The sequence below is a fragment of the Flavobacterium sp. HSC-32F16 genome, assembly GCF_024171645.1.
Taxonomy (GTDB): Bacteria; Bacteroidota; Bacteroidia; order Flavobacteriales; family Flavobacteriaceae; genus Flavobacterium.
The window spans coordinates 576,716-1,478,715 of sequence record NZ_JALKAC010000001.1; the positions used below are offsets into that span (position 1 = coordinate 576,716).

Here is a 902,000-nt window from a genome sequence, read left to right on the forward strand (position 1 = left end):
ATATCGCTTGGCTTTTGGATTTAATTTTAAAAAATGATTGATCGCAAACAAATAGCTTGATACGGTCTGTCTGCTGTAATTTTGGAGCAGGAACTGCTCTAGTGTCTGTTTGGTCATAGCGATTATTTAAAAGTTTACGATCGGTTTTCGTTTCTTGTTTTTGATAGCGTAGATATAGGTTGTGTTAATATCAGAATGCCCTAGAAACCTTCTAATAAAATCAATTCCTGCATTATTCTCCGCCAGATGATTTGCAATGCTGTGTCTCAGGCAATGGAGCGTAATATCTTTTTTTATCAGTTCAAAGTCTTTTGTCTGCTCAACCATTTTTTTTAAGATATCATTCAGATTTTCCCCTGTACTTCGTCTGCCTTTGGAATTAATAAAAAAGGCTTCTTCTATCTGGCTTTTCCCTGCAAGCCTTTGACTGCGCTCTTCCTGTATGTACTTTCTTAAGTACCCCATAACCGTATCGCTCATGGGAACTTCACGCCTTTTGCTGTTTTTTCCGCTTCTAACAACAACCATTCCTGTTGCCAGTTTTACATCTTTTAAATCCAGCGCACTGATTTCAGAACGTCTAAGCCCGCATCCATAAGCAATAGAGAGCAGAGCCCGTTCCAATTCATTTTCTGCATGTTTGTAAACCGCTTTTATTTCGTCAACACTGAGCGAGTTTCTTGAATTTTGAGTACCTCCATCATAACTTGGAATATAATACCCGTTTTCAATTTCCTTGTTTTCCATTAGGTTCGTTAGAAATAATCCCTGCACAAAAAGATGAAACTTGATGCTTTTCTGTGAAAGTGTACCCTCACCTCTAAGTTTTGGTCTTGCAATTAAATACTCAAAATATTTAATTGATTCTTTAGTAGACAGCTCCTGAATATTATTAATTCCGGATTCTTCCAGCCAGAGCAGGAATTCTATCAAGGTATTTTGGTACATTCTGCTGTTCCCTGTTTTATAATTCCTAACTTTTATAAAACTGTCAAAGGAATCCAGGAGCCTTCGAAATTCTTTATTTTCTATCTTGTTTTTCATTGTTTTTTGAGGTTAAGTTATAATACTTCAAAGTCGTCGCTTGCGCACTCCGTGGAACACGGAACACCAGTATCGTATGCTCAGTAAACATTTATGCTCACGCGTTCCGCTGGCGTTCCGTAGCGTTCCATTTTTTACTTTTCTTGTGCTTTTTTTTCATTTTTTGTATTTTTCATCTTAAAACTTTTCCAATTGGCTATTCAGTTCTTTCTTAATCTTGCTTTTAAGTTTTTCCATATTATCCCAGTAACTTATTACATATTTAAAACCCTTGTTTACCGAGCCTTCAATTGCCTGTATGTATTCGAGTTCCTGTAATAACTGCATGTACCTAAAAGCCGAAGTTTTACTGATGTTTAATTTCTGACGCATTTCCCTATTGGTAAACCGGTGTGTCGATCCGTTCTTCTGGCTTTTGACATAGCCTTTGAGATTCTCAAAAAACTGTCGTGTACTCTTATCAAGTTCATCCACTTTGATAATGATCGAGCTGAAGAAAATATCAACGGCAGATTTCACGTCTTCTTTGGTGGCTATAAGTCTGCCTTTGCTGTCGGTTTTTCTTTGGTACTGGTGCAGGATCGTAATTTGTGAAACAAAATTTTGAAACTGGCTGTTTAGTCTTCTGAGCATCTTGGCTTCAAGGGGAAGTATAAGTTTATCAGCAAAGGGATTAATCACTTCATAGGATTTTAGCACACGCATGGCATTTCTAAGCAACTGTGTTGCCTGAACCTCGTTTTCGTTGTTTCCTTTTCCTGCAATTTTTTTGTTTTGGATGGATATTATCCTTATGGTCTGTGCCTGGCTTTCATCTACACCCAAGATTACAGAACGGCTCATATTGTCATAATAAACTTCCGCTTTGGTTGTCGTGGTCATGCTGGCAAAGTGTGCCCGTACTTGCTTGATCCTTCCCCTGTTATTTCCAAAAATATCTTTGACCACAGTGGAGCTTGTCAGGAATTTGGCTGACTGCATTTCACGAAAGGCATATTGCGCTTCTTCGTCCAGACCATCAAAATCCTGAATCACAATTAATTTATTGATAAGCTCTTTATCCCTGTAATGATATAGGGATTTACTTGTAATACGGGTCATGTTCATCACATCTTCCTGAGGCATGCACTGGGCAATCCCGTTAATCAGATGGCTTTTTCCTTCACCACTTGATCCCTGAACAATGGCATGCATCAGATAAGGCATTTTGTAACTCGAAGCAAGTATGAAAAGAACCATTCTGTTTTGTTCTTCCCCTACAATTCCGTTCTGTTCCAACAGCTTGTCTATATTTTCCAGCAATTGGGGTTTTGAAAGAAATTCGACCGCTTTTTCATGTGCCTGTGGTGTAAGTTCTTTTTCGGAGTATCGATCCGTAACGGGGTTTATTTCCGCATCAAAGAGTGCTTCCCGATGCTGTTCCAATAAATCCGTTAACTGTAAAAAGTCTGTTTCCAATTCCTGAAAATCAAAACCCTGCTTTTCGGAGAGTTCCCCGCACTGGCTCTGCACACTGCCAAAATCAAAAAGGTCAACTTTCAGCCTGTGTTTCTTTTGTGTAGTATGTGCCACAATCTGAAGCGATACCCTGAGGTTGCCCAAATCCATGGGCAGGTTGCCTACGACATAAAACACTCCAGCTACACCTGTATAGCTGATTTTGTAGCCATTTACAATCTGTAATACGTTGTCCGTTTTTTCTGTTTTTGCATTTTTTAAAAGATTCAATATTCCGTCCGTTCCATAATCGACCCACATGTCATTTAGACTATGCCCCTCGGGAAGTTCTACTATTGAGAGAGGCATATCGGGTCTGATCTCCTGCATTTGTAATCTGATCTTTTCCATTTTCTCATCGCTTAAAGATTATTATTACTTCTAATTCATATAATGATTTGATAATTTCTAAATGCTGTTCCAGCAGTTCCCCATCATGCAGGGCAATAACCGCTTCCCTTTGATCCAGTACCTTACTCTGTATTAAACTGGCGCAGTCAATAACAGTCGGTGCTAAGTATAATTTCTTGGTAAGGGGATGCGGATAAGCGGGGTAGATTCCTTCGCTGTTCAGGTATTCCTGTTTCTGCTCCTCCAGATCAAAACGCAGGGCATAATAATTCACTATGCTGTTGTCCTGATTAAGAAGGGGAAAAATAAGTCCGTACCGTCCAAATACAGTATATGCAGTAAAGGAATCATCACGGACTCCCGCATCGCTTTTGGTAATTACGCCCAGTTTTTCAAACTCGTCTTTGGATTTAAGGGTTTTGCGGTGATGGAACTGACCTGAATTAAAACCGATCCGAAGATCTGAATATTCCAGTCCGATACTCTTAAGGTATTGTTTGGGCTTTATTGCTTTTGCACTTCGAATACCCGTTTCAAAAGACCGGAATAGTGTTTCTAAAGTTTCCATAAATTTAATGCTTTCCATTATTTCGGAGATAAGGCGACCGAAGCCGTTTGGCAGTACTGTATTATATCAAAGAAGGATTAAAGTCTTCCTGTAAATATAAATAGGTGTTTTTGAAGTTATTGCGGTATGAGCACTGCCGGCACTATTTGTCTTTTAAAGTCATAATGTTCAAGACAATTTGTTTTTCAGATCTGAGTATAACCCAGCAGGCTTTCAGATAAGGTATAAATTAAATCAATATGAGTCCCCAACAGCGGACTTTCATAATTCAGGAAAACTGCATGGCGGAGGTCTGATGGGATAAAGTAAAGAGGTGATGTGAAACATAACTGCGAAATTGCATTTGTGTAATAGCTGGCAATTAAAAAAATCACAAGAATGTATCCTATCAATTCTTTATATACGGTACATTGAAAATCGTGTTTCATACATTTGGCATGAATCAATACTAGTGCAAACCTATTGCTCTTGGAATTTTCGTTGTCATATCAAGAATCTTTTTTCAGATACTTTTGTTCAAACTCCTCTGTGAGCTGTATTATCTTTTTAGATAAAACGGCTAATTCTATTGTCCGCTTTTCGAGTTTGTACAGATATGCCGAAGCTTTCTTTTCAGAAAATTTTTGATATAGAATCTTCACAACCTGATTGTAATTAACCCCAACAGCCCTAAACTGGCTGTAAAAAGAGGTCAGGCGCATATAATAATCCATTGTTGCTTTATCAATCTTTACAGTTTTGATCCCTTTTTGAAAAACACACGCTGTAATAAAGTGCGCCATTACATGCATTCCTGATGTTTCAAAAAGTGTCAGAAAACGGGCGTTTTCTTCCGCGTTTAGACTGATGGAATAGCGGTGGACAGCGGGATCTATTTTGGAAGGTCTTCCTCCTTTATTCGGGTTCTTTTTTTCTTCATTTTCCATGGTTTCAATTACTCATAGTTATTTAAAAACCAATATATTTTATTATCAAAAGTGATATTAAAATGTGGCAGTATTTGGAGGTATTTGGCTTACTATTTCTTGAGGAAAACGACGGATTTTCACCCGTAAATCATTGCATAGCCTACTGAAAATCATTAAATTTATAGTATGAAAAAGACAAAAAAACATAAAGAAATTCCTAATCTTGATCCTAAATTTTTTTGGGAATTTATATTTGATAAAATTAATTGGGAGCGTTCGTATAAAATGGTAATTGCCCGCATCATAGAGCGTGGAGGTCAGGATGAAATTGATGAAATCGTGCGTTTTTATGGTCGTGAAAAAGTGATTACAGCTGTCCGTGATGAGATTTACTTTCTTCCCAACTATGCCATTGAAGATGCCCTTAAATTCTTTCCCGAACTTAAAAAGGAAGAAATATACTGCTACCTCAACCGCAAGGACAAACCCTACGACTGGATTTAGTTTTAATCTGAAAAATAGTAGCAAAGACAAGGATCTGTGCTTATTTTTATTTATTAAACTCTACTTGTTTAACTTTATTTATATTCTGCCCAAAAAAATAATAAAAAGAAAACCAAGGTAGGACGTGCTGGATCAGCCTGTTCAAAAGACTACGGCATAATGTTTTGCTCGTCCCTCACAAACCACCCTTCGGGACTTATTCCGTTTCCTTTTGTTCTGTCTGCATCCCGTCCTTTATCATTGCTTTCTTTTTCTTTTTTCCGTTTCTTTGGAAATATATTTTTATTGGTACTTGTGCAGGCTCAATTATCTGTTCAACGTTTGCCTGAAATAAAATCGCAAAGTTTCCGGAAAAACCATAAAAGCATTTTTACATTTTTATGCTTTTAAAAACACTTATACAAATAAGTAAATGCTTGCAGGCTTGTACACATGCATGCCAGCTTTCTTGCATGCCAACATACTTGCCTGCTTACATTCCTGCATACTTGAACCCTTGCAGTCCTGCATACTTGAACCCTTGCTTATAAGTAAGATATATGAGTTAATTATTGCGTTAAGATATCTTCCCACAATCTGCTGGCTTCACCGAAAAAACTGCTATATGATCAGGCTGTGTTATAAGCCTGCACACTTTGCAGATTTCTAAAATAAATAACCTATTAACCATTACAAAAAAAGGGCATCAAGCCCTTTCATTAAATCTATCTCTAAAAATATTACCACGAAGGTAATGGCAAGTTGTGTTTTGAGATGCTTGAAATGAATTCAGCATCTCAAAACAACTTGCCCTGCGGGGCTGGAAAACGCCTCCGAAGTCGCTATGTTTGTCAAATGTTCAATAGAAAAGGCATAAGCCTTTATTTGGTTTTATAAATTTGATATAGAATAGTAAATATCAAATAAACAATGACTTATGCAAGAACTAATGATCAAAATTAGAGAAAACGAACAAAAAATTTTTGTTGGAATAGACGTACATCTAAAAAGCTGGACTGTGACAATCTTAACAGAGAATATAGTTCATAAAACCTTTACACAGCCTCCGAGTGCAACTGTTTTAGCGGATTATCTAACAAGAAATTTCCCTGACTGTGAATATTATTCTGCTTATGAAGCAGGATTTAGTGGATTTTGGGCACATTACCAATTACTGGAACTAGGAATAAAAAATATTGTCATTAATGCTGCTGATGTTCCAACTTCGCAAAAAGAACTCTTCCAAAAGAACGACCCCATTGACAGTAGAAAAATTGCAAGAGCCTTAAGAGCGGGACAGCTTAATGCAATTCACGTCTTGAAAATAAAAACTTTAGAAGACCGTTCTTTGGTGAGAACAAGGGATATGTTAGTAAAGGATCTGGTAAGATTGAAATGCAGGGTTAAAGCTTTTCTTCACTTTTACGGAATAGACATGCCCGAACAGTTCAAGAGCCCTTATACACACTGGACTAAACGTTTTATCAAATGGTTAAGGGAAGATGTACAACTATCTTCACCATACGGTATAGATTCTTTAGGGTTTCTTGTTTCCGAGGTGGAAAGTCTGCGAAAACTATTGCTTGAGGTAAACAGAAAAATCAGAGATCTAAGCGAAGAAGAACGCTATAGTAAACAGTTTGGCTTATTGGTAAGTATCCCTGGAATTGGCAGAATTAGCGCAATTACTTTACTAACTCAAATTGAGGATATAGCACGTTTTAAAAATACTGACTCTTTTGCTTCTTATATTGGATTAGTTCCCAACTTTTATTCGAGCGGAGAAAAAGAAAGTATAGGACAAATTACATTCAGAGGGCAAAAAATATTGAAAAGAATACTGGTAGAATGTGCATGGATGACTATCCGGTTTGATCCTGCTCTATCCATATCCTATAATGAATATTGTAGACGGATGCAGCCAAATAAGGCCATCATAAGAATTGCACGGAAATTATTAAACAGAATTTATTATGTTTTGAAAAATGAAAAAATATATGCCTGTGGTATTAAGTAATAAGAGCTATAAAAACAACAAATATGAGGTGACCGCTTAATCCCCGACTGTAACTAGATTACTATCCGAAGTTTGCGGCCCTCAACTATAAAAATTGAAAAAGCGAAATGTAGCATTTAATGTCTACTGATAGAAGGTTGTTTTTATAGTAATTATTTATGAGTGAAAGGTTTTTTTAGCCATTGAGCGATACTTGTAACAAATAAAAAAAGAGGATGATAAATCATCCCCTGAAAATATTGTTACAGTGTAACGCAGGAAGCCTATTGCTGACAGGTTGCTCCTCAGCAGAGCCTGTTTCCCCTTCAACTCCCTAATACAAAGGAAATTATTTTTTGATGTAAATAAAAATAACTGAAGAAAAACTTTGATTACAACATAGAAGTCGGCGTTTTTTTTTAAAATTATTAACGGAAAAATCAGTCCGCACTGCTTTTTTTATTCTGCTTTAAATATTTCCTGTGAAGGATGTCCAGTAAATCCCCTTCCTCCAAGGGAATGAGCATTTCAATCACTTTAAGAAGGCTGTAAACATATCTTTCCGTCTGCTTGTGATTGTTTTCACTTATTTCAATTCCTTCTAAAGCCAGCATTCCTGCTTTGAGCAGATCCATAATCATGATAAAAAGATCAGAATATCCGCCAACATTTATGTTGAGATTGTATACGTCTTTTCTTGTTTTTGATGCTGGCTTGAGCATTACAAAATAATGCTCTGGATTCTCAACCATATCCCTTAATTTGATTTTATTTTTTTCCATATCAATATATTTATTACTTAAAACGAATATGTCTCAAATGATGAAGTAATTTCAGCATTCTGCATTTTCTTTAGATTCTTTAACTTTTTTTATTTTTTCAAGCCCTCTATCACGCATCAGCTGGCTCGCGTCAAGCATTTTGACAAGGTAGATATATGGCGTGATCAAATCATAATCAAATTCTTCAGTGCATGGTGACAATGACAGGTGCGAGATTTCAAAAAGAAAAAAATCAAATTTATCAATAGTATTCTGCTCAAATGCTTTTTGAAATACTGTGAAAGGATTCTCATATTCCTGCTCTGTAAGTGATGCCATATCAAGTTTTGATTTATAGGCATCTGATTCCTTTACTTTCCATTTTCTGCTTCTGTACTGCAGAAGAAAACATGCTTTAACAAAAGATCGGAAAGCGCTGTGAAAAACAAACACCTGTCCGGGATATCTTATCCTGCATACTTCTGTTTTATGGATATAAAGAAATATCTCGCTGAGCACTTCCTTATATGAATCAAGATGGGCAAAGTCAAAAAAAGCATCCATAACCTCAAAAGGCTTTTTAATCTCATAGCCTGCCCAATACTTGGTTTCAAAGGATTTTATATTCTTTTTCATATCATGTTACTTTTTTGTTTTTTTCAATGCCCCTTTCATTGATAAGCTCTCCCGCATCCAGAAGTTTTATCAAGTGGATATAGGGAGTGGTTATATCAGAGTCGGGATCTGAACCGAATGGAGATAATGACAATTCTGTTATTTCGCTTAAGAAGAATTCAAACTCCTGCAGTGTTTTCTCTTCAAATGCATTCTGAATCGCCAGATAGGGATTGTCGTATTCTTCTTTGGTCAGGGAAGAGAGATGAAAAACCGTTTCAGAGCGCGTTGATTCTTTCACTTTCCATTTTTTGCTTTTATCCAGCATCCAGTAGCAGACTCTCACAAACGAACACACGGCTGTATAAAAAACAAAAACATTGCAGGGAATTTCCTGCTTATATACTTTACCCTTATAACAGTGGAGAACCGCTTGGGTTAGGTTCTGTTTATAATAATCAAGATGGGCAAAATCAAAAACCTCTTCTAATGCGCTGAATGGGTTTCCCGTTCTGAAGCCTGCCCAGAATCTTGTTTCGAAAGATATTTTATTCTTTTTCATAATTTCCAGAGATTATCCGTTATCATTTTCCTTATTGGCCTCTAAGTAAAGCTTGTGCAGTTTATCAAGCCCTTCGGATTCAGAGCATGGCAGGAGCTGTAACGCAATTTCCAAAACGCTTGTAAGATGGAAAGCGGGATCCTGAATCTGGCTGGAGTTTTCCAGATCGGAATTCTCCAGCGTGTGAAGCGCAATTTTCAAAAGATCCTGTACAGTAAACATCAGATTGATGTAGCTTGTAAATTTTAGGCTTGCATAATAAGCGCCTTCTTTGTCTTTCTGCGGGGTCAGGGTTCTAAAAAAGAAACTCTTTTTCAGTTCTTTGATAAATTCATCCGCAGTCCTGATTTCATTTGTTTCCATAATTTCTCCTATTTTATTTTCTCATTCTCTTCCTTTTCAGCTTTCTCCAGCCTGTCAAGTTCATCTTGAATTAGAATATTAGCCTGTTTTCTAAATTTCCCGCATCTTTCTTCCATAAGCTGGTAATAGAGATAATCAACATCGTTAGCCTTGGAAAAACGCAGTACGTGGGACTGCTGTTTAAGCAGGCTGAACATAGCTCTGTCTTCCTTGGTATGGCGCGGAAAGAAATCTGCTGTAATGCTGGAAAAGTATTCGCAGAGGCTGAACAGATGCTCCATTGCAAAATGGCTTGGGGTGTAGCCTGTAAAGACGCGGATCATGGAAAGGCAGGTCTGCTCCACTATCTGATGAAGGGAAAACATTTTCACCTCATCCGAACTTGAAGCATCATCATCATTGTAAACCCAGTCCCAGATTGTAGCAGTAATATTTCTCCTGCTTGAAATATAGTTTGATGCAAGTTTTAAGTTTCGTTTTGGGGCATCGCTGATGTTTAAATACGGAGGATTGTTAATGTCTTGAAATAAAAGCTCAGCATTCTGCATGATCTGCCAGAAGAAAAACTGCTGGTCTTGCCCTACACTTTTCAGGCTCTGTACATGGTGCAAAAGAATAGTTGTAGTTAAAGTCCCTTTGGTCTTTGTCTTAATCTTATCGCTTATATCATTGCTTGCATTCTCTATAGTTTCCGATACAAAAACTAGGAGGTACAAATGCAGATGTTCTTTTTGCATCCCATAGTCGGAAAAAACCTTTCTGCTTGAGCTGTAAGCCATATCATTACTACCAAAACAGTAAACTGCTGATGTCTTGATGTGCTCAGTAATTGCTTGAATTACTTCTTTTTGCTGTGAAATTTCAATTGCTTTCATAATTTTTCTTTTTTTAATTAATACTTGTGTGAAAAATTGTATTTTTGTTTAACACACAGGCAAGTAAGTGATTAGTCGTACTGTACCGTATCAATTTGTATCATACCGTACAGTAAAATTTCTATATCATACATAGGACTTACTTTTTTATTCTTAATTATTATCTTTGAGCTATGAGTACATCAACAAAACCAAGTCACATGGGCCGTAAAATCAGCCGTATCCGTGAACTGAAAGACATGAAACAGGAAGCACTGGCACAGGCTATGGGAACTAACCAGCAAGCGATTTCTATTATGGAAAACAGCGAAACGGTAGAAGAAGAAAAACTGATTGAAGTTGCAAAGGCTTTAGGAGTAAGTGTTGAAGCAATTAAGAATTTTTCAGAAGAAGGTGTCTTTAATTACTTTAATACTTTTACTGAGAATAAAGGACCGATATATGCCGGACATCATTGTACTTTTCACCCATTAGACAAACTAATTGAATCCGTAGAAGAGAATAGAAAACTCTACGAAAGATTGTTAAAATCGGAGCAGGATAAAATTGAATATCTGGAAAAACTATTAAAAGCAAAATAATACTTTTATAGAAGATATATTAATTCCTAAAAGAGACTTTCCAGTCTCTTTTTTGTTTCTAAATATTATTATTTTTACTTATGCACTAATCTCATTGAATTGAATTAAATTAGATAATAATATACCCAGGTTACCACTTTGATTTTTAAATGTGACCTAGGCAGTTGTTTAAATTATATATATAAAGATAATGATATACCCACTATATCATTATCTTTTTTATTTTCAACCCATTTAAATATTCGCAAATCATTGTTTTTCTGTTGTTTATATTTCTTAAATTCACATACGTATAAATCTAAACTTTAAGAAATGGATAAACTGAAAATTTACGACCGTGATTTTAAAGTGAATGCAGTTAAATTAGCAATTGAAAAAAATCGTTTTATAGCAGCAAAGGAACTTGGTATTGCAACAACGAACATCTATAGATGGCACGCTGAATTTCAAAAATATAAAGATGAAAGTTTTCTTGAAGGACATTTCAGAAACTCTGAAAATAAAAGGCTTGCGATACATAAAATGTCACTCACGAAAAAGTTGCAAAAAGTAGAACGTCAAGTTGAAATTTTTAAGAGTGCAAGCAGATATATTTTGCAAGGGAAACCAATGATTTTTCATTTTATTGAAGAAAATTCACACAGATATCCAATTTGCCGAATGTGTAAAGTATTAGGCATTAGAGAGACTACTTATTATCGATGGAGAGATAGTATACCTTCTCGAAGAGAACGCCATAGAACTTTCTTGGAAAATGAAATATCTTCTATATTTTATGAATACAAAGGCAGATATGGTAATGGGAAAATTTCTGCAGAACTGCTAAGTCGAGGCATTCAATTAAGTCCGTGCACGGTAAGTTTTTACATGAGAAGACTTGGTCTTGTCAGTAAACTTAGCAGTAAACATAAAACCAAATCTGGTTCACATTTTATCCAACATAATCCTTGTATTTTTCCTAATCTCCTAAATCGTCAGTTTAAAGCTGACGAATCTTCACAGATTTGGGTTTCTGGAATGACAAGCTTAGAAACAATGGAGGGTCTTTTATTCCTAACAATCATTATGGATTTATTTGACAGTAAAATTATTGGATGGAATCTGAGTATAGGTCTAACAATAATGGAAACTTCAATGCCTACTTGGGAAAAGGCTGTCATAAATCGTAAACCAAAGAAAGGATTAATATTTCATTCCGATAGATCACCCCAATACGCCAATAAGATTTTTACTCGTAAATTGAATTCATATAAACATATTAAACGAAGTATGAGCAGAACAGAGAATCATTTAGATAATGCGGTGCCCAAAAGTTTTTTTACTTCACTAAAATCTGAACTAGCTTCTTTAAATGAACTTCCTGTTAAAGAAGAAATGGAAGAAAAAATACCTGAATATCTTGAACAAACATCAAAAGTTTTTAAGCATAAATTAATATAAACTACTGTTATGAAAAATTATGATCGTGCTTTCAAAATAAATGCAGTCAAATTAAGCTATAACAGAGGTGAGGGACAAATTGCGAGCATTGAAAGAGAATTGGGAATAACTCCTAGTCTTTTGTATAAATGGCGACAAGACTTTGAAAAATTTGGTGCAGGCAGCTTTTGTGGAACCGGGTACTTAAAATTAACTCCTGAACAGAAAAAAATTACTACCCTTGAGAAAAAAATCAAAAATTCAGAACTTACACTTGAGATTTTAAAGAGTGGGACTAAATATGTTGCTCAAGGAAAGGTAATGACGAAAGAGTTCATTGAAAACAATAAAAGTAAATTCTCAATTTTAAAAATGTGCAACGCATTAGAAGTTTCTAGAACCACCTATTATTTAAGAAAGAAACATGAACTTTCAGGCACAGAAATCCGAATAAATTTATTAAAAGAGCAAATTACAGATATATTTTATGAATTTAAGCAAACATATGGAGGCCCAAAAATTGCTAAAGAACTTGAAAAGAGAGGGTATATATTATGTAGTACACAAGTAAATTTTTATATGAAAACATTAGGCCTACGTCGAAAAGCCAAAAGAAAATTTAAAGCTACAACTGATTCATTTCATAATCACTATGTGTCTAAAAATGTTTTAAATAGAGAATTTAGTGTAAGTGATCCTTCTAAAGTTTGGGTTTCTGACATTACATATATTCAAACTATGAGAGGGTTTCTATATCTTACCATTGTTATGGATTTATTTGATAGGAAAATCATAGGATGGAGTTTAAGCGATACAATGAGTACTAAACAAACTGCTTTATCTGCATGGGAAATGGCAGTTAGCAATAGAAAAATTGATAAAGAGTTAATTTTCCACTCAGATAGAGGTTCTCAATATGCTAATAAAGTTTTCACGAAAACTTTGGACTCTTATAATTGCGTCACACGCAGTATGAGTCGTAAGCAAAACCACAATGATAATGCCGTTGCAGAAAGCTTTTTCAGCATATTTAAAAGGGAACTACTTAACAGAGATAAACTTCTGTCAAGAAAACAGTTGCGAGAAGAAGTTCGCGATTACATAGAAAATTGGTATAATAAGAAAAGAAGACATTCAACTTTAGGCAATGTGACAATCGAAGAATTTGATAAAATACATTTACTATAATAGATTACTGCAGAAGATCATACGTGCAACGAGAAGATTGTTTAATTATAGGCAAAAGAAGCTAATATTGTATCATAATCCTCAGTATCTGGAGTTATATTCTCAACAACATTAATATAAATATCGACATTCTGGGATTTATTCTTCTCAATTAAATCCTTAAAGAGAGTTGAAATAATCTTCTCTAATTCTGATGGATCTCCATAACTATATTCGTTTGAAAAATAAACATAATTTGGTAATAGTATTTCACATATTAATAAAGAAAAAATCAATCTTTTTTCCTCACTCAAACTATCTAACTTTTTACTAATTCTATTTCTATATTCATTCTCCATCTTTTTTAATTGTAATAATGTCGATTTTGTTTTATCTTAAAAGACATATTTGCGCTTTTAAAACTTATCCTTAAAATACAATTCTAAAATTAAGGGTGCAAAAAATACACCCTTAACTTTATCTGTAGCTTTGCTACAGATTATAGTCATTAAGAAAATTTAATTAAAGGCATTATCTACCATCACTTTTATTAAGTCAGCTAAACCGAAATCCAATTTTTCCAAAATAACATCTTTTTTAGCATTTGGATTTTCACATATGTATATAGTTGGATTATCCAATTCTCTATGTTTATAGATAGCAAAACATATTTCTCCATCAGAACCGATAACTAGATAGTCATTAAAAATTTCTGGTTTAAATTTAAACCAGTAGCTTGTTTCAGGATTGTTTACACGCTGTAAATTTTCTGAAAAAGTTTTTTTTTCTTTTTCATCATAAATACTGTAAATTATCTTATTATCAATTCTTAATCCATTCGATTCTTCATGATAAAGTTGCTTGAAAACAGCAGGAAATTTAAAACTTAATTGTTTTTCAGCTTCATTTACTACAGTGATATCACAAGGCTTTATAAAACCAATATCACCTCCAAATTCATCATCTAATGATGACATTAAATCTTTTAAATCATTTATCATTTATATCCATGTATTTTATGTTCTGTTCTATGATCCGCTGTATTTTTTAATTTCGCCTCTTTATAACTGTTACCTTCCCTCGCAGGCTTTTTGTAAGGATGTGCAAGATCTTTTCCTGGTGGATTCCTGATATTTTTCTGAGGCTTTAGAGTTCCATCTTTACTTTGTCTGGTAGATTTTCTATCGATAGAGTTTTGCTCTTGTTTTATCCAACCTCTATCAGCAGAACTAGTTTTAGAATCATTTCCTAACTCTTCCAATCTCTTTTGTTTCCCTGAGCGTCCACCATTTGATTTTTCACTAGAATTACCTTGCACTTTAGAATCGCTAATCATATTACTCGCAGCATTTCCAGCAATAATACTTCCAGCGACACCTTCTACGATTCCTTTTCCTAAAAGAAGACCACTTCCAGTTGCTCCAATTGCACCAACGCCAGCACCTACACCAGTTGAAGCTACAGCACCTGAAGCAATTAAACCTGTTGTACCTGCAGTAGCACTCATTGCACCATCAGCCATCATAAATGCGCCTACTGCCATTGTTGAAGCATGAGCTGACATCACACCGTTATGATAGGCAGTACTGCCAGTATCATATTGATTTCTATAATCAGTACCAAATGAATCGTCAACCGCTGTTAGAACAAATGCTTTCAAGCCATCACAGCACATTTCGACTTCGTTACCATCTGGGTCAACAAAAATAACTGGATTATTCAGTGCATAATTATATGGAGACATTTCTGAATAATTTTCAGCCATGGCATCCATAGTATACCAACGTCCAGTTGCTGGATCATAAAAACGTGCTCCATAGTCGTATACTCCAAGCCCCAGCTCGTCTTGGAGCTCTTTTCCGTTGTACTTATACTTATAAGGGTTTGCGATTTTTTTTACAAGGTTTTACCTGTTAAATACAATAATTTTTAGAACATGATTTTGCAGGATAAACTTACTGTTTTACATCTTAAATCCAAAAATAAATTTTTAAAATAGCATTAAAAACAGCTAAACTTCTACTGAAACAGATTGTACGTCTGTTGAGTCTTTTCAGATGGGTTCTGAGCGTCAGATTCTTTCTTTCAATATGGTTTGTTCCAAAACGTTTTACAGAATGCATTTTCTCATTAATCAGATACCTGTAGTTTTTAAGTCTGTCCGTAAATATCTTTTTTGCTTCTGATAATTTCAGAGTTTCAAGAACATGGCTTAATGTTTTATTAGTTCGTTTACCGACATTAAAGCTCACAACAGTCCTAGAATCCTTTTCTAAAGCATAAACTAGCCAGATTAAATTTCGTTTGTGTCTGATATAAGTGCACAACTCATCAACTTCATAAGTTTTGCCTCTGCTGTTAATCGGCTTGGCAATGTTTCTGGCAATTGATATAATTCTTTTCAATAATGTTGTGGCTGATATTTTCAGTATTCTTGCAGTGCTCCTTATTCCTAAACCTTCTTTTGTTAATTGAATTATATTTTCGTTGGTAACCCTTTTATAAGCGTTGTAGATATAGTCAATCTGCTGTCTTTTTTGACAAACGCAACATTTATAACGCTGATTTCCGTTAGATTGAAATCCATTTTTTACGCATTTACCATTGCAGAAATTACATTGTATTATCATGACCTAATTTGAAACACTAAGGTAAGGCAAAAGCATTTTAAGGCTTATTTAAAGACAAAAAAAGAAAGAGACGACCTGCTGGCCGTCTCTTTTTCTATTCAATATTTAAAAATTAATCTTCTTTTTCAGTCAGTTAAGTGGCTAAATTATAAAAACACCTAATCTGTAACACTACCTCCTTATTACGCATTAAGAATATTATATCTGTCGGAGCCATTCCATCTGGGTCGACAAAATAAATTGGATTATCAAAAGCATAATTATAAGGACTGTATCTTCTCATCTTTTCCGCCAGCGGGTCAATATTCATCCATCTTCCTAAAGCAGGGTCGTAATTTCTTGCTCCATAGTCGTACATCCCAAGCCCCAGCTCGTCTTGGAGCTCCTTGCCGTTGTACTTATACTTATAAGGGTTTGTGGTTATTTTTACAAGTTTTTACCTGTTAAATGACAGTTTTTTTAAGAACATGATTTTATAAGATAAACTTACTGTTTTATTGCTCAAATCCAAAAATAAATCTTCAAAACAGCAGTAAAAATCACTAAACTTTTACTGAAGCAGATTGTCCTGCGGTTGAGTCGTTTCAGATGAGTTCTGAGTGTCAAATTTTTCCTTTCAATATGATTCGTACCGAAACGTTTTATAGAATGCACTTTGTCATCAATCAAATACTTGTAGTTTTTAAGTCTGTCTGTAAATATCTTTTCAGCGTCAGATAATTTTAAAGTTTCCAGAACACGGTTCAGCGTTTTATTGGTTCGTTTCCCTACATTAAAACTCACTACATTTTTAGAATTCTTGTCCAATGCATAAACCAGCCAGATAAAATTTCGCTTATTGCTAATGTAAGTACACATTTCATCTACTTCAAAAGTTTTACCTTTACTGATGATTGGCTCGGCAATACTTCTGGCAATTGATATAATTCTTTTCAATAATGTGGTAGCAGATATTTTCAGTATTCTTGCGGTGCTTCTTATTCCTAGTCCTTCTTTTGTGAACAACACTATCTCCTGATTAATATCTCCTTTGTAAGCGTTGTACCTATAGTTAATCTGCTGTCGTTTTTGACAAATATTACATTTATAACGCTGATTACCATTAGATTGAAATCCATTCTTTATGCATTTACCATTGCAAAAATTACATTTTATTTTCATGACCTAATTTGAAACACTAAGGTAAGGCAAAAGCATTTTAAGGCTTATTAAAAGACAAAAAACGAAAGAGACGACCTAATGGCCGTCTCTTTTTCTATTCAATAATTTAATTTTAATATTCTTTTTCAGTTAGTTACATGGTTATATTATCAAAACACCTAATCTGTAACACTACCGAAAAAAACGGGACTCAAAAATGAGTAAAAACCTACAATTATTGATTTTATTCAATTTGCTAACTTAATTGAGTTATAAAGCCTTAAATTTTACTTAAACCATTAAAAATCAATCGATTAACCTAAAATACATAACTAAATTGAGTTATGTATTTTCACTTTTTTGAAGAATTCTCAAAAAACAATGAAAAAAGCATTGAATTTTTGCGAATAAATTTTTGCCCATATGATTTAATATAAGGTTACGTGCTTAAAATTACCGATTCTTCTAAGCAACTTGCTGTAATTGCATCCTATTATATAGTTGAAGAACCGTTGGAGCATAAAACTTATTGCCATGTCTGGTTTTGAAGTTTAGCTGATTAAGATAATCTGCAATTTGTCTGTAGCTCATTTCTTTCTCTTTACAGTTGAGGATTATAGACTGAGCCTGACGATTTCTATCATTGTTCATTGCATTTTCCTTGATTTTATTGACTCCTTTGGCTCTGGCTTCGCTGGTCAGATTTTGCGGATTGCCCAATTTTACTCCTTTTTTCTTAAGTTCCGCAAGCGCAACCTTAGTTCTGGAGCTGATAAGCTTTGCTTCCTGCTCCGCTAGAGCACTAAATATATGGATGGTAAAATTGTTGGCTGATGGCATGTCAACCGCCAGAAACTCAATACCTGCATCCATAAGGGAGCTCACGAAGCTCACATTGCGGGCTAAACGGTCTAATTTTGCGATGATGAGAATTGCACCTTCATTTTTTGCCAGTTGGATAGCCTTATGTATTTCGACACGCTCACGTTTATTTGTACCTGTTTCAATCTCGGTAAAATCCTTTAAGATAATTCCGTCCTGTGAGGTCACGTATTTTTCAACGGAACTTTTTTGGGCTGATAACCCTAATCCAGAGATTCCTTGCTCTTTTCTGCTGACTATAATACGCTACAAATTTTTTCATGATACTATTGATTTAAACCTTAAACGTCCGTTGATGATTTATTACACTGCAAAGATTCCAGGCTTTTTTGGATTATCCTAGAAAAATCCTGGTTTTCCTGGGCTCACAGCTTTTTTGGTCATTTCAGAGCACAAAAAAACGAGGTCGTTAGCCTCGTTCTTTGGATTGTATCAATCGTGTAAATTCTGAAAACTCTTTATCGGTAAAATTCTCCTTTTTAAAACTTATCGGCAGTTTGAGCGGTTGTGACTGCAATACCTCTTTGAGCTGAGAAAGTTTAAGCTTAATTCTCATTGTCTATAGTATTTGTGCTGTTGGTGATAAAATCCCAGTCTTCTCCGCTCAGACCGTCTTTGGACATGTAGAACAATCCTGCTTTGTATCGGTCATAAATACTTACATCGGTTCTGTCGTAGTTGAAGTAGTCTTGAATATCCGTTACAATCTGCTCATGAAGATTCTTATCAGCAATGTAGACCACAAAATGATTGTGACAGCCTTTTCGATTTGGGAACGGCTCAGTAGTAAAGAACAGTCGGATTTCTGTTGATACTCCATATTTTTGGTTCAGATAATCATAGAGTCCGTGCATCTGCTTAAAACAGCTTGTCTTGTTGCGGTCTGCTCTGTATGCTACCGTAAAGAAAAAGCTCCAGTCCATCTGCCAGAAGGTATGCTGTAGGCTCTCTTTGTCTGCCAGACAATCGATAAGGTTTCTCATTGATTGGTTTTCCTGTCGTAAGGCTTTGTTCTCATCAAACATGATTTCGCTGTCAAAGTATCTGGCATGGTCAGCAGGGAACATTCTCTTTCCGTTTCTTAGGCTAGTTTCAGTAAATAGGTCTTCATTCTTTTTGTAGAATCTGTAGATAGTGCTTTTGCTGGTTTTAGTGCTGATTATAAATTTCTGTAAGTTTTCATATTTCATTTTGTTGAATGGTTAGTATTTTGTTATTGGTTAGATACAGGAACTCCATACAAGGAGGTTAGTCAAGCATCTTAACAATAAATACTAACGAAACTCGAAAAGTGTAGCTTATTGGCACTTTTTTTTGAAAAATATTTTTTTTAGATGGGTAAATTAGTGTTCCAAAATGAGACACTATTTTGGGAGATTTGAAAAACTGTAGAGTTTTCACTTGGAACACGGATGGTATCAGTTGGTATAAGTACACAATTTTATAGTACGGGGAGGTAATTTGATACTAAAAATCTAGGAATTTGATATTGAAATAGCCGATACAGGCAGGGAGAATGTTCAGAATACTATTTTTTCAAATCTATTGAATTACCGTAGTAGTTGCAGGCTAATATGAATTCTATTTTAACAGTTTGGTACATCATAAAGTACTATAAAAGCAAAAGCCACTCCGTTATGGAATGGCTTTTTGATTCTCTTTTTAGCACGGATTACAAATATAACTTTATTGACATATCTGAGCGGTCCCGTACACTACTCATCTGATATGTTTCTGTGTTTCTAATCCTACGATACCCTGTATTACTTACTCATATCCAAGTATTCATTAGCCATTTTTTTAGTTTTTTCATCTACAGCTTTTTCATCATATGTTAGAATATCAAATACATCATAGGATGCTTTTTTATAGTGATACTTATTAGACATAATTAATGAATAATACAAAAGTCCTGCTAACTTTTGTTCTCCCATATAGTGAATCCCTTTTAATTGATTATATGCCAGCGTATCTCCACTATACAAAACAAGTTTTTCTAAGCTATCCATTAATTTTTGATTAGATAATTTTTCCCTATAAACAGTCCCAGAGTTTTCATCTGTATAATTAACTTTTGCCTCTTCCTTTTTTTTACATGAAAAAACTAGCGCTATGATTATAACAACAATTATAATATTTGATTTCATAATTTATTTATTTTAAACTAAAATTTTTTTCTACTAACTTCAACACCATTTTTATATGCTACTAAATCACCGTCATTCTTACCCGAATACATAACTTTAGATACGCCTGAAATCTTATATTCACAAGGTCCAGTATTTTTATCTATTTCCCTATAATTTACGTATCCATCTGCACCAATCACTGTAATATTAGGATACGCTTCTGATATCATTTGAGCCAAACTTAAGCCATTTTTTCCAATTCTTGCAGACTCACATGTCCAAAGAGATAATGTTGTTCCCTTTTTACCTTTGGCTTCATCCCATTGGTCATTCAAGCCACTCATCATTTTATCAAAATCCTCTGCATTTCGTACAGTGAATCTTCCTAGCTCATCAAACATGAACTGAACTGCACCATGACCAAAAACAGTAAAACTTCTATCGCCCTTTTTATATTTTCTTGATTTTACAACACCATCAAAACGATTATTTCCTGAAGAAAATAAACTAACAGGCTCTTCATCTTCACTCTCACCTTCCTCACTTTCGTTAGATAAAGATTCTAAATATGCTTTGAATGATTTATTAATTTCATTTGAAATCTCAGCTTGTTCTTCTAAGTATTTTCCCATTGAACTACCATCATCTTTCCCTTCTTCTTTAATATTTGAAGTATCAACTAACATTCCATCAGGGTCAATAAAATAATTTGGATTATTGTAGGCATAGTTATAAGGAGACCAGCGCCTTGATAATTCAGCCAGCGGGTCAATATTCATCCATCTACCAAGTGCAGGGTCATAGTTTCTTGCTCCATAGTCATACATGTTAAGACCTAGCTCGTCTTGGAGCTCTTTTCCGCTGAACTTATACTTATTATTAGTAGCTAAATAGTCATTATATCCTTTATGTTTTAAACCAAAAGGATAATAATTATTCTCCTCGATAATTTCAAGAACTTGTGTCTGCGGATTTTTAGCATAACTTAAACGCACATTTCCCAAATGATCTTTGTATTGGAAAACATACGACAAAGCACCTTCTGTGTTTTTTACATATCCTTCTGCCGTTGGAAAAAATTCCAAAACATTGTCTTTGTATTGAAAACCTCCTAAATAATCCGTTGTAGCAGTAACCATTCCTTCATTAATAATTTTCCCTAGTTTCTGTCCTGCTGCGTTGTAAATATACTCAATTGAGTTTCCCGTTCCAAATGTAATTTTCTTAGGCAGATTCAAGTGGTTATAAGTAATGTTAGTGATCTTTTTGTTCTTATCACTGATCATATTACCATTATCATCATAGCTATAATCATCACCTGTTGTATTAAAATCGTTAAAACCGCTGCTGTTATTAGCATTGTCGTCTACTTTTAAAAGCTCGTTGGTATTATCTTTATAACCATACACTAAGTTATCAATGATATTGGTTCCTATTTGCGGATCCATGTCTCCAAATCTGGTTAAAAACTTAATATTTCCGTTTTTGTCGTAGGTTAAACTCTCATCATAAGAATTAGTCGTTAAACCACTCTTTTCGTAAATCGCATTTTTTAATCGGTTTAAATTATCATAATGATAACCGTAGGCACGCTCTGTATTATCTGAAGCTGTTCTCCAAAAAGTCTCGGCTATGTTGCCATTGTATAATGCTTTTACATCACTGATTCCGGTTTGTGTTTTATCATAATTAATTTTAAAAGCAAATAAATCTATTAAGCCTAAATCTAACTGCAAATTGTCAGTTTCATTAATTGCCGTAAGCCACCCTCTGATATTGTACTTATAATCTACTTTTTGCAGAGGATTTCCGGTGCTGTTTCCTGTGTTTTTGCTTATCAGCTGTCCAAGATCATCGTATGTATTAGAAGCCATAAGTTCTATTACCCCACCGTTGATTTGATGGGTATGAGTAAGAAGACGATCCTGGGGCGAATAGGTAAATTCTTCTCGTATACTTAATTCCGTACTGCCAGAAATACGCTTATGTTTTAAAACAGTATAAAGTGTTTTGCCTGTAAAATCGAGTTTATTATCGGTTTGTGTATAACCTCCCAGATGGTTTTGCATATATGTGCGTATTGGGCGCCCTTTAAGATCGTAAATCGTAGTGCTGGTTTCTCCTGTTGGGTTTGAAGCTGTTGTTAAGGTTCTGGTCCAGCTTCCTGTCGCCAATCCTTTTACATTGCTTAACACAGCATCGCCTTCAACAACCGTAGGAACTGCCGGCACATTTGGGTAATTGTAATCGTCATAATACGTAACGGTTAACAGTTTTATATTTACCGGTTCAATCACATTACTGTAATACGCCTGTATATCATCTATAATGCCTGATGCCTGCTTGCTTTCAAACAATACCGCCGCATTATTATTAGCATCCTGAAGTGCTTTTCTAACGGCTGTATTGCAGGTTTGATTGTTCCAGCCCGTATAAACAGGACGTCCGAGAGCATCATATTTGGTAATCATCCATCCTATGGCAGTATCATCTTTAAAAGGCGAAAATGCTGGTCCTGCTGCTACGGGTCTGTCTAATTTATCATAGACGATAAACTCCCATTGTTTTCCGGGTAGTTTTTTCTCGGCTAAACGGTTTCTGCCGTCGTATTTATACTGGTAACACAAATCATTTAAAATATCAGCATTGATCGCACCGTCGGCTTTTGGAGGAATTACATATGTCAGGTTTCCGTATACATCATACACATAATAGGTATCATGTTTTTGACCTGCATCGTACGTTCTTTTTAAAATTACCTGGCCTTCCTTATTTTTAAACTCCACTGTAGAACCCGAAGATTCTAATGGATTATTATCGGTGTTTTCATCAAAAGTGACATTTTTATACAGTTCGTTTGCACCATAATGTCCGGCATCCTGAAAACTAATATCGTATAATCCGGATTCGGCATTAAAAGAAGTATTGGCTTTATATAGTTTTACCTCATCAGCAGTATTAGTGTCATATCGTAATTTAATTTCATGACCACTGGTCATTGCCCAGGAAGTTCCCGGAGCGGCCTGTCTTAAAACCCTGTTTAAAGGAGAAGATTCTAATTTCTTTTCAGAAAAAGGATTTGAGGTATTATCATATTTATCGTTACTGTAAAATGATATTGATCCATTTATGGCAGATATTGGATCAATTCGCGGATAACTATTACCTCCGTTTGAAGCTGCATAAGGCAGATATTCCTTAACCTGCCTGCCAAATGCATCATACTCTACAGGAGTAATAATGTCCTGACCGCTACCGCCTTGTCCAACAGCTATGGTTTGTATAGGACGGCCGAGTCCGTCAAAATAGCTTATATTTTGATTTACTTCATTTTTTGTCAAGGTATTAAAATCAGCTGACTGCACTGCTTTTTTAGGAGACGCTGTATAGACAAAATTATCATCACTGAAAGTCTGGGCTTTAGCACTAACCGTTTTCAGCAATATTAAAATGGATATGTATATGTATTTTTTCATGGATATGCTTATATTATTAAATCAAACGAAAGACGTTAGTTTTTGATCAGGCTTAATAACTGTACGTCTAAAAAATCTTCCATACCCACTGTTCTGTAACCACCGGTGGCAGATGTCTGACCTGCAGGCAATACGAGCGTTTTGTCTAATGTTTTAAGTGCACCTCTTAGATTATAAAAACGTATTCTCAAATTATAGGTCGCACCATTATGATTAGGCGAAGAGCTGTTAACTGTAACGCTTACATCTTCTGCTGAACTTACACCATAGGTATAGGTAAATGTTATAGGCTGACAGGGTGCGCTGGCATTGGCATAAGCTTGTCCATCAGTATTAAATTTTACCAATCCATAACTATCTGCCTCTGCTTGTGAACTATACGAAACAAAAGCACCCGCTCCCTGATTATAGGTTACGGAAGTTGGCATTGTTCCAACAGGACAATTGTTTCTGGTAAATACACCGCTTCTGGCAACACTATTAAAAGTACAAGTTCCATATGTGTTGGCATAATTCAAACCATCAGCATTAAATTTAATAAGCCCATTTGCATCTGCTTCCTCCTGAGAAGAATAAGAAACAGCTTCACCAGCCGGCTGGTTATAAACTACAGTAGAACTAATTCCTCCGGGCGTACAATTACTTCTGGTAAAATATCCGCTTCTGGCAATACTCCTAAATTCACAACTGCCATATGCGTTAGCATAAGCAAGTCCGTCAGCGTAAAATTTGTTAAGCCCTTGAGCATCTGCTTCTGCCTGAGAAGAATAAGAAATAACATCTCCTGCCGGCTGATTATAAGTTACAGTTGAACCATTTCCTCCCGGTGCACAATTATTTCTGGTAAATGAACCGCTTCTGGCAACGCTTCTAAATGTACAGGTTCCGGAATTAGCATAGTTTTGACCGTTAGCAGTTATGTCGGCATCTGCTTTTGCATCTGCATCTGCCTGAGATTGAGTTGAAGTATAGGTGCCTGCAGGAATAGTATAAACTCTTACTTCTCCAGTTCCTCCTGCACCACAGTTATTTCGGGTAAAAGAAACGATTTTGGCTGTATTTCCATACACACACTCTGCCATATTGCTTTCATTCGCATAAATCTGTCCGTTAACATTTACATCCTCTTGTGCCAGATTATCAGCCTCTGCCTGAGAAGTGTACGATATATATCTGCCGGGTTCTACCGTATAGACTACAGCAGCAGATGTTCCTCCTGCTCCACAGTTATTTCTTGTAAATGAACCGCTTTTAGCACTATTACTATACGTTAATCTAGAGGTTACTGCACTTTGATTTGAACAATCTATAACTTGTCCTTTATAGTTGTAGCAGTACATTTTTACAACATTCAAATCATGGTCTTTAATAAATTTTAATCTGCTGAAAATATCATATTCGTAATAGGAGTTACGACAATTAGGACTTGTAATTTTGACCAGCAGATTGGTAAACGGGTCGTAATTGTATATTGTAACCAAAGACTGTGGATATGAATTTATGAAAGTACAGGGATCTGAAGTTATAACAGTTGTATTTGGATCTAATGAGCCTGTGAAATTTTCTAATTTGACAATAACCTGATTATTTGAATTGTATAGATATTTAATTTTTGAGCCGTCTTTATACGAAACTAAGGTTGGATTTCCTTTAGAATCATACTCGCTGAAAACAATACGGTCTTCTAAAACCTGATCCCCTTTAGCCGTTTTTATTAATTCCGGCAAAACACGTCCGTTAACATCATTATAAGTTGTCAATTGTGTTGAGAGATTACTTCCTCCTTCATATTGTTTAACCTGTATCGGCGAAGCGACAGTATTCTGTACTATCATTTTCTGATATGCAGTTGTTTGAGCAGAAGTTAATCCTGCTAGATTGCTATATTGATTCGCATATAAGTTACGAACACTTTTACTTGAACCGTCGCTTGAAGAAACTGTAACTTTTGACGGCAGACCTCGAAGTATGCCATATTCATAATTCTGAGTGGTAATTATTTTTTTGAACGATGCTTCCTCTACAGATTGATCTTTTTTATCTATTCCTGATACACCATCAGACAGCAGGTCCGGAGATATCAAAATAGGTGAATAGTCATCATATACTTTTACATAACTGCTTAAAGGCACTGGATCGATATACTCTACAGTGGTAGTATTTTTTAAATTGAAATTATAAACATTTGTATAATAATACCCAAAATAACAAGATGAAAGTGAATTATAATATGGAGGAGTCATATTAGGACTACAAGAATTTGTCTGGGTATGATCATCCACTATTACTCGACCAACAAAATTTGTGATCTTTTTATCCAACTTTTCATTCAAAGTGTAATTTGAGGTTTGCTCTTTAATTTTAAACAATGCATTATTTTTATTCACATAAATTCTTTCAGAAACCAGTTTTCCGTTAAATAACAAATGATTGGCTTTTTCATTGGTTTTAAAATTCTGCCTAATTATATTCATGCTTTGAGGACCGCCATACTCTCTTGGCGGACCGCAATAAACTACCCCCGTTACTTTTATACAGCCATCATTAATATTGGTAATTTTTTGAGTATTAGAAAACCCATCTTCAACATTTAAAAAAGTTTTTTCTTTTCCTCCGTTTTCAAAACTATCACCACCGTAGCTTATGGAAACAACAGGAAATTTTTCTGGATTTTCCTTTCTCTTCCCATTTCTTTCTGCTATTTCAGATGAAAAAGCAGCCAATACAGTAAATGATTTAGTAGCGTAACCAGTATCCTCTAATGCACCTTTAATTAATGAGACGCTTGGATAATATTCAAAATCAGGAAATGAAGAAGCGTTATTATATCCCCCATCTATGGTGCCGTAATAATATCTTTTGAAATCAGTCTGCTCCCCTGCTTCATTGTAATTAATATCTCTTTTCAGCCGCACTCCGGCTCCTTCCATTACCGTATAATTTCCTACAACGTTAAAATCTAAAGTACACTGTAATGCTTGGTAGTCGCTGGAAGTTGTATAATTATCTTTAAATCTTAAATTAAATGTATAATTGTGACCTGCCGTAAACAAATACGAAAAAAAATCCGGATAACCGCCTAAAGGGTAAACTTTAGTAAAATTTGTTATCTGGCCTGTAGTAACATCAGTAATGATAAGCTCAACACCTTTGCCGGCCATTGAAGAAGTATTAGAATGCTCAGAAGCTTTCAGATTTAATTTAAATTGAATGGTTTGACTTCTGGTTATAGTTGGAAAATCGATATAACCTCCAAATACAGGAGAATTCCCTGGAAGAGTCATCGCATAAGGGTATTCAAAAATATTTTGGTTATAACTGCTTATGTAAAGTCCATAACTTATATCACTTTCCTTACGGGATTTTATGGGTTCATATTCAAACTTAGAATATCCCTTTGTTGGATAAATAATTTTTATCAAACTTCCTTTTTTTGCATAACTAAACGAAGGTGTAAGATTAGCAAAATCTTGAGGTTTATTAAAATTATAAACGGAGTGTGGCAATGGTATTAGTGATGTATTTAAGTTTTTTCCATTATAATATCCAGAAGCATCTCTTGCATTAGACATTCTGTCCGGAAGACCAAATGGATCATCATATTCGAAAACATATTTTTCATGTTTATCACCAATTGGATCAAGTTCTTTATTTATTTCCAGTTCCATCAAGAAAAACCGGGAAGCTTTTAAAAAATCAGAAGCTTTGTCAGGAGCAGTTTTAGCTTCATGCTTAAAGTTAATTTTTTTTACTATTCGGTTAGGAAAATTTCTTCTGGTTATTAGGATAGAATTTAAAACACTGGTAAAATTATAATTATTATAATCGGTTCTTACAAAGGAAACTTCCTCATCATTATCTAAGCTTTTTATTTTTTTTAAGCGTTTAGGATTTAATATTTTAGTTGTAAATTTTCTTTCAACAAACGGATTTACATACATAAGGCTTGTATTGTAATTATTTGAATAATAATGTGTTGTCATGTCATATCCTTTACTTAGATGCTGCGCCTTTGGCACCATAGAATCATATTCTAAAATAATTGTTCCGTTTACAGGATGAACAATCTTGTACAGAAAAAAAGAAGTAATGCCATCTGAATTTATAGAATGAGCCCCAGCAATCACCATTGTTGACTCTGTCTCATTTCCTCCAAAATAATATTTAATACCATCTGGAGTTGTGATTATAAACCCTTTGTTTGTAAGCAGGTTCATAGCGCTGTTTCCTCCAGTAATATCTATTTTTAACTCGCTTTCATTTTCAATATATACAGGATTAAAATTAATATCTAAATAAAAACTGCCTGAATATCCCATAAAACTAAAATTGAAGATATCTACTTCTGTATTATTGGCATTATCATTTTGAGCCAAATCCCAATAAAATTGAGAATTAACAGCGCATAAATTATTTGCATTTGTTTTAAGGTTATTTTCATCTATAAAATGCCTGTTGTAATCTACTTCATCCAAACCGTCCCTTATTTCTCTGGAAATTACACCACCTGCACTTAAATTCCAGTTCATCCCTGCCCAGCTCGAAATATCTTCTACCTTCACACCTGCTCCTGAATAATTTAATGAAATAGGCATTTTAAGCATTCCTGCACTATATTCATAGAGAGGAATTGAAGCGCTCAATTTCCCTGAATATTCATTAATACCATTTTTTCCGTACTGAGTAAACATAAATGATTCAGGCGAAGGAGGATTTATGTTCGGTAATTGAGGTTTTGCAGATTCCTGAGCAGATAATACTGTCGTAATCAATAATAATATCAGACTGGCTTGTATCTTCATTTTATTTTTTATTGTACTGCTTGTAAGGGGTAAAAAAGTTTTAATCATGCTTCCTTATTTTACTATTTTAATAATTTTAACCGACTCCGTTTTGACATCCGTCTGAATCTTTATAACATAAATTCCATCAGCATATCCTGTAAGATCTACGGGAACCGTCCTGCTGTAAATATTAAAATGCTGCAGAATCCTTCCTAAAATGTCAACAACAGTTGCTGTTCCTTCGGTAAAATCATAACCCACTATAACATTGGTATAGGTAACAGCCGGATTAGGGACAGCTTCTATACTGGCTTTTACTTTTTCAACTTTTGCTTTGTCTTTCAGCTTAACCACCCAAAAGTCATTTCCTCCTATGGTTGATTTTTTATCTTTTGAAGAACCAGAATTTGAAGTTCCGGCCATTAAATAACCGCCGTCTCTGGTTTCTATAACTTTTCTTAAAATATCTTCTCCGGAACTTCCAATTGTTTTACTCCATAACTCTTCTCCTTTTTCGTCAATTTTTAAAGCTATGTAATCGTTGATACCTTCCTTGTCTTTTGTAATGCCAGCTGTTTTAGATGCACTGCCCAATAGAGATGATTTGGCTTCGGACTTTGCATAACCTCCTATTAAATAAGTATGATCATTATTTTCTACAAGTGAGGTTAAAATATCTACTTTTCCAAAATCATAAGTTTTACTCCAGACAATTCCTCCTTCATGATCTATTTTTAAAATCCAAAAATCGGTTCCGTTGCTTACAATTCCTCCTAATGAAGTTAAAGGAGTAGTACTATTAGAATTTCCGCCCAGGATATAACCTCCGTCCTGCGTTTGATGAATAATATAAGGCTGGTCATCTCCATCTGCTCCATACGTGTTCTGCCACTGAATTTCTCCTTTATCATCTATTTTCAAAATCCAGTAATCTCCAACACCTTTATTAGCATCTGCCTTATCTCCTGATATGGGTGAATTTGAATAACCTGCCAAAATATAGCCGTTATCAGTAGTCTGTTCCATGCTTCGTAACAAATCGGCATATTTTCCTCCATAGGTTTTCTGCCATTCGATAACGCCTTTATTATCTAATTTTACGACCCAATAATCCATGTTTCCTCTGCTCTTTTCAGATTTACTGTATAAATCAGCTTTCGTTACGCCTTTTGCATCGATTTTATTATTTGAAGATGATTCAGGACTGGAGCTTGAAGAACCTCCTAAAATAAAACCGCCGTCTTTGGTTTGAAACGCACATAACAATTCATCCTGTCCGTTACCTCCTATCGTACGCTGCCATTGTTCATTACCTGCGGCATCGAGTTTTATTACCCAAAAATCAGTAAGACCTTTACAATCATCTTTTTTCTGAAAACTATTTCCAGAGCTTGAGGTTCCTGCCAGAATAAAGCCTCCGTCTCTGGTGCCTTTTATGCTTTGGAGCAAATCAAAACCATTACCACCAATGCTTTTCTGCCAGTCCAATTCTCCTTTTTCATTCATTTTCCAAATCCAGTAATCCAGATCACCATGATTATCATCCTCTTTATTTCCCGTTTTGTTAGACAGTGAGCTTCCTGCCAGAATAAATCCGTAATCGGCAGTGGGCTGGGCATCAAAAAGATAATCTGCATGTATACCGCCATACGACTTTTCCCAAAGAACATCTTGGGAATAGCTTAAAACTGACAATAAAATAAAAGGTAGTACGTAAAGTTTATTCATAAGCTTTGATTTAGAAAGTGCCAAAACTAAATGAATATTTCTTCAAAACTTTACGGGATTCCGTATACTGTTAACTTTTGTCCGGCATCTGAACACAATACCACTATAACAGAACTAAAAATCACAAAAAACTATTATTTTCATAATAGTCATCTATTTACAAATGTTTTATAAACTCATAAAAGAAACGGTAAATTTTAATGCCTGTAAGTTTTTATTAAAAGCTGACAATCGGATTTAAAACATTCCAAATTTATCCCGATAACGTTTCAATTCTAAATCTGTTCTATTCAGGAGTTTTTCTAAAAGGAATATTTTGTCCTTGTATAAATTCTGAACCAAATCAATGTTGGTTTTTGAAGCTGCACTTATAGCTTCAGAGTTTTTATTATTCAGATAAATATCGCTGTCAAACTGTATAATATCTTCTAAAGTAACTTCTAAAATAACTGCTATTTCTTCTAATTTATTAAAACTTAAATCTGTAATTCCTTTTTCAATTTTACTGTAGGCCGCCTGACTAATTCCTAACTGGTCTGCCAAATAGTTCTGAGTATAGTTTTTCAGCTCTCTTATGTTCCTAATTTTATCTTTAATTTCTAATGCCATATCTAAATAATTGATGAATTATTACTACTGCTTTCCGTCATTTGATTTAGAACTAACTTTCTATATTCAATTTTGTAGAGAGATTGAATTTATGCTGCTTTATTTCAAAAAGCTGATTCTGTATCAACAGGAGTTCAGTATTAATACTATTAAATCAATTACAAATATAAGGACGTTAAAAACCGTAAAGCAATAACAAATGTTATCAGTTTTGATTATTCTTTTTATGGGCATATTTCAAACGGCTTAAATGTACCGAACTAATATTAAGATATGAGGCGATATAATGCTGCGAAACTCGCTGCAGAATTTTTGGAAATCTGGAATTCATATTTTTATATCTCTCCATAGCACTATGAATGTACATAGATTTAATTTTATCATTTATAATAAAAAAATAATCTTCGGCAATTAATCTGCCCAGTTTGTCTCCGTATCTGAGTATTGTGTAAAAACTCTGAAGCATTTCAGAAGTGATAATAATTGCCTTCGTATTTTCCATTGCCTGTATAGAAAAATTTGAAGGAATTCCTTTTAAAAAACTCTCATAATCAGTAGCAAAAGTATTTTCTAAACAAAAATGAAAAGTTTTCTCCTCGCCTTTTTCATCCAAGAAATAAATCCTTAATAAACCGCTCACAACAAAAAATATATCATTACAAACTTCCCCTTGTTTTACCAGAATATCCTTCTTTTTAAATGATGATGTTTTAAAAAATGAACGACAAAGAGCCCATTCTGCCTCATTAATTTCAATATACTTTAAAATTAAATGATGTATATTTTCGATTCCATTATCCATTAATTTTTTTTATGTTTTTATTTTATTTTGAACGCATCAGTATTTAATATATTTCTCATTAGTTATAAATAACAACCAATAGGAATAAATATTCCTATATTGAAATATTATACTTACCAAGTTGAACAAATCAATGTACTGTCATCAAAATGAAACAATTTAACCCACAATAAAAAGTTATGGATTATCTTTATCCTTAAAAATTAAACCATGACAGAAATCTTCAAAATGTTTCGCGTAACTGTCGCAGAATCTGAAAAAATAATGCAGTCTGTAAACGAACCGCATGCGCATAATTTTGAAGAATTGATTATTGGAAGTAAAGGCCAGCTGGAACATTTTATCGACTTTAGTTCCAAATTGATAGACGCTCCTTTTATCAGTTTTGTGACTCAGGGGAAAATCCATCGTGTAAAACCACTTGTTAAAGATGGAGAATGTGATATGTGGGTTTTGAGATTTAAAAGTGAATTTATTGCCGAAACAACTTTTAGCCTTTATGCTTCTTTTCATGATAAAGCGAATATCAATATGCAGAGTAATCAGTGTTTTGAAAAACTGGACATTCTGTGCAAAATGATTTATGATGAATATATACAGGAATCTCCTGATCTTTCTGTTATCAGACAATTATTGAGCGCTTTGTTTACGATTATTGAATCGGAGCGGCGTAAATTGAATCTGGATAATGATGAATCTAAGAAAATTCAGAGTTCGACTTTTAAAAACTTTCTGAGATTATTGGAGGAACATTATAAAGATTCTAAAGATGTGAATTTTTATGCCGAGAAACTTTTTATGACTTCAAGAAACTTAAACCTCATATGCCAGAATATTTTACAGCAGAGTGTTTCAGAAATCATAGAAACCCGAAAACTAACCGAAGCAAAAAACCTTTTAATGACTACGGATAAAAATGTAGCCGAAATAGGTTATGAACTCGGATTCAACGAAAAAACCTATTTTACCCATTCCTTTAAACGCAAAGCAGGTATGACTCCTACTGAGTTTAGAGACGAAATGCAAAAACTGCTTTCTTAAAAACACAACCATTCTTCCGAAAATCGTTACCGTTGCCGCTGTTATTAACCTGAACTTTGTATCACTAAATAAATGATACTTTTTACACGACTAACTACGATACAAAATGGACAGAAAAGATTTTCTAAAAACCATGGCAATTTTACCAATTGGAGCTGCCGCAATGAAACTCAGCTCTCTTAAAACTGTTTCAGATTCTTTTACCGCAACTGAGAGAATGCCGGTTCTTTTTCTTGGACACGGTAATCCAATGAATGCTTTGGCGGATAATAATTTTACGCAGGGTTTTCAAAACATTGCCAAAACATTACCTAAACCAAAAGCAATTCTTTGTATTTCTGCACACTGGGAAACGAAAGGAACTTTTGTAACCGCGATGCAAAAACCAGAAACGATTCATGATTTTGGAGGTTTTCCACAAGCTTTGTTTGACGTTCAATATCCTGCTCCGGGAAGTCCGGAACTGGCTTTAGAAACTCAAAAACTTATTACCTCAACTTCGGTTGGTTTAAGCAATGACTGGGGACTTGATCACGGCTGCTGGACGGTTGTAAAATTCCTTTATCCAAATGCCGATATTCCAATTATAGAAATGAGTATCGATTATACTAAACCTGCTTCTTATCATTACGAATTAGGAAAAGAACTTGCCGCATTACGACGCAAAGGTGTTCTTATTGTAGGCAGCGGAAACTCGGTTCATAATTTACGTTTGGCCGCATGGGACAAAATGATGCTTCCCGGATATGCTTTTGAATGGGCGCATATTGCTAATGAAAAAATGAAAAAAATGATTATTGAAGAAGATCATCAATCTTTAATCAATTTTGATAAACAAGGAAAAGAATTTCAACTTGCCGTGCCTACGCCTGAACATTATATGCCTTTATTATACATTTTATCTCTTAGGGAAAAAGACGAAAAAGCGACCATTTTTAATGATGCTATTGTAGCCGGATCGCTTAATATGATGTCGGTAAAAATAGATAAAGCATGAGTGTAAACAAGTCGGTTTGGATTTCTGCCGGAGTCCTTATTTTAATTTCAATTTTCAGTTTTACCATTATGAATTCAAATACCAAAAACACGAAACTGCATTACGTAGTAAGACAGCCCAAAATTCCAACAGAAAATCCGCCTTTGCTTATTTTACTGCATGGCGTGGGTGGTAATGAACAAAATCTCTTTTCTTTTGCTGCAGAATTACCGGATAATTTTGTTGTAGTTTCAGCAAGAGGTCCATTGACTTTTGGCCCAAACAGCTTTGCCTGGTTTCAGGTTGATTTCTCCACAGGAAAACCTCAAATAAATGCTGAACAGGCTGAAAATGCACGAAAATTGATTATTGATTTTATTGAAGATTTAAAAACGGAAATCAGTTTTGATTCTAAACAAGTTTATTTAATGGGATTCAGCCAAGGCGGGATTATGAGTTACAGCACTGCACTTACGGCTCCCGAAAAAGTAAAAGGAATTGCGGTTATGAGCGGCCGACTCCTTCCGGAAATCAAACCTTTACTTGCAGATGAAAAACGTCTTGAAAAACTCAAAATCCTTATTACGCACGGAAAACAAGATGCTGTTTTAAATTACCAATATGCTTTAGATGCTTCGGAATTTTTGAAAACGAAAAATTTAAATCCTGAATTTCATTCGTATGAAGAAGGTCATACGGTCAATAAACAAATGTTTGATGATGTGAATCTTTGGCTGAAAACTAATTTGAATTAATTTAAAGAAATTAAACACATCGAAACAATTTTAAGTTCTATTCTAAAAATTAAAAAAAGAGTCTTTCAAAGTAATTTTGAAAGACTCTTTTTTGGATCTTGATTTATTCTAAATTTAAATATTCTGTTTTAATACGTTTACAATATCAAGAAAAATATCACTTCCTTCATTATTCAAATAATTGGTTGCTGTATCAATCAGAGAATCAACATTTGACTGTTCTATGTTATCCATTTTAGACTGCGCTCTTGTTATAGAAGGCTCTAATCTGAAATACGTAAGTCCACCGCTTTGAAGTCCCGTTAATTGCTGGCTCGAAACCAATTGAACCGATTCTGTAATGATATTGACAATAGCGCCGCGTCCGTTTTCTGTACCCGATAAATCATCCAAATCACTTGCAAGCCACGGCGTAAAGCCCCAATTTCCATAATCAGGATCAGGAGCTCCTTGATGATTGGTTACTAATCCTGCGCCGCTTGGGTAAGAACCCGTTCCTAAAGATATTAGAATTATATCGTTTAATGAAGAAGCCAATCCTGTTCTAAAGGCTTCGCTCACTGCCCAAACAGCAGGATTATTAGACATTACCCCACCGTCAAGAGCCCATCTTTGGCTGGCATCAGAATTTGGAGCGCCTCCACCGCCTAATTTCGCAACCGGAAAATACGTTGGCGCTGCACTTGTTGCTCTTGCAGCTTCCCAAACCTGATAATTGTCTGCTGCATTTTTGGCATCGAGCCAATTAAATAAATACGGACCGTAATCTTGTCCTAAAGTTGGATTTGGAATACTATCGCCACTGCTGTTAATTGTATAACTGGTTGTAAAAACATGTTTTATTCTCCCATTTGCCAGATTTTCCATGTTTTGTCTGGCATCATTTAAAGTATGGTTTCCATATTTTTGCTGTAAAAAGGGTTCTACCCCATTCCCGTTTCCATCATTGGCATAATAATTAGAATAATAATCCGGTACAAATGACGGCTGGGGAACAAAAATCTGAGCTCCGTCGCTTGTGTAAATTTCATAGATTTGACTTGCTGTTAAAGGCTGTGTGCCATTTACGGGAGAAGATAAAGCGGTGGCAATAATCCCCCCTGTCGATGTACCTCCTATAATATCAAACATTTCATAACAGGATTTATTAAGCGCTGCTTCTATCTGCGAAAGAAAATAAGAAGGTATAATTCCTTTTATACCGCCTCCGTCAACTGTTAAAATAATAATTTTACTCATAACTCTTTGATTTAGTAGTTTATATTGGGTCTTTTTTGCAGCAATAAATTTATAGAACCTGATTACTGCGAAGAATTAAATTGTCATCTAACGGTTATTTTTGGGCACAAAACCCTTGTTATCGCGTATAAGTAAAAAAAAAAGAGATGCCTTAATTGACATCTCTTTTTTAAATTATTTAATTAAAAACTTGGCTTTGTAACTCTTATCTGCATTGTGCAGTATTAAGAAATAAACTCCCGAAGCTCTTAAATGTGTTTTAATTTCTTTGCTGAAATTACTGTTGATTTCCAATTTAGGCTGTTTGTAAACTGCTTTTCCATTGGCATCAAAAATAACTAAATCAAATGTTCCTTCATCACCATTTAAGTGTAAAGTAAAGTTTCCGTCATTTGGAACCGGAGAAATAAAGAAACCGTTTTTACCCGTAACCGGATTATCAACAGATAACGTCGCTTCAACTTTTACTTCTAACGAAGTTGTTTTGCTGCATGAAGCCTGAGTCAGATAATTAAGAGAAAGTGTGTGTGTTCCTTTTTCTGTCCATTTAATTGTTACAGTATTATTGCTTTGATCGATAATTTCACCACCAGTAACATTCCATGTATATGCCTGCATTAACTGCGTTGCGGTATAAGTTACTGTTGTATTATCATTGGTAATCAAAATATCACCTGTAATATCGGCTGTATTATCTAATCCAACCTCAACATTGGCAGACACAATCCCTTTTCCTTGTAAACCGCTTGATTTCTTGTTCAGTTTTGTCAGGTCAATTCCAAATGAATGATCTCCGGCAAATTTTTCGATGTTTCCAATTTCAAATTCTTTGTCCGAAACTTTGGTTAAAGTGATATTTTCGTTAGAAACTGCGATTCCGCCCGATTTTACAATAATATCATTTTTCGTTAATGCCGAAGCCATAATTTCATCGGCAAATTCAACTTTTATAATATCAGTTTCAGCACAATCGCTGTTTGCCGAACTTAACGGAGTTACTGTACAATTAAGATCTACAATATCAATATATACTTCAACTTTACTGGCATCGCTTGCGTTTCCAAACTCATCATATACTATTGCTTCAAAAGTATTTTTACCAATATATCCTTTTATCGGAATTAAAACTTCTTTTGCCGTTTCCTGATTTTGTCTGCTAACCAGAGTTTTTCCGGTTGGCGTTACAGCATATAATTCTACGGTTTGTTTGTTTCCATTTGTAGTTAAAGCAATCGATAAATCATTACCAGAAGTAATATTATCTGCGGCAGATGTTCCTCTATCCGGCGTAATACGAAGGTTTGATGGTGCCGAAGGTTTTCCAAACTTCACTTCCCACATTGTACTCGAATTTCCTGTTCCAAAGTTGCCTGAAAGATCTTTAAAGCCCGTTTGGTCTACCACAATTTTATAACCGCCTTCTGTTTGTGTATAGTCGCCTAAACCTGAAATTAAATAATGTAAATCGTCTTGTTTGGTCACACTTAGATTTGCATTTAAGTTTACACTTCCTTTGTAAAGCGTAATCCAGTTTTTCTCAAAACTACTGATTGGTTTATTCAGAATTACTACAAGATCTGTTACATTTTGACTGTGAACTGCTCCCTGATATTTCGGCGTAAATGCATCAATTTCCGGAATGCTGATGTCTACTTTCCATTTTTGCGTTTGAACCACTAAACCAAAAGTATTGTCGTCTGCTTTTATTGATGGCAGATCAACCGCTAATTCATACTGACCGTTTTCTTTGTTATACTCGTTTAATCCTACAATGGTATATTTCAGATTATCTTCGGTCACAATCGAAACATTATCAAGTGCTTTTCCGTTTAGAGTCAGTTTGTCTTTTGTAAACTGAACTGGTTTTACGAATTTATTGAAAAGAATTTCGACACTGTTTACCGCCTGCGCTTCGATTTGATCTGTTTTAAACTGAACAATTCCCAGTTCTCCGATTATCTGAATCCAGGAAACACTTTTTCCTTCTACTCCTTCATTATCCTCTAAATCTTTAATTCCGGCGCATTGAACCGTTAATTCATAATATCCGGAAGCAAGTGACAGTGTTTTAATGTTTAAAACGTAAGTTGAATCGTTTACTTTTCCAATGAAACTATTATTAAACGGAACTTTAGTTCCCTGATGAATTAGAGTAACGTTCTGTGCTGTAAATGTAGCCGGATTAATTGCTTTATTAAAGTTTACCTGAACAGATTCTACTGGTTTTGTAGTAGTTGATGGCAGACTTTCAAAAGAAACTACTTTTGGTACATTAGCATTGATAACACTGTAGTATAAAGTATATCTTTCTAATCCCGAAATTTTATCGAGGAAATGAAGTTTGTTTTCATACTTAGGTTCTAATCCGTCTTTTAGCGTAACGTGTGTCTGCCAGAAGTTTTCTATTGGCAGTTCCAGATTGTCGCTTATTCTCACTACTCTTTCCAGTTTGTATTTGTCTGATCCGGGATCAGCTGTATTTCCATAATTCCATCCTGTTTTAGATGAATTCATGGTTAAAGTTGTCGTAAGCAGACTTGGCGAAATAGTATTAGAAACTGTTCCTGCAGCCACTTTATAAACTTCATCACTTTCTCCGTTTGAATAATAAATAGCATCCGGAGTGTCAGTTGCATCTACAATATCATTTACAAGGAAATCGTTAATGTTATCCTGACCTGCACCATACGCTTTTACGCTCTTAATTAATTCATGAACATAAGAAGCTTTAATCAGACTTAGGTTTTTGTTTCCGTAACTGCTTAAATGTTTTATTTTAAGATCGTATTCTACAAAATGTCCTAATAAAGTACTGGTAAACCACCATTGCCCAAGTGCGGATTTTTGCGGTTCGATATTTCCAAAATCAACATTTAATAAACCTAATTGTTTAGGTTCGTTGTTAAAGTTGCTTCCAATGATTTCAAAATCTATTAAAAGGCCTTTTTTGTTTTCGATAATTTCCGGCTGAACCGATTCTACCTGAACATTTTTAGCAACTCCGTAACCTTCATTTTTAATCAATAATGCCATTTCTGCCGGAACAATCGGCTCGATTTTATCTGTCAGCGGATCATCTCCTAAAATATCACGCTGCATAAAATAATGCATTACCAAATCAGGACTTGGATTTACTTCAAGAGTTACAGGATATAGTTGTACTGTTACTCTTTCGCTTGTATTTGGATCTAAATAAGATAATGTTCCTCCAAATGAATATGATTTAGCCACAGTTGGAGCAGCTTCTTTTGTTGGTATAAAAATTACAGTTCCTGATTGACTGCTGTTTGGTCCTACAAGTCCTGTTCCACTCAGGAAAGCATCTTTATTTATCTGGAACAAATGCGTCATATCGTTTCCTGCTTCGTCTCTAATTAATAAATCTAAGTTTAGATCTTTAATTGTGTTGGCGTCGCTTCCGTTATTTAATGTAAGAGTTCCTTCAAAAGCTTCTCTTGTCATCGTGATTTTTTGAGAGAATTTCACTGTAACGCTGGCACAAACAGATGATTGAGAAGCTAGTTCTTTTCCATACTCTTCTATTTCTTTAAGACCACTCTCATACAATGCTGCTGCAGAGGTAAAACCTCTTTTTGCAGTCAGCTCAACTAAGGCTTTTCTGGTTCTGTCATAGTTCTCAATATCATTTTTATTAATGATGTTTGGATATTCAGCATTTGGAGCTTTTATATTTTTACTCCATGCTTCTAAAGTAGTGTTCCATCTATTGCAGAAGCTGTCAATTTCCTGACTAGTAATATCTGTACCTGAAAGAGTAGTTTTAATTCGTGCAATATCTAATGCTGAAAATGTTTTTCCAGCGTCCAGATTTGAAGCTGTTTCTTTCATGAAATTTTGAAAGTTAGGGCTTTGAAATAATCTGTCATTGCCTAAATATGCTTTTATCCTATTGGTTAAGGCTGTTTCAGCATCTGCCATTGCCTGAAAGTCTTCATATTTAGATTGCCAGAAACTGTTTTGAGTGCTTTTGCCACTCATAAGTTGTTCTAAACAAGTTTTAATCGTTGATGCAACTCCAAAATAACATCCTGCCCTAGTTGGACCTGGAATACAGCTTCCTAATGCTAAGGTTATATTTATTATATCATTATCAACAGTCGCAAGAGAAAGGAGACATGAAGCAAGTTGTAAAGGAATAAATGGCGAACAGCCCATTGCAGAACTTATAATCGAAGTTATACAAGGATTTGTACAAATAGTAGGCAGTTCAGTAATAATATTTCCAATAGCGGTACCTATAGGAATTAATGGCCCAAAACCTCCTCCGTTAAAATCAGGCACACCTCCAACAACAGGTGTAGTTGGTGTTGTACAAGTAATTACATAATAAGGCTGAAATGCTGCCAGATTTTGTTCAGTTTCGCAGACATAAGTTCCTTTTGTTATTAAATTATAATTACAGTTTTGTCCTGCCGCAGCACTTTTTCCGCTTGAAGCTGGTCTTGTAATTAATATTGGTACAATGATAGTCGATTTAGCATTTAATACATCAACTTTATCAATCATCAGTTTGAACTTGTAATCTCCCTGACTGTCTACATTAAAAGTTACGTTTGAAAGAGCAATTAAACCATGATTGGTTACGGTTGCATAACTCATTCTGCTTTCTCCTGTATTTAAATCTAAAACAGGATTATCAATATCAATAACAATTACTGGTTTTGGTACGTTTGTTTCGAATTTAACTACCAAATCAGACTGGTATTCATCTGCAATTTCTGTAGGTTTTACAACCCATTCGTAACTTACGGCCTGATATGAAATGAATACTCTTTGACTGGTTACTTTACCCGGATCTACCAATAAGTTATTTTGGTAAGAAGCGTGTTTGTCTGCTGTTACGGTTACCGTATAATATCCTTCCGGAATTTGAGGTGTGGTAAAAATACCGTTATCATCACTAAATCCTTCTGCTACAACTGCACCGGAAAACGGATGACGAACGACTACTTTTGCTCCTTTTACGTGAGGTGCTTTTTCTGTATTATACGTGTACTCATCAACAACATCGATCAATAAAGAACCTGTTGCTTCTGAAACGGTTTCTATTTTAAAAGGAATGCTTACTCCGCCTCCATTTAAAGGATTTAAAGCTAAGTTGCCGCTTAATGGAACGTTTAACTGCTGTTTGTCTGTTGGTGCTAATTCCAGAATGATTTTTACAGACTCGTTTGGCGCAATTTTGTCAATAACAGCCGTACTTTTTAATTTCATCCATTCCAGATTTGGAACATCAACTTTTATTTTTTCGGCATCTATCGCTCCTGTATTTGAAACTGTTACTTCATAAAAACGAGAGCTTCCTTTTATCATCGTGGTATTGATGCTTACCGGATTTGCCAATAATTTTGGTGTCTGCGCTTTGGCATGATAATACGTTAAAACCGGAAGTTTAGCACCTTCGTTTGAAGTTATGTTGAAATTGATTTCATAATATTTTTGTTCAGCCGATGCTGTTTCTGCCAATATAGTATAGCTTAAAACGGCTTCTTGTCCTGATGCTAATGTTAAATCATCTGTTTGAACTGTAAATCCTGCATCTGACGGTAATTCTATTTTAATATTCGTTAAAGGAGTTTTACTGTTGTTTTTTAATACAAATTCTCCTTTGTACGGAACTTTGGTTACCACTTCCCATTTCAAATAATTCGAAGGTTTGTTCGTCCATTCAAAACCAACAATATCAAACTCTGCCTGAACTACATTTTGAGTTCCCGGATATCCTGCGCTTACGGTATAATGGCCGCTTTCTGCCTGCAGAGGTTCAAAATCGTAAGCAAAATTTCCTGATGCATTGGTTTTAACTTTAAATGAACGTGTAAAGCTTCCAGATGCAACGATAATTTCTACTTCCTTATTTACTGCCGGACTGTTGTTTGCCATTTTAGCCGTTCCCGTAATGGCAACCAATTCTCCTGATTTGTAGATTGATTTAGAAACCGTACTTGTGGCATTGTAACTGGAGAATAATTTTATTGCCGAATATGCTTCGTTATTGGTATACGATAACTCATTTAATTTTTGATCTGAATTTACAGCCGCTACCAAATAATAGTCACCTGCCTGCTGCGGTAATTTGATCGATTTTATAAGATCCAGTTTTTTTCCCGCATCAATATCAGTATCAATTTGTGATGTAAATAGAAGAATTGCGTTTTTAGTTAATTTATCTTTAGATAGAAAATATTCTATTTTAGAACCTTTAGTTAAAACCGCAAAACCCTGATTGGTAATCGAAGTTGTTACTTCAATTGTATCTTCTCCATTGGCTTGAGCAACTGTTTTAACTGAATTAACCACAGCATCTGCTTTGTTGTGATCTGTAACCAGAATCCAGGCAAATCCTGAACTGAAAGTATCGGCTTCGGCCTGAATACGCGCGGTTTGATCTCCCGTTTTCAATGGATCAATAATCGTATTGATTTCTATCTCGACGCTTTCCTGTCCTACCGGAATTGAAATTTCTGCCGGAATTGAAACGATTGTAGGTGAATCTGATGATAACTTTACTAAAATAGCTTTAGAAGTATCAACCGTATTTCTTGAAATCGTAATTTTTGCTGCTTTTTGTACTCCGGCTTTCACTGTTCCCGGATTGGCTTTTACAACTAAGGCTGGTCCATTGCTGTCCAGAATGGTAATGTCTTTGCCGGCACTGCTTCCTTCTCCTGCCGGAAAGCTGCAGTTACAAGCTGAAGAATAAACCTCTGCGGTCACATTAACCACTTTTGTTCCGTCTACAATGCCATTGTTTACAGCTCCAATATTAAATCTTTTCGAATTTACATTCGCTGGAAAATCAATAACATCCGGAAGAATCAACACGTTGGCAATATTTGCTTTTAAACGTACCTTAGTACTGATTTCTGATTTATCAATTCGTTTTAATGTGGCATATGTTGCATAAACACCGTCGCTTTTTGAAATGGTCTGCGGTGCAATTTCCAATTCAAAAGCCGGAACATTTGAGCTTTTTAAAATAATTTCTGTATTTCCTGCCTGAAAACCTTCTGCTCTCAAAATTACTTTTCCGGTTACAGTCTGTTCAGGAACTTTATTGTTTTTTACTGTTATCGTAAACAAAGTTGTTTTACTTCCTGCCGGAAGTGTAACGTCTGCCGGAACGGTCCAGCGAGAGCTTTGATCTGCAGTTATCGTAAATTTTACATCTTTTGTTTTAGCAAAACCAGTTTCTAAAGTAACTGTAATTGTTTCGCCGTCTGTTGCTGTAATTTTCGACGGGGTTAAAGTAATCGTCGAAAACTCGTTATCGATAATTTCAATAGTATCTGAAACAGCAGGATAATCATTTCCTGAAATAGTTAAAGATACCGTCCTGTTTCCGTCGTTATCTAAATTGTCAATTGGTTTAATATAAAAAACAACCGAAGACTGGTCTTTTACTATTTTTACAGATGAATCAAACTGAAGCTGGGAAGCCAGAGAAGCTGCTAAAACGTAGGTTTTATCACTGCTTCTGTCACCGCTTTGCGTCAGCGTTGCCCTGATAACTTCATTTGAATTTTCATCAATCGTTTTTTTATCTAAAGTTAAAAACAAACGTTTTTCAAGTAAAATTGAACTTGCTGCAGTAACTTTATTATTTGTTTTTAAGGACTCTGGTTCTTTTACCGCGGTATTTGCTATAATATTAATTTTGACTTTAACATTCCCTTCAATACCTAAAACTTTAGGAAGGTTAAATGCTGCATTTCGGCTTATTGATTTTTGTTTATCTAAATCTTCATTATAAGATACAGTTCCCAGATTGTATTCTAATCCGGTTTGATCAGAAACAATGCTTACCTGCTCGATCCATCCGCCAGAAGCAATTCGGTCTCCAATGTTGTCAACTTTCCATGAAACATTAATTTTCCCGTCTGGAGTAATGTTAGATTCGGCTGTGGTGATTCCGGAAATCGTTAAGTCCGGATATTGCGCATTTGCAATTGTCAGTTTTCCGTTTACGTGATTTGAACCAATGTCAACCGCATTTTTAGAACTTAAAACAACACCAGATAAATCTAAATTGTGTGTTTGTCCTGATGTATAGTTTAACGGAATTTCAATTGGAATTTCTAATAGAGCGCCGTTGTTTCCTTTAAAAGAAGTACTGCTAAGCGACAAAACTATAAAGTGATAATTTCTCGGATTATTCTTATCGATATTGACATATATCGCATGATCGCCTTTACGGCTTTCGATAATTTTAGCGTCTTTCTCGCTTACAATTAATCCCTGCGGAACAGTCAGCGTAAACTCGGCTCCTACTACTTCATCGGCATTTGCCAAATCAATTACAACAGCTGATTTTTCGCCAGGTCCGGCCGATGCGTTTACTACTTTTAAACTATTTTGCGCCTGTATAAACGTTCCTAAAAATAGGAAGATAAACACCAAAAAAGGTTTTATTTTCATTGTTTTCAATTCGTTAGATATCATTTTGGTGAGTTTATTGTATTAACATTTTTCCTTTAAAAATGGCAGGTTTTGCTCCATTTTGTACTTCGATGGTATAGAAATAGATACCTGAGGCAAGATCTCTTCGCTGAAAAGTAAATTCATGATTTCCTTGTGATGCATCAAGATCTGACTGTATGTAAAGAGTTCTTCCGGCTGTATCAAAAACTTTTAGTGTCGCTTTGTCTGCATTTTCAGGTAAATGATATTGAATTACCGTTTGATTTGTAAATGGATTTGGATAATTTAAAAGAGCTGCTGAATTGTCTTTATTGATATCATCAACACCTAAGTTTTTTGAAATTTTATAAGTCAATGCGTTTGCCTCTGTATTTGAAATCATGGCAGATAAAATTTCTGTTTGAGCTGATACTTTTGCAATGGCTTGTTTTCCTGAAAGTGATTTATCCATTGAGAAACCTACAATACTAATTTCGCCCTGACGTTCTGCGACTGAAACCGTGTAGCCCAAACCTGAAAGAAGTTCTTGTATATGCGCTTTGTTGCTGCCTTTTAAACGAATATCAAATGCCGCTGTCGAAACGGACTGATTGTCGATATAAAGCGTATTATCTTCAATGCTCAAAATCACATCTTCGTTACTTGTCAAAGCCATACGTTTTGAGCTTGCGGGATTTTCAAGTGTGCCGGACTGGATTTTATTAATCAATGAAATAATATCCAGTACGTTTAGGTTTTTATCTTTATTGATATCGGCCGCGCCGTAATTAAAGAATTTTGGTTTTTGGCTTAAGGTGTAATTCAAGGTCGACTGAATATCCAGAATATTTACAATTCCGTCTAAATTAGAATCTCCTTCTCTGTACGTTATGGTATAGGTAAGCACACTGTTTCTGGCAGATCCGGCGATTTGTCTTAATTCTAAAGTCTGGTTGTTTGCCACATTCCATTCACTTAAAATATTCGTCAATTTAATACCGTCTTCAGGAACTGTAACCATTTGGAAATAATCTTTCAAAGTCATATTGTATGACTGAGTAGCATTAAAAATCGAATTGGTATGATCGTAATGGTTAATTTTTTGATCTTTTAAAACGGCATATAATGTTAAAGGCAGTTCTCCCAAATTAATTTTCTGACGGTCTATTTTAAAACTCACCGCTGGTAAAAATGCAGCATCAATTCCGGTCAGTTCATTTTCTGAAAGGTCAACCGTTTTTAGTTTGGTTACTTTTGATACACTTTCCGGAATTGTTCCTGTTAGTTTATTTTTAGCCAGATTCAGATTTTGCAATTCACTGAATTTTCCAGTTTCTGCACTAATGTTTCCAGTTAAATTGTTATCCGGAAGATTAATTGAAACCACATGTCCTTCATTGGTGGTAACACCTTTCCATTTCTTTTCATGAAGATTGTTAGATGATGTATCCCAAACCTCTTTCCAGCCTGTTCCGCCTGCACTTTTGAAAAAGGCTACTAAAGCATCGTATTCTTCGGTAATTAAAGGCGTTTCAGAACCGTCGGCAATTCCTTTAAATTGAACATAAGTGCCTTGCGAAGTTCCATTTTTCTGCCAAATCGCAATTTTTGCTCCTGCAGGTATGCCCGCAACAGAAATATTTGGAAATGTTATGGTATTACCTATAACTGAGGCCTCAGAAATTTTGAAGTTATTGGCCTGCAGTTCAAACTGATTTTGTCCTGAATAATCCTGAGTGTTTTCGTTATAAGTTGTAATTGCCGGAAGATCTACAATTATTTCGTCGCCTTTTAAATAAAGATATTCATCTTTGGCAATAACCTGTCCTCTTACATTAATATAAACTTTAGCGAGATCGTAAGTAAATGGTTTTTCTAAAGCATCAAAACCATTGTTTGAAAGGTCGATTTGTTCGATATTTTCGAAATCATTGAAATGCCCCGGAATTGTTCCTTTAAATGTATTTCCGGCAATTGAAAGTTTTTTCAATCCTGAAATTCCAGATAAAACCGGCAGTGCTCCGCTAAATTTGTTCGATTGTACATTAAGCGTTTTAAGATTATTTAATCTTCCTAAATCTGTTGGAAGAGAACCTTCAATGGCATTAGACTGCAGATTTAAAGTTTCTAAATAGGCTAAATCCGATAATTCAGCAGGAAGTGTGCCTGACAAATTATTGGCAGATAAGCTTAAAGATACTACGTGTCCGTCTTTTGTTCCTACTCCGTACCAGCTTACTTCATGAAGTTTATTTTGCGAAATATCCCATTTTTGTGTCCACTGTGTTCCGTTTGTACTGGCGTATATTTTTTTCAGAATTTCAAATTCTTCATCTGTTAATGGTTTTCCAAAAACTACCTGAGTATAATTAATTCTCGTACCCTGAGCCGTTCCGTCATTTTGTTCAATTCGAATCTGATCTGTTAATTTGATTCCGAATAAAGCGATATCTTTAAAAATTAATTTTCCTTCGGTATTAGAATAGTTCGATGCTTTATTTACACCATTGATAAAAAGGGTAAAATGGTTTTTATTATTGATAACACCTCCATTGGCATTAAATAAAAACGTTGATAACGTTGGCAGGTTTATAACCAATTCGTTTGCACCCACTTCGATGGTTGGAATCGTAATGGTTTGATAACTAAAATCAACTGTTTTTAAAAGCGGTAAATGTGCCAAGGCTTCATCTGCATCTTCTATAGTGTTATTGGATAAATACAACGTTTTTAAAGCCTGCAGCTTATTCCATGAAGATGGTACAATACCTTTTAGTTTTGTGTATCTTAAGTCTAAAGATTCTAAAGATTCAAGACCTGATAAAATTGCTAAATCTGTAGTGCTTAAGTTTTTTGTATAACTTCCTCCGTATAACGAAAGGTTTTTCAAATATTTTAAATTAGCAAAAGAGTCTGGAATTGTTCCTGTAACATTTGAATTATTATTAAGGTTTAATCCTGTAATATGTCCGTTTTGAATGCTCACTCCATACCATGCACCCTCATGCAGATTGTTTTGTGCGGTAACCCATTTGTTTGTCCAGTTTGTCCCATTCATTGCAGTATGAAAATCAACCAATGCCTGATATTCTGCATCAGGAATTTTTGGCTGATCTACTTTTACATTGGTAAAATAAATTTTAGAATAGTTTGTAGAAGCTGCAGATCCATCATACTGTTGATATAAATACAATTCATCACCCGTTTTTAAAGTCGCAAGATAATCTGCTGGAATTGTAATTGTTCCGTCACCTGCTACTGTAATATTAGTTCCTATCTGATCTCCTTTTAAATACAATCTAAAGGGTCTTTGCGAAGAAAAATCATTTCTCGATTTGTTATAAAGAATACTGTTTGGAAGATTACTCACTTTTACATCAGTTCCTTCGTATAAAAAGTTTTCAACGCTTAAGGTCTGATAAGTCAAGGACAGATTTACCTGACTCGTTAACATTCCCTGAATAATAGAAACTTTATTATTGGATAAATCCAGGTTAGTTAAAGCTGCATTTTTTTCTAAATCTTTAATCAATACTTCAATTTGATTATCAGACAAATCTAAAGTGGCTAAAGAAATTAAATTTCCTGTTGAGGCTGGAATTATTTTTATCTGATTTGAAGCCAGATTGACCGTTACTAAACTTTCCATTCCACCAAAATCTTCCGGTAAAGCTGTAAGGGTATTGTTATTTAAATAAAGTGTTTTAAGCTTTTTTAGTTTATTCCATGACGCCGGAAGATCTCCTTTTATTTTAGTATATCTTAAATCTAAATATTCGAGATTTTCAAGTTCTGATAAAACAGCCAGATTTGTTGTATTTAAATCTTTACTGTAACTTCCTCCATAAAGAGATAATGTTTTAAGGTATTTTAAATCTTTAATCGAAGCCGGAACAGCACCTCTCACAGAACTGTTATTATTAAGATTAAGCCCGGAAATATGTCCGTTTTCAATACTTACTCCATACCATGCACCTTCATGAAGATTATTTTCAGAAACATTCCATTTGTTGGTCCAGTTTGTACCATTCATTACCGTATAAAAATCTACCAAAGCCTGATATTCTTCATCTGGAATTTTTGGCTGATCTACTTTTACATTTACAAAATTAACTTTTGAATAATTGGTAACACTTCCGTTAGTATAATCATAAGGCTGATACAAATAAAACTGATCCCCGGTTTTTATAGAAGACAGCGAAGAGGCCGGAATTATAATACTTCCGTCTTGGGCAGATGTGATATTGCTTCCTATCTGATTTCCTCCCACAAATACTGAAAAGATTCTTCGGGCAGAAAAATCATTTTTTGTTCTGTTGTAATAAACCGTATTTGGGAGTGTTTCAACTTTTACATCTACACCTGTATAAACCAGTCCCTGCACATTAATATTTTGATAATTAAGGTTAAGATTTACATTACTGTTCAACAATGCTTTGATGTCTCCTACACTATTACTCTGCAGGTTTAATGTTCTCAAAACTGCAATGTTTTCCAGCTCTTTTATAAGAACCTCGATTTGATTATCAGATAAATCTAAAGTCACAAGATTAGCCAGATTACCTATAGAAACAGGAATAGTTTTTAGTTGATTATTTTGTGCTTCAAAAGTTACCAGACTTTCCATAGCACCAATATTTTCTGGCAAGGCTGTTAGAATATTATAACCTAAATACGCTGTTTTTAGTTTTTTCAGTTTACTCCATGAAGCCGGAATATCACCTTTTACTTTACTGTAGCGAAGATCTAATGTCTCTAAAGATTCTAATTCTGATAAAACATTTAAATCGGTTGTGCTTAAATCTTTACTGTAACTTCCTCCATATAAAGAAAGATTTTTTAAATATTTAAGATTCCCAATCGATGCCGGAACTGCCCCGGACACTCTCGATATATTTTGAAAAGTAAGTCCGCTAATATGTCCATTTTCAATACTTACGCCATACCATGCCCCTTCATGAAGATTATTCTCAGCAATATTCCACTTGTTATTCCAGTTTGAACCTCCCATAGCATTGTAAATATCAACCAAAGCCTGATATTCTACATCTGGAATTTTCGGCTGATCTACTTTTACATTTACAAAATTAATTCTTGAATAATGTGCAATACCTCCGTCGTTATAATCGTAATTTTGATATAAATAAAACTGATCTCCTGTTTTTATTGAAGATAAATAAGAGGCAGGGATTATTACACTGCCGTCTACAGATGCTGTGATAATACTTCCTATTTGATTTCCTCCCACATATGTAAAGTAGTTTCTTCTCGAACTAAAATCATTTTTGGTCCTATTATAATAAGTTGTATTAGGCAGGGTCTCTATTTTTAAATCTGAACCTGTATAAATTACTCCTTCAACATTTATATTTTGAGAGTTAAGGCTTAAATTAACCGTACTGCCTAACAATGCAGAAATAACAGATATACTATTGTTCGAAAGATTTAACGTTCTTAAAGTGTTAACATTTTCCAGTTCTTTCACTAATACCGTGATCTGGTTATCGGATAGATTTAACGTAACCAGATTTTCGAGATTTCCAACTGAAACCGGGATCGATTTTATCTGGTTGCTGCTGGCGTCTAAATTCACTAAGCTTTCTATTTCTCCCAATTCATCAGGCAGTCCTGCAATAGAGTTACCAGATATAGTAATTGTTTTTAGTTTCTTTAATTTACTCCATGAAGATGGAATTGAACTCGAAATTCTGCAATATTGCAAATTTAAAGTTTCAAGAGATTGTAATTCTGATAAAACACCTAAATCAGTTGTACTTAGATTTTTTGAATAACTTCCCCCGTAAAGCGAAAGGTTCTTTAAATATTTTAAATTGCCAAATGAAGCCGGAATTGAACCTGAAACATTACTTGTACTTACTAGATTTAAACCTGTAACATGTCCGTTCTCAATACTTAAACCCGTCCATGCACCCTGGTTAAGATTGTTTTCGTTAATATCCCATTTATAATTCCAATTACTTCCTCCCATTGCATTGTAAAAATCAATTAATGCCTGATATTCTATGGAAGAAACTGAAGGCTGGTTAACCTGTACATTTGTAAAATAAACACGGCTGTAGTTGGATACAGCTCCTGTATCATAATCGTATTGTTGATACAAATAAATCTCATCTCCATTTTTTAAAGAAGAAAGATAAGACGCCGAAATAGTTATACTTCCGTCAGCAGACATGGCTATGCCACTAGCAATTTCACTTCCTCTTACATAGACAGCAAATTTTGGTCTGGCGGTAAAGTTGTTTTTTGTCCTGCTGTATGAAACCACAGCAGGAAGATTGTCAATTTTTAAGTCGACTCCCCTATAAGTAATATTTTGAAGACCAAGTGTCTGATAATATAAATTAAGATTCACTGTACTGGGCAGTAAAGCTTCAACTGCAGCAATTTTATTATAGCTGATATTCAAGGTTCTTAAAGCCGTTAAATTCTCTAAATCTTTGATTAAAACCGTAATTTGATTCTCAGAAAGATCAACAGTTACCAAACTTTCCATCTGCCCAAATCCTACAGATAATCCCGTGATCGCATTGTTGCTTAAATAAAGTGTTTTAAGCTTTTTTAATTTTGCCCAAGATGCCGGAATTACACCTTTTAACTTGGTATATCTTAAGTCTAATGATTCTAAAGCTTCTAATTCCGAGAAAACATTTAAATCAGTCGTACTTAAATCTTTTGCATAATTACCTCCATACAGCGAAAGCGTTTTAAGATATTTCAGATTTCCAAAAGAAACCGGAATTGAACCGGTAATATTGCTGGTACCATTTAGGTCAATAGCAGTTACGTGTCCGTTTTCTACCGTTACACCATACCACGGCACTTCATGCAGATTATTTTCTTTCGTATTCCATTTGTTAGTCCAGTTTGCTTCACCGGCTGCTTTATAAAAATCAACCAATGCCTGAAATTCTGAATCCGGAATAGGAATATTAAAATTATTTTTGGCCGATAATAAAGTTAGACTGCTAAACAGAAATAGCAATCCAATAAGTAGTTTTCTCTTCATAGATTCATGTTTAAGTGCCAGTATTTTAAGAAGATACCTTTTGTTAAAAAATTGGCTTAAAAGTAGGAAAAACATTTCTTTTGTTATGTTAAATAAAGAATATTAAATTATAAAATACTTAAAATCAATTATTTACCTTAAAAAATTACCTGTATTCAGGTAACTTTTAATCCTATTTAAAAGTCCATATTTATAACTACATTTTTAAAGGCGTTTTTTAGTTCAGCACTTCAAAATTTAGACAAAAATGCTTAGAAAAGTTTTGTAATATTGACTTTCTAAATATTTATAAAAAATGAAGATTCACATTTTTGGTGCGTCCGGAAGCGGCGTTACGACAACAGGAATTGCTTTAGCCGAAAAGCTTAATTATAAATATTTCGACAGTGATGAGTATTTTTGGGAAAAATCAGAGGTTCCCTTTACCATAAAGAGAAATCCGGAAGAGAGAAATTCTAAAATAAAATTGGCTCTTGAAAATTCTGAAAAGTGGATTTTAGGCGGTTCCATTTTTCAATGGGGAGAAAATGTTTTTCCTGATTTTGATTTGGTTGTGTACTTATGGATTCCGCCGCAAATTAGAATGGAAAGATTAAAAAAAAGAGAATTTGAACGATATGGAAATGTAATTTACACTGACCCTGACCGCATAAAACAATTCGAAAACTTTATGGAATGGGCCGAAGATTATGATAATAATACCGGAATTGCCAACAGAAATTTTCAGGCTCACGAAAACTGGCTGACTTCAATCAATTTTCCTGTTTTAAAGATTTCTGGCGATTTAACACTCGAGCAGCGAATCGATCTTATTATCGAAAAAATGGAAAGCATAAACAAAAAGCCCTTGCGTTAACAAGGGCTTTTGATTTGAAAAATATTGTGCTTATTTTATAGAAAGTGCCTCTAAAATCTTCGTGTAAATTGCCGTGTTTTGATACACACCAGAAAAGTTTTGAGCGCCTGCTCCATAAGCAAAAACCGGAACCGGAACTGCTGTATGATCATTTGTACTGAAACTTCCGTGAACGTAACCTTTCTCGATATTTCCGTCGATTAGAGATAATCCCCCCGTTTCGTGATCTGCTGTTACAATTAAAAGAGTTTCAGGATTATTATCTACAAATTCCATCGCCTGCCCTACTAATTTATCAAAATCAAGCATTTCGCGAACTACATATTCTACGTTATTACTGTGCCCGCCGTAATCGATTTGAGCACCTTCGGCCATAATGAAAAACGGATTTTTTGTTTTTGAAAAAGTATTGGTTGCTTTCGCCAAAGATTTAGTTAAAAAATCACCTCTTCCGTTTTTCATAGAAACTACAGCAGCATCTTCTAAAACTACAAATTTGTTGTTTTTGATGGTATCCAAAGAACTGAATTTATCAGAGAAAGTATATCCTTTTTCTATCAAAGCTTTAGACAAATCTTTACCGTCTTTTCTCGCTTTAAATTCTTTTGTTCCTCCTCCAATTAATATATCCGATGGATTACTCAGGAAATCATAAGCAATTGGTTCGCTGTAACTTCTTTCCGGCTGATGTGCATAAAAAGCGGCCGGAGTGGCATCTGTAATATTTCCTGCCGAAATAATTGCGGTTTTGTAATTTTTCTTAGCTAACTGCTGTGTAATTAATTCTAAAGGTTTGCCGTTTTCGTCAACACTGATGAATCTGTTATTCGTTTTATGTCCTGTTGCCATGGCCGTTGCGCCTGCAGCAGAATCGGTGATATAACTGTCTGATGCTTTGGTAATAGAAAATCCCTGTGTTGGAATATTAAAAAGGCTTAATTGCCCTTTATTAGCCGTGTAACCCGAGTAAATCTGCGTTAATCCCATTCCATCACCAATTAACAAAATGACATTTTTAGGCTTCTTTTTGGCGAAAGCTGAAACATTTTTAGGAACGTAAGCCTGATGAAACTCTGTATTTTGATAAAACATCGATTTGATGTTATTAATAAAATGTGTCAATTCAGGAACATTGTCTGTTCCTATAAAATCAACTTTCAGGTTCATTAAAGTCATCCATGTATTTACATTATCCTGTGTAGCCCAAAATCTTATCTTTTTATTCTGATTATGAACTTTTTTAATCGTTGACTGGATTTTTTCTAAATCGGCTTGTGTTAAAACACCTTTTCCGTTCCAAACCGTTAGTTCATGTAAATCTTCGCTGATCATTTCAACACGCGCTAATTCATCTGTCGTATAGTTTTCATTCAGTCTTCCGTCAAAATAAATAAACTCCGGATAGTCTTTCCATTGTGCAGGATTTGGTCTGTTTCCTGAAATGACCACTTTAATATTTTTATTCGCAATTATATCCGGAAAAGTTTTTAACTGCTGTGCAATTACCTTTAAAGTCGAATCGGCATCAGATTTAATATCTATCATTAAAATCAAAGGTTTATTGCTTGGATAGGCTTTTGATCCTAAATTCTTTAATTTAGAAGACAGCGGTTCCAGATATAAACTTTTAAGCGTATTGTGCTGTGCAATTTCTTTTGAAGTATGCGCTACAAACAATTCGTTATTTACTAAAAAAACATCGGCCTCAATAACACCGGCTTCGTTAGAATAAGCCCCGAAAAACGGAAGTTTACTGGCATAATCGTTATGAGAATGAATGTTTGATGATGTGTATTCCTGCGCTTGCACGAACACGAAAAACTGAAGGCAAAAAAGGGTGATTATTTTTTTCATTGAAATGGGTTTTATTCTCCTAAAATTGTAGGTAAACTTTATTAGAAATTAAATTGTTGTACTTTATTTTAACACATAGAAACATAGTTTTCTTTGTCGATAAAGGCGTTTCACTTGTTTAAATAAATATAGAAAGCTGTCATTTCTACTCCATCGAAATGACAAATTTTACTTAAACATAAACCAGTCCTTAAAAAAGACTGGTTTTTATGATATAAATGCTGTCCATATTTTTTTACCGCCTGCAGACTCCACAACAAGTCTGCAGCGTAAAAAAAAATAAACAAACAAACTAAATTATTAATGGTTCATTAATAATTGATAATTTACAATTAACTACCAGCCTTGGTTTTGAGGCAGCATTCCTTTGCTTACTGCAATTTCATCTGGCGGTATTGGCCAAACGTGGTGAATTGCCGGATTGAAATTACGGGCCGGATAAATTACGGTTCCGTTGTAATGATGCAATGGTTTGGCATAGGTTTCTTTGGCATCGCCCCAACGCACTAAATCAAAATGACGATCTGTCCACTCACCTGCTAACTCACATCTTCTTTCTCTTTTTAAATCAGTCAGTGTTGCTCCCGAAAGATCTCCAAGACCTGCACGATGGCGAATCATATTGATTTCAGTATCGGCATTTTGTCCTTTCATTAACTTTGCTTCAGCCAGCATTAAAATGACATCGGCATAACGCAAAAGCGGTACGTTTAAAGCAGTTGAAGGTTTATCTCCGTTGGCATTTACATAACGAATATCAATTCCGCCCGAAGTTGTTTTTGGATAACTAAACGGCTCCATGTATTTTTTAAACTGATAACCAGTTCTGTTACTTGAACTTACAATATGAGCACCTTCGTTAAAAGTTACTTCTTCTCCAAAATAAACAAACTTATCTCCTTTTTGAAGTATCGTGGCGCTTCTTCTTTTATCTATTGGATCATAGGTATCAAACAATTCTTTTGTTGGATAAAAATTTCCCCATCCATTATAGACTCCCCATCCTTTATCTTCTAAACAAACTCCGGGAAAAATAGAACCTAGAGAAGTATTTTCGGCACTTGAAGTAACAGACCATATATATTCTGTAGACCAGTTGTTTTTAATTTTAAATACATCTTCAAAATTATCAAGTAGTTTGTGTTTGCCACTTGTTACAATCATATTGGCATATTTTATAGCATTGTCCCAGTCTTTTGCATACAAATAGGTACGAACCAAATATGCCCAGGCAGCAGTTTTATGAGCGCGTCCGTAATTATCTGCCGAAAGCTCATTAAAATAAGGCAGTAAGTCAGCCGCTTTAATTAAATCAGCTGCGATATATGCGTAGTTTTCGGCAACATTTTTAGCACGAGGTACGTAAACATTTGTTGGATTTTCTCTGTCCTGAATTGGAATTCCGGCACGATCGTCTCCATAATGGTACGCCAATTCTAAATGCATTACAGCATGGTTGAAATACGCTTCGCCTAACATTCCGTTTCTCGTTTTTTCATCCATAGAAATATTCGGAACATTGCGAATTACGTCGTTACAGCGTTTCATGATTTCGTAGTGAATTCTCCAGATATCTTTTGTATCCGATTCTGCACCGTCAACAATAAAGTTTTTAATACGTTCAGCGTTTTGTCTTGGTTTTGTTCCGATGTCATCGCTGGCATTGTTCAGCCAAAAGAAACCACGTCCGTACATATTATCATCAGAATACAAAGCGTAAATTGAATTTACACCTGCTTTTGCATCTGCCGGAGTTTTCCAGAAATTTCCGCTTGAAGGTGCTCCCTGCGGTACAACATCAAGTTCGCTTTCGCAAGCCGTGGTGCCGACTAAAAGCGTAAAACTCAATAATAAAAGACTTATTTTTTTCATTGTGTTTGTTTTTTATTTTTTAAAAAGTTGCGTTAACACCTGTCATATAAATACGTGAAAGCGGATATTTACCTAAATCCATTCCGAAGTTTTTAAGTCCGATTTCCGGATCCATTCCTGAATAGTTGGTAATTGTAAATAAGTTTTGTCCTGAAATAAAGAATCTCAATTTTGCTTTTCCGTTTAACCAGCTTTCTTTCACGGTGTAACCAATAGAAAGATTTTTTAATCTTACGAAAGAAGCATCTTCAATATACAAATCAGAGATACGCCCGAAGTTGTTGTTGTTATCTGTTGAAGAAAGAACCGGAACATTGGTGTCTGTATTCGTTGGTGACCATGCATCTTTAGAATCTGCTAATAAATTGTAACCCGGGAAAGAAGCATTTAAACCTGTATGTTTTACAGCATTGAAAACACTGTTTCCTGCTGCTCCGCTGAAAAAGATATTCATATCGAAACCTTTGTATCTGAAATTAGCATTTAAGCTGTAAGTTGTTTTTGGAAACGGACTTCCTAATACTACCCTGTCGCTGTTATTTATTACTCCGTCTCCATTTTCATCTTTAAATTTAATATCTCCTGCAACTGCATTTGGCTGATACGCAACACCATCTTTGTTTACATATGCTTTTGCTTCTTCATTACTTTGGAATAATCCGTCTGTTGCATATCCGTAAAAAGCACCAACCGGACTTCCAACCTGATAGATATTGGCTAAAGGCAAACTACGAACTCTGCTTAAATTTAAAGGCTCAAGAGAAGTTAAATCGTCTTTAATAGAAACAATTTTGTTACTCAAAAAACCTGCATTAGCTGTAACATCAAACTTAAATTCTCCGCGTGTTTTTTGGTATGTTAAACTAACCTCAACACCTCTGTTTTCAACATCTCCAGAGTTTACGATTCTTCCTTGCGGCGTTCCTGAAACTCCTGGTAACTGGTCACGAACCAACATATCTTTGTTTGTTTTTACGTAAGCATCTACAGACCCTGTTAAAGTGTTATTCAGCATAGTAAAATCTAGACCAATATTGGTCTGCTCAGAACTTTCCCATTTCAAATTTGGGTTCGATAATTCGCTTTCAGCATAACCGTAATTGATTACCGGAGTCGCTCCAATTAATCCCTGAGTCTGCGATAACGGCACACTAAACTGGTATGGTCCAAGGTTTCCTAAGTTTCCTATTTGTCCCCAGCTTGCACGTAATTTTAAATTGCTTACAATTGGGTTTAAGCCTTTCATGAATTCTTCTTCAGAAATTAACCATCCTGCTGAAACTGATGGATATACTTTCCAACGGTTTGCTGATAAAAGTTTTGATGTTCCGTCACGGCGTACAATTCCTGAGAATAAATATTTTTGATTGAAATCGTAGTTCAATCTTCCTACGTAAGAAGAAATAATTTCATCTGATAATCCTGCTGCGGTCTGCTGAATTAATTTAGCATTTAGCAAATAACGCTGAGACGGATCTTCGCTGTCAAAACCAGTTCCTTCAATAGTATAAAAATCTTTCTTTGTTTCCTGATAGGTATATCCGGCTAAAGCTTTGAAATTGTGTTTTCCTAAAGATTTTTCATAAGAAATAGTCTGCTCGCTCAATAAATCAGTAACCGTCATAGATCTTTTAGTCAAACGGTTAAAGTCGAAGATTTTTCCCGGTTCTGTAATTTTAACTGTAAAATCTGTTGCGTTGTCCTGAATTCTGGTATAACCCCAGTTTGTTTTTACTTTTAAACCTTCGATAATTTCCCATTCAGCATACGGATTAACCAATATTGTCGAAACAGGATTACGATTGTCTAATCTTTTTAAATACGCTACCGGATTGATAACGTCTCCGTAAGAACCAATATATTTTTCCGGAACTCCTCCAAATTGTCCTGAACCGTCTTCTCTGTAAATTGTCGCATTTGGCGGATAAAAAATTGCTCCTAAAATTGCTCCGGTATATGCATTAGAAGTATTAGCCGTTTGTCCATCGGTTAAAGAGTACGAAATATTCTCTCCAACTGTAAAATTCGGCGCTAATTTGAAAGAAGAATTTGCTCTGACGGTATAACGTTCCCCGTATGTATTTAACAAAATACCTTCGTTTTTTCTATAACTTCCAGAAAGAAAGAAATTAGATTTTTCAGTTCTTCCGTTTACCGAAATCGATAAATCGTTTATTTGACCTGTACGGAAAATTTCATCCATCCAGTTTGTTTTTGTTGTTCTTGCCGTGGGTTCAAAAGCCGGATCAAAAGCCGGAATTCTTGGCATTCCTGCATTGTCTCTGGCTGTGTTCATAGCATCGGCATATTCTGCTGCGTTTAAAACATCCAGTTTTTTGGCTGCATTTTGAAAACCACCCTGATAATTTACATCTACATTAATTCTGTCTGAAATTCCTTTTTTCGAAGTAATTAAGATCACCCCTCCAGAAGCTCTCGCTCCGTAAATCGCCGCCGAAGCCGCATCTTTTAAAACACTGATCGAAGCAATATCATTTGGATTAATTGTATTTAATGAACCGCTGTAAATAATTCCATCTAAAACAATCAGTGGAGTTTCAGCGTTCAAAGATCCAATACCACGAATATTAATGGTTGGCGATGCTGTTGGATCTCCTCCATCATTGATAACCGTAACACCCGCTACAGTTCCCTGCAATAATTCAGCTGCATTATTATACGTTCTGCTTGACGTCTCTTTCATTGAAACAGAACCTACAGCACCCAAAACTTCGTTCTTTTTTACACTTCCGTATCCCATTACTACAACTTCCTGAAGCTGTTTCATATCGGCTGGTAATTTTACGGTAATGCTGCTTGTCTGGCTTACTTTAACTTCTTGTGTAACATAACCTACGTATGAGAAAATTAAATTGGCTTCGGATGCATTAATTTCAATTTTAAAAGTTCCGTCGAAATCTGTTGTTCCGGTTGCGTTCGAACCTTTGTCTTTAATTCCTACACCTGGCAGCGGCATATTATCGTCTCCGCCGTAAACAGTTCCAGAAACCACAATTTTATTCTGATCTTCAGTAACAACGGCTACTTTTTGTGTTTTTTTAATGACGATATTATTACTTACAATTTCATATTTAAGCGAAAAATTACCGCATATTTTATCTAATGCCTGCTCAAGAGAAACATTAGTAAGTTTTAAGCTGATTTTCTGGTTGGTATTAACTTGATTTGATTCGTACATAAAATGCACATTAGCCTGATTTTCAATTTTTAGAAAAACATTCTTTAAGCTTTCATTTTCTACTTTTAACGTTACTTTTTTATCAAATTCAACGTTTCCGGCATTTACTAATCCGGTAAAAAACAAAGCAATAAATAGGATTACTTTTGCCCACATAGCTTTTTTAATGCTTTGAAACTTTACGACGTACCGCTTTTGTTTTTCATTCATAGTTTTTAATTTTAAATTTTAGACTTTGGATTTCAGATTTTCTCACTTTTGTTTTCTCACTTTTGACTTTTCACAAAAATCTATTGAATTTTATACACGCCTCCTTCAACTTTATATTCGGCATTAACAATATTGCATACCAAAGCCATAACCTGATCTGCAGAGAGTTCCTTGAAATAGCCGTTAATTTTGAGTGTATTTAGATTCTTGTTTTTAATTTCGATGGCCACATTATAATTTCTATTTATGGTGGCAATTACTTCAGGAAAAGGTGTTTCTTCAAAAACCATAATATTTTTACGCCATAACGAAATGGTGTTTACCGGAATATCTTTAAAAGCCTGCAGTTTGTTACTTTTTGATTTAAAAATGACTTTCTGACCCGGCGTTACATATACATTTTCTTCTGTAACCGTTGATTTGACATTTACTCTTCCGGTTAAAACCGAAACTTCCTGCGTGGTTTGATCGGGATAAGCCTGAACATTAAAACTGGTTCCCAGAACTTTGGTATCCATTTTATCGGTATGAATTATAAAAGGATGTTTTTTGTCTTTGGCAACATCAAAAAAAGCTTCTCCGGTTAAATACACTTCTCTGCTGCCTCCTTTAAACTCCTCAGGGTATTTTAAAAAGCTTCCTGCGTTCAGCCATATCTGCGTTCCGTCGCTTAAAGTTATCTTTGCACGTTCGCCCAGCCTGGTTGCATATTGTTTGGTTTCAACAACAGATATTGATTGGTAAAAAAACAGCGACAAGCCTATTAAGGCAATTAATGAGGCCGCAACAGCCCAGTTTTTGTATGAAAGATGAAAAACTGTATTATTACTTTTCTTTATTTGTTTTAATTCCTTTTTTAGTATCGAACGATCGGATTGAATCATTTCTATATTCTGTGAAAATTCATCGGTACGATCGTACCATTTATTCCACATTTCTTGTCCTTTTGGAGAATACTTCCCTTCTAAAAAATGCTTAATTTCTTGTTTTAATTTTTCAGGCATTATAATTTCTTTATGTCTTTAATAGTATGTCTTGGAAATAGAAATTTCGGGTAGGCGCGTTAGGTTACGCTTGTGTTAAGAAAATTGAACTGAATATTCTGCCGGGCAGCTTTCTTCAATTAAATTCTCCCAAATACGTGCGCATGAATTTCAATGCGTAGGTGATATGATATTTTACAGTTTCGAGAGATACATTTAATTCGTCGGCAATTTCTTTATTCGAATATTGTTTAATCCGGCTTAGAATAAAAACCTCTTTGGATTTTTTAGGAAGCAAGGCTGCGGCTTTGTCAACTGCGTTTTGAAGTTCTTCATAATAAATAGAATCTTCTATTGTATTTGAAAAGGTTTGAATTACGGTGTTTTTCTCTAAAACCTCTTGTATGTATTGATCTGTAACCGAATACGATTTTATGTAATCTAAAGTTTTATAACGTACTGAAGTGTAGATGTATGCCATAAAACTCTTTTGAATCAGGATAGTCGTACGACGTTCCCAAATAGTGGTAAAAACTTCCTGAACAATCTCTTCGGATATTGGAATCGATTTCATCCTCGCATATACAAACCTAACGAGCAGATCTCTATATCTAAAATACAATTCATCAAAAGCTTTATCTCTGCCTTGTTTTAGTAATTGTACAAGTTCTTCATCAGTATAACTTTTATACATAATGCTCCACTTTTGAATTATTAATCAGCAAAAAAGCAAGGGTTGAAAAACTTGTGTGGAGGGTTTTCTTACGGCGTTTTTTAATTTTAAAGAATGACATATACAACAATAGTTTGTTTAATAATATGTCTCCAAAATTAGAGCTGAGGGTAGGTCGATCAGGTTACGTTTACATTAATAAAACACCTCTCAAATACAACATTCTATTAACATAACATCTCGCAGATGTTACGCAATAAAACGGTTTTTATAAATAACAAAAAATTCCTTACATGTAAATTATGCAGCATTACCCGAAAATTATGTAAGTGCTTTAAAAGTCTAAATTATACTTTTCATTGTCAAATAAATGACTCTCCTAAAACCATAAACTCTATGAGAATACTCTACTTAAGAACTACTTCAAACGCTTTTTTATCTGCAGCGCTTCAATGCAGCGGCGCCTCTTACTCTGAATACGAGAACGCAGCTTTTCGTCATAAAACTGATTTACTTAATGCATTAATAAATTAATCCGCAGTAAACAGATAATATGACTTATAAAAATATATTGCAGATTGACGACGATATTGACGATTGCGAATTTTTTATGGAAGCGCTTCAGGCAGTTTCGAGTGCTGATTATACCTCAATGCAAAATCCGGTTGAAGCCTTAAATAAACTCATTAAAAAAGAACTTCAGCCTGATGTTATTTTTCTTGATCTTAATATGCCGGTTATGTCTGGCTTTGAGTTTTTAGTCGAAATTAAAAAACAGGATTTCATTAAAAATATTCCTGTAATAATATTTTCTACTTCACAATTCGAAGAAATAAAGTTTAAAGCCAAAAATTATGGTGCCAATGAGTATATCTCAAAGCCAAGTGATTTTAACGAGTTAAAAAAGATTTTAACGCATTATATTGTATAATGTATCTTTTTCTCATTTACAAAATCAACATAACCAAATCAATATCAAATAGTTTAGTATTTTCTTACTATTTTTATTGTTTATATTACAGTGCCTAAACGGTATTCTTAGAAGAAAAACAATGAAATTATCGACTCAAATACTGCTCGCATTTACACTTATAATTTTACTTTCTATCGCAGATTCGTATACCAATTACAGACTGTCTAACAAAGTACGCCTTAATTCTCAGTTTCTCTCCAAATCTGAGTCCATTATTCGCAATTCAAACAAAACACACCGGGCCATTCTGGAAATGCAAAGCGGTATAAGAGGTTATCTGCTTACCAACGATACTGCTTTTTTAAAAGCTTATTACAGCGGGATTCATAAAGTTCCGATATTCTTTAAGGAACAGGAAATGCTTATTGGCCGTAACAACAAACAGCGTAGTATTTTAGATTCTATCCATTTACTTCATAATGAATGGCTGGATTACACATCAGAATTGATAATGGCCCGCAGTGAAAACCCACAGTCCTATCAAAACCTTTTTGATACCAAACTAAAAAAACACGTAGGCAAAAACATCAACGATGCTATTACGCTTAAATTTAAACGATTTGATAAAATCGAATACAAAACCCGTAAGCATCACAGTGATATGCTGCTTCATTCTTTAAGCAAAACCAGAACCTACTCTCTTATATTTTTATCGCTTACCATTTTTGTAGGGCTTTGCAGCACCATATATATTGTAGTTATGATTACCAATAGAATAAATTCTATGGTGCGCGTGGCAGATACTATTTCTAAAGGAACTTTTACAACTGTAGAAGATTTTCGAAATGACGAATTGAGCGCTTTGGCTACTTCTCTAAATATTATGTCAAGACGTCTTGAAAAAAATATTCAGGAACTGGAAAGTAAAAATGCCGAATTAAACAAATTTGCTTATGTTGTTTCTCATGATTTAAAAGCACCTCTTCGCGGAATTTATAATGTAATCAGCTGGATAGAAGAAGATTTATCTGAAGAACTCTCTCCGGCACTGAAAAATTACCTCAGCATTATTCCCAAACGAACCCAGCGAATGGAAGCCCTGATTAACGGCTTACTCGATTACGCACGTATAAATCGCAAAACTCCACCAGAATTAGTAGATACCAATGCATTGGCTCATGAAATAACCCAATCTATAGTTCCAAGAGAATTTAAACTGGAAATCACGAACCTTCCTGAAATTTTTACGGAACGTTTAAAACTAGAACAAGTTTTTTCTAATCTGATAAGCAACGCCGTAAAATATTCGAATGCCGAAAATCCACGAATAGAAATCAAATGCGAAAAAATAATGAACGTTTTTGAGTTTTCGGTAAAAGATAACGGAATTGGAATTGATCCTGAATATCATCAAAAAATATTCGAAATATTTCAGACCCTGCGCGAAAAAAATGAAATGGAAAGCACCGGAGTCGGCCTTGCCATTGTAAAAAAAATAATAGACGATCAGGGAGAAACCATTTATGTAGAATCAAAACCGGGAGAGGGAACCCAATTTACCTTTACCTGGAGAAATAACAGAATAATATGAGAAAACCCAATATTTTACTCGTCGAAGACGACGAACTGGACACCATTTCTGTAGAACGTTCTTTAAAAAAATTAGAAATTCAATATGTTCTTCATACCGCTTACAACGGACTTGAAGCATTAAAGATGTTACGAGATACTGAAAATCCGCTTCACCCGGATGTTATTCTTCTCGATATCAATATGCCCAGAATGAACGGAATCGAGTTCCTCAAAATTTTAAGAAATGACGAAAGTTTAAAAGATTTAAAAGTATTTATTATGACGACTTCTTCTGAAAGTAATGATCGAATTAACGCAGAAGAATTAGGCATTTCCGGATACATTATTAAGCCTTTGAATTATACCGATAATACCAAAAGACCTGATTCTATGGAAGCTTTTGTGCAATTTCACCTTAGGAAAATTTTAAATGAAAACACCTGATATTTAAAATTTTCAATGTTGAAATTCCAAATACTAAATCAAAAATACAAGCCTAAAAAGTAAAATCTAAAGTCTAAAATACCCCAAAAACCAAATCCAAGAACTTAATCTACACCAATGACATCTAATTATGAAAAAAGCAAAACAAACCGATAAGTCGCCCCAAAACGAGGTGCTTATCGCCCTGCCTATAATCACAGATGAAAAAACATCCCGAAACAAAAGCAACAAAAATGACGACGAAGAATCTATCCTTAACGATGCAGAGTTTTTAAAGATTTTGCTGAAAGTTAAAAATGGTAATTTCTCGCAGCGTTTCCCAACCGATCAAAACGGAATAAAAAGATCCATCTGTGATACTTTAAACGAAATCATTGACCTGAACGAAAGAATGGTTTTTGAATTTCAAAAAGTAGGTAAAAGCATTGGTAAACAAGGAAAACTAACCAATCGCGTTGTGCTCGACGGCGCACGTGGTTCGTGGAGTTCCTGCGTTGATTCTGTAAACACTTTGATTTCTGATCTGGTGCATCCAACAATCGAAATTGCACACGTAATTACATCCGTTGCAAAAGGAAACCTATCTCAGGAAATGCCATTATCTATTGAAGGAAACCCGCTTCAGGGAGAATTCCTTAGAATTGCAAAAGAGGTAAACGGAATGGTAAAACAGCTGAACCTTTTCTCGATGGAGGTTACGCGTGTGGCACGTGAAGTAGGTACAGAAGGAAAACTGGGAGGTCAGGCAAAAGTACGAGGTGTGGGCGGTGTTTGGAAAGATTTGACCGATTCTGTAAATAAAATGGCGAGTAACTTAACTGGTCAGGTACGTAATATTGCCGATGTAACAACAGCGGTGGCAAAAGGAGATTTATCTAAAAAAATTACCGTTGACGTAAAAGGTGAAATCTTAGAACTAAAAAATACCATCAATACGATGGTAGATCAGCTAAACTCTTTTTCTTCTGAGGTTACCCGTGTGGCGCGTGAGGTTGGTACAGAAGGAAAACTGGGCGGACAAGCGCAGGTAAAAGGTGTCGGCGGAACATGGAAAGATTTAACAGATTCGGTAAACCAAATGGCATCGAATCTTACCGGACAGGTACGTAATATTGCCGATGTAACAACTGCCGTAGCAAGAGGAGATTTATCTAAAAAAATTACCGTAGACGTAAAAGGAGAAATCTTAGAGTTGAAAGATACCATTAATACCATGGTGGATCAGCTGAACTCCTTCTCTTCTGAAGTAACTCGTGTATCACGTGAAGTAGGTTCTGAAGGAAAACTGGGAGGTCAGGCAAAAGTACGAGGTGTGGGTGGAGTTTGGAAAGATTTGACCGATTCCGTTAATCAAATGGCCTCCAACTTAACCGGTCAGGTACGTAATATTGCCGAGGTAACAACAGCCGTAGCAAAAGGCGATTTATCTAAAAAAATTACCGTAAACGTTGAGGGAGAAATTCTTGAACTAAAAAATACCATCAATACCATGGTGGATCAGCTAAACTCATTCGGTTCTGAGGTAACTCGTGTGGCGCGTGAGGTAGGTTCTGAAGGAAAACTTGGAGGTCAGGCAAAAGTAAAAGGTGTTGGTGGAACCTGGAAAGATTTAACCGATTCCGTGAATCAGATGGCATCGAACTTAACCGGACAGGTACGTAATATTGCCGAGGTTACAACTGCCGTAGCAAATGGTGATCTTTCTAAAAAAATTACCGCTGTAGCCGAAGGAGAAATCCTCGAATTAAAGAAAACCATTAATACGATGGTGGATCAGCTGAACTCCTTCTCTTCTGAGGTAACGCGTGTGGCACTTGAGGTGGGAACAGAAGGAAAACTGGGAGGTCAGGCAAAAGTAAAAGGTGTCGGCGGAACTTGGAAAGATTTGACCGATTCCGTTAATCAAATGGCATCCAACTTAACTGGACAAGTACGTAACATTGCCGAAGTAACAACAGCCGTAGCAAAAGGCGATTTATCCCGCCAAATTACCGTTGATACCAAAGGAGAAATCTTAGAGTTGAAAAATACCATTAATACGATGGTGGGTCAGCTGAACTCTTTCGCTTCTGAGGTAACCCGTGTGGCGCGTGAGGTTGGTACCGAAGGAAAACTGGGAGGACAAGCGCAGGTGGAAGGTGTCGGCGGAACCTGGAAAGATTTAACAGATTCCGTAAACCAAATGGCGTCTAACTTAACCGGACAAGTACGTAATATCGCCGAAGTAACAACAGCCGTAGCAAAAGGAGATTTATCACTCCAGATTACGGTTGACGTAAAAGGAGAAATCTTAGAGTTAAAAAATACAATTAATACCATGGTGGATCAGCTTCGAGGCTTTGCTTCGGAAGTAACAAGGGTTTCGCGAGAAGTTGGTACCGAAGGAAAACTGGGAGGACAAGCCAACGTTCCCGGAGTTGCCGGAACATGGAAAGATTTAACAGACTCTGTTAATCAAATGGCAGGAAATCTTACCGCACAGGTACGTAATATTGCCGATGTGGCAATTGCCGTTGCCAACGGAGATATGTCCCGAAAAATTACCGTTGACGTTCGCGGGGAAATTCTTCAATTAAAAGAAACCCTGAATACGATGGTGGATCAGCTTCGTGAATTTGCCTCTGAGGTAACTCGTGTGGCGCGTGAGGTAGGTACCGAAGGAAAACTGGGAGGACAAGCAAACGTTCCCGGAGTTGCAGGAACCTGGAAGGATTTAACAGATTCTGTGAACCAAATGGCGGGTAACTTAACGACACAAGTACGTAATATTGCTGAGGTTACAATTGCCGTGGCAAATGGAGATATGTCGAAAAAAATTACGGCAGACGTTCGTGGAGAAATTCTGCAATTAAAAGAAACCGTAAATACCATGGTGGATCAGCTTCGTGCGTTTGCCTCTGAGGTAACTCGTGTGGCACGTGAAGTTGGTACCGATGGAAAACTGGGCGGACAAGCATTCGTTCCCGGAGTTGCCGGAACCTGGAAAGATTTAACGGATTCGGTTAACCAAATGGCATCCAACTTAACAGGTCAGGTACGTAATATTGCCGATGTAACCAAAGCCGTTGCAAATGGTGACCTTTCTAAACAAATTACGGTTGACGTAAAAGGAGAAATCCTCGATTTGAAAAACACCTTCAATACGATGGTGGAACAGTTAAATTCATTCGCATCTGAGGTAACTCGTGTGGCGCGTGAAGTGGGTACTGAAGGAAAACTGGGAGGACAATCTCAAGTAAAAGGTGTTGCCGGAACCTGGAAAGATTTAACGGATTCCGTTAACGTAATGGCATCCAACTTAACGGGTCAGGTTCGTGGAATCGCAAAAGTGGTAACATCCGTAGCAAAAGGAAACTTAAAACAAAAATTGTCGATTGATGCAAAAGGTGAAGTAGCACAGTTAACAGATACGATCAACGAAATGATTGATACGCTTGCAACCTTCTCAGATCAGGTAACAACGGTTGCCCGTGAAGTGGGTGCCGAAGGAAAACTGGGAGGACAGGCAAACGTTCCGGGAGCTTCTGGAACTTGGAAAAACTTAACCGAAAACGTAAACCAGTTAGCCGCAAATCTTACCACACAAGTACGTGCAATTTCTGAGGTGGCATCTGCCGTAACTCAGGGAGATTTAACCCGAACAATTGGTGTAGAGGCAAAAGGTGAAGTTGAAGCGCTTAAAGATACCATTAACCAAATGATTTCAAACCTGAAAGCCACTACATTACGTAATCAGGAACAAGACTGGCTGAAATCGAATTTGGCTAAATTTACGCAAATGCTTCAGGGACAGAAAGAACTAAATTCCGTTACCAAAAAAATCTTATCAGAACTTGCTGCCGTTGTTACAGCACAGCACGGACTTTTCTATATTTTGGAAGAAGGTGAAGAATTCATGGATTCTAAACTGAATTTAATCGCTTCGTATGCTTACATCAAACGCAAAAACTCCCCTACCTCCTATGCTATGGGCGAAGGACTTATTGGTCAGGTTGCCGTTGAAAAAGAACGCATTATTTTGAGCAATGTTCCAAAAGATTATATCAGAATCAATTCTGGTTTAGGAGATGCAAAACCAAAAGATGTTATCATTCTTCCGGTGTTGTTTGAAGGACAGTTAAAAGCCGTTATCGAACTGGCTTCATTGGATACATTTAGTCAGACACACTTAGATTTCTTAGAAGGTTTAACCGAAAGTATTGGCATTGTATTGAATACGATCGAATCAAACTCCAGAACCGAAGAATTACTGGTTCAGTCGCAATCGCTGGCAAGTGAGCTGAAAAGTCAACAGGAAGTATTGAAAAATACCAACGAAGAGCTGGAAGAAAAAGCCATTTTATTAGCCAATCAAAAAGAAGAGGTTGAGCTGAAAAATCAGGAAGTTGAGGTTGCCCGTAAAGCTTTGGAAGAAAAAGCAGATCAGCTTACTTTAACATCTAAATACAAATCAGAGTTCCTGGCGAATATGTCGCACGAGTTAAGAACGCCATTAAACAGTTTGCAGATTCTTGCCAACGAATTGATTGCCAACCGAGACGGAAATTTATCTGAAAAACAAATTCAGTTTGCCAAAACAATTAACTCTTGCGGCGATGATTTAATTCAGCTGATTAATGATATTCTGGATCTTTCTAAAATTGAATCCGGTTATATTTCTGTGGATTACAACCCTATTAGTTTTGAAGAAATCAGCCGATTTGTGGAGTCTACCTTCAACCCTATTTCTCAGGCAAAACATCTTCGATTTGAAATTATGATGGATAAAAATCTTCCTGAAGTAATGGAAACGGATTCGCAGAGATTGAATCAAATTCTAAAAAATCTTCTGTCTAACTCATTTAAATTCACCGAAAAAGGCGAAGTAAAATTAAACATTTATAAAGCAGACCATAACTGGAAAACCAAAAATCTTAGTCTGGATAATGCCGAAGCCGTTGTGGCTTTTGAAATTTCAGATACTGGAATTGGAATCTCAAAAGAAAAACAAAACATCATTTTTGAAGCATTCCAGCAGGCAGAAGGTTCAACAAGCCGTAAATATGGCGGAACTGGTTTAGGGTTATCTATCAGCCGCGGACTTTCTGATTTATTGGGAGGAAGTATTGAACTTGAAAGTGATACGAATATTGGAAGTAAATTCACGTTGTTTTTACCGCTCAAATTTGTGCATATACCAGAATTGGAAGATATAACCGTAAATGAGGAAACCAACGTTATTCACGCGGGAAAAAGCCGTTTGAAATCACTCCCTTCTTCCAGTTTTAAAAAATCAGATATCGATTTGTATTTTGTAAATGAAATTGGTGACGACCGAACGGATATTAAGCCAGACGACAAAATTCTTTTAATTGCTGAAGACAATGTTACTTTTGCTAAAATATTACTGGAAAGAGCACATCAACATGGAATTAAAGCCATAGTAACCACACGCGGAAACGATGTTGTAGATTATATCAATCAATTTCAGCCTCATGCTATTACAATGGATTTGAATATGCCGGACACCAGCGGCTGGAAGATTCTCGACCGCCTAAAAACTGATTTTACGCTTCGCCATATTCCGGTTTATATTATTTCAGGAGAAGATGAACGTAATAAAGGTTTAAAACGCGGTGCCCGTAACTTCTTCCTTAAACCGGTTAAAAATGAATTATTGAATTCTCTTTTTAATGATATTCAGGACTTTAAAAATAAGAAAGAAAAAAATCTTCTTGTTGTAGATGACAATCAGTTTGAGTTAGACCGAATTATCGAAGCTATTCAGGGAGACGATATTTTGATATCGACTGCTTTAACCGCAAAAGAAGCTGTAGAACTTATACAAGAAAAATCATTTGATTGCATTATTCTAGATTTGGTTCTTCCGGATGCTGACGGTCTTGATTTGATAAGTGATCTGGAAAATAATATCAGCGGACAAGAAACGGCAATTATCATACATTCCGCCGGCGATGTCAATAAAAAACAACGCAGTAAACTCAGCCGATTTGCACACAGCATTATAACCAAAAGTGCCGTTTCTATGGACGAATTGGTAGATCAAACTGCCCTGTTCATGCATCGCGTACACAAAGATCTGCCGCAAAGCATGAAAGACAGAATTGAAACTTATTACTTAAAAGAAGATGTTTTGATCAATAAAAAAGTACTTTTGGTAGATGATGACGTTCGAAACCTATTTGCATTAACAACCGCTTTAGAACGTTTTGGCTTAGACGTAATAAGTGCCGAAAGCGGTCATGAAGCCATTGAAATTTTAAATCAAAATCTCAAAATTGATATTGTTCTAATGGATATCATGATGCCGGAATTAGACGGTTATGAAACCATGAAAATCATTAGAAAAAATATCAAACACAAGGATTTAACAATCATTGCCGTTACGGCGAAAGCAATGAAAGGAGACAGACAGCGCTGTATTGAGTCTGGCGCATCAGATTATATTACTAAACCGGTTAATGTCGAACAATTATCCTCTTTAATGAGAGTGTGGTTAAAATAATTTATTTATGAAAAGCCCAAACCCCATAGAAGAACATCCGGTTAAGATATTAATTGTCGATGATAAGAAGGAAAACCTACTTTCGCTTCAGGTCATACTTGCAGACAAAGGATATGAGTTTGTAGAAGCCGCATCTGGTAAAGATGCTTTGCGTATCCTGCTTAAAAGTCAGGATTTTGCAATTATTCTTATGGATGTGCAGATGCCGCTTATGGATGGATTTGAAACTGCCGAACTCATCCGCCAAAGCGATAAACTAAAACAAGTGCCTATTATTTTTTTAACAGCCAATATGAATACCACAGATTATATTTTTAAAGGATATCAATCTGGAGCTGTTGATTATATGATAAAACCTCTATCTGCAGAAATTCTTCAGGCCAAAGTGATGGTTTTTACTGATTTATATAAGAAAAACAGAGAATTACGACTGAAAGAAGAAGAAACCAATGCACTGAATGCCAAGATTACCAAAGCCAATGAAGAATTAGCTGCGCAATATATCGCTATTGAAAAATATGCAGCCGAATTAAAAAAGAGAAATACAGAACTTGATGCATTTACACATATATCAAGTCATGATTTACAAGAACCGCTGCGTAAAATTCAGACTTTTACCAATATCATTTTGGCAAAAGAATATCAAAATTTGAGTCCTGACGGACAGGCAAAATTCGACAGAATTCTGTATTCAACAAACCGAATGCGGGAATTAATTAATGATCTTTTAGCTTTTTCCAGAACCAATATTACGGATCGTGTGTATGAAAATACCGATCTCAATATAATTGTTGAAAATGTAAAAGAAGCACTGAGAGAAAACATCAAAGAAAAAAATGCCCTGATCCTGACTAATTTTCATGGAAAAATCAATATCATTCCGTTTTTATTCATTCAGCTGATTGAAAATCTGGTAAACAATGCTCTGAAATTTTCTCAAAAAGAAATTCCGATTCAAATTGAAATCAAAAGTCAAATAGCAAGTGGAGAAGAATTAAAAAATGATAAATTATTGCTTGATCAAAACTATTGCCACATTAGCATTCAGGACAATGGAATTGGCTTTGATCCTGAACACAGCGAAAAAATATTTGGTGTTTTCCAGCGATTACACAGCAGGGATATTTATGATGGAACGGGAATTGGTCTTGCCATTGTAAAAAAGATTGTCGAAAATCATAATGGCATCATTACAGCCACGGCTCGACCTATGCAGGGCGCAACATTTCATATTTATATTCCGCAGTAAAATTTATAATTCTTCGGGTTTAAAAATAAACCCGAAGAATTATTTGATTCCAAGCAAAGCAAAAAGTTCCTCTTTTTTATTCACAGCAATAGAAATTGATTTGCCGTTTATCAATTCAACCGTATTTCCGTTTATGCTTCTTATCGCTTCAAGATTTAAGATGAAAGAACGCTGCACGCGAAAAAAGTTAGGCTGATTCAGTATTTCATCCATTGATTTGAGAGTAAGCTGCGTAGAATAATCTCCGGAAGGAATTACAATTTTCAAATAATCACCCTGAGCTTCTACATAAAGAATTTCGCTAAACAAAATCTTAATTAATTTTCCTTCAGATTTAATAAATATTTTATCAGCATTTGAATGTATAATTGGTATTTGGTTTACCGAAATTCTTTCTTTTGCCCTATTAACCGCTTTCAAAAATCGGTCAAAACGAACAGGTTTTATTAAATAATCGACAACGCCTGCATCAAAACTATCCAAAGCAAAATCTCTGTGTGCGGTAATAAAAATAATTAATGGCGGATTTACCAGAGAATTCACCAATTCCATTCCATTAATTTTAGGCATCTGAATATCACTAAAAATAATATCTGCCGCATTTTCCTGTAAATATGCAAGTGCATTTACAGGATCATCAAATGAAGCCGAAAGACTTAGAAAAGGAATTTCTTTTACAAAAGTTTCAATAACTTCTTTTCCAAGAGGTTCGTCATCAATTATAATACAGCTTAATTTTTCCATTAGTTTTTTAAATCTATTCGTAATGCGACCTTGAATTTTGTTTCGAAATTTTCGATTTTTAATTGATGCTTATCAGGATACAAAAGCTGCAGCCTTTTTGAAGCATTTACAATTCCTATTCCTCCAAATTCTTTTTCTTGTAAGTCTTTTTCTTTATCATTTTCAAGATAAAAATACAGCTCATCATTCTCGATTTTAATATCCAAAATTAAAAAATGTTCGCCGTTGCTTTTTAAACCATATTTAAAAGCATTTTCTATAAAAGTAAAAGTTAAAAGCGGTGGTATGAAATATCCAAAAAGCACTTTATCATCAGGAAAATGAAACTGAATATTTTTATCATCAGAATATCGCATTCGTTCCAATTCAATATAATTTTTAAGAAACTCCAGCTCTTTACCTAACGCAACTTTTTCATGATTCGATTCATACAATGTATAACTCATAATATCTGAAAGATTTAGAATTACTTCTGGAGCCGAATCGTCTTTTTTAATAGAAAGTCCATAAAGATTATTGAGCGTATTGAACAGAAAATGCGGATTAAGCTGTGCTGTTAAAAACTGTTTTTCGATATTAATATTTTGGATTTCCAAGTCGGCTTTCTGACTTTGGATTTTTAGCGTTCTGTTGTAAAGTCGTGAAATTTCAAAAAGAATTTTGACAAAAAAGAAAGGTGATAAAATCGATATAATAATAAAACACTGCGAAATCATTCTTCTTACCGAAAGGGCCTGTCCAAAAGTTTGTTCGGCACTTTTTTGTATTGCGCCTTTAAGTTCTCCGGTCAGGATTTCAAATCCAAGTGCGTGATAGACTATAGAAAAACAGTAAGTTACGGCAATCCACAGAAAAATACATATCAGAAAAGTGATTAATAAAAACAGGAAGATTCTGCTTCCGCTTCCTGAAATAATCTTTGGCAGAAAAAGATAGAAAAACAGATAAAACACCATTGCATTAACCGTTGTCATTCTAAAAGTAAATATCAAAGCATTGAAATAAGAAAGCTGATATGCCAGAACATAACTCAAAAACAACAATATTGAAAAACTAAACCACATAATGAGATGAAGAAAAATTCTATTTTTTTTGGTATAGAACTTTTCGAAATCAAACGCTGCAATTTTACTTATCAAATAACCTGTAAAGACCTGTTTATTCTGCATTTATTACATTTAAAAAGAAGCAGATTCAAAGATAGTTTTTTTCGAATCTGCTTCTTATTGATTTAATTATAATATTCGAATTATGGCATTCATTATATTGATACAATTGTGTCCCAAAATTGAATATATCAGACTTCCGGAAAATTTTCGAAGTATACCAACGCTTAAAGAAGAGATTAAAATAAGATACACAATCGTTACAATATCAAATTTAAATTGATGATCTACCGTGAGAATGGCGCCGTGAGCTACTCCAAATAAAACTGTTACGATAATAAAACTCCAGCCCAATTTGATTCCCTTAAAATTCCATTTGGGTTCAAATGCTTTATCCAGAAGCCATAAACAAATTCCTCTAAAAGTAATTTCTTCTGTCAATCCAGGTAAAGTCGCCTGAAAAGCAAAAGTTTCTAAATCAAAAGCACCGCCTTTTGGAAATAAAATCATTTTAAAAACAAAATCAAAAAGCAGAAATCCAAAGAAAAATAAAAGACCAAATTTCAGCTGTTCTCTTGAATTGGTTTGCTTTGTAAAACCTATTTCTTTACGATCATTTTTATTTACCAACAAAATAATAAAAAGTGATACAACCAAACTTATTATTTTTCCGGCCCAGGCAAACTTTAAACCAATAAATTCTAAAGAAATATAACGCCTGCTCAAATGCTGAATATAACAATCTGCCAGAAAGTAGAGAAAAAAAAAAGCCAGGTATTTGAAATTGACTTTTTTGTTATTGATAAAAGCTAAAAGAAAAAGCGGAAGCATTAATACAATCCATACAAATGGTGTTAATAGTGACATAGTTGTTTAATTTTCCTCAAAAGTATTTTCAGGAAAACTAATTGTGAAAAGCTGCCGATGGAAATGGCATTTCTGCCGATGAAAAAGGATTACTTAGGGAAAGAATAAATGCAGGTAATAAAAAAAGCTTCTCGATTGAGAAGCTTTTTTTATTTTACAAATATTCGGTATGGAAATACATTTGAAGATCTATTTTTAAGCTGTTTCATGAAACTATCACATAAATAATCCCATTCTGTTTCAGATAAATATTCTTTTTCGACAGGATTTACCTGTAAATAAATATCTACTGTTCGGCTGAAACCTGCTTTTACTGAGATTTCTTTTCGCGTGCCTTTTTCTATTCTAATGTCGGTAATACAGCTTTTGAAATGATTAAATCCAAATGCTTTTATATCGGCAATCGTTACAATTCTGCCGCGAGTCAGTAAAGCATTGCGATATGCCAGAATTCGGTCTTTGTTGTTCTGCTTATTCATACCGCCAACAGTATTCGTAACCAAAACGGCCTCCTTACTTACAAACAGCATATCCTCTTTAGATTCTAAAACTGTTCCTGCTTTAATATCATTACCCTCTTCGGCACATGTTGACCAGTAATGTATAGAAAATGATTTTCCTATCGATTCATCAAACTTTGGCTTGATCATTAAATAAGGATCATTATTTTTCGAAAAACTGCTCTCTCTAGCCTGCTGTTCTACAGAAGCTAAAAGCTGATTAATTTCGACTAAAGAGCTGTTCATAAAATCTTTACCTAAACCTGCAAAAGAGGAACTTTCGTCTTTTAACAAATCCAATACATTTTGAAGTAATTCAGATGCACTTCTGGAATCGAATCTGGAAACACCGCCTGTTCTTAATACTGCGTTTCCTTCCTCAATCACGCCATCTTTAAATTCCTTTATTTCATAATGATTGTTGAATCCATCAATAACAGTATCGACATCCAGATAGATATTATTATCTGTTTCCAATGCGATATAGGACAAGAAATTACCCAGCGTTTTATTTATAATATGTTTCTTTTTGTTGATTACAGGAAAGCAATTTGCCGTAAAAGAAACATTATCTAATATTTGAGGAATTAACGATTCTGGAAAAACCATTTTCACCCAAATAATTGGATTATCATTTCTATTTGTTATGGGTTCAAAACATTTATATTCTTCACTGTATTCGTTTATAGGCTTGTGCTTTAATGAACCTTTCAGAGTATAAAAATTATCAAAATAAAACTCATTTACCTCTTGCATAATTTCACTTAAATGTGTGTAATTACGATTGATAATATTTTCTATGTCGATATTTTTTATTGGAACATTATAACCTTCTTCTACTATAATTTGTACATCGTCCTGAAAGCATTTCATTTGTTTTAAGTAATAATGAAACATTTCTTTCTGATGCGTGTTTTTAATATCAATATACAGCATTAAATCCTCCAGCTCTAATTCTTTTGGGTTCTTTAATTCAATTCCCATAAAAACCATACCTGAAGGCAGGGAATGTTTATAATCACGAATTACATCTTTATAAAAAAGATTCGAAATTTCGAATAAATTTCTTTCGTAAGCTACATATTTTATTTCCGCAGAAGACAACTTTACTTCTAATGTTGGCGAAAGAGCTATTTCTTTAGTTATTGGAGCTAAAGGATTGTAAATATTATGAATTCTTCGACTTGCCGACATTTGGTTCTGCAATGAAACTTTCATATTATTATCTATTGGCAAAGCATGTAAAATTGCTCTTGCCGGCTTCACTCCTGCTGTAACTTCCGGAAACATAATTTCCAGAACTCTTTCTACCACTCTTGTTTTAGAGTCTTCGAGTTCATGGGCTACTTTTTCTAATTCGTAAGACAATGCATTAAGCATCATTGATACCACAGGATCAAAAGATGTTTCCATTTCAACGTCAGAAAAGCCCCATGATCTAGCTGCTCTTTTTAGCACTCTGTCTTTTATTCGATCTTGTCTCATTGTGTAATTTTAAAAGTATAAAATTCTATTTAATAGAAAATGAATATTCATGATATTTTTATTAAAACTATCAACTTTTTCTTACTGCAGCATCTCTTGTTTTGCATGATATTTTTTAAGGTCAATTTCTGGAATTTCATAAAATATCATGAATATTAATTTTCTATATCTGTTTTTTAATTCTTTTAACTCTTCAGCTGCTTCTCGATAACAATAAATCTTGCTTGCTTTTGTTATTGCATCTTTTACAAATCTAATTCTGTTCATTTTTATTCAGTCTAAACGATTCACTAAATAGATTTGTTCTCACCGCTATAAGAATATTTAAGTATTCCGAAAACATTTTTTAGCTTTCATAAATATTTATGGCCTCGTTTCTTCTTTATATGTCCTGGTGATTATTTTACCAGAGTTAGCATCTATATTTAATTCAATGAGACCGAAAGGATAAATATCTTTAATAACATTCCAGCTTTTTTCATCCTCCGACAGTTTTAAAAAAACATTTTCAAGATCAGGTCTGCTATCTGAATCAAGAATATAATACTTTTTTAAAGCTTTATTGACAATATCTGGAGTAACCTCATCCTCTTTTTTATTTAGTTGAAATATCTCTATAAAGTGTTCACGTTCCCCTTTAGTAAATGAATAAGCATCTTTATTTATAACAGCATCTTTCAAATTTTGATTTTTGTATTTAATAAGCATATCTAGTATTTCTTTATCTCCATGAGGAGCATTCTCTACCAAAATGCTTTTATAAATAAATTTTTCTCCTTCGCGATCTCCTCTGTCAAAAAAAACCTTCTCCGCTGTGTTTTTCTAAATTTACAAACGTAACTTTCTTCTCCTGGCAAGAAGATAAAAATGCTGTTATGATTATTAAAAAAAATATTTTTTTCATTCTTTTTTAAAATTTTGGTCCCCTCATTATTTTAGCTCTTTCTTCCTCTGCCCATTTTTGTGCTTTTGCGTATTCTTCAGCTTTTCTTTTGTCTGATCTTTCTTTTTTACCTTCTTTAATATTACCTGAAAAAGTTCTTTCGAAAGTCATTTTAGTGATAAAAGGTTTATATCCTCTTAAATGCTGTAAACAAACCAGGTTACAAAAGTTTCTCCAACACTTGGTATAATATTAAAAACTTTTTCCATATCGGGTAAATCAAGTCCAAAATGATCCTATAACGTTACCTGATATTTTCATGTATAACTGTCTTTATCAAATTTTAATTCTTGTAAAAGCACTTATGCAGTCCAAATATCATTTAAGGCAATGGTTAAACCACCTGTTACATTACTAAAATTATCATAAGAATACATTGGTTTAATAAAACACTCTTTATTCTTAGTTTTCCGATTTTTTGTTATGGTTTCAGGACTTCCGAAATAAGGTTTAGCATCTTCTCTCCTGTTGGCGCGAGCTTATCGATCGTGAATTTAATTTAATTTATCTTTAAACAATTATCACAAGCGAGACACTTGCACTTGAGATGGGAATACATGTAATACTTCACATTAAAAATCATTAATACTCACTTTATTTTTTACAATCCACTACCTAATACATACATGTAAAGCGCTATTTTCGTAATTAAAAAGACAATCATCATTAAAAAAAATAACCAAACACTTTTGGGTTTATTTTTAAAAAACAATCCTATTACACAAATAGGTATTTGAATTATTTCTAAAAAAGCTCCGTATATGAAAAATATAGAACTTAGATCAGCAATAAAATTGCTTATGGAGAAATTTATTATTTCAAACTTTATAGAAACAACATAAAGAAAGAATAAGATAAATACTATTAAGTTTATATATAGATTAATTTTTCAAAATAATTTCATTGTATCTCTTGTTTAATTTTATCAAAAACGTCTTTTGCTTTTTTAGTTAATTCTCTGCCTTTTTTGTATATTTTGTTTGTAGTACTTTCTTCCATCGGTTTTGGATCTGGGTCGGTTCTGTGAGTTATCATATCTTCCGGCTTCTTTATAACATGTCTTAATGCTTCAATGAAAATTGACGAAATTTCTTCTGAAACAGGTTTAAAACACTACCCAACAGTACTAAACATTAGAAACAAAAACACAAACTGGATAGTTATAAAAAAAAATGTTGAGCAAATAACCAAAAAAGAATATTTGTTATCTTTTTTTCTCATTAATCTTATCAAAAAAGAAAATATTTGAAATAAAAAGTGACAACAACAAAAAAATAAAAAATACAGTATAAGTTCACCTAAGAAGGAATTTCCTTTCTCGATTTGAATATCCCAATACAAAAAAATTAAATATAATATAAGTAAAGCAATATTTACGTATAAATTAGTTTTCCAAAAAGCACTCATAATTATCTTAACCAAAAGGGTTTATATCTATTTTTTCGAGTTTTTCATATAAATCTTCAGCTTTTTTTGCCATTTTACTTTTTATTGTTTCTTCCTCTGGTTTAGGTTCAGGATCAGTTCTGGCAGCTATCATGTCCTCAGGTTTTGTAATAACGTGGATTAACCCATCAATAAAAATTGACGCAACTTCTACCGATACTGGTTTGAAATGATTACTTGCACTAATTAGATCTTTAGGGCTTCTTAATATGATATAAGGTTCAGCAAAATTTTCAAATTTAACAGCACATTTAGATATTAAATCTCTCTTAACATATCTAAGCATATTTCCAGAAATATCAGCTCCTAGCATTGCCATAAAATAAAATGATCTCCTATTCCATTTTTTGTCAAAATAATCCTTTACGCTTCATGAATTGTTTTTAAAATAATCTGTTGCATCTGATATTTTATTTGGGCTGTTTTCATCCATTCCAACAACATATGCAGCAACATCTCCCTCCAAATTTACCATTGCCCCATAACTATGACCTCCCACAGGAAAAAGAGTTTTTGCTCTGCTTTTAGATTTTGTAACTCTTTGTAAAGAAAGATTAGCTGTCCCTCCTCCCAGATCTCCAACCCAATTATTTAACTCTAAACCGGTACCTCCTTGTGTCGGAATTGAAACGTTTCTTGCTCTCCAGCCTCTTCTTGAATCTAATCCTATAATTAAATGCCCAAAATCTACAGCTTTATATTGATTTTCAAAAACTTCTGGCGAATCAAATAAAGACTTATATAAATTTGCTTTACAATCTTCACTACATTTTAATACTTTTCTTGCATCAGCATCTACGTTACAACCAGTATATCTATTAAAAGCAAAATTTCGAGCACTACTTTTTTCAACGCTGTAATCTAAGCTCCACTCTGTTCCATAATAAATACCTCTTAAAGTGTTTATCCTACTCCCCATATCATCTTGGCCATTTTGAATCAGCATTTCCTCAGCCTGTTTAACTAATTCAATTAAGGTTTTAAAATTCGTGGCTTTTTTTGAAATCTTACAAACACAAACTTTATTTTCTTCTTTCTTATTCTCAGGAGCTATACATTATGATATGTATTACCATTTTCTTCTCCAACCCATCTATTTTCTTTAGCAGCATTAGATTTAAAATGTCCGTCAAGAACTTCTATGGTTGTAGCTCCTTTACTTGTTTGTTAGCTTCCTCCAACTATTCGTATTCTTGACATAATTACGCAGATTTAGTTTTTTCTCCACTATGCTGTTGTACTTCTTTAGATGATTTTACCGAAACATGCTCTTCCGAACTTTGCATAGTATATTCTTTACTTGCTACCTCCTGTTTCTCTTTTGCAGTATGTGACTCCAAATTACCTTAAATATTTTCCATAAAATTACCTCTAACACTAAGCATATGATCTCCACCAACCGTTATATTAAGCATCATACCTACCATACTCATTTTATCAGCCCCGGCAGTTTCGGTAATATTAACCCCCGCTGGCGCGAGCGTCTCGCTCGTGATAACAGAACTACAATTTTTATTTAAACTCTTTTCTATAAATCAATTTTCCATTATCCCATTTTTCTCTTTTGATAACTTTTCCTTTCTCATTATAATACTTCCAAATCCCTTGATATTTTCCCTCCAAGAATTCGCCTTCTGCGTAAAGACGCTCAGTTACGCTTGCATTATCTCCTTTTGCTATACTAGAATTGTATAATGTAATTTTACCATCAATTATATTACATTTACCATCCATATCCCAACAATACAAATCATCTTCATTTTGGTTTAATTTTCCTAAACTTAATATGAGATGCCCTTTTTGTATATTATGAGTTGGCTTTATATTTTCTAATTCCTTCTTCGGTCTAGGAGGTTTTTCAATCTTGTGTTGAGCACTGCAGAAATTTAAAAAAAATATTGATATAAGAAATATTGATTTCATAAAACTATTTATTTTCAGTTGTACTTCCATAATAACTTTTTATATCATTTTGAATTATCCTCCATTGCCAGCTAGCATAGATGTTTATTTTGGATGAATAATCCATAATGTTGAGAGTCGAATTTTTGATGAATTTATATTTGTTATTTTTATAAACATCAAAATTATCATTTTGCTTTTTTAATGATTTATCAATATTTTCATTGTAAATTTTAATATCATCATTGGCTTTATTATTCCTTTTTGTAATTTCATCTATTTCATCGTTAATAGCTTTAGTTTTTTTATTTTGAGCTTTTAAATCATCAATTCTTATTTTAGCTTCTCTTTTATATGGATAAGTTGTTTTGTTCATCTCTGCAGTCCATTTATCTATTTCTGCTTGCCTTTTTTTTATAATTTCTTCATTGGATCTTTTTGTCGAGGAATTTTTTCTAATATTTTCGTCATTTGCTTTCTTAGCATTTATATTTGCTGCCTTAGCATTTTCATTAGATTTAATGTTATTTTTTAAATCATTTAAACTTTTTTCATTTTTTGCTAATTCATCAATATCATTAATATCACTCCAAAAAGTATGTTCTAAACCTAAAGCGTGCGCAATCTCATGTGCATAAGTTGACTTATTTTTTAAATTAGTTTCGAAAACAATTGCTTCTCTAAAGTTAACAGGTTTAGTTCTACTAACGCCACCTTCTTTATCATTTGGATCTTTTTTAATATTCGTAATAAACAATAAAATGCCTCTAAATTTTCTACCGTCAGCTTCAAAAGCTGTTTTATAATCTCTTAAAAATTTATCCAGAATATGCTCATATTGCGCATTCTTTTGTTCATCTTCATTATCATCTATGTAAGAAACTTTTCCTCCAGCTGAATCTTTTCTATTGGTAAAATAATTTCCTGCTTTATTATAAAAAGTACCGTTCCAATCTGTTTCATCAAATGCAATGTGATATTTGCTATCTATTTCTACAGCTGTTTTTATTAAAGCTTGATTTAAAGAATTCTTGTTTAGATAGCCTTCTATATTATCGGTTTTGAAATCAGAAATTAGTTTTGAAATTTCGGCTTCTTTATTTGGAGTATCTTTTACGACACAAACTAACCTAATAGGCAAATCAAAAGCCTTAGTATTATCTATTGCAATAATTTGTCCAACTTCCTTTTTATTTTTATCTATTGCCGTAATATCAACTTGTTTACTTGATGATATACATTTAATTATAATCTCTTTGGGTTTCCCATCTGGCTTATATTTAATATTTTCATTTATTTGCCCATCAATTATAACTTCATAAAAATCATTTTTTTTAAAAGAAACCTCCTCATTTGTTATATCTTCACCTGAAATGACTGGTTTACAAATCATATTAAGCTTAATCTCCTGGTTAATTTGAAGTAGGCTTAACCAAGGGGTATAATAGGGTAGCTTTAAAGGAATCTTTTTGTATTCTCGCTTTATTTTATTAACGATACTCGAATCTGTTGATACAGATATATATTCTTGTTTCAAATCATCAAAAACATACTCCAAATTAACTATATCATCAGTTTGAACTTTTAAAACATTATCAGAATCATCACATTTTAGCCAATCAAATCCAAACTCTCCATCATAACTTGCAAGCGGTTCAAATTCTACTACCAGAGCAATTTGCGTATCAAATTCTATGAATGGTGCTTGTTTATTTGTACCATGAACAATTCCATTTTCTTTACCCACCTGAATTACATTTGATCCACTATTTACTATCTCTGCTTTAGCATAGGACACATCATTTCCCCCTACAACTTCAAATATATCACCTTCAACTATTGAAATTTTACTCATAATTAATAACTTATAGTTTTTTCCGCTGAATTATTTTGAACCTCTTTTTCTGAATGAAACTCGTTTGTTCCTTGACTATTCGTTACAATCTTTCCATTACTGCTCTTAATTCGATCTTTTTCAATTTGAGAGTTTTTATTTCCTGTAATGACTTCCACAAAATTTCCTGTAACGTTAAGCATATGATCCCCTCCTACAGTAGTATTAAGCATCATACCTACCATACTCATTTTATCAGCTCCAGCAGTTTCCGTAATATTCATCCCAGCACTTACACTAATATTTTGAGAAGCATTAAGATTGATGTTTTGTGCATTTAGATCAATTGTGTTGTTTGCTGTAATTGTAATATTACCTCCTACAGTATCTAATACTATTTCGTTACCGTTTTTATCAGCAATTACGATACTTTCTTCTTCTGTAAATTTTATTACGTGTCCGCTTCTAGTATGAATTGCTTTTACATTATTCTGTGCATCAGCATAACCACTTGAGTCTTGTCCATTATATTGTGCGCCAATTACGTAAGGATTTTGGACATTATTGCCTTCAAAACCAATTAAAACTTCTTCTCCTATCTCAGGAACAAAGTAAAATCCTTTTCCTGAACCAGAATAAGGCTGTACCATTCTTATCCAATCTGTAACTGCTGTACCGCTTGCTCCGTAAAATTCTACTCTTAAACGTCCTAATCCTTCAGGATCATTATTATCTTTTACCTGCGCAGGCTGCGTTTCCGCTTTACCATAAATAAATACATCCGTATAATGCGGTGCTGCTACATCTGCTGGAATTGCTTTAAACTCACAAGAATAATTTCCGTGAACCTGAGAATGGTGAGTAACCTCAATAGCAATTAATTCATGTGCTACAGTTTGGTTTACTATGGTAAATACCTGTCCAAGACCAATTGGAAAATAAGAAGTACCGCTGTAATACACACTGTTGGCATCACTCCCCGCAGTTTGAAGTTTTATCATTTCATCCAGTTCTTCTTTATTTGTGGCATTTGCAGTGTAAATTCCATTATTCAAATCAGAATTTGCTACAGTTCCCTGATTGTAACCTACAATAGCCGAAAAGCTGTCTTTACTTCCGGATGAAGTCTTAGCAGCAGCATCACGAAAAGTCGCTACGTTTTTATAATCAAAACCATTCAACGAAATTTTGTGCGAAGCCATGTTTGCCTGTATTTTAAAGCTATGCAGTGAAGCACCATTTATAAGTTTGGTCTGGCTGTTTTTTGTTTGTCCGAACTGCATACGCATTCCGTCAAAATAAAACCACTGTCCATAACGTGCGGCAATTCTTTTTAGAAACTCAAAACTAGTTTCATTATATTGTAAAAGGTTTTTAAATTCTTTAAGATAAGTTGATTTAATAGAATCTCTTTGATAAAATTCTCCCGGTCCTTCAGCAAAAATTCCCAGTACGATATCATCCATGCTACGATCCTTAAATGTTCTTGATTTTTTCATATCATCAATAACAATACTGTGACTTACACCAGAAACGTGTAATCCTGCCGGGCTTCCATCAACATCAATCGATGAAAGTTGCGTAATAATACCTTTACTCATTAACCTGATTCCTGTAAGGCTTTTAAAAGTAAAAATTACTTCGTCTCCAAGATAGCTTCTAAGTGCCTTAGCCTGATCGGCTGGATTAATTACAGCTTTACCTGTATATTGCCAAACAAAAGAAAAATGATGATGATCAGCCATTTTTTGAGATAGCTTTAAATCATAATAAACAACGTTTTGGGTAAAACTTCCTACAGTTATATGTACTTGTTCTGAAAAATGTGCCATAATAATACGTTCTTGTTTTTTAGTTAGCTTTTAACAATTAATCTAAAGCAATCCAATTATTTGAGAATTTAGCATCTCCAAAAGTCAATTCTTTTGCTACTAATTCCATAGTAATTCTCATTGGTATTTCGGTAGTGCTTGTAAACTGCTCATCATAACCAACACAAAATGCTTTTGTAAACGAAAGCTCTTTCATTTTGCTTAAAGCATCTCTTCTGTAAAAAACAATTTTTCCGTCTTTGGTCAAATCTCCATTTAGCATCCAAGATAAAAAATGACTATTTTGACTTGCTTCAATAACCATTTTTATAACGCCCCCTTTAGCATTACCAGTAGGTTTACTCGTTGTATCAATTTCTTGTTTAAAACCAATATTAAATTCAAGAACATTATATTCTTCGCCGTCTATATGTAATTTAGATAAAAAACTCATTTGTAGATTTATTAGATGATTAAATTTAGGAAGTGTTTTGAAAGCCTGGTTCTTTATTAATTTAAAGTCCAGATGTTTCGAGATAAAACAAAAAAGGAAGTCCAATTAATGGACTTCCTTAATAGCTTAATTAGAATTGATAAAGTCCAAGGATTATACCCAAGCGTTATCAAATTCTCCTCCACCCATCGAAATTTTACGAGCAGAAATCATAAAAGTTTCAGTTAATGGATTTTCACTGTTATGATCAAAGTTTTCTTTGTACTTAACCATGTAAGCTTCTGTAAACTTTAGCTCTTTTAAAGTAGCATTTGAATCACGTTTGATGAATTTTACTGACCCGTCTTTTCTTTCGAAATTGTTAGTCATCCACTCAAACAATTCAGTACTTCCAGTTGACTCAACTTCGATCATGATTCTTCCTCCGCGTGTTACCGTAGATGGACGCCCAGAAGCATCTGTTTCTTGAGCTAAATCATAACTTACGTTTAATACTTTGTAATCTTTTCCTGCTACTGTTAATGATGTTAAAAACGACATAATGAAAAATTTTTAATTATTAATTTATTTATTTATGGTGTAAATATATAAATAAAATCTTATTATAATAATTTATTTAATAAAATTTTATTTACAATATATAATTATCAAACTGTCAATTATTTACAAATAAAAAAACAACTATTTTTAAATAAAATGAGATAAAAATATTACTAAAAATCTATTTATATGATAAAGGTCCAACGAAAAAATAGCCTCTAAAATCAAAATTTCTGTTTGTACTTTTAATAGTGGCTTCAATAATTATATCAACTTTCTTTTTTGCTCTGCTTACATCATCTACCAAATACATTGTTTCAGACAATTCTACCTTAAGCTCATTAACTTTTATTCTTTTTTCGTGAAAGAGTAAAGACTGCTTCATTGTCTTTGAAATAATTTCTTTTAATGTGTTTTCATTCATCAGCAAATCAAAATCAATCTCCCAAATTTTTGACCCAAAAGTCTCGTCAAACTTACATTCACCAAAGGTGGTTGTGGCCAGTAAAATAACCTGTTGAGCAATAGAATGCTCGATTGAAGTTTTCTCCAGTTCTTTTTTCTGCATTACGCTGTTAAAATCTATAGGCAGTTTGTAAAATGCTCCTTTCATATTTTGTATTTATTAAATATAAATCAATCTGTCTGTACGACCTTTTTTATCGGTTTCGATTTCCTTAAAAACCTGTTTGCGTTTAATAAGATGCAGTTTTACTGAAGGTGTAAGCTTTAGAAATTTTTCTCTATACAGTATGTCACCTATAAAGCGCTGTCCTTTTTTTTCATCGACAATTACAAAATAGCTGATTCCTTTTTCGACTTTCAGCGTATTTATATCACCGGCAAAAATTTGAATGTTTTGTTCGTCTTTTTGAAAACTGTAAGTGAGTTCATCTTTATTTAATTTCCTGTATCTAGAAATGTCATACGTTTCCATTTCTTCTTTTAATGGCTCAAACGGAATGTTTTCAAAAAGAAAGTTTTTTGGTGCTAAAAATTTCAGTCCAAAAAAACTCCATAATCCTTTTTTCTTTGTCTGCTGTTTGTAGAAAAAAGTATCACGGGTAACTTTATATATCTCTTTTTCATTTGTTTTATCATCTGTAACAATCATTTGATAAGCTGGCACTTCAATTTCGGCAGGAATTTCAGCACCTTCAAAATGAGTTTTCAAGTACACAGATCCTATCTGCTGGTCTGATATAATGATATTAATACTGTGTTTTGTTAGCGCAGAATCTGTTCTTACAATCACTTTTCCCTCTCCGTTTCCTGCATAAAAAACAGAACCGTCGTTATCTGTAAGTCCTAATGAAAGATTTAATTCCGGAAATGGCATATTTTGATTTTTTTGATATTATACTTGAGTGTTGTTTGAGTTTCTTTCAACTAAAAAATTATCTTTTTTTCCTCACTTTATAGAGTTTTAAACAGTGCAGATAAAACTTTATATTTTGATTATCAACTTCTGTCGGACTAAATTCATAGTCTTTCTTCAGCGTGAAAAATTTTATTGTGTTGATAGTATTTGACATTAGTTTCTTTATGTCTCTTCGTGTAAGTTCCAGTGCAGCAGTTCCATCACAATTTACCTTGAAGGTATTTTTGAGGATATACATTCCTCCATCTTTAAAATAGAGTTCCAATGGTTGTTCTTGTTTCACACAAACATTATCTGTGAAAATTTTAAAATATAAATAAATACTGCCTCTTCTTTTTCCTAACTGAAAAACAGCATATTCGTAGTCTTCATTATATACACGAAGTAAAATTGGTGCCGCACTTGCAAATAACTTTCCTGAAAGCAATAAATCATTTTGCGTTATAGGGCAGCTTAAAGTATCAATTTGATTTACTTTTTGTGCTTTAATCGAATTTGAAATTGAAAACAAACCGACTAAAAGTAAAATTTTAAGTACGTTCATGAATTTGAATTATTTGGTTTGATCATTCAAAAGATCAATGTTTTGTTTAAAAAAGGAAACACATAAAGCGTGTTTCCTTTTTTTGAATTTACTGTACAATTATTTTTGTTCGTAATCTGTATCCCATTCTGTTCCGTCATCACCTTTGTGACCATCCATTTTAATAAGGAAGTTTTTAGCAGGGAAATAAGGTTTCATATGGATATCCATATAAATTCTGTCTTTTTGAATTGGATCTTGTTCAAATCTGCGGATTTCAAAATTCTCAATTAATTTATCCGGACCAGTGATTCCGTCAAGGAAAGCAACGATCTGATTCATAATTTCTTTACGTGTTTTTGCAGTAAAGTTTTCGAAAGCACGACGATTAAGGAAATCCATTAATACTTTAGTTACATAATCAAAAACACGAACTACAGAATACGTTTGTAATCCTAAATTATCTCCGCTGAATAATGTTTTAGCAGAAAAAGCCATTACTTTTCCGTATTCATTTACCATTGGAACCAATCCTAAGTTTTCAAGATTAGCGATTTCGCTTTTCTTAAGATCAAATTTCACTCCGTCAACTTCATTAATTCCTCCAAATTTCTTACCTGCGGTAACCTGAGACATTAATGTTTTATAAATTTTTCCAGCTAATGCTGCAGAAGGCGCTACGTGTAAATCTTCGTTTTCTCCAATTTGATCAAATCTGCCGCGGCCAACAAGCCAGTTACAAGTCATTATTACGTTAGAACGGTAAACATCTCCTCCAGTTAAAGAAGCAGCATCAAACATTTCCATTACATCATCCGGTTCGTCAAGATGTTCGAAATCTGTAACTAACATTACTTTATTTTCATGTGCAATTTTTGCCCATTTTTCAATCACTTTATTTGATCCTAAATATCCTGGAATCACCAAAATACCGTAGTTGTTTTTAAGATCTAAACGATCGTAATTGTCTACTAATTCTGAGTGAATAGCATCAATAAAACGAGTATTATCAAGATCTTTTAACTGATCTAATTCTGCGTTTACAATCGTAACATTTTTTACTTTATCCGTTTCCGTATTCTTAAAGAATAAAGCCAATGTTCTGTAAGCAGCCTCAATCTCTCTTGTATCTTCAACAGCTTTAGCAAGGTTTTTTTGTAACAAAGCTTCAGATTCTTTGCATTTGTCTTCGCTTTGCGCCACCATATCAGTTAAAGCTTCATTATTGCTTAAAACTGAAGTCCAAAGTTCTAAAGTCTTTAAAAGTGTTTCTCTTTCTTTAGCTTTATTTACTTCACCTAAAAAGATTTTTCTTCTTGCTTTTCTCTCTGGGTTAAGATTCTGAACGCCTTCAATTGCCATTTCTAATAAATCAAAACCGCCGTATTTAGCTAGTTTTTCAACATTTTTTTCAATTGAAATTCCTTTTACTGCTTTAGGCTCTAATACTGCTGTATCCAGATCTCCTTTATATGCTTCTTTATTTGACATATCTAAAAATATTTTAATTTCTTATTTGTTCTCTTTTAACTCATTGATCAATGCTCCAAGGCTTTCCAATAAAGCTTGTTTCGCTTCTCCGTCTTCTAAAGCGGCTTTTAAAATCTTATTTGATTTTAACTGGCGGATAATTTTTTGATACTGATCTTTTTCTGTCTCAAGATCAGATAAAAAACTGCTTTGTGTAGTGATTCCTTTTATACCAAAATCTCCTAAATTTTTAAAGTTTAAAGGCTCAACTTTAGTTGCACCGTCAGCCGTTTCAAAATTTACTTTTACTTCTGGTTTAAAGTGTTCGAATGCTTTTTCAATGCTTGTAATCCCTTCTACCAATTCTGGTTTTACGGGAGCATCCACTGTTAATTTTTGAGCAACAAGTGTTCTGTTCTGAGGGATTGCAGTGATCGCTTCATCTGCATCAATTTTTACTTCATTACCTCCAATTCCATAGTTTGACAACATAATTTCAAATTTTTAAATGATTAGTTTATTAATTTCTTTATTTCTATTTATTGATTTTGATAAATCTGGCGACATACATCCAGATCCCTGCTTACTTTCTCTAATTCTTCTTTGTACGTCTTAGCCGATTGGTTCAAACTGTCTATTAAATGCGAATTGTGCGTAAGACTTCTAATTTGTTTTTTATAATCAATGATGTTTTTGTAGGCCAGAATAACATTGTTATATAATTTTTTGTTCTCAGTAGTGTCTTTGGGTACTTTCTGATAAATATTAGCAATCATAACATTCGCCAGACGCTGCTGAAAATCATTATCTACTTTTGGTGAATTGATTGAATCAACTGTCATTCTAATACTGTCAATTTTTACGGAGAAATTAGTTTGATAATCGTATTCTCTTTTCATCATTTCATTTTCTGCTTTAAGCATTTTATTTTCTGCCACAGGCATGTAAAAATTGAACGAAACTGCAATCAGCATGACACAAAAAGTCAGGGTAAAAGCAATCAAAAAGGCGATAAAAGCTTTCTGGCGTTCTTGTTTATTTAATACTTCCATAATTTATATTACTATTTTATTTTATTTTTTTAGTCTTTTATAAAGAAACCATGACGTTTTGGGTTCTGAATGATATCATTTTTCTCTGTTTCTGCAACAAACAATTCGATGTTTTCTTTCTTCTTACCAATATAATCCAGCTTGTTTAGTGTTTCGAATAATTTCTCTATTCTGGTTAAAGCATTCATTACAAGTGAAGCAGTTTTATCTATATGTACATGATCGTAACCAGCATTTATAAGAGTCGTAAACATGATTTCTAAGTCACCTTGAGAGATATCACACCATTCGGCAAAATAATTTAGCAGCTCTTCTTTACCTGCTCCAGATTTTGAATCGATAAAATTCTTCATCACTCTGGCAAACGCTACGACTGTACTTAACATTGAAGCCGGATGCTGATGCAGTGAAAACCAGCGAAACTGTGTTAAACAACTTCCTAAATAATATCCTGTATTATCTGCCAATTGCATTACAGTTTGAGGTAAAACTCCTGCCTGTTGTCCTCTGTTTATTTTTTGAGAAATCTGAACCGAGTAAATCTCAATCTGACCAAACGAACGTGCAATTTGCGCCTGCATATCAACTAATTTTGGATGACATGATACCGTTACTGATGGCGGAATATAATCCTCATCCAAAATTGTAGTATCTCCAATAAGAACCTTACCAATGGCTAGATAAAAACCACCATATCCAATTCCTGAGCGGAATTCTTCGGCTTTAATTAAATGAAGTTTATAATCCGGCTGTGTATACGGATATCTTGGCGGCACCTCATCAGGATCCGGTTCGCCAAATGGAATTCTCTTTTTAGAATTAACCGATATACAAGCTAATAGAACCAATTGTTCGCCTTCTTTTATTTCATAAGTATCTTCCGGATACGGAACCTGAAGGTCTAATGTGTCCGTATTACTTTTACTGATTTCGATTCTCGATCCGTTTGGTGTTATGGCGTGGCATTCTTCTACACGAACGCGAAGCAGCTTGTGATTATCAATTCCTAAAGTGATTTTTGTGGCCTCTTTATTTTGGTTTCCAGAATCCAGCAGACCATAACTTATAGGCGTGGTATGAATACCAATTGCATCATTTACCAACTCAGAAACGTTGTCCTGAATAGATAAAAAATGACTCTTATTTATCTTCATCCCATCAATCCAGTTTACGGGAAAATGACTTAATTTTTCTATCATAATTCTATATTTTTTTATTTTGAAATGAGATTGCTATTGTTTCTCTTTTTTGTATTGGTTATATTTTAAGTTATTACTATTGCATTTTATATTATTATAACAAGCTTTTTCGGGTTAAATAACAACAATTACGCGCACTGAGCCAGATTTTGAGCTTTCATCATGGACTAATTTTTAATTTAAAAATAGAGACGTTTTATAGCTATCATTTTATTGTATTTAGTAACAAAAATCAAACATGATAAGTTTACATGAATTTTGTTTCCACTTTATCCATTTTGTAACATCTTTGTATTCTTCAACATAATCACAAGATGTTTTTTTAACTGACTTGACTTTCATAGAGTCTCCTTTAATCTTCAAAGCTTCATAATAATACCTTTGTTCCTCTTTTGAACTGTTCGCAACATTTGAAGTAAGATGAATAAAAGCAGTTTTAATATATGCTTCCCATGAATGGAATTTATATTTACAGTCTTTCTTACTAACTAATCTTTTTTCGCTATTTATATAAATAATTAAAAAATCACTATCAGTTTCAGGTTGCTCAGCATCGAAACAAAATATTTTATATTCTGTATTTGGAATTATTTCTCTAGCAATAACTTTTTTTGGCAATTTAATATCAAAAGTTTCCTCTGTATTATTTTTCAATTTTACGCTGCCATATAAGGTCTCATCTAAATTTAAAATCTCAAGATCTTTATCAATTGATAATTGAACTACACCAACACCTCTTAACTTATTTTCAGTATAAAATTTAATTCCTCCATATTCTGTAGTCATCATATTCAATGAATCCATTAAACAGGAATTATTACTTAATTTCTCTTTATCATTATCTACAATTGGTCTATTAGAGTAATTTCTTTTTTCAACATTATTATGATTTGTTGGTTTTTTATCATTACAAGAAATCAATATTATTACCATTAAGAAATTAAATATTACTTTCTTCATTATAAATTTCATTATTTTTTATACTCTTAATTAAATTAATTTTTCCACTATTTTTATCAATCCTATATTGATTCCAAGAATTAAAATTAATACCTTCTTCATCTTCATTAATATCTAACAACCATAAATCAAAATCAGAGTTTATATAAAAAAAACGCGTTATTACAACTAATGCTTCTGAATAATTCTCATTTTTATAAATAATAATTTTGTCAGCTTTTTTATTATTTTTATAAATTGACAGACTAATATGAGTACAAATAGTAGCATCTGAATTATCTGCTTTTTCTCTTTTTAGCTGTAAACTAATATCTCCAATATTTTTCTTCTCAATAGTATTAAAATCCCACTCATTAAATTGATCATAATCAAATTTAATTTTCGATAGATTTTTTCTTATATATGCTATATCTGTACTATTCTTTATCTGGCTAATAAAATTATCTTGTGAAATTATTTTATCCCCAAATGATACAAACTTAATGTCTTTAATACTTAAAGTATCTTTTGTCTTGTTTACTGCCTTCACAACTATTACTTCCTTTTTACAAGAAACCAGTAATAGAATTATCAAAGAAAAAAATATTCTTTTCATCTTCTTTATCTTTTATTAATTCCCTCAGCTAACAAAAGTCTATAACTTTTGCTAACCGGGGCTTTCCTTTTCAATATGTCAAGGAGCATCTTAGAATTATTAACTAAAGTGCTAAAGATCGCACTTCATCATAACCACATGTTTATCTGCAAACTTTTCAATACTTTCTTGCAGAAACCCGCATTCGACAAACTCTCTATTTTTACTCTTATTGTTGTAAAAGCCATACCAATAAAAATGAATTGTTTTATCATTAATAAATTTTAAACAAGTAATAGGTTTATCATTTATAAAACTTTTCCAATCCAATTTTATTCCGAACTCTCCTAAATCTTCAGGTTTCTCTTTAAGTTTATATGTTATACTTTTTTCAGATTTATTCTGTTCAATTTGACCATATCAATATAGATTTGATTAAACATTATTTCTAGAGAAACATTCTTACCATCAATCTGCATACTAGCATTTCCATTCTCACAATTTACTTTCCAATTAGTTACAGTTTTTTCGTTTTTCACTAAATCTTTTTCTTCTGAGCAATCATAACACTCGTCATCACAAGGCAATTCTTTTACGGTTTTTATCGTACTAACAAAAACACTATCAATGTATAGATCATTATTAATTTTCCAAAACTTTTGCTTTTTATCTAGAGGCTGGATTTTCAATATACTATCAGAGTTTTCAGGTTTTTCTGAATTATATTTATAAATCAATTTATAAGTAATTTCATTTTCTAATACTTCTTTAGAAGATATATTAAGTGTATAATATTCTTGGCCTAAATTGTGAAAAATACTGTCTTTATAGATTTTAAATTTTTCAACATTTGCTCCACATGGCTTAAATAAAACTCTTCCAGAATCTGTTTCTATAACTTTAAACAAAGTATGTCCACTAAAATCGATTTTAGAGTAATTATCTACTGTTTGACTTTTTTCAATATTTTCTGTTCTATTTACACAACTTACTATCATGATTAATATTAAAACAAGAAACGTTTTATTTAAACTTTCCATTCTAATTTATTTATTAACTTCTTAAATTCCCTCAGCTAACAAAAGCAAAAAACTTTTGCTGGCTGGGCTTTTCTTTTCAATATGTCAAGGAGCTTATTATTTTTATATTATAGATTTATTTGACAACTTCAATTAATCCATCATCTTTTATCTTAAACATTTCTGACTTTAAGATTTTAAAGTTATCTCCTTTTTTTGTTTTAGTATTTAAAGTAAAAACATAATCTTTCTCAACTTCAAATTCAGTAAATTCAGAAACTGTATTTGGCTTATCACCTTCTTTAGCAAAACCAACATCCTTCTTTGTAATTATTTTATCATTTTTAAGTGTTACTAAAGTGTATCTAAAATCGTCAAAATTAAAATCCGCTATAATAAAAACTTTAACGTCTTTAATATCTGGTAATCTTAGATAATCTCTAGTTTTTAAATCAGATATATTACAATCTAATTCATTCCAAACATTATTACCGTTTATTAAAGAAGTAGTAATTGGTAGATTTGTAATTTTAGTATTAGAGAAACAATCATTTTTATTAGGAGAACTTCCTTTTTTAAAAAAAACTAAATAATCATCATAAACAATTACTAAGGAATTGTCAATTATTATTAACTCATCCCATGGAATTTCACAAGCCTTTTCAGGATATAATGATTGATAAACTGTAATCTCATTTCCTAGCTTAAAACCATTTTTTAAGAATATTGATTCATATAATTTTGCAGTTTTTGCATTTTCATAATAACGAATTGGAGTTTTTACACTTTTATAGAATTCGAAAGTGCATATATTTCCAACAGTTACATTCTTCTCTCCAATGTCAATTTTTAAATTTTTAAATTTATTTATTACCTCATCTTTTGTTTCTTTTTGAGTTTCAGAAATTGAATTCTCAGAGATTTTGTAAAAGGTCCAAGCATTGATATTTTTATCATTGTTATTAGAAATTTCTTCTTTATTTTCTTCTACAGTTTTATTGGAAGAATCTTTTGTGTATTCAGTACTTGGATAATCAAATAAATTTTTATCTGTATTTAAATTTTCCTTACAGTTTGCAAAAAGCAAAGACAAAAGGGTTATCCCTAAAATTCTTTTCATAATTTGTTCTAATTAATGTTTTGAATCGAATATGTCATTTAAAAATATGTTGTTTTCAATATTATTTTTCTTCTTTTTCGGATCAGAAGAATTAAAAAATATGATAATAACGATCGAAATAATATTTATTACTTTCATCATTGTTTCATTTTTAATTTCCCTAAGCTAACAAAAGTCTAAAACTCTTGCTAGCTGGGGCTTTTCTTTTCAATATGTCAAGGAACCTAATGTTCATTTTAAAAAACTCTCAACCTTTTATTGTATAATTATTTCTTATCGATTATTGAACCTATATCGTCAATAATATAAGACTTAAAAAACACTTTCTTTTCAGTTGTATTTTTCCTTTTATATAAACTGATTATATAATCTTTTGAAATATTAAACTGGGTAATAGATTCTCCATCCATTAATCCAATTTCTAAAGAAGAAATTACTTTATTATCACTAACAACTACTAAATCATACGACTCTATATCTGAATCAGTATTACATAAAATCATAGGCTGGTAATCTTTAATTTTGGGAAGATACATATAATCACTTGGGTGAAAATTATTACCAAAAACCTTAGCGATTGCATTATCTTCTTTAAAAAAGTATTTTGGATAATTATTATCACATTTAATGCTATCATATGGATTTACACACGCCTTATAATATTCATCAAATTCTATTGGCAAAATAGAATATCGAATTTTTTCATTAGAAAGATCTTTTTTAACTTCTTTTTTTTCTATTTGGCATAAATTGAAAATATCATTTTGTGATAAGATATTTTTATCGAACTCTACTTCAATTGGATTATCTGGATCTGCACTTGTATTATATAGTTTACGATCATTAACATTTAATACCAACCAAGCAATTGTGCTTTCAACTATTTGTTTAACCTTTGGGTCTTCAGATACATTATTTTCTATATATACTTGAATAGTTACATTATCATCTTCAATTCTATCTATTTTAGTTAAGAAGTCATTTTGTCCTCTTAAATCTAATTTACTTGATTTAATAATTTGGTAAATAATATCCTCACATGTGTTTTTCGCATTCTCAATTGATGTATTACCGAACGAGTTATTTGACTTTTCTAATTTGGAATCTTTACAACTTATTAAAATCAGCGATATTATTATAAATATTTTTTTCATTGTGTTTGTGTATTATAAATTCCCTCAGCTAACAAAAGCATTCTGCTTTTGCTAGCCAGGGCTTTTCTTTTCAATATGTCAAGGAGCTCTTATATTTCAATTTTTAATATTCTATTTTACTTTAACAATAAAACCATCCTGTTTAATTTGATGTCTTTCTAAAATCTTTTTTGATCGTGAATTATAATTTACATCATAAACATCTATTGTTAAATCTTTATTAATTACAAAAGACTGATATGTTTCGTTATCAGGCATAGCATAACCAATCGCTTCTTTTGCAATTATTTTATTATTTTTTACATTAATTAAAGTTTGTGAATCAGAATCTCCATAAGTACAATACACGAATGAATCAAATGTTAATCCTCCATTATTAATTTGAAATATTTCATCAGCATTGTCTCCGTCTGAACTTTCTGAAATAATTTTCTTAATTTCTAAAAGCTTACTATCTTTTAATTTAGGATATGTCTTTAAATATTCTTCTTCATTCAAATTAGCAAGTTTATCTTTTTGTTCTAAATCAAAAGGCAGTTCGACTTTCTTAACTGATAAATTAGATTTATCCAATTTTAATTCTTTTTGAATATTGTCAATTTTATCAAAATTTTCAATTGCACTCTTTTCTTCCTTCTTTTTATCTGAACAACTTAAAAATACCGTCAAAAAAAGAATCACTATCAATAACCTCATACCTTATTTTTTTATTTTTTAAATTCCCTCAGCTAACAAAAGTCTACAACTTTTGCTAGCCAGGGCTTTTCTTTTCAATATGTAAAGGAGCATTTATGCAATTTATATTATTCCGCTTTTATCTTAGTTTTATATACATATCCTTTCTTTCCAGAATTTGTTTTTATCAGCCACCAATTTTCTGAATCATCTAATATTTCAACTCTTTCACCTGATTTAATTTTTTCAATTACAACTGATGTACTGCTTTTATCTTTTCTCAAATTAGTATAACCATCAGGATCTATAACCTTACCATAAGAAATTTCATTTTCTTCTGACATTAATAAATACTTTTTAGTATAACTTTCAATTAGAGGATACCCATAAAATTTTTGAGATTTAAATCTGTCTAACATCTTAGGATTTTGAATGTAAAAATTATTAAGTAAACTGTAACCTTTATTATCATTCAAATCCTTATCTTCATAATGCTGTAATTCAACTTCTATTAAAAAAGCGAGTGTGGCATCAATTAATGCGCTATCTATTTTCTCTTTAATTTTATTAGAATTACTATTCAGAAAATAAGCTAAATCAAAAATAAAATCAGGCTTTTTATTTACAATCTCTTGTAACAACTTTTTTCTAATCACATCTGATTTCGTCTTATTATTATACCATAAAAGATGCCATTTAAAACTTTCATTATAATTATCAATCTTCTTTATGTTTTTTACGAATGAATTATTTAAAAGATTGTTTTTTTCATAATTTAAATACACCACAATATCTTCAACTTTATCTACGTTTACTTTTGATATTGCAGGTAAATCATCATTAAATAAAACCTTATTGTAGTTTATAAAATCAATATTATAATCATTATTCAGCCCTTCTTTTAAAATATCTGCAAAAGCATCTCCAGCTCCATCAATTACACCTCTATCAACTTGATAAGTATCTATAAATCCTTCATTACTTAAAGCCGTGTATCCAAGGCCACTTTCTAAATAAACATCATTAAATTTTGCATTATCAATATCTACTCCGAAATATCCAATAAGCTTATTTTTAAACTCATCATGCTCAAGAAATTTATAATCATTGCTTTTTAACAAATCTCTCATTAATGGTAAATATTCGGCATACAACGTATCTTCATTTTTCTTTATTGATTGTATTCTTTTTTCTTTTGTCTGAGAATTGCAAGAGCTAAAGCTTACAATTGAGACAACTAAAATGGAAATCATTAAACTTCTCATAATTATTTTTTATAATTTTAATTCCCTCAGCTGACAAAAGCATAAAACTTTTGTCAGCTGGGGCTTTTCTTTTCAATATGTCAAGGAGCTTAAATATATTGATTCACTTAAAAACTTTTCTTCACATTTTTTTAAAACTATTGAATTTCATCATCGCTTTATAATTTTTCCATCCTTATTAATAATGAAATTTTGCAATTTAGAGGAAGTTCCTATTTGAGTTCTAACAATAAGATTATAATCTTTATCAATTGAAAAAGTAGTAGTCTCTTTGTTTTCTTCATCTTCGGGTTCATACCATTCTCCTTCTACATACAGATTGTCAATTACCGTATTGTTTTTTATTGTCAGCAAATAATATCTATAATCAAAATCTCCGCAATCTTGAGGTACTAAAACAACATTCACATCTTCTCTATTAGGTAATGAGATATATCTAAGTTTTTCAGAATTACAGTTATATCTTTCAATTCCGCTTATAGAATTACAATCGAGAAGACTATATTTCAATATTTTAGTATTTAAAAACGCATAAGGTAATTTTATTTTACTTTCTTTAAAACAGGTTTCAGAAGGCTTTATCTCTAAATTTTTATCCTTAATTAAATCAATACTAAATTTTTTAAAAGATTCTTGTGCATCGGGCAAAAGATTCTCTAAAATATTTTCATTTTTGCCTTCAGGCTGTATTTTTATTATAATATTTGAAGTATCATATTTAAAAATATAAACTTCATAATATGTGTCCGATATTTTTTCATCTAAATACATCTCTACCTTGAACTTAACTTTTATTGTAGGAGCTTCTGACTGAATACTCTCTGCTGTATAAGTCATAGCACATCCTGATCCACAACTTATAACAAGAGACTTATTTATGGTATTCTTTATTTCCTTTGTGTCAGATGGAATTTTAGAATTGTTAACCTCAAGAATATTCTTCAAATTCCTAGAATCTTGTTTTGAAGTATTCTCTCTGCATGCTATAATTAAGATCAATAAGACACCTAATACTAGATTTTTACTTATTTTCATTTTTTTATTGATTGATTAACTTCTATTTTTCATTTCTTTTACCTTAGAATTACAAAAACCAAAGTTTACAATAGCAACTAATAAAATTAGCATTTGTAGAATTCATGTTTTTTCATTTAATTCCCTCAGCTAACAAAAGGAAAAAACTCTTGCTAGCTGGGGCTTTTCTTTTCAATATGTCAAGGAGCTTAAATATATTTTTACTTATTTTTTTGGTTTTACTTGACTTAACTTAACCAGAAAATCTTCAGTAACATCTTTAAAATTAACCTCATTAAAATCTTTTTGAGTCCAAGTTTTTGATGGTATTTTTTTATCGTGATTGGCTTTATCAAAATAGGTTTCACCGTATTTATGGAGTACTATGTTGTTTCCAATTACTTTAAAAGTAATATAGGACGATATTTCAATATAATCTGAGCAAACTTGATTTTCAACTGTGAAATAGTTGTTTTTAAATACTATCGTACTAAATCCTTCTGTAGCACAATTAAAATTGTTCTTCGGTATAATATTATTGTTTTCATACCACGTTTTAAAAGTATTATCTGGCAAACCTTTTTTTATTTCCATTCGAAGTCCAAAATGAATTCTCTCAAACTCTCCTTTCTCTTCTTCATTTGTATAAAGTACAATTTTATCTTTTATTCCATCTTGATCTAAATCATAATCATAAAAATATGCAATGTTTCTATTCTCACTTAATTTCAGAACATTAGCAGAAGAAAATAATTTTGGAAATAGTTTTAAAAAATAATTATTATCATGATATGGAGGAAGCATATTTTCTCTTACTTGCTTTATTAAATTCCAACTATTATTAGTTTGATCTAAAAAATAAATGTTAGCAATGGTATTACCTTTAATGTTTACGCTCTCTAGTGAGCAAATACTATCCTTTATTATGTATTCTTTATTAATTTTGTACAAAAAAATATTATATAAATTATAGTTATTCTTTAAAATACTACTAACATATTTGTTTTCTGTCTTCAAGTCGTCATATTCATACGTGTATATTGTTTTATATTTATCTTTCCAGAAAGCTTTTAGAGTATCACTTTTAGGTATAAAATGCATTGTAAAATAACCTTCGTTTTCACAATCAAGATAATTTATAATTGGATGTTCTGACAAAGAAGAGCCGTCAATATTTAGTAGATAACCTATTAAATATTTTTTATCTGAAAAATTAATATTTTCATCATCAATATGTTTTTCACTTCCTTCTTTTGATTTTTCTATTATTTTAGTTTTGTTTTGTCCATTGCATGAATTTATAAACAAACTCAATATCAATATTTTTAATACTAATTCCATAATTTTTCATTTAATTCCCTCAGCTAACAAAAGCATTGCGCTTTTGCTAGCTAGGGCTTTTCTTTTCAATATGTCAAGGAACATTATTATTTAATTTAAAGTATTTATTCTTTTCATAAACTCTTTTTACAGTTGTACCTGTCGGTCTATTTGTCTGGAGTTACTTTTCTCAATTGTCTTATCCTTTTTTCAAAATACATATTTGCTTTACTCCATAACCAAAATTTAAATCAATATATGGACAAGCTAAAATGTACTTATTGCCATCATATGTAATGGCTCCAAAATCTTTTATTTTTTCTATTTGAGGATTTTCAAATTGAGTTAAGTCTTTTATTAATTCTAACTTTAGTTTATTTTTAATTTCTGTTCCTTTTAATAAATATTTTTGGGAAACGTGATATCCTTCTATTTCAAATATTATAGAATCTTTTTTGATATTTAAAGAAACTATATGCATTGTATTTGTATCATTACTATTTTTATTTATTTGTGTTTGATAGTTACCAAGCCAATTGTCGCCATACGTTTTTATACTTTGGTGTATCTTTTTCTGAATGTTACAAAATTAATCAGTAAGATTATCAGTATAATAATTCGATTCATTTTTGTAATATTTGTTATTCGTTATTCCTTTTTTCAATATATCCTCATTTTCTGGATTCTTTATAATTTCCAAATAATCATCAGGAGTAAAATACTTTTTAGAAACTGTGTCGTATTTCAAAGTATGATTAACATTAATCATGTGATCTTCCTTTTTATTCGATTAATTTCTTCGTTTAATTTCAAACCATCAATTATATCCATTAAATTCAATAGATTTTATTCTTTAGTTAAATCCAGACTAGATTTATCTTTAATTAATTTAACCATTTGTGAACCTTCTAATGCATATCTTCCATCATTATTTATATTAGATATTTTTAATGTATTTCCATTCTCCATTTTAAATATTAAGAAATTTGCAGCTTTGTCAATTAACTCTAATTTTGAATTTTCTTCTTTTAAGCTATGTAGTTCATATGATAAAGAGTCTTTACTTACATAGATGTACACAGTTGCCCAACTTCTTGGATCATTATATTCTTCTTTAAATTGTAAAAAAGATCCTTTATATACTCCAATCCATTTATTTTCGATCTGCAAGTCTTTATTTTCTACATCAATTAGTTTTTTATCTAATATAGATGTATGACTTAAATCAACTATATTGAGGTATTTATCATTTATAATACTACCTATTACAAGTTTTTCTTGTTTATTTTTTATTAATAAATAATCAACATTTGTTCTCTTTTCATTTTTATTACCAAATAATATGAAACTTGCTCTAAATTGATTTTTATTTTTTAAAGGAATTATTTCCAAAGTTTTTTTAATTGATTCCCCATTATAATCTTGTCCTTTTATGAAAGGATCATAATCCAATACAATATTATTACCATCATTTCTTAAACTATCAATTTTATTTAGAAGCGTTTCAGAAATGAATAATTTAATTTTGGTTTGATCGATTTTAACGTTATCATCAAAGTAAAATAATGAGTAAAATTTATTTAACATTAAAACCCCTTCTTCTTTGCTATTCGACACTAAAGGTTGTTTACTTTCTACAATATTTGTACTTTTCAATTCTTGTTTGCAGCCTGTTAAACAACAGATGCATAAAATAATTATGCTGAAAAAATTTTTCATCTACTTAATTTATTTAATAATTATTCCCATCTATAAATTGCATATTTTTTTTCTACCGAATACTGATTTGCAACCCAAAAACTATTTTGTTTAAAATCTGAGACCCATTGAGTTCCATTATACATAGCTAAATGTCCATATGAATGACCCGAAACAGCACCGAAAGCTACTATATCACCTTTCTTAAGTTCTATGGAATCAATATCAGTACCTATTTTTTTAAATCCTAAATTGACAAGTTTATCCGTATCATAATATTCAAAAGCATGTCCTGATATATTTTTGATACCTCCTGCATTTATTGCTCTTCTTACATATAAAGCGCATTGAGACAAAGACTTTGGTTCGGCATTAGCATTTACATAATTAACTGCTTTCTCTATATCATAACCTTCTTTAATTGCTGATTTATCACCTTCACAGCATATAAATCCAAACTCTTTTAAAAATCCTTTTTTTAAATGTAAATTACTTACTTCATTTAACTCATCCTGTAAAAATTTTTCATAATGCTCAATACATATTTTCATTGGCGTTGCGGGTTGTGGTTTTCCTTTATATTCATGGTAACTATTGTCTCCTTTATGAGGAAGACTCGCCCATTTTAATGATGCATAATCTCTAATAGCTTTTTCAATATTATTATCAATTATTGTATCGATAAGTTTTTTACAGTAATGTTTCATTATTATAATGCACAACTTATCTTGAGATTCATGCTTATAATCAGGAATGTTATACTTTTTGACATAATCATGATATTCTTCACGAACTCCTGTTTTTACATATTCACCTTTTTCATTCTGTATAACTTGATTCCCTGTTAATTCCCACCAAACGTACCTCATTATTTGATATGCCCCAGCAGCAGTAGAGCCTCCGTAATTTTCTTCTGGATGTGTGCTTAAGTCTGTTATCTCATTACCTCCAAATGCTGTTGTGTAACCTTTTTGAAAATCATGAGCTATATATATCGTTTCTTTTTTATTATAATCATACGATTTTATCAATTCTCCTGTTCCTTCACCTACCCTCAACATCCTTATAAAGGCTCTTACTCGAGCTTCACACTCGCATTTCTTACCAATTACAAAATACTCCCCATCTCTTTTCAAAAATTCTTTTTCGTGTTTTACAGCCTCACCTTGACATTCGGCTTTTAACCAAAGACTTTCGGCTTGTGTCTTATAAGTATCAAAACTGATCGTATCACCACTACCGTAAATTTCACTTTGCAGCGCTTTTTCTACATCTTCTACGTAAGCCGTTCTTCCGGTTGCTATCTTTGTATTGCCTTGTTTTCCTTCTTTAGCATTGTTTAATATTATTGCTGCAAATTGCTTTTTGTTTTCATCTGTAATTGTTGTTTGTTTACTTTTAAATGTATACGTATAAGCTTCTTCTTTTTTACCCTTAAGAAGTTTTTCTCTCCATTCCTTTAAATCTTCATCTGCTTTCGGGCGAAGCTTTATTTTTACTTTTGCCAAGCCTTTTTCAACCGTTGCTTTTAGTGTCGTAAGTTCTGCTCCATCTTCTTTGGCTTCCAAAACAGGTACGTTTGCATCTGCATCTATCAGAATGGTATCTTTTTCTTTTATTGTAATAGATACTTCTTTGCCGTCCAATAAAAATGTTTTTGCTACGACATATACTTCCTCTTCCAAAGGAGCACTGTTTATTTTTATATAGTTTGCTCCTAACTTGTACAAATTGAAAGTTACAGGATCTCCTATTCCATATGTGTTTTCCGTAAGCGCATTTTTAATTTCATCAAGTTTTGCATATTTTTTATCTGCTTTTACTTGTGCGTCTACATTTTTCTTAATAATGGCAGCAATTTTGTCTTTGTCAATTTTGGCGTTTCTAGTTTTAAATTTATATTCGAATTGGTCAGCAACCTCTGCTGTTTCCAACGAAAATTCTTCTTTAGCAAAATATGCCGTAATAATGCCTTCTGTTTTTACTTCTTCCTCTTTAGGAGTGTTGTCAACTGTTAAGGGAGTTGTATTTGTTGGTGGCTCAAATACAGGCGTTACTCTTTTATTTTTTATAGTAAAAGAAAGTATTTTGTCACTTCCGCTTGCATTTTTAAGATATTCTCCTTTACTGTCAAGTACTTTTATGTAAAAATTTTCTAAATCGCTAGGCATTCCTGGAACTGCTATAAAACAAGACATAGTTGTAAATTTAGCCTTAAGAACTCCATCTATGCATTTTACTTTTACTTTTTGTATAGCTGTCGTTGTTTTTTTTGCACTATATGATTCCAATGTTAGTGTCTCGCCATTTACACCTTCCGTTTCTAAGGAAATAAATAGGTCATGTCCATAATTTATTTCACTATTATCTGCTGTATTTTCTTTCTTACTCCAAGAGGAAGAATTTATTTTTTTTTCACATTTACCAAATACATACAATCCAGTGTTTCTTTCATCATGTCCACCATATAAACTAACTTCTAAGTAGAAGGCATAAAGTCCACATAATTTTCTAGGAATGGTAACACCATACGGCACTCCTGCTGGCTTTACTTTTTGGTTAAAAATTTTTCTCTTTTTCTGATCCATCCATAGCCATGAGATGTTTCTTCTTTTTTCTTCTTCGGTGGTTTCACTATACCATTCGCCAACGAGAAACGAAGCCTCTTGATTTGGATCTATACAAATTACTTCACCAGCGTTATAATAATTGTCAAGTTCATAGCTGTTTGATAACCTCTTTATTTTTTTTACTCCCTTTGCCATTTTTATACTTTTAGAAAATAATGAAACTATTTCTTAACTATATATTATTCCTTCGTCTGTATGCTCAATTACGAATAGCTCCTTTACATCTACCATTGGATTTATTTGCTTTAGGACTCCAGATTTAGCATTCTTCAAATTCTGTCTGTTCAACTCGGCTTTTTGGCCGTGTTTATCTACTTCTATACAGTCAGTCCCTCCAATAGGACAGGTTCCTTTACTGTCTTCCAATAAAATTTTTCCTTTGTTAGATAATGTAACTTTTTCGTAGAAACCACTCCATTTAGTAATTACTGCTTGACATGGCAAGTAATCTCCGCTTCCGTTAGGCTGCATTTTACATTTACCAAAAGTATTTTTCTCTAATATCTGCCCAATTTCTTTATCGGTTGCTATGAGTTTACTTTCGGCTCCTTTATCATTAGCATAATGCTTACTTTGCGTTTTTACCTTAAGCGTATCTAACTTAGGCTCTACGCTAAACTTACATTTTAAAGTTGCTCCTTGTACTACTACATGTTTTTCACTCATAACTTTACTTCATTTAATGTCAAAACAATCCTTGATATTCCTTGAATTTTAAACTATTACCTTCCTTATTATTCTAAAAGCTCAATCTCAATAGTATTTTTTATATGCTCATTTGATAAAATATTGCATTCTACATTCATTTTATCAATTGTATAAGTTTCCGAATTCAAGAAGTAAATAGCGCTATAATTCACTTTTGAAGGAATATACCCATATAAAATACCTAAGCCCGAATCCATATAAGAGCCTTTTTGATCTACTTTAATAAAACCATCATCATCTAAAAGAGGAGTGATTTTTTGCATAACTTCAAAAACACCTTCTACTTCTTCCTCTAAAGGGAAAGAAACTTCATTTTTAAATGAATAATCTGCTGTATAACCAACATAAATTCCATTAAAAAATGTCCTGAAAAAATAATCTGAACGAAGCGACCTTAATAAAGTATCTGAATTTGTTAAGGTTTTTTCCGTATGATCAATATAAGCTTCCGTTAATTCGCCTTCGTAATAATCGAGAATTTCATTTTTTAAATTTTCCCACCGACTTTCAATTTCATCATAATTATAAATATCAACCCATTTACCAAATTTGTCTACCACAATTTTTAGAGGATAAAGCATTTCTGCGTTTTTTGCTCCAAGTTTTTCAATCAAAGATTGAGGAGGCAAACCATTGATATGAAAAATTTTACTTCTGTTAATTTCAAAAAGATGGTATCTATTTTTATCTGTAGCAAGCCATTTTACATTTATTGCCATTTCTGTGACATCAACTTGATCCCCTGCTTCAAATGTATATTTTACCTTGTATCTATCATTTATTCTTTCTGGCAAAAAGGGTAGTTCGTAATCATTTGCTAAGCTTACTTTTTGTCCCTTTTTCTCTTCTTTTTCTTTTCTTTCTTCAATGTATTTTTCGGGAGCTAGAATTAAAAACTTAGAATAACTTTTAAAATCTCCTTCTATTAAATCCTCGATCTCACAATACATATTATGATACCATCTAAGCTCATCAGCCTCAACACCAAGATCGCTGGCTACACTTGCAAGTGTATCTCCTTTCTTGATTTTATAGGTACGAAACTTATCGTACGATGACTTTTCAGGTTTATCTATGTAATACATACTATCTCAAAAAATATTAAACTGCAGGTTCTTTTTCTTTCTTTTCAATCTTAGGCTCATACACAAAGTCCGGGTCTTTTCCATCTCCTTTTTTCGCAGGCTTTATATCTTTTACAATTTGCCTTTTACAAATAATAACTGAATTTTCAGTAATACCATTCATCCCCAAAGTGTATTTGGCATCTACATATTTAGCTGTCTGGTACCATTTTGGCTGTAAAAAGAATACCCAGCTGCAGTTTTCACCGTTTTGCTTTAAATCAATTTTACTATCAGCATTATGTTCATTATATCCTGAAACGGTATGATAAAAAAGTGCTCCAAAATCAATTCTTACCGGACCTTTAGATCTTAACGAGGTATATTTCGTATCGCTTTCTTTTTTCTGAATTAATAAGGTAATCAACAATAAATCTTTCATTTCAAAGTTTTCAATCTCAGGAAAAGGATTTTTTCTTTCCGGAATTTTCCATGTAACATATTCCTTAGGCGGTATCTGCATCATATAATTAAATACGGCATAAACTCCCGTAGGAACCATAAATACTAAGAAATGAGAACACATTAAAAAGGTCAGTGCAATTCCGTTTAAGGCAGTATAAATAATCACAAACAACACACTTGAGTAAAGTGTTATTAAAAATGAAAACAATAATTCGATGCCAACAACACCTTTTAAATTAAACTCGTTAAAATACCATCTATACAAGTACACATTCAGGATTCCGAATAACAGTGATGCAATTTGATAAAATCGAAACTCATCTGATAACTCTGTAAATAATTTATTATAGCCCAAAAAACCAACAAGAGCATAAATCAATACAAATGAGAATACATAGATATAGAACTTTCTTTTATACTGAACTGTAAATTCTTTTACTTTATCCCTGAATACCATAGTAAGTATAAAACTCACCGCAATAATTACTACTAAAAATACAATAAGCCTAATATCAATAAGGGCTAATAAATGCTTTTTTACCATTACTAAATTCGTGTTGTATACCCTAACACAGGTTCTTTACTAAAATTAAACTCTTCCGTTTCTTCATTAATCAATAAGACTGTTTTTACCTCTACTTCCATCGGAAAAAAATGTTCGCAAAAACAATCTATAAATATTTTTATATCACCATTTTTAAGATAATGCTGATAGGGTTTATTAGTTATAGGCCCTATTTCTATCCTTAAATTCATAGAATAATCCATGTAATTTTTCCCAGTAATAAAATCAACTCCTAACCTGTTTTCACCTAACTTAATCTGCTCTCCTTCTTCGCTGTATTCTTTAGAGCTGGTTGTTGTATAAGTAACTTTCTCTTCAATAATACTGGACAAACAATGACAGGCAAGATCAATATCTCCTACTATTTTATATGCATACGGCAGTAACTGAATAAATTTTGAAACTAAAATTTCCGGGTAAATATGTGATAATCCCCAAAAATCGTAGAAAAAATCCAACGGTTTACTTCCGTTCAGCTTATACAAAAAATTTCGTTCAACACTTTCTATTTTAGTTCGGTAATGAAAAATCTCGTTTTCAAAAGGAGTAAAAAAAACTCGGGCTTCCGCTTCTTGTTTTTTCTGGTGTTTATGCTCCCTTATCATCTGTTTTACAGACTTATCAGAATTATTTTCGGTCAGACTATGTACAAAACCTTCAGGAAGTGCATCATACATACTATCTCGCGATAAACGTATATTTAGATATTCCTGTTTGTCATAATTATCGTCCTGAATTGCAGCTCCTAAAATATCGCTTCTGTAAGCTCGTGAAAACTGACCGTGGTTAGAAATGGTAATTTCATCCTGTACCACAGCTTTTTTTTCAAGAAGTTCATTAGCGATGACTTCAGCTCTAATGTCGTACGAAATACTTTCAATTTCGTACGCAAGATCCTCAAGACTTTTTTTACTTTTTCTTTCCATCTTCGTTAATTCGTCCTGCGCCTATATATCGTAACTGAAAATACTCATCATTGAAATTATATATTGCCAAACCTTTGTCTGTACAAGCCAGAATTCGGTCATTATGCAGATACAAACCCACATCTGATATAGGATGGTCTTTGTCGTATCTAAAGAAAACCAGATCCCCTTCGGCAAGGAAACTGCGGCCGGTAAAAATCTGAATGGATTTTGACTTCCACATTCCAGCCGGATCTTTTGGAAGCGTAACCTTGTAAACATCACTATACAAAGACTGCAGAAAATAAGAGCAGTCAATTCCTTTTTTAGAAAAACTTTTCTCTTTATAGGGCGTATTAAGCCAAGGATCTATATAGGAGTATAATTTGTAATTGGTAATTTTATTTGGCATTACAGCCAGAATAATAGAATATTTTTCTTTGAGAGCCAATACTTCATCACTTAAATTTTCTGAATTATCATTGACTACGGTTTTGTTCTTTAAACCAGTTTCTTTCATTTGGAACTGTTTTTTTAGCATCTCCAAAGAATAATCATATTTAAAGGGAATTTGTGAAATATATTTTTGAGCACGGCATTCTGTAAATAAATGCATCATAAGAATCATAATAACAATCTGCCTCATAAAAAATATTATTTAGTACTCTTTTTTTAGATAATTAAAATATTATTTCATTCCCAAAAGGGATAATTTTTAAATTTTAGCAACAATAAAAAACAAACTTTTGAGTTCATTTTACATTTTTACCTTGAGAAAATTCTCATTTTTAAACGTAACTCGTTTATTATGAATTTATTTACTTTTTCACACGAGGTGGTTACAAACCTAACAAAATATTTTGTAAGAATACAAATATTATTTGTAAAATTTATAGTAATAATTATAAGTTTTTTAATTTTTTTAAAACTACATTTGTTTCCGTTTTTTGTTAAAATTATCTTACATAGTAAATTGTTTAAAATTTAAAAATGAATCAAAAAAATATTGATATCAGAGTTGTGTTTTTTTTCGCGATTCTCTTATTAGCTGGAATCATAGCATTTATCGTACAGCTTTTTAATCATGTTGATTGTGAAGACGTCAAATTTTACATTTTCGCAGACCATTCACAGTCCGAAGAATCAATTGAGTTTTATGATAAGACTCCAAACGCAAAATCATGGGTTTGGGACTTTGGAGACGGATCAGAAAAAGATGTCAGAAAACATACTTTTCATATCTATAAAAATCCGGGAAAATACTATATCACTTTAACTATAAACGGCAATTGCACCCATACAAAAGAAATCACTATAAAGGATAAATTTGCTGCAGATAAAATAGGCACGCCGCGTATTATTGTACCCAAAACAATTACAGTTGGACAGCCTGCTTATTTCAAGTCAATTTCTGATGATGCGAGAACCTGGGAATGGGCATTTGGTGAAAATAAAGGTATAGATGAAACCTCCTCTAACCCTGTTTACAACTTTATTACTCCAGGCGAAAAAACGATTACTTTAGTCATAAATGGAGATTTTAGCCGTGTGGCGAAAAAAGTGATCTATGTACATCCAAGAGTTATAAAAAAAACTAATCCGCTGGATGTAAGTTCTTATGAATTTGAGAAAAAAGCCGAAGCATTTGCACTTCCAAGAGGCCCTGTAAAAAAAGATCCACTGGAAGAAATGCTGCAATATGTTCCGGTTGCACCTAAAGCAAAAACCATAAAAGACAGTACTGCTGTTACCAAAAAAGCACCTAAATTGTCTGAAGATCAATTTGAACTGCTGTTCAAAAAAGTAGCCGAAGGCAGTAAAGTAAAAGATGATTTCGCAGATTTTTTGTGTGATGATCTGGATATTCCTGTTGTAAAAAATGACAAAGATTTATTGACTTTCTCCCAATTATGTGCCTCTGTAAAGGGAAAGAAAATAAAAATCGAATCAATACGCTTAAACAAAGACAAACAAACTAACTGCATTAAAGGAATAAATATCAGCTATAAAGTAAAAAAATATCTGATGTGGTCTAAAGATTAAATTTAGTATGGAAGAAGAAAAAAACGTTTTCAGTGCAGAGCTTTTAACTGCATTAGAAATTGCTAAAAAAATTGCTAAAACCAATTCAAATAAATATTACTCGGCGCCTCATTTGTTAAAGGCTATTTTAAACAGGGATTTATCGCTTTTAAAACGTCTTGAAGCTATGGGTAAAGATGTTTATTATCTTGATGAATGGGCAGAAGTAAGAATTGAAGAAGAGCCTAAAACTACTCATGTACTTGATGCTGAACCAAGTGATTCGATTGACGACATCATAAAAGAAGCAGAATCAGTACGAATAGCTTTGAATGAAGACGAAATAAGCCTTTATGCTATTATAATTGCGATAAGTTCTCCGGGGGTAGGCTTCAATTTTGACCAAATGAAGTCTTATCCTATCTCAAGAAATGAATTACTGGAAGACCAAATTGTTATTCCTCAAAATGATACTGGCATAAAACAAGAAGTTAAAAAAGGCTTTTTGAGCAAATATTGTATTCATAAAAATCTGGAGAAAAACAAAAAAAGAATCCCTGCAATTGGGCGTGAAGCCGAATTGAATGCTATAAAAGAAATACTCTGCCGTTTCTCGAAACCTAATGTACTGCTTATTGGTGATCGAGGCATTGGAAAATCGATTTTAATTGATACACTTGTTCAAAATGTAATAACAAATCAGGTTCCGGATGCTTTAAACAAAGTCCAGCTTTTTGAACTGGATTTATCTTCTCTTATTGCCGGCGCTTCATACAAAGGTGAAATAGAAGACCGTTTAAAAAACTGTATTCAGGAGCTAAAACAATATCCGAGAGCTATTTTAATTATTGAAGAAATTCATATTTTACTCGATAAGAATGGTGGTGATTCAGGTGTTTCGAATGTCCTCAAAGGCGAGTTAGCCAAAGGGTTAAATATTATCGCAACCTCAACAATTGATGAGTTTTCAAAAAGAATAGAGAAAGAACAAGGCCTTTCGGGAATGTTTGAAATCGTTAAATTGGAAGAATCTGATGATGAGACTTTATTCCGAATGATCCGCGAATCTATCAAAACGTATCAGGAACATCATAAAATACAAATAGATGACGAAACCATTTCAGAGTCTATTCGTTTATCAAGAAGATATTTAAAAGAAAAAAGCCTTCCAGAATCAGCAATTAATCTGATTGATCATACGATGTCGGTTTTAAAAACTTCAGGAGAAACTTTTCTTAACGAAAAAGAATCTATTATCAATAAATTAAATCTTTTAAAAGACAACAGTAATTTATCTGAAGATCAATCAATCAAAGAATACAATTGGTTTCTGACTGATTTAATAAACAAGACAACCTTTTTGATGGATGTTGATGAACAAAATGAAAAAAGAATTTTTGAAACATCATCATCAATCCTAAGTTACATAGAAAGTCTGATTATAATGCTTGAAGAAAAAGCACTTGACAAACGATCTCATATTGAAGCCTTTGATTTGTCTTTGATTATTGCAAAAAAAACCGGAATTCCGGCGGGAAAACTTAAAGAAGAAGAAAAACAGAAACTAAACAATATTGAGGAGGTTTTAAACCGAAGAGTAATAGGCCAGGATCATTGTATTGCAACAGTAGCAGGCTCTATTTTAGAATCAAGATCGGGATTAAGTAAAGCCGGACAGCCTATTGCTTCTTTCTTTTTTCTTGGACCAACGGGAACGGGAAAAACGGAATTAGCCAAAAGTTTAGCCGAATTTCTATTTCAGGATGAAAATGCCATCATTAGATTTGATATGTCTGAATTTAAAGAAGAACATTCTGCGGCTCTTCTTTATGGTGCACCCCCAGGCTATGTAGGCTATGAAGAAGGAGGTTTATTGGTGAACAAAATCAGGCAAAAACCTTATTCTATTGTTTTATTTGATGAAATTGAAAAAGCACATCCTTCTGTTTTTGATGTGTTTCTTCAAATTATGGACGAAGGAAAACTACACGATCGTTTAGGAAAAGAAGGTGATTTCTCTAATGCTATTATACTTTTTACCTCGAATATTGGTGCAGATCATATTGTCAATACTTTTAATAATGGCGAAATTCCAACATCTGGTTCTTTAATGGAAATTATGGGAAATTATTTCAGACCTGAGTTTTTAGGGCGTTTAACTGAAATTGTACCTTTTGCTCCTATCAGTAAAGAAAATGCACTAAAAATATTCGAAATTCATCTTAAAAAAGAGTTTATGGATTTATTGAAGAACATCAACATTAAAGTTGAGATTCCGATGGAAGCTAAACTTTATCTTGCTGAAAATGGATATAATGCCAAATACGGCGCAAGACCTATAAAAAGTATTATCAGAAGTCATTTAAGAAGACCTTTGGCAAAAAAAATAATTTCGGGAGAAGTAAAAGACGGCGATACGATCTCAGTTTCAATTGAAAATAATGAAGTAAAATGGATTAAAGAAGAACTGACTGTTTCAAATTGAGTTTAAACCAAAAGGCTTTATTTAGTTAATTTACAAACCAAAAAAACGCTGAAAAGCGTTTTTTTTGGTTCTAAGTATCTCTTGAAATTTCCTTTTCATGAACTATTCCTAACAATATAAAACAATATTTCTTCTTCTAATTCTTTTGCCAGATTTTCGCATTCCAGCTTCTGACGAAAGTTTTTCTCAAATTTTTTCTTATAGATTTCGGCATTTACAATGCTTTCACAATAATCGTCGCACATCGTTTTGAATCGGTCGTCGAGTAAGTACATCTTTCTCATCGATTCAAAATATTCTGCAAATTTGACATTATATAGTTCGTCTGGTAGGGACATAGTTCTAAAGTTTAAGCATTGTTCTAATAAAGTCATTTTTTACTCTCTTGCCATTTTTACTTTAAATTCATGCTCTATATTTTGATAAGCGTCATTACTTACATCGTAAACCACTTTTGCAATTTTGCCTCCATTAAAATCAAATTTGGCTTTATACTGTTTGCTTACAGGATCACCGCTGTCACGCCCCACGCACAAGCCTTCACCCGAAAGCGCATAATGACCTGCTTGTGTACGGAAAAGTTTTTCGTCTACAACTTTATCATCTACATAAAGTCTCATTTTACCTAAAGTCTCGTTTTTCTCACTCATTTTTTCTTTTACAAATTCAACACCCACAATGTGTTTTCCATTGGCAGGAAGTGAAGTGCTTAAAACCTGTTCTGGTGCAAGACCAAGGAAATTATACACATAAGTTAGTTTTCCGTCTTTTGCAAATAAACTGTAACCTCCAAAACGAGATCCCTGAGATACGATTACTCCTTTTGAATCTTTAGTAAAATCAACTTCTGCTAAGATTTTAAAAGAACGTCCAAGCGTTGGTGCTGCAGAGGCTTCCGGTATTTCTGTTGTTCCCGGGTAATAAATAAATCGTCCATCAGCAGGCACTTCTTTATGATATTCCAGCTTGTGAAATTCAGGAATCGAAAGATCATTAAGCGGTAATACATTATATTTTTTTGCTTCATCCATCCAAATTTGCTGCAGCTCTTTTACTTTATCAGGATATTTTGATGCAAGATCTGTAGATTCTGATCTATCGGCATCGACATTGTATAACTCCCATTGGTCTTTATCAAAATTTCCAATGTTTACAGGCAAAGCCCCATGAACTGCTGTAGCTTTCCAGCCGTCTTTCCAGATTCCTCTTGTACCCACCATTTCATAATATTGTACTTTTTTAGCGGTTGGTGCTTTTGCATTGTCAAAACTGTATTTCATAGAAACTCCTGCAAGCGGCTCTTGTTTTACGCCATCAACCACATCTGGCATTGTTAAACCGCAAGCTTCCAGAATAGTAGGCACAATATCAGTACAATGATGATATTGGCTTCTCAATTCTCCTTTGGCTTTAATTCCTTTAGGCCAGCATATTACAAGCGGATCAGCTGTTCCTCCGCTGTAGCCTGAATATCTTTTAAACATTTTAAATGGTGTCGAAAAAGCAGCTGCCCATCCGGTGGGATAATGATTGTATGTATCCTCAGATCCCAGTTTATCAATCATGCTTAAATTAACACTCATGTCATCCGGATAAGCATTAAAGAAATTATTCTCATTTACCGATCCATTTGGAGATCCTTCTGCGGAAGCGCCATTATCTGCACAATAGATAATCAAAGTGTTGTCAAACTGACCCGAATCTTTCAGATATTTAATAACGCGCCCTACCTCGGCATCTGTAAATTCTGAATAAGCGGCATATACTTCGGCCATACGGCTGAACAATTTTTTTTCATCTATCGAAAGGCTGTTCCACGGTTTTACAATATCTCCTTCTGCAAATTTACCTTTAGGCATAGGATTTAATGGTGTCAATTTTGTTCCTTTTGGCAGAATTCCTTTATCAATCATTCGCTTTAAAACCCATTCTCTGTAAGCTTCATAGCCGTCGTCGAATTTACCTTTGTATTTTGCAATATAATCGGCTGGTGCATGATGCGGTGCATGATTGGCTCCCGGATTGTACCACATAAACCAAGGTTTCTCTGGTTTTGATTGTTTTGAATCCTGAATATACGCAATGGCTTTATCGGCCAAATCTTTACTTAAGTGATAGCCATTTTCAGGCTGAGAAGGCTGATCTATAAAATGATTGTCTTCTATAAGACTTGGATACCATTGATTGGTTTCTCCTCCAATAAATCCATAAAATCGATCAAATCCAAGCCCCAAAGGCCATCGTTCTTTAGAAGAAGCCATATCGAGTGCATCTACAGGAACATTATGGTTTTTTCCTATCCAAAATGTAGACCAACCGGCTTCTCGGAGTACTGCAGCAAGTGTGGCATTTTCTTTTGGAATATGACCGCTGTAACCCGGAAATCCTACTGCTGATTCTGATATCGAACCAAATCCGTTTTGATGGTGGTTACGTCCTGTTAAAAGTGTAGAACGTGTAGGCGAACATACCGAGGTAGTGTGCCATTGTGTATAGGTGACTCCGTTTTTTGCCAGTTCATCCATAGTTGGCATATTGATACGGCCTCCATAAGGCGACCAGGCCGCAAAACCGGTATCATCATATAAAATGATAAGGACATTTGGAGCATCTTTTGGAGCTTTATTCTCCAGAAATGCCGGCCAATCCCCTTTTGAATCCCGAATATCGAGTTTAATCTCTCCGTTAAATATTTTTCCGTCCTGCTTTTTAGGTGGATTCTGCGCCATTAAAACTGCACAGAACGAAAATGTCAAAAGTTTAAATAGTTGTTTCATAATGACATGGGGTTAAATTATTACTTTACTTCTTCAAAGTCTCCAGGTTTCCAGCTTCCGTTAAATGCGCCTCCTTCCGGACCATAAATTCGGAAATAAGCAAACCAGCCCACATTTGGAATCGTTTTAATCCATTGACCCTCTTTTCCGGCAGGAGCCTTTGGTCCAAAATATAAATCAATACTCTTACCTCCTATTTTATCTTTCAATTCAAATAAGGACCGCAAAGCAGCTTTGTTTTGATCTGTATTCACCTGACTTCTGGTTTTGGCATCATAAATCGTAACTGACCAGAATAATTTGGCAGGAACTGGTGTAGGTATTGTTAATTTATACGTTTTACTTCCGTCGACGTATTTTCCTGTATTGTCTTTAAGTCCAAGCCAGTACAAAGATCCTGCGCCTTCTTTTCTCCTAAACATTGACGGTGAAGCGCCAATTGCCTGATAAAACCACGTTTCCCGGCCATCAAGATCTACATAGTCTGGTGTATTAAAATCGCCGTCTTCAAATCGGAGTGCCACCCATTGCCATTGGCGGTCTTTCCAAACTACCCGATCCTCACGACGGTCTGCAAAGGATTGTACACGCATTTGTGCATTGGCTATTTTAGCCGCTTTTTCAAGTATTGATTTCATACGTGCATCCGGGCTGAATGATTTACCTTTCTTAATACCCAATACTGCCAGCTCCCCATAATAGTTTCTATATCCTTCAAAAACAGGTTCTCGCTGGATAACATCATTTAAATTCTCCCAGTATTTTATGTTATTTTCCCAGCCAAGAGGTGTTGTATTTTGAGGTTTATTCGTAAGATCCAGCCAATCCGGTTCTTTCCAGGTTACGGGCTTATTTAACGGATATACTTTCACCGTTTTAATACGTGTTATAGCTGCATTTACATCTCCGCCTACTGGAAGCGAACGTATACCCACAGTTAAATTATTTGATGAAGATTTCCAAACATGATAACCCGAAGCGGGAACTACGCCTTTATAATCAGGAGGTAAAAGCAGGTGTTTTCCTCCGCTGCCCGCATCCGGACCCGGAATTCCCATATCGGCAACCCAGCGTTGGTTTACATCCATGGCAACTACAATAAGAGGCCCTTTTGGAATATCTATAACCATAGGCTCGTCTGACAAATCAATAGGAATTGGTCCGTAAGGCGTGTCTGAATTCAGGGTAAAACCAATTTGTCCCGGTTTTGTATCTAAAGTTCCAAATGATTTGTTTGGAGTAACTTTAATACTGTCATTCCCTTTTACTAAACCTTCACCGGAAACCGTTGGATAGAAAAATTTATAAGCCTGTATTGCCCTTGTTAAATCAGCATCATCATAAGCTTTTTTAATAGTTGCTTCAGTTGGATAACCGCCTGTAAATTCATAATCCGAAGCTGCATCCGCAGAACTTGCAGTGTTTGTGGTAACTTCTGTTTCTTTTTTACAGCCTGTTATAACTAAAAGTAAAAAACAGATATAAACTGATAACTTTTTCATGTAAATTGATTTAGAGGGTTAAACTTCAAAACAGTATCAAAGTTATTACCACCTGTCAATTTTAAATTATTCTGAAACTTAAATTAGGTTTCATATTATAATTTGGAACAAAGTTTTACCTCAATGCCGTATCTTAAATCCTCTTTTCGTACCTTTTACTAACAGAAAATAATTATTGGCAAGGCAATAAATGCTATAATTACCTGTTTTTATAAACAAGAATGAATGTGTTCAATTGGCAGAACACATTTAAATAAATAAAAAATAAAGTATGAAAAAAATATTGTTTTTAATTATAATCAGCGCTTCTCTTCAAGTGTATTCACAAGAAGAGATTAAAGGAAAATATAAACCGGTACAATCCAAAAATCCAGAAAATAAAGAAGTGGTTCCGCCGGCAGAAACTTCTCCCAATGCAGAACCGCCGGCTATTCCAAAAGATCCAATTGTTTTGCAGATTAATCCCGAAGAACTTTTTAAAAACAACGTTCTGTATAAAAAAGAAGCCAATGTAGAAGGCATTTTTTACAGAAGAAACGAATATTTGGGAGGTTTTATAACAAAAGGTGCTGTTTCGACAGTTCGTTACCGGGATGCCGCTTTTGTTGACGGCGATAAAATTAGAGTGTATTTGAATGATAAGGTTATTGAACCGGAGGTTTTATTAGATGGAGAATTTAAAGGTTTTAAAATAAACTTAGTAAAAGGAATTAATAAAATTGATTTTGAAGCTTTAAATGAAGGTTCTGCTTCGCCAAATACTGCCGAATTTCAGGTTTTTGATGATAAAGGAGCCGTAATAGAATCAAGCCAGTGGAATGTTGGTACGGGTTATAAGGCCGTTATCATTTTATATAAAGAGTAAACTAAATTTTGACACTGCTGAAAAGCCTTAAAGATCCAATTAGAATTTGGGTTTTTAAGGCTTTTCTCATTTTATGCCAAAAGTTTTACTGAAACGTTGTTGCATTTACAAATAAGAATTTTATATTTGCAACTGTGTGGCATTAATCAGGCACAGTTTCATTGAATGAAAAAGAAATTAAAATTTATTAATCTTCTGCTCCCGCTGATAGTATTGTTTGCGATACTATTTCCGGCGATACATTCGTATGAACATATTCACAATCACAATTCAAACCATAAAAATACAGAGCTGCACCATACAGCTAAAACCGAATTTAAAATTCATAAGCATACTGAAGAATGTGCTATTTGTCATTTTAAATTCAGTCCTGTTACTCCTTTTGCTTTTGAAGCTTTTACTTTTTATAAAAACAACACTATCACTTCATTTGTTGTTTTTTATTCTAAATCGTATTCGAATTTCTTTAAAGGCGCGCTGTTTTCCCTTCGCGCTCCTCCGAGAATTTAAGCAGAAAATCGTCATTTCTAAAAGGAAATGTTATGCATTTACTTTTTCTAAACTCTGTAATTATTGAGAAGCATCTTGTAAATAGGTTTTAATCTAACGTATACTACTTTGTTTCTTATCAAGCTTACATTTTTTAAGGAGATATTTCAAAACTCGTAATTTCCTTATTCCGGTAAAACACGCACAATTCAATTGGATTGAGCCGTTTTTTTCACCGCTGTAATGACGCTTTCTTATCTAAAAAACAGGCTTTTATAACCTAATCCATTTCAGGTTATGTCTTTGAATTTTACTTAGTGCTTATGCCCCTGAGAAGGAATTGCTATGCCTTATCCTAAAATTTTGTACCAAAGCTGTTTTCGCCAAGTAATCCCAAAATAATCTATATGAAAAAAGTCAAAATCAAATGGAGCAGAATGAAAACCGCAACAAAAATTGCTGTTTTAGTTTTTAACTCTCTGGTATTTACCGCTTGCAGCAGTGATAATGAATCTGTTGATACTGAATATCCAACAATCGATATTTCGGCTTCAAATGCATTTCCTGTTCAATGCAGTCAAATTAATCGAGGGCAGAAAATCACCTTCCGCGCTGTATTTAACGACAATGCTGCATTAGGATCTTACAGTCTTGATATTCATCACAATTTTGATCATCATACGCATAGTACTGAAGTATCTGACTGCGAAACAGATCCGATTAAAAAACCTGTAAAACCAATGCTTTACATTAATTCAGTTACTATTCCGGAAGGTTTAAAAAGTTATGAAGCTGCACAGGAAATCACAATTCCAGAAGACATTGATCCGGGTGATTATCATTTTATGATTCGTTTGACTGATAAAGAAGGATGGCAGACAATAAAAGGTTTAAGTATTAAAATTTTATAAACGGCTTTAATGATTGAAAATAAATCAAATAGCGTATTGATTTTCCTGTTGTTTTGTCTTGCTTTCTTTTCAAAAGTTCATTCTCAGAATACCAATTCAGAGATAAAAGAACTGGAAGAAGTCGTAATTAAAGATCAATCTGAAAAACGTGTTAAAAAAGAAGAATCTCTGAATATTGAAACTGTAAACAGCAGTTTTATTCAAAGAAATCTCGGCGGAAGCCTTATGCAATCCTTACAGCGAATTCCCGGAGTTAAAACTATTTCTATTGGTTCAGGCGGTTCTAAACCGTTGATTCGGGGACTCAGCTTTAATCAGGTAATTGTTGTCGAAAACGGCATTAAACACGAAGGCCAGCAATGGGGCGCAGATCATGGTCTGGAAATCGATCAATATGCTGTTAATAGAGTAGAAATCATAAAAGGGCCTTCGTCTTTTATTTATGGTTCTGATGCTATTGGCGGTGCTGTAAATATTAAACCTGTGCCTTTTCCTAAAAAAAATACTTTGGGGGGCGCTGTAGATTTTACCGCTAAAAGCAATAATGAACAAATTGGAAGCTCATTGAATTTATTTGGAAGAAATGAAAACTGGTTTTTTGATACCCGAATTACTTCGCAGGATTATGGCGATTACCGTGTTCCGGCCAATGTGGTTCAGGTTTACAATTATACTGTGCCTTTATACAAAAATCAATTGCGCAATACTGCAGGACGTGAACTGGATTTACATTTAAGCAGCGGATTTGTGGGAGAAAAATTCAAATCGGTTTTCTATATCAGTAACATTTATACCAAAAGCGGCTTTTTTGCCAATGCACACGGACTTGAACCTAGAAATGTAGATCTGGAACTTCACGATAAATCAAGTCGTGATATTTTGATGCCTTTTCAGGAAGTGACACATACCAAAATAAGCAATACAACTTCGTTTAAACTTGCAAATCATGAATTGCAGACACAATTAGGATTTCAAAAGAATTTCCGCAGGGAATGGAGTCATTATGTAAACCACGGTTATATGCCGCCAATTTATCCTATTGATATGTATGCGCCTCATGATTTGGAAAGACAATATGATAAGGAAGTTTTTTCGGCTTCTGTAAAAGATGAATTTGTTATTGGAAAACATCAATTCACAATGGGCTTAAACGGCGAACAGCAGCAAAACGAAATCAACGGCTGGAGTTTTCTAATTCCCGCTTTTAATCAGTTCAATACCGGATTATTTGCTTATGATAAAATACAGCTGGATGATTTATGGATGCTTCACGGCGCTGTTAGAATAGATTATGGCCGAATTGAAATGAAACAATACACGGATTGGTTTGAAAGTGATGTTACCCAAAACGGGCAAACAACGCAGGAATATTTAAAAAGATCTGAAGATTTAACCAAAACATTCAAAAGTTTTACATGGTCTGCTGGAGTAAATTACAATCCCGGAAAAGTTTCATTTAAAGCCAATGCAGGAACGAGTTTTAGAATGCCTATTGCAAAAGAATTAGCCTCAAATGGTGTTAATTATCATTATTTCCGATTTGAAAAAGGAAACCCAAATCTAAATGCCGAGCGTTCGTATCAATTAGATCTTGGAATTGATTGGCAGGAAAATAAATGGTCAGTGCAATTGAGTCCGTTTTTTAATTATTTCCCCAATTTCATTTATCTAAATCCAACTTCACAGCATGATATTTATTATGGTGCAGGAAATCAGGTTTTTGAATATCAGCAGAGTAAAGTTATGCGATACGGCGGCGAACTGCAGGTAAAATATCAGTTTCTGAAAAATTTGAGCAGCGAGATTTTGGCCGAATATCTTTATTCAGAACAATTATCGGGCAGTAAAAAAGGTTATACGCTTCCCTTCTCTCCTCCAGCTTCAATTTTATTTGGCATCAACTATAGTCCCGAAATCAAGAATTTAAAAGAAACTTATTTTTCGCTCGATTATCGTTTTACCGCACAGCAGAACCAGATTGTACCACCGGAAAAGAAAACCGCAAGCAGTCAGGTTTTTAATCTGTCATTGGGAACAAAACTGCAAACCGCAAAACAGGATTTTATGGTGTCGCTTCAGGTTCAGAATCTGTTTAATACGCGATATCTGAATCATACCAGCTTTTACCGACTGATTGAACTTCCGGAAATGGGCAGAAATATTATTCTTTCTGTTAAAGTTCCTTTTTTAATACATCAATAAAAAACAACAATTTAATATCCAAAACCCATGAAAAAAGTAAAATTCTTTTTTTTATTTCTATTAACGGCTTCAGCCTTTACCGCTTGTAACAGCGATGATGATAATGAAGTTTTAAAACCAACTGCCGAAAATATTGAAATTGGAACGGCTGATAACAAACAGGCTTTAATTGGTCGTGATTTTCATTTTAATGCAGATGTTGTTGCTGGAAGCAAAATTGCAAACGTACAATTGAAAATACTTCCTAAAACTGGTGAAACGTATTCTAAAGACTGGAAATTAGAATTTACCTGGCCGGAATATATCGGAACAAAAAATACCAATGTACACAAGCACTTTACTATTCCTGCAGATGCCGTAGAAGGCAAGTTTGATTTTGTATTTATTGTAACTGACGAAAACGGATCTGCCCTTGAAATTAAAGAAACCATTACGATTACTGATCCTGCAAATATGCCTGTTGATCCTGTAATTGGCAGAGATATGCTTTCGCGAAACGATGAACTGATTTATTATATGGAAACCTGGGTTGAACCTCAGTTAATCTTCAAGAAAAATGATATACTAACGGCTCACGCACAAATCAGCCAGATTATGGGCAACGGAATATTATATTCTGTTTTGATTAAAAAAAGCCTCAATTATCATCCTGAAAGCATTGACAATCTTGATCTTAAAAAAGTAATTATCATTTCAAAAGTAGAACATAAAGATCTTGGACCAGCTTCAAAAATTACAACGCTTCAAAAAATAAACGATGTATACGGCGGCGAAAGTATTGTTATTGGTGCTGATAAAGATAATGAAGCAAATACTGTAACTGGTGAAAAAGCTTGGGAATCTGGTCAATACAACTGGGTTGTCCTTTACAAAAATACTTCCTATAACATGAGTGTCTATAAATCGATGCCTGTAACGCTAAACTTTTAGTTTACTAAAAATATTTAAATATTAACCCTAAATACATTTAACAATGACTAAAACTTATTTTAAACTGATTTTCTTGTTTGCTTTATCGCTTTTTGTCGTTTCCTGCAGCAACGATGACGACAATACTGTTGCTCCGGATGAGGCACTAACGGAATTTAAATATTTGAGAATTTTACTTTCAGATGAAAAAACAACACAGCTTACGCTTGTAAATCCGGTTGATGCTACTTCAGCATTCTTTAATGCGAAGTTTGCGAAATCTTCGCTTTATACGACTGAATCCGGCAGATATGCAGGAATTGTTCACAGAGTGGATAATACGGTAGAAACTTTTGACAGCGGATTTGAAAGCCACGGCGATCATGTTGACGTTGACGGATTACCGAAATTTGGTGCTTTGATTGGACAATCGGCTCTTCCAACGCATTTTAAAAGTAAGATTGGTGAAATCCTGACTTTTAATGACGGTGACGGAACTTTATCTGTTGCAAAAGAAAAGGATGTAAATACAGCCGGAGCACAATTTAAAATTATAAATGCCGGACTTTTGGCCCATCATGGTGCTATGGCTGCTTTTGGAAACGGAACGTATGCTATTACAGTAAAAGATAATTCGGTTACCGGAACACTTCCTGAAAAAGTAAAAATTATCGACAATACGGGTAAAACTTTATTTGAGCCGACTCTTGTCACAAAGGGAATTCACGGAAATGCTTCTGACGGAACATATGCTGTTTTTGGTTCTGCAAGCGGTGTTTTGGTAGTAGAAAATAACGGTAAACAAAAACTGATTGCTTTTCCAGAAGATTTTGGAACGGCTTGGTTTGGTACTATTTTAGAAACCGATTACAACGGAAAATTTGTAGGTTATACGGCTGCAAAAGGCGCTTATTTAATTGATGTAGTAAACGGAACGATAAAACCAATTATCCAAAACACAACTATTATGCAGTGTAAAGTAAGTTACAATCATAAAAAACTGGGAATCTTACTTCATTCAGGTGATTTTAAATTGTTTGATTTAAACAGTCTTCAAGCAGAAAAAGAAGGCAAAATTATTACTGAAACTGCCAGCGATGCAGTATTAAAACCACAAATACAGTTAACTGAGAAATTTGCGTATATAACATCTCCATCAACAGGAGAATTATTACAATTGAGTTTCGAAAAGATGTCTATTGTAAATAAAATCAAAGTTTCTAATACACCGTATATGATCACAATTCTGGGGTTTGAAAATAGCGAAAGTCACTAAATATAAGACTTAAGCTATTGGAAAAGCGTGCTTTACTGCACGCTTTTTTTGTTTGTTATGGTCTTAGAAATAAAAAAATAAAAAAATATTTGTTTTTATGACCAATCGGTCATATATTTGCAGTGTAAAATTTAGCTATCATGGCAAAAGGTGAAGAAACCAGACAATTTATTATAGAAAAAGCAGCTCCCATTTTTAACACAAAAGGAATTGCAGCGACTTCTATGAGTGATATTATGGAGGCTACCAAATTGTCTAAAGGAAGCATGTACGTTCATTTTGAAAACAAAGAAGTTTTGGCCTGCGCAGCAGTTGATCATAACATGAAGATGTTAAGTAACAAACTTCAATCTGCTTTAGGGGAAAGCAAAACTGCCAGACAAGCCTTATTTTCATACATTGATTTTTTTAGCAATCCTACTCACCCACCCGTTATCGGCGGCTGTCCATTGTTGAATTTCGGAACAGAAGCAGATGATACTAACCCAATTGTAAGAGAAAAAGTAAACAGCGCCATTAAGCAAGGTCAGCTATTATTGTCGGGAATTATAGAAAAAGGGATAACAGATAAAGAATTTAAGCCCAATTTTAACGCATCAGAATTTGCAACTGCTATGTTTGCTATGTTAGAAGGCGGTCATTTAATGGCTAGAGTTTCAGGAAACAATGATAAAATGGAAATTGTATCAAAAACCCTTAAAAATTTAATTGAACAAAACAGCATCTAATTTTTTTTACCAAAAAAATGACCGATCAGTCATTTTTAAAATAAACCATAAATAATAACATTAACAACAATAAGAACACCATGTCAAAAACAATTTTAATTACAGGAGCATCAAAAGGTTTTGGAAAAACCTGGGCAGAAGCATTTTTAGCAAAAGGATATAAAGTTGCGGCTACAGCCCGTAACGTAGAAACTTTAAAAGATTTAAAAGAAAAGTACGGTGAATCAGTTTTAGCATTAAAGCTGGATGTAGACAATCGTGAAGAATCATTATCAGTTGTAGAAAAAGTGCATCAGCATTTTGGATCTATCGATATTTTGATCAATAATGCTGGTTACGCTTTAACCGGAGCAATTGAAGAAGCAAGTCAGAACGAAGCAAGAGCACAGTTTGAAACTAATTTCTTCGGGACATTATGGCTTACTCAGGCGGTTTTACCAATAATGAGAAATCAAAAAAGCGGCCATATTATTCAGATTTCTTCTATTTTAGGGTTAGCTGCTTTACCTACTATGGGACTTTACAATGCTTCGAAATTTGCTGTCGAAGGTTTAAGCGAAACTTTGGCAGCCGAAGTAAAACAATTTGGAATCAATGTCACTTTGGTAGAACCAAACGGTTATGCATCAAACATTTGGCACACCGGAATAAGCAGCGAGAGCAACCCTGTGTATGATGGTCTTAAAAAAGCTTTTTCAGAATCAGAAAATGATTTCGGAATTGTTGAAGCAACGGCTCCGGCGATCGTAAAACTAGTTGAAAGTGAAAATCCTCCATTGCGTTTGTTTTTAGGAAGAGTAGCTCTGCCATTTGTAAAACAGAACTATGAACAAAAATTAAAAGTGTGGGAAGAATGGAATGATGTTTCTGTAGAAGCACACGGATAATTTAACAGTATTGAAAATAACCCGATTGGGCTATTTCTTCCACACATCTATAAATATTTTCATCCGATATTTAAAAAATAAAGCAATACATTAGAACTCCGGAGGAGCATAATATTTACAGATAAACAAAAACACGCATCCTAAAGTTCAAGTGGATAAATAAAAAAAGGCTTTCTGAAAATTTTCAGAAAGCCTTTTTTCTCTTTAAATTCTTTTTTAAGATTTAAGAGAATCCATATCAATTACAAAACGATATCTTACGTCGCTTTTCAGCATTCTTTCATACGCTTCGTTGATTTCCTGCATTTTAATAATTTCAATTTCTGAAACAATATTATGTTCGCCGCAAAAATCAAGCATTTCCTGTGTTTCGGCAATACCGCCAATTACAGAACCCGCAACAGATTTTCTTCCCATAATCATTGGTACTGAATTTAAAATCGGTTCTAAACCTCCTAAATAGCCAACTAATACTAAAGTTCCGTTAATATTTAAAGTCGCAACATAAGGATTTACATCATGCACATAAGGAACCGTATCAATAATAAGATCGTATTTTCCGTGAACTGATTTCATCTGCTGATCATCTGTAGAAATAATTACAGAATCGGCACCCAAATCAATTGCATCTTGTATTTTATCCGGAGTTCTTGAAAACAAAGTAACTTCGGCACCTAAACCTTTTGCCAGTTTAATTGCCATGTGTCCAAGCCCGCCTAAACCAACTATGGCAACTTTAGTTCCTTTTCCAACATTCCAGTGTCTTAATGGAGACCAGGTTGTAATTCCTGCGCAAAGTAAAGGCGCAACGGCTGCCAAATTTAAGTTGGAAGGCACTTTTAAAACAAAATGCTCGTCTACCACCACTTTTTCTGAATAACCGCCAAAAGTGTGTCCGCCAATATTTTTATCCTTACCGTTGTAAGTTCCTGTAAATCCGTTTAGACAATATTGCTCTAAATCTTGCTTACAGCTTTCGCAAGTATGGCAAGAATCAACCATACAGCCTACTCCTGCTAAATCGCCTACTTTAAGTTTGGTAACCTCGTTTCCTACTTTCGTTACTCTCCCTACAATTTCATGACCCGGAACTGCCGGATACAAACTTCCTCCCCAGTCATTTCTGGCAGTATGTAAATCAGAATGACATACACCACAGTATAAAATTTCGATTTCAACATCTTTTGCCAAAACTTCTCTGCGTGCAATTGTCATTTCTTCCAGCAATGCATCTGCTGCTTTTGTACCAAATGCTTTTGTGTTACTTGTATTCATAATTTTTTTAGATTATTAAGTTGTAAAATTAAAACAGCTTCTTGCCTTAAAATAACAGAAAAGAAACATTTACTTATGAAATTCAAACAATTTTAAAACGTAATCAGCGGGGCAGAATCGGCAGATGTTAAACTATAAAGAGGGTTTCAAAGTGAACAATGTACTTGCAATTGAGTCATTTAATTTGATTTTATCTTTTGTCTTCTATCAAATTTAATAACTTTATCCTGAATAATAAGAACTTTATTGTTTTTAAAAACGAATCAAACCCTAAAATGGACATTTCTTCAATTCTCGACCATATATATCAGTTGCCGGAACAATCAAAAAAAGGTTTACTACTGACAATCAATTTAATAACATACCGAAAGGGACATATTATATTAAAAGCAGGAAAAGTAGAATCCAGTATTTATTTTATCAAAAAAGGAATTGTAAGAGCTTATATCAACGAAGGGAATAACGATGTGACTTTTTGGTTTGGAAAAGAAGGAGAAACCATTATTTCGATGAAAAGTTATGTCGAAAACCAAAATGGTTATGAAAACATCGAACTTTTGGAAGATTGTGAATTGTATGAATTAAAAACAGCCGATTTAGAGCGATTGTTTAATTCTGATATTCATATTGCCAACTGGGGTCGAAAATTTGCCGAAAAAGAGCTCATTAAAACAGAAGAAAGATTAATTCCTAAATTGTTCAAAAATGCCTCTGAACGTTATTTGGATCTTATAACAAATCATCCTGAATTAATTAAAAGAATTCAGTTAGGACATATTGCTTCTTATCTTGGCATAACCCAAGTCAGCCTCAGCAGAATTCGTGCTGAATTAAAATAATTATCCCAAGTTGTTAATCAAAATAAAATACTTTTTTATCATTTGTTAAATTTTTTCTGAATTTAGAGACGGAACTTTGCAACACAAATTTTTAACTATATGAACTGGATTATTTTAATTGTTGCAGGCCTTTTTGAGGTAGCCTTTGCAACTTGTCTTGGAAAAGCAAAAGAAACCGCCGGAATGGAAATGTATTATTGGTATATTGGTTTCTTTGTCTCTTTAACCATAAGTATGCTGCTGCTGATAAAAGCTACCGAAACGCTTCCAATGGGAACTGCATATGCCGTTTGGACAGGAATTGGAGCGGTTGGAACTGTACTAATGGGAATTTTTATTTTTAAAGAACCGGCAACTTTCTGGAGATTATTTTTTCTTATAACCTTAGTAAGTTCTATTGTAGGTCTTAAAGCAGTTTCACACTAATTAAATCAACAATATTAAGTATAAAAGCAGATTATTTCTTGAAAAAGTAATCTGCTTTTTTATTGAATATATTTTAATTAATGCATTTTATGCATCACTTGATAAAAAATAAGCATTTCATATCATTACTCTCTATTCTATCTTTGTCAAAAAAAAGTAAACCTGGAATATGACCTTAAATTATTGTATTAAATCTTTTGATGAATTAACCAACAACGAATTGTATGATCTGCTTCGTTTAAGAAGTGAAATTTTCGTAGTAGAACAAAATTGTCCTTATCTGGATCTGGATAACAAAGACCAGAAAAGTTTACATCTTTTATATTATGTAAATAACGAATTTGCAGCAAGTACACGGTTACTTCCGGCTGGTTTATCTTTTGAGGAAATTTCTATAGGCAGAGTTGTTGTAGCGAACTCTCACCGCGGATTGGGATTAGGAGTAAAACTAATGGAAGTTTCGATAAAAGGCTGTCAGGAAAAATTTGGAAATGGTCCAATTCGGATTGGGGCGCAGTATCATTTATCAAAATTTTATCAGTCATTAGGATTTGTCGAGCAGGGAGAACAGTACGATGAAGACGGAATTCCGCACATTGAAATGTTACGAGCATAATACATTTACGGAACAACCAGCTTTAAAACATTGGCCAAAACCGGATTATGATCTTCGGCTCTCCAGTTGATATAAAGATCGGTTTCTAACGGAAGTTTAATAAATCGAATGCCGGATATTTCATGAAAAACATACGAATCCGGTAATATGGCAATGCCAAGTCCTTTTCGAACCAATGCAATAATTGCCGAACCAAATTCAGAATGAAGATACACTTCGGGTGCATTTTCAAAAGAATGGAACAATCGCTGTATCAAATCGCTGTAACTGCTTCCTTCATCTGTAGTAGGCAATATAAATTTTTGATTCGCCAATGATTCTTTCGTAAGATCTTCAGGCTTTTGATAAGGATGATTGTCAGGAACCACGATTGCCAAATTATCCGTGTAGATTTTTTCTGATTTTATATCACGGGCATTATTAATATCTCGCGTAATGGCCAGATCAATTTTATAATTGCGGAGAAATTCCTGCTGGTTTTCATACAAAACCTGAACCAGTTTAATTTTTAACTTTGGAAATGAATCGGAAATACGGGATAAAATATCCGGCATAATAGAGGCTGAAATAGAATCCGGATGAGAAATGGTAAGTGTACCGCTTTCGCCTAAATGAATCTGACGTGCTGATTGATGGATGTACTCCAGCTTACTTAGTTCTACTTCCCATTTTTCTTTAAGAAATCTGCCGGCAGCTGTAAGTTTAACATTTCGTTTGTTCCGCTCAAATAACTGAACACCAAGCTGGTTTTCGAGAGACTGAATCTGACGGCTTAGAGCCGATTGTGTAATATTCATTTTTCCGGCTGTGTTCCAGAAATGAAGCTCACGAGAAAGAGCCAGAAAATATTTAATCTGCTGTAAATCCATTGATGCAATTTACGCATTTATTAAAAACAAAAAGCAGGTTTTAATGCATTAATAACCAAAAAAACATGAATACTTTAAAAATCAATAAGGCCCTAATTAGTGATACGGTTAAACTTCAAACTATTGGAAGAATAACTTTTTCTGAAACATTTTCTGATGTCAATTCAGAGGAAAATATGATGAAATATCTGGATGAGAGTTTTGCTTTAGAAAAGCTGACTTCTGAACTTAACAATAAAGATTCGCACTTTTATCTGGCAGAATTAGACGGTCAGGTTATTGGCTATTTAAAATTAAATACCGCAGAAGCTCAAACTGAAATGAAGCAAAACAATGCGCTCGAAATAGAACGAATATATGTTCTAAAGGAATTTCATGGCAAAAAAGTGGCGCAGGAACTTTACAGCCAAGCTTTAAAAAAAGCCCAGGAAGTTAAGGCTGAATATATTTGGCTTGGTGTCTGGGAGAAAAATTTCAGGGCAGTAAGTTTTTATACCAAAAACGGTTTTGTACAATTTGACACTCATATTTTCAGATTAGGCAATGACGAACAAACCGATTTAATGATGAAGAAAGTTTTAACGAATGAATAAAAGACAAATTTTACTGGTTTTACTTATCATTGGCACCGCCTTTTGGGGTATATCATATTCTGTAACCAAACTGGCAATAGGAAATTATTCGCCATCTACATTTTTGTTTTATCGTTTTTTACTGGCAGTAATGGTTCTAACCGTTATTTTCTGGAAATATGTTAGAAAAACCAATCTGGAATCTATTAAAACCGGTGCTATTTTGGCTGTCCCTATGTTTTTAGGTATTCATTTGCAGACGGTTGGTTTAAAATATACAGATGCATCTCAATGTTCTTTTATCGCAGGATTGTGCGTGATAATAATTCCATTAATCAAACTTACGGTCTATAGAACAAGTCCGCCTTTAAAAATCTGGATAGCGGCTTTAACAGCTTTATCCGGTTTGTTTATCATAGCGGTAAAAGAAAAATTCACTATAAATCTTGGCGATTTGTACACCATTGCAGGTGCATTTGCTTTTGCTGTTTATTTAATTTCTGTCGAAAAACATTCAGCCGCAAAAAATCTCTTATCATCAATTGTTCCCATGTTTGCAATCTGTGCTTTGCTGACTTTCTTTTTGGCACTAACAGATCAAAATGCCGATTGGTTTCCGGAAAGAGATACTTTTTGGCTTGGCGTTATTTATTGTGCCTTATTTTCTACAGCCTATATGTATACTATTTCTAATATCTCGCAACGCTATTTATCTGCCGAAAGAGTCGCGGTGATTTATTTGTTTGAACCTATTTTTGGAGCCATAGCCGCTTTTTTTATTCTTGGCGAAAATCTTTCGTTCCGTTTGCTTTTGGGAGGCTGTCTTATTTTTGCCGCAACTCTTATTTCTGAAGTAAACTTTAAGAACACCAAATATAAATTACGGATTAAAAAAAATACCATTTAAATACCAGAAAGGCTCAATTTAATTGAGCCTTTTATTTTTACTATTTTAACTCTTGTACTTTCAAAAATAAACTCGGTATATACTGATAATTATATAATTACAAATTTTAATAGTATAAGCATATAAGGTATTTCTGAGATAAATTTGATATAGATTCAAATTCATTTTAAAAATACATTTGTATGGTCATCTTTATCATTATACAATTACTGCTTGTTTCTATAGCTGCAACTTCAGCTATGACCTGGTTTAGTTATGCCATGTCAAAAAGTTTTAGAGAATTGTATAAAGAACCCGTATTACTTGCCTTTGTTATAGATAAATTAAAATTGAATCTTTCTAAACAATCAAAAAAAACGTGGGGCTGGTTATTGCATTATATAATCGGTTTTTTGTTTGTTCTTGGATATCATATTATTTGGGTAAAGGACATTTTAGCAATTTCACCGTTAAATGCTCTCCTACTAGGAATAATTAGCGGTTTGATTGGTATTATAAGCTGGGTATTTATGTTCAAAATAACCCATCATCAACCCCCAATTGACTTTAAAGGTTATTATATTCAGCTGTTCTTTGCTCATATAATTTTTGCTATTGTCGCAACGGCACTCTACTCTATTACACTGACTCTTTTAATACTAACAAATTCCTATGTCACTGTCTAAATATAACGAAAAGAGAGATTTTAAGCAAACGCGTGAGCCGAAAGGCAAGATCGAAAAATCAGCCAGTGAATTGATTTTTGTAGTTCAAAAACACGCTGCATCGCATTTGCATTATGATTTCAGACTTGAAATGGATGGCGTTCTAAAAAGCTGGGCGGTTCCAAAAGGACCTTCAATGGATCCCGATGTAAAACGCCTTGCCATGATGGTAGAAGATCATCCTTACAGTTATAAAGATTTTGAAGGAACAATTCCCGCAGGAAATTACGGCGCAGGAAATGTGATTGTTTGGGATAATGGAACGTATACTTCTGACGAAAAAACGGCTTCTGACGAAAAAATGCTTTTAGCCGATCTTAAAAAAGGGCGTTTAAGTTTTATTTTAAAGGGAAAAAAACTCAAAGGCGAATTTTCGTTAGTAAAACTTCACGGAAAACAAGAAAATGCCTGGCTTTTAATCAAAAAACAAGATAAATACGCTTCGGATTCTGATATATTAGAAAAAGACAAATCGGTGATATCTAAAAGAAGTTTAGAAGAACTGGAGAAAAAATCAGATAAGATGACAGCCAAATCTGAAGAAAAAGAGACGGAGGGAAAAAACATAAAAAAAAAGCCTAAAGCTAAAGCTGTAAAAGCCGAATTCATCAAACCTATGCTTGCCAATATTACAGAAAAGCCTTTTGATAATGATGAATGGGTTTTTGAAAATAAATATGACGGTTACCGCACTATTGCTGTTGTGAATGCTGATAAAGCAGAGTTGTTCAGCAGAAATAAAATTTCTTTCGACATTAATTTTAAACCTGTTGCTGACGAATTAAAAAAAATAGATCATACGGTTGTTCTGGATGGCGAAATCGTTGTTGAAAATGAATCAGGACGAGCGGATTTTCAATTGCTTCAAAACTATTTAAAAACCGGAATTGGAAATTTAAAGTATTATGTTTTTGATTTACTGAATTTAGATGGAAATCCTGTCACAGAATTGTCTCTTCTCGACCGAAAAGAACTGCTTAAAATTTTATTTAATAAATATCAGTTGTCGAATATTTTCTACTCTGAACATACAATTGGAGACGGAATTCTACAATTTGAAAAGGCACGCAAGAATAATAGTGAAGGAATAATTGCCAAAAAAGCCAATAGTTCTTATACTGCTGCAGGAAGAAGTAATAACTGGCTTAAGATTAAAATTTCTAACGAAGAAGAAGCGATTATCATTGGAATTACAGAACCTAAAAATTCCCGAAAATATTTTGGTGCTATTCTGCTGGGCCAATATAAAGGCAAAGAACTGCAATTTATTGGAAAATGCGGCACTGGTTTTACAGAGTCTGTTTTAAAGGAACTTTATACTCAGTTAAAGCCCATTTTTACAGACAAATCACCACTGCCTGAAAAAGTTCCTTTACGGGATACCATTCAATGGGTAAAACCCAAATTAGTCTGTCAGGTAAAATATTCTGAATGGACTCAGGATCACAATTTAAGACATCCGGTTTATCTGGGATTAAGAATTGATAAAAATGCCAAAGAGGTTGTTTTTAATGGAAAGGATAATAATAAAACTATAAATCATACCGAGGAAAAAATGGAAGATTTAAAAGAAAGCAAAACGGAAAATGACTACGATTTGAAAGTGGGAAAAACGACACTGCACTTTACCAATCAAAACAAAATATATTTTCCACAAGACGGAATTACAAAAGGTGATATTATTCAATATTACAATGAAGCAGCACCACTTATTCTGCCTTATTTAAAAGACCGTCCGGAATCGATGAACCGTTTTCCTAACGGAATTGATTCGCCTGGTTTTTACCAGAAAGATATTGATGTCGACAAAACTCCAAAATGGCTGAAAACCAAAAAGATCTTTTCAGAATCAAATGATGCCGATGTAAATTATCTTATTTGTAATGATAAAGAAACGTTGCTGTATATGGCAAATTTGGGCTGTATTGAAATAAATCCCTGGAATTCTACTATCAAAAATATTCAAAACCCAGATTGGCTGGTTATCGATTTAGATCCTGCAAAAGAAGATGATTTTAAAACTGTGGTTGAAACGGCATTGGTAGTGAAAGAAGTTTTGGATGAATTGGAAACGGAATGTTTATGTAAAACTTCCGGAGCTTCGGGACTGCATATTTTTATACCGCTTGGGGCACAATATGATTATGATTCGATTAAAATTCTAGCCGAATTAATTGCGAAAGAAGTACATACAAGACTGCCTAAAACAACTTCAATCGAAAGAAGTATAAAGAAAAGAAAAAATAAATTGTATATCGATTTTCTTCAAAACCGAAGAGGACAAACTTTGGCTGCGCCCTACTCAGTCCGCCCAAAACCAGGCGCAACAGTTTCGACTCCATTAGAATGGAATGAAGTAAATGAAAAACTGCATCCGTCGCAGTTTACGATTAAAAACGTATTACAGCGTTTTGAAAAGAAAGGCGATTTATGGAAACCTGTCTTGTCAAAAGGCGCAAATATCAAAAAGATTATCAAGAAATTAGAAGAAAAACAAAGTGGTGATGAATAATGTTTAATTAAGACGATTTTTTCGTCTTAGTTTCCAGACTTGCTTTCAACATAGACATTAAGTCATCACTTTGTTTGTTATGCACCACTTTTAGTTTTGTGGCTTTTTGTACTTTTCCTTTGGCTTTCTTTTTAATAATATCCAAAAGTTTGGCTGTATATTCGTCTTTAAAACCTGCAATATCAAACTTTTCTGTAAGCTGATCGATTAGTTTTTCGGCCATATCCATTTCTTTTGTGGCTTTTTTAGAAACGGGCGGTAATTTTAATTCGTCGGTGCTTCGTATTTCCTGCTCGAATCTGATTCGGTTTAAAACAATCACATTTTTATAGGGTTTTAGAATGGCGAGACTTTCTTTATTTCGTAAAACAAAACGCGTTACACCCACTTTTCCCGAAGCTTCGAGCGCATCGCGAAGAAGGCCGTACGCATTCATTGCACCTTTGTCTGGCTCAAGATAATACGGCTGTTCGTAATATATACTTTGAATTTCTTTTTCGAAGGCAAAACTTTCAATATCAATTGTTTTAGTTTTAATGGCATCGGCAGCTTCAAAATCAGTATCGTCCAGGATTACGTATTTATCTTCTATTTTATAGCCTTTTACAATATTCGCAAAATCAACTTCTTTACCTGTATTTTCATTGACCCGTTTAAACTTAATATTAGCGTTGTCTTTTTTATCCAGCATATCCATATCAAGACTGCTTTCCTGAACCGCCGAAAACATTTTAATTGGAATATTAATTAATCCAAAACTCACTGAACCTGTCCATATTGATCTCATAATTTTTTCCTTTAAATTTTCACTTAAAAGTAAATCACATTGATCAAAAACACTTTATAACATCATGGGAATCTTTTATAAAATCCCGACTCAAAACCAGCAATTTAAATCTAATTTCTGCGTAGTTTTTTCTTGAAATAAATTTGTTTTTCTAAAATTGATGCGGTTTCCTGAAACTCAAATTCTTCATATTCTAAATCTTTCAGCGTTTTAATTAAAATTTCTTCAATAGAAAAAGCTTTTATCCAAATCAAATCATGTTTTCTCTGCAGGGCAATTTCTTCGGCACGCTTAAAAAGTACTGTTATATCTTCTTCATTAAAATAAATAATATCCTTTAAACAAATTGCCTTTTCTGCTCCAAGATTTTCATTGGAAAGTCTTGAAGAATCCAACTTTAAAAATGACTGCGGATTTTCACCTTCATAAACCATCAGAATTTCTATTGAAAAATCATTCTGTATTCTAAACAATTCTTTTTGAGAAAATTTTTCTTCGGCACACTCAAGTGCTAATTCTTTTTGCTTAAATAAACGCTCATAAAACTGAAGCGCTTGGCTTTCCATCCAAACGACATTATCATTAATTATAACTACAAATCGTGCTGCTTTATTCATGTTTTTTTTGTTATTGATGAAGAAGCAAATTTGCACGAATTCCGGTTTTAAGAAAAGAGCAATATGACGTTTCTTTTGTGCAAAAAGGTTTTTTTTTTGAGATTCTAAGAGACTAATGAGCTGAGGAACTAAGATTTTAACATCGTTTGTAATTTCGACTGAAAGGAGAAAAAACAAAAACTGGGACTGAAAATCGCGGCTGTGGCTGAAAACTAAAAAAACTACCTACGATATTCCAAAGGCGAAATTCCGGTATGATTTTTAAAAAACCTCCCAAAAGCCGATTGATTTTGAAAATTCAATTCGTCGCTTATTTGACTGATGGTTAAACTTTTATTCTGCAATAAAACTTTGGCTTCCAGAATTACGACTTCATTTATCCAGTCGCTTGCCGTTTTACCGCTGTTCTTTTTGATTACTTCTGATAAATATTTTCGGGTAACATTTAAGGAATCGGCGTAATATTCGACTGATCTTTGTTTTAGGAAATCTTTAAAAAGAAGATTTTTAAATTTTTCGAAAATTGGATTTTGAGTTCCCTCAGTAGAAACCACTTCCTGAACAGAGTCAAGCTCATATATCAAAATATAAAGATAACTTATCAACGCGGCTGATTGATGCTTAGAATCGCCTTCTAAAAGTTCTTTTATTAAATTAAAAATTCGTTCAAACTTTATTTTCAAATTTCCTTTTAGGTCAAGAACATTATTGTTTTCAAAAAAATCATATTGCGATAAAAAGAAAACATTAGTTTGAGTTTCCAGAAAAAAATGAGGTTTAAAGAATATGATATCGATTAAAATTTCATCGCTGTTTTTGGTAAAACTCCTCGTAACTGTTGGACCCAGCGCAATAACGGCAGGCGCATGAATGATTCTTTTTTCCAATTGCGTCTGCATGATAATAGAACCTTTCCTTAAAAATTCAATCGCATAACTTTCTGCGCGATATGGTTCACTTATATACGGATGATCTGTGGTTTGAGTGTAGAAATAATCCTTTTTATCAGTACTTGAAAAAAGACTTTTATGATGCGTTAAGGAATACGTTTGAATTTTATTTTTCAAGTTGTCTGCGTGATAATGATATCCAAAGATAACGAATGAAAGCCATAAAAAAAGAAACAAAAAATGGCGCAAAAAGCGCCATTTTTAAATTTACAGGATAATTAATCAATTAACAATTAACCATCAATAATTTATTTCTTGTCTATTTTATAAAGTCTTCCTTCATCTGTAACAGCATATAAAGCGCCGTCTGCTCCTTGTGTAACGTCTCTAAAACGCTGCCCTTCGCCTGCTAAAAGCCTTTCTTCACCCACAACTTTATTGTCTTTGATCACTAATCTCGCAATATGCTTACCGCTTAAAGAACCAATAAAAAGGTTATTTTCCCATTCTGGTACACGATTTCCTGTGTAGAAAGTCATACCGCTTGGAGAAATTACAGGATCCCAGTAATAAACCGGCTGTTCCATTCCTTCTTTCTGCTGAATTGCATCACCAATTGGCTGTCCGCTGTATTCGATTCCGTAAGTAATTGTCGGCCATCCATAATTTGAACCTGCTTTTATACGATTCAATTCATCACCTCCTCTTGGTCCGTGTTCACTTTCCCAGATTTCTTTCGTAACCGGGTGAATTGCTAATCCCTGCGGATTTCTATGCCCATACGAATACAATTCCGGTAAAGCCCCAGCTCCGCTAAAAGTTGGATTTCCAGAAGCCGGCTGTCCTTCTTTCGTAATTCTTAAAACTTTACCCAAACTTGCTGTAAGCGATTGCGCCAAAGGTCGGGTTGCTAAAACTGAACGCTCTCCTGTACTTACTACAAGATTTCCATTTTGATCAAAAAGAATACGTCCTCCGTAATGAAGATCACTAGGATTTGCAGGGCTTGAACGATAAATTACCGTTGCGTTTTCGATTGTTTTTTCGTTAGCTGCCAATCTTCCTTTAGCTACAGATGAAATATTTCCTCCCGTAACAGCTTCAGAAAACACCCAGTAAATCATTCTGTTTGTTGCAAAATCAGGATCAAGACACAAACCTAATAAACCTCCCTGATTGGCAGGATTTACAGCTGGCAGACCTGTAATAGGCTCGCTTACTACTCCGGCAGTTGTAACAATACGTAAAGTCCCAGTGCTTTTTTGAGTTACCAAAAGACGCCCGTCAGGAAGTGCTTTAACGCCCCACGGACTTGTAAGCGCGCTTGTTATAATATCCGCTTTAAATTCTGTATCTGTTGTCATACCAGCAATTCTGGTTTGTCCGCTAAATGCAGGTTTATATTGAGTATTTGCAGGATTCGTTTCCACAGGATCAGTTACGGTTCCTCCTCCATTTGCAGGAGTATCATCGTTGTCACAGCTAAAGGCAAATAATGCACTTGAAAGAATGAAAATGTACTTTAAATTTTTCATAGTAGTTATTTATTAAATTAATTTGGGTTATAAGCGTCAAATGTCTAAAATTAAAAACAGCTTATTTTATATAATTTAAGGAAAGACTTACAGAATTCTTATCAGCAAAAAAAAGAGGCCGTTTTAAATAAAACGGCCTCTTAAACTATATAGTATCAAAAGATATTAATCCCATTTGTTCGTTTTAGAAACAGCATATTTTCCTGCTCCTGTAAAGAATAATCCAACTGAACCTAAAAGATAAAGCATCAACAATTCGTTTGCATAACCTCCGTGTTCACTAATTGAGAAAATATCCTGAGCGTGTGCTACTGCAATGGCAACGATACAAGTTACAGCAAGAAGAACGGCTGCAATTCTGGTACGGAAACCTAATAAAATAGCAATTGGCGCTAAAACTTCTCCTATATAAACAGCATATCCAAATGCTCCCATATTATCTACCAGAAAAGAAATACCATCAAGAACTTTTGAAATACCGTGAAAAAGCATTAAACCTCCAACGCTGATTCTGATTAGTAATAATCCAAGGTCTGTGTTTTTTGAAATCATAACAATTTTGTTTTGGTTTTTAAAAAATTAAATACAAATTTGGCTTGTAAGGCCGCTAAAATACAAAAATTGTTAAGATAAAAAATACGTTATTTAAATTAATTCTAAATAACTATTCTCATGTATCACACACCTGTCCAGAATGCTGTTTTTTAAAATTTAATTGCAATTTTTCCAATTGTTTTTCCGGACTCTAAAAGCTGATGTGCTTTCTTTAAATTTTCAGCAGTAAGTCCCTTATATGTTTCTTTTAAAGTAGTTTTTAAAACGCCTTCATCTAATAGATCGGCTATTTTATTTAAAATATGATGCTGTTCGATCATGTCTTCTGTTTGAAACATTGAACGCGTGTACATCAATTCCCATGAAAATGAAACACTTTTTCCTTTCAGTTTATTCAAAACAACGGGTTCAGCACTTCCGGTAATTGAAGCAATATGTCCCTGAGGTTTTATTAATTCGGCCATAATGTCCCAATACGCATTGGTATCAACAAAATCTAAAATGAAATCTACGTTTTGAAAACCAGCTTCTCTAACGGATTCGATTAAGTTTTTGTGATCAACAACAAAATCAGCTCCTTGCTTCTTGCACCAATCAATGGTTTCCGGACGTGAAGCGGTTGCAATAACCGTTAATCCTGCAATTTTCTTAGCCAGCTGAATCGCAATTGAACCCACTCCACCGGCACCGCCAATAATTAAAATTGATTTTCCTTTGTCTTTCTCCGGATTAATTCGAATTCGGTCAAACAGAATTTCCCAGGCTGTTAATCCTGTTAACGGAATAGCTGCCGCTTCTGCATTCGTTAATGATGTTGGTTTATTACCTGCAATTCTTTCGTCAACAATTTGAAATTCGGCATTACTGCCCTGTTTGGTAATATCTCCGGCATAATATACCAGGTCACCCACTTCAAATAAAGTGACTTTTTCGCCCACTGCCTGTACAATTCCAACGGCATCCCAGCCAATAATTTTTGGAATTTCTAATACGGTGTCTTTTGCAGCACTCTGACGAATTTTAAAATCAACCGGATTTACTGAAATTGCATCAATTTTTACTAATAAATCATGAGCGCCGGGCGTTGGTTTTACAGTTTCAAATTCAATAAAACTGTCTTTTTCTTCTATAGATAATGAGGTTTTGAATCCTATTGCTTTCATTGTTTCTAAATTTTGGTTTAAAATATACTAACAAAGATAATCGCTGTTTGGATGTTAATGCTGGTATATTTTTATACTATATCGGTATAATTTTTTCAGAGATCGTGAGCTTCTTAGTTACGGAGAGGTTTAAGCTTTTTTATTTCACGAAGATTCAGCGGATTATGCAGATATTTGCCGCTAATCTGCTAAATCAGCAGAATCTGCGAGAGAAACACCTTTAAATAAGGTAAATTTGTTTATCTAAATTTCAAAAAATGAATATAAGAAAAGCTGAAATATCCGATTCAAAATATATTGCTCCTATATTATTACTCGCAATGGAAGATATTATTTACAAGTTTATTGCTAAAAAAGATTACGCTGCCGCGAAAGACTTTCTGGAGTATTTTATTGAGAGAGATAACAATCAATATTCGTATCAAAATTGCTTTGTGGCCGAAGAAGATAATGAAATTATTGGTGCAGTAAATATATATAACGGTTCAGAGCTGAAAGTTTTACGTTCTCCAATTGTCGAATATGTGCAAGCAACTTTTAATCCTGAATTTGATCCTGAATTTGAAACGCAACCTGGTGAATTCTACATCGATTCTTTGGGCGTAAACCCGAATTATCAGGGAAAAGGAATTGGTTCTAAAATACTTCGGTTTTTAATTGCCGAATATGTACACAAAAATAAACAGACTTTGGGATTATTAGTTGAAGAAGAGAATCCTCTGGCAAAAAGCCTTTATTTAAAACTCGGATTTAAAGTTGTGGGAGAAAAAACTTTGGTTGGCAAAAAACTCGATCATCTTCAAATAAGTCCGAATTAAATTCGGCTCTGCCAAAAAAACAATTAATTTCAAAACCAAAAATAAAACTTTATGAATCATCAAGTATTTGAATCAAATTATAAAAAACTGGGATTTCTGATTCTTAATCAGGAAACTGTTTTTTTAATGGTGATGTTTATAAATGATTTTTTAAGAGACGAAGGAGAATCTTACCCAAAATTAAACGAAGACGGATTTGTTCTCTTAACGCTGACAAAATACAACAGATTGATTCACGATAACTTGATTTCAAATTCTATTGTTAATATTGCTACTTTAAAACAAGTCGCTATTGTATTCAAAACGACATTGAAATAATTAATAACAGACAAATGAGCAAAATATCAGCTGATATTTTGCTCATTTGTCTGTTAAGTTATATGAATTTATTATACAACAATCGATAGCTCTAATCTAAAAAATAAATATATTTTAGCGCTTCTAATTGTAACAAACCATTTGTTGATAATTCAATGAAAAAAAAATTCTTATCATTTTTATTATGTAAAGATAAAGAAGCAAATTTAATAGCCTTAATTAAATCTGACCTAGAACTTAAATTTGTTACACTATATTTATTATTATTTTTAATATATCTCCAAAGTTTTCTATAGTCTATATAATATTGAAAAGCCAAGCCGATTGCCGCTATATCTGAAAAATAAATTGAACTATAAATATTTCCTGAATCATTATAATTAAAATCGTTATTTACATTCAAATCAAAAACAAATGGTTTGATCTCTTTAGAACCTCTAAAATTATTACATTTAGAACAACAAGCTAATAAATTATAATAAGAAATATCATGAGGTAAATTAGTTAATCCTGCGTTTGGAATAGCTCTAACATTATAATCAAATAGTAACTTCTCAACACATTTGCCAGTTAAGCCATAATTATTAAAGATGTTAACTAAACTAGGATTTTGGGGGTACAAATGTTCAATCGTTGCTTCATCTAAATTTAATTTCTTCATACAATAACAACATAAGTTATTTTGCTCTAATAATAAAACTCTTTTTATATCACTTTTCTCGTTAGAAGTAAAATTATAATTATAGTTATTGTAATTTGGTGTTACACTACTCCATTTATTAGATTCAAAAGTTGAAAAAAAAGCAAGTAAACCGGATGAATTTATTTTATTTATGTATTCCATTATATTTTATCATTAGTCATTCTATCTTTGATAAATACAGGAATTATCCCATTGTAAATATCAGCTATTTTTTCTTTATACTCTATAGCTAATTTTTCATCTTCATTTTTTAAAAAGTTATATGCATTAATATATGCATCTAAAATTTGGTTTGATATGTTTACTCCCATAATATCAATTAAATTTGAATTATAATCTAAGCCATAAACATTATCTAATTCTTCTTCTGTGTACTTACCATTATTTTTATCTAACTTAAGAATTTTCTTTTCAATTTTTTCAACTTTTAAATTACTTAATATTATTGGAGAATGAGTAGTAACAATAAACTGTAAACCTGGAAAGGTTTTCATAAATTTATCCATAATACTTTTTTGAAGGTTTGGATGTAAGTGAAGTTCTATTTCATCAATTAATACGATTCCACTAAATTCTTTATTACTTCCATTAAGAAAAAAGCATCTATATGCTAAATCAAATACAATATGAATAAGTCTTTGATATCCCATTGGTAAAGTCTCTTCATTATAAATTCCTTCATCAAAACTATTAGCCTTTCCAAAACTAAAAAAAAGTAACTCATCCTTTATGGTTTTTCTTTTTTTTATATCGTATAAGATTAATTCATCATCTAACGAACTTTCTGAAGATGAGAAAAATTCGATAACAATTTCTTTTACAAAGTTTTGTTCATTTATTAAGTATGAGGTGGTATTTTTAAATTTTTCCGATAATATTTCCAATCTTAATTTTACATTTCTTAATCTTTCTGTAAAAGTATCATCTAAATTGCTGTTTTTTCTTTTATAGTCCTCTAATAAAGTTATTTCTTTATTTAGATCTTCTATTGATTCTTCATCTTGTTGAATAATGCCTAAAATAAATTTGTATCTTTTAAACCATGATGTAGCAATACTACCGTCATCATTCCAAAATGAATAACCTATATCTCTGGGTAATAAATAAGAGCTTAATAATAATTCATTGAATTTATTAATATTAGGATTCTTCTCTTTGCGCCTATGAGGATAGCAATCACCATAAAAAGAAAATAATGGCCAGCTTTTGTTTTTAGATTTATAATGCTTTGTTAAAAAAGAGTGGACATCTTTATAATATTTGCTATGCAATTTTCCATTATAAGATTCCCTAAAAAACTTCCAAGTTATTTCATCAGTATTTTCTATACTTACAGTATAATCTATACTAGTTGGCCATTGAAAACCATCTCCATTTTCCTTAAATGTAGTGTCCCAGTCTAAAAATTTTTCAATTTTAGTGGTATTATTTTTATTAAATATATTATTAGCACTACTTGAGAACATAAATGACATACCTTTTCTAAGAGCACTTAGCAAAGTTGACTTACCAGTTCCATTTTTACCAATAATTATTGTAGTATTTGTTCCAAATTCGAACTCATTATCTTCATAACATCTAAAGTTTTGTAAACTTATCTTTTTTATCTTCATATCCATAAAATTAATTCCAATTACCTCAAATCAAAGGTATAATAAAAATAATAAATTTAAAGTTTTTGATTCATTTACCTACATACCTCAAAGAACCTACAACGGATTGATTCACGATTACGGTCTTTTAAATCCAATTGCTAATGTTCCGGCCATACAAACTGCTTTACTGCAAGCTGCAATTGTTATAAAAACGACACTGAAATAAGTATTACCAAACAAATTAAAAATAGGGATAGATTAACTTCTATCCCTATTTTATGCATTTTATCGGCTATTTAAAACAATTTGACGTTGATTATGTCGTTATTAAAAAATAAGCAGACGATTTTTCTTAATTTTCAAAAAATCGTTTAACGACATTGAAATAAAAATTACGAATTAGAATGAAAAACATAACCATACTAGAAGCAGGTTTAATTTTAAGAATAGTTTTAGCAATCACAATGCTTTCAGCCGTGGCTGACCGATTTGGAATTTGGGGAGCACCTGGCTCAAATGGCGTTGCCTGGGGAAATTGGGAAAACTTTGTGGTTTACACTCAAACTCTTAATCCTTTTGCTGCTAAATCTACGGCAGAAATACTCGGCGCAATTGCCACTTTCTTTGAAGTATTATTATCTCTTTTATTGCTTTTTGGTTTCAAAACCAGAATTGCCGCTTTAGGAACTGCTTTTTTAATGCTGCTTTTTGCGCTTGCAATGGCAATATCGGTTTCCATAAAAGCACCTTTTGATTATTCGGTTTTAACCAGCGCCGCAGCGGCATTATTGCTTTCTACTATTGGGAAAACTGTTTTTGCAGTAGATAACAGAATATAAAAAACACAAAAGGGATAGAAATTCATCTATCCCTTTTTGCCCCCAAAATATTCAAAACACCATTAATTCTTACAAAAGGGCTTCTACATAATTTGCAATCTGCGAATCGGTTTGAGAATTAAAAGAAGACTGTACTAACTGCACGGTTAGAAACAAAGTAGCCTCTTTTAATTCCATTTTCACATCGTCATTATTTTCAGAATTGGTTAAGTGAATTGCACTTAATTTATCCTGCAGCGCTTCTTTTCCCATATCATCAGAACAAATCTTTTTTACAAATGATTCAACATCATCAAAAACAATATCCAGTCTTGATAATGGATATTCGTCATAAGCTGTAAAAGTATTCCAGTCAACATCTACCTTAATATCATAACCGGCTCTTTCTTTTAATTTCGCTTCAAAAGCCGGAAGTTTTTCTGTTTTAATTGATTCTGCTAAACGTTTTTCTGCTAATCCCATATTGATTTTAGTTATTAATTACAAAGGCAAATGTATCTTCTGAATTTATTTCCTGCATCACTATAAATAGTGATTTTTACTTTAATGATTAATCAAATCTATTACGCCTTTATTTTCTAAAATTTCTGCTAACATTTCGGATTCATATCCCATCAATTTGGCTTTTCGGACCTCTTTTAAAGCTTTTACAGCATCTTTTAATTTATAATGCATTTCGCCGAGGTTACAGACAAAAATGGGTTCCTTGGGATTTATTTCAACCGCCTTTTCAAAATACGGAAGTGATTCTTCATAACGCAGTTCGCGATCTAAAATGCAGCCATAACTATTGTAAATAAGTGCGTGAACAGGCGGTTCGTGTTCTGTTTTTGCAAAAAAATAATCTCTTTTACTGTAGCATATTTCAAATCCTTTTGTGTACCAAAGTATTCTTGCTTCTAGAAAATATGCCGATGCATATTGCGAATCTATGGCTTGCAGAGCGTCGCAATTTTTTTGGGCTGCTTCGTAATTTTTAGCAAAAACATAATCCCAGCCTTCTTTTAGGAGTGCCCGTTTCGTATCATCTTCTATTTTTTCATACCGTTCTTCATCCATTTCTTTTTTGCGATATTCATCAATTTCAATTTCCCAATCTGTAAAAACAACTTTCTTTTCGTTTGATGAAATTGTGAAAAGTAAATCTTTCGGATTATTTTCTTTAAATTCAAGAGAAAACGAAACACGGTTTTCAAAATCATCTGGTAAAACTTTTTCTATAAAGTGATGTAATTTTTGCGGATTTATATGCAGTTTCATCCACGGAAACAAATAGGAACCCCTGTAAACAAATGTGATTTTTTTAGGCAGATAGCGCGGCGAAATTTCTGCGGCAGCTTCTTTTTCTATCTTGTAATTTCCAAAAGTCGTGTCGGTAATTTCTAAATAATGGTGTTGGTCCAAACCCGAAAATTCTAAATTCCAGGCTGTTAATTTATCTTTGAGTTCAAAACGTTCCTGAATGTTATTGGACTTTCTGATGCTTTCGATTAACTGATAAAAATACTCTTTGTTATTATAATATTTATGACTGGATTGATGTGTGATAATTTTTTCATTCTTTTCTTCCTCACTGATTTCCGTCGATTCATTGGTTGTAAAGTCAAGCAAAACCGCATCATCATTATATAATTTAAAACCTCCGTTCTGGTAAATATGAAGATAGGTGCGTTTTATTTTTTGTCCTCTTATATTTTTGGATTCGTTTAATGGGTATTTTTCTTCTTCGAGCTGTAATTTATCAAACGGAAAAGGAACATTAATTTTATAATATTGATCTTCGATTATAGAATACCATGATATTTCAAAACTATCTGTACCAAAAGGAATATGAATTAAACCCGAAAAAGCAGATTGCTGTAAATGATAATATTTTGAAGAGGTTTCCATTTCTGCCAATTCTTCTTCTGAATAAAAAGGAACATTGTTCGCAGCTTTTATATCTGAAATTAAATGTTTAGAAGAATTTATAAAGGCAATCGAATCAATATACATAAGAAGTTCCCTATCGTGATAAACACTAAATGAAGCTTTAAAATAAGCATTGGCCAAACGAACTTTTGCATAATAATGCGACCCGAAATAATGCGTATAATAAACGATTGGAATTCCCAGCAGAATAGTTAACCAGATTGAAAAATACAAACCGTTGAATAGTGCTGTTTTTTGATATTCTACCAAAGCATAAACGCCATAATCTACAAACAGCAAGAATGCTGTAAGCAGAAAAACTCCAGCCAAAAATTCTAAAGTAATTCCGGCACGGGACCTTCCGTAATAATAAAAGTAAAAATAACCGCACCAGGCAAGCGCTGCATTAAAAAAGACAGCAAATCCAAATCCGATAAAATAAAGCAGTACATAACTTATAAGTGCTGCGGCACACAATAATCCAACGGGAAAGAAAATTTCACCGCTAAAATAAACGGGATCAACTTTTTTATACGAACGGTAATTTTTCATGATATTCTTCTGTTAAAAAAAGCAAATGTAAAGGTTCGCTAAACCACAGAAATCATTATAAATAGTGATTTTGAAAAACTGAATGTTCAAAAAAAAACAGAAGCAATTTTAAAAATTACTTCTGTTTCAAAAAATAGTAGTTATGGGCTAAATATCTAAGACAAAACTTAAAATTAGTCTTTGATGATATTAAATCCTTGGATTCTTCCGCTTTCTTTTAAACGGAAAGTTTCTTTTACAACTCCTGTAGAAGGGTTATATTGGTTAACTCCAGAGAAACCGTCTGTAGTACTGTTTGATAAGAAATAGATTTCTCCGTTATGGAAAAATGGATTTTGAGTTGTATAGAAATTATCTGGCGGCATATTTAAACGAGTTGCTTTTTTAGTCACAGCATCGATCTCATTCCAGAACCAAACGTCATCTCTATATTTAACTCCGTGCTGTCCTCCTCCATAATACGAAACAGCTCTTGATGGAATTGTAGTATAAATTTTGTTGTTGTAAGCAAAAAGTCTGTTGAACTCAGCTGGAAACTGGTATGTTTTCATGTCGATTACGAATGATGCATCAAAATTAACTTCTCCTTTTTTAATTCTAAGAATTTTTGAAGAATAGTCACTTGGCTGTGTTTTCATATCACCAACTGTAGCAAAATATAAATCGCCGGTAACTTCGTCTAAACTCCATAGAACGTGGTCAATAAACACACCTAAGTTCGTTGTATTGCCAATTTTGGTTACATTTTCGATTTTGTTTGTAGTTAAATCATACACTGCAATAGCGGCTTCTTTAACTACCGGAGTTACCTGCCAGTTTCCTGCAGCTTTATTTCCTAATAATAAATCTAAGTATAATTTATTGTCTCTTTTTGCAATAATTAACTGTCCGATTGACTCTAAAGGCTGTCCTTCTGAAAGTGAAGAAAAATCAATTTCTCCAGTTCTCTCCATTGTAGTTGGGTTAAATTTTTGCAATTTCAATCCGCCTCTTACTTTATCCCAGTAATACCCTTCTGTTGCACTTGCTACTAAAAAGTTAGTTTCGTAAGCGTTAGAAAGAGAAGGTAAAAATCCTTGGTCAACCACTTTACCTGTTGCATCAATTCCCATTTTGTTAATACCCTGTTTTGCATTTGAAACGTCATTTACTTTAAAAAGACTTTTTTCAAATGTTCTTCCTCCTAAAGATGAAGTTACTTGTAAAAACGGTAATCCAGAAAGGTTGATTTCTCTTGATTTGTTATCTTTTAAGGCATAAACACCACCGCTCCAGTTAGCTGCACCGTTGTATATAATCCAAGTTTCGTTTTTTGGTAAAGTATCATCGTTGTTACCATTATCGGTATTGTTATTATCGTCATTGCTGCTGCAAGAAAATAAAAGCATACAAGCAGCGATTCCTGCCAGTACTGAACGAAGTGATTTGCTTCTTTTCATAGTTAATCTGATTTATTGGTTTTATTTAAAAAAAATTATAAACTAGTTTGAGGTGGAATGATCTTCCGGGTCTTTGAACATTAAAATTGTCATACAGCCTTACATCTCCAATATTTCTGCACTCGGCCGAAACGGTTGTTTTTTGGTCAGAGAAATGATAGTTCACGCCAACATCATTAGAAAACTGACCTAATCTTCCGTCTTTTGGAATTATTAATGAAGTCTGAAAATCTTTTACTGAACCAAATAAGGGCGGTTCCTGATTTTTTGGAATATCAACTAAAAAGAATCGGTGGGTGTAATTGGCATTCCAGGTAAAATTTAAGCTGTCGTCTTTTTCAAATACGTTTGAGAAATAGGTGTTTGCCCAGAAGTTTCCAAACAAAAACGGAATATTAGGTACTCTTGAGTCATTTAAATATTTAAAAGCGGCTTCCTCAATTCCTACTCTGCGAATGTCCTGATAAGTTATATTGAATCCTGTATTAAGCCATTTTGCAGGCGAATAATTGGTTTCAAATTCAAAACCTTTTATATCCGAATTCTCATAATTTATATATCGATTGAACGGAATATCCAATTCAAGAAAAATAATATCTTTTACTTTTCTGTAGAATAAATTCGCCGAAAAAGTTAAACTGCTGTTTCCTTTTGCAATGGTGTATTGTCCGTTTAAGTTTAAATTGTGGCTTTTTTCAGGATTAAGATCCAGATTTTCTTTTACCAGTCTCGCATCTCCAAAAATTTCAAATTCATCAGGAAGGCGCGTTGCATATTCGTACGAAAGCTTTACTAAATAACTGTCTTTTACCCATTTTAAACCTCCCAAATAACCAAACTGACTGTCCTCTTTTGAAGATCTCCAGGCAAAACCATAATTATCAGTCGTAAAACCTTCTGTATTATAATGATAGTATTTTGCCGCAACGATACTTTCTAATTGGTTTTGGAACCATAAAGAACGCCACGCCAGAGCCATATTGTCTTTTCTATATGATGCAGGAACGGTCAGCACATCAACACCTTCAATTACAGAAACTGCTCCCAGCGGATCGCTTCCTTTTCTTCTTTGTGAATAATATAGTTCACTAAATTCTAAAAAGTCATTATCAGAAAGCTGATATTCTAAATTCAATCTCGATGAAACAAAATTGTATTTCATTCGCTGATTATTTCCCGTTCTAATTTCTCCCGGCTGCATATTTTCGGCAATAATTTCGCCTAACCAATTGTAACGAACGGTTGTTGTATCAATAAATTTGGTGTTAAAATGACTGTAATTGGTTAAAAAAGATACTTTTAGTTTATCGTCAAAAAACTTTTTACGATAATTTACCATTCCCGTATAATTTTGTTCTTTAGAAAATGCCTGTCCGTATACACTCACCATTCCGGCATCATTTTGAATCTGTTTGTAGAAATCAGAATAAATCAAAGTAAAACGAAGATCATCTGCCCAGGATTTGTCTTTTAATCCAACAAAAGCCTCTCCGTAACTGGATCTTGTCATGTCATGAAAACGTTTTACATCTCTAAATTCTTCATTGGTTGAATTTTGAACAGGAACATTTACTTTATAATCATTATCAGAATAATTAAAAGAACCGTTAAAACCTCCATAGAAATTATTTTTATTTTGAAGATAAAAATTTGCTGTTGCTCTGTGTGTGTTGAAAGAAGCGATTTCATAGGATACTTCGGCAAAGTTTTTATTTGAAGTTCTGGTTACCAGATTCACACCTCCTCCCAAAGCATCAGAAGCCAGATAAACCGGCATTACGCCTTTGTAAATTTCAACGCGGTCGAGCATATTTACCGGAATTGTTCCAAGGCTGAAACCATGTCCAAACAATTCTATAGGGATTCCGTCCTTAAAAATACGAACCGCTTTTCCCTGAAGTCCACCCAGATTAATCTGAACCTGAGAACCTATGTTTCCGTTTGTTCTTAATTTTACACCCGAAGCTCTGTTTAAAAAGTCTCCAACATCTCCTGCTTTATCATACTGTTTTTTTAAATCGATAACCTGAACAGAAAAAGGAGATTCTTCAATTTGCTTTTTCACGCTTTTGTTTTGTATCAGAACTTCTTTTAAATTTGCCTGATCACTGTTTGAAGAATCTATGCTGAAAGTAAAATGATTACGTTCGCCGCAGACAACCGAAATGGTTTGTCGGGACTTAATAATGTCGTTTTTTACAATTTCGATAGTGTAATTTCCATCGATTAGAGAAAGTTCCAGAATACCTGAGTTGCTGCTGTTTCCCATCGGTTTACTGTTAACCAAAACGGTTAAACCGGATGCAGGATTTCCAAGATTATCTTCAACATGAATGTAAACTGGACAGGCATTTGCAGAGAAAAGACCAACCAGGAACATAAACATAAGATTTAATTTAAATGTCAAAGCTGTTTTTATTTAAACTTATTATAAATTATATTTGCAAGTGCAAAAGTATTTGATTACTAATGGCTGCATTTATGAAAGTGGAAGTTTTAATTATGAATATAGAAGTATAAGGCATGGCATTTAAAATTGATTCAAATGATTTTGCAGATTTTCTGGAAACGGACAAAAAACCAGAAATAGAACAGCCTGGAATAGAACTGGAAAACGAAAAAGACATAAAATTTATCACCCCCAAAGGAGACATTTTATTTCATGAACACACGATTACAGAAGAGTTATCGATTCTTCAGGGAAGTTATCAATTGCATGACGATGTTGCGATTTCGGGACATGGGGATTCTTCGTTATTAGAAATGCATTTTAATCTTTCTGACCAAAAAATCGGGTATATAAATCCGGGTTCTGTTAAAGATTATGCTTCGCCGATGTCGGGCAATATAACTTATCTTTCTGCAGAAGATAATCATGCAAAAATTGACTTCAAAAAAGATATTATCTACAATACTTTTGACATTCATCTTCCTTTAAATGTGCTTACTAAATATGAAGGAGAATCGAAAGTAATGGACAATTTCCTTAATAATATTCAAAAAAATTCCAGCACCGCTTTAGCCAAAAATGAAATCAAGATAAGTGCTAAAATATTTGGTGTAATGCAGGATATAAAGAATTGTTTTTACAGGGGTTTAACCCGAAGAATTTATATGGAATCTAAAGTCTATGAGCTTATTGCGTTAAGCCATTACAATTTAGATACTGAAAAAGAATCACTGAACTTAGCAGGAAGCGATGTCGAAAAAATAAAATTTGCCGCACAGTTAATCCGCGAAAACATTGATAATCCGTTTACTATTATAGAACTGGCACGTAAAGTCGGCGTGAATCAGACCAAACTGAAAGAAGGTTTTAAAACCGTTTTTGGCGACACCGTTTTTGGCTATCTGCAGGAAATCAGGATGAACAAAGCCCGACATTATTTAGCTGATACATCGCTTTCAATTCAGGAAATAAGCCATCTTTCAGGCTATCAAAATGTATCTAATTTCAGCATTGCCTTTAAAAGAATCTTTGGCTACCCGCCTACTAAATTGAGGCTTAAGATTTAGTATTCAGCCGCAGTTTTCAGTTTTCAGTGTGGTCTGTCTAATTTAAAAAACGTGAAAACTCTGTCAAAGTTTAAAACTTTGACAAAGTCCCTGTAAACGGTAAACTATGACTGAAAACTGAGATTGAAAACTGAAAACTGAAAACTGCGGCTGAGCACTAAAAAACGGAGCACTAAAAAATTTTTAAGGTATATTTAAGTTCTAAAAACCTTCCCGAACAGATATCTATTCGTAAATTAGCGTCCAATAAAATATATCTAATGACAGTACTTACTTTTACCCTGATTATGCTTCTTGGGGCTTGTTTAGCCGGTTTTATTGGTTCATTATCAGGCTTGGGCGGCGGCATCATTATTATTCCTCTTTTAACTATAGTTCTTGGTGTTGATATTCATTATGCAATTGGAGCGGCTTTAGTTTCGGTTATTGCCACTTCTTCAGGTTCGGCGGCAGCTTATGTAAAAGAAGGAATTACCAATATGCGCCTAGGGATTTTTCTTGAAATTGCAACTACAATTGGAGCCGTTTGCGGTGCATTGCTTTCTACTATTGCCCCTACTTCATTCATTGCCGTTTTATTCGGACTTACTTTAATATTTTCTGCTGTAAATTCACTTCGAAAGAAAGAAGAACATATTGTTTTAGAATCAAGCCCGCTGGCTAAAAAACTAAAATTAGACGGAACTTATCCAACGCACGACGGCGAAGTGGTAAGCTATGGAACCAAAAACGTAATTGGCGGTTTCAGCATGATGGGAATTGCCGGAATGATGTCGGGTTTACTAGGAATTGGTTCTGGCGCTTTTAAAGTAATTGCCATGGATAATATTATGAGAATTCCGTTTAAGGTTTCGACTACTACAAGCAACTTTATGATGGGCGTTACGGCAATGGCAAGTTCTGTAATTTATATCCAGAAAGGATATATCGAACCCGGAATTTGTATGCCTGTGGTTATTGGCGTATTGTTTGGTGCTATGGCCGGAGCTAAAGTTTTGGTAAGAACCAACCCTAAAAAATTGAGAATCTTTTTTGCATGCCTGATTTTTGTATTGGCAGTTAATATGATCTACAACGGAATTAATGGAAAAATCTAAAGTTATGCAAAACGAAAAATTTGGAGAAAAAGATTTTCAAACTATTATTGGAAATTTATTACGCTACGGCGTTTGGATTTCGTTATCGGTTGCTTTTATTGGCGGAATTGTATATTTAATGCACCACGGAAGTGAAATCGAAGATTATTCGGTTTTTAAGGAAAACGACCGAAATATCTTCGAAGTTATTGCTGCCGTTTACCATGGCGCTGTTCAGGGAAATGGAGCTTATTTAATATTTGTTGGTATTATTTTGCTTTTCCTTACACCTGTATTCAGGGTTTTACTTTCTTTATTTTCTTTTCTGTTAGAGAAAGATTATCTGTATGTTGTCATTACATTGATCGTTATTCTGATTATTATAACGAGTATATCTTTTGGGTTTTCTCATTAAGAAATAGTAGAATTTAGAATTGAATAGTAGAATTGATCTGGGAATTTAATTATTGTAATTTGGTTTAAACTGCATTTTATGGAAATAGGAATAGATAGTTTTGCTTCGGCAATGTATGGCGACAGTAACACGCTTAGCGGTGTAGATGCCATGGAACAATTACTGCAGAGAATTGAATTTGCAGATCAGGCTGGATTAGATGTTTTTGGGATTGGAGAACATCATAAAAAAGAATTTCTGGACTCGGCAACGGCAGTCATTTTAAGTGCTGCAGCAACGAGAACCCAAAACATACGTTTGACAAGTGCGGTAACGGTTTTAAGCGCTGCCGATCCGGTTCGTGTTTATCAAAGTTTTGCAACACTGGATTTAATCTCTAAAGGAAGAACTGAAATTGTTGTGGGCCGTGGTTCTGCTATTGAAGCGTATCCCCTTTTTGGATTTGATCTTAATGATTATGATGCACTTTTTAAGGAAAAACTGGAATTATTACTTCAAATTAGAGACAACGAATTTATAAACTGGTACGGAAAATTTCGTCCGGCATTAAATAATCAGCCCGTTTATCCGAGAGCTTTACAGGAAAAAATGCCTATTTGGCTTGGTGTTGGCGGAACTCCTGAATCTTTTATCAGAGCCGGAAGTTTGGGCTTACCTTTAATGGTGGCTATAATTGGCGGACAAACACATCGATTTAAACCTTTAATCGATTTATATCGTCAGGCTGGTGAAGCAGCAGGTTTTAAATCACACGAATTAAAAGTCGGAATACATTCTCCGGGATATGTATCGAATACAACCGAAAAAGCAATCGAAGAATATTATCCGGGTTATGCCGAGTTATGGACAAAATTAGGATATGAAAGAGGCTGGCCTCCAGTAACAAAAGGTAAATTTGATGGATTAATTGATGATCTGGGTGTTTTAATTGTAGGAAGTCCGGAAAGAGCGGCAGAGAAAATCTTACGCCACAGTGAAGCACTTGGCGGTATAGAAAGGTTTACTTTTCAGATGGATAACGCAGGATTGACGCATTCGCAGTTAATGAGCGCTATAGAACTTATCGGAACAAAATTAATTCCTTTGATTAGAAAAGGATAATTGGTGTGTGTTTGGCCACAGATACACAGATTAAACGGATTTATTATAATTAAACAGTGTAAACCGTTAAACCAGTGGACAATATAAACATATAACAATTCAAAAAAAACTTTGAACTTTTGTCTCTCTTAGCCTTTGAACCTATAAAAAAAAGCATCCGTTCTTATCGGATGCTTTCTTTTTATTTGGCTGTATTGAAATTAAAACAATTTGTATGTTACACCAATTCTAAAGTTAACCGGCTGTTCTGTCTGCCAGTAATATGCATTTAACCAGCTGTAGTAAGAACCACTGTAAAGGTATTTATCTAAGATATTAAATACATTTCCTGTAATTTTAAATTTACCTGTTTCATAAGATAAACCTCCATCAAGTCTGAAATAAGTTGGAAGTTTTTCTAAACCTACACTCCAAGTATCTGTTTGACGTCCAGCAAGGAACGATCCTCCAATAGAAGCGCCAAATCCTTTAAGTGCACCGCCTTGTACTGTATAGTTTAACCAAGCGTTTGCAGTATGTTTTGCATAACCCGGCACGATATCTCCTTTTTTAATTCCTGTTGCTAATGAAACCGCAGGATCAACTTCATTTACAATTGATTCAGTAAACGCATAGTTGGCAATAAGATTAAGGCCGTCGAATAATTTTCCTCTTAAATCAAATTCAAAACCTTGTGCTCTTTTTTCTCCTAAAACAACACTAAACTGCTGACCCGGAGTATTGGCCGGATCTGATGTAAGTTCGTTTTTCTTTAAGATGTTGTAAGCTGCCAAAGTTGTACTCCAGGAACCGTCGAACCAATCTTTCTTGATCCCTATTTCCATGTTGTTACCTGTAAGCGGTTTTACTTTATCTCCGTTTTTGATAATACCAGATTGTGGAATAAAGGCCTGATCATATAATCCGTATACCGCTAATGATTCATCAATAGAAATACTTAATCCAACACGCGGCGTAATATGGCTGTCTTCAATAGGTGCTCCGCCCCAGCTTGCCTGACTGATCCAAGTATATCTTCCGGCAAGAGTAAGTCTTACTTTATTTTCAAAAAATCCTAATTCGTCCTGAACATAACCTGCTGCATATTCAGTACTCATTAAACCTCCTGCATTTTTTGCTCTAATAGAAAGCGGTGTCGTGTGATCAAAATTTGGTAATCCGTTTGACGGCGTTCCGTAATTTGGATTATAAACATTAAAAGGATTATCAACTGTATCGAGATCATGAGATTGTCCCCAATCGGCTGCATAATCTTTACTTCCTAAATCTACTCCTCCTAATACTTTATGAGAAACAGCACCTGTATTGAATTTTCCGTTAACGAAAATCTGCCCTAAATACATATTACTTTCAGCATCCCAGATCCCCACGTTTCTGATGATTTCACCATAAGCAAGATTACCTTCTGCAACACCATCAAAATCTCTGTCAGCAGGTCCGGGACCAACAACACCCGGCCAAGAACTGTATCCTTGCTGTATGTATTTAAAGTAAGAGGTTTGAGCTGTAAGTTTCCAGTTATCATCAAATTTATGTTCGAAAGTAAGATAACCACTGTGATCCTGAATATTAGTATCTGGTAATCCAGGCTGTGTCATTGTAAAATTGCGCGGTAAAGCTGCGTAGCCTCCAGCTGCAGGACCAAATACATAATAAGAACCTACTTCGGTCATATTAGCGTATTGGAAATTGTATTCTGCAGAAATTTTTGTTTTATCATCAATTTGATATGAAATTACCGGAGCAATTACATAACGGTTATTGTGTTCGAAAGAACGGTGAGAACCTTTATTTTGAGCCGCTCCGTTAAATCTGTACAATAATTTTCCTTTTTTATCTAATTTCCCGTCAAGGTCAAGACTTACTCTGTAAAAATCATAGCTTCCGCCAATTGCAGTAACCTCACCTTTTGTAATTCCGGTTGGTTTTTTAGTTACCACATTATAAAGTCCGCTTGGATCACCGCTTGAAAGCATAAATCCTGCAGGACCTTTTACAAATTCGATATGATCGACAAAACTCATATCTTCAGTTAATGGTCCCCAGAAAGAAGATACCACGTTAAACCCATTACGGAAAGCCTGAATTTGAGAACCACGCATTGTAATATTCGTGTACAAATCTCCCCAGTGCTCTAAACGTACAGCACCACTCACATTACGAATTACACCATCACTCATACTTGTAATCTGCTGATCTTTTAAAGTCTGCCCGCTTACAATCTGAACGTTTTGAGGAATTTCAAGAACCGGAGTCTGAAGACGTAATGATAATGAAGGTTTATCCTGTTTGTATTTATTTTTTGTGATCACAACTTCATCAAGATCTTCCTGACTTTCAGAAAGTGAAAAGTTTTTGGTTGTCGTTTGTTTTGCAGTAACAACAATTGCATCTTCAAGAGGATGAATACCAACTGAACGAACACTAATTGTGTAAGAACCCGGTTTTACATTTCTAATTTCATATTGTCCGTTTGCGTTGGTAACAGACGAATATTTTGTTCCTTTAAGAACTACTGAAATGCCTTCTAATGGTTCATTTCCGCTTAAAGTAACTTTTCCGCTCACTTTTCCTAATTCCTGACTCATCATATTTAATGATGTTAAAAGAATCGTAAAAAAAAATGCTTTCTTAATAACATTCATGCTCATTTTAATATTATTTTAAGTTTTGTTTGGCAAAAGTACAGGCTAATAATGGGTTTTCCAAATTATTTTTAATCATTCTAAATAAATATAATTAAAAACTAGTATTTAGTGAAATAATGGTAAACGAAAATATTATTGCTAATTTTTACTTAAGTCTGCTTACCTTTAATCCTGCAAAAAAATCCTCAAAATATGAATACTACCAAAACAGTTAGAAAAGTTGCTATTGTAGGTTATAATCGAATTCCGTTTGCGAGAGCCAACACAGCTTATGCATCTGTAGGAAATCAGGAAATGATGACCGCAGCCTTAAACGGACTTGTCGATAAGTACAATCTGCAAGGCCAATTATTAGGTGAAGTTGCCGGAGGTGCCGTAATCAAACATACTTACGATAATAATTTAATTAGGGAATGTGTTATGAAAACAACTCTGGATCCCGCAACCCCTGCCTGCGATTTACAACAGGCCTGCGATACCGGAATTGAAAGTGCTGTTTACATCGCTAATAAAATTGCGCTTGGACAAATTGAATCAGGAATTGCCGGCGGTGTAGATTCTATCAGTGATATACCAATGGCCATTAGCGAAAAACTAAGGAGAGTTTTGCTGGAAGCGAGACAAGCAAAGTCTTTTGGTGGAAAAATTAAGGCATTTTTAAAAATACGTCCAAGTGATTTATCGCCTTTAGTACCCATAAATGAAGAACAGCAAACCGGACTTTCAATGGGCGGACATACCGAGATTACAGCAAAATATTATAAAATTTCAAGAGAAGACCAGGATAATTTTGCTCTTAAAAGTCATTTGAATATGGCTAAAGCCTATGATGAAGGTTTCTTTAATGATATGATTACACCTTTCAGCGGACTTGAAAAAGACAATAATCTGAGAAAAGACAGTACTATCGAAAAACTGGCGAAATTAAAACCTGCTTTTGATAAAGTAAACGGAACTTTAACTGCCGGAAACTCTACTCCGCTTACTGATGGTGCTTCTTGTGTACTTTTAGCCAGCGAAGAGTGGGCAAAAGAACACAATCTCCCTATTTTGGCTTATATTACTTTTGCTGAAGTTGCCGCTGTAGAATATGTAAAAAACCAGCAGAACCTTTTATTAGCGCCTTTATTTGCTGCAAGCAAAATGCTTGAAAAAGCTGAATTGAGTTTACAGGATTTTGATTTTTATGAAATCCATGAAGCGTTTGCTGCACAGGTGCTGGCAACTTTAAAAATTTGGGAAAGCCCTGAATTAAGTGCCAAATTAGGTTTAAAGAAAACTCTTGGCGCAATAGACCGCGAAAAGCTAAATGTAAAAGGAAGCAGTCTTGCAGCCGCACATCCTTTTGCGGCAACCGGCGGCAGAATAATTGGCGTAATGGCAAAATTATTAAATGAAAAAGGTTCAGGCCGGGGATTTGTTTCGATTTGTGCCGCAGGCGGACAAGGCGTTACCATGATAATCGAAAAATAATTATTAAAACCCGGCAGGGTTTAAAACCTGCCGGGTTTACTACATACGAAATGTTCAACCCTCGTAATTATAGTTTGTCTTAAAAAGCAAATTCTTCTACAAAAGATAACGCTTTTGGCAAAGCATTTTCGGCAAAATCAGGAATTGCGGTTCCTTCTACACGAAAAGTGGTAACATCCGTCATTCCTAAAAAGCCTAAAACAGTTCGAAGATATGATTCTGAAAAATCGTAGCTTTTATATGGTCCTTCAGAAAATATTGCTCCTGATGCAATCGATAAATACACTTTTTTATCGGTTACTAATCCTTTTGGTCCTTCTGCACTATAGCTAAAAGTCTTTCCAGCTCTGGCAACCTGATCAATCCACCCTTTTAAAACTGCCGGAATACCAAAATTGTACAAAGGCACACCAATTACAATAATATCAGATTCTAGTAAAGTTTCTATAGCTTCATCTGAATATTTAAGTGCCTCTGTTTGTGCCGCTGTGTGTGTTTCTGCAGGAGCATAAACTGCACTAATATGCGAATTGGTCAAGTATGGCAAAGGCGTTTTAGTAAGATCAAGAGTCTTTACATTGATTTCGGGATTTGCTGCTGCTAATTTTTCGATTACCGCGTTCGATAACTGGTTACTGAATGAAGTATCTCCATTTGTGCTGGTAATTATGCGTAGAATTTTTTGGCTCATAATTTATAAAATTTGTTTTGCGATACAAACTTATCTACATTTGCTATCTCTTTTATAGTACTATCCTCCAGGATAGCGCTATCCTTGAGGATAGTATAGATAAATTATGGAAACACAAACGGAACATTCAGAAGTAAAAGACTGCAAACCACAAGAATGCATGGGCGCGTTACTTCCGGTAAGAGATGCATTAGAAGTGTTAAGCGGCAGATGGAAATTACCAATTCTAATTGCTTTATCTGACCGTCCAAAACGATTCAAGGAAATCTCGAAAGACATCAACGGAATTACGGATAAAATGCTTTCTAAAGAACTGAAAGACCTTGAAGTTAACAAACTTGTAACCCGAAAGGTTTATGATACTTTCCCGCCAACTGTAGAATATTCGCGAACAGAACACAGCCAATCTCTCACAAATGTTATTATCGCTTTAAGAGACTGGGGAACTTTGCACCGAAAAGAAATTATTGGAAAATAACAAAAAGTCCGAAGTATTCACTTGATTTTAAGCCTAAAAGAAATTTTAGTAAAACCAATAATTATACAGAAATAGAGTAAATTTGATTACCCAAATCACTAAATTTTCTGAATAATTATGAAAAAAAGTCTACATCTTAACATTACGAGGCGCCTTTTTAGTTTTTTTCTATTAAACTTTGCTTTATTAATTTCATCGCAATCCTATTCTCAATACATTACTCAAAACCTCGCTCCTACAGCTGTAATAAAAGAAGGTCTTGCTCTTGAACAATCTCCCGACGGAAGAATTTTTATTGCCGAAAGAGCCGGAATTGTCAAAGTATTTCAAAACAATACGGTCTCGACAGTTTTTACGGTAAATACCGTAACAGATGCTGAACAAGGTTTACTCGGTTTAACGCTTCATCCTAACTTTGCTGTAAACGGCTATATTTATGTTTTTTATGCCATAAATGACGGCGTAGTGAGACATCGAATAGAAAGAATCAAAATCGACAATACCAATCAGGTTGTCAACAGACAGGAAATTTTACTTTTAGAACCTATTGGCGGCGGATTCCATAATGGCGGTGATTTAAAATTTTTCAACGGTTATCTTTATGTGACCGTTGGCGATAGTCAGCAAAATACAAATTCACAAGATTTAGATACATATAAAGGAAAAATTCTACGTTTAACAGAAGATGGACTCCCGGCTCCCGGAAATCCTTATTATGGAAACGGTTCTACACAAATACAAAGCATCTGGGTGTACGGTTTTAGAAATCCGTGGAGACTGGTTCCCAATGAAACAGCCAATAAATTATATGTTTTGGATGTTGGAACGTCTTGGGAAGAAATAAACGAAATCAGCAATCCGGCTATTCGTAATTATGCGTGGGGACATCCGCAGGGAGGTGACGGAAAACAAACCGAAACTAATCTATTTACCAATCCAGTTTTTACATATGGAACCGGAACCATTGGAAATGCATTGACAAACGGCGTACTTTACAATCCAACGATTTCACGTTATCCTAATCTTCAGGGGAAATTTATCATAAAAGATTATGTTCGAACAGAAATCAGGTCATTTGATCCTAATATTGCTGATCCGGTTTCGACAACTTTCTTTAATGCACCGCAGGCGCAGCAATATGTTCTTGGAATGATGTTAGGCAATGATGGCTATATTTATTACTGTGCCTACGGAAACAACGGTTCTTTAATTAAACTGGATTATATTGAAACGGCTGCTCCAACAATTGTAAATCATCCCGTTTCTCAATCTATAATGGAAACCAATCCCGTAACTTTTACAGTTTCGGCAAGCGGTACAGGATTAACTTATCAATGGCAGTTCAACAACGTAAATATTAACGGAGCAACTGCAGCAACGTATACAATCGCAAATGTTACCAATGTAAATGCCGGAAATTATAGAGTAATTGTTACTAATACTGCTGGAAATGCAACCAGCAATCCCGCAGTTTTAACCGTTACGCCGTTTAGCAATGCGCCAACTGTATCAATAGTTTCTCCTTTACCAACATTAAAATGGAATGCTGATGATATTGTACACTTTGAAGCCACAGCAGCAGATGTCGAAGACGGAGCTTTGCCTCCAAGTGCTTTTTCATGGAATATCGATCTTTTTCACGAAGATATTCCGGGAGCAGGACACTCACATCCGGGTGCAAGTCCGCAAGGCGTAAAAGCTGGAAATTTTACAGCTTCTAATCAGGGAGAAAAAACACCAAATGTATGGTATCGTTTTACCGTAAAAGTAACCGACAGTAATGGTTTAACAGGCACAGCTTTTGTCGACATCAAACCTAATTTAGTTGATGTTACAGTAACAAGTTCGCCGGTTCCGCTCAATTTAGAATTCAATCAAAAGCCAGTTACAGCACCTTCAACAAAACAAGTCGTGGCAAATGCAGCTTTGCAAACCTTAAATGCACCCACTCCGCAATATATAGATAACACTCGCTACGATTTTGATCACTGGGGTCAGGGCGGAACTGCCAATCAAACTTTTAAAGCTCCAGCGGCAGGAACAATTACATACACCGCATTCTATACAGCTACAGTGCTTCAAAATGCACCTTATCAAGGATTAACTGCCCAAATTCCGGGTGTTATTGAAGCCGAAAATTATGACATTGGCCCAAGTGCTTTTCTGGATAAAAATGGCGGAGGAGACACACCGTACCGACCTGGTGACGGCGTAGGAACAGATGTCTGCAACGAAGGCGGATTTAATCTTTCTTATGTAGTAAAAGACGAATGGTTAAAATATACCGCAAGAGTAAACACAACCGGAAACTATACTATAAATCTACGAATTGCGACTCCATATAATACGAGAAAATTACATCTTGAAGTCGATGGTGTAAATGTAACCGGAGTGGTGAATATTCCAAATACAGGAGGATTCCAAAACTGGCAGACCTTTGCAATTCCAAATATTCCATTAACGCAGGGAAATCATGTTATTACTTTGTATTTTGATGAAAATGACACCAATGTAAACAAAATGGAATTTGTACTGTCAGGAAGTACGGCTGCTCCTATCGCCGATTTTGAAGTAACACCTCAAATGGGCTGTATTAATACTCCGGTAATTTTCACGTCTGTTTCTGTAGGAACAGTAGACAATTATCTTTGGAGTTTTGGCGAAGGCGCACAACCGGCAACTGCAACAGGAGTTGGTCCGCATACCGTAATTTATGGTACAGAAGGAACAAAATCGGTTTCATTAACCGTTAGTAATTCAATTGGAAGCAATGTAAAAAACAATTCCCCTTTTATGGTTCATAATTGTAATCTGGGAGTTGAAAATCCGAATGGAGAATCAAACAAAATCATCGTTTATCCCAATCCGTCAAAAGGATTATTTCATTTGTCTAAAGAGTTGGAATGGAGTGTATTTTCTGCTGCCGGAAGTAAAATTAAGCAGGGTAAAGGAAATGAAATTTCAATTTTTGAGCAGGCATCCGGAATTTACTTTCTAAAAACAAATGCCTCATCTAAAGCGATTCCAATCACCAAACAATAAGCATTAGTTTTGATTTGAAAGAATATATTGAATAACGTCCAGCCATAACTGGACGTTATTTATTTTTAGAAACTAAAAAAATGGTGCCTTCGTGCCTTTGCGGCAAAAAAATCTAAATCGAAAAATAAGGCGTCAAAATATCTTCAAAATTATAAAGTCCTTTTTTCTTATCTTTCAAATTCTCCGCCACAAAAACGACTCCGTTTCCAAAAGCTTCTCTTGAAATTGATTCGTGAATTAAACGAACCGTTTGATACGGAAATCCAAATATAACTTCGTGTTTTCCAACGATTCCTCCTGCCCTTACCGAGTTAATGTTTTCTTTTTCAACATCCAGAGCTTCGGCAATTTTTAATGCAGTGCCCGATGTGCCTTGTTTTTTCTTAAAATGTTCTTCATTGACTTCAATATCAACCCAAGGGGCAATTTTCTTTAAAAACTTAGCCGCAAACAATAAATAATTTACTCCTAATGTGATGTTTGGCGACCAGAAAACAGTCGTTTTATTAGATAATTTTTTAAGTAGTTTTAGTTCATCTTCTTGATAATGAGAAATAGCAGAAATAATTTTAACGTTTTTTAATGCAGCTGATTCGCCATAAGTGTAAATCCCTTCATTCGATGAAAAATCAATAATAACATCAACCGGATGTTTCTCCAATAATTCATCTATACTTGTAGTCGCACTTGAGTAAATTAATCCGGGTTCTTCTGACTCAACTCCGAAAAATTCAGGAACAGATCTGTGTTCTAAAACTTTACTTTGTCTTAAAACCCACTCCAGCGAGAATTTTTTGTTTTCCAGTAATATTGACGCTACTGATTTTCCAGTCTTTCCGAATCCGATTAATCCTATTTTCATATAATATTTTTTAAATTGAGCATGAAACTCGTTAGCAGAAATTGATACTTTTAGAAGGCATAACAATCAGGAAATTGCTTCAAAAAAAAGCCTCTAAAATATCCTAGTTCGATAAAAATAGGAAAATTGTAACAGTTTCGCTAATTAAAATCCACTTTTATAACAATTCAGGAAGTACTTAACAAGAATTATTCTGCTAATACGATTTTCCTGCATTAGTGTTTAAAGTTCTCATCAAAAGGGATTTTGCAGCTAAATTTCTACACTTATTTTCCTTCGTAATATTTAAAAAAAATAGCAGTAAAAAAAAGATTTAGTAATATACAACTCAACATATTTTGACTAGTTTTATGGCCTGATACCCCCCGAATCAATATCAGTAAATAATGGCTTACAATACGAAAGAATTAGTACGATTTTTAGATGCTCAAAACAAGCTGTATTTAACAGCTCTTGATGAAATAAAAAAAGGTAAAAAGGAATCTCCGTGGATGTGGTTTATTTTTCCTCAAATAAAAGGAATGGGTTCCAGCGACACTTCTAAGTTTTACGAAATTAAAAGTGCCGATGAAGCTATTGCTTTTTTAGAACATCCTATTTTAGGAAAACATCTTGTAGAAATTACTGCCGAATTAATCAAAAAGGAAGAAGAAACAGTAAGCGATATATTTGGAATTCCTGATGTCGAGAAACTTCAGTCCTGTATGACATTGTTTGCCAGCATTCAAAACTCAGAACCGGTTTTTCAGGAAGTGCTGCATAAATTTTTCGATGGATCATCAGATTTTCATACACTTCAGTTACTATACAGTAATTTATAAGAAGTAAGAATCACTTTGCAAATCTGAAAGATCTTTTAAAAATAAGGTCGATTTAACTGCATTTCTAAATAAGATATTTATATTTGCAACGCTGTTGCGTTTATTTGTTTGATAATTAAACATTTAAATATCCAAACAGAAATATCACGGAATGAAAAAGAAGATTACAATCGTAAATTTCCTAATGTCTTTTATAGTATTGTTCGCCATGCTGTTTCAGACAGTTCACTCCTACGAGCATATTTTAAAGCAGTCCGCAGAGAAACGCTGTGAACATAAATATACACCTGGTCAAAAAGAAATAACGCACAGCCACTCGGTCGATACAAATTGTCCTATTTGTCATTTTGCTTTCAGTACGTTTATTCCAAATTCATTTCAGGTATTTACATTTCACAAAACAATTGTTGAAACCTCTTATATATTCCTTTATTTTGAGGGCATTTCAACCTTTTTCAAAGGCAGTCTTTTTGCACTGCGCGCACCACCTGCATTCTTTTAATTACTACAATTTTATTTTTCAACTAAAATAACCTTTTTCTGCTTAATTGAAATTGGCAAAAGAAAAACTTATTTTATTATTTTTTGATTTGGAATTTTTAAAGCCAATCAAAAAACTTATTATTTCATTGCAGTAATTCTCCAATAAAAAATCTAACAATCAAGCTTTAAAATCATAAAAAGCCTGAAAGTTCTACATCTATTTTAAAAATCAATTTTCTCAATAAATAAACTTATGCTTACAGCAAAAAACCTGACCAAAAAATATGGCGATCATACGGCTTTGAATGCCTTAAACTTAACGATTAAAGAAGGAGAAATCTTTGCTCTTTTAGGACAAAACGGCGCCGGAAAAACTACTACCATTAATTTATTTTTAGGTTTTATTGAACCTACATCGGGAGAATTAGAAATCAACAACATTTCGGTTACCGAAAATAATCAGGAAACCAAAAAACATGTCGCATATATTCCCGAAACCGTAATGTTGTACCCAAATCTTACAGGTTTAGAGAATCTTAAATTCTTTTCGTCATTGGCAGGATTTAAATATTCTGCGGGAGAATTGACGTATTTTTTAAACAAAGCCGGGCTTCAGGCTGGAGCACACGACCAAAATCTAGGCGGTTATTCTAAAGGAATGCGCCAGAAAGTGGGAATCGCAATTGCGATTGCTAAAAAAGCAAAAGTGCTTTTACTGGACGAACCTACGAGTGGTTTAGATCCAAAAGCGTCTAACGAATTCTCGCAGATTTTAAAAGAACTTTCGGCAGACGGAACGGCAATTTTAATGGCTACTCATGATATTTTCAGAGCCAGAGAAGTTGCTTCGCATATTGGGATTATGAAACAGGGAAATTTAGTTACCGTTATTGAAGCCGATAAAATATCAGCCAATGAACTGGAAGATTTATATTTACAAACTGTTTAAGATGAAAAATATATTCTCACTTTTACTCTTAATAAGCGGTACGCATTTCATCCAGGCTCAAAATAACAATAACAAAGTTAAAGACAGCATTGCAAAAGATTCTCTTGAAATGGTAACCAAACGAAATGAATTACAGACTGTTGAAATTGTAGGTCGTTCGACCAAAAAGTACAACAGCGATTATTCATTTGCCGCTACTAAAATTGCTGCTTTAAACAAAGATATTCCGCAGTCTATTTCGACTATAACCAAAGAATTAATTACTGATAAAGGTGCTTTTTATCTGGCCGATGCCGTTAAAATGTCGAGTGGTGTAATTCCCGCTAGTTATTACAATCAATATACAATTCGTGGTATTAGTCAAAATGAAGAAGGCCAGATAATCAACGGAATGCGAACACGCCAGTATTATTTTTTACAGCCTTTAACAAGCAACATAGAACGTGTTGAAGTAATAAAAGGTCCGTCGAGTGCTACATTTTCTTCTGTTGATCCGGGGGGAAGTATTAATATGGTAACCAAAAAACCTTTGGCAATTGACCGAAAAGAAATCAGCATGAGCGTGGGAAGTTTTAGTACTCTGCGCGGAACGCTTGATTTTACCGGTCCCTTAAACGAATCTAAAACACTTTTATATCGTGTAAATGGTGCGTATCAGCAGGCAAAATCATTTCGTGATTTAGTCAATAATAAATCGTTTTTGATCTCGCCTTCTTTTAGTTATATCCCAAATGAAAAAACGGCGATTAACACCGAGTTAATTTTAAGCGATATGAACGGAATTCTGGATCGCGGACAGCCTATTTTTGGTGCCTCTGCCGGAAAAACCAGTTTAAATAAAACGCCGATAAGTTTAAATCTTGGCGCTCCAAGTGATTTTTTCAAGTCGAAAGAAATGATTTTGACGACCAATTTTTCCCATAAATTCAATTCGAAAATTGGTTTTAACGCTTCATACATGAAACAAACCTGGAACGAAGATTTACAGGAACACAGAACGACAAATGCTTTTGGGGTTGATATGAACAATCAGCCCGTTACCAATCTGGCGATGATGCAGTTTGTACAGCGCCAGCAAAATTGGGATATCGACAATTTAAGTGCTTATTTAAACTTCGATTTAAAAACCGGAAAACTCAATCATAAATTATTGACGGGCTACGATTTAAGCAGCTGGAACAAAAACAAAGGCGGCGGACAAAATGCGGCGCGAGGTTATGTACTAAATGACGGAACGGTTGCGAGCAGTTTTGTTTTGGCGAATGCCTCAAATTACCAAACTATTACTATTGACGGCGTTGTCATGCCAAAACCAAACGTTGATTATTTTAATTTGAGTAATCCAAGCTACAAACTTACAAGTCCCGAAGATTATACGCTGAATGTGAGAACGGCTCTGCCATCGGCATTAACGACTACAAATGCGATTTACATTCAGGATCAGATTCAATGGGAAAAGTTTACTTTTTTATTAGGATTGCGAAACGAATGGTTTGAAGATATTACAAACTATGAAACCAATAACGAACTGAAAGTTAAAAAATCAGCTTTACTGCCAAGAGTTGGAATTACTTATGCCGTAAACAATGCCATAAATGTGTATACAACATATCTTGAAGGGTATCAGCCACAATCAAATACGGTTACTTTAATGCCTCAGACGGGAACTTTACCAGGTGGAAGTTTATTTGATCCGCTGGAAAGTGATTTAAAAGAAGTGGGAATTAAAACTACTTTTTTTAACAACTCGATGAGTTTTAATGCTGCAATTTATGAAATCAGACAGCGTAATATTTTAATGAATGCCAATGATCCTGTAAATCCTGATTTACTGGTTACGAGAGGTGCTGAACGCAGTCGTGGTTTTGAGTGCGATTTGGCAGGATATATTACACCAGACTGGCAGATTAATGCCTCGTACAGTTATATTGATGCCGAAATTATCAAAGACAATAATCCGGCTTTAATTGGTGCCAGAAAGCAAAACACACCAAAAAACAGCGCCAATTTATGGACACGCTACAATTTTGCTTCGGATTCTGATTTGCAAGATTTTGGAATTGGAATTGGAATGCAGTATCAAAGCAGTAAAATTCCTTGGTTTACCCGAGATTTTACACTTCCTGATTTTACCATTTTTGATGCCGCTTTATTCTACAAACCAAATAAAAGTAATGTGCAGATTGCTGTAAATGCTGGCAATTTATTAAACAAAACGTATTGGCTGGGCGCACAGAATTATTTGCGTTTATTTCCGGGAAGTCCTAGAAACGTAAGCCTTACCGTAACTTATAAATTTTAATTTATATGAAATTATTACATACAGAACTCCTTATAGCCAGGCATTTTAAAAATTCTGTTTTTAAAAATCCGGCAATTTATATTATTACACTTTTTATTGGCGCACTGCTTTTATTTGCTGCGTTTTCGGGTTGGGATAATTACAAAAGCCAAAACGAAACCAGCGAAAAATATCAGCATGAATCCCGCGAAGACTGGTTGAAAAATCCAGATAAGAATCCGCATAGAATGGCGCATTACGGGAATTTTGCTTTTAGAAAAAGTACATCTTTAAGCGTTTTTGAATTTGGAATGGAACCGTTTTTTGGAAATGCCATTTTCCTTGAAGCACATAAACAAAATACCGCCAATTTCTCTGAAGCCGGATTCTCTAACAGTATGCTTCGTTTTGGCGAAATCAGTATTGCGATGGTTTTACAGATTTTATTGCCTTTACTGATCTTTTTTGTTGGGTTTAATTCTGTGGCTTACGAAAGAGAAAACGGAACTTTAAAAATTCTTTTAAGTCAGGGGATCAACTGGAAACAGCTTTTGTTTGGTAAAGTTTTGGGTATTGCAAGCGTCGTAATGCTGCTTTTTGTTCCAACCATTATCGTTTTGGTTTTGATTTGGCTAACGCTTCAAAACTTTTCAATTTCAGCAGATGAAACAATCAAATTGCTTTTGTTTATTGGGTTTCATTTTATTTATCTGATGTTCTTTTGTGTCGTGGCCGTTTTGATTTCGGCGTCAAGCAAAACTTCAAAAAAAGCATTGGTTTCGTTAATTGGAATCTGGCTGATTTTTACCATAATTCTGCCAAGAACTACTCAGGCAATTGGAGCTTATTTGTATCAAGCGCCTTCTAAAATTCAATTTAACAGCAATATTGAAAAAGATATTCTGAAACAAGGTGACAGTCATAACCCGAATGATGTGCATTATAAAGCGATTAAAGATTCTTTATTGCGAGTTTACAAAGTCGATTCGGTACAAAAACTTCCTTTTAATTATTCCGGATTTATTATGACCGAAGGCGAGAAAATCAGCTCGAATATTTATAACCGGCATTTAGAAGAATTGCTAAAAATATACGCCAGACAAAACAGTTTTTCTAAAGCCGTTTCTTTCTTAAATCCATACATCGCAATGAAAAATTTATCGATGGGATTATCCAATACAGATTATGATTCGTACATCGATTTCCAGAAACAAGCCGAGAAATACCGTTACGGCATGGCGCAGAAAATGAACGCTTTACAGGTAAGATACATCAGCAATAAAAAGCCCGGACCAAACGACAAACCGCTCACAATCGGCAAAGAACACTGGGCCGAGGTTGAAGAGTTTCATTATGAGCCAAAAGGCATCTGGGAGGTTTTAAAAACCGAAATTGTTTCTGTCATTTCTATTCTTTTATGGGTAATTCTATTGTTTGTTTTAATTAGAATTGCTGCTAAAAAACTAAAAGCCATTTAATATGTTAGTACTCTTATTTAAAAATTTCATACGTTCAAAAGGTACCAAAATTGGCTTACTTTTTTTATTAATTATTGGTTTTATAAGCCTTTTAATAGGTCGCCAGTTTCAGGAAAAACAACAAAACAACATTACTGAAGCGGCAATTTACCAGAAAGAACATATTGCCAGAAATGCTGCTTTTCATAAAGATGAAATTGGACTTCTTCTGTATTACATTAAATTTTCATTGGTCAATAATACACTGCCAATTAATAGTTTAGCAATTGGACAGCGCGATGTAAATCCGTCGATTCAAAATGTTACGATTCGAGGTTTGGAAGGTCAGAAATACGATTCGGAACTCAATAATCCGAGTAATCTTTTGTCAGGAAATATCGATTTTAGTTTTGTGCTTTTATATTTGTTTCCGCTTTTGATTATTGCTTTTTCTTATAATATTATTTCTGAAGAAAAAGAATCAGGAACCTGGAAAATTGTGGCAACACAGAGTTCAAATACGTTTTTGTATATCTTAAAACTGTTTTATGTTAGAATTTTAAGTATAACGGCACTTTTGACTTTTATTCTTTTAGCAGCTGTTTTGTTTTTACAGATTCCGATAGATAAATCCTTTCTTGTGTTTTACGGGCTTTCGGTTTTGTATATTTTATTTTGGTTTGCGGTTTGTTTTTTCATTGTTTCCCTTCAAAAAAATTCCAACTTCAACGCTGTTATTTTATTGACAATCTGGTTATTTCTTATTATTATTCTTCCGGCAGGAATCAATACCTATATCATCAATAGATATAAAGTCCCCGAAGCTTTAGAATTAACACTTACGCAGAGAAATGCTTATCATGAAAAATGGGATATGGATAAACAGGAAACGCTGGATAAATTCTACAAACATTATCCGCAATTTAAAAATTATCCTTTGCCTGATAAAGAATTCAGCTGGCTTTGGTATTACGCCATGCAGCAAATGGGCGACGATGAATCTTCGGTACAATCCAAAGAATTAGAAACGAAACTACAACAGCGCAACCGCGCCAGTGAGCTGATTGCGCAGTTTATTCCAACGCTGCATACGCAGATTCAGTTAAATGAAATTGCAAAATCTGATTTGCGAAACCAACTTTCGTTTTTACAGGAAACAACAAAATTTCACGAAAAACTGCGTTTGTATTTTTATCCAAAGATATTCGACAATGCTCCGGTTGATCAGGAAAAATGGGAGAATTTTAAAGTAGAAACGTTTAAGGATAGCTCTGAAACGAGTTTTATGAAAGCGTTTTTGCCTTTATTGCTTTTTAGTTTATTGCTGATTGGTTTTGGATGGCGAAATTTTAATCGTAAAGTGTTTTTTTAACTGCAACATATTTAACCGCAAAGACGCAAAGTTCGCAAAGTTTATATAAAGCTTTGCGGACTTTGCGTTTTTTTTAAAGTCAATTCAAAGAATCCTTGCGTTCTTTGCGGTTAAAAAAATAGTACTTTTAATGAAATTTCTATTCAATGAAAAAAACATTCTTAATAAGCCTTCTCATTATTATCATTCTTTACGCCTTTAAACAACTGGTTTACAATCCATACAAATGGAAAAAAGCTATTAATACACCAGAACATAAATTGCAGTCAGGAAGTTTTATCTTTAGTAAACAAAGAGGCTCAAACGGAAGCCAAAGTATGGAAAACAAATATTTCATTTTTAAAGTAATTGCAATAGACGGCGATTATGTTAGACTTTCGGTAATTCGTCAGTTATCTGAAAAGGATAAATTAAAACAATCTAATTTTTCGACTACCAAACAAGCTTATAACGATTTAAAAGACAGCATTCATAAAATTACGATTACTCCAATTTTGCCGGGAGATTTATATAAAGAAGGGGCTTCTTTTACTTTAAATGATTATTTATTGGCTAAATATCCTGCTTTAAATCAGTCACGTTATTATTATGAAGATGTCAAATTATCTGTTGATTCAGTACAATATTTTAGTTTGGTTTATTCTAAAGAAAAAATCATAAGCAAAGGAAAACTGGTTCCGTGGATTTTAAACAACAGCACTACTCCGGAATTAGCGGAGAGATTATCTGAAAATATAGATTTAATACTTAATTAAATAATTTATCTAACCGCAATCCAGAAGCTTCTGGATTGCAGTTAAAAACTATAAACTAAACTTATTCTGAATAAATTTTCCTGTAAAGGTCTTTATTTTTATTTTATTTAGAATTAATATAAATAAACTTTTATATTTGCCGCTTTCTGAGCAAATAGAGTACTTTTCAAAATTTACTTAATATTGCCTTTCCAAAAGTAAATTTCAATTAATGAATAACCATGCAAGTTTCGAATTAAATCTCTTCAAATCCTTTAAGGAAGGAGACGAAACTGCTTTTAAGTTTTTCTACGATAAATATTTTAGAAGAATACAATCTTTTAGTATTCAGTTTATTTACGATCAGGATGAAGCCGAAAATCTGGCTCAGGAAGCTCTACTCCATTTATGGCAAAACAGGGAAAGTGTAGATTCTATTAACGGAATTCAGGCTTTTTTGTTTACTTACGCCAAATCTAAATGTCTGAATTTAATCCGACATAATAAGGTGAAGGATAAATTTAAAAAAGACTTACTTAACCACCAAGAAAGAGAACTGGATATTGAGGTTTTAAATTCGCTTCAATTCGATACGTTAGAATTAACCGAATTAGAATGTATTATTCAGGATTCTATTAATGATTTGCCGCCTAAAACCAGGGAAGTTTTTATAAAAAAACGCTTCGAAAATAAAAAAAATGCAGAAATAGCCGAAGAAATGGAAGTTACTTTAAAAGCTGTAGAAGCCCACATGACAAAGGCTTTGAAGATTTTAAAAACGAAATTATCGGATTATTTGTTCCTAATCTTTATCCTTATTTATAATAATTAAGAATAAAAGGTAGGGTTTTTTATTTCTGAAGTGTACTAACTATAGTGAGACGTTTTAAAACTCAAATATGACATCGGAAATAATACAAAAATATCTTTCTAACGAAGCTTCAGAACAAGAAGTTCAGGCACTTTTTAAATGGATTGAAGCATCGGCAGAAAACAAAAAGCAATTTGTAACGGCTAAGAAAGCGTGGGTTCTTTCCGGCTTATCTGAAGATATTTTTAGTGATTCTGTTCCATTAATTCAAATGAAACCAAAAAACAGGCTGAGGCAGTACTTGAGCTATGCCGCAGTATTTTTAGTTGTAATTGGATTAGGAAAAACTATTTTATTATTTACCGATACATCTAAAGCATCAAAAGAAATTGTTCTGGAATTGGGCGACGGCCGTTTAGAATATTTTTCTGGAAAAAATCAAACTACTTTAGTAAATGACAAAGGAGATTTAGTGGCCAAAAAATTTCCTCATCAAATCATTTATTTTGGTAAAGCTGCTGCTGACAAACTGGTTTACAACACGCTTACCATTCCGTACGGAAAACGTTTCAAACTAAAACTTTCAGATGGTACTATTGTGAGTTTAAACGCTGGAAGTTCTTTACGCTATCCGGAACAATTTGGCAGTAACGGAAACCGAAATGTATATTTAACCGGAGAAGCTTTTTTTGAAGTGGCCAAAGATAAAGAGCATCCGTTTATTGTAAATGCCAATCAGGTTGATATTAAGGTTCTTGGGACAAAGTTTAATGTGAGCGCTTATCCCGAAAATCCTACTGTTAACAGTACTTTGATAGAAGGAAGTATTCAAATGTCTGAAACTGCAAATCCTTCTAATGTTATTTTGCTTGAGCCTAACCAAATGGCAACGTGGCAGAATAATGCTAAAAAAATTACGCTCAAAAATGTTGATCCTTCTTTTTATTCAGCCTGGACAAAAGGAGAACTGGCATTTAAAGACACCCCATTTTCTACAATCGCTAAAATGATTCAGCGTACCTACGATGTTGAGATTATTAATGAAAATTCTGATTTGGCCAGACAGAATTTTACTGGTACTATAAATAGCAGCGAATCTAGTGTTGAAAACATTTTAGATCTTCTAAAACGTGACACTCCTTTTAATTATTCAATTGAACATAAAACGATTACCATCACCAATCCTCGATAAATAAACAAACATGACATTTACGATACAACCCGTTTTAAGAAAAATTCTGTTTTTCTTAGCCATTCTCATATCTGGATTTAAAGGATTTTCTCAGAATAAACTCATAACATTACACGTAAAAAACAAACCTATAAGCCTAATTATCAAATCAATTGAAGAACAAACTGATTTTAGGATAATTTATAACGCCCGTAAAATTGATGCGGATCAGCTGGGCGATTTAGAGGTAAATAATGCTACTCTTGAAACGGCTTTAAAACAGTTGTTAAAGGGCAAAAACATTTCGTTTTACATTCAGAAAAAGCAGGTTTTATTAACGAGCTCTGCTCCTGATTCTTCTAATTCTGACGTTCAGGAAACGGAAAGATTTATTACCGGAACGGTTTATAACGCTAAAGATAAACAGCCTCTTCCGGGCGCAACTATCCGTATAAAAGGAACCGGAATGGGCGCTATAACTGATTTTAACGGAAAGTTTGTCTATCAGTTAAAAGGAAATAACATTCCGAATCTTGTTCTTGAAGTTGGATTTCTTGGAATGGAACCTCAGTCTCAAAAAGCAGACAACAAAAAAGATTTCATATTTTACCTTCAGGAAACTACTGATGAACTGAATCCGGTTGTGATTACTTCTTCTTATGGAACTACAAAACTAAAAGAGGAAATTGTAGGGAGTATTTCGACTTTGCAGGCAAAAGATATTGCGGTTGAGCAGGCTTCTGAAAGTTTTGATAAAATGATTACCGGCCAGATTGCGGGTGTTATGGTTGAAAATACTTCTGGTATAGGCGGTCCTGTAAAGATTAATATTCGAGGTCAGGGTACATTATCCTCTTTGAGCGGTGCTATTACAGGGACTTCGTCTCAGCCTCTTATTATTGTTGATGGTGTTGTAATGAGCGAAGAATATGCCATTGACAGTGCCAATTTTAACGGAAACGGTGATTTTTCTGAAAATTTAGGGAACCCGTTGATGAAAATTGCCCCGGAAAATATTGAAACGATTTCTGTATTAAAAGATGCTGCAGCAGTAGGTATTTATGGTGCCGATGGAGCAAACGGTGTAATTTTGATTACAACCAAAAAAGGAAAAAAAGGAAAAACACAATTTGGTTTTTCTAATCAACTGGGAGTTTCTTCTGCCGTTAATCAAATTAAGTATTTAAACGGAGAGCAATATACGGAACTGCGAAATGAGTTCCTGAAAAATACTACGACGGGTCATGTTCCAGTTTCTTATAACGGAATAAACACGGATTGGTTTAATATATTAAACAGATCTGGTGTATATAATAAATATAATTTTAATGTTTCGGGATCTACTTCTAAATTTTCATACCGTACTAACATCAGTTATACCAAAATCGATGAACCACAGGTTGGAAATGAAACAAAACAATTAAACGCCGGAATTAATTTAGGTTACAACTCAGGTAAATGGGATATTAACTTAATGCTTAATCCTAGTTTTGTACAAAAAGATGCTCCAAATATCTTTTACAGTTTCGCTTACCTTCCAACGCTTGCCTTGTATAATGCTGATGGTTCATATGCTGATTTGGGCGTAAGCGGTACTACGAGAGGAAATCCTTTGGCGGCGATTGAGCAAAACAAAAACGAAGCGCAGACTTTTGGTCTTTTAGGAAGTTTGAATTTATCTTATAAGCTCAATAAAAACATCCGATTCTCTACTCTTTTTGGTATGGACTATACTGATAAAGAACAGGATCGTTATTTTTCTGCAGCAAATGAAAGCGGCCAGTATAATGCGACTTTTATCTTAGACGGAATTACACATCCTGCTTGGGGACGCCGCCTTATAAACCAGAGAAATTCTACTAAATGGAACTGGCAGGGACAAGCTTTATTCAACAAACAATTAAATGAAAGCAATGAAATTGATGGAGTTGTTGGTTTTGAATTAGCAGAGGATAAAACAGACTTTAATTATAAATCTGGTGTAGGATTTTTAGAGCCTGATCGTATTAATAATGTCATAGATGCCATAAGAGATGACAATCCGGATACAACGGAAGATGAATCTAAAAACGGTCAGAGTTACAGAAATGAAATAAGCTACAATTCAAGAGTTTCTTTATTCTCTCAGGTAAATTACAACTACAAAAAACGTTATTTCTTATTAGCAAACTATCGTCGTGATCAGAGTTCTGTCTTTGGAGATGATACCGATGTGGCTCATAATGGCGGTTTAGGTGCCGGATGGATTATTAGTAATGAAAACTTTTTAAGCACAAATTCCTGGATTGATTTCCTGAAACTGAAAGCAAGTTACGGATCAACCGGAAATTCTAAAATTGGTTCTTACAGATCAAAAGGAATTTATAATATAAGCCAAAACGGATACAATGGTTCTATTGGTGCGACTACAGGCGCTGCTCCAAATGGCAGATTAAGCTGGGAAAAAAACACAAAATTCAATGCTGGATTTGATTTTAATGTTTTCAAAAGAGTCGAATTGACATTAGAATATTACTACGATGATAAAAGTAATTTAATTGCTTCAAGAGACATTCCTACAGAAACAGGTTACAGCTCTGTACAATTAAATGCGGCAAGCATGTACAACAAAGGTTTTGAACTTACTACAAGAATAAAATGGATAAAAAGCAATGCTTTTAAATGGACAACGGCTTTTAATATTGCCACAATAAATAATAAAGTAACTTATTTAAAAGGTTTAGGCAGTGATTATGCTGAATCAAATATTGCATTGGCACAAAAAGTAGGTTACAGCACAACAACATTATGGGGAATTAAATGGGCTGGTGTAGATCCGGCAACAGGAAGAGATCTTATACAAAAAAATGGACAGATTTACGATGCTAAAACATATAACGAGTTATTTACAGTTGCAGATTGGGAACCTATTGGAGACAAACAGGCAGATGCTTATGGAGGTTTCTATAATAATTTTACTTTCTACAATAATCTTACTTTATCTATTAGAGGAGATTATCAAATTGGCGGAAGCTTTATGGCACCAAGTGTTCTTATCGATCAATATAATGTAACAACAAATAGAAATCTTTCTGTAAATGCCTACGATTATTGGAGAAATCCAGGCGACAATGTTTCACAATCAGCTGTAACACTTTCACCAATAATGTCAAACTTAAGCAAATATATCTACGATGCTACCTATATCAGAATCAGTAATGTTAATTTAAGTTATAATATACCTCTTAAAAAGAATACTTTTCTGGATGCTGTTTCTGTTTTTGCAGATGCTACAAATGTGGCGTATTGGTACAAAGAAAAAAGTCCTAAAGGAATGAACGGAATACGAGAGTATAGTTATATCTATCCGCAGGCAAGAACAATCTCGCTGGGAGTTAATGCTAAATTTTAAGAAAATGAAATATTCAAAATACCTATCCATATTTTTTCTAACACTTTCATTACAAAGCTGTAGTGACTTTTTAGAGCAGGAACCCGGAACCCAAACGTCTGTAGATGAACTTTTACAAAACAAAACAGGAGTTTTGCAGGCACTTACCGGACTTTATACTGAAGTAGAAGCTAATGTAAGACCAGAACGCTATGCTGTTTATGCTGATTTACAGGGCGGTAATTTAAAATTTGGTCCAACTGCAACAGGAGGTCTCAAAGGACAGATTTCGCCATCATCAAATGTTGAGCAGTTTTATTCTTTTGATGATGTGGCGCTGTCCAGTAATTTTAAAACATTTTATGATGGTAATTATGACATCATAAATCAGGCGAATTTAATTTTAGAATATACTCCTGCCCTAACCGATGCGACTGATGCAGAAAAAAATCAGATAAAAGCCGAAGCTTTAACGATAAGAGCCTATGCCCATTTTCTTTTATCTCTTGTTTACAGTCAGGATTATAAATATACGGCTGATGCATCGCATTTAGGAATAATTTACAACACAGAATCTATTAAATCCGGAATACAATATCCGGCCAGAAAAACCCTGGCAGAAACTTATAACTTAATTATTAATGATTTAAAAACGGCTGTTGATAATTACTCAGACAATTCATTACTTTCTGGCCCTGCCCATTCTTTCTTTAACAGAAAAAATACAAAAGCATTATTAGCAAGAGTTTATCTTCAAAAAGGAGACTGGATAAATGCTTACGAAATGGCAAATGATGTAATTACCAATTCAGGTGCTGCGCTAATGAGTAAAGAAACTTTAGTTTCTGAATGGGAAAAACCTGATCTTCCCGTATCAGAAATCCTCCTTGAGTTTTCTATTCCGAAAGACACAGAAGGAAATGTTTCATCATCAATGGCTCAGACTTTTGGGTATACTTCAGACATAAACTTTCAAAAATATACAGTTTCAAATGATTTAATTGATCTATATGAAAGCAGTGATTTAAGAAAACAATTGTTCTTAACAAAATCACTTTATACAATTATAGGCGGCGTGCAGACTTACCGAGATTACAACTTTACCAAAAAATTTCAGAATAATGCCGGCTATGTCGCTTTCAGACTCAGTGAAATGTACCTGATTCGTGCAGAAGCTGCATTTGAAACCAATAGAGCCGATTTGGCAATGGCAGACATTAATATCATCCGTGCCCGTGCCAATGCATCATTATTAACCAATACAACGAATTTAAAAGAAAATATCTTTTTAGAAAGAAGAAAAGAATTATGTTTTGAAGGTTTCTTATTCTTTGATATTGCCAGAAACCATAAAGATGTTTCAAGAAATGACGGCTGTATCGCCACAGTGTGCAGTTTGACTTATCCATCTTTAAAATATGTATTGCCAATACCAACATACAACACTAATCTTAACCCAAACTTGCAGCAAAATGACTCGTATTAAGATATTCAGTATATTATTTACAGCTCTGTTATATATTTCATGTTCAAAAGATGATTATAAATTAGGTTCAGATATTGATCCTTTTTTAAGATTTAATTTTTTAGTAAAAAGTGATAACACACCTTTAGAATACCCGGCTGTAAACGGAAATTTAGTTCCTCAGTCCACTTATGACAATAAAGCGATAAGAACATTAAAAGTTCCTGTAGCTTTAACAACACGTGCCTTAAAGGGAACGGTTACAGCCAATTTTAGTGCCGAAACAAATGGTGCAAGCGACAGTTTTAGCGTAAATCCTGTAAATCAGCTTACATTTCACGGCAGTAAATTAACTGATACTATTTATGTGTCATTTGATAAAAGATGGGCTGCAAGTCAAAATATCAAGCTAAAATTGGAAACTGTTTCTGATCCTGACATTCACATTGGAAATCTAAATTCTACATATCCAAATGATACTTTCAATATCAATTTAGGAACTATTGCTACTAATTATACTTTTCCTGTAACAAAGTACAATGTAAAAGGCGAAATAGGCGAAACAATTGATTTTAAAGTATACTATCCTAATGGTTTTTTTCCGGAAGAAATTGAAAATGCTGCTATTTTTAAGTTCCAAAACGGATTCGAATATTCTTTAACGCATGACGATTATGGTGATAACAGAACTTCTGTAAACTATCATTTAACTCTTTTAGAAGATCTTCAAAACGATGATGCTCAATACGATTCTAAATTAACGTTAATCAATATTCCAAATTATACTGCTACAGGAAATATCAGCTTAACTATTACAAAACCAATAAAAATACCAAGAGATATTCAGGCATATCCTGCTTCGAAATTTACAGATCCAACAAATGCATTTTATCTAACCTATGGTGAACATTGGTTTAATAATAATGGTACCTGCACTTGGCAGACTTTCAATGCTTTAACTTTCCCAGTTATTGTTACTAAAGATAATCCTAATGCCATATTATACAGTGATAGAGGAACTACAAACCCAAATGATGATATCTACCACGATGCTTTTAAAATTGGATTTAACGTAGCCAGCGGAACTAACACTGTAAATTCTTTTGGTTTAAAAAGATGGTTCTCTAACGAAACTAACTCAGCAGACATTTCTCCAGGGTTTAATATTACTTCGGCATTGGAGTTTTTCCCTGCAAATGGAAACAGCAAAACGGAAGGGACAGTTCTCGTAATTCCGCAGGACATTACTATTGGAACTGCTGCAACGGCTTTAATTCCATCGAAGTCACATATTATTGCAATTTCCGGCGAAGGAACTTACAAAGAAGTCAGCAATGGTTTATATGAAATTTCATTTGAATTAAAACTAACAAATGAGAAACTTTTTGGAGGAACTGTTTCTACACAATACAGAATGTTCAATAGCAGAACATATACAAAACCAACACCTTTAAGCATTCCTTGTCCTAAAGAAGTTACGCTTTAAAATTGTTTCAGGTTTCAGGTTTAAAGTTTCATGTTATGAGACAACTTGAAAACTAAAATGTCAAACAAAAAAATCCTATCGAGCTTTGTCAAAGTTTTAAACTTTGACAAAGCTTTTGGAGTCTAAACTAAAAAAAAAATAGTTTAAGGTTTCACGTTCTGTTGCAGCCTGAAACTGGAAACCAATCAAAAAAAACAAAAACAAAAAAACAAAAGAATTGAAAAAACTAATCTTCCCTATCCTATTCCTGCTGGGATTATCGGCTTATAAAACAGCCGAAGGTCCTGACTATACTGACATACAGGAATTACGAAAAATCTATTCCAGCGGAGATTCATCAAAATGGCCTGCTGCAGAATTACACGAAAGTATTGATAAATCTAAATTTCAGGATATTGGCGTTTTGCCTGCCGTTCCCTATCCTGCTTATAATCCCTATTCGAAGGAAAAAGAAAGTTTAGGAAAGATCTTGTTTTTTGATCCGAGGTTATCTAAAAGCGGACAAATTGCGTGCGCTTCCTGTCATAATCCGGAATTGGGCTGGACAGATAATTTAACGCGTTCTTTTGGTCATGACCGCCAGACGGGAAAACGCAATTCTATGACGATTTTAAACTCGGCTTATGCCACTTCCCTATTTTGGGATGGAAGAGCAAAAAGTCTGGAAGATCAGGCGCAGTTTCCTGTTTCTGATCCTTTAGAAATGAATGAAAAATTGACCATTGCCGTTGATAAAATCGCCAAAATAAAAGGCTATAATTCTTTATTTATGGCTGCTTTTGGAGATAAAAAAGTGACTTTAGAAAGAATTCAATATGCGATTGCCACTTTCGAAAGATCAATCAATAGTCCAAAAAGTAAGTTTGACCAGTTTGTAAGCGGAAAATCAGATATTTATACCGATCAACAGGTAAAAGGAATGCATTTATTCAGAACTAAAGCACAATGTATCAACTGTCACAATACGCCTTATTTTAGTGATAATCAATTTCATAATGACGGACAGACTTTATTTGGAACAAAAAATGAAGATTTCGGACGTTACAATGTAACCAAAGATGTAAAAGATATTGGCAAATTCAGAACGCCGACGCTTCGTGAAGTGGTAAACACAAAACCTTGGATGCATCACGGACATTTTCCAACTTTACTGGATGTTGTAGAATTATACAATTTAGGAAACCCATCTCCGGTTCAGAAAAGATATTTGGGTACAGCACGAGATTCTTTAATTCCAAAAGTAGATCCGGCACTTAAAAAATTAGATTTAAGCAAAGAAGAAATTGGTGATTTATTAGCCTTTATTGAAACTTTAAGCACACCTACAAGAAGAATTATGGTTCCGGAAATGCCAAAACAATAGTTAGTTAAAATGATTTGTAAATTGCCCCCAACAACTGCAAATCTGCTAAGCCCGTTTCTTTATGAAACGGGCTTTTTTTATTAAATAGAAAGCCCGATTCTTATTTTATTTAAGTACGAAAATATTTAGAAAATAAAATCGTAAAACTATGCATATCAATAGAAAATTAGTTTATTTGTATACAAAAGAAAAACTTTTAATCCCCCAAAAATCATTAATTTAAAACTAAGATTTTATGACAACCTTTAAAACCTGGAAAGAAAAACCAACAGAGCTTGAGGCTCAAAATGCAGTTGAAGATTTTTTTGCTTACTTGAAAAAAGGCGAATTAGAAAATGCCAAAAACAGCGTAGATCATTTATATGATGACTGGGAAGAATCAATTCATGTAATTTGGCGCGATCATTATCTTATTCATGAAATTGCAAAAGATGAATCTTTTGAAGGTAAAGAATGGCTCAACAATCTGGAATGGACAAAGAATTTAGGAATTTTAGATGATTACATGTGGGCTGATGAAAATGGAAATTCAAGATATTTTGATGTGAGTGTAACTTATTTAGGAGAGCCTTCCGGATTTGCCGCTCAATTTTATTTGGTTAAAAATGAAGATCATTATGTCGTAAAAAGAGGATTGATTGATATGGCCTAAACCTCATATCAAAAGATACAAAGTCCGTTTCGTTTGTTTGAAACGGATTTTTTATTGCCGGAACCAATTTAAAATAGTAATTTACTATACTTTCATCGAAGTATAAAATGACTGTATAATCATTGTCATACCTCGATTTTTTAAATTTGATTCTAACAAAAAAGAAGCTTTTTCTTTTTATAAAAAATACACTTATGAAAATAGATCAGATTCAAATCAAAACAAACGATATTCAAAAAACAAAAGGATTTTATCAGAACCTTTTTGGTCTTTTTATTCTGGAAGAGGATCAAAATTCGATCACATTTCAAGCGGGAACTTCCATCTTAAAATTTGTTGAAGACCGAGACTTTAATTCGATATATCATTTTGCTTTTAATATTCCCGAAAATCAGCTTGAAGAAGCCATTGAGTGGTGCAAAAACAAAGTCGATTTAATTGTTTTGGAAGATAAAAGTGTCGTTACTCATTTTGAAAACTGGAACGCACATTCAATTTATTTTTACGATCACAATGGAAATTTATTGGAATTCATCGCTCGTCATGATTTAAATAATGATTACGCCGGCGAATTCAATGCAGCATCGATTTTGAATATAAGCGAAATTGGAATTGTTACCGAAAGTCCATTAGAATTAGGAAATCAATTAGTGGAAGAACACGGACTTCATTTCTTTTCTCAAAATGACAATACTGAAAAATTCTCTGCCATTGGCGATCATGAAGGTTTATTGATTCTGGTACAGCCTAATCGAAATTGGTATCCAACCCAAACTCCTTCTGAGAGTAATCCAGTTGGAATATCTTTGGAGAATAATGAAAGTATAATTAATCTGATATTTTAATATATTTACCGAGTATTTTAAATTTCATAAAATTCTAAAAGTATATAAATCACTGAGATTTAAATGAAGAAACTATTTAAACAAATCATTTTATTTGTGCTTTTAACAAGCACCTCTGCAAACGCACAACTACAAGATCCGATTTTAGAAAAATTAATTGAGAATAAACTTATTGAGCAGGACGAGGTTAGAGATTTCCTAAAAAAACAAGAAGAATACAAGCCAGGAGGTAAAACTTCGTATATATATGGATTATTTCAGTCTAAATTTAAGAAACAAATCGGACATTTTTATTTTGAATCCATAACTGATATCACTGCGCTTGACGATAAAGAAATTACTGAAGAAGAACAGAAAAAAGAAAACCTGAAACTTACAGATTATCTTTCTAAACTGAAAAAAATTGACCTTATTAGTGAAAAGCAATTCAACTATTTACAAAAAGAAATAAATAATAATTCGTATGGTTATGAATTGCAATTTTTAAAAGCTGTTACAAATAAGGCTTTAAATACAGATTACCTGGCTCCAGAAAGACTTAAAAAATTTGCAAATCAGCTTAAAGAATACAAAATAGCAGATAAAAAATACGAAAGTCTTTTAAAGGCTATAGAGGACGAAAATATAAAAGAACCTGTTGACCTTCTATTATATTGCGAACGATCTGTAATTATTGACACAAAAAAATATCCAGTTGAGCCAAAAAAATATCTGGAAATTATTCATCAACAAACCGCTTCAATACTGCCAGAATTGGCTTTTACTAATTTTGAATTTGAAAAAGTACAGGATGATGAATTTCCTGACAATACTAAATGTATCGATTTTATTGTTTCTCTTCGGTCAAATGGAAGAGTTTACAAGTATAGAAGTAATTATCACGACTTTTTATGGGATGAAAACAAACCTTTAAGATGTGAAATAGATTATAAATATTATTATCAGATATTTAATAAAATTCTTAGAGATTTACACTCTGCTTATCGCCTTCATGTTGTTGTTATTCATGATAATATGAAAACAGACAATCAACTTTTTGGAATAATAGTGTTGAATGAAAAACAAAAAGAAATACTATCTCAAGAGGATTCCTACCTAAAACCTGAGTATGAAGATTTTATAAAAAAACCAACCAGCCAGGAAATTGAAAATGCAATTAAAGAATTTACTAAAATTGGCTTATTTTCAAACTTAACAGCAGATGAACTCAATAAGGGAAAAGAAAATGCTGCTGCATTATATATTAAAGACAAAAACCAAATTCTTTCCGCTTTTCCCAATATGATATATTTGGATGAATCAATAATGCTTAGAAACCAAAAAGATCCTTATGCCGAAATAGTGAAAATATTTGCCAGAATCTCCCATAATCAATTTAATCCCACTCATATTTCTAATCCGTTTGACTCTAAAAAAAACAAAACAACCTTAAATTTTAAAATAGGAAATAAATTTTATTCTAAGGTTTTAAAAGTAGAAGATGACTGGACTGATTCTAGTATTTTTGATTTCATAAAATCTGTAGTATTTCAAAACAATCTTAAAGGTCAGTTTTATAAAATTGAATCAAGAAATCAAATTGCAGATGTATATCTTACCAAAAAACAATACGATTATATCAAAGCAAATAAACTTCTTTCTTTTGATAGTGAATTTACAGAAGAAGACGAAGAAGAAGAATAACTCTTTTTCTTCTGTAAATTCAATTCTTAAAACTTCATCTTCTGAATCCTAACCGCATTTAAAATCGCCAGTAGCGCCACACCTACATCAGCAAAAACAGCTTCCCACATTGTGGCAAGTCCGCCCGCGCCAAGGATTAAAACAAAAGCTTTTACAACAAAAGCCAGAGTAATATTCTGCCAGACAATTTTTTTGGTTTGTTTTCCAATGTTTATCGCCATTGCAATTTTACTTGGTTTATCATCCTGAATTACAACATCGGCAGTTTCTATGGCAGCGTCGCTTCCTAAACCTCCCATTGCAATTCCTACGGTACTTAAAGCAATTACCGGCGCATCATTTACACCATCACCCACGAAAGCTACCGTTTCGTTTTTGGCTTTAATTTCGTTTACTTTATTCACTTTGTCTTCTGGAAGCAAATCTCCAAAAGCATTTGAAATTTTAAGTTTATCGGCAACAAACTGTACCACATTGGTTTTGTCGCCGCTTAACATTGTAACTTTTACGCCTAATGATTTTAATTTAGAAACTGTTTCCTGAGCATCCGCTTTAATTTCATCAGCAATCGTTAAATAACCTGCAAATTTTTTATCGTAAGCAATGGCAATTGTAGTATAAACTACAGAGCCCGGATCAATATCATACGAAATATCAAATTTATCAAGAAGCTTGAAGTTCCCAACATAAAGTTCTTTTCCGTTAATTTCCGCCTTTAATCCGTGGCCTGAGATTTCTTCTACATTATTCAATTCAATTGATGAATCGATTATTCCAACATGATTATGAATGGCCGTCGCTACGGGATGCGTACTCTTTCCTTCTAAAACATTTACCAGTTTCAGAATTTCTTCTTTATCAAAATCAGGTTTTATAATGACTTCCTGAACTTTAAAAACACCTTCGGTCATGGTTCCGGTTTTGTCCATAACCACATTTTGAATCTTCGAAATACTATCCAGAAAATTACTTCCTTTAAATAAGATTCCGTTTTTACTTGCAGCGCCAATTCCGCCAAAATAACCAAGCGGAATACTAATAACCAAAGCACACGGACAAGAAATCACCAGGAAAACCAAAGCTCTGTACAACCAGTCGCTAAAAACATAATCATCAACGAAAAGCATTGGCAGTAAACAAATAGCAATGGCCAGATAAACTACAATTGGTGTATATATTTTGGCAAACTTTCGAATAAACAATTCGGCTGGCGCTTTTTTAGCTGTTGCATTCTGAACCAATTCCAAAATTTTAGACAGTTTACTGTCGTTATAAGCCGTTGTTACTTTTACTTGTGCAATTGTATTTCCATTTATCATTCCCGCCAAAACCGTATCGCCTTTCTTTTTCGTATCGGGTTTACTTTCTCCGGTTAAAGCTGCCGTATTAAACGAAGCCGAATCTGATAACAATTCGCCGTCTAATCCTAGCTTTTCTCCTGCTTTAAGCTGAATAATATCGCCTATTTCAGCATCTTTAGCTTTTATTTTTACTGCTATGTTATTTTCTAAAATAGTAACCTCATCCGGACGCTGATCCAGTAAACTTTTAATATTCGATTTTGCTTTGCTCACGGCCATTCCCTGAAAGGTTTCTCCAATGGTATAAAAAAGCATAACCGCAACGCCCTCAGGATATTCACCAATGGCAAATGCACCGATTGTGGCAATACACATTAGGAAAAACTCTGAGAAAACATCGCCTTTTACAATACTTTCGTAAGCTTCTCTTAAAACCGGAAGTCCAACCGGAAGATAGGCAATTGCATACCACGCAATTCTAACATATCCGGAAAACCAGCTTTGCGGAAAATAGTTGTCCAAAACAATACCAATGAGCAGTAATACAAAGGATATTATAGATGGAAGAAACATTTTAAACAAACTTCCCCCGGCTCCATGTTCATGATCGTGTCCGTCATTATCTGAATGTGCAGGTTCGTCGTGTGAGCAGCAACAGGATGGTTTGGCTTTATTTTTTGTATTTTTTATTTCTTTATCTTGATGTATCATTTTTGAGTTTCAAGTTTAAAGCTTCAAGTTTTACGTTCCCGAGACTTTGTTTAAAATTTATGTTCTAAATTTAATCATTTTGCTGCAATTACTCTTAAGTAAAATATTTTTAATCTCGCAAAGTCGCAGAGCTGCAAAGTTTTTTTCTCATTTTATGTCATTTCGACGAAATGACAAATAGTACGCCTAATTCTCTAATCAAAAACTTTGCGGCTCTGCGAGATTATTTCACCCAGCTTAAAAAAACTTAGTACCTCAGCAACTTAGAACCTTAGCATCTCTAAAAAAATTAGTGCTCATGCTCTCCTCCGCCCTTCATTGCTGAAAGTAGATAAAAAGCGCCTTTTGTCACAATTTTTACTTCAGAATCAATCTTATCAACGAACTTAATTTCCGTAAAACCTAAATCTGTTGTGCCCGGAATAACTTCAATAGCTTTAAAATGAATTTCTTTTTCATGAGATTCTTCTTTTTCGCCTTCTTTATGTTCGTGTTTTTCTTCGGCCTGTGTTTCTTCCTGAACAAAAACAAAGTATTTGTCAGCATTACGAACTACAGCATCTTTTGGTAAAGCCGGAACCGTAGCATTTGTAATATTGATATTTGCCGAAACATACATTCCCGGAATTAAATCTTTTGCATCTGCAGGATCAATTTTGGCATGAACCGCAACGGTTTTACTTTCGTTAGAAAAAGATTTATTGATTCCGAAAATCTTTCCTTTAATCGATTTATTGGATTGATTAGTCAGTACGAAATCGATAACCTGACCAATAGAAATCGAACCCAAATCTTTCTCATACACATTTAAATCCAAATGCATCTGGCTGTTATCTACCACTTCAAACAATGAAACTCCTGTTTGTGCAAAAGCACCTTTGGCAATATTAATTTTTCCAACGTAACCATTTATTGGCGCTACGATAGGCACTAAAGAAGTACTTCCTTTTGTAGAAACATGTAAAGCCTCCAGCTTGTTTTTTGCTGCCTGCGCTCGGGCTCTTTCGGCTGCTAATTTGGCTTTTACTTCCTGAAACGTCTTCCTCGGATTTACATTTTCATCACTCAATGTTTTCTGGCGGTTGTATTCCAATTGCAGATATTCAATATTGGCTGTAGCCGAATGATATTCTTCCTGCATTTCAATCACATCCAGATTTTGAATCGTAGCCAGTACTTTTCCTTTTTTGACAAACGTTCCCTCCAGAACATAAATATCTTTAACTGTTCCGCCAATCAAAGTCGAAACCTCAGCGGAGTTTTGAGGAGGGACTGTTGTGTAACCATTAGCTTTGATGACTTTATTAAGGTTTCGGTCTTCTACAAATCCAGTTTCAATGCCTACGGTTTTATATTGAGATTCCGTTAATGTGGCTTCTGTCTGCGATTTTTCTTCTTCGTGCGTTTCTTCGGCTTTTTTCTCATTGCAGCTTAGTAAGGTAACCGCAAAGAGCACAAAGAAAAAGCGCAAAGTACGCAAGGAAATTAAACTTTGCGTTCCTTGCGAAACCTTAGCGCTCTTTGCGGTTAAACTATTATCAAATATATTTTTCATTTTTAATTGTTTTTGATAGTTGGGAATTGAAGTTCGATGGTACTTTGATTAAAACTATGTGTGGCTTCTGCAAATTGTTTTTTAATATCAATCGCCTGATTTAAAAAACTGATGTACGACCAATAACTCATATCTCCGTTGGCATAACTTTTCTGTGCCGTTTCAATAATCTGGTTGGCGTATTGCAAACCTTCATTTTGATAATAATTTAGGTTTTTCTGCTGTTTTTTAAAGTTATGCTGCAATTCTTCTTTTTGCAGATTCAGGATAATTTTGTTTTTATCCAATGCCAATTGCGACTGCAAAATACTAATTTCCGCCGCTTTTGCTTTTGCCGTATTCACTCCGCCAAAAAGCGGAATCTGAAGTCCGGCCGTAAAACCCTGAAATAAGGATTCGGTATTAATAGTCTGCGCAAAATACCCCAAACCTAATTTTGGAGTTCGATTGGCTTTAAACGTTCCGGCTTCTTTTTGGTAAACCGAAATTTGCTGCTGATAAAAATCAGTCATTAAACTCTCGGCTTTTGAATCCTGATTTTCAATAAATGGATATTGCAGCGACGTCATTTCATCCGGAATAATATTTTCATCCGTCTGCACAAAAAACTGAAGCTGCTTTTGGTAAATAACCAAATCGTAATGCAATTGTTCCTCTTGCGTTTCGATTTCTTTTACTTTGGCTTTGGCACTGATTACCTCAATATTGCCGCTTTCTCCGGTTTTAAATCGGAGTTCAGCGTTCTTAAGGAATTTAGTGTAAATGGCGTTTAATTCTGAGTTTAACTTTTGAATTGAAATTCCATATAAGTATTGATAATAAGCCAAAGTCACGGCTTTTTCCAGTTCGTAAGATGATAATGCTTTTCGTTTCTCCGCCAGTTTGGCAAGTTCTTCCTGCAATTGTCTGTTTGCTTTTGTGACATTTCCTAACGGAAAGAATTGCTGTACCGAAACATTATGATCAAAATCAACACTGTTAAACTGCCCGCCCTGATATTGTACCTGTAACGGATCTGGCTGAAAAGCGGTTTTCTTTAAAACAGTTTGTTTTTCTATTTCTTTATCGGCAATTTTTAGGTCGATGTTATTTGATTTGGCAAGTTCTATTGCTTTTTCTAAAGATATTTTGCTTTGTGCTGATATCATTGTGCTTGCTAATAGGAATGCACTTAACCGCAAAGTTCGCAAGGGAAGCGCGAAGTTCGCAAAGTTTATTATTCTTAAATTATATAGTAACTTTTTCATTTTCTTTAATTTTTTGTTTCACGCAGATTTAAAAGGATTTAAGCAGATATGCGCAGATTATTTATTTGTTATTTTTAAAAATTAAATCTATTTGATCTGCTTGAATCTGTAGAATCTGCGTGAAAAATCATTTTACTTTACGGTTGAATTTCTCCAGCATTAAATACAGAATCGGTAAAACGATTAAGGTCAATAAGGTTGCCGAGATTAAGCCGCCAATAACTACGGTTGCTAAAGGTTTTTGTACTTCTGCCCCGCCGCTTGTAGATAATGCCATTGGCAAAAAACCTAAAGAAGCTACGGCTGCGGTCATTAAAACCGGACGCAATCTGGTTTTGGTTCCGATTAAAATTCTTTGAAGCGGATCGAGAATTCCTTCTGATTTTAATTGATTGAAATACGAAATCAGGACAATTCCGTTTAAAACCGCTATTCCGAATAAAGCGATAAACCCAATTCCGGCCGAAATACTAAACGGCATTCCTCTAAGAGAAAGCGCAAATACACCGCCAATAGCAGATAACGGAATGGCTGTAAAAATTAAAAGTGCCTGCTTATAACTTTTGAACGTAAAATACAGCAAAATCAAAATCAAACCTAAAGCGATTGGTAATGCAGCCGAAAGTCGTTTTGTGGCTTCGATTAAATTTTCAAATTGTCCGCCATAGGTTACATAATAGCCCGCAGGAAGTTTTAAATCTTTTTCGAGTTTCTGCTGAATTTCTTCTACAACAGTTTTAATATCTCTGCCCCTAACGTTTAAACCAACGGTAATTCGTCGTTTTCCATCTTCACGAACAACCTGAACCGGGCCTTGCTCATAATCTACAGTTGCGACTTGTGAAAGCGGCACCTGCTGTCCGTTTGGAAGCGGAATAAACAAATTGCTTACATCAGTAATATCCCCTCGATTGTCTTCATTCATTCTTACGACAACATCAAACCGCTTGCTTTCTTCATAAATTTTTCCGGCACTTTCTCCGGCAAACGATGAACGAATGATCTGGTTGATATCAGATATATTTAATCCATATAAAGCGATTTTATTGTAATCGTATTTAATGGTGATTTGTGGAAGTCCCGTTACTTTATCGGCTTTTAAATCTCCAATTCCTTCAATGCTTTTTATCTTCGAAATCAGTTCTGATGCTTTTGAATCTAAGATTTCCAGATCATCACCAAAAATCTTGATCGCAATATCGCTTCGGCTTCCTGTCATTAATTCGTTAAAACGCATTTGAATAGGCTGCGAAATTTCGATGTTCGCACCCGGAATTACTTCCATTTCTTCTTTCATGGCGTTGGCGAGTTCTTCCCAATTACGGTATTTACCTTTCCATTCTTTTTTGTCTTTTAAAACAATAATCAAATCACCGCTTTCTATTGGCATTGGATCGGTTGGAATTTCTCCGCTTCCTATTTTGGTTACGATGGTTTTGATTTCCGGGAATTTGGCTTTTAAAATCTGCTCGTATTTGGTTGTCGTTTCTACCATCTGCGTAAGCGAACTTCCGGTCATGATTGTCGCGTTTATGGCCAAATCGCCTTCTTCAATTGTTGGAATAAATTCACCGCCCATATTATTAAAGACAATTAATCCGAAGGCAAATAATCCGAGGGAAATTCCTAAAACGACTTTTTTAAATTGAAGGGCTTTATTTAAAAACGGGGTATATAAATTCTCAAACCAAAGCATCATTCTGTCACTGAAGTTTTCTTTGTGTTCTGTTTTCTTAGAAAGAAATAATGCACTCATCATTGGCACATAGGTCAGCGAAAGTATAAATGCTCCAATTACGGCAAAACCAACGGTCATCGCCATGGGTTTAAACATTTTTCCTTCGGTTCCTATTAAAGCGAGAATTGGTAAATACACGATTAAAATAATGATTTCTCCAAAAGCGGCACTATTCCTGATTTTTGATGCCGAATTGTAAATTTCAACATCCATTTCTTCCTGAGAAAGTTCTTTTTTTCGTTTGAGTTTCTGCAGATGATGCATCGAAGCTTCTACAATAATAACAGCTCCATCAACGATAATTCCGAAATCTATGGCACCTAAACTCATAAGGTTTCCGCTTACGCCAAAGGCATTCATCAAGATAATAGCAAACAACATCGCCAGCGGAATTACCGAAGCGACGATCAGTCCGGCACGAAGATTACCAAGAAATAAAATCAGAACAAAAATGACAATTAAAGCGCCTTCAAGTAAGTTTGTGGTAACAGTTCCAATTGCGTTATCAACCAGTTTTCCTCTGTCAATAAAGGCTTCTGCAACGACACCTTCGGGCAGGCTTTTATTAATCTGGGTCATTCTTTCATGAATTCGGTTTACTACTGCGCTGGAGTTTTCGCCTTTCAGCATTAAAACCAAACCGGAAACTATTTCTCCCTTTCCGTCTTTTGTTGAAGCACCGTAACGCAATGCAATGCCTTCGCGAACCTGCGCTACATCGCGCACGAGAACGGGAGAACCGTTTCTGTTTTTAACCACGACATTTCCGAGGTCTTTTACACCTTTTGCCATTCCAACACCTCGGATGAAATATGCATACTGATCTTTTTCAATATAAGCGCCTCCAGTATTTTGGTTGTTTTTTTCTAAAGCATCAAAAATTTCGGTGATCGTTACACCCAGACTATTTAGTGTATTTGGATTTACGGCGATTTCATATTGTTTTAATTTTCCTCCCCAGGTACTTACATCGGCAACGCCTTTAATTCCCTGCAATTGCGGAATAATAATCCAATCCTGAATGGTTCTCAGCTGTACAGCATCGTATTTATTTTCCCAGCCTTTTTTGGCGTAAACATCATATTGGTAAATTTCGCCTAATCCTGTTGTAATTGGCGCTAATTCTGGTGTGCCGGCATAGGGCGGAATATTTTCTTCGGCTTGTTTTAAGCGTTGGAATATTTGTTCGCGTGCCCAGTAAATATCGACATCATCTTCAAAAACAACGGTTACGACAGATAATCCAAAACGGGAAATACTGCGGAGTTCTATAATATCGGGAACCGTTTTTACGGCTTGTTCTAACGGATACGTAATTAACTGCTCGACTTCCTGACTTGCCAAAGTAGGCGCTGTGGTAATAATCTGAACCTGATTATTGGTTACGTCAGGCAGTGCATCTAATGGTAATTGTTTAAGCGAATAGCTTCCCCACGCTATTAAAACGAGGGTAAATAATAGTATAACGAATTTGTTTCGTATACTAAACTGAATGATTTTATCTAGCATTTGAAATATATAATGACATGAGAAATTAGACAAGAATTGTCTGATACATTTGTGGTTAGTCCACAACTCTCAATCCCGACAGCCATCGGGACATCATTATGCTATTTGAGGGGGCTGCCAAATACTTCCGTAAAAATTTGAAATAAAAACGGAATTGTAAGTGGGTAAAGTAATTGAAATTTTAGTGTAAGGGGCAGGAAATTCATACGTTACAGAAGTCTGGTAACTCAAAACCTGCGCGCCACAGCAGTTGCAGGCACAAAATGGAGAACATAAATCATTGTCTTTATCGTGCGAATGATTTTCTTCTGATGCAAACTGGGCTGTTGTATGCATAGCACTGTTCACTTCCATATCTGCACAGGGCATATTTGAAAGTGCTATCAAATAAATTGACAATAAAACAGTGATCCATTTCATGATTGTAAAAATAATACATTATTCTTTTCGCTTTCAAAAAAATATGTAAAACACTGATTTTAAATCATTTTATTTAAAAAATAATCCGTGATAAAGGAATTTTTAGTTAACTTTAACATTAATTAACACACAATTCCCTCTTAATACAATCATTTTATACTCCAGTAAAACAAAAAGATAAGCCGAAATTCCACTCAGAATACATTAGTCCATATTTATTTCTAGCAGTTTTATTTTAATCAACTAATACTCTATTCAATGAAATGTAAAAAACTAATATCAGCCGTTTTTTTATTATTTAGTGTTTCATTTTTCGGTCAGGTTTATACTGATAAAATCGTAGGACAAAAAAACCAAGAGTTAAAAGATAGTCTTAAGGTTGCCGATTATCCTTATGCTCTTCCTATCTGGGGTGAAAAAGTAGCCAAGAAAGGATATAAACTTCCTTACTCTGCCGGGCTTTCCTTAAATTATTTCTGGCAGGATTCTGAAATTATTATTAGTAATCTTCAAGTGGGTTTTAATAATGGCCCCATGTATAATTTAGATGAAATTGTGCGTTTTGATAAATCTTCTGTCGAAGCCGGAGCACTTACTATTCGTCCCGATATATGGCTGCTGCCTTTTTTAAATATCTATGGTATTTTTGGAAAATCAAGTCCTTCAACAAAAATCAATGCAGGAATTTATATACCTGACGCTGATAATAATTGGTCTGAAATTGCCAATTTTAGTACAAAAGCCAGTTTTAGCGCTACCACATTTGGTTTTGGAATGACACCAACTATAGGAATTGGAGGCGGCTGGCTGGCACTTGATATGAATATGGCCTGGACAGATGTAAGCGCCTTAGACAAACCTGCTTTTTCGTATGTATTTGGACCTCGTCTAGGAAAAACATTTAAACTTCCTAAAGCAGACCAAAATATAGCGGTTTGGGTTGGCGGTTTCAGGGTTCATATTTCCGGAAATACAAATGGAAATATTAATTTATCTGATATAATTGATTTATCTACAGCGCAGGCAAAAGTCGACAATGGACTAAATAAGGTTTCTGAAAATCAACAAAAAGTCGATACCTGGTGGAGCGGACTAACACCTGCTGAACAAAAAAGTCCTGCTAACATTGCTAAACATAATACAGCGAATCGTGCCCTGGATAGTGCCGGAAATTTTCTGTCAACTTTAGATGGCGCTTTAAGCACTGCTGGTTCTTCATCGGTTCAGTATTCGCTTCAAAAAAGACCTAAAGATATGTGGAATTTCATTGTAGGTACTCAATATCAATTTAATAAACATATTATGTTCAGGGTCGAAGCTGGTTTTCTGGGAACTCGAACACAAGCTTTAGGAGGAATACAATATCGTTTTGGATTATAAAACCATTTTTATGAAAAAAGGTTTAGTGTTATTCGTTACATTACTTTGTATGAATCAGGCAAAATCGCAGGTTTTGATTTCCTTGATTTTTGGTGATAAACTAAATTCTCCTTTCTTAGAATTTGGTCTGGAGGGCGGTATCAATCTTACGGATATATCTGGCCTGGACAGTGAAGGCGTAAATCCCGGTTTTAATCTTGGTTTTTATTTTGATATTCGATCCAAACAAAATCCGTCGTGGATGATTAATACGGGCGTAATTGTAAAATCGCCAATGGGTGCTCGCCATATTCCGGTTTATTCTTTAGATGATGTGAACTTAGACAATACTTTTGAAGGCGGAAGAGTGAATCGGGAAATTCGCTATTTTAATGTGCCTATTTTAATAAAATATCAGTTCAAAAATAGAATTTATTTCAAAACAGGCCCACAGTTAGGACTTTTGGCTTCGGCTTTTGATGAGTTTAAAAATAAAGTAAATGACAATGATGTCGTGTACAAGAAAAAAATAAGAGACGAAATCAGGGTTATTGATGCCGGAATTGCTTTGGGAGCGGGATATCACATGAATGTGGGCAACGGATTAAATATTACGGTTCAGTATTATTACGGATTGGTTCCGGTCATGAAAGGCGACGGCCCTAATGTTTATAACCGATCTTTGTATTTAACGGCGGGAATTCCTATTGGGAAAGGAAAAGCGGCGCAGAGACGTGCTGAAAAGGATGCGGAACTCAATAAAATTATTCTTCCCGAAGAGGAAATGCCTAAACCTAAAAAATAAATCTAAGTATTAATTGAGTTTAGTAGTTGTAATATTTCATTGTTATCTAAAACATAATCTGGTGTGGTAAACAAAATGGCATTATTGGGCATAAAAGGCATATCTGCAGCAAGCGGACTTTGTACTACGATTTTTCCGCCTTTGGCCTGAATAGCTTTTAATCCATCGGTTCCATCTGTGTTTGATCCAGATAATAAGATACCTACTAAAGAATCCTCATAGATTTCTGCGGCCGATTCAAAAGAAACATCGATGCTTGGACGGCTGTAATTTATTTTTTCTGAAATATCAAGTGCCAAAGTATCGTCTTTTTCAAATAGTAAATGATAATTGGACGGCGCAACGTAAACAAAACCGGGTTTAAGAATGGTTTTGTCTTCAATGGCTTTTACGGATATGCTGGATTTTAGAGTAATTAGTTCTTCTAAAGTCTGATCGTCGGTGCTTTTACGATGCACCACGATAACAATCGCAAAATTATTCAGTGTTTTTAATGCGGGTAAAATTTGCATTAAAGCATTCAAACTCCCTGCTGATCCTCCTATTATCGCTAATCTGCAGTTGGATATTATCTTATTTTCCTCCATATTTTCTCTTTTTCATACTGTTTGTATTTGCCTGGAGAAATAGAATATTTTATGGTTTCCTTTGTGCCTAAGGCCAGAAACCCTAAAACAGCTAAACTTTCATCAAATAAATTAATGACTCTTTTTTGAAGATCATTATCAAAATAAATTAAAACATTACGGCATAAAATCATGTCAAACTCATTAAATGAGGTGTCTGAAACTAAGTTGTGCTGCGAATAAACCATTTTTTGCGACAGTTCTTCGTCAAACTTGGCAATACCGTAATTGGCGGTATAATAACTCGAAAAGTCTTCCTGTCCGCCTGCATCGCGATAGTTTTGTGAATATTCTTTCATCATTCGAAGCGGAAAAATTCCTTTCTTGGCTGTGTCTAAAACCGTGGCGTTAATGTCTGTGGCGTAAATTAAGGATTTATGCAGCAAACCTGCTTCTTTAAGCATAATGGCCATAGAATAGACTTCTTCGCCGGTTGAACAGCCGGCGTGCCATAGTCTTATAAACGGTTTTGTGCCTAAAAGCGGTAAAATTTCGTTTCTGAGTATGGTGTAAAATGCCGGATCGCGAAACATCTCGGTAACATTAACCGTAATTTCGTCGACCATTCGTTTATAGTATTCAGCGTCTGTGCGTACTCTTGATAAAAATTCATGAAAATGAGTAAATCCGTCTAATTGGTATACTCTGTAGACACGTCTTTTTAGCGATGCTCTTGAATAACTGCTAAAGTCAAAACCATAATATTCATAAACCTCATTTATAAGTGTTTCCAGCTCAATATCCTCAATCATAATTCATCAAATTTTGCTTAGTATAAGCAGTAACTTATCCACATCAACTGGTTTAGAAATGTAATCATCGGCTCCAGCCTCTATACATTTCTCCTTATCGCCTGTCATAGCCTGAGCAGTAACCGCAATAACAAATATCGATTTTCTTGACGGAATGGCTTTTATTAACGGAATGGCATCATAACCATCCATTTCGGGCATCATCATATCCAGCAAAACAGCATCGATTTCTTCATCCGATTTTAATAGTTTTAAAGCTTCTTCGGCACTTGTACAAGACAAACAATCGTATGATTTGACACGCAAAGTATGCGTTAATGCGAAGATATTCCTGGAATCGTCATCTACAATTAAAAGTCGTTTTTTACTCATTTAATATTATTTTATTAAACCTGACAGGTTTTTTAAAACGTGTCAGGTTTCTATTGGATCAATTCATTTTAAACTTTATCGTACAGCCAAACTCTCAATAATGATAAAAGCTGATCAACATCTACAGGTTTTGTAATATAATCTGAAGCTCCGGCTTTTATACATTTTTCCCTGTCTCCTGTCATTGCTTTTGCTGTTACGGCAATAACCGGAAGATTTAAGAACTTAGGATTAGCGCGTATTTTTTCGGCCGTTTCATAACCATCCATGTGCGGCATCATCATGTCTAGTAAAACAACATCCGTATCTGGATTTTCACTTAAAACCTTAATCGCATCATTGCCATCAAACGCTGTAATAATGCTCATTTTAAATACTTCTAAAGCTTTTGTAAGCGAATAAATATTACGGACATCATCGTCTACAATCAGCACTTTTTTATCGTGCAGGATATTGTTTAGTAAATTTAGCTTTTTATGTCCTTCTTTTTTGTCTTTTCCTTCTTTTTTATCCTCAACTAAATGCAGGAATAATGAAACTTCATCTAACATTCTTTGATACGAATGAGCTGTTTTCACGATAATAGAATCAGCATATTTCTTAATTTTTACTTCTTCTTTAAGTGATAAGCTTTTTCCTGTAAATACAATTACGGGAAGTTTTTCTAATCCCGGATTTTTCTTCACGCCATCCAAAATCTGATATGCTTGTTTATCCGGAATTCCCATATCCAGAATTACGCAGTCAACTTCTGTTTTGCTCAAAGCCTGAATTCCATCTGCCACTTCGCTTTTTATCTCAGAATTAATATTGTACGTTTCCAGAAAATACGAAAGTGCTTTGGCGTGTTTTGGATTGTCTTCGATAATTAAAACCTTTTGAGCTTCTCTATTTATAATGTGTTCTATTCTTAAAAACACATCTGGTATCTTATCAAACGCCGCCGGTTTGTCTAGAAAATCAACGGCTCCTTTTAATAAACTTTCTTGTTTCAATTTATGCGATGACATAATATGAACCGGAATATGTTTCGTTTCGGCATGATTTTTCAGTTCTTCCAGAACTTCCCAGCCGCTTTTTATCGGAAGTTCAATATCCAGTAAAACTCCAACCGGTTTATAAAGCATTGTAAAGTTTAAAGCATAATCGCCTCGTACGGCAACGATTCCTTTGTATCCTTTTTGACGTGTAAAGGCCAAAAGTGATTTGGCAAAATTGATATCGTCTTCAATAATCAAAATTACTTTATCTCCTTCTTTTATAATGTCCCTGTCATCATCAATTTCATCTGGAATTACAGGACTGATATATTTTTTTGCTGGTGTTTTTAATTCGGTTTCAGTTTCTACTTCTGTAAAATCTGTCGGCGGAATTTTCTCTACATTTATTTTATGAAGTGCAGAACCAAAAACAGGAAGGCATAATGTAAAAGTACTTCCTTCGTTTACTTTACTATGAAGAATAATTTCTCCTCTTAGTAATTTTGCCAGTTCCCTGCTGATTGATAATCCTAAACCTGTTCCGCCATATTTACGTTTTGTAGAACCGTCTGCCTGCTGGAACGCTTCAAAAACCAAAGGTTGTTTGTCTACCGGAATTCCTATTCCGGTATCTTTTACAATAAAGCAGATTATTTTATCATCGTCTGTGTTTACTTTTATTTCAATACTTACTTTTCCTTTTTCGGTAAATTTAATAGCATTTGAAATCAGGTTTTTCAAAATCTGCTCTAAACGCATTTTGTCTGTTTTAATAACAAGCGGTGCATCTTTTGAAATAATTTCAAATTCAATTCCTTTTTCTTTGGCAAGAAAACTAAATAAGTTCCAAAGTGTATCTGTGATTTCTTTAGTCGAAACATCTAAAAATTCCAGTTCCATTTTACCGGCTTCGATTTTAGATAAATCCAAAATTTCATCAATTAAGCCCAACAAGCTGTTTCCAGAACTTTGAATTACTTTTGCAAACTCAATTTCTTCCGTATTCATGCTTTGATTGTTGTTTTCAGATAACAATCGGCTTAGAAGTAAAATGGAATTAAGAGGCGTTCTTAATTCGTGCGACATATTAGCCAAAAACTCTGATTTGTAACGTGTTGTTAATTCTAAAGCTTCTGATTTCTTTTGAATTTCATTGTTTTTTTCTTCTAATAATACGCTTCTTTCAGAAAGTTCTTCATTGGTTTGTTCCAATTCCTCCTGCTGTACTCTTAATTCTTCCTCAGAAGCCTGAAGTTTTTCAGTCTGCGCTTCCAATTCCGCATTAATAGCTTCCAGTTCACTGTGCTGTACCTGAAGTTCTTCTGACTGCGATTTGGTTTCTTCCAGCAGTTCCATTACTCGTTTTCTGTTTTGGGTAGAACGAATTGCGATTCCAATATTATTTCCAACCGATTTTAAAAATTCCAAATGAAGTTCAGAAAAACCATAAATACTGGCCAATTCAACTGCACCTTCAATTTTGTGATCTATTAAAGGAAGTGCCACAACATGCGTTGGTTTAATTTGTCCCAAAGCATAATTAATTTGAATGTCATCCGGAGATAAGGTTTTTAGTTCCAGAATTTTTCCGGAAGAAATGGCCTGCCCAATTAAACCTTCGCCTTTTTGGATTCTTTCACGATTTTTACTCGGTATATAACTATAACCTCCGGAAGAGATCAATTCATTATCTTCTAAAACATACAAAACACCTGCGCTGCTGTTAGTATATTGGCATAAAAATTCAATGACATCTTTAGAAAGTTTTTGCAGTGATTTTTCGCCCAGCATGGCATTGTTTAATTCTGCAACTCCTGTTTGAAGCCATTCTTTTTGAGATAATAATTCGAAAGAATTTTTAAGCGAAACACCCATATAATTTAATGACTCTCCTACACTTCCAAGCGCATCTGCTTTAGTATCGTCAACACGAATGTCATAATTACCTTTTGAAATATTGCCCGCAATTGTACTGATTGCTTCAATTCTTTGAGCAGTTTCAATATCTTTTTTCTCCAGTTCGGCCTGTAATAAAGAGCGTTCGTTATAATCTTTTAAAATACGAATTAAGAATACTATCGAAATAATAAAGGCAATAAAGAAAGCCACCACAATTAAAATCAAACTATACGTACCGTAACGTTCAGAGTTTGCATTGCGCTCTTCCAGAAGGTTTTGTTCTTTACTTTCGATTTTTTTGATAAGCGCCCTCATGTCGTTCATCATTAATCGGCCTTCGTTCAAATCGAATATCAGGGTTTCTTTATTGAAGCGTTTTTTAACAATTTGATTGTTCAGGTATTTAAAAAACCCGGAACGTTTAGATCGTAATTCTGTTAAAAGTTTTTGCTGCGGCGGATTGTCTGCCGTGAGTTCTTCCAGTTTTTCAAAATAAGTATTTGATCTGGCTTCCGATTCGTTAAAACGGTCTACAAACTGCTCATCGCCGGTTAATAAATAACCTCGCATACTAGTTTGGGCTTCTGTAATAATAGCCGAACCCTCGTTTAAATTGTAAATAACATCCTGAGTATGATTTACCCAGAAATTACTGTTTAATAAGCTTTTGATGCTGATAAAAGAAGCAACAGAACTAATCGTTAACACTAATAATGAAACCAATGAACTTATCAGCAGATTTCTTTTAAAGTTACCATTCATATTTTTAAATTGTATTTATTCGTATTTTAAAGGAAGAACAATAATAAAACTTGCGCCCTTGCCAACTTCACTTCTGGCCGTAATTAATCCGTTATGTTTTTCGATAATTTTTTTGGCAATTGCCAGACCAATTCCGGTTCCTTCATAAGTCTGACGATCGTTTAAACTCTGAAAAATAATAAAAATCCGGTCAAGATAAATCTCATCAAAACCAATTCCGTTATCCTTAACCGTGATTCTGCAATATTTCCCTTCCGGGGAAGCGGGACTGTCAAACGATTTATCAACAATTAATTCAGAAGTAATTTCAATTAACGGAGGATTGTTTGTGCCCGAGAATTTTAGTGCATTTCCAATCAAATTCTGGAATACTTGTCGAAGCTGACTCGGAATGCTGTCTATTGTTGGGAGTTCTGTAGTTTTAACCGTCGCATTTTTTCTTTCAATTAAATAATCAAAATCCGAAAGCACTTCTTGCAGCACAATATTCAAATCAGTTACTTCGGGCTTTACCTGTGCCGATAAACGAGAATAAGCCAGCAGATCAGTAATAAGCGTCTGCATTCGCTCTGCCGATTTTATGGTTCGGTCCACATAATCAATTCCCTTTTCATCTTCTTTTAAATATAACTCTTTGATTATTTTAATAAAAATCTGAATTTTCCGAATGGGTTCATTTAAATCGTGCGAAACCACCCAGGCAAACTGCTGTAATTCGTGGTTTTTTAACTCTAATTCTTCATTTTTAGAAACCAGTTCTTTCGTTCTTTCGGCGATTTTAATTTCAAGATTATCTTGTGCTTCTTTTCTGATTTTAATTTCTTTAGAAAGAAGATCTTTGGTTATTTTTAATTCGTTCTGCTGTTCGTAAATTTTAAGGAATGTTTTTACTTTCAGCATCAGCAAATCAGTATCAACAGGCTTTGTAATATATTCTACAGCACCGGTTTCATATCCTTTAAAGATGTATTTTTTTTCAATATTTAAAGCTGAAAGGAAAATTACCGGAATATCTTTGGTTCTTTTATTTCCGGAGAGAATTTTTACTACTTCAAAACCATCAAGACCCGGCATTTGAACGTCCATTATAATCAGACAGTAGTTTGTTTTTAGAATCTTTTTTAAAGCCTCTTCACCAGATTCGGCGGTATCTACTTCAATATCGTGCAATTCTAATGTTTTCTTTAAGGCAATAATATTTGCCTTTATATCATCTACAATTAAGACCATGCTGTAGTGGGGAATAAAGCGTTAAGAATTAAAAAACATAATTGAAATCGTTTCTCGACTATCATTTTTGAACATCTGATCCTATTCAAAAAGAGGCCAAAACTTTCAAATTTATAAATTTAAAGAACAAAGCGCTTTTATTCAAAATCAAATTCGTTACATAATTCCCATGTTATGAATTAACTTCAACTTAATCAGTGATTAATCCCTAATTCAAAATTAATAAAAAATTATTCACAGCCTTTAAATATAATACTTTTCTTTCTTTTTGTCCAGACAGCATTTTTTTGAGGTAAAATTATATTTCTTACAGTCTCTTTTTTCATACAAGCTGCAGTAATTTTAATACAAATGAATATGTAAAATTAATACCATGAAAAAGCCCAAAACATTTCCCGAGCAAAAACAAGAACTTCCTGGAAACGAACATAAAATGAATCCTGAGCCGGAAATTATAAGAAAAAACTACACCGGAAGCGGTAAACTTTTGGGTAAAACTGCTTTTATAACCGGCGGCGACAGCGGCATTGGCCGAAGCGCAGCAGTACATTTTGCACGTGAAGGTGCCAATGTTGCTATTGTGTATTTAAAGGAAGACAAAGACGCAAAGAAAACTAAAGAACTAATAGAAAAGGAAGGACAGCAATGTCTTCTTATCAGCGGCGATTTAAAAGATGAAAAATTCTGTAAAGAGGCCGTCAAAAAATGTGTTTCGGCTTTTAAAACCATAAATGTTTTGGTAAATAATGCTGCCGTTCAATTTCCACAAAGCGAAATTGAAAAAATTACCGCGGCCCAATTGCATAAAACATTTGAAACCAATATTTATCCGTATTTCTATATTACCAAAGCAGCGCTTTCGCATTTAAAAGAAGGCGATACAATTATCAACACCAGCTCAGTAACTGCGTACCGCGGAAGCGAACATTTAGCAGATTATGCGAGTACCAAAGGTGCTATTGTAAGCTTTACCAAATCCTTATCGACAATGCTTGCCAAAAGAAAAATCAGGGTAAACGGCGTTGCTCCGGGACCAATCTGGACTCCTTTAATTGTAGCAAGCTTTGATAAAGTTTCAGATTTCGGAAAAGATAATCCTATGGGAAGAGCCGGACAGCCTTCTGAAGTAGGTCCTGCATATGTATTCCTGGCCTGCGAAGACAGCAGTTATATTACCGGACAATTTATTCATATTAACGGCGGAGAATTAGTTGGCGGATGATTATTTAACCACAAAGTAAACAAGGGTCTACACAAAGTTTTTTCTCTGGCTGTGTTTATCAATCTCGCAGAGTATCATTCTTGAATAAGTTTTGCAATTAAATAAAAACCTTTGCTGCTCTGCGCCTATGCGAGATAAAAAAAACTCAGAATCTTAGCCTCTCAGCATCTTAGAAACATAAAAAAATGAATTACATAGACATCATAGGTCTTTTTGCCGGAACGTGTATCACAATATCGACAATTCCGCAGATTTTAAAAGTCTGGAAAACTAAGAAAGTAAAGGATATTTCGCTTAAAACTTTCAGTATCCTGACTTTCGGAATCTTGGTTTGGATTATTTACGGAATTCTTAAAAAAGATCTTCCCATAATAATTACCAACAGTGTTTCTTTATGCCTTAATCTTATTATGGTGTATTTCATTATTACTTATGAAAAGGAATAGATTTTTTTAAAGATTCTATGCAAGCTTCGGGGTAACTTAGACTCTAAGTTTTTTTCCGAGATGATTTTATCTTGCAGAGGCGCAAAGTTTATATGATTAAAAAACTTCTTTAAGATTTACATAAGACAAATTCTTTTCGGCTCTGCCTTTTCGTAATTTAAAGATCATATTAAAACTGCAAGAAAAAAACAAAAAACCAGCAGAAATCCGTTTATATTATATTTAAATTTAAGAATATCAAAACCTTATCTTCTTTAAATAAAAAAAACAGCTCTTTAGGAAAGCTGTTTTTTTCGTAATAGTAGTTAATATATAATGCTTGTCAGCTAGCTAATTTTTGGTTGTATGGTTTTAACGAAAAATGATATTTTGATTTAAACAATCTCGCAGCGCCCAGAATTTCAGTGAAATTTAGAGTTGAAATTCGTTTGATTTCGTTAATTTGTCTCTTTGCTATATTTACAACAGGATCAAATGTTTTTAAGTAATTGAAACTGTGCTGCTCTACTTCCATTTCTACAATATTTTTCAGAATGCTTTTTTTCAGCAGCGTCCCAACGACACCTCTTTGCGGAACCGTTTTATATTCCTTTATTTTATCTGAGATTCTTGCATTCTCTTTTCCCACATAAATATAATTTCCAGAATCGTTTGTAAAACGTTGTTTTACCTGCCAAACTAATTCAGAATCTTTATTACTAAGTGTTGGCATTCCTAAAAGCGTAAACTGAATACGTTTGTAGCTTTCAAAATACAAAACACTATTTATAACCGAAGAATTGCTTAATACCGCCGATTGGTTTTTACTCAAAACTTTCTTTTCTCCATTGGCACCAAAGCTATGGCTTACGTTTCCGTTTTCACAATACACAAAAAACACCGGAGCAGTTTTAATAGATTCAATACTTAAACTTACATCCTGAAGAAATTCAAGATCAAAATGCATAAACAAAACTTTATCATCAAAACGGGTTCCTTTTATAAACCCTTTTGTCCATTTAGAATTAATTTCTAAATTGTAATCGTTGTTTTTAGCAGTAAGTTTTCCGCTAAAGCTATCTTTAAGATCATTAAAAACGGCATCAAATTCTCCAGTATTTATGTAAAGTTTCTTCATTTTGTTTTGGTTTAAAGAGATTAGTTAACAGTTGTTTACGTACAAAACTAACTCTTGGTTTTTATCTCATTTTGCTTAAACCAAATTTCGTATTAATTATAAATCAAACTCTTATACAATTTCAATCAGAAATTTCATAATTTTTAGATAAGGTTCTGAGATGCTGAAATACTAACGTTTTAAGTTTTAAAAAACTCAAGTATCTCAGAACTTTAGTATCAAAAAAGAAAAAACAGCTGCCCCAGATAAATCTGGAACAACTGCTCCTCAGCAAAATAAAAATACTTATCTATTTTATTTTATGTAAGTTCACTGATGTCTGCGTTTTTGGAATAGTTCTTTTTTGGAATATCCTTAAAGAATTCTGCTTCCTCTAAATCAGCTGTGGGTCCGTATCCTAATAAGTGAGTTCCTTTTTGCTGATCTTTGGTTTCTATAATATATAAGATAGACATATCATCCGGATCGCTCATTCCTTCATAACGGTGATGCGCTACAATAAATATTTCGTCAGGCTGATAAGCATATTTTGTTTCAGAATCTATGAGGCATCCATTATCAAATAAGTAATTTGTAGTGTAGCCTTCGTCTTGATATTGCTTTATATAGTCGGTTTCGTGTTTTTGCTCCCTTTTCATGATTTTACTGATTTGAGATTAGTTATAATCTTTTGTACAATTCAAAGTTCCTCATTAAATACAATGAAAATTAACTCAATAGATTTTAATATTAGCTCATTCAAAAAATCGGCAGAAATCAAAATTTATTTTTCATTAATTTTAAAACCGCTTCGTTACATGGAGCAAAAAGTACTATATTTATTACGTAAATTTTATTGTTTTAACTCAAGAAAGAGCAATTTTTAATGAACAATTCAAATCACAATTTCCTTGCTAAAGGAGGCGAAATGGGCGCATTAACACGTGCAAAAGACTGGAGTAAAACTTCTGTTGGCGCTATTGAAACATGGCCGCAGAGTCTTTGCACTACTTTAGGAATACTGCTAAATTCAAAATTTCCCATGTTTTTATTTTGGGGACCAGATCATATTTGCTTTTACAATGATGCTTATCGCCCAAGCTTGGGTAATGACGGAAAGCATCCTGATATATTAGGACAAAAAGGCGCAGATTACTGGCCCGAAATATGGCATTTTATAGGTCCGTTAATCGATCAGGTTTTAACTGAAGGCGAAGCAACCTGGCACGAAGATCTGTTTTTACCAATTTACAGAAACGGAAAAATCGAAGATGTTTACTGGACTTTCAGTTACAGTCCGGTTAAAAATGACGACGGAAACATAGCAGGAGTTCTGGTAATTTGTAATGAAACGACGGATAAAGTCAGCATTCGAAAAAATTTAGAAGAAAACAGTCAGCGTTACAGAGACAATATACTACAGGCACCAAATGCCATGTGCATTTTTAGAGGGGAGGAATTTGTAGTAGAAATTGCTAACGAACTCATGCTTGAAATTTGGGAAAGAAAAGAACACGAAGTTCTCAATAAGCCTATTTTTAAATCGCTTCCTGAGGCCGCCGGACGAGGTTTGGAAGATATTTTATTACAGGTGTATGTTACGGGAGAAAGATTTACAGCCAACGAACTTCCTGTAAAATTAACCCGAAACGGTAAAGTGGTCGACACGTTCATTAATGTGGTTTACGAAGCTTTAAAAGAACCCGACGGAAAAATAACAGGCATTGTCGCCATTGCTCATGACGTAACTCTGCAGGTTAACGCACGTAATATTATTGAAGAAAGTGAAAAAAGATTTAAGAATATTGTGGAGCAGGCTCCACTTGGCATTGCTATTCTAAAAGGAGCCGATTTAATTGTGGATATGATTAATGCAACTTACTTGCAAATCATTGATAAAACCGAAAAAGAAACACTTTATAAGTCAGTTTTTGAATCGATTCCTGAAGCCGAAAAAACAATTCGTCCTTTACTTACGCAGGTTTATGAAGACGGGATTCCTTATTTTACAAATGAACTTCGGATTACTTTAAATCGTTTTGGAAAACAGGAGGATTGTTATTTTAACTTGGTTTTTCATCCTTTACGCGAGGAAAAGAATGAAGTTACAGGCATTATTGTGGTAGGTTATGAAGTTACTGATTCTGTAAAAGCAAGGTATTTTTTGACAGAAAGCGAAAAAGCATTCCGAAATCTGGTGATGCAGTCCCCAATTCCTATGACTATTTTTAAGGGTGAGGATTACATTATCGAACTGGCCAATACGGCTATGCTCGAGGAGATATGGCAGAAAAAGACAGATGAAGTTATTGGCAAACCTGCTCTAGAGGTGTTTCCGGAGCTTTTAAATCAAAAGTTTCCGGAGTTGCTGGATGAAGTACTGTACAATGGAAAAACAATCCGTGAAAACGAAGCTATTGTTTATATTGATATAAAAGGCCGATTACAGAAATATTATCTCGATTATCAATATACTCCACTTTTTGAAAAAAATGGCGAAATATCGTCGATTATGATTACAGTAAACGATGTGACGGAGAAAGTAGAAGCCCGAAAAAAAGTAGAAGATGCCGAAGAGAGAGCACGATTAGCCTCTGAAATTGCCGAAATTGCTACCTGGGATTTAAATATTCATACTCAGAAATTATTTTATTCTGACAATCTTCCGGAGCTTTTTGGTTTAAAAAAAGATTTAAAAATTTCACGCCAGCAGGTTTTAGACCGGGTTTATATTGCAGATCTGCCTATATTGGAAAACGCATATAAAACGGCTTTAAAAACTACTATTTACAAATATGAAGCGCGTGTTCTTAAACCAGACCAATCGACTTGCTGGATACGAGTTCATGGTAAAATTTTCTTTGATGAATTAAAAAATCCGGTTAAAATGCTGGGAACTGTTATGGACGTAACAGACGAAAAGAACAGGCATGAGATTTTAATGAAAAGCGAAGAAAAATTCAGGGTTCTTGCCGATTCTATGCCACAGTTTGTATGGACAAGCGATGGTATGGGAAATGTAGATTATTTTAATCAGTCGCTGTATGATTTTACAGGAATTTCTAAAGATGATGTCGATAAAAACGGCTGGCTTCAGTTTATTCATCCAGATGACCGCGAGGCCAATGTGAACCGCTGGATGGAATCTATAAAAACCGGTGAAGAGTATTTATTTGAAAACCGGTTCCGACGTCATGATGGAGAATACCGCTGGCAATTAAGCCGCGCTATTCCACAGCGAAATACTGAAGGAAAGATTCAAATGTGGGTAGGTACAAGTACTGATATTCAGAATCAAAGAGATTTTACAGATATGCTGGCAAAACAGGTTCATGATCGTACCGAAGAGCTTGAACTTAAAAACAGGGATTTGATTAATATGAATATTGAGCTTCAGTCTTTTGCCTATATTTCAAGCCACGATTTACAGGAACCGCTTCGAAAAATTCAGACTTTTGCAAGCCGTTTGGCAGAGTTAGATGAGCAGAATATTTCGGCGAAAGCCAAATCTTATTTAGAGCGGATTGAAATTTCGGCAAAGAGAATGCAGACGCTTATACAAGACCTTCTTACCTACTCCAGAACCAATTCTGCCGAAAGAGTTTTCATAAAAACAAACCTGGATGAAATTGTAGAAGAAGTTCTAATGGATTTTTCTGAACGCATCGAAGAAAAGAAAGCCGTTATAGATCTTCATCCTTTGGGAGAAGAAACGGTTATGTTGTTTCAATTTAGACAATTACTTCATAATCTAATTGGAAATGCTTTAAAATTTTCACGCAAAGAAATTCCACCGCACATTCAAATTAAAGCCCACCGTGTTGTGGGACACAAACTGAATTTTAAAGTTGATTATCCTAACAAAATCTATTTCTGCTTAAAGATTTCAGATAACGGAATTGGTTTTGATGATGAATACAAGGAACGCATCTTTGAGGTTTTTCAGCGTTTAAACACGGAGAGCGAGTTTTCGGGAACAGGAATTGGATTGGCAATTGTAAAAAAGATTGTCGAAAATCACAAAGGAGTTATTAAAGCGCACAGCGAAAAAGGTCAGGGAGCAACTTTTAAAATCTATCTGCCGGAACTATAAAAAAAACACCAAGCTCATTTAATAAATAAGTTTGGTGTTCTTCTACATCAAAAAAATGTAATCACATTTTATATACAAAGGTCTTTCTATCAGGCACAAACTCTTTCCAGTTTATGGTCAGGGAATGCTCTATGGACTTTACAATATCTTTCATTAAAATTGGCTTTGTAATGAAATAATTAGCGCCTAAATTGAGGCATTTTTCAATAATACTCGGCTCATTTGATGTGGAAAAAATAATCACCGGAATATCGCTGTTTTCCTTAGAACCTTTAAGTTCATTTAAAACATCAAAACCATTTTTTCCGGGCATATTTAAATCTAAAAAAATAACACTGGGAACTGGAGGCGGATGATAAATGGCATTCAATAATTTTTCCCCTCCTGAGTAAGTCTGGAGGTTTATATCTTTTGACAATGATTCGACGGCATCGGTAAAAATGCTCAAATCATCTTCATCATCATCAGTATAAAAAATGGTAAAGTTTTTCATATATTCTTGGAGATAAATCTATTTCTCCAAAGATAATTAAAATTAGCAAAATAAAATAATTTGTTTAAAAATTCTGACAAAAATAATTAATTGAAATATAATAATTTTAAAATATAATTCTATAATTGAGACGGTTATAAAAACCTCAACTTTGTTTTACGTGTTTCCGTAAACACAAATAATAATTATAAAATTTAAAACGATAAAGCCATGGGAGATCATAAAAACCTTACTGAAGAATTTGCTGTCAATAAAATCAAGGATTTGGCAGAGAACATAAAAACCTGTATGTTTTGCACTTACAACAGCGACAGACTGCAATCAAGACCAATGTCTGTTCAAAAAATCGACGATTTAGGACGTCTTTGGTTTTTATCAGACCGTAACAGCAGCCAGAATGCCGAAATTACCCTAAACCCGCAGGTTGAGATATTCTTTTCTGAACCGCACGATAAATTCCTTACACTGCACGGAACCGCAACGATTTCGTACGACAGGGAAACAATTAAAGAATTATACGATCCTATTATAAAAGTCTGGATGCCGGGCGGTGAAGATGATCCAAATTTGAGCGTAATCACTTTCACTCCTGAAGACGGTTATTACTGGAATAACAAACACGGCAAAATGGTTGCCATAGCAAAAATGGCTACTGCCCTTGTAACCGGCAAAACAATGGATGACGGGATTGAAGGAACTTTAAAACTTTAGTTTTTTTTATATTCAACCACAAGAGTTTTTACCGCAAGAGCGCAAAGAAAAACGCAAGGTTAGCAAAGATTAAATCTCTTTGTGTGCTTTGCGTTTTTCTTTGCGCTCTCTGCGGTTAAATTAAAACTTAATCAAATCAAATTCTTCAGCTCTAAAGCATTTAAAATTCCTGCTTCACCAGCGGTGTTATTAAAATATATAAATCCTGATTTTGAATGAGTTTCATATCTTATATTAAGTAATTCTTGAAGTGGATAACTGGAGTAAAACATTTTGGGAACTCCGTGTAAACGAATATAAATAAGGGGGAAATTTTTAAAGATAGTCTGCGGTAATTGCGGGTGGCTTACACTGCAAAATGTGATATTATTTTCTAAAAAAGCATTCCAAACGTCATTATTCCACCAGGATTCATGGCGAAATTCAATTACATTTTGAAAACTTAAATCTAAATTTTTAATAATGCGATTTAATCTTTCTAAAGTAAATTGATAACTGGGTGGAAACTGAAATAATACACAAGCCAGCTTTTCTTTTAAACCCATTTTACAGACATTATAAAATTCTGAAAGGAGATTTTCGCAGTCTATAAATTGTTTGATATGCGTAATATCTTTAGGTGCTTTTACGGAAAAAAGGAAGTCTTCGGGCGCTTTATTGTACCAATTTGTAAAAACTTTCAGCGTTGGAAACCTATAAAAGCTTCCATTGAACTCATACGTGCTAAAGTGCTGGCTATAAAACCCGAACATACCTGCAACTGTCACATTGTCAGGATAGAAAATTCCCTTCCAATACCGATTGTTGTAGCTCGAACATCCTATTAAAATTTTATTTTTCATGAGTGAAGCTGCTGGCAGTTTGTACAGAAAAAACTTCGACGGTTTTTCTTGCCTGTAGGTTTTTTAATTAGAGGTAAATTGCATCTTTTGCATTCTTTTTGAGAATATGCCAGCCAATGTTTTTTGAGTTCGAATTTCTTTTTCCAATACAAAAATTCGAAACTGTAAATTGAACATTCAGCTATAAGTTCGTCGATCTTCTCATGCGGAATTTTTCCAACCAAAGATTCGGGGTGAATAAAACATCGGTACAAAACTTCATTTTTGATAATATTCCCTACTCCCGAAAATATATTTTGATCTAAAATCGCATCGCATATTTTTTCGCCTGGAATTTTATCCAGACTTATTTTTGCTTTTTTAGGATTCCAGTTTTCATTTAAAACATCTTCGCTCCAATCGTAATATTGATTTACAGGACCTTCTAAAATTTTAACCAAACAGGTATAAAAATTGATTTCTCCGTTCGAAAAACCTAAATGCAACCTTGGTGCGTTTTCTTTCTGCTCGTTAATTCGGTACGTTCCAAACATCATTAAATGAATCTTAACTGTAAAATCTTCAAAGCAAATTAAAAAGTGTTTTCCCCAGGTTTTAAAAGACAAAATAGTTTTATCCTTTAACCGGTCAAAATCGATACTTGAATTTCCATACACTTCAATTACCGTTTTACCAGCAAATTGCTGTACTTCTTCTTTTAAAATCAATATTGACGGACCTTCGGGCATAACTTTAGTTTTAAATTTTTAATGAAAAAAAAGTGCAGTCTTAAAAACTGCACTTTTGATATACTAATGGCTTTGTTATTCTTCCATTTCTACTTCGGCAGCTTCAAGATTTACGGCATTTACCGCAACTTCTGTCAGCAGTTTATCAGCTCCTTTTTCTTCATCAAGTGTTTGCTCTAACAAAGTTGCCACTTCTTCTAAACCCAGAGTTTCAGCAAACTGTCTTAAAGTTCCGTACGTAGCGATTTCATAATGTTCGATTTTTTGGCTTGCGGCAATAATTCCGGCATCACGAACAACGCCAATTTCAGTTTCTTCAAGAATTCCTTTTCCTTCTTCAATTAAACCTTCCATGGCATCGCATTTTTTAGCGGTTGCTTTTTTGCCTATAAGTTCAAAAACTTTCTCTAAACGTGTTACGTGTTCTTCTGTTTCGGTTAAATGGTTATTGATAGCATCTATCAGTTCTTTTGAAGTAGCATTTTTAGCCATTGCCGGCAATGCTTTTGTCAACGCTTTCTCTGCCCAGTAAATATCTTTTAAACTGTCTTCAAATAATTCTGTTAAGCCTGCTGCTGCATTTGACTTTGGTTTTGTAACTCCTCTTTTTACCGTTTGTTTCGGTGTGGTCTCTTTTTTACTATCTGTAGTTTTCATGGTACTAATTTTTAGTGATTAATATTCCAAAATTACTGCGATAGGTTTCGAAACGGTTATATTATTTTTTAATTAACTTGTATTCTAAACATCTGTTAATTATACAATTGCATTAAATAATTCTATAAAGAACCCCATTAAATTCATACCTAGCTTTGTAATATAGAAATAGTAAAACTCAATATCATGAATACTACAGATAAAAAAAACAGCCCTTTTCCTAAAGATCCGGGAAACCCAAATACTGAAGACAGAAATACGGTTATGAACGAGGAACTTTATGATTTAAACACTCAGGAAACTCAAAGCAGCCGCGCAGAAGATGCTGAGCGTGGATTTACGGTGCGAAATGGCCACAATCCTAACAAACCTAATCCCGATGAGAGATCGGGTCTCTACGACGATGATTTGGATGATTTAGATGATGACTTCCATAAAGACCGTGATCTTGAAGACAACAATGACACGATTTATGAAGTTGTTCTGGAAGATGAAAATGACATTGACGACGAAGATGAAGAGGAATATATTGAAGAAGAACTGGACGAGGATTTAGAAAATGATGAATTCGATAATCCGTCTGATACTTTTGAAAATGACTTTACAGAAACTGAAGATGATCTTGAAGACATTGATGATGACGACGAAGAAGAAGAAAGCAATGATTATGTTGAAGATGATGTTCAGGAAGACGAGGATTATACTGAAGAAGACAAAAGAAGATTATAATTTTTCGGGAAACTGGAATAAAAAAGCCGTTAAGAATTGAAACTTAACGGCTTTTTTATGGATTTGAATTCAAAACACAAAAATCTATTTTGAATTTAATAATTTTTCTAAATAAGATATTTTCTCTTTTTCAGATTCTAATAAACGTTCGTATAAACTTTTATTTTGTTCTACTGATTCCATTAATTTATCAAGCGGATTAAAATTGCAAGTATTGTAGTTCCCAACTGTTCCTTGACTATTATCGTAAAAAGTATTAAAATAAGTAAACACCGCTTCTTCAGAGAAATTTTTAATTGCTTCAACGCTCAAGCCCAAAACTTTTGCAATTTCAATCAATTTTTCTTCATCAACTGTCTCGCTGTTTTCAATTGCAGAAACCGTTTGCTGACTGGTTCCTAAAGCTTGTGCTAGAGCTTCTTGCTTCATGTCTTTTAGTTCACGAAGACGGCTTATTTTTCGCCCTATATGGTTTGGTCTTGTTAGTGTGCTCATAGTTCAAAGATAATAATTTGAAGTAAGAAAATAAAAAATATGTATGATACAAGATTTTTAATGTACGATACTGATAAAATGCCCTCGCTTCCAGAATGTGTAAATTTACATTATAGGCAAAAATACAATTTTTCAGACAAATTGAGTAAAAATAAAAAAGCCGTTAAGAATTGAAACTTAACGGCTTTTTTATGCGATTTAGAAATCTAATCACCAATTTTTTCTAACACCGGAATATCATCCATTTTTTGCAGACGTTCTACTAGTCCGGTTCTGGCTTCGGTTAATTCTTTTTCGGCTTTGCCTAATTCTATATACCACTCTTCTTTTCCTGATGTCGAGTTTTCGATTTTTCTCATAATTTCGTAAATTTCACCTTCGGCTTCCATTACTTTCAGACGTTTGTAATACGTTAAACTTTCGGTCATGTGTGCCAATGCAATCATTGCAGTTAAAAACGGATGGTTGTTGGTTACGTTTACATCTTTTATCTTGCCGTGTTCTAATTCAACTTTTAAAGCAAAAGCAAATTCTTCCATGTTAAAATCGGCATATTTGCTATTAGGATTTAAATACGCTTTAATGGCTTCGACATTATTCATCGTCGAAAGATCTACCTGCGTGTGTTTAGTATCTAGTAAATCTTTATACACCACATTTCCTATTGCCCTTGCTTCGGCAATTGTAGGATCGTTTTCAGGATTTTCGAAATCCCGAGTCGACCAATCCCAGTTTTCAGGATGCACAGGTTTTAAGTATTTTTCGCAAAAGTCAGTTACATCATTTTTTAAACTTACCATTTCATCCTCTCTCTTGATGTAAACATCTTGATAAGCACCGCTTTTAGTTCCCATAATTTGATATTTTTTAAAAAGATAAACGACACATTATCGAGATATATGTGTCGTTTTTAAATTTCGTTCTTATTTTACTGAATTCTTATTGTTACACACTTCTACGTCCGCTGATGAGCGAGATAATAAACAACACTAAGAAAATGAAAAATAAAATTTTTGCTATACTAGCGGCTCCAGCGGCAATACCACCAAAACCAAATATTCCTGCAATAATTGCCAGAATAATAAATATGACTGTCCAACGTAACATAATAATAGGTTTTTAGTTAATAACGATTTTGTTTTGTTACTCAAATTTTATGCTTTTTAAGAAGATGCATTAACTCTAAAATTTTTGTATTACAGTAAATTAACCTGATAATTTTCGATCAATTCTGCAAAAACACTTTCACTTCGCGAAAAGTATTTTTTACTGCTTCGGCTTTTTTTAACTTTATCGAAATACTGCTCAATCGAACCGTCTTCGTAAGTGGTAACCAATAACGGATGAACGTAATAATTCTTGCAGACGTTTCTGGTGTTTCCAAGTGCTTCGGCAGTGGCATCATAAGCTGTAACAATATTTCTTTTGATTTCTTTTTCGTCAGATGTAACGCCAAGTTCCATCAAATTTTCAAAGAATATAATTGAAGCGGCCCAGGTTCTAAAATCTTTGGCACTAAAATATTCGCCAGAAATTTTATGCAGATATTCGTTGACCATATGACTGTCTAAAACCTTTCGTTCGCCGTTTTTGTCGTAATATTTAAAAACTTCCCAACCCGGAATTTCCTCGCATCGGCTTACCAGTTTTATTAATTGTTTGTTTCTGGTAGTAATCGTGTGCTGTTTTCCTTTTTTTCCAATGAATTCAAAACGAAGGGAATTTTTATTGATGTTGATATGTCTTTTTCGTAAAGTCGAAAGTCCGTATGATTTATTGTCTTTTGCATATTTTTCATTTCCAATTCGGATATGGGTTTCTTCCATTAACCGAATTACCAATGCAACTACTTTTTCTTTCGACCATTCTTTTTGTTCTAAATCGATATCAACTTGTTTTCGTATAGAAGGAAGCTTTTGTCCGAATTCTGCAATTTTATAAAACTTGGTTTGATTGCGAATTAAGTTCCATTTTGGATGATATCGGTATTGTTTTCTGTTTTTAACGTCCAAACCTACTGCTTGCAAATGTCCGTTTGATAAATCCGAAATCTTCACATTTACCCAGGCAGGCGGTAAAACTAAACTGTTAAAACGCTTTATTTCGCTTTTCTGCTTTATACAGCGTCCGTTTTTTTTATAAATAAAACCATCATCTCCCTGACATCTTTCAATAGGTAAATTTTGATTGTTTACGTAAACTAATTCTAACTTTTCTAACACCAAATGTGGTGTTTTAATAAGCTGGTTCATTAGTTTTTGAGTTCTGGCAGTATTCATGGTCGTTTTAAGTTTTTTTGCCACTCCTAATTGTCATTGGGATTCACAGATTCAAAAGATTTTTCTTATCTCATATATTCGCCCCCACATAATCTGTGAGAATCTGCGAATGCCAATTACTATAGGGAGTGGATTTCTTTAATTAGTTCGAAGTGATTTAATCAGGCTTTTTTTGTTCATGTATGAACGTCCAGAAATCCCTACTTTTCTGGCCTGTTCATAAAGCTCTTCTTTTGTCCACTCTTCATAGGGCTTTGCTCTTCCGCCTTTTTCTCCTGAATCTGGCGCATTAGCAATACGTGCTGATTTTTCTTGACTGTATCCCTTATTTATAAGGGCTTCGTACTGGGCTTCATTTTTAATTCTTGGATCTGGCATGACTTAAAAATTTTAATTATTGATTTATCTTGTTTGGTATTTCAAAATTCCTCAAAAAGAAGGATTTTTCTGTTATACAATTTTGGTTATAACTTTCATAATTAAAAGTGTAGATCGTAGATTGTTTACAATCTTGTTATTTCGACGAAGAAGCAATCGCACAAGTATTTACACAAAAGTGAATCGCCAATCGTTGTCGATATCAATTTGCGATTTCTCTTTCGTCGAAATGACACGAAAGATTTAAAAAGCAAAAATCCCATTCGCAAAACGAATGGGATTTTCAATTCATATTTTTTAAAATAGTTTTCTTTAGCAAGTAAACAAGACGTTTTTAATTTTATTTAATATCTATTTCTATCAAATTTTTAACTAATATACCTTTTACATTATCACTTAAAATATCTTGCATTGCTTTTTCGGACTTATAGACAGTTTTGATATCTTTGGTATCGATCTCAATATATTTTGCAGAATTTGAAAAGTCGAAAATATCTTTTCCCGACCACACTCCTATTCCATAATAAATATAAGCAGTTGAATCTTTTTTTAAATTAAACACTATAGAACCTTTATCAGCTGCTTCTTCAAGTCTAAAATTTTTCGCATTTGGTTTTAAGAGAATTCTAACCGTAGCATCTGAATTAGTTTTGTTTACAAATCTAAGCTCCTGTGCTGGGTCACAGCTCGTGAAAAATAGAATGAAAAATAAAAATGGTAATAGTTTTAATTTTTTTTTCATATTTATATAATCTGATTATTTAGGGGTTGTTAACTCAAAATATACAAACATCATTCCGTTAATCACACTTTACCTTTTTTAAATCATTTAATTTGGGATCGTATTTAAAACAAGTCTGTTTTATTAAAACCATTTTATTATTGACCACTTTATATTCTGCTTCAATTACACTGCTTCCGGCACAACATTGATTGCGTTCGTAAATTCTTTTGGTTTTGCTGTCGAACTCTAAAGAAGTTCCTGTAAAACTGCTTTCAAAATATTTCCCTGTTTTGGGATTATAAAGAAAATACAAACTTGAAGTGTTTGGACCTGCTGCGCCAGCTTCGTAAACAGAAAAATCTTCTATCCCGTCAAAATTATAATCTTCGATATTTATATTATTTAAACCTAAAAGCTGACATTCGACATTGAATGTCTGAAGTAATTTATCTGTCTTTTTTTCAAGAATTTTTACGGCTGTTACTTTCGCTTCATAATCATCTTTTTGTTTAGAGAGAACGAGTTTAAAATATTTGTCTTTAAAAGATACCGGCTGTAAAATTTCCTTATTGCTCCATTCCGTCATTTCTTTAGAACCAGCATCAAATGTTTTATTAAGCTGAATTTGAAGTTCTTTTCCTGAATTTAAATCTTTCCAGGTACCTTTTAACTTATCGCTTTTTGAATTATAATTCTGAAAAGTAATTTGAGCACTTGGCTTATTATTTTTGTCTTTTTCTGTAAAAACCAAAGTATTTCCTTTTTGTTTTGCGTTTAAAACAATAGGAGTGTCAAAATTCGAATACGTATAAATTGCTCTACCTTCTCCATCTGAATAAACATTGGTTACAAATTCAATAGGATATTTATCGATAAATCCTGAATATGTTATTTGCGCTGATGTGAATGCAGTTATTAAAAGAAATAATACTGTGGTTATTTTTTGTTTCATTTTTCGTTATTAGTTCAAAAAAGTGAAGATTTATTTTTTGCTCATTGAAAGATATTTTTCCATTTGAACCATTTCTTTAGACATAAAATCAGGATCATTGCTTAAACTTCTAAATTGCTTTATAGCATCTATATTTGCTAATACACCTTTAGTAAACCAAGGAAATTCATTCGCTAGAGAATTCAATTTTGCAATTGCCCGCAGTGACTCACCATTTTTACTTAAAAAAGCGGCATGTTCATATCTAAAATTTGGACACCAATAATATTCCTCTGCTAACTTATCCCAAGTTTCTAAATCACAATTTCCAGCAGCAAGAAATATTGACGCAAAGACAGAAGAATCAATGTAATCTTTTGAAAAAACAAAATAATTGAGCAGTGGAATATTGTTCCTTTCATCTCCTTTAATTCTATTTTCAATAACTTCATTCATTAAATCGTGCGATTTAGCTTTATCGTCTTCATTACTTGACAAATGTAATACCGTTGCATATTCAACTTTTATTATATCAATATCAGGTCTTGATTCATAAGCATATTTCGCATAGTGTAAAGCGTTTTCATACGAATTCATAACACGATAAAGTTTAGATAGTGATACCAATAATCTGATATTTTCAAAATCTGTACTGGCAATGTTATTTTTTTGAAAATCAATAGCTTTAAGTCCGTATCTGTCTTTTACAAATCTTTCAATAACTTGCCATTTATTAATTTTATTTATCTCTGAACTGTCCCAAAGAGAAAACAGCACACTTCTTCTATCCCAAACAGATCTTATTTCTTTCCATTCTTCAAACGTGCTATTAAATGCTTCATGCTCTTTAAAAGTAATTCCATTTTCATCTTTCAAGTTTAATGAAGGATTAAAATCCGGAGTTGAATAATACCTATTTAATGAATCGTATAATTCAATTTTAAACAATTCAGGAGTATTAGAATCTAAATTATTTTTACCTAAATAATCATGTACCGATTCTTTTACATCAGAAACCACATTATACTCATTACTGTTTGTTTGATCTTCGTTTTTTAATTCTTTTTTAGAATTTCCAAAAATCCGCTTGAATAAATTCATATCTATATTTATAATCAGGATGCAGCAAACATACAAATTTCAAATTATTAGTAAGAAAATTATCTGCATCCAAATCATATAACAATCTCTAAAAATCCTGTAAGACATTCCTGTAAGTTCTCAATAATTTTACATCATAACATTTAAACTATTAAATCATGAAAAAGATACTATTAGCCAGTAAAGCAATTTTAGGAGCAGGACTTATTATTTTATTCTTGCAGTCTTGCAAAAACGAAACGAAACAAGAAGATCCAAAAGAAGTTGCTGAAGATGCTAACGAAGCCAAATTTGACTCTATTGACAGCAAAGAAGATGATTCGGAATTCTTAGTAGATCAGGCCGAAATTAATTTAGCTGAAATCGAAATCGGGAAACTGGCGCAGCAAAAAGGAACTGATCCGGAAGTAAAAAAATTCGGAAAAATGCTGGTTGACGAGCATACAAAATCGGCATCTGAAGTTAGTGCCTTAGCAAAAGCAAAAAACTTTACTCTGCCAACTTCACTAACTGAAGAAGGTCAGGAAGAATATAAAAAATTAAACGAGAAATCAGGATTGGATTTTGACAAAAAATTCGCCGACTTGATGATCGACGGCCACCAAAAAGCAATTGACAAACTTCAAAAAGCGGCTAAAGATGCACACGACGAAGATGTAAAGTTGTGGGCAACAAACAATATTGCGGGTTTAACTTCACATTTAGAACATGCTAAATTGCTGAAACAAAACCTTGACAAAAAGTAAAATAAATTTAATTGGTTATTATTTATTTTTAAAAACCCCTTAAGAGTTGAATTGCTTAAGGGGTTTCTTTTTTTTAGGTACAGAGGTTCAGAGATACAAAGGTTCAAAGTTTTTCCTTGTTTCTCTGAACCTTTTCCTCTTTGAACCTTAGTAAATTTATTTTCCAGCTATTTTCTGCAAATGTTCCGGATATCTTGAACCTTCAATTGTTATTTTTGAAGCTGCTTCATCGATTTCTGCAAGATCCTGAGCCGAAAGTTCTAAATTTAATGCGCCAAGATTCTCTTCTAAACGATGTAATTTAGTTGTTCCCGGAATTGGCACAATCCAAGGTTTTTGAGCTGTATTCCATGCCAATGCAATTTGTGCATTTGTAACCCCTTTGTCAGCAGCTATTTTTCCTAATAAATCAACAAAGGCTTGATTTGTTTTTCTGGCTTCAGGAGCAAAACGTGGTAATGTATTTCTAAAATCCGAACTGTCAAATTGAGTATTTTCATCAATTTTTGCAGTAAGAAACCCTCTTCCTAACGGACTGAAAGGCACAAATCCAATTCCTAATTCTTCTAATGTTGGAAAGATTTCTTCTTCGGGGGTTCTCCACCAAAGTGAATATTCACTCTGCAATGCAGTTACAGGCTGAACCGCGTGTGCACGACGAATACTTTCTACTCCAGCTTCTGAAAGTCCAAAATGTTTTACTTTTCCTTCCTGAATAAGGTCTTTAATGGTTCCGGCAACATCTTCAATTGGAACATTCGGGTCTACACGATGCTGATAATACAAATCGATAACGTCAGTATTCAATCTTTTTAATGAACCTTCAATACTTTTTCGAATCCATTCCGGACGGCTGTCCAGTCCTTTTTTAGAATCGCCTTCTAAAAAACCAAACTTCGTTGCAATTACAACCTTATCACGAAATGGCGCCAAAGCTTCTCCTAAAAGTTCTTCGTTTAAAAATGGTCCATAACATTCGGCAGTATCAAAAAAAGTAATTCCTTTTTCATACGCAGAACGTAAAAGATCTATCATTTCTTTTTTATCATGAGCCGGACCGTAGCCAAAACTCATTCCCATACAGCCAAGTCCCATGGCAGAGACTTCTAGACCGCTGTTTCCTAATATACGTTTTTTCATTGTATGTGTTTTTATAAGGTACAGAGGTGCAAAGAAGCAAAGGTGCAAAGCTTTCCACTTTGTCCTATAAACCTTTGCTTCTTTGAACCTTAATAAATTTAATGACTGCTTAATAGAAAATACTCTCCATCGGTTACTTTTTCTAACCAAACTCCGTGACCTTTATCAATTTCTGTGATAATAGCAACGTAAGAGAACTTTTCAAAAGGCGTTGCGCCATACCAATGTTCTACTCCCGGCAAAATGGTAACTACCTCATCTTTTTGAAGCATTCTAACTGCGTTTCCTCTTTCCTGATAATAACCAATTCCTTCTTTAGCAATTAACAAATGCAGACCTGCGTTACTATGCCAATTACTTCTTGAGCAAGGCTCAAAAGTCACTTCCTTAATTACAGTGTTTTCCGGATGGATGTCACTGCTTTGTTTTTTATAGGAAACGTCACCCGTCATATATGTACTCGGGACTTTTCCTTCTTCGATAACGGCTGAATAATTCTTCGACATAAAATTTAGTTTATTTTTTGAGATTGATTTTATTTAAAACTATTGTATTAAAGTTGTGAAATTTATCAGAATCAGGAAACTAAATTTAAAAAGCTAGAATGCGCTTTATGAAGTATTTATTTAGTCTGTTAAAAACTGATAAATGATTAATACTGTAATTTCAAGGCAAAATTAATGTAAGGATGTATTCTGCAAATAACAATATTCAAACAAAAAATTATGAAATTGAAACAATTTTACATTCGAAGCGATTTTGGAACTGTTCCGGTAAGTCTTTTAAAGTAATTATTAAAATAACTCGGATATTCAAATCCAAGCGAATACCCAATATCCGAAATACTCCAGTCTGTGTGTTGTAACAATGCTTTTGCCTCGTTAATAACTCGTTCTGTAATGTGAGCTGTTGTTGGTTTTCCGGTAACTTCTTTTACTGAGCGATTTAAGTGGTTTACGTGTACGGCAAGGCTTTGTGCATAATCCTGAGGCGTTTTTAGTGCCAAAGGCTCGTTTTTGGTTTCTATCGGGAATTGTCTTTCCAGTAATTCTAAAAACAAAGAGGTAATTCTCGACGAAGCATTTTTATGTTTAAAGAAATTTTCAGAAGGCTGCATTTTCATTGATTCATGAATAATCAGGTTGACATAACTGCGCATCAAATCATCTTTAAAAACATAATCGGTTTCGTATTCTTTAATCATTTTTTGAAACAAAGAATCTACAAAAACCTTTTGTTCAGCATTTAAAGAAAAAATTGGCGTTCCTCCTATTTTAAACAAAGGCGATTCATGAAGCGTTTCTGATCTGTCTTTTGCTTTCAGGAATTCCTCGGTAAAAACACAAGCATAACCTTCATAACTCTCTGAAACAGTTTCCCATGAATACGGAATAATCGGGTTACCGAAAAACAAAATCGTTCCGTCGGTTTCTATTCCACGGTCTGCATATTGTATAATGCTTTTACTGGTATTGATACAGATTTTATAAAAATCCCTGCGGCTGTAAACCGGAATTTTACTTTGGTCTCCGTTTATCTGATATACTTTAAAACCTTTCAGCTTTAAATCTGAAGTAAAATCGCAATTCTGAGTTTCTGTTTGATTATTCATTTTGCAAAGTTATGAAAATCAAACAATATTTGTTTTTTTTGTTTCAGGTTTTAGGTTTAACCGCAACGAGCGCTAGGTTTTTTTTGAAGCTGGACAAAATAATCTCGCAAAGCCGCTGAGACGAAAAGTATTTTTTGCACTTAGATTTTGCAGATTTAAGCAGATTAATATTTTTGATTTTTAATACTATTGTCAAAAAAGTCTTTTCAAATCTGCTTAAATCTGTAAAATCTGCGTTAAACTATTTTAAAGTCAAACTTCCTGCTCGTATTCCTTTTGCCGAAGCAGACAAAATAACTTCTTTAGCATTTTCTTCTTTTTGAATAATGATTTGAGCATAACCGTTAAAAAGCTTTCTTTTCCAAGGTTCTGATGGCGTTATAATTTGGATAATTCCCGGATCTGTATTCAGCACATCCCAGTCTTTTACTTTTTGCAAAGGCGTTGCGGCTATATAAATCGTGTTTTTTCCTTCTTTTAATATACTGGAATCCAAAACATATTTTTGAGAATCTTCACCGCCAGGATTTACTTTATTTCCGTTAATAAAAACTACTGCCTCTACACCTATCTTTTTATAAAAGAAACTCACCTTACTTGAAGCCAAATTATTTTTCAACTCAAATTCTCCTTTATAAACATATGACGGTGCCTGATTTTTATAATCCCGATCTTTAAAAGCTGTCTTCCAGTCGTTTTCGGCATAATTTTGAAATTCCTGAGACAAATTAGCCGTCGATCTTTTTTGTTCCTGAAAATTCATAATTTGAACTAATGAAACAGCATCAATAAACTGATCTTTTTCTAAAGAAGTTGGATCGCCGTTTCCTACACCTAAAATCTTTCCGCCTTTTATAGAAAAGGTAATTTCATCATTTGCAGTTGGAACATGTAATCCGTTTTTATCAGTAACTTCTACGGTTACAACCGAAACTTTAGAATTTGGAACGTTTTCCTTATCGACAGAAAGTTTTATATTTTCTGCTTTTTTGGTTGTTTTCTGAATTTCGGCCAGTACTTTTTTGCCGTTTTTGTATCCAATAGCTTCCAGAGTTCCCGGCGTATAATTTACTTTCCATTCTAAATGGCTGTTTTGTTCCATTTTCTTTTTGCCGAGACTTTTCTTATTTAGAAAAAGCTCTACTTCATCGCAGTTGGAATGCACCCAGACATCCATTTCTTTTCCTTCCATCCCACTCCAGTTCCAATGCGGCATAATATGCAAAACAGGCTGATTTCCCCACCATGATTTTAAATAAAACACATTATCTTTAGCAAAACCGCAGACATCCATCATTCCGAAATAGGAAGTTACCGACGGCCAGCCATAAGGCGTTGGCTCTCCTCGATAATCAAAACCTGTCCAAATAAACATTCCCGCCAGATAAGGTCTTTCGGCATAAAACTTCCAGCCTTCTTCAATACTGTAAAAAGTTGGGCGTGGTTTTCGGTCATAAGCGCTTTGGTAATGTTTGGCATCATCTGTAAAATAAATACCCCGCGTTGCAAAAGTCGAACCTTCTTCCGTTCCCATTCCAGGTTGGTTTTTGAACTGATTTCGGTGTGCATCAATATCGCCGTTTCCAAGATAATTATAACCCATAATTTCAACTACAGACGAAATCCCGCTTTTAAATCCGCTGCTGATTCCTACTGTTACAGGTCTTGTCGAATCGATGCTTTTTGCAAAGTCCTGCATTACATTTGTTATGCGTTCTCCCACAATATTGCCTTCAATATTCCATTCTTCATTTCCAACAGACCAGCAAAAAATACTCGGATGGTTTCGGTCGCGCTCCATCATTCGCTTTAAATCATTCAAATGATAGTCATTAATTCCCATTAAACGTGTTTCGTCAATTACAAGCATTCCCAGTTCATCACAAGCTTTCAGCAGTTCAGCCGTTGGCGGATGATGCGAACAGCGATATGCATTCGACCCCATTTCTTTCAGCTTTTTAATTCTAAAATACTGCAATTCATCTGGCAGCGCCGTTCCAATTCCGGCATGATCCTGATGATTGTTTGTTCCTTTTAATTTTAAAGGTTTTCCGTTAAGAAAAAAGCCGTTTTCAGGATCAAACTTAATTGTTCTTATTCCGAAAGGCGTTTCATAACTGTCTATTATTTTTCCGTTTTGCTTAATCTGTGTAAGCAAACGATATAAATTGGGTGTATCAATATCCCATAAAAGCGGCTTATTTATTTTTAGTTTTGAAGTATGAGTGTCTGTTTTATAAAATTCGGGAGCTTTAATATTTTCAGAAATACTTGTAATTTGTTTATTCGAAGAATCAAAAACAGTCTGAATAATTTCAACAGAACCTTTATAATTTCCTTTATTTTCAATTGAAACTTCGGCTGTTATTTCAGCATTATTATCTGTAATTTCTGAAGTCACATAAGTTCCATTTGCTTTAACATGAATTGGATTTGTTTTCTGCAAATAAACATGTCTGTAAATTCCGGCTCCTTCGTAAAACCAGCCTTCTTCCATCGAAGCGTCGGCACGAACCACAATCGCATTTTCGCCTCCATAATTTACATAAGCCGTAACATCGTATTCAAATCCGTTGTAACCGCTTTCTTCTGTTCCCAGATAATAGCCGTTAAAAAAGACTTTTGAGTTTCTAAAAATGCCGTCAAATTTTAAACTGATAATCTTACCATTGTCTGTTTCGGGAATATTGATTTTTTTTCGGTACCAGCCAATACTTTTCTCCGGAAAACCTTTTCCGGCTGTTTTAAATCCGTGGCTGAAACTGCCGCTTTCCCTAAACTCCTGCTCGACTGCCCAATCGTGCGGCAAATCTAACTTTCGCCAGGCGCGGTCATCAAAATCTTTTGCTGCCGGACCATCGCCAAATCCAGTTTTGGTTAAATAGGAGAAATAACCCGTTGCGTGTCCAAAATCTTTTTCGGTATCATTTAAATGACCAAACGAAAAACGCCAGTCTTTATCCGTTAAAATCAATTCTCTTTCTGATTTGTTTTGGGCGAATGCCAAACAGGAAATCAAAAAACAAAAAGACAGAATTATTCTTTTGAAGAAAACATTTTTCATAAAAAGTGGTTAGGTAAAGTTAGAACGATAAAAATAAACCATTAAACCGGTTAATTTTAATAGTATTTTATCAAAAACTGCACAATAACCTCCAATTACCCGTCTAAAAACACCCTTTAAAAATTTAGAATCATTCTATTGGCTATAGTTTTCAAAATAATTTGGATTTGATGTAATTTTATATAAAAATTTAAAAAACAGAGATTATATGAGTGTTATTAAAGATGAAAAAAAGCTTCTTAGCACCATTAAACGTATCGATGAAAAAATCGATAAGAATAATGATCAAAAGATACTGGCCTTTTTTGAATCTCTTGGATTAACAGAAAGAGAGGATGTTCCGCAGAATTTTCTGGATTGGGATACGATTCTTATTGTCGTACCCGACCGCCACATTTCGCATGAATTAAAATATTATAAATTCTCTATATCAAGACTTTTCTTTGTAACGAATCCGTATGCCGATCAAATTCATATTTATGACTTTGATGAATGGAAAAACGTAACCAGAAATAAAACACAATTCCAAATTAGAGAAATGATGAAAACGAGTTTTGGCGGTGTAAAGAAAAATTCTACAGAAAACGAGTAATTAATTTTTAAAATTTAATCTAAAGTCCACTTCAAACGATTTGGACTTTTTTTGTTTCAGGTTTCAGATTATCTTAAAGTAAACCCGACAGATTTGAAAACCTGTCGGGTTTGAAACTTGAAACAAAATCTAACTTTTATTAATAAGTTCTTTTACCCTGCCAAAGACAAACGCCGCTTCCTGATCAAGAACAATCATATCAAAATCACTGCTTCCTTCTCTAAAATTACCTTCTTTTTTAGTATCAGAATATACTTTTTCAAAGAATTGATCGCGTTTTTTAAGCCATTCTAATTGTTCTTTCTTCAATTTAGATTGTTCTTTTGAACTTATTTTGTTCTTCAAATTTTTGTAAACAACATTCAGCAGACTATCTGATTGATTGTAATATATAACAGCACAATTTCGCATATCGCCGCCTTTATTCAAGCAGCTTTGATACGATGATTTCATCTTATAAACCGTTTCAAGTGTTTGTGAATTACAATGTATCGAAACGAGTATAAACAATAAAAAGAAAGTTTTTTGTATCATAGTATATATTTTAAAATATTCGCGAAATTTAAACTTGAAACTTAAAACAAAGAAAACCTGACACAAATTTTTATTGTATCGCAAGCAGACTATTCACCATATCTTCTAAAGCTTTTCCGTGGATATTTTTGGCTAAAATAATTCCGTTTTTATCTATTAAAAAGTTCAAAGGAACAGATTGAAGCATATAATCGCCCACAACAGGAGATTTCCAGTATTTTAAATCACTTACCTGTGTCCAAGGCAATTTTCCTTTTGCAATTGCAGCTACCCACAAAGGCTTTTTAGTATCCATTGAAACGCTGTAAATAGAAAATTTATCAGGATAAGCCGCATATAACTTTTGTAACATTGGCTGTTCTTTAATACATGGTCCGCACCAAGATGCCCAAAAATCGACTAAAGTCAATGAACCTCTTAAAGACGAAAGCACCACATTGTTACCTTTTGTATCTGGAAGATCAATTTCTGGCGCAATATCGCCAATGTCAGTTCCTACAACCTGCGCTTTTGAACTGGTTACTACACAACATAAAAAGGATAAAATAAGTACTGTTTTTTTCATAATTGATTAAGTTTATTTGTTTTGGGGACCGTTTTTTTTCTCGTAATCCCGATAGCAATCGGGATTACGAGATTAACACATAAGCAAATATATATTTCTTTATTAAATCTTATATTATTTTATTCAACATTCTCCTCCTCCGTCATAAAATTTTCCTAAAAATATTTCTTTAAATTGGCATATCGGGAAAAGTCGATATATTTGTGCCATGGAAAATATAGAAATTTTTAAAGCCCTTTCTAACAAATCCAGATTACAAATGCTGGAATGGTTAAAGGAACCCGAAATAAACTTTCCCGGTCAGCTGGAACATGGAGGATTTGAACACGGAGTCTGCGTGGGACAAATTCAGGCCAAAGCCGGTTTGACACAATCTACCGTATCTGAATACTTGTCTATTTTACAACGCGCCGGTTTTATTGAAGCCAAACGTGTTGGACAATGGACTTACTATAAACGCAACGAAGGTGCCTTTGAAGCACTCAGTAAATTAATTCAATCTAATTTGTAAATTACTATGAGTACAAACAACCTGTTTTCGCCATTTAACTTAAAAACGTTAAATCTGAAAAACCGAATCGTAATGGCGCCTATGACGCGCTCTTTTTCTCCAAACGGAGTTCCAACTGATGAAGTAGCTGCTTACTACCAAAAAAGAGCTGAAGGCGAAGTTGGTTTAATATTATCTGAAGGAACTGTGATTGACAGACCTTCATCATCAAATGATGCTAATGTACCGCATTTTCACGGAGATTTAGCTTTAAGCGGATGGAAAAAAGTAATCGAAGAAGTTCACGCTGCGGGCGGAAAAATGGGACCGCAGATCTGGCATATGGGAATTATGGACAATCATCATTCTGGATGGGTTCCGCCTGTTCCGTTTGAAGGTCCGTCTGGATTAAACCGTCCTGATTTTAGAAATGGTGTGGCTATGTCTGAAAAAGATATTGAAGATACTATTCTTGCTTTTGGTAAAGCTGCCGCTGATGCTAAAAGATTAGGTTTTGATACTATCGAAATTCACGGTGCACATGGTTATTTAATTGACCAGTTCTTTAGAGCCGAAACGAATTTACGTGAAGATATTTACGGCGGAAAAACATTGCCGGAGCGTAATCGTTTTGCTATTGAAGTAATAAAAGAAATCAGAAAACAAGTAGGAAATGATTTTGCTGTTATCATGCGTTTTTCTCAATTTAAACCTTCTGATTACAACTATAAACTGGCAAAAAATCCGCAGGAATTAGAAGCCTGGCTTACTCCTCTTGTTGATGCTGGTGTCGATATTATTCACGCTTCACAGCGTCGTTTCTGGGAGCCGGAATTTGAAGAATCTGATTTGAATTTTGCAGGCTGGGCTAAAAAAGTAACCGGAGCGCCAACAATTACTGTAGGCTCTGTTGGACTTTCTGGTGATTTCTTTGGTGCTTTTGCCGGAGAAAGTTCTGAGCCAACTTCTTTAGAGGAATTAAACAGACGTTTCGACAGAGGCGATTTTGATTTGGTTGCTGTTGGAAGGCCTCTTTTATCTGATCCTAACTGGGTTGCTAAAATTAAAGCAGGAAAAACAGATCAGTTAAAAGGTTTTAGCAAAGAAGCTTTAGGAGCTTTAGTTTTAGAATAAGTTTTTTAAAGATACTAAGACTCTAAGATTCTGAGGGACTAAGTTTTTTTATCTTTACTTGAAATAAAATAAGGGATAAACTTAATTGTTTATCCCTTATTTTTGAATACCATAACTAACAGAATTAAGAAATACAATATTTTAGAAAGGTTTGTAGAGACAACAGTTTTTTTAAAGACTAAGACTCTAAGATTCTGAGGTACTAAGTTTTTTTGAATAGCATAATTAAAAATTTTATCTTTGCAGTCATGAAATTCCTGAACAGCATATTACGCCTTCCTTTTTTCAGCACTTATTATTATGCAATAATATCTGCTCGGATAGGCTATGCATATAATTCAACGTATTCACAACTGTAAATTAGTATATAAATTATATAAACCTTAAAGCCCGGGCATTTTGTCCGGGCTTTTTTATTTTCAAAAAAATGGAAACAATTCAAAAACTTAAAGAAAACACCGCAATCTTCCTTCCGGAAAATGGTCTGGAAGAAAAATTAAATCAGGCTGAAAAAGAAAACAGAAAACTGATCATCAAATTAGGCTTTGACCCTACTGCTCCGGATTTGCATTTAGGTCATGCTGTTGTATTAAAAAAATTAAAACAATTTCAGGATTTAGGACATCAAATTGTGATTTTGGTAGGAAGTTTTACGGCCAGAATTGGCGATCCAACCGGAAAAAACAAAAGCCGAAAACCTTTAAACCCTGAAGAAGTGCGGCACAATGCTGAAACTTACATTACACAATTATCAAAAATTATTGATGTAGAAAAAGCACAGATAGCTTTTAATTCTGAATGGCTCGATGCACTTTCTTTTTCTGAAGTCATTCAGATTATGTCAAACGTAACGGTTGCACAGCTTATGCAAAGAAATGATTTTAACAAACGGTTTACTGAAAATACACCAATAGCCATGCATGAATTAGTTTACCCAATTTTGCAGGGTTTCGATTCGGTTAAAATCAATGCCGATATTGAAATGGGCGGTACAGATCAGCTTTTTAATTGCACGATGGGAAGACAATTGCAGGAAACCTTTAAAAAATCGCCGCAAATTGTAATGTGTATGCCTTTATTGAGAGGTTTGGACGGAAAGGAAAAAATGAGTAAATCCCTGAATAATATTATAGGTCTAACGGATGAACCTAACGAAATGTTTGGAAAAACAATGTCGATTCCTGATCATCTTATTGTAGAGTTTTTAGATTTAACTACTGATTTTACTTTTGATGAAAAACAAGAAATCAAAAAAAGGCTGGAACAGGAAAATCCAATGAACATTAAAAAATTGATTGCGAAAAATATCATTTCTCAATACCATGATACAAAAAGCGCTGAAGATGCTGAAGATTTTTTTATTAATCAGTTTCAGAGCAAAAACGTTGAAGCAAAATCATTTATCAAGGTTATGATTTCTTCTTTAGGATGTGAATCAGATAAAATGGCGCTTATTGATCTTTGTGCTTTAATTAAAAATGACATTACAAAATCGGCAAACAGAAGATTGATTGAAAGTGGTGCTGTACAGATTAATCACGAAAAAATTCTAAATCCGTACGAATTGATTCTGCTGGAAAAAGAAACCAAAATTAAAATAGGAAAACGAAATTTTTATGAATTGGTTTAAATTAATGTTTAAAAAAGCAAAAGTTCAGAGGACAAGGATTTTTCTTAATTGTGTTGGTTCTTAAAAAACAAAAGGGATGAAACAAAATGCTTCATCCCTTTCTTTGAAATTCCATAACTAACAAAATGTAGAAATTCAATATTTTCATTTAGATTCAGAATGGGAGGTTCAAAGGGACAAAGTTTTTCACTATGATCCTTTGCATCTTTGTCCCTTTGAACCTACACTACACTCCTTCTTTTCTGAAATTTATTCTGAAGCCAGTTACGAACAGGTTCATCATATAATTTTAAACATAAATAAGCCAAAACAATGCTGGCTATTAAAAGACCTATTCCTAACATATATCCTTCTTGCATTGTAACTTTATTATCTACAACCCAAGCGGTAAACCAATAAATTAACGGGTAATGTGTAATATAAATGGGATAGGAAATATCACCAAGCAGTTTACATATTCTGGCTGAAAATGCGCTTTTAATTTGTCCGCCTGCACCTATTGCTACGATTAACGGGAAGATTAAAATAATACAGAAAGATTCGTATAAACCATTCATCCATAAACTATTTTCGTCTCCAAATCTAGGCAGTGCCAAAACTATGGTAATTAAAATACTGCAAACCCAAAAAGCCCCTTTTAAGTGAATTAATTTACCTAAACGAGATAATAAAACTCCCGCAAAAAACGGATACAATAATCGGGTGAAACCCACATTCATTTGTTCCAGGTTTAATGACCATCCGCCAATAACATCTCCCTTAGGGCCGAAAACAGTATAGTTAATTAACAGTCCGGCAAATATCAGTACCAAAACCGACAGCACTTTATTCGAAAATTTGCGAAAAATTAGGGCGTACAAGATGTTAGCAATATATTCGAAAAAAAGTGACCATGCCGGACCATTTAAAGGATGCATTTCTCCCCACCCTCTAATTTCTAATGAAGGCGGAATTGGCAATAAGGTAAAACCAATTACCATGGTTACAATTAACTTCCAGACTTCCATTCCGGCAATTTGCGGAAATAATATATCTGAAGCCTGCAAATAATAAAAAATCGCTCCAATGATCATTCCCATGATTACCATTGGCTGTAAGCGAATTAATCGGCGTTTGTAGAATTCCCATTGTGTCATTTTCCCCCAGCGGTCGTCGTAAGCATACGCCACAACAAATCCTGATAAAAGAAAAAAGAAATCAACAGCTAAATATCCATGATTTATAATTTGTATAAAACGGCTGCCTCCGCTAAAAGCTTCGAAAATATGAAAAGCAACGACTAAAATAGCCGCAACTCCACGCAGACCGTCCAAAATTTCGTAATGTTTTTTTGGTTTAATGTCATTCATAATAATGGTTAATTATTAATTGTTATGGTTGGTTTATAATTGATTAATTCACAAGTAACAATTATTGGTGATTTTTAAGCCATTCTGATCTTCTCTGATCTGGTAAATGTTTTACGGTAAAGTTTTCAAATTTAGCTTCAAAACCTTTTCCGTCTGGAGAAGCCGCCATTAATCCAACTTGTACAGGCGTATTATCCTGTAAAGGTGCATTTCTGGTCATGATGTAGTTTTTATCATCAAAAGAATAGAATACCTCAACAGCATCTAATCTTCTAACCGCTTTAATCCACACAAAAGGCGGTGCTTTTTCTAGAGTTGTTACGCTCCAATCGCTTTTGTCGTGCGTTACAACTGTACTAATATTGAATTTACCATCAACAAATTCAACTCCGGTTTTAATGTAGTTTTTCTCGTCAACGCGAATCATTAATCCCATTTGGTCAAAACGAGCGATATAGTTTCCTGTAATTTTTACTTTGGTTTCGAATTCACCTCCATAAATGGCGTAGTAAAAAGGCGCATCATCAACCGTGAATCCGTAATGCGAAATTCTCCAGTAATCGCTGTTGGCAGTCACATTCATTATTAAGGCATTGTTTTTAATTTCCCATTTTTCAGGTTCATTAAACCACTGCATTTTATTCAGGCTTTGTGCCGAAAGGTTTTGTGCTAGAAATAAAGTTATTGCGCCAAGTAAAATTTTCTTCATTTTGTGTTTCTTTTTAAATCAATAAAGTGTTTTTATTTTTTACCATTAAGATATTAAGTTAATTAAGCTATGTACTTAATATTTTAGTCCATTCAAAATAATAAAAAACAGGCTTTCCTTTAATGATCCTTACTATCTTAATGGTAAAAAAAAACATCTAAGCGGTTAAATTTACAAAAGCAAAGCTGCAAATTTTTATACTTGCAGCTTTACAAACCAACCAATTTAGAAATAATGAAATTATTGAAGTGAGAAGCCCACTTTAGATTTTATATCTGTTGAAGATGCCCCAACAATTGCTTCAAAAGCTCCCGGTTCAGCAACCCAGTCGTGTTTTTTATCATCAAAGAAACTTAAAGCCGTTTTATCAATTGTAAACGTAACTGTTTTTTCTTCTCCCGCTTTAAGCGAAACTTTTTCAAATCCTTTTAATTCTTTTACCGGACGCGGTAATGAAGATTTTAAATCGCTTATGTAAAGTTGTACAACTTCAGATCCTTCTCTGCTTCCTGTATTTTTAACATTCACAGAAAATGTAATTCTATCGCTGCTTGAAACTTGTTTTTTATCAGCTGTTACTTTTCCGTATGCAAAAGTCGTGTAGCTTAATCCGTGACCAAAAGGGAACAAGGGTTTAATTTTGTTTTTATCAACCCAACGGTATCCAACAAAAATTCCTTCGTTGTATTTTACTTCATCTCCGCCCGGAAATTCTCCTAAAGCATGAGCTCCGTTATCAGCTAATTTTACTGGGAATGTAAAAGATAATTTCCCGGAAGGATTTACATCTCCAACTAAAACATTTGCGAGTGCATTTCCAGCTTCAGTACCTAAAAACCATCCCTGAACAATTCCCGGAACTTCTTTAGTCCAAGGCATTGCCACTGCATTTCCGGAAATATTTACGAAAACAATGTTTTTATTTACTTTCGCTAATTCGCTTATTAATTTATCCTGGCCATAAGGTAATTCTAAATGTTTACGATCATGTCCTTCGTCATCCTGATTTTCGCTTTTATTCAAACCTCCAATAAAAAGAACAATATCAGCATCTTTAGCCGCTTTTAAAGCTTCGGCAGTTAATTCAGCCTGCGGACGTTTTTCTTCTAAACTCACTTTAGCAATAACTCCGTTATAATTACTTGTTGGATCCCCAACATAACCACGAGCGTACACTATTTCAGCCTCATTTCCAATTCTTTTCTTTAAACCTTCAAGAGGTGTAATTTCATAACGTGCTTTTAGAGAAGAACTTCCTCCTCCTACAGTCATCATTTTAATTGCATTTTCACCAATTACTGCAATTTTCTTCGTTTTAGAAAGGTTAATTGGCAGAATATTGTTTGTGTTTTGCAATAAAACAATTCCTTCTTCAGCAATCTTACGCCCCGCATCTGCGTGTTCTTGTGTTCCAAAAGATCCAAAAGGACGGTTTCTATCCATTGTAGTCAGGAAAGACAAACGTAAAATGCGACGTACTTTTTCATCTAATTCTTTCGTTCCTATCTCGCCTTTTCTAATCATTTCTGAATACGGTTTTGCTAAATAGTAATTGTCATAAGCATTACTTGTTCCCCACGAAAGTCCATTTGTCCAAGAACCAAATTCCATATCCAAACCATTGTGGATAGCTTGTTTAGTATCATTTACACCTCCCCAGTCAGAAACTACAACACCTTTAAAACCCCATTCTCCGCGAAGAATATCGTTTAATAAGTATTCATTGTGGCAGCATTGCTGTCCTTTATATTTATTGTAAGATCCCATAATTGACCAAACATCACCTTCCTGAACTGCTGCCTTAAAAGCCGGCAGGTAAATTTCATACAAGGCGCGATCATCAACAACTACGTTTACAGAATTACGATTTGTTTCCTGATTGTTTAATGCGAAGTGTTTTACGCAGGCTGCAACACCGTTTGCCTGAACACCTTTAATATAAGGAACAACCATTTTTGATGCTAAAAACGGATCTTCTCCCATATATTCGAAGTTACGACCGTTTAATGGACTTCTGTAAATGTTTACTCCAGGTCCTAATAGTACGTTTTTGTTTCGGAAACGTGCTTCTTCTCCAATGGATTTTCCGTATAAAGAAGACAATTCTTTATTCCATGTTGAAGAAAGTGCTGTTAAAGCCGGGAATGCAATACAAGAGTCATTTGTCCATCCTGCCTGATCCCATTCGTCCCATTTTACTTCGGTACGAATTCCGTGAGGTCCGTCGGTCATCCAGTTTTCCGGAATTCCTAAACGTTTCACACCAGGTGAACTAAATTTTGACTGCGCATGAATCATGGCAATTTTTTCTTCGGTTGTCATTCGCTTAAGCGCATCTTCTACACGCTCATTAATTGGCTTTTTATCATCAAGATAAACCGGAACTTTATTTTGTGCATTCAACCCGAATGAACTCAATAAAACTAAAACAACGATTGTTTTAACGTTTTTAAACATAACTATTATTTATTTAAGCATTCAATTTAATTAAAGATACTAGTGGTCATCTGTACCTTTTAATAATATTGTAAAGCTAAAACGTTATAGTTTGTTTTGAATTTTTAAACGAAAAAAAGTAGTGACTTAAAAAATTAAAATATTGATTATCAATTTTTTAATAAAAAATATACACCAAAAAAAGTAGTGATTTTAAAATAAATCTTTAGATTTTCAATGTAATTAAACCTATTTTTATGACCATTTCTTCGAAATCGTTTCGAGAAACAGCCGCTTTATTTCGAGCTCTGGTTCTATAGTTGTAAATTGTGCTTAAAGAATAACGAAGAAATGCTGCTATCTTAACACTATCTGTAATTCCAAGTCGGATTAAAGCGAAAATACGAAGTTCAGTATTTAGTAATTCTCCTTGTTTTAAAATGATCTGTTCTTCTTTAATTAAAAGTGCGTTGAAGTCTTTTACAAAAGTGGGATACAAATTCAGGAAAATAATATCAAAGTTTTTATACAATTCTTCAAGTTCATTATCAACCAAAGTTGTTGACTTTAGCATTTTATAAATTTCATCAAACTGTTTGGCCGTTGCTTTTTTGTTTAAGATGATTCGGTAATTCTCCAGCTTATTGATATAAGTAGAACAAAGGCTGAAAAAATGCGCAATATATTCCTCTTTAATATGATTTGATTCTGATAATTGCGCGTTACGTTCCTGCAGCTGGTTATTAGTTTCGGTAATTTCCTCATTTAATTTCGCTAATTTCTGACTGGTTTCATACAATTCACCTCGAATTCTCGAAACTTTTTTCATTTGTTTATAAACGTAAATGACGGCTGCAATTAAAAATGCCGATAATAAACTGATACACAAAAGATACAATTGCAATTCGGTTTTTCGCTTGGCTTCTTTTTCTAAATAAACTGTATTAATAATCGAATATACTTCTGACATTAAAAGTGTGCGGAATTGCACATTACAATACAAAGCATCTTCGATTGCCGATTGTGTAAGTTTATACGCCATATCAACATCACCAATTTCATAAAAAACTAATGCCAGTTCCTGCAGTGAAGCATTGTCTTTATTTGCATTTTTAAGATCGGCTGTAGCCGAAAGTGCAAAATATTTTTTTCTAAGTTCAAGCTGATGTGTAATTTCATAAATACTACCCAATAAATAGGTAATCATAGCATACTGCGGATCATCTTCTTTTACCTTATCTAATAAAATCATCAACTGCTTTTGAGCATTTCCCAGTTGTTTTCGAGACATACCCTGCTGAATCTTAGTGATTTTATAGTTTAAAGTATTAGGATCTAAGACAGTTAACAAAGAATCACGGTATTTTTGTATTTGATGAAGGTATTTTATATCATAACTATTTGCAGCATAATGTTCAAAAAATTCGCGATAAGCAATATAATATGCAGGAAGCAGAGATACCGGCAGTTTCTTTTTATCTATACTTTTTATCAGTGCCTCAGATTCGCGGTATTTTCCTGATGAAGAATACAGTGTTACCAATTGTAGATTAGCCAAATCTTCCAATTCTTTATTTTGAAGCTGACTGGCAATTTTTAAATTCTTTTTGACATAAAATATCGCCGAATCTGAATTGAATTTTTGGTATTCTATATATAACGTTTTGTTGTAATTGTATTCCTGCTCTTTAGTTAAGTTATCTGATTTAATTTTTTTGAAGTTTAAAATACGCTCTTCTTTCAGCCTTACATAATGTTCCTTATTTTTTAAAGCAAAATTGAGCTTAGTTAAAATAATATCAGTACTATCCGATGCAAAAACAGGAAAGCAGATAAGAACGATGAAAAGAAACTGAAATAGATTTTTCAAACTAATTAAAAGATAAATGAAACGTACAAATATAATAAAGTGAAAACAGAAAAAACACTTTATACTATGAATATTCAGGATTTCGAAAAATCAAATTACTATAATAAAAACAATGATTTATACTTTTATGGTATAAGAAAAAATTACAACAAAATATAAGTGCTATAAAAAAAGTTACAAAAATTAAAAATAATTGCTATTCTCCACAATCTTGCCATTCCTAAGAACGTAAACCTTTGTGTTGTTCTTAATTAAAAGAAAAAAGCTTTGTCAAAGTTTTAAACTCTGACAAAGCCTATCAAAAAAACTTAATAAATCTTATATTATTATTCTGATGTAAAAAACTAAACCGCAATTGGCGCAGCCAGACAGCTTTCAGGAATATCAAAAGCATTTACTAAGGCCACTGCATCAGGACGAATATCCCAGCAAAGCTGATTTACAATTTTACGGACTGCTTTGGTTTTCACAGCTTCCATATAACCGTCTTCCAAATACCAGGCTTTGTTTTTTTCTATCTGCGAAAGCGCATATAATTGGTATAATTTTGTCAATATTTGTTTTGATTTTTCGTCTTCGATTGCTTTAACTGCTTCCTGAAACTGCTCTAAAACAATGCGTTCCAAATAAGCCTGAGCCACATCAATCATTTGATGCTGCACAACATTAAAAGCATCATAAGCTTCTAAACCGCCGTCGACCAATTTTTTGATACGTCTTGCTGCAGATGCCAGAATCGTTTTTTCTCTGTGTACAAAAGCCTGCAGATGAAATTCGGCGTCAAGCAAATGTTCATCGTCTGTTTTACGTGTCGCAATTGGATTTTTTTCTGTAATAGCGGTTTTGGCATTTTCGTAGACATAATTTATGATTCCTAAAGATCCCATTTCACCAAAAGCCTTTCTGAATTCTGATAAACGATTTTTTGCTACTAATTGCATTAAAACGGTATTATCACCTTCAAAAGTGGTGTAAATTTCAGTATCATTTTTTAAAGCGTCGATTCTGTTTTCAGATAAATAGCCTTTTCCGCCGCAAGCTTCACGACATTCCTGCAGAATATCTCTTGTACTCCAGGTTGAGTATGATTTCATACCGGCTGCAAGAGCTTCAATTTCCTGCATTTCTTCTTCTGTTTTATTCAAAAATCTTTTGGTAAGATATTGAAGTGCAAAATGAACGGCATAGGTTTTAGCTAAATGTGGTAATAATCTGCGTTGGTGCATTCTATAATTTAGAATTGGAACTTCAGATCCGCCTTCGGGACCAAATTGTCGACGCTGATCACTGTAACGAATGGCAATTGTTAATCCAGATTTGGCTGCAGCCAAAGCCGAACGCGGAATACCAATTCTTCCTCCTACCAAAGTTCCTAACATGGTAAAAAATCTTCGGTTATCACTCGGAATTGGGCTTTCGAATTCGCCTTTATCGTTTACAGAAGCAAAACGATCCAGCATATTTTCTTTCGGAATCACTACATTATCAAAACTAATTGTTCCGTTATCAACGCCATTTAATCCCATTTTATGGCCACAGTCTCCAATTGTAACACCGTTTACAGTATTCCCGCTTGTATCGCGCAAAGGCACCACAAAAGCATTTACGCCATAATCATGATCGTCGATAATTAATTTAGCAAAAACCGTTGCCATTTGCCCGTGAACTGCTGCGTTTCCAATATATTCTTTCTGAGCATTTTTATTTGGTGTATGAATTGTAAAAGTCTGATTATTATGACTATATGTTGCTGTGGTTTCAAGCCCTTTTACGTTCGATCCGTGATGTGTTTCGGTCATCGCAAAACAACCCGGAAGTTTTAATGAACCAATATCTTTTAAATATTTAGCGTAATGTTTTTCGGTTCCGAGAGACTGAACGCTCATTCCCCAAAGCCCAAACTGAACACCAAATTTTATCACTAAACTTAAATCGTGATAACTAAGCGTTTCCATAATAGCAAAATAATCTTCTACATTGCCTCCTCCTCCGTGTTCCTTTGGATAGGCCATATTTCCCAGGTTTTCATCGGCTAGAATTTTACACCAATTGTAAACCGTTTGACGGAAAACGTTTATATCTGTAGACGTTTCGTAAGCAAATTCAGGTCGGGAAATAATAGATTTTACCTTTTTTATGATGGGTGCTTCTTTTCCGTCCAGAAATTCAGTTATTTTCTGAATATCAAAATTGCTTGTTGTCTGCGAATTTGCGGTAAAAGAATGTGCTTTTGTTTTGAAATTTTGAAGTGCTTCTTCGCCTAAAATTCCAAGATCATTTTCAAGTTTTGTGAAATCTGATTCTATGGATGAAATATCCAAATCTTTATCCGAAAGTGCCAGGGCAATATCAAAAATAGACTTTATAGACGATCTATCCTGAATACTTTTTTCAATATCCAGTTTCCATTGTGCGAGTTCATTTCGCGAAGGCGGATTTGAAATATCAACTTTTGAAATAAGATATTCTTGTTCTTCGGCTGAAAGTGCTTTTTGGGATTTTATAAATTCTTTTAGTGTTGTGAATTCCTTTTGAGTCAAAAGATCATCAGACCACACTAAATAAAACAACGGAGTAAAGGCTTGAAGTTTAGCTGGTTTCATATAATAGAGATTCGGTTTTTATTTTGTTTTTATTTTTTGCCGCAGATTATACAGGTTAAAGGGATTTTTTTAGCAGCGAATTACACAAATTTCCACGAATTCAAATTGTTTAAGAATTAGTTTGAATTCGTGGAAATTTGTGTAATTCGCTGCTAACTTTCTACGCGAAGAAAATAATTCTTTTAGTCTGTATAATCTGTGGCATACATTTCATTTTACTGCATAAAAAAACAGGAATGAAAAATACTCATTCCTGTTTAATATTCCTGTTAAGATTCTCGTAATTTTATACCTTAAACCAATAAAAAATACAAGATTAACTTAGTGAGAATCTTTAGACGACAGGATATATTTCTGTTTTATAGCAAAAATATGATGTGAATTAAAAACTAACACTGCAATAAAAATAATGCCGTAAGCACTGATTTGCAAAGCACTGATTTTTTCGTGATAGACAAAATTTGCCAATAAAAAAGCAATCATCGGATTTATATTTAGCAACATTCCAACTGTTGATGAGTTAATTCCTGAAAGCGCGTACAAGTTTAGGAACAACGGAATGATTGTAAATGCAATGGCGATGGTTTCTATACAGAAATAAAATTTAAATTCAGTTGGAATTGACCCGCTGTATTCCGGGTAAAATGGAAATAATAAAATGGCTGCCAAAGTAATATGAAAAGTCAACACAATAAATCTGTCAAAACCTTTATTAACACGCTGACTTACAAGGTAACAAGCATAGGTTAAGCCAATTATAATACTAAAAAACATATCCATAATATCGGCATACGATAAAAGCAGACATCCCAGAATACTTAGACTTACAGCAATCCACTGCGTTTTAGCGAGTTTTTCTTTTAAAATGAAAAAGGCCAGCAGAGTGGTTAAAATAGGGCATACTAAATAGGCTAAAGAAGTAGCTTTTACACTAACGTGATTCATTACATAAATGAAAGTAAACCAGTTTGCCATTAAAAAAAAGCTGCCGCCAATGTTTAACAAAACTGCTTTTTTCTTTTGTAAATCAGATAAGGATTTGAAAATGGTAATGGTTTCCTGAAATGCTTTTCTTTTGAACAAAAAAGTAATTAAAAGCATTAAAATACTACAACTGAAAACACGGTAAAACAAAATATCGAGCGCCGGATATTCATGAATTGGTTTTAAAACCAAACTGAAAAATCCCCAAACAGTATAGGCAGTAATAGCGGCAATGTAGTATTTTGTGGTTTTCACGACAGTTTTATGTTTTTTAGAAGAGGCAAATTTCTTAAAAAATAAAATAGCAATACAGATACAGTTTTTGTAAATTGCAGCATAACAGTTTATTTTATGAAAAGCTCAAATTACTTGTATCTTCAATTTGCAGACGTTATCGAAAAACAGATAAAGTCCGGACTTTTAAATGTTGGCGACAAACTCCCATCGATACGGGAAGTCTGTGCAGAAACGGGTTACAGCATGAGTACGGTAAGCAAGGCCTACTATGAAGTTGAAAGCAGATCGTTGATTGAATCGCGTCCGCAGTCTGGTTATTATGTAAGTAATATTTCGGCGCGAACTATTCCCGAGCCATCGGCCAGTACACCAATTTTGAGTGTCGAAAATATTGAACGCGAAGATTTAGTCGACTTGGTTTATGGCGATATGCGTAAAAAAGATCTCACGATGCTTTCGCTTGGTTTTCCTTCAAACGAACTGCTTCCAATTGCAAAACTGAATAAAGGAATGGTTCAGGCGATGCGTCAATTACCAAACAGCGGCACCAGTTATGAGGAAATTCAGGGAAACAGTAATTTAAGAAAAGAGATTGCGCGCTGGTCTTTTACCTGGGGCGGTTCTTTGACTGAAGAAGATATTATTACAACTCCAGGCTGTATTTCGGCTATTTCAGATTGTTTACTGGCTTTGACAAAACCGGGAGACACAATTATTACCGAAAGTCCGGTGTATTTTGGGATTCTGCAGCTGGCTCGTTCTTTGGGTTTATATGTAATGGAACTTCCAACTAATATGACAACTGGAATTGAACTGGAAGCGGTTAAAAAAACACTTGCAGCAAACAAAGTTAAAGCTTGTGTTTTGATGAGTAATTTCAGCAATCCGTCCGGAAGCATGATGCCAAACGAACATAAAAAGGAAATTGTACGTTTAATGGATTTTTACAATGTTCCGTTAATTGAAGATGATATTCACGGCGATTTATACTTTGGCGCAAGCCGTCCAACCAGTTGTAAAACCTATGACGAAAGCGGGATTGTACTTTGCTGCAGTTCGGTTTCTAAAACTCTGGCACCGGGTTACCGCGTTGGATGGGTTTCTCCCGGAAAATTTAAAAAAGAAATCCTGAGAACAAAATTATATCATACGATCTCCTCTCCTACTATTACGCATGAAGTGGTAGGCGATTTTTTAAAGAACGGACGTTATGAAAATCATCTTCGTAAAATCCGTCAAATTTTGAACCGAAATTGTAATAATTACATCAATACTGTTTTAGAATCTTTTCCGGCAGGAACAAAAGTAAGTCAGCCACAAGGCGGATTTTTCCTTTGGGTCGAATTGGATAAAAAAATTGACACTGCTGCTTTTTATCATTTGGCTCTTAAGCATAATATAAGTATCGCACCAGGAAGGATCTTCTCTTTTCAAAATCAATTTTCGAATTGCATGCGTTTGAGTTTTGGGCTTCCATGGACGAATGAATTACGTGAATCTATTCGAACTTTGGGGAGGTTGGCAGCGAAAAGTATTTAGAAAATTTTCTAAACACATATAACGTAGTTTTTCTCTGTCAATAAAGACGTTTTTCACTTATACTAAACACACATAGCTATATTTTAAAATCCAGATTTTTTCAATTATCTTTTTATTTGCAATGTAGTATGCTTATTTATAGGTATTTAAAAGTAAGTTTTATATAAAAAAACCGGACAGTGCAACTACTCACTATCCGGCCAACAATTAATTAAAGAGACCAAAATTAAAACGTTATAAAACGAAATAAGCGTCTTTTTCGACTTTCTTAGGTTCGTCGTTTAGATCAAATTCTTTCAGAATATCAAATTCGCTTTGATATTCATTCAGCATTTGCTTGATATTTTTTTCAATTGTATTGGCAATTGTGGTAACAGGCGTATCTGTTGGTCTATTTTCAAACGGATCCTGTAAATGAATAGCCATTCTTTCGATCAAAAAGAAAGCACCGCCAATTGCTGTAATCAACGGAATCGCAAACCAGCTTAATACACTTGTTAACCCAAATGGGAGTAGTAAAATAAATAAACACAAAGTCAATCTAATATACATACTGTATGTAGTTGGGAAAATCGTGTTTTTAATTCTCTCGCATTTCCCCATTTCATCGCATAATCGCGATAATGTATTATCGATTTCAACTTGTTGGTACATATTGATTTTTTTCTCGATTTTAGCATTTCGAAGATCACGTGCATGAAGCATCAAAATAGCATTTGGAACATTTTGATGATTTTTGATGTATTTTATTTCTTCATCACTCATTAATCCTTTTAATGGCTTTATAGCGTCTCGGTTTCTAAGCGACTGTCCTAAACTATAACACCATGCTATTTGCCTTTTAGCAAAGTTTTCTTTGAATTCACTTGCTTCAACAGAAAAATCCGGGTCTTTATAAAACGTCAAAACCTGACGAATTAAGGTTCTGGAATCGTTTACAACTGCTCCCCAAACAATGCGGGCTTCCCACCAGCGATCATAAGCCTGATTTGACTTAAAAGCTAATAATAAGGAAATAATGGTTCCAATCATGGTTGGAATCGCAATTGGAATATCTACGGGAAGTGTTACAAAATAGTGATGAAATATTTCAAATAGTACGGTGTAAGCCAATACCAGAAGGATTTCTACTTTAATTTTCCCGAGAACGTACTTCATTGGTATTCTTTTTCTTAATAACATATTTTCGGTTTTAAATTAAATTAATATTATCTAGTCCTTAGCAATTAGTCAAAAAGCGATTTGTCTTTAGGATCAATTCTATTCACTAATTACTACAAAGATTTAAACTGTTTCTTCATACAATGAAAGTACGGGAAGTCCCAGTTTTTCATTAATGTCTTGTTTTTTTACTTTTTTAAATTTGATTTTTTCGCCTTTACGGGTTTCTACCAGTAAATCAATTTCGTATTTTGAAATCGCTTCAGTCAAATAAGGCGCTACTTCTTCATAATTGTCATCAATCTTTGAAGTCTGGCTTACAATTTCATACGAGAAATTCTCGTTTAAATATTGCTGCACATCTTTTATGTGTACATTGGCACTGCTGTTTTCGATATAAAGTGCTTTTGTAAAATCTTGTTTGAACTGCTCGTTTCCTAAATGCAGAATCGGACATTTTTGATTGGCCGCTAACTGCACTAAATATTGGTGAATGCGTTTCGTTTCTTGTTTATAAGAATAGGTCAGAATGACTAATTTTACAGTAAAATGTTCGATGATTCCTCTAAAGATAGGAGATGAAAGTCCGTATTGATTGTGGATTTTGATTTTGCAGTTTTTAGTATGATCAATCATATATCTGCAGGTTTCGAGAACTTCTTCCTGACTTTTGGTAAGTCCGGTTCTCATTTCTCTTAAAAAATTAGAGGACGAAAATGCATCCGGAGTATCAGAAACCATCATTAAAACAATCTCGCAGTCTGATTCTTTTGCCTGACTAATTGCTGATTTTACAGCAGAAATTGTATCATCTTTTAAAGTAGTAGGTATAAGGAAATTTTTCATATGTACACTCTTTATAGTTTATACATACAAAATAACTCCCTGTAAATTAGAAGAGTCTTAATCTTAAATTAGATTTTTCTAAGATTCAACATTAGATTTTTTAATGTTGTGCTTTTTAAGATTTGTTTTCTTAAAGATGATTGTTACAATGGTGCCTTTATTTTGTTCCGATTGTACTTGTATTTCGCCATCGTGCATACGAATGATCTTTGAAGCCAATGGAAGTCCTAAGCCGTAGCCTATATATCGGGCTGCAATTTTCCCTCTAAAGAAAGGTTCATACAAATGCGGAATATCTTCAGGCGGAATTCCAATCCCGATATCATTAATCGAAATTCGTATCGCATCCTGATTTGCCGAAAGCGTTACAAATACCTCATTATTATCTGAATATTTAACACCGTTGGTAATAATATTATTTATTGCCAGTTCTAAAAGCGGTTTATTACAAGGAATTAAAAGCAGATTAGAATCTTTTGGCGCAAAATTCATTTTAATGCTGACACGATTATCCGGGAAAATTTTATCTAAATCTGATTTTACTTCCAGTAATAATTCATCAATTCTGGCAATATCCAAAACCTGTTTATTTCCATCGTAACCTGTTTGCGTCAATTTCAATAGACTTTCGGTCAGGTTTCCTAATCTTGAAGCCTGACTGTAAATATTTTGTAATGACTCAACGTATTCTGCTACTTCACGTTCTTTAAGAAGCATAATTTCAGACTCGGCAATAATGGTTGTAATTGGCGTTTTTAATTCGTGTGAAGCATTATTAATAAAGTTGGCCTGAATTTCAAAAGAGGTTTCAAGCCTGTCCAGCATATCGTTGAAGGTTTCTGTAAGATCTGAAATTTCGTCAGAGTTTTTAACAGCTGGTAGTCGATTATGAAGATTGGAAGCGCTGATTCGATTTACTTCTTTAGTGATTCTCGCCACAGGATTAATAACTCGCTTTGCCAGAAATCGTCCTAAAAAGAAAGCCAAAAGTATAAATGCAATACCTCCAAAAGCCAATATTTTGATAATATAAACAGTCGTAGTTTTTCCTCTGCGATCACGTGCACCAATAATTACAATATATTTTTGATCTCTTTCTGTAAAAACCTGTCCAAGATAATATTTGCTGTTAACTTCAAAATAGTCCTCGCCGGTAGCAAGAATATTCGAATAAAACTTATTTGGAAGATTTAATTTGGTATTATAATCAAAACTATTGGCACTGTTGATTTTAAGAACATATTCTTCTTCTTCAATCAGTTCTTCCAGTCCGTTTTTCTTTAAGTTACTGTAATATTTGATTTTTTCCGGATCGTGCTGAAAATGAATGGAAGCTACAATTTTTGCACGGTCTTCAAGCCTTTTTAAGAAATGATAACGGTTGTTTTCTCTAAATAAAACGAATACTACTATACTCAATAGCAAGGTACTAAAGGTAGAAAGGGCTACGTAAGTAAAAGTAATTTTTTTTCTAATATCCATTTTATGGCTTTATAACATAACCTAAACCTTTCATGGTATGAATAAGTTTGGTTTTAAAAGGTTTGTCCACTTTTTTTCTTAAATACGTAATATATACATCGACTACATTGGTATTCATATCAAAATTAATATCCCAAACGTTATCTAAAATCTGATCGCGGGAAACAATTCTTCCGGCATTTTTACCTAAATAATATAGTAATTTAAATTCTTTTGCCGTTAAAATAATCGATTCTCCCTCTCTTTTTACAGTTTTGGCACGTCCGTTTATTTCTAAATCACCAATAGTAATCACATCAATTTTATCCGTTTCCTGATGTGCTCTTCTGTTCAGGGCATTTACACGGGCATCAAGTTCCCCAAATTTAAAAGGCTTTACCAGATAATCATCGGCCCCTGAATTAAGTCCCGTTACAATGTTTTCCGAAGTTCCTAAAGCCGTCAAAAGTAAAATAGGTACAAAGTTTTTACTGGCGCGAAGCCTTCTGCAAATCTCGATTCCGTTAATATCCGGCAGCATTACGTCTAAAACAACAACATCAAAGTTATAATTGTGAATCATTTCCAGGGCAGTTGTCCCATCCATAGCCACACTTACTTCGTTGTTATTTTCGGCAAATCCCTTACGTAAAATCGATAAAAGATTTGGTTCATCTTCGACTATTAGTAACTTCATATTAATTTGTATATACAACAAAAATAAGGATTGAGTTCAAAAATAGTATTCATAACAGTTGTAAATTATGATTTAATTATGAACATTTATAATGGAACATAAAAAAAGCAGCCTCATTTAGCTGCTTATTCTTACTTATAAGTTATATACGTTGTAGTTAATTAAACACATAAAAACATAGATTTTGTTACTAATAAAATGATGTGTTCTTTATTTTAATTTTATCAACTATTAGAGTCTATGTTTCTATGTGTTAAATAGTATTTTATCATTATCTAATGAATTAAATTCTTTTCTAATTTTTAAAATTAAAACTCACAACGGCTCCAAGTCCAAATTGAAAAGTAGAAATATAATCATCAACCGCAACGGGTCCAACCCAATACGACCAATAATAGCTCTCTCCAACTGCTGCCGACATCGATTGTAAATAAGCGTTAAGATTAACAGAAACTGATGAAGCCGTTTTAATTTTGACTCCGCCCTTTACATCCCATGCAAAATAAGTACCACTTCCGCCCTGAGGCGATTCTACAATACCAACCCCGGCACCGGCACCCAAATAAGGCAGAAGATTAGATCCTGTATCAAAATAATGGGTAAAATCTGCAAGAATGTAATTAAAAGTTCCTTTATCGTTTCCAGCATTTCTCTGAATTCCTGCTTGGTCATAAAAAGGTATTTTTACATCTGATCTTAAATACTTTACCTCAACTGAGTTGTTTGTTGAAAAGAAATACTCAAATCCTGCTCCGTATTGAAATCCATCTTCAATTGTTGCAGAATAACCATCATAATCCAGCTCATCCGAAAAGTTATAACCACCATACAAATTAAGTGAAAAAGATCTCGCATCCTGAGCCTGTATTCCTATCGCCGACAGGAACACAACTAATAATAAACTGTACTGTTTCATAAATCATTGTGTTTGAAAGTTAAATGGTATGTTAAAATTAAGGTTTTTCTCTCAAACAACAATGCAAAACACACAAAATCAATTACTTAATAAAACAAAACACAATTACATATTCAAAAAGTTTCACCTGCATTAAGATAAAATCCTTTCGAATTATTTCCCCACGCATTATCGACAACTAAATTTGTACGTGTTTTTTTGTCGATTAAAATTCGGAGACCAAGACCTGCTGCAGGCTGGATAGAATGAAATAGTGAAACATTATTATCAGAATTACTAGCCGTTACAAAATTGGTAAAAACTGCACCGCTCAGCATTTGATTGCAGGTTATAGGAAACCTAAATTCTGTAGAAAGATAAATAAGTCCGTTCCCCCTGAATAATCCCTGAGTATAACCTTCTCCGCTCCTGCTTCGCTGATCCCACCCAATTGCAGGCAGGTTTAAATACGGAACTTCACCTCTGGTTACAAATTGTCCGTAAGCCCAGATTCCAAGAATATATCGATCATTTTTTCGCGAAAGCGGAATAAAATTTCGATATTCTGCATATAAAATATTACTATACTTTTGATTATCAAACAACACAGGATTAAAACGATAATTGATATTGGCAAACCACCCTTTAGAAGAATTTACCTGATTATCCCGAGAATCGTAAACGAGATTAAAACTTATACCGGTGAGAAAATATTCTAAATCATCAAAACCGTGCTTCTGGCTGTAATTATAATGGTAGGTTAAATTTCCATTTTCAATATCTAATTCTTTATCCTTAATATTGGTATACCAATCTATATTGATGCCTCCGCCAACATAAAAATTCTTCCTTACTTCGAATGAAGCCGTTTGGTGAAATTTGAAATAATTATAATCCATTTCCTGAGCGAGGGAATCAATACTAAAACCCGGTTCCTGATCGCGACGGGGCGGAATTATATCGGTCCCTAAACCATAATTGGGCTGTGAGAATATATACATCCGATAATCACCGCTTAAAAATATCCGGTTGTTTTTGAGCAGAATATTATTTTTTACATTAATCATCCACTGTTTTTTGAGCGTGTAAATAACACCCAGATTGGCAACTGAATATTTATCTGCTTCTTGTTTTCCTTTGAAAGTATATTGTGCAACGGCACCAAAAAAGAATCCGGTTGCTGGCTGTGAACCAATTGCAGGAATTACCAAAAAAAAATTGTTTTTGGTTGGTTTAACTATTAAAGTCGAATCACTTTTTTTAAAGATTTCGAAAATGGTTTTGGGCGGACAGATTTCTTTTTTCTGAGAATTTATTTCGGTTTGAGCAGTTACATATAATGGAAATGTAAAAAGCAAAACCGCAATTTTAATTTTGTGACGTAAAAAAGCGTTGTTTAAGAATTTCACTTTTAAAAAGTTTTATTTTTTACTAAAACAAGATTCAAACCTATTGTAAATATAATTCATTTTCAACACTTTACACAACTTCATTTTAACAAATAACAAAAAAAGCCGTCAATTTATCGACGGCTTGTTATTATATTTTTTATAACTAATGTTACTTTGTGATAAATTTTGGATGAATTAAATTTTCTAAAGAATAGATTTCATCCCATTTTTCCTGTGTAATAAGCTTTCTTTCCAAAACGGCAATTTGATGCACACTTTTATTTGTTTTCAAAGCCTCACCTGCAATACTGGCACTTTCTTCATAACCAATAATTGGATTTAATTGTGTAACGATTCCAATGCTGTTCATTACCATATTATAACAATGGTCAACATTTGCAGTGATTCCATTAATACATTTATCGATTAAAGTCTGGATCGCATTTGAAAGATAATCAAGCGATGTAAACATCGCAAAAGCAATTACAGGTTCCATAACATTCAATTGTAATTGTCCCGCTTCTGCCGCCATAGTAACGGTTAAATCCTGACCAATTACATAAAAACAAGTTTGGTTTACCACTTCTGGAATTACCGGATTTACTTTTCCCGGCATAATCGACGAACCTGGCTGGCGAGCTGGTAAATTAATTTCGTTTAAACCTGTTCTTGGACCTGAACTCAACAATCGTAAATCGTTACAAATTTTAGAAATCTTAACCGCAGAACGTTTTAAGGTTCCCATAATCTGCACATATGCCCCAGTATCAACTGTAGCTTCGATTAAATCTGGTGAAAGCGTTAACGGAATTCCAACTTCTTTAGCCAAATAAGCCACACAAATTTCAGGATATCCTTCTGGCGCATTTACTTTTGTTCCAATGGCTGTTGCGCCCATATTGATTTCCAGCAATAATTCCTGAGCATTTTTTAAGCGTAGAATATCTTCTCCAATTGTAGTCGCATAAGCTTTAAATTCCTGACCTAATGTCATTGGCACCGCATCCTGAAGCTGGGTTCTTCCCATTTTCAAAACTTCTTTAAACTCCTCTCCTTTTTTAGCAAAAGCTGCTTCTAAATCAGAAAGTGTTTTAATAAAGCTTTCCATTTTTAAATACAAAGCAATTCTAAATGCCGATGGATAAGCATCGTTTGTAGATTGTGAACAGTTTACATGATTGTTTGGATGAAGAAAATTGTATTCGCCTTTTTTATGACCAAGATATTCCAGTCCAATATTTGCGATTACTTCATTGGCATTCATATTTACAGAAGTTCCTGCACCGCCCTGAATTAAATCACTTACAAATTCCTTATTAAATTTTCCTGCAATAACCTGATCGCTTCCGTAGCAAATGGCTTCGGTAATCTTAGCATCAAGCGCTCCGCAGTCTTTATTGGCAAGAGCCGCTGCTTTTTTTACATATCCTAAAGCTTTGATAAACAAAGGCTCTTTTGAAATAGGAATGCCCGTAATATTAAAATTTTCTACCGCTCTAAAAGTTTGGATTCCGTAGTATAAATGATTAGGTATTTCTAATTCTCCTAAAAAATCATGCTCCTTTCTTGTTGGTTCCATATAATAAAATTGATATGTTTTAACTTAAAAAATAAGTGTAAAGCTACATCAAATTATGGATTAAAAATGAGATTGAAATCAAAATGATTTGCGATTTAAGAAGAATATTTTGTTCTAAATTATTACCTTTTCAGCCTCAAATAATTATCGAAACAGAGTTGAAAAAAGAAAGCGAATATTTTCTTGATAAAGAATATAGTACAATTATTTACGCCAAAGATGATCTTAATTTTAAAGATTTCGAATGCTGCGTTTTTAATAATTGCAACTTTTCTGCCTGCACTTTTTTAGCCGTTACTTTTATCGATTGCGTTTTTAATGACTGTATTTTCAGCGAAGCCAAAATTAATTACGTAGCTTTTAGAACCGTTACTTTTAATCGATGTGAAATTAAAGAAGTGAATTTCGCCATGTGCGATAAACTGATTTTTGAAGTTCGCTTTAATGACTGTATTTTGGATTTCTCCAAATTCTATACTTTAAAATTAAAAGGAACTCCTTTTACCAATTGCAGTTTAATAGCGGTAGATTTCATGGCCGCAGATTTGACTGGAGTTGTTTTTGATAATTGCGATTTGTATCGCTCAGAATTTAACAAAGCCATCGCCAACAAAGCCGATTTTAAAACGAGTTATAATTATACTATTGATCCGTCTAAAACTAAATTAAAGAAAGCTGTTTTTTCTTTGAAAGAATTGAAAGGACTATTGTTTACACATGATATTGTTGTGAGTTAATTTGATAAATTCGTAGTATTTGTCATTCCGAGGAACGAGGAATCACACTCGAAACTCGACAAAGATTGGCGATTTACTTTGCGGAATACTAGTGTGATTCCTCGTTCCTCGGAATGACAAAACACTATCGTAATATGTTTTTCCCCATCAGATAATCCTCCATTAAAAACCCATTCCCAATTTCTATATCAACTGTTCCTTTAATTTCAAAACCAATCTTTTTGTAGAAATTTAATGCCACATTAAAACGGTTTACATTTAATAACAGGACTAATGAGTTGTTCTCTAAAGCTGACTTTTCAATAAATTCAAAAACTTTTTTACCATATCCTTTTCCTTGTGTTTCCGGCAGAAGATATATTTTATGAATTTTAGTTACAGCGGTATTTTCGTAGTTATGCTCAATTCCAATAAAACCAATTACTGATTCTGAATCTGAAACCAAATAAAATAATTGTTCTTTATTCTGAATTTGTTTTGAAAGAGCTTCATTAGAATAAATTAAATCTAACATATAATCTAACTGTTCTGCGGTCAAAATTCCGCCATAGGTTACAGGCCAGGTTATGTTTGCAATTTCTTGAATTTTAGTAATATCTTCAACAAATGCTTCGGTAATTGTAATCATATTTATTTTGTAAAAACTTGATTTTCCTGCTCGCTTACGCGGATGAAAGTCGTTCGTTTTGTTAATTCTTTTAATCTAGAAGCTCCTACATAAGTACAGGTACTTCTAATTCCACCTAATATATCTAAAACAGTATGGATTACATCTCCTTTAAACGGAACCTGAACTGTTTTTCCTTCACTTGCTCTGTATTCTGCAACGCCGCCAGAATGTTTGTCCATAGCGGTTTTAGAACTCATTCCGTAAAACTGTTTGAATTTTTCGCCTTTTACTTCAATCAGCTCTCCTCCGCTTTCTGTATGTCCGGCAAGCATACCGCCTAACATTACAAAATCGGCTCCGGCTCCAAAAGCTTTGGCTACATCGCCCGGAGTTGAGCATCCGCCATCGCTGATAATATGCCCTCCTAAACCGTGAGCTGCATCAGCACATTCAATAATGGCAGATAACTGCGGATAACCAACGCCTGTTTTAACACGTGTTGTACAAACAGAACCTGGTCCAATTCCGACTTTTACAATATCGGCGCCAGCCAAAAGTAATTCTTCGGTCATTTCTCCTGTAACTACATTTCCGGCAATAATGATTTTATCTGGATATTGTTTTCGGGTTTGTTTTAAGAACTGAACAAAATGCTCCGAATAACCATTGGCAACGTCGATACAAATAAACCTCAATAACGGATTTGCTGTAATAACTTTGCCAATTTTCTCGAAATCTTCTTTTCCAGTTCCGGTGCTTATCGCTATATGATTGTAGAAATCCGGCGTTACATTTTTCAAAAAGCTATTCCATTCTTCTAAAGTATAATGTTTGTGGATGGCGGTAAAAAGCTTTTCTTTTGCCAAAACCTGAGCCATTTCAAATGTTCCAACCGTATCCATATTGGCACCCATTATCGGAATTCCTTCCCAAGATGCTGTGCTGTGCAAAAATTTAAAGTTCTGTTCTAAAGAAACTTCAGATCTGCTTTTTAGTGTTGATCTTTTTGGTCTAAACATCACATCTTTAAACCCTAATTTTAGGTCCATTTCTATTCTCATCGTTCGAGATTTTGGTTACTCTCAAATATAGGGAATTTTAGATTTTAGATCGAAGATATTAGATTAACAAAAACTCGAACTTGTGAACAATTACTGACTTGAGTTTGCGATAGCGCTTTTTAATTTCACAAAGATTCACAAAGTAAAACTGAAAACCGCCACTGCGACTGAATACTAAAAATTAACCGTGAATCGTCTCTCCTTTACCGTAATTGGTAATAATAGATTCTTCAAATTCTAACCATTCTCTCCAACGCTTTTCAACGTCGATTCCCGTTCCGTATTTTCTTGCGTAGGTGATGAATGTGGTGTAATGTCCGGCTTCACTTTCCATTAATTCTCTGTAGAAAACGGCTAATTCTTCGTCCTGAATATTTTCAGATAAAACCTTGAAACGTTCACAGCTTCTGGCTTCGATCATGGCTGAGAATAATAATCTTTCTACAAGACCAGAAACACGGCTTCCGTCTCCGCTTTTTTTCATATATTGGTATAGTTCGTTTACGTAATCATCTTTACGTTCGCGTCCTAGTTTTAGTCCTCTTTTGATGATAATATTGTGAACCTGCTCAAAATGATCTATTTCTTCTTTGGCTAAAGCCAATAAATCTTTTACCAAATCCTGATGTTCAGAGTTATTGGTGATAATTGTAATTGCGTTTGTTGCTGCTTTTTGCTCGCACCAAGCGTGATCCGTTAGAATTTCTTCTATGTTTTTCTCAACGATATTTACCCATCTTGGGTCGGTTGGCAATTGTAATCTTAATACGCCCATTTTTTTTTAAGTCTTAAAGTTTGAAAGTCGAAAGTCATAAAGTCATTGGAAAACCTTAAAAGAAAAATCGAAGATCAAAAACTAAAGATAGAAATTTACATTCCATTTTTAGACTTTCGACCTTCGACTTTATGACTTTTGACTAATTTTTAATATGCAAAAATTGGTCTTTCGCTCATTAATTCGTTTACTTCTTCAGCAACTTCTTCAATAACGTCCTCATTTGTATGATCAGTAAGCACTTTATCGATTAAAGCTACGATAGTTTCCATATCTTTTTCAACTAAACCACGAGTTGTGATTGCAGCTGTTCCAACACGAATTCCAGAAGTGATAAATGGTGATTTATCGTCAAAAGGAACCATATTTTTGTTTACTGTAATTTCTGCTTTTACTAATGCATTTTCAGCTTCTTTTCCAGAAATATTTTTATTTCTTAAGTCGATAAGCATCATGTGGTTATCAGTTCCGCCAGAGATAATGTTGTATCCTCTTTTTACGAAAGCATCTGCCATTGCATTTGCATTTTTTTGTAATTGCATTGCGTAAGTAAAGAACTCATCTTTAAGCGCTTCACCAAAAGCAACCGCTTTAGCAGCAATAATGTGCATTAAAGGTCCACCTTGATTTCCTGGGAAAACAGCTAAGTCTAATAATGAAGACATCATTCTGATTTCTCCTTTTGGAGTTTTTAAACCTTGTGGATTTTCGAAATCTTTCCCCATTAAGATCAAACCGCCGCGAGGTCCGCGTAACGTTTTGTGAGTCGTTGTAGAAACGATATGACAATGTGGAATTGGATCGTTTAATAATCCTTTTGCAATAAGACCTGCTGGGTGAGAAATATCAGCAAATAAGATTGCTCCTACGCTGTCTGCAATTTGTCTGAAACGAGCAAAATCCATATCACGAGAATAAGCCGAAGCTCCAGCGATAATTAATTTTGGCTGTTCTTTAGTTGCAATTTCCTGAATTTTATCATAATCTAAACGACCAGTTTCAGCATCTACACCGTAAAAAACCGGACGGTATAAACGTCCTGAAAAGTTTACAGGAGAACCGTGTGTTAAGTGACCTCCATGAGATAAATCGAAACCTAAAATGGTATCACCAGGATTTAAACAAGCATGATAAACAGCTGTGTTTGCCTGAGAACCTGAGTGAGGCTGTACGTTTGCATATTCAGCGCCAAATAATTCTTTAGCTCTGTCAATAGCAATCTGCTCGATAACGTCAACTACTTCGCAACCGCCGTAGTATCTTTTGCCTGGATATCCCTCAGCATATTTGTTAGTTAAAACAGAACCAGCTGCTTCCATTACCTGATCACTTACAAAATTTTCTGAAGCGATTAGTTCTAATCCGTGAATTTGTCTATCTTTTTCTTCTAGAATAAGATCAAAAATTTGTTCGTCGCGTTGCATTTTTTCGTTTTTCGTTAATTTCCTGCAAAAATACAAAAAAACGTTTGTGATACTGGTAGATTATGATATATTTGACATATAATTTTTCAACAAATAATTAACATCTAACATGCCAATAACAGCCAACGATACCAAAAGAAAATCATGGTTAGAAGTGCCTGAACATAGCGACTTCCCTATTCAAAATATCCCTTTCGGTGTCTTTCTTACCAAAGAAAATGTCGTTACTGTAGGAACAAGAATTGGCGACTACGCTATAGATTTAGGGGCTTTACAACAATTAAACTATTTTGAAGGAATAGATTTAACTGATGATATGTTTATGCAGGATACGCTCAATGATTTTATTTCTGATGGAAAAAAAACATGGCGTTTGGTGCGAAATCGTATCGCTGAAATTTTCGACGAAACAAATCCGCAGCTTCAAGATTCAACAAAAGACCGCGATATTGTTATTTTTAATATCGACGATGTCGAAATGCAATTACCAGTTTTAATTGGTGATTATACAGACTTTTATTCAAGTAAAGAACACGCTACAAACGTAGGTAAAATGTTCCGCGACCCAGAGAATGCGCTTCTTCCAAACTGGTTACACATTCCGGTTGGCTATCACGGAAGAAGTTCTACAATCGTTCCGTCTGGAATTCCGGTTCACAGACCAATGGGACAAACTTTGCCTGCCGGTGAAAAATATCCTGTTTTTGGTCCGTCTCGTTTAGTAGATTTTGAATTAGAAACCGCTTTTATTACTACCGATGTTAATATTATGGGAGAAAATATCCCAACGTATGAAGCAGAAGATTATATTTTTGGAATGGTTTTACTGAATGACTGGAGCGCACGCGATATTCAGAAATGGGAATATGTGCCTCTTGGACCATTTTTGGCCAAAAACTTTGCAACGTCAATTTCTCCCTGGATCGTAACTATGGATGCTTTAGAGCCTTTTAGAACAAAAGGACCTAAACAAGATCCATCACCCCTTCCGTACTTACAGACAAAAGGAAAAAAAGCTTTTGATATTCATTTAGAAGTTTCTTTAAAACCAGAAGATGCTGAAGAAACTGTGGTTTCAAAATCAAATTTTAAATATTTATACTGGTCCATGAGTCAGCAATTAGCGCATCATACTTCAAATGGATGCCGCGTAAATTCTGGCGACATGATGGGTTCCGGAACAATTTCAGGACCAACTCCTGACAGTTTTGGCTCTATGTTAGAATTGACTTGGGGAGGAAAAAACCCGCTGAAATTAAATGACGGAAGCGAACGTAAATTTATTGAAGATAATGATACTGTAATCATTAGAGGTTTCTGCGAAAATGCAGAAGTTAGAATTGGTTTTGGAGAAGTGGCAAGTCAGCTTTTACCTCCATTTATCAGACAATGAAGAGAAGATAGATTATCTGAATCTATTTAAGAATATAAAACCTTGGTTATCGCCAAGGTTTTTTTATGTTTTTTATTGCCGCCAGTTGTAACTGGAGCTATTTATAATATATTACAAGAAAAAGGCTTCAGCCAAAAAACGATTTTGACTAAAGCCTTCTTTTATGATGACTTTATACAACACTTTGATGAAAAACTTTACCAGGCTTCTCCCGAAGTCTCGGGATTGCTGAACGCAGCAAAATATACAAAGCAGAACCTATTTTACTCCAAAGCCACCTTCACCCAAACTAAACGATGATCTGAACTTGATTCACGTTTTTCTACCAGTTCTGACATTGGTTCGCCTTTAGCAGGCCAGAATACACCGCTGTTAACAACTTTAAAACCAAGTTTAGAAGGCAATACATAATCAGCACGCATTCTCCAAAAGGCAGTGTGGTTAATTCCAAAAGGATTTTGAGGACTATATTCAGCACCACCTTTACTGGCTGGTGTAAAGCCGCTGTTAATTTTTGGATCGTCGAGTAATGATTTTATACCTTCCGTAATAGCGTTTCCTTCAACTGGTGAAGCATTTTGGTCACCCATTATAACAAATTGAGAATTTGCAGGTAAACCGCCTTTTAAACCTTTGTCATCGTAAATGTATGAAGCAGAATGGTCTGAAATGTAGTCCTTCCAGAATCGGATTTCATCATGATTTCTTTTTCCATTACGATCTTCCGCACCATCAAAAGAAGGAGGAGTAGGATGACTGGCTAAAATATGAACTGTTTTCTTGCCAACCTTAACGGGAACATCCCAGTGAGATTTAGAAGACAACGGAAATTGCGCCCATGCTTCGCTGCTATACCAATCAGATCCATCCGGTTTTTTGATAAGCAATGCTCCCGGCATATCTTTCCATTTGAAATTTTGAAAAGTTCGAACTGCCTTAACATCAATAGGGTATTTTGATAAAAGCACCATCGCATATTGACCCGGATACATACCAAATCCCCAGGCATCATTTCCAAAATTCTCCAACTGTCCGTCATTATTCAAATCGTAAGGACTTGGCTGACCGGTATTCACGGTTGAATAATAGTAATAAGGATAATCGATAACCGTTGCTCCGCCTTGGCTTACTTTCAAATAATTTTTAACAAATGCCTTTACACCAAGTTTAGGGTTTTTAATGTAATCAAACTCATTTAGCAGAATAACGTCCGGCCTTACGGTCTGAATAATCTGGGCGATATTTTTGATTTGAGCATTATTTCCTGATTCTAGCTGATTGATTAATACCTTCTCAGAATTGCCATTTGTACCTCTTGGAAAATAATTTTCAGATTCCATACTTACATTGTAAGTAGCAAATGTAAGTTCAAGATTTTTTTGTGGTTGAGACTGTGAGAAAAGAACTCCTGCAGAAAGCATGGAGAGGGTAAAAAATAGTTTATTCATATAGAAATTGAATCTGCATTGTTGAATGCACGAATATAAGAATGTTACAGGAAAGCCCGGCAGTCATTATGTTAAGGATATGTCAATAAAAGCTGTTTCTATTTATAGTTTTTTATACTGCCTTCGGTGTTTAACTGTAGTTATTTATATCCTGTAATACAAAAAGCTTTAGCCAAAATAGCAACTTTGGCTAAAGCCTTTGATAATGACTTTATTATTCTTCCAGTTAAAACTGGAGACTATTGAATAACTTAATGTCTTTTCGCGTTCGCAGCAAAAAATTAAGCAGGAATCTGCTGGCTTAAGCAATGCAAAGTTCCGAATCCCCAGATGAAATCGATACAACTTATTCCGATTACTTCTCTGTCAGGGAAACATTCTGAAAGGATATTTAAAGCTGCACGATCGTTGCTGTCGTTGAACGTTGGAACTAAAACACAATTGTTCAGAATTAAGAAATTAGCATAACTAGCCGGAAGTCTTAAATCTTCAAAATCAACACGTTTTGGCATTGGTAATGCTACAATAACCGGAGATTTACCATTTTCTAATTTTGCATTTTGCAAACGTTTCAAATTATCCTGCAAAGGTTTATAGTTTGAATCATTTTTATCTGTTTCAACAATCGTTACAATTGTATCTTCGTTTACAAATCGGCATAAATCATCGATGTGACCATGGGTATCGTCGCCTTCAATTCCGTCTCCAAGCCAGATTACGTTAGTTACGCCAAGATATTCTTTAAAAACTGCTTCGTAATCTTCTTTGGTAAAACCTTGGTTTCGAACCTGAATAGTTGGGTGCATCAAACATTCTTCAGAAGTCAATAAAGTTCCTTTTCCGTTTACATCAATCGCACCGCCTTCAACAATTACCGGTTTTCCTTTATAGATAACCTGAGTCAGCGGAACATCAATAAAATCAGCCACTTTACCCGGAACAAATTTATCTAGCTGATAGTTTTTATATTTTGCCCAGCCGTTGAAGTTGAAATTTAAAGCTTCTCTTTTTGTACCATTTTTTACAATGATTGGCCCAGAGTCACGCATCCAGCTTCTGTTGGTTTTATGAACGATGTAAGAAACGTTCTCAATATTAACGCGGGCTCTTTCAAGCATATCGGTTACTTTTTCTTTTAGTTTTTCATCGGCTACGACCAAAAAAACAGTTTCAAAAGCGGCTACTTTTTTAATAAATTCTACAAAAGCCCATTGAACAGCTTCATATTTTCCCGGCCAGTCATTGCCGTTATGCGGAAAACACAATACAATTCCTTGCTGTTTTTCCCATTCTGCTGGAAATCTTCTATTATTTGTTGACATAAACAGGTTCTAATTTTGAAAGTGTACAAAGATAAGCATTCGTTAGGATTATAAAACATTTGAATAAAAATGATCTGTTATTTCACAAATAATCTCTTGCAAAAATTAAGTTAAAGATTAAATAATGAATACTTAATATACGGCAGAAACCGTGTAATTACTTTTGGCGAAACTAAAAAACTAACAAATGAAAAAAATAAGTATCACATTATTAACTGCTTTATTGATAATGGCAAGCTGTAATAACGATGAAAACTCAAACAACGAAGAACCAGAGGTTGTTGTAAATGAAAACCCGGGGACTTTTAAAGAAATCGGTTCAATTACAATTGGCGGAGAAGCTGCTGCAGAAATCTCTGCTTACTGCGAAAAAACAAAAAAAATTTTTACAGTAAACAACAGCGGTGTGAACCAAATTGATGTTATTGATATTACAGATCCAGCAAAACCAACGAAGATTGGTAAAATTGATTTGGCTGCTTATGAAGGTGCTGCAAATAGTGTTTCTGTTTTTGATGGAAAACTTGCCGTTGCTTTAGAATCAACTGCAAATAAACAAGCTAATGGAAAAGTAGTAGTTTTTAATACTTCTGATTACAGTTTAATCAAACAAGTTACGGTTGGTGCTTTGCCAGACATGATTACATTTTCTCCTGACGGAAAATTTATCATGACGGCTAATGAAGGCGAGCCAAACACAGATTATTCACAAGATCCAATCGGAACTGTTTCAATTATAGAAACCATTTCTTACAGCGTTACCACTCTTGATTTTGCTTCTTTCAGCGGTCAGGCTGCTACATTGGCAAAAGACGGATTTAGAATTTCTAAAGCGGCTAAAAGCTTTGCTCAGGATATTGAACCAGAATATATTACAATTTCTGATGATTCAAAAACGGCTTGGGTAACTTTACAGGAAAATAATGGTGTTGCAAAAGTTGATTTGACTTCTAAAACTATTACTGCCCTTTATCCATTAGGTTTAAAAGATTACAATACTGCTGAAAATGCAATTGATGTAAGCGACAGCGATGATAAAGTTGCTTTTAATCCGTGGAAAGTAAAAGGTATGTATATGCCGGATGCTATCAGCCATTTTTCTTCTAATAATGTTCCTTATTTTGTTACCGCAAATGAAGGTGATGCAAGAGAATATACGGCTAATACTGACATAAAACGTATGAAAAGCATGAAACTTGACGCAACAGTTTTTCCTGATGCTGCTACTTTAAAACTTGATGCTAATTTAGGAAGATTGAATCTAGTTGCTGATATGGGAGATACAGATGGCGACGGAGATTTAGATGAACTAATAAGTTTTGGTGCAAGATCATTCTCTATCTGGAATGGAAATACTGGAAAAATAGTTTATGACAGCAAAAATGATGTTGACAAAAAAACATACGAACTAGGAACTTATGATGATAAACGAAGCGATGATAAAGGTTCTGAACCAGAAGCTGTAGTTACTGCTAAAATAGGAAATCAAAATATTTTGTTTGTTGGTCTTGAAAGATCTGATGCTTTTATGACTTATGATGTAACAAATCCTGCTTCGCCTCAATATTTACAGACAGTAAAAACGGGAGATGCTCCAGAAGGAATTCTTTTTATTCCAGCTTCTAAAAGTCCAACAAAAAGAAGTTTAGTTGTAGTAAGCAGTGAAGGAGACGGAACTATTAAAATATATCAGCCAGACTTAAAATAACCAGTATTTGAAAAGTAAAAAAGCGTAAAATTTAAATTTTGCGCTTTTTTTATATCAAAAATTGATTTTTAATTAACACATTTTCAGAATTATAAGTTAATTAGTGGGAATTATGTAAGACGGTATACAACGCATTCAAAAACACGAGCTATAAATTTGTCAAGAGTTTAAAATTAAAAACTAAATAAATTTTTGATATCATGAAAAAGAAATTAGCTTCCGTATCCCTTTTACTATTAGCACTTACAGCAGGTGCACAAAATATGGCTACAACTTCTGCAAAACCAAACGTTGACCAACCAGAGTACAATAAATGGTCTATCGAACTTAATGGCGGTGTTAATAAACCAACCCGAGCAATGACTCCTGGTTATACTACTGAGTCTTTAAACTTCTTTCACGCAGATTTGGGTGCAAGATATATGTTTAATCCAAAGTTTGGGGTAAAATTAGATGTGGGTTATGATCAATTTAAAGAAAAAAACGATACTCCAGATTTCGAAAGCCGTTATGTAAGAGCAAGTTTGCAAGGGGTTGTTAATATTGGACGCGCTTTAAATTTTGAAACATGGACAAATACAATTGGTATCTTGGCACATGGTGGTTTTGGAGTTTCGCAAATTAGTACTGAAAGTGGTTTTGGAGGTCAGGATTATATGGCTCACGGGATCGCAGGTATTACAGGACAAATCAAACTTAGTAACAGAGTTGCTTTGACTGGTGACCTTACAGGAATTGTAAACGGAAGACAAAACTGGAACTTTGATGGAATGGGTAACACCTCTACTGGCTCTTTTGACGGAGTTTTATTAAACGCATCTGTAGGTCTTACTTTCTACTTAGGTAAAAATGAAAAACATGCTGACTGGGTTGGCGAAGAAGACAGAATTGGTGAATTGGAAAAAAGAGTGGACTTAATTGAAACTGGTCTTATTGACAGTGATAAAGATGGTGTTGCTGATTTATACGATTTAGAGCCAAATACAATCGCAGGAGTTGCGGTTAACACGAAAGGGCAATCTATTGATACCAATCAAAATGGCGTGCCGGATGAGTTAGAAAGCTATTTGGATAAAACTTACGAAAAGAAAGGAAGCGGGACTGCTACAAACAATACGGTTGAAGAATTAATCAACGGAGGTTATGTAAATGTTTATTTCGACTTTAATTCGTCTAAACCAACAAATGCTTCTTTATCTGGTGTTGATTTCTTAGTGAAATATTTGAAAAATAATCCAGGAAAATCGGCTGACATTATTGGTTATGCTGATGAAATTGGAAACACTAGCTACAATACTGAATTATCTAGAAAAAGAGCAGAAGCTGTGAAAAAAGTAGCTGTAAATGCTGGAATAGATGCTTCAAGATTGAATGTGGTTGCTAACGGAGAAGATACTTCGGTTAACAAAAATTCTAAAGAAGCACGTCAAATCGTGAGAAGAGTTACTTTCCAAGTAAAATAATCTTAGTCTATATATTTAAAAAGGCGGTTTCAATATTTTGAAACCGCCTTTTTGTTATAAAAAAATATAACAATACTATATTTTTTTCCCCCACGTAAAGAATATTTATTTAGAGCTGCAGGTGCGTAAAATATTTATAAAATTTCAATAACGCAAAGAAGAAAAGTTCCGTCGGAGCTTTATATTGTAAACGTTTATTATTTACCATAAATATTGTGTTTCTCTGAGACTTACAAAAAAAAGGGCAAAATTATATTTTGCCCTTTTTATATTTTAGATAAACTAAATTATCTATCGATTGCTCTTTTTGTGATATCTCCAAAAGCATCAATTCTTCTATCTCTGAAGAACGGCCAGTTTTGACGAACATTTTCCTGTAAATCTAAGTCAACCTCAGCAATTAGGATTTCTTCTTTATCATGTGAAGCCTGAGCTAAAATTTCTCCTTGAGGACCGGCAATAAATGACGCTCCCCAAAATTGAATTCCTTCTGTTCCTTCAATATATTGTTCAAGTCCAATTCGGTTTGCAGCTGCAACGAAAACACCATTAGCAACGGCGTGGCCTTTCATTACATTCATCCAAGCTCCATATTGGTTTTCTCCGTATTGTTCTTTTTCTTTTGGATGCCATCCAATTGCTGTTGGGTAGAATAAAACTTCAGCACCTTTTAAAGCTGTAATACGTGCTGCTTCCGGATACCATTGATCCCAGCAGATTAACGTTCCAACTGTTCCTTTTTTAGTTTGGATTGCCTGAAAACCTAAATCACCTGGAGTGAAATAGAATTTTTCATAGAAATGCGGATCGTCTGGAATGTGCATTTTTCGGTATAAACCAGCTTCTGTACCATCTGTATCAATGATATAAGCACTATTGTGGTAAATTCCAGCCATTCTTTTTTCGAAAAAAGGAACAATAATTACCACTCCTAATTCTTTCGCCAATTCGCTGAAAGCAATAAATGAAGTACTGTAAAGCGGTTCTGCTAATGCAAAATTATCTACGTCTTCACTTTGGCAGAAATAATGACTGCTATATAATTCTGGAAGTAAGATTACCTCTGCTCCTTTTCCTGCAGCATCTCTTACCCAGCTGATACATTTTTTTAGATTATTCTCGGCAACATCATTCAGATTTAACTGAATAACCGCTATTTTATACTTTCTTTTAGACATGACATAAAATTTAGAGTGCAAAAATAATACTTTTTAAAGGAATGGCAAAGTGTATTAGTTTTGTAAGTTCCACAAAAAAAAGAGTCATACGACTCTCTTTATAATTGTGCAGTAGAATTTCTCTTTAAAGAAATTTGTGATCTTCATTTTAATTATTTAAAGATAGTTAATTCGCTTTGAATCTATAACTCCAAAAACCATTTTACATCGACTCAAAAAATTAAGCTTTGTAAAATGGTTTTACAACCTAAAATTATACCTACTTAAGATTTATTCAATAACTACTTTCTGAGTCAGGAATTCTGTTTCTGATTTTTTGAATTTGATTTCGAAAGTTCCTTTTGCCGCCGATTTAAATTTATAAACTGTCTTTTTAGGTTCTGGTACTTGCTGCGTGCAAACTTCAGAAGGGTATTTTACTTCAACTTGTAATCCTTTTACCGAACCAATTGATGCATCACTGATTTTAACAAATTCAGCACAGGCATTCTCTACAACATACGTAACATCATAACTCAATTCTTCATTTACTTTTCCTGTTCCTGATCCTTTAATTTCTGTAACAAATGCCGTTTTTGTTTTAATTGGAGCTTCTGCATGATCATCGTCGTTATTGCATGAAATAAATACAATTGATAAAAATAATACTACTAAAACTGATTTTAATTTAAAACTTTTCATATAAAATAATAATTAATTGTTAATTACTATGAAGATGCAGGAGAATCAAGATGGTTGCTTTGATAAAATGTTAATTAGGAATACAAAGTTTTTAAATATTTGAAAATGAAAAAGTTATCCCTTTAAAATATTTTTAAAAAGAACCGTAATTTCTTATGAAAATTATATTTTCTAGATTAGCCCCGATAGAAGCGGCATCCTTTTTCCTGCTCCTTTAGCAGGGAAAAGATATAGCGGATAGCGGGACTAAAGGTGTAATGAAAATGTTTTTTTTTGCTTCTAAAATAAAAAAACACCAGCGTTAACTGATGTTTTTTTTAAGAGTATATTTTTGAAATTATTTTAAGCTGTTTTCTTTTTAAAGATCTTTTTGAAGAGATTTACAAACAGTAAAACTATAAAGCCCAGAACTAATCCAACTGTAAATTCTTTAATGATAGAAGGAATTTTAATTTCTTCTGACAAATGGTGGAAAAATGGAATGTAATGCACAAATATTCCACCAGCAACCAAAAGCAGCGCAATTGTACCAATTACAGTTAAACCTTTTATAACCAGCGGAAGTGCTTTAACCAATAAATTTCCAATAAATCGCGATGGACTTTTTTCGCTTTTACTATGTTTAATAAGCTTATATCCTGCTTCATCCATTCTAACAATAAGAGCTACAATGCCGTAAACTCCTATTGTTGCAATTAGTGCGATTATTGAAGTTACGATTATCTGCTGCGTTAAAGGTTCTTCTATTACAGTTCCTAATGCTATGATTACTATTTCTACAGATAAAATAAAATCGGTTACGATTGCTGATTTTATTTTTCCTTTTTCAATTACCAGAATTTGTTCTTCTGTCAAAGTTTCTTCGGTTATTCCTTCAGATTCTTCGTGCTTGTGGGGAAATACAAATTCGTATATTTTTTCAGCTCCTTCGTATGCTAAAAACAATCCTCCCAATACTAAAATTACGATTATTGCAACTGGCAGAAATGCGCTTAATAAAAATGCAATTGGCAGAATAATTATTTTATTAAGCAATGATCCTTTACTAATTGCCCATAAAACAGGAAGTTCTCTTGAAGAGGCAAATCCCGAAGCTTTCTCGGCGTTTACAGCCAAATCGTCTCCTAAAATTCCTGCTGTCTTTTTTGCTGCAATTTTACTCATTACTGCAACGTCGTCCATAATTGCTGCGATATCGTCTAATAGTACGAAAAAACCTGATGCCATTATTTGTTTTTGTTTAATGTTTGGTTGTGCGAATCTACCACTTTTTATGCGATTCTCTTTAACGAAAATTGGATTAAATTTTTAACTGCACTGACCTAGCAGCACCCATAAAATAATAAAAACTATAATAGTTCCGAAACATCCTCCTCCTAGTTTTTTTGCACCGTATCCTGCAAGTAATCCTCTAAATATATTGTTCATGATAATTTGATTTTATGTTACTGTAAATTTGAGAATTAAACCTAAAATTTCATTTATATGAATTTTAAAAAAAGTTTCATTATTCACGGATATAAACAAAAAAAAACACCAGCATTTCTGCTGGTGTTTTCTTATTGATAGTCAGAGACTCACAGCAGTGCGTCTCTACTTATTTTACTTCCTGAGTTTGATTTCTAAAAACCAAATTACCATCAAATGCATCCAGTAAGATAATGCTGTCTGTTGTTATATTTCCTGCCAGAATTTCTTTTGACAATTGGTTTAGAACTTCTCTCTGTACTACACGTTTTACAGGTCTTGCACCAAAATGCGGATCATAACCTTTGTCTGACAAGTAGGCAATTGCTTCTGGAGTTGCATCCATTGTAATTCCTTGAAGCGCCAGCATTTTTGTAACGCTCTTTAATTGCAGGCTCACAATTTTAGAAATATTATCTATTGTAAGCGGCGTAAACATTACAATTTCGTCAATACGATTTATAAATTCCGGACGAACGGTTTGTTTCAACAATCCCAGAACTTCGTTTTTAGCGGCTTCTGTAGCTGCCTCAACACTTCCTTTCAGGTTTTCAAATTTTTCCTGAATAATATGACTTCCCATATTCGATGTCATAATAATAATCGTGTTTTTAAAATCGGCAAGACGACCTTTATTATCTGTTAATCGGCCTTCATCAAGAACCTGCAATAAAATATTGAATGTATCAGGATGCGCTTTTTCAATTTCATCTAACAAAATTACAGAATATGGTTTTCTACGAACAGCTTCAGTCAATTGACCTCCTTCATCATAACCTACATATCCCGGAGGTGCACCAACTAAACGACTTACGCTGTGACGTTCCTGATACTCACTCATATCGATACGTGTCAAGGCATTTTCATCATCAAAAAGATATTCGGCCAAAGCCTTTGCAAGCTCCGTTTTACCAACTCCTGTGGTTCCTAAAAACAAGAAAGTTCCAACTGGTTTTTTCATATCCTGTAAACCAGCACGGCTTCTGCGAACGGCGTCACTCACTGCTTCAATCGCTTCTTCCTGCCCTACTACACGTTTATGTAATTCATCTTCCAGATGCAATAGTTTTTCCCTTTCCGTTTGAAGCATTTTCATAACTGGAATTCCAGTCCATTTTGCTACAACTTCTGCAATATCTTCACGAGTTACTTCTTCTTTAATAAGAGAATTTCCAGATTGGTATTCTTGCAATTGTTTCTGTAAAACTTCTTGACGTTCTTGCGCTTCTTTTATTTTTCCGTAACGAATTTCGGCTACTTTTCCATAATCACCTTCACGTTCTGCGCGTTCCGCTTCGTATTTAAAATCTTCGATTTCTAGTTTTACAGCCTGAATTCCGTCAACAATATCTTTTTCAGATTTCCATCTTGCGTAGATTTCGTTGCGTTCTTCTTTCAGGTTTGCCAAATCCATGCGTAAGATTTTCAGTTTATTTTCTTCTTTCTCACGTTTTATGGCTTCAATCTCGATTTCTAACTGCATAATTTTACGATCCAAAACATCTAATTCCTCTGGTTTTGAATTGATTTCCATACGAAGTTTAGAAGCCGCTTCGTCCATTAAGTCAATTGCTTTATCTGGTAAAAAACGATTGGTAATGTAACGCTGTGAAAGCTCAACAGCAGCGATAATCGCTTCATCTTTAATCTGAACTTTATGATGCGTTTCATATTTCTCTTTAATTCCACGTAAAATTGAAATCGCACTTTCAGTATCCGGTTCGTCAATTAATACTTTTTGGAAACGTCTTTCAAGGGCTTTATCTTTTTCAAAATATTTTTGATATTCATCTAAAGTAGTAGCTCCAATTGCTCTTAACTCACCACGAGCCAAAGCGGGTTTCAGGATGTTGGCCGCATCCATTGCGCCTTCTCCTCCACCTGCGCCTACAAGCGTGTGAATTTCATCAATAAACAAAACGATATCTCCTTCGGCAGAAGTTACTTCTTTTACCACTGATTTTAAACGCTCTTCAAATTCTCCTTTGAATTTTGCGCCGGCAATCAACGCTCCCATGTCTAATGAGAAAACGATTTTATCTTTTAAGTTTTCCGGAACATCTCCATCAACAATTCTATGAGCTAAACCTTCGGCAATTGCGGTCTTACCCACTCCGGGTTCACCAACAAGCATTGGGTTATTTTTTGTTCTACGGGTTAAAATCTGTAAAACACGACGAATTTCTTCGTCACGACCAATAACCGGATCTAATTTTCCTGTTCTTGCTAACTCATTTAAGTTTTTAGCGTATTTATTTAATGAATTATAAGTTTCTTCGGCCGAAGCTGATGTTACTCTTTCTCCTTTTCGAAGTTCCTCAATTGCTGCTTTCAGCCCTTTTCCGGTAACTCCCTGATCTTTTAAAATTTGAGAAACTTTGCTTTTTGAATCAAAAATTGCCAGAATTAAATGTTCGATCGAAACGTATTCATCGTTCATTTTTTGTGCAATAATTTCTGCTTCGTTTAAAGCTTTGTTTGCATCTCTCGAAAGCAGAATATCGCCTCCGGAAACTTTTGGAAAACTCTGAATTGTACTGTCGAGAATTTGTAAAAACAACGGCACATTTACATTTAGTTTCTTTAAAATAAATGGTGCTACGTTTTCATCAACTTCAAAAATAGCTTTGAAAATGTGTTCATTTTCAATTTGCTGCTGGCCGTTTCGTTGTGCTAATTGCTGCGACAACTGTATGGCTTCCTGCGATTTAATAGTAAACTTGTTTATATTCATATTTTTTCGATTTGATTGATTTTTTTGTTTGAAATATTCGATTACATTAAAGTTACAATTTATTGAGATACATTTTTAACTCAAAATAATCTAACTTTGTACTGGAATAAACAAATTATATTCCATAACAAAAATAAAGACAAAATGACATTAAAAACGTGATTTTTATCATTTTAAGATGTCAAAAAGTCATAAAATCAGCCAAATATGAGTTTTTTTAATTCAATCTTCGGAAGTTCAGAGAACTCAGAAGCTTCACAAAGTAAAGTAAACTGGACAGAATTAACTGATATTCTTCAGTTAATGGAAATAGAAGCTATTTCTAATACAAAGCCGGTTGTTATTTTTAAACACAGTACAAGATGCAGTATCAGCCGTATGTCACTAAAACAATTTGAAAGAGATTTTGATCTTGAAGGTGTTGTTGATGCTTATTTTTTAGATTTAATCGCTCATAGAGATATTTCAAATGAAATTGCCAGCAAATTTGGCGTTTATCATGAATCGCCTCAATTGATTTTAATTAAAAACGGAAAAGCTGTCTACAATGTTTCGCATAGCGATATTGATGCTGAAGCTTTAAAAAGTAAAGTTTAATTCTAAAATTAATTGAATGGATGTTCAAACGGCTTACCAAAAAACAATAATTTTTGCGACAATAAAACATTTAGAAAATAATCAGACTATTACTGATTCTAATCTTCCTTATGTTATTCATTTGAGCAATGTTACGATGGAAATTTTAATTGCATCGAATAACACTGAAAATTTTGATTTAAATTTTGCAACTCAGGTTGCTTTACTTCATGATACTCTGGAAGATACCAATACTACATTTGAGGAATTGGAACGTGAATTTGGACTTGAAATTGCCGAAGGAGTTTCTGCACTTACAAAAAACAGCGATTTACCTAAAGAAGAAAAAATGCTGGATAGTTTAACCAGAATTTCGAAACTTAAAAAAGAAGTTTGGGCAGTTAAGTTAGCAGACAGAATTACCAATTTACAGAAACCTCCAAAAACCTGGGACAATCTTAAAAGAAGAAATTATAAAGCTGAAGCCGCAATTATTTTAGAAAAATTAAAGGGAGGCAACGCTTACTTAGAAAATCGATTACACACTAAAATAGAAGAATACGAACAATATCTTGATTAAGATTCTTCCTGAAAACAAAAAACGCTGAATTTTTAATTCAGCGTTTTTTGTTTATAAACTTTTTATAATTAATCAAAAGCTTTCTCCAGATCCGCCTCCGCTGAATCCTCCTCCTCCAAAATCCATTGGCGATTCGGTTTTTATTTCTGGTTTAAGTCCTAAAGACGAGGCTACAATCAAGGTTTGAGCATCAAGAATAGTATTTGAATGTTTTATTCTGTCTGGTTTAAAAGTCAATCCTGATTCTTTATTTTTTAATTTTTGAATAGAAAAATAAGCAATTGCAAACATTATTAATCCGCCAAGAGTTAATGCAGCTTCAATTGGCAGAACTGAATAATAAAATCGGATTGTAAATACCGTAAAAGCTATTGTGGCAAAACTAATCCATAGCATGATTCTATTTTTCGTTTTTAATGCCTGAACTAAATACACAATCGGGACAATAAACGTAAAAGCATAAAAGAAATAAGAAAACGGAATATCCTGCCCCGGCTGAACATCTACCCCTAAAAGTTCTGATGACAGCTCTCTTACTACCAAATAATTGCAGGAAAGATAAAACAGAATCAAACAGAAACTATTAGCTAATACTAATCCGTTATAATAATAAACTTCTTTTAAATGATTAATTTTCTGTTTGGTAAAGAAATAAAAACCTCCTGAAACCAGCATTACCACAAAAGGCAGAATCGTTTTACCAACGTCTCCAATCTCAAACATTCCGAAAAATAATACCGCAGCAGAAGCCAAACAAAAAACCAGCATAGACATTAAATGCAAATATCTTTTATAAGCAATAAACGAAGCAATCGCCACAAAAACAGCAGGCACAATTCCGGTATTGTAATTTTCTGTTGAAAGGGTTACTGCAATACCCAGATTTAAAATTCCGCCTAAAATAAAAGCATCGTCCAAACCATGATTATGATATTTTTGATTGGACAGCAATTCAGCTCCAACAAAACCAATAATAGCAAAAAGATAAAGGCAGACTTTCAAAAATGAATCTGATGCACCGCTAAAGCCTATAAGTGCAATAACACCACAAATAGAGGAGTAAAGGAATGATCCAAGCAAAAAGAATCCAATACGGACTAAAATATTACTTTGACTATTAAAAGACGGAAGTTCCTTTTTAATCAGTTTTTTTTGTTCTTTGCTTATAAAACCTCCGTTTTCAAGATTTTCAGCTTCGTCAATTAAAACTGAATTGTTTAATAAATTTTTATCATGTACTATCATTTTACAATCTCTCTATTAAAATTTTTAATCAGTTTTATAAAAATCACAATTGAACCAATGAAATAAATTGGAAGCAGAAGAATAAATAACTGCCAAATATCACTAAAATCAACACGTTCAAAGATTCTAAACAGAAAAACATTTATACCTGTAAAAGCGTAAATAATCATAAAAACATAAAGAGACATTGATTTTAACTGATGGCTGATTTTGTAAAAGTAAACCGAAGAAGCTATAAGAAATACTGTAAAAAGAAGCCACGAACTGTAATAGTCATAATAATCAGCCATTTTAACAATAGAAGCAATGCTAATAATATGCAGTGCAAATGTGAGATAGATTATGGCAAAATGTGTCTTCAAGTTAATTCTGAAACTATAAACGGTCCATAAAATAAGTAAAGCTCCAAGCATAACAGCCGAATAACTTAAACTTTTATAAGCTAAAATACTGCTTTCGTTAAATATATCCTGCGGTGTTACCGAAAGTCCGATGTATGCTGCCAAACCTGTAACCGCAATTGTGAGTACACTTTTGTTATCAAAATAATAGGCACAAACAAAACTGACAATTGTTGGAACGAGAGTTGCAAGTCCATAATGTGTTCCGAAGGCTTCATACTGAAATTGAAGATAACCTATAAAAATACAGGTAAGAACATTGGCTGTTAAGACCAAATACTCTAAAAAAGGACTTTCGAATGTGGTTTCTGTTTTTTGAAAACCTTTAGAATTTTTAAAACAGTAATAAAAACAACCGCAAATTGCAATAAACAAAATGGCAAGCAAGGCAATATGACTAATGCTGTCAATATTATCGTAGATAAGAATTCCAATTCCGGAAGTAAACATTAAAACTGAAATCGAAAGCAGTAATTTCAATTCTACATTTAAAGAAAAAATATTGAGATTTCGATACTCCTTAATTTCCTCAAACTGATTCTCGGTTATTAATTTTTTATCATAAAGAGCTTGAGATCCCTGTTCGTCAAATTGCGTCATATTTTTGTTTTAAAAATGATCAATTCTCAAATTTAGAGAATTAGGCCGGATTTTCTTAAAGTATGAATACTTATTTTAGTTAAATAAAAAAACCGATTTGTATTCGTTACAAATCGGCTTAAAATTATTTAAAGAATAAACTTTTAGAAAGCAGTTTTCATTTTATCTTTAATAGCGTCAAGGCATAAATTATTAATACTGCCTTCGTGCGTGTGTTTTGTTTGTTTTGGAGATTTGTATGTTCCTGCTTCCAATTGTTCTGCAACGGCTTTGTAAGCATCTCTAAACGGCATTCCTTCCACAACCATTTCATTTAAAGTGTCAACTGTAAACAAATAATCGTATTTTTTATCTTCTAAAATATGATCTTTAACTGTAATATCTTTAATCGAAAATATAGCAATATCCAAACAAGCTTTCAGGTTTTGAATTGCCGGAAACAAGCCTTCTTTTAAAAGCTGTAAATCTCTGTGATATCCGCTTGGAAGATTATTAGTGATCAGGGTGATTTCGTACGGAAGCGCTTGAATCTTATTGCATTTTCCTCTGATTAATTCAAAAACATCAGGATTCTTTTTATGAGGCATAATGCTCGAACCTGTTGTAAGATGCGCCGGAAGACCAATAAAATCAAAATTCTGGCTCATATACAGACAAACGTCCATTGCAAATTTTGATAACGTTCCTGCAACACTTGTCATGGCAAAAGCAACTGTTTTTTCTGCTTTTCCACGGCTCATTTGTGCGGCAACGGCATTATATTTTAAAGTTTCAAAACCTAATTCCTGTGTTGTAAATGTTCTGTTGATTGGAAATGAACTTCCGTAACCCGCAGCAGATCCTAACGGATTCTGGTCTACAATTTTTGAAGCGGCATTTAACATCGTAATATCATCAATTAAACTTTCTGCGTAAGCAGAAAACCACATTCCGAATGATGATGGCATCGCGATTTGCAAATGTGTATATCCTGGCAGTAATACATTTTGATGTTTTTCTGCCGATTCCATTAACAAGTCAAACAATGTTTTTACCTGTTCTTTTATCGCTTTTAATTCGTCTTTCAAATACAAATGAACATCAACTAAAACCTGATCGTTACGAGAACGTGCGGTGTGGATTTTCTTTCCTGCATCGCCTAATTTTGCCGTAAGAAGATATTCTATTTTAGAATGTACGTCTTCGAAACTGTCTTCGATTTCGAAATCCCCAACTACGATATCGGCTATGATTTCGTTTAATGCATCAACTAAAGAAGTTGTTTCTTCAGCAGTAAGCAAACCAATTTGTCCTAACATTTTGGCGTGAGCGATTGAACCTAAAGCATCGTATTTTGCTAAAACTAAATCCAGTTCACGATCGTTTCCAACTGTGAATTGCTCGATTTGTTTATCTGTTGGTATTCCTTTTTCCCAAAGTTTCATAGGTACTATTTTTAGAAACCCGACAGGTTTTAAAAATCTGTCGGGTTTAATTCATTTAATTATAATTTAAAGAAATCAGTTAGTATTTTAATATACAAGTCGACTCCTTCTTCAATTTCATTTACAAAAATAAATTCATCTGCCGAATGCGAACGCAACGTTTCTCCTGGTCCTAATTTTAAAGACTGACAGCTCAATACTGACTGATCTGAAAGTGTTGGCGAACCATACGTTGTTCTTCCTAAAGCAATTCCTGCCTGAACTAAACCATGCGCAACTGGAATAGACGATGCATTTAAATGCATAGATCTTGGCGTTACTTCGGCATTTACATTTGCTTTAACCACTTCCAAAATCTCAGTATTTGTATAACGGTCTGTTACACGAATGTCTACCACCAAATCACATTCCGAAGGTACAACGTTATGCTGTTTTCCTGCATTGATCTGTGTTACGGTCATTTTTACAGGGCCTAAAACGTCTGAGATTTTGTCGAATTTATAGTTTTTAAACCATTCCATCACTGGAATTGATTTATATAATGCATTATCGTCGTTTTGATGCGCGGCGTGGCTTGCGGTTCCTTTTACTTTTACATCAAGAACCAATAAACCTTTTTCGGCAACCGCTAATTGCATTAAAGTTGGTTCTCCAACAATCGCACAATCTAATTCTGGTAAATGCTTTAAAACACTGTTTAAACCATTTTTCCCGCTGCTTTCTTCTTCGGCGGAAGCTACAATTACAATGTTATGCGAAAGATTCTGATTTTCGTAGAAATGAACAAAAGTTGCTAATAAAGAAACTAAACATCCACCTGCGTCATTACTTCCTAATCCGAATAATTTTCCATCTTTTTCGATCGCTTTAAACGGATCATTTGTGTAAGCCTGATTTGGTCGTACAGTATCGTGATGTGAGTTTAGTAAAAGTGTTGGTTTATTTTCGTCGAAATATTTGTTGAAAGCCCACACATTATTGTTTTCTCTCTTGAAAGGAATCTCATTTTGATTGAACCAATTTTCGATTAAAAGGGCTGTTTGGTCTTCTTCACTAGAAAATGAAGGGGTTTCGATTAAGCTTTTTAATAAACTAATTGCTTCTTGGGTAAGCGTTGCAATATTTTTCATAGTTATGGTTTCTTTGCCACGAAGGCTCGAAGTCACAAAGTTTTTAATTAAATCTGTGACATTTTTTATTTGCGCAAATTTCTAAAATTAAATTCTAAAAGCACTGCGCAGTTGTGTTTTTTTGCCACTAATTGCACGAATTTTCACAAATTATTTTTTTGTGACAGATTTAAAATCAAAATAAACTTTTTAATGTAAGTCTAAAATTATTTTCTCTTTTAACAGCAAAAATTAGTGTCAATTCTTGTAATTCGTGCCAACATCTTTTATAACGTAATTGTTGTGTGCAGAACATCTGGATTTTGGAGCATTTTATGATGCCCAATTTTGATTTTCTGTACACCTCTTGATAAACTATTGAAACAGTTATCCAGTTTCGGAATCATTCCGGAATGGATTACTTTTTCTTCTTTTAGCTTTTTATATAATGTTTCGTTTATTTCTGTAATTACAGATGAATCATCTTCTGAATCTTGTAAAACACCTTGTTTTTCAAAACAATATGTCAGCGTCACATCAAAAACTTCCGATAATGCAATTGATAATTCGCTTGCAATCGTATCAGCATTTGTGTTTAGTAATTGTCCGTTTTTATCATGCGTAATCGCGCAGAAAACAGGAACAACTCCAGCTTCTAATAAAGTGGCCAATAATTTGGTGTTCACTTGTTTTACATCGCCTACAAATCCGTAATCAATAGTTGGATGATTTCTTTTTACAGATTGAATCAAATTACCGTCAGCTCCAGAAAAACCAATGGCGTTGTTGTCCTTGGCCTGCAATTGCGCTACAATATGTTTGTTGATTTGTCCCGCGTAAATCATGACTACAACGTCCAGCATTGGAGCATCTGTAATTCGGCGTCCGTCAATCATCTGCGGAACCAAACCGATACTCTGCGCCATTTTTGTAGCCGATTTTCCACCGCCGTGAACTAAAACTTTATAGCCTTCAATTTTAGAAAAATCGGTTAAAAATTGTTCTAACTCTGCTGGATTATCGATGATGTTTCCACCTATTTTTATTACGGTAACTTTTTTCATGAGGTTCTAAGGGACTAAGGTTCTAAGGGACTAAGGTTTTTGTTCAGCAGTTTCTTAGCATCTCAGAAACTTAGAACCTTAGCACCTCAAAAAATTATATTTTTTTAAGAATCTTTTGTAAAACTAATTGTGCTGAATATGTTCTGTTATTCGCTTGTTCGATTACGATTGAATTTTCTCCGTCTAAAACTTCGTCACTTACAATAACGTTACGACGAACCGGAAGACAATGCATGAATTTTCCGTTGTTAGTTAAAGCCATTTTTTCGGCTGTAACGGTCCAGTTTGGATCGCTGTTGGTTACTTTTCCGTAATCGTTGAAGTTACTCCAGTTTTTTACGTAAACGAAATCGGCATTTTCAAAAGCTTTGTTTTGATCGTATTCGATTTTACAATCTTTCGTAATTTCCGGGCTTAATTCGTAACCTTCCGGATGTGTAATTACAAAGTCCATATCTTTCTGCATTTGCATCATTTCTACGAATGAATTGGCAACTGCCTGAGGCAAAGCTTTTGGATGCGGCGCCCACGAAAGCACTACTTTTGGTTTGTGTTTTGTTTTAAACTCTTCCATCGTAATGGCATCTGCCAAAGACTGCATTGGATGACGAACGGCACTTTCCATATTTACAATTGGCACAGTTGCGTATTTCAAGAATCCTGAAATTACAGTTTCCTGATAATCTTTTTCTTTGTCAACCAAACCTGCAAAAGCACGAATTGCGATAATATCACAGTATTGTGAAACCACTTCGGCCGCTTCTTTGATATGTTCTGAAGCACCTGAATTCATAACTGCTCCATCTTCGAATTCTAATGTCCAGCCTTCATTGGTAAAATTCATTACCATTACGTTCATTCCTAAGTTTAAAGCCGCTTTTTGTGTACTCAAACGCGTTCTTAAACTTGGATTGAAGAATAACATTCCTAAGGTTTTGTTTTTACCTAATTTTTTATTTTTAAGCGGCTCTTTTTTGATCTTGATCGCGCTTTTAACCCATTTTGATAATGAGTCGATATCTTTTATTGAAATATAGTTCATTTGTTTTTTTATTAATTTAGATAATGTGATAATTAGAAAATTGGATAATTGTGTATTATCTAATTCACTAATTTTCTAATTGACTCATTAGATTATTTTAGTAAATGGAATTTCGTCTTTTAATGCTTTTAAAATAAAATTATCATTTAATCCATTCACAATCCAGGTTTCTATATTGGCTGCTTTTGCAATTGCAGCAGCTTCTATTTTGGATTTCATTCCTCCTGTTCCGTGTGATGATTTTGATTCACCGATTTCTTTTTCTAATGATTTCAAATCATTTACCAATTTGATTGTTTCCGGAATTTCATCGTGAATAGAATCTTTTTTATAAATCCCGTTTGTATTAGTAGCAATTATCAGAATATCAACATTTAAAAGAACAGCCGTTAAAGCTGCTAGTTTGTCATTATCTCCAAACCGAATTTCATCTGTGGCAACGGTATCATTTTCATTGATAATCGGAATGTAATTGTTCTTAACCAAAACATTAATTGTATTTACAATGTTTTTTTTGGTCTGTTCTTTTTCGAAATCAGAATAAGAAAGCAAACACTGTGAAGTATTCAATCCTAAATCCTTAAAGTTTTCATTGTAAATCCGCATTAAATGAGGTTGTCCGATAGAAGCTAAAGCCTGTTTCACAAAAACATCTTTATCTTGATTGTCCAACTTTACAAATTGCTTTGCTGCTGCAATTGCTCCTGAACTCACTATAATAAATTCATACTCGTCGTTTAAAGCCGCAATCTGTATTCCAAGGTCTTCAATCTTTCCCCGCGAAATATGATTAGTTTCTTTGGTTAAAGTATTACTTCCTATTTTTAATAAAATCCGTTTTTTTGCCATGTCTTTTGTTTTTGCCACGAAGGCGCTAAGGCACTAAGTTATTTTAACGCAAAGGGCGCAAGGTTTTTTTATATTTTTTGTGTTTACAAACGCTAAGTTCGCAAAGCTTTGTCTATAGTTAAATTCCAAATTCCAAAAATCAGAATTCAACAATTACAATCTAAATTTCTAATTATCTAATTGACTAATTATCTCAATTACCTAATTTGTCCTTCTCCGTATACGTACCATTTATTGGTTACAAGGTGTTGCAAACCAATTGGTCCTCTCTGATGCAATTTATCTGTACTTATCGCTAATTCTCCGCCTAAACCAAATTGTCCGCCGTCTGTAAACCGGGTTGAGGCATTTTGATAAACTGCAGCGGTATCCACGGCATCCATAAACTCTTGTGCCGCTTTATCATCTTTTGTAATAATTACTGCAGAATGCCCTCCGCAATATTTATTAATTTTTTCGATGGCATTTTCCTCAGAATCAATAGTTCCGATTACAATTTTATAATCTAAAAATTCTTCATACCAAATATCTTCGTTCTGAAGTGTTTTAGTATTCTCGAAATTTACCAGAGATTTATCTACAATAACTTCTACTTTTGATTCTACTAAAGCTTCAATCAACATTGCTGTAAAACCTTCAAAATTGGGCAGTTTAGAATCTATTAAAACCTTGTCAACGGCATTACAAGCAGATATTTTGGCTGTTTTGGCGTTTAAAATTACTTTTAAGGCTAAATCTGTATCAGCATCTTTATGAACGTAAACAAAATTATTTCCTCGTCCGCTTACGATTACCGGGCAGGTTGCGTGTGCTTTTACAAACTCAATTAGTTTTTCTCCGCCTCTTGGAACTATTAAATCAACTTTTTGAGTTGGTTTTTCTAAAAATGCCTGAGTTTCTGTTCTGTTGTAATTCAAATATTCAACCCAATCTTTCGAAACTCCGTTTTCTTCTAAAGCTTTGTGCCAAAGACTTACGATCTTTAAATTTGACTTTAGAGATTCTTTTCCTCCTTTTAATAAAATCTTATTTCCGGATTTAAAAGCAATTCCTCCCGCTTCGATTGTAACGTCTGGCCGAGATTCATAAATTATTAAAATCGTTCCGAAAGCAGCGGTTTTATTTATGACTTTTATTCCATTATTATGTGTAAAATGAAAACGCTCAACGCCAACGGGATCTTCCTGTGAAGCCAATTGGTTTAAGGACAAAATCATTTCGTCAACTTTTTTATCATCTACTTTGAGGCGTTCTTCCATCGCTAAATCGGAACCGTCGTAATCGGTAAGATCTTCTTGATTCGTTAAGATTATCTGACTCCGTTCCTGCTCAACCAGCTTTGCCATAGTCCGCAAAACCAAGTTTCGTTTTTCAATTGATAATGGATTCATAATTTAGTTGGTTGTTTTTGGTTGTCTTTTAAAATCTAAATTGTGATACTAGGTATAGATCAGCCAGTAGAACTCCGTAATACAGAAAAATATTAACTACAATCCATACACTTCGTTTTATATTACTTTCTGAAAAAAAATAAATTCTTGAAATCTGCTTTATTAATACTACAACAGAAGACAATACCACCACAAAATATATAAAAAAAAGAACTTGATTTATCAATTCTGTATATTTGAAAATAACAAACATACTCTGAACTTTTGCAATTAAAACAGTCCATAATATTACAAACAAATAGGCTGCTGATTGATATTTGAGAAATGAATCTGAAATTAAAAAGTTATTCTTCATCTTATTTAATTTTAAATCCAATAACTGATTGCTGCATTTCATTTTCTTTCAACTCAAACTTAAATATCAAAGAATCATAGCATTTACAACCAATTTCTTCTCCAATTAAAGGTACATACTTCTTGATTTTTTCTCTAGCAAAAGAATCATTTTTGACTTCATAGAATTGAATTTCAAAATTTTCTAAAGAATCCAGCTTTTCATTTTGGCAATCTCGCAAATACCATAAGTTTGGTGTATTATTATAAGTATCAATTTCTATATCTTCAGATTTATTGATCTCATTTTTCAAGTCTTCCAGAACTTTTTCAAGTCTTTCTGAACGAACATATTCAGGTGCTCTTCTCATTCCCCATGCAAATGGATTCAGAAAAAGTAACATTGGAAATAAAACACCAATTATTAAAAGAACACCTAAAATTTTTCTCCCTGGTTTCATTAATTTTTAAGTTCTTCTAAACTTTCTTTTAAAGCAACAATAAACGTATCAATATCAGCTTTTTTCACTGTCAACGGCGGTAAAATTCTTAGAAGATTTTTGTTGTTTGCACTTCCTGTAAAAATATGTTTTTCGATGATTAGTTTTTTTCTTAAAGCAGCAACATCAAAATCAAATTCTACTCCAAGCATCAAGCCTTTTCCTTTTACTTGTTTGATGCTGTCAACTTCTTTAATTTTCTCTAAGAAATATTCATAAACTTCATTTACATTTTTTTGTAAATCTAGTTTTTCGATTACATCTAAAACTGCAATCCCTGCTGCACATGATAAATGGCTTCCACCGAAAGTTGTGCCTAATAATCCGAAACTTGCTTCAAATTTTGGAGATATTAAAATGGCTCCAACCGGAAATCCGTTCCCCATTCCTTTTGCAACTGAAATAATATCAGCGCTGATTCCGTGATGCTGGAACGCAAAGAATTTTCCGCTTCTTCCGTATCCAGATTGTACTTCATCCAAAATCAAAACTACATCGTGTTTTTTACACGCTTTTTCTAAAGCCTGAAAAAATTCTGTTGTTCCTTGATCTAAACCTCCAACTCCTTGAATTCCTTCGATAATTACTGCTGTAACATCACCTTTCGCTAATTCAGCTTCAACTAATTCGATTTGGTTTAAAGGTAAAAAAGTAACAATTTGCTGTGCGTTTAATGGCGCAACAATTTTTTTATTATCTGTAACAGCAACTGCTGCAGAAGTTCTTCCGTGGAAAGAATTATCAAAAGCAACAACTCTTGATTTTCCATTATGAAAAGAAGCTAATTTCAAAGCATTTTCATTAGCTTCAGCACCAGAACTGCATAAAAACAATTCGTAATCTTCTAAACCGGAAAGTTTTCCTAATTTCTGAGCCAATTCAACCTGCAAAGGATTCTGAATCGCATTCGAATAAAATCCTAAATGGTCTAATTGATTCTTCAATTTTGCTACATAATCAGGCTGTGTGTGTCCGATAGAAATCACACCATGTCCGCTGTATAAATCTAAATATTCTACTCCTTTGTCGTCAATAATGGTACAATCAATTGCTTTTACTGGAGTTATGTCGTATAATGGGTAAACGTTGAATAAGTTCATTTTTTAAAAAGTTAAATGTTATTTGTAAAACGTTAGAAGTTTAAGTAAAGACGTTTAACATCTAACTTCTAACATTTTACTATTATTAAAATCCGCTTGGTTTCAAATGTAAACCTGTGGTTTCTTCTAATCCGAACATTAAATTCATGTTTTGAATTGCTTGTCCTGAAGCACCTTTGGTTAAATTATCTATAATTGATGTTATGAGAACCCGGTTTCCTTTTTTCAATAAACTAATGATACATTTATTCGTTTGCACCACTTGTTTCATGTTGATGTTTGTTGTGGTAATGGTTACAAAAGGCTCATCTTTATAGAAATCTTCGTATTTCGCAACTAATTGTTCCAAACTATCGTCACATAATGTATAAAGCGTGGCAAAAATTCCTCTTGGAAAATCTCCTCTGTTCGGAATAAAAAGAAATTCGCTGTCAAAATCATCCTGCAACTGAACTAAACTTTCTCCGATTTCTCCCAAATGCTGGTGTTCAAAAGCTTTATAATGCGACATATTGTTGTTTCTCCAGCTGAAATGAGAAGTTTCTGAAAGACTTACTCCTGCTCCTGTACTTCCAGTTGTGGCATTAATATGAACATCATTATTAAGCAGATTATGTTTAGCTAAAGGCAGCAAAGCCAACTGAATAGCCGTAGCAAAGCAACCTGGATTTGCGATATAATTTGCTTTTTTGATTTCAGTTTTATTGATTTCAGGCAATCCGTAAATGAAATCTTTTCCTTCGAAATGTGCATCTTTATTCAGTCTGAAATCATTTCCTAAATCAATGATTTTGGTATGACTCGCAAACTGATTTTCTTTCAAAAATGAAATCGATTTTCCGTGCCCTAAACACAAGAAAACTACATTCACATTTGGATTGATTTCAGCTGTGAAATTCATTTCAATATCACCCATCAAATCATGGTGCGCCACAGAAAGCGGTTTTCCGGCATTTGTAGTACTGTAAACAAAATCGATGTTTACTTTTGGATGATACATTAAAATTCTGATGAGTTCTCCAGCTGTGTAGCCTGAACCACCAATTATTCCGACATTAATCATAATTTTATTTTTTTTTAAGATTATGTAAAAAATCTTTGATTTTTATAAATCTGCAAGAACGAATTCAGCGGATAAAAATTTTATTGATTTAATAGTTCCTAATGTTGGATTTAATGCAGTTTCAACATCATAACTAGCAGTATAAAAAGAATTTGCTCCAATTTTATCATAAGGATCGTCGTTGGGTACTCTTCTGATAGGAGTTAAAATAAGTCCATCAGCGTTATATGTTATCTTATAATTTCCTTTTACAGCAACATTATTAGGATTAGTAAACTTTATCTCATAGCGTAGCCTAGATGTATTGTTACCAGTATCAGGTGTATATTCAAATAGTAAGACTTCATACGTAATTGCCTTTAAAGTTTCTTTTTCCTGCTTCGCATCATTATCACTTGAGCATGCAAAAAACATTAAGAGAAATGGGAGTAAAAAAAATATCTTTGTTTTCAAATTAGTTTTATTTGTGAATAATTCATTACAATTAATCATGATCTAATTGATTTACAGATGAAAATATGTTTTGTGCATTTCCAAGAATCTTGATAAATCCTTTTGCATCGTCAGATGTCCATGCATTGTTCATTTCTCCGTATTGACCAAAACCTGTGTTCATCAAATCGTTTTTAGATTCGATTCCGTCAAGTGAGAAATGGTATGGTTTTAATGAAACTGTTACCGTTCCGTTTACTGTTTTTTGTGTGTCTTGCAAGAAAGTTTCAATGTTACGCATCACTGGATCTAAGAATTGGCCTTCGTGAAATAACATTCCGTACCAGTTTCCTAATTGTTCTTTCCAGTATTGCTGCCATTTTCCAAGAGTATGTTTCTCTAATAAATGGTGCGCTTTGATAATAATTAACGGCGCCGCAGCTTCAAAACCAACTCTTCCTTTAATTCCTATAATAGTATCTCCAACGTGAATATCTCTTCCAATTGCATAAGCATTTGCCAGTTTTTCAAGAGCTACAATATTGTTTGAAGGTTTATCCTTTTTACCGTTAATTCCAACTAATTCACCCTGTTCAAAATGAAGTGTTACTTTTTCTTCTCCTTCTTTTTGCAATTGCGAAGGATAAGCTTCACTTGGCAAAGGCTGTCCTGAAGTTAAAGTTTCTTTTCCTCCAACACTTGTTCCCCAAAGTCCTTTATTTATAGAATATTGCGCTTTTTCCCAAGAATAATGAACTCCGTTTTGAGCCAAATAATCCACCTCTTCTTGTCTCGACAATTTTAAATCTCTAATTGGCGTAATGATTTCAATTTCAGGAGCGATGGTTTGGAAAATCAAGTCAAAACGAATTTGGTCATTTCCTGCACCTGTACTTCCGTGTGCGATGGCGCTTGCTCCAACTTTTTTAGCATATTTTATAGCTTCAATTGCCTGGAAAACACGCTCTGCACTTACTGATAATGGATAAGTATTGTTTTTTAATACGTTTCCGAAAATCAAATATTTTATAGCTTTATCATAATATTTGTCTACGATTGTAAGATTTGCGTGTTGTGCGCTTCCTAATTCGTAAGCTCTTTTTTCTATGGCTGATAATTCTTCTGCATCGAATCCTCCTGTATCTACCAATACAGTATGAACTTCGTATCCTTTTTCATTTTTTAAATATTTCAAACAATACGAGGTATCTAATCCTCCGCTATAAGCTAATACTACTTTTTTCATTTTTTATAATTTTGGCTAATACTTTCGTATTTAGCAGTTTGAGATTTCTTTTAAATTAAATTTTGAATAAAAAAACAAACGACAATAATTTGTTTAAAAATAAAGCCTGTTTAATTTTTTTAAGTCTGCTTAAAACAGCCTCATTAAAAGGGTGTCTTGGCGGTGTTTTTTGTTTTTCTTTTGGATCGTATAACATTCCTGTACAAAGGCACATTTTGTTTTCTTTACTTTGCAGAATCTGAAAATTAGTACAAGTTTTACAGCCTGCCCAAAAGCTCGGATCCGTTGTAAGTTCTGAGAATGGAACCGGTTTATAACCTAATTCTGAGTTAATTTTCATAACCGCCAAACCAGTTGTTATTCCAAATATTTTCGCATCTGGAAATCTCTTTAAAGAATAATCAAAAACTTTCGATTTTATCTTTTTGGCCAAACCTAAACTTCTATAGTCAGGATGAACGATTAACCCCGAATGTGCCACAAATTTTCCGTGCTGCCAGCTTTCGATATAACAAAAACCTGCAAATTTCCCGTCTGCCAGAGCAATCATTGCATCACCATTCGACATTTTTTTCTGAATGTACTCAGGAGTTCTTTTAGCAATCCCCGTACCTCTTAATAAGGCAGATGATTCTATCGTATCGCAGATTTCTTGTGCGAATTTGAAGTGTTCTTCCTGGGTAACAACAATAGAGATCTTCATTTCAATAATTGAAGTTAGAGTTAAAAATTAAAGCATATTGTTTAGTTTGAAATCCAGAATTGAATCCAATAAAATTAAGCAAAATAGAAGTAACATTCTCTAAATCAAAAACTTGATCAAGAAAATCTACAAAATAATAAATACTTTTAGGATATGTTTGTCCAATGGACAAATTATGTGATTTCAAAATGAAAAATGGATATGAATAAATATACGGCTATAAAACTCAGTGAATACTATAGAGATAGTATCCGTACTTCGGGAGAAGTAATCGGTGAGTTTGTCCGTGACAAAGAAGTTATATGTAAACTTATTTTATTCATCGGTGCAAAAGTACATCTTTTTTTTATTTACAAAACAAAAAATTAAAATTCTAACATTTTTTTAATGTAAAGTTATTTTTTTGAAGACACTAAGAGACTAAGTCACTAATATTCTGAGAGTTTTCTTTTTCTAACTGAAACTTAAAACTAAAAAAGTTTACACAAAAGAAAACCCGATGATAAATACCATCGGGTTTTAAATTATTTTAAAGTTTTATAATTAGTTCTTTGTAAACGGGATTACTTGTCCGTTGCCAATAACAATCATATCAAAACCTGTTTTTGCTTCATTATATTTGAATTTTAAACCAGCTCCTTTAGATTCAAATGTATCTTTTTCGTTTTCTACCGGCTTAACTGAAAATTTAGGAAAATCTGTAATTTCAACATAAAGTGTACTGTTTTTCTCTGAAACCTCAATTTTAAGAGGTGTTCTTGAAGTTGAAAACATTCCAATATACGGATCTAAAATTACATCTTTTTCTACTTTACCTTTTCCCGCTGTCCAAACATTATTTGACTCATTATTATCGGGAAACGCATGATCAGGATCTAATGTGATGCTTTCAATTTCTTCTGTCGAATTTTGTTTGAAAGACCAGTCTTTATTGCGCTGCCAAATTTCTACAGGCAGGTTTACTCTGCTTATTTTACCGCTTTTTGTTTTAATTTCTAAAACAATCGGCATTGGCATTTTATCAAAATTTTCGACAGTAATAATGGCTCCTTTTGCAGGATCATTTTTTATATATTTAATTGAATTGATTCCTTGATCAAAACGCCAGTTATTTACGAACCAGCTTCTCCAGAACCAGCTTAAATCTTCTCCTGCCACGTTTTCCATTGATCTAAAGAAATCATCCGGCTGCGGGTGTTTGTAAGCCCAACGTTCAATATAAGTTCTAAAAGCAATATCAAAACGTTCTTTTCCTAAAACCTGCTCTCTTAGAATCACTAAACCTGCGCTTGGTTTAAAGTAACACAACATTCCAATATTATTTTCCTTCATATTATCAGGAGAACTCATGATCGTTTCTAAATCAGGTCTTGTAAAGGGTTCTGCCTGTTCATGTAAATCTGTTGCCGGCTCTTTGTATTCTCCATTATTAAATGCAGCAGTACTTAATGAATTAATAAAGGTATTGAATCCTTCATCCATCCATCCAAACAATCTTTCATTCGATCCTACAATCATTGGAAACCAAATATGACCAAATTCATGATCTGTAACTCCCCATAAATCTTGTCCTTTAGATTTCCATCCGCAGAAAACAATTCCCGGATATTCCATTCCTCCTTCATTTCCTGCCACGTTTGTAGCTGCCGGATAAGGATATTCAAACCATTGTTTAGAATAATGTTCGATTGATGCTTTTACATATTCAGTAGAGCGTCCGTAAGCGCCCTGACCAGCACTTTCAACTGGATACGCCGATAGTGCTAAAGATTTTTTTCCGCTTGGAAGATTAATTTTTGCTCCGTCCAAGATGAAAGCCGAAGAGGATGCCCAAGAAAAATCACGTGCATTTTTAATTTTATAATGCCATGTTTTTTCTGTTCCTGCATTTGTATTTGCAGTTGAAGCTACTTCTTCTGCAGAACGAATTGTAACTGTTTTATCGCTGTCAGAAGCTTCTTTATATTTTTTTAACTGCTCAGCAGAAAATACTTCCTGACCATTCAATAATTCTCCAGAAGCTACCACATAATGATTTCCCGGTACAGTCAATTTTACATCAAAGTCACCATATTCCAAATAAAACTCAGAAGCTCCTAAATAAGGTGCAGTGTTCCATCCACGTACATCATCATACACGCACATACGCGGGTACCATTGCGCAATAGTAAAGATTTTTCCGTTTTTAGTGTCTAGAACTCCCATTCTGTCAGAACCTTCGAAAGGTGCAGTGAATGAAAACTCAATTCTAACTTTTACAGTCCCTCCTTTTCCTGCTAATTCTTCTGGAAGAAAAATCTGCATTCTGGTATCTGTAACAATATATTTTGCTTCAACTTCTGTTTTCTTTTTCCCAACAATTACCTTTACAGATTTAATTTTATTTCCCCCGTCAAAAACCTGGCCCTGAGCTCCGTTACGGCTTCCTGACAAAGGCACAACTGCGTTTCCTCTGGAATCTTCTTTGAATAAATTCTGATCTAAATTCAGCCACAAAAATCCTAATTTATCAGGACTGTTATTAGTATAGGTAATTTCATCTGTACCCACAATTTCATTTGTAGTACCGTTTAATTTTGCTGTAATTTGGTAATCGGCTCTGTTCTGCCAGTATTCAGCTCCCGGCTGACCGCTTGCTGTACGGGTAGATGTTCCATTTTTTGTATAAAAATGCGGACCAAAGGCATCATGATAATTATAATTATTTACTGGATTTGCTGTTGTTGCCGAGGGAGTTTGCTGTGCCCAGACAGAAGAAATCCCAAAAAATAAAGCCGCGGTTAAAATGGCTTTTGCTGATTGCTTTTTCATATTTTGTAGCTGTTTATGTAGCAAATTAATGAAAAAAAAAGCTATTCGCAGAGAAATAGTTAAGCTTAAATTTAATTTTAGCATAATTTTATTAAAAAAATAATTCAGGGTATTTTTCTTAAAAAATAAAATTTATCAAATATATTTACATCACAATTAAAACTAATTCTTTTTTCAATTACAACATTTTGAACACAACAATATCAAACTCAATACTTAAAGCTTCTATCAAAAATACAGGAGCTGAATTATTTTCTTTAAAAGATAACCAAGACAAAGAATACATTTGGGAAGGAAATCCGGATTTTTGGGGAAAGCACTCACCTATTCTGTTCCCTATTGTAGGTACATTAAAGAACAATACTTATACTATTGACCAAAAAGAATATCAATTGCCTAGACATGGTTTTGCAAGAGATATGGAATTTACATTGATTGAAAAAACAGGAAACAGTGCTGTTTTTTCATTAGAATCAAATACCGAAACTTTAAAAAAATATCCTTTCGAGTTTGAATTACAGCTTATTTATACACTGGAAAAGACTTCTTTAAATATAGAATATGTTGTAATTAATAAAGGTGAGACCAAAATGCCCTTTTCTATTGGAGCTCATCCTGCAATTGCTCTTCCTGAAAATTTTGAAAGCTATTCTTTTAAATTTGAAAAAGAAGAATCTTTAAAATACAATCTTTTAGAGAATGATCTGATTTCTAATAAAACCGAGACTTTAAAAACTACAGAAAATGCAGTTCCTTTAAATTATAAACTTTTTGAAAATGATGCCTTGGTTTTTAAAACATTAGAATCAAACTCACTTACCATACTTGAAAATAACAAACCATATATACAGGTTGATTTTGAAGATTTTCCGAGTTTAGGAATCTGGACCAAAGATCAGGCGCCTTTCATTTGTATTGAACCTTGGTTTGGTTATTCAGACACCGCAGATAATTCAGGCGATTTATTTGAAAAAGAAGGAATTTTGGTTTTAGAAGCTGACCAGTCTTTCCATTCTCAATTTAGTATTAAAATAGTATCATAATGTTAGAATTCAACTTTCATCCGTTTCCAATAATAGAAACAGAGCGGTTATTATTGCGAAGAATGACAAACGATGATGTCAATGAAGTATTCGAATTGCGTTCGAATCCAGAGACCATGAAATATATTCCGCGTCCGTTGGCGAAAAATAACGAAGATGCATTGGCACACATTGCAACAATTAACACAAATATTGACAATAATACTGGAATTAATTGGGCAATTACCTTAAAAGACAGTACTAAACTCTTGGGTATTATTGGTTATTACAGACTACAGCCCGAAAATTATCGTGCTGAAATTGGCTATATACTGTCACCTGATTTTCATGGAAAAGGAATTGTTCCGGAAGCTGTAAACGTATTAATAAAATACGGTTTTGAAAACTTAAAACTACATTCTATCGAAGCGGTAATCGATCCGGAAAACTACGCATCAGAGAAAGTTTTACAAAAATGCGGCTTTGTTAAAGAAGCTCATTTAAAAGAAGCTGATTTTTGGGAAGGAAAATTCCTTGATAAAGTAATTTACTCATTGTTAAATAATTAGATTTTTTATTGATTCTGACAGAAAATAATCCTGTTAAAAGTCCGTTAATCTTAAATACTAAAGGCTTAGTTAGATTATATTTGCGCCAAAATAAATTATCCTCTGCGATTTTAAATACCATGAAAAAAATACTCGCCCTTACCGTTCTTCTTTTATCAATTCAATTACAAAGTCAGACTTTTATTAAATTTAATGGAGTAACTGCTTTAGCAGGAATTCCTAATATTGGTGTAGAAACCAGCATTGGAGAAAAGGTTACATTCAGCGTTGACGTAATGGCTTCTTTTTGGGAATCTGTCGATGGACACAGCCCAATGAAGTTCTACACACTTACACCAGAAGTTCGTTATCATTTTAAAGAAAAATACAACGGCTTTTATGTTGGAGGTCATGCCGGTCCGGATATTTACAAACTCCAAAAATGGAATTACTGGAACAGTAATCACTACGAAGATGGTTTTGGTTACCGTTTAGGAGTTACCGTAGGATATAATATCAAGCTTAGCGATAAATTTTTATTGGATATTTTTGCCGGAGGCGGATGGCATCAGGGTTTTTACAAAGGTTATTATAACGACGGAACTCCGGGAAGATACGAAAAAGCACCTAACTGGAACAAAAGCGGCGAATGGCTTCCTTATCGCGGAGGGGTTATGATTTCTTACAAACTATAAAATCAACTCAATTTAGGAAGTGTTTTTACATATAGATCTTCTACTTTTTTTCGAGCCCAATCTGTTTTTCTTAAAAAGGTAAGGCTAGATTTAACACTAGGATTTGAGGTAAAACATTTTATGGGAATTAATTCTCCTAAAGTATCAAAACCATAATAATCAGCAAGGGTTTCAACAATTTTTTGAAGTGTAATTCCGTGAAGCGGGTCTTTATATTTACTTTCCATTTTAATTTACATATTAAATAATACTAAAAGACCGTACTCAAAAAAGTACGGTCTTTTTTTGCAAAATTAAGGAATTGACCTAAAACAATTCGCTAAATTAGAATATGAATTTAAATCCAAAAGAAAGCGGAGAAGTTAAATTTGGATTACTCCCAGCTAAAGCTGTATTATAAAATGGGTCAACATTTGCAACATGTGCCAATCCAAAATTTGTAACAGTCGTTTTTTCTCCATTTTTAGGCTCTAAAGTCGTTGAAGTAAAATTAGCCAAATCGTAAGAGAACTCTACAGAGAAGTTTTTAGTTATGAAATAATCAAAACCTCCTGATACTGATAATCCTACCTGATTAACTTTTAACTCGCTTTCTTTTTCTTTTCCGGTAATAACGGGTATCGCTGTCTGTCCGAAGAAGTACAATGATCCGGCTACGTTCCAATATTTTCTAATTAAAGGCTGAATAACAATTAAATTTGTTTTTGCTGCTGTTCCTGCATCTGACTCGGCTTTAATATTAATTAATCCAAACCCTGCTCCAACAGCTACAGATGGAGTTACAAACGTACCTACAATTGGAAGTACAGATAAACTCGTGTTTTTTTCGTCTGCAGTTTTTGTCTGCTGATAACCGAATTGAGAGGTAGCAAACCAAGCTCCTTTTAGTCCTTGAGCTGAATCCTGGGCCTTAGCGGTTAAACCCATTAGCACAATACTGACTAATGTTACAATTTTTTTCATTATAAATTTGTTTTTGAATTATAGGGCAAACTTAGCTGGAAGCATTTTTGAGAAGGATGATTAAAATCATAGATTAAAAAAAATCTTTAATTATATTTGAGCAGTTTATATTCCTGCAATTTTCTTACTTTTGTACCCATGTTAAAATCAGTCAATATACTTAATAAAAGAGCCCGGTTTGATTACGAAGTAATCGATACCTACACTGCCGGAATTGTTTTGTCAGGCACCGAAATCAAATCAATACGTTTAGGAAAAGCAAATATTACAGAAAGCTTTTGCGAGTTTAGCGGTATGGAACTTTTTGCCATCAATACCTATATAGAAGAATATTCCTTTGGAAATCAATTCAATCACAAATCAAGAAGTGAAAGAAAATTGCTTTTGAATAAAAAAGAATTAAAAACACTTCATAAAAACGTTCAGGCAAAAGGTCTTACCATTGTACCTCTAAAATTATTTACCAACGAAAAAGGTCTCGCAAAACTGCAGATTGGTCTTTGTAAAGGAAAGAAAAACTACGATAAACGTGAATCTCTAAAAGAACAAGACACGAAACGAGATTTAGACAGAATTAAAAAAGCATATAACTAATACTGATTTAATCACCTAAACCTGTGTTAATCAAAATTTTATAGTTATTTTTACTACAAACAATATAACTGTAAAATATGAAAAAGTACTTAATTCTACTCATTGTAATTCTGGGACTTTCAAGTTGCGGCAGTAATACAACTATTGTAAACAGCTGGAGAGATCCAAAAATAACAGTCGCTCAGGAACACTTTAAAAAGGTTTTGGTGGTTGCCCTTGTCAAAGACGAAGCTTCGCGAAGAGTTGCTGAAAACAGAGTTGCTGCCAGTAATGAAATTTTCAAAACCTCATATCAGTATCTTAACGAAACTACCAAACAGCTTACGCAGGAACAAAAATTAAAAATTCTGCAAGATGAAAATTTTGACGGAGTTGTTACAATGCGTTTAGTTAGTACCGAAAAAGAAACCACTTACGTTCCAGGAAGTTACACAGGAATGTATTACGGTGGTTTTGACGGTTTGTATTCCGGAATGTATGGTTATGGTTTTGGAAACTGGTACGGAATGTATTCACCGGCATTCTATGATCCAGGATATTATCAGGAAACTACTTCTTATATGGTTGAAACTAACATTTTTTCACTTAAAGAAAACAAACTAATCTGGACTGGAACTACAAAATCAGATTATGTTACAGATTTAGGACAAACTGTGGATGCTATAATGCTTGCAGTGGTGAAAGAAATGAGAAAAGACGGTTCTTTACCTCCAAAATAATACAATAAAAAAGCAGCTCTAAAATGGCTGCTTTTTTTACGATTCAATAATTGACTAATTTTGTCAAGACTTTAAATTTCATCAAAATGAAATCACTTTTAAAAAATGCCAGAGAACAAAAAGGCATAAAGACCCGAGAATTGGCGCAATTGACCGGAATAGATCAGGCATTAATCAGCAAATTTGAATCAGGGACACGAAAACCAACTAAAGATCAAATTGTAAAACTGGCACAGCTTTTAGAAATTGATTATGAAACTTTAATGGTTGCATGGCTTAAGGAGAAAATTCTTTATGAAATTGGGGATGAAGAATTTGCTTTAAAAGCTTTAATTTTGGCTGAACAACAAATTCAAAACAATAAAAAAGAATTTGATTTCACCTTGATTTCTTCTTTTCAGAGTTTGTTAGATGAGATTGAACTGTTAAAAAATAAAATTAAAACTTTCAACCAATTTGAATTACGGCAAATTTCAAAAACCTTAGAACTAGAATTTATATTTAAAAGCATTCGTTTAAACAGAAATCCTTTAACATTAGAAGAAACTAAATCTATTATAAATGATGGTTTAACAATTCAGGACAAGAGCATTCAAAATCATCTCGAAGTCATTAATTTTCAAGAAGCAGTATTATATATCAAAGATTTGTCTCAAAAGAAAACATTTTTAAACGAAAAAGATTTTCTATTACTTCATAATTTGATTTCTAAGGGAATAGAATCTGAAAATTTGGGAAAATATAAAAATGATTCCGTGATTATACGCGAAATGAATTTATTTTTTAATTGGTATGAATCACAAAAAAATAATCTGCATCCAATAATTCTTGCATCTGAAGCACATCTAAAAATACTCGAAATTAATCCTTTTGCAAATGGAAATCTTCAAATGGCAAATTTGATATTAAACTGGATTTTAATTCAATATAACTATACATACATTTCACCCGAAGAAAATCAAAATAGCATAAATGAATATTTTTCTATTTTAGAAGAAAGCCAAATTAAGAATGACAAATCGATTTTTATTAATTACATCATTCGGATTGAAAAAGAAAATCTAAAACGAGCGATACAATTAATCCATAAATAAAGCCCAGCATAAACTGGGCTTTTTACTAATTTTTATCTTCTAATAAAGGAACAAACCTAAATTCTCCAAACTCATGTTTTTCAAACTGCGTTTCATTCTTTCTAATTAGTAAAGTCATAATCTGAACATCTTCTCCAAGCGGAATCACTAATCTCCCTCCTATTTTTAATTGTGCCATTAAAGGCTGTGGAATAAAAGGCGCACCTGCTGTAACTATAATACTGTCAAAGGGCGCGAAATTTGGCAATCCTTTATATCCGTCTCCAAAAGTAACGTGTTTTGGACGAATATTCAATTTCGGAAATAAGTTTGATGTCGTTTTAAATAATTCATTTTGTCTCTCTACAGTATATACTTTTGCACCCAAAGCAAATAAAACTGCCGTTTGGTAACCAGAACCAGTTCCTATTTCTAAAACTTTATGATCTTTCTTAACTTCAAGCAATTGCGACTGAAAAGCAACTGTGTAAGGTTGCGAAATAGTTTGTCCGGCTCCAATAGGGAATGCCTTATCCTGATAAGCGTAATCTTCAAAACTTGAATTCAGAAAAAGGTGTCTCGGGATTTTTTTTATCGCATCCAGAACCGCTCTGTCAGTAATTCCTTTTTGCTCTAAAGTAGTTACTAATTGATTACGAAGTCCTTGATGTTTGGCAGTGTCTTTCAAAATGAGTAGGTTTTATTTTCGCAAAAATAAGAAACAAAACAGGATTTCAAATATTGATTTTAAAATAATAAATTAATAAGGTTAAAAGTAAAATGTAAAAAGTCGAAAGCTAAATCCAGAAAGCTATAATTCATATTTACACTTAACATTTCTCAACTCACATTTTCTCAACTCACAATTAATTAAATTCATTTTCACTTTCAACAAATAAATTCTATTTTTGTTTAAAATACATTCTCATGTTAAAAGTAGGAGTTTTAGGTGCTGGTCATCTTGGTAAAATACATTTACGTTTATTACAACAATCTGACAAATACGAATTAGTTGGATTTTACGACGAAAATCAAGAAAATGCCGAAAGAATCTCAAAAGAATTTGGCTATAAAAATTTCAGCACAATTGCAAAACTTATTCATGCTGTCGATGTAATCGACATTGTAACTCCAACACTTTCACACTATAAATGTGCAAAAGTGGCAATTAAATCAGGTAAACACATCTTTATTGAAAAACCAATTGCCAATACAGTTGAAGAAGCTGAAGAAATTATTGCTTTAGCAAAAGAACACAACGTAAAAGGGCAAGTGGGTCATGTAGAACGTTTTAACCCTGCTTTTATTGCTACAAAAAACATGATCGAAAATCCGATGTTTATTGAAACACATCGTTTGGCCGAATTTAATCCGCGTGGTACAGACGTTCCTGTAGTTCTGGATTTAATGATTCATGATATTGATGCAATTTTGAGTGTTGTAAAATCAAAAGTAAAAAATATTAATGCAAGCGGCGTTTCGGTTATCAGTGACACACCGGATATCGCCAATGCCAGAATCGAATTCGAAAATGGCTGTGTTGCCAATTTAACTGCCAGCAGAATTTCTTTAAAGAATATGCGTAAATCACGTTTTTTTCAAAAAGACGCTTATATTTCAGTTGACTTTTTAGAGAAAAAATGTGAAGTAGTTCGTATGAAAGATGCCCCGGAAGTTCCTGGAGACTTTGATATGATACTGCAAAATGCCGAAGGTGTAAAAAAACAAATCTATTTCACTAATCCGGATGTTGAGCAAAACAACGCGATTCTTGACGAATTAGAATCTTTTGCAAACGCAATTAATACAGACACGACTCCAGTTGTAACTCTTGAACAGGCTACTGATGCATTGCGTGTAGCGTATCAAATTATTGATTGTTTCAATAAATAATAAAGTAATTTTAAAAAATAAATTAGCCACGAAATTTGCTTTTATTCAGTGAATTCGTGGCTAAATCATAAATATAATATCAAAATCAAATGAAAACAATAGCTGTAATTGGTGCAGGAACAATGGGCAACGGAATTGCTCATACATTTGCACAAAGTGGATTTATCGTAAAACTAATCGACGTTTCAGAAAAATCATTAGATAAAGGAATGGCAACTATCGCGGCCAATTTAGACCGTATGCTTGCAAAAGGAACAATTACACAGGAAGATGTAGCTAAAACAATCACCAATATTATTACTTATACTGATATTAAAGACGGCGTTGTTGGCGCTGATTTAGTTGTAGAAGCAGCAACAGAAAATGTAGAATTGAAACTAAACATTTTCAAGCAATTAAACGAAGCTTGTTCTCACAATACCATTTTAGCAACCAATACTTCTTCAATTTCAATTACACAAATTGGTTCTGTTGTTGCACATCCAGAACGTGTTATCGGAATGCACTTTATGAATCCGGTGCCAATTATGAAATTGGTTGAAATCATTCGCGGATACAATACCAGCGATGAAGTAACCAAAATCATCATGGATTTATCTGAAAAATTAGGTAAAGTTCCTGTTGAAGTAAACGATTATCCAGGTTTCGTAGCAAACAGAATTTTAATGCCAATGCTAAACGAAGCAATCGAAACGTTATATAATAAAGTTGCCGGAGTATACGAAATTGATACTGTAATGAAATTAGGAATGGGACACCCAATGGGACCGCTTCAATTAGCTGATTTTATTGGTCTTGACGTTTGTCTTGCTATTTTAAACGTGATGTACGAAGGTTTCAAAAATCCAAAATACGCACCTTGCCCATTATTAGTAAATATGGTTAGAGCCGGAAAACTTGGTGTTAAATCTGGTGAAGGTTTTTATGATTACAGCGAAAATAAAAAAGCAGAGAAAATCTCGAAGCAGTTTATTTAAATTTACGAATTTATGAAAAGGCTGCTATTCTTTTTTATAATGATCCAATCCATTTCGATGATTGCCAAAACAGAAATAGATACTATTACAAATTGGCAGCTTTATAAAGACAATAAAATATTGTTTAAAAGTAATGAATTTGAAAAAGGCTCAAAAATTGGGATAATTAATTACAAGGATGATTTCAAATTTTTAAATTTCAATATTTCATACGATTTTTTTAGGGAGAAAACTTTCAAAAAAATTGAATTTATTATTGACGGCAAAATAATAGTATACTTCGAAGATAAAAACTATGCTGCTTCTATTTTTAAAATAAAAAAAGAGCAAATAATTCGATTATTCAAAGAATATAAAAATGTAAAAATACTTTTAAAGTATTATGACCAGATAAATCCCAAAGGAATTATTATTGGACAAATAGTAATAAAATAATGCATCGAAATGTCAATAGCATCAAATTTAAATACAATTAAATCTACTTTACCTGAACACGTAACTCTAGTTGCCGTTTCAAAAACAAAACCTGTTTCAGACTTACAACAAGCCTACGAAGCCGGCCAGCGTATTTTTGGAGAAAACAAAATTCAGGAAATGACTGAAAAATGGGAACAAATGCCAAAAGACATTCAATGGCATATGATTGGTCATGTTCAGTCAAATAAAGTTAAATTTATGGCCCCATTTGTGAGTTTGATTCATGGCGTTGACAGTTTGAAATTATTGCAGGAAATCAATAAACAAGCTTTAAAAAACAATAGAATAATAGACTGCCTTCTCCAAATATATATTGCAGAAGAAGAATCTAAATTTGGTTTAGACGAAAAAGAATTAAACGAACTTTTAACTTCTGTGGAGTTTAAAGAGTTAAAAAATATTCGTATCTTAGGTTTAATGGGAATGGCAACCTTCACAGAAAACCAAAACCAGATTAAAAAGGAATTTACCCATTTAAAAACCATTTTTGATTCTTTAAAAAATATTGACGGATATGGTAAAGACGCACTGCAGTGCGTCTCTACAATTTCAATGGGAATGTCCGGAGATTATCAACTTGCAATTGAATGCGGCAGCACAATGGTTCGCATTGGAAGCAGCATTTTTGGAGGTAGATAATTTTCAAAAGCCACAATCGTAAGACGCACTTTTATGCGCCTCTACAGAAAAAACTGAATACTAAAAACTGAGACTGAACACTTAATTTGTACGCAATACTTGACATAGAAACCACTGGAGGACAGTTTAATGAAGAAGGAATTACCGAAATCGCCATCTATAAATTTGATGGACACGAAGTAATTGACCAATTCATAAGCCTTGTAAATCCTGAAATTCCGATTCAGCCTTTCGTTGTAAAACTGACTGGAATAAATAATGCTATGTTACGCTCAGCTCCAAAGTTTTATGAAGTTGCCAAACGTATAATAGAAATAACTACCGATTGCGTTATTGTCGCTCACAACGCCTCTTTTGACTACCGAATTTTACGAACAGAATTCAGACGTTTAGGCTACGATTTTGAAGCCAGAACACTTTGTACAGTCGAATTAGCTAAAAAACTAATTCCAGAACAGCCTTCTTACAGCTTAGGAAAACTTGTGCGCGCACTCGGAATTCCTATGGCAGACAGACATCGTGCCAGCGGAGACGCTATGGCCACTACAAAGCTGTTTAAAATGCTTTTAGAAAAAGATGTTGAAAAAACAATTGTAAAAGACTTTATAAAACTAGAAGTCGAAAAAGGAATTGCGCCAAAGTTTCTGGATATCTTAAGTCAAATGCCAACAAAAACCGGTGTTTATTACATCTATAACGAAGGCGGTGCTTTAATATATATTGGTAAAAGCCAAAATATTAAAAAAAGAGTCAATCAACACTTTACAGGAATTACAACCAAAAGTAAAAAAATTCAAGCCGAAGTATTTACCATAACTTATGATGAAACCGGAAGTGAATTAATTGCGCTTTTAAAAGAAAGTCAGGAAGTAAAAGTCAATCGCCCGATACACAATCGCTCACAGAAAAAATCTTTCTTTCCGGTTGCTTTATATGCCGAAAAAGACTCCAATGGATATTTAAATTTAAAACTAGAAAAAGCTGATGGACGTAAAAAAGAAATTACCTCTTTTGCCTCTTTACAGGAAGGTAAAAATGCACTTTTCAGATTTACTTCTAAATATCATTTGTGCCAAAAACTAACCGGTTTATACCAAACCAAAAAAGAATGTTTTCAATATAAAATCAAAGAATGCGACGGAGCCTGCATTGGCGAAGTAACACCTGAAATTTACAATTTAAGAGTACAGCAGTTCATTACTGAAAACAGTTTTGAAAACAAAAATATGATTTTGATCGACAGAGGTCGAAATGTAAACGAACGAAGCGCCATTTTAATCGAAAACGGAACTTATAAAGGTTACGCTTATTACGATCTTAACTATCAGATTACCAATATAGATATCTTAAAAAATATCTTAATTCCCATGCAGCATAACCGCGATGTAAAAAACATTATTCAAAACCACATCCGTAAGAGTAAATCTATAAAAATACTTCATTTTTAACAAAACAAAACTTTCATTATCTTCGTGGATATGAAAAATAAAAAATCACAATACGAAATCTTTCGGGAAAGAATCAAAATTATCCTTTATGGCACTAATACCATTTTAGGACGAATGTTCGATTTAGTTCTTTTAGGTTTAATTTTATTGAGCGTTCTTTTAATTATGCTCGATACCGTTGAAGGAATCAGCCAAAAATATCATACACAACTACTTATTTGCGAATGGATTATAACGATCTTTTTCACAATCGAATATATTTTAAGAATTATTTCCATTCAAAAACCCATTAAATATGTTTTCAGCTTTTACGGAATTATTGATTTACTTGCCGTTCTGCCTATGTATTTATCCATATTTTTCCCCGGCGCAAGTGTATTATCAGTTGTAAGAGCATTACGTTTTTTCAGATTATTCAAAATATTACACATTCCGCAAATTTCTCATCAATCAACACAGCTTAAAGATGCCATTGAAGCCAGTAAAGAGAAAATTTTAGTTTTCATTTATTTCGTTCTCATCAGTACCGTAATTATTGGCACAATTATGTACTTAGTCGAAGGTAAAGAATCAGGATTTACCAGCATTCCAATGGGAATTTACTGGACAATCGTAACCTTAACAACAGTAGGTTACGGTGATATTTCGCCCCAGACTCCTTTAGGACAATTTATAGCGGCACTAGTAATGATTTTAGGTTACGGAATTATTGCTGTTCCAACTGGAATAGTTACAGCAGAATTTGCAAAAAGCAGTTTAAGAAACAGCTCCGTAAATACAAAAAAAACGTGCAGGAAATGCCAATCGCAAGTTCATTTTGATAACGCCCAATATTGTTACCAATGCGGAACTGAATTACCTAATAATTAATTTTTAGAAGCTAATCCAGCTGTACATTGCAACTCCTCCTTATCTTTGTTGTTTTTTAAAGGCACAAAAGGAGCTTCCGCTGGTCGCTCTTTTATACCAAAAAAAACGAACAAACATAAGTCCGGGGTTTCCATTTCCATCTGGGCTAAAAAATATGAAATACCTAATAACCATTGTCGGACCAACAGCTATAGGCAAAACAGCCTTGAGCATTGCTTTGGCACAACATTTTAAATCCGAAATCGTTTCTTGCGACAGCCGTCAGTTTTTTAAAGAAATGACCATTGGAACCGCAGTTCCCAATCAGGAAGAATTAAATTCAGCCCAGCATCATTTCATTCAAAATAAATCAATCTTCGAAAATTACACCGTTGGCGATTACGAAAAAGAAGCTTTAACCAAAATTGAAGAACTATTTCAAACCAATGATTTTGTAATTCTTATTGGCGGTTCCGGTTTGTATGTTGATGCGATTTTAAAAGGTTTCGACGAATTTCCAGAAATTGATCCCGAAGTCCGTTTTCAGGTAAATTCAAATTACGAAAAACTCGGAATTGAATATCTTCAGGAACAACTGAAAATTTTAGATCCTGACTATTATCAAAAAATAACTTTAGAAAACCCGCAGACCTTACAAAATCCGCAGCGAATGATGCGTTTTGTAGAAGTTTGTATTGGAGCTCAAAAACCGTATTCTTCTTTTCTAAATCAAAAGAAAAACAATAGAGACTTCACTCCTATTTTAATTGGTTTAGATGCCGACAGAGAAATCATTTACAGCAGAATCAACCAGCGTGTTGACATTATGATGAAAGAAGGCTTACTCGAAGAAGCAAAAGCTTTGTATCCCAATAAAGCGTTAAATGCGCTTCAAACCGTGGGTTATAGAGAATTATTTAGTTATTTTGACGAAGAATTCGCGTTGCCTTTTGCCATAGAAGAAATCAAGAAAAACACCCGAAGATTCTCAAAAAGACAATTAACGTGGTTCAAAAGAAATCAAAACACAAAATGGTTTGATTATGCTACAGATAGAAAAAACATTATAGATTACATAGAAAATCTTCTAAAGTAAAACTAAAAATCTTCTTTCTATACTCTTTATTCTATTTTCTAATAGAAATAATCTAAACTCAACAATCTAAAATCTAAAATTCAAAAATGCCAATATCTCCAAATTTCACATCAGTTTTAAGTAAGGACTGGGAAATCAATTTTACACAATGCACGCCAACAGGTTTCTTAAAATATACTGATTTATGTAATATTTTACAATTAACCGCCGCCGCACATTCAGAAATTGGAGGAATCAGTTTTTATGATATGCAGGAATTTCACCAAGCCTGGGTTTTAAGCCGAATGCGCGTGGAAGTTCATGCTTTGCCAAAGTGGCAAGACTTTGTAACCGTAAAAACATGGATTAATAGTCTGGAAAATTCACGTTCTGTTCGTGCGCTGGAAATGTATGTAAACGGAAAAAAAATAGTAGGCTGCGAAACGTATTGGGCAGTTTTCAACACACAAGCGCGTCGTCCGGAAGCTTTGGCATTACCTTACGAACATTTCGAATTATTTCCTGATAAGAGAGCTACGGAAGAAGGTTTTTCTAAAATAAACATCAACCACGAAAAAGAAGCCGTTTTTGAAAAAACAGTTTATTTATCAGATTTAGACATTGTAAATCATGTAAATAACGTAAAATATCTTGAATGGTGCCTTGATCATGTAGATCCAAAAAGAATCATGAAACAAGAAGTTAAAAGTTTCGAAATGAATTTCATGAAAGAGCTTTCGCTACAAGACAATGTCGTAATTCATGAAAGCGAAGACGACAATCATACAACAGCAACATTTAGTATTACAAAAGGCGAAAAAACGTGTTTTGCTTTAGAATTGCATTGGAAGTAAATTATGATTTCTAAAAGGTTTTGAAAACCTTGGAGTTATTACACTTATAAGCATTTTACTTAAATTTTATATAATAATACAAATGACAAACCTACAAGGTTTTTAAAACCTTGCAGGAATCCGTACTAAATAAAAAACGATGCAAATTGCATCGTTTTTTTATCAAAATCATTTCGATTTCTTTTTAGAATCTTTTTTAGATTTTTTTTTCTTCTTTTTCAATAAATCTATTTTACCTTCAATTCTTTTCTCTACATCTGTAAGATCAGATTCATAATTAAATTGCAATGAATGAAGTTTAGCATTTTTAATTTCTTTTAATGCCTTTTTTAAATCATTCTGTGCTTCTAATAGAATTGCTTTTTTAATGTAAATTTCAGATTTGTTGATTCCTTTAACTGTTAAGGCAAAATCAATTAACTTTTGTGCTTCTTCATAATCTTCATTTAAAATCAATGTTTTTAAGTAATAAGGATAGACTTCAAGAGCATGAATATTAATTGCCAAAGCTTGCTGAAAATAGGATTTAGCATCTTCATAATTCAATAATTGCTCTGCTTGAATTCTTCCATACAAACACAAAACCATCGTGTTTTTATCATCATAAGAAAAAGCATAATCCAAAGATTCTATAGTACCTTCCAGCCAAAATGGATAATTATCCAAAGCCTGAAAGAGGTATTTATCAATTGTTTTCATTTTATGTGTCGATATTTTTTGTTTTTTTGGTCACATATAATTCGCATATCATCATTATTTTCTGCGACCAAATTATTAATTATGCTCATTTCGTAAATCATTTTTTAATTTCTGACGAGTTCCTTTGTAACTTTTCTCTACTTTGTTCTTTTTAAAATCACTTCCGGTAAAAACTCTCACAGGATTTCCACGCACAATATTCAGCTGATTTTCCCATTGTTTCCCTACATGATTTTTAAGCTGAGCCAGTTTTTCGTCTTCTAACTTTTTTAATAATCTTTCTGTTGCCAGTTTTTTGTTTTGATGCTGCGAACGGCTGTCCATTGCTACAACCGCAATTCCAGTTGGAACATGCGTTGCCCGAATTGCGGAACTCACTTTATTTACGTGCTGTCCTCCTGCGCCAGAACTTCGCATAGCTTGATATTGAATATCATTTTCTAAAACTGAAGTATTTTTTTGCGGTTCGATTTCAAAAATCCCAATAAACCAGTTCTTTCGTTTATGCATTTTCCTAAACTGACTCTGACCAATCCATTGAATGGTTCCAATCCAGGAATTTACAAACTCATCGGCTTTTTTTCCTTTAACAGCAATTGATGCTGTTTCAACCGTTCCATTTTCTTCACCAGCTTCTCTTTGCAGCAAAATTGTTTCTAAATTTTGATCTTGTGCTTCTTCCAAAACCTTTTTAAGCACTTGGGCAGCTACCCAAGTGCATTCTGCAGGTCCGCGACCTGCTGTTATTTGAATTATTCTTTCCATTTTTCTAATATTTTAAGAAGCTTCTCTCTGTTCTTTGCTTCTTTTATAAATTTTGGCAGTCTTGAAGCCATCGTTCCATTACCACTTCCCTTATTATTTCTTTCTCTTAAACCAGCTTTAATATATCTTTCCAAATAAGCTATATGTTCCTGATTATAAATCCAAAAAACATTTCCTTTGATTTCCTGTTGAAACCAAAGAGGTAAATAGTACCAACTATCTCTTACTAAACCATCGTTTTTAGGCTCTTTTCTAACCTCACTAATATTCGGTTTTATTTCTTCCTGAAAACTACAATACGGACATTTAACCTGATATATATTTGGTCTTTCTTTAAAAATCTGTGATTCATAATCGAATTTTTCAAAACAATAACCACAATAATGTTTCCCAGATGCTTTGTACTGATAAATAGGTGCATCAATCTTATAAAAACAAGTTTTACATTCAAAAGTCATTGTGGTACAATTTCCACATTTGCAATCTCTAGCCACTTCTTTCAATGCAGCCTTAGATTCACATTTTGGACATTTTACAAAAATCTCATTTTCAAAATTCCCTAACCATTTATTTTCATCTTTAAATCTTTCCATAATCTTTTTCTTTTTAGCGGTCCATTCTAACAATCTTCGGTGTAAAAGTTCCCAGAACTTCCACCAAATCAGTTTGGTTTGCCATTACTTTTGTAATGTCTTTGTATGCCATTGGAGCTTCATCAATATTGCCGCCAATCAAGGTTACATCATTGGCTTTCAAAACCTTTTTAATTTCGCTTTGCGTAAAAGTACTTTTGCATTTTGCTCTCGAAAACAAACGTCCCGCACCATGCGAAGCCGAATTTAAACTTTCAGCATTTCCTTTTCCTTTTACAATGTAACCAGGCGCCGTCATAGAACCTGGAATAATTCCCAATTGCCCTTCTCCTGCAGGAGTTGCTCCTTTTCTATGCACAATGCATTCCTGGCCATTTACCATTTCTTTCCATGCAAAGTTGTGATGGTTTTCAATTGTTATCACTACTCTTTTCCCTATTGCTTTGGCAATTCGTCTATGAATATCATCATGACACGCTTTTGCATATTCTCCGGCTAAATTCATTGCCAGCCAATATTCCTGTCCGTCGTGTGTATTCAAATCCAACCAAGCTAAATGCTGTACATTTTTTGGTAACGGACATTGTTTTGTTGCCAAATAGGTATAATGCTTTGCAATGTTGGCCCCCAAACCACGAGAACCACTATGTGAAAGAACAGCGAAATATTCGCCTTTTTCTAATTTCCATTCGTTCTCCGGATTTTCAATTTTAGCAATTCCAAATTCTACAAAATGGTTTCCTCCTCCAGAACTTCCCAATTGTTTGTAGGCTTTTGGCAAAAGATTTTTCAACAATGGAATATCCTGAAATTCGCTTTTATAAAACACTTCATGATCTACTCTTGAAGCATGCGCTTCATACATTCCAAATTTGGTATTGTCTTTTAAAATAGTTTCCAACTGATGTTCTTTTCCTTTGAAATGAGAAGCTGGCAAATCGAAAATAGAAAGACTCATTCGGCATCCAATATCTACTCCAACTCCGTATGGAATCACAGCATTATCTGTTGCTAAAACGCCGCCAATTGGCAAACCATAACCCGAATGTGCATCTGGCATTAAAGCTCCTGCAACTGATACCGGGAGTTTCAACGAATCGTACAATTGAAATTTTGCCTGCTGATCAATTTCATTTTCACCAAAAATGGTAAAAGGTGCTCTGGTTGCTTTAAGCTGATGCATTCTTACCTGAACTGGTTTTATTAAACCTTCAGCCACTTTGCCCCAAGTTCCGTTTCCTTCGTATTTTTCTGGATTTAGCAAAACATCTTTTGCCTCTGTTAGAATAGATTCCTTTTTTTCTCTTTTTCTATATCTGTTTATCTGCCCTAAAGCGATATTTATTGAATTGTTCTTTGGAAAACCTAATTTAATCAGGTCTTTTCCAGTTAATTTATTTCCCATGATTTATATCATTTCGTCTATATATTGTTGATACAATATGTTTAGACTTTTATTTTTAATTGGGCTTATCTCTCTTGGATTTTCATTTTGATAATAACTCCAATGATGAGAAAAACCATCTACTAATCTGTTTATTTTACATCTCAAATTAAGATTAACAATGTAATTGTCCAGAAGCTGGATTTCACTCTCTAAATCTGAATCGACCATCTTTGTATGTGTTATCATATAAGGACTCACGCGAAGTACATATCTCCATGGCTCATTAAACACATAGTGAATTTTATATCGCTTGAAATTGCTGCACCAACGTTCTCGCTTATAAAAATGTGCTTTTTCTTTTTCTGTCAATTCTAATTTTGAACTTCTCCATTCCCATTCCGAAAATTCTTTTACAGTTTGAATCTTTTCCACATAAACATTTCTTCTTTTTCTCTTTTTCTTTCTTTTAAAAGATTTCTCAGAAGAGAACTGCCATGTGTTTATTTTTTCTAATAGTGTGCTGTAAAATGAAGCTTCATTTGATCTTGCTATATCTTCTCTCAGTATAAAATTGCGCTGCCATCCTTTTTGATATGGATTTTCTAATGGAACTAATGGCAAATTTTTTCGTTTGAGCCAAAGTTCTTTTTCACTCTTTCTTAACTGAATAAGTTGTTTTTCAAAATCTTCTTTTGCTAATCTTTTTTTCCTTTTTTTACTTTTAAAACGAGCACACAAAGCATACTCATCTACCGTATAATTTTCCATTAAAAAATTATAGTGCATTAAATTAATAGCCAAACAGGCTTAAACATTTCATCCTTGACGGATAAATAAATAAAATCGGTTGTCGGGAAAATTTGAAGTGTCTAGAATAAAAAAAGCCCGAAACTAAATGTCTTCGGGCTTTTTTATATATCTAAAAATGTATTTCTAAGATTGAAATAAGCCACGAAGAATTGCTGCACCAAATCCGTTTGGTGTGAAGCTTTGTGATGTCGATGTAAGTACAAACATTTTCTTCGTTTTAAAGGGTTATTATTTTTTCGTCTGCAAATATTCAGAATACTTTTTTGATTTTCCAAATTTATTTTTCAGAAAAGTCATATGAAAAATTTTTATTTCTTTTAATTCATTAACAAACAAATAGTTATACTATTAAAAATAAAGACAATAGATTATATAATATTTATTATTATGAACAAAAAGACGCGAGCGAAAACGAACAGGCGAAGGAAATCACACCATCATAAATTTGATGAATATTGCAGATTCTCTTTACGTAGATGCACTGCAGCGCGTCTCTACAATTTACTTTTATTTTATCTATAAATCAATCACAATTTTAATGTAAAGATGCACTGCAGTCCATCTAATCATAGATTAGAGACATTATACACTGAATTTTTTAAACATAAAAAAAGCCCTGATTTCTCAGAGCTTATATTTTTTCTAGGTGAATTTGTTATTCAGAAACTTTGCTTTTTACAACTAATCTAAAACCTTCTCCATGAATGTTAAGAATTTCAACATCCTCATCAGATTTTAGGTATTTTCTAAGTTTAGCGATGTAAACATCCATACTTCTTGAAGTAAAGTAGTTATCATCTCTCCAGATTTTTGTTAAAGCTAATTCTCTTGGCATTAAGTCATTTTCATGAAGAATAAGCATTTTAAGCAATTCATTTTCTTTTGGAGATAATTTAATTGGCTCTTCATCCTGGAAAGTCAAGAATCTTAATTTTGAATTTAAGTGGAATTTACCAATATTGAATTCAAATTGTACTTGTTCTGCTTTTGTATCAGCAGATTTTCTTTGAATGATGGCTTTAATTTTCATTAATAAAACCTCAGAATCGAAAGGTTTATTTAAATAATCATCGGCACCAGCTTTGTATCCTTTTAACACATCCTCTTTCATAGATTTTGCTGTTAAAAATATAATTGGCACTTCACTGTTCTTCTCTCTAATTTCTTTGGCTAAAGTGTAACCATCTTTATAAGGCATCATTACATCAAGAATACATAAATCATACACATCTTTCTTGAATTTCTCGAAACCTTCCATACCGTTTTTAGCTAAAGTAACTTCAAAGTCATTTAACATTAGATAATCTTTAAGAACCGCCCCAAAATTTAGGTCATCTTCTACTAAAAGTATTCTTTTGTTAGTATTTTCCATATTTTAATTTATTAATGGTATTTTTATTATAAAGGTGCTACCTTTTCCTTTTTCGCTTTCAACATATACTTGACCATTATGGTCCTCTACAATTCTTTTTACATACGCAAGACCTAAACCGTGCCCTTTTACATTATGAAGGTCTCCTGTGTGTTCTCTGTAAAATTTCTCAAATACTCGTTTTTGAGCTATCTTACTCATTCCTAATCCATGATCTCTAACTTTTATCAGGATCATGTCTTTTACATTTTCTGTAAATATTTCAATCTCTGGAGTTCCCGGAGAATATTTTATTGCGTTCTCTAAAATATTAACTAATACATTTGTAAAATGCACTTCGTTAATTAAAGAGGTGGTTCTTGCTGCATTATAATGTCTTACAACTGTACCTTTTCTATCTTCTAAAATCAGGTTTACGTGCTCAATTGCATCATCAATAATGTCATGAACTACAGTAGGCTCTTTTGTTATATCAAGCTCTCTTTTTTCAAGTTTAGAAATTCGTAAAACGTTTTCTACCTGAGCATGCATTCTTTTATTTTCATCCCGAATCATTTGAAGATATCGAAAAACTTTGTCTTTATCTTCAATAATTTTTGGGTTTCTAATAGCGTCCAGTGCAAGATTTATGGTTGCAATCGGCGTTTTAAACTCATGCGTCATATTATTAATAAAATCGGTTTTGATTTCAGAAATATGTTTTTGACGCAGTAACTGATTTAATGCACTTGTATAAGCTACAATTATAATCAGCGTAAATACTATTGATAAAATAGTGATACTCAACAACTCAGATAATAAAAATTTCTTTTTATTTGGGAAAGTAACCGATAATTCATAGCGGCTGTTTCCTTCGTTATCAGTATATATCGGAATATTATATGTCGCTTCTTTGTCGTAGTGAAATCCATCCGATTTAATTTTGGTTGGAACACCGCTGCTGTAAATTCCGTATTCGAATTTGGTTTTTACTCCGTATTCTTCTAATTCCTTCTTTAAAAGCTTATGAAGCTTATCTTTTGTAATTCGACCTTCAATTGGAGTTAAAGACGCTATGTCTTTGTACTGAATTTGCTGCTGTACCTTATTTAAAATATCCAGACTTCCGGATTTTTCAATTCTAAGATCCGGAATAATACTTTGTCCTAAACTGTTATTATCAATTCCGTTATTGTTATTATAAACTTCGGTTACTCTTTTAGAACTGAAATTTTTAAATCTTTCACTGCTGAATTTTTTATTAAACAGAGTTCCGTCTATATCATAATCTTCAGAGCTCAGTGTGTTTGAATAAACAATTGTTTTATTTGTTTTTGTATTTCTTTGCACATACAACACTTCAAGTAAGTCTTCTTTTTTAGGAATTTTACCGGTACTGTCTTTTATTCGGTTGTATTTGTCGTAAAAGCTGTATTCTTCTTGTTGCTCAAGTTTATCTGCAACGTTTCCGATTACCTGTGTAACGTGGTATTTAAATTGTTCTTCATTGTTTTTAAATGAAGAGTTGAACCAAAATACCTGTACCAGAATTATCCCTATTAAGGACAAACTCATCAATAAAACAAGTATTCTAAAAAATAATTTATTCATCGAAACAAAATTAATATTTTAACAATATACTAAATAATACATTAACCAAATATTAACATTTAAGACTGTTTTTGTTTTATTTTCAATTTTTTAAGAATTTCATCAACTTCTTCTTTGGCAATTTTAAGATTACTGTTATTAATTACAAAATTGCTTAAAGAAATTCGTTTTTCGTCATTCCACTGCATTTTCATTCTATTTAAAACCTGCTCTCGAACTGCATTGTCTCGCTTCATTACTCTTTCAATTCTTATTTCTTCCGGCGCAGTTACAGTCACTATATAATCAAATTCTTTATACTTTCCGCTTTCAAATAAAATAGCTGCTTCATACACTACAAAATCCATTCCTTTATTTTGTAAAAGCCAGGATTGAAAATCTTTTTTTACTGCCGGATGAACTATTGAATTTAATTTTTCTAACTCTTCTTTATTGTTAAATACTATTTCGGCTAATTTTGCCCTGTTCAAAACATTATTATCAAAGAGCGATTCTCCAAAAGAAGCTTTTATCTGATCTATAATTTCTGATGACTTCATTACTTTTTTAGCCTCGTCATCAGCGATGTAAACAGGAATACCTTTTTCTTTAAAAAAAGCTGCAATTGTTGTTTTACCGCTTCCTATTCCACCGGTCAAACCAATAATTTTTGTCATACTATACTTTAAAAAACATACGAGGAAAAGCTTCTTGTGGTTTTTTCTTTAGTAAAATTACTTTTACAAAAGATTCCAAAAATCCTGTTCCGTAACCATAAAACTGTTTCCATACAGCAATAACAGATAAATACCCTATTTTAATACTTTTATTCTGAATACTTGCTGTAAGAAAAATTATAACGAAATATACAAAATATAATTGTAATAAAATATCAATATTATAAATTAACAATAAAAAAGCTAATAATAACCCCGAAATAAAAACCGTTGGAAAGAAAAAAGTTAATTTATTATGTTCTGGATACCAACTATTTAAAATAGGTCTTGCGATACCAAATTTCTTTACCTGAACAGAGAATTTTTCCCAGTCAATTCTTCGTTTATGATACACAAAAGCTTCAGAAAACAGCCTTGTTTCGAAACCTAAGTTCCATAAACGGATGGATAAATCGGGATCTTCGCCTGGATGTATGTTTCCAAAGCCTTTTGAAGCTTCAAATGCTTTCTTAGAAATCCCCATATTAAAACTGCGCGGCTGAAATTTATTTATCTTTTCAGACCCGCCTCGAATTCCCCCGGTTGTCAAGAATGAGGTCATGGCAAAATTAATTGCTTTCTGAATGTCTGAGAAGCTTTTTAAGGCCTTATCCGGACCTCCAAAACAATCTACGTATCTTTCATCTAAAGCTTTACGAACTTCAGTTAAATAATTTGGCGGAATAATACAATCTGAGTCAAAAATGATAAAATAATCACCCCTTGCTTTCTGCATTCCAAAATTTCGAGAATCACCCGGACCTGAATTGGGTTTAAAGTAATACGAAATATTCAATTTCCCCTGATACGTCATCACTACATCTTTACAAGGAATAGAAGAACCATCTTCTACAAGAACAATTTCAAAAGGTTCGTTGTAATCTGATTTCGTAAGGCTTTCTAAAAGTTCATCAACTTCATCTGGACGATTATACACTGGTATAATTAAAGAAAAAATCATAGCGGGAATGCGGTATTAAGTGGTCTGTTTTAAACTTTATAAAATTTTAACAAAGATAAGTTATATTCATAAAAAAACCACCAACTTTTGGTTGATGGTTTCTGTTTGTAATATTTATATTTTTTATTTGATACTTTCAATATTAACTACTTCATCAGTATCTGCTTTGTAGTCAACTCCCGCAAATTCAAATCCGAATAAATTCAGGAAATCGTTTCTGTAACCTGCTAAATCTCCAATAGATGGCAATGTTTCTGTTGTAGCTTCTTTCCAAAGTGCAGCAACTTTTGCCTGAACATCTTCACGCATTTCCCAGTCGTCAATTCTAATTCTTCCTTTTTCATCAACAGGAACTTCAGAACCATTGTATAATCTGTCTTGGAATAAACGTTGAATCTGCTCAATACATCCTTCGTGAATACCTTCTTCTTTCATGATTTTGTATAAAAGAGAAATATATAATGGAATAACCGGAATTGCAGAACTTGCTTGTGTAACTAAGGCTTTGTTTACAGAAACGTACGCTTTTCCTCCAAGAGATTCTAAGGCATCTGTAATTGTAAAAGCCGTAGCTTCTAAATGGTCTTTTGCACGACCAATAGTCCCTTTACGGTAAACTGCTTCTGTTAATTCTGGCCCGATGTATGAATAAGCGATTGTTACAGCACCTTCAGCTAATAAATTTTCATTTTTTAAAGCGTCAATCCACATTGCCCAGTCTTCACCTCCCATTACAGCAACTGTATTTTCAATATCTTCTTCGTTTGCCGGAGCGATAGAAACTTCAGTTACATTTCCTGTATGAAAATCAACTGTTTTGTTGGTAAATGTCTGTCCAATTGGTTTTAAAACTGAACGGTGTAAAACTCCTGTATTAGGGTTTGTACGTACTGGAGAAGCTAAACTGTAAATAATCAAATCTACCTGACCTAAATCAGCTTTTATTAAGTCTAAAGTTTCTCTTTTTATTTCGTTAGAAAAAGCATCTCCATTGATGCTTTTTGCATATAAACCTGCTTTGTGAGCTTCTTTTTCAAATGCAGCAGAATTATACCAACCTGGTGAAGCTGTTTTTCCTTCAACCGGCGGTTTTTCAAAAAATACTCCAATTGTAGCAGCATCTGATCCGAAAGCACTTGTAATTCTTGAAGCTAATCCGAAACCTGTAGAAGCACCAATAACTAATACTTTTTTTGCTCCTGCAATCGCACCTTTTGATTTGATATATTCAATTTGATTTTTAACATTTTGTTCGCATCCCGTTGGGTGGGCTGTCAAACAAATAAATCCTCTCATTCTAGGTTCTATGATCATACTTGTTTTATTTATTCGTTAATAAGCTATTTATTAGATAAATGAGCGCTTATTCCCGTTTGTTTACTTATTTTTCGATGACAAATATAAAGTATTTCTTTAGTTCAACAAGGCTTTGGCGTGATTTAAAGCCGAATCAGAAACGACCGCGCCCGATAACATTTGAGCAATTTCTATAACTCTTTCATCCTGAGACAACAGCTTCAATTCTGACTGTGTATCATCGTCTATTGTTGCTTTTGAAACTTTGAAATGCGAATCGCCTTTTGCTGCAATTTGAGGTAAGTGCGTAATGGCAAAAATCTGCATTTTACCACTCATCTCTCTCATTATCTCTCCCATTCTAATGGCAATTTCTCCAGAAACTCCTGTATCAATTTCATCAAAAATTAAGGTTGGTAATTTTGAATATTGAGCTAATATTGCTTTTACAGCCAACATGATACGGGACATTTCCCCTCCTGACGCTACTTTTTTCAGTAACCCAAAGTCGGTTCCTTTATTAGCAGAAAACAAAAATTGCAATTCGTCTTTTCCGTTTTGGAAATAAGTTTCAGATGGTATAAGTTCGATATTAAAACGAACGTTTGGCATCCCTAAGGTTTCTAAAATCGAAATTAACTGATTTGATAAAACCGGAATAGCATTTATTCTATTTTGATGAATTGTACCTGCAAAAGTATCTAATTCATTTGCTTTTTGTTCGATTGATTTTGATAAGGCTTCAATTTCTTCTTCGATATTATCCAGCTCCAAAAGCGTATTCCCTAAATCAGCCTGAATTTGAAGCAGTTCTTCAACAGAAGTTACATGATGTTTCTTTTGTAAATTAAAAATCAACTGCAGCTTTTGACTAACTAATTCCAGTTGTTCCGGATCGTTTAATAATTTTTCAGAAGCATTTTGCAACTCTTTTGAAACATCATCAAACTCGATTGATATACTCGTTATTCTATCGAATAAATTTTGATATTCTGTCGAAAATGGCGCTATTTTCTGTAAAGCAGCTTTTATTTCATTAAGATTATGAAATATACCAAACTGTTCTTCATTTGCAATTACAAGCGATTTATCAATTGATTCTTTAATGATTTCAACATTATTCAATTTTTCAAAATCAGCTTCTAATTCAGGTTGTTCTCCAGATTTTAATTTAGCCGAAACCAGTTCGTTTAACAAAAAAGTATTGTATTCTTGTTCTTTTCCTGAATCACTTTGTTTTTTTAACAAGGCATTCAGTTTTGATTTTTCTGATTTATAAATTTTTAATAATTCCTGATAAGTAAGGATTGTTTCAGAGTTATTTGCAATAGCATCAATTATCTTAAACTGAACTGTTTCATCAGATAATTCCTGAGTTTGCTGCTGCGAATGAATATCAATTAAAAACAAACTTAAATCCTGAAGTTCCTGAAGATTGACAGGACTGTCGTTTATAAAAGCGCGAGATTTTCCTGAAGGTAAAATTTCACGTCTAATTATGGTTTCGTCTTCATAATCGAGATCATTTGTTTCAAAAAAGCCTTTTAAATTGTATTTAGAAATTTCAAACTGCGCTTCAATAACGCATTTCTCTTCTTTATTTTTTAATGAAGTCAGATCGGCTCTTTTTCCCAAAACAAGTCCAATTGCACCTAAAATAATGGATTTACCTGCACCTGTTTCACCTGTAATTATAGAAAATCCTTTTGAAAAATCGATAGAAAGTTTTTCAATCAGCGCATAATTTTTAATTGACAGTGAAGTTATCATAAAGGAGAATATAAAATAAAATGTTACGAAGAAAATAAAAAATATTAAGTTTTTAAAACTTAATTTGAGACCATTTGGTTGAATTTAATGGAGAAACCCTGTTTAAAACATCGGTAAGGTCTGTAACCGGAATGCTTGGCCCTCCTGAAAATATAGAAACAATTTCATCTGATTTTGCATCAAAAAATACTCTTGTCAAAAAGGCATTTGGTCTAACCGAATTTAATTTGCCAATAAGTACTACAGAAGATTTTACTTTTTCTTTTGCCCCTTTCAAATCATCACTCATAGTATCTAAGCCCGTATGGTATAAAAAGCTTGTCTGACGCAAATCTGTAAACATTGGAGAAAGCATATCGTTTATTAAATAATAACGATTCTGAAGTCCATCAGTTTGAGTCCAGCCTTTAAAACCACCTTGTTGCGCAACGTTTGCAATGTTTTGAGCGGTTTCGAAGTATTGATTTCCTGCACCTGATTGAAAAGTATCAGCATCCATTCCTAAAATTACATAGCTGTAATATGAAATTACGGATACCAAATTAGATTCATAGACCGAAGGATTAAACAATAAAGGTTCGTACTCTGTATATTTAAAGTTAAAATCTTTATCATTAAAATTAAAAACCGGCGATGAGTATGTCGAGTTGAAAATTAGTCTCGAAGATTGTATTTGTATGGTTCCCGAAAATTGATCTGAGTTGTAAGACGATAATGTAATATACATAGAACAGTTAATTCGTTCGTTTTGTTTTAAAACAGTACCTGTCCAGTCTGTTTTATTTACAAACTCAGACAAAGATGTCTGCAAGGTTTTAAATACCTGCTGATTTGCATTTGGAAGTCTTTCTGTATTTACAGTTACAGTACAATTTAGCTGCTGTGCCTGAGTAAAGCCAAAAGTCAAAAAAACTAAAAAAGTAACTATTCTGTTCATATAAATAAAATATTATTTAATCCGCATAAATAGTATCCCTATTTTTTGCTTTTAGTCTGCATTTTTAAACATTATAATTTTGAAAAATGTAAAACTACTTTATTCAAAATATCTTCTGCAACAAATTCTTTTGCTTTTAACTCCATTGGTTCGATTTTAAAATCTTTATCAATAAAGGTAACTTTATTGGTTTCTTTTTTAAAACCTGCGCCTTCATCCTGCAAAGAATTTAGAACTATCAAATCTAAGTTTTTTTTCTGAATTTTCAACTTAGCATTTTCAATTTCATTTTCAGTTTCTAAAGCAAAACCAATTAAAAATTGATTTTTTTTGATTGCTCCTAATGAGGATAAAATATCTTTTGTCTTTTCTAACTCAATAGAAAATTCGTTTGTATTTTTCTTAATTTTCTGTAAAGCAACTTCTTTAGGTCTGTAATCTGCAACTGCCGCTGCAGCGATTGCCGCATCAACATCATTAAAATATTCATGACAGGCATCATACATATCTTGCGCAGAAATTACATTTACAACCTGTATTGAAGAATTCTTTACTTTATAATGTGTTGGTCCTGAAACTAAAATAACTTCTGCACCCAGATTAGCCGCTTCATTAGCGATATCAAATCCCATTTTTCCTGAAGAATGATTTCCTATAAAACGTACGGGATCTATTGCTTCGTATGTTGGACCTGCAGTAATTAGTATTTTTTTTCCTCTTAAGGGTAACTTACTCTCTAAATCGGCTTCAAGAAAAGCAATGATATTTTCCGGTTCCGCCATTCGGCCTTCTCCAGATAAGCCACTGGCCAACTCACCGCTTTCAGCTGGAATCATGTTATTTCCAAACTGTTTTAAAGCATTAAAACTAGATATTGTAGAGGGATGTTTGTACATATCCAGATCCATTGCCGGAGCAAAATAAACTGGACATTTTGCTGATAAATACGCAGCGATCAAAAGATTATCGCTGTTTCCTGCCGCCATTTTAGACAAAGTATTTGCAGTAGCCGGCGCAATCACCATTAAATCGGCCCAAAGTCCTAATTCTACGTGATTATTCCATACAGCATCTTCGTCATCCTGATTGAAGAAATTGGAATGTACTGGATTTTTTGACAGGGTTGATAATGTAAGCGGCGTTACAAAATCCTTAGAAGCAGGTGTCATTATCACTTGGACATGTGCACCTGCTTTTATAAAAAGTCGTACTAATGAGGCTGTTTTATACGCTGCAATTCCACCAGAAACTCCCAGTAAAATCTTTTTACCGTTTAAAACTGACATTATACTATATTATTTATTTGAACTTCTGTGGTAAGTTTTACCGTCTAACCATTCCTGAACAGCTAAAGCGTGTGGTTTTGGTAATTTTTCGTAAAATTTAGAGACTTCAATTTGTTCTTTATTTTCAAAAACTTCTTCAAGACTGTCATTATAAGTAGCAAACTCTTCTAATTTCTCAGTTAATTCTTTTTTAATTTCAGAATTAATTTGGTTTGCTCTTTTAGCCATAATGGTAATTGCCTCATACACATTTCCTGTTGGCTCTTCAATAACTGTTTTATTGTAAGTTATTGTATTAACAGGAGCATTCGTCTTTTTTAAATCCATGACTTTATTTATTTAGTAAATTTTTGTAAATCTGTATCAACTCTGGCATTCATTTCATCTGCCTTTTCTTTGTACTTTGTGTCGCTTTTATATTTCATCAAATTAGCATAAGCTGTTTTTGCAACATGTAAACGCTCTTCCATTTTTGAAGGCACACTGTTTATGGCTAATTGATATGCTGAATCATATTTATAAAATAAAGCGTCTTCTTTTAGAGGTGTTCCGGGAAAATCTGCAATAAAATTATCAAAAGCTACTAAAGCTGATTTGTAATCTGAGATTGTATTATATCCTTTTGCATTCTCGTATGCTTTTTTCTCTAATTTTCCATTCAAAACTTTAACTGTTTCATTTGCCTGAGCTAAATATTCTGAGTTTGGATAATTATCTATAAAAGCCTGTAATTTATCTAACGCTTTTACTGTGTCAGCCTGATCAAGACTGTAAACCGGGGCCAATTTAGAGTAGCTGTATGCTCCTAAAAAAGCTGCTTCCTGTACTTTTTCGCTTCGAGGATATCCTGAAACAAAACTTTCAAACTGGTAACCTGCTAAATAATATTGTTTTGTCTTGTAATAAGACTGTGAAAACATATAAAAAAGCTTTTCGGCCTGAGGCTTACCTCTATAAGTAGGCGCTAGCTGCTCAAAAAGGCGAATTGCCTTATTATATTTACCAGCATCATACATTTTTGTCGCTACTTCAAATTTTGCTGCAACATCTTCATTTTTTAATGCTTTTTGATACTCACTACAAGAACAAAAAAGGGCAACAACAATTAATAGAGATACTATTTTTTTCATTTTCTTACTTTTATTATGATTTCTTTAGACACTATGCCAAAGCAAAACCACACCGAAGTTTCGGTGGCAAATTTAGGTATTAATTTAGCGACTGCAAAATAATTTTTTAGTATATTAAAATACTAACACTTTAACAATTATTTAATGCTGTTTTTTACAAAGTCATTTAGTCTTTCTGCTAAAGATTCGTCTACAGAAACCAATGGCAGGCGAACTGTGTTGTCAGCAATACCAAGGGCTTGGAACACTTGTTTGATTCCTGCAGGATTTCCCTGCTCGAAAATCATGTCGATACAGTCTGATAAAAAGTATTGTGTCTTAAAAGCTTCAACTGCTTTTTTATTCAATCCTAAACGAATCATTTCAGAAAATTCTTTAGGATAACCTTGTCCAATTACTGAAATTACTCCTGCTCCTCCGGCTAAAACGATAGGCAGAGCGATCATATCATCTCCAGAAATTACAAGAAAATCTTTTGGTGCGTCTTTAATAATTTTTAAAGCCTGAGCCATATCTCCGGCTGCTTCTTTTATAGCCACAACATTATCAAAATCATTCGCTAAACGAATTACAGTTGAAGGCAGCATATTGCTTGCAGTTCTTCCCGGAACGTTATATAAAATTACAGGAATTGGAGATGCCTCGGCAATAGCCTTAAAATGCTGGTAAATTCCTTCTTGTGTAGGCTTATTATAATAAGGTGAAACTGAAAGTATTGCTTCGAACGCTGAAAAATCTCTCGTTTTTAATTCCTCAACAATCTGCATGGTATTATTCCCCCCAACGCCAAGAACTAAAGGCAGTCTTCCTTTATTAACATCAATTACGGTGTTAATAACCAACTCTTTCTCTTCCTGTGTTAAGGTTGCGTTTTCTGCCGTTGTACCCATAACTACAAGATATTCAACTCCTCCGTCTATCGAAAAATTAACGACACGCTGCAATGCTTCGATATCTACTGAAAAGTCTTTTTTAAATGGAGTCACAAGCGCAACACCCGTTCCTATTAATGATTGCATATTTTGATTTATAATTTTATTTTATACTTTTTAAATACCTAAAAAATTCTGAAATGAAAAGTTTATACTCTGCCGTTGTAGTTTCTATCATCCATCGATTCAGTTTTTTGTCGACTGATGAAAATCCCACTTTAAATTTTGCCTTCGATTTGCTTGTTAACATCATTAAAACCGAGATTTCAACTTCATAATAACTAATCAAAAGATCAAATTCTGTATTAATAAATTCACTTAAAAATACTTCGGTTATCTGGCCTCTCCAATCGATATGTTTTCTACCAAAAGTAGGTTTCGAATATATTTTTTTCTTTTTGAACTTACGTCTGTACGCAACAATTTTTATATTTTCTTCAGCAATTCCATTGGATACCAATTCCTTTATTAATTCTTTTGAATAACGAAATTGTGTTTCATCTACTAGTAAACCAACTGTTTGGATATTGCTGGTAAAGACTTCGTTTTTGACAATATTCAAGTTATTTTTTAATGATTTTTTTACAAAAAATTCCTTTATATAATTTAAAAACATAGTACTTTTACAAATTACAAAATTAATTATTTAAGCCGCATTTAAGATGGTAAAACTAAAAAAGTATAACCGATTTTTAAAACTTTTTGTTATATTCTTAACACTATTTTCAATAATCTCTTGCAGCAACAAGAATTATAATTTAACAAAAATAGAAGGAAAACAGATTCCGGTTACAGAAAAAGGTACCGAAACTCCTGAAATTGAAAAATTTATTAAACCTTATCGTGATCATATTAATAAAGATTTGGACAGTGTTCTTGCCTACTGTCCTGAAAATTTAGATAAAAACTCCGGGAAATGGCAGACTACTATTGGGAACATGCTTGCTGATGCTTGTGTACAGCGCGGTGATATTATTTTTAAATCCAGAGAAAATAAATCCATTGACTTTTGCCTTTTAAATTTTGGAGGTATTAGAGCTGGTCTTCCAAAAGGAAATGTTACCAGCAGAAGTGCTTTTGAAATTATGCCGTTTGAAAATAATTTAGTTGTACTGGCATTAAAAGGAGAGCAAATTCTTGAAATAACTTCTTATTTTATTAAAACACAAAAAGCACAGCCGTTATCTGGTATGACTTTTACTATTACAAAAGATAAAACTGTTAAAAATATTTTGATACAGGGCAAACCTTTTGATGTAAACAAAACATATTATGTTGCTACAAATGATTATTTAGCAAATGGTGGTGACAATATGTCTTTTTTCGCAAAAAACACACAGAAATTTGATTTGAATTATAAACTTCGAAATGTCCTGATTGATTATTTTAAACAAGTTAAGACAATTCCGGTATCAAAAGATATTAGAATTACAGAAGAATAAACAAATCAAATTAAGAAAAAATAAAAGCGTTACGCAAAAAATATACAAGATGAAAAGAAGAGAATTTATCGAAAAAACAGCTGCAAGTACTGCCTTATTAAGTTTAGGATTGTCTTTGAGCAGTTTTGAAACTAACGATATTAAACACTTAACTGTTCTTCACACTAACGATGTTCACAGTCATATTGATCCTTTTCCTGCTGATGATCCTCGTAATCCTAACAAAGGCGGTGTTTCTCGTCGTGCAGCACTTATTGAAACTATTCGTCAGGAAAATTCAAATGTACTTTTATTAGATGCAGGAGATATCTTTCAGGGAACTCCGTATTTTAATTATTACGGCGGTGAGCTTGAGTTTAAACTAATGAGTATGATGAAATATGATGCTTCTACAATTGGAAATCATGATTTCGATAATGGTCTTGATGGTTTGTATGCTCAAATGCCTCATGCTACTTTTGAATTTATAAATTCTAATTACGATTTTAAAAACACGGTTATGAACGGTCTTGTTAAACCATACAAGATCTTCAATAAAAACGGAATTAAGATTGGCGTTTTTGGTGTAGGAATTGAACTTCAGGGTTTAGTTGACAAACAATTATACAAGGAAACGGTTTATAATGATCCTGTTGAAATTGCTCAGGATATGACGCAATTATTAAAAAAAGAAGAGAAATGTGATTTGGTTATCTGTCTTTCTCATCTTGGATATAAATATAAAGATGATGAAACTAAGATTTCTGATTTAAAATTTGCTGCACTTACACAGGATATTGATTTGATTATTGGCGGTCACACTCATACTTTTCTTGACAAACCGACTATTGTAAAAAACAAAGCAGGACAAGATGTATTGGTTAATCAGGTTGGGTGTTACGGAATTAATTTAGGCCGTATCGATTTTTATTTTGACAAGGATAAAGCACACAGCAACCAGGCGAGATCAATTGTTGTGTAAGGCTCTTCGCTTCATTTTAGTTTTTTCGAGGAAATATTCTACCATAAAATAATAGGCAAGAATTTGTGTAACATCCCGAATTAAAACGAGTACCACTGAATATGAAAAGTATTCGTTGAAAATATAAAATATATCCGAAAATATATAGCTTACTGCCATTAGGGACATTAATAGTGTTATAAATGTTCCTTTGGTTATGTAGCTTACAAACGAAAAATAGCTGATTAAACTTAATATGACTCCGTATAGAACGTAAATTATATTGAATTTCTGCATATTATCAAATTTCATACTGAGTACTGAAATTAACAGATAGACAATAAAAACGACTACTATTGAGATTGGTAATATATCTTTTTTAACGAGTTTTATTCTGTCATGTTCTCTAATAAAGAGCAGCATTATTAAGGAATAGACAATCAAGAAACTTATTACACCGCCAATCTCTGAAACCTCAACATCCATTAGGTCAAATACCTGCCCTATAAAACAAAAAAGAAATATAAAGCCTTCTGTTTTTTTCATTTTAAATTCATTGCTGATTAAAAAATAAATAAAAATTGCAGGCAGGACTATTGCTTTGGCATAAATCGCCATGAAATCCTGTTCAGTACAATCAAATATGATTGTAAACAGTAATGACAAAAAAAATAAAATCAACGAGGGTTTATTCGCTTTCATTTAGTTTGGTTATAAATTCGTCTTCAGATAGTATAGGAATATTTAATTTTGTCGCTTTTTCTAATTTTGCTGGTCCCATATTATCTCCTGCTACCACAAAGTCGGTTTTTGCAGAAATTGAACTTCCTACTTTTCCTCCGTTATCTTCGATCGCTTTCTTTAATTCATCTCTTGAAAATTGGCTGAAAACTCCTGAAACAACAAAAGTTTTTCCAATAAATTTCTCGGTAGCATTTGGGTTGACTTTCTCTACGATTTCAAACTGAATTCCGTAGTTTTTTAAACGTTCAATTATGATTTTATTTTCTTCGTTTTCGAAAAATTCTATAACGCTTCTGGCAATTCTTTCTCCAATTTCATCCACTAGAATTAAATCCATTAATGATGCCTGACTTAGAGCGTTTATATTTTTATAGTGTTTGGCTAATTTTTTGGCAACAGTTTCTCCAACAAAACGAATTCCTAATGCAAAAAGGACACTTTCAAATGGGATTTCTTTTGATTTTTCTACTCCGTTCACCAAATTTTCAGCAGATTTTTTCGCCATTCTTTCTAAATGAAGAATATCTTCTACTTTTAATTCGTATAAATCTGCATAGTTATGAACCAAATCATTTTTAAAAAGCAGTGCAACGGTTTCTCCTCCAAGTCCTTCAATATCCATTGCTTTTCTTGAAATATAATGTTGGATTCTTCCAATAATCTGCGGCGGACATCCGTAAAAATTCGGGCAGTAATGATTGGCTTCCCCGGCATTTCGAACCAATTCGGTCTGGCATTCCGGGCAATGTGTAATATAATGTGTTACTTCTGAATTTTCAGGGCGCTGCTCTAAGTCTACTGCAATAATTTTAGGAATAATTTCTCCGCCTTTTTCAACAAAAACGGTATCGTTTATTCTAATATCTAATTTTTCAATTTGATCTGCATTGTGCAAAGAAGCTCTTTTTACAATAGTTCCTGCTAATTGCACAGGTTCTAAATTGGCAACTGGAGTAATGGCTCCTGTACGCCCAACCTGATATGAAATTGATTTCAGTTTTGTTGAAACCTGTTCTGATTTGAATTTGTAAGCAATTGCCCAGCGTGGTGATTTTGCTGTATATCCAAGTTCTTCCTGAGAATGGATATTATTTACCTTTATAACAACACCATCTGTCTCATAAGGTAATTTATGACGGTGAACATCCCAATAGTCAATAAAGTCAAAGACTTCCTGCATACTATTGACCAATTTGGCTTCATTTGGTACTTTAAATCCCCATTTTCTGGCTGATTCTAATCCTTCAAATTGAGTTTTAAATGGTAAATTATTTCCGGTAACGAAGTATAACAAACATTCTAACGGACGTTTTGCAACCTCAGCACTGTCTTGTAATTTTAAACTTCCCGAAGCTGTATTTCTTGGGTTTGAATACGGGGTTTCTCCAATTTCGATTAGTTCCTGATTCATTTTTTCGAAACCGCCAAAAGGAAGAATTATTTCTCCTCGTATGTCAAATCTTTCAGGATAATCTCCTTTTAGTTTTAACGGAATAGATTTGATGGTTTTGATATTATTAGTAACCTCATCTCCCTGAAAACCGTCTCCGCGTGTAAGTGCCTGAACTAATTTTCCGTTTTGGTATGAAATGCTGATTGAGGCTCCGTCGTATTTTAATTCGCAGGTATATTGCAGATTAACGTTTCCTAATACACGTTGAATTCGGTTTTCCCAATCTATTAAATCTTCTTTAGAATAGGAATTATCAAGCGAATACATTCTGTACTGGTGTGCAATGGTTTTGAAGTTTTTTGTTATTGATCCGCCTACTCTTTGTGTTGGAGAATCTTCATCAAAAAATTCAGGATTTTTATTTTCTAAATCCTGGAGTTCTTTTAATTTAATATCAAAATCGTAATCAGAAATTGTGGCGTTATCCAGCACATAGTAGTTGTAATTGTGCTGATTAAGTTCTTCTCTTAATGTTTGAATGGTTTCCTGAATACTCATATAATGTTAAAATAATACTGATTTTGATTTGAAAGTAATTTGAATATCAAAATTAGGATTATTTTGGATGAAAAACATTAAAAAATAAAAGTTTTATAAAATCAAAAATCAGGCTGCAAAAATATGCGGCCTGATTTTCTCCTTGTCCATTATTCTTAAAAAAGAATTTAAAAAAACCAACTTCCAAATGGTTTCTGCGTTCTATACTTTCTTACTGATAATCAAATTATTAGAATGTAAATATAGTACTATTTTTGAATAATGATAAAGTCAGAGCGTCTGTTTAATAAATGTTCTTCTTCAGTACATTTCACTCCGTTTTTGCATTTATTGATTAATCGGCTTTCACCGTAACCAATGGCACTTTCAATTCTAGAAGCATCTATGCTTTGTGAAAGAATATAATCTCTTGTTGATTTAGCTCTGTTGTCTGAAAGTTTTAAGTTATAAGCGTCTTTTCCACGAGAATCTGTGTGTGATTCTATCTTTATTTTAATGTTGGGAAATTTCTGCATGATGAAAACGACTTTAGTCAGTTCTTCAATAGCTTTAGGCGTAATATCGTATTTATCGTAATCAAAATAAATAGGCTGAACATCTACCATTTCTACACCTCTCTTTTTAACTACTAAATCATCATAGTTGCTAAGTTCGAAATTGACATTTGTAATTTCACCTTCGTTTTCTTTTGTTGTTTCTACTGTTTTTTCGTCGCTGCTATAATTTGGCTTTGCCGCAATCATATTTACTACTTTATTACATGGAACAACTATGGCATATTTTCCTTCGTAGTTCGTTTTTGTTTCTCCCAATACTTCTCTAAAAGAGTTATAAGCCATAATGGTTACATCTGGTAAAGGACGTTTGGTTTTTCTGTCAAGAGCAATTCCTGAAATGCTTTGGTTACAAACCGGTTTGCCTTTTACAAATGAATAAATATCATCATCTCCTTTACCTCCTGCTCTATTTGACGAAACATAACCATAAGTGTCTGTTTTATCTACTACATAAGTAAAATCGTCTTTATTACTGTTTATCGGAGCTCCAAGATTTCTTGGTGTTGTAAAATTTCCATCGGTTAGAAACTTACTTTCATAGACATCTAAATCTCCTAATCCATAATGGCCGTCTGAAGAAAAGTAAAGTATTCCGTTTCTGTAATAAGGAAAAAGATCATTACCCATTGTGTTTATTTTTGGTCCTAAATTAAGCGGAGAACTCATTGTTCCGTCGGCTGCAATTTTTACCACATACAAATCGGTTTCACCAAACCCTCCCGGCATATCTGATGCAAAGAAAAGCCATTGTCCGTCTTCGCTTAGACAAGGATGTCCAACTGAGTAATCTTCGCTGTTGAAGAAAACATTTTGAGGATTTTCTAGTTTATTATTTACAATTGATCCTTTTACGATTTGAAAATTGTTGATTTTATTTTCATCAACTACCAATTTATTTTTCTTCACAATATTGGTCGAATAATAAATAGTTTTCCCGCTTGGATCAAAAGTAGCTGTAGCTTCGTGATATTTGCTCATTACATTTGGCAGAAATAGTGCTTCATTAAACAAACTTCCATCAGCGGGGTTTCTTTCTGAAACATATAAATTCAAAAAGGGCTGATTGTTCCAAGTATAGAGTTTTTCACTAAACTTAGTGGTATCTCTTGCTGACGTAAAAACAATTTTATCTCCAAAAAATGTTGCTCCAAAATCAGATTTACTGGTATTAATATCCAGATTTTTAATTTTATAAAGCGGTTTTGCTTTTGCTAAACTGTCTAATTGTTTCTTTTGGGCAACATATCGGTTGATCTCTTTTTGATCGCCTTTTTTGTCGAGATATTCTTTTGTTACCCTGTCTGCTTCATCATAATCCATAACTGCTTTCATAGTTTGAATATAACGCAGATAGTAAATATCGGTTAAATTATTTCCCTGAACTTCGTATAGTTTTTTATACCATTTAAGTGCATTTCGTGCATCTGAAATGAAGTAATACGAATCGGCAGCATTTTTCAATGTTTGAGCCGTAGGTTTTTTGATGTTTTGCAAAATTTCTTCATAAGCTTTTGAAGCATCGGCATATGAATAATTTCTAAACAATGCATCGGCTTGTTTTAAATTAGTCTTTTGAGCAAAACTAAACGTAATGCTCAAGACTAAACTCAGGATATATAGTTTTTTCATATGTTTTGTTTTTAGAAGAATCGAGGAGACTTGATTTTGCTTTGATTTTTGTTGAATGAATAACGCAGAATGAATTCGTGTGTTCCATCGTTATATTTATTCAATCCGCCTACTGTGTAATCAAAAGCATATCCGAGATAAAAACTTTGTGATATTTGAAAACCTGCCAAGATACTGATTGAATCATCTGTTCTGTATGATCCTCCAATGACAAACTTTTCATTAATCATAAAATTCGCCGATACATCAGCAGTAAGCGGCGCTCCGTTTACTGCTTTTACTAAAAATGCTGGTTTGAACTTCAAATTTGGGTTCAAATCAAAAACATATCCTCCCATTAAATAATAATGTAATCGATCATAATCGATAGATTCCTGAACATCATCATAATAGTTGTTTTCTATAAAGCTTGGAATTGAGAATCCTAAATACCATTTTTCTGTATAATAGTAAACCCCTGCTCCAACAGCTAATTTCATCTGATTGTCGATATTTTGATTTAAAAGAACATCTGTATTATCATAATATCTTCCTTTCGACCAATCGATGTTCAACATTCTCATACCTGCTTTAAGACCAAATGCTAATCTTTTTTCATAACCAAGAGGCAATGAATACGAAAAATTTCCGTCAAGGTATAATTCATTTGAAGGACCAATTTTGTCATTCACAACGCTTAACCCTAAACCTACTTTTTCGTTGCGAAGCGGTGCATGAATAGAAAATGACTGTGTTTCCGGCGCTCCTGAAATTCCTACCCATTGCGAACGGTGTAAAAGAGTTGCTTCTAAAGTGCCGGTGGATCCGGCATAAGCCGGATTTACCGCCATTGTGTTATACATATATTGTGTATACTCGGGATCTTGCTGTGCACTGGCACCTATTGTAATAATAGAACATATTAAAATGAAATATGTTTCTAATGGTTTTATATATAGTTTCATAACGATACTTATTTAGTTTAATTAATTAGATGATTAATTGAAATGCTTATCTCATAATTGATAACCATCCTTTTTTAACCGTTCCATCTCCAATGGTAATCACATAAAAATAAGTACCTGTTGGCAGCATATCTCCTCTATTTACAACTCCTGATACATTTGCTGTACCGTTCCAGTCGTTTTCATAATGTTGCTTGCTGTACACTAATGCACCATATCTGTTAAATACTTTCAATTCATTGTTAGGATATGATTCGATACAATCAATTCTGAACAGATCATTTGCGCCGTCATTGTTTGGTGTAAACTCGTTGTAAACTGTTAAACAAATTGGTTCAACTGAAGCTGACGCTGAATTGTTTGACGCATCGACATCTAAAGGAGTTGAAATTTCTATAGTAGCAACATTTAGATAATTTCCGCTTGACAATACTTCTGCAACTATTGTAAGTACTACGCTTTGTCCAGAAGCTAAAGCTGGTATTGTCCAAAGCTGTGTTGCAGGATCGTATGTTCCGCCTGTTGTACTAGAGCTAACTAAATCGTATCCGCTTGGCAGTATTTCACTCACAATTGTGTTTATGAAACTTCCTTCGCCTACATTATTTACTGTTATAGTAAATGTTACCTTATCTCCAAAATTAGGAGTTGGGTTATCTACTACATTTGTAATTGTAATATCAGAACAAGTTGCCACATTTACATTCAGGAATTTAGTTGTGTTTTCATTACAATTATTGATGTAAGAAACCTCAACTCTTCCCGGACCTACATCTGACCATGAAACTGTTACAGTTCCATCTGTATTTGAACCGCCAGAGATAACTGTTCCGTTTGTAATTGTCCAAACATAATCTGATTTTCCATTTGCAATTGAATATGTTACGCCTTTGAAAACACATGGTGTATCGTCGTTAGTTGTAAGCTGTACCAAAGCATCGTTTTCAAAGTTTACTGTAATACCTAATCTGCCGGCATTTTCACAACCATTAGTTGTATTATTAAGTAAACCAGCATAATAGGTTGTTGCAGTAAGTGCTGTATTAGCTGCTAGTGGTGTTCCTCCAGTTGCAGAGGCATAGAAAACTACATTTGGTTCGTTTACCAAGATACTTGCAATGGTTGGAAGTGCTGATAAACAGAATGTTTGTGTTGTTCTAGGCGTTGTAACTGTACCTGGTGTATTTACAGTAACTGCAACAGCTAATCTCGCTGGATTCTCGCAATTTATTGCACTCGCAACAGCACCATAATAAGTCCCTGTTGCTAAAGCTGTTGTTGATGGAATCGCTGTTCCTCCTGTCGCTGTGCTGTACCAGATTACATTCGCTTCATTTACTTGAATACTTGCAATCGTTGGTGTATTCAATGTACAGAAATCTTGTGTTGTATCAGTCGTAGTTGGTGTTGGACTTGGATCTGACACTGTAACTGTTACCAGCAGACGAGTTGAGCTTTCGCATCCTGTTGCTGCATCAACAATATTTCCGTAATAAGGACCAGATGCTAAAGGTGTATTTGCAGGAATTGCAGTTCCACCTGTTAAAGTACTGAACCAAGTTACGCCGCTTTCATTTACCTGAATATTAGCAACTGTTGATAATGCTGTTGAACAGAAAGTTTGAGAAGCATTATTCGTTGTTGGGTTAATTGTATTTCCAACTGTAACCACAATTGGTAATCGTACACTGCTTGAACATCCTGTTGCAGGATCTAATATTGCTCCATAATAAGTACCGCTTGTTAATACTGCTGTAGAAGCAATTGGAGTTCCACCTGTTGGTACACTGAACCAAATTACACTGGCTTCGTTTACCTGAATATTGGCAACGGTTGGTGCATTTCCTGAACAGAAAGTTTGAGGAGCAGTATTTGTTGTTGGCGTAACCGGATCTGTTACATTAACCGTTACTGTTAATCTTGTATTGCTTTCACAACCCGTTGCAGGATCGCTGATTGCAGCATAATAAGTACCGCTTGTCAACGCTGTTGTTGATGGAATCGCTGTTCCGCCTGTTAAAGCAGTATACCAAACAATATTGCTTTCATTAAACTGAACACTTGCAAAAGTCGGAGCATTTACCAAACAGAAGTTTTGTGTGCCCGCTGTTATTAATGTTGGTGTTCCAGGATCATTAACATTGATCGTTACAGTTAATCTTGTATTGCTTTCACAACCCGTTGCAGGATCGCTGATTGCTGCATAATAAGTACCGCTTGTCAACGCTGTTGTTGATGGAACCGCTGTTCCGCCTGTTAAAGCAGTATACCAAACGATATTGCTTTCATTAAACTGAACACTTGCAAAAGTCGGTGCATTTACTAAACAGAAGTTTTGTGTGCCCGCTGTTACTAATGTTGGTGTTCCAGGATCATTTACATTGATCGTTACAGTTAATCTTGCCGCACTTTCACAACCTGTTGCAGGATCGCTGATCGCTGCATAATAAGTACCGCTTGTCAACGCTGTTGTTGATGGAATCGCTGTTCCACCTGTTAAAGCAGTATACCAAACGATATTGGTTTCATTAAACTGAACACTCGCAAAAGTCGGTGCATTTATTAAACAGAAGTTTTGTGTGCCCGCTGTTACTAATGTTGGTGTTCCAGGATCATTTACATTGATCGTTACAGTTAATCTTGCCGCACTTTCACAACCTGTTGCAGGATCGCTGATTGCGGCATAATAGGTTCCGCTTGTTAATACATCAGTTGATGGAATCGCTGTTCCTCCTGTTAATGCGGTGTACCAAACAATATCGGTTTCATTGAATTGAACACTCGCAAAAGTAGGTGCGTTTACTAAACAGAAGTTTTGTGTGCCTGCTGTTACTAATGTTGGTGTTCCCGGATCGTTAACATTGATTGTTACTGATAATCTTACTGCACTTTCACAACCTGTTGCAGGATCGCTGATTGCGGCATAATAGGTTCCGCTTGTTAATACATCAGTTGATGGAATCGCTGTTCCTCCTGTTAAAGCAGTATACCAAACGATATTGCTTTCATTAAACTGAACACTTGCAAAAGTCGGAGCATTTACTAAACAGAAGTTTTGTGTTCCTGCAGTTACTAACGTCGGAGTTCCAGGATCGTTTACATTGATTGTTACACTTAATCTTACTGCACTTTCACAACCCGTAGCAGGATCGCTGATTGCTGCAAAATAAGTACCGCTTGTCAACGCTGTTGTGGATGGAATCAATGTTCCGCCAGTTAAGGCAGTATACCAAACGATATCGGTTTCATTAAACTGAACACTTGCAAAAGTAGGTGCGTTTATTAAACAGAAGTTTTGTGTTCCTGCTGTTACTAATGTTGGTGTTCCAGGATCGTTTACATTGATCGTTACAGTTAATCTTGTATTGCTTTCACAACCTGTTGCAGGATCGCTGATCGCTGCATAATAAGTACCGCTTGTCAACGCTGTTGTTGATGGAATCAATGTTCCGCCTGTTAATGCGGTGTACCAAACAATATCGGTTTCATTAAACTGAACACTCGCAAAAGTAGGTGCGTTTATTAAACAGAAGTTTTGTGTTCCTGCTGTTACTAATGTTGGTGTTCCAGGATCGTTTACATTGATTGTTACACTTAATCTTACTGCACTTTCACAACCCGTAGCAGGATCGCTGATTGCTGCAAAATAAGTACCGCTTGTTAATACATCAGTTGATGGAATCGCTGTTCCTCCTGTTAAAGCAGTATACCAAACGATATTGCTTTCATTAAACTGAACACTTGCAAAAGTCGGAGCATTTACTAAACAGAAGTTTTGTGTTCCTGCTGTTACTAATGTTGGTGTTCCAGGATCGTTTACATTGATCGTTACAGTTAATCTTGTATTGCTTTCACAACCTGTTGCAGGATCGCTGATCGCTGCATAATAAGTACCGCTTGTCAACGCTGTTGTTGATGGAATCAATGTTCCGCCTGTTAATGCGGTGTACCAAACAATATCGGTTTCATTAAACTGAACACTCGCAAAAGTAGGTGCGTTTATTAAACAGAAGTTTTGTGTTCCTGCTGTTACTAATGTTGGTGTTCCAGGATCGTTTACATTGATTGTTACTGATAATCTTACTGCACTTTCACAACCTGTTGCAGGATCGCTGATTGCGGCATAATACGTTCCGCTTGTTAATACATCAGTTGATGGAATCGCTGTTCCTCCTGTTAAAGCAGTATACCAAACGATATTGCTTTCATTAAACTGAACACTTGCAAAAGTCGGAGCATTTACTAAACAGAAGTTTTGTGTTCCTGCTGTTACTAATGTTGGTGTTCCAGGATCATTTACATTTACTGTTACAGCCAATCTTGTTGAGCTTTCACATAAAGTAACAGGATCAATATGACCTACATAATAAACTCCAGTAGTTAAGGCGTCTGTTAATGCAATTGGAGTTCCTCCAATTGCTGCAGTATACCATGCAATATTAGATTCATTTAATAAAATACTGGCAAAAGTCGGTGCATTTACTAAACAGAAGTTTTGATCTCCCGGATTTGTCAATGTTGGCGTACTCGGATCGCTAATTATAATTACTGCGTCTTGCAATGTTCCTGCAAGATTCTCACAGGTGTCAGCACTAGCAACCGCAGCATAATACGTTATTGGGCTTACTGCTTTTGTTAAACCTACCGCAGTCAAAATGCCAGTAATCGGATCAATTGTATAAGTAACACTGGCTATAACTGCACCATCTGTTATTTGCTGTGTTTTAGCTGCATCTATGTACCACGTAAATACTGGGTTTGTTAATGTTGGTGCTGTTGGAGTCAACGAAGCAGGAACATTATAACAAACTGTTATATCATCTACTAGAATATCATTTGTAGTTGATGGAGGCAGAATTGTAAACGTAATTTGTTTTCTATCTGCTGCTGCTGTTTCACAAAATTGATCTGAACTAACTCCTACAAAATAAGTGTAAGTTCCCGGAGCTAAACCGTTTACCATTAATTGAGAAGTTGTTTCTCCCGGAATTAACTGACTTGTAGTTCCATTGAAGCTATACCAATAGTAAACAGGATTAGTTACAACAGGCGTTCCACTCAAACTTGTTGCTAAAGTTACATTTCCTGAAGGAGAACAAATTGATGTTGCAGTTCCTCCGTTTAACGTAATGTCAGTTAAAGCATTTACCGGCGCTGAGGCTTTTACTTCAACAGTAACTTCTCCTCTTGCAAAAGCCTCACAACCATAACGTACTGGCTGTACATAATATTTATATATCCCTGCTGTTAAATTAGCCGGCACCGTAAAGGTAAGTCCGGTTGAAACCGAAGCTCCTCCAGTAGGCGCATCATACCAAATATAAGTTGAACAGTCTTCTTCGGGTATTTGAAGCGTTATAGTCGTTCCCGGACATACTATTATTTTGTTTTGAGGGTCAGCTCCTAATACTGTCGTATTAGCTACTCTCTCTACTGTATGGACTCTCAAGAAATCTAAAACTCCTCCAACTCCTCCAAAACGAATTCTTACCCTGTCATAAGATTCTGTTGGTGAAGAAACCAAAACCATTGCCATTGTATTTCCTGGCAATAATCTTAAGCTTAATAAGGTACTTGTATTTTGAATTGGTGCTCCAACGGCAACACTTCCTAAATAACGCTGAATTGTAAATCCAGTCAATAAGTTAACATTTAAAAGAGTTCCTGGTTTTGAAATAACAATTCTTAAAGTATCACTTACAACTGATGGTGTTTTAAATTCTACTGTTAAATCTGACGCTGCTGCTACTCCAATTGTACTATACATAGTAGCAAAAGTTGTAATATCATTATCAGCTATATTCCATGCATCACTTACACCTACAGTAGCTGTAACTGCCCCAATAGGAAGTCCTAAATCTGTTGCTCCATAGAAAATATCACGAATATCTCCCGGTGTACAAGCTACAGATGGAACAGATGTATTGTAATGAGCATCAAATACTTTTGTATTTTGAGCAACACTTAAAACTGAAGCTGATTGAATTCGGATTCCATCATAAGCCTGTGGTCCTGATGCATCTGAAGGCACAAAAGTAAATTCATAAGTATTATCTCCTGAAATTAGATTTAGTAATGATCCCGATACTGTTTGCATTGCTCCTATAGGAGTACCTCCAATTGTTCCTACAACTGATAAATTTTGACCTACAGCCAATAAGCTGTATTCTGATCCCAGCTTAACAGTTACTGGAGTTCCTTTAGTTATAACACTTGGCCATGTTAAATTCTGCCATGTAGTTCCTACTCCTAAAAGGCCCAAACCTGTCGTAATTGTAGAATAAGTTTGTGGGTTTCCATCAACTGCGTTCGCTCCAGCTGTAACAGTTCCTGTAATTATTGAATCAGATGTTTCTGCTGTTGCATAAACTCTTTCTGTTAATAATTTACAAGCGCTCAAATTAATTACATTAATCACTTTTGTTGCAGTTGCAGTACAAGTTCCGTCATTAGCCACCGCAGTATAAGTATAAACTCCCGGTGTATTTAATGGGCCAGTTGTAAATACTGGTCCTGTTAAAGGATTTCCTTGTGGATCAAACCAAGTAACTGCAGCTGTGGAAGTTGCTATTAAAGCAACATCGGTTCCTATATCAACAGATTCCTGCGGATTAGTTACCACTACACTTGGCAGAGCATTAATAGTAACCGACACAGTTTGTCTCGCCGAAGGGCAAGTAACACCTGTAAGCTGTGCTTCGATTGAATAAATTCCGCTTACAGTAATATTTGAAGCCGCATCTGAAGTAATTACATTATTCGAAGGATCATAGAAAGTATAAGTAGTACTTCCTGATGAATCAAAGTTAGTTATTGCACTTCTTAAATTAGCACTTCCACAGCCCGCCAAAGCAGCATTAACTGTTAAAACAGTTGTTGAAGGGAAATTCACCGTAACTTGTTTTAATGTCCCGTTTACATTTTCGCAAGTGCCTCCGTTTAAAATAGAAACAAAATAATTGTAAGGAGATCCAAGAGCAGTTAAACCTGTTAGTGAAAGGGCTCCAGTAACAGCATCTTTTGCAAATGTTACACCTCCTATTACACTTCCGTCGACAATTTGGGTTGTTTTATTTTGATCCGTATAATATCTAAATTCTGCTCCTGCAATAGTTGTTGTTGGAGCTATAACAGCTTGTCCTGTACAAGTAGCTTCAACTGGGGTTGCAACTACAACATCAGCATCTGTAGGAATTGGCAATACGGTTACTGTAACTCCCTGACGTAAACTATTCTCGCAAGTACCGCCTCGTGTTCCTTGTAAATAAAAAGTTGTAGTAGAAATTAATGGAGCAGTTGGATTAACTGCAACAATATTTCCTCCTGTTGGAGCATCATACCAGGTAAAAGTTTCTGTTCCTGTAGAAGATGCTGTTAAAGAAGCGGTCTGACCAACGCAAATAGGATTTGCTGCTCCTGTAATAACAGCATTCGGAAATCTGTATGCAGCCTGATAAACATATAAATTGCTTAATACTGTAGCCAAACCTCCTAACCTTACTTCAATTCGATCGAATACTGCTGTTGTGGTAAAACTCGCTTTAAATTTATTTCCAGATAACAATTGGATATTTAATAAATTATTATTGACAGAAATTCTATCATTGTTATAAGTTAATCCGTTATAAGTTGCCAAAGTAACATTAGATAAAAGGCTTATATCTAAAAGACCTCCTGGAACTTCCAATTCCACATCAATAATATCTCCTGCCTGACCTGGATTAGCAAAAATCAACTGTTGTTGAATGAATCCACCCACTCCAAGTGGTACAGAAAGATGTGCATACGAATTAATATCACCATCTGCAGAATCATTTGGATTAAGAGCTGTACATAAACCGCATAGCAAACCATCTGTAGATGTTGCCTGCGTACCAGCTTGCAAACAAGTACTTGTATTAGCTATTACAATAACATTGATTACACCTCTAGTTAAATTCGTACAATCAGTAGCGACATTAACAGCTTCAACATAATACGTTTTATTAGCTGTTAAAGCTGGGGTTGGCGTAAAAGTTGTTGCATCAAATGCAATAGAGGCACCACCAGTTGGAACATCATACCAATTATACCTAACATCTGTCACCGGATTTAAAACCGATAAAGTAATCGTTTGTCCAGATTGTATAATTACATCTGTTGAAGCAAAAGTTGGCACTGCCGGTACAGGATTAACTGTTAACGGTACCGCTGTACGTGTTGGAGTTGAACAATTTCCAATAACCGCTTCAACATGGTAAATTACATTGGCAGTTAAAGCTGGTGTTGTAAATGCAGTTCCTGTAAATACCAAATTACCTCCCGTCGCCGCATCGTACCAATTATAAGTAGTACCTGCAATTGGTATGTCAACCGTTAAAGTTGTAGACTGTCCGCTGCAAATTGTTGATGGTGATGGAGTAATTGTAGGCAGTACAGGATTTTGTATCAATACCTGAACTGGATTTCTTTCACTATTCACACATCCATTTCTTGTTATTTCTACATAATACGTAGTTGGTATTGTTAAAGCTGGAGTTGTAAAAGCAGCTGTAGAAGCTAATGAAGTTCCTCCCGCTGCTACATTGTACCAATTTATAGTCTCACCAACTGCAAGGGCTGCAGTTAATGTTGTAGTTGTTCCACTGCAAATAGTTGTATTTCCTGTAATAACAGGTGCTTTATATCTATAAGTTGCCTGATAAATATCTACAGTTGTTAAAACAGCTGCTAAACCTCCTAAACGGATTTCTACACGATCAAAATTAGCTCCGGCAACTACACTCGCTCTAAAACGATCTCCTGTCAATAATTGCAAAGTAATTAATGGATTGGTAATGGCAATTCTATCATTATTAAAAGTAGCACCATTATAAGTTGCTAAACTAACTGCTCCTAATAAAGTAAGGTCGGCCAAACCGCCTGGTAATTCTAATTCGACATCTACAATATCACCTGCTTTTCCAGGATTATTAAATTGTAGTGTCTGTTGAAGCGATGCAGTAACACCAATTGGAATACTTAAACTCGCTGCTGTTGCAGGATTACCATCTACAGAATTATTTAGATTAGTTGAGCTGCATAATAAACATATACCACTTTGAGTAGTTACCTGACTGCTGGCTTCAAGACATCCGCCTAAAGCTGCAGGCTGAACTGTTACTGTAATAGGTACTCTAGCTGCACTTGGACATAAACCGTTTGGACTTTGCGCTTCAACATAATATATTTTTGTTGCTGTTAAAATCGGCGTTGTAAAAGAAGCTGTATTTGTAGAAACCGCCGTTCCGCCTGCAGCAACATCATACCAATTTAATTGAGCTCCAGGTTCAGAAGATGTCGCTGTTAAAGTCGCATTCTGACCTGATTGAATCGTAACACTTTGCGTCAACACTGTTGGAGTTGCCGGAACAGCTGTTGAAACAACATTAACCGCAGTACGAGTTTGACTGACACAGGTTCCAATTGAAGCTCCTACATAAAAAGGTGTAGTTCCCAAAGGAACCGTAGGAGAATAAGTTGTACCTGACGCAAGAGCCACTCCGCCACTAGGCCCGGAAAACCATGAATATGTCGTTCCCGGAATAGGATTTAAAACCGACAAAGTGGTTTGCTGTGTTGCTCCAGTAGAACAAATTGAAGTTCCTCCATTATTTACAGCCGGAGCAACAGGATTTGAAACATTTAAAACCACAGGAACACGAACATTACCTTCACATCCCGCAACTCTCGAAATACCAATATAATAAGTAGTTGAAGCACTTAACGCAGGAGTTGTATAAGTATTCCCTGTTGCTAATACTGCTGTAGACGATGCTGAGCTATACCATTGAAGTGTAGTTCCCGCAGCGGGTACAGCAGTAAGTGTTGTTGGAGATCCGGCACAAACAGTTTGTGTTAAACCACCCGTTACAGTTGGTTGTGCAAATTCTAAACGAACATCATAAATTCTCAAACTCACTAAAAGACTTAGTAAGCCTCCAACCTGAATTTGTACCTGGTTCGTATCACCCGTTAAGGTATACTTTGCAACGGCAACCGTATTACCATTTAACAAGTTTAGATTCAACAGCGGACTATTCAAAGCCACACTGGAACCAACATTCGCCCCCGAAAATTTTGCTTGAAGAGAAGCATTAGATAATAATCCCACATCAAGCAAACCATTTCCTGTACCAAAATAAATAGCAATTTGGTCTCCCGCTCTTGCTGTCTGGTTCAGGGTTAATGTTTCTTCAACAAAGCAGCCTACACCAACAGCATTTGTCAGGGTTGCAAAAGTTGTTAAGCCAGCGCTGTCATAAGCATTGGCAGGACTATCAACATTTAATCCTACACACAATAATCCACCTTGGCTATTTGTTTGAGACGTAGGTCTACAAATAGTCTGAGAAAATGCATTAGTGCATAATAAGAATAAAAATAATAGTCCGAATAATCTCTTCTGGAAGCTGAGACTACAAAAAGTAAATTTTTTTTTCATAATTTGGAAGATTAGAAAATGGACAATAAAATACCTGCTGCGATAAGCACGAATGCTTAGGCAATTAAAAAAAAACGTTAAAAATCAATTAGTTAAACTCTAAAATAAATCCTTAGCACATAAAGACTATAGTTTAAATTTTTAAAAAAATATTGTTTTATTATGGTATGCGGTAAGCATACAAATCAGAACTTTTTATCTCTTGAAATAAAATATTCCGTAAACTTTAGGGAATATTGATCCGCACCAATCTTCCAAATGAAGTGATCTGTTTAAAATTAATTTTCACAAAGAAAATCAAAGTATGGAGGGAGAATTTAATTTGATACTATTTAACCTATTCAATCTTTTATAGAAAGTTGATTACTCTCTCTACGAATTTTAATTTTCTAAAATAAAATCCAACAATTGAAAATTAAACATCAAAAGGTTATTTTCATTAAAGAAAATATTTAATGAAGAAAACCGTCGTCAACATAATGTCGACCAAATTTTAAATAGTGAAAATTGAATATTGAGAACTTTTGAAAAAAGTCAATAAATAAAGAAGGAAAATAAAAAGGATGAAGAACTTTGTTTTTCTTCGAAATAATAAAAAATAAAGCTAAAACAATATGAAGACCTAATGCAAACTCGATAAAGAAAGTAATTGTCAGTTCCATAAGCAGGCGAGTTAAGTTATTATTTAAAATCCAATTAATTATTTGTTTTTGAAAGTTAAAAAAGCTTATTGTAAGCATGATAAAAATGAGGCCAATATTTTGTTTAACTTTTGTATTCTAAAATTATAAAAAACAAAATAATAAAACAAGCATAAAATTCTTATTTTTTTGAAACTACGTTAAAAGAGAAAACAAACAATCCTGTAATAACATAAGAAAAAACGCAGGTTTTAAAGAAAAAAAGCCTGCTTTTAGAGGTTTTAAATAAATGTATTTTTTATGTTAATTTTAATAATTGAAAGAATAGTATTACATATATTTAACTTCAATCGATTGAATTTTAACAATAATCATAAAACTAAGCTTAAAATTATCGATTTATAACTAAAATCTTAAAATTTTGAATATTCCGAAATTAGCAAGTAGAAATACGGGTATTAAAAAACAAAAAACTTTAAACAAAAGTTAAAAAAATAAAAAAGGGTAAACAATTTAACATTATCGCTTACCCTTTAATAAGATTTTGAAAATGAAGCATTTGCCACCTATGATTCTAAAATCGTATTGATTTGTGTAAATAATTGCCCGTCACTTAAAAAAGCACCTTGTTTAATCAATTCAAAAATAGAAGTATTTCTTTCTTCAGTAAACACCTTTTTTCCAACTTTCATTTCAATATTTTCAGTAAACATATTATCACTAAGCCACTGTAATCCTTCCTTAGTTAAAAAATCAGTATCCGGAAGTAATGACTTCAATACTATAGACTGAACATGAGTATCAAAACATTGGAATAAAAAAATATGATTTTTTGAGAAATGCTCTAAAAACTCAGCTCTCCCTAAAACCCCTTCCCAAATTAAATCAGAGAATACATCCAATTCTTGTTCTGCTACTTCCGGCTTATTTACTTTAAGAGAATCCCACTCTCCTTTATCAATAGCCTGAGCTGCTAAAAAACTTGCAAATTCGGCATGTAATTCATCAAATTGTTCTTTTGTTAATCTTGCGTATTTCATTTTATTCTAGGCATTATACTTTGCACTGTAAGGTTTAAGCAATATATCATAAACTCCCAGTTATAAGTCTAATTATTAATATTATCTGTATTAAACAAAAAAATCCCGATTCGCATCGGGATTTTTATATAGTATTTAAAACTATTACTTTTCAGCAACAATTTCGTATGGTAAATCAATAACTACATCTCTGTGTAAACGGATGCTAGCTGAATATTTTCCAGTACGTTTTACGATACCACTAGTGATGAATTTTCTATCAATAGCGTTACCAGATTTTTCTAAAGCTTCAGCAATATCGATGTTTGTGATAGAACCAAAAAGTTTCTCTCCACCAGCTTTTGCAGTAAGTTTAATTTCAAGAGCTTTTAAAGTTTCAGCTAATGCTTTAGCATCAGCAACAACTTTAGCTTCTTTATGTGCTCTTTGTTTTAGATTTTCAGCTAAAACTTTTTTAGCAGAAGGAGTTGCTAATAAAGCAAAACCTTGAGGAATTAAAAAGTTACGACCGTAACCAGGTTTTACAGATACTACATCATCTTTAAATCCTAAGTTTTGTACGTCTTGTTTTAAAATAAGTTCCATGTTGTTGTCCTTATATTTTAGAAGTTAGGTTCTGATTTAACAGAAACCAGCGACTAGAGTTTTTAATTATTTTAATAAATCGGCCACGTATGGCATTAAAGCTAAGTGACGAGCTCTTTTTACAGCTACAGAAACTTTTCTTTGGTATTTTAATGAAGTTCCAGTTAAACGACGAGGAAGAATTTTTCCTTGCTCATTTACGAATTTCAATAAGAAATCAGCATCTTTGTAATCGATGTATTTGATTCCTGATTTTTTGAAACGGCAATACTTTTTAGTTTTGTTAGTTTCAATGTTTAAAGGCGTTAAATATCTGATATCTCCGTCTTTTTTTCCTTTTGCAGATTGCTCGATTGTAGACATAATAATTACGCTTTAGTAGATTTTAATTTAGCTCTTCTTCTTTCCGCCCATGAAATAGCATGTTTGTCTAAACTTACAGTTAAGAAACGCATAACTCTTTCGTCACGTCTGAATTCAGTTTCAAAAGCAATTAGAACTTCTCCAGCTACTTTGAATTCGAATAAATGGTAAAAACCACTTTTTTTGTTTTGGATTTCGTAAGCCATTTTTTTAAGACCCCAATCCTCTTTCGATACCATTTCAGCTCCTCTACTAGTAAGAAATTCTTCAAATTTCGTTACTGTTTCCTTCACCTGAACCTCAGATAAAACGGGATTTAAAATGAAAACAGTTTCATAATGATTCATAAATACAATATTTATTTGTTAAAATTGGGTGCAAAAGTAATCATTATATTTATATAAACAACACTTTTTTCCTTTTATTCGTCATAATGCAAAAAATATGCGCTCATTTTAGTTTTTTTTCCAAAAAAATAATACATTTACTACTGCTATCCTGAATTTATTCTAAATTTAAATGTTATGAAACTAAACTGTGTTGTTGTAGATGATAGTTCTATACAGAGGACAATTATTGCAAAATTAGTTAATAATCACCCAGGTTTGCACTTAATCGGGGATTTTTCTAATGCAATAGAAGCAAAAAGTTGTATCTCTTTAAATAATATCGACTTAATATTTCTTGATATAGAAATGCCTGTTATTAACGGCTTTGATTTTCTTGATGGTTTAAAATCTAAACCTCAAATTATATTTATCACTTCTAAAGCCGAATACGCTTTAAAAGCTTTTGATTATGATGCTACAGATTATTTGCAAAAACCAATCGCTGTAGACCGCTTCAATGCCTCTGTAAAAAGAGCAATTGATATGCACCTGCTTAAAAAAGAAGTTAAAGAAGAAGAAGGCGAACATATTTTCATTAAAAGCAACCTTAAAAAACTTAAAATATTCACAGCCAAAATAAAATGGATCGAGGCTTTTGGTGACTATGTAAGAGTGGTTACCGAAGATGACAGCAATTTGGTACTTTCTACAATGAAATCTTTTGAAAATGATTTATCAAAAGACAAATTCATTCGTGTACATAAATCATACATCATCAATATTGATAAAGTAGAGCGTTTTAACAGTAAATTTGCCGAAATTGGAATTACCAAAATTCCACTTAGCCGAAACAAAAAAGAAGATTTAGTAAAAGCATTGTCAACGTCGTAATTTTAATAAAAATCGACATTTACAACCACTTTTATAGCTCTGTATTGAGCAACTGCCTCGAAACTATTCAACATTTTCTGAATAGTTTTTTTTGTATTTCCTAAATGCAGGTTCTGCGGAATCTTAATCAATATCGTTCTGATATACTCATTTCTAATTCTGCTGATCGCAGGTTCTTCCGGCCCCAAAACCGGCATATTCAGGTTTTGACTTAAAACCTGATACAGCCACATTGAACCTTCTTTTAATTTTTCAAATTCACGATGCTTAATCGTCAGCTTTATAATTCTAAAATAAGGCGGATATTTATAAATCAGCCTATCATACAATTGCTCCTTGTACATACCTATATAATTATGGTTTGTAACCTGCTGAATTGTATTATGATTGGGGTTATAAGTCTGAATCACGACTTTGCCCTGCTTTTCAGATCTTCCTGCTCTTCCCGCAACTTGTGTCATCATTTGAAAACTGCGTTCAAAAGCCCTAAAATCAGGATGATGCAGCATATTATCCGCATTCATGATTCCAACCAAACTTACATTATCAAAATCCAAACCTTTGGCCAGCATTTGGGTTCCAACCAAAATATCAATTTCTCTATTTTTAAAAGTATCAATAATCTTTTCAAAACCGAATTTTCCTCGAGTAGTATCCTGATCCATTCTTGCCGTTTTCGCTTTCGGGAAAAGTGATACCAATTCCTGTTCTATTTGTTCCGTTCCAAAACCTTTAGTTGTTAAATCAATACTGGAACAGCTGTGACAGTGCGTCGGCTTTGCAATGGCATATCCGCAATAATGACAGCGCAATTGATTTTTAAACTTATGAAAAGTCAAACTCACATCGCATTGCTGACAATGCGGTACATGACCGCAGGTGATACATTCTATTACAGGCGAATATCCCCGTCTGTTTTGAAACAAAATTACCTGTTCACCCAAAGACAAAGCTTCTGCAATCTCTTCAATTAAAACATCACTAAAATGCCCCGTCATTCTCTTTCTGAAATGTTTATCTTTCAAATCAACCAAAAAAACTTCGGGCATTCGAACATTTTTATAACGCTCTGTAAGTGTAACCAAACCGTATTTTTCACTTTGTGTATTAAAATAGGTTTCAATACTTGGTGTTGCAGATCCTAAAAGCACTTTAGCATTGTGGAAATTAGCCAATACAATAGCTGCATCCCTCGCATGGTATCTTGGCGCAGGATCAGTCTGTTTAAAAGTCTGCTCATGTTCTTCATCAACAATCAATAAACCAAGATCATTAAAAGGTAAAAACAATGCCGACCTCGCTCCTATCACAATTTGAGCTTTTTCTGAATTTTCTAGCGTTTGTTTCCAAACCTCAACTCTTTCATTATTACTGTATTTCGAATGAAAAACAGCAACCTTATCTCCAAAGTGAAGTCGTAATCTGGAAACTAATTGTGTGGTAAGTGCAATTTCAGGAAGCAGATATAGAACCTGTCTGCCCGTCTGCAGATATTCTTCAATTAATTTAATATAAATTTCTGTTTTCCCGCTTGAAGTAACGCCGTGAAGCAAGCAGACTTCTTTCTCAGAAAAACTTTCTTTTATTGATAAAAAAGCATTTTCCTGTGCTTCACTTAATTTTAACTCTTTTTCGGATTTTTCTCCCGTAAACGAAACGCGATCTTGCTGTAAAAGATATTCTTCAAAGATTTCATTCTTAACCAAAGTTTTAATGACAGCGGGAGTTGAACCCGAAACCTCAACTAATTTCTTAACCGTAATGGGCTTTTTTTCTGAAGCACTTATCTGAAAATAATTCAAAACAACTTCCCTTTGCTTATCATTTTTAAGAATATCCAACAAATTCCCTAAACCTTGATCCGTCTCGTATTTTGAATGTAATTTCACATACTTAACAAGCTTTGGTTTGTAGCTTTCTTTAATTTCTTCTTCTAAAACAATAATATCCCTCGCTATTAATTTTTGAAGAATTGGCAGAATATTTTTCCTGTTTAAAATCGAAGCAATCTCCTGAACTTTAAGTGAACTTTGATGCTGAAGTGCTTCATAAATTAAAAACTCATCATCAGAAAGTTCAGAATCGTTAACTACAACTTCTGGTTTATGCGATACAATAGTTTCACTTTCTAACAACAATCCGGTTGGGAAAGCACCGCGATATACGTCGCCAATGCCGCACATATAATAATTGGCCACCCAAAGCCAGTGCTTGATCTGAATTTCGGTTGCAATTGGTTTTTCATCTAGAATTTGATGAATTTCTTTGGCTTCATATAAGGTCGGAGCATTTTCATGTATATCTAAAACAAGCGCCGTATATATTTTGCTTTTACCAAAAGGCACCGCCACGCGCATTCCTTTTTTAATAAAATGGAACTCGGCCTCAGAAACACGATATGTAAAGGTTTTAGCTAAGGAAAGCGGTAAAATAACTTCGATAAAAAACATGTAGTATATAATGGGATTGCAAAGTTACTTTTTTCCTGTAGATTTTTGAGCCAAATATTCATCAACCAGTTTCAAAGTATGATTTAAAGATTCTATATTCTTCCAATCATCATGACCTGGAATAATATAAACGGGATTCTTAAATTTTGTTTGTACTTTTTTGATTGACTTTTTCCATTCTTTTACATCAGAATCTCCCAAATAACCAAGATCTACAGCATCGGCACTTTTTACAAAACAACCTCCATAAAGAACTTTTTCTTTACCAAACCAAGCCACAATATTATCTGGTGCGTGTCCTTTTCCTGGATAAAATACTTCAAAAGTATGCTTGCCCAGAGTGAAAGTCGTATCATTTGGAATTATAAATTCGGCTCTTTTTTCTTTATTCTTTTTCAGAATATCATCCGTTAGCTTAATTGTATACGTTTTGATTCCTTTTTTTCTGTAAAAATCTAAACCTCCTGCACGATCATCATGAGAATGTGTTGCAAAAAGCATAATAACATCTTTATGATGTTTTGCTTTTATAGTATCTAATAATGGCTGAAATTGTGTTTGATCCCACGGAGCATCAAACAGAACAACACCTTTATCTGTAACCAGATACATTGCATTAGCCGATATTAACGCTCCTTTGTAATCATGAAACGTTTTATAAACATAAAAGTCACCCGTAAGATGACTTATTTGTAATGGCGAATTCTTAGATTGTCCAAAACTATTTAAAGCTGTGAATAAGAATAAAATTATCGAAGCTAATTTTCGCATGTAATCTTTTGAATTAATTTTTCACTCTAGCCCAGTATTGCGTTCTTCCCATAATTGAGATGCCCACATAACCACGAAGTTTTAATTTATCTGCAGATTCTAATGAAATATAGCATTTGTATTTTTTACCACTTGTAGGGTCCAAAATTGTTCCTCCATTATATTCTGATCCATCTTTTTTTAATCCGTTTATAATAACCATTCCTAAAATAGGTTTGTTTTTATCTGCACCGTCGCATTTAGTACAAAGGTCTTTTTTATGACTCTCACGAAGGATTTCTACAACCTTGCCATATATTTTACCCGACTTTTCGTAAATCTCTACTACAGATTTAGCCTCGCCAGTTTCATCATCAATTGTTTTCCATTTTCCAATTACACCTTGGCTTTGCATGGTCAGGGCAAAGAAGAACACTCCGATAGTCAGCATCAAATTTTTCATATTATTTTTCTTTTTTTTGTTTTAATTTTCTGATAGAAGCATTCAATTCGAACCCTAAAAGCAGAATCATACAGTTTATCCAAATATAAAACATTAGAATTAATAATGTTCCAATTGATCCATAAAGTTCGTTATATTTTGAGAATTTTATAACCCAAATCCCAAAAAAGAACGAAGATATAACAATTAAGATCGTGGTAAAAACAGAACCTATGCTTATAAAAGGCACTTTATTGTACTGTTTTGTACCATAACGTAATAATATTGAAGATGTTATCAGAATCATCAGAACAACGAATAAATATCGTCCTAAAATAATTAGCGGAATACGATCGCTTAATACATCCTGAATAATTGTTTTTTGAATAAAAACCTCAAAAACAACAATTGTAGCTACTGTTACAAACAATATTACGGTCATAGTAAGTGAAATGGCAAGTGCTACTAAATACTGCCTAAAAAAACCTCGCTTGTCAAAAACGTGTTTAGATGATTCGAAACCGCTCAAGATTCCGTTAACACCATTTGCCATTAAAAAAATAGAAAGCAAAAATCCCGACGATAATAACCCAGAGTGACTATTATTTAAAATATCGCTGATAATTTTACTAATTGCATCATAAGTATTTGGTGGAACGCTTTGCTGTACAAACTGCAGAAAATCTTCCTGAAAATTATCTATTGGAATAAACGGAATTAAGTTTAAGATAAATAAAGCAAAAGGAAACAAAGCCATAAAAAAGCTAAAAGAAACGGCACTTGCATGGTAGGAAAATGCACCTTCAAGAATTCCTAAAGTGTACATTTCAAGTAAATCATACAAAGAAAATCCCTCTAACCAAGGGAGTTTTATCTTTTTTAAAAGCCGGGCCAGATTGCGTATTACGGGCAATTTCTCAATCCGGTCTTCTATCTCTTTCGACATATTTTTGATTTTAGATTTTAGAGTTTTGATTTTAGATTGAAAACCTAACTCATAACTTATAACTCAAAATTTTTAACTTTACTAAAAAGCTTTCAAGCTCAAATCCATGTTGTAAATAGAATGCGTTAAAGCACCAGATGAAATATAATTTACACCACAAAGAGCATATTCGCGGATCGTTTTTTCATTAATATTTCCTGAAGATTCTGTCTGGCATTTTGTACCAATTAAATTTACTGCCGTTTTTGTATCTTCGTAATTGAAATTGTCAATCAGGATTCTGTGAACTCCGTCACTCAGCAAAATTTCTCTAATCTCATCAAGGTTACGAGCCTCAACGATGATTTTTAAATCCAGGTTATTCTCTTTTAAATATTCTTTTGTTTTAGAAATCGCGCGTGTAATTCCGCCTGCAAAATCGATATGATTGTCTTTAAGCATCACCATATCATAAAGTGCAAAACGGTGATTTTCGCCTCCTCCTATTTTTACGGCCCATTTTTCGGCTGCTCTAAAGTTTGGAGTTGTTTTACGAGTATCTAAAATCTTAGCACCGGTTCCTTCCAAAAGTTCAACGTATTGATTTGTTTTGGTTGCAATAGCAGACATACGCTGCATAGTGTTTAAGACAACTCTTTCGGCCTTTAAGATAGATTGCGAACTTCCCGAAACTTCAAAAACAACTTCTCCATATTCTACATGCGTACCGTCTTCAATAAAAGTTTTTACTTTTAATTTAGGATCAACATGTTCAAATATCATTTTGGCAGCTTCAACACCGGCAATTATTCCCTGATCTTTTACTAATAATTTTGCCTGACCATGAGCAGTGTCAGGAATACAGGCTAGAGAACTGTAATCACCTGTACCAACATCTTCTCTGATGGCATTACTTATCAAAAGTTGTAATTCTGCTTGAAATTGAGCTTCGCTTATCATTTTTCTATTTTTAATAATATGCTAAATTAGGACTTATTTTATGGATTTAAAAGTTTCCTTTCTGCTAAAAGTTTCTTATCACCTTAAATTTATATTTAGCCGCAGATTAAAAGGATTAAAATGATTTCAAAAAAATATGTGCTAATCTGTGTAATCTGTGACTAATAATTTTTCCAATCAAAATGTACGTCAACAATTAAAAACATTAAATATCTTTGGGGTTCAATCAAGCAAAATTTATGGGATTAATTAAAGATATTTACTCCGTTTCTTTTTACGAAAAATTCAGTCAGGCTGCTGCCGAAGTACATCCGGCATTCAACAAACAAAAATTTATTGAAACAATTTACGAAGGTGATTTTGCTCAAAAAGAATGGAAAGAAAGAATGAAACATACCACAGTTGTATTTCATCAATTTATGCCTCAAAATTTTCCTGAAGCCGTTTCTCTAATTGACAAAATCATTAAAAATTTAAAGAAGAACAATTTTGCAGACAGTAATTTAGCTTTCATTTTCTTTGCCGATTATATTGAAATGTATGGTTTAGACGATTTTAAAACTTCGGCGAAAGCCTTTATATCTATAACGCAGTTTATAAGCTGTGAATTTGCCGTTCGTCCTTTTATTTTAAAATATAAAGAACAAATGATCGCCGAGATGACAAAATGGTCTTTGCACGAAAATCATCATGTGAGAAGATTAGCCAGTGAAGGTTCACGCCCGAGATTACCGTGGGCAATGGCCATTCCGTTTCTTAAAAAAGATCCTTCCTCTATTCTGCCTATTTTGGAAAATTTAAAAAATGATCCTTCAGAATATGTCCGCAGAAGCGTTGCCAATAACTTAAATGATATTGCAAAAGATAATTCGCAAATTGTGTTAGAAATCGCCAATAAATGGAAAGGACACAGCAAAGAAACAGACGGAATTATCAAACACGGCTGCCGAACTTTATTAAAACAAGGTCATCCTGAAATTTTAAGTCATTATGGTTTAGAAAGCACCAATATCGAGCTTTCTTTGTTTGAAATTAAAACTCCAATTGTAAAGATTGGTGATTATCTTCAGTTTCATTTTCACCTAAATAATAAAAATGAAGAACCAAAAACGATTCGTTTAGAATATGCTGTTCATTATAAAAAAGCAAAAGGACATTTGGCAAAAAAAGTTTTTAAAATCAGTGAGAAAGTTTATCAACCCAATCAATTAACTAAGATTGAAAGAAACCAATCTTTTAAATTGATCACAACGAGAGTTTTTCATACAGGAGCGCATCAGTTGTCGATCATTATAAACGGAACTGAGAGTGAAGTTTTAGAATTTGAGCTTACTCTTTAATCAATAATTAAATTGAAAATGAAAAAAAAGATAATAATAATTTCAATCCTAATAATTGTAACCTTTGTACTTTATAGGTCCTATAAGTACGATTTAATGGAATACATGAACTCAAGGCATATCATTAAGTGGGCTCCTAATGTAAAAATAAACTATAAAGATTTTGAAGGAAGCCCAAATGTTGATGATGGATATAACGTTCATTATTATCATGGAATGTATCTTAAAGCAAATGATCTTCAAGACGCTCATGCAGTAGCTTTTTTTAATAAAAAAACAATCTTGGATAAGAGATACTATTAATGTCAAGCCTGAGCAAAAAAAACTGCAAATGATTATATTTGATTTATATGAATACTACGCACGAAGAACTAACTTAAAGATAGATCAAATCAGAAATGATGATACCAAAGAGTTTAAGGATATTCAAATAATTTTCAATAATGAATACAATCAATTATTAGAAACTGAAAACCAAATGTTTAATGAAGATTCAAAACTGCAGGAAGAAATAAAATATTGGAGGCCAAAAATCGATTCATTGTTAAAAACAACAAGAATTAAATAACAGCCATTAAATCAGGTTTTTCCTTACTTTTATAATTCAAAAAAAAATCAAAATAAGTTTCTTAATCTAAATTAAGTTACAGACAATTACTATTGCCGTAATTTTGTTTTCAAATCAAATCAAAATACCACATGTCAAATATCAGTTTAATTATCGAAGAACGTGCTGCCAATATTGGCAACTTTATGGTAGGCCGTTTATTGCCTTTCCGTGAAAAAAGAGCTGTTGGACCATTTGTCTTTATCGATCATATGGGACCTGCACATTTAAGTGATCATGAAAATATGGATGTTCCGCCACATCCGCATATTGGACTTTCAACTCTTACTTTTTTGTTTGAAGGAAGCATTATGCACCGCGATAGTTTAGGAACAGAATTAGAAATAAAACCCGGCGCCGTAAACTGGATGACAGCCGGAAAAGGAATTGTTCACTCTGAAAGAACTCCTGAATATTTAAGACATTCAGACAAAATGCTTCACGGATTGCAGATTTGGGTGGCGCTTCCAAAAGAATTGGAGCAAATGGATCCGAATTTTACGCATGTTGAAGCGGATGATATTCCGGCTTGGGAAGAAGATGGTGTTTCATATAAATTAATTGCCGGCGAAGCATTTGGTAAAAAATCGCCTGTTCCTGTTTACAGTCCGTTATATTTTATTGAGATTAAAAGCAAAGAAGCTAAGAAAATCAATATTGGAAGCCATTTATTCGGCGAAAGCGGTTTGTATATTTTAGAAGGAAGTATCAAAAGCGGAGAACACGTTTACGATCCAAAACAAATTTTAATTACAAACGACAGCACGCTTTGTGAGTTTGAAATTGCCGAAAATTCTACGGTTTATATTTTTGGAGGACAGCCGTTTCCTGAAGAACATTTTATCTTTTGGAATTTTGTTTCGTCGGATAAAGAATTAATCGAAAAAGCTAAAAAAGACTGGACAGAACAAACTTTCCCAAAAGTTCCAGGCGAAACTGAATTTGTTCCATTACCTCAACCAAGAATTAAATAAATATGGATACAATCTCAGCAAAAATAGATACACGTTTGTATCGAACGGAAATAAAATCAGCCAGTGACAACATTCTAATTTCGGATGAACCACAGGAATTGGGCGGAAAAAATTTAGGTTTAAATCCGACCGAGCTTTTAGCAGCTTCATTGGCTTCATGTACTGTAATCACATTAAGAATGTACATCAATCGTAAACAATGGAACGTCGACGAAATAAATGTCAAAATTGATTTTGACAGAGATTCTGAGCGAAGTGTATCGGTATTTACGCGAAAAATCGAAGTAATCGGTGAAGTTGACGAAACGCAAAGACAGCGTTTAGAAACGATTGCTAACAGCTGCCCGATTCATAAAACATTGACACATTCAATAGAAATTAAAACCACACTAATATAATTATCATGGAAATTCAACAAATAAACGATACTAAAAAAGGCTATTTTGAAGCTGTAGAAAACGGAAAAGAAGCTGGAAAAATGACCTATACTTGGGCTGGAGATTCAAAATTTATAATTGACCATACCGAAGTAAGTCCCGATTTTAACGGAAAAGGGGTTGGTAAAAAATTGGTTTTGGCCTCGGTAGATTACGCAAGAGCTAACAATGTAAAAATTATTCCGCTTTGCCCTTTTGCAAAAAGTGTTTTTGATAAGGTTGAGGAAATACGTGATGTGCTTTCTTAAAGATTCTGAGTTGCTAAGGGACTAAGTTTTTTTAACCGCAAAGCTCGCAAAGAATTATGCAAAGTTCGCAAAGTTTTTTTGACAAAGCTTTGCGAACTTTTGCGTTTGTATTATGTTAAAGATAAAAAAAACCTTGCGCTCTTTGCGGTTAAAATCAACGTAAAGAAATTCAATTTTCAAATCTCTCCGAAAACTCGTATATTTGCATGTAATTTAAACTTAGAGTATGACAAGGATAATTACGCTTTTCTGTATTTTTATAGCACAAATCGGCTTTTCTCAATCGGCTGAAAGTTATTTAGAAAAAATCAGAAATAATGAAGCTCTCTTAACAGCTTTTTTTCAACAAATGCCTAAAGGAGGCGATTTACACCACCATTTTTCCGGATCCGTTTATGCAGAACCGCTTTTAGAAAGAGCTATTGCAGAAGATTTTTATTTGAATTTAGAAACTATGGCGGTTTCGAAAACCAAACCTGAAAAAGGAAACTGGGAAAGCTTTTCATCCCTTAAACAAAAAGGAAAACTAGATTATTACGAACAGCAAGTTATGCAGACTTGGTCTGTTAAGGATTATAACGGTTCTGTTCCTTCTGATGATCAATTTTTTGATTCTTTTCAAAAATTTGAGCCAACTATCAAGGGGCATTTTGCAGAAGGAATGCTCGAGTTAAAAAAGCGCGCCATTGCCGAAAATGTTACATATATCGAAACCCAATTATCTACAATTCCGTGTGATATGAATGTTTCCGATTTAAGTGATTTCAATACAAAATTACGTCAGGCAGCAACTCAAAAAGATGAAAGCGCCGTTTTAAAACTTTTAGACGAATTGTATAAATCACTTCAGAAAAAAGAGGCTAAAAAATATGCGGAAGATTTCAACAATAATTTTATAGCAAAACTTCACAAAGATTTAAAAATGGACGATGAACGCTTTACAATGCGTTATCAAAACTTTGTGCTGCGTTTTATGGAACCGGTTGATTTATTCAAAAATCTGGTTATTGCTTTTATTTCTTCTAAAGAAAGTAAACTGACTGCGGGTGTAAATATCGTTTCTCCAGAACATGGCGAAAATTCAATGAAAGATTATTGGCTGCACATGGTCATGTTTAAATACTGTCACGATAAATTTCCTGATGTAAAATACACACTTCATGCCGGCGAATTGACTTTAGGTTTAGTTCAGCCCGAAGACCTAACTTGGCATATTAACGACGCGATTTACATTGCTGGAGCTAACCGAATTGGTCACGGAGTTGATATTGCTTACGAAGCTAATTCATACGATTTGCTGAAGTATATGTCTAAAAATAATATTCCAATCGAAATCAATTTGGTGAGTAACGAATTCATTTTAAAAGTAAAAGAAAACAGACATCCCTTTACGCTCTACAAAGAATTTAATGTTCCAATTGTAATCAGTACAGACGACGCGGGAATTTTGAGAAGTAATATGACTGAACAATATGTTTTATTAGCTAAAAGATATCCGGATGTGAATTACGAAACGATCAAAAAATACGTTTACAACAGCATCAATTACAGTTTTATTCAAGATGAATCGGTTAAAAAACAATTGATTAAAGATCTTGATAATAGATTTAAAGTTTTTGAAGCTAAGTTTAACAACTAAACGAAACCCGACAGGTTTTAAAAACCTGTCGGGTTTAATAACAGGATAACTATGATATTAGAAGCCGCATTTCTTTACGTAAAACCAGAATTGGCCCATCAATTTGAAGCTGATTTTGCAAAAGCAAGCCAATATATTTCATCAATCAATGGTTATCAAGGACATCGATTAGAAAAATGTCTTGAAGTAGAAAATAAATATCTTTTATTGGTCGACTGGAATGCGCTTGAAGATCATACAATAGGTTTCAGAAATTCTGGCGCCTATTTAGAATGGAAGAAAATTTTACATCATTATTACGAACCGTTTCCTATTGTAGAGCATTTTGAAACGGTTTTTAAAAATAAAAAATAGTGTTTTATTTAGCCACAGATTTCACAGATTAAAAGGATTTTTTTTTTTTTAATTTAAACAATGTAATCTGTATTAATCTGTGAATCTGTGGCAAAAAAATAAAAATTCGTGCTAATTAGTGTAATTAGTGGTAAATAAAACTTACTTAAATGAATATCAAACTTATCGCCATAGGCAAAACAGATAACAAATCGCTTCAAACTTTGATTGACGATTATACCAAACGTTTGTCGTTTTATATCAAATTTGATTTGGAAATTATTCCAGACATCAAAAACGTAAAAAACTTATCTGAAAGCCAGCAAAAAGAAAAAGAAGGCGAATTGATTCTGGCAAAACTTTCGCCAACAGATCAATTGATTTTATTGGATGAAAATGGAAAAAACTTTTCCAGCGTTGGTTTTTCTGAAGAATTACAAAAGAAAATGAATTCCGGAATCAAAACTTTGGTTTTCGTTATCGGCGGTCCTTATGGATTTTCGGATACCGTTTACAGCAAAGCTCAGGGAAAAATTTCGCTTTCGCTGATGACTTTCTCACATCAAATGGTACGTTTATTTTTTATAGAACAATTATATCGAGGTTTTACGATTTTACGTAATGAACCTTATCATCACCAGTAAAATTTAGTGTTCAGTTCCTGTTTTTAGTGTTCAGTTTTAAAAGATGAATTCACTTGGAAGTTCATCATTGAAAGTATCTAACTCATGAACTAAAATTTTATTTTCAATATACTCTTTATAACTCATGTTCTGATCAAAAATGAAAATAATTTTCGGATTAATCGCAAAATCAATTTTATAAAGTTCTTTTAGAACGTCAGCTTTTTTAACTTCAAAATGGTTGTTAAGTAAAACTAAATCACTTCCTTTTTTGAATTCAAATATAAAACCTGCTTCATCCATTGGTTTTTTAGTTTTATAAAACACTTTCGTGAAAGGCAGAAAGGCTAAATTCTTCCCAATAGAATCTGCGTAAGAATAATAATTTTCGGCATTTTCATTTTTGTGGGCGCTGTCGGCTCTTTTCTTTTCCTGCATTTTGATAACCTGCGGCATTACCAATTTCAAAGGCAGACGTTTGTCGATATTAAAAATCCAATTGGTTGAAATTATGGCGCTTTTTCTATTTAAATCTGCTATTGTATCTTTTCCTTCGACTTTAAAAAAGATATAAATTGGCGAATGATCTTGTACGTCTTTTACAATTGAAACATTTGATTTTGGAAGTAAAACATCTTCTTTTTTTCCGCAAGAGAAAAATAACAGAGCGATAATTATAGTAATGTATTTCATAAATATTTTTTTCTTTAAGTTCTATTCCACTTTATAATCACCTTCTTTTAGCATTGGAAACCAATGCGTCAAATTCGCAAATCTCATTATATGATAACAGTCGTAACCTGCCAAAAGCTCTTTTTTTGAGGTAAGAATTAATCTCGTCTTACTTGGCAAGCAACCAAATTTAGCTTCGTAAATTGATAACCCTTCAAAGAAATTATTCAAAATATAAGGAGTATTTCTAGTTCCTTCTCCATATTGAAATACTGAAGTGATTATTTTTACCATCATTTCAAAATAACGATTGGCTAATTCCTCATTTCCAAGACGCTTGTATGCATAAGATAATTCTTTATGTCCCGTAATATTGTTTGGACTTTGCTTTAGAATTTCTTTAGCAGTAATAATTGCTTCATCATAGTTTTTCTCTTCATTCAATTTATATACTTTACGGGCTAAACTATCTAAGTACGCAGGATTTATTGAATGGGAATGAATTTTATATTTAGTCAAACTTATTATTTGCGCAGCGGTTATGGCTGCTGTATCTAACTTCTGAAGCTGCGTTTCTATATTTTTATAATAATAAATTGAACTTGGATTTGTTGATTCAGTAATTGAGACATTAAAACTTTGAACACTTTTTTGAGTCTCTTCTTTGTATGCTTCAACAGGGTTCTTGACTTCTTTTGCTTTTGCTGTGCTTTTTTTATCTCTCGTGTTATCTGTATAAGAAGGATCTCCGTAAATTAAATCTTTAGTTTTAGTATTTTTCTTTGGCGGCGGTGGTGGCAGCGGTGCTTGGGCAAAGCTTAAATTAACTAGAAAACAAATAAAGAAAACAAAGTATTTTTTATTTTTCATTAATATCAAATTAAAAAAAGGATAATTTAAAAACGCATTTTATTAAACAAAGTAACGCATTCAACTGCTTCCTTCACATCATGAACTCTTAAAATTTTTGCACCTTTTGTCAAAGCAATCGTATTTAAAAACGTAGTTCCATTTAAAGCTTCCTGTGGTGTAATATCGAGAGTTTTATAAATCATTGATTTTCTGGAAATACCAGCTAAAACAGGTAATTCTAAAAGATTAAAAAGTTCCATTTTCTGCATGACTTCATAATTCTGATCGGTTGTTTTGGCGAAACCAAATCCTGGATCGAGAATCAAATCGTTGATTCCTAAAGCTCTTGCCTTTTTTACTTTTTCAGAAAAATAAAAAAGCATCTCTTTTACAATGTCATCATACTGCGTCAAACTCTGCATAGTCTGCGGATTACCACGCATGTGCATCATAATGTAGGGAACGTTGTATTTTGCAATAACATCAAACATTTTATCATCTAATTCTCCCGCTGCAATATCGTTTATAATTGCTGCACCGCTTTCTATACTTGCTTTGGCAACTTCCGCTCTAAATGTATCGATTGACAATAAAGCTTTCGGAAAATGCTTTAAAATCAATTCTATGACAGGAATAATTCGGTCGATTTCTTCTTGTTCAGAAACAAATTCGGCACTCGGTTTACTTGAGTATGCACCAATATCAATAAATGATGCTCCTTCAGAAAGCATTTTATCTACCTGAGAAATTATTTGGTCTTCGTTTTTATATTTTCCTCCATCAAAGAAAGAATTTGGCGTAACATTCAAAATACCCATTACTTTAGGAATCGATAAATCTATAAGTTCGCCTTTGCAGTTAATCGTCATCTGTTTTGTTATTTTTGTTTTAGGTTTCAAGTTTGCTTCGCCAGTTCGGCTTTCAGCCTCGTATCAAGTTCTAGAACTTACGCAATCTGCATCAACTTGAAACTTTAAACCTGAAACTTTTTTATATTTCCAAATTATTCCCGTTAACACTTTGTTTAGAAAAAACTTGAAACAAAGAAAACCTGAAACTTGAAACTCTTTAATTTAATCCTTATTTTTGAAGAAATTTTAGCAAATATACAGCAATAAATGAAGAATACTTCCCTTGAATTTGATAATGTAATTACGGTTTGCCGAACCTTATTTATCAATAAAATGAAAGATTACGGCAGTGCATGGAGAATTTTAAGATTACCATCGCTGACGGATCAAATTTTCATAAAAGCACAAAGAATCAGAAGTTTACAGGAAAATGATGTCCGTAAAGTTGATGAAGATGAAAAAGGAGAATTTATCGGAATCATCAATTATTCTATCATGGCTTTAATTCAGCTAGAATTGGGCGTTGTGGATCAGCCGGATTTGGATGTAGAAAAAGCAACTGAATTGTATGACGCTAAAGTAAAGTTAACCAAAGAATTAATGGAAGCTAAAAATCACGATTACGGCGAAGCATGGCGTGATATGCGTGTTAGTTCTTTAACAGATTTGATTCTTCAAAAGTTACTTCGCGTAAAACAGATTGAAGATAATAAAGGTCTTACTTTAGTTTCTGAAGGAATTGATGCTAATTATCAGGATATGATTAATTACTCGGTTTTTGCCCTGATTTTAAATCCAATCAAATAAATATTAGCCACTAATCTTACGAATTTTCACAAATTAATTCGTGGAGATTCGTAAAATTAGTGGCAAACATAAATCCCAAATAGATTTCCTATGAAAAACATTATTACTCAATTTTCCCGATTATTTGTCGGTGTATTATTTATCATTTCCGGATTAATTAAATTAAACGATCCAGTGGGTTTCTCTTATAAATTAGCTGAATATTTTAGCGAACCCGTTTTTAATATGCCGTTTTTAGAGCCATTTGCTTTAGGTCTGGCTATTTTTCTGGTTATTCTGGAAGTGGTTTTAGGTGTCATGTTATTAGTAGGCTACAGAGCAACAATGACAATTTGGGCTTTATTACTTTTAATTGTTTTCTTTACCTTCCTTACCTTCTACTCCGCTTATTTCAATGTGGTAAAAGATTGCGGCTGTTTTGGCGACGCATTGCACTTAACGCCTTGGGAATCATTTACAAAAGACATAGTATTATTATTCTTTATCTTGATTTTATTCTTCAATCAAAGATTAATAAAACCATTATTTTCAACTCCAAAAACCAATTTTGCCGTTTATGTAAGCGTTGTTTTATGCTCTTTAATGGCAGTTTGGGTTTTAAATCACAATCCTATAAAAGATTTCCGTCCGTATAAAGTAGGAAGCAATATCGAAAAAGGAATGGAAATTCCGGAAGGAGCGCCAAAATCTGTTGTAGAAATGATTTTCATTTACAAAGTAAACGGTGTTGACAAAGAATTCACCGAAAAAGATTTAATGAATATTCCTGAAGGAGCAACGTTTGTTGACCGAAAAGATAAAGTAATTTCAGAAGGTTATGTGCCGCCAATTCATGATTTTACAATGACCAAAGACGATTCTGATTATAAAGAAGAATTACTAAAAGAACCTAAATTATTAGTTTTTGTAACGTATGATCTAACTAAATCTGAACCAGCCGGAATGAAAAAATTGGCTAAAGTTACTGCAGATGCCAAAGCAAAAGGTTACAAAGTTATTGCCATGACAGCTTCTGGAGCTGATGAAATTGCAAAAGCTAAAAAAGAATACAATTTAAATGTTGATTTTTATTTTTGTGATGCTACAACTTTAAAAACAATCGAAAGAGCAAATCCAAGCATTGTTGTAATACAAAAAGGAACTGTTGTTCAAAAACTACATTATAACGATGTTGATGATTTAAAATTATCAGACGTAGCTTATAGTCTTTAAGAAACACTATTATACTTATTAAAGAGCACCAATATTCTAATTTTATTTAGATATATTGGTGCTCTTTTTTAAACAGTAAAACCAATTAAAAAAAATTCTAAATTAAACCGTTTCAGATCTATGATTGCAAAATTACTAAGAGCATTAAGCAGACTGTTTTTTTCAAATCCTTTACTGTTTCTATTTGTATCAGCATTGCTTATTTACATTATTTACGATACTTATATTAGAGTGACTTCTGGCAGTCATTTAATTCCTATAAATATTTTAGCATTAATAGCCGGCGTAATTTTTGAGAGTAAAAGAATTACAAAAAGATGGATTATTGTAGTGCTAATCGGGATAGTATCTTTTCTTTTTGCGTTTGGTTTTTTATACGTTATAGCCGATTCAGGTTTAAATAAAAGATATAATCCTTTTGACATTTTTAATATCAGCATTCGCATATGGCCTCTAATTTTTCTTGTATTGTACTTTATCTTCTCACTCCTGTTTTACAAGTATAGAATAATTCCCAAATTAACAGAAGGCATAACTTTACTTCAATCTATAGCTGTTATTTATTGGGTTATTGATTATGGTTTCATTTCAAGTACTAATTTGCTTATGAAGACATTTCTGGTAATTGGTTTACTTTTTTCTTTATTCTCTATTTTTCATGCTTTTACGAAAACTCATTTATCAAATACTCACAAACTTATTCTGAGTATTTGGAGTTCTATTATTATGCTGCTTTTTGCTTTAGATAATCTTCATCTAATTAATCAGCCTGCACCAGTTGAAAATACAGCTAACCTATTGAAAATTCTTTATCTTGGTCTGCAATATTTTCTCTTAGGTATTTCAAGTATTTATATTATTCAAAACTTTATTATGTTGTTTCGTTTCTTGCCTCGCCCCTGGAAATTCTTCAATTCAAAGTATTTCAACAGTGTAAGAAAACTCAAGGACGATCATATTAATCGATATTCAGATGAGCAGGTTCCTGCAGTTCATTCCTTAATTTGTATACTTTTTATAGGCACAGTTTTCTTCTTGAACTATTATTATCAAATGGTTCCCAAACAATTTATAATCTGGATGGCATTTGTAACCTTTCCGTTTATTGTAATTGTCTATAATTATCTTATTGGTAAAAAAAATTATGCCTATCTTCTAGTCTTTTTTCTATTTATGTCCTGCCAAAATAAAGCAGAAAAAATTCAGAAAATCAATTCTCAAAACATTCAATTAAATGAAGTCGTTTCCGATTTAACTTCGGAACAAATTGAAAAAATAAAATATATTCAGAAGGCTTTTGCCGAAGTTGACAAAAGCAATAAGTTAGAATATTTATTGTTTAGATAAAAAACCATTTTACAATAACTAGAAACCATGAAACAATTTCAAAAAATATTCTTTGCTTTTTTATCAACTATTTTAGTAAACTACACAGCTTTCAGCCAGGAAAAGAAAGCGAATCAAGGTGAAAGATATATATTCTTTTTCCACAATAAATTTGTGGAGGAAAATGATCTAAATGTTGCTCATCCTGAATATGGAAAAGCCGAATACAATGAAATTGTAAACTCTTTCAAAAAAGATAATTTTATTGTTTTCAGTGAAAAAAGAAAGACAAACACCAATGCTTCTGATTACGCAGAAAAAGTAGTAAAACAAATTAAAAAACTGCTGAAAAAAGGCGTTTCTCCTAACAAAATAACCGTAATTGGAACTTCAAAAGGAGGCTATATTGCACAATATGTTTCGACTTATTTAGCAAATCCAAATGTCAATTTTGTTTTTATTGGAAGTTTTAGAGATGTCGATATCGAAGAAATTCCAGATATTAATTTCTGCGGTAATATTTTGACTATTTATGAAAAATCTGACATTTATGGTGTTTCGGCTGTTAGAAGAAAAGAAACTTCAAAACTAAAAATAAATCATTTTAAGGAAGTTGAATTGAATACCAATTTAAAACATGGTTTTCTATATAAAGCTTCTGATGAATGGATTGTTCCGTGCAAAAAATGGGCAGATGAAAATTATGAACTGAATTAAAAAAATTACAAATAAAATCCAGAAAGCTTTCAATATTTTAATTTTATTGAAAGCTTTTTTCATTAATATCTGACGTTTTTTTGCTCTAAAAATCAATCTCCAAACTAAAAATTAAATCATTTTTTGAACTCAAAAAAAACGTATTCAAAAAACTATGGGATTTCACACCCAACTATTACGATTTCATTCTCGTTTTTCTAACCAAAAACTGCTGTTTTGTTACAAAATAAACGAGTCTTCAAATTTTGTTAATCTGCATTTGGCTTTCAATTTGTTTGTTTAACTTTGTTGAAAATCACTAATTCTATGAAACAAATAGCTTTAATCTTTATTGCATTTATAACCTTTTCATGTTCGCAAGCTCAGAAAACGAGTTTTTCTAAAGAAGCTTTATCAGAAAAATTATTAACCCTTGATGGAGATCAGGTTACTTTTAAAAATATTTTAAAAAAATACAAAGGAAAAACTTTGGTTATTGAAGTTTGGGCTTCTTGGTGTGGCGACTGTGTAAAAGCAATGCCAAAACTAAAAGAACTACAAGCTAACAATTCTGATGTTTCTTATTTATTCCTGTCTGCAGACAAGACTGCTGAAAAATGGAAAGCAGGAATCGAAAAACACGAATTAAAAGGCGATCATTTTATGATGAACGACGGTATGAAAGGTGTTTTTGGAAAAGCAATCGATCTGGATTGGATTCCGAGATATATTATCGTTGACAAAACCGGAAAAATCGTTTTATACCGTGCCATAGAAACGGATTTTGACAAGATCAATGAAACTTTAAAAGGTTTAAAATAATTACAAAAATATCAAAGTCAAATAATCATTTATTTTTTGACTTTACTTCAATAAAACAAAAAAATAAAAACTACCAAAATGAGAAAAAAAATTGTTGCAGGAAACTGGAAAATGCATAAAAATGCAGAACAAACTGAAGAATTACTAAGTGAATTAATCACTAAAATCCCAGCTCAAACAACTGCACAAGTAATTGTTGCGCCAACATTTGTAAACTTACAAGCTGCTGCTGCAAAATTAAAAAACACAACTATCGGCGTTTCTGCCCAAAACGTTCACCAGGCTGAAGGCGGTGCTTTTACAGGAGAAATTTCTGCTGATATGTTAACAAGCATTGGCGTTAATACAGTGATTTTAGGACACTCTGAGCGCAGAGCTATTTTTAACGAAACTGATGCTTTAATTGCTGACAAAGTTGATACTGCTTTGAAACATGATATGACTGTAATTTTCTGTTTTGGAGAAGAATTAAAAGATCGTCAATCTGGAAATCATTTCAATATTGTGGAAAACCAATTGCGTGACGGAATATTCCAGATTGCAAAAGAATCTTGGTCTAAAGTTGTTTTAGCTTACGAACCTGTTTGGGCTATCGGAACTGGAGAAACAGCTTCTCCGGAACAAGCACAAGAAATGCACGAATTTATTAGAGAAACTATCCGCAAAGCTTTTGGAGCTGAAATCGCTGATGAAGTTTCTATTTTATATGGTGGTTCTGTTAAACCAGAAAATGCGAAAGAAATCTTCTCTAAACCAGATGTAGACGGTGGTTTAATTGGAGGTGCTGCTTTAAAAGCAGATGATTTCTTAGCTATCGTTACTGCTATTTAATTTTAGATTTTGAAATCCCTATAAAAAAAGCGTTCGCATAGCGAACGCTTTTTTTATATCCTTCGGCTTTCGGCTAAATTTAATTAATAAATGATCCCAAAAGCGGACAATTATACTTTTTAAATGTTGGTGTAGATTTATAAATAGAATAAAAATTAATCAGCTCTTTCCCTGCTGTAAACGGATTTTTTTCTTCTTCTTGGGCAGAAATTAAATCGGCGTAATGATTGTAATAATTACATTCAAAAATCATTAAACTTGCCATTGCTTTCTCGTTATTGTTTTTAGACAATTTGAGAGCCTTCTTGTAATATATTTTAGCCATTTTAAGGTTGTAATAATTTCCGTTTTGGAATTTCTTTTCTTTCTCTGTATTATCGCCGTAAACATAATCTATGTAAGAGTCGCCTGAACTCCAGTCATAGGCAGTCATCATCCAGGAATTCCCCAAATACGATACATTAAAATAAGCGTGTGCCAATTGCAGATTACTGCTTGCTGTATTTTGTTTTTTTAACTGAATTAATTTGGCTATAAATTCTGTTTTATTAAAACGATAATCGAATTTGCGTTCTTTATCATTTTGAAGAATTTTAGGCGTAAACGGATTTTCGTTTAAGTAATTTTTATACTCATAATTCTTTTCCCAAAAATCCTGAGGCATGCTTGAGAATGTTTCGTAAGCCAGTTCCAAATTATTATTTCTAAAAGCAATTGTTCCTTTTAAATCCTTATAATAATTAATATTTGGAGCAATTGTTCCTGAACAAAGGTATTTTTCGAAAGGCGTTTTATCTCTTTTTTGCTGTAAAGCCATTAAAAGGTCAATATCTTTTACAGACGCATTTCTGTCAAAATATCCTATATAGCTAAAAAAGTACTGATTGCTGTAAGCCGAATATCCTCCTTCATTTTTAATATCTGATTTCATAGAAAGCAAACCTGCTGAAACAACATCTCCTTTTTGGAGAAATTCATTACTTGCGATTCGGTACAAACTATATAAATTTTTAAATAGTCCGTTATCTGTTTCTACCAGATTTTCAACTGAATTAAAATAAGTATAAAGCTGATTCTGATTTTTTTCATCTTTTAAATTATCTTGTTTTAAAGAAACCAATGCCAATTGAATATTCTTTTGCATTTGTATTGAGGGGTTTGCTTTATCAGAAATCATACTGGTATATTTTTTCCCTTCATCAATTTGATCATCAATAAAACAAAGCTGGGCAATTGCTGCGGTGATATACTCTTTTTGTTCTCCAGAGGTTTTTTCGCGAATAGAAATCAGGAAATATTCTAATTCTCTCAAATATAAAATATCCTTATTGAAGTTCTCGTCTTTCGCTTTAGCGTAATTCCCGTACCAATCTGTATCGCTAAAAGTTATAGATGGCGTTCCATTATTAGTATATTGAGGCGTAAAAATCCAATCTTCGAGCTTGTTTACTTCTCTCCCAATCAAAAAACTTAAAAATAAACTATTCGGGCTTAGTTCATAAATTTCTTTAATCGACTTTAAATCCGGTGCAGGATTTCGAAGACTTTTAATAGACAGAATAACACTTTTTTCTTCATCATTTTGTGCCAAAGCCAAAGTCTCATCAATATATTTCCAGTTATAATGCTGTAAAACGGCAAATGATTTTTCTTCGCAGGTATTAAAAACTTTGCTTAATAAATAATTTTGCAAAGGCAGATTATCAATACATAAAGCATTATAATACAATGCCCAGGGTTTCAGGATAGTTTTATTATCTTTAGCAAAATAGGTATCATATAATCGAATAACATCTTGCTTTTGCAGAGCATAAAAATAATAACGCAGTGTTAAAAAAGCATAACGTTGTTTTAAAAATGAATCTTTTGATGTCTTTATTTTTTTTTCAAGATCAAAAGTATCTGCCGGTTCATAGTGGTTATATTTATTTCCTATCTGTCCCCATGATTCCCATTTTGAAGGCTCGTTTTGGTTGTATTCGAGCTTTTTAGCCAGCAAAATATAATTTAAAAAAGCTTTGTTTTTAGGAAGCAATAAAACTTCAACAAAAGTATTTTTATCAAATACACTTTTCAAAGTTTCGTTTTCAAAAGCAGTTTGAAATTGTTCAGAATCTGTTTCATACAAAATGACACGAACATCATTTGTGTCTATATTGTTTCCTAATTTTTTCTTCCATTCTAAACAATTCAATTCCTGATCAACACCCGAAATAGTATTTACTGCATAATAATTATCTGCCGAGTAATAAAATGGCGTAAGTTTAAAAAAACCTTCTCTTTGGGCTTTAAACAAGGCTAAACGACTTGTTTCTGGAGAAACGCTCCATCCGCAGGCAAAAGATAACTGAACGCTTAAAACTAATAGTAAACTGCTAAAAGCGCGCATAATAATTGGAGATATTTTCGGTTCCATAATCGTTTATGTATTTTTTATCAAAAGAGAAAAAAGTCACTTTTGTTTGATCATCAATTTTAATTTTGCTTTTAATGGTAGAAATCATTTTATTGAGTTCGCTGTCTGAAATTTTTTCGATTCTAATTTCGTCTCCATTTCGCAAATACGTCTGTCCAACTAAAATATCATCTTGCAAAACATATTTGCCATCAGTTGTTTTCTTTACTTTACTAGTATCTCTTATTAATTCGTAATCAGACAAAATTCCTTTAAACTGATTTCCTCTAAAAGCTACCGCCCAGCTGTACAACGGCAACGCGATATCTAATTTAAGTTTATAATCACTGTGAGTTATATATTGTGCTAATTCTTCGCTTGTGCCAATAGAGTTTTTGGTTTGCAAATCATCTGGTTTTGTAATATTATAACACATTAACAAACCTTTATCTACGGGAGGAATTCCGGCTTTTGAAGCATATTTATACTGCCAAAGCCTGATTGTTGCCGTTATTTTTGAAGATGGAAACTGATTTTTAATTTGTTTTAAAAGATAAAAATAGTTCTTCTGAGATTTTTCAGTCCAGTCACAATCAATCAGAATTTCTTTAAAACCGACCTTTAGTTTTGCTGATTCGATAGATTTTACTGAATCATAATTTAATCGTTTGTAATTTTCCTGTTTATAGTAGTCTTTTGGATATACAATATTCGAAGCCAGAGTTTCTGCCTTTCTATCATTCATCTTTTTTCCAATCTGTTTTATGCGTTCTGCCATCCTTACGGCAAGGCTGTCCAGCTGTTCCGTATCAGACTTCAAAACCACTTCATTCGTAATAAAAATACTTGGCGTAATTTCCGGATTACTTTTATTGAGTGAAATATCCCAAATAGTAGCAACAGGCAGAGGCTGTTTTGAATAGGCGTTATAATCAACATCAAAAAATCGGACATACATGTGTTTTATATCTAAATTTTTAACCAGAGAATCTTCTTCTTCCTGAAAATAGAGACTGGTTTTCCAATAACAGAAGGAACGAATTACTTCGTGTTCATTTTTACGGCTTCCAGAGCTTAAAATGACAAAAAGCAGAACAAAAAAAACATTTTTCATAATACTAAAAAACTTACAAATTATAAATCAAAATTAGTATTAAAATTTATAACAATATGATTTATTTATGAACAATTTCTGCTTTGTATTCTTACCTTTGCAAAAAATTTTATTTATGTCGAATATATATTTAGGATATCATTTTACGATTGAGCCAAAAGAACTTGGATCAGAAATTTTAGTGGCTGAATTAGGCGAAAAAGCATTTGAAAGTTTTACAGAAACTGAGAATGGAATTTCTGCTTTTGTGAAGAAAGATTTATGGGATGAGAATATTCTGGATGATATTTATATTTTACAATCTGAGGAGTTTAAAATTGAATATACAATTGAAGAAATCGATCAGGTAAACTGGAACGAAGAATGGGAAAAGAATTTTGAGCCAATTGATGTTGACGGAAAATGCCACGTTCGCGCTCCTTTTCACGAAAAAACAGATGCTGAATTTGATATTGTAATCGAACCAAAAATGAGTTTTGGAACCGGTCATCATGAAACCACACACATGATGATTCAGCATTTATTAGAAATGGATGTGAAAGGTTTAAAAACGCTTGACATGGGATGCGGAACAGCAATTCTTGCTATTTTAGCCGAAATGAAAGGTGCTGAACCAATCGATGCGATTGACATTGACAACTGGTGTTATTTGAATTCTATTGAAAATGCAGAACGCAATAATTGCAAACACATCTCCGTTTACGAAGGCGACGCTGCTTTATTGGCAGGAAAAAAATATGATTTGATTATTGCTAATATCAACAGAAACATTTTGTTAAACGATATGCAGGTTTATGTTGATAGTTTAAATCCAAAAGGAATTATATTGTTCAGCGGTTTTTATGAAGAAGATATTCCATTTATCGATGCTTCGTGCACTGAAAAAGGTTTAACGTATGTTAAAAAACTTCAAAGAAACAACTGGGTTTCATTAAAATACGTAAATTAGTTATTAGCAATTACAACGGTACAAAAAACGAAAAAAAATGAGTACTAAAGAAAAAGTAAGAGAAAAAGTTCGCGAGAAAGAAGCGACCGCATTCAATAACGAGATCATTGTGTACAACGACGACGTAAACACTTTTGATCATGTAATTGATACCTTAATGCGCGTGTGTGATCACACATCTGAACAAGCAGAACAATGTTCCTTAATTGTACATTACAACGGAAAATGCACTGTAAAAACAGGGCCAATAGATAAATTAAAACCTCAATGTACACAGCTTTTGGAAGCCGGACTTAGTGCCGAAATTGTTTAATTTACCCATAATTAAAAACGCATTCTATTTTGTTTTATACTAAACTGAATAGAATGCGTTTTCATTTCAAAAAAACTGAAATAAATGAGAATTATCGGATTTATTATCCTGTTTTTATTGTCTTTTACCTCAAAAGGACAGTCAAAATTTGAAACTCTTCGAAAGCAATTAATTGAAAATAAGAAATATCTGCTGGTGAATTTGTTAAAGATAAATTTAATTTCAGCAGATTTTCAAAAAGCAATTATCAAATTTTCAAAAAAGAAAATAAGCTTGGCGTAATTAGTAATAAAAATAAAATTGTGATTCCATCTGATTTTGATTTCATTACCGAAATCTATTCTACAGGAGAATTTATTATTCAAAAAAGCAAAAAATACGGAATTGTAAATGCCGATAATCAAGTTCTTTTAGAATTAAAATATGATACTTTAAAAATAATAAAAGAAGTTGTTAGATTTGGAATTAAAAACCAGAAAACAATAAAATTCTATTCCGTCGATTTTTCAAAAGAAAAAAATAATCCTTTTTTCTCCTATTTTGAATTATCAAAAAACAAGTAAAATTAGGACTTAGATTACATTTAACTGTTTAATTTCTCAATAATTAAAAAAACATTCTATTTTATTTTATATTTGAAATAAAATAGAATGTTTTTTTATGGAGGAGTATGGAAAAATATTAATTATTGCAATGCCTGTTTTTTTAGTTTTAATTGTAATTGAAAAGCTTTATGGCATTTACAAAAAGAACGATACTGCTCCTTTAATTGACAGTGTTTCAAGTATTAGTTCCGGTATTACCAATTCTGTAAAAGACGTTTTAGGGCTGAGTATTACTTTTCTTTCTTATGAATGGATGGTTTCTAAAATTGCTCTTTTTCATCAGGAAACCACTATCTTGTCTTATATTATTGGCTTTTTTGTCATTGATTTCTACGGTTATTGGAGTCATCGACTGGCTCATCAAATCAATTTTCTTTGGAACAAACATGCTATTCATCACAGCAGTGAAGAGTTTAACCTTGCCTGCGCTCTTCGCCAGCCTATCGCAAGTCTGCTTAATTTATTTACTTTTCTGCTCATTCCCGCGGCCTTGCTGGGTGTTCCGGCTTCTGTTATTGCAATTACACTTCCGCTCCATTTATTTTTACAATTTTGGTATCATACCAAACATATTAATAAAATGGGATTTGTAGAAAAAATTCTTGTTACGCCATCCCATCATCGTGTGCATCATGCCATAAATCCCGAATATTTAGATAAAAATCACTCGCAGATATTTATTTTCTGGGATAAGCTTTTTGGAACTTTTCAGGAAGAATTACAAGATGTTCCACCAGTTTTTGGAATTACAAGACCTGCCAATACATGGAATCCTATAAAGATCAATTTTCAGCATTTAACTTTATTGATAAAAGATGCATGGCGCGCTGAAAACTGGAAAGACAAATTCACAATATGGTTTAAACCTACCGGCTGGCGTCCAGAAAATTTCGAAGAAAAATATCCGGTAAATAAAATCGAAAATGTTTTTAATTTTGATAAATATGGAACACAAAACTCTCAAAAACTTATTTATTGGTCAGTCACGCAAATTTTAATTACGTTGTTGTTTGTGAGTTATTTATTTGAAAATATTGCCAAAATAGGTCTGCCTAATATCTTTGTTTACGGATTCTTTATCTTCATAACCATTTACAGTAATTCTGAATTAATGGACAAAAGCAGATTTGCAATTGTCTGGGAAGGTTTTAGATTCTCTTTTGCAATTGCAGTCATTTCATTTTATGGTGATTGGTTTGGGCTCAATACCGTTTTCTATTTAAGTAATTATATCATTTTAAGTTATTTAAGTATTTCATTTTTAATAACGATTTACTTTGTAACTGTCGATTTTAAAACCAACCAGAATCAAACCATAAATTCACAAACTTTATAATGAAAAACATAGTATTCTTTAAAATTTATATTGCATTATGCTCTATTTATTTGCTGCTTTTATATTTAGGATATGAAAGTTTAGACTGTTATTTAAAACCTGCATTAATTCCGCTCTTAATATTAGGTGTTTATTTTTCTAAGAAATTCCCAACTCAAAAAATTCTTTTAACAGCATTGTTGTTTTCATGGATTGGAGATGTTATTTTGCTTTTTTCTGATATTGCCGAAATCTATTTCATATTAGGTTTAGTTTCTTTTTTAATTTCTCACATTCTTTATTGTGTGCTTTTTAACAGACAGATTAAGGAAAAAATCAAACGAAATGCTGTTATTTTTGCAATTGGAAGTGTTTTAATTGCCATTTATTTAATCGGAATGCTTTCGGTTTTACTGCCTTCACTAGGCGATTTGAAAATTCCTGTTATTGCCTATGCCAGTGTAATTTCGATTATGCTGCTCTTTGCTTATAATGGGCTTTTAATCTGGAAAAAACCAGCCAATCAACTGGTGTTTTTTGGCGCGCTGTTTTTTATAGTTTCTGATAGTATTTTGGCGCTCAACAAGTTTTATACTCCTCTCAAAAAAAGTTCATTTATTATCATGCTCACGTATCTTGTGGCACAATATCTGATTGTAATTGGTGTGTTAAAACTAAATAGAAAAAAGACTGAATAGATTTGTTTTTTACAAAGATATATATCAAAATCTAAAAATCTTTTTAATCCTTTACTCTATGGCAAAACCTTTTTTACATTTGCATGACCAAAATAAACCTTAACCATGAAAAAAACAGCTCTTTTCATTATTTTATTAATAGCCGTAACTTCTTGCATCAGTACAAAATCTACTTTAAAAAATGTAGACGACAATGCTCCTGATTTAGTTTTAAACAAAAACAATACGTTTGTAATTTCACTATTCAGCAAAGACAAAAAATATGGTTATGATCCTGATTATCCAGTAAATATATTTTTTAGAAATACTCGAGATGAAGCAGCAAACGAGGTCCGTTTTTTGAATGCTTTGGCGGGACCAAACGGAGAAAAAGTTACTTATAAAAGATTAGAAACCTGTTGTCCTTTTCCAACCAAAAGAAGCGACATGGGAGCCGGATTTTTAAATGTATATGAACTGACATGGGAAGGTCAAAAAAAACCTGTAACACTGTATTTAAATGTTTACGAAAAAGGAATTTTGATGGTTCCGATGGGATTAACTTTGAAGAAGGAATAGAATTTACAAGAAAAAATAGTATAATTCAGAAATAAAAATGCTTAGTTTACTCCCTTTACTTCTTATTACTTTACCAGTATTATCACAATTAATACTGGGAAGCTTTTCGGTTTATAAACCAACATCTTTAAAATTCAGTCCTATTTCATGGATAAATTTTGTTCTGCAGATTATACTTTCTTTTGCCGCTTTTAATATTGCAGACTATAACCTTACAAAACAATATGAGCCAAATCCTGTGAGATGCGGCATGCCGCTTGTTGGTATAGCTGCGGCTTGCTTCTTATTCCTTTTTATTCTGATTTTAATTATTATAATTCAATTTCTAATTAAAAGATGGAGAGCAAAAAAAAAACATAAACTAATATTGCTTCGTAAAAGACAATAAGATATTTCTGCGTAAGATTGTTCATCATCCTGGAGAACATTTGCAAACTGCATACTTTAGAACATGATAAATATCATTTATTTGTTTCTCTTCATAGTTTAATATTGCCTCGGAAAAAGCATTTCATCATTCTATAGAAATTTTAAAAATTCGTTTAATTCTACTAAGCTCTTGTCGAGCTATTCGCGTTCTTAAAATAATCTTAAATCTTAATCTGCTATTCATAAATCATAACTACCTTTGCATTGCAAAAAAATAATTTTATGAACTTACAACATATTCCACAAATTAAGCATACTGACAGCGGAAATTTCTTTTTATTGGCGGGACCTTGCGCTATAGAAGGAGAAGAAATGGCTCTTAGAATTGCTGAAAAATTAGTTGGTATTACTGACAATCTTCAGATTCCTTATGTATTTAAAGGATCTTTTAAAAAAGCAAACCGTTCTAGAATTGACAGCTTTTCTGGAATTGGAGATGAAAAAGCTTTAAAAATTTTAAGAAAGGTTTCCGAAACTTTTCACGTTCCAACAGTTACAGATATTCATACTAATGAAGATGCTGATATGGCAGCTCAATACGTTGATGTTTTACAAATTCCTGCATTCTTAGTTCGCCAGACTGATTTAGTTGTGGCTGCTGCAAATACAGGAAGAACAGTAAACCTGAAAAAAGGACAATTTATGAGCCCTGAAAGTATGAAACATGCTGTACAAAAAGTATTAGACTGTAATAACGAAAATGTTATGGTTACAGATCGTGGGAGTATGTTTGGTTATCAGGACATGATTGTTGACTTTAGAGGAATTCCTACTATGCAGCAATATGCTTCAACGGTTCTAGATGTTACACACTCTTTACAACAGCCAAACCAGACTGCAGGAGTTACGGGCGGAAGACCTGATATGATCGAAACTGTAGCAAAAGCAGGTATTGCTGTAGGTGTTGACGGTATTTTTATCGAAACACACTTTGACCCTGCAAACGCAAAAAGTGATGGCGCTAATATGCTTCATTTAGACTATTTTGAAGGTTTAATGAATAAGTTAGTTGCTATCAGAAAAACTGTAAATGCCTTTTAATTTTATAATACTTAAGTTCTTTGAAAACAAAAATTTTATTTTTCTTACTGGTTTGTGTTTCTTTAAACACATTTGCCCAGGAAGAAATTCCAGTACAAAAATACACTGCACACAATAAAGGAAAATTCTTTGTGATGTGGGGTGGAAATAGAGAAAGCTACTCGAAATCTGATGTGAATTTTAGAGGTAAGGATTACAACTTTACAGTAAATAACATGGCCGCTCATGACAAACCAAAAGGATGGCATTTAGATTATATTAATCCGGCAAATATGACTATTCCTCAAACCAATTTGAGATTAGGTTATTTTTTTAGTGATCATTACAGCGTTACAATTGGTGTTGACCACATGAAATATGTTATGACTCAGAATCAAATTGCTAATGTTACCGGAAATATCAATTTACCTGCGGATGATCCAGGCTCAATTTACAATGGTGAATACAATAACAGACCTGTAGATATGTCTCAAGGTGGTGCTCAGGAAGGTGGTTTTGGTAAAGGTGAAACTCCTGTTAACGGTCCTGCTTTTTTAATGTACGAACATACAGATGGTTTAAACTACATTAATACTGAAGTTGCCAGATTTGATGATATTTCAAAATGGTTTGGATTGCCAAATATTGATAAAGTTCAGATTAACTTGACTGAAGGTCTTGGAGCAGGAGTTTTATATCCTAAAACAAATACAACGCTTTTAGGTAAAGAACGTCATGATGATTTTCATGTTTCTGGTTATGGTGTTTCTGCAAAAGCGGGTCTAAATATTACTTTTTTCAAACATTTTTATGTTCAGGGAGAATTAAAAGGAGGCTATATCAACATGCAGGATATAAAAACTACAACAAGTAATGAAGATAAAGCTTCTCAGCATTTTACTTATTTTCAACGAATTATTGCTGTTGGAGGAATCTTTAGAATCTAATATCATTTAGAAAATATATAAAAAAATAGTTATCATTAATTTGGTAACTATTTTTTTTATTATTTACTTTGCAACTCAAAGTACTTTACTTACTATTCAAATTAATTATGAAAAAACAAAAGTATATTTTTCTAATCCTCACATTTGTGCTTAGTTTTGGACTGGCGCTGTTTGTGGCTGTGAAGGTATTTCCGAATAATCCGTTTTCTAAAACAAAAACAGAAAATGTGATTTCAGACAAAATTCAGAGCGGCGATATTATATTTCAAACCTCGCAGTCTCCTCAATGTGAAGCGGTACGAATTGCTACTAATTCTAAATTTTCGCATTGCGGTATCATTTACAACGTTAATGGTAAATGGTTTGTCTTTGAAGCAGTACAGCCTGTAAAACTAACTCCTTTTGATGAATGGATTCAGCATGGAAAAGACAATAGATATGTAGTAAAGAGATTGAAAAATGCCGAAACTGTTTTGACTCCTGAAATACTTCAAAAAATGGAAATTTACAGCCAGCAGTTTGACGGAAAAGAATATGACGCGTATTTTGAATGGACAGATAACAGAATTTACTGTTCTGAACTGATTTGGAAAATTTACAAGAATGCAGCTGGCATAGAACTATCCAAATTAAGAGAATTGAAAGATTTTAATCTTGAAGATCCAAGAGTAAAAAAAATCCTGAAAGAACGTTACGGTAATAATATTCCGCTTGAAGAAAAGGTTGTTGCCCCTTCTGATCTAGCTGATTCAGATTTACTAAAAACTATTATAGACAATTATTAAAAAATAAGAAAAAGCTAATTCTAAAACCTGTTAGCTTTTTTATTTAATTATTCACTTTGAATTTCAAAGAACTTTTAACTAACCAAAAATATGAGAGATTATTTAATTGAAAGACTATATGAATGTACAAAAAAGCCATATCAAAAATATTTTAAAAAGAATGATCCTTGGGATATAGATAAGAAACAGTTGTTTGATTTCCCTAACGACAGCTTGGGATATGGTTTAGGAAATTTTCTATATAAAAATCATTTTGATATTCAGGAAAAATTGGAAGATCATGATGTTATTCATGTTCTCACAAATACGGGAATTTCTGTTTACGAAGAAATTGGAATGCAGTATTATCTTTTAGGAAACGGAAAAAGAAGTCTGTATTTATTCATGGTAATTCTATCGGGAACTATTTTCTATCCAAATCAGATAAAATATTTCTTTCAGCAGTTTAAAAGAGGAAAACAGGCTCATTCATTTCATTATCTGGATTTTTCAAAAATGCTTTCAATGCCAATTCAATCTATTCAAAAAACTTTTAAAATATAATATCATGAAAACAATACAAAATAAACCTTTTGAAGAAAAACAATCTACTGAGTTAGCTATTGGAACTTTTACTATCAGCACACTATTATTTATGCTTTATATTGTTTCAAATGAGAGCCCGAATATTTTAGTCATTGCGTGGCCATTTGCTCTTTCCGGAATAGTACTAAATTCAATAATGCTTTTTCATTTAACAGAAAGATTTATTCATCTGCCTGCACACAGAAGAGATATAGCGGTTAAAATCCTTATAATCCTTTCTAATATTCCAATAACCTTTTTGTATTATTTGGCTGTAATGAAATCCTAAAAAAAAGCTGCAAGTGTATACTTGCAGCTTTTTATATTTCTGTTAAAAAAATCTTAGTTTGCAGTTGGAAGAACAATTCCGGTTTGGTCAATTAAGTACAATAATGACGTCATAGTTGCCGCACCTAATTCTAATTCTCTTTTGTTAATGGCATCAAATTTATCATTTGCTGCGTGGTGATAATCAAAATAACGTTGTGAATCTGGTTTTAAACCTGCTTTAACTATGGCTTTAGACGTTAAATGGCTAATGTCTGAACCTGCATGCCCAATTGTAAAACTATGTACTAAATAAGGTTCAAAAAAGTCTTTAAATCCTTGTATTTTTTTTAAGTTAACATCATCAGCTTCAATAGAAAATCCTCTTGGAGAAAATCCTCCTGAATCACTTTCTAAAGCAAAAATATGATTCTCGTTCTTTTGTTTTGAAACTTCTTCATATTTGGCACCGCCTTTTCCTCCATTTTCTTCATTCATAAATAATACTACACGAATAGTATTCTTTGGCTTATAGCCCAAGTTTTTTAGAATACGAACAGCTTCCATACTTTGCACTACTCCTGCTCCATCATCATGAGAACCATCGGCTAAATCCCAAGAATCTAAGTGACCGCCAACAACCATAATATTTTCTGGGCTTACAGTTCCTGTTAATTCTCCAATTACGTTATGTGATAATACATCTGGCAGAGTTTCGCAAGACTGTTTGAAATAAAATTTTAAAGCAGGGTTTACTTTTAAAGATTTGCTTAACAATTCAGCTCCGTTTGTACTAATTGCAGCTGTTGGAATATATTGTTCTTTTGGTAAATCACCATAACTTTGTGCTCCTGTGTGAGGAAAATCGTCTAAACGTAAATTCATAGAACGGACAATTGTTCCTACAGCTCCAAGTTTAGCCGCTTCTTTTGCGCCTGCATATCTTTGGTCTACGCAAGCCCCGTATGATGTAAAGGTTTCAATATTTTCAGGATTCATTGGTCTGTTGTAAAAAACAATTTTTCCTTTTACTTTATCAGCCCCAAGCTCACTTAATTCTTTGATTCCCTGTACTTCAATTATTTCTGCTGTAAGTCCTGTTTTTGGCGTTGCAACAGATCCACCTAAAGCACAGATTGGCACAGTAGTTTTTACCTTTCCGTCTAGAATAAAAGCGGTTTCTTTTTCACCTCTAACCCAGTGAGGAACCATAACTTCTTGTAAATAAACTTTATCTAGACCAATACCTTCTAATTGTCTTTTAGTGTATTCAACAGCTTCTGCAGCTCCTTTTGATCCAGATAAACGGCTTCCAATATCATTTGACAGATATTCTAACCAAGAATAACACTTCGCTTCGGTTAAAGCTTTTTTGTAAAATAATTTGATGTTTTTTTCATCATTTGACTGCGCGAACAATGTTAATCCGTTTAAAACTAAAGCAGTTAAAAGAATCGTTTTTTTCATAGTTTTTATAGCATTTTGGGTTTGTTCCAATTTCTTGGCTTATTTGACAAAGAAACAAAAAATCTACAGAATTGTCAGAGTTTTTCCATATCCATTCACAAAAAAAAACTCTAATTACAAACCTGTTAGTTTATAATTAGAGTTTTTATGATTTTAATAAAATAAAACTATTTTACTTCAATAATTTTATTTTTTGCACCTATTCCATTTTCGTTAAAAGGCTCTATTGTAAAATAGTATTTTGTTCCTTTATCCAACCCTCTAAAATCATACGAATTGTCGCCATAAACCATAATACTGTTGTATAATTTATCTGTTTCAATTCCGTAATAAATATTATATCCCACGGCATCATTTTGTTTTTTCCAGGAAATCATGGCGTTTCTTGAATCTGTCTTATTTCTATCTACTTTAAAAGATGACACTGCTTTTGGTTTTTCTGCTAATCCATTTCCAAAAACTCTGAAATCAGAAATTGCAAATAATCCTGATGCATTGTGACGATTAATCATTTTAATGTAACGCGCCTTAAATGATTTTGTAAGTTCTACATAATCATGAGGAACATCTTTATCATTTTTAGATTTATCAACTATCAAAGTCCAGTTTTGACCATCATTTGACATTAAAATTTGATATTGATAATAAATATCCATTGCTTTATTAAACTGTGTAGCTTTATGATCAGCATAATTAATCTGGAGAGCTTTAATTTCCATTTCTCGTCCTAGATCCATCTGAAGCCATTCTCCCGGATCACTTGTTTTTGCAGACCAATAAGTTTGAATATTTTCATCGGTTAAATTCTCTGGGCCATAGCAGAATTTTTCATATACTTTTTTCCCGCCGTTATCCATTCTGTGAGTTTCGACTTCCATGCATTCTTCAGAAGAAGAAACTGTTACCGGTTTTTTATATGAAAGTAACATCCAGCCAGATGAAGCTCCTTTGGTTTGATCACGTTCACTTGTTGGAAGCACAATTGGAAAATCTCCGTAAGATGTTATAGAATACATTACACCCTCTTTATCAAATCCGGCGGGGAACATATCGATTCGACGCTCAAAACGATCTTTAATTGAAATTTTGCACGTTCCTGTATTCCAGTAATTTCCGTAATTGTCTGCAAAAGTATTTCCGTGTCCTGCACCAATTACAAATCCGCCTGGTTTATAAGACATTGGATTGTGTTTTTGGTAGGTAAATGGCCCAAGCGGATGATCTCCAACATGAACACCATTTGCATAACCTTTAAATTCTGTTGCGGGCGCACCATACTGCATATAATATTTCCCGTTATGTTTGGTCATCCAGGCTCCTTCAATGAAATTTCCCCACGGTGCAGGTTCCATATCATTGTTTGGTCCAAAACGCTCCCAGCCATGAGCAGAAGGATCTAAAATTGCTACTTCTTTAACTTGTCCGTATACTTTTTGAATATCCTCAACCTCTGTCGCTTTATACAATTCTGCATAATCGGCTTGATTTCCTTTTGGAAGCCATGTATTATAATCTACTTCTACTCCAACCAATGGCAATTTTCCGCTTGAACCGTAGTACATATATACTTTTTTGTCATCGTCTTGAAAAATAGCAGGATCCCAGGTTGGAAGCATTGCTTTGTCTACGTGACGTGTCCATCTTCCCGATTTTGGATCAGCAGTTTTCCAGATTGGATGATCTCTTTTCCAAGTTGATCCTACGTAAAATAAAGTGTCATTTACCACCCATGCCGCTGGCGCACATTGATCATCATCGCCTGGTTCTCTTTGGAAACTTCCGTAAACAAAGTTCCAGTCTGACATGTCTTTACTCCAAAAGAAACCTGCCTGATTGGTTGCAAATAAATAGTATTCTCCTTTATATGTAATAATTACAGGATCGGCGCTTGAACGGCGGGATTCTGGAATTCTATTATGATTATGCGTTGTATAATTGTATCCAATGTTAATTGGATTACAATATGTTGTGGCAGGTTTAGATGGATCGAACCATTCTGTTTTACCCGAATTTGCTTTATTCTGTGCCAAGATAGTGTTATTGAAAATCATCAAAAACAATACAATAGGCACTGCTAATTGTTTATATCTCTTTTTCATGGTTTGAATTGTATTTTGTAAAGTGTGAAAGATTATTTTTTAATCTTTAATCTTTCGTCTAAAAGTTCGGGTTCGTTTGTAGTAATGTAATTGAATTTATGATCAATAATCCAATCCATATCTGAAGCTTCATTAACGGTCCAGGCATTTAGAATAATCTTATTCTCCTTTGCTTCATTAATCCATTCCGGATGTTTTTTAAAGACTGAATAATGATAATCGACACCGTTAATGTGATCCGCTTTAACTTCTTTTGGAGATTTATTTCCTTCTAAATATTGTAAAGATGTTTTTGAATCCACTTTTCTGATTGCTTTAAGAATATCGTAATCAAAACTAATATAGCACGTATTTTTGTCTGCTTTTAGTTTTTTGATCACTTCAACAGCCATTAGAGCCGTTTTTTGACCTCTTTCTTTACTAATTTCAGAAGGTTTTATTTCACACACTAAAAGTGTGTGTTTGTTATTTCTTTTTCCTTCAATAATATATTCATGCAAAGTTGGCAGCTTTTCTCCATTTGAAAGTTTAAACTTTAACAAGTCAGCATAATTTGTTTCTTCGATAAGCAGTTTGTTGTAATGTGCATCGTGATTGATGATCAGCGAATCATCGGCCGTTCTCCAAACGTCAAATTCAGAGCCTGGCAGTTTTAAATCAATAGCGTGTCTAAAAGCTGCAATCGAATTTTCAGGAAGATTATTTTTTTTCCATGCACCGCGATGTGCTACTATAGCATTTTGTTTGGTGCAGCACGATGAAAAAAGGATAACTAAACACAAAAAGCTAAAAAAGCGAAATATTTTAAAAGTATTCATAATAAACGTAGTTAAATAATTACAAAAAAGGTTCTTTGTTTTAGAAAAAAAGCCCTCCATATGAAGGGCTTTTAACTAATCAATAAACCAACTATTTAGTTAACTCGAAACTAACTTTCTTATCGGCATTTGAATTTCCTCCAACGAAAATATCAAACTGTCCAGGTTCTGCTGCGAATTGCAGGTCAGAATTATAAAACTTTAAATCTTCAACAGTAATATCAAAACTTACTGTTTGTTTTTCACCTTTTTTAAGTGCTGTTTTTTGGAAACCTTTTAATTCTCTAACTGGTCTTGTTACTGAACCAACTAAATCTCTAATATACAATTGAACTGTTTCTTTTCCGTCAAAATTTCCAGTGTTAGTTACATCAACCGTTACTTTTAATTTTCCGTTTGAATCCATTTTATCAGAAGAAATTTTCAAGTTTGAATAATCAAAAGTGGTGTAACTTAAACCAAACCCGAATGGGAATAATGGCTCGTTTCTTTCATCAATATAGTTTGACCTGAATTTCTCAAATTTCCCCTCAGAATTAGAAAGTGGTCTTCCAGTATTTTTGTGTGCATAGTAAATTGGCAACTGTCCAACGCTTCTTGGAAAAGTTGAAGTTAATTTTCCCGAAGGATTTACATCTCCAAATAAAACATCTGCAATAGCATAACCAGCTTCTGTACCGGCAAACCAAGCATTTAAAATTGCCGGAACTGTCTTTTCTTCGTCAGTAATAACCAAAGGACGGCCGTCAAACAATACTAAAACAACTGGTTTTCCTGTTTTTAGTAACGCGTTTAATAAATCTTTTTGCGCTTGTGGAATTTCTAAATTTGTACGACTGCTTGATTCTCCGCTCATTTCTGCAGATTCTCCAAGTGCAGCAACAATTACGTCAGATTGCTCAGCTACTTTTAAAGCTTCTGCTAACATTTCTTCTTTTGAGCGTGTATCACGGTGTAAGGTTTTCCCAAACATTGTAGCATTAGTTTCAAAAGTTTCATCGTAATCTAAATTACTTCCTTTTGCATATAAAACTTTTGTACCTGCACCTGCAACTTCTTTAATTCCCGCTAATAATGAAACTGCATTTTCCATTTTTGTAGCTACACTCCAAGTTCCAGGCATATTTTCTTTAGCATCTGCTAATGGCCCGATTAAACCAATTGTACCTGATTTTTTAAGTGGTAATAATTGGTTTTGGTTTTTTAATAATACTAAAGATTGTGCTGCAATTTGACGTGCTTCTTTTCTGCTGTCTGTTGTGAAGATTTCAGTTTTAGCTCTTTTCTCGTCACAATATTTATACGGATCCTGGAATAATCCTAAATCGTATTTTGCTTCTAAAATAAGTTTAACCGCATTGTCGATTGTTTCAATAGAAACTCTCTTTTCATCTAACGATTTTTTCAAAGTTCCTAAAAAACCTTCTCCTACCATATCCATTTCAACACCAGCATTTAATGCTAAAGCTGAAACATCTTGAAGATTCCCCATTCCGTGCTCAATCATTTCAGGAATTCCAGTAAAATCTGTTACTACAAATCCTTTGAAACCCCATTGTTTTCTTAAAACATCTGTCATTAACCATTTGTTTCCTGTTGCCGGAATTCCGTCAACTTCGTTGAAAGATGCCATAACCGAACCTACACCTGCATCTACTGCTGCTTTATAAGGAGGAAAATAATCATTAAACATTCTGATGTGGCTCATATCAACGGTATTGTAATCACGTCCGCCTTCTGGAGCTCCATATAATGCGAAGTGTTTAACACAAGCTAATATTGAATTGTTTTTTGAAAGGTCATGCTGCTGGTAACCATTTACCATTGCTTTTGCAATTTGGCTTCCTAAATAAGGATCTTCTCCAGAACCTTCAGAAACTCTTCCCCAGCGCGGGTCACGAGATACGTCTACCATTGGAGAAAAAGTCCAGTTGATTCCATCTGCACTTGCTTCTTTTGCAGCAATTTGCGCACTTCTTTCAATTAAGCCCATATCCCATGTACAAGATAATCCTAACGGAATTGGGAATGTTGTTTCGTAACCATGTATAACGTCCATACCAAAAAGCAATGGAATTTTTAAACGGCTTTTTTCAACAGCAATTTTTTGTACTTCTTTAATTTTTTGTACTGATTTTATATTGAACAAACCGCCCACTTTTCCTTCGGCTATATTTTTTGCAACATTGGAGCTGTTTGCTTGTCCTGTTGTAATATCTCCAGATGTTGGTAAATTTAACTGTCCTAATTTCTCATCTAATGTCATTTTTGACATTAACTCTGCCACAAACTCCGACTTAGGTTTAATTTTTACTGTGCTCTTTGTGCTCTTTTTTTGAGCATAACCCAAAACAGCACATCCTAAAAAAAGTAAGACTAATTTGTTTTTCATTATAATTTATTTATTTGTTTGTATTTGTTTTTTCTGCTGAAACATCCAGTCGTAAATTGCTGCATTATCATAAACTCTTGTCCAGCTGTCGTGATTTGCATCATCAAAAATGGTCAGCTTTACATCTTTTGCATTACATTTTTTCAATTCTTTGTAAATCGCAATCGCATAATTTACATTTACCACATCATCTAACAATCCGTGGTAAATTCTGGTTGGAATATTGGCTATTTCACACGTTTTTTCAAGTTGAATTAAATCTACAAAACCAGCGACAGGTACGTTTGCGGCAAATAGATCCGGATGTGCATAAGCCAAATTCCACGAAGCCCAGCCTCCTGAGCTCAAACCAGTAACATATATTCTTTCTGAATCAATTTTGTTTTCTCTCTGAGTTTTTAAAATCAGCTGATAAATTGATTCTATATCCCAGTTTTCATCTTCTTTACATTGCGGTGCTAAAACATAAGCATCTAACTGGTGTGTTTTTAAATATTTAAAAGGACCATTAATTTTTACTTTTTCAATATCAGTTCCTTTTTCTCCATCTCCGGAAATAAAAACTATTAATGGCTTTTTTTCTTTTGTATTTGCGGGTTTGTGCAGCACATAGCCCAACTCATACTTTGCCATTATGACGGTATTAATTTTTCCGGTTGTTTCACTTTGGCTAAAGCCGAATATTGAAAACAAAAGGAATAAGAAAACTAATTTATACTTCATGCCAATTCTTAAATTCCGTATTTTCCTGATTTAAATCCAAGTTTTGTTAAACCTTGCTTTACTTCGGGTGCATTCATAAATAATTTCCACAATAATCCTGTACGGTAATTTTCTAACATAACCACTTCTGGTCCCTGATCAATTGCTAAATAGCGTTTTGCAGCCCAATTGTTTCCTAAACTTAAGGCATCATAAAAACCAGCATCTCCCCAAGTTTCTTTTTTATGATTTTCGTATAAGTTTCTGATTAAAGCCATCGATTCTTTTGGTGTATATACAATGGAACTGATTGCAGCTGTTGGTGAAATAACTCCTTGATCGTTACTTGGCATATGGGCGTTGTAACCAATCGACCCGTCAGGATTTCTAGAATAAGATGCTGTTAGCCCCCAATAATCTGGTCCATAACCTTCATTTTTGTTTGGGTTTGCTACACAATATTCATAATTGATTTTCGTTTGATTTACATTTAAATCCCAATAATCAGCATATTTATCAGTTAATTGATTTGGATCTAAACCAACATAAGAATAATGCGCCCAGAATAATGGTCCGCCAAATTCTTTAGCTCCATTATGGCTTAGAATTAAAGGAATATTATACTTAGTAGCAGCAGAAACAATGTCTCCGCTTCTAGCCCATCCTTCATGATATGCCTTTGCATCTATGGTATGTGTTGGTGATGAAGCTGCCATTACATAAGTAATTAAACATTCATTGTACCCTTCTAAAGCAAAATTCATCTGCCACGCGTAGTTTGGCGACCAGTGCCAGTATAGAACATTTTTATTATTTGTATACCATTGCCAGTCAACACCTTTCCAAAGTGCATCAAATTTTTGTGCTACTGCTTTTTCTTTTTCAGCCCCATCTTTAAGATATTCACGTACGGTAATCATTCCCGCAACCAAGAATGAAGTTTCGACTAAATCGCCCCCATTATCCTTGGTTCCAAAAGGTTTTACTTTCCCTGTATTTCCGTCAATCCAATGTGACCATGCTCCGTGAAAACGATCTGCTTTGCCTAAAAAATCTGCAATTTTGTTAAGTCTTTCTACTCCTTGTTCTTTAGTAATATAACCTTGTGACATTCCTGAAACAAGAGCCATTAATCCAAAACCTGAGCCGCCTGTTGTAACGATATTTGAATCATTTTCAGGATAAACTCCATCTGGATGGTAACGTTCTCTGGCTAATCCAGAATTGGGTTCTGCATAATCCCAGAAGTATTTAAAAGTTTGTTTTTGAACAATCTCAATAAGCTGTTCATCTGTTAATGCAACAACGCCAGAGGTATTTTCTTGTGCATTTTCTTTTGATTTATCCGCATTAGATCCACAACTGAAAAAAGTAAAAGCTAAAAATAAAACTGAAATTCTAATCATTATAAAAATTTAAATATTGAATAAATAATCACTCCCTTCAGGATGATTCTGAAGGAAGTGATTTAAAAAAAAATTAATTATAACCAGGGTTTTGAGAAGACATCCCTTCAGATATTAAGATGAAAGATGCTGGTATTGGAAATAATTCATTTTTACCAACTGTGAACACTCTTCCATTAGGGAAATCAATACTTTTATCAGCAGCAAAAGCATCTTTTGCCTGACCGGTTCTAACAAGATCGAAGAATCTATCAAATTCAAAAGCTAATTCAACTCTTCTTTCTTTCCATATTGCAGTTCTAACAGCATTTTGAGAAACTGCCGGAGTATCTCCTAATCCTGCTCTGTGTCTTATTATATTAAGTAAAGGAATAGCTTCTGAAGTTTGACCTAATTCATTTAAAGCTTCAGCCTTCATTAATAAAACTTCACCATATCTTAGATATTTAATATTTGAATCCGTTTCCCATGCATTTGTAAATGCTGAAGAATAAGCTTTATAGTTATATCTTGGATTAGGATCAACTTGATCTTTCTCTAATTTTATTAATGGCACTAACGTTCCGTCGTACAAAGTAGTTCCTCTAAAAATAATGGTAGCATCTTTTCTAACATCTCCAGGTTCGTAAGCATTTACTAAACTTTCAGAAGGCTGGTTAAAGCCCCATCCCCATGAATCACGAACTCCTTGAGTATTCGAGTATCCTTGAATTCCACGAACAGGTACAGAACCAACACCATTAATTTCAAAAATAGATTCACCATCATTCTCCCCTTCCAATCTAAACATTTTCGCATAATCAGGAGAAATAATATAACCAGTAACCAAATTACAATTGTCGATTACTTTCTGCCAGTTTTTTTGATATAAATTTACTTTTGCTAATAGTGCATACGCAGCTCCTTTTGAAGCTCTTGATTTTTCATCTGATGAATATTCCGATTTATTAGGCAATGCTGCAGCGGCCTCAGTTAAATCTTTTTCAATAAAAGCATATACTTCAGCAGTAGATTTTCGAGTTAACTGCATTTCTTTATCTGCTGCAGATAATGGAAGACTAGATATGTGGTCAACAATCGGTACACCTCCATAACATTTCACTAAAGTAAAATACATAAAAGCTCTTAAAAATTTTGCTTCTGCCATTAATCTTTCTCTTAATGCAGAATCAGCTTTATCTAATTTAGGCAGAATTGCTAAGGCCTGATTACATCTATTGATTCCATCATAATTTGCATTAAATGTACTTTCTGCAGATGGATTTGATGCGTTATAGCTTAGTGCATCCAAAACATCTTTATCTGTACCTGTATCACTAGGAGTTGAACCTTTGTCTGCATCATCAGAAGTAATACTGGCTAATCCAATCCATCCAAATGAGCTCATGTCCCAATCTAAAAACTTACTGTAAATTGATGTAACAAATGTTTTTGCTCCATTGTCATTGTTAAACAATTCGATATCGTCTGTAGAAACAGTTTCTGTTTGTTTAACATCTAAGTAATCATCGGCACATCCTGTAAAAGTAAATGCTGATAAAACAAAGATTGATATATATATCTTTTTCATAGTATTAAAATTTTAAATTAGCACCAATTACAAATGATCTTAATGTTGGGTAAGCATCCAATTCAACCCCTTGTGTTCCGTAAGGATTACCATCTCCATTTAACTCAGGAGAAAAACCAGAAAACTTTTGAGTAATAAATGGGTTAATTGCATTAAGATAAATTCTGCAAGAACTAATAAATTGATCTTCTTTAAGAGGAAGTTTATATCCTAAAGTTATGTTGTTAATTCTAAAGAAATCTGCCGATTCCATGTAATAAGTCGAGGCAACAGGAACAGTATTAAATGGTTTTGGATTTGAAGAAGTTGTATTCGCCGGAGTCCAGAAATCATTTGTCATAGAAGCTTCGATATTCTCACCTCCAAAACGTTGTGCTCTTTTACCATTGTATACTTTTGCACCACCAGTACCATATCCATCAACAGAGAAATCAATGTTTTTGTAAACAAGTCCTAAAGAAACTCCGTAGTTAGATGTTGGTAAAATTGAACCTACATATTTTTTATCATCAGTAGCAGATAATGCATCCTGAGTTACTTTAGCACCAGAAGCATTATAATAAAGCATATTTCCATTTGCTGGATCTACACCTGCATATTCGTATAGATAAAAACTTCCTAATGGCTGACCTACAGAGTTATTATACAACAATTTTGTATCCTGACCATTACCTAAATTACCTCCGATAACTTGTGATAATGAAACATCTTTTAAGCTTGTAAGTTCATTTTTGTTGTGAGAAAAGTTTCCTCCAACCCAGTAACTTAAATTGTCTGTAATTTTATCATCCCAACGTAAAGCGATTTCATAACCTTTATTTGAAACTTCACCAACGTGAGAAGGTGTTGCAACTGTAATACCTGATGTAGGGAATGGCTTAATATTTAAAATAACATTGTCAGTGTTTTTGTTGTACACATCAAATGATCCTTTTAATTTGTTTTTGAATAATTCGAAATCAATACCTGCAGATGCCTCTTCAGTAATTTCCCATGTTAAAGCCGGGTCAATTTGCGAAGAAATACTTGTTCCTTCATTTAAAATAGATCCTCCTAAATAACTGTTTAATCCAGAAGCATAACTTTGATTGTTCAATGGCACATTTTGGTTACCCAATTTACCCCAGCTTCCTCTTAATTTGATCAAATCAACTCCTTCAATATTTGACAAGAAGCTTTCTTTAGTCATAATCCATCCAATACCAAATGACGGGAAAGTTCCCCAACGATAATCTTTAGCAAAATTTGAAGATCCGTCACGTCTAATAGTTCCGGTTAATAAATATCTGTCTAATAGTTTATATTGGAATCTTCCAAAATAAGAAGCTAATTTGCTTTCATTAAAGATAACATCTTGTAAACTAGTAACTGTACCCACATAATCTACACCTTTTGCATCTTTAGCATTATATAAAGACCAATAGTTAGAATCTGGGCTAACATTTTTTCTTACGATTGTTAACTTTTCTCTTGGACCTTTAACCGATGTTTCGATACCTGCAGTTAATTCAACATCATGAATGTTAGCAAAAACTTTGTTATAAGTAAAATAATTAGATAAGTTCCAGTTGAAATACTGCTCTCTTCCTCTTGTCAATAAATTTACAGGATCAGATGAAGGATAACGAGACTCAACACGTGTTGGATTTGCTGCTAACCAGATATTTTTAGTATCTTCATAATTATACTGTTTCCAAGTATAAAACTCTCCATTAAATTGTGATGTAAATTTTAACCCTTGCAAAATTTCATAATCTAATTTCAAACCACCTTGAAGTGTAATACTTCTTTGTTGCTCATTGTAAAAATCTAATTGTGAAACTGGATTTCCTACGTTATTAAATGATGAACCATTAGGACTTGCAACTCCATTACCATCTGCATAAGCCACTCCATACTGACCATTTGAAAAACGTACAGGAACAATTGGAGATTGCTTATATGCATTTGTAAATGCACTTAAAGGCTTAGGTGATGAATTTGCAGAAGTAAAACTAAAGTTCTGATTTAAAGTAAGTTTTTTAGAAATCTTATATTCATTGTTATTTCTAAAATTTGTACGGCTGTAATCTAATCCATTTAGGATCGCTTTTTCCTGATAGTTACCGGCACTAAAAAAGTACTTAACATTTTCTGAGGCACCAGAAATAGAAATATTATTTTGAGTATAAGATCCAGTTCGGGTAATTTCATCAAACCAATCTGTATTAACAGGCTGATCTGCTGCAAATTTGTTAGTTCCTAAAGAAGCGTTAGAATAGGCAGCATATTGAGCACTATTTGCCATTTTTACTTTTTTAAGCGGCGTTCTAACCCCAGCAAAACTTTCAATTTCGACAGATACTCTGTCTCCTTTACCTTTTTTAGTAGTAATAATGATAACTCCATTTGCTGCTCTTGTTCCATAAATAGCTAATGAAGAAGCATCTTTAAGAATTTCATAAGAAGTAATATCATTAGTATTAATATTATTGATGTTTTCTGTTGGCATTCCATCAACAATATATAAAGGATTTCTTCCTCCCAATGCTGTACCAAGTCCTCTAATAACAACAGATGGTGTACTTCCTGGTACATCAGACGATGTAACCTGAACCCCAGCTGCTTTACCCTGAATCGCCTGAGATGCATTTAATACCTTCGTTTTGGTAACATCTTCAGCTTTTAATGAGGTAACAGCCGAAGTATTATCAATTTTCTTTCTTGTACCGTATCCAATTACAACAACTTCTTTTAAGGCAGTATCACCCGCTTCTTTTAAAGTAATTGTCATGGGTGCGGCAGTTGCCGGTACAGAAACTGAATCAAAGCCTAACATAGAGACTTTTAAAATATCTCCAGGTTTTGCATTAATTGTAAAGTTTCCGTCGAAATCTGCGTCAGCAGTTGCTCTGGCATCAGATGAAGCAATAATTGCTCCGGGAATTCCCATTCCGCTGCTGTCAACTACCTTTCCTTTGATCGCTTGTGCCTGTCCAGACATATAAGCTGGAAGCATTAAGAGCACAAATAAGCTAAAAATAAAATTTTTCATACAGTTTGTAATCGTTTAAGTTAGTAGAGCCAAATTAAGCAATTACAACGTTGTAGTACATCAAATACCACTACAACACAGCTACATCATTGTGTTAAAATTCAACTATAAAACAATGATTATCAACACAATAAATGTTAAAGAAATTTCATTAACATAACGTTATGATGTAGTAATGATGTATTGGAATTATGTAAAAATTGAAGTAGAAAAATATAAATTCTGTAAAAAATAAAATGAAATCTTACAGAGTTAATAAAAACTTCGACAGGTTTTCATCCTGATTTAGATTTAATTTCTTTCTAAGACGGTATCTATGCAATTCTACACCTCTAAAAGAGATGTTCATCATAGGTGCAATTTCTTTAGAAGAAAGGTTCATTTTTAAGTAAACACACAGTTTAATATCCTTGGGAGTCAGATGCGGATATTTTTTTGAAAGATTTATGATAAATTCGTTATGGATCTGATTTAAATTGGTTTCAAATATTTCCCATTCGTGTTTATTTACTTCATTAATTTTAATTGCTTTTTTGATTTCACTTTTTAGCTTATTAAAATCTTTTTCAGAATTCAGAATATTTTGAATATTCTCAATCATTTCACTTTGTTTTGCAATAGACAAAGATTTACCCGCAACTTCAGATGATTTAGTTTGTAATTCAAGTTCCAAAATATGCTTTTCGTATTCCTGAATATTTAATTCATTTTCTTTTTTCAATTCCATTTCCAGAATTTCACGCTGATGCTTTAATTCTTCGGCCTGTAGTTTTAATTTTTGAGTATAACGAAGTTTATTCCATTTATAATAGAAAAACAATACTGCCCCTATTATTAATAAATATAAAAAAATCATCCAAAACGAAAAATACCAAGGTTGTGCCACTTTAAAATCAAAACTTGAGACTTTATCGTAATTAGCGCCATCATGTTTAAAAATTACAATAGAATGAGAACCACTGCTAAGATTATTTAAAACAATGGCTCCATTTGAAATTGGAATGTAATTTTTCCCTTTGTTAATTTGATAAAACAAATTTGGCTTGCTTGCTCCGTAAATTCCGGATATTACATTTAACCGAAGTTCTGTATTGTGCTTTATTTTTTCATCATTTAACAGCAGTTCTTTTTCATTGTAAGCTTCAACTTTAACTTCGCTGTTTTGTTTATTTTCATATCCTAACTGAAGAGAAATAAAACCATCATCCAGGTTCATTAAATAATGGTTCTTACTTCTAAAAATTCGCAAATTTTCATTAATTAGCTTTCCTTTATAATATTTCTCCTGAATCATATTCCATACAAACTTATTGTCGTGCGAATAAATATGATACAAGATTCCATCCTGAAGTACAATAAAATGATCTTTATCTATTGCTACAACATCGGTAATATTTTTAAAGTTGGTATTGAACAAATCATTTTCTTCTAATTTATTTGAAATAGAATTAAATGTGTACCAAACATTATTTATAAGAAAAAGGATTTCATTTCTAAACTCAAAAACCTTAATTCCAAAATCATTTTTAATTTTACTTTGCTGTGTAATATTCTCAACTTTTTTAGTTTTAAAATTTTCATCAAACAGCACTCTATATAAACCACGATAATTATCGGCCGCCCAAATTTCATTTTTTTTGTTTTGAGCTACATATTTAATGGGTTTTGAAAGGTCATTAATTTTTGTATTATCTTTCAGATTCAAAGCGTCATTATACACAATAACACCACTGTAAGTCGACTGAAAATATGTTTCATTAATCATGCTTTTAGATAAATTCCAGCCGCCGTGTATATTATTTATTTTTGTTAAAGCTCCTTTTTCATAACAAAAAGTGCCATCGTTATGTCCAATAATATATTTTTCTCCAATTTTAGTAATATTCCAGCCCTGACCTTGCGTACCTGGCATCATTTTAAAATTCCCCGAGTCAAATTCAAAAATTCCGTGGTTAGAAGCAATTAGATATCCTTTATCTAGAGTCGCAACAGAATATACCGATCCTAAAATACCGGAATTATCATAAAAAAATGAAATTGGCGAATTGACCTCAACATGGGCAATTCCGTTATCAAGCCCCAGCCATAAATCATCTTCTTTATCAAAACCGATACTTAAAATAGAATTGTTCATTAAAACATTGTTTCTATCAATATTTTTAAAAGTATTGGTATTGAAATCATATATAAAAACTCCTTTATTTCCAGTTCCTACAACGAGTTTGTTGTTTTTAATAAATTTGGCAACATTAATTCCGTTTGATTTAAAAGTTTCGTTTAATGGATTGTTCCAAGGTCTTAAACTATTATTTTCGACTATAAAAATTCCTTTTTTCTGAGTAAAAATATAGGTTTGATCCTTATACTTTTCAATGGCGTGAACAACTGTATTTTTTAAAATATCCCATCCTTTTGGATTTGAAATTTTTGAGCCGCTCATTCTAAAAACCCCTTTATCAACAGAAGCTACATAAACATTATTATCGACTACAAAACAGTATGAAATTAAAAATGGAAATTTGATCTTTTGAATATGCTTGCCATTATAAATAAAAACATCATTAAAAGACTGAAAATAAAGAGAACCATTGAATCTAAAAATCTTCCAGATTTCCTCATTGTCTTTTTCATCAAATAATCGAAGATTTTTTGTAATCGAAACATAATGCATTTTTCCGTTCTTGCGATACCAATAACCAAACTCTTTATAAGAACCCGAATAAATTCTATCTCCTTCAATTAAAATAGAACGGATAATCGTTTTATTTGGTAAAGAATATTTTTCCCAAACCACGCCGTCATAACGTAATAAATAATGGTTGTTGGCAAAATACATGGCTTTATCATTACCCTGAGCAACATTCCAGATTTGATTGTCGCCCTGATAGTCTGATTTATTATAATTTTCTACGAAAGGAAGTAATTCTTGTGCTTGAATTTGAAAAGCAATGAAAAAGAAGAAAACTGATTTTAAAAGTATCGATTTCAAGATATTCGGATTTAAATTCAAAGATACTCACAAAAATTCAAACTGAAAGCATAAAAAAAGCTCCTGTTTAAGGAGCTTTTAAAGTAATATGTTACAATTTTCTAGTTTTCTAATAATTGAAAAACCTGATTTGCTATTTCATATTCTTCGTCAGTAGGAACAACTAAAACTTTTACAACTGAGGCTGGTTTATTAATTTCTCTTACGTCCTTAGAACGGATTTGGTTTTTGTCTTTATCAATTTCAATTCCAAAATAATCCATATCTGTACACACTAATTCACGCATAAACGAGGAGTTTTCTCCTATTCCTGCAGTAAATATTATAGCATCTAATCCATTTAAGGCTGCTGCATAAGATCCAATTGTTTTTCTAATTCTATAAGCATTCATTAATAATGCCAGCTGACAATCTTTGTTTCCTTCTGATGCTTTCGATTCAATATCACGAAGATCGCTGTAACCAGTTAGACCAAGCATTCCGCTTTGTTTTAATAAAATAGAATTCACTTCATCCGGCGTATATCCCAAATTTTTAACAAGATAAAAAATAACCGACTGATCTATATCTCCGGCGCGAGTTCCCATTACTAAACCGTTTGCAGGCGAAAATCCCATGGTTGTATCGATACTTTTTCCGTCTTTAATCGCCGTCATACTACAGCCATTTCCTAAATGAATAGTAATTATTTTTGAGTTCTTTTCTAAATAATTAATTGCTTTTTCCGAAACGTACTTATGACTCGTTCCATGAAAACCATAAACACGAACTTTATGTTCTGTTAATAGAAAATTTGGAATAGCGTATTTATAAGCTTCAACAGGAATCGTTTGATGAAAGGCGGTATCGAAAACGGCTACTTGTTTCGCAGAAGAAAATATTTCTTCGGCAACATTTATTCCCACTAAATGTGCCGGATTATGTAAAGGAGCTAATTCTGAAAGTTCTTTTATTTTTTCTTTAACTTCCTCAGTAATAATAGTTGTATTTGAGAAATAACTTCCGCCATGTACTACTCTATGTCCAACAGCCGTAATTTCTGAAGTCGTTTTTATTACTCCTTTTTCTGGATCCAAAAGCATATCTGCTACTTTTTGCAACCCTACTTTATGAGTTGGAACCGGAAGTATTTCTTCAAATGAATTTGAAGCTGTTTTAAAGGTAATATTTGATGTCTCTAAACCAATTCTATCAATCATACCGCTGCAAATTACTTCGTTTGCGGGCATAACCATTAATTGATATTTTATTGAAGAACTCCCCGAGTTTATAATTAGTATTTTCATTTTTTTTTAGTTGATAAGATACTGAGTCTCTAAGTTTCTAAGTTTTCTCAAAGACAGAAATTTTTAATTTTTAATTCTCAATTTTTAATTGATTTTACATTCCCTGTGCCTGAATCGCTGTAATTACGACTGTATTAATAATATCATCAACTGTACAACCGCGGCTTAGGTCGTTTACAGGTTTATTTAATCCTTGTAACATTGGGCCGATTGCCAAAGCTCCAGTTTCTCTTTGAACAGCTTTGTAGGTATTGTTTCCTGTATTTAAATCTGGAAAAATTAATACGCTTGCCTGACCTGCTACTTCAGAATCTGGCATTTTGCTCTTTCCAACACTTAAATCTACAGCTGCATCGTACTGAATTGGGCCTTCAATTTTTAAATCCGGTCTTTTTTCTTTTACAATTGCTGTAGCTGTTCTTACTTTATCTACTTCATCTCCTTTTCCTGATGAGCCGGAAGAATAAGAAAGCATGGCTATTTTAGGTTCTATTCCAAAAGCTAAACTTGATTCTGCTGAGGAAATTGCAATTTCTGCCAATTGCTCTGCTGTTGGGTTTGGATTGATAGCACAATCTCCAAAAACAGAAACTCGATCTTCTAAGCACATAAAGAACACAGAAGAAACTACAGATGAATTTGGTTTCGTTTTAATAAACTGCAATGCGGGTAAAATGGTATGCTGTGTAGTATGAGCTGCTCCCGAAACCATTCCGTCGGCGTGGCCTTTATAGACCATCATGGTTCCAAAATACGAAACATCTTCCATTAAATCCCTAGCCATTGTAATACTTACGTTTTTAGCCTTTCTAAGCTCATAATAGGTATTTGCATAATCCTCATAAAGTTCGGATTCTATAGGATTGATGATATTTACTTTTGAGAAATCTAAAGTAATTCCAAGTTCTATAATTTTATTTTCAATTTGTTTTTTATCTCCAATAATAGAAATATCAACCACATCCATATCTAATAATCTTGATGCCGCAGTAATAATTCGATCATCATTTCCTTCTGGCAGTACAATGTGTTTACGGTGCTGTTTGGCTCTTTTAACCATGTTGTATTGAAACATTTTAGGAGTCATGCCTTCTGCTTCAAAAGTGATTAATCTTTCAGATAAAGCGTCATTATCTACATATTTTTCAAAAGTACTAATTGAAGTTTCTATTTTATGCGTATTGTTTGCATAAATCTCTGATTTTATCTTTCCTATTTTATTTGTAATGTGATAGGTTCCGCCGTCAACAGCAATAATTGGAACAATTGCCGAAAGTCCTTCAATCAGTTTTAAAATACTATCTTCCGGAACAATATTTCCTGTTAGAATAATTCCCGAAATGGCTGGATAATTTGCGGACTCATTTGCCTGTAAAGCTCCTAAAATAATATCTGAACGGTCTCCTGGCGTAATTACAAGTGCATTATCATGTAAATGAACTAAATAATTATGCAATTGCATAGCACCAACACTGAAATGACCAATTTCATTATTTAAATAATTGCCTCCAAACAACACTTTAGCATCGAGTTCATTCACAATTTCCTGCATTGTAGGATTGTTTAAACTGGATATAAGCGGAATTGTATTTACCAAAACATTTGCCGGTAAGCTTTTTTGCAGACTTTTGGTTACTAATTCTATATTTTCTGGCTGTACTTTATTTGCAAAAACCGATAAAACCTCAACATCTTTTACTTTAAAAGAATCATAAACCAAATACAAATTATCTACTAATTCCTCTAAGGTCTTTCCAACTCCTGATGCCATTATTATCGTTGGAATTCCAAGATTTTTTGCAATTAAAACATTCAAATCTAATTCTATAGAAGTTCCTTCGCCGGTAAAACTTGTTCCTTCAACCAAAACAAAATCAAAGCGCTCTTCAAGCTTTTTGTATTTCTCGATAATGAGATCTAAAACCTCTCCTATTTTTCCTTTGTTTTTCTTTTTGATCAGTTTGCTTTTGGTAATGGCATATGCATCTTCAAACTTAATATCAAGATTAAAATAAGATAAAACTGTTTCGATATGATTGTCTAATTGTCCATCGACAAAATCTTCAACAATGGGTCTAAAATACCCCACTTTAGCCGTTTTACCAATCAAAATACTCATTAAACCGAGTGTAATAATCGATTTCCCGCTATTATGATCACTTGTGGCTATATATATTGCTTTACTCATAATTATTTATATTTATTCTAAATAACAAATTTATACAAATTAAATCTTTCACTGCTGTTATAAACGTTAAAACCAACGTCTTTTCTTGAAATAGACAATTAGACCTATCACAAGTAAAAACATGATTCCCATTACCACAAAATAGCCATTTTCTGTTTTAAGTTCCGGCATATTCTCAAAGTTCATTCCGTAAACCCCAACAATAAAAGTCAGCGGAATAAATATGGCAGAAATTATAGTCAGCGTTTTCATGATTTCATTCATTTTTCGGCTTTGTTCCGAAAAATAAAAATTAGAGGCACTTTCCAATGCACTCATATCCGATTCTATCTGTTCTAAGAGCTCTAAACTCTTTTGATGAAGTCTGACAAAGAAATTAAATGTTTCTTTCTGAATCAGCCCGTTTTCATCGTCATCTTTAATTGTTTTGAGATAATATAAAGAATCTCTAAGCGGTACTATTGAACGTTTCAAAAAATTAAAGTTATCGCGATGATTTTCAATTTTTTCTAAAATAACAGGATCTGCGCCTTTTTTCGTCAAATTAATTAATTCTTCAATCTTATCTTCTTCGTCTTCAATTGTAATGTAGAAATTTTCCATGACGGCATCTAAAAGTAAATACAAGAGATAGTCTACTTTTTTAGTTCTAACGATTCCGGCATGTGTACGAAGCCGCTCCCTAATATGTGTAAAGAAGTCGCTTCGTTTTTCCTGAAATGAAATCAGAATCCCATCTTTCAAAATAAAACTAAGCTGTTCAACACTTATATTATCTGAATATTCCGAAGGCAGAAGGGATTTTATATTGAAGAATAAAACATTTTGCTGCTCTTCTAACTTGGTTCTTTTAGTTGTGTTTAAAATATCGGCTAGAAGAAAATCATCAAGCTTAAAATGCGCACCAATTGTTTTAATTAAGTTTATGTCGTTTAATCCATGAACATTCAGCCAGTTATTTTTAGTATAGTCAAAGCAGGAATTTAGAGCCTGCACTGTAAATTTTTCATATTCAACAACATCTGCATCATCATAGACAAAAAGCTGCATTTCTGTTTCGTGTTCTTTATGCGATCCTGTATACTCTAATGTGATGTGCTGGAGCTTACGTCCTTTTTTATATTTAATCTTTCTCATTCAGGAAATTTTACAATAGTAATATTACGAAAAAGAATCTGAATGGTAAATGACAATTATCAGTTTGTGGAAAACCCAGAATTAGATGCACTGCATTACACTTCACTAATTCACACCAATAAAAAAACCGAGCCATTTCTAACTCGGTTTATTTTGGTATATATTTAAATTCTCTACTTTTAATTTCTAAAAGTCTTCCATATCTTTTAGCAAAAGCCTGTTTTAAATTATTAGTTTCTGTACTTGATAAAGGATTTCTTGAACTAATAATAAATCCAAACCTTTTATCTTTTGGAATTCTTATTATTGTAGATTCAAAAATACTTATTGTACTAATTATTTGACATAATGCAATCTTAACATCTTTTCCTTTAAGCTCTATAAAATAAAAATCATTGTTTAAATGTCTAACAAATCCAAAATCACATTTTTGGACTTGTTTCGAAGTGATCAAACAATCATCTATTCTGATTTTTGTGAAATCTTCTTTAGAATCAATTTCAAATCTTTTTCCATTCTCAGAAGCTACTTTACTTTTTGAACAACAATCTTGATTTGCTTTAATTAATTCATCAAAACTATTGTGCATATCGTAACTCTGTTAATTTGTCAAATTCCTCAGAAATAATATCTGATACCCCATCAATTGCATTGGTATCTATACTACGAAACTCTTCATTTTTGATTGAATATACTTTTCCATCATTTCGTACTTCGTAAACAGAAATTTCATCAAAAGCTATCCATTTCTCCTCTGATACAATTGAATTTATTTCTTCTTTTAAATTATGATGTTCATCGAACGTATTTTTTGCAAGTATTAACGTATCAAGAGAAGAAAGAATATATGGGCTATGAGTTGTAATAACAGTTGTGTGTTTCGTATTATTAAGTTTTAATGCAATGTGATCAATTAATCTCTTTTGTTTAATAGGAAATAAATTTAACTCCGGTTCTTCAACTATTAATGTCTTTGAGTATTTAAAATCGGTTTGATTCATTTTTATTTCATAATCAATAACTAACAACAAAGGAATTAAAGATTGGATTCCACTCGATGCAGCGCTCAACAATACCTTTGTATTATTTATTAAAACCTCATCACCACCTTTTTCATAATTATAATCTATACCAAGATCCTCAAACCTTGCAGATGGAATTTCCGCTCTTGCAACTTCATATTTAGCCGCAAAGTCTTTATAACATTCCGGTAAAGCAACATTATTAGCCCATAATCCCGATAGTGAATTACCTATCAAAGAAAATAAAATCCTCTCAGCTGGTATATATGTTGAGGATCTGTCATTTAAAAACTTATTAAATGCAAGTTCTAAAAATTTTTCTTTATCAAAATCCAGAAATTGAGGGAAAGTTGATTGTTTTGTTAAATTATCAAGTTTGATTCTAATATCCTCAATATTATATTGCTTAAGTTCAATATCGGTTAACACGATCTCATTATCAACTAATTCACATAAAATTATATTTTCGTCACAATATTTAATCTCTGCCTTTTCTATATTAAAATCAATATTATATGCCTTTAATTCATTTTTGATATTTATCTTTAATGAATTTGTTATTGATAAGCGTAAATAACTATCTCTAAATATAGCTATCAACTTCGCCAAAACACTTTTCCCTGTAGAGGTATCTCCAATAAACACAACATATTTAGTCAAATTTATTTCAGCTTCTTTTATTGGCCCGAAATTTTTAACTATTAATTTTTCCATTTTTTATTTTCTAATTACTATGTAAATATAACAAAAAAAAACCGAGTCAGAAATGACTCGGTTTTCTATATTAATACTTTGTACTAATTACTTAATACTAAAAGAATTATTTCACTTCTTCAAAAATAACAACATCTGACTATCAATACATTACATTTCAATGGTACAAATATGGAACAAAGTAATTATTTTATTTCACAAAACAACATATTTCTTTATGAAAGCCAATCATTTTTAAACTTTATTAAAAACAGACTTAATTTCTGAACAAACTAAGTTTTTTCAATTAGAAAGAAATTCTCGCTGATCATTAAAAAGGAAACTGTATCTCCCATTTTTCATGTCTTCTAAAATCTTACTAATACATTCCTTATAATCTATCTGCGTCGAAACATGTTAATTCAACGAAAACGATGCATCGTACTGTATTTTTAATTCTAAAATATAAAAAATTAGATTTTGTATGGGTCTGTTTTTATTAGGTATATTTATACAATATCACATTTAAAACAGATTAGTAATAATGAAATTCTATTTACTTTTTTTTTATTATCCCCTTTAATGAGATTTACTCAAAACATAAATAAAAGCGAAATAACAGTTCATGATTTTTGCGACACAATTCCTTTTGAATATACTCGTGGAAAAATAATTGTAAAAGTTCTAACTAATAAAAACCTAAACGTTTCGTTTTTGACACAGGAGCTCCGCTTCTTATTTCCAACGATTTAATAGCAGCTAATAATAACCCCATCGTGGGCTCTGCTACTGTTACGGATGCTGGAGGAAAAACTATTGAGCAGAAGATTGTAAAAGTTCCGGATTTGACCTTGGGTAGTGTCTTTAAAAAATGGTATGGCAGAAGGATTCGAACCTTAGGTCCTAAACCCACATCAACACTATACTTTCAGTAATTTCAAAAACCATTTGCCATGATTTTGCCACATTTATTTTAGAAGTTTTAAAAACAACTTATCTATTGATTCTAGAGAATATTGTAATCCTTCTGCAAACTTAATGATTTTTCGATTAATCTTCGTTTCTAAATTAAATTTTTTAATTAAGGGATTCCGCCTGCTGGTCCGTTTCAACAGCAAGTTGAACAACATGCTGAACCAAGAAAGCATCGATCAGGGAAAGTGCATAATCCTTATCTATAGGCAGCATGTGCTGTTGTAAAACCTCGTCGATATAATTATTCGCATTCCATAAGTTCCGCACCAAGTCCGGATGATCTGGCTCAACTCGCTGCATTACCCTTTCGAAAGCCGATTCAGCTGTTTCGAGAAATTCAATCCTGTCTGCTCCAGCCAGTGGTAAAGCAGAAATTTGCAAATTATTCTTAATTTTCATGGGTTTAAATATTTGATTATTATCAGATGTTTTTTTGCTCAATCGGTAGTCGTAACCATCAGTTTGATGTCCATCTACATCAGCAAAAACAATTTGGAAAATATCCAGTTTATCCTCGTCATCAAACAGGAAATCTTTCTCTCGTTGTTCTGCCGAAAGATAGATATCCCATTCTATAATGCTGATTTTATGCATATTTTCGAATAGTAGTTTAGACAATTGAAGTGCCGAGGGAGATGCCTTGAGCATTTCTGTCCATTTTGTAAAGCCCGCCAACTTTGCAATGCAGTGCTGAGAGTTCATTAAGGTAAAATTGTCTTCATCGATATCGAAATCGAGAGCTAGCGCATCTACATCGAAATACTTTGGCGTATACTGATAAAGGTCGCGGCCATAAGTGGGATCGTAATAGGGCTTTTGTGTTTTAAAATCTCTGTAAAGATTTTTTGCTTGGAGTTTGAAGTACTCAATAGTTTTCATAATACATTCCTTTTAGTACCGGCATTATTATCCTGAATTTGAGCGTTCGTAATCTTGTTTGGATAATAAGCAGGAAGGTTTGCACTATTAAACTATTGGCTGATAAAATCTTTGCACGAACGAGCTAGCTTGCCAACAAGCTTGTACAAATATAAATATATAATATTGAATTACAAACACATAAGCCGTTTTGTTTTATTTTTTTAGATTAGCCAGCTGGCAGGATAATAGATAAACCAAGACTATAAAGTACTTATTATGTATTAGACACTTTAGATTATTCATTTAAAATAGTCACTAAACAAATAGAAATTACTTGTATATAAGAAGTAAACTTATATTTTTGCGTACTCAATTTAACAATATAAAACATGAAAGATCTTATAGCAAAAATCAACACTGAAATCGAAACTTTTAAAACAGAATCAGATTCACTAATCGAAAAAGGTGTTAAAGCAGCTGGAGCGAGAGCGCGTAAATCAACTTTAGAAATTGAAAAACTATTAAAAGAGTTTAGAAAGGTTTCTATTGAAGAGTCAAAAAAATAAATTCATTCTTACTTTTACTTAATTGGCCTTTCAGTTTTCTGAAGGGCTTTTTTATTTCTAATTAAAAATGTGGCTATAAATCTATAATGCATTTTCATCAATCTTTCATGTATGAAAAACCGTTATTGCTTGCAATAGTGATTAACGGCTGAATAGTTTCCTTGTATCGTAAATAATCAAGTCCACTATTACCATCTAAATCTGGAAAAATACTAAGATATTCCTCCAAATATTTGTTCTTTGAATTATGACTTTTCACTATTTCATAAGCAGTCTTTTGCAGAGTATAAAACTTATCAAAATACCTATCTAGAGATGGAAGTTTATCACTTTTCAAGGAATTAAAGTTTTTATCAATTGGAATTAGATTCCAAATTAAATCATGAGAAACAAACGCATGAGGTACAAAATGGTCCAAAGCATATTTTTTTTCATCAAACAATAATCTGTTATTGGTAAACACACAATCTATTGCACCCAGTTCATTAAATACCAATTTCCAATATTCATTTGTCTGTTTCATTAAAGAATTCCTGACTAATGATTTGCTTATTTTATTTGGAATATCCGGAACATTTGGATTTCTTTTTTGGAGGAAAAGTGATAAATTCCAATAACAGAAATCTTTAAGTATTTTTGAATTTAATTTTAGATAAGATATCCACATAGGATTTATCTCTATAGAATCTTTTTCTAACCGGTAAATACATCCATGATCAAAATTCTGAGAGAGGGAATAAATTTCATTACGATTTCCGGAAAACCAAGAAGAAATAAACCAATGAGGTACATTTTTATCGAAATGATTCAATAGCTTAAGAGTTTCAATCTTCTGAGTATTTTCTAAAACAGAATTTATTACGCTTCTATTTTCATTTATCTTAAGATCTTCAATTTTTAGAATAGCTTTAACTGCATCTTGAATAAGATCTTGTTTACCAAAAGAAATATGAAAATAATTAACTGTATACCAAGAATTACTAATCATTCTTGACAATATCCTTCGCTTATCAATATATGTGCTTCCTTCTTCTACTAATTCTAGAATAGCTAAAAACCAATAAAACTTATAAGTTGCGGAAGTATTTGCAAATACAGAAGATAATTTATTTATTGACAAATATTTGGAATATGGCAGGCTCATAAAACCATTTAGATTTAAAATATTATTGAAATACTTCGGAAGTTGTAAGTGAAGCGAAAACAAAACTAATAGAAAGTCGGCATCGTATAATACTTATTAAATTTATTTCAATTTTTCAAGACGTTGCTGGGCTTTTGTCAAAATTTCTTCACTAAATAAAACTTTATATTTATCTTTCTGAATTATGCTTTCAATTGTAAGATCTAGCCTATTTATTTCAAACATTTTAAGTAGTCCAGAATGTAACTTCTCTGTGCCCTCTTTTATTAGACGATTTGCTGCACCAATAGCTCCGTAATCATAAATCTGGTTCAGTATTATTGATTTGTTAATTTTTGCACCTGCTTTTAATGACAGATCAATTGATGAAATTAATTCATCATGCAACTGGTTTTCTAAAATTATGAATTCATTTTCTTTTGTATCAGCACAAAAAACATCATTTGCTAACAAAGCTCTTTTGTCGTATTGGATAACAATTTCTTTTAATTTATTGAAACGAATGAAAAACTGTTTTATTAGCTGCGTTTCTTCACTTTGTACAATAAATTCATGGTTATAATATTCAGCAGAATTTGTCCAATTATAGGAACCAGCAATTAATTTAGTATTGTCAAATATTGCATATTTGTCATGCAAAAATTTCCCACTTCTAGCTGATAAAACGTAAACTTTTCCACCTTTATTTATAAATTTTTCGAAAGATAATCTTGTATTTTCATAGTGGTCACTTATGATAATTTCTACAGAACAGCCAGTATCTAATTTGTCACTTAACTGCCCAAGCAGATCTTTACTAGTAAACCATGCAACTGACACAATAATTGATTCTCTAGCGGAATAAATATTTGATTCAATTTTTTTCTTAATGTCTTTAAATGATGCTGTTGTCATAAATTGTCATAAGGCAATGATAAAATTTTATATAAGACTACTTACTTGCGATGCTGGGTATTATGGCTAGTTGACCTTATAATTCACATATTGTCCGCAATATTACTGTAAGTTAAATCCAAAAATACACTTCCGTTCCATTCGTCATTTACAGATGGATTAATCATATCGAATGTTTTCCCATCTTTTCTTATGGAACGATAAATTCTTATTCTTTCAGATAAATTAAGAAGTTCCGCTTGATATTCTGGAGGTAAAAGTATATTTTTTTTCCAGGTTTCCATAATATGCTTATATATCAGTAACGAACATGCAAACCATTCACCCTGCCTCCTATCAGATTCAAATTTTTTATGAAGCTCTAATTCTTTTTTTCTACTACCAGGTTCCATTGCATGAATTATTAATTTGCTTTCTGAACCTGTTTTAAGGCTTCGAATCCTTTGCCGAACGTTTTTTGTTATTCCTATTTTAACTTGCAACCCATCATAAGGGTTTTTGTTAATTGAACCACCCATCCAATTATCAGGTATTGCAAGTATATAATATATCGAAATTGCATTATTCGATGGTGCATTTTGGAACCAAAACACCCAATCTTTAGCGGCATTAATTGAATCTTCTTTCGCATCAAAAATTTCTGTAAAATAAATAATTTCTCCAGTTAAATTAAGGACCTGAGTTTGGAACTTTGATCGAAGTACAATTATTTTAAATTTAAATTTTTCCAATTTCCATTTATATAAATGTTAGTGTATAATTAACTTCATTATATGCCTAAATTAATTTACAGAAATTCCCAACAGATGTCGACAAGGTAATTTGTGTATTATATTTCAAAAATAATCAAAAAGGATACAAAATCAACGTCAAAAAAATTTATAATATGCATTACAAATTTTGTTCAACTTCAATCACTATATTTGATAATTGAAAAATACTAACCTCAAGAATATATAATTGAATTTAATATCTAAAAAGAAAACTAAAAAATTGATCTTTGATAGTGATGTACCTCACATCACTAAGTATATGGGTTCTAAAAGAAATATACTAAAGTTTGTTATAGACAATATTGCTGAAATACACAGAGGTGAAGAAATCTGTGACCTTTTCGCTGGAACTTGTATTTTATCAGGTGCATTAAGAAATACTGCCTCTATGCATTCTAATGATATTCAAAATTATTCGTCATATATTGCTAAAACATATTTATCAAATCATGATTGGAATACTTATCCCGAAGATATTATTGATCTTGTAATCAATCAAGGTCAAGCATATAAAAAAGAAATTGGTGAAAAATTTAATAAACTGAATTTCAATTATGAAAACATTACTTCATTAGAAGAATTTAATAAACTAGAAGATGATCAAAAGTGTTTAATAAACGAAACTTTTGAGAATACTCCTTACCATCTATTTATTAAAAATTATTCAGGTACATACTGGTCTTATGATCAGTGCCTTGCAATTGATGCTTTTAGAAAGATCGCTGATGATTATAAAGAAACGCCTTTACATTATGTCATAATATCAAGTATAATTTTTGCAATGTCATACACTTCCCAAAGTACTGGTCACTATGCACAATATCGAAATGCAAAAGATATAAATTCGATGCTTGACATAAAAAAATATAGAATAAAAGATTTTGATTTTTATTTTAGAAGGAAAATGGAAGAGCTTAAAAGTGTCTTAAGTACAAATAATCTTAACCACAAAGTAACTAACTTGGATTACTTAGATTGTTTGAAAGATATAAGTACAGGATCAACGGTTTATGCTGATCCCCCATATGGATTTGTTCACTATTCCCGTTTTTATCATGCTCTCGAAACTCTCGTTAATTATGATTATCCTGAATTAAAATATAAAGGCAGATATAGAACTGATCGCCATCAATCACCTTTTAGCAAGAGTAAAGATGTAAGAGTTGCATTTGAAAAAATGTTTAATAAAATTAATTCAAAACAAGCGCAACTTATCTTAAGTTATAGTAGTACTGGAATGATACGATTAGATGAAATTGTAGAAATTGCAAATTCAAGCTTTGACTTTAATTACGATATAAGTGTTAAATCGATTGATCATTTACATAGCACAATGGGAAGAAGTGAAGATAAATCACGAGAAGTTAAAGAATACCTAATTATAGCAAAAAGAAAAAAATGAGTGCAAAATTAGACATAACAAAACTAGCAATGTCATGGACAAAATACAGTGTAGTCCAACTGATTGACGTTATATCGAGTGAAGAAGAAATACAAAAGTTCAAAAATAAGGAAAAAGGAATCGACGAAGTTTGCTTGAAAAAATTTTTAGGCATACACAATCTATCTGATGAAACTCCTCCTATTTGGATTGAAATACAAAAACATCCGAAACAGAAAAGATTATTTGCTTTATTAGGGCTTATTTTTACACATTATGAGAACATATCCAATTTTGCTAATTCGTATTCAAATGACAAAATGGGTGGGATTTTCTTAATGGCATCAGGAAAGCAATTTACAAATATGAGAGGTGCATTAGTAATTTCGGGGGCTTCTTTAAATAGCTTTAGAAGAAAAGACGAAGTTCCTTATAGTTTTAAGCCTTTATATGAAAATGGAGAAGTCGGTAAATTATTTAAAGATTTATTGATCCAGAGATTAACCTCTATTGGGTGGGAGGGAGAAAATTTTTATGATGTTTGCTATGAATTAAATTTTCATAAAGCAGTCAGTTTGACAGAGGGCCAATTCAAAGAGTGGACTGAAGGTAAAACTTTGGTAAAAAGCAAGTTAATAGACAATCTTGAATCTTTAAAAAAAAATAATAAAATTACAACTTATAAAGTAGACCAATGGTTAAAAGAATGGGATGACATAAATTTTGCAGCTGATGAAATGAGAAAAAAGCCCAACCCATTTTTTATAATGTTTAAAATGGATGCCCGCCTTTTAAAACGCCTTTCAGACGTACATAGAAGAAAGTCCGCCGATTCTTCTATTAAAGACTTATCTGTTCAAAGACCACATAACGAAAGTAGGTCACAAGAGATCCATAATTATATTCATGGGGGGTTTCCGTGGTCAACTATCTCTGAGACTCAAAGACAGTCCGAAGAGTATAAAGACTTGAAAATGCCAGGAATACTTCCAACCGCTATAATTGCAAATATTCTTGCTCCAAATTCTGAGAGGGGAAAATATTCTCTACAATTAGAAGATTCTATTCAAATTGAAAATATTGATAGCGACTTTCCTGTTTTAAAAATTCCTGATAGTGTTTTTACTGAAGATTGGGATCCAAATTTAAAACCATTTGAAATCATTGATGGACAGCATCGATTATGGGCATTTGATGAAGAAGAAGATTTAAATGGTAATTACGAATTACCTGTGATCGCATATTATGACTTAGACAGGGCTTGGCAAGCATATTTATTTTATACTATAAATATTAAACCTGTCAAGATCAATACAAGTTTAGGATATGATTTATATCCTTTGCTAAGAACTCAAAACTGGTTAGAACCTTTAAATGATGGTTTAACATTTTATCGTGAAAATAGAGCTCAGGAATTAGTGGAAGCACTTTGGATCTATAAAGAAAGTCCGTGGAGAAATCGAATTAAAATGTTAGGAGAAGGTGAAGGCAATATTAGTCAGGCTTCATTTATAAACACTTTAACAAGTTCTTTTTTAAAGAAACCGAGCAATAAAGGAATTGGGGGATTATTCTCTAACTTAATTACCCAAGGAGGAAAAAATAAAGTATTAAATTGGAACAGAACTCAACAAGCAGGGTTTTTAATATTATTCTGGGACTTAATTCTCGAAAGTTTAAATGACTATTTACCATCAGAAGAAGAAGAAGAAGAAGAAATAGATACACTACGAGAAGAACCATTGTGGGCAAGATCAATTAGAGAAACCGAAAAGGAAGATGACAGAATTGAAGGAATGCACCCCGCATTCACTTCAAAAAATTCTTTTTTATCTAGAGATCAAGGAGTAAGAGGCGTATCAATGTTTCTCAACGATTTCTTTTACTTTCTTGCAAGTGATGATTCAATATTAAATCTTAACGAATTAGCTTGGGACGATGATTTAGATGAGAAGACAATACTTGCTGATAGTATTGATAAAGCTATTCAGGATTTCAAAAAACATGATATTTACGCTGTTCTAAAATCCCTTTCCCGCGAAATTATAAAAATGGATTGGAGAACTGGTTCATCTGATTTTAGTGACAATCCTGAACAGAAATTTAAGCAAATGAGTTATAAAGGTAGTAGCGGTTATACAATGATTTGGAAAGAACTTACTAGTGTAATATCTAACTCAAAGGATTTAATTATAAGTAAATACGCTAATCAAATTTCTGAATTTATAAAATCATAAAAATGGAAAATTTTATAAACTCAGCTTCAAATATACCTGTTATCGATGGCGTTGTACAAATCAAAAGTACTCTTTTAGCCAGTCAGCAAGTTATTAGCTCTACTAATCGTTTATTATTACCAGACTATAAAACTGTAATAAGTAATCATTTAGATGGTTCTGATGTATTGTCAAATACTGAAATCAACACTTTTTTAGCATCCACAGCGTTATTACATTGTTTAGATGGTTGGGGATATTTATCACATGCAATTGATGGTTTAATTTCAGGAGATAGCAGAATTGCAATTCATTTAGGTTATTATTCGGAATTAAGAGCTTCTATGTCTTTTCTTTCTTCAGAAGGAATAGGAATATTTAATAATGGTTATATTTCAGCTGATGCCACTAATAGTATACAGCGAAATCCCTCTCGAGATAGAGTAACTGCAACCTCAATTAATGCTAGTACTCATCAATTCATTTGGAATAGTTTAGATACATGGATAAACTCTATTGTTAAACCCTCAAATCCCTCTGATCTTTTAGGTGTGTTTACAGTGGATGGGAAGAATTTTAATGACTGGTTGACTCATTTTCCCTATACTTCTCCAAATTCTGGGATTTTAGTTTTAAAAAATTGGCTATCATCTTGGAATTTTGATATAAATCATTTTAAAAAAGATCGAGAGGTAAGAAATATAGTGAGTTATCAGACACCTAATTTAAATGTTTCTCAAAATATTTATACTCTTAATCAAAATATTGACAAATTAAATTCTTTTTGGGATATTCTTGAACCTTCAGGAAACAATAGATTTCAATTACTCGATAAGTATTTATTACGTGAATTATTAAGAATTATTTACGATCAGCAAACAAACTCTGTAAAACTCGCAAATACTTTTGAAAGTTTAGTAAGAAAAACAATAACTAATATGGGACTTACAGTTCAACAATCGTTTGTCAATTTTATGATTTCTCATGACCAACATGATTTATTTGTCGAATCTTTTAATACAACAATAGACCCTGCTACAAATTCATTAAACCCATTATCTGTCATCGCTAGAGCAACCCTGATGCTAAGAATTTCAACAGGTAGTGTTTCTCATATACTTAATAGTGGAGGAATGACCAAAGAAGATTTAGATTTTGTGTGGGACAAATATGGTCTTGAAAATGGTTTTTGGACCACTGGAGACTTACCGGAGAATTTTATTTCGCTCTGGGAAGATATAAAAGATGAAGTAGAGGTAGTTACAACTTGGGCTAATACAAAAAAACCTGATCTTGATTTACATACAATTTATAACGATGTTAGTGTACCATATTCTTTAAATTTTTTCAAACAATTTCATAGAGCTGGCCTATGGGGAATGTCAATTTGACCAAGATAAATTAACTCATAGGTTTTAAAATTAGAAAGAAGTAAGTTTCTAAATATATCTTTTTGGCTATTTCCTCTGCTAATTTAGGTGCTTTTTTCATATTCCGCCAACATCTGTCGTGATTAAGTTTTAATCATAATAGCATAGCTATGTATAATTAATTAATTAATTAATTAATGCGTAATATTTCAATTCTTCGATGCTAGTAAATTGTCTTAGTGGTTGACTTGCGGCACTTGCTGCGAACGTTCTTGTATTAAAGTGAACATGAGACTGCATTAAGCCTATTTTTCGAATTTCCAAATCTCCCAAATACAAAATCAACTTCCATATTAAGAAAATTGTCGAAGCCGGCTGCTATATTAGCTGTTAGCTATAGTCATTTTATTCTTTACGTACAAAGTCTTCTTCATTCTTTATTATTCTTGAGACTTTATTAAATCCGGATTCTGAACTAATCCCACTTAAAGTTTTTCCTAAAATCCAGTCGTAATCATTTAACCTGCTTTTAAAGATGATTTCCTCAAAATTGGACAAAACATTGCTATTAAAAGTATTTTCAAAATGATTTTTTAATAGGTCAGAAATGATATAATTTATTGATTTGCAACCTAATGTTTTTTGAATATAGAAACTTGGATTATAAACGATTGACTTGTATTGGCTATCGATATCAATAACTTTATGCGGATCAAGAAAAGCGTTGGGCCATTTCCTATTTACAATTTTCCAAGATTCAATAATAAAATTACTAATTTCTTTAGCAGAATTTCTTGAAAAGTCTATTAATTCTTGATTTTCTAATGTACTGACAATTTTAGAATGCTTATTAATGTAACTTAATATAATTCCTGAAATAGCTTCACTAAATGCTTTGACTCCTATAATTCCAATTTTAAACTCAGAATGAATATCAATTTTTATTGCATTTTGCCAAACATTTTCAATAGTAAAATCTTCATTTAGGTAATATGCTGTATTTATTGCAATATGTTGGGTTAATTCACTTTTACCTATTTTATTTTCAATGATCCTGTAATCATATTTTGCAAGTTCAATTAAGTCCGTTTTTAATCTTTTTGCTTTTGAGTTAATGTTACTAAATATTTCCATTTCGATGGATCTCTTGTTTTCAGGAGTAATAATTATGGATATTTGTAAACCCAAGTCATTTAGAGATGAATCATTTTTCAATGCATTTTCAAGACCTAATAGTCTATGCTGACCGTCGACAACTCTAAAAATCTGGCTGTCAATTTTTTCAAAATTAAAATATACAATACCATCTCCTTTGTCTTCCTTGACAATATCTTTTAATCTTGTTTCATCTATAGCCAAAATGATTGAATTAGGAAATATAAAATCTTTTGTTTCAATGTATTTTTTAATGTTTAAGTAATGTTTTTCATCTTGGGCTCTTTGATATCCCCCCTCATCAATGCCATATATTAGAGTATTACTTAAACGGTTAGTTAGACCGAATGGTAATACCGTTGAAACTAGATCATATTTTGATTGCTTATATTTGATACCTGGGAAATTCATAATTTAATTTAAGCTACTTATTAGTTTTGACAGATTTGAAGTAATTGAACTTTTGGAGTCAATAGATAATTTTTCTATTTCATTTTTTGTTTGCTCAAGTTTTTGTGTCAATTGATCTTTATCAATGGTTTGACAATAATCATAGATGTTACCATTAAAGGTATGAATTGAGTAAACTGAAATAATTTGTTCAATTATGTCTTGATCTAATTCTAAAACTTCAATTGCATCTATTAGAATTTTTAGATTATCAATGTGAGTGTATAAATCCTTAGTATTTAATATATATTCTTTACAATCATAGCTTAAACAAGCTTTGAAAATGGTTTCTACAATAAACAATGCTAATTCTTCATCCTGAATTAGTCTATTTTCAGTAATCATTTTAATATAAGATTGTTTTATTAAAGTAAAATAATTATCTAAGTTATTCTCTAAATTTTTTTGATCTATAGGAGTGTCAAGATTTGAGAGAATTATTGATTCAAAAATTTGAAGGTCAAAATTTTCATTTCGATATTTTATATAGAAACTAAATTTTTCTAGCTCTATTGATTGATAGTCTGTATTTATATCTACATTATCTAGAATATTAGAATTTACCTGACTTATATTATAACAAATTGAAGCAATTTTTTTAAAATTATATGGTATGCCATTTAGTTTTTCTCGAATTGTTCTAGAATAATTTTCCTCAAATTGATTGATGAATAAAATAACTCGAGAGTTGATTGAAAAATTATCGTTAGCACTTCTAATTTCTTGAAGAAAACCATCAATTTCAATTAATAGTTTCCCAATATGGTTCATTGATTGTTGTGCTAGATCTCTGACAGGCGTTACTTTGTAATCTTTATAGAAGATCGAGTGTTCCATATCTCCCCAAGCTGATTCAAGTTTACTTTTGATTTGTAGTTCAAACTTCCAATCTTCAAATTGACATCTTATTTTATATATGTTTAATCCATTCTGCATTCGAACAGGTTGCTTTTTTAGATCATCTTCATTTAATTCAATGCCTTTACCTCTAGCATTTGTGATAAAATTTGACGAAGTAATTAACTTATACATATTGATTGTGTCAATATTTAAATCAGTTAAAATTTTGACACCAATAATATCCTCAACTTCTTTTAGTTTCGACTTAAGTTCGACTTGATTAAAGTTTTCTACATTTTCTAAAATTGGATCAAACACGTTATAATCATTGTTTCTAATTAGTTTTTCAGACAGACTATTTGGTTCTTTTACTCTAGAAACAACAGTATAGAATTTTAACTTTTTAACACTATCATGTTTAGATAAATTAAATTCTTCTGAATAATCCTGGATGATATCAGATAGTATTTTTTTTAGTCTAGCCTCGCAAGCAATAAATTCTTCTCGAAAATCTTCAAATTTTGTGACTATTTTTTCAATTCTAATTAATTTATCTGCAATTGCTCTCATTTAGTTTTTTATTGTGTTGTTAGATTTATTATTACAGCTAACATTCTAGCCTCTCACTCAGTTTGTAACTTATGAAACTGAGTATTTTCGGCTAAACGAAAATACGAAGTAAAACGATAATTCCACTAAGATTACAAATAGTGTGACACGTATGTTAAGCGGCGTAAAAACAAACGTAAAACCTTTTTAATTCTGATTATTTTCCACTTTGTATTTTCATTTAGATAAAGATCAGTTTTATTATTTTTTATTTTGCAAATAGTTACTTTATAGATTCATTCTGATAGTCATTTTCTGTTTTCATCAAAACTGTTTTTTCCTTTCAGTTCGGCTTTGAAGTTTCTACTTTCTCCAAAGTTTTCATCAAAAATTTTCGTAAAAAAATAAAAAGTAATTTATATTTTGTAAAAATCACTGTTATTTACTAATTTTCCTTCCAATTTATTTAGAAAGTTTCGGTGTCGGCGGTTTGGAAAGAGTACTTGGTGGATTATTTCCTCTTCCTGGTCCTGATAGATTTCCTGTCGCGCGTGGTCTGTTTTGTGGTCTTTGATTACCTAAAGCTATTAAAATTAACGTTAAATATGCTGTATGGGCATTTTATCGTTTTCCCCCTGTCTGGAAAGTTACGCCGCTTAAGGTTTTGGTAGTATAAGTCCATTCTTCGTATTTACCAAATCATTCCAAATACAAAACAACTTTCCATTAATCAAATTATCCAAATCCGTTGTAGCTCTTATGCCCAGTTTTTTTTAAGAGCGTGTATAAATACTAATAGCTAAAATTATACCGGCTCTGAGTACGACAAAAATAAATATTAGAATTAATTATTTTCTGATTGATAAAAAATACCAATCACCTACAGCTTTATCGGATAAATTTGAGTTAAGAAGAAGTTTCCATTTATTAGACCAATCAATCCATTTTGATTTACGTTCTTCATAATCCAACATAAAAGTATCATAAGTACCAAAACCTTTACCTTCACTTTCCAATTCGTCGTTTATCTTTTTATTTATTTTTCGTGCTTCTTCCCACCCTTCTTCACTATCTCTACTATCCATTGTAAAGTTAAATAATGATTTTAAAAATAATGTTCGTCTTACCACTTCTATTGGTTTCAGGTTCTCCTCTTTGATATATTCTCTGAAAAATTCAATTTGTTTTTCTCTATCGAATTCTAATTGTATATTCTCATTAGTATGAAAATGTGAGCAAATAGGAACGAAATCACTTTTAATTTTGAGGTCCTGTGCATCAAACCATTCTAAAATTTTTTCTAAAGGCGTCATAGTTTTTTTAAGTTTATTTAATTGTATTTCCCTAGTCAGTTTGTCAGTTTTAATTATAATTATCCATTTCTGTGGTAAATTAGGGATAACTCATTTATATCATCACTAAAAAGCTTAAAGGATTCTGATTTTGTTAAAATTTTTACCATCCTATTTTACTTTATCAAATGTACAAAGGCACTTTCATTTTACATTACGGATTTCCGTAATCCGTATCATTAATTGTTGCAAATTTATTCTTTTTAGTAATAAAAAGGTTACCGTATAAATACCTGTTTTGAATTTCACTGAGTATAAAAAAAGATGCCGAAGCATCTTTTTTTATTTTTCTAGTCCGTAACCCTTTTTCACAAGATTACCTTTATTTTTTTTACTAAATTTCAAATTATTATCCTCATCTTCAACTAATTTAAAAAAATCAGACAACGAAATTTCCAAATAGTCACATATAGCAAATAATTTACTACAAGTAACATTGTGATCACTTGATGCATACCTTTCTAGACCAAGATTCTTTCCTATCTCAGCATAATATTCATTATTTTCCCCTAAAATAGCCTTTCCACGTTGCGTGTAAAGTTTAGTTATTACAACAGTAATCGCCTTTGTTAGTTCTTCTATTTTTATCTGCTTTCTCATACTAACAAATTGAGTAATAAAAAAATACGGTTACAATTACACATGTGTAAATGAAATTTGTATATTTGCAATGATATATAAATACATTTTTAATGTATTTTTGCGATACTTCATTAAAATATTTGAAGCATTCGCTTTGAATCCCGACTTAGAAACTGGTAATTTTTGCACACGGGAAGATAAGTAAGATGCTCACGTCATTGGCGTGGGCTCACTTATTCGTGTGCGGGTATACCAGTACCTTAAGTCGACATAAGCTGAGTTCCACGCCTTTTTTTCTAAACTCTAGGCACTACTCCGCTTCCATTCTCAGCAAATGCTCATCTTTCTAAGTCTCGTAATTATTAACAATTTTTGAATTAGTTAGTTGAGAAACACACTGCCCAAACCTAGCTGCAATATGGAGAAGCAGTGTGGCTTCTCAATCAGTAAACTTTTAAACTTAAATGCCAATGAAATAAATTAACGAGTATATAAATTGAAGATTTAATATTCTTTCTATAATATAAAAAATGACCCTCTACTGTAGCGACTAACTGACGTAGAGGACCGTAGCTAATCAAATCATATTTAACTAACCAATCCCGAAATTATGAATAATTTTTCATTTTCCAAGGGTGGAACAGATATCTATTGCCTAATTTTTCTAGGTTTTCTTATATCTTTTTCGCCACTGTCTGCCAAAAATAACTCTCGGCAAGGCAAATTATCGCCACAACAACATAAGGTTCAAGGCACTGTCAACGATGGTACTAATCCCTTACCTGGCGTAACCATTTCTATTAAAAATAAAAAAAACAATGCAGTAATTTCCGATTACAGCGGTCAGTTCTCACTCTCTTGCTCTCCATATGACACTCTGGTAGTATCATATATAGGTTTTAAAACTTCTCTAATTCCCATTCAGGGACGTTCAGTTGTGAATATTATACTATCAACTGATACAAAAACATTGCAGGAAGTAATAGTGAATGCGGGTTATTACTCTGTAAAAGACAAGGAACGAACCGGAAGCATTGCCAGAATCACATCCAAGGAAATAGGAACACAGCCTATAACGAATATTGTGGGAACCATGCAGGGTCGGATGGCCGGTGTAAATGTAGTTCAGGAAAGCGGTATTGCAGGCGGCGGCTTTCAAATTAATATCCGGGGACTTAATAGTCTTAGGACCGGTGCAAATTCACCATTTTACCTCATCGATGGCGTTCCATACTCCAGTGATCCTATCAGCGACCGACAGACTTCTACTTCAATTCCCGGTGACGGCAATCCTTTGGCCAGCATTAACCCGAATGATATTGAGAGCATTGAAGTGCTTAAAGATGCTGATGCAACTGCAATCTACGGTTCAAGAGGTGCGAACGGAGTAGTTTTGATAACCACAAAAAAAGGAAAAACAGGAAAAACCACTTTCAACATTGACACTAACCATTCATTTGGTAAAGTAACAAAAATGATGACAACGATGAACACTGACCAATATCTTAATATGCGCAGGGAGGCATTTGCTAATGACGGAATTACAACATACCCTGCTAATGCCTATGATGTGAACGGAACATGGGATCAGAACCGCTACACCGATTGGCAAAAAGAGCTTATTGGCGGGACGGCTGAAACATTTTTCATCCAAGCCACCGCAAGTGGTGGCACTGAACAATCACGATACCTCTTTAGCGGGAATTACAGAACCGAAAGCAGTGTTTATCCCGGCGATTTTTTATATAAAAAAGGCGGTGGCCGATTTAGTTTTAATCATAAGTCAGTAGACAATCGCTTCATTTTTAATTTTTCAGCAAGTTATATTGCACAAGACAATGATCTTCCGTGGATAGATTTTGTAACCTTATCACGTCAGCTTGCACCGAATGCTCCAAATTTATACGACCAATATGGAAACTTGAACTGGGAAAACAATACTTGGGAGAATCCCCTAGCAAATCTACAAAGCAAAAGTTTAGCAAACACAACGGATTTGATCGCGAATTCTGTCATTTCTTATAAAATAATTGACAACCTTTTAATTAAGTCCAATTTTGGATTTACAGACTTAAAAAATATTGACAGTCGCTCACTTCCTTCCACAATGTATAATCCATCATTTAATCTTACCAGTCAGCAATCATCAATTTATCAAAATCAGTTTAATAGAAACTCCTGGATTGTTGAACCGCAGCTAAACTGGAATAAAACTTTTGGACGCTCTTCATTAGACATTCTTGCAGGTGCAACATATCAAAATCAAAAAAGCGAGAAATTAGCATTTCTCTCCAGCGGATTTTCAAGTAACAGTCTGCTTTATAACACTTCATCAGCATCTCAGACCGTTATTCTGAATAACGATGAAATCATCTATAAATATCAAGCCTTTTTTGGGCGTTTAAACTACACCTATGACAGCAAATATATAATTAATCTGACTGCCAGAAGGGACGGTTCAAGCCGATTTGGTCCTGATAAACAGTTTTCAACTTTTGGAGCAGCAGGGCTTGCCTGGATATTTACAAATGAAGAATTTGCAAAAAATAAACTTAATTTTTTAAGTTTTGGAAAATTGCGCACAAGCTATGGAACAACTGGAAGTGACCAGATTGGAGACTATCAATTTCTAGACACCTACGCAAGTTCCAACTTAAATTACGGAGGCGTCATTGGCCTGCTTCCTGCCCGTTTATACAACCCTGATTTTAGCTGGGAAACAAATAAAAAGTGGGAAGGTTCCTTGGAACTGGGTTTTCTAGGCGACAGGATTTTTCTAACAACCTCCTACTATAAAAACCGGTCTTCTAACCAACTGGTTGGCTTACCTCTTCCCGGAACTACCGGATTTGCTTCAATTCAGCAGAACCTCAATGCAGAAGTGGAAAATTATGGACTGGAAGTAACCTTACGTCTAAATCCTTTTAAAACCAAAAATTTCACATGGACGGCTGACTTCAATATAACTAAAGCAGGTAATAAACTTCTCTCATTTCCCGGTTTAGAAAACTCAAGTTATAGAAGTCAATTTCTAGTGGGCCAGCCAACTACAATTCGAAAATTATTTAACTTCAAATCCGTTGATCCCCAAACAGGTCTTTATCAATTTGAAGATGTAAACGGTGATGGAATCATTTCCTATGAATATGATCGCGAAACAGTTAGGGATTTCAATCCTGAATTTTACGGAGGATTGAACAATCAACTTACTTTTAAAGGACTGCAGCTGGACTTTCTTTTTCAATTTGTGAAACAAGAGAACTTTAATTTTGCTAATGCCCAGCGCTCGGCAGGACATTTCGCCAATAAACCAACTGAATACGTTGACAGCTGGAGTCAGCCCGGAGATATAGCGCCCTATCAGAGATATGCAACAAACACAAATCAATCAGCCTCACAACGTAGTGAATTCTTCAGTTTAAGTACGGGGGCTGTAAGTGATGCTTCATTTATAAGGCTTAAAAACGTCTCGCTATCCTACAATTTCCCTAAAGAGTTAACACCTAATATGGGCTGCCGTCTATCATTTCAGGCACAAAATCTTTTTACAATAACTTCTTATAAGGGAGCGGATCCTGAATTTACAATAGGGGGTACATTACCGCCTCTGCGGATTTATTCTCTTGGAATGCAGTTTACATTTTAATATCAAAAGCAGTTACTTATGAAAAAATATTTTTTTAAGAAAGTTTACTATATAAAGCTAATAATCTGTGGATTATTAACCATTAGTTATAGTTGTGACAATTTTGTCGAAATAGAACAGCCTAATTCACAATTGATCACTGAGTCCGTCTATAGGGATGCTGCCACGGCAAACGCTGCTATGACTGATATTTATGCGCAGATGCGAGAACAGGGTTTAATTACTGGAAAAATTAATGGCCTTTCCTGTCTTTTGGGAACTTATGCAGACGAGCTCATTTCATTTGAAGATGGAATTTATACAACAGCACCTTTTTATTCCAATACATTATCCCCATCAATGACATACATATCAAATATATGGAACAGGACATACAGCCAGATATATGCAGTAAATGCAGTAATAGAAGGAGTTGAAAATTCAACTGCACTATCACAAGATGTAAAAAAACAATTAAATGGAGAAGCTTTATTTCTCCGCGGCTTTCTACACTTCCATCTTGTTAATCTATATGGTGATGTGCCTTACATTACTACAACAGACTATAATAAAAATAAAAATGCAGTGAGAATAAACAGCACCCAAGTAAATCAAAAAGTAATTAATGACTTGAAAGATGCAGCGAGTTTGCTTGGAAAAACATACAGCCAATCGGACAGAATCCGTCCAAATCGTTCAGCAGTTCATTCAGTACTGGCAAGAGTTTATTTGTATAATAATAATTACGAAGAAGCTCAAACAATGGCGTCGGCTGTTTTAAATGAAAAATCGTTGTATAGTATTGGTACTAATCTCAATACTGTATTTTTAAAAGACAGCCCGGCCACAATATGGCAGTTATCAGCCGGCCCAAATGGTGCCAATACCTATCAAGGTGCTACCTTTATTTTTCAGGCGGGTCCGCCTTCCAGGGTTTCGCTTACTGAAAGTTTAATTAGTCAGTTTGAAACAAATGATTTAAGAAAAACTTCATGGATAAAAACCGTTACAAATGGAAACAACACATGGTACCATCCTTTTAAATACAAACAAAACAACAATACAGCTGTCACTCAGGAAAATTCTATAGTACTGAGACTTGAAGAACAATACTTAATCCGGGCTGAAGCCCGAGCCATGCAAGGAGAGCTGAACGGCGCAGTTGAAGATTTAAATGTAATCCGCAATCGTGCCGGATTATCAGGAACTACCGCAGTTTCTCATAATGATATACTGAAAGCGATAGAACATGAAAGAAGAGTTGAATTATTCAGCGAATTCGGGCATCGTTTTTTTGATCTAAAAAGATGGAATCAGTTAGAGAATGTTTTAGGTACAAAAACTGGATGGAACACAACAGATTCACTTTGGCCACTTCCCTTGTCCGAAATGAACTCAAATCCATTTTTAACTCCTCAAAATCCTGGATATTAATATGAGTCTATTTTTCAATACACAAAAGATTTTTTGCTGCATTTACAACTTTAGAGTTTTAAATCTTATTTTATTACTATTCGCTTATACCTTAAGCGGTCAGGTAAAATTAAAAAAGAATATAACAGTTTCTGATTACAGTAAGTGGGGCACTTTGATGAATCAATCACTTTCAAAAAAAGGAGACTGGGCTTCTTACTGCATGAAGTATGACGACGCCCCAGACACACTTTTCGTGAAAAGCGTCGAAAATAAAATCAGCTTTCAATTCCCTAATGCAAATGAAGGTATGTTTATTAATGAAAAGCTTTTCATTTTTTTAGACAAAACAAGATCACTGCACTTACTTGATTTAGAAAAAGGAACACTTATAAAACTAGATAGTATCCAAAAATATTCTGTCTCAGCAGATAATCGATATCTAATAACATTAGAACAAAACAAAAAGGAAAACTTGTTGTTGATAAGAAATTTTGAAGGCAAAATTCTAGAGATGATTGTAGGGGTTAAGGAATACAAAATGAATAATTTTGGTAATGCTTTGGTTGGCTTTATTGATAACCAAGAGATTAAAAGTATTTTATTAATTAAACTTGGCGCAGTAATTTCAAAATTTAAAATTTTGGAAGGAAGCCAGGAAATTTATTCCAATTTAACGTGGAGCGAAAGCAGCGGCTCACTTGCATTTTTGGCTCAAAACAGTAAACAAAACCAAAACAAGTTATTTCATTATTTGGTTAAGCAAAATAAACTTTCCGAATTTATTCCTCAGAGTACAGAGGACTTCCCTGAGGGATTTCAAGTAAGCGCAATACCTAATACTTTAACCATCTCCCCAGACGACAGCCGTTTGATATTCAATATTTCTAAAACGCTCAAATCTGAAATTCTCGATCCGGTCCAAATTTGGAACACGAATGATGCAGTTGTCTATTCAGAAAAAGTGCATTCAGGAGAATTAGACAATACGCTTATTACAGTTTCATGGCAGCCTCAAAACGCAATATTTCTAAAAATAACAGACAAGGACAGACCTTACTGTACCCTGAACAGTTCAAAAGATTTTGCCTTGGTCTTTGGCTTTAATAAGGGCAAACCACAATACGACGAAAATCGAAAAGTAGACTACTATGTTACAGATCTTAGAACAGGCTATCAGCATCTACTTCTTGAAGATCATCAGATGGGCCTGCACAACACCAGTATGTCGTCCAGAGGCACATACATTGCTTACTTAAGCAATAATGAATGGTGGGTCTATGATTTTAAGACAAAAGTTAAAATAAAACTTGCCAATACAGACAACAGAAATTTTGAAAACATAGAATATGCTCAGGGAAAAAAATCATATGGCATAGGTGGCTGGAGCTCAGATGAGAAATATATACTGCTGTATGACCGTTTTGATATTTGGAAAGCTTCTATAGACGGAAAAAAAACTTCAAAAATAACCAGAGGTAGCGAAAAAAAAATAAAATTCAGAATAGTACCTGATGACAAGAAAGTTTTTTTTCCTAATTCAGGGAATATTGGCCAGGAACTAGACTTAGACAAACCAATTACACTATCCGCTACAGGTGAAAATAAAACTGGTTTTTTTCTACTTTCTCCCAGAGGAGAGCTCAAAGAGATTAGCTATGGTAAATCTTTACATTCCAAAATATCAAAATCCATTAATGCTGATAAATTTATATACATAACTCAGTCCTATGACTCTCCTCCAAGTCTCGTTTATCTAAACCCTAACACACAGGAAAAAAAACTGGTCTTCCAAAGTAATATGCATCATTTTAATTATAATTGGGGCAGACAGGAATTCATAAAGTACAAAAATTCAGCAAATGAGGAGTTGAATGGAACTTTGTATTATCCTTTTAATTATGACGCTACAAGTAATTATCCAATGCTTGTATTCGTATATGAAGAGCTCAGCTATAGGAATCTATATTATACCAATCCTTCCCGATATAATTTGACAGGATTTAATCTCTCGTCCCTCACAGCAGCAGGCTATTTTGTTTTAATGCCTGACATTAAATATAAAATCGGTGACACTGGTTTCTCCGCTGTCGATTGTGTACTGGCTGCGACTAAAAAAGTAATAGAATCAGGAATAATAGATAAAGAAAGGATAGCATTGATGGGACAATCCTTCGGTGGTTATGAGACTAATTTTATCGTTACTCAAACTAATCTCTTTAAGACAGCTATTTCAGGAGTGTCAATTTTTGATTTGGAAAGGATGTATTTATCAATAAGTGAAAGTGCAGGAAAACCTGAATTATGGAGATTTGAATCACAGCAGTGGAGAATGGGTACTTCCTTATTTGAAGGAAGAGAAAATTATGAACGAAATTCTCCATCAACTTATGTGGAAAGTATAAAAACTCCAATGTTAATTTGGTCTGGAGCTGAAGACAGACAGGTAAATCCTGATCAAAGTGTTGCATTATATCTCGCGTTAAGAAGATTGGAGAAAAAAGGCATTTTACTTATGTATCCAACAGAATCACACTCTTTAATGCTTAAAAAAAGCCAGATTGATTTATATAATCGTCTTAATGATTGGCTGGCTTTTTATTTAAAAAATGAGCCTCCAAAAGATTGGATTAAGAAAGGATTACAATAAAAAAAGCAGACAATAAAAAATTATTGTCTGCTTGATTTCTCAGCCTTAATCGATGATATTAAGGCTGATGCGTAAGCAATTCAGTACAATCGGAAGCAGGTGTTGGTTTTCCATACATTTGATTATTGGATGCATCAACACAAAAAGCTTCGCTTATATTATTACACTCACGTACAGGCTCACAGTTAGAAGGTGCGATTCTTTTCCATCCCTGAACATCTGTAGTCTTGATAGCACTCACTGAGTTGCTGGTGCTCACTGCTCCTGCAGAAGCCAGTACAAAAGCAGCCACTGGCAGAAGTAATTTAATTGATAAAACTTTCATGATTTCTAAAATTTAATATGAAATAAAATTGATCTACTCTATTCTACAGGTTTTCGATCTCACCCCTGTTGCCGGCCCGACATATAACATTTTAAAATTTGATCTTATTTTTAAGCGGATCACTGAACTTGTATGAAACCATTCTGCTTCCTGTAATAATATAGATATGTGAATCTGTGGCTATCATATCATCTATTTTTTCTCCATCCACCTTGTAGATATAAAAACTCATTAAATAAGATTTATTGAGTACATCATAAACATCAATTACATTGGCATTTTGCCACATTTTTTTTCCCTCAAATCGCCCTGGTAGCATAGAATTGACAAATAGTAAATTACGATGAAGCGTGCTAAAGCGGTTAACCAATAATGGAGGGTTTGAAAATGTACGTTGGTTTTTAGATTTTATATATTCAATTTTCAGTGAAGCTTTACTAATGGTGTCAATTGTGTTACCTCTGTGCAATAGTTTAAGTTTGTCATCAGTCACTATATATTCGTTTCTATAATAATATAGATATACAAATTTCTCTGTCTCTTTACTGTACTGCAAAATACCATCTGTATCAAAGAGACCATCAGACTGTTTTTGGAGGAGTTCATAGGAAGGCTGTAACTTAGAACTCGATATATCCAATAGCGAAAGTAAATTTTCCCTTTTATTGTTCAGATTCCGAATTATAAATGTGGTAGAATCTATAATGGAAGCTTTTGTAAATCCGGGTATCCTTGCTGTCTGCAATTCAGCTTTTAACTTATCGAGTCTTCCTCTAAAAATACACGGAACTTTACCATCATATACAAAAAAATATGGAGGTATCACTTTTAGCTTTATGTTCAGAAATCTAAAAAGAGTATCTGTAATTTGAAAATGATAAGTCCGCATTTCACCAAAATCTGTACGAACTTCAGTTATAACTGCAGGCGCCGTATGGTTTCCTAGATAGACTTTATCTCCGTTCTGGCCTGCAAAATAATAAGTATTAGCTTTTAGATTTTGAGCCGCTTCACGCGTAGCAGGAAATGGTGGAAATATTCGGGTAAAATTATTCTGTTTATGTGCTAATTCATCTGATCGTATATAAAGTCCAACCATTAGAATAATACAAGAAACAATAGAGACTGTAATTCTTTTATAGAGACGTAATGCATCTGTTTCCAAACAATTTAATGCAATGAAGGCAAGAACGGAGAAAAAAATATTGAAATAAAAATGCTGGTCCCAGTTCATTTTTTCCAAAATTCCTCCACAGGAACAAGGGATATAGGAACTGTAATTTAAGATTAAATAAATATAAATTGAGAATATAACCATTAGTCCGAACCCCGCATATAAACCTACTTTTCTGAATTTAGGCACTGCTAAAAGTACAGCTATAACTATTTCTGCCACAGGTACAAGAAATTCCAGATAAGCTGCAAATGAACTTATTAAAGGTGACTGCCCGAGCTGAACATGAAAATTCTCAAAATCCAACAGCTTGCTAACAGCCGCATATACAAAAAGAAGTATATAAAGGATACAGATAACTTCTACTGTATATTTTTTAAATCCCGTATTAATATTAAGTTTCATAAATAGTCCTTTTGAATTCAACAATGTAAAATTCTGAATTTCAAAACCATAACACTTATACTATCGGGAGCAAAAATTAACTATGAAGGATTAAAGTGATCCAATGGAAAAAAACTACCGGCTTTGCCTCTACCGAGTTCTTTAGGAGAAAATCCAAACTGCTTCTTGAATGATTTAGAAAAATTAGGATAGCTGTTAAAACCGTTCATAAAGGCAATATTCTTTAGGGGAATATCGGTCTGCCCTATCATAAGATAAGCCCTTTTGAGGCGCTGCTCGGTATAAAACTTGTGGACACTTGTATGGAAAAAATGCCTGAATCCGTCTTTAAGTTTAAAATCATTTGTACCGAACTGTCTTGCCAGTTCCTTAATCGATGGTAATGGTTCGGTCAGATTTGCTAATATATAATCATAAACCCGCTGCAGCAGGCGCGCATCAGTTTGTCCGAAATTAGAATACTTGTCTGATTTTAAATGTAAAGATTCCAAAGCAGGTTCCTTAACCTGAAGAAAGGGAGCCACAAAATTAAGAACGGTAAATTTACCATCCGACAATCTCGATACGGAACACTCGGCAGTTACAATTAGCTTTTTGAATGTTATAAAATTAAGTGTAATGATATCACCTGATAAAAGGATTTCTTCCTGACCTTTTATCTCAAGTTCAGACATACTGCTGAAATCATCGTTTAAGAAATCCTGTATCGGACGTCTGAGCACGTCTGCTGCATTATATCCCAAAATTTCCAAGGCACCCTGATTTACATTCTTTATATAATGGTTTTTATCTAAAATAAAAGTTGCAGGTGTTACCATCCTGTGGGTAATATAGGGATTTACAAAACCGGAATGAAAGGCAGACTCTTTAAGTTCTTCAGCGACCATGTTAACCAGAACTACCAGGGTTTCAATTTCATCATCATAGGTGCTCAAGGGGATTTGGTTATTGAAATTGCCCCGTGCCATCTCAAATAACATCTTCTGCATGGATATCAATCGCTTGCGGTTGTGGGGTCTTTTCATCAGTCCTGATTTTATATGTCTAGTTTTTTCTGCCTGCTTTATTATTAAAGAAAGCTTTTAAGATAATCTAATGCTTCCTGCTCAATAGTAAAAATTCTTGTAGGCACAGAGGGCTTGCTTATTTCCACATAAAAAGTGCTCATAGTGATAGAAACATTTTCACTGCCGATCAGAGCGACTGCTTTTGCAAGCAGTGAACCGGATTTGGCGAGATAGTCTCTGGCTGCCTTGTCAATTGAGGCTATGCCTCTTATATCACAAAATACAGGAAGAGGTCTTTCATTCTGCAATGCAATTCTGTCAGCTACGACACGCATTGCTACTTCTAAATCAATAGTCGTATTGGGCTTGTATTGGAAAAAAAGAATTCCGTTTTCAATCCAAAACCTCGCGTTTTGATTCTCATAAGATTCATGTGCTGCATTCATGTCTTATCAGTTTTAAATAAGGGATTGTAATTTAACAAAAATATAAAGATTAAGAAACATTATAATTGCCAAATATGGATTATTTCTTGCAAAAACATCAAATTCGTTGCTAAATCGGGAATTAAACTTGTCATAATGGGAGTAAAATATTATAAAATAAAAATATTTCCATTTTTTATAAAGAATTTTAGACAACTGTTTTAAGACAGTTAGGTATAAAAAACGCATAACCCTTAAATTCTTATATAAAATGGCAAAAATAAAGCACAACAATTTTATTGATACAGTTGATACTGTTTTTTCAAATGCAAAAGAAAAAGGCATACTGCACCTATACGCAGAAGATGAATATCTCAATGGCCGAACCATAAAAATTAACGGAAGCGAAATGCTCCATTTCGGAACTACAGGATATCTTGGACTGGAACAGGACAAAAGGCTGAAAGAGGCCGCAATAAATGCCATACGTAATTATGGGACGCAGTTCCCACTTTCTAAAACATATCTCTCGCATCCTTTATATGCTGAACTCGAAAGCAAGATTGAGCAGATGTACAGTATACCGCCAATCATCACTAAGAACAGTACACTTGGACATATCGCAATTATCCCCACCTTGATAAGAGATGAAGATGCGGTAATTATGGACCATCAAGCGCATTGGAGTGTACAGAATGCCAGTCAGATTCTTAAACTTAGGGGGATACCAGTGGAGATGATACGCCATAACAACCTCGAAATGCTTGAAGACAAAATTCGCACGCTGATGGGCAAATCTGGCAAAATCTGGTACATGGCAGATGGTGTTTATTCTATGTACGGCGATTATGCACCAGTACAGGAACTGTTGAACCTTGCCCGAAAGTATCCGCAGCTTCACCTCTATTTTGATGATGTCCATGGAATGAGCTGGAAAGGAAAAAATGGTACTGGTTTCATCTTTGATGCTATTGGAACGTTGGAAGAAAATATTGTGGTTGTCAGCACACTTAGCAAAACATTTGGTGCCAGCGGTGCTACATTTTTCTGCAGTGATCGTAAATTACGTGAAAAGATTAAAACTTTTGGCGGTCCTCTGACATTCTCAGCTCAGCTAGAACCGGCATCAGTTGCTGCTGCAATCGCATCCTGCGACATCCATCTCTCTGCGGAAATCTATGAGCACCAGACTGAACTTAACAAAAAAACGGCACATTTCAGCACTATTCTTTCAAAAAGCAGCCTGCCTCTAGTCTCTGAAAACGATTCTCCAGTTTTCTTTCTTGGAATGGGCACACCAGCAACCGCATATAATTTTACCAAGCGCCTCTTTTCAGAGGGCTTTTACCTCAATCTTGGCATATATCCCGCTGTGCCCATAAAAAATACTGGAATTCGTATCACGATATCTGCACATAATAAAATCGAAGATATAACAGATCTTGCCCGTGCAATGGATCACCACTTCCACAAAGCAGTAGAAGAAACTGGAAGCAGTGAGGAAAAGATACGGCAGGCTTTTACAATGTACATCAAAATGAAGCTGCCTGCTCAAAAACAGCAAACAGAATTGAAGATTGAAGAGACAACAACAATAGCGAAAATCGACAAGCAGGAATGGAACAAGTATCTGGGCACTCACAATATCCTGAATTGGGAAGGAATGCAGTATCTTGAGCAGACTTTCGCAAACGCTCAGGATCCAGGCAATAAGTGGGATTTCTTCTATTATATCATCCGTGACCAGAACATGCAGGTGGTTTTAATGACTTTCTGTACATTCGGGATATGGAAAGATGATATGCTGGCTACAGAATCAGTATCAAGGCACCTTGAAGAAACTCGAAAAACAGACCCCATGTATATGACTTCGAAAGTTCTAAGTACTGGCTCACTGTTCACTGAGGGACTGCACTGCTATATTGACCAGGATCATCCTATGTCAGAGCAATCAATGAAAATACTGTTGAACAAGCTGGAGGAATCATACAATACACTATCGGCCGATATGCTGGTTCTGCGTGATTTTGAGTCCGGATTCCGATGGGATGAAATGATCAGAAACCAAGGCTATTTCAGGATTGATATGCCGGAATCATGCGCTATTGCACATAATCATCTGCTTGAATTCGAGAATTATGGCTCCTTGCTATCGACCCGTTCCAGCCAGCATTTCAATAGAGAGATACTGAAGTATGAAAAATTCTATGATGTCCAAATAAAAGATTGCCTGAACGAGGCAGAACTAAACAGGGCGTACAGTTTATACTGCAATGTAAAGGAGCGCAACCTTGCCGTTAATACTTTTACTTACAGTAAGGATGTATTTGCAAACATGAACAGCTGTCCAAACTGGGAGTTCATAATTCTGAGGCTAAAAGATGCATCAGAACGGGATTTCATCGGGATAATGTTCTGCTACAAAAACTCAGATAAAGTATATGTGCCGGAACTTATCGGCATGGATTATATTGCCGGCGACGGCTTTAATCTATACAGACAGCTTTTGTACCAAACTATCAAAAGAGCAAGAGAGCTTCAAATTGAACGAATAGATTTCGGTATATCGGCAAGTTTTGAGAAGAAAAAATTGGGAGCTTCTATAATACCGAAGATCGCTTACGTACAAGCCCGGGATAACTACGCTATGGAACTAATGCAGACACTGCAGAATGAAACCAATACCGCACGCTGATATAATACATTTTAATTTCCAACGAAAAGTAACGTCATAGTGTATCTGGGCCGCAATGCCCATGCTTTTCCTTGTTCAAATAAATCTAAATTCTGTTGCCATGATAAGATCTACATGTGAGAACGCACTTCAGGTTATTCGAAAAGCAGAACAGGAATTCAGCTTAGAACCTGAACATATAATTGAAAAATCATACCACATGACTACCGTACTTCGAAACCTGCTTTCTACGGTTAAAAAAAATGTTTTAGAAAAAGGATTCTCTGATGAAAATGAGGAGATCAATTTTTTTAAAACCGTAAAGCCCCAAATACTGGGGAAACTCATATTCTACAACAAAGTTTTCCGAATTGAGGCATCTTGTCCAGTTTTAAGCGGCAAGATGCATCATAAATATTTCTCTAATGAACTTAATGCTCTTAAACAGGAATATAAAGAACACTTTTATAATACTGACTTCTATCGCTACTATCGTACAGGAAGAACGGAATGGGATCATCATTTTTTCTGTCTTGGTAAAATTGACCTTCATGAAGGAGTTAATAGTTTTGTTTTTGAAATAGACACTCAATTTTCTACCTACTACGATTACAAAGTTTCGCGCATAATTGCCAATGAGCTGCTTTACAGCTACCTGCTTGCCAAAATCGAACCAAATAAGCAGGAAACCAACCTATTTTCAGAAGGAAATGGAAGTTCCAGAGATTTTTTCTGGACAGATTCTAAAAACGCTCTGATAGAACTAATTTATGCACTGCATGCTTCAGGCAGCATTTCACATGGAAAGGCAGGAATCCGAAAAATAAGCACTGTTTTCCAGCTGCTTTTCAGGATACAGCTCGGTGATGTACATCATGCCTTCCACAGGATGAAGGACAGGACTGACAGCAAAAGTATTTTTCTTGACCAGCTTAAATCGTCCCTTACACATCACATGGAAAAGGAAATCTAAGTTGTAAAATTGCATCTTATTACCAATATAATAAACTTGGCAGTTAAGTGCCAAATTAGCTAAATTCTAAAAACATTAGCTGTAAGCACAATAAAATCAGTCTATTTAACTCCCTTTCAAAGTGTTAAGATTATCATAAATCGGAATTTTACATTGGTACACATTGGCAGTCAAATATTCCCACGTTTTTCAACTTTGCATTACTATTCTGCCTAAAGCAGTAATAATTATTACTAATGCAAAACAATTAGATCATGAACATAGACAGAATCGAATTTATTTCATGGATGGAACGAATAATAGAACGTTTCGATCTTATGACTGATCATATCAATGAACTTGAAAAAAAACGTGGAACTGTTGATGGAGAGGAACTTTTAGATAATCAGGATATATTACAAATGCTGAAGATAAGCTCAAGGTCCCTGCAGCGTTACCGGTCATCGGGCAAGCTTCCTTATTATACAATCAGCGGCAAAATATATTATAAGCTATCAGATGTACACCAATTCATAAGAGAAAGTTTTACCGCCCGAATGCCCAAAACATGTGCCAGCCAGTGAAAAACGATGACAAAAAATGCCAGTTATTTCTTCATAGTGAAGGCACTTTTACTTTCGGATTGAATTTAAAAATTTTAAACTATGAGCGAACAAATTTTAGAAAAAACGCAGTCCCCCGAACAACTATCGGAGATATTATTGGTGCTGGATAAAGAGAAAATGAAAATTATGGCTGTAAAAGGCATTGACGAAAATGGAAAACTGGAAACTGTTGAACCTACAAAAAAAAACCAGAACCAGTTCATGCGGGTGGATAAACAAGGGGATTTATTTTCCAACTTCTTTTCCAATTTTTTCAGTCAGATGAAGAACCCTACCAATTTTTCCTTCTTCAAAATCCCCGCACCATTGACTGTTAATCTTGCAAAAGAAATGCAAAAGCAGGTTGATCACCCAACCCCTGGAGGTGACAAGTTAATGAAGCAGCACGAAGTGAAGACAGAACAAGAAAAGAATCATAAACAAGAAAACACAAATAATATGGAAACAACGCAGACAACACCGGAGACAAATGAATATAAATACAAACCGGAACAGATTGATTGGGAAACTATGAACAACTTGGGATTAAGTAAAGAGAAACTTGAAAAATTGAACCTGCTTGATCCGCTACTAAAAGGTTACAAAACAAATGAGCTTGTACCTGTAAGCCTAAACCTGGGAACCGCCGTTACAAGAATGGATGCCCGATTATCCCTGCAATCGAATGACGACGGACAGGTAGTAGTTGCCATCCACGGAATCCGCAAAGAGCCTAACCTCAACTTTGAGTTTTTCGGGCATAGCTTTAGCCAGGCAGACAAGAACAACCTGCTCGAAACAGGTAATATGGGGCGTGTGGTAAATCTAGTCAATTCAAAAAATCCAAACGAGAACATTCCCTCCATTATTAGTGTGGACAGGCTTACCAATGAACTGGTGGCATTCCGTACTGAGTTTATAAAAATTCCTGACGAGCTCAAAGGTGTGAAACTTAATGATGAGCAGAAGCAAACCTTAATGGAGGGCAAGCCACTTTATGTAGAAGGAATGATTTCCAAAAAAGGAACTCCGTTCGATGCAACCGTACAATTCAATGCCGACAAACGTTTTGTAGAGTTCCAGTTCGACAGGACGGGCTCCAACAAACAGACGCAGGAAAATCAGCAAAACCAATCGCAAGAAGTTCCGAAAATCTTCAGAGGCAAGGAACTGGATAAAGAGCAGCATCAAAAGTTCAAAGATGGGCAGACTGTTTATGTAAGCGGATTGGTCGATAAGAACGGAAAGGAATATAATGGTTATATCACTTTCAACAATCAAACCAGTAAAACCGATTTCTCTTTTCAAAATCCGGACAAGATTAAGGAACAGGCCAAACCTACTGAAGCACATAAAACGCAGACCTCTGTCAATTCAGAAGGCAAAACCAATGAGGCAACCAAGAATATCAAAGAGCCTTTGGAATCTGGTCAAACAAATCCCAACAATAGAAAGCAACAGGAACAACAGGAAGCACCCGACGCACCTGCCAAATCGAAAGGACGTAAAATGTAAGAGGTATGAAAACAATAATTGCAGAAAAACCAAGCGTAGCAAGAGAAATAGCCGGCTTGCTCGGAGCATCCGAGAAAAAGGAAGGCTACCTCAAAGGTAACGGCTATTTCGTCACCTGGGCACTGGGCCATCTAATAGGATTGGGAATGCCCGAAGATTACGGGATCACTGGATTTGACAAAGCATCATTGCCGATACTCCCAGACCCTTTTTTGCTGACTGTTCGAAAGGTCAAAAAAGATAAAGGCTATACTGCCGATACAGGTGCTTTAAAACAACTGAAAATCATTGAACACCTCTTTAACAGCAGCAATAGCATTATCGTAGCCACCGATGCAGGACGTGAGGGCGAACTCATTTTCAGGTACATTTACGGATACCTGAAATGCAGCAAACCCTTTGAAAGGCTTTGGATAAGCTCGCTTACCGAAAAAGCCATTAAACAAGGTTTTGATAATCTCAAAGATGGAAAAAAATTTGACGGATTATATCAGGCAGCGCAAGTCAGGAGCCGCGCCGACTGGCTCGTGGGCATCAACGCGACACAGGCACTCTCCATTGCAGCAGGCAATGGAGTTTATTCACTCGGAAGAGTGCAGACACCTGCACTCGCTTTAATTTGCAAACGTTATTTGGAAAACAGGAGTTTCCCGGTAAAGAATTTTTGGCAGATACAGTTGTCACATAACAAAGAGCTGATAGATTTTAAAAGTATCACAAAAATCAAATGGCAAGACCGAAAACTTGCCGGTGATGCGCTGAAAACCATTCAGCGAAGTGAAACGGCAATAGTTACATCGGCAGAAATCAAAAGCGTTACAGAGCAGCCGCCTTTATTGTTCGACCTTACTGGCTTGCAGAAAGAAGCCAACAAAAAATTGAATCTTTCTGCCGAAGAAACACTCAACATTTCTCAAAGCCTTTACGAACAAAAGTTTATCACATACCCTCGTACGGGAAGCAAATACATTCCTGAAGATATATGGGCAGAAATTCCCAGCCTGGTAAGAGCTTTACAAAGCAAGAAAAACATTAAACAAGCCATATCTCAAGTGAAATGGGGTCGTTTCAATAAACGTATCGTGAACGATTTGCGTGTTACTGACCATCATGGATTATTAATTACTGATAAAATCCCTTCAGCGCTGAATGCGAAGGAAAATGCGGTTTATGATATGATTGCCTTTCGATTACTCGAAGCCATTTCCGAGGCCTGTATCAAGGAGATAACCGATGTCGGTATACAGGTATTGCATTATGATTTTACCGCAAAAGGCTGTAAGATTATAGAAGCAGGCTGGCGTTCCATTAAAGGCAGTTTCTATGATGATGATGATGATACAGAACCAGTACAAGATTTGCCCCAGCTGAAAAAAGGGGACGATCTCAAAATAAAAGGAGCTTCCGTTGTGGAAAAGAAAACCAAACCGCCTGTGCTTTATACCGAAGCAGGACTTTTGTCGGCTATGGAAAGTGCCGGAAAGGAAATCGAAAATGAAGACGAACGGAAAGCCCTGCAAAATATAGGTATTGGCACTCCCGCTACAAGGGCAGCAATTATCGAAACATTATTTACACGCAACTATATCCAAAGGGAAAAGAAATCCTTGATACCAACAGAAAAGGGATTACAGGTATATGAATTGGTCAAAGACCAAAAAATAGCAGATGTGGCAATGACCGCCCAGTGGGAACTCGCATTTCAGAAAATCGAAAACAACGAATCAGATGCCGGAACATTTCAAAAGGAAATGGAAAATTACGCTTCATCTATTACCAATGAATTGTTGCAAACTTCCAATGCCAAAAACAACCTGCCAAAAATCATTTGCCCGAAATGTAAATGCCAACAACTTAATATACGTGACAAAATTGTGAAGTGTACTGATGAAGATTGTAACTGGGTACAATTCCGCAATGTCTGCGGTGTGCAAATTGGCATAGATGCTATTGAAAGCCTTATCAGCAAGGGTAAGACTTCACTCATCAAAGGGATGAAAAGCAAGGCAGGAAAGAAGTTCGATGCGTACATCGTACTGAACAATAATGCCGAAACTTCCTTTGAGTTTGCCAAAAATAAAGACTATAAAAAGTAATGGAAAGTAAGCCTACCAGTAGCACAATAGAAATCATGGACCAGATTTATACCACTAGGTTAAAGAAAGCCATAATTTTAAACAGTCCTTAAAACCTCTATTTTCAGAGGTTTTTTTATTGTCCATCACGTCAAAGCCTGCCACACAAAGCCAAAGCACTCAACTTCAGCAAAGGCGCTTATCTACTGCTATAATTTTAGGGTTCATGCCAATTCTAAATAAAATTATAGTATGGACACAAAGCAAAAAGACCTATCGTATTTCAGATTAAGACTGCAGGAATTATTAAACGCCAGCTTCCCCGAAAAAGCAAGCGACCAAAAGTTTATTGAGCAGCGTTCCTCATGGGCAGCCAATGCTTACCAGGCCGCATTTAATTCGGGAAACACCATTGATCAATGCAGGGAAATAGCGAATTATATCCTATTTAAAAACCTGTATTTCTCCAGGTTTGACACTGTCTTTCAGGTGGTATGCAATGAGTTTGATACCATAATGTCTGACGAGGAACTGCGACCATTTGCCCTTAAAATGTTTCCTGTCTGCGAGGCTGTTTTCTCCAGCTATGAGCTAACCGATGACTTTGCATACAGTTATGAGTTTGACCTACTCTATACCGAAATAACGGGAACCATCTCAATATGGATACAGGAAAATGGGCTTCAGTAAAAAGCAGCATCTCCAACAGAATATTGATGCCCTGCGAATAGCTTTTAAACTGGAAAAGGAGAAAAGACAAGCCACCGCAGGCGAAAGACTGCTACTGATGCAATACAGCGGATTTGGCGGTCTTAAATTCGTGTTGAACCCCATAGCCAATGAAATTGATATCAATAATTGGAAAAAATCCGAAAATGACCTTTTTCCAAGCACCTGCGAACTCCACCAACTGCTCAAAGAAAATTCAGAAGACGAAAAGCAATACCGCAGGTATGTGGATAGTATGAAAAACTCCGTCCTGACGGCTTTTTATACACCGCCACAAGTTATAGATGCCATTTCCTCAACCTTGCGCGAAAGCGGTCTGAATATAGAGAAATTCCTCGACCCTTCTGCAGGCATTGGCTCATTTATACAATCCTTTTCAGAAAACCAAAAATCAGATGTTACTGCTTATGAAAAAGATCTGCTCACGGGAAAGATTTTAAAACAGCTCTATCCCGACAGTAATATTCGTATTTCCAGTTTTGAGGAAATTCCCGAAAAGGAACAAAACAGCTATGATCTAATTGCTAGTAACATTCCTTTTGGCGATACTTCCGTTTTCGACCTTTCCTATTCCCGAAGCAAGGACAGTGCAAAGGTACAGGCGGCCCGAAGCATTCACAACTACTTTTTCCTGAAAGGTGCTGATATGTTACGTGAGGGTGGTCTGCTTGTTTACATTACTTCGCAGGGCATTCTCAACAGCCCGAACAATGAGCCGATACGAAGGGCGCTCATGCAGGATAATAATCTGGTTTCAGCTGTTCGCTTGCCCAACAACCTGTTTACGGAATACGCCGGAACAGCAGTTGGAAGCGATTTGATTATCCTTCAAAAGAACAATGCAAAACAAAGTTTGACTGAAAGGGAAGATTTGTTTTGCCAAAGCAATAGAACGGAGTACAACACACCGGGCAATGCATTCTTTCAAGACAGTACAAGGATTGTACATACCCAGCGTAAGTTAGATACCGACGCCTATGGACAGCCTGCACTAATCTATACGCATAAAGACGGCCTTGAGGGAATTGCCAAAGACTTGAAAAAAATGCTTTCAGATGATTTTGGGAATTACCTGAATTTAGGTTTGTATAAAGGCGAACGCAGCGAAGAACCTACAAGAAAAATACCTACGGAAATAACCGTTGCACCTGCGATTGTCGAACCTGTGAACATTCAACAAAAACCTCTCTCGGTTCCAACTCCTGAAACCAATCGGGAAAGTCCGCAGGAATTAAAACAGTTAAGCATTTTTGACCTGTTTGAAAATATGGGCGAACCTGCGATTTTGACTGATCCCCCCAAAGGAACGCCCAAAGCTAAAAGACAAACCACTAAAAAGAATAGCCGTGCGATAGGTCGGCAAACCGACCTGTTCACTTCGATGCAGGAACCCTATACACCGGCACTTAAAAGTGCAAATACCTCAGCCGAAGATAAAAAACAGGAAGCTATCGACGACCTGTTTTCGACTGCCACAGGGAATAGTCATGCTGTTACGCCAGTTATTCCCCAACCTGCTCGGTATAGTGGCGAAATGCAATCGTTCCATCGCAACGACTGCCTTGCTGTAGATAATGGCTGGGTCGGTCACCTGCAAGATGTAGATGCATCAGGCGCTACAGCAGTTTTCCATCCTTTGCAGTTGCCGACCTTACAGAAAGCCAGAGCGGAAGCGTACATCAATATACGTGATGTTTACCAACAGCTCTACAATAAAGAGGCAACATTTCAGACTGAACAAAAAGAAGAGAGGGAAAATCTTAACCGATTATACGCTGCCTTTGTCAAAAGGTATGGTAGCCTTAATAGTGCTGATAATATCAAGCTCATTAAAACGGATAGCGCCGGCAAGGAAATCCCTTATTTGGAACGTGTCGTTGGCGGTGTGGTACACAAATCCGATATATTCACCCATCCTGTAAGTTTTTCAACCACAACCATTGCAACGGACAATCCTGAAGAAGCGCTGGCGGCTTCGCTGAACAAATACGGAAAGGTGGATTTGGACTATATGACCGAAATCAGCAGTATGACGGACGATGATTTGAAAAAAGCATTACACGGTCGTATTTACTACAATCCTCTGCAAAAAGAATATGAAATATCCGAACGCTGGATTGCAGGAAATGTAGTTGAGAAAGCCCAAGAAGTCAAAGCCTACCTCGAAAACAACCCTGAAGACAGCCAGGCCAAAGCAAGCCTTACCGTTTTGGAAGAAGCGCGACCAAGACGTATCGAATTTGAGGAACTTGATTTTAATTTAGGTGAACGCTGGATACCCACCGGCCTTTATGCCCGTTTTGCTTCACATCTTTTCGATGCAGATGTACATATCAATTACTCGGAAAGCTCGGATGACTTTTCGGTAAAGTGCGACCAGAAGAATATGCATATATGGGAAAAATATGCTGTCAAAGCAGAAAGTCGCACGTTTGATGGTATTGCCCTTCTCAAACACGCCCTTGTCAATACCACACCAGACATTACCAAAAAAATACTGGTTGGCGACCAGGAGGTCAAGGTACGGGATATGGAAGCCATACAAATGGCTAACACCAAGATCGATGAAATCCGCATTGCCTTTACCGACTGGCTTCACGCCCAAAACGATGAGTTTAAAAACAGGCTGACGGGCCAATACAACGACACTTTTAACTGTTTCGTCCGACCAAACTATGACGGAAGCCATCAGGATTTTCCGGGACTGGACCGCAAAGCATTGGGAATTGAAGACCTGTATTCGAGCCAAAAGGACACCGTTTGGATGATAAAGCTGAACAACGGTGCGATCTGCGACCACGAAGTAGGCGCAGGAAAGACGCTCGTAATTTGTACGGCTGCACAGGAAATGAAGCGTTTGGGGCTAGCCAACAAGCCTATGATTATCGGACTAAAAAGCAACGTTCACGAAATTGCCGAAGCTTACCGCACTGCCTATCCACATGCTAAAATCCTATTTCCGGGTAAAGAAGATTTTACACCCCAAAAGCGATTGGGAATTTTCGGGGATATTAAAAATAACAATTGGGATTGTGTAATCCTCACACACGACCAGTTCGGGATGATACCGCAATCTCCCGAAATACAAAAGGAAATACTCGAAATAGAATTGGACAGCGTAGAGCGTAACCTCGATGCTTTGCAATCGCAGGGCAAGGAAGTGACCAGAGGTATGCTTGCCGGAGTAATCAAGCGCAAGGAAAATCTCGAAGTCAAGCTCAAAACCCTGCAGCACGATATTGAAAACCGCAAGGATGATGTTGTGGACTTTAAGATGATGGGCATTGACCATTTGTTCGTGGATGAAAGCCATCAATTTAAAAACCTGATGTTCAATACAAGACATACAAGGGTTGCCGGATTGGGCAATGTGGACGGAAGCCAAAAAGCAATGAACCTTTTGTTTGCAATCCGTACTATTCAGGAACGCATCGATGCCGATATGGGGGCAACTTTTCTTTCGGGTACAACTATTAGTAATTCATTAACTGAGCTGTACTTGCTGTTCAAATACCTGCGACCACGAGCAATGGAAAAACAAGGCATTCACTCTTTTGATGCCTGGGCAGCAATTTATGCAAGAAAAACAATCGACTATGAATTTTCGGTAGCTAACAATATCGTGGCAAAAGAGCGCTTCCGATACTTTATCAAAGTACCGGAGCTTGCCCAATTCTATTCAGAAATTACGGATTACCGAACTGCAAAAGATATAGGTATTGACCGACCCAATAAGAACGAGATATTGTATAATATACCTCCTACTCCCGACCAGGAAGATTTTATCAAAAAGCTGATGGACTTTGCCAAAACAGGAAATGCCGAACTATTGGGCAGACCTCCGCTAAGTCAAAGTGAAGAAAAAGCAAAGATGCTCATCGCTACGGACTACGCCCGTAAGATGTCACTCGATATGCGTATGGTAAGCGGTAGGTATGAAGACCACCCTGATAACAAGGCTTCGCATTGTGCTGCTAATATTGCGAAATATTACAACCAATACAACGCACAGAAAGGAACGCAGTTCGTTTTCTCGGATCTGGGTACCTACAAGCCCAGCGAATGGAACGTGTATTCCGAAATCAAACGCAAGCTCGTGGAAGACCAAGGCATAAATGCACACGAAGTCCGGTTTATACAGGAAGCCAAGACCGATAAGCAGCGTAAGGAGCTTATTAAGGACATGAACGAGGGTAAAATACGTGTGCTGTTTGGTTCTACAAATATGCTCGGAACAGGTGTAAATGCACAAAAGAGAGCCGTAGCCATTCACCATTTGGATACGCCGTGGCGACCAAGTGATCTGGCACAGCGCGACGGACGGGCTGTGCGCAAGGGCAATGAAATTGCCAAATTCTTCGCCGATAATAAAGTGGATGTAATTATTTATGCAGTGGAAAAATCATTGGATAGCTACAAGTTTAACCTGTTGTACAATAAGCAACTTTTCATAGACCAGTTAAAAAACAACAATCTAGGCAAACGAACTATTGACGAAGGCAGTATGGATGAAAAATCGGGAATGAACTTCTCGGAATACGTAGCTATTCTCTCGGGCAATACCGATCTTTTGGATAAAGCCAAACTGGAAAAACAGATTGCCGGATTGGAAAGCGAAAAACAGGCGTTTAACCGTTCAAAGTTCAGTGCCAAATACAAGCTGCAGGATTATACGGAATTGCTTGAAAGTGCCCAATCCCGTTTTAACCGAATGAGCCTTGACTGGGATAATTTACAAGAGCGCAGACAAAAATCTTCGGACGGTACTATCGAAAATCCTTTGCTGTTGGATGGTTTACAGTCTAATGTTGATAGCAAACAAATCGGTGCAAAGCTAAACGAGATTGCAGAGAAAGCCCGTACCGGAGGTCAATATGAAGATATAGGTACGTTGTATGGATTTACGCTTTTGGTAAAAACAGAAATGTCCGAAAAAGAGGGTGTAGATAGACGGATAAACCGATTTTTGATACAAGGTGAGGGAAATATTAAATATACCTACAACAACGGTTTAATAGCTAAAGATGAAAAGCTGGCAGCTATGAACTTCCTTAACGCGCTGGAGAAATTACCAGATTATATCGAACAGGAAAAAAAGAAAATTACTGAAATACAAAAAGACCTTCCTGTTCTTCAGGAAGTGATAAACGGTATGTGGTCTAAGGAAAGTCGTTTGAGTGAATTTAAAACGGAACTTGCTTCAGTTGAGAGGAAGATAAAATTATCTATTACTCCAGAAAATAAAGAACCTAAAGAAAAAATTGAAAACAATGGAGTTCAGCTTAATGAAAAATCTCATTTAGGCTTGAAGCCCCATTGATAATAACCCTCAACTTAGAGGTGTCCTTTGTTTTTTTAAGCTTTACGTTCTAGAAAACTTCTCAATCCTATCATCAGGAAAGCCAAAACACCAAAAACAATTCCTATATAGGGAGTATATGCAACTCCTTTTGTGATGATTATCCAGCCTCCTAAAGTTGTTCCTAATGTTACTCCTAAATTGCCAAATGAAGTAGCGAGACTATTTGCAAATTCCAAACTATCAGGGGCAGATGAGATCATATAAGTTGAAGCATTTAAAAAGCTCGGCGAAAATAAAAATCCCCAAATTCCTATCACTATAATAGTTGACGTGGTATTTCCATCTGAAAAATATAACAGGACTGGTATCAAAATAGTTCCGGAAAGAAAAAATGTAGTAGTTCCGGCAATGTTTTTATTGAGCATTTTACCTGCAATCCAATTGGCCAATACTCCAATAACACCGAATAAAAAAAGCATATAACTGACCATAGTGGTATCCATTGCTTTGGCTTTGTTCAGGTATTCTGCAAAATAGCTGTAGGTAGAAAACCAGGCAGTAATCATAAAAAAGTTCATTGCCGTACTGATAATAAATGTTGGCTGGGTGAGTATTTTCAATTGGCTCCCATGAGATTTTTTTTCCTTTACAGGCATTTGTGGTAACACGAAATAAATCCCTGCTAAAGCCACAATACTGACAATTGCCTGCACCATAAAAGAATACTCCCAAGACCATAAACTTGCCAGCCAGGTAGCGAATGGAATTGTCGTAACACTTGCGATGGCAACGCCGCTAAAGACAATACTCATCAGTTCGTTTTCCCTTTTTTTATCTGCATGTGAAATGGCTACTGACAAAGCTGTTGCAATATAAACAGGCTGCAGGAAGGCGGGTAATATCCTTACCAGCATCAACAGCCAAAAAGGCGGTGAAAAGGAAGAAACTACGCCTGTTATCAAAAAAATAAAGATCGCTGTAAGCATTACTTTCTTACGGTCAAAACCGGATGCCAGCAAGGTTATAAAAGGACCTGTAAGGGCTATAACCAAAGCAAACGCACTTAATAAATATCCTGCCTTATCAATGCTGATATTGTAATGTTCTGCAATCTGGGGTAAAATACCGATAATACCAAATTCTGTTGTAATGACTGCCAAAAAACCAAGACAGCCAATGTATGCGTGTTTTTTCATTTACTTTAAATTATTATTAAACAGCGCAAAAGTATTTTTAAACTATTAAATTTGCATCGTAGACATTCAAATGTATGGTACTAACAAATTTGTAAGTAATGGGAATTAGAAAAGAAAATTCGACCAATATGCAGAATGAAAAATGCATAACGGAAGGATGCAATTTAACGTATGCTGTTTGTAAAATAGGCGGGCGCTGGAAGTTGATAATCTTGTGTAAGCTCGAAGAAGGTAAATTAAGATTTAGCGAAATAAGAAGGCAGATTCCAAACATCACAGAACGTATGCTCACACTACAGTTGCGTGAATTGGAAAAAGAAGGATTGTTAAAACGTACCGTTTATGCGGAAGTTCCGCCAAGGGTAGATTATGAACTGACGGAAATTGCACGAGATTTAATTCCGATTTGGCGCCAGTTAGAAAATTGGGGTGCAAAACATAAAATTTTATTGAAATGATATATTGCCGGAATTACTCAGGTTTTTACCAGTACACAACGGATTACAGACTTAGGATGTAGCAGTATTTATCAATCCTTTTTGGGGCTATCTTTTTTTATCAAATGCTGTAAGTTGGGGTCCGTTTTGATACGTTCCAATTCGGTTTCGATAATCAATACAATATCCGTTTTTATCTGCCTGTAATTGCCCTCGATTGCCTGCTTCATATTGTCTATCCCATTTTCGTCCATAAAAGATAAGATTTCCGGTATTTTTTGATATCCGTTAGTTTCGGAAGCAACCTTTTCATTATCCACGACAATTTCAGCATGGAAGATTTTCTGCTCGATCCGTTCATCAAAATTGTCCGAGACAGATCCAACAAAAAAACCTTGTGTCAGGGTGGATATTTTGGAAGCCGGTATAAGACTGTCCAATTGGGTAGAGATTGATGTCGAGGTATCATTGCGGTTGATGCTCATACTCTGCCTTTTCTGCAATACTTTCCCAAATCGCTCCGAAAGGCTTTTTGCAGTTTCCCCAACCACCTGACCACTAAAAATATTACCTACGGTGTTCTGAATTACCTTGCTCTCTTTGTCGCCATAGTCCCTTGTCAGCTGAGAATAATCCTGAAAGCCCAAACATACTGCCACCTTATTGCTTCTGGCAGTTGCAATAAGGTTATCCAATCCTCTAAAATAGATAGTGGGCAGCTCGTCTATGATAACCGAACTTTTCAATTGTCCTTTCTTATTAATTAGTTTTACAATCCTGGAATTGTACAATCCCAAGGCAGCAGAGTAGATGTTTTGGCGGTCAGGATTATTACCTACGCATAATATCTTAGGCGCTGCAGGATTGTTGATGTCCAATGAAAAATCATCGCCTGTCATAACCCAATAAAGTTGTGGTGAAATCATTCTTGACAGAGGAATTTTTGCCGATGCAATCTGCCCCTGTAATTGGTCTTGTGCTCCTCCCTGCCATGCATCCATGAATGGCGACAAATAGTTTTCCAAATCGGGATACGAGGTTAAAATGGTAAATAAGTCTGAATATTTTTTATTTAAGAGTTCAATAGCATGTGGGAATGTACAATACTTGCCCTTTTCATAGATTTTCAGATACCATATTATGGCGGCCAAAAGTATAATTGGGCTCTCGACAAAGAAATCCCCTTGCTTCTGTATCCACGACCTGTTGAGGTTCAGCATTATCGTATATGCTGCTTCGTAAGCATCTGAAATGTCTGTCATGAAATCGGGATTAAGAGGATTGCAGCGGTGGCTCTTGCGAGGATCATCGAAATTTATCACGTAGAATTTCGGCTGAACTTTATACTTATCCCGATGTGTTAATAAGTGGTTGTATGCAATAGTGGAAAGATCATCAAATTTGAAATCGTAGATATACATACTAAAACCTTTCTCAATCTGCTGTTTAATATAATTGTTTACGATTGCATACGATTTTCCTGAACCCGGAGTTCCTAATACAATCGTTGCCCGAAACGGGTTGACTATATTAATCCAGCCATTGTTCCATTTTCCTTTGTAATAAAACTTCGTGGGAAGATTGACAGAATATTCGTTTTCCATCAATTTAGTTTCCTGCATAAAACTTTCGTTCTCATTATTAAAAACATCGTCCATGAGATTGTTACGAAGCAGGCGGCTCATCCAAACTCCGGCTACCATTAAAGCGATATAACCTAAAGCCGTGGTAAGAATGTAAAGAAATGCAGCAGTAATTAATGATAATTCTAACAAAGGCGTATTTATGAAAAATAAGACAAATCCAATTACCAAAGCCATATAAATTTTAGGCCAGGTTATTTTTTCGTTCTTTACGCCTTTTGTTCCCAAGCAACTTAATGCCAGCAACACTATTGCAAAGACTTTGGTATAGATCATATGTGAAAAAAGACCAGCTGTCCGCTGAAAGTTGACCAATATCTTGCTGATCACCACCACTGTCAAGCCATTCTCTAAAAAGAAACCATAGCAGAACCAATAAATATGTATCAGTACCAACAGAATACTTACTGCCCGCATAAAAGCCATAATTTTGGCAAGTCCCCGTAAATCATCTTCTCCCTGCATTATTATAATTTTTAATGTTCGGGCGTGAAATTAAAGGCTATAAATAGTGGCTATAAGAATATGGCACTAAATGGCGGTACATGGCAGTATTTGGCTAAATGTTTATTACAATGTATGATGGTAAATAAATATTAAAAAAGCACCTCAGTAATAAAGACACAACAAACAGTAATTTGGAAACACTCACTACTTTTTATTTTATGAATTTTGCAACATAACAAAAAAGATATACAGCAATGCAAAGAGTTAGCTTTAAAAACAGAACTTGGGATGTAGCAGGACATTTATATTTTCCTGAAAATTTTGATGAAACTAAACAATACCCTGCTATTGTTTGCGTTCATCCGGGCAGCAGTGTGAAAGAACAGACGGCAGGCCTATATGCCAGTCAACTTGCTAAAAATGGATTTATAACTTTAGCTTTCGATGCTTCTTTTCAAGGGGAAAGTGGTGGCGAACCGAGGTTTTTGGAAGACCCTACAACAAGAGTTGAAGATATTCGTTGTGCCATAGATTATATTACAACATTATCTTTTGTCGACAACGAGAGAATTGGTGCAATGGGCGTTTGCGCAGGTGGTGGTTACGCTGCTAATGCTGCTATTTCAGAAAAAAGAATTAAGGCAATAGGAACAGTAATAGGAACCAATACAAGCAGAGCCTTTCGCGAAGCTAATCCAATAGAAATACTTAATGCTGTTGCTCAACAACGAACTGCCGAAGCTAACGGAGCTGAGAAACTCATTAATAATTGGATACCCAATTCAACAGAAGAAGCTCAGCTATTAGGTTTACACGAAATGGATTTACTCGAAGCTATCGATTACTACAGAACCCCTCGCGGACAACATCCTAATTCCTGCAATAAATTGCTTTTTACAAGTATGAGTAATTTGATTATGTTCGATGCTTTTCATTTGGCAGAATATTTTCTTACACAACCTTTATTGGTAATTATTGGAGACAAAGTAGGCGGTTTTGGTTCTTACAGAGATGGTTTTGATTTGTATAATAAAGCAGCCTCCACCAATAAAAAAATACACATTGTACAAGGTGCAAGTCACTACGATTTGTATGATCAACCCCAAGCTACACAGAACGCATTAGAACAATTAGTGCCTTTTTTTCAAGAGAATTTGTAGAAAATGTTACCGCATTATCAACTGACGGCCAGAAAATAAATATTATCTTTAGCTATTCTGATTTGCTATGAATTTAGTTTTAAAAATATTAGGTATTTTTCTTTTTATTGCAGGTTTTCTACTTACATTAAAACCAGACTTACTAGGTAAATTTCCTGTATCCATTGATTCTTACCAAATGATTGAGAAGCGTGTAAGATGGGGATTGCTTGTTGGTCTGGGGTTATTCCTTACTTTCTATAACAATTGAAATTCCTGGGGTTTAAGCATCACGGCATTACTCTTTGCTGTTACGTTAGGCATCATCATTTCCAGATTAACGGGTTTTGTAAAACATGGATTTTTTATACAACAATTATGGTGGTTGCTTATAGAATTTTTTGCTTTATTGCTTTTCGGATTTTTGTATTGGAAACAGAAATGATTAAAACCATTGGTCAAATAATTTATAAAATTTAATTATGCAAGTCATTCAGTCGCTTTCAGAGTTTCATCGTTTATTATCCATACCACCGCCATTGCATCCTTTGGTAAGCGTGGTTCAGGTATCAGAATTACACGCTATAGCTTCTGATGTTTGGAAAAAATTCAGTACAAATTTTTATACCATTTCACTAAAAAAGAATATCCAGTCTAAAGTTAAATATGGTCAACATTATTATGATTTTGATAGTGGAACAATGACTTTTATTGCCCCAAAACAAGTTCAGTCCATCGAAGTAGAAAGTACAAACGAATTTAACGAAATATCTGGAAGTGGTTATGCACTAATGTTTCATCCCGATTTTTTGGCAAAGCATCCATTAGCTGTTAACATTAAAAATTACAATTTCTTTTCTTATTCTTTAAGTGAAGCCTTGCATCTTTCAGAAAAAGAAGAAAGTAATGTAATCGCTATTTTTAAAAAAATTGAAGAAGAATACCAACATATTGACCACCATACGCAAGGTGTTATTTTGTCTCAGATTGATTTGTTATTAAATTACAGCAACCGTTTTTACGGCAGACAATTTATAACCCGAAAAGCAGTAAATGATAACTTGCTCATAAAAGTTGAGCATTTTATTGCCGACTATTTCAATAGTGAAAAGCCGTTGCAACAAGGTATTCTAACTGTAGAATATTTAGCAAGTCAACTCAATTTGTCCGCAAATTATTTGAGTGATACCTTACGTTCGCTCACTGGACAAAGTGCGCAACAGCATATTCACGAACAATTGATTGCAAAAGCAAAAGAGTATCTCACCATATCAACTTTAACAGTTTCGGAGATTGCTTCTAACTTAGGGTTTGAACGCTCTCAATCTTTCAATAAACTATTCAAAAACAAAACTGAAATGTCACCGCTGGAATTCCGACAGTCTTTTAATTAATATAATTATCTCGAACTCTTTCTATGCTTTTTTCTCATCTTGTTAGCAAAATCCTGTTCCTGGTAATCTTCGCCCTGTGCTTCGGGCAATAAACATCCCAACGCTTCAATCAAACCGCCTTCGTGTTTGTCTGTAGTTAAGAAGTCGAACAAATGATGAGGTTCTTCCGCAGGAAGATCTGCATCATTCGGTCTTGACATTTTAGATTGTAGTTCGACCGGTTCTTTAATGTTGGGGTTGATATTATTATTCCAACAATCATTAAAGATATTGGCAGAAAGCTCTTTCCCTAATCGTGAACCGTTCAACACTGTTTTAGAATTATGGTCTATAAAGGTGATTCCGTAAACACGTCCTGTGTCATTTCTGCGCAACACTACGTTAATGCCTTGTTCGCCTAACATTTTTTTAAAAGCCTGCTCATCACTAGTTGATTTTAGGGCAATGTTAACGGCAGCTTTAATGGTTGGCTTTGCGGGGTGGTCTTTTAAGGTCTCTTTGCATCTCGCAAAATGTAATTCCAAAGTCGATAATCCGGCATTCTTACCGAATAAGGAAGCCTTCAACGGATGCCCGACCCTTTCGCCTTTATCATTTAACGCAATGTATAATAAACCCTCCTTCATCTTTCCCTGCAACTCGCCCTGCACTTTTTCGGTGGTGACATTGAACAGGGAAAGCAAGGCATTATATTCTCCCAAAGTTTGGTATTGATAATAATTCGGCAGGTGGCGCAATACTGAAGCCATCTGACTTTTGACATCACCTGAGCGATAATCTACCGGACGGAAAATCTTGTCGTTCTGTGTATGTTCTTTATCCGTTGCGGTTACGAGTCCATATTTCCTTTCCAGTTCACGGCACACGTTCATAGAGCGCATTTTCTCGAACTTGTCCGAAATCTTTTTACCCTGTTCATCCACGCAAACCGATACAATATGAATATGGCTGCGGTTAATATCCGTGTGCTTGAACACCACAAAGGGCTGCTGTCCGTAACCCATCTCCTGCATATATGCTTCTGCCATTTCCCTATACCTGTCATCACTTACCTTATCTTTCGGATCGGGATTGAGCGAGATATGTAACGTATGTTTCTCAGTATTGCGGTTGGCAATGAGATAAGGTGCAAAAGATTGGGCTAATTGAGCAGCGGAATAATGACCGCTGGTGGTTTCAATCATCCTATTACCAAACAAAATCTGCCCTTTTTCATTCTCTACTTTGAGCTGATTGTAGGCTAATGCTCCGTATAAATTTTCGCTTCTTCCGATTTTAGCTATCATTTCTAAGGTTATTTTTTGAGATATTTTTCTTCAAATTCTTCGGTTATCTGAATGATTTTTTGGCATAATACCGCCATCTCAGCGGTCTGTTTTTCCAATTTATAGAGAAAAGCTGCTGCCTTTTTCTCTGAAAAATGACGGTATAACAGCTTTACAATCTGATTATAATTCACGCCTACCAAGCGAAACTGACTATGAAAAGAAGTCAATCGCATATAAAAATCAATTTTTCCCTTGTCTATTTTAACCGATTTCATCTCCTTGTTGAACAGCAGCGAAATGATAAACTTTGCCTTATTGGGCATTCTCGATGCTTCAAAAAGCGATAAAAGCTGGGCATTTTCAGCGTCCGTCAGGCGAAAAACATGGCGATGAATACTCGGATCACCTTTGGGTGTCCTGCCTCCCTTATTTCGTTTGTTGTTATTGTTTTCGTTCATCACAAATCCATTTTAAATTTCCACACAAAACCCTGACTTCGGAAGGTGTTTTTCAGTCCCCGGCAGGGCAAGTTGTTTTGAGGCACTAACTCGGTTTAGAGTGCCTCAAAACACAACTTGCCGTGTTCTGGTGAACACAAAAAACCGCCTTTACAGGCGGATTAAAGTTAGCCGGGAAAACGGCCTTAAGCCGTTCTGCTTATTCTCCATTCTGTCAAGATCTCTATGCATAAATCGGTTAATAAAAATTCATCTTACAAAGTAAAACCTTGTTTATAAAAGGATTGTAATGTCCTGAAGCACCAAAAACTTCCTTTGAGTGCCAAGCAATGCAACATGCATATAATGGAGCGAAAATGATTAGTCCTTTGTCTTTGAATGCTGGCAGGATGACAGTCAGCCCGTACTTCAGGACAAGTCGCTTGAGCACATTCAGGATTGCAAATCATACGGCTTTCCTTATTGCAAGAATGCAAGAGTGCAACAATGCAGAAATATTTGAAAGCGTGACGGCTTTCTATCAGAATATATTGCCCTCTTGATTGATTGATTGATTGATTGATTGATTGATTGATTGACAGTATACAAGAAAGACGGCAATCCTGCCTGATCAGGTACCGGAATGAATGCAGCGATGCTGTATTGCAAAAAAGCAGGCAATCAGAAATTCCGGCAGGCAAACCTGACGGCTATCCTGCAAGAAAGACAGCACGAATTCAGTGTAGCCTGCAAAACTGCAACCCATGTTATAAACTTTAAATTTTTAAAATATGAACACAAAAAAGAAACCTCTGTATATCGCCTTTTCTTCTCAAAAAGGCGGTGTTGGCAAAAGTACATTTACAACGCTTGTGGCAAGTGTGCTGCACTATCGGTTGGGCTACAACATAGCGGTATTTGATGCGGATTTTCCACAGCACAGCCTTATGAAAATGAAGACAAGGGATTTAGGGATGGTAATGGAGAACGAAGCTTTGAAAAAGCTGGCGTATAAACAGTTCACTACTATCAACAAAAAAGCCTATTCCATTATGGCTTGTAAAGCAGATAGTGTATTGGAAGCCGCTCAGGAATTTATAAGTGGTTCTACTATTGCGGTTGATGTTGTCTTTTTTGACCTGCCCGGAACCGTAAACACTCCCGGTATTCTAAAAGCACTGGCAGGAATGCACCACATTTTTACGCCGATCACGGCAGACCGTGTGGTAATGGAAAGTACACTCATTTTTACACAGCTTTTGCAGGATGTGATTATGAAGAAAGGGGAAACTTCCATAGAAACTATTAACCTGTTCTGGAACCAGGTCGATGGCAGGGAAAGCACACCCTTATACGGAGTGTATAACCAACTGATTGAAAAATTGGGTTTAAGCCTGATGCGAAGCCAAATCAAGAACAGTACACGTTTTCGCAAAGAAAGTGAAGTGGACAGCAAGACCGTTTTTCGTTCCACCATAATACCTCCAGATGAACGCTTGATGAAAGCCTGCCACTTAGACCTGTTCATCGATGAATTTTTAAAAATTATTCAATTGTAGTTTTATGGAGAGAGAAAATAAAAGAAAAACCACACCCGAAATTAATGAAGAGTTGATGATGGACCTGATGGTTGACGGAGTAAAAAAAGAAGGGATACAGTTTCCGCCTGAACCAATCAAAATACCGGAAAAGGAAGATGTAAAACAGGAAGATTTTCTACCGGGCAAAACTTTACAAAGGGAAAAGAACCGAACAAAGAAAAGTCTTGACGGCAGTTATGGCAGCCATTTTTTGATAACCCACTCCATGACCAAGCGCGGTGATAAGAGTATATACATCCGGCAGGAATACCACGAGCGTCTTTCCCGCATCGTACAGGTAATAGGCAAAGATCAGATACCACTATATGCTTATCTTGACAATATTCTCGAACATCATTTTGAAGTATTTGAGAAAGCAATTACTGAAGATTTCAATGAGAAGTTTAAGCCCATTTTTTAAAATATATCATTATGAAAAATTTATTTAAGAAAAAGAAACAGCCTGGTTATATCGGGAAATACAAAGACAATTTTTTACAGCCGACAGAATTTTTGGCTAGAAATGGCAAGACGGTCTATATCAGTGAGGATTTTCATAAAAAAATATCAAGTATTGTTTTTCTCCTCGGCGATGGAAAAATCACAATCTCCGATTATCTGTACAATGTGCTGAAGCAGCATTTTCAGGATTTTGGAGAGGATATAAAAGTGCTGCATATTGAAAAACAAAAAACAATTCTTTGATTATGGAAACAGTAATTGTAATATGCCTGCTGATAGTCATCGCCTTGCTATTGCAGGATAAGATTGTAATTAAAAAAAGGGAAGCGCAAAAGCCGATGCAGGAGAAAGTTAATCCAAACCTGCCCGATATTATAGGGCAGCCCAAGCCTGTGCGACGCCTTTCATTTCCAAAAAGTGCCAATGAAATCCAACTAGAGGAAACAGAGCTAAATCCCGATAATTTAGACATTGAATACGACGAAAATGAAAACGTAGGTGTTCAAATTCCGCAGGAAGAGCTGGACGAAGTTTTCAGTAATATGCCTGATTTTGAACAGGAAGAAGAAGAATGGAACAGGTACGGAATATCCGCAGGTGAAGACAGTCTTGCCCAAGGGGTTACCTATGATGAACTAAGCTCAGTTGGGGCGTTACTCCAAAAAGAAAATTTGGAGAAAACCCAAAAAGAAACAGCAATTGCGGTAGTTCAAAAAATACAGGGTACTGAATTATTCAGCCTGCTGGAAAATTCCATTGAGGGTGCTTCTAGAAAAATAGCCATGCTGTTGGACAGCAGTCTCTCTGAAACTGATTCCGGTTCTTCCACTTTGCGGAAAAATGATTTGGATAATTTTGATATTGGGGAGTTTGTTTGAAAGGGCAATACTCCCCTTTATTGTTTAATAAAAACACAGGATGACATGGAAAGAGAACTGCCACTCATTAACATTGGAGGTACAGACTTTATAGTAGATATAACCAAGCTTGAACTCAGGGAAAAGGCTGACCCGACAAATACCATTACATTTGAAAATATGCGAGATACAGGCGACGGCTATACTTTTGAGTACAACCTAAGAAATAAAAATCTTCCCAATGTTTTTGACCGTGAAAGTATCACAGTTAAGATTCCTGAATTTGTGGCAATTGATCCCGAAGGAATGGCTGCTCGATATAATTATCCATTAGAAGAGGTAAAGAGCAAATCTGATTTTGAGCTAATGGTAGATCAGAAGGCTTTTGATATGCGGGTAAATAAAGGAATACTTCCAACTGTTGATATCGCCGGACATACCTTTTATGTTGATATCCGAATGGATAAGCTTCGTCCTAAAGATGATTTCCTTTCCAATGGTATTGTATTTTCTAATATAGATAGATACTACGATTTAGAAAAAAGAACCTACACCATTCCTTATAATCCCAAGACACACGAATTTCAGGAGCCTGACTACTTAAATTTAAAAGAGCTTCCCAAAGATTTAATCGCTGTGAGATTTCCCTCTGAAAGATTGCTCGATAGAATTGGCTGGAACAGGAAATATGGATTTGAAATCACGCACGGTCTGGTAAGGAACGGTTTAAAATTACAGTTTGCTGCAAAGAATGTTCCGTGGGAAAAAACCTTTCTTGCTGATTTAATTAAAAGCAACCTCAAAGCACAAAAGAAGCAGGAAAAGACTACTCAAAAAGAAACATCAATCCAGCCAAAACAAAATAAAGGCCGCAGAATCTAATTCTATAGCTATAAACTTTTAAACGTCAAACATTTTATGTTTGACGTTTTTTTTATGCTTAAACACTAAGGATAATGCCAACCGTTGCCAAGTAATTCAAGTGAACGCCACTTTACTATAACACCTTCTTTTCCATTAGACATTTGCCTTCGAAAGCCCGTAAGGTACGGGAAGTCAATAACAATCTAAAGTGTTTAATCATGGAAAAACAAACAAAAAAAATCTTGCCTGGAGCGATAACAATGCTGACAGGTTTTAGTGCGATGGCTCAGGGAAACGGTACAGCGGGCATCACGGAAGCTACCCAGATGGTTACTTCTTACTTCGACCCCGCAACACAGCTTATTTATGCCATCGGAGCGGTGGTAGGTCTAATTGGAGGGGTTAAGGTGTATAACAAATTCAGCAGCGGAGATCCTGACACCAGCAAGACCGCGGCAAGCTGGTTTGGTGCCTGTATCTTCCTGATTGTAGCGGCTACCATCCTGCGTTCCTTCTTCCTTTAATCTTCTTCCTTATGACTAATTACAACATCAACAAAGGCATTGGAAGAACCGTAGAGTTTAAGGGACTCAAAGCACAATACCTGTTCATCTTCGCCGGCGGGCTGCTTGGAACCCTTATCCTTGTGATGATACTTTACATGGCCGGGGTCAATTCTTATATCTGCCTGTTTCTCGGAGCCGGCGGTGCCTCGCTGATTGTGTGGCAGACCTTTGCGCTAAATAAAAAGTACGGCCAGCATGGGCTGATGAAAATCGCTGCAAAAAAAAGACATCCCCGCTACATTATCTGCCGCAAGGCTGTGCGCCGCTGCCTGAAGTTTACTCCTAAATCCAGTGCAGTATGAGAAATTCCGCCAAGATCACAACACTGGAAAGCAGGTTTCCGCTTCTGGCAGTAGAAAACAACTGCATCTTGTCAAAGGATGCAGATATTACCGCTTGTTTTGAAGTGCAGCTTCCGGAACTCTTTACGGTGGCTTCGGCCGAATATGAAGCTATTCATTCTGCCTGGCACAAAGCCATTAAGACCCTGCCCGATTTTACAGTCGTTCACAAACAGGACTGGTACATCAAAGAAAGCTACGATCCTGATCTGACAGACGACCAGAGTTTTCTGGCCAGGTCCTACCAGCGACATTTTAATGAGCGCCCTTTTTTGAACCATTACTGCTACCTTTTCCTGACCAAGACCACCAAAGATAGGATGCGCATGCAGAGCAATTTCTCTTCGCTGTGCAAAGGCAGCCTGATACCCAAAGAAATCAGGGATAAAGAAACCATCCACCGTTTTATGGAAGCCGTTACGCAGTTTGAGCGGATCATAAACGACAGCGGATTTGTCAAAATTAAACGCATGAGCGAAGAAGACATAATCGGGTCGGAAGGAAAACAGGGATTACTGGAACAGTACCTGACGCTGTCAAGGGAAGCTGGAACACCGATGCAGGACATTGCACTGGGAGGCGAGGAAATCCGTATCGGTAATAAAAGATTGTGCCTGCACACGCTTTCCGATACCGATGACCTGCCCTCAACGGTCTCGGCGGATACCCGCTATGAAAAACTGTCCACGGACCGAAGTGACTGCCGGTTGTCATTTGCTGCGCCCGCAGGACTGCTGCTGAACTGCAATCATATCTACAACCAGTATTTATTTTTGGACAACAGCCAAGAGAATCTTCAAAAGTTTGAAAAGTCAGCAAGGAACATGCATTCGCTGGCCCGTTACAGCCGTGCTAACCAAATCAATAAAGAGTGGATAGAAAAATACCTGAATGAAGCACATTCTTTCGGTCTGTCCTCTATCCGGGCACATTTTAATATCATGGCCTGGTCGGAGAACCCTTCTGAACTCAAACAGTTGAAAAATGACTGCGGAAGTGCCCTTGCGCTGATGGAGTGCAAGCCCCGTCACAATACAACTGATACAGCCACCCTGTATTGGGCGGGGATGCCGGGCAATGCAGGTGATTTTCCAAGCGAGGAAAGCTTTTACACGTTTATTGAACCTGCTTTGTGTATGTTCACTGAAGAAACCAATTACCCGAATTCGCCTTCACCGTTCGGCATCAAGATGGCCGACAGGCTCACCGGCAAACCGATCCATCTGGATATTTCAGACCTGCCCATGAAGCGCGGTATCATTACCAACAGGAATAAATTTATCCTGGGACCTTCAGGAAGCGGCAAGTCTTTTTTTACCAACCACATGGTCAGACAGTATTACGAGCAGGGTGCGCACGTGCTTCTTGTAGATACGGGGAACTCTTATCAGGGTTTATGTGAACTGATCAAAAGCAGGACCAAAGGCGAAGACGGGGTGTATTTCACCTATACTGAAGACAATCCCATTGCCTTCAACCCTTTCTATACCGATGATGGTGTATTTGACATTGAAAAAAGAGAAAGTATCAAAACCCTCATTTTGACGCTCTGGAAACGTGATGACGAGCCCCCTACACGCTCTGAGGAAGTGGCACTTTCAAATGCGGTCAGCGGTTATATCGAAAAGATCAAATACGATGATGCCTATCCTTCTTTTAATGGTTTTTACGATTATGTTCAGGGGGATTACCGCCGGGTGCTGGTAGAAAAACAGGTAAGGGAAAAAGATTTTGACATTGCTAATTTCCTAAATGTACTGGAACCTTATTACAAGGGCGGCGAATATGATTACCTGCTGAATTCCGACAAACAGCTGGACCTGCTTTCCAAACGCTTTATCGTATTTGAAATTGATGCGATCAAAGAGCATAAAATTCTCTTTCCCATTGTGACAATCATCATTATGGAAGTGTTCATCAACAAGATGCGCAAACTCAAAGGGATCCGTAAGTTGATCCTGATTGAAGAGGCATGGAAAGCCATTGCCAAGGAAGGAATGGCGGAATATATCAAGTATCTTTTTAAGACTGTGCGTAAATTTTTTGGCGAAGCCATTGTGGTCACCCAGGAAGTAGATGATATCATCCAGTCCCCTATTGTCAAGGAAAGCATCATCAACAACTCCGACTGCAAAATCCTTTTGGACCAGCGCAAATACATGAACAAGTTTGATGACATACAGGCAATGCTCGGCCTTACTGATAAGGAAAAGGCACAGGTGCTATCCATTAACATGAACAACGATCCTTCGCGTCTTTATAAGGAAGTCTGGATTGGCCTGGGCGGTACGCACTCTGCGGTGTATGCTACAGAAGTGAGCCTCGAAGAATATTACGCCTACACGACTGAAGAAACCGAAAAAATGGAAGTGATGCAGCTGGCGGCAGCCCTTGGCGGCGATGTAGAGCTCGCCATCAAGCAGACCGCCATGAGGCGTCGCGCAGAAGAAAATCAATAATCATTAACAATTTAAAAATCGAAGAACAATGAAAAAAATACTATTTCTGGTGTCTGCGGCATTCATGCTTGCCGCTGCACCTTCAGCTAAAGCCCAATTTGTAGTTACCGATCCGGCCAACCTTGCCTCGGGGATTCTCAACAGCGCCAATGAAATCATACAGACGTCCTCTACGGTGAGCAATGTGGTTAAAAATTTCAAGGAAGTAGAAAAGGTTTACAAGCAGGGCAAGGAATATTATGACAAACTGCAGGCCATTAATAATCTGGTGAAAGATGCGCGCAAGGTACAGCAGACCGTGCTGCTGGTGGGTGATGTATCGCAGATGTATGTACAGAATTTTGGCAGAATGATGAACGATCCCAATTTTTCTGCGCAGGAACTCAGTGCGATTGCCAATGGTTATTCAGTACTGCTGGGCGAGAGTACCGAGCTGCTGAAGGAACTCAAACAGATTGTAAACTCCTCAACCCTGTCGCTAAATGACAAAGAACGAATGGATATCATTGACCGTGTGTATAAGGAAGTGAAAGAATATCACAGCCTGGTGCGCTACTATACCAATAAAAACATCTCAGTAAGCATCTTGAGGGCAAAAAAGCAGAACAACACTAAACGGGTGCTTGAACTTTATGGATCTCCAAACCAAAAATACTGGTAGCCATGGAATTTAATAACCTGCACGAAGTCCTTCGCAACTTATATGATGAAATGCTCCCGCTCTCTGCTGATATGGCAGCAGTGGCCAAAGGAGTGGCAGGACTGGGGGCACTGTTCTTTGTGGCCATGAAAGTATGGCAGGCACTCAGCCGGGCAGAACCCATAGATGTATACCCACTGCTAAGACCATTTGCACTCGGGCTCTGTATCATGTTTTTCCCTACGATGGTACTGGGAACCATCAATGCCATATTGAGCCCGGTAGTAAAGGGAACACATGGTATTTTGGAAAATCAGGTCCTTGACCTCAATGAGCTGCAGGCAAAAAAAGACCTGTTGGAAAGAGAAGCAATGATCCGAAATCCCGAAACTGCCTATATGGTATCCGACGAAGCCTTTGATAAGAAATTGGATGAACTGGGCTGGTCGCCTTCTGACATTCGAACAATGGCAGGAATGTATATGGACAGGCAGGAATACAAGATCGAAAAAGCAATGAAAGAATGGTTCCGCAATCTGCTGGAAATACTTTTTCAGGCAGCAGCACTGGTTATTGACACGATACGCACTTTCTTTCTTATTGTACTTTCTATTTTAGGCCCGATAGCCTTTGCCATATCGGCATGGGACGGATTTCAGTCCACACTGAGCCAGTGGATTACCCGATATGTCAGTGTGTATTTATGGCTTCCGGTAGCCGACCTGTTCAGCTCGATGCTTGCCAGGATACAATCGCTGATTATTGAAAGGGATATTGAAATGCTTGCCGATCCCACTTTCATTCCCGATACCTCCAACACCGTGTATATCATCTTTATGATTATCGGCATCGTAGGGTACTTTACCATCCCAACAGTGACGGGCTGGATTATTCAGGCTGGAGGTGCAGGCAACTTTACACGTAATGTCAACCAGACTGCGATGAAATCCGGAAATATTGCCGGGGCCGGCGCAGGTTCAAGTATCGGGAATATCGGTGGCAGGCTGATTAACAAATAACACTTAAACATCAAGGAAAATGGAATTTAATACACTACGAAATATCGAAAACAGTTTCAGGCAGATCCGGCTATACGTCATTATTTTTGCGGGACTCTGCGCGGGTGTCACAGGATATGCCCTTTGGAAGTCCTATAGTTTTGCCGAACAGCAGCGCCAGAAAATCTATGTACTGGACAATGGAAAATCACTCATGCTGGCACTTGCGCAGGATGCGTCCATCAACCGTCCTGTAGAAGCAAGGGAACACGTAAGGCGGTTCCATGAATTGTTCTTTACACTTGCTCCGGACAAGAATGCCATTGAAAACAATATGAAACGCGCGTTCAATCTTGCCGACAAAAGTGCCTTTGATTACTACAAAGACCTGTCGGAGAAGGGATATTACAACCGTATCATAAGCGGCAATGTACAGCAGCGCATTGAGATGGACAGTGTGGTCTGCAATTTCGAGACCTATCCCTATGCCGTGCGCACCTATGCCAAGCAATTTATCATCCGTTCGAGCAATGTAACAAAGCGAAGCCTTGTTACATCCTGCTTCCTTGTAAACTCAGTCCGTTCAGACAATAACCCGCAGGGCTTCAACATCGAAAAATTTGCAATTGCTGAAAATAGAGACATTGAAGTTCTAGAACGTTAAAAATTAAGACTTATGAAACTTTTACTTGATTTAGATGAATTCGCAAAAACCCTGACCAACAAAGGTTATGACGGCTTCTTTCTTACGCAGGAGGGTTATCCCGACAAAGTCAAAGACAGCATCAACAGGTTCCTAGAGGCTTGCCGTAATGGTACGGACAGACCATTACACGATAATTTATTGTCTTTAAATACTTATCTCGAATGGAACGGTGAAGACAAAGAAAAAGTTGGATGCCGTATGTGGGTAAAATTTGAGGATGACAAATTCGATATTCAGAAAATTGAAATTGAAAGGAAAGGCCGCTATGGGCATTTAATAAAAAAATCAGAATTGACAAACCTTACAACAAGTTCTGTCCCGACAGCAAAAGAAGCCCTTGCCAAAGTGACCGACAAGCCTGAACAGCAGCTTTCTTTCCGAAAAAAAGGTTTTAGGTTATAATATCCCATAATCAATAAAGCATGAAAAAACTACACAAAAATAAAGAGAGCCTGGTTGACAGCCTTGATAAGTGCTGGGATCAAATGCCCGTAAAGAAGCAGCATAGCTTTATACTATACTTTTTTGCAGGATATCTGCTGCTGACGGCTGGTGTACTGCTTCAAGTATGCTGTGCTACTTCGAATTCTGACCACCATATCCCTGTCGAGCATATCAAAAACCCTGTCTTTGAAAAGAAAGAAAGTCCGGCTTATTTACAGGACACATTACCGTTAATCCTAAAAAATAAAATTTATGAAAGAAAATAAAAAAAAGGTCAGCATTCTGACCGATGATGGCCGCCAAAGCAAAACGTCCCATTTTCCAGATGAAAAAAAGGGCATGATGGAAAAAATTAAAAAACCGCTGATATTTGGTTTGATGGGTATCGTATTTACGGGCTGTATGTACCTGATTTTTAAACCATCTTCTGATAAAAATCAAACCCAGAACATAGGACTTAACGATTCGGTGCCGCAGCCTTCAGAAGCCATATTGCAGGCAGACAAACAAAAGGCTTATGAGATGGAAATGCTTGAGCAGAAAGAACAGCAAAAGCGCAGTGACCTCAAAACCTTATCTGATTATTGGAATGAGGAAAGTTCTCAGGGGAAACAAGCAGCATCTGATCAGGATGACCAAAGCATCGGCTACACCGGCAGTACTACAGCATCGGGAAATCCGGCTGTAAACAGCTATCGGAACGCGCAGAGTGCAGTGGGTTCTTTCTATCAGGATGATAATGGCCAGACGCAGGAACTTCGAAGACAATTGGACGAGTTAAAAGAAAAGCTGGCTGAAAAAGAGATACCTGCCGGGGTAACGGCTGCTGACCAGCTGGCACTTATGGAAAAATCCTACCAGATGGCAGCCAAATATCTTCCTTCCACTGCAAATTCCGGTGAAACTGCAAACACAAAGAGCAGTACTCCTGCGACTTCAAAGGCTGTCTATTTTGAATCCTTTGTTCCGGCAAAAAAAAGCGGTGTATCTGCCCTGTACCAAAAGCCTGCTGACAGCTCCTTTTTATCAAATTGGAGCAGCGAGGGAAAACAAAGTTTTCATACAGCAGGTTCTTTGCAGCAGAACTTACAGCCAAAAAACAGTGTGAAAGCCTGCGTTGAGCAAACCCAGACTATTATCGGCGAAAGCACTGTCCTCCTGCGTTTATTGGAGCCTGCCCAAACACCGGGCAGAACCATTCCTTCAGGAACAATTCTGACGGCTGATGCCAAGATTCAGGTAGGCCGTTTACAGTTAAAGGTTACTTCCATGGAAGTGGACGGCAGTATTATTACGGTGGATGTCACGATCTATGACCTCGATGGACAACAAGGCTTGTACGTGCCGTATTCGCCTGAAATAAATGCCCTTAGTGAAATGGCCGGCAATATGAGCCAGACTTCCGGAACAAGCCTCATGCTTACACAATCAGCAGGTCAACAGATGGCAGCTGACTTAAGCCGCGGTGTGGTCCAGGGAATCTCAGGTTACTTCTCCAAAAAAGTAAGAACGCCGAAAGTAACCATAAAGGCAGGCCACCGGCTATATCTGGTTTCCAAAAAACAATAATAAACTTAATAAAAATCAAACAATGAAAAATCATCTTAATTTTTTGTGGGCTATTGCCCTATTGATCGGCCCTGTCCTGCCCTCTTTTGCGCAGGAAAACCCAAAAACACATCTTGGTTTGGGCAGGATAGAACCTTACCAAATGCAGGTAACCTATGATAAGACTTCGCATTTAATTTTCCCGGCCGCCATTCGTTACGTAGACTTAGGCAGTGAATACCTGATAGCCGGAAAAGCAGAAGATGCAGAGAATGTCCTGCGTGTAAAAGCATCGGCACGGGACTTTGAAACGGAAACCAACTTTTCTGTAATTACAGATGAGGGCAGCTTTTACAGTTTTAATGTGCAATACAGTTCCTGTCCCCAGACACTGAGCTATAACCTGCCGGATATGCAAAAAGCAGTGGATAAATCAAATGGGCAGGATGTCCTTTTTGAGGAGCTGGGCAGTAGCTCCCCGTCATTGGCAGGACTGCTTATGGAAACCATCTACAAAATGGACAAGCGCATTGTCAAGCATATCGGAGCCAGGAGTTTCGGTATCCAGTTCGCCTTAAAAGGCATATACATCCATGATGGCAAGTACTATTTCCATACCCAGCTTGCCAACCGAACCAATGTTCCTTTCCAGATTGATTTTATCAATTTTAAGGTGGTGGACAAAAAATTAGCCAAGCGCACCGTACTGCAGCAACGACCACTAATACCCCTGCGTACTTACAAGCCACTGGGTAAGATTGGCGGTACAGCGTCCGACCAGAACGTTTTCCTGCTGGAGCAGTTTACCATTGCCGATGACAAGGTACTGCTTATTGAGATTTTTGAAAAGAACGGAGGCAGGCACCAGGTCCTTCAGGTGGAAAATTCGGATTTGATAAGAGCCCGCTTGATAAATGAGATGCACCTTAAATTTTAATAACGTAATATAACAATTTTAGAAAAATGAAAAAGTATATCCCTGTAGTAATGCTTATCCTGATAAGCATGACATCGGTACAGGCACAGCGCATGCTGCCTGGACAAAAAGGAGTTGAAATAAATGCAGGAACCTTACCTGACAATCCTCCGGACAGGAACTATTACCTGGGCATCAGTATGACCGTAAATGCTAAAAACGGCAACTACCAGATTTGGGCTTTGGAATATTCCCATCAGAATTACACCTACAAAGACCTGCGTGTACCTCATGAAACCTATACCGCAGAAGGCGGCTACAGTTTTTTCCTGCTGGGCGATGCCCGCAGGAACATCACCCTGAATACAGCGCTGACCGGGCTTATAGGTTATGAAAGCATTAATCGCGGAGAGCAGATGCTTTATGATGGGGCAAAACTAATTAGTGAAGATAATTTTATTTATGGCGCTGGGGGAAGGCTGTCTATGGAAACCTACCTTTCCGATCATATTGTACTGCTCCTGCAGGGACGCCTAAAAGCGTTGTGGGGCACAGATCTAAAGCAGTTCCGGCCTGCGGCAGGTTTGGGATTAAGGTATAATTTTTAAAACGTAAAACGATGACAGCTTTTTTTAATAAACTCAGAGCACGATTACTCCCCGTAGCAGTAATGATAAGCTCTTTTACCCTTTTGTCCTGCAGTGGGGACGAACTGCAGATACAGAATAATTTTCCTTTTGAGGTAAAGGTAATGCCTGTGCCTACAGCGATTTCCAATGGAGATAGGGTAGAAATCAGGATAACTATACAGCAAAACGGACATTACACAGGCACACAATACTTTATCAGGTACTTTCAGTCTGAAGGTAAGGGAACCCTGCGATATTACGACGAGCCGAAGTATCTGCCCAATGATTTATATCAGATGCCGGCACAGCAGTTCAGGCTTTATTATACTTCTCAGTCCACAGTTTCCCAGTCATTTGATGTCTGGATTTCGGATAATTTCGGAAACGAAAAGCAGCTTATTTTTCAATTTAACAACAGCGATTAACAGTCAAGAACCGGTGTAAATTTCTATTTATAAAATTCACATTTCAATCACAACCCGAAGCTTTCTTCGGGTTGTTTTATTTTATACATCCCTTGAGATCTCTAACGAAATAATTGCTTAACTACATAAACGTTAGTATATTAGTTCTAATTTAAGATACCGATAAATATTTAAGTAATGAAAACTTAACACTCATCTTATGAAAAATGTTATAGAACGTACCAACAAATTTTATATCGAAATGTCAAGAAGAGTACTCTCTGAGAAGGAATATGAGGTACTGCAGAAGCTCCTTATAGAAAAAATGTCCCTTCAGCAGGTGTCAGTCCTTTATGGCGTAACGGGTGAAAGTGTCCGCCAGATTTATGAAAAAACGTATAAAAAAGTAAAAAGCGTTACTGAGCTTCTTGCTGAAATTGACCACTACAAACAAAAGCTGCAGCAGTTAAAATACGACTTCAAATACGAAAGCCTGCAAATCAAAAAAAGGAAAACTAAAACTGAAACTGACCCGCATAAAATACTCTATTCAAGCCACTTCCCTTTCAGTAAAAGAATGTACAGTTTTTTTGAGGTTTTGGATATTCACACCATAGGACAGCTATCCGAAATACCTTTAAAAAATTTCGAGCGTTTCAAGGGATTTAAACATGAGTGCAAAAAAGAATTGATAGCTTTTATAGAGTTTGAAAATATTGAGCATCTTTTTGAAGGCTTTTATGTGTGGAAAATAAAACGAATTGAGTAAGGAGCAAGGGCAAAAAATCCAGTTTTAAAAATGCGGCGTTCTTTTGCTTCTTTTCTTTGGCCGCGCTTGTGGAAAGAAAAGAAGTCCGCTGAAAACAACAAAAGGGATACAGAATATCCCCACAAACCACATCACAGCGGGTTTGATAAAACAGCGAAGCAATGCTTTTTTATCAAATTGGCTGTATCCTATTTACGCAAAAAGACTGCCCCGACCTTTGGAGGGAGTGTCTTTTTGCCGCCCGATTTCTCGGGTCAGCCCACTTTTAAGGGCTGTAACTGAAAGTTTTTAAGATTGAGAAAAAATCCCCTATTGCCAGTCATGCCGTAGCGAAAGAGGTTCCATAAAAGCGAGCATCCCATCTGTGCTAATGTCGAATTTATAAACAAATCCTGTTTCTCCAGGCTTTCCGCCAATGAACAGCTCGGCGTATCGTCCTGCTCTTCTGACTGCGTTAACAAATCTGCAAATTCTTCGGTGACAAACGGCAGGCTCGTCACAGTTTCGTATTTCTCGGAGTTAGGCTGTTTTATGCCCTTGATGGTGGATAAAATGACCTGTCCTGTGTGCTGGCTGTTTCCGAAGTCCATCCAATATTTCGGCTCATCTCTGTTATGCAGGCAACTCTTTTGCCCGTTTAAAATATCCGCTATTTCAAAGCGGGACTGCACGTTGTCCACGCACGAAATATAAATAACCGCCCCTGCATTTTTGGGCAGTCTTCCCAAATTGTCTTTTTCAAATTTCACGTTTTCCGCTTTCCAAGCCGTTCCCATAAAACGGTTGGCACGGTTGATAAGGGTTACGGATTTGTAAAGCCCTACCTCGCAATGTGCAAAACGCTGTCTGCCCAAATTGGCACTTGTGACAATATCATCATCCCAAAGACGCACGGAGAGTCCTGCGTGTCCAAGTTCTATTAAACTATGGTTCATTTCCATCAGGGCAGTCAGTACTTTTGAGCCTGTACCGCCTGCCCCAATGAGGTTTACCGTAATGGGATTGGTCGGATTTATCAAATCATTATCGGCAAAATGTATTTTTGTTTTCTCGGTCTTCATCACAGTAGATTTTTAAGTGTTTTATTGTTCTTTTGAAGTACTGCTGTGGGAAAGGGTCTTCCTGTTGCGACAAGGTCTTTCCAAAGGCTCACGCAGTTGCCTTTTATGAGGCTCTTCTCCCCCATTAAATGGCTGAAATAGCTGTTAAAAAAATAGTTTTCCCAAGCATTTGTAAACTGCTCCACCGAAGCAGAATTTTTGATATTGATATTGACCGAACCCATACAAACCCTGCCGTCCTCGTAGATATTGAAAAATGGAGCGTAATATAATACCGTATTCTCTGTTGGTCTTCTTCCGCTTAAAAGGGCAAAAACCCTTAGGCTGTTTTTTGTCGCATGCCAAAGCAAAGGCGGTACGTGCGCCATATCACTTGGAATCCCAAGGCTGTCCATGAAATACAGTTTGCGTTTCTGCGATTTGGTGTACCATAGTACAGACCCCTTCCCTGCACTGGGATTGATATGCAGAATATTTGTCGGGAGAATCCCTTCTGATTTTAAAAACGCTTTGTCTTTTTGCTTTTCAATGAGCATTGATCGTGCCAATGCTTTTGCTTCACGCTCTGTGAGCGGATGTGCATTGATGGGAGTGCCGTTTTTATCCATATCAAAATGCTCCACATACAGGTCTTTGTCCGCTTTGCTTTGATAGAAAACCAATGCGGATTTAGGATGGTACAATGTCCCAAAACTTGCTGTTATGTCATTAATGGCATTCATATTCGAGTGGTTTTATAGTTATATAATATTGAGCACATATCATCCAAAAGTGCAAACAGGCGGTTCTCAAAATCAAGGCTGTTACCTGATATATCAGACCCGTCAAAGCATTTTATTATTGCAGGTTCATCCATTGCACCGTATTCATTAAACTCATTGTTGATGCCCTCGGCAATACTCTGGTAGAGCCACCCTTTAGTTTCGGATATGAAAGAAATGTACTTTTCCATGCCGATGGTTTCATTTTCGGTGTCATCATTTTCATTCTCTTTATTTGTGGGTGCGTTTCGAAAAATGTTTTCCTGCGGATACTCTTTATACAGCGCAAAGGCTTTAAAAGCGGTTTCCCTGCATTCATAGTCAAATGCATCACGGCATTTAAAAGAACTCAAACGCTTTTCAAAAACCTCTAAATTGATGAGGTTAAAAATCTTCTGCTCTATGCGGTCTCCAATGAGTTCCGCTTTGTCAAACTCAAGTATATCCCTTTCGACTTCTTCGCCTTCATCGTCCTGTTCCACCCATTCTTTGTGCATTTCGTACATCCAATAGAGATAGCTGTCCTGCTGTCTGTAATAGGGAATCTCGGCAATAAGATAAAGATAGGAGCATACGGATATAAGAAGCTGTGCATTTTTTCTGCACTTTGGGTCATGAAGCATTTGATAGAGTGATTCAACTGGAATATAATACAGGGTTGTGCCTGTATTGTATTTTTCCTCACTGATAAAATACGTTTTATTGCTATCCTGCAACAGACGCAATTCGGGGCAGTTTAAAAAATTCTGTTTCAGCTTTTCTTCCATATCCCATAAAGCCAATGCCATATTATAGGGATATTCAAACTGCCCCGTGGGCATCGGCACTATGTTGTAATGCTCGGCAAGACTACAATGTGAGCTATAAAAATCCTCCTGCATTTTAACGGTATCCTGACAAGCCTGTAGCGTTTTACTTTCGTGGAGTTTAGGCAGAAAAGAAGTCTTTAGAAAACCATCGGAAGCATTGGAACAGGAACTGACCTTGGTTTGTCTTTCTGAACTTCGCCTGCGTCTTTGGGTCTTCGCATCCAATGGGCAAACTCGCTGAGCTGCCGGTGCAACTGCTTTTGTCTTTTTTGTTCGGGCGGGTTTATTGTTCCCGCTATAAGTTGTCTGTACATAATTCATCACTTTAAAATTTTAGTTAACCTTTCGTTCCCATTACGCTTTCAAATCGGTATTCTACTGCATCATCTTTGATGGCGGGAGCGGATATTTTGGCGGTTGTCAAAATTGGGTATGTCGGGGCGTAAAAATTCAGTACGGCTTCCACGCTCCAACGTGGTTCGGGGTCTAAAAGACTGATTTCCTGCCCTTTATCTTTGAGTACGAATACTCGTTCTAACTTTGTAGCTAATAACATGATTTCTGATTTTTACATTAAAAATTATTCTTCCTCTTGCTCGACATTTTCCTCTTCCATTTCATCAGTGGAATCGGCTGTAATTTCTTCGGGATTAAGGGATTCGTGTTTTTCCTGTTCCATTGCACCAAAAAGGCTTGGCGCAGAAAACTTGTCCGACAATGATGTTTTACGCCTGCGTATCTCGTCGGCTTTTTCGGGGAACTCTGTTATTTCGGGCACTTTTATCCATGCCTCACGGAATTTCCCTTCTTTTTCGAGTTCATCCGCCTTTGCCATTGCCTCTTTGAACTTCTTGTCTTTGGCCTGCTGTTCTATCTTCTGCTTATCGGCTTTCTCTTTCTCCATTGCCGACTGTTTTTTGGTATTTTCAAGCTGTTTCATATAGCCTTCCATATCCACCATCAGACCCGAAGCGGACTCAATGGGCGTAGTGATATTTTCAAAAAAACCGCTATCGAGTTCTTCGGCTGTTCCCCTGAGGTTCAAAGGCGGTATGCTGTGCTTGGCATTGTCCCCGCACGCCTCGTTTTGGAGCATCACCAGTACGATAAGCCTGTCCTCTGCCCCTTTGGCAATGGTAATGTGCAAATCGCCTATGATCTGCAACTGTGCTATCTGATTGAAAAAATTAGTTGTCGTTTCCATAATTTAATTTTAATTTTTTAATGATTGACTCTATAACACTCTGCTCATCATGCCCTAACCTGTAGAGGCGTTCGATGTAGCTTTTCATATTTTCCTGATATTCCTTTTCTCCCTCTTCCCCTTTTAAGATAAGCAGATGGGTGTTCCATTCCCCGACCGCTTCCCTGATGATGGCTATAAGCTTTTGGGCGTACTTTTTTTCGGCTGTCTGGCTTTTTTTTGAAAGTCCCAGTTCTACGTACATGTCCAAAATATGCCAATATACTCGGGCTTCCTTGCCTATACTGCGGTGTTTGCTGACAAATTGATTGTAGAGATACAGTATAAACTCAAAATTGTTTGGATACTTTCTTGCCATAATTCCTGCGTTTTTATATTATTCAATTGTGCAAATCTTCATCTATTATTTGCAACGCTTAAAACCTGATTTTAAAGGCTGTCACATCTCGGGCAACAGCCTTTAGTTATCTGCCTGCCTAATTCAGGTTTAGGATTTCTGCGCCATCTGCCTGAAAAGCCGTGCACAGTTCAAATGCCTTTTGGGCTTTTCCCTGAGCTGTGCCTCCCATAACAATGGACTGCAGTTTGGCTTCGTTATCCTTGTATTTGCGTACATTCTGATAGTAGCCCGTCACGGCATTATAAGCCCCGAAAAGCGTGCCTTTTGTGGTTTCCATCTGCTGGGATTCGCTTGCCATGGCGTAGGCAAAAGCATCATCTACCGTATTTCTAAACACAGTGGAAAGGTCATCTTCTGCTCCTCTTTTTAGTAAAGTGAGTGTTTCGGTATTGGGACATAGTGCCAATTGAATCATTTTTTTAACCTGCGTGTCTGTTACCTTCACTTGTGCCCATTCATTGAAAATGCCTTCAAGCTGACTGCTCAGTCTGTCAGCCAGTCCCATCACTTTATAGGCATCCTCAAGGCGCTGTTTTGCGCCCGATGTATGGCGGATGCGCACCACGTTGCTCATCGAGCGAAGCGAAGCATTAAGGGTATTTTGGCATACGATGCGTATGGGCGTAAAAGCCGCTGTGATGCTTCCGCTCCCGTCGTGCGAGGTGGTCAGGAAAATGTACTTTTCCGTTACGTCGTCCCCGTTTCCGACCCTGATATAATCAGGGAGTTTGGCGGTAATAAAGATACGCTCGCCCTGTCCGAGTGCCCCTGCGGTTTCGTAGAGTATACCGTCGCCACCGCCTACAATGGCATCAAAAAAACTGAACGCCTCACGGTTCTGCACGATATGGTAGTCTTTCCCCACTACCCCTAAAACGGCATTGCTGTCGGTGCGGATAGTGGCAAAACAGTCAGGTACTGCCAGTTCAGTACTATCCATTTCAATACCGCCCGCAGTTTGGATAATGCCCGAACCCTTGGTGTATAAAGGGCTTTTAGCCACCTCATAATCAAGCCCTGCATGTCTGATGGCTTCTTGGCTTGTCGGGTACTGCTCTACAATCTGCCCGAGCCCGTGCCATGCTTTTTCTTTTACACTGAAAAATGAATACTTTCCTGTTTGACTGTTGTAATTGATATTATGTGCCATGATATTTGATTTTAAAAGTTTGAAAAATAAAATTGTTTAGAACCCTTTACTGCCTGCTCAAAACGGGATGTCGTCCTCAGGCTCTTTTAAGGTGGCTTTTTTGTTTTCTCCCTGCTCTGCAGTCTGCCCTGTTTGCACTGCGCGGGTACCATCGGACTTCTTCCCGCCCCCGTGCAATTTAATATTGGAGGTATTGAAATTCAGCCCCGCGCGCGGTTCCCCGTCATTTCCGCTCCACGCCCTCGCGCTTACCATGCCTGTGAGCTCCACCACCGTGCCTTTGGTCAGCCACTCGGCAACCCTTGGGCTTATCCAGTAGGCGCATTCGAAAAAGGTGGTCTGCTCTACCCTGTCGCCTTTTTTGTTTTTGTAGCTCTCGTTGATGGCTACTGAAAAATTTACTACCTGTCTGCTGTCTGACAATGTGCTTACTTTCGCATCTTTTGTCACTCTTCCTGTAATGTTCATGATTTCTGATTTTTAAATTGTTACTTTCTTTTTCCCGCCCCCCATTTTTACTTTTGACTTTTTTTACTTTTCTTTTTTTTTGAAATTTTATTCGGCAATGAGAGCAGGCGCTGTTTTGTTTCATCATTGCTTTATTCAATATTTCAATTCTCATTTCTGACATTTTTTTTATTCGTCTAAAGAGCCGCAGTATGCTATGTTTTGTTTCATGAGCATAAAAAGGTGAGTGTCCCCCAAAAGCAAGGCTCTGGCAAAAAATACAACCCGGAGGGTGGAGATTTTTTAGCCAGACCTGAAAGGCCCCGGCCTTGCTTTTGGACAGGGACACGGACTACCTTTGCTCCTGAAATAAGACAAAAGCATACAGGGTCTTTGATAAAAAGTAAAAGGGAAGTAATTGAATACTATGGATAAAAGCAGTCAAGAAGAAAAAACAGTAGCACTGGGGTGAATTCCAAAAGATGTCCTTGCAAGTTCAGGGCCGCTGACATCTTAGCTCTTCAGAAAAAAGACTTTAATAAGCTACAGGCAATTAGGTGATTTTCAACTATAGCGAAAACAGCAGTAGGACAATTAAAATAACTGATTCAAAGCTATTACTGCACAGCTTAAAAGATTAGTATATTATTGTTATATTCGCTTAGAAAAACTTACTAATTGCACAAATTCAACTAAAAAAAGCTGTATTGGTGCCATTTCTTGGCTAGTATAAATTAGTTGTGCGTAATGCTAAAGAACCTACCGTAAAAAAATAGACAGAACTAAATGGCTGTACTCTATCCAACTTTTGATGAAATACAAAATCTGAAAGTAAAACCAGAAATAGGAGAGCTTTATTTACTTGACTTTTTGAGATGTAATTTGGATGACAGCTTTGAAATATTCTTTAATCCATTTCTTAACGGAGACAGACCTGATATAATAGTATTGAAAGAGAATCAAGGCGTTTTAATCATTGAAGTAAAAGATTACGCCTTGGACAGTTACAAATTAGACGAGCGAAAAAACTGGCTAGTACAGAAAATTAATCAACCTATAAAATCCCCTATTTCACAAGTATTACAATACAAAGAGAACCTTTTTAATTTACACATTGAAAATCTTTTAGCAAAAAAAATATCTAATATTAAGAATTTCAACATTGTAAACTGTGCTGTGTATTTTCACAATGCAACAAGTACTCAATTGTCAAATTTTCTTATTAAACCTTTTGAACACGACAAAAAGTATTTAGACTTTTTAAAGTACAATATCCACCTCATTGGAAGAGATGATTTAACAGAAAATACTTTTAACAACATTCTAAAAAAGTGTTATCTAATTTCAAATCAACATTCTCTTTACTTCACAAATGATATTTATAAAAGTTTCAAACGTTTTTTAAATCCACCTTACCATTTTAAAGAGCAAGTTGAAAAAGAAATTCCCTATACAAAAAAACAACTTGAAATAATCTATGGTGGAAAAGAGAAAAAAGAGCAAAGAATTAAAGGTGTTGTTGGTTCGGGAAAAACAACAGTATTAGCTGCAAGAGCAGTACAATCTTTTAAAAGAACTAATGAAGAAGTTTTAATATTGACTTATAATATTACTTTAAAAAACTATATTAAAGATAAGATTAGCAAAGTTAGAGAGAATTTTAATTGGAAAAATTTCATCATTCTAAACTATCATTTGTTTATCAATACCGAACTAAACAACATCGGAATTGAAATCAAGGTACCTGAAAAATTTAATGAAAGTTCTGATGAGTTTAAGGAAGAGTACTTTGAAAAAAACTACTACTCAAATTTAGATTTATTTGAAGAAAATAAAGACAATCTTAAAAAATATAGCGCCATTTTTATAGATGAAATTCAAGATTATAAAAGACCTTGGATGGACATTCTCAAAACATATTTTTTAAAAGAAGATGGCGAATATGTACTTTTTGGAGATGTAAAGCAAAATATTTATAACAACAAAATTGAAAACAAAGACATTTCAACAAATGTAAAAGGTGTCAATGAATTGAAAAATAGTTTTCGCTCCGATTACAAAATTAAAGATTTAACGATAGAATTTCAAAATAAATTTTTCAAAGACAAATACGAAATTGACAATAAAAATGAATTTTCTAATGTGTTAGAAATTGATTTCCAAAAAAACCAATTGGGAGCGGTCAATTACATTTTCCTTTCAGACGTGGATAGCATTATGAGTTTGTATACAATTGTATATCAAAATGCTATAAATAAAGGAATTCAGCCCAACGATATTACAATTTTAGGGAGCACAATCTCTTTACTTAAAAAATTTGACGCTTATTATCGTTATAGTTCAAACGAGAAAACAAACACAATGTTTGAAACAAATGAAATGGTATACAGATATGGTATAAATTTTATTGGGAAAGAATCTTTAGTTTGGCTCACAAATTTTAAGAAATTAATAAAAAGAGAAAATGATAAAAATGCTGAAAAAGCAAACAATCAAATAAGTATTCTTTTAACATTATATGATTTATACTTGGAGTATCCATCGCAATTTAGAGAAAAGTTAGAAATTCGTTGCAAGAATTTCAATACTACATTTTCAGACTTGACAACACTTTTAGAAAAGTACGACAGCGAAATAAAAGAATTTAAAAACGCCTATAATCCAAAAACATTAAACAAGAATTTGAAATTTATACGAGATAACAAAAAAATTAATTTTTATATGAATAGTGGGACAGTGAAAATTTCAACTATTCATAGTTTTAAAGGTTGGGAATGTGAAAACTTATTTTTAATCATTGAAAAAAGAACTTCTTTAAGTTTTGATGAAGTTTTATATACAGGTATTACAAGAAGTAGGACAAATCTAATTATTATCAACTATGGCAACACAGAATATAACGAGAAATTAAAGGAACTAATCGGCAGTGTGAAATAAGCACTACGCACAGCAATTTCAGCTAACATTACACGGATTAAAAATTTATTGAAAAACGTAAAAGCCATTTTTATTAAAGATTTGGATAATATAATTATTCCAAAATATTGTTTTCAATATTAATTCTTCTTCTATTTTTGAGCTAAACGATTGGAATTTCTATAAGGCTATCTATGAAATACTAGACACTATTATAAAAGAATATGATCTAACCTCAAGGGGTTTATATCAGCACTTTTCAATCTTTCGAATTTGATAATAAATGGCTTGGTTTTGGGCGGATGAGATGGAATTTAGAGAACAATAAAAATGGACTCAAAAATATAAAACTAAAGGGTATTCTAATATGAATCTTCAATTTTTCGGCACTGAAATTTGGAGTCCTGATTGGAATCATTTTGATAAAACAGATGATTTAAATATTTCTTATTCTTGGACAAAGTCGCTAGAAAGTATTGACAAAAGTGTATTTAGAAGAAATGCATAATTGAAACTGCCCCATTAGCCCCGATAGCAGTGGAAATCCTTTTGTGCCGGTGTTCGGCACAAAAGATTGCAACGCATAGCGGGAAAAAGCTCCAAAAAAGAAAACATTACATAGAATCGGTACCTAATTTCACCCCATGACCCCAGAAGAAATAAAACGCTATTTTCAAGCCACTCCCCCCTCCGCAGGAAGTGGAGTTAAAGCCATGGGCGAGAATCACAGATTCCCAGCTTTTCCTTAAAAGCTGTTTCCTAACCATATACCATTATAAAGGAGACCTTGAGATGTGCCCAGCCTGGTGGCATTTAAAAGAGTTCTACGTGCTAGTGAGACGCATGGCGCAGGAAGCCAAAAGCGAAAAGCCAGCGGAGTAACCCTTGAAATGTTCCGCTCTGTTTTAGAAGCATCTTACACTTACATCCTATACTTTTACTTCTTTACACGATTATATTGGTAAGTGAGCAACTGCGGGGATTAAATCAAAAATATTTAATATTATTCTTATATTCGCTAGGTTATAATTGCACAAAGCCAGCTAAAAAAGTTGTATTGGTACCATGATATCGGTTTTAGTTTTATAGATAAACTTGTGGATTTCTACTAATTTTTTATTGAGCTGAAAAATTTAGAAACTTTTTGAATGTAACGGCATCTGTTTCGTAATACTTTTTCGCTTTCTGACTTTCATCATCTTCATATTCCATATCCATACTATAAGAATTGGCATCGTATAGATAAAATTGCACAAGGTTTTTTGCTTTAAAATAATAGATATTCAAACCTAATCTATGTTCAAAAAAATCTCGATGGTTTGAATTCTCTTTAATATTAGAAGCTAGGTCTTTTGATATTGTTCTATCATTAAAGGTTTGGGTGTTGATAAACATCAGAGTCCCTTCGTATAATATCCTAACTGTTGTTTTGTTAAGGTAATCAGCTTTTACCTCGTATGCTTTAGCTAATTCTGCTTTTGATACCACATAGTATTTACAACTAACTTTATTATTCCAGCCTTTTTGGATTGAACTATAAGTATAAAAGCCGTCTCTATATTTTTTAATTATAATTGCATATGTACTATCAGCTATTTTTACGTCTTTAATTTCAAGGGAATTAAAATTATCAGTACCTAAGCCATACAATTCATAGTTACCTAAAAGCTTCTGATTTTCACCAAGATCTTGCGGTATTTTATTTTTTCCACTTATCCATTGTCCGGAAGAGTTTTTTAACCAACCCGTAGCTAATATTAATGCGCTACTTTTTTTTGTTATTATTGGCACTGCGTCATCAACTCTATTTTGAGCATTGATGGTAACTGCAACTAAGGTAAAAATTATAAGTAGATTTATTTTCATAAGATACTTCTGGGTTTATTAAATTTATTAATATGACGAAAGTATAGAAAATAAATTAATAAAAAGCCTATAGACCTAACAGAATTGAATACCTCAATTAAGTAAATTCTAGTAAGTTTTTAATTCAAAAAAAGTCGTTAATTTATTTGGACGTGATATAAATCCATCTAAAAAAAGCAATCGCCAATATGGTAGATATTTAATCTAAAACGGTTTTATGGAAGAATCGTGGCACATACTATTTTTGAATAATAGAAATCCAGCAAAATCAAGGCCTGGCGGGTTTAGCTTCGAATATATTATAGCGCCCAAAACTTAATATTAAAGTTATTCGATTGTCTATAATTATAAGCGATTAACGAAAGCTTATATAAACTTTCAATTATTTCTTCCCCTTCTAAATCTGAAACATCTTCAAATCCTTCGCATCTTCTTAATTCAGCTAGGGTTAGTTTACAATTGTCCTCACTAATTTCAACTTTAGGGTAAACTGATTTTTGCAATTTTGACTTGTCATTTTTCTCATTATATTTCATATCTTATCTAAATTACAGCTCTAAAAAAAAAAAAACTGATTTTCAAAGGTTTACTAACAAAACTACAAATATTATTCATACACAAGCTATCTAAACTTTAAGATTTTAAAACGTTTTTCAATACTTGTTATTAGAAAAATAGTAACCTTGTCCGGGAACTAATGATAGAATTGCAACTTGAATCTAGACTGATTAATCGGGGTATAAAGTTTCAATATTACAAAACTGCACATTTTTTTGTGGCGACATCGTTGCACATTGCTTATAAATCTTGCTTTACTTCTTTTAACTTTTCCTCCAGTATTTTCTCTAAATTCATTTCAATATTTTGGAGTTTGATACCGAGTTTAAGAGTGTTGTCTATATATGGTTCAGAATAAATTTTTTGAAATGCAGAAATAACAAATTCAGTGATCTTTTCTTTTGAACTCGCAGCAAATCCATCTTGTTCCAAAAGCATTTTTATATGGTTTTGAATTGACATCGCTAATGTAGTTTTAAACGCATATTTGTCGTGTAGCTTTTTTGCTTCTGAGAATTGGTTAGTACAGAAATACAAATAAAATACGATAGGTGAAAAGAGAATAAATCTCAAATAGAAATTAACGTCAATATTTTTTAATTTCCAATCGTAAAGGGCTAATTCCAGAAGGAATAATGCTATAATTAATAGTAAAAGCACACTTGAAATATTAAAAATTCTTTGTTCCCATTTGGTAAGTTGCTCCGCCAACTGTTTTTTTTGCCTTTCAAATTCACCACTTAACCCCGTTTGAGCAGCTAATTCATATATTTTCTGAATATCTTCTAAAACCTTATCACTCTCGGCGTTATTTTTCTTAATATTACTAATATCCCTAGTGGAATTATCCAACAATGATTTAATTGATTTGCTATGCCTGTCACTTTCATTAAAAAGAATAGATATTTCAGCATTAGCTTTTCTAATTTTGACTTCTAGTGATTTTATTAAATCACTAGAAATCTTAATAGAATCACTATCTTTTTTAGCTGTTATTTCTAATTTTCGGATGTTGCCATCTAATTTTTTTAATTCCGCATATTTAGACTTTAATTCAGATGCAATTTTTTTTAAATCACTTAACTGTTCGTTTGCAATAGCTTTATACTTCGAAATTTCATCTGTATCTTTTTTCGAGGCGTTTAGTTTGGATTGAAATCCGTTATTTTTATCATTAATTTTATCTAGTAGTGGTAGGTATTTTTTCTCGTAGAAAGAATTAACCCCATGCAGAATAGAATATACTTTTTGACGCTCTGTTCTAAATCTTTCGATAGTTTTTGATGTAGAAGCAATTGTTGATTTTAAAGATGAATTTAAAGTGTCCGAGTCTTTTGAATTGCTGATTATTTTTGAAATAATCTTTGTAGATTCTTCAAGTCTTCTTTCTAGTTCTTTTGATTTATCAAGAATGTCATTTACAATATTGTTGGCTTCTTCTCTTTTTGAATTAAGTGAATCTAATGAGGACATGGTTTGTTAGTTTGCTTCATGCAATGTACTAAAAACTAAATAAATTATAAGTGTTTTTTTTTTCAATATATTATACGTCTTGCAGCTATACGATTAACTTAAATTTCACCACTCTAAGTTTTGTGGCAGAGTGATGGCGCATGTAGTTTTATAAAAATATAATTTCAGCAAAATCAAGGTCTAACGAGTTTAGGTTCGAAACTTTTAGAGATTAAATATCTTCAAAATTCGATTTCTTATTTGTTGTTCTACAGAAGCTATTCATTGATTAATAGCTATATTGAAATTATACAAACCGGCTTTTAGCAGAATTGCATTTTTTCTCTTTTTTATAATTTAAGTTATTTGTAATATTGCGACATGAATGAAATTACATACGAAGAAGTTCAAAAATTTCTATTAGAGACAGAATTTGATCACATGCCAGGGCAAATAGAAATTAGTTTTCCAATTATACAGCGTATTCACAGACGATTGCAGCAAGGAAGTTCATTTAGCGAAATAAAGTTAAGTGGAGAAAGAATCGTTGACGGACACCATAGATATATTTGCCACCAATTGTTGGGAATGAAATCAAAAACTACTATTGGTGGAGCAAATAGCCATAAAGTTGAATTTGTATGGGGAGATGTTCATCTTACAGATATTGATTATGATGATGAAGAAGCTAGACAAAGATTTGAAGAAAGATATGATAAAACAATAAGTTAAAATATACATGTATAAGTAATAGATAAATAAAAATACATATCTTTGTAACATGTTAATCTTATTAGACATAGATGGTGTAATGGTTCCAACTACATCTTGGAAACCAACAGAAATATTATCTGATGGTTTTGCAAGTTTTAGTCCTAGAGCTGTAAATAATCTTCAGAGTATTATATGTAATACTGGAGCGAAGCTTTTATTGACTACTTCTCATAAATCTAGATACAATAATTCAGAATGGGAACAAATATTTAAAACCAGAGGAATTATTGCTTCAATTCATAAACTTGAAGATAATAATGATAATTTAAATAGAAGAGAAGAAATAGTTCGTTGGTATATAATGACAAATATATCTGAAAGTTTCGTTATATTAGATGATGATAAATCATTAAATGGACTACCAGAATATATTAAAAATAAAACAATAGTTACCAGCGGAACAGTTGGATTAACTTTAGAAGAAGCCGAAACAGCAATTAATATTCTGAGAAAAGATGAATTGGTTAAAGCTTAAAGATATTATCAAATAATTAGCCTCTTTTTAAGAGGCTTTTTTATGTCATTTCTTTTCTCAAGCAAGCAGTTTTACTAACTTGTATACTTGGATACATGGAGTTGATACCTTTTTTACTACAAAAAGTTAAGGTTGTTTTAAAGATATTTTACCAGTCTAAGTTTTGTGGCAGAATCGTGGCACATAGTCTTTTTGAAAACTAGAAACTCAATAAAATAAGGCTTTAAGGAGTTCAAGTTCGAAACTGTATTAAATCTTATTGATTGTTGTTAGACTGAAGTTAAAAATTGATTTATTTCTAAAACTAAAAGAAAAATAAGATGGATGATTTACCGTTCCCACAACAAATTTTATTAAAATTTCAAATTGAAACATATCTTTTTTCTTAGCTTTAAAATAAACTATAGATCTATTACACTCGAAATTTTTAGTTTAGGATCAAAAGTGTAAACCCTTGGTAAACCTGTTGCAATATTTACGTTTACTATATCAAGCGCAGTGATGTTTTCAAGATACATCATCAGGGATCTTAAACTATTGCCATGGGCAACTATTAAAACATTATGTCCTATTTTTAATCTCGGTTCTATTTCGGTTTTATAGTAAGGAACTACGCGGTTGTAAGTATCTAAAAGGCTTTCGCCGCCTGGAGGACATACATCATAACTTCTTCTCCAGATATCAACTTGCGCCAAGCCATACTTTTGTACTGTTTCTTCTTTATTGAGTCCCTGTAAAGTCCCATACATTCGCTCATTAAAAGCTTTATTTTTTATTATAGGAATTGTTACCTTCATCTCATTTAGGATGATCTGCAAGCTTTCCTGAGCCCTTATCAGCATCGAAGTATAAGCACTATCGAAATCATAACCAATCAGTTTTTTGCCTGCAATTTTTGCCTGCTCTTTTCCAAGATTCGTGAGGGGAATATTCAGGTTTCCTGTAAATCGGTTCTCTAAATTATAAAGAGATTGTCCGTGCCTGACAAAAATTAATTGCGCCATTTTATTTATTTAAAGCATATCAAAGCTAACCTAAAAATAAGGAACAAACTTCATTCCTGCAATTAGAATAACATAAACTTATTATAAAAACGAATGAGCCCGATACAATATCGGACTCATTATTATCTAATTTTATTGATAACAATCAGATTAAATCAAACCTGTCTAAATTCATCACTTTATTCCATACGGCGATAAAGTCATAATTTTGCCCCAATTGTTTTTGGAGTTCCAACTTTTCCCCTATTTATATTTAATTTTCGTAATAAATTAGAAGATTTTAGTAGAGCTCTTAAAAATAAGCTCCCTGATTTATTCCAAAAATATGTTGTTGATTATGGAATTTCAGCTGACATAGGGGAAATCGTTACTATAGGAGTGCTTTCGAAGAATGAAGATTTTGAGAACTTAAAAGATGTAGAACTTTACGAAATGTACATTTTATGTAAAGAATCAATAAGACTAGCTTTTCTATCTTTTTGTATCACTGCATTATTAGGATTAGCAACGGTTTATCTATAATAAAGCAAAATTAGAATTTTAACATTGGAGCTTAAATATTGATTTGCCAATCGAAGCGGGAAAGGCAGAAACTAAAATAGAGTTGAAATAATAATTTCGACTAAAAACTACCGGACTGCCAACAGCTACAACGGATTTGGACAATAGGTTTAATGGGAAAATGGTTTTGTAAAAAACTAAAGTCCGAAACATAAAAAATGGATTGAACTCTTTAGCCCCGATAGCAGTGGAAATCCTTTTGCGCCGGGGTTCGGCGCAAAAGATTGCAACGAATAGCGGGAAAAGCTCCTAAAAACCAAAAAAAAACGACGATCTGTAAATTATATAACAAAACAACTGCAATAATCTTATAGTTTTGCAGTCAGTTTAGAACTCAGCAGTAAAAACAGCATAAAACAACAATAGTAACTCAATACCTGCAGCTGCTCTAGAGATGATCAAAAATGAAGAAGTTTGAAATTAAAAAAGCCCATCAGGACAAATGGCTGGTATCGCACAACGAGTTCCCAAAATTCACCTGCCTGTTTGAAAATAAAAGATTTAATTATCAAAGGACCATTACAGGACTTTCCAATCCGTCAGGAGACCTTAATGAAATTCTACTATTGCAGAAAATGGAAAAATGGTTAAAACAGTATCATAATGATAAAATAAACGAATAACGCTGGAGAATTAAGAGATTATTACAAATAATCGGTTAGTTAAATACTTCTTACCAAATGGTAAATGAGTCAAAACAATTATTGATTAATTTTGCGAAATGAAAGAGTTTATAGAATACATATTGCAGTATGGCAATTTGAATAAACAACAAATTGACCTGATTGCATCCAAGGCAAAAGAATTACAACTTAACAAAGACGAATATTTTGCAGAGGCCGGAAAAGTCTTGAAACAAGTAGGTTTTATTATTGATGGTATTCTCCGAATTTGTTATTACAACAATAAAGGCGAAGAAATTACCAAAATTTTCATGGAGGAAAAGCATTTACTTTACAACTTGAGCAACGTGCCTTCTACGGAATATATCCAAGCAGCGACAAATTGTAAACTGCTGGTATTTTCTAATCAAGATTGGAAAGAAATTTCTAATACGATAATAGAGTGGGAAAATATCATTCAAAAAATCGCCCATAAATCACTTGTCCAAAAATTGGAAAGAGTAAGCCCACTTATCTCACAAGATGCTACTACCCGCTATCTGGAATTTATGGAAAAATATCCTACGCTTGTCAATCGTATTCCTCTGGCATACATTGCTTCATACCTAGGCATTACACAACAATCTTTGAGCAGAATCAGAAAAAAAATTCGCTAAGTTGCTTTTTACCAAATGTTAAACGGGTTCATTTATTTTTATTGGAATTTTGTCAAGTAAATTTTAAAAAATAAAAAAATGAACAAGACAATTTTTATCACAGGGGCTTCATCAGGTTTAGGTAAAGCGACCGCTAAATTATTTGCTTCAAAAGGTTGGGTCGTAATCGCAGCTATGCGGCAGCCCGAAAAGGAATCAGAACTTAAGCAATGGGCCAATATTCATCTTGTGCAACTGGACATCAATAATGCTGAGCAAATTATTGAAGTTGCTGCTGCTGCCGAAAAAATAAGCCCAATAGACGTATTATTTAATAATGCCGCTTACGGACTAATGGGGGCTTTTGAAGGTACCACTGACGCACAACTGACACAGCAAATCAATACCAATTTTCTAGGAACAATACTTGTTTCCAAGGCATTCCTTCCTTACATGAGGGCAAGAAAAAGCGGAAAAATTATTACTGTGACATCTTCAACAGCAAACATTCCATATCCATTTGTTGCTGTTTATGCAGCAACAAAATCTGCATTAGAAACGTGGACAGAAGCAATGAGTTATGAATTAAGAAACTTTGGAATAGCTATAAGCACTATAGTTCCTGCATACATGCAGACCAGCTTTGGCAGCAACGCACAAATAGTTACCCATCCCGATTATCAGGAATTTTTCAACCAATATATGACCGCTATGCGGGCAGATGCAAGTGCCAAACGTGATACACCAGAAAGTATTGCCGATGTTGTTTACGAAGTGGCAACAGGCAATAAGAAACAGTTGCATTATACAGCTGGAAAACTTTCCACGACAGAATATGAATGGTTGAGAAAAGACGGAATAGAAGCAGTAATTGACACAATGAACAAGCGGTTTTTCGGGAACGAAGAGTAAATCCAAATCCAAGCAAAAAAAAAAATTATTAAGCTATGCACAGATTGTATTAAATTACAAACTGCGCATAGCAATCTTTACTTTTAAACTATTGCTTTATTTTTACAATTTCCCTTAAAGTTGCCCAAGCGGCTTTATTTAACAGCATGCTTTTATTGCCCCCTTAACTGAACTACACAACGGGTATAACAAACAGGGGATAAACTAAATAATAAAGCAACAATTATTATCGAATTTTGATGTAAAATATTCAAGTTTTTTCAACTTAAATATATAAAATTAACGCTATATTACAAGGATTAAAATAGTACTTTTGAAGAATGAAAATTTCAGGAGAGATAATAATTATAGAGGACGACCAAGACGACAGGGATTTTCTTAAAGAGATTTTTGAAAGCCTAAATTATCCTAATAAAATTGTATTTTTTGAAGACCCTACAAAAGTGGTTGATTACTTATCCGATGAAACCGTAAATCCTTTTTTGATCATATCAGATATCAATATGCCCAAATTAAACGGTTATGAATTGAGAAATGAAATTCTTAACAATTCGGACATTAACAAAAAATGCGTTCCTTATATTTTTCTATCCACATCCCAGAATCCTGAAAACGTGATAAAAGCTTATGAATTCCCTATTCAAGGCTACTTTAAAAAACAGGAAAATTTTTCAGAATACAAGGAAATGATAAACAAGATCATGCAATGTTGGTTTACCAGCCTCTCCCCAGTATTTAGGTGAAATCAAAGACATTTAGGATTAATCCTGTTTAATTGTTAAGGAAATAAATATGATGACTCAATATCAATATCTTTAAATTTTGTAACTGTCTTTCATTTTTTAATTGAGATATTTATTATAAGACTATAAAACGGCTATCAGGCGACAAACCGCTTTATAGTTTATTTAAAAAGCTTGTTATGATTTACTGAAAATTTCTTTCAATTTTGATTTAAGGGCCTCGTCTCTAAGATTTTTAGCCACAATTTTTCCGTCGGGTCCTATTAGGAAATTTGCGGGAACCCCTTTAATGCCATAGTCATAAACAGCCTGGCTCTGCCATCCCTTAAGATCCGAAACATGTATCCATTTCAAACCGTCTTTTTCAATTGCATTTAGCCACGGCTCTTTTTTCTTGTCCAGTGAAATCCCTAAAATTTCAAAGCCTCTATCCTGGATAGGTCAAATTGCAATAAAGCAGTAAACACCACATTAAGTGGTGTTATATTTTCAATCGTTAAATTGATGCTATGAATGTTCAAAAACATGGACATACTAGTATAGTGCTGATTATCTTTTATATCCCCTAAATTGAAATATTAAAAACTTTCTCCAGATGCGATGGATAATTTTCCAGATCCTGCTCAATCTGAGAGTCTTTGAAAATATCAAAGCAGTTGTAGCCCTCCACAATTTCAACCCCGCAGAAACGATAATTACTTGATATCGGAAGAAGTAAATCAGCTGTTGCTCTGCCTTCTAAAAGTTCTTGTTTAGGATCATTAAATGCTGCAGCAGGTGCGTTCCAGGTGGCGCAGATCATAAACTTTTTCTCCTGCAGATGTCCCCCTGTACCATACTGCCTTGAAGGATCTTCTCTGGTCCTTCCGTCATCGGAAAGAAATTTTTTACTAAAAAGTCCCTTGTTAAAAACCTCATCAACATACTTTTTGTAAATCCAGGGTGCGCCAAACCAATTTACCGGCATCTGAAGAATGATAATATCGGCCTCCAAGTGTTTTTCCACTTCCTCATCGGGGTCATATCCGTCTTCAATCCTTGTTTCTAAAACTTCATATTTTTTAGAGTTAAAGAAATCTTTAGCTATTTGAATAAAGGCATTATTTAGAGATCCTTCAGACCAGTCCGGATAAGTGAGGTGCGTATTGATTAAAAGCACTTTTTTTGTATTGTCCATTATGTATTGAATTTTGTATTTTTATATGTAAATTATAATTTGAAAACTTTTTTTAAATGTGCGGGATACTGCTCCAGGTCTTCCTTAATATGCTTGTTGTGGAAAATATCATAGCAGTGATATCCCGGCAGCACTTCAAAACCCACAAAAGAGTAATTAACTGCCACATTAAATAATGCATCGTCCGCGGTTTTTCCTTTAAAAAGATTTTGCGAAGGATCGTTAAAACTTTGCTCAGGAGCATTCCACGTGGCGCACAACATAAACTTTTTACCTTGCATATTTCCTCCTGTACCATATTGTTTTGAAGGATCGGCAGCTGCTCTTCCGTCACCTGTCAGGAATTTTTTACTGAACATAGCACTGGTAAAAACATCATCTACATACTTTTTATAAATCCATGGAGTCGATTCCCAATTTACAGGTGTCTGTAAAATGATAATGTCAGCCTGCATGTGTTTTTCCACTTCCTTTTCAACATCGTACCCTTCTGAAATTTTTGTCTCTAAGATGCGGTAACCCTGAGAGATGAAGAATTTTTTGGCTTCTTCATAAAATGATTTATTTAAAGTCCCTTCCGACAGACCTGGATAAGTTAAGTGGGCATTAATCAACAGTACTGTTTTAGTGTTTTCCTTTTTAGTCTCTCCTTTTACCTGTACCCCAGAGATTAGAGCCATCAGAAATCCGATGATATAGATTCTTAATTTCATCTTTCTTTATTTTTAATTGAATTTATTACAATAACCCTTTTTAAAATTTTAATACAATTTTTCCGAAATGCTGCCCCTTTCCAAAATAGTCAACGGCCTGTTTTAATTCTGACAATGCAAACACTTTATCAATTACTGGTTTGATATTATTTGCCTCTATAGCCTTATTCATCTCCAAAAAGGAACTTTTAGAACCAGCCTGAACACCTATAATAGAAAGGCTTTTGAGCATAACGCCCAGAACTGAGACTTCTGCCAGTATACCACCCAGCATTCCTACTACGGCAATTCGCCCGCCAAGCTTCATTGCCTTTGTAGTCTTGTCTATATCGGTCCACGACATTTCAAGGGCAAGGTCAACGCCATTTCCCTGGGTCAGCTCCAGTACTTTTTTTGCCCAGTCTTCTTCCTTTTTGTAATTGATTATTTCATCGGCACCCAGGGTCTTTGCCCTTTGCAATTTCTCATCACTGCCCGAGAGAATGATTATCCGGGCTCCTATGGTCTTTGCAAATTGCAGTGCAAAGAGTGAAACACCTCCGGTACCCTGCAGTAAAACGGTCTGTCCTTTTTGCAGAAGACCGGCATTGAACACCGCCTCCCATGCCGTTACACCCGCCAGCGGAATACTGGCTGCCTCTTCAAGGCTAAGGTTCACTGGAATCTTAACCAGATAATGCTCCGGTATGGCAATGTATTCTGAAAACACACCTGGAAGCTCTGCTCCCAGACGAGTTTTCAAATCACTATTTTTAAGCGCTCCTGACTGCCAGGCCTGAATATAATGAGTAGATACAGCATCGCCAACGTTTAAAGCGGTTACCCTGCTCCCTATCTGCTCGACAATACCTGCTGCGTCAGACCCTAGAGTGTGAGGAAGCGGTTTTTCAAGAGCGCCTTGAGCAATCATCATATCAAGTTTGTTAAACGAAACAGCTTTTACCCGGACCAGAACTTCATTTTCATTAATCACAGGGGTCGGTCTTTCGCGTATGGCAATATTCTCTAGTCCGTATGCTTTGTGCATAACAATTGATTTCATATGATGATGCTTTTTTAATATTTCTAACTTTATATATTTTAATCGTTTTTATATTTTAATTGCCTGCCGTTACATATGGCTGTCAAACCATTCGAGCATTACCGTGGGATTTTTACCGAAATAGTTATACCCCTGAAAACGCTGGTCTGTCCCTTCAATCCAGAACAGTTTCTTGTCTTTGGAGGAAATGGTATCGTATATTTCCTGAACATTGGAAGATTTGGTTAAAAAATCATCATGAACCTGTGCCACAAGCGCCGGAACAGTTACAGACGCTGCGTAATTGATGGGCCATACATCCGCCAGATGAAATCCGGTACGGATATGAAAAGCAGTATCAAACTTCTCAAGGCCATTATCTATTTTCTGCATTTCCACAGCACGCTCTACAAAAACTCTTGGAGATACAGGCTGCAGGGCAAAAAGCGACTTAATATCCTTGAATTCTTCAGGGTGTTTATGCATCGCTACAATAGTCGCATTAGCTCCCAAACATCGGCTGTAGAGAGCCGTTTTCATTTTTTTTGTTTCTTTTCTGGATTTTGCATAACGCAATGAACCTATAACATCACGATATTCCAATACTCCATGTCCGTTGACCCCACCACTTCCCATGCCGCTTCTTCCATGATTTCTCATATCATAGGCAATAATATTATAGCCTGCATCATGAAGTATTTTGTATTCTGGTAAAAAATTTACCTCAAAACCTCCAAAATTAGTCCAGGGCTCCAAATGTCCGGGATAACCATAACGATTACATGGCATAGGATGATTGCAAATAATAAGTTTGTCTGAATTGGCTGGAATAAACCAGCCTTCTATAGTCACACCATCCATAGCAGGAAAAAAAATCTCCTCAAATTCCATCCCATACTCCCCAGGCCACCTCAAAATAGGGGTTCTGGTCGAATGAGCCATCAAATCTGCCAGACCGTTAATGAATGTATCAGGGTCGGTATTAGTCTGCTGATCTGGTATCCTATTATTTTCAAGTACATCATTCTGCTTTGTTGAAGCCGCAAATGCTAAAGGAGCCGTTGCCATTGCAGCGCCCAGTATAGCCGTTTTTGCCATAAAGTCGCGACGGCTGAACTGTGGCTTATCCTTACTTATTGTTTCTGTTACTTGCTTATCCATTTTATTTTTATATCTTACAATCTGTACCTTCCAGCTGTAAAGGGTTAGGTAATAGTCAATTTTGATTTTGAAAAGTTTCAAGGAAGATTTTACTTGGTTCCTTGAGCCAGCAATACAGTACCTTCTGTAGAGGTAATGCGAAATCTTCTGGCAAGGGTGTATTCCTGAGAATTATAAAATTTCTCTGCCTCTATTAAACTGTTGAATTCAGCTACTCCGAAAACCGGCTTGCCTTTTCCTTCGAGTACTTTTGCTTTAAAATCAAAAACGGTAACCTCTCCGTTATATTTAGGCGCAAGCGTGCCTGCAGCATCCATGTATTTTTGGAATGTTGCCTGGTTTTTAATTTCGTAATTGGCTATCATATAGCCATGGGGCTTTATTTGGTTGCGTGATATTACAGCAGGCATATTGCTCTCAGCCAGCAGAACCGAACCTTCAGTAGAAGCTGAACGAAGTTTTTTTAAGGCAGTGTACTGCGAAGAATTGTAACATTTCTCAGCATCAGCGATTGTAGGAAACCGAACAACAGCCACCACTGATCCCGGGGTACCTTCTACGGATTTTGAGACTGTAGAGTAAATAATTAACTCCCCTTTGTATTTTGTCCAAAGCTGGTTTACTGCTTTGGTGTATTTTTTATAAATCACTCTATCACGAACATTATAGTTCATTACAAGGTATCCATTAGGGACTGTCTGCTGATCTGCTTTTGTAGATACTGTAGTATTTTTTAAACCAAACGACAGCACGCTAAAAGTAAGTGCTATTAGTAAGACCAAGGAACTGATTATTTTTTTCATGCCTGAATCTGTTATTTTGTGAATATTATTTTATTCAGCAAAATTATAGAGACACTCAAAGTCCGGGGTATAAAAAATACTAGAAAAAGATATAAAAATTACTGATAACCATTTTTGTTATCAGTAATTTGCGCTATTGGGCTGATGCAGTAGAAGATTTTCTGTATTCTTTTGGAGTAAGCCCGACATTTTTTTTAAAAAACTGCGTAAAATTATTCGGGTATTCAAAACCCAGTTCGTAAGCTATTTCTGTGCTATTCATTCCTGCTTGCTTTTCCAGAAGTTCCTTTGCTTTTTTAATTACAAAATCGTGTATGGTTTCCATGGCAGATCTCTGGGTATAATGTTTTATGATATCGCCCAAATAATTGGAAGTCAGTCCCAGCTTTTCAGCAAAGTACTGAACATTGGCCCCCTGGTTTACAGGCTGGTCATAATATTCTTTTAAACGCTGTTGAAAATCACTTATAATGCGGTTATATTGTTTTGGATTAGTAGAAAACTGCCTGTTGTAAAATGCTTCTACCAAGCTAGTCAGCACGTTGACATAGGAAAGTAGAACATTGAAGTTTCGCTGCTCGCTATCATAATATTTAATCATCAGTGCAAAAACAGTACTGATTTCCTCCACTTCGCTTTGAGTCAAATATAATGCTTCATGCTGCCCGTAATCAAGATAATTCTTAAACAAAAAGCGATTCTCATTTATTATTTTCTTGGAAAGCTGTACATACATTCCCGTATAACTCGGATCTACATCCCAGCCTGTTGCAAGTTCTGGACTGTTAAAAAATACCGCATTAATAGGCACCGCATCAGGATTGGACTTGTCCATAAAATTAATTTTTATGGAAATCCTGTAAAAATCCACTATTATCGGCTCTGATTTCAAAAGCATATTAGGAGCGTCATAGTAGCCAACATCTATATTGTTGTCTATTGGTGCATTAAGGCCGATATGCTCATTATAGGATGCAAAGTCTTTAAATATTCTCATATTGCAAATTTATATTTTTTGATTTTACTTTCTATCAAATTAGTTGGCTGAAATCATTAGCCTGAACTCTGTAGGACTGCTCCCTGTATGCTGTTTGAAAAACCGCGTAAAGTGCTGTGGGTATTTAAAACCAGTTTGGTATGAAATTTCACTTAGCGATAAATTGTGGTCATACATTTTTTCCTTAATAGTTTCGATGAGTTTTGTCTGTATATATTCCTGGGCTGATTTTCCGGTATCTTTTTTTATAAGGTCTCCAAAGTAGTTGGCTGACAAATGGAGTTCTTCAGCAAAGTATGCTACCGAAGGCAGTCCTATTTCTCTGGGTTTACCAGAATTGAAATAGCCATTGAGGAGCTCTTCGAACTTAATCAAAATAGTTTTATTTACATGCTCACGCGTTATAAACTGACGATCATAAAAACGTATACAATAATTCAAAAACAGTTCAATATTAGAAACAATAATTAACTTGCTATGCTTATCGATCGAGTTATGCAGTTCATATTCAATTTTTGAGAAACACTCTAAAACCATTTTCCTTTCACGGGTTGATAAATGCAGGGCTTCATCGGAATGATAACTGAAAAAATTATACTGATCCATTTTTTTATTCATCGAAGTACCAAGCAAAAGATCAGGATGAAACACCAGTCCTTGTCCTTTAGGCTGATAAGACTCTCCTTTATTATCAATATCAATAACCTGTCCCGGTGCTAAAAATACCAGAGTATGATCTTGATAGTCATAAAGTTCGCGTCCATACCTTAAATCCCCACAATCTACTTCTTTTAAAAATATGGCATATAAACCAAAATTCATACGACCGCCTTTCCTTGGGTCCGCTTTTGAAAAATCCAATATGCTTACTAAAGGGTGCAGCGTTTCATGATTATTATAATCATTGTATTGACTGACTGTATTAAAATTAAGTGTATTTTCCATCATTTAGTACTATTTACAAAAACAAATTTAGGAATTCTTTCCCATGGATCACCTTCCATATCCTCATATCAGTTAAAATGGTAAGTAAAACCGTAATCTATATAAATCAAATCCTGAAATTTAAGCTGAAATTTGTATTGTCGATTAATAAGTAGATCAAATACATCGGCTTAGTACTGCATTTGCTTAGAAAAAGCAGCAGGTATATTAGATCCCTATCAAATCGAAATAACAAATAAAAATATAAAGTTATGAAACACATCAAAATTGGGACACTTGAAGTTTCCCGTTTAGGACTAGGTGCTATGTCAATGTCAGGTTACTATGATATAGGTAATGGAAGCAATGAAGAATCCATCCGTACCATACACCGAGCACTTGACCTAGGTGTAACACACATCGACACAGCCGAGATCTATGGTCCCTACATCAATGAAGAACTAGTTGGAAAAGCACTAAAAGGACGTCGTGATCAGGTAGTAATCGCAAGTAAATTTGGTTTTATTTCCCATGCTGGGGGTGGCGTGGGTGTAATCGACAGCAGTCCGGCAAACATTCGAACAGCAGTTGAAGGTTCGTTACAAAGACTTGGAACAGATTATATTGACCTTTATTATCAGCACAGAGTAGACCGTAATACTCCTATTGAAGACACCATAGGTGCATTAGCCGAACTTGTAAAAGAAGGCAAGATCAAACACATTGGCCTATCAGAGGCAGGAGTTGAAACAATCCGCCGCGCACACGCTGTACACCCCATCACAGCTCTTCAAACAGAATATTCCCTATGGACTCGTGATCCGGAAGCAGAACTACTCCCATTACTACGAGAACTGGGCATCGGTTTCGTTCCCTACTCACCTTTGGGACATGGTTTTCTAACAGGTCAGATAACCTCCCCGGATCAACTAGCAGACAATGACTGGCGCAAGACCAATCCACGTTTTATAGGTGAAAATTTCCAACGCAATTTAAAAATCGTGGAAGAAGTAAAACTTGTTGCCAATGAACTCGGAGCAACCACTGCGCAGATAGCCCTTGCCTGGCTACTAAGACAGGGTAATGACATTGCGCCGATACCTGGTACCAGACGCGTGACACGTGTAGAAGAAAACATCGCAGCCGACAACATTGATTTAAACCCTTCACAATTGGAGCGACTCAATAACCTTAGTCCTGCATCGGGAGAACGACACAACGAGGCAAGTATGGCCATTATCGACAAGTAATCTGTTTTAATAACACTTCATATTTTAGAAAATATGAAGTGTATTCTCCTTCCACTTGAGCATTATTTTGTACTAAAAACGCTATTAACAAAATAGATAAATACTAATATAATCTTAATAGCATATCTAAAGTATTAAGACAGAACTCTACAAAATTGCTCTCTCAGTCAGAATTGGTAATCTCAATTTTAAAGAAATCATGAAAAATATAAAGATCAAATCAATCGGAATCTTTCTTGTAATATTTAGCATCTGTCTTACGACAAAAGGCCAAAATAGCACCGATGCAAATACCTCTTCAATCACAAAAAACATGAAAACATCTGCAACAAGTATCCAAAGGGTAACATTCCCCAATAGAAACATTACCATTGTCGGAAATCTGCACCTGCCCAAAGACTTTGATAAAAACAAAAAATATTCAGCTATACTGGTAGGGCATCCTGCCGGTGGCGTTAAAGAACAGACTGCCGGGCTATATGCCCAAAAGCTGGCTGAACAAGGATACATTGCATTGGCTTTTGATGCTTCTTATCAGGGTGAGAGTGGTGGAGAACCGCGATTTTTGGAAGATCCAGCAGTGCGTGTCGAGGATTTTCGTGCAGCTACGGATTACCTGAGCCTTCATCCTTCTGTGGATCCTGCTAAAATAGGTCTCCTGGGTATTTGTGCAGGAGGAGGTTTTGCCATTAAAGCAGCAGAAACCGAGCATCGCCTTAAGGCAGTTGCAACTATCAGCATGGCTGATTTAGGCCAACTACGCAGAGATGGATTAAATGGTACCCTAAAAGACAAAATCCAGCAGCGGCTATCCGATGTAGCACAGCAAAGGACTAAGGAAGCTAATGGTGGTGAAGTAAAATATATGAATTATGTTCCAAACTCACTACAGGATATTCCTGCAGGTGCACCGGCGATGTATCAGGAAGGGTATGAATATTATCGCACCGAAAGAGGACAGCATCCTAATTCAACCAATAAATATCTATTTACAAGTCTTGACAAACTCATTGGTTTTACGGCCCTTGATCATGTAGAACTCATCTCTCCACGCCCCTTACTGCTTATAGCAGGAAGCATAGCAGATACTTATTACTATAGTCAGCAGGCTTTTGATATGGCCAAGGAACCCAAGGAACTCTTTACCATTGCTGGTGCTTCTCATGTGGCTTTGTACGATACCCCGCAATACGTATCCCAAATAGTAAAAAAACTCACTGATTTTTACAGCAAAAACCTTTAAAATAAAACTGTGATATGAGAAAAGTTATTTTTATTTCGCCGCTTCTTTTTCTTTTCTTTTTACCGGACTGTATAAAGGCACAAAAATTGGTCCCGCACAAAAAGATTCTCATCGTATACCTCTCAAGGACCAGTAACACTAAAGCCATTGCTGAGATTATTCACCAAAATGTGGGTGGAACACTCACGGCACTAGAATTAGAAAATCCATATCCGAAAGATTATAAAACGACGGTGGACCAGGTATCCAATGAGCTTAAAACTGGTTTTCTGCCATCGTTAAAAACAAAGATTGTGGATATGGATCAATATGATGTTATTTTTGTAGGCTTCCCAACATGGGCAATGCAGCTGCCTCCTCCAATGCAGAGTTTTCTAAAACAATATGATTTCAGTGGCAAAACTATCATTCCCTTTAATACCAATGCAGGATATGGTGCGGGAAACAGTTTTGAAACCGTAAAAAAACTATGTTCTGAAAGTACTGTTCTAAAAGGCTTCAGCATAAAAGGCGGAATTGAAAAAGAGGGTGTTTTACTGGCATTGAAAGATCAGCAGAGAAAACAGGCCAAAACTCTAGTTGACAGCTGGCTAAAGGAACTTAAGATCTTACAGTAGCATATAAAAAAATTGAAAAGATAAAAAAAGAGCTGTCATCTGACAGCTCTTTTGTATGTTATGATTTCATGACATACAATCTTGTTTAGTTTTGCCTTTTTTCAAAGATCAAATCCAATCCGCCGGAGATCAAATGCGCAACCTCAGAACGTTTTGTTTTCAATTGATCAAGATGAACCAGCACTTCCTGCAGAAGTTGTATCTCCAAAGGATCTTACAAAAGTTATGTAGTTTCAACAAAAAGCAACCAATCATTAGGATGATTGTCTTTTACTTTTTGAAACACACTCTTTAGTTCAGATACAGCATCTTTATTCTCTTTAAATCATGTGAACAGTTTGGTATAAAATTTCCAAATCATCACGTTCATCTCTATGTTTTGCTTTTATGGTAGTGGTTTTCGGAACAGAATTAATCAAAACTGTTCACATCGGCTGGACCGGAAAATGCAGAAACTGCTTTTTTACCAATCGCTATATCGTAATTTCCCAAATCCGGCTGAAACAAAATGGTTTTGTTATGTGTCACGGTTCAATTTTTAAAACTGATCAGTATAATTTCGCCATGTAAATTTCTTGAACCGGTAATAATTTCCCCTCCAACAATAATATTGCCTTCAAACTCTAATTTTACGGTTTCATTTTCTACAATACTATACGCTTGTAATCCTTCGGACTCATGTCTTCAATCTCTAAATTGAGCCTTTCAATTTTCCAATCGGACTGCCAAATTCTTCAGAATGCGTTAGCGTTCGTGCCCAACCAATTCTTTTTCGCGATAAGATAAAGCAGTTCTTTAGCCCCAAAAACTAAATCGGCATCCAGTTTCTTTTGTATAATACGCTTTAAAAACAAATCAAATAAGATCGTGTGCAGTCTGGTACCCAAATTAAATTGGCAATGGCACTCCACCATAATCTTGCCCGATTCTAATTGTAAAAAAGAAAAATGACAGCGCATTGCGTAAAGCCCTTTGAAACGTTTCGATGTAAAATCATCAACATGAACTGAAAACGAAACCAGAGGAACCAGACTAAACAATTGATACAGCGCCATTGATCCATCTTCAAAATAAATAGAGAGTTCACTTCCCGGCTGTGCACAACTGTTTTCTAAAATATTCTTATCCGTTCTGGGAACGAGCCAAAGTTCCTGCAAAACAACAGTTGGATTAAGTGAAAAAAAATAAGGAAACACCTCTTCAAGAGGTGCTGCAATAGTTATAAACGAATAAACCTCTTTAGTCATTAAAATAAAGTTTTAAATAAATTTAATTCATATCATATCCCTGAAACCACTACTGCTGTTAGATGAAAATCAAAACAGAAAACCGTAACAGCTGTAAACCAAGCCATAAACAACTTAAACAAACAAAGAGCTGTCGGCAAACAGCTCTTGATGGTCTTTCAAAAAAATAAATAACAAATTACAGGTTCTAAATAAAAATTACGAAAGACAACTATTAAAAATTATTTCATTGGATTGCCGTCCTTATCCAGAGAACCTGATTTTATGATGATCATTTTGTCCAATTGAACATATTTTTTTATCGCATCATTAACATCTTTCAAGGTTACTTTTTCAATGTCTTTTGGATACTGCTCAACATAATTCGGTTCTAAACCTCTTTCAATAAAATTTAAAATAGTTGTGCTTAGTCCCGTTGTTGTTGATAGTCCTACTTTAAAACTTCCTATTAAATTAGTTTTTTTGTTTTCTAATTCTTCAGCTGTAATCCCATCTTTTATCCATTTATTAACCTGAACCATGGTAGCATCCAGCCCTTTTTGAAATAAATTCGGATTAAATGATGCATTTATGTACCAATAACCTCCCGTCATAGAACTACCAGCTGTTGCCGAAGTAATATTATAGGTAAGGCCATCATTATCTCTTACAGTCTGCATCAGACGGCCGGCAAAGCCGCCTCCTAATGTATAAGTAGCAATATTAAATGCTATAAAATCAGCATCTGATCTTTTTAAGCCTGTATACTGTCCTATAAATAATTCAGCGCTTGGTTTCTCAGCAATTGATACCACTTCTGTTTTTGCTGCTGTTTTTGGAGTTTCATCGAATTTCAAAGGTTCGCTTACTCCGCCTTTCCAGTTTTTAAAAGATTTTTTCAATGAAGCATTGAAATTAGCATTCTCTGTATCACCGGCAATTACCATATGCATAGATGCAGGGCCAAAATACTTTTTATGGAATGCTTTTAGATCTTCCAAAGTAGCATTTTGGATATTAGCCAAATCTTCTTCAACAGTCAAATCATAATTTGGATTTCCTTTTGCATAAATGTTTCTGGTCAGAGCAATAGTGCCCCTTTGTCTAGGATCATTTAAATTTTGCTGTGTATTTCCGATAAACTGCTGTTTGATATTCTCAAATTCATTTTTATCAAACAAAGGAGAACGAAGTGCTTCAGCGAGTAACGCAGTTACCTGATCCACGTCTTTGCTCAGACATTTAAAACTAATGCTTATTTTTGAAGCAGATGCATTTATATTAAGTGCAACTCCTAATTTTTGAAGTTTCTCAGAAAATTTAAATTTATCATTAAGCACTGTTCCCTGAGAAAGCATTTCCGCTGTTAACGAAGGAATCATGGAGTTTTTATTTTCATTGGAAAAATTTCCCAGTGAGATGCTCCCTACCACAGTGACAAAATCTTTTGCGGAAGTTTTTACATACACCACATCGATTCCCTGCACTTTTTCCCTTTTGTAAGCAGTTGCTGTTTTTCCGCCTGCGTTTTGATCTAATGCAGTCTCAATTGTATTATAGTTTTGCTGTGACGGCGCTGGCATAATGTCAGGAATTGCATTGTGAGACTGTCCTTCTTCTACATGTCTGTAATAATAGGGTCCGTTTTCGGCCATGTACTTATTTGCCTGTGGCGAAGGCTCAATTTGACTGCCATTTTGTTTGGGAATAAAATAACCTGTAGTACTTTGATCTTCGACTAAATACTTTTGGGCAACGCGCAGCACATCGGCAGGGGTAACTTTTTTAAGTCTGTCAACTCCCGTTACGTATTCTGTCCAGTCTCCCGCAGCAATGGCTTCTGTCAATTCAGATGCGATTACACCTGAACCGTCTCTCGCCAAAATTGTTTGTGCACTAATTTTGGCCACCACACGGTTTACTTCATCCTGGCTTACTCCTTCTTTCTGAATTTTAGCCACAACCTCGGCTATCTTAGCATCAATATCTTCATGTTTTGAAGACGCCGGAAAGCCAATACCAATGGTAAAAAGGCCCACTTCTTTAAAATTGCTAGCCCCAGCATAGGCATAAATAGCCATACGGCTGTCAACAAATGTTTTATTCAATATCGAAGAAGGTCCGGAACCTATAATCTCTCCTAAAATGTTAAGTGCCGGCAGATCTTCATGCAGAGCCCCTGGTATTTTATAGGCTTTATTAATTACGCCTAATTCACCAGGTTTTTTTATGATGATTTTACGCGGGCCATATTGCTGAGGCTCTTCGGTATAAGGCTGAGGCATAACATTAGGCGCTTTTGCAATTTTTCCGAAATACTGCTCTATCAGAGCAAATACATTATCTTTCTTAAAATCCCCAATAATGGTAAGGGTAGCGTTATCTGGCCAGTAATAAGTATTATAGAAATTTTTCAAGACTTCTATTGGTGCTTTTTCAATATCTGATTTCCAGCCGATGGTGGAGTGATGATATGGATGAGCAATGTAAGCTGCTGACCAGATTTCCTTATCCAAAACACTGTTTGGATTATTCTCTCCGCGCTCAAATTCATTACGTACCACAGTCATCTCAGCATCTTTATCTTCTTTTAACAATAAAGAATTACGCATTCTGTCCGCTTCAATTTGAAGGGCTAAACCAATTTTATCACTTGGCAGTGTTTCAAAATAATTGGTACGATCGTACCATGTGGTAGCGTTTAACTGAGCTCCGGTATTCTGAAGTACGTCAGTAATGGTAGTACCGCTTTTTTTGTTGAAAGTCGGCGTTCCTTTAAACATTAAATGCTCTAAAAGGTGCGTTGATCCAGTATTTCCTAGTACCTCATTTTTAGAACCTACTCTATATACAATTTGAACCGTAACCACTGGAGATGCATTATCCTGCAAAAGCAATACATTCATTCCGTTTGGCTGGTACATATATTCTTCAATTCCTCCAACAGCTTTAACACTCGTAAAGTTTGGATTGCTTTTCTGAGCGCAGACCATCGCTGAGAAACATAAAGAACCTAGACTCCAAATAACTTTTCTTTTCATTTTATTTTATTTTATTTTATTTTATAAATTCATTCCTTTAATTTCATAAAAACTTAAACCAATTCGACGGAAAACCAGGTTTTCACCTCTTCCTTTAAAGAATCTGCATGCAAAACAGATTCAAACTCATTCGTACATGGATTATAGGCGTATTCTTTCTTCCACTCCTGATGGTGAACGATAATGCTTTGCAAAGCAGTACAGATATATAAAAGTTCTGCATTTGTCATCGTTGGATGCAGCGACAATCGGACCCATCCGGGCTTATCGGTTAAATCCTGCTGCATAATACCTTTTGTGATCACATCGGATTTTTTTCTATCAATTCCAAATAAACTGTGCGCATAGGTGCTTGCGCATGACCATCCGCCGCGAACCTGAATGCCAAAGCGGTCATTGAGCAGTCTTACGGCTAAATTGTAATGAATGTCTTCTATGGTAAAGGAAACACAGCCGATTCGTTCACTCTTAAGATCTCCGAGCAGTGTAATCTGTGGAAGCTTTTTGAATTCTGAATAACAGAGTTCAAGAAGCTCATTCTCACGATTTTTCATATTTTCAACTCCCATCTGTGTTTTCAATTCCAGGCACAAGGCAGTGCGCATCACCTGAAGAAAACCAGGAGTTCCTCCATCTTCTTTAACTTCTATTTTATCACTGTAGCAAAAATCTCCCCACGGTGTCGTATATTTTACATTGCCTCCGCCTGGATTATCGGGAAAGTCCGCCTTATATAATATTTCGTTGAAAATCAAAATACCGCAACTTCCAGGACCACCAAGAAATTTATGAGGAGAAAAGAAAATCGCATCTAATTGTTCTTTTGGATCTTGTGGATGCATATCAATAGCAACATAAGGAGCCGAAGCCGCAAAATCAACAAAACAAAAACCATTGTGTTGGTGCATTATTTTAGCCAATTCATGATACGGGGTAATAATTCCAGTAACATTGGAACAGGCGGTAAATGAACCGATTTTTAAAGTGCTGTTTTTATACTTTTCAAGTGCTTCCGACAACACTTTTGGGTCAACCAAATTGTTGTCATCGGCAGGCAAAACCACAACATCGGCAATGGTTTCATACCACGGAACCTGATTGGAATGATGTTCCATGTGTGTGATGAAAACAACTGGTCTTTCGTCCTGAAATTGCAGTTTTACATTGTAAATATTATCTTCAGATCGAAGTCCCATGATTCGCTGAAGTTTGGACAAAGCTGAAGTCATACCTGTTCCTGTAGCTATTAATATATCTTTACCAGATGCATTTACATGTTTTTTAATAAGTTCCCTGGCGTATTGATAAGCATAGGTAGAGGCTTTACCTGTTTCACTAGAAAAAGAATGTGTATTGGCAACCATTGGGCCTATTTTACTACATATTACAGCTTCAATGGGGCGATATAAGCGCCCGCTTGCAATCCAGTCAGCATATATCATATTTTGATTTCCATAAGCAGATTCAAAAACATGATTAACACCTATGGTATTTTCTCTGAATTTGGAAAAGTATGCCTCCAATGCCGATTGCTGTTCACTAGTATTCTGCAGTTCAGACTTAGTACTATCTATCATTACTAAAATTTTAATAATTTAAATCGTTTGAGAAAAAGAATCACTTAGAATTTAAGACTCTAAGCGATTCTATTCAAGAATTAACAACTTCTATAAAAGTTACTTTTTAAAATGAGATGAACCTGTTTTCAACCAATTATGAAACTCTTCAACATCTGGTGTATAGGCCACCGGAGCAATTAAATTCTCCTCATTATTATCCATCAGCACATAAAAGGGCTGAGAATTGGCTTTATATCTGAGGGTCTGCAGTTCGCTCCATTTCTGTCCTATATATTTTAACTTTTTACCTGGACGCAATTTAGATTCTACCACTTCACTGGCAGCCAGTTCCCTTTTGTCATCCACATATAGCGAAATCAACACCACATCATTTTTAAGGATCGATAATACTTTTGGATCAGGCCATACATTCTGCTCCATTTTTCTGCAGTTCACACATGCCCAGCCTGTAAAATCTAACATAACTGGTTTACCTACTTTTTTAGCGTATGCTAAGCCTTTATCATAATCATTGAAAGCCATTATATCATGGGGTGCCAAAAGGTGTGCTCCATCGGGTAAATCTTCATGATTGGATTGAGAAGCTGATTCGCTTTTTGAAGAACCTACCCCGTAAGGAGATTCACTGTAATCCTGCGGTGGCGGGAATGCGCTGATCAAATTAAGCGGTGCTCCCCATAAACCGGGTATCATATAGATAGTAAAAGATAAAACAACAAGACCCAGACTCAATCTTCCCACTGAAATATGAGGCAAAGGAGAATCATGCGGTAAAGTTATTTTTCCAAAAAGATAGAAAGCTAATGCCCCGAATACTGCAATCCATATCGCTAAAAACACTTCACGCTCCAGTAAATGCGTCTGCATGACCAAGTCTGCCTGTGAAAGGAATTTAAAAGCCAGAGCCAGTTCCAGAAAACCCAAAACAACTTTTACTGTATTGAGCCAGCCGCCTGATTTAGGCAGTGAATTCAGCCAACCTGGAAAAGCAGCAAATAAAGCAAATGGAAGTGCAATAGCTAATGAGAAACCAAACATTCCAATAATGGGCGCAAGCCCCCCTTTTGAAGCGGCCTGAACCAGCAAGGTACCGACAATTGGACCAGTACATGAAAAAGATACTATAGCAAGGGCAAGAGCCATAAAGAAAATACCTACCAGTCCCCCCCTGTCAGCCTGAGAATCTACTTTATTAGACCATGAGTTAGGCAGCATAATTTCAAAAGCCCCTAGAAAAGAAATGGCAAAAATAACCAGTAATAAAAAGAAAATAATATTAAACCATACGTTTGTCGCAAGGGCATTTAAAGCATCAGCTCCAAAAATGCCTGTTACTGCAGTTCCAAGAAGTACGTAAATCACTATAATACAAACACCGTATATGACCGCATTTTTAATTCCAACCGCTTTATTCTGGCTTTGTTTTGTAAAAAAACTTACCGTCATTGGGATCATTGGAAAAACACAAGGAGTTAAAAGAGCTGCAAAACCGGAGAGAAAAGCAATAAAGAAAATACCCCACAATCCTTTTTCCGGCTCATGTTCAGCTTTCAAATCATTCGAAACTGTTATATTTTCAATACTTTCCTGCTTCAGTTTTAATGATGCTGTATCCTCTTCTTTAATTGTTGAATCGGATATTGCCGTGTTTGGTTCTACTGGAATTACAGCCTCTGAGATTATTTTGGATTTTTCTAAGTTAAAAGTTAAGTCGACTTCCGTCGGCGGCATGCATCGGGAATCATCGCATACCATATACTCAACCACTGCATTAACAGAAGATATATTTGCCGACACTTTTATCTTCTGTTCAAAAACTGTAGAATTTTCAAAATACTTGATCTTCATCCTAAAAATAGGATCGTCAATGGTATGCCCCTCTTTTTCACTTGTAGTTCCATTTAATTTAAATGACCCTTTGACAATATTGTACTTAAATGTAGTTGCAATCGGACCATTTTCAGGAACAACCTGCGAGTAGAGATGCCATCCCTGTTGTATGGCAGCTTTTGATATTAATTTATACTCGGTATCGGAAATTTTCTCAACAGCGGTAGTCCATTTTACCGGATCTAAAACCTGAGCCTGACCAAGCAGACCAAATAGTAGTGCTATTATTAGAATTAGTTTTTTCATAGATGCATTATATCATTATGGGGATGAATCTTTAAAGGTTTTATGTCAAATTATCTCTTAATTGATTTCTTTTTTTTAATTATAACAGCTTGTTAAATAAAAAGAGGACTGGTTGTATTGAGTCCTCTTCTCTTTCTCCTTCAATTGTTTCCAAATTTGGCTTACTAATTCAAAATTTTCTTATTGAAACAAATAATATAAAGAAGTATTCAGGTGTTTTATATTTAGACTCTAAAAAGATCTTTTACACTTGTTTAAAAACTGTTTAATTTTTATCATTTTATTTAAAAAAAGGGTACAGAAATCCTATTCACTAAAAAAAAGCCTTGGTATTGCTTAATTCAAATGGATATTTATTATTCTGCTTTGCAGAAAATAAGACAGTTTTGCTTTCTATATTCCCAGATCAGTAAATAATTTAAGTATTTTATCCTCTTCTGCTGGTCTTGCAGCGTTTGAGCTTACAATATTTCCTGCAGGATCAAGTAAAATGAATCTGGGGATAGCCATTATAGAATAATTTTTGATAAATTGAGAATCAAAATCCTTATCTGCTATTAATTGAATCCCTCCTAATTTTTTATCAACAATCATCTTTTTCCATTTGTCATGTGCAGATGCTTTATCTACTGAGATGCTCACAAAACTGATGTTTTTCCCATGATATTTTTCTTCCAATTTTTGTAGAAAAGGAAGTTCTGCCATACAAGGTCCGCACCAGGTTGCCCAAACGTCTATGTAAACATATTTTCCCTTTAGTTCTTCCAAAGATGTAGTACCGCCAGAATTATTCTCGTATTTCTCAAATTTCGGCGATGGCTGTCCTTTGTCTACAATTAGTAATTTATTATAACTTTCTGTGATTGCTTTTTTATTCGCTTCGCTCGTAGAGGCATTCATAAACGATTTATAATACGTTTTCAGATCTGTTGTCATAGTAATTCCTAATTCAGCAGACGAGAATAAAAGGCTGTTCTTTATATTGGCATTAGAAATCGATCCCAATGCCTGAAGTAAAGCGGCATCCTCTGAAATTGAAGTCGACTTGCTTATTTTATCTCCTTCTTTAGTGTAGTGGGCTACTATCAGTTTTTTATAATCTTCTGAAAAATTAAAGTCTTCTGCATTTTCAAATGACAATCCATCTAAATCACTCAGAAATCCCTGAGAAACTTTAAAACCTGGTTTTGCTGCAAAATATTCGTGGTATTTTTCATAGTTATCTAAATTAGCCAAATAGCTATAATTCAGGTTTCTTTTTTCTTTGGTTTTATAACTTTCCGAAATTCCTTTAACACCATCTAAAACTGTTTCAAGACTGGTTTTAATTTCTTTTGATTTTGCCTTGAATACAGCTTCCTCCTGTGAATAAAAAGATTTTTCATCTCCAATTAATTTACCTTCAGTCTCCATTTTTAAACCCAGGTAATTGGTGGCTTCGGATCCTTTACCCGAAAATTTGACTGTTTTATTAAAATCATTTGTATCAGCATTCACAACAATAACACTTCCGTTTTCAATATAAATTTGAGCATAATTTGTTCCATCATACAAAAAATATATTCCCTCTTTAACACGAAGTGTATCTCTGAATTTTCCCTGAGCATCAATCTTAAGGGTATGTATAACCGACTGGTCTTTACTTACAATTTTCCAATCAGCTTTTTTATGGGTTATAATGCCCGAAATTATTGCGTAGTCTGCCTCTTTTTGTTTCCATGAAACAAGAACTAATGCAAGAACTACCAAACAAATTATTTTTTTCATTTTTTTGATATTTTATTTTTAATTTTTATAACGATTAGTCATTGACTATTTTGTGGTATCAATCAGCCATTTGTAGCCTCCCGCCTCTGTAAAGAATAATTTTGAAGAATTATCAGTTAACCATTTCTCCCATTCTTGGGCTGTTTTTTTCATACCGGTATAGCGTAAAAGCACTGCATTGGCTAATTCCGTTTCTTTACCGCTTTTTAAAAGAGTAATGCATTTTTGTAAAAGTTTTATATCATTGTTGCCAATACCTAGTTTTTTGACATCCTCGTCAACGTAAATACCTTTTTCATCATAGTACATGAACTTTTTATTTTCTAAAAGATATTTCTTTAATTTATCAACGTTTTTCAAATATTCAGGCTTATAAAAACTCTGCGCAGTCTGTTGAAGATACTGTTCCCATGTAGGGATTGGAATCGGCTGGGATTGAGCTTCTAATATAGATTCTTCCATCTCAGTTAGTTTAGCACCGCTTTGTTTCTTATCGCTCAGCTTTTTTACACCCTCTTTCATTGATATATTGACTTCTGCCATGTAACCTTTAAATTTCTCGAAAGATTCCTGGTTAAGCTTGGCAATCATATCATCAATCTCTGTCCTGATAATAATGCGATCATCGTATTTTCTGGCAATAGGTTTTTTTCCTTTAAAATCCTTAATATAAACTACAGCATTGGCAAAAACCTGCTTGGCTTCATCTGTCATATAATCAGGTGAAGCGGAAAAACCCCACAACAAGAAATTACCATGACGCCCGATGGCAACTGCTCCAACATCTTTACTGCTCACTCCCCCTGAAATGTATTCTGCATCTGGCGAATCTGTAAATCCATCTCCTCTGGATACCAAACCAAGACGGTAGCCTTTACCTTCTAAATATCCCTCAGTCTGCACACGCCACATTGGTATTTCTTTTGGTATATCTTTTCCTGACTCATAGTGAAAAATACCATCTGGTGTTGGTTTTACCACCATAGTAAGTTTTACAGGAAAAGGTCCTTTAAAAATTGGGTGTTCACTTTTTAAATGATGCGCATCAGCATCTAGGCACAAACACAGCCAATCTAGTTTCAAACCAATACTGCCCCCCAATAGAGGTGCTGTATGTCCAATAAAAACAGTTGCAAAATCAAAATCTTCTGTTAAATACTTGGCGGGTTTGTATTTTGGAGAATACTGAGCTTTTTCCCACGGATCTATAGACTGGTCAAATATGGTTACATCATAATTTTTGGACATCTCCATCTTATAACTTTTCACATCGACGGCTTTTACCGTTGTAAAATATTCTTTCAAGTAGCTCTCAAACGCATTGTACCTTGTTTTCATATCTTCCCTGAAACGTTCGGGAGACATCCCTCCCGTTCCGGCTGGAGAATTAATGATCTCTTCACTGACTGGCACAGCCGGATCAAAACCTACAAATAATACAGATAGGTTTTCCTTTTTAGGCTGCTGGGCATAAAGTACAGCATGTATTGAAAATAGTAATACCAGCAAGAGCATTACATTGTGCAGTTTTTTCATTGTGTCTTTTTTATCTAATTAACTTTATAATTTTAACTCTTTAGCTTTTGTATTAGGAGGCAGACACTGTCTTAGATCACAAGTCTGGTAAAATAGTCCTGCTTTTATTTTGGCACCAGCACCTAAATCTTTAACAGAAAAATATCTAGCGAATACAAGCTCCCCCTCATAAACAAAAATATTATTTTCATAAGGATAAGAATTTGGTTTAGTCCATTCGGTCAAGGCCGTAATCCCTTTTGGAACCTCTAAAATCATTTTATATTGAATATAAGGCTGGGTTTTGGGTACATACGCATAGATGTGCCAGCCAGGCAAGACCTTTGCTTTCACTATAACAGCAACTTGTGTCTTATTGCTATTCCATACCAACTGTGCATCTACTGAAACAGGATCTGCTACGTTAGGACCTGTGATCTTAAAACCTGAAGCTGCTTTTTCTACTTTTTTTGTAAAAACCGGGTCTGACTGTTTTTGCCCATAAGATTTTACCATGAAGGCTACAAAGAAGATAAAAGCTATTTTTTTAATTGTTTTCATACGAAAATATAATACAGTGCTGCGTTTTAAAAATTTTTACCAAAGTGATTACCATAAAGATCAATCAGCTTTTTATCCATGAAAGATCCTCTCATATTTCTGGTTACTATTTTTCCACTAGGATCCAACAGAATGCACGTTGGTATCCCGCGGATCTGGTATTTTTTCGCAAGATCCCCGGTAAATGCCTGCAAATCAGAAACCTGCAACCATGGTATTTTTTCTTCTTTTACTGCCTTAAGCCATGCCTGCTTATCCTGATCCATAGAAACACTTATAATTTCAAAACCTTCAGGATGATAAAGTTCATAAACCTCTTTTAAATGGGGTATATCTGCTCTGCAGGGATGGCACCAGGAAGCCCAAAATTCCAGCATTACATATTTGCCTTTGCCTGCATAATCAGAAATTTTCACCGCATTTCCTGCAGCATCTGTAAAAGGAAGATCTATATAAGGAGCACCCGGAGCTATACTTTTGGCGTCCGAAATCTTTGCAATAAGATTTTTGCCTGTCAAAGTCTTCTTTTGTTCAGCAGTAATAGAAGCTTCTAATTTTTCCAATTCTTCAACGGAAAATTTACTAAGCTCCTGCTGGGCTATAAATAACCCCACCATATTATTTATATTTTCTTTTATGAAACCAGAAACATATGCCTTTCTTTTTTCCTGATTGTCTTCAATTTTTGTCACAATGGCAACTCCTTTAGAAATAGGTTGCTTTACTGATCCTTTTACGGGATTTAAATAGGGAAGATATTCCTTATCGAAAAGTGCTGACGACTTTTCGTCGAATAACTTTACTCCATCAAAATAATTCAAATAAAGTTCATGGCTTTTAGAACCGCTGACTTCAATATTGTTATAGGAAAAATTACCTTCTTGCAGAAGCCTGTCCCCTAATGGAATATTATCTAAATCAGCCTCTAATTCAACATCAGAATTCTCTAGAAAAACAGGAATGGAAGGCTGAAATAATGGCATTCCCGGCTTCTCGGGAGTCTTTTTGCTGTTAATTACTAAAAGGTATAACTTTGCCTCAGGAATCTTACCTGAAAATTCAAATTTGCCATTTTTAATAATCGTACTGTCTGTAATAAATTCTGGACTTAGAACGGTTGCAAACATATCCTGCTGCACTATTTTTAAAAAAACTTTCGTCCCGTCTGCAGCTCCATCGATCTTACCTTTAAAGGTATAGGAAGTCTGCTCTTTTTTACAGCTGATCATAAGAACAGCCATCAGAGCAGCAAAAAAACTTGTTTTTATTTTAATTTTTAATTTATTATTCATGGTCAGTCTGTTTATTTTAAATTGTAATTTCATTTTTTGAGGCATTACGCACTATATGTAAAGAATTTATAATACTGATTCAAATTCTTTAAAATTAATTTTTATTTTAAAAGGCATTAGAATGGAATCAGAATGCCAGATACGCTTTGACACGGCTTTTGGAAGATAAAAACTTATCAGCCCTGAATTTCAGCATGGTATTTGGCTATCGTCAGCCTTAAATGCACAATTTCAGGATAAAGAAAATTTTATTTTGAAAATTCAACATTTTCAAATTACTCGAATATCAGCCTGTACTTTACTGTATTGCTTAGCTCTTAATAAAATGGATGAAAACATAGGGTCTTTAGAGTTTCTAAAGACCCTATAATTTTAGATTTTAGTATAACGGATTTTGTTTGATTATACCTGCTCCAGTTTTAATTGAAATAGCTGGGATAGGAAGAATAAATCTATTAGAGTTCGTGGCAGTTGGCTTAACATCCGATACTTTAAATCCTGCATCAAATCCGTCGGCATAATCATAACGTACCAAATCAAACCATTCTTCTCCGAATTCCGTACCGAGTTCCATCATCTTTTCAATTCGAACCGCTTCTAAGAACTGCGCGTAAGAAATTGACGAAGGATAAGTGACAAATCCACTGCCTCCTGTAGTGGCGCCGGCTCTGATACGAATCGCATTTAAAGCTGCTAATGCATCAGCTGGAACACTGTTAGTGCTTCTGGCTGAAGCTTCTGCGTAGATTAAATACATTTCAGCCATACGAAGGTAGTATAACGTATCAAATATTGAATTTGGACCAGTAAACTGGGCAAATTTCATATTTCCGTTTATACCCACTCCCTGAAATAAGTACTTACCTGTCTCCATAAATGGAATTCTGTTTACATCGTACTTAATAACTTGTCCGCCCACGGTCATTGTTCCATTTTTTCCCAGATCATAATACCAGGTCGATACTCCTGCAAAAACTGACCAGAAAGCCCCGTTTCCAATAACTTCTTGTTCATCAGCATATACAGAAAAGAGTGACTCTGAATTATTAATGGTATTTCTGGAAGTATGGTTGAAGAGCTCATTGAAAGTTGGAGTCAATGCAAAATCTGAACCGGAGTTCTTAATCACATCTTCTGAAAGTGCAGCTGCTTCAGCATATTTACCCATGTATAGCAGTATTTTTGCTTTCAATCCTTTAGCAAAAGTTTTATTGACGTAGTACTTAGCTCGGAGCGCCGGTGCGTTAGAAATACCCTCGTCCAGATCCTTTAAAATTGCATCATAAGTTGCACCAACCGATATTCTCGGATGTACCGTCGCATCTCTGGCCGGTTCTAAACGTACATTTACACCATACTCGGAATCAATATCATAAAACTGGCCAAACAAACGAAGCAGACAGAAATGCCCCCATGCTCTAAGTATTTTGGCTTCCGCGACTATTTCAGTGCGGCGGTTATCATTTGTAAAACTGGCATCAGTTAATTTTTCAACTCCGCTGATTACCCAGTTGGCCCTGTTGATCATGGTGTATTGACCAGAGTAAAGAGTGGCTACTTTATCACCGTCAGTAACAGGATTATTGGCCATCAGGGACCGGTCTTCCACTGTAATGAACGGACCGTAGCCACCAGCATTTATGCCGCTTAGGGTACTTCCTATCATGGAATTATCAGGGTTTGATCCGCCTTTTTGCTGCAGAATTGCATAGACCCCGGTCAGAGCAAGTTCAGATGAAGATTCGTCTGTTATGGCAGTCTCTGCCGGCAGTGAATAAATCGGCTCATATTCATCTAAATCTTTGGTCAGGTCACAGGAAACTAGTAATACTGAAAAAAGGCATGCCGCTATATATAGGTTATATTTTGATTTCATTTTTACTTATTTAAAATTAAAAAGTCACGTTAAATCCAATTGTAATTGTTTTAGCCAGAGGATAATTAAATGATTCGTCTCTGTTTAAATCCGTAGTAGCACCGCCTCGAGGCTGAAAAACAGATTCCGGATCTCCTCCAATATAATTGCTGATCACAAATAAATTATTGGCCAGTAATGACAGTCTCATGTTAGCTATACCTGTATTTTCCAGCCATTGAGATGGAAAATTATATCCTAAAGAAGCAGAACGCAGACGAATGTATGAAGCATCCCCGATATGTCGAGAATTAGCATAAGTTTCTATTGCCGATCCTACTCTTGCGTATCGGGCATCTGTTCTCTCAGGCGTCCAGGTATCATAAATAACCGTAGTCGTATTAATAGCAGGAGAAGTTGCCTGATAAAAATTACCTACAGTAACCTCTTTCGAAACCCCCTGCTGGTATTGAAAATTAAATCCAAAATCAAAATTCTTATAACTTATAGTATTGTTCCACCCTCCGAAATAATTTGGATTTGGATTACCAAGGGCAACTCTGTCATTAATATCTATTCTCCCGTCCCCGTTTACATCCTTAAAAATGTAGTCTCCCGGCTGGTTAAGGTTTTGGTAATAATTTCCTGTTGGAGAAGCCGCATTTAGAGCATCTATCTCTGCCTGATTCTGTGCAATCCCTACAACGTCATACCCCATAATGACCCCGATAGGCTGACCTTCCTGAATTGAGGCTATATTTCCAAAACTAAAAATAGTCCCGCCATTTAATCGATCAACATTGTTTTTGATAAATGAAATATTAAAGGAAGAATTCCATCTAAAATCTTTACTTCTGAATATATCTCCCCCAACAGTAATTTCCCATCCTTTATTGCTTACATCAGCCACATTTGAATTGTATGATGAAGTTCCTGTTTCAGCCGGTACTGGTGTGTAGAGAATGATTCCACTTGTCTTTTTATCAAAATATCCTACTTCGGCAGTCAGACGATTGTTAAAGAATCCAAACTCAGCAGCAAGATCAAGCTGAGCAGTTTCTTCCCATCTGATATCCAGATTAGGGAGAGAGTTAATTGCAATACCATTAATACCTGCATATGTTGAATTCCCTCCAGAAAGTGATGACAGGTACGCTAGGTAAGAGAATGAGCCCAAATTATCTGATCCCGTCTTTCCTAGTGAAGCCCTTAATTTTAACTGGCTGACAACATCATTTTTAAAGAATTCTTCATTGTGGACATTCCATGCTAATGCTCCGGATGGGAAAAACCCATACTGGTTATTAGATCCAAATTTGGTGGATCCATCTCGTCTGGCTGTAAAAGTAGCCAGATAGCGGTCCTTGTAAGAATAATTTACTCTGCCGAATATGGAGTTAAGTCCCGTTTCTATAGATTCACTGCCAAATGTTGTCGCGCGGTTAGCAGATCCTATATTTGTTAAAATAAAATCATCAGGAAAACCTGCATAGTTCTGCAGTGTAAGGTCAAGACGTGATTGATCCCATGAAATACCGGCAACAGCATCAATTTTATGGCCGCTCTCGAAGCTCTTAATATAGCTTAAGGTATTGCTAAAAGAAGTACTGTAACCCGAATTATACTGCATTCTCAGGCTGGCATCTGGCGTTCCATTAGTTGGATTTAATACCGCTCCTCTTGAGAAAGAGGGATCAAAATTAGACGTTTCATCCTTATTGGAGGCAGCACTTAGTAATGACTTGAATTTTAATCCATCCACTATCTCGATTTCTGCATACAAAGTTCCAAATACGTTTTGGCTTAATGTTTTATTTTTTGCAAGTCCTTCTCCTCCTACAGGGTTTCTTGTCGTTGTATTTACGCCAAATAATGCCGGTGTGCTGGAGTATTCACCGTTCTCAAGGAAAACAGGCAGGTCGGGCCTGAAATCACCATTTAGAAGCCCCCCTATGTCTGAGCTTTTATTTACTGAATTATTGTAGTTAATAGACGTTCCAATTTTAAGATGGTCGGTTACATTTGCATCTACGTTGGCCGCGAAAGTATATCTTTTGAATTTGCTTCCTATTAACATACCTTCCTGATCCGTTACATTTCCTGACGCCATGTAGGTTACCTTATCAGTTCCGCCCGAAAGGCTGAATCGATAATCATTCCAAAGCGCATTTTTATTGCTGATCTCTGACTGCCAGTCTGTATTGGCATTTCCATAAAACGTTCCTGCAACAATACTTTGATCCTGCGCGTTGCCTTCACCAGCATCAATTCTTTTCTGAGCTTCGCCAATATTGAATGCTCTGAACTGATCACCACTTAAAAAATCAAGTCTTCTTGTTGGATTCTGAAAAGTTGTATTAGCCGTGAAAGTAAATTGCGGCTTTTGTCCCTTCTTTCCATGTTTAGTGGTTATTATAACCACTCCTTTAGAAGCCCTTGATCCATAAATTGCAGCTGCAGAAGCATCTTTTAAAATATCGACACGCTCCACATCATTTGGATTGATAGCAAGTAGTGGATTCTCTCTTACACCTGTTTGACCAAGACCATTATATTCAAAACTAGGATATAATGTAATAGGCACACCATCAACAACATATAACGGCTGATTATCCCCTCTAAGATCTGTCAAACCTCTGATATTTATTGAACCTGAAGAGCCAGGACGGCCATTAAGTGCGCTAACAAACACTCCGCTGACCTTGCCGCCTAGGGCCTGATCAATACTCTGGGTTTTAATCTGAGCAATTTCTTCTGATTTAACTGAACCTACAGAACCTGTTAAATCTTTCTTTTTCGTTGTTCCATATCCCACAACAAGCACCTGCTCGAGTTCGCTTGCCTTTTCTCGAAGCTTGATATTGAAAACCTTTTTATCACCTGCAATACGTTCTGAATATACCTCAAAACCCATACCTGCGGCATAAATGAAATTTCCAACTTCAGCCTTTAATGAAAAAGAACCATCAAAATCTGTAGCAGTTCCTCTTATCAAAAAATCTTTACTGATCGCCTCGCCCTTCACGTTGCCGGTGGTAGAAACATATACCGTGATTCCAGGAATTCCTAAACCTGCTGCATCTGTAACTTTACCTGAGATTGCTACTTCGCTCTTCGCTTTAATTTTAGGAATTTCATCAATAACTATAGTATTATTATTAAAGCTGTAATTAAACCCTCCAGAAGAAAGAGCTTTTTTTAATAATTGATCAGCTTGAATACTTCCTTTTTCAAGCGTAACTTTAGGGTAGTTTCTAAACTTCTCTACCTGATAAATAAAAGTATAGCTGGTCTGACTCATGATTAGATTAAATATCTCATCGACGCTCATACTCTTATTCTGGTCTATTTTTATCTTAGCTGTTTGTGCAGCGGCAGTATTGCTCATTAAACCAAAAATGGCAATACACATTAAAAATACAAGAGTTCTCAAACTCTTACTTTTTAAAATTTCATTTCTGCGGTTAAAAAAAACACTGGTTAATTTATTTTCCATAAATTTGGTTGGTCTAATTGGTTATAGCATTTAATTGATTAGTTATCATTAAGGGGATAAAGTCTTTATACTTTGGTCGGTCTAAGCTTTGTTCCCTTTAATTTTATTTTTTAATAATTATTCTGTCTTTTTTTATTTCATAGGCATTTATAAATTTAGTTTTCTTAATTAGGGTTAGTATTTCTTCTATATTCTGCTTTTTATTCAGCACTCCTTTAAACTCAATATTTTCAAGGCTTTTATCTTCAAATTCCACATCTACATCATACCATCTGGAGAGCACTTGCATGATTTCTTTTAAATTTTTGCTTTTAAAGGCAAACAATCCTTTCTTCCATGCCGTTTCAGAATACACATCTACCTCTGATACTGTTCTTTTTTTGTTTAACTTATTTAAAGTAAGTTGCTGATTAGGCTTCAGCATCTCTTTTTGATCTGCAATTGCAACGGCTACTTTTCCTTCCACCAGCGTAGTATAAATAACATCCTCATCGCGGTAGGCTTTAACATTAAACTGAGTGCCTATTACTTCTATGTCCTGCAGACCTGTAAGAACCTGAAATTTTGCTCCCTTATGTGCTGTACTTGGCGATACTGTGAAGTAAGCCTCTCCATATACGAGTTCCACCTTCCTGGTCTCGCCTTCAACAAAAGAAACTGGATATTTTAATTTAGATTCGGAATTTAGCCAAACCTGTGTTCCGTCTGCTAATTTCACAAAAAACTCCCCTCCTCTGGGAACTGTCAAATAATTGTATGCTATTGTTTTTTTTGCAACATCAGTTTTTGTATAAACCAATTCTTCGCCATTACTTACAATATTTTTAGCTGTATATGATTTTCCTTTTTCAAGTACTATAGTCTCTCCGCTTTCCGTGGTAAGGGTAGCCTTATCACTTCCGATTTTAATCGTACTGTTCACGACAACTTTCTCTGGTATTTTACTGGCAGGTATACCATGCTCATCATAAAAGGCATTAAAAAAAACAAAAAGCAGAACAGCTGCTGCAACAGCGTATTTAAATATGTTACTTTTAAGCAAATTGATAACTTTCGGTTTTTTAGGTTCGTCTTTCTTAATTCCTGCTAAGATATTTTCCAGCATTCTGTTTCGATACCCATTATCAGGATCTAGTTCTTCCCAAGCATTATCCTGCTGATAGCTTTCAGTATAGTTTATCAGCAGTTTCATCTCAGGAAGGGATATTCTGCCATCGAGATATTTCTCAACAAGTTTTTGAAAATCCTGTTTATTATAATTAGTATCCATTGAATTTTGATTTCCCATTATATGTATATATGTATAGTGTAGATAAAAGAAGTTATCACGTAAAAAAAAAATAACTTTTACTGATTTAGCAAATTCGCAAACATTAGCGAGTGCTATACTGGTGAATTAACACAAAAAACACTCAATAATAACAATATCGTAATCTGCAGACTTTAGCGAAGCAGATGAAGTATAAATTCGATAGTTAAAGCATGGCCCAAAGAATCCCTTAGAACCTTAAGTGCATTTGTTATATGAGTTTCAACAGTTCTAGTGGATATCCCCAGAAGTTCGGCAATCTCCTTATGAGACAGCTCCTCATTTCTGCTCATATTAAAAACCAGCTGGCATTTGTCAGGCAGATTATCAATTATGAGTCTTACCTGTTCTTCAAGTTCTTCATGAATCATTCTGGTTTCCGGTGTAGAATACTGCATTCTGCTATTGATATCATCATATAATTCAACACGAATGGCTTTATCTTTTCTGAATTCAGCAAAAATTTTGTACCTCACAGTTGCGTACAAATAACTCTGCAGTGAAACTTTGATTTGAAGTTCATATCTTCTGTTCCAGAAATCAATAAAAACATCCTGAACGATTTCTTCGCATAATTCCCTATCTTTTAATAGATTGTATGAAAATGCTAAAAGCTGCCTGCAAAATCTATCATAAAGGATAGTCAGTGCTTCTTTACTACCAGCTTTAATGCTTTGTATTAATTCCTCGTCAGTGATATTCATATTGTTTAACAAATGTTTTGCAATTTAACCAAAAGTTAATAATTCGGATACTTTTTCTATTTATTACAAATAAAATATATTCTTTTTTAGAATTACACAGTAAATTTATAGCATTTTACTCTTTTTTTTGCTTTTATTAAATTTAGGAACATATTTTTTGTGTAGTACTCATAAACTCTAACAATACAATAGACTTAAAATATTGCGTTGCTTAAAAAAATGTCAGAAAAAAAATACTTCTAAAATATAATGTGCAAATGAGTACTACATTAAAATTCTTGAAATCTTCGTTTTGAAAAATTCAATGTCTATAAAATTGCCTCATTTAATTCTGCTTCAACGAAATAATAAAGATTGACCTTTATTCCGCTTCAATCCTATTTAAAAATCAACAGATGCTTTTACAAACCCATGATTTTACTCTAAAGCTAGATTTACATAATGAAAAAAGCTCCTCAAAAAAGGAGCTACAGAAGTTTAATTACAAAATATTTAGAAAATATTTATAAATAAAACCTAATTATCATACAATATTTTAACCATTACTCTTTTGAAGCCAGATAGCGTTCCGCATCAAGTGCTGCCATGCAGCCTGTACCCGCAGCAGTAATAGCCTGACGGTATACATGATCGGCAGCATCACCCGCTACAAATACACCATCAACATTAGTTTTAGATGTTCCCGGAGTATTTACGATATAACCGGTTTCATCAAGTGTTATGTAGTCTTTGAAAATATCTGTATTTGGTTTATGACCAATGGCAACGAAAAATCCAGTAGCAGGAATTTCGATAACTTCACCAGAAGTTTTGTTTAACGCTTTTATTGCGTGTATTACTTTCTGGTCGCCTAATACTTCGACAGTATCGTGGTTCAGTAAAATTTCTATATTTTCTGTTTTGTGAACACGTTCTTCCATAATTTTTGAAGCTCTGAATTTTTCGCTTCTAACCAGCATTGTTACTTTTTTACAAAGCTTAGATAAGTAATGCGCCTCTTCGCAAGCAGAATCTCCTGCACCAACAATTACAACTTCCTGATTACGGTAGAAAAATCCGTCGCAAACAGCACAAGCAGAAACACCACCGCCCATTTGTAAATAATGCTGTTCTGATGGCAATCCTAAATATTTAGCCGATGCTCCTGTAGAGATAATAATCGTTTCACATTCCAGCTCGATTGAATCGTTGATCCAAACTTTATGAATCTCTCCTGAAAAATCAACTTTTGTCGCCCATCCATCACGGATATCAGCACCAAAACGTTTTGCTTGTTCTTGTAACTGAATCATCATTTCCGGTCCTGTAACACCATCAACATAACCTGGAAAATTTTCTACTTCATTAGTTGTAGTCAACTGCCCACCAGGCTGCATTCCTTGATATAAAACTGGATTCATATTTGCTCTGGCAGCATAAATAGCAGCAGTATAACCTGCAGGACCAGAACCTATAATTAGACATTTAATTTTTTCAATAGTTTTTGACATGGTTAATAAAATTAATTTAAGATGTAAAATGGTTAGTTCTGAAAAAAAACAATACTTTTTTTACTTTCCATAAAGCGTTATAAAACCTGACCAGTAACAGTCCTGCCAGTCTGTTACAATGTGAAATAGCAGACCAACAGCAATTATTCTACTCTTCTTAAAGAGCAGCAATAATAAGTAAGCAGCTATTGCATAATAAGAATGTAAGGGATGAAATCCAACACTGCATCTTGTGGGATCAAAAATTGGTGTAGCAAGAAGGTGATCCAAATCAATTATCATAGTAGCCACCATGATGATCCATGCACGTTTCCACTGCGATCTAAAAAAAATAAAACCAATTATTCCTGGAGCTAAAAAATGCAGACTGTAATGAAGGATGCTTTGTAGTACTCTTAAAATTTCAATATCCATAAGTTTGCAGACATCTTTTCTGTCTGATTTAATAAGCAGGAAATAATTTTTTCCTTTGTTTTTTTTAATAATAATGATCTGACTATTTTACAAGATCTAGTTAGCATTGTCCATTCCTAACATTTATTTTATTGCCTGCAACAGTATTATTCGATGTTATGTAATACATAAAACACATAGATAAAATAGCCTTAAAAAAACTATAGATGCTTTTATCTTTGAGTCTTTACGCTGCTCTTCCACAACTGAATTTTACTATGCAATTTCATGTATATATCTATAGTGTAGTAACGAAGTACTATCACGTAAAAGAAAAAAAATTTTTAGTGATTTAATATTTTTTTAAACATATTAGAAGATTATTCTAATAAATATCATGATTTACACAACAACTAATAGCAATATCACAATGCATCCTATTTGAACTTGGTAGACGAATCCTTAAAGTTGGATATTTCACAGAAATCTTAACTGTTTTTTAACATCTTCCCTTTCAAAAAATATTGAATTTGCACTCTTGAAAATTAGACATTCAGTACGTGTCTTTACGTGTCTTAAAGATGTTTAAATTTACTATATGGCTTAAAACATAATGACTTTAGACATCCCGAAGCCGAAAAGTATAAAAGTTAATTAAGCTATTACTTTCTAAACCAGAACACTGGTTTACATAATGTCATCATTTTACATGAAATGGATAATATGCAAATGACATTGCGTCCCCAATTTTAATACCGTTGTGCTTTAAAAAGAAAAAAATTAATGAATAAGATAAGTTTTTTTAATCCAGAGTTTTTTTGGCTGTTTCTACTGATTCCCAGTGTAATTATTTGGTACTTCTGGAAACGTAACGAGCAGTCCGCTAGCTTAAAAATGAGTTCGACAGCAGGTTTTCAAAATAGCAAATCTTTAATAGCAAAGTTAAAACCTGGTTTATATGTTTTTAGAATACTTGCGTTAAGTTCACTGATAATTGCTTTGGCTCGACCAAGGACGGTAGATATAAGCAACCAGACTAAAATAACTAAAGGAATTGATATCGTAATGGCAATTGACGTTTCTGGAAGTATGCTGACAAAAGATTTAAAGCCAAATCGTATGGAAGCATTAAAAAAAGTTGCCGCAGATTTCGTTCAAGAAAGACCAAACGATAGAATAGGATTGGTCTTGTACGCTTCAGAAGCGTATACAAAGACTCCAGTTACAAGTGATAAAGCCATTATTATTGAAGCTATAAAAAGTATTAAATACGATACTGTTTTGCAAGACGGAACCGGAATTGGAATGGGTCTGGCAACCGCTGTTAACCGACTGAAGAATAGTAAAGCAAAAAGCCGTGTAATTATCTTGCTTACCGATGGTGTGAATAATGCTGGTTTTATTGAACCGGAAACTGCATCAGATATCGCAAAACAATACGGAATTAAAGTTTATACTATCGGTATTGGAACAAACGGAATGGCAGAATCACCTTATTCCTATGCCCCGAATGGATCACTAATTTTCAAAATGCAGAAAGTAGAAATTGACGAACAATTATTGAAAAATATAGCCCGAAAAACCGATGGGACTTATTTTAGAGCCACTAGTAATGATAAATTAGTACAGATATACAATTCGATTAATAAACTGGAAACTACTGAAATTGAGGAATTGAAGTTCTACGATTATGACGAAAAATACAGAGGATTTGTTTTATTTGCACTCTTTTTAGTGGTACTTGAATTTGGATTAAGAAACACCGTTTATAGGAGCTTTATTTAATTTTTTTAATAATATAAAAAAATAAATAATTGGAAGATAAACACTTAAAGATATACTTAAGAAGGATTAGTAAATAGATAAAATTAAATCATGAGTTTCAAAGTTAAAAATACACCTGAGAGCAGATTGGCAAAACTATTCCTGTCCAATTCTCTCTATTAAAGGATTAGATCTATCGTAGAGTTGTTTATCAGAATACTGGAATAAGAAAATTACTTTTGATTGTTAAGGAAAAACTGAAAAAATGATAGTTAAAAAAATATCTTACACTTCAAAAGTATAAGATATTTTTTTCAATTTAAAACTTTTCCTCTATTTTTGTACCCTTATAGATGATTTCTTTTTCGATTCCGCTTGGCAGTACTATAGTAAACTTTCTAATGGAAAGCATTCCGTTATATTCTCCCTTTCTGCTTGATATTGTAATTTTCTTCGAAGCATCATTCCACAAAAATTCAATTTCTGTATAAGCCCCTTTTTCATAATTATAATTATCGAATTCATCTTCATAAAGTATAAATGATCCATTTTTACCCGGATATACTTTTATCTCAAGATTGTCCCACTTTTTTTCTGTTGCAAACTGCACTTTTGGACCAACCGGCAAAATAGCTCCTGCTTTTACATAAAGAGGAATCATATCAATAGTAGTTTTTCTTGTAATTTCCTGTCCTCCGTTAACTTTTTCATTAGTCCAGAAATCATACCACAAAGTACCGGCAGGCAGATATACTTTTCTTGATTTGGCTGCAGTAAAATCGACAGCAACTTTTTGTTGATTTTTATTAGATTCTTCTTTGTTCCATCCTGTTTCTGTATTTACTTTGACTATCTTCTCCGGAGTGTATTGTGCCTGTACAACGGGTGGAGGAGGCAGCTGCATGCCCCAAGGTCGGGAAGCCAAAAAATATAACGTCGTACTTTTCTATGTCGGCAATTTTTGTTTTCAATAGCGGTAAATAGCCTGAAGCATTTTCTTTTGCTACCTGATCTACAGTCTGAGTGTAATTTTCGGGATAAGGCGTTTGCAGTTCAACCGTTGCAAGATCACCGCCAACGTACTTTTGAATAATCTCAGCTATAGCTTTGGTATTATTTGTCCATGATAAATAAACAATCAGGATTTTTTATCTTCAGCAGGCTCCAACGCTTCATCTGGCGCGTTCTTTACTTGTGAACAAGACTAAAAAAGACAGACAGTGATTACTAAACCCGCTATATTTTTTATCTTTTTCATAATCAATTTAGTTACCTACCCTTTTTTGCAAGTGTGCAGGATATCGTTCTCCGTGTATCGTAGTCTCAGTAAAAGCTTCATCAATTTTTTGAATATCCGAAGCTGATAAATGAATCGATGCCCCGCCGATATTTTCAATAAGGCGGTGTGATTTTGTTGTTCCGGGTATAGGTACAATCCATGGCTTTTGTGCCAATAACCATCCCAATGCAATTTGGGCAGGAGTTGCTTCTTTGTCTAAAGCAATTTTCCCTAGTAAATCAACTAGCCTTTGATTGGCTTTTCGGTTGTCTTCAGAAAAACGAGGCACAATATTTCTAAAATCAGATGGGTCAAATTTTGTATTTTCATTGATTGCGCCTGTCAAAAATCCCTTACCCAACGGACTGAACGGCACAAAACCAATTCCTAATTCTTCAAGAGCTGGTAAAATTTCCAATTCCGGTTCTCTCCACCAAATCGAATATTCACTTTGCAAAGCTGTTACCGGCTGAACTGCATGTGCTTTACGAATAGATGTTGCACCGGCTTCCGAAAGTCCAAAATGTTTCACTTTTCCTTCCTGAATGAGATCTTTAACCGTTCCCGCCACATCTTCCATTGGCACATTTGGATCAACCCTGTGCTGGTAAAATAAATCAATAACATCTGTATTTAAACGTCTCAAAGATTCCTCGGCAACTGCTCTAATGCGCTCCGGACGGCTGTCTTGCCCGTTAGATGCATTTCCGTCTTTAAAACCGAATTTGGTTGCAACAACTACTTCCTTTCTAAAAGGACTTAAAGCCTCCCCAACCAGCTCTTCATTGGCAATACCATAAGCTTCAGCTGTATCAAAAAAAGTAATTCCTTGTTCGTAAGCTTCTCTAATCAATTTTACAGCAGCGTGTTTATCTGTTGCCGGACCATAACCATAGCTTAGTCCCATACATCCCATTCCAAGTGCTGATACTTCTAATCCTTGTTTTCCTAATATTCTCTTTTGCATGATTTCAATTTTATATTAATTTTATTTAGAATGTGGTTGCTACTGATTTCAAGATAATCCACTTTCCATTTCGTTTTTCAAGATTCATGGTCTGCTGCAGACGCCACTTATTTCTAGTGCCCCAAATTCTCGCATCCAAAAGATTCTGTCCCACAAAAACAGTTTTGTCTCCTTCGATATTAACTGAAGTTTTGACCTCCGTATAGGAATAATATTTCATCCTTTCACTTTCAATCTCTGAAAACCATTCCTCTTTTGACTGAACATAACCAGTAATGTGCGTGAGAGTGAATGCTGCATCTAAAATTTTATCTAGTCCTGTAATGTTCCTGTCAATCATCAATCCAGTCAATTGTCGGGTTACATCCAGTATTTCTAATTTATCAGTATGTTCTTTATCAGTTTCCATAGTTTGCTTAGATTTTGATTGAGTGTGAGCTTTTGTTGAAATAACAAGTAGACTCATAATCAATAATTTTAGTACTCGTTTCATATGTATAATTTAAAAGCAGAAAGAAACCATTTATCTGCTGCCGATCCATTTTACAATATCAGGGTCGCGATGATCAAAGAAGGCACTTTTTTTAGTATCTAAAATGGAAATAAGATCCATGTCTTCCATGCCTAATTCGAAATCGAAAATATTGATATTTTCTATGATTCTTTCTTTTTTAACTGATTTGGGAATGGCTACAACTCCTCTTTGCACCAGCCATCGTAAAATGACCTGCGCCACGCTTTTATCATATTTTTCAGCTATTGAAACCAGTAGTTTATTGGTAAACATATCATTTTTACCCTCGGCAAAAGGCCCCCAGCTTTCTATCTGGACATTGTTTTCTTTGAATAAATTTTGTGCCTCTGTCTGCTGATTAAAGGGATGTGTTTCAATCTGGTTTACTGCAGGAACGACTTTATTATGGATAATTAAATCGATCAGGCGGTCAGGCTGAAAATTACTTACCCCGATTGATTTGATTTTTCCTTCTGCATATAATTCTTCCATAGCGCGCCAGGATCCGTACACGTCACCATATGGCTGATGAATCAGGTACAAATCCAGATACTCTAACTGCAGTTTTTCAAGCGAAGTTTCAAATGCTTTTTTTGTTTTTTCATAACCGGCATCTGATACCCATACTTTTGTGGTAATAAACAAATCTTCTCTTGCTACACTGCTTTTCTTAATTGCATTCCCTACTGCTTCTTCATTACCGTAAGCAGCTGCGGTATCAATAAGTCTATATCCCGCATCAATAGCATTCAAGACACTTTTTTCACATTCATCGGCATCCGGAATCTGGTAAACACCAAATCCAAGCAGAGGCATTTCTATTCCATTATTTAATATTATACTCTTCATTTTGTCATTTTAATAGTTAATTAGAAAGAATGAATTATTCTTCAGATAAACCAAGCAAACCTTCGTTAAGTCTTGCTCCCTGAAAAGTTATTTGTGCAAGTCCCTCTTCTATATCCAGCAAATCCTGTGTAGAAAGTTGAACTTCTACAGACTTAATATTATCATCTAAAAATTCAATTTTATCCATACCCGGAATTGGCACTATAAAAGTTTTTTGTGCTAACAACCAAGCAAGTGCTATTTGCACTGGTGTGGCATTTTTTCTATTGGCAATTTTTGTAAGCAGTTCTACAACTGGCATATTGGCTCTAATAGCTTCTGGCGTGAAGCGAGGAAAAGCAGCGCGCAGGTCTGTATCACTGTCAAATTTGGTATCAGGTGTAATCTTGCCCGTTAAAAAACCAGTTCCAATTGGTGCCCATGGCACAAACCCAATTCCCAATTGCTCACACAGCGGTAAAACTCTCGCTTCTGGCTCTCTTGTCCAGATTGAGTACTGGTTCTGAACCGCTGAAACAGGCTGTATAATATGAGCACGCTGAATGGTATCGGCTCCAGCTTCTGAAAGTCCAAAATATTTTACTTTTCCTTCCTGAATCAAATCCTTAATAGTTCCTGCAACATCTTCAATTGGTACATTTGGATCTACACGGTGCTGGTATAGTAAATCAATATAATCAGTCTGTAATCTTTTTAAGGATGCCTCTACAACAGTACGGATATGGTCTGGTCTGCTATTAATTCCTGTGTCTGAGATCATTCCGAATTTTGTAGCAATAATTACATCTTTACGAAATGGTTTCAATGATTCGCCAACCAATTCTTCATTAGTATAAGGTCCGTAAGCTTCTGCAGTATCAAAAAAGGTAATCCCTTTTTCATATGCGGAGCGAATTACTTTAATTCCATCATTTATATCAGCTGCCTTTCCTGTTCCAAAACTTAAGTTCATACATCCCATTCCTAAAGCAGAAACTTCTAAACCTTGTGTGCCTAATATTCTTGTTTTCATTTTATCTTTTTTAGTTCTAACCTAATAATCTTGTTAACATTTTTTGATAACACAAAGTTCCTTCAATAATGTGATCGGAGATTATACATATTACTGTTATTATTACCATTTTTACTGATTTGAACAAATGACCTAACTAATTAGCAATCTGAGCAGTATATTTGTATGACATTTAAATGATACATCATGGAACAAATTATAAGAGTTGAAAAAATAGCTCAGTACAATAAGTTAAAAGGTGTTGAAACCCAGCATCCTTTAATAAGTGTATTTGATAATTCAAAAACAAAAGCGTTACCAAATAACAGTCGTATGCATTTTGGTTTTTATGCTATTTTTCTAAAAGCGGGTAAATGCGGTGAACTTAAATACGGAAGAAACAATTATGATTACGATGATGGGACAATGGTATTTGTTGCCCCTGGACAGGTAATTGAAGTGAAAAACGAGGAAGATTATCAGCCTACCGGACTAGCATTGTTATTTCATCCAGACTTGATAAAAGGAACTACGCTTGCAAAACAGATGAGCCAATATTCCTTCTTTTCCTATGATTCTCATGAGGCGCTTCATTTATCATTAAAAGAACAGCAAATTATAAGGGATTTATTCAATAAGCTGGAATATGAACTTAATCAGTCAATTGACAAGCACAGCAAAAGTATCATTACTAACAATATTGAGCTGCTACTGAATTATTGCGTCAGATTTTATGACAGGCAATTTATAACCCGCGAAAATATCAATACCGACATTTTATCAAAATTTGAGAATCTGTTAAATGAATATTTTCAATCGGAAAATACACAAAATTTCGGTCTGCCCTCAGTTGGTTATTTTGCAGATCTTTTAAACCTTTCTTCCAATTATTTTGGGGATTTAATTAAAAAGGAAACCGGGAAGTCGGCTCAGGATCATATTCAATTAAAATTAATCAACTTAGCCAAAGAAAGAATTTTTGATACTGAGAAATCCATTAGCCAAATCGCATTTGAACTTGGATTCAAGTATCCGCAACACTTTAATAGAATGTTCAAAAAGAATACTGGTTATACTCCGATTGAATATAGAAGTTTAAATTAAGTTTTATTTAATTAAATTTTTAAGTGCAATTGTACGTGCATTTGTTCTATCAGAAACTATGTAGGCCCAACTTTTAATAAGGTTCTCAATAAATATTCTAGCTCCTTTTATCACTGAATATTTCGCAATTGGTAATTTACCATACAATAAGCATTAATAAAAATGAAAGGCTAGTGCAGAGAAAAATCTCTTCATTAGCCCGTCGCTTTCTAGTAATTTATTCACTTCTGGTTAATCATAGCAAGTTTCTTTTTCATTTCATTTAACTCATTCTCCATTTTCTCAATTGTTTGTAAGGTTAATTCTCCTGAAACATCTTCCTTATCTGCCAGTCTTTGTTTCAGTCACTTCATTTCACGACCGATAGAAATCTGTTCAGTTATAGCATACTCTTCTGTCTGACTGACCGGCTGGTGGCCAAGCATTTCTTTCACAATGTGTATTGGTACGTTATTATTCAATGTCACTGTACTTCCAAAAGTCCTTCTTGCTTTGTGGGTATTTAATATACTATTTATGTTACACAAATCGGCTATTTCCTTAAGATATTCATTCATTTTCTGATTTGAACTTACAGGAAGTACTGACCCCCTTTCAATACAAAGAGGATAATTTTTATACCGCTCAACGATTTCAGTCGCCTTTGGCAGAAGTGGAATATTGATTGGACTTCCTGTTTTCTGCCTTTCTTTTATAATCCATTGTTCTCCGTCAATACCTACTTTTATATCAGATTGCTTGAGATTAAAAACATCAATATAGGCAAGACCTGTATAACATTAAAAAACAAAAACATCTCTAACAACTCCTAGACGAACTGTAGAAAATCTATGCTTTTCCATTAATGACAATTCATGATTAGTTAAAGGTTTTTTAGGAACCTTAATTTTTTCAGATTTAAAACGCTTAAATGGATCTGCAGAAATAATTTCCTTATCAACTGCAGCAAGAACAATTTTCTTAAAATTAGTAATGTATTTAAGAGCAGTATTATTACTGATATTCTTTACTGTCTTAAGATAAAACTCATAATCTTTTACAAATTCAAAATTCAGCTCGTTAAACTCCATATCCTTTAAACCGAATTTATAAGACATAAACTCAGTAACATGTTTTTTTGATATCTCGTAACGCTCGTGGGTACCAGAAGGTTTCGAACCTTCGACCTCTTGCTGGCTATTATCCATCTATTTATTATGATTATATTTCAATACTTCTAATTCTATTTCCTGAATTGTTTTCTTTTTTCCTTTAGAAATCCATTCTAAAAGTTCTTCTTCAAAAAAATACAGCTTTTTACCATATTTATAGCACGGAATTTTTCTCTGCCTTACAAGAGCGTAAATTGTAGGCTTTGCTTTTCCTATTAGCCGGCTGGCTTCTTCAATGCCAATAGGAATACTTTTTTCTTTAGATTCATATACCTGTACATTCTGAATCATAAGTTTAATCTCGGCAATTTCTTTCACTAAGTGTGCTACTGCTTTGGGCAGGTTTTCAAAAGAGATTTCACTTATGTCCATAGTTATCGTTTTTAACAGTTATGGTGCAAATGAAAAAAGTGTTTTTGCTGTGTCCTTCTTCACAACAAAAACACTTAAAAAACACAGTGCTTTATAACTATTGATATTTAAAAATCTGTAAAGTCTTCTATTATCTTTACAAGCCCTTTGTGTTCATCATCTTTGAGATGCGTTTTAATGCTGTTCTCTTCAACATCTTTTAAAGCCTCAGCAAAAGTCAGTTTTAAAAATTGTGCGGCTCTGTCCTGCTTGCTGACTTTAAAACAATTCCATATATTCCAGCCAAAATGATACAGATCGAGATTGGACAGATCTTTTACTTTTACCGTTTTAATCTTTTCAAAATTTATATCTTCAGCATATATGATTATATTCTTACCCAATTGTTTCAGATCATCGTCCGACGCATACAGCGCGAATTCCTGCTGCGCATAACGGATGGCAGTATCAATTCTGGCCTGTTTCTGATTTCTGGCTGCAATTTGCCGCTCCTCCCTTATCTGTTCAATATCTCTGGCTGAATTTTTATTTTCAGACAGTGCGGACTTAATTAAAGCCTCTTGCCGCTCCTCTTCTATTTTTTTAAGGTCTTCATTTGGAACCTGGCTTTCAGGCGATTCATTTTTTTTAGCCTTCAAAAAACGATTCACTAATCTCTCAGCCAGATCGTTAAGAAATAAACTTAGAATTGCAAACATTAAAACTCCAAATCCCGTACTGATCCAAAAGAAAACGCCAGCCGTATATTCATCAGCTCCTTTTTCCAGCAGCACCAGTCTCCCTATTATGCCGACAAAGACACAGACTAAAAAAACAGACAGGTAAACTGTAATATATTCAAAGTATTTTGTTTTCATTACGGCTTGTTTTTAAAGATTCCAATTGTATTGCTTGCGAAGCTCTGTTTTTCTTCTCATCTATTACCTTGGCATAGATTTGAGTAGTTTTTACATTGGTATGCCCCAGCATTTTACTGACCGTGTAAATGTCTGTCCCACTTGACAGCTGCAGTGTTGCAAATGTATGGCGGAAGCAATGGAAGGTAATATTTTTTTTAATACCAGCAGATTTGACCCATTTTTTCAGAGGGCGTGAAATCCACGACGGGTCCGGCAGATCCTCAAATACAAGCTGCCCGGGAAGCCTCTGTTCTCCACAGAGCTGTAAAGCCTGCTGGGAAATAGGCATGTATTCAACACCCTTTGTCTTTTTCTGCGTAAAATGCAGTTTTGCCATACCATCTTCCAGACTTATTTCTTTCCAGCGGAGCTTCTGAATGTCCGAATGCCTAAGACCTGTAAGCGCTGAGAAAAGCGCAGCTCTTTTAAGGACGTCTTTTTCGCAGGACGTTTCAGCCAGTGCATTTAATTCTTCAATGGTAAGATATTCCCGTCTTGACTCTTGCTCCGGTATGCCTTTTATTTTTGAAGATAAATCAACTATTAGATATCCGTCGATAAAGGCCTGTTTTAAAGCCGCTTTAAAAATGGAAAAATACCTTGCCGCAGTGTTGCGGGAAAGTATTCCTTTTTTGCCTCCTCCAAGTGGGGCACCCAGCAGAAACAGTTTAAAATCTTCCGCCATTCTGATATCAATCTGAGAAAACATCAGGCTGCCTTTGGAATAGCTTTTTAAAAACTCTCTGGTCCGCTCCCAATTGATCTGAATGGATTTTGAACCTCGGGCGTGTCTTTTAGCCGCCACAGCAGCTAGATATTTAATAAAATCCTCTTTTCCTTTTTCTTTCTGTTCAGCCAATAGGTTATCAGCATCACTGTACAGATCTATATTATCGTATTCTTTCTGCCGGATTTTGCGTACTCCGTCAGCATACAGCATTGTTTCTCGGTCACTTTCGCTTCCGCACATTATAATTCCATTATCGCTGCGTCTGGGTTTGTAGGATTTAGTTCCCTCTGCATCTGTGCGGGAAACTCTTTTCTTGTCCCACTCCACTGTTGTTACGGATCTGTTCAAATATTCACGGATTCTTTGGGGAGTTTTCTTTCCGGAAACCTCAACAGGATAGCTTTCTATGTAAACATACCATTCTTTTCGGTCTTCTGCCTTTCGAAGACGAACAGTCACCTTGGTTTTTGCTAATTGTTTCATATAAAATCATTTCCGTTATACAAGTTATCAATTTCGCTTTTTGGAGCATATACATGTTTTCCAATCTGTCTGGTCGGGATTGAATATTTCCTGATATGGCTGTAGACAGAACCTTCAGATATTTGAAATCTATCAGCTATTTCGCCGATGGAATAGCAGTCTTCTTTTTCAAGGCTGTATAATTTTTTCTTCGGTGCGCTTTCAGCCTGAGACACGCTGCGCGCAGGGCCGAACATCTCTTCCATGACTCTGCGGTCTATCCTTACAAGGCGGGTTCCTAAATTAACTGAAGGAATTTTTCCCTCGCTCACAAGCCGGTAAAGGGTCCTTTTAGCAACACCAAAAAGAATGCCAGCTTCGGCAACAGAAATAAAGACCCTGTCCTTGGGTATTTTATCTGCCAGCGCTTTGAGCTCCGCTTCCTTTTTAAGCTGCAGCATCTTCTGTTTGTATGCCTTTTTACTGCATTTAGCTGAGCAGTAGACAGAAGTCACGCTTTTGGGCAGAAATCCGTCTCCGCAGATAAGACATTGTTTATTTAATCTCTTCATCTCCCTTATCTCCTGATTAAGTTACCATTAGCAAAAATAAGTGCCACTTTGTCCCCATTTAAGTGCCGGTACAAATATGGTACAAATATATGATAAAAAACGATTAAAAAATACCAGAAACATAAAAGTACTAAAAAGAAAAAGCGCTGTAAACATAATGTTTACAGCGCTTTAGCACTTATTATTAACTGATGTTAATCAGTACTTATTTGACTTCTTCGAATTCAACGTCTTCAACATTGTCTCCAGATTGCTCTTGTTGTGGAGCAGCTTGTTGACCTTGTTCACCACCTTGAGCGTACATTGCTTCTGTAGCTGTTTTCCAAGCTGCATTTACATTGTCTAATCCTTTTTGGATAGCGTCAAGATCTTGAGACTGGTGAGCCATTCTCAATTCAGTTAAAGCATATTCGATAGCTGTTTTGTGCTCATCTGTAAGTTTATCTCCCAATTCTTTCAATTGACTTTCAGTTTGGAAAATAGTACTATCAGCTTCGTTCAATTTCTCAGCTCTTTCTTTTGCAATTCTGTCAGCATCAGCGTTAGCCTCAGCATCTTTTTTCATTTTTTCGATTTCTTCTGCTGTTAATCCAGAAGAAGCTTCGATACGGATATCGTGAGATTTTCCAGTTCCTTTATCAGTTGCAGAAACTTTGATGATACCATTAGCATCGATATCGAAAGTTACTTCGATTTGAGGAACTCCTCTTGGTGCTGGCGGGATACCATCTAAGTGGAAACGACCGATAGTTTTGTTATCAACTGCCATAGCTCTTTCTCCTTGTAATACGTGGATTTCAACAGATGGTTGGGAATCAGCAGCAGTAGAGAATACTTGAGATTTTTTAGTTGGAATAGTTGTGTTAGACTCGATTAATTTAGTCAATACACCACCCATAGTTTCGATACCTAAAGAAAGAGGCGTTACGTCAAGTAACAATACATCTTTTACATCTCCAGATAAAACTCCACCTTGAATAGCAGCTCCAATAGCAACAACCTCATCAGGGTTAACACCTTTAGATGCTTTTTTACCGAAGAATTTTTCAACTTCGTCAGCGATTCTTGGCATACGAGTAGAACCTCCTACAAGGATCACTTCGTCGATATCAGATGTAGATAAACCTGCATCTTTTAATGCTTTAGCAACTGGTTCCATAGAACGTTTTACTAAAGTATCAGATAATTGCTCAAATTTAGCTCTAGATAATTTTTTAACTAAGTGTTTTGGTCCAGAAGCAGTAGCAGTTACGTAAGGTAAGTTGATTTCTGTTTCAGCAGAAGATGATAATTCAATCTTAGCTTTCTCAGCAGCTTCTTTTAAACGCTGTAATGACATTGGATCTAAACGTAAATCAATTCCTTCTTCAGTTTTGAATTCGTCAGCTAACCAGTCAATAATAACCTGGTCAAAATCATCACCACCTAAGTGAGTATCACCATTTGTAGATAATACTTCAAATACACCGTCTCCTAATTCAAGAACAGAGATATCAAAAGTACCTCCACCTAAATCGTAAACAGCAATTTTTTGATCAGTTCCTTTTTTATCTAATCCGTAAGCAAGTGCAGCAGCAGTTGGCTCGTTGATGATACGCATAACTTTAAGACCAGCAATTTCACCAGCTTCTTTAGTAGCTTGACGTTGTGCATCGTTAAAGTAAGCAGGAACAGTAATAACTGCCTCAGTTACAGTTTGACCTAAATAGTCTTCAGCAGTTTTTTTCATTTTTTGAAGTGTCATTGCAGACAATTCTTGAGCAGTGTATAAACGACCGTCAATATCCACACGTGGTGTATTGTTGTCACCTTTTACAACACTGTAAGGAACTCTTTTTGCCTCTTCTTGAGTTTCAGCAAAAGTGTGTCCCATAAAACGTTTAATAGAAGCAATCGTTTTTGTAGGATTCGTTACTGCTTGTCTTTTTGCAGGATCACCTACTTTAATTTCGCCACCTTCAACAAAAGCGATGATAGATGGAGTTGTTCTTTTTCCTTCTGCGTTAGGAATAACAACTGCTTCGTTACCTTCCATTACAGAAACACAAGAGTTCGTCGTACCTAAGTCAATTCCGATTATTTTACCCATTTTTTATATATTTAATTTTGATTTATTTTTATAACTCAGGTGGCATAAGTCAATCTTTGTGCCAATATAAAAAACCAAAGTAAAATGTCAGTTTTCATATTGGCAGGCTAATACTCATCTGACAACATGACATTTTTCAAACCTGACATTCGTGGCATAATATATTTTTCATGTCATTATTAAGCCATTAAGCTAAATTTACCCTGTGAGCTTTTCTTTTTTACATCTCTCGACCATTATCTGGAACATTATAAAATTATTTAAATTATAACTTTTTGTTTAAAATCAAAATAACAATGTAATAACAGGACCTTATTTTATTAAGAAAAACACACTATATTTGAAAGCTAATTTAAATGTTCTATAAAGTTTAGGATTTAGTATTACGTATATCGAAACGATTTAAAAACTGTTGCTTAATTATTAGAATGAAATACTATTTTAAACTTTTTCTCCTTTCTGCAGGAATTGGAATAATTAATACGATCCTTTATCTATTTCTATTACAATTTCAAATTGTTCACAACAGTTCCTATATACCTGAGGAAGCTTTCATTGTCTTTCTGATTCTGGTCGCAATTATTCCGCAGAGTGTTCTTTTATTTTTTGTTGCTTTTCTTTCCAAAAAAAACCAACTGGCCATTACTATTACTTCAGTACTATTAATTGCGGGATGCTTTTTTCTGCTTTGGGATACATCTGATAAAGAAAGACAAACATTTAATAATCAACAAGTTTACAACAGTACCGAAAAATATGATTATAAACAAGGAATTTCTACTCCGGAAGGTTATCCAATAAAATTACTTCCAGATAGTAAATTTACTCTTGCTGTAATAGGAAACGATACTCCGTACACTCTTTTAGAAACCAATAAAGTTTATTCTATGAATTGGGGAAACGGAGAAACTACTTTTAAATCATCTGATGGTCCAGACATTGTACTGCCTGATAGTTTGAAACTCTATTGGTATTCTTTTTTAGAAAATAAATATTATGGATTAAACACAAAACTAAATAAAAGCCTAATATCCAAGCATTTCAAAACAGGATATAAACGAGATATAGGCGGCAATGCAGACCGAATAATATCTGATGATTATAGTAAATTGATTGCAGGAATTGCTCCGGGCGGCGATGTTGTGCTCTGGATTTCTGGTGTTAATAATACTAAAGAATTACAAGTTTTTAAAGCCGACTCAATAAACATAACAAAAATCAAAGATCATGATGTGGTTAAACAGGACGAAATAAAAAAAGTTTTAACAGATACTTGCACCTGTAAAGATGATACTCAGTTCCGTAAAATAGTAAATAACGGACAACCTATTCCTTTTGGAACTTGGACCAATAAATATCGAAAAAAATACAACTGGAAAGCAGAAATCAATAGTTTAGGCCAAACGAAATCAAAACTGAATATTATTTCTTTTAATGGAGAAGAATACGAATTATTCAACGAAGAGGTTGTTAAGATGAAACACCAAAAACAAGTTGTGCCTGATTATCTTATATATACATTGATAAAAAATAAAAAAAGATATAAACTGTTTCTAAAATTTGACGAAAATGAAATATTCAGCTATTTTGAAAAACTGGCATCACACAATTCAAATGAATTAATTGATATTGTAGTAAATATAAGTTCAGATTTAAAACAAACCACCATTCAATTACGCTCCAAAGACAAAACACTTGATTTTGAAAAAATGAAAGATGTATACATTCGTGCCGATTAGTAATTTGGTTTTCAAAAAAATTTAATTCAAACTAATCGCAGCAAGGATTTTTATCTAAAACATAAGATTGAAATACAAAAATGAATAAAAATACAATACAAAAACTTAAAATACTTTTCATTCCTTTCTTAATTATCTCATTTGGCTTTTGCACTGTTTACACCTTTCTAAATTGGCTTTTATTGATCAGGTTAGAATTATTTACAGTAAAAGAAATTATAGTAGAATTTGGTATTCCGTTTATCCTTCCTGTAATTCCTGTATTATTCTTTTTTCGAACACGATTAAAAATTTTAAACTTAAAAAAATCTACGGGAAGAACTTACAATGACCTCTATTTATTTGTTCTTTGGCTTTTTATTGCCGGTCCGGCTTTAATCGCTCAAGATTATTTAAAGAACTCAACCGGAAAGTTAAGTCAAATTGAAAATGTTAGTCAAATTTCAAAACAGGAACAAACAAAATATTACAAAGTAAAAAATTTCTACCTTGATAAATCAACAGTTGGCGTTCATACATCGTTTGAAACTGGCGGAAGAAATAATGATTTAGATATAAACCTTTTCATAGTGGTTCCTATTTTTGACAAAAAAAAGGATACTATAAATTCAAGCTGCAAATATTGGTTAGGTATAAAATATGACGACCGGATTAGTAATAGACTTGATGAAAAAGAGAAGCAAGACAGATACGAAAGCTTCTTAAATGAAAGTCAATTTGATTTTGACAGAAAAGATTTAAGCGATTTTGTTTATTTAGAAAGAGTTGGGAATTCTGACATTAGTGATGGTTACAAAGAAGCACTAACAAAAATCAACAAGATTAATACAGAAGGTTCTGTACTATTTATTTCAAAAAATGAACCATTTGAAAACAGAAAAGGAAATACTATTCATTGGTTTATTGGAACATTTTTAATGGGTACAATCGTTTGGCTGATAATGATTTTAATTCCGAAATGTAACGAAACAGAATTAAGACGATTAAAAAGTGGAACATCCAAAGATAAAGACTTAAAAGAGTTTTTTAATTTTATAAAACCTAGAGAAGGTTACTTTATCACACCGATTCTAATATATAGCAATGTTCTCATTTATTTAATAATGGTTATTGCCGGGCTAGGATTTCTATCTTTTAACGGACCCGATTTATTAAACTGGGGCGGAAATTTTAGACCTTATACAACTAATGGACAATGGTGGAGGCTTTTGACCAACATTTTCCTTCATGGGGGTTTGTTACATTTAATGTCAAATATGTTCGGCCTTTTGTTTGTTGGTTTATTCATAGAACCGGTTCTAGGCAGAACAAAATATTTAATACTATATTTAGTTACAGGAATACTAGCCAGCTGTGTCAGTATTTGGTGGCATGAAGCCACTATAAGTATAGGCGCGTCGGGAGCAATTTTTGGACTTTACGGAATATTTCTGGGTCTATTGTTGAGAAAAGTATTTCCGCCAGATTTAAGCAAAGTTTTCTTAACTACAACGTTGATTTTTATAGCTTATAATCTTATCATGGGACTCGCCGGAGGAATTGATAATTCTGCTCACATTGGCGGACTCCTAAGCGGTTTTGTTTTTGGAATAATTATGAGCAAATCTTTAAAAGAAAAAAATGAGAAACACTAAAACCGGTTTTAGCGTTTTACTTCAATTTTCTGCAATTCTAATAACAAAGAAAAATGAAAATATTGCAGCATAACCTTTGTATTTTAATAGTAATACTGTTTGTAAACTCATCTTTTAGCCAGACATTAAAAGTGTCTGATTTTAGAAAAGCGTTTAATTACTATAAACCTGACGAACACAAACTATTATTATCAAAAGGCTTTATTTTGTTGTGTGATACAATTTCATCAAAACAAAAGAAATTCAAATTTCATAAACAAAATACAAATGAAATAATTGAACTAAGCTTTACAGAAGACGGAGAAGGCGGGGAATATTTAAGCATAGTATATTTTTTGCCAAATGAATTTACTTATAAAAATTTTATTTTAACATTAAAGACGTATAAATTCAAGTATAGCAAAAGAAACTCACGTTATCAACTGCCTTCAAGCTCGTATTCTGGCGAAAATATTTACCTTAATGGTTTAACACCTACTAATAGGAAAATATATTATTCTTTAAAATATGACAGCTATAAAGACAAAGCTTTGTCTGGGCCAAGACCTGAATTTAAAAACCAAATAGTTGACAGCATTATAAAAACGAAATAAATTACTATCTGTTATCAAAACAACAAAAAATGCAAAAAGTACTCTTAATAATTTTTATTTTCACTCAAATTAATTTGTATTCACAAACACAAAAAGTAAAGGATAATTTCAATTACCTAATTAGAGATGAAGAAGGTGATTTAAATAACGATGGCTTAATGGATAAAGTGCTGGTAAAAATGGATACGATAGATCAAACGCAACCTTTAAAACTGGAAATCTATTTTTTAGAAAAAAATGGAAAATATAAATTGAATGTATCTACAACAAAGTTAATACAGCCTCAATATCCTGATGGCAAATACTGCGGCAATCAAATACCTAATTTTTTCATTGAAAATGGAATTTTATCCATGGTTTCTGAAATTGGCAAAAAACACTTTTCACATGATTTTAAATTCAAAAATAATTTCTTTGAATTGCAAAAAATATCGAGTGTTATATGGGATGGCAAAAATCTGACTACCGAAACAGATTTTAATCTTTTGACAGGACAAAAAACGGAAATAACGAAAGCATTGGGTTCTGAAAAAATCCTAAAAAAGACAACCAAAAAAATCATCGTAAAGACATTACCCAAAATTGATAATTTCAGCGCTTTTGACAGTAAATTGAATTAAAAAAAACAAGCTCTAACATTTTTTAAAACAATTATGAAAAATGTATTTACAATAGTATCTGTATTACTTTCAATCTTGACTTTTGGACAACTAAAAGACAATAAAGATTATCAATTTATGAAAATGGTAAAACTAAAAGCAAGCCATTGAAGAAAGCGGTTATCTCGGCTTAGTTGACAAACATTGGACTTGGGGGTGGAAATAGTACAGAAAACGGGTACTTAAATCAATATGGTCAAGAATTTGAAAACATTACCGAACTAAAAAACAACAAAAGAGAAGCTTGGACAAAAGACAAAAAACATTTTTTACTAAACAGAAAAGGACAAATAATAAAAACATATCCTAAATAATCATTAGGCTTTGCCTTATTCAAGAAAAACGCAACAAAACCAATACATATAAAATGAGACTAAAACTAACTTTACTTTTCCTGATTTTGTCTGCTTTGACATTTGCCCAGACTAATTTAGGAATTGGCTTGATTTCTATTAAATTTAATGACAAAACCGTCTTGCCGTTTTATTCCTCAATTAATGATAAAACACCACTAAAAACAATTCGTTTTTTTAATGATACATCAATCAACAGCTGGAATATTAAAGATCTTAAAAATCAGCAAAAATGGCTTAAACCAGAAATACTATGGCTGGATTATAATTTCTTTGTTTTTCGATGCGAGAAGCAGGAAAATGACTGGTTTAAAGTAATTATAGACAATGAATCCGGAAAATCACTTTGGATTAAGAAAAACAAGGTAACCGAATTTAAAAATTGGGAAAAATATCTTCAGGATATGTTCCGAATTAGCCGTATTTCAAAAACGGACAAAATTTATAAATTACCCAATAAAAATTCGGCAGTCATTAAATACCCTGGAGAAGATTGCTTTCAGGTCAAAGCAGTGAAAGGAGATTGGATTGAAATTTTCACTTCAGAATGCGATGAATCAAAAAATGAAATAAAATCAGGCTGGATAAAATGGAAAAACGGAAATCAATTATTGATAGAATATTTCCCAACAAGTTAATAAACAATTGAAACTATTACTATATACATTAGCCTTTTTCTAAATTATAAAAATGGAAAATTACAGCATCATTATATTTATACTTGCCATCGTTATCGGATTATCTGCCTTTGCTGACAAAGCAAAATTACCTTATCCTATTCTGCTTGTTATAGTAGGAATTGCAATTGGCTTCGTTCCAACTATGACCGAAATAGAAATTAATCCTGAGATTATTTTTTTATTATTTCTACCTCCCCTGCTATATGATGCTTCATTTAACATTTCTCCTAAAGACTTCAAAACCAACATCAATACCATAAGCACACTTGCCATAACTTTGGTTTTCCTTACTACATTCTGGATTGCTGTTGTGGCCCATTATATAATTCCAAATATAACCTGGCCTCTTGCCTTTGTATTGGGAGCCATTCTTTCTGCAACCGATGCCGTTGCAGCCGTAAGTATCACAAAAGGACTGGGAATATCTCATAAAACCATTACCATTCTTGAAGGCGAAAGTTTAATCAATGATGCTTCTGCCTTAGTTGCTTATAAATTTGCCGTTGCTGCCGTAATGGGATCTGCTTTTATAATCTGGCAGGCCGCATTGCAATTTGTTTTATTACTTGGCGGAGGATTTCTGGTAGGTTTTGTAATGGCAAAAATTCTGGCTGTCATTTTAAAAAAAGTACATAAAAATACTAATGTTACGATCAGTTTTATGCTTTTAATGCCTTTCGTAACTTATTTAATTGCTGAACATTTACATGTTTCCGGAGTAATTGCAGTTGTTATTTCAGGATTAGCCATTGCACGTTTCAGCAAGAAAATCTTTCCTGAAAGCTTAAAAAACAGCTCCCGAAGCCTTTGGGATATTATCATCTTTTTACTAAACGGATTAATCTTTATTCTCATCGGACTTAATTTTAGATACGTATTAAAAGATATTGACGACCATATGATACTGCCTTACGTTGGCTACGCTTTTATCATAACCATCGTTGCATTACTAATACGCTTTGTTAGAATATTTCTTCAAAAAATCAATCTCCAAAAAGCATTTCAAAAAAATCGCCGCGGAAGACGAAAAATCACCGAAGATGCACTTCTCGACTTTAAAAACAGTATCATTTTGGGCTGGTCAGGAATGCGGGGCATTGTTTCTCTTGCCATCGCCATTGGACTTCCAAAAGTTTTGGAAGATGGAAATCCGTTTCCTGAACGAAATGCCATAATCTTTATTTCGGTTGCCGTTGTGCTTTTTACTCTTATCGGGCAGGGACTTACACTTCCGTGGATAGTAAAAAAACTAAATGCTAAAGAATCAGAACAATCTCTTTCCTGATTTTTTTTATGATAAAATCTTCAATATTTCCAAAATCATTATTTTAAAATACTCAATTTTTGTATTATTTTTTCTATATTTTTACCCCTCAAAATAATTAATTTAACCTCAATTAACAACCCATTTTAATGACTGATAATTTAAAATATGCCGCCAAACTATTCAGCAGTGCCGCATTTAGTTTTTTCAAAATAAATATTCTTGGACAATTCTTAATTGTCTTAATAGAAATCTTTACCTTTTGCACTATTATTTATCAATCAGGTCATGGAACGGGCCACATGAACGGATCTGCCATTATAATTGTATTATTTGCTTTACGACCAATTGGGTATACGCTGACCGTACTATCAATATTTGCAACTCCTTTTGTATTGTTTTCTCTTGGAAATAAATACATACTATCTAAAACCATTCATAGACTATTATCAGACAAAGGTGAAGTTCTATTGTTTCCAATTATCGATAAAGTACTCAGCAAAGTCAAAACAAATCAGCCCGAATTATTAAAAACAGGTGCCGACAAAACAAAATTAAAACTAAAATTACTGCAGGAAATACGAGATTCTAAAGAAAATAAATGGCTGAAAAAAATACTTCTTTACGGTTTTAAAAAAGTAAATCTGGATGACGTTGATTTTACAGATGAAAATGTAAGTTTTACTGATATTATTAAAAATAAAACCATAACCGGATTAAAAAACATCTCACAACCAAGCAGAAACTTTTTTTGGATTATTCTTGGAATAGAAATCGTACTTTCGATTCTGGTTCTTTTTCAGGTTGTTTAGAAAACAAAATCCCTTTTGTATTATTTTCAATTTACAACTTCTTAGCAGCGCAGCTTTAAGATTTATTCGTAATTTCGATTTCTCATTAAAATTACAACTACAAAATGGCATCATTTACAAAAGAAATATCTTTTCGCTGGTCAGATCTTGATCCTAATTTTCACGTTCGCCACAGTGCTTATTACGATTTTGGAGCACAGCATCGTATAGAAATCCTTGAAGAATTAGGATTAACCCTAAAAGTAATGCAAACACAGGGTTTCGGACCGGTTTTATTTAGAGAAGAATGTGTTTTTAGAAAAGAATTAAAACTTTCAGACAAAATCTTCATTCATACCAAAACATCAAAAATGAAAGCCGATGCTTCGCGCTGGTCAATTATTCATGAGTTTAGAAGAGAAGACGATACTCTTTGCGCTACAATTACCGTGGATGGCGCATGGATGGATACAAAACTAAGAAAACTGGCTTCTCCAACTCCAGAAATTGCGATTCAGGCTTTAAGCATTTTCCCAAAAAGTGATGATTTTGTTGGACTTTAAGTTGTAAAAGATCAAAATATAAAATCCAAAAACATAATTCTAGATTATGTTTTTGGATTTTTTTATCTCCTTTATTCGGCTAAAACTTTAAAATTACTGCTGAAATTTTCTCCCGAAATATTCAAAATATAAAGTCCGGTTATTTTTTTATTTCCAACATTCAAAGTAAAAACCCCATTTTCGTCAGAAATGATTTTTTCTTTAATGATTGTTTTTCCTGTAATATCACTTAACAATGCCGTTGCAGCAACAAATGTGTGATCTGGAACAGTAATAAATATTTGATCTTTGACGGGATTTGGATACACTTTTACCATACTTTTTCCCTGATTAAATTTATCCGTACTTAAAAAATCCTGCGTAAACAAAGCAGCAACTTCTGTCGCATTTAAAGGATAATTAAAAATCTGTAATTCATCAAACTGCCCTTTGTAAGGTGCTGGCGCAGTTCCAGATGTTAATTCAATTTCACCAATATTTCCAATAATCAGATCCGTTTCTTCAGAGATTCCGGTTACAGCTGTTTCATCTAATTCGGCAGAAAAAACACCATTAGTATAAATCCTGATTTTATGCGCCGGAATATCTCTCATTATCACCACATTTACCCATTCGTCAGTAAAATATTTACCTGCTGCCGTAGTTACTTCCTTTTTCGTTTTATCATCATCAATTGCAAAACGCAAAAGTCCGCCTTTAATCTCAATATTATATCTTCTTCCCGTTGCTCCGGTTGTCGTATTTTTAGTAAAAGAACCTTTGCACAAAACATAAATACTCACGGCAGAAGAACTCGGCAGCAAAGCCGGCGCTGCTTTCATCCAAAACGAAACCGTAAACGAATTTTTATCAAACAATAAATAATCCTGATTCGGAATATTTACCATTGATTTGTTATTGGCAGAAGTCGAAAAATCAATCGCATTATTAGCTTTTCCTGCCACTCTTACATTAGCATTATCAAATGCGGGATCTAAAACTCCATGATTGGAATAACTCGAAATATCGGCAATTTCTTCTCCCTGAAGCGCCGTTTCTTTAAACGGCCAATGACCAACAAGACTTGGCGTTAAGGCACTAAAACTCCAGACATCGCCTGTTGTTGTTCCTTTAGCATTTACCGCATCAACCCTCCAATAATAATTTACTGCCGAATTTAAACCTGTAACCTGATACGACGGACTAGCGGAATATGCTATATCTGTTAACTTATTCAGGTTTAAAGCATTGGTTCCAAAATAAACAGAATATGTTGTAGCATTAGAACTTCCGCTCCATTTTAAAGTCAAATTACCGTTTGTCAATTCTACATTAGAAACAGCATTTATTGGTGTTGGATTGGTTATTTTGGCTGGTGCCGAAGGAATTGGCGGCGTAGTTACAGAAACAATTTGTGTATATACCGATGATTCTGCAGCATTCGTTGCTTTTACACGATAAAAATACTGTGTATTCGGAACTAAATTGGTTTCATTATAACTCGTTGAATTAGCTCCTAAAGTGTTTAAAACGGTAAAATCAGTTCCATTTAAAGAACGTTCCAAAACATAATTTGTTTCGTTTCCTGCATTATCATTCCAATTTACAGTAAACGAACTTAACGGTGGAATTTCAGTCGAAACCACATTAGTAAAATTAACATTGGAAGGCGGAATAATAAAATCTGGCGGTGTTACATTCGTCAAACCATTAATATAAACTTCAATATTAAAATACGGCGAATGTAATGTACTTACAGCCAAAGCATCGGCACTGTTATTTTTATCTAATCCGTTCGCCTCTTCCCATACATCGGGCATTCCGTCATTATCAGAATCCAAAGGTGACGGAGCACCGTAAACATGCCCTGCACCTCCATTTGTAAAACCAAATTGCGTTGTTAAATCAGTCTGCACATACACATACGCTGCGTTTGTTCCTTTAGACATCAAATCTGAAATCATTAAATGATCAACCTGATCTCTTCTTGGATAAGATGCTCCAACACTCGAAACAATTTTATTGTAAGCATCCTGAGCCGTTAAAGTGGTATTTTTCATTGGATAATCATACGGGGTAGAAAGAATTGTTGATGCATTTCCGGTTGGATATCCCGTTAAATCGGCCGGAACCAGGGTTCCGTTCAGTAATCCGTCTTTGTTATTATCAAAATAATTACCGGATCCGTACAAAGAGAAATTATCATTCCCGCGATTAAAAGGTGTAGAAACCGAATTGCTCGTATTAGGTCCGCCAATGAAATAATTATTGATAATATTTACATCAGAACTTCCGGCAGAATCTCCACCCATAATATACGCATCTCCGGATTCTGTATGTCCGTAGGTATTTCCGTAATTTCCCCAATTATATACGACGTTGTTTACAAACTCGTTAATGCCTTTAATTTTATTATTTCGGGTTTTATTACAGATGTATAAATTGCCAATCAGACTTATTTTTCCGCCGGAAGGCTGAATCAATCCTCCTGCCGAATGATTATGACGATGCAGTCCCTGCCCTATGATCGAATTTTGAATCGTAATATTATCCGGACTCACACCTTTATTATCCCAGTTAATCGAAAAAACTTCATCAGTTCCCCAGGTAAAAGTCATATGGTCAAAAATTATGTTTGCACCGTTTGCCAATCCAGATGCATCTTGGTTTTGAGCCGTTCCGCCGTAACGAATTCGAAGATATCGGGCAATTGTATTATTTGCTCCCGTAAACGTAACTCTTGGCCCTAAAAATACAATTCCTTCACCTGTTGCCGTTTGTCCTGCAATTGTGGTATTAGTGGCAACCACAACCTGAGTCTGAAGATTAACGATTCCGCCCACTTTAAAAATAACAAATCTTCCTTCCTGACTTACAGCATCGCGAAATGAACCCGGTCCGTTGTCATTTAAATTGGTTACTAAATAAATCTGCGGATTTGCAGAACCGCGCGCTCCGGTTGTAAATCGGCCGAAACCTGTTGCTTCAGGAAATGCAAGAGTCTGGGCTTTTACATTTCCAGCAGATACAATCAACAAACAATTCATAAAAATTTTAAGCAAAAGCTTAAAATTTAAGGTAGTTTTTCTCATAATGGTTTGGTTATAATGGTTAAATAGTTATAACCAAATTAGCCATTAGCCAAAATGAGAGCGTCCTGCTCAATCCTGTTTTACAACACTAATTATCAATATTTTACATTTTTAAAATAGAAATAGAAATTTCATTTAAATTCAAATAATGTAACTGAAGCTCACAGATGCTTTTTTAAATTTAAATCATATTTTTAACACAATAAAGTTTATAAATAATTTCAAATACAGCATCTTGAATACTCTTAAAATTGTTACTTTGGCAAGTAGTATTATCTTTAATAACAATAACTTTGTTCAGCATCAATTTAAATATTAAAAAGATATGTTCGACTTTGCAAAAGACTTTAGAATAGGCATTATTATTTTTATAATAGCCCTTACAACGATTATTCTGGGAGCCGTAACAGACAAAGTGTTACGCTATTTTTTGTACCGAAAACTAAGTAATAAAGAATATGATGCAACGGGTTTCAAGTTTTTAAAACATTTAATTATAACTGTAATCTATATTCTGGGTTTTGCTTTTGCCTTAATTCAAATTCCTGAGTTTAAAATTATTGGTCATTCTTTTTTAGCCGGTGCCGGAGTTATTTCGTTAGTTGCGGGTCTCGCTTCGCAACAGGCTTTAAGTAATATTGTGAGCGGTATTTTTCTGGTAATTTTTAAACCTTTTAGAATCAACGACAAAATCACGATCAACAATTTTGTAGGTACTGTAGAAGATATCAACCTGAGACAAGTCGTTTTAAAAGATGCCGAAAATAATCGAATCATAATTCCGAACTCCGTAATTAGTGCTCAAATCATTGTTAATACCAATATGCACGACACCAAATGCTGTAAAATAATCGAAATAGGAATTGGTTACGAATCTAATGTTGAAAAAGCGCTGGAAATAATGCAAGATGAAATTGCCACACATGCGCTTTTTATTGACACCAGAACTGCCGAAAATAAAAAAGCAAACACTCCTTTAGTTATTGCCAGAGTTGTGGCTTTAGCTGATTCGAGCGTAACTCTGAAAGCATGGGCATGGGCAAAAAATTCTACAGATGGTTTTGTTATGTACTGCGATTTACTGCAAAGCATCAAGAAACGCTTTGATGAAACAGGAATTGACATTCCCTATCCGCAAAGAGTGATTACATTAAAAAAATAGTTGAAATGAAAGCCACAGAAATCAAACCTATTGAAACTTTGCACCTCTTCCCTATTTTAGACAAACTTCTTATTGATCTTTTAAAATCATTGACGGAAGAAGAATGGCATACCCAGACCGTAGCAAAAAAATGGCTGGTAAAAGATATTGCTTCTCATTTATTGGATGGAAATTTAAGAGGATTGTCAATTTCCAGAGATTGTTATTTTGGAGAAAAACCAGAAAACATCAATTCATACACAGATTTAGTTGATTTTTTGAATCAGCTTAATATGAACTGGACAAATGCGGCAAAAAGATTGAGTCCAAATGTAATTACCAATTTACTGGAAAGCACCGGAAAAGAATATTATGAGCATTTACGAACCTTACAACCTTTTGAAAATGCAGTATTTTCAGTTGCTTGGGCGGGCGAAGAAGTCTCTTTAAACTGGTTTCATATTGCGAGAGAATATACAGAGAAATTTCTGCATCAGCAGCAAATTAGAGATGCTGTTGGCAAACAGGCACTTTTAACCAAGGAATTATTTTACCCGTTCATTCATACTTTTATGCAGGCGCTGCCGAATGCTTATAAAAAAACAAAAGCAGAAAATGGAACCATTGTAACTTTAATCGTTAATACAGAAATTGGCGGACAATGGAATATCATTAAACAAGAGGAAAACTGGAAATTTATTGATTCTTTTGATAGTAAAGCAAATGCAGTTTTAAAAATTGATCCAAATGATGCGTGGCTTTTGTTTTCAAAAGGAATGAAACCGGAACAGGCAAAAGAAAAAGTGCAGATTATTGGTGATGCCGCACTTTCAGAAATCGCACTAAATATTGTTTCTGTTATGGCATAAATGTAACGGTTTTCATTTTTTTTCTGATAACTTTAAGACTTTAATCTTTGCTTTTCAAAATGCATAGCGTTAAATTTATAATCCTTAATTAAACCTGAATTTAAATGAAAACTATAAAACTCCTCATACTGTTATTACCTCTTTTCTGCTTTTCGCAGGGAGAAAAAATTAGGCAGTTAGATATCAATTTAACGAATTATGATTATCCATTTCCGGTTCAGTTTTTAGAATTGAACATACAGCGTCAAAACTTAAAAATGGCGTATATGGATATTAAACCCGATAATTACAACAATAAAAATATTGTACTGCTTCACGGAAAAAATTTCAACGGTGCGTATTGGGAAACAACAATAAATGCGCTTACAAAAGAAGGTTTTCGTGTTATTGTTCCAGACCAAATAGGTTTTGGGAAATCATCTAAACCGGATAATTTTCAATATACATTTCAGCAGTTTGCAGAAAATACTAAAAAACTACTTGATCATTTAGGCATTACGAAAACTACCATTTTAGGGCATTCTATGGGTGGAATGTTAGCCACAAGATTTACACTGATGTATCCTGAAACAGCCGAAAAATTAGTTCTCGAAAATCCAATTGGTTTAGAAGACTGGAAACTTGTAGTTCCATACAAACCCGTAGACTGGTGGTACGAATCTGAGTTAAAGCAAAATTACGAAGGCATCAAAAAGTACCAAATGTCCAATTATTATGATGGAAAATGGAATGCCGATTACCAAAAATGGGCCGAACTTGGAGCCGGCTGGACTACAGCTCCAGATTATAGTAAAGCAGCCTGGAATTCGGCTTTGATGTATGATATGATTTTTACACAGCCTGTTTTATACGAATTTAAAAACATCAAAAGTCCAACACTTTTAATCATCGGAACAAGAGATAAAACCGCAATTGGAAAGCCTTTAGTTTCTGAAGAAATTAGAAAAACAATGGGAAATTATGCTGAATTGGGAAAAAAAACTCAAAAAGCAATTCCGAATTCAAAATTGGTTGAAGTACCAAATACGGGGCATTTACCGCATATTGAATCTTTCGATCAATTTATAAAACCATTAATCGTATTTTTGAAACAATAATTTTTTTGTTTGCCTCGAATGACAGTAATTTTCACGAATTAATTTTCATCTGCCTAAATAAAAAATTAGTGTGGATTCGTATTATCAGCAAACTTCTAACCTAAAAAACTAAATATTTATGTTTACTATCGATCAAATTAAAGAAGCCCATTCTAAAGTAAAAAGCGGTGCCGATTTTCCAAATTATATACAAGATTTAATTATTTTAGGCGTAAAAGGTTACGACACTTTCGTGAATGACGGGCATGTTGAATACTATGGCGTAAATAATTACACGGTTACATCTGACGAGAAATATGATCCAATTTCAGTTGCTGTAACAGTAAATAAAGAACTTTTTATTGAATTTCTTGTAAAACATCAGCACGGCGAAACAGATTATCTAACCTTTTGTAATCATGCTGGACAATGCGGTATTGCAAAATGGAGAGTTGATATTATCGAAATGACCTGTACCTATTTTGATACAGCCGGAAACGAAATCTTAATCGAGAAAATTCCTGATTAATTTAAAATTCCCAGACAATGTATCATAAAGTGTCTCCAATACTAAACGCTGACGAATTAATAAAATTGAATAATTCGTCAGCATTTATACTAATCGATGCCAGAGCAGGAATTAATGCTGAAGAAAATTATAAAACCGAACATTTAAAAGGTGCTCGCTATGTTGATTTAAATAAAGATTTAGCGGCTGTTGATGATCCGGAAAATGGCGGAAGACATCCCCTGCCTTCTTTTTCTAAATTTTCTGATGTACTTTCTAAACTTGGAATTTCACCTTCCTCTCAAATTGTAATTTACGATGACAAAAACGGTTCAAACGCTGCTTCACGATTTTGGTGGATGCTGAGAGCTGTTGGGCATAAAAACGTTCAGGTTTTAAATGGAGGTCTGCAAGAAGCGGTAAAAGCAGGTTTTCCTATTAGTTCTGAAATCGAAACTTTTGAATCAACAGAAAAATATCCCATTTCAGAATGGAAATTAAAAACTGCCGATATTGAAGAAGTAGAAAAAGTTCGAAATAACAGCGATAATATCGTAATCGATGTAAGAGATAAAAATCGATTTGACGGACTTACAGAACCTTTGGATTTAATCGCCGGACATATTCCAGGGGCTGTAAATGTTCCGTTTAGCGAAAATCTGGATGAAAATGGACTTTTCAAATCTCCTGAAGTTTTATCCAAAAAATATGCTGAAGTTTTAAATAATAAAACATCCGAAAATATAATTGTACATTGCGGTTCCGGCGTTACGGCCTGTCATACGCTTCTGGCAATGGATTATGCGGGAATAGAAATCCCGAAACTTTATGTAGGTTCCTGGAGTGAATGGTCCAGAAATGACCGCGAAATGGCAACAAAAAACTAGAATAAACTTTATTTTTTTGCCGCAGATTAAGGATTAAAAATAATTCAACTTGTGTAATTTTTTTAATCTGTGGCAAAAGAAATTTTTAATAATACAAAAATGCAGCACTGGGATATACTTTTATCTAATCAGGTAAACAAAAAAGCTTTTATAGACAACATACTCAACGGCGAAGCAAAAGGGGAATTAGCCGTTTTTAATAACCAAAAAGGAATTTTATTCTCTGATATCGCAATCGAAAAATTCATTGAAAAAGAATATCAATATGACAGCGTAGAAGCTTCTCCTGAATCTCACAGACAGCTGCGCACTTTTTCATCTGGAGAACGCAAAAAAGAATTTTTAAAATACTGCATTAATCAAAAACCGGATTTTATTATTTTTGATAATCCGTTTGATCACTTAGATCAGGCTTCAAGAGTAATTCTGGCTGATTCTTTAAAAGATTTAACCAACGATATTGCCATTATTCAGCTTTTGAACCGTACCGTTGATGTTTTGGAATTTGTGCCGAATAAAGTTCAAATTAAAGACAATACATTCGAATTGTATCCCATTTCAAAAACCGAAAATCATTTTAAAACCTTAAATACATCGGCAATTCCTAAAGCGATTGAACCACATTCCTTCCACGAAAGTGTATTAATAAAACTTGAAAACGTTTCAGTTAGTTATGATGAAAGAAAAATTCTCGACAACATTTCCTGGACTATAAAGCAAGGTGAATTCTGGCAGTTAATTGGTCCAAATGGCTCTGGAAAAAGCACCATTTTATCTTTAATTACAGGTGATAATCCAAAAGGATTTGGTCAGGATTTATTTTTATTTGGAAGAAAAAAAGGAACTGGAGAAAGTGTTTGGGACATCAAAAAACAAATTGGAATTTTCGCTGCTTCGATGACGGATTTATTCCAAAAAGGGCATACTTTAGAAGAAATGATTCTTTCGGGCTTTTTCGATTCAATTGGACTTTATATCGAACCTACAACACATCAAAAACAAATCGTTACACAATGGCTGGAAGTGATCGAAATGACGCATTTAAGAAAAAAACGCTTTATTGATCTTTCTGTCGGCCAGCAAAGAGTTGCGCTTATTGTGCGTGCGGTTTTAAAACATCCGCCATTATTAATTTTGGACGAACCTGTAGAAGGTTTAGACGATGAAAATGTCAATTTGGTAATTCAGCTCATCAACACCATAAAACAGCAAACAAACGTCACGATATTATACGTTTCGCACAGAATAGAATCCGGCCTTGCTCCTACTTCCGTTTTTGAACTTTTACCAGCGTCAACGGGATCAATTGGCAACATAAAATACCATTCAGAATTAAACTAAACACAATGAAACTTAAAATAATTGGAATATTGATCCTGCAGTTTTTACTGTTTTCATGTTCCGGCACAATTTCAACCCTAAAGAAAGAATATAACCTTTCTAATACTTCAGAATTAAAATCAAACTGGAGCATCAATGCAAACGAATGGATTCTGAAAAACGATACTTTAATCGGTACAGGAGGCAACAATCATTGGGGCGTTGCCATGTCAAAAAAACAACTTCCTAAAGATTATGAGATCAATTTTAAAGTTAATATGACCAAAGAATCTTTATTCGAAGTCATGCTGAACTTTGATAAAGTAGATTACATCAGAACTTACCTATATCAAATTGATCAAAATATTGTGATTGGAAAAGGGGTTTACAACAAAAACAGTGACGAATACGGTAAACGTGGCGGAAAAAGTGTATTTACCAAGTCAATGAAATTAGAAAATAACAAATGGTATGCTGTAAAAATTAAAGTGCAAAACAACCAGTTACTCTTTTCTGTTGATAATAAAACAACATTAGAATGTTCGCTTGAAAAAAGTAATTTAAGTCAAAAAGGAAAACTAGGTTTCCTTACAAACGGCGAAGTGAAAATAATTGATTTGAACATTAAAACTTTGTAAAATATTTTACCATTCAGATATTAAGTTGTTAATTAAGCAGTACGCAATTAACTTAATGGTTAAAAACAAAAAAGCTCCCGATTGGGAGCTTTTTTGTTTTTAAGAATTATCTAATTTTCTAATTGACAAATTATCTAATTAAGCTTCATCATCTTCAACATTATGAGACTTTACATATGTGCGCCATTTTTCAATACAATCCTGAAAATCCTGAGGTAGTTCTGTATCAAAACGCATCATTTCGCCCGTATTAGGATGAACAAATCCAAGTGTTTTAGCATGAAGCGCCTGACGTGGCAATGCTTTAAAACAATTCTCTATAAATTGTTTGTATTTTGTAAACGTAGTTCCTTTCAAAATCAAATGTCCGCCGTAACGTTCATCATTAAATAAAGGATGCCCAATATGTTTCATATGCGCACGAATCTGATGTGTTCTTCCAGTTTCTAATTTGCAGGAAATCAGAGTTACATAACCAAAACGTTCCAAAACTTTATAATGTGTAATTGCCGGCTTTCCAATTTCTGGATCAGCAAAAACCGCCATTTGCATACGGTCTTTTAAATGTCTTGCAAGATTTCCTTCAATAGTACCGCTTTCTGCAGCAACATTTCCCCAAACAAGTGCAATATATTCTCTTTCCGTTGTTTTAGCTTCAAACTGCTTGGCCAAATGCGTCATTGCCGCTTCTGTTTTGGCAACAACCAAAAGTCCTGAAGTATCTTTATCAATTCTATGAACCAAACCAGGACGTTCACTGCTGTTCATTGGCAGATTATCAAAATGATGCGCCAAAGCATTTACAAGAGTTCCCGTATAGTTTCCGTGTCCCGGATGCACCACCATTCCCGGCTCTTTATTGATTAACAAAAAGGCTTCATCTTCATACACAATATTAATTGGAAGATCTTCCGGCAGAATATGATTTTCGTATGGCGGATGCGATAACATAACCGTTATTACATCAAAAGGTTTTACTTTATAATTTGACTTTACCGGAATATCATTTACAAAAATGTTTCCGTCATTGGCTGCGTTCTGAATTTTATTACGCGTAGCATTCTGAATCAAATTCATTAAATATTTGTCAATACGTAAAAACGCCTGACCTTTAGGGACTTCAAATCTGTAATGTTCGAATAATTCGTCTTCCAGATCTAAATTTTCTTCAATATTATTGTTCATCTTGTGGGGTTTCTGCAGGCACTGCCGTACTATCTGTTGCCTGACTATCATCTACATAACTCGCTTTTCCGTCACCTAAAACCAAATCAATTTTAGACGCTTTCAATACACGGTCTCCTACTTTTAAATTTCTCCCTTTGTAACGCATTTCCAAAACCATATCTTTTCCAAGATTTGGGATATAAGTAATTGTTCCTGCCTCAAGTCCTAAAGCTTTTAAAGTAGGAACCGCTTCACGATATGTTTTTTCAATTAAATCAGGAATTTTAACAGATGAGAATCCAGATGAATTAATTTTAATGTATATTTTTCTTCCTACTTTCACTTTAGTTCCCGGCAGCGGATCCTGCTCAACAACACTATATTTCGGAAATTCACTTCGGTAATCAACACTATCCAAAAGCACATAATCTAAATCCAGTTCATCCAGTTTTGCTTCAACTTGTTCTTCAGTTAGTCTGGCTAAATTCGGAACCGCAATTTCATGTCCGTGATCAGTTGTAAAAGTCAACCAATGCATAAACAAATAACCCAAAATCGCAATAATAGCAGCCGCACCTAATACTTGTAAAAAAAACACACGGCTGGTTAAATACTTACGTAAACTCATAAATTTATTTTTAGTTGTCGCAAAGATAAAGTATTTCATTTCAAAAAAAATGATAATTTTGTTTAAAACAGGAAAGTCTTTTTCATTAACGCAAGCTTAGACAGCGCTGAATGTAATTGGCACACAGATCACACAGATCTAAACCGATTGAAAAAAAACAATTCGTGACAATTTGTGTAATTAGCAGCAAAAAATAAACAAATTAACGATTAAACAAATAAACAAAAAGTCAATGAAAAACATTGCCATCATCATGGGCGGATATTCAAGCGAATATAAAATTTCACTTATCAGCGGAAACGTTGTGTACCAATATCTTGACAAAACAAAATACAATGGATTCCGAATTCATATTTTCAAAGAAAAATGGGTTTATGTAGACGCAAACGACGCCGAATTTCCAATTGACAGAAACGATTTCTCTGTAACGGTAAACGGCGAAAAAATTACTTTCGACTGCGTTTTCAATGCCATTCACGGAACTCCGGGTGAAGATGGATTAATGCAGGCTTATTTTGAATTAATTGGATTACCGCAATCTTCTTGCGATTATTACCAATCGGCTCTTACCTTCAATAAAAGAGATTTATTATCGGTTTTAAAACCTTACGGAATCAAAACGGCTATTTCTTATTATTTAAACAAAGGCGACGAAATCAATACTGCCGAAATTGTTAAAAAAGTGGGCTTGCCATGTTTCGTAAAACCAAACAAAGCGGGTTCTAGTTTTGGGATCTCAAAAGTAAAAACCGAAGCAGAATTGCCAATCGCAATTGAAGTAGCGTATAAAGAAGATAACGAAATCATCATAGAAAGTTTCCTTGACGGAACTGAAGTTTCTGTTGGCGTAATCAATTACAAAGGCGAAATTAAAGTTTTACCAATTACAGAAATTGTTTCTGACAATGATTTCTTTGATTATGAAGCAAAATACGAAGGAAAATCACAAGAAATCACACCTGCAAGAATCTCCGACGAATTAACTCAAAAAGTAGGAGAAACTGCAAAACGTGCTTACGAAGTTTTAAAAATGAAAGGATTCTCAAGAAGCGAATTCATCATCGTAAACAACGAACCCTATATGCTCGAAATGAACACTATTCCGGGTTTAACAACAGAAAGTTTGATTCCGCAGCAAGCAAAAGCAGCCGGGATCTCTCTGGAAGATTTGTTTACAAATGCAATTGAGTTAGCTTTGGCATAGCCGCTAAGATACTAAGGTTCTGAGATTATAACATTTCAGAACCTTATTTTTAAACACAATATTGTCAGACTCGCGAAATCGAAGTCCTTCTCAATAATATCTCAAAACTTAATAACCTAGAATCTCAGAACCTTAGCATCTTAAAAAAATGAACGAAATCTTCGAATGGAACAGAGTCCTTTTTAATGAACTGCCGGAAATCTTTATTTTCGAAGTGATCTTTCGTTCAACAGTTATGTTTACTATTTTACTGTTAACGCTAAAGTTAGCAGGAAAACGAGGGGTAAAACAATTATCAATTTTCGAAACCGTAATCATAATCGCCTTAGGTTCTGCAGCCGGCGATCCTATGTTTTATGAAGATGTGGGGATTGTTCCTGCTATTATTGTTTTTACTGTAATTATTATTTTGTACCGCCTTGTTACGTGGCTTACCGGAAAAAGTAAAAAATTCGAAGAATTTATAGAAGGAAAAACCGAATGTCTTATAAATGACGGGAAATTTTCAATCTCTACTTTTAAAAAAGAAACTTTAGCCCAGGATGAATTTTTCTCTGAATTAAGAATAAAATCAATTGAACATTTAGGACAGGTAAAACATGCTTTTATTGAAACAAGCGGCGAAATAAGTGTCTTTTTCTACGAAGATAAAGAGGTAAAACACGGACTTCCTATTTTACCCTTACTCTTTCACCAAAAAAGTAAAACAATTTCTACAGATGGAATTTATGCCTGTACTTTCTGCGGTCATACCGAGGAATTAAAAAAAGGAGTTTCAAACTGTGAAATCTGTAAAAAAGACGAATGGGTTCCGGCAATAAAAACACTTAGGATAACCTAAAATCAAAAAAAAGAAATTCCAAATTCCAAAAAATAAGATGCAGCACAATCCTGATAAAACTTAGAATCTAGCATCTCAAAACCTTAGAAACTTAAAGTAAAATGCGAAAAGCCATATTTCCCGGATCATTTGACCCTATTACACTTGGACACGAAGATATTATCAAAAGAGGAATTCCTTTGTTTGATGAAATTATAATTGCCATTGGTGTCAATGCCGAAAAAAAATATATGTTTTCATTAGAAGAAAGAAAACGTTTTATCGAAGAAACATTTAAAGATGAACCTAAAATTTCGGTAATAACATATGAAGGTTTAACGATCGATTTGGCAAAAAAAGTAAAAGCCAATTTTATTTTAAGAGGTCTAAGAAACCCAGCCGATTTCGAATTTGAAAAAGCAATTGCGCACACGAATAGAAAACTGTCTAAAATAGAAACGGTATTTCTTTTAACTGCCGCAAGTACATCATTTATCAGTTCAAGCATTGTCCGCGATGTATTGCGTCATGGCGGCGAGTACGAAATGCTGGTTCCGGATGCGGTTAGGGTTAAGAAATAAAATGATAAAAAAGAAAATTTACATAATTTTAAAAGTAAGTGTCTTCATTATAATTTCAACTTACTTTAATCAAATACACGCACAAAAGAACACGGTCTATAGGAAAGAAATAGAAAATATTGAAAAATATAATATTAGAGAAATCAACTTTATTGATTCTGAAGACAATACATTATTAAGCGGTACATTATTTCTCCTAAAACTGAATATTCAAAAATTGTAGTCATAACTCCCGGAAGCGGAAAAGATACACGTAATTCTCACTATATATTAGCTGAAGAACTATTAAAAAATAATATTGGTGTTTATCGTTTTGATGATCGCGGTGTTGGCAAATCTGGCGGAAAAGTGAATTTTAGCGTAGACCAAATTACCACAGATTTATATTATGCCTTTAAGAATATTCGAAAAATTGATAGTTTGTCAAAAAAGAAAATTGGAATTTTAGGGCATAGTTTAGGCGGAATTGCTGCAATTGAAAATTATCAGAAAGGAATTAACTCAGATTTTATTGTACTTATGTCTGTTCCTATAGAAAAGTATGAAAAGTTTAATAATCTCCAATTTTCTTCTAAAAATGATTCAAAATCAAAAGTCAGTTCTTTAAAAATATTCGAAAACATAGACATCCCTTTATTGTTTATTGCAGGAACTAATGACACTTTTTTTAATACTGAAAAAACAGTGAATTTGATAAATGCGGTAAATAACAAAAAATTAAATATAATAGAATTAAAAGGATTAGATCATTTTTTAACGAAAGGAAAAGACGATTGGAAAAAAACAAAAGAATATAATTCTATATATGAAATTGATGAAACCGCGGTTGATGAAATTGTGAAATGGATTCAAAAAACATAATTCAAAATTTAAACAAAACAGCCTCTAACATAAATTTGCAACCCTTATCAATTATAAGTAATTTCGCATTTTTAAAATAAACACCAAACAATGAGTATCGAAAGAGAATTAAGCAAACGAAGCGGATCTAAATGTGAGCTTTGCGGCGCTGAAGAAAATTTAAAAGTTTATCAAGTACTTCCAACTAAAAAAGGAGGCATCGATGAAGCTGTATTAGCCTGTAACACCTGTATTGACCAAATTGAAAACCCTGACAATGTAGATTTAAATCACTGGAGATGTCTTAACGACAGTATGTGGAATGAGAATATTCCGGTTCAGGTTGTGGCATGGAGAATGTTAAGCCGTTTACGCGCTGCAGGATGGCCTCAGGAATTACTTGATATGATGTATTTGGACGAAGATATTCTTGAATGGGCAAAAGCAACAGGAGAAGGCGAAGATGACGAAAACAAACTGGTTCACCGCGACAGCAATGGCGTTGTTTTACAACATGGAGATTCGGTTGTATTAATAAAAGATCTTAAAGTAAAAGGATCAAGTATGGTTGCCAAACAAGGAACTGCCGTTCGTAATATTCGCTTAGACCACGAAAACGCTGAATACATAGAAGGAAAAGTAGATGGACAACAGATTGTGATTATTACACAGTATGTGAAGAAAATATAATTTTTTTTAGGTTCAAAGAGGCAAAGGTTCAAAGGGACAAAGTTTTTTTTAAAACTGAAATCAAACCTTTTGAACCTTACTTCCTCTGAAACTTTGAGCTTGTAAACAAAAAAAGCTGTTCGATTAGAACAGCTTTTTTTGTTTATAATAGAAAATTACTTCTGGAATAATTTATTGATTTGATCTTTAACGAATGGCTCAGAAACGCTGTTTGTAGCAGAATCTCTGTCTTTGCTAGAAACCATGAACTGAACTGTAGCTTTGTCCGGAACAACGTTTCCTGTGTAGTGTAACCAGATATAGTTGTTTGGCAATTCTAATTTAATGTCGTATAAAGGAGCAGCTGTAAAACCACCTACAATAATGTTGTAAAGATTTGTATAATCATTATTAACATTTTTGAAACTAAATTTTCTTAAAGGTGAAGAATCATCATCGTTTAAAATACTAGTGTAGTACACTGTATATTCGTCTCCAATTTTCTGAATGTAATTGTTATTTACTTTTCCTAATTTCTCCACAGGAACTGTTTCAATAACTTTAATTTGCGCAAACGAAACAAAACTAAAGAACAAAATGGCAATGGTAATAATCTTTTTCATAGTGAATTTGGGGTTACAATTTTACTGCAACAAAAAAACACAGAAATATTGAAAAAACACCTATCAAATCATTATTTTTTTAACACAAAATTGTTAATCTTCTTCATTGAAATATAAAAAACTGATTTACAGATATCTAAACCAAAACATAACTCTGCAGAGCTATCTCAAAAAGCCTAAAATTTCTTATTTTTCTCTTCTTCTTTCTTTATAACGTTGCGGGCAACTTCAATTTTAAATTTTTTACCCTTCATTTTTTCATCTTTTACCGCTGTCAGCAGCTCTTTTACCTTGCCAAATTTTACTGCAGCAAACGAAACAAAATCTTTTACTTCGATAAGTCCTAAATCTTCTTTTTCTAACTTTCCTTTTTGAGAAAAGAAGCCTACAATGTCAAACTTGTTTAATTTTGTCTTTTTACCACCGCTTATATATATGGTTTGAAATTCTGGCGGTTTTGGCAGAGACGTTATATTTTTTACATCCAGAACCTGCATATCATAATCGATATAATCCATTTTTTTCTCACTTTCGTGAACAATAACATATGCCGTTCCAGTTGCCTGCATACGCGCTGTACGTCCGTTACGGTGCGTAAATTCATCTTCTTTTAAAGGCAAATGATAATGAATTACGTGTTTCATTTCCGGAATATCCAATCCGCGTGCGGCAAGATCTGTCGTGATGAGGTAACTAATACTGCCGTTTCTAAACTGGATTAAAGCACGCTCACGTTCGTCCTGATCCATTCCGCCATGATAATAGGTCGCGTAAATGCCTTTTTCGTTTAAAGTGTCGCTGATACGTTCTGCAGCATCACGATGGTTACAAAAAATAATAGCCGACTGCGATTTTAAAGAGCAGATTAAATTGAACAAACTTTCTAGTTTATCTTTGGCGGGCGAAACAATCATTTTCATCGAAAGATTCGCTTTCTCCTCTTCTTCCGGAATAAAATCTAAAACTGTAGGATTTACAACTCGGGTGTATTTTGGAATCTCAATATCAGAAGTTGCTGAAACCAAAACCCTTTTATTGACTTTCGGTAATCTGCCAATAATAAAAGACATTTGTTCGTGAAACCCTAATTGAAGCGATTTATCAAATTCATCTAAAATTAAAGTCTGAATTTTATCGCTCCTAAAAGTTTCTCTGTCAATATGATCGGCGATTCGTCCCGGTGTTCCAATTAAAACTGCCGGAGGATTGCTTAAATTCTTGATTTCAGTATCAATAGAATGTCCGCCGTAGCAGATATTTACTTTGTACTGCGTTCCCATTTTCTTCCAAACCTGTTCAATCTGAAGTCCAAGCTCGCGCGACGGAACCAAAATTAAACATTGAACCGATAAAATTTCCGGCTGTAACAATTCTAAAACCGGAAGCAAAAACGCTAATGTTTTTCCAGATCCAGTTGGCGAAAGTAATAAAACGTTGTTTTCATTCAAAATAGCATCTTGTGCCATTTCTTGCATTTCGTTTAGGCTTTCAATTCCTAAATTGGAAAGTATATTGTTGGAATGGTGATTTTTATTCATTTTGCAAAAGTAGAGAAAATAGTTGGCAGTGTACAGCTTTTAGTATTCAGTTTACAGCCGCAATCACAGTTTTCAGCCATGATTAAATAGTTTTTGCCACTAATTTCACGAATTTCCACAAATTAATTCGTGCTAATTCGTGAAATTCGTGGCTAACTTTAAATCTAAATTTCTCTATATTTGATTTCTATTAAAAACCCAAATCATGAGATTTTTTACCATAATCATTTCACTTTTTACGCTTACCATTTTTGCTCAAAACAATAAAAAATACGATACGTTTTTTGAGAAAGGAAACGGAAATCAATCGGCAGCTTATCAGGAAACTATTGCTTATTTTAAGCTTTTAGCAAATGATTTCCCGACGATTCAGATTAAAGAAATGGGACTGACAGATTCTGGAGAACCTTTACACATGGTAACTTTTAATCCTGACAAGGAATTTAATTTTGATAAAATACAGAAAACCAAAGCTGTTTTGTTTCTCAATAACGGAATCCACGCTGGAGAACCTGACGGAATCGATGCAACAATGCAGTTCTACAGAGATTTAGCGATTGGAAAACTGAAAGCTCCAAAAAATACGGTTATAGTTACGATTCCAGTTTATAATATTGGCGGGGCTTTAAATAGAAATTCTACAACACGCGCGAATCAGGACGGACCGGAAATTTATGGTTTTAGAGGAAATGCCAGAAACTACGATTTGAATCGTGACTTAATGAAATCGGATACGAGAAATACAAAAAGTTTTGTCGAGATTTTCCAAAAAATAAATGCCGATGTTTTTATCGATAATCACGTAAGCAACGGTTCTGATTATCAATACAAATTAACTTACATCATGACACAGCACAATAAACTTGGAACTGTTTTGGGTGATTTTATGAACAACGAAATGATGCCGGCTTTGGTAAAAGATCTTCAGAAAAAGAAAATCGAAACAACGCCTTATGTCGATTCGTTTAAGGATACACCAGACAAAGGTTTTGGGCAATTTGTTGATAGTCCGCGATATACAACGGGTTACACTTCCCTATTTAATACGATTGGTTTTGTGGTCGAAACGCACATGCTGAAAAAATATGCCGAACGCGTAAAAATGACGTACGAATACATGAAATCAACTTTGGATTTTACCGATGCAAATTATCAAAAAATAAAAGATTTAAGAGTAAAAAATTTAGAACAATATCAGCCTAAGAAATACTATACTTTAAAATGGGAATTGGACAGCACAAAAGCCACAACTTTTTCATTTTTAGGATATGAAGCGGGTTACAAAAAAAGCAACGCTACAACTGGAAATCGTTTGTATTACGACCGAAGCAAACCGTATAAAAAAGACGTTCGGTATATTAAAGAATTTAAATCGGTTAAGGAAGTGGTGATTCCGACGGCTTATATTGTTCCGAGAGGATATTGGAATATTATTGATCTTTTGAAAAACAATAACATTTCATTTAAACAAATTAAAAACGATACTATTATAGAAGTAGAAAGCTATAGAATTGCCGATTTTAAAACCGTTCCGTCTGCTTACGAAGGACATTATTTACACAGAAACACAACCATAACTTCTAAAATCGTTAAAATGGCTTTCGCCAAAGGAGATTACATTGTGCCAACCAACCAAAAAGGTGTAAAATATCTTGTAGAAGCTTTTGAACCAGAAGGCGTTGATTCGTTCTTTAACTGGAATTTGTTCGACCCAATTTTACAGCAAAAAGAACATTATTCTGACTATATTTTTGAAGATACTGCTGCACAGATTTTAAAAGAAAATCCTGCTCTAAAAGTAGAATTAGAAGCTAAAAAACAATCTGATCCTGCTTTTGCCAAAAATGCCGAAGCGCAATTGGATTGGATTTACAAACATTCTGTTTATTATGAAAAGGCACATTTGCAGTATCCTGTTTATCGTGTTTTGTAGTTTTTTTTGCAAAAAAATTATAATAGCCCCTGGCTTTAGCCAGGGGAATTAAAATACCAATCGAAAAGGCTTTAGCCAAAAAAATCGATTTGGCTAAAGCCCTTTGCAGCGTTTAAATTTTATCATCCAGCTAAAGCTGGACGCTATTAAAATTCATTTTTAAATTTACTAAAAAATGACATACAAACTCTTTCTCGACGATATTAGAGACGTAAATATGGTTTACAAAAAACTAACTAATAATGATTTCGTTGTCGTTAGAAATTTCGATGATTTTAAAACCGTAATTCTTGAAAAAGGGCTTCCCGAATTAATTAGTTTTGATAATGATTTAGGTCTTGATGAAAATGATCAAATTGCCGAAGATGGTTACGCTTGCGCCAAATGGCTTGTTTATGAATCTGGAATTGATTTACAAAATTTAAAATTCAATGTCCATTCTGCTAATCCTGTTGCGAGCCAGCAAATTCAGGGTTTGCTTGATAATTATATTAAATATTTGAAAGGTTAAATTTCATTCATGATGCTCATATAAGTAGATTTTTCAATAGAAAACTTGATTAAAAAATGTGCTTTAACCGAGCTAACGCCTGGTTGCTTAAAGTTCGTTATGTTTATGACATTCATACATTTTTGGAATTTCCAAATACAAAAAGCATTTCTATTTTTTTTACAAAATTTTCTTACAGTATATTTTAATAATTTTTATTTTTACACATTAATATCTCATAATTTTATAAAAATGGAATTACCCGAAAATTTTAAAAAATTTCAAGACTTGAATGATTTTCTAGAAAAATTTGGCGCATATACTCTTGATAAACAACACAATTTATATAATGTAATTGGCGAAAATTCATGGAATGTCGACTTAAACAAACAAGAGATTTATTTTGGAGACACCCTAACTTTTCCTATTCAGGTTTTAGGTTCATTTTCACATTCATCAGAAACATGGTTATGGATTTGGGAAAATAAATCAGGATATTCTGAATCTTTAATGGAACAGGCATTAGCATTAAAAAAATACGGAGAAGAAAATAACATTGATTTATTAAAAACAGGCCAGTTTGATGCTTATCAAAGTGATTTGCATTTGTTTGGAATGCTTGCATCTGAGGTTTTTAATTCAAGCGCTTATTACCTTGCAAATTATGGTCAGGGAACAATGGTTCTTACTATAAAATCTGATTTAATTGATAACCAAGAGAGTTACGATAACATAAGAGTTTCAACTGTTTTTCCTGAATTTATATCATTATTTGAAATAAACAATCACAAGAATGCCTTGGTAAATTATTTATTATTAAAAGGTTATAAATTATTTGAAAATAAAAATGAATTGATTGCAGAAAAAAACGAGAAAAAAATAACGGCTACATTTAATGAAAACAATCTTTTAACGGGGTTAAAAGGGTAAATTAAAAAATCTAACGATCAAAGCTTTTATGATACTTTTTTGTTTGATTCCATATCCCGATAGCGCGGATTTGTAATCCGTGCCCACAAAGAGAAGCAGTTTCAAAAATACAAAATTGATATACTATGCGGGCACGAATTACAAACTCGATAGCTCGGATTTGCAATCCATGCCCTTAACGAGAGAAAATATTAAAAATGAAGCTTTCCTTAGTTTGCGGGCACGGATTACAAATCCGCGCTATCGGGTTCCTATGGTTTCTTTTTTAGAAGATTCTTTCTATTCTTTCTTTAAAATGTAAGTATTATGCTTTCCATTATTGAAGTTAATATCAATATATGGACATACCCATTTATAACTCTGATTATCAAAAGTAATTATTCCAAAATTTTTAGTTTTTTTTAACGCCCAACTATCTGCATTATTCAAATCTTTTTCAAAAGTTAAGCTTAATGTATCATTTCTTTCAACTACTGAGAGCTTATATAATTGATATAACTGAAATCCTTTAGCGGAATAAGTTAAAGAATCTTTATGTATGGTAATGGAAATATCATGTAAGTCTCGCCAATCATCACTATTCTCATTCATGGTAAATAAATATTTTCCATACCACTTTTGATTTAAAAAAATCTCTTTCTTTTTGTTTTTAGATTTAATAAAATAGCTTTTATATTCGTAAAAAAGAGCTGTAAATTTATTTCTATTAGAATTGTTCAATAATGCTGTATCCTTTTTTATTATTTTGGGAGTTGAATTTATATAAATAGGCTCTCTGTAATGATTAGTAATATGCCTTGCATTCAATAATTTTTTATTAAATGTAAATGTGTATTTTGAATTGCCCATTTCGCCAAAAGTTTCTATATTTATTATAGAATCACTATTGTATAATTTTTTAAATAGTTTAGCTTCTGTTCCCTCTGATGATTCTCCATATATAGCTATATCTTTAATTAATTGTAGAGAATCTTTCTTAAACACAGTGCTTTTGTATTGACATTGTTCTTTTCGTTTACAAGAAAATAACACTGTCAATACAATTAAAAAAGTTAAATTTTTTATTTTTTTCATAATTTTTAATTTATAAAGGAATCTTAGTATAATCATTGTGAACTTCAAGCAATTCCCTTAAATCCTGAGTTGTTTTTCCATATGTCATTTCAAAGTGAGGTTTATCAACAAAACTTTTCCAATCTCCACCCCATGCTAAACCCCATTTTTTGCCAATTGGAGCAATATTAGATAAAACCGTTTCTTGTTCTACCCAATCGATAGTACCATTTTTTATTTCTGCAACATCAATTGCCAAACCAAAATTATGATTACTTTCCCCTCCTCTTGCATTTGTAACTTTTGGACGTTGCCTAAACAAAGTATCTTGTTCTGCATAAGTTCTATACCCTTGAATTATTCTTAATTTAATTCCCATAGTTTTTTCGACATCATTGATAAAATTTTTGACAGCACATTTTATTTTAGGATGAAGTTTATCAATTCTTGAATTAGTGACAGTATCCCAAGTCTCTAAGCATTCTCCTTTTTTATTTTCTATAATAGTTTCATTTTTACAGCTAAAAGCAGTTTCTTTTAAGCTTAATCCCTCTCTATAAATCTCTTCAGCAACCATTGTAATCTCCCAGACATATGTATTACCATCAGGATTTGTCGCCTTTTTGTATTTTATTTCTTTCCCCTGATGATTCAACTTAGTTGCCCATTCCCATTCTCCATTTTCTTTAAAAAAAATTGGATTGTTTCGATAAGCTGCACCGCTTAAAACAATACGATTAAGTTCTTTTCCGTGTCCCGATATTGAAGGGTATAAAACCGCCAAATACAAATCTGTAAGTGTTTCATATTTTTTTTTGACTACAAAGTGGTTCTTAACATATATTAAATGTTTCTGAACATAATCCATTTGTTCAATAAAAGTCATTTTGACTAATTTTTCTTGTGTAGTACCTAAATCATGAGTAGCATTCTCCCCAAATTGAATTAAGCCCACATAACCAATACCATTATCAATGGATGGGCTAAATGTTTTATTAGTTTCTAAAGCCATAACTGTCATTAACCAATTAGGATCCACTCCTAAAGTTTTTGAAACTTCTGAAACTTTTTTTCTCTCATCGCAACCTATTTTGTTACCCCAAACTAAATTATAATCCTTACATAAACATTTATTTTGATGCCACATAGAATCCCCAACATCAACCATTAGTAAACTATTTATAAATTCTTGCTGTGGGTCGTAAACAACAGTTGTATTTACCGCGATTTTCTGTTCCTGGTAATCGTGAGCTTTTTTATCTGGTTTAGTTATTCCCCTGGTTTCTTTTTTTGAAGGTTTAGGAACCGGCACTTTTGCAAATATATCTTCTTTATAATCTGGATTGATTACATTGACATTTTCCGTAGGTTTCGAAACTTTTTTGTAAAACTCAGCGGTTACATAATATTCATGAAATACCCCTTCGTTTAACTCACCAGGTGCTGACTTTGCATTGACCAGCCATACTTTTCCTAGGTCGAACGTAAATTCTACATCGGCTTTTCCATTCTGCACATTGGTCTCCTTAGTTTGTATACTAATATCGCTAAGATCTTTTTTACCTCCATCGTCTTCCCATAAAGTAACAATTATAGGGAATTTTTCCATATTTATACAGTGAACACGGGCCGTTATGGTTTCGCCATAACTAAATAACTTAGTCGGCTTTTGTTTATTTTTATCAAGAATTTCAACATGAAGAATTTTTCTTTCTTCAGTATTCTTTGTTTTTATATCAAGAACCGCTTTTTCTCCATTTGCATCAACGAGCATTCTAATTCCTTTTCTTTTGAGACTGTCCTGGGTAAATGTATAATCCACAGTTGTTCCTGTTTTATCGCTTTTAGGCTTTTTTTTCCATTCATTTCCAAATAAAATCCAGACACTCCATTTAATGCTTTGGTCTGATATGTTTTGAAATTGTGGTTCACTTGATTGTGAACGAATTGAACTGCCCAAAAAATCATGTATAGAATAATATTCTTTTATTCCTATTACAGGATTTGGATTCCCGTATATTTTTACTTTACTCATAATGCTGGGCTTTTTTAATAACAAAGAGTCTGTTTTTTATCTCCTTTTTCAATTGTAACAAAACTGAATAGTTGTGATTGTTGTTTATTTTTTTTTGTCTTCGTCTTTTGCATATTCATTAATAGCAGTAATTAATTCCAATTACTAAACAATTATAGATTATAATCTACAATCTAATTCAAATCATAAATGTAGTCTTTTTATCCTTTTTAATTTAAACAATATAAATATTTTCTTTCATTTTTTAATTTTTAACAAAAAGAATAGATATGTTATTATTGAAATGCATAAACCTAAGTTAAAATCTCTGCTCATTAACGCAATAATCAATACAATAAAGAGGACACATACGAGACACACACGACAGCAAAAAATAAAATTAAAAAACAACAAAGAAGCCTAATAAAAACAATTTTTATTAGGCTTCTTTAAATTCCAAAAAGAACAAAAAACTTATTTATCATTCAATATTTTTTCTAAATACTCAACTTTATCTTTTTTAGCTTGAATTAAACGTTCGTAAAGCTTTTTATTTTCTTCGTAAGCTTCAATCAACTTTTCTAAAGGATTCCCGATAGCGCGGATTTGTAATCCGTGCCCACAAAGAGAAGCAGTTTCAAAAATACAAAATTGATATACTATGCGGGCACGGATTACAAATCCGCGCTATCGTTATCTATAATTATTTATCGATCGGTATTTTATCTTAAGTTCAATTAGTAATTTAGAAAAAATCGATTTTACTTCTTCATCCACTAGCCTTAAACATAAAGTTTAACAACAAAAAAAGCCTAATAAATATTAAAAATTTATTAGGCTTTTTTTAATTCCAGAAAGAACAAATAACTATTTATCCTTCAATATTTTTTCTAAATACTCAACTTTATCTTTCTCAGCTTGAATCAAACGTTCGTAAAGCTTTTTATTTTCTTCGTAAGCTTCAATTAGTTTTTCTAAAGGATTAAAAGTGAATATTGGTCCATGTGCGAATGCACCATTACTACCACTATTATCATAGAAATTATTGAAATAATTAATTGCAGCTTCTTCTGAAAAGTTTTTCAGCGCTTCAACATTTACGCCCAAAGCTTTTGCAATCTGTTTTAGCTTTTCATCATCTATCGTTTCGCTATTTTCTAAAGCAGAAATCGCTTGTTGGTTTGTTCCTAAAGCTTGAGCCAAAGCTTCTTGCTTCATGTCACGAAGTTCGCGAATTCGGCTAATTTTTCTTCCGATATGGCTTGGTTTTGCAAATGTGGTCATAATTCAAAAATATTGCTTATGAAACAAAAGTACGATTTTTGAGACATAAAATTAAAATAAGTTTCTAAGATTATTAGGTGTTAAGATTCTAAGTTTTCTCTTGATCTTTTACTCTGCCAGCAAAAAAACTTTAAACCTGAAATCTGAAACAAATTTAATCTCAAAGTGCAGCTCGCGTGAGGGATAGAAGGAAGCTGCCGAAGCAGCCCGTATAGCCCGACAGCATCGCGATAAGAGGGCGTATAAGCGCAAAGCAGGTTTGCCCTCTTATCGCGATGGTGGCACGCCCAAATAGTTATTCTTACATTTTTTTATTTCTGTGCGCAACCTTTTAAAATATATTTTACTACTGGATATAACTTAAAAGGTAAAAAAATGAAAAAAATAATAAATCTTCTTTTGATTGGATTTTTCGCTGTTGCATGTTCAAACGATGAAAGCCCTAAAGAACCGGAATTGGTTTCTATTACAACCAATTATTATGTGGATAATGAAATAATTGACTCTTCAAAGTCTAATTATTCAAATCAGCAGCTGCAAAACGTACAAAACTTAGATCAAAGCCGTACAGAATATAAATACAATAATAATTTGATTGCTTCAGCTTCTAATTATGAACCGGATGGCTTTTTATTCTCAACCAACAAATATACTTTTGACAGTAATGATCGTTTAACTGAGGATGCTGTTGTTTTTAGTGATAACAGCATTATAAAATATACTATTACTTATAACGAAAATTCTATTCTTGTTACTTACAGTCATTACAATGGCAACTCTATAGTATATGAATTGGAACTCAATGGTGATAAGCAGGTGATTAGCAAACGAGCAGTCTTGGTAAATGGTGCGCCGCCTAAAGCAAATTCTTTAAGATACCAATATACTTATGCGGGCAAAAATTTGATTAGCGTGACTTCTTTTAATGCTGCAACAAATATTACTACACCGCTTGTTACGTATACTTACGGCACTTTGAAAAATGAGACAGATTCTTCTAGGCATATGTATGGAAAGGCCTGGAAAATGAATAGTTTTTTAATGGTTATAGTAAATCAGGGAAATTACACGCCGCAGGTTTCTGAAAATTTAATTTCGAGTTATAAAGAAGGCACAAGAGACGCTGTAATAAATCGAGAGTATCGCGATGGTAAAATTTCGAAAACGACTACTGAATACAATACATCTTGGGATGTCGCAATGAAAATAGAGTCTGTTTATGAGTATAAGTAAAATAATCTTTTTTTTAAAATAATTCTTTTAAATCCATCATCTATGAAAAAAATAATATCTCTGCTTATAGCATTATTAATTGTTTCATGTACTAATGATTCTGATAATGTTGTTCCTGCAAACAAGAATACAACCTTGTCAACCATTACAAAAAACTATTATTTAAATGGTAATTTAAACCATAAATCCAGTAAAATATATTTTATTAATGAAAAAGTAAGCGTAGTTCGTTTTTTAGACGGAACATATGATGATTATAAGTATAACTCAGATAATTTAGTATCTTCTATATTAAAATACAATTCAGCAAATACACTTTTATTTACTACAAACTATTCTTATGATAATTTAGATCGCATAACTAAAATTGAAGAAATCCCGACTACTTCATATTCCGTAACTCAGAAGGTTAAGATAAGGAATTTCGCTTATTACCAAAATAAAATAGTTTTTATCAGAGAATTTCCTTCTCAAGAATTCTATTCGTATACATACGAATTGCTGCTTGATAACAATAATAAAATAATCAAAAACAATTGGATAGGATACAATGAAGTAGTTTTTTCTAACATTCCATCGTCTTATGAATACATCTACACCAATGGTAATTTAACATCTGCAAATATCGATGATGAAATTTCATACAACGATCTAAAAAATGATTACAGCTATAAAAAAACACTTTTTGGGAAAGAATGGAAACAAAATAGTTTTTTGGCTAATTTATATCCAGATAATGAAAAATCTATTACAAGTTATAGCAGCTACTACTACTGGATAACAGAAATTGAAATATCTGAGAACTTGATTTCAGCTTACAAAAAAAAATATTTAGAGCAATTTAATTTTAACATGACGGCTTCATATGAATTTAATGACAAAAAACAGATCTTAAAAGAAATCAAAAACTATAAAGTAACCACAGGAAATGATATGATGGACAGCGTTAAGCTAGAAATTATTTACGACTATCAATAATTCTTAAAAAAAGAAAAGACTTAACGGATAATTCTATTGAGTCTTTTTTTTAGTATTAAAATATCTAAGATAATCAAATTTAAACTCTAATTTTTGAAGGCCAGCCATTTTTAGCAATTAAAGAAACAACTACGAGTGAAAAATCTGCAAAGGATCTTCAATTTAATCCTGTGACTCCAGAAAAATTAATAGAGGAAATAAAAAAACTGGACCGATTAAATTAATTATCATAATAAATGGATTAACATTGATGATCTAGATAAATTATAAAAAAGCCCCAATTAATATTTGGGGCTTTTAAATTTTATATTAATCTGCTTTGGCTTTTACTTCCTCTGCAAACAACAATTTAATATTCTCGTAAGAGTTTGTAAGTGCTTCTTTAATTTGTTCCGGGTTTAGCCAGGCTACTTTTTCGATTCCTTCTTCAATTTGTCCGTGTGGTGTTCCTTCAAAATCAGACTGCATTTCGAACCAATGCGTAATTTTAAGTTTGTATTTTCCGTTACGTTTAAAAATATGATAGGTTTTTTGAAGTTTATTGGTAATTCGGAGTTGATTTACGCCTGTTTCTTCTTCAACTTCGCGCATTGCGGTTGCTTCAATGTCCTCACCTTTCTCGATTCCGCCCTTAGGTAAATCCCATTTTCCGTTTCTAAAGATAAACAAAACCTCGCCTTTCTTGTTGTACACAAAGCCTCCGCCAGCTTTATTTACCGGAATTTTGGCCTTTAGGGTTTTCATTATTTCACTTTCGTCAGGATGATATAAAATGGCTTTTTGAATTTTATTTTGAAAAATTTTGACTATAAGCTGTTCGATATCAATACTCTCCAACAAGAACAATTGGAAATCTGTTTCCTTCGAGATTTCATTTGTCAAAAAAAGTGGTTTGTCGTTCACAAAAACTTTATACATTTGTACTATGATTTTTAATAAAGATACTGCCGAAAAAACAGCTGAATTGCTTTTGCAAATAAATGCAATTAAATTGAATCCAGAAAATCCTTTTACATGGGCTTCTGGATGGAAATCTCCTATTTATTGCGATAATAGGTTAATTCTTTCATTTCCTAGCATCCGAAACTACGTTCGTGATGAGTTTGCGAAGAACATTGAAAAACAATTTGGAAAGCCTGATGTCATTGCCGGTGTTGCCACTGGAGCCATTGGAGTTGGGATTCTTGTTGCCGAAAGTCTTGGACTTCCGTTTGTATACGTACGTCCGGAACCAAAAAAACACGGAAGACAAAACCAAGTTGAAGGTTTTTTACAAAAAGGTCAAAATGTTGTAGTCGTTGAAGATTTAATCAGTACCGGAAAAAGCAGCTTAATGGCTGTAGAAGCTTTAAGAAGCGAAGGTGCCAATATTAAAGGTATGGCTGCAATTTTTACATACGGCTTTGGTGTTGCTGAGGAAAATTTTAAAGAAGCAAATGTTGATTTATTCACATTAAGCAACTACGAAAACCTATTGGACCTGGCTGTTCAAAAACAATATATTACAGAAGATCAGCAGTCTACTCTGCAAGAATGGAGCGTAAGCCCATCGACTTGGGGACAGGAATAGATTTTAGATTTAGATTTTCTAAAAATCGCTGCGCTCTTTTTGTAATTTGGGATGAAGTTAAAGTTTCAGCTTTGCGAACTTTGCGCAATTAAACATAAAGATTAGAAAAAAACCTTGCGCCTTTGCGTTTAAATAAAAACAAAAAAAACATATGAACTTAGAAAGTCCAAAAGTTACTGTTCAGAAATCAGCACAGGATTTATTTGATCAATTGACTGATGTTAAGAATTTTGAAAAATTAATGCCGGATAACATTGCTAAATTTGAAGTAACCGGCGAAGACTCTTTTATTTTTGGATTGAAAGGCATGCCGGAAATCAAATTAAAAATGAAAGACAAAATCGCTCCAAATAAAATTGTTTTGGGCGCTGCAAGTGATAAACTTCCGTTTACTTTAACATCAAACATAGACAGTATTTCTGATTCAGAAAGTGCTGTTCAATTGTTTTTCGAAGGCGAATTCAACGCTATGATGGCAATGATGGTTAAAGGTCCAATCAGTAAGTTTATTGAAACTTTAGCAAACAATATGCACAAACTTTAATAATGGTTAATTATTAATTGTGAATTATAAATGAAAGGCCTGATTTGATTATCAGGCTTTTTTTTGTTGCCACGAAGGCACAAAGCCACGAAGTTTTTTTTGAAATATACTTTGAAATTCTTTGTGTCTTTGTGCCTTCGTGGCAAAACCTTAGAATCTCAGAACCTTAGTATCTTAGCAACTTAGTAAAGCATCTGAATTTCTTTTATTTCAAATTCCGAAACTGAATCATCTTCTAACAAAACCTGCAGTTTTCCAACCGCAGAAACACCTTGAATAATTCCCATGAAGTTTGTATTCTGAAGATTTCTAAACGGCATTGGAACCCCTTTTTTGAAAAGTGAATTAAGATAATCTTCCCGGAACAAAGAAGTCTTTGTCTGCCATAATTCGGTTTTTTCTTTCATTTTTTCAACGATAGAAACAATTAATGCATTCTTATCAAAAGTTTTTCCGGAAATAATGGCAAGCGACGAAGCGTTTGGCAGTTCAGCATAATTAGTTTGATTGACATTCAGTCCAATTCCGACAACTGACACGATTCTGCCATCACTTTTTAAAGTATTTTCTATCAGTATGCCACCAATCTTCTTATTGTATGACATAATGTCGTTTGGCCATTTTATGCATAAATCAGGAATATTTAAAGATTTTAAAACTTCTAAAACCGACAAAGAAACGATGATGCTCAAATTGAATACCTTTTCATTATGAAAAAGGAAATCCTTTACCAAGACGCTCATAATTAAGTTTTTACCAGTCTCAGACTTCCACACAGCTCCCATTTGCCCCTTGCCTTTTGTCTGATTTTCAGCCGTTACCACCGTAAAATTCTCCAGTCGATCCTTACTTGACATTGATTTTAGGAAATCATTTGTAGAATCTATGGCATCGAGTTTGATTAGTTTCATTAAATAATTTAAATATCTTAGTTTAATATTTTGTTAAGGTTCAAAAATAATGACAAAATTTGGTAACTTTACAAATTCATATAAAATAATTCATGGCGAAAAAGACTATTAATAATGATGTTCTATTGGCGAACATAATCAAAGGGATTGAGGAAGTAAAAGGAAATGATATTGACATTCTTGACTTAAGGGATATAGACACAGCGGTTTGTGACTATTTTGTCATTTGCAACGGTAGCTCAAACACCCAAGTTAACGCCATTGTAAATTCAATTCAAAAAACAGTATCTAAAGACTTAAAAGATAAACCTTGGCACGTAGAAGGAACCGATAATGCAGAATGGGTTCTTATGGATTATGTGCATATTGTGGTACATGTTTTCCAAAAACACATTCGTGAATATTACAATATCGAAAGCCTTTGGGGTGACGCCAAAATAACTACAATCGAAAACAAATACTAAAGAAAAATTTTTCTAAATGGCTAAAGATAATAATCCAAATCCGAATAAATTTAAAATAAGTCCCTGGTTAATATATACCGCAATACTTTTAGTTTTTTTATTTATAAGTTTTGCTACCGGTGGATCTAACTTAAGCGAACCTGCTCAATTGACTTCTTCTAAATTCAATACTTTATTAGAAAAAGGACAAATTGAAAAAGTTATCGTTTATAATAAAGCTGAAGCTGAAGTTTACTTAACTCAGGCAGCCCTTAAAGATGCAGCAAACAAAAAAGTTGCTAAAGATCTTTTCGACAGAGCAAACAAAGGTCCTCACTATACTTTAGAAATTGGTAACGACCAGATTTTTCAAACTAAACTTGAAAAAGCAGTTAACGAAGGAAAACTAAAAGACTTTAATTTCATTCAGAAAAACAACTGGAGCGATATTTTAATCAGCTTACTTCCTATCATCATCATTATTGGTGTGTGGATTTTCATTATGCGTAAAATGTCTGGCGGAGGCGCTGGCGGAGGCGGACAGATTTTTAACATTGGAAAATCTAAAGCGAAACTTTTTGATGAAAAAACAGATATCAAAACTACATTTAAAGATGTGGCAGGTTTAGAAGGTGCAAAAGAAGAAATACAAGAAATTGTTGAATTCCTTAAAAACCCTGAAAAATATACAAACTTAGGAGGTAAAATTCCAAAAGGAGCTTTACTTGTAGGACCTCCTGGAACTGGTAAAACTTTACTTGCAAAAGCTGTTGCCGGCGAAGCACAAGTGCCTTTCTTCTCGTTATCAGGTTCTGATTTCGTAGAAATGTTTGTGGGAGTTGGAGCATCTCGTGTACGTGATTTGTTTAAACAGGCAAAAGAAAAATCTCCTGCTATCATTTTCATCGATGAGATTGATGCTGTAGGTAGAGCAAGAGGAAAAAGTAATATGTCTGGCGGAAACGACGAAAGAGAAAACACTTTAAACCAGTTATTGACAGAAATGGATGGTTTTGGTACAAACTCTAATGTAATCGTTTTGGCAGCAACCAACAGAGCTGATGTTCTTGACAAAGCTTTAATGCGTGCAGGACGTTTTGACAGACAAATTTTTGTTGACTTACCAGACATTCGCGAGAGAGCTGAAATCTTCCAGGTACACTTAAAACCAATTAAAAAAGTAGAAGGTCTTGATCTTGATTTCTTAGCAAAACAAACTCCGGGATTCTCTGGGGCTGATATTGCAAACGTTTGTAACGAAGCAGCATTAATTGCAGCTCGTAATAATAAACCCGCTGTTGACAGACAAGATTTTCTTGATGCAGTTGACAGAATCATTGGCGGACTTGAAAAGAAAAATAAAATCATTACTCCAGACGAGAAAAGAGCAATTGCAATTCACGAAGCTGGTCACGCTACTGTAAGCTGGATGCTGGAACACGCTGCACCACTTATTAAAGTAACAATCGTACCTCGTGGTCAAAGTTTAGGAGCTGCATGGTATTTACCAGAAGAAAGACAAATCGTAAGAACAGATCAAATGTTAGACGAAATGTGTGCTACAATGGGCGGAAGAGCTGCAGAAAAAGTAACTTTTGACAGAATTTCGACTGGCGCATTAAGTGATTTAGAAAAAGTAACTCGTCAGGCGCGTGCAATGGTAACCATTTACGGATTGAACGAAAAAATTGGAAACGTTACGTATTACGATTCAACAGGTCAAAGCGAATATAATTTCTCTAAACCATATTCTGACGAAACAGCAAAAATTATTGATGCTGAAATTTCAGAATTAATTGAAGGTCAATACCAAAGAGCGATTCAAATTCTAGAAGAAAACAAAGACAAATTAAATCAGCTTGCTGACATATTAATTGAAAAGGAAGTTATTTTTAAAGATGACTTAGAAACAATTTTCGGAAAACGTACTTTTGATAAAAATTTAGAGGAAGTGGTTTCGTAAATTATTCAATAAATATGCAATATTTTTTAAAATCTTAATTCAAAACAGGCTTTTGAATTAAGATTTTTTTATCTTTGAACGTTTTCAATTAACATGTAAAGTATTTCATATAAAAAATGAATTTTTTCAAAAAAATATTTGGTTCCGGCGAATCTGCTTCTGACGAAGAACACGAAAGTGAATACGCAGGAACTCCTGCTCCGAATAGTCATTTGTCTTTAGACGAACAATTCATTTTCAACTTCAAGAAAAATGGCGGAAAATTTCTGTATTGTGAAAATACTCAGGAAGTAACAGAACAATTCGAAAATATTTTAGAAGAAAACGATTGGTTTGAAAATGAAGTTTTATGTTACGAATCGGCTCTTTTTCATTTATTAGAAGAAAACAAACTTTTTTACATTGCTCCTTCTCATCCAAAGTTTTTATTGGCGAGCTGCGAAAATTTAATTGCAGATGAAGGTTCTATTTTGTTTTCATCTAAGCAAATCAGACAAAACAAACCAAACGATTTACCGGCTAATATTGTAATTATTGCTACAACAAGTCAAATTCTTCCAATGAAAAGTGATGGCTTAAGTGCTATTAAACGCAAATACGATAGAGATATCCCAACTAATATCACCACAATAAAATATTTCGAAAAAGCAAAAGAAGAAGATTTTACGCAGTACGGAAGTGTTGCCAAAAACCTTTATTTACTGCTCTTAGAAGATCTTTAAGATGAACGAAACGCTTAAAAGAACCATTTCTGGTGCTGTTTATATTGCTCTGTTGTTAACTTCAATCCTGTTTTCTACTGAAAGCTTCATTGTTCTTTTTGGTATTTTTCTAATTATTACTATTTATGAGTTTTCTAATATAGTTAACCTAAATAAAGTCTTTTCGATATTATTTGGAACTTTACTGTACAGTATAGTAATTCTGGTAAGCCACTACAATAAACAAACTGCTGATTACCTCAATAAAACATTTCAATCTAACACTAGTTTAGAAACCAACATTCAGCAATTAGATCTTGTACTTCTTGCTATTACACTTGTAGTTTCTATTAAATGCATCATATTCTTATTTTATGATTCAGTTCAAAAAGTAAGCACTTCATCAAAATATTTATATCTTTTAGGATATATTACGCTTCCATTTATTTTTATTGTAAAAATTTCCTTTGGAACAAATGATTACAATCCGAAAATCATTTTAGGCTTGTTTATTTTAATCTGGACAAACGATACTTTTGCGTATTTGGTTGGAAAATCCGTAGGAAAGCATAAATTGTTTGAACGTGTTTCTCCCAAAAAAACAATCGAAGGTTTTGTAGGCGGAATGGTTTTCGCTGCTTTTGCAGGTTTTTTGATTTCAAAATTTTACATACAGCCTAATCCGGATTTTAGCAGTAAATCGATCTTAATATGGACTATTATCGCTCTAATAGTAAGTGTTTTTGGAACGATTGGCGATTTAATAGAATCAAAATTTAAAAGAATTGCCGGCATAAAGGACAGCGGTTCAATAATGCCCGGACACGGAGGTATACTAGATCGATTAGATAGTGTTATATTTGTAGCACCAATTATATTTTTATTTTATCAAATTTTATATTATGTTTCATAAAGAAGGAGGCCCGTCTATTTTATTAGGTGTAATTTTCACTGTTGTTGTGGTTTTATTAGCTGATCAGTTTATTGATATCTATTGGCTGCAAAAACTAGTGCAAATTTTTGCTTTAGTAGTTTTAATTATTATTCTGCAATTTTTTAGAAATCCAAAAAGAATTGCGATTCGCAACATCGATCAAATTCTTGCTCCGGTTGATGGAAAAGTAGTAGTTATTGAAGAGGTTTACGAAGGCGAATATTTTAAAGACAAACGTTTACAGGTTTCTATCTTTATGTCACCAATCAATGTTCACGTTACGCGTTATGCAATGGACGGAATTATAAAATTCAGTAAATATCATCCTGGAAAATTCTTGGTTGCATGGCACCCAAAAGCGAGTGAAGAAAATGAAAGAACAACTGTAGTTATTGAAAATGAAACTTTTGGAGCTATTCTTTACAGACAAATTGCAGGAGCTTTGGCTCGTAGAATTGTAAATTATGCAAAAGAAGGAACACAGGTTGTACAAGGTACAGATGCCGGTTTTATTAAATTTGGATCGAGAGTAGATTTATTTTTACCTTTAGGTACACCAATTAATGTTGTTTTAGGACAAAAAGCAATTGGAGGAAAGACTATTATTGCTACGAAAGCTTAAATGGCAGACAAAGATTTAGAAAGACGTTTTACTGAGGCTGTAGAGATTGCAATGAATATGACTCAGGCCTCGCTGCCGCAAGATGTGCAGCTAAGACTTTATGCATTTTACAAACAGGCCACTTTTGGGACTGCAGTTTACAATCAGTCGGAGAATTTTGATTTGAGAAATGCATTTAAAACAAATGCCTGGATGCAGATCAGCCATTTATCAACAGATGAAGCTAAAGAGAATTATATAGAGATTATCAATTCGCTAAAATCAAAATAAATTAATATTATGAAGAAAATAATTGTTCTTTTCAGTATTTTGCCTTCATTCATACTATTATTTTCCTGTAATGATAATAACAAGCTGACTGAAGTTGTAGAAGTTCCTCTTCCTACCAAGGAAGAAAAAATAGTAATTGGATCACCAAATGATGTAAAAGCAGATCCGGGTTCTTTTGAACTCACAAAGCTGACTTTTGCTTATGATGGATTAAGTCCGGCGTTACGATCATTAACTTTAGAAACACATTATTCTAAGCATTATTTGTCGTACACCAATAATTTCAACAAAGAAATTGTTTCGACTGAATTCGAAAATATGCCAATTGAGGATATTTTAAAAAAATTAGATTTAAACAATGCAAAACTTCGCCAGAATGCTGGAGGGTATTACAACCATACGCTTTATTTTAATATTCTGACACCCAAAGAGCAGACTCCAAAAGATACGCTTGCAAGTTCTATTAATAAAGAATTTGGCTCATTTAATAATCTAACCAATCAGTTTAAAGGTCAGGCCGAAAAACAATTTGGTTCAGGATGGGTTTGGTTAGTTGTTGATCGATATGGAAAACTTCAAATTACAACTACCGAAGATCAGGACAATCCATTAATGAAAAACGCTTTGATTCCGGGAACGCCAATTTTAGGCATCGATTTATGGGAACACGCTTATTATCTGGATTACCAAAATAGAAAAGGAAGTTACATTGACGCTTTTTATGAACATATAAATTGGGAAAGAGTAAACGAATATTATATCGAAGCCCTCAAAAAGGTCAAGAAAGTATAAAAAACAAAAAAGCTGATACTTAATTCGTATCAGCTTTTTTTGTTTTAAAATTGTTCTACATCGTTCCGTTAAACCTGTTAGGTTTGCTGCGAGAAAAGTTACAACGTTAAATCTATACTAAATAATTGTTCCCTGATCCGAACAGGCAAATCATTTCAATTCGTAAATAAATGATTCGGACGGTACTATTTTTACTCTTGCAATTCCTTCACCATTATCTACTATTAGTTTTACAGAATTCGTTTTGTACAATTGATCTGTAAGCGTATATTCTCCATCTTTTAAATTCCATTTCGAAATAACATCCGTTGGAATCTTCAAATTAAATTCACTTGTTTTTTCTGAAGAAAAATTAGCCGTAACAATCAATTTTTGGCTTTCAGACCAGCGAACATAAGAATAAATTGATTCGTCGTAATTAGCCGTATTTTGACGGTTTACCGATTGTATTTCCTGAAAATCTCCCATTAAAGCTGAACTTTTTAAAGAGAAGTTCAGTAATCGTTTATAAAAATCACGTAAAGCTTTTTCAGAATTAGATAATTGGCCGCCGTCAAATTTTCCTTCATTCATCCATTTTTGATGACTTGGAACTCCAATATAATCAAAAATAGAAGTTCTGGAGCGTGTTCCAAAACCGGCATTTTCATTTCCTGCCTCCCCTACTTCCTGCCCAAAATAAACCATTGTTGGCGATGTGCTTAAAGTTGTCGAAACAACCATTAAAGGTTTTCCTCTTTCGGGCGTACCGGCAAATTCAGGAGAAGCCAAGCGCTGCTCATCGTGATTGTCTAAAAAATGAAGCATATGATGTTCGATATCCGCCATCCCTTTTTGAATGTCTGATAATCCATCTGTTGATGATTTTCCACGAATAATATCTTTCAGTTTATCATAGGTTTCTACTTTATCATACAAATAATCCATTTTTCCTAAACGAATATAATTTCGATATTCATTCGGGTTATACACTTCTGCCAGTAAAAATGCATTTGGATTTTTCATTTTGACAGCAGAGTTCATATAACTCCAAAATTCATACGGAACCATTTCGGCCATATCATAACGAAACCCATCAACGCCTTTTGCAGTCCAATACAAAGCGATCGATTTAAACTTTTTCCATGAATCAGGAACATCTTTATCCTGCCAAAAAGCAAAATGTTCCTGAGATGATTTTTGATCATATCCTGCAGGAAGTTCAGGAAAATCTTTTGTCCCGTCAGGACGAACACCGTAATTTACTTTTACCGTTTCGTACCAGTCGTTTTGATCTGGTTTTACTTTTCGTGATCCATTTCCTGTCCATTTTGCCGGGTTTTCATCAAAAACTCCGTCTACAAGAGGATTTTTTTCTCCATTTAATGGAATATCTCCATCAGGAATTTCAAAATGTATATTCGGGATATAGTAAAAATTATTATCTCGTTTATATTCTACCGTTACATCATCATCGGCGCCAAAATCCTTTACACCTTCAGGATTATTCTTTCCTTCATATTTTCTTGCAATATGATTTGGAACAATATCAATAATCAATTTTAGACCTGCTTTATGCGTTCGGGCAATTAGATCTTCAAATTCCTGAAGTCTGTTTGCCGGATTTACAGCCAAATCTGGATTTACATTATAATAATCTTTTACAGCATAAGGAGAACCAGCACGTCCTTTTACTACTTCGGGATCATCATTTGAGATTCCATAAGCAGTATAATCACGAACCAAAGCATGGTGAGGCACACCGGTGTACCAAATATAAGTTGCACCCAAATCTTTAATTTCATGAAGTGCTTTATCTGTAAAATCATTAAACTTTCCAACTCCGTTTTCTTCAATTGTTCCCCAAGGCTTGTTGGTTTTGTTTGTATTTCCAAATAAACGGGTAAAAACCTGATAGACTACAACTTTTTTTTCTTTTGAATTTTCCTGTTTTACTTCACCCATTTTTAAATCTTTTGTTTTGCAAGCCGAAAACAACATAGTCACAGCTATTCCTGTGGCAACAAATTTACTTTTTATCATATTTTTTAATCTAACTTAACGATATGGAAATGAAATTTTAATCCAAAACCAATTCTTAAATTTAGTTTATTTTTTAAAACTCAGATTAAAGTAAATCTGATTTGTTTTTTCTTAATTCTGAAATCGTGAACTACAACGTGAGAGTTCTGGGTTTTGTTGATAAATTTTAAGATGCAGAGTAACAAAGAGACAAAGGCTTTTAAATGTTCTTAAAAAATGTAAAAAAAATCAATTTTAAACTTTGATTCTTTTCCTCTTTTTACCTAGAAACCTAAAAATATAAATTAATCCTAATAACAATCTAAGGTTATATCCTTTTTCATAAATTTGACAAAAATTTAATCACTTGAAGAAATTACTCTTTTTTATATTTTGCGTACTTATTGTAAACGTTCAATCTGCTTTTGCGCAAGCAGCAAAACCAGGTTCAAAACAAATTCATGTAGAACATGCCGATAATTTTGAACGTAACGAAGCTTTGGCGCCGGGTGCAGTGCTTTTGAGCGGAAATGTAAAAGTAGATCATGACGGAATCGTTCTGACCTGTAATAAGGCTTATATTTTTGAAGGAGAAAATTATCTTAAAGCCTTCGGAAATGTACAGTTGGTACAAGGTGATACTTTATTTTTGAATAGTAAATATGCCGAATACAGCGGTAATTTAAAACAAGCTTTTGCAACCGGAGATGCCGTTATGACTTCTCCCGATGCTACTTTACAAACTGATACTATTCATTTTGACCGTAATATTCAACAGGCTTATTATAATACAAAAGGAACAATCGTTAATAAAGACAATACTTTAGTAAGTAAATCAGGAAGATATTTTGCTGCCGAGAAAAAATTTCAATTTCTGACCGAGGTTACGATTACAAATCCAAAGTATGTTATAAAATCTAATCATTTAGATTATTACAGCAATTCCGGACACACTTATTTACTTGGACCATCGACTATTACAAGTAAAGCCAATTATATTTACACGGAACGGGGATTTTATGACACCAAGAAAAATCTCGCGCATTTTTTAAGGAAATCATATATAAAATACGACGACAGGCGCATTGAAGGCGATAGTTTATTTTATAACAGAAATACCGAATTTGCCTCGGCAACGCGGAACGTAAAAATTACTGATTCTATTAATCGTGGTATTGTAAAAGGACATTATGCCGAAATTTTCAAGCTGAAGGATTCGATGTTTGTTACCAAAAGGGCTGTTGCAATTAATTTAGTTGAAAATGACTCGGTTTACATTCACGGAAAAAAACTGATGGTAACAGGAAAAGAAGGTGAACGAATTTTAAGAGCTTTTAATAATGTACGTTTTTATAAAACAGACATGAGCGGAAAATGCGATTCGATACATTCAAACTCCAAAACGGCATTAACCAAGCTAATTGGAAATCCAATTATATGGAATGGAGAAAGTCAGATTACCGGAGATATCATGCACTTAATTGGCGATAACAATACTAAAAAACTAGACTCTTTAAAAGTCCTCAACAATACTTTTATAATATCAAAGGATACCCTCGGAACGGGCTATAATCAGGTCAAGGGCCTCAATTTATTTGGAAAATTTAAAGAAGGAAAACTTCACGATGTCGATGTTATTAAAAACACAGAAGTCGTCTATTTTATGCGGAATGATGATAACGAACTTATCGGAATTAATAAAAACGTGAGCAGTAAAATCAATTTGATTCTTGAAAACAATCTAATTGAAACGATTACCTTTTTCAATAAAGTTGACGGCGATATTTACCCGGAAACCGATTTGCCTGAAAACGCCCGTAAATTACGTGGTTTTGTCTGGCGTGGTGCCGAAAGAATAAAATCGAAAGATGATATTTTTACAGCAGAAGATAACGAGCTTAACGAAAAACTAATTAAAGAAGGTAAAGACCAAGAAGCGAAAGATAAAAATGTACCGCTAAAAGTCAGGAAAGAAACGTTGAATTACGATAAAAAGAAACCAGCAGTAAAAACAGAAACGAAACCCAAAAAGAAGTAATTTTTTTTAGTACTCAGCTGCAGTATTCAGTCACAATCGCATTTACAAAACTTGCGATCTTTGCATTACATGTAATCTTAATTTTAAGCTTACAAACTTTGCGTAAATCTTTACGATCTTTGCGGTAAAATTATTCGCAGTTTTTTAGTATTGAGTCGCAGTCTTAGTTTTCAGTAAATTGAATCCTGAAACGAAAACCTTAGTCACTTTGCCACTTTCAACCTTTAAAAAAATGAATCCAGATTTTATAAAATACCAGGCACAAACTTCTCCTTATCCTTTAGGAATGGAAGTTTCACACGCCATTGGATCTTACATATACGATACAAACGATAAAAAATATTTAGATTTTGTTGCCGGAGTTTCGGCTTGTACACTTGGTCATCAACACCCGAGAGTAAATCAGGCGATAAAAGACCAGTTAGACAAATATTCGCACGTAATGGTTTACGGAGAATACTCGCAAAGTCCGGCTGTACAATATTGCAAATTAATGGCTTCACTCCTGCCCGAATCTCTGAACAAAACGTATTTAGTAAATTCAGGCACAGAAGCAATTGAAGGTGCTTTAAAACTAGCGAAAAGAACTACTGGGCGCAGTCAGCTTATTTCGTGCCATAATGCTTATCACGGAAACACAATGGGCTCGATGAGTGTAATGGGATTTGAAGAGCGAAAACAAGCTTTTCGTCCCTTGCTTCCAGATGTAGACTTTATTACTTTTAACAACGAAGCCGATTTAGAAAAAATAACTACCAGAACGGCAGCAATTCTTTTAGAAACGATACAAGGCGGTGCCGGATTTATTCAGCCGGAAAATCACTTTCTGGAAAAAGTCCGCAAGCGTTGTGACGAAGTTGGCGCAATGATGATTGTTGATGAAATTCAGCCGGGTTTTGGAAGGACAGGAAAGCTTTTTGGTTTTCAAAATTACGATGTTGTTCCGGATATTGTGGTTATGGGAAAAGGTATGGGAGGCGGAATGCCGGTTGGAGCTTTTACCGCTTCGGCTGAAAAAATGGACCTTTTAACTGAAAATCCAAAACTGGGACATATAACCACATTTGGAGGCCACCCTGTCATTGCGTCAGCTTGCCTGGCTACTTTGCAGGAATTAACTGAAACAAATTTAATGAATGAAGCGCTTGAAAAGGAAAAACTCTTCAGATCGCTTTTGGTACATCCTTTGATAAAAGAAGTTAGAGGAAAGGGATTAATGCTTGCAGCAATGACCGAAACGGCAGATCTAACCAATCAGGTTATTTTAAACTGTCAGGACAAAGGCCTTATTTTATTCTGGCTTTTGTTTGAAGGATGCGCAATTAGAATAACACCGCCGTTAACCATTTCTGAAGAAGAAATAAAAGAAGGCTGTTCTATAATTTTAAGCGTTATGGATGAAATATTGAAAAAAGAACAAGCACAATAAAAACCAAATTAATCTTTTAAATTTCAAAAGATTATAAATAAAAAACAGAGTATAAACTCTGCAAATATTGTTAATTAAATTGTTCACAACAATTAATTTTCCCTCCCCACATCAATTATATGGTTGCCTAAATTTATAACAGGCTAATTTCAAATAAAACAAAGTATGCAATTAAGCAACGAAGAAGAAGATTATAACCTATCCTTATCAAAATTTGAGTCGATGTTAAAAACTAACAAAGTACTCTTTTTTGATTCTGAAGAATTTGAAGAAATCATTCTTCATTATTTAGATATAGGCAAGGCTAATTTAGCAAAAAAGGCCTTAAAACTTGCATTAGATCAGCATCCAAAATCTACGGGCTTAAAATTAGTACAAGTAGAAATGCTGGTTTACGAAGACAAACTTGAAATTGCTGAGAAGCTTTTAAACGAGTTGTATGCAATTGAACCTAATAACGAAGAGATTTATATCCAAAAAGCAAATATCTGTTCTAAAAGAGATCAGCACGAAAAAGCGGTAGAATTACTTAAAATTGCTTTGCAATATACGGATGATTACGCTGATGTGTACAACTTGATTGGAATGGAGTATCTTTTTATGGATAATCTTGAACTGGCAAAAGAAAGCTTCATTAAATGTCTTGAAGAAGATTTAGAAGATCAATCTGCCTTATATAACGTAGTTTACTGTTTTGAATTTTTAGATCAAAATCAGGAAGCTATTGTATATTTAAACGAATATATCAACAAAAACCCATACAGCGAAATTGCCTGGCATCAGCTTGGACGTTTGCATTATGGCGTAAAAGAATACGAAAATGCGATTCGTGCTTTTGACTATGCTACTTTAATTGACGATGAATTTTTAGGTGCTTTTATGGAAAAAGCGAAAGCTTATGAGCGCCTTAAAAAATATCATGAAGCAATTGAAAGCTATAATCGTACAATAGAGTTAGACGACGCGACTTCATATGCTTTACTGCGCATAGGAAAATGTTACGAAAAACTGGGAAATGCCGTAAAAGCACTTCAATATTATAACCAGACTGTACACGAAGATCCACTTTTAGATAAAGGATGGATTGCGATTACAGATTTTCATGTTCGCCAGAAGAATTTTCAAAAAGCTTTGTTTTTTGTCAATAAAGCATTAGCAATTGACAATCAAAATCGTTTGTATTGGAAACGTTATGCAACGATAAACAAACAAATGAACTTTTTTGAAGAAGCTGAATTTGGATACAGAAAAGCGGTTGAATTTGGTGATTATGCTTTGGATACCTGGTTGTTTTGGGTTGACATTCTTCAGTTTTTAGGAGAATTCGAAAGCGCCATTCAAACTTTATTACAGGCTTCAGAATATTTTCCGGAAGAAAACGAAATCGAATATCGTTTAGCGGGATTGTATTTCATGATTCAGGATAGCACAAAAGCAAAATTCCACTTAAGCAATGGTTTACGTTTAAACTTTGATAACTATATTCTTATCGAAGATTTATTCCCTGTAGTATGGACAAAAAAGACAGTTAGAAATTACATCGAAAAACACAGAAAATAAGAATGATTGAAGTTTTAAAAAGGCGTTTTGGCTTATTGGGCCGTAATATTAGTTACTCATTTTCAAAAGGTTATTTTACAGAAAAATTCAACGACGAAATTTTCGCAGGCAACAGCTACGAAAACTTCGACATTGCTGAAATTAATCACTTTACCGGATTATTGAAAAACAATCCTGATTTGAAAGGTTTAAACGTTACGATTCCTTATAAAGAGCAGGTAATTCCCTTTTTAGATAAACTATCAAAAAAAGCTGCTTTAATTGGCGCTGTAAACACTATTAAGTTCACCAAAAAAGGAAAATTAAAAGGATACAACACTGACTATTACGGCTTTAAAAAATCATTAAAACCATTATTAGAACCGCATCATAAAAAAGCTTTGATTCTGGGAACCGGAGGAGCTTCTAAAGGTGTTGCTTTTGCACTTGATGAGCTTGGTATTCTGTATACTTTTGTTTCAAGAGAAGCAAAAGAAAATATCATCGATTATAATTTAATCAACGCTACTACTTTTGATAATTTTCAAATAATTATAAACTGTACACCTGTTGGTACAAGTCCAAATATCGAGGCTTGTCCTGATCTTCCTTATGAGTTTTTTACAGAAAAACATATCGCATACGATTTAATTTACAATCCTGCCGAAACTCAATTTCTTAAAAACGCTAAAGAAAGAGGTGCCGTAATTAAAAACGGATATGATATGCTTATTTTTCAGGCAGAGAAAGCCTGGAAGATCTGGAACAAATAAAAAGCTCATTTTTAAGAAGTTAAAGTAATTTTTGTAAATTAGTCTACTCATTTGTAGATAGTTATGAAAATACTACCATTTTACATCTGCATATTTTTTTTACAATCGTTATCTGTTAAAGCACAAGATACGATTCAATTTAATAATCCATTTTCAGAACCCAGATATCATTATTTTTTAAAAACTATTTTGCTTTTTAATGAATATTTAGATACTGAAAATGGATCATATAACACTACACAATTACGTTTCCTGCAACCTATAGGAAACAAAGCCTGGAATCTTCGTTTTGATTTGCCTTTAATTTCGGCAAATACGAATTCTACGAACAAAACCGGAATTGGCGACGTGAGTGCAGGCATAAGTTTCATTCCTTATATGGAAAGAAATAACGGCATTGCTTTGAGAGCGAGAGTAATTTCAAATTCTGCTTCCGATCCCAGTTTTGGAACAGGGAAATGGGTTTTTGTTCCTTCTATTTTTTACGGACGTTATTTACAATCCAAAAAATATTTATGGATTTCGTCATTCGAATATCAAACCAGTTTTGCAGGTGCGAGTAATAGAAAAGATATTAACGTTTCGGTATTTGAGAATGTCATTTTATGTTTTTTTGGAAAGAACTGGATTGCGGCCGATGCTGCATTTCGCTGCAACAATACTGTAAAAGGATTTCAGAATAATGCTTTTTTAGAATTTGGAAGAAAAATTACTCCCGATAATTTAATTTACATTCATCCCAGCGTTGCTTTTGGAGGTCAAAAATCATATAATTACGGATTGGAAATGGGAATTCTAATTTTGTTTTGATTCGAAATAAAATGAAAAAAGACTTTATATAATATAATTTTATTCTCATTCTTCTAAAAAATACAGTAAATTAAAATTTTTATTATTTTCAAAAAAGAAGCAAAAAAATACAGATACAACTTGCACAACAACACAAAAAATAAGAATTTCATCGTAAAATACTGCATAAACAAACGATTTATTTTGTATTTAGAAACACCTTTACTATCTTTCGCACTGTTTAAAGTAAAAACCTTATACATTTAAAAATGTTAGAAGAAAAGAATGATAACCTGCAAGAAGAAGCAGACGGAAAATCAGGAATCGAAATAAGCGATTCTACGCAAAATGATGCAATTGAAAATACAGCGCCTGAAACAACAACAGACACTACTGAAAATACAGCAGCGGAAACAGTTGAGACAGAACAAACTGAACATCAAGATGCATTAGATGCCATAACAAATTCAAATGCTGAAGAAAGCGAAGACGAGACTCTAAAAGAACGTCATGATATTCCTATGAAGGATTATCATACTTTTACTTTGGATGCTCTTGTTGACGAGCTTAAAAAACTGATTAATATAGACAAAGTAATGTCTGTAAAAGATCATATTGAAGAAATTAAGAAATCATTTTTACTACAATACAATCATCTTTTAGAGGAAAAAAGAGAGGAATTCAATGCTTCTAAAGAAGATCCAAATGAAGAGTTTGAATATCATTCGCCTTTAAAATCTAAATTTGATGAATACTACAATGTTTTTAGAGAAAAAAGAAATGTACATTTCAAGCATTTACAAACCAATCTAAAAACAAATTTAGAAAACAGACTTGCCATTGTTGAGGAATTAAAGGAGCTTATCAATCCTCAGGAAAATATAAAAGATACTCTTAAACATTTTAATGATTTAAGAGAAAGATGGAAAAATGCCGGAGCAATTCCAAAAGACAAGTACAATCACGTTTGGAATAATTATCATTTTCATGTAGAAAATTTCTATGATTATCTGCATTTAGATCGCGAAGCCCGCGATTTGGATTTCAAACATAATCTTGATCAGAAACAAAAAATTATTGCAAGAGTTGAAGAACTTGTAAATGAAAGCGATGTAAACAAAGCTTTCCGTGAATTACAAGATTTACATCGTCTTTGGAAAGAAGATATTGGACCCGTTTCTAAAGAACATCGTGATTCTATCTGGAATAAGTTCAGCGAATTAACTAAAAAAATTCACGACAAGAGAGAAGTTTTGTTTGAAAGCCAGAGAGCTAATGAACAACAAAATCTTGAAGTTAAAAAAGATATTATTGCCAAAATTGAGGTTTTAGGAACCGAAAAAGTTAATTCTCATTCTCAATGGCTGGTTCAGATTCAAAAAGTTGAAGCTTTACGTAATGAGTTTTTTGCAGCAGGAAAAGTGCCATCTGAAGTAAACGAAGAAACTTGGGCTTCCTTTAAAACTGCCGTTAGAAATTTCAACGCCTTCAAAAATTCGTTTTATAAAGACATCAAAAAAGATCAAAACGATAACCTGAACAAGAAAATGGCACTTGTTGCTAAAGCTAAAGAATTACAGGAAAGCACTGATTTTGGTTCGACTACTCCAGTAATGAAACAAATTCAGGAAGAATGGAAGCAAATTGGCCATGTTCCAAAAAAATATTCAGATAAAATCTGGAAAGAATTTAAGGATGCCTGCAATCATTATTTTGACAAGCTAAAAGAACATAAATCGGAAGAAAACGCTGATGAGGTTGCTTCTTTTGATAATAAGAAAGCTTATTTGGAAACATTGAGAGCTTACCAATTAACCGGAGATCATAAAACAGATCTTGATGCTATTAAACAGCATATTGAAATCTGGAAAGGATATGGTAAAGTGCCTTTTTCAAGACGTCATATTGAAGGTAAATTCAATAAAATTTTAGATGCCCTTTTTGAAAAACTTAGTTTAAGCAAAAAAGAATCTGAAATGATGCGCTTTACAAACCGTATTGATTCCTTATCTGACAGCAATGATACACGCAAATTAGATAACGAAAAGATTTTTATTATGCGTAAAATTGAAGAAGTACAAAATGAAATTTTCCAATTAGAAAACAACATTCAGTTCTTTACAAATACTAAAAATGCCAAAAAAGAGAATTCAATAGTTACAGAAGTACGTAAAAATATTGCGATTCACAAAGAAAGTCTTGAAGTTTGGAAAGACAAACTAAAACAATTAAGAAACTTAAATCAACCGGAATAATTGTCAGGTTGAACGAAGTTTAAACCATTTTACTATAAAAGGTGTAATGAAATTCATTGCACCTTTTTTTTGTATTCATTTTTTTTAACCGCAAAACACGTAAAGATTTTATTTATTGAAGATTTCTAAAAGCGTAAAGTTCAAAAAGCTTATTTAAAAAAACTTTGCGAACTTTCTGTAAACCTTTGCCTGTTTTACGGTTAAATACTACCATAACAAAAAACCTAAACTTAACATTCTTATTAAATTTCATAAAACTATTCTGCAAAATATTGATTATATTTGAGTTACCACTATTAACTGACAAACAAATAACATTTATTAATTAATTTTTAAATAAGAAGAATATGAAATTTACAAGAAAAGCAAATGCCAGCTGGAAAGGAACCGGTATGGAAGGAACCGGAACCATAAGTACTCAAAGCACTACTTTAGATAATGCTCAATTATCTTTTAAAACCAGATTTGCTGACGGAGTCGGAACCAATCCTGAAGAATTGGTTGCAGCAGCCCATTCTGGCTGTTTTACAATGCAGTTAAGTTTTTTACTTAACGAAGGAGGTTTTACTGCAGATGATTTAACTACAGAAGCGACAGTAACTTTTGAAGATGGCTCAATTACTTTAATCCATCTGGATTTAAAAGGAAAAGTACCATCAATATCAGCAGAAGAATTTGAAAAAACCGCTGCAAAAGCAAAAGAAATCTGTCCAATTTCTAAACTTTTAAATACTACTATTACTTTATCTGCTTCATTGGTAAGCTAAAGACTTTTCTTTAAAAGACATAAAAAAACCATTCACTAGTGAATGGTTTTTTATTTATATAATTTCCCAAATATTATTGGTTCATTGTCGCTTTTAGTGCTTTTGCTTCAGCAGTCATTTCTAAAGCTTTATAAACTCCTAATAATGTTTTAGCTACATCATCATTTTTAGGATCTAACTCATTTGCTTTTTTAAGGTAAGGAATAACACCTTTAAAAACATTTTCTCTTTCAGCTTTTAATACATCATAACGCTTCATATCTTTCGCAGATGTTCCCAATTTATTCATTTCATCGATAATTGGTTTTTCAGCTTCTAATTTTAAAGCAGCAAGATTTAAGTAAGCATTAGCATAGCCAGGGTTAATTTCAATCGCTTTTAAGTAGTATTTCTCAGCATCAGCATTGTTTTTTGCATTTGCACTTAACACACCAAGATTAAATACTAAATCAGCATTGTTTGGTTCTTTTTGCAAAGCTTCACCAACTAATTTTTTGTATGTTTCGTAATCTTTAGTCTCAAGATACAAGTTAGCTTCCGTAAGAATTAAAGAAGTATCTTCTGGATTTGTTTTTCTGGCATCAGCGATTGCTTTTTTAGCATCTTCTGTACGTCCTTTTTGAACTAAAATTAAAGCTAAGTTTTTGTAGATTTCACCTCTTTTAGAAGGAATAGCTTCTGTTTTAGGGTTCTCATGAGTTCCTAATTTTACAGCTAAATCTCTTTCTTTAGCGTTAGCAAAATTATCTTCACTTCCGCTCGCTTTATTTGCAGCTAAATACAAAGTTCCTTTTCCAGAGTAGTTTAATTTTTTCAACTCTTCATACAAAGGAAGTGCTGTATCAAAATCCTGAGCATTTACAGCTGTTGAAGCTGCATAGTAAAGGTTGATTGTATCATTCTTATCTAATAAATAAGCATCGTACAATTTCTTAGCTCCTTCAGAATGTTTGTTTGCCTGAGTGTCTGCAATTGCAGAATTAATCAATTGCCCTTTGATATTAGCAATTGATGTAGCAGCCTGAGTTGAATATTTCTGTTTTCCAGAAGTTTTTTCAACATCAATTAATTTTTTGTAGCTTGAAGCTGCTGCACTTAAATTTTTGCTTTCTTCAACTTTTTTGTTTGCCAGCTCTAAGTAAGCATTTCCTTGTACAAAATAAAATTGTGCCTGCTCAGTATCTTTTGCATTTACAATTAAATTTTCTGCATCCTTTAGCTGTGCAAGTGCTCCTTGTGCGTCTCCGCCTTTTAATGCTTTTTCAGCATTTTTAATTTGATCTTTTTGAGCAAACGTAGCTACAGAGATCAGTAATGCTGACGCTAGTATTACATATTTACTTTTCATAGTATTCAATTTGTATATTTAATTTAATTTTTGTGGTCTTATTTATTCCTCAGATTCTTCTTCTTCAGAGTCGTCTTCGTCTTCAACTACATCATCAGAATCATCATCGTCATCTTCAGCAGTTCCGTCGTCTTCAAGAACTTCATCTAGATCCGGCTTAACTCTTTCGATAGCAGATTCTACAACATTACCATCTTCATCAACAACAACTTCTTCGGCATCATCTTTCATTACTTTTGTAACGGCAGCGATAGAATCTTTTCCTTTTAAGTTAATCAATCTGACACCTTGAGTAGCACGTCCCATAACACGCAAATCTTCAATTGCCATTCTGATTGTTAATCCAGATTTATTGATAATCATTAAATCATCTGAATCAGTTACAGCATTAATAGAAATTAATTTACCTGTTTTATCTGTGATGTTAAGGGTTTTAACTCCTTTACCTCCACGGTTTGTAATTCTGTACACATCTTCACCATCATCATCAACTAATTTAGTACGTTTACCGTATCCGTTTTCAGTTACAACCAAGATTTGTGAATCAGCCACATCGTTTTTACCAACAGTTACCATACCAATTACTTCATCAGTATCATCTTTTAAAGTGATTCCACGAACTCCAGAAGCTGTTCTTCCCATCGGACGTGTTTTGGTTTCTTCAAAACGAACTAATTTACCGGATTTAACTGCCAGAATAATTTGGCTTTCTCCATCAGTTAATTTTGCTTCAAGTAATTCATCTCCTTCTTTAATTGTAATTGCAGCAACTCCGTTTGCACGAGGTTTAGAATATTTCTCTAAAGAAGTTTTCTTAACCTGTCCTTGTTTCGTTACCATTACAAGGTTATGACTATTGATATACTCTTTGTCTTTTAAGTCTTGTGTACAAATGAAAGCTTTTACTTTATCGTCGCTTTCAATATTTACCAAATTTTGAATTGCACGTCCTTTTGCTGTTTTACTTCCTTCAGGGATTTCGTAAACACGCATCCAGAAACATTTTCCTTTTTGCGTAAAGAACATCATATATTGGTGGTTGGTTGCAACGAACATATGTTCAAGGAAATCCTGATCTCTTGTTCCGGCGCTTTTTTGTCCAACTCCTCCTCTGTTTTGTGTTTTATATTCGGTTAAGTTAGTACGTTTGATGTATCCTGCATGAGAAATGGTAATAACCACATTTTCATCAGCAATCAAATCTTCAATACTTACATCTCCACCAGAATATTCGATAGTAGAACGTCTTTCGTCACCATACTTATCGCGGATTTCCTGAAGTTCTTCCTTAATTAAGTTAGTTCTTAAATCTACATCTGCCAATAAAGCTTTTAAGTGCTCGATTAATTTCATCAATTCTTCGAATTCTGCTCTTAATTTATCCTGCTCCAGTCCTGTTAACTGACGCAAACGCATTTCAACAATAGCACGAGCCTGAATATCTGACAAGCTGAATCTTTCGATTAATTTCTCACGAGCTTCTTCCGTATTTTTAGAGCCTCTGATAATAGCAATTACTTCGTCAATATTATCTGAAGCAATAATTAATCCTTCTAAAATATGTGCTCTTTCTTCTGCCTTACGTAATTCAAATTGTGTTCTACGAACTACAACATCATGACGGTGCTCAATAAAATAGTGAATCATATCTTTTAGATTCAACATTTGAGGACGTCCTTTTACAAGTGCAATATTGTTTACACTAAAAGAAGATTGTAATGATGTAAATTTATATAAGGTATTTAATACAACGTTTGGTGTAGCGTCACGTTTTAGGATATACACGATACGCATACCATTTCTATCAGATTCGTCACGAATATTGGCAATACCTTCAATTTTTTTCTCGTTAACTAAATCAGCCGTACGTTTAATCATTTCGGCTTTGTTAACCTGATATGGAATCTCGGTAACAATAATACATTCTCTTCCGTCAACTTCTTCAAAACCAACTTTCGCACGCATTACGATACGTCCTCTACCCGTTTTAAAAGCTTCGCGAACGCCTTCATAACCATATATTACACCACCGGTTGGAAAATCCGGAGCTTTAATATGCGTCATTAATTCGTCTACCTCAATATCATTATTATCTAAGTATGCTAAAGTACCATTGATAACTTCGGTTAAGTTATGTGGCGGCATATTGGTTGCCATACCTACTGCAATACCTGTAGCTCCGTTTACTAATAAAGTAGGAACTCTTGTTGGCATTACTTTTGGCTCATATAAAGTATCGTCAAAGTTTAGTTGAAAATCAACTGTTTCTTTTTCGATATCTGCCATAATATCTTCTGAAATTTTGCGCATTCTGGCCTCAGTATAACGCATCGCTGCCGGACTATCTCCATCAACAGATCCAAAGTTACCCTGACCATCCACTAATAAATAACGCATACTCCACTCCTGCGCCATACGTACCATTGCATCATATACAGAGGTATCTCCATGCGGGTGGTACTTACCCAGAACCTCTCCCACGATTCTTGCAGATTTTTTGTGGGCAGACCTTGAAGTTACACCTAAATCATACATTCCGTAAAGAACTCTTCGATGTACTGGTTTCAAGCCATCTCTAACATCAGGAAGTGCTCTCGATACAATTACTGACATCGAATAATCGATGTAAGCTGACTTCATTTCATCCTCTATGTTAATAGGAATTAACTTTTCTCCTTCAGACATAAGTTGTTATATTAAATAATTATATTAGTTTCAAAGCGTGCCAAGATACGTTTTTTTGAAATTTTTTCAGCTATTTCCTTACACTTATTTCAATGATTTATTAACAACTTTATTTTAGGTTTTAGTTAATAAATTAAGCGTTTTTTAACTCTTTTATTGTTATTTTTTTTGTCAATTAGCTGACAGCAGATCTCAATAGGTATGATTTTTGTTTTTCAACCAGTAAATAATTAAATTTACATTACCAATTATATATTATGGATGATAATTTTTCACCAAGAGTAAAAGATGTTATTACGTACAGTAAGGAAGAAGCCCTTCGCTTAGGACACGACTTTATTGGTACAGAACATCTTATGCTAGGCATTTTAAGAGATGGAAACGGAAAAGCTATTCATATACTTAATAACCTAGCAGTTGATTTAGATCATTTACGCAGGAAAGTAGAAATACTGAGTCCGGCTAATCACAGCATTGAGGTAAATACCGAAAAGAAAAACCTTCATCTTACCCGACAGGCCGAAAGAGCCCTGAAGACCACTTTTCTTGAAGCCAAAGTATTTCAAAGCTCGTCGATTAGCACTGCTCACTTGCTTTTATGTATCTTACGAAACGAAAACGATCCAACAACCAAGTTACTGAATAAGCTTAAAATAGATTATGACGTAGCTAAAGAACAATACTTAAATATGACGCCAAACGAAGAAGAATTCTTAGAAAACTTGCCAAGAAACGAATCGTACAATGACGATTCAGGACAAGATGACAGTTTAAAGGAAAGTAGTTTTAATAATCCCGCCAATAAGTCAAACAAAAAATCTAAGACTCCGGTGTTAGATAATTTTGGGAGAGATTTAACAGAAATGGCCGAGGAAGGAAAACTAGATCCTGTTGTAGGACGCGAAAAAGAAATTGAACGCGTTTCTCAAATTTTAAGCCGAAGAAAAAAGAACAACCCGCTTCTTATTGGAGAACCCGGAGTTGGTAAATCTGCTATTGCAGAAGGACTTGCTTTACGCATTATCCAAAAGAAAGTATCACGTATTCTTTTCCACAAACGTGTTGTAACTCTTGATTTGGCAAGTCTGGTTGCCGGAACAAAATACAGAGGACAGTTTGAGGAAAGAATGAAAGCGGTGATGAACGAGCTGGAAAAAAATGACGATATCATCCTTTTCATTGATGAAATCCATACTATTGTAGGAGCTGGAGGAGCAACTGGTTCACTTGATGCTTCAAATATGTTCAAACCAGCTTTAGCAAGAGGAGAAATTCAATGTATTGGTGCTACTACTCTTGATGAGTACAGACAATATATTGAAAAAGATGGTGCGTTAGAAAGACGTTTCCAAAAAGTTATTGTAGAACCAACTTCTGTTGAAGAAACAATTGCCATTTTAAATAACGTAAAAGACAAATATGAAGATCACCATAATGTTACATATACACAAGAAGCTATCGAAGCTTGTGTTAAACTTACAGATCGCTATATGTCTGAACGTTTCTTACCAGACAAAGCTATTGATGCTCTTGACGAAGCAGGATCTCGTGTACACATTACCAATATTGATGTTCCAAAACAAATTTTAGATTTGGAACGTCAGTTAGAAGAAGTTCGCGAAAACAAAAATATGGTTGTTAAAAAACAAAAATATGAAGAAGCAGCCAAACTTCGCGATGACGAAAAACGTATAGAAAAAGAGCTTGCTATTGCACAAGAACAATGGGAAGAAGATTCTAAAAACAACCGAATTGAAGTTACAGAAGATAATGTAGCCGATGTTGTTTCGATGATGACAGGGATTCCTGTAAACAGAATTGCACAAACAGAAAGCAACAAATTAGCTAAGCTTCCTGAATTAATTCAGAATAAAGTAATTGGTCAAAATGAAGCTGTTCTTAAAATCGCACGTTCTATTCAACGTAACAGAGCCGGACTTAAAGATCCTAATAAACCAATTGGTTCATTCATTTTCTTAGGTCAGACTGGTGTTGGTAAAACACAATTAGCAAAAGTATTAGCTAAAGAATTATTCGATTCAGAAGATGCGTTAGTTCGTATTGATATGAGTGAATACATGGAAAAATTTGCGATCTCTCGTTTAGTTGGAGCGCCTCCGGGGTATGTTGGGTATGAAGAAGGCGGTCAATTAACTGAAAAAGTTCGCAGAAAACCATATTGTGTTGTTCTTTTAGACGAGATCGAAAAAGCGCATCCAGATGTATTTAATATGATGCTGCAAGTTTTGGATGATGGATATTTAACAGATAGTTTAGGTCGTAAAATTGACTTTAAAAACACTATTATTATCATGACATCTAACGTTGGTGCACGTCAGTTAAAAGACTTCGGACAAGGTGTTGGATTTGGAACTGCTGCGAAAGTAGCTCAAGCCGATGAAAATTCTAAAAGCATTATCGAAAATGCATTAAAGAAAACTTTTGCTCCTGAGTTCTTAAACAGAATTGACGATGTAATTGTATTCAATGCATTAGAAAAAGGTGATATCGATTTGATTATCGAAATCGAATTGAAAAAACTATATTCTCGTATTTCAGATTTAGGATACAAATTAAGCTTAACAGACAAAGCAAAAGCATTTATTGCTGAGAAAGGTTTCGACAGACAATTTGGAGCAAGACCACTTAAAAGAGCAATCCAGAAATATGTTGAAGATTTGTTAGCCGAAGAAATCATTACCTCAAAAATACACTCGGGTGATGAAATCATGATGGATCTAAAAGATGATTCACAAGAACTTTCGGTAGAAATCCATAAAGCCGAAGAGCCGACAAATCAATAAATTAGTTAAATTTTATAACATAAATAATCTACCCGTTACGTTTTCATAACATAACGGGTATTTTTTTTGGATAATTTACTATCTTTAGTAAAAGCAAATAGCTATTTTTGGATTTAAATTCTATAATAAAAAACAAAGTATGCTTCAAAACAAAGTCATTTTAGGCAGCGAAGAATGGTGCTCATTTCCAGAACTTGGAATCCCGACAATCAAGGCTCGTGTCGATTCTGGTGCCAAAACTTCGGCAATGCACGCTATCAACATAGCTCCTTTTATAAAAAATGATGCTAATTGGGTAAAATTTGATATTAACCCAATTCAGAATAACATTAAAACTATTATTCATTGCGAAGCACCGCTGGTTGACAAGCGAATTGTAAAAAGTTCAAGCGGTTATAGAGAACACCGCTATGTTATACAGACACATTTAAAGATTGGCGATGTTAAATGGCCTATCGAAATGACTTTGACCAATCGTGATTCGATGGGTTTTAGAATGCTTTTAGGCCGTGAAGCTATGAGTGGACGTGTATTGGTAGATCCTGAAGAAAAATATTTACTTGGACAACCTACAAGTGAAGCTTTAAAAGAATTATATCAAAACTCAGAAAAAGCCAGTTCTGGTTTACGAATTGGACTTTTAGCCAGTAATCCTGAATTATACAGCAATAAAAGAATCATGGAGGCCGGCGAAATGCGCGGTCACGAAATGCACTTTTTGAATATCAAAGAATGCTACATGAAACTTGATGCTAAAACTCCCGAGATCCATTACAGAGGCGGAAAAATCTTAAATCAGTTTGATGCCATTATTCCAAGAATCAGGCCGAGTATTACTTTTTACGGATGTGCCTTAACACGTCAGTTTGAAGCATTAAAGGTTTTCTGTTTAAATTCGGCGACAGCCATAACACAATCACGTGATAAATTATATTCCCTGCAATTGCTTTTAAACAGCGGCATCGATATTCCAACAACCGGCTTTGCCAATTCGCCGCTCGATACAGACAATCTTATTAAGATGGTTGGCGGTTCTCCCCTAATTGTAAAATTATTAGAAGGAACACAAGGAAAAGGTGTTGTATTAGCCGAAACCAAAAAAGCCGCAGAAAGTGTTATAAATGCTTTTAAAAGTTTAAATGCCAATATATTAGTACAGGAATTTATTAAAGAAGCTAACGGAAAAGATATTCGCTGTTTTGTGATCGACGGAAAAGTGGTGGCAGCCATTCAGCGTGAAGCTATGCCGGGCGAATTTAGAGCAAATATCCATCTTGGCGGCACAGCCTCTGTAATCAAAGTAACGGCCGAAGAAAAAAAGATTGCTATTAAAGCTGCAAAAGCAATGGATTTAAAAGTGGCTGGTGTAGACATTATTCGTTCTTCAAAAGGCCCGTTATTGCTCGAAGTAAACTCTTCCCCAGGTCTTGAAGGAATTGAAGGCGCAACAAACAAAGACATTGCCGGAGAAATGATTAAGGCGATTGAAAAGAATTTCAAACTTGGTTAAGTTCATTTAAACTTAATACCAGATAAATAATTTAGCAGCTTTGTCAAAGTTTAAAAACTTTGACAAAGCTTTTTTTTAAACCTAAACAATTTAAAACGATGGCTTTTCCTTATTTAGATATTATTATACGAAGTATTGCTGTTTACTTTTTCATGACAATTGCCCTGCGCATTTTTGGCAAAAAAGAACTTTCGCAATTGAATACCGCTGATATTATTCTGATTTTGTTGATCAGCAATTCCGTTCAAAATGCAATGGTTGGTCCAGATACCAGCCTTATTGGAGGTTTAGTTGCAGCGTTGGTTTTATTTGTAATCAATTTTATCATCAAAAAATTAACCCGTAAATACAAAATATTAAACAATCTGCTTTTAGATAAACCCGAAATTCTCATTCATAATGGTAAATTGGACTTTAAAACATTAAGCAAGTTAGATATTTCTGACGATGAATTAAAAGAAGCCATGCGCGAACACGGTTTAGAGCATTTTAAAGATGTAAAACTTTGTATGTTAGAAATTGACGGTACCATAAGTGTCATTTCTGAAGACAAAAAAAGCTTAAAACAAACTCACTACAAACGTAAGCACAACCGAAAAAATCTGCAAAAACAATTCTAAAGTAATTTCAAAAGTCTAAAAGACAGTATTTTAAACCTAAAACAAAAAAAGTTTAGCTATATACTTTGTTATACTATGTATTTTGTTATATATTAGCCGAATGAACGAAACATTTGTAACAAACTGGAAATCGCAGGTAAAGAAAGGCACACTTACTTTCATTATCCTTAATGTACTTAAAGATAATGAGTACTACGGTTATGAGCTTATAGAGCAAATAAGAAAACATACCGAAATAGAAATCGCCGAGGGAACTCTTTATCCTTTAATGAATCGGTTAAAAACAGAAGAATTAGTCGATTCAAAATGGGTAGAACAAGAAACCGGAATTCCCAGAAAATATTATTCGTTAACCGAAGCTGGAATCGAAACCCTAAAACAGATGAATATCTACTGGGAAAATCTGGAGCAGTCAATCAAAAAAATCATCAAATGAGAATAGAAGATCTAAAATTCGAACAAAAAGCTTCGCAGAGAATCTACAGTGATTATATGAAGCGAATTAAAAAAGCGACATCATCATTGTCCAAAAATAGTCAGGATGATATTTACATGGAATTCAACAGCCATATTTTTGAATCAATCCAGCACAATAAAGACAAAAACGAAATAGACGCTCTTTTGGATATTATTGAAAAACTTGGTATTCCCGAAGAAGTTTTAAAACCTCTTGTAGCCGATAAAAAATTAGAACAAGCTACGAAAACGTTCAATCCAATTCATGTTTTTAAAGCTTTAATTCTAAACTTTACAAATGGCGTTTCGTATATCTTTTTCTTTATCTTGTATTTATTCCTTTTTGGTTTTGTCTTTTTAATTTTTGCTAAAATTTTCAATCCGTCACTTGTTGGACTTTATGTAAAAAAAGACACATTTTCTCCTGCTGTTCTTGGAATGCTAAATCCCGAAAGTCAAATTAGCTATAACGTTATTGAAGTTCTTGGCAGCTGGTTTATTCCTGCAATGTTACTATTAATCGTTTTGTTCTATTTTATAATTACCCTTCTATTAAAAATTAAAAAATCAATCAATCAAAAAACACAATCATGAAAAAAATTACTATTATCTGCTTATTCGCTCTTATCACTGCGAATGGCTTTTCGCAAACTTTCAATTCTAAAAGATTAGACAGTTTATTTACACTTCTGGAGAAAAACAACAAATACATGGGAAGCATTGCCATATCTGAAAATGGAAAAACAATCTATACCAAATCAATTGGTTTTGATGACGCTGCTGCCTCAAAAAAATCAGACATTAATACAAAATACAGAATTGGCTCGATTTCTAAAATCTTTACTGCTTCTCTTATTTTTAAAGCCGTAGAAGAAAACAAAATCAATTTAAACCAAACTATTGAAAAGTATTTTCCAACCATAAAAAATGCGAAGACAATTACTATCAGCAATTTATTAAATCACCGAAGCGGAATACATGATTTTACAAATGATGACAGCTACTTTGACTGGAATACTCAATACCAGTCGAGAGATAAAATGATCGAGCGCATTGCTTCTGGAGAGATTGCTTTTGAGCCAGACTCTAAAGGAGAATACAGTAATTCTAACTATGTTTTGCTTACTTACATACTTGAACATGTTTATAAAAATCAATATGCTGAAATTTTAAATCAAAAAATAATCAAGCCTTTAAAATTAAAGAATACTTATTTTGGAGGAAAAATAAATACAAACAACAAAGAATCCTATTCTTACAGCTATTCCGGAGAATGGAAAAAAAGTACCGAAACTGATATTTCTATCCCGCAGGGAGCTGGCGGAATTGTTTCAACTCCTGTAGATTTAAACTATTTTATTGAAAGCTTATTTGCTGGCAAAATAATTTCGGCAGAACATTTAAATTTAATGAAAACCATAAAAGATAAGTTTGGAATGGGAATGTTCGAATTTCCTTATCTGGACAAAAAAGTATATGGCCATACAGGCGGAATTGATAGATTTAAATCAGTATCAGCTTATCTTCCACAAGAAAAACTGGCTGTTGCTTTTTGTTCTAACGGAAAAGATTATGACAATAATAATGTGCTTTTATGTGCTTTAAGCTCTTATTTCAACAACCCTTTTACGATGCCTAATTTCAACATTGTTCAGGTTCCTGCCCAAACATTAAATTTATATTCAGGAACCTACAGCAGTTTACAAATTCCTTTTAAAATAAACATTTCTCAAAAAGACAATACTTTAATTGCTCAGGCAGATGGACAATCTTCTTTTCCTTTAGAATCTACCTCTGTAAACATCTTTAAATTTGACACCGCAGGAATTGTATTAGAATTTAATTCAGAGAAAAATGAAATGAATTTAAAACAAGGCGGAAAAGAATATTTATTTAAAAAAGAATAAATCTTAAAAAAAGTTTTAATAAGCAAAAGCCCGATTTCAATTTGAAATCGGGCTTTTGCTTATATTAATACTGCTAGTTTTTAACATCCATTTTTCTAATTGTTTTGTGCGTTAAACCAAATGGTTTAAGTCTATGATTCAGGTTTATTAAAATATAATCCTGTTCTTTAGGAAACTTCTCTGCTATGCTTTTATAATGCGTTAGAAGTTTTCTATCGTCTACTTTATCTAAAGCCTGTAATGTAGTATGAATAACTCTATTCGCTTTATCATTCAATCCTAAAATAAAAGTTTCCAGATAATCACTTTTGTTTTCTAATAAGCCAAGAGTATAGTAAGCGCTTACTCTAATACTCTCATCTTTATGTGTAGTAAAAGGAATAACTATTGAACTATAATCAATATTCATTTCTTTAAGCAGATAAGTACAGAAACTAAAAGTTTCATCATCATTTACTGCATCAATATTTTCTTTTATAAACTCCAGCCAATCCAAACTTTTATCTTTTGCATACCAGAATATAAATTGAAATACGCTCAATACATCTTTTTCAGCAAATTCAATTAAATAAGGATATGCGCGATTATAATCAAACTTTGTAAATACCTGAAGCAGTTTTTTCTGAATTTCATTTTCACTCAACTTGTATTCTTTTTCTAAAATATCCAACGTTTGAGAATCTATCTTTTGCTTTTTTAAGATTCCTGTTAAACATTCTAATTTCATTTCTCTGTCTTTTTCAGTACTAAATACTTCTAAAATATGAGATACTGCCCCACCTAAAGTATAATTAAATAAACCAGTATCATCATTTGCATTTTCTGCTGTGATTTCATCGAGCCAGCGCTCATACCAATCTAAAAAATTCGACTCGAAAGCAAAATAAGGTTTCTGTCTGTCTATATCAATATTAACAACCCTTCCTTTAAATTCTCCATTTAAAATAAGTCCATAATAATAGTTACACCCCTGGCTTCCGATAGGCAGGATTCCGCCAAATATTTTTCCTAATTCGGCTTCAAAATCTTCATCAGAGATATCGTCATTTTCTTCAACATTTCTGGTTAATTCCTTCCAGAATTCATTGCTCATTTTTGGATAAATTATACAATCTTGCTTTAACCAATTTTGCGGATTACTATAAATAAATTCTTCAAGATTTTCTCCAAAAGGAAATATTCCATAACTAGGCCCCGCAGCAGAATCCTGATAGGAGATTCCGCCATTTCCAATATTTAGCAGAAATTCTTTATATGATTCCGGAAGAGAGACAGCATAATCACTTTCAAATTTTAAAACATCATCATGACCAACCGTTTTTCTAACAACATATTTATGACTGTCGGCGCCAAATACTTTAAAATCTTTATCTATCTTTTTTGCTAAAATCAGTTTCTTTTTAACTCTCTCAATTTGGCTTGTAATCTCTTTATTCATTATAAAAATGTAACTTTCAATAATTATTCTTGTTTTTTACGCTAATTCAAATTTAGCTTTTTCAATTTTCAATCTGAATTCTAACAGCTGCCATGCCGTCTTTAAATTCATCTGCTTTTTCGTATTGTGGAACCGCAATTTCTTTTCCTTCTTTATCAATAAAACCATATTTTCCATTCAACTTTACCACAGCTATTCCATCTTTAAAAGATTCTATTATATCATACTTAACAGAAGTAATTTCTTTACCGGTTTTATCCATCAATCCGTATTTATCACCAAGTTTAACCTGTACTAAACCATCATTTGAAATCATATAATCAAAGTTTGCAGGAACAATTTCTTTACCATTTACATCGATTACTCCATATTTTTCATTCAATTTTACAATCGAAACTCCATCGGTAAAATAAAAATTCATTTCGTATTGAAGAGGGATTATCAGCTTTCCTTCTTCATTGATCAATCCATACTTATTATTTAATTCGACAGTTGCAAAACCTTCTTTAAAATTTTGAACATGATCGTAAATCGGAACAATAATTTCTTTCCCTATTTGATTAACAAGACCGTATTTATTGTTTAATTTCACAACAGCATATCCATCTGCAAAATCTTTTATATCATCATACTTAGGGCTGATCTCCTCGCCTATAACATCTATAAAACCCCATTTATTATTCAATTTTACACCTATAATTTCTGAAGATAAAGTTTTTGCATCATCATATTTTTTTGAGAGTAATGCATCGGCATTTTTAATCAAATATTGGTTTTTAGCATTTTTATTATTCACTATTATCCAGTTCTGTTTGTTGATTATCTCGTCGTAAATACATCGTATTACTTCTTTCCCTGTTTTATCAACTACACCATATTTGCTTTTTAATTTAACCGAAACAAATCCGTTTTCAAATGTACCAATACCATCATACTTACACGGAATGATTTCTTTACCCGTTTGGTCAACAAAACCATATTTAAAAGTTTTCTCATTTAATTGAGCAAAACTCGTTTTTACAACCAATACAAAAAACAATATAATTATTCTCTTCATTATTTTAAACTTTAAAACTGATCTTACAAAAATCGACAAAAATAATCTTATAAACAGTCTATAAAAGTTTTTAAACCTATATTTTAAAACAATTTTTCAGCTTAGTTTTATTCATAAAAAAAACCCGGTTTCTATTTAGAAACCGGGTTTAAAGTATTTTGACAAAATGTGATTTTCATTTCACATTAATTATTTAAATAAAGATGTTTAGAATAAAATAAACCAAACCAGCCAACAAGGCCGAAATTGGAATAGTTAAGATCCAGGCCCAGATTAAACTTACTGTAACTCCCCAGCGAACTGCAGAAACACGTTTTGTTAATCCAACACCAATAATAGATCCTGTAATGGTATGCGTTGTACTTACCGGAATTTTTAAATGTTCTGTAAAATAAAGCGTTAAAGCTCCTGCAGTTTCAGCCGCAACACCTTCAAACGAACTTACTTTTGTAATTTTAGATCCCATTGTTTTCACAATTTTCCATCCACCGCTTAAAGTTCCGGCAGCAATGGCAGAGTAACAAGCTAACGGAATCCAGCTTGGCATTTTAAAAGCACCATCTTCAGAAGGAAGAACTACATCCAGCCAAGGATCCATGTGAACACCAGGATTTGTATTAATATAAACAACAACCGCTGCTGCTATAATACCCATTACTTTTTGCGAATCATTTCCTCCGTGACCTAAACTAAAAGCCGCAGAAGATAGTAACTGCATTTTTTTCAAAGCTGCATCGGCCTGATGAAGATTTAAACTACTAAAAATCAAACAAAAAGCACTCACGGTTAATACAATAAATGCAACCAAAAGCCATTTAATATTATGTGGTTCTAATGCAACACTCCAAAAAACAGAAGAAGCAAAACGAGGTTTGTGTCCATCTTTTATAATTTCATCGTAGGGAATCATTTGTGCATAAACAAACCAGATTGTAGCAATCATTAAAGCTACAGTGAATATTTTAGGACCAATACTTTTACGAGAAGCATTTAATAACCAAATAGAAATTAAATAGGATGCCAAAGCCCCCAACAAAGGTGCTAAAACAATAAAAGCAACAATTATAAGAACTCCAGAAGGCATTCCGCCCTCTTTTCCAGCCTTATACCAGCTTACAATATCATACCAATGGTGTGTAGCCCCATCTGCCCCAACATAACCTGAAAAGCCATGAACTGCAATAGCGTGCGCAACCGCTGCACCGGCAAAACCACCAATAAGAGTATGTGAAGAACTTGAAGGAATTCCAAGCCACCAAGTCAATAAATTCCAGCAAATTGCGGCAATTACACCAGCCAAAATCACCACCAGGTCAATTTGCATTGTATCCGCTGTTTTAGCAACAGTATCTGCAACACCAAATCCGAATACCCAATAAGCTAAAAAATTAAAAAATGCTGCCCAAAGAACGGCCTGAAAAGGCGTTAGAACCTTTGTTGCAACAACAGTCGCTATAGCATTTGCCGCATCATGAAAACCATTGATGTAATCAAAAATTAAGGCTAATACTATAATTAATACAAGTAGCGTCATAAAATTATAACTTCAGGATGAAAAATTGAATTAAGAATGTTTTACAGAAATAGATTCTAGTATGTTAGCAACACTTTTACATTTATCTGTCGCTGATTCTAAAACAGATAACACTTCTTTATACTTAATGATATTTTTAGCATCTGTTTCGTTTTCAAAAATTTCAAAAACTGCTTTATTATAAACGTTATCTGACTTGTTTTCCAGTTTGTTAATTCTGGCACAAGCATCTTTAATGACTTTAAAATTCTTTAAATTTCTTAACTCTTTTACAGCACTGTCGATATTTTGACAAGCTTCAAGGTTAATTTCTGTCATTTTTCTTATTGATTTTGTAATCTTATCAACCTGATACAATCTCATACGGCTTGCTGCGCCATGAAGGTAATCGGCAACGTTATCAATTGAAGTAATTAATGTATGAATATCCTCTCTATCAAATGGAGTAATAAAGTTTCTGCTTAATTCCAAATTGGTCTGACGTGTAATGTCTTCGCCTTTTTGCTCTAATTCGTCAATCTTTTGAAAAAGAACTTCTCTTTCTTTTAATGGAAGGTTTACAGCTTCGTGTAAGTTAGAAGCTAATTCAATTAAATTGCTTGAAGCTTCTTCAAAAAGTGGAAAGAATTTTTTGTCTTTCGGCACTAAAAATTGGAAAATACTGTTTATTGACATTTTTATATTTTTGATAGTGCAAAATTACTTCAATAATATTTTACAATGTTAAGCCATTGTTAACAAATCGTTTTCTATTTGGAAACTCTCCAGAAACGAAACCGTGTTTTCAATATCATAATGTAAGATTCTATCTTCTTTAACCAAAGGCACCACTTCTCTGTAACTGCTTAGGAACATTTCGATGAAATCACTTGATTTTAAAGGCTCTCTATAAGCAATTGCCTGTGAGGCATTTAATAATTCAATTGCTAAAATACGCTCTAAATTATCTAAAACCCGTAAGGCTTTTGTAGCTCCGTTGGCTCCCATACTCACATGATCTTCTTGTCCGTTACTCGAAACAATGCTGTCAACACTTGACGGTACTGCCAATTGTTTGTTTTGACTCGCAATACTTGCTGCAGTATATTGAGGAATCATGAACCCTGAATTCAATCCCGGGTTATCAACCAAAAATGCAGGAAGATTACGTAAACCCGAAATTAACTGATAGGTTCTTCTTTCAGAAATACTTCCTAATTCGGCTAAAGCAATTGCCATAAAATCTAAAGCCAAAGCCAAAGGCTGTCCGTGGAAATTTCCGCCCGAAATAATCTGATCGGCTTCAATAAATATATTGGGATTATCTGTAACCGAATTAATTTCGGTTTTAAATACTTTTCTAACATAATCAATCGCATCTTTTGAAGCGCCGTGAACCTGAGGCATACAACGGAAAGAATACGGATCCTGAACATGTTTCTTTTCCTGGGCAATGATTTCACTTCCTTCCAAAAACTCATTAATACGCTGCGCCGTTACAATTTGTCCTTTATGCGGACGTATATAATGTATCAATTCATTAAACGGCTCAATTCTTCCATCAAAACCTTCTAATGAAATAGTTCCAATTAAATCTGCCAGATACGAATATTTATACGCTTTAATTAAAATATGGGCTCCATAAGCACTCATAAACTGAGTTCCGTTTAACAATGCCAAACCTTCTTTGGACTGTAACACAATTGGTTCCCAGTTAAAATGTTTTAAAACTTCGGCAGAAGCTGTTTTCTTTCCTTCAAAATATACTTCACCTTCTCCAATTAATGGTAATGATAAATGAGCCAAAGGCGCTAAATCTCCAGAAGCTCCAAGTGAACCTTGCGTATAAATTATTGGTAAAATACCATTATTGTAAAAATCAACCAAACGCTGCAATGTAATCAACTGAATTCCAGAATGCCCGTAGCTCAAAGATTGGATTTTAAGCAAAAGCATCATTTTTACAATTTCAGCCGGAACTTCTTCACCTGTTCCGCAGGCATGAGATTTTACTAAGTTTTCCTGAAGTTTAGATAAATTCTCGTTAGAAATCTTTACACTGTATAATGATCCAAAACCGGTATTGATTCCGTAAATAGGTGCCGTATGCGATGCCATTTTTTTATCTAAATAATCACGGCATTTTTGCACATTTACTTTGGCTTCTTCAGATAATTCAAGTGCTTTATCATTGACTAAAATTTCTTGTAAAGTTTCTAAATTTATGGTTTCAGTACTTATATAGTGGATTTCTCTCATGATGGTTTTCAATTTAAGATGTCAAAATTCAACAAATCAATATTAAAAAGCAACATTTTATCACAATAATTAAAATTTCTGCGAAAGCGATTCTGTAGTTTTAATTATTTGATAATAGTAAAATGTAGATTATCACGCCTTTTTAATCACTTTTTCAATAGAAATCTTATCCTAAACCAAATAGATTTTGATTTACAAAAGTCGGAAATATATTAAAACGTCAACTTAACATATCTAATTTTAATAAATGCTCAATATTGAAATCTAAGGATTTGAATTATTAAAATATTCGCAAAAAGGCTTTTAAAGTTTTTAACTTTTACAAAAAGCTGTACTTTTGAAAAATCAAAATGAAAAGTAACAGCATCAAATATCAATCTACTATGACAACTCAAACCAGAGTTGAAATTGCTGCTACGATTATTTCTACTACAACAACTACTACCCCTTAGGGGTATACATTTTTACATATAATCCAGATTATCTATACTTTTTTCTTAAAAGAAGAAAGGCATTGGATACATGAAAACATTTACAAAAAAAAGCCGCAGTTTTCAGTTTCAGTTCACAGTTGACAGCCTTTGAACCTTTGTTACTAAAATCTTTGCACCTTATTAAAAAATATCAAAAATGAAAGTATTAAAATTTGGCGGAACTTCGGTTGCCAATGCTCAAAATATAAAGCTCGTTCTCGAAATTGTTAACCAAAAAGCAAAGCAGGATAAACTAGTTGTTGTAGTTTCTGCACTCAGCAAAGTAACCGATTTATTACAATTGGCAGCGGCAAAAGCAGCGGCAAACGACGAAGGCTTTAGAGATATTGTGGCCGAAATCGAGAAAAAACACCTTGACACACTTAAGGAACTTATTCCGGTAAGCGAACAAAGCAGTTTGTTAAGTCATGTTAAAAGAATTATCAATCACTTAGAAACTTTATTAGACGGTTGTTTTTTACTGGGCGAATTATCTCCTAGAACTGCTGATACTATTTTAAGTTTTGGAGAACTGCTTTCGTCATACATAATCGCCCAGGCATTTCAGCAAACTGAAAAAGATGCGGTTTACAAAGACAGCCGTGAGTTGATTAAAACTAATGCCGATTTTGGTAAAGCGGCCGTTAACTTCGAAATTTCAAACCAATTGATTCAGGAGTATTTTGCTTCGAATGAATCAAAAATCAATATTCTTCCGGGATTTATTGCGCAGACTTTAGACGGAATTACCTCTACTTTAGGACGCGGCGGATCTGATTATACTGCGGCAATTATCGCCGGAGCTTTAGATGCAGAACAACTGGAAATCTGGACTGACGTAAACGGAATGTTTACTGCAAACCCAAAAATCGTAAAACAAGCACAGCCGATTGCGAATATTTCGTATCAGGAAGCAATGGAATTGTCGCATTTTGGTGCCAAAGTTTTATATCCGCCAACAATTCAGCCTGTTTTAAGAAAAAACATTCCAATTCTGATCAAAAATACTTTTGAACCGGAAGCCGAAGGAACTTTAATTTCTGATCATGTTCAATCTAAAGATACCGTTGTAAAAGGAATCAGCCATATCGATAATATTTCGCTTTTAACACTTGAAGGTCCGGGAATGATTGGTGTTGCAGGTTCATCAAGACGTTTGTTTGAAGTATTGTCTCAGGAAAAAATCAACGTAATTTTTATTACTCAGGCTTCTTCTGAGCACTCCATTTGTATCGGAATTTTAAATTCGGATGCTGATAATGCCGAAGCTGCGATTAACCGAGCTTTTGAAATCGAAATTGCACAAAACAAAATCGATCCTTGTTATGTAGAAAAAGATCTTTGCATTATTGCTCTGGTTGGTGAAAACATGAAAAATCACCAGGGTTTAAGCGGAAGAATGTTCAGTACTTTAGGAAAAAACAACGTAAATATCCGTGCGATTGCACAAGGTGCATCTGAAAGAAATATTTCGACTGTAATTAACGAAAGAGACGTTAAAAAAGCATTGAACACTTTACACGAGAATTTCTTTGAAGAAAACACAAAACAGCTCAATTTATTCGTAATGGGAGTTGGAAATGTGGGAGAAAAATTCATCGAGCAGATTCACAATCAGAGAAAATTCTTAAAAGAAAATTTAAAGATTAATGTTCGTGTAATTGCTTTATCAAATTCAAGAAAAATGGTATTTGATGAAGACGGAATTTCATTAAAAGACTGGCAGTCGACTTTAGATAAAGGAGAAGCAGCAATTCCAACAGAATTCATTGCACGTGCCAGAGAATTAAATTTACGTAACAGTATTTTTGTAGATATTACTGCAAATGCAAGCGTTTCTGAAATGTATGAGAAATTCTTAAAAGAAAGTATTGCCGTTGTAACTTGTAATAAAATTGCCTGTTCATCTGCTTATGACAATTATAAAAAATTAAAAAGCTTATCTCGCCAATACAATGCTCCGTTTTTATTTGAAACGAATGTTGGCGCGGGATTACCAATTATTGACACTGTAAAAAACCTTATTGCGTCTGGCGATAAAGTGCATAAAATTCAGGCGGTTTTATCAGGAAGTTTGAACTTCATTTTCAACAATTTTGATAAAAACAATTCTTTCCACGATGTGGTAAAAGAAGCCGGAGTTCAGGGATTCACAGAACCAGATCCAAAAATCGACTTAAGCGGGGTTGACGTGGCTCGTAAAATCCTTATTTTGATTCGCGAAAGCGGTTACGAAATGGATATTGATGCCATTGCAAACGAATCGTTTTTACCTGCAGAATGTTTAGCAACAACAAACAACGAAGATTTCTTTGCATCGTTAATCAAACATGCTTCACATTTTGAAGGTATTTATGAAGAAGCTTTAGCCAAAGATTCTAGATTAAAATATGTGGCACAATTCGAAAACGGAAAAGCAAGCGTAGGTCTGCAATTTATTCCAAAAGATCATCCTTTCTACAATTTAGAAGGAAAAGATAATATCGTGCTTTTCTACACAGATCGTTACGTAGATCAGCCTTTATTGATCAAAGGAGCCGGAGCCGGAGCAGCTGTAACAGCATCAGGAATTTTTGCTGATGTAATTAGAATTGGAAACGTGTAAAAGATACTAAGATGCTGAGTTACTAAGATTCTAAGTTTTTTTTCTAAACTTAGAATCTCGGAAACTTATAATCTCAGAAACTTAAAAATAAAAAGTTGCAAAGAAATCTTAGAAACTTAGAATCTTAGCATCTTAGAAACTTTAAAAAAAAATGGAAATAAAATTATTCTGTCCCGCTACAATTGCCAACCTCTCATGCGGATTTGACGTATTGGGACTTTGCTTAGACAATGCGGGCGATGAAATGATTGTTCGAAAAGTCGATCAAAAAGGAATTCGAATCACTAAAATTGTGGGTGCCGATCTGCCTTTGGAAACCGAGAAAAACGTTTCTGGAGTTGCGGCTTTGGCAATGTTGGAAACTTTAGACGAACTGGATTTTGGATTTGAAATCGAAATTTATAAAAACATAAAAGCCGGAAGCGGCATTGGAAGCAGTGCCGCAAGTTCTGCCGGAGCGGTTTTCGGAATTAATGAATTATTAGGAAGACCTTATTCTCGTAAAGATTTGGTTCAGTTTGCGATGCAGGGCGAAAAATTAGCCAGCGGAAACGCACATGCTGACAACGTTGCTCCTGCCCTATTAGGCGGATTTACTTTGGTAAGAAGTTACGCCCCTCTTGATATTATCAGAATTGACAGTCCGGAGGAATTGTACGCAACGGTGGTTCACCCGCAAATTGAATTGAAAACATCTGATGCACGTTCGGTTTTAAAACAAAATGTTTCCCTGAAAAGTGCCATTATGCAATGGGGAAATGTAGGCGGATTAGTCGCTGGTCTTTATACCAAAGATTACGAATTAATTGGACGTTCGCTTCATGATGAAATCGTTGAGCCTTTAAGAAGTGTTTTAATTCCGGGTTTCGATCAAATTAAACAAACGGCTTACGAAAACGGTGCTTTAGGTTCTGGAATTTCAGGTTCCGGCCCATCGATTTTCGCTTTAAGCAGAGGAAAAGAAACCGCCGAAAAAATCGCAAAAGCCATGAGCGATGTTTACGAAAAAATGAATTTACCGTATGAAATTCACGTTTCGAAAATCAATCCAGACGGCGTAAGAATTATTTAAAATAAGTGCTTAGTTCCTAGTCCTTAGTAATTAGTCGCAAAAGACTAAGACTAGCAGCTAAGGACTAAGGACTAATTACTAAGAACTAATAAAAAATGAAATACTACAGTTTAAACCATAATGCCCCAAAAGTTTCTTTTCAGGAAGCTGTTATACAAGGATTAGCGAGTGACAAAGGATTATATTTTCCAGAAAACATTACTCCTTTAGATCCGTCATTTTTTGATAAAATCGAAAGTTTAAGCCACGAAGAAATCGCTTTTGAAGCGATCAAACAATTCGTTGGCGATGAAATACCAGCAGAAAAACTAAAAGAAATTATTGCTGATACTTTAGTTTTTGATTTTCCGGTAGTGAAAGTTGAAAACGGAATTTATTCCTTAGAATTATTTCACGGGCCGACAATGGCGTTTAAAGACGTTGGAGCGCGTTTTATGTCACGTTGTCTGGGCTATTTCAATAAAGACAAAAAAGACGCTAAAAACACAGTTTTAGTTGCCACTTCTGGAGATACAGGCGGAGCCGTTGCGAGCGGATTTCTTGGCGTTGACGGCGTTGATGTTGTCATTTTATATCCGTCAGGAAAAGTGAGCGATATTCAGGAAAAACAATTGACTACTTTAGGGCAAAACATTAAAGCGCTGGAAGTTGACGGTGTTTTTGACGATTGTCAGGATATGGTAAAAAAAGCGTTTTTAGATGAAACTTTAGCGCATAAAAACCTGACTTCGGCGAACTCTATTAATATTGCGCGCTGGTTACCGCAAATGTTTTATTTCTTCTTTGCTTACAAAGCACTGAAAAGCCAAAACAAACCTTTAGTTTTCTCTTGCCCAAGCGGAAACTTCGGGAATATCTGCGCCGGAATTATGGCAAAGAAATTAGGTTTGCCAATTGAACATTTTGTAGCGTCTACAAACGTAAACGACACAGTGCCAAGATTCTTAGAAAACGGAAAATACGATCCAAAACCTTCTAAAGCAACAATCTCTAACGCAATGGACGTTGGAAACCCAAGTAACTTTATTAGAATTCAGGAATTATACAATAATGATTTAAAAGCTTTCGAAAAAGACTTTTCTTCTTATAGTTATACTGACGAAGAAACTCTTGATGCTCTAAAGAAAATTTATAACACAGACGGTTATATCGCAGAACCGCACGGCGCTGTTGGTTATTTAGGTTTGAAAAAGGAACTAGAAAAACACCCTAACGCAATTGGTATTTTCTTAGAAACGGCGCATCCTATTAAATTCTTAGATGTTGTTGAACCTGCTTTGGGAATTACGCTTCCTATTCCTGCTCAGATCGAGAGTGTTATTAATGAGGAGAAAGTTAGTGTGAAGATTAAAAGTTATGAGGAGTTGAAAGGTTTTCTAAACTTATAACTTCTTTTTTTGATAAAACTTTATACCGCAAATTTTACTACTTTATCTTAGTTTAATTTGCGGTTTTCGTTTATAATTCAATTAGTTTTTTATAAGGAAAATTATTATGTTTGAATATAATAATTTTTAAAATGGAGAAAACTAAAGAAATAATTGAATTAGAGAATCTTTATAATATTAAACTCGTTCCAATTAACAGAGAATACAATATTTTGGATCAAGTTCATAATAAGAATGCATTTGAACTTAATGATAATGAAGAAATAATAGGATTAAATTTTTATTCTACAGGCATTTCTGATTTTAAAATCCTTCAAAAGTTTTCTAAATTGTGCTCACTTAGTATAGGATTAGAGAAAAACAATAATTTTCTTTTTTTGAAAGATTTATCAAGTTTAACAGCTTTAAGTCTCAAACATAATCAAATATCAGATATTAAATTTATCAAAGATCTAAAAAAAATAGAAATATTAAATCTAGACAACAATGAAATTTCCGATTTAACTCCTATTAAAAATTTAATTAATTTGAAGAGATTAGAATTATTTGAAAATCAAATTTCAGATATTTCTTCTTTAAGTAATCTTCTAAATTTAGAAAAATTAAATCTTTGGGACAACACAATCACCGATATCACCCCAATAAAAAAATTAACAAACCTAACTATTTTAGATTTAGATGATAATCAAATAGAAGATATAACCGCACTTGAAAATCTAAAAAAAATAGAAACATTATATTTAAGCAATAACAAAATTACTGATATAAGTCCTATTAACAATTTAGATTTAATTAGAACTCTTAATATATCAGATAATAAAATTTCTAATATTTCAAATATAAAAAATCTAAAGAGACTAAGGAGTCTTGAAATGAATAGTATTGAAAGTACAATTTATCCTTCAATATTTTCAAACTTAGATTTTTTGACCAGCTTGAGTTGTATTGAATGTAATATAACAAATTTAGATTTTTTAAAAGACCTAAAATCATTAATTTCATTAAATCTTAGTGACAATAAAATTTCCGACCTTTCTCCTTTGACTGAACTTAACCGTTTATCATCATTAAATATATCTAAAAATCTAATTTCAGATATTTCTCAATTAAAGAATTTAAAATCTTTAACATCTCTTAATCTAAATCATAACAAAATATCAGATATAGAAGTTTTAGAGAAATTAGAAAATCTTACTTATCTCAATTTAAGCAAAAATTTAATAACAAATATACGACCATTACTAAATTTTCTTTCAAAGAATATTACTATAAACCCATTAAATTATTTACCAAATGCGTTATATTTGGAAGATAACCCTCTTGAATTCCCTCCTATTCAAACTTTAAAAGGAGGAAATGATGCCATCATTCGTTTTTTTAAAAAAATTGATGAAGAGGGTACTGCAACTATCTTTGAAGCTAAATTAACATTAGTTGGAGAAGGAAGTGCTGGAAAAACTTCATTATTGAAAAGATTGCTAAATTCAACGAATAAATTACCTGAAGAAAAAAATAGAACTAGAGGCATTTTAATAGCTGATTGGGAATTTAAAAAGCAAAAAAATAAAAAACATATCGCACATATATGGGATTTTGGAGGACAAGATGTATACTATCCTGTACATCGATTTTTTTTAACCGAAAATTCCGTATTTGTTTTATTAGCTTCATCAAGACAAAATACTCATCATTTTGATTATTGGATTCCGACAATTTATCAATTTGGAGGAAAAAGTCCAATCATATTAGGACAAACATGTCACGATGGGAATATTGTTCATTGGAATGATATAGGAGCTTATATAGCTAACGAAAACTTTAATATAATCAAAGATCAAGAAAAAAATTATTATGAAATCAATTTACCAAATAAAAACAAAGGTCTTTCAGAAATTAAAAATTCGATAATAAATCAAATTGTAAACTTACCGCATTATAAAAAAAGCGTGCCTAAATCATGGATAACAATCCGAGAATTAATTAACAGTATTAAAGAAGAAAACTGCATCTCTTATTTAGATTTAAAAAATAAAATAAAAGAATCAAATCCACAAAGTTTTTCAAAAAAAGAAGATATTGATGATTGTTTAATATTTTTTCATTCCATTGGTGTTTTATTGTGGTATCATAAAGAAATTAAATTAAAAAATTGGGTAATACTTAATCCAAAATGGTCAGTTGATGCTGTTTACAAAATAATAGATGATGATAAAATTTCTAACCAGAAAGGAATTATATTTTCTGTAGATTTTGAAAGAGTATGGGAAGAAAATATATATGAAGATAAACATGAAATTTTAAAGGACATGCTTGAAGTTTTCAAAATTGCATTTCCTAAAAAACATAATCAGTTAGATTATATAATGCCAACTCGTTTACAATCGATGTCTAGTGAAAGTATTTGGGCGGATTCAGAATCTTGTTTACAAATAGAATATCAATATGAATTTATGCCAAAAGGACTCGTAAATCAAATTAGTGCAGAATTAAGTAGGTACATAATTGACGATAATCAGGTATGGAACAATGGAGTTAATTTTAGTGATGACGAAACTGTCTGTCAAGTTTTTGAGGATTTTTATCACAGAAAAATAACAGTAAAAGCAAAAGGGAAGGATGCAAGAGGTATTATAATGATTATAATGAATGCTCTAAAAGATATTACAGATGGATATAAAGGAGTTATACCAAAAATTATAATTCCATGTTTTTGTGCGAAATGTTTAAGTAAAAAAGACCCTACAACCTTTTCTTATGAAATGTTGCTCGACAAAATCAAGGAAAAACCTGACTCTAAAGTATTTTGTAATATTAGTGAACAGGTTTTTAAAGTTGAAGAATTATTATTTAATGTAGGTTTGCCCAATCCAATAAAAGAAGTTAGAGAAGAAATAGAAAAAATGGAAAAAATGGAAAAAATAATGGAAGAAAAAAATACCCCACTTAAAGTTTTTGTAACATATAGCTGGTCAGATGAAAATAATAATTTTGATCAAGAACATCAGAATAAGGTAGGTAATTTTGTGAGTCAGTTGAGATCTAAATGGGGATTAGACGCTTCATTTGATTTACAAAAGGAAGAGAATAACTTTGTTAAAATGATGTTTGAAAATCTAACTGAAAATGATAAAATTATAATTGTATTGAATAAAGGATATGCATCAAAAGCAAATAAATTTAAAAACGGTGTTGGAACTGAATATGCAAGAATAATTAATGATATTACTCAGAATCCAAAAAAATATATTTTAATTTCTTTTGAAAAACGAAATAGTGATATTTATCCTTTTGGTTTCCAAGGTAGTGATGTAATTGAAATAAGTAGCGATTTAGTTTCAGATAATTTACCAGAATCTCAAAATAGGTTATTATCAAAATTAATTGACGAGCCCTTAATCGAAATGCCTGAAATAGCAGGAAAAACTCCTAAGGTTACAAAAAAATCATTCTAAAAAATATAAATTATTATCGATTTCTTTCTAGTACAAATAATTTTTACTTGCTACTATAATATAAGAAGAACAAAAAAAAAGAGACCTTGTTATCAAAAAGGTCTCTTTTAATTTAATATATCTTCAAAAAATGGCTATTTCCCGTTCAATAACTTCTCCAAATACTCAACTTTATCTTTTTCAGCTTGCAACAAACGTTCGTAAAGTTCAACAACTTTATCTAAAGGATTAAAAGTGCATTCATTATTATATGTCCCTTGTCCAAAACTACTATTTGAAACAGCATCATTAAAAGTATTAAAATAATTAAAAACCCCTTCTTCCGAAAAGTTTTTAATTGCTTCAACAGAAACATCAAGAGCTTTTGCAATCTCAATTAGTCTTTGTTCGTCAACCGTTTCGCTGTTTTCAATAGCCGAAATCGTCTGCTGATTTGTTCCTATAGCCTGTGCCAGTGCTTCCTGTTTCATATCTTTAAGCTCTCTGATACGGCTTATATTTCTGCCGATATGTTTGGGTTTTATTGCTGTACTCATAATTCAAAGATATTTAAAATTCTGAAACGAAAATAGATTTCGGTAAAAAACAAAGCTATTTTTGTAAGATACGCTTTTCAATAATTTATATATCTTTAAAAACTAACAACAATATCAAAAACATGAGTAAAATATACAATTTTGAGAAATTTGAAGTCATTAAAAATCTAATAAGAATCTCATCTTGGTTTTTAATTTTAATATTGTTGTTTGCTATAATTTTTACTTTACTTTCTACTGGATTTGAAAGTTATTTCATTAATTATTGTATAGTCTTTCCCCGCTCTACGAAGTATTACAATCGCTGTGCGAAGTCTCCCGACTTCGCACCCGCTCGTGAACACAAAGAAATTCAAAAACCAATTGGGACGTGCACGAGCGGGACGCTCGCGCTAGCAATAGAACATAAAAAAAAGAGATCTTAAGATCTCTTTTTTATTTAAATATATATTTTAAAAACATTATTTCCCGTTCAATAACTTCTCCAAATACTCAACTTTATCTTTTTCAGCTTGCACCAAACGTTCGTAAAGTTCTACAACTTTATCTAAAGGATTAAAATTGCAATTGTAATTACCTGTAGTAATACTTCCGTGGTCTTGAAAAGTATTTCCAATAATATTAAAAACCGCTTCTTCAGAAAAGTTTTTAATTGCTTCAACAGAAACTCCAAGAGCTTTTGCAATCTCAATTAGTTTTTGTTCGTCTACAGTTTCGCTGTTTTCAATAGCCGAAATTGCCTGCTGATTTGTTCCTATAGCCTGTGCCAGTGCTTCCTGTTTCATATCTTTAAGCTCTCGGATACGGCTTATATTTCTGCCGATATGTTTTGGTTTTATTGCTGTACTCATAATTCAAAGATATTTAAAATTCTTAAACGAAAATAGATTTCGGTAAAAAACAAACTAGTTTTTGTAAGATACGCTTTTCAATAATTTATATATCTTTAAAACATAAAAAACAATATCAAAAACATGAGTAAAATATACAATTTTGAGAAATTTGAAGTCATTAAAAGTCTAATAAGAATCTCATCTTGGTTTTTAATTTTAATATTGTTGTTTGCTATAATTTTTACTTTACTTTCTACTGGATTTGAAAGTTATTTCATTAATTATTGTATAGTCTTTCTATCTATTTCTACATTGTTTTTCAATGCAATAACCTTATTTGTAATTTCTATTTTGTATAAATTAAAGAAAGAAAAAATACTTTACAACATTAAAAAAGAGTCAATCTTATTTCTGGTTTCTTTGGCTAGTTTAATGCTTTTAAGTTGTATAATACATTTAAAATATTAGAATTAAGAATAATTATTTTCCTGCCCCCGCTCTACGAAGTATTACAATCGCTGTGCGAAGTCTCCCGACTTCGCACCCGTTCCAATTAGCCGCAACGCAAATTACAATATATTGGAACGGAATATAGAAGCGTGTACGAAGTCAGGAGACTTCGCACAGCATGAGTTTCGGTAAAAAACAGAGTTGTTTTTGTAAGATACTATTTTCATAATTTCTATATTAGCCAGCTCTAGAATAATTACCAATTATTAATCTTATCCTAAAATGGCAATTTGGCAATATCTTTTAATCGTAGTTCCTGAAGATTCAATTGATAGTAATTATGAATCTATTTTTAAAAATAACAAAACAGAATTTTTACCCGAAACGGACTCTTTTTGGAACCATTTTGATGGCGACATTACTTCAATGATTTCTGAACTAGATCAGATTCTTCCAAAGGCGAATTGGGGAAATGATATTTTTCTAAATTGGAAAGGAAATGCAAATATCGATGAAGATAATGATGCGTGTATTTGTTTAAGTGATGATAAAACTAAAATTAAAGAATTTCAATTCCGAGTTGATCTTAGAAAATCTTCTAACATTACAGAAGTTTTACAATCCATTTTAAATCTCTGCAAAAAAAACAAATTGGTTGTAATTGATTTAAAGGGAGAAATTTTTCAACCGAATTTAGAGGATATTTTTAAAAGCATTCAAGCCTCAAATACAACAAAGTTTTTAAATGATCCTATACAATTTTTTGAAGATTTAAGTAAAAATAGTTCAGATGAAACAAGAACATAAACTTATCCTTGAGTTACTGGAATCTTATTTGGAAAAGAATCCAAGTCAGAAATTTGGACAGGCATTGTTCAATCTCAATATTAATGAATTTCAGAAAACTACTGATCCTAGAAATCCAAATTATAATATAAGAGATATTCATGGTGACAATGATTTAGCTATTATTGAACGAATCAAAAATCGTTTAGATTTGATTGAATCACAGAAAAACGATTAGTTCTCTCGCGCTAGCAAATGCGCATAATATTAAAATCAATTGCCTCCCGCTTTAGCTGGAGGTTTAAAATTTAAATTATATTCGGCTTTAGCCAAAAAATATAAAAGATTAGGCTAAAGCCATTTTTCTTATTTAATTTTGTTCCTACAGCTAAAGCTGTAGGCAATTCAAATTTTTCTCCAAATAAAACTGGAAACCATTTATATTTATAATACAGAACGCTTACCATGATTACAAAAGCATTACTCGAAGACATTCCAGCATTAACAATCTTAATAAATTCAGCATACAGAGGTGAAACTTCTAAAAAAGGCTGGACAACCGAAGCGCACTTACTAGAAGGAAAAAGAACCGACGAACCCGAAATGACCGAGATATTTCTTGATCCGAAAAATACGATTCTGAAATTTACAGAGAACGATAAAATTATCGGTTCGGTTCTATTGGTTGAAAAAGGACATCAATTGTATTTAGGAATGCTGACGGTTTCGCCAGAACTTCAAAATAGCGGCATCGGGAAAAAGCTTTTGGCTGAAGCCGAAATTCATGCTAAATCTCTTGGCTTGTCTGGTATTATTATGACAGTTATTTCGGTTCGTGAAGAACTTATTGCGTGGTACAAACGTCACGGTTATGTCGATACAGGCAAAAGAGAACCTTTCCCTCAAAGTGAAATTCATATTACAGTTTCAGAACAGCCTTTGGAGTTTATATATTTAGAGAAAAGTATTTAAGTTTTTTTGCCGCGAAGGCACAAAGACACAAAGTTTTTTTAATCTCGCAAAGTCGCAGAGACGCAAAGTTTTTATATTCTTTGCGACTTCGCGGCTTTGCGGGATTTTACAATATTGCATAAGTCACACAGCTGTGCGTCTCTAAAGAAAACCTTTGAATCTTAGAATCTCTGCTTCTTTGAACCAAAAAAACTAAGAAACCCTTCTCTTAATCTTAGACAAAAACTCGTGTGAAACGCCTAAATAAGACGAAAGATTCTTGTTGTTTATAGCTTGGATTTTCTGCGGATACCGTTCTACAAAATCAAGATAACGCTGTTTGGAGGTTTTGTTTAGAACATCCAGAAGTCTTTGCTGAATGGCAACGTTGGCACGTTCAATCATAAGAACATGAAACTGCATAATCTTTGGCACTTCTTCAAACAACTGTGCTTTTTTGATCTTGCTGATAACCAGAATTTCGCTGTCTTCAATAGCCTTAATGTTGTAAGTTGTCGGCTTTTGGTGATAGAAGCTTTCCAGGTCACACATCCATTCGTTTTCGAAAGAAAAGAAAATGACGCTTTCGGTTCCGTTTTCGTTTAAAATGTAGGTTTTAAACGAACCTTTTAAAATGAATCCCTCATAACTATTATTGGAATCCTGAATTTGCAGGAACTGATTTTTTTTAAGTTTAATCAATTCTGCTTTTGAAACAATGATATCCCATTCTTCATCGGTTAAGGGAATTTTTCGTTCAATGTTTTTTCGTAGTAGGTTGTACATGTTGTGGTTATTTTTTTGTGGAAAATAATTTCATACAATTACTTATCTATTAGGGGCGTAGAAAATGTAATCGATTACGTAAAAGTAATTCATTTCTTCACTTTTGTAAATCAACAACTGTTAAAAATATGCTTTTCGTAGAAATATTTCTAAAAGTTTGAACTTGTTCAACTTTTTTCATACAATTTATAAGCAGATTTGTACTGTTAAAAATTTTATAAACCCCCAAACTTAAATTATGAAAATTAAAACAACTTTTTCAGTGTTTCTTTTAGCACTGAGTTTAGGTTTTACATCATGTAATACCGAAGAAATTGGTTCCTCTCAAACCGAAAATGCAATTGTTGAATCTGCAGCTGAAACGTCAGGCAATTTAACTGCTAAAATTGGAAACTGTTCTGAAGTTCCGGGATGGGCTTCTCAAAACGGAAACACTACTGGTGGTGGTTCTTCTGCCGAAACTAATGTGACTACTTACGCTCAGTTAAAATCGGCTATCGAGAACAGTTCTGTAAAAGTGATCAAAGTTTCCGGTACAATTACAGTTACTACCAGATTGTCATTTCAGGATCAAACTGGTAAAACTATTTACGGTGCAAACGGAGCAAAATTGGTTTCGACCAATCAAACTAAAGATGCTTCCGGAATCATCAACATTAAAAGATGTAAAAACATCATTATCAGAAATTTAATTTTTGAAGGACCTGGTGCATATGATACTGACGGATGGGATAACGCTATCTTGGACGAATGTACAAACGTATGGGTTGACCACTGCGAATTTAGAGATGGTGTTGATGGAAACTTCGACATCAAAAACAAATCAGATTATATTTCGGTTACGTATTCTAAATTCCATTATCTAAAACCGCCAAAAGCTGGAGGTTCAGGAGGATCTGACGACCACAGATATTCGAATTTAATTGGTTCAAGCGACGGTGCAACTGGTGACCGAGGCAAATTAAGAATCACTTTTGCAAGATGCTGGTGGGCTCCAGGATGTAAAGAAAGAATGCCAAGAGTTCGTTTTGGAAAAGTACATTTGGTAAACAACTTCTTTAACAGTACTGTAAGCAACAAATGTATTGCTGCAGGTTTTGAGGCTGATATCCGTGTAGAAAGCAACGTTTTTGAAGGTGTAAAAACCCCAATCGATTTAATGAGCGGCTATACTGCTGTTACAGCAACTGACAACGTTTTTACCAATACAACAGGAAATCAAGCTGGAAACAAAACGGCTTTTACTCCGCCATATTCTATTGTAAAATTGAACAAAACTGCTGTAAAAGCTGATATTTCGGCTAATGCCGGCGCAACTTTAGGCGGTAATATCTGCGGATCATTCTAATGAACTCTGGATAGCAAAAAAAAAATGAGTTAGTTTAGTTTCTAAACCACGGATTACATTTATTGTAGTTCGTGGTTTTTTATTTAACCGCAAAGAGCGCAAAGATCTTGTTTTTAATAAAACGCAAAAGTTCGCAAAGCTAGGTATAAAATCTTTGCGAACCTTAGCGTAATTCTTAGCGAACTTTGTGGTTAAAAAACCTTTGTACCTCTACCCCTTCAACCTTTCCTTAAAGAACCAACTCTTCAAACAATCTCTGAATCGTTTTCTCCAAATTCTGACATAATCCCGGATGAGACCTTGAAGTTTGTATTGCCGAACTTCTAATGGCGGTTAACCAGCGAAAACGCTCCGGAATTTCAAATTCAGCAATTGGTCCGCCGTCTTTGGCTCCGTTGGTGATTTTTTCCAGTGAAGTTAAATTGCATTCTAATTGTTCAATATCAAAATCGACTGAAAGAGCTTGTATTTTTTCTTTATTGAGATGAAAAAGTACTTTTATAAATTTGGCTTTTTTGCAAAACAAAATGATTCCGATATTCAGGAATTCTTCGCGCTCTACCCTTGGCACAACACGAATCACAGCATATTCGTATAAGTGGTTATCTTGCATTTTGAGCCTGATTTACAAATATTTCTGAATTCTCTAATCTTGTCTTTAAAAACTGTAAGTATACATTTCGCAAACCTTCCGGTGTTTCATCTGCATCTTCCCACTGAAGCCAGTCTAATGGAATTGTATTTACAATTTCTTCTAAAATTTCGGGCGTTAAAATCGCTCTAAATTCGGCGTCAACCTCTTTTAAAAGTGAAGCTTGCGGCAGTAAAACATGATCTTTTATCAATGCAAACGGACTTTTGGCATGTTGTTCCCAATTGTTCCAGGAATGGTGAAAATACAAACACGCACCGTGATCAATTAACCACAATTCTTTATGCCAAATAAGCATATTGGTATTTTTGAAAGTTCTGTCTACATTGGTAATATAAGCATCAAGCCAAACAATCTGTGAGGCTAGTTTTGCATCGACTGTTGTTACGACAGGATCAAAAGTTATGGCACCAGATAAAAAATGAAGTGCTAAGTTTAATCCCTGACTTCCTTGCAGTAAATCCTGAATTTCCTCATCGGCTTCTGTTCTTCCGAAAGCTTCGTCGAGATTGGCGAATACTAATTCTGGTAATTGCAATTTTAAGGCTTTTGCTATTTGTCCGCCTACTAATTCGGCTATAAGGGCTTTTACGCCGTGTCCGGCACCTCTAAATTTTAATACGTATTTAAAATCGTCATCTGCTTCTGCTAAAGCGGGTAAAGAACCGCCTTCGCGCAGCGGTGTAATGTAACGCATGACGTTTACCGTTCTGAGATCGAAGTTGTTTTTCATTTTTTTAAAGATTCAAAGATGCTAAGGTTCTGAGTTGCTATTCCGAAGCTTCGGAACTAATCTTTGACATTACAAACTTAATGATTTTAGAATTTAGATTGCAGAGGGTAGATTTTAGATTTTTTTTAACTGGAAGATTTTTTAACGTAAAGAGCCCAAAGGTTTTTCGCATTTTTTGTCATCCTGAGGAACGAAGGATCACACTAGAAACTCGACAAAGATTGGCGAATTACTTTATGGTTACTGTGTGTAGTTCCTTGTGCGATCCTTCGTTCCTCAGGAGGACAAACTGCATGCAATTATCAAAATTGGCACATTATCTAATTGGCACATTATCTAATTGGCACATTATCTAATTATCTAATTCTAAAAATGCTTTTCCTAAATTCTTGATAATATCTGAGGCTATAAAAGATTCGTAACCTGTTTTAGGCAAAGCTAGATCTGCCGTTAGGCCGTGGAGATAGACTCCGAATTTTGAAGCATATTTGGGTTCGTAGCCTTGCGCCAGAAGACTTGTTAGAATTCCGGTTAATACATCACCGCTTCCTGCAGTTGCCAAAGCTGCGTTTCCTGTTGTGTTTTCGTACACCGAATTTCTGTTGATGATAAATGTAGGCGCGCCTTTCATGACGATAATGAGTTTATATTTTTCTGAAAAGGCAATTGTCTTTTGAAATTTTTCAGATTCAGAATTCCATTTGCCTATTAAACGTTCTAATTCTTTTGGATGAGGTGTAAGGATGGTATCATCTGGAACTAATTCTAACCAGGATTGGTTGTCTGCTAAAATATTCAACGCGTCCGCATCTATAACTAAAGGCGCTTTGTTGATTCTTAAAAACTCGAATAAAGCCTTTTGTGTTCCAAGTTCTTTCCCTATTCCGGGTCCTATTCCAACTGCTTGAGGTAATATTGGTAAATGGATATTGGTAATAAAATTGGTGTTTTCATCGGTTACTGTCATTACTTCGGGAATTGAGATTTGAAGGATTTGATAACCGCATTTTGGCATAAAGGTCGTTACGAGTCCGCAGCCTGATTTTAAACAGGATTTTGAGGCTAAAACTCCTGCTCCTATTTTCCCGTAGCTTCCTGCAATAATTACAGCATGACCTTGAATTCCTTTGTGTGTATGAGGATTTACAGGCTTATATATCTTTAGGATTTCTTCTTTTGTTATTAAATATGGAGATTTCATCTGGCTTCTTTTATATATTAAAGTTACATAAAAAATCGAAAGCACGAATGTTTCTTTATTACGGTCATCCCTAGCCCTGATTACTTCACTATATTTTTATTTTTCATAGGAGTTCAGTGAACTTCGTTTGCAGCGGCATCCTTTTTGTTTTTTCTTTAAAAACAAAAAGATATAGCGGATAGCAGGAAATAGCTCCTAATTATTGCGAAATTTATAATTTAAGGCATTCAAATTAGATATTTTTTGAATAGATTTGCATAACAATTTTATAAAACAACACAATGAAAAATACTGCGCTTACGCACATACATGAAGGTTTAGGAGCAAAAATGCTTCCTTTTGCTGGTTATAACATGCCTATTACATACGAAGGTGTAAATGCTGAACATGAAACGGTTCGTAATGGTGTGGGAGTTTTTGACGTTTCGCACATGGGTGAATTTTTGTTAACGGGTCCAAATTCTTTGGCTTTGATTCAAAAAGTAACTTCAAATGATGCTTCGACTTTGACTATCGGAAGAGCGCAATATTCTTGTCTGCCAAATAATGAAGGCGGAATTGTAGATGATTTAATTATTTATAAAATGAAAGAAGAGCAGTATTTACTAGTTGTAAATGCTTCGAATATTGAAAAAGACTGGAACTGGATTTCATCTCACAATGATTTGGGTGTTGAAATGAAGAATCTTTCTGATGATTATTCTTTATTGGCAATTCAGGGACCAAAAGCGGTTGAGGCTATGCAGGCTTTAACTTCTGTAAATTTATCTGAAATTGCTTATTACCATTTTGAAGTAGGTGATTTTGCCGGTATCGAGCATGTAATTATTTCTGCTACTGGTTATACTGGTTCAGGCGGATTTGAAATTTACTGTAAAAATGACGAAGCGGAACAGGTTTGGAATAAGGTTTTTGAGGCTGGAGCTGCTTACGGAATCAAACCAATTGGTCTTGCTGCGCGTGATACTTTACGTCTTGAAATGGGATTTTGCTTGTACGGAAATGATATAAATGATACGACTTCTCCGCTTGAAGCTGGTTTAGGATGGATTACAAAATTCACAAAGGATTTTACGAATTCTGAAGCTCTTAAAAAACAAAAAGAAGCCGGAGTAACCAGAAAATTAATTGCTTTTGAAATGCAGGAACGTGCTGTACCAAGACACGATTATGAAATTGTTGACGCTTCGGGCGAGGTAATTGGAATCGTAACTTCGGGAACTATGTCACCTTCTATGAATAAAGGAATAGGTTTAGGATACGTAACTGCAGCAAATAGTGCTGTTGACAGTGATGTTTTCATTAGAATCAGAAAAAATGATGTTCCTGCTAAAGTGGTAAAATTACCCTTTTATAAGAAATAGTTTTTAAACTCAATACTTTTATAATGCATTACAAGTCAAATTGTAATGCATTATTTTTTTATGGGATATTAATTCATTTTAAAGTTAATTCTTTACACATTATTATCGTTTAGGTTTATGGTGCGTATTTATCTGTAAGATTTTTTACAAATAATGTAAACCGGTATAGAAAAATTACCGTAACTTTAAGGTATATGTTGATATCAAACTTTATGAGAAAACTTTTGCCGCTATTTTTACTGTTTACCACTCTCCTATTTAGTCAAAATAGCGCCGAGACATGTGAAATACTAAACAAAATAAATGCCGTTATCCAAACGGAACATTTAAGACCTAAGCCCATTGATGATAGTTTATCTGTTTTTGTTTTTGATAATTTAATTAATGAATTAGATCCTTCAAGAAACATTTTCTTTAAAAGTGAATATGACGAGTTAGCTTTAAAATATCGTTTAAATATTGATGATTTAATACTTGAAAATGATTGCAGTTTTTTGACTGACATTACTGCAAAATATATAAACGGACTGATTAGAACAAGGGAAGTTCTGGAAAAAATTCAGTCTACTGCTTTTGATTATACCAAGAAAGATACTATTCGGTTTTACAAAAAATCATTTCCGTTTTATCTAAAAAAAGAAGATTTAGAAAAAGTCTGGCGCAAGAAACTCCGTTACCAAATTTTGGATGATATAGCCGAAGTAAGTAACAACCTGGATTCCATCAAAACCAACTTTAATTCGATTGAAGCGAAGTCCAAAAAGTTGATTCTATCGAATGAAATATGTCGCATAAGTACGCTTTTGGAAACCAAAACAAAGCAGGACGAAAACCTGTATAATTTCTTTTGTACTTATTTCGATCCGCATACGGCTTATTTCAGCAATGATTCTAAATCGAGTTTTGTAGCATCTTTATCCAAAGAGCATTTGTCTTTAGGAATGACGGTTAATCTTAACGAAAAAAACGAAATTATTGTGCACGAAATTGATCCGAATGGACCCGCGTATCAAACGGGACAGATAAAAAAAGGCGATCAGATTATTTCGGTTTCAAATCATAAGGAAACACTTCAGGTTTCATGTGCTTCATTAGAATCCATTTCGACGATGATTTTATCTGAAGCCAATAAAAGTCTTACGCTTACGCTGAAAAGAAACTCGGGTAAAAACTTTGATGTTCATATCGAAAAGCAAGTTATGAAAGACGAAGAGAATTCTGTTTTTAGTTTTATTATAGGTAAAGAAAGTAAAATTGGATATATCAAAATTCCTAGTTTCTATGCCGATCTAGACGGAAACAGCAGAAAAGGCTGTGCCGATGATGTGGCACGCGAGGTAATAAAACTGGAAAGAGATACTATTAAAGGTTTAGTCATTGATTTAATTGACAACGGAGGCGGTTCTATGGAAGAAGCTATAAAACTCGCCGGAATGTTTATTGATTATGGTCCAATTTCGATTGTGGTTGATCATACCAAAGAAAAATCAGTTATAAACGATCCGTTGAAGGGTATAATTTACAGAGGTCCAATTGTGGTTTTGGTTAACAGCAATACAGCTTCGGCAAGTGAGTTCTTCGCTTCTATTATGCAGGATTATAACCGCGCACTTTTGTTAGGAAGCAGTACACTTGGAAAAGCTACTATGCAGACTATTCTTTCGCTTGACGAAAATAAAGACACTGATTTTCTAAAAATAACAATCAATAAATTTTACCGTGTTACGGGTAAAAGTCATCAATATATTGGTGTAACTCCAGATGTTGTTCTACCGGAATTTTATGAAGATGTTTATCAAAAGGAAAGTGATTTTCCTACTGCTATTAAAAATGACAGCATTGAATCTTTTTTAAAATATCGTCCGTACGTAAAGCGAAGTTTAATTGATAAAATAGCCAAAAACAGTACTTTGAGACTGGCTGATAATTTTTATTTTAATGATATCAAAAAAATTAATCTAAAAATAGACAAACTGGTTAATACTCCAAAAGCCGAAATTCCTATGACTTTGGATGCGGTTTTTAAACAGAAAAAAATTGTGAATTCGCTTTGGACAGAGATCAATACTTTTAACGATGAGAACAATCCGCTTGATGTATACAATTCGTCTGTAAATCAGCTATTATTGGGTGCTTACCCTAATGACAAAACGATTAACCAATATCAAATGGATAATCTAAAAACAAATCCGTACTTAAATGAAGCGGTAAACATTATAAATGAGTTTAACGGTTCGAAGTAGGCTCTTTTGTTTCAAGTTTAAGGTTTCAAGTTTAATACTGAGCCGGCAAACTTGAAACGTGAAACCTTAAACTTGAAACAAATAGAAAAAACTTAAATTTTGATTTTGGATAAATAAGGAATAACCTTTATTTTTGCATCACAAAACTAAAAATTAGAAATGGGAAGAGCGTTCGAATTTAGAAAAGGAAGAAAAATGAAACGTTGGTCTGCAATGGCCAAAACATTTACCAGAATTGGTAAAGACATCGTTATGGCTGTTAAAGAAGGCGGTCCTAACCCTGACGCCAATTCTAGATTAAGAGCTGTTATACAAAACGCGAAAGCGGCCAACATGCCAAAAGACAATGTTGAGCGTGCGATAAAAAATGCCAGCAATAAAGATACTGCAAACTATAAAGAGATTCTATTTGAAGGATATGCTCCTCATGGAATTGCTATTTTGATTGAAACTGCATCTGATAACAATAACAGAACGGTAGCAAACATCAGAAGTTATTTTAACAAATGCAACGGAACAATGGGAACTCAGGGTTCTGTTGAGTTTATGTTTGACCATACTTGTAATTTCAGAATTGCAAATAACGGACTTGATGCTGAAGAACTAGAACTTGAATTAATTGATTTTGGTGCCGAGGAAGTTTTCGAAGACGAAGACGGAATCTTAATCTACGCTCCTTTTGGAAGTTTTGGTGCTTTACAAAAAGAATTAGAGAACAGAGGTCTTGAAATTTTATCTTCTGGCTTTGAGCGTATTCCGCAAATCACAAAAGAATTGACTGAAGCTCAAATCGCTGATGTTGAAAAATTAATCGAAAAAATCGAAGAAGATGACGACGTTATGAACGTTTATCATACTATGAAAGAAGAATAATCTTTTTTCATTACTACCTTAAAAAAACTCCAGAAATTTTCTGGAGTTTTTTTTTATCAAAATGTGGAAACCCGTAATGAAAGTATTTTTAGATTGTTTAGATTTGGCGAAAATTAACATTTTTTTAATACTTGAATAGTTATGATCCCCAAGTCCTACTCTCTCAGATTAATTTTTGCTTTATTTTATTTGACAGATAAAAGGTTGAATTTTGACAAACAACACTTTATCTGTTAGAAACTATATATTTGCCACTCTCAAATACTACGAACCCAAACCTTCCTGCCCATTGAAAAAAATTACTCCTAAGTTTCCTTCTTCTATATTAAGTTTAGTTTTATTTCTTTTAAGTTTTAATAGTCTGTTTGCTTCTGCAGCAGATACTATACATAATCCTAAAAAGCCATTACCGGTAAAAAACAGTATTTCTCCTAATACAGCTTTTATTCCTCCGGCTAATACGTTTATTTATAAACAAACTGCTGAAAGTGAGTTTACAGATGCATTTATAGAAAAAAATTATCCTGTATCTCAAGACATCAATAAGAATTTAGAATTAGCAATGTCTACATTCGAAACCATTAAACAAAATGGAAATATTACTGATGTTCTGGAGCCGAAAAAGCTTTCCATGCTTCCACTGGGAATCTCAAAAACTATTGGAGGTGTTCAATACATATTGGGAATCAGCAACGCCAAATTTACTCCTACTTATACAGAATTAACTGCTTTTGTAAAAATTGTACTGCCGCAAATAGATGCTCAGGGAAATGCTAAACAATTATTTTTTGGAGCCAACAATATTAAGTTATCTCATAAAGGAGGTTTGGTTGGTGATACTAATTTAGTTTTACTTGGAGATGTTCCTTTAAAAATAATGGGCGAAAGTTCTCTTTTAATTTTAAAGGGGGGCATGGATATGGCCACCGGTAAAGTTGAAAATAAAACCTATGTAACTATAGATTGTAATGGTTTTAAAGAGCTGGGTATTACCGCAGATTATGAATTTTCTAGAACTTTATTAATCCCACTAGATAATAATTACACTCCTATTGCAGAACCTGCAAGAGTTCGAAGCAGTTTTAAAACAATAGTTTCTAATTGGAATGATATCTTGGTAGAGTTATCAATACCTAAATTTAAGCTGGCTAAAACTGAAAAGAATATTGGTTTTGAGTTAAATACTGCTGTTATAGATTTTAGTGATATTAGAAATTCATCATCTATAAAATGGCCTAAAGATTATGAAAAAGATTATCTAGTTCCAGGAAATGAAAATTTGTGGAGAGGTCTTTATGTTAAATCACTAAAGGTTGTACTTCCGGAAGAATTTAAGAAAAAAGGTTCTGAAGATAGGCTGACATTTGAGGCTTCTGATTTATTGATAGACAAAATGGGAGTTTCTGGTACTTTTACTGCCAGCAATATTTTAAGTCTTGATCAGGGAAATGCTTCAGGATGGCAGATTTCTGTCAATGATATTAGCATGACATTCAGAGCAAATTCATTAGTTGCTGCTGGTTTTGGAGGAGATATACTTTTACCTGTTTCGAGTAAAGGCTCGAAATGTGCCGGTACTGCAAGATCTGAACTTGCTTATAAAGCATTAATTGATCCGCTTAACGATGAATATCTTTTAAATGCTTCTGTATCAAACGGAATATGTTTTCAAGCATTTAAAGGAACGGCTGTTATTGAAAAAAATTCTTATGTAGAAATAAAGGTAAAAGAAGGTAAATTTTTACCAAAAGCTGTTCTTTACGGTACTTTATCTCTAAATGCCAGCAGTAAGCCTATTACGGCAGAAGAAGCAATGGCTTTAGAGAAAACAACTTCTACCGCAACATCTGCAACTGGTGAAAAGAAAGAAACAGTATCTTTTAAAGGGCTTATTTTTCAAAACTTAATGTTGCAGACGGTTTCTCCTTATATAAGTGCTGATTATTTTGGATATAAAAATGTACAAAATGATGCTTCAACTGTAAGCAATTTCCCTGTAACAATTAATGAAATAGCCTTAATTACAACTGACGAAAGTGCCAGTTTAAAAGTTGACATTGCTGTAAACCTGATGGAAAATCAGTTTAATGGCCAGACTAAGTTTTATGTCGTTGGTAAGTTTGGTAAAGAAGAAGGTATTCAAAAGTGGAAGTATGATCATCTAAAATTTGAAACAATCTCTCTTGCTGCCGATTTGGGAGGGGTAAAATTTAAAGGAAGCATCACCATTTTAGACAATGACCCTATTTACGGAAATGGTTTTAAAGGAATGCTTGGTGCCGACTTTACAGGAGGTATAAAGGTAGAAGCTAATGCAATTTTTGGATCAACAACATTTAGATATTGGTATGTTGATGCTATGGTTGACAATTTGAATATTCCTGCCGGCGCAATAACCTTTAAGGGTTTTGGCGGTGGAGCATATTACAAAATGAAAAAAGACGGTTTCAGTAATAGATTTGTTGCTTCAGGATCTAATTATGTACCCGATGCTGATTCTGGTCTTGGAGTAAAAGCCATGATTAAGTTTGCTGGTACTGCGACTGCTGATGCTTTTTGGGGCGGCTGTGGTTTTGAAATTGCATTTAATACACATGGTGGTATAAACAGAATTAGTATTTATGGAGAAGGTCACGTGATGCAGCCTTTTAAAATACCAATTCCTGAAGAACTAACGAGTGCTTTAAAAGCAGTTACCGAAAGTGAAGCATTACTTTCAAAAGTAGCCGTAGAAGCACTAAAAACAACTAATTTATCAAAAGCAGCTCAGGATTTCTACCCTAATGAGGTACAAAGTTCAATGGGAATTAATGCTTTTGCTGCTATTGAGTATGATTTCAGGTTAAAAACTTTACACGGATCTTTCGATTTATATATTGATACTCCGGGAGGTTTTATTAAAGGCAGGGCTTCTGGAAACAGAGCTGGATGGGCTGTTTTGCACTTTGCTCCAGACAAGTGGTATATCCGAATGGGTACACCTACAGATCGATTAGGAATAAAACTAGCCATTGGTTCTCTTGAAGTTGAAGCAGGTGGTTACTTTATGCTTGGGGATGATATTCCTGCAAGTCCTCCTCCGCCGGATATTGTTGCAAAACTCTTAGGTGTAGATGTTGCAACACTTGATTATATGCGTGATGAAAATAGTGTGGCGTCTGGTAAAGGCTTCGCATTTGGATCTGACTTTAGTTTGAAAACAGGAAATCTAAGTTTCCTTATGTTTTATGCTAATTTCCAATGTGGATTTGGTTTTGACATCATGGTAAAAGATTATGGCGAAGCGGCATGTAAAGGATCAGGACAAATTGGTATTAATGGATGGTATGCTAATGGTCAGTCCTATGCTTATATGCAGGGAGAACTTGGAATTAATATAAAATTATTCTTTGTAAGAAAGAAAATATCAATTATAAAAGGCGGAGGCGCAGTTTTATTACAAGCCAAATTACCAAACCCTGTCTGGATTAGAGGTTATATGGCAGGCTCTTTTGATTTGCTTGGAGGTATGGTTCGAGGAAGTTTTAGATTTAAACTCGAATTTGGAAAACAATGTGAATTTACGACCAACAATCCGCTGGAAGGCTTAAAATCAATTGCCGATATCAAACCTTCTGAAGGTACAAAAGATGTTGATGTGTTTACTGTCCCGCAGGTTGGTTTTAATATGCCTGTCGATAAAAACTTTAAAATTGAAGGAGATGAGGGTGTAAAAACATATCGTTTAAAACTTGAAGAATATACTATTAAAAAGGACGGAGTTCCAGTAATAGGAAGCGTAAGCTGGAATCAAACCGGTGATTTAGCAAGTTTTAACTCTGTTGAAGTTTTACCACAACATTCAGATTTAGTATTAACAGTTAAAGTGAGTTTTCAGGAATATGTAAACGGAAAATGGAACACAATATATGATCAGGGACAGATTGCTATGGAAACAGAAACTAGAAATTTCTCAACCGGAGCAGCACCAAATAATATTCCTGTAAATAATATTGCGTATTGTTATCCTGTTTTTGATCAGAAATATGTGTATCAAAACGAAAGTAAACAGGCTTATGTGGTTCTAAAACAAGGGCAAACTTATTTATTTGAATTAAAACCTGGCCAGTCTCAAAAAGCATTCTATAAAACAGGAAATAAAACCGATACAGCCGCAATTACCTATAATAGTTCTCTTAAAAAAGTAAGTATTGATATACCTGTTTTACAAACAGTTAAACCTTACAACCTAACTTTAATGACATTAGAAACAAAAACTGATGCTAATGGAAATTTATCTGAGAATTATACTAAGCAAGATTTAGGATCAGACGCAGATGTTGATGTAAAAAGCAATAAACTAAATGAAACAGTTGTAGGCGGAGATGGGGTTGAATTATTACAATACAATTTCAATACCAGCCAATACAATAGTTTTCAGGAAAAAATGGCTGCTAAAAAACCAAAACAAACATTGGTAGAAATTATTTATATGGATGTTCATGCTCTTCAATCACAAAATAATTCAACAGAACCATTTGATGAAATAGAATTGATAGGAAATGCAAAAACATTAAATATACCATTGGTAAATACCGAAGCTATATTAGATGATAATTATTATAAAGATGAAATATATCCATTAATCTATAAAGGATATCCATTAGAAAATGATTTGAAATTTGATAGAAATACGGTATTACTTGGTATTCCTCCAACTAAAGCTGTCGAAACACTGGCATGGTATCAGGATTATATTTTAAATAATCCAAATAGTTTTATGCTTAAAGAGTATCTGCCATATCGCTATAATTTACCATTTCATTATAAAAATGATTTCCGTGATTTAAGATATAAGATCGTTAATAAGTATTATAACACTTCAAATCAGGCAATGATATCGAAGTATGATTATATCATAAATGGAGAGTTTCCATACATTAAAAAAGGCCTTTACAATATAAAATTGATTTATACACTGCCAGGCGGACAGGCTGGTACGAGCTCAATTTTTACATTCAATAAATCAAATTAGCATGAAATTTAAATTTTTAATTATTCTTTTTCTTTTTGCAATTGGCAGTTCCAATGCTCAAACTACTGAAGCAAAAGATACTATAAAAAACAATCAGGAAATTGGCATACAACTTATAGCTAGAGTTCAAAAAGATAAAATTTTATTGCGCTGGGCGGTTAACGATCCTATTGCCTGGAAAAAGTTGAATAGATATGGATATTTAATTGAAAGGATTACCGTAACAAGAGACAAAAAAACTCTGGCAAATCCTGAAAAAATAGTTTTGGCAAAAACACTAAAACCAGAACCTGTGGAAGCATGGGAGAAAATTATAGAGACAAATGATGAAGCTGCTATTGTCGCTCAGGCATTGTATGGAGAAGATTTTGCTGTTACGGGAGCTGATAATTTAGAGTCTATTATAAATCTTTCTGAAGAAACACAACAGCGATTTACATTTGCTTTATACACTGCTGACAAAGATTTTCAAATTGCTAAAAAAGCAGGATTAGGTCTTGAAGATAACACTGTTAAACCAAATGAAAAATACATTTACAGAGTAAGCTCAAATGTACCTGAAACTGAAATGAAAATTTTATACAGTGGTGTGTTTGTGGGTTTAAAAGATTATGAACCAATGCCTAAACCAATGGATTTTACAGCTCATTTTACAGACAAAAGTACTATGTTAAGCTGGAATTTTAAAATTCTTTCTCATGCTTATGGAAGTTATTATGTTGAACGATCATTAGATAAGAAAAATTTCAAAAGAATTACTGACAAACCATACACCAGTTTAAGTCAGGAAAACACAAACAATAATAGAATTTTTTATATTGATTCGATAGCTAATAATACATCGTACAGCTACAGAATTCAAGGTATCTCTTCTTTTGGAGAACTTGGGCCTTATTCTGATGTTATAACAGGAAAAGGAAAATCGATATTACAGTATGTTCCGCATCTTACTGTAAAAGAATTTAAAGATGATACTACAGTTAATTTAATATGGGAATTTCCAGAAGAAGGAAATGACGAAATTTCGGGATTTGAACTTAATCGTTCTGATGAAGATGATGGAAAATATACTACTGTTGTTAAAAATATTCCGCCTAAATCACGAAATGTCGTTTACAATAAATTATCATCATCCAATTATTTCACACTTACTGCTATAGGAAAAAACGGAGGCAATAGAACTTCATTCCCAATGCTGGTACAGCCTGTAGATTCAATTCCACCATCTAAACCAATTGGTTTAAAAGGTACAATAGACAGTTTAGGTGTTGTTAAATTAACCTGGACACCTAATAAGGAAAAAGATATGTTAGGCTATAGAATTTATAAGGCCAATAATCCTGATGAGGAATACAGTCAGTTAACTATAAGCCCAAACGAACCTAATACTTTTGAAGATAAAGTTGTTATTAAGACATTAAACAGTAAAGTTTATTACAAGATTATTGCGGTCGATTATCGTTATAATATGTCGGTTTTTTCAGATCCATTGATATTAAAAAAACCAGATTTAATTGCTCCTGCTTCTCCTGCCTTTACAAATTATGAAATAAAAGACGGCTCGGTTTTTCTTGAATGGGCTAATAGTTCCAGTGATGATGTAGCAGTACATCAATTGTATCGAAAAGAAAACGACAACCCCAATTGGACTTTAATTTTAGAAACTAAAAACAAAGAAGAAAAATTTCAAGATAAAAATGCCTCAGAGGGAAGTACTTATTCGTATGCTATTTATGCAAAAGACGAAAGTAACCTGGTATCAAACCCTTCTCCGGCAGTGAATTTATTTGTACCAAAATATTCTTTAATGCCTCCAATTAAAGGTTTTTTTGCTCAGGTAAATAAAACTACAAACACAATAGATTTGTCTTGGGAATATTCAAATAATGATGTTGACAGCTTTGAAATCTACAAAGCTTCAGATAAAGATGCCTTACAGTTAATTCAGATTGTAACAGGAAAAACAAAACGTTTATCTGATCCAACTATTACAATTAATACAAATTACAAATATGGCATTAGAGCTGTATTTAAAGATGGAAGAATGTCTAAAATGGATTTTTACAGTGTGAAGTTTTAAATATGAAAAAACTCCTTTTTATATTATTACTTGCTTGTGGTTCTAATGCTTTTGCCCAAAAGTATTATACACTTACAATCAAATCTGAATCTACTTCCAGCACTCCTTTTAAATGGTGGCTGGAAGTAAAGTACAATGGTGAATACCGCACTGAAGTACAAAGTAATTATCAGGGAGGAGCTGACTTAGAAGAAACTTTTGAAATTCCTGTAGCAAGGGAATATCGATTTTACATATTACCAAACTATGGAATAGGTGGTGTTCAATATGCAGAATTTGATAATTATACTCTTGAAGATGTTGTTTATGCAGGAGGTGAAGCTGGATTTATACCAAGAGAGCCATACAATAACAGTCCTTTTTTAGGATATATCACTATAAAATCAGGAAAACCACATATTCAGATTCAATCTTCTTCAACAAGTATTTGTTTTGGAGATGAAGTAATGCTTACTGCGACACCTACTGGCTATTCATCTTCATATGCAGACGATTATCCGGCAAATGCCGAATATTATTGGTATTATAGTTTAAATGGAGGACAAACCTGGAGCAATCCTAATATAGAATTAAGCGGATTAAATACGAAATTTAAAATTGAAAAACTTATCGAAAAAGATTTAGAAAGAGATCCATCCCTAAATAAAGGTAATATACTGCTGAAAATTGGCGCAAAATATAGTAATATAACTGAGTTTAATGATAATCCGCCAATAAGTATAGATTACCATCATTGTTCTCCGGAAATTACAAATATAGAATATCTGCCTCCATTATGTACTGGAGGTCAAGTACCAAATGTTACCTTAACTTTCAACAGGAACTTAACCTCTGTAGAGCAATTACGTTATTTTAAAATAAAAAGAGTTGATGTAAAAATAAACCCTGCAACAAATCTTCCTGAAAACATTTTTGTTGATTATCCCTTTTATGGAGAAGGCAATCCTAATAATGGTCTTATATCTAGTTTTGAGGAAAAAACACCTAATATATTTACTTACACCATTTCAAACTTATCAGGACTAGAGAATAACGCGATCTATAAAATAGAATATCAGGCTTTTAATAATAACAAAAACATGGCTATTGTAGATTCGTCTCCAGAAGAAAATTTTACATATAAAGATCCTGTTCCTCTAACATTTGAATTAGAAGGCCTGGATCCTGTTTGTAATAATGGATTAGGTTTCGTGAAAATTACTGCACATGGCGGTTCCGGGGAATATTATTATTATTCTGTAAATGGAGAAGCGAAGATCTCGTTTGCCAATAAAACATCAGTTACAACATCAATTGTAAATGGTAAAACTGTTGAGACACGTTCAGGTTCTCAACAAATTCAATTGCCTACAAGCAGTACAACTGTACATAGTATTACTATTACAGACAGTAATGATTGTATTGAGAAATAGATTAAATATGAAAAAGCTTATTACAATATTAATTTTATTATTAACCATTAAAGGACAGGCACAAACCTACTCTTTTAGTTATTCATACAGCTCTCAAGGCACTCGTTGTACCGATGGAGTGCATGGATGGCAGTTAGATATACAGGCTACTCCTTCTGTTGGTTTTAGAGAAACTACAAATGCTTCTCAATACCCTCCCAATATCTCTTATAAACCCTATACCATTAAAACAAACCCTACCAGATTTGATTTTAAAGTCTGGGCATATGATTGTACTTCATCTCCAAGCTGCGATCCCACATTAAGTAAAACTTTTACGCTTGTTGAATTAATAAAAGCAAGAGCTGTAACTATATGGGATTGTAAAGGCTATCAAAGATTTGCAATTGATGGTTTTCAGCCTAATGTAGCTATTAAAAATCTCGACACTGCCAATCCTAATTCTATTTGTGCAGGTGGTCAGGTAAGTCTGGCGGCATTTCCGACTGAACTTATTCCTGGTAATTCAGATTTTCCACCTGAAGCTTATCATTGGCAATACTCTCTGGATAATAAAGTAAGCTGGATAGATGTTCCTGCTTATATTAACGGCATAAAAACCAATGATATTGCTACAACAAAATTCTCAATTAACGAACTTTTACCTACTACACATGATAACTATTTTAATCAAATTATTTATCTCAAATTAGCCTATGGAAATGTAACACCAATTGGTATTTTATACTCTCCTTGTGCTCCTTTAGTAAGTAAAATAGAATACTCCCGACCTCTTTGTTATGGGGATAACATTCCTAACGTTACTGTTACATTTAGTCGAAATTTATACACACAGGAAGAATTAAGATATTTTCAGCTGTTAGCGGTAGATCCCATAACAAATACTCCTAATGGAACGCCGCCTGTATCTTTTCCATTTACTATTGAAGGTGATCCTAACAATGGTTTAATTAAAAAGTTTGAAGAAAAGACACCTAATGTTTTTACCTACACTTTAACCAATTTTAAAGGGTTAACTGATAAGGCAATGTATCAGGTAAAATATCAGGCATTTCAAAATAATGTTACACGAGGAGTTTCAATCTCTCCTAAAGCACAAAATTTTACCTATGAAGAATATGAGCCTGTAAAATTTAAAATTATAAAAGCAGAAAATCCAAAATGTGCTGGTGAACTTGTAGGGGTATCAATTGAAGTAACGGGCGGCACAAAAAGTTATGAATTTTATGTAGATGGTATAAAAGTAAACGCTGTAAAAAATCAAAACGATGGATTTTACTATATAACGGGTTTAAATCCTGCAGCAACAAATAACATCAAAGTAGTTGACACTAACGATTGCTTTGAAAAAAACGTATGATATGAAAAAATTATTTTTACTGTTTTTTTTAGTTTTAGGATTCAATATGTCTGGGCAGACTTATGATATTGTTATTGCTTATGAGCGCCAGCCAACAGATGATAAAAGAAATGAGTATTTCTCTAATTTTCCCACATTTTCCCAAGAGCTATTGGGATGGGGCTTAAATGGTCATGGTGCTAGACAAATTAAAATAAAAAAAAGTGATAATAGCAATGACTATCATATTGATGATAATTTAGGATACTATTTTAGAAATATAAATGGTCCTCAGTTAACTTATATAAATTTTATAGGAGTTCCAGCAGAAAGCTCTTTTATTGATTACTTCATAGATGTCGCAATAAATAATGCTTACGGACAAACTTTATACAGTATAGATAATGGGGAACAAAATATTGAATTTGACGATTTAATAAATCCAGGTAAAAATCATCAACTTATTACAACCTATATGGGTAATTTTTATGTTCAAAACTTTAAGCCTAATGTATCGTTATTTCTGCCTCCAAACAGAGATCCTGCAGGTGGTACCAAAACTATTTGTGCTAATGAACAATTTGGCGTGTTTGCTTACCCTAAAGGATTTCCCGTAGAAATTTATAATTGGCAATATTCTCTGGATAATAAAAGCACATGGCGAAATGTTCCAGAACAATTTCATGTTTCTAATCCAGATTTTAAAATTTCTGATATTTTAGGAAGCAACCATTTGGACTACATTGGAAAAACTATTTATTTTAGAATGGGATACAATTCTATGGTATTTGCAGGAGGTAAAGAATTTCCTCTAATTTATTCAGCATGTGCGCCTATTGTTAATAAGCTTGAATATAAGTTACCTCCTCTTTGCTATGGAGATAATATTCGCGATATAACTGTAACATTTGACAGAAAATTGAAAACAGGAGAAGAACTGCGTTTTTTTCAGCTCAAAGCTGTAAATCCTCTTACAAATCTGCCAGATAGCACCCCGCCTATTCCCTATCCTTTTTTTAGTGAAGGTGATCCAAGAAATGGCCTTGTTACTTCATTTGAAGAAAAAAGTACAGGAGTCTACACTTATTCCTTATTAAATTTTAGAGGCTTAAATCCGGGAGCAACTTATCAAATTAGATATCAAGCTTTCGAAAACAATGCTGGTAAAGGCTTTTCTTTTTCACCACAAAAAGATAATATTAAATACAAAGAACCAGACCCTGTTTACTTTGACATTAGTCAAGCTGAAAATCCAGTATGTGCAAATCAAACTGTAGAAGTTATAATTGATGTAGAAGGTGGTACAGGCAGCTATAAATTCTTCGTTGATGGTGTTGAACAAACAGATCCGGAGCCAGAAAAAGAAGCCGATGGATATTTTCATTTAAGAGGATTAAATCCCGAAGCGGATAACTATATTAAAGTAATCGACAGCAATAACTGCATTGAAAAAAGCAATTAACATCTATATGAAAAAACTTTACTTTCTTTTTATAATTTTAATTTCATTCAACGGGTTTGGACAGACTTTGACTGGTCTTACTTATACGATTGAAGTACAATACAATAAAAGCACTGGAAATTGTGCATATTACAGCATGCCGCCACAAACAACATCTAGTTGTGATCAAAATTCTTACAAACTGAACATGAAAAATGGTTCTACAACTCTTTTCGCTGAGGATATGACGTCTACAGCGGTAACAAACAAAACCTATACTATACCAGCTGCTATTTCATACGACTTATCTGTAAGCGCTTCTTGCTACTGCGGCGGATTTAATAGTTGTTCAATATTAGCTACACAAAATATACTGCAAAAAGGATATACATATAAAGGTGTTACCGACTTAAATCGCTACGGAATTGAAAGCGGGATAACAGGAAACCGTGCAGGAGGTTATTCAATAGGTCCCGAAACTCTGATTTGCATAGGAACAGTTATAGTAAATAATTTTAAGCCAAATGGTCTTACTATAAGTAAAGTTAATCCTGCTACTCCAGCAGAATATATTGCTGGCCAGCAAGTAGATTTTTTTGCTGTTACACCAGGTCCTGCTACTAACCGATTTCCAAATGCAGCTTATCATTGGCAATATTCTTTAGATAATAAGGTAACATGGATCGATGTTCCAGAAAGTATGAATAACAGAACGAATCCAAGTTTTACAATTAAGGATTTATTAGGTGATAATCATGTCAATCATTTTGGTCCAATTGATTTTAGACTTGGTTACAGCAATCGACCTTTTACTGAAGCCTATCGAATAATTTATAAACCTGGAACTGTAATAGTAAAAGACAGGAAATTTGAAAATCCAACTTGTTACAAAGACGATGTAAAAAATCTTACAGTCTATTTTGACAGAAAATTAGAGAGTGGTGAAGTCTTATCTATACTACATATAGTACCATATCCTAAACCGAATCCAAGTACTCCCATGTTAGTGCAGCCAGAAGTAAATGCTTTAACCTTTGATCCTGATACAAGATGGTATAAATATTCATTTAATATCCCTGCAGGTACCAATCTGGAAAACAGATATTATGTAATTGAATATCAATCTAAAGTTAACGGAGAAGTAAAAGGTACACTGGATATGGGAGAACCTTTTTTATACGAAAATCCTCAGCCAGTAAAATTTGAAATAAAGAAAGCCTTAGATCCGCTTTGTCATGATGATGCGACAGAAATTGCAATAAGGGTTGAAGGCGGTTCGGGTACTTACAGTTTTTTTGTAGATGGACAAGAGAAAATTCCTGTTTTCGCAGATGGGCTGTATTATATAAAAAACGTTATCCCCACAGCGCAAAATAATATCAAAGTAACTGATAGTAAAGGCTGTATTGAAAAAAATATTTAATCACTTATAAAGTAATTATCAAATAATATAAAAAATAATAAATGCAGCAAATGCATTATAAAAGTAAAGCTCCAAATAGAAAATATATGAAAAAACATTTACTTAAATTATTCCTCTTTATAAGTTTTGCAGGATATTCTCAAGCTACTATAGGACCACTGGAAAGCGGAGCAAGAAAAGTTACTTTTACGAATCCTACAGCAATTGAGGTTGTAAAATTACCTGAGACGAATTCGACAATAACAACTCCAACAGCGCAAAGGCCCGCAAATGGTAAAATAGAATTTACTATTATAGGTGGTACTACTATTTATAATTTATCATTAAAGAAAGGTACTACTGAAATTCTAAACCCCGGCAACCATACAATAAATTTTGAATCAGGAAAATATAAAGTTACTATAACCGGACTTGATGAAGGCACATATAATGCAACTATACAAGATTCTAAAGGCTGTACTCCCACTCCACAACCAAGTAGTTTTATAATTCATAAACCATCTCAAATTACTGTAGATAATATTGCAAATTATCATATTCCTTGTTTTGGAAATACAGCAAGCTTAACTCAAAATGGAGCATCGAATGGAGGCCCATACAACGGAACACCCTCTTATACCTATCATTGGTATCAACAAACATCTGGAAATCTATTTACAGAAATTAAAAATAGCGAAACAGTAAGCGGTTTAAGCGAAGGAATTTACAAGCTGGTTGTTATGGACCAATTTGAAAATACAGGAGAATCTAATTTAATTACTATTACTCAAAATGCTCAAATTACGGCTGCAAAAGTTGAAAATATTTCTTTATGTAAGGGAGGCCAAGGAAGCATCACTTTAACCATTTCAAATGCATCTGCTTCTGCTACAGTAAATTGGACAAATAAAACTTCTGGAGGAATAGTTTCAAATAATGGCAGAACATTAACAGATCTGGCAGGAAGTTATACTTATAAAATTATAGATGGTGCTTGTGAAATAACTGGCAACGCCATAATAGACGAGCCATCAAATGAACTGAATGCAGAATTTGCTTCTACTCAGCCAACAACTGCCAATAATGATGGTACTATAAAAATTATTAATGTAAGTGGAGGAAACTATCCTCAAACCACTGTAAATTACTCTTATAATTGGTCAAAAGTTGGTGACAACTCATTTACCCGCGGAAGTGTCAGTCAAATAAATGGCTTATCAAATGGAACCTATTATGTAACTGTTACCTCATCATCAGGATGTCCAAAACAACTAGGACCAATTATATTAGAAGCTTTAAACATAAAAAGTTATACACAGGAAAACATCAAGTGTTTTGGTGGAAATACTGGTTCATTATCTGTAGTGGTAAGCGGTGGAACAAATGTTTTAAACGGTTATAAATATAAATGGTTTAATAATGGATCAGAAATTTCGGGTAAAACAACTAGTGAAATTGGAGGAATTGCTGCAGGAGTTTATCGCGTAGAAGTTAGTGATGACTTAACAACGATTGACAGAACCTTTACTATTACAACTGAACCGCTAAAGGCACTTTTTGCAACATCAACACCTACAGATGTTATTTGCCATGGAGAAAGTAATGGAACAATAGCACTTAACATTGAAGGAGGAATTTCGCCCTATACCGTTGTCTGGAAAGATGTTAATGATACCGGAAAAACTGTAAATCCAGCACAATTACCAGCAGGAACATATTCTTATATAATTACTGACCAAAACGGATGTACATTCCCAAGTCCGCAGAATATTACAATAAATCAAAAAAATGCAATCGCAATATCAAGTACTGGGCAAAAACAACCAACATCATTTAGTGCAAATAATGGTGAAATTACCATTAATGCAACCTCAGGAACAGGCAGTTACACCTATATTTTAAAGAAAAATAATATTACTGCTCAATATTCTGCAAGTCCTATAACAGGACTAGGAGAAGGAGTCTATGAAGTATCTGTTAAAGACGACAATAATTGTACAACAGCCGTTCAGACAATTACTCTAAAAGCATTGGCTGTTTCTCTTGTTAATAAAACGGATGTAACTTGCTATGGAAAAAACACTGGAAGTATTGAGGTTCTTGCATCTGGAGGTACTCCAATAAGTCCAAATCAATATACTTATCAATGGTCTTACAAACAAAATACATCTGATGCATATACTTTGCTTTCTTCTCAAACTACAAATAAGGCTGTAAGTCTAAATGCTGGATTTTATAAAGTAATTGTAACAGATAATGCAAGTGTTTCGAGAGAACTTGAAATAGCAGAATTAACACAAAGACCTGCTATTGCATCTACAGCTACCAAAACCGATGTTCGTTGTTTTAATGGTAATGATGGAACCATTACATTGAATATTACAGGCGGTACCGGAGCATATACCGTTACATGGAAGGATGTTAATGATGCCGGAAGAGTTGTAAACCCTGCTCAGTTAAGGGCTGGACTTTATACCTACAGTATTTCAGATGCTAATAGCTGCGTTTTTATTGGAACTACAATTGAAATAACACAACCGCAAAAACCTTTAACTATATCTTCTTTTACGAAAATAGATGCTAATGGTTATGGAAGAGAAAATGGAAGTATCGAAATAGTCGCTTTAGATGGTACACCTTCCTATACTTATCAATGGTATAAAGGAACTTCAAAAACAATAATGACTGGAAAAACAAGTCCATCATTGACTGGAATTGGAGCAGATTCTTATACTATTATCGTAACCGATAAAAAACTTTGTGCATTCGAACAAACATATACTGTTATTCAGCCGGATAAATTAGAAGTTATAAACTTAACTCAAACTCCAAACACAAATATTTTATGTACGGGTGATGCTTCGGGAGAATTTACTATTGAAGTTACCGGAGGTGTTAAAGAATACACCTTTGAATGGTTAAACACAAGTAAAACTAAAAAATACGCTTCAGTTGAAGTTATTAAAACCAACTCGACTACCTCTACAGCTAAAAATTTAGAAGCAGGTGAATATATTGTTACTGTAAAAGATCAACACAATAATGAGCTTTTTGGAACCAATACATTTACTATCACGGAGCCTGATGTATTAGCTTTTACTTATGTAACACAAAATGTTTCTTGTTTTCAAGGAAGTAACGGAACTATAACATTAAACATTACCGGAGGAACAAAAAATTCTGATGTGGCAAAACCATACACTATTGTTTCAAACGGAGGTAACATCAATAATCAAACTGGTATTATTTCAGGTCTAACTAGAGGTACTTATACAGTAAAGGTTATAGATGCGAATGGCTGTCAAACCGTTGAACAAATCATCGGAATAACTGAGCCGGCTAATTCTGTACATATAGCAAATGATGTTATTACGCCAACAACTGGTTTTGGGCTTTCTACAGGAAAAGTTGTTGTTACAGTATTAGGTGGAACAGCAGGTTATACCTATTTATGGAAAAATAGCGCCGGAACTACTGTTGGAACAAACAATCCCACTTTAAATAACGTTCCTGCTGATACTTATACATTACTAGTTACAGATGCAAATGGCTGTTCTACAGGAAATACTTATATAGTACCACAGCCTACAAAACCAGCATTAACAGAAACACATCTGCAGGCAAAATGTAATGGATTATTAGGTTCTCTAAATGCCATTGCAACCGGAGGAGCTTCTTATAATCAGAATCAAACAGATAGAAGTTACACCTATAAATTAAGAAATAAAGATAGCGGAGTTGTCACAGCAATTACGGGCAATACTGCAAATTTCATGAATATTACCGATGGTAATTACACACTTACCGCAACAGATATTGCCGGAGTAGATTCTAACAGCATTGATGTAGTGTTTCTACAGCCAACTCCTGTTATTGTTAGTTTGGCTTCAAAATTAGATGTAAGCTGTTTTGGAGGTCAGGATGGTATAATTGCCGTTAACGTTACTGGAGGAACTCCTTTCATAATAAACGGAGCACCTGAATATACCTATATCTGGAAAAAGAAAAATACTGTAACTAATCTTTACGAAAACTTTACTCCAACATCTTTAAATACATTATTTGAAGGAGTATATGCAGTAGAGGTTCGTGATGCAAATTACAATACAAATGATACTGCTCATTGTGTTGGATTTTTAAACGATATAATAATCACTCAGCCTGCTGATTTTGGTTTTGAAATTGATAGGATGACTTATCAAAACCCAACAGCCGTAAATGGAAATGATGGTGCTTTGCATTTTGAAATTAAAGGAGGAAAAACAAATTACGAATACAAACTTTTCACAAAAAATGCTCAGGGAAATGAAACTGTTCTAAAAACGATTTCAAATACTTCGGCAAAAATGGTCGATTTTACCGGTCTTGTTAAGGATCATTATTATGTATCTGTTCAGGACGATACTGGCTGTACAAAATATACTGATTTTGATTTTACAGATAATCCATTAACAATAAGTATCAGCCAAACTCAAAACATTACCTGTTTTGAATCTAATAACGGGATTTTAAAAGCAGTTGTAAATGGAGGTTTTGGTACTAAAACAATTTCATGGTATAGAGATAATGTTTTATTACCAAACGAGCACAATCCAGAATTATTAAATGTAAAAATTGGAAATTATTATGCTGTTGTAAAAGACACAAAAGCAATTGAAGTTACCACTGCCCCACTTACGGTTACACAGCCAGATTTTGTAACATTTACTACTGCTCTGGAACCTGTAAAATGTTTGGGTGACAGTAACGGAACAATTACAATTAATGCCGCTGGAGGAAACGGAATTTTTAGATATCGTTATTTTAACAATGGAACATTAGTTCAGGACTGGACTAATTTTGCAAACGCAGCTTCAACTATTATTTCTGGTTTAGCTGATGGTGAATATACTCTGCAAGTACAAGATACGCAGCAATGTGCAAGTGTAAATGCAATTGTAAAAATTACATCGCCAACTGCTTTAGTAATTAATAATGTTATATCTGTTCCTGCAACAGGAAAAGGATTAAGCAACGGATCAATCAATATAACAGCACAAGGTGCAAATGGAAGCTATACGTACAATTGGTTTAAAGCCGATGGTACAACAATTAATCAAACAACCGCTGCTGCAATAAATTTAGCTGCCGGAAAATATTATATAATTGTTACTGATCTTAAAGGATGTAATCTAACTTCTCCATTAATAGAAGTGACTGAACCACCTTTATTAGAAACTTCAATAAGCGTTCAAAATGTCGTTTTATGTAATGGAGATAAAAATGGAAGCCTGCAGCCAACTACAATTGGAGGATTACTAAAACCTGGAGAACATTATACTTATCAATGGTTTGAAAGCGGTAATGCTGTCGTTTTATCTACAAATACTATTTTAAGCGGCATTGGAAAAGGTTCTTACTATGTAATAGCAAAGGATTCTAATGGAAATTTAGCAACAAGCCAAACTCTAATTGTAACTGAACCAGAAGTTCTTAATAATGTATTAACAGCAGATTATGTACGCTGTGGGGATTTTGACGACTGGACAATCGATGCAGCACCGTCTGGCGGAACACTTCCATACAGTTATTCTTGGAACAATGGAGCCAAAACTGCCAGTATTCAAAATGTAAAACCGGGGAATTACTCAGTTATTGTTACAGATGATCATGGCTGTAACATTACAAAAACAATTACTTTAACAGCTCCGGCTCATCTTGATGCTGCCGAAGTAATCAAAATACCAACCTGTTATGAAGGTTCTGATGCCACTATCGTAGTTACTACAATTGCAGGAACTGCACCATTTAAATACTTATGGAATACAGGCGAAAAAACAAACATCTTAAGCAATGCATCAGCCGGAGATTACACTGTAGAGATTACGGATTCCAGAGGTTGTATTATTTCAAGAACATACACAATTGTGAATCCTCCAAAAGATGTAATTAATTTAGGTGAAGATGTGACTTTGTGTTTTGATCAGACTTTAACAATCAATGCCACTATTGACGATGATAAAGCCACTTATTTCTGGACATCAGATAAAGGTTTTACAAGCAATAAAGCGATGATTACTGTTTCTGAACCTGCAAATTACACTGTAGTAGTGACAAATAAACTAGGCTGTAAAGCAACGGATACCATCAAAATATCGAGTCAGCAGACAGCGATAAGTGCCGAATTTGCCGTTTCGAGTCAGGTATTCAAAAATGAAAAATTCATCATTGTAGATATTAGTAATCCTGCTGCAGATACTGTCGAATGGGTAATTCCTGCAAATGCAACTATAGTTTCTAAAAACGATGACTTTGCTGAAATAAGTTTTAGTGAGGCAGGAGAATATGATATTACAATAAATACAACTAAAGGAAATTGTACCGCTTATCAAACAAAAACGGTTTTAGTAACCGAAGGCGAATACGAAGAAGAAAATCCAGATACACAGGCGAAAAATTTCGATTTAAAGATTTATCCAAATCCATCTTCAGGAAATTTCACTGTTGATGTAACACTGGATAAAATTATGCCGGCAAACGTAAAAGTGTACAGTTTAAACAATAATCTGCTTATAGATTCTAAAACAGATAACGGGAAAACAAATTACCTGTTCAACTTTAGTTTAAACGGATTGCCATCAGGAATCTATTTTGTTCTGTTTGAATCACAACAAGGAAGTAAATTGAGAAAAATCATTATTCAATAATACCTGATTTATAAAATAAATATCAATTTCAAATAGTAATGAAGATCAATAAAACGTTTTTCATAGAAGATAAATAATGATTTTAAACAAAATAAAATTTAGTATAATATTGCTTTTCTTTGGCGCATTAGGTTTTTCACAAAACTTTAATGTTCAGGAACTGGGAAAAGCAAAATTGATAAATGTATCCGGAGGAGTTTCTGCCAACAGCGTATTCTACTCCGGAAATGCAGCCCGAGATCCGTTCGCTTATTTTTTGAATGGAAACGTAAACTTCAATGTTGCCGGATTGTATAATATTCCTTTTTCATTTTCATATACCAATCAAAAATTTGGATACGGAAAACCCGTTTTAATGAATCGTTTAAGTATTCATCCATCTTATAAATGGATAACAGCTCATATTGGTGATGTAAGTATGACTTTTTCACCTTACACTTTGGCTGGACATCAGTTTACTGGTTTGGGTGTGGATTTAACGCCTCAGGGAAAATTTAAAGTAAGTGCCATGTACGGACGATTATTAAAAAGCAGTGAATACGACAGTGCTTATCCGGATATTCTTCCTGCGTACAAAAGATTTGGTTACGGATTTAAAACCAACTATGCATTAGAAAAAATCAATCTTGGATTAACCTTCTTTAAAGCAAAAGATATAATAAATTCTATATCAAATCCTGTACCTTTTGAATTGGGAGTTTCACCAAAAGAAAACGCTGCAATCAGTTTAGAAACCAATTTTAAACTTTTTGATAAATTACAAGTTTCTACAGAATTTGCAAACAGCAGTATAACTGAAGATACAAGAACAATAGATGGAACTAAAGCAAAAGGCATCGCTGCTCTATTCTTGAGTCCAAACAGTACAACGGCAAGTTACAATGCATTTAAAGGCCAATTGATTTATCCTGCCGGAAAAGGAACTCTTGGCTTAGGATACGAAAGAATCGATCCAAACTACAGAACATTAGGAGGTTATTATTTTAATAATGACTTAGAAAATATCACATTAAATGCAACTCAGACTTTATATAAAGATAAAGTTTCGGTAGCCGTAAACCTTGGACTTCAAAAAGACAATTTAGACAAACAGAAACAAAGTCAAATGAAACGTTTGGTATCTGCTTTAACAGTTGATTATCGTGCAAATGACAAATTAAATTTCAATGTAAATTATTCTAATTTTCAATCTTATACCAACAGTCGTAATCAATTTGATTATATCAATCAGGTATCTAATTATGATTATCTGGATACTTTAAACTTTAGACAAGTAAATCAAAATGCCACTCTTGCGGTTAATTATCTATTGAAAAATGATAAAACATTAAAGAAATCCATCAATGCTAATTTTTCTATGCAGGATGCCGTAAACCAGCAGCAGGGAAAAACTATTGAAGGCGGAGCAACTACCTACTACAATTCCGGATTATCGTATAGTATTGGTTATCCTATGAAAGATTTAAACTTAATCGCATCTATAAACAATACATACGGAAAAACAGATTCTGGCAAAAGCCTTATTATTGGACCAACTATTGGTGCCACAAAACTATTTTTTGATAAAAAATTCACCACTTCTGCTTCTACTAGCTACAATACAAGTTATAATGATGGTCAAAAGCAGAATGATATTTTTAATTTCAGATTAAACGGATCTTACATTTATCTACAAAAACATAATTTTAGTGCCGGAGTTATATCATTATTCAGCAATTCTAAAACGCAAAAGAATAACGATTTAACAGCTACACTTACTTATACTTACTCTTTCGATAAAATAAAACTACGCCCAAAAAGAGAGCCAAAATCTGAAAATGAAACGGTTCAAAAATCAGAACCAGTTCTAAAGATAAACCTCAACGGAAAAACTTTTGAAGGAACACGCGATGAAATCAACAGCCAGTTAAAAGAAATGCAGCTTGCTTTACAACCATTGCCAGCCGAAGAAAACAGTAAGTTAGAAAGCTTACTAAATGAAGCTCAAAATGCAAAAGACGAGAAAGAGTTCAAAGAAAAAGCTTTAGATTATCTCGAAACTTATAATGTTGAAGCTGAAACGCTGAAAAAATACAATGATACTTTTTCAGAAGCTATACAAAAGCTGGAAAAGGATATGGCTCGTAAAGACGAAAGTCTTGAAAACGATTATTCAATTGCCATTGGAAGAGTAAACAGCCATGCTTTACACAATGTGAGCGATCCTGATGTTAATACATCTGGTTACAAGTCTTATCAAAGATTAGTTGAAAGAGCTGAAAATGCCCGCAAACAATTAGTAAATCACAGATGGATGCTGAAAGAAATCAACGCGTTAACTAAAATGCCAATAGCGGAAATACAGCAAAATCAATACGCATCCGATTTTACCAAACAAGAAATTGCTGAAGCTTTTCAATTGATAAAAAGTAAAAAAACAGCAGCAGAAATTGCAGAAGCTATCGAGCTAAAAATGATTCCGTTTTATCATGATCTGGCCGTAAAAAATGCTGCAAATGATGAAGTCGAATTAAAGCACATTCAAAAATAAAGACGTAAAATAAGATACTAGCACAAATAATGGATAAATCTCAATTACCCAAAATGATAAAAAAACTACACTTGTACCTGTTATTATTATGCTCCCTTATAGGATTAGGAAGTTATGCGCAGACTTTTCCAATAAGAATAACAACGCAAATCACCCAGCCCTCGCCTATTTACCTGAGTAATTATGCAGATGCCAATACGATAAACAGCCCAATAAAAATACAATTGGTACTGAACGATTTAACGATCTCAAATCGTCAGGTGAGGCTGAAAATCTATTTTCAGGGCAACGGAATTGCGTTTAATACAAACGATTTTGTTGTAGGCGCAAAACCTTTATACCTTGAAGGAGGATTTCCGCTGCAGTTAACAAATGTAGATTTGGCTCCGTATTTTGAGTATCAAAATTTACTGGGTCTTACACCAAATCAGTATGCACAGCCTTTACCAGAAGGTGTTTATAATATTTATGTTGAGGTTTACGATTTTGCAACCGGAAGAAAACTTTCAAATAAGACAGGATCAACCACTATTATTTTCCAGAATGAACCGCCTTTCTTAAATCTGCCATTAAATAATGCTTCCATCATGCAGCAGAATATTCAAAACATTGTTTTTGGATGGACACCGCGAAGTATAAATGTAAGCAATGTTGAATACGAATTTTCATTAGTCGAAATCTGGGATAAATATACCCCTGTACAAAATGCCTTTGCTTATTCGCCGCCTTTGTATACCACTACAACCAGAAATACTACACTTCAATACGGTATTAATGAACCACAGCTTATTCCCGGAAAAAAATATGCCTGGCGTATAAAAGCAAAAGCACTTCTTGGCGCCGAAGAAATTGGAGTTTTTAAAAACAACGGTTACAGCGAAATTTTCTCTTTTACATACGAAGTGTTTTGTACTGCCCCATTAGCAATAAATACCGAAGGAATAAGCGAAAATCAGGCAAAAGTAACCTGGTCTGGAAGTCTTGATAATTTTGATTATCAGGTAAAATACCGCGAAAAAAATTCTGGTTCAGAATGGTATGATCTTGTAACGCCAAGAGAAACCGTTACAATAAGCAATTTAAAACCAAATACTACTTACGAATATACTGTTGGTGCCTCTTGTGATGTGGGCAAATACACGCACAGTACTGTTAAAGAATTTACAACTCTTGTTAGAGATGAGATCGCTTTTCAGGGTTGCGGTATTAAACCAGATCCGAATGATTTGGCTAATAAAAATCCACTGCCTCAGCTTTTTCCTAATGATGTTATTGCTGCAGGAGATTTTCCTATCGTCGTTTTGCATGCAACCGGAAGTAACGGAAGTTTTTCAGGAGATGGTTATGTAACAATTCCTTTCCTTGAAAAATTCAGAAAACTAATTGATGCTGCCGATGCTTTAGGCGGTGACAAAGTAAATATTGGGCAATTCTCTCGTATTAGAATTACGTTTAATAACATTGGTTTAAATACTGATTTTAAATTGATTTCTGGGGAAATCATTGCTGGTTACGATCCGAATTGGGGTGGTATCCTTGATGGAGATAAATTGGTTGATGATATAACTAATTTAGTTGATGAATATGATCCAATTATGGAATCTATATTTGGCCCTAAACCAAAACCAGAAGATATAGCTCAAGATGATGATAATGATGATGATGTTGTATTTAATCCTACACCAACTGAAACTCAAACAGAATACCCTCCTGTTGTTATAGTTGAAGTGGATGAACCACAACCTTCACCTCCTCCAATCGCAAACGAAACTGCTCCAGAAAAAAATGACATTAAAGAAGAGGCTACTTCAGCTCCTAATAATGGGGCAGTTACAGAAAACGGCTATTACATTGAATATAAAGGTCAAAAATACTATAATGGAGGTAAGATAAAAATACCATATTCAAATAACATGTATGCTGAATTTGAAATGAAAACATTATCTAACGATGCTAAGGTTATCTACAGAATGTATGAACCAGGCAAACAAGAAAAATGGCTTTCATATGAGAGTACTACAAGTAAAAGTAATTTACAAATCGAGAGCTCAGCTTTAACAACTAATTTACGTATTTTCGATCTAGAGGCAGAAGCGACAAATGTAGAAGGAAATCCAAAAGTAAGAGTAGAAATTGAAAAAGTTGTAACTAAATTTACACAAAATTCCCTAACTGCAACTGATGAAAAAGCATCTAAGAGATCTGCTATTGCACCATACACATTATATTATATTAACAAACCTAATAAAACGAAAGATACTAAAATCGAAGTAACGCTGAGCCAAAAAGATTTTAAGAAAATTCCAAAAGAAAATTTTTCATGGAAAATTAATGATATAGATGATCCTCATAAAGCAGGAACAAGCAGCTTTTCAATGCCACTAACAAATAAAATAAAAGATGTTAAATTTACAAATATTGCTGGCTATCCAAATTTAACAACAAAAGAAGTTAAAATTAAATGGATAGATGAAAATAGAAAAACTTCTAAATTTGTTATAGGTACTAGTTCCAGTCCATTTTTAGAAGATTTTTTTAAATTAACTGAACAAGGAAAAAAAATAGGCAAACGTTTGGAAAAAATACCATTTATTAAAAATATAAATAAAAACGAACAAATAAAATCTGGTATTGGTTTCTATTATGATGTTATTCCTATGGATCAGACAATAGTAAACGTTGAAGATCCGAATAGTAGACTTTACTATACTGAAAAAACAATTGCTGGTGGGATAGAAATAGGTCTTGAGGGTTCCTCTAAATTTACTCTTTGGGGAATACCTTATGACAAGATTCCATATTTACCCGATTGGGCTATAGAAAAAGCAAAAAAAATAATAAAAGCAGAAGTGTTTGCAGTTGCAAAGGCAAAAGTTGGCGGAGATTTAAAAATAGAATATGTACAAAAAAAATTAGCTGAGCAAAATGCATGGAAGGATGTATCTAAAAAAGTTAATCCAGCAAAAATAGCTTTAAATATAGAATTTGGAGTTGGTGCAGAAATCAAACTACTTGAAGACAACGAAAATTTCTCTGTTGGAGGAGATGCAAACGGAATGGCAAAAGCAGAACTTGGTAGTATCGGTTGGTATAACAATAAGTTTGACACTAAAATACTACAAGAAGGTGTTTGGATTGACTTTACTGCTGGTATGTATATCAGAGTTGCAGGCGTAAAATATGAAACTGCTCCAATTGCTAAAAAAATACAAATAATAGAACCTGCAGATCAATAAAAATGAAAAAGCTAGTATGTTACATCACATTGATTTTTGCTATTGGTGGATTAATTTCCGAATCAATTAATAACTTTATGAATCTTAAGTTAATATATTACAATTTTGATCCAGGCAAATATTATGAAGAGGATAAATTATACGTTTACAAGAAAGAAAATAATAATTCTTCCAATTCTAGCGGATTCAATTCTTGGTATTATGGCGTATTGGAAAAACAAAAAATAAATGAGACAATATACTATTCTACTTCTTATTTAAGCGAAAATATTTTATTTGATAAAAAAGGAGAATATTTGAAAGTTTGGTACTGCAAAAATGCTAACAAAACGATATTACGAAAGACAAATGAACTACAATCTACAATTTATATTAAGGGTATAATTATTTATATATTAATTTTACTTATAATTCCTTGTCTGATTTGTATATTTAAAAAAAATGAAAATGAAAATTAACTTTTTACTCTCGCTATTTCTTTTAATAACTATAAGAATATATTCTCAAAACGCAAATGAAGGGTATATTGTTGAAGATAATAAAAAAATTCTTGTAGTGTTATCAAATTATAAAATCCCAGTAAAAATTAATAAAGTTGATTCACAAAATCAAATTGATTATTCTACAATAGATGGATTACTTCAATCGTTTTTCTCTGCAACAAATGAAAAATGGGCTTTAGATGAATATCTAAATAAAAGTTTAAAAATTAGTCGGGATGCTGAACATTTTGAGGCGACTAAAAATTTAGACAAAAAAAATTATATTCAAAAAGAAATTGTTTATGAATTTAATTATTTAAATCATAAAATGGCTTATGTAAAATATTCATTTATCGTTGATAAAGTTCCATTTCCAATTATTGGCACTATGTCTATGGAAAATATTAATAATAGATGGTATATAAACAATCTGTTAAATCAGGGAGCGCTATTTTCAATTATTTCAAGAACAGATCCTATTTTTTTAATAGATTTATTTTCGGGAAAATCCAACAATAAAGAATTTAATGAATTAATTAAAAAAAGTAAAAATAAATCCGGCATTGTCGATATATCACTTTTATACAAGAATATACAACAATTACATGATAACAATTCATTATTATATAAACAAATAACCGATCAAAGATTAATTATTGAAAATCTTGAATTTAGAAATGCAGAAATAAATTCGAAACCTAGTCAGTACACAAGCACGGTTTCACAGCCTTTTCTTTACGATAATGTTCAATTATATGAATATAAAGATTCCGATAAGGGAATTACAAAATTAGATAAACGCTTTGAAAAGTTTTCTAATCTTCCTGAATCTTTAATTATTGATAATACTCCAATAAATTTAATTGCCAAATTGAAAATCACATTTCAGAATGAAGATTTTTTTATAGTAAAATATGAAAAAGATAGAAAGAAGCAAATTACAGTTATTAAAAACACAAATGGAAACTTTTTAACTACAGATTCTGATAATTTCGAAAATATTATTGAATTATTGCTTAAAACTAAAACTTCGTTTTTACACAAATTACTATCTAATACCTACCCACAAAGTAAAAATTATATATCTGGAAGCGATGGAGGTATGAATGTAAGTTCAGCAGTAGAATATATTAGTTTAAACAAATCAACCCTCTCAAAATATCTAGATAATTAAACTTAAACTCATGCAAACCTCAAAAATCACAAGATGCGCCATCATATTATCAGGAGTATCATTTATAGTAATTAGCGTAATCAGCTAAAAAAACAAAAAGCCTTCTTATTTTAGAAGGCTTTTTTATTACAATCTTAATAAGGCAAATCATCAACAGAAATATTGATAAAATCGGGTTCTGGTGTATTCACAAACTGAACTACCTGAATCTCAAGATGACCTTCCAGCAACGCCTTAATTACTCGATGCATTCCATCCATTAAGCGTCCGTCTGAACATAAAATAACAGGATACTTTAAATCTGCCTCCTGAACAAGTTTCATATGGTTAAGAACATCAGTACAGGTTGGTAAATTTTCATTATGTTCGAACCAGTAAGGTTCATTTACTTCTTTTATATCAGACACCAAAACACTTTTTACAGGCAGATCTTTAGACAATTCAATCAATCGATGAACATCCCATGCTTTTAGTCCTTGTTCACTTTTACGTAGGTTATATTGTTTTCTCATCATAATTAATCAAACATTTAATCAAGCATATTATTGCTAAAAAATAAAAAAATGAGAGAGATTTACGTCAATTAAAATAAACTATTATATTTACGAATCTCAAATTTAAATAAAAACATTATGCAAACATCAAAAATCACAAGATACGCCATTATATTACTAGTAGTTCTATTCATAGTAATCAGCGTAATCAGCTAGAAAAACAAAAGCCTTCTAAAATTTTAGAAGGCTTTGTTCTTTATATAAACTACTAATTACTTTTTTGGAGTACCATTTATTACTTTAATCAAATAAGTCCCCTCGGGTAAATCAGTGATATTAGAAGCGTTGATACCGGGAATTTGTTTGCCTTGCGAGAAAACCTCAACATTTTTACTGGTTTTATAAGCCTCAGCCGGCGGACTTGCCGGAGATGATGTTTTAGCCGGCAGAATCGTAATTTTTCTTGCATTTGAAACTGGAGCTGATTCTGTTACAGCCGGAACTGGTTTAGAACTGTTGTAAGATTCCATAACCTGTTCATCTGTCATGGCTACGGCATATAGTTTAAGGTCATCAATATCAGCGTTGATACTTGTCGATGTATTCAATTTTCCAATGTTTAATATGTAACCTTTTGTTGTACGGGAAATACCTTCTGCAGATTTCACTAATTCACCATTACGATATACTTTTGAAACATTCCCATCATAAGTTAAAGTATAAAAATACCAAACATCTTTTGCAAGCGGTACCGAAGCAACAATATTACTCGTATCTCCCCAGCCTATTAAACTTACATCAGAATTTCCTCCTGCTGCTGTTTGCTGAGACAAACCAAAATACTGCCCATTTGCTGCTGTACCATAACCTAAAACATAATTAGGCAGGGTAACGGCATTAAATTTAACCCAAACAGAAATTGTCCTGGGTTTATTAGCTTGCGGAAGGTCACCAACAACAGCCTGAAAAGCTTTATTGTTTAATCGTAAAGCTCCATTTGCGACACCCAATCTGTCAGGGGCGAAGGATGGAGCACCTAAAAAAGAAATAGAATTATCAGCGCTATTTAAATTTCCATTAAAATTAAATTCCTGAACAGGGTTCTGAGCATTCACGCTTAAAAAACTCACAAACAAGAAAGTGAGTAATGTTTTTTTCATATGCAAAAAGAGATTAACGGTATATTTTATCTGTATTAAAAAAATCTAAATCATATTAAAAAGCCTCAGATCCTTAAAATATTAATTATATTTTTACAAATTTTGTTAAAACTATAATTTTAATTCAACATCACCAAGCGTTTCTTACATACAAATACACAATTCTCACAAATTTAAAATAGAAATAACTTCCAAATCATTCTTTACAAAAAACATCAAAATCGTATTGTTCTAAAAATCAAAAAAGTCTTCTGAAAATCAGAAGACTTTTTTACTTTTCCAAAACCTGAATGCTACTAAAAAATATAAAAAACTAACTAACTATTTAAAATTAAAGTGATGACTTATTTTGAAGTAATTTTCTTGCCTGGCGTATTTGTTATTTTCAGCAGATAAGTTCCTTCCGGAAGATCGCTGATATTCATTGAACCATTATTTCCCAGTACCTTCTGCCCCTGCGAAAAAACTTCGATATTTTTTGAACCTGCATTTAAATCATTATTTGTTATTATTGAACCAGATCCCGCTGATTTTGCATTCGGCTTGGTTTTCGTTCCTTTTACTTTTTTAGCAGAAGCTGTTGCTTCTGAAATTGTCACAATCAAGGGCTTTGAACTATTATAATATTCTGCAACCTGTTGATCTGTCAAGGCAGTATCATAAATCTTTAAATCGTCTATATCTGCATTAATACCTACTGTCGTATTGATTTCACCTAATCTAAAAATATTTCCTTTTGTTGAACGCTTTAAACCGTTTATGTATTTTAACAATTCTCCATTTCTATACATTTTAGAAACAATTCCGTCAAATGTTATAGTATATTGATACCATATTCCTTTTGCAAGAGGAGTCGAAACAATAACATCATTAGCTGCCCCCCATCCTGCTAAACTTAAATCGGAATTTGATGAAGTTGTTCCTTGCTGTAAAAGTCCAAAATATTGCGCATTGTATGCAGAGCCATAACCCCAAATATAATTTGCCGAAGCAATATCATTAAACTTAACCCAAATACTTACTGTTCTGGCTTTATCAGCCTGTGGCAGATTGTCTATCACAGCTTCTAAAGCTCTATTATTTAATCGTTGAGCATTTCCTGCAACTCCCGCCCTATCAGCAACAAAATCATTTGTGCCCATGAAAGAAGTTGTATTAGCTGTATTGTTTAAAGTGCTATTGAAATTAAATTCCTGAATTGGATTTTGAGCAGCCACATTCAAATAACTTACAAACAGTAACGAGAGTAGTAATTTTTTCATAATGATAGATTTAAAGGGTTAAAACTATTGTATTAATTTTACACCGCTAATCTATGTTAATATGCCGTTCGTCGAAAATTTCTTCGGTAAGTGACTTAAATAATCGATAAAACAACCAAATTTTATGTTTTTGCCCTTTCAAACAGATTATTATACCTTAGCATTTTTTATTAAAATTATAATTTTACTTCAAATAAAAAGATTATTTCTTACGTATAAATACGGTATTTACAAACAAAATCAATTATTTAACATTTATAAAAATGTAGTTTTCTTAAAATCTCTTTTAAGCAATAAAAAAATAGATCACAAAAAAAACTCCATTCGCGTACGAATGGAGTTTTAAATATATTTAAGATAAAATCTATTTTACAAATTCAATTTTTTGAGCTTCTTCTTCATTAACACTATCAAAGAAACCTTGTTCGTTCATCCAGTCATCACTGAACACTTTGCTCATATAACGTGATCCATGATCAGGAAAAATTGCTATAATATTGCTTTCTTTTGTAAACTCACCTTCTTCTGCATATTGTTTAATCGCCTGCATTACCGCTCCAGATGTATATCCAACAAATAAACCTTCTTTACGAGTGATTTCTCTTGCTGAGTGTGCACTTTCTTCATCGGTTACTTTCATGAACTTATCGATGATGTCGAAATCTGTAGCTGATGGAATTAAATTTTTACCTAAACCTTCTATACGATATGGGTAAATTTCTTTGTTATCAAACTCTCTTGTTTCGTGGTATTTTTTCAATACTGATCCAAAAGCATCCACACCTAAAATTCTAATATTCGGATTTTGCTCTTTTAAGAATTTCGCAGTTCCTGAAATTGTTCCTCCGGTTCCGCTGCAAGCAATAAGATGTGTAATTTTTCCATTTGTTTGTTCCCAGATTTCGGGACCTGTAGTGTTGTAGTGGGCATCAATATTTAGCTGGTTAAAATATTGATTAATGTAAACCGAACCTTTTGTTTCCTCATGTAATCGTTTTGCTACATTATAGTAAGATCTTTCATCATCTGCAGATACGTGGGCCGGACAGACATACACTTTGGCTCCTAAACTTCGCAGCATGTCAATTTTATCCTTAGATGATTTTGAACTTACTGCCAGAATACAATTATAACCTTTTATTATACTTACCATCGCTAAGCTGAAACCAGTATTACCTGATGTAGTTTCGATAATGGTATCTCCTGGTGATAATATTCCTTTTCTTTCGGCTTCTTCAATAATATATAACGCTATTCTATCTTTTGAGGAATGACCTGGATTAAAAGCTTCTACCTTTGCGTAGAAATTCCCTTCTAACTCTTCGGTGATTTTATTTAGCTTAATAAGTGGGGTGTTACCTATTAACTCTAAAACATTATTATAAGCGTTTATTTCTTCTTTCATAAAAAAATAGTTAATCGAAGGCATTTTTAAATAACCTTGATAGGTTGCAAATTTAACAAAAAATTTCTAATTAGCTTTTAATTTTTTCTAAATCTAATAAAAAACTAAATTCTTTTGCTAAGTCTTTTAAAGCCTCAAAACGTCCTGAAGCCCCGCCATGTCCAGCATCCATATTAGTATCTAAAAACAATTGGTTGTCATTTGTTTTTAAATCTCTTAATTTGGCTACCCATTTAGCTGGCTCCCAATACTGTACCTGCGAATCGTGCAATCCCGTCGATACATACATATTAGGATAGTTTTGCGCTTTTACATTGTCATAAGGTGAATACGACAACATATAATCATAATACTTTTTATTATTTGGGTTTCCCCATTCATCATATTCTCCGGTTGTAAGCGGAATACTGTCGTCCAGCATTGTTGTAATAACATCTACAAAAGGTACCTGAGCGATAACGCCATTGTATAATTCTGGTGCTTCATTTACAATAACACCCATTAAAAGTCCTCCTGCAGATCCACCTTCAGCATAAAGATGTTTTGGCGAAGTATATTTCTCGTCTATTACAAATTTAGAGCAATCGATGAAATCTGTAAAGGTATTTTTCTTTTTTAACAGTTTTCCATCCTCATACCATTGTCTTCCTAAGTCCTCTCCTCCTCTAATATGAGCAATTGCATAAACAAATCCGCGGTCTAAAAGCGAAAGTCTTGTTGAAGAAAAATAAGTATCCATTGTAATTCCGTACGAACCATATGCATAAAGAAGCAACGGATTTTCGCTATTTTTCTTTAACCCTTTTCTATAAATCATAGAAATTGGCACTTTTACACCATCTCTGGCTGTTGCCCAAACACGCTCTTCTACGTAATTTTCTTTATCAAATTTCCCGCCCAAAACCTGCTGCTCTTTTAAGATCTCTTTGGTTTTAGTCTTCATATTAAAATCAATTACCGAAGAAGGTGTTGCCAGCGATTGATAACTGTAACGCAGAATATCAGTATCAAAATCAATATTCGTTGTTGTATAAGCGTTATACGTTTCACTTCCAAATGGCAGATAATAATCCGGTTGATCGTTCCAAGGCATAATTCTAATATGATTTAAACCATTAGAACGCTCTTCTACAACTAAATAATTCCTAAAAATCTCAATATCTTCTAACAAAACATCATCTCTATGCGGAATTACATCCACCCAGTTTTTCTTTCCTGTTTTGTTTTCAGGAGTTTTCATCAGCTTGAAATTGGTCGCTTTATCTTTATTAGTTAAAATATAAAATGAATCTTCATAATGAGAAATACTGTATTCTAATCCGCGCACACGAGGCTGAAATACTTCAAACTCTCCCTCAGGATTATCAGAATTAAGAATTCTATATTCTGTCGTTAAAGTACTCCCTGAACTTATTACAATATATTTTCTTGATTTTTCCTTGCTTACCGAAACATTAAAAGTATCATCGGTCTCATTATAAACCAAAACATCAGAAACAGCATCAGTATTTAATTTATGCCTGAAGATTTTATCAGCCCTTAAAGTAACTTCGTCTTGTTTGGTATAAAAAATAGTATTATTATCGTTTGCCCAGACAGATCCGCCTGTAGCATTTTCAATTTTATCTGCCAGAATCTCTCCCGTTTCCAGATTTTTAATCTGAATTGTATAAATTCTTCTTCCTACGATATCGGTTCCAAAACTTGCAAATTTATTATCCGGACTTATGCTTAAACCTCCTAATTTAAAATAAGCGTGATCTTTTGCTAATTCATTACAGTTGAAAAGAATTTCTTCATCTGCCGAAAGGCTTCCTTTTTTTCTGGCGAAAATGGGATAATCCTGACCTGTTTCAAATCGTGTAATATAGAAATAACCATTATAAAAATAAGGAACTGACGAATCATCTTCTTTAATTCTACCTTTCATTTCCTCATATAAAGACTCTTGTAAATCTTTTGTATGAGCCGTTGTTTTTTGATAGTATTCGTTTTCTTTATTCAGATAATCGATAACTTCTGGATTTTCTCTGTCATTCAGCCAAAAATAATTATCGATTCTTGTTTCTTTATGTTTCTTTAATGATTTTGGAATTTCTTTGGCCTTTGGAGCCAGTATATCGTTTTGCATTGATTTAATTAAGCATTAGGTTTTTAATTCGGAGACGCAAAAATACTACAATCACAATAGAACGAAATTAAATTTTTCATAAAATATTCTATTGTAATCATACAGCAATATACTAATTTTGTATGAAATAATTTAAAAATCAACAAAAAATGGATTTAATGGGAATGATGGGTAAACTTAAAGAAACCCAGCAAAAAATTGAAGATACAAAGAAACGCCTTGATACTGTTTTAATTGACGAACAAAGCGCTGACGGATTATTGAAAATTACAGTGACTGCAAATAGAAAAATAAAAACAATCTCTATTGATGATTCACTTTTAGAAGATAAAGAACAATTAGAAGATTACTTAATTGTAACTTTAAATAAAGCAATTGAAAAAGCAACAGGTGTTAACGAAAGAGAACTTGATGCTGTAGCAAGAATGGATATGCCTTCTATTCCCGGAATGGATAATTTGTTTAAATAATTTTCAAGGAACAAAGGTTCAGATTTACAGAGGTTAAAAAAAAGACGCAAATAGTGCGTCTTTTTTTTTGATTCAAGGTTTCGTAATAAAATCTCTTTCACTTTATAACTCTGAACCTTTGTCTCTTTTCCACTCTTTCCTAAATCTTCGAAAGTGTATCAACTACATAAGTATGCATTACTTCTTTATAATCTAAATGTGTAACGATTCTAAGTTTATTATGTCCTAAAGAACTTATTATAATGTTTTTCTGTTTTAATTTTTCTATCAAAAGCTGATCACTGTAACCTTCAGCCAATGAAAAAATCAAAATATTCGTTTCAACGGGTTCCACTGAAGCTACCCAGGATTTAGTGCTTAAAATTGCTCCAATTTCTTTTGCTCTGCGATGATCTTCGGCAAGACGTTCAATATTATTAGCCAAAGCATACAATCCAGCGGCCGCCAAATAACCTACCTGACGCATCCCGCCTCCTAATATCTTCCTGATTCTCAACGCTCTATGAATATCAGCTTTACTTCCCAATAAAACTGAACCAATTGGAGCTCCTAATCCTTTTGACAAACAAACTGAAATCGTATCGAAAATAGCTCCAAATTCCTTCGGATTTTGTCTTTTAGCCACTAACGCATTCCAAATTCTCGCGCCATCTAAATGGAATTTTAAATTATTAGCATCACAAACTTTTTTAATATCTCTTAAATCCTGCAATTCATAACAAGCTCCTCCCCCTTTGTTTGTAGTATTTTCTACGCAAACCAAACTCGTTAGCGGACTATGGTAAAATTCCGGATCATTAATTGCTGCAGCAACTTGTTTTGCATTAATCATACCTCGGTCTCCATCTAACAAACAGCAGGAAACCCCGCTGTTAAAAGAAACCCCTCCGCCTTCATAATGAAAAACATGAGCATATTTATCTGCAATTAACTGTTCTCCCGGCTGTGTATGAAGTTTAATTGCTGTTTGATTTGCCATAGTTCCAGATGGAAAAAATAGTCCGGCTTCCATACCAAAAAACTCGGCTACTCTTGTCTCTAATTCGATAACCGTAGGATCTTGTTTGTATACATCGTCGCCAACGTGAGCGTTAAACATATACTGAAGCATCTCATAAGTAGGCTTTGTAATGGTATCGCTAATTAAATTTATTTCCATATAAAACTATATATTTTGGACTGCAAAATTACATATATCTGTTTGTTAATAATCTCAAGTTTTAATAAATTTTAACTTAGAGATTACATAGAACCAAATTAACGTAATATTTGTAAAAAACATATAAAACTAGCATTAATAATTCAAAATTTGATTTGTTATTTTTCAAAACAATTATATTTACTAAAAAATAAGCCCGCGTATATGTATGCTTTTTTGTACCGTAATTTATTGCTGTATTCTAAAAACTAAATCTTATTTTTGTAGAACGAATTACACATTAGTCTTTTGACTTAAACTCATGTAATATCAACAAAAAACATCTAAAACAAGTTATTAATTTATGACAACAGCCGAACAAGTAAAAGGTATTGTGGAGCGCCTTGGTGCGTTGAGGAGGTATCTTTGACGTTGATGCCAAGCTAATCGAAATTGCAAACGAAGAGGAAAAAACTTTTGCTCCTGATTTTTGGAACAATCCAAAAGAAGCAGAAATTATTGTAAAAAATCTTCGAAATAAGAAAAAATGGATTGAAGATTATGATAAAGCTGTATCTCTAGCCGATGAATTACAGCTTGCTTATGATTTTTACAAAGAAGGAGAACTTTCTACAGAAGAATTGGACGAACAGTACAATGTAACTCAATCTCATATAGAAAATATCGAATTCAAAAATATGCTTTCTGACGAAGGTGACAGTTTAAGCGCAGTTGTACAAATTACAGCCGGAGCCGGAGGAACTGAAAGCTGTGACTGGGCCGGAATGCTGATGCGCATGTACATGATGTGGGGAGAAAGTTATGGTTACAAAATAAAAGAGCTTAACTTTCAGGAAGGTGATGTAGCGGGAATTAAAACCGTAACTTTAGAGTTTGAAGGCGATTATTCTTTTGGTTATCTAAAAGGTGAAAACGGCGTTCACCGTTTGGTTAGAATTTCTCCTTTTGACAGTAATGCTAAACGTCATACTTCATTTGTGTCTGTATATGTTTATCCGCTTGTTGATGACAGTATCGAAATTGACATTAATCCTGCTGATATAGAAATTACAACATCACGATCAAGTGGTGCCGGAGGACAAAACGTAAATAAGGTTGAAACAAAAGTTCAATTAGTTCACAAACCAACCGGAATCCAGATTCAGTGCTCTGAAACAAGATCGCAGCAAGACAACAGACAACGTGCTATGCAAATGCTTCGTTCTCAATTATATGAAATTGAGCTAAAGAAACAACAAGCACAACGTGCCGATATTGAAGCCGGAAAAATGAAAATAGAATGGGGTTCGCAAATCCGTAATTACGTAATGCAGCCTTATAAATTAGTAAAAGACGTTCGTACAGGTTATGAAACCAGCGATGTCGACGGCGTAATGAACGGAAATATAGACGCTTTCCTGAAAGCCTATTTAATGATGATGGGACAGAAGGAAGAAGAGTAGTGTTCCGTTTTTTTTAGTATCCAGTCTCAGTTTGCAGTGACAGCAAACTTGAAATCTGGAACTTTAAACTTTAAAAATAAAAAGTTATGATAAAATGGGCAGATGTAATTCATTTTACAAATAAAGGAAATCCAGCTCCGGATAAAAGAGTGGAGAAAACACAGGAAGAATGGAAAAATCTTTTGACTCCTGAAGAATATCAGGTAACGCGTTTAAAAGGAACTGAAAGATCTTTCAGTTCTGAATTATGCAGTTTATTTGATCCCGGAATCTACGAATGTAAATGCTGCGGAACGGTTCTTTTTGATGCAAGCGAAAAATTTGAATCAGGAACGGGGTGGCCTTCTTTTACACAGCCAATTAAAGAAAATGCAATTGGTTATCACGCCGATAAATCGCACGGAATGATTCGTGTTGAAGTTACCTGCAATGTATGTGATGCACATTTAGGACATATTTTCCCTGATGGACCACCGCCAACAGGTTTAAGATATTGTATTAACGCAGTTTCATTATCAAAAATCAAAGAATAAATTCTACAAGCGATTCCTTTAAAAAAAGTGAATCGCTTTTTTTTTAATCTTCACTAGGAGAAACAATTAACAAAACAAATGTAAGTCGCTACTTATCAATTATTTTTTTTCTTTTCTACACCCTTTATTTAGGATAATTCACTCAAAAACATAGTTACAGCAATTACAAACATTAAAAAACTTTCAGTATTTTAATAGTTAAAATGTTAATTTTGTAATATTTAAACTTCTATTTTAAATATTTATTAAGAAACATAAAAATTTAATTAGGTAATTAAATTCTAAATTGTTTTATTTGGCAAAAATTAACCCTAAGTCGATTAACACTTGTCAATGAGATCTTATTCAATTCAAGAAATTAATGAAGTAATTAATGGCGTAATTTACGGCACTACTTCGCACAACATTACCGCAACCGAACAATTAGAAAAAGCTACAACTTCAGAAATTTCTTTTATAGGAAATAAAAAATACGAAAAATACTGGTCGACATCAAATGCTTCAATTGCAGTTGTTAATGAAGATATTTCGATTGAACCTGGAGAAAATCGCGCTTTTATTAAAGTAAAAAATGCTGATTTAGCAATGTCGCAGATCCTTGCCCTTTTTGCTCCACCTACTCCAATATTTCATAATAATATCCATAGAACTGCTACAATAGACGAAACAGCTATAATTGGTGAAGGTGCTAAAATTGGTGCAGGATGTTACATTGGACCAAAAGTTGAAATTGGTGCCCATGCAACGATTTATCCAAACGTTACAATTCTAGATGAATGTACCATTGGAAAAAACACTATTATCTGGTCTGGAACGGTTGTTCGTGAGCGTTGTCATATTGGAAGTGATTGTATCATTCATCCAAATGCTACCATTGGTGCTGACGGTTTTGGTTTCCGTCCTTGTTCTGAAAAAGGCTTGGTTAAAATTCCACAAATTGGAAATGTAATCATTGGAAATGGCGTTGAAATTGGAGCAAACTCTTGCGTTGACCGTGGAAAATTCAGTTCGACAATTCTTGGAGATGGCTGTAAAATTGACAATTTAGTTCAAATTGGACATAACAGTAAATTAGGCCGATTCTGTATTATGGCTGGAAACAGTGGTTTAGCAGGTTCTGTAACTTTAGGAAATGGTGTTATTATTGGCGGAAGCGCTTCGATAAAAGACCATACTACTATTGGCGACGGAGCAGTAATTGGTGCCGGATCTGGTGTAACAGGAGATGTTCCTGCAGGAAAAACAATGCTGGGTTATCCAGCTGTTGAAGCTCGTGATGCCTTAAAACAATGGGCAATGCTAAAACGAATGGTTTGCACTCCTAAAAAATAATCTGCAATTCTAAATATTTTTAAACACATAGAAACATAGATTTATATCGTTTCAATTTGTTAGAGATTAAATAAATGACACATCATTTACACATAGCTATGTTTGTTAATGCAAGTGAAACGCCTTTTTAGAGAAACAAAACCTATGTTTCTATGTGTTGAAATTAATTATACTTTGTTTTTATAAAAAAACATCCGCTGCAACGGATGTTTTTTGTTTTATAAAGCTTCACATTCAAAGCCAATCACCTTCATTAAAAAAATCACTTTTTCGATAATATCATCCTTACATTCAAATCTTAGAATATTATCGCAGTCTTCTAGATCAAAATTCCACTTAGAATTCGGAAATAACTGATTCAGTTTTGGTGCAACCTTCTTCACTTTCGAAATAGTATCAATATTTGTTTTGAATACAAAAATCATAACTAATGGCTTTGAATTTTACTTAAAATTTTAGAATCAATGTAAAAAGTGCCAAACGGAACTACGCAGGCCAAAAGCACTTTCCAGGTTGTAGCCGCAAATTTCCAATTCTGTTCTACTCCAACACTTAAAGTATTAAAAATAAATAGTAAAAATAAAGCGCCGTGAACAGTTCCAACTGGTCTTGTTAAAAATGGCATTTCAAAAATATATTTCATTGGCATTGCTATAAAAAGCAAAATCAAAAGTGACGTTCCTTCCAGGAATCCAATAATTCGTAATCTTCCAATATTTGTGCTCAGTAAATTTTTCATAATTATCTAAAATAAGGTCGGTTTGCAAGAGGTGAAAATGGCCACGGAATGGCAATAAAAATGATTAATAAGGCGATTGAAAACCATAAAAGCATCGTTCTGAATTTTTGATCATCAGAAAGCTTTCTTTTGGCTAAAGCCGAACCAATTGTAATGAAAACTATTGCGATTAACATCAAAGCAATATGAATAATTCCAAAGAAAGAAGCATCCATATTTTGAATCGCTTCTTTAAAATTTTTCCAGAAATACTTCACAATCGGGCTTTGCACATAAACCAATATTCCAAAAATAAGCTGAATATGAGCAATTGTAGCCGTCCAATGCCGGATGAGGTTATCTTTCTTGGTGAAAGGAAGTTTTCGTGAATAACCTTTGTAAGCTGTATAAATAGAATATAACAAGCTTACCAATACGAACCACCTTATAAAAGAATGGCATACTAAAAGAGATTGATACATTGTTTTTTGATTAAGACAATGCAAATATATTAAAAACATACTAAGTAGTATGTTTTTGAAAAATAATTTTATTTCAAGCCATTTAAATAACTCCTAAGTTCTTTCAAATAAACAATATATGAGGAATTATCATTTTGAAGTTTTCCGAAATTTCGTATTCCCCAATAGCCGGATAAGATAAAAAAGGCCACTTGTTCTCCTACTACATCTTTGCGAATCAAACCCGATTCTTTCCCTTTTTCGATGGAATTTATAATTGTCTTTTTCCATAAATCAACCAATTCAGCTAAAGCTTCACTAAACCTGTTATTCCATGGTGTCATTTCCTGCGTGAGATTTCCAACCGGGCAACCGTATTTTACCTGCAAAAAAGGATCGTCGAGCAATAAATACGAAATCATATTATAAAAATCTTCAACTGGATTTTGCGAAGCTTCAGTAGGTTTTATAAAATTTTCCTGCATTGTAGGTTTAAGAATTTCTTCTATAATCGCAATTCCCATTTCATCTTTGGTTTTAAAATGGTAATAAAAAGCACCTTTTGTAACTTGGGTTGTTGCAATAATTTCATCAATACTGGTGGTTTGATAACCTTTTGTATAGATCAATTCAAATGCTTTATTAAGAATCGTAAGTCGGGTATTTGCAGCTTTATACATAAAAAAATACTAGTTAGTATGAAAAAACAAATTAAAGAAAAATTATTGGGTAATTAATTTAAACACATAGAAACATAAATTCAGCAAGCTCAAAAAGGCATTTCACTTGTTTAAACAAACATAGTTAGGGCCATGTATTAGAAACTAGTTTCTTTTTACTTCCTCTTCAAACTATAAATCCTATGTTTCTATGTATTTAAATAAAAAAAACAGAATTATAAAATTTTTCTTAATTCACAAAGCAATCGGTTTATTTCAATTGATTTTGTAAATTAGCCAACACTATTTTGTAAAATCAATATTATATCATGGATTTAAACTTCAATAAAAACGAAGATCACAATAAGCTATTACTTTCAGAACTAAAACAAAAATTTGCCAAAGTAAAACTGGGCGGAGGCGAAAAACGAATCGAAAAACTACATTCCGAAGGAAAAATGACCGCTCGTGAACGTATCGCTTATTTATTAGACGAAAATTCAGAAAATATTGAAATTGGCGGTTTTGCCGGCGAAGGAATGTACGCTGAACACGGCGGATGCCCTTCTGGCGGAGTTGTTATTAAAATAGGATATATAAAAGGAAAACAATGTATTGTGGTTGCCAATGATGCAACTGTAAAAGCTGGTGCATGGTTCCCAATTACTGGCAAAAAAAACCTGCGCGCTCAGGAAATTGCAATGGAGAACAGACTTCCTATTATTTACTTGGTAGACAGTGCAGGAGTTTATCTGCCAATGCAGGATGAAATTTTTCCTGATAAAGAACATTTCGGACGCATTTTTAGAAACAACGCTCAAATGAGCAGTATGGGAATAACGCAAATTGCTGCCGTTATGGGAAGCTGCGTTGCGGGAGGTGCTTATCTGCCAATTATGAGCGATGAAGCTTTAATTGTAGATAAAACAGGCAGTATTTTCCTTGCTGGAAGTTATTTAGTTAAAGCTGCAATTGGTGAAACGATTGATAATGAAACTTTAGGCGGAGCAACAACACACTGCGAAATTTCTGGAGTAACAGATTATAAAGCGAAAGATGATAAAGATGCTTTAGATAAAATTAAAAGTATTGTAGATAAAATTGGTGATTTTGATAAAGCTGGCTACAGCCGAATTAAGTCTGAAAAACCTGCTTTAGACCAGAATGACATTTACGGAATTTTACCAAAAGCCCGAAACGAGCAATATGACATGATGGAAATCATCAATCGTTTGGTTGATAATTCAGAATTTGAAGCTTATAAAGATGGTTACGGTCAATCTTTAATTACCGGTTACGCCAGAATTGACGGCTGGGCAGTTGGTATTGTAGCTAATCAGCGTAAAGTGGTAAAAACAAAAAAAGGCGAAATGCAGTTTGGCGGTGTTATTTATTCTGACAGTGCCGATAAAGCAACCCGTTTTATTGCCAATTGTAACCAAAAGAAAATTCCGTTGGTATTTTTACAAGACGTAACCGGTTTTATGGTAGGTTCAAAATCAGAACATGGCGGGATTATTAAAGACGGTGCTAAAATGGTAAATGCCGTAAGTAATTCGGTTGTGCCAAAATTCACTGTTATTGTAGGGAATTCTTATGGTGCAGGAAATTATGCCATGTGCGGAAAAGCATATGATCCAAGATTAATATTTGCCTGGCCAAGTGCTGAACTTGCCGTTATGGGCGGCACTCAGGCAGCCAAAGTTTTAGCCCAAATCGAAGCTTCTTCGCTTAAAGCAAAAGGAGAAATCGTTGATGAAACCAAAGAAACTGAACTATTCAACAAAATAAAAGCACGCTACGACGAGCAGACTTCACCTTATTACGCCGCATCACGCTTATGGACAGATGCCATTATTGATCCGCTTGATACCCGCAAATGGATTTCAATGGGAATCGAAGCTGCTAATCACGCTCCTATTCAAAAAACCTTTAATTTGGGTGTAATTCAGGTTTAGCAATTTACATATTCCAAAAACATGTTAAATAAATAGCAAAAAACTTATTTTCAGATACTTAAATTAAATATATCATTAAAAATTAGTAACTTTATATGTAATTTTTAATCACGTAGTATCATGGAAAATGTAAAAAGCTTAAATAAGTGGGCCAATTCGCACACTTATTTACCAGTAGATTTGGTGCGTATTATATTGGGTGTTTTTTTATTTATGAAAGGAATTTCATTTGTAACCAACGTTCAGTATTTACATGATTTAATTTCTCCTATAGATCAGTTTGGCGGCGGTATGTTTCTTTTACACTACATTGCACCAGCTCATATGATTGGAGGTATAATGATTGTATTCGGGCTGCTTACCCGCTGGGCAATTGCAGCTCAATTACCTGTACTATTTGGTGCTGTTCTCGTTAACTTTATGGGACGCATGCATTCTGAAAGTTTAATTCTTGCAATTGTAGTTTTACTGCTTTGCATTTTCTTCTTATTTTACGGAGGAGGAAAACACTCAGCCGACTATTACTTTAAAATGCAGCAATAATCATTTTATCCTCAACTAAACTACAAATGTTGAGGATAAAATAATAAAGCCATTTTTAAGAAGTAATTAGCACTAAAAATTTCGTTTATTGTGTTTTATGAACTAAATTCGCAGCCATGAATTGGATTCGTAAAACCATACTTTTTGTATCACTTTTGATCATAGGCCTTTTTGCCGCTCAGGCAGATGAGTTTCCTGTGCAAAAAATTGAAAGTCAAAAAACGGACACCAATTTCTGTAAAGAAATCGCCGATTCATCAGCATTTATCCAGCCTCAGGGCAGTTATCAATTTTCTGCAAATATCAAAACAGATACAATTGCAGTTATTAAATGGTTTGATGCTCTGCTGGTCGTAATTCCACAGCATAAAGCAGTTAAATCTGCATTTAACTTTACTAGTCAGTTTACCACTCAGAGCAAAAAAATCCTATTACTGCTCTACGCTTTCCATTTCTTTTGGTAAATAAATCTTGAAATTTTATTCTGAAGAAGCAATTCTTCAAAAATAATTAAGCCGTTTTCAATTCGAAAACTGTTTATCATTTCATTTATTTTTCACCAAAAATTAAAATCAAAACAATGGAAACAAGTGTAACCATAATTGGTATTGTGATCGCCATCATAGTAGCCATTCCAATCTATTTTTCAGCACGATCGAGCGCTGCAAACAAATCAAGAATATTAAACATCAAAAAGAAATTCAATCCAAACAATCCGGAGGAATTTGATTTGACTGAATCTCAAAGTAATAAAACGCTTACTATCGATCACAAAAACAGAAAATTCATTTTGATGAATTTCAACCCCAATCAGCAGGAATCAACCTATGTTGATTTGAAAAGTGTTTCCTCTTGTAAGTTAGTTTTAACCACAGAAGGTAATTCAGATACTATAATAAAAATCGATTTTGAGTTTCAGGATAAAGAAACTTCTAGAAAAATAATAATTCCATTCTATGATTTTGATGATGACCGCATAAAACAAATTAGTGTGTATCAAGATCATATGTTTGCGAAAAAATGGCTTAAAATCATTCAGGATTCTATTTAATGTTAGTTATTTAATTCAGTAGAAAGAGGCTCTTTAAGAGTCTCTTTTTTTTGTTAATTAATATGATATTTGTCATTTTATACCCCAGTTTCATACAGTAATTTTGGTGAAAACTAAATCCGTCTTTATGAAAATTTCACTAACCCAAAAGTACAATGTACCAGGGCCAAGATACACCAGCTATCCTACCGTGCCGTACTGGAATGAAGCTGCTTTTACAGCAGAAGAATGGAAATCATCATTTCAAAGAGCATTTTCTGAAAGCAACTCTCAAAATGGAATAAGTTTATACATTCATTTACCTTTTTGCGAAAGCATGTGCACCTTTTGCGGCTGCAACAAACGAATTACAAAAAATCATTCTGTCGAAGAAAAATATATACAAGCCGTTTTAAAAGAGTGGAGTTTGTACTGCAGCGTACTACCTGAAAAACCTTTTATAAAAGAAATACATTTGGGCGGCGGAACACCTACTTTCTTTTCTGTAAATAATTTAGAACATCTGATAAACGGTATTTTCAGCTTTGCTAATAAAGCAGAAAATCATGAATTTAGTTTTGAGGGACATCCTAACAATACAACATACGAACAACTGAAAAAGTTATATGATTTAGGCTTTCGCCGAGTTAGTTTTGGTGTTCAGGATTATTCAGAAAAAGTACAGAAAGCAATCAATCGTATTCAGCCCTTTCATAATGTAGCAAAAGTAACTTTTTGGGCCAAAGAGATTGGTTATACTTCCATAGGACATGACATTATATTTGGACTTCCTTTTCAAACAGTTGAAGATGTAATCGATACGGTTGAAAAAACCAACTCCGTAAAACCAGACCGACTTGCATTTTACAGCTACGCCCACGTGCCTTGGATTAAAGGTAACGGACAACGTGGTTTTAATGAAGAAAACCTTCCAAAAGATGCCGAAAAAAGAAAACTTTACGAAACTGGAAAACAATTACTTTCTGAAAATGGGTATCATGAAATAGGTATGGATCATTTTGCTTTGAAATCTGACAGTTTATATCATTCGGCACAAAATAAGACAATGCACAGAAACTTTATGGGATACAGCGCTTCTAAAACGCAGCTTATGATTGGGTTAGGAGTTTCTTCAATCAGTGACAGCTGGTATGGTTTTGCTCAAAATACTAAAAATCTGGAAGATTATTATCAAATTTTAGAATGGAACCAGCTTCCGGTTGTAAAAGGTCATATTTTAAATGATGAAGATCTTATCATCAGGAAACATATCCTAAATTTAACTTGTGAACTTGAAACCTCCTGGAATAATGATTCTTTATATTTTAAAGAATTACCTGAAGTTTTAATGGCTTTAAAAGAAATAGAAAATGATCAATTAATTACAATTGAAGAAAATAAAATCAAAATTACAGAAGCCGGAAGACCGTTTGTTCGCAACATCTGTATGGCTTTTGATTTACATTTAAAAAGAAAATCACCAGAAACGAATTTGTTTTCGATGACGGTTTAATGACAATTAGGAGTTCCCTGAACAAATAAACTCATATTTGAAGGAGATAAATAGGGAATTCCTAAACCCAATCCTCTTAAAATAAACAAGATTCCAATAATTACTGCAACATAAGGAATTGCTTTTTGGATTTTATTTCGAAATGGTAATTTTAATAAGGAATTAATGTAAACCACGATCGTCATTAAAGGAATAGTTCCTAATCCGTATAATAACATATACAAAACACCAAAGCCGGCACTCTGCATGGCGATTGCTCCAAATAAAGCAACATATACCATTCCGCAAGGTAAAAAACCATTTAGTAAACCAATTGTAAAAAGAGATTTGTAACTTTTCTTTTTAAACTGGCTTCCTAAACTTGATTTTATATTTGAAATAATTTTATATACAGGCTTTGAAAAATTATATTTTGCAAAAACTTTTTCAGGTATTAAAACAATTAAAATCATTGCAATACCAATAAAAATAGACATTCTCTGCTGCATTCCAGCTAAAAAAAATCCTCTTCCTAACAATCCGAAGATTAAACCAATTGCAGAGTATGCCGTTAATCTTCCTAAATGATAGGTAATAATCTGCGTTACTTTTTTAGCTTCATTTTGATGATCAACAGGAAGCATCATAGCAATAGGCCCGCACATTCCAACACAATGCAGACTGCTGATAAGACCTAATATGAATGCTGAAAATAACATTTTATTATTTGATAATTTATTCGTTATTAATGTCTAGTCCCTACGGAACATTTTATTTTGTAGATATCACAATTTTTTTATCAATGTGCTGCTCCTAACGAAGCATATTTTATTATAGCCAATTATCAATACTTTTTATTAATATGTAACTGCTCACATAATATTATTCAAGTAAATCTTGTAGAGAAAAAATATCGATAAAAAAGAAATACTCGAATACTATATTGTCTGGTAGGTACTAAACTTTTTAAACAAAAAGACTTAATCAATTTACGTAGATAACTTCTTTTGTCAGGTATTTTTTTCCTTCATACTGCCATTCCATATTAACATCCCAACGTCCTTTGATTAATTTTTTGTGCGGAATAACTATAGAAGAATTCGTTAAAGCAATCTGAGTATCAAAATCAAATTTTTTATTTGAAGGTCTGTACAATAAAATGTTCCCTTTTATTTTATCACTTTCAAAAGTGGCAGGAAAAGTAACTTTTACACCTTCTTCTTCAAACTTAATTGAAGGCTTATGCTGTAAATCATACGCATTCTGAATTCGGGCCATTTCTTCCTGAAAATGCGTATCGTGTTTGTAATATTCTTCTACAACTAAATCATTGTCATATTTACTATTTGACTGTACTTCAAAAACAAAGTATAAAATAAAGGTCATAAACAATGCAAATGCAATGACAATTCCGGTTCCCCAATTAATTTTCATGATAGTAATTTTTTTAATTAAAACTTCGTGGTCCTAAGAAATTTGTTTTGGTAGTTTCCAGAAGTTCTTTGCCGTTATAAACGCCAATTTTCACATTAGTTTTATCACTTTCCAGCAGAACTTCATCTATTTCTATAAATAGTGTTCCTTGTGAAATTCCTTCTTTTGCTACTTTAAAATGCTGTTTTCCAACATTTGTAATTTCACCTTTTTGATCGATTAATTCAAAATGAATATCGTTGTAATCTTTCATTGTCTTGTTGACAATTTTATAAGTATAAACGTTGCTGATTTTTTCTCCTTTATGTTGAAAAAGCTGTCCTGGCAAACGTAAAACCACAGCTTGAAGGTCAGTTCTTAAAAATAACATTCCAACAAAAACACTCATTAATATAAATAAAACGGCACTGTAACCTTTCATTCTCGCATTGAACTTAAAAGGTTCTTTTTTAACGATTTCATCTTCTGATGCATAACGTATAAGTCCTTTTGGCAGTCCTACACTTTTCATTATATGATCACATTCATCAATACAAGCGGTACAATTTGTACATTCTAACTGAGTTCCGTTTCGAATGTCAATTCCCATTGGGCATACATTAACACACTGAAGACAATCAATACAATCTCCTTTTCCGGTTAAAGCTCTATTTTCTTTTTTATTAAACTTTGCTCTTCCTTCTTCTTTTTCTCCTCTAACAAAATCATACGCAACGTTGATTGATTTATTATCTAAAAGAACACCTTGTAATCTTCCGTATGGACAAGCAATAATACAAACCTGTTCACGAAACCAAACAAATACAAAATAAAAAACTCCGGTAAAAATAAGAAGTGCAATAAAATTACTCGCCTGCTGAATTGGTCCTTGTTCAATCATTAAAAGTAAAGCATCACTTCCAACTAAATAAGCCAGAAAAACATTGGCAATAATGAAAGAGATTAAAAAGAAAATTGTCCACTTAGTCAATCTTTTTCTGATTTTTTCAGCATTCCATTCTTGTCTTGCTAAACGTGATTGTGAACCGCGGTCTCCATCAATCCAGTATTCTATTCGGCGAAAAACCATTTCAAGAAAAATGGTCTGCGGACAAATCCACCCACAAAATATTCGACCAAAAACAACGGTAAATAAAAGGATAAATACAACGCCGATAAGCATTGAAATTACAAAGAGGTAAAAATCTTGCGGCCAAAAAGGAAATCCGAAGATATTAAAACGACGTTCAATGATATTGAACATCATAAACTGGTTTCCGTTTATTTTTATAAACGGATTTATTATTAAAATTGTCAATAAAATGTAGCTGACAATTTTTCGATAATCATAAAATTTACCAGACGGTTTTTTGGGGAAAATAAACTTTCGTTTACCACCTTCATCTATCGTTCCAATAGTATCTCTAAAATCTTCGTCTGGTAAATTTGACATGGTATTCTATTTATTTTTTAACTTCTGTGGTATCTTTTTTTGGTGCAGCTGAAGATGCATCGTTGATTGGAGCGCTTTCATCTACCCAAACTTCCCCTTCTGCTTCTTTTGGATCTTTTGGATTTGATCCTTGTAACGACAAAATGTAACTTGCTACTTTTTGAATTTCTTTTGGTTTCAGGGTTCCTTTCCAGGCAATCATCCCTTTTCCATCACGTCCTCCGTTTGTAATTGTATGGAAAAGGTTTTTAATTCCTCCTCCTAAAATCCAACGATCATCTGTTAAGTTAGGTCCAATCTGACCTCCTCCATCTGCTCTGTGGCAAGCCGCGCAATTAGTTGTAAAGATTTCTTTTCCTGAAGCTAAACTTGGTTCGTCTGTAAGTAAAACAACCGTTTTTTCATCCATTAAATCTGGGGCTGTTTTTAAATATTCTTCAACATCAATTTTTGCCTGTGCCATTTCTTTTTTAAGCTCCATTTCTTGGTCATCCGCTCCTAAAACATCGTAACGAACTACATAGATAACTCCAAAAATGATACAGATGTAGAATAAATATACCCACCATGGCGGTAAATTGTTGTCAAGCTCTTTGATTCCGTCATAATCGTGATCCATCAATAGATCAGCTTCTTTAGACATTGGTTCTGTTTTGGTAAGCTTGTGCATTAAATCTTTGAACCAAGTGCTTTCTTTAAAGCTTAAACTATTTTCGTATTCTAATTTTGCCTTTTCTTCTGGAGACATTAATTGATACATTACACGATTTACAGCACTAAGTGTAACTTCGATTGCAATCAAAATGAATAAGAAGACAAATAAAAAGACAGATACCATTGGGTATTTTATGAAAGCAGGTTTATCGCCTGAATCTATAAAATATTCCATCAAAGCAAATACGATGAAGAAAATCAACGGTACTCTAACATATACTGGGAAAAACTTTTTCATTTTTTTATCTATCTTTTGAGATTATAACTTGTCCTTCTTCTAAAGGTATATTACTCATTTCCTGAATTTTATCTTTTTTATACGAAAACACCCAAATGCCTAATCCTACGAAAAAGAAGAAGAAAATCAAGAGGGAAAGTATCGGGTAAATTTCTATACCCGATATTGTTTCCATATTGTGTTTTATTTGTTCAAACATAATGCTGTTATTTAGTTTCTTTTACTTTAATATCAGTACCAAGTCTTTGTATATAAGCAATCAAAGCGACAATTTCTCTTTCATTCATTGGAATGAATTTTTCACCTTTTGCAACAGCTTTTTTCTTGCTGTCTTCATAACTTTTTACAAAGTCAGGATCGCTTTCTAAGCTTTTTTCTATTTTGACTGCCTGATCTCTTAATGTTCTTTGTGCATCTTCAACCTCTTTTGCTGAATAAGGAACTCCAAGTGTAATCATAGCATTCATTTTCTTTTGAGTCAATGAGATATCTAAAGGTTTATTATCAAACAACCATTTGTAACCTGGCATGATTGATCCTGCTGATGTACTTTGAGGATTCCACATATGATTAAAATGCCAGTTGTCATTGTACTTACCTCCTACTCTCAATAAATCCGGACCTGTACGTTTAGATCCCCATAAAAATGGATGGTCATATACAAATTCTCCTGCTTTTGCCTGAACTCCATAACGCTCTACTTCACTTCTAAAAGGACGAACTGATTGTGAATGACAACCTACACATCCTTCTCTGATATATAAATCACGTCCTTCAAGTTCTAACGGTGTATATGGTTTTACACTTGAAATAGTTGGAATATTTGATTTTACCATAATCGTTGGTACAATCTGAATAATACCTCCAATTAAAATAGCAATAGTAGCCAGAATAGTTAATTGAATAGGTTTTCTTTCTAACCATGAGTGGAATTTTTCTCCGCTCAATCTGTTACTGCTTATTTTTTGTAAAGCCGGAGCCTGAGCTAATTCATCTTCAATTGTTTCACCAGCTCTAACCGTCATAATGATGTTATAAACTAATGTCAACATTCCTATTAGATACAAACTACCTCCAATTGCTCTCATCCAATACATTGGCATAATAGCTGTTACAGTTTCAAGGAAGTTTCCGTAAGTTAAAGTTCCGTCTGGATTAAATTGTTTCCACATTGAGGCTTGTTGAAAACCAGCTACATATAATGGAATTGTGTATACAATAATACCCAGAGTACCAATCCAGAAATGGAAATTTGCCAATTTTTTAGAGAACAATGTTGTTTTTGTCATTCGTGGAATCAACCAGTAAATAATAGCAAATGACATAAATCCGTTCCATGCTAAAGCTCCTACGTGTACGTGAGCTACGATCCAGTCAGTGTAATGTGCAATAGCATTTACGTTTTTAAGAGATAACATTGGCCCTTCAAAAGTTGCCATTCCGTAACCTGTAATTGCTACAACGAAGAATTTTAAAACTGGTTCTTCACGAACTTTATCCCAGGCACCTCTTAATGTCAAAAGTCCGTTGATCATACCTCCCCAAGATGGAGCAATAAGCATTACTGAAAAGGCAACACCTAAATTTTGAGCCCAGTTTGGTAAAGCAGAATATAATAAGTGATGTGGTCCTGCCCAGATATAGATAAAAATTAAAGACCAGAAGTGAATAATTGATAATCTATAGGAGTAAATTGGACGGTTAGCGATTTTAGGAACAAAATAATACATTAATCCTAAGAATGGCGTTGTCAAGAAAAATGCAACCGCATTATGCCCATACCACCATTGTACCAAAGCATCCTGAACACCAGCGTAAACTGAATAACTTTTTAATGCTGAAACCGGAATTTCGATGTTGTTAAAAATATGCAGTACAGCCACTGTAACAAAAGTAGCAAGGTAAAACCAAATCGCTACATACAGATGACGCTCTCTTCTTCGAAGCATTGTACCTATCATATTAATCCCCATTACTACCCAAATTAACGCTATTGCAATATCAATAGGCCATTCAAGTTCTGCATACTCTTTTGAAGAAGTATAACCTAATGGTAATGTAATTGCGGCTGCAACAATAATTAACTGCCAGCCCCAGAAATGCAGATTACTTAAAAAGTCACTAAACATTCTGGCTTTTAGCAATCTTTGCATTGAGTAATACATACCTGCAAAAAAAGCATTCCCAACAAAGGCGAAAATAACGGCATTTGTGTGTAAAGGTCTTAAACGACCATAACTAAGCCATGAAATCCCATCTGTAATATTGGGAAAAAGGTACATAACCGCTAAGGTCAGTCCCACTAACATACCCACAACTCCAAAAAGAATGGTGGCGTAAATGAATTTTTTTACAATTTTGTTGTCGTAATAAAACTGTTCCATTTCCATAATTTATACTTGTTTTTCTTCTATTGGTTGATTATTATTTTGAGAAGCAATTTTGGTCTCGTCATCAAAAAGAATTCTGACCGAGGGCGTATAATCGTCGTCGTATTGGCCGGATTTGACTGCAACGATGAAAGCAATAAAGAAACAAATTGCGACGAAAATACTTACTGAAATTAAAAGATAAATAACACTCATACCGTAAATTTATGTTAACAAAATTACTAGGTGATTGGCGTTTAAAATATGATAATTATCATAGTCGGAGAAGAATACTAAAATTAGATAAAATATTCTTTTAATTATTCAAAACAAATATAAATTTCTCTTATTGAAATAGTTAGACATAATTGTTACGAAGCTTACAATAGTAATTGTGCTTAACGGCATTATGATTGCGGCAACAAGCGGGTTTAAGTTTCCGGTAACTGCAAATGCCAGTCCAACTACATTATAAAGCAGCGACAAAGTAAAACTCATTTTGATTATCAAAATTGACTTATGAGACAACTTCAAGAAGTAATTCAGCCGCGAAAACACACCTGCATCTAAAATTGCATCGCAGGCAGGAGAAAATACGTTTACGTTTTCAGAAACCGAAATACCAACATTACTTTGTGCCAAAGCTCCGGCATCGTTTAAACCATCTCCAACCATCATAACGTTTTTACCGTGTGATTGAAGTTTTTTGATAAATTCTAATTTTTGTTCTGGTTTTTGATTAAATATCAGTTCTGTATTTTTTGGCAGGATGTCTTCCAAAACATTTCTTTCTCCATCATTATCTCCTGAAAGAACTTTAATACTGTATTCTTTACTTAGTCTTGCAAATAATTGTTCCAGACCTTGACGATATTGATTTTGAAAAACAAATTTTCCAAAATAAAGATTATCAATTTTGATATGAAGCGCTGTTCGTTCTATTTCAGATATATCTAAATCAGGACTTTCAACAAATGCCGAAGATCCAATTTTTATTTCTTTACCTTCTACGACTGCCAAAATTCCTTTTCCTGTAATTTCCTGAAAATCGTCTATTTTAATTCGTTTATATTCAGGCAAAAAGTCATATAACATCCTACTTAGCGGATGATTTGATCCTCTAAGGACATTTTTAATCAATAAAAAGTTCTCATCAGAAATATTGGTTCCTTCGTATGTAATATTCGATTTTTTGTTGGTTGTAATAGTTCCGGTTTTATCAAAAACAATAGTATCAACTTTAGCCAATTGTTCTATAACCAAAGCATTTTTAAGATACATTTTTTGTTTCCCCATTATCCTCAAAATATTGCCAAAGGTAAAAGGAGCCGTTAACGCCAACGCACAAGGACATGCTACAATTAAAACTGCTGTAAAAACATTAAAAGCAATGTTTGCATCAATAAATATCCAATATCCAAATCCTGCAAATGCAATCAATAATAAAATTGGTGTAAAATAACGGCTTATTGCATCTGTAATTGTTTTATGTTTTTGCTGTACTTTTTTCTGAAAAACTTCATTGCTCCATAATTGTGTTAAGTAACTTTGGGAAACAGAATGCAAAACTTCCATTTCAATTACTTTTCCAATCTGTTTTCCGCCGGCAAAAACTTTATCGCCTGATTTTTTTGTAATTGGAACTGCTTCTCCAGTAACAAAACTATAATCAATCTCTGCTTTTTCACTGATTAAAATACCATCAACGGGAATTAATTCCTGATTTCTAATTAAAAGTCTGTTTCCTTTTAAAACATCATAAATTGGCACACTTTCTTCAGAAGCATCTGAATTAATTCTGGTAACTGCAATAGGAAAATAAGATTTAAAATCTCTTTCGAAACTTAAAAAACTATAGGTTTTAATTTGAAACATTTTTCCAAGAAGCATGAAGAAAACCAAACTGGCCAAACTGTCAAAAAAGCCCGGTCCGTGATCCATAAGCATATCATAAGTACTTCGGATAAACATTACGATGATTCCTAACGCAATTGGAATATCAATATTCAGCATACCGCTTTTAATACTTTTGTATGCTGAAACGTAATAACCGCTTGCCGAATAAAAGAAACTAGGCAGAGCTAAAATGAAAATCAATAATCTAAAAAAAGGTTTATAGCTGTCAAGCCAAAATTCTTTCATTTCAAAATATTCCGGAAATGAAAGAAGCATAATGTTTCCAAAACAGAAAAATGCGACACCTAGTTTATAGGTTAGACTTCTGTCTACCTTAGTTTTTCCTGTTTCGTAGTTTTCTAAACTTATATAAGGTTCATAACCAATTGAGCTTAATAAATAAGCTATTGATTTTAGAGATACAAGATCTGAATTAAAGGTAATTCTAACTTTTTTCTCAGGAAAATTAACTTGTGAACTGCTTATACCAGGTTGTAAGCGGTTTAGATTCTCAAGAATCCAGATACATGAACTACAGTGAATGTGAGGTATATTTAATGAAACTATTGAGGTATTTGCTTCCTGAAACTCTAAAACTTTGGCAAGAATAGATTCGTTATCCAAAAAGTCATATTTTCCCTTTATATCCTGCGGGGTTGCACCAGGAGATTTTTCAAAATCATAATAACAGGTTAAATCATTTAGACTAAAAATTTCGTAGACTGTTTTACAACCTGTACAACAAAACATTTTCTCATCAAAATTGATCTCTTCATCTTTAGGGATTTCAAGCCCACAGTGAAAACAACTCTGCTCACTCATAATTTGTTTTTTTTAATTGTGCAAATATTCCAAATAAGTAGTGACAATAACCATGACATTTATCATGTTACAATAAATCCAAATTCTAATATAATGAAATAAAACGCTCCAATAACGTTATCGTATTTTTATATGTTTTTTTAATAATAAAATTACCTTTGAACCGCAATATTCGTTAATTTTGCACCAAATTACTTTTGCTATGAATAAATGTGATCAATGTATCGTAAGACAGCTTTCCTCATTAAAAGCCCTTAATAAAGACGAGGTTGTGAAACTGGCTAATAGCAAAACCACCTATACAATTAAAAAAGGTGAGGCTATTTTTGAAGAAGGTGAAGTAACAAACGGCGTTTTTTGTGTTAAAGACGGAGTTGGAAAACTTTCTAAATTAAGTGCCAACGGAAAAGATCAAATCGTAAAACTTGTTAAATCAGGTGAACTTTTAGGACAGCGTTCTATGATTAGTAATGAACCTGCTAATTTATCTGCAAAGGCAATTGCTGACATGGAGGTTTGTTTCATTCCGAAAACAGAAATCATTCACTTTTTTAATAACAATAATCAATTTTCTTTGAATCTGATGCAGTCTGTATGTGAAGATCTAAAGGAATCTGATAATGATAAAATTGCTTTAGTTCAAAAAACGGTAAAACAGCGTTTAGCCGAAACCTTATTACAACTTCATGATGATTTTGGTGAAAATCCAGATAAAACCCTTAAAGTTCAACTTACCAGAGAAGAACTTGCAGGAATAATTGGAACTGCAACTGAAAGCTGTATTCGATTATTATCTGACTTTAACAAACTGGAATTGATTGAATTAGTTGGTAAAAAAATTATGCTGAAAAATGTAAAAGCATTAAAAAAGCTGGCTGAATAATTTCATAGCTTTTTCGCTTCATTCCAAAAAACATCCATTTCCGCAAGAGTCATATCCATTAAAGGTTTTCCTAATTCCGAAGCTTTGCTTTCTAAATATTGAAAACGTTTGATGAATTTTTTATTGGTTCTCTCTAAAGCATCTTCGGGATTCACGTTTAAAAATCGGGCATAGTTAATCATTGAGAATAAAACGTCTCCAAATTCGGCTTCAATTTTATCCTGATCTCCAGCTTGTACCTCTACTTGTAGTTCATCCAGCTCTTCCTGAACTTTATCCCAAACCTGATGCGGTTCTTCCCAGTCAAAACCAACGCCTTTTACTTTATCCTGAATACGGCTTGCTTTTACTAATGCAGGTAAACTTCTCGGAACGCCTTCTAGAACTGATTTTTTTCCTTCTTTAAGCTTTAGTTTTTCCCAGTTTTGTTTTACCTCTTCTTCATCTTTTACAACAGTATCGCTGTAAATATGCGGATGACGATGAATTAATTTGTCACAGATTTCATTGCAGACATCTGTAATATCAAAATCATTTGTTTCTGAACCTATCTTGGCGTAAAACACGATATGCAATAACAAATCACCAAGTTCTTTTTTTACTTCGTTTAAATCATTATCCAAAATAGCATCGCCCAATTCATAAGTTTCTTCGATTGTCAAATGCCTTAATGTCTGCAAAGTTTGTTTTTTATCCCAAGGACATTGCGCACGAAGTTCATCCATTATAATCAATAATCTTTCGAAGGCTTTTAATTGAAGTTCTTTGCTCATTTGTATATTTTAATATTTCAAAATTAGTATAATTTGGTGATTATTATGTTCTATAAAACAAAAAAGAAGGTTCGATTGCCTTCTTTTTTGTTTTATATGGATTCCTTAATTTTTCTGCCATTTAATTCCTGTACAGTTCTAAAATTATTTACTGGCATTAGCTTTTTCAAATCTTGAATCATTTGGATTGAAACATCTATTTGGTTTTTAAATATAAACCATTGCACACCTTCTGTACACGGCGGCGTTGTTAAAGAGCCTTCGTACGTGTAGTATGTTTTGTTTTCAGGAAGTACTTTATTTATATTAAAGTCGTTATTAACTTTTACGGTATCATTAACTTTAGATGGAAGGTATTTATCCAAAAACTCAAAAGTTTCATTGCTTTTTCTGTCTTCCTGAGCCATAATAGAAACTACAGCAAATTTTCCTGTTTTACTTTTGTGCACCATATGAATTTCTAACGGATATCTCACGCCTTTTATAGTGTGTTCTGCCGATTCATGAAAGTGAAATTGTTTTAGTTCATAACGTTCTCCGTTAATTATGATAAAATCTCCACTATCAAAATCAAACTGAATGGTGTGTCCGTTATTTATAACGTCATGAATTTTAGTTTTTTGATTGTAATGAAAGTCAATTGGTTTTAGTGTTTTATCGTTTTCCGTTTCTACAATATCAACTGGAGATTGCGTTTTTCCTCCGCAATCGTTCTGATCCATTTCTGACCAATGTTCCGGTCCTGTTTCACCTTGATAATCCCAATGTTTTTTATGGTGATTTTCTGTAGTCTTTGTTGTGTCAGAAGAAACTACAGATTGTTCTGTTTCTTTTGATTTGTTATTGCAAGATATAAGTAATACTAAACACATAATAATTGCAAAATTTCTCATTTCATTTTTCATTTTCATATCATTTAAAATTTAACTCAAAGTTGAAAAAAACATTTTTAAATTTCACGCAAAACAATAATAAATAAACAGTTACAAAAAAAAACTGATTAAAACTGAATTTCTTTTTAAATTTAATTAAATATTTTTCCTACAAAATTAAAATTTAATTTTAAACAAAAAAAATCCTGTCAAGAAATCATCTTAACAGGATTATTATATTTGAATGCAAAAAACTGCTATTCTTCTTTTTTAGCCTTTGCTTTTTTAGCAGCCGGAGCTTTTTTTGGTTTTTCTTCAGCAACAGGCGCTTCTTCTGGAGTTTCAGCCGGAGCCGGAGCCAAATCAGTTACTAAACCTTTAGCCTGTAACGTATTGTACCAGTTTAATACTTTTTTAATATCAGAAGGATAAACTCTTTCTTCATCATATTCTGGTAAAATTTCTTTAAAATAAGTGCTTAAAGTTGCATTATCTTCTTTATGAGAAATAGCCTGACCTTTGTTTTCTTTTACTGCAATTTTCTGCATTACTTCAGTCAATGGTTTTTCTCCTTCGTATGTATAAATTGAAATTTCAGATAATAAACTTACGTTACTTTTTAAGTTTACTGTAATTTTTTTTCCATCCAATAATGATTCTGCCACAAAACCTGTACGAGTCTGCACTTTCAATACATATAAACCTGGTTTCCCTGAAATGGCTAAAATTTTGTCTAAATTCATGTTTATTAAAATTAGTATTAAGAATTTCTAGTATATTTTTTGATGTCCTTTTTTAGAACATTATCTGCCTTTTTTAGCGGCTGCAAATTTCATTCTGTATTCCTGAAACGTTTTGCCTTCTGTGATATTTTTCAATTTCTTTTGAATCAAACGTTTTTTCAAAGAAGATATTTTATCTGTAAATAAAACTCCTTCAATGTGGTCGTATTCGTGTTGAATAACTCTTGCAACTAAACCGTCGAAAACTTCTGTTTTTACTACAAAATCTTCTTCGCAGTATTCAATCGTAACAGTTGGTTTTCTGTAAACATCTTCACGAACATCTGGAATACTTAAACATCCTTCGTTAAAACTCCACTCCTCACCTTCTTCTTTAATAATTTTAGCATTGATAAAGGTTTTTTTAAAACCCTTTAAATTCTTTTGCTCAACTTCGGGTAAGTCTTCGTCATCACTAAAAGGAGTTGTGTCTATAACAAATATACGTATTGGAAGGCCCACCTGTGGTGCAGCAAGTCCAACTCCGTAAGCATTATACATGGTTTCATACATGTTTGCTATTGTCTCTTTTAAGTTAGGATAATCTGGCGTAATTGCCGTACCTACTTTTCTTAAAACAGGATCACCATATCCTACAATTGGTAAAATCATTTGTTTTTATTTAATGTTTTTTCTAACGAAAACCTTAAAAATTGGTTCTCATAATTCAGCTGGCAAAAATAGTAAAAAATAGTCAATGAATAGTTGTAAACACACATTATAACATAATTTTTATAAGCTATGGAAAACTCAACTATAATTATGCCAAAATATTTCGTACAATTCTTAACTTTGCTAGTAAACCTCACAATATGTTTGATCACATCTCAAAATTTACAAACAGTACTTCTTTTTTAAACGCCTCAAAAGTAACAATTGCTTCAGTTGTGCCCGTTTTAATTTTGAATTTTTTAGGACATTTTGAAATCGGTTTTACCATTGCACTGGGTGCTTTTTATACCTATCCCAGTGACATCCCAAGTTCTTTAAGTCATAAAATTAAAGGATTAATCGTTGCATCTCTTATTGTTTCGGGTGTAAATTTATTAGTGAATCTTGCTTATCCTTTCCCTTTTTTATTTTATCCGTTTTTGGGTTTTCTACTTTTTTTATGCTCCATGATTTCAGTTTACGGACAGCGTGCCACTTTGGTTTCGTTTTCTGCGTTGTTGTCTATTTCATTGTCATTTGGGCATTTACATGAAGGATTAGAAGCTTTTCAATATTCAGGATTTATTTTTATTGGAGGGATTTTATATTTAATCGTTTCGCTTGTTTTTCACTTTGTGCAACCTTATAAATATATAGAACTGCAAATCGCCGAAGGCATAAAACTTACTTCAAAATATTTAAAACTGAGAGGTGATTTATGGAGTCCTGAAGCCAATCGCCAAAAAATAATTGAAAAACAGCTTGCCATACAAGTTGATTTGAATTTGATTCATGAAGATTTACGAAAAATGCTTATTGGAAATCAAAATGCATCTGGCACTACCAGCCAAAATAGAAAAATGCTTTTGGTTTTTATTACTTTAGTTGAAATTCAAGAACTTGCGCTGTATACTTCGTTTGATCATAGTAAACTTCATGAAAAATTTAACAAACATCCGGAAGTTCTGCGTACCTATCAAAATGTCGCTTACAAATTAGCATCGACGCTTAAAAAGCTTTCTAAAAATGTACATCATATTGCTGTTTATGTAGATAAAAATGATTTAAAAAACGAATTAGACGCTTTAGAGTTTGCTATTTTTGATTATGAAAAAACTTTAGGAAAAGAAGAAGCGGCAGAGGGTGTTTTGATGTTGACCAATATGCTGAAATATGCCAAGAATCAAGTTGGAAAAATTAAAATTATTCAGCGTGCCTTATCACTGGCAATGCAGTCTTATAAGTTAAAAGATAAAGACAAGGAATTAGAAAAATTCTTAACACCGCAATATTATCCATTAAGGACACTTACTGAAAATTTAAGTTATTCTTCGTCTATTTTCAGGCATTCACTTCGTTTGACTATTACTATTCTGCTTGGTTTTATTTTGGGTCAAATATTACATCTTCAGAATAATTATTGGATTTTACTAACCATTGTAGTAATCATGCGCCCTGGTTATGGTTTAACAAAAGAACGTTCTTATAATAGAATCTTCGGAACTATTTTGGGAGGGCTTTTGGCTTTCGGAATTGTTTCTGTTGTTCAAAATCATGTTGCTTTGAGTATTTTTTCTATTGTCTGCATGCTTTTAGGAATTTCGTTTACACAAATCAATTATAAAATAAGTGCCACATTTGTAACGATGTATGTGGTTTTTATCTATGGAATCTTAACGCCGGATGTTGTTGAAGTAATTCAATATAGAATTTTAGATTCACTTGCCGGAGCTACGTTAGCTTTTCTTGCCAATCAGTTTTTATGGCCGGCATGGGAGTTTATAAACACACCTATTCATATTGAAAATGCTATTAGGGCAAATCGTAATTATCTTAAAGAAATTGCCGATTTTTATAATCAAAAGGAAGAAGAAATCCCTACTTCTTATCGATTGTCCAGAAAAAATGCTTTTGTTGAAATTGGAAATTTAATGACTTCTTTTCAGCGTATGATGCAGGAACCAAAATCAAAGCAAAAAACAATGCCTTTGGTTAATAAATTGGTGGTTTTAAATCATTCGCTTTTATCTGCATTGGCATCTTTATCGACTTACATTCAATCACATCAAACAACATCGGCATCAGAATCATTCAATTATATTATAAAAACCATTCTATCTAATTTAGATAATTCGATTTCTATTTTAAGAAATGAAACTATAATTACGGATACTTTTTTTGATAAAGAAGATGTGACTTTGCAGTTTGAAGAACTGAAACGTAAAAATTTTACGCGACTTGCAACAGATGACGAATTGGATAAAGAAACCCGTCAGGCTAAAATGCAGGAAGCTTCGATGGTTATTGAGCAACTGATCTGGATGAGTAATCTTGCCGAGAAAATTTTAAAAATAACAAAGGAATTAAAAGCCGTAAAGAACGATTAAGGCTTTTAATTCTTTCATTTCCTCTCTTTTTATTTGATATTTTGTTTCACAAAATCTGTTGTTACAACAGCAGCAAACTCTTCATTTAAACTTGCTAAAGCGGTTTCATGAATTAATTCTGCCGAAAAATTCTGCCCCTCTACTCCTTTTTTATTAAACGTTGCTGTTGCATCTGAAACCACAAAAGTTTCATATCCAAAATTTCCTGCCATTCTTGTTGTTGTCGAAACACAATGATCTGTTGTTAAACCTACAATTACTAATGTCTTTATTTCAGCATTATCTAATTGTTGTTTTAAATTTGTTCCGATAAAAGCGCTGTTTACATTCTTTTTAATAACAATTTCATCACCATTTGGTTTGACCAAATCTTTAAACTCATTACCGGAATTATTTTCATTAAGTAAAGAATTGGAATTAGAAGAACAATGCTGAATATGAAAAATAGGCAGATTATTTTCTCTCCACAATTTTAAAATCTCAGCCGCATTTTCTTCCGCATTTAAATTATTTCTTTGTCCTCCCCAATAATCAATATCATCAAATCCTTTTTGAATATCAATTAAAATTAACGCAGGATTGTTTGTTTTTAAAAGTGCCATATTGTTTTTGGTTAAAATTAAAAAAGGACTCAGTTATTTACAAACTAAGTCCTTTGGTTTTATTTATATTCGAAATTTTATTTATTTAATTTTTAAAACTTCAGCTGTATGTTTTCTCATTTCTGCTAAAAGCTCTGGTTTATCGTTCAGAGTTTTACCATAAGAAGGAATCATTTCTTTCATTTTTGCTTCCCACTCCGGTGTTTTAACCTGATTTGCAAAACATCTGCTGATTAAGTCAACCATAATTGCTACGGCTGTTGATGCTCCAGGAGAAGCTCCTAATAAAACCGCTAACGTTCCGTCATGTGTATTGATTACTTCTGTACCAAATTCCAGAACTCCACCGCCATCTTTACCTTTTTTGATAACCTGAACACGCTGTCCTGCTTTTTCTAATTTCCAGTCTTTAGAACGGGCACTTGGTAAATATTCACGAAGTGCTTTCATTCTGTCTTTTGGAGACTGACGAACCTGCTCGATTAAATATTTGGTTAGTGGAATATTATGAAATCCCGCTGAAAGCATTGGAATTAAATTGTTTGCTTTTATGGATAATGGTAAATCTAAATAAGATCCATTTTTCAAGAAACGTGTTGAGAATCCGGCGAAAGGACCAAAAAGAAGTGCTTTTTCACCATCGATTACACGTGTATCAATATGCGGAACAGACATTGGAGGTGCTCCAACGCTTGCTTTACCATAAACTTTTGCCTGATGTTTAGCTATAACTTCCGGGTTTGTACATTTCAACCATTGTCCGCTAACCGGAAAACCTCCATAACCATGTCCTTCCGGAACATTTGCTTTTTCTAACAATGGTAATGAACCACCACCAGCACCAATAAACACGAATTTTGTATATGCTTTACGTTTTTGTCCCGTTGACAAATCTGTAATTTTAATTCTCCAGGATTTATCTTCACGCTGTCTTAATTTTTTAACCTCGTGATTAAAGTACAAATTAACACCGTCTAATTTTTCAAGATAATTAAACATACTTCTTGTTAAGGCACCAAAATTTACATCGGTTCCCATTTCCATATGAGTTGCTGCTAATTTTTCGCCAGCTTCTCTTCCTTCCATAACAAGAGGCATCCATTCTTCTAACTGATTAAAGTCAGTACTGAATGTCATATCTGCAAAAATAGGATTGCTTTGAAGTGCTTCGAATCTTTTTCTTAAATATTCTACATTTTTATCTCCCCAAACAAAACTCATATGAGGAACACTTTTTATAAAATTTTCTGGAGATGGAACTTTATTCTGCTGCACTAAATACGACCAAAATTGTCGTGAAATTTCAAATGATTCAGCTATGCTGATTGCTTTTTTAGGATCAATACTTCCATCTGCCTTTTCTGGGGTATAATTTAGTTCACAAAAAGCAGAGTGTCCAGTTCCTGCATTATTCCAAGCATCTGAACTTTCGGCTGCCGCCACATCTAGTCTTTCGTAAATTTCAATTTTTATATCTGGTTGCAGTTCTTTTAAAATTAATCCAAGAGTTGCACTCATAATTCCAGCTCCAATAAGCACTACTTCACTATTGGAACGTATTGTATTGTCAGGCATAACAGTAATTTGTTTTTAAAGTGCAAAGGTACTTCTTTCAATCGCAAAAAAAAACTAATTTTTACATGATAAAAGTTAGGAAACTATAATTTTTTCCAAAAAAGAGAAATTAATCAGAAATAAACTTAAAAACGTTTAGAAGAAAGATAGTCCTGAAGCATAATTGTTGCAGAAATTTCATCAATCAAACCTTTGTTCTGGCGTTGTTTTTTACTGAGCCCGCTGTCAATCATAGTTTGAAATGCCATTTTTGAAGTAAAACGTTCATCCATACGAATTACTTTCATATCAGGAAAAATATTAGAAAAATGTGTTACAAATCCATTAATTACAGAAGCACTTTCAGATGGCTGACCGTTCATTTGTTTTGGTTCGCCAATTAAAACAGCTTCTACTTTTTCTTTGGCAAAATAATCTTTAAGGAAATCAATTAAAGTGTGAGTTGAAATCGTAGTTAACCCCGAAGCTATAATTTGCATTTCATCAGTAACGGCTATTCCGGTGCGTTTTTGTCCGTAATCTATGGAGAGGATTCTTGGCATGTGAAATTTTTATCAAAGATAAAAAGGAAATATCATAAAGTATAATTTAATCTTTCCGGATTTCTTTTTTTTAAATCTAAACCAAAAGGTCCGTCTTGAGCGAACTCAAAACGGACCAGAACCTAAATATTTAAAAACTAAATCTTATTCTATCGATTAAATAACCTGCCAAAAAAACCTTTGTGTTCTTCTTCAGAATCTTGGTCTTCTTCATAATGAGCAAATTTTGCCTGCGTCTTTTCGTGCTCGAAAATTAACTCCTTAATATATTCTACATAAGTTCTCTTTTTTTCTTCTAAGAAACCTATTAAATATTTTTCACTAAACTCTACTCCGCTTGCCGCTTCAATTTGAAGCAATTTTTTATACAAAGGTTCAATGTGCATGGCAACAACTTCTTGTGGCACTGCTTGTCTTCTTCCAAAGTAATTTACAATAACCCCGTTTTCGTCTCTTGCAATATCAAAATCAGTAATAACCCAATAGTATCTTCCTGATTTTGCTAAGTTTTTTACAATTGCATGAAAGTTTTTTCCGTTTTTAAGATTTTCCCAAAGTACTTTAAAAATAACTTTCGGCATATCTGGATGACGAATAATATTGTGTGGCTGCCCCATCAATTCGTAATCTTCATAACCACAAACATCAACAAAAACTTCATTGGCATATTCGATAATACCAAAAGCATTTGTCTTACTCATAATTACTTGTGTTTTATCCCATGTAACTTCTTTATCGATAACAGTTACAGGTGTTCGAAGTTGATTTTCTTGATTCATGTCTTGTAAATTTAATATGTTTTTGGATTGGTATTTTTAATTCTGATTTGTAAGAATTAATTAGACAAAAGTAGAGAGAAGAAAAAATCGAAAATCTGACTTTTGTCATATTTTGATATAAAAAAAACTTTTAGAGGTTGTTTTTGTTTACTATTTCCTTTAAGAAACTTTAAAGAAGTTTATCAAATTAAAAACAAAATGTTACACTTATAACATTTTCAATCTCGTTTACTTTTTTGCTTTTCTTTAAATACTTTATCTTTGCCAAAAATTTAAACTATGAATTCTTTACAGACTATAATTGAACAAGCTTGGGAAAACAGAGCTTTATTACAAGAAACTACTACAACAGATGCTATTAGAGAAGTTATCGAATTAGTTGATGCAGGAAAACTACGTGTTGCTGAACCAGTTGGTGACAAATGGCAGGTAAACGAATGGGTTAAGAAAGCAGTGGTAATGTATTTTCCAATTCAAAAAATGGAAACATGGGAATCTGGTATTTTCGAATATCATGATAAAATGTTACTTAAAAGAAATTATGCTGAAAAAGGAATTCGTGTGGTACCAAATGCGGTTGCACGTTATGGGGCTTACATTTCAAGCGGTGTTATCTTAATGCCAAGTTATGTAAATATTGGTGCTTATGTGGATGAAGGAACTATGGTTGACACTTGGGCAACTGTTGGAAGCTGTGCACAAATTGGTAAAAATGTACACTTAAGCGGTGGTGTTGGAATTGGTGGTGTTTTAGAACCATTACAAGCTGCTCCGGTAATTATTGAAGATGGTGCTTTTATTGGTTCTCGTTGTATTGTTGTAGAAGGTGTTCACGTTGGTAAAGAAGCTGTTCTTGGTGCTAACGTATGTTTAACTGCTTCAACAAAAATTATTGATGTTACTGGTGATGAACCTGTTGAAATGAAAGGTTTTGTTCCTGCACGTTCTGTTGTAATTCCAGGAAGCTATACTAAGAAATTTGCTGCTGGTGAATTTCAGGTTCCATGTGCTTTAATTATTGGTACTCGTAAACCATCTACAGATTTGAAAACTTCATTAAACAATGCTCTTCGCGAATACGATGTTGCGGTATAATATTTAGAAATAATTAAGAAAAAAAAGGGGATGATTAAAAAATCATCCCCTTTTTTTATTTTTTGTTCTCGTTTTGATGCCTTAAAAGTTTAGCATATTTTGCATAAGAGAAGAAAGCCTGAATCACTGCAAGTGACAACCCATCCATTCCATTAAAAATTCCTTTCTTAAAAAAGTAACAGCGTACAAAAGCAACTGTTGCGTTTATAACCGGCTTAAATACAGTTATTCTTTTTCCTTTATCATATAATTGCTGAGCGTGCCAGCCAGAATACATATTTTTCTTTGCTATAATCTGGTCTAAAGAATCCCAGCCATAGTGCAAAATGTGTACAGCAACTTTTTTCTCGTTTTGAGTAATTATTTTTTGATGTATTACTGCATCTGAAGGATATGCCGTTTGTTTATTAAAAAAACGAACTTTATGATCCGGGTACCAGCCTGAAAAATCTATTAATTTATCTGCCAAAAAGTTTTTTACTCTAAAACTAAAAGCATCATAATTTCCTTCAAGATATTTTTTGCTAAGTATAAATTCTTCTGCATCTTTATCCAGGAACTCATCTGCATCCAGGTTTAAAACCCAGTCATTTTTACAATATGGCAAACCATATGCACGCTGCGGCCCATCTCCTAAATAAGCCTGTTCAATAACTATTGCACCTTTTTCTTTGGCGATTTCAACTGTGCGATCTTTACTAAAAGAATCAACTATAATAACTTCATCACAAACTTTTAATAAAGCATCAATACATTTTCCTATGTTTTTTTCTTCGTTGAAAGTAATAATAAGACCACTAATTTCCATTGCAAAATTTAATTTATTAGCCGCAAAAGTATGATTTTTTTTTAAACTAATTTATTCTTATTCGCTTCTTCCGTTTGCAGACTTCATAAAATTGTTTGTAATTTAGCCTCTAAATTGAACAAATAAAAAATGAGAATATTAGTCATTCAGCAAAAAAGAATTGGAGATGTATTAACCAGTAGTATAATCTGTAACAACTTAAAAACTAAATTTCCTGATTCAGTGATTGACTATATGTGCTATCCTAATTCTGTGGATGTACTTAAAGAAAATCCAAATATTGACAATATTATTCCATTATCGAATAAAGTTCGAAAATCAATTCCTTCTTTGTTTAAATTTATTTTTCAGATTCGCAGAAAAAAATACGATGCTGTAATAGATGTATATTCTAAATTAGAAACCAACTTAATTACGATGTTTTCTGGAGCAGAATACAAAGTTTCGTATTATAAATCATATACAAAAATAATCTACAATTACACTTACGAGCGTTTTGATGCAATTGAGTCTGAACACGGATTAGCAATTGAGAATAGATTATTGCTTTTAAAACCTTTTATATCAGAAAAAATAACCGACGTAAAACCAAAGATATTTTTAAAAAATTCTGAAATTGAAGAAGCAAAAAACCTCTTAAAGAGTTATAATATAGATACTGAAAAACCATTGATTATGTTTGGTATTTTAGGAAGTGAGCCTTTTAAGACTTATCCTCTGGAAGGAATGGCAAAAATTATAGATTTTACAGTCGCTAAAACTAATGCAACAATAATTTTTAACTACGTTCCATTTCAAAAAGATTTAGCATTAGAAGTTTATAATTATTGCAGCGAAGAAACTAAAAAACACATTGTATTCGATTTGTACTGTACTGAACTTCGTCCGTTTTTAGCATTACTTTCTCAATGCGAAATGTTGATTGGAAATGAAGGCGGAGCTGTAAATATGGCAAAAGCCCTTGAAATTCCAACTTTTTCAATATTTACCCCTTCTGTTAGAAAAGAAACCTGGCAGTTGTTTGAAAATGAAGCCAAAAATGCTTCTATTCATTTAAAAGATTTAAAACCGGAAATATACGAACAGCATACTGAGCAATACATCAAAGATCATACTTTTGAGTATTACGCCGAATATCCTTTACCATTAATACTGGAAAAATTAGAAGCCTATTTTCAAGAATACAAAAATTGAAAAAATAGAAGCATCGGATGAATACTATCGAAAAACAAAAGCTGTCTGTTTTAATCATTACTTTTAACGAAGAGCGGTATATAAAATCTCTGCTCGAAAGTATTGACTTTGCTGACGAAATAATCATAGTTGATTCATATAGTACAGATTCAACAGCAGAAATAGTAAAATCATTCTCAAATGTCAAATTAATTGAAAAACAATTTATTGACTATACTTCACAAAGAAATTTTGCTATAGATCAGGCAAAAAACGATTGGATATTGTTTATTGATGCTGACGAATGTTTCACTCCTAAGCTTAAAACAGAAATTCTTTCGACAATAAATAGTCAAGACGCCGTAAGTGCCTATTTGTTTTATAGAATTTTTATGTTCAAGAATCGCAAACTGCGTTTTAGCGGCTGGCAGACCGATAAAATTTACCGCCTTTTTAATAAAGTATACTGCAGATATACCGAGAATAGAATGGTACACGAAAAACTAATCGTAAACGGAAAAACTGCCGTTTTAAAAAATAAACTCATACATTATTCCTATACTTCATACATAGAATACAAATTAAAAATGTATAAGTATGGCATTTTAAAAGCCAATGAAAAAATAAAAAAAGGGCAAAAACCAAGTAAATTGCTTCTGTTTTTTCACCCAGTTTATACTTTTTTATACCAATATATAATTAGGTTTGGTTTTTTAGACGGTAGAAAAGGAATAACAATATGCTACTTAAATGCTTACAGCATTTTTGTACGTTATAAAGAATTTTTCCGAATTACTTCTTCCAGAATTTAAGTTTCTTTTTTAGACGTTTTTTTCTATAAAACTGCTCTTGAAAATCGGCTGTGTATTGCCATAAAGTTTCAAACGCTTTTTGTTCAGTTTCCTCCTTATACAATTTTGAATATTCATTACTCATAACTGCAACCATTTCTTTAAAAGGAGTCAAACGGCACAAATTTTTCATTCGCATTTCAAACGTCATCGATTTATGAAATTCCATTCTGTTTAAATCGACAAGAAAAAAATCATATGTTCCTTCGTTATTCTTTTTAATCAAAGTATTTCCGGGAGAATGATCCAGAAATTCAATTCCTTTTTCGTGAAGTCCAAAACTAAATCTTGTAAACTGTCTTAATATATTTTCATGATCAGGAAAATCCGGATTTTCTACCAGTTCCCTGTACGTCAAATCAGCATTTAAATGCTCACTTACATAATAACTGTCTTTTAAACCTAAAATATTAAAATTTTCAAGAAAAGCAATTGGCTCAGGAGTTCCAATACCTTTTTCTAATAAAATAGTTGCATATTCAAAAGAACGCCTCGCTTTGGATTTTCTAAAATATCTATAAGCAATTTTGTTAATTATATTCGGAATTTTAAAAGATTTTATATTGATTTTCTTTACATTAAAATCAAACAATTTTATCTTGTTACGATCTCCATTTCCAAAAAGTTCACCGGTAGAACTAAACATTTTGATATTATTAAGTATCGACTCACCGCTATTTTCGAAAATTGGATTTACTTTAAAATTCATCAGCTTTTTTTTATAAACAACAAAAATACGTATACGATTTAAGACTTCAAATTATTATTGTATTTTCGTAAAAAAAATATAAGAATGTCGAATCAAAAAAGCGTTTTTTTAGAAACTCATAACATCAATAACAGAGCTGGCGGTTTAGGAACTTTTAATTATGAACTAATTAAAGGTTTATCTCAATTAGAATTTGAGGATCTAAAATTGACATTAAATGCTACTGATACTAAACTTCTTGAAAGTGAATTTGGTAAAAAATTCAACTATAATAAATATAGCAGTTTATCCAGAATGAAGTTTTTTAGAATTCGTAAAAAATATGATTTATGGCATTCTATGAATCAAAATATAAAAGTAGAGCCTTTTACGTGTACAAAATATCTATTAACAATTCACGATGTAAATTTTACTGAAGAAGTCTCAGCAGATTTAAATCACAAAAGAAATAAGCTTTTTTTAGAAAAACTAAACAAATCAACAGCAATTACCTATATATCAGAATATTCTAAAGAACAAACGCATAAATATTTTAATGTGCCAAATGTTCCTGAATATGTTATTTACAACGGAAACCCGATTACAGAACTGCTTGATACATCTTCATATATAGCAGATGTACCTGTCGATAAGCCTTTCTTTTATACTATTGGTGATTTTATCGAAAGAAAAAATTATGAATCTATCATCAATATGATGAAACTGATAAAAGATTATAATTTAATTATCTCCGGCAATAACAACAAACAATATGGCGAAGAAATAAAAAAACTAATAAACGATAACGGCTTAAGTAATCAGGTCTTTTTAACCGGAAAAGTGACTAATGAAGGTAAACAGTTTTTCATGAAAAACTGTACTGCATTTCTTTTCCCTTCAATTAGAGAAGGTTTTGGTTTACCGCCAATTGAAGCAATGAGTTTTGGAAAACCGACTTTTTTGTCTGACAAGACTTCATTACCAGAAATTGGAGGAAGCGCAGCAAAATACTGGTCTAATTTTGACCCTGAATACATGAAGAATGTATTATTTGACGGATTAAACGATTTTGAAAATAATAAAGTGGAATTTGAAAACGCTTTTAAACAAAGAGCCGCAAGTTTTAATTGGAAAACTGCCGCAGCTGAATATTTAGAAGTTTATAGGAATATTTTACAGTAACACATAAACAAATTATGAATATAACCCTCATAAGTCTTGACAATTTAGGACTTAATGATCACATTAAGACTAACCTGGAAAAACAAGGTCATACTGTAAAACATATTAATTTTAGAGACTACAAGTACAAATACCCTTCTGTATTTCACAAAGCTTATAATTTTGTTCTGAAAGCTTTTTTTCAAACCAACCTAAAGCATCAGCATCACGGTAACGAAATACTAAAAGAGTTAAAAAAAAATAACGAAATACAAGATGTAATTTTAACTATAAAAGGTGATTTTATAGATCCTAAAAGTACATTAGAATTTAAAAAATACGCTAAAAAAACCATTGGCTTTTTTAATGACAACACGTACCGTTGTCCTAACATCAAACGAGTTTTGCCTTGTTATGATGAAGTTTATTCGTTTGAGAAAGAAGATTGCGAAAAATTCAATCTAAAATTTGCTTCTAATTGGATCTATACTTCAAATGCAAACATTGCAGACAAAAATACTTTTGACTATAATGTTTTTTCCATTTTTTCAATCGATAAAAGAATATCAATCTTAATTAGAATTGCCGAAGAATTAAAGTCTAAAAACATCAACTTTAAGTTTATTACCTACTCTAAAAAACATAAAGTAAGTGATGATAAAATTACTTATATAAATAAGTTTTTAACCTTGTCAGAAGTAGATGATTATGTAAGCCGTTCAAAAGTTTTATTAGATATTAACAGAGCAGGGCAAATTGGTTTAACATTTAGGGTTTTTGAAAGCTTAGGTCTAGAAAAAAAGCTTATTACAACTAATTCGGACATTAAAAACTACGACTTTTACAATCCTAATAATATTCTTATTATTGACGAAAAAAATCCTGAAATACCAGTAGCTTTTTTCGAAAATGAATACGAAAAAATACCAGACGAAATTTTCAGAAAGTATACTGTTGATGGATGGATTGATTTGGTGTTTAAAAATTAATTGTTTTAAAAAAATTGTTTTAAAAAAATTGTTTTAAAAAAAATTAACAGTATCTTGACTACATTTAAGCATTTAGCGGCTTATATAATTTGAGTCAAGTTTACCTAATTATACCATATGAACGGTACCATTTCTATTTTTTTTATTCCAATTCTGTTTTTTTTAATCTTATCTATTTTACTGATAAATAAATCAGTAAAAATAGATTTAGCCGAAATTCGCTATCCCGAAATTGATGGATTAAGAGGTTATTTGGCTTTTTTTGTTTTCCTGCACCACGCATATATCTGGCAAGTGTTTTTAAAAACCACAGACTGGAAAGATCCAGAATCTAACCTATTCAATCAATTTGGCGAAACTTCAGTCATTTTCTTTTTTATAATTACAGCTTTTTTATTTACATCTAAATTACTTCATAATAAAACGGGAGAAATTGATTGGTTAAATTATCTTAGGTCAAGGTTTTTACGACTTTTTCCGATGTATTTTTTTTCAATAATTATTATTTTTATTCTAGCAGCTTTTCTAACTCAATTTACGCTTAGAGTCTCTTTTATTGAAATTTTAAAAAGTACTCTTTCCTGGTTGTTTTTTAATGTAAGTAAGAAACATTCAAACCTTAACGGATTAGAAGATACTTTTATATTAAACGCAGGAATAACCTGGACACTACCCTATGAATGGGCATTCTATTTTTTATTACCGCTTATAGCTTTATGGTTTAAGATAAAAATTAATTTAAAAGCTGTATTAAGCTTTACATTGGCAGCAGCAATAATTATGATTTTAAACAAATCATCATTGAGGCACTTTGTACCATTTGCAGGTGGAATTATTGTTGCTTTATTAATGAATACAAAAAAGATTCCAGCAATTTTAAAGCAAAAAAAATATACTATTTTGGCTCTTCTTTTGTTATCAATTTCAATATACTTTTTTAATGGCGGAAGAAAACCAATTCAAATTATAATATCATCAATAGTATTTTTAATTATTGCATCAGGAAACAGCTTCTTTGGAGCTCTGTCAAGTTCATTCTCGCGTAAATTTGGACAAATAACATATAGTCTTTATCTATTACATGGTATTTTTCTCTTTATAATTTTTCACTTTATAATTGGATTAGAAAAAGCAAGAACATTAACAGAGATCGAATTCTGGACTATTATAACGTTATCTATTATGCCTTTAATTTTTATTTGCCAACTTTGTTTTAAGTACATTGAGCTGCCTCTAATGAATCGAATAAAAAAATAAAAAAAAGTCAGTTATATAAATTTTGTAAGTGACTTTTTTAAATTCTTAAATTGTGATACACATTCTAAGTATTCAATTCTTACAGACTACTTTATTGTTACAGTGATATCGCTATTTCCCTGCTAAAAACATTCTCTGAAATGCCTTTTTTAAAAACTCTTTAATACACGCATCATATTTTCTTATACTTTATACAACAGTCCTTCTCTTTAGGATTATAAAACTTTGACTGTAAGGAAATAATTTTAAACCCAAAAAATAGTTTATTTTTGACATTTTAAAAGCTGCTTCAAATAAGAATTGGCATTAGTTTTTTACATTAATAAAAACTGAAATTTAGAATTAAATATTATAGAACATGAATGAGGAAATAATCAACGCTTACGAAGTTATAAAAGAAGGCGGCATCATACTTTACCCAACTGATACCGTTTGGGGAATTGGATGTGATGCTACTAATCCCGAAGCTGTTGCAAAAATATACAAGCTGAAACAACGTGCCGAAACTCAAAGCATGATTGTTTTAATGAACGGAGAAAAAATGATGTACAATGTTTTTAAAGATATTCCTGAAGTTGCCTGGCAGATTCTTGATTTATCTGAAAAACCAACTACATTAATTTTAGACGATGCCAGAAACGTGGCACATAATGTTATTTCAGCCGACAAATCACTTGGTGTTCGATTAGTAAAAGAGCCTTTTTGCTTCAAATTAATGGAAAGAATGAAAAAACCATTAGTTTCAACATCTGCCAATATATCTGGACAGCCAACTCCAATGTCTTTTAAAGATATAAATCCAGAAATTATTAAAGGCGTTGATTATGTCGTAAAACTAAATCAGGATAAGGTGGCTGGTAAACCTTCGACAATCATAAAACTAACGAAAGATTCGCAGGTAAAAGTTATTCGTAAATAGCTTATTTTGTTTCAGGTTTCAAGTTCTGTTCGAACCTGAAACTTGAAACTTTAAACAGTTTTAAGGCTCTCAATCAACCAATCGATATCTTCTTTTGTGTTGTAATGACTAAATGAAATTCTCAGATTAGGCAGCTTTAAATCCGTATCCGAAAGCATTTCTTTTAAAACATGCGAAGGTTTAATACTTCCAGATTGGCAGGCACTTCCTCGGGAAACTGCAATTCCTTTCATATCCAGACTAAACAAAAGCATAGAAGTTTTATCAGGAGAAAATGGCAGCGTAATATTAATGACATTATAGAAATCGTCTTTTTTGCCGTTTATTCTAAAACCCGGAAAATTAGCTTCTAATTGTACGATTAAATATTTTTTTAAGTTAGAAATATAGTTTCTTTCTTCCTCTAAATTTTCATACGAAACAGACAGTGCTTTTGCCATTCCGGCAATTTGATGTACCGCTTCTGTTCCGGCACGAAGCCCTTTTTCTTGTTCCCCTCCAAAAATTAAAGGCTGTAAACCCGTATTTTTTCGAATGAAAGCAAAACCAACACCTTTTGGGCCGTGAAATTTATGTGCACTTGCCAGAATAAAATCTACAGACGTTTTTTGAAGATCGATTTCTGTTTTTCCAACTGACTGAACCGTATCTGAATGAAATAAGGCATTATATTGCTTACAGATAACTCCTACTCTGTCTAAATCTAAAATAGTTCCTGTTTCGTTGTTAACGTGCATTAAACTAACTATCGTTTTCTTTTCATCAGATAACAAATTAGACAGATGCGTTAAATCGATACTTCCGTCAGCATTTACCGTCACATAATCAACCTGAATATTATAATCTGACTGCAAAGCCAAAACAGTGTATAAAACCGCATGATGTTCTATTCTTGAAGTAATAATACGTTCTACTTTAAGATCTTCAACTGCCGATCTTAAAATCCAGTTATCTGCTTCAGTTCCTCCAGAAGTAAAAAGAATTTCCTGTGCCGAACAATTTAAATGTTTAGCAATGTTTTTTCTTGAAAGTTCTAAAATGGTTTTGGCATTTCGTCCAAAACTATGTGTAGACGAAGGATTTCCAAAATCCTCACTCATAATTTTAGTCATTTCCTGAATAACTTCAGGACGCATCGCAGTCGTTGAGGCGTTATCGAGATATACTTTTTTCATTAATGCAAAGTTATGAAATATCAATTGTCTAATCTTAAATATCAATTGCCAAATTTTTCACTATTTTTGGCACAAATAAAAATTACAATGAAAAAATATGCAAGCCTTATATTTCTGGCGTTTTTGTTAAACGGCTGCGATGATGGAGATCTAACTGTAGACGAAATAAATTTTGATAGTGTAACGCCTGTAAGTTGTACTACGTTTACTGAAAATTCTCTAAGCACTGATCCTGTTATAATATACAAGTTAAAAACCCAAGAGGCACTAATTTTACAATTACCTCAAACAGAAGGTATTGTCAATGACAATAATACAGTGACATATGACATAGACAATGCACAATATCGAGTTTTATACAGAGCCTACAGCGGTACTGTAGCCAAAGACAATATATGCGGCACCATTCCGCCAAGTTCTCCAAACGTTACAGAAGAATGGGTAGGAAGCGCAGGAAAGATAAAAATTGTTTCTTCACAGGTACCTACAGATATTGATGCCAATGACTCTTTTCGAATAAAAGCATATAATCACGCTATTACGTTTGAAAATATAACTTTTCAAAAACCTGCCGGACCACAGGTTGAAGCACTATTTGAATATGGCACTTTTCAAACAACAGTTACTCCTGCTGATTTAACATTTATAAATGCAGATACTGGTGAAGCTAAAAAATGTGATGATAATACCAAAGTTTACAACTATAATGCATCTTTTACATTAACAGTAGAAAATTTAGATCCAGCTTTACTGCTTAATGAAGCAACACCGCCAGGACAGCCAAGATCGCAGGCTGTAAGCGCAACAACTAACAAAGTAGTATATAGAAACTTTGTAAACGGATCAGGAAGTATTACTGATGCTTATAATTTTTGTGCCGCACAAATTCCTACTGTGCCTGCATTAAGAGAAACATGGATTGGTACAGATACCAGCGAAGCTAAAAAAGCAACTGTAGAGGTTACTACAGAAAAAATTGGCGACAACACATTTATTCATACCGTTGTGCTAAAAAATATAAAACTAACAAAAGATAATAGTTATTTCCAATTAGGAAATACTTTCCTTTTAGGTAAAATAACTGTTACAATATAATGATAAGAAGTATTAAGTTCAACTTAATACGTTGAATATTTTTTCCTACAAAAAAAACGTCCGTTTTCAAACTGATTTCAACTAGAAAATCAAATGAAAACGGACGTTTTTTTATGCTTTAAAATAAACCATTTGCAAACTCAAAAAGCAGCTTTATTTATTGTTTTGACGAATATAAACTTCTGTTGCTCCTAAGCCGTATTTTTGATAATTCGCATCTTGAAAATCAATTCCGTCATAACGTCCTAATAAAAAATCAAGCTCGGCTTTTAAAATTCCTTCGCCCACACCATGAATAAAAACGATTTTTGGAATGCGGTTTCTTATCGCAAATTCAATATGTCTTTTTGCAGTTTCCGTCTGCAGAGTCAGAATATCATAATTTGACATACCACGTTTATTTGGCACCAGTTTTTCAATATGCAAATCAAATTCCGGAGCCGAAATTTCACGTTTATCTTTCTTTTCCTTAACAAAACTTCGAGGTTTTGGCTCTGTTTTCTCTTTTGTAATTTCTTCTAAATCAATCCTTTTAATAGAATTCATTAAATCACTGGAATCTTGTATTTCAACCAATTCATTGACAAAAAATGTCATCATGAATCCATCTTCAGTTTCAATCAAAACTTCCTTGTTTTTCACCGAAACTACGGTTCCGTTTATTGCTTCGTCTAAAACCGAAACTTTATCTCCTTTAGTCAACATCCTGCTCTTCTTTTTCTTGATTCTTACTTGGTGTTTTTGCACTCAGCTGCATCATTCCATACATAAAAACTGCAATTGCAATAACCATTATATAAATATTTTTTTGATCTGAAACCTGCTCATACAAGGCAACCGAAATGGCAAGAATCATGATTAAAATTTTAAACGTTTTCATTTTTTTAAGTTTGATAATTCAAAAGTATAAAACTTTAAACTAGCAGTTGTTTTTCTTTTGAAATGTTATCCAATATTTTTTTGTAAAATTGTAAAAAAATTATCCTGTGAATTTAGAGAAATATATGATTCCGTGCCTGTTCAAAAAACTCTTTGGTTATGAGTGTTTGGGCTGTGGTTTTCAGCGTTCTTTATTCTTACTTTTTAAAGGTGAATTTTCAGCCGCATTTTATATGTACCCGGCCCTATACACTACCCTGTTATTTTTAGTTTTACTCGCTTTCTATTTTCTGGATAAATCGAGAAATTATCAAAAAATAATTTGGAAAGCAGCAACCATCAACATTGTTTTTATGTGTATTGGTTACGTCTATAAACACTTTTACATTTGATTTCCAGAATTAATTTTACTTCTTAATCTGGTTCAAAATATCGTTCATCATTTCGATTTGCACTTTTTGAATTTCAATTAATTCTTGTTGCTGATGCATAATTAAATGATCAATTTTATCATGAATCATTCTAATTTCCAATTCAGATTTCAGGTTAATCATGTAATCTTTTTTAGCACGGTTTCTATCTTTTTCTTCCTGACGATTCTGACTCATCATAATTACGGGAGCCTGAAGTGCGGCAATACAAGACAAAATCAAATTCAATAAAATAAACGGATAGGGATCAAATCCTTTATTAACTAAAATATAAACATTAGAGCTGATCCAAACTATAATAAAAACAACAAATGAGATTATAAATGTCCAGCTTCCGCCAAAATCGGCCACCTTATCGGCTATTTTTTGGCCAAAATTCCGACTTTCATCTTCATCTTCCACAATACTTACGATCGATTTATCTTCTTTTAAAGAGGTAATAACGCTTTTCTCTAAGTCCGAAAGCATTCCCATTTCAGTAGACAAATAATTGGAAATATATTTTTGACGGTATTCATTTAATTCCTTAATTGAAATAGAGTCATCATCACAAAAAGAAGGATGATCATTAACAATAAGACCTAAAATAGGATCATGAATTGATTTACCGTAAATTTTCTCACTTTCAGGAAAAGAAACATTAGAAATAGCACTTTTAAAAGTTGAATTGTTTTTCATTTTTGCAAATTTTATCTGCTAATTTACACAATTAACTTCTTAAGAATCATATAAAATATAAGCATTTATTATTGTCTGATTTATCACAAATAGCATTCTCAAAACAAAATTTCTTTAGTCAATTCGTGTCCTTATTTACAAAAAACACCTTACTTTTAACGTTTTAAAATATCCATTCAATTTTATTATTGTGACAAAAGACAATATCATACAAAATATTAAGGCCTTAAAAAGCCATTCTAATATAAATTACGGTATCAAAACCAAGACTGAAGATTTTACCGAGAAGCTTTTTTATACACTTTTTGATTCGAATGCCGCACTCGACGAAAGCATTGACGAACTTGAAATACGTTTTAAAGAAATCGCTGTTTTAGCCTGCAAAAAGCCTGAAAATCTTTGCGAATCCATCTGGGATCGCTTCGTAGAAAAACTTCCTGGCGTTTTAGAAAAATTAAATGAAGACGCTGCTTATATTCTTGAAAATGATCCGGCATCAAACAGTATCGATGAAGTTTATTTAGGATATCCCGGCTTTTATGCGATCGCGATTTACAGATTAAGCCACGAATTATATAAACTGGATTTATTATTATTTTCGAGATTAATGAGCGAATATGCACATAGGATTACCGGAACCGATATTCACGCAGGTGCCGATATTGCGTCGCCGTTTTTTATAGATCACGCAACAGGAATCGTTATTGGAGAAACTACCGTTATTAGAAAACACGTTAAGATTTATCAGGGTGTTACTTTGGGAGCTTTAAGCGTAAGCAAAGAAATGAAAAATGCCAAAAGACATCCAACGGTTGAAGCAAATGTCTGTATTTATGCCAATGCCACAATTTTGGGCGGAGGCACAATTATAGGAAAAAACAGTGTTATTGGCGGAAATTCATGGGTTACCAAATCTATCCCGGAAGATTCAATCGTATTAAACACCACAACAACAGAAGTCAAAATAAAAGAAAAAAAATAAAAATGGGTCCACAGAAACTGCTAAACCTAATTGGAAATACTCCATTAATGGAAACGGTCAATTTGGTTAAAAATAAAAACGTCAAACTTTTACTGAAACTCGAAGGAAATAATCCGGGCGGAAGTGTAAAAGACAGAGCAGCATATAACATGATTGCAGCGGCTCTTGAAAGGGGCGAAATTAAAAAAGGAGATAAATTAATTGAAGCAACAAGCGGTAATACCGGAATTGCTCTTGCTATGATTGCACAATTATTTCAGATTGAAATCGAATTGGTTTTGCCTGAAGATTCAACAAAAGAAAGAACACAAACCATGCGTGCATATGGCGCTACGGTTATTTTAACGCCTGCTGAAGAAGGAATTATAGGCTCAAGGGATTATGCTGATAAAAAAGTAGCAGAAGGAGGCTATATCATGCTAAATCAGTTTGCTAATGATGACAACTGGAAAGCGCATTACAAAACAACCGGACCGGAAATCTGGAATGATACCGAAGGAACTGTAACACATTTCGTATCGGCAATGGGAACTACCGGAACTATTATTGGAACTTCGACTTATTTAAAAGAAAAAAATCCTGCTGTTCAAATTATTGGCGCTCAGCCTAGCGACGGATCTCAAATTCCCGGAATCCGTAAATGGCCTCAGGAATATTTACCTAAAATTTTTGATGCTTCGAAAGTAGATACCGTTGTTGATGTAAGCGAAGAGGAAGCAAGAGAAATGACCAAAAGATTAGCCCTGGAAGAAGGCGTTTTTGCAGGAATGAGCAGCGGCGGTTCTGTAGCAGTCGCCCTTAAAATCGCGGAAGAATTAGAATCTGGAGTTGTGGTTGCCGTTATCTGCGATCGCGGAGATCGTTATTTGTCTTCGGATTTATTTGATTAAAAAAGATACTAGATTCTGAGTTACCAAAATTTTAAGTTTTATTTTTTTGATCCAATCAACTTAGGAATTTAACATCTTCAGAAAAAAAACTCAGTACCTTAGAACCTTAGCAACTTAGAAACTAAAAAAATGCTCTACAGAAAACTAGGAAAAACAAATTTTAATATCTCTGAAATCTCTCTGGGAACCTGGCAGGTTGGCGGAAAATGGGGATCGGGATTTAATGATAAAACTGCCGATGAACTTATCAATACAGCCATAGACAATGGCGTGAATTTTATTGATACAGCCGATGTTTATGAAAACGGATTAAGCGAAACTGCCGTTGGACGTGTGGTTCGTTCGCGTTCAGAACGTATTTACGTTGCCACAAAATGCGGACGCCAGATTAATCCGCATGTCAATGAAGGCTATCAGCCAAAAGTACTTCAGAAGTTTGTAGAAGACAGTTTAAAAAGAACTGGATTAGAAACCCTTGATTTGATTCAGCTGCACTGTCCGCCGACAGAAGTATATTACCGCCCTGAAATTTTTGAAATGTTTGATCGCCTGAAAGATCAAGGCAAAATTCAGAATTTGGGCGTAAGTGTCGAAAAAGTTGAAGAAGCCTTAAAAGCTATCGAATATTCGAATGTAACAACCGTTCAGATTATTTTTAATTTGTTTCGTCAGCGTCCGTCGCAATTATTTTTCTCGGAAGCCAAAAAGAAAGATATTGGAATTATTGCACGTGTTCCTCTGGCAAGTGGACTTTTAACAGGGAAATTTGATGCTAAAACCACTTTTGATGCTCAGGATCATCGTAATTTCAACAGAAACGGCGATGCTTTTGATAAAGGGGAAACTTTTTCAGGAATTGATTATGATTTAGGTTTAAAAGCTGTTGAAGAATTAAAAGTTTTATTTCCTGAAACAACAAACCTTGCTCCTATTGCTATGCAGTGGATTTTAAGCTTTAACGAAATCAGCTGTATTATTCCCGGAGCTTCAAAGGAAAGTCACGTGCTTTCGAATTTATCTGTTTATGATCTGCCAAAATTATCTTCAGAGAAAATTTCAGCCATGAATAAAATTTACGAAGAATATATCAAGACTTCAGTACATCAACTTTGGTAATTTTTTTTTAAGATTCTGAGATATTGAGATGCTAAATTTTAGCTCTTGTATCTCAGATTTTTTTAATTCCACGCAACCATTTTACTAAAGAAACATCTTACTAATAAAACTAACCCGGTAATTCACTAACCATGAAAAAATTAAGTTTTATTATATTTTCTACCTGCTTAATATTTGCTTCCTGCAGCAATAATAATGATGATGATGAAACTGCGGAAGAAACATCAAAAAGATTAGAAATAATGTATAATGAAATTATCGAGCTTTCATTAGTGAACTCGCAGATTTGTATAAATCCGGAAGAATGGGGCTTTGAACTTCTTAGTTCATCAGCGTGCGGCTCTAATAGAGGTTATATTTTATATTCTAAAAAAGCCGATAAAGTTAAACTAGATGCTAAAATAAAAGAGTATATCAAAACAAATCAGATTATGTAGTAAAATGGAATATTTTAGGCGACTGTGCTCCTGCAAATCCTCCAAAAAGTATCAATTGTATCGATGGAAAAGCAAAACTTGTTTTTTAAAATAAAACAGGCAGAATTAGATTTAATTGGTTTCAAACTCAATTTTAAATTCTGCTCCTCTATTTTTACCTTCACTTGCAGCACTTAATTTTCCTTTATTTTTTTCAATAATTTTTTTACATAAATAAAGTCCAATTCCGGTAGAAGATTCATTTGCAGTTCCTAATCGGCTCATTTTGGTAAACTTTTTAAACAATTCTTCTATTTGATGTTTGTCAAAACCAATTCCTTTATCTGTAACCGTTATTATTAAATTCGAGTTTTCCTTGTAAATTCTTGCTTTAATTTCGCTGTCAAAATAAGAGAATTTTACCGCGTTACTAATCAAATTTACGACAACCTGAACCAGAAGGCCTTCATCTATTTTAAGTTTAGCCTCATCTGTCTCAACATTTAAATTAAGCGTTATATTCTTGTCTAATAATCGCTGTTCAACCTGCTCATTAATAAAAGGGAGAATATTTTGAAAAGAAATCGTTCTAAACTCAGGCGTTATTTTTGAAATCTGATCTTGTTCTTTTAATAATTTTATGAAATTTTCGATGTATCGGAATTGTAAATTAGTTGATTCACAAATTAAATCAGCCAGATGTTTTACAGATTCAGACGGGTTTTCGCTTAAAATAAGTTTTGCCAAACCTTGCGGATTTCCGGCAAAATTTTTCAAATCATGCGAAAGCATATAAATTAAATCCTGCTTTTCATTTATGAAACTTTCAGATTCATAAATTGATTCCTGAATGTTACACATCAACAATCCGGCTTCATCAGTATATTCAGTGGGAAGAATAGACAATTTACGGCTGTTTCTGTAATCATCTAAAGATTTTGATGCGATAGAAATAGGTTTTATGAGCTGTTTAAGAACCAAAAGTGTTATTGCAGTCGCTAATAATGTCATTATTAATGAAAAAACAAGAATTGAAGCGGGAGAAATAGTGTGTTCAAAAAAAAGGACAAAAAAAAGGATTCCAATTAATGGAATATGAATTCCTATAAAAGCAACAAATAAGAATTTAAACGCATAACTTTTTTTCAAAAAGCTAATTTGCGAAAGGTTATGATATAATTTCATAAAACATAACAAAACTATAGGTTAGATATTGCAGCTTGGGGCTTAATAGTAAAAACAAAGTTAACTTTTAAAGTTAATTAAACTAACAAATTACACAATTTGACAAAATATTATGAAAATAAAATTTGTAAAAGTTTACAAAGGCTTATTTTTGCGCTATGGGAAGAAAAAATACAGACAAAGTTGTCTTTCATCAAATTCAGGTTCTTGATGCCGGAGCAAAGGGAGTATCAGTAGCAAAAGCTCCTGACGGAAAAGTTATCTTTATTCCAAATGTCGTTCCTGGAGATGTTGTTGATGTACAAACATTCAAAAAAAGAAAAGCCTATTACGAAGGAAAAGCCGTAAAATTTCACGAATTATCCGAACACCGTATCGATCCAATCTGCGATCATTTTGGTGTTTGCGGCGGATGTAAATGGCAGAATATGAAATACAGCCAGCAGTTGTATTACAAACAAAACGAAGTAAAAAATCATTTACAGCGTATTGGAAAAGTTGAATTACCTGAATTTGAAACTATTTTAGGTTCAGACAAACAGTTTTTCTACAGAAATAAAATGGAATTTTCGTTTTCGAACAGCCGTTGGTTAACCGAAAAAGAAATTGGAAGCACGGAAGATTTAGGAAACAGAAATGCTTTAGGATTTCATATTCCGAAAATGTGGGATAAAATTCTGGACATCGAAAAATGTCATTTACAGGAAGATCCTTCAAATGCTATTAGAAACGAAATTAGAGCTTTTGCCAACGAGCACAATTTAGCTTTTTTTAATCCAAGAGAACATTCTGGTCTTTTAAGAACTTTAATGATTCGTACGGCTTCAACCGGCGAAATTATGGTTTTGATTCAGTTTTTTGAAGATGATAAAACAAACCGTGAATTGGTTTTAGATCATATCTACGAAAAGTTTCCGCAGATTACCTCTTTACAATATGTGGTAAATGCCAAACAAAACGATACTATTTACGATCAGGATATAAAGCTTTACAAAGGAAGAGATTATATCTTAGAAGAAATGGAAGGTTTAAAATTCAGCATCAATGCTAAATCTTTCTATCAAACAAATTCTGATCAGGCTTACGAATTATACAAAATAACGCGTGATTATGCCGGATTAACAGGAGAAGAAACCGTTTACGATTTATATACAGGTACAGGAACTATTGCACAATTTGTTTCTAAAAAAGCAAAAAAAGTAATTGGTGTAGAAAGTGTTCCAGAAGCAATCTTAGATGCTAAAGCAAATGCTGAACGCAATAATATTACCAATTGTGAGTTTTTTGTTGGAGACATGAAAGTGGTATTCAACGAAGCTTTTATTGCACAGCATGGTAAACCGGATGTTATTATTACAGACCCGCCTAGAGACGGAATGCACGCTGCCGTTATTGATCAAATTTTAAAAATTGCGCCTAAAAAAGTTGTGTATGTAAGCTGCAATTCTGCAACACAGGCACGTGATTTAGCTTTGATGGATGAAAAATACAAAGTAACACGTGTACGTCCGGTTGATATGTTCCCGCAGACACACCATGTTGAAAATGTTGTACTTTTAGAACTTCGATAATTATAAAACTGTAAATGAAAAAAATAATCTCTCTTTTATTGCTTTTTACTTTTGGCTTGTCCAGCTGTGAGAAAGATGATATTTGCGATGCAAATACACCTACAACTCCCAGACTTGTAATTACATTTTATGATAACGCAGCTCCAACTACACTGAAAACGGTTACCAATTTAAAAGTAGTCGGTGAAGGTAAAGATGATGCTGATGCGATTATTTTTAACGAAAATGGAACTTCGGTAACAAAGTATTTAACAAATGCCAATACCATTTCTTTACCATTAAAAATAGATGCTAAAACAACAACGTATAAGCTTATTTTTAATGCAACAAGTGCAAATCCAAATATAGATGTTTTGACATTTAATTATGCAACTCAAAATGTATATGTTTCGAGAGCCTGCGGTTATAAAACCACTTTTACATTAAATCCGCGTGATAATACAGCCAATTCAGGATTGATAAGAACAGATCCTGCTGGTGACGGTTTCTGGATGCTGAACATTAATGTCTTTAATTCTAATATCGAATTTGAAAATGAAACACACGTTAAAGCATACTTTTAGTCTTTGTTTTCTTTTATCAATGTTTTTGGGATATTCTCAGGTGGTAATAAAAGATACCATAACAGTAAGAGACCTCGATAATCAAAAACCAAAAACTGAAACTGCAAAACCAAAACCTGCGGTTAAAGAGATCAAAAAAGACAGTATTCCTGTAAAAACAGATCGTTATGGTTTAAGAGTGGGTGTCGATTTATATAAACTGACCAGAGCTTTTTATGACAAAGATTATAAAGGAATTGAATTTACAGCAGACTGGCGTTTAACCAAAAAGTATTACATCGCCGCCGAATTAGGTTTTGAAGATAAAACTACTGATGATGATAGATTAAATTCTACAGCTACAGGAACCTATATTAAAGGAGGTTTTGACTATAACTTGTATGACAACTGGCTTGATATGGAAAACCTTATTACGATTGGTTTAAGAGGAGGTTTTAGTTCTTTCAGCCAGGATTTAAACAGTTATAAAATTTATAATCCAAATCCGTATTGGGGAGAACAGCCTGCCGTTTCGGTAAACCAAAAATACAGCGGATTATCTGCTGCATGGCTGGAAGTTGCATTGGGAGTTAAAGCCAAAGTTTTTAATAATGTCTTTGTTGGATTTGGCGTACAGCTTAAACTTTTGGCAATGAACAACAAGCCTTCAGGATTTGATAATCTTTATATTCCGGGTTTCAACAGAACGTATGACGGAAGTTTTGGAGTAGGATTCAACTATACTGTTTCTTATTTCATTCCAATTTACAAGAAAAAAACAATTGTGCCTGAAATAATAAACCAAGCTCCTAAAAAGTAAAGCTTCTTAAATATAAAAAAAGCCCTGAATTTAGAAATTCAGGGCTTTTTTATTTTTTTAAGACAACTGAAATTCAACAGCTGCTTTTGCGTGTATCAAAGTCGTATCAAAAATAGGAACAGATAAATCTCCTTCTTTAATTACTAGCGGAATTTCAGTACATCCTAAAATAATGCCTTCTGCTCCGTTTTTAATCAATTGATCTGCGATTTCTAAATAGCGTTTTTCGTTTCATTGGTTACGATTCCTCTTCCCAATTCTTCAAAAATAGTGTAATGAATAAAATTTTTATCATCCTCGCTTATTGGAATTATAGCTTCGATTCCTTTATCAGCAAGTTTATTTTTAAAAAAGTCAAGTTCCATTGTAAACTTAGTTCCCAATAATCCCACTTTTTTAAGCTGCTGTTTTTGAATTTCCAGAGCTGTTTCAGCAGCAATATGAATAATTGGTAAACCAATTGCTTCCTGAAGTTTATCTGCAATTAAATGCATCGTATTAGCACATAAAACAATAGCTTCTGCCCCGCCCGATTTTAAAAAGTCACATCCTTTAAAAAGCATATTAAAGGTAGAATCCCAATCGTTATTATCGTTGTTTTTCTTAATATCAGCATAATTAAAAGAGTAAACTAAACATTCAGAGAAGTTTAACCCTCCAAGCTTTTCATTTATTCCAAGATTTATAAGTTTGTAATAATCTGTAGTCGAAACCCAGCTTATACCGCCAATAAGTCCTATTTTCTTCATATTGCTGATTTAAAAAAATTATCCAATTTCTCTAATACCTTTTATAAAAATCCATTTCATAAAAAGTTTTTCACCGTCTTTTGTTTTCACGGCCTGAAATTTAGGCGAAATCAAAGTAGCCACAATAAAAGCAGTCATCGGAATCCAAAGTCCTGTTAGACCAGTATACATAGCCACCAAAAATCTTCCTAAAATAAATAAAATTGCGAAACATCCTAATTGATATAGAAATGCTCTTACTTGTAGTTTTGACATTTTTTTTAAAGTTACTAAGGTTCTGAGATGCTAAGGTCCTAAGTTTTCTCTTCTTTGAACTTAACCTCTTAAAACCTGAATTATGATTTATACTTAAAGCTAAATTTCTTAGTGCCTTAGAATCTTATTGCTGAAATTTCGTTCTCTTACTTCCTTCGTACATTTCGTATTTTACCAAACGTGCTTCAAGACTTCCGTTAAAAAGTTTGATTTTTCTTGATGGTTTTAATCCAACGAATTTTAAAGCTTCCAGATTTGCTGTGATGAACCAGGCATTTGTTCCAGGATAATTTTTCTTTAAAGTATCACCTATATTTTTGTAAAATTCTTCCATATGAATATCCAAACGTTCATCATATGGTGGATTAAAAACAATATGAAGTTTTCCTTCAACCGTTTTTTCGGTATCAAAAAAGTTATCTTCCTGAATCGTTATATAATCTTCAAGATTGGCATTTTTAATATTATCTTTTGCTTTGCTAACGGCACTTGGTGCTTTATCAAAACCTTTTATTGTATAATGAAACTCTCTTGTTTTCTTCATTAAACTGTCAACGATTGTATCAAATAAATCATTATCCCAGTCTTTCCATTTCTCAAAAGCAAACTCCTTACGGTTAATGTTTGCCGGAATATTGCAGGCAATCATTGCAGCTTCGGCAAGAAAAGTTCCAGAACCACACATTGGATCTAAAAAATGAGTTTGTCCATCCCAGCCTGATAATAATAGAATTCCAGCTGCTAAAACCTCGTTTATAGGTGCAATATTAGTTGCTGTTCTATAACCGCGCTGATGAAGTGAATTTCCAGAAGTATCCAAAGCAACCGAAACCTGATCTTTATCGATATGAACATTAATTCTTAAATCCGGATATTGTTTATCAATACTTGGCCGCTGTCCAGTTCTTTCTCTAAACTGGTCAACAATAGCATCTTTACATTTTTGAGAAACAAATTCAGAATGATTAAAATAAGTCGAATGCACCGTTGCATCAATAACAAAAGTCTGGTTGGCATTTAGCAGTTTCGACCAGTTTATGCCCGAAATTCCTTTGTATAATGCCTGTTCGTTATTAGCTCTAAAAGAATAAATTGGTTTTAAGACTTTAAGGGCCGTTCTAAGCGATAAATTAGCTTTATACATAAAACCTTTATCCCCTTTAAAACTTACCATTCTTACGCCTTTTTCAACATCCTGAGCCCCAAGCGCAAGCAATTCTTTCTCTAATATCTCTTCAAAGCCAAAAAAACATTTGGCTATCATTCTAAAATTTTCTTCCATCTTTATTTTTGTATTAAAAAACAACTCCAATCACAGACACACTGCAGTGCATCTTTACCATTTATTTAGGTATCCTCGCGAAATAGTTATTTTTCGGCAAAAATACACTAAATTTGCCGGACTTTATATTAATTGAAATAGAATAAATGTCTGACGCAACGAACTCATCAACACCAAATCAGGATAGAAATACCGAAAACTGGTTTACATCATGGTTTGATACTCCATATTATCACATCTTATACAAGGATAGAAACTATAGAGAAGCTCAGATTTTCATGGATAATTTAACGCATTACTTAAATCTTCCTGAAAAAGCGAAAGTGCTTGATTTAGCCTGCGGAAAAGGACGCCATTCTATTTACCTAAACCAATTAGGTTATAACGTTTTAGGTGCTGATTTATCTGAAAACAGCATTGCCGAAGCCAGTAAAAACAGCAACGAACACCTTCATTTTAAAGTGCACGATATGCGCGAACCTTTTGAAGAAAAATTCGATGCTATTTTTAATCTTTTTACCAGTTTTGGTTACTTCGAAAACGACGAAGACAACCTGACAACTCTTAAAGCAGTCAAAGAAAGTTTATCCGAATATGGTTTTGCCGTGATCGATTTCATGAACGTAACTCAGGTAATTGAAACTCTGGTTCCCGAAGAAATAAAAACCGTTGACGAAATTGATTTTCATATTAAAAGATATGTTGAAGACGGACATATTTTAAAAGAAATTGACTTTGAAGACCAAGGCAGAAAATATCATTTTACTGAAAAAGTAAAAGCGTTAACCTTAAAAGATTTTCAGGATTTAATGGACGAAGCAGGAATTTATCTTTTAGATATTTTTGGAGATTACAAGCTTAAAAAATTCCATAAAACCGAAAGCGAAAGATTAATCATGATTTTTAAATAGGTTTAATTGGTAAACCGTTTATTTGTTTAACCGTTAAACAAATACAGCGATTAAACAATAAAAAAAACGATTAAACAAACTAAAAATGAACTATTTACTACCCTTATTTTCTGTACTTTTAGGATATAGTGTGGCTTTGTTTATAAAACCAGAAAACAAAAGCAATTTAAAATTACTGCTCGCATTCAGCGGTTCATTTTTGTTATCGTTAACTGTAATGCATCTTCTGCCCGAAGTTTACAGCACTCACAATCATAAAATTGGTGTGTTTATAATGGTGGGGATTTTATTTCAGATCATTTTGGAATTTTTCTCAAAAGGAGCCGAACACGGACACGTTCACGGCCATGCAAAAATGACGCAGATTCCGTGGTTACTTTTCATCAGTTTATGCATTCATGCCTTTTTAGAAGGTTTTCCGGTAAGTCACCATCACGATTTAGCTGTTGGAATTGCCATTCATCATTTGCCAATTGCCGTGATTTTAACCACTTTTTTCATCAATGCCGATCTTAACAAAAAAGCCATTTTTGCTTTTATGCTCACTTTCGCTGTTATGACACCGCTTGGAACAGTGGCATCTGAATATCTCCCAATTTTAAACGATTATTATACAGAAATAACCGCAATCGTAATTGGTATTTTATTCCATATTTCGTCAACCATTATTTTTGAAAGCAGCGAAGGACATAAATTTAATATCGCCAAAGTTTCGATGATCGTTCTCGGAATCCTATTGGCATTCTTTTTATAATCTGGGCGATTTAATAAAAAAATGCTCCAGAGAAGCAGAATATATATAGCAATTATTTACCCCTGATTTTAAGCTCCAGAGGAGCGAACATACATTATTTAAAAATATGCCGCTCCTCTGGAGCTTTGAATTATCTAATTATCAAATCGACTAATTCTCTAATTATTTCCCAGTTCGTTTTTTCTCCTCTTTATTTCCAAAATCGCGTTCCTGAACTTTAATTTTCTTATTCCCAAAATTATAAGTTACAGATAATCTGGCAAATCTGTTACTTTCATTTTGACTGTAAACCTGAGTTACGCCGTTTACAATCGATTTATACCCTTTTAAATACGAAGTATTAAAAATATCATTAACCAAAAAAGTCAACTGTAAATTGTTTTTCAGGAAACTTTGTCTTACCGATAGATTCAAACCCGACATATACCCTATTTCATACAAACCTTTTTTGAAAGGCGAACTGTAAAAATATTCCAATTGCAGTTTTGTAGTTTCACGCAGCGAAAAAGTATTTTCGGTTGTAAAATAAACTTGTTCAGTATTTGACGGAACCGCATTTATATTCGAAATAAATGAAGTTTTTGAACCCAAAAGATAAATCGAAGTCTGCGTTTCAAACCAGCTTGTAACTTCAGCCGAATAACTTTCTCCAATTCCAAAGGAACTTTCATCAAAATAATTTTCTCTTGTTATAACCTGCGTATTAATTTCAGGATCAGAAGTAAAAACAACACCGTAACCATTCGTCATTCTGTTAAAGAAAATATTAGTTCTTAAATTCTTTTTAAATGAATACGTAAAATCAAAATTATTGCTAAAAGAAGGTCTTAAAAACGGATTTCCTTCTGAATAACTATTACTATTAATGTAAGATCGAAACGGATTTAATAATCCAAAACCCGGACGATTAATACGTTTTCCGTAAGTAAAATTAAAACCGTGATTGTCATTCAATTGATAATCCAGATACACGCTTGGAAACAATTTTAAATACTCATTTTTTACTTCCTGATTTAAAGTTTCAGAATAACCGTTTGTCTGCGTATTTTCTAATCTTAAACCCAATTGAACAGAGAATTTATCGTTTAATTTCTTGTTGCCATTAATATAAACCGCCTGATTATTCTCTTTATATTCAAACACATTCGACTGATTTGGATCTAAAACTTCGTTTCCAGAAATAGTATTGTAATAAAACACATCACTGTTGCTTTTTATAAAACTTACTTTTCCTCCGTAAGACAAATCAAAAGCTTTCATTGGATGTTCCATATCCGCTTTTAAACTAAAATTATCAATATTCTGGTTTGAGTTATTTCGCGCTGATTGATTGGTATTTTGATATGTTCCGCCTGTCGAGTAGGATTTGGCAACGAAGTTTTTATCGAATTTTGAATCGTAAGAGAAATAATCTAAATCAACGCTGACTTTTCTTCCAATTGAATCTAATTTTGAAATTAAATGCGCATTATAAGTCTGACTTCCTGAATATTTATCATTAAAACCTTTATTAACCAACAGCGAATCAACTGAATTTGAAGAATTAAAAATCTTGATAACCGTATTCGAATTCATATCAGGATTGTAACTTTCGTTTAAATATTGAAACCCGATTGTCGTTTTGTCCGAAACATCATAATCTAAAGAAAAACGGCCAGAAATACTGTTTTCTTTCTGTCTAGAAACATCTCTTAATTCCCAAAGTCCAGTTGGATAATAAATATCTAAATCTTCTGTATTGTTTGTATTTCCAATACGCCCGTTGCCACTGAAAGCAAATCGGAATTTATTTTTGTTGTAGAAAAAGCTGTTTCTTAAAGTATAAATTCCGTACTTATTTTGGTCGTAAGACATTGTTGTCGCGTTTTTCCATGAATCGCGCATTCCTTTTTTCAAAATAATATTGATAATGCCGCCTGTTCCATTCGCCTCATATTTTGCCGGCGGATTTGCTATAACCTCAATACTTTTAATATCATTTGCCGAAATTGCTTTCAGGAAACTATTCAATTCTTCACCGGATAATTCAATCATTCTGCCATCGATCATGATTCTTGATGTGCCTTTGCCTAAAATATTGATTGTACTGTTCTTTACTACAACGCCTGGTGCTGTATTTATTGCTGCAAGCGCATCTCCCCCAGCAACCGAAATATTATTTTCTACATTATAAACTACACGATCGATTTTCTGTTCTACCGTTTTCTTTTTGTTTTTAATCACAACTTCTCCCAAATGGGTTGTTGTTTCTTTCAAAATAAGAATTCCTAAATCGGTATCTTTTTCTATCGAAATTTCTTTTTCATATTCTGAAAATCCCAAAAGACTGATTCCAATTTTATAAATTCCTTTTTTAAGATTGATTTCAAAAGTTCCGTCTTGTTTCGTTGTTGTTCCATCGATTATTTTTCCTTCTGAATTGAATATGGAAACATCTGCCCATTGCAAATTTGCAGTTTCATTTGACACTTTCCCTTTTAATTTTAAAGTTGACTGCGCTAAACAAAACAAAGGCAATAATAAAAAGATAAGGAGATTTGACTTTTTCATAATTTCTAATTTTAACTTGTTCGATTAATTTGAAGCAAAGTTGCCTTAGAAAATCTCCCTGCGCGACCGACAAAAAAAAGTCGAACCATTTTCTAATCCCGAAATTGGTTCGACTTTATTGGTTATGAAGTACGACTTTTTACAAAATACTCACTTTCAACTGTTTCTATAAGCTGTTGGCGTTAAATTGGTATATTTTTTAAAAGAAGTATTAAACGATGATTTTGAATTAAAACCCACTTCATATAAGATTTCTAAAACTGTGAGATCTTTTTTAAAGGGATTTTTTAAAATATTCATGGCTTTTTGAATGCGATATTCGTTTACAAAATCAAAAAAATGCTGATCGATATGATGATTAATCAAAACCGACAAATCCCGAACTGGAATATTAATTTGATTGGCCAATTCCTGTATAGTAAGCGACGGATCGAGATAAGGTTCGTTCTCCGTCATATATTGCCTTAAAACCGATATTTGAGAGTTAATCAAATCATTTTGAACGTTTCCAGTTTCTGTTTTTTGTTCGCCTTCCGGCAGAATATCTTTTGCCAGCTTCAATTTAGAATTTATTCCCCTAAAAAGTTCCGGATGATTTAAAGCTTTCATTATAAACCAGCAGGTAATCAATAAAGCAATGCTCCCAACTAAAACATTGGCCCAAATAAAGGTTTCATTAAAATCAGTGTATCGCAATAAAGTTTTTAAAACGACAATAATATGTGCAATAAGGAAAACCGTAGTCATTTGAAAAAGCCATTTGTAAGTTGAAAAACCGGTATTGGCATAATTCTCTAAATAAAGTTCTTTGTATTTCTTTAAAATTAAAAACACACCTACAATATAAAATATGTACTGAATCTCTACAATTGAATGAAAAATCAACATTTCAGGCATTTGATTGTGTACTTTAAAAAACAGAATTTTCTCTAGTTCACCAGCCAGATAAAATCTTGGAACAAAAATTAAATTAACAGCCAGAAATGGAAATGTATGCCATAAATGTTTCCATTGTAATCGAAAATCAGAATAACATACCGCGAGTACAAATAAATAAAACAGAGGCATTCCTAATAGGCAGGTAGTCCATCTAAAAACTTCTACATCTAATTGTCCATCAATAAATTCATAGAAAAAAAAGCCGCTAAGATCAATCGCAGATAAAATGAAAAAGAAAGCAAATAAACGGTTAGCGAGTTTATTTTCGGTTTTTACAGTAAATAAAAAAAAAGCCAGAAGCATGGAAACAAAAACAGCTATCCAGGCAATACCATTCAAAAAACTTAGTTTATCCATTTGTTTACAAATATTAAACAAATATAATATTTTAGTTTTTGTAACAAAGCTTCATGAAAACCGTCCTTATAGAGAAAAAATAGAAGAAAAAAAAGAGTATAAATCTTTGAGACTTTGCGAGATTGAGATAAAAAATATTAATTTTGACTGGTCTAAATAACACTAAAATGACATTTACGAAAACTACTGAACTAGCATCAAAATATGAGCATTTGGAAAAAATGTCTGTTCATGAATTGCTGGAGAATATTAATCAAGAAGACAAAACTGTTCCGTTTGCAGTCGAAAAAGCCTTACCCCAAATTGAAGCTTTGATACCACAAATAGTAACAAAACTAAAATTAGGCGGTCGTTTATTTTACATAGGCGCCGGAACATCCGGCCGTCTGGGCGTTGTAGATGCTTCTGAATGTCCTCCTACTTTTGGTGTTCCTTTTGATTTAGTAAATGGCATAATTGCAGGCGGTGATACTGCTATTCGTCGTGCGGTAGAAAATGCCGAAGATAATGCAACGCAAGCCTGGATTGATTTACAAGCTCATAATATCAATCAAAATGATGTGGTTATTGGGATTGCCGCTTCTGGAACAACTCCGTATGTTATAGGAGGTTTGGAAACTTGTAACCAAAAGAATATTGTTACGGGTTGTATAACCAATAATGCAGGAAGTCCGCTGGCATTAACGGCAAAATTCCCTATTGAAGTTGTAGTCGGCCCAGAATTTGTTACCGGAAGTTCCAGAATGAAGGCCGGAACCGCTCAAAAATTGGTTTTAAATATGATCTCGACTGCATCGATGATTCAGCTTGGAAAAGTAAAAGGCAACAAAATGGTCGACATGCAGTTAAGTAACATAAAACTGGTTGATCGAGGCGTAAAAATGATTATGGGAGAAATTCCTGTTTCTTATGATGAAGCTTCGGATTTATTGAAAAAATATGGCAGTGTGAGAAATGCTGTCGACAATTATAGTAAGTAAAAGGTTTTCTGTAAAATGTGAAATGCATCTTTAACCGAAGATCGCAAGGGTTTTACACAAAGTGTGCAAAGATTTTCAAACATGAAACTTGAAACAAAGAAAACCTGAAACAAATTTTAAAAATGGCAACAAACAAGGAATTATTAGGAAAAGGAATTAAATATCTAACAGGCGCTCTGCCTTTAATGTTTATTGGGCCATCGTTGATTTACAATGCCTTTATGAACCAGCATACAAATTGGCATTACTTAGTTTTAGGAATTGGAATTGTCGCTTGTTTGAGCTCTATGGTTTTGATTTTCTTAGGATTGAAAATCATTATGAAGGGTATATTTAATGACTAAATCTGCTATATAATACAAACGCGACAGGTTTTAAAAACCTGTCGCGTTTACTATAATCAAAAACATTAGCTTAAAGAAATGGAAGAAATAATTCACATTCAGAAAACATTTGAGAAAGTTGTTTATATCGATAAAAAAATAAACAATCGGGAGTTTGAAGATTGTGTTTTTAAAAACTGTGATTTTTCGAATAGTAATTTTAACTCCAATTCTTTTTTAGACTGCGAATTTATTGACTGTAACTTATCTATGACAAGTTTAGCAGGAACGAGTTTAAAAAATGTGACTTTTAAAAACTGTAAACTTCTTGGAATCGCTTTTAATGAATGTGACGATTTTTTATTTCAGGTATATTTTGAAGATTGCACTTTAGATTATGCTGTTTTTTCAAACAAAAAAATGCCAAAAACAAAATTTATTAATTCTTCAGTTCGCGAAGTGACTTTTGTCGGGACTAATTTAACGAGTTCTGTTTTTGACAATTGCAACTTAGACGGAGCTATTTTTAATGAAACACAATTGGCAGCAGTCGATTTTAGAACGGCTTACAATTATAAAATTGATCCTGAATTTAATGCCATGCGAAAAGCCCAATTCTCAACTCAGGGAATTGTAGGTCTTTTAGATAAATACGATATTAAAATTGTGTAGAAAATTCCAATAATTAACGAATTTGCACGAATTATGATTTTTTAATCATTTTGAACCGTCATATAAATTTGTGTAATTCGTGGCAAGAAAAATATAGTCATGAACTTAACTGAATCCTATTTAGAAAGCGTTAAAAAGCAGTTTTTATATTATAAAATGCTGGGAGAAAAAGCAATGAACCAACTAGAACCGGAACAGCTTTTTGCCGCCATAAATGAAGACACAAACAGCATTGCCACAATTGTAAAACACATTTCAGGCAATATGCTTTCGCGTTGGACGGATTTCTTAACGTCTGACGGTGAAAAAGAATGGAGAAACAGAGATGCTGAATTTGAAAATGATCTACAATCAAAAGAAGAAGTTTTTGAACTTTGGAACAAAGGCTGGAATTGTTTAGAAAATGCTTTGGAGAATTTAAACCCTGAACAGCTTTCGGATATTATTTATATTAGAAACGAAGGCCACACGGTTATTGAAGCTATAAACAGACAATTGGCTCATTATCCATATCATGTGGGTCAGATTGTTTTTTATGCCAAACAACTGAAAAATACTTCTTGGGAAAGTTTATCAATTCCGAAGAATAAATCGGGAAATTATAACGCCGAAAAGTTTGCCAAAGAAAAAGAAATCAAGAACTTTACCGATGATGAATTAAAGAGATTGAAATAATCATTTTCTCTATAAAGAATGAACAATCTTTTGAAAATGATACTTCTAGCCCTGATAGAAGCGGCATCCTTTTGTGGCGGGGTTCGCCACAAAAGGATGCCGCTTCCATCAGGAAACAGCTCCTAAAACAACTTATTTAAAATGAAAAAAATATTATTCTTATTTCCGGTACTGGCCTTAGTTTCCTGTTATAATGCCGAACACAATTGCAAGGATTTCAAAAACGGAAAATTTAAATTTGAATTTGAAGTAAACGGCGTAAAAAAAGTAACTTTTTTTGAACGCAAAGACAGCATTGAAATTGAAACTTTTGAAGGAAAAACAGATACTTCGACCATACGCTGGGTTAGCGACTGCGAATATGTACTGCAAAAAAAACACCCAAAAAACATGGCCGAAGAAAAGGCTATCAGCATGAAAATTTTAACGACTGCAAAAGATTCATATACATTTGAATTTGGAATGGTTGGTTCTGAAGAAAAACAACGAGGTAAAGTTTTTAAAGTTGAGTAAAAGTTAAAGTTCCATAATTGGAACTTTTTTTATGACGCAAAAATACTAAGACACAAAGTTTTTTATTCTAACAAAGCAAAAAACCTTTGAATCTTTGCACCTATCTTCTTTTGTACTTTTTTCACAAAATAAACTTTAGTGTTTGTTTCACGTTTATATTTTAAATAGTATTTTTAGAACTCTAATCTAACCCAATGAAAAATACCATTTCGCAAAGAGTTGCCGACTTTTTAAAAAATTATCCGCCTTTTAGTTTCCTGCATCCAATGGATCTCGAAAAGCTATCGGAACAAATTTCGATTGTCTATAAAGATAAAGACGCCGTAATTTTTGCCGAAAATGAAAAAACTCATGATTCTTTTTATGTGGTTCATAAAGGTGCCGTTGCCCTTAAAAAAAGTATCAAAAATGCGGTTTTAGATATGTGCGACGAAGGCGATATTTTTGGACTGCGTCCGCTTTTGGCGCAGGAAAACTATATTATGGAAGCTTTAGCGCACGAAGAAAGTATTTTATATGCGATTCCTATTTCGGTTTTTAAACCTTATGCGCTTGAAAATCGAAATATTGGTAATTTCCTGATCGAAAGTTATGCTTCGAACACTAGAAATCCATATTCAGATATTCATAAAGATAAATTATACGGCGATGATGATTTGTTGAATGAAAACCGTCATTCAAACAACGATTCTTTTGACTTAGCCCCAATAAAATATTCAAAAAAAATCGTAACCTGCAGTCCGTCGACAACCGTTAAGGAAATTGCCAGAATTATGAACAAAAAGAAAGTCGGCGCGATTTTAATTGTCGATGAAATGCTGCCAATTGGTATTTTGACAGATAAAGATCTTCGAAATAAAATTGTAACCGGAGACTTTCCGATAACCACAACTGCAGAAACGATAATGACGCAGCCTGTTATTACGTATTCTAAAAAAATGACGGTTACAGAGGCTCAAATGGCAATGATGAAAAGTAATATCAGCCATTTATGTCTTACTAAAGACGGCACTGTTAATACTAAAGCTGTGGGGATTTTGTCGAAACATGATGTAATGGTGGCTTTAGGAAATAATCCTGCTGTTTTAATTAAAGCTTTAAAAAGAGCTAAAAAAACCAAGGAAATTAAACCTATCCGTAACCGAATTATGCAATTGCTTCAAGGATATTTGGATCAAAACATTCCGATGACTTTGATTTCGAAAATTATAACAGAACTCAACGAAGCCTGTACGACTCGTGTTATTGAGATTTGTACAGAAAAAATGAGCAGTCCGCCGCCGGTAAAATTTGCCTGGCTGGCGCTTGGAAGTCAGGGCCGCGGTGAACAAATGCTGCATACTGATCAGGATAATGCAATTGTATACGAAAATGTAAATGAGGTTTTTAGAGATGAAACGAGAATTTATTTCCAGAAATTCGCCGGACTTGTTAATAAAGGTCTTTTTGATATTGGTTATGATTATTGCCCGGCCGAAATGATGGCATCAAATCCTAAATGGTGTATGAGTCTTGACGAATGGAAAAGTCAGGTACATCACTGGATTACAAATCCGGGAAAAAATGAGGTTTTATTGTCATTCATTTTTTTTGATTACAGCATGACGTATGGCGATGCCGAAACTGTAAATCAGTTATCAGACTATATTTTTGAAACCATTAAAGCAAATCCAATTTTTTATATGCATTTAGTAAGTGGTGCGTTGCAAAGTCCTTCGCCTACTGGTTTTTTTAGACAATTTTTAGTTGAACAAGACGGTGCCAATAAAGATAATTTTGATATTAAAAGGCGAGCATTAATGCCTTTAACAGATGCAGCAAGGGTTTTAATTTTATCTCATTCGGTTAAATCGATTAGCAATACTGCGGAACGTTTCGAGAAACTTGCTGAGCTTGAACCTAATAACAGGGAATTATATTTATCGTGTTCGTATTCGTTTAAAGCTTTATTAAAATTCAGAACCAAACAGGGACTTTTGCATCATGATTCGGGACAGTTTATTGCTTTAGAATCTTTATCAAAAATGGAAAAAATTAAGCTGAAACGTACTTTTAAAACCATTAAAGAACTACAGGAATTGATTTCGGTACGTTTTAATATTTCAAATTTGGTATAAAATGGGATTATTCAGTTTTTGGAAAAAAGAAGAAAATCTCTTCGATGAAAATATCACTATCGAAGAAACCAGATTTGTTGTCCTGGATACAGAAACGACTGGTTTTGATTATGAAAATGACCGAATTTTATGCATTGGGGCTTTGGCTCTGCAAAATGGAATAATTTCGGTTCAGGATAGTTTTGAAATCTATTTACAGCAAGATCATTACGATAAATCAACAGCCCAGATTCACGGAATTTTAAGGGATTTTATACTTAAACGCCCTACTGAGTTAGAGGCTTTAGAGCAATTTTCAGCTTTTTTGGGAGATTCTATTATCATTGCACATCATACCATTTTTGATGTTACAATGATTAATAAGGCTCTTGAAAGAAACGGACTGCCTCAGCTCACCAATAAAACTTTAGACACGGCTTATTTGTATAAAAAGACCCTTATAAAATCACATTTATTCGAGCGAAAAGATCATTATACTTTAGATGATCTGGCGGATAAATTCGACATTTCTAAAAAAGACCGTCATACTGCTTTAGGCGACGCTTACATAACGGCCATTGCCTTCCTTAAAATTGTCAAGAAATTACGGGAGAAAAAGGCAATTTCGTTAAACCAGCTTTTTAAAAATTAACCTATTTTTATGAAGCTTAAATTTACATTTGAGCACATATTTTACCATTTAATAATACAAAACTTATTATTTATTAGCAATAAGAAAAAATTGGCATAACATATATTTTGTTTTTGAAAGATAGCTTTGCGTTAATCAAAAAAAATAAAAAACAGTTATGAAACTAAATTTTCTAAAATCAATTGCACTGCTTGGTATTACAGGTTTCTCTGTAATCAGCTGTCAGAATGATGACAAAGATTCTTCAAACGATGTGAATACCAGCATCGATTTTACCTCACATTCAAAAGTTCCTGCTTTTGTTTATCCAATGACAGGTTTTGAAAACTTAAAAATCAGCACTTTAATTGCAAGTTCTGATGTTTTACCAGAATCACCTTCATTTATTTATGGCGCTCAGCCAGATGGTGCAGGATTAATGAAAAATCCAAATGGTGAGGGCTACATCATGATTACAAACCACGAAATCCTTCAATCAGTTTCTAGAGTTTATTTAGATAAAACTTTTAAACCTGTAAAAGGAGATTATTTAGTTGACGGAATTGGCGGTTTAACACGTTTGTGTTCGGCAACTTTGGCTACTCCGGAAATTCACGGATTTGGCCCTATCTTTTTAACTGCGGGAGAAAGCGGTCAGGAAAGTATGGTTCACGGAATTAATCCCTTAGGATTATCTACCGATAAGAGTAGAACCGACAGGGTTTTACCAGCTTTAGGAAAAGCAAGTATGGAGAATGCTGTTCCGTTGCCAAAAGAAGCTTATCCAGGAAAAACAGTTATTTTAATTGGAGAAGATCAATCGTATGCGACTTCGCATGTAAGTGCAGGGCAATTAATTTTGTATGTAAGTACTGTTGGTGATTTATCTAACGGGAAATTATATGCTTTGAAAAGAACAGATGGAAATCAGGTTGAAACAGATATAAAATTAGGCAGTTCATATCCGGTTTCTTTTGTTGAAATCCCGAATGCTAAAAACTTAACCGGAGCAGTAATTAATACAACTGTAAATGATTTAAAAGCGATTCGTTTTTCAAGAGTTGAAGATGTAGATTACAGAAAAGGCAGCGCAAGCAACAACCGAGAAGTTTACTTTACAGCAACTGGTCAGGCTACTAATAATGCTCCTGTTCAAGGATATACAATGTGGGGAAGAGTTTATAAATTGAAAATGGACGCTGCAGATCCTCTTAAAGGAACTTTAGAATTAGCTGTTGAAGGCGACAGTACTCCCGGAACCGGAATCATCAATCCTGATAATTTATGTGTAACTGAAAACTATGTTTACATTCAGGAAGATGGTGACAGCTATTATGCCGATGCAAAACACGATTCATACATCTGGCAGTACGGCATTACTACAAAACAAAACAAGCCTTGGTTAAACATGAACCACAAAAGAACTGATGCGGCTTGGAATACTTTATACAACCAATCTGGTGAAATGAGATTTGGAAGCTGGGAATTTGGTGCTATGGAAGATATTTCAGACATCATTGGAGTTCCAGATACTTTCACGGTAAATATTCACCCTCATACCTGGCAGAGTGATGCATTTAAAAATGCTGACGGTTCAGGAACCCAAACTAATAAAGAGGGAGGACAAACTGTAATTATTAGAAACGTACAACGATAATAATCACATTCAAAATCTATTTACAACCCTTATTTATCAATAAGGGTTGTTTCTATTACAGTACTATTATGAAATTAAAACACTTTACTTTCCTGATTTTAGTGCTTTGTTTTTTCTTTTCATGCCAGAAAAATGAAGACTCTAAGGCAACCGTAAAACAAGATTTATTAATTGATTTAACCAAACTAAATAATGAAATTGTTCAGTTTCAGAAATTAGTAACCCAAAATGCATCTCAAAAAGAAATCGTAGAGCAGTTTAAAAAATCCCGTCTCATTTATAAAAAATCTGAATGGGCGATTGAATATTTTATTCCTGAAACAGCCAGATTTATGAACGGTCCAGCTTTAGACGAAATGGAATTAGAAGAAAACAGGTCTTTTGAACCTCATGGATTTCAGGTAATGGAAGAAATGATTTATCCTGAATATTCTGCAGAAAGCAAAGAGGATTTAACCCGAGAATTAAACATCTTCAAATCCAATATTAAACAGCTAAAAAGTACTTTTGAAGTTATTACAATCAGCGATGATTATGTTTTGGATGCCATTCAGCAAAATGTATTTCGTGTTATTGCTTTAGGAATTACAGGTTTTGACAGCCCAATTTTACAGTCATCAATTCCTGAAGCCGGAGAAAGTTTAATTTCGATTCCTAAATCTTTGGAAAAAATTAATACTAATAGTAAATCATTAAAAGAATTAAAAAATCTGACTTCAAAAGCACAGAAGTATTGTAAAGAAAACAACAACTTTAATGCTTTTAGCCGAGCTGTTTTTATATCCGAATATCTAAATCCGATTTCAAAACAGCTTAAAGCTTTTCAAAAAGAAGAAAATATAAAAAATGTAAAGAAAACCAATCCTTTAAAGCCAACTATTGAAACTTTATTCGATAAAGAAGCTTTTGATGTAAATGCATTTGTACTTTCAGAGGAATATAATTTTACCAAAGAAAAAGCAGTTTTGGGCGAAAAATTATTTTATGACAAAAGCCTTTCTAAAAACAATGATCGAAGTTGTGCCACTTGTCATAATCCCGAAAAAGCTTTTACCGATGGTTTAAAAACAAACGTTTCTCTTACTGGTTCTAATTTAGCACGCAATACTCCTACACTGACTTATGCTTCGTTGCAAAATGCTCAGTTTTGGGATATGCGTCAATTAGATTTAGAAAAACAAAGTGTCGATGTCATTCAGAATAAAGATGAAATGCATGGTTCTATGGAAAACATTCATGCTAAAATTCTGCTGGATAACGATTATATAAAACTGTTTAAAAAAGCGTATCCAAAAACATCAAAACCTGAAGCCTGGCAGATTCAAAATGCTATTGCCAGTTACGTACGCTCTTTAAACTCTTTTGATTCAAGATTTGATGAATATATGAGAGGGAATAAAAACATTTTAGACAATCAGGAAATTGAAGGAATGAACCTCTTTATGGGAAAAGCAAAATGTGCTACCTGCCATTTTACACCTTTGTTTAACGGAACGGTTCCGCCAAGTTATTCTAAAACCGAACATGAAGTTATTGGAACTCCAAATGAAGCTTCAGGAAAATCTTTAAGTCCGGATAAAGGCCGCTTTTTATACAACAAAATGCCACAATTGGTAGGCGCATTCAAAACTCCAACAGTAAGAAATGTTGCAGTAACCGCACCATATATGCATAATGGAGTTTTTAAAACCCTTGAAGAAGTAGTTTCTTTTTACAATAAAGGAGGCGGAATTGGTTTAGGTTATGAAGTAGAAAATCAAACTTTACCTTTCGACAAATTGAATTTAACTGTAAAAGAAGAACAAGCTCTTGTTTCTTTTATGAAAACGCTTACGGATAAAAGATATCAATAAAACTTACATATCAAGTAAAAAAAAACGCTAAGAATTATTTTCTTAGCGTTTTTCATTTTTTAGTCTAAAACCAAACCTATCTGGCCGTCGTCGTCTAATTCTGTTTCCACAGGATCATCTTCTGATATTTCTGGCTTTTCAGGAACTTCTTCGACTGGTTCTTCATAAGGAAGTGGGTCTAATAAATTAACCTGTTTTAGTTTATCTGTAGTTAATTGATTTCCTAAAGCTTTGAAACCTTTTACAGCTATAAAATCTTCTACATCAATATGTAAATCTTCTTTTTGAACTCCTTTTACTTTCGCAAAAACCAATTGTGCAACCGGACGATAATCTGTCGAAACGATTTCTAGCTGCGAGTTTGGATGGTCTGTAATAAAGCTTTCCTCTTTTCCTTCATTTTCTACAAGGAAGCGTTTCAGGAAATAACGTTCTTTTTCTCCATCATAATAAATAGCCGAAATTGGTTTTTTCGGTTTCCACTTTTCCAATATAATCATATCTTCCTCAAAGTGAGTCGATAATTCCGGAATAATGACTTTTAATTTACCTGTCTGGCTTATTACTAAGATTTTGTCACTTGGTTTAAATTCGCCAAGTAATTCACCTCTGGCATCAACATTTAAACGTTTTACGGTATCATCGAACCAAACTTTTCTTGGCAGTAAAGTCGAAATTCCTTTTTCTTTTAATTCGATTTTTTTGATTGGATATTTGGTTACCAAATTTCCTTTTGATCCTCGGCCTTTAATGGCTAATTTGGCAAAATCAATATCGAATTTCAGTTTCTTAATGGTTCCAACCTGACGTAATAATATGGTAATAACTTCAGCTTCTCCATTCGGATTATGTGAAAAATAAACTACCTGAGAACCATTTGTACCATTTGTTAAATCGTAAGCTTTATCACGTGTTACTCCCGTAACATTAAAACGTTTGATATACGAAGGTCCCGATTTTCCATCTCGATACATCATATTGTAAATAGTACGTTTATCACTCTTATCAAAAACAGCAACGTGTATAATATCTTTTCCGATGAATGTTTTGGCGTCGACTTTTGTAATCATCAATGTTCCGTCTCGTAAAAACACGATAACATCATCAATATCAGAGCAATCACCTACATATTCATCTTTTTTCAAGCTGGTTCCAACAAAACCTTCTTCGCGGTTTACATATAGTTTTGTATTTCTTAAAACTACTTTTGTTGCCTCGACATTATCGAAAACACGAAGTTCTGTCTGACGTTCACGGCCTTTTCCATATTTCTCTTTTAATTTGGTAAAGTAAGCAATTGCAAAATCGGTTAAATGCTCCAGATTATGCTCTACTTCTTTCATTTCGTCTTCTAACTTCGCGATAAAATCATCGGCTTTGTCAGAGTCGAAACGGGTAATACGAATCATTGGGATTTGGGTCAATCTTTGTAAATCATCATCATTAATTTCTCTGACAAATGATTTTTTGAAAGGCTCAAAACGATCGTATAAATATTTATAAAGTGCTTCTCTATCAGAATACAATTTAAAATCAATGTACATTTCTTCACGAATGAAGATTTTCTCCAAAGTAGAGAAATGCCATTTGTTCTTTAATTCTTCTAACTGAATTTCTAATTCCTGACGAAGTAAATCAACGGTTCTGTGTGTCGAAATTTTCAACATTTCAGAAACTCCGATAAACAATGGTTTATTATCTTCAATAACACAACCTAAAGGCGCAACAGATGTCTCGCAGGCTGTAAAAGCAAATAAAGCATCGATTGTTTTATCCGGAGAAACTCCCGGGAAAAGATGAATTAAAATCTCAACATCGGCAGCAGTATTGTCTTCAATTTTCTTGATTTTGATTTTACCTTTATCATTGGCTTTCAAAATACTGTCAATTAAACTCGATGTATTGGTCGAAAACGGAATCTGTGTAATGACCAATGTATTTTTGTCTAATTGCGAAATTTTAGCACGCACACGCACACGTCCACCGCGAAGTCCGTCATTGTAATTCGACACATCGGCAATACCCTGCGTCATGAAATCAGGATATAAAGTAAAAGCTTTTCCTTTTAAAATCTTGATCGAAGCATCGATTAATTCATTAAAGTTATGAGGAAGTACTTTTGTAGAAAGTCCAACCGCAATACCCTCTGCTCCCTGTGCCAAAAGCAATGGAAATTTTACAGGAAGATTGTTTGGTTCTGCACGACGACCATCATACGAAACACCCCAATCCGTAATTTTTGGAGAATACAAAACCTCTAAAGCAAATTTAGATAAACGTGCTTCAATATAACGCGAAGCTGCTGCTCCGTCGCCCGTTAAAATATTACCCCAGTTTCCCTGACAGTCAATCAATAAATCTTTTTGACCAATTTGCACCATTGCATCACCAATACTCGCATCTCCGTGTGGGTGATACTGCATGGTGTGACCTACAACATTCGCAACTTTATTATAACGACCATCATCCAACTCTTTTAAAGAGTGCATAATACGACGCTGAACCGGTTTAAATCCATCCTCAATAGCAGGAACTGCACGTTCTAGAATTACATACGAAGCATAATCCAAAAACCAGTCTTTATACATTCCCGTTACTTTAGTAATAACGTCTTCTCCTTCTTCTTCCTGATTTTCGTAAAAATGCTGTCCTTCAAAGTGTTTAGCATCTACATTGATAATCTCATCGTCATCTCCATCCTGATTGTCGTCAATTAGGTTTTCATCTTGATTATTCTCGTCGTCGCTTGGAATTATGTTATCGTCTTCTTCGTCTTTCATTTTATATGCTGAATTATTTCAGTAAACTTTTTTTATTCATAATCATCGTCAAAATATTTTATACCAGCTTTTTTAAAAAGCTCTTCCATTTGACTAAAGCAAAAGCCATTGTAATTTTCAAGGTTTTTTGATTCTCTAAAACCTTTGCATGACAAACAAAGCTCTTTGTAACCAATTATTCTATTTTTTTTATCTCTAAAAAGTATCATATGCCGTGGCATATAACAATCTGCTAGTCCCTCTACTACTTTACAACTATCCTGAGACATTAATTCCAGTAATTCTGTTTTCAATACTGAATTTAATACTACTTTTTCTTTAACCTTTGTACTATCAAAATTCAATTTATAATCAACAACTAGATCTTTTGTATACTTATTATCTTTTTTAGTAATTTTTCTATCCCATCGCATTCGGTCTTCATAAGACAAAACCTCAACTTTAGATAAATTCTTTAAAGGAAAATCTCTTCTTTTGATTACTTCGCTTTGTGATTTAAAAACTTTTGCTTTTTCATTTACTATTGAAGATTCTGCATTTTCTTTTTTACAAGAAATAGCTATCAGGATAAAAATCAAAAACAATGCTTTCCTCATAATTCAAATTCGAATTTTAGTTTAAACCTCTTCAAGCTCATCAATCTCAACCTTCAAATTCTTGATAATAAACTCTTGTCTGTCTGGCGTATTTTTCCCCATATAAAAAGACAATAACTGCTCAATCGAAGTGTTTTTATCCATCATAACCGGATCAAGTCGAATGGTTTCTCCAATAAAGTTTTTGAACTCATCTGGCGAAATCTCTCCTAAACCTTTAAATCGGGTGATTTCTGGTTTTGGCTTTAGTTTCTCAATCGCATCTTTTCTTTCTTCTTCTGAATAACAGTAAATGGTTTCTTTTTTGTTTCGAACCCTGAAAAGAGGTGTCTGCAAAATGTACAAATGACCTTCTTTGATTAATTCAGGGAAAAACTGCAAAAAGAAAGTAATCAACAATAAACGAATGTGCATTCCGTCGACATCGGCATCTGTTGCGATTACGATGTTGTTATAACGTAGTTTTTCAAGCCCGTCTTCGATATCTAAAGCTGCTTGAAGTAAATTGAATTCTTCATTTTCATACACAATTTTTTTCGTCATTCCGTAGGAGTTCAAAGGCTTACCACGTAAACTAAAAACTGCTTGTGTATTTACGTCACGTGACTTTGTAATCGATCCGGAAGCCGAATCTCCCTCGGTAATAAAAAGTGTACTCTCTAAATTTCTTGGGTTTTTGGTATCAGGAAGATGCGCACGGCAGTCTCTTAATTTCTTATTATGAAGGTTCGCTTTTTTAGCACGATCTGTTGCCAGTTTTCTAATTCCTGATAATTCTTTTCTTTCACGTTCGGCCTGCAAAATTTTACGCAATAAAGCTTCGGCTGTTGTTGGATTTTTATGCAGATAATTATCTAACTTAGTTTTGATAAAGTCGTTTACAAAAGTACGAACAGAAACTGGAGGTGTTCCATCATCTGAACCCATATCTGTAGAACCTAATTTAGTTTTGGTCTGAGACTCAAAAACCGGTTCCATAACTTTAATGCTAATCGCACTCACAATCGATTTACGAACATCTGATGCCTCGAAATTCTTATTGTAAAACTCACGAATTGTTTTTACAACGGCTTCGCGATAGGCCGCTAAGTGCGTTCCTCCCTGCGTTGTATTCTGACCGTTCACAAAAGAGTGATATTCTTCACTGTACTGCGTTTTACTGTGTGTTAACGCAACTTCAATATCATGCTCTTTTAAGTGGATAATTGGGTATTCTAAATCTTCTTCACTGATTGTTTCTTCTAATAAATCGCGAAGTCCGTTTTCTGAATAATATTTTTCTCCATTGAAAATAATAGTCAAACCATTGTTTAGGTAACAATAGTTTTTAACCATTTTAATCACATATTCTAAACGGAATTTATAGTTCTTAAAAATCGTTTCATCTGGTGTAAAAGTTACTTTTGTTCCTTTACGTTTTGTGGTTTCAATTACATCTTCTTCTGAAACTAAATTTCCTGCAGAAAACTCCGCCGCTTTTTGTTTATCATCACGAACAGATTCTACTCGGAAATAGTTGGAAAGTGCATTTACTGCTTTTGTTCCGACACCATTTAATCCAACTGATTTCTGGAAAGCTTTAGAATCGTACTTTCCACCCGTATTCATTTTAGAAACTACATCCACTACTTTTCCTAACGGAATTCCACGTCCGTAATCACGAACAGAAACTGTTTTGTCTTTTATTCCTACTTCAATAGTTTTTCCAGAGCCCATTACGAACTCATCGATACAGTTATCTAAAACCTCTTTTAATAGAATATAAATACCATCATCCGGCGAAGATCCGTCTCCCAATTTTCCGATATACATCCCGGGACGCATACGGATATGTTCTTTCCAATCGAGTGATCGAATATTATCTTCGGTATATTGATTTTGCTCTAGCATAAGGTGAATTGGATTTTTGGCTAATGTACCATTTATCGGCAAAAAATGAAAGCGTATTTTTTTTTTTGTTACGAATAATAACAAGTTTTCAATCTATTTAAATTGATTTTAAAATAAATGCTCTTTAAAAATATAAAAAAGCAGCAATGAAATAAAAAAATCTATTTGATTCCGAGAACTTCCTTCGCCAAAGCAATCATTTCGGGAGTTCCCGTATTTTTGTTTTTTTCGTCAGAAAGTTTAACCACACCCTGCCAATGTATGTTGTCTGGTTTTGTATCCGTTAATTTGATTACCATATTCATCGCCGGGAGACCAACATCATTGGTGAAATTTGTCCCAATTCCAAAAGACATTTTTATCTTGTCTTTACAAAAATCGACTATCTTTTCTACTTTTTCGTAATTAAGCGAATCTGAAAAAACAATGGCTTTCGATTTTGGATCGATTCCCATTTTAGTATAATGCGAAATCACTTTTTGGGCAAACTCTATTGGATCGCCGCTGTCATGTCGAACTCCGTCAAAAAGTTTAGAATATTTTTTATCAAATTGATTGAAGAATATTTCTGTAGTATAAGTATCTGTTAAGGCAATTCCGAGATCTCCGCCATAAACCTGAGTCCAATGTTCCAAACTTATCAAGTTCGCCATTTTAAAACCATATTGCGCCGCATGAAACATAAACCATTCATGAGCGTGAGTACCCAAAGGTCTTCGGTTATTGACCATGGCAAAATGTACATTGCTGGTTCCTATAAAACTCTGCCCGCCGTTTTCTCTCAAAGTTTCATTGACTAAAACATGAACATCATAAGAATGACGGCGTCTTGTACCAAATTCTAAAATTGAAACGCCTAATTTATTGTAATTATCGATTTTTTCTTTGGTCAGATTTTTTATGGCTTCATCATTTAAACGAATCAAATGATTGGATTTGTAAAAAATCTCCGAAATCAATGCCATTAATGGCACTTCCCATAGAATAGTTCTGTACCAAAATCCTTCAACTGTAACTTTTATTTCCGAACCTTCCTGACTAATCTGGACTTCTGACGGATCAAAACTATATCCCTGAAGAAAATCTAAATAAGTGGGATCAAGATAAGGGCAATAATGCGATAGGTAATTCTTTTCTTCTTTTGTTAACCGAAGATCTGCCAGAGCATCAACAGAACGTCGAAGCAAATCTGCAAAACCATCCGGAAAAATATGTTTACCGCGATTTATAAACCCATAACGAACTTTTGCCTTTGGAAAAAGCTTTATTACAGCATGCTGCATTGTAAATTTATAGAAATCATTGTCTAAAATTGATTTCAAGAAAGTAGTTTCCATAAAAGTTAAATTCGGATCTATAATCGCTAAGATACGGCAATTTAATCTATTTTGAAATTATTTTAACCGAGACAACACTATTCGTATCCACAAAAATCGTAATATATTCTCCTACATTACTGTCAATCAGAATTTGAAATTCTAAACCGCCTCTTTTCTCTTTTGCGTTCTGAACTTTAACGGGCTGATTCTTTTTATTTAAATAGAAAACCTGATCTGATTTTGAAACGTTTTTTATTTCAAACGTGATTTTATCTCCATTTTTGGCTTCAATTAATCCAGAATTAGGCGATTTAATTTTATAATCATTTTCAATTGTAGAATTGAAAATTAAAGGGCCATTTAAAAAATCTTCTTTGCTTATTCTGCTTCCTAAATAAGAACCTGAATCTGGATAATGTTTAGCGAAAAAATAATCTGGATCCGTGTCAAAATAAACAGGGTTAAAATCATTTACCATTCTGCCTTTACTGCTGTCGTAATAACCTTGTCCCCAGGTTACATCTATCAAACGCCATTTTTTATCAACCAAAACCATATTCCAGGCATGATTAGACGATGTGTTTTTACGGCCGATATCTCGTAATGAAGTTTTAGAATCACCACGTACAATTTCAGATTTTAATCCAGTTAATGAAGCTAAATGCTGATACAAAGCTGTAAATCCCTCGCAGACAGCTTTTTTAGAAGTAAATGCTTTTTGAACCAATTTATCGTTCAATTGCTGGATTTTCCTTTGCTTTTCAGCTTCGGTAGAATACGTAAAACCTTGTGTTCTGGGTGGATTTAAATACGCATTATAATCATATTTTAGGTTTAAGGCAATCCAAGTGTATATGGCTCTTGCTTTATCCGAATCTGACTTGAAATCGTCCTGAATTCTCTCTGCTAATTTTTCTGTTGTAGAAAAGCTTTTAGGGTATTTTGCAACAATTTTATCCACTTCACTAAGCTTTTGAGCAAAAGTGACATTCAGGAAAAAAAATTGCAGGAAAAGAAATATAAAAGGAGTTTTTTGTATTCTCATTTTAAAAACTTGATTTTATAATGTCTTTTAATTGCTGGTCTAATTCTGGATTTGAGATTTTATTTTGTTCCAAGTCAAAATTAGTGTTGAAAGATGGAAGCGAAAAAGAACCTTTAATTTCAGCACCATAACGCGGGAAAAGATTTTGAGCAATTCCTAAAACTGAACTGCCGCCTCTTCCGCCTGGCGAAGTAGCTAATAATAACATTGGTTTGTGCTGAAAAACATCTTTTTCAATTCGGGAACTCCAGTCGAAAACATTTTTAAAAGCAACAGAATAATTGCCATTATTTTCTGCCATCGAAACAACCAGAAGATCAGCTTCTTTAAGCTTATTCAAAAAGGCTTGTGCCAGTTTGTGCTGTCCTATTTCTTTTTCAAGATCTACGCTAAATACGGGCATCGCAAAATCATTAAGATCTAAAACTTCTACTTCAGCATTTTCAAACAAATTAGACGCATAAGTTGCTAAATGTTTGTTGATTGACTGTTGGCTGTTACTTCCTCCAAAGGCTATTATTTTCATAGTGTGGTATTTATAAATTTGATGGGTTCAAAAATTAAGCCATAAAACTATTATTCAGTTCATCTTCAAACTAAATATTTTTTATGTATCAAAAATATTTACTCAGGTTCTATTTCATATATCTCCTTTTGAATCTCAACTGAATATTCATTTGGATAAATTTTACCTCCGTAAGATTTTGCATACACCTTAGTAAATTCTGCTCCAAAATAAAGAATAATTGCCGAATAATAAACCCAAACCAAAATAATTATTACAGATCCCGCTGCACCATAAACAGAAGCCACGGTTGAACTTCCTAAATAAAAACCTATGGCAAATTTACCAATCATAAAAAGAACCGCAGTTACACCTGACCCTATAAAGGCATCTTTCCATCTGATTTTTCCATCAGGCAGAGTCCTGAAGATAATGGTAAAAAGCAGAGTGATACTCGCCAGCACAATTACAATATTAACCACATAAAATAAATAAACAGTACTTTCCGGAAAGTAAATTTTTAAACGTGAGCTGACCAAATCTAATGTTGTATTTACCAGAAGACTCACCAGCATCAAAAACCCTACAGATGCAATCATTGAAAATGACATTAATCGATTTTGAATGAATTTTTTAATGCCTTTATCTGGTTTGGCACGTAATCCCCAAATAAAATTTATGGAACTTTGTATTTCTGCAAAGACTCCCGAAGCTCCAATTAACAGCATTACAATTCCAAAAACGGTTGCAAACATGTTATCTCCAGATAATTGTACATTTTTTATAGCTTCCTGAATTTGAATGGCGGCACTATTACCTACCATACCGTTTATCTGTCCGTATAATTGACCTGCTACAGCTTCTTCACCAAAAAAGAAACCGCAAACAGTTATGATAATAATTAACAACGGAGGCAATGCAAATATGGTATAATAGGATAATGCTGCGCTAAGCTTGATAGCGTTGTCATCATTAAATTCTAAAAAAGTATTCTTTAATAGAAACCATGTTTTTTTAAAAATATTTTTGATTTTCATCTGCTGTTTTTTTTGATATTCTCTCAAATTTACGCAATAATGGAAAATCTTTAATTCTTGCTTTTTAATGGAATTTTACATTTTTTCCATCTACCGATATTTAATTCCTAAATACTACTAATTGGCGAAATCCTTTCACTACCGATATTTAATTCCTGACAGAATAATCTCTTAAAGATTTAATCGATAACAAAATAACTGATGTAAAGCAATTGCACCGTAGGGATTATACAGCTAAGTTTATTTATAATGACAAAAAATCCCTTTATCATAAACAGTCCACAAACTTGCTTTTTGATTGGCCGCTTTTAAAGCATTATTTGCCCATGTATTACAGGTATAAAAAAGGCTGTAACTTCCTTTAGCTTCATAAAAAGCATCTTTTTTTCCGTAACTGTGCCCTTCAATCCATTGTGGATGAATTGGATCACTAAAACTATTCGAAATATAATTTACTAGATTTTGATAATTTTCTTCTGAAATTAAAATACGTTTGCAGTCGTCGCCTTCTTTTAATTGTTTGAAAAAGGTTGTATGCATGGCCGATGAACTAACTCCAAAAGCAGCTTTTAAAGCTGTACTCGCTTTTAGATCTGACCATTCGGGCGTATCCAAATAAAAGCCTTTATCCCCCCAGCCGAAACCGATATAATTCATTAATGAATCTTTTGATTGGGTTTGATTAAACTGAATCTGGTTCCTCCAGTCTTTGATTTCATTTTTTACGGGAACGACAATATCCGTATGAACGCCATTTGAAAGAATATAAATTGGAACTGTTCTTTGTTGTTTTATTAAATCGGCATTTGAATTAACGGTAATTTTAGAAATCAGATAAACTGATACGACATACAAAACAAGAAAACTAAAGATTCCGAAAATTGTCCAGCCCAGAAATTTGAAAGATTTTTTCAACATTTTAATTGATTGATTTTAGATTAGTAATTGGTTAATTTTTCTGTAACCAATTTTTGAGCCAAAAATTTCAAACTGTTAAATTGTTTGCGAAATGGCACGCGTATTTTACGGATTCGCTTTCGCGAAAGCGCGGATTTACACGGATTTTTTATTCGTGTTTTTTGTCATCCTGAGCGATCCCGAGGCTTCGGGAGAAGGGCACGCAAGTAAATCTACAATCTAAATCGCCAATCTTTGCGGGGCTTCGACTTCGCTCAGCCTGACAATCGAAAAACTCAACTTTCAGACATAAAAAAAACTGCTGAATCTCTTCAGCAGTTTTAGTCTTTATTCTTTGTTCTTTATTCTATCTTCTCTAAAAAAGGATTAAACGTTGAAACGGAAGTGCATTACATCTCCATCTTTTACAACATATTCTTTTCCTTCCACTTTAAATTTTCCAGCTTCTTTTGCTTTTGCTTCAGAACCGTATTGAACGTAATCTTCGTATGAAATAACTTCAGCACGAATGAAACCTTTTTCAAAATCAGTGTGGATAACTCCAGCTGCTTGCGGTGCTGTAGCTCCAATGTTGATTGTCCAGGCACGAACTTCTTTTACACCTGCTGTAAAATACGTTTGTTGTTTTAATAATTTATAAGCCGCACGAATTAAAACTGATGCTCCCGGCTCAGTTAATCCCATATCTTCTAGGAAAACCTGACGCTCTTCATAGCTTTCTAATTCTGTAATATCAGCCTCTGCTCCTACTGAAAGAATAATAACTTCAGCTTCTTCATCTTTCACTAATTCACGAACCTGATCTACATATTTGTTACCGTTTACTGCTGAATTCTCATCAACATTACAAACATATAAAACTGGTTTTGCTGTAATTAATTGAAAAGATTCCATTAGAACTTCTTCATCATTACCTTGAGGTATAATAGTACGAGCTGATTTGGCTTGCAATAATGACTCTCTAATTCTATCTAAAAGTGCTTTTTCAGTCTGCGCTTCTTTATTTCCGGTTTTAGCAGCACGATTTACTTTTTCTAAACGTTTTTCAACAGTTTCTAAGTCTTTTAATTGTAACTCGATATCAATCGTTTCTTTGTCACGAATTGGGTTAACGTTTCCGTCAACGTGAACAATATTGTCATTATCAAAACAACGTAAAACGTGAATAATAGCATTACACTCTCTAATATTTCCTAAAAACTGGTTTCCAAGACCTTCCCCTTTACTTGCTCCTTTTACCAAACCTGCGATATCTACGATATCTACGGTTGCCATTTGTACGCGTTCTGGTTTTACCAATTCTTCTAACTTGTTGATTCTTGGATCCGGAACGTTTACAACACCAATATTAGGTTCGATAGTACAAAACGGAAAGTTAGCACTTTGCGCTTTTGCATTAGATAAACAATTAAATAATGTTGATTTTCCAACATTTGGTAATCCTACAATTCCTGCTTTCATCTGTTGTTTCTGTTTATTTTATTCGACACTGATTATATCAGGTCTTGTCATTAACAATTGTATTGTAATGGTTTATGATTTACGTCTTTATTTTTTTGTTTCTGCCAAAATGATATTTTTTGGCTTTAAAATTTTGCAAATATAAGATTTAATAGCTCGTAACCGAAGTAAAAATGTGCATTAATACAATTTTAAGGCTATTCTTAAAAATTTTTAAACTTTTTATTAAGTTTTTGTTAAAAAATAGTAATTTTATAAAAATTTACAACAAAAAACAAACCAAAAAACCAATAACCATGAAAAAGATTGCATTATTTTTATTGATGCTGAATTCAGCATTTCTTTTTGCGCAGAAAGAAGCATCCGGTGTCGTCAAAGACAAGACAGGATCACCGCTTCCGGGAGTTAATATTGTCGAAAAGGGAACCTCAAACGGTGTTTCAACCGATTTTGAAGGAGGTTTTAAAATAAAAGTGAAAGATGGAGCCACATTAATTTTTAGTTATGTTGGTTTTGCCACAGTCGAAAAAACAGCTTCAGAAAAGATGAGTATTGTTTTAGACGAAAGCGGCGGACAAATCTTAAGCGACGTTGTTGTCATAGGATCCAGAAATACGAAAAGAACCGTTGTAAATTCTGCCGTTCCTATTGATGTAATTAATGTAAAAGAAGTTACAACACAAAGTGGAAAAATTGAAATTAATCAATTACTGCAATATGTAGCACCGTCTTTTAATGCAAACAAACAATCTGGTTCTGATGGCGCTGACCACGTTGATCCTGCATCATTAAGAGGTATGGGTCCTGACCAGACTTTAGTTTTAATTAATGGAAAAAGAAGACACCAGTCGTCTTTAATTAACTTATTTGGAACTCGCGGACGCGGCAATACAGGTACGGATTTAAATGCAATTCCGGCAGCTTCAATCAAAAGAATTGAAATCCTGCGTGACGGTGCAGCGGCTCAATACGGTTCTGATGCGATTGCGGGAGTTATTAATATTGTAACCAACGACAATGTAAACGAACTTACAGGTTCTATTACCTACGGAGTTTTTAATACCAATGCAAAAGGCGATTTCCTGCCGGGAACTCCAAATACAAAAGGATACAGATTAGATCAGAATGGAAACGGAAATTCATACGGAAAAGATCAGGATTTTGACGGAGGATCTGTTAGAATTGCTGCCAATTACGGTGTTGCATTAGGAACCAAAGGCGGTTATGCGAATTTTACGGGAGAGTTTTTAAACAAAAATAAAACATTAAGACCTGCTTATGATTTTAGAAAAGGTTTTGGTGATGCCGAAATGCAAGGCGTAAACTTGTTTGCTAATTTTGCTGTTCCTCTTGCTGATAAAACTGAGTTTTATGCTTTTGGAGGAAGCAATTTTAGAGATACTGATGCCTATGCTTTTACCAGAAATGATGGAGAAAGAGTTGTAGAATCGGTTTATCCGGGAGGTTATACCCCAAGAATTACTTCAAAAATCAATGATAATTCGGTTGCTGCAGGAATTAGAACAGAATCTGGCGGAGGATGGAAATTTGATCTAAGTAATACTTTTGGAATGAATAAATTTCAATATGATATTAAAGGAACCATAAATGCTTCGCTTGAAGAAAAATCACCGCTTGAATTTGATGCAGGAGGGCACAGCTTACTTCAAAACACAACTAATTTTGATATTTCTAAAAACTACGACAGTGTTCTAAACGGTTTCAATATAGCTTTTGGTACTGAATTTAGAGTTGAAAAATTTGAAATTTTTGCCGGAGAAGAAGGTTCTTACACTACGTATGACACAAACGGCGTGCCTATTACCGATCCAACAACGCAAAGCGCACCAACGGTTCCAAATCCAGATTACGATCCTTCAGACCCCGACTCTTCCCCTACAATTCCAAGACCTGGAAGTTCTCAAGGTTTTCCGGGTTACAGTCCTGCAAATGAAGTTAATAAAAGCCGTACCAACTTTTCATTATATGCCGATGGTGAATTAGATGTTACCGAAGCTTTTATGGTGAGCGCAGCAGTTCGTTTTGAAAATTACAGTGATTTTGGAAGTACTGTAAACGGAAAATTAGCCTCTAGGTTAAAACTTGGCGATCACTTTAATTTAAGAGGCTCTGTAAGTACAGGATTCCGCGCGCCGTCTTTGGCACAAATTTATTATAATTTACGTTTCACCAACTTTAACTCCAGCGGTGCAACCGAAGTTTTATTAGCCCCAAATGACAGCGAGGTTACAAGAGCTTTTGGAATTGATAAATTAAATGAAGAAAAAGCAGTAAATGCTTCTTTGGGTTTCACGGCTTCATTTGGAGATTTCACTGCAACTGTTGACGGGTATTATATTCAGGTAAAGGATCGTATCGTTCTTACCGGATATTTTGATGCAGAACCTTTAAACTTAGGAGTTTCAGAAGCGCAGTTTTTTGCTAATGGAGTCGATACCAGCACTCATGGTTTAGACTTGGTTTTATCGTGGAAGAAAACATTTGATTTTGGACAATTGAATGCCACTTTAGTAGGAAACATCAATGATATGAAAATTGACAAAGTAAAAAATGGTGCTTTAGATGAAGCTACTTTTTTTGGAAAACGTGAAAAAGCCTTTTTATTGGCTTCGGCACCAGACAGTAAATTTGGATTAAACTTAAATTATTCTAAAAATAAATTTGATGCCGGATTAGCCTTTACACGTTTCAGTAAAGTAGTTCTGGTTGATTATGCTGATGAAGACGACGTTTACAACCCAAGATTAGTAACCGATTTAACATTGGGATATCAATTAAGCAAAAGCTTAAAATTAAGCATTGGAAGCAATAACCTATTTAATGTGTATCCAACCAAACAAGATGAACAAGGAAACACCGAAGCTGGTGGTTATTGGGATGCTGTACAAATGGGTTTCAGCGGTGCATATTACTATGCCAGACTTGGATTTAATTTTTAATCACGAGATTTATATAAAAAACAAAAAATCCTGAACAATAGTTCAGGATTTTTTTATACTAAAAAGACATTTTACATCTTATATTTCACAAAAAAAATTGACAATTACATCTTAAATTCCAGCGAGCTTACAATCGCTTTTTCTTCATCTGTAGCAACAAAACCAGAAATATCCCAGTAATTAGTCAAAATCTTATTCTTTTTATTAAAAAGCGATTTCTCTTTAAAAACATCACTTTCACTATAAGTAAAATTTTGTCGGTTAAAATTGGTTGTCGTAAAACTATTACGAACCTGAATTTTTTTAACCTCTTCTTTTAAAATCAAATTATAAGCGATTTCTTCATTTGAATTCAGCAGATAATAATCCTCTCCGTCTAACCTATAATCTACTTTTATAAAAGATCTTGTAATATTCTTTGAGTTTTCAGTTGTTTTTTCCACAACTTTATCAAGATTCTGTGGTGTTATATCAATTGTAAATTCAACAATAAGTTTCTTTTCGGGATCGTAAATAATTTCAAAATTATCAATAGCCTCTTTTGCTTTGTCAAAAGGCGTAATTGTCATTACATAATAATCTTTGTTTTTAGCGTGGCCTCTTATAATAAAGTCATATTCTTTTTTTGCTTTTGGATCTAAAAGCGGATCAAAGTATTTAAAATCAGAATAATTCTTCATTATATTATTCAAATCATAACCTTTTAAATCTGTACTTACATCAGTCTCCAACAAACCATACGATCTGTTTTGCTCTACCAAAAGTGTTGTAGAAGGTTTTCCTGAAAACTGAAAATTAACCAGACCGTCATTATAATAAGAGTATTTATTATCAAGCATAAAAAATTCTCTTACATACACTTTCAACCTATATGATGAAGCTAGTTTATCTGCCGAGTTTGAAACTATTTTTTGCAGTACTTTTTGCGGAGATTGCTTAGACAATACGATTTCGTCCAGTTTGTTGTTTTTATTATTCAGATAAACAACAAAACCATTTTCTTTTAAAGAAGCCCATCGAATCGTTAAATCTTCGTAATTAGTTTCAGAAATCTGAACATTTGAAGCGCCGTTTAATATAAAAGTAACTTTACCATCTTTGTTACTCGATAAAATCTGTTTTGTTTTTAAAATTTCGACAGTCACATTTTCAATAGGTAATAAAGTTTCTATATCCTTTACAATTATAGAATATTCCTCATTTTGCGAAAAAACGCTAACACTAGACAAAACAAAAAATAAAAGTATGCTTTTCCTCATAAGCTTGTTAAATTTTCAACTAAAGTATTATTTTTTTAACAATAAAGCAACCCCTAAAAAAATAAAACATTCGTTGTCAATAAATTAACTTTAACAAATACCTGATATCAGGGTAAAAAAAATCCCGAGTAAAAACTCGGGATTTCTATATTTTTAATCAAAAAGTTTTATTCGTCACCATGCAGAAACGCTTGTCTGTTTAACAAAGTTTCGTCATCTTCTACGTGATTATCATCCGGCACACAACAATCAACAGGACAAACAGCAGCACATTGAGGTTCATCATGAAAACCTTTACACTCTGTACATTTTCCAGGAACAATATAATAAATTTCATCAGAAATTGGAGTCTGCGCATCATCAGCGTCAACTTCAGTTCCGTCAGGTAAAATTACAGTTCCCTTAAGGCTTGTTCCGTCTTTATATCTCCAATCATCTGCTCCTTCGTATATTGCTGTATTTGGGCATTCTGGTTCACAAGCCCCACAGTTTATGCATTCGTCAGTTATAATTATTGCCATCTTTTATTAATCTTAAAGTTAAAAGTCTAAAAGTTCTAAAGTCAAAATAAAGACAAGTCTAGCTTTTGGCCTGATGACTTTTGACTTTCGACTTAATTATGCTTATTTTTGTGCAAAATTACAATCAAAACAATTCATAAACAAACATTATGACATTAGAAACAAAAAAAAGTGTTTTTGTTGAATTAGGAAAATTTTTAAGCCAGTTTTCTGAAAAGCAATCCGAGAAAAAATCTGGTGTCTTATATAATGATATCTTTTTTGATGATTTCGAAAAACTTATTCATCTATCGCAGTCACACAACGGATGGTACACGCCTGAACAAGTATATTTTGCAATAAAATCCTGGGCTGAGGCTCTAACAGACGAAAACATTGAAAAATGGCTTTCAAAATATACTGCAGACTTTGCTCAAAACGACCGAAAAGAAAAAACCGTTGCGTTAATTCTGGCAGGAAATATTCCGCTTGTAGGTTTTCATGATTTTCTTTCGGTTTTAATTACCGGAAACAAGGCAGTAATAAAAACTTCATCAAACGATCAGCATTTACTACCCTTTTTAGCCAAATATTTAATTGCAGTTGATGAAAGTTTAAAAGATAAGATCACTTTCGTAGATGGAAAACTCGAAAACTTTGATACCGTAATTGCCACAGGAAGTAACAATACAGCTCGATACTTCGAATATTATTTTAAAGATAAACCTTCGATTATTCGTAAAAACAGAAATTCGACAGCCGTTTTAAACGGAAAAGAATCTCACGAACAATTAGAGGCTTTGGGCGAGGATATTTTTAGATATTTTGGTTTAGGATGCCGAAATGTTTCTAAACTTTTTGTCCCGAAAGGATATTCTTTCGATGCCTTTTTTCAGGCGATTTTTAAATATCAGGACGTTATTCATTATGAAAAATACGCTAATAATTACGATTATAATAAAGCGGTTTTTTTAATGAGTAATTTCAAACTTACTGACAATGGTTTTATAACTTTAAAAGAAGACTCAAGCTACGCCTCGCCTATCTCGAGCGTTTTCTTTGAATACTACGAAAACCTTGAAGATTTAAAATCACGCCTTAAAACCGATGAAGAGCAAATTCAATGCATTGTCAGCAATAATTTGATTGAAAATAGTGTTTCATTTGGACAGACCCAAAATCCTCAATTGTGGGATTATGCAGATAACGTTGATACTATAACGTTTTTGTTAACAACAAAGTAAAAAAATGTTTAATTATTTCGAATTATTTATCGCTTTTTCAGCTCCTATTACCGAAATTTGCATCTTTAATTTTTTCGACAAATTTTTCGACTATTAACAACAACCATGAAAAAACACAACTACAGCGCAGGACCAAGTATTTTACCTCAGGAAGTTTTTGAAAAAGCATCAAAAGCAGTTTTAAATTTTAATGATTCAGGATTATCTATTCTTGAAATTTCGCACCGAAGCAAAGATTTTGTGGCTGTTATGGATGAAGCTCGTTCGCTGGCTTTAGAATTATTAGGACTTGAAGGAAAAGGATATCAGGCTTTGTTTTTACAAGGTGGTGCAAGCACGGCATTCTTGATGGCTCCTTACAACTTATTGAAAGAAAACGGAAAAGCGGCTTATTTAGATTCTGGAACGTGGGCAGCTGCAGCTATTAAAGAAGCTAAACTTTTTGGAGAAACTATTGTTGTAGCTTCTTCAAAAGATGATAATTATACACATATTCCAAAAGGTTACGAAATTCCAGCAGATGCTGATTATTTTCACTGTACAAGTAACAATACCATTTTTGGAACTCAAATGCATGAATTCCCGTCGACTAACATTCCAGTAGTGTGCGACATGAGTTCTGATATTTTCTCTCGTGAATTAGATTTCTCTAAATTTGACTTAATCTATGCCGGTGCTCAAAAAAACATGGGACCTGCAGGAACAACTCTTGTTGTGGTTAAAGAAGAAATTTTAGGGAAAAACGGAAGAGCAATTCCTAGTATGTTAGATTATGCTAAACATATCAAAGCAGAAAGTATGTACAATACACCTTCTGTATTTGCAGTTTATGTTTCATTACTAACATTACAATGGATTAAAGCTAAAGGCGGAGTTGCTGCTGTTGAAAAATTAAACAATGCAAAAGCTGATTTACTTTATACAGAAATCGACAGAAACCCATTATTTAAAGGTGCAGCTGCTGTAGAAGATCGTTCTAAAATGAACGTTACTTTCTTATTAAACAACCCAGAGCATACAGAAACTTTTGACGCTTTATGGAAAGCAGCTGGAATTTCTGGATTACCAGGACACCGTTCTGTTGGCGGTTACAGAGCTTCTATTTACAACGCTATGCCTATCGAAAGTGTTCAGGTTTTAGTTGATGTAATGAAAGCACTTGAAAGTAAAGTTTAGTTTTCAGTCTCAGTTTTCAGTTAACAAATACCCAAAAAGAAAAACTATAATAGTTGGTTCATCGATTAAACAATTAAACGTATAAACGATTAAATAGTTAAACCGATTTACCAAATAAACAAAATATCACAAAAATGAAAGTATTAGCCAATGACGGAATTTCTAAAAGTGGAATTCTAGCCTTAGAAAAAGGTGGATTTGAAGTTATAACTACAAAAGTAGCTCAGGAACAAGTAGCTAACTTTATTAATGAAAATAATGTAGACGTAATTTTAGTGCGCAGCGCAACTAAAGTTCGTAAAGATATTATCGACGCTTGTCCTGGTATCAAAATCATCGGTCGTGGTGGTGTTGGTATGGATAACATCGATGTTGATTATGCTAAAAGCAAAGGAATTCACGTAATTAACACTCCGGCTTCATCTTCAGAATCTGTTGCTGAATTGGTGTTTGGACACTTATTTTCTGGTGTTCGTTTCTTACATGACTCAAACAGAAACATGCCTCTTGAAGGAGATTCAAACTTTGACGGTTTGAAAAAAGCATACGCAAACGGAGTTGAATTAAGAGGAAAAACTTTAGGAATTGTTGGTATTGGCCGTATCGGACAAGCTACAGCAAAAATGGCTCTTGGTTTAGGAATGAAAGTTATCGCTGCAGATAGTTTTATTCCGCAAGTAGATGTAAAAGTTGAATTTTTCGACGGACAATCTATTACAACTACAATTGTTTCTCAATCTTTAGAATCTTTATTTAAAGAGTCTGATTTCATTACATTACACGTTCCTGCTCAAGATGGTTACATCATTGGAGAAAAAGAATTTGAACTTTTGAAAGACGGAGTTGGAATCGTAAACTGTGCACGCGGCGGTGTTATTGATGAAGTAGCTTTAGTAAAAGCTTTAGATTCAGGAAAAGTTGCTTTTGCAGGTTTAGACGTTTTTGAAAGCGAACCAAAACCAGAAATGGCAATTTTAATGCACTCTAAAATATCATTAACTCCTCACATTGGAGCGGCAACGGGAGAAGCACAAGATAGAATTGGTACTGAATTAGCTTCACAAATCATTACTTTGTTAAGTTAAGAAGTAAAAAATATAGTATCAGCTAAGGGATTTATTACTTTATTGTAGTAAATCCCTTTTCTTTTTAATTAATTTTGAAGACAAGATTGTATTTATGAAAATTAATAAAAAAACTTCTCTCAGTAAATGGATCATTCTTTTGATACTGCTTACAAGTGCAATTATCTTATTCTCTTCTAATATCTTAACCAACATATTTTCTCTTATTATCGAAAAAGAGTATTTTATTCCAGAGCAGTCTTCCATTTTTACTTTTAAAGAAACTGTAAAAAATGATGGTTCAAGTGATGTATGGAGATATGGAGAAGATTGTACTAATTATTATTACAATCTAAGCACATTTAAGAATGATGTACTATTTTTTCCTAAAAAGAAAATTAATAATTGCCCCGGATTTAATCCTGAAAACATAACCACTTGGTGCGGAATAAAAATACCAAAAACTATTTTTACTACTGACTCCTATTTAAAGTCCAATAAGTAAATAACAAAACATCCAAAAAAAGATAACAATCTATAAATAAATCATTTACAAAATATTTATTAGTATGGTTTATTAAATCAATTCCTTTTTTTAACTAAATTTGATTTCTAATCCCTAATTTATCAAAATCATGTTTGAACAATTAACCCAATTAGTAAAACAATACGGAGGCGATGCTGTTGTAAACAATAACGCTGTCCCAAACGAACATAATGAAGCCGTAATAAGCGAAACAAGCAATTCTATTTTTGAAGGTTTAAAGAAAATCGCTTCTGAAGGCGGAGGCGAAAAACTTGCCGGATTATTTAATGGAGATTCTCCTATCGACAATTCGAATCCTGTAGTACAGCAAATTTCACAGCAGCTTTCTGGAAGTTTAGGAGAAAAATTTGGTTTAAGCAGCACCGATTCTTCTGGAGTAGCTTCAAACTTAATTCCGCAGATTTTAGGTTCATTGGTTAATAAAGCAAAAGATCCTAACGACAGCAGTTTTCAAATTTCGGATATAATCAATTCGATTGCAGGAAACAGCACACAAGCATCTGGAATTATGGATACGATTTCAAAATACGGAGTCCAATTTGGACTAGACCAAAACAACGACGGAAAGCTTGACGTTGCCGATGTTCTTGTCGTTACAAAAAGTAAAGGTGGGATTGCTGGATTTATTGGAAAATTGTTTGGAAGTAAATAAAGATGCTGAGATACTAAGTTGTAAATATTTAGAGCCGTTTATGTTATAAACGGCTTTTTTATTGTTCTAAAACAAAAAACTCAGAATCTTAGCATCTTTAGAACCTTAGTATCTTAAAAAAAACGTAACTTTAAGGTTATGAAAAAGTGTGTATTAATATTACTCTTATTGCTAATCATAATTGCTTGTTCTACAACTTCGCAGAGTATAGCAAATTCAGATACTCCTGCAGCTAAAAAAACAAATGATACGGTTAGAATTGCAAATGATTCTCTGGAATATGAAGTAATAATTATCGATAATGGTTTTAGCACCTGGCTAGCATCAAGAGCCTATCCAAGAAATTATTATTCATTACAATATCTCGAAAATAAAAATAATCTATATGTGACAGAATGGAATAGCCGCGTTTTACAACCACAGCGTTACAGTCCTAATTTATATGAAATGTCAATTGATTATCGTCCTGATATTCGTTACGGTTATGAAGTAAATTACTTAATCTATAATTACATGATTTATTTTCAAAATACTTACAAACAAAAGCTTTGGGGTAACGTTCCTTCAAGATAATGTTACTATATTTGTAATCATTACAAATAGCAATGAATAGATTAAAAAAACGTTGGGGAATTACCTCAAATTTACAAGCCATTATTATACTTATTGTTTTTGCCATCACAGGATCGGCTTCTGCTTGGCTGTCTAAACCATTCTGCGTTTGGCTGGGTATTACCAAAGAAGATTTTGGCGGCTGGTTTACCTTAATTCGTCTAATAATTATTTTTCCTATTTATCAGGTTTTACTGGTGGCAATTGGAACCATTTTTGGGCAGTTTAAATTCTTTTGGAACTTCGAAAAGAAAATGCTTAAAAATATGGGATTAGGATTTTTGTTTAAAGATCAAACTTCCTGATTTTCCCTTGAGAAAAAATAAGTATAAATCCATGTCAGTGTAAAAGACGGAATCACATCCGTAAACGGAATAATCTCTTCAAGAAAAGTCAAAACTCCGGCTACTTTTCCTACTCTGCCTTTATACATTCTGGTCATTATAATACCAGCAATTGGCGCCCAGATCACATCTGAAAATTCTCCAAGAAGCGGAATCGAAAAAGAAATCATACCAATTCCGTCCAAAATTAAACCAATTATTAATTTTGACATTCTATTATCTTCTACAACCTTTAAGTCCTGCATTTTAAGTCTTATTTGAGTTTATCCGAAATTAAATATAATTCAGGAAAGTAGTTTTATTTCTTTATTAAATTTAATTTCTAAATTACCACCTTCCTACTTATTTTTTGTAACTGCAAATAACGCACCAAAATCTCCATCGGTTTGAATCCATTTTTGAGAAGGAAGATAAGCGCGCGATACAAATCCATCAAGATACAGAGCATTTTTACATCCCAAACCTTTAAAATAATTGGCAAAATCATAAAAATTGACTTCTTTCTTAGACAACACAAAAACTATATTTCCGTTAGGTAAAATACCTACTCCGTTTCTAATATTCAGATTTTTTGACCCTTCTTTAAAAGCAGAATGAATCTGACCATCAATAACCAGCATTGGGCCAGATTGTGTTGCAAACTCAATTTCCTTATTATTCTTAAACCTTTCTGTCGTACAAATTAACGCAGTTTTTTTGGTTGTGATAAAAAATACACCATTGGGCTTCAAATAAAAATTACCTTCGGCTGCTGCAGTATCCAAAGGAGACAATACTTTTTGTTTTTCAATATAAAGACCTTGCGGAGAACGATCTGTTTTATACATTCCTGCATTCATAACAAAATCTACTTTGAGATTCTTTTCAGATGACCAAAGTTTAAAATTCTCAATACTCCCAAATCGGTTTCCTTTATCATCTTTCCAAAACAATCTTAAATTTTGTTTTTTAATATCAACTTTATAAGTTAAAAACAAATCATCAGAATATTGTTCAGCGCCAATAAAAACAACTGTAAGTCCAATTATAAATGAAAACAGAACTACTTTTAATCTCATTTTTTCAATATTAAGGTTCTCAAAAGTAAACACAAATAACTTCATAAAATTCTGTTACAACACATTTTTATATCGATAGATTCTTCGTTTCTTTGTAAAAACAGTTTCACTAAATGATACACGCAAAAAACATACATAAATTCTACGATAAACTTGAGGTTTTAAAAGGAGTTGATTTACATATTAAAAAAGGCGAAATTGTTTCTATCGTTGGCGCTTCCGGAGCCGGAAAAACCACTTTACTGCAAATTTTAGGAACGCTGGATAAACCCGAAAGAAATTCAGATTCATCTTTAACCATAAATGGCAAGAATATTTTAAACCTGCAGGATATAGAAAATGACAATTCAAAACAGGAAAGAACATTTAAAATTATAACCTGGACCGGATCTGTTTACATTGTAATTCTGGCTGTTTATTTATTGTTTTTTAGAACTAAAGTCTTCGATGATACCTTGCGTTTAGTAGTGGTTGCTGCTTTATTTTTACCTATAATTTCAATGCTTGTTTACTATATCAAATATTTTAGAAAGAAAAGTAAACAAGACAAAATACTATCTGATTTTAGAAATTTAAACCTCGGATTCATTTTCCAGTTTCATCAGTTACTGCCTGAATTTACAGCTTTAGAAAACGTTTGTATTCCCGCTTTTATGGCCAATAAACCAAAAGCAGAAACCGAAAAAGAGGCAAAAAAAATCTTAGATTATTTAGGTTTATCACACAGAATCAATCACAAACCAAACGAGCTTTCGGGCGGAGAACAGCAGCGTGTTGCTGTTGCAAGAGCTTTAATCAACAAACCCGATGTTATTTTTGCCGATGAGCCATCTGGAAATCTGGATACACATTCTGCCGAAAACCTGCATCAACTGTTTTTTCAGCTTCGCGACGAATTTGGACAGACATTTGTAATCGTAACCCACAACGAAGAACTAGCCAATATGGCCGACAGAAAATTAGTTATGGTCGATGGCCAGATTAGTAATTAAGCATTCGCTTCAAAATGAATCAAAAAGAACTTAAAGAATTTCTCGACGAGAAAGTCATTCAATATAACAATCAGGATTTTATCGAAAGCGATCCCGTGCAGATCCCGCATTTATTTTCTCAAAAAGAAGATATTGAAATCGCCGGATTCCTTAGCGCTTCAATCGCTTGGGGAAACCGTAAAATGATCATCAAGAATTCACATAAAATGATGGAATTAATGGGCAATGCGCCTTACGATTTTGTAATGTCACATTCTGAAGATAATTTAGCCGATTTAGAAACTTTCGTTCACCGAACTTTCAACGGAAAAGATTTCGGCGGATTCATTAAAGGTTTACAACACATCTACAAAAACCATAACGGACTAGAAGCAGTATTTGCCAAAAATCAGGAAAAAGACAGCTTACAAAAAAGCATAAGTGAATTCAAAAAGGTCTTTTTCGAAATTGACCATTTAGCCCGAACTCAAAAACACATTTCAGATCCGCTGAATAATTCGGCTGCAAAACGTATCAATATGTATTTACGCTGGATGGTTCGTCAAGACACAAAAGGTGTCGATTTAGGAATCTGGAAAACCATTTCTCCAGCCGTATTATCTTGTCCACTCGATGTCCATTCTGGAAATGTAGCCAGAAAACTAGGCATTTTAGAGCGAAAACAAAACGACGCAAAAGCATTAGCCGAATTAGACAAAAAACTTCGTAAAATGGACGCTGCAGATCCTGTAAAATACGATTTTGCTTTGTTTGGCCTGGGTGTTTTTGAAGGATTTTAAATCATTTTACAAATCAAGAATATTAAATTGGTTATCAGCACTTTTTGTTTTATTTTATTTGCTCTAAATGCAAATAAGTCCAATCAAAATAATCTTTCCCTAAATCATTTTTCCAGCCTTCTGATTTATAATATTCGTAAATAAATTCGTGATCCGTTAAATATGAATGTTCTCCCAATTTTGCTTTTTTAAGTGATTCAATAGCTGAATGAGCAACTCCAAAATTATCTGCAACATAAATTCTATCTATTGGCGGTGAATTGTCCCCGTTAGACTGATAATAAAAATATTTTTCATAAAAAGACAACTCTAATTGCCCATTCTTAAATTTAGCTAACCTTCCTTCTCCATCTGTTGACTGATAATATCCTAATAGAATTTCTGATTCCAGTTCTTTTGAAATACGTCTTAAAATCTCATCATAAAAATATAAGTTCCCATTAAAATCAAACTCAACTTCAACCCAATCCTTGTTTTGGTTTTGAGACACTATTATCGTTATATTTCTTTCAACAGAAGAGTTTTCTTCATGAGGCAAATTATAAAACCATTCTTTTCTAGTGTCCAGCCATATCTCTCTGCCAATGGGTAAATATTTTTTTAACCTGCCAATTACAGCGTTTAAATCTTTACATTTAATATTAGTTTGCGAAAAAGTACCCATTGCTATTTTTTGTTAAGTATCAATTTAAAACTTCTTTTTTGAATCACATTCAATTAATTTCAGTTTAATTTTTCAAAAATATCCAAAAAAAATTAAAACCTTATTTTTAGTTTATTACTGCTTTTTAGAATGTAAACAAAGATAAACAGGATTATTATTTAGCATCTTAAAAATTGAAGATCAAACAATTAAACAACAAAATCAGGAGATGATTTGAAAAATTTAGTGATCTAACCGTCATTTTAACGTACATTTGCACAAAATTTAATGCAAATGAGCACTTTCGAAAAATTCAATCTTCCAAAATCATTACAAAAAGCTGTTGACGAATTAGGATTTGTTACGCCTACTCCAATTCAGGAAAAATCTTTCTCTGTAATCATGTCTGGACGAGATATGATGGGAATTGCGCAAACCGGTACAGGTAAAACATTTGCCTATTTACTGCCTCTTTTAAAACTTTACAAATTTACAAACACCAATACGCCAAAGATCGTTGTTCTTGTTCCAACCCGCGAATTAGTCGTTCAGGTTGTAGAAGAAGTAGAAAAATTAACCGCATATATGTCGGTTAAAACATTGGGAATTTATGGTGGAGTAAACATCAATACACAAAAAAAAGCCGTTTACGAAGGTGTAGATATTTTAGTTGGAACTCCCGGTCGTACAATGGATTTAGCGCTTGACGCTGTTGTTCGTTTTGACGAAACACAAAAATTAGTAATCGACGAATTTGACGAAATGCTGAATTTAGGTTTCAGACCACAGCTGACATCCCTTTTGGCGATGATGAAAACCAAACGTCAAAATATATTGTTCTCTGCAACGATGACAGATGAAGTTGATGATATATTAAACGACTATTTTGATTTTCCGGAAGAAGTTACGCTTGCAGCATCTGGAACACCGCTTGAAAAAATTACGCAGATTACATATAACGTACCGAATTTCAATACAAAAGTAAACCTGTTAAAACATTTATTGCAAAACAACGAAAGCATGGATCGTGTTTTGGTTTTCGTAAACAATAAAAAGATTTCAGATATGCTTCACACACGTATTGAAGAAGATTTTGAAGGTCAGTTTGGCGTAATTCACTCAAACAAGTCTCAAAATTACCGTTTGAGTACAATGGCCGAATTTCAGGAAGGAAATCTTCGCGGCTTAATTACAACTGATATTATGGCGAGAGGTTTGGATATTTCTAATATCTCGCACGTAATCAACTTCGAACTTCCGGAAGAACCTGAATTGTATATGCACAGAATTGGTCGTACCGGTCGTGCAGACGCTACGGGAACGGCAATTAGTTTTGTAACTCCAAGAGAAGAAGAATTTAAAATTGAAGTTGAAGTTTTAATGAACCTTGAACTCGATATAACTGATTTTCCTGAAGAAGTTGAAATTTCATCAAAATTAATCGAGCCTGAAAAAGACAAACAGCCTATTAAGTTTTTAATGAAAAAAGTAAAACTCGAAGGAGACGGAGCTTTTCATGAAAAATCTAAAAAGAACAAAAAAATCAATTTAGGAGGCCCTTCTAAAACAAAAAAGAAAACCCATGGTTCTGTCAATCGAAATATGTTAAAAACGAGAGATAAGAAGAGGAAAGATGGGAATAAATAAGGTGCTAAGGTTCTAAGGGACTGAGGTTCTAAGTTTTTTAAAAAATTTAAAGGCTCAAATATTCAAAGAATATTTGAGCCTTTTTTCTTAGTGCCTTAGTATCTTAGAACCTTAGCAACTTAAATTAAATTTTCGTAAAAACCAACCCTACAGGCGAACACAATTGAATTCGTTTTCCTGTATCTGTAATTTTTCCTGTTGCGATATCCCTTTTAAAAATAACAATATCGTTTGTATATTGATGACCAACTAAAAGATAATTTCCTGTTGGGTCAATAGAAAAATCTCTTGGACCTTTTCCTAAAGTACTTTGTTGTTCTACTAATTCTATAGTTCCGTTTTTAAGGATTTTATAAACCGAAATCGCATTGGCATCTACACGATCAGAAACATATAAAAAGTTTCCGTCAGGTGATATTTTTATAGCTGCAGCGCCAGTTCCGCCTTTAAAATCTTTTGGCAAAATACTGGTTTCAGCAATTACTTTTAAACTTCCGGTTTTATCATAGCTGAAAGTTGTCAGCGTACCATCTAATTCCTGAACTAGATAAATAAATTTTCCATCTTTGCTAAAAGTCAAATGTCTTGGGCCACTTCCCGGTTTAACATCAACACTTCCTTTTAAAGTTAAAATTTCATTTTTAGACGCAGGATTATATTTGTAAATAAACACTTTATCTAAACCTAAATCATTAGAAAGTACAAACTTTTTATCCGGAGAAAAAGCAACCATGTGTACGTGAGCCTTTTCCTGACGCGCCGCGTTTGGCCCTTTTCCTTCGTGCTGAATTAATTGCTGTACTTCAGAAATGCTTCCGTCAGTATTCTTTTTATAAACAACAATACTTCCGCCAGAATAATTAGCAGCGATTACATTTTTGTCGTCATTTATTAAATGACAAGGATCGGCTCCTAAAGCATCATTTTTATTCAAAAAATTAATTTTTCCTGCTGCAGAATCATAACCAAATGCACTTACGGTACTATGAGTTCCGTTTTCATTTACGGCATAAATAAATTTATTATCTGCCGAAACAGACAAATAACTTGGACTTACAACATTTTCTGAAGAATTTTTCAATTTAAAATCACCCGAATTTGCATCAAATTCGTAAACATAAATTCCGTTACTCTGGCAGGTATTGGTATAAGTACCAACCAAAAGATTAAATTTATTTTGAGCTTTTGCAGTTGTGACTACCAAAGCTGAAAATAATACTAGATATATTTTTTTCATAGTTAGTTTTTTGAATATGCTAAAATAAGGAATAATATCTTTTACATCATTACAAATGAAACCAGAAAAGTTACATTTTTGAAAAAGGTTTTTTCACCATATAAGTGATATAAGTTCATTTTAGAACACTTAAATATTTTTTACTTATAATCTCTTACATGAACTTATATGGTTCAACCAAAAAATTTGTATTTTTGACCAGCATCTTCGCGAAAAATAAAAGTAGCGAAGTAAATCGAAGCCAGAATGCATTTTAAACACCCCGAAATTCTATACTTTCTTTTTTTATTGATTGTTCCAATTTTGGTTCATTTATTTCAATTACGAAGATTTAAAACTTCTTATTTTACAAATGTTCGTTTCCTGAAAGAACTGGCGATTCAAACCCGTAAAAGCTCAAAAATCAAAAAACGATTATTGCTTGCCACTCGTCTTTTATTACTTACGTGTGCTATTATTGCTTTTGCACAGCCTTTTGTTGAGGCTAAAGACAGCAAAAATGCTTCAAACGAAATGTATATTATCTTAGACAATTCGTTTAGTATGCAGGCAAAAGGCAAAAAAGGAGAATTGCTAAAACGCGCCGTTCAGGAATTACTCGAAAACACGCCCGAAACGGCTCAATTTTCATTATTGACAAATACCGAAAATTACTGGAATACCGATATAAAATCATCCAAAACTGCTTTGCAGAATTTAAAATACAGCGCAACGCCTTTTGAACTTTCGTCGATTATGGCAAAAGTAAAAGCGCATAAATCGGCACATAAAAAAGATATTGTTATTATTTCTGATGCCGTTGGTTTGACTGAAAATGATATTAAAAACATTGATTCTGAAGAAAAACCCTATTTCATAATTCCCGAAGCTGAACAAAAAAATAACGTTTCTATTGACAGCGTTTACATCAATCAGACTTTAGAAAATTTCTACGAAATAAGTGTAAATTTATCAGGTTACGGAGAAGATTTTAAACCAATTTCGACTGCTTTATACAACCAAAATAAACTGATTGCCAAAACAATTATCAATTTTGATGCTAAGAAAAAGAAAATCAACTTCACGATTCCAAAAGAAGCTTTCCATGGTTATGTTTCTATTGAAGACAATGGTTTAACTTATGATAACAAGTTGTTTTTCAGTATTTCTAAAAACAAAAAAACAAACGTAATCAGCATTGGCGAACCTGAAAAAAGTAATTTCTTATCGAGAATTTACACTTCTGCCGAATTCAATTATAATAATTATTCTATCAGTTCTTTAGATTATAATAGTTTAGAAAAACAAAACACTATAATATTAAATGAATTAGTTGAAATTCCACAGGCTTTACAAACGACTTTAAAGGCATTTGTTTCTAAAGGTGGAAATCTAGTTGTAATCCCTTCTGAAAAAAGTTCAATTTCAAACCTCAATTCATTTTTAGGGAATTTTGGAAAAGTTCAGTTTAACAATCTTAAAACAGAAAGCAAGTTAATTACCAAAATTAATTTCGATCATCCTTTATTTTCTGGAGTTTTTGAAAATAAAATAACGAATTTCCAATATCCAAAAACAAACAGTTCATTTGATATTTCAAGTCCATATCCGGCGGTTTTATCTTATGAAGATCAAAGTACATTTGTAACGGCAATTCAAAACCCGACGGCTGGAATTACAGTATTCTCAGCACCAATTAATGCAGCAAATTCAAACTTTCAGCAATCACCCTTAATTGTTCCGTTGTTTTATAAAATGGCGCAGAACAATCAAAAAACGGGTGTAAATGCCTTAACAATTGGAAATAATCAACCATATTTTGTGGATGTTTTATTGACAAAAGATGCAATTCTGGAAGTAAAAGGAACTGAAGATTCGTTTATTCCGATTCAGCAGATTTTGAATAATAAAGTCAAATTAACGTTTAATGATTTCCCTGAAACAGCTGGAAATTACAGCGTTTTTGATAAAAAAGAATGGATTGAAAATTTGAGTTTTAATTACAAAAGAACCGAAAGCGATTTGAGTCAGGTAAATACAAATGTAGTTTCTGATTTTAAAACCGCCGATACGATTTCGACCATTTTTAACACCTTACAAACTGAGCGGACTGACAGCCAAATTTGGAAATGGTTTGTTATCTTTGCACTGTTATTTTTAGCATTAGAAATGGCGGTTATAAAATTTGTAAAATAGATTTCTGACTATTCGTTTAGTATGTCATTTCGACCGCAGGGAGAAATCGCACATGCTGAGAACGTACTGAGCGGAAAATTGGATGCGATTTCTCCTTCGTCGAAATGACATGCAAGAATCTTTAACTAAAAAAATAAATTTCTCTACATATGAAAATAATCATCAAAAGCGCCAAAATTATCGACTCAAAAAGTCCGTTTCATAACCAGACTGTTGATCTTTTAATTGCAGATGGTTTAATTGAAAAAATAGGAGTTTCTCTTCCAAACGATGACGCAGAAGTAGTAAGATTTGACGATCTTCATGTTTCACAAGGCTGGTTTGACAGCAGTGTTTCTCTTGGAGAACCAGGTTACGAAGACAGAGAAACTATTGCAAACGGATTAAATGTTGCAGCAAAAAGCGGTTTTACAGCAATTGCTTTACAGCCAAACTCCTTCCCGATTATTGACAATCAGTCTCAGGTAAATTTTGTAAAAAATAAAGCAAATGGTTTTGCTACAGAAATTTTCCCAATTGGTGCTTTAACAAAAGCCAGCGAAGGAAAAGATATGGCTGAACTTTACGACATGAAAAAAGCCGGAGCAATTGCTTTTGGAGATTATAACAGAAGTATTGATAATGCTAATTTGCTAAAAATTGCATTGCAATATGTTCAGGATTTTGATGGTTTGGTTATTACTTATTCGCAAGATCCAAATTTGAAAGGAAACGGCGTTGCCAATGAAGGAATCGTTTCAACAAGATTAGGTTTGAAAGGAATTCCAAATCTAGCCGAAGAACTTCAAATATCAAGAAACTTATTTTTACTGGAATATACTGGAGGAAAACTTCATATTCCGACAATTTCTACAGCAAAATCGGTTGAATTAATTAGAGAAGCTAAAGCAAAAGGTTTAAACATAACAACAAGTGTTTCTGTACATCATTTGGTTTTAACCGATGAAAAACTAGACGGTTTTGATACGCGTTTTAAAGTTACGCCGCCATTGCGAACTGAAGTTGACAGACAGGCTTTACTAAACGGAATTGCCGACGGAACTATCGATACAATTACTTCTGACCATAACCCAATTGATATTGAATTCAAGAAAATGGAATTTGATACAGCGAAAAATGGAACTATTGGTTTAGAAAGTGCTTTTGGAGTATTATTGACGGTTTTACCGCTGGAAACTGTAATTGCAAAACTAACTTCGGGAAGAACTGTTTTTGGTCTTGAAAACAATACAATCGAAGAAGGTGCAAAAGCAAACCTTACTTTCTTTACTCCGGAAGGAAAATCAACTTTTGCGAAAGAAAATATTCTTTCAAAATCTAAAAATTCTGCTTTTTTAGGAACTGAACTTAAAGGTTATGTGTACGGAATTTTAAATCAAAATCAACTTGTTACAAAATAATACAATGAACAATACAATCGAAGAAGGAAAATCAATCGCTATTACCAGTTACATTTTAATTATTGGCGTTTTGATTGCAATGTCTATGAATTCTGAAAACAAAAACAGTTTTGCGTCTTTTCATATTCGTCAGTCCGCAGGACTATCGATTACTTTTATTTCACTAGCCTTAATCATTAGCCCTTTTGACAGTTATTTGATTACTTTTCCGATGTGGATTTGTATGTCAGTATTATGGACTTATGGAATTTTTAGCGCAATACAAGGCCAAACAAGACCAATGCCTTTAGTTGGCGGCTTATATCAGAAATTGCTAAAATCTATAGGATAAAAGAAAATTCGAAATTTTGAAATTCCAAAAAAAAAATCCGTTGAAATCAGCGTTTTCGCTTTAGCGAATCTGTTTTATCAGCGTATAAATTTTGAACACGGATGACGCAGATTTGCAAGCAAAAACGCGGATAAAAACAGATTTTTCATAATAATATCAATAAGCTTAGTCAAAGTTTAAAACTGAACACTAAAAAAACCGAACACTGAACACTAAAAAAAATGAATCTATCTTTAGAATATAAAATACAAGAACCAAAAGTAATTTTAGATAAAAATCCGTTATTGCTTTTATTGCACGGATACGGCAGCAACGAAGCGGATTTATTCTCATTTGCTTCTGAACTTCCAGACAATTATTATATCATTTCGGCGAGAGCACCTTATGATTTGCAATATGGCGCTTACGCTTGGTATGCCATCAATTTTGATGCAGATCAGAATAAATTTTCAGATAATGAACAAGCTAAAACTTCAAGAGATACAATCGCATCTTTTATTGATGAGTTAGCGGCAAATTATCCTATTGATGCAAACAATGTAACTTTAATTGGTTTTAGCCAGGGTTCTATTTTAAGCTATTCTGTTGCACTTTCTTATCCTGAAAAAATTCAGCGAGTTGTGGCAATGAGTGGTTATTTTAATGAAGAAATTATCAAAGAAGGTTTTGAAAACAACGACTTTAAAAACCTAAAAATATTTGCCTCACACGGAACTGTAGATCAGGTTATTCCAATTGAATGGGCTAGAAAAACTCCCGCAATTTTAGAAAAATTAAATATTCCTGTCACTTACAAAGAATATCCAGTTGGGCACGGAGTTGCTCCGCAAAATTTCTTTGATTTTAAGAATTGGCTGGTTGGCTAATATTCAGTGTTCAGTATTTTAATGTTTAGGTTTTAGAATTACACAATAAATAAGAAAATCATTCTTATTTTTGAAAGGAAAAATAATGAGTAATTTTCCATCCATACTTACCGACGAAAAAGCTAATATCAGAAATGGTAAATTCATTGATGCTTTATTTTCAATTGACGAAAAATATATTGATAATGTCAACTTTGTGCATTTAGTTAGAATTTACCATGATGCTAAAGAACTGAATGTAAGAAATAAAATTTTAAAATTGCTTTACAATTTTGAGTTTCCAGAACTAAAAGACTTCTTTAATATTGCGTATAAAAAAGAACGATATCTTGACATGAAGATATATGCGCTTCGCGGACTTACAAAATTTATATCTGAAAAAGAAATAGAAAAGCTACTGCATAAATTCAATGCAACATTAAAAAAAAGACAGGAAAGCACGCCTTATAATTATCAAGAATATGAACTCTTAAGAGGGAAAAATGCCTTACCTTATCTTCTTGAAAGATATCACTACGATTGTTTTCGAGAAACTTTACAGAAGGTAAACGAGCAATATGAAATAATGCCGGAAGTATTCAAAGGAATTTTTACAATAGATGAAAATGGAGAACTTCTGCAATTAAAAAATCCTGAAGAAACTTCGAAATCAATAAGAGACTTTTTTGACAATCACAAATAAAAGATTTTCAGTCGCAGTTTATCTTGAAAACCGCGACTGAATACTAAATTACACTCCCGTATAAAGAATTTTTCCATCTTTTTTCAAAACATATCCCTTCCAAGGAATCAATTGCCAATCGCCGTTAACCCAGGAATCACCTTCAGATTTTCTTTCCAAAATAATAGATTCTTTTTGAGTATCCAGAAAAAGTTCAGCTTTGTTTCCATCAAAAATTACATATGCTGCAGTGGTATACGTTTTTCCATCATCAAAATGTGACAACTTAGTTCCTTCAAAAATTCGAATACATTCTTTTTTAAGAGTTGACCAAGTGAAACCAGCCGAAGCTTTACAACCATGAGAATCAGCATCTCCGCCCACAGAAACTTCTTTTTTTGGTTCTTCAGAAGTTTTACTTACATTTTCCTGAGAAACTTTTTTGGCGCAAGAAAACGTACTTGCAATAATCAAAAACAAAAACATCTTTTTCATAATCCTATTTAATTTAACGGTCAAAAAAAATAGGATTATAAAATCCTATTTTTGATATAACCAAGTTTGATTTACTTCAAAGGTAATGTTATCATCGTTATCAACAAAGTATTTTAACAAGACTTCTCCCCATAATTCTCCGTTACTGTAATCTGCGATAATCCAACGGTGGTTTAAGATTTTTACTTTATTAATAATAAATTTGTTCGGACCTATTTGATCTTGTCCTGTATATGGATTCCCTTTTGGATTAGCATTGAAATCTAAAAGTTTTTCGGTTACAACCGGAATCAGCTTTTCGAATAAAATTACTTTTCCTCCTGAAGCGCTGTTATCAAAATAATTTTGTGCATTTTCATTGTGCTCCAAAGAAAAATAATCTGCATCGGCTAATTTAGCTGATACTAAATTGATACTGTCTCTTAGCTTTTTAGTTGTTTTCTCATATCTTTCTTCACCAAATTTAACTTCTCGGCTGTAAAACATATAAGTAAAAACATTCATTAATATCGCAAGGATAAAAAGGTAAAGCATTAAGGATTTTTTCATTTTGTGGTATAATTAAATTGTAATTTCTAAATTATCGTAGGCCAGAAAAACATTGTCCGGAAGTTGTTGCTGCACTTCTTCATGAAAACCTAAAACATGGCTTATATGCGTTAAATAAGCTCTTTCAGGCTTTACAAGTTCAATAAAATCAAGTGCTTCCTGCAAGCTGAAATGCGTGTCGTGCGGTTCAACGCGCAACGCATTTACAACTAAAACTTTTAAATCCTTCAATTTATCAATTTCGGCTTGTTCAATAGTTTTTACATCGGTTAAATAAGCAAAATCTTCGATTCTATATCCAAAAACCTGTAAATCTCCGTGCATGGCATTTATAGGAATGGCCATTTTATCACCCACAGCAAAAGGATAATTGTTTTCGACTTCGATTGTTTTTACACTTGGAGCGCCCGGATATTTGTTTACAGTTTCGAAAACATAATCAAAACGACGTCTTAAATTATCCAGTACACGTTTATGCCCATAAATTGGTATTTCGCCTTGGCGGAAATTAAACGGACGAATATCGTCTAAACCAGCAGTATGATCTGCGTGTTCGTGTGTGAATAAAATAGCATCTAGCTTGCGGCATCCACAAGAGAGCATTTGCTGTCTAAAATCAGGACCGCAATCGATTACATATGAGTGATCGTCCCACGTGATCCAAATGGATACGCGGAGCCTTTTGTCCTTAGCGTCAGTGCTTTTGCAAACGGGATGATCGATTCCGATGATCGGAATGCCTTGAGAAGTACCAGTACCTAAAAAATAGACCTTCAATTGAACTTAATTTTTTTACAAAAATAGGATTATTTCTCTTTCATTAGAACCCTAATTTACTAACTTTGTAACAAATCTATTTAAAATAAAATGGGTACAGAAATAAAACTCAAAGGTGACAAGGTCATCGAACAGATTCCTTCTATAAAAGACAAAGCGTTACGCATTAATTTAAATGAGAATATTTACGGAACATTTGCTGAAATTGGCGCTGGACAAGAGACAGTTAGGCATTTTTTCAGATCCGGAGGTTCTTCAGGTACGATTGCAAAAGCGATGTCGGCTTATGACAAAGATTTTAGTGATGCTGTTTACGGGATTGAAAGTGACGGAAGATATGTTACTGAAAACCGACTAAAAAAAATGCTTACGTTTGAAGGAGAATTGATCGAAGAACGTCTAAGCAGAGAAAAACACCCTAATAAACTTTTTTTCAGCTACGCTAATACAGTAGCAACAATAGATTTTGCCAAACAATTTAAAGGACACGGCTGGGTTGGAATCCGATACCAAATTGAACCAGACGAGGCTTATAACGAAATTATTCTTCACATTCGTTTTAAAGAAACCGATGCCAGATTACAACAAGAAACACTAGGAATTTTAGGTGTAAACTTAATTTATGGTGCTTTTTATAAATATAATGACCCAAAACGTTTACTGCGTTATTTATACGATCACTTAGACAAAGATCAGTTAGAGATCGACACAATTAACTTTTCCGGGCCTCGATTTGCTGATGTAGACAATCGTTTGATGAGTTTACAATTGGTTAAAAACGGAATGACAGATGCCGTAATGTTTAATCCTGAAGGAAAAAACATTTTACCGGCTGCCATTTTATACAAAAAGAATCTTTTGGCTTTAAGAGGAAGTTTCCGTCCGGTTACAAAAGTAAATATGGACATGTACGAGAAATCGTTGAAAATGTTCCTTGAAGAAAATAAAGTTGAAAAAGACAATACTTTAGTTGTTTTTGAAATTACGCTTTCAAATTTACGTTCTGATGGTGAAATTGATGAACGCGACTTTATGGATAGAGCAGAACTACTTTGTTCGCTTGGTCAAACAGTTATGATCTCGAATTTTCAGGAATACTATAAAGTGGTTGAATATTTTGCCAATTATACTAAAGCCCGTATGGGATTGGCAATGGGGGTAAATAACCTTGTTGATATTTTTGACGAGAAATATTACCGTCACTTAAGTGGTGGAATTCTGGAAGCTTTTGGAAAATTATTCTATCGCGACATGAAGGTTTTCCTTTATCCAATGCTGGATGATAATGGTGTATTGATGAACTCAACTAACTTAAAGGTTCACCCAAGAATGAAAGAACTTTACAAATTCTTTAAATTTAACGGAAAAGTAGTTGACGTTACAGATTATGATCCAAATAATCTCGAGGTTTTCTCTCGCGAGGTTTTAAAAATGATCAATCAAGGAAAAAAAGGCTGGGAACATATGCTGCCGCCTGGAATTCCGGAAATTATAAAAGAACACCATCTTTTTGGGTATCATCCGCAAAAAGAACTGGAAGAAAATGCTTAAAAAAAAAAGTCCCATTATTGGGACTTTTTTTTTGTTTTAGGTTTTCTTTGTTTTAAGTTTCAGGTTGTTTGCGGGTATTTTTAAAGCAAAGTTCGTTAGTTTTTTTATATAGATTGGATTTATAATGCCCAAAATCCGCAAAGCTTTGTGTCGATTAAGCTTTGTGAAATTTACTTTAAAAAAGATTCATCTTAAATAAAGAAATTTGAAACCTGAAACAAAACAAACTTGAAACAAAAGAACTATTTTAAGATCTGCGCTGCGTGTTCTTTTGTTTTTACTTTTTCAATTACTTCTTCGATGATTCCTTTTTCGTCGATTACAAAAGTTGTTCTATGGATTCCATCATATTCTTTTCCCATGAATTTCTTAGGTCCCCAAACACCAAATGCGCTAATTACTGATTTATCTTCGTCAGCTAATAAAGGAAAAGGAAATTCATATTTATCTTTAAATTTCAACTGTGCTTTTTGACTGTCGGCGCTTACTCCTAAAAGTTCGTAATTATTAGCTTTAAATCTTTCAAAATTATCTCTTAAATCACAAGCTTCAGCTGTGCAGCCTGGGGTGCTTGCTTTTGGATAAAAGAAAACTACTAATTTTTTTCCAGCATAGTCTGCCAGTTTATGTGATTTTCCGTCTTGGTCTATTCCTGAAAAGTTTGGCGCTTTATCACCGGCTTTTAATGTCGTCATATCTGTAATTTTAGATTTAAGATTGTTGAGTTTAGATTTAACAGCAAAGATAACTTATAACTGATAATTCATTATTTTTACATTCTAAAATTACGGAAATGAATAAAGAAGCCCGCGTACAATTTGTTATAAATACGTTAAAAGAACTCTACCCTACTATACCTGTCCCGCTTGATCATAAAGACCCTTATACTTTATTAATTGCCGTTTTACTTTCTGCACAATGTACAGATGTGCGCGTGAATCAGATTACGCCTTTGTTGTTTGCAAAAGCAGATAATCCGTATGATATGGTGAAAATGTCTATTGAGGAAATTAAGGAAATTATTCGTCCGTGTGGTTTGTCACCAATGAAATCTAAGGGAATTCATGGTTTATCTGAAATTTTGATTGCCAAACATAATGGCGAAGTTCCTCAAAGTTTTGAAGCGCTGGAAGAATTACCTGCTGTTGGACACAAAACGGCAAGTGTAGTTATGTCTCAGGCTTTTGGCGTTCCGGCTTTTCCTGTTGATACTCACATTCATAGATTGATGTACAGATGGAATCTTTCAAATGGAAAAAATGTAGCGCAGATTGAAAAAGACGCTAAAAGATTGTTTCCAAGAGATTTATGGAACGATTTGCATTTACAGATTATTTGGTACGGACGTGAATATTCGCCTGCCCGAGGATGGAGTCTTGAAAAAGATATTATTACCAGAACGGTTGGAAAAAAATCGATTATAGAAGAAGCTGCTAAAAAGAAGATTTAGCAGCTTCAGTTTTTATTTACATACTGCTTTTTAGAGCATTGTATTCGTTTGTCATATCAAGTGATCGATATACTCCTAAAAGCGTTTTTGTTGCTTCTTCATTTTTAGGTTCAATTGTCAGAGCTTTTTTAAGATAAGGAATAGCACTTTTTACAATTTCGTCCTTTTGTGCATTCAGCTTATCATACTCTTTCATTTCTTTTGGAGTATTGCCAAGCTGATTCATTTGATCTAGAACTCCTTTTTTTAGTTGCAGCTTAACATAAGCGAGGTTAATACAGCAGTCTAAGCAGTTTGGGTTTAATTGTAAATCGTTTTCATAATATTTTGCCGCATTGTCATAATCATTTCTTTCTAAATAACAATAACCTAAAGAAATAAGAATTTCTTCTTTTCTTGAAGGCGGCGAATAGTTTCTTGGTTTTTCATAAAGTCCTGCCTGAATATTAGATTCTCTGGCACTCATTGAAATAAAGGCTTCCTCGGCTTTTGTTTTTTTATTAATAGCAAAGAAAATAGTTCCTTTTCCGGAGTAATTCATTTTTCTTAGTTCTTCATAATACTTAATTGCCGAAACATAATCTTTTGCGTTTAAAGAAGAACCGGCGGCATTAAACAAGTTAAGAGTATCTTTTCTATCGATCTGGTAAACTTCATAACTTTTAGCAGCACTTTCTTTAAACTTTCCTGCTTTATAATCATTAAATGCACCGTCTACTAATGTAGACTTCATGCTTTTTAACGCTAAGTTTGCTTTGAAAGCGTATTTGTAATTGCGGGAATCATTTTCATACAAAAGAATATCCTGATAGGCGCTGGATGCCTGAGCAAAATTATTTATGGCATCTATATTTTTAACCGCTAAATCTTTGCATACATTTCCTTTTAAATAAAAGAAATCCGATTTATCTGTATCTGATGCATTTACTATTAAATATTCGGCTTTTTTCAAAATTGCTAATGCATCTTCGGTTTTTCCTTTATCATATAAGGACTGTGCTTCTTTTATCTGATCTTTTTGAGCAAATGCCATTGCATTAATAAACAGCAGTATTACTGCTATCTTTAAATTCTTTTTCATATTTCAGTTAGGTTTTGTTTGTAATTAGATTTTAGGTTCAAATAATCTTAAATCACATTAAGATTCGCAACAAACAAAATGAAATAGTTCAGAGTAGTTTTTCTTCATAAATTTCTGGTTATTGATTAAACATTATTCTAGTATATTAGTTTTGGTATATTTCTAAATTTAAGCACTTTACTAAGAAAATATTCTTAAAAAACTCAATTACTTGAAATAAATATTAGTTTTTAACTAAACTAAAACTTAAAATCGAATAAATAAACAAAACTTTATGAAAATATTAAATTTTAACACATTATTAAAAAAATTAAATAAAAATCTTATAATTATCTGTAATAAGATGTAGAAAATGGGCATAAAAAAAACTCACTACCCGTATTTTCATACAAATAGTGAGCTTTTAACCAAAACGACCATTTGGTTTTTCTTTCGAAATAAACATCCGACTAAAGCAGCGGGCTGTTTAATTAGCTATGATTTCAAAACTTTTATCTTCAACTTTCACAACTTTTAAAGCTTGTGAATAACTTAATAAAAAAGAAACGACTTCTTTTTTAGGTTTTAAATCTTTAGAAGCTAATGCTTTTTTTGAGTAAATTTTCGCCATACTATGTTAGTGTTTTATAATAGTATAACGAACTAATATTCAAAATAGTATTAGTTGGTCAAAATAATTTGATGTTTGTCGATAATTTTTCTCAAATTCATCAAGGCATATCGCATTCTGCCTAATGCTGTGTTTATGCTGACATCTGTTAATTCTGAAATTTCTTTAAAACTCATATCTTGATACATTCTCATTACCAAAACTTCTTTTTGATCTTCTGGAAGTTCTTCAATAAGCTTTTTTAGATCAACCTCAACTTGATCTACAATCATTTGGCTTTCGATGTTTAATGAATCGTCAGACATGATTGAGAAGATTGAAAATTCTTCGGTTTCTCTATACATTGGCATTTTTTTGGTTTTACGAAAGTGATCCACAATTAAATTGTGTGAAATTCGCATTACCCAAGGAAGAAATTTACCTTCCTCGTTATAGGAATTACTTTTTAAAGTTTTTATTACTTTAATAAAAGTATCTTGAAAAATATCATTTGAAATATCTCTATCAGCAATCTTAGAATATATAAAACCATATATCTTAGATTCGTGCCTTTTTATTAATGTAGCAAGAGCAGCTTCACTGCCTTCAACATAATTTTTTACTAATAGAGCGTCTGGAATATGCAGATCAGCCATAATACTACTTTTTTAGTTTTAATAATTTGGAGTAATTTATCTAAAAAGTAATTTTATATAATAGGCGGATCTTTTTTTGGAGTTATGTTAATATTGTGATCAAATTTAACAAATATTTCTTTTAAAAAGCAAACAAAAACAATAATAATTAACAATTAATCGTTAAGTTTTTTACAGCAAAGTTTCATTTTACTAAAAATCGTTAAAAAAAGAGCTTTTTTAACAGTTCTTTTTATGGTTAAAAAACAGATATAAATAACTTACAACTAACCACTTAAGCTATTTACATCTGTTTTAATACTTAAATTTTAAACTCTTAAATTTTTATTGATAAACACGCACATAATCAACGTAATATTTTTGTGGTAAAACAGAATCATCTACTTCTGGTCCTCCAAAATTACCTCCAATGGCTAAATTTACAATAATGTAAAATGGTTTATCAAAAGGCCATGTATCTTCATTTTTAACTTCAGGATTGAATGTGTAAACTAAGATTGTATCAACAAAAAAATCAATTTTGTCTTTATTCCATTCAATTGCATACACATGATATCCATCTTCAATAGTTGGAAATTCAGTTCGCTTTGTATTAATTGTGTTTCCATGACTGTCTTGCGTATGAAGGGTTGTGTAGACCATATGAGGATCTCTTCCTATATATTCCAGAATGTCAATCTCGCCTGTTTTTGGCCATTTTACCTCATCAATATTAGCTCCAAGCATCCAGAAAGCCGGCCATAAACCATGCCCTATTGGCAGTTTTGCTCTGGCTTCGATTCGGCCGTATTTGAACTCTTTTTTGCCTTTGGTTGTAATTTTAGTCGAAGTATATTTACTTCCTTCTTTTCTGGCTTCAATTATTAAATTTCCGTCCTTTATTTCGTGATTTGTTTTGGTATAAATCTGTCTTTCATTATTTCCGTAACCGCATAAGTTTGGACAACCGTCTCCGAGTTCAAAATTCCAGTCTTTTTCATTTATATTTTTCTTGTTGAAATTTTCTTCCCAGACTAATTTCCTTTTTACATCCTGTGCATATGAAAAACTGCAGATTAACAGCAGTATAATTATTTTTTTCATAGTTTGATTTTAAAAGCAAGAAGGCCAGCCGAAACTGACCTTCTCAAAATTACTAATTAATTAACTCTATTTATTGATATACTTTTACGTAGTCAATCTCTAATGAAGATTGTGAAAAAGCACCATCAATAACTCCTCCCATATTACCTCCCATAGCCACATTAAATATCAAGAAAAAATCGCTGTTAAAAGGCAATGATGCATTGTTTGGAACCGAATGTATGATAGTATCATCAACATAAATTGTGATAGATTCTGGACTCCAAATTGTTTTATAAATATGAAATTCTGTAGATACGTTTGGAATTGTTTTAGATGCTGTATCTGCATTTCCTCCAAAACGTGCCGGATAATGTAATGTTCCGTGAATTAAGTTTTGCTGGTTTCCAACATGTTCCATAATATCAATTTCTCCGCAGGCAGGCCAAGATTTAGTCGCATAATTTTGTCCAAGCATCCAGATTGCCGGCCATGTTCCGCCGCCGCTAGGCAGTTTGGCACGAACTTCAACTTTACCGTATGTAAAGAAATATTTCCCATCTGATTTAAGTCTTGCCGAAGAATAATCTGCTCCTCCTGAAGCTTCTTTTTTCGCTGTAATAATCAAGCTTCCTCCCTGCACTTTTATATTAGAAGATGAATTGGTATAGTTTTGTTTTTCATTATTTCCCCATCCATTGTCTCCTCTTCCTAAATCGTAAACCCATTTTGCTGGGTCTGGTGCACCATCTGTATTAAAATTGTCTTCCCAAACTAAATTTGTATAATCTGTAGTTGGGTTTGGATTTTGATTTGGAGGCGTAGTTGTAAAGGTATGATACCAAGCCAAGGCCGGATTTCCTCCCATTACTGCCCTAACTACCATACGATTAGCTGTAAGTGATAAAATCTCATAAGAATTTTGACCAATATAGTAGCCCATAAATCCATTGTCAGAGAAGTTCATTGTTGTTCCTCTTGTCTGCTCTGCATGTTTAGGATTACCCATTACTACTGATTCAGATGGGCTTAATGAAACTATTTTTGCAGCCCCTGGGTTATAGCTTAAACACATATCTTCGGACAAACCTGATGCACCTCCAACGCTTCCAAAATCTTTGTTGAAGAATGTTGCACCGCCATTATCTAATTGAAATTTAAGCTGGTCGCCATCAACTGAGAAAGTTAATACGTTATCATATAAACAACTGCTGTTTGGTGAAGCTGCTTTTTCAAATGCTCCTGCGCTATAGTAATTTGGGAAGAAGTTTTTCTCGGCATCTCCATCATTTTGACCTACACCAAGATGTCCTGGTTCTCCAGCAGCCCAATACCATTTTTTAGAAGAACCGCCTGTAAGCAATTGAACCGCCTGATCGTCGCTGAAATCACTTTGCACCTCAACATCAATTGTGGTGTTTGCTGCCACACCTCCGCTTCCTGTAGCTACTACAGTTACGGTATAAGTATTAACTCCCGTTTTGGTAAATCTTTTAGATATTTTTCCGCTTGGTGCGTTATCAAAAGTACCGTCTGGATATACATATTTATATGAAATAGCGTTATCTGCAGCTGCTGTAAATTTAACTATCCCGGATCCGTCTCCATACGGAGCGTCTGATGTTTTACCAACAATTTCGGCTGTTACCTTTAAATTAGATGGTGTATTTATTGACCCGAATGTAAAATCGTCTTTCTGACAACCCGTCATCAAGAGAATCGTAAATAGGGATACTATCTTTATAATTAATTTCTTGCTCATGATTTCTTGTTTTAATTGGATTGTTTAATATCATCAAAGTAATAAGTCTCCCCTAATCCTGTTTTATCAAAGTCAGGGAACAAAATTACTCTGTCGTATTTAATACTGCTGCCAAAAGAAGCTGCACTTGTAAGATCAAATGTCAGCACTTCCCAGCCATTGGCAACGGTTGTTAGTGCTTCTACTTGTGTATTAACACTTGGATTTCCGTTTCCATCTTTTGGCGAAGTCGAAAGTTCCATTTTGTATAATATTTTTACTCCGGCTCTTGGCGACCAAACTGTTACTTTAACTTTTGTTCCTTTTGCTGCGTCAAATGGATTTTCAAGATTTAAACTTGCTCCTCCCCAAGTTTCTGCTCCTGTCTTTTTATCTAACTTCACTACTTTATTAGAAACATTTAATCCTGTTTTATTAGGGTTTGTAACTACTGAAGCATCTACATTTCCAAATCCGCCCCAAGTGTATGTTAAAGTTGGAGATTCAAAATCAATTGGCAGAGATACTGTTTCAGCCGCAGTTTTATAAAAATAAATATTATCAATATAAATATTTTTACCTGATACCGGATTTGTATCTAATTTTAACTGGTAAATATCTGCCACTGTGAAACCACTCTGACTAGTAAATGCAGAAATTGGAATATCAATACTTGTCCATTGATTTAAAGTAAGATCTTTTGTTATCGGTCTTTCTCCATTTGTTTTGGTTTTACTAATAAGGAATATAGCAAGCTTCTCTAAATCTGCGGTCCAGACATCCATATGAAGATACTCCATTCCAGAAACATCAATCGTAACATCATCTGCCAATGCAATTCCCTGATAGTTTAGATTTGTATAATTAAGCATTTTATCTCCATCTAAATCAAATTCAGAAAAAGCTGTTGACTGTCCCCAGTTTGGATAAAACACAGTCCCTGCAAGATCTGTATACTTAGAGCTGTAAATAGAAATAACGTCTGCTGCTTGTCTTCCAGGCTGTGCTGGTGCAGATGTTGTTGGATTCACTACTAATTTTGCCGTAACCTCTTCTGTGTGTTCCGTTGTTTTTATAGCTGCACTTTTAGAAACTACTTTAATAGTATAAACTCCAGCAGTTTGATACGTATACGAAACTGATTCGCCATTATTAGCCGAAATTGGATCAGGATGTCCTGCTTCTCCAAAATACACATCATAGAATAAAGCAAAATCAGCAGTTGCTGTAACAGTTATTTTATTAGAAACCAATTTATCATTTGCTACTACAACTTTCAAATTTTCAGGAGCTTTAAAAGAAACTACGATTTCTTTTTCTACTTCAGTAGTTTTTCCGTTAAGTCCAACAGCTATAATTTTAGATTTATAAACTCCTTCTTTGTAAACGTGCGATATAGTGGCTCCTACGCCTGCGTAATCAGATTCCGGGCTTCCATCACCAAAATTGATTTTGTATTGTGCTGCTCCCTCACCTTTTGGTAAAAAGGTAACTTTTCCGGTATTATCTTGAGTAACCGTTGCCAGAGCCGAAATATTGGCCGGTGCAGTTATTCCTTCTAAATCAATATCCAAGTCATCGTTTGCACAGCCTATGAGAACTGCCAAAACGAAAAAATTTATAATAAAATGTATTTTTTTCATAATTGATGTTTTTAGTATCCAGGATTTTGTGTCCAGTTTCCGTTTGCAAATTGAATTTCTTCAATAGGAAGTGGAAATAATTCGTTTTTATCAGCTTTAAAGCCCGGTATAGTTCCGGCAGCTTTTCCAGTTCTTACTAAGTCAAAGAAACGATGTCCTTCACCAAAAAGTTCTATTCTTCTTTCATCCAAGATATTATCTGTCAATGCCGCTCCCGAAGTTGCGATATCATGATTTGTATCTCCAAAAGCGCGTCTTCTTACCAAATTAAGATATGTTCTTGCCTTTCCATCATCGATTGCCCCTCTGTTATAAGCTTCTGCAGCCATTAAAAGTACATCTGCATAACGAATCGCTCTGTAGTTGTTTGGATTTGTTAAATTCAGATCTCCTGCAGCATCTTTACTTCTTTTTCTTGGCAGATATTTTCTGTTGAAGAATCCTGTATCTTCATTTCCTTTTCCAAATGTGATACCATTTCCATTATCATAAGAAGCATTTGCCAATGCCCATGCGTTAATATCCAAAATTGCTACATCTTTACGTTTATCACCGCTTTGAAATGCATCGTAAGAATCTTGAGTTGGAATATTAAAACTATATCCTGATGAGAATAAAGGACCTGAATAGTTACGAATACCGTTAAAACCAACTGCTACGTTTCCTTCGCTGCATTGTAAACATCCAAACCCTGCTCCTTCAACATCTGTATATTGAACTTCAAAAACAGATTCTGTTCCGTTTTCACCTTCTGCTTCAAACATGGCATTATAATCGGTTACCAAAGAATATTTTCCTGAAGTAATTACAGCATCTAATGACGCTGCGGCCTGAGCAAATTTGTTTTGATACAGATACGCTTTTCCTAATAATGCCTGAGCAGCACCTTTAGTTATACGCCCTTGCTGCGCTGCATTTGGAGACAGATTAGCAGATGCGAAAATTAAATCGGCCTCAATAGATGCGTAAACATCCTGAACTGATGAACGAGGAATTGTCTTTTCATCACCAATTTTAAATCTCGCATCGCCTTTCATCGGGATACCTCCAAACCATTTTACTAACTCAAACTGATAATACGCTCTTAAAAAACGTGCTTCTGCAATAACCTGGGTTCTTCCCGGAAAATCTGTTTTATCTTGAAATTCCAGAATATAATTGGCTCTTTGAACACCAGCAAACATCCAATTCCAGATATCTCTTAAATTGCTGTTTACAGGTGTATGAATCATATCGTCGATTTGCTGAAAACCAATTACATCGGTTGGGCTTTCTCCTCCGCAAAGTGTATTATCTGAAGCAATTTCTCCTAGTAAAACATTTACGTAAGAAGACTGTAATAAATCGTAAGCTGCAATTAATGCATTGTCATATTCTTCTTTTGAATTAAAATAATTCTCTGAGTCGATAGAATATTCTGGTTTTGGATCTATATACTCATCCGAACAAGAAATAAGTACGGTCGAGAATAAAACCAGTGTTATAGTGGATATAAATAAATACTTTTTCATTTTAATTGAAATTAAAAATTAATGTTTAAGCCCAATAAATAAGTTCTTGGGATTGGATAGAAACCATAATCGATTCCAGCCCCAATAGGAGATTGCGAGGTATTGTCTCTATTTGTCGGACCAAAAGAAGCGCCCGGATCAAAACCTTTATATTTTGTAAATGTGTAAAGGTTATTTACTCCTGCATAAAGTCTTAATTTTGAAACTCCTGCTTTTTGAGATATTGCCGGATTAAGTGTATAACCAAGCTGCACATTCTGGATTCTTAAGTAAGAAGCATCTTCTACAAAATAATCAGAAAAAACATTATTTGATGTTGCTCCTGTTGTAACTCTTGGTGTAGAATTACTTGTCCCCGGTCCTGTCCATCTGTCTAAAACATAATTGATACGATTGGCATCAGAAAGTGTTCTTTCGTAATTACGCACCATATCGTTTCCTACTGATGCAAATGTAAATACAGCAAAATCAAGTGCTTTGTAGTTCAATTGCAAATTGAAACCCATTGTAGCATCTGGAATTGGGTCGCCAATATTAGTTTTATCTTTTGTATCAATTACACCGTCGCCATTTAAATCAACATAGCGAAGATCTCCAGGCGCAGCATTTGCTCCTAAGGCCAATTGAGATGGATGCGCATCGATTTCTGCCTGATTTTGGAAAATTCCATCTGTTTTATATCCGTAAAAATACCCCATTGGTTTTCCAATTTCCATTCTTGAAGGAGCCGGCTGTCCTACGCCAAAAGCACCGCCTTCAATAAATCCAGTTCCGTTATTAACTTCTGTTACTTTATTATTCAGGAAAGTAACATTGTAACCTACGCTGAAAGAAAATGAATCAGAAAATTTATCTTTGTAATCAATTGCAAATTCAAAACCTGAGTTTTTAACTGTTCCCGCATTTAAAGTTGGAGCGCTTGCTCCTGGTGCACCTGTACCGTTAATACCCGAAACCGGAATATTTGGAATCAATAAATCTTTTCTGGTATCAATAAAATAATCGGCTACGATGAAAATTTTATCATTTAATATTTTTAAGTCTAAACCAACGTCAAACTTTTGAGCTTCTTCCCATTTCAAATCCGCATTTGACACTTGTCCGTTTGCAGTTCCGTTAACTAAAGAACCATTAAATACATAAGTAGCTTCTCCAGATAATAATCCTAAATAACCGTAATTAGGAATCTGGTCATTTCCTAAAGTACCGTAACTCGCTCTTAGTTTCAGGAAGTTCACAAATTTTGGCTGTCCGAAGAAACCTTCATCAGAAATTACCCAGCCTGCAGTAAACGAAGGAAAGTAACCTACTTTGTTACCCGGACCAAATTTTGTAGAAGCATCACGTCTTATCATTGCAGATAGCAGATATTTCCCTTTGTAATCGTATTGCAGTCTTCCAAAATAAGAAAGTCTTCTTTGATCGTACACATAAGAACTATTAGTAAGTGTTTCCGAAGTTCCTTTTGTTAAAGAGATATCGGCATTTTCCCAAACATTATTAGGAACATCAAAACCAGTAGCATATAAACCGTTACCCCATTCTTTAAAAATTGTTGTTCCTACAGTTCCGGTAATATTATGAGATTCTGCAATTTTTGTATTGTAGGTGCCAAAAAGGTCAAATGAATAATTATTGTCATTTACAGCCCCTTGTCTAACAGAACTTCTTTGTACATCAAAAACTTTTCCGCCATAACTAATTTGTTTGTCAAACGTTTTTGATTCACTGTTTGAGGTATTAAAACCTATAGAACTTGATAATGTAAATCCTTTGAATATTTTATAATCTAAACCAAAATTTCCGTTTAGTTTTTTGTAGTTATAATCATTGTATGTATTGGCAATTTGTGCCAATGGATTAATGATTTCCGTTCCTAAACCTGTTGTACTTGGCACTAAAGAATATTCGCCGTTTGCATCGTATGGACTTAATGTTGCAGGAACGTTTAAGGCATTAAAAAGAACCGAACCTAATCCGTTTTCATTTAATGTCTTTCTGGTAAAATAAGTATAAATAACATTGGTCTTCAATTTGATTTTATCACTCAAATCAGCACCCAGAGCAATTCTGGCTGTATTTCTTAAAAATCCTGATTTATCTCCGCCCACAATACCTTCCTGATCCAGATGTGAACCACTAATAGAATAGGTTATTTTTTCAGATCCGCCGGAAATTGTCAAATCGTTATTAATAATTGGAGCGTTTTCAAAAACTTCATCCTGCCAGTTAGTTCCTTTACCAAGCCCGCTAACATTTGGATAAGGCAAAGCTCTTCCGCCGTTTGCATAACTTTCATTTAAAAGCAAAGCATATTCTGTAGCATTTAAAGTTGGCAGTTTTCTTGAAGTCTGCTGGAAACCGGCATAACTATTAAAAGAAACTCTGGTTTTAGAATTCTTTTTACCCATTTTAGTAGTAACCAAAATGATTCCGTTTGCACCAATAGTTCCATAAATTGCTGCCTGAGCATCTTTTAAAACCGTAATAGTTTCAATATCATTTGGATTTAAGATTCCTAAATCTCCAACATAGCCATCAATAATAACGGTTGGTTTATTTTCACCATTTGTGGCTATACCACGAATACGAATATCAAGCGGTGCACCCGGCGCTCCTGACTGCGTCGTTACGTTAACCCCAGAAATAGTTCCTTGTAAAGCCTGTTCGATTCTTGCTGGTTTTAAGATGTCCAGCGTTTTACTGTCTAAAACTGCTACAGCTCCGGTAACCTCTCTTTTTTTCTGGGTACCGTAACCAATAACAACCACTTCGTCAAGTGACTTTGTATCGTCGCTCATTCTTACAGTCATTTTAGTTCCGGAAACAGCAGCTTCCTGCGTTCTGTAACCAATATAACTGAAGATAATTGGAGTTCCTTTTGGAACATCGGTTAGTTTAAAAGATCCGTCGAAGTCTGTGGTTGTACTTTTAGACGAATTTTTAACTTTTACATTTACACCTGGCAATGATAAACCAGAAGCATCTAATACTGTTCCTGAAACATCTAAGTTCTGCGAGAACGCAAAAGATGTAAACAGTAATAGTACTGTTAGTAATAATTTGGATTTCATAATTAGTTAGTTTTTATTGATAGCTAAATTTATCTGTTCCTCTTATGAAAACGATAAATTTAACCTCAACAAAAAACATACATCATAAAAAAATACAATCTAAATTAAGGATATAACAAAATAACCCGCCGAATAGCTCTAATTTCCGAATGTTAATTTTATTAACATTTGTGTCAGTATTTCCTAATAAAATCCTAATGTTGTGGTAATGTATAGGTGTTTTGTTCTTATTATTGAACTCCTATACAGCCAGAATATATTCGACTAAACCGATTTCGTGCTGTAAATCCATTTTTTTACGCAAACGGTATCGTTTTATCTCAACACTTCTTACCGAAATATTGAACATTGGAGCAATTTCTTTTGATGAAAGATTCAATCGAAGATAAGCACATAAGCGAAGATCATTTGGAGTTAACACCGGATGCATTTGTTTTATTCTTTTCAGGAAATCTTTATCAGCGTTATCAAAAGCTTCTTTAAATACATTCCAGGAATCCTCCTCTGTAATATTTTTATTGATGGTGCTAATTACAGATTTGATGTTTGAACTGTCATTTTGAGCTGTTTTTTTCAAATCTTCTTTAATAAATGCCAGTAATTCGTTTTTGCTGTTTAAACTCATAGTCGAAACTGCCAATTCGCGGTTTTTATTATCAACATCCTGAGAAAGCTGTTCGTTTCGAAGTTTCATTAATTGCTGTTCATTTTCGAGTTCTTTGATTTCTAATAAAAGATTATTCTCCTCAATGAGCTTTTCTTTTTGCTTTTGATAATAATTTCGATAGGCTTTATTAACAAAATAAGCCATTGTAAGCATCAAAAGAAAATAGATAAAATAAGCCAGATTTGTTAAATACCAAGGTTTTAAAACAACAAACGTATACGAAGCCGCATTCTGCAAAATGGTGTTGGCGTATTTTGCCCTGACCCTGAATGTGTATTTTCCCGGAGGAAGATTCTTAAAATTCGCTGTTGCCTTTGTACTCCATTCACTCCACTCATTCTGAAAACCTTCTAATAAATATTGATATTCAGAATTAATGTATTTGTTGTATTCAGGAACTGTATAATTGAGCGTAATATTATTTTCGTCAGATTTAAAACTTCCTTCATTTAAAATTCCCACATTTTTAAAAGTTTCATTTTGCTTATTAGTGCTAATATCAGTAATAAAAACATTGTAATTTTTAAAACTAAGATCCTCAATATTAAGCGTATAATATCCGTCTGTAGTTCCTATTAAATAAGTTGATTTAGAAATTTGAGTGATATTTTCATATCCTAACATCGAATTCGTCAGCGAGGACGGAATCGGGATTATGTTTTCCTTTAATTGATTACTTAGTTTACTGGCCGAGAAATAGTGGATATAATTTTTAGAAAAAAGCCAGATTTTATTTGAATTGTCCACAATTAATTTACCCGAAGTATATTCGTCTTTTTCAAAAATCGAGCTTAATACATTGTCTTTTACAAATTGTTTTGTTTTTGGATTCAATTTAAAAATACCCTCTTTGTAAGCATAATAAATTGAATTGTTGAATTTTGTTAAACTGGCATATTTTCCTTTATCCGGACTTTTATAAGTATAAAAGCCTTGTGTTTTTGATAGTGATTGATCCAGCTTTAATCTAAAAATTCCTTTGTATTCATGGCTGACATAAACTTCAAGATTATCGCCTATTTCAAAATAACGAGATGAATAATCAAATCCCTGAATTTTATTTTTGAAAAACCACTGATTTCCTGTTTTTTCTAAAACCGAAATACCATAATAATTCCCTTGAAGCAACTGATTTTTATTTCCCGGAACGGGTTCAAATTTCCAGGTTCCAGAAGCCGAAAATATACTTTTGGCCGAATCATTTATTACAACAAAAGTTCCCGAATCATGTCCGCAGAAAAGCGTGTTATCGCATACCGCTAAAGACCAAACCTGTCCTTTTGTACCGTTTATAAATCTAAACTCCTGATTGCTTTGATTGGGCTTACAGAATAATCCCTGATTGGTTCCAATATACAACATTCCGTTATGGATCGCCGAAGCATAAACAGTTCCCAAAACGCCGGAATCATCTGTAAAACTACGCACCGGCGACTGCATATTGATGCAATTTATTCCGTTATCCAATCCTGTCCATAGATTTTGGTCTTTATCTTCAAAAAGAGACAAAGCCGTATTGTTACTCAAACCTTTACTCTGCGTAAGGTGGTATTTTAATTTTCCGTTTTCAGATAAAATAAAAATTCCGTTTGAAACTGTTCCCAATGCAAAACTGCCATCCTGCAAATGCTGACTACTGTAAACAAAACTCGATTTTAATTCAGCATCAACATCTGTAAATACACGGGTTAATGAGTTCCCTGTAAGCTTATGAATTCCATCTGACTGCGTTTGAATCAACAATCCTTCATCTGCGGTAAAAACATTGGCAATAGTGAACTTTTTTAAAACTGGATCATCTGAAACTAATTTGGCTTTACCGCTTTCTATTTCAAAAAGTCCTTCTTTTAAAGTCTGAAAATAAATAGCATTTTTTGAAGCAAACGATTTTACAACACCATTTTTTGGGGCGATTATTTTAAATTGTCCCGTTTTGGTATCATAGATATAAATTCGGTTCAAAGACTGGAATAAAATCCATTGATCGTATTTTAGAATATTCCAAAATTGCTCATCATCTAAAATCTTATTTTTTATCGTATCGCTGAGCGAAGTATATTTCAGCTTTCCGTCCGGCTGTCTGGCCCAGAAACCAAAATTCATATAACTGCCCGTATATACTTTACTTCCAATGACTTTTACAGATCGGATAATAGTTTCATTTGGTCCCGGATACAACTGCCAGCTGGTTCCATTATATTCCAAAAGTCCGTCGTTGTTGGCGAAATACAAATAATTATTATGATCCTGCGAAATCATCCAGCTTTGATTTCCGGCTCCATAAACGGAAGGGGAATATTTAACGATTGGCGGAAATTCCTGCGAGAACAGCAGAATATGAAATAAAAAAAGTAAGGTAGTTAGTTTAGTTTTCAAAATTTGGTCAGGATATTAAATAGTACTAAAACAGTTCTAAAATAGGATATTTATAGCTGAAACAATGCTTTTTTCTTAAAATAATGTATCTGTTCATTTTATCCTGTTTTTCATTTATAGATAATGATTTCAACTGAAGGATTCTGATAGAGTTCGAAGGATTGAAATCGCTGGCTGTATTTTTATATAAATCGCTTTTTTTAACATTCAAATTTCAATATACCCCGTGGTTTCATAAGTAGGAAACGAATAGCATTCCATTTATTTAATCGCTTCGGTGTCTAATTTTCAAGATCTAACATGGTAATTCTGTTAAGATTTGGAACAATATCCTTAACAAAACTCTACTCAAAATTGATTACTTTTGTAGAAATTGACTTTTTTTATGCAAATTGATCTTTCTACACTCGACCCAAAGCAAAATATTATAATAAAAGGCGCACAAGTACATAATTTAAAAAATGTAGATGTGGCCATTCCGCGAAACAAACTGGTGGTTATTACAGGGCTTTCCGGATCAGGAAAATCAAGTTTGGCTTTTGATACTTTATATGCCGAAGGACAGCGCCGTTATGTTGAAAGTTTATCATCATACGCACGTCAGTTTTTGGGACGTTTAGACAAACCAAAAGTTGAATATATAAAAGGAATTGCACCTGCAATTGCTATTGAGCAAAAAGTAAATACTACAAATGCACGTTCTACAGTTGGTACTTCTACCGAAATCTACGATTACATCAAACTTTTATTCGCCAGAATTGGAAGAACCTATTCGCCAGTTTCAGGTCAGGAAGTCAAAAAAAACACGGTAACGGATGTTGTTTCTGATGTAAAAACACTCGAAATTGACAGCAGATGGCTTTTGCTTGCTCCTATTCATTTAGAAGAAGGCCGTCAGCTCGAAGACAAACTTAAAGTACTTTTACAACAAGGTTTTGCCCGTATTTTAGTCGATAACGAAATGGTTCGTTTAGATGAATTTACACCGACAGAACTGCATAAACTCGATAATAAAGACATTTTATTAATCATTGACCGTATTGTGGTAAAGGAAGAAGAAGAGTTTTACAATCGTCTTTCTGATGCCGTGCAAACTGCTTTTTTTGAAGGAAAAGGAATTTGTTATCTTCAGGAAGTGGGTTCATATAAAAGGTTTTCCTATTCTAATAATTTTGAATTAGACGGCATTACGTTTTTAGAACCAAATGTTCATTTGTTCAGTTTTAATAATCCTTATGGAGCTTGTCCGGTTTGCGAAGGCTACGGAAATATTATTGGAATTGATGCAGATCTTGTGGTTCCAAACACCTCTTTATCTGTTTTTGAAAGTGCCATTTATCCTTGGCGCGGCGACAGTATGAGCTGGTACAAAGATGAATTGGTAAAACATGCTTACAAATTCGGTTTTCCAATTCACAAACCTTATTTTGAACTTTCAGATGATCAAAAAGATTTGATTTGGAAAGGAAATCAATATTTTCAAGGTTTAAATGATTTCTTTAGAGAATTAGAAGAGAAAAATTATAAAATACAAAATCGTGTCATGCTTTCGCGTTATCGAGGCAAAACAAAATGCCACGCTTGCCGCGGAAAACGTTTACGCGAAGAAGCTTCATATGTAAAAATTGGCGGAAAAACGGTTTCAGATTTAGTAGATCTTCCTATCAAACATTTGGTTACTTTTTTCAAAAACCTAGAATTAAACCAATACGAAAAGCAAATTGCAAAACGTTTAATGGTCGAAATCAACAATCGTTTATCTTTCTTGACCGAAGTGGGTTTAGATTATCTAACCTTAAATAGAAATTCTTCAACACTTTCTGGAGGAGAATCGCAGCGTATTAATCTTGCTACTTCTTTAGGAAGCAGTTTGGTTGGTTCGATGTATATTTTAGATGAACCAAGTATTGGTCTGCATCCAAAAGATTCAGAGCGTTTGATAAAAGTATTGCTTTCACTTCGTGATTTAGGAAATACCGTAATTGTAGTAGAACACGACGAAGACATTATGAAAGCGGCCGATATGATTATTGATATTGGTCCTGAAGCAGGAACTTTTGGAGGAAACCTTGTAGCGCAGGGAACTTACGAAGAGATTTTAAAATCAGATTCATTAACTTCTAAATATTTAAATGGCGATTTAGAGATTTCGGTTCCAAAGAAAAGACGAAAATTCAAAAATCATATTGATATTATTGGCGCAAGGGAAAATAACCTGAAAAACATTAATGTTACTTTCCCTCTTGACGTTTTAACGGTGGTAACCGGAGTTTCAGGAAGCGGGAAAAGTACTTTGATTAAGAAAATCTTATTTCCTGCCATGCAGAAAAAACTGGAAAATGCGGCTGAAAAAGCGGGACAATTCAGTGATATATCAGGATCTTTTTCTCAAATTAAACATATTGAATACGTAGACCAAAATCCAATTGGAAGAAGCTCGAGATCGAATCCGGTTACATATATAAAAGCGTATGATGATATTCGTGATTTGTATGCCAAAGAAAAATTATCAAAAATAAGAGGCTATCAGGCGAAACATTTCTCTTTTAATGTTGACGGAGGCCGATGCGAAACTTGTAAAGGAGAAGGCTCAATAAACGTTGAAATGGTCTTTATGGCCGATGTTTCCCTGCCTTGTGAAACCTGTGGCGGTAAGCGCTTTAAAAAAGAGATTTTGGAAATCACTTTCGACAATCAAAACATCAACGATATTTTAACCATGACTATTGATGATGCAATTGCTTTTTTCGAAAAAAACAAACAGTCTAAAATTACCCAGAAATTACAGCCTTTACAAGACGTTGGTTTAGGATATGTTCAGTTAGGACAATCCTCTTCTACTCTTTCAGGAGGTGAAGCACAGCGTATTAAACTGGCTTCGTTTTTAGTAAAAGGTGCAACAAAAGACAAGGCTTTATTTGTTTTTGATGAACCTACAACCGGTTTGCATTTTCATGACATCAAAAAATTATTGGCCTCATTTGATGCTTTAATCGAAAAAGGACATTCGATAATTGTAATTGAACATAACCTTGACTTAATAAAATGTGCCGACTGGATTATAGATTTAGGACCAGAAGGTGGTGAAAATGGTGGACATTTATTAGCTGTAGGAACTCCTGAAGATGTGGTTAAAATCAAAGAATCGGTTACTGGAATTTATTTAAAAGACAAGCTTTAAAAGGCAATAGTCAAGCTTTTACAGTTTTAAAGCAATAAATATAAAACACATAAAAAAAGCGGTCTATGTATAAACATAAACCGCTTTTTAATTTTAAAGCTTTCTTTGCTTACTGCTTAAGGCATAAAGCCAAAAGCTTTAAGCAACTAAACATTTTTCTTCAAAAGGAAAGCCATCTTCGTCAATGGCTACTAAAACCTTTTTTTGTTTCGAGGCCTCGAATGTAAGATACAGCCACGCAAATGACCATAATCCGAGGGTTAAACAAAAAATCATGAAATTTAAACTGTGGTTGACTACTTTTCCGCCTTTAGAAAGAACAGCAAAAAGTAATTCATCATTTCTCTCCTCTAATGTAAATCCATTATGAACTTTGTTAGATATCATATTGGAAAACACCTGTACACTTTGTTCCTGACTTAGCTTACTGCTTTTCATAATCATTCGTTTGGGTTTGTCTGCATGTGATACTACTTTAAATTTCAATGACTTTTAATTAAATACTCTTATCTAAATAAACAGCAATAAATCTCAATTTATTGTATTTTGAAAGATATTTTTTGCAATAAAAGATAATGAGCGATATTAAAACTCAATATAAAATTAATTTTAATAAATTGAATTTCAAAGAAATGACTAAAAAAAATTAAGATTATTTTCACATTTTAAATATCTTACAAAAAGAAACTGGGTTTTATCCTTAATATCAAAAAACCGGGGTTAATAATCGCTTTATAAATAATCAGGAGGTATTGTAGTTGTATTTCCTTCTCTCAGAGCGCTGTAATGGGGAGACATAATCTCGATTCCTGCTGCGTTAAAAGAATCCTGAATGTTTTGATGGAGTGAGGAATAAATTCCTGGCTGTTTTGTGGGTTCTTTTGTGTAAACATTGATTTGATAAGAAACATAAAAATCATCTAAACTCGTTTGCAATACAAAAGGCTTTGGTTCTTTTTCGGTCATTTCTGTTTTTAAGGCAGCATCTATCAAAGCTTTATAAATTTCTGTCCACGGAACATCATAACCAATTGTAACCGTAGTATGAATTAATAATCCATTATTATTTTGTTTGGTATTCGAAGAATAATTGGTTGAAGTACTCGACAAAACGGTCGAATTAGGAATGGTAATATCCTCAAATTTAGGCGTTCTGATTCGGGTTACCAAAGCCGTTTTCTCTATTACTTCGCCGCTTACATCACCTATTTTAATAAAATCACCAATCTTAAACGGACGCATATAAGTAATAACTAAGCCAGCCACCATATTAGCAATAGCATTTGATGAACCCAGTGAAAACAATATACCCACAAAGACTGAAACTCCTTTAAAAATAGGAGAATCTGAGCCCGGCAGATATGGAAATAGAACTACAATCATAAAAGCAAAAAACAGCAATCTTATAATATTAAAATGTTGGCATTGCCCAATCGCTGTAAAAACCATCAATTTTGATATTCTCTTGCTTTATTTCATCAAAAAAGAACTTAATAACTTTTATCGTATATTTAAAAATGAAGATAATAACGATTATAGTAACTAAACTGGGCAAGAATCTAAGAAAGCCCATTACCGCTAATTTTGCAGGAGAAAGAATCCAGTGCAGCAAAGTTTTGGTATAAGCTTCGGTAGCGGGGAAAATACTAAATAAAACAGGAAGTGACAGATATACGATTAAAATTAAAGTAATTGCCTTTATAAAGCTATATAACCGCATTAACAAGGACTGTTGTCTTTGAGGTGACAGGAAATTGATGTTATTATAAGTAACACCCTTAAAATACTTGTCACTGTTTTTTAAGATATATAATTTAATTCTGTTAAATATTTTCCCTGCTAAATATAAAACTAAACCAATAATTAAAATCAACAAGCCCGTATATCCAAGTCTTTTAGGAAGCATTGAATAATTTTCATTTTGATAGATAACGGCTTTCTTTATTAAGTTTAAATTCCGTTTTGCAACAGAAGAGGCCGTTTGATTTTCTGCTTTTGCATCTGCTTCCAGAATAGACATAATAATAAAATCATTTTTATAAATTATGTCTTGTGAAAGTTCCGCAGGAACAACCAAAATAGAATCTTTTTCAAAAAAAGAATCCTCATACAGTTTCCTGATTTTTTCTGTAATGGCGTGCGCTCTGTTTTCGGCTGAAAAGGAACCTACATTATTATACACATAAAAAAGTGTATCCTTAAAGGGAACAACAGGATATGCTTTTAATTTTGGTTTAACTTCAATTTTATGTAAAGTATCCCGATTGCTATTCTGAGCAAATGAAACTGAATAAAACGAAACAGTGAAAACAACTAAAAACCAAAGTAATTTATTTCTCATTGTTCTTATAGTTAACTAGTTACTGCTAACAAATATAAAAACAAAATAGATCCGAATTTAAATTACTTCACTTTTATAAATAAAATCGTATTAAATTTTAATTCCAATTTTTCTCAAAAGGGTATCTATCACTTTATTAATATCTGGAGAAATATTAAATCTGTAATTTAGGTAAACGTATAAAATCGTTACTAAAATAGATTTTAAAGCGATACTGATAAGCTGAAAAAATGGAAATTCCCAAAAGTAAAACACTAAAAATAAGACAAATGTTAATACCATTGATGAAATTGTTTCTTTGGTAAACGGATATAAATTAAGCTTTTTAACCACAAAAAGAAGTTTTGCCAAACTGTACAATGTAATAGACAATAAAGTAGCAAAAGCAGATCCAAAAATTCCAAAAATTGGAATAAAGATCATATTTAAAACTACAGTCAATACAACCAGCATTAATCCTAAATACAATACCATTCGGTAATATTTAGTATTAAAAATGATAGCGTTATTGTTTCCTAAAATTAAATCGAAGTATTTAGACAAACCAATCATGAATACAACCTCGATTCCTCCGCTGTATTCTTTTGGAACCAGTTCGTATAATTGATTAATATTTACAAATATGCAAAGCATTACAAAACCACCCACCATTTGCAGATTTATGGAAGTCTTTTTGTAAAGCTCGTTCAATTCGTCATGTCTGTTTTCATGCATTAATTTTGCCGTAATAGGATACACAATCTGATGCATAGCACGACTTGGTACTGAAATTACCAAAGCGATATAAGTTGCTACAGAATAGAAGGCAATGTTTTCAATCTGCATATATTGATTCAATATCATTTTATCCCCATCCAAAAGCAAATTAGCAACACTCCCAGATAAAATAATATAAAAAGTATATACTAAGATATCTTTTGTATTTGTTGGTATTGTAAACTGGAAAGTTGGCTTCTGAATACTAAATGCATATAACATGGTGATCAAAAAGGCGAAAAAATATAAAATAGCTGTTGCGTAAACAAAACCTTCTACACTAAGCCAATTAAAGTAAACACCAATTAATAAAAATAATGAAAACAATCGCAAACCTACTTCTTTAACAAAGTTTCCAAAAACGGAATGCATATTTACTCGCAGCCAGGCATAAAAAATTTCAAAATAGGCCATACACAATCCTATAAATGGTATTAACCAGATATAACTTTTTACAATCGCATTCTTTTTTGAAACAAAAAATATAATCTCATCATAAAAAACAAGACCAATAAGTAAAAGCGGAATTATTAATAATAATGGGAATAAAACCGTAAAGGATAAAAAACGGGATTTTTCTTCTTCAGTTTGGTATTGCGAATAAAATTTAACCAATGTATTTTGCATTCCAATGGCAAATAATGGCATGATCACATTTGCTGCAGATGTAATATAATTAGTTAAACCATAAAAAGTGGCTCCTAAAAAAACAGGATATAAATAAAGTGTATTAATAGCTCCAATTCCAAAGCCTATGTAGGTAATTATAGTGTTTTTAAAAGACTGGTTTAAGACAATACCCATTTTTTGATTGCAGAGTTTTAGAGTTTAGAGTTTAGATTTTTAATTTTCTGCTCTCTTTATATTTTTGAAATTGTTGTTTTAATTAATCAACTGCACTAATTGCTTAGTAAGATTTTTTCGAGAATATTGCTGTAAACCAACACCGTTAGCTTGTAATTTTCCTTCCAAAAATTGATTATAAAAGTCCAAAATTACACTTTTTAACTTCGCTTTCTCTGAATAATCAAAAAATACTCCTGTATTCGTTTCTTTTATAATATCGGCAAAATCAGAACCATTTGGTCCAATAGCAATTATTGGGCGGTTTGAGACCATATATTCAAACAATTTACCCGGAATAATGCTTTTGGTATCTTCTGAATTAATTTCGATTAAAAGCAGAACCTGAGATTTTTTTTGATGTGCAATCGCTTCATTGTGCGAAACATATCCTAAAAGATTCAAATAGTCATTTAATTTAAATTCGTTTATAGAATCCAAAACTTCCTGACTTACAGCTCCAATCAGCTTAATTTCTAAATGAGACTTAAAATCTGGGATTTCCTGAAGCAGTTCAACCAAACATTCCCATAAGAATTTAGGATTTCGGTCTGATAAAAACGAACCTATGTGAGCAAGAGTGAATTTTTCGTCCAAAGGCTGTTTCTCAACCTTTTCAATATCATAACCATTAGTAATTACAGAAATGGGCTTATCCGTAATAGCCTCAAATTCTGCTTTTGTCGTTTTGCTGGTTACAATAATAGTATCAGCAGAATTCAGAACTTTATGTTCTAAATTTTTATGCTTTTTCGCTGCATAATTAGACAAACGCAGTGCTTTATGATAACCAATAGTAGTCCACGGATCGCGGAAATCGGCAAACCATTTTATATTTAGTTTTTCTTTTAATTCTAAACCAATCAAATGTAAACTGTGCGGCGGTCCCGAAGTTACAATTGTATCAATATTATTTTCTTTGATGTATTTCTCAAGATAAGAAACAGAAGGTTTAACCCAGAAAACTCTTGCATCCGGAATAAACAAATTACCTCGCACCCAAAGAAAAGCTTTATCTAAAAAAGTCTGCTTTTTTTTATGTGGAAAAATTCCAGAACTGATTTTCTTGGTTTTATTTTTTGAAAAAACAGAAGCCAATTGATAAGGCTCCCAAATTTTATTTTTTAGAACAATTACTTTATCTGATATTTCGCTTACCAAACCTTCATCAACAATTGGATAGGTTGGGTTTTCAGGAACATACACAATGGGCTGAACACCAAAATCCGGCAGATATTTTACAAATTTCAACCAGCGTTGTACTCCCGGTCCGCCCGCTGGAGGAAAGTAATACGTAATAATTAAGAGCTTTTTTTGTTCCAATGAAAATTGATTATTGTTGTAAAGTGTAAATTTAAAGTTTATTTTAAAGCAAATTTCTTATATATTCTATATATAAAATAGATTAGAAGTAAACCGTTTAAAAAAATCCAAAAATTATAAAATCCCCAGACAATTTTATATTCCGTTTCCATACTAGAAAAACTAAAATATTCTCCTTGGCTTTCTTCATAAAAGTCATCATATCCCATCATGTAAATACCGCAAAAAATAAATACAAATAAATCAAAAATGGCAAATACAACAATTTTAAAAATCTTTAAAGTCAGCATCTAAAAGTTAAACTTTAAACTCGCTCTTATTTGTACTATGTTTTTTTCGTTCAAAATAAATACCCACAAATAAAAGCAGGAACATTCCAATTGAACTAACCAAATTAATTGTACCTCCTGTTTTTATAACATTTGGTTCAAATTTAAATTCGATTGTATGTTTTCCACCAGGAATTTCCAAAGCTCTTAAAACATAATCAACAGGGAAATGATTTGTTAATTCTCCGTCAATGTAAGCGTTCCATCCGTTTTTATAATAGATTTCAGAAAAAACAGCTAAACCATCTTTTCCATTATCAGATTGATACTTAATATAGTTTGGCTTGTATTGAACTAGTTTTATTGTTCCGGTTGTATCCCATGGTTTTTTCATTCGGGCATTTTTAAATTTGCCTTCATGTTCATGAACATTAAAAACGGCCACCTTTTTAGTGTCAATATGGTCTAAAGCTTTCATAACATCATCTGCCTTATTAACCAGTTTTATTGAACTTACAAACCAAGCATTTCCATTTGCTTCAGGATTAACTGTTGGAATCTCTTTTCCTTCTTTATCGGTTTGAATTACATACTTAACATTTAGCATATTAAGTATTTCGAGATTATTTTTCGCAATTTGGTAATCAAATAACTGCTGCATTTTTCTTGGTTTTGCAGCATGATAACCACCTATAGAATGATGAAAATAAGAAGCTCTTGCGCTCGACATATTGCCATTTACTTCAAAAACTCTATAATGAGTTGTATCTTCTAAAATTTTAGCATCCGCAGGTGTTTCCTGAAAAGGTGCTGCAATTTGTACCGGACTAACAAAGTCTTTAGCCGAAACGTATTTTTTATCAACAAAAAACAAATCAAAAATCATTAAAAGAGCAACAATTACTAAAGTGGTTGTCTGCGAAAACTTGTTTTTGATAAACAGCCATAAAGAGCCAAAAGTTACTACAATAAAAAATCCTGAACGAAGTAAATCGGCAGAATATAAAGATCTTCTGTCTTCCTTTAAAACATCTACAAATTCTGGTCCGTAAGACTGAAGGAAATAATTATCACTGCTTCCTGAAAAATGGAAAAATCCTTTTGCAAATACTAAAATCAAAATAACTCCTAAACCAAAAACTCCTGTTTGAATAAGGGCTTTCTGCTGCAATTTAGGCTCGTCTTTTGCTTTAAAAAATGATTGAATCCCCATTACTGCCAATACAGGAAAACACAATTCTAAAATAACCTGAATAGACGATACCGCTCTGAACTTATCATACATTGGCACATAATCAATGAAGAAATCAGTTAACAGAGAGAAATTTTTTCCCCATGAAAGTACTAATGAAAACAAAGCACCTGAAAGAAATACATATTTTATTTTTCGATCTTCAATAAATAAAGCTAAAACAGCCAAAAAGAATACTACAATTCCGATATAAGCAGGCGCAGCTACAATGGGCTGATCTCCCCAATATGTTGGCATTCCCGATACAAAATTTTCAGCATCAGATGCTGGCACGTTATGATCCAACATAAATGAATACATATTACTGTCTGTACCCACATTTTCATGATTTGAACCTCCAAAAAGTCTTGGAGCAATCAGATTAAAACTTTCAGCAATTCCATAACTGTATTCTGTAATATATTCACGGCTTAAAGCGTTTTCATTTGTCTTTTTTGATCCATCTGGATTAAAAGTCAATTCGCTGTTACTTCGTGTACTAAATTTAGCATATTCACTTGTTGCCATTAAATTGGCCGCATTGGCGCCAATTGCAAAAATTCCTGCAACAGCCAAAGTTCCAATAGCAGTTAAAAGCGGTTTATATTCTTTATCTTTTAAAAAGTTGAAAGTAAAATAACCCGATAATATCAATAAGAAAATCAATAAATAATAGGTCATTTGAAAGTGGTTGGCATTAACTTCTAACGCAACCGCAAACATAGTGAGTAAACCTCCCCAAACATATTTTTTCTGAAAAACGAGGATAAATCCGGCAATAACCAATGGCATATAGGCAATGGCATGCGCTTTTGCATTGTGCCCAACTCCAAGAATAATAATTAAATAGGTAGAAAATCCAAACGCAATTGCGCCTATAAAAGCTTTTAAAGGATCTGTTTTTAAAACTAATAACAAACCGTAAAAACCTAAGAAATACAGAAATAAATAATCTGCAGGACGTGGTAAAAAACGTAACATATCGTCTATTTTACCCACAAAATCGTTTGGATAATTAGCTCCTAATTGATAAGTAGGCATTCCGCCAAAAGCCGAATTAGTCCAATAAGGTTCTGCGTGTTCAGCGGCTCTAAAGTCATTTTGCTCTTTGGCCATTCCGGTGTATTGAGCAATATCTGACTGGAAAATTTGTTTTCCCTGCAGAACCGGATAAAAATAAATTAATGAAACGAGAATAAAGCCCAGTACTACAAGGGCGTGCGGATAGAATTTATTTACTATTTTCAATTTTGGCTGGTTTGGTTAAATGATGAATCCTGCTTGTTGAGGATACAAACTTAATCTATTTCTTCGTAATCAACATAATCACCTACTTTTTTGGTCTCGCGCGGCTTTTTAGCATTAGCGGTATTGATGATTATCTCGTCATTATTGTTGTTCGTACGAGTTTGCTGCCATGAATTGTCCTGGCCGTATTGTTGTTGTCTTTGAAAGTTTTCTCCTGCCTTTTCAACTGCTTTTTTTACCAATACCGGCAAAAAGATTCGAGCCAAAAATTTAAAAATATAATAAAACGCAATAATCCACATTATCGTTTTAAACAAATTTGTAAAAGATGCTTCTTGCATGATCATATAATTTTTTTCCAAAATTAGTAAATCCGTTGTTTAAAATTAAAATATCAATCTTAAATAAATAATAAAATATAGTACATTTGAATTGCGTTATTATTTTTCTAATCCCCAAATAATTATGTTGAAAATTAAAAAATTACTCTTTACCGCTCTTTTTTTTGCTCCGCAGCTTTTCTTTGCGCAATATACTGATGTTATCAATTCAAACCGCCCCGGCGAAACCATGTCGGCTTATGCAGTTGGGAAATCAGTAATTCAAGGAGAAATTGGCGTTTATGGCATTAAAGAAAAGCACAATTTACTAGATTATGACGCTTCAGGTTTTGGTACAGATTTAACCATAAGGTATGGTGCTTTTCTTGAACAGCTCGAATTTGTACTTGATCTTCAGTATCAAATAGAAAACTTTGATACTCCTTATACCAGTTACAAAAAAAACAATTTCAGACAGACCGTTTTAGGTGCAAAATATCTAATTTACGATCCTTACAAGAATTATAAAAGAGAAAGTAATATTTACAGTTACAAAGCCAATCGAAATTTTCAATGGCGTGAATTAATTCCGGCAGTTTCTGTTTTTGCCGGAGCCAATTTTGTTGGAGCCGATAATCCGTATTATTTTTCTCCAAATGGTGAAATTTCTCCTAAAATCTCCTTGATCACTCAAAACGTATTAGGCGGCGGATCATGGGTTTTTGTAACCAATATTATTGCTGACTACATTACTACTGATTATCCAAGTTATGGTTATATTTTAACTTTAACACACGGATTTAACGACAGATGGTCTGGATTTGTAGAAAACCAAGGTTTTAAAAGTGACTTTTACAGCGATGCCATTGTTCGTGGCGGCGCGGCATTTCTTTTATCACCAAATATGCAGGTTGATGCTTCTATAAGTACTAATTTTAAAAATACGCCTTCTGTTCTATATGGCGGAGTAGGTTTTTCCTGGCGTTATGATGGATGGTACAAAGAGAAAGTAATCGAATTTAAAAATAAAGAAAGAGCTAAAAAGAACCCTGACAATAAAAAACCTATCGATTATCAGGAAAAAGAAAGAAAACGTAAAGCTAAATACGAAAATTAATAACCTAACCTCTTATAATGAGGTTTTTATAATGCCAATTAATGATTACAATTAAAGAAGCCAAAACCAAAAAGGAATTAACAGAATATATCAAATTTCCTTTCTCACTTTATAAAGACAATCCATATTGGGTACCGCCAATTATTGCTGACGAATTAGAATCGTTTGATAAAACTAAAAATCCGGCTTTTGATAATGCAGAAGCTTATTTTTACCTGGCATACAAAAACAATGAAATTGTTGGAAGAATTACGGCTATCATTAACTGGGCAGAAGTAAACAATCAGCACAAGCGAAAAGTTCGTTTTGGATGGTTTGACGTTATTGATGACATTGAAGTAACAAAAGCGCTTCTTGAAAAAGTATACGAATTAGGCAGACAACACAATCTGGAACATGCCGAAGGGCCAATGGGTTTCTCTAATTTAGATAAAGTAGGAGTTCTTACAGAAGGTTTTGATCAGGTGGGAACAATGATTACATGGTACAATAATCCGTATTATGTAACTCATTTTGAACAATTAGGATTTCAGATAGAGAAAGAATACATCGAAAGTATTTTCCCTTTTTCAAATGTAAAACCTGAGTTTTTCCTTAAAGCACAGGAATTAATTAAGAAACGATACGGACTTCGATCGCTTACTTTTACAAAAACAAAAGACATCATGCCTCATGTAGACAAAATGTTTGATTTGTTTAATGAATCGTATGCCAAATTAGCTTCGTTTGTAGCCATTTCAGATATTCAAAAAGAATATTTTAAAAAGAAATACATCAGCTTTATTAATCCTGAATACATAAAATTTGTGGTAGATAAAGATGATAATCTGGTTGCTTTTAGCATCGTGATGCCAAGTTTTACTGAGGCATTACAAAAGGCAAAAGGAAAACTTTTCCCGTTTGGTTTTCTTCATCTTTTAAAAGCCAGAAAAAAAAGTAAAGATGTTGTTTTTTACCTTATCGGCGTTCATCCTGATTATCAAAACAAAGGAGTTACCGCTATTATTTTTGATGAATATTATAAAACATTCTCTGAAAGAGGAATTCAAAATTGCATTAGAACTCCTGAATTAGCCGAAAATACAGCAATACATTTACTTTGGAAAAACTTTGACCCAAAAATTCATTGTCAGAGAAAAACGTATTTGAAGTATTTATAAATTTTTCAGTCCATTTTTTTTCAGTTTTCATAATTGCAGATGAAATAACATACAGTAAAAATGTAATGCTGTAAAGTTGAATTTTGAAAAATCAAATATAGATTAAACATAAAAAAATCCATTCGCCCCCAAAACGAATGGATTTTTCACTTTATAAACACTTTATTTTATTCCACTTTGCAATCTACTTTAGTTAATGTATTTTTTGGATCAAATTTCAATTTTGTTTTATCTTTAAAAGTTACTTTGTCATTTGCTGTAACTACATCTCCGTATCCTTCAATAAAGGTATTTTCTCTTTGCAAAAAAGCAACTTCTCTCACTGATGAAACTCCTTCAGAATTAAAAGTATAGTCAGCAATTAAAGTGTCGCCTTTCATGTTTCCAATCAGGGTGCCTTCATTTTTATCTTTTCCTACTATATTAATACTTAATTTACCATTTACTTCCTGATGAGAATTTACATTAAAACTCATCTCGATAACACTTCCTTTCGATGTCCAAGAATAACACTGATCTCCAGCAGGTTCAACTATCTGAGCCTCTTTTGGCGGACTTGGAGTTATTTGTATAGGTTCTGTCTCAGTTGCTTTTTTACAAGAAATAAGAACCGTTAAAATAAGGGTCGATATTGCTAATATTTTTTTCATAATGCTGTTTTTTATTTTGTTGATTATGAATTAAAGTTACTTTAAATAAAAAAAATCCATTCGTATAACAAATGGATTTTTTTACATAATTTCCACTTAAGGAAATCTATTTATTAGTCAAACTACGAAACGTCAACAGTTGTACGTTCTGCAATTTCTTTATAAGTACCGTTAACTAATTTCTCGCGAATTGCTTCAAATGCAGTTAACGTTTCATCGATATCAGCTAAAGTATGAGATGCCGTTGGGATCATTCTCAACAAAATAATTCCTTTTGGAATAACCGGATAAACAACAATTGAAAGGAAAATACCATAGTTTTCTCTTAAATCGTTTACCATTACCATCGCTTCAGGAATACTTCCTTCAAGATAAACCGGAGTAATACAAGTATTTGTATCTCCAATATTAAATCCTTTTTCTTTTAAACCACTTTGCAATGCGTTTACATTCTCCCAAAGTTTATCTTTAATTTCAGATGAATTACGTAACAACTCCAAACGTTTCAAAGAACCAATTGTCTGGATCATTGGTAACGCTTTAGCAAACATCTGCGAGCGTAAATTGTATTTTAAGTAATCAATAACTGTTTTATCTGCTGCCACAAAAGCACCGATATTAGCCATAGATTTTGCAAAAGTAGAAAAGTAAACATCAATATCTGCCTGAACTCCCTGCTCCTCACCTGCTCCTGCACCTGTTTTACCAAGTGTACCAAAACCGTGTGCATCATCAACTAATAAACGGAAATTGTATTTTTGTTTTAATGCTACAATTTCTTTTAGTTTTCCCTGTTGTCCGCGCATTCCAAAAACACCTTCGGTAATAAATAAAATACCTCCACCTGTTTCTTCGGCCATTTTAGTAGCACGCTGCAGGTTTTTTTCCATACTTTCAAGATCATTGTGCTTGTAAGTAAAACGTTTTCCCATGTGTAAACGAACACCGTCAATAATGCAGGCATGAGAATCTACGTCGTAAACAATAATGTCATTTTTAGTAACCAAAGCATCAATAATAGATACCATTCCCTGATAACCAAAATTCAATAAATAAGCTGATTCTTTCATTACAAAAGAAGCTAATTCATTTTCTAATTGTTCGTGATAAGTAGTGTGTCCAGACATCATACGGGCTCCCATTGGATAAGCTGCACCAAACTGAGCTGCTGCATCTGTATCTGCTTTACGAACTTCTGGATGATTAGCTAAACCTAAATAATCATTTAAACTCCAGTTTAGGATATTTTTTCCATGAAATGTCATTCTAGGACCCAACTCTCCTTCTAACTTTGGGAAAACGTAGTAACCTTCTGCCTGAGAAGCCCATTTTCCTAAAGGTCCCTTATTGTCCTGAATTCTTTCGAATAAATCTTTTACCATAATATAGTGTAGTAATTTTTTTAACTTAATCAGCGAGCAAAAATAATCATTATTATTCTAAAATTCAGACCCCAATTTATTTTTATTAAAAAATATTCAATATAAAACTTTTAACAAGATTTAATTTAAATACAAATCTTTAAAACATTTCAATTTAAAAACATACTTACTTACAAATCATGATTTTTATCATAATAAAAGATAAAATGGTCTTTTATATTTGTTTCAGATTTAAACTAAAATAAACCAAATGAATCATGAAAAAGAAAAATAACATTTCAATTAAAAAGAACATGTTTGTATGTATCCTTGCCTCTGCTCTTTTTTTAGGAAGCTGCAAAAAAGAAGAAGCTGTAAATTATGCTGATATAATGACAGAAGGAGAAATGAACGCCGAGCTTACTTCTCCGCCTCATGTACCAAAACCTGTTGGTAGCAGAACAGCCATGAAGCTAAAATTGAACATGGAAATTAAAGAACAGGAAGGTACAATGACCGATGGTGTAAAATACACCTACTGGACATTTGGCGGATCTGTACCCGGAAGCTTTATTAGAACCCGAGTTGGAGATGAAGTAGAGTTTCATTTAAAAAACCATCCAGACAATAAACTACCGCACAACATCGATTTACATGCCGTAACAGGTCCGGGCGGTGGAGCAACCTCTTCATTAGTAGCTCCCGGACATGAAAAAGTGTTCAGCTTTAAGGTAATTAATCCGGGATTGTATGTTTACCATTGTGCTACAGCACCTGTTGGAATGCATATTGCCAACGGTATGTATGGTTTGATTTTGGTTGAACCAGAAGGCGGGCTTCCTCCGGTTGACAAAGAATACTATGTTATGCAGGGAGATTTTTATACCCAGGGCGAATACGGAGCAAAAGGTCTCCAGCCGTTTGATATGAATAAGGCTGTAAAAGAAACTCCTGATTATGTTGTATTTAATGGAAAAGTAGGGGCTCTGACTAATGGAAATGAATTGACTGCCAAAGTAGGCGAAACGGTTCGTTTATATGTAGGAAATGGAGGTCCAAACTTAGTTTCTTCTTTCCACGTAATTGGCGAAATCTTCGATAGTGTTCATGTTGAAGGCGGAAGCACTATTAATAAAAATGTACAAACTACTCTAATTCCTGCCGGCGGTGCTGCAATTGTAGATTTTAAAGTAGAAACTCCGGGAACTTTTATTCTCGTGGATCACTCTATTTTTAGGGCATTTAACAAAGGAGCTTTAGGAATGTTGAAAGTTGAAGGGAATGAAAACAAAAACATCTATTCTGGAACAATTCAGGAAGGTATTTATTTACCTGAAGGCGGAACGATTCAAAAAATGCCTGGAGGTTCAGCTGCTAAAACTGTTGTTCCAAAACGTACTGTTGAAGAGAAAGTCAAAATTGGAAAAGAAATTTTCGGAACAACCTGTTTCGCTTGTCATCAATCTGAAGGGCAGGGAATTCCTAGTACTTTCCCTCCTCTTGCTAAATCAGATTACTTAAATGCTGATTATAAACGTGCTATTAAAACAATATTACACGGTTTAACGGGAGAAGTTACTGTAAACGGGAAAAAATACAACAACGTAATGCCGGCTCAAAATTTATCTGATGACGAAATAGCAAACGTTTTAACCTATATATACAACAGCTGGGGCAATAACAAAACAGAAGTTACTCCAGAAATGGTAAAAGCATTAAGATAACAGCAATTATTCAGTATGAAAATACATTTTTTCATTATTACCTTTTTCGTGATGCTCTCAGGGTTTTCAAGGGCTCAGGAAAATGGAATGGTTCCGGTAAAAGAGGGTTCATTTGTCCCTCTTTACGGAGCCACATCCAAAAAACCTATTATTGTAAAATCTTTTTATATCGATATTTATCCCGTTACAAATACTGAGTTTTTAAGTTTTATCAAAAAAAATCCATTGTACAGCAAGTCCAAAATAAAAGGAATTTTTGCAGACAAAAGCTATTTGTCCTATTGGAAAAGTGATTTTGATTTTGGAAATGTAAACTCTCAATCCCCCGTCACAAGTGTTTCTTGGTTTGCAGCAAAAAAATACTGCGAATGCCAAGGAAAACGATTACCAACAATGGATGAATGGGAATATACAGCTATGGCCGATGAAAAAAAAGTTGATGCCAGAACTAAAAAAGAGTTCAACGAATATATATTATCCTGGTATGAAAAGTCAAAAACCTATGAAAATAAAATTGGACAGACTTTTAAGAATTATTGGGGAGTTTATGATATACACGGTTTAGTCTGGGAATGGACATCGGACTTTAACAGCATTTTTTTATCGGGAGAATCGAGAAAAGACAAAAGCAGTGACAAGAATCTTTTCTGCGGAAGCGCTTCTGTAAACGCAACCGATTTAATGGATTATGCCGCGTTTATGCGATACGCATTTAGAGGAAGTCTTAAAGCGCAATATTCTACCCGTAATCTTGGTTTTAGGTGCGTAAGCGACACAAAACCAAAGCTCTAATTTTAAATTATTTTCAAATGAAAAAAATACTAATTGCCGTCTTCATTCTCTTATTTTCTTTGCAAAGCTGTAAAGAATCTGACAAAAAAATTGATCCGGCAGAAACCAATAAAGAGATTAGTGATTTATCTATCTACAATCTGCCGTCAAAATGGACTACTCAGGATGGAAAAGATATTGAATTGAAAAGCCTTAACGGAAATGTTTTGGTAATGGTTATGATTTATACAAGCTGTAAAGCAGCCTGCCCAAGATTAGTGGCCGATATGCGAGATATTGAATCTAAATTGGATAAAAAATCCAAAAAGAATGTAAAGCTGATTTTAGTAAGTATTGATCCCAAAACCGATACTCCGGAAAAATTAAAAAGTTTTGCCATTGCCAATCAAATGAATCAGGATCCCTGGATTTTTCTTCGTTCATCTGAAGAAAACACACGAGAATTTGCAGCTGTTTTAGCTGTTAATTACAAACAAATATCTCCAATAGATTTTTCGCACTCTAATATTATCAGCGTATTTAACCCGGCTGGAGAACTCATATTTCAACAAGAAGGTTTAGGCGTAAATAATGAAAAAACAATTGAAACAATAAATAAAGAAGCTGGAAAAATATAAAAATTAAACATTTTGATTTAGGAGAAAAGCAAGAGGAGATTTTTTAGGAATGGATCGACTCTTGTTTTTTTTTTTGAATTTTAAAGCTGCATAGATGTTTTAAAAGTCAATGGATTTGTAAATGTAAAGTCCCATCGAAGCGAAATCCTTTTATGATATAATTAATATATTACCCTAAGAGACTTAATCTGTACTAATCAACAAATATTCTATAACTATATCGTCCCGCTGGGACTTTTTTTATTTTTCATCAATAATCTTTTACTATTGAAATCATAATCAAAATTAATCCCAACACCAGAAATAAACTGAATATCAAAATACTTTGATAATAAAACACCATCGTTCTTCCATTTGTAAAAAACAATAGACCACCTTGTAAAAACAATAAAATCTCAGTTGCAGTATATCCTAAAATAAAACTTTTCAATCCTATTTTTAGTACTTTAGAATTAGCAGAAAGCATTTTGTTCTGCAACAATATTCCAAACAAAAATCCGGTGATAATTCCCAAAGTTGTTAAGTGAATAAACCCAATTACAAAATTTCGGATTTGATGCGAAACTTCAGCTAAATTTGGAAAAATAGTCAGCAATTGAATTCCTACTTTCAATAACAACGAACATAAAGCCAAAGCATAAACTGTTTTAGTTGTTTTATCTAAAGTATCTTTAAAATGATGAATTTGCGGCTGCAGCATTTTATAGAAATAAATAAAAGCACATAATTGAACCAAAACTCCTAAAACATTGATATAACTAAATATATCATTATCTATAAACCATCGCACTGGAAAAGAAACTGTTAGAAGTGTTGAGACCATAATCAGAAAGTAAAATTTATGAAATTTTACCTCATCTATTTTATTTTGAAATTGTTTTAAAAACAAAGCTAAAATTGCCAATATAAACCAGCCGTTAAACTGAAAATGCAGGAAAAACTGAATCGCAATTTGATAAAAAGCGCTTTGTTTACCAAGTGTACTTACGGCCGGGCCCAAACACCAGACTCCAAAAGTGGACAAAATCATAAATAATACAGAAGCACACAAAAGTCTTTGCTGCGGTTTTTTTTCTTTAGAAGTATCTTTCCAAACCAATCTACAAAAAACATAACTCAGTAAAATATGCATCGTCGAAAAAATAATAGAAAACAACGCATAACCCTGGATGGGAAAAGCAATCATCATTCCGAGAACCGAAAATTCGGTCAGCCAGAATAAACGATTGTAAACTGGCTTTTGTCTTTTCTCCTTTGAAATAAAGAAACGCACGATTAAAACATAAACCATTAAATAAACCCAGCCCAACATGGCAGCATGCGAATGTGCGTGAAGCAGGAAACTGTAGTTTATGAAATCTAAAGGAAAAAGATACACCAACCGCATTATCAATCCGAATACACAAGCAATCAGAAAATTAAAAAAACAGCAGATTATCCAGGCTTTTTGGGAATTCATAACATTGATTTTTAAACACATAGAAAAATAGATTTGCAACCGAATAAAAGACGTTTCACTTGCATTAATGCACATAGCTATGCCTAAAACCTAGATTTTCTAAAACCACCTTTTAATGTTTTAGAACTGATGTTTCTATGTGTTTGATATTTTTTTCATCTGACTCAATCCGTTAAAAATAGCATTTATTCAAATAAAAAACACCGATAAATATCATTTTTAGATGTGCTATCGGTGCTTTTCGAACTATTAAAATTTATTTTTATTCTACTTCAACAAATTCTTTTTCTAAAAGAACTGCTTTTGGAAATAAGATATTATTTTCTAAATGAATGTGTTTGTGCAAATCTTCTTCAAATTCCTTAAGCATTGCAAAAGTTACTTTGTATGTTGTACAACCATCTGCAGGAGGCGTATAATTATCTGTCAAAGCTGCAATTTCTCTAAATCGATCCCCTTCATTATCATGTTCGTGCATCATCATCGCAATTGGATTTGAAACTGAACCAAAAGAAGGCTGAGATAAAATTCCGTCAGATTCTTTGGTTTTGGTCATTCTTTTCACAAAAGGAAACAAAATCAATTCCTCTTTTTTCATGTGCTGCGATAATTCTCCAGCACATCCAATAAATAATTCGTTAATTTTGAATAATTCCGGGTGATTCGCTCCGTGAACTTTGCATAACTTATCTAAAAATGCAAGCAGGGTCTGCGTTTTTTCCTCTACATAACGGTGATGCGTTTTTTCAATATAATCTGCCAGTAAATCTAACGGCCACGAGTTAAAATCAATTGAACCGTTATTGTCAGACTGAATCACTTCGTGAATACTTTGCAATAAAGCATCAGCATTAATATCTTGTTTTTCACAGACTTCATTTATCGTTCTGTTTCCTTTACAGCAAAAATCAATTCTGTATTTAGAGAATACTGCGGCGGTCCTATAATCTTGCGCTACAAATGATCCTATTGTTTTGTTTTTTAAATTTTCCATGATACTAATTTTAATTTGTTATTATTTTTTGTTTTTTAATGTCAGGTCAAATACAAACCATGCCATTGTAATAAATCCGATTCCGAAAATAGAATCTCCTATCGCACGAAGCCATTTTAAGGTAATCATTGCTGGCTGCTGCATTAATTCTGATGAACGGGCATACCACATTCCGTGATCGATACTTTCAATTGCCTGCCATACTCCAATTGGAAGCAAGCTCAATATTGCCATTAAAAACAACCCGATATTCAGCGACCAGAAAGTAATTTTAAGCAGTTTATTATTCCAGTTTACATCTCTGTATAAACTTCTCAGAACAAACAATACCAATCCAATTCCTAACATTCCGTATACTCCAAATAAAGCCGTATGCCCATGCAATGGAGTTGTATTCAGCCCTTGTATATAATAAAGCGCAATTGGCGGGTTAATAATGAATCCGAAGATTCCGGCGCCTAGGAAATTCCAAAATGCTACAGAAATCATAAAATAAATCGGCCATTTGTAATCGGCAATCCATTGTGTTGATTTTGAAATCTTATAGTTTTGATAGGCTTCAAATCCTATTAAAGTTAAGGGCACAACTTCCAGCGCGCTGAAAGTAGCTCCAAGAGCCATAATAGCAGTTGGCGTTCCTGAGAAATATAAATGATGGAATGTTCCTAAAATTCCTCCCGACATGAAAATGATAGTCGCAAACAATACATTTAAAGTTGCCGTTTTGGTTTTCAGTAATCCTAAACGAACAAATAAGAAAGCCATAACAACGGTTGCAAAAACTTCAAAGAAACCTTCAACCCAAAGGTGAACTACCCACCATCTCCAGTACTCTGCAATGGCTAAGTTGGTTTGTCTTCCCCACATTAATCCTGCTCCATAAAACATTGCAATTGCCGTACAAGAAATCAGGAAAAGAATAATTAGGTTTTTCTCTTGTGTTTTTTTCTTTAAAATCGGGATTAAAGGACGAATCATTAAAGCAAGCCACAAAAACAATCCCACTAAAAGGAAAATCTGCCAAAAACGTCCTAAATCAACATATTCATAACCTTGATGACCAAACCAGAAGTTTTGAACCAAGTCTAATTTCTGCATTACACCAAACCATTGTCCTGCCATTGAACCTAAAACAATAATCAATAAAGCGATAAACAAGAAATTGATACCAAAACATTGAAATTTAGGATCTTTACCAGAAACTGCCGGAGCAATATATAATCCCGTTGCCAGCCAAGCCGTAGCAATCCAGAAAATCGCTAATTGTGTGTGCCATGTACGTGTAACAGCGTAAGGTAAAATTTTATCGATAGGAATTCCATACAATCCGTTTCCTTCTACTCCATAATGTGCTGTTATAATTCCAAAAGTCATTTGCAAAATCATCAATAAACTTACAACCCAGAAGTATTTCACAACCAATTTCATAGACGGCGTTTTACCCTGCTGGATAATTGGATCTTCTTTTGGAAGCGGAAATTCTTCTTCTTCACCTGATTTTGCATGATAGAAAACTAAAATTCCAATACTTAAAATCAACAAAATAATACTAACTCCTGACCAAGCCAAAAGTTCTTTGGTTGCTTTGTTTCCTACCAATTCATCTGATGGCCAGTTGTGCGTATACGAAATATCAGAATCTGGACGGTTGGTAACCGTTGCCCAGGTTGCCCAGAAGAAAAATGCATTCATTTTTTGCATTCTCGCATCATCTTTAATTGAGTTTTTTGGAATCGCATATTCTTCTCTCAGTTTATTAAACTTTGGATCATTTGTAAAAAGCCCTTTATAATATTCACTTAAATTTTCAATAGCCGCTAAACGGTTTTCAGATATCGTAAGAACTGCTGTATTGGCATCATATCGATTGGTTCTAAGGTCTTTTTGCAAACGAATTTTTAAAGCCGATTGTTTTTCGGCATCTAAATCGTCAAACTTTTTATTAAAATCTTCTTTGGCAAATTTATTCAGGATAAAAAGCGCTTCTCTGTGCAGCCAATCAGCGGTCCAGTCTGGGGCAACGTAAGCACCGTGTCCCCAGATAGATCCTACTTCCTGGCCTCCTATACTCTGCCAGATATTCTGCCCGTCTTTAATTTCGGTTTCAGTAAAAACCACTTTTCCTGAATCGGTTATAATTTCTTTAGGAACCGGCGGGGCCTGCTGATAAATTTCATAACCATAGTAACCTAGCACAGCAAATGATATGCTCATTACTAATGCAAAAACGAGCCATAATTTTTTTTCTTTTTTCATTTTGATCGAATTTAATAAAAGACATTTTTATCTTTTATTGATTTTAAAAAAAACTCCAAACCTATTTTAAGGATTCAGAGTTTTTTGACTATTTACTCAACAATTAATACACCTTTCATCATGGCCACGTGACCAGGGAAAGAGCAAATGAACTTGTAAGTTCCTTTTTTATCAATTGTAAATTCGATCGTATCTTCTTCACCGCCGCCCAATAATTTAGTATGGGCAATGATTGAAGCTTTTTCAGATTCCGGAATATAATCAGTTGCTTTTGCATCATTCGCTTTTAAAGCAAAAGCAGCTTCATCTGTTCCTTCCTGAAGAATAACTAAATTATGTCCCATCGCCTCTTTTGGAATTTTACCAACGTGCTTTAAAGTAAGTTTGATTGGTTTTCCAGCAACTGCTTTTAATTCATTTGTATTAAACTGCATTTGGTCATTTCCTTCAATAACTAATACATTTTCTTCAGTCGGTGCAGCTATTGGAGCTGATTCTCCTTCTGTAGAAGTTTCTGTTTGTTCTTCGACTGGTGCTGTTTCTTTTTTTCCGCAAGAAGTTACTGCTAAAAATCCCATAAGGATCAATGCCGAAATTTTGGTATTTGTATTCATTTTTGTGGTATTTATTTATGTTTAAATGTTATTCTGATGTATGGGTTGTTTTTAGAAAAAAATCACCCGATTTAATCCCTAAAGCAAGTTGCTCTAAAGTTGTTGTCGTAAGCATTTGCAGTAAAAGACCTCTTATTTTTTTAAATTCAAAATGTACTGGACATGGGTGTTCTTCTGAACATTCTTTTAAGCCTATACCGCATCCTTTGTAAATTTTATCGCCATCAATTGCATCGACAATCTGAATTAACTTTATCGTTTTTAATGCCTCATTCGAAACTTCAAAACCGCCTCCTACTCCTTTTGCAGAATGAATAATGCCATTTTTGGTTAAAATCTGCATGATCTTGGCAGTAAATGGTTCCGGTGAATCTATTTCTTTTGCAACATCTTTTATTCCCACTCTGATCCCTTTTGAAGATTTGGTGGCAATAAAAATAGAAGCTCTGATTCCGTATTCACACGCTTTTGAAAACATATACTATTTGATTAATTCTGTACAAATGTATTAAAGTATTATATAAAAGACAAATTTATCTTTAATTAATTTTATTGAAGAAAAGGCTTATTTATAATGAAACTAATTAGTGCCAAAAATGCTGCTAATTAGGCTTTGAGTTTCTATAAAAACCAATTTTAATTTTAACTTTGAGAGTATTTAATTTTCTAATATCTAAATATGCCTTTAAGCAACTCAAAAGATTTAAAATTGGCTGTCCTGATCGATGCCGATAATGTACCCTACAGTAATGTAAAAGGTATGATGGAGGAAATTGCAAAGTTTGGGACCCCCACCACAAAACGTATTTATGCAGACTGGACAAAGCCAAATGCAAATGGCTGGAAAGCCGTTTTACTGGAACATGCTATTACTCCTATACAACAATATAGTTATACGGTTGGAAAAAACTCATCTGATTCTGCGTTGATTATTGACGCTATGGATTTGTTGTATTCCGGAAAATTAGATGGTTTTTGTATTGTTTCCAGCGACAGCGATTTTACCCGATTAGCGGTTCGATTAAGAGAATCCGGCATGAAAGTAATTGGCATTGGTGAAAAGAAAACCCCAAGTTCTTTTATCGTGGCCTGTGACCGTTTTATTTATATTGAGGTTTTGGATGGTGCAATTCAGAAGAAAAAACCAAAAGTAAATACTGCCGACACCAAAAAACCTGTAGAAAAACCAGCTGAAAAAGCACTTCATAAAGTAGATAAACAAACTATTGAACTTATTGAAGCCACAATTGAAGATATTGAAGATGATGACGGATGGGCATTTCTTGGCGATGTGGGTAATCTGATTGTAAAGAAAAAACCAGAATTTGACCCAAGAAATTATGGTTATTCTAAGCTTACGCCAATGCTGAAATCATTGACGGATATTTTAGAAATCGACGAAAGAGAATCGGATAAAAAAGGAATTAAACACGTTTATGTCCGCTTACGATTCAACTAATTAATTTATTACCTTATTATTATTTTAAAAACATGAGAAAGAAATTCTTTATTTACGGATTCTTATTGTTTCTAATTGTTGCCGCAATTTATTATTACACAGGACGAGGTTATTTACTCGTATTTATTATCCCTATTTTATTGATTATTGGAGCTTATAATGCTTCTCAAAAAAAACATGCCATTTTAAGGAACTTTCCTGTTTTGGGTTATTTTAGATATTTATTTGAAATGATTGCGCCCGAAATTCAGCAGTATTTTATCGAAAGATCTACAGACGGAAAACCTTTTTCCAGAAATCAGCGTTCTTTAGTGTATCAAAGAGCTAAAAATATCGATTCAAGTACTCCTTTTGGAACGCAGCAAAATCTAAATACCGAAACCTACGAAGGAATAAAACATTCTATATTTCCGGCAAAAGTAAACGAAGAACTGCCAAGAGTATTAGTTGGCGGAAAAGATTGCAAACAGCCTTACTTAGCTTCTCTATTTAATGTTTCGGCAATGAGTTTTGGTTCATTGAGCGAAAATGCAGTTCGTGCCATAAATATTGGGGCTAAAAAAGGAAATTTCTATCAAAATACCGGTGAAGGAGGTTTAACCGATTATCATCTTGAAGGCGGAGGCGATATTACCTGGCAGATTGGAACGGGTTATTTTGGATGCCGTGATGCCGAAGGAAACTTCAGCCCGGAAAAATTCTCGGAAAAAGCCAATCTTCCAAATGTTAAAATGATTGAAATTAAGCTTTCTCAAGGTGCGAAACCCGGTCACGGAGGTGTACTTCCGGCTGCGAAAAACACGGTTCAGATCGCTAAAATCAGAGGTGTTGTACCACATACTATGATTCTTTCTCCACCAGGACATACTTCATTTTCTGATACAAAAGGATTAATTCGTTTTATAAAACAATTGCGTGAATTATCTAACGGAAAACCAATTGGTTTTAAATTATGTATAGGAAACACGGCTGAATTTGAATCTATCTGTCACGAAATGATTGCCGAAGATACTTATCCCGATTTTATTACAGTTGATGGTGCCGAAGGCGGAACGGGAGCTGCGCCATTAGAATTTGCTGACGGCGTTGGAATGCCTTTTGAACCAGCTTTAATTTTTGTAAACCAAACATTAATAGGATTAAATATTCGTGACAAAATACGCATTATAGGAAGCGGAAAAATTATCTCAGGATATTCGATTCTTCATGCGGCAGCCTTAGGTGCAGACATGTGTAACAGTGCGAGAGGTTTTATGTTCTCTTTAGGATGTATTCAGGCTTTGCGATGCCACAATAACGAATGTCCAACCGGAGTCGCTACTCAAAACAAAATGCTGATGAAAGGTTTGGTTGTAACCGATAAATCAGATCGTGTGTATCACTTTCATAAAAATACACTTCATGCTGCGAACGAACTTTTGGCTGCAGCCGGAAAAACATCTTTTGCCGATGTTGATATTAATATCTTTATGCGTGGTGACGAATTCACAAACTTATCAGAATTGTATTTTCCTGATAACTTAACAAACGTTACAAAACGAAATTAAAAACAGAAGCCTCTTTGAATTTACAAAGAGGCTTTATTTTTTATGTATGATTTTCTTAAAGTTTTGCAGTTTCTTTATTATCTGCAGCGGCTCCGTTTTCTAAAACAGCTAATTCTTCCTTATCAACTAATTGCTGTGCTAAAATTGCATTATTATAGGCCAGAAAATAAACATCAAATTTTACTCCTTCGTTGATTAGTTCTGTAGAAATTTGATTGTTTTGAATCATTTCTTTTAATAAATCTGGGAATGATTCTTTATAAGCTGCTTTATTAGAATCATTTTCTTCTAAATTAGTTTCAATTCTAATTTCGATTCTATTGTCATTCAAAAATGCTTTAGCCGCTGTACTTGTAACTCCGTGTCCTTTTATAGATGATGAATTGTTATAGGTACTTACATGTTCCTGAATTTTTTGTTTGGTATTTTTACAACTTACCAATAATAACATAACAGCAAAAGCAAATACGATTTGGGTAATTTTTTTCATAATTTTTTGGTTTATTAGTTAATTTTTAACTCAAACATAATGAAATTTAAATAAAAAAACAACATCAAATCGTAATTTAAAAAAATGTAATTATTTGACTACAAATCAATTACACAAAGACCAAAATAGAAAGGATTAAACTTAGATAAACAAAAAAAAGCCTCCTTAAAATATTTAAAGAGACTTTTAAATTTGAGTATTTTTTAACCGTTAAATTATTCTTTCAATAAATTAGGTAAAGATTCTTTGTTTATTATTTCTTTGACAAAAACAGTATTATCATCAGCTAAAAAATAAGCATCGAACTGCACACCTTCATTCACTAATTCTTCCGGGATTTGATTTTTGTCGAACATATCTTTTAACAATTTAGGAAATGATGTATTTGCCGCTGTTTTGTTCGCTTCATTTTGTTCCAATCCCGTTTCAAATCTCAATTCAATCTTATTATCATTAATGTAGCCTCTTGCAGTAGTGAGTGTTACATTTTGAGCCTTAAAACTTGAAGCTGTCGCATTATAGTTAACTACAAACTCCTGAAGCTTTTGTTTGGTGTTTTTACAGCCCGCAAATAGTAATACGATAATAATTGCAAACGAAATCTGGCTTAGTTTCTTTACCATAATTTTAATTATTTTATTTTTTGAAGTCTTAAAAGTGCTTCAAGATAATAATAATCTGCGTAATTTATAGAACAATCTATTTCACTTCCTGCAGGTTTATGTCCTGTTGAATGAAGTAAAAATGCTGAATTTACATCTCGGCTCTGGTAATAATCTGAAAGTGAGACGATCATTTTTTTAGATTTGGTTAAATATTCGTTTTTTAAAGTTTTATCTTTTGTGTAAGAACTCAATTCTAAAAGCGCTGAAGAAACAATTGCAGCTGCCGAAGCATCTCTTGGAGCATTAGGGATATCGGGCGCATTAAAATCCCAATACGGAACTAAATCTTCAGTGGTTAATCTATCTAAATAAACACGAGTTAATTTATGCGCAAAGTCTAAGAATTTTGGGTCTTTTGTTTCTCTGTAAGTCATTGTAAAACCGTAAATCGCCCAAGCCTGACCACGCGCCCACATACTATCGTCATTATATCCCTGTGCCGTTCTTCCTTTTATTTTCTTTCCGGTTTCAAAATCATAAATAATAACGTGATAAGAAGTATTATCTGGTCTAAAATGATTTGCCATTGTAGTTTCGGCATGTTTGACTGCGATATCATAGAGCTTTTTATTTCCTCCATTTTTTGAAGCCCAAAAAAGAAGTTCCAAATTCATCATATTATCAATAATCGTATTATGACCGCCCATTTTATTATGTGGCCAGGACTGGATCGTTCCCACTTTTGGATTAAAAAGTGTTGCCAAAGTATCAGCCGTTTTAAGGATAATTTCTTTGTATTCCGGATTTTTTGTTAATCGATATCCATTTCCGAAACTATTAAAAATCTGAAAACCCAAATCATGATCTCCCGCTTTACTAACAGATAAAGGCGTTAGGAAACGACTGAATTTATCAGCTTCTTTTTCCCATTTTTTATCCTTTGCTGCTTCATACAAATACCATAATTCACCAGGCCAGAATCCGCTTGTCCAGTCTTTATAAGTAACAAATTTCCAGTCTTTGCTTCCATTTGGAACTGTTCTTGGCGAAGTTCCGTCATTCGGAATTACTTTTAAGGTTTTTGATGCCTGTTCTGCGCAATAATTCAATTGTTTTTGAATATCAACCGAATTGTTTTTTTGGCTGTACGTTTGGTTTCCCAAGAGAAATAAAACAGTAATGAGCGTGAAAAATTTTGTATTCATGTGGTTATTTTTGATAGATAATTTGTTTAACTGATAAATTTATAAAATAAAGCAACACTATTTAAGGTTAGGATTTTTGGTTCCCTAGAAATGTACTATTGAACTCCATTTTTGTATGCATATCTCTTCGTTTGTCATTCCCAGGAGCGAGGAATGACAAACTGGTGAAATAAACAAATAATAAATTATAGCATTTAGCTTTGCGCTTTTGTTAGTGCGGCGGCTTCGTTTTCGCAATAACAAACTTGTCTACAAATAAAAGATTACCATAAATTTGCCCTGAATTAAACCCACCTAAACTTGAAATCCAGAATCTATTATTTCTCTCTTTTTCTATTCATCATTTTTATTGGAATCTTTTCGAGGAAATTAACATTCATTCCGTTATGGATTGGTGATTTTCTTTATGCGGTAATGATGTATATATTCGTGCGCGTTTTCTTTCCCGAAAAGAAAGGTTTATTTGTATTTCTACTTTCTCTTTTTATATGTTTTAGCATTGAATTTCTTCAGCTTTATCAAGGAGAATGGATGATTGAACTCAGAAAAACACTTTTTGGCAGATATGTTTTAGGTCAGGGATTTCTTTGGTCAGATATTCTGGCTTACACTTTTGGGATTATTGTCACTTTTTCTATTGAAAAAATAACTTTGAATTATATCAGTCGAAAGTCTGCGTGATTTTTTCAATATTTAAACTGTTCGCCATTGCCATAAATATTTGATAATAAGTTCCTTTATTATCATAAAGTTGATCATGAGTTCCTTTTTCGACACATCTTCCTTTTTCTAAAACAATAATGTTCGATGCGTCTATAATTTGAGAAATGCTATGCGATATTATAATTACAGTTCGGTCTTTTTTAATTGCATCGAGAGATTTTTTAATTTGCTCTGTTGCAATGGCATCTAAACTGGCAGTAGGTTCATCAAGAAAAATAATTGGCGGATTTTTCAGAAAAAGTCTTGCAATCGCAATTCGCTGCTGTTGTCCGCCCGAAAGTAAATGAGCATCAGAATCGTAACCTTTTGGTAATTGTATAACTTGTTCGTGAATATAAGCTTTTTTCGCTGCTTCTATAATTTCTAATTGAGAAGCTTCTGGATTTCCGTATAGAATATTTTCTGCAATGGTTCCTTTAAAAATATGATTCTTCTGCAAAACCAAACCAATATTTTTACGCAGGAAGTTAGTATCATAATCTACTAAATCAATTCCATCTAAAAATATATGCCCTGATGACGGCAGATAAAATTTATCCAGTAAGTTAATAACAGTACTTTTTCCGGCACCGCTTAATCCAACCAAAGCGGTAGTTTCATTAGGTTTTACTGTAAAATTGATATAGTAAAGAGCCTGCGTTCCGTTTGGATAAACAAAGTCTACATTTTTTACCTCTATTAAACCGGCAATTTTTTCCGGAATATAAGTCCCACTTGTTTCTATTTCCTTTTCTGATTCTAAAATATCAAAGAAGCCTTCAGAATAAATCAAAGCATCATTTACTTCGTCATAAATTCGATGCAATTGCCTGATTGGCGACGAAACATTATTAAACAACATAATATGAAACATAATTGCTCCAATTGTCATTACATTATTTAAAACAAAATAAGCAGTTAAAATTATAATAATCACTACCCCTATCTGCTCTACAAAACTTTTAATGCTTTCAAAAATAAAACTGGTTTTTCTGGTTTCCAGCTGATTTTCGGTCATTTCATACTGAATCTTTTCATGACGATCAGCTTCGGTCGATTCGCGGACAAAAGATTTAATCACCGTTATAGATTCAATTAAACTAATAATTCCGTTATTTTTAGTTTCGCGGTAATTACGCATTCTTCTTCTAAATCCGCTTAACTTAGCGGCTTGCAATTGACTGATATAAAAATAAATCGGAATAATACACAAACTCACCAATCCCACATAAACATTGGCATAAAACATAATTACTAAAGCCACAAAAGCGTTAGCAAACAAAGGCAGAATATCAATAAAAAAATTCTGAACCAATCGTGTTAAACTGCTTATTCCGAGATCGATTCTAGTTTGAAGTTTCCCGCTTTCATTTTCATCAGAAGTATAAAATTCCATTCGATAACTTAGAACCTTTTCTACAATTGTCTGCGAGATGTCGCGGGTAATAAAAATACGAAGTTTTTCTCCATAGAATTTCTGTCCAAACTGTACTACAGAATTAACCAGTTCTTTAGAGAGCAATACAATGCTAATAATACCCAGCAAATGAAATCCTTTTGATAAGGGTTCATGCGCCACCATTAAATTATTAATTGTATCGACTGTATATTTTAAAATCACAGCATTTACCTGCGCTGCAAATGAACCTAAAAATGTAAGCAGCAAAGTGGCAATTACCATTTTTTTATAAGGTTTTACGAATGGCAGTATTTTTTTATACAAAACAGATAATTGCATTTATTTTAATTTTAGGCAGTATATCAAATATAAGAATTCTAAATTTGTGTTGAATAAATAAACCTTGTCATTTAAACACCTCATTTTTATGAAACTTGTTTTCGCTTCCAATAATTTAAATAAAATCAAAGAAATTCAAAGTATCTTAAACGGATCTATCCAGTTATTAAGTTTAGAAGATATTGGCTGTTATGAAGATATTCCTGAAACTGCTGATACTATAGAAGGTAATGCGATTTTAAAAGCCAATTATGTAACCGAAAAATATGGTTATGATTGTTTTGCTGATGATACCGGATTGGAAGTAAAAGCTTTAAATGGAGAACCAGGAGTTTATTCTGCCCGATATGCGGGTGAACAAAAAAATGCCGATGATAATATGAACAAGCTTTTGGATGCTTTAAAAAACAAAGAAAACCGCAGTGCACAGTTCAAGACCGTTATTGCTTTAAATTTAGACGGGAAACAGCATCTTTTTACTGGTTTGGCAAAAGGAAATATCACTTTAAATAAAACCGGAAATAATGGTTTTGGATACGATCCGGTTTTTCAGCCTGAAGATTATAATGAAACTTTTGCCGAATTATCTGCCGAAATTAAAAATAAAATCAGTCATCGGGCTAAGGCAACTGAGCAACTTATTGATTTCCTGAACTCAAGAAAATAATTGTTTAAAATACAACATTTTAATAAGCAAAATTGATATTTTACGACGTTTTTTTTTCGATTTCTTTTAATTATGATTTTACACCAAACATAACTTTTTGATAATCAAATCATAACAAATCCATAAATCTTAAAATTGCATTAGTATATATGGATAATTAACTGTAATTTTGCACCCTATTTTAAATACATATATGAATAAATTTGAACAATTAGGATTGAATGAATCGTTACTGAAGGCGATTTTAGATCTAGGATTTGAAAATCCGTCAGAGGTACAGGAAAAGGCGATTCCCCTATTATTGGAAAAAGACACAGATATGGTTGCGTTGGCTCAGACAGGGACAGGGAAAACGGCAGCTTTCGGTTTTCCGCTAATTCAAAAAATTGATGCTGACAATAGAAACACACAAGCATTAGTTTTATCGCCAACACGAGAACTTTGTTTACAGATTACCAACGAACTTAAAAACTACTCAAAATACGAAAAAGGTATTAATGTGGTAGCAGTTTACGGCGGGGCTAGTATTACAGAGCAAGCCAGAGAGATTAAAAGAGGCGCACAAATTATTGTGGCTACTCCGGGGAGAATGCAAGACATGATTAACAGAGGTTTGGTTAACATTAAAAATATAGATTACTGTATTCTTGATGAGGCTGATGAGATGTTGAACATGGGATTCTATGAAGACATCGTATCTATTTTATCAGATACACCAGATCAAAAAAACACATGGTTGTTCTCTGCAACTATGCCACAAGAGGTTGCCAGAATTGCAAAACAATTCATGAGCGAACCGGTTGAAATTACTGTTGGTACTAAGAACTCAGGTTCTGCAACGGTTTCTCACGAATTTTACTTAGTAAATGCTCGTGATCGTTACGAAGCTCTAAAACGTTTAGCAGATGCAAATCCAGATATTTTTTCTGTAGTTTTCTGTCGTACTAAAAGAGATACACAAGCTGTAGCTGAAAAATTAATTGAAGATGGATACAGCGCTGCTGCATTGCATGGAGATTTATCTCAGGCACAGCGTGACGGGGTAATGAAATCTTTCCGTGGAAGACAAATTCAGATGCTTGTTGCTACTGACGTTGCTGCACGTGGTATTGACGTTGATAACGTAACACACGTTGTAAACTACCAATTACCTGATGAGATCGAAACATACAACCACCGTTCTGGACGTACTGGTAGAGCTGGAAAATTAGGAACTTCTATTGTAATCGTTACAAAAAGTGAGTTACGTAAAATTTCTTCTATCGAGAGAATCATCAAACAAAAATTCGAAGAAAAAACTATTCCATCTGGAATCGAAATCTGCGAAATTCAGTTATTACACTTAGCTAATAAAATTAAAGATACTGAAGTTGATCACGAAATTGACAACTACTTACCAGCAATCAACAATGTTCTTGAAGATTTATCTAAAGAAGAATTGATTAAGAAAATGGTTTCAGTAGAATTTAACCGCTTCATTGCTTACTATAAGAAAAACAGAGATATTTCATCTCAATCTTCTGGAGAAAGACGCGAGAGATCTGATTCTGAGCCAAGAGAATTCAATAATAACGGAGCAGTTCGTTACTTTGTAAACATTGGTTCTAGAGACAATTTCGACTGGATGTCTCTTAAAGATTACTTGAAAGAAACATTAGACTTAGGTCGTGATGACGTTTTCAAAGTAGATGTAAAAGAAGGTTTCTCTTTCTTTAACACTGATCCTGAGCATACTGATAAAGTTATGGAAGTATTAAACAACGTACAATTAGAAGGACGTCGTATTAATGTTGAAATTTCTAAAAATGACGGAGGCGGAAGACGTGACCACAACAATCGTGGCGGCGGAAGAAATTCTGGCGGACAAAGAAGAGAAGGAAACTTCGCTCCAAGACGTGAAGGTTCTGGTGGTGGAGGTTTTAGAAGCGACAGAAATTCTGCTCCAAGACGTGAAGGTTCTGGAGGCGGAGGTTTTAGAAGCGACAGAAACTCTGCTCCAAGAGAAGGAGGTTTTAGAAGAAGTGAAGGAAGTTCTGACAGAGCACCAAGACGTTCTGAAAGCTTTGGTGATTCACCAAGACCAAGAAGACCAAGAAGAGATTAATACTTTAATATCTTAAAATACAACAGCCCAAATTCCAGACTTAATTGGAATTTGGGATTTTTTTATTGAATGCTTCTCTCTGTAAATAAGTTTTGTAATCCAAAACAATATAATTTAATACTCCCTATCTCTTTTTATTTAAATACTAAAAGCATCATTGCAGCCTTTGTTAATTTTCTTATAATTATATTCGAAGACTACGAAATATTTAATCTCTATTTACTACTTTTAGTGCTTTAAATCAGGATATGAAATATTTCTCAGTTTTCTTTTTTTTACTATTCTCCGCCGTTAGTTTTGCGCAAGATGTTGAATCAACAACCCCGCAAAGAGTTTCAGGTTACATTATAAACGACGATAGTAAACAACCTCTTCCAAACGTAAACATCATTAACACAAACAAAGTACGTGGTGCAAAATCAGATTCAAAAGGGTATTTTGAAATCGATGTACAACCTAATGATACCATTCACTTCTCTCTTTTAGGATTTCAATCCCTTAGAATCAGGGTAACAAACGACTGGATAAAAAATAAAGTAACTCGAATTCAGCTTACTGAAAAAGCAATTGCACTTGAAGAAGTTATTATTGCTCCTTTCAGCCTAACCGGTTATCTTGAAATTGATTCGAAGTTAATTCCAACCAAAGAAAACTATCGTTATAGTATTTCAGGACTAACACAAGGTTATGAAGCTGGTGAATATTCGCCAAATGCTTTTGGTAAAGTATTGGGCTCTATTTTTAATCCTGCAGATATGCTTTATAATTTCTTTGGAAAAAATGGAAAAGAGCTAAAGAAACTTAAGGACATGAAAAAAGACGATACCATTAGAAATCTTTTGGAAACCAAATACGATCGTGAAACTATTGCTGTTCTTTTAGGAATCAGTAAAGATGAAATACCTGAAATTATGCACCGCTGCAACTATTCTGATGCTTTTATTCAAACAGCAAACGATCTTCAAATTTTAGATGCTATAAGTGGTTGTTATGAACAATATAAAGTATTAAAAAGGAATTAAAACTTTACTCTTACCATAAACACACAAATCCTCAATTTAAAAATTGGGGATTTTTTTATGCCTTTTAAAGTTTAAAAAAACTTATATTTACTTAATCAAATAATTAAAATAAACAAAATCAATATATTATGGCAAAGGGTCAGGATGCTAAAAAAACAGCAAAAAAAGAACCGTTAAAAACGGCTAAAGAAAAAAAAGAAGAAAAAAGAGAGAAGAAAAATTCTCCTAAAAGAGATTAATAAAAGTATTCAGTGTTCAGTTTTTTTTAGTGTTCAGTTTAGTAACCAGAGACTTAATGATTACTAAAAACTGAACACTGAATATTTTTTTATTTAACTGGAATATTCGAAAGAATTTCTAACACAAATTTCCAATATTTTTGAGCAGATGAAATGCTGGCTCTTTCGTCTGGAGAGTGCGCTCCGTGAATGGTTGGCCCAAAAGAAATCATATCCATTTCCGGATAATTTGTTCCTAAAATTCCGCATTCTAAACCAGCGTGGCAAGCCACAACTTTTGGCTGTTCACCATTTTGTTTTTCGTAAATATCTTTTAAAACTTCTAATATTTCTGAATTTACGTTTGGAGTCCATCCCGGGTAAGAACCAGAAAGTTCAACTTCGCATCCCACTAATTCAAAAGCTGAACGTAAAGAATTAGCCAAATCAAATTTTGAAGATTCTACTGAAGAACGCGTTAAACATCCTACCAAAATTTCTCCGTCTTTTACAACAACGCGGGCAATATTATTTGAAGTTTCAACCAAATCAGCCATATCAGCGCTCATTTTATAAACTCCATTTTGTGCTGCATAAATCGCTCTCACAATTCCTTCCTGAACACCTAAATCCATTATTTTTTCAGGTAAATCAGTTTTTACGATTTCGATTGATAAGTTTGGTTCTGTTGTTTTGTATTCTGCTTTAATGTCGGCAATAATTTCCTGCATATCATAAACATACGCTTCATCAAACATTTGAGAAATAATTACTTTAGCAACGCTTTCTCTCGGAATTGCATTTCTAAGACTTCCTCCATTAATTTCAGAAACCTGTAATCCAAAGTTTTCAAAACCATCAAATAACAAACGATTCATGATTTTATTGGCGTTTCCTAAGCCTTTATGAATATCCATTCCAGAATGACCTCCATTTAGGCCTTTTACGGTAATTGTATATGCTACAGAACTCTCAGGAACTTCTTCTTCATTATAAGCCCTTGTAGCCGTTACATCGATTCCACCAGCACATCCTATATCAATTTCGTCATCTTCTTCCGTATCCAGATTCAATAAAATCTGTCCTTGAAGAATTCCGCCTTTTAAATTTAAAGCTCCTGTCATTCCGGTTTCTTCATCAATTGTAAACAAAGCTTCAATTGCAGGATGTGGAATGTCTTTACTTTCTAAAATTGCCATAATTGTTGCCACTCCCAGCCCATTGTCAGCACCAAGTGTTGTACCGCGAGCGCGAACCCAGTCACCATCAACGTACATATCAATTCCTTGTGTGTCAAAATCAAAAACGGTATCAGCATTTTTTTGGTGCACCATATCTAAGTGACCTTGCATTACAATGGCTTTACGATTTTCCATTCCCGGAGTTGCCGGTTTTCTGATGATTACATTTCGGATATCGTCTTCAAAAGTTTCTAAACCTAAGCTGTTTCCAAAGTTTTTCATAAACTCGATTACACGCTCTTCTTTCTTTGACGGACGCGGAACGGCGTTTAAATCTGCAAATTTGTTCCAAAGTGCTTTTGGTTCCAGATTTCTTATTTCCTGACTCATTATATTTTGTTTGAAGTTTAACAATTAAGAATGTCAAAGTTACAAAGTTTATATTTTTTTTCGCCACGAATTCCACTAATTAGCACAAATTATAATGGCTCTAAAGTTGAATAGTATGAATACTCAATTTAAAACAAGGAATTTTAAAAATACAATCAATCTTTTTAAAGAGGATATTTCGAGGGATTTAATGATGTATTAAAAACAGACATAACATATACTGTTTTCACATTCTCATCTATAAATAAAAGATAATAAATGGGAATTTCTTAGTGGGAAGGCCTCGATAATCCTTATATCTGATTTCAAAAAAAGGATTTTTCGATAATGTATCTAAATGTTCATCAATCACTTGATAAAAATATTCACCTAAACCACTTTGCTTAGACTCATAATAATCAATCGCATCTTGTATATCTACAAGCGCTCTTGGCTCAATAACAATATTAAAAATCATTTCTTTGATTTGAAACGTAATTGTTTTTTGGCTTCGTTCCAAGGAAGAAAATCATCTGCTTTTGAAGTCGATCTTCTTTCGTCTAATAAATTTTTCATTTCTTCGGTTACAGAAAATTCATTAATTACCGTTTCATAATTGAATTTTTCTATCAACTGCATAAAGAATGACAATTCATTATCAGGAATATTTAAAGTGATTCGTGTCATTTTCCTTGTTATTGAATAACAAATTTACAAAAAAGAAAACGAACTACTATTTTAATTATTATTTTTAACCCAAAAGTAAAACTGTGAAATCAAAATATATCCTTCCTCTATTTCTTTTAGTTCAGATTATCTTTTTAAAAATCCTGCCGTTTTTTCCTGATTTTGTAGAAGGTTTTTACAGTAATAATTTATACATCAGAATTTCGCATTTCTCGCGAGTAGTTTTAGGCAAAATTCCATTTTCTGTTGGCGATTGTATGTATGCAGTTTTAATATTATCCATGATAAGCTGGTTTTGGAGAATTCGAAAAACATGGAGGACAGATTGGAAAGATCATCTTTTAAAAATTACAGGCAAAATTTCTATTTTTTACTTTTTCTTTCATGTGCTTTGGGCTTTCAACTATTATCGAAAACCTCTTTTCGAAAAAATGGAAATTAAAAGAGAATATACCGATGCTGATTTATTGGCCTTTACAAAAAGATTGATTGTCAAAACGAATGAAATTCAGTTTAAAATCTCAAAAAACAAAGACGAAAAAATCAGTTTTCCCTATTCGCAGGAAGAAGTTTTTAAGATGAATTTAAATGGATATGAAAAATTAGCCCAGGAACATCCTTATTTTAAATATGAGACTTTAAGCGTAAAAAAATCGCTGTTTAGTGTGCCCTTAACTTATATGGGATTCGGCGGTTATTTGAATCCGTTTACAAATGAAGCACAGGTAAATGATTTATTGCCAATGTATTCTTTTCCGCTTACCGCTTCTCATGAAATGGCACATCAAATTGGTTTTGCCAGCGAGAACGAATGCAATTTTATAGGCGTTTTGGCGTCTGTAAAAAATGATGATTTATATTATCAGTATTCAGGATATAGTTTTGCATTGCGCTATTGTCTGGGAATTTGGAAGTTTAAAAATGAAAAAGTCTTCGAAGTTTTAAAGAAACAAGTAAATCTGGGGATTTTAAAAAATTATCAGGAAAGTCAGGATTTCTGGAAAAAATACGACACATTTATCGATAAAGGTTTTCATTTTGTTTATGATAGTTTCTTAAAATCAAACAATCAAAAAGATGGAATGGAAAGCTATAGCAAGTTTATTGATTTGATGATTAATTATTATAAAACAAGAGAGTTTTAGTTTTTGCCACAGATTACACAGATTTAAATGATTTTTTATTTTAGATTAAATACAAAATGACATTATAAATCCTCTTTAATCTTTTTAATCTGTGGCAAAAAAATAAATTCAACTGTAACAAAATAGATTTCAATACTACTAATACTTATATGAGCGAAAATCTAGAACAGTCATTTGTTGCGCAATTGCAGGCAAATCAGAATATAATCCACAAAATTTGTAGATTATATACTGCCGGCGAAGACGCTCATAAAGATTTGTTTCAGGAAATCACTATTCAGCTCTGGAAAGCGTATCCAAAATTTAGAGGCGACAGTAAATTTTCGACCTGGACGTATCGTGTCGCTTTAAATACAGCCATTACCTTATACCGTAAAACCAAAAGAACCATATCTACCGTAGATTATGAAAGTCATCAGTATTTTGTAAAAGACGTTGATTACAACTATGAAGAGGAAGAACAGATAAAATTGATGTACAAGGCCGTTTATCAGCTTAATGACATCGAAAAAGCATTAGTTTTTATGTATTTAGAAGACAAAGATTATCAAGAAATAGCAGAAACCTTAGGAATCAGCGAAGTGAATGCGCGAGTGAAAATGAACAGAATTAAAGGGAAACTAAAAAAAATACTAAATCCTTAAAAATTATTATGAAAGAACTGGATTTACTAAAAAAAGACTGGCAAAAGAACTCTGATTCTTTTCAACAAATTTCTGAAAAAGAAATCTATAAAATGATTCACAAAAAGTCATCTTCAATTGTGAAATGGATTTTGATTATCAGTATTTTGGAGATTTCGTTTTGGACTTTTTCAAACTTATTTATCAATACTGATGATGTTTTGCGAAAAATAAATCATCCCGAAATTGTAGTTACGCTTGAATACTTAACTTACCTGAATTATTTAGTAGGTTTAATTTTTGTATTTATTTTCTATAAAAACTACACTACGATTTCAACTACAGTTGCTACTAAATCTTTAATGAGTGCTATTCTAAGAACCAGAAAAACAGTTCAGTATTATGTTTGGTACAACTTAGGAATGATTGTTATTACATCAATATTAAGCTTCTTTATCGCTTTTGTTTACAATCCTGATATGGCTTTTTTAAGAGAAAAACTAGCCGTAAACGGAAAAGCAATGTTTACCACAGTCGGGATTTTGACTCTGGTTATATTAGGTTTCTTCGGCTTATTCTGGTGTTTTTACCGATTACTTTACGGTACTTTATTACGCAGATTGTACGTAAATTATAAAGAGTTAAAGAAAATAGATTTCTGACGCTAAGGTTCTAAGAGGCTAGGTTCCTAAGTTTTAAAACCTGAAACTTTAAACATGAAACAAAAAACTAAACCTAACTTTCGTTTTCCGTTGCTTTATAGCTCCATCTTCTCATTTCGTTAAGCTCTTCTTCGGCTTTGATTACTTCGGCTGGAATGACTTTTAAAAATGAAGGATGTTGTTCGATAGCATATTCTACTTTTTCTACGATTTCTTCGATTGTGTCATTTTCATAATCAATTTCAAGAGGTTCTTTGATGATGAAAGACTGAAGTATATTTTTCTTTTTCATACGAAGCCCTTTTTTATCAAAAGAACGACGGAAACCATCGATAACAATAGGAATTACAATTGGTTTGTGCTGTTTGATTATATGTGCTGTACCTTTACGAACGGGTTTGAATGACTTTGTTGTTCCCTGCGGAAAGGTAATAACCCAGCCGTCTTCAAGTGCAATACGGATATTTTCAGTGTCGTTTGGATTTACGTCGCGTTTTTCAGTAACATCAACACCTTTTGCACGCCAGGTTCTTTCTACGGTAATTGCGCCAACGTATGCTAAAATTCTAGGCAGTAATCCGGCCTGCATAGTTTCTTTTGCAGCAACATAGTAAATATTCATTTTAGGCTGCCACAAATAACCAATGTTCTTAATAGTATCTTGACGTCCGCTTAAACTTGCGTTAAACACATGAAACATAGCCACAACATCGGCAAAATAAGTTTGATGATTGGATATAAACAAAACATTTGTATCCGGCAGCGTTTTAATTATTTCAGATCCTTCAATCTGCAAATCATTAAAACCTCTATATCTGCGGTGAGTCATGGCACCCAAAATACGGATTAACCATTTCTTGATAAATAATATATGTCCGAAAGGATTTCGTTTAAACAATCCCATAATCTCGTTTTGTGTATTTTGGTTAAGTGGCAAACATACAAAAATTATTGTTTTAGCAATACTTTTATACAATTTACGCAATAATTCACTATCACCATGAATATCAAATTGTTAATTTTATTTTAAAGTAGATTTTCTGAAAAAGTAAATTTTAAAACATCCCTCAATTCGCTCAAAATCATCGCTGTTGCTCCCCAGACAATATGATTTTGAATATTGAAGGCTGGAACGAGAATATCATTTCCATAAGAAGTAGACAATGTGGTTTCGATAATAATTTCGTCGTCTAAAAAAACAGATAACGGCAATTCGATAATAGAAGCGACCTCACGGGCATCCGGATAAAACACAAGTTCTTCTTTGGCAATTCCTAAAAAAGGATGAACCAAAAAATTACTTGGCGGTATATACATGGGAGTAAAATACTTTATGATTTCAATTTTTTCAGGAAGAACACCAATTTCTTCATTCGTTTCACGCAAAGCGGTTTCCTGATAATCACGATCTGTAGATTCATATTTTCCGCCTGGAAATGCAATTTGTGAAGAATGAACCCCATTGTAAGCATTTCGAACAATTAAAATAAGATGTGTTTTTTCATTTTTGGGATAAAACAACATCATAACTGCAGCAATTCTTGGATTTTTTGCGTTAATATCTAAATTTTTCAACGCCTGAATGCGTTCTAAGGGTGCCATTTTTGCGTGCGCTGATTCTGCCGGAAGTTCAACTGGAATTAAATTAGGAACATATTGCAAAAAATCTTGAAAATCCATATTCAAAGTTTATTTTTGTACTTTCAATTAAAATATAAATATACTCTAGAAAATGCGGTTCTACAAGTTTTCTAAAACAAAGCCATAAAAATGTACAGCAGAGAAGAATCACAAAGAATGAAAAGGGAATTTTGGGTTGCTTTCGCAGAAAAGTATCCTAGAAAATGGGTTCTTTATGACACCAAAATAAAAGATTTCTCTTTTAAGTTTTATGTAGACAATAAAAAAGCCCAGGTTTTAATTGACATTGAACACCGAAGCGATGAAAAACGAAATGCTTATTTTGAAAAAATTGAAGCTTTAAAAAATATTCTGGAAGAGGAATTTATTAAAGATTTGGTTTTCGAAAAAAACTATACTCTTGAAAGCGGTAAAACAATAAGCAGAATCTGGGTTGAAAAACTAGGATTAGGTTTCAGCAACCGCAATAACTGGGATGCTATTTTCGATTTTTTCAACGAAAAAATGCATGCTCTCGAGATGTTTTATCTGGAGTATGATGAATTTATTAAGGAAATTGATGCCTGAGTCACTAAGCTTCTAAGTATTGAAATTCTAAGATTTTTATTTAACCAAACCCTACAGATTTTATCCCCGAGGCTTCGGAATAAAATCTGTAGGGTTTGGTATTTATACAGTAAAAATATTGTAAACTATAATATGATCGTCATAATTAATATAAAGCTGTTTGCGATTATCCTGTTTTTTTCTTGTAATAATTGAAAGTTTACATTCTTTTCCATCATTATCTTTACATAGAAAAGAATACACAATATCCGTATCATTTTCTTCTCTTTCAATATAATCAAGAATACTAAACAGCTGAATTTCCTGAGAGTACACAACAATCCTATGCTTATCTGTATCTAATACAACCGAAAGATTTACCAAATCCAGATTCGACCATTGTCCCCATCTGCCTCTTTCGTTTTTTTCTAAAACACTAAATCCGGATGTTTTAAAATGATAAGACTGACTTTGAACCTGCTGCAGTCCAAAAGCCAAAAACAATATAATTATATAAGTGCGAATAGAATTCATAAATATTTCTTGGGGGTAATTAAAACTCAAATGTAGCTTTTTCTTCGCGAGCTGCTTTGAAATCGGCTATCATTTCTTGAACAATTTGTTCAACAGGTAAAATTTCATGAATAAGTCCGGCGATTTGCCCTATTTCGAGTTCACCTTCTTCCAGATCTCCTTCAAACATTCCTTTTTTAGCTCTTGCTCTTCCCAGAAGCTCAATTAAATCTTCTTTAGAAGGACATTTTTCATATAGAGCCTGAACGTCATTATAAAACTTATTTTTCACCAATCGAACCGGAGCTAATTCTTTTAAAGTCAATTGAGTATCTCCTTCTTTTATATTAACTATTGTTTGTTTGAAATTATTGTGAGCAGATGACTCTATCGATGCAGCAAAACGGCTTCCAACCTGAACGCCATCGGCACCTAGAACCATTGCAGCAAGCATTCCTCTGCCCGTTGCGATTCCGCCTGCAGCAATTATTGGAATTTGAATTTTTTCCTTCACCATCGGAATCAAAGTTAACGTCGTCGTTTCATCACGTCCGTTATGTCCTCCGGCTTCAAAACCTTCGGCAACAATAGCATCAACGCCCGCTTCCTGTGCTTTTAAAGCAAAAACACTGCTGCTGACTACATGAACTACGGTAATTCCTTTTTCCTTTAAAAATGAAGTCCATGTTTTTGGATTTCCTGCCGAAGTAAAAACGATTTTTACGTCTTCTTCAACCACGATATTCATGATCTCTTCAATATTTGGATACAACATCGGAATATTAACTCCAAAAGACCTATCAGCAGCTTTTTTGCATTTCTGGATGTGTTCTCTTAAAACATCCGGATACATTGATCCCGCACCAATTAAACCTAATCCACCGGCATTACTAACTGCCGATGCTAATTTATAACCACTATTCCAAATCATTCCGCCTTGAATAATTGGATATTTTATATTGAAAAGCTTTGTAATTCTGTTCATTAAAACTTTTTATTGTTTTATTATTTTTCCTGTTTTATGCACACTTCCTGCATCAAAAGTGTAAAAATAAAGACCATTGTTTAAACCTTCTACAGAAAGAACCGGATCTAGATTTGTTATTTGTTTCTCTATCAGTTTTTGCCCTAATAATGAATATATAGATACCGAAGCCGTTTCATTGTTGAACAAAAAAGAAACAGCTGTTTTGGTTGGATTTGGATAAACTAAAAAATCTGAAGTTACCCCAAAAACATCAACTCCTAGAGTAGAACCAAAATTTGGGATTCCATATCCGTAATTATTATCAGGAGTCGTATATCTATCTGAAGAAGCCAAAATCATTTGTCTGATTTCTTTATTGGTTTTAGCTGGAAAAGCCTGCCACAAAGAAGCCGCCATTCCCGCCATAATTGGACATGAAAAAGAAGTTCCGCTTGCAGTTCCAATATTTCCGTTTGCATCAGAAACCACCGAAGCTGTGCCTTGAGCCATTATATCCGGTTTTATTCTTCCGTCAGAACTTGGCCCAATCGAACTGAAACTTGATATTGATTTACTTGCGGTAACCGAACCAATTGCCAAAACAGAAACAGCATCAGCCGGAGATCCAATATGTTTTTCTGCTCTGCCACCTTCATTTCCCGCAGAAGCCAAAACTAATATTCCTTTACTAAAAGCTGCTTCGGCACCACGCGAAACAAAATTGGTAATGCCGTTCATATCACTGTATGTATGATTGTATCTCGGTTCTGTCCGATCACCAAAATATCCCAATGAAGTCGTAATTATATCCACTCCCAAAGCATCTGCTTTTTCTGCTGCTTCAACCCAAAGTGATTCTTCTACAGGGTTTTCAAAAGCATTAATTTCTGTAATAAAAAGATAATAAGAGGCATTTGGAGCAGTTCCCACCAAAAAGTTTTCTTTATAACCGCCCATTGTCGAAAGTACTTTTGTTCCGTGATCACTGCCCGTGTAGAAATTAGGATTTCGTGAAGTATAATCGTAACCGCCTAGAATTCGGTTATTGTTTCTAAGATTTTCAAAAGGCTGCGCCGTATTTACACCTGGAAAACCTCCATCTAAAACCGCTATAATTTTTCCTTGTCCTGTAAAATTCTGCTGATGCAAAACTTGTCCGTTCAGCATTTGGATTTGATTAGCAGAATTTCCATAAGAATAATCTACAGCCGCTTCCAGCTTATTGAGATTTTTAGTCGTTTTCGTTTCTGAAACTTTTTTTCCTGTGGTATTTAAGGTTTTATCTGCAAAATCTACTTTAGACACAAAAGATAATCCTTTTAGTGCATTTATGTTTGCCTGAGTTCCCTGAATATGAAGAGCATTCAGCCATTTCGACTGCGCCATTACAATTATTCCCGTACTAATCGTAATCTGATTTACATACGAAGCTTCTAATGGAGCATCTGTAACATCTAAAGGTATATTTTGATTTGTTCTTCGATCTAGAGCTCTCTGAGAAAGCTCTGTCAACGGATTACTAAAGAAAGCCTGAGAATTAGGCTTTGCATTAAAATAAACCCAGGCATCTTCTTGTGCAAATACTGCAAACGAAAGAAATAATAAAAGGATAGTAAAGTTATATCTCATAATATACTTTTTATGGAATTGCTTCCTAAGAAAGTATAAAGCTAAGAAATTACTCCCGAACCAACTAATTCATTTTCTAAATACCAAGCAACAAACTGACCTTCTGTAATAGCAGACTGCGGTTCTTCAAAACGAACGTACATGCCGCCTTCAAACTGATGCAAAGTTGCTTTCTGTAATGGCTGACGGTAACGAATTCTTGCCATTACTTCCATTTTTTCGCCTTCGTTTAATTTCAAATCCTCGCGAACCCAGTGTATTTCTGAATTTCCCACAAACAATGCTTTCCTGAACAATCCAGGATGATTACTCGTTAAACCAGTATAAATAGTATTAGTATCCACATTTGTAGCAATTACAAACAAAGGATCTGTAGTTCCTCCAACATTTAATCCTTTTCTTTGTCCGTTTGTAAAATAATGCGCTCCCTGATGTTTACCCATCACTTTTCCCATTGTTGGAAGATAATCCAGTTTTTGAGCTTCAATTTTCAGTTCATCTTCTAAAGAAATTCCAGTTGGTTTTTCAATAGTATAAATCGGATCATTTTTGTCAATCTGCACAATTACACCTTCTTTTGGCTGCAATTTTTGTTGTAAAAATTCAGGTAAACGAACTTTTCCGATAAAACAAAGTCCTTGAGAATCTTTCTTTTCGGCAGTTACTAATTCCATTTCAGCAGCAATTTCGCGAACTTCCGGTTTTGTCAAAGCCCCAATAGGGAACAATGCTTTTGATAATTGTTCCTGAGATAATTGACATAAAAAATACGACTGATCTTTGTTGACATCATTTCCGGCAATTAATTGGTAAACCTTTTTTCCGTCAACTTCAACTTCATTTTTTTGGCAGTAATGTCCTGTGGCAACATAATCGGCTCCAAGACTTAGGGCGATTTTCATAAAAACATCAAATTTGATTTCGCGGTTACAAAGCACGTCAGGATTTGGAGTTCTTCCTTTTTCGTACTCGTTGAACATATAATCAACGATTTTTTCTTTGTATTCTTCGCTTAAATCAACTGTTTGAAACGGTATTCCAAGTTTTTCTGCCACCAACAAAGCATCGTTACTATCTTCTAACCAAGGACATTCGTTAGAAATAGTAACCGAATCATCGTGCCAATTTTTCATAAAAAGTCCAATAACTTCGTATCCTTGCTGCTGCAATAAATAAGCCGCAACACTAGAATCTACTCCACCAGAAAGACCAACTACTACTCGTTTCATTTTAAAATATTTATATTTTTACAAGGGTGCAAAGATACGCCATATTTTAGAAAATTATAATGGTTTTGATTGGTTTATATAATTCGATGGTAGATAAAACTTATGGTTTAAATACTTACTTTTAATATTCATTAAAAATTGTCATGAAAAGATATATTTACGGCTTGTTTTTCTTTTTCATTTTTATGTCTTTAAGCGCTCAAAGATATTCTTCATCATTAGAAAATTATGAAGCTTATAAAGCGTTTAGAGGAAAACCTTTGTCTGATAAATTTTCGAATATTGAATCTGTTAAAGTAATCTACGATTTACGAAAGCAGAAAATGTATTACTTCAACAGCACAGTAATCCCCCTTCATTATGATTTCGCAACCAATTACCTCAATTACAATTACGATTTAGAGATTTTTAATAACGAGAATTACAGCAACACTCAAAAAAATCGTGATTTTTTACTTGGAAATCTCAATCATATTAAGGGAACTGATAAATGGATTTTCGAATTAGCGGCCTCAGATCATATGCCTATTGAACTTATAGAACGTTTTTTCAGCTTAGTTAAAAAATCAACTTTTATTGGGGAAAATCTAAAATTTTACCTGAATAATCCTGAACAGATGGAATGGTTTCGTTTGGAATAATTTAAAATTCCTTGTGTAAAATCAGATTATATTTTTAATGAAATAAAATATCAGGAAGTAGTTTCCGGAACGAATATTGGGATTTTAAAACAATATAAAATCAATGATTTAGACAAAATAAAACCTAAACCGGATGAAATTATAGTTTTAGATGGAACGCCGGATATCTTACCAAATGTTAAGGGAATTATAGTAACTGATTTACAAACACCACTCAGCCATTTAGTGCTTTTAGGAAAGAACCGAAAGATTCCTATTATGGCATATACGCTTGCTTTTAAAGATGAAAACATCCAAAAACTGCTTTCTAAAAAAGTAGAACTTAAAATTGAAGTCGATACTTTTTTCATCAAAGAAACGAATAAAAAAATAGTAGTTAAAGCAAATTCTAAAACCAAAAAGCTGACTATAGATAACTCTATTACAGATTTAGTCGACTTGTCTAAAATCCCCAAAAAAGGTGTTAATTATATTGGGTCAAAAGCTCAAAACATGGCGTATTTGATTGCTATATCCAAAGAAATTTCGTTTAAAACACCCGAAGATGCACATGCTATTCCGTTCTATTATTATTCAAAACATATTCAAAAGGAATCCATTTCTCCTTTAATAAATGAACTTTTGACCTTTCCGAAGAAAGATTCTACGGTTTGGATTAATCAGCAATTGAAAAGAATTCGCGATGCAATTAAAAAAGAACCTGTAGATTCTGAACTGCTTTCAAAACTAAATCTGGCTTTTAAAAATGCTAAGTTTAAAAATTTCAGATTTCGATCTTCAACAAATGCCGAAGATTTAGATGATTTTAATGGCGCTGGTTTATATGATTCTAAAACCGGAATTTTAGGCGACAGCATTAAAACATTTGAAAAAGCAATTAAACAAGTTTGGGCCAGTGTATGGAATGAAGCTTCGTATAACGAAAGGGAACTTTTTGGAATCGATCAGCAAAATATTGCAATGGGCGTTTTGGTTCATCGTTCTTTTCCTGATGAACTGGCAAATGGCGTTGTGATTACAAAGAACATTTTCAGGCAAAATTTCCCCGGCATTACAGTGAATATCCAAAAAGGAGAAAACTCGGTTGTAAAGCCAGAAAAAGGAGAAATCTGCGAGCAGTTTACAGCTTATCATTTTAATTCCGGAACAAACGATGATGATTTTGATGTTGATTATACCTCAAATTCAAATCTAAATGATAATGAGCCTTTATTAAGCAGAAAAGAAATGAGCCGGCTTTTTATGGTGAGTAAAAAAATCGAGGAAAGAATGTACCGTTATTGGAGAAAAAATCAGTTTCATCCTGTCGATATGGAATTTAAGATTGTGGGCGAAAACAGGGATTTATACATCAAACAGGTTCGTCCTTTTAATGATTAGGTACAATTTAATCATTAACTTTTATTACAATTACTTTAACCTACTATTGATGCAGATACAGTTTTTTATTCTGCCACAGATTAAAGGATTAAAATGATTAATAAAATGTACGGAAAAAATCTCTCGCAGATTTCACAGATTATTATTCGAGAAACTTTATCAAAAAAAATCTGCTAAATCTGGGTGAAAAACTTCTGATGTTTATTTCTGAATTTACCTCTCTAATAAAAAACTAAAAGATCTATTTCGTTTGTTACGGTATTGATCAAAACAATTTTAAAAGCAAAATCTTTAATATTTATTTTCTCTTGAATTGCTTTGCGTATGTTTTCATTTTCTAAAGAAAAATCACTTATTAAAGGGATTTTTACATCGACTGCATTAAAATAATTCGAAGCCTTTTTATTGACAATAATCGATGCCGCAATATAAAAACCGATTATGATAACCTGAAAGAAGAGCAATATTTCTATTTTTTCGAAAGGATACATTATATCTAAAATAGAAAGTGTAATCGTTGCAAAAAGAAAGATTATGGCATTTACGGTAAACGATTGTGTCCTGAATCTTAGAATGGAAAAAATAGCAAATAATCCAAAACCAATTCCAACGCCAATTTCGATTTTTGTAAACAAATAGCAAAGCGAAAATGTGCAAAGTCCAACAATTACCATTAACGGATTTATGGTTTCGTTATCTTTTCTATTAGAGAAAAAATACAGAAGCAAAATCGAAAAAAACAACAATAAAAACCGTCCGGTAAGTTCGTTTAAATCCATTGAATCAAAATATTAACAAATCAAATTTAAACAATTTATATTTTGATTTAACTTATTTAAAATAAAAAAGATTTGCCACGAATTACACTAATTTCACGAATTATTTCTGTTTTGGATAACTAAAAATTAGTGAAATTAGTGTAATTCGCGGCAAACAAAAACTAACCGCGGCCGGCTAGTGATATTATTCATTTTTAGGTTTAGAATCGGCTTTATAGCTCGCTTTTGGGTCGCTCATATTAACTTCTTTGGTTAATTTGCCTTTGGTATAAAACTGCCAAATTCCTGCTTTTTTTCCATTTACAAATTTTCCTTTAGAGGCAACAGCTCCATCTGCATCATAAAATGTTGCATCACCGTTAAACTCATTATTTTTATATGTCGCATCTTCTAAAAGCGTTCCGTTTTGTCCGTATTTTTTATAGTTTCCTTCTCTTGAACCATTTTGATATGTCATTTCTTCAGCAACTTTCGCATTTGGATAATAGACCGTTTTTGCCCCTTGAAGTTTGCCTTTTTTGTAGTTTTCAGAACTCATTAAAACTTTAGAAGCTTTGTGATAATATTTCCACTCTCCTTCTCTGTCTTTTCCTATTTCTTTTCCTTCACTTACTTTATTCTTTTTCTGGTCGTAAAAAATGGTGTACGAACTTCCATCATTAGCCGTAAAATCGCGCGTTGCAATTACGTCGCCTTTTTGGGTATCATCAAAAAAATTAAAAATGCCTGTTTCTTTCCCATGACTGAAAGTTCCTTCATAACGCGGGCGTTTAGACTCATAAACACCTTTCCAGATCCCATCTTTTTTACCGTTGGCATCTAATTTATTAAATTCGTTTTGCGCGCTTAAAAACATAACATTCAATAATGCCAGTCCAATTATTATTCTTTTAGAAATCATTTGTTATTCAATTTAAAACTTAAACGAAAAATCGTTTCATAAAGTATTTTAATTCTCCTCAAAGTTAAAATATTCATTTTCTATTCGAAAGAAAACTTAGCTCTTAAAATAAAAAAATCCCGATTGAATCGGGATTTTAAAAATTTATTTCTTTTTATTTTGAGTTTTCTTAGCTGCCTCCTGCTGCTCCATCACATCTTGAAGACGTTGCTGAAACTTACTTGGTTTTTTAGGCTCTCTCAATTTATTTTCCTGAATTTGAGCGTGAATCTTATCGCTGTCAACAATATAATTTTTGATAACGAACATGATTCCAATTGTAATTAAGTTTGAAATAAAGTTGTATAAACTTAAACCAGCACCATAACTATTGAAGAAAATCAACATCATTAATGGTGAAACATAAATCATGATTTTCATCATTTTAGCCATATCCGGCATACCTTCCTGCTGAGGCGCAGCCATTTGCTGATCTCCAGAAGTCATTTTCATGTAGAAGAAAATCGCAATTGCTGCCAAAATTGGAAACAAACTAATGTGATCTCCATACATTGGAATATTGAATGGTAATTTTGCAACAGCATCAAAAGATGACAAATCGTCTGCCCAAAGGAAACCTTTTTGTCTCAACTCAAAAGCTGATGGGAAGAACTGGAATGATGCATACATAAACGGAAGCTGAATCAATGCCGGGATACATCCTGCCATTGGGTTTACTCCTGCTTTGTTGTACAGTTTCATTGTTTCCTGCTGTTTCTTCATTGGGTCTTTTTTGAATTTTTCTCCCAACTCTGTAATCTCCGGACGTAAAACTTTCATTTTAGCCTGCGACAAGAACGACTTATAAGTAATTGGCGACATGGCCAACTTGATGATAATTGTGAAAATGATAATCGCAATTCCTAATGATAATCCAATTGTTGAACTTAAGAATCCAAATAACGGAATAAAAATCAATCTGTTAATCCAACCGAAAATTCCCCATCCTAACGGAATAATTTTTTGGAAATTTTTATCGTAAGATTTTAAAACTTTATAATCTGCTGGCCCAAAATACCATTGCATTTTATAATCAATTTCGCCATTTGAAAATGCTAAAGGAACATTTGCTTTAAACTGTTTTGTAAAAACAGTATCTATTTTTTCGTCATTTACTAAATTAATTGATTCTAATTTAGAGGTTGCAAATGGTTTATCTGTAACTAATATAGAAGTAAAAAAGTGTTGTTTGTAAGCTATAAAACTAACTTTTTCAACCGTTTCTTCTTCATGCTTTCCTAAACCTGCATAGTTTATTTTACCATCTTCATGCTCATAATAAATTTCAGCATAACGGTTTTCATAAGAAATACTTTTTTCGTTTCTGTAGGTTTTTAAATCCCATTGTAAATCTAATGGTTTAGACGAATTTAAAACCTTATTCAATCCTTGAGAACGAATATCAAAACCAACTAAATAGTCATTTGGTTTTAGTATATATTTATATTCTAAAAATTCATTAGCTCCAGCTTTCAAACGCATTGATAAAACCTGATCTGCACCAATTTTTTCCAAAGTCGGCTCAAAATACAAATCTTTAGAGTTTAAAGTTCTGTTGTCAATTGTTTGTAATTGAATGTTTAAATTAGAATTATTGTCTTTAATTAATTCAACTAATTGCCCTGAATTTTTCTCAAACTTTTTGAATTCTTTTAAAGTAGCTTCAACTATATATCCCCCTTTATTAGCGATTTTAAGTTTGATCTTTTCATTTTCAATTGTAGTAAAAGATTCTTTTGCAGAAGGAAGCGCAGCAGAATATGCGAAACCACCTAAAGTTTTTTGCAATTGTGCCAATTGAACTGTATCGCCTGGTGTCGCTGCTGCAGTTGGTGCAATAGCAGTTTTAGTTTTATCAGCTTTAGCCTGAGCTTCTTGTTTAGCTACTAATTCTTTCTTGGCTTTTTCAGCAGCAATTTCTTTCTCAGAAGGTTGATTTTGATAAAAAATCCAAATCAAAATTCCAAATATCAATACAAAACCAATGATTGAATTAAGGTCTAATTTTTTTTCTTCCATTATTAATTTAAAAAAGTTATTCGTTGAAACTTATTAGTAATGAGTCGATCTCAAAAGTTACAGTTTCTTAGAATATTAATTATTATTTTTTATGTGCATTTACGGCAGCTGCCACAAAGTTTACAAATATTGGGTGCGGATTTGCAACTGTACTTTTGTATTCCGGGTGGTATTGAACACCTATAAAGAATGGGTGGTTTTCAAGCTCCACAATTTCTACTAATCCAGTATCAGGGTTTACTCCAGAAGCTTTTAAACCCGCTTTTTGCAATTCGTCAGCATATTTATTATTGTACTCATAACGGTGACGGTGACGCTCTGAAATTGTTGTTTCGCCATAAATTTTATGTGCCAGCGTATTTGGTTTAATATCACATTTCCAAGCTCCTAAACGCATTGTACCGCCTTTATCTGTAACATTTTTTTGTTCTTCCATTAAATTCACAACCGGATGAGGCGTTTTCTCGTTCATCTCTGTTGAATTGGCATCAGCATAACCTAAAATATTTCTAGAATATTCGATAACAGACATCTGCATTCCTAAACAAATTCCGAAAAACGGAATATTATTTTCACGTGCATAACGAACTGCTTCGATTTTCCCTTCAATACCTCTTTCTCCAAATCCTGGTGCAACCAGAACTCCGTCAAGCGGCCCTAATTTTTCTTCAACATTATCAATATTAATGTGTTCTGAGTGAATAGAAATAACATTAACTTTAGTTTCATTTGCAGCACCAGCATGAATGAATGCCTCTAAAATAGATTTGTAACAATCCTGCATTTCTACATATTTTCCAATCAAACCGATATTTACAGTCTGCTTCGGATTTTTTAATCTTTTTAAGAAAGTATTCCAGTTTTTAAGGTCCGGAGATGCTTTTTTAGGTAAATCTAATTTCTTTAAAGCCACAACATCTAATCCTTCTTCAAGCATTAAATTTGGAACTTCATATATGGTAGAAGCATCAATTGACTGAATAACTGCTTCTTTTTTAACATTACAAAACAAAGCTAGTTTTTGACGTAATTCCTGAGACAATTCATGCTCAGTTCTACAAACTAAAATATCTGCTTTGATTCCGCTTTCCATCAACGTTTTTACAGAGTGCTGTGTAGGTTTTGTTTTTAATTCTCCCGCAGCAGCCAAAAATGGAACTAATGTTAAATGAATAACAATTCCGTTATTTTCTCCTAATTCCCAAACTAACTGACGAACAGATTCTATATAAGGTAACGACTCAATATCACCAACAGTTCCTCCAATTTCAGTAATTACAATATCATAATCGCCAGATTTACCCAGCAATTGCATTCTGTCTTTGATTTCGTTTGTAATATGAGGAACAACCTGAACTGTTTTTCCTAAAAATTCTCCTCTTCTTTCTTTTTCAATAACTGAAAGATAAACTCTTCCTGTTGTAACGTTATTGGCCTGAGAAGTAGGAACGTTAAGGAAACGCTCATAATGACCTAAATCTAAATCTGTTTCTGCACCATCATCTGTTACATAACATTCTCCGTGCTCATAAGGGTTCAATGTTCCCGGATCCACATTAATATACGGATCAAATTTTTGAATAGTTGTACGGTATCCTCTTCCTTGTAACAATTTTGCTAAAGATGCCGCGATAATTCCTTTTCCTAATGAAGAAGTCACACCGCCTGTAACAAAAATATATTTTGTTTGATTCATTCTGTTGTTGTTTGTAAGTAGTTGTGTAAAAAACTTGGCAAAAGTACAAATTTAATTAGACAATTTATCAATTCCAGAATGAGATAATTTGCAAATTTTTAAACAGATCGATTACTTCGATTTGTAATCAATAATTTTAACTTTTAATTAGAGCTTTTTTTAAGAATATTACTTTAATTTTCATAAAAATCAAAATTGTAAAATAGAATAGAAGAGATAAAACAAACTTCTATATCATAAAAAATCTCTTAACTCTACTATTTTTTTTTAATGCATAAGAGCAGATGCCATAAGATATAGAAAAAGTAAGCCGCCAATAAAAATAATGGAAATAACAATACTGCCCAATACAAAACCGGTCTTTGGAATTAGTATAAAACCATTATCATTTCTTGCTTGATTTAAACCAATTTTCCCCAGGATTATAGCAAGAAATCCTAAAATAATTGCCACAAGGCCAAAAGGAATTGCAATAATAAGACTTATATAAAAAGTGACACAGGAAATTATTACCGAAAATCCGGCTAAAACTGATAATATCAAAGCAATCATACCTAAAAACAGACCGGAATTTGAGTTTTTAAAATTACTTTGCATATAATGTTTTGATATTTATAATTACAAAAATAGAAAAACACTTAGGCGAACAATAGAGAATACCTCAAAGTTTATCAACAATAAAGTAAAAAGGATTTCTGAACCTCTCAAGAGGTTTAGGGTAATAACAAAAAAAATATTATAATTTAAAAACACTGACTTTTACACATCTATGAATTCAAGCTTGAATTCTGTGGTATCACTTTGTTTTTAGAAATTATAATATTTGTATTTCAAAATTAAATAAAAAAATTAAACTTACAAAGATTTTTCCTATTATTTAATTAGATTTTGGATATTGCTTTTTTATATTACGAATCAATTCTTCCAGGCCATTTAATTTCAACTCATAAATAAGCTGTAACTGCTGTCCTAATTCACCTTTTGGAAAACCTTTATTGTGATACCAAACCACATAATATTCAGGTAAATCGATTAGAAAACGACCTTCATATTTTCCGAAAGGCATTTTGGTGTGGGCTAATTTTATGAGAAGTTTTTTGTCTTGTTCCATTTTTTTTTTAAGAAAAAAGAAGCAAGAGAAAGAAAATACAGACTTGTTCTTTCTTCTTGCTTCCAATTGCTTACAAAGCTATTATTATTTTTCTTTTTGCCACAGATTAAAAGGATTAAAATGTTTTTTTTTCGCCACGAATTATCACGAATTTAATTTGTGGAAATTTGTGTAATTCGTGGCGAAAAACCTTAGAATCTTAGCATCTCAGAACCTTAGCAACTTAATAATGCCATCTCACAAAAGCTTCCATTGCTGCATAAGTCGCTAAACCTAACTGCTGATATAAAGCTGCTGTTTCGCTGTTTCTGTCTTCGGCTCTCTGCCAAAATTCTCTGGCGTCAGTTCCCTGAAAAACAACTCCGTCTTTTTGTGATTGGTGTTTGAAGATTCCGTGACGTTTTGCCAAAACTTGGTCCGGGCTCATTGGCACAGCCATTTCAACTTCATCAATTCCCCATTCCTGCCAAGCGCCGCGGTATAACCATAACCAGCAGTCATCCATAAATGATTTTGGTTTTAAAATCTTAACCGCTTCAAAAATGGCATCCAGACAAACTTTGTGTGTTCCGTGCGGATCTGCTAAATCTCCAGCTGCATAAATTTGGTGTGGTTTAATTTTTTCAATTAAATCTACAGTTAACTGAATATCTTCTGGCCCAATTGGTTTTTTCTCAATTGTTCCGGTTTCATAGAAAGGCAATTCCATAAAATGGATTTGAGTATCCGGTAAACCAACAAAATGACTTGTTGCTCTCGCCTCACCTTTTCTAATCAACCCTTTAATGTAACGAACTTCCGGAATATCAATTTCACTGTTCTTTTTGTTCTCTAAAAAGGTTTGTGCTTTTTGGTAGATATTATCTGCCTCGGCACTTTTTATTCCAAATTTTTCATTGTAATCAATTACGAATCTTGCAAAACGCAGCGCTTCATCATCTGCAACAGCAATATTTCCTGAAGTCTGATAAGCAACGTGTACTTCGTGCCCCTGCTCCTGTAAACGCATGAAAGTTCCTCCCATACTAATAATATCATCATCTGGATGCGGGCTGAAAATCAAAACACGTTTTTTAGCAGGCTCAGCTCTTTCCGGACGATTGGCATCCTCGGCATTTGGTTTCCCTCCTGGCCAGCCTGTAATTGTATTTTGGAGCTTATTGAAAATTTTAATATTGATGTCGTATGCTGGACCAGAATCTGCTAATAAATCGCTCATTCCATTTTCAATATAATCAGCATCGGTAAGCATTAAAATTGGTTTTTTAAGATCTAATGCCAATCCTAAAACTGCCTTTCGCGTTAATTTATCTGTCCAAACAATTTTTTCAACCAGCCAAGGCTTATTGATTCTCGTTAATTTTGAAGAAGCTTCCTTATCTAAAATAAAAACAGCATTGTTATGCTCTTGCAAAAATGAAGCTGGAACACGATTTGTAACTTCGTCTTCAACAGATTTTTTTACAATATTTGCTTTTCCTTCACCCCAAGCTAACAAGATCACTCTTTTAGCTTCCATAATTTTTTTCACTCCAAGCGTAATAGCCGTTCTTGGCGTATTATTTAGTCCGAAGAAATCTTTGCTGGCCGCAACTCTTGTAATATGATCTAATGCAACCAAACGAGTTTTGGAGTTTTGCAGCGAACCTGATTCGTTAAAACCAATATGTCCGTTTCCTCCAATTCCAAGAATCTGCAAATCGATTCCGCCTAAAGCTTCAATCTTAGCTTCATATTCGTGACAATAATCTGCAATTTGCTCTTTGGTTAAAAGACCATTTGGAACATGGGCATTTTCAGGTAAAATATCAACATGATCAAACAGTAATTCTTTCATAAAACGAACATAACTGTTGATAGAATTTGGTTCCATCGGATAATATTCATCCAGATTAAAACTGATAACGTTTTTAAAACTCAAACCTTCTTCTTTATGCAGACGAACTAATTCAGCATACAATCCTTTTGGAGAAGAACCTGTTGCCAAACCTAAAATGCAAGGCTGATTTTCTTTTTGTTTTGATTGAATTAAAGCCGCGATTTCCTGTGCAACTGCTTTTGAAGCTTCGCTTGAATTCTCAAAAACAACAGTATTGATGTTTTCGAAGCGTTTTTCAAAACCGGTCGCTTTGTCTATTTTACTTTTTAACATGATATAGTTTTTTTTTATTTTTCAGATTATATGTATTGGCATAAAGCCGTAAAATTTCATTTTTTCCATGCAAAAAAGCAAGTCAAAACATCGCTAAAACAATAGCAATCATCACCATATAAAGATAAAACCTTTATAAATGGAATACAACAAAATTTAAATTATTGATTTGGAGTAGAATTTGGAATATCATTTTTATCTCACTTCGAGATCCCAAATAATATTAAAAAAGTGAATCTCGTTTTCACTTTTGAGAATGCATTATTTTTGCATGAAAATGCGTATTTTTTGCAAGACAAAGATACTTCATATTCTTTTTATGAACCAAAATTTGATATGAATATTTTGTTAATTTTTACATTTATATGAATTGCATAAAAAAAGCCGTCAATATTGACGGCTTTTTGGAATATATTCTAAAAAAATTATTTCCAATTGAAGGTTACATTTTTTTCAATTTCTGAACTTAAACTCAAAAACACAGGACAAGTCATCGCTGCACGTTCTAAAATGATTTTGCTTTTTTCATCGGCATTGCTTTTCATATCAAAAACAATTTCGATAGCACCAATTCGGCGTGGTTCAGCATTCATGATTTTAGTTACTTCTGCGGTTGAATCTACTAAATCTACTTCGAGATCGCGAGCTTTGATTCCCATAATAGTCATCATACAGCTCGCTAAAGCATTGGCAACAGTATCTGTTGGAGAAAAAGCTTCACCTTTTCCGTTATTATCAAGTGGTGCATCAGAAATGATTTCACTTCCTGATTGTATATGAATTGATTTTGTTCTTAAATCGCCTAAGTATGTTACTTTTGATGTCATTAATTTGCTGCTTTTAAAGTTAAGTCTGAATCGTAATATAAAATGTAGACACCTTTATTTGCGTGTCCGCCATCTTCTTTTTTATAAAATTGAAATTTATTATCAACCTGCTGTGTTGTCATTAAATCTGCCGTTTCCTGATAGGTTTTTCCCTGAACCAAACGCATCATCGTATCAAAAGTTACATCAAAACCTCTTGTTGCATACGTATTTGGATACGCTTTATTTTTCAGTTTATATTCTTTTTTGAAAATTGCAGCTCCTTGTTCATCACTGTCACGAGTAACTGACGGATACATTAATTTCAATTGCACCAAATTATCAAAACTGATCTCATCTGTATCAAGCGTACTGTTTGGTTCTAAAATTACCAATTGCACCTGACACGTTTTTTGAGAATCAATTAAAGCTTTTATGGTTGCTTTTATCATCGCAGTATTTCCTGTTTCCATTACCACATAATTCAAACGTGTGGGCAGTAATAAGCTTTTCAAGTTGGCAACATCCAAGCCTCCGGCTTCTGTTAATCCGGCAAAAACAACACCTTTTTGATTTTGCTTAATATAACTGATAACTGATTCTTTTTTCTTGTCTACTACTGCTACAATATTTCCGTTTTTAGCTCTCATATAATCGAAAATTGCATTTCTAACCACATCATTTGATGGAATAGTTTGATACAAATTATCGATAGGATTAGCAGCGTCTTTTGATAATGGCGAAATAACCGGAACATTATACAAACGAAGAGAATTAGCAGTCGATTCAGCATTATTTTGATAAAACGGACCAACAACTGCATCTGCTTCCTGTAATTTATTTTGTGCAATTAAAGACGCAATATTTGAGGTAGTTTTAGTTTCCTGTGAATCATAAATGGAAACATCAATTGGCAGTTTCAATGTTTTAGCCGAGTCAATTGCCATCATGGCTCCAGAATAAAAATCCAGAGTCATGTTTAAGAACTTATCTGTTTTTAAACGTGCTGCCATTCCGGTTGTATCACTTTGCAATTTAGCTAAATTGAAAGGAAGCAGTAAAACCACTTTTTTGCGGTCGTTTTGTCCTCTTTTTTTAGTTAATTCGACAATTTCAGGATCTGCTGAAACAGTTTCAGACTTCACTTTATCTACAATTTTAATACCGCCGCCTGTATTTTCTGCTGCTGCAGGTGTTGAAACTGCTGCTTTTTCAGCTGGCTGAGATTGAGTCACGATTGGTGCCGGCGCTACATATCCAGCAGGAACTTTAAGAACCATTCCTTCTTTCACACCTTCAGAAAGTGACGGATTCAAAGCCACTAATTCATCTTGTGACAAATGAAAAACTTTTCCTAAACTGTAAAAAGTCTCTTTTGGTTTTACCTGATATTCCATATAAGAAACGGCTTTTTTAGATTCAGCAGTTTTTTTAGGTTCTTCAGCTTTTGAAACCGGCGCCGCAGTTTCTGTTTTTGGAGCAGTTCCTTTTATCGTTACTCTGTATCCAACTGGTAAACTCGAAACGATTTCAGGATTTCTTTTCTCTAAATCTTCAACAGTTGTATTGTATTGCTTTGCAATTGAATACTTCGTTTCTTTTGCCTGAACTTCATGATACACATATTTTTCAGGTCCTTTTTCTTTTGTTTTTTTCTCTGCAGCAGAGATACTTTTAGGAGCTGCACCTTTTGCAGGAATTACAAGTTTCTGACCTATCTGTACTCCGTTTTTTTCAAGAAACGGATTCGCTGCTTTTAAAGCTTCATCAGAAATACCATATTTTTTTTCGATGCTGTAAAAAGTTTCTTTTGGCTGTACTTCATGAATAATTTCTTTAGAATTACCTGCCGATTTTACCGCAGCTGTTTCATTTTTGTCCGCACTTTTATTGGTTGATGCCGGAATCAATAAAACGGTATTGGGCACCAATCCTCTTCTTGCATCCGGATTTAATTCATAAATATCAAAAGGCGTAACCTTAAATTTTTGAGCAATCTGGTTGATAGTTTCTCCACTTGAAACCGTGTATTTTACCACTTTCCCTTGCGAAAAAGCAGAACAGGTTATAAAAAAAACAAGTAAAAATAATGTCGAATAATATTTCATAATAAGGCTTAAAACAATTTTTATTTTTAATTCAAAAACAAGATACTAATTTCTCTTATACAAGATTCACGCCACTTGTCAATTCCTGCAAAAAATTATCGAAGATCAACTTCTAACTTTGCAATAACAACATTCTTATATAACTCATCTTCCTCTTTTTTCTTGCACTGATATAAAACTTCTTCCATATTTTGGAACTTATCTGAATAAACATAATAAGAAAGACTGTTTATATTAAAGAAAAAACTAGCGTTAAAATCACCTGAGTCAATAAGTTTCATAATTAACTTGTCTCGGGGTGTTGCGTCTGTAAATATACCTAAAACTAAGTAATAGCCGTTTGAAACTTCTTTAAGATTATCATAAACTTCAATCTTTACATTTTTTTCATTCTTAAAAGGGCTTTCTTTCAGCTCACGTCGCATTTCTTCTACAGAAACTGATTTAGAAGTTTCTACAGGAGCCGACTTTTTAATTGCTTCATCCTGATATTTTTTCAGTTTAACCAAAGCCAGTTTGTCATCAAATTTTCTGGCTTCCATGCTGTAATAAGAAGCTTTGCTGATGTGGCGCTTTACCTCTATTTGCTTTTGGGTATCCAGCGAATCAATTTTAGAAATTAACTGTTGGTTTTTGGCATCGCCTTGCTCCTGTTCGATTTTGTAGCGTTTAATTTCTTCTAAAGAAAGTCTTTGCTGAATTGAAGTAACGTTTTTATTTTTTTCGCTTTCGCGGATTTTCTTCTTGTATTCCTGATTTTCTTCAACGGCGATTTTCTCGACTTTATTCATTAAACCGGCATACGCTTTTCGGTTTTCAGCGAGTTCTTTTTTTAATTGAGATGATAATTCATTTGTCTTACCAATGCTTTCATACGATTGTTTTTCCAAACGTTTTGATTCGTCTACGTTTAAAACATCCATTCGTTTTAACTCTTTCAAATCATCATTCATCGTGTTTACCAATGAATCTAATTTTGCCATTAAAACATCCTGAACATTTTTATTGGCTTCTAAAACCAAACGCAATTTTTCAACCGAATTTTCTTTTGAACCGTTCATATCATTCAAATTAACTTTTAGATCGTTAATTTTAATAATCTTCTGATTCATTTCTTTTTGAATAACCAATCTGTCTTTTAAATCATCAATTTCGACCGTTTTGGCTTTTGTTTTTTCGACTACTACTTGTTTTTCAGCAAGTGCCAGCATTAATTCTTCGCTTTCGTTGGCTGGTTTGATTTCTTTTGTATTGATTGCCAGTTTATTTCCAACAATTAATCCGTTTACAATTTCCGGATTTTGAGATTCTAACTGATCAATTGAAATGCCGTATTTTTTTGCAATCGAGAATTTAGTTTCCTTTGGTTCCACTAAATGAAAAATTGTTTCCTGATTGATTACTCGAACTCTTCCGTCTAAAGTTTTTCGTTTGTTTGGAATTGAAATGGTCTGACCAATCTGCAATCCGTTTTGCAATAATTCTTTATTGAGATTTTCTAAATCCTGAACCGAAACATTGTACTGTCTCGCAATGCTGAACAAAGATTCTTTAGCCACAACAAGATGCGTTGTTTTTGAAGAACTTACATTCTCAGTTTTAGAATGATTTGAAGAATTGGGAATAATTAATTCTTGCCCCGCCTGCAGTCCGTTTACAAGAATCGCCTGATTAGCATTTTGTATGGCTTCTACCGAAACATGATATTGTTTTGATAAACCGTACAGCGTTTCTTTTTCACCCACAATATGAGTAGTCTGCTGGTCTTGTTTTATTTTTTCTGGAGAATGAACCGGAATCTTAATAATTTGATTGTCTTTAATTCCGTTTTGCGACTCGGGGTTGAGTTTGTAAATCTCCTCTACAGAAACCTTATATTTTTGGGCAATGAAATAAGCGGTTTCTCCTTTTTGAATTTTGTGATCAATTATTGAGTCTTGTGCAGTTATTTTGTTAAAAGACAAAATAAACACAAGAGAAATCGTTAAAAGTTCTCTCATAAATAGTAGGTTATAAAAAATTAAGGCCTTACAAATGTAAGACCTTAATTTTAAAATACGCTGCTATTCCCACTCAATTGTTGCAGGTGGTTTTGAACTTATATCGTAAACTACACGATTCACGCCTTTTACCTTGTTGATAATATCGTTAGAAACTTTCATCAAGAAATCATAAGGTAAGTGAACCCAGTCAGCAGTCATACCGTCTGTTGATTCTACCGCTCTAAGCGCAACTACTTTTTCGTAAGTACGCTCATCACCCATAACTCCAACAGAATTCACCGGAAGCAAAATTGCTCCAGCCTGCCAAACTTTGTCGTATAATCCCCAAGATTTTAATCCTTCAATAAAAACAGAATCAACATCTTGTAAAATTTGTACTTTCTCCGGAGTAATGTCTCCTAAAATTCTAATTGATAATCCTGGACCCGGGAAAGGGTGTCTTCCTAATAATTCAGGATCTATACCTAATGTAGCTCCAACTCGTCGCACTTCATCTTTAAAAAGCATTCTAAGCGGTTCTACAATTTTTAATTTCATATAATCTGGCAATCCACCAACGTTATGGTGTGATTTAATAGTTGCCGATGGTCCTTTTACCGAAACAGACTCGATTACGTCTGGGTAAATTGTTCCTTGCGCTAACCATTTTACGTCTTCGATTAAATGCGATTCATCATCAAAAACTTCGATAAATACACGTCCAATTGTTTTACGTTTGGTTTCAGGATCACTGATTCCTGCAAGTTCAGAAAGAAAACGATCTCCGGCATCAACACCTTTTACGTTTAATCCCATTCCTTTGTATTGATCTAATACGTTTTGGAATTCGTTTTTACGAAGTAAACCATTGTTTACGAAAATACAGTAAAGGTTTTTACCAATTGCCTGGTTTAATAAAACCGCTGCTACAGTAGAATCTACTCCGCCTGATAATCCTAAAACTACTTTATCGTTTCCTAATTTCTCTTTCAATTCTCCAACCATTTCTTCTACGAAAGCGTTTGGTGTAAAGTTTTGAGGAACTTCGGCAATTTTAACTAAAAAGTTTTCCAGCATTTTTGATCCATCTGTAGAATGGAAAACTTCTGGATGATATTGAATTCCGTACGTTGTTTCACCTTCAATTTTATAAGCGGCAAATTCTACGTCGTGTGTGCTTGCTAATTTTACAGCATTTGTTGGAAGTGCTTTTACGCTATCGCTGTGGCTCATCCAAACCTGACTGTTTTCTGAAACTCCTTCAAAGAAAACTTCATTATCCTTAATATAAGATAAATTCGCTCTACCGTATTCTCTAGTATTAGAAGCTGCAACTTCACCTCCACTAAAATGAGCTAAATATTGCGCTCCGTAACAAACGGCAAGCATTGGAAGTTTACCTCTAATTTGAGATAAATCAGGATGCGGTGCATCTTCTGCACGAACAGAAAAAGGGCTTCCGCCTAAAATTACTGCTTTATAAGGTGATAAATCACTAGGAAAGTGATTGTAAGGAAAAATTTCGCAGAATATATTTAATTCGCGAACTCTACGCGCAATAAGCTGTGTGTATTGCGATCCGAAATCTAAAATAAGTACGTTGTGTTGCATGCGCAAAAATACTTTTTATATTTCAATCTTAAAAATCGGAACGTTGAAAAAATATATTTTTTTTTCAACGTTCCGATTTTTAGGTTCAAAGGTTCAGAGAAGCAAAGGTTCAAGGGTTTATATTTTCACGCAAAGTTTTTTGCTTTGTTTCTTTGAACCTTAAAAAGAAAAATCCAAAAAACCAATTATTTCGTATCTAAGGAAAAACCCAATTAAATTTAACTATGAAATCAAAATTTATTGCCATTGCTCTTTTATTATCGCTGTCACTAACTTCTTGTGATGCTGTAGATGACCTATTGAGTTTTAGTATTTCTAATGAAGCTTCAATAAAAATTAAGAGTTCATCACCTATTAACCTGCCTTCGGAAATTATCACTCCTGATGTTACAACTAATTCTTCAGCAGAATTTAAAAACAATAAAACTAAGGCCAGTCTGGTAAAAGATGTAAAAATAAGATCGCTTAAATTGACTATTTCTGATCCATCTGACAAAACATTTACATTCTTAAAATCAGTTCATTTGTATATCTCTACAACAGATTCTGATGAAATACAATTGGCTTATCAGGATAATATTAATTCATCAAGCAGCACAATTGATTTGGTTTGCACCGATGCAAGATTAGATCAATACATTAAAGCAGACAGCTACAAAATAAGAACTCAGGTTACCCTAAAAGAAACGCTTACAAAAGATGTAACGGTTAAAGCAAACATGAACTTTAGAGTTACTGCTGATCCGTTTTAAACTAAGAGGCTAAGAGGATAAGTTTTTAAGGTGCTAAGTTTTTTAATAAGCACTGGTATAAAAAAGGAGGTTCTGAAAAATTAGAACCTCCTTTTTATGTATATATATTCTCAAAATAAAATCCTAGAGTCTCAGTAACTTAGAATATCAGAACCTTAGTATCTAAAAAACTACTCTTTCGTAACAATGATAGAAGCTTTAAATCCAGCTGCCAGGTTATCCCAATAATCAGTAGTTACCAGTTGGCCTTTATCATCATAAACCTGAATTTCGGCAGTATTTCCGCCCAGAGTACCAATATTCAAAGCTTCAAAATCTAATTTATTAAAACCGTTGGCAAGATTAATTTTTACTTGTTTAAAGTTTGCATCTAGTAATATCTGATTTGCCACTACAACATCATTAGAAGAAACTTTTACCAAATCGCCGTCGATTGCTCCAAAGTCACGGAATTTTACAATAAAATATTCTGATTGAGTTTTAAAATCTCCAAGAGAAATATTCTTTTTGACCAATGTTCCTCTGCCTTCTCTTAAACCGGCATCTTTTAAAGCCTTATCCAAATCTTTCTCCATTTTATCTACATACTGATCTCCCGGATTAGCGAAATCATTTTGCTGATACATAGAAAATTTACTTTTCTCCTCGCCTATTTGAAATTGAGATTTTGGAGTTATAGTAGTATTATCAAAAACATTTGGTGCTTTTATACTTGGCATATCCGCAGTTTGTGCCTGAGGATCTTTTACCTGCGGGATTGGAGTTTTCTTTTTTGTGCTAAACTTTGGTGCCGGAATTGGTTTAAATTTTGTACCAAACTCTTGCGCTGAAACTGTGACAGCGGCAAAAAATAATATGAAAAATAAGAGATGCTTCATTAAAAAATAGGTTATTGAATCGGCTTTATAATTTTTTATAGAATTCAAGTATAGCTTCACAAAAATAACATAAATAAGTTTGGCGCGACAACTTTAAGACTATTATAACAATATATTAGGCTAATTTTTGGAATCAAAAAACCTGCCAAAAAATTAAAGTTAATTAAAACTCTTTAAAAGCTTCCAGTAATAAAATTCTCCTAAAACCATCTTCACTACTTTGATAGTTAACAACTTATTCTTAACTTCAATACCTAATTTTTTTTATCTTAAAATCAAAAAAAGATGGATTATATCGACTATTATAAAACTTTAGATGTTACAAAATCGGCTGCTGAAGCCGAAATTAAAAAAGCATATCGAAAACTGGCCAGAAAATATCATCCCGATTTGAATCCGAATGATAAGGAAGCAGAGAAAAAATTCAAAGAAATTAATGAAGCAAACGAGGTTTTAAGTAATCCTGAAAATCGTAAAAAATACGACAAATACGGAAAAGACTGGAAACATGCTGATGAATTTGAAAAAGCAGGTTACGACCCAAATCAACAGCAATATTCCAGACAACAAAGCGGCCAACAAGAGGATTTTTCTGGTTTTGGCGGAGGAGATTTTTCAGGTAGTGATTTCTCTGATTTCTTCAATTCTATGTATGGTTCAGGACGAAGCAGACAAAGCCAGTCAAAATATAGAGGACAGGATTTTAATGCTGAACTGCAATTAGATTTAGCTTCGGCATACACTACGCACAAACAAAATTTATCCGTAAATGGTAAAAATATCAGAATTACAATTCCAGCCGGAGTCGAAAATGGTCAGGTTATCAAAATTCCCGGACATGGCAGCGCTGGCGCAAATGGCGGACCAAATGGTGATTTATATATTACTTTTTTAATCGCCAATAATTCTGATTTTAAAAGAGAAAGCAATAATTTATATTCTAATGTTGATCTGGATCTTTACACAGCCGTGCTAGGCGGTGAAGTCAGCATTAATACATTTGATGGTAAAGTAAAAATTAAAGTATCGCCCGAAACACAAACCGGAACAAAAGTTAAACTAAAAGGAAAAGGTTTTCCTGTTTATAAAAAAGACAATCAATTTGGAGATTTGTATGTTACTTACAATCTAAAAATCCCAACCCAATTATCTGAAAAAGAAAAAGAATTGTTTACAGAATTATCTAAACTAAGAAATCATGAGTAATAAAAACTTAATCCAAATAAAACAATTTTGTATTTATCACGAAATTGAAAATACTTTTATAAAAGAGCTTAATAGTTATGGTTTAGTAGAAATTATTATTGATAAAAATGACGAATATCTTCAGCCGGAACAATTACCTTCTATTGAAAAAATGATTCGTATGCATTATGATCTCAATATTAATATGGAAGGAATTGACGCTATTTATCATTTGTTGAATAAAATTGAAGTTTTACAACAGCATTTAACAAACACACAAAACAAACTCAGAATTTACGAGGAAAATCAAACCGAATAAAACCCGGAAATTACTTTTAAAATATCACAAAAAAGAAAGATTTTCAAAATCATTTCAATGGAATAATTCTCTTTTGCCAGGCATATTTCATAAATTGCATCGCATTAATTAACCTGAATATGTTTTTTAAAACTGTAAAAACAATTCAAATAAACTCATAAAATGAAAAGAGAAAACATCTTAACAGGATCGCCGTGGGAAGACAAAATGGGATACTGCCGCGCTGTAAGAATTGGCAATATCATTGAAGTTTCGGGCACTGTAGCAATTGTTGACGGCGATAAAGTAAAAGCTGACGATGCTTATGCACAAACCTATAATATAATTGAGCGTGTTGAAAAAGTTTTAGAAGATTTAAATGTTGGAATAAAAGACGTTATCAGAACCCGTATTTTTACAACTGATGTTTCTACTTTTGAAGAAGTTGCAAGAGCACACTCTGCTTTTTTTAAAGATGTAAAACCTACAACTGGTTTTTATGAAATCAGTAAATTAGTTGCTCCTGAATATTTGGTTGAAATTGAATTTACAGCTGTTGTACAGTAAATAGTTTTTTTTGCCACGAATTTTCCGAATTTCCACTAATTTTTTGCCACAGATTAAAGGTTTTTAAAAGATTTCTTTTTTATTTTCTTCAATTAAAAAGCATTAATTCATCAAAATTCGTGAAATTCGTGGCTAGAAAAACATCTCTAAAAATTAATGGCTTCCCAAACCCAAAAACAAATTCTGCTTTCCATTCCTAAATGGGTTTTAATTTGTGCTTTAACAGGCGTACTTTCAGGATCTGCATCTGCATTTTTTCTTGTTTCTTTAGAATGGGTTACACAATTTAGAATTCACCACGACTGGATTATCTGGCTTTTGCCTTTCGGCGGATTTTTGGTTGGATTGAGTTATTACTACTGGGGAGAATCGGTTGTAAAAGGCAACAACTTATTACTTGAAGAATACGAACAGCCTAAAAAAATAATTCCCTTTAAAATGGCGCCTTTGGTTCTTCTAGGAACCTTAATTACCCATTTATTTGGAGGATCTGCGGGACGCGAAGGTACCGCAGTACAAATGGGAGGAGCAATTGCAGATCAACTCACTAAGATTTTCAAATTAGACAATGCCGAACGCAGAATCCTGATTATTCTGGGAATCAGTGCGGGCTTTGCTTCCGTTTTTGGAACACCTTTGGCTGGTGCTGTTTTTGCTCTGGAAATTTTGTATTTCAGTAAAATCAATTTAAAAAGCATTGTACTTTCCTTTTTAGTGGCTTATGCTGCTTATTTTACGGTAGAATTTTGGGAAATAAAACATACGCACTACAGTATTCCAATTGTTCCTGAACTATGTTCCAGTACCTTATTTTATACCATAATTTTAGGATTATTATCGGGTTTTGCGGCTTTATTGTTTTCAAGAAGCACTCATTTTTGGGGTTTTCTTTTTTCAAAAACTATAAAATACCCGCCATTACGGCCATTTGTTGGCGGTATTATTTTAGCAATTGCATTTGCAGGTTTTGGATTCACACAATTCTCTGGTCTTGGCGTTCCTTATATTGTTGACTCATTTAATCACCCAAATGAATGGTACGATTTTCTTCTTAAAATTCTTTTCACTGGATTTACTTTAGGCGTTGGATTTAAAGGAGGAGAAGTAACTCCGCTATTTTTTATTGGCGCTGCCTTAGGCGGTTCATTATTTTACATATTTCCAATGCCAATTGCACTTTTGGCAGGAATGGGATTTGTTGCCGTGTTTTCGGGTGCTACCCACACTCCCATCGCCTGCACTATTATGGGAATGGAATTATTTGGAATTGAACCGGGAATTTTCATTGCCATTGCATGCACTGTTGCCTACTTTTCATCAGGTTCAGTTGGTATTTATAAATCACAGGTTGTTAAAGGTGCTAAGTATAAACTATATCAAAAATTCAAGAAAAAAGAATTTCAAAATTTGTGAAAATAAATTCCAATTAATCTATAATGTGCCTTTTCTACGAAACTTTTTAGCATAGGGATCATAATATTCAAAGGATTGAAATACATTGCTCCAAGATAAATTCGTTCGTACGGAACTTACATTCCAAAAGTAGAAATCCGCTTAAATCAGTCCTTCCGCGAAGGCGAATCCATGTCACCCGTTGCCGATTTCCAATACAAAACAATTTAATCCCAAAATAAATGAAAACTGAAACTAAAAACTGCGACTAAAATATTTTCAGCATTACATTAAAAAAATGTAAATTCGCACACTATGAAAATACAAGATATTCAGGCGATTCAATTATTGCTTGCTGCTCCAAAGAAAATCGTAATAATTCCGCACAGAGGACCAGACGGTGACGCCATGGGTTCTACTTTGGCATTATACCATTTTCTATTAAAAAACAATCATCAGCCAACGGTGATTGCTCCAAATGATTTTCCGGATTTTTTAGCTTGGTTACCCGGTTCTGAAACTGTAAAAATCTTTGAAAAAGACACTGAAAACTGCACTAAAATATTAGAAGAAGCCGAGTTAATCTTTACACTTGACTTTAATGCTTTTCACCGAACAGGCGAAATGGAACATACTTTAGTAAAGCTTACTGCTCCATTTATCATGATCGATCATCACGAAAAACCTCATGATTACGCTGCTTATACCTATTCTGATCCTTCATATGGATCAACTTGTGAAATGGTTTACAACTTTATTTCTTTCTTAAACAAAAAAGAAGATATAGACAAAACCATTGCAACTTGTATTTATACCGGAATTTTAACTGATTCTGGTTCGTTTCGCTTTCCGGGAACTACAGGAAACACACACAGAATTATTGCTGAGTTAATTGATTTAGGAGTTGAGAATACGCAAATTCCAGTGTTATTATACGATAACAGTTCATACAGCCGTTTGCAATTGCTAGGACGTGCACTTCAAAACATGAAAATTTTTGAAGCTCATAAAACCTCTTATACCTCACTTACTCAGGAAGAATTAGATTCTTTTAATTATGTAAAGGGTGATACTGAAGGAATTGTAAATTATGGTTTAAGCATACGAGGAATTGTATTTACCGCTATCTTTATCGAAAATAAAGATGAAAAAATCATTAAAATTTCATTCCGTTCGCAAGGAGGATTTGATGTAAATCAGTTTGCTCGTGATCATTTTAACGGAGGCGGGCATGTGAATGCTGCTGGCGGAAGATCTGATACTTCTATGGAAGAAACGCTTAAAAAGTTTGAAGATTTAGTAACGAAACTAAAATTATAAAACCAATATGAACTACTTAAAACTTAGCATTTATTCACTGCTTTTTGCAGTTTTATTGGCAGGCTGTAAACACCATGAAGAAGCGCGAAGACCTATTTCGAGAGCTTCGGGTAGTTTTATGAAAAAATCGGCCGATAGAAATAAAAAGTTAGTGGCCAGCGAAGAAGATGTTATTAAGAAAATCATCAAAAACAATCCGAAAGTAAAATATTACGCTACAAAAAAAGGATATTGGTTTAGTTATGATGAAAAAAGCGCCACAGAAACCACTGCTCCGCGCAAAGGAGATATTGCTTACTTTAATCTGGAAGTGAAAGATATTGAAGGCAAAATCATTTATTCTGAAGCCGATCTTGGTCCGCAGACGTATTATGTAGACAAACAAGACATCATGATGGGACTTCGTGACGGAATTAAGTACATGAAAAAAAATGAAACCGTTACGTTCTTGTTTCCTTCTCACATGGCTTATGGTTATCATGGAGACAATAAAAAAATTGGACCTAATCAATCCTTAATCTGTACGGTTACGCTTCGTAATTTTGTTCCAGATCCGGCTGCTCAAAATGCAGTGGCTGCTCCATCAGCACAAACTCCAAAACCTGCAGCAACAAAGCCTGCAGTGGCAAAACCCGCTGCTCCGACTAAAAAAGATACATTAAACCCATAAAAAAACATTTTAAGAAATGAAAAAAAGTATTTTAGTATTACTACTTGCCGTTAGCTCATTTTATTCTTGTAAAGACGAACACAGCAATTTACCTGATGGTTTATATGCTGATATCGAAACTAATAAAGGTCATATTATCGTTGAATTAGATTATAAAAAAGCTCCTGTAACTGTTGCTAACTTTATAACATTGGCTGAAGGAAAAAACGAGTTTGTTACTGATGAAAGTTTAAAAAATAAACCTTTCTATGATGGCTTAAAATTCCACAGAGTTATCGCAGATTTCATGATTCAGTCAGGAGATCCCCTTGGAACTGGTTCTGGAGATACAGGATATAAATTTAAAGATGAATTCTCAGATTTAAAATTTGACAAAGCTGGTGTTCTTGCAATGGCAAACAATGGACCCGGAACAAACAGCAGCCAATTTTTTATTACACATGTAGAAACTCCTTGGTTAAACAACAAACATACAATTTTTGGTCATGTTGTTGAAAAAGGACAAGAAGTTGTAAATAAAGTCGTTCAGGGTGATAATATCGTATCTGTAAAAATCATCCGAAATGGTGAAGCTGCTAAAAAATTTGATGCAGTAAAAGTTTTCCATGATTATTTTACTGAAATTGCTAAAGAGAAAAGCAAATTTGCAGGAGTTCAAAAAGAAAAAGTAGAATATTATGCTTCTATAAAACCAAAAGCAACTAAAACGACAAGTGGTTTAGAATATGTTATTACTGAAAAAGGTGCGGGTAAAACACCGGCAACCGGAACTCAGGTTTACATTCACTATGCCGGTTTCTTAGAAGACGGAACTTTATTTGATTCAAGTATTGAAGAGGTTAATAAATCTTTTGGGAAATATGATGCAGCAAGAGCTGAAGCAAAAGGTTATCAGCCAATTCCATTTCAGGCAGGACGTAAAGACGGTCTGATTCCTGGATTTATTGAAGGCATCGAAAAACTTTCTTTTGGAGACAAAGCAGTTCTTTTCATTCCATCACATTTAGCTTATGGAGAAGCTGGCGCTGGAGGAGTTATTCCGCCAAACGCAAATATTATTTTTGAAGTTCAATTATTAGAGAAACCGTAATTATACTATCCTATAATTACTATCATAGACTTAAATTCTAGATACAATGAAATTTAAATTTCTATTTTTATTTTGTCTGGCTGTCGTAAACATTCAGGCACAAGTTAAAAAACCAGCAGCAAAACCTGCTGCAAAAGCAGGAGCAGTAAAGACTGTTGCCGCGGCAGATCCAAACGAAGGGATTTTTGCTGCGATTTCTACAACCAAAGGAGACATTATTTTATCATTAGAATATGTAAAAGCTCCTGTAACGGTGGCAAACTTTATTACTTTGGCAGAAGGAACAAATCCTAATGTAAAAGCATCTCTTAAAGGAAAACCTTTTTATGACGGTTTAAAATTCCACAGAGTTATTAATGATTTCATGATTCAGGGTGGTGATCCTGACGGAAATGGTTCTGGTGGTCCCGGATTTTCTTTTAAAGATGAATTTGCAGACGATTTAAAATTTGAAAAAGGCGGTGTATTAGCTATGGCAAATTCTGGTCCGGCAACAAACGGAAGCCAGTTTTTCATTACACATAAAGATACACCTTGGTTAAACGGAAAACATACTATTTTTGGTCATGTAGTTTCTGGAATGGACGTTGTGAATAAAATTGTTCAGGACGATGTTATGACCAAAATTGTAATTACATGTAAAGGTGCTCCAGCAAAGAAATTTGATGCTTTAAAAGTATTAAGTGATGATGTAAAAAAAGAACAGACCAAAAAAGACGAAGCTAAAAAAGTAGTGGCAGCAAAAGCCGCTTATTTTACAGCAACAAAAGCTAAAGCGACTGCAACATCATCTAACTTAAAGTATGTTATTACCAAAAAAGGAACTGGCGTAAAAGGTGCTGAAGGTTCCAATATTTTTTTCCATTACGCTGGATATTTTGAAGACGGAACTCTTTTTGACAGTAGTATAGCCGAAGTTGCAAAAGCTTACGGAAAATACGATGCTAACAGAGATGCACAAGGCGGTTACAAAGCTTTCCCTTTTACAGTGGGTAAAAAAGACGGTATGATTCCTGGTTTTATTGAAGCTCTGGATATGATGACAGATGGAGAAAAAGCCATTTTCTTCCTGCCTTCAAACCTGGCTTACGGAGAAAAAGGTGCCGGAGGTGTAATTCCACCAAATGCTACTTTGATTTTTGAAATTGAAACTTATCAAAATCAACCAGCGAAATAATTTTTTCTTAAAAAATTACCAAGCCGTCAAATCTAAAAATTTGACGGCTTTTTTATTTCACACATTCTGCTAAATCTTCAAATTTCAATTAAATAAAAGCACTTAAACAGACGCAATGATAACGTTTGCGTATATTTTCTATTAATTCCTAAACAAAATAGCTTACCTTTGCCAGCTTGAATTTTTTAAAACATACAATCAAAATGTCACAAAACAACGTATTAAAAGGAGTATTTTTAGTTGCTTTAGGAGCTACAAGTTACGGAATGTTAGCTACTTTCGTAAAAATGGCTTATACTGAAGGATACACTACAGCAGAAGTAACAACATCACAATTTATACTTGGTATAATTGGTATTTTGATTATAAACGCATTTCAAAAGGCAAAAAATAAAGAGAAAACTGTAAAAGCCTCTCCAAAAAACATTTTCAATCTAATGCTTGCCGGAACTTCCTTAGGAATGACCAGTTTATTTTATTATTTAGCGGTAAAATACATTCCGGTTTCTATTGGAATTGTTCTGTTAATGCAGACAGTTTGGATGGGAGTTTTACTGGAAATGATTTTAGAAAAAAAACTGCCTTCAACGCAAAAAGTAATTGCTGTTTTAATCGTTCTCGTTGGAACTGCTTTGGCAACCAATATAATCAACAATGACATTCAACTGGATTGGCGTGGTATTGGCTGGGGAGTTTTGGCCGCAGCTTCATTTACAACAACCATGTTTACTGCAAATCGTGTAGCTACAGAGATTTCTTCTGCTCAACGCAGTTTATATATGCTGCTGGGTGGTGCTGTAATTGTATTTACTTTTGGCTTCATTACGCAGGTTACACCTTTTAACCTGACAATTTTCTTAAAATGGGGAATTATTTTATCATTATTTGGAACTATCATTCCTCCAATGCTTATGAATTTAGGTTTTCCGTTAACCGGAATTGGATTAGGAAGTATCGTTTCTGCTTTAGAACTTCCCGTTTCGGTAATGATGGCGTTTGTACTTTTAAATGAAAAAGTAATCTTGCTGCAATGGCTTGGAATTATTTTAATCATTTTTGCTATCATTATTATGAATGTGAACTTTAAACGAAAAATTTAAGACTTTTTCGCCTTATTAAAAAAATACTGTCTTGTAATGTAATAAGTGTTAATTTTTTTCATAATTTAGTCATAAATAATTAATTATCATGAACTTACCTTGGCATTTATATTTAATGGCGATACTTTATATACTTGCCGGATTCAATCATTTTCGAAATCCAGGAATGTACACTAAAATCATTCCTCCTTTTTTTAAAAACCCAAAATTAATCAATGTTCTAAGCGGTATTGCCGAAATTGTATTAGGTATTTCTCTAATGTTTTCGTTTACAACACAATACGCCGCATGGGGAATTATTGCACTTTTAATTGCCATATTTCCTGCCAATTTATATATGTTTCAAAATAAAAAAGCAAGTTTTGGTTTACCAAAATGGATTTTATTTGTACGTTTACCCTTGCAATTAGTTTTGATTGTATGGGCATTCCAATATACCCTTTAACAAACAAATCTATTAATCTAAAATTATTTTATTATGAAAAAATTGTTTGCAGAGTTCTTTGGAACTTATTGGCTGGTTTTTGGAGGATGCGGAAGTGCCATTTTTGCTGCCGCATATCCTGATTTAGGAATTGGGTTTGCAGGTGTTGCTTTGGCATTTGGTTTAACGGTTTTAACAATGGCTTATGCTGTTGGTCATATTTCAGGCGGACATTTTAATCCTGCTGTTTCAATTGGCTTATGGGCTGGCGGAAGATTCTCTGCCAAAGATCTAATTCCGTATATAATTGCTCAGTGTGTTGGTGCAATTACTGCAGCAGGAACCTTATATACAATAGCATCTGGAAAAGCAGGATTTGTAATTGATAATACTAAAGCCGGAGCTTTTGCCTCAAATGGTTTTGGCCCTTTTTCTCCAGACGGATATTCATTACAAGCTGCGTTTATAGCTGAATTTGTGCTGACATTGTTTTTCTTATTGATAATTTTAGGGGCTACTGATAAATTTGCAAGTACAAGTTTCTGTGGTATTGTAATTGGTTTAGGACTGACTTTGATACACTTAATCAGTATTCCAATTACCAATACATCTGTAAATCCTGCAAGATCCTTATCTCAGGCAATATTTGCAGGCGGAACACCGCTTTCACAGGTTTGGCTCTTTTGGACAGCACCAATTTTAGGTGCTATTGCAGCCGGATTTATTTATAAATTATTGCTGCAAAACCACGCAGAGGCTTAAAAATTCTATATAATTCTAAAATTAAAAGAGAAAATCTGATATATTTATATTGGGTTTTCTCTTTTTCTTTAGATAAAAACGAAAAAGAACTGCTTCTTTCTAACTTAAATCTAATTTGTTATGAATGAAATTATTTCTTACTTCAGCACCATTCCGTCTTCACACCGAAGTTTAATTTTAGTGGGCGGTATTACGATTTTTTGGCTAATTGAAAATACATTCCCGTTGTTCCAAATGCAGTATCGAAAATGGCATCATGCCGGAATCAATATTTTCTTTACCATTACGACTATCATTGTCAATTTCATTCTGGCTTTTATCCTGATAAGAACAGCTGGCTGGACAACCGAAAACCATTTTGGAATTTTACAATGGCTGCCTCAAATACCTGCCTGGCTTTATACCATTATAGGATTATTGCTGCTCGATTTAATTGGTGCCTATCTTGTTCATTTGGTCGAACATAAAATAAAATTTTTATGGCGATTTCATCTTATTCACCATACTGATACCTGGATTGATACAACAACAGCAAACAGGCATCACCCGGGAGAAAGTATAATTCGTTTTGCTTTTACCACACTTGGTGTTTTTATTGTGGGAAGTCCAATGTGGATGGTTTTTCTATATCAGTCATTGTCTGTAATAGCTTCTCAGTTTAATCATGCGAATATTTCTCTGCCAAATAAACTAGATGTTTTTCTCAGCTACTTTATCGTTTCTCCAAATATGCACAAAGTGCACCATCATTATATTTTACCTTATACAGATAGTAATTATGGTAATATTTTTTCCGTTTGGGACAGGCTTTTTGGCACTTTTACCACTCTGCCAAAAGATCAGTTAATTTATGGTGTTGACACGCATATGGAGCGCGAAGAAAACAATCAATTAAAAAATTTACTGCAAATTCCGTTTCAAAAATCAAGATCTGCAAAAAATACTAAAAATCAATAAAAAAATATCGCTGAGCGAAACAACTAATTATTTTTTTTATTAATATTGATATATAAAATGAAAATCAATCTATTAATCATTAACCCTCTATTTTGAATTAATTTTCACGAGATGAAAAAGAGTAACCGCAAAGAATTGAATTGGGAACAAACGGAAAAATTAGTTTCGTTGGCCTTAGAAGAAAGAAATCCATTTGAAATTATAAAAAAAGAATTTGGATTGGCAGAAAAAGAAGTTCTTGAGATCATGAAAAAGAAAATGCCTCTTGAAAAATTTGAGATGTGGAAGAAGAAAGCTATTGCAAATAAACCAAAACCAAAGCCCGTTAAAATTGATGATTTTGACGAAGATTTGGACGGCAAATATTACATAAAGAATAAGTTCGACTAAGATTTAAAACTCCTGTTTTCGGGAGTTTTTTTTATATTTTCAATTTGATTGTAACGTTTACATATTTTTTAAGTCCAATAGACATAACTAAACATAAACAAATGAAAAAAATACTTTACACCTTAGCTCTTGCGGTAACGCTTTGGAGCTGTAAAACAGGTAGTACTTCTGGAAAAAGCAATATTGTAGGAGTTAATATTAATTTGGTTGATGTAAAAGATGATAAAGTTTTAGTAACGGTAACACCTCCGAAAATTAAAACAGATGAAATCATTTACAGCATTCCTAAAACTGTTCCTGGAACCTATTCTACTGATAATTATGGAAAATATTCCGAAGATTTTAAAGCTTTTGATGTTAAAGGAAATGCTTTAACTGTAAAAAGACTTGACGATAATTCCTGGTCTATTTCGAATGCAAAAGCTTTAGCAAAAATCACTTATTTAGTTAATGATACTTTTGATACTGAAAAAGGAACCGGATTTGGTAATGACGACGTTTTTTCTCCGGCGGGTACAAATATCAAGGCAGGTGTAAATTTCATGGTAAATACACATGGTTTTGTAGGTTATTTTAAAGACAATTTAGAAGTTCCTTATAAAGTTACCATTACTCATCCTGAAACACTTTGGGGCGCAACATCTATGACAGATGAAGATGCAAGCAATACAAGTGATATTTTTACGACATCTCGTTACGCTGTTTTGGTTGAAAACCCAATTATGTACTCTAAACCAGATTACACTACTTTCAACGTAAACGGAATGGATATTTTAATTGCGGTTTATTCTCCAACTGGAAAATATACGGCGGAAAGTATCACTCCGGAAATGAAAACAATGATGACGGCTCAAAAGAACTTTTTGGGTAAAGTAAATGCTACTAAAAAATATACCGTTTTATTATATTTATCGAGTATGGCAAAAGATGATGCACATGGTTTTGGGGCTTTAGAGCATCCAACAGCCACTACAGTTGTACTTCCTGAATCTATGCCGAAAGAAAAACTGGTAGAATCAATGAAAGATGTGGTCTCTCACGAGTTTTTCCATATTGTAACTCCTTTGACTATCCACTCAAAAGAAATTCAGTATTTTGATTATAATGCCCCTCAAATGTCTGAACATTTATGGATGTACGAAGGTGTAACGGAATATTTTGCAAACCTTTTCCAAATCAATCAAGGTTTAATCGATGAAGCTGAATTTTATACTCGTATAGCTGATAAAATTGAGCAGGCAAAAAGCTTAGACGATACCATGTCGTTTACTGTAATGAGTAAAAATGTATTAGAGCAGCCGTACAAAGACCAATACTTAAATGTGTACCAAAAAGGTGCTTTGATTGGAATGTGTATTGATATTATCATTAGAGAAAAAAGCAACGGAGAAAAAGGAATCCTTGATTTAATGCATAAATTATCAAGCGAATACGGTATTGAAAAACCATTTAACGACGATGAGCTTTTTGCTAAAATAACCTCTTTAACTTATCCTGAAGTGGGTGAATTCTTAAACAAATATGTTAAGGGAACGACACCAATTCCTTACGATTTTTACCTTGCTAAAGTAGGTGTAACAAAAGCTCGTGAGAAAAAAGCCGGTCCAATTTTCTTAAAAGGACAAACTCCCTATATCACGATTGATAAACAGACAAAAGAAATTGCTGTTCGTTCTGATATTGAACCAAATGAATTCTTCAAAAACCTTAATCTAAAAGGCGGCGATAAAATTTTGGCAGTAAATAACAAAGCGTATTCTCTAGAAAATATTTACGATCTTATTACTGAAAGTGAAACCTGGAAAGAAAATGATCCAATTACTTTAAAAGTAAAACGCGGCACTAAAGAAGAAACTATAAAAGGAACAGTTAAACTTCCATTTGAAGAGACTGAAACTTTTAAAGCAACTGATGCTTCTAAAGACAAACTTAAAAATGCATGGTTAAAAGGATAATTTCTTTAAACTCATAAAAAAAACCGACAAGAAATTGTCGGTTTTTTTTATATCTATTTTGTAAGAACTTTGTAAAAGTTTTTGATATACTATTTCTTAACCGGAAACTTCCAGTCAAATTCATCTTTACTATTGATAATCGCTCCTATTTCGAATTTTACAACCTCATCAAATTCTGTTTGAAGAATAAACCAGTTGTCTTCGTTGAAGTAATTTTCGAAAGTATCAAAAGTTTCCTGATTGTATTTTGTGATGCCTTTTGCAGCGAAATCTTTCTTTACATCAGCAATTTTTCTTCCTATTAATTTGAATCCAAAAACCTCCAGATCATTACTTGAAGCCACAAGATAACCTAGTTTCGAATCTTCTTCTTCATAAAATGTCAATCTGATTTTATGTGCATTATATACAAAAATCACATTATCATCTTCGTCTTTATAACTTTTATCAGGTTTTCCTAAAACAGCTGTAACATCGTTCTGCTTCATTCCGAAAAGCAGTTTATCAATTCCTGATTTTAAATTTATTTTCATATTTACTTTTGTTTAAAGTGCAAATTTCGTGAAGTTTTTATAAAGTTGACTATATTTCTTTTTTAATTAAATAAATTATTTTATACGACCAACCTTTTGGGCAACTGCTATATAATCTTCAGATTCAACAAAATCTATAGCTTCTAATATTACTCTTTTAAAGGAATCTCTTTCTTTTTTCGAAATGTCTGGACCAAATTCAGCAATTTTAATTTCTAAGAGCAGTTTTTTTTCTAATTCTGATCGAATATCGACGTCTTTACCGTCAAAACGAAGACTGCCAGGAGTTGGCTTAACATAATCTTTTGTACTTTTTTCTAACAACATCTTTTGTACAAATTCAACTTCATAAAAAACTGAATTATCTTTTTTCATTTTTAAAGTTATGGTTCCTCCATCCATCCAAAACAATACTTCTTCAATCACTATTTCCATAAAAATAAAAATCTAATATTCTTTCTTATTCGGTTTTGAACTCATATAAAACGTAATTTTCCCGCCATTGATAACATCTGAATGCTTTAAGAAAGGCTTGTTCAATTGTTTTCCGTTCAGCAAAACTTTGCTCACAAACACATTTTTATCGGATTGATTTACGGTTTCTACTTCGAAATTTTTCCCGTTTTCTAAATTAAAAACGGCTTTTTTAACCAGCGGACTTCCCAATGCATATTCATCAGAACCCGGTGCAACGGGATAAAATCCTAAACTGCTGAAAATATACCAGGCACTCATTTGTCCGAAATCGTCATTTCCGCCCAAACCATCGGCACCATTTCTGTACATTTTCTTCAAAATCATTCTAATTTTATCCTGAGATTTCCATGGCGAATCTGTCCAATTGTATAAATAGACCACATGATGAGAAGGTTCGTTTCCGTGAACATAATTCCCAATAATTCCGTCTCTTGTAATATCTTCAGTGTTTTCGAAATATTTATCTGGTAAATGCATATTAAATAATGAATCTAAACGAACTTTAAATTTCTCATCCCCACCCATCATTTTAATCATCTCTGCAGGATCTTGCGGTACATACAAACTGTAATTCCATGAATTTCCTTCAATAAATCCCTGTCCATGTGTATCCAGCGGATCAAATTCTTTTTTGAAAGTCCCGTCGTTTAATTTAGGACGCATAAATCCTGTTTTCTCGTCATAAACATTTTTATAATTTTTAGATCTTTCAATGAATTCATTATAAATATCTGTTTTGCCTATTTTTTTTGCAGCTTGTGCTATTGCCCAGTCATCATAAGCATATTCTAAAGTTTTAGAAACCGATGCTCCGTTTTTATCTTCCGGAACATATCCTTTCTTCATATAATATTCTAATCCATCAAAATAAGGCACTTTTGCCGTATTTACACAGGCCTGAAGTGCTTTTTCAGGATCAAAATTGGTATTTCCTTTCACGATTGCATCGGCAACTACCGAAACGGAATGATACCCAATCATGCACCAGTTTTCATTGGCATAATGAGACCAAATAGGCAGCATTTTATGAACGCTTTGGTCTGAATGTGCCAGCATTGAACTTATCATATCTGAATTTCGGGAAGGCTGTACAATATTAAACAACGGATGCAAAGCTCTATAGGTATCCCAAAGTGAATAACTGGTATAATTTTTAAAATTTTCGGCTTTGTGGACATTCATATCCAAACCTTTATAATTTCCGTCAAGATCCATATATTCTGTCGGACCTAAAAAGGCGTGGTACATTGCGGTATAAAAATTCACTAAATCTTCTTTTTGAATGGCTTCAACCTGAATTTTATTCAGTTCCTTATTCCAAACTTCCTGACTTTGCTTTTTCACTCGTTCAAAATCCCAATCCGGAATTTCCTTTTTCATATTTTCTAAAGCTCCTGCAGAACTTACAGGTGATAAGGCCATTTTAATTTTGATTTTTTCTCCTTCATTGGTATCAAAATCAAAAAACAATTTTAGATTTTGCCCTGCCATTTCTGGGAAATTCTTGGTTTGATCAAATCTTCCCCAAAAACCTCTGTAAACGCTTTTTTCCTGTGCAGCTTGTCCGTAACTTTTGATTGGTTTGCTGAAAGACATTGCAAAATAAACCGTTCTTGTTCTTGCCCAGCCGTTGGTTTGGCGATATCCTGTAAGCAAAGTATCATTTTCTATGCGCACAAAGGTCCAAACGTTCTTTTTATCATAATTATAGATTCCAGAAGTTAAATCAAGAATAATATGTGCTTCATCTGATTTTGGAAAAGTATATTGATGCATTCCAACTCTTGTTGTTGCCGTCAATTCTGCTTTGATTTTATGATCTTCTAAAAAAACGCTGTAATAAGCAGGTTCTGCTTTTTCAGTTGCATGAGAAAACGTTGATCGGTAACCTGAATGTGGTTTCGAAGCAACTCCTGGATTTAACTGCAGTTTTCCGCTTGTAGGCATGATTAAAAAATCGCCTAAATCTGAATGTCCTGTGCCGCTGAAATGTGTGTGGCTGAATCCTACAATGGTTTTGTCTTCATATTGATATCCGGCGCAATATTTATAAACTTCTCCATTGTATTTTCCGTTTAAACTGTATGCAATGGTATCAGTTTCCGGACTTAGCTGAACACTTCCAAAAGGCACAGTTGCGCCAGGATATGTATGCCCCATTTTTGCTGTTCCAATCATAGGATCAACATACTGAATTAAGTTTTTACTTTCTGTCTTTTTTTGCGCATTACTATTTATTGCAAAAACCAATAGTAAAACTCCAATTATAAAACGAAAATTAGATTTTAGCAGAATATTCATGTGGTTTTATTAAGTTTTTTAAGTTTAGAAAATTACAATAAAATTACTCTTTTAAAAAATTTAAATTTTAAACTAATTTCCATTTGAATATCTTTGATTTTCCAAAATAACTGCCAAAATGAAAAAAATCGCGATACTTCTTTTTCTCTTAAATTCTATATTTAGTTTTTCTCAAAAAGTTGAAAGTTACAAATTAACAAAAGAAGAAATTGTTCAAAGAGAACTTGATCAGGTTTCCGATTTTCCTATTTATCGTGCTTTTGAATACAGCGATAAAGGCGGCGTTGCGAATTTGATTTTAACCGAAAATCAAAAGAATATTTCAAAAAAAGATACCTTGAATACTAAAATTCAGGCGATCTGTGTAATGAATGATCATGGCGGTTTCCTTGAAAAATGGAGAATTAATGACCTTCTGGAAGATTATGTTCCGAAAGAAACTAACATCTGGTTCTGGACAAAATATTGCAGTACCAAAGATCTTGATGGTGACGGTTATATTGATCCGGTAATTGTTTATGGCACCAGAACGGAATATAATGAAATAAGACGTGTAAAAATCATTACAGTTTATAACAATAAAAAGTATGTAATTCGTGCTGTAGAATGTGATTTAGATCATTGCAGAAGTTTTAAAAAAGATACAAACTGGAATGCTTTACCTCAAAAAATTAAAACGTACCTCGATCAATTGGTGGTTAAACTTAGAAAAGAACAAAATTTGTTATTGAAAGATGGGTAAAATTTAATGGTGAATTATTAATTATAAATTCTAATAGTGATCATGAAATGGGCTGAACCGTTCTTTTTCCTTTTTGTTTCATATAGACCGGATTGAAATCCGGCCCTGCATTCTATCGGCTCTTTTTTAGAGCTTATTTTTTAAATTTTCTTTTACTTCGTCAAACCATTCGTCTTTTAAGATGCTTAAAACAATAGAGTCACGACGAACATTGCTATTTGCGGTTGGCATATGACTTCTTAAAACACCTTCAACTTTACAGCCAATGCTTTTCATTGCGGCAATACTGCGTTCGTTATTATTATCAGCGCGGAATTCTACACGTTCCATTCCTAAATTTTCGAAAGCAAATTGTAATAATAAAAATTTACAATGTTTGTTTAGTCCGGTTCCTCTAAAAGCAGATCCGTACCACGTATATCCTAATTGCAAGGTTTTAAAATCAATGTTAATATCATAAAAACGTGTTGAACCGGCATATTTTTGGGATTTTTTATCGAAAACTATAAAAGGAAATTCTTTTTCGTTTTCTCTTGCTTTAATTGCCTGCTGAATATAATTGATCAAATTTTCTTTTCCGTCGGCACCAACTAATGAGTATTTCCAGGTTTCTGGTTCGTTTATTGAAATATCCAATAAATTTTCTACATCTGATTCTTGAATTGGGCGCAACAAAACTAAATCGTCTTCTAGAATGATAGTATCTGTGAAATTGAAATTTGATGTTTTATTCATAATTCATTTTTTGGTTATTGAGTTATTCTTCGTGTATAAAGTCCCTATGGGACAAATAATAAATTACTAATACTTTTTTTACCAATACATAATCTCTACGAGATATTTATTCTAATTTGTGTACTCCGCTTGGAGTAAAATATTGGTAGCAAAAAAAGTATCTTAATAAAAAAAGTCCCGTTTGGGACTTTACTTTTGTATTCTTATTTTTCTGAAGTCCATAATTTCTTTAAAAAATTATTCGCTCATTTCATCATAACGTTCTGGAACCTGCGGGTCGTAAAGCGGACATTTGAATTCTTCCATTACCGACACCAATTGATTCATGGTTTTTCCTTCGGTACCGTAACAATCGATTTTTATACTTTGTGGTGTTGTAATTACCTGAAAAGCACCTTTTCCTGCATTATTTTTCCAGCTATTATCATCGACTCTTTCCCATTTTGAAAAAACAGAATTGATTCGGTTGATGATTACGTCAACAGGAAGTTCTGCAAGACCTTCTACTTCTTCTTTTTCAACAAGAGCTTCGTAAACCTCTTGATGGTTTAGGTAAATTTCGTCTAAATATCTCCAAAAAATCAGTTCGTACATAATGAGGTGTTTTTTTTAAACCATATAAGTGATATAAGAAAATATAAATAAGCTTCATCCTGAATGGAGTTAATACTTGTCAATTGGAAAGGGGCTTCGACTTCGCTCAGCCTGACAATCAACTGTATTCAGCTTAAAATGAACTTATATTACTTATATGGTGAATAAATTAATATTCGAATGTTCCGTATTCGCTGGTAATCGTTAGTTTTTTAGCATCGGCTGCTTCTACTCTACCCACGATTTGTGCGTCGACATTGAATGATTTTGAAATTTCTATGATATCTTGTGCGATGTTCTCCGGAACGTAAATTTCCATACGGTGACCGCAGTTGAAAACCTGATACATTTCTTTCCAATCCGTTTTTGATTGTTCCTGAATTAACTTGAACAATGGCGGCACCGGAAATAAATTATCTTTTATGATGTGCAAATTTTGAACAAAATGTAAAATTTTAGTCTGCGCACCACCGCTGCAATGCACCATTCCGTGAATCTCGCCTGGAGTGTATTTGTCTAAAATTTTCTTGATAATTGGGGCATAAGTTCTGGTTGGAGAAAGTACCAGCTGACCTGCATTTATTGGGCTGTTTTCAACGGTATCGGTTAAATTAACCTGACCGGAATAAATTAATTCTTCCGGAACTGCGGCATCATAACTTTCAGGGTATTTTTTGGCCAGATATTTTCCGAAAACATCATGACGAGCAGAAGTTAATCCGTTACTTCCCATTCCTCCGTTATAACTTTTTTCGTAAGCTGCCTGACCAAAAGAAGCCAAACCAACAATTACGTCTCCAGCTTTAATATTGGCATTGTCTACAACATCTGCACGTTTCATGCGAGCTGTAACAGTTGAATCAACAATAATAGTACGAACTACATCTCCAACATCTGCCGTTTCTCCTCCGGTTGAATGAATGGTTACACCGAAAGATTTTAATTCGTTGATTAATTCTTCAGTTCCATTGATAATTGCTGAAATAACATCAGCAGGAATTAAATTTTTATTTCTTCCAATGGTTGAAGAAAGCAAAATATTATCGGTTGCGCCAACACATAATAAATCGTCAATATTCATGATTAAAGCATCCTGAGCAATTCCTTTCCAAACAGAAAGATCTCCGGTTTCTTTCCAGTACATATAGGCCAAAGATGATTTTGTACCCGCACCGTCAGCATGCATAATTAAGCAGTGCTCATTGTCCTGAGTTAAATAATCAGGAACAATTTTACAGAATGCCTGCGGAAATAAACCTTTGTCAATATTTTTTATAGCGTTATGTACGTCTTCTTTTGATGCCGAAACACCTCTTTGTGCATATCTTTTGCTAGAATCTGAACTCATGAAAATTAGTTTGTGTTGATGTGGTGCAAAGATAATCCCTTTTTTTAATTCTTTGATTGATTCGTATGCCTGATTCATAAAAAAAATCGGCAGATTTGGATACTGCCGATTTTCTCAGATTAAATTATGTTGGTTATTTTGGCATTTCTATATTATTCCCAATCGGGCATTGATGTTCCTGAAAACAAAATCACACGTGAATTTGCCACTCCAAAACTGGTTTTTACAATATTTTTTACTGAAATCCCGTCGTTTGAAGTATTGGTAAAAATCAATTCTGATTCGTTTGGAGCATATCGCACATCCAAATCATTTGTACCTGAAATTTTCTCGGTTACGATTTGATAAGAAGAAGCTGTAATAAAATTGTACTCAAAAATTCGGGTATCTAATTGGCGGTATGTTGCGCTTTCAAATCCGGTTATGTCTTTAGTATATACTAATTTTAATCCGGTAACAGAGAAATGTAAACCGCCAATTGCGCCGGGTTGTCCTGCAATTATAGAAGTCGTTATAACGCCCGAATTATCGATTACATAAACCTCAGTATTATATCCATTGGCGTCATTTACCTTTAAAGCAATTTTTGTTCCGTCGGCACTCCAGTCACATTCTGATATAAATTTGCCGTTTGGTGTCTGGAATATTTTGGTTAAACCGCTTCCGTCACTGCTTATTTTATACAATTTATCAAAATTCGGATAAATAAATTCACTTCCCGATGCATTCCAGGAATAGCCTATATAATCTGAATTAAAACCGGCAATCGAAACCGAATTGGTTACTTTTTTAATTCCCGTTCCATCAAAATTCATGGTGTAAATATCATTCTGCGAACCGTTTGTACCAACAAAAGCTATTTTTTGTGCCTGATTATTTCTTCTCGGACGCCAGGAATTCTTGTCTGAACTGGTTAATTGATATTGTTTTCCAGCATCATCTGCAGTAAAAATTACATTGTTGTCGTTTACTTTTTTTACAAATAAGTATCTTGTTGCAGGAAATGTTATTGTCGTAAAGGCACTGATAGAACTTAAAACCGATGTGTTTACGCCATCATTAACTTCAACCTGCCAGTAATATTTTGTTCCAAATAAAAGATCTGTTAACGCTAGTTTTTTCTCTTTTATATTTTCAAAAGTTTTTACATCACTGTTACTGTCATTTCTTAGAATAACTTTAAAGGTAAGCACATCGTTATTTGGATCTGTTGCTGTCCAGGTTAAATCCAGTGAAACTGCCTGTCCTGCACTATTATCAATTGGACTTACTAATACCGGAACTGTTGGCGGTTTATTATTTGCTGTCGATTTGCTGAGTTCAAAAACAATCTCTGAAGTATTATTTGCTGTTATGCTGACTGCTTCAAATTTTGCCACATATCCGTCTTTTTGAGCCTGAAAAGAATATTCGCCCACTTTTACATTCGAAACTGTAAATTTTCCGGTTTCATCTGTAAATACAGTACTTGAAGTTGGACTTGATAGTATTTTTACGTTTTCCATCGGCTCAAAAGTATCTGCCGAAACTACTTTTCCGGTAACGGTTCCAAACTCTGACTCTCCTATTTTTTCTTCACTGCACGAAACCAAAAACAATAAAAAAAGTACACTCGCTATTTTGTATAAATACTTCATTATTAATTTTTTTTTAATTTAAATTTCATCTTTTTACTTTCAGATACTTTCTTTTCACTTTTTCTTTTTGGTAAAGTAATAAGTAAGTCCAAAACCAAATTTATAATAGTAATCATCTCTGGTTCCTGCTTTTACATAATCGACATTGTCACTGAAATTAATATTTTGTTCTGCAAACAATTTTATTCCAATTCGATCAGATGCCATATATTCTAAACCTACACCATATTGAACTTTACTATATGTGTTTTCAAATTTCCTGTTCATTGCAAACCCGCCTCCGCCGTATAAATAAGGCGTTAATCGGTCTTTTGGAAGCAAAATCCATTCGAGATTAAGATCATAGGTAATATACCCCACATCTAATAAATTTTTATTCGCCAGATTTACCACATTTGTAGAAGCACTTATATTAAAAGCAGGCGTAATAAAGTATTTTAAAGCACCGCGTCCAAAAGGTCTTAAGAGCGGATCTCGATAATCCCCATCCATTAAGGTTGTTCCTCCCGAAACTTCGATTGCCATTTTGCTTCTTCGGCTTTCCAAATTTCTTCCGTATAATGCTGTTGCATCGGCCGTTTTAGTTTCTTCATTATAGGCTTTTAATAAATTGTCAACCTGCCATTTTGGTGCATCTGCTTCCCAAATATTATCCTGAATACCTTCTAAAACCAAAGATTCTACTGCTTTTTCTATAGCTTCTGTAACCGCCATATGTACGGGTTCATTGGTTGTATAACCGGTTTCAACTTCTAAAAGTCTTTTAAAATTTACATATCTAAACAAACTTTCATCAATTGCCTGTGATAAAATGGTCTTGGAGATATAAACTGATTTTAAAATTTTTCCGTTTGATGTTGAAATCATCCTCAAATAAATGGTAACACGATCCTGACGGTATTTTACAGATGCTCCGGCTCCAAAATATCGGGCTCCAAAACCTCCGGTAATAATATTAGAGTCGTATGAAACTATACCGCCTTCCAGCAAAACTCCGGCATATAATAAAGGGGTTAACTGCGGTTCGTTTGGATTGGCATTTTTTACATATTCCTGTCTTGTAGCCCGAATAAGGTTTCGTTCCTGAAGCAGGTTTCCAATATTTTCACGTTCAATTGGGATAAACCATTTTGAATCTTCTAAAGCCTTTATTAAAATCGAAGTTGCGCCCTGGGTTACGGCAGTGCTGAAACTGCTTCCGTTTTCCTGTGGTTTATATTGTCCCGTTTGATCCCGAAATTTATAAACCCCAACTACAACCTGCTCTTTTGGTTTTGGCAGTTCTTTTAATAAAGAAGTCGCAGGAGTACTTTCTCCTAAAATTGCTTTTTCAACTCCGGTTGGCTGATTAAAATAAGCACCGCAGCCCGCAAAAAGAAATGCGGTCAGAATAAATAAGTAGTAATGTAATCTCATGTTATTGATTTGGGATGATTACCTGAGTTTGTTCGCCGGTAGTGGTGTCTAAAATATTCAATGTAAGTCCATCTGCTGATGGATAAACGTCAACAGAATAACTTCCGAAGGTATAAGAGCCTTCTTTAATTCCGTCAGTACCAAATTGTTGTTTGTAAAGCGTACTCGAAATCTGACTTAACAGCTGCGAATTCAAATTGGCTTTAAATCGCTCTAAATCTGTTTGTTCTTTTGTTTCGGCTGTTTTATCTTTTTGCTTGTTCTGAGCCTCGGCACTGCTCAAAAGCCATTGATAATTAAAAGTATCTCCGCCAAATGCAGGGTTTACAGGTTTATAAACTAAAGCCTGCGCATTTATAAATGGAGAAATAAGCAGGAATACTGCGAGGGTGATTATAAATTTCATGTCGTTAATAATAAAATTAATACTGAGTGAAATATTTGCGCTCTTTTTCTTTTTCTTTCAAATAAGTGAAGGTTGCATTTACAGATTCCTCTGCAACTGCATCCAAGAATTCATCATCAGGTCTGGCCAAAAACTCATATATAACCTCGTTATCGATGGTAACGGTTATAGCAGTGTTTCTTGCAAAACTGTATTCTTCACCTATTGTAACTATTTTATCAGCGTTGATTCCAATATCATTGTACTTGTAATAATACCTGTCATAAAAATCTTTTCCCATTTTGGTTTTGGTATCATCCGTAATAATTCCTCTTAAAACAAATCCGTCAACAGGAAGAATTATTGGGTCTGCTTTTTTTTTTCTTCACCCAAAACCACTCGGTCTTTTGCAATTATCTGCTTGTTTTCATCATAAAACAAAAGCAGTACAATTACTTCGTCATCTTCCAGAAGATTGATCTGTGAGGTTGATAATTTTTGTAATTCGCTTGGCTGCAGGGTAAAAACTCCAACTTGGTCATTATTTGACTGATTATTACTTTTATTATTATTTTTTATAACAGACAACCGGTATGCAGCACTTCTTATAACATCTGTCAAGTTTTCGGCTGTTCCTGTAATTTTTACATTTCCTTCAATTTTTTCTACTTCAATTTTAGCTTTTATTTTATCCTGCGGCACCTGTCCGTAGAAAGCCATTGTAGTACAAAAGAGAATTAAGGTTATATTATGTCTGTTTAAAAAACGCATGTTTTACTTTTATTTGTTGATAAGAATTATTGAAGCTCCATTTCCTGTCTGCGTAATTTTCATGTTTTTTGACAGTGAATTGGTTCCAATATTCTGAATATTTTGATTATCCCCTTTTTGAATCATTTCCATATTTACATTATAATTTGTGTTTAATGTAAAGTCAGAAATTTTATTATTGTTCCCTTTCTGCACCACATTTTGTGTAATAGTTTTTGCTTTTTTATCCAAAAGCAATTCATTTACATTTCCTTTTTGATCAACAGAAACTTTGGTTTCATTTGATTTTAAAACAGCTTTTACTTTATTTAAATCTCCAATCTGCTGAATTTGAATGCCTGGCTGAATTCTTGAATTTAATTCGTTCTGTTCTTTTTTATCCAAAACCGAAACTACACTCATTGCGGTTTCTTTTGAATTAAAAAGAGAGGAACTATAATGGCTGAATTCTGAGTTATCTTCTTTATTATTTTGACCGTAAAAAGCAGGGCAATAAAGAATTAACAAGAGTATATATAGAATGAAAGTTTTCATCTTGATAATTTTAAATTAAAAAATGTGATAGTCGTTCTACGACTATCACATTTGTATTTTAAGTATCTTAGTTACTTTGAGTAACAGAAATTACGTTTGAATTTCCTTTAGAGAAAGCAATACTGCTGTGAGCAGAACCTGTTTGATTTACAGTTGCTTTATTTAAGTTACCAATTTGTAATGTATTCTCAGTCAACTTAGTACCATTTTGCACAGATGTAGCTTCGTTACCATCACCATATTGATAGTGGTTTGAAACATTTTTGTTTGCTGCAGAAGTACCGCTTGGAGAAGTTTGAGTCTGCCAAGATTTGTTAGCAACACCACCCTGGCTTGCATAAGCTACGTTGTTATCTCCTTTTTGTGTTTGAGTAGCCTCATTTTTGCTGTGAGGACCAACTGGCACAGTAACAGCATTAGCAAATCCTAATTGAGTTGCTGTAAAAGGAGCTCCGGTTGGTTTTTCGTTACCCGTTGTACCTTGATCTACAGTTGCAGTATTGTTATTACCGGTTTGAGTTTGCCAAGCTTTGTCAAATCCACCAGTTGAACTTGGTGCATTAACAATTTGATCTTGCCAGATTGTAGCTGAGTTGCTGTTTCCTTTTTGTGTTTGATACGCTTGGTTGTCATGGTTACTTTGAGAAATAAACGCACCGTTATTATCTCCATCTTGTTTTACATCAGCTTTATTACTCACTGCATTGTATAATCCTGGTTGAATTCCTTGGTAAACCTCAGATTTGTTTGAATTTCCTAATTGGTCTACTTTAGAATCATTAGTTTGTCCGTTTTGATTCACAATACCAGTTTGAGATGATCCAACTTGGTTTACTGAAGAAGTGTTACCTTGAGCGATTGCCGCTACTCCCACAAACAGCATCGCTGAGATGCTTAAAATTACTTTTTTCATAATAAATATATTTAATTGGTTATTAATACAACTTATTATGCAGGTTCTTGATTTGGGGGGAAGTCTGGGGACTTTACATCTTCATTCGAAAATAATTTTTAAATCTTATTTCCTTTTCTCTTGACCAAAATTAGAAAACTTATTCATATACGATTCAACTAGAAAAAGCTATTTTTCAATTACTTAACCTCTTTTCGATGAAATGTAAAACTATGTCGATGAACTACTGAATTCTTAAAAAACATAAGTAGGAAATTACTTTCTTATTGCAATTTCTTTACATTTAGCCTAAAAGATTTGTTAAAAACAATATTCAAATGTGTTATTTTAACATTACAATAAAAAAAGCCCATCTTTAATTAGATGGGCTTTGTAGAAGTCTATGGACTTTATTTTATTTTGTAAACAACAATTCTCTGTATTTAGTCAATGTCCAGCTTTCGTCATCAACCAATAATTCTAATTTATCACAATGATTACGAATCTCATCAAAATAAGGTTTTACTTTATTACAATAGGCTTCTGCCATTTTTTGGGCATCAGTCAATTGATTGGCTTTTTTTCTTTCATTAGTCATAGCCAACACTTTAGAATTGATTCCTTCAATATGACCTGAGATTTCTTTGATTAAAGTAATCTGCTCTTTTGCAATCGTTTCAAATTCTTTTCCGAAGATTTCTTTTAAACCTTTTACATTTTCAATTAAAGTATTTTGGTAACGAATTGCAGTCGGAATTACATGGTTTCTGGCAATATCCCCTAAAACTCTTCCTTCAATTTGAATTTTTTTCGTGTATTCTTCCAGTTCGATTTCGTAACGTGCTTCGGCTTCAACGTGATTAAAAATTCCTAATTCAGCAAATAGATCCAAAGCTTGTTTCGAAACTTTCGCTTTTATCGCTTCAGGAGTTGTTTTAAAATTACTTAAACCTCTTTTTCCTGCTTCTTTTTCCCAAGCTTCGCTGTAACCGTCGCCTTCAAAAAGAATTTTTTTAGATTGCTTAATGTATTCTCTTAAAACATTAAAAATAGCATCGTCCTTTTTCATGTCTTTTGACTCGATCAGGTTTTCTACTTCATTTTTAAAATCTTTTAATTGTTTCGCTACAATTGCATTTAAAGTTGTCATGGCGTTAGAACAATTCGAATTTGAACCAACAGCTCTAAACTCCCATTTATTTCCTGTAAACGCAAAAGGCGAAGTTCTGTTACGATCTGTATTGTCTAACAATACGTCTGGAATTTTCCCAACTACGTTTAATTTAAGGTCTGTTTTTTCCTCCGGAGAAAGTTTTCCGGTTGTTACGCTTTCTAATTCAGATAAAACTTTTGTCAATTGTGCTCCGATAAATACCGACATAATTGCCGGAGGTGCTTCGTTTGCACCTAACCTGTGATCGTTACTTGCTGTTGCGATTGATGCACGAAGTAAAGTTTCGTTATCGTTTACTGCTTTTATGGTATTAATAAAGAAAGTTAAAAACTGTAAATTGCTCATTGGTGTTTTACTCGGACTCAATAAATTAACTCCAGTATCTGTAGCCAATGACCAGTTATTGTGTTTCCCGGAACCGTTTACTCCTTTAAATGGTTTTTCATGAAATAATACTTTAAAATCATGGCGTTCTGCCACTCTCTGCATTACATCCATTAATAAAGAGTTGTGATCTACGGCCAGGTTTGTTTCTTCAAAAATTGGCGCCAGTTCAAACTGATTTGGTGCTACTTCGTTATGACGCGTTTTTACAGGAATTCCTAATAACATACATTCCTGCTCTAAATCTCTCATATAAGTAAGAGCGCGAGTTGGAATAGACCCGAAATAATGATCGTCTAACTGTTGTCCTTTTGCAGAGGTATGCCCTAATAAGGTCCTTCCTGTCATCATTAAATCCGGACGAGAGTTTGCCAACGCTTTGTCGATAAGGAAATATTCCTGCTCCCATCCTAAAGTGGCTGTTACCTTTTTTACGTTTTTGTCAAAGTATTTACAAACTTCTGTAGCCGCTTCATCAATTGCAGATAAGGCTCTTAATAAAGGAATTTTGTTATCTAAGGCTTCACCCGTATAAGCGATAAAAACTGTAGGGATACATAAAGTTGTTCCATATATAAAGGCCGGCGAAGTTGGATCCCAGGCTGTATAGCCTCTTGCTTCAAATGTATTTCTGATGCCGCCGTTAGGGAAACTAGATGCATCCGGCTCTTGTTGTACTAATTGTGCCCCGCCAAATTTTTCTACGGGATCGCTTCCGTCATACGAAGTTTCAAAAAAAGCATCATGTTTTTCTGCAGTAGTTCCTGTAAGAGGCTGGAACCAGTGTGTATAATGAGTTACGCCTTTTGCCAATGCCCATTCTTTCATTCCCATGGCGATATAATCTGCCAGTTTTCGTTCTATTTTTGTTCCGTGTTGAATGGCATCTCTTACTCCTTTTAAAGCATCAGAAGTTAAATATTGCTTCATTGCTTTTTCATTAAACACATTTGAACCAAAAAGATTAGATTTTCTATCAATTTCTTCAAAATGCACCGGCTTTCTGGTAGAAGCTTCTTTTAGCGCTTGGAAACGTAATGTTGACATGTCTATAATTTTAAAAATTCGTAATAATTTTCATTGAAAAATGATCGACAAATATAAACAATAAATAACCCTGTTTTAAACTTAAATTTGAGATTTTTATACAAGGATAATGCAACAGATGAAGCTTTTTTTAAAGAATAATAAAGATGATGTAAAGAAATATAACAAAAACCCTCAATATTATTCATTAAATAAACATTTTTTCATAATTCCTTAACCCTAATATTCAAAAACAAGCCCTTATTTTTACGAATTTATTTTTTTATCGTGTTAAAAATTATTTTTTTTAGAATATACCCCTATCAAAATTGCGCTTCTCAAAAAAATTATACTTCGATAAACAAAATAGCCCCCTAATTTTTAGGACTAAAAAAATAAATCTATATTTGACCCAGCGAAAAAACAAAAAAAATAAATTTATATTATTATGGCTAAAATTAAGTTAGAGTACATTTGGTTAGATGGATACGAACCAACTCAAAATCTTAGAAGTAAAACTAAAGTTGAAGAACACGAAAATTTCAAAGGAACATTAGAAGAACTTGGAAATTGGTCATTTGATGGTTCGTCAACAAAACAAGCTGAAGGTGGTTCATCTGACTGTTTGTTAGTTCCTGTTGCAATTTATCCAGATCCAACTCGTATCAACGGATATTTAGTAATGTCTGAAGTTATGTATGCTGATGGAACTCCACACCCTTCTAACGGAAGAGCTACTATTGATGATGATAATGATGATTTCTGGTTTGGTTTCGAACAAGAATATTTCATTATGGACACTAAAACTTTATTGCCATTAGGTTTCCCTGTTGGAGGTTATCCTGCTCCACAAGGTATGTACTACTGCTCTGTAGGTGGAAAAAACACTCACGGAAGAAAATTAGTAGAAGAACATGCTGATTTATGTATCGCTGCCGGAATCAACTTTGAAGGTATTAACCAAGAGGTTGCCTGCGGACAATGGGAATTCCAATTATTCGCTAAAGGTGCTAAAAAAGCCGGAGACGAAATCTGGGTTGCCCGCTACTTATTAGATCGTTTGACTGAAAAATATGGTTACTATATCGAATATCACCCAAAACCTCTAGGAGATACTGACTGGAATGGTTCTGGAATGCACGCTAACTTCTCTAACGAGGTGTTAAGAACATGTGGAGACCAAGCTACTTACGAAAGAATTTGTGAGGCTTTCCGTCCTGTTACTGCTGAGCACATCGCGGTTTACGGAGCTTACAATGACCAACGTTTAACTGGTAAACACGAAACTGCTTCTATCCACGATTTCTCTTATGGAGTTTCAGACAGAGGATGTTCTATCAGAATTCCTTTAATGACAGTTCAAAAAGGATGGAAAGGATGGTTGGAAGACAGAAGACCAGCTTCAAACGGAGATCCATACAAAATTGCTGCTAGAATTATCAAAACTGTTAACTCAGCGCTATAATTCAAAGCTTAAAATATATTCTAAAAAGTGCCATCGTAATTGCTGGCACTTTTTTTATATACTAAACCCGACAGGTTTTAAAACCTGTCGGGTTTGTAATGAGATAGATCCAATAAACAGATTTACTTTTTTTTGTCATAACTAATTAACACAAAGATCTAACAAACACCAACTGTCAGTTCGAGCGTCCCGAAATTTCAGGAAGAACCCTCTCACATTTTGCATATTACATTTCATAAATTAAATTTAAAAGACTTTTCTTATAATTACTTTTTCAGTAAAATTTCATAACTTACCTTTTGTAAATCATTAAAAAAATCATCATGGTAGTCTGGACTTTGTTTTTACTGGCTGTAGTTTTTATTCTTGCTTTAGATTTAGGTGTATTTAATAAAACACCGCATATTATCAGCACCAAAGAAGCCAGTAAATGGACTCTCATTTGGGTTACTTTATCATTTCTATTTTCAGGAGTAATCTATTGGCTTTATACTACAGATTATATTGAAAATCCTGATGGTTTAGAACCTATGAAAGCCTCTATGAAGTTTATTACAGGTTACTTGATTGAACTTTCATTAAGCGTAGATAACATTTTTGTAATTGCTATTATTTTTGCTTCATTTAAAATTCCGCAAAAATACCAGCACCGTGTTTTATTCTGGGGAATCCTGGGCGCAATTGTCTTCCGTGGGTTAATGATTTTCTTCGGAGTAATGTTGATCAACAAATTTACGTGGACTACTTATCTTTTTGGAATCTTTTTAATATTTACAGCCGTAAAAATGTTGTTTTCGGGCGAAGAAGAAGACTTTCATCCAAAAGATTCTTTTATATATAAGACATTAGGAAAAGTTATACCGATTACATCAGAAATGGATGGAGAGAAATTTTTTATCTCAACCAAAACTGCAAAAAAAGCAGCAACTCCATTATTTGTAGCTTTAATTGTTATTGAGTTTATGGATGTTTTATTTGCTGTAGACAGCGTTCCGGCAATTCTAGCTATTACTAAAGATCCGTTTTTAGTATTCAGTTCTAACATTTTTGCGATTCTTGGCTTACGTTCTATGTATTTCTTTCTGGCCAATATGCTGGCAAAATTCAGTTATTTAGAATACAGTTTAGTAGCCATTTTAGCTTTTGTTGGATTAAAAATGCTTTTACACGATTTCATTCAGGTTCCGGAATGGGCTTCTTTAGGATTCATCGCACTTTCGCTTTTAGTAGGAATCTTAGTTTCTCTTAAATTCGGAAAAGAAAAAGAACTAACTGATTCTGATTTAGATCAGCCATTATAATATATTAGTATATAAAAAAAAGGAAATCTTACGATTTCCTTTTTTTATGTTTTTATTAATTCCAATAATTAATTCAATTGTTTAACATTACTATCGTCAATGTTATATTTTTTAATTACAGCATCGTAATCAGAATAATCAGGCTTATTTACCGATTTGCTAGTAGTAGAAAAATCACCTGGAACTATTACAATTCTAAAAGTTTGATTATTTAAGAATTCAGGCGTTAATGATAAATCATAATTTCCACCAGCATAAATTGTAAAATCCTGCTTACTAAAATCAAAATCATAATCTAATTCCCCTCTTGAAGTATATAAAGTTCTCGGTATCTGCTGCCAAATTGGTGTATTAGAATTAATTGTACCAGTTAGTCTATAAATCAAAATAACGTCAGATTCAACAATTGTTGGAGTTAGTTCTTCATAAATATTATAACCATCTTCTACATTATAACCAAAACTTATATTTTTTAGTTCAAAAACTTCTCCAACTACATTAACTCCATCTCTTCCCGGAGGCCCTTCCGGCCCTTCACAGCTTGTAAAAGCAATTAATCCAACAACTGCGAATAGTGTAAGTATCTTTTTCATAATATTATCTTTTTTAAGGTTTGTACTATAAAGGTATTCCAAAAATCAAACCAAAAAAAATCTAAAGGTTTAAAAATTTGATATTTTTCATTTACTTTTTGGTAACTAATTGATTTTTAAGCAGAATTTTATTAAAAAACAAAACATGATACGGCAATGAATTTTCCCAATACTCCCAAGTATGAGCGCCTGGTCGTTCCGTATAATCATGCTCTACCTTATTATATACTAATCTTCGGTGTAATTCTCTGTTTGGTTCTATTAGAAAATCGTCTACACCGCAATCTATAACTAAAGGTAATTTATTGGTTTTTATTTTATCAAGCATTCCCATAACAGCGTGCTGCGCATATAATTCAGAACTGTCGCTTTTATCTCCAAAAACGGGCTGCATTAATTTTACAACCTGGGCCGAAGATTCACGATTAAGCATTGTACTCATATCTACTGCCCCGCTCATACTTCCGGCAGCACAAAATAAATCAGGGTGTCTGGCTGATAAATACAAAGCGCCGTGTCCGCCCATAGAAAGACCTGTAATTACTCTTCCGTTTCTATTGCTGATTGTTCGATAGGTTTTATCTACTTTTTGAATTACTTCCTGCGTAATAAAAGTTTCAAACTGACTGCCTTTATTTACCGGACTATCCAGATAAAAACTAAAAGTTTCACCTTCGGGCATTACAATAATAAGATTATATTGATCTGATAAACTTTGAACCAGTTTTTTGTTTGGCGTATTTTTTAACCAATCGCTAAAATGTCCGTAGGCACCGTGCAATAAATACATTACCGGAAAAGCGGTTTTACTTTTAGAATAAGAATTTGGCAGCACTACAGCGGCTTTATAAGTTTTACTCATAGCTGTACTTGCAATTTGTAAGGTATCTACTTTTGCTGCGTATGACATTGACGAAACACACAGAAAAACGGCGAATACTAAAAATTTAAGGTTTTTCATTTTGATAGTTATTTTTTCGGTTAAAGGAATGTAAATATACTTTTTTCCGAATAACTATACGAAAAATCCGACCAGCTTTTCACTAATCGGATTACGAGGTATGCTGTATTTTTGCCACAGATTAAAATGATCCTGATGGCAATTTTCTATAAAAAGTTGACTTGCCACGAATTACACAAATCCCTTTTTTAATTTAATTTATAAACTGGGTCCTAATTTTTTTTTAATCAACAGCACAAAATCTTTCTAATCCTTTAATGAATAGCAAAAGATGTTTAATATTTTCACAATCAATTCGTGTAAATTTGTGTAATTCGCGGCAGCAGAAAACCTATTAACTAATTATAATTTTATGCTCGAGGCGGTACTGCGATGCGCTTTTTCCAGTATATTGCTTAAACGATTTACTAAAGTGGCTGAAATTATTAAAACCGCTTTCGTAGCATACTTCATTAATACTTATTGGTTTTTCGGCCAAAAGTTTTGAAGCATGTACCAAACGATATTCATTTACAAACTCCGTAAAGGTTTTATTAGATATCTTTTTGAAATAACGACAAAACGAAGGAGTTGTCATACTTACCAAACTGGAAACCTCGTCGATAGCAATGGACTGCTGAAAATTATCTTTTACGAAATTAAAAACAACATTCATACGATCGTTATCCTGAGTTTGAAGTTCCATTGCAAAGCCATCTGCATTCAGCATCGTATATTCTTCAGACGAATCTAATTCATCTAAAATACTTAAAAGTGTCAGCAGACGTTCGAATGGAAGCTGATGCTCCATCATTTCAATCTTTTTTCCTATATGTTTTTTTGTTTCGCCTCCAAAAGCAATTCCGCCTTTAGACTGACTCAAAACATTTTGAATCTTTCTCATTTCCGGTACTCCAAAAAAGCCATTCCCTAAAAATTCAGGTTTAATATGAATAACCGTTTCGTTTACATTTCCCGTTTGTTCGTTCGTAAAACCGCAATGCGGTAAGTTAGAGCCTATCAGAATCAAACTACCATTTGTGTAATAGGAAACATGGCTTCCTATTTGTCTTTTTCCTGCCCCGCCGTTTATATAAACCAACTCAATCTCAGGATGATAATGCCATAAATGAGCTTTGCTATTGGTCTTTTCGGCGTGTTTTGTGTAGGTAAAAGAACTTCCGTATGAGTTAGTTATCACTTCAAGAGCTGGGGCAATTGTCTTCATGATAAATCCTTTTAAAAAATAATAGCAAATTTAACAAAAATACCTAATATAATTTAAAAATTAACCTATAACGGTTTCGCAAATGAGAATTTTTCATCAAAATAACTAAAATAGCAATTTTGCAAAAGCTTAAAACCGTCTAAATTTTAAACGACCAATATTTTTATTCGTGATTTTTTTAATATATCGTATTAAATCGACCATTTTTATAGACATTTAGTATTTCTGTAAGAATATTAGACGTTTCATACAAATCTTAACATATAGAATATTTGAAAAATAATAGCGTAATTAACAAAAACACCTAAAATAATTCAAATTTTAACCTATAACGGTTTCGTAAATGAGAATATAGCACATAAATTGGAAAATAGAGTTGATATAAAAATGACATAACCAGAGTAATTTTACATCAGAGAATTAGAGATATAATTTTAAAAAACAAATACTATGAAAAAGATTGTAAAATTAAGTTTAGTATGTGCAGTACTTTTATCAGGTTTCAGCACTTATGCGATTGATGGAAATGAGGACTTTAATCTTCATGTATTAAAAAACGGAAAAAATATCACTTTTGGTCTTAACCAATTGCAAAAAGCAAAATTGGCTATTTACGATAAAGAAGGTACATTATTCTATTCTGAAAATGCTTCAGGTAAAGATGGAATTTTAAGAACCTTCAACTTACAAGATTTTCCTGATGGAACTTATTTCTTAGAAGTTGAAGACAATGCTAAAAAAGTGAGATACGAAATCAATGTAAATAATGAAGTTACAACTTTATCTTCAAAAGCAATATCATCAGTATACAAACCTGTATCTGAAAAAAATACAAGCGTAGCAGTACGCTAAACAAGTTATACTTCTCATAAGTATAAAACTAAGGTTAGATAGTTAGTAAAGTTAAAAACGAAAGTTTTAAAAACAGCTCTTTGTGGTTATTGGGCTGTTTTTTTTTGCTCTATACTTTTTTGAAGTTTAGATTGCATAGTTTAGGTTTTTGATTTTTTGCCGATATCTATAATATTCTATATTCCTATTGATTTCAAATACAGGAAAAAGATTAAAATACTACATTGTGAATATATGGCGCCACAACAGTTGAAACCGTTGGTTGTATTTCTTTTGGTTGCGCTTATATTAAAAACAATACACTTCAATTTAAAATCGAATTTCAAATATTGCCTGTGGTTTCAACCATAGGAACAAAGATTGGAATACTACATTTTGATTGGAAACTGCTGGCTGTTTTTTTATCTGATTGCCCATATTTTGATACTATTTTTTTTCAAACAGCTTATCACTTTATACCTATATATAAGGTATAAAATCCATGTGAAGTAATTTGCAAAAACGTTGAAAAATAATAACCGAATTAACGAAAACGATAAATATAATTCAAATTTTAACCTATAACGGTTTCGTAAATGAGAATACAGCATAGAAATAGGAAAACAGGGATGATAAAAAAAACATACATCTGAAGTAATTTTACATCAGAGAATTAGATATAAAAACATAAAAACAAAATAGTATGAAAAAGAATTTAAAATTGAGTTTAGTATGTGCTGTACTTTTATCAGGATTAAGTACTTATGCAATTGACGGAGGTAACGCTTTTAACTTGCACGTTTTAAAAGCAAATGGAAAAATGATCACTTTTGCTTTAAATCAGGTTCAAAAAGCAAGCATTAGTATATACGACAAAAACGGAAGTTTGATTTATTCTGAAAAAGCTACCGGAAAAGAAGGTATTTTAAGAACATTCAGTTTAGAAGAATTTCCAGAAGGAACTTATTTCCTTGAAATCGAAGACAACTTCAAAAAAGCAAGACACGAAATTAAGATTACAGGCGAATCTTCTGTTTTGTCTTCAAAAGCACTTTCAGGATTTTAATAAGCAGATTTCTGCAAACAATATAAACGCAGCAATGCGTTGAAAAATTTATACTCGCATACAGTATAAGAATGAGGTTAGATAGTTAGTAAAGTTTAAAAACGAAAGTTTTAGAAACAGCTCTTTGTGGTTATTGAGCTGTTTTTTTTGTGCTTTACTTTTGGGTAAAAATAAATTAATACTTCGCTCCTGTTTTTCTTCAAATATTACGAAATTGTAAGATAAAGGTAAAATTACATTTTTATAAAAACGTTGAAAAAAAATAATCGAATTAACAAAAACGATAAATATAATTCAAATTTTAACCTATAACGGTTTCGTAAATGAGAATACAGCATCGAAATAAGAAAATAGAGCAGATACTTTTTTTGTAGTCCTTAAGTACTTTTACATCAGAGAATTAAACTAATAATTTAAAAACTAAGAACTATGAAAAAGATTTTAAAATTGAGTTTAGTATGTGCAGTACTTTTCACAGGAAGTACATATGCAATTGATGGGAATGAAGATTTTAATCTTCATGTAATAAAAGCAAACGGAAAGCTTATAACATTTGCGATCAATAAAGTGCAAAAAGCAAACCTGGCAATTTACGACAAAGACGGATCTTTAATTTATTCTGAAACTGCTTCAGGTAAAGATGGAATTTTAAGAACCTTCAGCTTAGAAGAATTTCCGGAAGGAACTTACTTTTTAGAAGCCGAAGACAATGTAAAAAAAGTGAGACATGAAATTACAATTACTGATGATGCAACTGTATTATCTTCAAAAGCAATTTCATCAGTTTATAAAGCAGGATATGCTGCAAAAAATACAAGCGTAGCAGTGCGCTAAAAAAGTTATACTTTCTCATAAAAGTATAAATAAGGTTAGATAGTTAGTAAAGTTAAAACTGTGATTGTTTTAAAAACAGCTCTTTGTGGTTATTGAGCTGTTTTTTTATGCCCTATTTTAACATAAAAAAATCAGTTTTTAATTTTTTTGAAAAAGTATTCTTAATAAATCTATACAACTGGTTTTTACACCCAAAAAAAAGTTCAAAAAAAATAAATCCGAAAGCCCCGTATTTACGTACATAGCGTAGACAAAACACAGAAATAGTTTTAATTCAGCATTTTAAGTGTCAAAAAAGACGTTTTTTTTGCTAAAAATTAAATTTGTATTTGTAGTTTTGAACGTTCCACATTTAGTAATAAACATTAAAAAAAACATGACAAAATTTACCAAAACCGGGTTAGTTGCGGCCTTTTTTTTAGCAACACTATTCACTTACGCCATTGATGGAAAAGGCGATTACATTTTAAACATTCAAACTGGAAACGGAAAAGTAGTCAGCTTTACTTTAGACACCTTTGAAAAATCATCTTTTTCTATCTACGACGAAAATCACAATTTACTTTATGCGGGAGAATCTGCAGCAAACAAATTGGAAGTTTCAAAAACAATAAGCTTAGAAGGTTTTCCAGCCGGAACTTATGTTCTTGAAGTAAAAGCAAACGATAAAGTTGCTACACACGAAATTAAAGTTGCTGTTAAAAAGGCAAAAACTGTTAAGTTAGACGAATCTGTAAACCATAGTCCAGGTTTTCGTCGTTAATCACTTTTTTTGCCCCACAAAAAATTAGAAAAGCAGCTTCGTATTACGAAGCTGCTTTTTTATTTAATTTATTTTTCGAGTTTTTTTGAGAATTAAATCTTTTGAGTTTAATGAAGTTACTACTTTTTTACCTGTTTTAGACTCCAACTCATTCAAAGCAACTTTAGCAACATTTCCTCCTTGCTTTGCAACTTCTTTACTTTCTTCAAAATTTTCTGGTTCCGCAACGCTTGAGATATCTTTAGTAGATGCTTCTGCCAGCATATTTAAGATTAATTCAGTGTTAGACATATTATCCCTTAAATTCTCTTTTTTAAGTCCTTTTAGTATTTTATACTCTTTCGTTGTATTTCCAAGACCAAGTTTTTGAAATAATATCAGTTAAAATAGCAAATTCCGTTCCCTCCTTTACTCCTCTACTTTTCCATTCTTTCGTTAATTCATTACGAATTTCTATACTTTTTAGTCTTTGATTAATCCAGCTTTCCGAATAACCCAGTTGCATATATTGCTCTAATGCTCTATCTATAGTAATTTCAGGATCTTGCATTTCATCAAGCCGTTCTGCTGCAATTTGCGCCAGCCATAACTTAAATGGTTCTGCTTTTGGAGATGGAATAGATTGTATTAACCGAAATAATTGTTCCGTATCTGCTACATCTGTTAATCTCATTTTACCATCTGCAGCTTCCAGTTTCAAACTGTGACAATTCGTCACGGTTTCATTTCCTTCTTATTTTAGGCGTTGTTTTAATTTCCGCCAATACGCACCTGCATCTCTGCTTTCTGTCAATACAGTAATTATATCAACAATAGAAAAATACCATTTCTCCTCATCCTGATTCCAAATCGTTCTCACGTTCTTTTCTTCAAATATCTGAATCGCACCTTCCTGTTTCATTATTCTTTACATTTTTTGATTATTTATAAAAGTAAGAAAAAACACATTAAAATAATTATTTCACTTCAACAAATTTAAGTAGAATCGCAACTTAAATGAACTTCATTTTTATTTAAATCTTCTTTTTTAAATCTGAACCTATTTTAACAACGTTCCAAAAAACTTCTGTATCTGATCCAATAATTATTTTTTGAGATTTTGAGTAAAGTGAAGAATGTGCAAAAGCATACATATAATCCAACAAATCGTTTAACCTGAAACTTTGTTTGTATTCTGACCTTAATTCTGTACTATTTATAAAACACAGATTTGTGTTTTCTTCTTCTGTAAAAGCTAGATTTAAGTTTTGTTCTATTTTAGATACTAGTTTTAGTTTTTCATTTTCGAAAAAATCTTCAACCGTAAATTCAATATTACTTTCATTAGAAACAATATCATCAACAATATTTTCCAAATCAGGATTCTTATCTAAAGTTAGGTTTTTCAAATTTCTGATTTCTTCTAAATATCGCTGTATTTTCATTTCTTCTTTAAATGAGAAAAGCATCCGCTACGGCAGATGCTTTTTTATTTCTGTTCAATTACTATTTCTCTTTTAGCAATTTCTCTAAATATTCGTTTTTTTCTTTTTCTGACTGAAGCAAACGTTCGTAAAGATTTTTATTTTCTTCTACAGTTTCCATTAATTTATCTAATGGATTGAAAGTGCACGTATTATAACTATTAAAATTATTATCCGAATCGTTAAACGTATTAAAATAATTAATCATACCGTCTTCTGAAAAACTTTTAATAGCTTCAACCGTTACACCAAGAACTTTTGCTATTGCGATAAGTTTATCTTCATCGATAGTTTCACTATTTTCTAAAATAGAAACCGCCTGCTGATTTGTTCCCAAAGCCTGTGCTAAAGCTTCCTGTTTCATATCACGAAGTTCACGAATACGACTTATTTTTCGTCCTATATGATTTGGTTTTGATAATGTACTCATAATTCAAAGATAATAATTTAGTGTGATAACCCGCAAAATGTAAAAAACATATTTATAATGTATGAAACACATAAAAAATGTTTTCATACAGAAAGATCTATTTCTTTCTTCGCCGAATCAAACAAAAGTACAATTTTTCTTATAATAAATTTATAAAAGTCAAATTCTAAAGTGATTATCTAACAAAACTAAATACACGCCTTATGGAAACAAATGAATCTGAAACTGTAAAAAACCTAAAAAGATTAACCACTCTTTATTTCAAAACCTTAAAACCCAGAACTGACAACTCAAACGAATATTTCGTTCCAATCAAAATTCAAAATCATTTTGAACTCGGCTGTATTATAAGCGATATGCTAAAACTCTGCATCCTTGCGCTCGATCATGATATGCACAACGTTCCCGAAAAGAAAAACCAATCTATAAACGTAAGCCTAATTTTAGAAACTGTTCTGCAATTGTTTCCTTTAGACGAAATGGAGTTTTTGGGTTATGTTGGGGAGGTTATTGGGGAATGATTTTCTTTTTTGCTATTCCAAAATGATATAAACATAGCCCGTGGTTTCAACCACGGGAACCTAATATTGTCTTGCTTGTTGTGGACCCGTGGTTGAAACCACGGGCTATATTTGATAATAGGATTTTTGTTGTTTTGATCATGCTAATGGATTTTGATTACGTAATTTCTAATTGTCTTGGACGGATTAAAATCCATCCCTACAATATGTTTCGTTCCTTCGGAACTTTTATAAAACTTCATAAAAGTAACCACAATATTGTCATTTAGACGGAGGAGAAATCGCACTAGTAATTCTGCAAAGATTGGCGACTTGCTTTGTCGAGCTTCTAGTGCGATTTCTCCCTTCGGTCGATATGACAAAAGGTAAAGATTTACAAGATAAAAACAGAAAAATTACAGAAGAATTATTACATAAAAAATCCTATTATTGTAAATGAATAAATGAGAATAAAAGATACTGTAAAGCTATAAAACAAGAAATTATAAAAATGAAAAATAAAATTTTAATTATTTTATTGCTTTCCTTTATCAGCTGCAAAATGGATAATCGTAAACCTGCAGAAGTAAGAAAAATAAAGAAATCAACAGACACTGTTTTTTTTAATGAACAAGGTGATACGATAAAAACACAAACTGCTTATCTTAAAAATAACTATAAATTAATTATTTTTCCAGCTATAGATAAAAATGAAGAAGTAATTAATTTTAGACTTATAAATGGTAAAAAAGATAATACCTATTTATTAGTTGATACTTTCATAGAAAATTATCGCCCTTATTATGAAGGAGTTGATTTTAAAAATTATTTTGCTTTACATAGCAACGGAGGCGGAACAAGCAATTTCTATTTCTGGTTGTATGATAAAGAAACCGGCAATGAGGTTTTAAATGGTATCACCGGGGATTTTGATTTAAAAAATGAACTGATTTTGTATACAGATGAAGACGATGAATATAATTTATTCATTTATGATGTAAATACGAAAGTAAAAACGTTGATAAATCTGCCATACGAACTTATGGATAAACAAAAATGCACAAAATACAATAATTCACCTAAAACCCTTTATATAAGACGAGTTACTAATGAGTATTACTATTTAGCATTCGAAATTTGCGAACCCTTATTAGTAGAATTTAGAGTTAAGAAATCAAAATAATAATTCTACTGGCGTGAGCTGAAGCCTTACATAATTAATTCCACTTCATTCAAATATCTTCTGCTGGTAAATGGATTTTGATTACGGAATTTCTTGTCATGATGGATTAAAATCCATCTCTACAATATGCTTCGTTCCTTCGGAACTCTTTATAGAACTTTATAAAAATAACCTCAATATTGTCATTTCGACGGAGGAAAAATCTTCGCAAGAAACTCAACAATGTTAATCTTCTGCTGGCGCGAACGGGAAAGGTGTAATACTAAAAAATCTCGCAAAGACGCAAAGTCGCAAAGTTTTTGCACAATCTTGTCATTTCGACCGAAGGGAGAAATCACACAAGTAATTCCGCAAAGATTTGTGACCGTTGCTGTGCGAAGTCTCCCGACTTCGTACCCGCCTCTATATTCCGTTCCAAAATTATTTTTATATTCTTTATGGATTATTGAAACGGGTACGAAGTCGGGAGACTTCGCACAGCAATCAGCGAATTTTATAAAATGAAGACTTTGGAGAGCTGGGAGGCTACCGAATTCTTACACATTTTAATATCACTCTAATTAAACAGATAAAAAATCATTTAAATAACTAACTATTTCCTGACACTTTTTATTATTCCTAATCTTTTCTAATGTCAAATAATCTGTTTGACTTATACAAACAACATTAGAACTTCCTGATTTTTGGAGTTGACCTACAGTTCCTATAATAGATTTAGAACTATCATATTTTAATTTCTTTTTTAATTTATCTGCTCTTTTTTCTACTAAAACGTCATTTTCAATTTCCATTTTCAAGGGAAATAATCTATCATCATTAAAATGATCACTTAAAAAATGATGCGCATTACTAAAAATATCTTCATTATTCAAGACCATTAGTGGTAATAGAATATCCTCAAGTTTACCTTTATTATTATCATCTCCTGAAAAAACAAAGCTTCCAAATTTTATATCCTTAATCTTTTTTGTTTCTTTATGACTATTAAAAGGTTTTTCATTTAAAATTTCTTCTATTTCCTTATTTAGCTCTGAAACTCGACTTTCTACACCTTTCTCATCAGAATCAAAAAAATAAAGAATAGAAAATGAAGTATCTAAAGGAGTAACTGTTATTTCTTCATTATTGGGTACAAAAGATAAAAAATCTAAAACTATTTTACTCCTAAGGTTCTTTTTTCCATCTCCACCTAGAGAATAAAAAAATAAATATTTATTATCTTTTAAGAGTGCATTTGTAGGCAATAATGCTTGTCTAACTTCCTGTAAATTTAAATCTTCAATATTTGATTTGGAGACCTCCGATTTTAGTAACAAATCAATCGGAGTGGGAAATTCACTTATTTTTAAATTATCAATATTTTTAAAACCTTCACTTTTAATAATTTTCACTAAAAAAGCAACATCATGAGGCCCCTCACAAAGTACTGCCGTTATCTGAATAGCCATACTATCTTATATCAATATTAATTGTTTCAACTAATTGCTTCAATTTGTTACCTTCTAAGTATTTACAAATTACCTTACCATCAATTTCACTTAAAGCAAAAGCAGTTAATTCTTCATCTGGAAAATTATTCTCAACAAAAGCGTCAATACATTCTTTGCTATGTGTTGATAAAAATACTTGTACATTAAATTTAACAGCTAGCTCTTGAATAAATTGAGTAAAGTCAATTAATAAATTTTTATGGATAGCACTATCTAATTCGTCAATACATATAATTCCATTTTTGCTATATCCCATCAATAAAGCAATTTCAAAAATTCGTTGTAAACCTTCTCCATATTTAGTAATATCAATAGCATAAGACATTTCATCTGTACTCACCATAAATCGACTTTCGTTTTCAATACTAACCATCTCGATTTTATCAATATTTTTATCCATTTTTTCACGGATAAATATCATAATATCATCGAAATATTTTTCCTGTACAGCCTTTGCATGAGCTTTTTTTAATAATGATCCATCATATCTATATGGGCTACTAAACGTAGCTTGACATAAAAATTGACTTTTTTCAAAATAAAATTCTGGATCTTTATTATCAAATAAATGTATTGTACTAGAAAAAGAATCTCCGTTTACATTTGCATCTGTCGATATACTATTTAAATAATGACTTTTTTCTATATTCTCATTTGTTTCATATTTACTAATATTTAAAGAACAATTCACATCATTGAACTCTGCATCAATCTCAATATTTTCTACAAAAATTTTATTAAACCATTTAGTTGGAAAGCCTTGATAAAACCTGCCTCTAAATCTTTCTAAATCAATAATTGATTGAAAATTATTAAGTCTAGTAAATAAATAAAATAATTCTAATACAGAAGTTTTACCTAAATTGTTTCCACCTGCAAAAATGTTAACTCGATTTAGTTTAGTAATCTCAATATTTTGTAATTTTCTATATTTTATAATATTTATTGTTTTAAAATGATTTTTTACTTCATTAAAGTATATAGAAGAATTACGCTCAATTAATTCTATGTTTGCGGAATTACTAGGTATTAATTTATCTAACTTATCTCTTAATTTAATAACCTTTCCATATTCTTCCTCTGTCATAAACTCACTAAATTGAAATGCTGTTTGAACTTCTTTATTAAGATTATCCATTGCATTTTTTAGTCGAGATTCACCTACAGCATCACTTAAAGCAAAACCTGCTGTTATATTTCTCGATTCCTCCATTTGGTCAACAGCTTTTGGCTCATTGATAAATTTAGAGAGTTCTCTTATTTCATGACTTTTAGTTATAATTGGTTCAAGTGTTATTTCTTGCTCATCTCCATCTTCATTTCGTTCAATTATCTCTTCACGAGAAATCCATGAAAACAATTTTTCCTCATTCATTGTTTGTTCTGGAGCCATATCATGATCATTCCATTGCAACCAATTTTTCATTTTGACATTTTTAATTATTTCTTCAAAAATTGAATACATTGTAGTTTCAAATTGATCTCCATAATCACTTAGTTTATATCTCTCAATTAAAGACAAAATTCTTAAACTTCGCCTTAAATTGTGTTTATTAATGGCTAACGAATTACATATTTCTAACTCTGACAAACCATGTTTATATCTTAGATCTTGAATAAGTTGTGCTTGATTAACTGGATTCCATTTTTTTTTACCACTAATATGGTGCAACCCCATAGTTATTAAGTGTTGAATAGGACTTTCATCTGATATTAAAACTAATTCTACACTTTTAAAATCTCGCTCTCTCAATTTTCCAACATCATTTCCTTTTAAAAATTGCTCGTAAAGATACTTTAAGGCAGCAGTTCTTCTATTGCCTTCAATAACAACAACATTCCCATCAGGTAATTCTTTAACTTGGATTGGATCAAGTTTTAGAATACCATTAGATTTAAAACTTGTTAATAAATCTGAAATATTTTCTTCATTCTTCCCAATTAGTAAATTATATGTACGATCTTGAATTCTTTTATCACTAATTTCATTTTCTTTCACAATCTGATAAAACTTGTTGTCAATAAATCTATAATTATTTGCATCAAGCATTAACTTATTTATATGTCTATTTATATATTTATCCATCATTTTTTTCAAATTTATTTAAATTTGTTTTTTATTTAATTAATTAAAAAATCTTGAGATAATTCTTTTAATTATTTTTATTTTGTTTTATCAAAAGTAGAATAATTTATTAAATTATAATATTAAAAAAACCTCCCATTCACATGAGAGGTTTTCCATATCATTAAAAATAAAAAAATTACATATTCCTTCTATACTGCCCACCAACCTCAAACAATGCCGAAGTAATCTGACCTAAAGAACAAACCTTTGTAGCTTCCATTAAATGATCGAATAAGTTTTCGTTTTTAATAGCTGCTTGCTGCAGATTATTTAAATGCTCATTAACTTTTGCTTCGTGAAATTGATGCAAGTTATCCAACATTGTTATTTGATATTGTTTTTCTTCTTCGGTGGCACGAATGACTTCTGCCGGAATTACTGTTGGCGAACCTTTTGAACTCAGGAAAGTATTTACACCCACAATTGGAAAATCTCCGTTGTGTTTTAAAGTCTCGTAATACAAACTTTCTTCCTGAATTTTAGATCTTTGGTACATCGTTTCCATTGCGCCAAGAACTCCGCCTCTTTCTGTAATTCTGTCGAATTCTTGTAAAACTGCAGCTTCAACTAAATCGGTTAATTCTTCGATAATGAACGAACCCTGAATTGGGTTTTCATTTTTCGCTAAACCTAATTCTTTATTAATAATCAACTGAATCGCCATCGCACGACGTACTGATTCTTCTGTAGGCGTTGTAATCGCTTCATCATAAGCGTTGGTGTGCAATGAATTACAGTTATCATAAATAGCGTATAAAGCCTGTAAAGTCGTTCTGATATCATTAAAATCAATTTCCTGTGCGTGTAACGAACGCCCCGAAGTCTGAATATGATATTTCAGCATTTGTGCTCTTTCGTTGGCACCATATTTGTTTTTCATGGCTTTTGCCCAAATCTTACGCGCCACACGACCAATAACTGAATATTCAGGATCTACTCCGTTGGAGAAGAAGAACGATAAATTCGGACCAAAATCGTTGATGTTCATTCCGCGGCTCAAATAATATTCCACGTAAGTGAAACCATTTGAAAGCGTAAAGGCCAATTGCGTAATTGGGTTCGCTCCCGCTTCAGCAATATGATATCCGGAAATCGAAACCGAATAGAAATTACGAACGTTTTTAGTAATAAAATATTCCTGAACGTCACCCATTAATCGCAAAGCAAATTCGGTAGAGAAAATACACGTATTCTGCGCCTGATCTTCTTTTAAAATATCGGCCTGAACCGTTCCACGAACTTGCGATAACGTTTTGACTTTTATTTCATTATAAACATCTAAAGGTAAAACCTGATCTCCGGTAACGCCCAAAAGCATTAATCCTAAACCGTTGTTTCCTTCTGGTAAATCGCCTTGGTAAACTGGTCTTGCAATCCCTTTTTCTTTATATATTTTGTTGATTTTAGCCTCAACTTCTTTTTCTAAATCGTTCTCCTTAATATAATACTCACACTGCTGATCGATTGCCGCATTCATAAAGAAACCTAAAAGCATTGGCGCGGGCCCGTTTATCGTCATACTTACCGATGTTAAAGCATGAACCAAATCAAAACCTGAATACAGTTTTTTAGCATCATCTAAACAACAAATTGAAACTCCTGCATTTCCAATTTTTCCGTAAATATCAGGACGTAAATCTGGATCGTTTCCGTATAAAGTAACACTGTCAAAAGCAGTCGAAAGTCGTTTTGCCGGCAATCCCGCACTTACATAATGAAAACGTTTATTGGTTCTTTCTGGTCCGCCTTCGCCCGCAAACATTCTTGACGGATCTTCGCCTTCACGTTTAAAAGGATACAATCCTGATGCAAACGGAAATTCTCCGGGAACATTTTCCTGTAAATTCCAACGCAGGATATCGCCCCAGGCTTCATATTTAGGCAAAGCAATTTTCGGAATTTGTAAATGCGATAAACTTTCAGAATGTGTTGCAATCTTGATTTCTTTATCACGAACTTTAAACGAGTAAACCGGATTTTTATATTTCGCAACCTTTTCATCCCAACTCAGGATAATTTCCCAATTGTAAGGATCTAAATCCATTTTTACTTTATCAAACTGATTCAGTAAAAGATTTAAAAAGATTCTGTTTTCATCATGTGCTTCCGTTGCGCTTGGTAAAACAGTCGAATCGTCAATTCCTGCTTTATTGATTTGCGGCACTTTTCCAGAAACCGATTCGATGGTTTTAAAAATTCCGTATAATTTCTGCACTACTTTTTGCTGCGAAAGTGCGATTTCATCATAAGATCTGTTATTCTCTGCTATTTCAGATAAATAGCGTGTTCTGTGTGGCGGAATCACAAAGATTTTCTCACTCATTTCTTTAGTGATTTCAAAAGTCGATTTCAAATCAGAATCGGTTTTTTCTGCCACTTTATCCATGATTGCTTTGTAAAGCGTGTTCATTCCGGGATCGTTAAACTGAGAAGCGATAGTTCCAAAAACCGGCATTTCGTCCGGATTTTTATCCCATAAATTATGATTGCGCTGATATTGTTTTTTTACATCGCGTAAAGCATCAAGTGCTCCTCTTTTATCAAATTTGTTTAAAGCCACTAAATCGGCAAAATCAAGCATATCGATTTTTTCCAATTGCGTTGCCGCTCCAAACTCTGGTGTCATTACATATAAGGATACATCAGAATGATCCATAATCTCGGTATCAGACTGACCAATTCCAGAAGTTTCCAAAATAATCAAATCGTATTTGGCAGCTTTTAAAACCTGAATCGCCTCGGCCACATATTTAGATAAAGCCAAATTGGACTGACGTGTCGCCAGCGAACGCATATATACACGAGGATTGTTAATGGCATTCATACGGATTCTGTCTCCTAAAAGTGCTCCTCCTGTTTTTCTTTTGGAAGGATCGACAGAAATTAATCCGATTGTTTTTTCGGGAAAATCAATTAAAAAGCGACGAACCAATTCGTCTACCAAAGAAGATTTTCCGGCACCGCCCGTTCCGGTAATTCCTAAAACCGGAATTTTAGAACTTTTATTAGTATCGTGAATTTGATCAAAAACGGGTTTTGCAATTTCAGGAAAATTCTCGGCTGCCGAAATCAAACGCGCAATTGCCGTAGGAACTTTATTTTCGATATGATCGATTTCTCCGTTCAGTTTATCTCCAATAGGATAATCAGAACGTTCAACCAAATCATTAATCATTCCCTGAAGTCCAAGCGAACGTCCGTCGTCTGGAGAATAAATTCTGGTTATTCCATATTCATGTAATTCTGAAATTTCGCTTGGCAGAATTACACCGCCTCCGCCTCCAAAAATTTTAATATGTCCTGCTCCTTTTTCGCGAAGCAAATCATACATATATTTAAAGTATTCGTTGTGTCCGCCTTGGTAGGAAGTCATGGCAATTGCATTGGCATCTTCCTGAATTGCGGTATTTACAACTTCTTCTACACTTCGGTCATGACCCAAATGTATTACCTCAACACCTGTAGACTGGATAATACGACGCATGATATTAATTGCTGCATCATGCCCGTCAAAAAGCGAAGCAGCTGTGACAATTCTTACTTTATTTTTAGGATTATATGGTATTTGCTGTTCCATTTTATGAATATGATAATTTTAAGCGACCAATTTACAAAATATTTTAATATTTGTTTATACTTCTCTATTTATGTTTTCGAAAATATATCGATTTCGCCGACTTAAAGGGTAACAATTTAGCTAACTAACTGATATAGTTAAAGAAAGCTTAAAGACATGGCAATTTCGCAACATTTAAACAAAATCAAAAAACATGTTTTATGCCTTCCTAAATTAATTTAGCAGTGTAGAAAAGGCCCCAGATTTTTACCAAGAACTTTAAGTCTAAGTAGTAACGTAAAAATTTAAATGAAAATGAAAACTTTATATTCACTAAGCATTATTTTAGCTCTTAGTTTTAGTATCGTATCTTTTAATAAATATGAAAGCATCAATACTAAAGAGCATAAATCTAACACCCCAATCTTTTACAATTCAGATAATGATGCTGTAAAAGACAACGTTTCAAATGAGTTCTTCAAGAAATATACTGATTTAAAAAAGTATAAATCTGATGTAATGTCATTATACAAAAACCGATCTCTGGGAACCATTTGGTACGATGAAAACGAGATCAACGAATTTGCCGCTGTTTTGTATGAAAAAGCAAAAAAAACAAATGATTTGGTTATTCCTTATCAAAAAGAAATTGAGCAGCTTTTTGACTCTTCATCAGAAACCAATCTTTCAAGAACGGATGCTGATATGCTTTTAAGCTCTTTATATGTGGTATATGCTAAAAAAAGCAATTCAGATTCTAAGAAAAAATTGTCTTATGATGCCATGCTGAAAGATTTTTTAAACTACAGCACAATCGAAGAAGCAACTGCAAAAGTTGAAGACGATGGAAATCTTTATGATCAATATTACAAACTGCAAGGTGTTTTAAAACAATACAAAAAGCTTGAAAAATCAAGTAAATGGAAACCTATTGCTGCCGAAACTCCTTATAAAGATTTACGACCTGATGCCGTTTCACCTACTATTGCACAGGTAAGAACCCGTTTGTATTTATTGGGAGATTTAAAACAAGATTCTAAAAGCGATTTTTATGATCGTGAATTAATGGACGGTGTTATGAAATACAAAGTTCGTAATGGTTTTAAACCCAATTATATTTTGGCCGAAGAACACATTAAAGAAATGAATATTCCGGTTTCGGATAAAGTAAAAACTTTGATGCTGAACATGGAAAGAATTCGTTCTATTTCACCAGATTTAGTAAACAATGACGAATATATTCTGGTAAATGTGCCTTCTTATGAATTGATTTACGTTAAAAACGGAAAAATCGAATTAACATCAAGTGTGTTTGTTGGTTCTCCTTTAACTAAAACTACCATTTTTAACGGACAGATTGATCGAATCGTTTTCAGCCCGTATTGGACAGTTCCTCAAAGTATTGTTCAAAATGAATTAAGATCTAAAATTGCGGCAGATCCAAATTATCTTGCTGAAAAAAATATGGAAATGGTAAACGGACAAGTAAGACAAAAACCTGGTCCGGACAACTCTTTAGGATTGGTAAAATTTATGTTTCCAAATCCAGATGATATTTATATGCACGATACGCCTTCTAAAACTTTATTCGATTTTGAAAAAAGAACTTTCAGCCACGGGTGTATTAATGTAAAACTAGCAAAAGAATTAGCTGTTGCCATGCTGAAAGATTATCCGGAATGGACTCAGGCAAAAATTGATAAAGCAATGGCCGGAAAAGTAGAAAATAGTTTTAAGCTTTCTAAAAAAGTACCTATTTACATAACTTATTTTACCTCTTTGGTAAATGAAAATGGAGAAATTGGTTTCTTTCAGGATGTTTATGAAAGAGATATTGAGGCAGCACCGGAAAAATCTCTTACTGCCAATTAATTTATTCAGAATAAAGAATTAATCGGGAACTCATTTAGTTGGGTTTCCGATTTTTTTCTTCCTAAAAAATTACCTTAATCTGTTATTTTTAAAACTTTTGAAAGCAAGAAAGCAGATTACATTTTTGGAACTTTGCAAAATATTTATTTAAAATTTATCAGCCATGGAAACCAATAATACAGAAGGTCTAACAATGTTTGAAATAAACGTCTTAGTACAACAAGGCGGACGATTTGTAGTTTTTCCGAATACTATTTCGAAACTTTTCAAAAAATTTAAACGTTCGAATATTTATTTTGTCCGTCCGGAAGAAAATACATTTAAATATGCCTTAAAACACTTCTTTTTAAATTTAACGGTTAGCTGGAAAGCATTTCCCTGGGGACCCGTTTATGTGGTAAAGTCCTTGTATTATCTGATTAAAGGCGGAAAAGATTATACACAGACTATTTTGGATGAATTAAATCAAAATAAACCTGATTACAATCCTGATGTAAATTTTTTGAAGTACAGTTAATATAATATCCGGAATAACTAATCCGGAATTAAGAAGAATAATTGTATATTTCCGACTTATAAATCCTTTGTAAATAAGTCATTTTTAATTATGCAAAACGATCATTATCAACCGCAGCCAAATTGGTGGGATAGAAACTGGAAATGGTTTGTTCCAACCGGATGTTTGAGTCTTCTTGTTATTGCCGGTCTTTTTATTGCTGGACTATACTTTGGGATCACTTCAATCATGAAAGATTCTGATGCTTATAAAGAATCAATGGCCGCAGTTCAAAACAATAAATTAGTTATTGAAAAACTAGGCAGTCCAATTGAAACTGACGGCATGATTTCTGGCAATATAAACACGACTAATAATACCGGAGAATGCGATTTACAAATTCCATTGAAAGGTTCAAAAGGAAAAGGAACCTTGTTTGTTGTGGCTGAAAAAAGGGGAAAATGGAAATACAGTGAATTGACTGTTTACATTGAAAAAACCGAAGAAGAAATAGATTTATTACAGAAATAAAAATCTATTTAACCAAACAATAATCTTAAAATGAAATCTTTTCTCTTTTTTTTCGCAGGACTCTTCTTGTGTGTTCCTGCATTTGCACAATCTTCCGGAAATTATCACGTTTATGCCAATCGCATCAAACAGTTCTCAAAACCTGCGAGAATACTACACAATACTATTAATGCAGAGGGAAACGGCTTTATTGAGTTTACAAATACTAAAAACCAAATACTCCGTTTTCGATTACAGAATAATAAACTTCAAAAAGGATCTTGCAGCATTGCTTTTGAAATATATTATTATGAAAAAAATTATCTCAAAAAAATTGAATCGCTTGACAGTAACGGAAATTTAATTGGATGTAATCTAAAACTAAATGGAGAAGCTGTTACCGAATATATAATCGAAAAACCTGCTTTATATCTTAAAAAGAAGAAATTAATTGATGATGCCGAAGGAAATATTGATATGAAAGATGATTCCAGTGAAAAAATCATAAGAGTTCAATATTTTGATATTAACAATAGGCCGATACTTCAATTACAACCCTATTACATTTCGAGCAAAACCTATTGGGATTCTAACATTCGAATGGCCTGGCCATAGATAGTTAAAACATAGAGATGCTTAGATTTTAAGTTACTATGTTTGGTCATGTTAAGTTTACAACAAAATGTTACTTCGCTTCAAATAAAATTGTGGCTTTGTTTTTGAATAAGTAGTATTTTTGAAACTTAAATAAACCCCAATAATGAAAAAGATTTTTCTATTAGCCGTTACATTTTCTCTAACGTCTTGCGCACAGGTACAACAAACTTTAAATCAATTGCCTCAAATAGCATCGCAGATCCCAAGTACAGGAACTGTTGATATTGCTTCTGGATTAAAAGAAGCTCTAAATAAAGGAATTACTGAACAAGTAAGCAAACTTACTGCTGTTGATGGTTTTTATAAAAATGAAGCCGTAAAAATATTAATGCCAGAAGAATTACAAAAAGTAGATGCGACTTTACGAAAAGTAGGTTTAAGTTCTCTAGCCGATGAAGGAATTAAAATGCTAAACCGTGCCGCTGAAGATGCCGTAAAAGAAGCAACTCCAATATTTGTTTCAGCAGTTAAAAATATGTCTTTTACAGATGCTAAAAACATCTTATTAGGAAATGACAGTGCTGCAACAAGTTATTTACAGGGAAGCACCACAACTGCTTTGTACGGAAAATTTAATCCTGTGATTAAAAGTTCTTTTGAAAAAGTAGGTGCCGATGTCGTTTGGACTAAAATCATAAACAAATACAACACTATTCCATTAGTTAAAAAAGTAAACCCAGATTTAACTGACTATACAACAAATCAGGCTTTATCTGGTGTTTTTAAAATGATTGCTGTTGAAGAAAAAGAAATCCGTAATAATATCAGTGCAAGAACAACGCCTTTATTAAAAAGCGTTTTTGCAATGCAGGACGGAAAATAATTTTTTGTTGTTTAAATGTTTCATCGTTTAGTTGTGTAATCGGAATTTACGGTTAGCAATTAAACGATGAAACAAATCAACAATTAACCGATTAACCAATTAACCAAAATGCAAAAAATAACCATTCTTATTCACTGTAAAGACCAAAAAGGTATTATTGCCGCAGTGACTACTTTTATTGCAAGAGTAGAAGGAAATATTACTTATATAGACCAGCACGTTGATGTAGAGCAAAATGTATTTTTTATGCGATTGGAATGTGAATTTACCAATCCGAAAATTACAATTGAAAGCCTGAAAGAGGAATTCGATAAAACACTCGCCGCTGATTTTAATATGTCGTGGGATTTGTACAATCAGGAACAAAAACCAAAAATGGCATTATTTGTTTCTAAATACGATCACTGTTTGTTTGATATACTAGGAAGATACAGCGCAGGCGAATTAAATGTAGAAATTCCGGTTATCATCAGCAATCATAATGATTTAAGATCGATTGCAGAACGTTTTGATATTCCGTTTCACTGTGTTCCTTTTACAAAAGACAATAAAGAAGAAGGCGAAGCCAAACAAATTGAACTATTAAAGCGATACGAAATTAACTTTATTGTTCTGGCGCGCTATATGCAGATTATTACACCCCATTTAATTTCGCTTTACGAAAATAGAATCATCAATATCCACCATTCGTTTTTACCGGCTTTTCCAGGCGCAAAACCGTATCATTCGGCTTTTAAACGAGGTGTAAAGATTATTGGCGCAACAAGTCATTACGTTACCGAAGAATTAGACGAAGGTCCGATTATCGAACAGGATATTGCAAGAGTTTCACATATTCACTCAGTTGAAGATTTCATTATGAAAGGCCGTGACTTAGAACGTATCGTTTTAGCAAGAGCTATAAAACTGCATGCTGAACGCAAAACAATGGTTTATAGTAATAAAACAGTAGTTTTTTCTTAAGGTTCTAAGGTAATGAGCTTCTAAGTTTTTACCTTCCGATTTAACGAATTAAACAGATATTCGCTGGTTTTTAATTTTGAATCTTAAAAAAGGAATGTCATTCTGAGCAAAGTAGAAATCTGGTTTACAAAAAGCAAACCCGACAGATTTTAAAAACCTGTCGGGTTTATTGTTATACTAAATTAGAAACTTAATACTTAGTATCTCAGAACCTTATCTAACCACAATCGATAATCTAGGATCATCAAAAGTATTTACTTCATCCATTGTTAAACCAAGAGCGTTTGCAACTCCTTCTCCGTATGCCGGATCAGCTTTGAAACAGTTTCTGATGTGACGAATCTGGATGAATTTTTGAGCACCTCCAACTTGTGCCGCTGTATTTTTAAATAATAATTGCTTTTTCTCTGGAGTTAATAAATTGAATAATAAACCAGGCTGTGTAAAATAATCATTATCATCATCTCTAAAATTATGTGCCCATGCATCGCCGTGAAGTTTTAATGGCGGTTCTTTAAATTCTGGCTGTTCTTGTAATTCACCAAAACTATTTGGTTCGTAATGTTTTTTAGATCCGTTATTTCCGTCTACGCGCATTGCGCCATCTCTGTGGAAAGTATTATACGGACATCTGGATGAATTTACCGGAATCTGAAAATTGTTAACTCCTAAACGATATCTGTGTGCGTCTCCATAAGAGAATAAACGTGCCTGAAGCATTTTATCTGGTGAGAAACTAATTCCCGGAACCACGTGCGCCGGATTAAAAGCTGCTTGCTCTACTTCGGCAAAATAGTTCTCAGGATTTTTATTTAATTCAAATTCTCCAACCGGAATCAATGGAAAATCGCTTTTTAACCAAACTTTAGTCAAATCAAAAGGATGGAAACGGTAATTTTCAGCTTGTTCTTCGGTCATAATTTGAACGAATAATTTCCATTTTGGGAAATTTCCATCTTCAATAGCATCAAATAAATCTCTTTGATGGCTTTCTCTGTCCCCTCCTACTAAATTTGCAGCTTCTTCATCAGAAAGGTTTTCAATTCCTTGCTGCGTTACAAAATGAAACTTCACATAATGTCTTTCATTTTGATGATTGATAAAGCTAAAAGTATGACTTCCAAATCCGTGCATATGTCTGTATGAAGTAGGAATTCCTCTGTCGCTCATTACAATCGTAACCTGATGTAAAGCTTCAGGTAATAATGTCCAAAAATCCCAATTGTTATCAGCACTTCTTAAGTTGGTTTTTGGATCACGTTTTACCGCATGATTCAAATCAGGAAATTTCATTGGATCTCTAAAAAAGAATACCGGAGTATTATTTCCAACTAAATCCCAGTTTCCTTCATTGGTATAAAATTTTAGAGCAAATCCTCGAATATCCCTTTCGGCATCAGCAGCACCTCTTTCTCCGGCAACGGTAGAAAAACGAGCAAACATTTCAGTTTTTTTTCCAATTTCCGAAAACAAATCGGCTCTTGTATATTTAGTGATATCGTGAGTTACTGTAAAAGTTCCGTAAGCTCCAGATCCTTTAGCATGCATTCTTCGTTCTGGAATTACCTCACGATCAAAATGTGCCATTTTTTCCAAAAACCAAAAATCTTGTAATAAAACGGGACCTCGAGGGCCAGCTGTTTGAATATTTTGGTTGTCTGGAACCGGTGTTCCTGTAGCTGTTGTTAATTTTTTGTTTGTTTCCATTTTGCTGATTTTTAATGTTTTATCAAATATACAAACTTATCTTTAGGATATTAATAAACAAAATTGATTGTTTTTATGTTTTAATAGGCAAAAATTATTTAACGCTGCAGAAAGCTCAGAAATGAGCTTTGACAAATCTTAACTTATGGTCAACAAAGTAATAACAAAACCTTAACAGCATAAGGTTGATATATGTCGGACATTTGTAACGTAATAAACTGGTTATTTATTATTTTGGTTTTGGTTAGTTAAATGATGCCGGCGTCTTCGAGATGCCGGCATTCTTTTTTTATATTATTTTATTTCAGTTTTCAGTTTTTCTTTGTTTCAGGCTGTTTTACGCTGAACATAATTTTAACCGCAAAGCACGCAAAGTTTTTTTTATTTATGAGTTTTTACATAAAAGCAAAGTTCGCAAAGCTTTAGGTAAAAACTTTGCGAACTTTGCCTAAATCTCAGCGTTCTTTGGGGTGAAAAAATGTAATCCAATTAACTTGAAACAAAGAAACCTCAATTGCATATTTTGAACATTAACTTATATCCAACAAAGTAATAACAAGATCTTAACACCATAAGTTTGATATATGTCGGACATTTGTAATGTAATAAACTGGTTATTTATTATTTTGGTTTTGGTTAGTTAAATAATGCCGGCGTCTTCGAGATGCCGGCATTCTTTTTTATATAAGTTTTTGTTTCAGGTTTTTACTTTGAAATTAATTTAACCAAAAGAGCGCAAAGTTTTTTTCTGCAAGGTTTGTATAAACGCAAAGTTCGCAAAGCTTTAGATAAAAAACTTTGCGAACTTTGCGTAAATCTTTGCGCTCTTTGCAGTTAAGCTTTCAACAAACTTGAAAACTGAAACAAAGAAAACTAATTCTTCAACCTTTCGTGTAATACCTTAAAATAAGAAAAAGCCTTTAATAATCGGCTGCCGTGCCAGGAGAACATTTCGCCATCGACAAAGATGGTTTTGGCGTGATGGGTAAACCTTCCAATTTCAAAAGCATCTTCTTCTTTAAAAGGATATGGTTCTGAGGAAAGAAAAACAATATCCGGATCCCCTTCTAAACGCATTTTTTTAAGTTCGATTTCAGGATAACGTCCTTTATCTTCGTAGATATTTTGAAAATGATTCAGCTTTAATAACTCATTTATATAAGTATCATTTCCTGCAGCCATATAAGGATCTTTCCAAATAAAATAAGCTGCTTTTTTAATTTCAATATCCTGAATATATTTTTTAAAATCGCTCAAGGCAAAAGTCAATTTATCATTCCACTTTTGAGATTCCGTTCTGCATTTGAAGATTTGACCGAAATCTGAAATCATCTGGAAATTATCTTCTATAGAAACAATATTCGTAACCCAAACCGGACAGATTTCTTTTAGCTGGTTTACAATTTCTTCTGTGTTTTCTTCTTTGTTGCAAATGATAATATCCGGTTGCAATAGTTTTATTTTTTCAAAGTGAATTTTCTTCGTCCCGCCCACAATCTTTTTAGTAGATTTTAAATGATATGGATGCACACAAAATTTAGTAATTCCAATGATCTTTTCTTCTAAACCTAAATCATAAAGCAATTCGGTTTGAGAAGGCACAAGAGAAATGATTCTCTTTGGAGAATTTTCAAAAAAATGTAAAGTTCCTAATTGGTCTTGAAATTGTTTCATTATTTAGATTGTCTATTTAACCGCAAAGTTCGCAAAGATTTACGCTATGAACGCAAAATTTTTCTTTGCGAACCTTGCGAAAAACCTTAGCGAACTTTGCGGTTAATCTATTTATAAAATTATTTAAAACTTAGCATTAATAATCTCAGCCATTTCCTGCTGTACTTTTAAAGCTTCTTCCCTGGCCTTTTCGGCAAAGTCTGTTCCTTTTGAAGCGTAGATAATCGCTCTCGCAGAATTTACTAAAAGACCAATTTTATCATTCATTCCGTATTTACATACTTCTGATAAACTTCCGCCTTGAGCGCCAATTCCCGGAACTAATAAAAAGCTGTCTGGAACAATTTTTCTTATATCGGCAAAATACTCTGCTTTTGTAGCACCAACCACATACATTAAGTTCTGGCTGTTTTTCCATGTTTTAGAGGTTTCTAAAACTTGTTTGTATAATTCTGTTCCGTTTGTATTTAAAGTCTGAAAATCAAAAGCACCTTCGTTAGACGTTAAAGCCAACATAATGGTGTGTTTGTTTTCGAACGCCAGAAAAGGTTCAACAGAATCTTTTCCCATATAAGGAGCAACGGTTACACTGTCAAAATTTAAATCTTCAAAAAAAGCTTTAGCATACATACTTGAAGTATTTCCTATATCGCCTCGTTTAGCATCGGCAATTGTAAAAATATCAGGATACTTTTCGTTTATGTAATTGATCGTTTTTTGCAGAGACATCCATCCTTTAATTCCGTAAGCTTCAAAAAAAGCGGTATTGGGTTTATATCCCACGGTTAAATCGTGAGTAGCATCGATTATCGCTTTATTAAATTCAAAAATTGGATCTTCGGTTTCTAATAAGTGAGCTGGAATTTTATCTAAATCAGGATCTAAGCCAACGCATAAAAATGATTTTTTTTGAAGAATTTGTTCGTGTAGTTGTTGTGTTGTCATATTGTTATTTTAGGACTTCTGTTTAAAAGAAATAATTCTTTTTAAAAAGTATGCAAAAATAAAAAAAGCCACTCAATTAAGAATGGCTTTTTGGTTATATATTATGTACAGATTATAAATTGCCTAAATAAACAATTTCAGTTCTTCTGTTTTCTGCTCTTCCAGAAGCTGTTTTGTTAGATTTAACTGGTTTTGAAGCTCCGTAACCTTTAGAAGTTAAGTTAGCCGGATTTACTCCTTTTTCAATTAAAAGATCCATCACCGCTTTTGCTCTCTGCTCAGATAATTTTTGGTTTGCTTTTGCATTACCTACATTATCTGTATGTCCGTTAATAGTAAACTTAGCATTTGGATAGTTTTTCAGGATTTCTTTAATAGCATCTAATCTTCCAGAAGTTTCTCCCAATTTAGCATCGCTTAAAGTTGCTTTTCCTGTTGTAAAGAAAATTGATTTTGCTTCCATTTTTAATTGTGCTAATGTTTCTTTGGTAACTTTAGGACAACCTTTGTTATCTGCTGGTCCATATACTAACGGGCATTCATCATCTTTATCTAATACCCCATCTTTATCAGCATCTAAACTTGGACAACCTTTATTTTCTGCTAATCCAGCTTCATTCGGGCACGCATCATCTTTGTCCAAAATTCCATCTCCGTCTGTATCCGGCCAAGGACATCCTTTATTTTCTAAAGGACCTGCAACTGCTGGGCATGCATCTACATTGTCTAATAAAGTGTCTCCGTCAGAATCTTTCCAAGGGCATCCTTTGTTTTCTTTTGGTCCCTCAACATCCGGACAAGCATCGTCTTTGTCAAAAACACCATCTTTATCTGTATCCGGCCAAGGGCATCCATTATTTTCTACAGGACCGGCAACTTTTCTACAAGCATCTTGTTTGTCAATTACACCGTCACCATCTGTATCTTTAAATTGTTTTTCGTAAACCGGAATTTTCATTCCTAAGTGAAAATCGGCTCCTTTTGAATCTTTAGAAACTAAATTACTTAAGACAGAACCAGAACCAATGAAGAAAACACCTGCGCGTAAACCTGCTCCAGCCTGCATACCACTGTATTCCATGTAGGTCATTGGTACATAAAAACTAAACCATCTGCTTTCGTAACGAGGCGTCAATGTAACTCTGTCTGCAATTCCGTATGAGTTTAATTTATTCTCAGAAACCATACTGATATCTCCGTTAAGATTCAAGTAAAATTTGTTGTGCATATTCCAGTCAACATCAGCATGAATAGCTGTTGGTAAATTTGTTTTTACCCCTTTTGTACTTGAAACCTTAGTATAATGTTCGTTTAAGAATTCATATAAATCATCAGCATCATCAATCATTTGCTGTGTAATAGCTCCATTTACATTATAAGTATCAATTTTTGAATTCTTATAATTGATAGAACCAATATCGGTTACAGATAATCCAAAACGCAATTTGTATTTGTTTAGATCTCTAAAGTTGTTGTCTGCAGGTTTTGCATTTCTAATATCATATTTTTCGTAATCTGGTCTCCATTCGTAAACCAATCCAAAATCAAAACCAAATCCGCGTGAAGCTGCATCAAAATCATAATCTTCATTATTTTCCCAATCCTGGCTTCCTCCTACAGAAATTTCGCCGCTTGAAATTAACGATCCTTGTTTTGGATTTACTGTATTTTCAAGGTAAGCCACACTTACATTTTTCCCCTGAACATAAGCATTTGCTCCGCCCTGAAGATATTTAGCCGTTAAACCTCCTTTTAAAAAGTGCTGATTCTTTTGGTATAAAACCGCAGCATAAGAAATACCAACTTCTCCCCATGCATTTGCTGCTACATTTGGGTTCCCAAGGTTGTAATTAAAGTTATCTGATTTATCTAAACCGTCTCTAACCTGATCTACAAGGAATCCGTTAAGTTTGTTTACATTAGCAATTGATCTTGCTCTTGTAAATACGGCCAAAGTGTGTTTTGGCGCAATGTTAAACATAAACGAAGGTCCCATGATATCAAAATTAATCAATGCATTATTAGCATTTTTTGGGCTCATTTTTGACTGGGTGTCAAAATCATATCCGTCTTTGTAAACATCAAAAAGTTTAACTCCATATAAATCGTTCTGAACAGAACCACTAATAGAGAATAAATTAATATCCGTTTTAAAACGAGAATCGGCTATCGAAGCCGGATTAAAAAGTACACTCTGAACTCCTGCATAATTGTCCTGAAAATATCCCATATAGGATTGTGCATCGGCTTGTAAAGAGGTAATAAAAAGAAATAAAATAAGTAATAGTTTCTTCATTAAAATTTGGGTTTTGAGTTTAAGTTGGCGGCAAAACTACAATAATCAAATCATTAAAATGTTACGTAAACATTGAATTGATGTAACATCTTTGATTAATTATGTAAGAAACTCCAAGTGCTTCCTTTTTAATTTTGGACTAAACCCATAAAATCAATCAATTATGACTCCAAATATCGGAATATCTGCCGCTAACTTAAAAAAGAGTTCTACCATATTAGCCACAATTTTATCTAATGAAATGACACTTTATGTAAAAACCAGAAAGTTTCACTGGAATATTTCGGGAAATAGTTTTATGGAATTGCACAAATTGTTTGAAGAACAGTACCGAATTCTGGAAGCTCAAATTGATGAAGTTGCTGAAAGAATTAGTCAGCTTGGTGAAAAAACCATTGGCACAATGAAAGAATTTATAGAAAATTCGACTCTTAAAGAATCTCCAAAAGAATATGCGTCTCAAAAACATATGCTTGAAGAACTTCTGGAAAATCATGAGCAACTGGTTACTGAATTTAGGGATTATATTCCGGTTTTTGAAAATGAAACGAAAGATGCCGGTTCTGCCGATTTTGTTACAGGTTTATTGCAGGAACACGAGAAAATGGCATGGGTTTTACGCCGTTATAAAGTATAGAATAAGCGAAAATGTGAATTATGCAGCGGAAGCCGAAATTGATGTAAAATTTATTCAAAATACAAGTTGCACCTTTACATTACTATTAATAACAAACAAAAAAACACGATCATGAATACTACAGAGATAAAAGGAAACTGGAATGAGTTAAAAGGAAAATTGAAGCAAAAATATGCTGAATTAACAGATGACGATTTGATGTTTGCTGAAGGAAAAGAAGACGAAATGTACGGAAAACTTCAGCAGAAACTGGGAAAAACAAAAGAAGAATTTCATCAAATCCTGTCAGATTTGTAATCCTTACAACTCAATCAGGGAAAATACCGTCTAGTAAACAAATATTAGGCGGTATTTTTTTGAAAGTTTTACTGATTTATATACTGTTTAACTTATTTTTAAAAAACATTAAACGCGGTAACCACAAAATAATTAATTATCTTTAACCAAAATTTTTTATAAAATGAAACTATTTATAAAGTTTGACATTAACACCATTTGCTCACTTTATCTAAAACAAAATCTGGAACAAAATAATATAAATTTTACCAGTTTAGGTTTTGGAGAAATTGAAATTGATGATAATCTGGATGCTGATGCACTAGAAACTTTAAAAAATAATCTAACCCCGTGCGGATTTGAAATAGTTGAAAATCAGAAAAGTGTTTTAGTTCAGAAAATAAAAGACGCCATAATTGAATTGGTATTTATGGAAGACAGCAATAACTACAAAAGTTCTGTATTTCTTGCCGAAAAACTGAATCATAGTTATGGATATTTGTCGAATGTGTTTTCAGAAGTAACCTATTCTTCTATCGAAAATTTTATTATTTTACAAAAAATTGAGCGAGCAAAACAATTAATTATTATCAACGAAATGAGTTTAACTGAAATCGCATTCTTACTAAATTATTCTAGTGTTGCGCATTTAAGTACACAATTCAAAAATACGACCGGAATTACACCGTCGGCATTTCAAAGAATAATTAAGAAACGAAGAGAAAACCTAAAATAAAAACCTAAATAACATACTAAAATGCAAAAAAACGCATTAAATATATTACTGGCAGATGATGATGAGGATGATCGTCTTTTTTTTAAGGACGCATTTGAAGAAATCAAAATACAAACTAACGTAGAATTTGTGCATGATGGAATGCAGTTGATGGATTATTTATTAGATTCTGACAACAAACTGCCGGATATTTTGTTTCTGGATTTGAATATGCCAAAGAAAACCGGGAAAGAGTGTTTGATTGAAATTAAAAAAACAGAGCATCTGAAAAATATAATAATTGCTATCTACTCTACTTCATCATCTGAAGAAGATATTGAAGATACCTTTATTCAGGGTGCTAATATCTACATCAAAAAGCCTAGTGATTTTAATACGCTTAAAAAAATAATTAATGAAGTCGTGACCGTAAACTGGCACTATCATACCTCTGGGTTAAACCGTGATAATTTCCTGCTGCGACTAAAATAAAAATAATAGTATACCAATGAAATGGATACCAAATTTTAATTCTTCAAACTCTTTGAGAGTTATTTTTGTAATCGCAGTTTTCATTCTGTTATTTCTTTCTTCTATTGCTTATAAACATAATCAGGACTTAAACGAGTCTAGCAAACTGGTTATGCATACGTACGAAATAAACATTCAGCTCGAACGTTTAATGTCGGCAATAAAAGACGCCGAAACCGGCCAGAGAGGTTATATTATTACCCGAAATGCACGATTTTTAACTCCTTATATTTATTCTCGAGATAAAGTAAATACATCGTTCATTACCTTAAAAAAATTAACTGCTGATAATCCAAAACAGCAGGAAAATCTTCGAAAGTTATTTAAACTGATAATTCAGCGTTTTGTTTCTTTCGAAAATTGCCTAAAATACAGCGATCCCAAAACATATGATAAACGAAAACTCGATAATCATATGTTTGGAGGACGAATTCTGATGGAAAACATTCGTTTTAAAGTAGACGAAATGAATGACATCGAAAAAACATATCTTAAAAACAGACTTAAAATTTACGATGACGAAATTTCATTAAGTCCGCTTTTCTCTATTTCTTTATTTTTAGCAGCCTTATTCTTTATTCTTTTGGCGTACAGACAAATCAGTAAAGATTTTCAGCGCTTGAAAATTTTCAATAAAAAACTTTTAATTTCAAACGGATTAATTGCTGAATCTGAAGTTATTGGTAAATTCAGCACCTGGCAATGGGATTTGGATGCTAATAAAATTGATTATTCAGACAATCAATATCGTTTGCTGGGTCATGAACCCGGATCATTTGTTCCTGCAAAAGAAACCTTTTTAGATTTTGTGCATCCAGATGATAAAGAAACCGTTTCCAATTCTATTGAAGGGATCATCAAAAACAGACAACTTCCGTTTGTGTATTATAAAATACTTCTTCCTAATCACGAAATACGATATTTTAAATCTACAGGAAAATTATTAACCGATCAACAGGGAAGTAAAATTTTACTGGGAATCAATTTTGATATTACCGATGAACATTTACTGAATATAGAATTACAGGAACGTAATAAGGAACTTGAAAAAAGCAATAAAGAACTGGCTTCTTTTAATCACGTTGCAAGTCACGATTTACAGGAGCCGCTTAGAAAAATACAGACTTTTATCTCGAGAGTTTCAGATGCCGATAAAGCGGTTATGTCACAAAGTGCAAGAGATTATATTTCTAAAATTGAAGTTTCGGCAAAAAGAATGCGCGTTTTAATTGATGATTTACTTTTGTTTTCGAGAACAAATACAACGAAGAAGGAATTCATTAAAATGAATTTAAATGAATTACTGGATAATGCCGAATCTGAACTAACAGAAATTATTGAAGAAAAAAGTGCCGTAATCATGGCAGCGAAACTTCCTAAACTTTCGGTTATTCCGTATCAAATCGAACAGCTTTTCATCAACTTAATCGGTAATTCTCTAAAATACAGCAAACCTAATGTTATACCGGCAATTACGATTGACAGTATAAAAGTAAATTCTGAAGATTATCCGGAAATTTTAGATCAGAATATTAAGAAGTTCCATAAAATTACTTTTACAGATAACGGAATGGGATTTGATCCTCAATTTAAGGAAACAATCTTTATTTTATTTCAGCGTCTGCATTCTAAAACTGATTATCCGGGAACCGGAATCGGGTTAGCAATTTGTAAGAAAATCGTAGACAACCATAAAGGTTATATTATGGCAAACAGCGAGCTGAATAAAGGTTCTGTTTTTACCATCTTTCTTCCGGACTAAACTTCGTTAACACCCTAAAACACTACACATTAAACGTTATATAAATTCTTTATGGGAATTATATAACGTTTCTTTTTTATGCTGTAAAGCAAAACGTTCCATTCGTTAGCATCTTTGTAATGTAATACTTTATGAAGTAATAATGACAGCAAGACCCGTACTTAAAGTAACATTGTTTAAAGTACTTTTTATACTAATTATAATCTGCATTTCATCATGCAAAAAAAATAATTCAATAGAAAACGTATTAAAAAAAAATGAAGCTTTTACAAAAAATGAAGAAGAAGAAACAATAGCTTTCTTTTTTATTGAAACGGCAAATCTTGGAAAAACGATTATTTCAAAAAGTCAAATTGCACAACAAAAAAGTTCAGAAAATTCAATAGTGATTTTAGGTAAAAAAATCGAAAACCATCAAAATCGGCTGTTGCAGGAAATAACAGAATTAGCAAATAAAAAACTGCTTATCATATCTGAAATAAATGCATCGCACCGACAAGATACTTACGAATTGATTATCGCAAATTCATCCAGTTTTGACAGAGTTTATTTGAATTCTATGAAAAAATGCCTCGAAGAGCAGATTAAGTTATTAGAAAACGTTTCGAAAGAGACCAACGATAAAGTAATTTTAAAATTAGTATTGAAGTATTTGCCTGAACAGTTTGATTTACTTAGGGAAACCGAAGTTTTGATCAAAGAACACAATTAAAAAAAAGAGAAATTATTAAAAGCCCAGATTACTAACTAAATTATTTTATTATGAAAATGCAAACTAATTTTTTATGCGCCTTAACCCTTTTTATTTCAGCTTCATTTGGAATGCTGCACGCTCAGGACAATAATGTAAATACCGAGTTTGGTGTAAAAGGAGGATTCAATATGTCTAACCTGTACGGAAGCGGTGATGATGTAGATGACAATAATATACTATACGGATTTAATGCCGGTGTATATGCAACATTACCAATTTCAGATTTCGTAGCTATTCAACCAGAGGTTTTGTTTACTACAAAAGGTGCTGAATTTGAATACAACAATGCTTTTGCAAGCGGATCGACTAAATTCAAATTAAATTATATCGAAGTTCCTCTTTTAGTAAGAGTTAACATTACTAAAAACTTTAACATTCATGCCGGTGGATATGCATCTTACCTGGTAAGTTCTAAAGTAAGCGGAGACGGCGATATTAGCTTTGATCAGGAAATCGACAGAGATGATTTAAGCAAATTTGATGCTGGTATTGCTGCAGGTATTGGAGTAGACTTTAGTCCAATAAGCATTGGATTACGTTACAACTACGGTCTTACAACTGTTGGAAAAGAAAGAACGGTTGCCGGAACTACTTATACTGTTCCAGATGCAAAAAACAGCAATTTATCCTTATACCTTTCGTATAAGCTAAATTAAACTGAATTACTAACCCACAAAATAAAAAACCATGTCAAACTTATTATACACCATCGCAGTAATATTAATCATTCTGTGGGCTCTTGGATTCTTTGTATACAGTTTTGGAAGTATTATCCATATTCTATTAGTAATTGCGATTATCGCAGTATTACTAAGACTGATCAAAGGACGAGACATTTAAAAAACGAATCAACATTAAATAAATATATTAATCTATTAAAAATCAAATATTATGAAAGCAAGTAACACAATTTTAGGAATCGTAGGAGCCGCAGTGGCGGGAGCATTATTAGGAGTTTTATTCGCACCGGATAAAGGTTCAAACACCAGAAAAAAAATCAAAGACAAATCGAAAGATTACGGAGATAATATTAAAACAAAATTTGATGGTATTGTAAGCACAATCTCTTCAAACGGTAAAGAAATCATCGAAGAAGGAAAATCAAAATTCAATCAGGTAAAAGAGGATTTCAATGCAGTTAAAGATGAAGCTAAAGCTGTAAAATCGAACTACTAAATACAAAGTGATTTTTTCAAACCATAAATACCAATATCATGGAACCAAATGCAACAACAAACGAGAATTTAAATCTTTATGAAAAAGCTGAAAACTATACAAAAACAAGTTTAGAATTATTAAAACTTAAAACTGTATGTTCAGTTGCCGATGGTGTTTCATCATTAGCATCAAAGATCGCAGTCGGTATTGTTGTTGCATTTTTTACCTTATTCCTTAATATAGGTTTAAGTTTATGGATAGGAAAAGAACTGGGAGAATATTATTTCGGCTTTTTTATCATGGCACTTTTCTATTTAATCGTAGCCATTATAGTGCACAAAACGCATCATAAGCTGATAAAAACTCCAATTGGAAATTCGATTATATCGAGCATTCTAAAAGAAAAGTAAAAACTGATTTAAACCAATTAATAACTAAACCAGACTATTATGGAGCCTATTTACACTATTGATCAATTAAATCAGAGAATAAAACTATTAGAAGACCGCCAGGATACAGAATGGTGCGCGATTAAAGACCATATTGAGGACCTTAAAGAGAATTTAAAGCCTATTAACCTAATTCGAAATACGGTTGAAGAAATCAACGAAACAGTTGGTTTTAAAAGCCATCTGGCACAATCTGCCATAAGTATTGCGATTGGTTATTTTGCCAAAAGATTTATTGTTGGTAAAGGCGATTCGATGTTTAAAGGAATTTTAGGTTCAATCGTACAGCTTATCGTAACCAATCTGGTTTCAAAACCAAGCGAATCTTCGCATGATACTTCTGACGAAGAAGAAGAATCATCACAATATGAACCATCTAGAGAGTAATTGTTAAACTTAAATTTTGCATCATGGAAAAATTAAGCCACATAGTATTAAAAAACGGTGTATACATGTACTCTAATCTATATAAATGTTTTGAATACACACGAGTATTTTTTGGTATCTAACTCGTTTATACGTTTCTGCTATAACAAACGGTTAAACAGTTAATACTTCTATTATATTTTAGGTCCTGAGGTTCTAAGACACTAAGGCTCTGGAGTTTTAGTTTCTAAGTTAGAAAACTCTTAATCGAAAAAGAGATTGTTTCGCACTAGTGAAACAATCTCTTTTTTTTTAGGTTCTGAGGTTCTGAGGTTCTGAGGTTCTGAGGTTCTGAGGTTCTGAGGTTCTGAGGTTCTGAGGTTCTGAGGTTCTGAGGTTCTGAGGTTCTGAGGTTCT

786 protein-coding genes and 6 pseudogenes (1 of these 792 cut by a window edge) are annotated in these 902,000 nt (G+C 33.7%); 355 read left to right on the plus strand and 437 right to left on the minus strand.

Features of this window, described 5'->3' with window-relative positions:
* The 6 genes from L1276_RS02625 to mobA (L1276_RS02650) all read right to left on the minus strand — a co-directional run.
* Positions 1-117: the beginning of a site-specific integrase gene (locus L1276_RS02625; RefSeq protein ID WP_253785165.1), read on the minus strand. 753 nt of this gene lie to the left of the window's left edge; 117 of the gene's 870 nt are visible here — the first part of the coding sequence; the start codon lies at positions 115-117; its stop codon lies beyond the left edge, outside the window.
* A 9-nt stretch (positions 118-126) separates the two neighbouring features.
* Positions 127-1,044 carry a tyrosine-type recombinase/integrase gene (locus tag L1276_RS02630; RefSeq protein WP_253785167.1) on the minus strand — a complete coding sequence of 306 codons (918 nt, stop codon included), beginning with the start codon at positions 1,042-1,044 and terminating at the stop codon, positions 127-129.
* 177 nt (positions 1,045-1,221) lie between these two features.
* Complete coding sequence (locus tag L1276_RS02635) at positions 1,222-2,892, minus strand: hypothetical protein (protein ID WP_253785183.1); 1,671 nt, start codon at positions 2,890-2,892, stop codon at positions 1,222-1,224.
* 4 nt (positions 2,893-2,896) lie between these two features.
* On the minus strand, positions 2,897-3,460 hold the full coding sequence (locus L1276_RS02640; RefSeq protein ID WP_253785185.1) for a hypothetical protein: 564 nt from the start codon (positions 3,458-3,460) through the stop codon (positions 2,897-2,899).
* A gap of 185 nt (positions 3,461-3,645) precedes the next feature.
* Positions 3,646-3,888 (minus strand): hypothetical protein, encoded by a 243-nt coding sequence (locus L1276_RS02645; RefSeq protein WP_253785187.1) that lies wholly within the window; start codon positions 3,886-3,888, stop codon positions 3,646-3,648.
* Positions 3,889-3,948: 60 nt separating this feature from the next.
* Entirely contained in the window at positions 3,949-4,386 is a 438-nt protein-coding gene (gene mobA, locus L1276_RS02650; protein ID WP_253785189.1) for a conjugal transfer protein MobA, read from the minus strand.
* 168 nt (positions 4,387-4,554) lie between these two features.
* Here mobA (L1276_RS02650) and L1276_RS02655 point away from each other — a divergent pair, with 168 nt between their 5' ends.
* Both L1276_RS02655 and L1276_RS02660 read left to right on the plus strand, forming a co-directional pair.
* The gene (locus L1276_RS02655) at positions 4,555-4,872 is read left to right on the plus strand and encodes a hypothetical protein (protein WP_253785191.1); all 318 of its coding nucleotides are present in this window, start codon (positions 4,555-4,557) and stop codon (positions 4,870-4,872) included.
* Positions 4,873-5,788: 916 nt separating this feature from the next.
* The gene (locus tag L1276_RS02660; RefSeq protein WP_253785194.1) at positions 5,789-6,868 is read left to right on the plus strand and encodes an IS110 family transposase; all 1,080 of its coding nucleotides are present in this window, start codon (positions 5,789-5,791) and stop codon (positions 6,866-6,868) included.
* A gap of 419 nt (positions 6,869-7,287) precedes the next feature.
* On the opposite strand, the gene L1276_RS02665 is transcribed toward L1276_RS02660, so the two are convergent.
* From L1276_RS02665 to L1276_RS02685, 5 genes are read right to left on the minus strand one after another with little or no spacing between them, the layout of a single operon-like run.
* Positions 7,288-7,629 carry a hypothetical protein gene (locus tag L1276_RS02665; RefSeq protein ID WP_253785196.1) on the minus strand — a complete coding sequence of 114 codons (342 nt, stop codon included), beginning with the start codon at positions 7,627-7,629 and terminating at the stop codon, positions 7,288-7,290.
* Between the two features lie 51 nt (positions 7,630-7,680).
* Complete coding sequence (locus L1276_RS02670; protein WP_253785198.1) at positions 7,681-8,244, minus strand: hypothetical protein; 564 nt, start codon at positions 8,242-8,244, stop codon at positions 7,681-7,683.
* Position 8,245: 1 nt separating this feature from the next.
* Positions 8,246-8,785, minus strand: coding sequence for a hypothetical protein (locus tag L1276_RS02675; protein ID WP_253785201.1), 540 nt, complete (start codon positions 8,783-8,785; stop codon positions 8,246-8,248).
* Positions 8,786-8,797: 12 nt separating this feature from the next.
* Complete coding sequence (locus L1276_RS02680) at positions 8,798-9,148, minus strand: hypothetical protein (protein ID WP_253785203.1); 351 nt, start codon at positions 9,146-9,148, stop codon at positions 8,798-8,800.
* A gap of 8 nt (positions 9,149-9,156) precedes the next feature.
* A complete protein-coding gene (locus tag L1276_RS02685; protein WP_253785204.1) occupies positions 9,157-10,023 on the minus strand; it encodes a hypothetical protein in 867 nt (288 codons plus the stop codon).
* A gap of 173 nt (positions 10,024-10,196) precedes the next feature.
* On the opposite strand from L1276_RS02685, the gene L1276_RS02690 reads away from it, so the two are divergent.
* The 3 genes from L1276_RS02690 to L1276_RS02700 all read left to right on the plus strand — a co-directional run bounded on the left by L1276_RS02690 (position 10,197) and on the right by L1276_RS02700 (position 13,211).
* The gene (locus L1276_RS02690) at positions 10,197-10,604 is read left to right on the plus strand and encodes a helix-turn-helix transcriptional regulator (RefSeq protein WP_253785205.1); all 408 of its coding nucleotides are present in this window, start codon (positions 10,197-10,199) and stop codon (positions 10,602-10,604) included.
* Positions 10,605-10,916: 312 nt separating this feature from the next.
* Entirely contained in the window at positions 10,917-12,044 is a 1,128-nt protein-coding gene (locus L1276_RS02695; RefSeq protein WP_253785206.1) for an IS3 family transposase, read from the plus strand.
* Between the two features lie 9 nt (positions 12,045-12,053).
* Positions 12,054-13,211 carry an IS3 family transposase gene (locus L1276_RS02700; protein ID WP_253785207.1) on the plus strand — a complete coding sequence of 386 codons (1,158 nt, stop codon included), beginning with the start codon at positions 12,054-12,056 and terminating at the stop codon, positions 13,209-13,211.
* 41 nt (positions 13,212-13,252) lie between these two features.
* On the opposite strand, the gene L1276_RS02705 is transcribed toward L1276_RS02700, so the two are convergent.
* The 15 genes and pseudogenes from L1276_RS02705 to L1276_RS02775 all read right to left on the minus strand — a co-directional run bounded on the left by L1276_RS02705 (position 13,253) and on the right by L1276_RS02775 (position 31,370).
* Positions 13,253-13,549, minus strand: coding sequence for a DUF416 family protein (locus L1276_RS02705; protein ID WP_253785208.1), 297 nt, complete (start codon positions 13,547-13,549; stop codon positions 13,253-13,255).
* A gap of 159 nt (positions 13,550-13,708) precedes the next feature.
* Positions 13,709-14,191 (minus strand): SMI1/KNR4 family protein, encoded by a 483-nt coding sequence (locus L1276_RS02710; RefSeq protein ID WP_253785209.1) that lies wholly within the window; start codon positions 14,189-14,191, stop codon positions 13,709-13,711.
* A complete protein-coding gene (locus L1276_RS02715; protein ID WP_253785210.1) occupies positions 14,188-14,865 on the minus strand; it encodes a hypothetical protein in 678 nt (225 codons plus the stop codon). The genes L1276_RS02710 and L1276_RS02715 overlap by 4 nt, the downstream gene beginning before the upstream one ends.
* A 24-nt stretch (positions 14,866-14,889) precedes the next feature.
* Positions 14,890-15,081: pseudogene (locus L1276_RS25250) on the minus strand (RHS repeat-associated core domain-containing protein); the annotation flags it as partial.
* Between the two features lie 79 nt (positions 15,082-15,160).
* Positions 15,161-15,820, minus strand: a complete 660-nt coding sequence (locus L1276_RS02725; RefSeq protein WP_253785211.1) for an IS1 family transposase — start codon at positions 15,818-15,820, stop codon at positions 15,161-15,163.
* Between the two features lie 214 nt (positions 15,821-16,034).
* A pseudogene (locus tag L1276_RS02730) lies at positions 16,035-16,229 on the minus strand (RHS repeat domain-containing protein); the annotation flags it as partial.
* Positions 16,230-16,321: 92 nt separating this feature from the next.
* The gene (locus L1276_RS02735; RefSeq protein WP_253785214.1) at positions 16,322-16,981 is read right to left on the minus strand and encodes an IS1 family transposase; all 660 of its coding nucleotides are present in this window, start codon (positions 16,979-16,981) and stop codon (positions 16,322-16,324) included.
* 444 nt (positions 16,982-17,425) lie between these two features.
* On the minus strand, positions 17,426-18,085 hold the full coding sequence (locus tag L1276_RS02740; RefSeq protein ID WP_371924146.1) for a recombinase family protein: 660 nt from the start codon (positions 18,083-18,085) through the stop codon (positions 17,426-17,428).
* 302 nt (positions 18,086-18,387) lie between these two features.
* The gene (locus tag L1276_RS02745; protein ID WP_253785215.1) at positions 18,388-19,032 is read right to left on the minus strand and encodes a hypothetical protein; all 645 of its coding nucleotides are present in this window, start codon (positions 19,030-19,032) and stop codon (positions 18,388-18,390) included.
* Between the two features lie 573 nt (positions 19,033-19,605).
* Complete coding sequence (locus tag L1276_RS02750; RefSeq protein WP_253785216.1) at positions 19,606-19,989, minus strand: hypothetical protein; 384 nt, start codon at positions 19,987-19,989, stop codon at positions 19,606-19,608.
* Positions 19,990-20,006: 17 nt separating this feature from the next.
* Positions 20,007-23,447 carry a DUF6443 domain-containing protein gene (locus L1276_RS02755; RefSeq protein ID WP_253785217.1) on the minus strand — a complete coding sequence of 1,147 codons (3,441 nt, stop codon included), beginning with the start codon at positions 23,445-23,447 and terminating at the stop codon, positions 20,007-20,009.
* 35 nt (positions 23,448-23,482) lie between these two features.
* Entirely contained in the window at positions 23,483-28,249 is a 4,767-nt protein-coding gene (locus tag L1276_RS02760; protein WP_253785218.1) for a DUF5977 domain-containing protein, read from the minus strand.
* A 54-nt stretch (positions 28,250-28,303) separates the two neighbouring features.
* Positions 28,304-29,959 carry a T9SS type A sorting domain-containing protein gene (locus L1276_RS02765; RefSeq protein ID WP_253785219.1) on the minus strand — a complete coding sequence of 552 codons (1,656 nt, stop codon included), beginning with the start codon at positions 29,957-29,959 and terminating at the stop codon, positions 28,304-28,306.
* Positions 29,960-30,196: 237 nt separating this feature from the next.
* Positions 30,197-30,568, minus strand: a complete 372-nt coding sequence (locus tag L1276_RS02770) for a helix-turn-helix transcriptional regulator (protein ID WP_253785220.1) — start codon at positions 30,566-30,568, stop codon at positions 30,197-30,199.
* A gap of 205 nt (positions 30,569-30,773) precedes the next feature.
* Positions 30,774-31,370 carry a Crp/Fnr family transcriptional regulator gene (locus L1276_RS02775; protein ID WP_253785221.1) on the minus strand — a complete coding sequence of 199 codons (597 nt, stop codon included), beginning with the start codon at positions 31,368-31,370 and terminating at the stop codon, positions 30,774-30,776.
* A 210-nt stretch (positions 31,371-31,580) separates the two neighbouring features.
* On the opposite strand from L1276_RS02775, the gene L1276_RS02780 reads away from it, so the two are divergent.
* From L1276_RS02780 to L1276_RS02790, 3 genes are all read left to right on the plus strand, one after another.
* Positions 31,581-32,411 (plus strand): helix-turn-helix transcriptional regulator, encoded by an 831-nt coding sequence (locus L1276_RS02780; RefSeq protein WP_253785222.1) that lies wholly within the window; start codon positions 31,581-31,583, stop codon positions 32,409-32,411.
* 106 nt (positions 32,412-32,517) lie between these two features.
* Positions 32,518-33,408: a 4,5-DOPA dioxygenase extradiol gene (ygiD, locus tag L1276_RS02785; protein WP_253785223.1), complete on the plus strand. Its 891-nt coding sequence runs from the start codon at positions 32,518-32,520 to the stop codon at positions 33,406-33,408.
* Positions 33,405-34,142 carry an alpha/beta hydrolase gene (locus L1276_RS02790; RefSeq protein WP_253785224.1) on the plus strand — a complete coding sequence of 246 codons (738 nt, stop codon included), beginning with the start codon at positions 33,405-33,407 and terminating at the stop codon, positions 34,140-34,142. The genes ygiD and L1276_RS02790 overlap by 4 nt, the downstream gene beginning before the upstream one ends.
* A 114-nt stretch (positions 34,143-34,256) precedes the next feature.
* On the opposite strand, the gene L1276_RS02795 is transcribed toward L1276_RS02790, so the two are convergent.
* The 3 genes from L1276_RS02795 to L1276_RS02805 form a co-directional block, all read right to left on the minus strand.
* Positions 34,257-35,381, minus strand: coding sequence for a patatin-like phospholipase family protein (locus tag L1276_RS02795; RefSeq protein WP_253785225.1), 1,125 nt, complete (start codon positions 35,379-35,381; stop codon positions 34,257-34,259).
* A gap of 174 nt (positions 35,382-35,555) precedes the next feature.
* Positions 35,556-43,844 (minus strand): T9SS type A sorting domain-containing protein, encoded by an 8,289-nt coding sequence (locus tag L1276_RS02800; protein WP_253785226.1) that lies wholly within the window; start codon positions 43,842-43,844, stop codon positions 35,556-35,558.
* 10 nt (positions 43,845-43,854) lie between these two features.
* Positions 43,855-50,829: a leucine-rich repeat domain-containing protein gene (locus tag L1276_RS02805; protein ID WP_253785227.1), complete on the minus strand. Its 6,975-nt coding sequence runs from the start codon at positions 50,827-50,829 to the stop codon at positions 43,855-43,857.
* Positions 50,830-51,124: 295 nt separating this feature from the next.
* On the opposite strand from L1276_RS02805, the gene L1276_RS02810 reads away from it, so the two are divergent.
* Complete coding sequence (locus tag L1276_RS02810) at positions 51,125-51,685, plus strand: adenylate kinase (RefSeq protein ID WP_253785228.1); 561 nt, start codon at positions 51,125-51,127, stop codon at positions 51,683-51,685.
* A gap of 30 nt (positions 51,686-51,715) precedes the next feature.
* Here L1276_RS02810 and L1276_RS02815 read toward each other — a convergent pair whose 3' ends face one another.
* The 5 genes from L1276_RS02815 to L1276_RS02835 all read right to left on the minus strand — a co-directional run bounded on the left by L1276_RS02815 (position 51,716) and on the right by L1276_RS02835 (position 60,497).
* Positions 51,716-53,539, minus strand: a complete 1,824-nt coding sequence (locus tag L1276_RS02815; RefSeq protein ID WP_253785229.1) for an alkaline phosphatase — start codon at positions 53,537-53,539, stop codon at positions 51,716-51,718.
* A 336-nt stretch (positions 53,540-53,875) separates the two neighbouring features.
* Positions 53,876-55,411: a RagB/SusD family nutrient uptake outer membrane protein gene (locus L1276_RS02820; protein WP_253785230.1), complete on the minus strand. Its 1,536-nt coding sequence runs from the start codon at positions 55,409-55,411 to the stop codon at positions 53,876-53,878.
* A gap of 19 nt (positions 55,412-55,430) precedes the next feature.
* A complete protein-coding gene (locus L1276_RS02825; protein ID WP_253785231.1) occupies positions 55,431-58,820 on the minus strand; it encodes a SusC/RagA family TonB-linked outer membrane protein in 3,390 nt (1,129 codons plus the stop codon).
* A gap of 80 nt (positions 58,821-58,900) precedes the next feature.
* On the minus strand, positions 58,901-59,824 hold the full coding sequence (locus L1276_RS02830) for a FecR family protein (RefSeq protein ID WP_253785238.1): 924 nt from the start codon (positions 59,822-59,824) through the stop codon (positions 58,901-58,903).
* Between the two features lie 115 nt (positions 59,825-59,939).
* Positions 59,940-60,497 (minus strand): RNA polymerase sigma-70 factor, encoded by a 558-nt coding sequence (locus L1276_RS02835; protein ID WP_253785240.1) that lies wholly within the window; start codon positions 60,495-60,497, stop codon positions 59,940-59,942.
* A 375-nt stretch (positions 60,498-60,872) separates the two neighbouring features.
* Here L1276_RS02835 and L1276_RS02840 point away from each other — a divergent pair, with 375 nt between their 5' ends.
* From L1276_RS02840 to L1276_RS02865, 6 genes are all read left to right on the plus strand, one after another.
* Positions 60,873-61,010 carry a hypothetical protein gene (locus L1276_RS02840; protein ID WP_253785242.1) on the plus strand — a complete coding sequence of 46 codons (138 nt, stop codon included), beginning with the start codon at positions 60,873-60,875 and terminating at the stop codon, positions 61,008-61,010.
* A gap of 19 nt (positions 61,011-61,029) precedes the next feature.
* The gene (locus L1276_RS02845; protein WP_253785243.1) at positions 61,030-61,407 is read left to right on the plus strand and encodes a response regulator; all 378 of its coding nucleotides are present in this window, start codon (positions 61,030-61,032) and stop codon (positions 61,405-61,407) included.
* Between the two features lie 121 nt (positions 61,408-61,528).
* On the plus strand, positions 61,529-62,980 hold the full coding sequence (locus L1276_RS02850; RefSeq protein ID WP_253785245.1) for an ATP-binding protein: 1,452 nt from the start codon (positions 61,529-61,531) through the stop codon (positions 62,978-62,980).
* Positions 62,977-63,405, plus strand: coding sequence for a response regulator (locus tag L1276_RS02855; RefSeq protein WP_253785247.1), 429 nt, complete (start codon positions 62,977-62,979; stop codon positions 63,403-63,405). The genes L1276_RS02850 and L1276_RS02855 overlap by 4 nt, the downstream gene beginning before the upstream one ends.
* A 130-nt stretch (positions 63,406-63,535) precedes the next feature.
* On the plus strand, positions 63,536-69,910 hold the full coding sequence (locus L1276_RS02860) for a HAMP domain-containing protein (RefSeq protein ID WP_253785249.1): 6,375 nt from the start codon (positions 63,536-63,538) through the stop codon (positions 69,908-69,910).
* 7 nt (positions 69,911-69,917) lie between these two features.
* Positions 69,918-71,159: a response regulator gene (locus L1276_RS02865; protein WP_253785252.1), complete on the plus strand. Its 1,242-nt coding sequence runs from the start codon at positions 69,918-69,920 to the stop codon at positions 71,157-71,159.
* Positions 71,160-71,198: 39 nt separating this feature from the next.
* Here L1276_RS02865 and L1276_RS02870 read toward each other — a convergent pair whose 3' ends face one another.
* The 41 genes from L1276_RS02870 to L1276_RS03060 form a co-directional block, all read right to left on the minus strand.
* Entirely contained in the window at positions 71,199-71,903 is a 705-nt protein-coding gene (locus tag L1276_RS02870; RefSeq protein ID WP_253785254.1) for a LytTR family DNA-binding domain-containing protein, read from the minus strand.
* The gene (locus L1276_RS02875; protein ID WP_253785255.1) at positions 71,903-73,072 is read right to left on the minus strand and encodes a sensor histidine kinase; all 1,170 of its coding nucleotides are present in this window, start codon (positions 73,070-73,072) and stop codon (positions 71,903-71,905) included. Before L1276_RS02875 ends, L1276_RS02870 begins: the two co-directional genes overlap by 1 nt.
* 66 nt (positions 73,073-73,138) lie before the next feature.
* Entirely contained in the window at positions 73,139-73,876 is a 738-nt protein-coding gene (locus L1276_RS02880; RefSeq protein WP_253785257.1) for a CPBP family intramembrane glutamic endopeptidase, read from the minus strand.
* A 149-nt stretch (positions 73,877-74,025) separates the two neighbouring features.
* Positions 74,026-75,861: a type VI secretion system baseplate subunit TssF gene (locus L1276_RS02885; RefSeq protein ID WP_253785259.1), complete on the minus strand. Its 1,836-nt coding sequence runs from the start codon at positions 75,859-75,861 to the stop codon at positions 74,026-74,028.
* A gap of 81 nt (positions 75,862-75,942) precedes the next feature.
* Positions 75,943-76,128, minus strand: a complete 186-nt coding sequence (locus tag L1276_RS02890; RefSeq protein WP_253785261.1) for a hypothetical protein — start codon at positions 76,126-76,128, stop codon at positions 75,943-75,945.
* A gap of 96 nt (positions 76,129-76,224) precedes the next feature.
* Positions 76,225-76,611, minus strand: a complete 387-nt coding sequence (locus L1276_RS02895; RefSeq protein ID WP_253785263.1) for a hypothetical protein — start codon at positions 76,609-76,611, stop codon at positions 76,225-76,227.
* Between the two features lie 43 nt (positions 76,612-76,654).
* On the minus strand, positions 76,655-76,765 hold the full coding sequence (locus L1276_RS25335; protein WP_371924127.1) for a lipoprotein: 111 nt from the start codon (positions 76,763-76,765) through the stop codon (positions 76,655-76,657).
* 6 nt (positions 76,766-76,771) lie between these two features.
* Entirely contained in the window at positions 76,772-76,915 is a 144-nt protein-coding gene (locus tag L1276_RS02900; protein ID WP_253785265.1) for a hypothetical protein, read from the minus strand.
* A 789-nt stretch (positions 76,916-77,704) separates the two neighbouring features.
* Positions 77,705-77,839: a hypothetical protein gene (locus tag L1276_RS25255; protein WP_256527362.1), complete on the minus strand. Its 135-nt coding sequence runs from the start codon at positions 77,837-77,839 to the stop codon at positions 77,705-77,707.
* Between the two features lie 379 nt (positions 77,840-78,218).
* The gene (locus L1276_RS02905; protein WP_253785267.1) at positions 78,219-78,569 is read right to left on the minus strand and encodes a hypothetical protein; all 351 of its coding nucleotides are present in this window, start codon (positions 78,567-78,569) and stop codon (positions 78,219-78,221) included.
* A 51-nt stretch (positions 78,570-78,620) separates the two neighbouring features.
* Positions 78,621-79,196, minus strand: coding sequence for a hypothetical protein (locus L1276_RS02910; RefSeq protein ID WP_253785269.1), 576 nt, complete (start codon positions 79,194-79,196; stop codon positions 78,621-78,623).
* A 566-nt stretch (positions 79,197-79,762) separates the two neighbouring features.
* Positions 79,763-80,203 carry a hypothetical protein gene (locus L1276_RS02915; protein WP_253785270.1) on the minus strand — a complete coding sequence of 147 codons (441 nt, stop codon included), beginning with the start codon at positions 80,201-80,203 and terminating at the stop codon, positions 79,763-79,765.
* The gene (locus L1276_RS02920; RefSeq protein WP_253785272.1) at positions 80,178-82,007 is read right to left on the minus strand and encodes a hypothetical protein; all 1,830 of its coding nucleotides are present in this window, start codon (positions 82,005-82,007) and stop codon (positions 80,178-80,180) included. Before L1276_RS02920 ends, L1276_RS02915 begins: the two co-directional genes overlap by 26 nt.
* A gap of 2 nt (positions 82,008-82,009) precedes the next feature.
* A complete protein-coding gene (locus tag L1276_RS02925; protein WP_253785274.1) occupies positions 82,010-83,818 on the minus strand; it encodes a type VI secretion system Vgr family protein in 1,809 nt (602 codons plus the stop codon).
* A gap of 37 nt (positions 83,819-83,855) precedes the next feature.
* A complete protein-coding gene (gene tssD / locus L1276_RS02930) occupies positions 83,856-84,251 on the minus strand; it encodes a type VI secretion system tube protein TssD (protein ID WP_253785276.1) in 396 nt (131 codons plus the stop codon).
* 153 nt (positions 84,252-84,404) lie between these two features.
* Positions 84,405-84,791: a type VI secretion system tube protein TssD gene (tssD, locus tag L1276_RS02935; RefSeq protein ID WP_012025247.1), complete on the minus strand. Its 387-nt coding sequence runs from the start codon at positions 84,789-84,791 to the stop codon at positions 84,405-84,407.
* A 181-nt stretch (positions 84,792-84,972) separates the two neighbouring features.
* Positions 84,973-85,404: a GPW/gp25 family protein gene (locus L1276_RS02940; protein ID WP_253785278.1), complete on the minus strand. Its 432-nt coding sequence runs from the start codon at positions 85,402-85,404 to the stop codon at positions 84,973-84,975.
* 12 nt (positions 85,405-85,416) lie between these two features.
* A complete protein-coding gene (locus L1276_RS02945; RefSeq protein ID WP_253785279.1) occupies positions 85,417-86,130 on the minus strand; it encodes a hypothetical protein in 714 nt (237 codons plus the stop codon).
* Between the two features lie 58 nt (positions 86,131-86,188).
* On the minus strand, positions 86,189-86,716 hold the full coding sequence (locus L1276_RS02950) for a hypothetical protein (protein ID WP_253785281.1): 528 nt from the start codon (positions 86,714-86,716) through the stop codon (positions 86,189-86,191).
* A 99-nt stretch (positions 86,717-86,815) separates the two neighbouring features.
* Positions 86,816-88,186: a DUF5458 family protein gene (locus L1276_RS02955; RefSeq protein WP_253785282.1), complete on the minus strand. Its 1,371-nt coding sequence runs from the start codon at positions 88,184-88,186 to the stop codon at positions 86,816-86,818.
* 21 nt (positions 88,187-88,207) lie between these two features.
* Positions 88,208-88,657 (minus strand): hypothetical protein, encoded by a 450-nt coding sequence (locus tag L1276_RS02960; protein ID WP_012025252.1) that lies wholly within the window; start codon positions 88,655-88,657, stop codon positions 88,208-88,210.
* A 47-nt stretch (positions 88,658-88,704) separates the two neighbouring features.
* Positions 88,705-89,217 carry a type VI secretion system TssO gene (tssO, locus tag L1276_RS02965; RefSeq protein WP_253785284.1) on the minus strand — a complete coding sequence of 171 codons (513 nt, stop codon included), beginning with the start codon at positions 89,215-89,217 and terminating at the stop codon, positions 88,705-88,707.
* A gap of 29 nt (positions 89,218-89,246) precedes the next feature.
* A complete protein-coding gene (locus L1276_RS02970; protein WP_253785286.1) occupies positions 89,247-90,416 on the minus strand; it encodes a hypothetical protein in 1,170 nt (389 codons plus the stop codon).
* 219 nt (positions 90,417-90,635) lie between these two features.
* Positions 90,636-91,376 carry a hypothetical protein gene (locus L1276_RS02975; RefSeq protein ID WP_253785288.1) on the minus strand — a complete coding sequence of 247 codons (741 nt, stop codon included), beginning with the start codon at positions 91,374-91,376 and terminating at the stop codon, positions 90,636-90,638.
* A complete protein-coding gene (locus L1276_RS02980; RefSeq protein ID WP_253785290.1) occupies positions 91,357-91,971 on the minus strand; it encodes a hypothetical protein in 615 nt (204 codons plus the stop codon). Before L1276_RS02980 ends, L1276_RS02975 begins: the two co-directional genes overlap by 20 nt.
* 359 nt (positions 91,972-92,330) lie before the next feature.
* Positions 92,331-92,990: a hypothetical protein gene (locus L1276_RS02985; RefSeq protein ID WP_253785292.1), complete on the minus strand. Its 660-nt coding sequence runs from the start codon at positions 92,988-92,990 to the stop codon at positions 92,331-92,333.
* A gap of 115 nt (positions 92,991-93,105) precedes the next feature.
* Positions 93,106-94,089, minus strand: a complete 984-nt coding sequence (locus L1276_RS02990; RefSeq protein WP_253785294.1) for a hypothetical protein — start codon at positions 94,087-94,089, stop codon at positions 93,106-93,108.
* A 266-nt stretch (positions 94,090-94,355) separates the two neighbouring features.
* Positions 94,356-95,243 (minus strand): hypothetical protein, encoded by an 888-nt coding sequence (locus L1276_RS02995; RefSeq protein WP_253785295.1) that lies wholly within the window; start codon positions 95,241-95,243, stop codon positions 94,356-94,358.
* Between the two features lie 111 nt (positions 95,244-95,354).
* Positions 95,355-95,939, minus strand: a complete 585-nt coding sequence (locus L1276_RS03000; RefSeq protein ID WP_253785296.1) for a hypothetical protein — start codon at positions 95,937-95,939, stop codon at positions 95,355-95,357.
* A 107-nt stretch (positions 95,940-96,046) separates the two neighbouring features.
* A complete protein-coding gene (locus L1276_RS03005) occupies positions 96,047-97,183 on the minus strand; it encodes an SH3 domain-containing protein (protein WP_253785298.1) in 1,137 nt (378 codons plus the stop codon).
* A 150-nt stretch (positions 97,184-97,333) separates the two neighbouring features.
* The gene (locus L1276_RS03010) at positions 97,334-98,218 is read right to left on the minus strand and encodes a hypothetical protein (protein WP_253785300.1); all 885 of its coding nucleotides are present in this window, start codon (positions 98,216-98,218) and stop codon (positions 97,334-97,336) included.
* A 204-nt stretch (positions 98,219-98,422) separates the two neighbouring features.
* Positions 98,423-99,538 carry a hypothetical protein gene (locus tag L1276_RS03015; RefSeq protein WP_253785302.1) on the minus strand — a complete coding sequence of 372 codons (1,116 nt, stop codon included), beginning with the start codon at positions 99,536-99,538 and terminating at the stop codon, positions 98,423-98,425.
* A gap of 178 nt (positions 99,539-99,716) precedes the next feature.
* Positions 99,717-99,998: a hypothetical protein gene (locus L1276_RS03020; protein WP_253785304.1), complete on the minus strand. Its 282-nt coding sequence runs from the start codon at positions 99,996-99,998 to the stop codon at positions 99,717-99,719.
* Between the two features lie 108 nt (positions 99,999-100,106).
* Positions 100,107-100,286 (minus strand): hypothetical protein, encoded by a 180-nt coding sequence (locus tag L1276_RS03025; protein ID WP_253785306.1) that lies wholly within the window; start codon positions 100,284-100,286, stop codon positions 100,107-100,109.
* Positions 100,287-100,363: 77 nt separating this feature from the next.
* Positions 100,364-101,236 (minus strand): hypothetical protein, encoded by an 873-nt coding sequence (locus L1276_RS03030; protein ID WP_253785308.1) that lies wholly within the window; start codon positions 101,234-101,236, stop codon positions 100,364-100,366.
* Positions 101,237-101,256: 20 nt separating this feature from the next.
* Complete coding sequence (locus L1276_RS03035; protein ID WP_253785310.1) at positions 101,257-103,980, minus strand: hypothetical protein; 2,724 nt, start codon at positions 103,978-103,980, stop codon at positions 101,257-101,259.
* A 33-nt stretch (positions 103,981-104,013) separates the two neighbouring features.
* Positions 104,014-104,511 carry a DUF4280 domain-containing protein gene (locus L1276_RS03040; protein WP_253785312.1) on the minus strand — a complete coding sequence of 166 codons (498 nt, stop codon included), beginning with the start codon at positions 104,509-104,511 and terminating at the stop codon, positions 104,014-104,016.
* A 68-nt stretch (positions 104,512-104,579) separates the two neighbouring features.
* Complete coding sequence (locus L1276_RS03045) at positions 104,580-105,638, minus strand: peptidoglycan-binding protein LysM (RefSeq protein WP_253785314.1); 1,059 nt, start codon at positions 105,636-105,638, stop codon at positions 104,580-104,582.
* Positions 105,639-105,654: 16 nt separating this feature from the next.
* Positions 105,655-106,626 carry a TssN family type VI secretion system protein gene (locus L1276_RS03050; protein ID WP_253785316.1) on the minus strand — a complete coding sequence of 324 codons (972 nt, stop codon included), beginning with the start codon at positions 106,624-106,626 and terminating at the stop codon, positions 105,655-105,657.
* Positions 106,627-106,628: 2 nt separating this feature from the next.
* The gene (locus tag L1276_RS03055; protein ID WP_253785318.1) at positions 106,629-107,573 is read right to left on the minus strand and encodes a type VI secretion system baseplate subunit TssG; all 945 of its coding nucleotides are present in this window, start codon (positions 107,571-107,573) and stop codon (positions 106,629-106,631) included.
* On the minus strand, positions 107,557-108,198 hold the full coding sequence (locus L1276_RS03060; RefSeq protein WP_253785320.1) for a C40 family peptidase: 642 nt from the start codon (positions 108,196-108,198) through the stop codon (positions 107,557-107,559). The genes L1276_RS03055 and L1276_RS03060 overlap by 17 nt, the downstream gene beginning before the upstream one ends.
* 344 nt (positions 108,199-108,542) lie before the next feature.
* Between L1276_RS03060 and L1276_RS03065 the strand changes: the two genes are divergently transcribed.
* Both L1276_RS03065 and L1276_RS03070 read left to right on the plus strand, forming a co-directional pair.
* Positions 108,543-109,595: a PKD domain-containing protein gene (locus L1276_RS03065; RefSeq protein WP_253785322.1), complete on the plus strand. Its 1,053-nt coding sequence runs from the start codon at positions 108,543-108,545 to the stop codon at positions 109,593-109,595.
* A 7-nt stretch (positions 109,596-109,602) separates the two neighbouring features.
* Positions 109,603-112,059, plus strand: coding sequence for an AAA family ATPase (locus L1276_RS03070; protein WP_253785324.1), 2,457 nt, complete (start codon positions 109,603-109,605; stop codon positions 112,057-112,059).
* A gap of 95 nt (positions 112,060-112,154) precedes the next feature.
* Here the strand turns inward: L1276_RS03070 and L1276_RS03075 are convergent, their stop codons facing one another.
* Genes L1276_RS03075 through L1276_RS03085 form a run of 3 tightly spaced genes read right to left on the minus strand, consistent with a single transcriptional unit; the run spans position 112,155 to position 116,338 of the window.
* Positions 112,155-112,397, minus strand: a complete 243-nt coding sequence (locus L1276_RS03075) for a hypothetical protein (RefSeq protein WP_253785326.1) — start codon at positions 112,395-112,397, stop codon at positions 112,155-112,157.
* A 39-nt stretch (positions 112,398-112,436) separates the two neighbouring features.
* Positions 112,437-114,836: an arylsulfatase gene (locus L1276_RS03080; RefSeq protein WP_253785328.1), complete on the minus strand. Its 2,400-nt coding sequence runs from the start codon at positions 114,834-114,836 to the stop codon at positions 112,437-112,439.
* 20 nt (positions 114,837-114,856) lie between these two features.
* Positions 114,857-116,338: a DUF1254 domain-containing protein gene (locus L1276_RS03085; protein ID WP_253785330.1), complete on the minus strand. Its 1,482-nt coding sequence runs from the start codon at positions 116,336-116,338 to the stop codon at positions 114,857-114,859.
* A 271-nt stretch (positions 116,339-116,609) separates the two neighbouring features.
* On the opposite strand from L1276_RS03085, the gene L1276_RS03090 reads away from it, so the two are divergent.
* From L1276_RS03090 to L1276_RS03125, 8 genes are all read left to right on the plus strand, one after another.
* Positions 116,610-117,203, plus strand: a complete 594-nt coding sequence (locus L1276_RS03090) for a hypothetical protein (RefSeq protein WP_253785332.1) — start codon at positions 116,610-116,612, stop codon at positions 117,201-117,203.
* A 165-nt stretch (positions 117,204-117,368) separates the two neighbouring features.
* Positions 117,369-117,713, plus strand: a complete 345-nt coding sequence (locus L1276_RS03095; protein ID WP_253785334.1) for a hypothetical protein — start codon at positions 117,369-117,371, stop codon at positions 117,711-117,713.
* A gap of 386 nt (positions 117,714-118,099) precedes the next feature.
* Entirely contained in the window at positions 118,100-118,603 is a 504-nt protein-coding gene (locus tag L1276_RS03100; RefSeq protein ID WP_253785336.1) for a DUF4625 domain-containing protein, read from the plus strand.
* A gap of 9 nt (positions 118,604-118,612) precedes the next feature.
* Positions 118,613-120,805, plus strand: a complete 2,193-nt coding sequence (locus L1276_RS03105; protein WP_253785338.1) for a TonB-dependent receptor — start codon at positions 118,613-118,615, stop codon at positions 120,803-120,805.
* A 27-nt stretch (positions 120,806-120,832) separates the two neighbouring features.
* On the plus strand, positions 120,833-121,735 hold the full coding sequence (locus tag L1276_RS03110) for a DUF4625 domain-containing protein (protein WP_253785340.1): 903 nt from the start codon (positions 120,833-120,835) through the stop codon (positions 121,733-121,735).
* Positions 121,736-121,778: 43 nt separating this feature from the next.
* The gene (locus L1276_RS03115; protein WP_253785342.1) at positions 121,779-122,990 is read left to right on the plus strand and encodes a hypothetical protein; all 1,212 of its coding nucleotides are present in this window, start codon (positions 121,779-121,781) and stop codon (positions 122,988-122,990) included.
* Between the two features lie 140 nt (positions 122,991-123,130).
* Positions 123,131-123,718 carry a TetR/AcrR family transcriptional regulator gene (locus L1276_RS03120; RefSeq protein WP_253785344.1) on the plus strand — a complete coding sequence of 196 codons (588 nt, stop codon included), beginning with the start codon at positions 123,131-123,133 and terminating at the stop codon, positions 123,716-123,718.
* A gap of 80 nt (positions 123,719-123,798) precedes the next feature.
* Complete coding sequence (locus tag L1276_RS03125; protein WP_253785346.1) at positions 123,799-124,605, plus strand: SDR family NAD(P)-dependent oxidoreductase; 807 nt, start codon at positions 123,799-123,801, stop codon at positions 124,603-124,605.
* Positions 124,606-124,821: 216 nt separating this feature from the next.
* On the opposite strand, the gene L1276_RS03130 is transcribed toward L1276_RS03125, so the two are convergent.
* On the minus strand, positions 124,822-125,880 hold the full coding sequence (locus L1276_RS03130) for an NAD(P)-dependent alcohol dehydrogenase (protein ID WP_305881993.1): 1,059 nt from the start codon (positions 125,878-125,880) through the stop codon (positions 124,822-124,824).
* Positions 125,881-126,155: 275 nt separating this feature from the next.
* Between L1276_RS03130 and L1276_RS03135 the strand changes: the two genes are divergently transcribed.
* From L1276_RS03135 to L1276_RS03145, 3 genes are all read left to right on the plus strand, one after another.
* On the plus strand, positions 126,156-126,719 hold the full coding sequence (locus L1276_RS03135; protein WP_253785348.1) for a Crp/Fnr family transcriptional regulator: 564 nt from the start codon (positions 126,156-126,158) through the stop codon (positions 126,717-126,719).
* Positions 126,720-126,818: 99 nt separating this feature from the next.
* On the plus strand, positions 126,819-127,145 hold the full coding sequence (locus L1276_RS03140) for a multidrug efflux SMR transporter (RefSeq protein WP_253785350.1): 327 nt from the start codon (positions 126,819-126,821) through the stop codon (positions 127,143-127,145).
* A 169-nt stretch (positions 127,146-127,314) separates the two neighbouring features.
* A complete protein-coding gene (locus tag L1276_RS03145) occupies positions 127,315-127,761 on the plus strand; it encodes a GNAT family N-acetyltransferase (RefSeq protein WP_253785352.1) in 447 nt (148 codons plus the stop codon).
* Positions 127,762-127,766: 5 nt separating this feature from the next.
* Here L1276_RS03145 and L1276_RS03150 read toward each other — a convergent pair whose 3' ends face one another.
* The gene (locus tag L1276_RS03150) at positions 127,767-128,630 is read right to left on the minus strand and encodes a LysR family transcriptional regulator (RefSeq protein ID WP_253785354.1); all 864 of its coding nucleotides are present in this window, start codon (positions 128,628-128,630) and stop codon (positions 127,767-127,769) included.
* A 65-nt stretch (positions 128,631-128,695) separates the two neighbouring features.
* Here L1276_RS03150 and L1276_RS03155 point away from each other — a divergent pair, with 65 nt between their 5' ends.
* From L1276_RS03155 to ligD, 4 genes are all read left to right on the plus strand, one after another.
* On the plus strand, positions 128,696-129,223 hold the full coding sequence (locus L1276_RS03155) for a GNAT family N-acetyltransferase (protein ID WP_253785363.1): 528 nt from the start codon (positions 128,696-128,698) through the stop codon (positions 129,221-129,223).
* Positions 129,216-130,109, plus strand: a complete 894-nt coding sequence (locus L1276_RS03160; protein ID WP_253785365.1) for a DMT family transporter — start codon at positions 129,216-129,218, stop codon at positions 130,107-130,109. Before L1276_RS03155 ends, L1276_RS03160 begins: the two co-directional genes overlap by 8 nt.
* A 182-nt stretch (positions 130,110-130,291) precedes the next feature.
* Entirely contained in the window at positions 130,292-130,774 is a 483-nt protein-coding gene (locus L1276_RS03165; RefSeq protein WP_253785366.1) for a hypothetical protein, read from the plus strand.
* A complete protein-coding gene (gene ligD, locus L1276_RS03170) occupies positions 130,761-133,325 on the plus strand; it encodes a DNA ligase D (protein ID WP_253785368.1) in 2,565 nt (854 codons plus the stop codon). Before L1276_RS03165 ends, ligD begins: the two co-directional genes overlap by 14 nt.
* 7 nt (positions 133,326-133,332) lie before the next feature.
* Here ligD and L1276_RS03175 read toward each other — a convergent pair whose 3' ends face one another.
* From L1276_RS03175 to L1276_RS03200, 6 genes are all read right to left on the minus strand, one after another.
* Positions 133,333-134,112: a Ku protein gene (locus L1276_RS03175; protein WP_253785370.1), complete on the minus strand. Its 780-nt coding sequence runs from the start codon at positions 134,110-134,112 to the stop codon at positions 133,333-133,335.
* 110 nt (positions 134,113-134,222) lie between these two features.
* Positions 134,223-134,729 (minus strand): hypothetical protein, encoded by a 507-nt coding sequence (locus L1276_RS03180; RefSeq protein ID WP_253785371.1) that lies wholly within the window; start codon positions 134,727-134,729, stop codon positions 134,223-134,225.
* A gap of 221 nt (positions 134,730-134,950) precedes the next feature.
* Positions 134,951-135,796, minus strand: a complete 846-nt coding sequence (locus tag L1276_RS03185) for an AraC family transcriptional regulator (RefSeq protein ID WP_253785373.1) — start codon at positions 135,794-135,796, stop codon at positions 134,951-134,953.
* Between the two features lie 131 nt (positions 135,797-135,927).
* Positions 135,928-137,154 carry a PQQ-dependent sugar dehydrogenase gene (locus L1276_RS03190; RefSeq protein WP_253785375.1) on the minus strand — a complete coding sequence of 409 codons (1,227 nt, stop codon included), beginning with the start codon at positions 137,152-137,154 and terminating at the stop codon, positions 135,928-135,930.
* A 165-nt stretch (positions 137,155-137,319) separates the two neighbouring features.
* On the minus strand, positions 137,320-137,706 hold the full coding sequence (locus L1276_RS03195) for a DoxX family protein (protein WP_253785377.1): 387 nt from the start codon (positions 137,704-137,706) through the stop codon (positions 137,320-137,322).
* A gap of 152 nt (positions 137,707-137,858) precedes the next feature.
* Positions 137,859-138,872, minus strand: coding sequence for a zinc-binding alcohol dehydrogenase family protein (locus L1276_RS03200; RefSeq protein ID WP_253785379.1), 1,014 nt, complete (start codon positions 138,870-138,872; stop codon positions 137,859-137,861).
* A gap of 257 nt (positions 138,873-139,129) precedes the next feature.
* Between L1276_RS03200 and L1276_RS03205 the strand changes: the two genes are divergently transcribed.
* Together L1276_RS03205 and L1276_RS03210 are read left to right on the plus strand one after the other, a co-directional pair.
* Entirely contained in the window at positions 139,130-139,690 is a 561-nt protein-coding gene (locus L1276_RS03205) for a GNAT family N-acetyltransferase (RefSeq protein WP_253785381.1), read from the plus strand.
* Positions 139,691-139,741: 51 nt separating this feature from the next.
* Positions 139,742-140,008, plus strand: a complete 267-nt coding sequence (locus L1276_RS03210) for a hypothetical protein (protein ID WP_253785383.1) — start codon at positions 139,742-139,744, stop codon at positions 140,006-140,008.
* A 91-nt stretch (positions 140,009-140,099) separates the two neighbouring features.
* Here the strand turns inward: L1276_RS03210 and L1276_RS03215 are convergent, their stop codons facing one another.
* Together L1276_RS03215 and L1276_RS03220 are read right to left on the minus strand one after the other, a co-directional pair.
* On the minus strand, positions 140,100-140,852 hold the full coding sequence (locus tag L1276_RS03215; protein ID WP_253785385.1) for a hypothetical protein: 753 nt from the start codon (positions 140,850-140,852) through the stop codon (positions 140,100-140,102).
* A complete protein-coding gene (locus L1276_RS03220; RefSeq protein WP_253785387.1) occupies positions 140,852-142,324 on the minus strand; it encodes an AAA family ATPase in 1,473 nt (490 codons plus the stop codon). The genes L1276_RS03215 and L1276_RS03220 overlap by 1 nt, the downstream gene beginning before the upstream one ends.
* 386 nt (positions 142,325-142,710) lie before the next feature.
* On the opposite strand from L1276_RS03220, the gene L1276_RS03225 reads away from it, so the two are divergent.
* A complete protein-coding gene (locus tag L1276_RS03225) occupies positions 142,711-143,145 on the plus strand; it encodes a DoxX family membrane protein (RefSeq protein WP_253785389.1) in 435 nt (144 codons plus the stop codon).
* Positions 143,146-143,214: 69 nt separating this feature from the next.
* Here L1276_RS03225 and L1276_RS03230 read toward each other — a convergent pair whose 3' ends face one another.
* The 4 genes from L1276_RS03230 to L1276_RS03245 form a co-directional block, all read right to left on the minus strand.
* Positions 143,215-143,607 carry a hypothetical protein gene (locus L1276_RS03230; protein WP_253785390.1) on the minus strand — a complete coding sequence of 131 codons (393 nt, stop codon included), beginning with the start codon at positions 143,605-143,607 and terminating at the stop codon, positions 143,215-143,217.
* A gap of 81 nt (positions 143,608-143,688) precedes the next feature.
* Positions 143,689-145,608 carry a tetratricopeptide repeat protein gene (locus L1276_RS03235; RefSeq protein ID WP_253785392.1) on the minus strand — a complete coding sequence of 640 codons (1,920 nt, stop codon included), beginning with the start codon at positions 145,606-145,608 and terminating at the stop codon, positions 143,689-143,691.
* A 173-nt stretch (positions 145,609-145,781) separates the two neighbouring features.
* A complete protein-coding gene (locus L1276_RS03240; RefSeq protein WP_253785394.1) occupies positions 145,782-147,047 on the minus strand; it encodes a hypothetical protein in 1,266 nt (421 codons plus the stop codon).
* A gap of 25 nt (positions 147,048-147,072) precedes the next feature.
* On the minus strand, positions 147,073-149,433 hold the full coding sequence (locus L1276_RS03245; RefSeq protein ID WP_253785396.1) for a TonB-dependent receptor plug domain-containing protein: 2,361 nt from the start codon (positions 149,431-149,433) through the stop codon (positions 147,073-147,075).
* Between the two features lie 137 nt (positions 149,434-149,570).
* On the opposite strand from L1276_RS03245, the gene L1276_RS03250 reads away from it, so the two are divergent.
* The 4 genes from L1276_RS03250 to L1276_RS03265 all read left to right on the plus strand — a co-directional run bounded on the left by L1276_RS03250 (position 149,571) and on the right by L1276_RS03265 (position 153,155).
* Positions 149,571-150,563, plus strand: a complete 993-nt coding sequence (locus L1276_RS03250; RefSeq protein WP_253785397.1) for an AraC family transcriptional regulator — start codon at positions 149,571-149,573, stop codon at positions 150,561-150,563.
* Between the two features lie 260 nt (positions 150,564-150,823).
* Complete coding sequence (locus L1276_RS03255) at positions 150,824-151,660, plus strand: sulfite exporter TauE/SafE family protein (RefSeq protein WP_253785399.1); 837 nt, start codon at positions 150,824-150,826, stop codon at positions 151,658-151,660.
* Positions 151,661-151,664: 4 nt separating this feature from the next.
* Positions 151,665-152,054 carry a DUF1634 domain-containing protein gene (locus L1276_RS03260; RefSeq protein ID WP_253785401.1) on the plus strand — a complete coding sequence of 130 codons (390 nt, stop codon included), beginning with the start codon at positions 151,665-151,667 and terminating at the stop codon, positions 152,052-152,054.
* A gap of 78 nt (positions 152,055-152,132) precedes the next feature.
* The gene (locus L1276_RS03265) at positions 152,133-153,155 is read left to right on the plus strand and encodes an LLM class flavin-dependent oxidoreductase (RefSeq protein ID WP_253785403.1); all 1,023 of its coding nucleotides are present in this window, start codon (positions 152,133-152,135) and stop codon (positions 153,153-153,155) included.
* A gap of 200 nt (positions 153,156-153,355) precedes the next feature.
* Here L1276_RS03265 and L1276_RS03270 read toward each other — a convergent pair whose 3' ends face one another.
* Positions 153,356-155,806, minus strand: a complete 2,451-nt coding sequence (locus L1276_RS03270) for a TonB-dependent receptor (protein WP_253785405.1) — start codon at positions 155,804-155,806, stop codon at positions 153,356-153,358.
* Positions 155,807-155,995: 189 nt separating this feature from the next.
* On the opposite strand from L1276_RS03270, the gene L1276_RS03275 reads away from it, so the two are divergent.
* Positions 155,996-157,276, plus strand: coding sequence for an acetyl-CoA C-acetyltransferase (locus L1276_RS03275; RefSeq protein ID WP_253785407.1), 1,281 nt, complete (start codon positions 155,996-155,998; stop codon positions 157,274-157,276).
* 79 nt (positions 157,277-157,355) lie between these two features.
* On the opposite strand, the gene L1276_RS03280 is transcribed toward L1276_RS03275, so the two are convergent.
* Complete coding sequence (locus L1276_RS03280) at positions 157,356-157,967, minus strand: FMN-dependent NADH-azoreductase (RefSeq protein WP_253785409.1); 612 nt, start codon at positions 157,965-157,967, stop codon at positions 157,356-157,358.
* 106 nt (positions 157,968-158,073) lie between these two features.
* On the opposite strand from L1276_RS03280, the gene L1276_RS03285 reads away from it, so the two are divergent.
* Positions 158,074-158,445 carry a helix-turn-helix domain-containing protein gene (locus L1276_RS03285; RefSeq protein ID WP_253785411.1) on the plus strand — a complete coding sequence of 124 codons (372 nt, stop codon included), beginning with the start codon at positions 158,074-158,076 and terminating at the stop codon, positions 158,443-158,445.
* Between the two features lie 117 nt (positions 158,446-158,562).
* Complete coding sequence (locus L1276_RS03290; protein WP_253785413.1) at positions 158,563-161,487, plus strand: PQQ-dependent sugar dehydrogenase; 2,925 nt, start codon at positions 158,563-158,565, stop codon at positions 161,485-161,487.
* A 112-nt stretch (positions 161,488-161,599) separates the two neighbouring features.
* Here the strand turns inward: L1276_RS03290 and L1276_RS03295 are convergent, their stop codons facing one another.
* Positions 161,600-162,349, minus strand: a complete 750-nt coding sequence (locus L1276_RS03295; RefSeq protein WP_253785414.1) for a 4-hydroxy-tetrahydrodipicolinate reductase — start codon at positions 162,347-162,349, stop codon at positions 161,600-161,602.
* A 386-nt stretch (positions 162,350-162,735) separates the two neighbouring features.
* Here L1276_RS03295 and L1276_RS03300 point away from each other — a divergent pair, with 386 nt between their 5' ends.
* The 16 genes from L1276_RS03300 (at position 162,736) to L1276_RS03375 (ending at position 183,292) form a co-directional block, all read left to right on the plus strand.
* Positions 162,736-163,170, plus strand: coding sequence for a DUF1810 domain-containing protein (locus tag L1276_RS03300; RefSeq protein ID WP_253785416.1), 435 nt, complete (start codon positions 162,736-162,738; stop codon positions 163,168-163,170).
* A gap of 151 nt (positions 163,171-163,321) precedes the next feature.
* Positions 163,322-163,672 carry a hypothetical protein gene (locus L1276_RS03305; protein WP_253785418.1) on the plus strand — a complete coding sequence of 117 codons (351 nt, stop codon included), beginning with the start codon at positions 163,322-163,324 and terminating at the stop codon, positions 163,670-163,672.
* A gap of 234 nt (positions 163,673-163,906) precedes the next feature.
* Positions 163,907-164,602, plus strand: coding sequence for an ABC transporter ATP-binding protein (locus L1276_RS03310; protein ID WP_253785420.1), 696 nt, complete (start codon positions 163,907-163,909; stop codon positions 164,600-164,602).
* A gap of 1 nt (position 164,603) precedes the next feature.
* Positions 164,604-166,904 (plus strand): TonB-dependent siderophore receptor, encoded by a 2,301-nt coding sequence (locus tag L1276_RS03315; protein WP_253785423.1) that lies wholly within the window; start codon positions 164,604-164,606, stop codon positions 166,902-166,904.
* A 5-nt stretch (positions 166,905-166,909) separates the two neighbouring features.
* On the plus strand, positions 166,910-168,361 hold the full coding sequence (locus L1276_RS03320) for a DUF3526 domain-containing protein (protein WP_253785425.1): 1,452 nt from the start codon (positions 166,910-166,912) through the stop codon (positions 168,359-168,361).
* A gap of 1 nt (position 168,362) precedes the next feature.
* Complete coding sequence (locus L1276_RS03325; RefSeq protein ID WP_253785427.1) at positions 168,363-169,712, plus strand: DUF3526 domain-containing protein; 1,350 nt, start codon at positions 168,363-168,365, stop codon at positions 169,710-169,712.
* Between the two features lie 146 nt (positions 169,713-169,858).
* On the plus strand, positions 169,859-170,467 hold the full coding sequence (locus L1276_RS03330) for a hypothetical protein (RefSeq protein WP_253785430.1): 609 nt from the start codon (positions 169,859-169,861) through the stop codon (positions 170,465-170,467).
* 211 nt (positions 170,468-170,678) lie between these two features.
* Positions 170,679-171,278, plus strand: a complete 600-nt coding sequence (locus L1276_RS03335; protein WP_253785432.1) for an RNA polymerase sigma-70 factor — start codon at positions 170,679-170,681, stop codon at positions 171,276-171,278.
* A 67-nt stretch (positions 171,279-171,345) separates the two neighbouring features.
* Positions 171,346-172,449, plus strand: a complete 1,104-nt coding sequence (locus tag L1276_RS03340) for a FecR family protein (RefSeq protein WP_253785433.1) — start codon at positions 171,346-171,348, stop codon at positions 172,447-172,449.
* Between the two features lie 10 nt (positions 172,450-172,459).
* Positions 172,460-175,819 (plus strand): SusC/RagA family TonB-linked outer membrane protein, encoded by a 3,360-nt coding sequence (locus L1276_RS03345; RefSeq protein WP_253785435.1) that lies wholly within the window; start codon positions 172,460-172,462, stop codon positions 175,817-175,819.
* A gap of 4 nt (positions 175,820-175,823) precedes the next feature.
* On the plus strand, positions 175,824-177,284 hold the full coding sequence (locus L1276_RS03350) for a RagB/SusD family nutrient uptake outer membrane protein (protein WP_253785437.1): 1,461 nt from the start codon (positions 175,824-175,826) through the stop codon (positions 177,282-177,284).
* Complete coding sequence (locus L1276_RS03355; RefSeq protein ID WP_253785439.1) at positions 177,271-178,749, plus strand: hypothetical protein; 1,479 nt, start codon at positions 177,271-177,273, stop codon at positions 178,747-178,749. Before L1276_RS03350 ends, L1276_RS03355 begins: the two co-directional genes overlap by 14 nt.
* A gap of 217 nt (positions 178,750-178,966) precedes the next feature.
* Positions 178,967-180,112: a cytochrome-c peroxidase gene (locus tag L1276_RS03360; RefSeq protein ID WP_253785441.1), complete on the plus strand. Its 1,146-nt coding sequence runs from the start codon at positions 178,967-178,969 to the stop codon at positions 180,110-180,112.
* Between the two features lie 235 nt (positions 180,113-180,347).
* A complete protein-coding gene (locus L1276_RS03365; protein WP_253785443.1) occupies positions 180,348-180,764 on the plus strand; it encodes a hypothetical protein in 417 nt (138 codons plus the stop codon).
* 194 nt (positions 180,765-180,958) lie between these two features.
* Complete coding sequence (locus L1276_RS03370) at positions 180,959-181,609, plus strand: VOC family protein (RefSeq protein ID WP_253785445.1); 651 nt, start codon at positions 180,959-180,961, stop codon at positions 181,607-181,609.
* 63 nt (positions 181,610-181,672) lie between these two features.
* A complete protein-coding gene (locus tag L1276_RS03375) occupies positions 181,673-183,292 on the plus strand; it encodes a hypothetical protein (protein WP_253785447.1) in 1,620 nt (539 codons plus the stop codon).
* 26 nt (positions 183,293-183,318) lie between these two features.
* Here L1276_RS03375 and L1276_RS03380 read toward each other — a convergent pair whose 3' ends face one another.
* The 5 genes from L1276_RS03380 to L1276_RS03400 all read right to left on the minus strand — a co-directional run bounded on the left by L1276_RS03380 (position 183,319) and on the right by L1276_RS03400 (position 191,773).
* Complete coding sequence (locus L1276_RS03380) at positions 183,319-185,304, minus strand: heavy metal translocating P-type ATPase (RefSeq protein WP_253785448.1); 1,986 nt, start codon at positions 185,302-185,304, stop codon at positions 183,319-183,321.
* 289 nt (positions 185,305-185,593) lie between these two features.
* Entirely contained in the window at positions 185,594-186,859 is a 1,266-nt protein-coding gene (locus tag L1276_RS03385; protein ID WP_253785450.1) for an efflux RND transporter periplasmic adaptor subunit, read from the minus strand.
* Positions 186,860-186,861: 2 nt separating this feature from the next.
* Positions 186,862-188,106: a TolC family protein gene (locus tag L1276_RS03390; protein ID WP_253785451.1), complete on the minus strand. Its 1,245-nt coding sequence runs from the start codon at positions 188,104-188,106 to the stop codon at positions 186,862-186,864.
* A 127-nt stretch (positions 188,107-188,233) separates the two neighbouring features.
* Complete coding sequence (locus tag L1276_RS03395) at positions 188,234-191,353, minus strand: efflux RND transporter permease subunit (protein WP_253785453.1); 3,120 nt, start codon at positions 191,351-191,353, stop codon at positions 188,234-188,236.
* A 96-nt stretch (positions 191,354-191,449) separates the two neighbouring features.
* Positions 191,450-191,773 (minus strand): DUF6660 family protein, encoded by a 324-nt coding sequence (locus L1276_RS03400; RefSeq protein WP_253785455.1) that lies wholly within the window; start codon positions 191,771-191,773, stop codon positions 191,450-191,452.
* A gap of 258 nt (positions 191,774-192,031) precedes the next feature.
* On the opposite strand from L1276_RS03400, the gene L1276_RS03405 reads away from it, so the two are divergent.
* Entirely contained in the window at positions 192,032-193,153 is a 1,122-nt protein-coding gene (locus L1276_RS03405) for a hypothetical protein (protein ID WP_253785457.1), read from the plus strand.
* A 10-nt stretch (positions 193,154-193,163) separates the two neighbouring features.
* Positions 193,164-193,937 (plus strand): porin family protein, encoded by a 774-nt coding sequence (locus L1276_RS03410; protein WP_253785459.1) that lies wholly within the window; start codon positions 193,164-193,166, stop codon positions 193,935-193,937.
* Between the two features lie 2 nt (positions 193,938-193,939).
* Here L1276_RS03410 and L1276_RS03415 read toward each other — a convergent pair whose 3' ends face one another.
* From L1276_RS03415 to L1276_RS03435, 5 genes are all read right to left on the minus strand, one after another.
* A complete protein-coding gene (locus L1276_RS03415) occupies positions 193,940-194,524 on the minus strand; it encodes a chemotaxis protein CheB (protein ID WP_253785461.1) in 585 nt (194 codons plus the stop codon).
* Complete coding sequence (locus L1276_RS03420; protein ID WP_253785463.1) at positions 194,506-195,315, minus strand: protein-glutamate O-methyltransferase CheR; 810 nt, start codon at positions 195,313-195,315, stop codon at positions 194,506-194,508. Before L1276_RS03420 ends, L1276_RS03415 begins: the two co-directional genes overlap by 19 nt.
* Before the next feature lie 6 nt (positions 195,316-195,321).
* Positions 195,322-195,687 carry a response regulator gene (locus L1276_RS03425; RefSeq protein WP_253785465.1) on the minus strand — a complete coding sequence of 122 codons (366 nt, stop codon included), beginning with the start codon at positions 195,685-195,687 and terminating at the stop codon, positions 195,322-195,324.
* A gap of 68 nt (positions 195,688-195,755) precedes the next feature.
* Complete coding sequence (locus tag L1276_RS03430; protein ID WP_253785472.1) at positions 195,756-199,328, minus strand: response regulator; 3,573 nt, start codon at positions 199,326-199,328, stop codon at positions 195,756-195,758.
* 15 nt (positions 199,329-199,343) lie between these two features.
* On the minus strand, positions 199,344-200,558 hold the full coding sequence (locus tag L1276_RS03435; RefSeq protein ID WP_253785474.1) for a response regulator: 1,215 nt from the start codon (positions 200,556-200,558) through the stop codon (positions 199,344-199,346).
* Between the two features lie 373 nt (positions 200,559-200,931).
* Here L1276_RS03435 and L1276_RS03440 point away from each other — a divergent pair, with 373 nt between their 5' ends.
* Together L1276_RS03440 and L1276_RS03445 are read left to right on the plus strand one after the other, a co-directional pair.
* Complete coding sequence (locus L1276_RS03440; protein WP_253785476.1) at positions 200,932-201,780, plus strand: SDR family oxidoreductase; 849 nt, start codon at positions 200,932-200,934, stop codon at positions 201,778-201,780.
* A 185-nt stretch (positions 201,781-201,965) separates the two neighbouring features.
* Positions 201,966-202,226, plus strand: a complete 261-nt coding sequence (locus L1276_RS03445) for a SemiSWEET family sugar transporter (RefSeq protein WP_253785479.1) — start codon at positions 201,966-201,968, stop codon at positions 202,224-202,226.
* 322 nt (positions 202,227-202,548) lie between these two features.
* Here the strand turns inward: L1276_RS03445 and L1276_RS03450 are convergent, their stop codons facing one another.
* A complete protein-coding gene (locus L1276_RS03450) occupies positions 202,549-203,343 on the minus strand; it encodes a hypothetical protein (RefSeq protein ID WP_253785481.1) in 795 nt (264 codons plus the stop codon).
* 299 nt (positions 203,344-203,642) lie between these two features.
* Positions 203,643-203,981, minus strand: a complete 339-nt coding sequence (locus tag L1276_RS03455; protein ID WP_253785483.1) for a hypothetical protein — start codon at positions 203,979-203,981, stop codon at positions 203,643-203,645.
* A gap of 227 nt (positions 203,982-204,208) precedes the next feature.
* On the opposite strand from L1276_RS03455, the gene L1276_RS03460 reads away from it, so the two are divergent.
* Positions 204,209-207,415 (plus strand): PAS domain-containing protein, encoded by a 3,207-nt coding sequence (locus L1276_RS03460; RefSeq protein WP_253785485.1) that lies wholly within the window; start codon positions 204,209-204,211, stop codon positions 207,413-207,415.
* Between the two features lie 61 nt (positions 207,416-207,476).
* Here L1276_RS03460 and L1276_RS03465 read toward each other — a convergent pair whose 3' ends face one another.
* Positions 207,477-207,908, minus strand: coding sequence for a response regulator (locus L1276_RS03465; RefSeq protein ID WP_253785487.1), 432 nt, complete (start codon positions 207,906-207,908; stop codon positions 207,477-207,479).
* 210 nt (positions 207,909-208,118) lie between these two features.
* On the opposite strand from L1276_RS03465, the gene L1276_RS03470 reads away from it, so the two are divergent.
* Entirely contained in the window at positions 208,119-208,619 is a 501-nt protein-coding gene (locus tag L1276_RS03470) for a pyridoxamine 5'-phosphate oxidase family protein (protein ID WP_253785489.1), read from the plus strand.
* Between the two features lie 131 nt (positions 208,620-208,750).
* Here L1276_RS03470 and L1276_RS03475 read toward each other — a convergent pair whose 3' ends face one another.
* From L1276_RS03475 to L1276_RS03485, 3 genes are all read right to left on the minus strand, one after another.
* Complete coding sequence (locus tag L1276_RS03475) at positions 208,751-209,461, minus strand: DUF72 domain-containing protein (protein ID WP_253785491.1); 711 nt, start codon at positions 209,459-209,461, stop codon at positions 208,751-208,753.
* Positions 209,458-210,189, minus strand: a complete 732-nt coding sequence (locus L1276_RS03480; protein ID WP_253785493.1) for a DNA-formamidopyrimidine glycosylase family protein — start codon at positions 210,187-210,189, stop codon at positions 209,458-209,460. Before L1276_RS03480 ends, L1276_RS03475 begins: the two co-directional genes overlap by 4 nt.
* 75 nt (positions 210,190-210,264) lie before the next feature.
* Positions 210,265-210,846 carry a ferritin-like domain-containing protein gene (locus tag L1276_RS03485; RefSeq protein WP_253785495.1) on the minus strand — a complete coding sequence of 194 codons (582 nt, stop codon included), beginning with the start codon at positions 210,844-210,846 and terminating at the stop codon, positions 210,265-210,267.
* Between the two features lie 186 nt (positions 210,847-211,032).
* On the opposite strand from L1276_RS03485, the gene L1276_RS03490 reads away from it, so the two are divergent.
* The gene (locus L1276_RS03490; RefSeq protein WP_253785497.1) at positions 211,033-211,575 is read left to right on the plus strand and encodes a hypothetical protein; all 543 of its coding nucleotides are present in this window, start codon (positions 211,033-211,035) and stop codon (positions 211,573-211,575) included.
* An 84-nt stretch (positions 211,576-211,659) separates the two neighbouring features.
* On the opposite strand, the gene L1276_RS03495 is transcribed toward L1276_RS03490, so the two are convergent.
* The 8 genes from L1276_RS03495 to L1276_RS03530 form a co-directional block, all read right to left on the minus strand.
* Complete coding sequence (locus tag L1276_RS03495) at positions 211,660-212,070, minus strand: helix-turn-helix domain-containing protein (RefSeq protein ID WP_253785498.1); 411 nt, start codon at positions 212,068-212,070, stop codon at positions 211,660-211,662.
* Positions 212,071-212,276: 206 nt separating this feature from the next.
* The gene (locus tag L1276_RS03500; protein WP_253785500.1) at positions 212,277-212,924 is read right to left on the minus strand and encodes a DUF5661 family protein; all 648 of its coding nucleotides are present in this window, start codon (positions 212,922-212,924) and stop codon (positions 212,277-212,279) included.
* Positions 212,925-213,015: 91 nt separating this feature from the next.
* Positions 213,016-213,177, minus strand: a complete 162-nt coding sequence (locus L1276_RS03505) for a DUF1328 family protein (protein WP_035644678.1) — start codon at positions 213,175-213,177, stop codon at positions 213,016-213,018.
* 89 nt (positions 213,178-213,266) lie between these two features.
* The gene (locus tag L1276_RS03510; protein ID WP_253785502.1) at positions 213,267-214,349 is read right to left on the minus strand and encodes a DNA topoisomerase IB; all 1,083 of its coding nucleotides are present in this window, start codon (positions 214,347-214,349) and stop codon (positions 213,267-213,269) included.
* Between the two features lie 138 nt (positions 214,350-214,487).
* Complete coding sequence (locus L1276_RS03515; protein ID WP_253785504.1) at positions 214,488-214,727, minus strand: Rho termination factor; 240 nt, start codon at positions 214,725-214,727, stop codon at positions 214,488-214,490.
* A gap of 340 nt (positions 214,728-215,067) precedes the next feature.
* Positions 215,068-215,469: a hypothetical protein gene (locus tag L1276_RS03520; protein ID WP_253785506.1), complete on the minus strand. Its 402-nt coding sequence runs from the start codon at positions 215,467-215,469 to the stop codon at positions 215,068-215,070.
* A gap of 58 nt (positions 215,470-215,527) precedes the next feature.
* Complete coding sequence (locus L1276_RS03525) at positions 215,528-216,403, minus strand: hypothetical protein (protein WP_253785509.1); 876 nt, start codon at positions 216,401-216,403, stop codon at positions 215,528-215,530.
* Between the two features lie 30 nt (positions 216,404-216,433).
* Positions 216,434-217,483 carry a hypothetical protein gene (locus L1276_RS03530; protein ID WP_253785511.1) on the minus strand — a complete coding sequence of 350 codons (1,050 nt, stop codon included), beginning with the start codon at positions 217,481-217,483 and terminating at the stop codon, positions 216,434-216,436.
* 158 nt (positions 217,484-217,641) lie between these two features.
* On the opposite strand from L1276_RS03530, the gene L1276_RS03535 reads away from it, so the two are divergent.
* Complete coding sequence (locus L1276_RS03535) at positions 217,642-218,229, plus strand: DUF4142 domain-containing protein (RefSeq protein WP_253785513.1); 588 nt, start codon at positions 217,642-217,644, stop codon at positions 218,227-218,229.
* A 156-nt stretch (positions 218,230-218,385) separates the two neighbouring features.
* Here L1276_RS03535 and L1276_RS03540 read toward each other — a convergent pair whose 3' ends face one another.
* The 4 genes from L1276_RS03540 to galA all read right to left on the minus strand — a co-directional run bounded on the left by L1276_RS03540 (position 218,386) and on the right by galA (position 224,045).
* Entirely contained in the window at positions 218,386-219,369 is a 984-nt protein-coding gene (locus L1276_RS03540) for an aldo/keto reductase (RefSeq protein ID WP_253785515.1), read from the minus strand.
* A gap of 98 nt (positions 219,370-219,467) precedes the next feature.
* Complete coding sequence (locus tag L1276_RS03545; protein WP_253785517.1) at positions 219,468-219,875, minus strand: cupin domain-containing protein; 408 nt, start codon at positions 219,873-219,875, stop codon at positions 219,468-219,470.
* 236 nt (positions 219,876-220,111) lie between these two features.
* The gene (locus tag L1276_RS03550) at positions 220,112-220,981 is read right to left on the minus strand and encodes an AraC family transcriptional regulator (RefSeq protein WP_253785519.1); all 870 of its coding nucleotides are present in this window, start codon (positions 220,979-220,981) and stop codon (positions 220,112-220,114) included.
* A gap of 241 nt (positions 220,982-221,222) precedes the next feature.
* A complete protein-coding gene (gene galA, locus L1276_RS03555; RefSeq protein ID WP_253785522.1) occupies positions 221,223-224,045 on the minus strand; it encodes a beta-galactosidase GalA in 2,823 nt (940 codons plus the stop codon).
* Between the two features lie 208 nt (positions 224,046-224,253).
* On the opposite strand from galA, the gene L1276_RS03560 reads away from it, so the two are divergent.
* The gene (locus tag L1276_RS03560; RefSeq protein WP_253785523.1) at positions 224,254-224,637 is read left to right on the plus strand and encodes a hypothetical protein; all 384 of its coding nucleotides are present in this window, start codon (positions 224,254-224,256) and stop codon (positions 224,635-224,637) included.
* 129 nt (positions 224,638-224,766) lie between these two features.
* On the opposite strand, the gene L1276_RS03565 is transcribed toward L1276_RS03560, so the two are convergent.
* Both L1276_RS03565 and L1276_RS03570 read right to left on the minus strand, forming a co-directional pair.
* The gene (locus tag L1276_RS03565; protein ID WP_253785525.1) at positions 224,767-225,171 is read right to left on the minus strand and encodes a lysozyme inhibitor LprI family protein; all 405 of its coding nucleotides are present in this window, start codon (positions 225,169-225,171) and stop codon (positions 224,767-224,769) included.
* Between the two features lie 70 nt (positions 225,172-225,241).
* A complete protein-coding gene (locus tag L1276_RS03570; protein ID WP_253785527.1) occupies positions 225,242-225,736 on the minus strand; it encodes a TlpA disulfide reductase family protein in 495 nt (164 codons plus the stop codon).
* Between the two features lie 208 nt (positions 225,737-225,944).
* On the opposite strand from L1276_RS03570, the gene L1276_RS03575 reads away from it, so the two are divergent.
* The 3 genes from L1276_RS03575 to tyrS all read left to right on the plus strand — a co-directional run bounded on the left by L1276_RS03575 (position 225,945) and on the right by tyrS (position 228,990).
* Positions 225,945-226,247 carry a helix-turn-helix transcriptional regulator gene (locus L1276_RS03575; RefSeq protein WP_012025367.1) on the plus strand — a complete coding sequence of 101 codons (303 nt, stop codon included), beginning with the start codon at positions 225,945-225,947 and terminating at the stop codon, positions 226,245-226,247.
* 6 nt (positions 226,248-226,253) lie between these two features.
* On the plus strand, positions 226,254-227,360 hold the full coding sequence (locus tag L1276_RS03580; RefSeq protein ID WP_253785529.1) for an NADH:flavin oxidoreductase: 1,107 nt from the start codon (positions 226,254-226,256) through the stop codon (positions 227,358-227,360).
* Positions 227,361-227,787: 427 nt separating this feature from the next.
* Complete coding sequence (gene tyrS, locus L1276_RS03585; RefSeq protein ID WP_253785531.1) at positions 227,788-228,990, plus strand: tyrosine--tRNA ligase; 1,203 nt, start codon at positions 227,788-227,790, stop codon at positions 228,988-228,990.
* A gap of 221 nt (positions 228,991-229,211) precedes the next feature.
* On the opposite strand, the gene L1276_RS03590 is transcribed toward tyrS, so the two are convergent.
* From L1276_RS03590 to L1276_RS03615, 6 genes are all read right to left on the minus strand, one after another.
* The gene (locus L1276_RS03590; protein WP_253785533.1) at positions 229,212-230,339 is read right to left on the minus strand and encodes an acyltransferase; all 1,128 of its coding nucleotides are present in this window, start codon (positions 230,337-230,339) and stop codon (positions 229,212-229,214) included.
* A gap of 61 nt (positions 230,340-230,400) precedes the next feature.
* Positions 230,401-231,048, minus strand: coding sequence for a DUF1349 domain-containing protein (locus L1276_RS03595; protein ID WP_253785535.1), 648 nt, complete (start codon positions 231,046-231,048; stop codon positions 230,401-230,403).
* Positions 231,049-231,288: 240 nt separating this feature from the next.
* Positions 231,289-233,505 carry a glycoside hydrolase family 3 C-terminal domain-containing protein gene (locus L1276_RS03600; RefSeq protein ID WP_253785537.1) on the minus strand — a complete coding sequence of 739 codons (2,217 nt, stop codon included), beginning with the start codon at positions 233,503-233,505 and terminating at the stop codon, positions 231,289-231,291.
* A gap of 205 nt (positions 233,506-233,710) precedes the next feature.
* Complete coding sequence (locus L1276_RS03605) at positions 233,711-235,354, minus strand: DUF6377 domain-containing protein (protein WP_253785538.1); 1,644 nt, start codon at positions 235,352-235,354, stop codon at positions 233,711-233,713.
* A 344-nt stretch (positions 235,355-235,698) separates the two neighbouring features.
* Positions 235,699-237,957 carry an acyl-CoA dehydrogenase gene (locus tag L1276_RS03610; RefSeq protein ID WP_253785540.1) on the minus strand — a complete coding sequence of 753 codons (2,259 nt, stop codon included), beginning with the start codon at positions 237,955-237,957 and terminating at the stop codon, positions 235,699-235,701.
* Positions 237,958-238,278: 321 nt separating this feature from the next.
* Positions 238,279-239,196, minus strand: coding sequence for an EamA family transporter (locus L1276_RS03615; protein ID WP_253785542.1), 918 nt, complete (start codon positions 239,194-239,196; stop codon positions 238,279-238,281).
* A 96-nt stretch (positions 239,197-239,292) separates the two neighbouring features.
* On the opposite strand from L1276_RS03615, the gene L1276_RS03620 reads away from it, so the two are divergent.
* Positions 239,293-240,717 carry a PLP-dependent aminotransferase family protein gene (locus tag L1276_RS03620; protein WP_253785544.1) on the plus strand — a complete coding sequence of 475 codons (1,425 nt, stop codon included), beginning with the start codon at positions 239,293-239,295 and terminating at the stop codon, positions 240,715-240,717.
* Positions 240,718-240,951: 234 nt separating this feature from the next.
* Here the strand turns inward: L1276_RS03620 and L1276_RS03625 are convergent, their stop codons facing one another.
* The 7 genes from L1276_RS03625 to aspA all read right to left on the minus strand — a co-directional run bounded on the left by L1276_RS03625 (position 240,952) and on the right by aspA (position 248,747).
* Complete coding sequence (locus L1276_RS03625; RefSeq protein WP_371924128.1) at positions 240,952-241,899, minus strand: bestrophin family protein; 948 nt, start codon at positions 241,897-241,899, stop codon at positions 240,952-240,954.
* Between the two features lie 102 nt (positions 241,900-242,001).
* A complete protein-coding gene (locus L1276_RS03630; protein WP_253785548.1) occupies positions 242,002-242,724 on the minus strand; it encodes a hypothetical protein in 723 nt (240 codons plus the stop codon).
* A gap of 78 nt (positions 242,725-242,802) precedes the next feature.
* The gene (locus L1276_RS03635) at positions 242,803-244,206 is read right to left on the minus strand and encodes a HAMP domain-containing sensor histidine kinase (RefSeq protein WP_253785550.1); all 1,404 of its coding nucleotides are present in this window, start codon (positions 244,204-244,206) and stop codon (positions 242,803-242,805) included.
* A 1-nt stretch (position 244,207) separates the two neighbouring features.
* The gene (locus tag L1276_RS03640; protein ID WP_253785552.1) at positions 244,208-244,882 is read right to left on the minus strand and encodes a response regulator transcription factor; all 675 of its coding nucleotides are present in this window, start codon (positions 244,880-244,882) and stop codon (positions 244,208-244,210) included.
* Positions 244,883-245,177: 295 nt separating this feature from the next.
* Entirely contained in the window at positions 245,178-245,798 is a 621-nt protein-coding gene (locus tag L1276_RS03645; RefSeq protein WP_253785554.1) for an outer membrane beta-barrel protein, read from the minus strand.
* Between the two features lie 113 nt (positions 245,799-245,911).
* Positions 245,912-247,186, minus strand: coding sequence for a BamA/TamA family outer membrane protein (locus tag L1276_RS03650; protein WP_253785556.1), 1,275 nt, complete (start codon positions 247,184-247,186; stop codon positions 245,912-245,914).
* Positions 247,187-247,337: 151 nt separating this feature from the next.
* Positions 247,338-248,747 carry an aspartate ammonia-lyase gene (gene aspA, locus L1276_RS03655; protein ID WP_253785558.1) on the minus strand — a complete coding sequence of 470 codons (1,410 nt, stop codon included), beginning with the start codon at positions 248,745-248,747 and terminating at the stop codon, positions 247,338-247,340.
* A gap of 158 nt (positions 248,748-248,905) precedes the next feature.
* Here aspA and L1276_RS03660 point away from each other — a divergent pair, with 158 nt between their 5' ends.
* Positions 248,906-249,484 carry a pentapeptide repeat-containing protein gene (locus L1276_RS03660; protein ID WP_253786295.1) on the plus strand — a complete coding sequence of 193 codons (579 nt, stop codon included), beginning with the start codon at positions 248,906-248,908 and terminating at the stop codon, positions 249,482-249,484.
* Positions 249,485-249,608: 124 nt separating this feature from the next.
* Here the strand turns inward: L1276_RS03660 and L1276_RS03665 are convergent, their stop codons facing one another.
* The 4 genes from L1276_RS03665 to glyA form a co-directional block, all read right to left on the minus strand.
* Positions 249,609-250,112 carry a GNAT family N-acetyltransferase gene (locus L1276_RS03665; protein ID WP_253785560.1) on the minus strand — a complete coding sequence of 168 codons (504 nt, stop codon included), beginning with the start codon at positions 250,110-250,112 and terminating at the stop codon, positions 249,609-249,611.
* A 2-nt stretch (positions 250,113-250,114) separates the two neighbouring features.
* Positions 250,115-251,155, minus strand: coding sequence for a GMP reductase (locus tag L1276_RS03670; protein WP_253785562.1), 1,041 nt, complete (start codon positions 251,153-251,155; stop codon positions 250,115-250,117).
* Between the two features lie 181 nt (positions 251,156-251,336).
* On the minus strand, positions 251,337-251,930 hold the full coding sequence (locus L1276_RS03675; protein WP_253785564.1) for a tRNA-(ms[2]io[6]A)-hydroxylase: 594 nt from the start codon (positions 251,928-251,930) through the stop codon (positions 251,337-251,339).
* A 149-nt stretch (positions 251,931-252,079) separates the two neighbouring features.
* A complete protein-coding gene (glyA, locus tag L1276_RS03680; protein WP_071637446.1) occupies positions 252,080-253,354 on the minus strand; it encodes a serine hydroxymethyltransferase in 1,275 nt (424 codons plus the stop codon).
* A gap of 109 nt (positions 253,355-253,463) precedes the next feature.
* On the opposite strand from glyA, the gene fahA reads away from it, so the two are divergent.
* Complete coding sequence (fahA, locus tag L1276_RS03685; protein ID WP_253785566.1) at positions 253,464-254,747, plus strand: fumarylacetoacetase; 1,284 nt, start codon at positions 253,464-253,466, stop codon at positions 254,745-254,747.
* A gap of 263 nt (positions 254,748-255,010) precedes the next feature.
* On the opposite strand, the gene L1276_RS03690 is transcribed toward fahA, so the two are convergent.
* Together L1276_RS03690 and L1276_RS03695 are read right to left on the minus strand one after the other, a co-directional pair.
* A complete protein-coding gene (locus L1276_RS03690; RefSeq protein ID WP_253785568.1) occupies positions 255,011-256,195 on the minus strand; it encodes an endonuclease/exonuclease/phosphatase family protein in 1,185 nt (394 codons plus the stop codon).
* 281 nt (positions 256,196-256,476) lie between these two features.
* Positions 256,477-257,517 (minus strand): agmatine/peptidylarginine deiminase, encoded by a 1,041-nt coding sequence (locus L1276_RS03695; protein ID WP_253785569.1) that lies wholly within the window; start codon positions 257,515-257,517, stop codon positions 256,477-256,479.
* A gap of 187 nt (positions 257,518-257,704) precedes the next feature.
* On the opposite strand from L1276_RS03695, the gene L1276_RS03700 reads away from it, so the two are divergent.
* Together L1276_RS03700 and L1276_RS03705 are read left to right on the plus strand one after the other, a co-directional pair.
* On the plus strand, positions 257,705-259,225 hold the full coding sequence (locus L1276_RS03700; protein ID WP_253785571.1) for a choice-of-anchor I family protein: 1,521 nt from the start codon (positions 257,705-257,707) through the stop codon (positions 259,223-259,225).
* A 200-nt stretch (positions 259,226-259,425) separates the two neighbouring features.
* On the plus strand, positions 259,426-260,688 hold the full coding sequence (locus L1276_RS03705) for an OmpA family protein (RefSeq protein WP_253785573.1): 1,263 nt from the start codon (positions 259,426-259,428) through the stop codon (positions 260,686-260,688).
* Positions 260,689-260,975: 287 nt separating this feature from the next.
* Here the strand turns inward: L1276_RS03705 and L1276_RS03710 are convergent, their stop codons facing one another.
* The 4 genes from L1276_RS03710 to clpB all read right to left on the minus strand — a co-directional run bounded on the left by L1276_RS03710 (position 260,976) and on the right by clpB (position 266,748).
* A complete protein-coding gene (locus L1276_RS03710; RefSeq protein ID WP_253785575.1) occupies positions 260,976-261,866 on the minus strand; it encodes a carbon-nitrogen hydrolase in 891 nt (296 codons plus the stop codon).
* Between the two features lie 270 nt (positions 261,867-262,136).
* Positions 262,137-262,547 (minus strand): hypothetical protein, encoded by a 411-nt coding sequence (locus L1276_RS03715; protein ID WP_253785577.1) that lies wholly within the window; start codon positions 262,545-262,547, stop codon positions 262,137-262,139.
* Positions 262,548-262,889: 342 nt separating this feature from the next.
* A complete protein-coding gene (locus tag L1276_RS03720; RefSeq protein WP_253785579.1) occupies positions 262,890-263,774 on the minus strand; it encodes a DUF808 domain-containing protein in 885 nt (294 codons plus the stop codon).
* A 370-nt stretch (positions 263,775-264,144) separates the two neighbouring features.
* On the minus strand, positions 264,145-266,748 hold the full coding sequence (gene clpB / locus L1276_RS03725) for an ATP-dependent chaperone ClpB (RefSeq protein ID WP_253785581.1): 2,604 nt from the start codon (positions 266,746-266,748) through the stop codon (positions 264,145-264,147).
* Positions 266,749-266,955: 207 nt separating this feature from the next.
* Here clpB and ytxJ point away from each other — a divergent pair, with 207 nt between their 5' ends.
* Both ytxJ and L1276_RS03735 read left to right on the plus strand, forming a co-directional pair.
* Positions 266,956-267,345, plus strand: a complete 390-nt coding sequence (gene ytxJ, locus L1276_RS03730; protein WP_253785583.1) for a bacillithiol system redox-active protein YtxJ — start codon at positions 266,956-266,958, stop codon at positions 267,343-267,345.
* A 16-nt stretch (positions 267,346-267,361) separates the two neighbouring features.
* Complete coding sequence (locus tag L1276_RS03735; protein WP_253785584.1) at positions 267,362-267,904, plus strand: HD domain-containing protein; 543 nt, start codon at positions 267,362-267,364, stop codon at positions 267,902-267,904.
* A gap of 72 nt (positions 267,905-267,976) precedes the next feature.
* On the opposite strand, the gene L1276_RS03740 is transcribed toward L1276_RS03735, so the two are convergent.
* The 14 genes from L1276_RS03740 to L1276_RS03805 all read right to left on the minus strand — a co-directional run bounded on the left by L1276_RS03740 (position 267,977) and on the right by L1276_RS03805 (position 282,406).
* The gene (locus tag L1276_RS03740) at positions 267,977-269,149 is read right to left on the minus strand and encodes a hypothetical protein (RefSeq protein WP_253785586.1); all 1,173 of its coding nucleotides are present in this window, start codon (positions 269,147-269,149) and stop codon (positions 267,977-267,979) included.
* The gene (locus L1276_RS03745) at positions 269,146-270,150 is read right to left on the minus strand and encodes a DUF2157 domain-containing protein (RefSeq protein ID WP_253785588.1); all 1,005 of its coding nucleotides are present in this window, start codon (positions 270,148-270,150) and stop codon (positions 269,146-269,148) included. Before L1276_RS03745 ends, L1276_RS03740 begins: the two co-directional genes overlap by 4 nt.
* A 143-nt stretch (positions 270,151-270,293) precedes the next feature.
* A complete protein-coding gene (argH, locus tag L1276_RS03750; RefSeq protein WP_253785590.1) occupies positions 270,294-271,574 on the minus strand; it encodes an argininosuccinate lyase in 1,281 nt (426 codons plus the stop codon).
* A gap of 59 nt (positions 271,575-271,633) precedes the next feature.
* Positions 271,634-272,704 carry a M20 family metallo-hydrolase gene (locus tag L1276_RS03755; protein WP_253785592.1) on the minus strand — a complete coding sequence of 357 codons (1,071 nt, stop codon included), beginning with the start codon at positions 272,702-272,704 and terminating at the stop codon, positions 271,634-271,636.
* 266 nt (positions 272,705-272,970) lie between these two features.
* Positions 272,971-273,747: an acetylglutamate kinase gene (argB, locus tag L1276_RS03760; protein WP_253785594.1), complete on the minus strand. Its 777-nt coding sequence runs from the start codon at positions 273,745-273,747 to the stop codon at positions 272,971-272,973.
* A 94-nt stretch (positions 273,748-273,841) separates the two neighbouring features.
* A complete protein-coding gene (locus L1276_RS03765) occupies positions 273,842-274,789 on the minus strand; it encodes an N-acetylornithine carbamoyltransferase (protein WP_253785596.1) in 948 nt (315 codons plus the stop codon).
* Positions 274,790-274,876: 87 nt separating this feature from the next.
* On the minus strand, positions 274,877-275,638 hold the full coding sequence (gene proB, locus L1276_RS03770; protein ID WP_253785598.1) for a glutamate 5-kinase: 762 nt from the start codon (positions 275,636-275,638) through the stop codon (positions 274,877-274,879).
* Between the two features lie 197 nt (positions 275,639-275,835).
* Positions 275,836-277,029 carry a glutamate-5-semialdehyde dehydrogenase gene (locus tag L1276_RS03775; protein WP_253785601.1) on the minus strand — a complete coding sequence of 398 codons (1,194 nt, stop codon included), beginning with the start codon at positions 277,027-277,029 and terminating at the stop codon, positions 275,836-275,838.
* A 356-nt stretch (positions 277,030-277,385) separates the two neighbouring features.
* Positions 277,386-277,823 (minus strand): hypothetical protein, encoded by a 438-nt coding sequence (locus L1276_RS03780; RefSeq protein WP_253785603.1) that lies wholly within the window; start codon positions 277,821-277,823, stop codon positions 277,386-277,388.
* A complete protein-coding gene (locus tag L1276_RS03785) occupies positions 277,823-278,962 on the minus strand; it encodes an aspartate aminotransferase family protein (protein ID WP_253785605.1) in 1,140 nt (379 codons plus the stop codon). The genes L1276_RS03780 and L1276_RS03785 overlap by 1 nt, the downstream gene beginning before the upstream one ends.
* A gap of 85 nt (positions 278,963-279,047) precedes the next feature.
* Positions 279,048-280,025, minus strand: a complete 978-nt coding sequence (gene argC, locus L1276_RS03790) for an N-acetyl-gamma-glutamyl-phosphate reductase (protein ID WP_253785607.1) — start codon at positions 280,023-280,025, stop codon at positions 279,048-279,050.
* Between the two features lie 42 nt (positions 280,026-280,067).
* Positions 280,068-280,478, minus strand: a complete 411-nt coding sequence (locus L1276_RS03795) for a hypothetical protein (RefSeq protein WP_253785609.1) — start codon at positions 280,476-280,478, stop codon at positions 280,068-280,070.
* A gap of 31 nt (positions 280,479-280,509) precedes the next feature.
* Positions 280,510-281,703: an argininosuccinate synthase gene (locus tag L1276_RS03800; RefSeq protein WP_253785611.1), complete on the minus strand. Its 1,194-nt coding sequence runs from the start codon at positions 281,701-281,703 to the stop codon at positions 280,510-280,512.
* A 55-nt stretch (positions 281,704-281,758) separates the two neighbouring features.
* Positions 281,759-282,406: a GNAT family N-acetyltransferase gene (locus L1276_RS03805; protein WP_253785613.1), complete on the minus strand. Its 648-nt coding sequence runs from the start codon at positions 282,404-282,406 to the stop codon at positions 281,759-281,761.
* Between the two features lie 201 nt (positions 282,407-282,607).
* Here L1276_RS03805 and L1276_RS03810 point away from each other — a divergent pair, with 201 nt between their 5' ends.
* Positions 282,608-282,775, plus strand: coding sequence for a hypothetical protein (locus tag L1276_RS03810; RefSeq protein ID WP_253785614.1), 168 nt, complete (start codon positions 282,608-282,610; stop codon positions 282,773-282,775).
* A gap of 174 nt (positions 282,776-282,949) precedes the next feature.
* Here L1276_RS03810 and L1276_RS03815 read toward each other — a convergent pair whose 3' ends face one another.
* Positions 282,950-285,217: a M1 family metallopeptidase gene (locus tag L1276_RS03815; protein WP_253785615.1), complete on the minus strand. Its 2,268-nt coding sequence runs from the start codon at positions 285,215-285,217 to the stop codon at positions 282,950-282,952.
* Between the two features lie 188 nt (positions 285,218-285,405).
* Between L1276_RS03815 and L1276_RS03820 the strand changes: the two genes are divergently transcribed.
* The 3 genes from L1276_RS03820 (at position 285,406) to L1276_RS03830 (ending at position 287,482) form a co-directional block, all read left to right on the plus strand.
* Positions 285,406-286,260 (plus strand): aldose 1-epimerase family protein, encoded by an 855-nt coding sequence (locus L1276_RS03820; RefSeq protein WP_253785617.1) that lies wholly within the window; start codon positions 285,406-285,408, stop codon positions 286,258-286,260.
* A complete protein-coding gene (locus L1276_RS03825) occupies positions 286,260-286,808 on the plus strand; it encodes a GNAT family N-acetyltransferase (protein WP_253785619.1) in 549 nt (182 codons plus the stop codon). The genes L1276_RS03820 and L1276_RS03825 overlap by 1 nt, the downstream gene beginning before the upstream one ends.
* A 119-nt stretch (positions 286,809-286,927) precedes the next feature.
* Positions 286,928-287,482 (plus strand): DUF3575 domain-containing protein, encoded by a 555-nt coding sequence (locus L1276_RS03830; protein WP_253785621.1) that lies wholly within the window; start codon positions 286,928-286,930, stop codon positions 287,480-287,482.
* A gap of 2 nt (positions 287,483-287,484) precedes the next feature.
* Here the strand turns inward: L1276_RS03830 and L1276_RS03835 are convergent, their stop codons facing one another.
* Together L1276_RS03835 and L1276_RS03840 are read right to left on the minus strand one after the other, a co-directional pair.
* Positions 287,485-287,709, minus strand: a complete 225-nt coding sequence (locus tag L1276_RS03835; protein ID WP_253785623.1) for a VF530 family DNA-binding protein — start codon at positions 287,707-287,709, stop codon at positions 287,485-287,487.
* Positions 287,710-287,806: 97 nt separating this feature from the next.
* Positions 287,807-288,445 (minus strand): porin family protein, encoded by a 639-nt coding sequence (locus L1276_RS03840; protein ID WP_253785624.1) that lies wholly within the window; start codon positions 288,443-288,445, stop codon positions 287,807-287,809.
* Positions 288,446-288,583: 138 nt separating this feature from the next.
* Between L1276_RS03840 and smpB the strand changes: the two genes are divergently transcribed.
* The 3 genes from smpB (at position 288,584) to L1276_RS03855 (ending at position 290,852) form a co-directional block, all read left to right on the plus strand.
* Positions 288,584-289,039 (plus strand): SsrA-binding protein SmpB, encoded by a 456-nt coding sequence (gene smpB, locus L1276_RS03845; protein WP_253785626.1) that lies wholly within the window; start codon positions 288,584-288,586, stop codon positions 289,037-289,039.
* A gap of 77 nt (positions 289,040-289,116) precedes the next feature.
* A complete protein-coding gene (locus L1276_RS03850; protein ID WP_253785628.1) occupies positions 289,117-289,758 on the plus strand; it encodes a hypothetical protein in 642 nt (213 codons plus the stop codon).
* A gap of 86 nt (positions 289,759-289,844) precedes the next feature.
* A complete protein-coding gene (locus tag L1276_RS03855) occupies positions 289,845-290,852 on the plus strand; it encodes a helix-turn-helix domain-containing protein (RefSeq protein WP_253785630.1) in 1,008 nt (335 codons plus the stop codon).
* Between the two features lie 25 nt (positions 290,853-290,877).
* Here the strand turns inward: L1276_RS03855 and L1276_RS03860 are convergent, their stop codons facing one another.
* Positions 290,878-291,519, minus strand: coding sequence for a protein-L-isoaspartate(D-aspartate) O-methyltransferase (locus L1276_RS03860; RefSeq protein ID WP_253785633.1), 642 nt, complete (start codon positions 291,517-291,519; stop codon positions 290,878-290,880).
* 239 nt (positions 291,520-291,758) lie between these two features.
* On the opposite strand from L1276_RS03860, the gene L1276_RS03865 reads away from it, so the two are divergent.
* The 8 genes from L1276_RS03865 to L1276_RS03900 all read left to right on the plus strand — a co-directional run bounded on the left by L1276_RS03865 (position 291,759) and on the right by L1276_RS03900 (position 299,043).
* Positions 291,759-292,724 carry a Gfo/Idh/MocA family protein gene (locus L1276_RS03865; RefSeq protein ID WP_253785635.1) on the plus strand — a complete coding sequence of 322 codons (966 nt, stop codon included), beginning with the start codon at positions 291,759-291,761 and terminating at the stop codon, positions 292,722-292,724.
* A gap of 89 nt (positions 292,725-292,813) precedes the next feature.
* Positions 292,814-293,701: a 3-hydroxyacyl-CoA dehydrogenase family protein gene (locus L1276_RS03870; RefSeq protein ID WP_253785637.1), complete on the plus strand. Its 888-nt coding sequence runs from the start codon at positions 292,814-292,816 to the stop codon at positions 293,699-293,701.
* 12 nt (positions 293,702-293,713) lie between these two features.
* On the plus strand, positions 293,714-294,136 hold the full coding sequence (locus tag L1276_RS03875; RefSeq protein WP_253785639.1) for a hypothetical protein: 423 nt from the start codon (positions 293,714-293,716) through the stop codon (positions 294,134-294,136).
* A gap of 9 nt (positions 294,137-294,145) precedes the next feature.
* The gene (locus L1276_RS03880; protein ID WP_253785641.1) at positions 294,146-294,817 is read left to right on the plus strand and encodes a YggS family pyridoxal phosphate-dependent enzyme; all 672 of its coding nucleotides are present in this window, start codon (positions 294,146-294,148) and stop codon (positions 294,815-294,817) included.
* Between the two features lie 86 nt (positions 294,818-294,903).
* On the plus strand, positions 294,904-296,265 hold the full coding sequence (locus tag L1276_RS03885; protein ID WP_253785643.1) for an exonuclease domain-containing protein: 1,362 nt from the start codon (positions 294,904-294,906) through the stop codon (positions 296,263-296,265).
* 30 nt (positions 296,266-296,295) lie between these two features.
* On the plus strand, positions 296,296-297,135 hold the full coding sequence (locus L1276_RS03890; RefSeq protein WP_253785645.1) for an ion transporter: 840 nt from the start codon (positions 296,296-296,298) through the stop codon (positions 297,133-297,135).
* Between the two features lie 154 nt (positions 297,136-297,289).
* Positions 297,290-298,210 (plus strand): tRNA (adenosine(37)-N6)-dimethylallyltransferase MiaA, encoded by a 921-nt coding sequence (gene miaA, locus L1276_RS03895; protein ID WP_253785647.1) that lies wholly within the window; start codon positions 297,290-297,292, stop codon positions 298,208-298,210.
* Between the two features lie 86 nt (positions 298,211-298,296).
* The gene (locus tag L1276_RS03900; RefSeq protein WP_253785649.1) at positions 298,297-299,043 is read left to right on the plus strand and encodes an acyl-[acyl-carrier-protein] thioesterase; all 747 of its coding nucleotides are present in this window, start codon (positions 298,297-298,299) and stop codon (positions 299,041-299,043) included.
* Positions 299,044-299,211: 168 nt separating this feature from the next.
* Here the strand turns inward: L1276_RS03900 and L1276_RS03905 are convergent, their stop codons facing one another.
* The 17 genes from L1276_RS03905 to L1276_RS03985 all read right to left on the minus strand — a co-directional run bounded on the left by L1276_RS03905 (position 299,212) and on the right by L1276_RS03985 (position 315,882).
* Positions 299,212-299,742, minus strand: coding sequence for a hypothetical protein (locus tag L1276_RS03905; protein WP_253785651.1), 531 nt, complete (start codon positions 299,740-299,742; stop codon positions 299,212-299,214).
* A gap of 75 nt (positions 299,743-299,817) precedes the next feature.
* Positions 299,818-300,507, minus strand: coding sequence for a peptide chain release factor H (prfH, locus tag L1276_RS03910; RefSeq protein WP_253785653.1), 690 nt, complete (start codon positions 300,505-300,507; stop codon positions 299,818-299,820).
* Positions 300,495-301,100, minus strand: coding sequence for a hypothetical protein (locus L1276_RS03915; RefSeq protein WP_253785655.1), 606 nt, complete (start codon positions 301,098-301,100; stop codon positions 300,495-300,497). The genes prfH and L1276_RS03915 overlap by 13 nt, the downstream gene beginning before the upstream one ends.
* 13 nt (positions 301,101-301,113) lie before the next feature.
* Entirely contained in the window at positions 301,114-302,505 is a 1,392-nt protein-coding gene (locus L1276_RS03920) for an RtcB family protein (RefSeq protein ID WP_253785657.1), read from the minus strand.
* A 3-nt stretch (positions 302,506-302,508) separates the two neighbouring features.
* The gene (locus L1276_RS03925) at positions 302,509-303,255 is read right to left on the minus strand and encodes a hypothetical protein (RefSeq protein ID WP_253785659.1); all 747 of its coding nucleotides are present in this window, start codon (positions 303,253-303,255) and stop codon (positions 302,509-302,511) included.
* Between the two features lie 697 nt (positions 303,256-303,952).
* A complete protein-coding gene (locus L1276_RS03930; RefSeq protein WP_012025443.1) occupies positions 303,953-304,669 on the minus strand; it encodes a response regulator transcription factor in 717 nt (238 codons plus the stop codon).
* Between the two features lie 3 nt (positions 304,670-304,672).
* Entirely contained in the window at positions 304,673-306,259 is a 1,587-nt protein-coding gene (locus L1276_RS03935) for a sensor histidine kinase KdpD (RefSeq protein ID WP_253785661.1), read from the minus strand.
* A 59-nt stretch (positions 306,260-306,318) separates the two neighbouring features.
* Entirely contained in the window at positions 306,319-306,915 is a 597-nt protein-coding gene (gene coaE, locus L1276_RS03940; protein WP_253785663.1) for a dephospho-CoA kinase, read from the minus strand.
* 1 nt (position 306,916) lies between these two features.
* The gene (locus L1276_RS03945; protein ID WP_253785665.1) at positions 306,917-307,915 is read right to left on the minus strand and encodes a glycosyltransferase family 2 protein; all 999 of its coding nucleotides are present in this window, start codon (positions 307,913-307,915) and stop codon (positions 306,917-306,919) included.
* A 123-nt stretch (positions 307,916-308,038) separates the two neighbouring features.
* Entirely contained in the window at positions 308,039-309,229 is a 1,191-nt protein-coding gene (fabV, locus tag L1276_RS03950; protein ID WP_253785666.1) for an enoyl-ACP reductase FabV, read from the minus strand.
* A 99-nt stretch (positions 309,230-309,328) separates the two neighbouring features.
* Complete coding sequence (gene recN / locus L1276_RS03955; protein WP_253785668.1) at positions 309,329-310,981, minus strand: DNA repair protein RecN; 1,653 nt, start codon at positions 310,979-310,981, stop codon at positions 309,329-309,331.
* Between the two features lie 52 nt (positions 310,982-311,033).
* Positions 311,034-311,918, minus strand: a complete 885-nt coding sequence (locus L1276_RS03960; protein ID WP_253785670.1) for a DUF4835 family protein — start codon at positions 311,916-311,918, stop codon at positions 311,034-311,036.
* Between the two features lie 71 nt (positions 311,919-311,989).
* Positions 311,990-313,204 carry a bifunctional phosphopantothenoylcysteine decarboxylase/phosphopantothenate--cysteine ligase CoaBC gene (coaBC, locus tag L1276_RS03965; RefSeq protein ID WP_253785672.1) on the minus strand — a complete coding sequence of 405 codons (1,215 nt, stop codon included), beginning with the start codon at positions 313,202-313,204 and terminating at the stop codon, positions 311,990-311,992.
* Between the two features lie 9 nt (positions 313,205-313,213).
* Positions 313,214-313,531, minus strand: coding sequence for a DNA-directed RNA polymerase subunit omega (locus L1276_RS03970; protein ID WP_008463064.1), 318 nt, complete (start codon positions 313,529-313,531; stop codon positions 313,214-313,216).
* Between the two features lie 8 nt (positions 313,532-313,539).
* Positions 313,540-314,334 (minus strand): outer membrane protein assembly factor BamD, encoded by a 795-nt coding sequence (locus L1276_RS03975; RefSeq protein ID WP_253785674.1) that lies wholly within the window; start codon positions 314,332-314,334, stop codon positions 313,540-313,542.
* A 137-nt stretch (positions 314,335-314,471) separates the two neighbouring features.
* Positions 314,472-315,353, minus strand: coding sequence for a 4-hydroxy-tetrahydrodipicolinate synthase (dapA, locus tag L1276_RS03980; protein WP_253785677.1), 882 nt, complete (start codon positions 315,351-315,353; stop codon positions 314,472-314,474).
* Between the two features lie 16 nt (positions 315,354-315,369).
* The gene (locus tag L1276_RS03985; RefSeq protein ID WP_371924134.1) at positions 315,370-315,882 is read right to left on the minus strand and encodes a hypothetical protein; all 513 of its coding nucleotides are present in this window, start codon (positions 315,880-315,882) and stop codon (positions 315,370-315,372) included.
* Positions 315,883-315,928: 46 nt separating this feature from the next.
* Between L1276_RS03985 and L1276_RS03990 the strand changes: the two genes are divergently transcribed.
* Both L1276_RS03990 and L1276_RS03995 read left to right on the plus strand, forming a co-directional pair.
* A complete protein-coding gene (locus L1276_RS03990; protein WP_253785681.1) occupies positions 315,929-316,708 on the plus strand; it encodes a 5'-nucleotidase C-terminal domain-containing protein in 780 nt (259 codons plus the stop codon).
* Positions 316,709-316,757: 49 nt separating this feature from the next.
* Complete coding sequence (locus tag L1276_RS03995) at positions 316,758-317,669, plus strand: bifunctional UDP-sugar hydrolase/5'-nucleotidase (RefSeq protein WP_253785683.1); 912 nt, start codon at positions 316,758-316,760, stop codon at positions 317,667-317,669.
* Here the strand turns inward: L1276_RS03995 and L1276_RS04000 are convergent.
* From L1276_RS04000 to rpsF, 9 genes are all read right to left on the minus strand, one after another.
* On the minus strand, positions 317,655-318,350 hold the full coding sequence (locus L1276_RS04000; protein ID WP_253785684.1) for a lysoplasmalogenase family protein: 696 nt from the start codon (positions 318,348-318,350) through the stop codon (positions 317,655-317,657). The genes L1276_RS03995 and L1276_RS04000 overlap by 15 nt on opposite strands.
* Positions 318,337-320,343 carry an NAD-dependent DNA ligase LigA gene (gene ligA / locus L1276_RS04005; RefSeq protein ID WP_253785686.1) on the minus strand — a complete coding sequence of 669 codons (2,007 nt, stop codon included), beginning with the start codon at positions 320,341-320,343 and terminating at the stop codon, positions 318,337-318,339. The genes L1276_RS04000 and ligA overlap by 14 nt, the downstream gene beginning before the upstream one ends.
* A gap of 248 nt (positions 320,344-320,591) precedes the next feature.
* Positions 320,592-322,529 (minus strand): OmpA family protein, encoded by a 1,938-nt coding sequence (locus L1276_RS04010; protein WP_253785688.1) that lies wholly within the window; start codon positions 322,527-322,529, stop codon positions 320,592-320,594.
* 11 nt (positions 322,530-322,540) lie between these two features.
* Positions 322,541-323,473, minus strand: coding sequence for a type IX secretion system membrane protein PorP/SprF (locus L1276_RS04015; RefSeq protein WP_253785690.1), 933 nt, complete (start codon positions 323,471-323,473; stop codon positions 322,541-322,543).
* 46 nt (positions 323,474-323,519) lie between these two features.
* Entirely contained in the window at positions 323,520-333,935 is a 10,416-nt protein-coding gene (locus L1276_RS04020) for a gliding motility-associated C-terminal domain-containing protein (RefSeq protein WP_253785691.1), read from the minus strand.
* 1,207 nt (positions 333,936-335,142) lie between these two features.
* Positions 335,143-335,616 (minus strand): DUF6495 family protein, encoded by a 474-nt coding sequence (locus tag L1276_RS04025; RefSeq protein ID WP_253785693.1) that lies wholly within the window; start codon positions 335,614-335,616, stop codon positions 335,143-335,145.
* Between the two features lie 144 nt (positions 335,617-335,760).
* A complete protein-coding gene (rplI, locus tag L1276_RS04030; RefSeq protein WP_253785695.1) occupies positions 335,761-336,201 on the minus strand; it encodes a 50S ribosomal protein L9 in 441 nt (146 codons plus the stop codon).
* Positions 336,202-336,267: 66 nt separating this feature from the next.
* A complete protein-coding gene (gene rpsR / locus L1276_RS04035; protein ID WP_002987043.1) occupies positions 336,268-336,564 on the minus strand; it encodes a 30S ribosomal protein S18 in 297 nt (98 codons plus the stop codon).
* A gap of 5 nt (positions 336,565-336,569) precedes the next feature.
* A complete protein-coding gene (gene rpsF / locus L1276_RS04040) occupies positions 336,570-336,911 on the minus strand; it encodes a 30S ribosomal protein S6 (RefSeq protein ID WP_007810575.1) in 342 nt (113 codons plus the stop codon).
* A gap of 177 nt (positions 336,912-337,088) precedes the next feature.
* Between rpsF and L1276_RS04045 the strand changes: the two genes are divergently transcribed.
* A complete protein-coding gene (locus L1276_RS04045) occupies positions 337,089-337,784 on the plus strand; it encodes a LytTR family DNA-binding domain-containing protein (RefSeq protein ID WP_071637338.1) in 696 nt (231 codons plus the stop codon).
* A gap of 2 nt (positions 337,785-337,786) precedes the next feature.
* On the opposite strand, the gene priA is transcribed toward L1276_RS04045, so the two are convergent.
* The 5 genes from priA to nadC all read right to left on the minus strand — a co-directional run bounded on the left by priA (position 337,787) and on the right by nadC (position 343,311).
* Complete coding sequence (gene priA / locus L1276_RS04050; protein ID WP_253785697.1) at positions 337,787-340,234, minus strand: primosomal protein N'; 2,448 nt, start codon at positions 340,232-340,234, stop codon at positions 337,787-337,789.
* Between the two features lie 24 nt (positions 340,235-340,258).
* The gene (bla-B1-FLAV, locus tag L1276_RS04055; RefSeq protein ID WP_253785699.1) at positions 340,259-341,005 is read right to left on the minus strand and encodes a subclass B1 metallo-beta-lactamase; all 747 of its coding nucleotides are present in this window, start codon (positions 341,003-341,005) and stop codon (positions 340,259-340,261) included.
* Between the two features lie 13 nt (positions 341,006-341,018).
* Positions 341,019-341,447 carry a DUF2147 domain-containing protein gene (locus L1276_RS04060; RefSeq protein WP_253785701.1) on the minus strand — a complete coding sequence of 143 codons (429 nt, stop codon included), beginning with the start codon at positions 341,445-341,447 and terminating at the stop codon, positions 341,019-341,021.
* A gap of 1 nt (position 341,448) precedes the next feature.
* Entirely contained in the window at positions 341,449-342,372 is a 924-nt protein-coding gene (locus L1276_RS04065; protein WP_253785703.1) for a YihY/virulence factor BrkB family protein, read from the minus strand.
* Positions 342,373-342,453: 81 nt separating this feature from the next.
* Entirely contained in the window at positions 342,454-343,311 is an 858-nt protein-coding gene (gene nadC, locus L1276_RS04070; protein ID WP_253785705.1) for a carboxylating nicotinate-nucleotide diphosphorylase, read from the minus strand.
* A 239-nt stretch (positions 343,312-343,550) separates the two neighbouring features.
* On the opposite strand from nadC, the gene L1276_RS04075 reads away from it, so the two are divergent.
* The 9 genes from L1276_RS04075 (at position 343,551) to rlmH (ending at position 349,533) form a co-directional block, all read left to right on the plus strand.
* Positions 343,551-344,651 carry a DNA alkylation repair protein gene (locus L1276_RS04075; protein ID WP_253785707.1) on the plus strand — a complete coding sequence of 367 codons (1,101 nt, stop codon included), beginning with the start codon at positions 343,551-343,553 and terminating at the stop codon, positions 344,649-344,651.
* 96 nt (positions 344,652-344,747) lie between these two features.
* The gene (locus tag L1276_RS04080; protein WP_253785709.1) at positions 344,748-344,954 is read left to right on the plus strand and encodes a hypothetical protein; all 207 of its coding nucleotides are present in this window, start codon (positions 344,748-344,750) and stop codon (positions 344,952-344,954) included.
* A 28-nt stretch (positions 344,955-344,982) separates the two neighbouring features.
* A complete protein-coding gene (locus L1276_RS04085) occupies positions 344,983-345,219 on the plus strand; it encodes a hypothetical protein (RefSeq protein ID WP_253785711.1) in 237 nt (78 codons plus the stop codon).
* Positions 345,220-345,350: 131 nt separating this feature from the next.
* A complete protein-coding gene (locus tag L1276_RS04090; protein ID WP_253785713.1) occupies positions 345,351-346,232 on the plus strand; it encodes a pirin family protein in 882 nt (293 codons plus the stop codon).
* A 2-nt stretch (positions 346,233-346,234) separates the two neighbouring features.
* Entirely contained in the window at positions 346,235-346,630 is a 396-nt protein-coding gene (locus L1276_RS04095; RefSeq protein ID WP_253785714.1) for an OsmC family protein, read from the plus strand.
* Between the two features lie 5 nt (positions 346,631-346,635).
* The gene (locus L1276_RS04100) at positions 346,636-346,917 is read left to right on the plus strand and encodes a GNAT family N-acetyltransferase (protein ID WP_253785716.1); all 282 of its coding nucleotides are present in this window, start codon (positions 346,636-346,638) and stop codon (positions 346,915-346,917) included.
* A gap of 226 nt (positions 346,918-347,143) precedes the next feature.
* A complete protein-coding gene (locus L1276_RS04105) occupies positions 347,144-348,556 on the plus strand; it encodes an adenosine deaminase (protein WP_253785718.1) in 1,413 nt (470 codons plus the stop codon).
* Positions 348,557-348,607: 51 nt separating this feature from the next.
* Positions 348,608-348,910, plus strand: coding sequence for an antibiotic biosynthesis monooxygenase (locus tag L1276_RS04110; RefSeq protein WP_253785720.1), 303 nt, complete (start codon positions 348,608-348,610; stop codon positions 348,908-348,910).
* 149 nt (positions 348,911-349,059) lie between these two features.
* Positions 349,060-349,533, plus strand: a complete 474-nt coding sequence (gene rlmH, locus L1276_RS04115; RefSeq protein ID WP_253785722.1) for a 23S rRNA (pseudouridine(1915)-N(3))-methyltransferase RlmH — start codon at positions 349,060-349,062, stop codon at positions 349,531-349,533.
* Between the two features lie 36 nt (positions 349,534-349,569).
* Here the strand turns inward: rlmH and L1276_RS04120 are convergent, their stop codons facing one another.
* Genes L1276_RS04120 through folP form a run of 3 tightly spaced genes read right to left on the minus strand, consistent with a single transcriptional unit; the run spans position 349,570 to position 351,905 of the window.
* Positions 349,570-350,205, minus strand: coding sequence for a hypothetical protein (locus tag L1276_RS04120; RefSeq protein ID WP_253785724.1), 636 nt, complete (start codon positions 350,203-350,205; stop codon positions 349,570-349,572).
* Between the two features lie 21 nt (positions 350,206-350,226).
* Positions 350,227-351,054 (minus strand): DUF4919 domain-containing protein, encoded by an 828-nt coding sequence (locus tag L1276_RS04125; RefSeq protein WP_253785727.1) that lies wholly within the window; start codon positions 351,052-351,054, stop codon positions 350,227-350,229.
* Positions 351,055-351,080: 26 nt separating this feature from the next.
* Positions 351,081-351,905 (minus strand): dihydropteroate synthase, encoded by an 825-nt coding sequence (gene folP, locus L1276_RS04130; RefSeq protein WP_253785729.1) that lies wholly within the window; start codon positions 351,903-351,905, stop codon positions 351,081-351,083.
* A 249-nt stretch (positions 351,906-352,154) separates the two neighbouring features.
* On the opposite strand from folP, the gene L1276_RS04135 reads away from it, so the two are divergent.
* The 6 genes from L1276_RS04135 to tpiA all read left to right on the plus strand — a co-directional run bounded on the left by L1276_RS04135 (position 352,155) and on the right by tpiA (position 357,581).
* Complete coding sequence (locus L1276_RS04135; protein ID WP_253785730.1) at positions 352,155-352,694, plus strand: DUF1599 domain-containing protein; 540 nt, start codon at positions 352,155-352,157, stop codon at positions 352,692-352,694.
* Between the two features lie 90 nt (positions 352,695-352,784).
* Positions 352,785-353,906, plus strand: a complete 1,122-nt coding sequence (locus L1276_RS04140; protein WP_253785732.1) for a BT_3928 family protein — start codon at positions 352,785-352,787, stop codon at positions 353,904-353,906.
* A gap of 120 nt (positions 353,907-354,026) precedes the next feature.
* A complete protein-coding gene (locus L1276_RS04145; protein WP_253785734.1) occupies positions 354,027-355,253 on the plus strand; it encodes a hypothetical protein in 1,227 nt (408 codons plus the stop codon).
* 27 nt (positions 355,254-355,280) lie between these two features.
* Entirely contained in the window at positions 355,281-355,949 is a 669-nt protein-coding gene (locus L1276_RS04150; protein WP_253785736.1) for a dienelactone hydrolase family protein, read from the plus strand.
* Positions 355,950-356,255: 306 nt separating this feature from the next.
* Positions 356,256-356,750, plus strand: a complete 495-nt coding sequence (locus tag L1276_RS04155) for a TlpA disulfide reductase family protein (RefSeq protein WP_253785737.1) — start codon at positions 356,256-356,258, stop codon at positions 356,748-356,750.
* A 78-nt stretch (positions 356,751-356,828) separates the two neighbouring features.
* Positions 356,829-357,581 carry a triose-phosphate isomerase gene (gene tpiA, locus L1276_RS04160; RefSeq protein WP_253785739.1) on the plus strand — a complete coding sequence of 251 codons (753 nt, stop codon included), beginning with the start codon at positions 356,829-356,831 and terminating at the stop codon, positions 357,579-357,581.
* Between the two features lie 79 nt (positions 357,582-357,660).
* On the opposite strand, the gene L1276_RS04165 is transcribed toward tpiA, so the two are convergent.
* Positions 357,661-359,997 carry a hypothetical protein gene (locus L1276_RS04165; protein ID WP_253785741.1) on the minus strand — a complete coding sequence of 779 codons (2,337 nt, stop codon included), beginning with the start codon at positions 359,995-359,997 and terminating at the stop codon, positions 357,661-357,663.
* Entirely contained in the window at positions 359,957-361,090 is a 1,134-nt protein-coding gene (locus L1276_RS04170) for a hypothetical protein (RefSeq protein ID WP_253785743.1), read from the minus strand. Before L1276_RS04170 ends, L1276_RS04165 begins: the two co-directional genes overlap by 41 nt.
* 115 nt (positions 361,091-361,205) lie before the next feature.
* On the opposite strand from L1276_RS04170, the gene prmA reads away from it, so the two are divergent.
* The 12 genes from prmA (at position 361,206) to L1276_RS04230 (ending at position 369,562) form a co-directional block, all read left to right on the plus strand.
* Positions 361,206-362,039: a 50S ribosomal protein L11 methyltransferase gene (prmA, locus tag L1276_RS04175; protein ID WP_253785745.1), complete on the plus strand. Its 834-nt coding sequence runs from the start codon at positions 361,206-361,208 to the stop codon at positions 362,037-362,039.
* Between the two features lie 37 nt (positions 362,040-362,076).
* The gene (locus L1276_RS04180; RefSeq protein ID WP_253785747.1) at positions 362,077-362,352 is read left to right on the plus strand and encodes an ATP-dependent Clp protease adaptor ClpS; all 276 of its coding nucleotides are present in this window, start codon (positions 362,077-362,079) and stop codon (positions 362,350-362,352) included.
* A 302-nt stretch (positions 362,353-362,654) separates the two neighbouring features.
* A complete protein-coding gene (locus L1276_RS04185) occupies positions 362,655-362,915 on the plus strand; it encodes a hypothetical protein (protein ID WP_253785749.1) in 261 nt (86 codons plus the stop codon).
* A gap of 97 nt (positions 362,916-363,012) precedes the next feature.
* The gene (locus tag L1276_RS04190; protein ID WP_253785751.1) at positions 363,013-364,293 is read left to right on the plus strand and encodes a sterol desaturase family protein; all 1,281 of its coding nucleotides are present in this window, start codon (positions 363,013-363,015) and stop codon (positions 364,291-364,293) included.
* Positions 364,293-364,970 carry a lysoplasmalogenase gene (locus tag L1276_RS04195; RefSeq protein WP_253785753.1) on the plus strand — a complete coding sequence of 226 codons (678 nt, stop codon included), beginning with the start codon at positions 364,293-364,295 and terminating at the stop codon, positions 364,968-364,970. Before L1276_RS04190 ends, L1276_RS04195 begins: the two co-directional genes overlap by 1 nt.
* A gap of 105 nt (positions 364,971-365,075) precedes the next feature.
* A complete protein-coding gene (locus L1276_RS04200; protein ID WP_253785755.1) occupies positions 365,076-365,528 on the plus strand; it encodes a 2-dehydro-3-deoxyphosphooctonate aldolase in 453 nt (150 codons plus the stop codon).
* Between the two features lie 37 nt (positions 365,529-365,565).
* On the plus strand, positions 365,566-365,916 hold the full coding sequence (locus L1276_RS04205) for a hypothetical protein (protein ID WP_253785757.1): 351 nt from the start codon (positions 365,566-365,568) through the stop codon (positions 365,914-365,916).
* A gap of 263 nt (positions 365,917-366,179) precedes the next feature.
* The gene (kdsA, locus tag L1276_RS04210; protein WP_253785759.1) at positions 366,180-366,998 is read left to right on the plus strand and encodes a 3-deoxy-8-phosphooctulonate synthase; all 819 of its coding nucleotides are present in this window, start codon (positions 366,180-366,182) and stop codon (positions 366,996-366,998) included.
* 20 nt (positions 366,999-367,018) lie between these two features.
* Positions 367,019-367,924 carry a hypothetical protein gene (locus tag L1276_RS04215; RefSeq protein ID WP_253785760.1) on the plus strand — a complete coding sequence of 302 codons (906 nt, stop codon included), beginning with the start codon at positions 367,019-367,021 and terminating at the stop codon, positions 367,922-367,924.
* A 107-nt stretch (positions 367,925-368,031) separates the two neighbouring features.
* Positions 368,032-368,709 carry a YiiX family permuted papain-like enzyme gene (locus tag L1276_RS04220; protein ID WP_253785763.1) on the plus strand — a complete coding sequence of 226 codons (678 nt, stop codon included), beginning with the start codon at positions 368,032-368,034 and terminating at the stop codon, positions 368,707-368,709.
* Between the two features lie 90 nt (positions 368,710-368,799).
* Complete coding sequence (locus tag L1276_RS04225) at positions 368,800-369,252, plus strand: ubiquinone biosynthesis protein COQ4 (protein WP_253785765.1); 453 nt, start codon at positions 368,800-368,802, stop codon at positions 369,250-369,252.
* 4 nt (positions 369,253-369,256) lie between these two features.
* The gene (locus L1276_RS04230; RefSeq protein ID WP_253785767.1) at positions 369,257-369,562 is read left to right on the plus strand and encodes a hypothetical protein; all 306 of its coding nucleotides are present in this window, start codon (positions 369,257-369,259) and stop codon (positions 369,560-369,562) included.
* 53 nt (positions 369,563-369,615) lie between these two features.
* On the opposite strand, the gene L1276_RS04235 is transcribed toward L1276_RS04230, so the two are convergent.
* From L1276_RS04235 to L1276_RS04305, 15 genes are all read right to left on the minus strand, one after another.
* Entirely contained in the window at positions 369,616-371,007 is a 1,392-nt protein-coding gene (locus L1276_RS04235) for a M20/M25/M40 family metallo-hydrolase (RefSeq protein WP_253785769.1), read from the minus strand.
* Positions 371,008-371,174: 167 nt separating this feature from the next.
* Positions 371,175-373,106, minus strand: coding sequence for a discoidin domain-containing protein (locus L1276_RS04240; RefSeq protein WP_253785771.1), 1,932 nt, complete (start codon positions 373,104-373,106; stop codon positions 371,175-371,177).
* A gap of 32 nt (positions 373,107-373,138) precedes the next feature.
* Positions 373,139-373,924, minus strand: coding sequence for a glycerophosphodiester phosphodiesterase family protein (locus tag L1276_RS04245; RefSeq protein WP_253785773.1), 786 nt, complete (start codon positions 373,922-373,924; stop codon positions 373,139-373,141).
* Positions 373,925-374,015: 91 nt separating this feature from the next.
* Positions 374,016-376,316, minus strand: a complete 2,301-nt coding sequence (gene bglX / locus L1276_RS04250; RefSeq protein WP_253785775.1) for a beta-glucosidase BglX — start codon at positions 376,314-376,316, stop codon at positions 374,016-374,018.
* Positions 376,317-376,322: 6 nt separating this feature from the next.
* Entirely contained in the window at positions 376,323-376,949 is a 627-nt protein-coding gene (locus L1276_RS04255; protein ID WP_253785777.1) for a prolyl oligopeptidase family serine peptidase, read from the minus strand.
* Between the two features lie 98 nt (positions 376,950-377,047).
* The gene (locus L1276_RS04260; RefSeq protein WP_253785779.1) at positions 377,048-378,424 is read right to left on the minus strand and encodes a glucoamylase family protein; all 1,377 of its coding nucleotides are present in this window, start codon (positions 378,422-378,424) and stop codon (positions 377,048-377,050) included.
* 73 nt (positions 378,425-378,497) lie between these two features.
* A complete protein-coding gene (locus L1276_RS04265) occupies positions 378,498-379,994 on the minus strand; it encodes a RagB/SusD family nutrient uptake outer membrane protein (protein WP_253785781.1) in 1,497 nt (498 codons plus the stop codon).
* A 4-nt stretch (positions 379,995-379,998) separates the two neighbouring features.
* Positions 379,999-383,028 (minus strand): SusC/RagA family TonB-linked outer membrane protein, encoded by a 3,030-nt coding sequence (locus L1276_RS04270; protein ID WP_253785783.1) that lies wholly within the window; start codon positions 383,026-383,028, stop codon positions 379,999-380,001.
* 244 nt (positions 383,029-383,272) lie between these two features.
* Positions 383,273-386,017: a LuxR C-terminal-related transcriptional regulator gene (locus tag L1276_RS04275; protein WP_253785785.1), complete on the minus strand. Its 2,745-nt coding sequence runs from the start codon at positions 386,015-386,017 to the stop codon at positions 383,273-383,275.
* Positions 386,018-386,118: 101 nt separating this feature from the next.
* Complete coding sequence (locus L1276_RS04280) at positions 386,119-387,303, minus strand: acetate/propionate family kinase (RefSeq protein ID WP_253785786.1); 1,185 nt, start codon at positions 387,301-387,303, stop codon at positions 386,119-386,121.
* 94 nt (positions 387,304-387,397) lie between these two features.
* Positions 387,398-389,491 carry a phosphate acetyltransferase gene (pta, locus tag L1276_RS04285; protein WP_253785788.1) on the minus strand — a complete coding sequence of 698 codons (2,094 nt, stop codon included), beginning with the start codon at positions 389,489-389,491 and terminating at the stop codon, positions 387,398-387,400.
* A 66-nt stretch (positions 389,492-389,557) separates the two neighbouring features.
* Entirely contained in the window at positions 389,558-390,628 is a 1,071-nt protein-coding gene (gene corA / locus L1276_RS04290) for a magnesium/cobalt transporter CorA (protein WP_253785790.1), read from the minus strand.
* 148 nt (positions 390,629-390,776) lie between these two features.
* Complete coding sequence (locus L1276_RS04295; protein WP_253785792.1) at positions 390,777-391,217, minus strand: hypothetical protein; 441 nt, start codon at positions 391,215-391,217, stop codon at positions 390,777-390,779.
* Positions 391,207-392,364: an AAA family ATPase gene (locus L1276_RS04300; RefSeq protein WP_253785794.1), complete on the minus strand. Its 1,158-nt coding sequence runs from the start codon at positions 392,362-392,364 to the stop codon at positions 391,207-391,209. Before L1276_RS04300 ends, L1276_RS04295 begins: the two co-directional genes overlap by 11 nt.
* Before the next feature lie 1,056 nt (positions 392,365-393,420).
* Positions 393,421-394,197: a hypothetical protein gene (locus L1276_RS04305; protein WP_253785796.1), complete on the minus strand. Its 777-nt coding sequence runs from the start codon at positions 394,195-394,197 to the stop codon at positions 393,421-393,423.
* Positions 394,198-394,568: 371 nt separating this feature from the next.
* Here L1276_RS04305 and L1276_RS04310 point away from each other — a divergent pair, with 371 nt between their 5' ends.
* Positions 394,569-394,745, plus strand: a complete 177-nt coding sequence (locus L1276_RS04310) for a histone H1 (RefSeq protein WP_253785798.1) — start codon at positions 394,569-394,571, stop codon at positions 394,743-394,745.
* A gap of 97 nt (positions 394,746-394,842) precedes the next feature.
* Here L1276_RS04310 and L1276_RS04315 read toward each other — a convergent pair whose 3' ends face one another.
* From L1276_RS04315 to L1276_RS04325, 3 genes are all read right to left on the minus strand, one after another.
* Positions 394,843-395,889 (minus strand): HNH endonuclease domain-containing protein, encoded by a 1,047-nt coding sequence (locus tag L1276_RS04315; RefSeq protein WP_253785799.1) that lies wholly within the window; start codon positions 395,887-395,889, stop codon positions 394,843-394,845.
* Positions 395,890-395,991: 102 nt separating this feature from the next.
* On the minus strand, positions 395,992-396,783 hold the full coding sequence (locus tag L1276_RS04320) for a phospholipase D-like domain-containing protein (protein ID WP_253785801.1): 792 nt from the start codon (positions 396,781-396,783) through the stop codon (positions 395,992-395,994).
* Between the two features lie 83 nt (positions 396,784-396,866).
* Complete coding sequence (locus L1276_RS04325; RefSeq protein ID WP_253785803.1) at positions 396,867-397,514, minus strand: GIY-YIG nuclease family protein; 648 nt, start codon at positions 397,512-397,514, stop codon at positions 396,867-396,869.
* A gap of 229 nt (positions 397,515-397,743) precedes the next feature.
* Here L1276_RS04325 and L1276_RS04330 point away from each other — a divergent pair, with 229 nt between their 5' ends.
* Genes L1276_RS04330 through L1276_RS04340 form a run of 3 tightly spaced genes read left to right on the plus strand, consistent with a single transcriptional unit; the run spans position 397,744 to position 402,544 of the window.
* Positions 397,744-398,958: a DNA adenine methylase gene (locus L1276_RS04330; RefSeq protein ID WP_253785805.1), complete on the plus strand. Its 1,215-nt coding sequence runs from the start codon at positions 397,744-397,746 to the stop codon at positions 398,956-398,958.
* Complete coding sequence (locus L1276_RS04335; protein ID WP_253785807.1) at positions 398,955-401,174, plus strand: DGQHR domain-containing protein; 2,220 nt, start codon at positions 398,955-398,957, stop codon at positions 401,172-401,174. The genes L1276_RS04330 and L1276_RS04335 overlap by 4 nt, the downstream gene beginning before the upstream one ends.
* A gap of 2 nt (positions 401,175-401,176) precedes the next feature.
* Entirely contained in the window at positions 401,177-402,544 is a 1,368-nt protein-coding gene (locus tag L1276_RS04340) for a hypothetical protein (protein WP_253785809.1), read from the plus strand.
* Positions 402,545-402,928: 384 nt separating this feature from the next.
* On the opposite strand, the gene L1276_RS04345 is transcribed toward L1276_RS04340, so the two are convergent.
* From L1276_RS04345 to L1276_RS04360, 4 genes are all read right to left on the minus strand, one after another.
* Complete coding sequence (locus L1276_RS04345) at positions 402,929-404,089, minus strand: DGQHR domain-containing protein (protein WP_253785811.1); 1,161 nt, start codon at positions 404,087-404,089, stop codon at positions 402,929-402,931.
* A 3-nt stretch (positions 404,090-404,092) separates the two neighbouring features.
* Complete coding sequence (locus L1276_RS04350; RefSeq protein ID WP_253785812.1) at positions 404,093-405,538, minus strand: hypothetical protein; 1,446 nt, start codon at positions 405,536-405,538, stop codon at positions 404,093-404,095.
* Positions 405,539-406,365: 827 nt separating this feature from the next.
* Positions 406,366-406,830: a hypothetical protein gene (locus tag L1276_RS04355; RefSeq protein ID WP_253785813.1), complete on the minus strand. Its 465-nt coding sequence runs from the start codon at positions 406,828-406,830 to the stop codon at positions 406,366-406,368.
* Positions 406,831-407,151: 321 nt separating this feature from the next.
* On the minus strand, positions 407,152-407,469 hold the full coding sequence (locus L1276_RS04360) for a hypothetical protein (protein WP_253785814.1): 318 nt from the start codon (positions 407,467-407,469) through the stop codon (positions 407,152-407,154).
* A gap of 592 nt (positions 407,470-408,061) precedes the next feature.
* Here L1276_RS04360 and L1276_RS04365 point away from each other — a divergent pair.
* The 3 genes from L1276_RS04365 to L1276_RS25340 all read left to right on the plus strand — a co-directional run bounded on the left by L1276_RS04365 (position 408,062) and on the right by L1276_RS25340 (position 415,139).
* The gene (locus tag L1276_RS04365; RefSeq protein WP_253785815.1) at positions 408,062-411,097 is read left to right on the plus strand and encodes a SusC/RagA family TonB-linked outer membrane protein; all 3,036 of its coding nucleotides are present in this window, start codon (positions 408,062-408,064) and stop codon (positions 411,095-411,097) included.
* A gap of 18 nt (positions 411,098-411,115) precedes the next feature.
* On the plus strand, positions 411,116-412,510 hold the full coding sequence (locus tag L1276_RS04370; RefSeq protein WP_253785816.1) for a RagB/SusD family nutrient uptake outer membrane protein: 1,395 nt from the start codon (positions 411,116-411,118) through the stop codon (positions 412,508-412,510).
* A gap of 235 nt (positions 412,511-412,745) precedes the next feature.
* Complete coding sequence (locus L1276_RS25340; RefSeq protein ID WP_253785817.1) at positions 412,746-415,139, plus strand: prolyl oligopeptidase family serine peptidase; 2,394 nt, start codon at positions 412,746-412,748, stop codon at positions 415,137-415,139.
* A gap of 58 nt (positions 415,140-415,197) precedes the next feature.
* Here the strand turns inward: L1276_RS25340 and L1276_RS04380 are convergent, their stop codons facing one another.
* The 4 genes from L1276_RS04380 to L1276_RS04395 form a co-directional block, all read right to left on the minus strand.
* Positions 415,198-415,464 carry a DUF6520 family protein gene (locus L1276_RS04380; protein ID WP_229987589.1) on the minus strand — a complete coding sequence of 89 codons (267 nt, stop codon included), beginning with the start codon at positions 415,462-415,464 and terminating at the stop codon, positions 415,198-415,200.
* A 91-nt stretch (positions 415,465-415,555) separates the two neighbouring features.
* On the minus strand, positions 415,556-417,043 hold the full coding sequence (locus L1276_RS04385) for a MauE/DoxX family redox-associated membrane protein (protein ID WP_253785818.1): 1,488 nt from the start codon (positions 417,041-417,043) through the stop codon (positions 415,556-415,558).
* 80 nt (positions 417,044-417,123) lie between these two features.
* Entirely contained in the window at positions 417,124-418,068 is a 945-nt protein-coding gene (locus L1276_RS04390) for a helix-turn-helix domain-containing protein (RefSeq protein WP_253785819.1), read from the minus strand.
* Positions 418,069-418,112: 44 nt separating this feature from the next.
* Complete coding sequence (locus L1276_RS04395; protein WP_253785820.1) at positions 418,113-418,496, minus strand: hypothetical protein; 384 nt, start codon at positions 418,494-418,496, stop codon at positions 418,113-418,115.
* A 250-nt stretch (positions 418,497-418,746) separates the two neighbouring features.
* On the opposite strand from L1276_RS04395, the gene L1276_RS04400 reads away from it, so the two are divergent.
* The 7 genes from L1276_RS04400 (at position 418,747) to L1276_RS04430 (ending at position 432,345) form a co-directional block, all read left to right on the plus strand.
* The gene (locus tag L1276_RS04400) at positions 418,747-421,170 is read left to right on the plus strand and encodes a bifunctional aminotransferase class I/II-fold pyridoxal phosphate-dependent enzyme/GNAT family N-acetyltransferase (protein WP_253785821.1); all 2,424 of its coding nucleotides are present in this window, start codon (positions 418,747-418,749) and stop codon (positions 421,168-421,170) included.
* Between the two features lie 103 nt (positions 421,171-421,273).
* On the plus strand, positions 421,274-422,122 hold the full coding sequence (locus L1276_RS04405; protein WP_371924147.1) for an RteC domain-containing protein: 849 nt from the start codon (positions 421,274-421,276) through the stop codon (positions 422,120-422,122).
* Positions 422,123-422,376: 254 nt separating this feature from the next.
* Positions 422,377-422,685 (plus strand): helix-turn-helix domain-containing protein, encoded by a 309-nt coding sequence (locus tag L1276_RS04410; RefSeq protein ID WP_253785823.1) that lies wholly within the window; start codon positions 422,377-422,379, stop codon positions 422,683-422,685.
* Between the two features lie 81 nt (positions 422,686-422,766).
* Entirely contained in the window at positions 422,767-424,221 is a 1,455-nt protein-coding gene (locus tag L1276_RS04415; protein ID WP_253785824.1) for a DUF3945 domain-containing protein, read from the plus strand.
* 5 nt (positions 424,222-424,226) lie between these two features.
* Positions 424,227-426,317, plus strand: a complete 2,091-nt coding sequence (locus tag L1276_RS04420) for a type IA DNA topoisomerase (protein ID WP_253785825.1) — start codon at positions 424,227-424,229, stop codon at positions 426,315-426,317.
* A gap of 231 nt (positions 426,318-426,548) precedes the next feature.
* Positions 426,549-426,986 carry a DUF1896 domain-containing protein gene (locus tag L1276_RS04425; protein ID WP_253785826.1) on the plus strand — a complete coding sequence of 146 codons (438 nt, stop codon included), beginning with the start codon at positions 426,549-426,551 and terminating at the stop codon, positions 426,984-426,986.
* Entirely contained in the window at positions 426,973-432,345 is a 5,373-nt protein-coding gene (locus tag L1276_RS04430; protein WP_253785827.1) for an N-6 DNA methylase, read from the plus strand. Before L1276_RS04425 ends, L1276_RS04430 begins: the two co-directional genes overlap by 14 nt.
* 35 nt (positions 432,346-432,380) lie before the next feature.
* Here the strand turns inward: L1276_RS04430 and L1276_RS04435 are convergent, their stop codons facing one another.
* Positions 432,381-433,523: an MFS transporter gene (locus tag L1276_RS04435; protein ID WP_253785828.1), complete on the minus strand. Its 1,143-nt coding sequence runs from the start codon at positions 433,521-433,523 to the stop codon at positions 432,381-432,383.
* A 98-nt stretch (positions 433,524-433,621) separates the two neighbouring features.
* On the opposite strand from L1276_RS04435, the gene L1276_RS04440 reads away from it, so the two are divergent.
* Positions 433,622-433,981, plus strand: a complete 360-nt coding sequence (locus L1276_RS04440) for a helix-turn-helix domain-containing protein (RefSeq protein ID WP_253785829.1) — start codon at positions 433,622-433,624, stop codon at positions 433,979-433,981.
* A 71-nt stretch (positions 433,982-434,052) separates the two neighbouring features.
* On the opposite strand, the gene mobC is transcribed toward L1276_RS04440, so the two are convergent.
* On the minus strand, positions 434,053-436,068 hold the full coding sequence (gene mobC, locus L1276_RS04445; RefSeq protein WP_253785830.1) for a conjugal transfer protein MobC: 2,016 nt from the start codon (positions 436,066-436,068) through the stop codon (positions 434,053-434,055).
* 236 nt (positions 436,069-436,304) lie between these two features.
* On the opposite strand from mobC, the gene L1276_RS04450 reads away from it, so the two are divergent.
* Entirely contained in the window at positions 436,305-437,210 is a 906-nt protein-coding gene (locus L1276_RS04450; RefSeq protein ID WP_253785831.1) for an alpha/beta hydrolase, read from the plus strand.
* Between the two features lie 461 nt (positions 437,211-437,671).
* Complete coding sequence (locus tag L1276_RS04455; protein WP_253785832.1) at positions 437,672-438,583, plus strand: AraC family transcriptional regulator; 912 nt, start codon at positions 437,672-437,674, stop codon at positions 438,581-438,583.
* Between the two features lie 5 nt (positions 438,584-438,588).
* Here L1276_RS04455 and mobB read toward each other — a convergent pair whose 3' ends face one another.
* Positions 438,589-439,869 carry a conjugal transfer protein MobB gene (gene mobB / locus L1276_RS04460; protein ID WP_253785833.1) on the minus strand — a complete coding sequence of 427 codons (1,281 nt, stop codon included), beginning with the start codon at positions 439,867-439,869 and terminating at the stop codon, positions 438,589-438,591.
* A gap of 8 nt (positions 439,870-439,877) precedes the next feature.
* A complete protein-coding gene (gene mobA, locus L1276_RS04465) occupies positions 439,878-440,309 on the minus strand; it encodes a conjugal transfer protein MobA (RefSeq protein WP_253785834.1) in 432 nt (143 codons plus the stop codon).
* Between the two features lie 770 nt (positions 440,310-441,079).
* Between mobA (L1276_RS04465) and L1276_RS04470 the strand changes: the two genes are divergently transcribed.
* The 18 genes from L1276_RS04470 (at position 441,080) to L1276_RS04555 (ending at position 454,471) form a co-directional block, all read left to right on the plus strand.
* Complete coding sequence (locus tag L1276_RS04470) at positions 441,080-441,847, plus strand: ParA family protein (RefSeq protein ID WP_253785835.1); 768 nt, start codon at positions 441,080-441,082, stop codon at positions 441,845-441,847.
* Between the two features lie 4 nt (positions 441,848-441,851).
* Complete coding sequence (locus L1276_RS04475; protein ID WP_253785836.1) at positions 441,852-442,289, plus strand: DUF3408 domain-containing protein; 438 nt, start codon at positions 441,852-441,854, stop codon at positions 442,287-442,289.
* A gap of 11 nt (positions 442,290-442,300) precedes the next feature.
* A complete protein-coding gene (locus tag L1276_RS04480) occupies positions 442,301-442,573 on the plus strand; it encodes a DUF3408 domain-containing protein (RefSeq protein ID WP_253785837.1) in 273 nt (90 codons plus the stop codon).
* 2 nt (positions 442,574-442,575) lie between these two features.
* Positions 442,576-443,208, plus strand: coding sequence for a conjugal transfer protein TraD (locus L1276_RS04485; RefSeq protein WP_253785838.1), 633 nt, complete (start codon positions 442,576-442,578; stop codon positions 443,206-443,208).
* Between the two features lie 45 nt (positions 443,209-443,253).
* Entirely contained in the window at positions 443,254-444,069 is an 816-nt protein-coding gene (locus L1276_RS04490) for a hypothetical protein (RefSeq protein ID WP_253785839.1), read from the plus strand.
* A 200-nt stretch (positions 444,070-444,269) separates the two neighbouring features.
* On the plus strand, positions 444,270-444,575 hold the full coding sequence (locus L1276_RS04495; protein WP_253785840.1) for a DUF4134 domain-containing protein: 306 nt from the start codon (positions 444,270-444,272) through the stop codon (positions 444,573-444,575).
* Between the two features lie 11 nt (positions 444,576-444,586).
* A complete protein-coding gene (locus tag L1276_RS04500; RefSeq protein ID WP_253785841.1) occupies positions 444,587-444,919 on the plus strand; it encodes a DUF4133 domain-containing protein in 333 nt (110 codons plus the stop codon).
* A complete protein-coding gene (locus tag L1276_RS04505; RefSeq protein ID WP_253785842.1) occupies positions 444,916-447,417 on the plus strand; it encodes a TraG family conjugative transposon ATPase in 2,502 nt (833 codons plus the stop codon). The genes L1276_RS04500 and L1276_RS04505 overlap by 4 nt, the downstream gene beginning before the upstream one ends.
* 28 nt (positions 447,418-447,445) lie before the next feature.
* A complete protein-coding gene (locus tag L1276_RS04510) occupies positions 447,446-448,078 on the plus strand; it encodes a DUF4141 domain-containing protein (protein ID WP_253785843.1) in 633 nt (210 codons plus the stop codon).
* A gap of 2 nt (positions 448,079-448,080) precedes the next feature.
* On the plus strand, positions 448,081-449,076 hold the full coding sequence (gene traJ, locus L1276_RS04515; protein ID WP_253785844.1) for a conjugative transposon protein TraJ: 996 nt from the start codon (positions 448,081-448,083) through the stop codon (positions 449,074-449,076).
* Between the two features lie 19 nt (positions 449,077-449,095).
* On the plus strand, positions 449,096-449,719 hold the full coding sequence (traK, locus tag L1276_RS04520) for a conjugative transposon protein TraK (RefSeq protein ID WP_253785845.1): 624 nt from the start codon (positions 449,096-449,098) through the stop codon (positions 449,717-449,719).
* A 12-nt stretch (positions 449,720-449,731) separates the two neighbouring features.
* Positions 449,732-450,163 carry a hypothetical protein gene (locus L1276_RS04525; protein WP_253785846.1) on the plus strand — a complete coding sequence of 144 codons (432 nt, stop codon included), beginning with the start codon at positions 449,732-449,734 and terminating at the stop codon, positions 450,161-450,163.
* Positions 450,164-450,183: 20 nt separating this feature from the next.
* Positions 450,184-450,471, plus strand: coding sequence for a nitrogen regulatory IIA protein (locus L1276_RS04530; protein ID WP_253785847.1), 288 nt, complete (start codon positions 450,184-450,186; stop codon positions 450,469-450,471).
* Positions 450,458-451,774, plus strand: coding sequence for a conjugative transposon protein TraM (gene traM / locus L1276_RS04535; RefSeq protein WP_253785848.1), 1,317 nt, complete (start codon positions 450,458-450,460; stop codon positions 451,772-451,774). The genes L1276_RS04530 and traM overlap by 14 nt, the downstream gene beginning before the upstream one ends.
* 22 nt (positions 451,775-451,796) lie before the next feature.
* A complete protein-coding gene (gene traN, locus L1276_RS04540; protein WP_253785849.1) occupies positions 451,797-452,690 on the plus strand; it encodes a conjugative transposon protein TraN in 894 nt (297 codons plus the stop codon).
* A 26-nt stretch (positions 452,691-452,716) separates the two neighbouring features.
* Positions 452,717-453,277: a conjugal transfer protein TraO gene (locus tag L1276_RS04545; RefSeq protein ID WP_253785850.1), complete on the plus strand. Its 561-nt coding sequence runs from the start codon at positions 452,717-452,719 to the stop codon at positions 453,275-453,277.
* Between the two features lie 11 nt (positions 453,278-453,288).
* Positions 453,289-453,723: a DUF3872 domain-containing protein gene (locus L1276_RS04550; protein WP_253785851.1), complete on the plus strand. Its 435-nt coding sequence runs from the start codon at positions 453,289-453,291 to the stop codon at positions 453,721-453,723.
* Between the two features lie 199 nt (positions 453,724-453,922).
* Positions 453,923-454,471: a sigma factor-like helix-turn-helix DNA-binding protein gene (locus L1276_RS04555; RefSeq protein ID WP_253785852.1), complete on the plus strand. Its 549-nt coding sequence runs from the start codon at positions 453,923-453,925 to the stop codon at positions 454,469-454,471.
* A 254-nt stretch (positions 454,472-454,725) separates the two neighbouring features.
* On the opposite strand, the gene L1276_RS04560 is transcribed toward L1276_RS04555, so the two are convergent.
* From L1276_RS04560 to L1276_RS04595, 8 genes are all read right to left on the minus strand, one after another.
* Positions 454,726-455,532: a PRTRC system ThiF family protein gene (locus tag L1276_RS04560; RefSeq protein WP_253785853.1), complete on the minus strand. Its 807-nt coding sequence runs from the start codon at positions 455,530-455,532 to the stop codon at positions 454,726-454,728.
* Positions 455,532-456,254, minus strand: a complete 723-nt coding sequence (locus L1276_RS04565; protein ID WP_253785854.1) for a prokaryotic E2 ligase family D protein — start codon at positions 456,252-456,254, stop codon at positions 455,532-455,534. Before L1276_RS04565 ends, L1276_RS04560 begins: the two co-directional genes overlap by 1 nt.
* A complete protein-coding gene (locus L1276_RS04570; protein WP_253785855.1) occupies positions 456,251-457,423 on the minus strand; it encodes a hypothetical protein in 1,173 nt (390 codons plus the stop codon). Before L1276_RS04570 ends, L1276_RS04565 begins: the two co-directional genes overlap by 4 nt.
* A 16-nt stretch (positions 457,424-457,439) precedes the next feature.
* Positions 457,440-457,658 carry a PRTRC system protein C gene (locus L1276_RS04575; RefSeq protein ID WP_253785856.1) on the minus strand — a complete coding sequence of 73 codons (219 nt, stop codon included), beginning with the start codon at positions 457,656-457,658 and terminating at the stop codon, positions 457,440-457,442.
* 24 nt (positions 457,659-457,682) lie between these two features.
* A complete protein-coding gene (locus tag L1276_RS04580; protein WP_253785857.1) occupies positions 457,683-458,306 on the minus strand; it encodes a PRTRC system protein E in 624 nt (207 codons plus the stop codon).
* Positions 458,290-458,664, minus strand: a complete 375-nt coding sequence (locus tag L1276_RS04585; protein ID WP_253785858.1) for a hypothetical protein — start codon at positions 458,662-458,664, stop codon at positions 458,290-458,292. Before L1276_RS04585 ends, L1276_RS04580 begins: the two co-directional genes overlap by 17 nt.
* Before the next feature lie 118 nt (positions 458,665-458,782).
* Positions 458,783-459,856: a DUF932 domain-containing protein gene (locus tag L1276_RS04590; protein ID WP_253785859.1), complete on the minus strand. Its 1,074-nt coding sequence runs from the start codon at positions 459,854-459,856 to the stop codon at positions 458,783-458,785.
* A 57-nt stretch (positions 459,857-459,913) separates the two neighbouring features.
* Positions 459,914-460,324 carry a single-stranded DNA-binding protein gene (locus tag L1276_RS04595; protein ID WP_253785860.1) on the minus strand — a complete coding sequence of 137 codons (411 nt, stop codon included), beginning with the start codon at positions 460,322-460,324 and terminating at the stop codon, positions 459,914-459,916.
* A 765-nt stretch (positions 460,325-461,089) separates the two neighbouring features.
* Here L1276_RS04595 and L1276_RS04600 point away from each other — a divergent pair.
* Together L1276_RS04600 and L1276_RS25345 are read left to right on the plus strand one after the other, a co-directional pair.
* Positions 461,090-463,240, plus strand: coding sequence for a nuclease-related domain-containing DEAD/DEAH box helicase (locus L1276_RS04600; RefSeq protein WP_253785861.1), 2,151 nt, complete (start codon positions 461,090-461,092; stop codon positions 463,238-463,240).
* Positions 463,241-463,918: 678 nt separating this feature from the next.
* A complete protein-coding gene (locus L1276_RS25345) occupies positions 463,919-464,101 on the plus strand; it encodes a hypothetical protein (RefSeq protein ID WP_371924138.1) in 183 nt (60 codons plus the stop codon).
* A gap of 234 nt (positions 464,102-464,335) precedes the next feature.
* Here L1276_RS25345 and L1276_RS04605 read toward each other — a convergent pair whose 3' ends face one another.
* From L1276_RS04605 to L1276_RS04615, 3 genes are all read right to left on the minus strand, one after another.
* Complete coding sequence (locus L1276_RS04605) at positions 464,336-465,085, minus strand: hypothetical protein (protein WP_253785862.1); 750 nt, start codon at positions 465,083-465,085, stop codon at positions 464,336-464,338.
* Positions 465,086-465,384: 299 nt separating this feature from the next.
* Entirely contained in the window at positions 465,385-465,621 is a 237-nt protein-coding gene (locus tag L1276_RS04610) for a hypothetical protein (protein WP_253785863.1), read from the minus strand.
* A 262-nt stretch (positions 465,622-465,883) separates the two neighbouring features.
* Entirely contained in the window at positions 465,884-467,116 is a 1,233-nt protein-coding gene (locus L1276_RS04615) for a hypothetical protein (protein WP_253785864.1), read from the minus strand.
* Positions 467,117-467,476: 360 nt separating this feature from the next.
* Between L1276_RS04615 and L1276_RS04620 the strand changes: the two genes are divergently transcribed.
* A complete protein-coding gene (locus L1276_RS04620) occupies positions 467,477-467,827 on the plus strand; it encodes a hypothetical protein (protein ID WP_253785865.1) in 351 nt (116 codons plus the stop codon).
* A 49-nt stretch (positions 467,828-467,876) separates the two neighbouring features.
* Positions 467,877-468,344: an HAD domain-containing protein gene (locus L1276_RS04625; protein WP_253785866.1), complete on the plus strand. Its 468-nt coding sequence runs from the start codon at positions 467,877-467,879 to the stop codon at positions 468,342-468,344.
* 401 nt (positions 468,345-468,745) lie between these two features.
* Here the strand turns inward: L1276_RS04625 and L1276_RS04630 are convergent, their stop codons facing one another.
* Positions 468,746-469,348, minus strand: a complete 603-nt coding sequence (locus L1276_RS04630; RefSeq protein ID WP_253785867.1) for a 2,3-diphosphoglycerate-dependent phosphoglycerate mutase — start codon at positions 469,346-469,348, stop codon at positions 468,746-468,748.
* Positions 469,349-470,313: 965 nt separating this feature from the next.
* Between L1276_RS04630 and L1276_RS04635 the strand changes: the two genes are divergently transcribed.
* From L1276_RS04635 to L1276_RS04650, 4 genes are all read left to right on the plus strand, one after another.
* The gene (locus L1276_RS04635; RefSeq protein WP_253785868.1) at positions 470,314-470,532 is read left to right on the plus strand and encodes a hypothetical protein; all 219 of its coding nucleotides are present in this window, start codon (positions 470,314-470,316) and stop codon (positions 470,530-470,532) included.
* A gap of 98 nt (positions 470,533-470,630) precedes the next feature.
* Positions 470,631-471,188 (plus strand): Crp/Fnr family transcriptional regulator, encoded by a 558-nt coding sequence (locus tag L1276_RS04640; RefSeq protein ID WP_253785869.1) that lies wholly within the window; start codon positions 470,631-470,633, stop codon positions 471,186-471,188.
* A gap of 78 nt (positions 471,189-471,266) precedes the next feature.
* On the plus strand, positions 471,267-472,079 hold the full coding sequence (locus tag L1276_RS04645) for an SDR family oxidoreductase (RefSeq protein ID WP_253785870.1): 813 nt from the start codon (positions 471,267-471,269) through the stop codon (positions 472,077-472,079).
* A 320-nt stretch (positions 472,080-472,399) separates the two neighbouring features.
* Positions 472,400-472,822, plus strand: a complete 423-nt coding sequence (locus tag L1276_RS04650; protein ID WP_253785871.1) for a response regulator — start codon at positions 472,400-472,402, stop codon at positions 472,820-472,822.
* Between the two features lie 177 nt (positions 472,823-472,999).
* Here L1276_RS04650 and L1276_RS04655 read toward each other — a convergent pair whose 3' ends face one another.
* From L1276_RS04655 to L1276_RS04690, 8 genes are all read right to left on the minus strand, one after another.
* Positions 473,000-473,260, minus strand: coding sequence for a peroxiredoxin family protein (locus L1276_RS04655; protein WP_371924148.1), 261 nt, complete (start codon positions 473,258-473,260; stop codon positions 473,000-473,002).
* A 127-nt stretch (positions 473,261-473,387) separates the two neighbouring features.
* Positions 473,388-473,999 carry an NAD(P)H-dependent oxidoreductase gene (locus tag L1276_RS04660; protein WP_253785872.1) on the minus strand — a complete coding sequence of 204 codons (612 nt, stop codon included), beginning with the start codon at positions 473,997-473,999 and terminating at the stop codon, positions 473,388-473,390.
* Between the two features lie 32 nt (positions 474,000-474,031).
* Positions 474,032-474,712 (minus strand): NAD(P)H-dependent oxidoreductase, encoded by a 681-nt coding sequence (locus L1276_RS04665; protein WP_253785873.1) that lies wholly within the window; start codon positions 474,710-474,712, stop codon positions 474,032-474,034.
* Between the two features lie 40 nt (positions 474,713-474,752).
* Positions 474,753-475,754, minus strand: coding sequence for an NAD(P)-dependent alcohol dehydrogenase (locus L1276_RS04670; RefSeq protein ID WP_253785874.1), 1,002 nt, complete (start codon positions 475,752-475,754; stop codon positions 474,753-474,755).
* Positions 475,755-475,823: 69 nt separating this feature from the next.
* On the minus strand, positions 475,824-476,894 hold the full coding sequence (locus L1276_RS04675) for a twin-arginine translocation signal domain-containing protein (protein WP_253785875.1): 1,071 nt from the start codon (positions 476,892-476,894) through the stop codon (positions 475,824-475,826).
* A gap of 89 nt (positions 476,895-476,983) precedes the next feature.
* Positions 476,984-477,676: a DUF1330 domain-containing protein gene (locus L1276_RS04680; protein ID WP_253785876.1), complete on the minus strand. Its 693-nt coding sequence runs from the start codon at positions 477,674-477,676 to the stop codon at positions 476,984-476,986.
* A 154-nt stretch (positions 477,677-477,830) separates the two neighbouring features.
* The gene (locus L1276_RS04685; protein ID WP_253785877.1) at positions 477,831-478,532 is read right to left on the minus strand and encodes an AraC family transcriptional regulator; all 702 of its coding nucleotides are present in this window, start codon (positions 478,530-478,532) and stop codon (positions 477,831-477,833) included.
* A 201-nt stretch (positions 478,533-478,733) separates the two neighbouring features.
* A complete protein-coding gene (locus L1276_RS04690; protein WP_253786297.1) occupies positions 478,734-479,639 on the minus strand; it encodes an AraC family transcriptional regulator in 906 nt (301 codons plus the stop codon).
* Positions 479,640-479,890: 251 nt separating this feature from the next.
* Here L1276_RS04690 and L1276_RS04695 point away from each other — a divergent pair, with 251 nt between their 5' ends.
* The 3 genes from L1276_RS04695 to L1276_RS04705 all read left to right on the plus strand — a co-directional run bounded on the left by L1276_RS04695 (position 479,891) and on the right by L1276_RS04705 (position 482,728).
* Positions 479,891-480,868, plus strand: a complete 978-nt coding sequence (locus L1276_RS04695; RefSeq protein ID WP_253785878.1) for an aldo/keto reductase — start codon at positions 479,891-479,893, stop codon at positions 480,866-480,868.
* Positions 480,869-481,067: 199 nt separating this feature from the next.
* Positions 481,068-482,111, plus strand: coding sequence for an alpha/beta hydrolase (locus tag L1276_RS04700; RefSeq protein ID WP_253785879.1), 1,044 nt, complete (start codon positions 481,068-481,070; stop codon positions 482,109-482,111).
* A gap of 14 nt (positions 482,112-482,125) precedes the next feature.
* Complete coding sequence (locus tag L1276_RS04705) at positions 482,126-482,728, plus strand: flavodoxin (protein ID WP_253785880.1); 603 nt, start codon at positions 482,126-482,128, stop codon at positions 482,726-482,728.
* Positions 482,729-483,462: 734 nt separating this feature from the next.
* On the opposite strand, the gene L1276_RS25350 is transcribed toward L1276_RS04705, so the two are convergent.
* The 14 genes from L1276_RS25350 to L1276_RS04775 form a co-directional block, all read right to left on the minus strand.
* Entirely contained in the window at positions 483,463-483,975 is a 513-nt protein-coding gene (locus L1276_RS25350; RefSeq protein WP_371924139.1) for a hypothetical protein, read from the minus strand.
* Between the two features lie 221 nt (positions 483,976-484,196).
* Positions 484,197-486,995, minus strand: coding sequence for a pitrilysin family protein (locus L1276_RS04715; protein ID WP_253785881.1), 2,799 nt, complete (start codon positions 486,993-486,995; stop codon positions 484,197-484,199).
* Between the two features lie 53 nt (positions 486,996-487,048).
* On the minus strand, positions 487,049-488,572 hold the full coding sequence (locus tag L1276_RS04720) for an aminotransferase class V-fold PLP-dependent enzyme (protein ID WP_253785882.1): 1,524 nt from the start codon (positions 488,570-488,572) through the stop codon (positions 487,049-487,051).
* Between the two features lie 99 nt (positions 488,573-488,671).
* The gene (locus L1276_RS04725; protein WP_253785883.1) at positions 488,672-490,711 is read right to left on the minus strand and encodes a protein-disulfide reductase DsbD; all 2,040 of its coding nucleotides are present in this window, start codon (positions 490,709-490,711) and stop codon (positions 488,672-488,674) included.
* Between the two features lie 393 nt (positions 490,712-491,104).
* Positions 491,105-492,478, minus strand: a complete 1,374-nt coding sequence (locus L1276_RS04730) for a TlpA disulfide reductase family protein (protein ID WP_253785884.1) — start codon at positions 492,476-492,478, stop codon at positions 491,105-491,107.
* Positions 492,479-492,523: 45 nt separating this feature from the next.
* Positions 492,524-494,014: a hypothetical protein gene (locus L1276_RS04735; protein ID WP_253785885.1), complete on the minus strand. Its 1,491-nt coding sequence runs from the start codon at positions 494,012-494,014 to the stop codon at positions 492,524-492,526.
* A 24-nt stretch (positions 494,015-494,038) separates the two neighbouring features.
* The gene (locus L1276_RS04740) at positions 494,039-494,554 is read right to left on the minus strand and encodes a protein-disulfide reductase DsbD domain-containing protein (RefSeq protein ID WP_253785886.1); all 516 of its coding nucleotides are present in this window, start codon (positions 494,552-494,554) and stop codon (positions 494,039-494,041) included.
* A 26-nt stretch (positions 494,555-494,580) separates the two neighbouring features.
* The gene (locus L1276_RS04745; RefSeq protein WP_253785887.1) at positions 494,581-495,846 is read right to left on the minus strand and encodes a TlpA disulfide reductase family protein; all 1,266 of its coding nucleotides are present in this window, start codon (positions 495,844-495,846) and stop codon (positions 494,581-494,583) included.
* Between the two features lie 379 nt (positions 495,847-496,225).
* On the minus strand, positions 496,226-497,455 hold the full coding sequence (locus L1276_RS04750) for a RagB/SusD family nutrient uptake outer membrane protein (RefSeq protein WP_253785888.1): 1,230 nt from the start codon (positions 497,453-497,455) through the stop codon (positions 496,226-496,228).
* Between the two features lie 283 nt (positions 497,456-497,738).
* Positions 497,739-501,134 carry a TonB-dependent receptor gene (locus L1276_RS04755; RefSeq protein WP_253785889.1) on the minus strand — a complete coding sequence of 1,132 codons (3,396 nt, stop codon included), beginning with the start codon at positions 501,132-501,134 and terminating at the stop codon, positions 497,739-497,741.
* Between the two features lie 166 nt (positions 501,135-501,300).
* Positions 501,301-502,467: a FecR family protein gene (locus L1276_RS04760; protein ID WP_253785890.1), complete on the minus strand. Its 1,167-nt coding sequence runs from the start codon at positions 502,465-502,467 to the stop codon at positions 501,301-501,303.
* Positions 502,468-502,640: 173 nt separating this feature from the next.
* On the minus strand, positions 502,641-503,210 hold the full coding sequence (locus L1276_RS04765; protein WP_253785891.1) for an RNA polymerase sigma-70 factor: 570 nt from the start codon (positions 503,208-503,210) through the stop codon (positions 502,641-502,643).
* Positions 503,211-503,752: 542 nt separating this feature from the next.
* On the minus strand, positions 503,753-504,700 hold the full coding sequence (gene trxB / locus L1276_RS04770) for a thioredoxin-disulfide reductase (RefSeq protein ID WP_253785892.1): 948 nt from the start codon (positions 504,698-504,700) through the stop codon (positions 503,753-503,755).
* A 60-nt stretch (positions 504,701-504,760) separates the two neighbouring features.
* Positions 504,761-505,114, minus strand: coding sequence for a DUF6122 family protein (locus L1276_RS04775; RefSeq protein ID WP_253785893.1), 354 nt, complete (start codon positions 505,112-505,114; stop codon positions 504,761-504,763).
* A gap of 762 nt (positions 505,115-505,876) precedes the next feature.
* Between L1276_RS04775 and L1276_RS04780 the strand changes: the two genes are divergently transcribed.
* On the plus strand, positions 505,877-506,878 hold the full coding sequence (locus L1276_RS04780; RefSeq protein ID WP_253785894.1) for a VWA domain-containing protein: 1,002 nt from the start codon (positions 505,877-505,879) through the stop codon (positions 506,876-506,878).
* A gap of 298 nt (positions 506,879-507,176) precedes the next feature.
* Here L1276_RS04780 and L1276_RS04785 read toward each other — a convergent pair whose 3' ends face one another.
* The 6 genes from L1276_RS04785 to L1276_RS04810 form a co-directional block, all read right to left on the minus strand.
* Positions 507,177-507,782 (minus strand): DUF5110 domain-containing protein, encoded by a 606-nt coding sequence (locus L1276_RS04785; RefSeq protein ID WP_253785895.1) that lies wholly within the window; start codon positions 507,780-507,782, stop codon positions 507,177-507,179.
* On the minus strand, positions 507,664-508,002 hold the full coding sequence (locus tag L1276_RS04790; protein ID WP_371924149.1) for a flavodoxin family protein: 339 nt from the start codon (positions 508,000-508,002) through the stop codon (positions 507,664-507,666). Before L1276_RS04790 ends, L1276_RS04785 begins: the two co-directional genes overlap by 119 nt.
* 120 nt (positions 508,003-508,122) lie before the next feature.
* The gene (locus L1276_RS04795; RefSeq protein WP_253785896.1) at positions 508,123-509,103 is read right to left on the minus strand and encodes an aldo/keto reductase; all 981 of its coding nucleotides are present in this window, start codon (positions 509,101-509,103) and stop codon (positions 508,123-508,125) included.
* A 25-nt stretch (positions 509,104-509,128) separates the two neighbouring features.
* Positions 509,129-509,569: a nuclear transport factor 2 family protein gene (locus L1276_RS04800; RefSeq protein WP_253785897.1), complete on the minus strand. Its 441-nt coding sequence runs from the start codon at positions 509,567-509,569 to the stop codon at positions 509,129-509,131.
* Between the two features lie 57 nt (positions 509,570-509,626).
* A complete protein-coding gene (locus tag L1276_RS04805; RefSeq protein WP_253785898.1) occupies positions 509,627-510,466 on the minus strand; it encodes an aldo/keto reductase in 840 nt (279 codons plus the stop codon).
* A 34-nt stretch (positions 510,467-510,500) separates the two neighbouring features.
* Positions 510,501-511,478 carry an aldo/keto reductase gene (locus L1276_RS04810; protein WP_253785899.1) on the minus strand — a complete coding sequence of 326 codons (978 nt, stop codon included), beginning with the start codon at positions 511,476-511,478 and terminating at the stop codon, positions 510,501-510,503.
* A 186-nt stretch (positions 511,479-511,664) separates the two neighbouring features.
* Between L1276_RS04810 and L1276_RS04815 the strand changes: the two genes are divergently transcribed.
* Positions 511,665-512,561, plus strand: a complete 897-nt coding sequence (locus tag L1276_RS04815; RefSeq protein ID WP_253785900.1) for an AraC family transcriptional regulator — start codon at positions 511,665-511,667, stop codon at positions 512,559-512,561.
* Between the two features lie 221 nt (positions 512,562-512,782).
* Here the strand turns inward: L1276_RS04815 and L1276_RS04820 are convergent.
* From L1276_RS04820 to dnaK, 6 genes and pseudogenes are all read right to left on the minus strand, one after another.
* A pseudogene (locus L1276_RS04820) lies at positions 512,783-513,721 on the minus strand (site-specific integrase); the annotation flags it as partial.
* A 27-nt stretch (positions 513,722-513,748) separates the two neighbouring features.
* Positions 513,749-514,084 (minus strand): helix-turn-helix domain-containing protein, encoded by a 336-nt coding sequence (locus L1276_RS04825; protein WP_253785901.1) that lies wholly within the window; start codon positions 514,082-514,084, stop codon positions 513,749-513,751.
* 107 nt (positions 514,085-514,191) lie between these two features.
* Positions 514,192-514,941: a hypothetical protein gene (locus L1276_RS04830; protein ID WP_253785902.1), complete on the minus strand. Its 750-nt coding sequence runs from the start codon at positions 514,939-514,941 to the stop codon at positions 514,192-514,194.
* Complete coding sequence (locus L1276_RS04835) at positions 514,922-516,196, minus strand: site-specific integrase (protein WP_253785903.1); 1,275 nt, start codon at positions 516,194-516,196, stop codon at positions 514,922-514,924. The genes L1276_RS04830 and L1276_RS04835 overlap by 20 nt, the downstream gene beginning before the upstream one ends.
* Complete coding sequence (locus L1276_RS04840; RefSeq protein ID WP_253785904.1) at positions 516,193-516,747, minus strand: helix-turn-helix domain-containing protein; 555 nt, start codon at positions 516,745-516,747, stop codon at positions 516,193-516,195. Before L1276_RS04840 ends, L1276_RS04835 begins: the two co-directional genes overlap by 4 nt.
* 205 nt (positions 516,748-516,952) lie before the next feature.
* Complete coding sequence (gene dnaK / locus L1276_RS04845) at positions 516,953-518,836, minus strand: molecular chaperone DnaK (RefSeq protein WP_133525694.1); 1,884 nt, start codon at positions 518,834-518,836, stop codon at positions 516,953-516,955.
* A gap of 428 nt (positions 518,837-519,264) precedes the next feature.
* Here dnaK and L1276_RS04850 point away from each other — a divergent pair, with 428 nt between their 5' ends.
* From L1276_RS04850 to L1276_RS04885, 8 genes are all read left to right on the plus strand, one after another.
* Positions 519,265-520,575 carry a DUF2931 family protein gene (locus tag L1276_RS04850; RefSeq protein ID WP_253785905.1) on the plus strand — a complete coding sequence of 437 codons (1,311 nt, stop codon included), beginning with the start codon at positions 519,265-519,267 and terminating at the stop codon, positions 520,573-520,575.
* Between the two features lie 80 nt (positions 520,576-520,655).
* Complete coding sequence (locus L1276_RS04855; RefSeq protein ID WP_253785906.1) at positions 520,656-522,209, plus strand: rhomboid family intramembrane serine protease; 1,554 nt, start codon at positions 520,656-520,658, stop codon at positions 522,207-522,209.
* Positions 522,210-522,262: 53 nt separating this feature from the next.
* Positions 522,263-522,802 carry a hypothetical protein gene (locus L1276_RS04860; protein ID WP_253785907.1) on the plus strand — a complete coding sequence of 180 codons (540 nt, stop codon included), beginning with the start codon at positions 522,263-522,265 and terminating at the stop codon, positions 522,800-522,802.
* Between the two features lie 29 nt (positions 522,803-522,831).
* Positions 522,832-523,422, plus strand: coding sequence for a hypothetical protein (locus tag L1276_RS04865; protein ID WP_253785908.1), 591 nt, complete (start codon positions 522,832-522,834; stop codon positions 523,420-523,422).
* A 406-nt stretch (positions 523,423-523,828) separates the two neighbouring features.
* On the plus strand, positions 523,829-524,452 hold the full coding sequence (locus L1276_RS04870) for a hypothetical protein (protein ID WP_253785909.1): 624 nt from the start codon (positions 523,829-523,831) through the stop codon (positions 524,450-524,452).
* A gap of 52 nt (positions 524,453-524,504) precedes the next feature.
* Positions 524,505-525,779: a Na+/H+ antiporter gene (locus tag L1276_RS04875; protein ID WP_253785910.1), complete on the plus strand. Its 1,275-nt coding sequence runs from the start codon at positions 524,505-524,507 to the stop codon at positions 525,777-525,779.
* Positions 525,780-525,907: 128 nt separating this feature from the next.
* Positions 525,908-526,570 carry a hypothetical protein gene (locus tag L1276_RS04880; protein WP_253785911.1) on the plus strand — a complete coding sequence of 221 codons (663 nt, stop codon included), beginning with the start codon at positions 525,908-525,910 and terminating at the stop codon, positions 526,568-526,570.
* 104 nt (positions 526,571-526,674) lie between these two features.
* A complete protein-coding gene (locus L1276_RS04885; protein ID WP_057122622.1) occupies positions 526,675-527,112 on the plus strand; it encodes a thioesterase family protein in 438 nt (145 codons plus the stop codon).
* A 71-nt stretch (positions 527,113-527,183) separates the two neighbouring features.
* On the opposite strand, the gene L1276_RS04890 is transcribed toward L1276_RS04885, so the two are convergent.
* A complete protein-coding gene (locus L1276_RS04890) occupies positions 527,184-530,183 on the minus strand; it encodes a LamG-like jellyroll fold domain-containing protein (RefSeq protein ID WP_253785912.1) in 3,000 nt (999 codons plus the stop codon).
* Between the two features lie 325 nt (positions 530,184-530,508).
* On the opposite strand from L1276_RS04890, the gene L1276_RS04895 reads away from it, so the two are divergent.
* From L1276_RS04895 to L1276_RS04925, 7 genes are all read left to right on the plus strand, one after another.
* On the plus strand, positions 530,509-531,345 hold the full coding sequence (locus L1276_RS04895; protein ID WP_253785913.1) for a mechanosensitive ion channel family protein: 837 nt from the start codon (positions 530,509-530,511) through the stop codon (positions 531,343-531,345).
* A gap of 5 nt (positions 531,346-531,350) precedes the next feature.
* Positions 531,351-532,193, plus strand: coding sequence for a maleylpyruvate isomerase N-terminal domain-containing protein (locus L1276_RS04900; protein ID WP_253785914.1), 843 nt, complete (start codon positions 531,351-531,353; stop codon positions 532,191-532,193).
* A gap of 104 nt (positions 532,194-532,297) precedes the next feature.
* Complete coding sequence (locus tag L1276_RS04905) at positions 532,298-533,290, plus strand: alpha/beta fold hydrolase (RefSeq protein ID WP_253785915.1); 993 nt, start codon at positions 532,298-532,300, stop codon at positions 533,288-533,290.
* Between the two features lie 118 nt (positions 533,291-533,408).
* Complete coding sequence (locus L1276_RS04910) at positions 533,409-533,798, plus strand: DUF1398 domain-containing protein (protein ID WP_253785916.1); 390 nt, start codon at positions 533,409-533,411, stop codon at positions 533,796-533,798.
* Between the two features lie 17 nt (positions 533,799-533,815).
* On the plus strand, positions 533,816-534,664 hold the full coding sequence (locus L1276_RS04915) for a sulfurtransferase (RefSeq protein ID WP_253785917.1): 849 nt from the start codon (positions 533,816-533,818) through the stop codon (positions 534,662-534,664).
* A gap of 69 nt (positions 534,665-534,733) precedes the next feature.
* A complete protein-coding gene (locus L1276_RS04920; RefSeq protein WP_253785918.1) occupies positions 534,734-536,005 on the plus strand; it encodes an ATP-binding cassette domain-containing protein in 1,272 nt (423 codons plus the stop codon).
* Between the two features lie 5 nt (positions 536,006-536,010).
* Positions 536,011-536,622: a hypothetical protein gene (locus tag L1276_RS04925; protein WP_253785919.1), complete on the plus strand. Its 612-nt coding sequence runs from the start codon at positions 536,011-536,013 to the stop codon at positions 536,620-536,622.
* 138 nt (positions 536,623-536,760) lie between these two features.
* Here L1276_RS04925 and L1276_RS04930 read toward each other — a convergent pair whose 3' ends face one another.
* Together L1276_RS04930 and L1276_RS04935 are read right to left on the minus strand one after the other, a co-directional pair.
* Positions 536,761-537,807 carry an RluA family pseudouridine synthase gene (locus L1276_RS04930; RefSeq protein WP_253785920.1) on the minus strand — a complete coding sequence of 349 codons (1,047 nt, stop codon included), beginning with the start codon at positions 537,805-537,807 and terminating at the stop codon, positions 536,761-536,763.
* Entirely contained in the window at positions 537,797-538,417 is a 621-nt protein-coding gene (locus tag L1276_RS04935; RefSeq protein WP_253785921.1) for a PASTA domain-containing protein, read from the minus strand. The genes L1276_RS04930 and L1276_RS04935 overlap by 11 nt, the downstream gene beginning before the upstream one ends.
* A 232-nt stretch (positions 538,418-538,649) precedes the next feature.
* On the opposite strand from L1276_RS04935, the gene L1276_RS04940 reads away from it, so the two are divergent.
* The 5 genes from L1276_RS04940 (at position 538,650) to L1276_RS04960 (ending at position 542,552) form a co-directional block, all read left to right on the plus strand.
* Positions 538,650-539,621 (plus strand): D-alanine--D-alanine ligase, encoded by a 972-nt coding sequence (locus tag L1276_RS04940; RefSeq protein ID WP_132990301.1) that lies wholly within the window; start codon positions 538,650-538,652, stop codon positions 539,619-539,621.
* A 148-nt stretch (positions 539,622-539,769) separates the two neighbouring features.
* Positions 539,770-540,462 carry a DUF421 domain-containing protein gene (locus tag L1276_RS04945; protein WP_253785922.1) on the plus strand — a complete coding sequence of 231 codons (693 nt, stop codon included), beginning with the start codon at positions 539,770-539,772 and terminating at the stop codon, positions 540,460-540,462.
* Positions 540,463-540,563: 101 nt separating this feature from the next.
* Positions 540,564-541,022, plus strand: a complete 459-nt coding sequence (gene coaD, locus L1276_RS04950) for a pantetheine-phosphate adenylyltransferase (RefSeq protein ID WP_253785923.1) — start codon at positions 540,564-540,566, stop codon at positions 541,020-541,022.
* Positions 541,023-541,238: 216 nt separating this feature from the next.
* Positions 541,239-541,883, plus strand: coding sequence for an alpha/beta hydrolase (locus L1276_RS04955; RefSeq protein WP_371924150.1), 645 nt, complete (start codon positions 541,239-541,241; stop codon positions 541,881-541,883).
* A gap of 90 nt (positions 541,884-541,973) precedes the next feature.
* On the plus strand, positions 541,974-542,552 hold the full coding sequence (locus tag L1276_RS04960) for an alkylphosphonate utilization protein (protein ID WP_253785924.1): 579 nt from the start codon (positions 541,974-541,976) through the stop codon (positions 542,550-542,552).
* Between the two features lie 155 nt (positions 542,553-542,707).
* Here the strand turns inward: L1276_RS04960 and L1276_RS04965 are convergent, their stop codons facing one another.
* Positions 542,708-543,154: a hypothetical protein gene (locus L1276_RS04965; RefSeq protein WP_012024680.1), complete on the minus strand. Its 447-nt coding sequence runs from the start codon at positions 543,152-543,154 to the stop codon at positions 542,708-542,710.
* A 176-nt stretch (positions 543,155-543,330) separates the two neighbouring features.
* Positions 543,331-544,692, minus strand: a complete 1,362-nt coding sequence (locus tag L1276_RS04970) for a DEAD/DEAH box helicase (protein WP_253785925.1) — start codon at positions 544,690-544,692, stop codon at positions 543,331-543,333.
* Between the two features lie 205 nt (positions 544,693-544,897).
* Between L1276_RS04970 and L1276_RS04975 the strand changes: the two genes are divergently transcribed.
* The 3 genes from L1276_RS04975 to L1276_RS04985 all read left to right on the plus strand — a co-directional run bounded on the left by L1276_RS04975 (position 544,898) and on the right by L1276_RS04985 (position 548,045).
* Positions 544,898-546,625, plus strand: coding sequence for a M14 family metallopeptidase (locus tag L1276_RS04975; protein ID WP_253785926.1), 1,728 nt, complete (start codon positions 544,898-544,900; stop codon positions 546,623-546,625).
* A 175-nt stretch (positions 546,626-546,800) separates the two neighbouring features.
* Entirely contained in the window at positions 546,801-547,136 is a 336-nt protein-coding gene (locus L1276_RS04980; RefSeq protein ID WP_253785927.1) for a cyclic-phosphate processing receiver domain-containing protein, read from the plus strand.
* Positions 547,137-547,403: 267 nt separating this feature from the next.
* Positions 547,404-548,045 (plus strand): DUF6882 domain-containing protein, encoded by a 642-nt coding sequence (locus L1276_RS04985; protein WP_253785928.1) that lies wholly within the window; start codon positions 547,404-547,406, stop codon positions 548,043-548,045.
* Between the two features lie 279 nt (positions 548,046-548,324).
* Here L1276_RS04985 and L1276_RS04990 read toward each other — a convergent pair whose 3' ends face one another.
* The 4 genes and pseudogenes from L1276_RS04990 to L1276_RS05005 all read right to left on the minus strand — a co-directional run bounded on the left by L1276_RS04990 (position 548,325) and on the right by L1276_RS05005 (position 552,396).
* On the minus strand, positions 548,325-549,119 hold the full coding sequence (locus L1276_RS04990) for a hypothetical protein (RefSeq protein WP_253785929.1): 795 nt from the start codon (positions 549,117-549,119) through the stop codon (positions 548,325-548,327).
* Positions 549,120-549,129: 10 nt separating this feature from the next.
* The gene (locus L1276_RS04995; protein ID WP_253785930.1) at positions 549,130-551,133 is read right to left on the minus strand and encodes a M15 family metallopeptidase; all 2,004 of its coding nucleotides are present in this window, start codon (positions 551,131-551,133) and stop codon (positions 549,130-549,132) included.
* Positions 551,134-551,586: 453 nt separating this feature from the next.
* Positions 551,587-551,703: pseudogene (locus L1276_RS05000) on the minus strand (transcriptional regulator); the annotation flags it as partial.
* A 276-nt stretch (positions 551,704-551,979) separates the two neighbouring features.
* The gene (locus L1276_RS05005; RefSeq protein ID WP_253785931.1) at positions 551,980-552,396 is read right to left on the minus strand and encodes a helix-turn-helix domain-containing protein; all 417 of its coding nucleotides are present in this window, start codon (positions 552,394-552,396) and stop codon (positions 551,980-551,982) included.
* A 375-nt stretch (positions 552,397-552,771) separates the two neighbouring features.
* Here L1276_RS05005 and L1276_RS05010 point away from each other — a divergent pair, with 375 nt between their 5' ends.
* Together L1276_RS05010 and L1276_RS05015 are read left to right on the plus strand one after the other, a co-directional pair.
* The gene (locus tag L1276_RS05010) at positions 552,772-553,629 is read left to right on the plus strand and encodes a hypothetical protein (protein ID WP_253785932.1); all 858 of its coding nucleotides are present in this window, start codon (positions 552,772-552,774) and stop codon (positions 553,627-553,629) included.
* A gap of 42 nt (positions 553,630-553,671) precedes the next feature.
* Entirely contained in the window at positions 553,672-554,607 is a 936-nt protein-coding gene (locus tag L1276_RS05015; RefSeq protein ID WP_253785933.1) for a hypothetical protein, read from the plus strand.
* Between the two features lie 309 nt (positions 554,608-554,916).
* Here L1276_RS05015 and L1276_RS05020 read toward each other — a convergent pair whose 3' ends face one another.
* Positions 554,917-555,525 (minus strand): NUDIX hydrolase, encoded by a 609-nt coding sequence (locus tag L1276_RS05020; protein ID WP_253785934.1) that lies wholly within the window; start codon positions 555,523-555,525, stop codon positions 554,917-554,919.
* Between the two features lie 7 nt (positions 555,526-555,532).
* Between L1276_RS05020 and pyrE the strand changes: the two genes are divergently transcribed.
* Positions 555,533-556,177: an orotate phosphoribosyltransferase gene (gene pyrE / locus L1276_RS05025; RefSeq protein ID WP_253785935.1), complete on the plus strand. Its 645-nt coding sequence runs from the start codon at positions 555,533-555,535 to the stop codon at positions 556,175-556,177.
* Between the two features lie 151 nt (positions 556,178-556,328).
* Positions 556,329-556,721 (plus strand): SRPBCC family protein, encoded by a 393-nt coding sequence (locus L1276_RS05030; protein WP_253785936.1) that lies wholly within the window; start codon positions 556,329-556,331, stop codon positions 556,719-556,721.
* A 182-nt stretch (positions 556,722-556,903) separates the two neighbouring features.
* Here the strand turns inward: L1276_RS05030 and L1276_RS05035 are convergent, their stop codons facing one another.
* Positions 556,904-557,632: a biotin--[acetyl-CoA-carboxylase] ligase gene (locus L1276_RS05035; protein ID WP_253785937.1), complete on the minus strand. Its 729-nt coding sequence runs from the start codon at positions 557,630-557,632 to the stop codon at positions 556,904-556,906.
* Positions 557,633-557,724: 92 nt separating this feature from the next.
* Here L1276_RS05035 and rsfS point away from each other — a divergent pair, with 92 nt between their 5' ends.
* The 7 genes from rsfS (at position 557,725) to L1276_RS05070 (ending at position 563,357) form a co-directional block, all read left to right on the plus strand.
* The gene (gene rsfS, locus L1276_RS05040; RefSeq protein WP_012024667.1) at positions 557,725-558,096 is read left to right on the plus strand and encodes a ribosome silencing factor; all 372 of its coding nucleotides are present in this window, start codon (positions 557,725-557,727) and stop codon (positions 558,094-558,096) included.
* A 16-nt stretch (positions 558,097-558,112) separates the two neighbouring features.
* Positions 558,113-560,038 (plus strand): ATP-dependent zinc metalloprotease FtsH, encoded by a 1,926-nt coding sequence (gene ftsH, locus L1276_RS05045; RefSeq protein ID WP_253785938.1) that lies wholly within the window; start codon positions 558,113-558,115, stop codon positions 560,036-560,038.
* A 116-nt stretch (positions 560,039-560,154) separates the two neighbouring features.
* Entirely contained in the window at positions 560,155-560,760 is a 606-nt protein-coding gene (locus tag L1276_RS05050) for a lactate utilization protein (RefSeq protein WP_253785939.1), read from the plus strand.
* A 1-nt stretch (position 560,761) separates the two neighbouring features.
* Positions 560,762-561,652 (plus strand): phosphatidate cytidylyltransferase, encoded by an 891-nt coding sequence (locus tag L1276_RS05055; protein WP_253785940.1) that lies wholly within the window; start codon positions 560,762-560,764, stop codon positions 561,650-561,652.
* Positions 561,642-562,295, plus strand: coding sequence for a phosphatidylserine decarboxylase family protein (locus L1276_RS05060; RefSeq protein WP_253785941.1), 654 nt, complete (start codon positions 561,642-561,644; stop codon positions 562,293-562,295). The genes L1276_RS05055 and L1276_RS05060 overlap by 11 nt, the downstream gene beginning before the upstream one ends.
* Positions 562,296-562,565, plus strand: coding sequence for an acyl-CoA-binding protein (locus L1276_RS05065; protein WP_253785942.1), 270 nt, complete (start codon positions 562,296-562,298; stop codon positions 562,563-562,565).
* A gap of 9 nt (positions 562,566-562,574) precedes the next feature.
* Positions 562,575-563,357 (plus strand): superoxide dismutase, encoded by a 783-nt coding sequence (locus L1276_RS05070; protein ID WP_253785943.1) that lies wholly within the window; start codon positions 562,575-562,577, stop codon positions 563,355-563,357.
* A gap of 150 nt (positions 563,358-563,507) precedes the next feature.
* Here the strand turns inward: L1276_RS05070 and L1276_RS05075 are convergent, their stop codons facing one another.
* Positions 563,508-565,379: an alpha-amylase family glycosyl hydrolase gene (locus L1276_RS05075; RefSeq protein ID WP_253785944.1), complete on the minus strand. Its 1,872-nt coding sequence runs from the start codon at positions 565,377-565,379 to the stop codon at positions 563,508-563,510.
* A gap of 346 nt (positions 565,380-565,725) precedes the next feature.
* Here L1276_RS05075 and L1276_RS05080 point away from each other — a divergent pair, with 346 nt between their 5' ends.
* From L1276_RS05080 to L1276_RS05110, 7 genes are all read left to right on the plus strand, one after another.
* Complete coding sequence (locus tag L1276_RS05080) at positions 565,726-567,396, plus strand: OstA-like protein (RefSeq protein ID WP_253785945.1); 1,671 nt, start codon at positions 565,726-565,728, stop codon at positions 567,394-567,396.
* Positions 567,397-567,628: 232 nt separating this feature from the next.
* Entirely contained in the window at positions 567,629-568,825 is a 1,197-nt protein-coding gene (locus L1276_RS05085) for an aspartate aminotransferase family protein (protein WP_253785946.1), read from the plus strand.
* 165 nt (positions 568,826-568,990) lie between these two features.
* Entirely contained in the window at positions 568,991-570,385 is a 1,395-nt protein-coding gene (locus L1276_RS05090; RefSeq protein WP_253785947.1) for a tetratricopeptide repeat protein, read from the plus strand.
* 2 nt (positions 570,386-570,387) lie between these two features.
* Positions 570,388-571,137: a shikimate dehydrogenase gene (locus L1276_RS05095; protein ID WP_253785948.1), complete on the plus strand. Its 750-nt coding sequence runs from the start codon at positions 570,388-570,390 to the stop codon at positions 571,135-571,137.
* A 63-nt stretch (positions 571,138-571,200) separates the two neighbouring features.
* Entirely contained in the window at positions 571,201-571,947 is a 747-nt protein-coding gene (locus tag L1276_RS05100) for a lipid A phosphoethanolamine transferase (RefSeq protein WP_253785949.1), read from the plus strand.
* A 248-nt stretch (positions 571,948-572,195) separates the two neighbouring features.
* Complete coding sequence (locus L1276_RS05105) at positions 572,196-574,181, plus strand: DUF349 domain-containing protein (RefSeq protein ID WP_253785950.1); 1,986 nt, start codon at positions 572,196-572,198, stop codon at positions 574,179-574,181.
* A gap of 347 nt (positions 574,182-574,528) precedes the next feature.
* Positions 574,529-574,948: an OsmC family protein gene (locus L1276_RS05110; protein ID WP_253785951.1), complete on the plus strand. Its 420-nt coding sequence runs from the start codon at positions 574,529-574,531 to the stop codon at positions 574,946-574,948.
* Between the two features lie 73 nt (positions 574,949-575,021).
* On the opposite strand, the gene L1276_RS05115 is transcribed toward L1276_RS05110, so the two are convergent.
* Together L1276_RS05115 and gyrA are read right to left on the minus strand one after the other, a co-directional pair.
* Positions 575,022-576,296: a tetratricopeptide repeat protein gene (locus tag L1276_RS05115; protein WP_253785952.1), complete on the minus strand. Its 1,275-nt coding sequence runs from the start codon at positions 576,294-576,296 to the stop codon at positions 575,022-575,024.
* A gap of 42 nt (positions 576,297-576,338) precedes the next feature.
* Complete coding sequence (gyrA, locus tag L1276_RS05120; protein ID WP_253785953.1) at positions 576,339-578,981, minus strand: DNA gyrase subunit A; 2,643 nt, start codon at positions 578,979-578,981, stop codon at positions 576,339-576,341.
* Between the two features lie 257 nt (positions 578,982-579,238).
* Between gyrA and L1276_RS05125 the strand changes: the two genes are divergently transcribed.
* The 6 genes from L1276_RS05125 to L1276_RS05150 all read left to right on the plus strand — a co-directional run bounded on the left by L1276_RS05125 (position 579,239) and on the right by L1276_RS05150 (position 586,278).
* The gene (locus L1276_RS05125; RefSeq protein WP_253785954.1) at positions 579,239-581,785 is read left to right on the plus strand and encodes an ATP-dependent Clp protease ATP-binding subunit; all 2,547 of its coding nucleotides are present in this window, start codon (positions 579,239-579,241) and stop codon (positions 581,783-581,785) included.
* A gap of 139 nt (positions 581,786-581,924) precedes the next feature.
* Positions 581,925-583,295: a 30S ribosomal protein S6--L-glutamate ligase gene (gene rimK, locus L1276_RS05130; protein ID WP_253785955.1), complete on the plus strand. Its 1,371-nt coding sequence runs from the start codon at positions 581,925-581,927 to the stop codon at positions 583,293-583,295.
* Between the two features lie 98 nt (positions 583,296-583,393).
* Positions 583,394-583,915: a DUF421 domain-containing protein gene (locus L1276_RS05135; protein ID WP_253785956.1), complete on the plus strand. Its 522-nt coding sequence runs from the start codon at positions 583,394-583,396 to the stop codon at positions 583,913-583,915.
* 100 nt (positions 583,916-584,015) lie between these two features.
* Positions 584,016-584,351, plus strand: a complete 336-nt coding sequence (locus L1276_RS05140; protein ID WP_253785957.1) for a PadR family transcriptional regulator — start codon at positions 584,016-584,018, stop codon at positions 584,349-584,351.
* A complete protein-coding gene (locus L1276_RS05145) occupies positions 584,348-584,965 on the plus strand; it encodes an HAAS domain-containing protein (RefSeq protein WP_253785958.1) in 618 nt (205 codons plus the stop codon). Before L1276_RS05140 ends, L1276_RS05145 begins: the two co-directional genes overlap by 4 nt.
* On the plus strand, positions 584,962-586,278 hold the full coding sequence (locus L1276_RS05150; protein WP_253785959.1) for a serine hydrolase: 1,317 nt from the start codon (positions 584,962-584,964) through the stop codon (positions 586,276-586,278). The genes L1276_RS05145 and L1276_RS05150 overlap by 4 nt, the downstream gene beginning before the upstream one ends.
* Positions 586,279-586,351: 73 nt before the next feature.
* Here the strand turns inward: L1276_RS05150 and L1276_RS05155 are convergent, their stop codons facing one another.
* The 5 genes from L1276_RS05155 to hutH form a co-directional block, all read right to left on the minus strand.
* Positions 586,352-587,716: an SMI1/KNR4 family protein gene (locus L1276_RS05155; RefSeq protein WP_253785960.1), complete on the minus strand. Its 1,365-nt coding sequence runs from the start codon at positions 587,714-587,716 to the stop codon at positions 586,352-586,354.
* 61 nt (positions 587,717-587,777) lie between these two features.
* Positions 587,778-588,773, minus strand: a complete 996-nt coding sequence (locus L1276_RS05160; protein WP_253785961.1) for a WG repeat-containing protein — start codon at positions 588,771-588,773, stop codon at positions 587,778-587,780.
* Positions 588,774-588,966: 193 nt separating this feature from the next.
* Positions 588,967-590,307, minus strand: coding sequence for an inorganic phosphate transporter (locus L1276_RS05165; protein ID WP_253785962.1), 1,341 nt, complete (start codon positions 590,305-590,307; stop codon positions 588,967-588,969).
* Between the two features lie 30 nt (positions 590,308-590,337).
* Complete coding sequence (locus L1276_RS05170) at positions 590,338-590,982, minus strand: DUF47 domain-containing protein (protein WP_007810732.1); 645 nt, start codon at positions 590,980-590,982, stop codon at positions 590,338-590,340.
* A 48-nt stretch (positions 590,983-591,030) separates the two neighbouring features.
* The gene (gene hutH / locus L1276_RS05175) at positions 591,031-592,545 is read right to left on the minus strand and encodes a histidine ammonia-lyase (RefSeq protein WP_253785963.1); all 1,515 of its coding nucleotides are present in this window, start codon (positions 592,543-592,545) and stop codon (positions 591,031-591,033) included.
* A gap of 630 nt (positions 592,546-593,175) precedes the next feature.
* Here hutH and thrA point away from each other — a divergent pair.
* The 4 genes from thrA (at position 593,176) to L1276_RS05195 (ending at position 601,535) form a co-directional block, all read left to right on the plus strand.
* Positions 593,176-595,623, plus strand: a complete 2,448-nt coding sequence (thrA, locus tag L1276_RS05180) for a bifunctional aspartate kinase/homoserine dehydrogenase I (RefSeq protein ID WP_253785964.1) — start codon at positions 593,176-593,178, stop codon at positions 595,621-595,623.
* 151 nt (positions 595,624-595,774) lie between these two features.
* Positions 595,775-596,695: a homoserine kinase gene (locus L1276_RS05185; protein WP_253785965.1), complete on the plus strand. Its 921-nt coding sequence runs from the start codon at positions 595,775-595,777 to the stop codon at positions 596,693-596,695.
* A gap of 95 nt (positions 596,696-596,790) precedes the next feature.
* The gene (thrC, locus tag L1276_RS05190; protein ID WP_253785966.1) at positions 596,791-598,083 is read left to right on the plus strand and encodes a threonine synthase; all 1,293 of its coding nucleotides are present in this window, start codon (positions 596,791-596,793) and stop codon (positions 598,081-598,083) included.
* Positions 598,084-598,214: 131 nt separating this feature from the next.
* Positions 598,215-601,535, plus strand: coding sequence for a leucine-rich repeat domain-containing protein (locus L1276_RS05195; RefSeq protein WP_253785967.1), 3,321 nt, complete (start codon positions 598,215-598,217; stop codon positions 601,533-601,535).
* Between the two features lie 134 nt (positions 601,536-601,669).
* Here the strand turns inward: L1276_RS05195 and L1276_RS05200 are convergent, their stop codons facing one another.
* Together L1276_RS05200 and L1276_RS05205 are read right to left on the minus strand one after the other, a co-directional pair.
* Positions 601,670-602,071 carry a helix-turn-helix domain-containing protein gene (locus L1276_RS05200; protein WP_253785968.1) on the minus strand — a complete coding sequence of 134 codons (402 nt, stop codon included), beginning with the start codon at positions 602,069-602,071 and terminating at the stop codon, positions 601,670-601,672.
* A gap of 461 nt (positions 602,072-602,532) precedes the next feature.
* Entirely contained in the window at positions 602,533-602,922 is a 390-nt protein-coding gene (locus tag L1276_RS05205; protein ID WP_253785969.1) for a helix-turn-helix domain-containing protein, read from the minus strand.
* Between the two features lie 714 nt (positions 602,923-603,636).
* Between L1276_RS05205 and L1276_RS05210 the strand changes: the two genes are divergently transcribed.
* The 3 genes from L1276_RS05210 to L1276_RS05220 all read left to right on the plus strand — a co-directional run bounded on the left by L1276_RS05210 (position 603,637) and on the right by L1276_RS05220 (position 605,112).
* A complete protein-coding gene (locus tag L1276_RS05210) occupies positions 603,637-604,161 on the plus strand; it encodes a hypothetical protein (protein WP_253785970.1) in 525 nt (174 codons plus the stop codon).
* Positions 604,145-604,378, plus strand: a complete 234-nt coding sequence (locus tag L1276_RS05215) for a hypothetical protein (protein ID WP_253785971.1) — start codon at positions 604,145-604,147, stop codon at positions 604,376-604,378. The genes L1276_RS05210 and L1276_RS05215 overlap by 17 nt, the downstream gene beginning before the upstream one ends.
* A gap of 227 nt (positions 604,379-604,605) precedes the next feature.
* Positions 604,606-605,112 (plus strand): GNAT family N-acetyltransferase, encoded by a 507-nt coding sequence (locus L1276_RS05220; RefSeq protein WP_253785972.1) that lies wholly within the window; start codon positions 604,606-604,608, stop codon positions 605,110-605,112.
* Between the two features lie 192 nt (positions 605,113-605,304).
* Here the strand turns inward: L1276_RS05220 and L1276_RS05225 are convergent, their stop codons facing one another.
* A complete protein-coding gene (locus L1276_RS05225) occupies positions 605,305-605,877 on the minus strand; it encodes a Crp/Fnr family transcriptional regulator (RefSeq protein WP_253785973.1) in 573 nt (190 codons plus the stop codon).
* A gap of 238 nt (positions 605,878-606,115) precedes the next feature.
* On the opposite strand from L1276_RS05225, the gene L1276_RS05230 reads away from it, so the two are divergent.
* Positions 606,116-607,225, plus strand: a complete 1,110-nt coding sequence (locus tag L1276_RS05230) for a polysaccharide lyase family 1 protein (RefSeq protein ID WP_253785974.1) — start codon at positions 606,116-606,118, stop codon at positions 607,223-607,225.
* Between the two features lie 229 nt (positions 607,226-607,454).
* Here L1276_RS05230 and L1276_RS05235 read toward each other — a convergent pair whose 3' ends face one another.
* The 3 genes from L1276_RS05235 to L1276_RS05245 form a co-directional block, all read right to left on the minus strand.
* The gene (locus tag L1276_RS05235) at positions 607,455-607,838 is read right to left on the minus strand and encodes a DUF3037 domain-containing protein (RefSeq protein WP_253785975.1); all 384 of its coding nucleotides are present in this window, start codon (positions 607,836-607,838) and stop codon (positions 607,455-607,457) included.
* A complete protein-coding gene (locus tag L1276_RS05240) occupies positions 607,828-608,610 on the minus strand; it encodes a HipA family kinase (RefSeq protein ID WP_253785976.1) in 783 nt (260 codons plus the stop codon). The genes L1276_RS05235 and L1276_RS05240 overlap by 11 nt, the downstream gene beginning before the upstream one ends.
* Before the next feature lie 352 nt (positions 608,611-608,962).
* Entirely contained in the window at positions 608,963-609,811 is an 849-nt protein-coding gene (locus L1276_RS05245; RefSeq protein WP_253785977.1) for an NAD(P)H-hydrate dehydratase, read from the minus strand.
* 281 nt (positions 609,812-610,092) lie between these two features.
* Here L1276_RS05245 and gcvT point away from each other — a divergent pair, with 281 nt between their 5' ends.
* The 14 genes from gcvT (at position 610,093) to L1276_RS05315 (ending at position 641,087) form a co-directional block, all read left to right on the plus strand.
* Positions 610,093-611,175: a glycine cleavage system aminomethyltransferase GcvT gene (gene gcvT, locus L1276_RS05250; RefSeq protein ID WP_253785978.1), complete on the plus strand. Its 1,083-nt coding sequence runs from the start codon at positions 610,093-610,095 to the stop codon at positions 611,173-611,175.
* A 212-nt stretch (positions 611,176-611,387) separates the two neighbouring features.
* Positions 611,388-613,418 carry a S41 family peptidase gene (locus tag L1276_RS05255; RefSeq protein ID WP_253785979.1) on the plus strand — a complete coding sequence of 677 codons (2,031 nt, stop codon included), beginning with the start codon at positions 611,388-611,390 and terminating at the stop codon, positions 613,416-613,418.
* Positions 613,419-613,577: 159 nt separating this feature from the next.
* The gene (locus L1276_RS05260; protein WP_026729302.1) at positions 613,578-614,291 is read left to right on the plus strand and encodes a YebC/PmpR family DNA-binding transcriptional regulator; all 714 of its coding nucleotides are present in this window, start codon (positions 613,578-613,580) and stop codon (positions 614,289-614,291) included.
* 289 nt (positions 614,292-614,580) lie between these two features.
* The gene (locus tag L1276_RS05265; RefSeq protein WP_253785980.1) at positions 614,581-619,305 is read left to right on the plus strand and encodes a hypothetical protein; all 4,725 of its coding nucleotides are present in this window, start codon (positions 614,581-614,583) and stop codon (positions 619,303-619,305) included.
* A 1-nt stretch (position 619,306) separates the two neighbouring features.
* A complete protein-coding gene (locus tag L1276_RS05270) occupies positions 619,307-621,385 on the plus strand; it encodes a fibronectin type III domain-containing protein (protein ID WP_253785981.1) in 2,079 nt (692 codons plus the stop codon).
* 2 nt (positions 621,386-621,387) lie between these two features.
* A complete protein-coding gene (locus tag L1276_RS05275) occupies positions 621,388-622,797 on the plus strand; it encodes a hypothetical protein (protein ID WP_253785982.1) in 1,410 nt (469 codons plus the stop codon).
* A gap of 7 nt (positions 622,798-622,804) precedes the next feature.
* Positions 622,805-624,157 carry a hypothetical protein gene (locus L1276_RS05280; protein ID WP_253785983.1) on the plus strand — a complete coding sequence of 451 codons (1,353 nt, stop codon included), beginning with the start codon at positions 622,805-622,807 and terminating at the stop codon, positions 624,155-624,157.
* Position 624,158: 1 nt separating this feature from the next.
* Positions 624,159-625,598, plus strand: a complete 1,440-nt coding sequence (locus tag L1276_RS05285; protein WP_253785984.1) for a hypothetical protein — start codon at positions 624,159-624,161, stop codon at positions 625,596-625,598.
* A gap of 7 nt (positions 625,599-625,605) precedes the next feature.
* Positions 625,606-627,000 carry a hypothetical protein gene (locus L1276_RS05290; protein WP_253785985.1) on the plus strand — a complete coding sequence of 465 codons (1,395 nt, stop codon included), beginning with the start codon at positions 625,606-625,608 and terminating at the stop codon, positions 626,998-627,000.
* A gap of 86 nt (positions 627,001-627,086) precedes the next feature.
* A complete protein-coding gene (locus tag L1276_RS05295) occupies positions 627,087-633,665 on the plus strand; it encodes a T9SS type A sorting domain-containing protein (protein WP_253785986.1) in 6,579 nt (2,192 codons plus the stop codon).
* Positions 633,666-633,741: 76 nt separating this feature from the next.
* A complete protein-coding gene (locus L1276_RS05300; RefSeq protein ID WP_253785987.1) occupies positions 633,742-636,195 on the plus strand; it encodes an apolipoprotein A1/A4/E family protein in 2,454 nt (817 codons plus the stop codon).
* Between the two features lie 53 nt (positions 636,196-636,248).
* Positions 636,249-639,431, plus strand: a complete 3,183-nt coding sequence (locus tag L1276_RS05305; protein WP_253785988.1) for a fibronectin type III domain-containing protein — start codon at positions 636,249-636,251, stop codon at positions 639,429-639,431.
* Positions 639,432-639,433: 2 nt separating this feature from the next.
* Positions 639,434-639,889 (plus strand): hypothetical protein, encoded by a 456-nt coding sequence (locus tag L1276_RS05310; protein ID WP_253785989.1) that lies wholly within the window; start codon positions 639,434-639,436, stop codon positions 639,887-639,889.
* Positions 639,879-641,087 (plus strand): hypothetical protein, encoded by a 1,209-nt coding sequence (locus L1276_RS05315; RefSeq protein WP_253785990.1) that lies wholly within the window; start codon positions 639,879-639,881, stop codon positions 641,085-641,087. The genes L1276_RS05310 and L1276_RS05315 overlap by 11 nt, the downstream gene beginning before the upstream one ends.
* Positions 641,088-641,221: 134 nt before the next feature.
* On the opposite strand, the gene L1276_RS05320 is transcribed toward L1276_RS05315, so the two are convergent.
* From L1276_RS05320 to L1276_RS05340, 5 genes are all read right to left on the minus strand, one after another.
* A complete protein-coding gene (locus L1276_RS05320; protein ID WP_253785991.1) occupies positions 641,222-641,602 on the minus strand; it encodes a hypothetical protein in 381 nt (126 codons plus the stop codon).
* 251 nt (positions 641,603-641,853) lie between these two features.
* Entirely contained in the window at positions 641,854-642,741 is an 888-nt protein-coding gene (locus tag L1276_RS05325) for a LamG domain-containing protein (protein ID WP_253785992.1), read from the minus strand.
* Positions 642,742-643,085: 344 nt separating this feature from the next.
* Positions 643,086-644,003, minus strand: coding sequence for a LamG-like jellyroll fold domain-containing protein (locus L1276_RS05330; protein WP_253785993.1), 918 nt, complete (start codon positions 644,001-644,003; stop codon positions 643,086-643,088).
* 364 nt (positions 644,004-644,367) lie between these two features.
* A complete protein-coding gene (locus tag L1276_RS05335; RefSeq protein ID WP_253785994.1) occupies positions 644,368-645,408 on the minus strand; it encodes a PLP-dependent cysteine synthase family protein in 1,041 nt (346 codons plus the stop codon).
* A gap of 70 nt (positions 645,409-645,478) precedes the next feature.
* Positions 645,479-647,539, minus strand: coding sequence for a S9 family peptidase (locus tag L1276_RS05340; protein ID WP_253785995.1), 2,061 nt, complete (start codon positions 647,537-647,539; stop codon positions 645,479-645,481).
* 149 nt (positions 647,540-647,688) lie between these two features.
* On the opposite strand from L1276_RS05340, the gene L1276_RS05345 reads away from it, so the two are divergent.
* Positions 647,689-648,009 (plus strand): YbaB/EbfC family nucleoid-associated protein, encoded by a 321-nt coding sequence (locus L1276_RS05345; protein WP_253785996.1) that lies wholly within the window; start codon positions 647,689-647,691, stop codon positions 648,007-648,009.
* Positions 648,010-648,148: 139 nt separating this feature from the next.
* Here L1276_RS05345 and L1276_RS05350 read toward each other — a convergent pair whose 3' ends face one another.
* On the minus strand, positions 648,149-649,168 hold the full coding sequence (locus L1276_RS05350; protein WP_253785997.1) for a low specificity L-threonine aldolase: 1,020 nt from the start codon (positions 649,166-649,168) through the stop codon (positions 648,149-648,151).
* 343 nt (positions 649,169-649,511) lie between these two features.
* Between L1276_RS05350 and prfB the strand changes: the two genes are divergently transcribed.
* The 3 genes from prfB (at position 649,512) to lpxD (ending at position 652,475) form a co-directional block, all read left to right on the plus strand.
* A protein-coding gene (gene prfB / locus L1276_RS05355) for a peptide chain release factor 2 (RefSeq protein ID WP_253785998.1) occupies positions 649,512-650,610 on the plus strand; the annotation gives its coding sequence in 2 pieces (ribosomal slippage) (positions 649,512-649,574 and positions 649,576-650,610; 1,098 coding nt in all).
* An 86-nt stretch (positions 650,611-650,696) separates the two neighbouring features.
* Positions 650,697-651,143: a peptide-methionine (R)-S-oxide reductase MsrB gene (gene msrB / locus L1276_RS05360; protein ID WP_253785999.1), complete on the plus strand. Its 447-nt coding sequence runs from the start codon at positions 650,697-650,699 to the stop codon at positions 651,141-651,143.
* Between the two features lie 333 nt (positions 651,144-651,476).
* Complete coding sequence (lpxD, locus tag L1276_RS05365) at positions 651,477-652,475, plus strand: UDP-3-O-(3-hydroxymyristoyl)glucosamine N-acyltransferase (RefSeq protein WP_253786000.1); 999 nt, start codon at positions 651,477-651,479, stop codon at positions 652,473-652,475.
* 427 nt (positions 652,476-652,902) lie between these two features.
* On the opposite strand, the gene L1276_RS05370 is transcribed toward lpxD, so the two are convergent.
* From L1276_RS05370 to L1276_RS05380, 3 genes are read right to left on the minus strand one after another with little or no spacing between them, the layout of a single operon-like run.
* Complete coding sequence (locus L1276_RS05370) at positions 652,903-653,214, minus strand: DUF3817 domain-containing protein (protein WP_253786001.1); 312 nt, start codon at positions 653,212-653,214, stop codon at positions 652,903-652,905.
* A gap of 2 nt (positions 653,215-653,216) precedes the next feature.
* Complete coding sequence (locus L1276_RS05375) at positions 653,217-653,714, minus strand: hypothetical protein (protein WP_253786002.1); 498 nt, start codon at positions 653,712-653,714, stop codon at positions 653,217-653,219.
* 29 nt (positions 653,715-653,743) lie between these two features.
* The gene (locus L1276_RS05380; RefSeq protein ID WP_253786003.1) at positions 653,744-654,334 is read right to left on the minus strand and encodes a TetR/AcrR family transcriptional regulator; all 591 of its coding nucleotides are present in this window, start codon (positions 654,332-654,334) and stop codon (positions 653,744-653,746) included.
* Positions 654,335-654,642: 308 nt separating this feature from the next.
* On the opposite strand from L1276_RS05380, the gene L1276_RS05385 reads away from it, so the two are divergent.
* From L1276_RS05385 to hemN, 5 genes are all read left to right on the plus strand, one after another.
* Positions 654,643-656,271, plus strand: a complete 1,629-nt coding sequence (locus L1276_RS05385; RefSeq protein ID WP_253786004.1) for an acyl-CoA carboxylase subunit beta — start codon at positions 654,643-654,645, stop codon at positions 656,269-656,271.
* A gap of 120 nt (positions 656,272-656,391) precedes the next feature.
* The gene (locus tag L1276_RS05390) at positions 656,392-656,814 is read left to right on the plus strand and encodes a DoxX family protein (RefSeq protein ID WP_071637127.1); all 423 of its coding nucleotides are present in this window, start codon (positions 656,392-656,394) and stop codon (positions 656,812-656,814) included.
* Between the two features lie 116 nt (positions 656,815-656,930).
* Positions 656,931-657,278: a hypothetical protein gene (locus L1276_RS05395; protein WP_253786005.1), complete on the plus strand. Its 348-nt coding sequence runs from the start codon at positions 656,931-656,933 to the stop codon at positions 657,276-657,278.
* Between the two features lie 116 nt (positions 657,279-657,394).
* Positions 657,395-657,865, plus strand: coding sequence for a hypothetical protein (locus tag L1276_RS05400; protein ID WP_253786006.1), 471 nt, complete (start codon positions 657,395-657,397; stop codon positions 657,863-657,865).
* Between the two features lie 127 nt (positions 657,866-657,992).
* On the plus strand, positions 657,993-659,357 hold the full coding sequence (gene hemN / locus L1276_RS05405; RefSeq protein WP_253786007.1) for an oxygen-independent coproporphyrinogen III oxidase: 1,365 nt from the start codon (positions 657,993-657,995) through the stop codon (positions 659,355-659,357).
* Here the strand turns inward: hemN and L1276_RS05410 are convergent.
* From L1276_RS05410 to L1276_RS05445, 8 genes are all read right to left on the minus strand, one after another.
* Positions 659,354-660,055 carry a sulfite exporter TauE/SafE family protein gene (locus L1276_RS05410; RefSeq protein WP_253786008.1) on the minus strand — a complete coding sequence of 234 codons (702 nt, stop codon included), beginning with the start codon at positions 660,053-660,055 and terminating at the stop codon, positions 659,354-659,356. The genes hemN and L1276_RS05410 overlap by 4 nt on opposite strands.
* 265 nt (positions 660,056-660,320) lie before the next feature.
* Positions 660,321-660,770: a FixH family protein gene (locus L1276_RS05415; protein ID WP_253786009.1), complete on the minus strand. Its 450-nt coding sequence runs from the start codon at positions 660,768-660,770 to the stop codon at positions 660,321-660,323.
* Positions 660,771-660,783: 13 nt separating this feature from the next.
* Positions 660,784-662,202, minus strand: a complete 1,419-nt coding sequence (ccoG, locus tag L1276_RS05420; protein WP_253786010.1) for a cytochrome c oxidase accessory protein CcoG — start codon at positions 662,200-662,202, stop codon at positions 660,784-660,786.
* 10 nt (positions 662,203-662,212) lie between these two features.
* The gene (locus tag L1276_RS05425; protein WP_253786011.1) at positions 662,213-663,154 is read right to left on the minus strand and encodes a cbb3-type cytochrome c oxidase N-terminal domain-containing protein; all 942 of its coding nucleotides are present in this window, start codon (positions 663,152-663,154) and stop codon (positions 662,213-662,215) included.
* 4 nt (positions 663,155-663,158) lie between these two features.
* Complete coding sequence (locus tag L1276_RS05430) at positions 663,159-663,353, minus strand: CcoQ/FixQ family Cbb3-type cytochrome c oxidase assembly chaperone (protein WP_253786012.1); 195 nt, start codon at positions 663,351-663,353, stop codon at positions 663,159-663,161.
* A gap of 7 nt (positions 663,354-663,360) precedes the next feature.
* Entirely contained in the window at positions 663,361-665,544 is a 2,184-nt protein-coding gene (ccoN, locus tag L1276_RS05435; RefSeq protein ID WP_253786013.1) for a cytochrome-c oxidase, cbb3-type subunit I, read from the minus strand.
* Between the two features lie 3 nt (positions 665,545-665,547).
* Positions 665,548-665,739 (minus strand): cbb3-type cytochrome oxidase assembly protein CcoS, encoded by a 192-nt coding sequence (gene ccoS, locus L1276_RS05440; RefSeq protein WP_253786014.1) that lies wholly within the window; start codon positions 665,737-665,739, stop codon positions 665,548-665,550.
* 108 nt (positions 665,740-665,847) lie between these two features.
* Positions 665,848-668,241, minus strand: a complete 2,394-nt coding sequence (locus L1276_RS05445) for a heavy metal translocating P-type ATPase metal-binding domain-containing protein (protein WP_253786015.1) — start codon at positions 668,239-668,241, stop codon at positions 665,848-665,850.
* Between the two features lie 202 nt (positions 668,242-668,443).
* Here L1276_RS05445 and L1276_RS05450 point away from each other — a divergent pair, with 202 nt between their 5' ends.
* Entirely contained in the window at positions 668,444-669,124 is a 681-nt protein-coding gene (locus L1276_RS05450; RefSeq protein ID WP_253786016.1) for a Crp/Fnr family transcriptional regulator, read from the plus strand.
* Between the two features lie 2 nt (positions 669,125-669,126).
* Here the strand turns inward: L1276_RS05450 and mazG are convergent, their stop codons facing one another.
* The 4 genes from mazG to def all read right to left on the minus strand — a co-directional run bounded on the left by mazG (position 669,127) and on the right by def (position 672,163).
* The gene (mazG, locus tag L1276_RS05455) at positions 669,127-669,897 is read right to left on the minus strand and encodes a nucleoside triphosphate pyrophosphohydrolase (protein ID WP_253786017.1); all 771 of its coding nucleotides are present in this window, start codon (positions 669,895-669,897) and stop codon (positions 669,127-669,129) included.
* A 92-nt stretch (positions 669,898-669,989) separates the two neighbouring features.
* Entirely contained in the window at positions 669,990-670,802 is an 813-nt protein-coding gene (locus L1276_RS05460) for a carbonic anhydrase (protein ID WP_253786018.1), read from the minus strand.
* Between the two features lie 224 nt (positions 670,803-671,026).
* The gene (locus L1276_RS05465) at positions 671,027-671,512 is read right to left on the minus strand and encodes a DUF5606 domain-containing protein (protein ID WP_253786019.1); all 486 of its coding nucleotides are present in this window, start codon (positions 671,510-671,512) and stop codon (positions 671,027-671,029) included.
* A 60-nt stretch (positions 671,513-671,572) separates the two neighbouring features.
* On the minus strand, positions 671,573-672,163 hold the full coding sequence (gene def / locus L1276_RS05470; protein WP_253786020.1) for a peptide deformylase: 591 nt from the start codon (positions 672,161-672,163) through the stop codon (positions 671,573-671,575).
* 200 nt (positions 672,164-672,363) lie between these two features.
* Here def and L1276_RS05475 point away from each other — a divergent pair, with 200 nt between their 5' ends.
* Positions 672,364-674,589 carry an FUSC family membrane protein gene (locus L1276_RS05475; protein ID WP_253786021.1) on the plus strand — a complete coding sequence of 742 codons (2,226 nt, stop codon included), beginning with the start codon at positions 672,364-672,366 and terminating at the stop codon, positions 674,587-674,589.
* A 29-nt stretch (positions 674,590-674,618) separates the two neighbouring features.
* Here the strand turns inward: L1276_RS05475 and L1276_RS05480 are convergent, their stop codons facing one another.
* The 4 genes from L1276_RS05480 to L1276_RS05495 all read right to left on the minus strand — a co-directional run bounded on the left by L1276_RS05480 (position 674,619) and on the right by L1276_RS05495 (position 678,087).
* Entirely contained in the window at positions 674,619-675,191 is a 573-nt protein-coding gene (locus tag L1276_RS05480; RefSeq protein WP_253786022.1) for a cysteine hydrolase family protein, read from the minus strand.
* An 81-nt stretch (positions 675,192-675,272) separates the two neighbouring features.
* Positions 675,273-676,766: a malate:quinone oxidoreductase gene (locus L1276_RS05485; RefSeq protein ID WP_253786023.1), complete on the minus strand. Its 1,494-nt coding sequence runs from the start codon at positions 676,764-676,766 to the stop codon at positions 675,273-675,275.
* Positions 676,767-676,891: 125 nt separating this feature from the next.
* The gene (ruvX, locus tag L1276_RS05490) at positions 676,892-677,308 is read right to left on the minus strand and encodes a Holliday junction resolvase RuvX (RefSeq protein WP_253786024.1); all 417 of its coding nucleotides are present in this window, start codon (positions 677,306-677,308) and stop codon (positions 676,892-676,894) included.
* A gap of 149 nt (positions 677,309-677,457) precedes the next feature.
* Positions 677,458-678,087, minus strand: coding sequence for a PAS domain-containing protein (locus tag L1276_RS05495; RefSeq protein WP_253786025.1), 630 nt, complete (start codon positions 678,085-678,087; stop codon positions 677,458-677,460).
* Between the two features lie 279 nt (positions 678,088-678,366).
* On the opposite strand from L1276_RS05495, the gene L1276_RS05500 reads away from it, so the two are divergent.
* Positions 678,367-679,182, plus strand: coding sequence for a 2,3,4,5-tetrahydropyridine-2,6-dicarboxylate N-succinyltransferase (locus L1276_RS05500; RefSeq protein WP_125719511.1), 816 nt, complete (start codon positions 678,367-678,369; stop codon positions 679,180-679,182).
* Positions 679,183-679,237: 55 nt separating this feature from the next.
* On the opposite strand, the gene L1276_RS05505 is transcribed toward L1276_RS05500, so the two are convergent.
* A complete protein-coding gene (locus L1276_RS05505) occupies positions 679,238-679,990 on the minus strand; it encodes a glycosyltransferase family 2 protein (RefSeq protein ID WP_253786026.1) in 753 nt (250 codons plus the stop codon).
* A 129-nt stretch (positions 679,991-680,119) separates the two neighbouring features.
* Between L1276_RS05505 and L1276_RS05510 the strand changes: the two genes are divergently transcribed.
* Both L1276_RS05510 and L1276_RS05515 read left to right on the plus strand, forming a co-directional pair.
* Complete coding sequence (locus L1276_RS05510; protein WP_253786027.1) at positions 680,120-681,184, plus strand: glycosyltransferase family 9 protein; 1,065 nt, start codon at positions 680,120-680,122, stop codon at positions 681,182-681,184.
* Between the two features lie 17 nt (positions 681,185-681,201).
* On the plus strand, positions 681,202-681,975 hold the full coding sequence (locus L1276_RS05515) for a glycosyltransferase family 2 protein (RefSeq protein ID WP_253786028.1): 774 nt from the start codon (positions 681,202-681,204) through the stop codon (positions 681,973-681,975).
* On the opposite strand, the gene L1276_RS05520 is transcribed toward L1276_RS05515, so the two are convergent.
* On the minus strand, positions 681,956-682,723 hold the full coding sequence (locus tag L1276_RS05520) for a Kdo domain containing protein (protein ID WP_253786029.1): 768 nt from the start codon (positions 682,721-682,723) through the stop codon (positions 681,956-681,958). The genes L1276_RS05515 and L1276_RS05520 overlap by 20 nt on opposite strands.
* A gap of 84 nt (positions 682,724-682,807) precedes the next feature.
* Here L1276_RS05520 and L1276_RS05525 point away from each other — a divergent pair, with 84 nt between their 5' ends.
* The 4 genes from L1276_RS05525 (at position 682,808) to L1276_RS05540 (ending at position 687,028) form a co-directional block, all read left to right on the plus strand.
* A complete protein-coding gene (locus L1276_RS05525) occupies positions 682,808-683,884 on the plus strand; it encodes a glycosyltransferase family 1 protein (RefSeq protein WP_253786030.1) in 1,077 nt (358 codons plus the stop codon).
* A 14-nt stretch (positions 683,885-683,898) separates the two neighbouring features.
* Positions 683,899-684,852 (plus strand): hypothetical protein, encoded by a 954-nt coding sequence (locus tag L1276_RS05530; RefSeq protein ID WP_253786031.1) that lies wholly within the window; start codon positions 683,899-683,901, stop codon positions 684,850-684,852.
* Positions 684,853-684,969: 117 nt separating this feature from the next.
* Positions 684,970-686,109: an acyltransferase gene (locus L1276_RS05535; protein WP_253786032.1), complete on the plus strand. Its 1,140-nt coding sequence runs from the start codon at positions 684,970-684,972 to the stop codon at positions 686,107-686,109.
* A 358-nt stretch (positions 686,110-686,467) separates the two neighbouring features.
* Positions 686,468-687,028, plus strand: coding sequence for an L-threonylcarbamoyladenylate synthase (locus L1276_RS05540; protein WP_253786033.1), 561 nt, complete (start codon positions 686,468-686,470; stop codon positions 687,026-687,028).
* A 50-nt stretch (positions 687,029-687,078) separates the two neighbouring features.
* Here the strand turns inward: L1276_RS05540 and L1276_RS05545 are convergent, their stop codons facing one another.
* On the minus strand, positions 687,079-688,203 hold the full coding sequence (locus tag L1276_RS05545) for a cysteine desulfurase family protein (RefSeq protein WP_253786034.1): 1,125 nt from the start codon (positions 688,201-688,203) through the stop codon (positions 687,079-687,081).
* Positions 688,204-688,290: 87 nt separating this feature from the next.
* On the opposite strand from L1276_RS05545, the gene L1276_RS05550 reads away from it, so the two are divergent.
* On the plus strand, positions 688,291-689,298 hold the full coding sequence (locus L1276_RS05550; protein ID WP_253786035.1) for a hypothetical protein: 1,008 nt from the start codon (positions 688,291-688,293) through the stop codon (positions 689,296-689,298).
* A gap of 153 nt (positions 689,299-689,451) precedes the next feature.
* On the opposite strand, the gene L1276_RS05555 is transcribed toward L1276_RS05550, so the two are convergent.
* Positions 689,452-690,003, minus strand: coding sequence for a Smr/MutS family protein (locus tag L1276_RS05555; protein ID WP_253786036.1), 552 nt, complete (start codon positions 690,001-690,003; stop codon positions 689,452-689,454).
* Positions 689,993-690,178, minus strand: a complete 186-nt coding sequence (locus L1276_RS05560) for a hypothetical protein (protein WP_253786037.1) — start codon at positions 690,176-690,178, stop codon at positions 689,993-689,995. The genes L1276_RS05555 and L1276_RS05560 overlap by 11 nt, the downstream gene beginning before the upstream one ends.
* 124 nt (positions 690,179-690,302) lie before the next feature.
* Here L1276_RS05560 and L1276_RS05565 point away from each other — a divergent pair, with 124 nt between their 5' ends.
* Positions 690,303-690,569, plus strand: a complete 267-nt coding sequence (locus L1276_RS05565) for a DUF2752 domain-containing protein (RefSeq protein WP_253786300.1) — start codon at positions 690,303-690,305, stop codon at positions 690,567-690,569.
* A 15-nt stretch (positions 690,570-690,584) separates the two neighbouring features.
* On the opposite strand, the gene L1276_RS05570 is transcribed toward L1276_RS05565, so the two are convergent.
* Entirely contained in the window at positions 690,585-691,286 is a 702-nt protein-coding gene (locus tag L1276_RS05570) for a DUF1003 domain-containing protein (RefSeq protein ID WP_253786038.1), read from the minus strand.
* Positions 691,287-691,476: 190 nt separating this feature from the next.
* Between L1276_RS05570 and epsC the strand changes: the two genes are divergently transcribed.
* The 4 genes from epsC (at position 691,477) to L1276_RS05590 (ending at position 694,711) form a co-directional block, all read left to right on the plus strand.
* A complete protein-coding gene (epsC, locus tag L1276_RS05575; RefSeq protein ID WP_253786039.1) occupies positions 691,477-692,268 on the plus strand; it encodes a serine O-acetyltransferase EpsC in 792 nt (263 codons plus the stop codon).
* A 2-nt stretch (positions 692,269-692,270) separates the two neighbouring features.
* Positions 692,271-693,158, plus strand: coding sequence for a cysteine synthase CysM (cysM, locus tag L1276_RS05580; protein WP_253786040.1), 888 nt, complete (start codon positions 692,271-692,273; stop codon positions 693,156-693,158).
* 129 nt (positions 693,159-693,287) lie between these two features.
* A complete protein-coding gene (locus L1276_RS05585) occupies positions 693,288-694,274 on the plus strand; it encodes an aldo/keto reductase (protein WP_253786041.1) in 987 nt (328 codons plus the stop codon).
* A 131-nt stretch (positions 694,275-694,405) separates the two neighbouring features.
* A complete protein-coding gene (locus L1276_RS05590; RefSeq protein ID WP_253786042.1) occupies positions 694,406-694,711 on the plus strand; it encodes a hypothetical protein in 306 nt (101 codons plus the stop codon).
* A gap of 111 nt (positions 694,712-694,822) precedes the next feature.
* Here L1276_RS05590 and L1276_RS05595 read toward each other — a convergent pair whose 3' ends face one another.
* On the minus strand, positions 694,823-695,701 hold the full coding sequence (locus L1276_RS05595) for a sensor histidine kinase KdpD (protein WP_253786043.1): 879 nt from the start codon (positions 695,699-695,701) through the stop codon (positions 694,823-694,825).
* Between the two features lie 332 nt (positions 695,702-696,033).
* On the opposite strand from L1276_RS05595, the gene rlmD reads away from it, so the two are divergent.
* Genes rlmD through L1276_RS05610 form a run of 3 tightly spaced genes read left to right on the plus strand, consistent with a single transcriptional unit; the run spans position 696,034 to position 698,808 of the window.
* Positions 696,034-697,446: a 23S rRNA (uracil(1939)-C(5))-methyltransferase RlmD gene (rlmD, locus tag L1276_RS05600; RefSeq protein WP_253786044.1), complete on the plus strand. Its 1,413-nt coding sequence runs from the start codon at positions 696,034-696,036 to the stop codon at positions 697,444-697,446.
* Positions 697,447-697,460: 14 nt separating this feature from the next.
* Positions 697,461-698,009, plus strand: coding sequence for a DUF6452 family protein (locus L1276_RS05605; protein WP_253786045.1), 549 nt, complete (start codon positions 697,461-697,463; stop codon positions 698,007-698,009).
* The gene (locus tag L1276_RS05610; RefSeq protein ID WP_253786046.1) at positions 697,981-698,808 is read left to right on the plus strand and encodes a DUF6048 family protein; all 828 of its coding nucleotides are present in this window, start codon (positions 697,981-697,983) and stop codon (positions 698,806-698,808) included. Before L1276_RS05605 ends, L1276_RS05610 begins: the two co-directional genes overlap by 29 nt.
* 57 nt (positions 698,809-698,865) lie before the next feature.
* Here the strand turns inward: L1276_RS05610 and L1276_RS05615 are convergent, their stop codons facing one another.
* From L1276_RS05615 to L1276_RS05630, 4 genes are all read right to left on the minus strand, one after another.
* On the minus strand, positions 698,866-699,006 hold the full coding sequence (locus L1276_RS05615; RefSeq protein WP_253786047.1) for an aspartate/glutamate racemase family protein: 141 nt from the start codon (positions 699,004-699,006) through the stop codon (positions 698,866-698,868).
* A gap of 14 nt (positions 699,007-699,020) precedes the next feature.
* Complete coding sequence (locus L1276_RS05620; RefSeq protein WP_253786048.1) at positions 699,021-699,557, minus strand: aspartate/glutamate racemase family protein; 537 nt, start codon at positions 699,555-699,557, stop codon at positions 699,021-699,023.
* Positions 699,558-699,575: 18 nt separating this feature from the next.
* Positions 699,576-699,812 (minus strand): hypothetical protein, encoded by a 237-nt coding sequence (locus L1276_RS05625; RefSeq protein WP_253786049.1) that lies wholly within the window; start codon positions 699,810-699,812, stop codon positions 699,576-699,578.
* Positions 699,813-699,936: 124 nt separating this feature from the next.
* A complete protein-coding gene (locus L1276_RS05630; RefSeq protein WP_253786050.1) occupies positions 699,937-701,094 on the minus strand; it encodes a class I SAM-dependent RNA methyltransferase in 1,158 nt (385 codons plus the stop codon).
* 146 nt (positions 701,095-701,240) lie between these two features.
* Between L1276_RS05630 and L1276_RS05635 the strand changes: the two genes are divergently transcribed.
* Entirely contained in the window at positions 701,241-702,005 is a 765-nt protein-coding gene (locus L1276_RS05635) for a class I SAM-dependent methyltransferase (RefSeq protein WP_253786051.1), read from the plus strand.
* Between the two features lie 85 nt (positions 702,006-702,090).
* Positions 702,091-702,759 carry a ZIP family metal transporter gene (locus L1276_RS05640; protein WP_253786052.1) on the plus strand — a complete coding sequence of 223 codons (669 nt, stop codon included), beginning with the start codon at positions 702,091-702,093 and terminating at the stop codon, positions 702,757-702,759.
* A 162-nt stretch (positions 702,760-702,921) separates the two neighbouring features.
* On the opposite strand, the gene L1276_RS05645 is transcribed toward L1276_RS05640, so the two are convergent.
* Positions 702,922-705,309, minus strand: a complete 2,388-nt coding sequence (locus L1276_RS05645; RefSeq protein WP_253786053.1) for a TonB-dependent receptor domain-containing protein — start codon at positions 705,307-705,309, stop codon at positions 702,922-702,924.
* Between the two features lie 156 nt (positions 705,310-705,465).
* Positions 705,466-706,605, minus strand: coding sequence for an AraC family transcriptional regulator (locus L1276_RS05650; RefSeq protein WP_253786054.1), 1,140 nt, complete (start codon positions 706,603-706,605; stop codon positions 705,466-705,468).
* A 167-nt stretch (positions 706,606-706,772) separates the two neighbouring features.
* Between L1276_RS05650 and murQ the strand changes: the two genes are divergently transcribed.
* From murQ to L1276_RS05695, 9 genes are all read left to right on the plus strand, one after another.
* Positions 706,773-707,585 (plus strand): N-acetylmuramic acid 6-phosphate etherase, encoded by an 813-nt coding sequence (gene murQ / locus L1276_RS05655; protein WP_253786055.1) that lies wholly within the window; start codon positions 706,773-706,775, stop codon positions 707,583-707,585.
* 122 nt (positions 707,586-707,707) lie between these two features.
* Complete coding sequence (locus tag L1276_RS05660; protein WP_253786056.1) at positions 707,708-707,929, plus strand: DUF6095 family protein; 222 nt, start codon at positions 707,708-707,710, stop codon at positions 707,927-707,929.
* Positions 707,930-708,007: 78 nt separating this feature from the next.
* A complete protein-coding gene (locus L1276_RS05665; protein ID WP_253786057.1) occupies positions 708,008-708,580 on the plus strand; it encodes a pentapeptide repeat-containing protein in 573 nt (190 codons plus the stop codon).
* 99 nt (positions 708,581-708,679) lie between these two features.
* Complete coding sequence (locus tag L1276_RS05670) at positions 708,680-709,255, plus strand: DUF1572 family protein (protein ID WP_253786058.1); 576 nt, start codon at positions 708,680-708,682, stop codon at positions 709,253-709,255.
* Positions 709,256-709,396: 141 nt separating this feature from the next.
* Entirely contained in the window at positions 709,397-709,768 is a 372-nt protein-coding gene (locus tag L1276_RS05675; protein WP_253786059.1) for a DNA topoisomerase IV, read from the plus strand.
* Between the two features lie 194 nt (positions 709,769-709,962).
* Positions 709,963-711,885 (plus strand): DUF294 nucleotidyltransferase-like domain-containing protein, encoded by a 1,923-nt coding sequence (locus tag L1276_RS05680; protein ID WP_253786060.1) that lies wholly within the window; start codon positions 709,963-709,965, stop codon positions 711,883-711,885.
* 1 nt (position 711,886) lies between these two features.
* A complete protein-coding gene (locus tag L1276_RS05685; RefSeq protein ID WP_253786061.1) occupies positions 711,887-712,516 on the plus strand; it encodes a PolC-type DNA polymerase III in 630 nt (209 codons plus the stop codon).
* 157 nt (positions 712,517-712,673) lie between these two features.
* A complete protein-coding gene (locus L1276_RS05690; RefSeq protein WP_253786062.1) occupies positions 712,674-714,152 on the plus strand; it encodes a hypothetical protein in 1,479 nt (492 codons plus the stop codon).
* Positions 714,153-714,220: 68 nt separating this feature from the next.
* The gene (locus L1276_RS05695) at positions 714,221-716,005 is read left to right on the plus strand and encodes a cytochrome-c peroxidase (RefSeq protein WP_253786063.1); all 1,785 of its coding nucleotides are present in this window, start codon (positions 714,221-714,223) and stop codon (positions 716,003-716,005) included.
* Between the two features lie 59 nt (positions 716,006-716,064).
* Here the strand turns inward: L1276_RS05695 and L1276_RS05700 are convergent, their stop codons facing one another.
* From L1276_RS05700 to ychF, 9 genes are all read right to left on the minus strand, one after another.
* Positions 716,065-718,785, minus strand: a complete 2,721-nt coding sequence (locus L1276_RS05700; RefSeq protein ID WP_253786064.1) for a DNA gyrase/topoisomerase IV subunit A — start codon at positions 718,783-718,785, stop codon at positions 716,065-716,067.
* A gap of 32 nt (positions 718,786-718,817) precedes the next feature.
* A complete protein-coding gene (locus L1276_RS05705) occupies positions 718,818-719,363 on the minus strand; it encodes a hypothetical protein (protein ID WP_253786065.1) in 546 nt (181 codons plus the stop codon).
* Between the two features lie 39 nt (positions 719,364-719,402).
* The gene (locus L1276_RS05710) at positions 719,403-721,271 is read right to left on the minus strand and encodes a DNA topoisomerase IV subunit B (protein WP_253786066.1); all 1,869 of its coding nucleotides are present in this window, start codon (positions 721,269-721,271) and stop codon (positions 719,403-719,405) included.
* A gap of 161 nt (positions 721,272-721,432) precedes the next feature.
* Positions 721,433-722,608 (minus strand): nicotinate phosphoribosyltransferase, encoded by a 1,176-nt coding sequence (gene pncB, locus L1276_RS05715; RefSeq protein ID WP_253786067.1) that lies wholly within the window; start codon positions 722,606-722,608, stop codon positions 721,433-721,435.
* Between the two features lie 46 nt (positions 722,609-722,654).
* Positions 722,655-723,635: a transglutaminase domain-containing protein gene (locus tag L1276_RS05720; protein WP_253786068.1), complete on the minus strand. Its 981-nt coding sequence runs from the start codon at positions 723,633-723,635 to the stop codon at positions 722,655-722,657.
* 1 nt (position 723,636) lies between these two features.
* Positions 723,637-724,161, minus strand: a complete 525-nt coding sequence (locus L1276_RS05725; RefSeq protein WP_253786069.1) for an NADPH-dependent FMN reductase — start codon at positions 724,159-724,161, stop codon at positions 723,637-723,639.
* 98 nt (positions 724,162-724,259) lie between these two features.
* Entirely contained in the window at positions 724,260-725,177 is a 918-nt protein-coding gene (locus L1276_RS05730) for a YihY/virulence factor BrkB family protein (protein ID WP_253786070.1), read from the minus strand.
* Between the two features lie 240 nt (positions 725,178-725,417).
* The gene (locus L1276_RS05735) at positions 725,418-726,095 is read right to left on the minus strand and encodes a TIGR02117 family protein (protein ID WP_253786071.1); all 678 of its coding nucleotides are present in this window, start codon (positions 726,093-726,095) and stop codon (positions 725,418-725,420) included.
* 366 nt (positions 726,096-726,461) lie between these two features.
* Positions 726,462-727,556, minus strand: coding sequence for a redox-regulated ATPase YchF (gene ychF, locus L1276_RS05740; protein WP_253786072.1), 1,095 nt, complete (start codon positions 727,554-727,556; stop codon positions 726,462-726,464).
* Between the two features lie 296 nt (positions 727,557-727,852).
* On the opposite strand from ychF, the gene L1276_RS05745 reads away from it, so the two are divergent.
* Positions 727,853-730,516, plus strand: a complete 2,664-nt coding sequence (locus L1276_RS05745; protein ID WP_253786073.1) for a TonB-dependent receptor — start codon at positions 727,853-727,855, stop codon at positions 730,514-730,516.
* Between the two features lie 104 nt (positions 730,517-730,620).
* Here L1276_RS05745 and L1276_RS05750 read toward each other — a convergent pair whose 3' ends face one another.
* Both L1276_RS05750 and L1276_RS05755 read right to left on the minus strand, forming a co-directional pair.
* Entirely contained in the window at positions 730,621-731,775 is a 1,155-nt protein-coding gene (locus L1276_RS05750; RefSeq protein WP_253786074.1) for a hypothetical protein, read from the minus strand.
* A 167-nt stretch (positions 731,776-731,942) separates the two neighbouring features.
* Entirely contained in the window at positions 731,943-732,296 is a 354-nt protein-coding gene (locus tag L1276_RS05755) for a 4Fe-4S dicluster domain-containing protein (protein WP_253786075.1), read from the minus strand.
* Between the two features lie 149 nt (positions 732,297-732,445).
* Between L1276_RS05755 and L1276_RS05760 the strand changes: the two genes are divergently transcribed.
* From L1276_RS05760 to L1276_RS05790, 7 genes are all read left to right on the plus strand, one after another.
* A complete protein-coding gene (locus L1276_RS05760; RefSeq protein ID WP_253786076.1) occupies positions 732,446-733,519 on the plus strand; it encodes an acyl-CoA reductase in 1,074 nt (357 codons plus the stop codon).
* A gap of 105 nt (positions 733,520-733,624) precedes the next feature.
* Complete coding sequence (gene serC / locus L1276_RS05765) at positions 733,625-734,695, plus strand: 3-phosphoserine/phosphohydroxythreonine transaminase (RefSeq protein WP_253786077.1); 1,071 nt, start codon at positions 733,625-733,627, stop codon at positions 734,693-734,695.
* 134 nt (positions 734,696-734,829) lie between these two features.
* Complete coding sequence (locus tag L1276_RS05770; protein ID WP_253786078.1) at positions 734,830-735,780, plus strand: D-2-hydroxyacid dehydrogenase; 951 nt, start codon at positions 734,830-734,832, stop codon at positions 735,778-735,780.
* A 94-nt stretch (positions 735,781-735,874) separates the two neighbouring features.
* Positions 735,875-736,264 (plus strand): hypothetical protein, encoded by a 390-nt coding sequence (locus L1276_RS05775; RefSeq protein WP_253786079.1) that lies wholly within the window; start codon positions 735,875-735,877, stop codon positions 736,262-736,264.
* A gap of 130 nt (positions 736,265-736,394) precedes the next feature.
* On the plus strand, positions 736,395-736,958 hold the full coding sequence (locus L1276_RS05780; RefSeq protein WP_253786080.1) for a hypothetical protein: 564 nt from the start codon (positions 736,395-736,397) through the stop codon (positions 736,956-736,958).
* 138 nt (positions 736,959-737,096) lie between these two features.
* Positions 737,097-737,531: a DUF6146 family protein gene (locus L1276_RS05785; RefSeq protein WP_253786081.1), complete on the plus strand. Its 435-nt coding sequence runs from the start codon at positions 737,097-737,099 to the stop codon at positions 737,529-737,531.
* 32 nt (positions 737,532-737,563) lie between these two features.
* Positions 737,564-737,875: a DUF6787 family protein gene (locus L1276_RS05790; RefSeq protein ID WP_253786082.1), complete on the plus strand. Its 312-nt coding sequence runs from the start codon at positions 737,564-737,566 to the stop codon at positions 737,873-737,875.
* Here the strand turns inward: L1276_RS05790 and L1276_RS05795 are convergent.
* Together L1276_RS05795 and L1276_RS05800 are read right to left on the minus strand one after the other, a co-directional pair.
* Entirely contained in the window at positions 737,863-738,159 is a 297-nt protein-coding gene (locus L1276_RS05795; protein ID WP_253786083.1) for a hypothetical protein, read from the minus strand. The genes L1276_RS05790 and L1276_RS05795 overlap by 13 nt on opposite strands.
* A gap of 93 nt (positions 738,160-738,252) precedes the next feature.
* The gene (locus tag L1276_RS05800) at positions 738,253-738,972 is read right to left on the minus strand and encodes a phosphodiester glycosidase family protein (protein ID WP_253786084.1); all 720 of its coding nucleotides are present in this window, start codon (positions 738,970-738,972) and stop codon (positions 738,253-738,255) included.
* A 113-nt stretch (positions 738,973-739,085) separates the two neighbouring features.
* Between L1276_RS05800 and L1276_RS25310 the strand changes: the two are divergent.
* The 3 genes and pseudogenes from L1276_RS25310 to L1276_RS05810 form a co-directional block, all read left to right on the plus strand.
* Positions 739,086-739,298: pseudogene (locus tag L1276_RS25310) on the plus strand (ATP-binding cassette domain-containing protein); the annotation flags it as partial.
* A gap of 216 nt (positions 739,299-739,514) precedes the next feature.
* Positions 739,515-739,964 (plus strand): annotated as a pseudogene (locus tag L1276_RS25315) (ABC transporter ATP-binding protein); the annotation flags it as partial.
* A gap of 14 nt (positions 739,965-739,978) precedes the next feature.
* Complete coding sequence (locus tag L1276_RS05810) at positions 739,979-740,743, plus strand: TIGR02757 family protein (protein WP_253786086.1); 765 nt, start codon at positions 739,979-739,981, stop codon at positions 740,741-740,743.
* Between the two features lie 49 nt (positions 740,744-740,792).
* Here L1276_RS05810 and L1276_RS05815 read toward each other — a convergent pair whose 3' ends face one another.
* Positions 740,793-741,407 (minus strand): hypothetical protein, encoded by a 615-nt coding sequence (locus tag L1276_RS05815; protein ID WP_253786087.1) that lies wholly within the window; start codon positions 741,405-741,407, stop codon positions 740,793-740,795.
* A 273-nt stretch (positions 741,408-741,680) separates the two neighbouring features.
* On the opposite strand from L1276_RS05815, the gene L1276_RS05820 reads away from it, so the two are divergent.
* The gene (locus L1276_RS05820; protein ID WP_253786088.1) at positions 741,681-743,033 is read left to right on the plus strand and encodes a DEAD/DEAH box helicase; all 1,353 of its coding nucleotides are present in this window, start codon (positions 741,681-741,683) and stop codon (positions 743,031-743,033) included.
* Between the two features lie 124 nt (positions 743,034-743,157).
* On the opposite strand, the gene L1276_RS05825 is transcribed toward L1276_RS05820, so the two are convergent.
* Positions 743,158-744,270, minus strand: coding sequence for a lactonase family protein (locus tag L1276_RS05825; RefSeq protein ID WP_253786089.1), 1,113 nt, complete (start codon positions 744,268-744,270; stop codon positions 743,158-743,160).
* Between the two features lie 246 nt (positions 744,271-744,516).
* Between L1276_RS05825 and L1276_RS05830 the strand changes: the two genes are divergently transcribed.
* The 5 genes from L1276_RS05830 (at position 744,517) to L1276_RS05850 (ending at position 749,724) form a co-directional block, all read left to right on the plus strand.
* A complete protein-coding gene (locus L1276_RS05830; RefSeq protein ID WP_253786090.1) occupies positions 744,517-746,445 on the plus strand; it encodes a BatA and WFA domain-containing protein in 1,929 nt (642 codons plus the stop codon).
* Positions 746,446-746,594: 149 nt separating this feature from the next.
* Positions 746,595-747,845, plus strand: a complete 1,251-nt coding sequence (locus L1276_RS05835) for a dihydroorotase family protein (protein WP_253786091.1) — start codon at positions 746,595-746,597, stop codon at positions 747,843-747,845.
* Positions 747,846-747,849: 4 nt separating this feature from the next.
* Positions 747,850-748,176 (plus strand): hypothetical protein, encoded by a 327-nt coding sequence (locus tag L1276_RS05840; protein WP_073483046.1) that lies wholly within the window; start codon positions 747,850-747,852, stop codon positions 748,174-748,176.
* 221 nt (positions 748,177-748,397) lie between these two features.
* The gene (locus tag L1276_RS05845) at positions 748,398-749,042 is read left to right on the plus strand and encodes an alpha/beta hydrolase (RefSeq protein WP_253786092.1); all 645 of its coding nucleotides are present in this window, start codon (positions 748,398-748,400) and stop codon (positions 749,040-749,042) included.
* 85 nt (positions 749,043-749,127) lie between these two features.
* On the plus strand, positions 749,128-749,724 hold the full coding sequence (locus tag L1276_RS05850; RefSeq protein WP_253786093.1) for a hypothetical protein: 597 nt from the start codon (positions 749,128-749,130) through the stop codon (positions 749,722-749,724).
* A 48-nt stretch (positions 749,725-749,772) separates the two neighbouring features.
* Here L1276_RS05850 and L1276_RS05855 read toward each other — a convergent pair whose 3' ends face one another.
* The 3 genes from L1276_RS05855 to L1276_RS05865 are packed head-to-tail and all read right to left on the minus strand — an operon-like array spanning position 749,773 to position 751,524.
* Positions 749,773-750,198, minus strand: coding sequence for a hypothetical protein (locus L1276_RS05855; RefSeq protein ID WP_253786094.1), 426 nt, complete (start codon positions 750,196-750,198; stop codon positions 749,773-749,775).
* A gap of 45 nt (positions 750,199-750,243) precedes the next feature.
* Positions 750,244-750,747, minus strand: a complete 504-nt coding sequence (locus tag L1276_RS05860) for a hypothetical protein (protein ID WP_056206355.1) — start codon at positions 750,745-750,747, stop codon at positions 750,244-750,246.
* Between the two features lie 12 nt (positions 750,748-750,759).
* Positions 750,760-751,524, minus strand: a complete 765-nt coding sequence (locus tag L1276_RS05865; protein WP_253786095.1) for an MBL fold metallo-hydrolase — start codon at positions 751,522-751,524, stop codon at positions 750,760-750,762.
* A gap of 90 nt (positions 751,525-751,614) precedes the next feature.
* Here L1276_RS05865 and L1276_RS05870 point away from each other — a divergent pair, with 90 nt between their 5' ends.
* Entirely contained in the window at positions 751,615-753,075 is a 1,461-nt protein-coding gene (locus tag L1276_RS05870) for a TonB-dependent receptor (protein WP_253786096.1), read from the plus strand.
* 242 nt (positions 753,076-753,317) lie between these two features.
* Here L1276_RS05870 and bcp read toward each other — a convergent pair whose 3' ends face one another.
* Positions 753,318-753,770 (minus strand): thioredoxin-dependent thiol peroxidase, encoded by a 453-nt coding sequence (bcp, locus tag L1276_RS05875; protein WP_253786097.1) that lies wholly within the window; start codon positions 753,768-753,770, stop codon positions 753,318-753,320.
* Between the two features lie 98 nt (positions 753,771-753,868).
* Here bcp and nth point away from each other — a divergent pair, with 98 nt between their 5' ends.
* The gene (nth, locus tag L1276_RS05880; protein WP_253786098.1) at positions 753,869-754,525 is read left to right on the plus strand and encodes an endonuclease III; all 657 of its coding nucleotides are present in this window, start codon (positions 753,869-753,871) and stop codon (positions 754,523-754,525) included.
* A gap of 16 nt (positions 754,526-754,541) precedes the next feature.
* Here nth and L1276_RS05885 read toward each other — a convergent pair whose 3' ends face one another.
* From L1276_RS05885 to L1276_RS05925, 9 genes are all read right to left on the minus strand, one after another.
* Positions 754,542-755,606, minus strand: coding sequence for a tetratricopeptide repeat protein (locus tag L1276_RS05885; RefSeq protein WP_253786099.1), 1,065 nt, complete (start codon positions 755,604-755,606; stop codon positions 754,542-754,544).
* Between the two features lie 466 nt (positions 755,607-756,072).
* Complete coding sequence (locus L1276_RS05890; RefSeq protein ID WP_253786100.1) at positions 756,073-756,216, minus strand: hypothetical protein; 144 nt, start codon at positions 756,214-756,216, stop codon at positions 756,073-756,075.
* A 50-nt stretch (positions 756,217-756,266) separates the two neighbouring features.
* On the minus strand, positions 756,267-756,851 hold the full coding sequence (locus tag L1276_RS05895) for an RNA polymerase sigma factor (RefSeq protein ID WP_253786101.1): 585 nt from the start codon (positions 756,849-756,851) through the stop codon (positions 756,267-756,269).
* 324 nt (positions 756,852-757,175) lie between these two features.
* Positions 757,176-757,934 (minus strand): family 16 glycosylhydrolase, encoded by a 759-nt coding sequence (locus tag L1276_RS05900; protein ID WP_253786102.1) that lies wholly within the window; start codon positions 757,932-757,934, stop codon positions 757,176-757,178.
* A 70-nt stretch (positions 757,935-758,004) separates the two neighbouring features.
* The gene (locus L1276_RS05905) at positions 758,005-759,675 is read right to left on the minus strand and encodes a family 16 glycosylhydrolase (protein ID WP_253786104.1); all 1,671 of its coding nucleotides are present in this window, start codon (positions 759,673-759,675) and stop codon (positions 758,005-758,007) included.
* Between the two features lie 11 nt (positions 759,676-759,686).
* Entirely contained in the window at positions 759,687-761,297 is a 1,611-nt protein-coding gene (locus L1276_RS05910) for a hypothetical protein (protein ID WP_253786106.1), read from the minus strand.
* A gap of 11 nt (positions 761,298-761,308) precedes the next feature.
* The gene (locus L1276_RS05915; RefSeq protein ID WP_253786107.1) at positions 761,309-762,808 is read right to left on the minus strand and encodes a RagB/SusD family nutrient uptake outer membrane protein; all 1,500 of its coding nucleotides are present in this window, start codon (positions 762,806-762,808) and stop codon (positions 761,309-761,311) included.
* 11 nt (positions 762,809-762,819) lie between these two features.
* Positions 762,820-765,882 carry a TonB-dependent receptor gene (locus L1276_RS05920; protein WP_253786109.1) on the minus strand — a complete coding sequence of 1,021 codons (3,063 nt, stop codon included), beginning with the start codon at positions 765,880-765,882 and terminating at the stop codon, positions 762,820-762,822.
* 241 nt (positions 765,883-766,123) lie between these two features.
* The gene (locus tag L1276_RS05925; protein ID WP_305881994.1) at positions 766,124-768,925 is read right to left on the minus strand and encodes a triple tyrosine motif-containing protein; all 2,802 of its coding nucleotides are present in this window, start codon (positions 768,923-768,925) and stop codon (positions 766,124-766,126) included.
* Between the two features lie 385 nt (positions 768,926-769,310).
* Here L1276_RS05925 and uvrA point away from each other — a divergent pair, with 385 nt between their 5' ends.
* The gene (uvrA, locus tag L1276_RS05930) at positions 769,311-772,106 is read left to right on the plus strand and encodes an excinuclease ABC subunit UvrA (RefSeq protein ID WP_253786111.1); all 2,796 of its coding nucleotides are present in this window, start codon (positions 769,311-769,313) and stop codon (positions 772,104-772,106) included.
* Between the two features lie 138 nt (positions 772,107-772,244).
* Here the strand turns inward: uvrA and L1276_RS05935 are convergent, their stop codons facing one another.
* From L1276_RS05935 to L1276_RS05965, 7 genes are all read right to left on the minus strand, one after another.
* Positions 772,245-772,544 (minus strand): hypothetical protein, encoded by a 300-nt coding sequence (locus L1276_RS05935; protein WP_073414872.1) that lies wholly within the window; start codon positions 772,542-772,544, stop codon positions 772,245-772,247.
* A gap of 294 nt (positions 772,545-772,838) precedes the next feature.
* Positions 772,839-773,489 (minus strand): mechanosensitive ion channel family protein, encoded by a 651-nt coding sequence (locus L1276_RS05940; protein WP_253786113.1) that lies wholly within the window; start codon positions 773,487-773,489, stop codon positions 772,839-772,841.
* Between the two features lie 28 nt (positions 773,490-773,517).
* The gene (locus L1276_RS05945; RefSeq protein WP_253786115.1) at positions 773,518-774,447 is read right to left on the minus strand and encodes a hypothetical protein; all 930 of its coding nucleotides are present in this window, start codon (positions 774,445-774,447) and stop codon (positions 773,518-773,520) included.
* A gap of 90 nt (positions 774,448-774,537) precedes the next feature.
* Positions 774,538-776,007, minus strand: a complete 1,470-nt coding sequence (locus L1276_RS05950; RefSeq protein ID WP_253786117.1) for an oligosaccharide flippase family protein — start codon at positions 776,005-776,007, stop codon at positions 774,538-774,540.
* A 78-nt stretch (positions 776,008-776,085) separates the two neighbouring features.
* A complete protein-coding gene (locus tag L1276_RS05955; RefSeq protein ID WP_253786119.1) occupies positions 776,086-777,369 on the minus strand; it encodes a glycosyltransferase family 4 protein in 1,284 nt (427 codons plus the stop codon).
* Between the two features lie 297 nt (positions 777,370-777,666).
* Positions 777,667-780,117 carry a YfhO family protein gene (locus L1276_RS05960; RefSeq protein WP_253786121.1) on the minus strand — a complete coding sequence of 817 codons (2,451 nt, stop codon included), beginning with the start codon at positions 780,115-780,117 and terminating at the stop codon, positions 777,667-777,669.
* Between the two features lie 50 nt (positions 780,118-780,167).
* Positions 780,168-780,458: a DUF4834 family protein gene (locus L1276_RS05965; protein ID WP_253786122.1), complete on the minus strand. Its 291-nt coding sequence runs from the start codon at positions 780,456-780,458 to the stop codon at positions 780,168-780,170.
* 124 nt (positions 780,459-780,582) lie between these two features.
* On the opposite strand from L1276_RS05965, the gene L1276_RS05970 reads away from it, so the two are divergent.
* Positions 780,583-781,554, plus strand: coding sequence for a transporter (locus L1276_RS05970; RefSeq protein WP_253786124.1), 972 nt, complete (start codon positions 780,583-780,585; stop codon positions 781,552-781,554).
* Between the two features lie 41 nt (positions 781,555-781,595).
* On the plus strand, positions 781,596-782,714 hold the full coding sequence (locus tag L1276_RS05975) for a GTP cyclohydrolase (RefSeq protein ID WP_253786126.1): 1,119 nt from the start codon (positions 781,596-781,598) through the stop codon (positions 782,712-782,714).
* 167 nt (positions 782,715-782,881) lie between these two features.
* Here L1276_RS05975 and L1276_RS05980 read toward each other — a convergent pair whose 3' ends face one another.
* Positions 782,882-783,364, minus strand: a complete 483-nt coding sequence (locus tag L1276_RS05980) for a hypothetical protein (RefSeq protein WP_253786128.1) — start codon at positions 783,362-783,364, stop codon at positions 782,882-782,884.
* 122 nt (positions 783,365-783,486) lie between these two features.
* Positions 783,487-784,746 (minus strand): aminotransferase class I/II-fold pyridoxal phosphate-dependent enzyme, encoded by a 1,260-nt coding sequence (locus tag L1276_RS05985; protein WP_253786130.1) that lies wholly within the window; start codon positions 784,744-784,746, stop codon positions 783,487-783,489.
* 257 nt (positions 784,747-785,003) lie between these two features.
* On the opposite strand from L1276_RS05985, the gene nirK reads away from it, so the two are divergent.
* Genes nirK through L1276_RS06000 form a run of 3 tightly spaced genes read left to right on the plus strand, consistent with a single transcriptional unit; the run spans position 785,004 to position 787,858 of the window.
* The gene (gene nirK, locus L1276_RS05990; RefSeq protein WP_253786132.1) at positions 785,004-786,449 is read left to right on the plus strand and encodes a copper-containing nitrite reductase; all 1,446 of its coding nucleotides are present in this window, start codon (positions 785,004-785,006) and stop codon (positions 786,447-786,449) included.
* 15 nt (positions 786,450-786,464) lie between these two features.
* On the plus strand, positions 786,465-787,241 hold the full coding sequence (locus L1276_RS05995; protein ID WP_371924144.1) for a formylglycine-generating enzyme family protein: 777 nt from the start codon (positions 786,465-786,467) through the stop codon (positions 787,239-787,241).
* Positions 787,242-787,258: 17 nt separating this feature from the next.
* Positions 787,259-787,858 (plus strand): SCO family protein, encoded by a 600-nt coding sequence (locus L1276_RS06000; RefSeq protein ID WP_253786134.1) that lies wholly within the window; start codon positions 787,259-787,261, stop codon positions 787,856-787,858.
* A gap of 250 nt (positions 787,859-788,108) precedes the next feature.
* Here the strand turns inward: L1276_RS06000 and L1276_RS06005 are convergent, their stop codons facing one another.
* The 5 genes from L1276_RS06005 to L1276_RS06025 form a co-directional block, all read right to left on the minus strand.
* Complete coding sequence (locus L1276_RS06005) at positions 788,109-789,317, minus strand: cbb3-type cytochrome c oxidase subunit I (protein ID WP_253786136.1); 1,209 nt, start codon at positions 789,315-789,317, stop codon at positions 788,109-788,111.
* A 262-nt stretch (positions 789,318-789,579) separates the two neighbouring features.
* Positions 789,580-790,311, minus strand: a complete 732-nt coding sequence (gene ric / locus L1276_RS06010) for an iron-sulfur cluster repair di-iron protein (RefSeq protein WP_253786137.1) — start codon at positions 790,309-790,311, stop codon at positions 789,580-789,582.
* A 21-nt stretch (positions 790,312-790,332) separates the two neighbouring features.
* Entirely contained in the window at positions 790,333-792,567 is a 2,235-nt protein-coding gene (locus L1276_RS06015; RefSeq protein ID WP_253786139.1) for a nitric-oxide reductase large subunit, read from the minus strand.
* 92 nt (positions 792,568-792,659) lie between these two features.
* Positions 792,660-793,181: an azurin gene (gene azu, locus L1276_RS06020; protein ID WP_253786141.1), complete on the minus strand. Its 522-nt coding sequence runs from the start codon at positions 793,179-793,181 to the stop codon at positions 792,660-792,662.
* A gap of 28 nt (positions 793,182-793,209) precedes the next feature.
* Positions 793,210-793,659, minus strand: a complete 450-nt coding sequence (locus tag L1276_RS06025) for an Rrf2 family transcriptional regulator (RefSeq protein WP_253786143.1) — start codon at positions 793,657-793,659, stop codon at positions 793,210-793,212.
* A 201-nt stretch (positions 793,660-793,860) separates the two neighbouring features.
* Between L1276_RS06025 and L1276_RS06030 the strand changes: the two genes are divergently transcribed.
* Positions 793,861-794,640 (plus strand): NYN domain-containing protein, encoded by a 780-nt coding sequence (locus L1276_RS06030; RefSeq protein ID WP_012024476.1) that lies wholly within the window; start codon positions 793,861-793,863, stop codon positions 794,638-794,640.
* 32 nt (positions 794,641-794,672) lie between these two features.
* Positions 794,673-796,187 (plus strand): FMN-binding glutamate synthase family protein, encoded by a 1,515-nt coding sequence (locus tag L1276_RS06035; RefSeq protein WP_253786144.1) that lies wholly within the window; start codon positions 794,673-794,675, stop codon positions 796,185-796,187.
* Positions 796,188-796,242: 55 nt separating this feature from the next.
* On the opposite strand, the gene L1276_RS06040 is transcribed toward L1276_RS06035, so the two are convergent.
* The 3 genes from L1276_RS06040 to L1276_RS06050 form a co-directional block, all read right to left on the minus strand.
* On the minus strand, positions 796,243-796,677 hold the full coding sequence (locus L1276_RS06040) for a hypothetical protein (RefSeq protein WP_253786146.1): 435 nt from the start codon (positions 796,675-796,677) through the stop codon (positions 796,243-796,245).
* Between the two features lie 215 nt (positions 796,678-796,892).
* Positions 796,893-797,300: a hypothetical protein gene (locus L1276_RS06045; RefSeq protein WP_253786148.1), complete on the minus strand. Its 408-nt coding sequence runs from the start codon at positions 797,298-797,300 to the stop codon at positions 796,893-796,895.
* An 8-nt stretch (positions 797,301-797,308) separates the two neighbouring features.
* Positions 797,309-798,487, minus strand: a complete 1,179-nt coding sequence (locus L1276_RS06050) for a glycoside hydrolase family 88 protein (protein ID WP_253786150.1) — start codon at positions 798,485-798,487, stop codon at positions 797,309-797,311.
* Positions 798,488-798,787: 300 nt separating this feature from the next.
* On the opposite strand from L1276_RS06050, the gene L1276_RS06055 reads away from it, so the two are divergent.
* Entirely contained in the window at positions 798,788-799,168 is a 381-nt protein-coding gene (locus L1276_RS06055; RefSeq protein WP_253786151.1) for a DUF2809 domain-containing protein, read from the plus strand.
* Here the strand turns inward: L1276_RS06055 and L1276_RS06060 are convergent.
* On the minus strand, positions 799,149-800,927 hold the full coding sequence (locus L1276_RS06060) for an ABC transporter ATP-binding protein (protein ID WP_253786152.1): 1,779 nt from the start codon (positions 800,925-800,927) through the stop codon (positions 799,149-799,151). The genes L1276_RS06055 and L1276_RS06060 overlap by 20 nt on opposite strands.
* 88 nt (positions 800,928-801,015) lie before the next feature.
* On the opposite strand from L1276_RS06060, the gene L1276_RS06065 reads away from it, so the two are divergent.
* The 3 genes from L1276_RS06065 to L1276_RS06075 all read left to right on the plus strand — a co-directional run bounded on the left by L1276_RS06065 (position 801,016) and on the right by L1276_RS06075 (position 804,720).
* A complete protein-coding gene (locus tag L1276_RS06065) occupies positions 801,016-801,594 on the plus strand; it encodes a non-canonical purine NTP diphosphatase (RefSeq protein WP_253786153.1) in 579 nt (192 codons plus the stop codon).
* Positions 801,595-801,787: 193 nt separating this feature from the next.
* Entirely contained in the window at positions 801,788-803,698 is a 1,911-nt protein-coding gene (locus L1276_RS06070; protein WP_253786154.1) for a DEAD/DEAH box helicase, read from the plus strand.
* A 248-nt stretch (positions 803,699-803,946) separates the two neighbouring features.
* Positions 803,947-804,720, plus strand: coding sequence for a carboxypeptidase-like regulatory domain-containing protein (locus L1276_RS06075; RefSeq protein WP_253786155.1), 774 nt, complete (start codon positions 803,947-803,949; stop codon positions 804,718-804,720).
* A 328-nt stretch (positions 804,721-805,048) separates the two neighbouring features.
* Here the strand turns inward: L1276_RS06075 and L1276_RS06080 are convergent, their stop codons facing one another.
* From L1276_RS06080 to L1276_RS06090, 3 genes are all read right to left on the minus strand, one after another.
* Positions 805,049-806,509 (minus strand): aminoacyl-histidine dipeptidase, encoded by a 1,461-nt coding sequence (locus tag L1276_RS06080; protein ID WP_253786156.1) that lies wholly within the window; start codon positions 806,507-806,509, stop codon positions 805,049-805,051.
* Positions 806,510-806,747: 238 nt separating this feature from the next.
* Complete coding sequence (locus tag L1276_RS06085; RefSeq protein WP_253786157.1) at positions 806,748-806,966, minus strand: type II toxin-antitoxin system RelE/ParE family toxin; 219 nt, start codon at positions 806,964-806,966, stop codon at positions 806,748-806,750.
* Positions 806,963-807,175, minus strand: coding sequence for a hypothetical protein (locus tag L1276_RS06090; RefSeq protein ID WP_253786158.1), 213 nt, complete (start codon positions 807,173-807,175; stop codon positions 806,963-806,965). The genes L1276_RS06085 and L1276_RS06090 overlap by 4 nt, the downstream gene beginning before the upstream one ends.
* 83 nt (positions 807,176-807,258) lie before the next feature.
* On the opposite strand from L1276_RS06090, the gene L1276_RS06095 reads away from it, so the two are divergent.
* From L1276_RS06095 to L1276_RS06105, 3 genes are all read left to right on the plus strand, one after another.
* Complete coding sequence (locus tag L1276_RS06095; protein WP_253786160.1) at positions 807,259-808,320, plus strand: DUF3810 family protein; 1,062 nt, start codon at positions 807,259-807,261, stop codon at positions 808,318-808,320.
* A 149-nt stretch (positions 808,321-808,469) separates the two neighbouring features.
* The gene (locus tag L1276_RS06100; RefSeq protein WP_116752151.1) at positions 808,470-808,964 is read left to right on the plus strand and encodes an RNA polymerase sigma factor; all 495 of its coding nucleotides are present in this window, start codon (positions 808,470-808,472) and stop codon (positions 808,962-808,964) included.
* An 8-nt stretch (positions 808,965-808,972) separates the two neighbouring features.
* Entirely contained in the window at positions 808,973-809,605 is a 633-nt protein-coding gene (locus L1276_RS06105; protein ID WP_253786162.1) for a hypothetical protein, read from the plus strand.
* Positions 809,606-809,678: 73 nt separating this feature from the next.
* Here L1276_RS06105 and L1276_RS06110 read toward each other — a convergent pair whose 3' ends face one another.
* Both L1276_RS06110 and L1276_RS06115 read right to left on the minus strand, forming a co-directional pair.
* Complete coding sequence (locus L1276_RS06110; protein WP_253786164.1) at positions 809,679-810,509, minus strand: 1-acyl-sn-glycerol-3-phosphate acyltransferase; 831 nt, start codon at positions 810,507-810,509, stop codon at positions 809,679-809,681.
* A 122-nt stretch (positions 810,510-810,631) separates the two neighbouring features.
* Positions 810,632-811,285 carry a CoA pyrophosphatase gene (locus L1276_RS06115; RefSeq protein WP_253786166.1) on the minus strand — a complete coding sequence of 218 codons (654 nt, stop codon included), beginning with the start codon at positions 811,283-811,285 and terminating at the stop codon, positions 810,632-810,634.
* Between the two features lie 90 nt (positions 811,286-811,375).
* Here L1276_RS06115 and L1276_RS06120 point away from each other — a divergent pair, with 90 nt between their 5' ends.
* Positions 811,376-811,813, plus strand: coding sequence for a DUF4268 domain-containing protein (locus L1276_RS06120; RefSeq protein WP_253786168.1), 438 nt, complete (start codon positions 811,376-811,378; stop codon positions 811,811-811,813).
* 102 nt (positions 811,814-811,915) lie between these two features.
* Here L1276_RS06120 and L1276_RS06125 read toward each other — a convergent pair whose 3' ends face one another.
* The 4 genes from L1276_RS06125 to mnmA are packed head-to-tail and all read right to left on the minus strand — an operon-like array spanning position 811,916 to position 816,130.
* Complete coding sequence (locus L1276_RS06125) at positions 811,916-812,326, minus strand: hypothetical protein (RefSeq protein WP_253786170.1); 411 nt, start codon at positions 812,324-812,326, stop codon at positions 811,916-811,918.
* Between the two features lie 19 nt (positions 812,327-812,345).
* A complete protein-coding gene (locus tag L1276_RS06130; RefSeq protein WP_253786176.1) occupies positions 812,346-813,290 on the minus strand; it encodes a nitronate monooxygenase family protein in 945 nt (314 codons plus the stop codon).
* 9 nt (positions 813,291-813,299) lie between these two features.
* Complete coding sequence (locus L1276_RS06135) at positions 813,300-814,901, minus strand: S8 family serine peptidase (protein WP_253786177.1); 1,602 nt, start codon at positions 814,899-814,901, stop codon at positions 813,300-813,302.
* 41 nt (positions 814,902-814,942) lie between these two features.
* Positions 814,943-816,130: a tRNA 2-thiouridine(34) synthase MnmA gene (gene mnmA / locus L1276_RS06140; protein ID WP_253786179.1), complete on the minus strand. Its 1,188-nt coding sequence runs from the start codon at positions 816,128-816,130 to the stop codon at positions 814,943-814,945.
* 143 nt (positions 816,131-816,273) lie between these two features.
* Between mnmA and L1276_RS06145 the strand changes: the two genes are divergently transcribed.
* Both L1276_RS06145 and L1276_RS06150 read left to right on the plus strand, forming a co-directional pair.
* Positions 816,274-816,771, plus strand: coding sequence for a hypothetical protein (locus L1276_RS06145; RefSeq protein WP_253786181.1), 498 nt, complete (start codon positions 816,274-816,276; stop codon positions 816,769-816,771).
* A gap of 258 nt (positions 816,772-817,029) precedes the next feature.
* Positions 817,030-818,151: a PEP/pyruvate-binding domain-containing protein gene (locus tag L1276_RS06150; protein ID WP_253786183.1), complete on the plus strand. Its 1,122-nt coding sequence runs from the start codon at positions 817,030-817,032 to the stop codon at positions 818,149-818,151.
* Between the two features lie 221 nt (positions 818,152-818,372).
* Here L1276_RS06150 and L1276_RS06155 read toward each other — a convergent pair whose 3' ends face one another.
* The 11 genes from L1276_RS06155 to guaA all read right to left on the minus strand — a co-directional run bounded on the left by L1276_RS06155 (position 818,373) and on the right by guaA (position 833,355).
* On the minus strand, positions 818,373-818,930 hold the full coding sequence (locus L1276_RS06155) for a DUF4956 domain-containing protein (protein ID WP_253786185.1): 558 nt from the start codon (positions 818,928-818,930) through the stop codon (positions 818,373-818,375).
* Positions 818,931-819,114: 184 nt separating this feature from the next.
* On the minus strand, positions 819,115-819,831 hold the full coding sequence (locus L1276_RS06160) for a toxin-antitoxin system YwqK family antitoxin (protein WP_253786187.1): 717 nt from the start codon (positions 819,829-819,831) through the stop codon (positions 819,115-819,117).
* A 144-nt stretch (positions 819,832-819,975) separates the two neighbouring features.
* Positions 819,976-821,889, minus strand: coding sequence for a membrane protein insertase YidC (gene yidC, locus L1276_RS06165; protein ID WP_253786188.1), 1,914 nt, complete (start codon positions 821,887-821,889; stop codon positions 819,976-819,978).
* An 82-nt stretch (positions 821,890-821,971) separates the two neighbouring features.
* Positions 821,972-823,585: a CTP synthase gene (locus L1276_RS06170; protein ID WP_253786190.1), complete on the minus strand. Its 1,614-nt coding sequence runs from the start codon at positions 823,583-823,585 to the stop codon at positions 821,972-821,974.
* A 267-nt stretch (positions 823,586-823,852) separates the two neighbouring features.
* Positions 823,853-824,182 (minus strand): hypothetical protein, encoded by a 330-nt coding sequence (locus tag L1276_RS06175; RefSeq protein WP_253786192.1) that lies wholly within the window; start codon positions 824,180-824,182, stop codon positions 823,853-823,855.
* Between the two features lie 280 nt (positions 824,183-824,462).
* Positions 824,463-824,696: a DUF3820 family protein gene (locus L1276_RS06180; protein ID WP_253786194.1), complete on the minus strand. Its 234-nt coding sequence runs from the start codon at positions 824,694-824,696 to the stop codon at positions 824,463-824,465.
* Positions 824,697-824,919: 223 nt separating this feature from the next.
* Positions 824,920-826,848: a glucosamine-6-phosphate deaminase gene (gene nagB, locus L1276_RS06185; RefSeq protein WP_253786196.1), complete on the minus strand. Its 1,929-nt coding sequence runs from the start codon at positions 826,846-826,848 to the stop codon at positions 824,920-824,922.
* A 425-nt stretch (positions 826,849-827,273) separates the two neighbouring features.
* A complete protein-coding gene (locus tag L1276_RS06190) occupies positions 827,274-827,675 on the minus strand; it encodes an OsmC family protein (RefSeq protein WP_253786198.1) in 402 nt (133 codons plus the stop codon).
* Positions 827,675-829,762 carry a LysM peptidoglycan-binding domain-containing protein gene (locus L1276_RS06195; RefSeq protein ID WP_253786200.1) on the minus strand — a complete coding sequence of 696 codons (2,088 nt, stop codon included), beginning with the start codon at positions 829,760-829,762 and terminating at the stop codon, positions 827,675-827,677. Before L1276_RS06195 ends, L1276_RS06190 begins: the two co-directional genes overlap by 1 nt.
* A 95-nt stretch (positions 829,763-829,857) precedes the next feature.
* Positions 829,858-831,762, minus strand: coding sequence for a LysM peptidoglycan-binding domain-containing protein (locus L1276_RS06200; protein WP_253786202.1), 1,905 nt, complete (start codon positions 831,760-831,762; stop codon positions 829,858-829,860).
* Between the two features lie 63 nt (positions 831,763-831,825).
* Positions 831,826-833,355 carry a glutamine-hydrolyzing GMP synthase gene (gene guaA / locus L1276_RS06205; RefSeq protein WP_253786204.1) on the minus strand — a complete coding sequence of 510 codons (1,530 nt, stop codon included), beginning with the start codon at positions 833,353-833,355 and terminating at the stop codon, positions 831,826-831,828.
* 224 nt (positions 833,356-833,579) lie between these two features.
* Between guaA and L1276_RS06210 the strand changes: the two genes are divergently transcribed.
* Positions 833,580-834,107, plus strand: coding sequence for a hypothetical protein (locus tag L1276_RS06210; RefSeq protein WP_253786206.1), 528 nt, complete (start codon positions 833,580-833,582; stop codon positions 834,105-834,107).
* A 170-nt stretch (positions 834,108-834,277) separates the two neighbouring features.
* On the opposite strand, the gene L1276_RS06215 is transcribed toward L1276_RS06210, so the two are convergent.
* The gene (locus L1276_RS06215) at positions 834,278-834,985 is read right to left on the minus strand and encodes a hypothetical protein (protein WP_253786208.1); all 708 of its coding nucleotides are present in this window, start codon (positions 834,983-834,985) and stop codon (positions 834,278-834,280) included.
* 285 nt (positions 834,986-835,270) lie between these two features.
* Here L1276_RS06215 and L1276_RS06220 point away from each other — a divergent pair, with 285 nt between their 5' ends.
* The 14 genes from L1276_RS06220 (at position 835,271) to L1276_RS06285 (ending at position 848,272) form a co-directional block, all read left to right on the plus strand.
* A complete protein-coding gene (locus L1276_RS06220) occupies positions 835,271-836,191 on the plus strand; it encodes a DnaJ C-terminal domain-containing protein (protein WP_253786210.1) in 921 nt (306 codons plus the stop codon).
* Complete coding sequence (locus L1276_RS06225; protein WP_253786212.1) at positions 836,184-836,489, plus strand: chaperone modulator CbpM; 306 nt, start codon at positions 836,184-836,186, stop codon at positions 836,487-836,489. The genes L1276_RS06220 and L1276_RS06225 overlap by 8 nt, the downstream gene beginning before the upstream one ends.
* Positions 836,490-836,651: 162 nt before the next feature.
* Positions 836,652-837,035 carry a RidA family protein gene (locus L1276_RS06230; protein WP_035648901.1) on the plus strand — a complete coding sequence of 128 codons (384 nt, stop codon included), beginning with the start codon at positions 836,652-836,654 and terminating at the stop codon, positions 837,033-837,035.
* A 156-nt stretch (positions 837,036-837,191) separates the two neighbouring features.
* Positions 837,192-838,448 (plus strand): voltage-gated chloride channel family protein, encoded by a 1,257-nt coding sequence (locus L1276_RS06235; RefSeq protein ID WP_253786214.1) that lies wholly within the window; start codon positions 837,192-837,194, stop codon positions 838,446-838,448.
* A gap of 294 nt (positions 838,449-838,742) precedes the next feature.
* Entirely contained in the window at positions 838,743-839,747 is a 1,005-nt protein-coding gene (locus L1276_RS06240) for a bifunctional oligoribonuclease/PAP phosphatase NrnA (RefSeq protein ID WP_253786216.1), read from the plus strand.
* A 7-nt stretch (positions 839,748-839,754) separates the two neighbouring features.
* Positions 839,755-840,417 carry a gliding motility-associated peptidyl-prolyl isomerase GldI gene (gene gldI, locus L1276_RS06245; protein WP_253786219.1) on the plus strand — a complete coding sequence of 221 codons (663 nt, stop codon included), beginning with the start codon at positions 839,755-839,757 and terminating at the stop codon, positions 840,415-840,417.
* A 16-nt stretch (positions 840,418-840,433) separates the two neighbouring features.
* Positions 840,434-841,507, plus strand: coding sequence for a peptidylprolyl isomerase (locus L1276_RS06250; RefSeq protein WP_253786220.1), 1,074 nt, complete (start codon positions 840,434-840,436; stop codon positions 841,505-841,507).
* Positions 841,508-841,553: 46 nt separating this feature from the next.
* Positions 841,554-842,684, plus strand: a complete 1,131-nt coding sequence (locus L1276_RS06255) for a peptidylprolyl isomerase (protein WP_253786222.1) — start codon at positions 841,554-841,556, stop codon at positions 842,682-842,684.
* Positions 842,685-842,887: 203 nt separating this feature from the next.
* A complete protein-coding gene (locus tag L1276_RS06260; protein WP_253786224.1) occupies positions 842,888-843,784 on the plus strand; it encodes a DMT family transporter in 897 nt (298 codons plus the stop codon).
* A gap of 88 nt (positions 843,785-843,872) precedes the next feature.
* On the plus strand, positions 843,873-844,229 hold the full coding sequence (locus tag L1276_RS06265) for a DoxX family membrane protein (protein WP_253786226.1): 357 nt from the start codon (positions 843,873-843,875) through the stop codon (positions 844,227-844,229).
* Between the two features lie 33 nt (positions 844,230-844,262).
* Entirely contained in the window at positions 844,263-844,970 is a 708-nt protein-coding gene (gene aqpZ / locus L1276_RS06270) for an aquaporin Z (RefSeq protein WP_253786228.1), read from the plus strand.
* A 120-nt stretch (positions 844,971-845,090) separates the two neighbouring features.
* Complete coding sequence (locus L1276_RS06275; protein WP_253786230.1) at positions 845,091-845,927, plus strand: sterol desaturase family protein; 837 nt, start codon at positions 845,091-845,093, stop codon at positions 845,925-845,927.
* A gap of 111 nt (positions 845,928-846,038) precedes the next feature.
* Positions 846,039-846,317: a DUF2805 domain-containing protein gene (locus L1276_RS06280; RefSeq protein WP_253786232.1), complete on the plus strand. Its 279-nt coding sequence runs from the start codon at positions 846,039-846,041 to the stop codon at positions 846,315-846,317.
* A 101-nt stretch (positions 846,318-846,418) separates the two neighbouring features.
* On the plus strand, positions 846,419-848,272 hold the full coding sequence (locus L1276_RS06285; protein ID WP_253786233.1) for a peptidase M61: 1,854 nt from the start codon (positions 846,419-846,421) through the stop codon (positions 848,270-848,272).
* A gap of 89 nt (positions 848,273-848,361) precedes the next feature.
* On the opposite strand, the gene L1276_RS06290 is transcribed toward L1276_RS06285, so the two are convergent.
* The 3 genes from L1276_RS06290 to L1276_RS06300 all read right to left on the minus strand — a co-directional run bounded on the left by L1276_RS06290 (position 848,362) and on the right by L1276_RS06300 (position 851,583).
* Positions 848,362-848,805 carry a hypothetical protein gene (locus tag L1276_RS06290; protein ID WP_253786234.1) on the minus strand — a complete coding sequence of 148 codons (444 nt, stop codon included), beginning with the start codon at positions 848,803-848,805 and terminating at the stop codon, positions 848,362-848,364.
* Between the two features lie 75 nt (positions 848,806-848,880).
* Complete coding sequence (locus tag L1276_RS06295) at positions 848,881-849,240, minus strand: hypothetical protein (protein WP_253786235.1); 360 nt, start codon at positions 849,238-849,240, stop codon at positions 848,881-848,883.
* Between the two features lie 12 nt (positions 849,241-849,252).
* Complete coding sequence (locus L1276_RS06300; RefSeq protein WP_253786236.1) at positions 849,253-851,583, minus strand: GH92 family glycosyl hydrolase; 2,331 nt, start codon at positions 851,581-851,583, stop codon at positions 849,253-849,255.
* Positions 851,584-851,701: 118 nt separating this feature from the next.
* Here L1276_RS06300 and L1276_RS06305 point away from each other — a divergent pair, with 118 nt between their 5' ends.
* Positions 851,702-852,325 carry a M949_RS01915 family surface polysaccharide biosynthesis protein gene (locus L1276_RS06305; protein ID WP_253786237.1) on the plus strand — a complete coding sequence of 208 codons (624 nt, stop codon included), beginning with the start codon at positions 851,702-851,704 and terminating at the stop codon, positions 852,323-852,325.
* A 126-nt stretch (positions 852,326-852,451) separates the two neighbouring features.
* On the opposite strand, the gene L1276_RS06310 is transcribed toward L1276_RS06305, so the two are convergent.
* The 11 genes from L1276_RS06310 to L1276_RS06360 all read right to left on the minus strand — a co-directional run bounded on the left by L1276_RS06310 (position 852,452) and on the right by L1276_RS06360 (position 863,242).
* Positions 852,452-853,060 carry a GNAT family N-acetyltransferase gene (locus L1276_RS06310; protein WP_253786238.1) on the minus strand — a complete coding sequence of 203 codons (609 nt, stop codon included), beginning with the start codon at positions 853,058-853,060 and terminating at the stop codon, positions 852,452-852,454.
* A gap of 237 nt (positions 853,061-853,297) precedes the next feature.
* On the minus strand, positions 853,298-853,654 hold the full coding sequence (locus tag L1276_RS06315; protein WP_253786239.1) for a hypothetical protein: 357 nt from the start codon (positions 853,652-853,654) through the stop codon (positions 853,298-853,300).
* A 169-nt stretch (positions 853,655-853,823) separates the two neighbouring features.
* On the minus strand, positions 853,824-855,002 hold the full coding sequence (locus tag L1276_RS06320; RefSeq protein WP_253786240.1) for an AIR synthase related protein: 1,179 nt from the start codon (positions 855,000-855,002) through the stop codon (positions 853,824-853,826).
* A 152-nt stretch (positions 855,003-855,154) separates the two neighbouring features.
* The gene (locus L1276_RS06325; RefSeq protein ID WP_253786241.1) at positions 855,155-856,639 is read right to left on the minus strand and encodes a carboxypeptidase regulatory-like domain-containing protein; all 1,485 of its coding nucleotides are present in this window, start codon (positions 856,637-856,639) and stop codon (positions 855,155-855,157) included.
* A gap of 54 nt (positions 856,640-856,693) precedes the next feature.
* Positions 856,694-858,055, minus strand: a complete 1,362-nt coding sequence (locus tag L1276_RS06330; RefSeq protein ID WP_253786242.1) for a CsgG/HfaB family protein — start codon at positions 858,053-858,055, stop codon at positions 856,694-856,696.
* A 1-nt stretch (position 858,056) separates the two neighbouring features.
* On the minus strand, positions 858,057-858,461 hold the full coding sequence (locus tag L1276_RS06335) for a curli production assembly/transport component CsgF (protein ID WP_253786243.1): 405 nt from the start codon (positions 858,459-858,461) through the stop codon (positions 858,057-858,059).
* A 16-nt stretch (positions 858,462-858,477) separates the two neighbouring features.
* Complete coding sequence (locus L1276_RS06340) at positions 858,478-858,804, minus strand: CsgE family curli-type amyloid fiber assembly protein (RefSeq protein ID WP_371924151.1); 327 nt, start codon at positions 858,802-858,804, stop codon at positions 858,478-858,480.
* Positions 858,801-859,211 (minus strand): hypothetical protein, encoded by a 411-nt coding sequence (locus L1276_RS06345; protein ID WP_253786245.1) that lies wholly within the window; start codon positions 859,209-859,211, stop codon positions 858,801-858,803. Before L1276_RS06345 ends, L1276_RS06340 begins: the two co-directional genes overlap by 4 nt.
* A gap of 9 nt (positions 859,212-859,220) precedes the next feature.
* A complete protein-coding gene (locus L1276_RS06350; protein ID WP_253786246.1) occupies positions 859,221-859,745 on the minus strand; it encodes a hypothetical protein in 525 nt (174 codons plus the stop codon).
* 67 nt (positions 859,746-859,812) lie between these two features.
* Positions 859,813-860,658 carry a hypothetical protein gene (locus L1276_RS06355; protein WP_253786247.1) on the minus strand — a complete coding sequence of 282 codons (846 nt, stop codon included), beginning with the start codon at positions 860,656-860,658 and terminating at the stop codon, positions 859,813-859,815.
* Between the two features lie 394 nt (positions 860,659-861,052).
* Entirely contained in the window at positions 861,053-863,242 is a 2,190-nt protein-coding gene (locus L1276_RS06360; protein ID WP_253786248.1) for a glutamine synthetase III, read from the minus strand.
* Between the two features lie 427 nt (positions 863,243-863,669).
* On the opposite strand from L1276_RS06360, the gene L1276_RS06365 reads away from it, so the two are divergent.
* Positions 863,670-864,686 (plus strand): glutamine synthetase beta-grasp domain-containing protein, encoded by a 1,017-nt coding sequence (locus tag L1276_RS06365; protein WP_243234464.1) that lies wholly within the window; start codon positions 863,670-863,672, stop codon positions 864,684-864,686.
* 323 nt (positions 864,687-865,009) lie between these two features.
* The gene (locus L1276_RS06370) at positions 865,010-865,987 is read left to right on the plus strand and encodes a TerC family protein (protein WP_253786249.1); all 978 of its coding nucleotides are present in this window, start codon (positions 865,010-865,012) and stop codon (positions 865,985-865,987) included.
* Between the two features lie 68 nt (positions 865,988-866,055).
* On the opposite strand, the gene L1276_RS06375 is transcribed toward L1276_RS06370, so the two are convergent.
* The 3 genes from L1276_RS06375 to L1276_RS06385 all read right to left on the minus strand — a co-directional run bounded on the left by L1276_RS06375 (position 866,056) and on the right by L1276_RS06385 (position 868,748).
* Positions 866,056-866,580: a hypothetical protein gene (locus L1276_RS06375; RefSeq protein ID WP_253786250.1), complete on the minus strand. Its 525-nt coding sequence runs from the start codon at positions 866,578-866,580 to the stop codon at positions 866,056-866,058.
* A 91-nt stretch (positions 866,581-866,671) separates the two neighbouring features.
* On the minus strand, positions 866,672-867,541 hold the full coding sequence (locus L1276_RS06380) for an alpha/beta hydrolase family protein (RefSeq protein WP_253786251.1): 870 nt from the start codon (positions 867,539-867,541) through the stop codon (positions 866,672-866,674).
* 334 nt (positions 867,542-867,875) lie between these two features.
* Positions 867,876-868,748 (minus strand): AraC family transcriptional regulator, encoded by an 873-nt coding sequence (locus L1276_RS06385; protein ID WP_253786252.1) that lies wholly within the window; start codon positions 868,746-868,748, stop codon positions 867,876-867,878.
* A gap of 450 nt (positions 868,749-869,198) precedes the next feature.
* Here L1276_RS06385 and L1276_RS06390 point away from each other — a divergent pair, with 450 nt between their 5' ends.
* The 4 genes from L1276_RS06390 (at position 869,199) to L1276_RS06405 (ending at position 872,242) form a co-directional block, all read left to right on the plus strand.
* Entirely contained in the window at positions 869,199-869,600 is a 402-nt protein-coding gene (locus L1276_RS06390) for a T9SS type A sorting domain-containing protein (RefSeq protein WP_253786253.1), read from the plus strand.
* A gap of 682 nt (positions 869,601-870,282) precedes the next feature.
* Positions 870,283-870,645 carry a T9SS type A sorting domain-containing protein gene (locus L1276_RS06395; RefSeq protein WP_253786254.1) on the plus strand — a complete coding sequence of 121 codons (363 nt, stop codon included), beginning with the start codon at positions 870,283-870,285 and terminating at the stop codon, positions 870,643-870,645.
* A 429-nt stretch (positions 870,646-871,074) separates the two neighbouring features.
* Positions 871,075-871,479, plus strand: coding sequence for a secretion protein (locus L1276_RS06400; protein ID WP_253786255.1), 405 nt, complete (start codon positions 871,075-871,077; stop codon positions 871,477-871,479).
* Between the two features lie 376 nt (positions 871,480-871,855).
* Positions 871,856-872,242 (plus strand): secretion protein, encoded by a 387-nt coding sequence (locus L1276_RS06405; RefSeq protein ID WP_253786256.1) that lies wholly within the window; start codon positions 871,856-871,858, stop codon positions 872,240-872,242.
* A 63-nt stretch (positions 872,243-872,305) separates the two neighbouring features.
* Here L1276_RS06405 and L1276_RS06410 read toward each other — a convergent pair whose 3' ends face one another.
* From L1276_RS06410 to L1276_RS06430, 5 genes are all read right to left on the minus strand, one after another.
* Positions 872,306-872,506, minus strand: coding sequence for a hypothetical protein (locus L1276_RS06410; protein ID WP_253786257.1), 201 nt, complete (start codon positions 872,504-872,506; stop codon positions 872,306-872,308).
* Between the two features lie 67 nt (positions 872,507-872,573).
* Positions 872,574-872,960 (minus strand): BRO family protein, encoded by a 387-nt coding sequence (locus L1276_RS06415; protein WP_253786258.1) that lies wholly within the window; start codon positions 872,958-872,960, stop codon positions 872,574-872,576.
* Between the two features lie 15 nt (positions 872,961-872,975).
* Positions 872,976-873,143, minus strand: coding sequence for a hypothetical protein (locus L1276_RS06420; protein ID WP_253786259.1), 168 nt, complete (start codon positions 873,141-873,143; stop codon positions 872,976-872,978).
* 112 nt (positions 873,144-873,255) lie between these two features.
* Positions 873,256-873,666, minus strand: a complete 411-nt coding sequence (locus L1276_RS06425) for a hypothetical protein (RefSeq protein ID WP_253786260.1) — start codon at positions 873,664-873,666, stop codon at positions 873,256-873,258.
* 61 nt (positions 873,667-873,727) lie between these two features.
* On the minus strand, positions 873,728-874,135 hold the full coding sequence (locus tag L1276_RS06430) for a helix-turn-helix domain-containing protein (protein WP_253786261.1): 408 nt from the start codon (positions 874,133-874,135) through the stop codon (positions 873,728-873,730).
* A gap of 203 nt (positions 874,136-874,338) precedes the next feature.
* Between L1276_RS06430 and L1276_RS06435 the strand changes: the two genes are divergently transcribed.
* Together L1276_RS06435 and L1276_RS06440 are read left to right on the plus strand one after the other, a co-directional pair.
* Entirely contained in the window at positions 874,339-874,656 is a 318-nt protein-coding gene (locus L1276_RS06435; RefSeq protein WP_253786262.1) for a hypothetical protein, read from the plus strand.
* A gap of 490 nt (positions 874,657-875,146) precedes the next feature.
* Positions 875,147-875,818 (plus strand): hypothetical protein, encoded by a 672-nt coding sequence (locus L1276_RS06440; protein ID WP_253786263.1) that lies wholly within the window; start codon positions 875,147-875,149, stop codon positions 875,816-875,818.
* Between the two features lie 560 nt (positions 875,819-876,378).
* Here L1276_RS06440 and L1276_RS06445 read toward each other — a convergent pair.
* From L1276_RS06445 to L1276_RS06455, 3 genes are all read right to left on the minus strand, one after another.
* Positions 876,379-877,266 carry a DUF3226 domain-containing protein gene (locus L1276_RS06445; protein WP_253786264.1) on the minus strand — a complete coding sequence of 296 codons (888 nt, stop codon included), beginning with the start codon at positions 877,264-877,266 and terminating at the stop codon, positions 876,379-876,381.
* Position 877,267: 1 nt separating this feature from the next.
* Positions 877,268-879,397, minus strand: a complete 2,130-nt coding sequence (locus L1276_RS06450) for an AAA family ATPase (protein ID WP_253786265.1) — start codon at positions 879,395-879,397, stop codon at positions 877,268-877,270.
* Between the two features lie 175 nt (positions 879,398-879,572).
* A complete protein-coding gene (locus L1276_RS06455; RefSeq protein ID WP_253786266.1) occupies positions 879,573-883,013 on the minus strand; it encodes a methylmalonyl-CoA mutase family protein in 3,441 nt (1,146 codons plus the stop codon).
* 294 nt (positions 883,014-883,307) lie between these two features.
* On the opposite strand from L1276_RS06455, the gene L1276_RS06460 reads away from it, so the two are divergent.
* The 6 genes from L1276_RS06460 to purU all read left to right on the plus strand — a co-directional run bounded on the left by L1276_RS06460 (position 883,308) and on the right by purU (position 888,313).
* Positions 883,308-884,864, plus strand: a complete 1,557-nt coding sequence (locus tag L1276_RS06460; protein ID WP_253786267.1) for a murein L,D-transpeptidase — start codon at positions 883,308-883,310, stop codon at positions 884,862-884,864.
* Positions 884,865-885,027: 163 nt separating this feature from the next.
* Positions 885,028-885,381 (plus strand): hypothetical protein, encoded by a 354-nt coding sequence (locus L1276_RS06465; protein WP_253786268.1) that lies wholly within the window; start codon positions 885,028-885,030, stop codon positions 885,379-885,381.
* A gap of 90 nt (positions 885,382-885,471) precedes the next feature.
* The gene (locus L1276_RS06470; protein ID WP_253786269.1) at positions 885,472-885,891 is read left to right on the plus strand and encodes a cytochrome c oxidase assembly factor Coa1 family protein; all 420 of its coding nucleotides are present in this window, start codon (positions 885,472-885,474) and stop codon (positions 885,889-885,891) included.
* A gap of 30 nt (positions 885,892-885,921) precedes the next feature.
* Entirely contained in the window at positions 885,922-886,485 is a 564-nt protein-coding gene (locus L1276_RS06475) for a hypothetical protein (RefSeq protein ID WP_253786270.1), read from the plus strand.
* Between the two features lie 145 nt (positions 886,486-886,630).
* Positions 886,631-887,350, plus strand: a complete 720-nt coding sequence (locus L1276_RS06480; protein ID WP_253786271.1) for a DUF4197 domain-containing protein — start codon at positions 886,631-886,633, stop codon at positions 887,348-887,350.
* 108 nt (positions 887,351-887,458) lie between these two features.
* Positions 887,459-888,313, plus strand: coding sequence for a formyltetrahydrofolate deformylase (gene purU, locus L1276_RS06485; RefSeq protein ID WP_253786272.1), 855 nt, complete (start codon positions 887,459-887,461; stop codon positions 888,311-888,313).
* Positions 888,314-888,526: 213 nt separating this feature from the next.
* Here the strand turns inward: purU and L1276_RS06490 are convergent, their stop codons facing one another.
* From L1276_RS06490 to L1276_RS06505, 4 genes are all read right to left on the minus strand, one after another.
* Positions 888,527-890,020, minus strand: a complete 1,494-nt coding sequence (locus tag L1276_RS06490; RefSeq protein WP_253786273.1) for a catalase — start codon at positions 890,018-890,020, stop codon at positions 888,527-888,529.
* An 873-nt stretch (positions 890,021-890,893) separates the two neighbouring features.
* Entirely contained in the window at positions 890,894-891,694 is an 801-nt protein-coding gene (locus L1276_RS06495) for an ABC transporter substrate-binding protein (protein WP_253786274.1), read from the minus strand.
* A 123-nt stretch (positions 891,695-891,817) separates the two neighbouring features.
* Positions 891,818-892,639, minus strand: coding sequence for an orotidine-5'-phosphate decarboxylase (pyrF, locus tag L1276_RS06500; protein WP_253786275.1), 822 nt, complete (start codon positions 892,637-892,639; stop codon positions 891,818-891,820).
* A gap of 112 nt (positions 892,640-892,751) precedes the next feature.
* The gene (locus L1276_RS06505) at positions 892,752-894,935 is read right to left on the minus strand and encodes a DUF5723 family protein (RefSeq protein ID WP_253786276.1); all 2,184 of its coding nucleotides are present in this window, start codon (positions 894,933-894,935) and stop codon (positions 892,752-892,754) included.
* 163 nt (positions 894,936-895,098) lie between these two features.
* Between L1276_RS06505 and L1276_RS06510 the strand changes: the two genes are divergently transcribed.
* The 11 genes from L1276_RS06510 (at position 895,099) to L1276_RS06560 (ending at position 901,604) form a co-directional block, all read left to right on the plus strand.
* On the plus strand, positions 895,099-895,572 hold the full coding sequence (locus tag L1276_RS06510; protein ID WP_253786277.1) for a Dps family protein: 474 nt from the start codon (positions 895,099-895,101) through the stop codon (positions 895,570-895,572).
* Between the two features lie 111 nt (positions 895,573-895,683).
* Positions 895,684-895,869 (plus strand): CsbD family protein, encoded by a 186-nt coding sequence (locus L1276_RS06515; protein ID WP_071636919.1) that lies wholly within the window; start codon positions 895,684-895,686, stop codon positions 895,867-895,869.
* A gap of 163 nt (positions 895,870-896,032) precedes the next feature.
* Positions 896,033-896,584, plus strand: a complete 552-nt coding sequence (locus L1276_RS06520) for an AraC family transcriptional regulator (protein ID WP_253786278.1) — start codon at positions 896,033-896,035, stop codon at positions 896,582-896,584.
* 21 nt (positions 896,585-896,605) lie between these two features.
* Positions 896,606-897,055: a response regulator gene (locus L1276_RS06525; protein WP_253786279.1), complete on the plus strand. Its 450-nt coding sequence runs from the start codon at positions 896,606-896,608 to the stop codon at positions 897,053-897,055.
* A gap of 16 nt (positions 897,056-897,071) precedes the next feature.
* Entirely contained in the window at positions 897,072-898,856 is a 1,785-nt protein-coding gene (locus L1276_RS06530; RefSeq protein WP_253786280.1) for a CHASE3 domain-containing protein, read from the plus strand.
* A 142-nt stretch (positions 898,857-898,998) separates the two neighbouring features.
* Positions 898,999-899,568 carry a DUF4142 domain-containing protein gene (locus L1276_RS06535; RefSeq protein ID WP_253786281.1) on the plus strand — a complete coding sequence of 190 codons (570 nt, stop codon included), beginning with the start codon at positions 898,999-899,001 and terminating at the stop codon, positions 899,566-899,568.
* 50 nt (positions 899,569-899,618) lie between these two features.
* Complete coding sequence (locus L1276_RS06540; RefSeq protein ID WP_253786282.1) at positions 899,619-900,266, plus strand: porin family protein; 648 nt, start codon at positions 899,619-899,621, stop codon at positions 900,264-900,266.
* A 31-nt stretch (positions 900,267-900,297) separates the two neighbouring features.
* A complete protein-coding gene (locus L1276_RS06545; protein WP_253786283.1) occupies positions 900,298-900,450 on the plus strand; it encodes a lmo0937 family membrane protein in 153 nt (50 codons plus the stop codon).
* A gap of 51 nt (positions 900,451-900,501) precedes the next feature.
* The gene (locus tag L1276_RS06550; protein ID WP_253786284.1) at positions 900,502-900,786 is read left to right on the plus strand and encodes a YtxH domain-containing protein; all 285 of its coding nucleotides are present in this window, start codon (positions 900,502-900,504) and stop codon (positions 900,784-900,786) included.
* A gap of 38 nt (positions 900,787-900,824) precedes the next feature.
* Positions 900,825-901,178: a hypothetical protein gene (locus L1276_RS06555; RefSeq protein ID WP_253786285.1), complete on the plus strand. Its 354-nt coding sequence runs from the start codon at positions 900,825-900,827 to the stop codon at positions 901,176-901,178.
* A gap of 39 nt (positions 901,179-901,217) precedes the next feature.
* Positions 901,218-901,604, plus strand: a complete 387-nt coding sequence (locus L1276_RS06560) for a hypothetical protein (protein ID WP_253786286.1) — start codon at positions 901,218-901,220, stop codon at positions 901,602-901,604.
* Positions 901,605-902,000 lie beyond the last annotated feature (396 nt).

Coding starts and splice junctions, on each gene's coding strand:
- rsfS (WP_012024667.1), top strand. CDS start 557,725: ATGGCGAAAAAGACTATTAATAATGATGTTCTATTGGCGAACATAATC.
- L1276_RS03110 (WP_253785340.1), top strand. CDS start 120,833: ATGAAAAAAGTAAAATTCTTTTTTTTATTTCTATTAACGGCTTCAGCC.
- L1276_RS03560 (WP_253785523.1), top strand. CDS start 224,254: ATGAGTGTTATTAAAGATGAAAAAAAGCTTCTTAGCACCATTAAACGT.
- L1276_RS03070 (WP_253785324.1), top strand. CDS start 109,603: ATGGAAGAAGAAAAAAACGTTTTCAGTGCAGAGCTTTTAACTGCATTA.
- L1276_RS05245 (WP_253785977.1), bottom strand. CDS start 609,811: ATGAAATCTCCATATTTAATAACAAAAGAAGAAATCCTAAAGATATAT.
- L1276_RS06045 (WP_253786148.1), bottom strand. CDS start 797,300: ATGGTAAAGAAACTAAGCCAGATTTCGTTTGCAATTATTATCGTATTA.
- L1276_RS06215 (WP_253786208.1), bottom strand. CDS start 834,985: ATGAAGCATCTCTTATTTTTCATATTATTTTTTGCCGCTGTCACAGTT.
- L1276_RS04425 (WP_253785826.1), top strand. CDS start 426,549: ATGGACACAAAGCAAAAAGACCTATCGTATTTCAGATTAAGACTGCAG.
- L1276_RS03870 (WP_253785637.1), top strand. CDS start 292,814: ATGAAAACAATAGCTGTAATTGGTGCAGGAACAATGGGCAACGGAATT.
- L1276_RS06435 (WP_253786262.1), top strand. CDS start 874,339: ATGGAAACAAATGAATCTGAAACTGTAAAAAACCTAAAAAGATTAACC.
- nirK (WP_253786132.1), top strand. CDS start 785,004: ATGAAAAAGAAAAATAACATTTCAATTAAAAAGAACATGTTTGTATGT.
- L1276_RS05390 (WP_071637127.1), top strand. CDS start 656,392: ATGGAAAATGTAAAAAGCTTAAATAAGTGGGCCAATTCGCACACTTAT.
- L1276_RS04090 (WP_253785713.1), top strand. CDS start 345,351: ATGTCAAATATCAGTTTAATTATCGAAGAACGTGCTGCCAATATTGGC.
- nagB (WP_253786196.1), bottom strand. CDS start 826,848: ATGTTAAAAAGTAAAATAGACAAAGCGACCGGTTTTGAAAAACGCTTC.
- argC (WP_253785607.1), bottom strand. CDS start 280,025: ATGATTAATGTCGGAATAATTGGTGGTTCAGGCTACACAGCTGGAGAA.
- L1276_RS05590 (WP_253786042.1), top strand. CDS start 694,406: ATGAAAAAATTAAGTTTTATTATATTTTCTACCTGCTTAATATTTGCT.
- L1276_RS05125 (WP_253785954.1), top strand. CDS start 579,239: ATGGATGATAATTTTTCACCAAGAGTAAAAGATGTTATTACGTACAGT.
- L1276_RS04280 (WP_253785786.1), bottom strand. CDS start 387,303: ATGAAAATACTAATTATAAACTCGGGGAGTTCTTCAATAAAATATCAA.
- fahA (WP_253785566.1), top strand. CDS start 253,464: ATGCCAATAACAGCCAACGATACCAAAAGAAAATCATGGTTAGAAGTG.
- L1276_RS04350 (WP_253785812.1), bottom strand. CDS start 405,538: ATGAGAGCAATTGCAGATAAATTAATTAGAATTGAAAAAATAGTCACA.
- L1276_RS04490 (WP_253785839.1), top strand. CDS start 443,254: ATGGAAAGAGAACTGCCACTCATTAACATTGGAGGTACAGACTTTATA.
- L1276_RS05400 (WP_253786006.1), top strand. CDS start 657,395: ATGGAAACAAGTGTAACCATAATTGGTATTGTGATCGCCATCATAGTA.
- L1276_RS03625 (WP_371924128.1), bottom strand. CDS start 241,899: ATGTTATTAAGAAAAAGAATACCAATGAAGTACGTTCTCGGGAAAATT.
- L1276_RS04235 (WP_253785769.1), bottom strand. CDS start 371,007: ATGAAAAAAACGATTCTTTTAACTGCTTTAGTTTTAAACGGATTAACA.
- L1276_RS05375 (WP_253786002.1), bottom strand. CDS start 653,714: ATGTTTTTAATATATTTGCATTGTCTTAATCAAAAAACAATGTATCAA.
- L1276_RS06040 (WP_253786146.1), bottom strand. CDS start 796,677: ATGAAAAAAATTACCCAAATCGTATTTGCTTTTGCTGTTATGTTATTA.
- L1276_RS04730 (WP_253785884.1), bottom strand. CDS start 492,478: ATGAAAAAAATAATTTGTTTGGTAGTTCTTGCATTAGTTCTTGTTTCA.
- L1276_RS04195 (WP_253785753.1), top strand. CDS start 364,293: ATGAAAAACATAGTATTCTTTAAAATTTATATTGCATTATGCTCTATT.
- L1276_RS03040 (WP_253785312.1), bottom strand. CDS start 104,511: ATGAGTGAAAAACATGTAGTAGTACAAGGAGCAACTTTAAAATGTAAG.
- L1276_RS02900 (WP_253785265.1), bottom strand. CDS start 76,915: ATGACTTTCGAAAGAACTTTTTCAGGTAATATTAAAGAAGGTAAAAAA.
- L1276_RS05755 (WP_253786075.1), bottom strand. CDS start 732,296: ATGGCAATAATTATAACTGACGAATGCATAAACTGTGGGGCTTGTGAA.
- L1276_RS03610 (WP_253785540.1), bottom strand. CDS start 237,957: ATGAAACCAGCTAAACTTCAAGCCTTTACTCCGTTGTTTTATTTAGTG.
- L1276_RS25350 (WP_371924139.1), bottom strand. CDS start 483,975: ATGACTAAAGAGGTTTATTCGTTTATAACTATTGCAGCACCTCTTGAA.
- L1276_RS05905 (WP_253786104.1), bottom strand. CDS start 759,675: ATGAGCAAGAAATTAATTATAAAGATAGTATCCCTATTTACGATTCTC.
- L1276_RS06015 (WP_253786139.1), bottom strand. CDS start 792,567: ATGAAAAAAGAAAAAAAATTATGGCTCGTTTTTGCATTAGTAATGAGC.
- L1276_RS02985 (WP_253785292.1), bottom strand. CDS start 92,990: ATGGAAAGTTTAAATAAAACGTTTCTTGTTTTAATATTAATCATGATA.
- L1276_RS04565 (WP_253785854.1), bottom strand. CDS start 456,254: ATGAATGCCATTAATGACATAACAGCAAGTTTTGGGACATTGTACCAT.
- L1276_RS05720 (WP_253786068.1), bottom strand. CDS start 723,635: ATGAGAATACAAAAAACTCCTTTTATATTTCTTTTCCTGCAATTTTTT.
- L1276_RS02640 (WP_253785185.1), bottom strand. CDS start 3,460: ATGGAAACTTTAGAAACACTATTCCGGTCTTTTGAAACGGGTATTCGA.
- L1276_RS03105 (WP_253785338.1), top strand. CDS start 118,613: ATGATTGAAAATAAATCAAATAGCGTATTGATTTTCCTGTTGTTTTGT.
- L1276_RS04765 (WP_253785891.1), bottom strand. CDS start 503,210: ATGAATATCACTGACGAGGAATTAATACAAAGCATTAAAGCTGGTAGT.
- L1276_RS06460 (WP_253786267.1), top strand. CDS start 883,308: ATGAAAACTTTATATTCACTAAGCATTATTTTAGCTCTTAGTTTTAGT.
- traN (WP_253785849.1), top strand. CDS start 451,797: ATGAAAAATCATCTTAATTTTTTGTGGGCTATTGCCCTATTGATCGGC.
- L1276_RS04500 (WP_253785841.1), top strand. CDS start 444,587: ATGACTAATTACAACATCAACAAAGGCATTGGAAGAACCGTAGAGTTT.
- aqpZ (WP_253786228.1), top strand. CDS start 844,263: ATGAAAAAATTGTTTGCAGAGTTCTTTGGAACTTATTGGCTGGTTTTT.
- L1276_RS04635 (WP_253785868.1), top strand. CDS start 470,314: ATGAAGAAGTTTGAAATTAAAAAAGCCCATCAGGACAAATGGCTGGTA.
- L1276_RS06150 (WP_253786183.1), top strand. CDS start 817,030: ATGGCATATACGCTTGCTTTTAAAGATGAAAACATCCAAAAACTGCTT.
- L1276_RS04380 (WP_229987589.1), bottom strand. CDS start 415,464: ATGAAAGTTTTATCAATTAAATTACTTCTGCCAGTGGCTGCTTTTGTA.
- L1276_RS02835 (WP_253785240.1), bottom strand. CDS start 60,497: ATGTATAAAAGTTATACTGATGAAGAACTTGTACAATTACTAAAACAA.
- L1276_RS06495 (WP_253786274.1), bottom strand. CDS start 891,694: ATGAAACAATTTCAAGACCAATTAGGAACTTTACATTTTTTTGAAAAT.
- L1276_RS04220 (WP_253785763.1), top strand. CDS start 368,032: ATGAAAAAACAAAAGTATATTTTTCTAATCCTCACATTTGTGCTTAGT.
- L1276_RS04960 (WP_253785924.1), top strand. CDS start 541,974: ATGAGTATCGAAAGAGAATTAAGCAAACGAAGCGGATCTAAATGTGAG.
- L1276_RS04930 (WP_253785920.1), bottom strand. CDS start 537,807: ATGAACAATAATATTGAAGAAAATTTAGATCTGGAAGACGAATTATTC.
- L1276_RS04745 (WP_253785887.1), bottom strand. CDS start 495,846: ATGAATAATAAATTAAAAATTAAAATAAAAACAAGTTTTTTTGCTGCT.
- L1276_RS04865 (WP_253785908.1), top strand. CDS start 522,832: ATGCAAAAAGTACTCTTAATAATTTTTATTTTCACTCAAATTAATTTG.
- mobC (WP_253785830.1), bottom strand. CDS start 436,068: ATGCAGGGAGAAGATGATTTACGGGGACTTGCCAAAATTATGGCTTTT.
- traK (WP_253785845.1), top strand. CDS start 449,096: ATGGAATTTAATACACTACGAAATATCGAAAACAGTTTCAGGCAGATC.
- L1276_RS03415 (WP_253785461.1), bottom strand. CDS start 194,524: ATGGAGGAAAATAAGATAATATCCAACTGCAGATTAGCGATAATAGGA.
- gcvT (WP_253785978.1), top strand. CDS start 610,093: ATGAAAAATACTGCGCTTACGCACATACATGAAGGTTTAGGAGCAAAA.
- L1276_RS04385 (WP_253785818.1), bottom strand. CDS start 417,043: ATGAAACTTAATATTAATACGGGATTTAAAAAATATACAGTAGAAGTT.
- L1276_RS03080 (WP_253785328.1), bottom strand. CDS start 114,836: ATGAAACAACTATTTAAACTTTTGACATTTTCGTTCTGTGCAGTTTTA.
- L1276_RS03470 (WP_253785489.1), top strand. CDS start 208,119: ATGGGAGATCATAAAAACCTTACTGAAGAATTTGCTGTCAATAAAATC.
- mobA (WP_253785189.1), bottom strand. CDS start 4,386: ATGGAAAATGAAGAAAAAAAGAACCCGAATAAAGGAGGAAGACCTTCC.
- L1276_RS03385 (WP_253785450.1), bottom strand. CDS start 186,859: ATGAAAAATATATTTGATAATAGTTTAACCGCAAAGAGCGCTAAGGTT.
- L1276_RS03400 (WP_253785455.1), bottom strand. CDS start 191,773: ATGAAATGGATCACTGTTTTATTGTCAATTTATTTGATAGCACTTTCA.
- L1276_RS04695 (WP_253785878.1), top strand. CDS start 479,891: ATGAAACACATCAAAATTGGGACACTTGAAGTTTCCCGTTTAGGACTA.
- L1276_RS06190 (WP_253786198.1), bottom strand. CDS start 827,675: ATGACATCAAAAGTAACATACTTAGGCGATTTAAGAACAAAATCAATT.
- L1276_RS03705 (WP_253785573.1), top strand. CDS start 259,426: ATGAAAAAGAAATTAGCTTCCGTATCCCTTTTACTATTAGCACTTACA.
- L1276_RS05155 (WP_253785960.1), bottom strand. CDS start 587,716: ATGAATAAAGAGATTACAAGCCAAATTGAGAGAGTTAAAAAGAAACTG.
- L1276_RS05235 (WP_253785975.1), bottom strand. CDS start 607,838: ATGCAAGATAACCACTTATACGAATATGCTGTGATTCGTGTTGTGCCA.
- L1276_RS25335 (WP_371924127.1), bottom strand. CDS start 76,765: ATGAAAAAAATATTTTTTTTAATAATCATAACAGCATTTTTATCTTCT.
- L1276_RS05945 (WP_253786115.1), bottom strand. CDS start 774,447: ATGAGAAATAAATTACTTTGGTTTTTAGTTGTTTTCACTGTTTCGTTT.
- L1276_RS05555 (WP_253786036.1), bottom strand. CDS start 690,003: ATGTTGACTAAAGGAGATAAAGTTTCGGTTTTAGACGAAGCAATAAAC.
- L1276_RS04025 (WP_253785693.1), bottom strand. CDS start 335,616: ATGAAATACGCAAGATTAACAAAAGAACAATTTGATGAATTACATGCC.
- L1276_RS05035 (WP_253785937.1), bottom strand. CDS start 557,632: ATGAAACTAATCAAACTCGATGCCATAGATTCTACAAATGATTTCCTA.
- L1276_RS06290 (WP_253786234.1), bottom strand. CDS start 848,805: ATGAAAATAAATTTAAAATCAGGAATTGATAAACTGCTTTTCGGAATG.
- L1276_RS04815 (WP_253785900.1), top strand. CDS start 511,665: ATGGAACAAATTATAAGAGTTGAAAAAATAGCTCAGTACAATAAGTTA.
- L1276_RS05410 (WP_253786008.1), bottom strand. CDS start 660,055: ATGTTATTTTCAGCATTCATATTAGGTCTTATCAGCAGTCTGCATTGT.
- argH (WP_253785590.1), bottom strand. CDS start 271,574: ATGAAACTTTGGGAAAAAGGAATACCAACAGATAAACAAATCGAGCAA.
- L1276_RS06480 (WP_253786271.1), top strand. CDS start 886,631: ATGAAAAAGATTTTTCTATTAGCCGTTACATTTTCTCTAACGTCTTGC.
- L1276_RS05725 (WP_253786069.1), bottom strand. CDS start 724,161: ATGAAAATAATAGCCTTTGGAGGAAGTAACAGCCAACAGTCAATCAAC.
- L1276_RS02855 (WP_253785247.1), top strand. CDS start 62,977: ATGAGAAAACCCAATATTTTACTCGTCGAAGACGACGAACTGGACACC.
- L1276_RS05075 (WP_253785944.1), bottom strand. CDS start 565,379: ATGATAAAAAGTAAATTTGTTGCCACAGGAATAGCTGTGACTATGTTG.
- L1276_RS02770 (WP_253785220.1), bottom strand. CDS start 30,568: ATGGCATTAGAAATTAAAGATAAAATTAGGAACATAAGAGAGCTGAAA.
- L1276_RS06325 (WP_253786241.1), bottom strand. CDS start 856,639: ATGAAGTATTTATACAAAATAGCGAGTGTACTTTTTTTATTGTTTTTG.
- L1276_RS02840 (WP_253785242.1), top strand. CDS start 60,873: ATGAGAATACTCTACTTAAGAACTACTTCAAACGCTTTTTTATCTGCA.
- rpsF (WP_007810575.1), bottom strand. CDS start 336,911: ATGAATCATTATGAAACTGTTTTCATTTTAAATCCCGTTTTATCTGAG.
- L1276_RS03330 (WP_253785430.1), top strand. CDS start 169,859: ATGAAAAAAACATTCTTAATAAGCCTTCTCATTATTATCATTCTTTAC.
- guaA (WP_253786204.1), bottom strand. CDS start 833,355: ATGCAACACAACGTACTTATTTTAGATTTCGGATCGCAATACACACAG.
- L1276_RS04010 (WP_253785688.1), bottom strand. CDS start 322,529: ATGAAAAAACTATATATCCTGAGTTTAGTCTTGAGCATTACGTTTAGT.
- L1276_RS02875 (WP_253785255.1), bottom strand. CDS start 73,072: ATGCAGAATAAACAGGTCTTTACAGGTTATTTGATAAGTAAAATTGCA.
- L1276_RS03930 (WP_012025443.1), bottom strand. CDS start 304,669: ATGGAAAATACTAACAAAAGAATACTTTTAGTAGAAGATGACCTAAAT.
- L1276_RS04140 (WP_253785732.1), top strand. CDS start 352,785: ATGAAAAACATTATTACTCAATTTTCCCGATTATTTGTCGGTGTATTA.
- L1276_RS02735 (WP_253785214.1), bottom strand. CDS start 16,981: ATGAAAATAAAATGTAATTTTTGCAATGGTAAATGCATAAAGAATGGA.
- fabV (WP_253785666.1), bottom strand. CDS start 309,229: ATGATCATAGAACCTAGAATGAGAGGATTTATTTGTTTGACAGCCCAC.
- L1276_RS05270 (WP_253785981.1), top strand. CDS start 619,307: ATGAAATTTAAATTTTTAATTATTCTTTTTCTTTTTGCAATTGGCAGT.
- L1276_RS04550 (WP_253785851.1), top strand. CDS start 453,289: ATGACAGCTTTTTTTAATAAACTCAGAGCACGATTACTCCCCGTAGCA.
- L1276_RS04485 (WP_253785838.1), top strand. CDS start 442,576: ATGGAAACAGTAATTGTAATATGCCTGCTGATAGTCATCGCCTTGCTA.
- L1276_RS04120 (WP_253785724.1), bottom strand. CDS start 350,205: ATGAAATACATTACTATAATTATCGCTCTGTTATTTTTCTCTTGCGGA.
- L1276_RS03490 (WP_253785497.1), top strand. CDS start 211,033: ATGAATACTACAGATAAAAAAAACAGCCCTTTTCCTAAAGATCCGGGA.
- ygiD (WP_253785223.1), top strand. CDS start 32,518: ATGGACAGAAAAGATTTTCTAAAAACCATGGCAATTTTACCAATTGGA.
- L1276_RS03195 (WP_253785377.1), bottom strand. CDS start 137,706: ATGATTTCAAAAAACACAGACCTTGGATTATTACTAATCAGAATCAGC.
- L1276_RS03085 (WP_253785330.1), bottom strand. CDS start 116,338: ATGAAAAAGTTATCAGTTTATATCTGTTTTTTACTTTTAGTTATAACA.
- L1276_RS04525 (WP_253785846.1), top strand. CDS start 449,732: ATGAAACTTTTACTTGATTTAGATGAATTCGCAAAAACCCTGACCAAC.
- L1276_RS03335 (WP_253785432.1), top strand. CDS start 170,679: ATGAATAACCATGCAAGTTTCGAATTAAATCTCTTCAAATCCTTTAAG.
- ftsH (WP_253785938.1), top strand. CDS start 558,113: ATGGCTAAAGATAATAATCCAAATCCGAATAAATTTAAAATAAGTCCC.
- L1276_RS02715 (WP_253785210.1), bottom strand. CDS start 14,865: ATGTGCTGTGATGGCTTGAAAGCATTTGTTCTAACAGCGGTTGACGAT.
- L1276_RS05510 (WP_253786027.1), top strand. CDS start 680,120: ATGAGAATATTAGTCATTCAGCAAAAAAGAATTGGAGATGTATTAACC.
- L1276_RS05975 (WP_253786126.1), top strand. CDS start 781,596: ATGATTACAATTAAAGAAGCCAAAACCAAAAAGGAATTAACAGAATAT.
- def (WP_253786020.1), bottom strand. CDS start 672,163: ATGATTTTACCAATTGTAGGATATGGTGATCCTGTTTTAAGAAAAGTA.
- L1276_RS05830 (WP_253786090.1), top strand. CDS start 744,517: ATGCATTTTAAACACCCCGAAATTCTATACTTTCTTTTTTTATTGATT.
- L1276_RS05940 (WP_253786113.1), bottom strand. CDS start 773,489: ATGATTGTAGTTCTATTTCCATATCTGCCGGGCTCAGATTCTCCTATT.
- L1276_RS05550 (WP_253786035.1), top strand. CDS start 688,291: ATGAAAAAATATGCAAGCCTTATATTTCTGGCGTTTTTGTTAAACGGC.
- L1276_RS06380 (WP_253786251.1), bottom strand. CDS start 867,541: ATGAAAAACCTTAAATTTTTAGTATTCGCCGTTTTTCTGTGTGTTTCG.
- L1276_RS05020 (WP_253785934.1), bottom strand. CDS start 555,525: ATGTATAAAGTTTTTGTGAACGACAAACCACTTTTTTTGACAAATGAA.
- L1276_RS04965 (WP_012024680.1), bottom strand. CDS start 543,154: ATGAAAAAGATTATTACCATTGCCATTTTGTTCTTTAGTTTTGTTTCG.
- rpsR (WP_002987043.1), bottom strand. CDS start 336,564: ATGTCTACAATCGAGCAATCTGCAAAAGGAAAAAAAGACGGAGATATC.
- L1276_RS03095 (WP_253785334.1), top strand. CDS start 117,369: ATGAAAAAGAAATTAAAATTTATTAATCTTCTGCTCCCGCTGATAGTA.
- L1276_RS05005 (WP_253785931.1), bottom strand. CDS start 552,396: ATGACCACATTTGCAAAACCAAGCCATATCGGAAGAAAAATTAGCCGA.
- L1276_RS05385 (WP_253786004.1), top strand. CDS start 654,643: ATGGATTTAAACTTCAATAAAAACGAAGATCACAATAAGCTATTACTT.
- L1276_RS06540 (WP_253786282.1), top strand. CDS start 899,619: ATGAAAATGCAAACTAATTTTTTATGCGCCTTAACCCTTTTTATTTCA.
- L1276_RS03775 (WP_253785601.1), bottom strand. CDS start 277,029: ATGAATCCATTATCAATTGAAAAACGAAACTTGGTTTTGCGGACTATG.
- L1276_RS04885 (WP_057122622.1), top strand. CDS start 526,675: ATGGCATCATTTACAAAAGAAATATCTTTTCGCTGGTCAGATCTTGAT.
- trxB (WP_253785892.1), bottom strand. CDS start 504,700: ATGTCAAAAACTATTGAAAAAATTAAATGTCTAATTATAGGTTCTGGT.
- L1276_RS03825 (WP_253785619.1), top strand. CDS start 286,260: ATGTTAGAATTCAACTTTCATCCGTTTCCAATAATAGAAACAGAGCGG.
- L1276_RS06420 (WP_253786259.1), bottom strand. CDS start 873,143: ATGAAACAGGAAGGTGCGATTCAGATATTTGAAGAAAAGAACGTGAGA.
- L1276_RS05730 (WP_253786070.1), bottom strand. CDS start 725,177: ATGAAAATCAAAAATATTTTTAAAAAAACATGGTTTCTATTAAAGAAT.
- L1276_RS03765 (WP_253785596.1), bottom strand. CDS start 274,789: ATGAACTATATTTCAATAAAAGATATCGACTCATTATCAAAATGGGTT.
- smpB (WP_253785626.1), top strand. CDS start 288,584: ATGTTAAAATCAGTCAATATACTTAATAAAAGAGCCCGGTTTGATTAC.
- L1276_RS03365 (WP_253785443.1), top strand. CDS start 180,348: ATGACAACCTTTAAAACCTGGAAAGAAAAACCAACAGAGCTTGAGGCT.
- L1276_RS03840 (WP_253785624.1), bottom strand. CDS start 288,445: ATGAAAAAAATTGTAACATTAGTCAGTATTGTGCTAATGGGTTTAACC.
- L1276_RS04650 (WP_253785871.1), top strand. CDS start 472,400: ATGAAAATTTCAGGAGAGATAATAATTATAGAGGACGACCAAGACGAC.
- L1276_RS04800 (WP_253785897.1), bottom strand. CDS start 509,569: ATGAGTCTACTTGTTATTTCAACAAAAGCTCACACTCAATCAAAATCT.
- pta (WP_253785788.1), bottom strand. CDS start 389,491: ATGAGTAAAGCAATATATATAGCCACAAGTGATCATAATAGCGGGAAA.
- L1276_RS03900 (WP_253785649.1), top strand. CDS start 298,297: ATGCCAATATCTCCAAATTTCACATCAGTTTTAAGTAAGGACTGGGAA.
- L1276_RS04345 (WP_253785811.1), bottom strand. CDS start 404,089: ATGAATTTCCCAGGTATCAAATATAAGCAATCAAAATATGATCTAGTT.
- L1276_RS02645 (WP_253785187.1), bottom strand. CDS start 3,888: ATGAAACACGATTTTCAATGTACCGTATATAAAGAATTGATAGGATAC.
- L1276_RS04315 (WP_253785799.1), bottom strand. CDS start 395,889: ATGAGCCTGCCATATTCCAAATATTTGTCAATAAATAAATTATCTTCT.
- L1276_RS05160 (WP_253785961.1), bottom strand. CDS start 588,773: ATGAAGAGAATAATTATATTGTTTTTTGTATTGGTTGTAAAAACGAGT.
- L1276_RS03745 (WP_253785588.1), bottom strand. CDS start 270,150: ATGACGCAATTTGACGAACAGGGATCTCAAGCTCTTTATGATAAAAAA.
- L1276_RS02880 (WP_253785257.1), bottom strand. CDS start 73,876: ATGTCACTATTAACACCATTTGTATGGATTGTATTAATGCTTCCGCTT.
- L1276_RS03915 (WP_253785655.1), bottom strand. CDS start 301,100: ATGGAAAGATTTAAAGATGAAAATAAATGGTTAGGGAATTTTGAAAAT.
- L1276_RS06050 (WP_253786150.1), bottom strand. CDS start 798,487: ATGAATACAAAATTTTTCACGCTCATTACTGTTTTATTTCTCTTGGGA.
- L1276_RS06100 (WP_116752151.1), top strand. CDS start 808,470: ATGAGCGAAAATCTAGAACAGTCATTTGTTGCGCAATTGCAGGCAAAT.
- yidC (WP_253786188.1), bottom strand. CDS start 821,889: ATGGAAGAAAAAAAATTAGACCTTAATTCAATCATTGGTTTTGTATTG.
- L1276_RS02940 (WP_253785278.1), bottom strand. CDS start 85,404: ATGAAAGGAGCATTTTACAAACTGCCTATAGATTTTAACAGCGTAATG.
- L1276_RS03250 (WP_253785397.1), top strand. CDS start 149,571: ATGGCATTTAAAATTGATTCAAATGATTTTGCAGATTTTCTGGAAACG.
- L1276_RS05645 (WP_253786053.1), bottom strand. CDS start 705,309: ATGAAAAAGTCAAATCTCCTTATCTTTTTATTATTGCCTTTGTTTTGT.
- L1276_RS02690 (WP_253785205.1), top strand. CDS start 10,197: ATGAGTACATCAACAAAACCAAGTCACATGGGCCGTAAAATCAGCCGT.
- gyrA (WP_253785953.1), bottom strand. CDS start 578,981: ATGTCTGAAGGAGAAAAGTTAATTCCTATTAACATAGAGGATGAAATG.
- L1276_RS06490 (WP_253786273.1), bottom strand. CDS start 890,020: ATGGAAACAAACAAAAAATTAACAACAGCTACAGGAACACCGGTTCCA.
- L1276_RS06305 (WP_253786237.1), top strand. CDS start 851,702: ATGAAAAAAATCGCGATACTTCTTTTTCTCTTAAATTCTATATTTAGT.
- L1276_RS05480 (WP_253786022.1), bottom strand. CDS start 675,191: ATGGCACTTTTAAAAACAAACAATCCTGCGTTAATTTTAATTGATATT.
- L1276_RS03375 (WP_253785447.1), top strand. CDS start 181,673: ATGAAGAAACTATTTAAACAAATCATTTTATTTGTGCTTTTAACAAGC.
- L1276_RS05635 (WP_253786051.1), top strand. CDS start 701,241: ATGTCTGACGCAACGAACTCATCAACACCAAATCAGGATAGAAATACC.
- L1276_RS05935 (WP_073414872.1), bottom strand. CDS start 772,544: ATGAAAAGCAGTAAGCTAAGTCAGGAACAAAGTGTACAGGTGTTTTCC.
- L1276_RS05170 (WP_007810732.1), bottom strand. CDS start 590,982: ATGTCAATAAACAGTATTTTCCAATTTTTAGTGCCGAAAGACAAAAAA.
- L1276_RS05205 (WP_253785969.1), bottom strand. CDS start 602,922: ATGAGTACAGCAATAAAACCAAAACATATCGGCAGAAATATAAGCCGT.
- L1276_RS03925 (WP_253785659.1), bottom strand. CDS start 303,255: ATGGAAAATTATACGGTAGATGAGTATGCTTTGTGTGCTCGTTTTAAA.
- L1276_RS03275 (WP_253785407.1), top strand. CDS start 155,996: ATGAATACTACCAAAACAGTTAGAAAAGTTGCTATTGTAGGTTATAAT.
- L1276_RS03050 (WP_253785316.1), bottom strand. CDS start 106,626: ATGGTAAAAAAGCATTTATTAGCCCTTATTGATATTAGGCTTATTGTA.
- L1276_RS03850 (WP_253785628.1), top strand. CDS start 289,117: ATGAAAAAGTACTTAATTCTACTCATTGTAATTCTGGGACTTTCAAGT.
- L1276_RS04360 (WP_253785814.1), bottom strand. CDS start 407,469: ATGAGAAAGCAGATAAAAATAGAAGAACTAACAAAGGCGATTACTGTT.
- L1276_RS05900 (WP_253786102.1), bottom strand. CDS start 757,934: ATGAAAAAAATAATTATACTGCTGTTAATCTGCAGTTTTTCATATGCA.
- L1276_RS04505 (WP_253785842.1), top strand. CDS start 444,916: ATGAGAAATTCCGCCAAGATCACAACACTGGAAAGCAGGTTTCCGCTT.
- L1276_RS04685 (WP_253785877.1), bottom strand. CDS start 478,532: ATGGACAAGTCCAATCCTGATGCGGTGCCTATTAATGCGGTATTTTTT.
- L1276_RS05380 (WP_253786003.1), bottom strand. CDS start 654,334: ATGTATAAAGCTGCAAATACCCGACTTACGATTCTTAATAAAGCATTT.
- L1276_RS05300 (WP_253785987.1), top strand. CDS start 633,742: ATGATTTTAAACAAAATAAAATTTAGTATAATATTGCTTTTCTTTGGC.
- L1276_RS03265 (WP_253785403.1), top strand. CDS start 152,133: ATGGAAATAGGAATAGATAGTTTTGCTTCGGCAATGTATGGCGACAGT.
- L1276_RS03630 (WP_253785548.1), bottom strand. CDS start 242,724: ATGAAAAATTTCCTTATACCTACTACTTTAAAAGATGATACAATTTCT.
- L1276_RS06555 (WP_253786285.1), top strand. CDS start 900,825: ATGGAACCAAATGCAACAACAAACGAGAATTTAAATCTTTATGAAAAA.
- L1276_RS02990 (WP_253785294.1), bottom strand. CDS start 94,089: ATGAAAAGAATTTTAGGGATAACCCTTTTGTCTTTGCTTTTTGCAAAC.
- L1276_RS04670 (WP_253785874.1), bottom strand. CDS start 475,754: ATGAAATCAATTGTTATGCACAAAGCATACGGACTAGAGAATATTGCC.
- L1276_RS05010 (WP_253785932.1), top strand. CDS start 552,772: ATGAAAAAAATAATAAATCTTCTTTTGATTGGATTTTTCGCTGTTGCA.
- ligD (WP_253785368.1), top strand. CDS start 130,761: ATGTCACTGTCTAAATATAACGAAAAGAGAGATTTTAAGCAAACGCGT.
- L1276_RS05195 (WP_253785967.1), top strand. CDS start 598,215: ATGGAGAAAACTAAAGAAATAATTGAATTAGAGAATCTTTATAATATT.
- L1276_RS05890 (WP_253786100.1), bottom strand. CDS start 756,216: ATGGCGAAAATTTACTCAAAAAAAGCATTAGCTTCTAAAGATTTAAAA.
- L1276_RS04440 (WP_253785829.1), top strand. CDS start 433,622: ATGGGAATTAGAAAAGAAAATTCGACCAATATGCAGAATGAAAAATGC.
- L1276_RS03690 (WP_253785568.1), bottom strand. CDS start 256,195: ATGAATAAACTATTTTTTACCCTCTCCATGCTTTCTGCAGGAGTTCTT.
- hemN (WP_253786007.1), top strand. CDS start 657,993: ATGAAAATTTCACTAACCCAAAAGTACAATGTACCAGGGCCAAGATAC.
- L1276_RS03405 (WP_253785457.1), top strand. CDS start 192,032: ATGAAATGTAAAAAACTAATATCAGCCGTTTTTTTATTATTTAGTGTT.
- L1276_RS06385 (WP_253786252.1), bottom strand. CDS start 868,748: ATGAAGACAATTGCCCCAGCTCTTGAAGTGATAACTAACTCATACGGA.
- L1276_RS05310 (WP_253785989.1), top strand. CDS start 639,434: ATGAAAAAGCTAGTATGTTACATCACATTGATTTTTGCTATTGGTGGA.
- L1276_RS02810 (WP_253785228.1), top strand. CDS start 51,125: ATGAAGATTCACATTTTTGGTGCGTCCGGAAGCGGCGTTACGACAACA.
- L1276_RS05215 (WP_253785971.1), top strand. CDS start 604,145: ATGAAACAAGAACATAAACTTATCCTTGAGTTACTGGAATCTTATTTG.
- L1276_RS04975 (WP_253785926.1), top strand. CDS start 544,898: ATGAGATTTTTTACCATAATCATTTCACTTTTTACGCTTACCATTTTT.
- L1276_RS03945 (WP_253785665.1), bottom strand. CDS start 307,915: ATGATTTTTTCTTTAATTATACCAGTGTATAATCGTCCAGATGAAGTT.
- L1276_RS05845 (WP_253786092.1), top strand. CDS start 748,398: ATGAATCTATCTTTAGAATATAAAATACAAGAACCAAAAGTAATTTTA.
- L1276_RS03425 (WP_253785465.1), bottom strand. CDS start 195,687: ATGAGTAAAAAACGACTTTTAATTGTAGATGACGATTCCAGGAATATC.
- mobB (WP_253785833.1), bottom strand. CDS start 439,869: ATGATAGCTAAAATCGGAAGAAGCGAAAATTTATACGGAGCATTAGCC.
- L1276_RS05495 (WP_253786025.1), bottom strand. CDS start 678,087: ATGAATCAAGAAAATCAACTTCGAACACCTGTAACTGTTATCGATAAA.
- L1276_RS04875 (WP_253785910.1), top strand. CDS start 524,505: ATGGAAAATTACAGCATCATTATATTTATACTTGCCATCGTTATCGGA.
- L1276_RS05090 (WP_253785947.1), top strand. CDS start 568,991: ATGCAATTAAGCAACGAAGAAGAAGATTATAACCTATCCTTATCAAAA.
- L1276_RS05570 (WP_253786038.1), bottom strand. CDS start 691,286: ATGAAAAACAATTCAACTTTTAAAAGTGCTATTTCTAATGTTTCTTTT.
- L1276_RS03075 (WP_253785326.1), bottom strand. CDS start 112,397: ATGTCCCTACCAGACGAACTATATAATGTCAAATTTGCAGAATATTTT.
- L1276_RS03600 (WP_253785537.1), bottom strand. CDS start 233,505: ATGTTTAAAAACGTTAAAACAATCGTTGTTTTAGTTTTATTGAGTTCA.
- L1276_RS03155 (WP_253785363.1), top strand. CDS start 128,696: ATGAATACTTTAAAAATCAATAAGGCCCTAATTAGTGATACGGTTAAA.
- L1276_RS06125 (WP_253786170.1), bottom strand. CDS start 812,326: ATGAATTCTATTCGCACTTATATAATTATATTGTTTTTGGCTTTTGGA.
- L1276_RS04835 (WP_253785903.1), bottom strand. CDS start 516,196: ATGAAACAATTAGCAAAAACCAAGGTGACTGTTCGTCTTCGAAAGGCA.
- L1276_RS06115 (WP_253786166.1), bottom strand. CDS start 811,285: ATGGATTTTCAAGATTTTTTGCAATATGTTCCTAATTTAATTCCAGTT.
- L1276_RS03670 (WP_253785562.1), bottom strand. CDS start 251,155: ATGAGAATAGAAATGGACCTAAAATTAGGGTTTAAAGATGTGATGTTT.
- L1276_RS05525 (WP_253786030.1), top strand. CDS start 682,808: ATGTCGAATCAAAAAAGCGTTTTTTTAGAAACTCATAACATCAATAAC.
- L1276_RS05055 (WP_253785940.1), top strand. CDS start 560,762: ATGAACGAAACGCTTAAAAGAACCATTTCTGGTGCTGTTTATATTGCT.
- tpiA (WP_253785739.1), top strand. CDS start 356,829: ATGAGAAAAAAAATTGTTGCAGGAAACTGGAAAATGCATAAAAATGCA.
- L1276_RS04205 (WP_253785757.1), top strand. CDS start 365,566: ATGCTTAGTTTACTCCCTTTACTTCTTATTACTTTACCAGTATTATCA.
- L1276_RS04265 (WP_253785781.1), bottom strand. CDS start 379,994: ATGAAAAAGATATATATATCAATCTTTGTTTTATCAGCATTTACTTTT.
- L1276_RS04365 (WP_253785815.1), top strand. CDS start 408,062: ATGAATAATTTTTCATTTTCCAAGGGTGGAACAGATATCTATTGCCTA.
- L1276_RS04455 (WP_253785832.1), top strand. CDS start 437,672: ATGCAAGTCATTCAGTCGCTTTCAGAGTTTCATCGTTTATTATCCATA.
- L1276_RS03935 (WP_253785661.1), bottom strand. CDS start 306,259: ATGAATAAATTATTTTTTAGAATACTTGTTTTATTGATGAGTTTGTCC.
- L1276_RS02910 (WP_253785269.1), bottom strand. CDS start 79,196: ATGCTGATTCAAAATGGCCAAGATGATATGGGGAGTAGGATAAACACT.
- L1276_RS05370 (WP_253786001.1), bottom strand. CDS start 653,214: ATGAAAAATTTACTGAGCACAAATATTGGAAGATTACGAATTATTGGA.
- L1276_RS04740 (WP_253785886.1), bottom strand. CDS start 494,554: ATGAAAACAATTAAAAAAATAGCTTTTATCTTCTTTGTAGCCTTCATG.
- L1276_RS06530 (WP_253786280.1), top strand. CDS start 897,072: ATGAAATGGATACCAAATTTTAATTCTTCAAACTCTTTGAGAGTTATT.
- L1276_RS03150 (WP_253785354.1), bottom strand. CDS start 128,630: ATGGATTTACAGCAGATTAAATATTTTCTGGCTCTTTCTCGTGAGCTT.
- L1276_RS04065 (WP_253785703.1), bottom strand. CDS start 342,372: ATGTCGAAAGAGATAGAAGACCGGATTGAGAAATTGCCCGTAATACGC.
- L1276_RS05150 (WP_253785959.1), top strand. CDS start 584,962: ATGAAAAAAATTACTATTATCTGCTTATTCGCTCTTATCACTGCGAAT.
- L1276_RS05560 (WP_253786037.1), bottom strand. CDS start 690,178: ATGAAAACGTTTAAAATTTTAATCATGATTCTTGCCATTTCGGTTGCC.
- L1276_RS05690 (WP_253786062.1), top strand. CDS start 712,674: ATGAAACTAAATTTTCTAAAATCAATTGCACTGCTTGGTATTACAGGT.
- L1276_RS05305 (WP_253785988.1), top strand. CDS start 636,249: ATGATAAAAAAACTACACTTGTACCTGTTATTATTATGCTCCCTTATA.
- tyrS (WP_253785531.1), top strand. CDS start 227,788: ATGGAAACAATTCAAAAACTTAAAGAAAACACCGCAATCTTCCTTCCG.
- L1276_RS02630 (WP_253785167.1), bottom strand. CDS start 1,044: ATGAAAAACAAGATAGAAAATAAAGAATTTCGAAGGCTCCTGGATTCC.
- L1276_RS05810 (WP_253786086.1), top strand. CDS start 739,979: ATGAATCAAAAAGAACTTAAAGAATTTCTCGACGAGAAAGTCATTCAA.
- L1276_RS03595 (WP_253785535.1), bottom strand. CDS start 231,048: ATGAAGAAAATTTTACTTGGCGCAATAACTTTATTTCTAGCACAAAAC.
- L1276_RS06120 (WP_253786168.1), top strand. CDS start 811,376: ATGTACAGCAGAGAAGAATCACAAAGAATGAAAAGGGAATTTTGGGTT.
- L1276_RS06295 (WP_253786235.1), bottom strand. CDS start 849,240: ATGGAAATAGTGATTGAAGAAGTATTGTTTTGGATGGATGGAGGAACC.
- L1276_RS05800 (WP_253786084.1), bottom strand. CDS start 738,972: ATGAGATTAAAAGTAGTTCTGTTTTCATTTATAATTGGACTTACAGTT.
- L1276_RS03135 (WP_253785348.1), top strand. CDS start 126,156: ATGGACATTTCTTCAATTCTCGACCATATATATCAGTTGCCGGAACAA.
- gldI (WP_253786219.1), top strand. CDS start 839,755: ATGAACTACTTAAAACTTAGCATTTATTCACTGCTTTTTGCAGTTTTA.
- L1276_RS03325 (WP_253785427.1), top strand. CDS start 168,363: ATGTTAGTACTCTTATTTAAAAATTTCATACGTTCAAAAGGTACCAAA.
- L1276_RS02865 (WP_253785252.1), top strand. CDS start 69,918: ATGAAAAGCCCAAACCCCATAGAAGAACATCCGGTTAAGATATTAATT.
- L1276_RS05260 (WP_026729302.1), top strand. CDS start 613,578: ATGGGAAGAGCGTTCGAATTTAGAAAAGGAAGAAAAATGAAACGTTGG.
- L1276_RS04620 (WP_253785865.1), top strand. CDS start 467,477: ATGAATGAAATTACATACGAAGAAGTTCAAAAATTTCTATTAGAGACA.
- L1276_RS04110 (WP_253785720.1), top strand. CDS start 348,608: ATGATATTAGAAGCCGCATTTCTTTACGTAAAACCAGAATTGGCCCAT.
- argB (WP_253785594.1), bottom strand. CDS start 273,747: ATGAAAAAAGTTACCGTAATAAAAATAGGTGGAAACATCATCGATAAT.
- serC (WP_253786077.1), top strand. CDS start 733,625: ATGAAAAAACACAACTACAGCGCAGGACCAAGTATTTTACCTCAGGAA.
- L1276_RS03620 (WP_253785544.1), top strand. CDS start 239,293: ATGAAAAGCTCAAATTACTTGTATCTTCAATTTGCAGACGTTATCGAA.
- L1276_RS04760 (WP_253785890.1), bottom strand. CDS start 502,467: ATGGATACTAATTATAATAAACAGGATTTTCAAAAACTTGTTGAGAAA.
- L1276_RS02800 (WP_253785226.1), bottom strand. CDS start 43,844: ATGATATCTAACGAATTGAAAACAATGAAAATAAAACCTTTTTTGGTG.
- kdsA (WP_253785759.1), top strand. CDS start 366,180: ATGAACTTACAACATATTCCACAAATTAAGCATACTGACAGCGGAAAT.
- L1276_RS03120 (WP_253785344.1), top strand. CDS start 123,131: ATGGCAAAAGGTGAAGAAACCAGACAATTTATTATAGAAAAAGCAGCT.
- L1276_RS03340 (WP_253785433.1), top strand. CDS start 171,346: ATGACATCGGAAATAATACAAAAATATCTTTCTAACGAAGCTTCAGAA.
- L1276_RS06070 (WP_253786154.1), top strand. CDS start 801,788: ATGAATAAATTTGAACAATTAGGATTGAATGAATCGTTACTGAAGGCG.
- L1276_RS04060 (WP_253785701.1), bottom strand. CDS start 341,447: ATGAAAAATTTGATGCTGACTATCGGAGTGTTCTTCTTTGCCCTGACC.
- L1276_RS03505 (WP_035644678.1), bottom strand. CDS start 213,177: ATGTTACGTTGGACAGTCATATTTATTATTCTGGCAATTATTGCAGGA.
- L1276_RS05785 (WP_253786081.1), top strand. CDS start 737,097: ATGAAAAAGTGTGTATTAATATTACTCTTATTGCTAATCATAATTGCT.
- purU (WP_253786272.1), top strand. CDS start 887,459: ATGCAAAAAATAACCATTCTTATTCACTGTAAAGACCAAAAAGGTATT.
- L1276_RS03180 (WP_253785371.1), bottom strand. CDS start 134,729: ATGAATAAAGCAGCACGATTTGTAGTTATAATTAATGATAATGTCGTT.
- rlmD (WP_253786044.1), top strand. CDS start 696,034: ATGGGAAGAAAAAATACAGACAAAGTTGTCTTTCATCAAATTCAGGTT.
- L1276_RS03225 (WP_253785389.1), top strand. CDS start 142,711: ATGAAAAACATAACCATACTAGAAGCAGGTTTAATTTTAAGAATAGTT.
- L1276_RS03495 (WP_253785498.1), bottom strand. CDS start 212,070: ATGAGCACACTAACAAGACCAAACCATATAGGGCGAAAAATAAGCCGT.
- L1276_RS05220 (WP_253785972.1), top strand. CDS start 604,606: ATGATTACAAAAGCATTACTCGAAGACATTCCAGCATTAACAATCTTA.
- L1276_RS05770 (WP_253786078.1), top strand. CDS start 734,830: ATGAAAGTATTAGCCAATGACGGAATTTCTAAAAGTGGAATTCTAGCC.
- uvrA (WP_253786111.1), top strand. CDS start 769,311: ATGCAAATTGATCTTTCTACACTCGACCCAAAGCAAAATATTATAATA.
- L1276_RS05225 (WP_253785973.1), bottom strand. CDS start 605,877: ATGTACAACCTACTACGAAAAAACATTGAACGAAAAATTCCCTTAACC.
- L1276_RS05680 (WP_253786060.1), top strand. CDS start 709,963: ATGAAAAATACCATTTCGCAAAGAGTTGCCGACTTTTTAAAAAATTAT.
- L1276_RS02775 (WP_253785221.1), bottom strand. CDS start 31,370: ATGGATAATGGAATCGAAAATATACATCATTTAATTTTAAAGTATATT.
- L1276_RS03020 (WP_253785304.1), bottom strand. CDS start 99,998: ATGCATATAGTTTCTTTAAATATCAAAAAAGATTCTATAATATTTGAA.
- L1276_RS02660 (WP_253785194.1), top strand. CDS start 5,789: ATGCAAGAACTAATGATCAAAATTAGAGAAAACGAACAAAAAATTTTT.
- L1276_RS03575 (WP_012025367.1), top strand. CDS start 225,945: ATGGAAAATATAGAAATTTTTAAAGCCCTTTCTAACAAATCCAGATTA.
- L1276_RS06520 (WP_253786278.1), top strand. CDS start 896,033: ATGAAACTATTTATAAAGTTTGACATTAACACCATTTGCTCACTTTAT.
- L1276_RS06395 (WP_253786254.1), top strand. CDS start 870,283: ATGAAAAAGAATTTAAAATTGAGTTTAGTATGTGCTGTACTTTTATCA.
- rlmH (WP_253785722.1), top strand. CDS start 349,060: ATGAATATCAAACTTATCGCCATAGGCAAAACAGATAACAAATCGCTT.
- L1276_RS05280 (WP_253785983.1), top strand. CDS start 622,805: ATGAAAAAGCTTATTACAATATTAATTTTATTATTAACCATTAAAGGA.
- L1276_RS06145 (WP_253786181.1), top strand. CDS start 816,274: ATGAAAAGATATATTTACGGCTTGTTTTTCTTTTTCATTTTTATGTCT.
- L1276_RS06105 (WP_253786162.1), top strand. CDS start 808,973: ATGAAAGAACTGGATTTACTAAAAAAAGACTGGCAAAAGAACTCTGAT.
- L1276_RS06310 (WP_253786238.1), bottom strand. CDS start 853,060: ATGAATAAAACATCAAATTTCAATTTCACAGATACTATCATTCTAGAA.
- L1276_RS04045 (WP_071637338.1), top strand. CDS start 337,089: ATGAAACTAAACTGTGTTGTTGTAGATGATAGTTCTATACAGAGGACA.
- L1276_RS05290 (WP_253785985.1), top strand. CDS start 625,606: ATGAAAAAACTTTACTTTCTTTTTATAATTTTAATTTCATTCAACGGG.
- L1276_RS03665 (WP_253785560.1), bottom strand. CDS start 250,112: ATGATTACAATTACCGAAGCATTTGTTGAAGATATTACTAAAATTCAA.
- L1276_RS05185 (WP_253785965.1), top strand. CDS start 595,775: ATGGAAATAAAATTATTCTGTCCCGCTACAATTGCCAACCTCTCATGC.
- L1276_RS04435 (WP_253785828.1), bottom strand. CDS start 433,523: ATGAAAAAACACGCATACATTGGCTGTCTTGGTTTTTTGGCAGTCATT.
- L1276_RS05450 (WP_253786016.1), top strand. CDS start 668,444: ATGAATAAATGTGATCAATGTATCGTAAGACAGCTTTCCTCATTAAAA.
- L1276_RS04725 (WP_253785883.1), bottom strand. CDS start 490,711: ATGAAAAAACTAATTCTAATAATAGCACTACTATTTGGTCTGCTTGGT.
- L1276_RS03010 (WP_253785300.1), bottom strand. CDS start 98,218: ATGAAAATAAGTAAAAATCTAGTATTAGGTGTCTTATTGATCTTAATT.
- traM (WP_253785848.1), top strand. CDS start 450,458: ATGAAAGAAAATAAAAAAAAGGTCAGCATTCTGACCGATGATGGCCGC.
- L1276_RS04925 (WP_253785919.1), top strand. CDS start 536,011: ATGAAACTTAAAATAATTGGAATATTGATCCTGCAGTTTTTACTGTTT.
- L1276_RS06525 (WP_253786279.1), top strand. CDS start 896,606: ATGCAAAAAAACGCATTAAATATATTACTGGCAGATGATGATGAGGAT.
- L1276_RS03430 (WP_253785472.1), bottom strand. CDS start 199,328: ATGAATGGTAACTTTAAAAGAAATCTGCTGATAAGTTCATTGGTTTCA.
- L1276_RS03720 (WP_253785579.1), bottom strand. CDS start 263,774: ATGGCATCAGGTTTTTTCGTACTATTAGACGATATCGCAGCAATTATG.
- L1276_RS04595 (WP_253785860.1), bottom strand. CDS start 460,324: ATGAACATTACAGGAAGAGTGACAAAAGATGCGAAAGTAAGCACATTG.
- L1276_RS03140 (WP_253785350.1), top strand. CDS start 126,819: ATGAACTGGATTATTTTAATTGTTGCAGGCCTTTTTGAGGTAGCCTTT.
- L1276_RS04000 (WP_253785684.1), bottom strand. CDS start 318,350: ATGAAAGCGAATAAACCCTCGTTGATTTTATTTTTTTTGTCATTACTG.
- L1276_RS04640 (WP_253785869.1), top strand. CDS start 470,631: ATGAAAGAGTTTATAGAATACATATTGCAGTATGGCAATTTGAATAAA.
- L1276_RS04900 (WP_253785914.1), top strand. CDS start 531,351: ATGAAAGCCACAGAAATCAAACCTATTGAAACTTTGCACCTCTTCCCT.
- L1276_RS05820 (WP_253786088.1), top strand. CDS start 741,681: ATGAGCACTTTCGAAAAATTCAATCTTCCAAAATCATTACAAAAAGCT.
- L1276_RS04705 (WP_253785880.1), top strand. CDS start 482,126: ATGAGAAAAGTTATTTTTATTTCGCCGCTTCTTTTTCTTTTCTTTTTA.
- L1276_RS05970 (WP_253786124.1), top strand. CDS start 780,583: ATGTTGAAAATTAAAAAATTACTCTTTACCGCTCTTTTTTTTGCTCCG.
- tssD (WP_012025247.1), bottom strand. CDS start 84,791: ATGTCGTTTTTAACATCATTAACAGTAGCAGGAAAAGATTACAAAGTA.
- L1276_RS02970 (WP_253785286.1), bottom strand. CDS start 90,416: ATGATAGAAAAATTAAGTCATTTTCCCGTAAACTGGATTGATGGGATG.
- L1276_RS03045 (WP_253785314.1), bottom strand. CDS start 105,638: ATGTATTACATAGATAAACCTGAAAAGTCATCGTACGATAAGTTTCGT.
- L1276_RS06220 (WP_253786210.1), top strand. CDS start 835,271: ATGGATTATATCGACTATTATAAAACTTTAGATGTTACAAAATCGGCT.
- L1276_RS03300 (WP_253785416.1), top strand. CDS start 162,736: ATGGCTTACAATACGAAAGAATTAGTACGATTTTTAGATGCTCAAAAC.
- L1276_RS04910 (WP_253785916.1), top strand. CDS start 533,409: ATGTTTACTATCGATCAAATTAAAGAAGCCCATTCTAAAGTAAAAAGC.
- L1276_RS03280 (WP_253785409.1), bottom strand. CDS start 157,967: ATGAGCCAAAAAATTCTACGCATAATTACCAGCACAAATGGAGATACT.
- L1276_RS04555 (WP_253785852.1), top strand. CDS start 453,923: ATGAAAAATGTTATAGAACGTACCAACAAATTTTATATCGAAATGTCA.
- L1276_RS03475 (WP_253785491.1), bottom strand. CDS start 209,461: ATGAAAAATAAAATTTTAATAGGATGTTCGAGCTACAACAATCGGTAT.
- L1276_RS03535 (WP_253785513.1), top strand. CDS start 217,642: ATGAAAAAGATACTATTAGCCAGTAAAGCAATTTTAGGAGCAGGACTT.
- L1276_RS06035 (WP_253786144.1), top strand. CDS start 794,673: ATGAGAAAGAAATTCTTTATTTACGGATTCTTATTGTTTCTAATTGTT.
- L1276_RS06465 (WP_253786268.1), top strand. CDS start 885,028: ATGGAAACCAATAATACAGAAGGTCTAACAATGTTTGAAATAAACGTC.
- L1276_RS04245 (WP_253785773.1), bottom strand. CDS start 373,924: ATGAATACTTTTAAAATATTTCGCTTTTTTAGCTTTTTGTGTTTAGTT.
- L1276_RS03815 (WP_253785615.1), bottom strand. CDS start 285,217: ATGAAAAAGCAATCAGCAAAAGCCATTTTAACCGCGGCTTTATTTTTT.
- ytxJ (WP_253785583.1), top strand. CDS start 266,956: ATGAGTTTTTTTAATTCAATCTTCGGAAGTTCAGAGAACTCAGAAGCT.
- L1276_RS02755 (WP_253785217.1), bottom strand. CDS start 23,447: ATGAAAAAATACATATACATATCCATTTTAATATTGCTGAAAACGGTT.
- priA (WP_253785697.1), bottom strand. CDS start 340,234: ATGTTTTTTATCGAAGTTATTTTACCGCTTTCCTTAGCTAAAACCTTT.
- L1276_RS05200 (WP_253785968.1), bottom strand. CDS start 602,071: ATGAGTACAGCAATAAAACCCAAACATATCGGCAGAAATATAAGCCGT.
- L1276_RS03200 (WP_253785379.1), bottom strand. CDS start 138,872: ATGAAAGCAATAGGATTCAAAACCTCATTATCTATAGAAGAAAAAGAC.
- L1276_RS05995 (WP_371924144.1), top strand. CDS start 786,465: ATGAAAATACATTTTTTCATTATTACCTTTTTCGTGATGCTCTCAGGG.
- L1276_RS03920 (WP_253785657.1), bottom strand. CDS start 302,505: ATGGGAAATAAATTAACTGGAAAAGACCTGATTAAATTAGGTTTTCCA.
- L1276_RS04295 (WP_253785792.1), bottom strand. CDS start 391,217: ATGCACAATAGTTTTGATGAATTAATTAAAGCAAATCAAGATTGTTGT.
- L1276_RS04570 (WP_253785855.1), bottom strand. CDS start 457,423: ATGAATTATGTACAGACAACTTATAGCGGGAACAATAAACCCGCCCGA.
- L1276_RS02980 (WP_253785290.1), bottom strand. CDS start 91,971: ATGAAAAGAATATTTTTTTCTTTGATAATTCTATTACTGGTTTCTTGT.
- L1276_RS05920 (WP_253786109.1), bottom strand. CDS start 765,882: ATGAAATCCAAATTATTACTAACAGTACTATTACTGTTTACATCTTTT.
- L1276_RS03370 (WP_253785445.1), top strand. CDS start 180,959: ATGAAAATAGATCAGATTCAAATCAAAACAAACGATATTCAAAAAACA.
- L1276_RS05860 (WP_056206355.1), bottom strand. CDS start 750,747: ATGAAAAAATCCTTAATGCTTTACCTTTTTATCCTTGCGATATTAATG.
- L1276_RS03255 (WP_253785399.1), top strand. CDS start 150,824: ATGACAGTACTTACTTTTACCCTGATTATGCTTCTTGGGGCTTGTTTA.
- L1276_RS04240 (WP_253785771.1), bottom strand. CDS start 373,106: ATGAAAAAGAGATATAAACAATTAGCAGTGCCTATTGTATTGTTTTTG.
- L1276_RS03205 (WP_253785381.1), top strand. CDS start 139,130: ATGAATATAAGAAAAGCTGAAATATCCGATTCAAAATATATTGCTCCT.
- L1276_RS05625 (WP_253786049.1), bottom strand. CDS start 699,812: ATGTCAAAACTACAAGTAAGAGCATTTCTATATCAATTAGGATGTTTC.
- L1276_RS03230 (WP_253785390.1), bottom strand. CDS start 143,607: ATGGGATTAGCAGAAAAACGTTTAGCAGAATCAATTAAAACAGAAAAA.
- L1276_RS04890 (WP_253785912.1), bottom strand. CDS start 530,183: ATGAGAAAAACTACCTTAAATTTTAAGCTTTTGCTTAAAATTTTTATG.
- L1276_RS05165 (WP_253785962.1), bottom strand. CDS start 590,307: ATGACGCTACTTGTATTAATTATAGTATTAGCCTTAATTTTTGATTAC.
- bcp (WP_253786097.1), bottom strand. CDS start 753,770: ATGACGACATTAAAAGCCGGTGATAAAGCGCCAAACTTTTCAGGAATA.
- L1276_RS04700 (WP_253785879.1), top strand. CDS start 481,068: ATGAAAAATATAAAGATCAAATCAATCGGAATCTTTCTTGTAATATTT.
- L1276_RS03290 (WP_253785413.1), top strand. CDS start 158,563: ATGAAAAAAAGTCTACATCTTAACATTACGAGGCGCCTTTTTAGTTTT.
- L1276_RS06335 (WP_253786243.1), bottom strand. CDS start 858,461: ATGAAATTTATAATCACCCTCGCAGTATTCCTGCTTATTTCTCCATTT.
- L1276_RS05070 (WP_253785943.1), top strand. CDS start 562,575: ATGAAGAAAATAATTGTTCTTTTCAGTATTTTGCCTTCATTCATACTA.
- L1276_RS03580 (WP_253785529.1), top strand. CDS start 226,254: ATGAGTACAAACAACCTGTTTTCGCCATTTAACTTAAAAACGTTAAAT.
- L1276_RS06445 (WP_253786264.1), bottom strand. CDS start 877,266: ATGGCTATTCAGATAACGGCAGTACTTTGTGAGGGGCCTCATGATGTT.
- L1276_RS02915 (WP_253785270.1), bottom strand. CDS start 80,203: ATGGAAGTACAACTGAAAATAAATAGTTTTATGAAATCAATATTTCTT.
- L1276_RS06065 (WP_253786153.1), top strand. CDS start 801,016: ATGAAACTTGTTTTCGCTTCCAATAATTTAAATAAAATCAAAGAAATT.
- L1276_RS05735 (WP_253786071.1), bottom strand. CDS start 726,095: ATGTTGAAAAAATCTTTCAAATTTCTGGGCTGGACAATTTTCGGAATC.
- L1276_RS03570 (WP_253785527.1), bottom strand. CDS start 225,736: ATGAAAAAAACAGTACTTATTTTATCCTTTTTATGTTGTGTAGTAACC.
- L1276_RS02705 (WP_253785208.1), bottom strand. CDS start 13,549: ATGGAGAATGAATATAGAAATAGAATTAGTAAAAAGTTAGATAGTTTG.
- clpB (WP_253785581.1), bottom strand. CDS start 266,748: ATGAATATAAACAAGTTTACTATTAAATCGCAGGAAGCCATACAGTTG.
- L1276_RS05515 (WP_253786028.1), top strand. CDS start 681,202: ATGAATACTATCGAAAAACAAAAGCTGTCTGTTTTAATCATTACTTTT.
- L1276_RS06130 (WP_253786176.1), bottom strand. CDS start 813,290: ATGAACAGAATTACAAAGCTTTTCAATATAAAATATCCAATTATTCAA.
- L1276_RS04560 (WP_253785853.1), bottom strand. CDS start 455,532: ATGAAGACCGAGAAAACAAAAATACATTTTGCCGATAATGATTTGATA.
- L1276_RS03540 (WP_253785515.1), bottom strand. CDS start 219,369: ATGAAAAAACGTATATTAGGAAACAGCGGTCTAGAAGTCTCTGCCATG.
- L1276_RS02820 (WP_253785230.1), bottom strand. CDS start 55,411: ATGAAAAAAATAAGTCTTTTATTATTGAGTTTTACGCTTTTAGTCGGC.
- L1276_RS05460 (WP_253786018.1), bottom strand. CDS start 670,802: ATGAAAAATGAAATGAGAAATTTTGCAATTATTATGTGTTTAGTATTA.
- L1276_RS03485 (WP_253785495.1), bottom strand. CDS start 210,846: ATGAAAACTACAGATAGTAAAAAAGAGACCACACCGAAACAAACGGTA.
- L1276_RS06510 (WP_253786277.1), top strand. CDS start 895,099: ATGACTCCAAATATCGGAATATCTGCCGCTAACTTAAAAAAGAGTTCT.
- L1276_RS05065 (WP_253785942.1), top strand. CDS start 562,296: ATGGCAGACAAAGATTTAGAAAGACGTTTTACTGAGGCTGTAGAGATT.
- dnaK (WP_133525694.1), bottom strand. CDS start 518,836: ATGGGTAAAATAATCGGAATTGACTTAGGTACGACGAACTCTTGTGTT.
- L1276_RS04775 (WP_253785893.1), bottom strand. CDS start 505,114: ATGGATATTGAAATTTTAAGAGTACTACAAAGCATCCTTCATTACAGT.
- L1276_RS02780 (WP_253785222.1), top strand. CDS start 31,581: ATGACAGAAATCTTCAAAATGTTTCGCGTAACTGTCGCAGAATCTGAA.
- L1276_RS04415 (WP_253785824.1), top strand. CDS start 422,767: ATGAGCGAACAAATTTTAGAAAAAACGCAGTCCCCCGAACAACTATCG.
- L1276_RS04165 (WP_253785741.1), bottom strand. CDS start 359,997: ATGGAACCGAAAATATCTCCAATTATTATGCGCGCTTTTAGCAGTTTA.
- L1276_RS05780 (WP_253786080.1), top strand. CDS start 736,395: ATGTTTGAACAATTAACCCAATTAGTAAAACAATACGGAGGCGATGCT.
- thrC (WP_253785966.1), top strand. CDS start 596,791: ATGAAATACTACAGTTTAAACCATAATGCCCCAAAAGTTTCTTTTCAG.
- L1276_RS03125 (WP_253785346.1), top strand. CDS start 123,799: ATGTCAAAAACAATTTTAATTACAGGAGCATCAAAAGGTTTTGGAAAA.
- nadC (WP_253785705.1), bottom strand. CDS start 343,311: ATGATAAGCGAAGCTCAATTTCAAGCAGAATTACAACTTTTGATAAGT.
- L1276_RS05965 (WP_253786122.1), bottom strand. CDS start 780,458: ATGCAAGAAGCATCTTTTACAAATTTGTTTAAAACGATAATGTGGATT.
- L1276_RS04080 (WP_253785709.1), top strand. CDS start 344,748: ATGGAATACATGAACTCAAGGCATATCATTAAGTGGGCTCCTAATGTA.
- msrB (WP_253785999.1), top strand. CDS start 650,697: ATGATAAAATGGGCAGATGTAATTCATTTTACAAATAAAGGAAATCCA.
- L1276_RS03355 (WP_253785439.1), top strand. CDS start 177,271: ATGACTCGTATTAAGATATTCAGTATATTATTTACAGCTCTGTTATAT.
- L1276_RS02745 (WP_253785215.1), bottom strand. CDS start 19,032: ATGAAATATGAAAACTTACAGAAATTTATAATCAGCACTAAAACCAGC.
- L1276_RS04830 (WP_253785902.1), bottom strand. CDS start 514,941: ATGAAAACAAAATACTTTGAATATATTACAGTTTACCTGTCTGTTTTT.
- L1276_RS04585 (WP_253785858.1), bottom strand. CDS start 458,664: ATGGCAAGAAAGTATCCAAACAATTTTGAGTTTATACTGTATCTCTAC.
- L1276_RS05325 (WP_253785992.1), bottom strand. CDS start 642,741: ATGAAAAAAACATTACTCACTTTCTTGTTTGTGAGTTTTTTAAGCGTG.
- L1276_RS05500 (WP_125719511.1), top strand. CDS start 678,367: ATGAATTCTTTACAGACTATAATTGAACAAGCTTGGGAAAACAGAGCT.
- L1276_RS02680 (WP_253785203.1), bottom strand. CDS start 9,148: ATGGAAACAAATGAAATCAGGACTGCGGATGAATTTATCAAAGAACTG.
- L1276_RS05395 (WP_253786005.1), top strand. CDS start 656,931: ATGAATTGGATTCGTAAAACCATACTTTTTGTATCACTTTTGATCATA.
- L1276_RS03000 (WP_253785296.1), bottom strand. CDS start 95,939: ATGAGGTTATTGATAGTGATTCTTTTTTTGACGGTATTTTTAAGTTGT.
- L1276_RS06230 (WP_035648901.1), top strand. CDS start 836,652: ATGAAAAGAGAAAACATCTTAACAGGATCGCCGTGGGAAGACAAAATG.
- L1276_RS03410 (WP_253785459.1), top strand. CDS start 193,164: ATGAAAAAAGGTTTAGTGTTATTCGTTACATTACTTTGTATGAATCAG.
- L1276_RS04510 (WP_253785843.1), top strand. CDS start 447,446: ATGAAAAAAATACTATTTCTGGTGTCTGCGGCATTCATGCTTGCCGCT.
- L1276_RS02815 (WP_253785229.1), bottom strand. CDS start 53,539: ATGAAAAAAATAATCACCCTTTTTTGCCTTCAGTTTTTCGTGTTCGTG.
- L1276_RS06550 (WP_253786284.1), top strand. CDS start 900,502: ATGAAAGCAAGTAACACAATTTTAGGAATCGTAGGAGCCGCAGTGGCG.
- L1276_RS02655 (WP_253785191.1), top strand. CDS start 4,555: ATGAAAAAGACAAAAAAACATAAAGAAATTCCTAATCTTGATCCTAAA.
- L1276_RS05980 (WP_253786128.1), bottom strand. CDS start 783,364: ATGAAAAAAATATTAGCAATATCGACCCTTATTTTAACGGTTCTTATT.
- L1276_RS04430 (WP_253785827.1), top strand. CDS start 426,973: ATGGGCTTCAGTAAAAAGCAGCATCTCCAACAGAATATTGATGCCCTG.
- L1276_RS04915 (WP_253785917.1), top strand. CDS start 533,816: ATGTATCATAAAGTGTCTCCAATACTAAACGCTGACGAATTAATAAAA.
- L1276_RS03235 (WP_253785392.1), bottom strand. CDS start 145,608: ATGAAAAATTACCGTTCGTATAAAAAAGTTGATCCCGTTTATTTTAGC.
- L1276_RS06195 (WP_253786200.1), bottom strand. CDS start 829,762: ATGAAATATTATTCGACATTATTTTTACTTGTTTTTTTTATAACCTGT.
- L1276_RS04895 (WP_253785913.1), top strand. CDS start 530,509: ATGTTCGACTTTGCAAAAGACTTTAGAATAGGCATTATTATTTTTATA.
- L1276_RS05760 (WP_253786076.1), top strand. CDS start 732,446: ATGACATTAGAAACAAAAAAAAGTGTTTTTGTTGAATTAGGAAAATTT.
- L1276_RS06535 (WP_253786281.1), top strand. CDS start 898,999: ATGACAGCAAGACCCGTACTTAAAGTAACATTGTTTAAAGTACTTTTT.
- L1276_RS04825 (WP_253785901.1), bottom strand. CDS start 514,084: ATGGACATAAGTGAAATCTCTTTTGAAAACCTGCCCAAAGCAGTAGCA.
- L1276_RS02670 (WP_253785198.1), bottom strand. CDS start 8,244: ATGAAAAAGAATATAAAATCCTTTGAAACCAAGTATTGGGCAGGCTAT.
- L1276_RS06470 (WP_253786269.1), top strand. CDS start 885,472: ATGCAAAACGATCATTATCAACCGCAGCCAAATTGGTGGGATAGAAAC.
- L1276_RS06155 (WP_253786185.1), bottom strand. CDS start 818,930: ATGGATTTAAACGAACTTACCGGACGGTTTTTATTGTTGTTTTTTTCG.
- murQ (WP_253786055.1), top strand. CDS start 706,773: ATGACATTTACGAAAACTACTGAACTAGCATCAAAATATGAGCATTTG.
- bla-B1-FLAV (WP_253785699.1), bottom strand. CDS start 341,005: ATGCGAAAATTAGCTTCGATAATTTTATTCTTATTCACAGCTTTAAAT.
- L1276_RS04795 (WP_253785896.1), bottom strand. CDS start 509,103: ATGCAAAAGAGAATATTAGGAAAACAAGGATTAGAAGTATCAGCACTT.
- L1276_RS04880 (WP_253785911.1), top strand. CDS start 525,908: ATGACTGATAATTTAAAATATGCCGCCAAACTATTCAGCAGTGCCGCA.
- L1276_RS04840 (WP_253785904.1), bottom strand. CDS start 516,747: ATGAAGAGATTAAATAAACAATGTCTTATCTGCGGAGACGGATTTCTG.
- L1276_RS03390 (WP_253785451.1), bottom strand. CDS start 188,106: ATGAAAAAGTTACTATATAATTTAAGAATAATAAACTTTGCGAACTTC.
- L1276_RS06000 (WP_253786134.1), top strand. CDS start 787,259: ATGAAAAAAATACTAATTGCCGTCTTCATTCTCTTATTTTCTTTGCAA.
- L1276_RS04940 (WP_132990301.1), top strand. CDS start 538,650: ATGAAAAACATTGCCATCATCATGGGCGGATATTCAAGCGAATATAAA.
- L1276_RS03035 (WP_253785310.1), bottom strand. CDS start 103,980: ATGGCAAAGGGAGTAAAAAAAATAAAGAGGTTATCAAACAGCTATGAA.
- L1276_RS03315 (WP_253785423.1), top strand. CDS start 164,604: ATGAAAAATATATTCTCACTTTTACTCTTAATAAGCGGTACGCATTTC.
- L1276_RS05545 (WP_253786034.1), bottom strand. CDS start 688,203: ATGAAAAAAGTATATCTCGATAACGCCTCAACGACTGCGATGCGTCCT.
- L1276_RS04260 (WP_253785779.1), bottom strand. CDS start 378,424: ATGATTAGAATTTCAGTTTTATTTTTAGCTTTTACTTTTTTCAGTTGT.
- L1276_RS03855 (WP_253785630.1), top strand. CDS start 289,845: ATGAAATCACTTTTAAAAAATGCCAGAGAACAAAAAGGCATAAAGACC.
- L1276_RS05910 (WP_253786106.1), bottom strand. CDS start 761,297: ATGAAAAAAATACATTTTATTATAAATTTTTTCGTTTTGGCAGTTCTC.
- L1276_RS06475 (WP_253786270.1), top strand. CDS start 885,922: ATGAAATCTTTTCTCTTTTTTTTCGCAGGACTCTTCTTGTGTGTTCCT.
- L1276_RS04300 (WP_253785794.1), bottom strand. CDS start 392,364: ATGGAAAAATTAATAGTTAAAAATTTCGGGCCAATAAAAGAAGCTGAA.
- L1276_RS05095 (WP_253785948.1), top strand. CDS start 570,388: ATGATTGAAGTTTTAAAAAGGCGTTTTGGCTTATTGGGCCGTAATATT.
- L1276_RS06545 (WP_253786283.1), top strand. CDS start 900,298: ATGTCAAACTTATTATACACCATCGCAGTAATATTAATCATTCTGTGG.
- L1276_RS04305 (WP_253785796.1), bottom strand. CDS start 394,197: ATGAAAACTATTGAGTACTTCAAACTCCAAGCAAAAAATCTTTACAGA.
- L1276_RS04100 (WP_253785716.1), top strand. CDS start 346,636: ATGGAAATTCAACAAATAAACGATACTAAAAAAGGCTATTTTGAAGCT.
- L1276_RS06330 (WP_253786242.1), bottom strand. CDS start 858,055: ATGAGATTACATTACTACTTATTTATTCTGACCGCATTTCTTTTTGCG.
- L1276_RS02960 (WP_012025252.1), bottom strand. CDS start 88,657: ATGTTGTCAAACTATGGAATTGGAGGTAATGAAGTAAAAATTGATGCA.
- L1276_RS02750 (WP_253785216.1), bottom strand. CDS start 19,989: ATGAAATCAAATATTATAATTGTTGTTATAATCATAGCGCTAGTTTTT.
- L1276_RS04085 (WP_253785711.1), top strand. CDS start 344,983: ATGATTATATTTGATTTATATGAATACTACGCACGAAGAACTAACTTA.
- L1276_RS03380 (WP_253785448.1), bottom strand. CDS start 185,304: ATGATACATCAAGATAAAGAAATAAAAAATACAAAAAATAAAGCCAAA.
- L1276_RS03735 (WP_253785584.1), top strand. CDS start 267,362: ATGGATGTTCAAACGGCTTACCAAAAAACAATAATTTTTGCGACAATA.
- pncB (WP_253786067.1), bottom strand. CDS start 722,608: ATGGAAACTACTTTCTTGAAATCAATTTTAGACAATGATTTCTATAAA.
- L1276_RS03305 (WP_253785418.1), top strand. CDS start 163,322: ATGAAAAAGAAGATTACAATCGTAAATTTCCTAATGTCTTTTATAGTA.
- ruvX (WP_253786024.1), bottom strand. CDS start 677,308: ATGCCAAGAATCCTCTCCATAGATTACGGACAAAAACGCACCGGAATA.
- recN (WP_253785668.1), bottom strand. CDS start 310,981: ATGATAACTTCACTGTCAATTAAAAATTATGCGCTGATTGAAAAACTT.
- L1276_RS04805 (WP_253785898.1), bottom strand. CDS start 510,466: ATGAAGAGTATAATATTAAATAATGGAATAGAAATGCCTCTGCTTGGA.
- L1276_RS05710 (WP_253786066.1), bottom strand. CDS start 721,271: ATGCTAGAGCAAAATCAATATACCGAAGATAATATTCGATCACTCGAT.
- L1276_RS03640 (WP_253785552.1), bottom strand. CDS start 244,882: ATGAAGTTACTAATAGTCGAAGATGAACCAAATCTTTTATCGATTTTA.
- L1276_RS06300 (WP_253786236.1), bottom strand. CDS start 851,583: ATGAATATTCTGCTAAAATCTAATTTTCGTTTTATAATTGGAGTTTTA.
- L1276_RS02635 (WP_253785183.1), bottom strand. CDS start 2,892: ATGGAAAAGATCAGATTACAAATGCAGGAGATCAGACCCGATATGCCT.
- L1276_RS05445 (WP_253786015.1), bottom strand. CDS start 668,241: ATGAGTGAGCAGAGTTGTTTTCACTGTGGGCTTGAAATCCCTAAAGAT.
- mnmA (WP_253786179.1), bottom strand. CDS start 816,130: ATGAAACGAGTAGTAGTTGGTCTTTCTGGTGGAGTAGATTCTAGTGTT.
- rimK (WP_253785955.1), top strand. CDS start 581,925: ATGCTTCAAAACAAAGTCATTTTAGGCAGCGAAGAATGGTGCTCATTT.
- L1276_RS06175 (WP_253786192.1), bottom strand. CDS start 824,182: ATGCAAAGTAATTTTAAAAACTCAAATTCCGGTCTGTTTTTAGGTATG.
- L1276_RS03695 (WP_253785569.1), bottom strand. CDS start 257,517: ATGTCAACAAATAATAGAAGATTTCCAGCAGAATGGGAAAAACAGCAA.
- L1276_RS05135 (WP_253785956.1), top strand. CDS start 583,394: ATGGCTTTTCCTTATTTAGATATTATTATACGAAGTATTGCTGTTTAC.
- L1276_RS03590 (WP_253785533.1), bottom strand. CDS start 230,339: ATGAATGACATTAAACCAAAAAAACATTACGAAATTTTGGACGGTCTG.
- L1276_RS05985 (WP_253786130.1), bottom strand. CDS start 784,746: ATGGTAAAAGATTTATTCGAAAGAATTCAGGACAATAAGGGACCTTTA.
- L1276_RS06005 (WP_253786136.1), bottom strand. CDS start 789,317: ATGAATTCCCAAAAAGCCTGGATAATCTGCTGTTTTTTTAATTTTCTG.
- L1276_RS06110 (WP_253786164.1), bottom strand. CDS start 810,509: ATGGGATTGTTTAAACGAAATCCTTTCGGACATATATTATTTATCAAG.
- L1276_RS05620 (WP_253786048.1), bottom strand. CDS start 699,557: ATGAAGAAAATAGGACTTATTGGCGGTATAAGCTGGGTTTCGACTACA.
- L1276_RS06080 (WP_253786156.1), bottom strand. CDS start 806,509: ATGAGTCAGGAAATAAGAAATCTGGAACCAAAAGCACTTTGGAACAAA.
- folP (WP_253785729.1), bottom strand. CDS start 351,905: ATGACGATTAACTGCAAAGGCGAACTTATAGATTTATCGATTCCTAAA.
- L1276_RS06285 (WP_253786233.1), top strand. CDS start 846,419: ATGAAAAAAATACTTTACACCTTAGCTCTTGCGGTAACGCTTTGGAGC.
- L1276_RS03015 (WP_253785302.1), bottom strand. CDS start 99,538: ATGGAATTAGTATTAAAAATATTGATATTGAGTTTGTTTATAAATTCA.
- L1276_RS04850 (WP_253785905.1), top strand. CDS start 519,265: ATGAAATACTATTTTAAACTTTTTCTCCTTTCTGCAGGAATTGGAATA.
- L1276_RS06275 (WP_253786230.1), top strand. CDS start 845,091: ATGAATGAAATTATTTCTTACTTCAGCACCATTCCGTCTTCACACCGA.
- L1276_RS04225 (WP_253785765.1), top strand. CDS start 368,800: ATGAGAGATTATTTAATTGAAAGACTATATGAATGTACAAAAAAGCCA.
- L1276_RS02710 (WP_253785209.1), bottom strand. CDS start 14,191: ATGATAAATGATTTAAAAGATTTAATGTCATCATTAGATGATGAATTT.
- L1276_RS04095 (WP_253785714.1), top strand. CDS start 346,235: ATGGATACAATCTCAGCAAAAATAGATACACGTTTGTATCGAACGGAA.
- L1276_RS04015 (WP_253785690.1), bottom strand. CDS start 323,473: ATGAAACTATATATAAAACCATTAGAAACATATTTCATTTTAATATGT.
- L1276_RS06450 (WP_253786265.1), bottom strand. CDS start 879,397: ATGATGGATAAATATATAAATAGACATATAAATAAGTTAATGCTTGAT.
- L1276_RS02950 (WP_253785281.1), bottom strand. CDS start 86,716: ATGAACGTACTTAAAATTTTACTTTTAGTCGGTTTGTTTTCAATTTCA.
- L1276_RS05840 (WP_073483046.1), top strand. CDS start 747,850: ATGAACAATACAATCGAAGAAGGAAAATCAATCGCTATTACCAGTTAC.
- L1276_RS04665 (WP_253785873.1), bottom strand. CDS start 474,712: ATGAAATTAAGAATCTATATCATCGGATTTCTGATGGCTCTAATCTCT.
- L1276_RS06455 (WP_253786266.1), bottom strand. CDS start 883,013: ATGGAACAGCAAATACCATATAATCCTAAAAATAAAGTAAGAATTGTC.
- nth (WP_253786098.1), top strand. CDS start 753,869: ATGAATAAAGAAGCCCGCGTACAATTTGTTATAAATACGTTAAAAGAA.
- L1276_RS04420 (WP_253785825.1), top strand. CDS start 424,227: ATGAAAACAATAATTGCAGAAAAACCAAGCGTAGCAAGAGAAATAGCC.
- L1276_RS06160 (WP_253786187.1), bottom strand. CDS start 819,831: ATGATTTCTAAAAGAATAATAATTGGACTGGCATTATTGAATGTTATG.
- L1276_RS03260 (WP_253785401.1), top strand. CDS start 151,665: ATGCAAAACGAAAAATTTGGAGAAAAAGATTTTCAAACTATTATTGGA.
- L1276_RS05610 (WP_253786046.1), top strand. CDS start 697,981: ATGAAACACACGTTAAAGCATACTTTTAGTCTTTGTTTTCTTTTATCA.
- L1276_RS04475 (WP_253785836.1), top strand. CDS start 441,852: ATGGAGAGAGAAAATAAAAGAAAAACCACACCCGAAATTAATGAAGAG.
- L1276_RS03810 (WP_253785614.1), top strand. CDS start 282,608: ATGAATAAATATACGGCTATAAAACTCAGTGAATACTATAGAGATAGT.
- L1276_RS04545 (WP_253785850.1), top strand. CDS start 452,717: ATGAAAAAGTATATCCCTGTAGTAATGCTTATCCTGATAAGCATGACA.
- L1276_RS05255 (WP_253785979.1), top strand. CDS start 611,388: ATGAGAAAACTTTTGCCGCTATTTTTACTGTTTACCACTCTCCTATTT.
- L1276_RS03960 (WP_253785670.1), bottom strand. CDS start 311,918: ATGAACAGAATAGTTACTTTTTTAGTTTTTTTGACTTTTGGCTTTACT.
- glyA (WP_071637446.1), bottom strand. CDS start 253,354: ATGCAACGCGACGAACAAATTTTTGATCTTATTCTAGAAGAAAAAGAT.
- L1276_RS05775 (WP_253786079.1), top strand. CDS start 735,875: ATGAAAATTAATAAAAAAACTTCTCTCAGTAAATGGATCATTCTTTTG.
- L1276_RS04255 (WP_253785777.1), bottom strand. CDS start 376,949: ATGGCAAAGTATGAGTTGGGCTATGTGCTGCACAAACCCGCAAATACA.
- mazG (WP_253786017.1), bottom strand. CDS start 669,897: ATGAGCAAAGAACTTCAATTAAAAGCCTTCGAAAGATTATTGATTATA.
- L1276_RS02825 (WP_253785231.1), bottom strand. CDS start 58,820: ATGAATGAAAAACAAAAGCGGTACGTCGTAAAGTTTCAAAGCATTAAA.
- tssO (WP_253785284.1), bottom strand. CDS start 89,217: ATGGAAGTATTAAATAAACAAGAACGCCAGAAAGCTTTTATCGCCTTT.
- L1276_RS02860 (WP_253785249.1), top strand. CDS start 63,536: ATGAAAAAAGCAAAACAAACCGATAAGTCGCCCCAAAACGAGGTGCTT.
- L1276_RS05700 (WP_253786064.1), bottom strand. CDS start 718,785: ATGAAAGACGAAGAAGACGATAACATAATTCCAAGCGACGACGAGAAT.
- L1276_RS05485 (WP_253786023.1), bottom strand. CDS start 676,766: ATGCCTGACAATACAATACGTTCCAATAGTGAAGTAGTGCTTATTGGA.
- L1276_RS03970 (WP_008463064.1), bottom strand. CDS start 313,531: ATGGATTTAAAAAAGACGAATGCTCCTGTTAATACAATAACTTACAAT.
- L1276_RS02905 (WP_253785267.1), bottom strand. CDS start 78,569: ATGGCAATGCTAGGAGCTGATATTTCTGGAAATATGCTTAGATATGTT.
- L1276_RS04870 (WP_253785909.1), top strand. CDS start 523,829: ATGAGACTAAAACTAACTTTACTTTTCCTGATTTTGTCTGCTTTGACA.
- L1276_RS05540 (WP_253786033.1), top strand. CDS start 686,468: ATGAATGAGGAAATAATCAACGCTTACGAAGTTATAAAAGAAGGCGGC.
- L1276_RS04340 (WP_253785809.1), top strand. CDS start 401,177: ATGGAAAATTTTATAAACTCAGCTTCAAATATACCTGTTATCGATGGC.
- L1276_RS05285 (WP_253785984.1), top strand. CDS start 624,159: ATGAAAAAATTATTTTTACTGTTTTTTTTAGTTTTAGGATTCAATATG.
- L1276_RS06410 (WP_253786257.1), bottom strand. CDS start 872,506: ATGCTGGCAGAAGCATCTACTAAAGATATCTCAAGCGTTGCGGAACCA.
- L1276_RS06135 (WP_253786177.1), bottom strand. CDS start 814,901: ATGAGATATAACTTTACTATCCTTTTATTATTTCTTTCGTTTGCAGTA.
- L1276_RS05855 (WP_253786094.1), bottom strand. CDS start 750,198: ATGAAAAAGATGTTTTTGTTTTTGATTATTGCAAGTACGTTTTCTTGC.
- ligA (WP_253785686.1), bottom strand. CDS start 320,343: ATGAGTATTCAGGAAACCATTCAAACATTAAGAGAAGAACTTAATCAG.
- L1276_RS02765 (WP_253785219.1), bottom strand. CDS start 29,959: ATGAATAAACTTTACGTACTACCTTTTATTTTATTGTCAGTTTTAAGC.
- L1276_RS06180 (WP_253786194.1), bottom strand. CDS start 824,696: ATGGAACAAGACAAAAAACTTCTCATAAAATTAGCCCACACCAAAATG.
- L1276_RS05815 (WP_253786087.1), bottom strand. CDS start 741,407: ATGGGTACTTTTTCGCAAACTAATATTAAATGTAAAGATTTAAACGCT.
- L1276_RS04610 (WP_253785863.1), bottom strand. CDS start 465,621: ATGAAATATAATGAGAAAAATGACAAGTCAAAATTGCAAAAATCAGTT.
- L1276_RS05640 (WP_253786052.1), top strand. CDS start 702,091: ATGAACTATTTACTACCCTTATTTTCTGTACTTTTAGGATATAGTGTG.
- L1276_RS06375 (WP_253786250.1), bottom strand. CDS start 866,580: ATGAAAAAGATACTTACACTATTCGCAGTTGTTGGATTAATTGCTTTT.
- L1276_RS02885 (WP_253785259.1), bottom strand. CDS start 75,861: ATGAGACAAGATCGAATAAAAGACAGAGTGCTAAAAAGAGCAGCTAGA.
- L1276_RS05675 (WP_253786059.1), top strand. CDS start 709,397: ATGAAAAAAATATTATTCTTATTTCCGGTACTGGCCTTAGTTTCCTGT.
- L1276_RS06200 (WP_253786202.1), bottom strand. CDS start 831,762: ATGAGAGAACTTTTAACGATTTCTCTTGTGTTTATTTTGTCTTTTAAC.
- L1276_RS05585 (WP_253786041.1), top strand. CDS start 693,288: ATGCTCTACAGAAAACTAGGAAAAACAAATTTTAATATCTCTGAAATC.
- L1276_RS05295 (WP_253785986.1), top strand. CDS start 627,087: ATGAAAAAACATTTACTTAAATTATTCCTCTTTATAAGTTTTGCAGGA.
- coaBC (WP_253785672.1), bottom strand. CDS start 313,204: ATGTCAGTTTTAAACGGTAAAAAGATTTTACTGGGAGTTTCTGGTGGA.
- L1276_RS03025 (WP_253785306.1), bottom strand. CDS start 100,286: ATGATTAATGTTAATCATACTTTGAAATACGACACAGTTTCTAAAAAG.
- L1276_RS04020 (WP_253785691.1), bottom strand. CDS start 333,935: ATGAAAAAAAAATTTACTTTTTGTAGTCTCAGCTTCCAGAAGAGATTA.
- L1276_RS05060 (WP_253785941.1), top strand. CDS start 561,642: ATGTTTCATAAAGAAGGAGGCCCGTCTATTTTATTAGGTGTAATTTTC.
- L1276_RS03100 (WP_253785336.1), top strand. CDS start 118,100: ATGAAAAAAGTCAAAATCAAATGGAGCAGAATGAAAACCGCAACAAAA.
- L1276_RS03295 (WP_253785414.1), bottom strand. CDS start 162,349: ATGAAAATAGGATTAATCGGATTCGGAAAGACTGGAAAATCAGTAGCG.
- miaA (WP_253785647.1), top strand. CDS start 297,290: ATGAAATACCTAATAACCATTGTCGGACCAACAGCTATAGGCAAAACA.
- L1276_RS03830 (WP_253785621.1), top strand. CDS start 286,928: ATGAAAAAAATACTCGCCCTTACCGTTCTTCTTTTATCAATTCAATTA.
- L1276_RS02760 (WP_253785218.1), bottom strand. CDS start 28,249: ATGAAGATACAAGCCAGTCTGATATTATTATTGATTACGACAGTATTA.
- L1276_RS05015 (WP_253785933.1), top strand. CDS start 553,672: ATGAAAAAAATAATATCTCTGCTTATAGCATTATTAATTGTTTCATGT.
- L1276_RS03510 (WP_253785502.1), bottom strand. CDS start 214,349: ATGAATACTGCCAGAACTCAAAAACTAATGAACCAGCTTATTAAAACA.
- L1276_RS05030 (WP_253785936.1), top strand. CDS start 556,329: ATGAACTTAGAAAGTCCAAAAGTTACTGTTCAGAAATCAGCACAGGAT.
- L1276_RS05105 (WP_253785950.1), top strand. CDS start 572,196: ATGTTAGAAGAAAAGAATGATAACCTGCAAGAAGAAGCAGACGGAAAA.
- L1276_RS04625 (WP_253785866.1), top strand. CDS start 467,877: ATGTTAATCTTATTAGACATAGATGGTGTAATGGTTCCAACTACATCT.
- L1276_RS04935 (WP_253785921.1), bottom strand. CDS start 538,417: ATGAGTTTACGTAAGTATTTAACCAGCCGTGTGTTTTTTTTACAAGTA.
- L1276_RS05415 (WP_253786009.1), bottom strand. CDS start 660,770: ATGAAAATTAATTGGGGAACCGGAATTGTCATTGCATTTGCATTGTTT.
- L1276_RS06240 (WP_253786216.1), top strand. CDS start 838,743: ATGAAAATACAAGATATTCAGGCGATTCAATTATTGCTTGCTGCTCCA.
- L1276_RS03160 (WP_253785365.1), top strand. CDS start 129,216: ATGAATAAAAGACAAATTTTACTGGTTTTACTTATCATTGGCACCGCC.
- L1276_RS02685 (WP_253785204.1), bottom strand. CDS start 10,023: ATGAAAGCAATTGAAATTTCACAGCAAAAAGAAGTAATTCAAGCAATT.
- ychF (WP_253786072.1), bottom strand. CDS start 727,556: ATGAAAGCAGGAATTGTAGGATTACCAAATGTTGGAAAATCAACATTA.
- L1276_RS05505 (WP_253786026.1), bottom strand. CDS start 679,990: ATGGAAATTAGTGGTCTTATTATTACTTTCAACGAAGAAAAAAACATA.
- coaE (WP_253785663.1), bottom strand. CDS start 306,915: ATGACAAAAATTATTGGTTTGACCGGTGGAATAGGAAGCGGTAAAACA.
- L1276_RS04180 (WP_253785747.1), top strand. CDS start 362,077: ATGAGTACTAAAGAAAAAGTAAGAGAAAAAGTTCGCGAGAAAGAAGCG.
- L1276_RS03545 (WP_253785517.1), bottom strand. CDS start 219,875: ATGTCGAAGAATTATTCAGCCGTTATCGAAGAAGGAAAAGTCCCGAGT.
- L1276_RS05670 (WP_253786058.1), top strand. CDS start 708,680: ATGAACTTAACTGAATCCTATTTAGAAAGCGTTAAAAAGCAGTTTTTA.
- L1276_RS05050 (WP_253785939.1), top strand. CDS start 560,155: ATGAATTTTTTCAAAAAAATATTTGGTTCCGGCGAATCTGCTTCTGAC.
- L1276_RS02845 (WP_253785243.1), top strand. CDS start 61,030: ATGACTTATAAAAATATATTGCAGATTGACGACGATATTGACGATTGC.
- L1276_RS04990 (WP_253785929.1), bottom strand. CDS start 549,119: ATGAAAAAAATAAAAAATTTAACTTTTTTAATTGTATTGACAGTGTTA.
- L1276_RS03715 (WP_253785577.1), bottom strand. CDS start 262,547: ATGAAAAGTTTTAAATTAAAATCAGTTTTAGTAGTATTATTTTTATCA.
- L1276_RS02870 (WP_253785254.1), bottom strand. CDS start 71,903: ATGGAAAAATTAAGCTGTATTATAATTGATGACGAACCTCTTGGAAAA.
- L1276_RS04860 (WP_253785907.1), top strand. CDS start 522,263: ATGAAAATATTGCAGCATAACCTTTGTATTTTAATAGTAATACTGTTT.
- L1276_RS02830 (WP_253785238.1), bottom strand. CDS start 59,824: ATGCCTGAAAAATTAAAACAAGAAATTAAGCATTTTTTAGAAGGGAAG.
- rplI (WP_253785695.1), bottom strand. CDS start 336,201: ATGGAACTTATTTTAAAACAAGACGTACAAAACTTAGGATTTAAAGAT.
- L1276_RS03165 (WP_253785366.1), top strand. CDS start 130,292: ATGGTCATCTTTATCATTATACAATTACTGCTTGTTTCTATAGCTGCA.
- L1276_RS03450 (WP_253785481.1), bottom strand. CDS start 203,343: ATGAAGAAACTTTACATAAATACTGGAGAATTTGATGCCGTTTTTAAT.
- L1276_RS03210 (WP_253785383.1), top strand. CDS start 139,742: ATGAATCATCAAGTATTTGAATCAAATTATAAAAAACTGGGATTTCTG.
- L1276_RS04575 (WP_253785856.1), bottom strand. CDS start 457,658: ATGTTATTAGCTACAAAGTTAGAACGAGTATTCGTACTCAAAGATAAA.
- L1276_RS03345 (WP_253785435.1), top strand. CDS start 172,460: ATGACATTTACGATACAACCCGTTTTAAGAAAAATTCTGTTTTTCTTA.
- L1276_RS06440 (WP_253786263.1), top strand. CDS start 875,147: ATGAAAAATAAAATTTTAATTATTTTATTGCTTTCCTTTATCAGCTGC.
- L1276_RS03515 (WP_253785504.1), bottom strand. CDS start 214,727: ATGCCAGATCCAAGAATTAAAAATGAAGCCCAGTACGAAGCCCTTATA.
- L1276_RS05795 (WP_253786083.1), bottom strand. CDS start 738,159: ATGCAGGACTTAAAGGTTGTAGAAGATAATAGAATGTCAAAATTAATA.
- L1276_RS05790 (WP_253786082.1), top strand. CDS start 737,564: ATGAATAGATTAAAAAAACGTTGGGGAATTACCTCAAATTTACAAGCC.
- thrA (WP_253785964.1), top strand. CDS start 593,176: ATGAAAGTATTAAAATTTGGCGGAACTTCGGTTGCCAATGCTCAAAAT.
- L1276_RS04125 (WP_253785727.1), bottom strand. CDS start 351,054: ATGAAAAATAAAAAATACTTTGTTTTCTTTATTTGTTTTCTAGTTAAT.
- L1276_RS04135 (WP_253785730.1), top strand. CDS start 352,155: ATGAAGAATACTTCCCTTGAATTTGATAATGTAATTACGGTTTGCCGA.
- L1276_RS04810 (WP_253785899.1), bottom strand. CDS start 511,478: ATGAAAACAAGAATATTAGGCACACAAGGTTTAGAAGTTTCTGCTTTA.
- L1276_RS03530 (WP_253785511.1), bottom strand. CDS start 217,483: ATGAATTTATTCAAGCGGATTTTTGGAAATTCTAAAAAAGAATTAAAA.
- L1276_RS02665 (WP_253785196.1), bottom strand. CDS start 7,629: ATGGAAAAAAATAAAATCAAATTAAGGGATATGGTTGAGAATCCAGAG.
- pyrF (WP_253786275.1), bottom strand. CDS start 892,639: ATGACAACACAACAACTACACGAACAAATTCTTCAAAAAAAATCATTT.
- L1276_RS05230 (WP_253785974.1), top strand. CDS start 606,116: ATGAAAATTAAAACAACTTTTTCAGTGTTTCTTTTAGCACTGAGTTTA.
- L1276_RS04495 (WP_253785840.1), top strand. CDS start 444,270: ATGGAAAAACAAACAAAAAAAATCTTGCCTGGAGCGATAACAATGCTG.
- L1276_RS02725 (WP_253785211.1), bottom strand. CDS start 15,820: ATGATAATACAATGTAATTTCTGCAATGGTAAATGCGTAAAAAATGGA.
- L1276_RS04400 (WP_253785821.1), top strand. CDS start 418,747: ATGGCAAAAATAAAGCACAACAATTTTATTGATACAGTTGATACTGTT.
- L1276_RS04335 (WP_253785807.1), top strand. CDS start 398,955: ATGAGTGCAAAATTAGACATAACAAAACTAGCAATGTCATGGACAAAA.
- L1276_RS05605 (WP_253786045.1), top strand. CDS start 697,461: ATGAAAAAAATAATCTCTCTTTTATTGCTTTTTACTTTTGGCTTGTCC.
- L1276_RS03215 (WP_253785385.1), bottom strand. CDS start 140,852: ATGGAATACATAAATAAAATAAATTCATCCGGTTTACTTGCTTTTTTT.
- L1276_RS03420 (WP_253785463.1), bottom strand. CDS start 195,315: ATGATTGAGGATATTGAGCTGGAAACACTTATAAATGAGGTTTATGAA.
- L1276_RS06560 (WP_253786286.1), top strand. CDS start 901,218: ATGGAGCCTATTTACACTATTGATCAATTAAATCAGAGAATAAAACTA.
- L1276_RS06365 (WP_243234464.1), top strand. CDS start 863,670: ATGGCTAAAATTAAGTTAGAGTACATTTGGTTAGATGGATACGAACCA.
- dapA (WP_253785677.1), bottom strand. CDS start 315,353: ATGCAATCATTAATAGGAACGGGTGTTGCGCTTGTGACTCCATTTAAA.
- hutH (WP_253785963.1), bottom strand. CDS start 592,545: ATGAGAGAAATCCACTATATAAGTACTGAAACCATAAATTTAGAAACT.
- L1276_RS06265 (WP_253786226.1), top strand. CDS start 843,873: ATGAACTTACCTTGGCATTTATATTTAATGGCGATACTTTATATACTT.
- L1276_RS03785 (WP_253785605.1), bottom strand. CDS start 278,962: ATGAACTTATTCAACGTTTACCCATTATACGACATAACTCCAGTAAAA.
- L1276_RS04945 (WP_253785922.1), top strand. CDS start 539,770: ATGAACGAAATCTTCGAATGGAACAGAGTCCTTTTTAATGAACTGCCG.
- coaD (WP_253785923.1), top strand. CDS start 540,564: ATGCGAAAAGCCATATTTCCCGGATCATTTGACCCTATTACACTTGGA.
- L1276_RS03880 (WP_253785641.1), top strand. CDS start 294,146: ATGTCAATAGCATCAAATTTAAATACAATTAAATCTACTTTACCTGAA.
- L1276_RS06400 (WP_253786255.1), top strand. CDS start 871,075: ATGAAAAAGATTTTAAAATTGAGTTTAGTATGTGCAGTACTTTTCACA.
- L1276_RS05335 (WP_253785994.1), bottom strand. CDS start 645,408: ATGAAAGAAGAAATAAACGCTTATAATAATGTTTTAGAGTTAATAGGT.
- L1276_RS03480 (WP_253785493.1), bottom strand. CDS start 210,189: ATGCCCGAAGGTCCGTCAATATTGATTTTAAAAGAAGAAGTACAGCAA.
- L1276_RS06280 (WP_253786232.1), top strand. CDS start 846,039: ATGAAAAAGAGTAACCGCAAAGAATTGAATTGGGAACAAACGGAAAAA.
- L1276_RS04715 (WP_253785881.1), bottom strand. CDS start 486,995: ATGAAAAGAAAAGTTATTTGGAGTCTAGGTTCTTTATGTTTCTCAGCG.
- L1276_RS03395 (WP_253785453.1), bottom strand. CDS start 191,353: ATGCTAGATAAAATCATTCAGTTTAGTATACGAAACAAATTCGTTATA.
- L1276_RS06505 (WP_253786276.1), bottom strand. CDS start 894,935: ATGAAGAAACTATTACTTATTTTATTTCTTTTTATTACCTCTTTACAA.
- L1276_RS05650 (WP_253786054.1), bottom strand. CDS start 706,605: ATGGATAAACTAAGTTTTTTGAATGGTATTGCCTGGATAGCTGTTTTT.
- L1276_RS05915 (WP_253786107.1), bottom strand. CDS start 762,808: ATGAAAAAGTATTTATTTATATCCACTATAACACTGGTTTTATTCTCG.
- L1276_RS04995 (WP_253785930.1), bottom strand. CDS start 551,133: ATGAGTAAAGTAAAAATATACGGGAATCCAAATCCTGTAATAGGAATA.
- L1276_RS04735 (WP_253785885.1), bottom strand. CDS start 494,014: ATGAAAAAACTGCACAATGTAATGCTCTTGCTGGTATTACTATTTTCA.
- L1276_RS06405 (WP_253786256.1), top strand. CDS start 871,856: ATGACAAAATTTACCAAAACCGGGTTAGTTGCGGCCTTTTTTTTAGCA.
- L1276_RS05465 (WP_253786019.1), bottom strand. CDS start 671,512: ATGAATTTAGACAAAATTTTAGCCATTTCAGGGAAACCAGGTTTATAT.
- L1276_RS06225 (WP_253786212.1), top strand. CDS start 836,184: ATGAGTAATAAAAACTTAATCCAAATAAAACAATTTTGTATTTATCAC.
- L1276_RS05240 (WP_253785976.1), bottom strand. CDS start 608,610: ATGAAAAACAACTTCGATCTCAGAACGGTAAACGTCATGCGTTACATT.
- L1276_RS02945 (WP_253785279.1), bottom strand. CDS start 86,130: ATGCCATTTCCGGAATTAAATCTTTCATTAGGACTTACAGATAACGAC.
- L1276_RS05950 (WP_253786117.1), bottom strand. CDS start 776,007: ATGGGTATTGTCTTAAACCAGTCTTTTAAAAACACTATAATTACCTAC.
- L1276_RS03465 (WP_253785487.1), bottom strand. CDS start 207,908: ATGAAAAACTTTACCATTTTTTATACTGATGATGATGAAGATGATTTG.
- L1276_RS03285 (WP_253785411.1), top strand. CDS start 158,074: ATGGAAACACAAACGGAACATTCAGAAGTAAAAGACTGCAAACCACAA.
- L1276_RS05870 (WP_253786096.1), top strand. CDS start 751,615: ATGGGTACAGAAATAAAACTCAAAGGTGACAAGGTCATCGAACAGATT.
- ric (WP_253786137.1), bottom strand. CDS start 790,311: ATGGAAAATTTAAAAAACAAAACAATAGGATCATTTGTAGCGCAAGAT.
- L1276_RS06250 (WP_253786220.1), top strand. CDS start 840,434: ATGAAAAAAAGTATTTTAGTATTACTACTTGCCGTTAGCTCATTTTAT.
- L1276_RS05425 (WP_253786011.1), bottom strand. CDS start 663,154: ATGAAAAAGTTTTTCCCAGTATATGTTAGAGTACCGTTGATTTTCTTC.
- L1276_RS03220 (WP_253785387.1), bottom strand. CDS start 142,324: ATGAAGATAAAAAAGATAAGTTTACAAAACTTTAGATGTTATGAAGAT.
- L1276_RS03245 (WP_253785396.1), bottom strand. CDS start 149,433: ATGTTTATGTTCCTGGTTGGTCTTTTCTCTGCAAATGCCTGTCCAGTT.
- L1276_RS03525 (WP_253785509.1), bottom strand. CDS start 216,403: ATGAAACAAAAAATAACCACAGTATTATTTCTTTTAATAACTGCATTC.
- L1276_RS05850 (WP_253786093.1), top strand. CDS start 749,128: ATGAGTAATTTTCCATCCATACTTACCGACGAAAAAGCTAATATCAGA.
- L1276_RS03065 (WP_253785322.1), top strand. CDS start 108,543: ATGAATCAAAAAAATATTGATATCAGAGTTGTGTTTTTTTTCGCGATT.
- L1276_RS03500 (WP_253785500.1), bottom strand. CDS start 212,924: ATGGGAACTAAAAGCGGTGCTTATCAAGATGTTTACATCAAGAGAGAG.
- L1276_RS04600 (WP_253785861.1), top strand. CDS start 461,090: ATGGCTGTACTCTATCCAACTTTTGATGAAATACAAAATCTGAAAGTA.
- L1276_RS03270 (WP_253785405.1), bottom strand. CDS start 155,806: ATGAGCATGAATGTTATTAAGAAAGCATTTTTTTTTACGATTCTTTTA.
- L1276_RS03520 (WP_253785506.1), bottom strand. CDS start 215,469: ATGAAAAAAAAATTAAAACTATTACCATTTTTATTTTTCATTCTATTT.
- L1276_RS03145 (WP_253785352.1), top strand. CDS start 127,315: ATGACCTTAAATTATTGTATTAAATCTTTTGATGAATTAACCAACAAC.
- L1276_RS03440 (WP_253785476.1), top strand. CDS start 200,932: ATGAAAAAGCCCAAAACATTTCCCGAGCAAAAACAAGAACTTCCTGGA.
- L1276_RS06390 (WP_253786253.1), top strand. CDS start 869,199: ATGAAAAAGATTGTAAAATTAAGTTTAGTATGTGCAGTACTTTTATCA.
- L1276_RS03550 (WP_253785519.1), bottom strand. CDS start 220,981: ATGAATAATCAAACAGAAACTCAGAATTGCGATTTTACTTCAGATTTA.
- L1276_RS05275 (WP_253785982.1), top strand. CDS start 621,388: ATGAAAAAACTCCTTTTTATATTATTACTTGCTTGTGGTTCTAATGCT.
- L1276_RS04075 (WP_253785707.1), top strand. CDS start 343,551: ATGGGATTAATTAAAGATATTTACTCCGTTTCTTTTTACGAAAAATTC.
- L1276_RS05665 (WP_253786057.1), top strand. CDS start 708,008: ATGGAAGAAATAATTCACATTCAGAAAACATTTGAGAAAGTTGTTTAT.
- L1276_RS05835 (WP_253786091.1), top strand. CDS start 746,595: ATGAAAATAATCATCAAAAGCGCCAAAATTATCGACTCAAAAAGTCCG.
- L1276_RS03455 (WP_253785483.1), bottom strand. CDS start 203,981: ATGAAAAGGGAGCAAAAACACGAAACCGACTATATAAAGCAATATCAA.
- L1276_RS04370 (WP_253785816.1), top strand. CDS start 411,116: ATGAAAAAATATTTTTTTAAGAAAGTTTACTATATAAAGCTAATAATC.
- L1276_RS04720 (WP_253785882.1), bottom strand. CDS start 488,572: ATGATAGATAGTACTAAGTCTGAACTGCAGAATACTAGTGAACAGCAA.
- L1276_RS03985 (WP_371924134.1), bottom strand. CDS start 315,882: ATGTTTTTAAATTATATAAAGGAATTTTTTGTAAAAAAATCATTAAAA.
- L1276_RS06235 (WP_253786214.1), top strand. CDS start 837,192: ATGGCTTCCCAAACCCAAAAACAAATTCTGCTTTCCATTCCTAAATGG.
- L1276_RS03240 (WP_253785394.1), bottom strand. CDS start 147,047: ATGAAAAGAAGCAAATCACTTCGTTCAGTACTGGCAGGAATCGCTGCT.
- L1276_RS05530 (WP_253786031.1), top strand. CDS start 683,899: ATGAATATAACCCTCATAAGTCTTGACAATTTAGGACTTAATGATCAC.
- L1276_RS04155 (WP_253785737.1), top strand. CDS start 356,256: ATGAAACAAATAGCTTTAATCTTTATTGCATTTATAACCTTTTCATGT.
- L1276_RS03995 (WP_253785683.1), top strand. CDS start 316,758: ATGAAAAGAAGAGAATTTATCGAAAAAACAGCTGCAAGTACTGCCTTA.
- L1276_RS05825 (WP_253786089.1), bottom strand. CDS start 744,270: ATGAAAAAAATATATCTAGTATTATTTTCAGCTTTGGTAGTCACAACT.
- L1276_RS04980 (WP_253785927.1), top strand. CDS start 546,801: ATGACATACAAACTCTTTCTCGACGATATTAGAGACGTAAATATGGTT.
- L1276_RS03780 (WP_253785603.1), bottom strand. CDS start 277,823: ATGAAACCAGGGAGAAAAATTTTAGGTGTTCTTTTAATAATTGGTGTT.
- L1276_RS03175 (WP_253785370.1), bottom strand. CDS start 134,112: ATGAGATCAATATGGACAGGTTCAGTGAGTTTTGGATTAATTAATATT.
- L1276_RS05145 (WP_253785958.1), top strand. CDS start 584,348: ATGAGAATAGAAGATCTAAAATTCGAACAAAAAGCTTCGCAGAGAATC.
- L1276_RS05695 (WP_253786063.1), top strand. CDS start 714,221: ATGAAATTAAAACACTTTACTTTCCTGATTTTAGTGCTTTGTTTTTTC.
- L1276_RS04855 (WP_253785906.1), top strand. CDS start 520,656: ATGAATAAAAATACAATACAAAAACTTAAAATACTTTTCATTCCTTTC.
- aspA (WP_253785558.1), bottom strand. CDS start 248,747: ATGGAACCAACAAGAAAGGAGCATGATTTTTTAGGAGAATTAGAAATA.
- L1276_RS04530 (WP_253785847.1), top strand. CDS start 450,184: ATGAAAAAACTACACAAAAATAAAGAGAGCCTGGTTGACAGCCTTGAT.
- L1276_RS05330 (WP_253785993.1), bottom strand. CDS start 644,003: ATGAAAAAATTACTACTCTCGTTACTGTTTGTAAGTTATTTGAATGTG.
- L1276_RS05345 (WP_253785996.1), top strand. CDS start 647,689: ATGGATTTAATGGGAATGATGGGTAAACTTAAAGAAACCCAGCAAAAA.
- L1276_RS04150 (WP_253785736.1), top strand. CDS start 355,281: ATGAAACAATTTCAAAAAATATTCTTTGCTTTTTTATCAACTATTTTA.
- L1276_RS06060 (WP_253786152.1), bottom strand. CDS start 800,927: ATGCAATTATCTGTTTTGTATAAAAAAATACTGCCATTCGTAAAACCT.
- ccoS (WP_253786014.1), bottom strand. CDS start 665,739: ATGAGTGTTATTTATCTTTTAATTTCAGTAAGTATTTTCGTCGCAATT.
- L1276_RS05085 (WP_253785946.1), top strand. CDS start 567,629: ATGAATCCAGATTTTATAAAATACCAGGCACAAACTTCTCCTTATCCT.
- ccoG (WP_253786010.1), bottom strand. CDS start 662,202: ATGTCAAATTTACCAGACGAAGATTTTAGAGATACTATTGGAACGATA.
- L1276_RS02850 (WP_253785245.1), top strand. CDS start 61,529: ATGAAATTATCGACTCAAATACTGCTCGCATTTACACTTATAATTTTA.
- L1276_RS05750 (WP_253786074.1), bottom strand. CDS start 731,775: ATGAGGAAAAGCATACTTTTATTTTTTGTTTTGTCTAGTGTTAGCGTT.
- L1276_RS25255 (WP_256527362.1), bottom strand. CDS start 77,839: ATGATAACTCACAGAACCGACCCAGATCCAAAACCGATGGAAGAAAGT.
- lpxD (WP_253786000.1), top strand. CDS start 651,477: ATGAGATCTTATTCAATTCAAGAAATTAATGAAGTAATTAATGGCGTA.
- tssD (WP_253785276.1), bottom strand. CDS start 84,251: ATGAGTTTTTTATCTAAATTACATATAGACGGCGAAGAATATAATGTT.
- L1276_RS02795 (WP_253785225.1), bottom strand. CDS start 35,381: ATGAGTAAAATTATTATTTTAACAGTTGACGGAGGCGGTATAAAAGGA.
- L1276_RS04590 (WP_253785859.1), bottom strand. CDS start 459,856: ATGGCACATAATATCAATTACAACAGTCAAACAGGAAAGTATTCATTT.
- pyrE (WP_253785935.1), top strand. CDS start 555,533: ATGATTTTTAATAAAGATACTGCCGAAAAAACAGCTGAATTGCTTTTG.
- galA (WP_253785522.1), bottom strand. CDS start 224,045: ATGAAAAATGTTTTCTTCAAAAGAATAATTCTGTCTTTTTGTTTTTTG.
- L1276_RS04450 (WP_253785831.1), top strand. CDS start 436,305: ATGCAAAGAGTTAGCTTTAAAAACAGAACTTGGGATGTAGCAGGACAT.
- L1276_RS02925 (WP_253785274.1), bottom strand. CDS start 83,818: ATGGCACATTTTTCAGAACAAGTACATATAACTGTAGGAAGTTTTACC.
- L1276_RS05430 (WP_253786012.1), bottom strand. CDS start 663,353: ATGTTTGAACAAATAAAACACAATATGGAAACAATATCGGGTATAGAA.
- L1276_RS04580 (WP_253785857.1), bottom strand. CDS start 458,306: ATGGAAACGACAACTAATTTTTTCAATCAGATAGCACAGTTGCAGATC.
- L1276_RS05520 (WP_253786029.1), bottom strand. CDS start 682,723: ATGAATTTTAAAGTAAATCCAATTTTCGAAAATAGCGGTGAGTCGATA.
- L1276_RS05595 (WP_253786043.1), bottom strand. CDS start 695,701: ATGACATTATTAGCGACTGCAATAACACTTTTGGTTCTTAAACAGCTC.
- L1276_RS05320 (WP_253785991.1), bottom strand. CDS start 641,602: ATGATGAGAAAACAATATAACCTACGTAAAAGTGAACAAGGACTAAAA.
- L1276_RS06315 (WP_253786239.1), bottom strand. CDS start 853,654: ATGTACGAACTGATTTTTTGGAGATATTTAGACGAAATTTACCTAAAC.
- L1276_RS06430 (WP_253786261.1), bottom strand. CDS start 874,135: ATGAGTACATTATCAAAACCAAATCATATAGGACGAAAAATAAGTCGT.
- L1276_RS06025 (WP_253786143.1), bottom strand. CDS start 793,659: ATGTTTTCAAAAGCGTGTGAATACGGAATCAGAGCTTCTATTTTTATT.
- prfH (WP_253785653.1), bottom strand. CDS start 300,507: ATGGAAAGAATAATTCAAATAACAGCAGGTCGCGGACCTGCAGAATGC.
- L1276_RS03320 (WP_253785425.1), top strand. CDS start 166,910: ATGAAATTATTACATACAGAACTCCTTATAGCCAGGCATTTTAAAAAT.
- L1276_RS05350 (WP_253785997.1), bottom strand. CDS start 649,168: ATGGAAATAAATTTAATTAGCGATACCATTACAAAGCCTACTTATGAG.
- L1276_RS03990 (WP_253785681.1), top strand. CDS start 315,929: ATGGTAAAACTAAAAAAGTATAACCGATTTTTAAAACTTTTTGTTATA.
- L1276_RS06030 (WP_012024476.1), top strand. CDS start 793,861: ATGCCTTTAAGCAACTCAAAAGATTTAAAATTGGCTGTCCTGATCGAT.
- L1276_RS02920 (WP_253785272.1), bottom strand. CDS start 82,007: ATGAGTAAAATTTCAATAGTTGAAGGTGATATATTTGAAGTTGTAGGG.
- L1276_RS04320 (WP_253785801.1), bottom strand. CDS start 396,783: ATGACAACAGCATCATTTAAAGACATTAAGAAAAAAATTGAATCAAAT.
- L1276_RS03460 (WP_253785485.1), top strand. CDS start 204,209: ATGAACAATTCAAATCACAATTTCCTTGCTAAAGGAGGCGAAATGGGC.
- L1276_RS04200 (WP_253785755.1), top strand. CDS start 365,076: ATGAAAAAAACAGCTCTTTTCATTATTTTATTAATAGCCGTAACTTCT.
- L1276_RS03635 (WP_253785550.1), bottom strand. CDS start 244,206: ATGGATATTAGAAAAAAAATTACTTTTACTTACGTAGCCCTTTCTACC.
- L1276_RS03865 (WP_253785635.1), top strand. CDS start 291,759: ATGTTAAAAGTAGGAGTTTTAGGTGCTGGTCATCTTGGTAAAATACAT.
- L1276_RS05885 (WP_253786099.1), bottom strand. CDS start 755,606: ATGAAAAAGAATTTAAAGATAGCAGTAATACTGCTGTTTATTAATGCA.
- azu (WP_253786141.1), bottom strand. CDS start 793,181: ATGAATACAAATACCAAAATTTCGGCATTGATCCTTATGGGATTTTTA.
- L1276_RS04630 (WP_253785867.1), bottom strand. CDS start 469,348: ATGGCGCAATTAATTTTTGTCAGGCACGGACAATCTCTTTATAATTTA.
- L1276_RS04190 (WP_253785751.1), top strand. CDS start 363,013: ATGGAGGAGTATGGAAAAATATTAATTATTGCAATGCCTGTTTTTTTA.
- L1276_RS06350 (WP_253786246.1), bottom strand. CDS start 859,745: ATGAAAACTTTCATTCTATATATACTCTTGTTAATTCTTTATTGCCCT.
- L1276_RS03060 (WP_253785320.1), bottom strand. CDS start 108,198: ATGAGGCAGATTGTTATTATGATTCTTATGATGCATTTATTTACAGAA.
- traJ (WP_253785844.1), top strand. CDS start 448,081: ATGGAATTTAATAACCTGCACGAAGTCCTTCGCAACTTATATGATGAA.
- L1276_RS03435 (WP_253785474.1), bottom strand. CDS start 200,558: ATGGTCTTAATTGTAGATGATATAAAGGCAAATATTATTGCCTTAAAG.
- bglX (WP_253785775.1), bottom strand. CDS start 376,316: ATGAAAAACAAATTAGTCTTACTTTTTTTAGGATGTGCTGTTTTGGGT.
- L1276_RS06355 (WP_253786247.1), bottom strand. CDS start 860,658: ATGAAAAAAGTAATTTTAAGCATCTCAGCGATGCTGTTTGTGGGAGTA.
- mobA (WP_253785834.1), bottom strand. CDS start 440,309: ATGAACGAAAACAATAACAACAAACGAAATAAGGGAGGCAGGACACCC.
- L1276_RS04395 (WP_253785820.1), bottom strand. CDS start 418,496: ATGAATGCAGCACATGAATCTTATGAGAATCAAAACGCGAGGTTTTGG.
- L1276_RS03565 (WP_253785525.1), bottom strand. CDS start 225,171: ATGATACAAAAAACTTTCTTTTTATTGTTTATACTCGTTTCGATACAT.
- L1276_RS03310 (WP_253785420.1), top strand. CDS start 163,907: ATGCTTACAGCAAAAAACCTGACCAAAAAATATGGCGATCATACGGCT.
- L1276_RS05895 (WP_253786101.1), bottom strand. CDS start 756,851: ATGGCTGATCTGCATATTCCAGACGCTCTATTAGTAAAAAATTATGTT.
- ccoN (WP_253786013.1), bottom strand. CDS start 665,544: ATGGAAATGGAACAGTTTTATTACGACAACAAAATTGTAAAAAAATTC.
- L1276_RS03445 (WP_253785479.1), top strand. CDS start 201,966: ATGAATTACATAGACATCATAGGTCTTTTTGCCGGAACGTGTATCACA.
- corA (WP_253785790.1), bottom strand. CDS start 390,628: ATGAGAAAGATTAAATATAAAAAAGGACGTAAGCTCCAGCACATCACA.
- L1276_RS05660 (WP_253786056.1), top strand. CDS start 707,708: ATGGCAACAAACAAGGAATTATTAGGAAAAGGAATTAAATATCTAACA.
- L1276_RS04170 (WP_253785743.1), bottom strand. CDS start 361,090: ATGAAAAATGTTTTTTTTGTTCTGCTTTTTGTCATTTTAAGCTCTGGA.
- L1276_RS06260 (WP_253786224.1), top strand. CDS start 842,888: ATGTCACAAAACAACGTATTAAAAGGAGTATTTTTAGTTGCTTTAGGA.
- L1276_RS05475 (WP_253786021.1), top strand. CDS start 672,364: ATGTTTGATCACATCTCAAAATTTACAAACAGTACTTCTTTTTTAAAC.
- L1276_RS06360 (WP_253786248.1), bottom strand. CDS start 863,242: ATGTCAACATTACGTTTCCAAGCGCTAAAAGAAGCTTCTACCAGAAAG.
- L1276_RS03700 (WP_253785571.1), top strand. CDS start 257,705: ATGAAAAAAATAAGTATCACATTATTAACTGCTTTATTGATAATGGCA.
- L1276_RS06075 (WP_253786155.1), top strand. CDS start 803,947: ATGAAATATTTCTCAGTTTTCTTTTTTTTACTATTCTCCGCCGTTAGT.
- L1276_RS04615 (WP_253785864.1), bottom strand. CDS start 467,116: ATGTCCTCATTAGATTCACTTAATTCAAAAAGAGAAGAAGCCAACAAT.
- L1276_RS02675 (WP_253785201.1), bottom strand. CDS start 8,785: ATGAAAAAGAATAAAATATCTTTCGAAACAAGATTCTGGGCAGGCTTC.
- L1276_RS03755 (WP_253785592.1), bottom strand. CDS start 272,704: ATGAAAAATATTGCAACGCTTACCCAAGAAGCAATTAGTTTATTAAAA.
- L1276_RS04470 (WP_253785835.1), top strand. CDS start 441,080: ATGAACACAAAAAAGAAACCTCTGTATATCGCCTTTTCTTCTCAAAAA.
- L1276_RS03905 (WP_253785651.1), bottom strand. CDS start 299,742: ATGAAAACAATTGATAAATACCTCTTTCAGGCTTTGGATAATTATCCA.
- L1276_RS04780 (WP_253785894.1), top strand. CDS start 505,877: ATGAATAAGATAAGTTTTTTTAATCCAGAGTTTTTTTGGCTGTTTCTA.
- L1276_RS04970 (WP_253785925.1), bottom strand. CDS start 544,692: ATGAATAAAAATCACCATTCCAACAATATACTTTCCAATTTAGGAATT.
- L1276_RS04410 (WP_253785823.1), top strand. CDS start 422,377: ATGAACATAGACAGAATCGAATTTATTTCATGGATGGAACGAATAATA.
- L1276_RS04230 (WP_253785767.1), top strand. CDS start 369,257: ATGAAAACAATACAAAATAAACCTTTTGAAGAAAAACAATCTACTGAG.
- L1276_RS03800 (WP_253785611.1), bottom strand. CDS start 281,703: ATGAAAAAAGTAGTATTAGCTTATAGCGGAGGATTAGATACCTCGTAT.
- L1276_RS03890 (WP_253785645.1), top strand. CDS start 296,296: ATGAAAAATAAAAAATCACAATACGAAATCTTTCGGGAAAGAATCAAA.
- L1276_RS04310 (WP_253785798.1), top strand. CDS start 394,569: ATGAAAGATCTTATAGCAAAAATCAACACTGAAATCGAAACTTTTAAA.
- L1276_RS02975 (WP_253785288.1), bottom strand. CDS start 91,376: ATGAAGAAAGTAATATTTAATTTCTTAATGGTAATAATATTGATTTCT.
- L1276_RS02805 (WP_253785227.1), bottom strand. CDS start 50,829: ATGAAGAGAAAACTACTTATTGGATTGCTATTTCTGTTTAGCAGTCTA.
- L1276_RS02790 (WP_253785224.1), top strand. CDS start 33,405: ATGAGTGTAAACAAGTCGGTTTGGATTTCTGCCGGAGTCCTTATTTTA.
- L1276_RS03055 (WP_253785318.1), bottom strand. CDS start 107,573: ATGGAAAGAAAAAGTAAAAAAAGTCTTGAGGATCTTGCGTACGAAATT.
- L1276_RS06210 (WP_253786206.1), top strand. CDS start 833,580: ATGAAATCAAAATTTATTGCCATTGCTCTTTTATTATCGCTGTCACTA.
- L1276_RS05110 (WP_253785951.1), top strand. CDS start 574,529: ATGAAATTTACAAGAAAAGCAAATGCCAGCTGGAAAGGAACCGGTATG.
- L1276_RS05685 (WP_253786061.1), top strand. CDS start 711,887: ATGGGATTATTCAGTTTTTGGAAAAAAGAAGAAAATCTCTTCGATGAA.
- L1276_RS04905 (WP_253785915.1), top strand. CDS start 532,298: ATGAAAACTATAAAACTCCTCATACTGTTATTACCTCTTTTCTGCTTT.
- L1276_RS02890 (WP_253785261.1), bottom strand. CDS start 76,128: ATGAACAGAATTAGATTTGTAAAAGATGCAATAACAAAAGCAAGCAAG.
- L1276_RS05140 (WP_253785957.1), top strand. CDS start 584,016: ATGAACGAAACATTTGTAACAAACTGGAAATCGCAGGTAAAGAAAGGC.
- L1276_RS04675 (WP_253785875.1), bottom strand. CDS start 476,894: ATGGATAAGCAAGTAACAGAAACAATAAGTAAGGATAAGCCACAGTTC.
- L1276_RS04645 (WP_253785870.1), top strand. CDS start 471,267: ATGAACAAGACAATTTTTATCACAGGGGCTTCATCAGGTTTAGGTAAA.
- L1276_RS05630 (WP_253786050.1), bottom strand. CDS start 701,094: ATGGAAGAAAATTTTAGAATGATAGCCAAATGTTTTTTTGGCTTTGAA.
- L1276_RS04690 (WP_253786297.1), bottom strand. CDS start 479,639: ATGGAAAATACACTTAATTTTAATACAGTCAGTCAATACAATGATTAT.
- L1276_RS03710 (WP_253785575.1), bottom strand. CDS start 261,866: ATGTCTAAAAGAAAGTATAAAATAGCGGTTATTCAGTTAAATCTGAAT.
- L1276_RS02995 (WP_253785295.1), bottom strand. CDS start 95,243: ATGAAAAAAATATTTATAATAATATCGCTGATTTTAATAAGTTGTAAA.
- L1276_RS05340 (WP_253785995.1), bottom strand. CDS start 647,539: ATGCAAAACGATATACTGGCTCCAAAGGCCAAAGAAATTCCAAAATCA.
- L1276_RS06085 (WP_253786157.1), bottom strand. CDS start 806,966: ATGATTTTTAATATTGTTATTGAGCCAAGAGCGCTTGTAGATATACAA.
- L1276_RS03090 (WP_253785332.1), top strand. CDS start 116,610: ATGAAAAAAATATTGTTTTTAATTATAATCAGCGCTTCTCTTCAAGTG.
- L1276_RS03115 (WP_253785342.1), top strand. CDS start 121,779: ATGACTAAAACTTATTTTAAACTGATTTTCTTGTTTGCTTTATCGCTT.
- L1276_RS04390 (WP_253785819.1), bottom strand. CDS start 418,068: ATGAAAAGACCCCACAACCGCAAGCGATTGATATCCATGCAGAAGATG.
- L1276_RS03645 (WP_253785554.1), bottom strand. CDS start 245,798: ATGAAACAGTACAGTTTATTATTAGTTGTGTTCCTGTCGGCGATAGGA.
- L1276_RS05565 (WP_253786300.1), top strand. CDS start 690,303: ATGATTCCGTGCCTGTTCAAAAAACTCTTTGGTTATGAGTGTTTGGGC.
- L1276_RS05535 (WP_253786032.1), top strand. CDS start 684,970: ATGAACGGTACCATTTCTATTTTTTTTATTCCAATTCTGTTTTTTTTA.
- prmA (WP_253785745.1), top strand. CDS start 361,206: ATGTCGAATATATATTTAGGATATCATTTTACGATTGAGCCAAAAGAA.
- L1276_RS05315 (WP_253785990.1), top strand. CDS start 639,879: ATGAAAATTAACTTTTTACTCTCGCTATTTCTTTTAATAACTATAAGA.
- L1276_RS03030 (WP_253785308.1), bottom strand. CDS start 101,236: ATGAAAAATTTTTTCAGCATAATTATTTTATGCATCTGTTGTTTAACA.
- L1276_RS05115 (WP_253785952.1), bottom strand. CDS start 576,296: ATGAAAAGTAAATATGTAATACTAGCGTCAGCATTACTGATCTCTGTA.
- L1276_RS04605 (WP_253785862.1), bottom strand. CDS start 465,085: ATGAAAATAAATCTACTTATAATTTTTACCTTAGTTGCAGTTACCATC.
- L1276_RS06255 (WP_253786222.1), top strand. CDS start 841,554: ATGAAATTTAAATTTCTATTTTTATTTTGTCTGGCTGTCGTAAACATT.
- L1276_RS06320 (WP_253786240.1), bottom strand. CDS start 855,002: ATGAGTTCAGATTCTAGCAAAAGATATGCACAAAGAGGTGTTTCGGCA.
- L1276_RS04660 (WP_253785872.1), bottom strand. CDS start 473,999: ATGGACAATACAAAAAAAGTGCTTTTAATCAATACGCACCTCACTTAT.
- L1276_RS03805 (WP_253785613.1), bottom strand. CDS start 282,406: ATGAAGATCTCTATTGTTGTTACCCAGGAAGAACACTTCAAATTCGCA.
- L1276_RS06170 (WP_253786190.1), bottom strand. CDS start 823,585: ATGAATCAAACAAAATATATTTTTGTTACAGGCGGTGTGACTTCTTCA.
- L1276_RS04355 (WP_253785813.1), bottom strand. CDS start 406,830: ATGACGCCTTTAGAAAAAATTTTAGAATGGTTTGATGCACAGGACCTC.
- L1276_RS05100 (WP_253785949.1), top strand. CDS start 571,201: ATGAAAATACTACCATTTTACATCTGCATATTTTTTTTACAATCGTTA.
- L1276_RS04105 (WP_253785718.1), top strand. CDS start 347,144: ATGACAAGGATAATTACGCTTTTCTGTATTTTTATAGCACAAATCGGC.
- L1276_RS03835 (WP_253785623.1), bottom strand. CDS start 287,709: ATGGAAAGTAAATATAAAGACCCGCTTCACGGAATTACACTTCAAAAA.
- L1276_RS03675 (WP_253785564.1), bottom strand. CDS start 251,930: ATGGGCGTATTAAGATTACAATTGCCAACCGACCCAAGATGGGTAAAT.
- L1276_RS03190 (WP_253785375.1), bottom strand. CDS start 137,154: ATGAAAAATTTAAAGTACATTTTCATTCTTTCAAGTGCATTATTTGCC.
- L1276_RS06370 (WP_253786249.1), top strand. CDS start 865,010: ATGGTAGTCTGGACTTTGTTTTTACTGGCTGTAGTTTTTATTCTTGCT.
- L1276_RS06515 (WP_071636919.1), top strand. CDS start 895,684: ATGAATACTACAGAGATAAAAGGAAACTGGAATGAGTTAAAAGGAAAA.
- L1276_RS06090 (WP_253786158.1), bottom strand. CDS start 807,175: ATGACACGAATCACTTTAAATATTCCTGATAATGAATTGTCATTCTTT.
- L1276_RS03875 (WP_253785639.1), top strand. CDS start 293,714: ATGAAAAGGCTGCTATTCTTTTTTATAATGATCCAATCCATTTCGATG.
- L1276_RS03130 (WP_305881993.1), bottom strand. CDS start 125,880: ATGAATACAAGTAACACAAAAGCATTTGGTACAAAAGCAGCAGATGCA.
- L1276_RS03975 (WP_253785674.1), bottom strand. CDS start 314,334: ATGAAAAAAATAGTATCTCTATTAATTGTTGTTGCCCTTTTTTGTTCT.
- L1276_RS04145 (WP_253785734.1), top strand. CDS start 354,027: ATGATTGCAAAATTACTAAGAGCATTAAGCAGACTGTTTTTTTCAAAT.
- L1276_RS04270 (WP_253785783.1), bottom strand. CDS start 383,028: ATGAAAAATTTTATTTTTAGCTTATTTGTGCTCTTAATGCTTCCAGCT.
- L1276_RS05210 (WP_253785970.1), top strand. CDS start 603,637: ATGGCAATTTGGCAATATCTTTTAATCGTAGTTCCTGAAGATTCAATT.
- L1276_RS03350 (WP_253785437.1), top strand. CDS start 175,824: ATGAAATATTCAAAATACCTATCCATATTTTTTCTAACACTTTCATTA.
- cysM (WP_253786040.1), top strand. CDS start 692,271: ATGGGTCCACAGAAACTGCTAAACCTAATTGGAAATACTCCATTAATG.
- L1276_RS03005 (WP_253785298.1), bottom strand. CDS start 97,183: ATGAGAAGTTTAATGATTTCCATTTTAGTTGTCTCAATTGTAAGCTTT.
- L1276_RS02955 (WP_253785282.1), bottom strand. CDS start 88,186: ATGTCAAATAAAGAAGCATATAAAGGAGATCTGGATACAGCAGTATTA.
- L1276_RS03740 (WP_253785586.1), bottom strand. CDS start 269,149: ATGATAGTACATGATAAAAATTTATTAAACAATTCAGTTTTAATTGAC.
- L1276_RS04480 (WP_253785837.1), top strand. CDS start 442,301: ATGAAAAATTTATTTAAGAAAAAGAAACAGCCTGGTTATATCGGGAAA.
- L1276_RS06425 (WP_253786260.1), bottom strand. CDS start 873,666: ATGAAAATACAGCGATATTTAGAAGAAATCAGAAATTTGAAAAACCTA.
- L1276_RS06345 (WP_253786245.1), bottom strand. CDS start 859,211: ATGCGTTTTTTAAACAGACATAATATAACCTTAATTCTCTTTTGTACT.
- proB (WP_253785598.1), bottom strand. CDS start 275,638: ATGGCAAAAAAACGGATTTTATTAAAAATAGGAAGTAATACTTTAACC.
- L1276_RS02695 (WP_253785206.1), top strand. CDS start 10,917: ATGGATAAACTGAAAATTTACGACCGTGATTTTAAAGTGAATGCAGTT.
- L1276_RS02700 (WP_253785207.1), top strand. CDS start 12,054: ATGAAAAATTATGATCGTGCTTTCAAAATAAATGCAGTCAAATTAAGC.
- L1276_RS05745 (WP_253786073.1), top strand. CDS start 727,853: ATGAAAAAGATTGCATTATTTTTATTGATGCTGAATTCAGCATTTCTT.